The organism is Escherichia sp. HH091_1A (assembly GCF_030295175.1).
Classification (GTDB): Bacteria; Pseudomonadota; Gammaproteobacteria; order Enterobacterales; family Enterobacteriaceae; genus Escherichia; species Escherichia coli_F.
In genome coordinates this window covers 3964952-4887697 of record NZ_AP025747.1, presented here as the reverse complement: position 1 = coordinate 4887697, position 922746 = coordinate 3964952, and the positions used below count along the sequence as shown (strand labels likewise).

Genomic DNA, 922746 nt, shown 5'->3' with positions numbered 1-922746 from the left:
AGCTGCTTATTTCTCAATAAGTTGTAGGCAATGGTGAAAAATTTCACTGATTTACCTTTCTGTTTTTCAGAAATGGGATAAGCGCTAGTTACATGCAAACGAAGTTTTTTCTTTTCCCTGAAAGCCCTGAACGCAACAAAGTAAAATGCCTTGTCTCCTCCGTTTAAATCCACTTCAATCACGGCATAGCTACCATACCCAGCATGAATAACGTTGCTTTCTGGCAGCGCCAAAATGGTTCTTTTTAAGTGTATGCGCGCTAAGTTATAACGGTGCTGGCAGAAGGGACGAGATTCTTTAGGCGCGTGGTACATTAACGATTGTTTTTCTTCGTTAGTCTAATGTTCATAATCTTTTGTGAAGCAGTGAAGAGAGTAGGTAACCCAGAAGCGATACTCTAAAGGCTCTTTGCCCTCATGATGCTGAACGTAGACAGCCTGATGAGCATCAAGAAATGATAAATCACGAATATCACCATCCGGATGTCCAAAAGGTCGCCACTTCTCCACTTCCTGTTTCATTATCGTTCCTTAAGAAAGTCACACAGGAATAGTATCGAATTCTTGCCGAGCTTGACTCAATTAGTTCAGTCAGTTTCAGGATATTAGTCATCTCTACATTGATTATGAGTATCCAGAAATTCATTAAATATTCTGACAAATGCTCTTTCCCTAAACTACCCCCATAAAAAAACCCGCCGAAGCGGGTTTTTACGTTATTTGCGGATTAACGATTACTCGTTATCAGAACCGCCCAGACCTGCGTTCAGCAGTTCTGCCAGGCTGGCAGATGCGTCTTCTGCAGTCACCTGCGGTGCAGCCGGAGCTTCACCCGCAGCACGGCGACGCATACGATCCTGGTGGTACGCGTAACCGGTACCTGCCGGGATCAGACGACCCACGATAACGTTCTCTTTCAGGCCGCGCAGTTCGTCGCGTTTGCCCGCAACGGCTGCTTCGGTCAGCACGCGAGTGGTCTCCTGGAACGATGCCGCGGAGATGAAGGACTCGGTTGCCAGAGACGCTTTGGTGATACCCAGCAGATCGCGGGAGTAAGTTGCACCCACTTTGCCGTTCGCTTCCAGTTCGCGGTTTGCGATCTTGACGCGAGAGTATTCAACCTGTTCGCCTTCCAGGAAGTCGGAGCTGCCCGCGTTAACGATGGTAGCTTTACGCAGCATCTGACGAACGATAACTTCGATGTGTTTATCGTTAATCTTAACGCCCTGCAGACGGTATACGTCCTGTACTTCGTTAACGATGTAACGAGTTACAGCATGCACACCACGCAGACGCAGAATGTCATGCGGCGCTTCCGGACCATCGGAAATTACGTCACCACGTTCTACACGTTCACCTTCGAACACGTTGAGCTGACGCCATTTCGGAATCATCTCTTCGTACGGCTCGCTACCGTCTACCGGGGTGATAACCAGACGACGTTTACCTTTGGTTTCTTTACCGAAGGAAACCACACCGCTGATTTCAGCCAGGATTGCCGGCTCTTTCGGACGACGTGCTTCGAACAGGTCCGCAACGCGTGGCAGACCACCGGTGATGTCCTTGGTACCGCCAGATTCTTGCGGAATACGCGCCAGGGTGTCACCGGAGCTGATCTGTACGCCATCTTCCAGCTGAACAATCGCTTTACCCGGCAGGAAGTACTGCGCAGGCATGTCGGTACCCGGGATCAGAACGTCGTTACCCTGAGCATCAACGATTTTCAGTGCCGGACGCAGATCTTTACCACCTGCGGTACGTTCTGCGGAATCCAGAACCACCAGCGAAGACAGACCGGTCAATTCGTCGGTCTGACGAGTAATGGTCTGGCCGTCGATCATGTCAGTAAAGCGTACAAAACCGCTTACTTCGGTGATAACCGGCATGGTGTGCGGGTCCCAGTTTGCAACGGTCTCGCCGCCAGCAACCTGTTCGCCATCGCCTTTCGCCAGTACTGCACCGTAAGGCACTTTATAGCTTTCTTTGGTACGACCGAATTCGTCGATCAATTTCAGTTCGGTGTTACGGGAAGTGATAACCAGTTTGCCGCTGGAGTTCACAACCGACTTCACGTTGCTGAGCTTGATGCTACCTTTGTTTTTCACCTGGATGCTGGATTCAGCAGCCGCACGAGATGCCGCACCACCGATGTGGAACGTACGCATGGTCAGCTGTGTACCCGGTTCACCGATGGACTGTGCCGCGATAACACCGATTGCTTCACCTTTGTTGATGATGTGGCCACGCGCCAGGTCACGACCGTAGCAGTGCGCACATACACCAAAGTCGGTGTCACAAGATACAACAGAACGTACTTTTACCGCGTCGACAGAGTTCTCTTCCAGCAGGTCACACCACTGTTCGTGCAGCAGCGTGTTGCGCGGAACGAGGATATCAGCAGTACCCGGCTTCAGAACGTCTTCAGCAGTTACACGACCCAGTACGCGATCGCGCAGCGGCTCTTTAACGTCACCACCTTCGATAACCGGAGTCATCATGATACCTTCATGAGTACCACAATCGTCTTCGGTAACCACCAGGTCCTGCGCCACGTCAACCAGACGACGAGTCAGGTAACCGGAGTTCGCAGTTTTCAGTGCGGTATCCGCCAGACCTTTACGAGCACCGTGGGTTGAGATGAAGTACTGGAGTACGTTCAGACCTTCACGGAAGTTCGCGGTGATTGGCGTTTCGATGATGGAGCCATCCGGCTTCGCCATCAGACCACGCATACCCGCCAGCTGACGAATCTGTGCCGCAGAACCACGCGCACCGGAGTCGGCCATCATGTAGATGCTGTTGAAGGAAACCTGCTTCTCTTCCTGACCGTCACGGTTAATAACGGTTTCAGTTTGCAGATTATCCATCATCGCTTTGGATACACGATCGTTCGCCGCAGCCCAGATATCGATAACTTTGTTGTAGCGTTCGCCCGCAGTTACCAGACCAGACTGGAACTGCTCCTGAATCTCAGCAACTTCAGCTTCTGCCTCGGAGATGATTTCGTGTTTCTTCTCCGGGATGACCATGTCATCGATACCAACAGATGCACCAGAACGCGCTGCATATGCAAAGCCGGTGTACATGATCTGGTCCGCAAAAATAACGGTCGGTTTCAGACCGAGAATGCGGTAGCAGGTGTTCAGCATTTTGGAGATTGCTTTCTTACCCAGCGCCTGGTTGACGATGGAGTAAGGCAGACCTTTCGGTACAATCATCCACAGAATGGCACGGCCAACGGTCGTATCTTTCAGACTGGTTTTCGCTACTAATTCACCGTTAGCATCTTTTTCATACTCGGTGATACGCACTTTAACGCGCGCATGCAGAGAAGCCAGACCAGAGCGATACAGACGTTCTGCTTCTTTCGGGCCAGTCAGTACCATGCCTTCGCCTTTGGCGTTAACACAGTCACGGGTCATGTAGTACAGACCCAATACAACGTCCTGAGACGGAACGATGATTGGTTCGCCGTTCGCCGGGGACAGGATGTTGTTGGTAGACATCATCAGCGCACGCGCTTCCAGCTGGGCTTCCAGCGTCAGCGGTACGTGAACAGCCATCTGGTCACCATCGAAGTCGGCGTTATATGCCGCACAAACCAGCGGGTGCAGCTGGATAGCTTTACCTTCGATCAGTACCGGTTCAAATGCCTGGATACCCAGACGGTGCAGAGTCGGTGCACGGTTCAGCAGTACCGGGTGTTCGCGGATAACTTCGTCCAGGATATCCCAAACGACAGCTTCTTCGCGCTCAACCATTTTCTTCGCAGCTTTAATGGTGGTAGCAAGACCACGCAGTTCCAGCTTGCCGTAGATGAACGGTTTGAACAGTTCCAGTGCCATTTTCTTCGGCAGACCGCACTGATGCAGACGCAAGTATGGACCTACGGTGATTACAGAACGACCGGAGTAGTCAACACGCTTACCGAGCAGGTTCTGACGGAAACGACCCTGTTTACCTTTGATCATGTCGGCCAAAGATTTCAGAGGACGCTTGTTAGAACCAGTGATCGCACGACCGCGACGACCGTTATCCAGCAGGGCGTCTACCGCTTCCTGCAGCATACGTTTTTCGTTACGTACGATGATGTCCGGCGCAGCCAGATCCAGCAGACGTTTGAGACGGTTGTTACGGTTAATGACGCGACGATACAGATCGTTCAGGTCAGAAGTCGCGAAACGACCACCATCCAGCGGAACCAGCGGACGCAGATCTGGCGGCAGTACCGGCAGAACGGTCAGGATCATCCACTCTGGTTTGTTACCAGACTGAACGAACGCTTCCAGCAGTTTGATACGCTTGGTCAGCTTCTTACGCTTAGTTTCGGAGTTGGTTTCGTTCAGCTCTTCACGCAGCTGTTCGCACTCTTGCTCCAGATCCATGCTCTTCAGCAGAGCCTGGATTGCTTCCGCACCCATTTTCGCGTCGAATTCGTCACCGAACTCTTCCAGCGCGTCCAGATACTGCTCTTCAGTCAGGATCTGCTGACGCTCCAGGTTGGTCATACCGCCTTCGATAACCACATAGGATTCGAAGTACAGTACGCGTTCGATATCGCGCAGCGGCATATCGAGCAGCAGGCCGATACGGGACGGCAGCGATTTCAGGAACCAGATGTGCGCAGTCGGGGAAGCCAGTTCGATGTGGCCCATACGCTCACGACGTACTTTGGTCTGGGTCACTTCAACGCCGCACTTCTCACAGATGACGCCACGGTGTTTCAGGCGCTTGTACTTACCGCACAGGCACTCGTAATCTTTTACCGGCCCAAAGATACGGGCGCAGAAAAGGCCGTCACGTTCTGGTTTGAACGTACGGTAGTTGATGGTTTCCGGCTTTTTAACTTCACCGAAAGACCATGAACGGATCATGTCTGGCGAAGCCAGAGCAATTTTGATCGCATCAAACTCTTCGGTTTTAGTCTGCGCTTTCAGAAACTTTAATAAATCTTTCACGGATTTGCTCCCGTCGGAGTTAGCACAATCCGCTGCCGGGTTTTACCCCGACAGCAGTGACCTGTTTGAGCGAGAATTACTCGTCTTCCAGTTCGATGTTGATACCCAGCGAACGAATCTCTTTCAACAATACGTTGAAGGATTCTGGCATGCCCGGCTCCATCTGATGGTTGCCGTCCACGATGTTTTTATACATCTTGGTACGACCGTTCACGTCATCAGACTTAACGGTGAGCATTTCCTGCAGGGTGTATGCTGCGCCGTATGCTTCCAGCGCCCACACTTCCATCTCCCCGAAACGCTGACCACCGAACTGTGCCTTACCACCCAGCGGCTGCTGAGTAACCAGGCTGTAAGAACCGGTGGAACGCGCGTGCATCTTGTCGTCGACCAGGTGGTTCAGTTTCAGCATGTACATGTAACCCACGGTTACCGGACGTTCGAACTGTTCACCAGTGCGACCGTCGTACAGGCGGATCTGACCAGAAGTCGGCAGGTCGCCAAGTTTCAGCAGTTCTTTAATTTCTGCTTCTTTCGCACCGTCGAAGACCGGCGTTGCGATTGGCATACCTTTGCGCAGGTTTTCAGCCAGACGCATAACTTCTTCATCGCTGAAGGTACTTAGGTCAACTTTCTGACGAACGTCAGCGCCCAGATCGTACGCACGCTGGATGAATTCGCGCAGTTTCGCGACTTCTTGCTGCTGTTTCAGCATGGCGTTGATCTTGTCGCCGATACCTTTCGCAGCCATACCCAGGTGGGTTTCGAGGATCTGACCGATGTTCATACGAGACGGTACGCCCAGCGGGTTCAGTACGATGTCTACCGGTGTACCGTTTTCATCGTAAGGCATATCTTCGATCGGGTTGATCTTAGAAATTACACCCTTGTTACCGTGACGGCCTGCCATCTTGTCACCAGGCTGGATACGGCGTTTAACCGCCAGATATACCTTAACAATCTTCAGCACGCCCGGTGCCAGATCGTCGCCCTGGGTGATTTTGCGGCGTTTCGCTTCGAGTTTCTTCTCGAACTCGTGTTTCAGTTCGTCATACTGCTCAGCCAGCTGTTCCAGCTGATTTTGTTTCTCTTCGTCGGTCAGGCCCAGCTCCAGCCAGCGATCGCGCGGCAGTTTGTCGAGCTTCTCAGCTTCAACGCCACCGGCTACCAGCACAGCACGGATACGGCTGAACAGACCCGCTTCGAGGATCTGCAGTTCTTCAGACAGGTCTTTCTTCGCCTGTTTGAGCTGCATTTCTTCGATTTCCAGCGCACGTTTGTCTTTTTCTACGCCATCGCGAGTAAAGACCTGAACGTCGATAACCGTACCGGATACACCGTTTGGTACGCGCAGAGAAGAGTCTTTAACGTCAGACGCTTTCTCACCGAAGATCGCACGCAGCAGTTTTTCTTCTGGGGTCAGCTGAGTTTCACCTTTCGGCGTTACCTTACCAACCAGAATGTCGCCACCGGTCACTTCCGCACCAATGTAAACGATACCGGATTCATCCAGTTTGGAGAGCGCAGCTTCCCCCACGTTCGGGATGTCAGCGGTGATCTCTTCTGGCCCCAGCTTGGTGTCACGGGACACACATGCCAGTTCCTGAATGTGAATGGTGGTGAAACGATCTTCCTGAACAACACGCTCGGATACGAGGATGGAGTCTTCGAAGTTGTAACCATTCCACGGCATGAACGCTACGCGCATGTTCTGACCGAGCGCCAGTTCACCGAGGTCGGTGGACGGACCGTCTGCCAGCACGTCGCCACGTTCTACCGGTTCACCCAGAGACACACACGGCATCTGGTTGATACAGGTGTTCTGGTTAGAACGGGTGTACTTGGTCAGGTTGTAGATGTCGATACCTGCTTCACCCGGATACATCTCATCTTCGTTAACTTTGATAACGATACGGGAAGCATCCACGTACTGAACGACACCACCACGTTTAGCAACCGCAGTTACACCGGAGTCAACGGCAACAGCACGTTCCATACCCGTACCAACCAGCGGCTTATCAGCACGCAGAGTCGGAACGGCCTGACGTTGCATGTTCGCACCCATCAATGCACGGTTGGCGTCATCGTGTTCAAGGAACGGGATCAGGGACGCACCGACGGATACCACCTGCTGGGTGGATACGTCCATGTAGTCAACCTGGTCGCGGCTGAACAAGCTGGATTCGCCTTTGCTACGGCAAGTTACCAGGTCTTCTACGAAGTGGCCTTCTTCATCCAGGTTGGAGTTCGCCTGGGCGATAACGTAGTTGCCTTCTTCGATAGCAGACAGGTAGTGAATTTCGTCGGTTACAACACCGTCGATCACTTTACGGTACGGCGTCTCAAGGAAGCCATATTCGTTAGTCTGTGCGTACACGGACAGGGAGTTGATCAGACCGATGTTCGGGCCTTCAGGAGTTTCGATTGGACATACGCGACCGTAGTGAGTCGGGTGTACGTCTCGAACTTCGAAGCCTGCACGTTCACGGGTCAGACCGCCTGGGCCGAGTGCGGAGATACGACGCTTGTGCGTAATCTCAGACAGCGGGTTGTTCTGGTCCATAAACTGAGACAGCTGGCTGGAACCAAAGAACTCTTTCACTGCTGCGGAAATCGGTTTGGCGTTGATCATATCCTGAGGCATCAGGGTATCCAGATCGCCCAGAGACAAACGCTCTTTCACCGCACGCTCTACACGTACCAGGCCAACGCGGAACTGGTTTTCCGCCATTTCGCCAACGGAACGGATACGACGGTTACCGAGGTGGTCGATATCATCGACTTCGCCTTTACCGTTACGGATATCGATGAGCTTTTTCATAACATCAATGATGTCGTCTTTGCTCAGGATACCGGAACCTTCGATTTCGTCGCGCAGCAGAGAACGGTTGAACTTCATACGACCAACCGCAGACAAGTCATAGCGGTCTTCGGAGAAGAACAGGTTCTCGAACAGGCTTTCAGCGGCTTCACGAGTCGGCGGCTCGCCAGGGCGCATCATGCGGTAGATTTCTACCAGTGCGCTCAGGCGGTCGTTAGTTGGGTCGACACGTAAGGTTTCAGAGATATACGGGCCGTGATCCAGATCGTTGGTGAACAGCGTTTCGATACGCTTGTGACCAGACTGGCTCAGCTTAGCCAGCAGATCCAGGCTCAGCTCCATGTTCGCAGCACAGATAAGCTCACCAGTAGACTCATCAATGTAGTCTTTAGCAACCACTTTACCTGCGATGTACTCAACCGGGACTTCGATCAGTTTGACGTCGTCTTTTTCCAGCTGGCGAATGTGGCGCGCAGTAATACGGCGGCCTTTTTCTACGTACACTTTACCGTTAGCTTCGATGTCGAAAGATGCGGTTTCACCACGCAGGCGTTCCGGCACCAGTTCCATCTGCAGCTTGTTATCACGGATTTCAAAGATAACTTTTTCAAAGAACAGGTCGAGGATCTGCTCTGTGGTGTAGTTCAGGGCACGCAGAATGATGGTCGCAGGCAGTTTACGGCGACGGTCGATACGTACGAACAGGTTGTCCTTCGGATCGAATTCGAAGTCCAGCCAGGAACCACGGTAAGGGATGATGCGCGCGTTATACAGCACTTTACCCGAAGAGTGGGTTTTACCTTTGTCGGAGTCAAAGAAGACGCCCGGACTACGGTGCAGCTGGGAAACGATAACACGCTCAGTACCGTTGATAACAAAGGTACCGTTGTCCGTCATGAGCGGAATTTCGCCCATGTAGACTTCTTGTTCTTTAATGTCTTTTACGGTGCCTTCCGGCGCTTCGCGCTCATAGATCACCAGACGCAGTTTAACGCGCAGCGGTGCGGAATAGGTCACGCCACGGATTTGACATTCCTGGACGTCAAACACCGGTTCGCCAAGGCGGTAGCTGACGTATTGCAGCTCGGAATTACCGCTGTAGCTCTGAATCGGGAATACGGAACGGAAAGCAGCTTCCAGACCATACTGCCCTTCAGGATCTTGCTCGATAAATTTCTGAAACGAGTCAAGCTGGATAGAAAGGAGATAAGGTACATCCAGAACTTGTGGACGTTTACCAAAATCCTTACGAATACGTTTTTTCTCGGTATAGGAGTAAACCATAGGGTTCCTCAGCTCGCTGACAAGTCGACCCATCTGTCCATTGAGCGGACAGTTTGTGCAACACTATTTTGTTGACCGGAAAATGGAACACTTTCCGCAATGCCTGTTGCTATCACGCTTAAACCATTTCATTGCGATTTACACAGAACGGGCGTCCTGTCGCAGTATATTAAGTCGTCGATAGAAACAAGCATTGAAAGGCACAGCAGTAGTCAAACAGTGTGAAACGCTACTGGCGCCTTACAGCGCAAAAAGGCTGGTGACTAAAAAGTCACCAGCCATCAGCCTGATTTCTCAGGCTGCAACCGGAAGGGTTGGCTTATTTAACTTCAACTTCAGCGCCAGCTTCTTCCAGAGCTTTTTTCAGTGCTTCTGCGTCGTCTTTGCTCACGCCTTCTTTCAGAGCAGCCGGTGCAGATTCTACCAGGTCTTTAGCTTCTTTCAGACCCAGGCCAGTTGCGCCACGTACTGCTTTGATAACAGCAACTTTGTTAGCGCCAGCAGCTTTCAGAATTACGTCGAATTCAGTTTTTTCTTCAGCAGCTTCAACCGGGCCAGCAGCTACAGCTACAGCAGCAGCAGCGGAAACACCGAATTTTTCTTCCATTGCAGAGATCAGTTCTACAACGTCCATTACAGACATAGCTGCAACTGCTTCAATGATTTGATCTTTAGTGATAGACATTTAAATTGTTCCTGAATATCAGAATAAGTTTATACGTAAGCGAATGCGTTAAAAAGATAACTGCGATTAAGCAGCTTCTTTCGCATCGCGTACAGCAGCCAGAGTACGAACCAGTTTGCCAGCCGAAGCTTCTTTCATGGTTGCCATCAGGCGTGCAATTGCTTCTTCGTAGGTCGGCAGAGTTGCCAGGCGGTCGATCTGAGACGCCGGGATCAGCTCACCTTCAAAGGCAGCGGCTTTGACCTCAAATTTTGCATTCGCTTTCGCGAACTCTTTGAACAGACGAGCAGCAGCGCCCGGATGTTCCATAGAGTATGCAATCAGGGTCGGACCAACAAACGCGTCTTTCAGGCACTCGAACGGAGTACCTTCAACAGCACGGCGCAGCAGGGTGTTACGAACAACACGCATGTATACGCCAGCTTCGCGACCTGCTTTACGCAGTTCAGTCATTTTATCTACAGTTACGCCACGGGAATCCGCAACTACTGCAGACAGCGCGCCTTTGGCTACTTCGCTGACTTCAGCAACAATCGCTTGTTTGTCTTGAAGATTTAAAGCCATTAGCTTTGCTCCTGGATGTTTGCCAGAGAAAATCTCTGGAACTCACTTCACTCCTCCAAACGGAGAGAGCGTCTTAATTACGGTGAGCAGAAACAAGCCAGAATATAAAAGAATAATCTTAGCGTTCTGTCACCGTCTACGCAGGGGATTAAGTTTCTTGCGAAACTCCTGCGGTCTTCGACGGAGGCCTGGATAGGCCAGGCTCCAACGAACAAATCTTTTCTATCCGTCGCTATTCAGCTTGTAGCGGCGTTGGCTTCCTTCGTTCGCACCAGTCACATAGTTAGCTATGCTCCTGGCGACTCACTCAGTTGCCGCCTTGCTACAACCCGAATATCTCGGATATACGTCTGCATTAAGCATTATACGTGGGGGTAAGATTGTAGACAAAATCACCGCCCACGTAAAGGCATTAGTTTACAGAAGCGCTCAGGCCAGCCTGGTCAACTGCAACACCTGCACCCATGGTGGTGGAGATGCTAACTTTCTTGATGTACACGCCTTTCGCCTGAGTCGGTTTTGCTTTTTTCAGCGCAACCAGCAGAGCTTCCAGGTTTTCTTTCAGTTTGTCAGCGTCAAAGTCCACTTTACCGATGGTGGTGTGGATGATGCCGTTTTTGTCGTTACGGTAACGAATCTGGCCAGCTTTAGCGTTTTTAACCGCTTCAGCAACGTTCGGCGTTACAGTACCCACTTTCGGGTTTGGCATCAGGCCGCGCGGACCCAGAACCTGGCCCAGCTGGCCAACAACGCGCATTGCATCCGGGGAAGCAATAACAACGTCAAAGTTCATTTCGCCTTTCTTGATCTGGTCAGCCAGATCTTCCATACCTACCAGTTCAGCGCCTGCAGCTTTAGCAGCTTCAGCGTTTGCACCCTGGGTAAATACGGCTACGCGAACGGAACGGCCAGTACCGTGCGGCAGTACAGTTGCACCACGTACGTTCTGGTCAGATTTACGAGCGTCGATGCCGAGGTTAACAGCAACGTCCACGCTTTCTACGAATTTAGCAGTCGCCAGCTCTTTCAGCAGAGCGATAGCTTCGTTGATGTCGTATTGTTTGGTCGCATCAACTTTCTCGCGGATAACACGCATGCGCTTGGTCAGTTTAGCCATTTCTTAGTCCTCCACTACCAGGCCCATGGAACGTGCAGTACCTTCGATGGAGCGAGTCATCGCTTCAATGTCGGCACCAGTCATGTCGGCAGCTTTGGTCTGCGCGATTTCCTGCAGCTGAGCGCGGGAAATTTTACCCACTTTGTCTTTGTTCGGCTTACCGGAACCAGACTTGATACCAGCCGCTTTTTTCAGCAGAACTGCTGCCGGCGGAGTCTTGGTAACGAAAGTGAAAGAACGGTCAGCGTAAACGGTGATTACTACCGGAATCGGCAGACCTTTTTCGATGGAATCAGTTTTTGCGTTGAACGCTTTGCAGAATTCCATGATGTTTACGCCCTGCTGACCCAGAGCCGGACCTACTGGCGGACTCGGGTTAGCCATACCAGCTGCAACCTGCAGCTTGACATAGGCTTGTACTTTCTTAGCCATTATAAATTCCTCAAGTTGGGTAATAACGCCTCTGAGAGGCTCCCCGTGATATAAAAAATCGTTTTACGGGCAAGGCCCATAAAAACAAAAGGCGCGAAATTGTATTCCAATCTCGCGCCTTGTGCAACGATTAAATCGCCGCTTTTTTGATCGCTGGGTTAGGCTTTTTCAACCTGGCTGAAGTCCAGCTCTACCGGGGTCGCACGACCGAAGATAGAAACAGACACTTTCAGACGAGATTTCTCGTAATCAACTTCTTCAACAACACCGTTGAAGTCAGCGAACGGACCATCATTAACACGAACCATTTCACCCGGTTCAAACAGCGTTTTCGGACGCGGCTTATCGCCAACCTGCTGCAGGCGATTCATAATCGCATCCACTTCTTTATCGCTGATTGGCGCAGGACGATCGGAAGTACCGCCGATGAAGCCCATCACACGCGGTACGCTGCGCACCAGGTGCCAGCTCGCGTCGTTCATCACCATCTGAACGAGGACGTAGCCAGGGAAGAATTTGCGTTCGCTTTTGCGACGCTGTCCGCCACGGATTTCAACCACTTCTTCGGTTGGTACCATGACTTCACCAAACAAATCTTCCATGTTATGTAATTTGATATGCTCACGTAGCGACGTTGCTACGCGGCCTTCAAAACCGGAAAACGCCTGAACGACGTACCAGCGCTTTTTAGGAGCTTCAGACATCTCAGAACCTCAGGCCAGTGATAAAGGATACCAGGCGAACCAGAATACCATCCAGTCCCCACAGGATCAGTGACATTACTGCGGTAACCGCAGCCACAATCAGCGTGGTGTGCAATGTTTCCTGGCGAGTCGGCCAAATGACCTTACGGACTTCGGTACGCGCTTCACGGGCAAAAGCAACGGTTGCTTTTCCTTTTGTCGTTAACAGCGCGACACCACCCGCTGCAGCAATCAGAATTACTACGGCCAGCGCACGCAGCGGCAGCATAATGTCGCGATAAAGGTAGTTGCCGACAATTGCTACCAGGAGCAATGCCACCACAACGACCCACTTCATCGCTTCCAGGCCGCGCCCGCTTCCTTGAGCTTCGGTATTCGCACTCATAAACCAACCTGTCAGAAGTATTCTACAAACATTTTCACCCCGCGATCGCGAGGCAAACCAAATCGAAACGCGTATTAGCTTTTCGGATTATACGCCCTCAACAGAGCCTGTCTCAGCAATGATTATGACAAAGAAAATCACTGATGAGCCAGGTTCTGGTACGAAAGCGTGCAAAAAGGGCATCAAATGATGCCCTTTTAGTGCGCATTGCGTCAAATGTTATCGGCAATTAGCTCAGAACTTTTGCTACAACGCCCGCGCCAACGGTACGGCCGCCTTCACGGATTGCGAAACGCAGACCGTCGTCCATCGCGATCGGGTGGATCAGGGTAACAACCATTTTGATGTTGTCGCCCGGCATTACCATCTCTACGCCTTCCGGCAGTTCGATGGTACCAGTCACGTCAGTAGTACGGAAGTAGAACTGCGGACGGTAGCCTTTGAAGAACGGAGTATGACGGCCGCCTTCATCTTTGGACAGAATGTACACTTCAGATTCGAACTTGGTGTGCGGCTTGATGGTGCCCGGCTTAGCCAGTACCTGACCACGTTCGATTTCTTCACGTTTGATACCACGCAGCAGAACACCTACGTTCTCACCAGCACGGCCTTCGTCCAGCAGTTTGCGGAACATTTCAACGCCAGTACAGGTAGACTTCTGAGTCTCTTTGATACCAACGATTTCAACTTCTTCACCAACTTTGATGATACCGCGTTCTACACGACCGGTAACAACGGTACCACGACCGGAGATGGAGAATACGTCTTCGATCGGCAGCAGGAACGGCTTGTCAATCGCACGCTCTGGTTCCGGAATGTAAGAATCCAGGAAGCCAGCCAGTTCCAGGATTTTCGCTTCCCACTCTGCGTCGCCTTCCAGCGCTTTCAGAGCAGAACCACGAACGATCGGAGTGTCGTCGCCCGGGAAGTCGTACTGAGACAGAAGTTCACGAACTTCCATTTCAACCAGTTCCAGCAGCTCTTCGTCATCAACCATGTCGCATTTGTTCAGGAACACGATGATGTACGGAACGCCTACCTGACGACCCAGCAGGATGTGCTCACGAGTCTGCGGCATCGGGCCGTCAGTCGCAGCAACTACCAGGATCGCGCCGTCCATCTGAGCAGCACCGGTGATCATGTTTTTAACATAGTCGGCGTGCCCCGGGCAGTCTACGTGTGCGTAGTGACGGGTCGGGGTGTCGTATTCAACGTGAGAAGTGTTGATGGTGATACCACGAGCTTTTTCTTCCGGCGCGTTATCGATCTGGTCGAATGCGCGAGCAGCACCGCCGTAGGTTTTAGCCAGTACGGTAGTGATTGCAGCGGTCAGCGTTGTTTTACCATGGTCAACGTGGCCGATAGTACCGACGTTAACGTGCGGTTTTGTACGTTCAAACTTTTCTTTAGACATCGATTGTCCCTCTAAGACACGGATAAATCGGTGATATCACCACATCAACCAGGCAACATGCCCGACTTGTTGAATGCAATAAACAGAAGGAAAAAACAGGGAGGAGAAAAGAAGTGGTGCTGATAGGCAGATTCGAACTGCCGACCTCACCCTTACCAAGGGTGCGCTCTACCAACTGAGCTATATCAGCACATCTTGGAGCGGGCAGCGGGAATCGAACCCGCATCATCAGCTTGGAAGGCTGAGGTAATAGCCATTATACGATGCCCGCATCCTGGAACTCGGCTACCTGATTTTCATTCTGCACTGAATATCGAGAGAAGCTCTCTTTATTCGAGCCGGTAAGCGAACTTATCGTCTCGGGCTACGCCATCGCGTGGCCGAAATTGGTGGTGGGGGAAGGATTCGAACCTTCGAAGTCTGTGACGGCAGATTTACAGTCTGCTCCCTTTGGCCGCTCGGGAACCCCACCGGACTTGATGGTGCCGACTACCGGAATCGAACTGGTGACCTACTGATTACAAGTCAGTTGCTCTACCTACTGAGCTAAGTCGGCATCAAGTAGCGCGCATTCTATGGAGACATGCGAGTTCATGCAACTAAAAAATTGCATAATTTGTTTTATTGGTCACATTTTATGCGACACGATGAAGAAACAGTCGAACAGAGGGCAAATTAGCACACTTTTTCAACATCATTGTTCTCAACAATGCGCTCCTTCTAAAGCGCAATTCTTTTTATCAGATGGAATATCTGTCACATTGCTTTTCAACGATAGCTTCCCGGGAGAGATTTTTTCTTATTATTCCTCCCCATCTGGTGTTACCCTCCTGCCCATTAACCCATTCAACAGAACTGTGACGCGCCATGGCAAATATCGTTTTGCCGATAGAGCTATGACCGCCAGAAACATGCTTATGAGTATAAAAGAGCAAACGTTAATGACGCCTTACCTACAGTTTGACCGCAACCAGTGGGCAGCTCTGCGTGATTCCGTACCTATGACGTTATCGGAAGATGAGATCGCCCGTCTCAAAGGTATTAATGAAGATCTCTCGTTAGAAGAAGTTGCCGAGATCTATTTACCTCTGTCACGTTTGCTGAACTTCTATATAAGCTCGAATCTGCGCCGTCAGGCAGTTCTGGAACAGTTTCTTGGTACCAACGGGCAACGCATTCCTTACATTATCAGTATCGCAGGTAGCGTCGCGGTGGGGAAAAGTACAACCGCCCGTGTATTGCAGGCACTATTAAGCCGTTGGCCGGAGCATCGTCGTGTTGAGCTGATCACTACAGATGGCTTCCTTCACCCTAATCAGGTGCTGAAAGAACGTGGTCTGATGAAGAAGAAAGGCTTCCCGGAATCGTATGATATGCATCGCCTGGTGAAGTTTGTTTCCGATCTCAAATCCGGCGTGCCAAACGTTACGGCACCTGTTTACTCGCATCTTATTTATGATGTGATCCCGGATGGAGATAAAACGGTTGTTCAGCCTGATATTTTAATTCTTGAAGGGTTAAATGTCTTACAGAGCGGGATGGATTATCCACACGATCCACATCATGTTTTTGTTTCTGATTTTGTCGATTTTTCGATATATGTTGATGCACCGGAAGACTTACTTCAGACGTGGTATATCAACCGTTTCCTGAAATTCCGCGAAGGGGCTTTTACAGACCCGGATTCCTATTTTCATAACTACGCGAAATTAACTAAAGAAGAAGCGATTAACACTGCCATGACATTGTGGAAAGAGATCAACTGGCTGAACTTAAAGCAAAATATTCTACCTACTCGTGAGCGCGCCAGTTTAATCCTGACAAAGAGTGCTAATCACGCGGTAGAAGAGGTCAGACTACGCAAATAATTTAAAGGGGAGCTAATGCTCCCCTTTCTTATTTTTCTGCACTACGCAGGGATATTTCACCGCCCATCCAGGGTTTTATTATTCCATCCTGCTCAAGCAATAAAGCGCCTTGTTTGTCTATTCCGCGTGAAATGCCAAATATTTCTTTATCACCAATGATAAGTTTCACTGGGCGATTAATAAAATTATCCAGTTTTTCCCAGCGCGAAAGATAAGGTGCCAATCCTTCTTGCTCGAAGAGTTCCAGCGCCGCACGTAATTCACGTATTAGCATGGCCGCCAACGCATTACGATCGAGATTGATCCCAGCTTCCTGCAGCGTGATCCACCCCTGATTAACGACACTCTCTTCAACACGACGCATTGCCATGTTGATCCCGGCACCAACGACTATTTGCGCCGCATCGCCAGTTTTGCCAGTCAGCTCCACAAGAATACCTGCCAGCTTGCGATCCTGCAGATAGAGGTCATTCGGCCATTTAACACGAACTTTATCAGCGCCCAACTTGCGTAATACTTCCGCCATCACGATACCGATAACCAGACTTAAACCAATCGCCGCAGCCGGGCCTTGTTCCAGACGCCAGAACATCGACAAATATAAGTTTGCGCCAAAAGGTGAAAACCATTTCCGACCTCGGCGACCACGTCCTGCCTGCTGGTATTCAGCAACGCAGGCATCACCCGATTTAAGCTCTCCGATACGATCAAGAAGGTACTGATTCGTGGAGTCAATAACTGGCAGCACGGCTACACTACCGCTATCCAGCTGACTCAATATCTGTTCAGCATTAAGTAACTGGATGGGCTCAGGCAGGCAGTATCCTTTACCCGGAACGGTAAAGACATCAACGCCCCAGTCACGCAGTGTTTGAATATGTTTATTAATGGCCGCCCGGCTCATTCCTAACGTTTCACCCAGCTGCTCACCAGAGTGAAATTCGCCATTCGCTAATAGCGTGATTAATTTTAGCGGAACGGTATTATCCTTCATGAAATCGTCTCCACTGCGCTAACTTCACCTGATGTACCAATAAAGCGAACTTCTGGCTCAAGCCAGACATTAAATTTTTCACCCACTTTCTGTCTTACATGATGTGCCAGCTGCACAATATCTTCGCTTTTTGCATTGCCTTCATTAATGAGAACTAACGCCTGTTGACGGTGTACCGCAGCCCCACCAATTTGTGTTCCTTTTAGCTGGCACTGATCGATAAGCCAACCAGCGGCCAGTTTTACTGAACCATCCGTCTGGGGATAATTTGGTGCTGTTGGAAATTGTGCCAGTAATTCTTTAGCCGTTTCGGCAGATACAACAGGGTTTTTGAAGAAACTACCGGCATTGCCATTCACTTTTGGATCAGGGAGTTTGGTGGTGCGCATATGACACACCGCATCAAATACTTGCTGTGGCGTTACGGTTGTAGGATCCAGACGAGTTAAGTCACCATACGTTAGTACAGGTTGCCACTCTTTTGGCAGGCGCAGACCTACGGCTACAATGGCGAAGCGGTCCTGGTATTCATGTTTAAAAATACTGTCGCGATAGCCAAAACGGCACTCTTTGGCAGTTAAGCGCACTTGCTTGCCTGTCGCCAGTTCAACACAGTCAACATAAGCGCAAACTCGCTGTAATTCTACGCCATAAGCACCAATATTCTGGATAGGTGATGAGCCGACACAACCAGGAATTAACGCCAGATTTTCCAGACCTGGCATACCTTCCTGCAAAGTGTATTTTACCAGGCGATGCCAGTTTTCTCCGGCTCCTACATGTAAATACCACGCATCAGGTTCATCATGAATTTCGATACCTTTGATCCGGTTGATGATCACCGTGCCGCGATAGTCTTCCAGAAAAAGTACATTACTTCCTTCACCCAGAATAAGAACGGGTTGCCCTTCTGCGGTTGCATGCTGCCAGGCATTGAGTAGTTGTTGTTCGTCTTCGGCACATACAATGTGCTGAGCATTATGATCAATGCCAAATGTGTTCCAGGGTTTTAAGGAGTGGTTCATAGCTGCTTTCCTGATGCAAAAACGAGGCTAGTTTACCGTATCTGTGGGGGGATGGCTTGTAGTTATGACGACAGGAAGAGTTTGTAGAAACGCAAAAAGGCCCAGTCTTCCGACTGGGCCTTTTGCTTAATTTGATGCCTGGCAGTTCCCTACTCTCGCATGGGGAGACCCCACACTACCATCGGCGCTACGGCATTTCACTTCTGAGTTCGGCATGGGGTCAGGTGGGACCACCGCGCTAAGGCCGCCAGGCAAATTCTGTTTCATCAGACCGCTTCTGCGTTCTGATTTAATCTGTATCAGGCTGAAAATCTTCTCTCAATCCGCCAAAACATCTTCGGCGTTGTAAGGTTAAGCCTCACGGTTCATTAGTACCGGTTAGCTCAACGCATCGCTGCGCTTACACACCCGGCCTATCAACGTCGTCGTCTTCAACGTTCCTTCAGGACCCTTAAAGGGTCAGGGAGAACTCATCTCGGGGCAAGTTTCGTGCTTAGATGCTTTCAGCACTTATCTCTTCCGCATTTAGCTACCGGGCAGTGCCATTGGCATGACAACCCGAACACCAGTGATGCGTCCACTCCGGTCCTCTCGTACTAGGAGCAGCCCCCCTCAGTTCTCCAGCGCCCACGGCAGATAGGGACCGAACTGTCTCACGACGTTCTAAACCCAGCTCGCGTACCACTTTAAATGGCGAACAGCCATACCCTTGGGACCTACTTCAGCCCCAGGATGTGATGAGCCGACATCGAGGTGCCAAACACCGCCGTCGATATGAACTCTTGGGCGGTATCAGCCTGTTATCCCCGGAGTACCTTTTATCCGTTGAGCGATGGCCCTTCCATTCAGAACCACCGGATCACTATGACCTGCTTTCGCACCTGCTCGCGCCGTCACGCTCGCAGTCAAGCTGGCTTATGCCATTGCACTAACCTCCTGATGTCCGACCAGGATTAGCCAACCTTCGTGCTCCTCCGTTACTCTTTAGGAGGAGACCGCCCCAGTCAAACTACCCACCAGACACTGTCCGCAACCCGGATTACGGGCCAACGTTAGAACATCAAACATTAAAGGGTGGTATTTCAAGGTCGGCTCCATGCAGACTGGCGTCCACACTTCAAAGCCTCCCACCTATCCTACACATCAAGGCTCAATGTTCAGTGTCAAGCTATAGTAAAGGTTCACGGGGTCTTTCCGTCTTGCCGCGGGTACACTGCATCTTCACAGCGAGTTCAATTTCACTGAGTCTCGGGTGGAGACAGCCTGGCCATCATTACGCCATTCGTGCAGGTCGGAACTTACCCGACAAGGAATTTCGCTACCTTAGGACCGTTATAGTTACGGCCGCCGTTTACCGGGGCTTCGATCAAGAGCTTCGCGTTACCGCTAACCCCATCAATTAACCTTCCGGCACCGGGCAGGCGTCACACCGTATACGTCCACTTTCGTGTTTGCACAGTGCTGTGTTTTTAATAAACAGTTGCAGCCAGCTGGTATCTTCGACTGATTTCAGCTCCACGAGCAAGTCGCTTCACCTACATATCAGCGTGCCTTCTCCCGAAGTTACGGCACCATTTTGCCTAGTTCCTTCACCCGAGTTCTCTCAAGCGCCTTGGTATTCTCTACCTGACCACCTGTGTCGGTTTGGGGTACGATTCGATGTTACCTGATGCTTAGAGGCTTTTCCTGGAAGCAGGGCATTTGTTGCTTCAGCACCGTAGTGCCTCGTCATCACGCCTCAGCCTTGATTTTCCGGATTTGCCTGGAAAACCAGCCTACACGCTTAAACCGGGACAACCGTCGCCCGGCCAACATAGCCTTCTCCGTCCCCCCTTCGCAGTAACACCAAGTACAGGAATATTAACCTGTTTCCCATCGACTACGCCTTTCGGCCTCGCCTTAGGGGTCGACTCACCCTGCCCCGATTAACGTTGGACAGGAACCCTTGGTCTTCCGGCGAGCGGGCTTTTCACCCGCTTTATCGTTACTTATGTCAGCATTCGCACTTCTGATACCTCCAGCATACCTCACAGTACACCTTCGCAGGCTTACAGAACGCTCCCCTACCCAACAACGCATAAGCGTCGCTGCCGCAGCTTCGGTGCATGGTTTAGCCCCGTTACATCTTCCGCGCAGGCCGACTCGACCAGTGAGCTATTACGCTTTCTTTAAATGATGGCTGCTTCTAAGCCAACATCCTGGCTGTCTGGGCCTTCCCACATCGTTTCCCACTTAACCATGACTTTGGGACCTTAGCTGGCGGTCTGGGTTGTTTCCCTCTTCACGACGGACGTTAGCACCCGCCGTGTGTCTCCCGTGATAACATTCTCCGGTATTCGCAGTTTGCATCGGGTTGGTAAGTCGGGATGACCCCCTTGCCGAAACAGTGCTCTACCCCCGGAGATGAATTCACGAGGCGCTACCTAAATAGCTTTCGGGGAGAACCAGCTATCTCCCGGTTTGATTGGCCTTTCACCCCCAGCCACAAGTCATCCGCTAATTTTTCAACATTAGTCGGTTCGGTCCTCCAGTTAGTGTTACCCAACCTTCAACCTGCCCATGGCTAGATCACCGGGTTTCGGGTCTATACCCTGCAACTTAACGCCCAGTTAAGACTCGGTTTCCCTTCGGCTCCCCTATTCGGTTAACCTTGCTACAGAATATAAGTCGCTGACCCATTATACAAAAGGTACGCAGTCACCCCATAAAGAGGCTCCCACTGCTTGTACGTACACGGTTTCAGGTTCTTTTTCACTCCCCTCGCCGGGGTTCTTTTCGCCTTTCCCTCACGGTACTGGTTCACTATCGGTCAGTCAGGAGTATTTAGCCTTGGAGGATGGTCCCCCCATATTCAGACAGGATACCACGTGTCCCGCCCTACTCATCGAGCTCACAATATGTGCATTTTTGTGTACGGGGCTGTCACCCTGTATCGCGCGCCTTTCCAGACGCTTCCACTAACACACACACTGATTCAGGCTCTGGGCTCCTCCCCGTTCGCTCGCCGCTACTGGGGGAATCTCGGTTGATTTCTTTTCCTCGGGGTACTTAGATGTTTCAGTTCCCCCGGTTCGCCTCATTAACCTATGGATTCAGTTAATGATAGTGTGACGAATCACACTGGGTTTCCCCATTCGGAAATCGCCGGTTATAACGGTTCATATCACCTTACCGACGCTTATCGCAGATTAGCACGTCCTTCATCGCCTCTGACTGCCAGGGCATCCACCGTGTACGCTTAGTCGCTTAACCTCACAACCCGAAGATGTTTCTTGCGATTCATCATCGTGTTGCGAAAATTTGAGAGACTCACGAACAACTTTCGTTGTTCAGTGTTTCAATTTTCAGCTTGATCCAGATTTTTAAAGAGCAAATATCTTAAACATGACTCGTAAGTCATCTTTAACGATATTAAGGTCGGCGACTTTCACTCACAAACCAGCAAGTGGCGTCCCCTAGGGGATTCGAACCCCTGTTACCGCCGTGAAAGGGCGGTGTCCTGGGCCTCTAGACGAAGGGGACGTATCAGTCTGCTTCGCAAGACGCCTTGCTTTTCACTTTCTATCAGACAATCTGTGTGAGCACTGCAAAGTACAGTTCTTTAAGGTAAGGAGGTGATCCAACCGCAGGTTCCCCTACGGTTACCTTGTTACGACTTCACCCCAGTCATGAATCACAAAGTGGTAAGCGCCCTCCCGAAGGTTAAGCTACCTACTTCTTTTGCAACCCACTCCCATGGTGTGACGGGCGGTGTGTACAAGGCCCGGGAACGTATTCACCGTGGCATTCTGATCCACGATTACTAGCGATTCCGACTTCATGGAGTCGAGTTGCAGACTCCAATCCGGACTACGACGCACTTTATGAGGTCCGCTTGCTCTCGCGAGGTCGCTTCTCTTTGTATGCGCCATTGTAGCACGTGTGTAGCCCTGGTCGTAAGGGCCATGATGACTTGACGTCATCCCCACCTTCCTCCAGTTTATCACTGGCAGTCTCCTTTGAGTTCCCGGCCGGACCGCTGGCAACAAAGGATAAGGGTTGCGCTCGTTGCGGGACTTAACCCAACATTTCACAACACGAGCTGACGACAGCCATGCAGCACCTGTCTCACGGTTCCCGAAGGCACATTCTCATCTCTGAAAACTTCCGTGGATGTCAAGACCAGGTAAGGTTCTTCGCGTTGCATCGAATTAAACCACATGCTCCACCGCTTGTGCGGGCCCCCGTCAATTCATTTGAGTTTTAACCTTGCGGCCGTACTCCCCAGGCGGTCGACTTAACGCGTTAGCTCCGGAAGCCACGCCTCAAGGGCACAACCTCCAAGTCGACATCGTTTACGGCGTGGACTACCAGGGTATCTAATCCTGTTTGCTCCCCACGCTTTCGCACCTGAGCGTCAGTCTTCGTCCAGGGGGCCGCCTTCGCCACCGGTATTCCTCCAGATCTCTACGCATTTCACCGCTACACCTGGAATTCTACCCCCCTCTACGAGACTCAAGCTTGCCAGTATCAGATGCAGTTCCCAGGTTGAGCCCGGGGATTTCACATCTGACTTAACAAACCGCCTGCGTGCGCTTTACGCCCAGTAATTCCGATTAACGCTTGCACCCTCCGTATTACCGCGGCTGCTGGCACGGAGTTAGCCGGTGCTTCTTCTGCGGGTAACGTCAATGAGCAAAGGTATTAACTTTACTCCCTTCCTCCCCGCTGAAAGTACTTTACAACCCGAAGGCCTTCTTCATACACGCGGCATGGCTGCATCAGGCTTGCGCCCATTGTGCAATATTCCCCACTGCTGCCTCCCGTAGGAGTCTGGACCGTGTCTCAGTTCCAGTGTGGCTGGTCATCCTCTCAGACCAGCTAGGGATCGTCGCCTAGGTGAGCCGTTACCCCACCTACTAGCTAATCCCATCTGGGCACATCCGATGGCAAGAGGCCCGAAGGTCCCCCTCTTTGGTCTTGCGACGTTATGCGGTATTAGCTACCGTTTCCAGTAGTTATCCCCCTCCATCAGGCAGTTTCCCAGACATTACTCACCCGTCCGCCACTCGTCAGCAAAGCAGCAAGCTGCTTCCTGTTACCGTTCGACTTGCATGTGTTAGGCCTGCCGCCAGCGTTCAATCTGAGCCATGATCAAACTCTTCAATTTAAAAGTTTGATGCTCAAAGAATTAAACTTCGTAATGAATTACGTGTTCACTCTTGAGACTTGGTATTCATTTTTCGTCTTGCGACGTTAAGAATCCGTATCTTCGAGTGCCCACACAGATTGTCTGATAAATTGTTAAAGAGCAGTGCCGCTTCGCTTTTTCTCAGCGGCGCGGGGTGTGCATAATACGCTTTCCCGCTACAGAGTCAAGCATTTTTTTGCTTTTCTCTGTTGAGATTCTCAGGAGAACCCCGCTGACCCGGCGGCGTGTTTGCCGTTGTTCCGTGTCAGTGGTGGCGCATTATAGGGAGTTATTCCGGCCTGACAAGAGGAAATTTAAAATAATTTTCCGACCGCGCAACATTCAACCAAATCAGTCTAAAACTGCCAGTTTTTCGAGCGTTTCGAAGCCGTAGCGCTGTAAAACGGGCAATAATTGTTCAGCTTCTGGCGTCATTGCCATACAAAAGGCAATATTCGCATCGGCGGATTTTGCATCCGGGGCTTCATGTTCTAACAACCATGCCGTTCGGCGAGCAATCGCTGCGCCAGAATCCACCAGCCGTGTTCCCTCTGGCAGCACTTGTAACAGTTCTTCTTGTAGTAGAGGGAAGTGGGTACACCCCAGAACAACGGTATCTGGTGGCTCTTTCATTCTTAACCACGGGCGCAAGATACGCTTTAGTGCATCCAGAGAAACATCTTCGCCATGCAGCTTCGCTTCAGCCAACTCAACCATCTCTGCCGAGCCCAGCATTTCTATCTGGCATTCATTAGCGAAACGCGCGATCAGCTCATGAGTATAAGAACGTTTAACTGTTCCGCGGGTTGCCAGTAATCCGACAATGCCATTAGCTGTCAGACGTGCCGCTGGCTTAATCGCCGGCACGACACCAACAACCGGGAAGTCGAACTTTTCGCGTAATGCAGGAAGTGAAACGGTACTGGCGGTGTTGCAAGCGACCACTGCCAGCGCAAGGGGATAGCGTTCTTGCACTGCGGTGACAATTGCCACCACTCGCTCAACAATAAACTCTTCGCTTTTTTCGCCATACGGGAAAGCGACGTTATCGAAAGCATAAATGTAATGGAGATCCGGTAAGAGATGCCGGATCTCGTCATAGACCGACAACCCACCGACGCCGGAGTCAAACACCAGCACGGTGGGACGTGGTTCAGAAGGTGTAGCTGCCAGACAAGGTGTATTCCCGTCCTGCAGTTTGGTAGCCATAGACTGTCTCATAATCTTTGTCGAACAGGTTGGCTATTTTACCACGAACTGTCAGGTGAGAGGTGACCGGATACGCAACCGCAAGATCCCACAAGCTCACACCGCCCATTTTCACGGTTTGATACGGCCAGGAGGAGTAATCCTTATCATAGCGAGTGCCTAAATACTGATAAGTAATACCCCAGTCGAAGTCATACAACTGCCAGTCGAGCTGGTATTTCACCTGCTGTTTAGCACGGCGTAACAACGGCGTGTCGGTAATTGCATTGCGCGCATCGACATAATCATAACTCACAGTATGCGTCAGTGGTCCGGTATCAAAATTGGCGATCGCCTCGACGCCCTTAATTCGCGCTTTCCCTTCGTTATAGTATTTCAGGGTGTGATCATCGTAATCGATCAAGTCACTGACATCGTTACGATATCCAGAAATACGCCAGTTCACCCCAGCGGTTAAGCCTTCAAACGCGCCTTCCCACTGTTTGCTTTTCTCAGGTTCCAGATTTGGATTTCCGTAGAAGCCATACAGTTGTCCAAGATTTGGTGCCTTATAAGATGTCCCGTAGGAAGCAATGAAGCGATAGCCTTCGATGAATTCCCAACCAGCGCTGGTTTGCCAGGTTCCATGACGACCAAACTGTGAGTTATCGTCGCTGCGTGCTGCGCCTTCAAAGGTAAAATCGCCGACTTGTTGCAGCCCGGTCAGATAGATGCCGGTATTACGTTGATCATATCCATCCTCAACATAACCTGTACCCGGCGTCGTAGTCTGTTTCTGCCAGTCGACACCCGCACCAATACTACCGTGACCAACGATGACATTGTTTGCCCACTGGACGGTGTATTGCTTCATCTCATCAAGCGTCGCCGACGAATCATAACGACCATAATGCGGATCGTAGTTGTAATCTTTGCTATGGCTATAGCTGGTAATGAGTTGTGATTTAATCAGTTCGCCGTTATAGCGCAGCCCGGCGTCCCAACTTTGGCTATAGAGTTTACGGGTATCGAGCAACGGTGAGCCGGGAGAATAATATGCGTCATAATTGGTACGGTTATCATAGCCATAGCCGCGCACAAAACCGCTCCAGACATCAGTAAAGTTATGCTCCAGCGCGCCATAAAGCGTTTTACTTAAAAAACCATCGTTATCTGGCTGAGCTTGCGTTCCGGTATTACCATAGGCGACAACATCATAACCATGAGTATGGGCATAATCGCCCAACAGCGTTACCCGTGTCTTATCTCCCAGTTGTTGCTGTGTAGAAACATCATAGTTCTGATAGCTATTGCTTCCCCACCCTGCTGAAATTTCCGTTCCGGGTTGATCGCGCGTCGTGATGATATTCACGACCCCACCTATTGCATCGGAACCATAGACGGCGGAGCGCGGCCCACGGATATATTCAACACGCTGGACAAGCGCAATAGGGAACTGGCTAAGGTCGGCAGAACCACTCACCCCCGCCAGATTCAGGCGGACGCCATCAATTAACACCAACACATGACTGGCATTTGTACCGCGAATAAAAATAGATGAGAGCTGACCTGAACCGCCGTTTTGGGTGATATCGACACCCGGAAGACGGCGCAGCACATCATTGACCGAGGTCGACTGCCAGCGGTCGATATCCTGACGCGTCACAACGGTGGTTGGTGCAAGCACAGTGCTGCGCGGCTGTTCAAAACGGTTAGCAGTAACGACGAGAGTATCCGGGCTGGTATCCTGTGCCCAAGCGGAAAAGGCTGTGACAGAACACGCCGTCAGCAGCGAAGCTTTTTTAATCATTGTAAAGCATCCACAATAGAAGAAGGATGCCGCAGGCTTCATCAATATTACGCGATGATGAGAACCAGATGCGACGTTAGCCGGCAGGTCTTCGGGCTTGGAGGGGTATATAAAATACTAAGAGATGATGACTTCCCACCGGATGGCAGTGTCCGCATAACGCAATCATCGCACCTTTCCTTACCGCTGCGCGTCAGCTCCAGATTTGCACTGGATTCCCTATTAACTCACAGGACCGGCGAGTGGATGCTACAGGTTGTAACAAGTTGCTGTCCAGACGTAGCTCACAAATAGGAATACATCAAGATCTGGACATCTGATGAGCAATCCCTACAATCGCCGCGTACATTTCATTTTCAGGATACATCATGACCCCCGAACACCTTCCAACAGAACAGTATGAAGCGCAGTTAGCCGAAAAAGTGGTACGTTTGCAAAGTATGATGGCGCCGTTTTCTGACCTGGTTCCGGAAGTGTTTCGCTCGCCGGTCAGTCATTACCGGATGCGTGCGGAGTTCCGCATCTGGCACGATGGCGATGACCTGTACCACATCATTTTCGATCAACAAACCAAAAGCCGTATCCGCGTGGATAGCTTCCCCGCCGCCAGTGAACTTATCAACCAGTTGATGACGGCGATGATTGCGGGTGTGCGTAATAATCCCGTTCTGCGCCACAAGCTATTCCAGATTGATTACCTCACTACGCTGAGCAATCAGGCGGTCGTTTCCCTGCTGTACCATAAAAAGCTGGATGACGAATGGCGTCAGCAGGCGGAAGCCCTGCGTGATGCACTGCGCGCGCAGAATCTGAATGTGCATCTGATTGGTCGGGCAACGAAAACCAAAATCGCGCTGGACCAGGATTACATCGACGAACGTCTGCCGGTCGCAGGGAGAGAAATGATCTACCGTCAGGTGGAGAACAGTTTCACCCAGCCGAACGCGGCGATGAATATTCAAATGCTGGAATGGGCGCTGGACGTGACCAAAGACTCAAAAGGCGACTTACTGGAGCTGTACTGCGGCAACGGTAACTTCTCATTAGCCCTGGCACGCAATTTTGATCGGGTATTAGCTACCGAAATCGCCAAGCCGTCGGTCGCTGCCGCGCAATACAACATTGCCGCTAACCATATTGATAACGTACAAATTATTCGTATGGCGGCAGAAGAATTTACTCAGGCGATGAATGGTGTGCGCGAGTTTAACCGCTTGCAAGGGATCGACTTGAAGAGTTATCAGTGCGAAACCATTTTTGTCGACCCACCGCGCAGCGGTCTGGACAGTGAAACCGAGAAAATGGTGCAGGCGTATCCACGTATTCTGTATATCTCCTGCAATCCGGAAACGTTATGCAAGAATCTGGAAACATTAAGCCAGACGCACAAGGTTGAACGTCTGGCTCTGTTTGATCAGTTCCCCTACACGCACCATATGGAGTGCGGCGTATTACTGACCGCGAAGTAAAATCTATGCCGGATGCGCCAGCATCCGGCATGATACCGATTACTCAGCAACTTCCTGCTTACGGTTACGCATCTTCGCGCCAATCCAGAACACCATAATGACGGACAGTACTGCCGGGAAGAAGTTAGAGCCGATATCCGGATATTCCGCACGAACTACCGTGCTGTACAGCAGTACGCCGAGAATAAAACAAGCAGCAGCCAGTCCAGGCAACCCAACCGGCATAGTGCGATTAAGGTAACGTTGATGCAGGCAGTAAACTGTCAACACCAGGGAAATAATCGGAAATACTGAAAATGGCACAATGGAGCTAAACAGCGCTGCGAAAGTACCATTAATCGATAAGCCAGCAACTAACGCCAGCAGCAGCGTACCTCTATCTTGATTTGCTTGTTTCATTACTCGTCCTTCACATTTCCCGGAATAATTGCGGTTTTCTCTTGTTCACGGCGATACCAGTAATAAGCCCCTTTCGAAATCATTCGCAGTTGCAGTACCAGTCGCTCTTCTAATTGCCGACGTTGTTCGACGCCGACGTCCAACGCCTCGGCCCCCGCACTGAAGACAATCGTCACCATTGCTTCGGCTTGCGCTTCAGTAAACGCACGCGGCATATGGTTTTCGAGTTCCAGATAGTCCGCAAGTTCCGCAATGAAGTGCTGAATTTCACGCGCAACGGCGGCACGAAACGCAGCGGAGGTGCCGGAGCGTTCCCGCAATAATAACCGGAAGGCGTTAGGATTATTACCGATGAACTCCATAAATGTGGAGACCGAGGTGCGGATCACACTCCCACCTTTGGCGATACGCTGACGCGCCTGGCGCATGAGTTGGCGCAGCATCAAACCGCTTTCATCAACCATGGTCAGACCAAGCTCGTCTACGTCGCGGAAATGCCGATAAAAAGAGGTGGGAGCAATACCGGCTTCACGCGCCACTTCACGCAAACTCAGGCTGGCGAAGCTGCGTTCAGCACTTAATTGGCTAAATGCGGCTTCCACCAGCGAACGGCGGGTTTTTTCTTTTTGTTGCGCTCTTACGCCCATCACGATGTCTGAATCCTTGCCAAAAGTACTGCTGGCACTATACCAGAGAATGAACATACTGGATTGCTCCAGTGTTGTGAATGAACCGTAACGCAATAAAACATATTTACTGCAATTCTTTGGCTGGTTCTTTTACGAACATCGGAAACCTGCCGCTTAAACGGTGAGTATTGGCGATAAAAATCCAATAAAACGTTCAAGGCAAAAGTAAGAAACAGACAAAGCAAAGGCCGCTCACGATATAGCCAGATAAATGACGGGGATCAATTGGCTTACCCGCGATAAAATGTTACCATTCTGTTGCTTTTATGTATAAGAACAGGTAAGCCCTACCATGCCACATTCCTACGATTACGATGCCATAGTAATAGGTTCCGGCCCCGGCGGCGAAGGCGCTGCAATGGGCCTGGTTAAGCAAGGTGCGCGCGTCGCAGTTATCGAGCGTTATCAAAATGTTGGCGGCGGTTGCACCCACTGGGGCACCATCCCGTCGAAAGCTCTCCGTCACGCCGTCAGCCGCATTATAGAATTTAATCAAAACCCACTTTACAGCGACCATTCCCGACTGCTCCGCTCATCTTTTGCCGATATCCTTAACCATGCCGATAACGTGATTAATCAACAAACGCGCATGCGTCAGGGATTTTACGAACGTAATCACTGTGAAATATTGCAGGGGAACGCTCGCTTTGTTGACGAGCATACGTTGGCGCTGGATTGCCCGGACGGCAGCGTCGAAACACTAACCGCTGAAAAATTTGTTATTGCCTGTGGTTCTCGCCCTTATCATCCAACAGATGTTGATTTCACCCATCCACGCATCTACGACAGCGACTCAATTCTTAGCATGCACCACGAACCGCGCCATGTACTTATCTATGGTGCTGGAGTGATCGGCTGTGAATATGCGTCGATCTTCCGCGGTATGGATGTAAAAGTAGATCTGATCAATACCCGCGATCGCCTGCTGGCATTTCTCGATCAAGAGATGTCAGATTCTCTCTCCTATCACTTCTGGAACAGTGGTGTAGTGATTCGTCACAACGAAGAGTACGAGAAGATCGAAGGCTGTGACGACGGTGTGATCATGCATCTGAAGTCGGGCAAAAAGCTGAAAGCCGACTGTCTGCTCTACGCCAATGGTCGCACCGGTAATACCGATTCGCTGGCGTTACAGAACATTGGGCTGGAAACTGACAGCCGCGGACAACTTAAAGTCAACAGCATGTACCAGACCGCACAGCCGCACGTTTACGCGGTGGGCGACGTGATTGGTTATCCGAGCCTGGCGTCGGCAGCCTATGACCAGGGGCGCATTGCCGCGCAGGCGCTGGTGAAAGGTGAAGCCACCGCACATCTGATTGAAGATATCCCTACCGGCATTTACACCATTCCGGAAATCAGCTCTGTAGGCAAAACCGAACAGCAGCTGACCGCGATGAAAGTGCCGTATGAAGTGGGCCGCGCCCAGTTTAAACATCTGGCACGTGCACAAATCGTTGGCATGAACGTGGGTACGCTGAAAATTTTGTTCCATCGGGAAACAAAAGAGATTCTGGGCATTCACTGCTTTGGCGAACGCGCTGCCGAGATTATCCATATCGGGCAGGCGATAATGGAACAGAAAGGTGGCGGCAACACTATTGAGTACTTCGTCAACACCACCTTTAACTACCCGACGATGGCGGAAGCCTATCGGGTAGCTGCGTTAAACGGCTTAAACCGCCTGTTTTAACACTTTATCGAAATGGCCATCCATTCTTGCGCGGATGGCCTCTGCCAGCTGCTCATAGCGGCTGCGCAGCGGTGAGCCAGGACGATAAACCAGGCCAATAGTGCGGCGTGGTTCCGGCTTAATGCACGGCAGATAAACAACCCCATCGCGTTTACGCTCCGGCGGCACAGCCAGCGCAGGCAGTAAAGTAATCCCGCTACCTGCCGCCACCATGTTGCGCAGAGTTTCCAGGCTGGTCGCGCGGAAGTGTGTATCTTCATCCGCCCCGGCTTCAAAGCAGAAACCCATTGCCTGATCGCGCAAACAGTGACCATCTTCCAGCATCAGCAGTTTTTCCCCTGCCAGATCGGCCATTGGTACGCATTCGCGGTTCGCCCACGGGTGATCTTCATAGATAGCCAGCAACATTGGCTCATCAAACAACGGCACTTCAATGAATGCTTCGCTCTCTTTCACCAGCGCGAGGATCACGCAATCGAGTTTGCCGCTGTCCAGTTGCGCCAGTAACTGGTGGGTCTGTGCTTCATGCAGATACATTTCCAGCTTTGGAAAGGTCTGGTGCAGCATCGGGATAATATGCGGTAACAGGTAAGGCCCAACCGTTGGAATCAAACCAATATGCAGCGGTCCGGACATCGTCTCACCCTGCTGGCTTGCCATCTCTTTAAGGACTTTCACCTCACGCAGCACGGTACGCGCCTGATCCACCAGCAGCATTCCCGCCTGGGTGAACAACACTTTACGGCTGGTCCGCTCCAGCAACATCACGCCCAGCTCATCTTCCAGCTTACGAATTTGCCCGCTAAGCGTCGGCTGGCTAACGTGGCAGGAGTCTGCCGCACGCCGAAAATGGCGGTGTTCAGCCAATGCCACCAGGTACTCAAGATCACGAATATTCATTATCCATCCTCCATCGCCACGATAGTTCATGGCGATAGGTAGCATAGCAACGAACGATTATCCCTATCAAGCATTCTGACTGATAATTGCTCACAGAAACGGAGCGGCACCTCTTTTAACCCTTGAAGTCACTGCCCGTTTCGAGAGTTTCTCAACTCGAATAACTAAAGCCAACGTGAACTTTTGCGGATCTCCAGGATCCGCTTTTTTTTATTCTACAGGCCCACAGCAAGAGAGCCTGATAGTAACAGTTACTCAATCCGATCTTTGACAATAAAGAAGTAACACAGCGCCCCGGTGAACGTCACACAGGCCGCGATAACCAGCGCCAGATTAAACGAGTGCGTGGTATCCACTACCCAACCGGTTACGATCGGAGCAAAGGAAGCAAAAACAAAACTGCCAAAGTTTTGAATCCCGGCGATGGAAGCCACTTTTGTTTCTGACACCATCACCTGCACCAGTCCCCATGCAGATGTTCCCGCGAAATGCACGCAGAACAGCGCCATTGAGATAAACGCTACAGCCTGGGCTGGCGAGGAGGATTGCACGACCAGCAACGTGCCTAATGCCGACATCATCAAACCGCAGACAATAGCCGTTTTACGCGTCTTCGCCAGGTCGTAGCCTTTTTTCGCCAGCCGATCGACAACAATACCGTTAACCCACATCCCGACCGCCGCCGCGAGGAAAGGAATCGCCGCCACCCAACCGGTTTTCGCCAGACTGAAGCCTTGCTCGGCTTGTAAATAACCGGGTAACCACGCGATGTAGAGCCAACCGGTATAATTGACGCCAGAGAAACCTAAAATCATCCCCCAGGTTGTCCGATGCTTAAACAGCGCCAGCCACTCGCTAAATTGTAATTGTGGACGCGGTTTAACCGGCGCGGAGAGATAGGTCCGTTCTTCGTCGGTCAGGACAAACTGCGCCCGGTTGCGATACCACGCGTACCAACAGATCCCAACCAGAATCCCCGCCACGCCGATGATGACGAACATTGCCCGCCAGCCCCATGCCAGCTGCATCAATACAAGAGCAGGAGGCGCAATAGCCTGACCGATAACGGTAGATGAGTTAAAAATCCCCAGCGCCGTGCCGCGTTCTTTTTGCGCATACCAGTCGGTGATCGACTTTACTCCCGCAGGCATAAATGGCGCTTCGCCAATACCCAGACCGATACGCATTAAAATAAAGTGGCTAAAAGAATTAACCATTCCTGTTAATGCCTGCATTAATGACCAGAATATTAAGCCTGCGCCTAAAACTATTCGTGGGCCAAAGCGGTCTAGCAAAATACCGGAAGGGAGTTGTGAAAAACCATAAGACAGAGAAAATGCAGAAAGCAAAACGCCAAATTCTGTCGCCGATAATCCTAACTCACCACGAATCGCTTCGCCTGCCACGCTCAATGACGAACGGTCGAGGAAATTAACGATCCCCGCCATAAATAATAAAACCAGCGTTACTGTCTGAATACGACGAATCCGTTGCGGTTTATTACCCGCAACACTGGTTGACACATCAACGTCCATTTTTAGCTCCTTGAGCGGAATTAATCGATTTGCTGACTATTCAGAAAATAATTAAGCGAACCGTTATTACCAGTTCCACAATGTGCCATCTTCCAGTCGTGCGACGGGGAGATATGCAGGGTCATACGGATATTTCGCCGCCAGTTTCTCATCGAAAGAAATACCCAGCCCCGGTTCATCGCCTGGGTGCATATAACCTTCATCGAAGCGCCAGCTGTGCGGGAAGACTTCAAGCATTTGTTCGGAATAGCCCATGTACTCCTGAACACCAAAGTTTGGCACCCAGAGGTCAAAATGCAGCGCCGCCGCATGACAAACAGGCGATAAATCTGAAGGGCCATGCGAACCGGTACGTACCTGATAAAGCGATGCAAAATCGGCAATCCGTCGCATCCCGGTAATGCCGCCTGCATGGGTAATCGTCGTGCGAATATAGTCAATCAGCTGCTCTTCGATTAACTGCTTGCAGTCCCAGATACTGTTAAACACTTCACCGACCGCAATCGGCGTCACAGTATGCTGGCGAATCAGACGAAAACATTCCTGGTTCTCGGCAGGCGTCGGATCTTCCATCCAGAACAGGCGGTAATCCTCAATGCTCTTCCCAAAGCGCGCCGCTTCGATAGGAGTCAGGCGATGGTGCATGTCATGCAACAGATGTTCGTTAAAACCGAACTTATTACGCACCGCTTCAAATAACTTCGGTGTAAAATCGAGATACTTTTCTGAAGACCACAACTGCTCTTCCGGCCACAGGCCTTTGGTTGCCGGTTCATACGCCAGTCCTTTGCCCTTCGCCAGGCCATAAGTGGTTTGCATACCCGGTACACCGCACTGCACACGAATCGCCTTAAAGCCCATCAGCTGGTGCTTTGCATAGTCTTCAAGGACTTCATCAATCGTGCGCCCGGTGGTGTGGCAATAAACCATCACGCCTTCACGAGAAGCCCCACCAAGCAGTTGATACAATGGCATATTTGCCGCTTTGGCTTTGATATCCCACAACGCCATATCAATGGCAGAAATGGCCGACATCGTGACGGGGCCACGTCGCCAGTAAGCACCTTTATAAAAGAATTGCCAGATATCTTCGATACGGCTGGCATCGCGGCCAATTAATTGTGGACAAAGATGATCTTTCAGATAAGAAGCGACCGACAATTCGCGACCATTTAATGTGGCATCTCCCAATCCACAAAGTCCGCTTGCAGTGGTTATTTTAAGCGTAACGAAATTACGTCTTGGGCAAGTAACAAAAACATCTGCAGCAATAATTTTCATTATTGCAATCTCCTGTGTTGTAAATAGATGCTTCAAACTTAATTTTACACCTACTACCATACAAGAGAGAAAGAGCGATTATTCAACCGTGATCACATTAAAAATAAAAATTTCCGCCGAGGAGAAAAAACACCCTCAAAAACCACCTGAATAATTAACCATTATCGTTAAAACAACACGTTAAATAATCACATAACAAACTCCATTAATCATTAAATATGAGCGCAGCAATAGAAATGAATTATATTCAATTAATTAAAATATGTATTGATTGATGTATTGAAAATATGATTTTCATGGGGAGAGTGAAGGTAAAGAAGACGCAAGAATAAAAAGGAATATGACAAATAATAGTTCTGGTTGGGCGTTAAATTTAAGGTCACCAGAATGCTGACAAATTTCTGCCTGAGGCAGTCCGCCTACGTAGTGTCGCTACTTTATAGGCGTGGTAAGCTCCCCATTTTCAGGGGAGCAATATAAACCAATTACCCCAACCGCGCCTGCGCAAAAGCAATCGCCTGCGCCACCTGCTGCGGGGAGACGCCGCCTTTTGCCGCACGCTTGTCGAGGCACGATTGCAGCGACAGAATCGGATAGACATCTTCGCCAATCACCTCGCTGAATTTCTGCAACTCACTGAGCGGCAGTTCTTCCAGCGGTTTGCCCTGACGAATGGCTTCCACCACCGCTTCACCAACAATATGGTGCGCCTCGCGGAACGGCACACCTTTCGCCACCAGGTAATCCGCCAGTTCAGTGGCGTTCGCATACCCCTGCTGCGCCGCTTCCTGGCAACGTGGGCGTTTCACCTGAATCCCGTCCAGCACCAGCGCCGCCATATGCAGGCAGTCCAGCCAGGTATCGAGCGCATCGAACAGACCTTCTTTGTCTTCCTGCATATCTTTGTTATAGGCCAACGGCAGACCTTTCAGCGTCATCATCATGCCGGTCAACGCGCCCTGAACACGACCGCATTTACCGCGAATCAACTCCAGCGCATCCGGGTTTTTCTTCTGCGGCATTAATGATGAACCGGAAGTAACACGATCAGAAAGCTCCACAAAACCCGCTTCGCCGGTGTTAAAGAAAATCAGATCTTCGGCAAAACGCGACAAATGCACCATACCGATAGCGGCGGCAGATAGCAGTTCCAGCACGTGGTCGCGGTCAGAAACGCTGTCGAGACTGTTACGGGTCGCCGAGGCAAAGCCCAGCCAGCCTGCTAACTGTTCACGGTCGATTTCATAGGCCGTTCCCGCCAGGGCGCCACAGCCTAGCGGGCTGACATCCAGACGCTTAAGCGCATCCTGCAAACGGCTTTCATCACGCGCCAGCATCTCAACATAGGCCAGGCACCAGTGCGCAAACGTCACCGGCTGGGCGCGTTGCAGGTGAGTGTAACCAGGCATTACCGCGTCCTGATTATTCTGCGCGGTTTCCACCAGCGCCGATTGTAACTGTCGGTTAGCCGTCAGCAACTCGCTAACGGTATCCTTGCACCACAGTTTCAGGTCAGTCGCTACCTGATCATTACGGCTACGCCCGGTATGCAGTTTTTTGCCTAACTGGCCCACTTTGTCGATCAGTTTGCCTTCCACCCAGCTATGGATATCTTCGGCGTCGCTTTCAAGAATTTGTTGTGGCCTGGCGCGAACATCTTCCAGCAGCACATTGAGCGCCTCTTCCAGTTGCACCTGTTCTTCTGCGGTTAACACGCCTACCGTTACCAGCGCTTTGGACCAGGCCACAGAGCCAACAATATCCTGCTCCGCCAGACGGTAATCAAAGCGCAGTGAGTCGTTGAATTGTTTAAACCGTTGATCTGCTGCCTGGGTAAAACGCCCGCCCCAAAGTGCCATAACTCTGTTTCCTTATTTTGAAATTCAATGCCAGAAAGCTACGTCTCTGGCCAACAAAACTTAAGCTAAAATCCGCGTACCCATCGGCATACCGTTAAACAGTGCCGGAAGCTGTTCCGCATGACGCCAGGAGGCAATATCTACCGGGCGACCCAGCGTGCGCGCAGCGTCCAGCGCCGCGTTCACTTTCACTATCATGCCGTCAGTAATAATGCCCTGCTCAATCAGTTGTTCTGCTTTCGCTGCGGTCATTTCGGCAATACGTTGCCCTTTGCCGTCGAGAATACCGCTGACATCAGAGAGCAAAATCAGATCCGCGCCCAGCGTTGCCGCCAGCGCCGTCGCCGCCTGGTCAGCATTGACGTTCATCAGTTGCCCTTCGTCCGTTACGCCAATGGAGCTGACCACTGGTAGATAACCGTTTTCCAGCAACGTGTTGATAAGCTTAGGCGAACCTGGCTGCGCCAGTCCAACATGGCCTAACTCTTCATCGAGCTGGGTCACTTTTACGCTGTCGCCGTCACCGAGAAACAAACCTACGGCTGCAATCTGATGTTTCTTCGCCCATGCCAGCAGGGTTTTATTTGCCGTTCCCGCCAGCGCTCCGGTGATAATGTCTATCTGATCCGCAGGCGTCACCCGCAGGCCGTTTTTCTTTTTCACCGGCAGATTCAGTCCTTTCATCAGCTCATCCACCACGCAGCCGCCGCCGTGGACAATCACCAGCGGACGCTGATGTGACTCGCGATAATTCACCAGGGCGCTAAACAGACGTTCCAGCGCCTCTTCACTATCCAGCAGTACGCCGCCCAGTTTGATAATTAATGGATTCATCATTGCACCCCTAAATAAGAGACTGCGTTTCCGCATAGCCGAAACGAATATTGGCGCACTGTACCGCTTGTGCTGCCGCGCCTTTCAATAAGTTGTCTTCGGTCGCCACAATAATCAGATGTTCCCCCTGAACGGCAAAACCGATATCGCAGAACGGCAGCCCGACGACATTTTTCAGCGCCGGAACGCCTTTGTCATACAACCGTACCAGCGGTTTATGGGCATACGCCTGCTGTAACGCTTGCGCGACTTGCGCCTGGTTCACGCCAGGCTTCAGGCGGCAGGTAATGGTTTCGAGAATGCCGCGCGGGAAATTGCCCAGATGCGGGGTAAAAATAACGTCAGCACCGAGATGCGTGGCGATCTCCGGCTGGTGGCGATGGGTAAAGACACCATACGGTTGCAGGCTAACTTCACAAAAACTATTTGAAATCGCTGCCTTACGTCCTGCTCCGCTCACACCACTGGTGGCGTTGATAACCGGCCACTGATTGAGGTCAAGAAGATCGGCATCAATCAACGGTTTCAGCGCCAATTGCGCCGCCGTCGGATAACAGCCAGGCACCGCAATTAAGTTCGCTTCTTTTAATTTATGACCGCACCACTCCGCCAGACCGTAAGCTGCCTGTTCCAACAGTTCCGGGTATTGATGGCTAAAGCCGTAATATTTTTCATAGAAGGTGGCGTCGTTAACACGAAACGCGCCGGAAAGGTCGAACACCACACAGCCCGCTTCAAGAAATTGTGGCGCTAAATCGTGACTAACTTCATGGGCAGTAGCAAGAAACACCACGTCCACCCCTGGGCTAAACTCACTGATATCCGACATCGGCTGCAACGGCAGATCAACGATGCCTTTTAGCTGCGGATGCAAATCGGAGATTAACTTTCCCGCATCATTGCTTTGCGCTGAAACAGTCAAAGCGGTTATGTTCATATGCGGATGGCGATTTACATAGGTCACTAGCTCTGCGCCAGCGTAACCGCTGGCACCCACAATCAGCGTATTCAACATCGGGGCTATTCACCTTCTTATGTCTGGTTGCCTGGTTAAACGTAAAACATTCACCTTACGGCTGGTGGGTTTTATTACGCTCAACGTTAGTGTATTTTTATTCACAAATACTGCATGAATATTGATACTATCATGACCAGAGGTGTGTCAACAATGAAAAACAAATTACCGCCATTTATCGAGATTTACCGTGCTCTGATTGCCACACCTTCAATAAGCGCCACGGAAGAGGCACTCGATCAAAGCAATGCAGATTTAATCACTCTGCTGGCGGACTGGTTTAAAGATTTGGGCTTCAATGTGGAAGTGCAGCCCGTGCCGGGAACTCGCAACAAATTTAATATGCTGGCAAGTACCGGACAGGGAGCTGGCGGTTTGCTGCTGGCGGGGCATACCGATACGGTGCCATTTGATGACGGCCGCTGGACGCGCGATCCGTTTACGCTGACGGAGCATGACGGCAAGCTTTACGGCTTAGGCACCGCCGACATGAAAGGCTTTTTTGCGTTTATCCTCGATGCACTACGCGATGTCGACGTCACGAAACTGAAAAAACCGCTCTACATTCTGGCGACTGCCGATGAAGAGACCAGTATGGCAGGAGCGCGTTATTTTGCCGAAACTACCGCCCTGCGCCCGGATTGCGCCATCATTGGCGAACCGACGTCGCTGCAACCGGTACGCGCGCATAAAGGCCATATCTCGAACGCCATCCGTATTCAGGGCCAGTCGGGGCACTCCAGCGATCCAGCACGCGGAGTTAACGCGATCGAATTGATGCACGACGCCATCGGGCATATTTTGCAATTGCGCGATAATCTGAAAGAACGTTATCACTACGAAGCATTTACCGTGCCATACCCTACGCTCAACCTCGGGCATATTCACGGTGGCGATGCATCTAACCGTATTTGCGCTTGCTGTGAGTTGCATATGGATATTCGTCCGCTGCCAGGCATGACACTCAATGAACTTAATGGTTTGCTCAACGATGCATTGTCTCCGGTGAGCGAGCGCTGGCCGGGTCGTCTGACGGTCGACGAGCTGCATCCACCGATTCCTGGCTATGAATGCCCACCGAATCATCAACTGGTTGAAGTGGTTGAGAAATTGCTCGGAGCAAAGACCGAAGTAGTGAACTACTGTACCGAAGCGCCGTTTATTCAGACGTTATGCCCGACGCTGGTGCTGGGACCTGGCTCAATTAATCAGGCTCATCAGCCTGATGAATACCTGGAGACACGGTTTATCAAGCCCACCCGCGAACTGATCACCCAGGTGATTCACCATTTCTGCTGGCATTAAAACGTAGGCCAAACAATGTCGGATGCGATGCTTGCGCATCTTATCCGACCTACACCTTTGGTGTTACTCAAGGCGATTTTTTAACATTTCCATAAGTTACGCTTATTTAAAGCGTCGTGAATTTAATGGCGTAAATTCCTGCTATTTATTCGTTTGCTGAAGCGATTTCGCAGCATTTGACGTCATCGCTTTTACGTGGCTTTATAAAAGACGACGAAAAGCAAAGCCCGAGCATATTCGCGCCAATGCGACGTGAAGGATACAGGGCTATCAAACGATAAGATGGGGTGTCTGGGGTAATATGAACGAACAATATTCCGCATTGCGTAGTAATGTCAGTATGCTCGGCAAAGTGCTGGGGGAAACCATCAAGGATGCGTTGGGAGAACACATTCTTGAACGCGTTGAAACTATCCGTAAGTTGTCCAAATCTTCACGCGCTGGCAATGATGCTAACCGCCAGGAGTTGCTCACCACTTTACAAAATTTGTCGAACGACGAGCTGCTGCCCGTTGCGCGTGCGTTTAGTCAGTTCCTGAATCTGGCTAACACCGCCGAGCAATACCATAGCATTTCGCCGAAAGGCGAAGCAGCCAGCAATCCGGAAGTGATCGCCCGCACCCTGCGTAAACTGAAAAACCAGCCGGAACTGAGCGAAGACAGCATCAAAAAAGCAGTTGAATCGCTGTCGCTGGAACTGGTCCTCACGGCTCACCCAACCGAAATTACCCGTCGTACGCTGATCCACAAAATGGTGGAAGTGAACGCCTGCTTAAAACAGCTCGACAACAAAGATATCGCCGACTACGAACATAACCAACTGATGCGCCGCCTGCGCCAGTTGATCGCCCAGTCATGGCATACCGATGAAATCCGTAAGCTGCGCCCAAGCCCGGTAGATGAGGCCAAATGGGGCTTTGCCGTAGTAGAAAACAGCCTGTGGCAAGGCGTACCGAATTACCTGCGCGAACTGAACGAACAACTGGAAGAGAACCTCGGCTACAAACTACCCGTCGAATTTGTTCCGGTGCGTTTTACCTCGTGGATGGGCGGCGACCGCGACGGAAACCCGAACGTCACTGCCGATATCACCCGCCACGTCCTGCTGCTCAGCCGCTGGAAAGCCACCGATCTGTTCCTGAAAGATATTCAAGTTCTGGTTTCTGAACTGTCGATGGTTGAAGCAACTCCGGAACTGCTGGCGCTGGTCGGCGAAGAAGGTGCCGCAGAACCGTATCGCTATCTGATGAAAAACCTGCGTTCCCGCCTGATGGCGACACAGGCATGGCTGGAAGCGCGCCTGAAAGGTGAAGAAGTACCAAAACCAGAGGGTCTGCTGACGCAGAACGAAGAACTGTGGGAGCCGCTCTACGCTTGCTACCAGTCCCTTCAGGCGTGTGGCATGGGTATTATTGCCAACGGCGATCTGCTCGACACCCTGCGCCGCGTGAAATGTTTCGGTGTACCGCTGGTCCGTATTGATATCCGTCAGGAGAGCACCCGTCATACCGAAGCGCTGGGCGAACTGACCCGCTACCTCGGCATCGGCGACTACGAAAGCTGGTCAGAGGCCGACAAACAGGCGTTCCTGATCCGCGAACTGAACTCCAAACGCCCTCTTCTGCCGCGTAACTGGCAACCGAGCGCCGAAACGCGCGAAGTACTTGATACCTGTCAGGTAATTGCTGAAGCACCGCAAGGTTCCATTGCCGCCTACGTGATCTCGATGGCAAAAACGCCGTCCGACGTACTGGCTGTACACCTGCTGCTGAAAGAAGCGGGTATTGGATTTGCGATGCCGGTTGCACCGCTGTTTGAAACCCTTGATGACCTGAACAACGCCAACGATGTCATGACCCAGTTGCTCAATATCGACTGGTATCGCGGCCTGATTCAGGGCAAACAGATGGTGATGATTGGCTATTCCGACTCAGCAAAAGATGCGGGGGTGATGGCGGCTTCCTGGGCGCAATATCAGGCACAGGATGCATTAATCAAAACCTGCGAAAAAGCGGGTATTGAACTGACGCTGTTCCACGGCCGCGGCGGTTCCATTGGTCGCGGCGGCGCACCTGCCCATGCGGCGCTGCTGTCACAACCGCCAGGAAGCCTGAAAGGCGGCCTTCGCGTGACCGAACAGGGCGAGATGATCCGCTTTAAATATGGTCTGCCAGAAATCACCGTTAGCAGCCTGTCGCTGTACACCGGGGCAATTCTGGAAGCCAACCTGCTGCCACCGCCGGAGCCGAAAGAGAGCTGGCGTCGCATTATGGATGAACTGTCAGTCATCTCCTGCGATCTCTACCGTGGCTACGTACGTGAAAACAAAGATTTTGTGCCGTACTTCCGCTCCGCTACGCCGGAACAAGAGCTGGGCAAACTGCCGTTGGGTTCACGTCCGGCGAAACGTCGCCCGACCGGCGGCGTCGAGTCACTGCGCGCCATTCCGTGGATTTTTGCCTGGACACAAAACCGCCTGATGCTCCCCGCCTGGCTGGGTGCAGGTACGGCGCTGCAAAAAGTGGTCGAAGATGGCAAGCAGAGCGAACTGGAAGCCATGTGCCGCGACTGGCCATTCTTCTCGACGCGTCTCGGCATGCTGGAGATGGTCTTCGCCAAAGCAGACCTGTGGCTGGCGGAATACTATGATCAACGTCTGGTAGACAAAGCATTGTGGCCGTTAGGTAAAGAGTTACGTAATCTGCAAGAAGAAGACATCAAAGTGGTGCTGGCGATTGCCAACGATTCTCACCTGATGGCCGATCTGCCGTGGATTGCGGAGTCTATTCAGCTGCGAAATATTTACACCGACCCACTGAACGTATTGCAGGCCGAGTTGCTACACCGCTCCCGCCAGGCAGAAAAAGAAGGCCAGGAACCGGATCCTCGCGTCGAGCAAGCGTTAATGGTTACTATTGCCGGGATTGCGGCAGGTATGCGTAATACCGGCTAATCTTCCCCCCTCCTGCAAACCCTCGTGCTTTTGCGCGAGGGTTTTCTGAAATACTTCTGTTCTAACACCCTCGTTTTCAATATATTTCTGTCTGCATTTTATTCAAATTCTGGATATCCCTTCAGATATCCTTAAGGAATTGTCGTTACATTCGGCGATATTTTTTCAAGACAGGTTCTTACTATGCATTCCACAGAAGTCCAGGCTAAACCTCTTTTTAGCTGGAAAGCCCTGGGTTGGGCACTGCTCTACTTTTGGTTTTTCTCTACTCTGCTACAGGCCATTATTTACATCAGTGGTTATAGTGGCACTAACGGCATTCGCGACTCGCTGTTATTCAGTTCGCTGTGGTTGATCCCGGTATTCCTCTTTCCGAAGCGGATTAAAATTATTGCCGCAGTAATCGGCGTGGTGCTATGGGCGGCCTCTCTGGCGGCGCTGTGCTACTACGTCATCTACGGTCAGGAGTTCTCGCAGAGCGTTCTGTTTGTGATGTTCGAAACCAACACCAACGAAGCCAGCGAGTATTTAAGCCAGTATTTCAGCCTGAAAATTGTGCTTATCGCGCTGGCCTATACGGCGGTGGCAGTTCTGCTGTGGACACGCCTGCGCCCGGTCTATATTCCAAAGCCGTGGCGTTATGTTGTCTCTTTTGCCCTGCTTTATGGCTTGATTCTGCATCCGATCGCCATGAATACGTTTATCAAAAACAAGCCGTTTGAGAAAACGTTGGATAACCTGGCATCGCGTATGGAGCCTGCCGCACCGTGGCAATTCCTGACCGGCTATTATCAGTATCGTCAGCAACTAAACTCGCTAACAAAGCTACTGAATGAAAATAATGCCTTGCCGCCGCTGGCTAATTTCAAAGATGAATCGGGTAACGAACCGCGCACCTTAGTGCTGGTGATTGGCGAGTCGACCCAGCGTGGACGCATGAGTCTGTACGGTTATCCGCGTGAAACCACGCCGGAGCTGGATGCGCTGCATAAAACTGATCCGAATCTGACCGTGTTTAATAACGTGGTGACGTCTCGTCCGTACACCATTGAAATCCTGCAACAGGCGCTGACTTTTGCCAATGAAAAGAACCCGGATCTGTATCTGACGCAGCCGTCGCTGATGAACATGATGAAACAGGCGGGTTATAAAACCTTCTGGATCACCAACCAGCAAACGATGACCGCCCGCAATACCATGCTGACGGTATTTTCGCGCCAGACCGACAAGCAGTACTACATGAACCAGCAACGTACGCAGAGTGCGCGTGAATACGACACCAACGTGCTGAAGCCGTTCCAGGAAGTGCTGAATGACCCTGCGCCGAAGAAACTGATCATCGTTCATCTGCTGGGTACGCATATCAAATACAAATACCGCTACCCGGAAAATCAGGGCAAGTTTGATGGCAATACCGATCATGTTCCGCCGGGACTAAGCGCAGAAGAGCTGGAGTCATATAACGATTATGATAACGCTAACCTGTATAACGATCATGTGGTTGCCAGCCTGATTAAAGACTTTAAAGCAGCAGACCCGAACGGTTTCCTGGTTTACTTCTCTGACCACGGTGAAGAGGTTTACGACACGCCGCCGCACAAAACTCAGGGGCGTAATGAGGACAACCCGACGCGTCATATGTACACCATTCCGTTCCTGCTGTGGACGTCAGAAAAATGGCAAGCGACTCATCCGCGTGATTTCTCGCAGGATGTTGATCGTAAATACAGCCTGGCGGAACTGATCCACACCTGGTCAGATTTGGCGGGCTTATCTTACGACGGTTACGATCCAACCCGTTCAGTGGTGAATCCGCAGTTCAAAGAAACTACCCGCTGGATTGGTAACCCGTACAAGAAAAACGCGCTGATCGATTACGACACTCTGCCGTATGGCGATCAGGTGGGTAATCAGTAAATGACCTTTGTATCGCGTCTGGCACTATTTGCCGGATGCGATACTGGCACAATGTTTACATCGAACTCCCATCAGGCCACACTTTTCAGGTGGCCTTTTTTCATAATGCCAGTTACTGTTTTCCCGTCTACATACCTAAGGGAATAACATGTATCACGACGTCAGCTATCTGCTCTCCCGCCTGATAAACGGCCCGCTGTCGCTGCGCCAGATTTACTTTGCCAGCAGCAACGGTCCGGCGCCCGATCTTGCGTATCAGGTCGATTTTCCACGGCTGGAAATAGTGCTGGAAGGTGAATTTGTTGATACCGGCGCTGGCGCAACGTTAGTTCCCGGCGATGTGCTGTACGTTCCCGCTGGTGGCTGGAATTTTCCACAATGGCAAGCCCCCGCCACTACCTTTAGCGTGCTGTTTGGCAAACAGCAACTCGGCTTCAGCGTCGTGCAATGGGATGGCAAACAATATCAAAATCTGGCGAAGCAACACGTCGCCCGACGCGGCCCGCGCATTGGTTCTTTTCTGCTACAAACGCTCAATGAAATGCAAATGCAGTCGCAAGAGCAGCAAACGGCAAGGCTTATCGTCGCCAGCCTGCTTAGCCACTGCCGCGATTTGCTTGGCAGCCAAATCCAGACCGCCTCACGCAGCCAGGCACTATTCGAAGCTATTCGCGATTATATCGACGAACGCTATGCCTCCGCGCTTACCCGCGAATCTGTCGCACAGGCGTTCTATATTTCGCCAAATTACCTCTCGCACCTGTTTCAAAAAACGGGGGCTATTGGTTTTAACGAATACCTGAATCACACGCGACTGGAACACGCTAAGACGTTATTGAAAGGCTATGACCTGAAGGTAAAAGAAGTGGCGCACGCCTGCGGCTTTGTTGACAGCAACTACTTCTGCCGTCTGTTTCGTAAAAACACCGAACGCTCGCCGTCGGAATATCGTCGGCAGTACCACAGCCAACTGACAGAAAAACCGACTACTCCAGAATAAGATGGGTTTGCTGCGGCGCAGAAAGCACTTTGCGCACCGCGCTCATTACCCGCTGCGGCTCACGCAGGAATGCGTAGATGCTGCATTGCACATAGCGGCAATGTTCAAATCGCTCAGCACCGGCAAGTTCAATATCCGTAATCAACAGCGCAACATCCGCCCGGCGGATATCCTCGTCCGCTAAACGATTCTCCGTTCCCAAAGCACCCTGAGTTTCAATGCTGACGCCCCACTTCTCTAACTGGCACAACTTTTCCAGCCGTTCCGCCGCCATATAAGTATGCGCCACGCCGCTTACGCAGGCGGTTACTGCCACCAGGTATGCCATTTTAACCTCCCACGGTAACCTGAAATCCGGCCCGTTCTGCCATTTCGCGCATCGTTGCCACATCGGCTGAGGACGGCGCTGGCACCTCTTTCATCGACCATGTTTTCCCCAGCAGACGGTATTTTGGTTCGCCGTACTGATGAAACGGTAACAGATGGATCTGCCTGATATTCAGCGGGATCAGCACGTCCAGCGCCTGCTGCATATTCTCCCGGCTGAGTGTGAAACCAGGGATCAGCGGTAAACGCGGGGTCACGTTGACACCCTCACTCACCAGCAAACGCAAGTTCTCCAGCACGCGTGGCAGGTTCATCTTCACCACATCCCGCGCCAGAGTCACGTCCATAATTTTTAAATCGAACAACACTTCATCGCACAATTTCGCCAGCGGTAACAACTTGCTGGTCGGCGCGTCTCCGGCAGTTTCAATGGCGCATGACACACCCCACAACCGAAGCCGCTGTAAAAAACGGGTAGCAAACTCCGCCTGCATTAACACTTCGCCGCCAGAAAGCGTGACGCCGCCGCCGGACGTGCGAAAGAAAATGTCATCTTTCATCACTTCCCGTTCCAGCGCGTCAAGGCTGATATCGCGACCAATCCGTTCAAACGCCCCGGACGGGCATTCATCCGCATCACGCAAACATTTCGCACAGTGCAGACATTTCGCCTCTCTGCGTACCGTCTGGATTTTGCCGGAGATCGACTCCGGATTAGCACACCACGGGCAAAGATGCGGACAGCCTTTAAAAAAGACCACCGTACGAATGCCCTCGCCGTCATTCAGTGAATAACGCTGAATGTTGAAAATGCGCGCCACATCATCGCGGCGCGTTTCCACAACGTTACAACTGATGCGCTGTCCGGCGGATGATGTCATCCTGGATCTCCTTCGACAATTCGACAAAGAAGGCGCTGTATCCGGCTACGCGCACCACCAGCCCGGCATAGTCCTGTGGGCGCTGTTGAGCTTCCCGCAACGTGTCAGCGTTCACCACGTTAAACTGAATATGCTGCAACTTAAGCTGGGTAAATGCCCGTAAGAAGTCGGCCAGTTTGCGTAATCCCGCTTCACCTTCCAGGGTCGCCGGAGTGAATTTCACGTTCAGCAACGTACCGTTAGAAAGCAGCGTGTTATCGAGCTTGCTGACTGATTTCAGTACCGCCGTTGGTCCTTGTGCGTCCTGGCCCAGCATGGGTGACAAGCCGCCGTCTGCCAGCTGTTCCCCGGCAAAACGACCGTCTGGCGTCGCACCAACCACCGATCCCAACGGGACATGAGCAGAAACGGTATACGATCCCGGCGTGAAGTAGCCGCCGCGCGGGTTCTGGTATTTTTCCACTTCTTTGCAGTAATGGCGTAACAGTTCGGCGCTGATGTTATCCACCTCGTCGATATCGTTACCATATTTCTCGAAGCGGTTAATTAAGCGAGCGCGGATTTTTTCGCCTTCTGGCGTTGCGAAGTTAGCTTTTAATACCGACAGCAATTCGTCAAAACTTAAACGCTGTTGATCAAAAATCATCCCTTTCAACGCATGGAGAGAATCGCTCAGGTTGGCGATACCGATCCCCTGTACGCCGGAGAAGTTATAACGCGCGCCGCCATCGGTAATATCGCGGCCTTTTTCCAGACAATCGCTGATAAACGACGAGAGCAGCGGTACAGGAGCCCAGTCACGGTGACCGATATCACAAATATTGCTGCCTTCAACCATCAGGGTGATGTAGTGGCTGATCTTGGCGCGGATCTGTTCCAGCAAACCTTCATAACTCAGCGCGGCATTACCTTCATTTTCATGCAGGCAGATTTCCATCACTTTCAGCAGGTTAAACATCGCGATGTCATGCAGACCGTAGGTTCTGCCGGGAATAGATAATTCCACGCACCCCACTACGGAATAGTCGCGCGCATCTTCCAGCGAAACGCCACGATTGAGGAACGCTGGCACCACCACTTCATCGTTGAAGATTTGCGGAATACCCGTGCCGAGGCGAATGGTTTCTGCGGTTTTCATCAGGAACGGCGTGTCGATCAAGGCGTTAGTGCGCACACCCAGGTTCGGTTGTGGTAATTGCACGCTTTGATAGGCATCGAGGCAAAGGAACGAAAGCACGTTCACCGCGCTACGTCCGTTTTCGGTTAACCCACCGAGCAGGGCGGTATAGCCGGTCGGGAAACCTGCAAAATAGCGCGCGCTGCTGGTGGAGCGTAACAGCACGATGTCATTGCATTTCACCCATAAAGATTCGAGCAGTTCTTTCAGGAACGCCGGATCTTCACCCTGGGTTAATGATGCCTGATAGAACGGCAACATATACTGGTCGAAGCGCCCTAAAGACAGCGAGCTGGCGTTGGATTCGTATTGGAGAATGATGTTCATGTACCAGAACAACTGGCACGCCTGCCAGAATGTCTGCGGCTTATGTTCGGCGTTATGGCGGGAGATCTCCGCGATAGTCAGCAGTTCTTCGCGACGCTGGGCATCAGTGCAGTTTGCCGCCATCGTTTCCGCCAGTTCGGCGTAACGCAAAATGTGTTTCTGCGAGGCTTCGAGCAATAACAGCGCAGCCTGATAAAAGTGATTCTCCGGCTGTTGCTGGCAATGTTGCTGCATCTGCGCCACCAGCTCACCCAGCCCGTGATTCAGCAGGCGCGGGTAATCAATAATGATGTGCCCCTGGCCTTTATCTGTCTGGTTGATACTGAAAATCTGCGTGCTGGTCGCGGCTTTTACTTCATCCGTCATCTGCCCGTTGATGAAATCTTTCATCGAACGTTTTTCCCAGTATGGGAACAGCTCTTCGCGGTAGATACGTTTATCTTCTTCACTAATGGCGAAGCGGTCCTGCGGTCGCGTCGGAAATTGATCCAGCTCTTTCAGCAGCCAGTAAGGGTCCATTTCCGGCGACATAATCCCGGCGCGCGGTTTTACGGTACGGTTACCAGCAATCAGTTCTTCATCACGAATCGAAATTTCAACATGTTCAAGGATATACGCTGTTGCTTTCGCCCGGCGCAATATCACTGGTTCGCCTTCGGTTTGCCGATGGCTGGCGGTATAAAGCAGCGCCCGCTCCAGCGAGATTTCACGGGTATTAGCAAACAGTGCAGTTTTAAGGCGAGAGATACGATTCGTCATGAGGAACTCCTGTGGGGAAGCGAACCCGCCCTTGCGAGCGGGATAAGGACTTAAGCGGTTTGTGCCAGGTGAGCTTCAATTTTGCTCATAATGGCGTCAGCGCGTTTTACCGCGTCGCTGATGTTGACGCGCACAATGGTCTTGCCAGCAAAACGCTCTTCAAACTTGATGCCGATATCTTTGGTCAGAATCACCATATCGGCGCTCGCCACGTCTTCCGCAGTCAGTTCATTTTCCAGACCAATCGAGCCCTGAGTTTCTACTTTCACTTCCCAACCTTTCGCTTTCGCAGCGCTTTCAAGCGCCTCTGCCGCCATATAAGTATGGGCAACACCAGATGGACATGCGGTTACTGCAATAATTTTCGTCATGGCTCGTTCCTCAATTAATTAATTTCAAAATCCAGATCCAGGTCGTCTTCCTTCTCATCAGTCGAAGGCCCATTTTTACGCGCCAGACTTTTCAGCACGTTCACACAAACTGCTGTCACTACTGCCCCGACAGCCACTGCTGCGATATAACCCAGCTTGCCTTCAACCACAGGCAGCACAATCAGACCACCCCAGCCTGCATAGCACTGCGCACCGACCAGCGCCGCAGTTACCGCACCACAAACTGAACCGACCATGATGGACGGAATGACACGCAGCGGATCGGCAGCGGCGAAAGGAATCGCCCCTTCAGTAACACCAACGCACCCCATCACCAGCGCCGCTTTGCCGGTTTCGCGCTCTTCTGCAGAGAAATTTTTACGACCAATCAGCGTCGCCAGCCCCATGCCCAACGGTGGAACACAAATCCCAACAGCGGCAATAGCCACCACGGTATAAACACCCTGAGCAACGCAAATCAGCATGAAGGCATAGGCCACTTTGTTAACCGGACCGCCCATATCGAACGCCAGCATCAGCCCCATGATCACCGCCAGCATAACAATGCTGCCCTGCTGCATCCCCTGTAGCCACTGAGTCAGGCTGTTGGTCAACGCACCCACCGGCTCGCCCAGTCCCCACATCATGACACCAGCGGTAATCAGTGTGCCGACGATCGGAATGATGAAGATTGGCATCACCGAGCGCAGAACTTTATGCACCGGAATTTTCTTCAGATAATGCACCACGATGCCGCCGATAATCCCTGCGATCAGCGCACCAAAGAAGCCCGCGCCAAAGCTGTTACCAACCCAGGCACCGATGGCGCACGGAGCCAGCGCAGAACGTTCTGCAATGGAATAACCGATGTACGCTGCGAGGAAAGGCACCATCAGCGTCAACCCCGCAACGCCGATATCAAACAGTTTTTTTAGATTCGGATCGGCTACGGCATCCGGCACTGCGCCTTTGCCATACAACATGACGGAAACCGCCAGCAAAATACCGCCCGATACCACGAAGGGAATCATATGTGAAACGCCCGTCATTAAATGCTGACGGGTATTTTTCAGGATCTGCACCAACTCATTCATAAGCTGCTCCCGGGCTTGCAAAAGCCCATGTCCATATTTTTGATGGAGGAAACAATAGGCAATCGCAGGCGGAGCAAACAGTGGATAAAAAGGCCATTTACTGGACTTTTGTAATATCAGTACAAAAATGCGATCCGCCTCATAACTTGCGATAATCCGGAAGCCTGCCGCAAAACGGCATCTTGTGAGACGCGTCGCAAATTGACGGTTACATTACATTTGTCCAGCTTTTGGCAGATTTGTCACATGGCAGGCCGTTGCCGTGCGCTCTTATCCTGTAAACAGAGAACCGTACCGGGAGAAAGGCAATGGCCCTGATTGTGGAATTTATTTGTGAGCTACCTAACGGCGTACATGCCCGTCCGGCAAGCCACGTTGAAACGCTGTGTAATACTTTTTCATCACAAATTGAGTGGCATAACCTGCGCACTGACCGCAAGGGCAACGCCAAAAGCGCCCTTGCGCTGATTGGCACCGATACGCTGGTGGGCGATAGCTGCCAGTTACTGATTTCCGGGGCCGATGAACAGGAAGCGCATCAGCGTTTAAGCCAATGGCTGCGCGATGAATTTCCCCACTGCGACGCGCCGCTGGCGGAAGTAAAATCTGACGAACTGGAGCCGCTGCCGGTTTCACTGACCAACCTGAATCCGCGTATTATCCGCGCCCGCACCGTATGCAGTGGTAGCGCAGGCGGCATTCTGACGCCAATCTCTTCTTTAGATCTCAACGCGCTGGGTAACCTCCCCGCAACCAACGGCGTTGACGCCGAGCAATCCGCGCTGGAAAACGGCCTGACACTGGTACTGAAAAATATTGAGTTTCGTCTGCTGGATAGCGACGGTGCTACCAGCACGATTCTGGAAGCGCACCGCTCCCTGGCTGGCGATACTTCCCTGCGCGAACATTTACTGGCAGGCGTCAGCGCTGGATTAAGCTGCGCCGAAGCGATTGTCGCCAGTGCGAATCACTTTTGCGAAGAGTTTTCCCGTTCCAGCAGCAGCTACCTGCAAGAACGCGCGCTGGATGTGCGCGATGTCTGCTTCCAGTTACTCCAGCAAATCTACGGCGAGAAACGCTTTCCGGCACCGGGCAAGCTAACGCAGCCCGCCATTTGTATGGCGGATGAACTGACCCCTAGCCAGTTCCTCGAACTGGATAAAAATCACCTCAAAGGATTGTTGCTCAAAAGCGGCGGCACCACCTCACACACGGTGATCCTTGCCCGTTCGTTCAACATTCCGACGCTGGTTGGTGTGGATATTGATGCCCTTACTCCGTGGCAGCATCAAACGATTTATATCGACGGCAACGCTGGGGCGATTGTGGTTGAGCCTGGAGAAGCCGTAGCCCGTTATTATCAGCAAGAAGCCCGCGTACAGAACGCCCTTCGTGAGCAACAGCGTGTCTGGCTGACCCAACAAGCCCGTACCGCTGACGGTATCCGCATTGAAATTGCCGCTAACATCGCTCACTCCGTCGAAGCGCAGGCCGCATTCGGCAATGGTGCGGAAGGCGTTGGTTTGTTCCGCACTGAAATGCTCTATATGGATCGCACCAGTGCACCGGGCGAAAGCGAGCTGTACAACATTTTTTGTCAGGCGCTGGAGTCCGCCAACGGACGCAGCATTATTGTGCGCACTATGGATATTGGCGGTGACAAACCCGTTGATTATCTGAATATTCCCGCAGAGGCAAACCCGTTCCTCGGTTATCGCGCCGTACGTATTTATGAAGAGTACGCCTCGTTGTTTACCACGCAGCTACGATCGATCCTGCGCGCCTCCGCTCATGGCAGCCTGAAAATCATGATCCCGATGATCTCTTCAATGGAAGAGATCTTATGGGTGAAAGAAAAACTGGCGGAAGCTAAACAGCAGCTGCGTAACGAACACATTCCGTTTGATGAGAAGATCCAGCTCGGTATCATGCTTGAGGTGCCGTCAGTAATGTTCATCATCGATCAATGCTGTGAAGAGATTGATTTCTTTAGTATTGGTAGTAATGACCTGACGCAATATCTGCTGGCAGTGGATCGCGATAACGCTAAGGTAACTCGTCACTACAACAGCCTGAATCCGGCATTCTTACGAGCGCTTGATTACGCCGTGCAGGCAGTGCATCGCCAGGGCAAATGGATTGGTCTGTGCGGTGAACTGGGGGCGAAAGGTTCCGTGCTGCCGTTGCTGGTCGGTTTAGGGCTGGATGAGTTGAGCATGAGTGCACCGTCAATTCCGGCGGCGAAAGCGCGGATGGCGCAACTTGATAGCCGCGAATGCCGCCAGTTACTCAACCAGGCAATGGCCTGCCGTACTTCGCTGGAAGTGGAACACCTGCTGGCACAATTCCGCATGACGCAACAGGACGCACCGCTGGTCACCGCCGAGTGCATCACGCTGGAAAGCGACTGGCGCAGCAAAGAAGAAGTGCTCAAAGGCATGACCGATAACCTGCTGCTGGCGGGCCGCTGCCGCTATCCGCGTAAACTGGAAGCCGACTTGTGGGCGCGCGAGGCCGTTTTCTCTACCGGTCTGGGCTTTAGTTTTGCCATTCCACACAGCAAATCAGAACACATTGAGCAGTCCACCATCAGCGTGGCGCGTCTGCAAGCGCCAGTGCGCTGGGGCGATGATGAAGCACAATTCATCATTATGTTAACCCTTAACAAACACGCTGCCGGCGATCAGCATATGCGCATTTTCTCGCGCCTCGCTCGCCGCATCATGCACGAAGAATTCCGTAACGCGCTGGTTAACGCCGCCTCTGCCGACGCTATCGCCAGCCTGCTGCAACATGAACTGGAACTGTAAAAGGAAACATCATGGAACTGTATCTGGACACCGCTAACGTCGCAGAAGTCGAACGTCTGGCACGCATATTCCCGATTGCCGGGGTAACAACTAACCCGAGCATTATCGCTGCCAGCAAGGAGTCCATCTGGGAAGTGCTGCCGCGTTTGCAAAAAGCGATTGGTGATGAGGGTATTCTGTTTGCTCAGACCATGAGTCGTGACGCACAGGGTATGGTGGAAGAAGCGAAGCGCCTGCGCGACGCCATTCCGGGCATTGTGGTGAAAATCCCGGTAACTTCCGAAGGTCTTGCCGCCATTAAAATGCTGAAAAAAGAGGGCATTACTACACTTGGCACCGCTGTATATAGCGCCGCACAAGGGTTATTAGCCGCGCTGGCAGGGGCAAAATATGTTGCTCCGTATGTTAACCGCGTCGACGCCCAGGGCGGTGACGGCATTCGTACGGTTCAGGAGCTGCAAGCGCTGTTGGAAATGCACGCGCCAGAAAGCATGGTGCTGGCTGCCAGCTTTAAAACACCGCGTCAGGCGCTGGATTGTTTGCTGGCAGGATGTGAGTCCATCACCCTACCCTTAGATGTAGCGCAACAAATGCTCAACACTCCTGCGGTAGAGTCGGCTATAGAGAAGTTTGAGCACGACTGGAATGCCGCATTTGGCACTACTCATCTCTAAAGGAGCAATTATGGACCGCATTATTCAATCACCGGGTAAATACATCCAGGGCGCAGATGTCATTAATCGTCTGGGCGAGTACCTGAAGCCGCTGGCAGAACGCTGGTTAGTGGTGGGTGACAAATTTGTTTTAGGTTTTGCTCAATCCACTGTCGAGAAAAGCTTTAAAGATGCTGGACTGGTAGTAGAAATTGCGCCGTTTGGCGGTGAATGTTCGCAAAATGAGATCGACCGTCTGCGTGGCATCGCGGAGACTGCGCAGTGTGGCGCAATTCTCGGTATCGGTGGCGGAAAAACCCTCGATACTGCCAAAGCGCTGGCACATTTCATGGGTGTTCCGGTAGCGATCGCACCGACTATTGCCTCTACCGACGCGCCGTGCAGCGCGCTGTCTGTTATCTACACCGATGATGGTGAGTTTGACCGCTATTTGCTGTTGCCAAATAACCCGAATATGGTCATTGTCGACACCAAAATCGTCGCGGGCGCACCTGCACGTCTGTTAGCGGCGGGTATCGGCGATGCGCTGGCGACCTGGTTTGAAGCGCGTGCTTGCTCTCGTAGCGGTGCGACCACAATGGCGGGCGGTAAGTGTACTCAGGCAGCGCTGGCGCTGGCTGAACTGTGCTACAACACGCTGCTGGAAGAAGGCGAAAAAGCGATGCTTGCCGCCGAACAGCATGTAGTAACTCCAGCACTGGAACGCGTGATTGAAGCGAACACCTATTTGAGCGGCGTTGGCTTTGAAAGCGGTGGGCTGGCTGCGGCACACGCGGTGCATAACGGCCTGACTGCAATCCCTGATGCCCATCACTATTATCATGGTGAAAAAGTGGCATTCGGTACGCTGACGCAGCTGGTTCTGGAAAATGCGCCGGTGGAAGAAATCGAAACCGTAGCTGCACTTAGCCATGCGGTAGGTTTGCCAATAACCCTCGCTCAACTGGATATTAAAGAAGATGTCCCGGCGAAAATGCGGATTGTGGCAGAAGCGGCATGTGCAGAAGGTGAAACCATCCACAACATGCCTGGCGGCGCGACGCCAGATCAGGTTTACGCCGCACTCCTGGTAGCCGACCAGTACGGTCAGCGTTTCCTGCAAGAGTGGGAATAATCTATGCCAAACTCCCGGCTTGTCCGGGAGTTTGAACGCAAAATTGCCTGATGCGCTACGCTTATCAGGCCTACGAAATATCTGCAATGCATTGAATTTACGTGCTTTTTATGTCTGACAAGGCGTTCACGCCGCATCCGGCACTCTGTGCCATTAATCTGATACTCCCACGTTGTTCGGGAGTTTTTATCCGCTTCTGGACATTTTCTCCACAGAACAATCGTTAGCCCGGAAGGTCGAATCTGTGAATATTTTTTCACGGACGAAACAGATGAAAGCTTCACTGGCGTTGTTCAGTCTTCTGACGGCATTTACCAGCCACTCCTTAAAATCTCCCGCCGTTCCACTAACCGTGGTACAAATCCAGGCCAACACCAATCTTGCCATCGCAGACGGTGCCAGACAGCAAATTGGCAGCACGCTATTTTACGATCCGGCGTATGTGCAGCTTACTTATCCTGGCGGTGATGTCCCGCAAGAACGCGGTGTATGTTCCGATGTGGTGATCCGCGCCCTGCGCAGCCAGAAGGTCGATTTGCAAAAACTGGTTCACGAAGATATGGCGAAGAATTTTGCCGATTATCCGCAAAAGTGGAAGTTAAAGCGCCCGGACAGCAACATCGATCACCGTCGGGTGCCTAATCTGGAAACCTGGTTTACCCGCCACGATAAAACACGCCCCACCAGCAAAAACGCCAGTGACTACCAAGCGGGCGATATTGTCTCCTGGCGATTAGATAATGGGCTGGCGCATATCGGAGTGGTGTCAGATGGCTTTGCCCGCGACGGTACGCCGCTGGTGATACATAACATTGGCGCAGGCGCGCAGGAAGAAGACGTGCTGTTTAGCTGGCGGATGGTGGGGCACTATCGGTATTTTGCTAAATGAGCGCTCGCCCCACCTGTAAAAAATTCAGATCCTTTTTACGCTGACGGCTTCTTTTTTCTTACGGCTCACCAGCGCCAGTGCCAGCACAATCAGCACAATACCGCTGCCTTCAACCGCGCCGGGATTTTCACCGAGCAGCCACCAGGAAAAGAGTACGCCGCAAACGGGAACCGCCAGCGTACTTAAGCTGGCGATACTGGCGGGCAAGTTTTTCAGCACAAACAACCATAAGCTCCAGGCCAGCGCCGTCGCCAGAATCGCACTGTAGGCCAGCGCCCAGAATACGGTGGGCTGCCAGTCAATTTCACGTTGCGGCACCAGTAAAGCGACCGCACTCATCACCAGCGCCGCATACAACATCTGCCAGGATGTTAACGACAATAAATCTACGCGCGGATGACGGGCGTAAAGGCGTTTAGCGACAATGGCACTCGCCCCCCAACTGACACCAGAGAGGATCGCCAGCATGGCGCTTTTCATCGAAGAGAAATCGAGTTGCCACGGCTGCAACACCAAAAATAAGCCGAAAGCGGCAATCAGAATCGCCAAATATTGCCCGCGTCGCAGGCGTTCACCGAGAAACAACGCGGCGAAAATCACCACCCAGAATGGCATGGTATAGCTCAGGATCGCCACCTTCCCCGCTCCGCCGCTCACCAGCGCCCACTGCGCCAGGCCAACCATCCCGCAGGTTTGTAACAGGGCAATGGCTAAGGTGTATTTAAAGGGCGTCGGGCGCATTCCGCGACCGCGTAATAAAAGGACGATGAATAAAACGAGAGCGCCGAAAATGCAGCGTAAAGCGGTAAAGTCGAAGGCACCGATGTAGCTGGTGACTTGCTTCATGAAAATCCAGCTATAACTCCAGATAAGTGTGAGCACAACCAGGCCACTGATTGCCAGTGGGTTGCTCTTTCCTGCGGCAGACATGAGAGATCCAGTGTGTAGTTTTCCTGTGGACACTATACGCCGGTAAAGAAACTTCAGCGACTGCCTGAAAGACAGTCGCTGAAGAAGGTCAGATTACAGCAGGTCGAAACGGTCGAGGTTCATCACTTTCACCCATGCCGCCACGAAGTCTTTAACAAATTTCTCGTGGGCATCGCTGCTGGCGTAAACTTCCGCCACCGCACGCAGGACTGAGTTAGAACCAAAGACCAGATCCGCACGGCTGGCCGTGTATTTCACTTCGCCGGTTTCACGGTCACGGCCTTCGAACAGCTCTTTCGATTCGTCGGTCGCTTTCCACTCGTAACGCATATCCAGCAAGTTCACGAAGAAGTCATTGCTCAATACACCAACGCGGTCAGTGAAGACGCCATTTTTGCTGCCATCGAAGTTGGCACCCAGTACGCGCATCCCGCCCACCAGCGCGGTCATTTCCGGCGCGGTCAGCGTCAGTTGCTGTGCTTTATCAATCAGCAGTGACTCAGTAGTGGAAACATCCAGACGAGCGCGGTAGTTACGGAAACCGTCAGCAATCGGCTCCAACAGCTCAAACATTTCAATGTCAGTTTGATCCTGACGCGCATCAACGCGACCCGGCGCAAACGGGACATGAATGCTCAAACCTGCGGCGCTTGCGGCTTTCTCGACGCCAACCACACCAGCCAGCACAATGATATCCGCCAGCGAAGCTTTGCCAGACTCTTTCTGAATTTTCTCCAGAACTGGCAGGGCACGAACGGCTGCGGCGTTCACGTCCCAGTCACGTTGCGGCATTAATGCCAGACGCGCACCGTTGGCACCACCGCGTTTGTCTCCACCACGGAAGGTTGAAGCAGACGCCCAGGCCACCGACACCAGTTCGCTGACAGACAGACCAGAATCCGCAATCGCGAATTTCAGATCGATAATGTCCTGCTCGGTCGGGTTGTAGATCGGCTGCGGCAGCGGATCTTGCCAGATCAGATCTTCTTTCGGTACTTCCGGTCCGATGTAACGAGATTTCGGCCCCATATCCCTGTGCGTCAGTTTGAACCAGGCACGGGCAAAGGCTTCGTTGAACGCCTGCGGATCATTAAGGAAGCGACGAGAGATCTTCTCGAACTCAGGATCAAAACGCAGCGTCAGGTCGGTGACCAGCATTGTCGGTTTACGTTTCTTCGACGGATCGAACGGATCCGGAATAATTTCCGGTGCGTCTACCGCTTCGAACTGGATTGCGCCAGCCGGGCTGCGGGTCTGTACCCACTCATATTTGAACAGGTTCTCGAAGAAATAGTTGCTCCACTGGGTCGGTGTCTGGGTCCAGACCACTTCCAGACCAGAGGTGATGGCATCTGCGCCAACGCCGCTGCCGTAAGTGCTCGCCCAGCCTAAACCTTGTTCTTCAATCGGTGCAGCTTCTGGATCAGGACCTACGTTTGATGTCGGACCGGCACCGTGGGTTTTACCCAACGTATGACCACCCGCAATCAGCGCCACGGTTTCTTCGTCGTTCATGCCCATGTTGCCGAAGGTCGCGCGGATAGCTGCTGCCGCAGAAAGCGGTTCGCCGCTGTGATCCGGGCCTTCCGGGTTAACGTAAATCAGGCCCATCTCGGTTGCGCCCAGCGGTGCTTTCGCCAGTGCTTCCGGATGACGGTGAGTCAGCCAGGCTTTTTCATCACCCCAGTTAACGTCCAGATCCGGTTCCCAGACGTCTTCACGACCGGCACCAAAACCGAAGGTACGGAAGCCGGAGTTTTCCAGCGCCACGTTACCCGCGAGGATAAACAGGTCTGCCCAGGAGATTTTCTGACCATATTTCTGTTTGATTGGCCACAGCAGGCGACGCGCTTTATCGAGGCTTACGTTATCCGGCCAGGAGTTCAGCGGTGCAAAACGTTGCTGACCACGACCCGCGCCGCCGCGTCCGTCGATGGAACGGTAAGTACCCGCGCCGTGCCAGGCCATACGAATAAACAGACCGGCGTAGCTGCCCCAGTCGGCAGGCCACCACGGCTGAGATTCTGTCAGCAGGGCTTTCAGATCTTTTTTCAGGCCGTAGTAATCTAATTTGCTGAATTCTTTGCGGTAGTCAAAGTCCTCACCCAGTGGGTTAGAACGATTAGAATGTTGGTTTAACAGGTCAACACGGAGTTGATTTGGCCACCAGTCACGCGTGGTTGTGCCCCCACCTGCGCTCTGGTCGTGACCCCCCTGATAAAACGGGCATTTGCCAGTGGCTGTCGTGTTATGGATATCGTCTGACGTGCTCATCAATGTGCTCCCCTCTACAGTGTTACCGTTACGATACACAGCGTTAGAGAGAAGTTATAATTGAATTAATCCACGGATGCGATAGTTGAGATCTTACATATTGTTGGTTAAAGAGATGTAGATCAAATTGATCGTAATTAAGCTTTTTTGATTATGTCCGAATTCGGACAAATGCTTTATAAAAAAGGGTTTTAGCTTCGTATTCTTCAAGAAATGAGGGAGAAAACAAGGCTGACTACCTTATTTTCTCACTCGCATTTCGAGGCAGCATTTTGTGCTCTGTTTAAAATTTGTGATCACAGTGTGATTTTCACAAAAGGCACACTATTTATAAACCAGGTCGAACACCCAGCGTATGGCAAATCGCATAACTCATTTCAGCGCGGTTAAGCGTATAGAAGTGGAAATCTTTCACTCCTTCACGGCTTAAAATCTTCACCATATCCATGGCAATATTCGCGCCCACCAGCTTGCGGGTTTCAGCGTCGTCGTCCAGCCCGTCAAACATTTGCGCCATCCACGCCGGAATACGCACGTTGGTCATGTCAGCGAATTTCTTCGCCTGTTTAAAGTTAGATACCGGCAAAATTCCCGGAATAATTTCCACATCAATGCCCGCCGATACGCAGCGGTCACGAAAACGCAGGTAGCTTTCGACATCAAAGAAGAACTGAGTAATCGCGCGGTTGGCTCCGGCATCGACTTTGCGTTTCAGGTTGAGCAAATCCGCCTGAGCGCTTTTCGCTTCCGGATGCACTTCCGGATACGCCGCCACGGAGATATCGAAATCCGCGACCTCTTTTAACAACGTCACCAGGTCAGAAGCATACATTTCTGGCTTACCACTTCCCGGCGGCAGGTCGCCACGCAGCGCCACGATATGGCGAATACCGTTGTTCCAGTAGTCGCGTGCAATAGTGCGCAGCTCGTCGGGCGTCGCATCAATACAGGTAAGATGTGGTGCTGCTTCCAGACCAGTGCGATCTTTAATGCCTTTAATAATGCTGTGCGTACGGTCGCGCTCGCCGGAGTTCGCGCCATAGGTCACCGATACAAACTTCGGTTTCAGACTGCTAAGGCGATCGATGGAGTTCCACAGGGTCTGCTCCATTTCACTGGTACGCGGCGGGAAAAACTCGAACGAAACGTTAATCTGCCCCTGGACTTCTGCCAGACTCTGATTCAGGGCATCCCGCTGGCTGGCGTGAAAAAAGCTCATACCTTACCTCATCAATCGCTTGTAGTTATATGTTGTGTTGTGCACATCTATCCGTTTAGACGTCCAGATGTAAAGATGAAGGAAAAGCTGAAGGGCGTCAACCGAAAAATGACCAATGATGGTGAGGAAAAATCAGGGAAGATGAAAAAAACTCATCTTAATTAGAGGTAATAAAGAGATTTCTATATAGCGCAATCAACCTCACTCGTTTTGACTGATATACAGGCAACACAACGGCACCTGTTCTCATTCGAAAAACAACGCCCTGCCACCAGATGGTGATGCTAAAGCATCTGATTCGGCCTGCGCTCTCGTGTAGGCCGAATACAGAATCTGCGAAATCAACGGGTAACAAACAGTAGAGTCAACTCAGTGCGTACTTTTATTTAATATCTTTCACGCGCATACCGTTGATCTGTTCATCCGTGATGGTATTACCCGCTTTAAAGTAATCAACCACCGCGTGATAAACGTAATAACCGCCCGTCGTATTGCGCGCTTTACCCTCGGTAAACGCGGTAAAACCATCTCCACCATCAGCAAGGAAACTCTGAGTGGCAATGTGGTAAACCGTCGCATCTTCAATCGGTTTGCCATTCAAAGTCAGTGAGATAACCCGCTGACCAACCGGCTTGCTGCTGTCGTACTTCATTTCCAGGCCTTTCGATACCTGTAAAACGCCATTACTTAAACTTGCGCCGTGTTCCATCAAACTGCGTAATTGTTTACCCGTGAGTTCCATCGTCACCAGTTCGTTGGGGAACGGGAAGGTACTGATGACGCCACCCATCGTAATTGCACCCGCCGGGATCTCATTGCGAATCCCGCCAGAGTTGGTTAACGCCAACTGGGTATTTTTACCCGCCGCTGCCAGCAAAGCGTCCGCCGCCAGGTTCCCGAGGGAAGCCGATTCACCATAGGCACGTTTTAATTCAACCGGCGATTGCGCCACCGTTTGTTGCACCACTTCATCAAGCTTTTTATTCCAGCCTTCGATCACCTGTTTCGTTTGCGGATCGGGCTTCCACTCATCGGCGTAAATGGTTTTAAGCTCGAAGTTTTTCACCGTAAAATCATGCGGCTTCTCTTTGTAGTCCAGTACCAGTTTACCGACATCAATCCCACCGCTGTCAGTGGAGAGGATGAGCGTATTGCCGACTTTAATCGGTTCCGGCGTACCCACATGTGCATGCCCGGTGATCAAAATATCCAGCCCTTTCACCTGACTTGCCGTCTGAATATCTTTATCCAGTGCGCGGCGCACATCTGTGCCCCCCATACTGGACTGGCGGGCCGGAACACCTTCGTGGATCAGGGCAACGGTCAAATCAACCTTGCCTTTGAGTTCATCGATATAACGTTGTAGCCATTTAATTTCATCACGCGCCTCAATACCCACTCGCGTTGCCGCAGATACCGTATCATTAAAGGCAAATACACCGTGCAAACCAATCACGCCAATTTTCACGCCGTCTTTTTCAATGATGGTATAGGGCTTATCCCAGAATGATTTACTGCTGTTCTGATAAAAAACATTACCCTGCACAATCGGGAATTTTGCCTGACTCAACTGTTGGATTTGCCCCTATATTTCCAGACATCTGTTATCACTTAACCCATTACAAGCCTGCTGCCGCAGATATTCCCGTGGCGAGCGATAACCCAGCGCACTATGCGGATGCCATTCGTTATAATGCTCGAACGCCTCTGCAAGGTTCTTTGCTGCCGTTAACCCGTCTGGTTTGGGCATGATACTGATGTAGTCACGCTTTATCGTTTTCACGAAGCTCTCTGCTATTCCGTTACTCTCCGGACTCCGCACCGCCGTGTTCTTCGGTTCAAGTCCCAACATCCGGGCGAACTGGCGTGTTTCATTAGCCCGGTAGCATGAACCATTATCCGTCAGCCACTCCACTGGAGACGACGGAAGATCGTTGCCGAAGCGGCGTTCCACCGCTCCCAGCATGACGTCCTGTACTGTTTCACTGTTGAAGCCGCCGGTAGTGACCGCCCAGTGCAGTGCCTCACGATCACAGCAGTCCAGCGCGAACGTGACACGCAGTCTCTCTCCGTTATCACAGCAGAACTCGAACCCGTCAGAGCACCATCGCTGATTGCTTTCTTTCACGGCCACTCTGCCTGTATGTGCCCGTTTCGATGGCGGTACAGCAGGTTTTCGCTCAAGCAACAGCGCATTCTGGCGCATGATCCGGTAAACACGTTTGGCATTGATCGCAGGCATACCATCAAGTTCTGCCTGTCTGCGAAGCAGCGCCCATACCCGACGATAACCATACGTGGGCAGCTCTCCGATAACATGGTGTATACGGAGAAGCACATCCGTATCATCAGTGTGACGACTGCGGCGGCCATCCATCCAGTCATCGGTTCGTCTGAGAATGACGTGCAACTGCGCACGCGACACCCGGAGACAACGGCTGACTAAGCTTACTCCCCATCCCCGGGCAATAAGGGCGCGTGCGCTATCCACTTTTTTGCCCGTCCATATTCAACGGCTTCTTTGAGGAGTTCATTTTCCATCGTTTTCTTGCCGAGCAGGCGCTGGAGTTCTTTAATCTGCTTCATGGCGGCAGCAAGTTCAGAGGCAGGAACAACCTGTTCTCCGGCGGCGACAGCAGTAAGACTTCCTTCCTGGTATTGCTTACGCCAGAGAAATAACTGGCTGGCTGCTACACCATGTTGCCGGGCAACGAGGGAGACCGTCATCCCCGGTTCAAAGCTCTGCTGAACAATTGCGATCTTTTCCTGTGTGGTACGCCGTCTGCGTTTCTCCGGCCCTAAGACATCAATCATCTGTTCTCCAATGACTAGTCTAAAAACTAGTATTAAGACTATCACTTATTTAAGTGATACTGGTTGTCTGGAGATTCAGGGGGCCAGTCTAACTGTAATAACGTATTGTCCCAGCCGTGATCAAATTCATGATTACCTATAGTGACCGCATCGAACGGCATGGTATTCATAATATCGATAATCGCCTTGCCTTTAGTCAGGCTGCTGATATACGGCCCGGTAAAATAGTCACCCGCATCAAAAAACCAGGTCGCTTTGTTTTTAGCTTTTTCTTGTTTAACAAGCGTAGTGATATTTGCCCAGCCGCCAATATCTCGTTTACCGTCAGCAATCCACGGCACTTTATAAGGCTCTACATGTGCATGGAGGTCGTTGGTATAAATGATGGTGACATCTTTGGCGCAAGCCCAGAACGGCAGTGTTAATGCGATACCCGCAGCAAGCATTTTAATTTTCATAAACAATCCCTTCCAGTGAGATAAAGGATTGCTACATTACGTTCTGAAAGGCTTTTTTATGTGAGAATACTCACATCCAGAGGCGATAACTGTAGGACAAAATCAACGACCTTATGAAATCGTTGGTGATATATGTCAAATCTGTTTGCGATTAATGTCTGTAAAACGTTCGGTTGTCGAAATTTGGGATTGGCCTCATCGGAAGATTACAGTTGGCCAGACTATAAACTGGGTTTTCCGGCACTGCACTGCCAGGCATGCGGAAGTTACCCCCCTTTGTTTGATGAACAACAATTTCGTGACTGGTTGTCAGTTCACATGACTGCGTGTGCCATAGAAACAGGGTATTTTTGTCCATCATGCTATTGTAAAGAAAAGATTTTTTATGGACACAACCCGCAGGGAACACAACGCGTTCAATGCCGTTCATGCAAAAAAGTCTGGACTCCGAAACAGCAGCCAGCAAGAGAAATTACGTATCCCCAGTCCATTGAAACCGTTCAACTGTTCATGCCCTTTCAAGGAGCCAGCGCAGTACAAAAGCTCTATGTTTTAGTCAGTCTTGACGCCACTCGTGGCAACATCCTTCATCTCTCCACGAATTATACGCAACATCAGACAGGAGACAGTCTGCGGTACAGTTACAGAGGCAATACAGAACCAACTGAGCACCATAGCGATATTGTGCAGAGGGTAGATATGCGTGAAGCGCAATTCTTGCGCCGGAGCCAGTTCGATGAAATTCAGTATGGCAGTGCTGTGCTCAAGCGCAACGGCAAGGGAGCCATACTACGCCCGGTTATCACGGCACACGGGCATTTCAGAATACTGAAAATCCGCTTTCCACATGTCAAAACGCATATCATTTCACACGAATGTTTTCTGAGAGGCGCAATTATTACAGCCTGGGCAGATCAGTTCCGCCAACAACAAGGCGAACTTTGGTTCGTAGAAGAAGAAATCAGCGACCGTAACGCTGATATTCCCTGGCATTTTCAGGGAACGACATACCATGGTTGGTGGCAAAATCAGTGGCAACGCTGGGGGCAGGGGAATAACAGCAAGATGGTCTGCCTGCTCACAGGAGTCTCCTTAGAAAGGGGCGCAAATGTTTCTCTGGCAACCAGTCGTTGCTTTATCACATGGCTGACAGACCAACACGACTTTACCCAAAGCGCGTTATTATCCGCAGGTCGCGTAACGAAAATGCTGACCTCACTGGCGTTAAAATACAATGAATCGCTCAATCCATCTTGTTAGTCAATACACTCGACAAACGACCATAAATTAATGGGATCACTATTTCTCATTTAATTAAATATATGAATGTATGACTGAAAAATATAATCACAGTCAATGTTTAATTAATAACATTATTTGTTACTAAGATCACATAATACTTTCCTGACCTATGCTTACATAAAAATAAGACACGGAGTTCCTTTTATTTAAATAATTCAACCAATGTAACAACCCCTATCAAGGAGGGATGATGAGAACTGTATTTACGACTTTATCAGTCATATTCAGCGTGATGTTTTCTCACAGTATACTAGCTCAGGACGTTACTATTTATTATACGAATGATATTCACGCACATGTCAATCCGGCAAAAATTCCCGCTGTTGATAAGAACAGACTTGTAGGTGGTATGGCTAATATCGCAGGCATCGTTAATGAAGCGAAGAAAAAAAACAAAGATGTCTTTTTCTTTGATGCAGGCGACTATTTTACCGGTCCGTATATCAGTACCCTGACCAAAGGTGAAGCTATTATTGATATCATGAACACCATGCCCTTTGATGCGGTGTCCGTTGGTAATCACGAGTTCGATCACGGCGTGCCCAATATGGTATCTCAGTTATCAAAAGCAAAATTCCCCATTCTGCTGGGAAATATTTACTACACCGATACAAATAAACCAGTTTGGGATCATCCGTGGACCATTATCGAAAAAGATGGTTTAAAGATTGGTGTGATTGGATTGCATGGTGCATTCGCTTTCTATGATACAGTCGCGGCAAAAGCACGTGAAGGCGTAGAAGCCAGAGACGAAATTAAATATTTAAATAAAGCACTTGCAGAATTAAAAGGTAAAGTCGACATTACCGTTTTGCTAATTCACGAAGGTGTTCCGGCGCGTCAATCAAGCTTTGGTAGTAAAGATGTGGAGCGGCTACTACAGGCAGATATTGAGACAGCTAAAAAAGTGAATGGTGTTGATGTCTTAATTACCGGTCACGCACATGTCGGAACACCGCAACCAATAAAAGTTAATAACACATTAATTGTATCTACCGATGCATACGGCACCGACATCGGAAAACTTGTGCTTGATTACAATCCGAAAACAAAGAAAATTGATAGTTATAATGGTGAGTTAATCACCATCTTTGCAGATCAATTTAAACCTGACACCATCGTTCAAAATACTATCGATAAATGGAGCGTAAAACTTAACAAAATAACACAGGAAGTTGTCGGCCATTCTCCCGTAGTTTTAACACGTGAGTATGGCAGTTCTTCTTCTACCGGTAACCTTATTCTGGATGCAATGATGGAAAAAACACCTGATGCCATTGCCGGATTTCAAAATAGCGGTGGGATGCGAGCTGATTTTCCTAAAGGTGATATCACACTGGGAGATGTTATTAGCACATTCCCCTTTAATAATGACCTCATCGAGATGGATTTGACGGGCCGCGATCTCAAATCGTTGATGACGCATGCAACCAATCTAACTAACGGTGTGTTACAGGTTTCAAAAAGCGTTGCGGTTGTCTATGACAGCAAAAAACCACTCAACCAACGGTTAATCTCTTTCACCATTAACGGCAAACCCGTGGAAGATAATCAAACATATCGTATTGCCACGCACTCCTTTTGTGCCAGTGGTGGTGACGGTTTTGAAGCATTTTTGAATGGAAAAAATGTGAAGACGATACCGGGAACAACCTCGGCGGAATCAATCATCGATTATTTCAAAAATCATAAACCTGTCACCCCAGACTTAACTAAACGAGTCATGGACGTCGCCAAATAAAATATCATTTATCAGTCTATATATTTAACAAGGAATGCGAATGAAAACAGTGCAGCGTACTTTACTTGCCGCAACATTGCTGACTATTTTTTCGGTCTCAGTCATGGCGCAGGATGTCACGATTATTTATACAAATGATCTTCACGCTCATGTGGATTCTTATAAAGTGCCGTATATCGCAGACGGAAAACGCGACATTGGCGGCTTTGCCAATATATCTACTTTAGTAAAACAAGAGAAAGCGAAAAATAAAGCCACCTTTTATTTTGATGCTGGAGACTATTTCACCGGCCCTTATATCAGCAGTCTGACAAAGGGCGAAGCAATAATTGACATTATGAATACCATGCCTTTTGACGCAGTATCAATCGGCAATCATGAGTTTGACCATGGCTGGGATAATGCCCTGCGACAATTAAGCAAAGCGAATTTTCCTGTTTTATTGGGCAATGTTTATCATAAAGAGAGTGAGAAACCCTTCTGGAACAAGCCCTACACCATCCTGGAAAAAGATGGCATCAAGATTGGTATTATTGGGCTACACGGCGTATTTGCATTTAATGATACGGTCTCGGAGCTCTCTCTCCAGGGACTCGATAATGACAATAATAACCGCTTTGATAAATCTTCCGAGACCCTTAAGAATCAGGGGATTGAAGCACGTGATGAAGTGAAGTATTTGCAGCATTATATCGACGAGTTACGTGATAAGGTTGACCTCACTGTGGCGCTGGTTCATGAAGGCGTTCCGGCGCGTCAGTCCAGCATTGGCAATACAGATGTTAGACGCGCTCTTGATAAAGATATTCAAACCGCTAGCAAGGTGAAAGGATTGGATATTCTGATTACCGGGCATGCCCACGTCGGAACGCCAGAACCAATCAAAGTCGGCAACACCTTAATCCTTTCGACTGATAGTGGCGGTATCGATATTGGTAAATTAGTCCTTGATGTCAACCCTACAGCTCGTACCCATAAAATGAAGAGCTTTGAGCTGAAAACAGTTTATGCCGATGAATGGATACCCGATCCAACGACACAAAAAGTTATCAATGGCTGGAATAAAAAACTGGCGGATATTGTACGCCAACCAGTGGGTGAATCATCGATTGCATTAACTCGCGCCTATGGTGAGTCATCGCAACTAGGCAACCTGTTTACCGATGCAATGCTTGTCGCTGCTCCGACTGCACAGATTGCATTGATAAACTCCGGCAGCTTACGTGCGGATATAAATGCAGGCACGATTACCTTTGGCGACATTACCAGTACATTCCCCTTCAAGAATGAACTTACTGAAATGGATCTCAGCGGTAAGGATCTGCGTAACCTACTGGAACACGGGGCATCGCTTACCAATGGCATCCTGCAAATGTCAAAAGGCGCAGAAATGCGCTATACCCCGCAGAAACCAGTAGGTCAGCGCATAGTATCTTTTAAAATTAATGGTGAAGAGATCGTTGATACGAATATTTACCATGTTGCAACAACGACTTTCCTTGCACTGGGGGGCGATGGTTTTCTGGCATTCAAAGAAGGGAAAAATGTTCAGGTCCGCGCCAGAAATAACATGTCCGATGTCGTGATCGATTATTTGAAGAAAGGCCACAAGATTACGCCTGCACAGGTAAATGAAATGCGGGTGGACGTTAGCAAATAATAAAAATTATAATGCCATTCATTCACTGAATGGCATTATTTTTCTCTAAATCAACAATAAATAATGAGATATATTTATGTGTATAAAAAAGCACGGGATAGCTTTATCGATTCTATTAATACCTTGCATTGGAAACGCTCAGGAAATTAAAAGTGAGGAAGGCTGGTTACATCAAAGCTTGAATGTCATTGGTCGCACAGACTCTCGCTTTGGCCCAAGGCTGACTAACGACCTCTACCCTGAATATACTGTAGCAGGAAGAAAAGACTGGTTTGATTTTTATGGTTATGTTGATCTACCAAAATTCTTTGGCGTCGGCAGTCACTATGATGTTGGGATCTGGGATGAGGGCTCACCACTATTTACGGAAATAGAACCTCGGTTTTCCATTGACAAATTGACCGGATTAAATCTTGCGTTCGGCCCTTTTAAAGAATGGTTCATTGCAAACAACTATGTCTATGATATGGGTGACAACCAGTCATCCCGGCAAAGTACATGGTATATGGGGCTTGGTACAGATATCGACACGGGTCTACCAATTAAGCTTTCTGCCAATATATACACCAAGTATCAGTGGCAAAACTATGGTGCCGCTAATGAAAATGAATGGGACGGATATCGATTCAAAATAAAATATAGCATTCCTCTTACCCATTTATTCGGAGGGCGATTGGTATACAATAGTTTTACTAACTTTGATTTTGGCTCCGATCTTGCGGACAAATCACACAATAATAAACGAACCAGTAATGCTATTGCTTCAAGCCATATCCTTTCCCTGCTATATGGACACTGGAAATTTGCATTTACACTACGTTATTTTCACAACGGTGGACAATGGAATGCTGGGGAGAAAGTTAACTTCGGAGATGGTCCATTTGAATTAAAAAACACAGGATGGGGAACCTATACTACTATTGGTTATCAATTTTAAATCAGGTGATGTTTTAGATATTTTTACTTAATGCCATTTTGTAATTGTCATAAATAACTTCACCATTCACACTGTGAATTCATCGCTCAACACAAAAGCCCCTTATTACCGGGGCACTGACCAAAGGCAAAATGACAATCAATCACCACCTCCGCAGGAGGTGGTTTAGAGGTGACAACAAAAGCTGGCAACTGCCAGCTTTTGTTCAATAATCACTACAACAACTGCGCCAGACGGTTAATATCCGACTGAATCGCCCCGGCGGTGACGTCGCGCCCTGCACCTGGCCCGCGGATCACCAGCGGGTTGTCGCGATACCAGCGGCTTTCGATGGCAAAGACGTTATCGCACGGTAGTAGTGATGCCAGCGGATGGTCTTCTCGCACCGCTTCCACGCCTACTCGCGCTTTGCCGTTGGCATCGAAACGCGCCACGTAGCGCAACACCAGCCCCATTTCACGGGCCGCTTCCAACCGTTGTACCATCTGCTCATTAAGTTCATCGCCATTTTCAAAGAAATGGTCGATGCTTCCACCTTCGCAATGGGTTGGCACCAGTGATTCAACACGCACCTGGTCCGGTTCAATGTTGTAACCCGCTTCACGCGCCAGAATCACCAGCTTGCGCATCACGTCTTTGCCGGAGAGGTCATCACGCGGGTCAGGTTCAGTTAAGCCCTGCTGCCACGCCTGATCCACCAGCTCGGTAAACGGCACGCTACCGTCGAATTGCAGGAACAGCCAGGAGAGTGTGCCGGAGAAGATCCCGCTGATCGACAAAATAGTGTCGCCGCTGTCGATCAGATCGCGCACGGTATGGTTGATCGGCAAACCTGCGCCGACGGTGGCGTTGTATAGCCAGTGACGCCCGGTTTTTTCGAACGCGTCGTGGATCTGGCGATATTTATTGCTGTCGCTCGCTCCCGCCAGTTTGTTGGCACTGATGACGTGGAAACCGTGGCTGGCGAAATCGAGGTATTGATCGGCCAGTTGCTGACTGGCGGTAACGTCCAGCACCACTAAATCATCATACGGATGGGCACGCATCCACAGGAACAGCGACTCTTCATCCTGTTCGACGGCTTCATCATTAAAGAAGGCTAGCGCACGGCTGGCGTCCAGCCCGTCATAGCTCAACAGGCTGCGACGGCTGTCCACCACGCCTGCCAGCACAAATTCAAAGCCGGTGCGCGCCGAGAGCGTGCTCTGCTCACGGGCGAACAGTTCCAGCCAGCGGGAACCGATATTGCCCTTACCGAACAATACCAGGCCGATGCGTTTTTCTGCGCGGAAGACGGACTGATGCAGCCCCTGAATCAGGCTTTCGGTCGGCCCGGTGCGCAGTACTGCCACCAGGCTGATGCCGTCATCGGACTGCCAGGTAAACTCGACCGGCTGGCCTTTCAGTTGCTGCCAGAAGCGGTGGCAATGCAGCGGGTTACGGGTGACGCCCGCCCCAACCATCGCCACCAGCGCCAGCCCCTGACGCAGGCGCAGTTCGCCAGGTAATCCTGCTTCGTCGAGGATTTTCAGCGCACTGTCGGCCACTTCCGAGGTGTAGCAAAATTGCAGCAACTGGCGATCGTTATGCACGCCAACCGCCAGTGGGCGCACCTGAGCACGTTTCAGGATTTGGTCGATCTCTTTATGCGCCAGTTTGAAATCCTGACTGGCGGGCACCTGAAACTCAATCAAACAGACATCATCGTGGCTGGTGACAATACGCGCGCCCGTACCGGAAGCCAGCACGCGTTCAATGCGCGTGGAACCTTGATCCGGTGTATAGCTACAGCGCAGCTGCAGGTCGATTTCACTGCCAGAAACTGGCTGTAAAGTACGCGCGTGCAACACTGGCGCGGCAAGACGCGCCAGTTCGCTGGCTTCATCAAGACGCAGCAATGGCAGCAGACAGGCATCTTTCACTTTACGCGGGTCGGCGCTATATACCCCGGCGACGTCACTCCAGATGGTTACGCGGGAAACTCCCGCCAGCGCACCGATTTGTGTCGCGGAATAGTCGGAACCGTTACGCCCCAGCAGCACCGTTTCACCGGCGTTGTTACGGCTGATAAACCCGGTCACCACCAGACGTTTGCCCGGATGTTGTACCAGTAGCTGTTGCAGCAACGGGTAAGAAAGCCCTTCATCAACCTGCGGCTGCGCGGCGCGTTCAGCGCGTAAAAACTCGCGGGCATCAAGCCAGGCCGCTGGCAATCCTTGTTGATTAAGTACCGCAGACATCAGGCGCGCCGACCACACTTCACCGTGGCCCACCACTTCCGCATACACCGCATCGTTAATACCGCTGTCGAGCAGCGCCGCCAGGCGTTCCAGATCGCTGACAAAAGCGCTAATGAGGCTATCGGCTTCTTCAGCGGGTAGCAGGCCGCTAATCAGATCGCACTGATAACGACGTAGCGTTTGTTGAACCTGATGCGCAGAGAGACGATCGGTCTGGCTTAGTTTCAACCAGTTAATCAACTGGTTAGTGGTGCTACCGGCGGCGGAAACCACCATCATATCGTCAGGCTGAGAGTACTCCGCCATAATGCCCGCGACACGCAAATAACACTTCACATCAGCCAGACTACTGCCACCAAATTTATGCAGTTGACGACCTTTCGCCCCTGCCTGCGCAATCACACTCATTTTTACCCCTTGTTTGCAGCCCGGAAGCCATTTTCCAGGTCGGCAATTAAATCTTCGCCATCTTCAATACCGGTGGAGATACGCAGCAGCGTCTCGGAGATCCCGGCGGCAGCACGCGCTTCTGGTGCCATGCCTGCATGTGTCATGGTTGCGGCGTGAGAGATTAAACTTTCCACTCCCCCTAATGATTCCGCCAGCGTAAACAACGACAGCCCACCCAGGAAACGACGCAGCGTCTGCTCATCGCCATCCAGTTCAAAACTCAACATTGCGCCAAAGCCTTTTTGCTGGCGCGCAGCAATTTCATGCCCTTGATTTTCCGGCAGCGACGGGTGATACAGTTTTTTCACCAACGGCTGGGTTTGCAGATATTTCACAATCGCCTGCGCGTTGCGCTGCGCCAGCTCCATACGCGGCACCAGCGTTCGCAAACCGCGCAGCAACAAATAACTGTCAAACGCGCCGCCCGTCACGCCAATATTGTTTGCCCACCAGGCCAGTTCGGTGACAACGTCCGGGTCTTTAGCAATCACCACGCCAGCCACTACATCTGAGTGACCGTTCAGATATTTCGTGCATGAATGCAACACCAGATCGGCACCTAATGCCAGTGGATTTTGTAATGCCGGGCTTAAGAAGGTGTTATCCACCACGCTCACCGCCCCGACTTCCCTTGCCAGATGGCAGATTTTCGCAATATCCACGACGCGTAACAATGGATTACTTGGGCTTTCTACCAGTACTAGTTTGGGTTTTTCTGCCAGTGCAGCCTGCAATGCCTGCTCATCTCCTTGATCAACAAACAGCACGCGATAACAGCCGCGTTTCGCCAGGCTGTCGAACAGGCGATAGCTGCCGCCGTAGCAGTCGTGCGGTGCAACCAGCAAATCGCCAGGTTTCAAAAAGACGGTCGTTACCAGGTGGATGGCAGACATGCCGGTATTAGTCAGCACTGCACCAGCACCGCCTTCCAGTTCAGCCAGCGCACGCTGAACCACATCGCGCGTTGGGTTGCCGCGACGCGAGTAATCATGCGCGCGCGGTTCATTAAATCCGGTAAAGTTATAGGTGCTGGAAAGATGGATTGGAGGGACAACGCAACCATACTGTTCGTCGTCATTTAACCCGCTACGCACTGCGATGGTGGCCTGTTTACGCGTCATGTGATGAAGTTCCCTGGGCTTTGTCGGTGAAATCTCAGGCACCAGAGTAAACATTGTGTTAATGGACGTCAATACATCTGGACATCTAAACTTCTTTGCGTATAGATTGAGCAAATCCCCAATAACCGTTAAAATTACATGCATTATCACGCCGACAGGTGCATTACACGATGTCACGGTAACGCCTGTACGGTAAACTATGCGGGTTTACGGTCAGTACCCACATAAATTGTGTGGTCTGGTCTCAATTTATTGACGAAGAGGATTAAGTATCTCATGGCTGAATGGAGCGGCGAATATATCAGCCCATACGCTGAGCACGGCAAGAAGAGTGAACAAGTCAAAAAGATTACGGTTTCCATTCCTCTTAAGGTGTTAAAAATCCTCACCGATGAACGCACGCGTCGTCAGGTGAACAACCTGCGTCACGCTACCAACAGCGAGCTGCTGTGCGAAGCGTTTCTGCATGCCTTTACCGGGCAACCTCTGCCGGATGATGCCGATCTGCGTAAAGAGCGCAGCGACGAAATCCCGGAAGCGGCAAAAGAGATCATGCGTGAGATGGGGATTAACCCGGAAACGTGGGAATACTAAAGCGGAAAAGAGCGGCGCGGAGTTAACCAGCCGCTTTTTTCATACATGGACGTTTAACTATGAAATACAGGCTACTGATCCTCAGCCTGCTGGTTTCTGTGCCTGCCTTTGCCTGGCAGCCGCAAACTGGCGACATCATCTTTCAGATCTCTCGCTCATCGCAAAGTAAAGCGATCCAACTGGCGACCCATTCCGATTACAGCCACACCGGTATGCTGGTGATGCGTAACAAAAAGCCCTACGTTTTTGAAGCGGTCGGCCCGGTGAAATACACCCCGCTCAAGCAGTGGATCGCCCATGGTGAAAAGGGCAAATACGTTGTTCGCCGCGTTGAAGGCGGACTGAGTGTTGAACAACAGCAAAAACTGGCGCAAACGGCAAAACGTTATCTCGGAAAACCGTATGACTTCAGCTTCTCGTGGAGCGACGATCGCCAGTACTGTTCGGAAGTGGTGTGGAAGGTTTATCAGAACGCGCTGGGGATGCGCGTAGGTGAACAGCAGAAGTTGAAAGAGTTCGATCTTAGTAACCCGCTGGTTCAGGCGAAACTCAAAGAACGTTATGGGAAAAATATTCCGCTTGAGGAAACAGTAGTTTCACCCCAGGCCGTTTTCGATGCGCCACAACTCACCACAGTCGCCAAAGAATGGCCGCTGTTTTCGTGGTAATACGACCAAAATTCAGACACAAAAAAAGCGCCGTGCGGCGCTTTTTTCGGAAATCCGGTCTTATTTGCTGCCCGGGATGTTGAAACGCTTGTTGAAGCGGTCAACACGGCCACCGGTAGCAACATCACGCTGTTTGCCAGTGAAGAACGGGTGGCACTTGCTGCACACGTCGAGGTTCAGATCATGACCAACGGTGGAGCGGATTTTCATTACGTTACCGCAAGAGCAGCTAGCAGTAATTTCTTCGTATTTCGGGTGAATATCTTTTTTCATGGGAAAACCTCGGTTTAAGGCCGCGTCGCTCTTCCAGCCCTAACGCCAGACACCACGCGATGTTTAAAGTATAGTTTGACACGATCATTTCGTATCAAAGGCGCCGAATCATACAGAAATTAACCAGCGTATGCAAACTGATCCGCACTCCTCTACGGCAATGTGTATACTGTTCCACCGAATTTCAAGTCAGGATGATGCTATGCCCGTTGCTCACGTTGCCTTGCCCGTTCCGCTTCCTCGTACCTTTGACTATCTGCTGCCAGAAGGCATGACGGTTAAAGCCGGGTGTCGCGTGCGTGTGCCGTTTGGCAAACAGCAGGAGCGTATCGGGGTTGTGGTGTCAGTTAGCGATGTCAGCGAGCTGCCGCTTAACGAGCTGAAAGCGGTAGTAGAAGTGCTGGACGTTGAGCCGGTATTTACTCACTCCGTCTGGCGATTACTGCTATGGGCCGCGGATTACTATCATCATCCGATTGGCGATGTGCTGTTTCATGCCTTGCCGATTTTACTACGCCAGGGGCGGCCTGCGGCGAACGCGCCGATGTGGTACTGGTTTGCCACTGAACAAGGTCAGGCGGTGGATCTGAACAGCCTGAAACGCTCACCCAAGCAACAACAGGCGCTGGCAGCGTTACGGCAAGGCAAAATCTGGCGTGATCAGGTTGCCACGCTCGAATTTAATGATGCCGCGTTGCAGGCGCTGCGCAAAAAAGGTCTGTGTGATTTAGCAAGTGAAACACCAGAGTTTAGCGACTGGCGCACGAACTATGCCGTTTCTGGTGAACGGTTGCGATTGAATACCGAACAGGCCACCGCCGTTGGCGCAATTCATAGCGCGGCAGATACTTTTTCTGCCTGGCTGCTGGCGGGTGTTACCGGTTCCGGTAAAACGGAAGTCTATTTAAGCGTGCTGGAAAACGTGCTCGCTCAGGGCAAACAGGCGCTGGTGATGGTGCCGGAAATCGGCCTGACACCGCAAACTATTGCCCGTTTTCGTGAGCGGTTTAATGCGCCAGTGGAAGTTCTGCATTCCGGCCTGAACGACAGCGAGCGTCTTTCGGCGTGGTTGAAAGCGAAAAATGGTGAGGCGGCGATTGTGATCGGCACCCGCTCCGCGCTGTTTACGCCGTTTAAAAATCTCGGTGTGATTGTCATTGATGAAGAGCACGACAGTTCCTACAAGCAGCAGGAAGGCTGGCGCTATCATGCCCGCGACCTGGCGGTGTATCGTGCGCACAGCGAGCAAATCCCGATTATTCTTGGCTCCGCAACGCCCGCGCTGGAAACGTTATGCAACGTCCAGCAGAAAAAATACCGCCTGCTACGCCTGACCCGTCGGGCAGGGAATGCGCGTCCGGCAATTCAACACGTGCTGGATTTAAAAGGTCAGAAGGTGCAGGCTGGTCTGGCTCCGGCGTTAATCACCCGTATGCGCCAGCATTTACAGGCCGACAACCAGGTTATCCTCTTTCTTAACCGCCGTGGCTTTGCACCTGCCCTGCTGTGCCACGACTGCGGCTGGATTGCCGAATGCCCACGTTGCGATCACTACTACACGCTGCATCAGGCGCAACAGCATTTGCGCTGTCACCACTGTGACAGTCAGCGTCCGGTGCCGCGCCAGTGCCCTTCCTGCGGTTCCACGCACCTGGTCCCCGTGGGGCTGGGCACCGAACAGCTTGAACAGACGCTTGCGCCGATGTTCCCCGGCGTGCCCATTTCTCGTATCGACCGCGATACCACCAGCCGCAAAGGGGCGCTTGAACAACAACTGGCGGAAGTACATCGCGGCGGTGCGAGGATTTTGATCGGCACGCAAATGCTGGCGAAAGGTCACCACTTTCCGGATGTGACGCTGGTGGCATTACTGGACGTAGACGGCACGCTGTTTTCTGCCGATTTTCGCTCGGCAGAGCGTTTCGCCCAGCTTTACACCCAGGTCGCCGGTCGTGCCGGGCGTGCGGGTAAACAGGGTGAAGTGGTGCTGCAAACGCACCATCCGGAACATCCTCTGTTGCAAACATTGCTCTATAAAGGCTACGACGCCTTTGCCGAACAGGCGCTGGCTGAACGACGCATGATGCAACTGCCGCCGTGGACCAGCCATGTGATTGTGCGTGCGGAAGATCATAACAATCAGCACGCGCCGCTGTTCCTGCAACAGTTGCGTAATCTGATCCTCGCCAGCCCGCTTGCAGACGACAAACTGTGGGTTCTCGGTCCGGTTCCGGCACTGGCCCCTAAGCGTGGTGGCCGCTGGCGCTGGCAGATATTGTTGCAGCACCCTTCCCGCGTGCGCTTGCAACACATCATTAGTGGTACGCTGGCGCTCATCAATACAATACCGGATTCCCGTAAGGTGAAATGGGTGCTGGATGTCGATCCCATCGAGGGCTAATGCGCAAACGATGCGAGGCGGATCGAAAAATTCAATATTCATCACACTTTTCATGAAAATTCTGTAACCGTTTTCACGCGCTATCTGCTAAAAATGTTGCCGATGTGAAGTAAACATGGAAGTAGTACGCCTGCCGTGCCGGGCGAGGAGTGAGTGTGAAAGCGAAGAAGCAGGAAACTGCCGCGACCATGAAAGACGTTGCCCTGAAGGCAAAAGTCTCTACAGCGACCGTCTCCCGAGCATTAATGAATCCCGATAAAGTCTCCCAGGCCACCCGTAATCGGGTTGAAAAAGCGGCCCGGGAAGTAGGTTATTTGCCGCAGCCTATGGGGCGCAACGTCAAACGTAATGAATCCCGCACCATTCTGGTGATTGTCCCGGATATCTGCGATCCCTTCTTTAGCGAAATTATTCGCGGTATCGAAGTTACGGCGGCAAATCACGGATATCTGGTGCTGATTGGCGACTGTGCGCATCAAAATCAGCAGGAAAAAACCTTTATCGATTTGATTATCACCAAGCAAATTGATGGCATGTTGCTGCTGGGTTCAAGGCTGCCGTTTGATGCCAGCATTGAGGAACAGCGTAATCTGCCGCCGATGGTGATGGCGAACGAATTTGCGCCGGAACTGGAGCTGCCTACAGTTCATATCGACAATCTGACCGCGGCATTTGATGCAGTAAATTATTTATATGAGCAAGGTCATAAACGGATTGGCTGTATAGCCGGTCCCGAAGAGATGCCGCTGTGTCACTACCGCCTGCAAGGCTACGTTCAGGCGCTGCGTCGCTGCGGCATTATGGTTGATCCGCAATACATCGCCCGGGGCGACTTCTCCTTTGAAGCCGGAAGCAAAGCGATGCAACAGCTGCTTGCTCTTCCGCAACCGCCTACTGCTGTCTTCTGCCATAGCGATGTAATGGCGCTCGGCGCACTTTCTCAGGCAAAACGCCAGGGGCTGAAAGTCCCGGATGATCTGTCCATAATCGGTTTTGATAACATCGACCTGACGCAATTTTGTGATCCGCCGCTGACAACCATCGCGCAGCCGCGTTACGAAATCGGTCGGGAAGCTATGCTGTTATTGCTTGATCAAATGCAGGGGCAACACGTTGGCAGTGGCTCTCGTTTAATGGACTGCGAACTTATCATCCGGGGATCAACACGCGCGTTACCTTAAAGTAAACCTTTAAGACTGCCGTGACTGGTCAAAGGCCCGCCGCTTAAGTAACATGGCGGGCTGACGAACGAATAAATACAGCGAAACGATAGTGGCACAACGAGATTATGTACGCCGCAGCCAACCGGCACCTTCGCGGCGAAAAAAAAGCACCTCACGGAAAAAGCAACGAAATCTGCCTGCGGTTTCTCCCGCAATGGTCGCTATTGCTGCCGCCGTTCTTGTGACCTTTATCGGTGGTCTGTACTTCATTACGCATCACAAGAAAGAAGAGTCCGAGACGCTGCAAAGCCAGAAAGTGACCGGAAACGGATTACCACCGAAACCAGAAGAACGCTGGCGCTACATTAAAGAGCTGGAAAGTCGCCAGCCGGGTGTGCGTGCACCAACAGAACCTTCTGCCGGTGGTGAAGTGAAAACGCCGGAACAACTGACACCAGAACAACGTCAGCTTCTTGAACAAATGCAGGCTGATATGCGCCAGCAACCAACGCAACTGGTTGAAGTCCCATGGAATGAACAGACGCCGGAACAGCGTCAGCAAACGCTTCAACGTCAGGCACAACAGCGTCAGATTCAGGCGGCTCAACAGCAGCAGCGTCAGGCTGAGCAGGCATATCAACAACCGCGTACCGCGCAAGCGCAGCAACCACCGCGCCAGACGCAGCAGACTCGCCAGGCGGCTCAGCAGCCGTACCAGGATCTCCTGCAAACGCCAGCACACACTGCCGCGGCGCAGCCGAAGTCACAGCAAGTCGCGCCTGTTAGCCGGGCCGCTGACGCGCCAAAACCGACGGCGGAGAAAAAAGACGAACGCCGCTGGATGGTGCAGTGCGGTTCGTTCAGAGGCGCGGAACAGGCAGAGACGGTACGTGCTCAGCTGGCGTTTGAAGGCTTTGACTCGAAGATCACCACAAACAATGGCTGGAATCGTGTGGTCATTGGCCCGGTGAAAGGCAAAGAGAACGCAGACAGCACCCTCAATCGCTTGAAGATGGCGGGTCATACAAACTGCATTCGGCTCGCCGCCGGGGGTTGAAACCCTCAAAATCCCCCCCATCTATAATTGCATTATGCCCCGTACTTTTGTACGGGGTTTGTACTCTGTATTCGTAACCAAGGGGTCAGCTCGTGACAACTATAGTAAGCGTACGCCGTAACGGCCATGTGGTCATCGCTGGTGATGGTCAGGCCACGTTGGGCAATACCGTAATGAAAGGTAACGTGAAAAAGGTCCGCCGTCTGTACAACGACAAAGTCATCGCGGGCTTTGCGGGCGGTACTGCGGATGCTTTTACGCTGTTCGAACTGTTTGAACGTAAACTGGAAATGCATCAGGGCCATCTGGTCAAAGCCGCCGTTGAGCTGGCAAAAGACTGGCGTACCGATCGCATGTTACGCAAACTTGAAGCACTGTTGGCAGTCGCGGATGAAACCGCTTCACTGATCATCACCGGTAACGGTGACGTGGTGCAGCCAGAAAACGATCTTATTGCTATCGGCTCCGGCGGCCCTTACGCCCAGGCTGCGGCGCGCGCGCTGTTAGAAAACACTGAACTAAGCGCCCGTGAAATTGCTGAAAAGGCGTTGGATATTGCAGGCGACATTTGCATCTATACCAACCATTTCCACACCATCGAAGAATTAAGCTACAAAGCGTAAGGATCTCCCATGTCTGAAATGACCCCACGCGAAATCGTCAGCGAACTGGATAAACACATCATCGGCCAGGATAACGCCAAGCGTTCCGTGGCGATTGCACTGCGTAACCGCTGGCGTCGCATGCAGCTTAACGAAGAGCTGCGCCATGAAGTGACCCCGAAAAATATCCTGATGATCGGCCCGACCGGTGTCGGTAAAACTGAAATCGCTCGTCGTCTGGCTAAGCTGGCGAATGCGCCGTTCATTAAAGTTGAAGCGACCAAATTCACCGAAGTGGGCTATGTAGGTAAGGAAGTGGATTCTATTATCCGCGATCTGACCGATGCCGCCGTGAAAATGGTACGCGTCCAGGCTATTGAGAAAAACCGTTATCGCGCTGAAGAACTGGCAGAAGAACGTATTCTCGACGTGCTGATCCCACCGGCTAAAAACAACTGGGGACAGACCGAACAACAGCAGGAACCGTCCGCTGCTCGTCAGGCATTCCGCAAAAAACTGCGTGAAGGCCAACTCGATGACAAAGAAATCGAAATCGATCTTGCCGCAGCACCGATGGGCGTTGAAATTATGGCGCCTCCGGGAATGGAAGAGATGACCAGCCAGCTGCAGTCCATGTTCCAGAACCTGGGTGGTCAGAAACAAAAAGCGCGTAAGCTGAAAATCAAAGACGCCATGAAGCTGCTGATTGAAGAAGAAGCGGCGAAACTGGTGAATCCGGAAGAGCTGAAGCAAGACGCTATCGACGCCGTTGAACAGCACGGGATCGTGTTTATCGACGAAATCGACAAAATCTGTAAGCGCGGCGAGTCTTCCGGTCCGGATGTTTCTCGTGAAGGTGTTCAGCGTGACCTGCTGCCGCTGGTAGAAGGTTGCACCGTTTCCACCAAACACGGGATGGTCAAAACTGACCACATTCTGTTTATCGCTTCTGGCGCGTTCCAGATTGCGAAACCGTCTGACCTGATCCCGGAACTGCAAGGTCGTCTGCCAATCCGCGTTGAACTGCAGGCACTGACCACCAGCGACTTCGAGCGTATTCTGACCGAACCGAATGCCTCTATCACCGTGCAGTACAAAGCACTGATGGCGACTGAAGGCGTAAATATCGAGTTCACCGACTCCGGTATTAAGCGGATCGCGGAAGCAGCATGGCAGGTGAACGAATCTACCGAAAACATCGGTGCTCGTCGTTTACATACTGTTCTGGAGCGTTTAATGGAAGAGATTTCCTACGACGCCAGCGATTTAAGCGGTCAAACCATCACTATTGACGCAGATTATGTGAGCAAACATCTGGATGCGTTGGTGGCAGATGAAGATCTGAGCCGTTTTATCCTATAATCGCGTTCAATCATTTTCATCATTGTTTGATGGGGCTGAAAGGCCCCATTTTTATTGGCGCGTATTATGACTGAACAACAAATTAGCCGAACTCAGGCGTGGCTGGAAAGTTTACGACCTAAAACCCTCCCCCTCGCCTTTGCTGCAATTATCGTCGGGACGGCGCTGGCATGGTGGCAAGGTCACTTCGATCCGCTGGTCGCCCTGCTGGCACTGATTACCGCCGGACTGCTTCAAATTCTCTCTAACCTCGCTAATGATTACGGCGATGCAGTAAAAGGCAGCGATAAACCTGACCGCATTGGCCCGCTACGTGGCATGCAAAAAGGGGTCATTACCCAGCAAGAGATGAAACGGGCGCTCATTATTACCGTCGTGCTCATCTGTCTCTCCGGGCTGGCGTTGGTTGCAGTGGCGTGCCATACGCTGGCCGATTTTGTCGGCTTCCTGATTCTTGGCGGGTTGTCGATCATTGCCGCTATCACCTACACCGTGGGCAATCGTCCTTATGGTTATATCGGTCTGGGTGATATTTCCGTACTGGTTTTCTTTGGCTGGTTAAGCGTCATGGGCAGCTGGTATTTACAGGCTCATACGTTGATTCCGGCGTTGATCCTTCCGGCGACCGCATGCGGCCTGCTGGCAACGGCAGTACTGAACATTAATAACCTGCGTGATATCAATAGCGACCGCGAAAATGGCAAAAACACGCTGGTGGTGCGCTTAGGTGAAGTGAACGCGCGTCGTTATCATGCCTGCCTGCTGATGGGCTCTCTGGTGTGTCTGGCGCTGTTTAATCTCTTTTCACTGCATAGCCTGTGGGGCTGGCTGTTCCTGCTGGCGGCACCATTACTGGTGAAGCAAGCCCGTTATGTGATGCGGGAAATGGACCCGGTGGCGATGCGACCGATGCTGGAACGCACTGTCAAGGGAGCCTTACTGACTAACCTGCTGTTTGTTTTAGGGATATTCCTAAGCCAGTGGGCAGCATAACTGACAAATATCAATTAACAATTGATGATTTTGCCAACAGCCCACATAGCGCGATATACTGAAAATTCTCGCAGCAACTGAATGTTAAGCCTATGAAATACGATACTTCCGAGCTTTGTGACATCTATCAAGAAGATGTTAACGTCGTGGAACCGCTGTTCTCCAACTTTGGCGGACGGGCGTCGTTTGGCGGACAAATAATCACGGTAAAATGTTTCGAGGACAACGGGTTGCTGTACGATCTGCTCGAACAGAATGGCCGTGGTCGTGTTCTCGTCGTTGATGGCGGTGGTTCTGTTCGTAGCGCACTGGTCGATGCTGAGCTGGCGCGTCTGGCAGTACAAAATGAATGGGAAGGCCTGGTCATTTACGGCGCGGTGCGTCAGGTAGATGACCTGGAAGAGCTGGATATCGGCATCCAGGCGATGGCAGCAATTCCAGTCGGTGCCGCTGGCGAAGGCATTGGCGAAAGCGATGTCCGCGTTAATTTTGGCGGCGTCACCTTCTTCTCCGGTGACCATCTTTATGCCGACAATACCGGAATTATTCTTTCAGAAGATCCGCTGGATATTGAATAAGTACCTGCCATGCGTTAAAAGGGGAATTAAATTCCCCTTTTTTATATGCAAAATATTCATAAAGACTATCGTTTGTTTTTATTTAATTCATTTTAAATATCAATAGTTCACATCTGACAATATAAATTAATTATCGATAAATCATTTCATAAAAATATGCAGCATTAAAAATTAATGCTATATGGTAAATTAACTATTCTGGGAATAGGGATATGAATCATCGTTAGTAGCGAACGTATTATATAATAAGGGATTGATATGAGATACGTTATCTTATTAATACTATGGATAATAACTACTTTTCTTAGTCATCTTCAGCACAGCAACCTACTGTCTGGAGATCCTGGCATGGTTGGCGAGTATATCGGTTCAGTATTTCTGGGGCCGTTGTTACTTCCCGTGCTTGTGTCAGGTATTCTGTGCGCATTTATTAAAAAAAAACGTAACTTCGCCAGTTTTACTCGCGGGTGCTGTTGGGTATTGGGAATCCTGCTTTTATCCAAAGTCGGCAATACGTTTCGTATGTTTACCCCGTGGCAATATACCTTTGAGAATGCTGCGATAACCGTGACTATCCCGAACCGACACTGGAATACGGTTTCCATTAGTACTAATAAAACCATTGATATAAGAAGTGAGGATAATAGCGTCTTCATTTCTGCTTTCCGCCTGCCCGCAGGACGTAGCGCCGATGACCCGCTGGAAGCGTTAAAGAAGAAGCAGCGAGACAATCTCAAGGATCAATACAATGAGGAAGCCTTCCAGTTTCATGATTGTAATGCCAAACATTTCACCTGTAAGTATCAGGATGTGTTGATAAATTTTGATGGTCAGCAGAAAAGAACCATCAGTGTTTATCTTGAAGACACCCCCAGGGCTGTGGGGATCATTGCATTAATGGCGCCAGATACGGCAGATAAATATCGCCAACAGGCGATGGAGATTATGCTTTCCGCTAAAAATGCAGTGAAGTAAAAAATAAGGCGCCTTGCGGCGCCTCTGCGTGGAAGAGATTAAACCTCTTCCATGCGACCCAGCAGGGCCTGCAGACGTTCCTGCCAGCCGTTCTGCTGTTCTTTCAGATGGTTGTTCTCACGCTCCAGCTCTTCGCGCTGATGCTGGGCATTTTGAACTTCCTGCGACAGTGAGTTGTTTTTTTCTTTCAGCTCTTCGATTTCCATCTGCAACAGAGTGATGGTATCAATCGCCTGCTGTACTTTTGCTTCCAGTTTCTCAAACACTTCTAATGACATTGTCATACCTCTCCTGAATTGCAAGGCGTTGATGGATAAAAATCCTCGTCCCGATTACCGGTGACGCCTTAATAAATACGAGCGCACTTTAGTTAGCTCCGATTGTATGAAGCCGCGCCATCGCTGTCCAGCGGCACGCCTTGCAGATTACGGTTTGCCACACTTTTCATCCTTCTCCTGGAGACATAATCCACGCAAATCGAAAATGTTAATAAATTTGTTGCGCGAATGATCTAACAAACATGCATCATGTACAATCAGATGGAATAAATGGCGCGATAACGCTCATCTTATGACGAAGCACACACATTTTAAGTTCGATATTTCTCGTTTTTGCTCGTTAACGATAAGTTTACAGCATGCCTACAAGCATCGTGGAGGTCCGTGACTTTCACGCATACAACAAACATTAACTCTTCAGGATCCGATTATGAGTCAAACATCAACCTTGAAAGGCCAGTGCATTGCTGAATTCCTCGGTACCGGGTTGTTGATTTTTTTCGGTGTGGGTTGCGTTGCAGCACTAAAAGTCGCTGGTGCGTCTTTTGGTCAGTGGGAAATCAGTGTCATTTGGGGACTGGGGGTGGCAATGGCCATCTACCTGACCGCAGGGGTTTCCGGCGCGCATCTTAACCCCGCTGTTACCATTGCATTGTGGCTGTTTGCCTGTTTCGACAAGCGCAAAGTTATTCCTTTTATCGTTTCACAAGTTGCCGGCGCTTTCTGCGCTGCGGCTTTAGTTTACGGGCTTTACTACAATTTATTTTTCGACTTCGAACAGACTCATCACATTGTTCGCGGCAGCGTTGAAAGTGTTGATCTGGCTGGCACTTTCTCTACTTACCCTAATCCTCATATCAATTTTGTGCAGGCTTTCGCAGTTGAGATGGTGATTACCGCTATTCTGATGGGGCTGATCCTGGCGTTAACGGACGATGGCAACGGTGTACCACGCGGCCCTTTGGCTCCCTTGCTGATTGGTCTACTGATTGCGGTCATTGGCGCATCTATGGGCCCATTGACGGGCTTTGCCATGAACCCAGCGCGTGACTTCGGTCCGAAAGTCTTTGCCTGGCTGGCGGGCTGGGGCAATGTCGCCTTTACCGGCGGCAGAGACATTCCTTACTTCCTGGTGCCGCTTTTTGGCCCTATCGTTGGCGCGATTGTAGGTGCATTTGCCTATCGCAAACTGATTGGTCGCCATTTGCCTTGCGATATCTGTGTTGTGGAAGAAAAGGAGACCACAACTCCTCCAGAACAAAAAGCTTCGCTGTAATATGACTACGGGACAATTAAACATGACTGAAAAAAAATATATCGTTGCGCTCGACCAGGGCACCACCAGCTCCCGCGCGGTCGTAATGGATCACGATGCCAATATCATTAGCGTGTCACAGCGCGAATTTGAGCAAATCTACCCAAAACCAGGCTGGGTAGAACACGACCCAATGGAAATCTGGGCCACCCAAAGCTCCACGCTGGTAGAAGTGCTGGCGAAAGCCGATATCAGTTCCGATCAAATTGCGGCTATCGGTATTACGAATCAGCGTGAAACCACTATTGTCTGGGAAAAAGAAACCGGCAAGCCTATCTATAACGCTATTGTCTGGCAGTGTCGTCGTACCGCAGAAATCTGCGAGCATTTAAAACGTGACGGTTTAGAAGATTATATCCGCAGCAATACCGGTCTGGTGATTGACCCGTACTTCTCTGGCACCAAAGTGAAGTGGATCCTCGACCATGTGGAAGGATCTCGCGAGCGTGCACGTCGTGGTGAATTGCTGTTTGGTACGGTTGATACGTGGCTTATCTGGAAAATGACTCAGGGCCGTGTCCATGTGACCGATTACACCAACGCCTCTCGTACCATGTTGTTCAACATCCATACCCTGGACTGGGACGACAAAATGCTGGAAGTGCTGGATATTCCGCGCGAGATGCTGCCAGAAGTGCGTCGTTCTTCCGAAGTGTACGGTCAGACTAACATTGGCGGCAAAGGCGGCACGCGTATTCCAATCTCCGGGATCGCCGGTGACCAGCAGGCGGCGCTGTTTGGTCAGTTGTGCGTGAAAGAAGGGATGGCGAAGAATACCTACGGCACTGGCTGCTTTATGCTGATGAACACCGGCGAGAAAGCGGTGAAATCAGAAAACGGCCTGCTGACCACCATCGCCTGTGGCCCAACTGGCGAAGTAAACTATGCGCTGGAAGGTGCGGTGTTTATGGCGGGCGCATCCATTCAGTGGCTGCGTGATGAGATGAAGTTGATTAACGACGCCTACGATTCCGAATACTTTGCCACGAAAGTGCAAAACACCAACGGTGTGTATGTGGTTCCGGCGTTTACCGGACTGGGTGCGCCGTACTGGGATCCGTATGCGCGCGGGGCGATTTTCGGTCTGACTCGTGGAGTGAACGCTAACCACATTATACGCGCGACGCTGGAGTCTATTGCTTATCAGACGCGTGACGTGCTGGAAGCGATGCAGGCCGATTCTGGTATTCGTCTGCACGCCCTGCGCGTGGATGGCGGCGCAGTGGCGAACAATTTCCTGATGCAGTTCCAGTCCGATATTCTCGGCACGCGCGTTGAGCGCCCGGAAGTGCGCGAAGTCACCGCATTGGGTGCGGCCTATCTTGCTGGTCTGGCGGTTGGCTTCTGGCAGAACCTCGACGAGCTGCAAGAGAAAGCGGTGATTGAGCGCGAGTTCCGTCCTGGCATCGAAACCACCGAGCGTAATTACCGTTACGCTGGCTGGAAAAAAGCGGTTAAACGCGCGATGGCGTGGGAAGAACACGACGAGTAATATCAGGCATCTGAACCAATTGCCTGATACTGATCGCCTGATGCGACGCTTACGCGTCTTATCAGGCCTACGAGCCGATGCCATTTTGTGTAGGCCGGATAAGGCGTTCACGCCGCATCCGGCATGTCGTAGACTCTGAAATCGTGCGGGGGCAACCCCCGCACACATCAATAATCCTGCCCTTCCCCTGTGCTACACTTCGCGCCATTCCTTACTGCTTAGAGTTTGCTATGAGACGAGAACTTGCCATCGAATTTTCCCGCGTCACCGAATCTGCGGCGCTGGCTGGCTACAAATGGTTAGGACGCGGCGATAAAAACACCGCGGACGGCGCGGCGGTTAACGCCATGCGTATTATGCTCAACCAGGTCAACATTGACGGCACCATCGTCATTGGTGAAGGTGAAATCGACGAAGCACCGATGCTCTACATTGGTGAAAAAGTCGGTACCGGTCGCGGTGATGCGGTAGATATTGCTGTTGATCCGATTGAAGGCACGCGCATGACGGCGATGGGCCAGGCTAACGCGCTGGCGGTGCTGGCAGTAGGCGATAAAGGCTGCTTCCTCAACGCGCCAGATATGTATATGGAGAAGCTGATCGTCGGACCGGGAGCCAAAGGCACCATTGATCTGAACCTGCCGCTGGCGGATAACCTGCGCAATGTTGCGGCGGCGCTCGGCAAACCGTTGAGCGAACTGACGGTAACGATTCTGGCAAAACCGCGCCACGATGCCGTTATCGCAGAAATGCAGCAACTCGGCGTGCGCGTATTTGCTATTCCGGATGGCGATGTGGCAGCCTCAATTCTCACCTGTATGCCAGACAGCGAAGTTGACGTGCTGTACGGTATTGGTGGCGCGCCGGAAGGCGTGGTTTCTGCGGCGGTGATCCGCGCATTAGATGGCGACATGAATGGTCGTCTGCTGGCACGTCATGACGTCAAAGGCGACAACGAAGAAAATCGCCGCATTGGCGAGCAGGAGCTGGCGCGCTGCAAAGCGATGGGCATCGAAGCGGGTAAAGTGTTGCGTCTGGGCGATATGGCGCGCAGCGACAACGTCATCTTTTCTGCCACTGGCATCACCAAAGGTGATCTGCTGGAAGGTATTAGCCGCAAAGGCAATATCGCCACCACCGAAACACTGCTGATCCGCGGTAAATCACGCACCATTCGTCGCATTCAATCCATCCACTATCTGGATCGTAAAGACCCGGAAATGCAGGTGCACATTCTCTGAGTGATTTGATCGATTGAGCCTTCCAGTCCTTCGGGACTGGAATTTTTTTGTTCGGAGAACGAAGATAAGGCAAGTCAATCAAAACAGGAGAAAAACATGGCTGATTGGGTAACAGGCAAAGTCACTAAAGTGCAGAACTGGACCGACGCCCTGTTTAGTCTCACCGTTCACGCTCCCGTGCTTCCATTTACTGCCGGGCAATTCACCAAACTAGGCCTTGAAATTGACGGCGAACGCGTCCAGCGTGCCTATTCCTACGTTAACTCTCCTGATAATCCCGATCTGGAGTTTTACCTGGTGACCGTGCCCGATGGAAAATTAAGCCCACGATTAGCGGCACTGAAACCGGGCGATGAAGTACAGGTGGTTAGCGAAGCAGCTGGCTTCTTTGTGCTGGATGAGGTCCCTGACTGCGAAACACTGTGGATGCTGGCAACCGGTACAGCGATTGGCCCTTATTTATCAATTCTGCAACTGGGCAAAGATTTAGATCGCTTCAAAAATCTGGTTCTGGTTCACGCCGCACGTTATGCCGCCGACTTAAGTTATCTGCCACTGATGCAAGAACTGGAAAAACGCTACGAAGGGAAACTGCGCATTCAGACGGTGGTCAGTCGGGAAACGGCGGCGGGTTCGCTCACCGGGCGAATACCGGCGTTAATTGAAAGTGGTGAACTGGAAAGTGCGGTGGGCTTGCCGATGGATAAAGAAACCAGCCATGTGATGCTGTGCGGCAATCCACAGATGGTTCGCGATACGCAACAGTTGCTAAAAGAAACCCGGCAGATGACGAAACATTTACGTCGTCGACCGGGCCATATGACAGCGGAGCATTACTGGTAAGCGGTTACTTATCGATAAACGGCACGATGAGCAGATCCGCTTTCAACTTATTGATCATCCCGCGGTATGCCGGCATCAAACGGTTGATAAATGAGTGGTGATGACCACAGACAAGGAGGTCGCACTGCTCTTGTTGCATAATATCCAGCAGTGTTTCCGGCATTTCCCCACGTTCAATACGCAGTTTTGTCTTCGGCCATTGAATATTTTTCGTCAGTTTATACAGCTTGTTATCCGACTTATTCTTCAACAATTGAAGAATATCCTCTGTTGCAGGGAAGTAGATACCCGGATACAACTCGCTTAAGCCATCATCAATATGAATTAACGTCAGGTGAGCGTCATTATGTCTGGCGAGCTCCAGGGCTTTATTCACCAGTAAGGCATCTTCTTCATTCCCGGAAATTGCCACGCCAATGTGTTTATAAGCCATGTTTAACTCCTTCTAAAGCAACTCCATCAAGCTAACGAACGCAGTGATAACTCAAAAATAATCATCTCGGCCTGGCATGAGAAGGTGAAGGCCGCATCAAGCTCAACTTGCCCCTCCTGATCCTTAATCTTATAGGCCACGCTGGCCCCTTCATCCGCAGAGGATGCAGCGGCGGCAAGCTCTTTCAGTTTAGTCATAAAGGACTCTGCTTCTTCGCGGGTGGCAAAAAAGCGCGAAAACTTACTGGTACAGTTGTCGTTATCAATCACCGTACCGATATCAATCGCACATCCTTTAGTACTGCATTTATCTACGACATCTTTCATAGGGCACCTCTGTATATTCGCCTCTCTGTCGATTACGACTTAAGAATAATGCGCCGTTAAGGGAAGAACAAACAAGTAATGATCTTATGGATTACCATTTTTTTTGATATTGCTTAAGGTGAAGAGATCAGAAGGATTTTCCGGGCATTGTCATTTTCAACGTGGAAATAACAAACCCGGAAAAAAATAGCAGTAAGAGATATATTAAAGGTTAATTACTTGATTTATTGTCGGCTTTATACTTCACATCCTCGGTATCTTTACCATATTTATTTTCGCCTTGTGTGCCAACAAACGCACCAAGATCGATAAGCATCATCACCAGAATCAACGTCGGGACAAAACGCCCCACCGCCCATTGCCAGACACCAGGTAAAATCGCCCAGTTACCCGCCAGCAGCATCCACGCCACAATCATCAGAAATGCCCATGCGCCGGAACGCCCGCGATCATGCAAGCGCTTAACGGTTACTGCCGCTGTTGGCCAAAGCAAGCACACAAGGCAAAACGCCGCGGTCTGAATATCGAGTAAATTTTTACCCGCCAGTGAGAAAAGCACCAGCATGCCTGCGAACCACAGGCCTATCCAAATCCAGAAATCACGGCGTCCAATACGCCCTTTAAATGAAAATAACCATTGCTGTATGGTCATGTAAGTTCCTTGATGGTTGTCTTTTCCAGGATTCTACCCTTTTGACAAGGGCGACAGATATCGTTTTAATCGGAGCCAGTCATAACAAAAGGTACTGTCAATGAAGCCAGGGTGTACGCTGTTTTTTCTCTTATGTTCTGCATTAACCGTTACAACAGCGGCGCATGCACAAACACCAGATACGGCAACGACCGCGCCTTATCTGCTGGCTGGAGCCCCTACTTTCGATCTCTCCATCAGCCAGTTTCGAGAAGACTTTAACAGCCAGAATCCCAGCCTGCCACTGAACGAATTTCGTGCCATCGACAGCAGTCCCGACAAAGCCAATCTCACTCGTGCTGCAAGTAAAATTAATGAGAACTTGTATGCTTCTACAGCGCTGGAGCGCGGTACCTTAAAAATCAAAAGCATTCAAATGACCTGGCTACCCATCCAGGGGCCAGAGCAAAAAGCCGCGAAAGCGAAAGCTCAGGAATACATGGCAGCGGTGATCCGCACACTCACCCCATTAATGACCAAAACACAAAGCCAGAAAAAACTGCAGTCGCTACTAACGGCGGGGAAAAACAAACGTTATTACACCGAGACCGAAGGTGCACTGCGTTATGTTGTCGCGGACAACGGCGAAAAGGGGCTGACCTTCGCTGTTGAACCGATTAAGCTGGCGCTATCTGAATCGCTTGAAGGTTTGAATAAATGACAAAAAGCAAAGCCTTTGTGCCGATGAATCTCTATACTGTTTCACAGACCTGCTGCCCTGCGGGGCGGCCATCTTCCTTTATTCGCTTATAAGCGTGGAGAATTAAAATGCGACATCCTTTAGTGATGGGTAACTGGAAACTGAACGGCAGCCGCCACATGGTTCACGAGCTGGTTTCTAACCTGCGTAAAGAGCTGGCAGGTGTTGCTGGCTGTGCGGTTGCAATCGCACCACCGGAAATGTACATCGATATGGCGAAGCGCGAAGCTGAAGGCAGCCACATCATGCTGGGTGCGCAAAACGTGGACCTGAACCTGTCCGGCGCATTCACCGGTGAAACCTCTGCTGCTATGCTGAAAGACATCGGCGCACAGTACATCATCATCGGCCACTCTGAACGTCGTACTTACCACAAAGAGTCTGACGAACTGATCGCGAAAAAATTCGCGGTGCTGAAAGAGCAGGGTCTGACTCCGGTTCTGTGCATCGGTGAAACCGAAGCTGAAAACGAAGCGGGCAAAACTGAAGAAGTTTGTGCACGTCAGATCGACGCGGTACTGAAAACTCAGGGTGCTGCAGCATTCGAAGGTGCGGTAATCGCTTACGAACCAGTATGGGCAATCGGTACTGGCAAATCGGCAACTCCGGCGCAGGCACAGGCTGTTCACAAATTCATCCGTGACCACATCGCTAAAGTTGACGCTAACATCGCTGAACAAGTGATCATCCAGTACGGCGGCTCTGTAAACGCGTCTAACGCTGCAGAACTGTTTGCTCAGCCAGACATCGACGGCGCGCTGGTTGGCGGTGCTTCTCTGAAAGCTGACGCTTTCGCAGTGATCGTTAAAGCTGCAGAAGCGGCTAAACAGGCTTAAGTCTGACAGGTGCCGGATTTCATATCCGGCACTTACTTTCCTTAACTCCTCGCCTTAACGCAAAATCTCACACTGATGATCCTGGATTTCCTCGGCTGAAGCACGGTTCAGCGTCAGTAGATTTCGTTGTGTCGCCAGCAACACAAACGAATTATCACTCTGCCGCACCATCGCCAGCCCGTAGCTTCCCATATGTTCCCGCGCCTCAGGCACTTCTTCTGCAAGCATCATAAATGGGCTGCGTTGTACCAGTTCGCTTTCCGTTACCCGACGCGCCAGGTATTCATGCCCGTGCAAACCACCTGGCAGTGGCAACCAGCGGCTGCTGATGTTCGCCAGATTGTTATCCAGCTGTTCGCGCACATCAGGACGAATACAAGAGATATGAATATGAAAATGGTTTTGCGTACGCCCGGTGCGAGAGTTGATCGCCAAAGAAACCGCGCGATCGGGAACCGGCTGGCCGTATTTTTTGCTCATAAAATCACGCGCCTGCCAGGCCAACCAAAAGAAGTTCGGCGTTGAAGGATCGGTCAACAAAGGACTTTCAGTACCGTTAATACGATACGTTGGCATCAACAGATATTGCAGTGGGCCATTAAGATCTTTTAAAACCACGTATCCGGCATTGGGTTTGACTTCCGCACATGGCGAAGGATTTTGATTTTGCTGCTGATTGGGTAAACATTCCTCAAGGACAATCTTACGTAATGTATCCGACTCTTCGCCGGTTAATTTCCAGTAACCAATACCAGCAGCCACAACGGCGATAACTATCATCACCAAAAAAAGAAGACCCGCTTTTTTCATCTTTTTTTCCCTGTACCTCAAAGAGATGCAAGGGTAACGCAAAATCGTGACAAATAAAAAACCCGGTCGCGAGAAACCACCGGGTTTGATAATTATCCTGGAGAAACTAGCGTTTGCTGATCTGATCGAACGTACCACCGTTAGCAAAATGCTCTTTTTGTGCTTTCGTCCAGCCGCCAAACTCTTCATCAATGGTAAATAACTTCAGCTTTGGAAACGCATTTTCGTACTTTTTCGCCACCTCCGCATCGCGCGGACGGTAGTAGTTTTTCGCGGCAATTTCCTGGCCTTCTGGCGAGTAGAGATATTTCAGGTAGGCTTCCGCCACCTCTTTGGTATCTTTTTTCTCAACCACTTTATCGACCACCGACACGGTTGGCTCTGCGAGGATAGACTCACTCGGCGTGACGATTTCGAATTTATCTTTCCCCAGTTCATTCGCTGCCAGCAGAGCTTCGTTTTCCCAGGCAATCAGAACATCGCCAATTCCGCGCTCGACAAAAGTGTTAGTGGAGCCGCGCGCGCCAGAATCCAGAACTTCGACGTTTTTATACAGTGCCCGAACAAAATCCTGCGCTTTTGCCTGATCGTTGTTGTTGTGGTGCAGCGCGTAGCCCCAGGCTGCCAGGTAGTTCCAGCGCGCGCCACCGGAGCTTTTCGGATTAGGCGTGATCACCGAAACACCCGGTTTAATCAGATCATTCCAGTCATGGATCTGCTTCGGATTGCCCTTACGTACCAGGAAAACAATGGTGGAAGTGTACGGTGCGGAGTTATCCGGCAGACGTTTGATCCACTCTTTATCAATCCGCCCGCGTTCCGCAATTGCGTCCACGTCATAGGCCAGAGCCAGAGTGACAACATCAGCTTCAATACCATTGATTACCGACGTCGCTTGTTTGCCTGAACCACCGTGTGACTGACGAATCACCACGTTATCGCCAGTTTGCTGTTTCCAGTGGGCGCTGAATGCCTTGTTGTACTGTTCGTACAATTCGCGCGTTGGATCATATGAAACGTTAAGAAGCTGAATATCCTTTGCCATAACGCTGGTTGCCGCCAGCAAAAATGTTAACCCTACGCCCCACTTGTTCATCGCCCGACTCTCTTATGTTGTGTTGTGATGAGCAAAGCGTGCCAGAAGGTTAACCAAACATTAAAGAATAAAAAAAGATTGGCTATAACTTGTGGGTATATGTTGGGGGATTAAAAAGGCGGAAGAAATCCGCCTCATATTGCTGACAAAGTGCGCTTTGTCCATGCCATATGCGGCGCGAACGCCTTATACGGCCTACAAAAGTTTGCAAATTCAATAAATTGCAGAATTCATGTAGGCCTGATAAGCGAAGCGCATCAGGCATTTTTGCTTCTGTCATCGGTTTCAGGCTAAAGGAATCTGCCTTTTTCCGAAATCATTAATACAGTTTTTTCGCGCAGTCCAGCCAGTCGCCTTTGAACGGACGCTTCATGTTTTCGATAGCGTCGATGATGTCGTGGTGAACCAGCTGTTCGTTCTGGATACCTACACAACGACCGCCGTAACCTGCCAGCAGCAGTTCAATGGCGTAAGCACCCATACGGGAAGCCAGAATACGGTCGTAAGGCACCGGAGAACCACCGCGCTGAATGTGGCCCAACACAGTTGCACGGGTTTCACGACCAGTTTCTTTCTCGATGAAATGCGCCAGTTCGTCAACATCACACATGTGTTCGGTAATTGCCACAATGGCGTGTTTCTTACCTTTCGCGATACCCGCTTTGATTTCATTTACCAGGTCATCACGGCTGAATTCAACTTCCGGAACCACGACGAATTCACAACCACCGGCGATGGCCGCAGCCAGCGTCAGATCGCCACAGTAACGCCCCATCACTTCCACCACGGAAATACGCTGGTGAGAAGAAGAGGTGTCACGCAGGCGGTCGATCGCTTCTACAACGGTGCTCAGCGCAGTGAAGAAACCGATAGTGTAGTCAGTGCCTTTGATGTCGTTGTCGATAGTGCCCGGCAGGCCGATGCACGGGAAGCCCATTTCGGTCAGACGCATTGCACCCATGTAGGAACCGTCACCGCCGATAACCACCAGCGCGTCGATACCACGTTTTTTCAGGTTTTCGATAGCCACGGCGCGGATGTTCTCGTCGCGGAATTCCGGGAAACGCGCAGAACCGAGGAACGTACCGCCACGGTTGATCATGTCAGACACGCTGTAACGGTCTAGCTGTACCATACGGTCTTCATACAGACCCAGATAGCCGTCATAAATACCCATTACTTCCAGACCTTCTGTCAGCGCAGAACGAACAACCCCGCGAATTGCGGCGTTCATGCCTGGCGCATCACCGCCGCTTGTCAACACACCGATTTTCTTAATCATGACTACCTCTGAACTTTGGAATGCAAAATGAAATCTGTTGCCGGAAGTCTTCTTGCACATCGAAGTGATCCAACGAATGTGCAAATAGTATAACAATCACTTCCTGCTGAATTGATTCAGGTCAGGCCAAATGGCGGTATTTTATACACAAAATGCGGGTCTGGCTCTCTTTTATACTGATTATGAAAGCATAGACCGTTTACCCTCCCTGGGTACGACGGAACAAGGATCCTGATGGATAATCACATCCGATCCCGGAAAACGCCGTAAAATAGCCTGCTCTACCTGATCCGCCACCATATGTGCCTGAACCAAAGGCAGAGAGTCTTCCATTTCCAAATGAATCTGAATAAAGCGGGTCGGCCCTGACTGCCGCGTGCGAAGATCGTGAGCGCCGCTAACACCCGGCCAGGAAGTCACGATATCAATAATTTCTTGCCGTTCCTCATCAGGTAATGCGCGATCCAGTAATGACTGTACCGCCTCATATCCCATGCGTAACGCGCTATATAAAATATAGATGCCGATTCCCAATGCAAACAGAGCATCGGCGCGATGCCAGCCGTACCAGGACAACCCCAGCGCCAGCAGAATTGCGCCGTTCATCATAACATCAGACTGGTAATGTAGCATATCAGCCCGCACCGCCTGGCTTTGCGTCCGGCGCACCACCCACCGCTGAAACGAGACAAGGATAATCGTACAAATTAGCGCCACAATTGTCACGATAACCCCGACGCCTGGATCTGTCATCGGTGTTGGAGATACCAGATGTTGAATACCCGTCAAAAACAGGAATAGTGCCGAACCGGAGATAAACATACTTTGCGCCAGCGCCGCGAGGGACTCAGCTTTACCGTGACCAAACGAGTGATTATCGTCGGCAGGTTGCAGGGAATATCGCACCACCAGTAAATTCGTCAACGACGCGCCGATATCCACCAGCGAATCCACCAGCGCGGCGAGAATACTCACCGACCCGGTATACCACCATGCAAAAATTTTAATCAGCAATAGCAGCGAAGCCATCGCCGTTGCAGCAATCGCCGCCCGACTGACCAGCCGTCCATAAGATTGATTCATAAATACTCCCGCTATCAACTGACGGTAGTATAACGGAAGCAAATCATCTGCAATGCATTAAGCAGTAGGCAAATTGAGGATAAAAAAAACCCCCACATCATGTGGGGGAAGACAGGGATGGTGTCTATGGCAAGGAAAACAGGGTTTACTACTGGGAACGTGAGTTGCTACTACTCAATAGCTTCAACGATGAACTTTTTTGCCATTGCGTCACGTCGCGCAACTGCTCCATTCGTTGTTGATGTTTCTCGTTTAAAACCGCTTGCTGCTCCGGCGTTAACAGGCGATACATTTGGTTGCGGACTTTTGCCATCTCAACCTGACGAGCAATTTGCTCATTCGCCATTTTTTCTGCCTGTGCGCGCACAGCGTTTTCATCAAAATTTTCTGCGGTGACAAGGCGATGCATTGTCTCCAGTTCGCTAACATTAACAGGAGGCTGTTCGTGCCGGGCCTGTTGCATAAGATCTCGCATCTGCTGACGCTGATGTTCGGTTAAACTTATGCCGTCGAACATATGGCTCTGCGTACTGCGCTGCGTAAGTTCTTCACCCGGATGCCAGTTATCGCCTGAACCGACTTCAGCAGCGTGGCTTAATGAACTGACTGCCAGCGTTGAGGCCATGACGGCAGCGGTAACTATGCGCATCATTTGCTCCCAAAATCTTTCTGTCGCGATTCAACGATAGAGAGTTTACGATTCAGGCTGCAAACATGCGTCAGGGGGTGTAAAACAACGTAAAGTCATGGATTAGCGACGTCTGATGACGTAATTTCTGCCTCGGAGGTATTTAAACAATGAATAAAATCCTGTTAGTTGATGATGACCGAGAGCTGACTTCCCTGTTAAAGGAGCTGCTCGAGATGGAAGGCTTCAACGTGATTGTTGCCCACGATGGGGAGCAGGCGCTTGATCTTCTGGACGACAGCATTGATTTACTTTTGCTTGATGTCATGATGCCGAAGAAAAATGGTATCGACACATTAAAAGCACTTCGCCAGACACACCAGACGCCTGTCATTATGTTGACGGCGCGCGGCAGTGAACTTGATCGCGTTCTCGGCCTTGAGCTGGGCGCAGATGACTATCTCCCGAAACCGTTTAATGATCGTGAGCTGGTGGCACGTATTCGCGCGATCCTGCGCCGTTCGCACTGGAGCGAGCAACAGCAAAACAACGACAACGGTTCACCGACACTGGAAGTTGATGCCTTAGTGCTGAATCCAGGCCGTCAGGAAGCCAGCTTCGACGGGCAAACGCTGGAGTTAACCGGCACTGAGTTTACCCTGCTTTATTTGCTGGCACAGCATCTGGGTCAGGTGGTTTCCCGTGAGCATTTAAGCCAGGAAGTGCTGGGCAAACGCCTGACGCCTTTCGACCGCGCTATCGATATGCACATTTCCAACCTGCGTCGTAAACTGCCGGATCGTAAAGATGGTCACCCGTGGTTTAAAACCTTGCGTGGTCGCGGCTATCTGATGGTTTCTGCTTCATGATAGGCAGCTTAACCGCGCGCATCTTCGCCATCTTCTGGCTGACGCTGGCGCTGGTGTTGATGTTGGTTTTGATGTTACCCAAGCTCGATTCACGCCAGATGACCGAGCTTCTGGATAGCGAACAGCGTCAGGGGCTGATGATTGAGCAGCATGTCGAAGCGGAACTGGCGAACGATCCGCCCAACGATTTAATGTGGTGGCGGCGTCTGTTCCGGGCGATTGATAAGTGGGCACCGCCAGGACAGCGTTTGTTATTGGTGACCACCGAGGGCCGCGTGATCGGCGCTGAACGCAGCGAAATGCAGATCATTCGCAACTTTATTGGCCAGGCCGATAACGCCGATCACCCGCAAAAGAAAAAGTATGGCCGCGTGGAACTGGTCGGTCCGTTCTCCGTGCGTGATGGCGAAGATAATTACCAACTGTATCTGATTCGTCCGGCCAGCAGTTCTCAATCCGATTTCATTAACTTACTGTTTGACCGCCCGCTATTACTGCTGATTGTGACTATGTTGGTCAGTACACCGTTGCTGTTGTGGTTGGCCTGGAGTCTGGCAAAACCGGCGCGTAAGCTGAAAAACGCGGCCGATGAAGTTGCCCAGGGGAACTTACGCCAGCATCCGGAACTGGAAGCGGGGCCACAGGAATTTCTTGCCGCTGGTGCCAGTTTTAACCAGATGGTGACCGCGCTGGAGCGCATGATGACCTCCCAGCAGCGCCTCCTTTCTGATATCTCTCACGAACTGCGCACGCCACTGACGCGCCTGCAACTGGGTACGGCGTTATTGCGCCGTCGTAGTGGTGAAAGCAAGGAACTGGAGCGTATTGAAACCGAAGCCCAGCGTCTGGACAGCATGATCAACGACCTGTTGGTGATGTCACGTAATCAGCAGAAAAACGCGCTGGTGAGCGAGACATTGAAAGCTAACCAGTTGTGGGGTGAAGTGCTGGATAACGCGGCATTCGAAGCGGAACAAATGGGCAAGTCGTTTACGGTTAACTTCCCGCCTGGGCCGTGGCCTCTGTATGGCAACCCGAACGCTCTGGAAAGTGCGCTGGAAAACATTGTTCGTAATGCTCTGCGTTATTCCCATACGAAGATTGAGGTGGGCTTTGCGGTAGATAAAGATGGTATCACCATTACGGTGGACGACGATGGTCCTGGCGTTAGCCCGGAAGATCGCGAGCAGATTTTCCGTCCGTTCTATCGCACCGATGAAGCGCGCGATCGTGAATCTGGCGGTACGGGCTTAGGGCTGGCGATTGTCGAAACAGCTATCCAGCAGCACCGTGGTTGGGTGAAGGCAGAAGACAGCCCGCTGGGCGGTTTGCGGCTGGTGATTTGGCTGCCGCTGTATAAGCGGAGTTAAACTCCGCATTTGTAGGCCGGATAAGGCGTTTACGCCGCATCCGGCGTTTGAGCAGAATGCCTGATGCGACGCTGATAGCGTCTTATCAGGCCTACTCTCCGGGGGTTATTTTCCCCACAACCGCCGTGAAAAATCTTCGATTTTGCCGCTCAGTCGGCGTTTCTGCATCGTCCGCGTCCAGCTTTTCGATAACCCTGCGGCGGAGAGTAAACGGTGATACTGATCGTCATCAAACGGCATATGCCATGCGATAGCAGCAGCCTCCTGCACGGTCACATCACTGACACGAGAAACCAACTCCAGCGGCGCATCAGCAGATACCAACCCTGGCGCAATCACGCTATACAACCACCCCACTTTACCCGTGTTTTGCATCAACTGCGCTATATCGCTGATATCAAAATGGTAATTGAGTTTATAGCAAGGGGAGCGTGGCTGGCTGACCTGAATTAATGCCTCTCCCCAGCGGAAAATATCGCCAATATAAACATTGCTTTCCGTCAGACCGTCGGTTGAGAGATTTTCGCCAAACGCAGGCGCAACAAACAACTCCGCCTGTTCCGGAAATTCCCGCGCCCAGTAGAGATAGTGCTCACGAGGATAATGACACAGCGCTCTGTCTGGCCCGCCGTGAACCTTCTTCTCCGCCTGCTCGTCACCTTCCAGCCCCAGCTCCGTCAGCATCAACTCACCATCAACCTGGATTTTGGCAATTGCGCTGAGTTTGCCTTCGGGATAAGCCTGAATCTTGCCTGTGTATACATCAACCGGATATCGCATCTGTTCCCTCTCCACGAGAAATTTCCCCATTAGACCATATTTATTTTATGTCAGGCGTGCTGTTTTCGCGGTATGTATCCAGGCAGGAGCTCAATAGCAAACCGGACGAACGTTAGTTCATCCGGCTGTGGGGATTAAGGAAGCAGGTTTATTTTACCGTGCCTAAAATTTCGATTTTCGCCACTCTGGCTTTGACTTTACGTGACCAGATAGAGGTAAGAATTGGCACCAGAATCGAAGTCACAATGACCGCCGTCGCGACCAGCGAAGTTGCTGCCGGAGCCATCGGTTTAAACGCAGGCACCATTTCAGCAATCAGCACAGGTGTCGCTACCGCGGCCCCTGCGGAACTGGAAGCGGCAATTCCGGCAGTGCCATCGCCACCGCCAATCAATTTATCGGCGATAATCAACGGAATACCGGTCACGATAATTACTGCCACACCCAACAGGATCCCCAGCAAACCTGTCTGGGCAATTACAGTCAAATCAATGGTATTGCCCAGCGCGAAGGCAAAGAATGGAATCAGCGTCTGCACCGCTTTGCTGAAAAATTCTCGTAATTCAGGATCAAGGTTCCCAAGGGCAAAGCCCACCAGGAACGGTAATACTGCGCCGACGAAAACATGCGGTTCAAACGAGGCAATCCCGGCAGTGCCCAGAATAATCATCGTCATGAGCGGCCCGGACTCCAATGACATTAACACAAATGCCCCAGCTTCTTCTTTCGTACCGTACTGCTGCATGATGGAAGCGTAAAGTCCGCCGTTGGTCATATCCATCGCCGCCACCAGCGCCAGCGTTGAAAGTCCGGCAAAGAATCCAACTTCAACACCATGTTCCGGAATAATGCGCGAGGCAATTGCCGCAACCACCCACGCGACGGCAATTTTTGTTACCACCAGCGTACCGGATTTACGCAATACCGTTCCCGTCGCGCTTAATTTTATTGACGCCCCCATGCAAAAAAACCACACCGCCAGAATGGGCACCGTACCGGTAATCATCCCGTTGGTGAATGATCCAAAATATTTCCCCGCCCCCGGCGAGAAGGTGTGGCACAGTGCGCCAAGGAATAGCGGGACGAGCATCATCCCCCCCGGGATTTTTTCAATCGAGCGTTTTATCTGCATTTCCATCACCTGTCGGCATATTTTTAAGGGCTGATGCGTAATTCCTCAACGGAGCATCAGTGTTGATGAAAACGAAGATAGACATTCATTTAATCAATAAAAGTGATCAAAACCACATCAATTGAAACACTGTTTTATTTTTATCGGATCATTGTTTTTATTTTGAAATTGATCACAAAAAAACCACCGCCGTTGGCGATGGTTCATTTTTTAAGCTGATATGCGGCGTAAACGCCTCATTGCAGCAGGCGGCAAATGATTATTTTTTCGCCGCGAAACGTGCCGCTGCTTCGTCCCAGTTCACCACATTCCAGAACTCTTTGATGTAGTCCGGGCGGCGGTTCTGGAATTTCAGGTAGTAAGCGTGTTCCCACACATCCAGGCCCAGGATCGGGAAGCCGGAAGCGCCAGAAATAGTTTCGCCCATCAGCGGGGAGTCCTGGTTAGCAGTAGAAACCACCGCCAGTTTATCGCCTTTCAGCACCAGCCATGCCCAGCCGGAACCAAAGCGGGAAGCTGCCGCTTTCTCAAATTCTGCTTTGAAGTTATCAACGGAGCCGAAGTCACGTTCGATAGCCGCTTTCAGGTCACCCTGTAAGGTGGTGCCTTTTTTCAGACCTTTCCAGAACAGGCTGTGGTTAGCGTGACCGCCAGCGTTGTTGCGCAGTACGGTTTTCTTGTCTGCTGGCAGCTGGTCCAGTTTGGTGATCAGCTCTTCAACCGGCAGGTTGGCAAATTCTGGCAGGCTTTCCAGCGCCGCGTTGGCGTTGTTGACGTAGGTCTGATGGTGTTTGGTGTGGTGGATTTCCATGGTCTGCTTATCGAAGTGCGGTTCCAGGGCATCGTAAGCATACGGCAGGGATGGCAGGGTATAGCTCATATTCATCTCCAGTATTGTCGGGCGGCCGATTGTTAATGCCGCGTAAGCAGTTGGTTCATTATAGTTAATTAAATGATATTGAAAATGATTATCAATGCCGTACTTTTCGTAAGGGTATGGTTTTGCAGGAAAATGCCCGAGATGTGAAGCAAATCACCCACTTAATGCCGTGATTGCCAGTAAATCGACAACGGCGGCAACAGGCGAAAGGTTAATCGACAGCACGATTTTTACACTCATCTCGTCGGAGATGTGACGCGACGAAAAATGATGAGGATAAGAAGATGAGTAACGCGATTACGATGGGGATATTTTGGCATTTGATCGGCGCGGCCAGTGCAGCCTGTTTTTACGCGCCGTTCAAAAAAGTAAAGAAATGGTCATGGGAAACCATGTGGTCAGTCGGTGGGATTGTTTCGTGGATTATTCTGCCGTGGGCCATCAGCGCCCTGTTACTACCGAATTTCTGGGCGTATTACAGCTCGTTTAGTCTCTCTACACTGCTGCCTGTTTTTCTGTTCGGTGCTATGTGGGGGATCGGTAATATCAACTACGGCCTGACCATGCGTTATCTCGGCATGTCGATGGGAATTGGCATCGCCATTGGCATTACGTTGATTGTCGGTACGCTGATGACGCCAATTATCAACGGCAATTTCGATGTTCTGATTAATACCGAAGGCGGACGCATGACGTTGCTCGGCGTTCTGGTGGCGCTGATTGGCGTAGGGATTGTAACTCGCGCCGGGCAGTTGAAAGAGCGCAAGATGGGCATAAAAGCCGAAGAGTTCAACCTGAAAAAAGGGCTGGTGCTGGCGGTGATGTGCGGCATTTTCTCTGCCGGGATGTCCTTTGCGATGAACGCCGCAAAACCGATGCATGAAGCAGCTGCCGCACTGGGCGTCGATCCACTGTATGTCGCTCTGCCAAGCTATGTTGTCATCATGGGAGGCGGCGCGATCATCAACCTCGGTTTCTGCTTCATTCGTCTGGCAAAAGTGAAGGATTTGTCGCTAAAAGCCGACTTTTCGCTGGCAAAACCGCTGATCATTCACAACGTGTTACTCTCGGCACTGGGCGGTTTGATGTGGTATCTGCAATTCTTTTTCTATGCCTGGGGCCACGCCCGCATTCCGGCGCAGTATGACTACATCAGCTGGATGCTGCATATGAGCTTCTATGTATTGTGCGGCGGTATCGTCGGGCTGGTGCTGAAAGAGTGGAACAATGCAGGTCGCCGTCCGGTAACGGTGTTGAGCCTCGGTTGTGTGGTGATTATTGTCGCCGCCAACATCGTCGGCATGGGCATGGCGAATTAATCTTTCTGCGAATTGAGATGACGCCACTGGCTGGGCGTCATCCCGGTTTCCCGGGTAAACACCACCGAAAAATAGTTACTATCTTCAAAGCCACATTCGGTTGAAATATCACTGATTAACAGACGGCTATGCTGGAGAAGATATTGCGCATGACACACTCTGACCTGCCGCAGATATTGATTGATGGTCATTCCAGTCTGCTGGCGAAATTGCTGACGCAAAACGCGCTCACTGCACGATGCCTCATCACAAAATTCATCCAGCGCAAAGGGACTTTTCAGGCTGGCCGCCAGCCGGGTAATCAGCTTATCCAGCAACGTTTCGCTGGATGTTGGCGGCAACGAATCACTGGTGTAACGATGGCGATTCAGCAACATCACCAACTGCCCGAACAGCAACTCTGCCATTTCGTTAGCAAACGGCACATGCTGACTACTTTCATGCTCAAGCTGACCGATAATCTGCCGCGCCTGTGCCATCCCCATGCTACCTAAGCGCCAGTGTGGTTGCCCTGCGCTGGCGCTAAATCCCGGAATCGCCCCCTGCCAGTCAAGATTCAGCTTCAGCCGCTCCGGGCAATAAATAATATTCTGCAAAACCAGATCGTTAACGGAAGCGTAGGAGTGTTTATCGTCAGCATGAATGTAAAAGAGATCGCCACGGGTAATGCGATAAGGGCGATCGTTGAGTACATGCAGACCATTACCGCGCCAGACAATTACCAGCTCACAAAAATCATGTGTATGTTCAGCAAAGACATCTTGCGGATAACGGTCAGCCACAGCGACTGCCTGCTGGTCGCTGGCAAAAAAATCATCTTTGAGAAGTTTTAACTGATGCGCCACCGTGGCTACCTCGGCCAGAGAACGAAGTTGATTATTCGCAATATGGCGTACAAATACGTTGAGAAGATTCGCGTTATTGCAGAAAGCCATCCCGTCCCTGGCGAATATCACGCGGTGACCATTTAAACTCTCGGCGAAAAAGCGTCGAAAAGTGGTTACTGTCACTAAATCCGCAACGATAGGCGATGTCAGTAACGCTGGCCTCGCTGTGGCGTAGCAGATGTCGGGCTTTCATCAGTCGCAGGCGGTTCAGGTAACGCTGAGGCGTCAGTCCCGTTTTCTGCTTAAGCTGCCGATGTAGCGTACGCAGCGAAAGAGAAAATTGATCCGCCACGGCATCCCAATTTACCTCATCGGCAAAATGGTCCTCCAGCCAGGCCAGAAGCAAGTTGAGACGTGATGCGCTGTTTTCCAGGTTCTCCTGCAAACTGCTTTTACGCAGCAAGAGCAGTAATTGCATAAACAAGATCTCGCGACTGGCGGTCGAGGGTAAATCATTTTCCCCTTCCTGCTGTTCCATCTGTGCAACCAGCTGTCGCACCTGCTGCAACACGCTGTGGTTAACGCGCCAGTGAGACGGATACTGCCCATCCTGCTCTTGTGGCAGCAACTGATTCAGCCCGGCGAGAAACTGAAATCGATCCGGCGAGCGATACAGCACATTGGTCAGACACAGATTATTGGTATGTTCATACAGATGCCGATCATGATCGCGTACGAAACAGACCGTCCCACCGGTGATGGTATAGGGCTGCCCATTAAACACATGAATACCCGTGCCATGTTCGACAATCACAATTTCATGAAAATCATGATGATGTTCAGGAAAATCCGCCTGCGGGAGCCGGGGTTCTATCGCCACGGACGCGTTACCAGACGGAAAAAAATCCACACTATGTAATACGGTCATACTGGCCTCCTGATGTCGTCAACACGGCGAAATAGTAATCACGAGGTCAGGTTCTTACCTTAAATTTTCGACGGAAAACCACGTAAAAAACGTCGATTTTTCAAGATACAGCGTGAATTTTCAGGAAATGCGGTGAGCATCACATCACCACAATTCAGCAAATTGTGAACATCATCACGTTCATCTTTCCCTGGTTGCCAATGGCCCATTTTCCTGTCAGTAACGAGAAGGTCGCGAATTCAGGCGCTTTTTAGACTGGTCGTAATGAAATTCAGCAGGATCACATTATGACCTTTCGCAATTGTGTCGCCGTCGATCTCGGCGCATCCAGTGGGCGCGTGATGCTGGCGCGTTACGAGCGTGAATGCCGCAGCCTGACGCTGCACGAAATCCATCGTTTTAACAATGGGCTGCATAGCCAGAACGGTTATGTCACCTGGGATGTGGATAGCCTGGAAAGTGCCATTCGCCTTGGATTAAACAAGGTGTGCGAGCAAGGGATTCGTATCGATAGCATTGGGATTGATACCTGGGGCGTGGACTTTGTGCTGCTCGACCTACAGGGTAAGCGTGTGGGTCTGCCCGTTGCTTATCGCGATAGCCGCACCCATGGTCTGATGACGCAGGCACAACAGCAACTCGGCAAACGCGATATTTATCAGCGTAGCGGCATACAATTTCTACCCTTCAATACGCTTTATCAGTTGCGTGCGCTGACGGAGCAACAACCTGAGCTTATTCCACACATTGCTCACGCTCTGCTGATGCCGGATTACTTCAGTTATCGCCTGACCGGCAAGATGAACTGGGAATATACCAACGCCACCACCACGCAACTGGTCAATATCAATAGCGACGACTGGGACGAAACGCTACTGGCGTGGAGCGGGGCCAACAAAGCCTGGTTTGGTCGCCCGACACATCCGGGTAATGTCATTGGTCACTGGATTTGCCCGCAAGGTAATGCAATTCCTGTCGTCGCCGTTGCCAGCCATGATACCGCCAGCGCGGTTATCGCCTCGCCGTTAAACGGTTCCCGCGCTGCGTATCTCTCTTCTGGCACCTGGTCATTGATGGGCTTCGAAAGCCAGACACCATTCACCAATGACACAGCGCTGGCAGCCAACATCACCAATGAAGGCGGGGCGGAAGGTCGCTATCGGGTGCTGAAAAATATTATGGGCTTATGGCTGCTTCAGCGGGTGCTTCAGGAGCGGAAAATCAACGATCTTCCGGCGCTTATCGCCGCGACACAGGCACTGCCGGCTTGCCGCTTCACCATCAATCCCAATGACGATCGCTTTATTAATCCTGACGAGATGTGCAGCGAAATTCAGGCTGCGTGTCGGGAAACGGCGCAACCAATCCCGGAAAGTGATGCTGAACTGGCGCGCTGTATTTTCGACAGTCTGGCGCTGCTGTATGCCGATGTGTTGCATGAGCTGGCGCAACTGCGCGGTGAAGATTTCTCACAACTGCATATTGTCGGCGGTGGCTGCCAGAACACGCTGCTCAATCAGCTATGTGCCGATGCCTGCGGTATTCGGGTGATTGCCGGGCCTGTTGAAGCCTCGACGCTCGGCAATATCGGCATCCAGTTAATGACGCTGGATGAACTCAACAATGTGGATGATTTCCGTCAGGTCGTCAGCACCACCGCGAATCTGACCACCTTTACCCCTAATCCTGACAGTGAAATTGCCCACTATGTGGCGCGGATTCACTCTACACGACAGACAAAGGAGCTTTGCGCATGACCACTCAACTGGAACAGGCCTGGGAGCTTGCGAAACAGCGTTTCGCGGCGGTGGGGATTGATGTCGAGGAGGCGCTGCGCCAACTTGATCGTTTACCCGTTTCAATGCACTGCTGGCAAGGCGATGATGTTTCCGGTTTTGAAAACCCGGAAGGTTCGCTGACCGGTGGGATTCAGGCTACTGGCAATTATCCGGGCAAAGCGCGTAATGCCAGCGAGCTACGTGCCGATCTGGAACAAGCTATGCGGCTGATTCCGGGTCCGAAACGGCTTAATTTACATGCCATCTATCTGGAATCAGATACGCCAGTCGCGCGCGACCAAATCAAACCAGAGCACTTCAAAAACTGGGTTGAATGGGCGAAAACCAATCAGCTCGGTCTGGATTTTAACCCCTCCTGTTTTTCGCATCCGCTAAGCGCCGATGGCTTTACGCTTTCCCATGCCGACGACAGCATTCGCCAGTTCTGGATTGATCACTGCAAAGCCAGCCGCCGTGTTTCAGCCTATTTTGGCGAGCAACTCGGCACACCGTCGGTGATGAACATCTGGATCCCGGATGGCATGAAAGATATCACCGTTGACCGTCTCGCCCCGCGCCAGCGTTTACTGGCAGCACTGGATGAGGTGATCAGCGAGAAGCTGGATCCGGCGCACCATATCGACGCCGTTGAGAGCAAATTGTTTGGTATTGGCGCGGAGAGCTACACGGTTGGCTCCAATGAGTTTTACATGGGGTATGCCACCAGCCGCCAGACGGCGCTGTGCCTGGATGCCGGACATTTCCACCCGACTGAAGTGATTTCCGACAAGATTTCCGCCGCCATGCTGTATGTGCCGCAGTTGCTGCTGCACGTCAGCCGTCCGGTTCGCTGGGACAGCGATCACGTAGTGCTACTGGATGATGAAACTCAGGCGATTGCAAGTGAGATTGTTCGTCACGATCTGTTCGACCGGGTACATATCGGCCTGGATTTCTTTGATGCCTCTATCAACCGCATTGCCGCATGGGTCATTGGTACGCGCAATATGAAAAAAGCCCTGCTACGTGCGTTGCTGGAACCTACCACTGAACTGCGCAAGCTGGAAGCAGCGGGTGATTACACTGCGCGTCTGGCGCTACTGGAAGAACAAAAATCATTGCCATGGCAGGCAGTCTGGGAAATGTATTGCCAACGTCACGATACCCCAGTGGGTAGCGAATGGCTGGAGAGCGTGCGGGCTTATGAGAAAGCGATTTTGAGCCAGCGTGGGTAAACACTGCCGGATGCGGCGCGAGCGCCTTATCCGGCCTACGGGTCGTGCATCCGACAACACCGAATTTACAGGAACACAGAACATGCAAAACATTACCCAGTCCTGGTTTGTCCAGGGAATGATCAAAGCCACCACCGACGCCTGGCTGAAAGGCTGGGACGAGCGCAACGGCGGCAACCTGACGCTGCGCCTGGATGACGCCGATATCGCGCCTTATCACGACAACTTCCATGCACAACCGCGCTATATCCCGCTCAGCCAGCCCATGCCTTTACTGGCAAATACACCGTTTATTGTCACCGGCTCCGGCAAATTCTTCCGCAACGTCCAGCTTGATCCTGCGGCTAACTTAGGCGTCGTAAAAGTCGACAGCGACGGCGCGGGCTACCACATTCTCTGGGGACTAACTCACGAAGCCGTTCCAACCTCTGAACTTCCCGCTCACTTCCTTTCCCACTGCGAGCGCATTAAAGCCACCAACGGTAAAGATCGGGTGATCATGCACTGCCACGCCACCAACCTGATCGCCCTTACCTACGTACTGGAAAACGACACCGCGCTCTTCACTCGCCAGCTTTGGGAAGGCAGCACCGAGTGTCTGGTAGTGTTCCCGGATGGCGTCGGCATTTTGCCGTGGATGGTGCCCGGCACGGACGAAATCGGCCAGGCGACCGCACAGGAAATGCAAAAACATTCGCTGGTGTTGTGGCCCTTCCACGGTGTGTTCGGTTCCGGACCGACACTGGATGAAGCCTTTGGTTTGATTGATACCGCAGAGAAATCAGCGGAGGTGTTAGTCAAAATCTACTCGATGGGCGGTATGAAGCAGACCATTACCCGCGAAGAGCTGATTGCACTCGGTGAGCGTTTTGGCGTTACGCCACTGGCCAGTGCGCTGGCACTTTAATATCCCGACAGATATCCGGCGGTGTGGGAAACGCCGTCGGAAAGATGGATTTGAACTTAAGGAGAGTCATTATGAGTTTTATGTTGGCATTACCGAAAATTAGCCTGCATGGTGCTGGGGCAATTGGCGATATGATAAATCTGGTTGCAAATAAACAGTGGGGAAAAGCACTGATCGTTACCGATGGGCAACTGGTTAAGTTGGGATTACTGGACAGCCTGTTTGCCGCACTGGATCAACACGAAATGTCTTATCACTTATTTGATGAGGTATTTCCTAACCCCACCGAAGAACTGGTGCAAAAAGGCTACGCTGCCTTTCAGGATGCCGCATGTGACTACATTATTGCTTTCGGTGGCGGTAGCCCAATTGATACTGCAAAAGCCGTAAAAATCCTTACCGCTAATCCAGCGCCTTCTACGGCGTACTCTGGTGTGGGTAAAGTGACAAACCCCGGCGTACCGCTGGTGGCAATCAATACGACTGCCGGAACAGCTGCTGAGATGACCAGCAATGCAGTGATCATCGACACCGCGCGGCAGGTAAAAGAGGTCATTATCGACCCGAATATCATTCCAGATATTGCGGTGGATGATGCCAGTGTAATGCTGGAGATCCCGACCTCTGTTACCGCCGCCACGGGTATGGATGCACTGACTCACGCAGTTGAAGCCTATGTTTCTGTTGGTGCACATCCATTAACCGACGCTAACGCACTGGAAGCTATCCGTTTGATTACGTTGTGGCTGCCAAAAGCGGTAGATGATGGTCATAATCTGGAAGCCCGTGAACAAATGGCATTCGCCCAGTACCTGGCAGGTATGGCATTTAACAGTGCGGGTCTGGGCCTTGTTCACGCACTGGCGCATCAGCCTGGCGCTACCCACAACCTGCCGCATGGTGTGTGCAATGCTATCTTGTTGCCAGTTATTGAAAACTTTAACCGTCCAAATGCCATCGCACGCTTTGCCCGCATTGCTCAGGCGATGGGTGTCGATACGCGTGATATGAGTGAAGAAACGGCAAGTATTGAAGCAATTAACGCTATCCGCGCATTAAGCCATCGCGTGGGTATTCCGGCAGGATTCAGCCAACTTGGCATCACCAAAGAAGATATTGAAAGCTGGTTAGATAAAGCCCTGGCTGACCCGTGCGCGCCATGTAACCCGCGTACCGCCAGCCGCGACGAGGTACGCGAGCTGTATCTGGAGGCATTATGATCCGTAAGGCATTTGTAATGCAGGTTAACCCCGACGCTCACGAAGAGTATCAGCGTCGGCATAATCCCATCTGGCCGGAACTGGAAGCAGTGTTGAAATCTCACGGCGCGCATAACTACGCCATCTACCTCGACAAAGCGCGTAACCTGCTGTTTGCCACGGTAGAAATTGAATCTGAAGAACGCTGGAATGCGGTTGCCAGTACTGATGTTTGCCAACGTTGGTGGAAATACATGACCGACGTCATGCCCGCTAACCCGAATAACAGCCCGGTGAGTAGCGAACTGCAAGAAGTGTTTTATCTGCCGTAATTGCCTAATGTGCCGGAGACGCCTTCGGCACAATATTTTTAATTTCGATTTAAAAAATTAAACATATTACATCTCCCGGTAAGTTATATTTCCCTGATACATTGTGAGTAAATCATAAAAAATAATGAATAACCCATTAATGATTCATGTGGTTTATTTAAATAACCATTATGTGCATTACTCCGCAAATTTGACCTTACACTCTGTCTCAAATTGTCATTGTTTACCGACATATCGCCTCTCATCACTTAATCGCTCCACCATTACAATTGATTAAAATATATTTTATGGAGTTCGATTAATGGCTGCTCTTACTGCAAGCTGTATTGACCTGAATATTCAGGGCAATGGCGCTTATTCCGTTCTGAAGCAGTTGGCGACAATGGCGTTACAAAACGGTTTTATCACCGACTCACATCAATTCCTGCAAACCCTGCTGCTGCGCGAAAAAATGCACTCCACGGGATTTGGTTCCGGTGTCGCCGTGCCGCACGGTAAAAGCGCCTGCGTTAAACAACCGTTCGTGTTATTCGCCCGCAAAGCGCAGGCCATTGACTGGCAGGCCAGCGATGGCGAAGACGTCAATTGCTGGATCTGCCTCGGCGTGCCGCAAAGTGGCGAAGAGGATCAGGTCAAAATCATCGGCACACTGTGTCGCAAAATTATCCACCAGGATTTTATCAACCAACTGCGACAGGGCGACGCCGACCAGGTGCTTGCTTTGTTAAATCAAACCCTCAGCTCATAAGGAAGTGGCGATGGAGTCATCCTTACGTATTGTCGCGATCACCAACTGCCCCGCCGGGATCGCTCACACCTACATGGTGGCGGAAGCCCTGGAACAGAAAGCCCGTTCTCTCGGCCATACCATTAAAGTGGAAACTCAAGGGTCAAGCGGCGTTGAAAACCGCTTATCCTGCGAAGAGATTGCCGCTGCCGATTATGTCATTCTCGCTACCGGGCGTGGCCTGAGCGGTGACGATCGCGCGCGGTTTGCCGGGAAAAAGGTGTATGAGATTGCCATCTCTCAGGCACTGAAAAATATCGACCAGATTTTCAGTGAATTGCCGACAAATTCGCAGCTTTTTGCCGCAGATAGCGGCGTGAAGCTCGGCAAACAGGAAGTGCAAAGTGGCAGCGTGATGAGCCACCTGATGGCGGGCGTCTCTGCGGCGCTGCCGTTTGTCATCGGTGGCGGTATTCTGGTGGCGCTTGCCAACATGCTGGTGCAGTTCGGTTTGCCGTATACCGATATGTCGAAAGGTGCGCCGTCGTTTACCTGGGTGGTTGAATCCATCGGTTATCTCGGTTTCACCTTTATGATCCCCATTATGGGCGCTTATATTGCCTCGTCGATTGCCGATAAACCGGCTTTCGCTCCGGCTTTTCTGGTTTGTTATCTGGCAAACGACAAAGCCCTACTCGGCACCCAGTCGGGTGCGGGATTCCTCGGCGCGGTGGTGCTGGGGCTGGCGATTGGCTATTTCGTCTTCTGGTTCCGTAAAGTCCGTCTCGGCAAAGCGTTACAACCGCTGCTCGGTTCCATGCTGATCCCGTTCGTTACTCTGCTGGTTTTTGGCGTACTGACTTACTACGTTATCGGACCGGTGATGTCCGATCTCATGGGCGGGCTGCTGCACTTCCTGAACACCATTCCTCCATCAATGAAGTTTGCGGCGGCGTTTCTGGTCGGTGCGATGCTGGCGTTCGATATGGGCGGCCCCATCAACAAAACCGCCTGGTTCTTCTGCTTCTCACTGCTGGAAAAACACATTTACGACTGGTACGCCATCGTCGGCGTTGTCGCGCTAATGCCGCCTGTCGCGGCGGGTCTTGCGACGTTCATTGCGCCCAAACTGTTTACTCAACAGGAAAAAGAAGCCGCCAGTAGTGCCATTGTGGTCGGTGCCACAGTCGCAACCGAACCGGCTATTCCTTACGCTCTGGCCGCTCCGTTACCGATGATTACCGCCAACACGCTGGCGGGCGGTATTACCGGCGTGCTGGTGATCGCTTTCGGAATCAAACGGCTGGCACCGGGTTTGGGTATCTTTGACCCGCTGATCGGCCTGATGTCGCCGGTAGGTTCGTTTTATCTGGTGCTGGCGATTGGCCTCGCGCTGAACATTTCATTCATTATCGTCCTGAAAGGATTATGGTTACGCCGCAAAGCCAAAGCTGCGCAACAGGAGCTTGTCCATGAACATTGAGTTACTGCAACAGTTGTGCGAAGCCAGCGCCGTCAGCGGCGATGAACAGGAAGTTCGCGACATTCTGATAAACACGCTGGAACCCTGCGTGAATGAAATCACCTTCGATGGTCTGGGCAGCTTTGTTGCCCGTAAGGGGAATAAAGGGCCGAAAGTTGCCGTTGTCGGGCATATGGATGAAGTCGGCTTTATGGTCACCCACATCGACGAGAGCGGTTTTCTGCGCTTCACCACCATTGGCGGCTGGTGGAATCAGTCGATGCTCAACCACCGGGTAACCATACGCACACACAAGGGATTTAAAATCCCTGGTGTAATTGGCTCCGTCGCGCCACATGCGTTAAGCGAAAAGCAAAAGCAACAACCGCTGTCATTTGATGAGATGTTCATTGATATTGGCGCAAACAGTCGCGAAGAAGCGGAAAAACGTGGCGTGGAAATTGGCGATTTTATTAGCCCGGAAGCCAATTTTGCCTGCTGGGGCGAAGATAAAGTGGTCGGCAAGGCGCTGGATAATCGCATCGGCTGCGCAATGATGGCTGAGCTATTGCAGACGGTGAATAACCCCGAAATTACGCTTTATGGCGTTGGCAGTGTGGAAGAAGAAGTTGGGCTACGCGGGGCACAAACCTCGGCTGAACACATTAAACCGGATGTGGTGATCGTGCTGGATACCGCTGTCGCGGGCGATGTTCCAGGCATTGATAACATTAAATATCCGCTGAAACTGGGCAACGGGCCGGGGCTGATGCTGTTTGACAAGCGCTACTTCCCCAACCAGAAACTGGTAGCAGCGTTAAAAAACTGTGCCACGCAGAATGATTTACCGCTGCAATTTTCCACTATGAAAACCGGTGCGACGGATGGCGGGCGCTACAACGTGATGGGCGGCGGGCGTCCGGTTGTCGCGTTGTGCCTGCCAACGCGTTATCTGCACGCTAACAGCGGCATGATTTCAAAAGCCGATTACGATGCTCTGCTCACGTTGATACGGGATTTTCTGACCACCTTAACCGCGGAGAAAGTCAACGCGTTTAGCCAGTTCCGTCAGGTGGATTAATGCTAAACGAACGCCAGTTAAAGATTGTCGATCTGCTGGAGCAACAGCCACGCACGCCTGGCGAGCTGGCGCAACAGACTGGCGTTTCTGGCAGGACCATCCTGCGTGATATTGACTATCTCAACTTTACCCTTAACGGCAAAGCCCGCATTTCCGCCAGTGGCAACGCGGGCTATCAGCTGGAAATCTTCGAGCGCCGCAGCTTTTTTCAGTTGCTGCAAAAGCACGATAACGACGATCGGCTGCTGGCGCTTTTGTTGCTGAATACCTTTACGCCTCGTGCGCAACTCGCCTCGGCGCTTAATTTGCCAGAAACGTGGGTAGCAGAGCGCCTGCCCCGCCTGAAACAGCGCTATGAACGCGGTTTTTGTCTCGCTAGTCGCCCTGGTTTGGGCCATTTCATTGATGAGACAGAAGAGAAACGCATTATTTTGCTGGCGAATCTTTTACGCAAAGATCCGTTTTTAATTCCGCTGTCGGGAGTAACACGAGACAATTTTCAACAATTAACCACCGCCTGCGAAAAGCAACGTCGCTGGCCGCTGATGCAAAGCGACTATCTCTCAAGCCTGATTCTGGCTATTTACGCGTTGCGTAATCAGCTTACTGACACATGGCCTGAATATCCCGGTAGCGAGATAAAACAGATCGTTGAATATAGCGGCCTGTTTCTTGGTGATAACGCTGTAAGAACGTTGACGGGGTTGATAGAAAAACAGTATCAGCAAGCACAGGTAATTTCTGCCGATCATGTGCTGGCATTGCTGCAAAGGGTGCCGGGCATTGCGTCATTGAATATTATTGATACGCAGCTGGTTGATAATATTACCGGGCATTTATTACGTTGCCTTGCCGCGCCGGTGTGGATTGGTGAGCACCGCCAAAGCAGCATGAATAACCTGAAAGCCGCCTGGCCTGCGGCCTTTGATATGAGTCTGCACTTTATTACGCTACTGCGTGAACAGCTCGATATTCCCCTTTTCGACAGCGATCTGATTGGTTTGTATTTTGCCTGTGCGCTGGAACGGCATCAAAACGAACGCCAGCCGATCATTTTGCTCTCTGATCAGAACGCGATTGCCACTATTAATCAGCTCGCCATTGAGCGCGATGTCCTGAATTGTCGGGTGATTATTGCCCGCAGCGTAAGCGAACTTGTTGCCATTCGCGAAGAGATTGAGCCGTTATTGATCATTAATAACAGCCATTATTTACTGGATGACGCGGTCAATAATTGCATCATCGTAAAAAATATCATTACGGCTGCCGGTATCGAACAAATAAAACATTTTCTGGCGACGGCATTTATTCGCCAGCAACCGGAGCGTTTTTTTTCTGCCCCCGGAAGTTTTCATTTTTCGAATGTACGCGGTGAAAGCTGGCTACATATTACCCGGCAAATATGTGCGCAATTAGTGACGCAACACCACATTACCGCCGATGAAGCACAAAGGGTCATCGCCCGCGAAAGCGAAGGCGAAAACCTGATTGTTAATCGTCTCGCCATCCCACATTGCTGGAGCGAACAGGAACGACGTTTTCGTGGATTTTTTATTACCCTTGCCCAACCGGTTGAGGTGAATAACGAAGTAGTTAACCATGTGCTGATCGCCTGTGCCGCCGCCGATGCGCGTCATGAGCTAAAAATATTTAGCTATCTTGCCAGCGTATTGTGCCAGCATCCGGCAGAGGTTATTGCCGGGTTAACAGGATATGAGGCATTTATGGAGTTACTTCACAAGGGGTGAACTGTGTCGGATGCGCCGCATCCGACACTGCATTTATCACCAAAATCAAAAACGTTTAACGCAGGCGATTATAATCATCGACCATTTCGTTGTACTCGCGTAACGCTCGCGGAAATGAGTCGTCGACCATCCAGCTTGTGTTTGCATCCTGAAGTTGCTCTTTATCCCAGTCAGAATACGGAACTTTATCTCTGACGCGGCGAACATATTTTTTAGCCTCGAGTTGATACTGGTCTGCCGAATTAATGAACGAGAAATTCATACCGCCTTTATCCGCTTCTTTGGCCTGCGCCACCAGCGTTTCCAGTTCAGAGACTTTCTTCATTGCCGCATCAACATCAAACTTCTCTTGCGAAATCAGGTTATTAATTTGTTTCGCTGAAATCATGACTGCCAGAGAGTAGTAGTGGAATGTTTTCCCTTCTCTTTGTTCAATATTTTTCAGTTCCGCAAGCTGGCGCTTATCGTTAATTTCCTGAATCGCCGCATGATAAGATTCTGCTACAGGTTCAAAGGCTTCAAGATTTTTTAAGAATGTCTGGTGCAGCGTTTTCCCTTTCGCAAACGCATCGTCTTTATAATTTTCCTGGGTGTAATATTTATCCATTTCGTTAATGGTATTACCCAACGCCACGGCAGCATCAATATAACTCACCGCCACGCCATCAATAGGTTGCAGCGCAGGCGTTAACGCCACAGCACTTTTTACGCTTTTTTCACACTCAGCGAGGTTGGATTCACTAATACCGTAGATACCATAAACAGTACGCTCTTCACCGGTAGGGCCCTGTTTAAAATCTTTCAGCCAGTCAGCATAACGCGCCAGACTGCTCTGTACAGGGATCTGTAACTTGTTGTAGCACTTGATATAGACATCCATTTTTTCGTCGAAAACCGCTTGTTCATCGACCACCGGTTGAGCAGGCGTTTCAGGTTTAACTTCTGCTTTTGCAACGGGAGCTTCAGCAGGTTTCGCTTCAGGAGCTGGTGCGGCAGGTTGACTATTGGCAGGCGGGGGCGTTTCTGTTTCGGATTTTTTATCGTCACAACCCGTGAGACCGAGGGCCATTATGGCGACTATAATAGCGGAAGATAATAAATTCCTTTTCATTTAATTGCCTTATAAATAGATAAATAAGAGAGTGAATATAATAAATGAAAAAAGAAAATGACACTACACGCGTTTTGTTTATAAATAAATCGATAATATTCATAAAATGAATAAGTCCTGTAATTTAATTTCTAAATCACAGGACTTATTTTAATTAATTACTCAAACGCTGCGGATGGGTATAAACCGTTGCCCGACCCGGCTTACAAAAGCCCACCAGCGTCAAATTACAGCGCTCAGCCACTTCTACGGCAAGCGTGGTCGCGGCAGACACCGCAAACAAAATTTCTACGCCGCACATCGCTGACTTTTGCACCATTTCATAACTGGCACGACTGGAAACCAGCACCGCACCTTGCAGCCAGCTTTCCCCTTCTTGTGACCGGCGGCCTAACAGTTTATCCAGCGCCACATGGCGACCCACGTCTTCATGCCCGCCTACCAGTTCGCCAGATGGCAACATCCATGCAGCGGCGTGAGTACAACCAGTCAGTTGCCCCACTGGCTGGAAATCATTGAGATGGCGTAATGCATCATCCAGTTTGTTGAGATCAAATGTCTGAGTGAACGGCAGCGGCTGCACCGGTTTACCGATGTCATTAAGTTGCTCCACGCCGCACACGCCACATCCCGTACGTCCCGCCAGTGCCCGACGACGCTCCTTCAACCCCATAAAGCGGCGGCTGGAAAGCTCAATTTGCACTTCCAGACCATTACAGGAAGGAACGACATCCATACCGAAGATATCGCGCGGACTTTCGATAATCCCCTCGGAAAGCGAAAAACCGAGCGCAAAGTATTCAAGGTCTTTGGGCGACGCCATCATCACCACATGCGAAATGCCGTTGTAGACCAGCGCAACGGGAACCTCTTCCGCCACCTCATCTAACCGTGGGTGTTGTAAATCGTCACGCCGCCATAACTCAATTTGACGAACACCTGTGACATTTGTCACATTTTTGATTTCTTTTTGCTGTGTTTTTTTCACTTTCTATTAACCGGATAAGAACACACACACCAACATTATGGTATTCTGTTACAAACCCTTCCTGGATGGAGGGAAATTGAGCCAATTCTGGACCTTTGCGGCCCCTTCCGCAAAGAAAAATAACTCCCACTCCCTGCACACGCAGCAAGCGAATGTAAATGGGACGTGACAATGTCGAAACAAGGAGCAATCCATGCAGGTCAGCAGAAGGCAGTTCTTTAAGATCTGCGCTGGCGGTATGGCAGGCACCACGGCAGCGGCACTGGGTTTTGCACCCAGCGTAGCACTCGCGGAAACCCGGCAGTATAAACTGCTGCGCACCCGCGAAACCCGTAATACCTGCACCTATTGTTCCGTAGGCTGTGGGCTGTTGATGTACAGCCTCGGTGACGGAGCAAAAAACGCCAAAGCATCTATCTTCCATATCGAAGGTGACCCGGATCACCCGGTCAACCGCGGTGCACTTTGTCCGAAAGGCGCTGGCCTGGTGGATTTCATCCACTCCGAAAGCCGTCTGAAGTTTCCGGAATACCGTGCGCCAGGTTCTGATAAATGGCAGCAAATCAGTTGGGAAGAGGCGTTTGATCGCATTGCCAAACTGATGAAAGAAGACCGCGATGCTAACTACATTGCGCAAAACGCCGAAGGCGTGACTGTTAACCGCTGGCTCTCCACCGGGATGCTGTGTGCTTCCGCGTCGAGTAACGAAACCGGCTATTTAACGCAAAAATTCTCCCGCGCGCTGGGTATGCTCGCGGTCGACAACCAGGCGCGTGTCTGACACGGACCAACGGTAGCAAGTCTTGCTCCAACATTTGGTCGCGGTGCGATGACCAACCACTGGGTCGACATCAAGAACGCCAACCTCGTCGTGGTGATGGGCGGTAACGCCGCTGAAGCTCACCCGGTCGGGTTCCGCTGGGCGATGGAAGCCAAAATTCACAACGGCGCGAAGCTGATTGTGATCGATCCTCGCTTTACGCGTACGGCGGCGGTGGCTGACTACTATGCCCCTATTCGTTCCGGTACTGACATTGCTTTCCTGTCAGGCGTATTGCTGTACCTGCTGAACAATGAAAAATTCAACCGCGAATACACCGAAGCCTATACCAACGCCAGCCTGATCGTGCGTGAGGATTACGGCTTTGAAGATGGCCTGTTCACCGGCTACGACGCGGAAAAACGCAAGTACGATAAATCCTCCTGGACTTACGAACTGGACGAAAACGGCTTCGCCAAACGCGATACCACGCTGCAACATCCGCGCTGCGTGTGGAACTTGCTGAAACAGCACGTTTCCCGTTATACGCCAGATGTGGTTGAAAACATCTGTGGTACGCCGAAAGACGCGTTCCTGAAAGTCTGCGAATACATCGCCGAAACCAGTGCTCACGATAAAACTGCCTCGTTCCTTTACGCGCTCGGCTGGACGCAACACTCCGTTGGTGCGCAAAACATTCGAACGATGGCGATGATCCAACTGCTGCTCGGCAATATGGGGATGGCAGGCGGCGGCGTTAACGCCCTGCGCGGTCACTCCAACATTCAGGGGCTGACGGACCTGGGGCTGCTGTCGCAGAGCCTGCCAGGTTACATGACGCTGCCAAGCGAGAAGCAGACCGATCTGCAAACCTACCTTGCCGCCAACACGCCGAAACCGCTGCTGGAAGGCCAGGTTAACTACTGGGGCAATTACCCGAAATTCTTCGTCTCCATGATGAAGGCCTTCTTTGGTGATAAAGCGACGGCAGAAAACAGCTGGGGCTTTGACTGGTTGCCGAAGTGGGATAAAGGCTACGACGTCCTGCAATACTTCGAGATGATGAAAGAGGGCAAGGTCAATGGCTATATCTGCCAGGGCTTTAACCCTGTTGCCTCATTCCCGAACAAAAACAAAGTGATCGGTTGTCTGTCGAAACTGAAGTTCCTCGTCACTATCGACCCGCTGAACACTGAAACCTCTAACTTCTGGCAGAACCACGGTGAGCTGAACGAAGTGGACTCGTCGAAGATCCAGACCGAAGTGTTCCGTCTGCCATCGACCTGCTTCGCGGAAGAGAACGGTTCAATCGTTAACTCCGGTCGCTGGTTGCAGTGGCACTGGAAAGGTGCGGACGCCCCGGGGATTGCGCTGACTGATGGCGAGATCCTCTCCGGTATCTTCCTGCGCTTGCGCAAGATGTACGCCGAACAGGGTGGCGCGAACCCGGACCAGGTGCTGAACATGACCTGGAACTACGCCATCCCGCATGAGCCGAAGTCGGAAGAAGTGGCGATGGAGAGCAACGGTAAGGCGCTGGCCGATATTACCGATCCGGCAACCGGGGCGGTTATCGTCAAGAAAGGCCAACAACTTAGCTCGTTCGCACAACTGCGCGATGACGGTACCACCTCCTGTGGCTGCTGGATTTTCGCCGGTAGCTGGACGCCAGAGGGCAACCAGATGGCACGCCGTGATAACGCCGATCCGTCTGGCCTCGGTAACACGCTGGGCTGGGCATGGGCATGGCCGCTTAACCGCCGCATTCTGTATAACCGCGCCTCCGCAGATCCGCAGGGTAACCCGTGGGATCCGAAGCGTCAGTTGCTGAAATGGGACGGCACTAAGTGGACCGGCTGGGATATTCCGGACTACAGCGCAGCACCTCCGGGCAGTGGCGTCGGGCCGTTTATCATGCAGCAGGAAGGCATGGGGCGTCTGTTTGCCCTCGATAAGATGGCGGAAGGTCCGTTCCCGGAACACTACGAGCCGTTTGAAACGCCGCTGGGAACTAACCCGCTGCATCCAAACGTTATCTCGAACCCGGCTGCACGTATCTTTAAAGACGACGCCGAAGCATTGGGTAAAGCCGATAAGTTCCCGTATGTCGGAACCACCTATCGTCTGACCGAGCACTTCCACTACTGGACCAAACACGCGCTGTTGAACGCGATTTTGCAACCAGAGCAGTTTGTGGAAATCGGTGAGTCGCTGGCGAATAAACTTGGCATTGCCCAGGGCGATACCGTGAAAGTCTCCTCCAACCGTGGCTATATCAAAGCCAAAGCGGTGGTGACCAAACGTATTCGCACGCTGAAAGCGAATGGCAAAGATATCGATACCATCGGTATTCCGATTCACTGGGGCTATGAAGGTGTTGCGAAAAAAGGCTTTATTGCCAATACGTTAACGCCATTCGTTGGTGATGCGAACACGCAGACGCCGGAGTTTAAATCCTTCCTTGTGAATGTGGAAAAGGTGTAACGGAGACGACATATGGCTTATCAATCTCAAGATATCATTCGTCGTTCCGCGACTAACGGTCTGACCCCCGCGCCTCAGGCGCGGGACTTCCAGGAAGAAGTGGCGAAACTCATCGACGTCACCACCTGTATCGGCTGTAAAGCCTGTCAGGTGGCGTGTTCAGAGTGGAACGACATTCGCGATACCGTCGGCAATAACATTGGGGTGTACGACAACCCCAATGATTTAAGCGCCAAATCGTGGACGGTAATGCGCTTCTCGGAAGTGGAGCAGAACGACAAACTGGAATGGCTGATCCGCAAAGACGGCTGTATGCACTGTTCCGATCCAGGCTGCCTGAAAGCGTGCCCGGCGGAAGGAGCAATTATTCAGTATGCCAACGGTATCGTCGACTTCCAGTCCGAGCAGTGCATCGGCTGCGGTTATTGCATTGCGGGCTGTCCGTTCGACATTCCGCGCCTCAACCCGGAAGACAACCGCGTCTACAAATGTACACTGTGCGTTGACCGCGTGGTGGTTGGGCAAGAACCGGCCTGCGTGAAGACCTGCCCAACGGGCGCGATTCACTTCGGTACGAAAGAGTCGATGAAAACGCTGGCGAGCGAGCGCGTGGCGGAGCTGAAAACCCGTGGTTACGACAATGCGGGTCTGTACGATCCGGCAGGCGTGGGTGGTACACACGTTATGTACGTGCTGCACCATGCTGACAAGCCGAATCTGTATCATGGCTTGCCGGAGAACCCGGAAATCAGCGAAACCGTGAAATTCTGGAAAGGCATCTGGAAACCGCTCGCAGCTGTTGGCTTTGCGGCTACCTTCGCAGCCAGTATCTTCCACTACGTGGGTGTCGGTCCGAACCGTGCGGATGAGGAAGAGAATAATCTGCACGAAGAGAAAGACGAGGAGCGCAAATGAAACGACGTGACACCATCGTGCGCTACACCGCGCCGGAACGTATCAACCACTGGATCACCGCCTTCTGCTTCATCCTGGCGGCGGTGAGCGGGCTGGGCTTTTTGTTCCCGTCCTTCAACTGGTTGATGCAAATCATGGGCACACCGCAGCTGGCGCGAATTCTGCACCCGTTTGTCGGCGTGGTTATGTTTGCCTCGTTCATCATCATGTTTTTCCGTTACTGGCATCACAACCTAATCAATCGGGATGATATCTTTTGGGCGAAGAATATTCGTAAGATCGTCGTCAACGAGGAAGTAGGTGACACCGGGCGTTATAACTTCGGTCAGAAATGCGTTTTCTGGGCGGCGATTATTTTCCTGGTCCTGCTGCTGGTGAGCGGTGTGATTATCTGGCGTCCTTATTTTGCGCCTGCTTTCTCAATCCCGGTGATCCGATTCGCGTTAATGCTGCATTCATTTGCCGCAGTGGCGTTAATTGTGGTTATCATGGTGCATATCTACGCCGCCCTTTGGGTGAAAGGCACGATTACCGCCATGGTGGAAGGATGGGTTACCAGCGCATGGGCGAAGAAACATCACCCACGCTGGTACCGTGAGGTCCGCAAGACAACGGAAAAGAAAGCTGAATGAGTATTCGCATAATCCCGCAAGATGAGCTGGGTTCGAGCGAGAAACGTACGGCGGATATGATTCCGCCGTTATTGTTCCCTCGGCTCAAAAATTTATACAACCGCCGCGCTGAACGTCTGCGCGAGCTGGCAGAAAATAATCCGCTGGGTGATTACCTGCGTTTTGCTGCGCTTATCGCCCACGCCCAGGAAGTGGTGCTGTACGACCATCCGCTGGAGATGGATCTGACCGCGCGCATTAAAGAAGCCAGCGCACAAGGCAAGCCACCGCTGGATATTCACGTTTTGCCGCGTGATAAGCACTGGCAAAAGCTGCTGATGGCAATGATTGCTGAGCTGAAACCTGAAATGAGCGGCCCGGCGCTGGCAGTGATTGAGAATCTGGAGAAGGCATCAAGCCAGGAGCTGGAAGATATGGCCAGCGCACTGTTTGCCTCTGATTTCTCGTCCGTCAGCAGCGATAAAGCGCCGTTTATCTGGGCTGCACTGTCGCTCTACTGGGCGCAGATGGCCAATCTGATCCCTGGCAAAGCCCGCGCTGAATACGGCGAACAACGTCAATATTGCCCGGTTTGTGGTTCTATGCCGGTGTCCAGCATGGTGCAAATTGGCACTACTCAGGGTCTGCGTTACCTGCACTGCAACCTGTGTGAAACTGAATGGCACGTAGTGCGCGTAAAATGCAGCAACTGTGAACAGAGCGGCAAACTGCATTACTGGTCGCTGGATGACGAACAGGCCGCGATTAAAGCCGAAAGCTGCGATGACTGTGGCACTTACCTTAAGATTCTTTATCAGGAAAAAGAACCGAAAGTTGAAGCCGTGGCAGATGACCTCGCCTCTCTGGTACTGGATGCGCGAATGGAGCAAGAAGGCTACGCCCGCAGTTCCATTAACCCGTTCCTGTTTCCGGGGGAAGGGGAGTAATCTCTGACGTTTTCCGGGTGGCGCTGGTCGCCCGGATTACAGCTCATAGGGTGTGACGATACCTGCTATTCCCGCAAAATCTCTCGTATTTTGCGAGGCGTTTTCCAGATATGATGTAACAGTTGCAGTTATTATAAGTTCAAGTAAAACAGCCTTGTATTAATACCAGAATAAGGGCATCTGTTTTTTATATTCAAGAATGAAAAAATTTTTGTCATTCCTTATGCTCCTGACACTCATCATCAACACCAACTACCTCCTCCCTTTGCCTCCCGCCTTTTGCCTTACGCACCGGGAATTGCTGACGTTCCAGATATTGCTCTACCGCTTCGCGTAAAATTGCAGATCGTGAAACCTTACGCCAGCCCCTAAGCTTGTTCAGCCGTTTAATTGCCTCTTCTGATAAATGAAGAAAAACCGTATTCATCGTCATTGCCACCACCTAACATATATTACTCATTAATGTATGTGCGAAAATTACGCCGAAAAATCATTTAAAAAAAGCGGATTTTTGCATGCTGTTTTGTTTTTGCGAGACGTTTTCCAGAAATAATAAGAACGTTGCAGTTATTTCATTTGTTAATCAAAAATGGTTTGGTTATCGCCCAGGATGAGATATGGGTGCTATAAATATATTATATTCAGGGATATTTATTTTTTGATTGGGTCTTCATTTGCATAATCTGAATGGTGTACCCGAAAAACGTCAGCATCCTAACAGCACCAGGATTTAAGGTGAAATTTAACATCCATCACAGACCGGTCAATGCTGCCGCCAACCGGTCTTTACTTGCTCGTCGTTATAATTTTGTGAGTAACAGTTCGGGAAACAAGGAATTCCTTCCGGAACACCCCGGTATCATCCGATAGCATTGACGTCAATCATCAGCGCGACGGTGAGTTTTTTTAATCGAATCATAGGATGGTAACGTTAAGCACGATTACGGGTCATAGTAAAACTCCTGAGCAGGCGGCACTATGCCGCTTTCACAGGAGTTCTGAATGCTGGTGCTTTCTGTATGGCATAACCATGCCCCTCGCGGCTAAGTGCCTGCACACATCTCTCTTTGTATGTCATTTTTGCAATGCATTGGCCGAATTCTGGTAATTCAAATGAGTTTTACTCTTCAGACTCCCATCCCTACGGTATACGAGTTAGATTCATGAATGAAATCGACATTTTTAAAAAACGAATCTTGTAAAACATCCGTGTTGATATTACCTTGCAAACCAACATTGAATTTGTTAGAGACATGAAGAATTCGAATATCAAACAGGTCTTTTAACATCATTAATTCTTCAGCTGTTAATGACTCGCAACTAAAATATCCCTGTTGATCAAAAAGGTTTTCAATTTCTCCACCATAGGCGAGGCGTTTTTCAATGAGTGTTTGCAACATCGAGTTGCCAAGGACAATGGATATCGTGCGATCTTTCGCAGATTTACACCCCATCACAACGGCAACATTCGTATCCCCCTCAGGGGTTTCATTTAACGCTGTTGCTAAAATGGTGGTCAAACACGCAAACGGTACTGTATTTCTTTCGTGGTTTAACTTATCTACCAATTCATTCCATTTATCAAAAACCGGCCGATATTTTGTTTGTACAGAATTACCCATGTGGTTAAATAATCCAGCCATACGATTTTTTATCATCTCGATATCCGGAGAGTCAGAAATACTTTTCGCATAATACGGGCCTGATGATGTTGCATACATTAAAGCAGCGCCCACACCTGTCACCATGATAGGTGCAACCACGGTTTTGGCAAAGGCGACGCTGCGATGGCTATGCGCTTCACAGTCTAAAGGAATATATTCCACTGGCTGCGGTAAATCCTGGCATGCCTCCCTCATCATTGCGGTATGTTTTACAAACAACGGTTTTTCACTGCCAAAAAAAACTTTCTGCTTAATTGCACTAAGAAAACGCAAATCAAAAATGATTGTTTTTTGTTTATTATTTTTTGGCACATTTCCTATTATCCCGCTAAGAACCTTCCTTGCTGCATGGGGATTTTTTTGCACAGCACATAACACAATTGACGAAGCCTTCTCTACTTCGTTATTGATTTTAATTTTAAAATCTGCCCGATATACGTTGACGGGCAATGTAAGTATGTCTGGACTTACATCTTTGGCTGAGTATTTATTGGTGATCGACGGTCGTGAATCCACGAGAAAACTTAGCTGCAAATTATGCTCTATATTATCAGCTGTTTTTGTGGTGTGGTTAAACATAGAGATGCCACCTCTCATTCTTTCACACATATCCTCAACTTTTTCACTTCGTTCTTGTGGCAATTTGGCTTTAACGTTAATTTGATGATTTTTACCGGTGCATTCCTTTACTACAAGAGGAACGTTATCTAAAGTGCCATATAGGCTAATAACGTCATCAGGGTTTTTATCATGTAAGTAAGTTTGATTAATACTCGAGGCATTCACAAAGAGGTCAATATTATAACTGTTTATAACTTCACCTACATCAAATGTGTAGTGCTTACTCTGGAGGCTGCCATCCTTATTTAATTGTATATCAATCAATATATCCCCTGACTTTGTCACCATATCTTTGCCATAAACCATTTGCATAGCCATTTCGAGGAGGTTTTTATCTAACTGATTGCGGGCGTTGAGTAAGCGACTACCAAATAATTTATATACTGTTCCCGTCATTGCCAGCGCTGCGCTTTCTGGTACTTTGCGTTTCCACAGTGAGGTTTCTCTATTTTTGAACAGGTCATATTCATTATTACTCGACAACCCGAGTTTCAGTTCGTTAACACAATCGCACAGTTGCTCCTCACCTTCCATTTTAAGGCAAAGTGAAAAATGATTTAATAGCGTTTGCTTCGGTAATTCATTACTCGTTAGTTGTTTTTCTAAATTAACAATAGAATAACCTTCTTGTTTAATGAGATTAATATTGGCAACCATTACAGCCTCCTTCCCACGGTTTAAGAGCAAACATGCAACATAATTATTTATAACATCCAGAGCAGTAAATGAATGATACTGACAATGATGCCAGTCCATTATCTTTGCATAATGTTTGTTAGCTATAGATTTTAAAAATATTTATGAGAAAAGTATGGCACCAGAGGGGGTTTTGGCTATCAAAAATCGCTCAAACCTGAAGTAAGATGATGAATTAAGCATTATCGGCGATAATTGCCACTCACCTCTACAAATAATATTTAAATGCTCCTGAACAGTGATGTAGCAAGACACGTATGGTGCCAACGAAGAATAAAAATTTATAGCATTCTTATTCAATATAACCGGAATAGTCAGGGGCTGATGTAAATGACCTGAATGAGTGAGAGAGGCTACACCGCCCCTCTCCATCAGCTACTCTTCTTCGTTCCCGCCCTCTTCATACGGGCCAAATGGCTTCGCGGGCAGAACGATATACGTGCCTTCAAACACCGCCCCCGGCGTCTCGTCGCCAAAGATTTCGACCTGCATCTGCACCCGTGCTTTACGTCCGCGCGCCAGACGGTCGAGATCGCCACTTAAGGCACCGAGGTCGGCTACCGCATGAGGTTTACCGCTAATCGGCTTGCTGTAGCGGATATGCGCATCAGCGAGAATAATGGTTCCGCCGAGGTGGCGTTCGCGCAGCATTAGCCAGATAAGCCCCCAACCAGTGAGTGTTGCCAGCGAGAATAAACTCCCGGCAAACAGCGTATGGTGCGGATTCTGATTACCGGTTTCCGGCATGGTGGTGATAAATTTTTGCCCGGTATATTGCTGAATGCGCACGCCCATTTTTTCACTAAGCGGGATGTGTTCATACCACGCCTGTTGCAACTGCGCGCACCAGTCGCCGCGATGCAGAATATCATCCAGAGTGGCGACGGGTTTAATCATCAAAAAATGACGAATCGGCGTGGTGGTTGGTGTGGTGATTTCTCCCTGATTAACGAACCCCAGCTTGGCGAAAAACTCCACCGCGTCTTCACGGGCGCTACAGGTCACGCGCTTAACGCCTTCCTGACGCGCCACCGACTCCAGAGTCATCGCCATCAGCGTTCCTAACCCTTTGTCCTGCACGTCGGGATGAACGGCCATAAAACGGATGGACGCTTCGTTATCGGCATTAATATACAGCCGCCCTACTGCCACCAGATTACCCTGTTCGTCGACGACCATCTGGTGATGCGCCATCGCATCCCACGCGTCGCGTTCCGAACCTTTTGGTTGATGCAAGGGCTTACGCAACATTTCCCAGCGAAACTGATAGTAACGCTCTAATTCTTCTTCTGTTTGTGGAACCCGAAGGTGATACATAGCGATACTCTCTCTTGTTTCCCGTGACAACCCTGGAAGCTGGCTCATACCTGCAACCAGAATGTTACGGGGCCATCATTGACCAGCGATACCTGCATATCCGCAGCGAAGCGTCCTGTTTGCGTGTTCATCTCTTGCTGACGGCAGCGTTCGACGAAATAGTCATATAACGCCTCTGCGCGATCCGGTGATGCGCCTTTGGAGAAACTTGGGCGCATCCCCCGTTCGGTATCTGCGGCGAGGGTAAACTGGGAAACCACCAGCACACTGCCGCCCGCCTGTTGCACGTTGAGATTCATCTTGCCTTCGGCATCGCTGAAGATGCGATAGCCAAGCACGCGCTCGCACAGACGGTTTGCTTTCTGTTCGTCGTCATCCTTTTCGACACCCAATAACACCAAAAGTCCCGCGCCAATTTCGCCCGTCACTTCTCCCTCCACGGTGACGCTGGCACGGGTTACGCGTTGAATTAATGCAATCATGGTTCGTCGTCTTCTTCTTGTTCAGCTGCTTGTTTTAGTTTGCGGTATTCCCCGAGAGTGACAGTAATTTCCGCACCAAGCAAGACGATACACCATGTCCAGTAGACCCAAACAAAGAGAATGGGGATCACCGCCAGCACACCGTAAATGAGCTGATATGAGGGGAACATGGTGATATAAAGCGCGAAACCTTTCTTTCCTGCTTCGAACAGGAGTGCGGCGACAAACGCGCCGACAATCGCGTCGCGATTAGGTACGCGGATAGTAGGAACAATGCTGTACAGCAACCAGAAGGAAATCCACGACAACAGCAACGGAAAAATACGCAGCACGTTGTCGATGACAGTATTGAGATCGCTCGCCCAGCGCAGGGAGAGCAAATAGGAACTGATCGCCAGACTGGCCCCTGCCAGCAGCGGCCCCAGCGTTAAAATCATCCAGTACACGGCAAACGAGTAAATTTTTGGTCGCGCTCGTTTACTGCGCCAGATGGTATTCAACGCGCTATCGATGGAGTACATCAGCAATAACGCCGTGACGATCAGCCCGCACGCCCCAACGGCGGTCATCTTGTTGGAATTGGCAACAAATTGTTCGATATACCGCTGAATAACATCGCCAGTAGCAGGCAGAAAGTTGGCAAAAATAAAGTGACGCAACTGAATGCTGACGTCGGAAAACATGGGAAAAGCGGCGAAAAGCGCAAAAACAACGGCAACCAGCGGCACTAATGAGAGCAACGACACATAGGCAAGGTTACCTGCCAGGGTTGTCATGTTGTCCTCATCAATGCGTTGCCAGAGTAGTTTTAGCCAGGCCCATAGTGGACGGGTACGGTGCCTGGCTTTGTCCTGAATGGTTTTTAGCATAACACCTTCGCGAAATAGTCCGGGATGGTGGTTTTATCTTTCACCAGAATGCTGGTAATGCCTAGCTGATTAGCTCCTTCTATATTATCGGCGTTATCGTCGAAAAAGACCGTATCGCTGGGTGAAAAACCTTCCGCCTGCAAAACATGCTGGTAAATTCGTGCTTCAGGTTTGCGCATCCCCAGATCTTGTGACAGATAGATATGGTCAGCAGCATCACGAATTTCCGGGTATTCTTCCGGCCAGAAGGAGGTATGCAGGCGGTTGGTATTGGAAAGCACCACCACGCGATGCCCCTGCTCACGCAGTTTATGCATGATGGCGATCACTTCCGGGCGCAGCGCGACAAACACCGCCTGCCAGCCGTGGGAAAACTGCTCATAGCTTAGCGGTAGAGCCATCTCATGACACAGCGCCTCTGCGAACGCTTCGTCGCTAATTTCCCCACGCTCATGCTGATGAAACGCCTCGCCCATGTGGAAACTCTTCTTAAGCGTAGCCAGGGGAACACGCGTTAAATCGCTCCAGGCTCCCAGCACGCGGTTAAAGTCGATATCGACAATCACATTACCTAAATCAAAGATATAGAGCATTTTTGCCTCCTTTCGCGCCACAAGAAATTAACTGTAGCGGGAAAGGATGGGTTTGGCTATGTGGTCAGGTATGAAGCAAGGTCAACGGTCACAAAATTCTACGCGTCTTCCTGGGGAAGGATGATTTCAATTTGGCTGTCTTGTAAACGTGATTTTAGCGCAGCGGGCGGCAGCTCGTCGGTAAAGAGCGCAGTGACCTGTGCCACGTTACCAATTTCAACCGCCGCCGAAGCATGATACTTAGTGTGATCGGCGACCAGCAGAATATTTCTCGCGTGCGCCATCATCGTTTTCACCACGTTAGCTTCGTTTACATCAAACTCCATCAACGCGCCATCGCTCTCAATCGCCCCAACGCTTGTTACCAGATAATCAGCCCGAAAATCGGCCACAAAGGAAGCCGCTGAAGGGCCAATGATCCCGCTATTATGAGAGCGCAACGTACCGCCGGGCACCATCACTTCAAAGCGCGGGTTGTGGTACAGAATATGCGCCACACGCAGGCTGTTCGTGATTATCCGCAAATGATTATGGTTAAGTAACGCCCGGGCGACATGTTCGACAGTCGTACCGATGGTGATAAATATTGTCGATCCATCAGGAATATAGTCTGCCACCGCTTCGGCAATCGCTTTTTTCTCTTCAGTTTGCGAAACCTCACGCTGTTCGAACGCCGTATTAACGACGCTGGAGGCCCGACCCGCGCCACCGTGATGGCGCGTGATCAGCCCTTGCTCGCTTAATTTACGAATATCCCGGCGGACCGTCTGCGTGGAAACATCCAGCAGATTTGCCAGCTCATCAATATTCATATACCCACGCTCGGCGATCAGCATGAGGAGTTGGTCGTGCCGCGGGTTACCGGTCAGTTCGGTAAGGCTCATGAAAATTCCTCGAAAAACCATCACCCTGGCATTTTATACAAAAAGTGACAAAAAAGATCGGGTTTGATCACAGTCAGGGATCCCGGCACGCCCACCGGGACGCGTGCATTTTAACGCCGCCACACCGCTGGCAAAGCGGACGGAATCCGCTAAATCTCCACCTGTTGCCAGCGCCACCGCCAATGCGCCGTGAAAAACATCGCCCGCACCGGTAGTATCTACCACATCAACTTTGAAAGCTGGCTGATGCTGTCGCCCGCCATTCTCCAGCCAGTCACAGCCTGCACTGCCCTGAGTAACATAGACATGTCCATTTGTGAGCATTTGTGCCTGTTTTAGGGCACTCGCCATCTCTTTCACGCCCGTTAGCCGCGCCAGACCCGGTTCTGAAAAAGCTGCATGATCGCTTAACGCCACCAGCTCACTGATATCCTGCGGCGTAATATCACCGTCCAGCACGGTCATCACGCCCGCCTGCCGCGCCAGAGTGAAGGCTTTTTTCGCGCCGTCATGCCAGCGTACATCTGCCAGCACCACGTCCCACTGAGAGAAATCAATTTCCTCCAACCACTCTGCGTCAGGCAGCAGGTCCGGGCTGGGATAGTTAATGATGATTCGCTCTCCTTTGGCATCCACCATGATGGCGGATTGCGAAGATTTCGCCTGGTTATACCGTTTGGTGTAACGGGTGTTAACGCCCCAGGATTCCAGCTCTGCCAGCAGGCTGTTGCCCGTGTCGTCGTCACCGACGCGACCAATAAAATCGACCTGCGCACCCAGTCTGGCCGCCGCAACTGCTGCTGTAGCCGCTGGCCCGCCGCCAACTTCCGTATAATTTTTTGCCACGTACTTACCGCTCTCCGTCGGCAACCCTTCCACGTAATAGATGCGATCCATCACGGTAATTCCTACACAAGCAACACGAATCATGGTCATTCCTTAAGCATTTTGGGATGCGTTCATTTTAATTTCACCAATTGTTTAAAAAGTGACGGCTGTCAATTTTTTGACGATAAATTACAAATACGATCAAAAACAGACAAACAAGGCATGTCATAAATGACAAAAAGTGACATCACTGTATTCAGGAGAGGGTTATGGCAGCAATCGCGTTTATCGGTTTAGGACAAATGGGTTCGCCAATGGCGAGCAATTTATTGCAGCAAGGGCATCAACTTTGCGTCTTCGATGTGAATGCCGAAGCCGTACAGCATCTGGTAGACAAAGGGGCGACTCCCGCTGCTAACCCAGCGCAGGCCGCTAAAGATACCGAATTTATCATTACCATGTTGCCGAATGGCGATCTGGTGCGCAGCGTGTTGTTCGGTGAAAACGGCATTTGCGAAAGCTTATCTACCGATGCGCTGGTCATTGATATGTCGACCATCCATCCGCTGCAAACCGATAAATTGATTGCCGATATGCAAGCCAAAGGCTTCAGCATGATGGATGTTCCGGTAGGCCGTACTTCTGCAAATGCCATTACCGGTACTCTGTTACTGCTGGCTGGCGGCACCGCTGAACAAGTTGAACGTGCCACGCCGATCCTGATGGCAATGGGCAGTGAGTTGATCAACGCTGGCGGTCCGGGCATGGGGATCCGCGTTAAGCTTATCAACAACTACATGAGCATCGCGCTCAATGCGCTGTCGGCAGAAGCCGCCGTTTTGTGCGAAGCCCTCAATCTTCCCTTCGATGTTGCCATCAAGGTAATGAGCGGTACTGCCGCCGGTAAAGGCCACTTCACCACTTCCTGGCCGAACAAAGTCCTCAGTGGAGATCTTTCTCCCGCCTTCATGATCGATCTTGCCCATAAGGATCTTGGCATCGCCCTCGATGTTGCCAACCAGTTGCATGTGCCGATGCCGCTGGGGGCCGCCTCACGGGAGGTTTATAGCCAGGCGCGCGCAGCGGGTCGAGGTCGCCAGGACTGGTCCGCCATTCTGGAGCAGGTCCGTGTCAGTGCCGGGATGACTGCCAAAGTAAAAATGTAACGACTGGATAAAGGAATAAATGAATGAATAAGTACACCATCAACGACATTACGCGCGCATCGGGCGGTTTTGCCATGCTGGCAGTCGATCAGCGCGAAGCCATGCGCATGATGTTTGCCGCGGCTGGCGCACCCGCTCCAGTAGCCGATAGCGTTTTAACTGATTTCAAAGTTAACGCCGCGAAGGCCCTTTCACCTTATGCATCGGCGATTCTGGTAGATCAACAATTCTGCTACCGCCAGGTGGTTGAGCAAAACGCGATTGCCAAAAGTTGCGCCATGATTGTCGCCGCCGATGAGTTCATCCCTGGCAACGGTATTCCGGTAGATAGCGTAGTCATTGACCGCAAAATCAACCCGCTACAAATCAAACAAGACGGCGGTAAAGCCTTAAAACTGCTGGTGCTGTGGCGTAGCGATGAAGATGCGCAGCAACGCCTGAATATGGTGAAAGAGTTCAACGAACTGTGCCATTCAAACGGTCTGGTGAGCATCATTGAGCCGGTTGTTCGCCCGCCGCGTCGTGGCGATAAATTCGATCGCGAACAAGCGATCATCGATGCCGCCAAAGAACTGGGCGACAGTGGCGCTGACCTCTACAAAGTTGAAATGCCGCTTTATGGCAAAGGTCCGCAACAAGAGCTTCTCAGTGCTTCACAACGTCTGAATGACCATATCAATATGCCGTGGGTGATCCTCTCATCCGGCGTCGACGAAAAACTGTTCCCGCGTGCCGTACGCGTGGCAATGACAGCGGGTGCATCGGGCTTCCTGGCTGGTCGTGCCGTCTGGGCATCGGTTGTCGGTTTACCGGACAACGAGCTGATGCTGCGTGACGTTTGCGCACCGAAATTACAACAACTTGGCGATATCGTCGACGAAATGATGGCTAAACGCCGTTAAGATGAGGATACAAAAATGAAATGGTTTAACACCTTAAGTCACAACCGTTGGCTGGAACAGGAAACCGATCGCATCTTTGATTTTGGTAAAAATTCCGTAGTACCGACTGGCTTTGGCTGGTTAGGCAATAAAGGGCAAATCAAAGAAGAGATGGGCACCCATCTGTGGATCACCGCCCGTATGTTGCACGTGTATTCCGTTGCTGCGGCGATGGGTCGACCTGGCGCTTACTCGTTGGTTGATCATGGTATCAAAGCCATGAACGGCGCACTGCGCGATAAAAAATATGGCGGCTGGTATGCCTGTGTCAATGACGAGGGCGTGGTGGATGCCTCCAAACAGGGCTATCAACATTTCTTTGCCCTGCTGGGTGCCGCCAGTGCCGTCACAACGGGTCACCCGGAAGCGCGTAAGCTGCTCGATTACACCATTGAAATTATCGAGAAATACTTCTGGAGCGAAGAAGAGCAGATGTGCCTGGAATCCTGGGACGAAGCCTTCAGCAAAACCGAAGAGTACCGCGGCGGCAATGCCAATATGCACGCGGTGGAAGCTTTCTTGATTGTTTATGACGTAACGCATGACAAAAAATGGCTGGATCGCGCGATTCGCGTGGCTTCCGTCATTATCCACGACGTCGCCAGAAATAATCATTATCGCGTTAACGAGCACTTCGATACCCAGTGGAATCCGCTGCCGGATTACAACAAAGATAACCCGGCGCACCGCTTCCGCGCATTCGGAGGCACGCCGGGCCACTGGATCGAATGGGGCCGTTTAATGCTGCATATCCACGCTGCCCTGGAAGCCCGTTGCGAACAGCCTCCGGCCTGGTTGCTAGAAGATGCCAAAGGTCTGTTCAACGCTACCGTGCGCGATGCCTGGGCGCCCGATGGTGCCGACGGGATTGTTTATACCGTTGACTGGGAAGGCAAACCGGTGGTCCGCGAACGTGTGCGTTGGCCTATCGTCGAAGCGATGGGTACAGCTTATGCGCTCTACACCGTCACCGGCGATCGCCAGTACGAAACCTGGTATCAGACATGGTGGGACTACTGCATTAAGTACCTGATGGACTACGAAAACGGTTCCTGGTGGCAGGAGCTGGATGCGGACAACAAGGTCACCACCAAAGTCTGGGACGGTAAACAGGATATTTACCACCTGCTGCATTGCCTGGTGATCCCGCGTATCCCGTTAGCACCAGGCCTGGCACCGGCTGTTGCGGCGGGTCTGCTGGACGTGAATGCCAAATAACTGACTGAAAACCCTAACCCTCTCCCCAAAGGGGAGAGGGGACCGCCCGGCGCAGTTTTTTGGTTTGACATCAGCCTCATGGGAGGCTGTATGCCGTTTTTTAATTAAGGTGCCTCGTATGCAAATCACCAACATGCATTGCAGTGGACAAACCGTTTCACTTGCCGCGGGGGATTATCACGCGACTATCGTGACGGTTGGTGCTGGTCTGGCTGAATTAACTTTTCAGGGTTGTCATTTAGTCATCCCGCACAAACCCGAAGAGATGCCGCTGGCGCATCTGGGTAAAGTGCTTATTCCGTGGCCGAACCGGATCGCCAACGGCTGTTACCGCTATCAGGGACAGGAATATCAGTTACCCATTAATGAACATAGTTCAAAAGCCGCTATTCACGGGCTGCTTGCCTGGCGAGACTGGCAAATTAGCGAATTAACCGCCACCAGCGTTACCCTGACAGCTTTTCTACCGCCCAGTTACGGCTATCCGTTTATGCTGGCTTCGCAGGTTGTTTATTCGCTCAATGCTCGCACGGGCCTTTCCGTTGAGATCGCAAGCCAGAATATTGGTACTGTGACCGCACCTTATGGTGTGGGTATTCATCCTTATTTAACCTGCAACTTAACATCTGTTGATGACTATCTTTTCCAGCTTCCGGCAGAACAGGTTTATGCCGTCGATGAGCACGCAAATCCAACAACGCTTCACCCCGTTGATGAGCTGGATTTAAATTTCACGCAGGCGAAAAAAATAGCCGCGACAAAAATCGACCACACCTTTAAAACCGCTAATGATCTGTGGGAAATGACCATTACCCATCCACAGCAGGCGCTGTTGGTGAGTCTTTGTTCCGATCAACCCTGGGTGCAGGTTTATAGCGGCGAAAAATTACAGCGTCAGGGACTGGCAGTTGAACCTATGAGTTGCCCGCCTAACGCCTTTAATTCCGGCACCGATTTATTATTACTGGAACCAGGAAAAACGCATCGCCTGTTTTTTAATATTCACGGGCAGCACAATTAATTTCATTAAGAAAAAAACGAGATCATTGTTTAGGGTTGTATTTACACAACAGGAAATATTATGGACTTTTTTACGTTATTTTCGCCAGATGGGGCCATGCTGGAAACAAACGTGGTATGTATCGTTATCGCGTTGATGTTTCTTTATACCTTTGTGGGGATATGCGCGGGATTTGGTGGCGGTTTAACCACCATGCCACTCGTCACGTTAATGCTCCCCGTAAAAATGGCAACACCACTTTCGGTAATTGTCGGCACCGCAACCGCCTTGTACGCCACCTGGCTGTCACGTAAAGAAACGGATTGGCGATCGGCAATGGTACTGATTATTTTCTCGTTTCTGGGAATACCCGTCGGTTTATATGCGCTGTCGTATTTACCCGACCATTTTATGAAAGTGGGCTTAGGCGGATTCCTTATCCTTTACTCGTTTTACAGCATGTTTATTCCTCGCCTGCCGATTTATGACCGTAACTGGATCGCCGCACCTATCGGCGCAGTAGCTGGTGCATTAGGTGCGGCGTTCTCAACCAACGGACCGCCGATGGTTATCTACGGTATGCTGCGTAACTTAGGCCCGGCGGCATTTCGCGGCACTCTGAACGCTTTCTTCACCGCAAACAACATCGCGGTAATCGGCGGGCTGGCGACCAGCGGAATTTTGACTGTTTCTATCTTTAAACTGGTGCTGTTTTGTATTCCCACCATGATCCTCGGTTCACTGGTTGGACAATATGTGCATAAACGCATTTCAGTCAAAGTGTTCCGTGTGATGGTCTTTTTGTTGCTGATTGCCTCCGGTTCCATGTTGATAAAAGGTGCGTTGGGAATTCCCGCCGCTGCCGCACTTCTGCCTCCGTTTACCTTGTTAGTTATACTGCAACTGGCATTTGGTAAAAAAGTGGCGGCAATCCGCCGAGCTGAAGAAAGTAAATAATCACTTGCGCGGGTTTTAATTTATACCCGCACACATTCTTTGATTAATGAAACCTGTAATAACAGGATGGCATGAAATATTAGTTTTATACTCTATGGAGATTATTTATGGATACGCCACGCCCACAGTTATTAGATTTTCAATTTCATCAGAATAACGACAGTTTTACTCTACGTTTTCAAGACCGTCTTATTTTAATCCATAGCAAAGATAATCCTTGCTTATCGATTGGCTCAGGTATAGCGGATATCGATATGTTCCGCGGTAATTTCAGCATTAAAGATAAATTGCAGGAGAAAATTGCGCTGACCGACGCCATCGTCAGCCAGTCACCGGATGGCTGGTTAATCCATTTCAGCCGTGGTTCTGACATTAGCGCCACGCTGCGTATCTCTGCCGACGATCAGGGCCGTTTATTGCTGGAACTACAAAACGACAACCATCACCATAACCGCATCTGGCTGCGTCTTGCCGCACAACCAGAGGACCATATCTACGGCTGCGGCGAACAGTTTTCCTATTTTGATCTGCGCGGCAAACCGTTCCCGCTATGGACCAGTGAACAAGGCGTTGGTCGCAACAAACAAACCTATGTCACCTGGCAGGCCGACTGCAAAGAGAACGCGGGCGGCGACTATTACTGGACTTTCTTCCCGCAGCCTACTTTTGTCAGCACGCAGAAGTATTACTGCCATGTCGATAACAGCTGCTATATGAACTTCGACTTCAGTGCTCCGGAATACCATGAACTGGCATTGTGGGAAGACAATGCCACCCTGCGTTTTGAATGTGCGGACACATACATCTCCCTGTTGGAAAAATTAACCGCCCTGCTGGGACGCCAGCCAGAACTGCCCGACTGGATTTATGACGGGGTAACGCTCGGTATTCAGGGCGGGACAGATGTATGCCAGAAGAAACTGGACACCATGCGTAACGCGGGCGTGAAGGTCAACGGCATCTGGGCGCAGGACTGGTCCGGGATCCGTATGACCTCTTTTGGCAAACGTGTGATGTGGAACTGGAAGTGGAACAGTGAAAACTACCCACAGTTAGATTCCCGCATCAAGCAATGGAAAGAAGAAGGCGTGCAGTTCCTCGCCTACATCAACCCGTATGTTGCCAGCGATAAAGATCTCTGCGAAGAAGCGGCGCAACATGGCTATCTGGCAAAAGATGCCTCTGGCGGTGACTATCTGGTGGAATTTGGGGAGTTTTACGGCGGCGTTGTCGATTTGACCAATCCTGAAGCATATTCCTGGTTCAAAGAAGTCATCAAGAAAAACATGATCGAATTGGGCTGCGGCGGCTGGATGGCAGATTTTGGCGAATATTTGCCGACCGATACGTATCTGCATAACGGCGTTAGCGCCGAAATTATGCATAACGCCTGGCCCGCACTGTGGGCGAAATGTAACTACGAAGCCCTTGAAGAAACGGGCAAGCTTGGCGAGATCCTTTTCTTTATGCGCGCCGGTTCTACCGGTAGCCAGAAATACTCCACCATGATGTGGGCGGGCGACCAGAACGTCGACTGGAGTCTGGACGATGGCCTGGCGTCGGTTGTTCCGGCGGCGCTCTCGCTGGCGATGACCGGGCATGGCCTGCATCACAGTGACATTGGCGGTTACACCACCCTGTTTGAGATGAAGCGCAGCAAAGAGCTGCTGCTGCGCTGGTGCGATTTCAGCGCCTTCACGCCGATGATGCGCACCCACGAAGGTAACCGTCCTGGCGACAACTGGCAGTTTGACGGCGACGCGGAAACCATCGCCCATTTTGCCCGTATGACCACCGTCTTCACCACCCTGAAACCTTACCTGAAAGAGGCCGTCGCGCTGAATGCGAAGTCCGGCCTGCCGGTTATGCGCCCGCTGTTCCTGCACTACGAAGACGACGCGCAGACCTACACCCTGAAATATCAGTACCTGTTAGGTCGCGACATTCTGGTCGCTCCGGTGCATGAACAAGGCCGCAGCGACTGGACGCTCTATCTGCCGGAGGATAACTGGGTCCACGCCTGGACAGGTGAAGCGTTCCGGGGCGGGGAAGTTACCGTTAATGCGCCCATCGGTAAACCGCCGGTCTTTTATCGCACCGACAGCGAATGGGCGGCACTGTTCGCGTCGTTAAAAAGCATCTAATCACGTCCGCCCGTGGGGAAACTCACGGGCAAAGGGAGAACAACGATGAGTCACATCACAACGGAAGATCCGGCTACTTTACGCCTGCCCTTTAAAGAGAAACTCTCTTACGGTATCGGCGATCTGGCCTCTAACATCCTGCTGGATATCGGCACGCTTTATCTTTTGAAGTTTTATACCGACGTTCTGGGGCTGCCTGGTACCTATGGCGGCATTATCTTTTTGATTTCGAAGTTCTTTACTGCGTTTACCGATATGGGTACCGGCATCATGCTCGATTCCCGACGCAAGATCGGTCCAAAAGGTAAGTTCCGTCCTTTTATTCTGTATGCGTCATTCCCGGTCACCTTACTGGCGATCGCCAACTTTGTCGGCACACCGTTTGATGTCACCGGTAAAACGGTGATGGCCACTATCCTGTTTATGCTCTACGGGCTGTTTTTCAGCATGATGAACTGCTCTTATGGCGCAATGGTCCCCGCTATTACCAAAAACCCCAACGAACGCGCATCACTGGCGGCATGGCGTCAGGGTGGCGCTACATTGGGCCTGCTGCTTTGTACGGTGGGATTCGTGCCGGTTATGAATCTTATCGAGGGTAATCAGCAACTTGGCTATATCTTCGCCGCCACGCTGTTTTCACTGTTCGGCCTGCTGTTTATGTGGATCTGCTACTCGGGCGTGAAAGAGCGTTATGTCGAAACCCAACCTACCAATCCAGCGCAAAAGCCTGGCTTGTTGCAGTCTTTCCGCGCAATTGCGGGTAACCGCCCACTGTTCATTCTGTGTATTGCCAACCTCTGCACCTTAGGGGCGTTTAACGTCAAGCTCGCCATCCAGGTCTATTACACCCAGTACGTACTTAACGATCCCATCCTGTTGTCGTATATGGGATTTTTCAGCATGGGCTGTATTTTCATCGGCGTGTTCCTGATGCCTGGCGCAGTCAGACGTTTTGGTAAGAAGAAGGTCTATATCGGCGGTCTGCTGATCTGGGTGCTGGGCGATCTGCTCAACTATTTCTTCGGCGGCGGCTCGGTCAGCTTTGTGGCGTTCTCCTGCCTGGCGTTCTTCGGCTCAGCGTTTGTTAACAGCCTGAACTGGGCGCTGGTTTCTGACACCGTCGAGTACGGCGAGTGGCGCACCGGCGTTCGTTCGGAAGGAACGGTCTACACCGGCTTCACCTTCTTTCGCAAAGTGTCTCAGGCGCTGGCTGGTTTCTTCCCCGGCTGGATGCTGACGCAAATCGGCTATGTGCCAAACGTGGCGCAGGCTGACCATACCATCGAAGGTTTACGCCAGCTGATCTTCATCTACCCAAGCGCACTGGCGGTAGTCACCATTGTTGCGATGGGTTGCTTCTACAGTCTGAACGAGAAAATGTACGTCCGCATTGTTGAAGAAATAGAAGCCCGTAAACGCACGGCATAAATAATAAACAACGCCCTGCGGGGCGTTATAAGGAGTGATTATGTCTGACCATAATCCACTGACATTAAAACTGAATCTGCGGGAAAAAATCGCTTATGGCATGGGCGACATCGGTTCGAATTTAATGCTTAGCATCGGCACTCTGTATCTCCTCAAATTTTATACCGATGAATTAGGGATGCCTGCTTACTATGGCGGGATTATCTTTCTGGTGGCGAAATTCTTTACCGCGTTTACCGATATGCTCACCGGATTTTTACTCGACTCGCGGAAAAATATTGGGCCTAAAGGCAAATTTCGTCCCTTTATTTTATATGCAGCGGTTCCGGCGGCGTTAATTGCAACGCTCCAGTTTATCGCCACCACTTTTAGTTTGCCGATTAAAACGACGATTGCCACCGCGCTGTTTATGATGTTTGGACTTTCATACAGTCTGATGAACTGCTCGTATGGCGCGATGATCCCAGCAATTACCAAAAACCCCAATGAGCGCGCGCAGCTTGCGGCTTACCGCCAGGGTGGTGCAACCATAGGGCTATTGATTTGTACCGTAGCATTTATTCCATTGCAGTCGCTTTTTTCTGACTCCACTGTCGGTTATGCCTGCGCTGCACTGATGTTCTCCATTGGTGGCTTTATTTTTATGATGCTGTGCTACAGAGGCGTCAAAGAGCATTATGTGGACACGACGCCAACCGGACATAAAGCCAGTATTCTCAAATCTTTTTGCGCGATATTTCGTAATCCGCCATTGCTGGTTTTATGCATTGCTAACCTGTGTACCCTGGCGGCATTTAATATCAAACTGGCAATTCAGGTCTATTACACCCAGTATGTGCTGAATGATATTAATTTATTGTCGTGGATGGGATTCTTCAGTATGGGATGCATCCTCATCGGCGTATTGCTGGTGCCATTAACTGTAAAATGTTTTGGTAAAAAACAGGTTTATTTAGCTGGCATGGTGCTGTGGGCGGTGGGGGATATCCTGAATTATTTCTGGGGCAGTAACTCTTTCACTTTCGTCATGTTCTCTTGTGTCGCCTTTTTTGGTACGGCCTTTGTAAACAGCCTGAACTGGGCGCTGGTACCGGATACCGTAGATTATGGTGAATGGAAAACCGGTATTCGTGCCGAAGGTTCTGTTTATACCGGTTATACCTTCTTTCGTAAAATTTCAGCCGCACTTGCTGGCTTCTTGCCAGGCATTATGCTGACGCAAATCGGTTATGTTCCCAACATCGCGCAAAGCGATGCAACATTACAGGGTTTGCGTCAGCTCATTTTTATTTGGCCTTGTGCGCTGGCGATAATTGCTGCATTGACGATGGGATTCTTTTACACGCTCAATGAAAAACGTTTTGCGTTAATTATTGAGGACATCAACCAACGTAAAAAAAAAGAGATTGAGACAAAAGAAAAAACTGCTTCTGTAACGTTATAAATGTCAATAGCCGCTATTTCCATCCTGATGGGTGGCGGCCCCCCCACGTTAAAAAAATGGACTTATTATGAAAAAGATTAATGCAATAATTTTATTATCTTCTCTGACCTCTGCCTCGGTATTTGCTGGCGCATACGTCGAAAACAGGGAGGCATATAATCTCGCCTCCGATCAGGCAGAAATTATGCTACGTGTAGGTTATAACTTCGATATGGGCGCGGGTATCATGTTAACCAATACCTATAATTTTCAGAGAGAAGATGAGCTTAAACATGGCTACAATGAAATTGAAGGTTGGTATCCTTTATTCAAACCAACCGATAAATTAACCATCCAGCCCGGTGGATTAATTAATGATAAGAGCATCGGTTCGGGTGGCGCAGTGTATCTGGACGTCAACTATAAATTTGTACCATGGTTTAATCTGACAGTGCGAAATCGCTATAACCATAATAACTATAGTTCAACAGATTTGAACGGGGAGCTGGATAATAATGACACCTATGAAATTGGTACCTACTGGAATTTTAAAATCACCGAGAAATTCTCCTATACATTTGAGCCACATTATTTCATACGCGTAAATGACTTTAATAGCAGCAATGGAAAAGATCATCACTGGGAAATCACTAATACCTTCCGTTACCGTATTAATGAACACTGGCTCCCTTATTTCGAATTACGCTGGTTAGATCGTAATATAGAACCATACCACCGCGAGCAAAACCAGATTCGTATCGGGACGAAGTATTTCTTCTGATGTGAAACTGCCGGATGCGGCGTAAACGCCTTATCCGGCCTACGGTTGATACGGTTTTCATTGGCCGGATTAAACACATCCGGCCATTAATCAAGCTTCAGCCGCCAACATCTCTTTCTTACGTTGGCTAATTCGCTTAACCAGCATTACGGAAACCACCGCACCACAGAATGCGAAGCAGGCCATAATGCCAAACACGATTTTGTAGCCAATAATCCCCGGGTTTAAATCCAGAATGTAGCCATACAGACTGAAGCAGAACATCGCCGGGGCGTAACCGATAAAGCTACCCAACGCCATCGCCGCGCCTGTTTTATTTTCAGCAATTTTTGCTTCGCCGATAGGTGCAAAAAATACGGCTCGCTGTGTAAAGACTATCGCGCCAAAGCCTAATGTACAGGCCATCCCTAAATAGACCGGCATACTTTCGTGCGGCAGCATAATCAACAGTACGAGCGCAGCGGTACTGATGATAAAGGTGTAGCATAGATATTTACTCGGCGATTTCAGGATCTTATCTGAAATCATGCCACCAATCGGTCCACCGATCATTTTCAGACAGTATTGGTTAATGATTCCATAAGCCCCCACCAGCGCAACGGGCAGCAGATAGATGTTTTTCAGGAATGGAATGAAGAATGTCAGGCCACAGTAAACCGCGTAAACGAAGAAGACGTTGAAAGCGATAAGCCAGATGGTTTTATCTCTCAGCACCGAAGTCATACTGGTGTTTTGCGATGCTTCGTCTTCTTTTTTCACCTCCACGGACGGTGCCTCTTCTTTGTCATTGAGTACAAAGAAAATGATAACGCCCACGGCAATCACAATAAGGGAATAGAACCAGATACCCGCTTTAAAGCCCAACAAGCCACTGCCAAACCAGGTAAATACTGCCAACGCAGAAAATGCCACCACAGTATCGACAATTCCACGCCCTGTTTCGAAGAAGCCAAACAAACGACCTTGTTGTTCGCTATTGCCCAGTCGACTTACCGACTTGAGCAAGACAGGCCAGTTCATCATGTCGCAGGTAACACCAAATAGCGCCCAGACAAAGAGGATGCCCCAATACCCCGGCATTGTCGTCAAATAAACACCCAGTAATCCTGTCGCAATGAGTGAGAATGACATGGTGTATCTGCGCGGTAGTTTATCGGCAAAATAAATAGACAGAAAAAATCCCACTGTGGTGACAAATGAGTTTACCGACATAGCATTACCAATTTGACCATTGGTCAAATGGAAATATTCCTGCATCGGGATATAAAACGCATCTTTCAACGACGGTAATTTATAAATTGTACCGCCACACAGTGTTAATAGACTAAATAACGCCCATTTCTTTTTCGTGAGCATAACATCCCCTAAGCGATTTTGAAAATCACTGTTCTAAAGGCAATAAGATACCGGCCATTCTTATGGAATGGTTTTTATTAACAGCGGATGAGTTAAAACTTATTAGTGGTTCAGAAGATGGTTTGCCTCTTGTTTGATTTGTTGTAGTACGTTACGCACATGATTTATCTGATTAATTGCATCTTCTTTTTCTTTACGTAACCGCGCATCCAGTAAATGATTTTCTGGCAGTGGTGTTTCACTCATCTGGCGATAAGGGATCCACGGATTATCATCTTCGTCTTCAAAGCGGAACGCCGGAGCATAATAATCAACCTCTTCTTCCAGGCCATATGCCGTCACCTGTGGCTCATCATCACCCAAGCAGATAAGGTGCGTTAATAATTCTTTAAATGGCATATCTCCCTGACCTGAAATACAGGCTTTATGTCCCAGGCCACCTTGTTCTTTAACAATCAAGGCATCTTTGATATGCACCTGAGTAATATGTGGTGCCATCGTTTTTAAAGCGTCTATGGGATGCTCATTCGCATTGATCATATTCGCAAAATCAAACAGTAAGGAAAGTGATTTCATCTCACTGTCTTTGACCAGCGACACCAGTTCATGGCTTTTTAAATCTTCATGCTGTTCGATCGTAAAGGTCAGGCCGCTGTCCCGATATGTTTCCCGAACATAGGCAATATCGTTAGCAATGATCGATAATACGTCGCGCAAATTACCTTCATAACGCGGATAAAAACGTACTGACGATGCCCCAGTTTTCAACGCAATGGCAACGGCTTCGTCAATAGATGCCTTATCTGAGGCACTGGTTTCAATATGAATATCAAGGTTCAGATGGCGGGCTTTATCGCCAAAGGCAGAGAGTTCTTTATCTGCCATATTGCCCAGAGAAAAACGCTCGCCATCCAGAACATGAATTTTGACGCCTCGCAGATTATTTTCACTTGCAATATCAAGTAAATCAGCCGGCAATACTCTTTCCAGCCGCATATTTAAATGAAAAGCGTAGGCATGCAAATAAAGAGGAAGAGTATCGACACGTTGTAGAATCTTTCTTGCGTTATTTATTGTCACCATAAAACACCTACAGATTAATGATGAGATCCACGGCCTCAAATCGCCAATATTCAATATCTATCTGGACAATATTGCCTTGCTGGTCAGCGCGATGTTTTTCAATTAAGATCGCAGGCATGCCCGCTGAACCGCCAAGAAATTTACTGATATCACCCGGCATTCTTACGGGTTTGAAAACCAGTTTTTTTACTACCGTCTCTTTTTGGTAGCATTTTTCCCAGACTGAAGAAAATGAGTGGTTTTCAAGTTGCTCTATAAAACCTGGGGCAACTTCAGGATTAATATATGTTTCGTGATAGAAAACTTTATGTCCTTCCAGCGCCCCCCAGCCGGTAATGCGATAGAGTTCAGTTGATGGCGTCACTGCAACCAGTGGCGCGAGCGTCTCGGGAATGTCGCTGGTACGGCTTTTCTCAGTAAAGCCCCAGGAAGGTTCCCGCCCTTGCTCAATTGCGGCCCGCTGAAAGCTCGCCGACAGCTCCGGACTGTAATTAAATCGCGGCTGAGTCACGAACCACCCTTTACGATCCTTACGGAAAATTTTGGATTCTGCCTCAAGGTTCAGCAACGCCTGGCGTAACGTCATACGTTTAATGCCCAGCAGCTCTCCCAGCTCTCTTTCTGAAGGGAGTTTTCCACCCGGCGTGGTGATGCCATCTTTCAACCACCGATCCAGTTTCTCTTTTGCATTTTCTACGGTGGATTGATTCTCCGCCATTGTTTAATCCTTTTGGTTTAAACCAGATTAGGCATCTTACGCTTACGCCAAAAAAGAAAGCAATTAACAGCGTATGACTTTGCAGATAATTGTGACAAAGCTCTCTATTGACGTAACCACAAACTTATAAGGGAGATACTCGCACTGGTGAGAACTTACGACAGGCAAAAAAAAACCTGCCATCACTGGCAGGTTTTTTATGACTAAAAAACGAAATTAATCGTCTTTCGGTGCGCGGTTGGCGCGACGACGATCGTTTTCCGTCAGGTGACGTTTACGAATACGGATAGAGGTCGGAGTCACTTCTACCAGTTCGTCATCATCGATGAACTCCAGCGCTTGTTCCAGAGTCATGCGGATAGGCGGAACCAGAACAACGGCTTCGTCAGTACCGGAAGCACGCATGTTGGTCAGTTTCTTACCGGTCAGACAGTTTACAGTCAGGTCGTTAGAACGGCTGTGAATACCGATAATCTGACCTTCGTAAACTTCGGCACCGTGACCGAGGAACAGCTTACCGCGATCCTGCAGACCGAACAGCGCGAACGCGACCGCTTTACCCTGACCGTTAGAGATCAGTACGCCGTTCTGACGCTGACCCACTTCACCCGGACGTACGTCGTCGTAGTGGCTGAAGGTGGAGTACAGCAGACCCGTACCAGAAGTCATGGTCATGAACTCAGAACGGAAGCCAATCAGACCACGGCTTGGGATCACGTAGTCGAGACGTACGCGGCCTTTACCGTCTGGATTCATGTTTTTCAGGTCGCCTTTACGTTCGCCCAGCGCCTGCATTACAGAACCCTGATGCTGTTCTTCAACGTCCAGAGTCACGTTTTCATACGGCTCTTGTTTACGACCGTCAATTTCACGGAAGATAACTTTCGGACGGGATACCGCCAGTTCGAAACCTTCACGACGCATGTTTTCGATCAGAACAGACAGGTGCAGTTCGCCACGACCAGAAACGCGGAACGCATCGGCGTCTTCAGTTTCTTCTACGCGCAGCGCAACGTTGTGTACCAGTTCTTTGTTCAGACGATCCAGAATCTGACGAGACGTTACGAACTTACCTTCTTTACCGCAGAACGGTGAGGTGTTAACGCAGAAGAACATAGAAACGGTCGGCTCATCAACGGAGAGTGCCGGCAGCGCTTCAACGTTTTGCGTGTCGCAAACGGTGTCAGAAATGTTCAGTTCGCCCAGGCCCGTGATCGCCACGATATCGCCAGCTTCCGCCAGATCGGTTTCGATACGTTCCAGACCGAGGTGGCCCAGCACTTTACCGACTTTCGCGTTGCGGGTTTTGCCTTCGCTATCGATGATAGTGACCTGCTGGTTCGGCTTCACTTTACCGCGCTTGATGCGGCCAATGCCGATAACGCCAACATAGCTGTTGTAATCGAGCTGAGAAATCTGCATCTGGAACGGACCGTCAAGGTCAACGTCCGGCGCAGGAACGTGGTCAACAATTGCCTGATACAGCGGGGTCATGTCTTCCGCCATATCTTCGTGGTCCAGACCGGCGATACCGTTCAGCGCAGAAGCGTAAACGATCGGGAAGTCCAGCTGCTCGTCGGTCGCGTCGAGGTTAACGAACAGGTCAAATACCTGATCCACAACCCAGTCAGGACGCGCGCCAGGGCGGTCAACTTTGTTGATAACAACAATTGGCTTCAGGCCGTAAGCAAACGCTTTTTTGGTTACGAAGCGCGTTTGCGGCATCGGGCCGTCAAATGCGTCAACCACCAGCAGCACTGAGTCTACCATGGACATTACACGTTCAACTTCACCACCGAAGTCGGCGTGCCCCGGGGTATCAACGATGTTGATACGGTAATCATTCCATTTGATAGCGGTGTTTTTCGCGAGGATGGTAATCCCACGCTCTTTCTCCAAATCGTTGGAGTCCATCACGCGCTCTTGGGTTTCGGCACGAGAGTCGAACGTACCGGATTGTTGGAGCAGCTTGTCTACCAGGGTGGTTTTACCATGGTCTACGTGCGCGATGATGGCGATATTACGCAATTTTTCGATCACAACTTTGCCTCAGGCATTAGAAATAGCGCGTTATTGTACACGGATTAATCGCACTACAAAACAGGATCACAAACATCCTCCGCAAACAAGTATTGCAGAGTCCCTTTGTGATCGCTTTCACGGAGCATAAAAAGGGTTATCCAAAGGTCATTGCACCAATATGGTGCTTAATGTTTCCATTGAAGCACTATATTGGTGCAACATTAACATCGTGGTGCAGCCCTTTTGCACGATGGTGCGCATGATAACGCCTTTTAGGGGCAATTTAAAAGTTGGCACAGTTTTCGCTTTATCTTTTTTACGGCGACACGGCCAAAATAATTGCAGATTTCGTTACCACGACGACCATGACCAATCCAGGAGAGTTAAAGTATGTCCGCTGAACACGTACTGACGATGCTGAACGAGCACGAAGTGAAGTTTGTTGATTTGCGCTTCACCGATACCAAAGGTAAAGAACAGCACGTCACTATCCCTGCTCATCAGGTGAATGCTGAATTCTTCGAAGAAGGCAAAATGTTTGACGGCTCCTCGATTGGCGGCTGGAAAGGCATTAACGAATCCGACATGGTGCTGATGCCAGACGCATCCACCGCAGTGATTGACCCGTTCTTCGCGGACTCTACCCTGATTATCCGTTGCGATATCCTTGAACCAGGCACCCTGCAAGGCTATGACCGTGACCCGCGTTCCATCGCGAAGCGCGCTGAAGATTACCTGCGTTCTACTGGCATTGCCGACACCGTACTGTTCGGGCCAGAACCTGAATTCTTCCTGTTCGATGACATCCGTTTCGGATCTTCTATCTCCGGTTCCCACGTTGCTATCGACGATATCGAAGGCGCATGGAACTCCTCCACCCAATACGAAGGTGGTAACAAAGGTCACCGTCCGGCAGTGAAAGGCGGTTACTTCCCGGTGCCACCAGTAGACTCTGCTCAGGATATTCGTTCTGAAATGTGTCTGGTGATGGAACAGATGGGTCTGGTGGTTGAAGCCCATCACCACGAAGTAGCGACTGCTGGTCAGAACGAAGTGGCTACCCGCTTCAATACCATGACCAAAAAAGCTGACGAAATTCAGATCTACAAATATGTTGTGCACAACGTGGCGCACCGCTTCGGTAAAACCGCGACCTTTATGCCAAAACCGATGTTCGGTGATAACGGCTCCGGTATGCACTGCCACATGTCGCTGTCTAAAAACGGCGTTAACCTGTTCGCAGGCGACAAATACGCAGGTCTGTCTGAGCAGGCGCTGTACTACATTGGCGGCGTAATCAAACACGCTAAAGCGATTAACGCCCTGGCAAACCCGACCACCAACTCTTATAAGCGTCTGGTCCCGGGCTACGAAGCACCGGTAATGCTGGCTTACTCTGCACGCAACCGTTCTGCGTCTATCCGTATTCCGGTGGTTTCTTCTCCGAAAGCACGTCGTATCGAAGTCCGTTTCCCGGATCCGGCGGCTAACCCGTACCTGTGCTTTGCTGCCCTGCTGATGGCCGGTCTTGATGGCATCAAGAACAAGATCCACCCAGGCGAAGCCATGGACAAAAACCTGTATGACCTGCCGCCAGAAGAAGCGAAAGAGATCCCACAGGTTGCTGGTTCTCTGGAAGAAGCACTGAACGAACTGGATCTGGACCGCGAGTTCCTGAAAGCCGGTGGCGTGTTCACTGACGAAGCCATTGATGCGTACATCGCTCTGCGTCGCGAAGAAAATGACCGCGTGCGTATGACTCCGCATCCGGTAGAGTTTGAGCTGTACTACAGCGTCTAATAGTTGAAGTTGTACTACCCGGTGCATAGAAGGCCGGGATTTAGTTGCCGTGGAAACTTTCAGCCCATCTCTGCATGGGCTTTTTTCTCCGTAACTTCTTTGATGCTTCGCGCTTTTTATCCGTAAAAAGCTATAATGCACTAAAATGGTGCAACCTGTTCAGGAGACTGCTTTATGGCAACAGGCACGCAGCCCGATGCTGGGCAGATCCTCAACTCGCTGATTAACAGTATTTTGTTAATTGATGACAACCTGGCAATCCATTACGCCAACCCCGCCGCGCAACAACTGCTCGCCCAAAGCTCCCGCAAATTGTTTGGTACGCCGTTACCGGAACTGTTGAGCTACTTCTCATTAAATATCGAGCTGATGCAAGAAAGTCTGGAGGCGGGGCAAGGTTTTACCGATAACGAAGTGACGCTGGTGATCGACGGGCGCTCGCATATCCTTTCTGTGACGGCCCAGCGTATGCCGGACGGCATGATCCTGCTGGAGATGGCACCGATGGATAACCAGCGCCGCTTAAGTCAGGAACAGCTACAGCACGCCCAGCAGGTTGCTGCCCGTGATTTAGTGCGCGGCCTGGCGCATGAGATTAAAAATCCGCTTGGCGGTTTACGTGGCGCGGCCCAGTTGCTCAGCAAAGCATTACCTGACCCGTCACTGCTGGAATATACCAAAGTGATTATTGAACAGGCGGATCGGTTGCGAAATCTGGTCGACCGTCTGTTGGGGCCGCAACTGCCCGGTACGCGCGTTACCGAAAGTATTCACAAAGTGGCTGAACGCGTGGTGACGCTGGTGTCGATGGAACTGCCGGACAACGTGCGGTTGATTCGTGATTACGACCCCAGCCTGCCGGAACTGGCGCACGACCCGGATCAAATTGAACAGGTATTGCTGAATATTGTGCGCAATGCGCTACAGGCACTGGGGCCGGAAGGTGGTGAAATCATTCTGCGTACCCGCACCGCGTTTCAACTGACCTTACACGGCGAGCGCTATCGGCTGGCAGCGCGGATTGATGTGGAAGATAACGGGCCAGGCATTCCGCCTCATTTGCAGGATACGCTGTTTTACCCGATGGTCAGCGGCCGCGAAGGTGGCACCGGGCTTGGCTTATCCATCGCCCGTAATTTGATTGATCAGCATTCAGGCAAAATTGAATTTACCAGTTGGCCAGGTCATACCGAGTTCTCGGTTTACCTGCCTATCAGGAAATAAAGGTGACGTTTATGCAACGAGGGATAGTCTGGGTAGTCGATGACGATAGTTCCATCCGTTGGGTGCTTGAACGTGCGCTCGCTGGAGCGGGTTTAACCTGTACGACATTTGAGAACGGCGCGGAAGTACTGGAGGCGCTGGCGAGCAAAACGCCGGATGTGCTGCTTTCAGATATCCGTATGCCGGGAATGGACGGGCTTGCGCTGCTCAAGCAGATTAAACAGCGCCATCCGATGCTTCCGGTCATCATTATGACCGCACATTCCGATCTGGATGCTGCCGTCAGCGCCTATCAACAAGGGGCGTTTGATTATCTGCCCAAACCGTTTGATATCGACGAAGCCGTGGCGCTGGTTGAGCGCGCCATCAGCCATTATCAGGAACAGCAGCAACCGCGTAATGTTCAGCTTAACGGCCCGACGACCGATATCATCGGCGAAGCGCCAGCCATGCAGGACGTGTTCCGGATTATCGGTCGGCTTTCACGTTCTTCTATTAGCGTGCTGATTAACGGCGAATCCGGCACCGGTAAAGAACTGGTCGCTCATGCCCTGCATCGCCACAGTCCTCGAGCCAAAGCGCCGTTTATCGCGCTGAATATGGCGGCTATCCCGAAGGATTTGATCGAATCAGAACTGTTCGGTCACGAGAAAGGCGCGTTTACCGGCGCGAATACTATTCGTCAGGGGCGTTTTGAACAGGCCGATGGCGGCACGTTATTCCTCGATGAAATTGGCGATATGCCGCTCGATGTACAGACGCGTTTGCTGCGCGTGCTGGCAGACGGTCAGTTTTATCGCGTTGGCGGCTATGCGCCGGTGAAAGTGGATGTGCGGATTATCGCTGCGACCCATCAGAATCTCGAACAGCGGGTACAGGAAGGCAAGTTCCGTGAGGATTTGTTCCACCGCCTGAACGTTATCCGCGTTCATCTGCCGCCGCTGCGTGAGCGTCGGGAAGATATTCCCCGTCTGGCACGCCATTTTTTACAGGTTGCCGCGCGCGAACTGGGCGTAGAAGCGAAGTTGCTGCATCCGGAAACCGAAGCCGCGCTGACGCGTCTGGCATGGCCGGGTAACGTGCGCCAGCTGGAAAACACCTGTCGCTGGCTAACGGTGATGGCCGCCGGGCAGGAAGTGTTGATTCAGGATTTGCCTGGCGAACTGTTTGAATCAACGGTTGCGGAGAGTACTTCGCAAATGCAACCGGACAGTTGGGCGACACTTTTAGCGCAATGGGCAGACAGAGCGCTACGTTCCGGTCATCAAAACCTGCTTTCCGAAGCGCAGCCTGAGCTTGAGCGGACATTACTGACAACCGCGTTGCGACATACGCAGGGGCATAAACAAGAAGCGGCGCGGCTGCTTGGCTGGGGTCGCAACACACTGACACGGAAGTTAAAAGAGCTGGGGATGGAGTGATTCACGGCTTGTGTGTAAAGATTGATTATTGAGCGCAAATTGCTGGTATTTTGCGCTTTACTGTTCCGATAAGTTCAGTATGATCTTGCCCGGAAAACGGGGAGAGTCATTATGCTGGAATCAATAATTAATCTGGTATCGAGTGGCGCAGTTGACAGCCACACACCGCAAACTGCCGTTGCTGCCGTGCTGTGTGCTGCGATGATTGGGCTGTTTAGCTGAAGCTCGTTGTTTATGCCGGATGCGGAGAAAGTCGTAGATACTGTTATGGCCTGCAAGTTTTTTTCTACCCTGGTTTCCCAGATTGCAGGCATGCCAGACACAGCGCCGTCAGGCGCTGTTTTTTTCATCCCTTCCGCGATTTTTACGCAGCTACCGGATTATGCCGTGACGCATCGAACGGTACGCCTGACTTCAGCACTCCATACGCCACCTGTGCCAGCTTGCGCATCATCGCGCCGAGAATCACTTTTCCTTTCTTGCCATTAGCCGCCAGACGGTCGCGGAACGCCCGTCCCCACTCAGTCTTACTGGTGGCTACCATTGCAGGCATATACAACGCCCTGCGAAGCGACACATGTCCGGCTTTACTCAACCGGCTTGCCCCTCTCACACTACTGCCTGATTCATAACGCCGTGGTGTCAGACCCGCAAAAGCGGCGAACTGTCTGGCATGGGCGAAGCGGTCCTTCAGACCGATATAAGCCAGTAATACCGCAGATGTTTTCTCTCCGATACCCGGGATACTTTCCAGCAGTTTCCTGCGGTGTTTCATATCCGGATCATCGTCTGTCAGGTCTTTTATCTGCTTCTCAAGACGCTTCAGCTCTGCTTCAAGCCACAGAAGGTGAGCATCAATGCTCGGTCTCTGGACTTCCCGCGCCGTTTCAGTGCGGTTCAGTTCCTGCGTGTGCATATCTGTCAGCGCCTGGTGGCGTACTACCAGGGCACGCAACGCGCGTTCAAGCGGGTGAGGCGCTTCCCAGGCTGCAGGGCGCTTCTGACGACAGAACTCTGCCAGCATGCGCGCATCCACGGTATCAGTCTTGTTACGCAGTCCTTCACTCTGAGCGAAAGCTTTACCCAACGCAGGATTAATGACTGACACTATGTAGCCTGCATCGTAAAGGCACTCTGCGACAGGTTCCATATAGGTGCCGGTCGCTTCGATGCAGATATGCGCATGGTCAATCTTGTGACCCTTCAGCCAGCTCACCAGCTCATCGTGCCCTTTAGTGGTGTTAGCGAATTTTTTGGTGCGATGACGACCATCAGGACGCAACACATCGACATCCAGTTTCTCTTTAGCGGTGTCGATACCGATATAATGAAGTTCATGTTCCATCGTGAAACCAACCTTGCAAATACGGATTACCGGGAAAACCGGTCCATGATACTGTCCGGTTTATCACTTTGGGAGAAAGGCAGTCCGCTGCATAAATCTACGCAACAGGTTGAAAACCTAAGGCCCGATACGGCATGCGGACTGCAGGCAGAGAAAACTGGCCGATTTTCTCTGCACAGGAGGGATAATACAAGGCCTGATAAGACGCGACCAGCGTCGCATCAGGCATCATGCTCAGATGCCGGATGCAGCGTAAACGCCTTATCCGGCCTACAAAAGCAATAATTTCAACAGGTTTTCTTAACCAGCGCATCAAGCAATCTTGTTCTCAGCACATTGATGGCGCTTTCGTTTTCTACCTTGTAAACGAAGCGCCATTCACTCTTTAAATCACCCGTGAGAACTGCTGCATCCGCGCTTTCTGGCGCAGATAGGTATCAAAGCACATGCAAATGTTGCGGATCAGCAAGCGACCTTTCGCCGTCACCTGAATCCCCTTCTCATCCACATCCACCAGCCCATCTTTTGCTAACGGGGCAAGTAGTTTGAGATCTTCCGCAAAGTAATCAGCGAAGTGCAAATCCCACTGTTGCTCAATAGGGGCGTAATCCAGACGGAAGTTGCAGATGAGCGACTTAATTACATCGCGACGAATACAGTCATCACGCGTTAGCGCAATACCACGCCACAGCGCATTGCCTTGTTCATCCACTTGCTGATAGTACTGCTTCAACTCTTTCTGATTCTGCGCGTAGCAGTCGCCAATCATGCTGATGGCTGAAACGCCCATCCCCAGCAGGTCGGTATCGCCCTGAGTGGTGTAGCCCTGGAAGTTACGATGCAGCACGCCTTCACGCTGGGCCACCGCCAGCTCGTCATCCGGACGGGCAAAGTGATCCATACCGATAAACTGATAGCCCGATTGTGTCAGGAAGGCGATGGTTTCCTGCAGGATATCGAGTTTTTGCTGCGGACTCGGCAGGTCAGCATCTTTGATTTTACGCTGAGCAGCAAAAATGGTCGGCAAATGCGCGTAGTTAAAGACACTCAGGCGATCGGGGTTAAGTTCCGCCACGCGTTTCAGGGTAAAGGCGAAACTCTCCGGCGTCTGTTTCGGCAGGCCGTAAATCAGGTCGATGTTGGTGGAGGTAAAGCCAATCTCACGCGCATGGTTAAGCAGTGCAAAGATGAACTCTTCATCCTGCTCGCGGTTAACCAGACGTTGCACTTCTTTGTTGAAGTCCTGCACGCCCATGCTCAGGCGATTAAAGCCTTCGGCGCGTAAATGATCGAGTACATCCAGTTCGATTTCCCGCGGATCGACTTCGATCGAGATCTCCGCATCGGCATTGAACTGGAAGTTTTCGCGCAGCAGCTTCATCAGACGGCTGATTTGCGCTTTGTTCAGATATGTCGGCGTTCCACCGCCCCAGTGCAGCTGGCTCACCTTGCGCCCGGCAAAAAGCGGTGCACGATGGACGATTTCTTGCTCCAGTGCGTCCAGATACTGATCAGCCTTGTGCTGCTGGCGAGTCACTATCTTATTGCAACCGCAGAAGTAACAAAGCTTATGGCAGAACGGGATATGTACGTAGAGAGATAATGGACGCTCAGGATAGCGCGCCACGGCTTGTAAAAACGCCTGTTCGCCGAAGTCTTCTGAAAACTCCAGCGCGGTCGGGTACGAGGTGTATCGTGGCCCGGAATAGTTATATTTCTGGATCAGGGCCAGATCCCAGTCGATTTGCTGTACAGACATGCTCACTCCTTCCGATGGCGTCTCTGGCGGCTACGGCGTACCGGCGGATGCCCGTTTCGAGTCATCAGCCGGTTGCGCAGCCACTTTTGTCGCCGCGACAACCGCTGTAGTTTAACGAATAACCACACCAGATAACATATAACCGGAAGGGTTATCAGCAGAACGGGAAGGCCCACGGCGGCAATCCGTTAGTTGCCCCGCAGCAGACGCATCATGTCTTCTTGCTTCTCGTCTTCTTCCTCTTCTTCGTCATCGTCATAAGAGAGGCCGAGTTTCTGCATCAACTCATCAATACGATCCAGTTTGGCATCCACCCAGGATTGCTCTTCGGCGCTCAGGGTTTCGCCTGCCTCCAGACGTTCCAGCAGCGCATCCAGACGCTCATCCGTTTCCAGTAACTCCAACTCCGCCTGCGGTGAAAGCATAGGTTTCTCACTCTTCGGTTTGTGCTGTTTGGTGACTTTTTCAGTCACGCCCAATGGAATAGGGGTTTTACTGCCAATACGTGGATCTTTCGGTGCGTTCTGGCCTTTGCTGCCTGACGTGGTGTTACCGCCTGCTGCGCGGCTGCCCGGCGCATGACCACGACGTTTTTTCTGACGCTTACGGTCACGAGCTTCCTGATCCAGCTCCTCGCGTGTTTTTCGACGCGCTTTTGCATGACCTTTGCTGCGTGAGTTTGAAGATGATGGTTTCATAATGGTTCGTCTTTTAGCCGTTTTATTCAGTATAGATTTGCGGCGGAATCTAACAGAAAGCAAGCAAAGAAAAAAGGCGACAGATTACTCTGTCGCCTTTTTTCCTGACTCATAACCCTTAACGGGTCTTACAATCCTTGCAGGCCGCCAACACACCCTGTTTTTCCATTAGCCGGAACAATCCGTGTTGATTCCATTTCCGTTTAATTACGTCTCCGGACGTTTGTCTTCCTGACAATCCTCTGTCTTCGCCTCCTGGCGCTCCTGACCCTCATCCTGAGTCATTGTTCCTGTTAGCGTCCTCGCTCTATGGGTGCTACTTTACGCCTTTGCTTTAAACAAACAATCAACCGCCATCAGTATTTGCACATTTTCAGAGTTTTATATAAAAGCAATTAACTGATTTATATAGCTTATTTGACATGCATCGCAGAATTTTCTCTGCTATTTCGCATAAAGACTATCGGCAATGTCTCACAAAGCGTATGGCTTTTACTTACAACGCTCACGCCGAAAAATCCGCCTTTTATTATGGTTCAGGTATAATCGCCGCAAAGCTTTGACTGACGGAGACGACCGCTTTGACTAATTTGAATTATCAACAGACGCATTTTGTGATGAGTGCGCCTGATATTCGCCACCTACCTTCCGATACCGGAATTGAAGTGGCTTTTGCAGGCCGTTCCAACGCAGGTAAATCCAGCGCGCTGAACACGCTGACTAACCAGAAAAGCCTGGCGCGGACCTCAAAAACCCCAGGGCGCACCCAGCTTATCAACCTGTTTGAAGTGGCTGACGGCAAGCGTCTGGTTGACCTGCCCGGCTATGGCTACGCGGAAGTCCCGGAAGAGATGAAGCGCAAATGGCAACGCGCGCTCGGCGAGTACCTCGAAAAACGTCAGAGCCTGCAAGGCCTGGTGGTACTCATGGATATTCGCCATCCGTTGAAAGACCTCGATCAGCAGATGATTGAGTGGGCGGTAGACAGTAATATCGCCGTACTGGTGCTGCTGACCAAAGCGGACAAACTGGCAAGCGGCGCACGTAAAGCGCAATTGAATATGGTGCGTGAAGCGGTGCTGGCGTTTAACGGTGATGTGCAGGTTGAAACGTTCTCTTCACTGAAGAAACAAGGCGTGGACAAGCTGCGGCAGAAACTGGATACCTGGTTTAGCGAGATGCAGCCTGTCGAAGAAACGCAGGACGGCGAATAATTTTCTTGCCTTAATGCTTGTGCCGGATGTGGCGTATCCGGCCGGTAAATTCAATAGATTACGATTCTACCGTTGGCCTGATAAACATGGCGCATCAGGCATTACAGATCTTTTCTTTCGCCCAATAAAAAACGCCCCAGTCATTACTGACTGGGGCGGCTAAAATATTCAGCCAAATCCGATTACGTGAAGTAAAAGGTCTGAAAGATAGAACATCTTACCTCTGTACCCTACGCGACTAACTTTACTCTTTTTTGTTCAGTTCAGAAAGCATTTTTTGTAATTTTTTTTCAGTTGTTGCATAGGAATTTCTAATAGCCATCACAAAACGTGACAGCTTATGTTGCTTACTTACGAAAAAAGGGCATGTTCAGGCGAATCTTAGTGCGCCTGATCCCAGTTTTCGCCACTCCCCACTTCCACCAGCAACGGCACATCCAGACGGGTACAGTTTTCCATCAGTTGATGAATCTGCTTCGCGACGGCATCGACATCATCTTTATGAACTTCAAATACCAGTTCATCGTGTACCTGCATAATCATACGCACACGCGGTTGCTCAGCTTGTAACCACGCATCAACGGCAATCATCGCTCGTTTGATAATGTCGGCGGCGGTTCCCTGCATTGGCGCGTTAATGGCTGCACGTTCAGCCGCTGCACGACGAGCACCATTGCTGGATTTGATATCCGGCAGATACAGACGGCGTCCGTCCAGCGTTTCAACGTAGCCCTGCTCTTTCGCCTGAGCACGGGTGCGTTCCATATACTCCAGCACGCCAGGGTAGCGTTCGAAGTAAAGGTCCATGTACTTCTGCGCTTCTTTACGTGGAATGTTCAATTGCCGCGCCAGACCGAAAGCACTCATGCCATAAATCAGACCAAAGTTGATCGCTTTCGCGCTACGGCGTTGCTCGCTGGTGACGGTTTCCAGTGGCAAACCAAACACTTCTGCCGCCGTAGCCCGGTGGATATCTTTTCCTTCCGCGAATGCGGTCAGCAAGCCTTTGTCACGCGAGAGATGCGCCATAATGCGCAGTTCAATCTGCGAGTAGTCCGCCGAGACAATCACATAATCCTCTGGCGCAATAAACGCCTGGCGGATACGACGACCTTCTTCGTTACGCACCGGAATGTTTTGCAGGTTAGGATCGGTTGACGATAAACGTCCCGTTGCGGTTACTGCCTGGTGATAAGAGGTATGTACACACCCGGTTTTCGGATTGATCATCAGCGGCAGCTTGTCGGTGTAGGTCGATTTCAGCTTCGCCAGACCACGATACTCCAGAATCACTTTTGGCAACGGATAGTCCAGCGCCAGTTCTTCCAGTACCTCTTCCGACGTTGACGGCGCGCCACCCGGTGTTTTCTTCAGCGGCTTAATACCCTGTTTTTCAAACAGAATGGTTTGCAACTGCTTGGTGGAAGAAAGATTAAATTCTTCACCTGCAATTTCATGCGCTTTCTTTTCCAGCTCAGCCAGACGCAAGGTGAGCTCTTCAGAGTGATTGTGTAGCACTTTCGGATCGATCTTCACACCGTTACGTTCAATGCGTGAAAGCACCGGCACCAGCGGCATTTCGATATTCTCGAAGACGTTCAACGGCCCTTTGTGTTTTTGCAGATCCGGCCACATTTTCAGATGCAACTGCAAGGTGACATCGGCATCTTCGGCGGCGTAACGTCCGGCCTCTTCGAGGGCAATCTGGTTAAAGGTCAGTTGATTTTTGCCTTTACCCGCAATCTCTTCAAAAGTGATGGTTTTGTGCTTCAACCAACGTTCCGCGAGGCTGTCCATATCGTGACGCCCGGCAACGCTATTGAGAATGTAGGACTCCAACATGGTATCAAACGCAATCCCACGCAGCTCAATGCCGTAGTTCGCCAGAATACCGCGATCGTATTTCAGGTTTTGCCCGACCTTCAGCGCCTTTTCATCTTCCAGCAGCGGTTTTAGCAACTCGAGTGCACGCTCGCGAGAGATTTGATCGGGCGCATCAAGATAATCATGAGCAACCGGAATATATGCCGCTACGCCTGGCTCGATAGCAAAAGAAAGCCCGACCAGGTTAGCAGAGATGTTATCAAGGCTGTCGGTTTCGGTATCAAATGCAAATACCGGCGCTTTTTCCAGCTTCGCAATCCACGCTTTCAGTGTTTCTTCATCAAGGATGGTGACGTAGTTGTCATAAGAAATCACCGTTGCCGTCACTTCTGGCGCTTCGTCTGCAACACTGGTTTCCTGCGGCTTCGCGGCTGGTTTTGCCCCTTTGGCCTGTAACCATTTGCCCGCTTCGACATCAGCAGTCCAGCGTTTGAACTCATACTTTTTGAACAGCCCCAACAGCTCTTCCGCCGCCGGTTGCTGCACTTCCAGTTGTTCACAGGTCAGCTCCAGTTCAACGTCGGTTTTAATCGTCGCCAGCTGGTAAGAGAGATAAGCCACTTCTTTGTTTTGCTCGAGCTTCGCCGCCATTGTTTTCGCGCCACGGAAGCTTAGGCCAGCAATTTTTTCCGGCTCGGCATACAGCGTATCCAGTCCGCCAAGACCTTGTAGCAATGCTTGCGCGGTTTTTTCACCGACGCCCGGTACGCCAGGGATGTTATCAGAGGAATCACCCATCAGCGCCAGGAAGTCGATGATCAGTTCTGGCGGCACGCCGTACTTATTCACCACCTCTTCCGGGCCGAGGATGGTATTCGTCATGGTATTGATAAGCGTAATATTTGGCGTCACCAGCTGCGCCATATCTTTATCGCCTGTGCTTATCAGCACCGGACGCCCGGCTTTTTCGGCTTCGCGCGCCAGAGTACCGATAACGTCGTCCGCTTCTACGCCAGAAACCGCCAGCAGCGGCAGTCCCATCGCTTTAACCATCGCGTGCAAGGGTTCGATTTGTGCACGCAGATCGTCCGGCATTGGCGGGCGATGTGATTTGTAATGTTCAAACAGTTCATCACGAAAGGTTTTTCCCTTGGCGTCAAAGACCACCGCTGCATGCGTCGGTTTATATTGCATGATTAGACTGCGCAGCATGTTGAGGACACCATACATCGCACCGGTCGGCTCGCCTGCGCTGTTAGTCAGCGGGGGAAACGCGTGATATGCGCGATAAAGATAAGATGAACCATCTACAAGGATAAGTGGATTTTGGGGGATCTGAACCATAATGTCCGTGCCTGTTTATCAGATTATGGGTAAAGGATGCCACAGACAGGATGAAAACATGAGTTTTTCACCTCTTTTCGTGAAAATCTTTTGTAGATCTTCTGGATCGCTCGCAAATCGTCATGTGGATAACTTTGTGCATAAATTATTTACATCGCTTTTAATTTATTATCATGCTTTTTACAGCATGATGTTTGTCTTTGCTTTTCATACAGTTAAATATAAAGCCATCCCTAATAATTGTGATAATGGGATTTTTTCTAATGTGGATAGATATGAATTATTTTTCTCCTTAAGGATCATCCGTTATTTGGGGCGTTTTCTGCTAAAATCGGCGCCTTGCGCTTCTTTAGCGCACTGTCTATGGCTAACCTTTTGAATAAATTCATTATGACGAGAATACTCGCTGCGATAACCCTTTTGCTGAGTATCGTATTGACCATTTTGGTCACTATTTTTTGCTCCGTCCCGATCATCATTGCCGGGATTGTAAAACTATTGCTACCTGTGCCAGTCATTTGGCGAAAGGTTTCGCGTTTTTGTGATTTTATGATGTATTGCTGGTGTGAAAGTCTGGCGGTATTACTGCATCTGAACCCACACCTGCAATGGGAAGTTCACGGGCTGGAAGGGTTAAGTAAGAAGAACTGGTATCTGCTTATTTGTAACCACCGTAGTTGGGCAGATATTGTCGTACTGTGCGTGCTGTTTCGTAAGCACATTCCGATGAATAAATATTTCCTCAAGCAGCAGCTTGCCTGGGTACCATTTCTTGGCCTGGCATGCTGGGCGCTGGATATGCCGTTTATGAAGCGTTATTCCCGCGCTTATTTATTACGTCATCCGGAACGACGTGGTAAAGATGTTGAAACCACCCGGCGTTCTTGTGAAAAGTTTCGCCTGCACCCCACCACCATTGTCAATTTCGTTGAAGGCTCCCGTTTCACGCAAGAAAAACATCAGCAAACCCACTCCACTTTTCAAAACTTGTTGCCACCAAAGGCAGCAGGCATTGCGATGGCGCTAAATGTACTGGGTAAACAATTCGATAAACTGCTTAATGTTACGCTGTGTTATCCGGACAATAACCGTCAGCCGTTCTTCGATATGTTAAGCGGTAAACTGACGCGAATTGTCGTACATGTGGATTTACAGCCTATTGCCGATGAGTTACATGGCGACTACATCAATGACAAAAGCTTTAAGCGCCATTTTCAGCAATGGCTGAACTCACTGTGGCAGGAAAAAGACCGACTTCTGACGTCGTTGATGTCATCACAGCGTCAGAATAAGTAAGTTTTACTCGCCTCTGAATGAGCAGAGGCGAGTGAGTATTTTAATGAACAAAACGTCCGGCACGAGACATAAATTCTTCTTCGCTCATTTCCTGTCCGTTAAAAACAACTTTACCCGGTGTATAACGCAGTTGCAGCGAGGCGGTATTGTTGTCAATCGTGATTAACTGAAACATCTGACCTAATGTCATCATCCCGCTGATTTGTTTATCAGCCCTCTTTTGCGCTTTTTCAGCATCCATGCCTTCAGATAAATTAAGCTGTTTTGCGGTTTCTGTGACAACATTAAGCGGTAACTTCACGTCAAAATTGAGCGATTTAATATCTTTGTTTGTGGATGATGAAGATTTGGCTGGGTCGGCAATACTGATATCCAGATTGGCATTTAGTTCGCCGAGTGCGTTCTTCCATCTTACCGGTTGTTTAATGGTCGGCTCACTTTTTTGTAATAACGGTAAATACTCTTTGAACAATGCAGCATTCACTTCTTGCAGAGCAACTTCATCGTTTGCTAACTCAGGGTGTGCAGCAAGCTGCTTCTGCATCGCAATGTTATACTGGATGACAAATTGGCGCACCGCTGAGGGATCAATAGATTCAGCAATCAATGACCACTCACCACTACCGAGTTGCTGATTCCCTTTTGTTAACTTATCAAGTTCGTAGGTCAGATTGACATTGATATAATCTTTGTCTTTAACGCGATCCAGCCTGGTTTTTGCAACGAAAGCATCGATTTGGGCAACGTCTTCTCCCTGATTGATAATGTTAATCTGATTGAATTTCGACTCGCTTTCGCCAACCGGAAATTTCTTTTCTTCTAATCGCGTTAGAGAATCAATGGTAAAACTTTTCGCCGTTACTTTGTTCAATGGCGATAATTCCAGAACAATATCTTCGACTTTGCCTTCAATATCCAGGTTAGACAATGAGCTACCATCACCATTAAAAGTAAACTGGCCTTCACCAAAAGAAAACTTTCCATATTTTGCAGGGGCAACATCTAATGTCGTGGAGAATGAGCCACCAAACGCGAATCGCAATGTCGCTTCCACGGGCGATTTATTTTTTGCGGCGATAAATAGCGGTTGTGTCAGTTCATTATTCACTAAGTTCACTTTTGCCGCTGCCAGTGCGGGGATGACATTACCACGCATTAACATTGTGATGGGCAACGGACCGTGCTCAACATCCACATCAAATGCAACTTTCTGGCCTGGCTTGATATTGAGATCGGGTGCACCGTTATCAAATGTCATTTGCATTTGAAAATGAGAATTAAAAAAGCCTTTGTCAAAGTTTTTATAACTTAACGTCATATCGTAGGCATGTTCACCTTTCTTTTTAGCATCGTTAAAATCTTTAATGAACTTTTCGACACCAGGCTGAATTTGCGTACCTGTGTACCATGTGCCACCACCCCAGATTACGGCTAACGCAACAATAACACCTGTAGCTGACTTACGTATCATATAAATATTCCCTGATAAAACAGCAAAACTTTGAATATCCACTTATGCTGAAATAATGTCCAGCGGCAGGACGCATTATCAGAATGTATTTATATTTATTAAATAATAAAAAAAGCCCGTGAATATTCACGGGCCTTATGTAATTCACAATGAATTATTTTTTCTCGGACAGATATTTCACAGTATCAGCATACTGCTGAACAAAAACATCCATATTGCTGGTATCCATACCCTGCGGATTCAGCTGATATTTACCGTTAACAAACATCGCCGGAACGCCACGCAATTGCACGTCGGCTGCGGCTTTTTCCTGCTGAGCCACCAGAGATTTCACCACGAAGCTGTTCCACGCCGCGTCGTACTCTTCACCTTTAATACCTGCGTTGATAAATACATCGCGGATATCAGATGCAGAACGAATGGTCTGGGTTTTCTGTACGCCTTCAAACAGCGGAACAGTCACTTTGTCTTCCACGCCCAGCGCCATCGCCACTGCCCATGCCTGAGTCAGTTCTTTGCCCAGATCCCCACCCATGAAGTTGACGTGGTATTTAGTCATTTTCACGCCTTCCGGCAGTTTTTTCTTCACGTTCTCAGAAATATGCAGAACTTCTTCAAACTGATAGCAGTGCGGGCAGAAGAAAGAGAAAAACTCCAGCACTTGCGGCGCGCCAGCAACCGGTTTTTCCAGGGTGGTGTACTGTTTACCATCTTCATACTGCGCCGCCGATGCGCTAAACGCTAAAACTAAACCAGCCAGCGCCAGCCAAATCTTTTTCATGATCTACTCTCTCCGATTAATACATAGGTGTTAATTGCAAAGGGGGTTCTTGTAGAACTTTTGCCTGTTCTATAAAAGTCGCCGTCTGTCGCAGCCAGTAATCTTCCCCGGTTAACCACGGGAAATTTTTCGGGAACGCGGGATCAGCCCAACGCCGCATTAGCCAGGCAAGATAATAAACCAAACGCATGGCGCGTAAAGGTTCAATCAGTCCGATTTCAGCGGTGTCGAACTCGCTAAATTCTTCATAAGCTTCAATAATAGTTTCCAGTTGCATCCGCTGCTCGGCTTTATCGCCATTGAGCAACATCCACAAATCCTGAATAGCCGGACCATTACGTGCATCATCCAGATCAACAAACATTGGACCATCGCGCCAGAGGATATTCCCGGCGTGGCAGTCTCCATGTAGCCGCAGAACGGTGAAATCTTCCCGCCAGTGTGCTGTAACGGCGGCGATCAGCTCATCTGTCGCTTTCAGGAATGCCGCTTTCAACCCGGAAGGTATCAGTGTGGCGTCCTCAAACAGCTTGCGTGGCTCAATGAGATATTCATTCAGACCGATGGTCGGGCGATGGATAAAAAGCTGTTTGCGCCCCGTCTGGTGCATACGCCCTAAATAACGCCCTACAGCTTCCATCTGATCGATATTATCAGCTTCGAACTGGCGACCACCGACGCTTGGAAAAACAGCGAAATAAAATCCCTGATGATTCAATAAAGTCTGACCGTTAAAGGCCACAGGCGCTGCGACCGGAACTTCATCGTTAACCAGCTGCAACGCAAATTGATGTTCTTCGAGGATTTGATCGGCTGTCCAACGTTCAGGGCGATAAAATTTGACGACAAAACGTCGACGATCTTCGTCCTGAAATTGATAGACACGGTTTTCATAGCTGTTAAGCGGGGTAAGACCGGAATCCACCCGGATCCCATGCTCAAACAGAGCGTCCATGATGGTATCCGGGTGTAGTGTCTGGAAAGTAAAAGCGCTGTTGTTCATCCCATCATCCGGAAAACATTATGAATGATGAAGGATATCATTTCACGATGATTTTGGTGGCACCGCTTACAAGCTTTTACTCTTTAATTACGCCGCGAGCGCGTAACAGCGCCGTTTTGAAATCTTCTTCATAATCTTTCTGCAAACCCGGGATCACCGCATCTTTCGCGGAATCACGCATTTTCAGGTGATAGATCAGAATGTCATCCGTCAAATCCGCCAGTTCGCCGTCAAAACCTGACTCTTTCGCCAGTTTCTGCAAAAATTGCAGCAGGTTAAGGTCTGGCTCTTTTTGCCAGGCTGGCTGGAGGAGTTCAATAACTTCATTCAGACGTTTACATTTCATAGTAATGCTCCTTACTCTTGAGACAGACACGTTAGCAGGGTCAATCCCACAATAAAAGAGGCGATATCGGTGAATCTGATGACGACGATAACAGGCGTTGTGCTGGCGGGCGGTAAAGCCAGACGAATGGGCGGCGTAGATAAAGGATTGCTTGAATTAAACGGCAAACCATTATGGCAACATGTCGCTGACGCGCTTATGACGCAGCACTCTCACGTCGTGGTTAATGCTAATCGTCATCAGGAAATCTATCAGGCAAGCGGTCTGAAAGTGATTGAAGATACACTGGCGGATTACCCAGGCCCTCTGGCAGGAATGCTTTCAGTAATGCAGCAGGAAGCGGGGGAGTGGTTTTTGTTTTGCCCATGCGATACGCCTTACATTCCCCCTGATTTAGCTGCCCGGCTTAATCATCAGCGCAAAGATGCGCCTGTCGTGTGGGTCCACGACGGTGAACGCGATCACCCGACTATTGCTCTGGTAAACCGCGCAATTGAGCCTTTATTACTGGAATATCTGCAAGCAGGAGAACGCCGGGTAATGGCATTTATGCGTCTGGCTGGCGGTCACGCGGTCGATTTCAGCGATCATAAAGATGCATTTGTAAACGTGAATACGCCAGAGGAGCTTGCCCGATGGCAGGAAAAACGATGATACCGTTACTCGCCTTTGCCGCGTGGAGCGGCACTGGAAAAACTACGCTGCTGAAAAAACTGATCCCGGCATTATGCGCCAGAGGGATCCGTCCAGGGCTGATTAAGCATACGCACCATGATATGGATGTTGATAAACCGGGCAAAGATAGCTATGAGCTGCGCAAGGCTGGCGCGGCACAAACCATCGTTGCCAGCCAGCAGCGATGGGCCTTGATGACGGAAACACCAGACGAAGAAGAGCTGGATCTACATTTTCTCGCAAGTCGAATGGATACCTCAAAGCTGGATTTGATTCTGGTCGAAGGGTTTAAGCATGAAGAGATCGCAAAGATTGTGCTGTTTCGCGATGGAGCCGGACATCGACCGGAAGAATTAGTGATAGACAGACATGTTATTGCTGTAGCCAGTGATGTGCCGCTTAATCTTGATGTCGCGTTACTGGATATTAATGATGTTGAGGGGCTGGCTGATTTTGTGGTGGAGTGGATGCAAAATCAGGACGGATAAGCAAGAGTAGTCTGGATCAGACGCGCCAGCGTCGTATCCGACCTTTTTCTGCACCAGCGCAAAAAGGCCCAGTCTTCCGACCGGGCCTTCTGCTTAATTTGATGCCTGGCAGTTCCCTACTCTCGCATGGGGAGACCCCACACTACCATCGGCGCTACGGCGTTTCACTTCTGAGTTCGGCATGGGGTCAGGTGGGACCACCGCGCTAAGGCCGCCAGGCAAATTCTGTTTCATCAGACCGCTTCTGCGTTCTGATTTAATCTGTATCAGGCTGAAAATCTTCTCTCAATCCGCCAAAACATCTTCGGCGTTGTAAGGTTAAGCCTCACGGTTCATTAGTACCGGTTAGCTCAACGCATCGCTGCGCTTACACACCCGGCCTATCAACGTCGTCGTCTTCAACGTTCCTTCAGGACCCTTAAAGGGTCAGGGAGAACTCATCTCGGGGCAAGTTTCGTGCTTAGATGCTTTCAGCACTTATCTCTTCCGCATTTAGCTACCGGGCAGTGCCATTGGCATGACAACCCGAACACCAGTGATGCGTCCACTCCGGTCCTCTCGTACTAGGAGCAGCCCCCCTCAGTTCTCCAGCGCCCACGGCAGATAGGGACCGAACTGTCTCACGACGTTCTAAACCCAGCTCGCGTACCACTTTAAATGGCGAACAGCCATACCCTTGGGACCTACTTCAGCCCCAGGATGTGATGAGCCGACATCGAGGTGCCAAACACCGCCGTCGATATGAACTCTTGGGCGGTATCAGCCTGTTATCCCCGGAGTACCTTTTATCCGTTGAGCGATGGCCCTTCCATTCAGAACCACCGGATCACTATGACCTGCTTTCGCACCTGCTCGCGCCGTCACGCTCGCAGTCAAGCTGGCTTATGCCATTGCACTAACCTCCTGATGTCCGACCAGGATTAGCCAACCTTCGTGCTCCTCCGTTACTCTTTAGGAGGAGACCGCCCCAGTCAAACTACCCACCAGACACTGTCCGCAACCCGGATTACGGGCCAACGTTAGAACATCAAACATTAAAGGGTGGTATTTCAAGGTCGGCTCCATGCAGACTGGCGTCCACACTTCAAAGCCTCCCACCTATCCTACACATCAAGGCTCAATGTTCAGTGTCAAGCTATAGTAAAGGTTCACGGGGTCTTTCCGTCTTGCCGCGGGTACACTGCATCTTCACAGCGAGTTCAATTTCACTGAGTCTCGGGTGGAGACAGCCTGGCCATCATTACGCCATTCGTGCAGGTCGGAACTTACCCGACAAGGAATTTCGCTACCTTAGGACCGTTATAGTTACGGCCGCCGTTTACCGGGGCTTCGATCAAGAGCTTCGCGTTACCGCTAACCCCATCAATTAACCTTCCGGCACCGGGCAGGCGTCACACCGTATACGTCCACTTTCGTGTTTGCACAGTGCTGTGTTTTTAATAAACAGTTGCAGCCAGCTGGTATCTTCGACTGATTTCAGCTCCACGAGCAAGTCGCTTCACCTACATATCAGCGTGCCTTCTCCCGAAGTTACGGCACCATTTTGCCTAGTTCCTTCACCCGAGTTCTCTCAAGCGCCTTGGTATTCTCTACCTGACCACCTGTGTCGGTTTGGGGTACGATTCGATGTTACCTGATGCTTAGAGGCTTTTCCTGGAAGCAGGGCATTTGTTGCTTCAGCACCGTAGTGCCTCGTCATCACGCCTCAGCCTTGATTTTCCGGATTTGCCTGGAAAACCAGCCTACACGCTTAAACCGGGACAACCGTCGCCCGGCCAACATAGCCTTCTCCGTCCCCCCTTCGCAGTAACACCAAGTACAGGAATATTAACCTGTTTCCCATCGACTACGCCTTTCGGCCTCGCCTTAGGGGTCGACTCACCCTGCCCCGATTAACGTTGGACAGGAACCCTTGGTCTTCCGGCGAGCGGGCTTTTCACCCGCTTTATCGTTACTTATGTCAGCATTCGCACTTCTGATACCTCCAGCATACCTCACAGTACACCTTCGCAGGCTTACAGAACGCTCCCCTACCCAACAACGCATAAGCGTCGCTGCCGCAGCTTCGGTGCATGGTTTAGCCCCGTTACATCTTCCGCGCAGGCCGACTCGACCAGTGAGCTATTACGCTTTCTTTAAATGATGGCTGCTTCTAAGCCAACATCCTGGCTGTCTGGGCCTTCCCACATCGTTTCCCACTTAACCATGACTTTGGGACCTTAGCTGGCGGTCTGGGTTGTTTCCCTCTTCACGACGGACGTTAGCACCCGCCGTGTGTCTCCCGTGATAACATTCTCCGGTATTCGCAGTTTGCATCGGGTTGGTAAGTCGGGATGACCCCCTTGCCGAAACAGTGCTCTACCCCCGGAGATGAATTCACGAGGCGCTACCTAAATAGCTTTCGGGGAGAACCAGCTATCTCCCGGTTTGATTGGCCTTTCACCCCCAGCCACAAGTCATCCGCTAATTTTTCAACATTAGTCGGTTCGGTCCTCCAGTTAGTGTTACCCAACCTTCAACCTGCCCATGGCTAGATCACCGGGTTTCGGGTCTATACCCTGCAACTTAACGCCCAGTTAAGACTCGGTTTCCCTTCGGCTCCCCTATTCGGTTAACCTTGCTACAGAATATAAGTCGCTGACCCATTATACAAAAGGTACGCAGTCACCCCATAAAGAGGCTCCCACTGCTTGTACGTACACGGTTTCAGGTTCTTTTTCACTCCCCTCGCCGGGGTTCTTTTCGCCTTTCCCTCACGGTACTGGTTCACTATCGGTCAGTCAGGAGTATTTAGCCTTGGAGGATGGTCCCCCCATATTCAGACAGGATACCACGTGTCCCGCCCTACTCATCGAGCTCACAATATGTGCATTTTTGTGTACGGGGCTGTCACCCTGTATCGCGCGCCTTTCCAGACGCTTCCACTAACACACACACTGATTCAGGCTCTGGGCTCCTCCCCGTTCGCTCGCCGCTACTGGGGGAATCTCGGTTGATTTCTTTTCCTCGGGGTACTTAGATGTTTCAGTTCCCCCGGTTCGCCTCATTAACCTATGGATTCAGTTAATGATAGTGTGACGAATCACACTGGGTTTCCCCATTCGGAAATCGCCGGTTATAACGGTTCATATCACCTTACCGACGCTTATCGCAGATTAGCACGTCCTTCATCGCCTCTGACTGCCAGGGCATCCACCGTGTACGCTTAGTCGCTTAACCTCACAACCCGAAGATGTTTCTTTCGATTCATCATCGTGTTGCGAAAATTTGAGAGACTCACGAACAACTCTCGTTGTTCAGTGTTTCAATTTTCAGCTTGATCCAGATTTTTAAAGAGCAAAACTTCGCAGTGAACCTTTGCAGGTACACTCTGAAGTATTTTTTATTTAATCACTACAGAGATGGTGGAGCTATGCGGGATCGAACCGCAGACCTCCTGCGTGCAAAGCAGGCGCTCTCCCAGCTGAGCTATAGCCCCATAACATGTAGTTAAAACCTCTTCAAATTTGCGGTGCAAATTTGGTAGGCCTGAGTGGACTTGAACCACCGACCTCACCCTTATCAGGGGTGCGCTCTAACCACCTGAGCTACAAGCCTGTAGAGATTTTACTGCTCATTTTCATCAGACAATCTGTGTGAGCACTGCAAAGTACAGTTCTTTAAGGTAAGGAGGTGATCCAACCGCAGGTTCCCCTACGGTTACCTTGTTACGACTTCACCCCAGTCATGAATCACAAAGTGGTAAGCGCCCTCCCGAAGGTTAAGCTACCTACTTCTTTTGCAACCCACTCCCATGGTGTGACGGGCGGTGTGTACAAGGCCCGGGAACGTATTCACCGTGGCATTCTGATCCACGATTACTAGCGATTCCGACTTCATGGAGTCGAGTTGCAGACTCCAATCCGGACTACGACGCACTTTATGAGGTCCGCTTGCTCTCGCGAGGTCGCTTCTCTTTGTATGCGCCATTGTAGCACGTGTGTAGCCCTGGTCGTAAGGGCCATGATGACTTGACGTCATCCCCACCTTCCTCCAGTTTATCACTGGCAGTCTCCTTTGAGTTCCCGGCCGGACCGCTGGCAACAAAGGATAAGGGTTGCGCTCGTTGCGGGACTTAACCCAACATTTCACAACACGAGCTGACGACAGCCATGCAGCACCTGTCTCACGGTTCCCGAAGGCACATTCTCATCTCTGAAAACTTCCGTGGATGTCAAGACCAGGTAAGGTTCTTCGCGTTGCATCGAATTAAACCACATGCTCCACCGCTTGTGCGGGCCCCCGTCAATTCATTTGAGTTTTAACCTTGCGGCCGTACTCCCCAGGCGGTCGACTTAACGCGTTAGCTCCGGAAGCCACGCCTCAAGGGCACAACCTCCAAGTCGACATCGTTTACGGCGTGGACTACCAGGGTATCTAATCCTGTTTGCTCCCCACGCTTTCGCACCTGAGCGTCAGTCTTCGTCCAGGGGGCCGCCTTCGCCACCGGTATTCCTCCAGATCTCTACGCATTTCACCGCTACACCTGGAATTCTACCCCCCTCTACGAGACTCAAGCTTGCCAGTATCAGATGCAGTTCCCAGGTTGAGCCCGGGGATTTCACATCTGACTTAACAAACCGCCTGCGTGCGCTTTACGCCCAGTAATTCCGATTAACGCTTGCACCCTCCGTATTACCGCGGCTGCTGGCACGGAGTTAGCCGGTGCTTCTTCTGCGGGTAACGTCAATGAGCAAAGGTATTAACTTTACTCCCTTCCTCCCCGCTGAAAGTACTTTACAACCCGAAGGCCTTCTTCATACACGCGGCATGGCTGCATCAGGCTTGCGCCCATTGTGCAATATTCCCCACTGCTGCCTCCCGTAGGAGTCTGGACCGTGTCTCAGTTCCAGTGTGGCTGGTCATCCTCTCAGACCAGCTAGGGATCGTCGCCTAGGTGAGCCGTTACCCCACCTACTAGCTAATCCCATCTGGGCACATCCGATGGCAAGAGGCCCGAAGGTCCCCCTCTTTGGTCTTGCGACGTTATGCGGTATTAGCTACCGTTTCCAGTAGTTATCCCCCTCCATCAGGCAGTTTCCCAGACATTACTCACCCGTCCGCCACTCGTCAGCAAAGCAGCAAGCTGCTTCCTGTTACCGTTCGACTTGCATGTGTTAGGCCTGCCGCCAGCGTTCAATCTGAGCCATGATCAAACTCTTCAATTTAAAAGTTTGATGCTCAAAGAATTAAACTTCGTAATGAATTACGTGTTCACTCTTGAGACTTGGTATTCATTTTTCGTCTTGCGACGTTAAGAATCCGTATCTTCGAGTGCCCACACAGATTGTCTGATAAATTGTTAAAGAGCAGTGCCGCTTCGCTTTTTCTCAGCGGCGCGGGGTGTGCATAATACGCTTTCCCGCTCCAGAGTCAAGCATTTTTTTGCTTTTCTCTGTCGAGATTCTCAGGAGAATCTCGCTGACCCGGCGGCGTGTTTGCCGTTGTTCCGTGTCAGTGGTGGCGCATTATAGGGAGTTATTCCGGCCTGACAAGAGGAAATTTAAAATAATTTTCCGACCGCGCATTTTTTACTCTTTATGCTTATTTCAGCGTCGGTTTGTCGGTTAAATGGGCGATTTCTCGGGCGAAATTCTCCACCTGCTGCCAATCGGTATAGACAACTTCTTTGCGCGTATCCGTTTCACCGCCTGACATCTTCATAATCAGCTTGATCATAAAGCGGTCGTACCAGCGGTAACGTGGATAACGTAGCGCCCCGGCAATGACGGCACAGCGATCGGGACGCCATTGTGAACTCATCAGAAACTTCCGCGCGTAGCTGTTGGTCTGTGGAGTACGCTTCTCCGGTTTACGCGCCACCAGGTTTACGGAGTAAAAGGCGCTCGGCATCGAATTCAGCCGCGTCGCATGCTTTTTGACAAATTCCTGGAACGCAGAGTGGTAGTGACCATAGCGAATAGAAGCACCAATGACCACACGGTCGTAGTTTTCCCACTGTGGTTCTTCAATGCGGTGCACATTGGCGACATCCGCCTGGATCCCCAGTTCTTTCAGTTCCGAAGCCAGGTAGGAGGCAATCTCGCGCGTTTGTCCGTCCCTTGTTGAGAAAAGAATTAATGTTTTCACGTATTACTCCATCATTCACGCCAGAAAGTCGGGGTAAAGAGCACCAGCAATGTAAAGACCTCGAGACGACCAAACAGCATGTTGGCAATCAGGATCCATTTAGCCACCGGGTTCATACTGGTAAAGTTATCAGCAACCACGCCAAGCCCTGGCCCCAGGTTATTCAATGTCGCAACAACCGAGGCAAAGGCAGAAAAGTCATCCACACCCGTGGCGATAATCGCCAGCATACTGACAATAAACACCAATGCATAGGCGGAGAAAAATCCCCAAACGGCTTCGAGGATACGTTCCGGCAGTGCGCGATTCCCCAGCTTAATGCTATACACGGCGTTCGGATGCACCAGTCGTTTCAGCTCACGGTTCCCCTGCTTAAACAGCAGCAGAATGCGGATCACTTTCAGGCCACCGCCCGTAGACCCGGCGCAACCGCCAATAAATGCTGAACATAAAAGCAGTACCGGCAAAAAGAGCGGCCAGCGGGCAATGCTATCTGTCGTAAATCCGGCGGTCGTCGCCATCGACACCACCTGAAAAAACGCCTGGTTAATTGTCATCAGCGCCGAACTATAGACATTATGAAACCACAGCACGAGGGTACAAATAACCACCAGCGTAAACTGTACGCCGATAAACATGCGAAATTCCGGATCGCGCCAATAAACCTTCAGACTACGCCCACTTAACAGCGAAAAGTGCAGACCGTAGTTACAGCCGGAGATCAGCAGGAAGATAGCAATGATGGTGTTAATAGTCGGGCTGTCGAAATAACCGATACTGGCATCATGTGTCGAGAAGCCGCCAATAGCGATAGTCGCAAAGCTATGGCCGATGGCATCAAAGGCATCCATTCCGGCAAACCACAACGCCAGCGCACAGGCGACGGTCAGCAAGACATAAATCAACCACAGGGTTTTCGCCGTTTCCGCAATTCGCGGGCGCATTTTGTTATCTTTCAGCGGGCCGGGCATTTCTGCGCGATAGAGCTGCATCCCACCCACGCCGAGGATAGGCAGTATCGCAACCGCCAAAACGATGATCCCCATCCCGCCAAACCATTGCAGCATCTGGCGATAAAAGAGGATTGCGTGAGGAAGTGTATCCAGTCCCACCAGCGTAGTGGCCCCCGTGGTAGTCAGACCGGAGAAAGATTCAAAAAACGCATCGGTAATCGTGAGGTTTGGGCTTTCCGAAAAGATAAAAGGGAGCGCACCGACGCTACCCAACACGGTCCAGAACAGCACCACTATCAGAAACCCTTCACGGGATTTCAGTTCGCCCTTCTCTTTGCGGTTCGGCCACCACAGCATAGAGCCAATGGCGAGGGCGACAAAAAAGGTCTGGGTAAAAGCGCGGCCCGCTCCATCCCGGTAGATGAGTGCTACCAGCCCAGGGATAATCATGGTCCCTGAAAATAAGATGACCAGTAGTCCAACGATTCGGGTAATGGCGCGAAAATGCATCTCTGCCGCTTCCTTAGTTCTGCAAAACGAAGTGGGGATTATTCTTCAATCGCTAACAATTGCAATGAACCACGGCTAAAATCCGCCAGCTTTGCGGAAAATTCAGCCACTTTCGCCGCCGGAAGCGCCACCCGCAGCAGAACGAATGCCTGATAATCACTGTTGATAATTTTGCCGCCACACTGCCCCAGCAACGCTTCAATGCCGGTTAACTGACTATATTCACATTGCAAAGTATATTCGGTTAATGGCGTCTTGCGTTGGGTCGTTAGCTGGCGCAGTGCCTGATTCACGCCGCCGCCATACGCTTTCACTAACCCACCGGTGCCCAGCAATATGCCGCCGTAGTAGCGCACCACCACGGCGGTAATTTCCCCGACGCCGCTGCCCATAAGTTGGGCGAGCATCGGTTTACCTGCCGTTCCCGCCGGTTCCCCGTCATCAGAGAAACCCAGTTGTTGAGAATCATCCGGTGCGCCAGCTACCCACGCCACGCAATGGTGGCGGGCATCGGGGTGTTCTGCCCGCACCGATTCAACAAACGCTTTTGCCGCCTCAACGCCATCGGTATGCGCCAACAGCGTAATGAAGCGGCTCTTTTTGATCTCTTCAACGACCGTGACCGGTGCCGCAGGGATTAACCAGCTTTCCATCACGCCAGTTTCAGATCCCGGGTCATGTTTTCCACGTTGTTTTCGTGGATCACCACGTTGTCTTCGATACGAATGCCACCAAACGGTTTCAGTGCTTCAATTTTCTGCCAGTTGAAGTGTTTGCTGAACTGCCCTTCACGCCACGGCGCCAGCAGCGATTCGATGAAGTAGATACCCGGTTCGATGGTTAACACCATGCCCGGCTGGAGAATACGAGTGCAGCGCAGGTACGGATATTTTGCCGGTGCCGCGAGGTGCGTACCGCTATCATCCTGCATAAAACCAGCGACGTCATGCACCTGCAGGCCCAGCGGATGGCCGATACCATGCGGCATAAACGGTCCGGTAAGATCATTTTCGACCATCGCCTCTTCACTCATATCGGTGATGATTTGATGTTTACGCAGCAGTTTGGCGATACGCTGATGGAACTGGATGTGGTAATCCACATAGCTGACGCCTGCTTTCATGGTAGCGATCAGCGCCAGTTGTTCATCATTTACGTCTTTCACCAGCTGTGCATAGTCGTTGTCGCTTTTTGCCGACCAGGTACGAGTCAGGTCAGCCGCATAGCCGTTATATTCGGCCCCGGCATCCAGCAGGAAGCTGCGCATCTCTTCCGGTGCCTGATGGTCGAGTTTGGTGTAATGCAGTACCGCAGCGTGTTCGTTGAGCGCCACAATGTTGCTGTAAGGCACGTCGGTATCACGATGACCGGTCGCGGTCAGATAGGCAATGTTGATATCGAACTCGCTCATGCCAGAACGGAACGCTTCTTCTGCCGCGCGATGACCGTTGACCGCCATTTTCTGCGCTTCACGCATACAGGCCAGTTCGTACTCGGTTTTGAAGGAGCGGTAGTAATGCAGGTAGTCGATCACCCCTTTCGGGTTGATATTGCTGGCCTCAATACCCAGTTGCAGCGCACGTTCCGGCACCGGGCCGATATACCCGATATTGCCGCGCGCAGCTGGTAACAGGCTACCAATGCCATCGGCTTTCGGCAGCGCGATCACTTCTACATCTTCAGTCCAGAAAGAGGTCGGCAAAGGTTCGACGTTGTGCCAATAATCAACCGGCAGATAAAACCACTGTTTCGGCTTGTTCACGCCATCTACCAGCAACCAGCAGTTTGGCACCTGGGTTACCGGCACCCACGCTTTGAATTGCGGGTTCACTTTAAACGGATAGGGATGATCGTCGAGAAAAACGTTGAACAGTTCGCCGGAGTGAATAAGTAACGCATCCAGTTTGAAGCGCGCCAGCGCATCGCGAGTCCGTTCCTGTAAGGTAGCTATATGATTTTTATAGAGCGAGGCCAGTGATTCCATTTTTTACCCTTCTGTTTTTTGACCTTAAGTCTCCGCATCTTAGCACAACGTTAATACAGAGCGTGATTTCTGCCGAGCGTGATCAGATTGGCATTTCTTTAATCTTTTATTTGCATATTTTTAACACAAAATACACACTTCGTTTCATCTGGTACGACCAGATCACCTTGCGGATTCAGGAGACTGACATGCTTTACAAAGGCGACACCTTGTACCTTGACTGGCTGGAAGATGGCATTGCCGAACTGGTATTTGATGCCCCAGGTTCAGTTAATAAACTCGACACTGCGACCGTCGCCAGCCTCGGCGAGGCCATCGGCGTGCTGGAACAGCAATCAGATTTAAAAGGGCTGCTGCTGCGTTCGAATAAAGCAGCCTTTATCGTCGGTGCTGATATCACCGAATTTTTGTCCCTGTTCCTCGTTCCTGAAGAACAGTTAAGCCAGTGGCTGCATTTTGCCAATAGCGTGTTTAATCGCCTGGAAGATCTGCCGGTGCCGACCATTGCTGCCGTCAACGGCTATGCGCTGGGCGGTGGCTGCGAATGTGTGCTGGCGACCGATTATCGTCTGGCGACGCCAGATCTGCGCATCGGTCTGCCGGAAACCAAACTGGGCATTATGCCGGGCTTTGGCGGTTCTGTACGTATGCCACGTATGCTCGGTGCTGATAGTGCGCTGGAAATCATTGCCGCCGGTAAAGATGTCGGCGCGGATCAGGCGCTGAAAATCGGTCTGGTGGATGGCGTAGTCAAAGCAGAAAAACTGGTTGAAGGCGCGAAGGCAATTTTACGTCAGGCCATTAACGGCGACCTCGACTGGAAAGCGAAACGTCAGCCGAAGCTGGAACCGCTAAAACTGAGCAAGATTGAAGCCACCATGAGCTTCACCATCGCTAAAGGAATGGTCGCACAAACAGCAGGGAAACATTACCCCGCACCCATCACCGCAGTAAAAACCATTGAAGCTGCGGCCCGTTTTGGTCGTGAAGAAGCCTTAAACCTGGAAAACAAAAGTTTTGTCCCGCTGGCGCATACCAACGAAGCTCGCGCACTGGTCGGCATTTTCCTTAACGATCAATATGTAAAAGGTAAAGCGAAGAAACTCACCAAAGATGTTGAAACCCCGAAACAGGCCGCTGTGCTGGGCGCAGGCATTATGGGCGGCGGCATCGCTTACCAGTCTGCGTGGAAAGGCGTGCCGGTTGTCATGAAAGATATCAACGACAAGTCGTTAACCCTCGGCATGACCGAAGCCGCGAAACTGCTGAACAAGCAGCTTGAGCGCGGCAAGATCGACGGTCTGAAACTGGCTGGCGTGATCTCCACGATTCATCCAACGCTCGACTACGCCGGGTTTGATCGCGTGGACGTTGTGGTAGAAGCGGTTGTCGAAAACCCGAAAGTGAAAAAAGCCGTGCTGGCAGAAACCGAGCAGAAAGTACGCCCGGATACCGTGCTGGCTTCCAATACTTCAACCATTCCTATCAGCGAACTGGCCAACGCGCTGGAACGCCCGGAAAACTTCTGCGGGATGCATTTCTTTAACCCAGTGCACCGGATGCCGTTGGTGGAAATTATTCGCGGTGAGAAAAGCTCCGACGAAACCATCGCGAAAGTTGTCGCATGGGCGAGCAAGATGGGTAAAACGCCAATTGTGGTTAATGACTGCCCCGGCTTCTTTGTTAACCGCGTGCTGTTCCCCTATTTCGCCGGTTTCAGCCAGCTGCTGCGCGACGGCGCGGATTTTCGCAAGATCGACAAAGTGATGGAAAAACAGTTCGGCTGGCCGATGGGTCCGGCATACTTGCTGGATGTCGTGGGCATTGATACCGCGCATCACGCCCAGGCAGTGATGGCAGCAGGTTTCCCGCAGCGGATGCAGAAAGATTATCGCGATGCCATCGACGCACTGTTTGATGCCAAGCGTTTTGGTCAGAAGAACGGCCTCGGTTTCTGGCGTTATAAAGAAGACAGCAAAGGTAAGCCGAAGAAAGAAGAAGATGCCGCCGTTGACGACCTGCTGGCAGAAGTCAGCCAGCCGAAGCGCGATTTCAGCGAAGAAGAGATTATCGCCCGCATGATGATCCCGATGGTCAACGAAGTGGTGCGTTGTCTGGAGGAAGGCATTATCGCCACTCCGGCAGAAGCCGATATGGCACTGGTCTACGGCCTGGGCTTCCCTCCGTTCCACGGCGGCGCGTTCCGCTGGCTGGACACCCTCGGTAGCGCAAAATACCTCGATATGGCACAACAATATCAGCACCTCGGCCCGCTGTATGAAGTGCCGGAAGGTCTGCGTAATAAAGCGCGTCATAACGAACCGTACTATCCCCCGGTTGAGCCAGCCCGTCCGGTTGGCGACCTGAAAACGGCTTAAGGAGTCACAATGGAACAGGTTGTCATTGTCGATGCAATTCGTACCCCGATGGGCCGTTCGAAGGGCGGTGCTTTTCGTAACGTGCGTGCGGAAGATCTCTCCGCTCATTTAATGCGTAGCCTGCTGGCGCGTAACCCGGCGCTGGAAGCTGCGGCCCTCGATGATATTTACTGGGGTTGTGTGCAGCAGACGCTGGAGCAGGGTTTTAATATCGCTCGTAACGCGGCGCTGTTGGCAGAAGTGCCGCATTCTGTCCCGGCGGTCACCGTCAATCGCTTGTGCGGTTCATCCATGCAGGCACTGCATGACGCAGCACGGATGATTATGACTGGCAATGCACAGGCATGTCTGGTCGGTGGCGTGGAGCATATGGGCCATGTGCCGATGAGTCACGGCGTCGATTTTCACCCCGGCCTGAGCCGCAATGTCGCCAAAGCGGCGGGCATGATGGGCTTAACGGCAGAAATGCTGGCGCGTATGCACGGTATCAGCCGTGAAATGCAGGATGCCTTTGCCGCGCGATCACACGCCCGCGCCTGGGCCGCCACGCAGTCGGGCGCATTTAAAAATGAAATCATCCCGACCGGTGGTCACGATGCCGACGGCGTCCTGAAGCAGTTTAATTACGACGAAGTGATTCGGCCGGAAACCACCGTGGAAGCCCTCGCCACGCTGCGTCCGGCGTTCGATCCAGTCAGCGGCACGGTAACGGCGGGTACGTCTTCCGCTCTCTCCGATGGCGCTGCAGCCATGCTGGTGATGAGTGAAAGCCGCGCTCGTGAATTAGGTCTTAAGCCACGCGCCCGCGTACGTTCGATGGCGGTCGTTGGTTGTGACCCGTCGATTATGGGTTACGGCCCGGTTCCAGCCTCGAAGCTGGCGCTGAAAAAAGCGGGGCTTTCTGCCAGCGATATCGGCGTGTTTGAAATGAACGAAGCTTTTGCCGCGCAGATCCTACCATGTATTAAAGATCTGGGACTGATGGAGCAGATTGACGAGAAGATCAATCTCAACGGTGGCGCGATCGCACTGGGTCATCCGCTGGGCTGTTCCGGTGCGCGTATCAGTACCACGCTGCTGAATCTGATGGAACGCAAAGACATTCAGTTTGGTCTGGCGACGATGTGTATCGGTCTGGGTCAGGGTATTGCAACGGTGTTTGAGCGGGTTTAACCACTTGCCGGATGCGGCGTAAACGCCTTATCCGGTCTACCGACCCGGCACTAATGTAGATACTGTTATGGCCTGCAAGTTTTTTTCTACCCTGGTTTCCCAGATTGCAGGCATGCCAGACACAGCGCCGTCAGGCGCTGTTTTTTTCATCCCTTCCGCGATTTTTACGCAGCTACCGGATTATGCCGTGACGCATCGAACGGTACGCCTGACTTCAGCACTCCATACGCCACCTGTGCCAGCTTGCGCATCATCGCGCCGAGAATCACTTTTCCTTTCTTGCCATTAGCCGCCAGACGGTCGCGGAACGCCCGTCCCCACTCAGTCTTACTGGTGGCTACCATTGCAGGCATATACAACGCCCTGCGAAGCGACACATGTCCGGCTTTACTCAACCGGCTTGCCCCTCTCACACTACTGCCTGATTCATAACGCCGTGGTGTCAGACCCGCAAAAGCGGCGAACTGTCTGGCATGGGCGAAGCGGTCCTTCAGACCGATATAAGCCAGTAATACCGCAGATGTTTTCTCTCCGATACCCGGGATACTTTCCAGCAGTTTCCTGCGGTGTTTCATATCCGGATCATCGTCTGTCAGGTCTTTTATCTGCTTCTCAAGACGCTTCAGCTCTGCTTCAAGCCACAGAAGGTGAGCATCAATGCTCGGTCTCTGGACTTCCCGCGCCGTTTCAGTGCGGTTCAGTTCCTGCGTGTGCATATCTGTCAGCGCCTGGTGGCGTACTACCAGGGCACGCAACGCGCGTTCAAGCGGGTGAGGCGCTTCCCAGGCTGCAGGGCGCTTCTGACGACAGAACTCTGCCAGCATGCGCGCATCCACGGTATCAGTCTTGTTACGCAGTCCTTCACTCTGAGCGAAAGCTTTACCCAACGCAGGATTAATGACTGACACTATGTAGCCTGCATCGTAAAGGCACTCTGCGACAGGTTCCATATAGGTGCCGGTCGCTTCGATGCAGATATGCGCATGGTCAATCTTGTGACCCTTCAGCCAGCTCACCAGCTCATCGTGCCCTTTAGTGGTGTTAGCGAATTTTTTGGTGCGATGACGACCATCAGGACGCAACACATCGACATCCAGTTTCTCTTTAGCGGTGTCGATACCGATATAATGAAGTTCATGTTCCATCGTGAAACCAACCTTGCAAATACGGATTACCGGGAAAACCGGTCCATGATACTGTCCGGTTTATCACTTTGGGAGAAAGGCAGTCCGCTGCATAAATCTACGCAACAGGTTGAAAACCTAAGGCCCGATACGGCATGCGGACTGCAGGCAGAGAAAACTGGCCGATTTTCTCTGCACAGGAGGGATAATACAAGGCCTGATAAGACGCGCCAGCGTCGCATCAGGCATCGATTGCCGGATGCGGCGTAAACGCCTTATCCGGCCTACCGACCCGGCACCAATGTAGGCCTGATAAGACGCACCAGCGTCGCATCAGGCATCGTGCATCGATTGCCGAATGCGACATAGATCTAAATGCCACTGTATCACTGTATAAAGTTTTAGTTGCCGTTCTTCCCGCCTGTCAGGGGCGGGTTTTTTATATCTCAGATAAACGCAAACGCATCGCCAAACAGGCGGTCTTCCCGCGCATTACGCTCACTGCAAAACAGGTCACGGGCGATTTTCGCCATCTCAAAACGTCCGGCAATATAGATATCATGCTCTGCCAGCGTACCGTGATCCTGCAATACCGCCGTTAACACAGTGCCAGTACGCCCACGCCAGCCCGCTTCCGGTTGTTCAACCACCGGCACCACTTGCAGACCAGGATGCTTCAACGAAAGCGCCTCAAGCTCGGAGAGATCATAAAGATGCTGCTCTTCACGCCCGCCCCAGTAAATGGTGATATCACGGTTTGGGTTACGCGCCAGCGCCGTCAGCAAAATCGAGCGCGCATAAGAGAACCCGGTGCCACCCGCAATCAAAATCATCGGACGTTCTATATCATCGCGCAGCCACGCTTCTCCGTGGGGAATATCGACCACGATTTGATGATCTTTGAGAATACGGTCCATAACGGCTTTCGCGTAAAGGTTAATTTCAGAAGCGCCAATATGCAGCTCGATGAAACCTTTTTCATCCGGCGTCGAGGCCATTGAGAATGGACGTTTATCGCGCTCATCCATCACCACCATCAAATACTGACCAGCACGAAAAGAAAAGGCCGCGTCTGGCACGATGCGGACACGATATACGGTATCCGTGATAGCTTCTACCGAGGTCACTTTACAGCTTAAGGTTGTCATGCGCTTTCTCTGTCGGATCGATAAATAGGGCAAAACAAACGCGCATCAGGCGCTTTTACCGTTGTTAAAAATAGCCAGTTCATCCCAAATGGCGTCAATATGCGCGACAACATCTGGATCTTTTTTGATGGGACGTCCCCATTCACGCTGGGTTTCCCCCGGCCATTTATTCGTGGCATCCAGCCCCATTTTTGAACCCAGCCCGGAGACAGGCGAGGCAAAATCCAGATAATCAATAGGCGTATTTTCTACCAGAACGGTATCCCGCGCCGGGTCCATACGGGTGGTAATCGCCCAAATCACATCGTTCCAGTCGCGGGCGTTGACGTCATCATCGCAAACGATCACAAATTTAGTGTACATAAACTGGCGTAAGAACGACCAGACGCCCATCATGACGCGCTTCGCGTGTCCGGCGTACTGTTTTTTGATCGTCACTACCGCCAGACGATAAGAACAGCCTTCCGGCGGCAGGTAAAAATCGACAATTTCCGGGAACTGTTTTTGCAGAATCGGCACGAACACTTCGTTCAACGCCACGCCCAGTACCGCGGGTTCATCTGGCGGACGCCCGGTATAGGTGGAATGGTAAATCGCATCTTCACGCTGGGTAATATGCGTCACGGTAAATACCGGGAAACTATCGACTTCGTTATAGTAACCGGTGTGGTCGCCATACGGCCCTTCCGGCGCAGTTTCGCCTTGTTCGATATACCCTTCCAGCACAATCTCCGCACTGGCGGGCACTTCAAGGTCATTGGAGATACACTTCACCACTTCGGTCTTGGTGCCGCGCAGCAATCCGGCAAACGCATACTCTGAAAGCGTATCCGGAACGGGGGTGACTGCACCGAGAATCGTGGCGGGATCAGCACCCAGCGCCACAGAAACCGGGAAACGTTCGCCCGGATGCGCCGCACACCACTCCTGATAATCCAGCGCGCCGCCGCGATGCGACAGCCAGCGCATAATCAGTTTGTTTTTACCAATTAGCTGCTGGCGATAAATGCCCAGATTCTGCCGCTCTTTATGCGGGCCGCGCGTCACTGTCAGTCCCCAGGTAATCAGCGGCGCGGCATCTTCCGGCCAGCAGGTCATAATGGGAATGCGGTTAAGATCGACGTCATCGCCAGAGACGATTTTTTGTTGGCAGGGCGCACCACGCAGTCGCTTTGTCGGCATGTTCAATACTTGTTTAAACTGCGGCAGTTTATCAAACAGGTCACGGAAACCTTTTGGCGGCTCCGGCTCTTTCAGAAAAGCCAATAATTTACCCACTTCACGCAGCGCCGAAACATCTTCCTGCCCCATGCCCATCGCCACGCGCTTCGGCGTACCGAACAGGTTGCACAGCACTGGCATTGAGTACCCTTTAGGGTTTTCGAATAACAGCGCAGGCCCACCGGCACGCAAAGTGCGGTCAGCAATTTCAGTGATTTCCAGATGCGGATCCACCGGGAGCGTGATACGTTTTAGCTCACCCTGCTGTTCAAGCAGCGTCAGGAAATCGCGTAAATCGTTATATTTCATGGCATCCATTGTAGCCTCTTAATCTGCGCCCATTATACGGCGTTCATCTTTGCGATGCTGTAAATTTGTTAAATTAGCGTGAACTCTGACGGTATAACGCAAACCGGGGAATATAATTAACTTAGCGTAAAGCTTTTGCTATCCTTGCGCCCCGATTAAACGGATAAGAGTCATTATGCAATCCTGGTATTTACTGTACTGCAAGCGCGGGCAACTTCAACGTGCCCAGGAACACCTCGAAAGACAGGCTGTGAATTGCCTGGCACCGATGATCACCCTGGAAAAAATCGTGCGTGGCAAACGTACTGCAGTCAGTGAACCATTGTTCCCCAACTACCTGTTTGTGGAATTTGATCCAGAAGTCATTCATACCACGACTATCAACGCGACCCGCGGTGTCAGCCACTTCGTGCGCTTTGGTGCGTCGCCAGCGATAGTCCCATCGGCGGTGATTCATCAGCTATCGGTATATAAACCGAAAGACATTGTCGATCCGGCAACCCCTTATCCGGGTGATAAGGTGATTATTACCGAAGGCGCGTTCGAAGGTTTTCAGGCCATTTTCACCGAACCCGACGGTGAGGCTCGCTCCATGCTATTGCTTAATCTTATTAATAAAGAGATTAAGCACAGTGTGAAGAACACCGAGTTCCGCAAACTCTAAAACGCAATCCCAAACAGTGTTTTAACATTGGCATCCGTGGTGGCAGCCAGCCATGCGGCATCTTCTCCACGCCAGTGCGCAATACGTTGCAAAATATGGGGCAGATGGGCTGGCTCGTTGCGCCGGGATGATGGCTTCGGCGTGAGATCGCGCGGGAGCAAATACGGCGCATCAGTTTCGATCAGCAATTTCTCCGCCGGAATCAACGGCAACAATTCCCGCAGCTCCAGCCCGCGTCGTTCATCGCAAACCCAACCGGTAATGCCGATATAAATTCCACGCGCCGCGCACGCCTGCATCTCTTCACGTGTACCGGTAAAGCAATGAAGAACTGCACCAGGCAGTTTATCCAGCCACGGTTCCAGCAGGGTGATAAACCGATCGTGGGCATCGCGACAGTGCATAAATACCGGCATGTTTAATTCTGCAGCAATGCGTAGCTGAGCAACAAAAGCACATTCCTGCTCTTCTGGTGTAGAAAAGTTGCGGTTAAAGTCGAGGCCACACTCACCAATCGCCACCACTTCTGGCTGCGAGGCCAGTTCAATGATCGCTTCTTCGGTCGCTGCTTGCCACTGGCTGCTGTCGTGAGGATGTACGCCCGCCGTTGACCAACATGACGAATACTGACGCGCCAGCTTTTGCGCATGCTGGCTTTCGTGCAGATTAGTGCCAGTGATGAGTAGCCCATTAACTCCTGCGTCAAAAGCGCGTGCTACAACATCATCACGGTCTTTCGCAAATTGCGAACTGGTCAAATTAACGCCGATATCAAACATCCTGTACTCCATATGACAACCGCCCTGACGGGCGGTTGAATTTATTCTTCAGTTTTTTCGCTTTCTGCTTCAGCGTCGTTTTCCTCTTCCCGGTTTCGACCCTTACCAACGTAAAAGCGTGAGAAGAAGACACCGATTTCAAACAGGCAGTACATCGGGATCGCCAGCAGCGTTTGCGAGAAGACATCCGGCGGCGTCAGCAGCATCCCGACAACAAATGCGCCAACCAGCACATACGGACGTTTTTTGCGTAAGTCTTCTGGCGAGGTAATTCCCATCCAGCACAGCAGCACAATTGCCACCGGCACTTCAAAGGAGACACCAAACGCCATAAACAGCGCCATAACGAAGCTTAAATAGCTGGCGATGTCGGTGGATACCTGTACCCCTTCCGGCGCGGTATTGGCAAGGAAGCCAAATGCCAGCGGAAAGACCACAAAGTAGGCGAACGCCATGCCGATATAAAACAACAGAGAGCTGGAAACCAGCAGCGGCACCACCAGGCGACGTTCATGCTTATACAGCGCTGGGGCGATAAACGCCCAGACCTGATAGAGAATCACCGGCGCTGACAGAATCAGCGACACCATAAAGGTCAGCTTGATCGGCGTAAAGAACGGCGAGGCCACGTCAGTGGCGATCATCGTTGAGCCTTGCGGCAACTGCTTGATCAATGGCGCGGATACCAGGTGATAGATGTCATTGGCGAAATAGACCAGACACAGGAATATCACGATCACCGCGATAATGCAGTTCAGCAGACGCTTACGCAGCTCAATCAGATGCGTGATAAGCGGTTGAGTATCTTCTACAGACATGTTTACGGTTTATCACTCGACGAAGGGGAAGGTGCAGCGGTTTTCGGTTCAGCGTCCGCAGCAGGTTTTACCACCGGCTCTGGCGTGGTTTCTGGCTTCTGTTCCGGCGAACTGGCCTGCGTTTGTGCAGCGGCAGGCGTTACGCCTTCATGCGCAGCTTCATTATCTTTCACCACCGGGTTATGGATGGTGTGCGCTTCATCGCTCGCCTTTTCAGGATCGTTTGCAACGTAGGAACGCTTCATCGACTCCGCGGCCTGGCGTAGTTCATCCATCGACGCTTTCAGTTCGGGCGTCAGGTTAGTGAGGCTCGCCTTTTCAACCTTTTTCAGGCTGTCCTGAAACTCCTGGAGTTTTAACTCCTGGGTCAGTTCGTTCTGCACCGTTGTCGCCAGTGAACGCAACGCGCGAATCCAGCCAGCTACCGTTTTTACCGCCACAGGCAGTCGTTGCGGCCCCAGAACGACGAGGCCGATGATGAACACCAATAGCAGTTCGCTAAAACCGATATCAAACACGGATTACACCTGCTCTTTATCGTGGCGCTTCGCGTCTTCTGTTTTAGCCTGTTCCTGATTCGTATCCGCCTGCTTATCGGCGATAGTTTTCGCAGTAAAATCAGCATCCTGACTGGTTTTATCCTGCTTTGGTTCATCATCGCTCATTGCTTTTTTAAAGCCTTTGATCGACGCACCAAGATCGGAACCGATGGAGCCGAGCTTTTTGGTGCCAAAAAGCAGTACAACGATGACGGCAATAATCAATAACTGCCAAATACTGATACCACCCATACATGTTCCTCTGTGGTAGATGATGATTAAACAAGGCCGCATTATACGTTACACGGCCCGCCTTGAGCGATGAAAAAATCAGCGTGTTTTGCGCCAACCGACAAACCAGGCGATCAGACCACCTGCCATTAACCAGCCGGGCATCAACCCCCATTCAGGGCGGCTGACCAACAAGAATGTGCCGCTTAATACTAACGTAGCGCCAATTCCGAGAAAATAACGCGATTGTCCCTGACGTACATGATTTGACTGAAGCTCGCGGGCAATCTTATCAACACTGTGCTGTAAATACTTGCCCTGGCGCAAACTGTCGTAAACCAGTTCAGGCAGTTCTGGCATTTTTTCGACCCAGAACGGCGCTTTTTCTTTAAATGCTCTCACCAGCGCAGGAATACCGACCTGATCTTTAATCCACGACTCCAGGAAAGGCTTCGCCGTTTTCCATAAATCGAGCTGCGGATAAAGCTGGCGACCTACCCCTTCGACGTAGAGCAGGGTTTTCTGGAGTAACACCAGTTGCGGCTGCACTTCCATATTGAAGCGACGCGCCGTATTAAACAGATTTAACAGTACATGTCCAAACGAAATTTCGGCCAGCGGTTTCTCAAAGATAGGTTCACAGACCGTACGAATGGCAAATTCGAACTCTTCAACGTTGGTATCTGGCGGCACCCAGCCTGAATCGACGTGTAGCTCTGCCACTTTGCGATAATCGCGATTAAAGAAGGCGATAAAGTTTTCCGCCAGATAGCGTTTATCTTCTTTGTTTAGCGAGCCAACAATCCCGCAATCAATGCCGATATATTTCGGGTTTTCTGGGTGTTCATAGCTTACAAAGATGTTGCCAGGGTGCATATCGGCATGGAAAAAGCTGTCGCGAAAGACCTGAGTGAAGAACACCTGCACCCCGCGTTCTGCCAGCAATTTCATGTTGGTGCCGTTTTTCTCCAGCGCTGCGACATCTGAAACCGGAATGCCGTAAATGCGCTCCATCACCATCATCCCTTCACTACAATAGTCAGGGTAAACTTCCGGGATGTAGAGCATCGGGCTGTCTTCAAAATTGCGCCGAAGCTGAATGGCGTTGGCAGATTCCCGCAGCAAATTCAGTTCATCAATCAATGTCTTTTCGTACTCGCGCACCACTTCGGTTGGGCGCAGACGGCGACCATCCGGCAGCAAACGCGGCACCCAGCGAGCCAGACGGTAGATAAGTTTCAGATCCGCTTTAATGACCGGCAAAATATCCGGGCGGATAACTTTAATCACCACCTCTTTGCCATTCGATTTCAATCGTGCGGTATGAACCTGAGCAATAGAAGCCGACGCCAGCGGCTTGATTTCAAAATCGTCAAACCACGCTTCTACCGGCAAACCGCCCATTGCAGCTTCAATCTGTTGCTTCGCAAGCTTGCCATCAAACGGAGCAACTTTGTCCTGCAATAACGCCAGCTGATCGGCAATATGCGGAGGAAAAAGGTCGCGGCGGGTAGACAGCATCTGCCCGAACTTGATCCACACTGGCCCCAGTTCTTGCAGAGCCAGTCGTAGTCGCTCACCTAAAGGTTTGTCTTTATGCCGATTTGGCATCCAGAATAATGAGTATCGCCATAGTCGTAACGGCAGGGTGATACGCATTTTAGGGATCAGTTCATCAAGTCCGTAGCTTAAAAAAGTGCGAATGATGAAATATAGGCGCCGTACTTCACCTGGCGTCATTTAGCCTCCAGTTTTTCCAGCCGTTTGGTCAGGGAATCCACGGCACGTTCAACGGCTGCCGTTTCTTCCGCAAACCAGGCTACTTCAAGTGGACCTGGCGCCATACGCCACTCTTCGGTAATGGCTTCCGCCACGTAACGTTGCTGGCGTTTAATGCCGTGATGCAAGAACTTCGCGCCTCCGCGCAAGGCTTTGCTGATACCTTCAGCGGCGATATCACCAGTATAAGGCGCCAGCAATTCCGCAGGGTCAAACTCGGCCAGATCTGCCAGTGCAACGAAGTTCTGCACCACCTGAATATCGCCCTGTACTTCCAGCTCACCGCTGCGAATTAACGCGGCAAGCTGCTGGCGATCGCGAAGTTTCGGCAACACGCTGGCGTAGGCGATAACGGTACAGTCAGCATCGCCCGCCCATTCACCCAGCACATCAACCTGGCGTTCGCTGAACACCAGAATCAATGACGTCGAAAAGCCTTTTACCTCCACGCGCAAAACTTTACCCAGCAGACGCGAGCGGGCCGTTTTCAGCGCGGGTGAACGATACAGGAAGGTGTTGAGCAGACTTTCAATTCCTGCCGTCACTAAAGGTTTAAAAGGCATTTCCGGTCTCCTGTCAGAACTTATAACCACGATGCAGCGCCACAACCCCTGCCGTCAGGTTGTAATAGTCGACACTTTCGAATCCAGCATCCTGCATCATAGCTTTCAGGGTGTCCTGATCGGGATGCATGCGGATAGATTCAGCAAGATAACGGTAGCTGTCAGCGTCGTTCGCGACCAGTGAGCCAATACGCGGCAGCACATGGAAGGAGTAAGCGTCATAGGCCTTACTTAACGGCTCGATAATCGGCTTCGAGAACTCAAGCACCAGCAGTCGGCCGCCAGGTTTCAGAACGCGATACATTGAACGCAGAGCTTTATCTTTGTCAGTGACGTTACGCAGACCAAACGAAATGGTGATGCAATCAAAGGTGTTATCCGGGAACGGCAGCGCCTCAGCGTTCGCCTGAACATACTCAACGTTGCCAATCACACCAATATTACGCAGCTTCTCGCGGCCCATTTTGAGCATGGATTCATTGATATCAGCAAGGACCACTTTGCCAGTTTCACCCACCAGGCGGGAGAATTTCGCTGTCAGGTCGCCAGTACCGCCTGCCAGATCCAGCACGGTCTGCCCGCGGCGTACGCCACTGCAATCAATCGTGAAGCGTTTCCACAAACGATGTATGCCAAAAGACATCAAATCATTCATGACATCGTATTTCGATGCCACGGAATGGAAAACGTGGGCGACCATATCCGCTTTTTGTTCCTTCGCGACGGTCTGAAAACCAAAGTGCGTCGTTTCTTGTGACTTATCCACCATCTCAATGCCTGCTCATCAAAAAATTGTTCCAGAAGTGTAACAGATTGGGCGTCGATGCCCTAGATTTCTACCCGGCTTAACTACCCCCAATGGGCTAGCGCGACTGCTGATTATATTCATCATCGCGTTGATAAGCTTCATCATTCGGCTGCTCCGGTACCGACCGCAGTCGATACTCTTCATCCTGGCTCACCGCTTGTTCAGCCAAATCCGGATTAATCTCGCGTTTAATTTCTACTCCTAAACCGCGAAACGCTTCTGCTTGCGCCAGCACATTTCCGCGACCTGAAGAGAGTTTTTTCATTGCCTGGCGATAGTTATCCTGCGCTTTGTCGAGACTTTGACCAATCGCGGACATATCATCGACAAACAAGCGCATTTTGTCGTACAACTTGCTGGCACGATCGGCTATTTTCTGAGCGTTGCGGCTTTGATGCTCATAGCGCCAGAGGTTGGCGATAGTGCGCAGCGCCACCAGCAGCGTGGTCGGGCTAACCAGCATGATATTGTTTTTCAACGCTTCGGTGATCAGCTCCGGCTGGCGGTCAAGCGCCAGTAAAAATGCGGGCTCAACAGGGATAAACATCAGCACGTAATCCAGGGTTCGTAGCCCCGGCAGCTGTTGATAATCTTTACGTCCCAGCAAGCGGATGTGGTTACGCACCGACGCGATATGTTCCTGTAGCGAGCTTTCGCGGGTGTAGTCGTCTTCTGCGTTGAAATAGCGTTCATAGGCGACCAGCGTCATTTTGGCGTCGATCACCACATCTTTTCCGTGCGGCAACCGCACGATGACATCCGGCTGCATCCGCGAGCGGGCGTCATTTTCGATGCTGACCTGGGTTTCATATTCATACCCTTCACGCAGACCGGAAGCCTCCAGCACACGCGTCAATACTACCTCGCCCCAGTTGCCCTGGGTTTTATTGTCGCCTTTCAGCGCACGCGTCAGGTTGATCGCTTCCTGGGCCATTTGCGCGTTGAGCTGCTGGAGATTGCGTATTTCGTGAGTCAGGGTATGGCGTTCTTGTGCTTCTTTACCGAAACTGTCCTGAACCTGACGACGAAAACCGTCCAGTTGTTCACGTAGTGGCGACAACAGGCTGTTCAGACTCTGACGGTTTTGCTCATCAACCCGGCGATTGCTGTGCTCGAAAATACGGTTGGCGAGGTTTTCAAACTGCTCACTGAGGCGCTGTTCGCTGTTGATCATTTGGCGAATTTTATCGTCAGCATGTTGCTGTACAGCCTCCATTCGCGTGGTGACTTCACGCAGATCCGCCTCCAGCGAGGTGTTAATGCTTTGCAGACTGCGCACTTCATTATTGAGTAACTCGCACTCAGCACGCCAATGTTCGCTTTGGGTAATTTGTTGTTTTGCCGCACTTAACTCCGCGACCATCTCTTCACGTTCAGCGAATTGCTCGGCTTTTTGCTGCGCATGCTGATAACTGGCAATCAGCCAGCCAATCGCCACGCTCACCAACGCAATAACTGCGTAAACCATGATTGAGATATCCACAACGCCTCCAGCCTCATTACTTACCCGCACAAAATAGAATTGTGCTGTACAAACGTCCAGTTTGAAAGAAGTTTCCTGCGAGGCGCTACGCAAAACGATCCTTAATTTTTATTATTTTATCCCACAATATGAGACGTAGTTTATATTGTGGGATATATCACCTTTTCCCCACGTCATTATGTGGAACACTTCAGCAATATCATAAGGAGAAACGTATGGCAGATACCTCTTCAACCACCGCTGGCGCACAAACGTTATTACGCGGGCTGGCGGTTCTTAATGCTGTTTATAACGGCTGCCATGACCTGAAAAGTATCGGCGAGTTCACCGGCACGACCCGGAGCACAACCCATCGTTTAGTCACCGTTCTGGTGGAACAACGCTACCTGCGCCACGTCCCAACGCAGGGCTACCAACTGGGCGCCAAACTGATCGAATTCGGTGCCAGAGCGCTGGAAAGCACCTCGCTGTACGAAGTTGCGCTGCCCGTTTTGCAACGCCTTGCCCGTTACACCCTGGACACCGTGCATCTGGGGATCGTTGAAGGCGACGAAGTGCTGTATCTGGAGAAGATCAACAGCCAGCGCGGGCTGGAAATGCGCTCACGCCCAGGCCATCGCATGCCACTGGCAATCACCGGCATCGGCAAGGCATTGATCCTCAACCGAACAGAAGAAGAGTGGCGCACGCTGTTTAAGACCTGTGGTGATGAAACAAAACTGGGCGCATTTATTCAGAACATGCGTCGTTATGCCGCCAGTGGTTTTGCTTTTGATCTGGAAGAGAACGAGCCGACTATCCGTTGCGTTGCAGCGCCGGTTTACAACGCCCGGGATGAAATTGTGGCGGCTATTTCTGTCGCCAGTACCACTACGTATATGTCACTGGCGCGTCTGGAAGAACTGGCACCTTACGTCAAATCCTGTGCAGAAGAGATATCCGCTGAACTGGGCTGGGGTAAGCACGTTCACAAAAATAAATAAACCATGACTAAAGGAAACGGCTAATGTCGGGAAACACCTCATTTATTGCCCTGGACTGGGGAACGTCATCGCTTCGGGCATGGCGTTTTGGCGACTCACCCAATCCACAAGAAAAACGTGAATTCCCGTGGGGGATCATGAAATTACCCTCCCAGGCAGCAACACGTGAGGACGCTTTCCACGATACGTTTTTACGTGTCTGCGGCGACTGGCTGGCACAATCCCCATGCCCGGTTCTGGCTTGCGGCATGATCGGCAGTGCGCAAGGGTGGCAACCCGCAGCTTATTTACCTTGCCCGGTCACTCTCGAGGGTCTGGCAAAGCAGTTGACGCCTGTTATCCACCAGCAGCAGACAATGCTGCACATTATTCCTGGCGTGATTAAAGAAGGTGAAATGCCCGAAGTGATGCGTGGTGAAGAGACACAAATCTTCGGTGCTATCTCGATGGAACCGGCCCTGCAAAACGCGATCCATCAGGGTATGCCTGTGCTGATTGGCTTACCTGGCACACATGCGAAATGGGCTGTAGTTGAAAACAACACCATTACCGATTTTCGAACCTTTATGACAGGCGAGTTATTTGATGTTTTATCCCGCCATTCGATTCTCGGTGCCACCATGCGTTCGGGAGATGAACCGCACTGGGATGCCTTCGCCCACGGGCTGACAGCGGCACAAGAGCATCATCAGACCGGATTATTATCGACGCTGTTTTCGACCCGTTCGCGCCTGCTGACCAGTAATCTTACGCCGTCCTCACAGGGGGATTACCTTTCAGGATTACTGATAGGCCATGAATTATGCGGTCTGGCATCCAGTTTGCTACGTGATTTACCCGCCACAACACCGATCGCCTTAATCGGTAGCGCCACTCTGAACAGCCGCTATTCACAAGCATTCAGCCACGTTTTTCCCGACAGACAGCTACACGCCATTCCTAATGCCACTGAACAGGGGTTATGGCGAATCGCCCACGCTGCCGGGCTACTCTCCACCAACGCCAGGGAATGTACTCATGCCATTTAATACGCTTTTGCAAAAAACCAGGTTAGTCGCCATTTTACGCGGCGTGAAACCGGATGAGATTGTCGCCATCGGTGAAAAGCTGTATGCCGCTGGATTTCGCCTGATTGAGATTCCCATGAACTCGCCGGAGCCGTTGCAAAGTATCAGTTTACTGCGCGACGCCCTGCCTAAGGACTGCCTGGTGGGAGCCGGAACTGTGCTTTCGGTGGAACAAGTCGTCGCGGTTAAAGAGGCTGGAGGCCAGATTATCGTGATGCCGCATTGCGATACTGCGGTGATCCGTCGTGCCCGTGCGCTGGGTATGTATTGTGCGCCTGGCGTCGCTACGCCCACCGAAGCTTTTGCTGCCATTGAACATGGCGCCAATGCCATCAAGCTGTTCCCGGCTGAACAAATTACGCCTGAAGTCACCAAAGCCTGGCGTGCGGTTATTCCACAATCCGTTCCGATGTTACCGGTTGGCGGTATCACTCCAGACACAATGGCGCGTTATCTGAGCCACGGCGCAAACGGCTTTGGCCTCGGTTCTGCGCTATATCGCCCCGGCATGACGCCAGAGCAAGTCTATGAAAATGCAGTACTGTTTATGAACGCATGGAATAATTTAAATAGCAAATAACTGATAAATAAGGATATAAAAGCAATGATAAAACATCTTACCTTACCGAAAAAAATGGCTGCAATGGTACTTCTTGCCGGCGCTGCCCTCAGCACTGCGCCTGTGCAGGCGGCCTCCTGGCCAACCAAACAGATCGAGTTAGTCGTACCCTACGCGGCCGGAGGCGGTACGGATCTGGTTGCCCGTGCCTTTGCTGATGCCGCCAAAAACCATTTGCCCGTCAGCATCGGGGTTATCAATAAACCTGGCAGTGGCGGCGCTATCGGCCTGAGTGAAATCGCCGCTGCCCGCCCTAACGGTTACAAAATGGGTTTAGGCACGGTTGAACTGACCACCCTTCCCAGTCTCGGAATGGTGCGTTTTAAAACCAGCGACTTTAAACCCATTGCCCGTCTGAATGCGGATCCGGCTGCTATCACCGTCCGTGCCGATGCACCGTGGAATAGCTATGAAGAATTTATGACTTACGCCAAAGCGAATCCCGGAAAAGTACGCATTGGTAACTCAGGCACCGGAGCAATCTAGCATCTGGCGGCAGCTGCACTGGAAGACAAAACGGGCGTGAAGTTTTCTCATGTCCCATATGACGGCGCAGCCCCTGCCATTACAGGCCTGTTAGGCGGGCATATTGAAGCGGTTTCCGTAAGCCCAGGTGAAGTTATCAATCATGTGAAAGGCGGCAAGCTGAAGACACTGGTAGTGATGGCGGATGAACATATGAAAACCATGCCTGACGTACCGACGTTAAAAGAGAAAGGCGTTGATCTCTCCATCGGCACCTGGCGCGGTCTGATCGTGTCGCAAAAAACGCCGCAGGATGTGGTTGATGTTCTGGCTAAGGCCGCAAAAGAGACGGCTGAAGAGCCTGCATTCCAGGATGCTCTGCAAAAGTTGAATCTCAACTATGCATGGCTTGATGGTGCCAGCTTCCAGACCCAAATCAACGAACAGGAAAAGTACTTTGACGAGTTACTAACTCGGCTGGGCTTGAAAAAATAATCCCGAGGTACGGTCGATGAACACAAAACAGTCTGTTGCTCAACTCGCCGTACCGCACCGCAAGCGCCTTTCATCCACTGTGGTGGTGGCGCTGTTACTTTGTGTGGTTGCTGGCGCGGTGATAATTAATGCCGCTGATTTTCCAGCAACTGCCATTGAAACGGATCCCGGTGCAAGTGCCTTCCCTACTTTCTATGCCTGCGCTCTGATTGTGCTCGCTGTCTTACTGGTGATACGCGATCTTTTGCTGGCAAAACCAGTCCCTTGCGCCAACGCACAGGAAAAACCGGCATTAAGGAAAACGGCAACAGGAATTGCGGCAACCGCGTTTTATATTGTGGCGATGAGCTACTGCGGTTATCTCATTACTACTCCTGTTTTCCTCATCGTCATTATGACGTTGATGGGCTACAGGCGATGGGTACTCACACCGGGTATTGCGCTGCTGTTAACGGCAATCCTCTGGTTGCTGTTTGTCGAAGCGTTACAGGTGCCATTGCCTGTCGGCACATTTTTCGAATAACAGGGGCCTGCAATGTTTGAAAGTGAACTTTTAACTCAGGGGTTTTCGACATTACTCAGTAATCCTCAGGCGCTGCTGTTTGCCACGTTTGGAGTGATGCTGGGTATTATGATTGGCGCTCTGCCTGGCCTGACAGCGACCATGGGTGTGGCGATTTTGCTGCCTTTCACCTACGGCATGGAGCCTGTTTCTGGCTTATTGATGATTTGCGGTGTCTTTTTTGGTGGTGTGTATGGTGGTTCTATCACCGCAATTTTGCTCAAAATTCCCGGTACACCTGCCGCCGCTGCCACCGCCATTGACGGATATGAGCTGACGAAGCAGGGAAAAGCCGGGCTGGCATTAAGTGCCGCCACGTTCTCTTCTTTTAGCGGTGGAACGCTCAGCATTATCGTATTGATGTTTCTCTCTCCGGTACTTGCCAGTTGGGCGTTGAAATTTAGTGCCTCGGAGTCCTTCGCCCTGGCAACCTTCGGGCTAAGTATTATTGCCAGTATTTCCGGTGAGTCACTGATTAAAGGGCTGATTGCCGGGGTTGGCGGATTACTGATCGCAACGATAGGCCTCGATCCGATGGGCGGTTTTCCACGCTTTACGGGCGGGTTTGTGGAACTGATGAATGTGCCATTTATCCCGGTGATGATTGGTCTGTTTGCTGCTTCAGAAGCATTCCGCTCTATGGAGCAAAACCAGCAAATTCGTCAGGGGGCGAAGGTGGCTATCGGCAGTCTGTTACTGCCCTGGCAAACACTACGCCGCATCGCATTAACCATTTTGCGCTCATCAGGATTAGGGGTTTTTATCGGCATGATCCCCGGTGCGGGGGCAGATATTGCAGCTTTTGTTGCCTATAACGAAACTCGTCGTTTCAGTAAGACGCCTGAAAACTTTGGTAAAGGTGAGATTAAGGCGGTGGCCTCCTGTGAGGCAGGCGCGAATGGCTGCACCGGTGGCGCATTGTTACCTATGCTGACGTTGGGGATCCCAGGCGATGCGGTAACTGCCATCATGCTGGGCGCGTTAACGTTACAAGGGATGCAGCCAGGCCCACTGATGTTTACCGACCACGGCGATATGGTTTATACGCTGTTTGTCGGCATGATCTTTTGTTACTTCATGCTGCTAGTTCTTGGACTGCTCTCTTTGAAAGTCATCGGTAACGTGGTGAAGATCCCCGGCAATATTCTCACGCCGATGATCCTCGCACTTTGTGTGGTCGGGACTTATGCGTTGAACAATAGCCTGTTTGATGTTGGCATTATGCTGATTGCAGGCGTGGTGGGCTATTTCATGCAAAAAGGGGGGTATCCGGCATCACCCGTAGTGCTGGCATTGATTATGGGGCCAATGGCGGAAAGTAATTTTCGCCGTGCGCTGTCGCTTTCTGGTGGGTCATTCGACTTTCTGTATACCCGACCGATAACCCTGGCATTGCTGACACTGGCAGCCTTTACGCTACTGACGCCAATAATACGCAAAATTATGCGCTTACGGCGTCAGTAATTGATATCGCTCCCCGACGTTGGGGAGCTTTTTTTATTTCAGCAGACGACGCGCCGCTTCCACCACGATTTTCACCGCATGGCTTTCGGTTTGTTTCATCGTCTCAGCATTCGGGATCTCTTGCTGGGTACGATTGACGATAACGCCCGCCACCATACCCGCACGCAGGCCCTGGCTTGCACACATGGTCAGCAGGGTTGCAGATTCCATTTCATAGTTCATTACGCCCATCGCCTGCCACTCTTCCATAGAACCTTTAAAGTGACGGACTACACGACCAGAGTAAGTATCGTAACGTTCCTGACCTGGGTAGAAGGTATCAGAAGAAGCCGTCACACCAACGTGAGTGGTGGCACCAATTGACTTCGCCGCTTCAACCAGCGCGGTCGTACATTCGAAATCTGCGACAGCCGGGAACTCCAGCGGAGCGAAGTGCAGGCTCGCGCCATCCAGACGAACAGACGCCGTGGTCACCAGCACATCACCCACATTAATATGCGGCTGGATAGCGCCCGTTGTACCGATACGCAGGAAGGTGCGAATGCCCAGCTGTGCCAGCTCTTCAACCGCAATAGAGGTAGACGGGCCGCCGATACCGGTAGAGCAGACGATAACAGGTTTACCATCCAGCTCTGCACGCCAGGTGGTGAATTCGCGGTGAGATGCCAGCTTAACCGGCTTATCCATCAGCGCGGCGATCTTTTCCACACGATCCGGGTCGCCAGGGACGATGGCAAGCGTAGCCCCTTGTAAATCGTTTTTAGTGAGGCCGAGATGAAAAACATCAGACTTGGACATATACAACTCCTCTGTGAATCGGTTTAGTCAGAAGAAGCAAAAAGACACTTTACCGAAGGGTTTGACATTTTTTCGTGACACTCATCACCTTGATGCAAATACGTTGCATAAATTTACCCAGCAAAAGTGATGCGAATCACATAAATCACTCTTCATTCTGCATGACTGCATAAAAGATGAGCCGATTCAGGCAATGTGATTTGTTGCATGCTGACTATAGTTAACATTGCGCAACATTTTTATAAGGGTACGGAGAATACCATGGCAACAACACAACAATCTGGATTTGCACCTGCTGCATCACCTCTCGCTTCGACCATCGTTCAGACCCCGGATGACGCGATTGTAGCAGGCATCACCTCTATCCCTTCACAAGGGGATAACATGCCTGCTTACCATGCCAGACCAAAGCAGAGCGATGGCCTACTACCAGTGGTCATTGTAGTGCAGGAAATTTTTGGCGTGCATGAACATATCCGCGATATTTGTCGCCGTCTGGCACTGGAGGGGTATCTGGCTATCGCACCTGAACTTTACTTCCGCGAAGGCGATCCGAATGATTTTGCCGATATCCCTACGCTGCTTAGCGGTCTGGTAGCAAAAGTGCCTGACTCGCAGGTGCTGGCCGATCTCGATCATGTCGCCAGTTGGGCGTCACGCAACGGCGGCGATGTTCATCGCTTAATGATCACCGGATTTTGCTGGGGTGGGCGCATCACCTGGCTGTATGCTGCGCATAACCCGCAACTGAAAGCGGCGGTGGCATGGTACGGCAAACTGACAGGCGATAAGTCGCTGAATTCACCGAAACAACCTGTTGATATCGCAACCGATCTTAACGCGCCGGTTCTCGGCTTGTATGGTGGTCAGGATAACAGCATTCCGCAGGAGAGCGTTGAAACCATGCGCCAGGCGCTGCGGGCTGCTAATGCGAAAGCAGAGATTATCGTCTACCCGGATGCCGGGCATGCATTCAACGCCGATTATCACCCGAGCTATCATGCCGAATCTGCGAAAGATGGCTGGCAGCGAATGCTGGAGTGGTTTAAGCGGTATGGTGGGAAACGGAATTAGTTTCCTCTTAGTCTATATTTGAGATGGTGAGTGAACGAATGCGTTTTGCTGCCATCTCTGTCCCCCAAAAAATAATCAGTATGAATTGATTGGAGAGCACGACTCCGCTATTTGACCTTAAGAAAGTCGGCAAGTCATAGTCATAAATGAGTCTCTTCACTGGCAGACACCTTAAAGATTTACCATCAACTCCCATTCTCAAACAAACATTAATTATTATCAACACATTCACATTAATTATAAATTATCTCAGACCTTCCTGATAAAAAGATATTAAAGTGAAACATTTTGTTTTTCACATTTTAGTTCATCCCTATTAGGCGTAAATAAAGGTAAAAAATAACAATACTATTTTTCTTTCACAAAAGAATTAACAAAAGGTTTTTCAAGGATGAGTGATATTATTTACCTGACCATAACCGGAGAACAACACGGATGTATTTCCTCTCGTTGTGGAACGAGCACATCAATAGGTAATCGCTGGCAGATTGGTCATGAAGATGAAATCTTCGCGTTCTCGCTCTCTAATAGTATTACGAATACAGGAAAAGGGTCACATTTGCATGGCCTTAGTTTCTGTAAGTTGATTGACAAAAGCTCCCCGTTACTTATTAACGCTATTAACAATAACGAGCAGTTGTTCATGGAGTTTGACTTCTATCGGATCAATAGATTTGGTCGATGGGAGAAATATTACAACATTCAACTCCGCGGCGCGCTCTTATCAGCAATCAATCACCTGTTTACGGAGAACAATCTGGATACAGAAACCATCACTGTCAGTTATTAATATATACTCTCCAGGCATCTGATTGCTAATACTGAATTTAGTTATTTGGCATTTCCCGATAACTACAATCGTCTGTTTATACCACGGCCAAAAACTAAAGATGATAATGGCCTCAAAACACTCAATAGTAAAGCTGTTGGCAGACTGCTTGCTGCTGGCGGCATATACAATGGGAATATCGAAGGATTCAGGGAAACAGCAAACAAGTTGGGGGGAGATGCACCTGCTGGTTACGATCAAGTTATGGATAACAAAGGGTTACTCATCGCTGGTGCTTCAATAGTTGCTGGAGCAGTTCTGGGGAGAATGAGACTCCCTGATTTGGAATCACTTGAGCATTTCGGAGCCAGAGGAGCAGTATCAGGAAGACCATTTAATCCCGACCTTGCCGGTGGTCCAATAGAAAATCTGACGACAGATGGCGTAACAATCAACAGGGAAGGTATCGCTATTGTTGAAAAACACATAGCCAGATTTGGTCATGATGAACCGCCCCGGGTTTCCTGGAGAGTGTTTTATCTGTGAACTCAGGCTGCCAGATCATTGTTTCCGATGGAAGCATAATAAGCTTTTTCTGCTTCTGCCGGAGGAGTATGGCCCAGCCTTCCCAGCAATCGTCGATTGTTATACCAGTCCACCCACGTTAGTGTGGCCAGTTCCACTTCTGCACGGTTTTTCCAGCTCTTACGGTGTATTACCTCCGCTTTGTAAAGACCATTGATGCTCTCAGCCATCGCGTTGTCATACGAGTCGCCTGTACTCCCTGTTGATGCCAGTAATCCGGCTTCTTTTAGTCGCTCCGTATAGGCCAGTGACACATACTGAGAGCCTTTATCGCTGTGATGGATGGTGCCAGACGGACGACGGGCCCACAACGCCTGCTCCAGCGCATCCAGCACGAATGTCGTTTCCATAGACGATGAGACCCGCCACCCCACGATGTATCCGGCAAACACATCAATGATAAACGCCACATAGACGAAGCCCTGCCATGTGCTGACGTAAGTAAAATCAGCCACCCACAGCTGGTCAGGACGTTCTGCCACGAACTGACGGTTTACGCGGTCACCTGTGGCAACGGTTTTCCGGCTGACGGTAGTGCGGACCTTTTTACCCCGGAGAACACCGGCAAGTCCCATAACCGCCATGAGGCGCGCCACTGTACATCTGGCCACCCTGATTCCTTCCCGTAACAACTGACGCCAGACTTTACGCACACCGTACACCTGATGATTTTCATCGTATACGCGCTGTATCTCTCTCTTCAGCCAGTCATCGTGCTGCGCACGGGCACTGCGTTTATCCGGATGATGTCGCTGTTGCTGACAATGGTAATACGTTGACGGGGCAATATGCAGTTCGCTGCATACCGGTCCGACCCCGTACTGCTCACGCAGCTTATCCAGCAGTGGCATCATTTTTTCCAGAGGCGGTCGAACTCCGCCTTCGCAAAATAAGCGGAAGCCTGGCGAAGGATATCGTTACTGCGGCGCAGTTCACGATTTTCACGTTCCAGCTCTTTCAGACGCTGACGTTCAGCGCTGGTGAGCCCACCATCACCGCCCCCGGTATCCCGCTCATGCTGGCGAACCCAGACACGCAGAGTCTCCGGCGTACAGCCAATCTTTGGGGCAATGGAACAAATTGCCGCCCACTGTGAGTCATATTCATCCTGACTTTCCAGAACCATACGAATCGCCCGCTGACGGACTTCGGGGGAAAAACGAGTATTTTTAGTCATCCTGTTTACCTCTTTCTCAGGGAGTTTAGTCTCCAGGATTTCCGGGGCGGTTCATGACCCTGTAAATGAAGTGATGATCAATAGACTGAAAGACATTGAGAAAGGAAAAATCCCCCCAGAACAAGTAGATCTTAACTTCTATACTCATGAATGTCGGGAATATCAGCGTTACTGTAATCTTGGTTGGGAAACAGGACAACCTGATGGTGACGCAGGCTATGCACTCTGGAATCATACGCATACTGCTACTCTAGAAGATTATAAACTTAAGGGAGAACTTAATGACTTATACCACCAGGACGCACTTGACTATGATAACTGAAACTGAAATTAACGTACTGAAAGTTATGGCTGAGAAAGATATAAACTGGAACTGGATGAATCTCGATCGCACACTATCTATAAGGCAAATACCAGGATTCGGTAATGTTGTTAACATTGTTAACAAATTAGCTAACGAGGGTTTGGTTATTATTGAGGATAGCGGACATAAGTCTATGCCTCACTACCACGTTACTGAAAAGGGATACAATCTCGTGAAAAGTGAGAATAAATAACGTAGCGTTGATTACTGAACAAATCGCTCAGGATTATATTTTGCGAAAAAAATGATTCGGTTATTTCTGTGTCTGAACGGCCGCAGATAGCAAAATGGCTTCCGGTGATGGAAGCCATCAGATTATTGGCAAAGTGCGTGTTGTTCATGCCGGATGCGGCGTGAACGCCTTATCTGGCCAACTAAATCTTGAAAATTCAATAAATTGAATAAATTATGTAGGTCTGGTATCAGGCAGTTTCGCCTCTTTCATCGTACTGCAATTTACAGTGACTCGTTAATACTCATCACCCCCGACGCAAATTCTGCGCCGCCTGCACCATGTTCGCCAGTGCCGCGCGGGTTTCTGGCCAGCCGCGCGTTTTCAGACCACAGTCCGGGTTGACCCACAGACGCTCTGCCGGAATGCGTTGTGCCGCTTTCTTCAGCAGGGACTCAATCCATTCCACGCTCGGTACGTTTGGCGAGTGAATGTCATAGACGCCAGGACCGATTTCATTCGGATAATCAAACTCTTCAAACGACTCCAGCAACTCCATGTCGGAACGCGAGGTTTCGATTGTGATGACGTCAGCATCCAGCGCCGCAATCGAATCCATGATGTCGTTGAACTCGCAGTAACACATGTGAGTGTGGATTTGTGTGTCATCTTTCGCCACGGCGGCGTTGATACGGAAAGCCTCCACGCCCCACTGGAGATAGGCATCCCAGTCGCTGCGACGCAGCGGTAAACCTTCGCGCAGTGCCGGTTCATCAATCTGGATGATGCCAATTCCAGCGGCTTCCAGATCGGCCACTTCATCACGAAGCGCCAGCGCAATTTGTTTGGCGATGGTTTCACGGCTGACATCTTCACGCGGGAACGACCAGCAGAGAATGGTCACCGGGCCCGTCAGCATCCCTTTCACCGGTTTATCAGTCAGAGATTGCGCATACTTCGCCCACTCCACGGTAATCGGTGCCGGGCGGCTAACGTCACCAATAACAATCGGTGGCTTCACGCAACGGGAACCATAGCTCTGTACCCAACCGTTTTGCGTAAAGACAAACCCGTCGAGGTGCTCGCCAAAGTATTCCACCATGTCATTACGCTCGGCCTCACCATGCACCAGCACATCCAGACCCAGACGTTCCTGCTCAACAATGGCCTGCTTGATATGTTCTGCAATGCCCGTACGATAGTTGTTGGCGTCGAGATTACCCTTTTTGAAATCCAGACGCAGGGTACGGATTTCTGTGGTTTGCGGGAAAGAGCCAATCGTGGTGGTCGGCCAGGCTGGCAGTTTAAAACGCGCACGCTGGGCTTCAGCACGCACTTCATAAACGTTTGCACGCTGGCTGTCCTGGGCGGTGATCGCCGCCAGACGCTTTTCTACCGCCGGATTATGGACGCGGGTTGAGTGACGACGCGCCTGAATCGGAGCGCTCCACTCTGCCAGAGCTGCCGTGTCACCACTGTTCAACGCATCGCGCAGCAGCGCCAGTTCATGGCATTTTTGCAGGGCGAAGGCAAACCAGCTTTTCACTTCCGCATCAAGACGCGTTTCCACACTCAGGTCGATAGGGCTGTGCAGCAATGAGCAGGAAGATGCCACCCACAAATCACGTTTGCCGACAATGTCCTTAATTTGCGCATATTTCTCGGTAAGATCGGCGCGCCAGACGTTACGACCATTGATAAGACCCGCAGACAGCAGCCAGTCAGAAGGCAGACGCTTGTGCAGTTCAGCAACGTCATCTTTACCATGTACGAGATCGACATGCAGCCCCTGAACAGGCAGCGCAGTAATGGTGTCGAGGTTTGGCGTTACGCCTTCAAAATAGGTGGTCAGCAGCAGTTTCACCTGGCCCTGGAGCGAGTCGTAAGCGGGTTTATAGGCGTCCAGCCACGCCTGCGGCAGTTCCAGCACCAGTGCGGGTTCGTCGATCTGTACCCACTCAATGCCGCGTTTTGCCAGTTCTGCCAACACTTGCTGATAAACCGGCAGAATGTCGTTTAGCAGGCTCAGGCGATCAAACTGTTCACCTTTCACTTTACCCAGCCACAGGTAGGTAACCGGCCCCAGCAGCACGGGCTTGACCTTGTGGCCCAGCGCCAGCGCCTCGTCCACTTCCTCCAGCAGTTGCGTCCAGGTCAGTTTGAACTGTTGGCCTTTAACGAACTCCGGCACCATGTAGTGATAGTTGGTGTTAAACCATTTGGTCATTTCCGCTGCCGCCGCAGGTTCACCAGTCGGTGCACGTCCACGACCAATACGGAACAGGGTGTCGATATCTACCGAACCATCTTTGTTCTGGTGACGCGCCGGAACGTTACCCAGCAGCAGGCTGGTGGTCAGGACATGATCGTACCAGGCAAAATCGCCCACCGGCAGCAGGTCGATACCTGCTTGCTTTTGTTGATCCCAGTGACGGGCACGTAATTCACGCCCAACCGCCAGCAGTTCTTCACGCGTGGAGTTCCCCGCCCAATAACTCTCTTGCGCTTTTTTCAGCTCGCGACGCAGGCCAACGCGAGGGAAACCGAGGGTGTGATTCAATATTGTCATTTTTCTTCCTCTAATTATATGTAAATCCTATGGATTTTGAATTTAGGGAAGGCGGCAAGTTTATTCATCCCCGGGAGCTTACTGAAGTAAGTGACCGGGGTGAAGAAACGCAGCCAACGCACCATAAATTTAAAAGACGAAGGATTTTAGCCGTCCAGATGTTTACACATCCATAATTGGCGGTTACTGTATATTCCTCAAGCGCAAATTATTCATGCCGAAGTGAAGGACTTTCATGATCGAAGTAAAACACCTGAAAACGCTACAAGCGTTGCGGAACTGCGGCTCACTCGCAGCCGCTGCGGCGACGTTGCATCAAACGCAATCCGCCCTGTCTCACCAGTTTAGCGATCTGGAACAACGCCTTGGCTTCCGGCTATTTGTGCGTAAAAGCCAGCCGCTTCGGTTTACACCGCAGGGAGAAATCCTGTTGCAACTGGCGAATCAGGTGCTGCCGCAAATCAGCCAGGCACTGCAAGCCTGCAATGAACCGCAGCAGACGCGCCTGCGCATTGCCATTGAGTGCCATAGCTGTATTCAGTGGCTGACGCCCGCGTTAGAAAATTTCCATAAGAACTGGCCGCAGGTGGAGATGGATTTTAAATCAGGCGTAACATTTGACCCGCAGCCTGCATTGCAGCAGGGCGAGCTGGATCTGGTGATGACCTCCGATATTCTGCCGCGCAGTGGCCTGCATTATTCGCCGATGTTCGATTATGAAGTGCGTCTGGTGTTAGCGCCTGACCATCCACTGGCGGCGAAAACGCGAATCACGCCGGAAGACCTCGCCAGCGAAACGCTGTTGATTTATCCGGTGCAGCGTAGCCGACTGGATGTCTGGCGGCATTTTCTTCAGCCCGCAGGCGTTAGCCCGTCACTGAAAAGCGTCGATAACACCTTGTTGTTGATTCAGATGGTTGCCGCGCGGATGGGTATCGCTGCGCTACCGCACTGGGTGGTGGAGAGTTTTGAACGCCAGGGTCTGGTGGTCACCAAAACCCTGGGCGAAGGCTTGTGGAGCCGACTGTACGCCGCCGTGCGCGATGGCGAGCAGCGTCAGCCGATTACAGAAGCGTTTATTCGTTCAGCGCGCAATCACGCCTGCGATCATCTGCCGTTTGTGAAGAGCGCGGAGCGACCCACTTACGATGCACCCACAGTGAGGCCAGGATCACCAGCGCGCCTGTAATAAACGTTGGCCAGTGCGGCTGTTGGTGCCAGATAGCCAGGTTAACCAACAGCCCTGCCGGAACGTGCATATTATTCATAATGCCCAGCGTTCCGGCGTCCACCTGAGTCGCGCCGTAGTTCCACATAAAGTAGCCAATACCGGAAGCCACCACGCCAAGAAACACCAGAATGCCCCATTGCAGCGTGGTTTGCGGCATTTTCTGCGCATTTCCCAGCAAGAACCATGCAATCACCGCCACCAGGAACGCGCCAAGATAGAACCACGCAAAGGCGTTATGCTGCGGCATCGGGCGAGTTTCCATCAGGCGTTTGTAACCCACCATGCCGATGGCAAAAGTGATATTGGAGAGTTGCACCAGCAGCAGGCCAGTCCAGAAGTGGTCGGTGACCTGATCATAGCGAATAATCCCGGCACCAATCACCGCCAACAAGGCGCTAAAAGCATAACCCCAGCGCAGACGGCGCTTACTCATGATGTCATAAATCAGCGTGATGTAGAGCGGCGTCAGTACGGTGAACAGCAACAGTTCGGAGACCGTCAGGTAGAGATAGGCGCGAAAACTCAGCATATACATCACGCCAAGCTGCATCGCGCCCACCAGCATATACAGACCGACCGTTTTCAGGCTATTGCCACGGGTACGCAGAAACGGCAGAAACACGAGTGCCGCCAGGCCAACGCGCACCAGCACTGCAAAATAGCTATCGACGTGCCCCGCAAGGTACTCGCCATAAAAGCTAAAGGAGAAGGCCCACAGAATCGTGGTGATGATAAGTAGCGCCACAATGGAAAACTCTTTGATTAACGAGTATCCATTGTAGCGAAGTATCAGGTTGACAACTGACCAAATAAAGAACGATTACGATAAATAGAGCTTACGCAGATAATGCGGCACTGCATCCTCGGCGTTAGTACCAATCACTTCCAGCTCCGGATGCAGATCTTTCAGACGCTGGTGCGCACTGCCCATAATGCAGCCTTTACCTGCCATCGACAGCATTTCGGCGTCGTTCATCCCGTCACCAAAGGCAATACAATCTTTCAGACTGTAGCCCAGTTTCTTCGCCACCGCTTCCAGGGCATGGCCTTTTGAAACGCCGCCCGCCATCACTTCCAGACAAGTTAGGGTAGAGAAACTGACGTTGACGCGATCGCCCCAACGAGCGTTGATTGCCTGCTCCAGCGGCAGCAGTTGTTCATGAGAATCACAGGTGAAGAACACTTTGCTGACGCCTTCCGGATCCAGTAATCCTGGCTCATACAGCGCATATTTGAACACCGCTTCTTTAAAAAAGCGCATCTCTTCCGGGCGGTGGCGATTCATAAACCATTCGTCGTCGCGATAAACGTTAGTAATGATGTCCGGGTTGTCGTTGACCACGCCAAACAGATCGCTGGCAATGTCGCGATCCAGGTTATGAGCAAAAATCAGATTGCCATCCAGATCGTGAACACGCGCGCCATTGGAGGTAATCATGTAAGACTTAATCTCCAGATTATCGCGAATTTGCCCCACATCAACGTGGTGACGACCGGTCGCAAACACAAAGTTGATGCCGCGCGCGGTGAGCAACTTCAGAGTTTCTTTGGCGTAAGGGGATAACGTATGGTCGGGAGAAAGTAACGTGCCATCTAAATCAGACGCAACAACCTGGTACATAAGAAATTTAAACCTCTGTAGAGCGGTTTCCGCTGGGTGAGTTATGCCTGTTGAAAAAATCAACAATGGCGTGGAGCGCGACTGAGCGCATTGCGTCCTTTTCAAAAAGGATCTCATGGTACGCACCTTTAATTACCAGCGGTCGTCCCCCTTCGACAGGATGGCCCGCAGCGGTGCGGAGTTCACAAAAACGGTCGTGCATGCGGTTATCCACCACGCGTTCCTCTTCAGCCTGCAAGAGAAGCGTTGGCGTGGCGTCATCACCCGCACCGGCTAACACCTGTTCGCCAGCCAGAATACTTTCGCGTACCCAATGGTAGGTCGGCCCACCGACGCGAATCGTTGGGTCATCAGCATAAAAGCGTAAGTTACGTCGATATCGCTGTCTGCTGTGGGTCAGTACGTTGATAGCAAACGGCAACGCGCGCCAGCGCCCGGTGCCTATTGCATAGCCATCACGGAAACGTGGATGTGCTTCGGCCCAGTTAAGGATCTGCCGCGCCATAAATGACGGCATACGAATCACGATCCCAAACATTGGTGCAGTTAGCGCAATGGCGTCACATACACCTGGATGGCGTTGCAGAAATAACGTGGAGATCGCACCGCCCATCGAATGTGCCAGTATATAGCGCTTACGCCACGGACCGGGCTGGACCTCCTGTTGCCAGAATGCCGCCAGATCATCAACATAATCATTAAAGCGATTAACATGCCCAAGATGCGGATCGGCTAACAGGCGACCGGAACGTCCCTGCCCGCGATGGTCGATGATTAAGACATCAAACCCCAAATGGAACAGGTCGTAGGCCAGTTCCGCATATTTTACGTAGCTCTCAATACGCCCCGGGCAGATGACTATCACCCGGTCATGGTGCTGCGCACGAAAACGGACAAAGCGCACCGGAATGTCATCCACACCAGTAAATTCTGCTTCATCACGCTGACGCCAGAAATCAGTCAGCGGTCCCATGGTAAAAGCAGCAAACGCGTTTTCTCTTGTTTCCCAGTCTTTTTGCTGCTGAAACATCGGGTAATCTGCCTCTTAAACCACGTAAAATCGTTTTTTTAAGCGTGTCTGACACAACGCTGCGACAGTAGCGTATTGTGGCACAAAAATAGACACACCGGGAGTTCATCATGACCTTAGAATGGTGGTTTGCCTACCTGCTAACATCAATCATTTTAAGCCTGTCGCCAGGCTCTGGTGCAATCAACACCATGACCACCTCGCTCAACCACGGTTATCGTGGTGCGATGGCGTCTATTGCTGGGCTTCAGACCGGACTGGCGATTCATATTGTGCTGGTTGGTGTGGGGTTGGGTACGCTATTCTCCCGCTCAGTGATTGCGTTTGAAGTGTTGAAGTGGGCAGGAGCAGCTTATTTGATTTGGCTGGGTATCCAGCAGTGGCGTGCTGCTGGCGCAATTGATCTTAAATCGCTGGCCTCTACTCAATCGCGCCGACATTTGTTCCAGCGCGCAGTTTTTGTGAATCTCACCAATCCCAAAAGTATTGTGTTTCTGGCGGCGTTATTTCCGCAATTCATCATGCCGCAACAGCCACAACTGATGCAGTATATCGTGCTCGGCGTCACCACTATTGTGGTCGATATTATTGTGATGATCGGTTACGCCACCCTCGCCCAACGGATCGCATTATGGATAAAAGGGCCAAAACAGATGAAGGCATTGAATAAGATTTTTGGCTCGCTGTTTATGCTGGTAGGAGCGTTGTTGGCATCGGCGAGGCATGCGTGAAAAATAATGTCGGATGCGGCGTAAACGCCTTATCCGACTTACTCTGATGAAGCGTTTGGCATCAACGAGAAATAATCAAATGAATGCCAAATCCGGCAAATAACGCCCCGGCAAAACCATCAATCCACTTCGCCAGACGTTGATAACCACGGCGCATTTGCGGTAGAGCAAACAGGCTGGCAACGACGGTAAACCACGCCAGTGTTTCGATAATAATCAACGCGAAAATGCCCCAGCGCTCAGTGGTGCCGACGTTATCGCCGACAAACAGCGAGAATACCGAACCAAAGTAGATAATCGCTTTCGGATTGGCGAGATTGGTCAGTAAGCCTTTCAGGAAACTGCGCCCGCTTTTTGCCAGTTCTACCTGTGGCGCAGGCGCAGAAACGACCTCTTTTTTCAGTGCGCTACGCAGCATCTGATAACCCATCCAGCAGAGATACAGGCCACCGCCCACCATAATCAGCGTATGCAGCCAGGCCATTTTTTCGATAATTAAATGCAGGCCAAGCAACGCGATCCCTGCCCAGACCATTACGCCGCAGGTAATGCCCAGCACGCCCATCATCGCTTCTTTGCGCGAACGGCTAACGGCAGTCTGGGAGACAAAAAAGAAATCGGGACCGGGGCTCATAAGCGCCACGATATGAACCATGGCGACGGTGAGGAATAACATCAACATACAATTGACTCGCGGGGAAATCGTTTACGGAGTCTTCATCCTGGCACTTTTTTATGCTGCTGACTACTCTTCGTCATCGCCATCGACATGCGCACGAATCAGCGCCATAAACGGTTTGCCAAAGCGTTCCAGCTTGCGCATCCCAACGCCGTTAACGCTGAGCATTTCGCTGGCGGTGATTGGCATCTGTTCCGCCATCTCAATCAAGGTCGCGTCGTTAAACACCACATACGGCGGGACATTGCTTTCATCGGCAATCGATTTACGCAGTTTGCGTAATTTGGCGAACAGTTTGCGATCGTAATTGCCACCGAAAGATTTCTGCATTGCTTTCGGTTTAAGCGCCACAATACGCGGCACGGCAAGTTGCAAAGAGGATTCGCCGCGCAGCACCGGGCGCGCAGCCTCTGTCAGTTGTAGGGCAGAATGCTGGGCAATATTTTGCGTCACAAGGCCGAGGTGAATCAGCTGGCGGATCACGCTGACCCAATGTTCATGGCTTTTATCACGGCCCATGCCGTAGACTTTCAGTTTGTCATGACCATAGTCGCGGATTCGCTGGTTATTCGCACCGCGAATCACTTCCACTACATAGCCCATACCAAAACGCTGATTCACACGACCAATGGTGGAAAGCGCAATCTGCGCATCGGTTGAACCATCGTACTGTTTTGGCGGATCGAGACAGATATCGCAGTTCCCGCACGGCTCCTGCCGCCCTTCGCCAAAGTAATTCAGCAGCACCAGACGACGACAGGTTTGCGCCTCAGCAAACGCGCCCATCGCATTGAGTTTATGACGTTCGATATCCTGCAACTGCCCCTGCGGTTTTTCTTCCAGGCAACGGCGCAGCCACGCCATATCGGCCGGATCGTAAAACAGCATCGCTTCCGCGGGCAGGCCATCACGCCCGGCGCGACCGGTTTCCTGATAATAGGATTCGATATTGCGTGGAATATCAAAGTGAACCACGAAGCGGACGTTAGGCTTGTTGATGCCCATGCCGAACGCTACCGTCGCCACCACAATTTGCAGGTCATCGCGCTGGAATTTTTCCTGCACGTCCGCACGGACATCGTTTTCAAGCCCGGCGTGATAAGCCGCTGCGCTGATACCCTTGCTTTGCAGACGCGCGGCGGTGTCTTCTACTTTCGCACGACTATTACAGTAAATAATCCCCGACTTACCGCGTTGTTCCTGCACGTAGCGCATCAACTGATCGAGCGGTTTGAATTTCTCCATCAGCATGTAGCGAATGTTCGGGCGATCAAAACTGCTGATTTGAATCAGCGGATCGTTCAGCCCCAGCAGGCGCACGATATCCTGCCGCGTGGTGTCGTCGGCGGTGGCGGTTAGCGCCATAAACGGCAGAGTAGGAAAACGCTGACGCAGCTGACCGAGCGCGGCGTATTCCGGGCGGAAATCGTGCCCCCATTGGGAGATACAGTGCGCTTCATCAACGGCTAATAACACTGGATTCCAGTGCGCCAGATGCTCAAGGAAGTTATCCAGCATCAGGCGTTCCGGCGCGATATACAGCAGGCGGATTTGCCCGGTGCGGCAGCCTGTCATTACTTCAAGCTGCTGCTCGCGGGTTTGCGTCGAGTTAAGGCACGCCGCCGCCACGCCGTTGGCCTGTAGCTGATCCACCTGATCTTTCATCAACGAAATCAGTGGTGAAACAACCACGGTAAGATCGTTTAGTAGTAAGGCAGGGATTTGATAGCAAAGGGATTTTCCGCCACCAGTGGGCATGACGACCAGGCAATCGCGACCGGAAAGTACGGTGTCGATAATCTCTTCCTGGCCGGGGCGAAACTGTTGGTAGCCAAAGGTTTCTTGTAAAACCTGTTTAGCCCCGGACTCCAGATTCAACACTTCCGCCTGCGCCACATTAACCCCGATTGCCTGAAATAAAAACAGGCGCTATTTTCAGCGCCTGCGCGAGAAACTGCAATGCTTTTAGTCTCTGAGAGGGTAATCCTGGATGCTGGATTCCAGTTTTGCCTTTCAATCAACTCACATTAGAACAAGTCGTTCAGCATAACCCCCACACCCACACGGGTCTGGTTAAAGTTATAGTCGATGAGCGATTCGCCATAACCGCTGTAAACCTGGGTATAAAGGCGCACATGCCTGGTGATCGGGTAACTTAAGCCTAACTCCGCACCACCGTAACCGGTGTTCCAGTTGTACTGTCCTTTCGCACTCAGCACCGCATCACCCAGGTGATAGCCGATTTTAAGCTGGTAGTAACCCATATATTTGGTGATATCTGGGTTATCGTCAGTATTCCCCACCACATACCACGGCTTCACCTCTACCAGCCAGTTACCGTTTTCTGCCATCAGACGGGTATAAAGGCGGTTCCAGCTGCGGGAAGTCGGGTCTGAACGCCCGTTAGAGTCGTGGTTATAACCCATCTCCACATCGCGCAGCGTCCAGCCAGCAAAGCGGTAATCTGTGGCAAAACCAAGGAACAATTGCGGTTCGTAGTTGGTTTCACGAAACGGTGAAGACTCTTCGCTATTGGACAGTTGCCACCAGGATTTTTGCGTGTAAGAAGCTCCCAACACCGAATTTGGCCCCAATATTCCGCGCCACAGCGGAAATGCCAGGCTCAACTGGAATTTCACTTCATCCTTACGCGCGTTTTCCGCCCAGTCATAACTGGCGATCGCTTCTTTGTTCAGATCGCTGGTTTGGGTGTAGATGAGGTAGTTGGTGTCATAAGGATAGAGCGTGAAAGGATTGTCATGCTCCTGCAGCATATTCGCAATAATACTGCCACGCACCGCAGGCGCGTCATGCACCTCTTTTACCGTTGCCTCTTGCGCATACACTGCCATTGGCAACATAAACACCGGCAACAACCAGCCCTGCAGAGTCCGCATCGGTCGTGTTCTCCGTAACGAATTATTGATTAGATGAATATTTTTCTGCGGGCTATTTTACATACTTAACTCCTTTGCCGTTAGTTATCCCTTCCTAAAGTAGAAACCAACAAAAAAGAAGCATAAAATCAACATTTCATTAACTAATGAAGTGTAAGGATGATATGTCTGCCGTACTGACCGCTGAACAAGCCCTGAAATTAGTGGGTGAGATGTTTGTTTATCACATGCCATTTAACCGCGCATTGGGGATGGAACTGGAGCGTTACGAAAAAGAGTTCGCACAGCTGGCCTTTAAAAATCAGCCAATGATGGTGGGTAACTGGGCGCAAAGCATTTTGCACGGCGGGGTCATTGCGTCGGCGCTGGATGTCGCCGCCGGTCTGGTGTGCGTGGGAAGTACCTTAACCCGCCACGAAACCATCAGTGAAGATGAACTACGCCAGCGGCTATCGCGGATGGGGACCATTGATCTTCGCGTCGATTATCTGCGCCCAGGCAGGGGCGAGCGTTTTACTGCTACCAGTAGTCTGTTGCGTGCGGGCAATAAAGTCGCCGTCGCCCGCGTTGAATTACACAATGAAGAACAGCTTTATATAGCCAGTGCCACCGCCACCTATATGGTAGGTTGATAACGTAAAAGCAGGTAAACTGCTTTTACCCATAAAAAATGAGTTTTGCCAATGGACACCAAACAAACGCGGCAGGGCGTATTACTCGCTCTTGCCGCTTATTTTATTTGGGGTATTGCGCCAGCGTACTTCAAGCTGATTTACTACGTGCCCGCCGATGAGATCCTGACGCATCGCGTGATCTGGTCGTTTTTCTTTATGGTGGTGCTGATGAGCATTTGCCGCCAGTGGTCCTATTTAAAAACGCTGATTCAGACACCAAAGAAAATCTTCATGCTGGCAGTCTCTGCCGTGCTGATTGGTGGCAACTGGCTACTGTTTATCTGGGCGGTGAACAATCACCATATGCTGGAAGCGAGCCTTGGTTACTTTATTAACCCGCTGGTGAACATTGTGCTGGGGATGATTTTCCTCGGCGAGCGATTCCGCCGGATGCAATGGCTGGCGGTGATTCTGGCGATATGTGGTGTATTGGTCCAGCTCTGGACTTTTGGTTCGCTGCCAATCATCGCGCTGGGGCTGGCGTTTAGTTTTGCCTTCTACGGCCTGGTACGCAAGAAAATTGCCGTTGAAGCGCAAACCGGAATGTTAATCGAAACTATGTGGCTGCTGCCCGTCGCGGCGATTTATCTGTTTGCTATTGCCGACAGCTCAACCAGCCATATGGGGCAAAATCCGATGTCGCTGAATTTACTGCTGATCGCCGCCGGTATTGTCACTACCGTACCGCTGTTGTGTTTTACTGCGGCTGCGACACGCCTGCGTCTCTCAACGTTAGGCTTTTTTCAGTACATTGGCCCGACGCTGATGTTCCTGCTGGCTGTGACGTTTTATGGTGAAAAACCGGGTGCCGATAAGATGGTGACCTTCGCCTTTATTTGGGTGGCGCTGGCAATTTTTGTGATGGATGCGATTTATACGCAGCGTAGAACGTCCAAATAAAAAATAAATATATTCTGAAAAAATATGCCGACTCTTGCATGAGAGTGGGCATATTGCCATGCTGACAGGAGACTCACATAAGGAAAGGCAGAATTTCCAGACGTCGTTGTATATTTTCATTTGCTTTAATAAATTTCATTTTTGGTAAATTCAGCATTATGTTATTAGCGATGAGCAAGACCAATCATTAACCAAGTTCTCTTCAGAATGTAATGAAAAATGTGAAGTGCATTTCTTTTTTAAAATTTTTTTACCCTATTATTTCTTATCAAATTAACATTGCCCTTAATTATAAGAAAGGAGAATATAAATGAACAACATATTAGGCTCATCAATTAATATGCCCTGTACACTTTTCGAAACTATTACTTTATTCGATGATTTTTCTGCTGATGATATGCAGTATGGGGATATGGAAGAACAAGATTTTCTCTCACTCGGCTTAAGCGACATCTCTGCAAAAGTTGATCCTTACCGCCTCATTAAATACCATTTTCCTGGGCCGAATTCTACTTATGGTGCTTTTAGTGTTCCAACTTCTGGAACAAAAATATCACAAAGTGAATGTATTGATATTTTATTTGCAGAAATGAAAGATCTGGCAAAAATGTTTTCCTTTTTTGGACAATACAAAACACTCACCCAGGATCTGATTGATCATTTTAGATATGGAAATGGCAACAGTTTCCATAGCCAGGAATTGAACTTATCTTTTCATGAACGAATAAACAAATATGATTATAATAGCCCAATACGTGTAATCAAAGAATGTATCGAAAATGATATTTCTTCAACACCTACGATAGGATACCGGCCTCTTCTCCTACAAAAGATTAAGACCGAATTACTTTCATCAAGACTAAATAAATTCAATGATTTTAAAGATAATTTTAATGGCCTGGGAATCAGCATTCATGATATCTCAGCTCAAAAAATATCTCTTTTAAATTTTCAAAAATATCCTATGGGCTGGAGCGCTACCATTCATTTCATAGCACAAGACCACTTTGGTTTGGATGTGACTGATATAAAAAACAAGATTTACAACAAGTATAGATTTTTTCGCATATGGTTCTTTTTACAACGGCATAAAGACTTTGCTTTCAAACCTTTTTTTACCAATTTTAACACTATCGAAAGAATCGAAAATTATCTATGAAAAGCAAACTCCAGAAAATTATATTATATTATTTCTTATATGCTGCATCTATAATTTATGGACATTGCGTCCTGTACAGATTTTGTATACATACTCTGATGCTGGCAATTCAGTCTTTCTGGTCGTTGATCATCTGCCATGGACTGATAGCGATAAAATAAATTGGTATCTGAAGCATCAGGATGAAATTAAAAGTCAAAATCCCCTACCAGAAGGCAGTTGGCATACCTGGTATGTTATTGATATCGGTAATGGCTTCACTGACTATAAAAAATATATCGAAGGGCCGTATGAAGATCTCTACTGTTTCCCGACGATTAAGAGCAATGATAATTGCATCGTAAAAAACTATTTAATGGTTATTAATGAATATCCTTACCGTAATACTCATTTTTTTATTGCTGATAACAATGAGTATCAACTAACCCAGGAAAATAAGATAGAGCGAGTGTTCAACCCGCATGACTTTGAAAAAGACAATTTTCAGCAATAAGCCGGATAAAGAACAATCTTTACCCGGCATTTATATTACAACCAGTTCTTCCGCTTAAAGTAAAGATACGGTGCCAGGCCCGCGAGGATCATAAAGATAATCGCGCCTGGGTAGCCGAAGCTCCACTTCAGTTCCGGCATAAACTCAAAGTTCATCCCGTAGCTGGAAGCGACCAGCGTCGGTGGCAGGAACACCACGGATACCACCGAGAAGATTTTAATGATGCGGTTCTGCTCGATATTGATAAAGCCCATCGCCGCCTGCATCAGGAAGTTCACCTTCTGGAACAGGGATTCGTTATGCGGCAGCAGGGATTCGATATCTCGCAGGATTTCACGCGCCTGCTCCAGTTGCCCACCCGGTAAGCGTGCTTTACGTACCAGGAAGTTGAGCGCGCGCTGGGTATCCATCAGACACAGGCGAACTTTCCAGCCGATATCTTCCAGTTCCGCCAGCGTGGAGAGCGCCTCGTCGTACTCATCGCCCTGATGCCCTTCCATAATCACCCGGCTCAACTGCTCCAGGTCGCTGTAGATATTTTCAATTTCATCTGCCAGCTGTTCGATTTTGGTTTCGAACAGATCCAACAGCAGCTCGTAGGCGTTACCGTCCACCATTGACTGGCTACGGGCGCGCATACGATACAGACGGAATGCAGGCAGTTCACGCTCACGCAGAGTAAACAGACGACCATCACGGATGGTAAATGCCACAGTGGAGTTACCGGCGTGATCTTCCGCATCTTCAAAGAAGAAGAAGGAGTGAATATGCAGGCCGTCATCGTCTTCAAAGAAACGCGCCGATGCTTCGATGTCTTCCAGTTCCGGGCGTGTTGCCAGGCTCTGGCCAAGTTCAGATTGTACGCGCAGTCGCTCGTCGTCGTCCGGTTCGACAAGATCAATCCATACTGCATTTACAAGGGGTTGTGACTCTTCGACTTCCAGCCGGGTCAGTCGGTTATTTTCCAGTTGAAATGCGCTCAGCATGACCGGGACTCCCAATGCTTAAAATATCGGACAGTTCGGTGGGCACACAGAAACAAATTGGGTTTCAGACCATTAAACAGCCTGACTCAGCGCGACGGGAAAAATTGAGGTCGCTGACAACCGCTAAGGCTATCAGCAAAAAGGGATAGCCTTAGGAGTTGATCCTGGATGACAGGATAATGAGCCAGTATCTACTGGGTGTGTCCAAGGCGAATGTCCTCTTAGAGTGATCGTGCGCGCATGTTACGCCAGCAAAATTTTGCCGTCAACACGCAACAGAACACCACAGAACAATAGTTGAACTTCGCGCTTTTTGGTACTCGTCAAGGTCGCTAACAGGATAAAAAAATCCCACATCCAGGACCTATAATGGCGCATCGGCTACTCATTGGTAAAGGAATGATCACCTTGAATCTCAAACGGATTTTTCTCGCCCTCACCTTACTTCCCTTGTTTGCTGTTGCCGCTGATGATTGCGCACTATCAGATCCGACACTGACCATACAGGCGTATACCGTTAATCCTCAAACAGAGCGGGTGAAAATGTACTGGCAAAAAGCCAATGGCGAAGCGTGGGAAACGTTACATGCGCTGCTGACGGATATTAATAGTCAGGGTCAGGTGCAAATGGCGATGAACGGCAGCATCTATGATGAAAGCTATGCGCCGCTCGGTTTGTACATCGAAAACGGTCAGCAGAAGGTGGCGTTAAATCTCGCTTCAGGTGAAGGGAATTTCTTTATCCGTCCTGGCGGTGTGTTTTATGTCGCGGGAGATAAAGTCGGCATCGTTCGTCTGGATGCCTTTAAAACCAGTAAAGAGATTCAGTTCGCGGTGCAGTCAGGGCCAATGTTGATGGAAAACGGCGTCATTAATCCGCGTATTCATCCCAACGTCGCCTCACGCAAAATTCGTAACGGTGTTGGGATTAATAAACAAGGGAACGCCGTGTTTTTGTTGAGCCAGCAGGTGACAAATTTTTATGATTTTGCCTGTTATGCCAAAACGAAACTGAACGTTGAGCAACTGCTTTATCTTGATGGCACGATTTCACATATGTATGTGAAAGGCGGGGCAATCCCGTGGCAACGCTATCCTTTTGTTACCATGATTTCCGTCGAGCAGAAAAGTTAAAACAACCGTTTTGTGTCACTGAATATGGTGCAGATGCCGGATGCGGCGCAAACGCCTTACCCGGCCTACATGACATTGCAATTTATTGAATCTACATGATTTTGTAGGCCGGATAAGGTGCGCAGCACCGCATCCGGCAACGTTATACCGTCTCCAGCCGGGCGTAAGCCGCCACCAGCCATTTAATACCCTGGCCCTGGAATGCCACCTGCAAACGGCTATGCTCACCGCTGCCTTCCATATTGACGATGGTGCCTTCACCAAACTTGGCGTGGCGTACGCGCTGGCCGAGCTTGTAGCCGCTGTCGTTCTCGACCATCGGCGTACCCATCCGTTGATGGCTGACCGGGCGGCTTACCGTAGCGCGTAAACGCACCTCTTCCACACACTCTTCCGGCAGCTCACCAATAAAGCGCGACGGGCGATGGTAAACCTCTTTGCCATACAGACGGCGGGTTTCCGCGTAGGTCAGTGTCAGTTTCTGCATCGCGCGGGTTACGCCAACGTAGGCCAGACGGCGTTCTTCTTCCAGACGCCCGCCTTCATCCAGCGACATCTGGCTTGGGAACATGCCCTCTTCCATACCAACAATAAACACCTGCGGGAATTCCAGACCTTTCGCCGAGTGTAGCGTCATCAGCTGTACCGCATCCTGCCAGGTATCCGCCTGCCCTTCACCTGCTTCCAGTGCCGCATGGGAGAGGAACGCCTGCAGCGGCATTAAATCTTCGTCTTCTTCGTTGTAGCTGAACTGGCGCGTTGCCGTCACCAGTTCCTCTAAGTTTTCGATACGCGTCTGGCCTTTTTCGCCCTTCTCCTGCTCGTACATGGTGCGCAGGCCGGAGTCTTTAATGACCCGGTCAGTCTGTACATGCAGCGGCATATCGGCAGTTTCTTGCGCTAAGGCGTCGATCAGTTCCATAAACCGTTGCAAAGCGCTGGCAGCACGCCCGGCGAGCGCTTTTTCCTGCAATAATTCGCGGCACGCCTGCCAGAGTGTTAACTGGCGATCGCGCGATGTCTGACGTACCACGTCCAGCGTCCGGTCACCAATACCCCGCGTTGGCGTATTCACCACGCGCTCAAAGGCCGCGTCGTCGTTACGGTTGGCAATCAGGCGCAGATACGAGAGCGCATCTTTGATTTCCTGGCGTTCGAAGAAGCGCATCCCGCCATAAATACGGTACGGCATACTGGCTTGTAATAACGCCTCTTCCAGCACGCGCGACTGGGCGTTGCTGCGATAGAGAATGGCGCACTCGGCGAGCGCCCCGCCGTTGTCCTGCCAGGTCTTGATGCGGTTAACCACAAAACGCGCTTCGTCGAGTTCGTTAAAAGCGCAATAGAGGGAAATCGGCTCACCGTCCGCGCCATCGGTCCACAACTTTTTACCCAAACGCCCGTTGTTGTTTTCAATCAGGGCGTTCGCCGCGCTCAGGATATTGCTGGTAGAGCGGTAGTTTTGCTCCAGACGGATAGTTTCGGCACCGGGGAAATCATTGAGGAAACGCTGAATATTCTCTACCTGCGCCCCACGCCAGCCGTAGATTGACTGGTCGTCATCGCCAACAATCATCACTTTGCCAGTATCGCCCGCCAGCAGGCGGATCCACGCGTACTGAATGTTGTTGGTATCCTGGAATTCGTCCACCAGGATATTGGTAAAACGTTCGCGGTAGTGTTGCAGGATATGCGGCTTGTTAAGCCACAGTTCGTGGGCGCGTAGCAGTAGTTCAGCGAAGTCCACCAGGCCCGCGCGGTCACACGCTTCCTGATACGCCTGGTACACCTTCTGCCAGGTCTGCTCCACCGGATTACCGTAGCTTTGAATATGATGCGGACGCAGCCCTTCATCTTTCTGGCTGTTGATGTACCACATTGCCTGGCGCGGCGGCCACTGCTTCTCGTCGAGGTTCATGGCTTTGATCAGACGCTTAAGCAGGCGCAGCTGGTCTTCGCTGTCGAGGATCTGGAAATCCTGCGGCAGGTTGGCGTCCATATGGTGCGCACGCAGCAGACGGTGTGCCAGCCCGTGGAAAGTGCCGACCCACATACCGCCCTGGCTGGTACCCATCAGTTGCCCGATACGATGGCGCATTTCCGCCGCCGCTTTGTTGGTAAATGTCACCGCCATAATCGAGTACGGCGAGCAGTTTTCCACGCTCATCAGCCAGGCGATACGATGCACCAGTACGCGCGTCTTACCACTGCCCGCGCCCGCCAGCACCAAAAGGTTGCTGCGTGGCGCGGCCACCGCTTCGCGCTGTTTGTCATTAAGGCTGTCGAGCAGGTAAGAAACGTCCATTGGCACCGCCGCGTAAAAATAGGTTGGGCGGAGAAGCGCAACGCCCTCCGCCAAAAAGCTGGGTATATATACAGATTTGCTGATTATATCAGCGAGGTCAGAGATGCCAACCGGGAAATTTCCAGATGCGGGAGTAAACGGCTGTCCCAGGTTTGCATCAGATCGCCATTTTCCGGTCTGATCCAACAGGCCTGCATTCCGCTGCGAATTGCCCCACCCACGTCAGTGGTGAGATCGTCCCCGACATGTAAGATCTCGCCGATCGGCACGTTGAGTTTTTCCGCCGCCAGGAAGTACATATCGCTGAACGGTTTTGAGCGCCCGTGCGGGCCAGCACGCAGCACAAACTCAAAATAATCCCCCAAACCAAACAGCTCCGGCTGGGCGTTACCGTTGGTGATCGCCACCAGCGGCCATTTCTTCGCCAGCTGTTTTAAGGTGTCGTGCGTTTGCTGCGGAACGTCGATCCGGCTACGCCATTTGGCAAAGTTGATCATTGCCGCGTGTGCGCCTGCACTGGCTTCTTCTGCGCTCAGCCCGGCGTCAAGCATCGCTTGTTCTATTGAGCGAAAACGCCAGCGCGTCACATCATGATAAATCTCGGGTTCCGCTTCCCGTACCGCCTGACGCAGACGTTGCAGATCTTCATTCTGGAAGCTGCGCAGCGCCGGATGGTAATTTTGCACAAAGGTAAGCGCCTCCTGCTCAGTGCGCAAAATCACCGGACGGTTATCGTAAAGGGTATCATCCAGGTCAAAGGTGAGCGCCGAGATGCGCCCCAAAGGCCGGTAAAAACGCATTATTTCCCCCGTTTGGCGCGTGGATGCGCCGCATCGTACACCGAGGCAAGGTGTTGAAAATCAAGATGAGTATAGATTTGCGTGGTAGAAAGGTTGGCATGACCCAGCAGCTCCTGCACACCACGAAGATCACCGCTCGACTCCAGCATATGCGTAGCGAACGAGTGACGTAATTTATGCGGGTGAACGTGATTATTCAGCCCTTGTTTGATGCCCCATTCGGCAAAGCGTTTCTGCACATTACGCGCGGAGATACGCTTGCCCAGTTTCGACAGAAAAAGCGCGTCGTCTTCGCTACCAAACAGGTCGCGCAAATCAAGCCAGTGCTCAATCCACGCCACAGCGTTGCGACCAATCGGCAGGCGGCGCTCTTTGCTGCCTTTCCCCATCACCCACACTTCACCGGACTCCAGGTCGAGGTGTTTGATATCGAGCCCCACCAGTTCGGAAAGACGCAGACCCGCGCCGTACATCACTTCCAGCATTGCCCGATCGCGCACGGCGAGGGGATCGTTGATATCAATATCCAGCAGCCGATTTATATCATCGACGTCGATATTTTTCGGCAGATGACGCGGCGCTTTCGGTGCCGAAACACCTTTCGCCGGGTTGGCTTTAAGTTCGTTCTGGCTGACCAACCAGTCAAAAAAGCTACGTAGCGCAGAGAGGCGTAATGCGAGGCTTGCCGCGCCAAGCCCTTTACGGCGACTGCGTACAGCGAAATTGCGCACCATCGCCGCATCACATTGCTGCCAGCTTTGCAGGCCGTTTTCGCTGGCAAAATTGATGATCGCCTCAAGTTGGCGCTGGTAGTTAAGCAGGGTTATCGGGCTAAGCTGGCGCTCCACGCTCAGATAACGTAGGTAGCGTTCTACATCGGTGTGTAAATCGGTCATACGCGTTCAATCCAACGCTCCAGAAGCTCCGGCAACATCAGCGCAATTTCATGAAGTAACTGCGTTCCCTGCCCTTGTTGATAGTGACTGGCATCGCGGCTGGTGAACAGCACGACACCCAAATCAGCATCGCTTCCCAGCATCGACATCGCCACCGATCCCACCGCTTTCGCTTCCGGTAGCACCACCAGCAGCTCCGGTCCGTTAAGCGGCCCAAGATAGTGCTGTTCCTGCCCCAGACGCTGAATACGCAGCGGTTCGAAAGACTGACGGCTTAATGCGAGATGAGTGTAGTTTGACGGCGCACCTAAGCGCCAGCGATCCGGAAACAGGCGCAGACTCGCACCTGCCAGGCCGAGATCGCGCGCCCAGCGGTGAAAACGCATCAGCATATCGTCGAGACTGCTGGCGGCGGTGAGACTACGCTGCAGGTAAAGTAAGCGATAGAACAAGCCTTCGTTGGCGATAGCCTGTTCCATCAACAGCGCCATGTTCTCTTCCAGAACATGAATATGATGACGTGCGCGGGCCATGTGCCACTCGACCAACGAAACGGTGCCGCGTACCGGATGCGGCACACGTATCGCTTCTACTGCGCGCGCATTGCGGATAAAAAACTCAGGATTTTTAATCAGATAATCGACAACCGCCCGGTCATCTAGCTCCGTGAGTGTTTCCTGCAGTTCTTCCCCTGGTTGCTTCATAGATGAATAAATCCGTCGTAGACATGTACCGCCGGCCCCGTCATATATAAGGGGTGACCCGGACCTTTCCAGGCGATATCAAGACGACCGCCGGGGAGTTCCACGCGTACTTCTTCGGCCAGCAAACCTTGCTGAATCCCTACCGCCACCGCCGCACACGCGCCGCTGCCGCAGGCCTGGGTTTCTCCTGCCCCACGCTCATAAACGCGTAAACGAATATGTTCGCGTTTAACCACTTGCATAAAACCGATATTGGCGCGCTCCGGAAAACGTTCGTGGCTTTCCAGAACAGGACCAAGCGTTTCTACCGCCGCAGTATCGACATCATCAACCTGAATCACGCAGTGCGGATTTCCCATCGACACCACGCCGCATAAGATTGTCTGCTCGGCGGCGCGCATAATATAGGTCTTTTCCGCTTTGTTAGCGCGAAATGGCACGGCAGAAGGTTCGAAGTTGGGTTCGCCCATATTGACGCGCACCAGATCGTCATCGGTGACGGTCAGAACCATCCGCCCGTTGGCAGTGCTGACGCGGATATCGCGCTTATTGGTCAGCCCTTTCAGACGCACAAAACGGGCAAAGCAGCGTGCGCCGTTGCCGCACTGCGCCACTTCACTGCCATCAGCATTGAAAATGCGATAGTGAAAATCCAGTTCCGGATCATACGGTGGCTCAACCACCAGCAGTTGGTCAAACCCTATCCCCAGGTGCCGATCCGCCAGGCGACGAATCAGTTCTGGTGAAAAAAAGACATTCTGCGTTACCGCGTCGACGACCATAAAATCGTTGCCAAGGCCATGCATTTTCGAGAACTGCATCATTTACTCCAATCACGCGGGTACAGAAACTGACTTTTAGTAATTCACCTGGGATGGACCATCGCCAGTGGCGCGATCGTTTTTATCCGGCACCGTGGATTGCGTTTGCGTCTCTACCGGTTTGGTCGGTGGCGGTGCGTTTTTATCTGCAGGCGGGAAATAGAGCGGACCTTTCAGACCGCAGCCCGTCAGGCTGAAGAGAGTAAGTAATACAGTGAGTGCCTTAAACACGTTTTTCATTATGGATTGCCTGTAAAGTTCATCGCTTTCTGCTTTCTATCATCGCAGGAGAAGACGTAAAAGCAAGCGTTTAGCGACTCTTTATGAAGTCTGAAAAATGAGGAATTGCTGCGAGTATAACGCTTACACGTGGTGATTTATGTTTTGCTGGTAGTTTCGTGATCGGCACCTCGCGCCAGGATGGCTTTATGCACTATCGCAATGTGGTTTGTTTGTTGTCTTTTTTAGTTCCGTCAGCGTGGGGATGCTCGCTCGGTGAACCTGATCATAATATTTACCAGAAACAGGGAAAAGGCGTGGTATACCTGCGCCCTAATGAAGAGACAAATCTTTCGTTACCGGAAGTAAATTACCAGCGACTGCGTCGTTTACCTGATTTATTCATTGCTCCTGACACCCAGGACGATGGGGAAAAAGAACCGCCGTTAAACGACCTTACCACCGATTATATTGATCAGGGCGCATGGGCCTGGTATCCAAATTATGCTTACTTTAGCGATGGCCGTTTTGTCATTTATGCGGGCAAGATTGTACAAAATCCATCTGATTATCCACCGGTCGATGTAGCCTCGTTCCATTCATGGGGCGATTTTGCCGTCGATAAAAACAGCATTTATTACAAAGGCCAACGGACAGATGAAAATGGCGGCAAGCAACGCGTCGATGAAAAAACGCTGCGCAAAGTAGGATTAGGTAGCCGTTGGATGCCTGATCGGCTGGGATTGGTGCTACGTGACGCGCATTTTCTTTATATCGATGGGCACCGTTTTGATAACCCAGAGAGTTTTTCCGTGATCGCGCAAAAATCCTGGGGTCAACAAGGGAAATTCGCTTCAACGTTTTTTCCCTGCATTGCCTACCCCTTTGGCCCGTGGGATATGCTTACCCGCACACGAACAAAGTTGCTGATCAATGGAGAGCAACTGGATGCCGATCCGGACAATTTTTCTGTCGTTCGCTGGATGCCCGGCACCCTGTTTAGCTGGCGTGATAAACACGGCGAGCATCGTAAAGTCATTGATCAGGTTCGTTTGGCAAGGAATGAAGATATATCCCGGCAATGTGACAACTTTACGCTGTTAGAAAAAAAGGTGTTCTGGCGCAAGGGGCCAGATTGTGAGCAGGAAGAATTACCCAGTCTCGACCCGGAGCAGTTTCACCCGATCAGTGACATCGTGGCGCAGTATCAGGACAAGTTGTATGCAATCAGTAAGACCCCCTTCGGTGAAAATCAGTTGGAGATCATCACCCTGGATAACCCGAATCTGATCATCAATAAACGTTTTAATGCCGGAAGGCATCATGGCTATTTACTCACCCGATCAACAAATTGGGACGGACATGAGAAAGACGGTTTACAGATGTTTGAATCCGTTGGCCCACTGATACTGCTGGACTACCGTGTGCCGAATGAAGCAGATGCACACCGTGGCAATAACCCGCATTACAAAAAATGGTTTGCTCGCGACGATCGTTACGTTTATGCATTCGATGGTGCGCAGCTTTGGCGTTACCCTACGCAATATCCCAAAGCGGCACGTATCAAAGCCGCTAAAGACGACTGGCTGAACGTCAGCCTTAGCCAGTTGGACGGTGAGATAATGAAAGATGGCTCATTTACTCCCACTGGCATCAAGCACACATCCTCTTTAAAACCCGCCAAGGCATACGAAGATGGGGACAATGAATCTTCATTTATCGTAAATAAATCGGGAGTAGGCTGGCGAAAAGCGCTTTCACCCGACCTGCAATGGAGTGAGTGGCATTACCTGGAAGGCATTGATCCAAAAAAGTTTCATCTGATTACCGAACGTATTGCACAGTACAAAAACCAACTCTACGTCGTCAGGCGCTCGCATTTTGGAGAAGATCGGCTCGAAATCATAGAGTTGGAGTCATCTTTGCCCATCAAAAATAAACCGATAAATACGGGCAAGGAGCGTCATTACTTTCTGCAAAGTACCCGACAAAAACAGGATGTGCAGGTATTCACCAGCAGCGGTGCGCTGATAGCAACGGAGCGCTTTGCTTATGACGATAGCTATGTCTACACCTGGATTGACGATCAGCTTTATCGCACACCCTCCCCCTGCCCAGCGAAAACATACGTCAGAGAAAAGAATGTCCGTGAAATTCATAACAGCGACATTATTATTCCGGTGACGGAGGAATCGTGCCGGAACGCAGCAGCAGACGGGCAAACTTTGAAGCCCTGACACCATGCCGCTATACTGCCGCCATCACTTAAAAACAGGATACAACAATGAACGACAGTGAATTTCATCGCCTGGCTGATCAACTGTGGCTGACCATTGAAGAGCGTCTGGACGACTGGGATGGCGACAGCGATATCGACTGCGAAATCAACGGCGGTGTGCTGACCATTACCTTTGAAAATGGCAGCAAAATCATTATCAACCGTCAGGAACCGCTGCACCAGGTTTGGCTGGCAACCAAACAGGGCGGCTACCATTTTGATCTGAAAGGTGACGAATGGATTTGCGACCGTAGCGGTGAAACCTTCTGGGATTTGCTGGAACAGGCGGCAACGCAGCAGGCCGGTGAAACAGTCAGTTTCCGCTAAGATTGCATGCCGGATAAGCCTCGCTTTCCGGCACGCTCATCACGAAAAATACTGCTGTAATAGCGGCGTGTCGTGATCCTGATTGGCAGGCGGCATGTTACCGATAGATTTGGTGCGGAACGGAATCACCTGTTCACGACCATCAACCTTCACAATCTGATAGAACTGCGGCAGGTTGAAGTTGATGAAGCTTGAGCCGTAGGTAAAACGGTCGTGCGATGACGAGTAGAAGCGACTGACGTCACGCACCAGCTCCTCTTTGCTGCCTTCGCAGTGGTGATACACCTCAACCCGGTTGCTTTCGTCGAGAATGTAGATATTAAAGCCATTCTCGTCTTGCGTTTCTTCGAAGAAGAACTGGATGATCCCTTCGCTGGCAAAGCCGTCCACCACCGCCGGTAATTTGACGTGATTGGTTTCAACCTGCACTGACAGGCCGTGCAGTTTGTTATGCGAAATAGCGCCATAAAACTCGATGGCATTTTCCAGTTTCTGTACCGATACATTCAGCCGTTCGAAGAACAACCCCCAGGTTTGACCAGAAACGCGCAGCGCCTTGAAGCGCCCTGTTTCCTGACGGGTGCTGGACAGACGCAGTTCAATACACTCAGAAACCAGTTGCTGCACGCGAGTACGGATTAATCCGCGCAGATGCTGGCTGTAGCAGAAGACTTCCACGCTATCTGGCGGTGCGGCGTCCTGATGCATTTTGCCGAGAATAGTTTTCAGGGCTTCGATCATCGATTGCTCGCCGTTGAAGTGCAGCGTACGCACTTCGTTCCACGAGTTGCGGTACAGCAGGTCCACGCTACCTACCAGGCAATTTTGGTTTTCGCCAAAGCTGAAGACGTCCAACTTACGGAAATCAAAATGCACCACCTGATTGCGGAACGCAGCTGTCGGGTCATATTCCAGGTTAACGATAATCGCCAGATGGCGAATTTCACACGGGCTGTAGAGCGCTTTTGGCGTCGGTGCAGGCAGGCGCAGCGGGAAATGGTGCGACACATCGGCGACCATCTCCTGCAACTTAGGCAAATCGACAATGCCGTTGCCTTTAATATACAAGCGGGTGCGCGAGGTCAGCAGGCCGTTAAACCATGCCCACGCCACCAGTTTATTAAGGTAACGGTTATATTCCAGCGGCTGATGGCTGATGATCGACTCAATATTTGGCGCGCGGTTATACAGATACCAACCTGAACGGTTAGCCCGGCCCGGCGGCACATAAATAAAGGTCAGATTCGGTTCCGAGAGATCGGGCGAAATCTGCGGGTTTACCAGCGTCACTTTACCTGGCAATGCTTCAAACGCGGCGTACAGTTTACGCGTCAGCACGCCGATATCCTGCGGACTGGCAGAGACGCTAAGGTTATTGCGACGCGCAAAGCGGATCAGATTGCGGTAGCTCTGCATCATTGCATCGAGCAGTTCGTTGTGCGCCTCGCGCACCTGATCAATCTTCCAGTTAGCGCGGTTATCGAGCATTGCCAGACGAGCATCGTCCCATTCCCACTCTTTCACTAACTGGGTTAGCACTTCACGACGCCAGCCTACACAGGCGCGTTCACGGCTGAGTTTTTCGCACACTTTTAAATAGAAGCAGCGACGCACTAAATCCAGACGGGTGAAATCTTCAATCGCCGTCAGGTACTCAGTAACACGCTCCAGCATCATGCAGTACGGATCGAGACCAAACGATACAATCTCGCCGTCGTGCAAACGCTGTTTGATATCTTTCGCCAGCAGACGTGGGTTCGGGTATTCCCAGGAATAGGCTTCCAGCAGCAGTGTTTTCAGCACCGCTTTGTATGGGGAATCGATACTCTTATAGAGCTGCCAAAGGCTGGCACCAAAGTACTCTTCGGCAGAAAGTGAGCTTAAGCCGCCGAGATCCAGCCATTCATTAGGAGTAAGCACGCCCTGCGCGTAAAGCGTCATCACATAGTCGTCGTAATGCTCTTCTTCGTCACACGGCACCATATTCCACAGAATACGTTTACCGGCGAGACGCACGGCGGTACGATAAAATTCGTCAAGCAGCAGTATATGCTGGGTGGAGCCACAATCTTCGCCCCCCAGGCTGCCGCTTTCATTATGACGGAAGCGATTTTCATCAATCAGGAAGAAGCTAACTTCCACGCCCAGCGAGGCGGCCCAGCTTTCCAGCAGGCTGCATTTACGTTGTAGTAACTGGCGCTCTTCACTATCAAGCCAGGATTGATGACAGACCCAGATATCCAGGTCAGAGGAACAACTTTGCCCTATGGACGAGGTGCTGCCCATGGTGTATACACCAGTAATTGGAAGCTCACCTTTCGGCGGATCCTGTACTGACATTCCACGATACAGTTCAAGCTCGTTCAGGTAGTGGCGTTGAGTTTCATCAGGCGTGTAAAGGCAAATGCCTTTGGGAACGTTACCATCAAGGTAACCCGGCATTAGCGGATGGTGATAGTGCAACAATGTCGGCAGTAGACTGTAGACCTGTTGGAATGCAGGCCCCATAGCAGCAAGCGCGCGATCCACGCGCAATTGATTTATGGCATCCAGTCTCTGTTTCAGAGTCTCAATATAGAGGTACAAGACGTATCGCCTGATTTGCTACCCGTCATGACTGTGATTCCGCCAACATCAACGGTAACACGCGGCATTCGGGATATTTCGTATGTCAAAAGTAACCGTTACCACTTTTCGCGCCTGGTTTTTTTAGTTTCACGACGAAAAAATGGTCTAAAACGTGATCAATTTAACACCTTGCTGATTGACCGTAAAGAAAGATGCGCTACATACAAGTGTAGCACCGTTTATTCTCTGTAAATTCCTTATTACGACGGCGTGAAACGCCTGTCAGGATCCACTGCCAGACCTCATTTTACGGTTTGCGCAGGCGTCTACGTTTCACCACAACACTGACATCGCTCTGGCAAGGATGTTAGGATGGACCACGGATGATAATGACGGTAACAAGCATGTTAGACAATGTTTTAAGAATTGCCACACGCCAAAGCCCACTTGCACTCTGGCAGGCACACTATGTCAAAGACAAGTTGATGGCGAGCCATCCGGGCCTGGTCGTTGAACTGGTACCGATGGTGACGCGCGGCGATGTGATTCTTGATACGCCGCTGGCGAAAGTAGGCGGAAAAGGCTTATTTGTAAAAGAGCTGGAAGTCGCGCTCCTGGAGAATCGCGCCGATATCGCCGTACATTCAATGAAAGATGTGCCGGTTGAATTCCCGCAAGGTCTGGGGCTGGTCACCATTTGCGAGCGTGAAGATCCTCGCGATGCCTTTGTGTCCAATAACTATGACAGTCTGGATGCGTTACCGGCAGGCAGTATCGTCGGGACGTCCAGTTTACGTCGCCAGTGCCAACTGGCTGAACGCCGCCCGGACCTGATTATCCGCTCCCTGCGCGGCAACGTCGGCACTCGCCTGAGCAAACTGGATAACGGCGAATACGATGCCATCATTCTTGCCGTAGCCGGACTAAAACGTTTAGGTCTGGAGTCACGCATTCGCGCCGCACTGCCACCCGAGATTTCTCTTCCGGCAGTAGGGCAAGGTGCGGTAGGTATTGAATGCCGCCTTGATGATACACGCACTCGCGAGCTGCTTGCCGCTCTGAATCACCACGAAACTGCACTGCGTGTTACCGCAGAACGCGCCATGAATACCCGTCTCGAAGGCGGATGTCAGGTGCCAATTGGTAGCTACGCCGAGCTTATTGATGGCGAAATCTGGCTGCGTGCGTTGGTCGGCGCGCCGGACGGTTCGCAGATTATTCGCGGTGAACGCCGCGGTGCGCCGCAAGATGCCGAACAAATGGGGATTTCGCTGGCAGAAGAGCTACTGAATAACGGCGCGCGCGAGATCCTTGCTGAAGTCTATAACGGAGACGCCCCGGCATGAGTATCCTGGTCACCCGCCCGTCTCCCGCAGGAGAAGAGTTAGTGAGCCGTCTGCGCACACTGGGGCAGGTGGCCTGGCATTTTCCGCTGATTGAGTTTTCTCCGGGTCGACAATTACCGCAACTTGCCGATCAACTGGCAGCGCTGGGAGAGAGCGATCTGTTGTTTGCCCTCTCGCAACACGCGGTTGCTTTTGCCCAATCACAGCTGCATCAGCAAGAGCGTAAATGGCCCCACCTACCCACTTATTTTGCCATTGGACGGACCACCGCACTGGCGCTACACACCGTAAGCGGACAGAAGATTCTCTACCCGCAGGATCGGGAAATCAGCGAAGTCTTGCTACAATTACCTGAATTACAAAATATTGCGGGCAAACGTGCGCTGATATTACGTGGCAATGGCGGTCGTGAGCTAATTGGGGATACCCTGACGGCGCGCGGCGCTGAAGTCACTTTTTGTGAATGTTATCAACGATGCGCAATCCATTACGATGGTGCAGAAGAAGCGATGCGCTGGCAATCCCGCGAGGTAACGACAGTCGTTGTTACCAGCGGTGAAATGTTACAGCAACTCTGGTCGCTGATCCCACAATGGTATCGTGAGCACTGGTTACTACGCTGTCGACTTTTAGTCGTCAGTGAGCGTCTGGCGAAACTCGCCCGGGAACTGGGCTGGCAAGACATTAAGGTCGCCGATAACGCTGACAACGATGCGCTTTTACGGGCATTACAATAACTCTCATAACAGGAAGCCATAATGACGGAACAAGAAAAAACCTCCGCCGTGGTTGAAGAGACCAGGGAGGCCGTGGACACCACGTCACAACCTGTCGCAACAGAAAAAAAGAGCAAGAACAACACCGCATTGATTCTCAGCGCGGTGGCTATCGCTATTGCTCTGGCGGCGGGCGTCGGTTTGTATGGCTGGGGTAAACAACAGGCCGTCAATCAGACTGCCACCAGCGATGCCCTGGCTAACCAACTTACGGCAATGCAAAAAGCCCAGGAGAGCCAAAAAGCCGAGCTGGAAGGCATTATCAAGCAACAAGCTGTACAGCTTGAGCAAGCGAATCGTCAGCAAGAAACGCTGGCAAAACAGCTGGATGAAGTCCAACAAAAGGTCGCGACTATTTCCGGCAGCGATGCTAAAACCTGGCTGCTGGCTCAGGCTGATTTCCTGGTGAAACTCGCCGGACGGAAGCTGTGGAGCGATCAGGACGTCACGACCGCTGCAGCGTTGCTGAAAAGTGCAGATGCCAGCCTGGCGGATATGAATGACCCGAGTCTGATTACCGTTCGCCGGGCAATTACCGATGATATCGCCAGCCTTTCTGCGGTATCGCAGGTGGATTATGACGGCATCATCCTTAAGCTGAATCAGCTTTCTAATCAGGTAGATAATCTGCGTCTGGCCGATAATGATAGCGATGGTTCGCCGATGGATTCCGACGGTGAAGAGCTTTCCAGTTCCCTCAGCGAATGGCGTATCAATCTGCAAAAAAGCTGGCAGAACTTTATGGACAACTTCATTACGATTCGCCGTCGTGATGACACCGCCGTACCGCTGTTAGCGCCGAATCAGGATATCTATCTGCGCGAAAATATTCGCTCCCGCCTGCTGGTCGCGGCACAAGCCGTACCGCGTCATCAGGAAGAGACTTACCGCCAGGCACTGGAGAACGTCTCCACCTGGGTTCGTGCTTATTACGATACTGATGATGCCACCACCAAAGCGTTCCTCGACGAGGTGGACCAGTTAAGCCAGCAAAATATCTCGATGGATCTCCCGGAAACCCTGCAAAGCCAGGCGATGCTGGAAAAACTGATGCAGACGCGCGTGCGCAATCTGCTGGCGCAACCAGCGGCAGAGGCTAAACCTGCACCTGCACCTGCACCTGCACCTGCACCTGCACCGCAAGCTGATACTCCGGCAGCCGCGCCGCAAGGAGAATAACCATGCTAAAAGTGTTATTGCTCTTTGTGTTGCTGATTGCGGGGATAGTGGTTGGCCCGATGATTGCCGGTCATCAGGGTTACGTATTGATCCAGACCGACAACTACAATATTGAAACTAGCGTCACGGGCCTCGTGATTATTTTGATTCTGGCGATGGTAGTGCTGTTTGCCATTGAGTGGCTACTGCGGCGGATCTTCCGCACAGGCGCACACACCCGTGGGTGGTTTGTCGGACGTAAGCGTCGCCGTGCCCGTAAGCAGACCGAACAGGCGCTGCTGAAACTAGCGGAAGGCGATTATCAGCAAGTTGAAAAGCTGATGGCGAAAAATGCCGATCACGCTGAACAACCGGTGGTGAACTATCTGCTGGCTGCCGAAGCCGCGCAACAACGCGGTGATGAAGCCCGCGCCAACCAACATCTGGAACGCGCAGCGGAGCTGGCCGGCAACGACACAATTCCGGTAGAAATCACCCGTGTACGTCTGCAACTGGCCCGTAATGAAAACCATGCAGCACGTCACGGCGTTGATAAGCTGCTGGAAGTTACGCCACGCCATCCGGAAGTATTACGTCTGGCGGAACAGGCGTATATCCGCACTGGCGCATGGAGTTCGCTGCTGGATATCATCCCATCAATGGCAAAAGCCCACGTTGGCGATGAAGAGCATCGTGCAATGCTGGAACAACAGGCATGGATTGGCCTGATGGATCAGGCGCGTGCCGATAACGGTAGCGAAGGTTTGCGTAACTGGTGGAAAAACCAAAGCCGGAAAACGCGTCATCAGGTGGCGTTACAGGTGGCAATGGCGGAACATCTTATTGAATGTGACGATCATGATACTGCCCAGCAAATTATCATCGACGGCCTGAAACGCCAGTATGACGATCGCCTACTGCTGCCGATCCCGCGTCTGAAAACCAATAACCCGGAACAGCTGGAAAAAGTGCTGCGCCAACAGATCAAAAACGTGGGCGATCGCCCGTTGTTGTGGAGCACACTGGGTCAGTCGCTGATGAAGCACGGCGAATGGCAGGAAGCATCGCTCGCCTTCCGCGCGGCGCTGAAACAACGTCCGGACGCCTACGATTACGCATGGCTTGCCGACGCGCTGGACAGACTGCACAAGCCGGAAGAAGCCGCAGCGATGCGTCGCGATGGCTTGATGTTAACGTTGCAGAACAACCCGCCACAGTAGCTCTTTCTCACCCGGAGGCAAGCACCTCCGGGGCCTTTCTGATATATAAAAAAACGCCTGCTCTTATTACGGAGCAGGCGTTAAAACAGGTCTGTATGACAACAAGTGGGTGCTTCACTCAACGTTGTGTCCATGGTGTCTGATGAGGCATAAGCGACATCTGTCAGTGGACGATAAGCACCGTAAACGGCTCTGCGTCATTCCGGAGTTTATGAGGCACTAAGGCGAACATAAGAGATGGAATGAGCATCTACTCGTTTATTATGCCACAGAGAACCGGGAAATAACATCCCTTAACACTTGTTATGAGATAATTCTGTAATCCTCTTTGCTTCCTGAGTAATAACTTCCTGAGTGAATATTTCTCCTGCGCACGATTCTACACATATATATAATGAATAATAAAAGTCATTCAATTAATAACATATATATTAATTGCCGTTAAAACTAAAAACAGCATCAATAATCAACGCGATATAACATCACCGCCTTACATATCACCTGCGCCAGAGGTAGGATTGAAAACGCTCTCCTGATTTTCCAATTCATTATCTGTATAAATAAATAATTTATTTTCATCACTATTATTTATGCAATCATCCTGTCAGGGAGAGGGATCTCAATTATCAATGCTTAATTACGTCAACATTTTGACGACATGAAACCGGAGCATTTTGCATGGAATTTTCGTTTTCACCCAAACTTCTTGTTGTGGCTGTCGCCGCCGCTCTTCCACTCATGGCCAGCGCAGCAGATACCCCGTCAACCGCCACCGCACGCAAAGGCTTTGCCGGATACGATCACCCAAACCAGTATCTGGTTAAACCGGCGACCACTATTGCCGACAACATGATGCCGGTGATGCAGCATCCTGCACAAGACAAAGAAACCCAGCAGAAGCTGGCAGAACTTGAGAAAAAAACCGGTAAGAAACCGAACGTGGTTGTTTTCTTGCTGGATGATGTGGGCTGGATGGATGTTGGCTTTAACGGCGGTGGCGTGGCGGTGGGTAACCCTACACCAGATATCGACGCCGTTGCCAGCCAGGGGCTGATTTTAACTTCGGCGTATTCTCAACCGAGTTCTTCCCCAACCCGCGCCACGATTCTCACCGGACAATACTCCATCCACCACGGCATTCTGATGCCGCCAATGTACGGGCAGCCGGGCGGTCTGCAAGGGTTAACCACGCTGCCACAGTTGCTGCACGATCAGGGCTACGTCACCCAGGCTATCGGGAAATGGCATATGGGGGAAAACAAAGAGTCGCAGCCGCAGAACGTTGGCTTTGATGATTTCCGCGGCTTTAACTCGGTATCTGATATGTATACCGAATGGCGTGATGTTCATGTCAACCCGGAAGTCGCCCTGAGCCCGGATCGTTCTGAATACATCCAAAAACTGCCGTTCAGCAAAGATGACGTTCATGCCGTGCGCGGCGGTGAACAGGAAGCCATTGCCGACATTACGCCGAAATATATGGAAGATCTGGATCAACGCTGGATGGAATATGGCGTTAAGTTCCTCGACAAGATGGCAAAGAGCGATAAGCCATTCTTCCTCTACTATGGCACTCGCGGCTGTCACTTCGATAACTACCCGAACGCCAAATATGCGGGTAGCTCTCCGGCGCGCACCTCTTACGGCGACTGCATGGTGGAGATGAACGATATCTTCGCCAATCTGTATAAAGCACTGGAGAAAAACGGTCAGCTTGATAACACGCTGATTGTGTTCACCTCTGATAACGGTCCGGAAGCTGAAGTTCCGCCGCACGGTCGCACGCCGTTCCGCGGTGCGAAAGGTTCTACATGGGAAGGCGGCGTTCGTGTGCCAACCTTCGTTTACTGGAAAGGGATGATCCAACCGCGTAAATCTGACGGTATTGTCGATCTGGCGGATCTCTTCCCTACGGCGCTGGATCTGGCAGGACATCCTGGAGCGAAAGTGGCGAATTTAGTGCCGAAAACCACCTTTATTGATGGTGTGGACCAGACATCTTTCTTCCTGGGAACAAATGGTCAGTCTAACCGTAAGGCCGAGCACTACTTCCTCAACGGCAAACTTTCTGCTGTGCGTATGGATGAGTTTAAATATCACGTACTCATCCAACAGCCATACGCTTATACCCAGAGCGGGTATCAGGGTGGATTCACCGGCACAGTAATGCAAACGGCGGGATCGTCGGTGTTTAACCTGTACACCGATCCGCAGGAAAGCGACTCTATCGGCGTGCGCCATATCCCAATGGGTGTACCGCTACAGACCGAAATGCACGCGTATATGGAGATCCTGAAAAAATATCCGCCGCGCGCGCAGATTAAATCTGATTAAGCCGGCGCTATCGCTACATCGGGCCACACTGACCTTGCCGGATGCGGCGTGAACGCCTTATCCGGCCTACAAGCCTTGCAAATTCAATAAATTGCAGCGTCCTGTAGGCCGGATAAGATGCGTCAGCATCGCATCCGGCAATCAACCGCAGGCGGCCACAAAATGGCTGCTTTTTTACTTATTCACCACCATCAAATGCGCCTGCATAATGTCGCTGGCCGGGCGACCGTGCGCCAGCAAATCAGCCATTGCTTTAAGATATGGCGGTAGATAGCGGAAATAACGCTGATACCCGGCACACAAATAATTCAGCCCCGGCTTACCGCTGGCATCGAGCATAAAGCGATGTTTCGGGCAGCCTCCCCAACATGCTTTTAACACGTTACAACTGCGACACTGCGCCGGTAACAGCTTAAATTTATCTTCTCCAAACACCTGCTGCTGCGGGGAATCTACCATTTCTGCAATTGTTTGCTGAAGCATATTCCCCAGTCGATATTGCGGATAAACATAGTGATCGCAGGCGTAAACGTCGCCGTTGTGTTCGACAATCACCGAGCGTCCACAAGTCGGCTGATGATGGCAAACCGCACCCGGCGCACCGACAAAATTGGCAAACGCCCATTCGATATTCATCACGAAAATCTTGCCGACGTCACGTTTGATCCAGTGGTCAAAAATTGCCACCAGAAACTCACCGAACTCATCGGGGCGCACCGACCATTCTGTCAGTTCCCCCTGAATATCACCAGGCGCATGTAATTTCAGTCCATTGCGGGCAGCTGTTTCATCAGCCAGGCGCTCCACCACCGGAATAAACTGGATAAACTCAACGCCTGCATTGCACAAAAAATCATAAACCTGTAACGGTTGCTGCGCGCTGGTGCGGTTGACACAGACCAGCACGTTATAGTCGACATGATGTTTTTGCAGGAGCGTCAGGGCACGCATCACCAGCTTATGCGTGGGTCTGCCACCTTTGGTCACGCGATAATGATTGTGGATCTCAGCCGGACCGTCCAGCGATAACCCAACCAGAAAATGATTTTCTGCCAGAAATGCACACCATTCATCATCGAGCAGCACACCGTTAGTCTGAAAGCTGTTACTTATCTTCCTGCCAGCACCATATTTCGCCTGTAGCGCCACGGCACGTCGGTAAAAATCCAGCCCGAGTAACGTTGGTTCGCCGCCCTGCCAGGTAAAAGCCACTTCGTTTTGGGGTTCGCTGGCGGCGATATAGTGACGGACATACGCTTCCAGCGTGTCATCGTCCATATGCGCAACTGGCTTTTCGCGGTAAAGGGATTGTTTTTCGAGATAAAAACAGTAGTCACAGTTCAGATTACAATCGGAACCGCTTGGTTTCGCCATCACATGAAAAGCACGCGTTGGAACCTGTTGCAGCATGGTCGCTCCTTGCCCGAAGTCATCCTTCAATACGTTAAGGGCGAAATCATACCGTGTAGCAATGAGTGATTACGGGCGTTTATTGCGAAGGGAGAGTGATGAAATGCACAGAAAACAAAAAACCCCGCCGAAGCGGGGTTCAAAATTGGTCGGCGAGAGAGGATTCGAACCTCCGACCCACTGGTCCCAAACCAGTTGCGCTACCAAGCTGCGCTACTCGCCGAAATACTGCTTTTTGAATTTTTAGTTCAATTCTTTAAAGTCGTGGTGCGAGGGGGGGGACTTGAACCCCCACGTCCGTAAGGACACTAACACCTGAAGCTAGCGCGTCTACCAATTCCGCCACCTTCGCATTGTCACAACTTCTAATAATGGGGTGGCTAATGGGATTCGAACCCACGACAACTGGAATCACAATCCAGGGCTCTACCAACTGAGCTATAGCCACCACTACAAATCTTGTTACGCGGTATTACTACCACCGCAGCTCAAGCGCCGGGACTAAATGGCGCGCCCGACAGGATTCGAACCTGAGACCTCTGCCTCCGGAGGGCAGCGCTCTATCCAGCTGAGCTACGGGCGCTTAGCGCCGTTGCGGGGGTGGATAATACGGACTTCCCACCCCTCTGTCTAGTCCCTTTTTAAATAAATTGCGCGTTTGGTTACGGTTTGTGCGTTTTGCTGCTTATTCCTCCAGTTTATGCGCTTTACCGTGGCGATTAAGCCCAAAAACTTTATAAATTGCCGTCACCGCCAGCATAAAGATGATGCCGACAAACAGCGACATACGCGTATCTTCATTAAAGTACATGCCGATCAAAACGCAAATCAGGAATGCCATTGTTACGTAGTTGGCCCACGGGAACAGGATTGAGCGGAACGGATGGCTGGCAATCGCCGCTTTATGCGCACGACGAAAACGCAGCTGGCTTATCAATATCACAAACCATGGCACCATCCCCGGAAGCACGCTGGCACTGTAGACATAGACAAACACACGCTGTGGATTGGGAATGATGTAGTTCAGGCATGAGCCAATTAACAGAATAGCAATTGATACCGCCACGCCTGCAACCGGAACACCTTGACGGGAAACTTTCGCCATTGCCGCCGGTAACTGACGGTTTTTCGCCAGTGCGTAGAGCATACGTCCACAACTGTACATGCCGCTGTTACAGCCAGAGAGCGCAGCCGTCAGTACCACAAAGTTGATAATACCCGCCGCTGCGGTAATGCCGATTTTGGCGAAAGTCAGTACGAACGGGCTGCCGTTACTGCCTATTTCATTCCACGGGAAGATGGTGACGATAACGAAAATCGCGCCTACGTAGAAAATCAGGATACGCCACAACACCTTGCCTACGGCACTGCGCAGCGTCACCTGCGGATTCTTCGCTTCACCGGCAGTAATGCCAATCAGCTCCACGCCCTGGTAGGACGCCACCACAATACACAATGCGGTCAGGAACCCTTTCCAGCCACCCGCAAAGAAACCGCCATGCTCTGTGAGATTGCTAAAACCAATCGACTGCCCGCCATTGCCAAAACCAAAGAAAATTACGCCCAGGCCAATGACAATCATCACGATAATCGTGGTGACTTTGATCATCGCGAACCAGAACTCGATTTCGCCGTACAACCGCACTGCCGCCAGATTCGCCAACGCCACCAGCGCCACCGCGATCAATGCGGGTATCCACTGCGCCATCTCCGGGAACCAGAACTGGACATAAACGCCAATGGCGGTGATTTCTGAGATCCCCACCGCCATCCACATAAACCAGTAAGACCAGGCGGTGAGATAGCCAAAAAACGGGCTCATATAACGATGCGCATAAACGGCGAACGAACCGGTAACCGGTTCGAGGAACAACATTTCGCCCATTGAACGCATGATGAAAAAGACGAACAGCCCGGCGATGATATAGGCCAACAATACGGATGGCCCGGCCCATTTCAGGGTACTGGCGGCCCCCATAAACAGGCCGACGCCAATGGTGCCCCCCAGGGCGATGAGTTCGATATGTCGAGCTTCCAGCCCACGCTGTAGCTCTGGTTTGTTATCTGCCATAAATCCTCGTGTTGTGTTTGCATGCTTTCCGGTGTTACCGGTTATCGTTATGGGTACATCGAGTGTTGCGAATGTTTTCGTAATTCAGGAGAAATGGCAAATAAAGCATTAAAAATTTGAATGCTTTGTGTAATAAAAAGACAGGCAGGCGACGAAGTGACCACTCCGTCGCTTTACAGAGAGAGGAAAATCAGAGGTTGCCGGTGTAATGCCAGCGTAAATAACGCAGCAAACGAAGCTGACGCTTAATGCGGCTCGGCTGCGAAAGCAGGCGGTAGAGCCACTCCAGCCCCAGCGTTTGCCAGATTTTCGGTGCGCGTTTCACGTGACCGGTGAAAACATCGTAAGTCCCGCCAACGCCCATATACAGCGCTTCTGGATGCACCAGACGGCAGTCGCGCATGAAGATCTCCTGCTTTGGCGATCCCATCGCGACGGTGACGATTTGCGCTCCGCTGGCATGAATGCGTTCAAACAGCGCCTGACGCTGCTCGGGTTTAAAATAACCATCCTGACTGCCAACGATATTCACATTCCACTGATTGCGCAGTTTAGCTTCAGTTTGCGCCAGCACTTCAGGTTTACCGCCCACAAGAAATACCGGCGTCCCTTCTTTGCCTGCGCGCGCCATCAGCTCTTCCCAGAGATCGGCCCCGGCAACGCGGGAAACCTGCGCCTGCGGGTACTTTTTACGTACTGAACGTACAACGCTGATGCCATCAGCATATTTAAATTCGGCAGCATTAATTAACTCCCTGACCTCGGCGTTATCTTCAATGGTCAGCATTTTTTCGGCATTAATGGCAACCAGCGTTCCCTGCTTAAGCTGCCCGTCAGCAAACAGATAATCGAGGGCGTGCTGCATATCACGCCAACCAATCAACTGTAAGCCACGCAGCGTATAGGTCGGTGCTGTGGTGTTGTTATTCATTGTTATCCTTCAACCTGCGTCCGGAGCGATGATTTTGTACGTTTATGAATGAGTCCGGCGCTTTCAAAAAGCCAGTACAACAGTTTTGCGATCATCAGACATGCGCCGAAGACCACGATAAAAAAGACCACGCGTGAGACAAACGAATCCAGCCCTTCACGCGCCAGCACGATCATATTGAAGATCGCCCCGAAGCAGAAACTGTGCAATATCGCAGCCTTATAGCGATTAGTTTCGCGATTGCCCAGTTCATACAGCCAGTCGAACCATTTGATGATCAGTCCAACCACAATCGCCCCGAGCGGGATGAACAACGCGCCGCCCATAACAACCAGTGAGCCTATAAGAGTAGGCGAGATCGCCAGCCCGGAGTGGTTATTCAGCACTTCCCAGGTAAAGTAGTTGGCGGAGTTCAGTACCATACTCGGGCGACCCGGCCACAGCCAGGAAGGGATAAAGACATAGAAATCGCGGACAATGGGAGCCAGGCCCTGGAAGTCGATGTTGTCGTAGTTCTGCAACAGCAATGCCAGATTCTCCCACGGCGAAAAGGTATCGCGGGTGAGATAGAGAAACGTATAGAACGCTTCATCGCCGCTCACATTCATTCCATAGCGTTTTAGCGCCAGCCAGAACATGCCCACAATCCCCAGCACGCCCGCCGCCGCCAGCATCCACAACGAAATCCAGCCGCGAATAATGCCAATAAACAGGAAGATAGCGAATGCGATGATGATATTGGCGCGAGTGCCGCCGACAATCATATAAGTCAGCAAGCCAAAGGCGACCGTGCTGACGAGGAAAAACAGCCACGCTTTGCTGTCCTGGCGCAGAAAATAAACCACCAGCATCGCCGGGATGAAAAAGTAAAAGAAACGTTTTAACGCCACGCCGGAGACTTCACTGGAGAAGATCTGACTGTAGGAGTTAAGACGGAACAGCAAAAAACCGTTGTGCATGAAGAAGATGCCGACGCTTACCAACGCAATGCCCATCAGGATCACCCACGTGAGATTGGTCTCCACGCGGTTCATGGTAAACAGCGGACGGCGCGGTACATCAGCAACGCGTTTGCGTAGGCGGGTTTTGTAGGTGACATAGTAAACCGCGTAGAAGCAGCCCGCAGAAAGCAACGCCTGCAACAAGATTTCTGGCGGCGCAACACCAACATCAAAGCGAAATACCAGCACGCTGGTCAGCGGAAAGCCGAAGAAAAAGGTGAGCAAAAACAGCAATGAAAAGAAGACATTGAAGTTAAAGCGCACACGGCGAAACTCAAACCAGGTCAGCGTGGCAATAAACAGCGTGCAGAGCAGCCAGACAACAAACAGGCCACTGAATTGCAGCAGACTCATGCGACCTCCCCGGCGGCAATCGCCAATGCCCGCTGCCAGCCTTGCAGATAGTTCGGGCTAAAGAAGGCAATGGTGTTTTTATCCACCGACGCCAACTGGCGCTGCGCTTCACGCACAATATCCTCGTTGAGATCGTCGGTAGTAAACAGCACCGGCAAATGCTGTTCCGTCATATCCTGCCAGAACGGATTTTCCCGGTTAAGCACACAAGGAATACCCGCCTGAATCAGTAAGCACAGCGTACCAATGCCCTGCTGGCGGGCAAAAATAAAGTAACCGAGATCGCACTGACGAAGTAGCGCCAGATAGGCATCAAATTCCAGTTTTTCGCTCAGAACTTGCAGATTTTCTTCGCTGAATAACGCCAGCCCCGCCAGGCGAACTTCATTGATATATGCATCGTTATTGGGTGGATATCCCATCGGCACCACGACTTTTACCGTATCGCCAAATTGCTGATGAACGGCGCGTAAGGCGGCGACATGCTCATTGCTGCGGTCACCGGAGTTCCCCACCAGAATGGTCATTTTCCCTTCACGTTGGCGATCGTTCGCCATCGTATTGAGAGAAGGGTCCATCCGCGTCGGGAAGTACAGCAGTTCGCCCCGCACCTTTGGATGCGTTTTGGCAAAAAAACTCAAATCACCGCGAGTGGCAAATACACAGCCGACTCGCTTTTGCGCCAGACGGCGCAGCGGATAAAAAAGCTTATATCTCAAGCCACTGGAAAGCTCATACAGGTCTGCCCCCCAGATATGCCAGTAAAACTGGCTGGGCTTAATGCCCCCACTCAGCAGAGCCAGCCACAGTTTGGGATTGAACTGACCGTGGAAAAAAAATCGCTGCTGACGGTTAGCTTTTGCTTTCGCGATGACCGCTTCCGCCAGCGATTTTTTCCCAGGGAAAAATTGCACAGAAAGCGCCGGACAGCTATCACTTAAGCCGTCGTCCTTGCCAACAACCATAAACTCGCGCGCGTGCTCGCTCGTCGCGGCCAGCGCGTCGTTGAAAAACCGCAGAACGGTTCGGTTATGGTGAGGGATATCCGATCCCAGTACGTGAATCAGTACAGTCATGCCCGCCTACGCCAGAGTAAAAACACGCCACAACAAAGAGAAAAATAGACGATATAGGTTGCCATATAGGCCTGTGCCGCGCCCAGTGCACCATGCGCAGGGATTAGCCAGTGGGCAAATACCATCAATAAAGTGAACTGGCTGACTTCCGCCAGAATATAAAACCGCAGTGACGCTTTGGCGATCACCAGATAACCAAAGACATAAGCGCCCACTTTTAACACATCACCCACTAACTGCCAGGCAAAGAGATCGCGCATAGCGGTAAATTTATTCGACAACAGCAGCCAGATAGCAAAATCACGCAGCAACCAGACGGTAAAACTCGCCGCCGCCACTGCCGGTAAGACGAATTTCAGCGATTTAACCACTTCCCGGGTGATATCGCGCTTTTCCGTTAGCCGCGACAACGTGGGCAGCAAATATACGCTGAACGATGCCGTAATAAATTGCAGGTAGGCATCGGAAATACTGCTCACCCCTTGCCAGATACCCACTTCATCCCAGCTATACTGCGCCGCCAACAGTTTACGCATCATGATGTACGCAACGGGCAAGGTCACCGACGTAATCAACGCCATGAGCGTAAATTTGCTCAACTGCCCTGCCAGGCCGTTATCCCAGCAGGGTTTCAGATAGCTTAACGGGATGGCACCACGTTTGATCAACATGATGACGGCAGGAATCACCACCAACGCGGGAATCAACGCCAGCCCCAGCAACGCCCCTTCATAACCACCCAAACGGTAACTGACATAATAAGCGATAACGCCAATCAAGCTGCCGACAATCAGCGATAACGCATTACCAGCGGCATCGCGAAAGCCTTTCATCAACGCCAGTAACAGGTTGCCCCAGGCGATCCCCATTTGCACCAGCGCCACTAAACGCACCAGCCCCACATAGTCGGTATTACCAAACAATCCCTGGCTAATTGGCGCTGCCGCCAGCACAAAAACCAGCGCCATCAGCGTAGAGAAGCCAAGCACCATCGCTGATGAAGTGCCGACCACGCGGCGCAGCTGCTGCGGATTATCATGGTACTGGGCAACGTATTTGGTTACGCCGTTAAAGATGCCTGCCCCAGCAAGCACGCCGAGCACGGTAATTAACTGGCGGAAATTTGCCGCCAGCCCAAGCCCCGCCGGACCAAATGACACCGCCAGCAACTTACCGACCAGTAACCCTGCACCAATCTTGACCAGTGTACTGGCCGCCGTCCATAAGGACGCTTTTGCCAACGACATATCAGGAGAAGTAATTCAACAAGGTCGCAATTACCGTACGCTGATTGACGGGCGACAGGTTGTAGAACAGCGGCAGGCGCAGCAGGCGCTCGCTCTCTTTGGTGGTGTAGCGATCTTCACCGTGGAACTCACCAAAGCGTTCCCCCGCAGGGCAACCGTGCAGCGGAATGTAATGGAACACCGCCATGATTTCCGCTTCTTTCAGAAAGTTAATCAACGCGCTCCGATCATCAATATCCCGCAGTTTAATGTAGAACATATGCGCGTTCTGCACGCAGCCATCCGGAATCGATGGCAGCTCGATACGCCCGGCTTTCGCCAGAGGCGCTAACGCATCGTAGTAGTTTTGCCACAGCGCCAGACGTTGCTGGTTGATACGATCCGCTGCTTCCAGTTGCGCCCACAGGTACGCAGCTTGCAGATCGGACATCAAATAGCTGGAGCCAATATCGCGCCAGGTATATTTATCGACCTGACCACGGAAGAACTGGCTGCGGTTTGTGCCTTTTTCACGGATGATCTCGGCACGTTCAATCAACGCTTTATCGTTAATCAGCGTCGCGCCGCCTTCACCGCCCGCCGTGTAATTTTTGGTTTCATGGAAGCTAAAGCAGCCAATATGACCAATGGTTCCCAGCGCACGCCCTTTGTAAGTGGACATCACACCCTGAGCGGCATCTTCCACCACAAACAGGTTATACTTTTTCGCCAACGCCATAATGGTGTCCATTTCGCAGGCCACACCCGCGTAATGGACCGGCACGATAACGCGCGTTTTGTCGGTGATCGCCGCTTCAATCAGCGTTTCGTCGATGTTCATAGTGTCCGGGCGAACATCCACAAAGACGATTTTCGCGCCACGCAGCACAAAGGCATTGGCGGTGGAGACAAAGGTGTAGCTCGGCATGATCACTTCATCGCCAGGCTGGATATCGAGCAGCAGCGCCGCCATCTCCAGAGAAGCGGTGCAGGACGGCGTCAACAGCACTTTGGCGCTGCCAAAACGTTGTTCCAGCCACTGCTGGCAGCGACGGGTAAAACCGCCATCGCCACACAGTTTGCCGCTACCCATTGCCGACTGCATATAGTCGAGTTCGGTTCCCACCACCGGCGGTGCGTTAAATGGAATCATGTGATCACCTGTATAACCAGTACGCGGTGCTTTCTACATTCGCACCACTTTGTATGTATCGTTTAAGCGCGGCGGTGTTGCCCATCTGGGTCGCCACCCGCAAAGTTGTTTTACCGCGAGCATACGCCCAGTTTAGCGCTGTTTGCATCAGCTCAGCACCTGCACCGCGTCCAGCCAGCAGGCCAATTCGCGCATCTGTCGCATTGAGTTCCCGTAAAGAGACATAGCCGCGAATATCGCCGGACGCCGAACGTAAAATGAGGCATTGATGATCAAAGGTGCCGCGCACGGCATTTTCAACCCACTGCGCATAAAAGCGACCGCTGGCGTCAGGCGCATACCACGGCGCACGAAAACGGCTTTGCGCAAATGCGGCACTGGCTAACTCACGTAATACGGGAATATCTGTCTCTTGTGCCACTTCTGCGCCGCTATCACTGACATTGTTCACGGGTAGCGCCAAATCAACTTCACCTTCAACCAGGCAGAATCCCAGCTGTTGCAAGGCATCCAGCTCAACAGTATTTGATGCAGCAATTTTGGCCTGCACTCGTGACCACGGCGCTAACGCGTCTGGCGTCAGGAGTGGCGCATCAGGAGTGATGCGCACGATAGCGCTGTTAACGCCAAAGAAGGCATTTTCCCAGGCTAGTGGTTCAATACTGGCGCGGACGGGCACGGAGTAACTCCAGCAGATATTGGCCGTAGCCAGTTTTCGCTAATGAACTGGCAGCACGCTTCACACCTTCGTCATCGAGCCAGCCGTTACGCCAGGCAATCTCTTCCAGGCAGGCAATCTTAAAGCCCTGGCGTTTTTCCACCGTCTGTACAAAGGTACTGGCTTCAATCAGGCTGTCGTGTGTGCCGGTGTCCAGCCAGGCAAATCCGCGCCCGAGCAGTTCAACGGTCAGGTTGCCTGCCTCAAGGTACATCTGGTTGATGGAGGTAATCTCCAGTTCACCACGCTCCGACGGCTTCACCTGCTTTGCGTACTCCACAACTTTACTGTCGTAGAAATAAAGCCCGGTCACCGCCCAGTTTGATTTTGGCTGTTTTGGCTTTTCTTCCAGAGAGATAGCGCGGAAATTGTCGTCAAACTCCACGACGCCAAAGCGTTCTGGATCCATTACCTGATAGCCAAATACCGTCGCCCCTTGCGTGCGCGCCGCAACATGACGCAGCTTCGGACTGAAGCCCTGTCCGAAGAAGATGTTATCGCCCAGCACCAGACAAGAAGGTTCACCGTTGAGGAAGGTTTCACCGATGATAAAGGCCTGCGCAAGACCGTCCGGGCTGGGCTGTTCGGCATATTCCAGCTGGATACCGAACTCACTACCATCGCCCAGCAGGCGCTGGAAATAACCTTTATCTTCCGGCGTAGTGATGATGAGAATTTCGCGGATACCGGCCAGCATCAGCACCGACAGCGGATAGTAAATCATTGGCTTATCGTAAATCGGCAACAGTTGCTTCGATACGCCGCGCGTAATCGGATGCAATCGGGTGCCGGAACCGCCCGCCAGGATAATACCTTTCATGTTTGCCTCCGCTGAGAATTAGCCGTTCAGACCTAAACGCTCACCCTGATAGCTGCCGTCCTGCACCTGCTTCCACCAGCTTTCATTAGCCAGATACCACTGCACTGTTTTACGCATTCCACTTTCAAAGGTTTCCTGCGGCAGCCAGCCAAGTTCACGGGCAATTTTCGAAGCATCAATGGCATAGCGCAGGTCATGCCCCGGACGGTCAGCGACAAAAGTGATCAGATCACGATAGTGCGCCACACCGTGCGGTTTATTCGGGGCCAGTTCTTCCAGCAGCTCGCAAATGGTTTCCACAACCTCGAGATTCTTACGCTCGTTGTGACCACCAATATTATAGGTTTCACCGACTTTCCCGGTGGTCACCACGCAATACAGCGCGCGGGCATGATCTTCAACATATAACCAGTCACGGATTTGCTGCCCATTGCCATATACCGGCAGCGGTTTACCCGCCAGCGCGTTGAGGATCATCAGCGGGATCAGTTTTTCCGGAAAGTGGTAAGGACCGTAGTTATTAGAGCAGTTGGTGATTAACGTCGGCAGGCCGTAGGTCCGCAGCCAGGCGCGCACCAGATGGTCGCTGCTTGCTTTTGAAGCAGAATAAGGGCTGCTCGGCGAATACGGCGTGGTTTCGGTGAAGAAATCATCTGTGGAATGCAGGTCACCGTATACTTCGTCGGTGGAGATATGATGAAAACGGAACGCCGATTTTTTGTCTTCTGCCAGCGCATTCCAGTAAGCCCGCGCCGCTTCAAGCAGTGTATAAGTCCCGACAATGTTGGTTTCGATAAACGCTGCCGGGCCGTCAATAGAACGGTCAACATGGCTTTCAGCTGCCAGATGCATGACGCAGTCTGGCTGATGTTCTGTGAAAACACGCGCCAGTTCTGCCCGATCGCAGATATCAACTTTCTCAAAGGCAAAGCGATCGCTTTGCGCAACCGGTGCCAGCGACATCAGGTTTCCGGCGTAGGTCAGCTTATCGACCACCACCACCGCATCGTTCGTCTCGTTGATGATATAACGCACCAGCGCCGAGCCAATAAACCCGGCACCGCCTGTTATCAGAATCTTTCTCATTAGCGCCACACTCCTTTGGCATCGACGACATACTGCTGATGGACGTTGTCGCCATTGATAACTTTGAACTGACTATGATCGACCAACATCACCAGCACATCTGCCGTTGCCAGCGCCTCGTCAAGCTGCGCCAGAGTACAAAGCCCATTCAGTTTGTTCGGCAACTGGTGAATGTTAGGCTCAACAACCAGCGTTTCGCCGCTGTGCCACTGAGCGATCAATTCAGCGATTTCCATCGCCGGACTTTCGCGCAGGTCATCAATATTCGGTTTAAACGCCAGACCAAAACAGGCAATTTTCAGCTCACTGGCGCGTTTATCGGTAGCGGCCAGGCAGTCGGCAACCGCCGCTTTGACCTGATCAATCACCCAGAACGGTTTGTGATCGTTTACTTCACGCGCGGTACGGATAAGCCGCGCCTGCTGCGGATTCTGTGCCACGATAAACCACGGATCAACAGCGATGCAGTGACCACCCACGCCAGGGCCAGGTTGAAGAATATTGACGCGAGGGTGACGATTCGCCAGGCGAATCAGTTCCCAGACGTTAATCCCCTGATCGGCGCAAATCAGCGACAGTTCGTTAGCAAAAGCGATATTCACATCGCGGAAGCTGTTCTCGGTGAGTTTACACATTTCCGCCGTCCGTGAGTTAGTGACGACACACTCACCTTCGAGGAAAATTTTGTACAGTTCGCTGGCACGGGCCGAACAAACCGGCGTCATACCACCAATCACGCGATCGTTTTTAATCAGCTCGACCATAACCTGGCCCGGTAACACGCGTTCCGGGCAGTAAGCAATGTTGACGTCCGCCTGCTCGCCCACCTGCTGTGGGAAAGTCAGGTCCGGACGCATCTCTGCTAACCATTCTGCCATCTTCTCGGTTGAACCCACCGGCGAGGTGGACTCAAGGATCACCAGCGCGCCTTTTTTCAGCACTGGCGCAATGGAGCGAGCAGCCGATTCAACGTAAGCCATATCAGGCTCATGATCGCCTTTAAACGGCGTGGGTACAGCAATCAGCCAGGCATCCGCTTCAACCGGCGTCGTGCTCGCTCGTAAAAAACCGCCTTCTACGGCAGTTTTTACTACGCTCGCCAAATCAGGCTCGACGATATGGATTTCGCCACGATTGATGGTATCAACCGCGTGTTGGTTGATATCAACACCAATCACCTGTTTTTGCCGGGAGGCAAACGCTGCCGCCGTTGGCAGTCCAATGTAACCCAGTCCAATGACAGAAATGGTCGCAAAACTCATAGTGATATCCGATTATTTTTTAACGCTTCCAGAATGCGAGAGCATGCCTGACCATCACCATACGGGTTATGGGCGCGGCTCATGGTTTGATATTCGTTTTCGTCTTTTAAAAGACGCGTCACTTCCTCGACGATTCGCTGCTTATCCGTGCCGACCAGACGCACCGTACCCGCCTTCACTGCTTCCGGACGTTCAGTGGTTTCACGCATCACCAGCACTGGTTTCCCCAGCGAAGGCGCTTCCTCCTGAATGCCACCTGAATCGGTCAAAATCAGCCAGGCGTGGTTCATCAGCCAGACAAACGGTAAATACTCTTGGGGATCGATCAGAATGACATTTTTCACGTGCCCCAGAATGCGATTGACCGGCTCTCTGACGTTCGGGTTGAGATGCACCGGATAGACAATCTGAATGTCCTGGTGAGTGGTGGCGATGTCTGCCAGCGCATGGCAGATTTCTTCAAAGCCACGACCAAAACTCTCACGTCTGTGACCGGTCACCAGAATCATCTTTTTATCAGGGTCGATAAACGGATAATTTGCCGCCAGTTCTGAACGCAGCGTATCGCTGCTCATCACCTGGTCACGCACCCATAACAGTGCATCAATAACGGTATTACCGGTAATGAATATTCGGCTGTCAGCAACGTTTTCACGCAGCAAGTTTTGCCGGGAAGTTTCGGTTGGAGAGAAGTGATACATCGCCAGATGCCCGGTCAATGTACGATTTGCCTCTTCCGGCCACGGCGAATAGAGATCGCCCGTGCGCAGACCAGCCTCAACGTGACCAACAGGAATACGCTGATAAAACGCCGCCAGACTGGTTGCCAGCGTCGTCGTCGTATCGCCGTGAACCAGCACGACGTCTGGTTTGAACTCGGCAAGAATAGGTTTTAGCCCTTCCAGAATCCGACAGGTTATCTCTGTCAGACCCTGTCCTGGCTGCATTATGTTGAGATCGTAGTCAGGTACAATGGAAAAGAGTTTCAGCACCTGATCGAGCATCTCCCGATGCTGCGCAGTGACGCAAACTTTAGCCTCAAAAAAAGGATCTTTTGCCAACGCATGCACCAACGGCGCCATCTTGATGGCTTCCGGGCGCGTACCAAATACAGTCAGTACTTTCACATCGATTCTCTTCGAATAAGCGGCGAGCGCCTTTGCGCTCACCGCAGCAGTGTTGCTATTTCGAGCAACGGCGGGTTAATGCGACACCAGCCCCGATCAGCCCCCCGACAATGCCCCACATAATCATCAGGAAGGCACGACGTGGGCTATCGCGTTTTACCGGTTCTTCCGGCGTACGCAAATAGCGATAGGTCTGAAAACGCGGATCCAGGGTTGGACCAACATTCAGGGTGTTTAACATGGCCCGATTCTGATCATAGTCGAGATCAAAGGCCGGACCGACGGCCTGTAAATTTTCCAGTCGCGCCTGGAGCATTGGACGCCCAAGCAGGAACATTTCTGAATCAGGTAGTTCCTCGGCAGGTACATCTGTCGCACTGCGCGAAATATTATGCTGCTCAGCAATTTTCAGCGCCTGTTCAATGCTGTTCATCCGGCGGTCGTAGATGGCTTTCGCCACTTCTTCCTGACGCTTCACCTGAGCTTTCATCTGGATGGTACGCGCCGCCCATGCGCCTTTCAGCTCATCATTCAGATGGCTGGCTGCTCGTTGGCTGGCAAACGCAACATACTGACGTAACAGGTTATTAGCGTCAGGCGCGGTTTCGGCAATCAGCTTAACGCTATCATTGACCGCACGCGTGAAGTCACCGGGAATAAACACGATGTTGTTAATCATTTCATCCAGCAACGCCGCATCGGCTTTGCTGTTCCCGACCATCCGCTGTTTGTAATAGTCTGTCTGCAACCAGAAATCGCGGCGGGTATCCCACGAGGCCAGTTGCATAACAAACTCTTTATAGGCTTCATCCATGACCGATGGTTGGTCGGCAGAAGCCATGTTCGAACGGACGTCCAGGTTACGCAAGAATTGCTGCTGCGAGTAGTATCCTCCCAGCATATTCACTGTTGGACGATCGGTAATCGCCGTCGAGCTCCACTCCTGACGAGCAAAAAAAGTATACGCCAGCGCGATTAACGCAAACGCCAGCCCCATGCCAATAATCCACAGCTTCCCAGCCCACAAGGTACGAAACAACCCACGAATATCCAGTTCATTTTCAGCGTCTTCGGCCGGTTTCCCAGGCATTGGTTGTGTCATCACATCCTCATTTATTTGGTTAAATTGGGGCTGCCACCACGATTTCTACGCAGTCTGCGTTTTACGCGCTTAATAAAGCGAGCAACTTTCCAGGCACGCTTAATGCAATATCCATAGAGGAAGAATGCTAGCAAAAAGAGCACCAGCATGACCCATTCCGGGACAAAATGAGAGTATTCTGCCAGCACGCCAATTGAAGCGAGCAGTGCTGCGGCAAGGGTAATCAGCACAAACGCCTGGCGGGAAGTAAACCCGGCACGCATGATCAAATGGTGAATATGCTGACGGTCAGGAGAGAATGGGCTCATGCCTTTACGCAGGCGACGGTACATAATCGCCACCATATCCATTAGCGGAATGGCGATAATCCATAATGCAGTAACCGGGCTTATTGGGTGCGTTTTTCCCTGAGTCGTTTCGAGCAGGATCCAGATAACGGTAAAACCAATCAGCGTACTGCCCGCATCACCCATAAAGACTTTGTAGCGGCGACCCAGGATACCAAGGTTGAGCATGATATAGGGCAGGATGGCGGCGATCATCGCAAAGCACCAGATAGCGAGGCTGGTTTGCCCGTCGAACCACAAAATCATACCGATTGCTGCAAACGAGACGCAGGACAACCCGCCCAGCAAGCCATCAATGCCATCAACCATGTTGAAAGCATTAATTGCCGCCCAGACGGCAAATAGCGTCAGGAAGTAGCCAAACGGTCCGAGCACCATCTCCCAGGAGCCAAAGATATAACCCAGGCTACTGAGATAAAGTTTGCCGAACACCATCATAACAATGCCAACAGCGGCCTGTATGGTGGCACGGATTTTTACGCTGATATCAAAACGGTCATCCAGCGCACCGATGAACACAAGCACACCGGCACAAGCGAGATAGAGAGATGCATGCGGAATATAATAATCGACAATTCCGAACGTGAAGCAAATCCCTGCGTAAACCGAAATACCCCCAACGAGAGGTATCAATCCCTGGTGACGTTTGCGGAAGTTAGGTTTATCCACTAAACCGACTTTTTTTGCTACCTTTCGGGCAAAAAACAGAAACAGTGTCGTGAATAAAAAAATACTGATGAGATCAGTACTCACTGTCAGTAAATTCACAATGCATGCTCTCAGAGAAAATTATTAGCAGAAGTATAACCACGAAGACCTTTATTCAGAAGGGAAAGTCCGTTCCGAACCCACCAGTCCTGTGCAAAAATTAATCATTCGATATGCAAATTGCATAACACACGAGCAAAACCCAGGAATTTTCCTAACATTGCCAGTGCGGCAATAAGATTACAGATATAAAAGCAAAACGCCACGTAAACACGTGGCGTTTTTGGCATAAGACAAATTTATGAGCGCTTCATCATTTCGAAGAAATCGTCATTGGTCTTGGTCATCGCCAGTTTATTAATGAGGAACTCCATGGCATCGATTTCGCCCATCGGGTGAATGATTTTGCGCAGGATCCACATTTTCTGCAGCTCTTCCTGAGTAGTGAGCAGCTCTTCTTTACGGGTACCGGAACGGTTGTAGTCGATTGCCGGGAAGACGCGTTTTTCAGCGATCTTACGAGAGAGGTGCAGTTCCATGTTGCCTGTACCTTTAAACTCTTCGTAGATAACTTCGTCCATCTTGGAACCGGTATCGATAAGCGCGGTAGCGATGATGGTCAGGCTGCCGCCCTCTTCCACGTTACGCGCCGCACCGAAGAAGCGTTTCGGGCGATGCAGGGCGTTGGCATCCACACCACCGGTCAGCACTTTACCTGACGCCGGAACAACGGTGTTGTAAGCACGCGCCAAACGAGTGATGGAGTCGAGCAGAATGATAACGTCTTTCTTGTGCTCAACCAGGCGTTTCGCCTTCTCGATCACCATTTCCGCAACCTGAACGTGGCGAGATGCGGGTTCGTCAAAGGTGGAAGCAACAACTTCACCTTTTACCAGACGCTGCATCTCGGTGACTTCTTCCGGACGTTCGTCAATCAGCAGAACCATCAGCACACAATCCGGGTGGTTGTAAGCAATGCTCTGGGCAATGTTCTGCAGCAGCATGGTTTTACCGGCTTTCGGCGGTGCCACAATCAGACCACGCTGACCACGACCGATAGGTGATGCCAGGTCCAGTACGCGAGCGGTTAAATCTTCAGTAGAACCGTTACCACGTTCCATGCGCAGACGAGAGTTTGCGTGCAGTGGGGTTAAGTTCTCAAAGAGGATTTTGTTGCGGGCGTTTTCAGGTTTGTCGAAGTTAACTTCGTTAACTTTCAGCAGCGCAAAATAGCGTTCACCTTCTTTCGGCGGGCGAATCTTACCAGAGATGGTATCACCAGTGCGGAGGTTGAAACGGCGGATTTGGCTAGGAGAAACGTAGATGTCATCAGGACCGGCGAGGTAGGAGCTGTCTGCGGAACGGAGGAAACCAAATCCATCCTGCAATATCTCCAGTACGCCATCACCAAAGATATCTTCGCCACTCTTTGCGTGCTGCTTCAGGATGGCAAAAATAATGTCCTGCTTACGCATACGAGCCAGGTTTTCCAGCCCCATATTTTCGCCGAGAGTGATCAGCTCAGAAACCGGCGTATTCTTTAATTCGGTAAGATTCATAGTGGTGTGAGTTCTTAAACTTGGGGTAAATCTCGAACTTAATGTTGTGAATGGTATGGCAGGATCATCCATGCCTGTTTACGGTCATCGACTCATGTCTTTTCGCTGCCTGGTCACAGGAGAGTACGCAGAGCTGAAACGACAAGACGGATTGAGTGACGAGCCAGAAATCTGTTCACTTCGCATTTAAGATAAAACGGGAAGCGTTGGAAATTACAAGATTCAAACTTAATAAGGTATGTTTAATACGAAGTCAACACTAAGTTAGCATGACTCACGCCGGGCGTCCAGTTTTTAGCGACAGGGCACCCGAACATGAAATTCCCTTACGCCAGGTTAGCGTCGAGGAACTCTTTCAACTGACCTTTAGACAGTGCGCCCACTTTGGTTGCCGCCACTTCACCGTTTTTGAACAGCAGCAGAGTCGGGATACCACGGATGCCATATTTCGGCGCAGTGCCAGGGTTTTGATCGATGTTCAGTTTTGCAACGGTCAGTTTGCCCTGATATTCGTCAGCGATTTCATCCAGAATCGGGGCGATCATTTTGCACGGACCGCACCACTCTGCCCAGAAATCAACGAGGATCGCCCCGTCCGCTTTGAGTACATCCGTGTCAAAACTGTCGTCAGTCAGGTGAATAATTTTATCGCTCATATATAACTCCACAGGAATAAGCCTGGCGTGTTGGTTTCGTTGTTGGTGTAACATTAACCAACTAAAGGTTGACTTTATTTCACCGGATACGCTTTCGTAAAGCAATAGTAAGCTGATATTCTACCACACTATGAGCAAAACACATTTAACAGAACAGAAGTTTTCCGACTTCGCCCTGCATCCGAAGGTTGTAGAAGCCCTTGAAAAAAAAGGGTTTCATAACTGTACGCCCATTCAGGCACTGGCCCTTCCGCTGACGCTGGCGGGTCGTGACGTAGCCGGGCAGGCGCAAACCGGTACCGGGAAAACGATGGCGTTTCTTACGTCAACGTTTCATTATCTTCTCTCTCATCCCGCGATTGCCGATCGCAAGGTGAATCAGCCGCGTGCCTTAATTATGGCACCGACGCGTGAACTTGCCGTGCAGATCCACGCCGATGCGGAGCCACTGGCGCAAGCTACCGGCCTGAAGCTGGGTCTGGCTTACGGTGGTGATGGCTACGACAAACAGCTGAAAGTGCTGGAAAGCGGCGTTGACATTCTGATTGGCACCACGGGTCGTTTAATTGACTACGCCAAGCAGAACCACATTAACCTCGGTGCCATTCAGGTGGTGGTACTGGACGAAGCCGATCGCATGTACGATCTGGGCTTTATTAAAGATATCCGCTGGCTGTTCCGCCGTATGCCGCCTGCAAACCAGCGCCTCAACATGCTGTTCTCCGCCACGCTTTCGTACCGGGTACGCGAACTGGCATTCGAGCAGATGAACAATGCCGAATATATTGAAGTGGAACCGGAACAGAAAACGGGCCACCGTATAAAAGAAGAGCTTTTCTACCCTTCTAACGAAGAAAAAATGCGTTTGCTGCAAACGCTGATTGAAGAAGAATGGCCAGACCGAGCGATTATTTTCGCCAACACCAAACATCGTTGTGAAGAGATCTGGGGCCACCTGGCGGCAGATGGTCATCGTGTCGGTTTGTTGACAGGCGATGTCGCGCAGAAAAAACGTCTGCGTATCCTTGATGAATTTACCCGTGGCGATCTGGATATTCTGGTTGCCACCGACGTTGCTGCGCGTGGTTTGCACATCCCTGCGGTGACGCACGTCTTTAACTACGATTTACCCGATGACTGTGAAGATTACGTTCACCGTATTGGTCGTACAGGTCGCGCAGGCGCAAGCGGTCACTCTATCAGCCTGGCCTGTGAAGAGTATGCATTGAATTTGCCTGCTATTGAGACCTATATTGGTCACTCAATTCCGGTAAGCAAATACAATCCGGACGCATTGATGACCGATCTGCCAAAACCGCTGCGCCTCACACGCCCGCGTACAGGTAATGGTCCGCGTCGTACTGGCGCTCCGCGTAATCGTCGTCGTTCAGGTTAAATAAAAAATGTCATACTCAAAATCATTCAAACTGTATCAAGATGGCAAGAGAGTTAATCCCAATGAGCTTACTGTAGTAAGTGATTCGGATGAAAGAACGCAGCCAACGCAGAGACAGATTGAAGGATGAAGAGTATGGGTTCCACCTCGTCATTATATGCAGCCATTGATCTCGGTTCGAATAGTTTTCATATGCTGGTTGTGCGCGAGGTGGCTGGAAGCATCCAGACGCTGACGCGAATTAAACGCAAAGTGCGTCTGGCTGCTGGCCTGAACAGCGAAAATGCCCTGTCTAATGAAGCAATGGAGCGCGGTTGGCAATGTTTGCGCCTGTTTGCTGAACGTCTGCAAGATATCCCTCCCTCGCAAATTCGCGTTGTCGCCACGGCGACATTACGCCTTGCCGTCAATGCCGGTGATTTTATTGCCAAAGCGCAGGAAATCCTCGGTTGTCCGGTACAAGTGATCAGCGGTGAAGAAGAAGCCCGCCTGATTTATCAGGGTGTTGCTCACACCACTGGCGGTGCCGATCAGCGCCTGGTGGTGGATATCGGCGGTGCCAGTACTGAACTGGTAACCGGTACTGGCGCACAAACCACCTCGTTGTTCAGCCTGTCGATGGGCTGCGTCACCTGGCTGGAACGCTATTTTGCCGATCGTAATCTGGGGCAGGAAAATTTTGATGCCGCAGAAAAAGCGGCACGCGAAGTGTTACGTCCGGTTGCCGATGAATTGCGGTATCACGGCTGGAAAGTGTGCGTTGGTGCTTCCGGCACCGTGCAGGCCTTACAAGAAATCATGATGGCACAGGGGATGGATGAACGGATTACCCTGGAAAAGTTGCAGCAACTGAAACAACGCGCCATTCATTGTGGTCGACTGGAGGAACTGGAGATCGACGGACTGACGCTGGAACGTGCGTTAGTGTTCCCGAGTGGTCTGGCGATCCTGATAGCCATTTTTACCGAACTGAATATTCAGTGTATGACCCTGGCTGGCGGTGCACTGCGTGAAGGCCTGGTCTACGGCATGTTGCATCTGGCCGTCGAGCAGGATATTCGCAGCCGTACGCTGCGTAATATTCAACGCCGCTTTATGATCGATATTGATCAGGCTCAGCGAGTAGCCAAAGTTGCGGCTAACTTCTTCGATCAGGTGGAAAACGAATGGCATCTTGAAGCGATTAGCCGTGATTTGCTCATCAGCGCCTGTCAGCTTCATGAAATCGGTCTGAGCGTTGATTTCAAACAAGCGCCGCAACATGCTGCTTATCTGGTACGTAATCTGGATCTTCCCGGTTTTACGCCTGCACAGAAAAAATTACTGGCGACGCTACTACTCAACCAGACGAACCCAATAGATCTCTCCTCGTTGCATCAGCAAAATGCCGTACCGCCGCGCGTCGCGGAACAACTCTGCCGTTTACTACGCCTGGCCATCATTTTTGCCAGCCGTCGCCGTGACGATCTCGTGCCAGAGATGACATTAAAGGCCAACCATGAACTGTTGACCTTGACGCTTCCGCAAGGTTGGCTAACCCAACATCCGCTGGGTAAAGAGATTATTGATCAGGAAAGCCAGTGGCAAAGCTATGTTCACTGGCCGTTGGAAGTGCATTAAAGAGTAATATGCTGGGTGCGATGCTCGCGCATCTTACCCGGCCTTGATTATTTCCCTCGTTTTGCTGCCATCATCGCCTTCAGATTTGCCAGATGGTTTTGGCCTTTCTGCATTCGTTCTTCGGCGCTGACAACTTTGCGCTCCTGTTCCCAAACCAAATCATCCTGCGGCAGCTCCAGCAGGAAGCGACTCGGCTCCGGGCGCACCAGTTCGCCGTACTGACGGCGTTCTTTACACAGCGTAAAGGTCAATTCCTTCTGGGCGCGGGTGATGCCAACATAGGCCAGCCGACGCTCCTCATCGATATTGTCTTCATCGATGCTGCTCTGGTGGGGCAAAAATCCTTCTTCCATACCGACCATGTAGACATAGGGAAACTCCAGCCCTTTTGACGCGTGCAGAGTCATCAGTTGTACCTGATCCAGCTCTTCCTCGCTCTCGCCGCGCTCCATCATGTCTCGCAGAGTAAAGCGCGTCACCACCTGAGTGAGCGTCATCGGCTCATCCAGTTCACTGCCTTCCAGCATCTCCGTCATCCAGCTAAACAGTTGGTTGACGTTCTTCATGCGCATTTCGGCAGCTTTCGGGCTGGGCGATGTTTCGTACAGCCAGGATTCATAATCCATGCCATGGATCAGATCGCGTACTGCGGCAATCGGTTCCCGCTCCGCCAGGCGCTGAATTTCCGCCAGCCAGTGAGTGAAGCGGGTCAATGCTTCATAACCACGTCCGCTAAGCGTCTGGCTCAGGCCCATATCAAAACTGGCGGTAAACATGCTTTTATTGCGCGTCATCGCCCACTCACCCAGCTTTTTCAGCGTAGCCGGGCCAATCTCTCGCTTCGGCGTGTTAACGATACGCAGAAATGCGCTGTCATCGTCCGGGTTAGTCAGCACGCGCAGATAAGCCAGCAAATCCTTGATTTCAGGACGAGAGAAAAACGACGTACCACCAGAAATTTTGTACGGGATGCGGTTTTGCATCAGGAATTTTTCAAACACCCGCGACTGATGGTTGCCGCGATAAAGAATGGCGTAATCTTTGTACTGCGTTTTATTGACGAAGTGATGGGCGATCAGCTCGCCAGTAACGCGCTCGGCTTCATGTTCCTCGTTATTCGCGCTTAAAACTTTTAGCTCTGTGCCGTAGCCCAGTTCGGAGAACAGACGCTTTTCAAAGACGTGCGGGTTATTGGCAATGAGGATGTTCGCCGCTTTCAGAATACGTCCGGAAGAGCGGTAGTTCTGCTCAAGCTTAATCACCTTCAGCGCCGGAAAATCCTGGCTCAACAGCACCAGGTTTTGCGGACGTGCGCCGCGCCAGGAGTAGATCGACTGGTCGTCATCGCCAACTACGGTAAAGCGCGCGCGGCTGCCCACCAGCAGTTTCACCAGTTCATACTGGCTGGTGTTGGTGTCCTGATACTCATCCACCAGCAGGTAGCGAATTTTGTTCTGCCAGCGCTCGCGGACTTCTTCATTGCGTTGCAGCAGTAACGTCGGCAATAAAATCAGATCATCGAAGTCGAGAACGTTACAGGCTTTCAGGTGTGAATCATACAGCCCATAACAATGGGCAAAAATGCGATCCCGCTCGCCCTTTGCTTCTGCCGCCGCCTGCGCCGGTGTTTTGAGATCGTTCTTCCAGTTAGAGATGGTCGAAATCAGCTGTTGCAGAAGAACTTTGTCATCTTCAATCAGCCCCTCGGTCAGTTCTTTGAGCAACGCCAGTTGATCGGTATCGTCAAACAGTGAAAAGTTCGCTTTCATCCCAAGCGCCGCATACTCGCGTTTGATGATATCCAGCCCTAATGTATGGAAGGTGGAGATCATCAGCCCGCGCGCCTCTTTACGCCCCAGCGTCTGCCCGACACGCTCTTTCATCTCGCGCGCCGCCTTATTGGTAAAGGTCACCGCCGCGATATGCCGCGCCTGATAACCGCAACCGCGGATCAGATGGGCGATTTTATTGGTGATAACACGAGTTTTACCGGAACCCGCGCCCGCCAGCACCAGGCAGGGGCCGGTAACGAATTCGACAGCTTGTTGTTGGCCGGGGTTTAGACGCATAGGTGTATTGCTCAATCTTCGAACGGGGGGAGGATTGTAGCAGAATCGCATTTGAATGTGACCGAGTGAAAACCGCTAACCGGATGGCTGCGGATGTTTAAATCAGAGAGGGAAGGCCGAAACCGGAGTTCATCATGAATCCATTAGACTTAGAAAATATCGGGTCGTAACGTTGTGTTATTACTTTTTCAGAGTTTACTAAGGAGAGGTTTACTCGTGGCGATTAATTTCAGCCCCAAGGTTGGTGAAATACTGGAATGCAACTTTGGTAACTATCCTGTTAGCCAGAATGGACAGTTCAGCACGACGTATTACGATGGCCGCATTCCACCTGAGATGATAAAAAATAGGTTGGTTGTCGTGCTCAACGGAAAAATTAATGGCAACGCATGTATCGTCGTTCCATTATCAACCACTCGCGACCATGACAAGTTAAATCGTGGAATGCATGTTGAAATAGCCAGTAATGTTATCAATGACCTGCAATTCTTTGATCAGCAGATACGTTGGGCTAAAGCCGACCTGGTACAACAAGTCAGTCGAAACCGATTAAACAGAGCAAGGACTTATCGGGGGTATCTTAATCAATGTTTGCCACATGAGTTGGTTGCAGACATACAGAGGGCAGTCATCAAGTCAATCAATGCCATATCGCTCATAAATTGACAATAAAATCACCATCCCCGATAATGACTCTGTAGCCCATAGAGGCCCTAAGTTTTCTCCCCTTGAGGGACCTGCGAAGCCCGGATTTTCCGGGCTTTTGCCATATATGTCCCCCCTCCCTGACTGACAATTTTTAATTCAAGGCACGATCATGGCAAAAACAGCAGCAGCACTGCATATCCTTGTAAAAGAAGAGAAACTGGCTCTGGAACTTCTCGAGCAGATTAAGAATGGTGCCGATTTCGGCAAGCTGGCGAAGAAACACTCTATTTGCCCGTCAGGGAAACGCGGCGGTGATTTAGGTGAATTCCGCCAGGGCCAGATGGTTCCGGCGTTCGATAAAGTGGTTTTCTCTTGTCCGGTACTGGAGCCAACCGGTCCGCTGCATACCCAGTTCGGGTATCACATCATCAAGGTGCTGTACCGTAACTAACAGCAAGGCCTTCTCCGGGAGAAGGCCTTGAACTCTGAATCGCTATTAACCCGCAACAGCAATGCGTTTCATATCTGTCATATAGCCGCGCAGTTTCTTACCAACCTGCTCAATCGCATGGCTGCGAATCGCTTCGTTCACATCACGCAACTGCGCGTTATCTACCGCACCTTCCGGAATAGCTTTACCCAGGTCGCCCGGTTGCAGCTCTGCCATAAACGGTTTCAGCAACGGCACACAAGCGTAAGAGAACAGATAGTTACCGTACTCGGCGGTATCAGAGATAACCACGTTCATTTCGTACAGACGCTTACGGGCGATGGTATTGGCAATCAGCGGCAGTTCGTGCAGTGATTCATAGTAAGCAGACTCTTCGATGATGCCGGAATCAACCATGGTTTCGAATGCCAGTTCAACGCCCGCTTTCACCATCGCGATCATCAGTACGCCTTTATCGAAGTACTCTTGCTCGCCGATTTTGCCTTCAAACTGCGGCGCAGTTTCGAACGCGGTTTTGCCGGTTTCTTCACGCCAGGTCAGCAGTTTCTTATCATCGTTGGCCCAGTCCGCCATCATGCCGGAGGAGAATTCGCCGGAGATGATGTCGTCCATATGTTTCTGGAACAGCGGTGCCATGATCTCTTTCAGCTGTTCAGAGAGCGCGTAAGCACGCAGTTTCGCCGGGTTAGAGAGACGGTCCATCATCAGGGTGATGCCGCCCTGTTTCAGCGCTTCGGTGATGGTTTCCCAGCCGAACTGAATCAGTTTTTCTGCGTATGCCGGGTCGGTGCCTTCTTCCACCAGCTTGTCGAAGCACAGCAGCGAGCCAGCCTGCAACATACCGCACAGGATGGTTTGCTCGCCCATCAGGTCAGATTTCACTTCCGCAACAAAGGACGACTCCAGCACGCCCGCACGGTGACCACCGGTGGCTGCCGCCCATGCTTTAGCGATCGCCATGCCTTCGCCTTTCGGATCGTTTTCCGGGTGAACGGCAATCAGCGTCGGTACGCCAAACCCACGTTTGTACTCTTCACGCACTTCAGTGCCAGGGCATTTTGGCGCAACCATTACTACGGTGATGTCTTTACGGATCTGCTCGCCCACTTCGACGATGTTGAAACCATGTGAGTAACCCAGCGCCGCGCCGTCTTTCATCAGTGGCTGTACGGTGCGCACCACGTCGGAGTGCTGTTTGTCTGGCGTCAGGTTAACCACCAGATCTGCCTGCGGGATCAGCTCTTCGTAAGTACCCACTTTAAAACCGTTTTCGGTCGCTTTACGCCAGGATGCGCGCTTCTCAGCGATAGCTTCTTTACGCAGGGCATAAGAGATATCCAGACCAGAATCACGCATGTTCAGGCCCTGGTTCAGACCCTGCGCACCACAACCGACGATGACCACTTTTTTACCCTGAAGGTAGCTCGCGCCGTCAGCGAATTCGTCGCGGCCCATAAAGCGACATTTGCCCAACTGTGCCAGTTGCTGGCGCAGGTTCAGTGTATTGAAGTAGTTAGCCATGGTGATTCCTCGTGATGTTGTGCTTCTTATTGTTCGGTTCGCTGATGAGCGAGAATGTCACCACATTACAACAGGAAATTTATTGCGGAAATTGATATATTCACAACGTCATATTGCAATTTCTGCAACGTCCTAACCGGGGGATCAACCAGTGGATTTACGCGACCTGAAAATGTTTCTGCATCTGGCGGAAAGCCGCCATTTTGGCCGCAGCGCACGGGCGATGCACGTCAGTCCGTCCACGCTTTCCCGACAGATTCAGCGCCTGGAAGAAGATCTCGGTCAACCATTGTTTGTACGCGATAACCGTACGGTGACGCTGACGGAAGCGGGCGAAGAGTTGCGTGTTTTCGCCCAGCAAACGTTGTTGCAGTACCAGCAATTGCGCCACACCATCGACCAGCAAGGACCGTCGCTCTCTGGCGAATTACATATCTTCTGCTCGGTGACCGCTGCCTACAGCCATCTGCCGCCGATTCTTGACAGATTCCGCGCGGAACACCCGTCAGTGGAGATCAAACTCACTACCGGTGATGCGGCGGATGCGATGGAAAAAGTGGTGACAGGGGAAGCGGATCTGGCGATTGCCGGGAAGCCGGAGACGCTGCCCGGTGCGGTGGCGTTTTCGATGCTGGAGAACCTTGCGGTGGTGCTGATCGCGCCCGCGCTGCCTTGCCCGGTGCGTAATCAGGTTTCGGTAGAGAAGCCGGACTGGTCTACAGTGCCGTTTATCATGGCCGATCAGGGGCCGGTGCGCCGCCGCATTGAGTTGTGGTTCCGACGCAATAAAATCAGTAACCCGATGATTTACGCCACGGTTGGCGGGCATGAAGCGATGGTTTCGATGGTGGCGCTCGGCTGCGGCGTGGCATTGTTGCCGGAAGTGGTGCTGGAAAACAGCCCGGAACCGGTGCGTAACCGCGTGATGATTCTGGAGCGTAGCGATGAGAAAACGCCGTTTGAGCTGGGCGTTTGTGCACAAAAAAAGCGGCTGCATGAGCCGCTGATTGAGGCTTTCTGGAAGATTTTACCGAACCATTAACCCGCCAAAAAGAACCTGAACGCCGGGTTATGGGTTTCGTCGTGGCAATCGTAGCCCAGCTCATTCAGCCGGGTTTCGAAATCCGGTTCGTGGTCGCCAAGCTCGAACGCCGCCAGTACGCGCCCGTAGTCGGTACCGTGGCTGCGATAATGGAACAGCGAGATGTTCCAGTGCGTACCCAGCGTGTTGAGGAAGCGCAGCAGCGCGCCCGGCGATTCCGGAAATTCGAAGCTGTAGAGGCGTTCCTGCAACGGATGCGATGGACGTCCGCCGACCATATAACGCACGTGCAGCTTCGCCATTTCGTCGTCGGAGAGATCAACCACGCTGTAGCCGCCGTCGTTGAGCATCTGCAAAATTTCTTTGCGCTCTTCAAGCCCGCGGCTCAGGCGCACACCGACAAAGATGCAGGCGTTTTTGGCATCGGCAAAACGGTAGTTGAACTCGGTGACCGAACGCCCGCCAAGCAACTGGCAGAATTTGAGGAAGCTGCCCTTCTCTTCCGGAATGGTCACCGCCAGCAACGCTTCACGCTGTTCGCCCAGTTCGCAGCGTTCCGAGACGTAGCGCAGGCCGTGAAAGTTCACGTTAGCACCGGAAAGAATATGCGCCAGCCGTTCGCCGCGAATATTGTTCTGGGCGATGTATTTTTTCATTCCCGCCAGCGCCAGCGCGCCGGAAGGTTCCGCCACTGCGCGCACATCTTCGAATAAATCCTTCATCGCCGCACAGATCGCATCACTATCGACGGTGATGATGTCGTCGAGATACTCCTGGCACAAACGGAAGGTTTCATCGCCGATGCGTTTTACCGCAACACCTTCGGCAAACAGCCCTACGCGCGGCAAATCAACCGGATGACCCGCATCCAGCGCCGCTTTCAGGCAGGCGGAGTCTTCCGCTTCCACGGCGATCACTTTGATTTGCGGCATCAGCTGTTTGATCAGCACCGCCACACCCGCCGCCAGGCCGCCGCCGCCGACCGGCACAAATACGCGATCGAGATGAGCGTCCTGCTGGAGCAGCTCCAGCGCCAGCGTGCCTTGCCCAGCGATCACCATCGGGTGGTCGAACGGTGGCACCCAGGTGAAGCCCTGCTGCTGTGACAGTTCGATCGCTTTCGCTTTTGCTTCGTCAAAGTTCGCGCCATGAAGCAACACTTCGCCGCCAAAGCCGCGTACCGCATCAACTTTGATATCGGCGGTGGCGGTTGGCATGACGATCAGCGCCTTCACGCCTAACCGTGCGGAAGAAAACGCCACGCCCTGCGCGTGATTACCCGCCGAGGCAGTGATCACGCCATGCGCTTTTTGTTCTTCCGTCAGGCCCGCCATCATGGCGTATGCACCGCGCAGCTTAAAGCTGTGTACCGGCTGGCGATCTTCGCGCTTCACCAGAATCACGTTATCAAGACGCGACGAGAGCTTTTCCATTTTTTGTAGCGGCGTGACCTGCGCCGCCTCGTAAACCGGTGCACGTAGCACCGCTCTTAAATATTCGGCGCCTTCCGGAGCACCAGACAGGGGTTGTGAGTCTGCCATCATTAACCCCCCAGTTTCGATTTATCGCGCACCGCGCCTTTGTCGGCGCTGGTTGCCAGGCTGGCGTAGGCGCGCAGGGCAAAGGAAACCTGACGTTCACGGTTTTTCGGCGTCCAGGCTTTGTCGCCACGGGCTTCCTGCGCTTCACGACGGGCCGCCAGTTCGGCATCGCTTACCTGTAACTGAATGCCACGGTTCGGAATGTCGATAGCGATCAGGTCACCATCTTCAATCAGGCCAATGCTGCCGCCGCTTGCCGCTTCCGGCGAGACGTGGCCGATGGAAAGACCAGAGGTGCCGCCGGAGAAGCGTCCATCGGTGATCAGCGCACAGGCTTTGCCGAGCCCCATTGATTTCAGGAAGCTGGTTGGGTAGAGCATTTCCTGCATGCCAGGGCCGCCTTTCGGGCCTTCATAGCGGATCACCACCACATCGCCCGCGACAACTTTGCCACCGAGGATCGCTTCTACCGCGTCGTCCTGGCTTTCGTACACTTTCGCCGGGCCGGTGAATTTTAGGATACTGTCATCGACGCCTGCGGTTTTAACGATGCAGCCGTTTTCTGCGAAATTACCGTAGAGCACCGCCAGACCGCCGTCTTTGCTGTAGGCGTGTTCCAGCGAGCGAATACAGCCATTGGAGCGATCGTCGTCCAGCGTATCCCAGCGGCAATCCTGCGAGAATGCCTGTGTAGTACGAATGCCCGCAGGGCCAGCGCGGAACATATTTTTTACCGCATCATCCTGGGTCACGACGATGTCGTATTGTTCCAGTGTTTGCGGCAACGTCAGGCCAAGTACGTTTTTCACATCACGGTTCAGTAACCCCGCGCGATCCAGTTCGCCGAGAATACCGATAACACCACCAGCACGGTGAACATCTTCCATATGGTATTTCTGGGTGCTCGGCGCGACTTTACACAGCTGCGGTACTTTGCGGGAGAGCTTATCGATATCACTCATGGTGAAGTCGATTTCCGCTTCCTGTGCCGCCGCCAGCAGGTGAAGTACGGTGTTAGTCGATCCGCCCATCGCGATATCCAGCGTCATGGCATTTTCAAACGCCGCTTTGCTTGCGATGTTACGCGGCAGTGCGCTTTCATCATCCTGTTCGTAGTAACGTTTGGTCAATTCAACAATGCGTTTACCGGCATTGAGGAACAACTGCTTACGGTCAGCGTGGGTTGCCAGCAGCGAGCCGTTGCCCGGCTGCGACAGGCCCAGAGCTTCGGTCAGGCAGTTCATCGAGTTAGCGGTGAACATCCCGGAACACGATCCGCAGGTTGGACAGGCGGAACGTTCAACCTGATCGCTCTGGGAGTCAGAGACTTTCGGGTCTGCGCCCTGGATCATCGCATCAACCAGATCGAGCTTGATGATCTGATCGGACAGTTTGGTTTTCCCGGCCTCCATAGGGCCGCCGGAAACAAAGATCACCGGAATATTCAGGCGCAGGGAAGCCATCAGCATCCCCGGGGTGATTTTGTCGCAGTTAGAGATGCAGACCATGGCGTCGGCGCAGTGGGCATTGACCATATACTCAACGGAATCAGCGATCAGTTCGCGAGATGGCAGTGAATAAAGCATCCCCCCGTGGCCCATAGCGATCCCATCATCCACCGCAATGGTATTGAACTCTTTGGCAACGCCGCCAGCCGCTTCAATTTGTTCGGCGACCAGTTTACCGAGATCGCGCAGATGAACGTGACCCGGTACAAATTGGGTGAACGAGTTCACAACCGCGATAATCGGCTTACCGAAATCGGCGTCGGTCATTCCGGTGGCGCGCCACAGCGCACGAGCACCCGCCATATTACGACCATGAGTGGTGGTGGCGGAACGGTACTTAGGCATACTTTATTTACTCCCAGTGTCTGTCTCGTAAATGGGACGGTGCGTGCCGTCCCATTTTTTGTATTTATTGATTAACTTGATCTAACCAGCCCCATTTATCTTCGGTTTCACCAGTGAATAGGCCGAAGAAGGCTTGCTGGATGCGTTTGGTAACCGGGCCACAACGGCCTTCGCCTACCTGGATACCATCTACACTGCGCACTGGCGTGATTTCAGCCGCTGTACCAGACATAAACACTTCATCCGCCAGGTACAGTGATTCGCGCGACAGCACCTGCTCACGCACTTCAATTCCCAGTTCTTTCGCCAGTTTGATGATGGCGTCACGGGTAATCCCCGGCAGCGCGGATGAGGTGAACGGTGGGGTAAACAGCACACCGTCTTTCACTTCAAACAGGTTTTCGCCCGCACCTTCAGAGATATAACCATTCACGTCCAGCGCGATACCTTCCTGATAACCGTGGCGGCGCGCTTCGCTACCCACCAGCAGAGAAGAGAGGTAGTTACCACCGGCTTTTGCCGCGGTTGGGATGGTGTTTGGCGCTGCGCGGTTCCAGGAGGAAACCATTGCATCGATCCCCTGCTCCAGCGCTTCTGCACCCAGATACGCTCCCCACGGGAAAGCGGCGATAATCACGTCGGTTGAGTATCCCGCTGGCGGGTTTACGCCCATGCCAACATCACCGACGAAGATCAGCGGACGGATATAGGCGCTGGTGAGATTGTTTTTGCGGATCACGTCACGACACGCTTCCATCAGCTCATCAATGCTCTGCGAAACCGGGAAGCGATAGATTTTGGCGGAGTCATGCAGACGCTGCATATGCTCACGATGGCGGAATACAACTGGTCCTTTGTGCGAATCATAGCAACGGATACCTTCAAAAACTGAGGTACCATAGTGCAGCGCGTGCGACATCACATGCACCTTCGCGTCTTCCCAGCGAACCATTTCCCCATTGAACCAAATGTAATCAGCTTTCTTCGTGGTCATTTTTATATTCCTTTTGCGCTCAGGCGCGGATTTGTTGTGATGTGGTTGTGCTCTGGCAGATGGCAACGTGTGCGACGTCCACCAGTTTATTTAACTGACTAAACAGTAAGTCGACCGACCGTGGGCTGGCAACGGTCAATTCGATATTTATATTTTGTGCATCGCTGGCGGCGGCCATATTCATTGAGCAGACGTGGAAACCACGATGACGCACCACGCGTAAAACACGTTCTAAGGTTTCCGGATTGAAGCGAGCCGATACATTGACCTGATGTTGCATCATGATAATTTCTCCAACATTTCTGAATTACTGGCGCCAGGCGGCACCAGCGGCCAGACGTTCTCAAGTTCGTCGATTGAGACATGAAGCAGGTATGGCCCATCACTGTTCAGCATGGTGTCGAGTGCCGCTTCAACCTGGTCTTTACGGGTGATGTGTTGGCCAGGGATGCCGAAGGCGCTGGCTAACATGAGGAAATCGGGATTATCGGTAAGGGTGGTTTCGCTATATCGTTCCTGGAAAAACAGTTGCTGCCATTGTCGAACCATCCCTAACCGTTGGTTATCGAGTAAGACAATTTTCAACGGTAATTGCTTGCGTTTTACGGTGCCCAGCTCTTGCACATTCATCATGAAAGAGCCGTCACCGGAGATACAGACGACGGTATCGTTCGGTCGCGCAACTTGCGCACCAACCGCTGCCGGTAAACCAAACCCCATGGTGCCTAATCCGCTTGAAGTGATGAAATTTTCCGGGCGAGTGTGGACGATGTGCTGCGCGGCCCACATCTGGTGCTGCCCTACATCTGTGGTTACTACACAATCTTCAGGTTTACGATCCGACAGTTGTTTTAACAACAACGGCGCGTAGATAGCATCACCGGGATGGTTGTAACGCCATGCATGTTCATCAAGCAGCTGCGCGCAGTGTTGCTGCCAGTCATTGATATTCAACGGCTGTCGTAATGCCGGTAACAGAGCATTTAAATCACCCTGCAATGCCACATGCGCCTGACGCAGCTTGTTCATTTCTGCCGGGTCGATATCCATATGGATAACACTGGCGTGTGGTGCGAAGGTGTTCAGTTTGCCAGTTACCCGGTCATCAAAACGTGCACCCACGGCGATCAACAAGTCACATTCCTGCACCGCAAAGTTCGCCGCTTTGGTGCCGTGCATCCCCAGCATGCCCAGATAGTACGGATAATCCGCATCAACTGCGCCAAGTCCTTTCAGCGTGCAGGTGGCAGGCATTTTTGTGGCAGAGAGAAATTCTCGTAATGCAGGAACTGCCTGCGCCATACCCACGCCACCGCCAACGTACAGCATCGGTTTTTGCGCTTTTGCCAACATCTGGCGCGCTTGCTCGACTTCGGCATGTGGGAAAGTCACTTCGTTTTCAACGGTGGTGAACCAGGGTTCCAGATCGCCGCTGGCTAACTGGATATCTTTTGGAATATCGACCAAAACCGGACCAGGACGACCAGAGCTGGCGACGTCAAACGCTTCGGCCATGATACGCGGTAACTCTTCCAGTGATTGCACCAGGAAACTGTGCTTGGTGCAGGCTAACGACAACCCCAGAATATCCACCTCCTGAAATGCGTCAGTGCCGATAAACGGTGCGGATACCTGACCGGTGATAGCAACAACGGGGATGGAATCTAACAGCGCGTCCGCAAGCCCGGTTATCAGGTTGGTTGCGCCCGGACCAGATGTGGCGATACATACGCCAGTTTTGCCGGTAGCACGGGCATAACCGATAGCCGCCATTGCCGCGCCCTGCTCATGCCGGCACAGCAAGTGCTCCACGCCGCCGTCATACAATGCATCGTAAACCGGCATAATTGCGCCACCCGGATAACCGAAAACGGTATTCACACCTTGTGCCCGCAACGCATGTACCACCCACTGTGCGCCATTCATAGTTAGTTCTCCGTCCTGAATCTTGAGAAACAGAATTTTGTGCTGTTATTCATTGTCTGCTCCTCGGTTATGTTTTTAAGGTCAAAAAAAACCCCCGGACCTTTCGGTGCGGGGGTCTTAGTTCGTTAAGGCTTGATCTCTAAGCCTTTCCTCGTCCAAGTGCAGCCCCGCACGGTGGGATAATAATCACCACCACGCTAATCACGACCAGGCTAATCACTCGTAGAAGGGCTGTCATTTTGTCTTTTCTTGCATCTTGTTCGAAGGAATGCCTAAAGAGTTACCATAGATTTTGCGAATAGCACAAGATATTTTTTGGCCGATTTTTATGATGCCTTTAATAATTTCAATAGAAATTGTTGTTTTTTAAAAAGAAAACAGTGAGTGAAAAAAATTCAATTTCAGTATGAATGTTGTTCCCTTCCTCGTAGTTAATCCTTTGTCCACTGCATTTTTGCGAGCATCGTTCCACCGCCAGAACAACTCAACTTCACTTGCACAAATAAACAGGAATCAGCCACTAAAATTCACGAATTAGCGGGCTACAGCAGCGATATCTTATGCACATAATGGCGACTCAAGGAGGGCTTATGTCACTGTCAATTGTTCATACCCGCGCAGCCCTGGGAGTAAATGCGCCCCCAATCACTGTTGAGGTACATATCAGTAAAGGTCTACCCGGCTTAACGATGGTGGGCTTACCAGAAACAACGGTAAAAGAAGCTCGCGATCGCGTGCGCAGCGCCATTATCAATAGCGGATATGAATATCCGGCGAAAAAAATCACCATCAACCTTGCTCCAGCCGATCTGCCAAAAGAAGGGGGACGATATGATTTGCCTATCGCTATTGCGTTGCTGGCGGCCTCAGAACAGCTTACAGCCAATAAGTTAGATGAATATGAATTAGTCGGAGAACTGGCGCTTACAGGCGCTCTACGTGGCGTTCCCGGCGCAATCTCCAGTGCAACTGAAGCCATTAAGTCGGGCAGAAAAATTATCGTCGCGAAAGATAACGAAGATGAAGTGGGGCTAATTAACGGTGAAGGATGCCTGATAGCCGATCATCTGCAGGCTGTCTGTGCGTTTCTGGAAGGTAAGCACGCTCTCGAACGCCCGAAACCAACTGATGCAGTATCCCGGGCGCTACAACATGATCTCAGTGATGTTGTCGGTCAGGAGCAAGGAAAGCGAGGACTGGAAATTACCGCCGCTGGCGGACACAACCTTTTACTGATTGGACCGCCGGGAACAGGTAAAACAATGCTCGCCAGCCGTATTAATGGCCTGTTGCCAGATTTAAGCAATGAAGAGGCACTGGAGAGCGCTGCGATATTAAGTCTGGTAAATGCTGAATCAGTACAAAAACAATGGCGGCAGCGCCCGTTCCGCTCACCTCATCACAGTGCGTCGTTAACTGCGATGGTGGGCGGTGGTGCAATTCCAGGGCCTGGTGAAATTTCGCTGGCGCATAACGGCGTGCTTTTTCTTGATGAGCTACCTGAATTTGAACGGCGTACACTGGATGCCTTGCGAGAGCCGATTGAATCCGGGCAGATCCATCTTTCACGCACGCGAGCAAAAATAACCTATCCAGCCCGTTTCCAGCTTGTCGCGGCGATGAATCCCAGCCCTACCGGACATTATCAGGGAAACCATAACCGCTGCACACCAGAGCAAACGCTGCGTTATCTCAACCGACTCTCTGGTCCCTTTCTCGACCGCTTCGATCTCTCACTGGAGATCCCATTACCGCCACCCGGCATTTTGAGTAAAACGGTAGTGCCGGGAGAAAGCAGCGCCACCGTTAAACAACGCGTAATGGCCGCCAGAGAGCGCCAATTTAAGCGGCAGAATAAACTGAATGCCTGGCTGGATAGTCCGGAAATACGCCAATTCTGCAAGCTTGAGAGCGAAGATGCGCAGTGGCTGGAAGAAACGCTGATCCATCTGGGGTTATCGATTCGTGCCTGGCAGCGGTTACTGAAAGTTGCACGAACCATTGCTGATATTGATCAGTCCGACATTATCACACGTCAGCATTTGCAGGAGGCAGTTAGCTATCGTGCCATTGACCGTTTGCTCATCCATCTGCAAAAACTACTGACATAAAAAAAGGGCATTTCGCCCTTTTTATTAATCGTCAGAATCGGTGTAGTCTTCAGCACCTTCAACCTGCGGTTTACCACCGGAAAGGGTGTGAAAACGTTTTGGACGCTTGATACGCGTCATATACTTGGACCACACGCGTTCTGCTTCTGTCACTGGCTCACGTTCGCCGCGGCATACTGCTACGAAGAGTTTCTCTTCCTCGGTAACCGGCTCGCGTTTGCCGAGATCCAGCTCATTGAAGGCATAACCATGACGCTCAAGCAGTTGTGCCTCTTTGATGGTGAAATCACCATGACGAGAGAATCCACGTGGATAATGTTTATTGTCGAAATATCGATTAGTCGTCGTAAAGCTTTCCGCCATCCTGCACGCTCCTAATTCTTTGACCGAGCTAGTTATGGCGCGGAGTATTAGTTACGCTTGACAGAGTGTAAAACAAAACATTTAAATCATAACGACAAATAATTTTGCGGAGAGCACTGTGGATACGGAATTGTTAAAAACTTTCCTGGAAGTTAGCCGAACGCGTCACTTTGGTCGAGCGGCTGAATCGCTCTATCTGACCCAGTCAGCAGTGAGCTTTCGAATCAGACAACTGGAAAATCAACTGGGTGTGAACCTTTTCACCCGCCACAGAAACAATATCCGTTTAACCGCTGCCGGTGAAAAGCTACTGCCCTATGCAGAAACGCTCATGAGTACCTGGCAGGCCGCCCGTAAGGAGGTGGCGCATACCTCACGACATAATGAGTTTTCTATCGGTGCCAGCGCCTCGTTGTGGGAATGTATGCTTAATCAGTGGTTGGGACGCTTGTATCAAAACCAGGATACCCATACAGGTTTACAGTTCGAAGCGCGAATTGCCCAACGGCAGTCTCTGGTAAAACAGCTGCATGAACGCCAGCTTGATCTTCTTATTACTACTGAAGCACCCAAAATGGACGAATTTAGCAGTCAGTTGTTGGGGTATTTCACTTTAGCGCTTTATACCAGTGCCCCTTCTAAACTAAAGGGAGATCTAAACTATCTGCGATTAGAGTGGGGGCCAGATTTTCAACAGCATGAGGCAGGTTTGATCGGTGCTGACGAAGTTCCCATTCTGACAACGAGTTCAGCTGAACTGGCACAGCAACAGATTGCGATGCTTAATGGTTGCACCTGGCTACCAGTCAGCTGGGCGCGTAAAAAAGGCGGTCTGCATACCGTTGTCGATAGCACAACACTTTCACGGCCGCTTTATGCTATATGGCTGCAAAATAGCGATAAAAATGCGTTGATTCGTGATCTATTGAAAATTAACGTGCTGGATGAAGTGTATTAATCAGAATGACTGGCAAGGATGCCGGTGGAAAGATTTACTTCGGAGAGGGTTATTACAGACAAAAAAAATCCTTAGCTTTCGCTAAGGATGATTTCTGGCAGGGGCGGAGAGACTCGAACTCCCAACACCCGGTTTTGGAGACCGGTGCTCTACCAATTGAACTACGCCCCTAATTAGGGTGGCGGAACGGACGGGACTCGAACCCGCGACCCCCTGCGTGACAGGCAGGTATTCTAACCGACTGAACTACCGCTCCACCGAATTCTTTTACAACCACCGGTTTTATGACCGGCTTACTGCTTAATTTGATGCCTGGCAGTTCCCTACTCTCGCATGGGGAGACCCCACACTACCATCGGCGCTACGGCGTTTCACTTCTGAGTTCGGCATGGGGTCAGGTGGGACCACCGCGCTACGGCCGCCAGGCAAATTCTGTTTCATCAGACCGCTTCTGCGTTCTGATTTAATCTGTATCAGGCTGAAAATCTTCTCTCAATCCGCCAAAACATCTTCGGCGTTGTAAGGTTAAGCCTCACGGTTCATTAGTACCGGTTAGCTCAACGCATCGCTGCGCTTACACACCCGGCCTATCAACGTCGTCGTCTTCAACGTTCCTTCAGGACCCTTAAAGGGTCAGGGAGAACTCATCTCGGGGCAAGTTTCGTGCTTAGATGCTTTCAGCACTTATCTCTTCCGCATTTAGCTACCGGGCAGTGCCATTGGCATGACAACCCGAACACCAGTGATGCGTCCACTCCGGTCCTCTCGTACTAGGAGCAGCCCCCCTCAGTTCTCCAGCGCCCACGGCAGATAGGGACCGAACTGTCTCACGACGTTCTAAACCCAGCTCGCGTACCACTTTAAATGGCGAACAGCCATACCCTTGGGACCTACTTCAGCCCCAGGATGTGATGAGCCGACATCGAGGTGCCAAACACCGCCGTCGATATGAACTCTTGGGCGGTATCAGCCTGTTATCCCCGGAGTACCTTTTATCCGTTGAGCGATGGCCCTTCCATTCAGAACCACCGGATCACTATGACCTGCTTTCGCACCTGCTCGCGCCGTCACGCTCGCAGTCAAGCTGGCTTATGCCATTGCACTAACCTCCTGATGTCCGACCAGGATTAGCCAACCTTCGTGCTCCTCCGTTACTCTTTAGGAGGAGACCGCCCCAGTCAAACTACCCACCAGACACTGTCCGCAACCCGGATTACGGGCCAACGTTAGAACATCAAACATTAAAGGGTGGTATTTCAAGGTCGGCTCCATGCAGACTGGCGTCCACACTTCAAAGCCTCCCACCTATCCTACACATCAAGGCTCAATGTTCAGTGTCAAGCTATAGTAAAGGTTCACGGGGTCTTTCCGTCTTGCCGCGGGTACACTGCATCTTCACAGCGAGTTCAATTTCACTGAGTCTCGGGTGGAGACAGCCTGGCCATCATTACGCCATTCGTGCAGGTCGGAACTTACCCGACAAGGAATTTCGCTACCTTAGGACCGTTATAGTTACGGCCGCCGTTTACCGGGGCTTCGATCAAGAGCTTCGCGTTACCGCTAACCCCATCAATTAACCTTCCGGCACCGGGCAGGCGTCACACCGTATACGTCCACTTTCGTGTTTGCACAGTGCTGTGTTTTTAATAAACAGTTGCAGCCAGCTGGTATCTTCGACTGATTTCAGCTCCACGAGCAAGTCGCTTCACCTACATATCAGCGTGCCTTCTCCCGAAGTTACGGCACCATTTTGCCTAGTTCCTTCACCCGAGTTCTCTCAAGCGCCTTGGTATTCTCTACCTGACCACCTGTGTCGGTTTGGGGTACGATTCGATGTTACCTGATGCTTAGAGGCTTTTCCTGGAAGCAGGGCATTTGTTGCTTCAGCACCGTAGTGCCTCGTCATCACGCCTCAGCCTTGATTTTCCGGATTTGCCTGGAAAACCAGCCTACACGCTTAAACCGGGACAACCGTCGCCCGGCCAACATAGCCTTCTCCGTCCCCCCTTCGCAGTAACACCAAGTACAGGAATATTAACCTGTTTCCCATCGACTACGCCTTTCGGCCTCGCCTTAGGGGTCGACTCACCCTGCCCCGATTAACGTTGGACAGGAACCCTTGGTCTTCCGGCGAGCGGGCTTTTCACCCGCTTTATCGTTACTTATGTCAGCATTCGCACTTCTGATACCTCCAGCATACCTCACAGTACACCTTCGCAGGCTTACAGAACGCTCCCCTACCCAACAACGCATAAGCGTCGCTGCCGCAGCTTCGGTGCATGGTTTAGCCCCGTTACATCTTCCGCGCAGGCCGACTCGACCAGTGAGCTATTACGCTTTCTTTAAATGATGGCTGCTTCTAAGCCAACATCCTGGCTGTCTGGGCCTTCCCACATCGTTTCCCACTTAACCATGACTTTGGGACCTTAGCTGGCGGTCTGGGTTGTTTCCCTCTTCACGACGGACGTTAGCACCCGCCGTGTGTCTCCCGTGATAACATTCTCCGGTATTCGCAGTTTGCATCGGGTTGGTAAGTCGGGATGACCCCCTTGCCGAAACAGTGCTCTACCCCCGGAGATGAATTCACGAGGCGCTACCTAAATAGCTTTCGGGGAGAACCAGCTATCTCCCGGTTTGATTGGCCTTTCACCCCCAGCCACAAGTCATCCGCTAATTTTTCAACATTAGTCGGTTCGGTCCTCCAGTTAGTGTTACCCAACCTTCAACCTGCCCATGGCTAGATCACCGGGTTTCGGGTCTATACCCTGCAACTTAACGCCCAGTTAAGACTCGGTTTCCCTTCGGCTCCCCTATTCGGTTAACCTTGCTACAGAATATAAGTCGCTGACCCATTATACAAAAGGTACGCAGTCACCCCATAAAGAGGCTCCCACTGCTTGTACGTACACGGTTTCAGGTTCTTTTTCACTCCCCTCGCCGGGGTTCTTTTCGCCTTTCCCTCACGGTACTGGTTCACTATCGGTCAGTCAGGAGTATTTAGCCTTGGAGGATGGTCCCCCCATATTCAGACAGGATACCACGTGTCCCGCCCTACTCATCGAGCTCACAATATGTGCATTTTTGTGTACGGGGCTGTCACCCTGTATCGCGCGCCTTTCCAGACGCTTCCACTAACACACACACTGATTCAGGCTCTGGGCTCCTCCCCGTTCGCTCGCCGCTACTGGGGGAATCTCGGTTGATTTCTTTTCCTCGGGGTACTTAGATGTTTCAGTTCCCCCGGTTCGCCTCATTAACCTATGGATTCAGTTAATGATAGTGTGACGAATCACACTGGGTTTCCCCATTCGGAAATCGCCGGTTATAACGGTTCATATCACCTTACCGACGCTTATCGCAGATTAGCACGTCCTTCATCGCCTCTGACTGCCAGGGCATCCACCGTGTACGCTTAGTCGCTTAACCTCACAACCCGAAAATGTTTCTTTCGATTCATCATCGTGTTGCGAAAATTTGAGAGACTCACGAACAACTCTCGTTGTTCAGTGTTTCAATTTTCAGCTTGATCCAGATTTTTAAAGAGCAAATATCTTAAACATGACTCGTAAGTCATCTTTAACGATATTAAGGTCGGCGACTTTCACTCACAAACCAGCAAGTGGCGTCCCCTAGGGGATTCGAACCCCTGTTACCGCCGTGAAAGGGCGGTGTCCTGGGCCTCTAGACGAAGGGGACACGAAAATTGCTTATCACGCGCTGCGTGATATTTTCGTGTAGGGTGAGCTTTCATTAATAGAAAGCGAACGGCCTTATTCTCTTCAGCCTCACTCCCAACGCGTAAACGCCTTGCTATTCACTTTTCATCAGACAATCTGTGTGAGCACTGCAAAGTACAGTTCTTTAAGGTAAGGAGGTGATCCAACCGCAGGTTCCCCTACGGTTACCTTGTTACGACTTCACCCCAGTCATGAATCACAAAGTGGTAAGCGCCCTCCCGAAGGTTAAGCTACCTACTTCTTTTGCAACCCACTCCCATGGTGTGACGGGCGGTGTGTACAAGGCCCGGGAACGTATTCACCGTGGCATTCTGATCCACGATTACTAGCGATTCCGACTTCATGGAGTCGAGTTGCAGACTCCAATCCGGACTACGACGCACTTTATGAGGTCCGCTTGCTCTCGCGAGGTCGCTTCTCTTTGTATGCGCCATTGTAGCACGTGTGTAGCCCTGGTCGTAAGGGCCATGATGACTTGACGTCATCCCCACCTTCCTCCAGTTTATCACTGGCAGTCTCCTTTGAGTTCCCGGCCGGACCGCTGGCAACAAAGGATAAGGGTTGCGCTCGTTGCGGGACTTAACCCAACATTTCACAACACGAGCTGACGACAGCCATGCAGCACCTGTCTCACGGTTCCCGAAGGCACATTCTCATCTCTGAAAACTTCCGTGGATGTCAAGACCAGGTAAGGTTCTTCGCGTTGCATCGAATTAAACCACATGCTCCACCGCTTGTGCGGGCCCCCGTCAATTCATTTGAGTTTTAACCTTGCGGCCGTACTCCCCAGGCGGTCGACTTAACGCGTTAGCTCCGGAAGCCACGCCTCAAGGGCACAACCTCCAAGTCGACATCGTTTACGGCGTGGACTACCAGGGTATCTAATCCTGTTTGCTCCCCACGCTTTCGCACCTGAGCGTCAGTCTTCGTCCAGGGGGCCGCCTTCGCCACCGGTATTCCTCCAGATCTCTACGCATTTCACCGCTACACCTGGAATTCTACCCCCCTCTACGAGACTCAAGCTTGCCAGTATCAGATGCAGTTCCCAGGTTGAGCCCGGGGATTTCACATCTGACTTAACAAACCGCCTGCGTGCGCTTTACGCCCAGTAATTCCGATTAACGCTTGCACCCTCCGTATTACCGCGGCTGCTGGCACGGAGTTAGCCGGTGCTTCTTCTGCGGGTAACGTCAATGAGCAAAGGTATTAACTTTACTCCCTTCCTCCCCGCTGAAAGTACTTTACAACCCGAAGGCCTTCTTCATACACGCGGCATGGCTGCATCAGGCTTGCGCCCATTGTGCAATATTCCCCACTGCTGCCTCCCGTAGGAGTCTGGACCGTGTCTCAGTTCCAGTGTGGCTGGTCATCCTCTCAGACCAGCTAGGGATCGTCGCCTAGGTGAGCCGTTACCCCACCTACTAGCTAATCCCATCTGGGCACATCCGATGGCAAGAGGCCCGAAGGTCCCCCTCTTTGGTCTTGCGACGTTATGCGGTATTAGCTACCGTTTCCAGTAGTTATCCCCCTCCATCAGGCAGTTTCCCAGACATTACTCACCCGTCCGCCACTCGTCAGCAAATCAGCAAGCTGATTCCTGTTACCGTTCGACTTGCATGTGTTAGGCCTGCCGCCAGCGTTCAATCTGAGCCATGATCAAACTCTTCAATTTAAAAGTTTGATGCTCAAAGAATTAAACTTCGTAATGAATTACGTGTTCACTCTTGAGACTTGGTATTCATTTTTCGTCTTGCGACGTTAAGAATCCGTATCTTCGAGTGCCCACACAGATTGTCTGATAAATTGTTAAAGAGCAGTGCCGCTTCGCTTTTTCTCAGCGGCGCGGGGTGTGCATAATACGCTTTCCCGCTACAGAGTCAAGCATTTTTTTGCTTTTCTCTGTCGAGATTCTCAGGAGAACCTCGCTGACCCGGCGGCTTGTTTGCCGTTGTTCCGTGTCAGTGGTGGCGCATTATAGGGAGTTATTCCGGCCTGACAAGAGGAAATTTAAAATAATTTTCCGACCGCGCATTTTTTCAGCAAAAACCCCGTTAATGTGCCATAAAACAAGCAATTTGCCGTTTTTGCAACCGTAATCACACTTCCTGGTGGCATACTAAGGAGGAATAAAAAGAAAAAGGAAGATTAGTAATGCCTTTAAGCGCACAACAGTTAGCTGCACAGAAAAACCTTTCGTATGTTCTGGCTGAGAAGCTGGCGCAACGGATCTTAAAAGGTGAATATGAACCCGGCACCATTTTGCCTGGTGAGATTGAGCTGGGCGAGCAATTTGGAGTGAGTCGTACAGCGGTACGCGAAGCGGTTAAAACGTTAACGGCAAAAGGGATGGTTTTACCGCGACCACGAATTGGTACCCGGGTCATGCCACAATCAAACTGGAATTTTCTTGATCAGGAATTGCTTACCTGGTGGATGACAGAAGAGAACTTTCATCAGGTCATCGATCACTTTCTGGTTATGCGTATCTGTCTGGAGCCGCAAGCTTGCCTACTGGCTGCAACGGTTGGCACCGCGGAACAGAAGGCGCATCTCAATACGTTAATGGCCGAAATGGTGGCATTAAAAGAGAACTTTCGCCGTGAACGCTGGATTGAGGTCGATATGGCCTGGCATGAGCATATCTATGAAATGAGCGCCAATCCGTTTTTGACCTCATTCGCCTCGCTCTTCCATTCGGTTTATCACACTTACTTCACGTCAATTACCAGCGACACAGTGATAAAGCTGGATCTGCACCAGGCGATTGTTGATGCGATTATCCAAAGCGATGGCGACGCGGCATTTAAAGCTTGTCAGGCGCTGCTACGCTCACCTGATAAGTGACACCCCGATAACAGGACATTGAATGAGCGATAAAAAGAAGCGCAGTATGGCGGGTTTGCCGTGGATCGCGGCGATGGCCTTCTTCATGCAGGCACTTGATGCCACTATTCTGAATACCGCCTTACCCGCAATCGCTCATAGCCTTAATCGTTCTCCTCTCGCGATGCAATCAGCCATCATCAGTTACACGCTGACGGTGGCGATGCTTATTCCGGTAAGCGGATGGCTAGCCGATCGCTTCGGTACGCGTCGCATATTTACCCTTGCCGTGAGTCTGTTCACATTGGGTTCTCTGGCCTGCGCACTTTCTAACTCGCTACCACAGCTGGTTGTCTTCCGGGTTATTCAGGGGATAGGTGGCGCAATGATGATGCCTGTTGCTCGGCTGGCCTTGCTGCGCGCTTATCCTCGTAATGAGCTTCTTCCTGTATTGAATTTTGTCGCCATGCCGGGTCTGGTGGGGCCAATTTTAGGCCCCGTACTTGGCGGCGTGCTGGTCACCTGGGCAACCTGGCACTGGATATTTTTAATCAATATCCCCATAGGTATTGCCGGCCTTCTTTACGCGCGCAAACATATGCCCAATTTCACCACCGCACGACGCAGATTCGATATCACTGGCTTTTTGCTGTTTGGCCTCAGCCTTGTTCTCTTCTCAAGCGGAATAGAGCTATTCGGTGAAAAGATTGTCGCCAGTTGGATTGCCTTGACGGTAATTGTCACCAGCATCGGGTTACTGCTTCTCTATATTCTCCATGCACGACGCACGCTAAACCCATTAATTTCATTAGATTTATTTAAAACCCGCACTTTCTCGATCGGTATAGTAGGCAATATTGCAACCCGTCTGGGGACCGGCTGTGTACCGTTCCTTATGCCATTGATGTTACAGGTAGGATTTGGTTATCAGGCGTTTATTGCCGGCTGTATGATGGCACCGACAGCGTTAGGTTCCATTATTGCAAAATCGATGGTTACCCAAGTCTTACGTCGTCTGGGCTATCGCCATACGTTAGTGGGGATCACGGTAATTATTGGGCTAATGATCGCTCAGTTCTCTTTGCAATCACCAGCAATGGCGATATGGATGCTGATCTTGCCGTTGTTTATATTAGGGATGGCTATGTCGACGCAATTTACCGCGATGAATACCATCACACTTGCCGATCTGACCGATGACAACGCCAGCAGCGGTAACAGTGTTCTGGCGGTCACGCAGCAACTGTCTATCAGTTTAGGCGTTGCTGTAAGTGCGGCCGTCCTTCGCGTTTATGAAGGGATGGAAGGCACAACGACTGTCGAACAATTCCACTATACGTTTATCACAATGGGCATTATTACTGTTGCTTCAGCAGCAATGTTCATGCTTCTGAAAACAACCGATGGTAATAATTTGATCAAAAGACAGCGTAAATCTAAGCCGAACCGCGTTCCATCAGAATCGGAGTAAGTTGTAATCGTTGTTGCTGAAGGGTCGGTTGGGTTATCCGATGGATGAGTACATCAATCGCCAGCTCCCCCAGTTCATCTTTCGGTTGATGGATAGTGGTTAATGGTGGCGTCATAAAGCTTGCCAGTTCGATATCGTCATAGCCAATCACCGCGATATCCTGCGGAACCTGTAACTCTGCCTGATATAGCGCCTGGTAAACGCCAACAGCCATAGCGTCATTTCCGGTAAAGACGGCCTGAGGACGCAGCGGATGTGATAACAGTTGGCGCATAGCGTCAAACCCGCCGTTAAATTCAAAATCACCAGTGACTTCATAGCCATCAGGAATGTTGAGACCCGCACGTTTCATCGCCGCCCGATAACCTTCCAACCGCAGGCGCGCCGGAGTTTTATCCAGCGGGCCGGTAATACAGGCGATACGGGTATGACCTTTATCGATCAGATATTGCGTTGCTAAGTCTCCGCCCAGCAACGAGTTATCCTGTATAAGATCGCTGTCGCCATCGAACGGTGCCCAGTCCATCATCACGGTAGGCACTGTCGGATAACGTTGCATGATTTCACGCGAAGGCTGATGCGTTTCGGTGCACAGTAACAGCAAGCCATCAACGCGCTTTTGCATCAGCGTTTCCAGATTACGATTCATCCGCTGCTCATCGCCTTCGGTATTGCAAAGAACAAGACTATAGCCGCGCTCGAAGCAGCTGCGTTCAACGCCACGCACCAGTTCAGAATAAAAAGGATTGGTACTGGCAGTAATCAACATGCCAATGGTTCGAGTCTGATTGAGCTTGAGGCTACGCGCCAGAGCTGATGGCGCGTAATTGAGTTCTTTAATTGCCGCTTCAACTTTGGCAGTAATCGCTTCACTGACGAAGCGATCTTTATTGATGACGTGAGAAACTGTTGAGGTAGAAACGCCCGCCAGGCGGGCAACATCTTTCATTGTAGCCAAGCGTCACCTCTGCCTGTCTAAAAATGCGTCGATCTCTTCACGCCATGGAACGGAAGGTTGTGCGCCTTTGCGCGTTACAGCAATCGCTGCGGCGGCATGAGCAAAACGAATCGCCTCCGGCAACGGTTTTTCTTCCAGCAACGCCGTGATTAACGCGCCGTTAAAAGTATCTCCGGCAGCAATGGTATCGACAGCCTGCACCCGGAATCCAGGAACGCGCTGACCTTCACCATTCACGCTAGCCCACACACCACGACTTCCTAAGGTGATCAGTACGGTACGGATACCTTTTTCATGCAGTACCTGCGCGGCCTTCGCTGCATCTTCATCATTTTCAACGCGAATACCGGTGAGCTTTTCTGCTTCCGTTTCATTTGGCGTAATAATGTCCACCAGAGCCAGCAGTTCGTCAGGAAGTTCACGAGCCGGAGCTGGGTTAAGCGCAACGATAGTCTTATTTTGATGGGCGATTTTCGCCGCTGCCATCACACTTTCGAGTGGTGATTCCAGCTGCATTAATAATGCCGATGCGTTAGCAATACGCTCACGTTGCGCCTCCACCAACGCAGGGGAAAGGGCTGCGTTAGCGCCGGCATGAATACCAATGACATTCTCACCTTCGCCATTAACAAAAATCAGCGCCACACCTGTTGATTCGCCTTTGATCACGCTCACCGGAGAAATATCGATGTTATCAGTGGCGAGCTGCTGGCGAACGCTCTCACCAATACTGTCATCACCCGTACAGGCAATAAACGCGATATTCGCACCGCTACGCCCAGCAGCCACAGCCTGATTAGCGCCTTTGCCGCCAAATGCAACCTGATAGTGATTACCGGTTACGGTTTCGCCTGGAGTAGGAAAAGATTGAAGATTAAGAATGTGGTCAGCATTAATGCTGCCAAGAACAACGAGGCTGCCTGCGTTTTGCATATTCGGGATGTCCATAAAATGCGCCACCGTGTTAGGGTGGCGCGTGCCCTGCTTTTCTTTATTTTACACGTTCATCTGTCGATGACGTATTTATGTCACCATCAGGTCATACAACCTGATTAAAACTACTGCTTAACAACCAGTTTCAGATCAACCGGATACTTAGCCTGAACTTTCTCGCCTTTCAGCACTTTATCGGCGGTTTCGACGCCTTTCGCGCCAATCTGATCGGGTAGCTGAGCGATAGTCGCTGCTAGTTTGCCATCATTCACCGCTTTTTCGCCATCCGGTGTACCGTCAAATCCGACGACCATCACATCCGATTTACCAGCAGTTTGCAGTGCGCGCAGCGCGCCCAGCGCCATTTCATCATTCTGCGCGAACACAGCCTGAACATCCGGATGAGCGGTCAACAGGTTCTGCATTACGTTCAAACCTTTGGTGCGGTCAAAGTCCGCTGGCTGGCTGGCAAGAACATTAAACTTGTGAGCAGCAACGGCCTGCTGGAAACCTTCGCCACGCTCACGAGCTGCGGAGGTACCGGCAATGCCTTGCAGCTCGATAACTTTGGCACCTTCACCCGCTTTCTTCGCGATATAATCACCCGCGATTTTGCCGCCCAGTACGTTATCAGAAGCAATATGGCTCACTACTTCACCTTTCGTGGCCTGGCGGTCAAGAGTGATAACCGGGATGTTCGCTTGGTTAGCCATCTTCACAGCATTACCCACTGCGTCGGAGTCGGTCGGGTTAATTAGCAGAATTTTGGTGCCGCGAACGGTTAAGTCCTGCACGTTCGCCAGCTCTTTCGCCGGGTTATTCTGGGAGTCCAGCACCACCAGGTTATAGCCGAGTTTATCCGCCTCTTTCTGCGCGCCATCTTTCAGCGATACAAAGAACGGGTTGTTAAGCGTGGAAACCACCAGCGCGATGGTGTCTTTTGCCATCGCATTCGCACTGACGGTGGCGCTTAGCGCAACAGCGGAAACCAGGGTAGCCAGTTTTTTCATGTTCATATTCAAGATGTCCTGTAGTCGTTATTACTGTTTTTTGTTGTCTACCAGCACCGCCAGCAAAATCACCACCGCTTTGACGATCATCTGGTAATAGGAGGAAACACCTAACAAATTCAATCCATTATTAAGGAAGCCAAGAATTAATGCGCCGATCAACGTCCCAACAATGCGACCTTTTCCGCCCGCCAGACTCGTACCGCCCAGAACCACCGCAGCAATGGCATCCAGCTCATAGCCAGTCCCCGCCGTGGGTTGTGCGGAGGAGAGACGCGCCACTTCAATGATCCCGGCCAGCGATGCCAGCAGACCACAAAGAGAATAGACGATGATTTTGATTTTATTGACGTTGATACCAGAAAGACGTGTAGCCGCTTCGTTGCCGCCCAGCGCGTAGATGTAACGCCCCAAACGTGTGTGATGCAGCATGTACCAGGCCGCGAGGAACACAATTCCCATGATCCAGACTGGCGTTGGTACGCCCAACGGGCGACCAATACCAAACCAGCCGAACAGATCGGCGTTCTCAGTAAAGCCGGTATTCACTGGGCTACCGTTGGTATAAACCATGGTCACGCCGCGCAGTAAAAGCATCATAACCAGCGTAGCGATAAACGCCTGGACGCGACCTTTCGCTACAATCACCCCGGTTACCGCACCAATAGCGGCACCTAACGCGAGAGCGGCAGCGACAGCCACCAGCGCATTGACTTCAATGCCGACGATAGATGCAGCCACTGCGCCAGTCAGCGCCAACAGAGAACCTACCGACAAGTCGATGCCCGACGTCAGGATCACCAGCGTCATCCCGACCGCCATAATGGCGTTCACTGAGGTTTGCTGGAGAATATTGAATAAGTTATTGATGGTGAAAAAGTTCGGGCTTAACGTCGAGACAATCGCGATCAGCACCAGCAGAGCGATAAGCGATTTCTGCTCCATCAGCCACGCTTTCGTGAAATAACGGCGACCAGAGACAGTCTGGGTTGTCATTTTTTTACTCCTGATTCACGCGATTAAGCTTGCCCACAGCGGCAGCCATTAACACTTCCTGGGTGGCCTGCTCACGAGTAAATTCCCCGCTGAGATGCCCTTCATGCATGACGATGATGCGATCGCTCATGCCTAATACTTCTGGCATCTCCGATGACACCAGAATGATGCTCAAGCCATCGGCTTTGAACTGGTTAATCAGTTGATAGATCTCTTTTTTCGCGCCGACATCTACGCCACGGGTAGGTTCATCAAGAATCAACACTTTGGGGCGTGTCATCAGTCCACGGGCAATCGCCACTTTTTGCTGATTGCCACCGGAGAGCAAACCAATTGCCTGTTCCATCGACGGCGTTTTCACATTAAACAGACGAATAAAATCACTCACTGCCTGCTGTTCATCGGCATGCTTCAAACTGCCGCCAGCGCGGCTGAAGTAGCGCAGCGCGGTCAGCGACATATTCTCTTTTACTGACATACCCAGCACTAAACCGTCACGTTTACGGTCTTCGGAGATATACACAATGCCGTTTGCCAGGCCATCCTGCGGTGAACGGGTAACGACTTCATGCCCATCCAGGGTGACGTAACCGCTGGTGCGCGGCAGTGCGCCGTAGAGCACTTTCATCAGTTCGGTACGACCTGCGCCCATCAAACCAGAGACGCCAAGAATTTCGCCTTTGCGTAAAGTTAAAGAGACATCGTTAACGCCAGGTCCGCAGAGATTATCGACTTTCAGGCGGATATCTCCCGGCGCTTTGTCCAGGTGTGGATATTGATCTTCCAGCTTGCGGCCCACCATCATCTCAATCAGCGAATCTTCGGTCAGTGATGCCACTTCGCGCTCAGCAATAAATTGCCCGTCACGAAAAACAGTAACGTCATCGCAAATTTCGAAGATTTCTTTCATGCGGTGGGAGATATAGACAATACCGCGGCCTTGCGATTTCAGCTCGCGGATGACGCGGAACAGGGATTCGGTTTCGGTATCGGTCAGCGCATCGGTCGGTTCATCCATAATGATGACTTTCGACTCAAAGCTCAGCACTTTGGCAATTTCAACCATTTGCTGGTCACCGATGGAAAGATCGCCCACCAGCTTGTCACTTTTAAAACGCAGGTTAAGTTTAGCCAGCAATTTATCCGCTTCGGCATACATGGTTTCCCAGTCAATTTTGCCAAAGCGATTAACAAACTCACGACCGAGGAAAATGTTTTCGGCAATGGTTAACTGCGGGATCAGGTTCAGTTCCTGATGGATGATTCCAATGCCGGCTTCCTGGGATGATTTCGGTCCGGTAAACGTCGTTTCTTTCCCCAGCCATAAAAGCGTACCGGCATCGCGAGTATAGATACCAGTAAGCACTTTCATCATGGTGGATTTACCCGCGCCGTTTTCGCCCACCAGCGCCATCACGCGGCCAGGATAGACATTTAACGCTGCGCCCGAGAGGGCTTTTACGCCCGGGAAGGCTTTATCGATGCCTTTAAGCTGAAGTAATGCTTCCATGACGGCCTCAGAACGTCACGCCAGCATAGAGAATGATATTCGCATACGGAGAACATTCTCCGCTGCGAATTACCGCCTGACTTTCTGCGGTTTGTTGTTTGAATTGTTCATGCGTGGTGTAACGAATTTCAATGGTATTTCCCTGGTGTTTTTGCAGCTGCTCAAGGTGAGTGAGCAACGTTTCGTGGAGTTGCGGATTATGTTGTTTGATCTCTTCCGCGATAATGGCAGCCTCGACCTGCATTTCATTTGTGACGACGCCCAGCACCTGCATAAAAGAAGGTACCCCCTGGGTTAATGCCATATCGATACGCGTTGTACTTTTGGGGATGGGTAAACCAGCATCACACACCACCAGCGTATCGGTATGTCCCAGACGGGAGATCACCGAAGAAATATCAGAATTAAGAACGGTGCCTTTTTTCATTTTTTTCTCCATCAGCGAAACGTTTCGCTGACCCGCAGTTTAATCCTGACTGAGTTGGGAAAACCATCGTGACGTTACGGAAATGTGATCAACATCGAAACGTTTTACATGGTGATTAACCATGAAAACAAAAACGCCCCCTTATGGAGAAAGGAGGCGTCTGGCGTTAAATTTCGACCTGAGTACCCAGTTCGATAACCCTGTTTGGCGGGATTTCAAATTGATCCGGTGCGCGCAGCGCATTACGTTGCAACAGCAAATACAGCTTGCCGCGCAAACGCAAATACCACGGACGTTTGCCGAGGATCAACGACTCATGCGACATAAAGAAGGAGGTTTCCATCATCCGGCAACTTAATCCTTCCAGACCGCAGCGGTGGAATACTTCTTCCACGTTTGGCGTTTCTCGCCAACCATAACTTGCCACCACGCGCCAGAAAGTGGGCGACAGTTGTTCAATCTGTACCCGACGGACGTTATGGACATAAGGCGCGTCTTCGGTGCGCAGAGTTAACAGAATCACCCGCTCATGCAATACCTTGTTATGTTTAAGGTTATGCATCAGCGCAAAGGGAATGACGTTGATTGCACGTGACATATACACCGCGGTCCCAGGCACGCGAACGGGCGGTGACTTCTCCAGCGAAGCAATCATCGCTTCCAGAGAGTTACCATGTTCATGCATCCGCCGCAGCAAGCGGAAACGTTCGCTCTTCCAGGTGGTCATCACGATAAACATCACCGTACCGAGGCTCAATGGCAACCAGCCGCCTGATAGCAGTTTATCGAGGTTAGCGGTGAACAATGGAATATCAACACAAAGGAAAGCAATCAGGATCAGCGCAACAAAATACTTATTCCAGTGCCAGTTCTGACGTGCCACGGTAGTTGAGAGAATAGACGTCAGTACCATGGTTCCGGTTACCGCAATCCCGTACGCCGCCGCCAGGTTGCTGGAGTGCTCAAAGCTGACAATCACAATCACGACCGCGACATAGAGCATCCAGTTCACAAACGGAATATAGATTTGCCCTGACTCCATTTCGGAGGTGTGAATAATGCGCATCGGCGACAAATATCCCAGACGTACCGCCTGACGCGTCAATGAGAAGACGCCAGAAATAACCGCCTGCGAGGCAATTACCGTCGCCAGTGCGGCGATGATCAGCAGCGGGATCAGCGCCCAGTCCGGTGCCAACAGGAAGAACGGGTTCTTAATTGCTTCCGGGTTCTTTAACAACAGCGCTCCCTGACCGAAGTAATTAAGAGTTAAGGAGGGCAATACGACGGTGAACCACGCCAGACGAATCGGGAACTTACCAAAGTGCCCCATATCAGCATACAGCGCCTCTACCCCCGTAATCGACAGCACCACTGCCCCTAACGCAATAAACGAAACCGTTTTATATTCAAGGAAGAAATGCACCGCCCACATCGGATTCAGCGCATGCAGCACTTCTGGGTTAGCAATAATGCTACGTAACCCCAGTACTGCCAGAATCAAAAACCAGGTCAGCATGATCGGCGCAAACAGCTTACCGACCATAGCCGTGCCATGTTTTTGAATCATAAATAGTAAAGTGAGAACGATGATTGAGAGGGGAACTATCCAGGTATCCAGCTGCGGGGCGACGATTTCCAGACCTTCAATGGCAGACATCACCGAAATAGCGGGTGTTATGACGACTTCACCATAGAAAAAGCTGCCGCCGATTAGCCCCATAATCACCAGCATTGATGTGGTTCGCGCTGACGTATTACGCCCGGCAAGCGACATCAACGTCAGGATCCCCCCTCACCGGCGTTATCTGCCCGCATCACGAAGGTGAGATATTTAATGGAAACCACAAAGATTAGCAGCCAGAAGATCAGCGATAAAAAGCCAAACACGGCATCGCGTTCAACGCCAAAACCAAACTGGCCGGACAAACATTCACGAAGTGTATATAACGGGCTGGTACCAATATCGCCGTAGACAACTCCAATCGCCGCGAGGGTAATCGCGGGCAACGATTGCTTATTATCAGTGCTCATAGACTAGTCTTTCGTTGAAATATGAAATGTGTGCTTAGTCCCTTGGCCCACAAAAAAGCGCACAGTATGCACGATTAACGACAAAATCGTACTCCTAAATGCGGCCACATTAACCTGGCTCAAAGAAAAATAGACCTCTTTTGAGACTATTTTAGCCACCAGCAAGAAACGTCTATACTCGCAATTTACGCAGAACTTTTGACGAAAGGACGCCACTTCATTATGGCTCACCCTCATTTATTAGCGGAAAGAATTTCCCGCCTGAGCAGTTCGTTGGAAAAGGGGCTTTATGAACGTAGCCACGCCATCCGCTTGTGTTTATTAGCGGCATTAAGTGGTGAAAGTGTGTTCCTCCTTGGCCCGCCAGGCATTGCCAAAAGTTTGATCGCTCGGCGCTTAAAATTCGCCTTTCAGAATGCCCGCGCGTTTGAATATCTGATGACCCGCTTCTCCACGCCGGAAGAAGTTTTTGGTCCCCTTTCTATTCAGGCGCTAAAAGATGAAGGGCGCTATGAACGTTTAACCAGCGGTTACCTGCCGGAAGCAGAAATCGTCTTTCTGGATGAGATCTGGAAAGCGGGCCCGGCAATTCTTAATACCTTGCTCACCGCCATTAACGAGCGCCAGTTCCGTAACGGTGCACACGTAGAAAAAATCCCGATGCGTCTGCTGGTGGCGGCCTCCAACGAGCTGCCGGAAGCAGACAGCAGTCTGGAAGCGTTATATGACCGCATGCTGATTCGTCTGTGGTTAGATAAAGTGCAGGATAAAGCGAATTTCCGCTCCATGCTGACCAGTCAACAGGATGAAAATGACAATCCGGTTCCTGCCTCCTTGCAGGTCACTGATGAAGAATATGAACGCTGGCAGAAAGAGATTGGTGAAATTACGCTGCCCGATCATGTATTTGAGCTGATTTTTATGCTGCGCCAGCAAATGGATAAATTACCGGATGCGCCTTATGTCTCGGATCGTCGCTGGAAAAAAGCGATCCGCTTATTGCAGGCCAGCGCCTTTTTTAGCGGTCGCAGTGCTGTTGCCCCGGTAGATCTCATTTTGCTGAAAGATTGCCTGTGGTATGACGCGCAAAGCCTGAATTTGATACAACAACAAATTGATGTATTGATGACCGGTCATGCCTGGCAACAGCAAGGGATGTTGACCCGCCTGGGCGCGATTGTGCAACGTCACCTGCAACTACAGCAGCAACAAAGCGATAAAACAGCCTTAACGGTAATTCGTCTGGGCGGCATTTTCAGCCGTCGTCAGCAGTATCAACTCCCTGTTAACGTTACTGCTTCCACTCTGACTCTGCTGCTGCAAAAACCGTTAAAACTGCATGATATGGAAGTGGTTCATATCTCCTTTGAGCGTAGCGCGCTGGAACAGTGGCTGAGCAGAGGTGGTGAAATTCGCGGCAAACTGAACGGTATCGGCTTTGCCCAGAAACTGAATCTGGAAGTTGATAGCGCCCAACATCTTGTCGTACGCGATGTAAGTTTACAAGGCAGTACGCTGGCACTTCCCGGTTCATCGGCTGAAGGTCTGCCAGGTGAAATAAAACAACAACTGGAAGAGCTTGAAAGCGACTGGCGCAAGCAACACGCTTTATTCAGCGAACAGCAAAAATGTCTGTTTATCCCTGGCGACTGGTTAGGTCGCATTGAAGCCAGCCTACAGGATGTCGGCACCCAGATTCGCCAGGCACAACAATGCTAACGCTGGATACGCTTAATGTGATGCTGGCCGTCAGCGAAGAGGGATTGATCGAAGAGATGATCATCGCGCTGCTGGCCTCACCGCAGCTGGCAGTCTTCTTTGAAAAATTCCCACGACTGAAGGCGGCAATCACTGATGATGTTCCCCGCTGGCGTGAGGCGCTGCGCAGTCGGCTGAAAGATGCCCGAGTCCCGCCGGAACTCACCGAAGAGGTGATGTGCTATCAGGAAAGCCAGCTCCTCTCCACGCCGCAGTTTATTGTGCAGCTACCACAGATCCTGGACTTACTGCATCGTCTGAATTCCCCATGGGCAGAACAAGCCCGACAGTTGGTTGATGCTAACAGCACGATCACTTCAGCGTTACACACACTTTTTCTCCAGCGTTGGCGTTTAAGTCTGATCGTGCAAGCAACGACGTTAAATCAACAGCTATTAGAAGAAGAACGCGAACAACTGTTGAGTGAAGTTCAGGAACGCATGACGCTGAGCGGGCAACTTGAACCGATTCTCGCAGATAATAATACCGCAGCTGGTCGTCTGTGGGATATGAGCGCCGGTCAGCTTAAACGTGGCGACTATCAGTTGATTGTGAAATACGGTGAATTTCTTAACGAACAGCCGGAACTGAAACGACTGGCAGACCAACTGGGGCGTTCCCGGGAAGCCAAATCGATACCCCGTAACGATGCGCAGATGGAAACCTTCCGTACCATGGTGCGCGAACCGGCGACCGTTCCTGAGCAGGTTGATGGACTGCAACAAAGCGACGATATTTTACGCCTTCTACCACCGGAATTGGCGACGCTGGGGATAACGGAACTGGAATATGAGTTTTATCGTCGGCTGGTGGAAAAACAATTGCTCACCTATCGCCTTCACGGTGAGTCGTGGCGTGAAAAAGTTATCGAACGCCCGGTAGTTCATAAAGATTACGACGAACAGCCGCGCGGACCGTTTATTGTCTGCGTGGATACTTCCGGCTCAATGGGCGGCTTTAATGAACAGTGTGCGAAAGCGTTCTGTCTGGCATTGATGCGCATAGCCCTCGCTGAAAATCGTCGCTGCTTTATTATGTTATTTTCCACCGAGATCGTCCGTTATGAGCTTTCAGGCCCACAAGGCATCGAACAAGCAATCCGTTTTTTAAGCCAGCAGTTTCGTGGCGGTACCGATCTTGCCAGTTGTTTCCGCGCCATTATGGAACGCTTGCAAAGTCGGGAGTGGTTTGACGCCGATGCGGTGGTGATTTCTGATTTTATCGCCCAGCGGTTGCCTGACGACGTGACGAGCAAAGTGAAAGAGTTGCAGCGGGTACATCAGCATCGCTTTCATGCCGTGGCGATGTCGGCACATGGCAAACCCGGCATCATGCGCATTTTCGATCATATCTGGCGCTTTGATACCGGGATGCGAAGCCGCCTGCTCAGACGCTGGCGGCGATAAACAATTACAGCAGAGAAGGGACGCTCTCGCGAACAGCTGCCGGCCATACACCACACTGAACCTGGCCGATATGTGGCAGTTGCAGCAGCAGCATGGTCAAACGAGACTGCCCGATACCGCCGCCGATGGTCTGCGGCATTTCACCGCGCAGCAGCGCCTGATGCCACTCCAGCTGCAGACGATCTTCATCACCGGTCAGCGCCAGCTGATGTTTCAACGTATCGGCATCCACGCGGATCCCCATGGAAGAAAGCTCAAACGCATCTTCCAGTACCGGGTTCCATACCAGAATATCGCCGTTCAGACCCGCATGGCCCAGCTCTGACGGGGTGCTCCAGTCATCATAATCCGGTGCGCGCACGTCGTGACGATGACCATCACTCAACTTGCCGCCAATCCCGACGAGGAATACCGCGCCAAGATCTTTCGCAATCGCCCGCTCACGTCCTTTGGCATCGAGATCCGGATAACGAGCCAGTAACTCCTGGCTGTGTACGAAGTGGATCTGATCCGGCAGGAACGGTGCCAGGCCAAACTCTTCGCTAACTGCAGCTTCGGTTGCTTTAATTCCCGCCCAGATCGCCTCTACCGTGCTTTTCAGAGTCGAGAATTGACGCTCGCCGTCGCCCATTACGCGCTCCCAGTCCCACTGGTCTACATAGATCGAGTGCAGCGGGGAAAGACGGTCTTCATCGGGGCGAAGGGCTTTCATGTGCGTGTATAGCCCTTCGCCCGCGCTGAAGTCATGTTGCCCTAAGGTCTGACGTTTCCACTTCGCCAGTGAATGAACCACTTCGAACTGGGCATCAGGCAGAGCTTTCACTTTTACCTGCACCGCTTTTTCACAGCCCGACAAGTTATCCTGCGTGCCATCCCCCACACGGCTAAGAATCGGCGCCTGGACTTCGATCAGCCCCAGACGTTCTTCCAGTTGACGAGAAAAGTGAGATTTCACGAAGCTAATTTGACGTTGTTTGGCAATGTAAGCGGTTTTCATTTTTTATACTCCTGCGTCCTGTTGCTTATGATTAAGCAACAAAAACCGACACACATGCAATAATCATTCAATAAAAAGCCTCACACACTTTTGATTCATTAAAAAATAAGGCTAAAATAGAGTGATTCTTCAATCTGCATAAGAAAATCCTATGGAAAATTATCTGATCGACAATCTGGACCGCGGCATCCTGGAAGCATTAATGGGTAATGCGCGTACCGCTTACGCCGAACTGGCGAAACAATTTGGCGTCAGTCCGGGGACGATTCACGTTCGTGTAGAGAAAATGAAGCAGGCGGGGATCATTACCGGGGCACGTATTGATGTCAGCCCGAAGCAGCTCGGTTATGACGTAGGCTGCTTTATCGGCATTATATTAAAGAGCGCCAAAGACTATCCTTCCGCGCTGGCAAAGCTGGAAAGCCTCGATGAAGTCACTGAAGCCTATTACACAACTGGCCACTACAGCATCTTTATCAAAGTGATGTGCCGTTCGATCGATGCTCTCCAGCATGTACTTATCAACAAGATCCAAACAATTGATGAAATTCAGTCCACTGAGACACTGATCGTCCTGCAGAACCCGATCATGCGTACCATTAAGCCATGATCGGCTTTTTTAATCCCATACTTTTCCACAGGTAGATCCCAACGCGTTCACAGCGTACAATACGCCACTCTTAATAAAGGTGGCGGTTTATGGCAGATATCACTCTTATCAGCGGCAGCACCCTCGGCGGTGCCGAATATGTAGCAGAACACTTGGCTGAAAAGCTGGAAGAGGCGGGTTTTACCACCGAAACGCTGCACGGTCCGCTGTTGGAAGATTTATCTGCCTCGGGGATCTGGCTGGTTATCAGCTCAACCCACGGTGCCGGAGATATTCCGGACAACCTTTCTCCTTTCTATGAAGCATTGCAGGAACAGAAGCCCGATCTTTCTGCGGTCCGCTTTGGCGCTATCGGTATTGGCAGTCGTGAATATGACACCTTTTGTGGGGCTATCGATAAACTCGAGGCAGAACTCAAAAATTCCGGTGCAAAACAGACAGGCGAAACACTGAAGATCAACATCCTTGATCACGACATTCCGGAAGATCCGGCAGAAGAATGGCTGGGATCGTGGATTAATTTACTCAAATAAGTATACAGATCGTGCGATCTGTTGTGGATAACTCTGTCAGGAAGCTTGGATCAACCGGTAGTTATCCAAAGAACAACGGTTGTTCAGTTTTTGAGTTGTGTATAACCCCTCATTCTGATCCCAGCTTATACGGTCCAGGATCACCGATCATTCACAGTTAATGATCCTTTCCAGGTTGTTGATCTTAAACGCCGGATCTTTGTTATCCACAGGGAAGTGCGATCCTAATAAGAGATCACAATAGAACAAATCTCTAAATAAATAGATCTTCTTTTTAATACCCAGGATCCCAGGTCTTTCTCAAGCCGACAAAGTTGAGTAGAATCCACGGCCCGGGCTTCAATCCATTTTCATACCGCGTTATGCGAGGCAATCACCATGTTTTATCCGGATCCTTTTGACGTCATCATCATTGGCGGGGGTCATGCAGGCACCGAGGCCGCGATGGCCGCGGCGCGTATGGGTCAACAGACTCTGCTTTTGACACACAATATCGACACTCTGGGGCAGATGAGCTGCAACCCGGCGATCGGCGGTATTGGGAAGGGACATCTGGTAAAAGAAGTGGATGCACTCGGCGGCCTGATGGCGAAAGCGATCGATCAGGCGGGTATCCAGTTTAGGATACTAAACGCAAGCAAGGGACCGGCAGTTCGCGCTACCCGAGCTCAGGCGGATCGTGTGCTCTACCGTCAGGCGGTACGTACGGCGCTGGAGAACCAACCGAACCTGATGATCTTCCAGCAGGCGGTTGAAGATCTTATTGTCGAAAACGATCGCGTGGTCGGTGCTGTTACCCAAATGGGACTGAAGTTCCGTGCCAAAGCCGTCGTGCTCACCGTTGGGACGTTCCTCGACGGTAAAATTCACATCGGTCTGGATAACTACAGCGGTGGCCGTGCTGGTGATCCGCCGTCCATTCCGCTTTCTCGCCGTTTGCGTGAACTGCCGCTGCGCGTTGGTCGTCTGAAAACCGGGACACCGCCGCGTATTGATGCGCGTACTATCGACTTCAGCGTGCTGGCGCAACAGCATGGCGATAACCCAATGCCGGTATTCTCGTTTATGGGCAATGCGTCCCAGCATCCACAGCAGGTGCCGTGTTATATCACTCATACCAACGAGAAAACCCATGATGTGATCCGCAGTAACCTCGATCGTAGCCCAATGTACGCAGGGGTGATCGAAGGTGTCGGCCCACGCTACTGCCCGTCGATCGAAGACAAAGTCATGCGCTTCGCCGACAGAAATCAGCATCAGATCTTCCTTGAACCGGAAGGGCTGACCTCTAACGAAATTTATCCGAACGGTATCTCCACCAGCCTGCCGTTCGATGTGCAGATGCAAATCGTCCGCTCCATGCAGGGGATGGAAAACGCGAAGATCGTGCGTCCGGGTTATGCCATTGAGTATGACTTCTTCGATCCACGCGACCTGAAACCGACGCTGGAGAGCAAGTTTATCCAGGGGCTGTTCTTTGCTGGTCAGATTAACGGCACTACCGGTTACGAAGAAGCCGCTGCGCAAGGTTTGCTGGCCGGTCTTAACGCTGCCCGTCTGTCTGCTGACAAAGAAGGTTGGGCTCCGGCGCGTTCTCAGGCGTATCTCGGTGTACTGGTTGATGACCTGTGCACTTTAGGAACCAAAGAACCGTACCGTATGTTTACCTCGCGTGCAGAATATCGCCTGATGCTACGCGAAGATAATGCGGATCTGCGTTTGACTGAAATCGGTCGTGAACTGGGCCTGGTGGATGACGAACGTTGGGCGCGCTTTAACGAGAAGCTTGAGAACATCGAGCGTGAGCGTCAGCGTCTGAAATCGACATGGGTAACCCCGTCGGCGGAAGCTGCAGCCGACGTGAATGCTCACCTGACTGCGCCGCTTTCCCGTGAAGCCAGTGGTGAAGATCTGCTGCGTCGTCCGGAAATGACTTATGAAAAATTAACCATGCTGACGCCTTTTGCCCCTGCGTTGACAGACGAACAGGCGGCGGAACAGGTTGAGATTCAGGTTAAATACGAAGGTTATATTGCGCGCCAGCAAGATGAGATCGAAAAGCAGCAGCGTAACGAGAATACCTTGCTGCCAGCGACGCTGGATTACCGCCAGGTATCCGGTCTTTCTAACGAAGTGATCGCCAAACTTAACGATCACAAACCGGCTTCTATCGGTCAGGCTTCGCGTATTTCTGGCGTCACGCCTGCTGCCATCTCCATTCTACTGGTGTGGCTAAAAAAACAGGGTATGCTGCGTCGTAGCGCATAACGCATTAAAAATGCCTGGTAAGCACCCGCTTACCGGGCTACGCATCAAGAACAGGTAATCACCGTGCTCAACAAACTCTCCTCTCTGCTGAAAGACGCAGGAATTTCGCTTACCGATCACCAGAAAAACCAGCTTATTGCCTACGTGAATATGCTGCATAAGTGGAATAAAGCGTACAACCTGACTTCGGTCCGCGATCCTAATGAGATGCTGGTACGCCATATTCTCGATAGCATTGTGGTGGCACCGTATCTGCAAGGTGAACGGTTTATCGATGTCGGCACCGGACCAGGACTGCCTGGCATTCCACTCTCTATCGTGCGCCCTGAAGCCCATTTCACGTTGTTGGATAGCCTTGGTAAACGCGTGCGTTTCCTTCGTCAGGTGCAACATGAGCTTAAACTGGAGAATATTGAGCCAGTACAGAGCAGGGTAGAAGAGTTTCCTTCTGAGCCGCCATTTGATGGCGTAATTAGCCGCGCCTTTGCCTCTCTGAACGATATGGTGAGCTGGTGCCACCATCTTCCTGGTGAGCAAGGTCGTTTCTACGCGCTGAAAGGCCAAATACCGGAAGATGAAATCGCTTTGTTGCCCGAAGAATATCAGGTCGAATCAGTGGTTAAACTTCACGTTCCGGCCCTGGATGGCGAACGTCATCTGGTGGTGATTAAAGCAAATAAAATTTAATTTTTATCAAAAAAAACATAAAAAAATGACCGGTTAGACTGTTAACAACAACCAGGTTTTCTACTGATATAACTGGTTACATTTAACGCCACGTTCACTCTTTTGCATCAACAAAGTAACGTGGCTTTTTTGGGTAAGCAGAAAATAAGTCAGCAGTGAAAATATCAGGCTGCTAAAAATCGGCGCTAAGAACCATAATCATCTGTTAAAACATTATTAAAAATGTCAATGGGTGGTTTTTGTTGTGTAAATGTCACTTATTAAAAGAGTGTCTGTTTTTGGACTTAAATATCATAAACTTGCAATGGCATCATTTGCCAAGTAAATAAATATGCTGTGCGCGAACATGCTCAATATGTGATCTGAAGCACGCTTTATCGCCAGTGTTTACGCGTTATTTACAGTTTTTCATGATCGAACAGCGTTAGCAGAAAAGTCGCAATTGTATGCACTGGAAAAATATTTAAACATTTATTCACCTTTTGGCTACTTATTGTTTGAAATCACGGGGGCGCACCGTATAATTTGACCGCTTTTTGATGCTTGACTCTAAGCCTTAAAGAAAGTTTTATACGACACGCGGCATACCTCGAAGGGAGCAGGAGTGAAAAACGTGATGTCTGTGTCGCTCGTGAGTCGAAACGTTGCTCGGAAGCTTCTGCTCGTTCAGTTACTGGTGGTGATAGCAAGTGGATTGCTGTTCAGCCTCAAAGACCCCTTCTGGGGCGTCTCTGCATTAAGTGGAGGCCTGGCAGTCTTTCTGCCTAACGTTTTGTTTATGATATTTGCCTGGCGTCACCAGGCACATACACCAGCGAAAGGCCGGGTGGCCTGGACATTCGCATTTGGCGAAGCTTTTAAAGTTCTGGCGATGTTGGTGTTACTGGTGGTGGCGTTGGCGGTTTTAAAGGCGGTATTCTTGCCGCTGATCGTTACGTGGGTTTTGGTGCTGGTGGTTCAGATACTGGCACCGGCTGTAATTAACAACAAAGGGTAAAAGGCATCATGGCTTCAGAAAATATGACGCCGCAGGATTACATAGGACACCACCTGAATAACCTTCAGCTGGACCTGCGTACATTCTCGCTGGTGGATCCGCATAACCCCCCAGCCACCTTCTGGACAATTAATATTGACTCCATGTTCTTCTCGGTGGTGCTGGGTCTGTTGTTCCTGGTTTTATTCCGTAGTGTAGCCAAAAAGGCGACCAGCGGCGTGCCAGGTAAGTTTCAGACCGCGATTGAGCTGGTGATCGGCTTTGTTAATGGTAGCGTGAAAGACATGTACCATGGCAAAAGCAAGCTGATTGCTCCGCTGGCCCTGACGATTTTCGTCTGGGTATTCCTGATGAACTTGATGGACTTACTGCCTATCGATCTGCTGCCGTACATCGCTGAACATGTACTGGGGCTGCCAGCACTGCGTGTGGTTCCGTCTGCGGACGTGAACGTAACGCTGTCTATGGCTCTGGGCGTATTTATCCTGATTCTGTTCTACAGCATCAAAATGAAAGGCATCGGCGGCTTCACGAAAGAGTTGACGCTGCAGCCGTTCAATCACTGGGCGTTCATTCCTGTCAACTTAATCCTTGAAGGGGTAAGCCTGCTGTCCAAACCAGTTTCACTCGGTTTGCGACTGTTCGGTAACATGTATGCCGGTGAGCTGATTTTCATTCTGATTGCTGGTCTGTTGCCGTGGTGGTCACAGTGGATCCTGAATGTGCCGTGGGCCATTTTCCACATCCTGATCATTACGCTGCAAGCCTTCATCTTCATGGTTCTGACGATCGTCTATCTGTCGATGGCGTCTGAAGAACATTAATTTACCAACACTACTACGTTTTAACTGAAACAAACTGGAGACTGTCATGGAAAACCTGAATATGGATCTGCTGTACATGGCTGCCGCTGTGATGATGGGTCTGGCGGCAATCGGTGCTGCGATCGGTATCGGCATCCTCGGGGGTAAATTCCTGGAAGGCGCAGCGCGTCAACCTGATCTGATTCCTCTGCTGCGTACTCAGTTCTTTATCGTTATGGGTCTGGTGGATGCTATCCCGATGATCGCTGTAGGTCTGGGTCTGTACGTGATGTTCGCTGTCGCGTAGTAAGCGTTGCTTTTATTTAAAGAGCAATATCAGAACGTTAACTAAATAGAGGCATTGTGCTGTGAATCTTAACGCAACAATCCTCGGCCAGGCCATCGCGTTTGTCCTGTTCGTTCTGTTCTGCATGAAGTACGTATGGCCGCCATTAATGGCAGCCATCGAAAAACGTCAAAAAGAAATTGCTGACGGCCTTGCTTCCGCAGAACGAGCACATAAGGACCTTGACCTTGCAAAGGCCAGCGCGACCGACCAGCTGAAAAAAGCGAAAGCGGAAGCCCAGGTAATCATCGAGCAGGCGAACAAACGCCGCTCGCAGATTCTGGACGAAGCTAAAGCTGAAGCAGAGCAGGAACGTACTAAAATCGTGGCCCAGGCGCAGGCGGAAATTGAAGCCGAGCGTAAACGTGCCCGTGAAGAGCTGCGTAAGCAAGTTGCTATCCTGGCTGTTGCTGGCGCCGAGAAGATCATCGAACGTTCCGTGGATGAAGCTGCTAACAGCGACATCGTGGATAAACTTGTCGCTGAACTGTAAGGAGGGAGGGGCTGATGTCTGAATTTATTACGGTAGCTCGCCCCTACGCCAAAGCAGCTTTTGACTTTGCCGTCGAACACCAAAGTGTAGAACGCTGGCAGGACATGCTGGCGTTTGCCGCCGAGGTAACCAAAAACGAACAAATGGCAGAGCTTCTCTCTGGCGCGCTTGCGCCAGAAACGCTCGCCGAGTCGTTTATCGCAGTTTGTGGTGAGCAACTGGACGAAAACGGTCAGAACCTGATTCGGGTTATGGCTGAAAATGGTCGTCTTAATGCGCTCCCGGATGTTCTGGAGCAGTTTATTCACCTGCGTGCTGTGAGTGAGGCTACCGCTGAGGTAGACGTCATTTCCGCTGCCGCGTTGAGTGAACAACAGCTCGCGAAAATTTCTGCTGCGATGGAAAAACGTCTGTCACGCAAAGTTAAGCTGAATTGCAAAATCGATAAGTCTGTAATGGCAGGCGTTATCATCCGAGCGGGTGATATGGTCATTGATGGCAGCGTACGCGGTCGTCTTGAGCGCCTTGCAGACGTCTTGCAGTCTTAAGGGGACTGGAGCATGCAACTGAATTCCACCGAAATCAGCGAACTGATCAAGCAGCGCATTGCTCAGTTCAATGTTGTGAGTGAAGCTCACAACGAAGGTACTATTGTTTCTGTAAGTGACGGTGTTATCCGCATCCACGGCCTGGCCGATTGTATGCAGGGTGAAATGATCTCCCTGCCGGGTAACCGTTACGCTATCGCACTGAACCTCGAGCGTGACTCTGTAGGTGCGGTTGTTATGGGTCCGTACGCTGACCTTGCCGAAGGCATGAAAGTTAAGTGTACTGGCCGTATCCTGGAAGTTCCGGTTGGCCGTGGCCTGCTGGGCCGTGTGGTTAACACTCTGGGTGCACCAATCGACGGTAAAGGTCCGCTGGATCACGACGGCTTCTCTGCTGTAGAAGCTATCGCCCCGGGCGTTATCGAACGTCAGTCCGTAGATCAGCCGGTACAGACCGGTTATAAAGCCGTTGACTCCATGATCCCAATCGGTCGTGGTCAGCGTGAATTGATCATCGGTGACCGTCAGACCGGTAAAACCGCACTGGCAATCGATGCCATCATTAACCAGCGCGATTCCGGTATCAAATGTATCTATGTCGCTATCGGCCAGAAAGCGTCCACTATTTCTAACGTGGTACGTAAACTGGAAGAGCACGGCGCACTGGCTAACACCATCGTTGTGGTAGCAACCGCGTCTGAATCCGCTGCACTGCAATACCTGGCGCCGTATGCCGGTTGCGCAATGGGTGAATACTTCCGTGACCGCGGTGAAGATGCGCTGATCATTTACGATGACCTGTCTAAACAGGCTGTTGCTTACCGTCAGATCTCCCTGCTGCTCCGTCGTCCGCCAGGACGTGAAGCATTCCCGGGCGACGTATTCTACCTCCACTCTCGTCTGCTGGAGCGTGCTGCGCGTGTTAACGCCGAATACGTTGAAGCCTTCACCAAAGGTGAAGTGAAAGGGAAAACCGGTTCTCTGACCGCGCTGCCGATTATCGAAACTCAGGCGGGTGACGTTTCTGCGTTCGTTCCGACTAACGTAATCTCCATTACCGATGGTCAGATCTTCCTGGAAACCAACCTGTTCAACGCCGGTATTCGTCCTGCGGTTAACCCGGGTATTTCCGTATCCCGTGTTGGTGGTGCAGCACAGACCAAGATCATGAAAAAACTGTCCGGTGGTATCCGTACCGCTCTGGCACAGTATCGTGAACTGGCAGCGTTCTCTCAGTTTGCATCCGACCTTGACGATGCAACACGTAAGCAGCTTGACCACGGTCAGAAAGTGACCGAACTGCTGAAACAGAAACAGTATGCGCCGATGTCCGTAGCGCAACAGTCTCTGGTTCTGTTCGCAGCAGAACGTGGTTACCTGGCGGATGTTGAACTGTCGAAAATCGGCAGCTTCGAAGCCGCTCTGCTGGCTTACGTCGACCGTGATCACGCTCCGTTGATGCAAGAGATCAACCAGACCGGTGGCTACAACGACGAAATCGAAGGCAAGCTGAAAGGCATCCTCGATTCCTTCAAAGCAACCCAATCCTGGTAACGTCTGGCGGCTTGCCTTAGGGCAGGCCGCAAGGCATTGAGGAGAAGCTCATGGCCGGCGCAAAAGAGATACGTAGTAAGATCGCAAGCGTCCAGAACACGCAAAAGATCACTAAAGCGATGGAGATGGTCGCCGCTTCCAAAATGCGTAAATCGCAGGATCGCATGGCGGCCAGCCGTCCTTATGCAGAAACCATGCGCAAAGTGATTGGTCACCTTGCACACGGTAATCTGGAATATAAGCACCCATACCTGGAAGACCGCGACGTTAAACGCGTGGGCTACCTGGTGGTGTCGACCGACCGTGGTTTGTGCGGTGGTTTGAACATTAACCTGTTCAAAAAACTGCTGGCGGAAATGAAGACCTGGACCGACAAAGGCGTTCAATGCGACCTCGCAATGATCGGCTCAAAAGGCGTGTCGTTCTTCAACTCCGTGGGCGGCAATGTTGTTGCCCAGGTCACCGGCATGGGGGATAACCCTTCCCTGTCCGAACTGATCGGTCCGGTAAAAGTGATGTTGCAGGCCTACGACGAAGGCCGTCTGGACAAGCTTTACATTGTCAGCAACAAATTTATTAACACCATGTCTCAGGTTCCGACCATCAGCCAGCTGCTGCCGTTACCGGCATCAGATGATGATGATCTGAAACATAAATCCTGGGATTACCTGTACGAACCCGATCCGAAGGCGTTGCTGGATACCCTGCTGCGTCGTTATGTCGAATCTCAGGTTTATCAGGGCGTGGTTGAAAACCTGGCCAGCGAGCAGGCCGCCCGTATGGTGGCGATGAAAGCCGCGACCGACAATGGCGGCAGCCTGATTAAAGAGCTGCAGTTGGTATACAACAAAGCTCGTCAGGCCAGCATTACTCAGGAACTCACCGAGATCGTCTCGGGGGCCGCCGCGGTTTAAACAGGTTATTTCGTAGAGGATTTAAGATGGCTACTGGAAAGATTGTCCAGGTAATCGGCGCCGTAGTTGACGTCGAATTCCCTCAGGATGCCGTACCGCGCGTGTACGATGCTCTTGAGGTGCAAAATGGTAATGAGCGTCTGGTGCTGGAAGTTCAGCAGCAGCTCGGGGGCGGTATCGTGCGTACCATCGCAATGGGTTCCTCCGACGGTCTGCGTCGCGGTCTGGATGTAAAAGACCTCGAACACCCGATCGAAGTCCCGGTCGGTAAAGCGACTCTGGGCCGTATCATGAACGTACTGGGTGAACCGGTCGACATGAAAGGCGAGATCGGTGAAGAAGAGCGTTGGGCGATTCACCGCGCAGCACCTTCCTACGAAGAGCTGTCAAACTCTCAGGAACTGCTGGAAACCGGTATCAAAGTTATCGACCTGATGTGTCCGTTCGCTAAGGGCGGTAAAGTCGGTCTGTTCGGTGGTGCGGGTGTAGGTAAAACTGTAAACATGATGGAGCTGATCCGTAACATCGCGATCGAGCACTCCGGTTACTCTGTGTTTGCGGGCGTAGGTGAACGTACTCGTGAGGGTAACGACTTCTACCACGAAATGACCGACTCCAACGTTATCGACAAAGTATCCCTGGTATATGGCCAGATGAACGAGCCGCCGGGAAACCGTCTGCGCGTTGCACTGACCGGCCTGACCATGGCTGAGAAATTCCGTGACGAAGGTCGTGACGTTCTGCTGTTCGTTGACAACATCTATCGTTACACCCTGGCCGGTACGGAAGTATCCGCACTGCTGGGCCGTATGCCTTCAGCGGTAGGTTATCAGCCGACCCTGGCGGAAGAGATGGGCGTTCTTCAGGAACGTATCACCTCCACCAAAACTGGTTCTATCACCTCCGTACAGGCGGTATACGTACCTGCGGATGACTTGACTGACCCGTCTCCGGCAACCACCTTTGCGCACCTTGACGCAACCGTGGTACTGAGCCGTCAGATCGCGTCTCTGGGTATCTACCCGGCCGTTGACCCGCTGGACTCTACCAGCCGTCAGCTGGACCCGCTGGTGGTTGGTCAGGAACACTACGACACCGCGCGTGGCGTTCAGTCCATCCTGCAACGTTATCAGGAACTGAAAGACATCATCGCCATCCTGGGTATGGATGAACTGTCTGAAGAAGACAAACTGGTGGTAGCGCGTGCTCGTAAGATCCAGCGCTTCCTGTCCCAGCCGTTCTTCGTGGCAGAAGTATTCACCGGTTCTCCGGGTAAATACGTCTCCCTGAAAGACACCATCCGTGGCTTTAAAGGCATCATGGAAGGCGAATACGATCACCTGCCGGAGCAGGCGTTCTACATGGTCGGTTCCATCGAAGAAGCAGTGGAAAAAGCCAAAAAACTTTAACGCCTTAATCGGAGGGTGATATGGCAATGACTTACCACCTGGACGTCGTCAGCGCAGAGCAACAAATGTTCTCTGGTCTGGTCGAGAAAATCCAGGTAACGGGTAGCGAAGGTGAACTGGGCATTTACCCGGGCCACGCACCGCTGCTCACCGCCATTAAGCCTGGTATGATTCGCATCGTGAAACAGCACGGTCACGAAGAGTTTATCTATCTGTCTGGCGGCATTCTTGAAGTGCAGCCTGGCAACGTGACCGTTCTGGCCGACACCGCAATTCGCGGCCAGGATCTCGACGAAGCGCGAGCCATGGAAGCGAAACGTAAGGCTGAAGAGCACATTAGCAGCTCTCACGGCGACGTAGATTACGCTCAGGCGTCTGCGGAACTGGCCAAAGCGATCGCGCAGTTGCGCGTTATCGAGTTGACCAAAAAAGCGATGTAACACCGGCTTGAAAAGCTCAAAAGCCAGTCTGGAAACAGACTGGCTTTTTTATATGTATTTTGCTGATTGATACAAAAATTATATTATTCATCAAAAAGTTAGCGTCTTGTTAAGTCGTTAATTGTCACCTTTTCTCCATAGTGATATCGTCCCTGTTGTTATTATTATTTCTATAATTATATGAGGGATCATATCTATGTCTTTTAAAACGTCTTTTGAAGGTGTCCAACCGGTTGTGATGACCGATCGCGCCACCTTTATCCGCCGTGCTTATATGCATCTGGCTGGGGCAGTTGTCGGGTTCATCATTCTCAGCGCGCTGTTTATCTTTAGTGGGCTTGGCAAAATGATGCTTAGGGTGCTGATGAACAGTGGTCAGTTTGGTTGGCTGGTGGTGCTGGGTGCTTTTATTCTGGTCAGCATGCTGGCGACTCGTCTGGCAGATAATGTGGAGTCTAATCAGACCCAACTGATTGGACTGGGGATATACGTACTGGCAGAAGCGTTAATTTTTGCACCTTTACTGACACTGGCAGCGTATATTAATCCAGCAATTATTGGCGCGGCGGGCATCACCACAGCACTGCTTGTGGGGGGTCTGACATTCACTGCCTTCACGACCAAAAAAGATTTCTCTTTCATGCGTTCGTTTTTAACCATGGCGGGCTTTATCGCTTTCGGTGCCATTATCGCGAGCATTTTTATGGGATTCTCACTGGGCGTCTGGTTCTCGGCGGCAATGGTGCTGTTGTGTGCTGGCTTCGTGCTGTACGACACGTCTAATATTATTCATCATTATCCTACCGATCGTCCGGCAGGCGCGGCGCTACATCTCTTCGCCTCTATCGCTACCATGTTCTGGTATGTTCTGCGCATTTTCATGTCCCGCGATTAACCCTGCTTGTATAAACCAGCGAAATTATTCGCTGGTTTTCCCGTTTATTCATTGATCGAAATAAGAGCAAAAACATCCACCTGACGCTTAAATGAAGGTACTGCCTTAATTTTCTGCAGACAAAAGGCGTGACGATGGTCGAAAATGGCACTTTCGTCAGCGGGGATAATCCGTTATTGAACAATTTATCCTCTGTCCATTTCACGATGAAAAAAATGTAGTTTTTTCAAGGTGAAGCGGTTTAAATTCGTTCTCAAATTACAGTCAGGACGCGTATGTTGAATAATGCTATGAGCGTAGTGATCCTTGCCGCAGGTAAAGGCACGCGCATGTATTCCGATCTTCCGAAAGTGCTGCATACCCTTGCCGGGAAAGCGATGGTTCAGCATGTCATTGATGCTGCGAATGAATTAGGCGCAGCGCACGTTCACCTGGTGTACGGTCACGGCGGCGATCTGCTTAAACAGGCGCTGAAAGACGATAACCTGAACTGGGTGCTTCAGGCAGAACAGCTGGGTACGGGCCATGCAATGCAGCAAGCCGCACCTTTTTTTGCCGATGACGAAGACATTTTAATGCTCTACGGCGACGTGCCGCTGATCTCTGTTGAAACACTCCAGCGCCTGCGTGATGCGAAACCGCAGGGTGGCATTGGTCTGCTGACGGTTAAACTGGATGATCCGACCGGTTATGGACGTATCACCCGTGAAAACGGCAAAGTTACCGGCATTGTTGAGCACAAAGATGCCACCGACGAGCAGCGTCAGATTCAGGAGATCAACACCGGCATTCTGATCGCCAACGGCGCAGATATGAAACGCTGGCTGGCTAAACTGACCAACAATAACGCGCAGGGCGAATACTACATCACCGATATTATTGCGCTGGCGTATCAGGAAGGACGTGAAATTGTTGCCGTTCATCCGCAACGTTTAAGCGAAGTAGAAGGCGTGAATAACCGCCTGCAACTCTCGCGTCTGGAGCGTGTTTATCAATCCGAACAAGCTGAAAAACTGCTGTTAGCAGGCGTTATGCTGCGCGATCCGGCGCGTTTTGATCTGCGCGGTACGCTTACTCACGGGCGCGATGTTGAAATTGATACTAACGTTATCATCGAGGGCAACGTGACTCTCGGTAATCGCGTGAAAATCGGCACCGGTTGCGTGATTAAAAACAGCGTGATTGGCGATGATTGCGAAATTAGCCCGTATACCGTTGTGGAAGATGCGAATCTGGCAGCGGCCTGTACCATTGGCCCGTTTGCCCGTCTTCGTCCTGGTGCTGAGTTGCTGGAAGGCGCACACGTCGGTAACTTCGTTGAGATGAAAAAAGCGCGTCTGGGTAAAGGCTCGAAAGCCGGTCATCTGACTTACCTGGGGGATGCGGAAATTGGCGATAACGTCAACATCGGCGCAGGAACCATTACCTGCAACTACGATGGTGCGAATAAATTTAAAACCATTATTGGCGACGATGTGTTTGTTGGATCCGATACTCAGCTGGTGGCCCCGGTAACGGTAGGCAAAGGCGCAACCATTGCTGCGGGTACAACTGTGACGCGTAATGTTGGCGAAAATGCTCTGGCAATCAGCCGTGTGCCGCAGTCGCAAAAAGAAGGCTGGCGTCGTCCGGTAAAGAAAAAGTAATTCTGGCTGGGTAATCCGGCCATATGGGGTGAGGAGATAACATAATCTCCCGCCCACAAGCAGTAACTATAAAAATAACCCCACTCTCTACAAAGGCTCGGGGCGCCCGAAAAACGGGCATACAGGTTGACCGACAACGATATAAATCGGAATCAAAAACTATGTGTGGAATTGTTGGCGCGATCGCGCAACGTGATGTAGCAGAAATCCTTCTTGAAGGTTTACGTCGTCTGGAATACCGCGGATATGACTCTGCCGGTCTGGCGGTTGTAGATGCAGAAGGTCATATGACCCGCCTGCGTCGCCTCGGTAAAGTCCAGATGCTGGCCCAGGCAGCGGAAGAACATCCTCTGCATGGCGGCACCGGGATTGCTCACACTCGCTGGGCGACGCACGGCGAACCTTCAGAAGTGAATGCGCATCCGCATGTTTCTGAACACATTGTGGTGGTGCATAACGGCATCATCGAAAACCATGAACCGCTGCGTGAAGCGTTAAAAGCACGTGGCTATACCTTTGTTTCTGAAACCGACACCGAAGTGATTGCACACCTGGTGAACTGGGAACTGAAACAAGGCGGTACTCTGCGTGAGGCTGTTCTGCGTGCTATTCCGCAACTGCGCGGCGCGTACGGTACGGTAATTATGGACTCCCGTCACCCGGATACCCTGCTGGCGGCTCGTTCTGGTAGCCCGCTGGTGATTGGCCTGGGCATGGGCGAAAACTTTATTGCTTCTGACCAGTTGGCGCTGTTGCCAGTGACCCGTCGCTTTATCTTCCTTGAAGAAGGCGATATTGCGGAAATCACTCGCCGTTCGGTAAACATCTTCGATAAAACTGGCGCGGAAGTGAAACGTCAGGATATCGAATCCAATCTGCAATATGACGCGGGCGATAAAGGTATTTACCGCCACTACATGCAGAAAGAGATCTACGAACAGCCGAACGCGATCAAAAACACCCTTACCGGGCGCATCAGCCACGGTCAGGTTGATTTGAGCGAGCTGGGACCGAACGCCGACGAACTGCTGTCGAAGGTTGAGCATATTCAGATCCTCGCCTGTGGTACTTCTTACAACTCCGGTATGGTTTCCCGCTACTGGTTTGAAGCGCTGGCAGGTATTCCGTGCGATGTTGAAATCGCCTCTGAATTCCGCTATCGCAAATCAGCCGTGCGTCGTAACAGCCTGATGATCACTCTGTCGCAGTCCGGTGAAACCGCGGATACCCTGGCGGGTCTGCGTCTGTCAAAAGAATTGGGTTACCTTGGATCGCTGGCAATCTGTAACGTTCCTGGCTCTTCGCTGGTACGTGAATCCGATTTGGCGCTGATGACCAATGCGGGTACGGAAATCGGCGTGGCGTCTACTAAAGCATTCACCACCCAGTTAACTGTGCTGTTGATGCTGGTGGCGAAGCTGTCTCGCCTGAAAGGTCTGGATGCCTCCATTGAGCATGATATCGTGCATGGTCTGCAGGCGTTACCGAGCCGTATTGAGCAGATGCTGTCTCAGGACAAACGCATTGAAGCTCTGGCAGAAGATTTCTCTGATAAACACCACGCGCTGTTCCTGGGCCGTGGCGATCAGTATCCAATTGCGCTGGAAGGCGCATTGAAGCTGAAAGAGATCTCTTATATTCATGCGGAAGCCTACGCAGCAGGCGAACTGAAACACGGTCCGCTGGCGCTGATTGACGCGGATATGCCGGTTATCGTCGTCGCACCGAACAACGAACTGCTGGAAAAACTGAAATCCAACATTGAAGAAGTTCGCGCGCGCGGCGGTCAGTTGTATGTCTTTGCCGATCAGGATGCTGGTTTTGTGAGCAGTGATAACATGCACATCATCGAGATGCCGCATGTGGAAGAGGTGATTGCACCGATCTTCTACACCGTTCCGCTGCAGTTACTGGCTTATCACGTCGCGCTGATCAAAGGCACCGACGTTGACCAGCCGCGTAACCTGGCAAAATCGGTTACGGTTGAGTAATTTTCATCATTGATATAAAGGGCTGCCGACGGGCGGCCTTTTTTTTATAAAGGGTATCAGTGGGTTATTATTGATGCGAAAATTAATATAAATATATTCTGAATTATTGGTGATGTCCGATAATACACTTGATTTTTTACTGTTTTAATAATATTTAAATAATAAATTTATATTTAATTTCGCATAATTAATATTATTTTTAGATAAATCTACCCCATTGGTGTACTATGCCTCTGAATCATAAATACACTTATTAATTTAAGTGATGATTTAGACTGAAGGATATATTATATCAATGGAGTTCGTATGAAACGTAATATTATTGGTGGTGCACTTACGCTGGCATCTTTAATGTTAGCCGGAAATGCACTTGCAGAAGATGGCGTTGTTCACTTTGTCGGTGAAATTGTCGATAGCACATGTGAAGTGACTTCCGATACCGCCGATCAAACTGTTCCTCTTGGTAAGGTCAACAAAAGTGCGTTTTCAGGAGTAGGCAGCCTGGCGTCACCACAGCAATTTAGTATTAAACTGGAAAAATGTCCGTCAACCTATACTGAGGCAGCCGTTCGTTTTGATGGTACCGAAGCACCTGGCGGATACGGTGATCTGAAAGTAGGTTCACCTATTACAGCGAGTGATCCGGGTGATTATACTGGCACAGGCGCTGCAATAGTTGCTACTGGCGTCGGCATCCGTATATTTAACCAGTCCGATAACTCTCAGGTTAAACTCTATAACGACTCCGCCTATACCGCTATCGACGGTGAAGGCAAGGCTGAAATGAAGTTTATTGCACGCTATGTTGCTACCAATGCGACCGTAACGGCGGGTACGGCGAACGCGGATTCACAATTTACCATCGAATATAAGAAATAATTAATTCAGAGCCTTTTTATTCAGTTGGCTTTGGCCAGGGAGTCGTTATGTCCAGAAAAAGTTGTTTAATCAGGCTCTTTAAAGCAATAATTTCGCATAACTTATTATATATCATGCTACTAAGCGCCTTTTTATTCCGGCCAGCATTAACCTATGCTGGTGTTGTTATTGGTGGTACACGAGTCGTTTATGCGAGCAATAATGCAGATAAATCTATTTCTGTATTTAGTAAGGAAGAAAAAATTCCTTATCTCATCCAGGCATGGGTGGACCCATTTAATAAAGATGATAAAACTAAAGCGCCATTTATTGTTATTCCTCCGGTATCACGGTTAGAACCCGCACAAGAAAAAATATTACGTATCGTCCACACCAAAGGTTTGTCATTACCAGAGGATCGTGAGTCTGTCTTCTGGCTAAATATCAAAAACATTCCGCCCTCTGCGAGCAACAAAGAAGCGAATTCGCTGGAAATCGCCGTTAAAACGCGAATTAAGCTTTTCTGGAGACCGGCATCTATCCGCATGATTCCCGAAAATGCCGCACCAAAGGTGAAGTGGCATCGGGAAGGCCGAAATCTTATTGCTGAGAACCCTAACCCGATTCATATCAGCGTGATGGATGTCATTGTTGATGGCCATGATGTGCCTCTCAACATGATCCGACCTTTCGAGACGCTCACATTACCGTTGCCTGCTAATTCTTCGGGTAGCCAAATGACCTGGCGATTTATTAATGACTACGGCGCGATAAGCGAGCCAATAAAGCAAGCGTTGTAAGCATTGCATAAGGATAGGCGAATTATGGTTACGACCAGAATAGCGGTTGGCCTGACGGCAGGGACGTGTCTCGTTTTCTCGCAAAGCCTGATGGCCGAGGTCAGCGTATTTAATCCGGCGCTGCTGGAAATAGACCATCAATCCGGAGTCGATATTCGCCAGTTTAACAAAGCGAATCACATACCTCCCGGCGTCTACAGTGTTGATATTTTTATCAATGGCAAAATGTTCGAACGGCAGGATGTGACTTTTGTTCAGGATAACCCTGATGCCGATCTGCACGCCTGCTTTGTCGCGGTTAAAAAAACGCTGACTTCCTTTGGTGTAAAAGTTGACGCGCTGAAATCGCTCAATAAGGTGGATGACAATGCCTGTATTGACCCTGCACCACGCATTGAAGGCTCAACATGGCAACTGGACGGCGATAAGCTGCAACTGAATATCACCATTCCCCAGATCTATATGGATGCGATGGCTTACGATTACATAAGCCCCACGCGTTGGGATGAGGGAATTAACGCACTGACTATCAACTACGATTTTTCCGGTTCACATACTCTGCGCTCGGATTACAGCTCACAGGATACCGATACCAGTTATCTCAACCTGCGTAACGGATTCAATATTGGGCCGTGGCGACTCCGCAATTACAGCACCTTGAACACCACTGATGGTCGTGCGGAATACAACTCTATCAGCACCTGGATACAACGTGATATTGCTGCGTTAAGAAGCCAGATTATGATCGGCGATACGTGGACGGCGAGCGATATTTTCGACAGCACGCAAATCCGTGGTGCACGACTTTATACTGATAAAGATATGTTACCCGCCAGCCAGAATGGCTTCGCGCCTGTGGTTCATGGGATTGCAAAATCCAACGCCACCGTCATCATTCGACAGAACGGCTACGTAATTTATCAGTCAGCCGTGCCACAAGGTGCCTTTGAAATCACCGACCTCAATACTGCCAGCTCAGGCGGCGACCTGGACGTGACTATCAAGGAAGAAGATGGTAGTGAACAACGATTCACCCAGCCTTATGCGTCGCTGGCAATCCTCAAACGTGAAGGTCAGACCGATGTAGATGTTAGCGTGGGGGAGCTGCGCGATGAAGATGGTTTTACTCCTGACGTGCTTCAGGCACAGATCCTTCATGGCTTGCCCCACGGTTTTACCTTGTATGGTGGCGTACAGGCTGCTGAAAAGTATGGTTCTGTTGCTTTGGGGGTAGGTAAAGATCTCGGTTCTCTGGGAGCCATCTCTTTAGATGCGACACATGCCAGAGCGAAATTTGCAGATGATGATACGGAAACGGGTCAGTCATATCGTTTTCTGTATTCAAAACGTTTTGACGATACAGACACCAGCTTACGCCTGGTTGGCTATCGTTACTCCACCGAAGGCTACTATACCCTCAATGAATGGGCATCCCGGCAAAATAGTCCAGAAGATTTCTGGCAAACCGGAAACCGTCGCAGCCGTGTGGAAGGAACGTTAACGCAATCGCTGGGCAGAGATTATGGCAACTTATACCTGACATTAAGCCGCCAGCAATATTGGCACACAGATGATGTCGAACGATTAATCCAATTTGGTTACAGCAGTAGCTGGAAGCGACTCTCGTGGAACGTCTCGTGGAGTTATTCCAATACGGCCCGGCAAGGGACGAGTAATAGTTATGCCAGTGATAACACCAGCGAACAAATCTACATGCTCTCTTTATCAGTTCCATTATCGGGCTGGTGGGGAAATAGTTATGCCACCTATTCGGTTTCGCAAAATGATGATTCTGGTAGCTCGCATCAACTTGGCCTAAGCGGTACGGCGCTGGAGAAAAATAATCTCTCCTGGAATCTCATGCAGTCCTATAACAGCCGCGATGATCAAGTAGGCGGTAATATGTCGCTGACCTATGACGGTACCTACGGCACGTTAAACGGCAGTTATAACTACAGCCAAAATTCTCAGCGACTCAATTATGGTATCCGGGGGGGTATTTTGGCGCACAGTGAAGGGATAACGTTTAGCCAGGAACTGGGTGAAACCATTGCCCTTATTAAAGCACCGGGAGCCGCAGGTCTGGAAATTGATAATATGCGCGGGGCGGCAACAGACTGGCGTGGTTACACGGTTAAGACACAGCTAAATCCTTATGATGAAAACCGGGTAGCGATCAGCGACAACTATTTCTCTAAGTCGAATGTTGAACTCGATAATACCGTCGTTACGATGGTTCCTACCCGCGGCGCGGTGGTTAAAGCGGAGTTTGTGACGCATGTGGGTTACCGCGTTCTCTTCAGAGTGGTAAATGCAAATGGTAAACCGGCACCTTTTGGCGCCATTGCCTCAGTTCAAAACGCAAGTACCGCCGATTCAGGAATAGTCGGTGATTCTGGTGAGCTTTATCTCTCGGGTCTGTCAGATAAAGGGCAGGTCACTTTATCCTGGGGAGGAGACGCAGTCACGAAATGTACCTTTGGCTACTCACTTTCCGTACCAGAAAATGAGAATGGTTTAATTGAACAGAGTGTCACCTGTAAATAAAGGTTTTTTATGAAAAATAATATTCTGGTGTGGTGTTTTTCTATTGTTGCCATTTTTTACACGAGTACGACTCTTGCGGCTCCTAAAGGTATCTGTACTCCGGATAATGGCGTTTTTCATAGCGTGCTTGATTTTCCTGGATATGTTATTACGGCAGCTCAAAATAAAGCGGGGGGCACATTTAATACGACAGTAACTAATGGTGGGTCTTATCCGGCACACTGTCATTGTGATACTGGAACAGCCGGTGAATTTCCCTATATTTACTACACGGCAAGAATAAATGAATCTTTAAGTTATGCAGGCGTTCATTCTAATTTAAATTACTATAATCTTAATTCTCATCTTGATGTAGGTATGGCAATCGATCTTTTGGGAGTCGGATTTGTTAATGCACCATTCGAGTATCATGCTAACAATCCCTCTGGAACAACAGTATATAAGTGTAGTAGAGTCGACCCATTAAGTATTTCCAGTGGCGCTAAGGCTCAGGTTTATTTTTATATCAAAAAGCCATTTGCAGGAAAGTTAATTATTCCCGAGACGCTTATCGCAAAGTTGTATGGAACTATCAGTCGTGATACACCGGTTGATTATTCTAAACCGATGGCTGATGTTTATATTCGTGGAGACATTACTGCACCACAAAGTTGTGAAATTAATAGTTTGCAGCCTATTAATTTTGATTTTAGTACTATTCCAGCCTCAGATTTTTCATCTGTTGTCGGGAGTGCTGTGTCAGCGCATAAAATCACCAAAACTGTCACCATTAAGTGTGAGTATTTAGGAATACTGAATACGGATGATATCACTACCTCTTTTTACGCTACTGAATCCAGTAGCGATAATTCAATGGTTGTAACATCAAACCCAAATGTAGGGGTAAAAATCTACGATAAAAATAACAGGGAAATCAAGGTCAACGGTGGAGAACTGTCAACTGATATGGGAGCAACAAGCGTTTATGGCGAGAAAGCTGGCAGCGTGACGTTTTCTGCTGCGCCTGCGAGCCTCACGGGTGCTCGACCCGCGCCAGGAACATTTACTGCTACGGCAACAATTACCATCGAAATTGTTCGCTAATCAAACTGACAGCGGTGCTCAACGCGCCGTTGTCATCAGACACCTCTTTCTAACCTATTTGCACATGACATGACAAAAAGATGACATGAGTTTTTTTTGTCTGGTTATAAAAATCAATAAATTACGCATAAATCTCGTTGTGTCATAAAACTGTCATAAACCTTACATATAACTGTCACCTGTTTGTCCTATTTTGCTTCTCGTAGCCAACAAACAATGCTTTATGAATCCTCCCAGGAGACATTATGAAAGTTATGCGTACCACCGTCGCAACTGTTGTCGCCGCGACCTTATCGATGAGCGCTTTCTCTGTGTTTGCAGAAGCAAGCCTGACAGGTGCAGGTGCAACCTTCCCTGCGCCGGTGTATGCCAAATGGGCTGACACTTACCAGAAAGAAACCGGTAATAAAGTTAACTACCAGGGTATCGGTTCTTCCGGCGGCGTAAAACAGATTATCGCCAACACCGTTGATTTCGGTGCTTCTGACGCGCCGCTGTCTGACGAAAAACTGGCTCAGGAAGGTCTGTTCCAGTTCCCAACCGTAATTGGCGGCGTGGTGCTGGCGGTTAACATTCCGGGGCTAAAATCTGGCGAACTGGTGCTGGATGGTAAAACCCTCGGTGACATCTACTTGGGCAAAATCAAAAAGTGGGATGATGAAGCCATCGCCAAACTGAATCCGGGTCTGAAACTGCCTTCACAGAACATTGCTGTAGTGCGCCGCGCAGATGGCTCCGGGACTTCCTTCGTCTTCACCAGCTACCTGGCAAAAGTGAACGAAGAATGGAAAAACAACGTTGGTACTGGCTCTACCGTAAAATGGCCGATCGGTCTGGGCGGTAAAGGTAACGACGGTATCGCCGCGTTCGTTCAGCGTCTGCCGGGTGCAATTGGTTACGTTGAATATGCTTACGCTAAGCAGAACAACCTGGCGTACACAAAATTGATCTCCGCTGATGGTAAACCGGTTAGTCCGACCGAAGAAAACTTCGCTAATGCAGCAAAAGGCGCAGACTGGAGCAAAACATTCGCTCAGGATCTGACCAACCAGAAAGGCGAAGATGCATGGCCTATCACTTCTACCACCTTCATTCTGGTCCACAAAGATCAGAAGAAACCTGAGCAGGGTGTAGAAGTGCTGAAGTTCTTCGACTGGGCGTACAAAACCGGGGCTAAACAGGCTAACGACCTGGATTACGCCAGCCTGCCGGATAGCGTAGTTGAACAAGTTCGCGCTGCGTGGAAGACCAATATTAAAGACAGTAGCGGCAAGCCACTGTACTAATAAAACACCATGCCGGATAAGGCATTAACAGCTTATCCGGCATTACAAAATGACTTTGTAAACGCGTTTAACTGAAGAGTAACTTATGGCTGCAACCAAGCCTGCTTTTAACCCTCCGGGTAAAAAGGGCGACATAATTTTCAGCGTGCTGGTAAAACTGGCGGCGCTGATTGTGCTATTGATGTTGGGTGGCATTATTGTCTCTCTGATCATCTCCTCCTGGCCGAGCATTCAGAAATTTGGTCTGGCTTTCCTGTGGACCAAAGAGTGGGATGCGCCGAATGATATCTACGGGGCGCTGGTGCCGATCTACGGTACTCTGGTGACCTCGTTTATCGCGTTGCTGATCGCCGTCCCGGTGAGTTTCGGTATCGCCCTGTTTCTGACCGAGCTTGCGCCTGGCTGGCTGAAGCGCCCGCTGGGTATCGCCATTGAGTTGCTGGCAGCCATTCCAAGTATCGTTTACGGCATGTGGGGCCTGTTTATCTTTGCGCCGCTGTTCGCCGTTTACTTCCAGGAGCCGGTCGGCAATATCATGTCGAATATCCCGATTGTTGGCGCGCTGTTCTCCGGCCCGGCCTTTGGTATCGGTATCCTCGCGGCAGGCGTGATCCTCGCCATCATGATTATTCCGTACATTGCAGCGGTAATGCGCGATGTATTCGAACAAACTCCGGTGATGATGAAAGAGTCAGCCTACGGTATCGGCTGCACCACCTGGGAAGTTATCTGGCGTATCGTTCTTCCGTTCACCAAAAATGGGGTTATCGGCGGCATCATGCTGGGTCTGGGGCGCGCGCTCGGTGAAACCATGGCGGTGACCTTTATCATCGGTAACACCTACCAGCTCGACAGCGCCTCGCTGTACATGCCGGGCAACAGTATCACCTCTGCGCTGGCGAACGAATTTGCTGAAGCGGAATCCGGTCTGCACGTTGCCGCACTGATGGAACTGGGCCTGATCCTGTTTGTGATTACCTTCATCGTCCTCGCCGCATCGAAGTTTATGATTATGCGCCTGGCTAAGAATGAGGGGGCACGCTAATGGCTATGGTTGAAACGCAAACCACTGCGGCACTGGCAGAATCCCGCCGCAAAATGCAGGCGCGTCGCCGCCTCAAAAACCGTATTGCACTGACGCTCTCAATGGCGACGATGGCTTTCGGTTTGTTTTGGCTGATCTGGATTTTAATGTCCACCATCACTCGCGGTATCGATGGTATGTCGCTGGCGCTGTTCACCGAAATGACGCCGCCGCCAAATACGGAAGGCGGTGGTCTGGCGAACGCCCTGGCGGGTAGCGGCCTGTTAATTTTGTGGGCCACGGTATTCGGTACGCCACTGGGCATTATGGCGGGGATTTACCTGGCGGAATATGGACGTAAATCCTGGCTGGCAGAAGTTATTCGCTTCATTAACGACATTCTGCTCTCCGCGCCGTCGATTGTGGTTGGTCTGTTTGTTTACACCATCGTGGTGGCGCAAATGGAGCACTTCTCCGGCTGGGCGGGCGTGATTGCCCTGGCGTTGTTGCAGGTACCGATTGTTATCCGCACCACTGAGAACATGCTGAAACTGGTGCCGGACAGCCTGCGTGAAGCGGCTTATGCGCTGGGTACGCCGAAGTGGAAGATGATCTCCGCGATTACGCTAAAAGCGTCGGTGTCCGGGATTATGACCGGTATCCTGCTGGCGATTGCCCGTATTGCTGGTGAAACCGCGCCACTGCTGTTTACTGCGCTCTCCAACCAGTTCTGGAGCACGGACATGATGCAGCCGATCGCCAACCTGCCGGTGACGATCTTTAAGTTTGCGATGAGCCCGTTTGCGGAATGGCAACAACTGGCCTGGGCCGGGGTGTTGATTATTACCCTGTGCGTCCTGCTGCTGAACATTCTGGCGCGCGTTGTTTTTGCGAAGAATAAACACGGTTAACACTTTGCCGGATGCGGTGTGAACGCCTTATCCGGCCTACGGTAAGCCTGATTAGCGAAGTGCATCAGGCACGATGAGGAAAAGATTGCAATGAGTATGGTTGAAACTGCCCCGAGTAAAATTCAGGTTCGTAATTTGAACTTCTACTACGGCAAATTCCATGCCCTGAAAAACATCAACCTGGATATCGCCAAAAACCAGGTTACGGCGTTTATCGGGCCGTCTGGCTGCGGTAAATCGACGCTGCTGCGTACTTTCAACAAAATGTTTGAACTGTATCCGGAGCAGCGTGCGGAAGGTGAGATTCTGCTCGATGGCGACAACATCCTGACTAACACTCAGGATATCGCCCTGCTGCGTGCGAAAGTGGGCATGGTGTTCCAGAAACCGACGCCGTTCCCTATGTCCATCTACGACAACATCGCCTTTGGTGTTCGTCTGTTTGAGAAGCTCTCCCGTGCGGATATGGACGAGCGCGTGCAGTGGGCATTGACCAAAGCCGCATTGTGGAACGAAACCAAAGATAAATTGCACCAGAGCGGTTACTCTCTCTCTGGTGGTCAGCAACAGCGTCTGTGCATTGCGCGTGGTATCGCCATTCGCCCGGAAGTGCTGCTGCTCGACGAACCGTGTTCGGCGCTCGACCCTATCTCTACCGGGCGTATTGAAGAGCTGATCACCGAACTGAAGCAGGATTACACCGTAGTGATCGTCACCCACAACATGCAGCAGGCTGCGCGTTGTTCCGACCACACGGCGTTTATGTACCTGGGCGAATTGATTGAGTTCAGCAACACGGACGATCTGTTCACCAAACCAGCGAAGAAACAAACAGAAGACTACATCACCGGTCGTTACGGTTGATTCAGGAGTGCGTTATGGACAGTCTCAATCTTAATAAACATATTTCCGGCCAGTTCAACGCCGAACTGGAAAGCATCCGCACGCAGGTGATGACCATGGGCGGCATGGTGGAGCAGCAGCTTTCTGATGCAATCACCGCGATGCATAACCAGGACAGCGATCTGGCGAAGCGGGTGATCGAAGGCGACAAGAACGTCAACATGATGGAAGTGGCGATCGATGAAGCCTGCGTGCGCATTATCGCCAAACGTCAGCCGACGGCGAGCGACCTGCGTCTGGTGATGGTGATCAGCAAAACCATTGCCGAGCTGGAGCGTATTGGTGACGTGGCGGATAAAATCTGCCGTACTGCGCTGGAGAAATTCTCCCAGCAGCATCAGCCGTTGCTGGTAAGCCTGGAATCACTGGGGCGTCACACTATCCAGATGCTGCATGACGTGCTGGACGCGTTCGCGCGGATGGATATTGACGAAGCGGTGCGAATTTATCGGGAAGATAAAAAAGTCGATCAGGAGTACGAAGGTATTGTTCGTCAACTGATGACCTACATGATGGAAGATTCGCGCACCATTCCGAGCGTCCTTACCGCGCTGTTCTGTGCACGTTCTATCGAACGTATCGGCGACCGCTGCCAGAATATTTGTGAATACATCTTCTACTACGTGAAAGGTCAGGATTTCCGTCACGTAGGCGGTGATGAGCTGGATAAACTGCTGGCCGGAAAAGACCCGAAAGAGTAACGCTAACTGTAGGTCAGATAAGGCTTTTACGCCGCATCTGGCAATCAGCCCGGTCATACATAGTTACCGGGCTGATAAACTTTCTCCTTGAAATATTGCCACACAAACTCACCTCGAAACTCTCCCCAGTGCAATGCAAATATATTATTTCATTTGAATTATTTTACTTATAATGTAGTGCCCCGTTATAAAATTTTTTTTGTTATTCCTTTCATTTATATCGTTACCCGCACAGAAAATGGAAAAGAAAACAAAAAAACCAGGGTAAAAGCCCTATATCGGAACATAAAAAATGAGCGATTTTTTACAGTATTCATAGGTGGTTTAGTCATAATCGTATCAAAACAACACCAAAGTGTTCTTTTTTATACAAAACGGTTATGTATTGTGAGCGGGCGAATAAATATTGTGTTCAGGAGAAATGATTATGGCTATATCATCATATAGTACAGTTACAGATAAATTTGCTACTCTGACTAAAATGCCAGATGAAAATCTGAATGAAAAAAATAGAACGCAAAAATATTCAGGAAAAATTGGTTTGTCTCTTGATGATGTGGGTAAGTATTCAGTAACTCATAAAGATATAACAAATATTTTAGCTGGTGATAGTCAATCTTTTCTTAAACGAAGTCTTTGGGAGTTTATACTCGATCTTTTTCCCATGTCTCATATTAAGGAGGCTAAACAAGCCATTGTAGATTTTGTGACGAAAACTGATGATAAAGTTGAGATGTTTAATAGAGTTAAATCTCTCGCCGATCAAGATCAACAATGGCGCTTTAATACGACTACAGAATTTACTGTAGATGAAAATAAAGACATTATTGTTAGTAGAGTATTTAATATAAATATTAATGCGCAAGATTATCATAATGATGCTGAAAAAAACACAATGCGTTCTTTATTTTCTGAAGAACTCAGCTTGGATATTTATAAGCATGATATTCATTTTGATCAGAAGGCTTTTCAATCAGGGATGCTGAAAATACAGTTCCCAAATGATAATGAAAAGCTTAGCGTATATTTAAAAAATAAAATCCCCTTTGAAAATATCACAATCGATTTATCTGCGCTGGAAAAAGAAGCCCTGGCATCTCTAAAATATTGTAACTTTAAAAAAGTGACATTCACTGGTGCTATATCTTACGAAAATCTTAATGGTTCAGTATTTGGAAATTGTTTTTTTGAGGACTGTATTTTTGAGAATGTGTCACTTGTTAGCTCCAAGTATCGAGTAAAACCAAATAATGAAATACCTATTTACGGCGTGTTTAAAGAGTGTTTTCTGTATCGATGTGAAATAAAAAATTTTAACATAGATACATCAAAAATATACTCTGTAAATCAAGATCCCAATGTGGGTAAGCCAGTTGGTGCATATCTGTTTATGCAGTCATTTGTAGATGAGTGTACTCTTCAGGATGGAGTGTGTAAAAATGCAAGTGTTATTGCAAGCAGTTTGTTATGTTGTAAAATAGCAAAAGCTTAATGGTGCTGAAATGGATTTCATAGGGACTTCGTTTTATCACAAATATAAATGTGAATTAAAATATGATAATCATTTTTATAATTGTGATTTTAGCTCCTCTGATATGACATACAAGCGAAATGGAATTCGCAAAGATTTACTGGATTTTGATCCCAGAGAGTATTTCAAAAAGGATGGAGGTAAACTTAATCTGGATAAACACATTTCAAACCTTATCTACGTTAATCTTTTCCCTAATATGAGTGGCGGTCGTTATATAAATGATAAATACGTTGCTGATGATATAGATAAATATTTAAAACTTAGTAATTGCAATTTACTTAAAACTTGTTTGGGCGAGTCAATCAATGGAATTAAATTGGATGATTGTGCTATTGATCATTTAACCACTTGGTTAAGTGGTAATCTTGCTGCGAACACCCAGATTAGAATTCCTGTTTATATGGACATGAAAGGAGCTATAGCTGAAAATGGCATTTCAGATTTCATGAAAAATTTAATGGAAATTAATTCATGGGTAGAAGAATTTAATAATTATGGCAAGGATGCGGAAAGTCATTACCAAAAGGAACTATTATATTTACAATCTTTGTTGGTCAAGCTGGGGCGCTTCAATCTTGATGATGAAGGAAAAAAATATCAACTTAATGGTGAAGCTATCCAGTATATTATATTAAAAGTTTTGTACAATATAGAAAAAGATATAGCCAATGAAATAGATATTGATAAAGTGAATTTCATGCATAAGCTCTATACTGGATTCTTTTGGCAAAGACCTTACGATCAACGTAACTATTTAAAAATAAATCGTTCTGCTATTTCAAACAGCAAAACATTTCACTTCCACTTTGATTTTAATGATTTGCGAAATATTTACAAAGAATATAATAAAAATCATAAAGATGATAGTTTTGATAAAATGCAAAAGATTTTTTTAGCATTGAATGAATTTAAGGAAAGAACGAAAATAAATTATAGGGATTATAGAAAAGTATCAAAATATGTAGATGATAAAGTCGATTTATTCTCTGGCATTGAGCAATACTTACGGTGGGTAATTGAGAAAAATAATGACTATAATAAGGAAAATTATGGCGATATAAAAGACAAATATGCCAAACTTATTGTCGAAAGAAATGATTTAGTCGATACTAAGGATCAATTGATTAAAGAGGATTTTTACTTAAATAATAAAGACAATAAAGATAAAAAAGATGCGGAAAGAATTAATGAGATTAAGGGGATAATAAAGGTGATAGATGGAAAAATACCAAATATAAGTAAAGAGATTCTACATCTTAAGGATGAAACAGAGAGATTGGAGAAAGAGTATCAACAAGAAAATACACTTAATGATGTAGTTCAAAATATCAGGAGTTGGCTAAAAGAAAATGAAAATATGGTGAAAGCTATTAAGAAAATTGATACTGAATAACATGGCGAATAAATAAACGGATCAAGTCGTTCCTGTGACAATGAGGTTATACGAAAAGACGCTTACTCATCAGAAATTTGGTATGCTTTAATTAAACCAGTGTCGCTGATGTGTAAGCGTTGACGTTGGGAGGCGATTAAATGGTTATACCACTCCTACGCCTTTTCCAGACGGCGTATAAGAGTGCAACATGTTGAGTTTTCCGAGCGAATGGTGCATTTTACTAACCGAGCCATTTGAAACAACCAACGCAATAAAAAAGACTGGAATAATAAGCCTGTATTTATTATTCATCGCAATCGCACTCTACGGTTTTATCCTGCAGAAATGAGACTACTTCCAGCGGTTGTGGATTATCCCTGGGCGATAGTCATAGTCTGGTGTCAGGATTCACAAATGACCTGTTACCTGACATGGATATAAACACAACATAGAGTGCGGTAGTTAATCTGAATCATCTATTTTTCGGCTACACAGCACAAAACAACATTATTGATTCTTTATAAGAGAGAATCTCTCCATTATTTTTATATAAATCATTATTAAGAAAATCCAGAAGCTCTTGCCTTACACTATAAATATTGACTTTTTGGTCAACCAACGACAGTAATATATCCTTGATACCTTTTAATTTCATATTTCTATCAGATATTGTATTAAAAGTGAAGATGATATTACGTTTATTACAACTGGAGAACCAATATTTTAGAGTATTATTCGTCCACTTTTTTGGTGTCTTAATTAGTTGCGCTGTTGTTGTTTTTACATTGTTAAATGTAGAACCGCTAAAATTTGTCCCGACGCACGAAATGAAATTCATCTCTGAATTGTCAAAATTGCAATTCTTTATCTCACACATATCAAGGTTAACATCATGAAATGTCGAATATTTCATGTTTGCATGTGAAAATAAACATGCAATAAACGTTATATATTGCAACCTGGCATTACAAAAAGATTTATTTTTAAAATCAAAACAAAAGGTTTTTTTTATTTTGAAATTGTTATTATATCTGCAATGTAAAGAAATCATGTTTTTTATTAACTGATAACACCATTGTGATGATTCTGGTAATTCATAGGGATGTAAATGGATGTTTTCATAGAATATAACCTGTGAGTTATGGTTGTTTATTGAAGATATATGGAAGCTATCATTTGTTAAAGCTATGGTTGTGCTAAAATTATGGTGGTGATCAGCGCTCATGAAATCAAATGTAACAATGTCGTTGTTTTCTTTCTTTTCTTTGTGATATGCGTTTAAAAAAGAAATATTTTCGATCTGTTCATCAGTTAATGTCAATGGCATTTCGTCATCAAAGAAAGCGTAATCGGCATTTGGGACTGGAATATTTTCAATTGAGCATAGTTTTAATAAAAAAATATGAAAACAATGGAACTTATTTTTGTCAATAAGAGAACTTAATCTCTGTTGTATCTTCTGTAGTTGTCCTTTGGGAAGTAAATGCTGTAAATTTGAAAAAGAGCCATCTAAAACATATTTGTATGTAAAAAGGTCCTCTCTCTGACCAGTTATCAAAAAATCGTCAGGTATTTTAGAAAAACGATTGATATGACATAAATATTCCATTTGCTCCATGTCTATATACTTATGGGGAACTGCATAGTTTGGTGGAGTGCCAATAAGATTTTCCATAAATCACCTTGGTAACATATTATAAAATCTATTTATTCTAACATTGACAATATAACCAGCTATAAAAAATCGCTCATTTTCAGATATTGCGGTTTACCTGAGGGATGATTCGTTATGCCTAAAAATTGGGAATCCAGGGTAAACACCCTGGATTAAATCGGGGGAAATGAGCTATTTTTTATAGTCTTCACTAGTAATATAAGTAACACTTGTTGCTAACCTGGCTAGCGGTAGTGTTAATTAACAATCTAGATGTCGTTATTTTTAAACACCCTAATATTGCACATCGGAGGATTTATGGTTGCTAAATTAAGATCAGATGTTCTTATAAATACTAATCCCTTTTCAGAAGTGAAATATGAGAAGCATAAGCATAACGGATATTCTGACAAGGTTACTTTAGATATTAATAATAAGAAATACGATGTAAATTTTAAGGATATTGAAAATATTCTGGATGGTAATGGGTTGTTGTTTAAAAAACGTACACTGTGGGAGTTTATTCGCGATCTTTTTCCCGGATCGCATATTAAACAAGTTAAAAGCTTAATTTACGAATTTGTGACAAAAAATGATAATAAAGCGGAGATGTTCAAGAATATTAAATCTCTGGCCAAAGTAGAAGAACAATGGCGATTTAGTACTACTACAGATTTTACCACAAATGAAAATAATGAAGTGGTTGTGTGTAGATCTTTTAATCTCTACACGGGGGAGACTGTAAATGAGGCCGATAAGCATCAAGTTTTTTCTGAAAGATTCACTCTTGATAACTATCTTGATGATTTACATTTTGATAATTCTCCCATGAAGAGATTAAAGTTTTCTGATAATGCTGTAAAACTTACGACGCTTATTAAAAATAAAATTCCTGTTTTTGATACAACTATCAATTTAAATTCGTTGCCTAAAGATGTATTAAATTCATTAAAATATTGTAGTTTTAAACATGTAACTTTTTCAGGAAATATAGAAACTCCGACCCTTGAAGGCCCAGTTTTTGAAAATTGTTATTTCGAAGATTGTAAGTTCAACAACATACATTTTTATGATCCTAATGAAAAAACTGCAGAGTCAGGAAATGAAAAATCAATAATAGGTATGTTTAAAGGTTGTTTTATTTCTAAATGCGAAATAAATCATTATAGTTGTGAGACGTCTCAAGTCTACACCGTTAAACAACCCGTCAATATCCAAGAAAAATTAGGGGCTTATCTCTTTATGCAGTCTTTTGTTCAAGACTGTACAATTCAGGGAGGTAGTTGTCCTGGATCGAGTATACTTCTGAGTCATTTTTATAACTGTGATATCACAGGACTTGAAGCTCCTGGAATGAAATTTTTGGCAAACTCATTCAACAAGTCTAATAATAATTACATCAGGGGGAGGGATCATGGGATAGTATTTAATAATTGTACTTTGAACTATATTAAAATAAACAGTGGTCTTGGTGAAGCTGGTTCAGGTAAATATATGTTTAACCCCGTTGAGTATTTTTCTGATCGCATTGAAAGAAGATCGAGAACTCTTAAGTTAGATGATAATTTTATTAAATGTGCAGACAATATTAATAAAGGTATTAACTCTTCATATAGCAATGAAAATACAGAGAATAATAACATTTTCTTTAAAAATAGTCGTTTGCACGGGGCGGATCTGGGCTATTGTTACAGAGAGGACAGACTCGAAGGCTGTACTATCGATTCTGCTACAATTTATTCACAAGGTAGTCTTACCGATAAAAAATACATTTATATGAATATAGACGGAGCTATAAGTAAAGAACAAATACCTAATTTCATAAATCAGGCAGATGCTCTATATAAAGACATAGGGGAACTTGAAAAATCCTTGCCAAATACTCGGCTAATATATGAAAAAGCATTTGCAGAATTACAGTCGTTTTTAGCCGCACTCTATAATGAAAATGGATCGTTTAAAGAGGAATTTTCTTTTGATATTGAAAAAGCTAATTTTTTTATCTTCAAAGATATGCATGGTAGGGCACAACATATCATTAACAATATGATGGGACGTGACAGAATTAACTTTGTTGAATCTGTCATAAAAGAAAAAATTTCGCAGTCAAATGCACAAGAAGATCTTAAATATTCAGAAGAATTTATCCGAAAAGAAAGGCAAGAGTCTCATAACCAATTTGATAGAAATTTAAATTTCAAATTTAAAGATCTTGTCTACCTATTTGACGATGTTGATATAGACAAAATAGAGCTAAAAAAACAACTAGAAAAAATAAAATCTTTTAAAGAACTTTACGACTCAGCACTCAATAATTTTGCTTTCGATTTTCAAAATTTAGCAGGTATATTTAAAATTAACAAGGAAAGTTTAACCAAATATTATCAGGAAGTAAAAGAGTCCAATGAGGGTTACGAGGACATATTGCAAAAAATTAACGAATTAACAAAAGAACATAATAAAATTGTGAAAGAGAAAGCACAACTAGTTAGTGAAAACAAAGATAATTTGACGCGTAATGATATACAAAGAAAATTAAATAACTTTAAGATTGATATTGATAAAATAGATGATGAAATACGAGCTTACCAGGATATTGTTCAAAATTATAGTCGGGAGAAAAAATATAAAAAGTATAAAAAACTCAGTGAAATAATCTTGAATATTATTACATGGTTCGATAAATATCCCGATATTGTGAAAAATATAACCCAGGCTTAGCTAAGCAGAGAGTGATTGACTGGACGAATAACGACATAAATTTTTGAAAGGGAAACATACGCTTACTCATCAGACACTTGGTAGTCTTTATCTCAAACCAGCGTGACTGATGTGTAAGCGTTAAAGTTCGGAGCAATTAACGCGCTATATCCCAGCCGCGTGCCTTCCAGAGCGCAGGCAGTTGCGCCAGCTCGGTAAAGGTGGTGACTTTCGGGTGAACGATCGGCTTATTGTGCGGGTCAGCGCAGAAGTAAAACACTTCCATACCGGCATCTATCCCTGACTGCGCACCGGCGCTGGAGTCATCGACCAGAATGCAGTTTTCAACGTTCACATTCATCGCTTTTGCCGCATGGAACATTAATGCCGGGTCAGGCTTCCAACGCTGAATGTCGTAACCACTGAACAGTTTTTCCGGGAAGTAGTGCAGCATATTGAGCTTACCAAGCGAATGCTGCATTTTGCTCACCGGGCCATTAGAAACCACGCACATCGGCACGTTAACGCTCGCCAGCAATTCGTTCGCTCCCGCGATGACCTCTAGTTCGCTATCAAACAGGCGGGTGACTTCTGCGCGGTAAACGTGCTCTGCATCGGACTGGACCATCGTCACGCCCTGCTCTTTACTGATGATATCGATGATTTCATAGAGTTTTACGCCTTTAAAACGGGTAAAAATCTCTTCCAGGTCAACGTTAATGCCAAATTCCCTGAACATCGTGACATAGGCGCGAGAGCAAATGACCTCGCTATCGACCAGCGTACCGTCGCAGTCGAAAAATACCGCTTCTATCTGGGACATGTCTTTCCTTTATCGTTAGTTTAACGTTTTCGTCATGCAAATTTGCACAACGCAATCGTTGCCGTATAAGCAAATACAATGAAAAAAAGTTAACTTCAGCCGTCCATATTGTCTCATTTTGGTATACGATAGCGACGGATTTTCCCTCCTTAGTTCGGAAATAGATAATGAGTCAACAACACACAACCCAGGCTTCTGGTCAGGGGATGCTGGAACGCGTGTTTAAACTGCGCGAACATGGCACGACGGCTCGGACCGAAGTGATCGCCGGTTTTACCACCTTCCTGACGATGGTTTACATCGTTTTTGTTAACCCGCAAATTCTTGGCGTTGCTGGCATGGACACCAGCGCCGTCTTCGTCACCACTTGTCTGATTGCTGCATTTGGCAGCATTCTGATGGGACTGTTTGCTAATCTGCCAGTTGCACTGGCACCAGCAATGGGCCTGAACGCATTCTTCGCTTTTGTGGTTGTACAGGCGATGGGCTTGCCGTGGCAGGTCGGGATGGGCGCAATCTTCTGGGGCGCGATTGGTCTATTGTTACTGACAGTTTTCCGCATTCGCTACTGGATGATTGCTAACATTCCGGTAAGTCTGCGTGTGGGCATCACCAGCGGTATCGGCCTGTTCATTGGCATGATGGGGCTGAAAAACGCGGGCGTGATTGTCGCGAATCCCGAAACGCTAGTGAGCATCGGTAACCTGACTTCTCACAGCGTGCTGCTGGGGATCCTCGGCTTCTTCATCATCGCTATTCTGGCCTCGCGCAATATTCACGCGGCGGTGCTGGTTTCTATTGTGGTGACGACGCTGCTGGGCTGGATGCTGGGTGATGTGCACTACAACGGCATCGTGTCTGCGCCACCGAGCGTAATGACAGTAGTGGGTCATGTCGATTTAGCCGGTTCGTTTAATCTCGGTTTGGCAGGGGTGATTTTCTCTTTCATGCTGGTCAACCTGTTTGACTCCTCCGGTACGCTGATTGGCGTGACTGATAAAGCCGGGCTGGCGGATGAGAAAGGTAAATTCCCGCGCATGAAGCAGGCGCTGTATGTCGACAGTATCTCTTCCGTGACCGGTTCGTTTATCGGTACTTCTTCTGTTACGGCGTACATTGAGTCCTCTTCCGGCGTTTCCGTTGGCGGTCGTACCGGTCTGACGGCAGTGGTTGTTGGTCTGCTGTTCCTGCTGGTTATCTTCCTGTCGCCGCTGGCGGGAATGGTGCCGGGATATGCCGCAGCTGGCGCGCTGATTTACGTTGGCGTGTTGATGACCTCAAGTCTTGCTCGCGTGAACTGGCAGGATCTTACCGAATCCGTTCCAGCGTTTATTACCGCCGTGATGATGCCGTTCAGCTTCTCGATTACCGAAGGTATCGCACTGGGCTTTATCTCCTACTGCGTGATGAAAATCGGTACCGGACGTCTGCGCGATCTTAGCCCGTGTGTGGTTGTGGTGGCGCTGCTGTTTATCCTGAAGATTGTATTTATCGACGCCCACTAAAACCGATAGTTCGTTAAAAAACCCGCCATGCGTTACCGCAGGCGGGTTTTTTATTTAGCGTTTTACCCTTTGAATAAACTCGCTAAATGCGGTCAATTGTCCGGTCAGGTGATCCAGCGTTCCCTGATCAACCACTTCTCCGGTTTGCGGATCGACTTTGTTTTGAATCACGCCGCCCATAAATTCCGGCTTGTTCATCACCATTGCATCGAGAAAAACCAGAATCTGGCGCAGGTGATACTGACAGCGCGCGCCGCCAATCACGCCCATTGAGCTGGTCTGAATCAACACCGGTTTACCAGCCAGAGGTTGATCCGGCAGGCGGGAAAGCCAGTCGATGGCATTTTTCAGCCCGCCCGGTACCGAGTAGTTATATTCCGGCGTGACGATCACCACACCGTCAGCCTGACGGATCTGCTCCGCCATAGCTTCTACCGTTGCGGGAAAACCTTCTTCCTGCTGTACATCAGCGTCATACAGGGGAATGTCGGCAATGGAAGGTAATGCATTGATTTCCATGCTAGCAGGAGCAATTTTCGGCAGGGTACGTGCAACCATGCCATTAAATGAGCCTTTGCGCAGGCTCCCCAGTAACGTAACCACCTTCAATTTTTCAGACATGATGACTCCTGTGGTTGTCTATCAATTTGGCGAAAAAGACTTCACGGTAGAGAGTTGGGCAAAACGCATCATCCGGCTGGTAGGATTGTTGGCGCGGCTGTGAATATCCGGCAGGCTTTTCCAGCCGCGTTTGCCATCTAACTCCCAGACACTGAGCTTTTCAATTGTGGGCGTGACCGCCACGGACCACACCAGCACGTCCTCCGCGTCGCATAACGCTTCAACATGATTTACATGAGCACATTTCAGGCGTCCGGCAATGGGCAGCAGTTGCAGATCGCGCGGATCGTCATTCAAAACATCACCGGTTAGTTTTAGCACGCTTCGGCGCAGCGTGATGAGTTGCGCTCGCGCTTCGTTATGATCGTTTTGTTTACTGATCCATAGTGATTCGTTGCTGGAAAAGGTGTGGTTATCGGGCGCGTGTGGGCTATGAAACCCGCGCGTCGCACGCTGCAGTTCCATATCGAGGCCACATTCACCTTCGGTTGTTAGCGCCACGCCAACCATATTCCCGGCATAGGAAATAGAAAACGAGGGCAAATTTTTATCACTGAAAACCGGTTTTCCTTTCGGCAGGGTGACGATTTCCGGTAATTCGCCGATGCCATACAGCATGAACATCAGTTCTGCGAGTAAACCTCTGGACGCCAGGAAACGGCTTTGACGATGAGGGGGAATATTTCGGGCTTCTTGATGACACTGGGAGGAGAGACGAACAGAAATCAGATGTCCTTCCGTTAAAATCCCTCGGGCAAAGTGAGTCGCCATTTTTCGCTCCATGCTTAATGGTCCATTATGAATACAAGAGTAATCATTTACTGGAATGATGGACAGACTAAAGCGGCTAAAAGTTCGATTCAGATAAGTTTATTACAACTTTTTTACATTTTATTGTGAAATAGGGTCGCGTTTCATACGATTCGGTTATGCCATCGACGCGTAAAGATTTTTAATGGTTTCCCGTAACCAGACGATTTTCGGATTATGGCTGTTCCGTTTATGCCACAGTAGGGTAAAAGGGACTTCCAACTTTTTTTGCTGGCTTTCGTCAAACGGGAGAGGTAGAGCAACCAACGGCAGTTGGTGGAGTTGATTGTAGTACTGACAGTAGCGTGGTGCGGTCGCCAGTAGCAGATTGTCGGGCTGCGCTGCCATAAACAGTGACTGCTCGAATTCCGGCAAACTCATAGCAATCGTGCGTTCGCGCCCCAGCTCCTGTAACACATTGTCCAGCGCCCAGGTATCGCTCTGTTCCCAGCAAATGCTGATATGTGGGTAACGTAAAAAGGTATCCAGATCCCACGCTTCATGCAGTGCTGGATGATCCTGGCGCAACCAGACGCAGGGCACATCACTAAACAGTACTTCATAATCAATGGCTAATGGCAGCGAGCTTAACAGCTCCCGCGAACGGGGATGACTTTCGCGACCGGAAAAACCAATATCCACTTCGCCACGGGTAATCGCATCCAGTGAATCATAATCCCAGTTGCGCAATTTGATGGTCGCCTGCGGGTATCGTTGGTAGATCCGTTTCGATAGCGCATTAAGCATAATCATCATCAGCGGCGATTCCGCCGCCAGTTCAAACTTAAGACCGCGCGGCGTTTCGTGGTGCGGTTTATCCAGCAGCAGATTGCTCATTTGCATCCACTCCGCCAGATTTTGCTCCATGCTGACCATTAGCGGTGTGGGCGACAGGCCCAGCGGTGAGTTCACAAAGAGCGGGTCGTCAAACCACGCTCTTAACTTTGCCAGCGACTTACTCACCGCCGAAGGTGTCACGTTCATCCGCTTCGCCGCTTTGGTTACGCTGCGCTCCTGCATCAGCAGTTGCAGACAGAGCAGCAGATTGAGATCAAGCGTGGTGATGGATTTCTTCATGAGCGGCAACCGGGCGTCCAGACGCGACGAACATAATCAGCAACAGGCTCACTATGCTACAGGCAATCAGAATCCCGATCAGCATATTCCATGCGCCGATACCAACCACCGCTGCCAGCCAAATCCACAGTGACGATCCGCAAACCTGTGCAATACCTAAGGTCGAGCTGGCAACACCCGCACGTAATGAAAACGGCCCTAACGCCTGACTCATCGCCACGCCAAAACCTATCGAGAACCCAGCGCAAATCAGCGTGATACCAAACAAAGAGATCGCATGGGAAGGCGAAACGGCAAGAGTGATACCCGCCGCCAGAAATAACACCTGCGAGGTGATCATCAACGTACGTGGCTTAAAAATCCCCAGTGCAAATGGCGTGGAGAATGAAACGGTCATGCTGACACCTGCGGTCAACGCCATTATGGTGGCGTATTCTCCGCGCTCAAAGCCCATGATTTCCATCATCAATACCGGCGACGTATTCACGAAGGTGAGGATCACCGAAACGCTGAGGGTGGTGATAACAACACGGCTGAGGAAAAACCGGTTAAGCAGCGACTCGCTATTTTCTCGTGGTTTGTCAGAAGCTGCGGGGGCGGCAGGGCGCGTTTCTTTTAAAATAAACAAAGACAACATCAGTACTGCGACGCCCATCGTTGCCATCGTCCAGAACAGACTCTGCCACGGGAATTTAAGCATAATCAGGTGCCCGAGCACTGGCGCTAACACCGGAATGATGCAGGTAATACCGTTGAGTAATGACAGCACTTTTGCCCGACGTCGATCATCCAGTGTGTCACGTAAAATGGCGAACGCCACCACGTAACAACAGCCTGCGCCTAACCCCTGTAGAAATCGCCCTGCAAGAAATAACGTGCTGGTTTCAGCCAGTGAACAGAACACCGAGGCGATAATAAATAGCGCCGCGCCGGGTATGGCGACAGGCTTTCTCCCTGAACGATCGGCCACTTTACCGGCAAATAACATCGCTGCTGCCATACCTGCCAGATAAACGGAGAACGCAATATGCAACTGCGCTTCGCTGGCATTGAGATCGGCGGCGATGCGCGGTAAACCAACGAGGTACATATCAATCCCGGCGGGATAAAGTAAAACCAGGGCAAAACTACAAATCAAAAAGCGGGACATGGGCTAAAGCGTCCTGATAGTAAGGTGACGCAAAGCATACGTGGTGAAGGAGAATCAGGCGAGTTGCCATTTGGACATAAGTGATTTCCTGACAGGCAAGAAGCCAGCTATTTCGCTGGCTTCTTAAACGGATTAGCCAAATTTAGGTAACACATTAAAGACGTTACCGAACCAGCATAAAATTACGGTTATACCAAAGAGAATGACAATCGCCGGAATAAGATTGCCGCCCCAGACCGTGAACATCTGATTGGGAAACTTCTTGCGAGCTTTGATTGCCAGCACCGCGGGGATAATGACTGCCCAGATGGTGGCGCATAGTCCGGCACCGCCGATCCCGTAAATAAAGCCGTTCGGGAAGACGAGATATAACAACGCGGGTGGCAGGAAGGTTAACAGCACGGTTTTGAAACGCCCGGCGTGGGAGTTATCAATCTTAAACAGATCCGCCAGATAATCGAACAACCCCAGCGTGACACCAAAAAACGAGCTGGCGACAGCTAAGTTAGAGAACACCAGCAGGCAAAACTCGATAATGCCGTGCTGTTTGGTGCCGAGGAACGATTTCACCAGCGAATCAACGTTGCCGCCTGAGGAGATAATCGCCTTAAAGCTTTCTCGCGGAATATTCCCCATCGTGCAATAGAGCCAGAAGAGATAAATCACCAGCGCCAGCAGCGAACCAAAAACCACACTTTTGATTAGCTTATCTTTGCGTTTGCCATAGCAAATAATCAGGCTGGGAATATTGCCGTGGAAACCAAATGACGCCAGACACACCGGCAAAGCCATAAAGATATACGGGAAATAAGACGTTCCCGCAGTGGTGCTGGTGGCATCGCGCAGAATGGAGTAATCGACCTGGAAGAAGAAAGAACCAAACACGATCACAAAGGAGATAATCTTCAACCCGAGGAACAACGAGGTAATACGGCTGGCGGCTAACGAGCTTATCCACAATACGCTGGCAACGAAAATGGCTGTGCAGATCCCGACAATACGTGGATTAGCGTGATAACCCAAATTCATTGATATCGTTTCACTAATGATCGCACCATTAGCAGAGATATAGGCATAAGTGAGGATATAGAGAACGAAGGCAACGGTAATACCGCTGATAATGTTCCAGGTATTACCGATTAAATCTTTGGTGATGGTGTTAAAACTGGAGCCGACGGGATAATTTAAATTTGCTTCTAATAACAATAACCCGGAATGAAGCATTGAAAACCAGGCAATGATAAGGATAAAGGCACCCCAGAAAAACCAGGCACCGGCAAGATCAACAGGTAAAGCAAACATACCTCCACCGATTACTGTACCTGCTATAACCATAACACCCCAAAATGCAGAGTGCTTTTTTTCAGCTTGATCAGTCATGATGCCACCTTTAGAGGAAGGCTATTTTTGTTATTGAAGATGTAGGGAGTTAGAGTGGCTAACATCCTTATAGCCACTCTGAATGTATTAATTAAACTTCTTTCAGTTTTGCGGTGAAGTGACGCAATACTTTTGGCTCATAGGTAAAGGTTAAACCTTTAATATTCGCCGCGTTCTCTTTCACATGTTTGAAGGCTTCAATAATGAAGTCCATATGTGTTTGAGTATATGTTGCGCGCGGAATGGTTAAACGCAGCAGTTCAGCCGGGCATGGCAGTTGTTTACCGGTTTTCGGATCGCGGCCTAACAGGAAAGAGCCAATTTCTACCGCACGGATACCGGCGACTTTATACAGCTCGCAGGCCAGCGCCTGTGCCGGGAACTGATCTGCCGGGATATGCGGCAACAGTTTACCTGCATCAACGAATGCCGCGTGACCGCCCGCCTGCTGGCAGACAACGCCAATCTCTTCCAGACCATCAACCAGATACTGTACCTGCGCGATACGATAAGCCAGCCAGTCCAGATTCATGCCGTCATACAGACCTACCGCCAGACGCTCCATCGCACCGCCTTCCAGGCCGCCATATGTCGGGAAGCCTTCCTGTACCACGCAAAGGGTTCTGCATTCGGTATACACATCAAAGAAGCTGTCGTCTTTCATGCACAGCAAGCCGCCCATCGGCACCATTGCATCTTTCTTGGCGGACATCGCCAGCATATCGGCATATTTGTAGGTTTCGCGGGTGATCTGCTCGATGGTCCAGTCTTTGTATTCTGCTTCACGCTGCTTGATGAAATAGGCGTTTTCGGCAAAGCGTGCGGAGTCCATGACCACCGGAATATCGTATTTCTTCGCGATGCTGTACATCGCTTTTAAGTTTGCCAGTGAAACCGGCTGACCACCTGCGGAGTTACTGGTGATGGTTGCAACGATATACGGCACGTTATTCGGGCCAACTTCTTCAATACCGCGTTCTAATCCCTCAAGGTCAAAGTTGCCTTTAAAGTCGTAACGCACGCCCGTATCGAAGGCTTCTTTGATATAGACGTTACGCACGGTACAGCCGTTGATCTGGCTATGGCCCTGCGTGGTATCAAAGAAATAGTTAGAGAACGCCACCATTTTGCTGCGATCCAGGCCCTTTTCCTGCTCGCGTTTTTTAATCAGAACAGGAATATAGATTTGCTCTGCACCACGGCCCTGGTGAGTCGGAATAGTGTATTGATAACCAAAGATATTTTTCACTGACTCGGCTAACGCATAGTAGCTGCGGCTGCCGCTGTAAGCTTCATCGCCGCGCATCATCGCGGCCTGCATACTCTGCGTCACTGCCCCGGTGCCGCTGTCGGTCAGTAAATCGATAAACACATCTTCACTATCCAGCAGGAACGGGTTCATACCGGATTTAATAATTGCCTCTTCACGGTAAGCGCGAGTCGTACGTTTTACTGGCTCAATAACACGAATGCGGAATGGTTCAGGGAGATGTTTAAAGTTTTCCATTACATAATCCTTCATTTATTTTAATTACAGTGATCCCTGTGAATATGATATTTGCAATATCTATTAATTCGCCAGTTATATATGCCAAGACCATCATTTACTAAAACAAGTAAATAAATGAGAGACAGCCTTTGCAAAAGGCAAAATTAAGATATAGCAAACAAATAGATCACATTGAATCTAATCGGTTTGGCTTTGGTGATGGTTACAGAAGGGCAAATCAAGGGCGGTGATCGACAATCTTGTTGTCAATATTGAACCATTTTGAGGTCACACATATATGTAAGATATTCATAATGCACTTATCCTCGAAAGACACGAGGCTACAGTATAATACTCAAGGAATTTGTCTATTCTGAAATTGTTTAAATGTGAATCGAATCACAATCGTTCGGGAAGCAATATTAAATGCTTTTTTTAAAGATTATAAATTACGTAAGAATTTTAATGTTTAAAAAAAGGGTTGAGGCATAACAGGAGTGTTAACAATGAAGCGAAGCCGCATCTGACAGTCAGAATGCGGCTTCGCAAGCGCGGTTACTTACCAATACAGAAGCTGGAGAAAATCCGCCCCAGCAGGTCATCAGAAGTAAATTCTCCGGTGATCTCGCTTAATTTCTGCTGCGCCAGGCGCAACTCTTCCGCCAGCAGTTCACCCGCCCAGGCACCTAACAGTTGCGCTTTACCCTGTTGCAGGTGCTCTGCCGCCTGTTCCAGTGCCTGTAGGTGACGACGACGCGCCAGGAAGCCGCCTTCCATGTTGGTGTCAAAGCCCATGCTCTGTTTGAGATGGTTACGCAGCACGTCCACACCTTCACCAGTCCTTGCTGAGAGACGAATTAACGCGTGACCGTTCACTTCACTCATCCCCAGCGTTTCGCCGGTGATATCGGCTTTATTGCGCACCACTGTGATCGGCAGTTTCGCAGGCAGACGGGCGATAAATTCCGGCCAGATCTCTGCTGGATCAACAGCGTCTGTCGTAGTGCCATCAACCATAAACAGCACGCGGTCAGCCTGTTCGATTTCCTGCCATGCGCGCTCGATACCAATACGTTCCACTTCGTCGCTGGCTTCGCGTAGCCCGGCGGTATCGATGATATGCAACGGCATTCCGTCAATGTGGATATGCTCACGCAGCACGTCACGCGTGGTTCCGGCGATATCAGTCACGATTGCCGCTTCACGGCCCGCCAGCGCGTTTAACAGGCTCGATTTACCGGCGTTTGGACGCCCGGCAATCACTACTTTCATCCCTTCGCGTAACAAGCTGCCCTGACGAGCCTCGGCGCGTACTGCGTCGAGATCGGCAATCACGTCATTGAGCTGGGCTTCAATTTTGCCGTCGGAGAGGAAATCGATCTCTTCATCGGGGAAATCAATTGCCGCTTCGACGTAAATGCGCAAGTGGGTGAGGGCTTCCACCAGATGGTTAACCCGTGCGGAGAACGCGCCTTGCAGCGAGTTTAGCGCTGAGCGCGCCGCCTGTTCCGAGCTGGCGTCGATAAGGTCTGCAATCGCTTCGGCCTGGGCTAAATCGAGTTTATCGTTCAGAAATGCGCGTTCGGAAAACTCACCAGGACGGGCAATCCGCAGGCCGGGAATAGTCAGAATGCGTTTTAACAGCAGGTCGAGGATCACCGGACCGCCGTGACCTTGCAGTTCCAGCACATCTTCGCCGGTGAATGAGTTCGGGCCAGGGAACCATAGCGCAATCCCCTGATCGAGCACGCTGCCATCGGCGTCTTTAAACGGAAGATAATCGGCGTAGCGCGGCTTGGGCAGTTTACCCAGCACGGTTTCGGCAACTTCACGGGCTTTGAGGCCGGAGATGCGCAGGATGCCAACGCCGCCACGTCCCGGAGGCGTGGCCTGGGCTACGATAGTGTCATTATCGCTCATGATGTTCCTGTTGCTTTGTGTGGCGGATGCGCGGTGCTTATCCGCCCTACGAAAAGAAAAAAGGCGGTCAACTGACCGCCCTTATTTTAGCGAAAACTCACCGAATCAGGATTTTTTCTTCTCGCGGCTATGCAGGCCACGTTTTTCCAGACCACGGTAAATCAGCTGCTGCTGAATAATGGTAACCAGGTTGCTGACGATATAGTACAGCACCAGACCTGACGGGAACCACAGGAAGAACACGGTGAAGATGACCGGCATAAAGGTCATGATCTTCTGCTGCATCGGGTCGGTCACAGTGGTCGGCGACATCTTCTGAATGAAGAACATCGTTACGCCCATCAGGATCGGCAGGATGTAGTACGGGTCCTGTGCTGACAGGTCGTGGATCCACAGTGCAAACGGTGCCTGACGCAGTTCAACGGAACCCATCAGCATGTAGTACAACGCCAGGAAGATTGGCATCTGGATCAGCAGCGGGAAGCAGCCGCCCAGCGGGTTAACCTTCTCAGCTTTGTACAGCGCCATCATTTCCTGGCTGATACGCTGTTTGTCATCGCCCAGACGCTCACGCATCGCCTGAATCTTCGGCTGCAGCATACGCATCTTCGCCATGGAGGTGTACTGCGCTTTGGTCAGCGGGTACATGATGCCACGAACGATAAAGGTGATGATGATAATGGAGAAGCCCCAGTTACCCACAAAGCTATGGATCCATTTCAGCAGTTTGAACAGCGGCTGAGAGATGAACCACAACCAACCGTAATCAACGGTCAGATCCAGGTGCGGAGCAACTGCTGCCATTTTGTCCTGGATTTCCGGGCCAACCCACAGGGTGCTGTTCATTGCGCCAGCCTGACCAGGCTGAACCAGTACCGGCTGAGATTTATAGCCGATAGCGGCGATGCCGTTACCCAGATTAGCGGTGTAGAAGTTGTTGGTACCGTCGTTATGCGGGATCCACGCAGTCGCGAAATACTGTTGCAGCATCGCCACCCAACCACCTTTCGAAGAGATGTTCAGGTTTTCGTTATCGGCAATGGTATCGAACTTATATTTCTCGTACTTCTCGTCAGGCGTGGAGTACGCCGCGCCACGGAAGGTGTGCAGTGCGAAGTTGCTGCTTCCGGTGTCGAGATGCGGTGGCAGTGTAATGGATTGCTTCAACTGACCAAAGGTGGAGATCTCCAGCGGTTTCTCGCCAGCGTTCTGCACGTTGTAGTTGACGTTGACAGCGTAATCACCACGTTTCAGGACAAACGTTTTGGTAAACGTGTTGCCTGCCGCGTCGGTATACGTCATCGGCACCTGCAGTTCGTTTTGACCTTCAGCCAGCACATAAGCGTCTTTTTCAACGTTATACAGCGGACGCGGGCCGTTAGCCGGGTTATCCGGGCCATCACGACCGGTCAGACCGCTCTGTGCCTGATAAATAAACTGCGGTGAAGTTTCCAGCAGCTGGAACGGCTGGGTAGAGTTCAGCTCTTTCGGGTAAGCAGGCAGCAGAGCTTGCTCAACATCACCACCACGGGTGTTGATGGTCAGATCAAGCACGTCGGTCTTAACCGAGATCAGTTTCCCCTGGCCACTGGCCGGTACGCCCTGGTCGGCGGCGCTACCCGCTGCGGTGGTCGTTGTCTGCGTGGTCTGTTGGGCCTGAGGTTGCGGGTTTGTATCCTGCTCCCAGGCTTGCCAGATCATGAAAGACACGAACAGCAAAGCGATGACTAAAAGATTGCGTTGCGAATCCATCGTTAGTGTTCTCTGGTATCAAATGGTCCGGGCGGGACGGGATCGTCACCACCAGGGTGTAAAGGGTGGCATTTTAATACGCGTTTCACCGTCAACCAACTGCCTTTTATCACTCCAAACCTGCGCAATGCCTCAATTCCGTAGCTTGAACAGGTTGGAGTGAAACGACAATGCGGCCCGAGTAGCGGACTAATCAGGCGTTGATAGACCCGAATGAGGGCTATCAGGACCCGCGAGCCAGGCGACAGTGGCGGCGCCATAATTTTTCCAACGCTTCCGAGAGAGCACGGTTATCGAGGTCGGCAACCCCTTTTTTCGCCACCACCACGAAATCCATAGCCGGGAGTTCATGTTGGCGCAGACGGAAGCTTTCACGCGTCAGACGTTTAATCCGATTGCGTTCATGGGCGCGTCGAACGTTTTTCTTGGCGACTGTAAGACCGATACGGGGATGCCCCAGCGAATTCAGGCGGCCGAGAATGGTAATTTGCGGCGTGCCAGCCCGTTGTGGCTGCTGGAAGACGAATGTGAATTGACTGGGAGTTAACAAGCGTAACTCCCTGGGAAATGCGAGCTTAACCACTCAGGGGTTAGCTTTATTACTTAGAAACGGTCAGACGAGCGCGGCCTTTAGCACGACGACGTGCCAGAACCTGACGACCATTTTTAGTAGCCATACGAGCACGGAAGCCGTGAGAACGGTTGCGCTTCAGTACAGACGGTTGAAAAGTGCGTTTCATGGCGATTTCTACCTAAACTTGAATAAATTCAATGGCTTTATTGGATATCCGCCGAAAAATGAAACGATGGACACCGAAGCCATGGGTGATTAAAGAGGCCGGATTGTAATAATTGTACACTCCGGAGTCAATTCTCTTTCCTTATTTACCGCGCTTTTCCGCACCTTTTCGCAGGGAAAACGTACGGCCTCACACCAGTGAAAACCAGCATGGCGCGCCGGGTGGAGGATTATACGGGCTGACGGGTAAAGCGCAAGGATCGTCCTGGATCTTTATTAGATCGATTAAGCCAATTTTTGTCTATGGTCATTAAATTTTCCAATATGCGGCGTAAATCGTGCCCGCCTCGCGGCAGGATCGTTTACACTTAGCGAGTTCTGGATCATCCTGTGGATAAATCGGGAAAATCTGTGAGAAACAGAAGATCTCTTGCGCAGTTTAGGCTATGATCCGCGGTCCCGATCGTTTAGCAGGATCTTGATCGGGCATATAACCGCAGACAGCGGTTCGTGCGTCACCCTCAAGCAGGGTCTTTTCGACGTACGTCAACAATCATGAATGTTTCAGCCTTAGTCATTATCGACTTTTGTTCGAGTGGAGTCCGCCGTGTCACTTTCGCTTTGGCAGCAGTGTCTTGCCCGATTGCAGGATGAGTTACCAGCCACAGAATTCAGTATGTGGATACGCCCATTGCAGGCGGAACTGAGCGATAACACGCTGGCCCTGTACGCGCCAAACCGTTTTGTCCTCGATTGGGTACGGGACAAGTACCTTAATAATATCAATGGACTGCTAACCAGTTTCTGCGGAGCGGATGCCCCACAGCTGCGTTTTGAAGTCGGCACCAAACCGGTGACACAAACGCCACAAGCGGCAGTGACGAGCAACGTCGCGGCCCCAGCACAGGTGGCGCATGCGCAGCCGCAACGTGTTGCGCCTTCTACGCGTTCCGGTTGGGATAACGTCCCGGCTCCGGCAGAACCGACCTATCGTTCTAACGTAAACGTCAAACACACGTTTGATAACTTCGTTGAAGGTAAATCTAACCAACTGGCGCGCGCGGCGGCTCGTCAGGTGGCTGATAACCCTGGCGGTGCCTATAACCCGTTGTTCCTTTATGGCGGCACGGGTCTGGGTAAAACTCACCTGCTGCATGCGGTGGGTAACGGCATTATGGCGCGTAAGCCGAATGCCAAAGTGGTTTATATGCACTCCGAGCGCTTTGTTCAGGACATGGTTAAAGCCCTGCAAAACAACGCGATCGAAGAGTTTAAACGCTACTACCGTTCCGTAGATGCACTACTGATCGACGATATTCAGTTTTTTGCTAATAAAGAACGATCTCAGGAAGAGTTTTTCCACACCTTCAACGCCCTGCTGGAAGGTAACCAGCAGATCATTCTCACCTCGGATCGCTATCCGAAAGAGATCAACGGCGTTGAGGATCGTCTGAAATCCCGCTTCGGTTGGGGACTGACTGTGGCGATCGAACCGCCAGAGTTAGAAACCCGCGTGGCGATCCTGATGAAAAAGGCCGACGAAAACGACATTCGTTTGCCGGGCGAAGTGGCGTTCTTTATCGCCAAGCGTCTACGCTCTAACGTACGTGAGCTGGAAGGGGCGTTGAACCGCGTCATTGCTAACGCCAACTTTACCGGACGGGCGATCACCATCGACTTCGTGCGTGAGGCGCTGCGCGACTTGCTGGCATTGCAGGAAAAACTGGTCACCATCGACAATATTCAGAAGACGGTGGCAGAGTACTACAAGATCAAAGTTGCGGATCTCCTTTCCAAGCGTCGATCCCGCTCGGTGGCGCGTCCGCGCCAGATGGCGATGGCGCTGGCGAAAGAGTTGACTAACCACAGTCTGCCGGAGATTGGCGATGCGTTTGGTGGTCGTGACCACACAACGGTGCTTCATGCTTGCCGGAAGATCGAGCAGTTGCGTGAAGAGAGCCACGATATCAAAGAAGATTTTTCAAATTTAATCAGAACATTGTCATCGTAAACCTATGAAATTTACCGTAGAACGTGAGCATTTATTAAAACCGCTACAACAGGTGAGCGGTCCGTTAGGTGGTCGTCCTACGCTACCGATTCTCGGTAATCTGCTGTTACAGGTTGCTGACGGTACGTTGTCGCTGACCGGTACCGATCTCGAGATGGAAATGGTGGCACGTGTTGCGCTGGTTCAGCCGCACGAACCAGGGGCGACGACCGTTCCGGCGCGCAAATTCTTTGATATCTGCCGTGGTCTGCCTGAAGGCGCGGAAATTGCCGTGCAACTGGAAGGTGAGCGGATGCTGGTGCGTTCCGGGCGTAGCCGTTTTTCGCTTTCCACCCTGCCAGCAGCAGATTTCCCGAACCTCGATGACTGGCAGAGCGAAGTCGAATTTACCCTGCCGCAGGCGACGATGAAGCGTCTGATTGAAGCGACTCAGTTTTCGATGGCGCATCAGGATGTTCGCTATTACTTAAACGGTATGCTGTTCGAAACCGAAGGTGAAGAACTGCGCACCGTGGCGACCGACGGTCACCGTCTGGCGGTCTGTTCAATGCCAATTGGTCAATCTTTGCCAAGCCATTCGGTGATCGTGCCGCGTAAAGGCGTGATTGAACTGATGCGTATGCTCGACGGCGGCGACAATCCGCTGCGCGTGCAAATTGGCAGCAACAATATACGTGCCCACGTCGGCGACTTTATCTTCACCTCCAAACTGGTGGATGGTCGCTTCCCGGATTACCGCCGTGTTCTGCCGAAGAACCCGGACAAACATCTCGAAGCAGGGTGCGATCTGCTCAAGCAGGCGTTTGCCCGTGCGGCGATCCTCTCCAACGAGAAATTCCGCGGCGTGCGTCTGTATGTCAGCGAAAATCAGCTGAAAATCACCGCCAATAACCCGGAACAGGAAGAAGCGGAAGAGATCCTCGACGTTACCTATAGCGGTGCGGAGATGGAAATTGGCTTCAACGTCAGCTATGTGCTGGATGTTCTGAACGCGCTGAAATGCGAAAACGTGCGCATGATGCTGACCGATTCGGTTTCCAGTGTGCAGATTGAAGATGCCGCATCACAGTCGGCTGCCTATGTTGTCATGCCAATGAGACTGTAATGTCCCTCACCCGTTTGTTGATCCGCGATTTCCGCAACATTGAAACCGCGGATCTCGCTTTATCTCCCGGCTTTAACTTTCTGGTAGGTGCCAACGGCAGTGGCAAAACCAGCGTGCTGGAAGCCATCTATACGCTCGGCCACGGTCGGGCGTTTCGCAGTTTGCAGATTGGTCGTGTTATTCGCCACGAGCAGGAGGCGTTTATTCTCCATGGGCGTTTACAGGGCGAAGAGCGCGAGACGGCGATTGGCCTAACCAAAGATAAACAGGGCGACAGCAAAGTCCGCATCGACGGTACTGACGGGCATAAGGTCGCCGAGCTGGCGCATCTGATGCCGATGCAACTGATAACGCCAGAAGGGTTTACTTTACTCAACGGCGGCCCCAAATACAGAAGAGCTTTCCTCGACTGGGGATGCTTTCACACCGAACCCGGATTTTTCACCGCCTGGAGCAATCTCAAGCGATTACTCAAGCAGCGCAATGCGGCACTGCGCCAGGTGACTCGTTATGAACAGCTACGCCCGTGGGACAAAGAACTGATCCCGCTGGCAGAACAAATCAGTACCTGGCGCGCCGAGTACAGCGCCGGTATCGCCGCTGATATGGCCGATACCTGTAAGCAATTTCTCCCGGAGTTTACTCTGACTTTCTCTTTTCAGCGCGGCTGGGAGAAAGAGACAGAATATGCTGAGGTGCTGGAACGTAATTTTGAACGCGATCGCCAGTTAACCTACACCGCGCATGGCCCGCATAAAGCGGACTTACGCATTCGCGCCGACGGTGCGCCGGTGGAAGATACCTTATCGCGTGGACAGCTTAAGCTGTTGATGTGCGCCTTACGTCTGGCGCAAGGAGAGTTCCTCACCCGTGAAAGCGGGCGGCGGTGTCTCTACCTGATAGATGATTTTGCCTCTGAGCTTGATGATGAGCGTCGCGGACTGCTTGCCAGCCGCTTAAAAGCGACGCAATCACAGGTCTTTGTCAGCGCGATCAGTGCTGAACACGTAATAGACATGTCGGACGAAAATTCGAAGATGTTTACCGTGGAAAAGGGTAAAATAACGGATTAACCCAAGAATAAATGAGCGAGAAACGTTGATGTCGAATTCTTATGACTCCTCCAGTATCAAAGTCCTGAAAGGGCTGGATGCGGTGCGTAAGCGCCCGGGTATGTATATCGGCGACACGGATGACGGCACCGGTCTGCACCACATGGTATTCGAGGTGGTAGATAACGCTATCGACGAAGCGCTCGCGGGTCACTGTAAAGAAATTATCGTCACCATTCACGCCGATAACTCTGTCTCTGTACAGGATGACGGGCGCGGCATTCCGACCGGTATTCACCCGGAAGAGGGCGTATCGGCGGCGGAAGTGATCATGACCGTCCTGCACGCAGGCGGTAAATTTGACGATAACTCCTATAAAGTGTCCGGCGGTCTGCACGGCGTTGGTGTTTCGGTAGTAAACGCCCTGTCGCAAAAACTGGAGCTGGTTATCCAGCGCGAGGGTAAAATTCACCGTCAGATCTACGAACACGGTGTACCGCAGGCTCCGCTGGCGGTTACCGGCGAGACTGAAAAAACCGGCACCATGGTACGTTTCTGGCCAAGCCTTGAAACCTTCACCAATGTGACCGAATTCGAATATGACATTCTGGCGAAACGCCTGCGTGAGTTGTCGTTCCTCAACTCTGGCGTTTCCATTCGTCTGCGCGACAAGCGCGACGGCAAAGAAGACCACTTCCACTATGTAGGCGGTATCAAGGCGTTCGTTGAATATCTGAACAAAAACAAAACGCCGATCCACCCGAATATCTTCTACTTCTCCACCGAAAAAGACGGTATCGGCGTTGAAGTTGCATTGCAGTGGAATGATGGCTTCCAGGAAAACATCTACTGCTTTACCAACAACATTCCGCAGCGTGATGGCGGTACTCACCTGGCAGGCTTCCGTGCGGCGATGACCCGTACTCTGAACGCCTACATGGATAAAGAAGGCTACAGCAAAAAAGCCAAAGTCAGCGCCACCGGTGACGATGCGCGTGAAGGCCTGATTGCCGTCGTTTCCGTAAAAGTGCCGGACCCGAAATTCTCCTCTCAGACCAAAGACAAACTGGTTTCTTCTGAGGTGAAATCGGCGGTTGAACAGCAGATGAACGAACTCCTGGCAGAATACCTGCTGGAAAACCCAACCGACGCGAAAATCGTAGTCGGCAAAATTATCGATGCTGCTCGTGCCCGTGAAGCTGCGCGTCGCGCTCGTGAAATGACCCGTCGTAAAGGTGCGCTGGATTTAGCGGGCCTGCCGGGTAAACTGGCGGACTGTCAGGAACGCGACCCGGCGCTCTCTGAACTGTACCTTGTGGAAGGGGACTCCGCGGGCGGCTCTGCGAAGCAGGGGCGTAACCGCAAGAACCAGGCGATTCTGCCGCTGAAGGGTAAAATCCTCAACGTCGAGAAAGCGCGCTTCGATAAGATGCTCTCTTCCCAGGAAGTGGCGACGCTGATCACCGCGCTTGGTTGTGGTATCGGTCGTGACGAGTACAACCCGGACAAACTGCGTTATCACAGCATCATCATCATGACCGATGCGGACGTCGACGGCTCGCACATTCGTACGCTGCTGTTGACCTTCTTCTATCGTCAGATGCCGGAAATCGTTGAACGCGGTCACGTCTACATCGCTCAGCCGCCGCTGTACAAAGTGAAGAAAGGCAAGCAGGAACAGTACATTAAAGACGACGAAGCGATGGATCAGTACCAGATCTCTATCGCGCTGGATGGCGCAACGCTGCACACCAACGCCAGTGCACCGGCATTGGCTGGCGAAGCGTTAGAGAAACTGGTGTCTGAGTACAACGCTACGCAGAAAATGATCAACCGAATGGAGCGTCGTTATCCGAAAGCAATGCTGAAAGAGCTTATCTATCAGCCGACGCTGACGGAAGCCGACCTCTCTGATGAGCAGACCGTTACCCGTTGGGTGAACGCCCTGGTCAGCGAACTGAACGACAAAGAACAGCACGGCAGCCAGTGGAAGTTTGATGTCCACACCAATGCTGATCAAAACCTGTTTGAACCGATTGTTCGCGTGCGTACCCACGGTGTGGATACTGACTATCCGCTGGATCACGAGTTTATCACCGGTGGCGAATATCGTCGTATCTGCACGCTGGGTGAGAAACTGCGTGGCCTTCTGGAAGAAGATGCGTTTATCGAACGTGGCGAGCGTCGTCAGCCGGTAGCCAGCTTCGAGCAGGCGCTGGACTGGCTGGTGAAAGAGTCCCGTCGCGGCCTCTCCATCCAGCGTTATAAAGGTCTGGGCGAGATGAACCCGGAACAGCTGTGGGAAACTACCATGGACCCGGAAAGCCGTCGTATGCTGCGCGTTACCGTTAAAGATGCAATTGCTGCCGATCAGCTGTTCACCACGCTGATGGGCGACGCCGTTGAACCGCGTCGTGCGTTTATCGAAGAGAATGCCCTGAAAGCGGCGAATATCGATATTTAATGGCGTTAACAATGCGAGCGTGCATGATGCGCTACGCTTATCAGGCCTACGAGACTCCTGCAATATTTTGAATTTGCATGATTTTGTAGGCCGGATCAGACGTTAACGCCGCATCCGGCTAGAAGCTATAAGAAAAGGGCGGAGATCATCTCCGCCCTTTTTATTTCTGCAATCCGTAATTATCATTCCGCAGATCTATACTTTTTGAGTCAACACGTAACGCTTTACAGGTGATTATCATGGGGCTTTTTGATGATGTTGTCGGCGCCTTTCTGAAAGGCGATGCGGGGAAATATCAGGCTATTTTGAGTTGGGTTGAGGAGCAGGGTGGCATTCAGGTGCTGTTGGAAAAACTGCAAAGTGGCGGCTTAGGTGCCATTCTCTCAACCTGGTTGAGTAATCAACAGGGCAATCAGCCGGTGAGCGGCGAGCAACTGGAGTCGGCGCTCGGCACAAATGCGGTGTCCGATCTCGGGCAAAAACTGGGTGTAGATACCAGTACGGCTTCCAGCTTGCTGGCAGAGCAACTGCCAAAGATTATTGATGCTCTCTCACCGCAGGGTGAAGTGTCTTCGCAAGCCAATAACGATTTGCTTTCCGCAGGCATGGAACTGCTGAAAGGGAAACTCTTCCGCTAAGCAAAAGGGGAGCATGCAACGCGCGTTGCATCCCCCTTTTCCCTCGGGTGTTGTACTGATTTTTGAGCGGAATCGCGTTAGCATGGGTCAGGAACCAATCTACCTGGGGAACTCATGGCTATCAAACTCATTGCAATCGATATGGATGGCACCCTTCTGCTGCCCGATCACACCATTTCACCCGCTGTTAAAAACGCGATTGCCGCAGCTCGCGCCCGTGGCGTGAATGTCGTGCTAACGACAGGTCGCCCTTATGCAGGCGTTCACAACTACCTGAAAGAGCTGCATATGGAACAGCCGGGCGACTACTGCATTACTTATAACGGCGCGTTGGTACAGAAGGCCGCCGATGGTAGCACCGTGGCGCAAACCGCTCTGAGCTATGAAGACTACCGTTTCCTGGAAAAACTCTCTCGCGAAGTCGGTTCTCATTTCCACGCCCTGGACCGCACCACGCTGTACACCGCCAACCGTGATATCAGCTACTACACGGTGCATGAATCTTTCGTTGCCACTATTCCGCTGGTGTTCTGCGAAGCGGAGAAAATGGACCCCAATACTCAGTTCCTGAAAGTGATGATGATTGATGAACCCGCCATCCTCGACCAGGCCATTGCGCGTATTCCGCAGGAAGTGAAAGAAAAATACACTGTGCTGAAAAGTGCGCCGTACTTCCTCGAAATCCTCGATAAACGCGTTAACAAAGGTACGGGTGTGAAATCACTGGCCGACGTGTTAGGCATTAAGCCGGAAGAAGTCATGGCGATTGGCGATCAGGAAAACGACATCGCAATGATTGAATACGCAGGTGTTGGTGTGGCAATGGATAACGCTATTCCTTCGGTGAAAGAAGTGGCGAACTTTGTCACCAAATCCAACCTGGAAGATGGCGTGGCGTTTGCTATTGAGAAGTATGTGCTGAATTAATCAGTGGGAGGGCAAACTGCATAAATGCGTTTGCCCGCAGCGATTAACAATTTCTGGTCGTGCATAAAATCAGGAACTGGAGTGGTGACGTTACTATATCCAGCGTAAGAGTGACTGGTAGCAGCGCATTAGCGAGGCCGCGCGGAACGCCATCAGTTGCTTTGTACTTATAAAATCCCACCGTAAAGGGTTGATGGAAAACCATCACGTTTGAGTAATCCGCTTTTTTATTTTTCTGGTGGATAGAGCCTTTCAGGCCGTCAAGTGCCCAGGTACAACGCTGGGTATTACAAATAAAACCATATTGTGTCGCCAGTGCTTTATCTTCCTCATTATCCCAGTCGTAATAGAGCGTTATTGAACCAGAAAAATTAGTATCACTGCTGCTTAAAATAAATTTCGCGTTATCGGAAACGGTGATTCTTTCGCCATGAATTGCCGGATCGTTCAGCATTTTAACCACCTCGCCGCCGCCCGTGGTCAACAGATAGTCCAACGATTCACCAACAAAAACATAGCCTTTCGTACCGTTACTATCCTCTGCCAGCGATAACCCCTTAATCGAGTCTGACCGCCATTGCTCGGCATGTGGAGGACTTGCGGTATTGAAAAGCAGTCCTGCGGTTAGACAACCGGTCAACGCAAATGCCAAAGAACACAAACCGGCAGCCTTAAAAAATCCCTTAAAATTCAACTTCATGACTAATCGTTTAAACGAGTAGCTAAGCCGTTGAAAGCATACTCTTCTTTCCCTCCTGTTTAGCGCCTGATATCCCTTTTCAGATTTCTGCCCGACGCATGTCATTTTTTTATGCATTGTTCTTTTTGTGATCTAAATTGTAGTACAACAATATAACTTTGTACTACATTACGCATACGGCAAACGCGAACGTCATCACGCTGGTACTACAAAATTGCCGCGTTATGCATCGATCGGGGTAAAGTAGAGAAGTACATACAGAGCACAAGGACTCTCCATGACTCTCAATAAAACCGATCGCATCGTCATTACGCTGGGTAAACAGATCGTTCACGGCAAATACGTGCCAGGCTCGCCGCTTCCGGCCGAAGCGGAACTTTGTGAGGAGTTTGCAACCTCGCGCAACATCATCCGTGAGGTTTTTCGTTCGCTGATGGCGAAGCGGCTGATTGAAATGAAACGTTATCGCGGGGCGTTTGTGGCACCGCGTAATCAGTGGAATTACCTCGATACTGACGTGCTGCAATGGGTGCTGGAAAACGACTACGACCCACGGCTTATCAGTGCAATGAGCGAAGTGCGAAATCTGGTGGAACCGGCGATTGCCCGTTGGGCGGCAGAGCGCGCGACTTCCAGCGATCTGGCGCAGATTGAATCAGCGCTGAACGAGATGATCGCCAACAATCAGGACCGCGAAGCGTTTAACGAAGCGGATATTCGCTATCACGAGGCGGTACTGCAATCAGTGCATAACCCGGTGTTACAGCAACTTAGCATTGCGATTAGTTCATTACAGCGGGCGGTTTTTGAACGAACCTGGATGGGCGATGAGGCCAACATGCCGCAAACGCTCCAGGAACATAAGGCGCTGTTTGATGCGATACGGCATCAGGACGGCGATGCGGCAGAGCAGGCGGCGCTTACCATGATCGCCAGCTCGACACGAAGGTTAAAGGAAATCACATGACAGCTCGCTACATCGCAATTGACTGGGGATCGACCAATCTGCGCGCCTGGCTTTATCAGGGCGACAACTGCTTGGACAGCAGGCAATCAGAAGCAGGCGTTACGCGTCTGAACGGAAAATCTCCGGCTGCGGTGTTAGCAGAAGTGACGACCGACTGGCGTGAAGAGAATACGCCAGTGGTGATGGCAGGAATGGTCGGCAGCAATGTCGGCTGGAAAGTTGCACCGTATTTATCTGTTCCTGCCCGTTTTTCATCTATTGGCGAACAATTAACGTCTGTTGGCGACAATATCTGGATTATTCCCGGATTATGCGTTTCTCATGATGATAACCACAATGTGATGCGCGGCGAAGAAACACAATTGATCGGCGCGCGTACTTTGGCTCCTTCCTCTCTTTATGTCATGCCCGGTACGCATTGCAAATGGGTGCAGGCCGATAGCCAGCAAATCAACGATTTTCGCACCGTAATGACCGGTGAATTACATCATTTACTGTTAAATCATTCATTGATTGGCGCAGGTTTACCACCGCAGGAAAACTCTGCCGATGCCTTCGCGGCTGGCCTTGAGCGTGGTCTCAATGCGCCCGCCATATTGCCGCAGCTTTTTGAAGTTCGTGCCTCGCATGTGCTGGGAACACTTCCCCGTGAACAGGTCAGCGAATTTCTCTCTGGTTTGTTGATTGGCGCAGAGGTCGCCAGTATGCGCGACTACGTGGCCCATCAACACGCCATCACCCTTGTCGCCGGAACATCGCTGACTGCACGCTACCAGCAAGCCTTTCAGGCGATGGGTTGCGACGTGACGGCGGTGGCGGGCGACACGGCATTTCAGGCTGGTATAAGGAGCATCGCTCATGCAGTGGCAAACTAAACTCCCGCTGATCGCCATTTTGCGCGGTATTACGCCCGACGAGGCGCTGGCGCATGTTGGCGCGGTGATTGACGCTGGGTTCGACGCGGTTGAAATCCCTCTGAATTCCCCACAATGGGAACAAAGCATTCCCGCCATCGTTGATGCGTATGGCGACAAGGCGTTGATTGGCGCAGGTACGGTACTGAAACCTGAACAGGTCGATGCGCTCGCCAGGATGGGCTGCCAGCTCATCGTTACGCCCAATATCCATAGTGAAGTGATCCGCCGCGCGGTGGGCTATGGCATGACCGTTTGCCCCGGCTGCGCGACGGCGACAGAAGCCTTTACCGCGATCGACGCGGGCGCGCAGGCGCTGAAAATATTCCCGTCATCGGCTTTTGGGCCGCAATACATCAAAGCGTTAAAAGCGGTATTACCGCAGGACATCCCGGTCTTTGCCGTAGGCGGTGTGACGCCAGAAAACCTGGCGCAGTGGATAGACGCAGGTTGTGCAGGGGCGGGCTTAGGCAGCGATCTCTATCGCGCCGGGCAGACCGTAGAACGCACCGCGCAGCAGGCAGCAGCATTTGTTAAGGCGTATCGAGAGGCAGTGCAATGAAAATCACCAACATTACTACGTATCGTTTACCTCCCCGCTGGATGTTCCTGAAAATTGAAACTGATGAAGGCGTGGTCGGTTGGGGCGAGCCCGTGATCGAAGGCCGCGCCCGCACGGTGGAAGCGGCAGTTCACGAGCTGGGTGACTATTTGATTGGTCAGGATCCATCGCGCATCAATGACTTATGGCAAGTGATGTATCGCGCCGGATTTTATCGTGGCGGTCCGATTCTGATGAGCGCCATCGCCGGGATCGACCAGGCGTTATGGGATATCAAAGGTAAAGTGCTGAATGCGCCGGTCTGGCAACTGATGGGTGGCCTGGTTCGCGACAAAATTAAAGCCTACAGTTGGGTCGGCGGCGATCGTCCGGCGGATGTTATCGACGGCATTAAAACGCTACGCGAAATCGGCTTCGATACCTTCAAACTGAACGGTTGTGAAGAGCTGGGATTGATTGATAACTCCCGCGCGGTAGATGCGGCGGTCAACACCGTGGCACAAATTCGTGAAGCTTTTGGCAATCAGATTGAGTTTGGTCTTGATTTCCACGGTCGCGTCAGCGCGCCGATGGCGAAAGTGCTGATTAAAGAACTGGAACCGTATCGCCCTCTGTTTATTGAAGAACCGGTGCTGGCGGAACAAGCCGAATACTACCCGAAACTGGCGGCACAAACGCATATTCCATTGGCGGCGGGTGAGCGCATGTTCTCACGCTTCGATTTTAAACGCGTGCTGGAAGCTGGCGGTATTTCGATTCTGCAACCGGATCTCTCCCACGCAGGCGGTATTACCGAATGCTACAAAATTGCCGGAATGGCGGAAGCCTATGACGTGACCCTTGCGCCGCACTGTCCGCTCGGCCCGATTGCACTGGCGGCTTGCCTGCATATCGACTTTGTTTCCTATAACGCGGTACTTCAGGAACAAAGTATGGGCATTCATTACAACAAAGGCGCGGAGTTACTCGACTTTGTGAAAAATAAAGAAGACTTCAGCATGGTCGGCGGCTTCTTTAAACCGTTAATGAAACCGGGCTTAGGCGTGGAAATCGACGAAGCCAAAGTCATTGAGTTCAGTAAAAATGCCCCGGACTGGCGTAATCCGCTCTGGCGTCATGAAGATAACAGCGTAGCAGAGTGGTAATTCCTGCCACGTAAGCCCCTCATCGGGCACTAAAACAGCAATACAAAAATATAACCCTCTGTACATTACAGGGCATGGTGAGCGGCTTCGCTATGCCCAAAATCTGGAGAAAGCTCGCTATGGATATTCCCGTTAATGCAGCAAAACCGGGGCGTCGGCGTTATCTGACGCTGGTGATGATCTTTATTACGGTGGTCATTTGTTATGTTGACCGCGCTAACCTGGCCGTGGCTTCCGCCCATATTCAGGAAGAGTTCGGCATTACCAAAGCGCAAATGGGCTATGTATTTTCGGCCTTCGCCTGGCTTTATACCTTATGTCAGATCCCCGGCGGTTGGTTTTTAGATCGCGTAGGTTCTCGCGTGACTTATTTTATTGCGATATTTGGCTGGTCAGTGGCGACGTTATTCCAGGGCTTTGCCACGGGCTTAATGTCATTAATTGGTCTGCGCGCGATAACCGGTATTTTCGAAGCGCCCGCGTTCCCGACCAATAACCGGATGGTGACCAGCTGGTTCCCGGAACATGAACGCGCTTCTGCCGTGGGTTTTTATACGTCTGGTCAGTTTGTCGGTCTGGCGTTTCTGACTCCGCTGCTGATCTGGATTCAGGAAATGTTGAGCTGGCACTGGGTGTTCATTGTCACCGGCGGTATCGGCATTATCTGGTCGCTGATTTGGTTTAAGGTTTATCAGCCGCCGCGCCTGACCAAAGGCATTAGCAAAGCTGAACTGGATTACATTCGTGACGGCGGCGGTCTGGTGGATGGCGATGCGCCGGTGAAGAAAGAGGCGCGTCAGCCGTTAACAGCCAAAGACTGGAAACTGGTGTTCCATCGTAAACTGATCGGCGTCTATCTTGGGCAATTTGCGGTGGCTTCTACACTGTGGTTCTTCTTAACTTGGTTCCCGAACTATTTAACTCAAGAAAAAGGAATCACGGCGCTGAAAGCGGGCTTTATGACCACGGTGCCATTCCTTGCGGCGTTTGTTGGCGTCCTGCTCTCAGGCTGGGTCGCGGATCTGCTGGTTCGTAAGGGCTTATCACTGGGCTTTGCGCGTAAAACGCCGATTATCTGCGGTTTGCTGATCTCCACCTGCATTATGGGTGCTAACTACACCAACGATCCGATGATGATTATGTGCCTGATGGCGCTGGCATTCTTCGGCAACGGTTTTGCTTCGATTACCTGGTCGTTAGTCTCTTCTCTGGCACCGATGCGGCTGATTGGTTTAACCGGCGGCGTGTTTAACTTCGCCGGTGGTCTGGGCGGCATCACCGTTCCGCTGGTGGTGGGGTACCTGGCGCAGGGTTACGGTTTCGCACCTGCACTGGTTTATATCTCCGCCGTCGCGTTGATTGGCGCGCTCTCTTACATCCTGCTGGTGGGCGATGTGAAGCGCGTTGGATAATCTTTAAACTGTGGAATATGCGCCACACCACTGCGCATAATCCACTTTCGTAAAGCCGGTGCGGTCAGGCATTGGCTTTTTACTATTTTGCCGAAGAGTTTTAAACGCAGTTTGCGGGTGGCGCGCCAGTAGGCGGCGTTGCTCTTCTCCGGTTGTTTGAGTAACACCGAACGCAGAATCTCTGCGCTATCCAGCGCATAGCTAATCCCCTCCAGTGAGCTGGCGCTGATAAATCCCGCCGCTTCACCAATCAGAAAGGCGTTGTCCTTACCGCAGACAAAATCCTGCCAGCGTGAGGGAAACAGCACCGTGCATTTTTCGCTTTTTACCGCCTTACCAAACTGGAACTGAAAGGCGCTCATTTTGTCTTTCAGCGACGCGAAACGCGCCTGGCCGTCTTTCATTGGATAGGCACCGCCAAAGATAAAATAACCGTCTTTGCTGATACTCCATGAATAACAGTCAGTTATCGCATTATCAAAGATGCAGGAGTAGAACGGCACCGGATGTTTCTCTGCGAACCACTGCTGGATAGCAACATATTTACGAATCTGATGATCCGGGTAGAGATGTCGCCGCACCATCGAGTTTGCACCATCGGCACCGACCAGATAGCGGGCGGTAATGTGTTGCTCCCAGCCGTCTGCGCGAAAAATGACATGCCATTTATCATCCTCGCGCCAGATTTTCCGGCACAGGCTGTCGTGGTAAACCTCAACGCTGGTGGGAATGAGCGATTTCATCCATAAGTCGAAAGCATGGCGATTAATATTGATATAGCTTCGCTGGTAGTTACGTGTAAGCGATGCGGCGACGTCGACGGTTTTGACGCTGAAAATCTGCGGATTGGCGATCACATCGACAGGAAGCGTTAGTCCATCGCGAATAAAAGATCGCTGCGCGTCCGGTGCCAGCAGACCGCCGCAGGGTTTGCTGAAACCTTCAGTACCGCACTGGTGCTTTTTATCCAGCGCGATCACCTGCATTTTGCCTGCTAACTTTCGCGCCAACGCCGACCCTGCCGGGCCGAGGCCAATAATCGCCACGTCGAAATGTTCCATCTTTTCACTCACATTCATCACGATGGCAAAAGACTATTGTCTGAAAGTGAAGTCCTTGTGAAGTATGATGGCGGAACCGTTTTGTATCAGGACCGCGCCATGAAACAGATAACCTTTGCTCCCCGTAATCACCTGCTCACCAATACCAATACCTGGACGCCCGACAGCCAGTGGCTGGTATTTGACGTGCGTCCTTCTGGGGCGTCGTTTACCGGCGAGACCATTGAGCGTGTGAATATTCATACCGGTGAGGTCGAGGTTATCTACCGTGCGTCACAGGGCGCACACGTCGGCGTGGTGACCGTTCATCCGAAGTCAGAGAAATATGTCTTTATTCACGGCCCTGAAAATCCTGATGAAACATGGCATTACGATTTCCATCATCGACGCGGAGTGATTGCTGAAAGCGGCAAGGTGAGCAATCTCGATGCAATGGATATTACCGCGCCGTATACGCAAGGAGCGCTGCGCGGCGGCAGCCATGTGCATGTCTTTAGCCCGAACGGTGAAAGGGTGAGCTTTACCTATAACGACCATGTAATGCATGAACGCGATCCGGCGCTGGATTTGCGAAATGTCGGTGTTGCTGCACCGTTTGGCCCGGTCAACGTACAAAAGCAGCATCCGCGTGAATACAGCGGTAGCCACTGGTGCGTACTGGTGAGTAAAACAACGCCCACGCCGCAGCCAGGCAGTAATGAAATCAATCGTGCTTATGAAGAAGGATGGGTAGGAAATCACGCGCTGGCGTTTATTGGCGACACACTTTCGCCAAAGGGCGAGAAAGTGCCGGAGCTGTTCATCGTTGAGTTACCGCAAGATGAAGCTGGCTGGAAAGCAGCAGGTGATGCGCCGTTAAGTGGAACGGAAACAACCCTGCCCGCGCCACCGCGTGGCGTCGTGCAGCGACGTTTAACCTTTACCCATCAGCGGGCTTATCCGGGGTTAGTCAACGTTCCGCGCCACTGGGTGCGCTGTAATCCGCAGGGTACGCAAATCGCGTTTTTAATGCGTGATGATAACGGCATTGTGCAATTGTGGCTTATCTCACCACAGGGCGGCGAGCCGCGACAGTTAACTCATAACAAAACGGATATTCAGTCTGTATTTAACTGGCACCCTTCCGGGGAATGGCTGGGCTTTGTGCTGGATAATCGAATTGCTTGCGTCGATGCGCAAAGCGGCGAGGTTGAGTATTTAACCGAAAACCACGCCAATCCCCCTTCTGCGGACGCCGTGGTCTTCTCGCCGGATGGTCAATGGCTGGCGTGGATGGAAGGTGGCCAGCTGTGGATCACCGAAACTGATCGCTAAATCAGTTATCAGGCATTCTGGCCGGTGGAATAACCGCATTGGTGGCTTGCGCGTTGGCTTCGCTTTTTTCAACGCGTGAGCGCACCGAGCTGTCTTTGCGGAATACATCCCACGGCAGTAAAAGCGTATCCATCACAGCGGTAAACGGCATATCGAGAATCGCCAACGACTTAGTGCCCCAGTTGGTTTCATCGTCGCCAATCATGGTGGCGCTGGCGCGGGTGCCGGGATACGTTCCTTCTTTTCCTCCGGTATGGGACATCACGCTGGAGCATCCTCCGAGTAATGCCATTCCGCTGCATATCATGAACGCTAACAACACATTTCTTATCATAATAAATTCATCTGTTGATCGTGGGTGTTGGCCTGATGAGTTATAGCGATCCCTTGCTGAAAATAACATCATCATTACGTCGCACTGTGGCGGCTATCGCACTTTAACGTTTCGTGCTGCCCCCTCAGTCTATGCAATAGACCATAAACTGCAAAAAAAAGTCCGCTGATAAGGCTTGAAAAGTGCATTTCCAGACCCATTTTTACATCGTAGCCGATGAGGACGCGCCTGATGGGTGTTCTGGCTACCTGACCTGTCCATTGTGGAAGGTCTTATATTCTCGCTGATTTCAGGAGCTATTGATTATGCGTAACTTTGATTTATCCCCGCTTTACCGTTCTGCTATTGGATTTGACCGTTTGTTTAACCACTTAGAAAACAACCAGAGCCAGAGTAATGGCGGCTACCCTCCGTATAACGTTGAACTGGTAGACGAAAACCATTACCGCATTGCTATCGCTGTGGCTGGTTTTGCTGAGAGCGAACTGGAAATTACCGCCCAGGATAATCTGCTGGTGGTGAAAGGTGCTCATGCCGACGAACAAAAAGAGCGCACCTATCTGTACCAGGGCATCGCTGAACGCAACTTTGAACGTAAATTCCAGTTAGCTGAGAACATTCATGTTCGTGGCGCTAACCTGGTGAATGGTCTGCTGTATATCGATCTCGAACGTGTGATTCCGGAAGCGAAAAAACCGCGCCGTATCGAAATCAACTGATTCCCTAAGGCCGCCTGGCGCGGTCTGATATCTCCATGCTCGCCGTCAGGGAGCATATGCGAATCTTCGGATTTGCAGGTACTTACTCGCTTCTTAGAAGGAGAAATGACTATGCGTAACTTCGATTTATCCCCACTGATGCGTCAATGGATCGGTTTTGACAAACTGGCCAACGCACTGCAAAACGCCGGTGAAAGCCAGAGCTTCCCGCCGTACAACATTGAGAAAAGCGACGATAACCACTACCGCATTACCCTTGCGCTGGCAGGTTTTCGTCAGGAAGATTTAGATATTCAACTGGAAGGTACGCGCCTGAGCGTAAAAGGCACGCCGGAGCAGCCAAAAGAAGAGAAAAAATGGCTGCATCAAGGGCTTATGAATCAGCCATTTAGCCTGAGCTTTACGCTGGCTGAAAATATGGAAGTCTCTGGTGCAACCTTCGTAAACGGTTTACTGCATATTGATTTAATTCGTAATGAGCCTGAACCCATCGCAGCGCAGCGTATCGCTATCAGCGAACGTCCCGCGTTAAATAGCTAACTAGCTATTCTCTTTGCCCCACCATTCTGGTGGGGCTTTTTTTGTCTTTCTTACTCAACAAAGCGTTAAATTTCGCCTGTTTAAGATATTTCGGCACGTTCTTTCCCGTGATAATGTGCGCTATAAGGCAAATCTGCTTCACCGATTCAGCCATAATCCGTAGCAATTAAAATGTTATCTCAAGAGAAATGGACGATGAGTGATATAGCATTAACGGTCAGTATTCTGGCTTTGGTGGCAGTCGTCGGTTTGTTTATCGGCAACGTCAAATTTCGCGGCATAGGATTAGGTATTGGCGGCGTGCTGTTTGGTGGGATCATCGTCGGCCATTTTGTTTCTCAGGCGGGGATGACATTAAGTAGCGATATGCTGCATGTTATTCAGGAATTTGGCCTGATCCTGTTCGTTTATACCATCGGTATTCAGGTGGGGCCGGGCTTCTTTGCCTCATTGCGCGTCTCCGGATTACGCCTCAACCTGTTTGCTGTTCTGATCGTCATCATCGGTGGTCTGGTTACCGCCATCCTGCATAAACTGTTTGATATTCCACTGCCGGTAGTACTGGGGATTTTCTCCGGTGCGGTAACCAATACGCCAGCGCTGGGGGCAGGGCAGCAGATCTTGCGCGACCTGGGTACACCAATGGAAATGGTCGATCAGATGGGGATGAGTTACGCGATGGCGTATCCATTCGGCATTTGCGGGATCTTGTTCACCATGTGGATGTTGCGGGTTATTTTCCGCGTCAATGTCGAGACAGAAGCCCAGCAGCACGAGTCTTCACGCACCAATGGCGGCGCGCTGATCAGGACTATCAATATTCGCGTTGAGAACCCTAACCTGCATGACTTAGCCATTAAAGATGTACCGATTCTCAACGGGGACAAAATTATCTGTTCGCGTCTGAAACGAGAAGAAACCCTAAAAGTACCTTCGCCTGATACCATTATCCAACTGGGTGATTTGCTGCATCTGGTGGGGCAGCCAGCGGATTTACATAATGCGCAACTGGTGATTGGTCAGGAGGTCGATACCTCGCTGTCCACGAAAGGCACTGATTTACGCGTCGAGCGTGTGGTGGTCACCAATGAAAACGTGCTTGGTAAGCGTATTCGCGATCTGCACTTTAAAGAACGCTATGACGTTGTTATCTCGCGTCTGAACCGTGCCGGGGTCGAACTGGTCGCCAGTGGTGATATCAGCCTGCAGTTCGGCGATATCCTCAACCTGGTGGGGCGTCCGTCCGCAATTGATGCCGTTGCCAATGTGCTGGGGAATGCGCAGCAGAAACTGCAACAGGTTCAGATGCTGCCGGTGTTTATTGGTATCGGGCTTGGCGTATTGTTAGGTTCTATTCCCGTCTTTGTGCCGGGATTCCCGGCGGCGTTGAAACTGGGACTGGCGGGCGGCCCGCTGATTATGGCGTTGATCCTCGGGCGTATCGGCAGTATCGGTAAGCTGTACTGGTTTATGCCGCCAAGCGCCAACCTCGCGCTGCGGGAGCTGGGGATCGTACTGTTCCTCTCGGTAGTGGGGCTGAAATCCGGTGGGGATTTTGTAAATACCCTGGTCAATGGCGAAGGGCTAAGCTGGATTGGATATGGTGCCCTGATCACCGCCGTTCCGCTGATTACTGTTGGTATTCTGGCGCGGATGTTAGCCAAAATGAATTACCTGACCATGTGCGGAATGCTGGCTGGCTCCATGACCGATCCTCCGGCGCTGGCATTTGCTAATAATCTTCATCCAACCAGCGGTGCGGCGGCACTCTCTTATGCCACTGTCTATCCGTTGGTGATGTTCCTGCGCATTATCACCCCACAATTACTGGCGGTGCTCTTTTGGAGTATCGGTTAACTCTTTTCCGGGTGGAGTCGCCGTAAATGGTACTCCACCTGGTATTCACTGGCATTTCTGAACATCACTGAATAATTCAAAAACTCACCGCTCTCACTATATGACAACGAGGTGATCCGCAGCAGTGGTGTGTGTTCCGCTACCTTCATTTGCCGCGCCAGCAGTCTATCGGCGAGAACCGGCGTCAGGCTTTCATAATTACCGCCAATAAGAATCCCGCACTCTTGTTCAATATATTCAAACTTCGACCCTTCCAGATGTTGCAGCGAAAGGTTGCGGAACAGTTTTACCGGCATATAGCTATCTTCCAGCATCAGCGGTTTCCCTTCCACAAAACGAACGCGACGGGAGAAGTAGATCTGCTCGTTGATTTGAATCCGTAATTGGCTGGCAATGGCCGGAGGCGCAGGCATGATTTCAAATATTAGCACCTGGCTGGTGACTGTTTTCCCCTGGCGTTTTAACACCTCCACCAGCCCGGTCAGGCTGGCAGTTTGATGCAGTACATCTTTGCGCACCAGATAAGTACCGCTGCCGTGGCGGCGGACCACCAACCCCCACGCCACCAGCAGGTCAATGGCTTTACGGATGGTCATCCGTGATACCGCAAACTCTTCCGCCAGCTTTTTTTCACCGGGAAGAAGACTGTTTAGCGTGAAATCCGCGGAGTTAAGTCGAATTCTTAACCGCTCCGCAATGCTTTTGTAGATCATCTCTAGATCTCTTTTTTGCCTGCAAGCCCGGGTAAAGCGCCCACAAATTTCGATTAATCCGTTGAAAAAGCATCTTTTTTTTAGTGATGTGTTCGATGCTGTGTACCCGTGTTCACAGATGTCTACTTTTTCGCGAAAACGTAGATCTCTACCGCTCAACGAAAAGCATGAAAGCGATCACGAATCCCACTGGGTCGTCATGTTCTGCCGATAGCATCTTCCTATCCTCGCTCCAGGCCTGCCGCATAACCAATCAGGCTTCCTACTTACAGAATTGAGAAAAGAGGATGTGGAAATGCTCAGTCAAATTCAACGCTTTAGCGGCGCGATGTTCACGCCAGTGCTGCTGTTTCCCTTCGCCGGGATTGTGGTGGGTCTTGCCATTTTGCTGCAAAACCCGATGTTTGTCGGGGAATCACTGACCGATCCGAACAGTTTATTCGCGCAAATCGTACACATCATTGAAGAGGGCGGTTGGACGGTATTCCGTAATATGCCGCTGATTTTTGCTGTCGGTTTACCCATTGGCCTTGCGAAGCAAGCGCAGGGGCGTGCTTGTCTGGCGGTGATGGTGAGTTTCCTGACCTGGAACTATTTCATCAACGCGATGGGAATGACCTGGGGAAGCTACTTCGGCGTCGATTTCTCTCAGGACGCAGTGGCAGGTAGCGGGCTGACAATGATGGCGGGAATTAAAACCCTTGATACCAGCATTATCGGCGCAATTATCATTTCCGGCATTGTGACAGCGTTGCATAACCGTCTGTTCGATAAAAAACTGCCGGTGTTTCTCGGCATTTTTCAGGGGACATCTTATGTGGTGATTATCGCCTTCCTGGTGATGATCCCATGCGCGTGGCTGACATTGCTCGGCTGGCCAAAAGTACAAATGGGGATTGAATCTCTGCAAGCGTTCCTGCGTTCGGCGGGTGCGCTTGGGGTCTGGGTTTACACCTTCCTCGAACGCATTCTGATCCCAACCGGTTTACACCACTTCATCTACGGACCGTTTATCTTTGGTCCGGCAGCTGTTGAGGGCGGCATTCAGATGTACTGGGCGCAGCATCTGCAAGAGTTCAGTCTGAGCGCCGAGCCGCTGAAATCGTTGTTCCCGGAAGGCGGTTTTGCCCTGCACGGCAACTCAAAAATCTTTGGTGCCGTGGGCATTTCTTTAGCGATGTACTTCACCGCTGCACCGGAAAATCGGGTAAAAGTGGCGGGCTTGCTGATCCCCGCAACCTTAACCGCCATGCTGGTGGGAATTACCGAACCGCTGGAATTTACCTTCCTGTTCATTTCACCGTTGCTGTTTGCGGTACATGCTGTGCTGGCAGCTTCAATGTCGACTGTGATGTATCTCTTTGGTGTGGTGGGCAACATGGGCGGTGGTCTGATAGACTAGGTTTTACCGCAAAACTGGATCCCGATGTTCAGCAACCACGCGGATATGATGCTGACCCAAATCGCCATTGGGTTGTGCTTTACCCTCTTGTACTTCGTTGTCTTCCGCACCCTGATTCTGCAATTCAACATGTGCACACCGGGGCGTGAAGATGCGGAGGTGAAGCTCTACTCGAAAGCCGAATACAAAGCCTCGCGAGGCCAAACTACCGCTGCAGAGCCCAAAAAAGAGCTGGAGCAGGCTGCCGGCATCCTGCAAGCCCTGGGCGGGGTGGGCAATATCTCCAGCATCAACAATTGCGCGACGCGTCTACGTATTGCACTGCATGACATGTCACAAACACTGGATGACGAAGTCTTTAAAAAGCTGGGAGCGCATGGCGTCTTCCGTAGTGGTGATGCCATTCAGGTGATCATTGGTTTGCATGTTTCCCAGCTGCGTGAACAGCTCGATAGCTTAATTAATTCTCATCAATTAGCAGAAAAAGTTGCCATTACGGAGGCAGTATAATGACCAAATTCTCAGTGGTTGTCGCAGGCGGTGGAAGCACCTTTACGCCAGGCATCGTGTTGATGTTATTGGCGAATCAGGATCGTTTCCCGCTTCGCGCACTGAAATTTTATGATAACGATGGCGCACGGCAGGAAGTGATTGCCGAAGCCTGTAAAGTTATTCTTAAAGAGAAAGCGCCGGACATTGAGTTTAGCTACACCACCGATCCTGAAGTGGCGTTCAGCGACGTTGATTTTGTCATGGCGCACATTCGTGTCGGCAAATATCCGATGCGCGAACTGGATGAAAAAATACCGCTGCGCCACGGCGTTGTCGGTCAGGAAACTTGCGGACCCGGCGGAATAGCGTACGGCATGCGGTCTATCGGTGGCGTCCTGGAACTGGTGGATTATATGGAAAAATATTCACCAAATGCCTGGATGCTCAACTACTCCAACCCGGCAGCAATTGTGGCAGAAGCCACACGTCGTCTGCGCCCGAACGCGAAAATCCTCAACATCTGTGACATGCCAATCGGTATTGAAAGTCGGATGGCGCAAATTGTTGGGCTGCAAGATCGCAAACAGATGCGCGTGCGCTACTACGGCCTGAACCACTTTGGCTGGTGGACATCAATTGAAGATTTGCAGGGCAACGACCTGATGCCCCAGCTGCGGCAATATGTCTCTAAGCACGGTTATGTTCCACCGCAGCAAGATACACATACTGAAGCGAGCTGGAACGACACCTATGCAAAAGCGCGGGATGTCCAGGCACTGGATCCGGATACATTGCCGAACACCTATCTGAAATATTATCTCTTCCCGGATTATGTCGTTCAGCATTCCAACCCTGAACATACCCGCGCGAATGAGGTGATGGAACATCGCGAGAAACAGGTTTTCGATGCTTGCCGCGCCATTACGGCGGCAGGAAATTCGGCGGCGGGCAAGCTGGAAATTGACGAACATGCGTCATACATCGTCGATCTGGCAGCGGCAATCGCCTTTAACACTCAGGAGCGGATGTTGCTGATTGTGCCTAACAATGGGGCAATTCATAACTTTGATGATGAAGCGATGGTCGAGATCCCGTGTCTGGTCGGGCACAACGGACCAGAACCACTGGTGGTCGGCGATATCCCGCAGTTTCAGAAAGGGTTAATGAGTCAGCAAGTGGCGGTGGAAAAACTGGTCGTGGACGCCTGGGAACAGCGTTCATATCAGCACCTGTGGCAGGCGATTACCCTGTCGAAAACGGTACCGAGCGCCTCGGTCGCCAAAGCTATTCTGGATGAGTTGCTGGAGGCCAACAAAGCGTACTGGCCAGAGTTACGTTAATTGTGTGGACTGGCATCCGTTGGGTGCTGGTCCGTATTCTTCAGCACCGCTGACGGCGCATAACCAAATTTATGTTTAAAGGCTTTGCTGAAATGAAAGGAGTCGAAGAAGTTGAGCGTATCAGCGACTTCGCCAACCGAGTTACCTTGTTGCTTTAATAGCGATAGCGCCAGATCCAGACGTGCATCGAGGTAATATTCTTTCGGCGTCTTGCCGGTATAGCGTAAAAACAGACGACGCAACCAGGCTTCGCTACAGGGGATCGTGGCAGCCATATCAGCTACGCTCCAGCGTTGTTGCAGACTGGCATGTAAAGTGGCAATTAGTTTTTCAATTTGCCGCCGTTGTGGATCTTTTTTACCGTCTGAGTACATAAGACAAATCCACTGATAAATAATTTTCGTCAGAAAAGCGACTGCCAGATTATTTTTTATTGCTTCTGGTGAAGTAATTAATTCAGCAACTTCGGTGAGTTCCTGATTATAAACTTCGCCATTATAAATAACGCTTTGCTGACCGACGGGAATATCCATCATACTGGTGGGGGTAAATTCCATCCAGTACTGTTCCCAGACTAAACCTTCACAGTGATAAGAGTGAATATCCATTGGCTTTAAAAATATAATACAGTTGCCATGCAGTGTTATTTGTTCACCATTCTTTAAAATAATTTTCCCACATCCTTGTACGGTATACACCGCAACCCATGAGTTGGCGATAAGCGGTTTCTTCTTGTCCCGCGGCCAGATCACCCGATAATGCTCGTCGGCGTAGGTATGCCAGAGCGAGATCAGAGAAATTCCGCTGGAGATCACATTTTCGTTAATCAATAAGGGAATATTGTACGGAGTTTCGTTTTTTACATCCGAACTTTGCAATTTTCCATTCATTTTAATATCCCTCCGGCGAATTATGCTCACAACCTGAACTTAACAGAAAACAATCCGTTCAGGGATACGACGTTTGTATTTTAAGAATCTGACTGCCTGACCCGACGCATTTTACCTCTCCCTATATTCATGCGTCCGGGACATAAACATAAATAAGGGCTATGAGATGAATTCGTTACAAATCTTGAGTTTTGTCGGTTTTACGCTGCTGGTGGCGGTCATCACCTGGTGGAAGGTCCGCAAAACAGATACCGGATCGCAACAAGGCTATTTTCTTGCCGGACGTTCACTAAAAGCGCCGGTTATTGCCGCTTCGTTAATGTTAACCAACCTTTCCACGGAACAACTGGTTGGACTTTCCGGGCAGGCCTACAAAAGCGGCATGTCGGTGATGGGCTGGGAAGTCACTTCTGCGGTGACGCTGATCTTCCTCGCGCTAATCTTTTTACCGCGCTATCTGAAGCGTGGCATTGCCACCATCCCCGATTTCCTGGAGGAACGTTATGATAAAACGACGCGTATTATCATCGACTTCTGCTTCCTCATTGCCACTGGCGTTTGCTTTCTGCCAATTGTTCTCTACTCCGGCGCGTTGGCGTTAAACAGCCTGTTTCACATCGGGGAATCGCTACAAATTTCTCACGGTGCGGCTATCTGGCTACTGGTTATTTTGCTTGGCCTGGCGGGAATTTTGTATGCGGTGATCGGCGGACTGCGCGCGATGGCGGTGGCGGACTCCATTAACGGTATTGGGCTGGTTATTGGCGGGTTGATGGTGCCGGTGTTTGGCCTGATCGCGATGGGCAAGGGCAGCTTTATGCAGGGCATTGAGCAACTCACCACCGTTCACGCCGAGAAATTAAACTCAGTCGGCGGCCCGACCGATCCCTTGCCGATTGGCGCGGCATTTACCGGTTTGATTCTGGTGAACACCTTTTACTGGTGTACAAATCAGGGCATCGTGCAACGCACGCTGGCGTCAAAAAGCCTGGCGGAAGGGCAAAAGGGGGCGCTGTTAACGGCGGTGCTGAAAATGCTCGACCCGCTGGTACTGGTGCTGCCAGGGTTGATTGCGTTTCATCTTTATCAGGATTTACCTAAAGCCGACATGGCCTACCCGACGCTGGTCAATAACGTTCTGCCAGTGCCACTGGTAGGTTTTTTCGGCGCGGTGTTATTTGGTGCGGTGATCAGTACTTTCAACGGCTTTCTGAATAGCGCCAGTACGTTATTCAGTATGGGCATTTACCGACGCATCATTAACCAAAATGCCGAGCCGCAGCAACTGGTTACCGTCGGGCGCAAATTTGGTTTCTTTATCGCCATTGTTTCGGTGCTGGTCGCGCCGTGGATCGCCAACGCGCCGCAGGGGCTGTATAGCTGGATGAAACAGCTCAACGGTATTTACAACGTGCCGCTGGTTACCATCATCATTATGGGCTTTTTCTTCCCCCGCATTCCGGCACTGGCGGCAAAAGTGGCGATGGGGATTGGCATTATCAGCTACATTACCATCAACTATCTGGTGAAGTTCGACTTCCATTTCCTCTATGTGCTGGCCTGTACGTTCTGCATCAACGTGGTAGTGATGCTGGTGATTGGTTTTATCAAACCACGCGCCACGCCGTTCACTTTCAAAGATGCGTTTGCGGTGGACATGAAGCCGTGGAAAAACGTCAAGATCGCGTCAATTGGCATCTTGTTCGCGATGATTGGCGTCTATGCCGGGCTGGCTGAATTCGGCGGCTACGGTACGCGCTGGTTAGCGATGATCAGTTATTTCATCGCTGCCGTAGTGATTGTCTACCTGATTTTTGACAGCTGGCGGCATCGTCACGACCCAGCCGTAACCTTTACTCCCGACGCGAAGGATAGCCTATGAAACGCCCCAATTTTCTGTTCATCATGACCGATACCCAGGCCACCAATATGGTCGGTTGCTATAGCGGTAAGCCGCTGAATACGCAAAATATTGATAGTCTGGCGGCGGAAAGTATTCGCTTTAATTCCGCCTATACCTGTTCTCCGGTTTGTACACCAGCGCGCGCCGGGCTGTTTACTGGTATCTACGCTAACCAGTCCGGCCCGTGGACCAATAACGTCGCGCCGGGCAAAAACATCTCCACTATGGGACGCTACTTTAAGGATGCGGGCTATCACACCTGTTACATTGGCAAATGGCATCTCGACGGTCATGACTATTTCGGCACTGGCGAGTGTCCGCCGGAGTGGGACGCTGATTACTGGTTCGATGGGGCGAACTACCTTAGCGAACTGACGGAAAAAGAGATCAGCCTGTGGCGCAATGGCCTAAACAGCGTTGAGGATTTACAGGCGAACCAGATCGACGAAACCTTCACCTGGGCGCACCGCATCAGCAATCGGGCGGTAGATTTTCTGCAACAGCCCGCGCGCGCCGAGGAACCCTTCCTGATGGTGGTTTCGTATGATGAGCCGCATCACCCGTTCACCTGTCCGGTGGAGTATTTAGAGAAATACGCTGATTTTTACTACGAACTTGGCGAGAAATCACAGGATGACCTGGCGAACAAACCGGAACATCACCGCTTATGGGCGCAGGCGATGCCATCGCCAGTCGGTGATGACGGGCTTTATCACCATCCGCTCTATTTTGCCTGCAATGACTTTGTTGATGACCAAATCGGACGGGTCATCAATGCCTTAACGCCAGAGCAACGTGAAAATACGTGGGTCATTTATACCTCCGATCATGGTGAAATGATGGGCGCACATAAGCTGATCAGTAAAGGAGCGGCGATGTATGACGACATCACCCGTATTCCGCTGATCATCCGTTCGCCGCAAGGGGAGCGGCGGCAGGTCGATACGCCAGTCAGTCATATCGATTTACTGCCGACAATGATGGCGCTGGCAGATATTGAAAAACCAGAGATTCTGCCGGGGGAAAATATCCTTGCTGTGAAAGAGCCGCGTGGCGTGATGGTGGAATTTAACCGTTATGAGATTGAGCATGACAGCTTTGGCGGTTTTATTCCGGTGCGTTGCTGGGTGACGGATGACTTTAAACTGGTGCTAAACCTCTTCACCAGTGATGAACTTTACGATCGCCGTAACGACCCAAATGAAATGCATAACCTGATCGATGATATCCGTTTTGCCGACGTTCGCCGCAAAATGCATGACGCCTTGCTGGATTACATGGACAAAATTCGCGATCCGTTCCGCAGTTACCAATGGAGTCTGCGTCCGTGGCGTAAAGATGCGCAACCGCGCTGGATGGGGGCGTTCCGTCCACGCCCACAGGATGGCTATTCGCCGGTAGTACGCGACTATGACACCGGCCTGCCAACACAAGGGGTGAAGGTGGAAGAGAAAAAACAGAAGTTTTGACGACAATGCCCGTTGGCGATAACCCAGCGGGCAAAATATTCAGGCTGCTTAAATCAGCGAACCGCCGGTCAGGAAGGAAAAGATAAGGAATATCAGCAAAATGCTGCACACGATGCCGATACCAAAAAGCAAGGTATGGAAAGCCAGCGTCCCGCCGCCAAAAACCAGCGCGCCGCGAATGCCCCAGCGATTTTCCTTACGCATACCGCCAACAAATGCGCAAAGTAGCGCAGCAATGGCCAGTGCGATACCGCTTTGATCGAGGATTTTATCGACATCTACATCCTCTTTTTTCTCCACGGTGGTAATTTTTTCGCCTTTTATTCCGGCGAGAAGACCTCTTTTAATTTCAGCCGTTTTGTCCGCCACGATGCTTTCAAGCGTTGGCGGTGGTGCGGAAAAAGGGCCGAATGAAAAGTGGATAATCCCCATCATTAAAGCGATGGCACCGAACAGCATGCCCAATGAACTGATTTTATTTTGCGCTATGATACCCATCTGACCTCCTTGTAGCGGATGGCAAAAGCATATCAGGAAACGGGCGGACGAAATTCTTAAAAAAACCGCTAAAGGTAGAGCGTTAGTGAAATTGCAAAGGAGCAACAATGAAAATTTCCCGCCTCGGAGAAGCGCCCGATTACCGCTTCTCGCTGGCTAATGAGCGTACTTTTTTGGCGTGGATCCGTACTGCACTAGGATTTCTGGCGGCGGGGGTTGGGCTTGATCAACTTGCGCCAGATTTCGCCACGCCCGTCATTCGCGAACTGCTGGCGTTGTTGTTGTGTCTGTTTTCCGGCGGGTTAGCGATGTATGGCTACTTGCGCTGGTTACGCAATGAAAAAGCGATGCGTCTGAAAGAGGACCTGCCCTATACCAACAGCTTATTAATCATCAGCTTAATATTGATGGTCGTGGCGGTGATCGTTATGGGACTGGTGTTGTATGCCGGATAGCCGCAAAGCCAGACGCATTGCCGACCCAGGGCTGCAGCCGGAGCGTACATCACTGGCGTGGTTTCGTACCATGCTGGGCTACGGTGCGTTGATGGCGTTGGCTATCAAACACAACTGGCACCAGGCGGGCATGTTATTCTGGATTTCGATTGGCATCCTCGCCATCGTGGCGCTGATCCTCTGGCACTACACCCGTAATCGCAATTTAATGGATGTCACGAATAGCGATTTTTCCCAATTTCACGTAGTCCGTGACAAATTTTTGATCTCCCTCGCGGTGTTATCTCTCGCAATACTGTTTGCTGTAACGCATATACATCAACTTATCGTATTTATTGAGAGAGTCGCATGACAGGAAGTCAGGTCATTGATGCTGAAGAGGACAGGCATAAACTGGTTGTAGAGTATAAGGATGCTCTGCAACCTGCCGATTTTTATTACAATTTCAAACAGCGGGGCATCCGCTCCGTACAGCTTATTCCCCATCTTGAATTTGATGACCGGGGCGATCTGACGGCCGCTTCGGTGACAGCAGAGCTGTGGGGGAAATTTTTAATTGCCCTGTTCGAGTGTTGGGTACGGGCAGATATCAGTCGTATCTCGATTGAGCTTTTTGACGCCACCCTACAAAAATGGTGTGGCAGCGAAAACCCGCAACCGCGCCGTGGCTGCCAGGCGTGCGACTGGCATCGGCTGTGCCCGCACGCTCGGGAGGAGACGCCAGACAACGTGCTTTGTGCGGGCTATCAGGCGTTTTATTCTTACTCCGCGCCGCATATGCGGGTGATGCGTGATCTGATAAAGCAGCATCGTTCTCCCATGGAGCTGATGACGATGCTGCGGTGACGTGAGCTTAAACGGGCTGCCCCTGATGCGACATCCGCGTCGCCAGCGGTAGCCAGCACAGCACGATCAACAATCCCATTAAGGTCATCAACAACCCCAGGCTGCCCTGACCGGTTTGCGGCAACATCGCAGAGAGCGACGCAAGCACGCCGGAACCAATGTTTTGCAGACCGCCGACCAGCGCGCCAGCCGTGCCCGCCAGGAAGGGGAACGGTTCCATTGCGCCGCTGGTAGCCAGCGGAAACAGCATCCCGGCACCGAAAAAGAACAGCGCGGCGGGAACGAGCAGCGTCCAGACATTCATCACGCCAAACCAGTCGGGGATCCACATCAGCAAGCCAGCCAGCAGGCAGCAGATAACCGACTGCCACATCAACGTTGAGAAGCGTTTATTAGGACGTCCGGCAAACCATGCCCCAAAAAATGCCGCCGGAATCGGCAGAATAAACAAAATACTGACCGTCATACTGCTCAGCCCTAATACCGCACCCATCAGCACGCCGGAGCAGGCTTCAAAGGCGGCAATCCCGGCCAGACCGCCAATCAGCATCAGCAAATAACAGTTAAAACCGCTGTTACCGAAAAGTGTTTTATAACTGGTAAGCAGGCGCGTGCGCGGTGCATCTACCGGACGCGTTTCCGGCATCCAGCGCGCCATACTGAAGGTCACACCGGCACAAAGTACCAACAGGAAGAGATAACAGGCGCGCCAGTTCCACATCGTATCCAGCAGACCGCCGATTAACGGTGCGAGCAAAGGACTGACTAGAATACCCATATTTAACAGGCTGTTAGCATGACGCAACTGTGTCCGTTCATATAAATCACGCGGCAATGTACGCGCCATCACGCCGCCTACGCCGGTGCCCATCCCCTGCATCGCGCTGGCGGCAATCAACACCGTCAAACTGGAGGTCGTGACCGCGACCAGCGTTGCCAGCATAAAAATGGACATTCCGACGAGGATCACCGGTCGGCGACCCACACGGTCGGATATCGGGCCATAAAACAGTTGCGAGACACCGTAAGTCAGCAGATAAGCGCCCATTACGCTTTGCACCGCCCCTTCACGAACGTTGAGATCGCGCGCCATATCGGCAATAGCTGGAATATAAATGGTTTGCGCCATCTGACCGACGGCCACGAGTAATACCAACATCAATAACAAATTGACGTTTCTATGCCTTTTCATTATCACGGATGCTTTTATAAAAATAATTAGAATAAGTCACTACGCATTCCCATAAATGCGGGAGAGGAATCTATCACATTGATGAATGTTAGCCAGATATACGCCAGGAATGGGGAATTGTTTAGCGGCAGAATATGTAAACAAAAGCGGCAATAAATGTTGCCGGGAGGGATGGTAGGTCGGATAAGATGCGTCAGCATCGCATCCGACACCAACCCACACGCTAAATATAAAAGGGGAGCGGTTACCCGCTCCCCTTTGGTGCGACTTGAATCTGAATTACTTCAGGTATTTCAGAACAGCATCAAGCAGTTGCAGTGCTGCAACAATGAGTTTGAGGATAAGAATGGCGATATCCACCAGGCTCATACGCGTCTCCTGTGGTTCAGGAGCACTGCCAGCTGACGTACCTTTCCGCTGCCTGTTGCCAGCTGTTGTGCACGCGGTATCTCAAGGAGAAACGTTGTGCTTGTTGACATAACACAGTGTGCTCACGCGGGGTTAAGGCGCTGACGGCACCACCCGTTTCAGCCAGGACTTAGTGCGCCGGGTAACGATGCGGCCCCCGCATAACACATTGCGTACAGTGATATTATAGAAGTTTACTGTATAAATAAACAGTAATATTTAGACAAAACGTAAACTGTGATCGATACTCAACTATGTACTAAATACGTCAAAATTCGTGCCGAAATTGCGCGTTCTGCGCGGAACACGTATACTTTCAGTGTTGACATAATACAGTGTGCTTTGCGGTTACCAGCCGCGGGCGGCTGACGAAACCTCGCTCCGGCGGGGTTTTTTATTGCCTGCTTTTCAGTACAAAACGTGATCAATCCCTCAATTTTCCCTTGATGAAAAATTTTCCATTGTCTCCCCTGTAAACCTGTGCTTGTATAAATATTGTTAAACACAAAACCAACAAGGTCCCCAATGACTACTTCCATGCTCAACGCAAAACTACTACCAACTGCGCCATCCGCCGCAGTGGTCGTCGTGCGTGTGGTGGTGGTCGTCGGCAATGCGCCGTAGGGACTGGAACAACACACGATTCCAAAACCCCGCCGGCGCAAACCGGGCGGGGTTTTTCGTTTAAGCACCTCCCGGAAAGTCGGCCCAGAAGAAAAGGACTGGAGCATGGCAAGTTCGGGCACATCATCGACACGTAAGCGCTTTACCGGCGCAGAATTTATCGTTCATTTCCTGGAACAGCAGGGCATTAAGATTGTGACGGGCATTCCGGGCGGTTCTATCCTGCCTGTTTACGACGCCTTAAGCCAAAGCACGCAAATCCGCCATATTCTGGCTCGCCATGAACAGGGCGCGGGGTTTATCGCTCAGGGAATGGCGCGCACTGACGGCAAACCGGCAGTCTGTATGGCCTGTAGCGGACCGGGTGCGACTAACCTGGTGACCGCCATTGCCGATGCGCGACTGGACTCCATCCCGCTGATTTGCATCACCGGCCAGGTCCCTGCCTCAATGATCGGCACTGACGCCTTCCAGGAAGTGGACACCTACGGCATCTCTATCCCCATCACCAAACACAACTATCTGGTCAGACATATCGAAGAACTCCCGCAGGTCATGAGCGATGCCTTCCGTATTGCGCAATCAGGCCGCCCTGGCCCGGTGTGGATAGACATTCCTAAGGATGTGCAAACGGCAGTTTTTGAGATTGAAGAACAGCCCGGTATGACAGAAAAAGCTGCCGCGCCTGCGTTTAGTGAAGAGAGTATTCGTGACGCAGCTGCAATGATTAACGCCGCCAAACGCCCGGTGCTCTATCTGGGCGGCGGTGTCATTAACGCGCCCGCGCGGGTGCGTGAACTGGCGGAGAAAGCGCAGCTGCCTACCACCATGACTTTAATGGCGCTGGGCATATTGCCAAAAGCACATCCCCTGTCGCTGGGTATGCTGGGGATGCACGGCGTGCGCAGCACCAACTACATTTTGCAGGAGGCGGATCTGCTGATTGTTCTCGGCGCGCGTTTTGATGACCGGGCGATTGGTAAAACCGAGCAGTTCTGCCCGAATGCCAAAATTATTCATGTCGATATCGACCGCGCAGAGCTGGGCAAAATCAAGCAGCCGCACGTAGCGATTCAGGCGGATGTTGATGACGTGCTGGTGCAGCTGATCCCACAGGTGGACGCGCAACCGCGTGCAGAGTGGCACCAGTTGGTAGCCGATTTGCAGCGCGAATTCCCGTGTCCAATCCCGAAAGCGTGTGATCCGTTAAGCCATTACGGCCTGATCAACGCCGTTGCCGCCTGTGTCGATGACAACGCGATTATCACCACCGACGTGGGTCAGCATCAGATGTGGACCGCGCAGGCTTATCCGCTCAATCGCCCACGCCAGTGGCTGACCTCCGGCGGGCTGGGCACGATGGGCTTTGGCCTGCCTGCGGCCATTGGCGCGGCGCTGGCGAACCCGGATCGCAAAGTGTTGTGTTTCTCCGGCGACGGCAGCCTGATGATGAATATTCAGGAGATGGCGACCGCCAGTGAAAACCAGCTGGATGTGAAAATCATTCTGATGAACAACGAAGCGCTGGGGCTGGTGCATCAGCAACAGAGTCTGTTCTACAAGCAGGGCGTTTTTGCCGCCACCTATCCGGGCAAAATCAACTTTATGCAGATTGCCGCCGGATTTGGCCTCGAAACCTGTGATTTGAATAACGAAGCCGATCCGCAGGCTGCATTGCAGGAAATCATCAACCGCCCTGGGCCAGCGCTGATCCATGTGCGCATTGATGCCGAAGAAAAAGTGTACCCGATGGTGCCGCCAGGTGCGGCGAATACTGAAATGGTGGGGGAATAAGCCATGCAAAACACAACTCATGACAACGTGATTCTGGAGCTCACCGTTCGCAACCATCCGGGCGTAATGACCCACGTTTGTGGCCTTTTTGCCCGCCGCGCTTTTAACGTTGAAGGCATTCTCTGCCTGCCGATTCAGGACAGCGACAAAAGCCATATCTGGCTACTGGTCAATGACGACCAGCGTCTGGAGCAGATGATAAGCCAAATCGATAAGCTGGAAGACGTAGTGAAAGTGCAGCGTAATCAGTCCGATCCGACGATGTTTAACAAGATTGCGGTGTTTTTTCAGTAAGGAGCGATATTAAACCGCTCGGGGGAGTTACTGATGAGCGATTTTTGATAGATCCGTTCAGATATATAGGGTGAAATTGTGCCAGAGACCATCTCAGGCACAATTTATTAGCCCAGGACGTTAATTTAAGTCGCTGCACCGATAACCAGGGGGTTGACAGTTAGGGCTAAAAATTTCCAGCGATGGTGTTAAATTCTGATTGCTGTCTATACCAGTGGTCATGACCAGCATTCTATTAATTAATGGTTCATCGTGAGGTATATTATGGCAAGCCCTATAAACAGCGGAACAATGATGTCAAATCCCTGCCCTTCCACCTTTTTGGATAAAAATAGAATTATTGCTGCTGAGCTTAATATCACAAATAACGAGAAAAAATATTCACCTGGCAGTAATTTCGCAAAATGGATGTTACAGGAAATAAAACGCTTAATAGCAAATATTATGTCCGGTTCTCGCAGTGTTAATACCGAAATTCTTAACTATTTTCACCCTATGCCAGGCACTGAAAATAATGGTAATCGTACCTGGATGGCGGCAACTGGAGAGAACGAATACACCGTAATTGAACAAACAGGTGGCAAATCCTTTAATGTTTTTCAGGTTGGTGCAGGTAAAAATAATATAAAAGAAATATTGGGGAATACATCATATTCTGGAGTGGCTGTAGCGACTATTATCAAATCGCTATCTGAAAAAACTGCTGCGTTAGAAACACATTCTGCTGACACGGTTTTGAGGAAAAAATTAGTTAATAGTATTGTTCTGATGAATGCGGATTGTAATTACGAAATGCCTGCAGAAATTTTGAGTAATACATATGATTTATTAAACCTGCGAATTCAAAAAGATGAGGGGCATTTACCTGTTCAGGAAAAAATTGATATTGATGCTGATTATTTATACTCTATGACTATGGATGCTCATAGATGTATAAAAGAACAAACTAAACCAAGTGGCGCTGCAAAAATAACTTGCTGTGGTGTTGAGTTAAGTAAAGATATTCTTAAAATATTTGCAAGCAAAATTGAAATAATTGAAAAAGATCTAAGTTATAGTCAAAAGACACCTGAACAATTGGTTGCACAGGTATGCTTTAATGATGATGATTGTGCTCGGGTAAGAGAATTATTAAAACAATCAAACGGTAATATTACGGATGATAAGATTGATGAAATAATCGCTTGCTTAGCCAGTCCTCAGGGGATTACATGTTTTTATTATTCTTCCGCACAAGGCTATCAGACTCGCTTACAACATACATCTCAAGATGTTCGCGAGTTACTCTCAAAGAGTTTGGATGGTGCCACTTCATTAACATTGCATTTAAAAAAATCAGGAAATGCTTTTTTTGGGTCTGGAAAGTATCTTAATGAAATGGATTTTACTATGAATGGGTTTAGTCAGAAGATATATTTGATGGCGGTTAATAAAATTGAAAATGAAGTTAATCTTCAGTGCGCTCGTTATATTACTACCGGTAGTGTCGACGAGAAAAACTCCACCAGCGATAAAGTCTCTTTTACATTTTCTGGTGCCGCAACAACTGCTGATTTATGATTTTTTCTTGATAAAGCGCGTTTATCATTAAGATGAACGCGTATTGTTAACCGTCTGTGTGTAAACAGTCTTTTTGAAAAAATGAGCGATTTTTGATAGTGAATAAGTAGTGTTAGTGATGCAATTGCATTGGGAAAATCGATAATAATTAATGGCACTATAGTCTTATTATTGAAATAAATGAAATATAGCGGTTGGCATTGAAATATTTATCATGCTATCCATTGATATTTCTAACAATGTCAAAATATGCAAAGTGTCATATTGCGAGGTTACTATGGTTAGTGTGACGAGTTATACATATCCAACGGAAACAGAGAATGATAATAGCCAGTTTCAGAGTCAAACTCAGAGCCAGGGCCTGAGCCAGAGTCTAAGAGATAGTATCGAGGGTAATATTGAAGCATTTGATGCGATGGCACAAAGTGGCCTGCTCGATAATTGTAGAACATTACCTAAAGATGCCACTTTTCGTGAAGTTTTCCGAAGTTTATTATTATACATTTTAGATTCTTTACATATCTATCGGCATGATATCAGTGGTAAATTGGTTTCTTATTTTCATGTTACGCCTGAATCAGCGAATGCGAATTATAAGACATGGATCGCTACCACAGGCATGGATAGCTATATAAAAATTGAGCAGACCGGCAGTGATAAGTTTAAAGTCACTGATGTGTATCGTGAGTCAAAAGGCAACAGTTTGAAAAAACAGAGTAGAGACAGAGATTTTAGTGGTCGAAATGTGAAAGAGTTTATAGGGTTATTATCAGAGCACGATGTATTTGAAAAGTATCAACTCTCAAAAGTAACAGTTGCTGCAAATGCTCTTAAGCTAGAAGTTGTTAATAATAATTCTGAAAATAAACGCAGTTTTGGAGTTACTGATGCTGAGCGCCAATTAAAAAAAGCGTTAAATGAACAAACTCAATTAACTCCAGATAAATTAATTCCAGATGATTGTAGTTATAAATCAGACATAAAAAAACTAGATGTTCGGGAGGGAGAGTTTAGTTCACTTCTTGCTGATGCATCAAGACACGTTGGAGAGGGTAGCTCAATTATTTCATGTTGTGGAGTTAAAATAAATAGCACAATCCATGAATTTCTGAGGGATAAAACCATGGCTTTGTCTGGTCATGGAGGTGTTAGAAAATATAAAGATTTCGAAAAACTTTTTAGTAAAATTGTATTTACGTCAGATGAATGTAATATTGTGAGAAACTCTCTACAGAACGATGGTGTTGAGAAAAAAACCAGAGAAGATATTATTTCTTGCCTCTCCAGTATTTCAGGAATAGGTAACCTGTATTATGCTTGTTCACAGGCATTTCCTGTCGCGCTTGATAGGGGGGATATTAATGCAATACAGGCAAACGATTCTGTTTCTGCCGGGCTTGATAATAACCCAGGGTTTTGTGCTTTGCTGGGAAAAACAAATTTGCTTGTTGCTGATTTTTCACAGCATACATTCACACAAACTCATTATATTGTAAAGGCCGAAATAAATGAAGTTGGTAACGATTTTAATATAGCTAATTTCATTTATCGAACATACGGTGAGGATTATATTCATAACGACTCAGTGGATGATTCTCTTAATGAGCGTTCCGCTGAAGATTATAGGTTTCTGGATGACTCTTTGTTACCTGAAAACGATTTCCGCAACAGGAGGAGAAATTTTTCAGGCAATATTGCAATTGCAACCTACAAATAATTCGCTTTTTCTCAATAACACGCACCAAACGCTTACCTTTCAGGTAAGCGTTTTGACGATAAGCCCAACATCATTAAGCCAATACATACCCCATATCCAACTTGAACAACATCGCGCTTATCGTTAAGGTATGCGCGTTTTTTATCCGCCAGGACCCAATCATGATCACCATTGCCCTTATAGACGATCACCTTATCGTCCGCTCCGGCTTTGCGCAGCTGCTGGGGCTGGAACCTGATTTGCAGGTAGTTGCCGAGTTTGGTTCGGGGCGCGAGGCACTGGCGGGGCTGCCGGGGCGCGGTGTGCAGGTGTGTATTTGCGATATCTCCATGCCCGATATCTCCGGTCTGGAGCTGCTAAGCCAGCTGCCGAAAGGTATGGCGACAATTATGCTCTCCGTTCACGACAGTCCGGCACTGGTTGAGCAGGCACTTAACGCGGGGGCGCGCGGCTTTCTCTCCAAACGCTGTAGCCCGGATGAACTGATTGCTGCGGTGCATACGGTTGCTACGGGGGGATGTTATTTGACACCGGATATTGCCATTAAACTGGCATCCGGTCGCCAGGACCCGCTGACCAAACGTGAACGCCAGGTGGCGGAAAAACTGGCGCAAGGAATGGCGGTGAAAGAGATTGCCGCCGAACTGGGCTTGTCGCCGAAAACGGTACACGTCCATCGCGCCAACCTGATGGAAAAACTGGGCGTCAGTAACGACGTGGAACTGGCGCGCCGCATGTTTGATGGCTGGTGATGAAGACGTTGTTCTCCCGCTTAATTACTGTTATTGCCTGCTTTTTTATCTTCTCTGCCGCGTGGTTTTGCCTGTGGAGTATCAGCCTGCATCTGGTTGAGCGCCCTGATATGGCGGTGCTGTTATTTCCGTTTGGTCTTCGACTTGGGCTAATGTTGCAATGCCCACGCGGATACTGGCCAGTGCTGCTGGGCGCGGAATGGCTGCTGATTTATTGGTTAATGCAGGCGGTTGGTTTAAGCCATTTCTCCTTATTGATGATCGGTAGTTTACTGACGTTACTGCCCGTGGCGCTGATCTCACGCTATCGCCATCAACGCGACTGGCGCACCCTGCTGTTACAGGGGGCAGCGCTGACGGCGGCGGCGTTGTTGCAGTCGTTGCCCTGGCTTTGGTACGGCAAAGAGTCGTGGAATGCGCTGCTGTTAACTTTAACTGGCGGCCTGACGCTGGCCCCGATATGTCTGGTGTTCTGGCACTATCTCGCCAATAACACCTGGCTGCCGCTCGGTCCGTCATTGGTTTCTCAACCGATCAACTGGCGCGGGCGGCATCTGGTCTGGTACTTGCTGCTGTTTGTTATCAGTCTCTGGCTCCAGTTGGGCTTGCCGGACGAACTGTCGCGCTTTACGCCATTCTGCCTGGCGCTGCCGATTATCGCGCTGGCCTGGCACTACGGCTGGCAAGGGGCGCTGATAGCGACATTGATGAACGCCATCGCGCTAATCGCCAGTCAAACCTGGCGTGACCATCCGGTCGATTTATTGCTCTCGCTGCTGGTGCAAAGTCTGACAGGGTTGTTACTGGGCGCTGGCATCCAGCGGTTGCGTGAACTTAACCAGTCGCTGCAAAAGGAACTGGCGCGCAATCAGCATCTGGCTGAACGTTTGCTGGAAACCGAAGAGAGTGTGCGTCGTGATGTGGCGCGTGAATTACACGATGATATCGGTCAGACCATCACCGCCATTCGTACGCAAGCGGGCATTGTCCAGCGGCTCGCGGCGGATAACGCCCGCGTGAAACAGAGCGGGCAGCTCATCGAACAGTTATCCCTGGGCGTTTACGACGCGGTGCGCCGCTTGTTAGGGCGGTTACGTCCGCGCCAGCTGGATGATCTCACTCTGGAGCAGGCCATCCGCTCACTGATGCGGGAAATGGAGCTGGAAGGGCGCGGTATTGTCAGCCATCTCGAATGGCGAATCGATGAATCAGCGTTAAGCGAAAACCAGCGCGTGACGCTGTTTCGCGTCTGCCAGGAAGGGTTGAACAACATTGTGAAACATGCCGATGCCAGTGCGGTCACGTTGCAAGGCTGGCAGCAGGACGAACGGTTGATGCTGGTGATTGAAGACGATGGTAGCGGTTTACCGCCGGGTTCCGGGCAACACGGTTTTGGCCTCACCGGAATGCGCGAGCGAGTAACGGCGCTGGGTGGCACCTTGACCATCTCCTGTTTGCACGGCACGCGTGTCAGTGTTTCTCTACCTCAACGTTATGTCTAAGGCTTGATGATGTTGCCGTTTCTGAAAGCGCCAGCTGACGCGCCGTTGATTAGCGATAAACAAGAAATTGATGCCCGTTACCGTTACTGGCGTCGCCATATTCTGCTGACCATCTGGCTGGGTTACGCACTGTTTTACTTTACGCGTAAAAGTTTTAACGCCGCCGTACCAGAAATTCTTGCCAACGGTGTGCTCAGCCGTAGCGATATCGGCCTGTTAGCAACTCTGTTTTACATTACCTACGGCGTGTCGAAGTTTGTCTCCGGCATTGTCAGCGACCGCTCAAATGCCCGGTATTTTATGGGGATTGGGCTTATCGCTACGGGCATTATCAACATTCTGTTTGGTTTCTCGACGTCGCTGTGGGCGTTTGCCATGCTATGGGGGCTGAACGCCTTTTTCCAGGGCTGGGGTTCACCGGTGTGTGCGCGTCTGTTAACCACCTGGTATTCACGTACTGAGCGCGGGGGTTGGTGGGCATTATGGAACACGGCGCATAACGTCGGCGGCGCACTCATTCCCATTGTGATGGCAGCGAGCGCGCTGCATTACGGCTGGCGTGCCGGGATGATGATTGCCGGTTGTATGGCGATAGTCGTGGGGATTATTCTCTGCTGGCGGCTGCGCGATCGCCCGCAGGCGTTAGGTTTACCAGCGGTCGGCGAATGGCGACACGACGCGCTGGAAATCGCTCAACAACAAGAAGGGGCAGGGCTGACACGTAAAGAGATCCTCACCAAATATGTGTTGCTGAATCCGTATATCTGGCTGCTTTCGTTTTGCTATGTGCTGGTCTATGTGGTCCGGGCGGCGATCAACGACTGGGGCAATTTGTATATGTCCGAGACGCTGGGCGTCGATCTGGTCACGGCGAATACGGCAGTGACAATGTTTGAACTGGGCGGATTTATCGGTGCGCTGGTAGCGGGTTGGGGCTCGGACAAACTCTTTAACGGCAACCGCGGGCCGATGAATTTAATTTTCGCCGCCGGGATTTTGCTGTCCGTCGGCTCGCTGTGGCTGATGCCATTTGCCAGCTACGTGATGCAGGCAAGCTGCTTCTTCACCATTGGTTTTTTTGTCTTTGGCCCGCAGATGTTAATCGGCATGGCGGCAGCAGAGTGTTCCCACAAGGAGGCGGCAGGGGCGGCAACGGGGTTTGTCGGCTTGTTTGCTTATCTGGGGGCGTCGCTTGCTGGTTGGCCGCTGGCGAAAGTACTCGATACCTGGCACTGGAGCGGTTTTTTTGTGGTTATCGCCATTGCCGCCGGGATTTCCGCACTGCTGTTACTGCCCTTTTTGAATGCCCAGACACCGCGCGAAGCGTGATGCATCTCACTTTTTCACTTCATATCCGGCAAAACTAAGAAATTTTCCAGGTTTTGCCTGGACGCTATCTCAGGCCTGATTTGCTGCTGATTTTTACAATGCATACCTCACGCAGGTATTCATTTCAGGAGTAACCCATGCTGGCTTTCTTAAACCAGGTTCGCAAGCCGACCCTGGATCTTCCGCTCGAAGTGCGGCGCAAAATGTGGTTCAAACCGTTCATGCAATCCTACCTGGTGGTCTTTATCGGCTACCTGACGATGTACCTGATTCGCAAGAACTTTAACATCGCGCAGAACGACATGATCTCGACCTACGGCTTGAGCATGACGCAGCTGGGGATGATCGGCCTGGGCTTCTCCATCACTTATGGTGTGGGTAAAACACTGGTTTCCTATTACGCCGACGGCAAAAACACCAAACAATTCCTGCCGTTCATGCTGATCTTGTCTGCCATTTGTATGTTGGGCTTCAGTGCCAGTATGGGCAGCGGCTCGGTTAGTCTGTTCCTGATGATTGCCTTCTACGCCTTAAGCGGCTTTTTCCAGAGTACCGGGGGATCGTGCAGTTACTCCACCATCACCAAATGGACGCCGCGTCGTAAGCGCGGGACGTTCCTCGGTTTCTGGAATATTTCTCACAATCTTGGCGGTGCGGGCGCGGCAGGTGTGGCGCTGTTCGGCGCAAATTACCTGTTTGACGGCCATGTCATCGGCATGTTTATTTTCCCGTCCATCATCGCGTTGATTGTCGGTTTTATCGGCCTTCGTTACGGCAGCGACTCCCCGGAATCTTATGGCCTCGGCAAAGCTGAAGAACTGTTCGGCGAAGAGATCAGCGAAGAGGACAAAGAGACAGAATCTACCGATATGACCAAGTGGCAGATCTTTGTTGAGTATGTGCTGAAAAACAAAGTGATCTGGCTGCTGTGCTTCGCCAACATTTTCCTCTATGTGGTGCGTATTGGTATCGACCAGTGGTCAACCGTGTATGCGTTCCAGGAACTGAAACTCTCTAAAGCGGTGGCGATTCAGGGCTTTACGCTGTTTGAAGCTGGTGCGCTGGTGGGTACGCTGTTGTGGGGCTGGCTCTCTGACCTGGCGAACGGTCGCCGTGGCCTGGTGGCCTGCATCGCGCTGGCGCTGATTATCGCCACGCTCGGTGTGTATCAACATGCCAGCAACGAATATATCTACCTGGCTTCTCTCTTTGCGTTGGGTTTCCTGGTCTTTGGCCCGCAATTGTTGATTGGTGTGGCTGCTGTTGGCTTTGTACCTAAAAAAGCCATTGGCGCTGCCGATGGTATTAAAGGCACCTTCGCTTACCTGATTGGCGACAGCTTTGCCAAGTTAGGTCTGGGGATGATTGCCGATGGTACGCCGGTATTCGGCCTTACCGGCTGGGCAGGCACCTTTGCTGCACTGGATATCGCCGCGATTGGTTGTATCTGCCTGATGGCGATAGTGGCGGTGATGGAAGAACGCAAAATCCGCCGCGAGAAAAAGATTCAGCAGTTGACAGTGGCATAAACGTAACTGGTGACTTTTGCCCGGCATGACGCCGGGCTTTTTTTATTATTCCGTGACTTCCAGCGTGGTGAAGGCAAACTTTTCACCATCAAACAGCCCCTGGCTGGTCAGTTTCAGTGCGGGGATAACTGGCAGGGAAAGAAACGCCATCTGAATAAACGGCTCATCCGGTAACGGACCACATTCACGGGCGGCAGCTTTCAATGCGTCAATTTGCTCCGCCAGCGACTGCGCCGTGTCGGTGCTCATCAGCCCGGCAATGGGCAATGGCAGATGGCTCTGTACCTGACCGTTACGTACTACGCATAGTCCGCCGCCATCCTGAATCACCTGATTGACCGCCAGCGCCATCTCTTCAGCACTACGACCGATCACCACAATATTATGGCTGTCATGGCTGACTGTCGCAGCCAGCGCGCCTTCATTCAGGCCAAAGCCGCCGAGCAAACCACAAGCCGGAGCCAGCCGTTGCCCGTAACGCTCAAGTACGGCAATAAAGCACACATCATCGCGATCAAAACCATTTTCGCTGTAGATGCTGGAGCGGGAGTGCGTAATCAATTCGTTATGGATGACGTCAATGACCCGATAGCGTTTTCCGGGTGTGAATTGCAGGGCAAAGTCGCTGGCAGAAACTGGCTGGCGGGCAATGGTATTGCCATACGGCGGAGCGGATTGTGCCAGTCTTGCCGACTCTTCCGCCTGTAAGGTTTGCGCGTCAATCGGTTCGCCTTTCACCAGTACCTGCTGCACCGTGACCTTACGTGCATCGCTCAACAGGACGATATCGGCCTGCTTGCCGGGTGCCAGTAAGCCGAGGTGATTCAGACCAAAATGGCGTGCCGTTGACCAGCTGGCGACGCGATAAGCCACATGCAGCGGTACATTGTGTTGTTCGATCAGGCGGCGAATTAAGGCATCGATATGCCCTTCATGGGCGATCTCCCACGGGTTACGGTCATCGGTGCAGAGCATACATTGCGGGCTGTTAAATTCGTTGAGCAACGGTGCCAGTGCGTTGAGATTGCGGGCAGCGGACCCTTCGCGGATCATCAACGACATGCCGAGTTGTAACTTCCGGCGACCTTCTTCCAGCAGATAACTTTCGTGGCAGTTTTCAATACCCGCAGCAATATAGGCATTAAGTTCTTTACCGCCCAAACCCGGGCAGTGACCGTCCAGCGTCAGGTGGCGAAATGCGTCCAGTTTATCGAGCAGCGCATTCTGTCCGCTAATTACGCCAGGGTAATCCATCATTTCAGCAAGGCCGGTAACCTGCGGATGGTCACGCCAGGCGAGCATCTGTTCAAGTGTAAAACTGGCACCGTTAACATCGCAGCCTTCCAGGGCAGGTACGCAAGAACTGACCTGCAAATACTGGTTTTGCCTTGCCTGTTCGGCACAGCGGGCAAACCAGGCGAATCCGGCTTCGCCCATCACGTTGACGATTTCATGGGGGTCGCAAATAACGGTCGTCAGGCCGCGCGGCAGGGTGGCGGTTTCAAAAGTAACCGGCGTCATCATGCTGGATTCAATATGCAGGTGAGCATCAATAAACCCTGGCACCGCCGTTGCGCCGCGTGCATCAATCCGCTGCAAAGCCGGAGCGTCAGCATATTCTGCGCCAACACCGGCAATGTAACGTCCTTTAATCACAATTGGCCCGGAAATTTCTCCGCCATTGATCAGATCGAGAATAGAGACATTATCAATAATATAATCGGCAACAGCGTCGCCACGGGAAACGGCTAACAATTCCTGGTATTCAACCCGGCTAATGTGATGAAATTTATGGTTAATGGAATTATTCATATTTTTCTCATTTTGATTTTATCAATTTGATTATTATTTATCATAAAGAAACGTCGCAAGATTATTAAAGAATATCCATTAATGTGCAATTGAAATGTGATAATTATCACTGAACCGTTGTTGTCATTTGTTTTACAAAAGCAAGGGATTAAATCTCCTCCAATGGACAAAAAAATGAATAATGACAATACCGATTACGTGAGTAATGAATCAGGGACGCTTTCGCGATTATTTAAACTACCTCAGCATGGGACCACCGTCCGCACAGAATTGATTGCGGGGATGACCACTTTTTTAACCATGGTGTACATCGTTTTTGTGAACCCGCAAATCCTCGGCGCGGCACAAATGGACCCGAAAGTGGTGTTTGTTACCACCTGTTTGATTGCCGGTATCGGCAGTATTGCGATGGGGATATTTGCTAACTTACCCGTGGCGCTGGCTCCGGCAATGGGGCTGAACGCCTTCTTTGCGTTCGTTGTCGTGGGGGCGATGGGCATCTCCTGGCAGACCGGGATGGGCGCAATATTCTGGGGCGCAATTGGGCTATTTTTGCTCACGCTGTTTCGCATCCGGTACTGGATGATCTCCAACATTCCATTAAGTTTACGTATTGGTATCACTAGCGGAATCGGATTATTTATCGCCTTAATGGGGTTAAAAAATACTGGTGTTATTGTCGCCAATAAAGACACCCTGGTGATGATTGGTGATTTAAGTTCTCACGGTGTGTTGTTAGGTATATTAGGGTTTTTTATTATAACCGTGTTGTCATCTCGTCATTTTCATGCCGCGGTGCTGGTCTCTATTGTGGTGACGTCTTGCTGTGGATTATTTTTCGGTGATGTTCATTTTAGCGGCGTCTATTCCATTCCGCCTGATATTAGCGGCGTCATTGGTGAAGTGGATTTGAGTGGCGCATTATCACTTGAACTCGCTGGTATCATTTTCTCCTTTATGCTGATCAACCTATTTGATTCATCAGGAACATTAATCGGTGTGACTGATAAAGCTGGCTTAATAGATAGTAACGGTAAATTCCCTAATATGAATAAGGCGCTGTATGTTGATAGCGTCAGTTCGGTGGCGGGCGCGTTTATCGGCACCTCGTCTGTTACCGCCTATATTGAAAGTACTTCTGGTGTGGCAGTTGGTGGTCGAACGGGGCTGACTGCGGTCGTGGTCGGCATTATGTTTCTGTTGGTTATGTTTTTCTCGCCGCTGGTGGCAATGGTCCCTCCTTACGCCACCGCCGGAGCGTTAATCTTTGTTGGCGTGCTGATGACCTCAAGCCTGGCGCGCGTTAACTGGGATGATTTTACCGAATCAGTACCTGCATTTATTACTACGGTGATGATGCCCTTTACTTTCTCGATCACCGAAGGGATTGCGCTTGGCTTTATGTCGTACTGCATCATGAAGGTGTGCACCGGGCGCTGGCGCGATCTGAACCTGTGTGTGGTGGTGGTTGCAACTCTGTTTGCTCTGAAGATTATTTTGGTGGATTAGTAACTGGCGAGGGTTTCCAGATATCATGAGTTCTGATTACGCAGGAGAACTCATGATCTGGATAATGCTCGCTACGCTGGCGGTGGTGTTTGTAATTGGTTTTCGGGTGCTGACATCCGGGGCCAGAAAGGCGATTCGCCGTCTCAGCGATCGGCTGAATATTGATGTCGTACCCGTGGAGTCGATGGTCGATCAAATGGGAAAGTCAGCCGGTGAGGAATTTTTACGTTATTTGCATCGCCCGGATGAGTCGCACCTGCAAAACGCCGCGCAGGTGTTGCTCATCTGGCAAATTGTCATTGTCGATGGAAGCGAACAGAACCTGCTGCAATGGCATCGGATTTTACAAAAAGCTCGCCTCGCCGCGCCGATTACCGATGCTCAGGTCAGGCTGGCGCTGGGTTTTCTGCGCGAAACCGAACCTGAAATGCAGGATATTAATGCTTTTCAGATGCGCTATAACGCATTCTTTCAGCCTGCTGAGGGCGTTCACTGGCTGCATTAAAATCGTTTCGTCTTATTAGCCTACAGACCGCGCCTGAGCTGGTGGGTGGATAAGGCGTGCACGCCGCATCCGGCATCGGAACTGACAGTAGGTGAACGCATTATCTACGTTCTATTTACAGCAGCACCTCCAGCCCGTGTTTTTGCACAATGCTGAGCAGTTTTAATGAAATGCCATTGGGGCGTTTAGCGCCACTTTCCCATTTTTGTACAGTTGAAACGCTGGTATTGAGATAGTGAGCGAAGACGGGCTGACTCACTTTTAATTTTTCCCGCAGTGCTTTTATCTCAACAGGTTGTAAGTCTTGCACGCTGGTCAGGCAGGCTTTGTCAAAAGTACGCATCGTTTCGGCAGAAATAGCATCGACGCTGGACAATCCAGCAGCTGCGCTGTGAATAGCCTCAAATGCAGGACTTTTAAATTTAGTTTTTGCAGTCATAGCAGATCTCTGTCAGTTCTTTAGTGTTAATCATTGCTGTTAGTTGGGCTTTCGTCAGGAAGGCATAATGCTTTGCAAGTTCACGAAACCCAGCCAGTTCCTGACTATTGATGTTCGACATATCCTGTTTTGCATATAAAAACGTGTAAAACCAATTGCTTCCCCCTTTTGCCAGAATAATTGCACGCTCACGATTTTGGTGAAGGCGCTTTTTAAAAACGCCACCACCAAGTGCATCAGCTTTACCTTGCTCCGTTTCTAAAATGGCCCGGCACAACTCTTCATCTGTTATTGCATGAGACCTGGCTTCCCTTGCAAACCATTTGGTTTTAAACACGCGCATATCGTTGAGGTCCTGTTATTAAAGTATATCACCAAGTGCAATACTTTATCCCTTATTCCTAACCCAATCGCGAAAATGCATATCAGCTTGCCCTATGATTTTTATTTCTTCGAGCAGCCTCGAACTTTTCCCACAACACCGTAAAAGTTGCAAAAACGTTAAATGTGTCACACATTTCAGTGTTAAAGTGGTCGGCTTTTCCGTTGAAACATGCCACGGGTAACACCATGAGTGAATTTATTGCCGAAAACCGCGGCGCGGATGCCATCATCCGACCGAACTGGTCCGCCGTTTTCTCGGTAGCGTTTTGCGTCGCCTGCCTGATTATCGTTGAGTTTTTGCCCGTCAGTTTGTTGACGCCAATGGCCCAGGATTTAGGTATTTCGGAAGGGGTTGCCGGGCAATCGGTGACCGTGACCGCCTTTGTGGCAATGTTTGCCAGTTTGTTTATTACCCAGACAATTCAGGCCACTGACCGCCGCTACGTTGTTATTTTGTTTGCCGTTTTGCTGACGCTCTCCTGCTTGCTGGTTTCCTTTGCCAACTCATTCAGTTTGCTTTTAATCGGTCGTGCCTGTCTGGGGTTGGCACTCGGCGGGTTCTGGGCGATGTCGGCGTCGCTGACCATGCGTCTGGTACCAGCGCGCACGGTGCCGAAGGCGCTGTCGGTGATTTTCGGCGCGGTTTCTATTGCGCTGGTGATAGCCGCACCGTTGGGTAGCTTTTTAGGTGAGCTTATCGGTTGGCGCAATGTCTTTAATGCGGCGGCGGTGATGGGCGTGCTGTGTATTATCTGGATTATCAAATCATTGCCTTCGCTGCCTGGCGAACCCTCGCATCAGAAGCAAAATACTTTCCGCTTATTACAGCGTCCGGGCGTGATGGCCGGGATGAGCGCCATCTTCATGTCTTTCGCCGGGCAGTTTGCTTTCTTCACGTATATTCGCCCGGTGTATATGAACCTGGCGGGATTCAGCGTGGATGGCTTAACGCTGGTGCTGTTGAGTTTTGGCATTGCCAGCTTTATCGGTACGTCGCTTTCGTCGTTCATTCTTAAACGTTCGGTAAAACAGGCCTTAGCAGGCGCGCCGTTAATACTGGCTGTGAGTGCGTTGGTGCTGACGTTGTGGGGAAGCGATAAAATCGTAGCTACCGGCGTGGCGATTATCTGGGGGCTAACTTTTGCATTGGTTCCTGTCGGCTGGTCAACGTGGATCACTCGCTCACTGGCCGATCAGGCAGAAAAAGCCGGGTCTATTCAGGTGGCGGTTATTCAGCTTGCTAATACCTGTGGCGCGGCAATCGGCGGTTATGCGCTGGATAATATTGGTCTGACTTCGCCGTTGATGTTGTCCGGCACATTGATGTTGCTGACGGCGTTATTGGTCACCGCAAAGGTGAAAATGAAGTAACGTATTTACAGGAGGGGTTACTGCTCTGGCGGGAAAGCTCTCCTGTTCTTCCCCTGATAACCATTGATCAGGCATTGTTCTTATCTTGTTGTTATTTCCATTCTTCTACCAGCATTCATCATTTGCTAATCATGAATCATCATTTTCCCTCATGTTAAAGAAAGGTCATTTAATCTGAACGCATAGCGACAGGGATGACAAATGGCAGGGAAAGCGCATGGGAATGGCGATCGTCGGGGTGATAAAACCATATGTGGATTGGGGGATCGTTTACGTCGTCTGACCGCCGGTATTTGCCTGATAACACAAACTATTTTCCCTGTTATGGCTGCTGCCCCTACGCATGTTAACCCTGCGCATTCGGATACTGCCGCGTCACTGATCCTGTCGAACGTTAAAACTATTCCATACACCTTGGGGGCGTTGGAATCGCCACCAACGGTCGCGGCACGCTTTGGTATTACCGTTGATGAATTACGTCGCCTGAATCAGTTCCGTACCTTTGCGCGGGGCTTTGACAATGTGCGTCAGGGCGATGAGATAGATGTACCACTCATCAACAGTAACAGCCCTGAAGCGCGCACTCTGAAAGCAATGCAGATGGAGCGCGACGGTAAAGATCCACAAATGCAGGTCGCGGAAGTGGCGCAACAAAGTGGGACACTTTTAGCGCGCGATATGGACAGCGAACAGGCTGCGAGTATGGCGCGTGGCTGGGTGGCTTCTTCTGTGTCTGCGCAGGCGACAGACTGGCTCAGCCGCTGGGGAACTGCCCGGGTATCTCTGGGTGTTGATGAAGATTTCAGCCTTAAAAGCTCTTCATTTGAATTTCTCCATCCCTGGTACGAAACGCCAGATAACCTGGTCTTCAGCCAGCACACACTTCACCGTACGGATGATCGCACTCAAACCAACCACGGTATCGGCTGGCGTTATTTCACATCGAGCTGGATGTCTGGCGTCAATATGTTTATCGATCATGACCTGACCCGCTATCACACCCGAACCGGGATGGGCGTTGAATACTGGCGCGATTACCTTAAACTGAGCGGCAACGGTTATCTGCGCCTCAGTAACTGGCGTAGTGCACCGGAACTCGACAATGACTATGAAGCACGTCCGGCGAACGGGTGGGATCTTCGCGCCGAAGGCTGGTTACCGGCCTGGCCGCAGCTGGGCGGCAAGTTGGTCTATGAACAATATTATGGCGATGAAGTGGCGCTGTTTGGTAAAGACGAGCGACAAAATGATCCTCACGCGATTACCGCAGGTTTGAGTTACACCCCCGTTCCCCTGATCTCCTTTAGTGCCGAGCAACGGCAGGGCAAACAGGGAGAAAACGACACCCGAATTGGTATGGAGTTGACGTTGCAACCCGGTCATTCACTGCAAAAACAGCTCGATCCGGCTGAAGTTGCAGCACGACGCAGCCTTGCGGGCAGTCGCTATGACCTGGTCGATCGTAATAGCAATATTGTCCTCGAATATCGCAAGAAAGAGCTGGTGCGGTTGACGCTGACCGATCCGCTGAAAGGCAAGCCGGGCGAGGTTAAATCGCTGGTTTCTTCCTTACAAACCAAATACGCGCTGAAAGGTTATGACATCGAAGCCGCTTCCTTGCAATCAGCGGGCGGAAAAGTAGCTGTTTCCGGCAAGGATATTCAGGTCACCATTCCTCCCTACCGATTCACGGCAATGCCTGAAACCGACAACACTTACCCGATAGCGGTTACAGCGGAAGATTCGAAAGGAAATTTCTCCCGGCGTGAAGAAAGTATGGTAGTCGTGGAAAAACCCACACTAAGCCTCGCCGATTCAACGCTTTCTGTCGATCTGCAAATCCTGCTTGCTGATGGAAAATCAACCTCAACGCTGACCTATACCGCGCGAGATTCCAGCGGCAAGCCTATCCCGGGTATGACATTAAAAACCCATGCGAAAGGTTTGCAAGATTTCGCCCTAAGCGAATGGAAAGACAACGGTAACGGAACCTATACCCAGTTAGTTACCTCCGGGAAGACGTCAGGCGCGTTGTCGCTGATGCCACAATTTAACGGCGACGATGTTGCTAAAACACCAGCGCTGATTGCCATTGTGGCTAATATGGCATCCCGAGCGGACTCCATGATTGAAACAGACCAGAATAATTACGTCGCGGGTAAGCCGATAGGCGTAAAAGTGACCCTGAAAGATGAGAATGGCAACGGGGTTACCGGAAGAAAAGAACTTCTTAAACAGGCTGTTAAAGTAGACAACACGAAGACTGATGCTGTTAGTGCCTGGACGGAAGAAAGTGAGGGAGTTTACAAAGCAAACTATACGGCCCATCTCATTGGCGACAAATTAACGGCCCAGCTGACGATGCCCGGCTGGCAAACCAAGCATTCGGATGCGTTCAGTATTGCGGGTGATAAAGATACCGCCAAAATCGCTGCGATGCAGATCACCGCGAATAACGCAGTCGCCAGACGCGATCACAATACCGTCGCTGTGACGGTCAGGGACGTGCATCAAAATTTACTGCAGGGACAAAATGTTACCTTCACGGTCGTGAATGGTGCGGCGGTTTTTGCCGATCCAAATGGCGGTATTGTGACGACAGATAAAGACGGGATTGCCAGCGTTAACCTTGCCAGTGACCAGGCGGTAAACAGTCTTATCAAGGCCGAGATCAATGGCAGTAGTCAGTCTGTGGAAGTGAGCTTTATCACTGGCGATATCTCGCAGCTAACCTCCACCATCAAGACGGACGATGTGTCATACACCGCGGGTGGCAAGATAAAAGTGTCAGTTACCCTTATGGATGAGCAGAAAAACCTGGTGAAAGGGATGGCTTCGCTGCTGGCGGGTAGCGGTGTGGTCGAGGTGAGCGGTACAGATAAAAATGAAACGGGTAACTGGAGCGAAGAGTCTGATGGCGTTTACACCACCACCCGAACCGCGAAGATTGCTGGCAATAGCCATTACGCCACGCTGAAACTATCGACATGGAGTAGCGCGCAGCAATCCGATGCGTATGTCATCCGCGAAAGCGGAGCTGTGCTGGCTTATTCCTCTATCGTTACCGACAAAACGACCTATACCGCAGGCGGTGCGATTAAAGTTACGGTAACGCTCAAGGATAGCTATGAAAACCTGGTCGGGGGGCAACGAGACGCTATCAGCCAGGTTATCCAGCTGCCAAATACAAAAGCGGAAAGCATTACCTGGAATGAAGATCAAAAAGGCATTTATACCGCAACGTATACCGCTTTACTTCCTGGCACCGGTTTAAAAGCACAGCTACAGATGTCCGGCTGGGCGAGCGCCCTGACTTCAAATGTTTACAGTATTAGTGGCGATGCCGCCAGCGCACAAATCGTCGCGATGCAAGTGACAACGGGTAGCCTGGATGTGCTGGCCAATGGTAGCGATCAACATACGGTGAATGTTCGGGTGGAAGATCAGTTTGGCAATGTGCTGCCAGAGCAGACCGTCACCTTTACGGTGACGAAGGGGGCGGCTGTATTTGCCAATGCAGGGCAGAGTGCAGACATCAGGACGGATGTGCATGGCATGGCGGAGGTTGTGCTGAGTAGTACCGTAGCGGATGCCAGCACTGTTGAGGCTAAGGTCAATCAAAGCAGCGATAGTAAAACGGTGAACTTTGTTGCTGATGTCAGCACGGCGCAGGTCGCGGAGCTGGTGGTGACGCAAGACGGCTCAGCGGCAGACGGTGCAATGGCGAATATGCTGCGGGCGAGGGTCACCGATGCGTTCGGTAATGCGCTGGGCGGGCAGACGGTCAGCGTGTTGGCGGACAACGGCGCAGCGGTCGCTCCGACGGTGATTACAGAGCCGGACGGCACGGTGGAGATCTCTGTCACCAGCCAGACCGCCGGAATCAGTGCGGTCACTGCCAGCATTAACAGCAGCAGCCAGAGCCGGGATGTGACGTTTATCGCCGATGTCAGGACGATGAAGATAGCGGATCTGGTCGTTAGCCAGGATAACGCGGTGGCAGACGGCGCGACGGCGAACACGCTGCAGGTGAAGGTGACCGATGCGTTCGGGAATGCGCTGGGCGGACAGACGGTCAGCGTGACGGCAGGCAACGGCGCAACGGTTGCTCCGACGGTCACCACACAGCCGGACGGCACGGCGGAGATCTCTGTCACCAGCCAGGCCGCCGGAATCAGTGCGGTCACTGCCAGCATTAACAGCAGCAGCCAGAGCCGGGATGTGACGTTTATCGCCGATGTCAGGACGGCGCAGATCGCGAGTCTGGAGGTGACGCAGGATAACGCCGTGGCTGACGGCGCAATGGCGAACACGCTGCGGGTGAGGGTGACGGATGCGTTCGGTAATGTGCTTGCCGGGCAGACGGTCAGCGTGACGGCAGACAACAGCGCAACGGTCGCTCCGACGGTCACCACGCAACCGGACGGCACGGTGGAGATCAGTGTCACCAGCCAGACGGCCGGAACCAGTGTGATCACCGCCAGCGTCAACAACAGCAGCCAGAGCCGGAACGTCACGTTTATCGCCGATGTCAGGACGGCGCAGATCGCGAGTCTGGAGGTGACGCAGGATAACGCCGTGGCTGACGGCGCAATGGCGAACACGCTGCGGGCGAGGGTGACCGATGCGTTCGGTAATACGCTTGCCGGGCAGACGGTCAGCGTGTTGGCAGGCAACGGCGCAACGGTCGCTCCGACGGTCACCACGCAACCGGACGGCACGGTGGAAATCAGTGTCACCAGCCAGACGGCGGGCACCAGTGCGGTCACCGCCAGTATCAACAGCAGTACCGCGAGCCGGAACGTCACGTTTATCGCCGATGTCAGCACGGCGCAGATCGCGAGTCTGGAGGTGACGCAGGATAACTCAGTGGCTGACGGCGCAATGGCGAACACGCTGCGGGCGAGGGTGACCGATGCGTTCGGTAATACGCTTGCCGGGCAGACGGTCAGCGTGACGGCAGGCAACGGCGCAACGGTCGCTCCGACTGTCATCACAGGGCAGGACGGGACGGTGGAGATCCCTGTCACCAGCCAGACGGCGGGCACCAGTGCGGTCACCGCCAGTATCAACAGCAGTACCGCGAGCCGGAACGTCACGTTTATCGCCGATGTCAGCACGGCGCAGATCGCGAGTCTGGAGGTGACGCAGGATAATTCAGTGGCTGACGGCGCAATGGCGAACACGCTGCGGGTGAAAGTCACCGACGCGTTCGGCAATGCGCTGGGCGGACAGACGGTCAGCGTTTCAGCGGGCAATGGGGCAGCGGTTGCCGCGACGGTTATCACCGGGCCGGACGGCACCGTGGAAATCTCCGTCACCAGCCAGACGGCGGGCATCAGTGCCGTCGCCGCCAGCATCAACAACAGCAGTCGGAGCCAGGATGTGACATTTATTCCGGATGTCAGCACCGCGAAGATAGCGGATCTGGTGGTCATCAAGGACGGCTCAGTGGCAGACGGTTCGATGGCGAACACGCTGCGGGTGAAAGTCACCGACGCGTTCGGCAATGCGCTGGCCGGACAGACGGTCAGCGTCTCAGCGGACAACGGGGCAGCGGTTGCCGCGACGGTTATCACCGGGCCGGACGGCACCGTGGAAATCTCCGTCACCAGCCAGACGGCGGGCATCAGTACAGTTACCGCAACCATCAACAACAGCACTCTGAGCCAGAACGTGACGTTTATTGCTGATGTCAGCACGGCGAAGATCGCGGTGCTGGAAGTGACGCAGGATTACGCCGTGGCAGATGGTTCGACGGCGAACACGCTGCGGGCGAGGGTGACCGATGCGTTCGGTAATACGCTTGCCGGGCAGACGGTCAGCGTGACGGCAGGCAACGGCGCAACGGTCGCTCCGACTGTCATCACAGGGCAGGACGGGACGGTGGAAATCAGTGTCACCAGCCAGACGGCGGGCACCAGTGCGGTCACCGCCAGTATCAACAGCAGTACCGCGAGCCGGAACGTCACGTTTATCGCCGATGTCAGCACGGCGCAGATCGCGAGTCTGGAGGTGACGCAGGATAACTCAGTGGCTGACGGCGCAATGGCGAACACGCTGCGGGTGAAGGTCACCGATGCTAACGGGAATGCACTTGCCGGGCAGACGGTCAGCGTGACGGCAGGCAATGGCGCAACGGTCGCTCCGACGGTCACCACGCAACCGGACGGCGCGGCAATAATCACCGTCACCAGCCAGACGGCGGGCATCAGTACGGTCACTGCCAGCATCAACAACAGCATTCTGAACCAGAACGTGACATTTATCCCGGATGTCAGCACCGCGAAGATCGCGGATCTGGTGGTCATTAAGGACGGCTCAGTGGCAGACGGTTCGACGGCGAACACGCTGCGGGTGAAAGTCACCGACGCGTTCGGCAATGCGCTGGCCGGACAGACGGTCAGCGTCTCAGCGGACAACGGTGCAGCGGTTGCCGCGACGGTTATCACCGGGCCGGACGGCACCGTGGAAATCTCCGTCACCAGCCAGACGGCGGGCATCAGTGCCGTCACTGCCAGCATCAACAACAGCAGTCTGAACCAGAACGTGACGTTTATTGCTGATGTCAGCACGGCGAAGATCGCGGATCTGGTGGTCATTAAGGACGGCTCAGTGGCAGATGGTGCGATGGCGAACACGCTGCGGGTGAAAGTCACCGACGCGTTCGGCAATGCGCTGGCCGGACAGACGGTCAGCGTCTCAGCGGACAACGGGGCAGCGGTTGCCGCGACGGTTATCACCGGGCCGGACGGCACCGTGGAAATCTCCGTCACCAGCCAGACGGCGGGCATCAGTACAGTTACCGCAACCATCAACAACAGCACTCTGAACCAGAACGTGACGTTTATTGCTGATGTCAGCACGGCGAAGATCGCGGATCTGGTGGTCATTAAGGACGGCTCAGTGGCAGATGGTGCGATGGCGAACACGCTGCGGGTGAAAGTCACCGACGCGTTCGGCAATGCGCTGGCCGGGCAGACGGTCAGCGTTTCAGCGGGCAACGGGGCAGCGGTTGCCGCGACGGTTATCACAGAGCCGGACGGCGCGGCAATAATCACCGTCACCAGCCAGACGGCGGGCATCAGTGCCGTTGCCGCCAGCATCAACAACAGCACTCTGAACCAGAACGTGACGTTTATTGCTGATGTCAGCACGGCGAAGATCGCGGATCTGGTGGTCATTAAGGACGGCTCAGTGGCAGATGGCGCGATGGCGAACACGCTGCGGGTGAAAGTCACCGACGCGTTCGGCAATGCGCTGGCCGGACAGACGGTCAGCGTCTCAGCGGACAACGGTGCAGCGGTTGCCGCGACGGTTATCACCGGGCCGGACGGCACCGTGGAAATCTCCGTCACCAGCCAGACGGCGGGCATCAGTACAGTTACCGCAACCATCAACAACAGCACTCTGAGCCAGAACGTGACGTTTATTGCTGATGTCAGCACCGCGAAGATCGTGGATCTGGTGGTCATTAAGGACGGCTCAGTGGCAGACGGTTCGACGGCGAACACGCTGCGGGTGAAAGTCACCGACGCGTTCGGCAATGCGCTGGCCGGACAGACGGTCAGCGTCTCAGCGGACAACGGGGCAGCGGTTGCCGCGACGGTTATCACCGGGCCGGACGGCGCGGCAATAATCACCGTCACCAGCCAGACCGCCGGAGCCAGTGCGGTCACTGCCAGCATTAACGGTAGCAGCCAGAGTCAGAGCATCACCTTTGTACCGGGTGATGCATCGCAGCTCACTTCAACCGTTGAAACAAATAAGTCGAACTATACGGTTGGAGAGACAATCACCATCACGGTAACGCTCCGGGATGCGTTCGATAATCTGGTAACCGGTGCAGCTTCACAGTTAGCCGCTAATGGTGTGCTTACGGTGGCTGGCACCGACCCGTCAGAAACGGGAAGCTGGGTTGAATCAGGTGGCGTGTATACCACAACCCGTATGGCGACGATTGCCAGTACCAATCAGCACGCCAACCTGCAATTGCAGACGTGGAGTGATGGTGTAACGTCAGATCGCTATGACATACAGTCCGGTTCTCCGGCGCAAGCTACATCAACTATCGCCACGGATAAAAACGCATACACCGCTGGCGACACTATAACCGTCGCCGTGACGCTGAAAGACGCGCACGGTAACCTGGTTGAAGGGGGCGAGTCCTTACTGTCTGGTGATAACGTAATAGTGGAAGGAGCCGTACGTTCAGGAGGATGGTCTGAAACCGCCGGTGTTTATACTGCTACATGGTCGGCGCAAATGGCAGGAGACTCTCACCACGCGACGTTGACTTTGCCTGAGTGGGGCAGCAGTAAACAATCAGAGAGTTATTCCATCCATAGTGGCGCTCCGGTGCAAACAAATTCAGCCATCAGGACAGATAAAACGACATATATCGCCGGGGAGTCATTAACTGTCACAGTAACGTTGCGGGATGAGTTTGGTAACCCGGCTTTAGGGCTGACATCAGGAGTTATCGAATCATATATCGATAATTTTACGGTGGGCGGCGCAGTCCCCGATTCGATGCAATGGGTCGAACAGAATAATGGTGAATATACCATGATCTGGACAGCATGGTTTGCCGAGAAAAATTTGGTTGCCAGTCTGAAATTAAAAACATGGGCAACGGAGATTGATTCCGCGCTATACGGGATACAACCAGGTGCAGCAGCAAAAACTCAGTCCACGATTATCACGGACAAAACGGTATATATCGCTGGGGAGAGCATAACGGTGACTGTTGTACTTAGTGATGCTCAGGGTAACTTTATTACTGATGGTGTCGCTCAGCTTAATGAGGAAAACGTAAAAGTCAGGAATGCAGATCCTATCCAGGGTAATAATTGGATATACAACGGCAATGGGCAATATCAAAGACAGTATATGGCGCATTTCGCGGAAGTGAATTTGAATGCACAACTGAAGATGGTTGGTTGGAGCGATGCCAATTATTCAAATAATTATACTATTAAACCGGGTGAAGCGAGTCCGCATGGTTCACAGCTTCGTATAAGAGATGATGTTGTGGTTGTTGGGGCGGATTTACCTGTCAGTGTTTTATTAGCTGATGATTTTGGTAACCCGTTGGATAACGGTCTGGATTTGCTGGATAATGCAGTGTACTTACAAAATGTGGAGAAGAAAGAAGGGGCTAAATGGATATATTTGGGTGATGGCATATATGAGCGTACCTATATGGCCTACAAAGAAGGAGAGAACTTAAATTCATTTCTGCAGATTAACGGTTGGCGTGTAAACGGGCAACCTTCCTATACCATCCTTCCTTTTGTGGCAGTCGATTCACTGAGTGTGAATGGTGCAATATTCAGGGCGGCAGATGGTTTTCCTGAAACAGGATTTGATGGGGCTAAATTCACCTTAGTATTAACCCATAATATGAAGAATACAGATTATGATTGGACGGCAGGCATCTATGGTATTAATGTTAACAATAATGGAGAAGTCACAATAAGTCTGCCCCTAAATAGTGAAATCACTATTACCGGGAAACCAAAAGATGGTAAAGGGAATAATGTTGTATTCAAATTCAAGATGAAAAAATGGTTTACTAGTTTAGGTGCTGCCAGTAATAACACTTGGGATATTATAAATGCATCATGCAATAGCTATGGACAAGTGGCGTCATCTTTAGAATTAGCGCAGCGACCAAGTAGTGGTGTAGTTCCACGAAAAGTAGGTACGTTGTGGGGAGAATATGGTAATTTGAAAGCTTATGGCAGTACATTTAGCAGTACGGATTACTGGACAAGTACTGTACTTATAGGGGTTCACGAGAAATTCAATCCTGAAACTGGTATATCAACACCAACACCAGGATCAGGAAAGTCTTCTGGTTTGTGTGTGAGATATTTTTAACGAAATAACTACTAAATTGCCCTGCATCAGCAGGGCAATTTCTCTTCGTTCTTACGCAGAAGTACGCATCGCACTGATAGTATTAAATTCATTTTTTACATTGAGCAAACGAGGGTCGTGAAGCAAAACATTTGACCATAAATCATTGTCTTTAACTAATTGTTGCCAGCGCTTTTCATATTCTTTTTTACCATAAACAGTGTAAATTAACGGCAAGATCACACCATTGATTTTGTTAGTGTTAATATTTGCCAGTAACTTCATAATGTCATTTTTTATAGATGCGCCATAGATCAGAAACTTCGTATAAAGCGAGTTAACACAGCTGTAATCAAGACCATGTTCAGGCTCAAGTTTAAGCAATAAACTTTTGGCTTTGTCATTATGTCCTTTCAGTGCCATGAACATAGCCAGAATAGAGGTAATAATTGGATTATTACAGGTGTTTTGACTATTCAGATTTAATGCAAAAGATATCGCGTTATCGAGGGGGGATGTATAATAAAGTATAATTAATTTAAGAATGCTTATGCCCATTTTATTGGGTTCAAGAGCAATGCTTTTTTCTATTAGATTAAATGCTCTTGCAAGATCACCGTTCAAAAAGCATAGCAGAGACTGATAATAATAAACGTCTGGCGAATTAGGTTTGAGTAAATGTGCTTGCTTAAATAGCACATTAGACACTGAATGTTCATCTTTTAGCCCACTGATTAAACCCAGTAAACCCAATGCCTGAGAATTTGAAGGGTTAATTTCAAGAGCCTTTTCAATGGAGGATACTGCCGTAGTTATTGCTTGTTTTTGTTCACTGAGTCCAAGGAGTGCTAATGATATATGGCATTCCGCCAGGCAACAGTAGGGCAAGGTATTTTGCGGTTGCGTACTCACACAATCTCTAAATATTACTAATGCTCGTTTCAAACTCTCTGGTGTATAACGATACATTTCCATTCTGCCATTCATATACATAACAGCAGAATCCAGAGATGGCATTTGTTGTGTATTAATAGATTTAAAATTAATATTGGGTATTTTTTCAATAAGAATATTAATTACTTGTGATAATAATACGGAAAGAGGATTATCGGGGTTGAAATCAATACTTTGATGATCAATCAATTTATGTGTTCTGGCATGGATTAATTCAATAAATAAACGCCAGTTTTTACCATAGTGAACGACCTGACCCATAATATAATATTCTGGACCTGTTTTATTGATAAACTGATGGATAGTGGAGAAATCGCTGGCCTCATTCGTTACCGAGGCAGGTAAAATATCTAAACCACAAAAAGCATATTTTGAAAGGCCCTGCACAAGTTCGTAATGCAGTTTTAGAACATTGATTGAACCTTCGGTACGAAATGGAAAAACAGCAAGAGTGGTAGTCGACTTTACCGGTTCATTATCGGTTACAATCACAATGGGTACAGTAAAACGGTATCCACGACCATAGACCGTTTCGATATACTTACACTGTTTATTCTCATGCAAAAGTTTGCGCAATGCATAAATACACCGTGTTAAAGATTCATCACTGGCAACACTTGCGCTCCAGACCTTATCAATAATCTCTTCTTTGCTAACAATTTCACCGTCAGCATTAAGTAATAGAATGATAACCCCAAGTTCTTTGGGGGGAATATGGTATTCTTTATTCTTGAATAATAATATTCCATTGTTTTTTAATACAAAGTCGCCAAATATATATTGTTGTGTATTATTTTTTCCATGTTGCAGTTGCATAGAACGCTCCTTCCGTTTTCTCTATTCATAGTATTAATTTGATCAATATAAAATAAAGTATTGGCAGAATTGCTCTATCAAAAAACGCTCATTTTGTAAGATTGTGATGAAGAAATGAATGAAAGCTGATGCTTAATAATATGAAACGCTGGTCCCATTTTTCGGGACCAGATAGTGGAAGATAATTGTGGGTGTTACTTAATCAGAAACGCAAATAATCTTTTGCTGAATCAAACAACGCAGTAATGGTTGAAGATAATAATTTGATAATTGTATCGTAGGTGGAGTTGGCTGTACTGTATTTAGTCGTGATAACCTGCACATCGGTTTTCATGTTTTCTGCTTGCCCATTATAACCCGCTAACCATGCCTGGTATTCAGCTGTGCTTATTTCATAACCGGTGAATTCTTTAGATATGTTTTTTTCCTTCCCTTTATTATCCCTGTGCACCATTGAATCTGAAGATTGACTCATACTGTCAATAATCTGAGGGTTGGGAATAATAACATATAAACCGCTACCTTGTGGTTCAACTTCAACAATCGGAGAAGGGGTGCGGTGTTTGGGATCGGGTGGAATTACCGGAAGTCCTAAAGCGGCGCACCATTTTTCTGCTTCTTCTAGTGGTACACCAATTTTGTCAGCAGGTGCCGGAGGGTATAAAACATAGTCTGGATTGTAATGATAGTGGAAATCACCATTAGGATATTTATCGATATAATAAAAATGCATCAAGGCCTTTTGAAATGCATTGACATCAAAAATTATCGCATCGCCTTTTTTATTAGAGTGAGTCCATTTTCCCATATTGCTTTGGATATGTTCACTGAAGTCCTGCCAGTATGCGCTCATTATCTCAACGCTATTCGCATAAATTTCGAGGTAGTCGCTACCGAGCACACTCATCAAATCAGCAATATCACTGCATATATATTTATCACTTTTAAATTCGTTTGAACTACTGGCCGTTAAAGTACTGCTGGTTGCTGAACTTCTCATTTCAGGCGCAGAACTCTCTAAAGAAGCGATAGCGTGATTTAAGGTACCTTTGGTCGATGCCATTGCACTTGACCCGGTTGCGTTGTGAGCAACGTTAGCCAGGTTTTTTCTCACAGAGTTATGCAAGGTCAATATTTTAGCGGGATCCTTTAATTTTCCGTCAATAGTATTAACATTTTCTGTAAGCTGCAGAACTTTTTTTATCAGCGAATAACTTTCGTGTAAGAGCGCAGATCCTTTCTCTGACAGGTTCTCAGTTGGGAAATTTCTGAGCATGTTTTTAACGAAGTTGAGTTGTATGTCATGCTGGCATTTCCAGTCTTCATTTCGCGGGCTACGTTCACTGACTAAAGTTGATAGTTTTTCAACATCTTTCTTGAGCATAGCGCCAATATTATTATCCTTACTGGCGCTGTTATACAAATTACCCTCGCTTTTGCTGTTTTCCAGTTGATGAGGCTCCTCACTTTGCGAGGATGCCTCTTTAAGAGGAATGTTTGCATTCTGCTGACGTAAAATATCTATATTTAAATTATTATCTTTATTAATCATGTGTCATTCCTCCTTAAATATAATTAACTATTATTGCAATAATTTATGAGCGAATGCCTTGAACGATAGCACTATCAGTATCAATAATGGTTTGTATTATTTGCTGTAATAAATTGAGTGCCTGATCTCTTCCTTGAACATCACGATTAATTTGATCCAGATAGCTACTCATAACTGAATGCATCACATTTTTAGCTTGCTCAACAATTTCTTTTTCTGCATGAGTAGTACTTTCTAGAATTCTAAGTGATGCTTGAGTTGATTGATTAACAAGCTGTGAAAGTACATCTGCTTTACCTATAGTAAAATATTTATTATATCTTTTGTTATGTTTTATACTAATACGCTCGTTTTTATCTCTAATCTTTTCTTCCGTAGTTTCTTTTTCTTTATCGTAATATTTCAGGGTCTCTTCTTTTTGTTCTTCATCAAGTGTTGTATCTTTCGTTGTTGTTTTTATTTCTTCATCTATTTGCTTGAGATAAGCTTGTTGATCTTGAACTTCCCTTTTTAATCCTCGCTGTGTTTTATCATCAGTTCCACTGATAGTGTGCTTCTGATCAGGTGTAAGGGTTTGCATCTTTTCGGGAGGGCTTCTGAAATTTGCTACAACAGATGCTGCAGCTCCGGCTGCGCCAACTGTTGACCCGGCAAGAACACCAGCCGAACTTGCCATTGTAGCGTGTACGGTTTCTGTTTTCTGATACTGGACAAGTTGTTCAAAAACGTTGCTCATAATAGCCTCAGACATAGCAGAGGCTTTATACATTGATGTGAATACCCTTAAAAATTCCTCCATAACAGCCTGTTGTCGCATGGTCAAATTATCTAGCATATCAAGGATATTATATTTAGATATTTTAATAGAACTCTGTTCTGCAGAACTGCTTGATTGACTGGATGAAATTGTAGCTTGGTCAAGGTCACCCCTCAAATTATCTAGCGTACTCCTTGAGTAATTAAGATTATCCAATAGTTTTACTCTTAGTTCCGGACAGACTTCTCTGTCTGTATTTTTTAATATTATAAACTGCGAGCTTATGTCATGATTAATATCTTTAAGGTTATAGTATTGCACAATTTTATTATCATTTGGTATGTTGTTTTTTTTACTATAATCTCTATCAAAGATTGTTTTATCAAGACTGTTAATATTAGATGTGCTGGACGCATTTTTAATTTCATAGGTGGCCATGTTAAAACCCTCTTATACGATAGAATGGGAAGCAAATTTTAAGGCTTCAGTTCGGTGTTGTAATACTCGTACCATCTGGCTTACCTCTTGTTCGACGGTTTTATCCACCCTTTGCAATACTGAAAGCATTTGTTCACGCGTTTTTGATAGATTACTCATGTCCTGTTGTAAAATTGCCATGTCGGCAGAGTTTCCAGCAACAAAACAATTCATCGTCGATGTTGCTATTGCACAGATGAGTAAGCCTATTTTCTCCAGGCCATTACTTATTTTGGCAATCAACTTCAACACTACGGCTGATGTTTGTAGCACGCTGCATACGCTGTCTAATACCTTTATAATATTTTTTGAAACTGAATTAATAATTGATTCAATGGTTGATTTTATAGTGCTTGTTATTTCTTTGGTGACTTCTTCGGCGGCTGTTTTTGATAATGCAGAAACAACGGCCCCTATTGCTACAGAACATATTACAGCTGCACCAATCATTACTGTCGCCATGACAATAGAAGCGGCTGCACTTGCGTAAATACTTTTAACCAGTTCAATCGTATCTTGATCGACACCAATAACGTCCAGAAGCGCGGTGATTGCGAGCAGAGTGGGATCAACTGTTTTAATCGCAGCCGAAAGACCTTCTACAACTTTCCCTAAAATCCAGCCGGTAGCCGTGGTGCCCAGAGCGATTTGACAAGTGATATCTACACCTAATACTACTGCGCCCGCTATTCCTCCAATAAGTGCCAATGCACCCGCAATACTTGAACCACCACTTGGAACTGCAGCAAGAAGACCAACAACAATTAAGACTGCGCTTACGGCAAAGGTAACTACAGTTACACACTCATTAACTATTTTTAAAACTTTAGTCGTGGTAGTATATTTATGTGCTGTTTCATTGAGTTTATTTTCCCTGACATGGTTAATCTCTTTCATTACCTCAGATTGATTTTTAATAGATTCACAATTGGTGTCCCCAATAACTTCCATTACTGAGGTAATCAAAAGGATAAATGTGGCTGTCGCGTTTCTGTTTTTCTGGTTTTCCTGTGTCAGGCAAATATTGGTGGTGAAGTTATTAATCTGTTCTTGCTGTTGAATTTCGTCAAAAACTTCCATACTTTGGCCGATCGCAGCATCAGCATCCATAATGGCTGTATTTAACGATTTCTCAGCTAACGATTTTTTTTGTAATGACAGCGTGAGTGTTTTTTCAGCCGCATTTTTTTGCGTCAGTACTTTATTATATTGCGGATCGCCAGGTTGCAGTTGCGACAGCTCTTGATTCAATGTATTGACTTTTTTCTCCAGCGATTGCACCTTTTTATCGACCGCATTGTAATTATTATTGGCCTGATGCATGATGTCGTCGGCTTTTTGCGCGGAATCTAATGACGAGGAGTAATCGTCACTTAATTCACGAAACTTATTATGTGCCATTTCGTGTCGAAGCAGGGTGCTGTCAAGGTTATTATGCAAACGTGTTGTAATATCCTGATCGGCAATGCCTGTTAGATTACCCAAAATCATCGTCAGGCGGGCATCGTTCGTCTTTGCTGTAGTGGCGTTGTCTGAATCTGAAACCTGCATTTCAGGCGGAGCAAGCATAGGTTTGTTTTCAAGACGAGCGCGAATATCGTTATCAAGGGACTTCGGGTTTTTATTAAGCCGCATGGGATCAACTTGCGTTTTGCTGCTGTCCTGCAGTCTTTTTTCCTCATCGCTATATTGTGTACGCAATGTTTCGCTGATTTGTTCAAACGTGATCGTCTGTCCCGTAATCGGTGCCGACATAATTCACCTCCTTTTTAAGCTATCATCTGGCTTAATTAACTGTTTATTATTTAACTCATGGCAGATGTTTATTTCCATCTAAAATGGCATCAACGGGAAAATAAGCAATGTGTTTATTGTTATTCTTCTCATTTATTTTATTGGCATAGTTGTTTTTTAAATCAATTGTTGCTTCCTCTTTATATTTCTTGGTTGCTTCTTCAGGCGTAAAAGGAGATTTTTTTACGTTTATGTTCATTTTGCCGACTCACTCTGTTTGAACTTCCTCTTCGGAATTGGCTGTCAAGAGTTCAAGATAAGCATTAGCCATCTCTTTAACTTTTTCATTTTGACTGTAGGTTACTACTGTATTAAATAACTCCGTGGCCATTTTAATGTTTTTTAAGCCCATCTGGCATTGGCCCATATAATAAACCAAAGAGAAATCGTTATCGGGAGATAGCATCAAACAGATATGATACATGTCGAATGCCTTTTGATAATCTTTCTTCAACTGACAGACGGCGGCATATCCCTTTAAATAATTATAATTTTGGAAATCATAAATACAGAGAAATTTAAAAAAGAGTTCAGCTTCGTCAAGTCTTCCTTTTTCATAAAAGTTATAAGCGTAAGCATAAACGCCTTCAAGGGTATCCGGGGTTATGCCATGCAGTTCTGCAAGCGTTGCTCCCATACCTAGTGCACGTTCGAACTTACTGGCAATTTCTTTATTTTCTTCTAAATCCAGATTTGCGCTTTCCATCTCTACTCTCTCCTTTCGAACATTCTTTGTTCAGACTTCACCATTTTTTAGAGGGTGGTGATATCAAAATTCGCTCATTTTTATGCCCATCCGTTGGACTTCCTTTTCTGCATTAAAAACAAGTATTGTTTCAATGAGATAAGATTTTCTATGTGATGAAATGAAAATAATGTAGAGGGAATTTTATCCACAATCCTGATGAACGGGTTCAATTCTGATTGGAATTTGAAAAAGCAGGTGATTTACTGATGTGCGAGCGTACGTCAGTGGCTGCTGGCCTGAGCGCGGAGGTGTGCGAAATTCACATATCCGGGCATTCCACCTTACCCAGCGCTTCCCAGTAGTTATTCTGATTATTACGCTCCATCGCCACAATAGCTTCGCGGATATGTTGTTTGTTACTCTCATCAGACAACATTAATTTTTCCCACGCTTCGTCTGATAATGACGCCTGTGGCGTGCAAATTTTACGTAAATCTTGCAATACCGTGGTCTTTTCTTTTGCCGACTGTAGAGAACTGAATGGCGACTCGGCCTGAGAAATGGCTGGGAAAGTCAGGAATACGGTAATCATGAGTAGCATCGTTGGCTTCATAGCTGCAACCTTCTGCAAATGTGCATCGAATGAAGCATAAGTGTAGTTTGCTTTTGCCGCTCTCATCATGCTGTACGAAAGGTGTTTGCGTGGTCAGTAAGAAGTGCCAGTTTTATATACCTTTTTCTTCTATTCGATAGCTTTTCGTTTTTTAAATCGTAGTGATCTTGCCATTATAGTCAGTTAACGATTAAAAAAAGATAAAAAATGAAACTGACAACACATCATCTACGGGCGGGGGCCGCATTATTACTGGCAGGAATTCTGCTGGCAGGTTGCGACCAGAGCAGCAGCGATGAAAAGCACATTAAAGTGGGCGTTATTAATGGCGCAGAACAAGATGTCGCGGAAGTCGCTAAAAAGGTGGCAAAAGAGAAATATGGCCTCGATGTTGAACTGGTAGGATTTAGCGGTTCGTTGCTACCGAACGATGCGACAAATCATGGCGAGCTTGATGCGAACGTCTTCCAGCATCGACCCTTTCTTGAACAAGATAATCAGGCGCATGGTTATAAACTGGTAGCGGTGGGAAATACATTTGTCTTCCCCATGGCGGGTTATTCCAAAAAAATCAAAACCGTGGCGCAAATAAAAGAAGGCGCGACAGTGGCGATCCCCAACGACCCGACCAACCTTGGTCGCGCGCTTTTACTGTTGCAAAAAGAGAAGCTAATTACTCTGAAAGAGGGAAAAGGGTTACTACCTACCGCGCTGGATATAACCGAGAATCCTCGTCATTTGCAGATTATGGAACTCGAGGGGGCGCAGCTCCCGCGCGTACTGGATGATCCCAAAGTTGATGTGGCGATTATCAGCACCACTTACATTCAGCAGACCGGGCTTTCTCCGGTGCACGACAGCGTATTTATTGAAGATAAGAATTCGCCGTATGTGAATATTCTGGTGGCACGGGAAGATAATAAGAATGCAGAAAACGTGAAGGAATTTCTGCAATCTTATCAATCGCCCGAAGTCGCTAAAGCGGCAGAAACCATCTTTAACGGTGGCGCGGTGCCTGGCTGGTAATTCTCACTCATGCCGCGCCGGACGATTTATTTTTCTGGCGCGGCGACGGGAATCCATTGAAATCAAAATCACCGATGACAGAATCAGCAGTGTGCCCAGCCAGTCCGGCAATGTGAATGTGATCCCCAGCAACAGCAAAGAGAGCAGCGCGCTACTTAATGGTTCTGCACAGCTTAAAATGCTGGCTTTTGGACCGCCAATTAATTGTGCTCCTTTCAGGTACAGACTAAATGTCAGGGACGTACCAATGACCACCAAATAAAAAAACGCCAGAATCAAACTGCCATTAACCACAAAATTTGTCCCTTGTCTGGCATAAAATGGCAGCAGGATCAGACCACCAATGAGCATACTCCAGCCGACGACCGGTAACGTGCCATAGCGGGCAATCAGCGTTGAGGGATAGGTGGTATAGAATGCAGCAGCAAATGCCGAGGCAATGCCCCAGAATAACGCGGCCGGAGAGATCGATAATGACGTCGGATTACCGTGTGTCACCAATAAAAAAGTCCCGATCAGCGATGTCAAAATAGCGCAAAAAACCAGAATGCCCGGGCGGGATTTACGCACCAGTGAGAACCAGGCGACGATAATCGTCGGTGAGAGGAATTGCAGCACCGTTGCCGTGGCTGCGTTCGATTTTTCGATGGTTAGCAAAAAAGTGAGCTGTACGGTTAGCGCGCCAACCACGGAAAAAATCAGTAGGCTAATGGCATCTTTGTGATTGTTAATAATAGAAAAGATTTTATCACCATGAACAAATGATAGCGTCAGCAGAATCAAACCGGCGAATATCAAACGCGTCATAGTCAAAAACTGCGACGACATCTGGCTTTGCTCCATGATGTATTGCGCGCAGACCCCTGAACTTCCCCACAACACGGCGGCAATCAGAACGTTCAGCATCCCCTTTCTGGTGGAACCCATTTTTCCCTCTGCATACTGTTTTGTCGTTTATGTATGCAGGCATGATAGCAAAAATGGCGAGGATGGCTCTGTTTGCGCCACGCCGATTTTTCTTAGCTCAGACTGGTGAGCTAAATATCTTTAATAAACAGCAGGCAAATCATCGCAATACCCAACATCCCTATCGCCAGCCAGAACAACGCGTGGTAGCTCCAGATTTCAACCATAATTCCGTCAACAGAGCCGGCGATAATCCAGCCGACGCGTGAGGTATTTGCATATAACGTTGTCGCAGAGCCTATTTTTTCAGGCATCAGATCCTGAAAATAAAGCATGCCGATACCACAGAGAATACCAAGGAAAATGGCATTTAGAATTTGCAATTCCAGCTCAACTGCCGGAGTCGTCGCCATGAGTACGCTGGCGTAAAAACACATACCACTCACGATAGCAATGAGCATTAATAGTCGCTTGCCAATACGTTTCATGTAATAGCCTGCGATTAACATCATCGGAATTTCCAGACCGGCAGCAATACCAATCATTTCTCCAGCCAGTTTATCGGTTAGATGCAGTTCATCAATAATAAATAGCGGCATATTTATCATGTAGAGATTATTCGCCGCCCACATCATTGAACAGACTAAAAAAAGTAGCCGTGTATCTCGCTTTCTATGGATGGAGGGTAAAATTTCTACGGGTTGGGTAACGACAGGAATATTTCTTTGTATTGATGGCAAAAAAAACCAGACTATTAAACCGCAAATAACAAATGCGATGGCAGCGGTGAGATACATCACTTTAAAACTAAATCCCATTGCCAGCTCATAAGCGAGCGGTGGCCCGATAACCCAGGCAAGCGAGATCTGAGCACGTAAAAATGTACTGAACATGACCGTCTCACGGCCTGTTCTGTCGGCGTGTTCACGGGCGAGGGCGAACATTTGCGGGTTTGCAGTGGAAGCAAAACTACTCAGAAGTACGCCCGTAGAGAGGAGAATGAAGTAGTTGCGATTCCACGCAAAAAGAGTGCTGGCCAACACTCCAAATAAGCAACATAGCAGGATCAGTAATTTACGGTCGCCTTGTTTATCGGAGTGCCTTGCCAGAAATTGACTGACCAGAATTCCCATAATAGCGCTACCGGTGAAGAAAAAACCTACCATTATAGGACGGGCTTTCAGTTCATCTGCGAGGAATATACTTAGGGTGGGAGTCTGGAGAGCGCCCGCAATACCAGTCAGAAAGGCGACAAGTAAAAATGCCGCGGCAGTGAGATCAAGTATTTTTGATGGAGTGGTAGCCATTTTTTGCATTCTTCTGAATCACCGGGCGACAAAATATAACTGAGTTACAAATAAGTACCAGTCGAATGAGTATTATATTAAGAATTTTTGAGTATCGCTGATACCACCAGAAAGCAATGCTAGCGCAATATTATAGGGCCAGCAATTGAGATTATTAGCAAAAGCATGTTAAGAATTAATCACCGAATTTATATATTAATTATAGTAAGGCAATGAGCTATTTTTGATAGTAAAAATAAAACAAGTTTATTTGATATATTAAATGAAAAAATTAATCTTGATGGCAGTCTGATTATTGGTGAAGTTTATAGGTCAGTTTTTTTCGCCAGCGGTTAAAGGAATAGAATCGTCGTATAAAAAAAGGGTGTTTTGGGGCGTGTAAAACAACATCTTCACCTTAATGGCGATACAGTTGGCTGAGAGTCAGCAGGGGGGCAAATCACCTGCAAATAAACACGGCGCATGCTGGCGCGAATATCGCGGATGCGTTCGAGGACAGAAGAACCGACAGACGGATTCTTCAGTCGCTCATCGTCCATCACAAAACCTTTGATCAGGTATTCCTGAAGCCGATTAAATATTGAGCAGTAGAAAATATCTGGATTGACTGTATTACAAGGGGTTGGAAAACGTCAGTAGAGGCAAATTGGCGGAAGATCACAGGAGTCGAACCTGCCCGGGACCGCTGGCGGCCCCAACTGGATTTGAAGTCCAGCCGCCTCACCGGAGACGACGATCTTCCGCGCCTCGATTGCTACATGGAGGCGGGGCGCATTATAGCTACTTCCTTGAGTTTCTACATCCCCCAGATCAGTTTTTTCCGCCTAATACATGCAGCGTATTATCACGAAAGCATTATATTTCATATAAAACCCATATTTTACAATGATATATGAGCGTAATTTACGCTACCACGATCACATAAAACAAGAATCATAAATTAATAACCAGATATCGGAATATTCGCTCTCACAGGGATGGTTTACAAAATGCGTTATCGGTCTCAGCACCCCTATAGCATCAAGGAAAAGCAGATGAAGAGTGAAGTGTTGTCCGTTAAAGAGAAAATTGGTTATGGCATGGGAGACGCCGCCAGCCACATTATTTTCGATAACGTAATGTTATATATGATGTTCTTTTATACCGATATTTTTGGCATTCCTGCCGGATTTGTCGGAACCATGTTTTTGGTCGCTCGTGCACTGGATGCGATTTCCGATCCTTGCATGGGGTTGTTGGCCGATCGAACGCGCTCTCGCTGGGGTAAATTTCGTCCATGGGTACTGTTTGGCGCACTGCCATTCGGGATCGTCTGTGTACTGGCCTATAGCACGCCAGATCTCAGTATGAACGGAAAAATGATTTATGCAGCAATTACTTACACCCTACTTACCTTACTTTATACCGTCGTCAATATCCCTTACTGCGCATTGGGTGGTGTAATCACCAATGACCCGACTCAGCGTATCTCGCTGCAATCCTGGCGTTTTGTGCTGGCGACCGCGGGAGGCATGCTCTCTACTGTGCTGATGATGCCGCTGGTTAATTTAATTGGTGGTGATAATAAACCACTCGGTTTCCAGGGCGGTATCGCGGTCCTTTCCGTGGTGGCATTTATGATGCTGGCATTTTGTTTCTTCACCACTAAAGAACGCGTTGAAGCACCACCTACAACGACGTCTATGCGGGAAGATTTACGTGATATCTGGCAAAACGACCAGTGGCGTATTGTCGGTTTCCTGACCATTTTCAATATTCTGGCGGTGTGCGTACGCGGCGGGGCGATGATGTATTACGTCACATGGATTTTGGGTACGCCGGAAGTGTTTGTCGCTTTTCTTACCACTTATTGCGTGGGTAACCTGATTGGTTCCGCACTGGCGAAACCGCTGACCGACTGGAAATGTAAAGTCACTATCTTCTGGTGGACGAACGCCCTGCTGGCAGTGATTAGCCTGGCGATGTTCTTTGTTCCTATGCAGGCCAGCATCACCATGTTTGTCTTCATCTTCGTGATTGGTGTGTTGCATCAACTGGTGACACCTATCCAGTGGGTAATGATGTCCGATACCGTCGACTACGGCGAGTGGTGCAATGGTAAACGCCTGACCGGGATCAGTTTTGCTGGCACGTTGTTTGTGCTCAAACTGGGGTTGGCCTTCGGCGGCGCTCTTATCGGCTGGATGCTGGCTTATGGCGGATATGATGCGGCAGAAAAAGCGCAGAACAGTGCCACGATTAGCATCATTATCGCGCTATTCACGATTGTTCCGGCGATCTGTTACTTGCTGAGCGCGATTATCGCTAAACGCTACTACTCACTCACGACGCACAATCTGAAAACCGTTATGGAACAGCTGGCCCAGGGCAAACGCCGTTGCCAGCAACAATTCACCTCTCAAGAAGTGCAGAACTAAGGAACGGCAATGAAAATTAGCGACGGAAACTGGTTGATTCAACCTGGCCTCAATTTGATTCACCCGCTTCAGGTGTTCGAGGTTGAACCGCAGGGTAATGAAATGGTGGTCTATGCTGCCCCCCGTGATGTGCGTGAACGTACCTGGCAGCTTGATACGCCTTTATTTACGCTGCGCTTTTTCTCCCCACAGGAAGGTATTGTCGGTGTACGGATTGAGCATTTTCAGGGGGCGCTGAATAACGGTCCTCATTACCCGCTCAATATTTTGCAGGACGTGAAGGTCACAATCGAAAACACAGAACGTTACGCTGAGTTTAAAAGTGGCAACTTAAGTGCGCGTGTCAGCAAAGGTGAGTTCTGGTCACTGGATTTTCTGCGCAACGGCGAACGTATTACCGGTAGTCAGGTGAAAAATAATGGCTACGTGCAGGACACGAATAATCAACGAAATTATATGTTTGAGCGGCTGGATCTTGGCGTTGGCGAAACAGTTTACGGTCTGGGAGAGCGCTTTACTGCCCTGGTGCGCAATGGCCAGACGGTAGAGACCTGGAACCGGGACGGCGGCACAAGTACTGAACAGGCGTATAAAAATATCCCGTTCTATATGACTAACCGTGGTTATGGTGTACTGGTCAATCATCCCCAATGCGTCTCTTTTGAAGTGGGATCGGAGAAAGTCTCCAAAGTGCAGTTCAGCGTTGAGAGTGAATATCTCGAATACTTTGTTATCGACGGCCCGACGCCGAAAGCGGTACTTGATCGTTATACCCGTTTTACTGGTCGTCCGGCGCTGCCGCCCGCGTGGTCCTTCGGCCTGTGGCTAACCACTTCATTTACCACCAACTACGACGAAGCGACGGTAAACAGCTTTATCGATGGTATGGCGGAACGCAATCTGCCACTGCATGTTTTCCACTTTGACTGTTTCTGGATGAAAGCCTTCCAGTGGTGCGATTTTGAGTGGGATCCGCTGACCTTCCCGGACCCGGAAGGGATGATCCGCCGCCTGAAAGCGAAAGGGCTGAAAATCTGCGTCTGGATTAACCCCTATATCGGGCAAAAATCCCCTGTCTTTAAAGAGTTACAAGAGAAAGGTTATTTACTCAAACGCCCGGACGGTTCGCTGTGGCAGTGGGATAAATGGCAGCCAGGTCTGGCGATTTATGACTTTACCAATCCGGATGCCTGCAAATGGTACGCCGACAAACTGAAAGGTCTGGTCGCGATGGGCGTTGATTGCTTTAAGACCGACTTTGGCGAACGTATTCCAACCGATGTTCAATGGTTTGACGGTTCCGATCCGCAGAAAATGCATAACCATTATGCGTACATCTACAACGAACTGGTGTGGAACGTGCTCAAGGAAACCGTCGGCGAGGAAGAAGCCGTCTTGTTTGCCCGCTCGGCCTCCGTCGGTGCGCAGAAATTCCCGGTACATTGGGGTGGCGACTGTTACGCTAACTACGAATCAATGGCGGAAAGCCTGCGCGGTGGTTTGTCTATTGGCCTTTCAGGTTTTGGTTTCTGGAGCCACGATATCGGCGGCTTTGAGAATACCGCTCCGGCGCACGTTTACAAACGCTGGTGCGCGTTTGGTTTGCTCTCCAGCCATAGCCGTTTACACGGCAGCAAATCTTATCGTGTGCCGTGGGCCTATGATGATGAGTCCTGTGATGTGGTGCGCTTCTTCACGCAACTGAAATGCCGCATGATGCCGTATCTGTATCGTGAGGCTGCTCGTGCGAACGCGCGGGGTACGCCGATGATGCGGGCCATGATGATGGAGTTTCCGGACGATCCGGCTTGTGATTACCTTGACCGTCAATACATGTTAGGCGACAACGTGATGGTTGCTCCGGTGTTCACTGAATCGGGCGATGTGCAGTTCTACTTGCCGGAAGGTCGCTGGACACACCTGTGGCACAACGATGAACTCGATGGTAGTCGCTGGCATAAACAGCAGCACGGCTTCCTGAGTCTGCCCGTTTATGTGCGTGATAACACCCTACTGGCGCTGGGCAACAACGAGCAACGTCCCGATTACGCGTGGCACGAAGGCACGGCATTCCAGCTCTTTAATCTGCAAGACGGGCATGAAGCCATCTGTGAAGTGCCCGCTGCCGATGGTTCCGTTCTTTTCACCCTGAAAGCGGCGCGTACTGGCAACACAATTACTGTGAATGGTGCGGGCGTGGTGAAGAACTGGACGCTGTGCTTGCGCAATGTTGTGAAAGTAAATGGTCTGCAAGGCGGTTCGCAGGCTGAAAGTGAGTTGGGGGTAGTGGTGATGCCAGCGGCTAACTTGCTGACAATCACGTTGTAATCTATTGAAGAAATGCCGGGTATGTCTGAGCGTACCCGGCGAAATTGACTTTTACTGCACCGGCTCCGTCGACGTAACTTCACCACTGGAAACTACGCCCGCATTCATGGTTTGAGTCACTTGCTGCTTTGCGGCATTCACGGCATGCAATTGCCCGCTAACCGTAGGTTTCAGCGGGACATTGACCTGAATATCGCCACTGGCGGCAAGCTGAATATTGCCGTCGCCAGTCAACGGTAGTTCAGGCCATCCCCACTGTTGCAAAATATTCACCGGCACACCGTGTCCATTCAGGCTGATATGGGTCTGACGTTGTGGCGTTTGTGAAACACTGGCGGTGGCTTCCAGAATGCCTTTTTCAGTAAATGCACTCAGTTCGCTGATATTCACCGTGCTGCTGTTGGCAGTTAGCGCCAGCGACGGACGACGGACATCAACACGATTAAACGTTGCGGCGGCGGCATTCAGATTCGCCGAGCCACTCCAGACGCCCCATTTATGATCGGTAACCAGCGTCAGATTGGCACCGTAACCATCGAGCGCGGTGAGCTGCCACGGGAAGTCAGGGTCGATATCAATGATCAGATTGCGGCTGGCGCTAAATCTCTTCAGTTGCAGGCTGTTTAACCAACCGGGTGTCGTTTCCATCCACAACTGTTGCCAGTTTTTTGGCAAGGTATATTCCAGTCCGGCAATTGCCGCATCATCAAGGATCAACATTTTCCCGTCACGCAACCAGTTCCCTGACGTTCTGACCATGCCCCCTTCCCAGCGGCTGGTGAACTGGCGCAGTGCTACGCCCTGCGGGGAAAATTCCGCGTTTATAATCGGGTCAAATAAATGCAGCGAACCATAAATGAACTCGCTGGCGTTCATCGACAGTTTGCCTTCCTGTGTCTGCCAGTCATCTTTACTGAAGGTCATGTTGCGCAAGCTGAGATCGAGGTCGGTCACCGCCCAGTCCGGACCTTGCAGACGAGCGTCAATGACTTCCAGGCGACCAATCTGCAACGACGGGACAGAGCGCAATGGTGCAAAGAAGTCAGTTAGCGATTTTTCGCTTTGTAGACGGATATCCGCCAGCCGCAGATTTTCCACTTGCCAGCTGCCGTCGGCGTTACGCTGCGCGTTTCCGGTTAATGTCCCGCGGGCGATGTCGGCACCCAGGTTAGTCAGCGTAACGCGATCTTTATCAATACTGCCTTCAATCAGTACATTGGTGGCAGGAACATCATTGAGCGAAAGCGATCCGGCGCTGAATTGAATTTGCGCCTTCGTACCTAGCACTTTACCGGCTTCTGGTGACCACGGAACCACGCCGCCATTTACCCGTTGCGCGCTCAGTTTCCATTCGCTATTCGGGCTATTAAACGCCATATCACGCAGTTGCAGACGATCGGCTTTGAACGGCAGCGGCGCGGTCTGGTCGGTGAGATTCAGCGTCCCGTTTTCCAGCAGGATGGTATCGACATGGCGTGGTTCGGTCAGTTGCCGACTGCTTAGCGCAATGTCGACACTTTTTGCCACCAGGGTAGCGGGCTGACCATCACGACCAAACGTGACGTTCTCCAGCACGATATGAGATGGCGCGGAAAAACGGTGATCCATCGCCCCGAAGGCCAGATGATAGTCGCTATTATCGGAAACCCATGCGCTGATATGTTCTGCTCCCCAGCGGGTTTGCAGAAGGAAATAGAGGCCAGCGATCGCCACTAACAGAGCGATGAGAATGTAGAGAAGCAGCTTCCCAATAAATTTCATGGTCTTCCATCCCGTGAAATGCACATAAGGGAGTTATGCACGATTTACGCGCAATCCTCAAGGCGGGAATGGTGAAAGAGGTGAGACTACGGCGGTAATTATCTTACCGCCGCCAGTGAATTACTGTTTTTCTGGTGGGAAAATCAGATTCAGCACGATGGCAGTAATACCGCCCGCGGCGATCCCGGAGGAGAGCAGGTTTTTCAGCCATTCAGGGGCAAACTGCAAAATCAGCGGCTGCTGAGACACGCCCAGACCGACCGCCAGCGACAGCGCGATAATCAGAATCGCCCGACGGTTCAGCGGCTCACGAGAAACGATACGCACACCGGAGGCGGCGATGGTGCCAAACATTACAAGCGTTGCACCGCCCAGAACCGGTTCTGGAATGTGTTGTACAAAACCGCTCACTGCCGGGAACAGACCCAGCACGATCAACATCAGCGCGACGACAAAACCGACATAGCGGCTGGCAACACCGGTCAACTGGATCACACCGTTGTTCTGCCCGAAGCAGGAATTCGGGAAAGTGTTAAACACCGCCGAAACAAACGAGTTCAGGCCGTTTGCCAGCACGCCGCCTTTCAGGCGTTTCATGTACAGCGGACCGGACACTGGCTGTTCGGAAACGTCAGACGTCGCCGTGATATCGCCAATAGTTTCCAGCGAAGTGATCATAAAGACCAGCATCAGCGGCAGCAGCAGGCTCCATTCAATACCAAGACCGTAGTAGAGCGGGGTTGGCACCATAATCAGTTCTTGCGTCATCGGTTCGTTGCTTTCTGGCAACATGCCCATAAACCACGCCAGCGCATATCCTGCCGCCATCGCAATCACCAGTGAAGCCACGCGCAAATATGGGTTACGCTGACGGTTAAGCAGGATAATTAAGGCCAAGACCACGCCTGCCAGCAACAGATTTTTCGGTGCGCCGAAGGTGTTATCGCTCATGGCTGCGTAACCGCCGCCAATGGATGTTAGCCCAACCTGAATTAGCGACAGGCCGATAATCATCACCACAACGCCAGAAACCAGCGGCGTAATAATGCGGCGCGCCAGATGCAGAACACGGGAGATCACCATCTCGGTGCAACTTGCCAGCATCAACGTGCCGAACAAAGCCGCCATCATGGTAGGAACATCAGCACCACCGGTCTTCAGCGCTGTGCCGCCCATAATCAGCGGGGCAACAAAGTTGAAGCTGGTGCCCTGAATAGACAACAGCCCGGAGCCAACCGGACCCCAGGCCTTAATTTGAATAATCGACGCCACACCGGAGGCAAACAGCGACATACTAATAATGTGTTGCGTGTCTTGTGCCGGTAAACCCAGCGCCTGGCAGATTAATAGCGCTGGCGTGATCACCGCAACGAACATCGCCAGCAGATGCTGACAGGCGGCAAACAGAGTTTGAGGAAGCGGCGGACGATCTTCAAGACGGTAAATCAGTTCGCTGTTTTGAGTCTGCGCAACCGGTTGCGCATTTTCTGACTCGAGGGTGGAAACAGACATCGAAAACAATCCCGTGGAAGCAAAGCGGGCATTTTAGCTGAGCAAAAGAGAAAAGCAAACGTTTGCTACACCTTCTTCTAAATATTTAAATGAGATAAATGCACTTTTTTATATAACTTTTGGTATTTTTCTGCTTAAAATCCATGCCATTTGTTCATTAACAGCTGAGAATTTGACCCAGGAAAGCATGACTCGATACCCGTCATATTTCATGAAGGTGCCACTGCGCGATGAAGTATGACGAGTATGAAAGAGTGATGCGGATACAAAGGAGTAACTATGTTTCATCTCGATACTTTAGCAACGCTTGTTGCTGCAACGCTGACGTTGCTGCTCGGGCGTAAGTTGGTCCATTCCGTCTCCTTTTTGAAGAAATACACCATACCGGAACCTGTTGCGGGTGGTTTGTTGGTGGCGCTGGCGCTACTGGTACTGAAAAAAAGCATGGGCTGGGAAGTCAACTTTGATATGTCCCTGCGCGATCCGTTAATGCTGGCTTTCTTCGCCACCATTGGCCTGAACGCCAACATTGCCAGTCTGCGCGCTGGTGGGCGTGTGGTTGGTATTTTCCTGATTGTGGTTGTTGGCCTATTGGTGATGCAAAATGCCATTGGCATTGGTATGGCTAGCCTGTTAGGGCTTGATCCACTGATGGGGCTGCTGGCCGGTTCTATTACGCTTTCGGGCGGTCACGGTACGGGTGCTGCCTGGAGTAAATTGTTCATTGAACGTTATGGCTTCACCAATGCGACGGAAGTGGCGATGGCCTGTGCAACGTTCGGTTTGGTGCTGGGCGGCTTGATTGGCGGTCCGGTGGCGCGCTATCTGGTGAAACACTCCACTACACCGAACGGTATTCCGGATGACCAGGAAGTCCCGACGGCGTTCGAAAAGCCGGATGTGGGCCGCATGATCACCTCGCTGGTGCTGATTGAAACTATCGCGTTGATTGCTATCTGTCTGACGGTGGGGAAGATCGTTGCGCAACTTTTGGCTGGCACCGCTTTTGAACTGCCAACCTTCGTTTGTGTGTTGTTTGTTGGCGTGATTCTGAGCAACGGTCTGTCAATGATGGGCTTTTATCGCGTTTTTGAGCGTGCGGTATCCGTTCTGGGTAACGTAAGTCTGTCGTTGTTCCTGGCGATGGCGCTGATGGGGCTGAAACTATGGGAGCTGGCTTCGCTGGCGCTGCCGATGCTGGCGATTCTGGTGGTACAGACCATCTTCATGGCGTTGTATGCCATTTTCGTCACCTGGCGCATGATGGGTAAAAACTACGATGCGGCAGTGCTGGCAGCGGGTCACTGTGGTTTTGGCCTTGGTGCAACGCCAACGGCAATCGCCAACATGCAAGCAATCACCGAACGTTTTGGCCCGTCGCACATGGCGTTCCTGGTCGTGCCGATGGTTGGTGCGTTCTTTATCGATATTGTCAATGCGCTGGTGATTAAGCTGTATTTAATGTTGCCGATTTTTGCCGGTTAATTGATGAAGCGGCGGTATAAGTGCCGCCGCAACAAAGACAAATGTCTGATATGCTTCGCTTATCAAGTCTGCGTATTGATTCACAATTTATTGAATTTGTAGTTTTTTTGTAGGACGGATAAGGCGTTCACGCCGCATCCGGCAGGAAGGTAGGGTAACCTGAAATGGCGGTTTCTCACCGCCGCCTTTTACGCATTTGAGTAACGTTCTGTTTCTGGCATCCAGCGTTCTATCAGGGCTTTTGCCTGCTGTGGGTAACGTTCGTGAATATGGCGTGCCAGGCGCTGAACTTCCGGGATCATCGCCTGATCGCGCAGCAAATCCGCCACTTTAAATTCAGCATTACCCGTCTGACGCGTGCCTAACAATTCGCCAGGGCCGCGAATCTCCAGATCTTTTTGTGCAATCACAAAACCGTCGTTGCTGTCGCGCAGCACTTGCAGGCGGATTTGCGCGGTTTTGGAGAGCGGTGTTTTGTAGAGCAACACGCAGTGAGAAGCCACCGCGCCACGACCTACACGCCCGCGCAGCTGGTGTAACTGCGCCAGACCCAGACGCTCAGGGTTTTCGATAATCATCAGGCTGGCGTTAGGCACATCAACGCCGACTTCAATAACGGTCGTGGCAACCAGCAGGTGTAACTCGCCTTGTTTAAATGATGCCATGACGGCCTGCTTCTCGGCTGGTTTCATCCGTCCGTGTACCAGACCAACATTCAACTCTGGTAGCGCCAGTTTCAACTCTTCCCAGGTAGCTTCCGCCGCCTGTGCTTCCAGTAATTCTGATTCTTCAATGAGTGTGCACACCCAGTACGCCTGACGCCCTTCAGTCATACAGGCGTGGCGCACGCGGTCGATAATGTCGTTGCGGCGGGTATCCGGGATTGCCACTGTCGTCACTGGCGTGCGGCCTGGCGGCAGCTCATCTATCACCGAGGTATCGAGATCGGCATATGCAGTCATTGCCAGCGTGCGGGGGATCGGCGTGGCGGTCATGATCAACTGATGCGGATGGAAGCCCTGCTGCTGGCCTTTCTCCCATAACGCCAGACGCTGATGCACGCCAAAACGATGCTGTTCGTCGATAATCACCAGCGCCAGGCCGTTAAACTGCACCTGTTCCTGGAAGATGGCGTGTGTACCGACAATCATCTGCACCTGACCGCTGGCGATGGCTTCCTGCTGTGCCAGTCGTGCTTTACCTTTCTGTTTACCGGCGAGCCAGCCCACTTCGATACCGAGCGGAGCAAACCAGTTACGGAAGTTATTGGCGTGCTGCTCGGCGAGTAATTCGGTTGGTGCCATCAATGCCACCTGTTTGCCGTGCGCAATCGCACGCAACGCGGCGAGGGCGGCGACCAGCGTTTTACCGGAACCTACATCGCCCTGCACCAGGCGCATCATCGGCACATCCAGCGCCATATCGCGCTCGATCTCCGCCACCACGCGTGCCTGTGCGCCCGTTGGCTTGAACGGTAAGGCTGCGAGGAGTTTATTTTTCAGCGCGTCATTGGCGCTCAGCGGCTGGGCATGAAAACGCTGTGCTCCGGCACGTAAGGCTAACATGCTGAGGTTGTGCGCCAGCAACTCTTCCAGAATCAGTCGGCGTTGTGCCGGATGCTGCCCGGTTTCGAGATCGCTAAGCTGTAGCGTCGGCGGCGGGCGGTGCAAAGTGCGCAACGCTTCCGGTAGCGTCATCATTCCTTGTGACAGTTCCGGCGGCAGGAGTTCTTCAATGGCGCAGGTGTCGAGCAGATCCAGCGCCTGGTCGGTTAATTTACGCAGCGTGGCCTGCTTTACGCCTTCCGTAGTTGGGTAAACCGGCGTGAGCGTCTCCTGCAACTCTGGCATACTGAGATCGCCCTGCACGCGGTATTCCGGGTGGATCATCTCCGCACCATATTTACCGCGCTTTGCTTCGCCATAGGCCAGCACGCGGCGGCCAGTCGCCAGGCTATTTTTCATTGCCGCGTTGAAGTTGAAAAAGCGCATGGTGAGAATGCCGGAACCGTCGCTGATCTGGCAGGTCATCATCCGCCGACCGCCGAAGGAGATATTGCAATTCAGCACTTCGCCTTCCACCGTGGCGTAAACGCCCGGCAGTAGTTCACCGATGGGGTAGAGATGGGTGCGATCTTCGTAGCGCAGAGGAAGGTGTAAGAGTAAATCCTGCACGGTATGCAGATTGATTTTCGCCAGCTTATTACTTTGCGCCGCGCCAACGCCCGTTAGCGAACTGAGCGGAACAGCATCTAACAGGCGACCTTTCATGGCGCTTACCCTGCTGCCTGCATAGTGGCCCACCAGTCGGCATCAGCTTCAATTTCGCCTTGCTGATTAACGTGGGGGTAGGGCAGGCCTTTGCGTTTTGCGACTTTCGCCAGCACCGGATAGCCGCCTTCAAACAGCAGGCGTTGTTGCTCTGCTTCCGGCAACATGCTGTTTTCACGCAGATACATACCTGCGTTTTGCCGCTGGCGCTGGGCTTCGTAAAGAATGAGGGCTGAGGCAACGGAAACATTCAGCGACTGCACCATACCGATCATCGGTATAATGATGTCCCGATCCGCCAGGGCTAACGCTTCCTGAGTGATGCCCGTTTTCTCCTGACCCATCAAAATACAGGTCGGGCGGGTGTAATCAATTTCGCGGAAATCGACAGCGTTATCAGAAAGATGGGTTGCCAGAATCTGCATGCCCTGGCCTTTCAGATGAGCAACGGCATCGCCAATGGTGCGGTGTGTTTTCACCTGCACCCAACTGTTGCTGCCAGCCGCAGCCGAAGCCATGGTGCGCATCCGACTGCCAGGCCAGACAGCATGAACTTCATGTACGCCAACGGCATCTGCAGTACGAATAATCGCAGAAACGTTATGAGGTTTGTGGACCTGCTCCATGCAGACGGTCAGATCAGGCTGCCGCCTGGCGAGCATTTCGCAGATGCGTGCATAACGTGTTGGGTTCATAAAACATTAATTTCGGTTTCGGGTGACTTTAATCACGTCTGGCATCACGCGGATTTTGCGCATGATATTCGCCAGATGCACACGGTCACGGGCGGTCAGACGAATAAAGGCGCTGTAGACGCGACCATCCTTTTCTTCTGTATTCAAACTTTGAATATTGGAGTTGGTCGTATTGATCGCTGCCGTCAGGTTAGCTAATGCCCCCTGATGATTGAACATCTCCACTTTGATCTCGGTGATGAACTCCTGTGCCGTCTCTTTATCCCATTCTACAGCCATAAATTTCTCTGGCTCTTTCTGGTAGCCACGGATGTTACGGCAGGATTCATGGTGGATCACCAGACCTTTACCGGGGCTGACGTGAGCGATAATCGGATCGCCAGGAATGGGGCGGCAGCATTTCGCAAAGGTGATCAACACGCCATCAGCACCTTTAATCGGCAGATGCCCGTGGCTTTGAGTCGCCGGCGGAATGGAGGCGTCCCCATGTTGCAGATTTTTCGCGACCACCACGCTCATTGCGTTACCAAGGCCGATTTCAGCCAGCAGATCGTCAAGCGTTGCCAGCTTCATGCGGTCCAGCTCGCGCTGAATATTTTCCGGCGGGATTTCATTGAGCTTACGGCTGCCACCCAACGCATGATTGAGCAGACGACGGCCCAGGCTTACAGAATCATCACGCTTGAGGTTTTTCAGCAACTGACGAATTTTGGCGCGCGCTTTCGAGCTAACGACAAAGTTCAGCCATGCGGCATTCGGGCGAGCGCCCGGTGCGGTAATGATTTCAACGGTTTGGCCACTGGAGAGCGGCTGCGACAGCGGGTAAGGCTGACGGTCGACGCGAGCGCCCACGCAGGCATGACCGATATCGGTATGCACCGCATAAGCGAAGTCGACGGGCGTTGCACCGGCAGGCAGCTCTACAATGCGCCCTTCCGGTGTGAAAACGTAAATCTCATCCGGGAAGAGATCGGATTTAACGCTCTCGATAAATTCAAATGAGCTACCGGCACTCTGTTGCAGCTCCAGCAGGCTTTGCATCCAGCGCTGGGCGCGAATTTGTGCGGTAGTACTGGTTTCGCCGTGCTCTTTATAAGCCCAGTGCGCAGCAACACCCATCTCTGCCATCTGATCCATATCTTCGGTACGGATCTGGACCTCAACCGGCACGCCGTGCGGGCCAATCATCGAGGTGTGCAAAGACTGATAGCCGTTCGCTTTTGGAATAGCGATGTAGTCTTTCACGCGACCCGGACGCGGCTTGTACAGGCTATGCATTTGCCCGAGCACGCGATAACAGGTGTCGGAATCATTGACGATCACGCGGAAGGCGTAGATGTCCATGATCGAGTGAAAACGCTGCTCTTTGAGCACCATTTTGCAGTAGATCGAATAAAGATGCTTCTCGCGACCACTGACGCGGCACGGTATTCCCGCTTCCTGCAAACGCCCTTCGATTTCCGAGAGGATTTTTTGGATCATCTCTTTACGGTTGCCGCGCGCGGCTTTCACCACTTCTTTAATTACGCGGTAACGGTTGGGATACAGCGCCTCAAAACCCAGCTCTTCGAGTTCGGTTTTAATGTGGTGGATACCTAAACGGTGCGCCAGCGGGCTGTAAATTTCGAGCGTTTCACGGGCGATGCGGCGACGTTTGTCCGGGCGAAGTGAGCCCAGCGTGCGCATGTTGTGGGTACGGTCGGCAAGTTTGATGAGAATGACGCGGATATCCTGCACCATCGCCATAATCATCTTGCGAAAGTTTTCGGCCTGCGCCTCTTTCTTATCGCGGAACTTGAGTTTATCAAGTTTCGACACCCCCTCTACCAGCTCGGCGACGCTTTTACCAAAAAGCTGTTCCATGTCCTGGTAGGTGGCGGGTGTATCTTCAATCACGTCATGCAGCAGCGCCGCCATTAGCGTTTCATAGTCGAGTTTCATCTCGGCCAGAATGCAGGCAACCGCTACCGGGTGCGTGATATAGGGTTCACCGCTTGAACGTGTTTGCCCCTCGTGAGCATCACGTGCAACGAGATACGCCTGCCGCAGACGCTTGATTTGGTCTTCCGGCAGGTAGGTTTGAATCAGTTGATTCAGGCTTTCAAACAGATACAAGGGCGACCCGCTTTGTGATTAACGACGACCTTCAGCAATAGCGGTAACGGCTTGTAATTCAGCGGCTTCCTGCTCTTGCTGTTCCTGGCGTTCGCGAACGTCGAGGATCTGGTTGTTGATCAGACCTTCTTCGATTTCGCGCAGCGCGATTACTGTGGTTTTATCGTTTTCTTCCGGTACCAGCGGATCCTTTCCGCCTACCTGCATCTGACGAGCGCGACGCGCGGCGACCAGTACCAGGTCAAAACGGTTACCAATTTTCTCTACAGCGTCCTGAACAGTTACGCGTGCCATACTTAAAAAGCTCCACAGGTGAAGAAATGACTGGGCATGATACTGAAATCAGGTTCAGTCTGCCAACAATTTGCTGATTAAAGCGTCATGACGCTGCTTTTGGCGGCTCATGCGCAGACGTTCGGCGCGAATAATGGTCTTCAAATCGGTCAACGCGGTATCGAAGTCATCATTCACAATCAGGTAATCATATTCGGCGTAATGGCTCATTTCTGCAACAGCTTGCGCCATACGCTTTGCAATGACCTCTTCGCTGTCCTGACCGCGACCGCGTAGACGGCGGTCCAGTTCAATTTTGGACGGCGGTAAAATAAAGATACTCCGCGCGTGCGGCATCTTCTGGCGAATTTGCTGCGCGCCCTGCCAGTCGATATCGAGAAAAACATCGACACCGGTCGCCAGTACTTGCTCAATGGCCTCACGCGAAGTGCCATAGTAATTACCAAAAACTTCTGCGTGTTCGAGGAACGCATCTCTGCTAATCATTTCTTTAAATTCATCATGATTAACAAAGAAATAATGTTCACCGTGAACTTCACCAGGACGCGGTTGGCGCGTGGTGTGTGAAACAGAAACCTGGGTGTCATACAACGGTTGGGTTTTTAATAAAGCCTGAATCAGGCTGGATTTACCCGCGCCACTGGGGGCAGAAACAATATAAAGCGTGCCTTGAGCCATGAGTATCTTTCGTATGTGATTAGCGAAATAAAGCCTACATACGAGCTTATTATACACGGCGCGGCCATGTGACGTAGCCCTTGCTCACACTTTTTGCGCAAAGTTGTTGCGTTTTGCGTAGCTGCTTCCGCATTTGCCTGTGATTCACTGCAATAAAGACGATTCTCAGGAAGCGTCCTCGCAGACTCCGTTTTTGCCACTCGGCTTTGCTTTCATCACGTTGTATATCTGCCTGACTATCTACAGCGGAGGTGATGATGAAAGTATGGATGGCGATATTAATAAGTATCTTGTGCTGGCAATCATCGGCGTGGGCGGTCTGTCCGGCCTGGTCGCCAGCCAGAGCACAGGAAGAAATTTCCCGCCTGCAACAGCAAATAAAACAGTGGGACGATGACTACTGGAAGGAAGGGGAAAGTGAGATTGAAGACGGTGTTTACGATCAGTTAAGCGCCCGTCTCACGCAGTGGCAACGCTGTTTTGGGAACGAGTCCCGCGACGCGATGATGCCACCTTTGGCAGGCACAGTTATGCATCCAGTTGCGCATACAGGCGTGCGTAAATTAGCGGATAAAAATGCACTACGTCTTTGGATGCGTGAACACAACGATCTTTGGGTGCAACCGAAAGTCGATGGCGTTGCGGTAACCCTGGTTTATCGGGACGGGAAACTGAACAAAGCAATCAGTCGCGGCAATGGCCTGAAAGGGGAGGACTGGACGCAGAAAGTTAGCTTAATTCCCTCTGTGCCGCAAACCGTTAGCGGGCCTTTAGTCAATAGTACACTTCAGGGGGAAATATTTCTCAAGCGCGAGGGGCATATCCAACAACAAATGGGGGGAATAAATGCCCGCTCAAAAGTTGCTGGTCTCCTGATGCGCCAGGGGAATAGCGACACGCTGAATTCACTGGGCGTTTTTGTCTGGGCATGGCCGGATGGAACGCAGTTAATGACCGATCGTTTACAGCAGCTGACTACCGCAGGTTTTACTCTAACGCAGACGTATACCCGTGCGGTTAACAATGCTGATGAGGTTGAGCGCATACGCAATGAGTGGTGGAAAGCGAAATTACCCTTCGTCACCGATGGCGTGGTTGTACGAGCGGCTAAGGAACCCGAATCTCGCCATTGGCTGCCGGGCCAGGCAGAGTGGCTGGTGGCCTGGAAATATCAACCTGTAGCTCAGGTTGCCGAAGTGAAGGCGATTCAGTTTGCGGTGGGCAAGAGTGGTAAAATCTCGGTGGTTGCGTCACTTGTGCCTGTCATGTTGGATGATAAAAAAGTTCAGCGGGTAAATATCGGTTCTGTCAGACGTTGGCAGGAGTGGGATATTGCGCCTGGTGATCAGATCCTCGTCAGCCTTGCCGGGCAGGGTATTCCTCGCATTGATAATGTGGTCTGGCGCGGTACAGAACGTACAAAACCGACACCACCAGAAAACCGCTTTAACTCGTTGACCTGCTACTTTGCTTCTGATGTTTGTCAGGAACAGTTCATTTCACGCTTAGTCTGGCTGGGGTCAAAACAAGTTCTGGGGCTTGATGGCATTGGTGAGGCCGGCTGGCGCGCCCTGCATCAAACTCATCGCTTTGAGCATATCTTTTCCTGGCTTTTATTAACGCCAGAGCAATTACAGAACACGCCGGGGATCGCGAAAAGTAAAAGCGCACAGTTATGGCATCAGTTTAATCTGGCTCGTAAGCAGCCTTTTACTCGCTGGGTGATGGCAATGGGAATACCACTAACCCGGGCGGCGCTTAACGCCAGTGATGAACGGTCCTGGTCGCAACTTTTATTTAGCACAGAACAGTTCTGGCAGCAGTTGCCGGGGACTGGATCGGGGCGCGCCAGACAGGTTATTGAATGGAAGGAAAATGCGCAAATCAAGAAGCTGGGCAGTTGGCTGGCTGCCCAGCAGATCACAGGTTTTGAACCTTAGTGACCTTCGTGGCTGTAGTAAAAGACCGGTAATCCCAGCTTAAGACGTAGCGCCAGTAAACGGGCAAAGAAACCGAAGACCAGGGTGGAGATAATCACCACATCATGGTTAGAAACATAGTGTTGCAGCGCGATGTACAGCACGGCGGAGGCAAATGAGACACCGGCATACAACTCTTTCTGGAATACCAGTGGGATGCGTTTACAGAACATATCGCGCAGTACACCACCAAACACACCAGTGGTTACCGCCGCGACAACGGCAATAATTGGGCCGTGTCCCATATCCAGTGCAACCTGTGCGCCAATGATAGAAAAGACTACCAGTCCGAGCGCATCGAGCACCAGAAACACTTTGCGCAGGTAAGGCATTACAGGAGCAACAATAGTGGTGAGTACTGCGGCGGTAGCGACGATAATCACATATTCCGGGTGTTTGACCCAGCCGAGCGGATAGTGGCCCAGCAGAATATCGCGCACTGACCCTCCGCCAATTGCCGTGGCGGTCGCAATAATAATTACGCCAAATGTATCCATGCGCCGTCGTCCGGCCGCCAGCGCCCCCGTCATGGCTTCGGCAGTAATGCCAACCAAATACAAAATGTGTAACAGCATGGTTCTCTCCCTAAAAATCTGTCTGGCAGGGTAGCGATTTGTGCACATTGTCACGATTGAGATTTTTTAAGGTGAGAGGGAATTGATAATTTGTAGTTATGTGAAATCGTTGTTTTCTGTAGCGTAGATGCATTCTTCTGACTTCTTGTCTGAGAAAATGCATAAGAAAAAGTAGGTTAAAACTGAGGGGTGGAAAAGAAAGGTGCAATGTTAGCCATTGTGTTCACTGCACCTGGACCTTGGCTTACGCATCGGGTGTCTCAATCAACAAAAAGAGTTTTTAGTTTCTGCTATTTTTTCTCTGTAATTTTTACACTGTTTTCCAACTGCTTGATGCTAACCTGCGGGGTCGGCAACTCCTCAGGCATGGTTCCGCCAAGTTCCTGAATGGTTTGCCTCACCTTGCGACCCACGTCAAAGTGTGTGGTGTTAGCTTGCTGTTTTGAATTCACGCCATCCCGCTTGAGTTTTTCTTCTGTTTGGGTAGCTCGAAAGAGATTAGCCGCCAGTTCTGTTGAACCCATATGATCCAGGATCTTCTGACTCTTTTTCAGCCCCTTCCGCTGATGGATGGCTTTCTGATCTAATCCACCATACAGTCCCCGGTAACCATGATTCTGAAATATGGCGAAATCGATAGCTGTCGCTACCCCAGCTTGCTGCGCTGCCTCAACTAATTGTTTGTTATGTTCTTTCAACTCATTTCTCAGAAAAAGACGCTTTTCGTCTTCACGAAGTTGCCTGAAAGCTTCATCGTCAGCCAGCTCCTGCCGTCGGGTCTGGATAGCAAAATAAGTTTGCCCTGCCGCAATAACCGGTTTCGCAGGGTCGCCGTTTTGTACTACCAGGTAACAGGCATAGCGGGAGAGATGAACATCTTCAAGTTCTCGTTGAGCCCCTGAACCTAATTGAACCGCCCCGGAAATCCTGGAGACTAAACTCCCTGAGAAAGAGGTAAACAGGATGACTAAAAATACTCGTTTTTCCCCCGAAGTCCGTCAGCGGGCGATTCGTATGGTTCTGGAAAGTCAGGATGAATATGACTCACAGTGGGCGGCAATTTGTTCCATTGCCCCAAAGATTGGCTGTACGCCGGAGACTCTGCGTGTCTGGGTTCGCCAGCATGAGCGGGATACCGGGGGCGGTGATGGTGGGCTCACCAGCGCTGAACGTCAGCGTCTGAAAGAGCTGGAACGTGAAAATCGTGAACTGCGCCGCAGTAACGATATCCTTCGCCAGGCTTCCGCTTATTTTGCGAAGGCGGAGTTCGACCGCCTCTGGAAAAAATGATGCCACTGCTGGATAAGCTGCGTGAGCAGTACGGGGTCGGACCGGTATGCAGCGAACTGCATATTGCCCCGTCAACGTATTACCATTGTCAGCAACAGCGACATCATCCGGATAAACGCAGTGCCCGTGCGCAGCACGATGACTGGCTGAAGAGAGAGATACAGCGCGTATACGATGAAAATCATCAGGTGTACGGTGTGCGTAAAGTCTGGCGTCAGTTGTTACGGGAAGGAATCAGGGTGGCCAGATGTACAGTGGCGCGCCTCATGGCGGTTATGGGACTTGCCGGTGTTCTCCGGGGTAAAAAGGTCCGCACTACCGTCAGCCGGAAAACCGTTGCCACAGGTGACCGCGTAAACCGTCAGTTCGTGGCAGAACGTCCTGACCAGCTGTGGGTGGCTGATTTTACTTACGTCAGCACATGGCAGGGCTTCGTCTATGTGGCGTTTATCATTGATGTGTTTGCCGGATACATCGTGGGGTGGCGGGTCTCATCGTCTATGGAAACGACATTCGTGCTGGATGCGCTGGAGCAGGCGTTGTGGGCCCGTCGTCCGTCTGGCACCATCCATCACAGCGATAAAGGCTCTCAGTATGTGTCACTGGCCTATACGGAGCGACTAAAAGAAGCCGGATTACTGGCATCAACAGGGAGTACAGGCGACTCGTATGACAACGCGATGGCTGAGAGCATCAATGGTCTTTACAAAGCGGAGGTAATACACCGTAAGAGCTGGAAAAACCGTGCAGAAGTGGAACTGGCCACACTAACGTGGGTGGACTGGTATAACAATCGACGATTGCTGGGAAGGCTGGGCCATACTCCTCCGGCAGAAGCAGAAAAAGCTTATTATGCTTCCATCGGAAACAATGATCTGGCAGCCTGAGTTCACAGATAAAACACTCTCCAGGAAACCCGGGGCGGTTCAAATACAACCATTTTGGTGGTTTCAACGAAATGGTCAGATGCAGCTTGATTGCTGGCTTCGCACGCTTGAGTCGCGCGGGCCAGTACCTTTTGAAAATTGCGCCAGTCCCGATAATCCAGTAACGGTGCCAATTCTCTCGCTGACCAAAATTCTTGCCCTTCAGTGCCATAATGCCGTATTTCTTCAAAAGGTTGATGATGTTCGTTCATTGCCCACTCCATGTGATATCGATTGCAAAGAAAGTAAATCTGTAACTGTATTTATATACAGTTGTGAGTATCTCACGTTCTCAGTGTGCTGGGCAAAAAAACATCGCAAAATCTGGAGCAGGCACGCAAAACAGAATTGAAGTTGCGGGGAAGAAAAATGCCGCTCTGTTTGAGTGGGCGGCATTTGTGAAGGCTGAAAAGTAAGAATTGGCGTTACGAGTTATTCAATGTTCTGAATCTGCTCGCGCATCTGCTCAATCAACACTTTCAGCTCGATGGCAGAGTTTGTCACTTCGGCATTGATAGACTTCGAGGCCAGGGTGTTTGACTCGCGGTTGAACTCCTGCATCATAAAGTCCAGACGACGACCAACGGCTTCTTTTTTCTTCAGAATGTTGTAGGTCTCTTTAACATGCGCTTCGAGGCGGTCCAACTCTTCGGCAACGTCAATTCGTTGTGCCAGCAGAACCAACTCCTGCTCCAGACGGTTGTTCTCCAACTGAACCTGAGCATCTTCCAGCTTAGCCACCAGACGCTCACGCTGCCATTGCAGGATTTCCGGCATATGGGCGCGGACTTTGACCACTTCGGCGGTAACGCCTTCCAGACGCTGCTCGATCAATGCTTTCAGCGCCTGACCTTCGGTTTCGCGCGCGACGATAAAGTCATCCAGCGTACCATCCAGCGCCGCGAGAATTTCAGCGGCAATCGCGTCGAGATCCTGTTCCTGGGCCGCCATCACGCCTGGCCAGCGGAGAATATCAACCGGGTTGATTTCCCCTTCGTCACTCTGCATTTTTACCCAGTTCGCGGCAGTTACCAGCTGTTTAGCCAGTTTTTCGTTGAGGATCAGCTCACCTTGCGCGCTGACATCGGGCTCATAGCGCAGGGTACATTCCACTTTACCGCGCGTCAGGCGAGAACGAATACGCTCACGAACGACAGGTTCAAGGCTACGGAACTGCTCCGGCAGACGAAAGTAAGTTTCCAGATAACGCTGGTTTACCGAGCGCATTTCCCAGGTTGCGCTCCCCCATTCACCCTTGATTTCACGCCGGGCGTAGGCGGTCATACTGCGGATCATAGACGTTCCTGTTTATAAAAGGAGAGGTGGAAGGATTATAGCCATCGATGCCTTGTCAGGATAGGAATAACCGCCGGAAGTCCGTATAATGCGCAGCCACATTTGTTTCAAGCCGGAGATTTCAATATGCGTCCAGCAGGCCGTAGCAATAATCAGGTGCGTCCCGTTACCCTGACTCGTAACTATACAAAACATGCAGAAGGCTCGGTGCTGGTCGAATTTGGCGATACCAAAGTGTTGTGTACCGCCTCTATTGAAGAAGGCGTGCCGCGCTTCCTGAAAGGTCAGGGCCAGGGCTGGATCACCGCAGAATACGGTATGCTGCCGCGTTCTACTCATACCCGTAATGCCCGTGAAGCGGCGAAAGGTAAGCAGGGGGGACGCACAATGGAAATCCAGCGTCTGATCGCCCGTGCTCTTCGCGCGGCAGTAGATTTGAAAGCGCTGGGTGAGTTCACCATTACGCTGGACTGCGACGTGCTTCAGGCTGATGGTGGCACGCGTACCGCTTCTATCACCGGTGCTTGTGTTGCACTAGCCGATGCCCTGAATAAACTGGTTGAAAATGGCAAGCTGAAAACCAACCCGATGAAAGGGATGGTAGCCGCGGTTTCTGTCGGGATTGTGAACGGCGAAGCGGTTTGCGATCTGGAATACGTTGAAGACTCTGCCGCTGAAACGGACATGAACGTGGTGATGACCGAAGACGGGCGCATCATTGAAGTGCAGGGAACGGCAGAAGGCGAGCCGTTTACCCATGAAGAGCTACTCACCTTGTTGGCGCTGGCCCGAGGGGGAATCGAATCCATTGTAGCGACGCAGAAGGCGGCGCTGGCAAACTGATTTTTAAGGCGACTGATGAGTCGCCTTTTTTTTGTCTGTAGAAAAGTAAGATGAGGAGCGAAGGCATGAAACCATATCAGCGCCAGTTTATTGAATTTGCGCTTGGCAAGCAGGTATTAAAGTTTGGCGAGTTTACGCTGAAGTCCGGGCGCAAAAGCCCCTATTTCTTCAACGCCGGGCTGTTTAATACCGGGCGCGATCTGGCACTGTTAGGCCGTTTTTACGCTGAAGCGTTAGTGGATTCCGGCATTGAGTTCGATCTGCTGTTTGGCCCTGCTTACAAAGGGATCCCAATTGCCACTACTACCGCTGTAGCGCTGGCGGAGCATCATGACCTGGACCTGCCGTACTGCTTTAACCGCAAAGAAGCAAAAGATCACGGTGAAGGCGGCAATCTGGTCGGTAGCGCATTACAAGGACGCGTAATGCTGGTGGATGATGTGATTACCGCCGGAACGGCGATTCGCGAGTCGATGGAAATTATTCAGGCCAATGGCGCGACGCTTGCTGGTGTGTTAATTTCGCTCGATCGTCAGGAGCGCGGGCGCGGCGAGATTTCGGCGATTCAGGAAGTTGAGCGTGATTACAACTGCAAAGTGATCTCTATCATCACCCTGAAAGACCTGATTGCTTACCTTGAAGAGAAGCCGGAAATGGCGGAACATCTGGCGGCGGTTAAGGCCTATCGCGAAGAGTTCGGCGTTTAAAGAAACTCGCCGGATGAAAAGTCATCCGGCGTCATATTACTGCAACTGTGCAGCAATTAGCGGCCAGCGGGCGTCAAAGTCATCCGTCGGGCGGTATTTAAACTCGCTGCGGACAAAGCGTGACAGCATACCTTCACAGAAGGCCAGGATCTGGCTTGCCAGCAGGGTTTCATCCGTCGCGTAGCCTTCGCCCTCACGCATTCTCTTTTCACGCAATACCTGACGCAACTGCGCTTCAATACGCTCGAATAGCTGGTTGATGCGCCCTTGCAGGCGATCCTGTTCAAACATTAGTGCATGACCAGTGAGGATGCGGGTCAGGCCAGGATTACGCTCACCAAAACCGAGAAGCAGCAACACAATCAGACGCAGGCGCGCTGTGGTGTCTTTCTCATCTTTCAGAATCAGATTGATGCGAGTAATCAGGCTATCTTCGATAAACTCAATCAGGCTATCGAACATGCGGGTCTTACTGGGGAAGTGGCGATACAGTGCCGCTTCGGAAACGCCGACAGAGGCGGCCAGTTTTGCCGTCGTGATACGTTGGCTTCCATCGCTGGATTCCAGCATCAGCGCCAGAGACTGAAGTATTTCTTCGCGACGGTTCCTTTTCGCAGTTTGTTTTTCTGCCATGTTACAAAATACCCCTGAAAATAAGCACTTGCCAGGCGGCACCCACGCTATGACCGCAAACGAAATGTTTGCGGCTATGTTATGACGTTATTCGGATGCGTATGTGTTATTGACGACCAGAGTGACCAAAGCCGCCTTCACCGCGGTCGGTGGCGTCGAAATCTTCCACCAGATTAAATTCAGCCTGTACTACCGGAACAAAAATCATTTGGGCGATACGTTCGCCAGGTTGAATGGTGAAGCTGTCCTGACCACGGTTCCACACAGAGATCATCAACTGGCCCTGATAGTCAGAATCGATCAATCCTACCAGGTTACCGAGCACGATACCGTGCTTATGTCCCAATCCGGAACGCGGCAGCATCATGGCTGCCAGTGAAGGATCGGCAATATGAATCGCCAGCCCGGTTGGAACCAGAGTAGTGGCACCCGGTGCCAGTTCTACGGCGTCGTCGAGACAGGCGCGCAGGTCAAGTCCGGCAGAGCCAGAGGTGGCATAAGTCGGGAGTGGAAATTCCTTCCCAACGCGCGGGTCCAGAATCTTAACGTCGATTTTTTTCATCATAACGGGTCACGATCTCGTCGAGTAATAATTGGCCAAGGAGCTCTTTGCGCTCAAGCGGTAAGACTTTATCTCCGTCCTGCCAGAAAAGGTGTAATGCGTTGTTGTCGCTGTTAAATCCTTGAGTTGGCTGGGAAACATCGTTCGCGCAGATCAGATCAAGGTTTTTACGGATACGTTTTTGCCGGGCGTATTCTTCCACATTATTTGTTTCGGCGGCAAATCCAACGACGTAGGGTCGATGGTCTTTTAGTGTGGCAACGCCTGCGACGATATCGGGGTTTTTAACCATTTTTATTGTTAATTCATCACCCTGCGTGGCCTGCTTTTTGATTTTCTCTGGGGCCACGGTAGCTGCGCGATAATCCGCCACGGCGGCGCAACCGATAAAAATATTTTGCTGCTGTACAGAAGCATTCACGGCGGCTTCCATTTCCAGCGCAGTCATTACATCAACACGTTTAACAAACGGTGGCGTCGGTAGTGAAACCGGACCTGATACCAGCGTGACGTTCGCGCCACGACGGGCAGCAGCGGCGGCGATAGCAAAACCCATCTTGCCGGAGCTGTGATTAGAGATATAACGCACCGGATCGAGCGGTTCACGCGTCGGGCCGGCGGTAATCATAATGTTCAGATGTTTCAGGTCGTTGACGGGCGAAAAATGCGCTACCGCCATATCAACAATGGTTAACGGATCGAGCATTCGCCCAGGGCCGATATCACCACAAGCCTGACTGCCACTGTCTGGCCCCCAGATGAGCAAACCACGGGAAGCAAGCACCTCTAAATTATGCTGCGTGGCAGCGGCACGGTACATCTGCTGGTTCATGGCGGGGAGCACGGCTACAGGCGCAGGTGTAGCCAGGCAAATCGTCGATACCAGGTCATTCGCCATTCCGGCAGCAACACGGGCAATCAAATCTGCCGTGGCAGGGGCGAGAATCACTAAATCAGCCCATTTACCCAGCTCAATATGGCCCATAGCGGCTTCGGCTGCCGGGTCAAGCAGACTGTCGGAAACGGGATACCCCGAAACTGCCTGCAAGCTAAGTGGGGTAATAAAGGCTTTTGCCGCTTCGGTCATGGCTACGCGGACGTCGGCCCCGCGATCGCGCAAACGACGCACCAGTTCAGGGGTTTTATAGGCAGCAATGCCGCCGCTAACGCCGAGAACGATTTTTTTACCGGCCAGGCTCATGATGATTTTTCCTGTTGGGTGACACCAGAAGTTGGCGATTTTATCACAATACTTTTGTTGTCGTGCCTTCACCTGAGAATCACTTTGCGAGGCGCTTTCCAGGATTGAAAACTGGCCGTCGATTTAACGGAACGGCTATGACAGGATGCGAGCACCACAAAGGAGGTGAAGGTGAAAAACAATGCACAGCTGTTGATGCCGCGCGAAAAAATGCTGAAGTTTGGTATTAGCGCCTTAACGGATGTCGAGCTGCTGGCGCTATTTCTGCGTACCGGAACGCGCGGTAAAGATGTATTAACCCTGGCAAAAGAGATGCTGGAGAATTTCGGCTCTCTTTATGGCTTGTTAACCTCTGAATATGAACAGTTTAGTGGCGTTCATGGAATTGGCGTGGCGAAATTTGCCCAGTTAAAGGGGATTGCTGAACTGGCGCGGCGTTACTACAACGTGCGGATGCGTGAAGAAAGCCCTTTACTCAGCCCGGAGATGACGAGGGAATTTTTACAAAGCCAGCTCACGGGCGAGGAGCGGGAGATCTTTATGGTGATCTTTCTCGACTCCCAACACAGGGTTATAACGCATAGCCGTCTTTTTTCCGGCACGCTAAACCATGTTGAAGTCCATCCTCGGGAAATTATCCGCGAAGCGATAAAAATAAACGCCTCGGCGCTGATCCTTGCACATAATCACCCTTCGGGTTGTGCTGAACCCAGTAAAGCGGATAAACTCATTACCGAACGGATAATAAAAAGTTGTCAGTTCATGGATTTACGCGTGCTCGACCATATCGTGATTGGGCGTGGAGAGTATGTTTCTTTTGCCGAACGCGGCTGGATTTAACCCGCTATGCGCGATCCTTCGGGATCTTTGTCTGTTCGGGACTTGAGCACATCGCTGAGTCAGCGTATACTACGCCACCTTTGAGAATCTCGGGTTTGGCATTTGGGCCTGGCAATCGAGAGTTCACATAGAACTGCGATGACCGGGCTGTAAAGCCTGACGAGGCGCCAATACCCCATACGAAGCTCGAGCTAATTTGATTTTTGGAGAATAGACATGTCCCGAGTCTGCCAAGTTACTGGCAAGCGTCCGGTGACCGGTAACAACCGTTCCCACGCACTGAACGCGACTAAACGCCGTTTCCTGCCGAACCTGCACTCTCACCGTTTCTGGGTTGAGAGCGAGAAGCGTTTTGTCACCCTGCGCGTATCTGCTAAAGGTATGCGTGTAATCGATAAAAAAGGCATCGATACAGTTCTGGCTGAACTGCGTGCCCGTGGCGAAAAGTACTAAGTACTTAGAGGAAATAAATCATGGCTAAAGGTATTCGTGAGAAAATCAAGCTGGTTTCTTCTGCTGGTACTGGTCACTTCTATACCACTACGAAGAACAAACGTACTAAGCCGGAAAAACTGGAACTGAAAAAATTCGATCCAGTTGTTCGCCAGCATGTGATCTACAAAGAAGCGAAAATCAAATAATTCTCGCTTTGATGTAACGAAAAACCTCGCTCCGGCGGGGTTTTTTGTTATCTGCTTGCCCCCATATTGACTGCATCTGTTCATTCCCGGAGATGCTATGCCTGAATTACCCGAAGTTGAAACCAGCCGACGCGGCATCGAACCGCATCTCGTTGGTGCAACCATTCTTCATGCGGTGGTGCGCAACGGTCGCTTGCGCTGGCCGGTTTCAGAAGAGATCTACTGTTTAAGCGACCAACCAGTGCTTAGCGTGCAGCGCCGGGCTAAATATCTGCTGCTGGAGCTGCCTGAGGGCTGGATTATTATTCATCTGGGGATGTCTGGCAGCCTGCGCATCCTTTCAGAAGAACTTCCTCCCGAAAAGCATGACCATGTTGATTTGGTGATGAGCAACGGCAAAGTACTGCGCTATACCGATCCGCGCCGTTTTGGTGCCTGGCTGTGGACCAAAGAGCTGGAAGGGCATAATGTGCTGGCCCACCTTGGACCGGAGCCGCTTAGCGACGATTTCAACGGTGAGTACCTGCATCAGAAGTGCGCGAAGAAAAAAACGGCGATTAAACCGTGGCTGATGGATAACAAGCTGGTGGTAGGCGTAGGGAATATCTATGCCAGCGAATCTCTGTTTGCGGCGGGGATCCATCCGGATCGGCTGGCGTCATCACTGTCGCTGGCAGAGTGTGAATTGTTAGCTCGGGTGATTAAAGCGGTGTTGCTGCGTTCGATTGAGCAGGGCGGTACAACGCTGAAAGATTTTCTGCAAAGTGATGGTAAACCGGGCTATTTCGCTCAGGAATTGCAGGTTTACGGGCGAAAAGGTGAGCCGTGTCGGGTGTGCGGTACGCCGATTGTGGCGACGAAACATGCACAACGGGCAACGTTTTATTGTCGGCAGTGCCAGAAGTAATTGATGCGCGCCGGATGGCATACCATCCGGCATAAACGCTACGCTAATTTTGCCATCAATGCCTGATGGACATTCTCTGGCAGGAAATGGGTGACATCGCCCTGATGGCGCGCCACCTCTTTCACCAACGATGAAGAGATAAACGACCACTCTTTCGAAGGCATCAGAAACACACTTTCCAGTTCCGGCATTAAGTGGCGATTCATATGCGCCAGCTGCATTTCATATTCAAAATCCGCCACCGCACGCAGGCCACGAATCAGCACCGTAGCGTGTTGATTACGGGCGAAGTTAGCCATCAAATCACTAAATCCGACCACTTCCACGTTTCCCAGATGCGCAGTTGCGTGCTGTGCCAGCGCCACACGCTCTTCCAGAGTAAACATCGGTTTTTTACTGGGGCTGGCGGCAATCGCCAGAATAACGTGATCGAACATTTGCGTGGCACGCGTCACGATATCGATATGACCATTGGTAATGGGATCGAAAGTACCCGGATAAATCGCCCGTTTTTGCATAACAACCTCAATGCGTTTTCGGTGGCAGGTAAGGTTCCAGCAGTTGAAGCAGACGCTGTAGCGCGCCCTGGTTTTGATACAGCACTTCAACGGCATGACGGCCATAGAAACTACGGTAATCGGCGTCGGTGAGTAAAGAGGAAACCTCTTTTGCAAGCGTAGTGGCATCGGTGACGGTAATCAGCCCGCTTGCCTGCTCCAGCCGTGCGCAAATATCTTTAAAGTTAAAGGTATGCGGTCCCATCAATACCGGAATAGCGTGTGCGGCGGCTTCCAGTGGATTATGCCCACCACGTTCAACCAGTGAACCACCAACAAAGGCGAGATCGGCAATACCGTACAGCAACATCAACTCGCCCATCGTATCGCCAACCACAACCTGCGTGCTAGTGGAAGGGACTTCCCCTGAAGAGCGTGTGATATAGCTTAGCCCAGCCTGGCGGACAAGGTTAATCGCATCCGGGAAGCGTTCCGGGTGACGTGGTACCAGGATGAGCAATAAGTTCGGGAATTGCTGTAACAATGCCTGATGTGCGGCAATGACCACACTCTCTTCGCCTTCGTGAGTGCTGGTGGCAATCCATACCGGGCGATGAGGTGCCCACTGGCGGCGCAGCGTTACTGCTTTGGCAGCCAACTGCGGCGTGACAGAGATATCGAATTTCAGGCTACCAGTGATGGTCACCTGATTATTTTTTGCACCCAGCGCCACAAAACGTGCACCATCTTCTTCATTTTGGGCGGCAATCAGCGTAATTCGACGTAGCAAGCGACGGACGAATTTGCCCAGTTTGGCATAACCTGCGGCAGAGCGTGCAGAGAGTCGCGCGTTAGCGATCACCAACGGAATTTTACGTTTATGTAGCGCCGCAATCAGGTTAGGCCATAGCTCGGTTTCCATAATCAACACCAGTTTGGGGTCGACTTTATTCAGGAAACGATTAAGCGCATCGGGTAGATCGTAAGGCAGATAAACGTGCTGAACATCCTTACCGAAAGCAGATTGTACGCGTTCCGAACCGGTTGGCGTCATGGTGGTGACGGTAATCGGTAAATCAGGATAACGATGACGCAGCGCGCGCACCAATGGGATCGCCGCCAGCGTTTCACCAACGGAGACGGAGTGCAGCATAATGCCGCCTGGTTTTAGCGGATGGCGGTAAAAACCGTAACGTTCACCCCAGCGTTTTCGATAGGCCGGAGCCTTACGTCCGCGCACCCAGAGCCGTATCCAGATCAGCGGCTGAATAAGGTAGAGAAGGGCGGTGTAAAGCAATTCGAGCATAGTAAATAGCTGACTTATGGATGTGCTGGGGATTCTATGTATTTAGCTGTGGCTTTACCATTACTTTTCCCGTTTTTGACTTAAATAGCAATTTACCCGCCAATTCTTGCTGAACATCTATACTTTTTTTGTATTTTTATGCGATTCATTGATTTCTGCAGTACGTGCAGGAAGGAATCGCAGAGCAACAGTAAAAGAATATGGTTGCTAATGATTTTATTTGATTGATTTCTTTATTGAAAATCAACAATGTGCTTAAAAATCATTCGGGTCGGATTGCCGTGAAAGAAGTGATACACTAGCGCGTCAATATCAGTGCGGTATCAGTATTCAGGTAGCTGTTAAGCCTGGGGCGGTAGCGTGCTTTTTCTGCTTCACCTTAATCGGATAATCTCAACAAAAAGAGTTACTTGTGGATAAGCCATTTCGAAGAATTTTGCTCATTAAGATGCGTTTTCATGGGGATATGTTATTAACTACTCCCGTCATTAGTTCGCTGAAAAAAAATTACCCTGACGCAAAAATCGATGTGCTGCTTTATCAGGACACCATCCCGATCCTGTCTGAAAATCCAGAGATTAACGCGCTCTACGGCATAAAAAATAAAAAAGCAAAAGCTTCAGAAAAAATTGCCAACTTTTTTCATCTCATCAAGGTATTACGTGCCAATAAGTATGACCTTATCGTTAATCTTACCGATCAATGGATGGTTGCTATACTGGTTCGCTTATTAAATGCCCGTGTGAAAATTTCCCAGGATTATCATCATCGGCAGTCTGCTTTTTGGCGTAAAAGCTTCACCCATCTGGTGCCGTTGCAGGGTGGAAATGTGGTGGAAAGTAACTTATCCGTGCTGACGCCACTGGGTCTCGAATCGTTGGTGAAGCAGACAACGATGAGTTACCCGCCTGCAAGCTGGAAACGAATGCGTCGCGAACTGGATCACGCAGGTGTTGGACAAAATTATGTGGTTATCCAACCTACCGCGCGGCAAATCTTCAAATGCTGGGACAACGCCAAGTTTTCCGCTGTGATTGATGCCTTACATACACGTGGCTATGAAGTCGTTCTGACGTCCGGCCCGGATAAAGACGATCTGGCCTGCGTCAATGAAATTGCGCAGGGATGCCAGACGCCACCAGTAACGGCGTTGGCCGGAAAGGTAACCTTCCCGGAACTTGGTGCGTTAATCGATCATGCGCAGCTGTTTATTGGCGTTGATTCCGCACCGGCGCACATTGCCGCTGCAGTTAATACGCCGCTGATATCGCTGTTTGGTGCAACAGACCATATTTTCTGGCGTCCCTGGTCAAATAACATGATTCAATTCTGGGCGGGAGATTACCGGGAAATGCCAACGCGCGATCAGCGTGACCGAAATGAGATGTATCTTTCGGTTATTCCGGCGGCAGATGTCATTGCTGCTGTTGATAAATTATTGCCATCCTCCACGACAGGTACGTCGTTATGATCGTTGCTTTCTGTTTATATAAATATTTTCCCTTTGGCGGTTTGCAACGCGATTTTATGCGTATTGCTCAGACAGTTGCGGCCCGAGGGCATCATGTTCGGGTTTATGCCCAGTCATGGGAAGGCGAATGCCCTGATGTGTTTGAACTGATCAACGTGCCGGTTAAGTCGCATACCAATCACGGGCGTAACGCGGAGTATTTTGCCTGGGTGCAAAAACATTTACGCGAGCATCCGGTCGATAAAGTCGTTGGATTCAACAAAATGCCGGGGCTGGACGTTTATTATGCCGCTGATGTTTGTTATGCCGAGAAAGTGGCGCAGGAGAAAGGCTTTTTCTATCGCCTGACGTCACGTTATCGCCATTATGCCGCCTTTGAGCGGGCAACCTTCGAACAGGGCAAGCCGACACAGTTGCTGATGCTGACAGATAAGCAAATCGCCGATTTCCAGAAACATTATCAGACTGAAGCGGAGCGTTTTCATATTCTGCCACCGGGGATTTATCCTGATCGTAAATATAGCCAGCAGCCAGCCAATAGCCGTGAAAGCTTTCGTAAGAAAAATGGAATAACAGAACAACAATATTTATTGTTGCAGGTCGGTTCAGACTTCACGCGTAAAGGTGTCGATCGTTCCATTGAAGCACTTGCTTCGCTCCCGGATTCACTGCGCCACAACACATTGCTATATGTTGTTGGGCAGGATAAACCGCGAAAATTTGAGGCACTGGCAGAAAAACGCGGCGTGCGCAGTAATGTTCACTTCTTCTCGGGGCGCAACGATGTCTCGGAATTAATGGCGGCGGCGGATTTATTACTGCATCCTGCCTACCAGGAAGCGGCGGGAATTGTGCTGCTGGAAGCGATTACTGCAGGATTACCGGTACTAACAACAGCCGTTTGTGGCTATGCGCATTATATTGTTGACGCGAATTGCGGCGAGGCTATTGTTGAGCCATTCCGCCAGGAAACATTGAATGAGATTTTACGCAAAGCGTTAACGCAATCTTCATTGCGGCAGGCCTGGGCGGAAAATGCGCGACATTATGCTGATACACAAGATTTATACAGTCTGCCAGAAAAAGCGGCGGATATCATAACGGGTGGTCTGGATGGTTGAACTTAAAGAGCCGTTTGCCACGTTATGGCGCGGTAAAGATCCTTTTGAGGAAGTTAAAACCTTGCAGGGTGAGGTTTTTCGTGAACTGGAAACTCGCCGCACTCTGCGCTTTGAAATGGCGGGCAAAAGCTATTTTCTCAAATGGCATCGCGGCACGACCCTGAAAGAGATAATCAAAAATTTACTCTCATTGCGGATGCCAGTATTAGGCGCAGACCGCGAATGGAATGCGATTCATCGACTGCGGGATGTCGGCGTTGATACTATGTATGGGGTGGCATTCGGCGAAAAAGGCATTAATCCGCTGACCAGAACCTCGTTTATTATAACCGAAGATCTGACACCAACCATCAGTCTGGAAGATTACTGTGCTGACTGGGCGACTAACCCTCCAGATGTTCGCGTAAAGCGTATGATTATTAAGCGTGTCGCGATGATGGTGCGCGATATGCATGCTGCGGGCATTAACCACCGTGACTGTTATATCTGTCATTTCCTGCTGCACTTGCCTTTTTCTGGTAGGGAAGAGGAGTTAAAAATTTCGGTAATTGACCTGCACCGGGCGCAGCTTCGCACGCGCGTTCCACGTCGTTGGCGCGATAAAGATCTTATTGGGCTTTATTTTTCTTCGATGAATATTGGCCTGACTCAGCGGGATATCTGGCGGTTCATGAAGGTGTATTTTGCTGCCCCGCTTAAAGACATTCTCAAGCAGGAACAAGGGCTGCTGTCGCAAGCAGAAGCAAAAGCCACAAAAATCAGGGAAAGAACGATTCGAAAATCGTTGTAATTTCCGGAGAGAAATATGAGTGCCCACTATTTTAATCCACAAGAGATGATCAATAAGACAATCATCTTCGATGAAAGGCCAGAGGCGTCAGTGGCATCATCATTCCATGTTGCTTATGGCATTGATCAGAACTTTCTTTTTGGTTGTGGTGTTTCAATCACGTCAGTTTTGTTACATAACAACGACGTGAGTTTTGTCTTCCACGTTTTTATTGATGATATCCTTGACGCCGATATCCAGCGTTTATCCCAATTGGCGAAAAGCTATCATACCTGTATCCAGATCCATCTGGTAAATTGTGAACGGCTTAAGGTATTACCGACTACCAAAAATTGGTCTATTGCCATGTATTTCCGTTTTGTAATTGCAGATTACTTTATTGATCAACAAGATAAGATCCTGTACCTGGATGCTGATATCGCCTGCCAGGGAACCTTAAAACCGCTGATAACAATGGATCTTGCCAATAACGTTGCTGCTGTTGTTACTGAACGCGATGCTAACTGGTGGTCGTTACGGGCTCAAAGTCTGCAGTGTAATGAACTTGAAAAGGGTTACTTTAATTCAGGTGTCCTGTTAATTAATACACTAGCGTGGGCGCAGGAGTCCGTTTCTGCTAAAGCGATGTCGATGCTTGCTGATAAAGCCGTCGTTTCCCGTTTAACCTATATGGATCAAGATATACTAAATCTTATCCTGTTAGGGAAAGTTAAATTCATTGATGCTAAATACAATACGCAATTTAGTTTAAATTATGAATTAAAAAAATCATTTATTTGTCCAATTAATGATGAAACCGTATTAATTCATTATGTCGGCCCGACAAAACCCTGGCATTACTGGGCCGGTTATCCAAGCGCGCAGCCATTTATCAAAGCCAAAGAAGCATCGCCATGGAAAAATGAACCGTTAATGCGGCCAATTAACTCAAATTATGCTCGTTATTGCGCTAAGCATAATTTTAAACAAAATAAACCAATTAACGGGATAATGAATTATATTTATTATTTTTATTTAAAGATAATAAAATGACATTGAGAAAATTTAAATGAATGAATTTATAAAAGAACGGTTTCCGTATTTAGCAGATAATAAAAAAGAAAACGTCCCAGAGCTAAATGTTTCCTACGGTATCGATAAGATTTTTTTTGTATGGTGCTGGCGTTTCAATTTCTTCCGTTTTGATTAATAATTCAGATATTAATTTTGTCTTTCATGTTTTCACTGATTATGTGGATGATGATTATTTAAAGTCATTTAATGAAACAGCAAAACAATTTAATACCTCAATTATTGTATATTTAATTGACCCAAAATACTTTGCTGATCTGCCGACGTCACAGTTTTGGTCGTACGCGACATACTTCAGGGTATTGTCCTTTGAATATCTGAGTGAAAGTATTTCCACACTGCTGTATCTGGATGCCGATGTCGTTTGTAAAGGAAGTCTGAATCCTCTCACAAAAATTATATTTAAAGATGAGTTTGCTGCGGTTATTCCTGACAATGATAGTACTCAGGCGGCATGTGCAAAACGTCTTAACATTCCCGAAATGAATGGACGTTATTTCAATGCAGGCGTTATCTATGTCAATCTTAAAAAATGGCATGAAGCAAATTTGACACCGTATTTACTCAAACTTTTACGAGGGGAAACTAAATATGGCTCTCTTAAATATTTAGATCAGGATGCGTTGAATATCGCATTTAATATGAATAATATCTACCTTGCGAAGGATTTTGATACTATTTATACCCTGAAAAACGAACTTTATGATCGTAGTCATCGAAAGTATCAGCAAACCATTACCGATAAAACAGTGTTGATTCACTATACAGGGATAACTAAACCATGGCATAGCTGGGCTGGATATCCGTCTGCATCATACTTTAATATCGCGCGTGAACAATCTCCCTGGAAGAAATATCCTCTTAAAGAGGCGCGGACTGTTGCAGAAATGCAGAAACAATATAAGCATCTGTTTGCCCATGGTGAGTATATAAAAGGCATAACTTCATTAATTAAGTACAAGCTTAAGAAATAAATTACTCTTATGATTACAAGTATACGTTATCGCGGCTTCTCATTTTATTACAAAGATAATGATAATAAATATAAAGAAATCTTTGATGAAATACTGGCCTATAATTTTAAAACAGTAAAAGTATTACGTAATATTGATGATACCAAAGTATCGTTGATTGATACGAAATATGGTCGCTATGTTTTTAAAGTCTTTGCTCCGAAAACGAAAAGGAATGAACGTTTTTTAAAATCTTTTGTAAAAGGTGACTACTATCAGAATTTGATCGTTGAAACCGATCGTGTCAGAAGTGCAGGTCTTACTTTTCCTAATGATTTTTATTTTCTGGCTGAGCGTAAAATTTTCAACTATGCCAGTGTTTTTATCATGCTTATCGAGTATGTCGAGGGCGTAGAGCTCAATGATATGCCGATTATTCCAGAAAATGTTAAAGCAGAAATTAAGGCTTCAATGGAAAAATTGCATGCCTTAAATATGCTATCGGGCGACCCACACCGGGGTAACTTTATCGTTAGTAAAGATGGTGTCAGGATAATTGACCTATCCGGTAAAAGCTGTACGGCAGAGCGTAAAGCTCGTGATCGTCTGGCCATGGAACGTCACCTGGGTATTGCCAACGAAATAAAAGATTATGGCTACTATTCAGTAATCTACAGAACCAAACTACGCAAATTTATTAAAAAATTAAAAGGCAAAGCGTAAACCACACAGTCAAAACGGAACCAACATGGATTTATTAGCTGAGAGTATTACTGAAGTCGCTGTCTCTGGGGAAATTGCTAACACCGATCGTGTGTTAAATATCGCTTACGGTATTGACCGTAATTTTTTATTTGGTGCGGCAGTATCTATGCAATCAGTTGTTATGCATAACCCGGACCTTGCGGTTAAGTTTCATCTCTTTACCGACTACATTGATGAAGATTATCTACAACGTGTTAACGCTTTTACCAGCAAAAATGCTAACGTTGAAGTAAGAATTTATAAAGTCTCCAGTGCCTTTATTGATATCTTCCCCAGCCTGAAACAGTGGTCTTATGCAACATTCTTCCGTTTAGTTGCGTTCCAGTATCTGAGTGAAACTATTAAAATCTGTTATATATCGATGCTGATGTCATCTGTAAAGGCTCATTAGCTGGATTGCTTGATATTAATTTTGACGGCGATAAGTTTGCAGCTGTTATTAAAGATGTGCCTTTTATGCAGGAAAAACCAGCGAAGCGTCTGGCTATAGAGGGACTTCCAGGGAATTATTTCAACGCTGGTGTAGTATATCTGCAGCTTGAAGCATGGTCGAAAAATGATTTTATGAACAAAGCCATTGCTATGCTGGCAAGTGACCCGCAGCACACGAAATATAAATGCCTTGATCAGGATATTTTAAATATTCTGTTCTTTGGTCATTGTATTTTTATTAGCGGCGATTATGATTGCTTTTATGGCATTGACTATGAGTTAAAAAATAAAAGCGATGAAGATTATAAAAAGACCATTACCGATGATACTAAGCTGATTCATTATGTTGGCGTAACGAAGCCCTGGAACGACTGGACGAATTATCCCTGCCAGAAGTATTTTAATGAGGCTTATCAGGCTTCTTGCTGGAATGATGTGGCGTTTATTCCAGCCACGAATGAAAAGCAGTATCAAGTGAAATCCAGACATTTGAAAAGAAATGGTAATATTGCATCTTCATTTTACTATTTCATGCTCTATTATAGTAAGAAAATAGCGCGTAAGCATTTTTCCAAATAATTATTAAGACTAATCATCCAGAGATTTTTTAATGAACTTGCCCATTTATATTGTCTCACTTAAAAGAGATATTGAGCGAAGAAATAAAATAAATGATGTCTTTCATCGATTAAACATTAATTTTGATTTTTTTGATGCCATAGATGCTAAAGATCCTCAAAATAAAGAAATTATTAATAAAATGAGATTAAGTGGTGTCGGCGCAGAAATGACTGATGGAGAAATTGCTTGTACGTTAAGTCATCAGCTTATATATCAGGATATGATAGATAAAAATATAGAATGGGCAGTCATTCTAGAGGACGATGTTATCGTCAATGAGAAATTTAAAAATTTTCTTCAATACTTTAATCCTTCTGAAAAAGACAAGTTAAAACATAATAATTTGTATTTGCTTGGAGGTCAGAAAGGATTACATGATTATCCAGTATTGGGGCAAAGCCTTTTTAGTAAAGTTAAGGTAAGTACTTGTATTTTTCGTCGTGTTAATTTTAATAAAAATAAAATTCGTCGTACATGTTCATATTTGATGAATAACGATATGGCACTAAAGTTGCTCAAATTGACAAAGGATTATGGCACCTATCGAGCTGATAGCTGGAAGTTAATGCATCAACATAATATTATAAAAGATTTTTATTTAGACGAAATAATATTACATCCTATTTTAAATGAGTTTAATAGTCACCTTGAAAGTGAAAGGCTTTTAATATCGGAAAAAAAACAACCCAGGACAAGGCTTCAGAAAAAAATGAAGTTTATACGTTCCTGGATAAAGGTGGCTTTTTTTTCTCTTTTGAAATGAGATTGTTAATTTCAATTTATTGTGAGATATTAACGTGGAAGTAAAAATTGAGCAATTTCGAAATAATAGCTGTAATTTTATTTTTTTATTATATTTAATCGGTTTGTTGTTTGTGCCAATTGATCTAAATATTACCACTAAAATAATTAATGCTACAGGTGCATTTTCTCTTTTTTTATTAATTGTAAATAACAAGCATAATTATAATAAAAATATCATTATATTAATTCTTGGCTTACTTCTTTTGGGTGCAATGAACCTGATATGGTATGAGTTTTATAAAACAGAAGATGTAGTATATAGAAATGCTTATCGAGGCTATCTTGAGTCTGGAAAACTATTAGTATTTAGCTCGTTGACATTTTTATTACTAAGTAAAAATAAATTCAGGCAAAATGAAAAGCTACATTTTATTTCAGCTATCTTAGTTCAAATAATCATGCTATGTAGAGCATATTATCAAGGGATATATTTGCATGCAGACCGCATTCCCCTCTCCGCCATGAATGGGAATATTGGTCAGATGGGGGCAGCGACTATTGCGGCTTATGTGATTACATTCACTACTTTATATTCTTCAATTGTATTCATCAAAATGCAATCGAAATATAAATGGTTTCTATTTTATGCTAACTTTGCTTTAAGCTTTGCAGCAGTAATGATGACAGGAACGCGTGCGGCAATTTTCACATTCCCACTTATGATTATGGTCATATTATTTCTTCAGCATCGTGATCAAAAAGTGTTTTTATTTAAAGGATTGAGTGGTGTTTTTATATTGCTACTTGCTTGTGGTTTGATATTTAATAAGGAAATTGAGAGGCGAATTAATTCATTAAAAGCTGATGTTATTTCATATGCTACAAAAAATAACAGTCAATCCTCGGTCGGAGCACGTTTTGCAATGGTTAATGCAGGAATTAAAGGAAGTCCTGATGGTTTTAATTGGCAATCTCTTGAGCAGCGTGCTGAAAAGATAAAAGCATTAAGTGCAGAAAATAATATTTATAGTGGAGCTTTATTATTCCTTGATGTACATATGCATAATGAAATTGTTGAAGCTCTTTCCACGAAAGGGAAAATTGGTCTTCTTGTTCTTATTATGTTCTATGTTGCAATGATCTACTACTGTATCCGGGAGAAAAAATATATACTTTTGGTTTTCCCTGCTTCTATTATGTTATTTGGCATTAGTGATGTCATTACGCATGCTAAACCAATACCGGCATCGTGGATTGTGTGCCTCTTCCTGTCTATATCGCTTTTGAGTAAAAAAGAACCACAATAATAAAAATGTTGATTAAGTAAGTGGGTATAATGCCCACTTACTATTTATTAAATCAATGTAATTTCTTTATAAACAGCCGCTGCTTCTAAATTATTTAAACTCTTTAGCGGAGCCCTACAAACCATCTGATTCTTCCCATACCCACCAATTAATCCCGGATCGGTAGGTCCATAAACCGTGATATTGGGTCTATCCAGTGCCGCCGTTAAATGGCTTAACCCCGTATCCACCGACACCACAAATTTAGCCCCGGCCAGCACGCGGGCAACGCCTTCCAGACTCATCTTCGGCAATACTTCAACATAAGCAAATCCTTCCGCCAGTCTTTTTGCCCGCTCTTCTTCATGCGGCGCGCCCCACGGAAGTTTAATGCGAATCCCTGAATCTGCCAGTAAACCAATCAACTCTCGCCAGTGTGCTTCCGGCCAGTGTTTATCATCACGGGTTGTTGCATGAAGAAATACGGCATATTCGCCAGCATCTGTCGGCAGGTTCGTCAGGAAATGCTGCGCAATGGCATAATCGCCCTGGGTTTGCGGTTTGCTATAGCCCAGACTTTTGGCAAACAGTTCGCGGGTGCGTTCTACGGCGTGCTGCTGTTTTGCAATATGATGCTTACGATTGTAAAACAGGCTGGCTAAAGGTTCGCGTGCGGTTTGCCAGTCCATTCCATGCTTTACGCCATGCGCCAGACGCGTCACCAGCGCCGCGCTTTTTACCAGCCCCTGAGCGTCGATAACTGCGTCATAGTTCTCTGCTTGTAGCGCTTCACGAAACGCTTTGCGTTCAGCTTTTATGGGGGCCGAGAACCAGGCTTTACGCCAGCGACGTATTGCCACAGGAATAACTCGCTCAACGGCAGCGTGCCAGGAAGGAATCTGTGCGAACCCTTCTTCCACCACCCAGTCAAACTTAATCCCTGGGATTGCCTGCTGGGCATCAGTGAGTGCGGGCAGCGTATGGAGAACATCGCCCATCGACGATGTTTTAACGATCAGAACCCGCATCCGTCAGGCTTCCTCTTGTAACAATAGCGCGTTGAGTTCTTCCAGTACGCGCTGGGGAGTAATGTCGATCAAGCTCTGGTGATAACCCTCCGCAGCGTCACCTTTACGCACTTTGTGATAGCCGGTAATCAGGCGGATCACGCGCGCTTTATGGGATAGTGGCGGTGTGAAGTCCGGGCTACTCGGACCATACAGGGCAACCAAAGGACGATTGAGCGCCGCCGCAACGTGCATCAGGCCAGAATCGTTAGTGACAATGGCTTTACAGGCTGCAATCAGGATAACTGCTTGATCAAGCTGTGTTTCCCCCGCCAGGTTCCGGCACCATGCCTGCTGCTCGGTATTCAAAGCGGCAAGAATCTCATTGCCCGCTTCATGATCTTTCGCCGAGCCAAACAGAACCACCTGATAACCTTCATCAATCAGCTGCTTTGCCAGCTCCGCATAGTGGTAGTGTGGCCAGCGTTTTGCCGGACCAAACTCCGCTCCGGGGCAAAAGCCAATCATCGGACGTTCTGATGAGAGCGAAAATTGATTACAGGTATATGATTTTTCACCTTCGCTCACCTGCAACTGCGGCCATAACAATGGCTGCGGCAGATCTTGTGCGGTACGCATAATGCCTTTGTCATAGGCCAGCGCGACATAGCGTTCCACCATTAGCGGCCAGGCTTCTTTATCGAGCACGCGTACATCGTTAAGTAAACCGTAGCGCATCTCGCCGCGCCAGCCGGTGCGATGAGGAATACCCGCGAAGAAAGGCACTAATGCGGACTTGAAGGAGTTGGGTAAGACGTAGGCGCGGTCGTAGCGCTTTTCACGCAGACTATGACCCAGTTTGCGGCGTTCGCCGATTTCCAGCGAACCGTGACCGAGAGGCATAGGGATAGCTTCGTTAACTTCCGGCATCCGCGATAATAACGGACGGCACCATGCCGGTGCCATCACGTCGATTATCGCCTGGGGATAGCGCGCCTGGAGCGTGCGATAGAGACTTTGCGACATCATCATGTCGCCAACCCAAGACGGGCCGATCACCAGTATTTTCATGCAGAGCTCTTATGCGTCGCGATTCAGCCAGGCCATGTATTCCGTTACACCTTCAGCAACGGTTTTGAACGGTTTGTCGTAACCCGCCGCGCGCAGATTCGTCAGATCTGCCTGAGTGAACGCCTGATAGCGGCCTTTCAGTTTATCCGGGAACGGAATGTATTCGATCTGGCCTTTCTTGTGATAAGCAAGCGTAGCATCTGCTACTGCCTGGAAGGATTCTGCACGACCGGTGCCGAGGTTGAAGATGCCGGAAACGCCATTTTCCAGGAACCACAGATTCACATCAGCCACGTCGCCCACATAGACGAAGTCACGTTTGAAGTTCTCGCTACCTTCGAACAGCTTCGGTGATTCACCGTTGTTAAGCTGAGTGTTGAGATGGAAAGCGACGCTCGCCATGCTGCCTTTATGGCCTTCACGCGGTCCATAAACGTTGAAATAGCGGAAGCCAACAATCTGCGAGTTCGCTTCTGGCAGGATTTGGCGAACATATTCATCAAACAGGAATTTTGAGTAACCGTAGACGTTCAACGGTTTTTCGTACTCGCGGGATTCAATAAAGTCGGAGGTGCGACCGCCGTAAGTGGCCGCGGAAGAGGCATACAGGAACGGGATTTCGCGTTCCAGACAGTAGTGCAGCAGCTCTTTGGAGTATTGATAGTTGTTATCCATCATATACTTGCCATCCCACTCGGTGGTGGAAGAGCACGCGCCTTCGTGGAAAATCGCTTCGACATCGCCGAACTCTTCGCCAGCCATAATCTGGATCAGGAAGTCTTCCTTATCCATATAGTCCGCGATATTCAGATCCACCAGGTTCACAAACTTGGTGCCGTCTTTCAGGTTGTCCACCACCAGAATATCGGTGATGCCTTTATCATTCAGGGCCTTAACGATGTTGCTGCCGATAAAGCCCGCGCCGCCGGTAACGATGATCATAACTGTAACCTTCGAATTATGGAGTCAGAGACAATCTCAGACACGAATGCTTCTATCATATCACTACACGGCGTTCGCTTCAGCCATTCGCCAAAAGTGAGATTGATGGACGTTATTTATCCTGAATTTTGCAGAAGTGTTAACGCGTCATCTCGTCGCAACCTATAAGTTTGGGTAATATGTGCTGGAATTTGCCCTGTCTGGAGAATCGCAATGCGTGGAGAATTTTATCAGCAGTTAACCAACGATCTGGAAACCGCAAGGGCGGAAGGGTTGTTTAAAGAAGAGCGCATTATTACGTCTGCGCAACAAGCAGACATCACGGTGGCTGATGGAAGCCACGTCATTAACTTTTGTGCCAATAACTATCTCGGACTGGCGAATCATCCGGATCTGATTGCGGCAGCAAAGGCGGGAATGGATTCTCATGGTTTCGGCATGGCTTCAGTACGTTTTATCTGCGGCACTCAGGACAGCCATAAAGAGCTTGAACAAAAACTGGCGGCCTTCCTGGGGATGGAAGATGCGATTCTCTACTCTTCCTGCTTTGATGCTAACGGTGGCCTGTTCGAAACGCTGTTAGGCGCGGAAGACGCCATTATCTCCGACGCACTGAACCACGCGTCTATTATTGATGGTGTGCGTCTGTGCAAAGCTAAACGCTATCGTTATGCCAACAACGATATGCAGGAGCTGGAAGCACGTCTGAAAGAAGCGCGTGAAGCCGGTGCGCGTCATGTGCTGATTGCCACCGATGGTGTGTTCTCGATGGACGGCGTGATTGCCAACCTGAAAGGTGTTTGCGATCTGGCAGATAAATACGATGCCCTGGTGATGGTAGACGACTCCCACGCCGTTGGTTTTGTCGGTGAAAATGGTCGTGGTTCCCATGAATACTGCGATGTGATGGGCCGGGTCGATATTATCACCGGCACGCTCGGTAAAGCGCTGGGCGGGGCTTCTGGTGGTTATACCGCGGCGCGCAAAGAAGTGGTTGAGTGGCTGCGCCAGCGTTCTCGTCCGTACCTGTTCTCCAACTCGTTGGCACCGGCCATTGTTGCGGCGTCTATCAAAGTGCTGGAGATGGTTGAAGCGGGTAGCGAGCTGCGTGACCGTCTGTGGGCGAACGCGCGTCAGTTCCGTGAGCAAATGTCGGCGGCGGGCTTTACCCTGGCGGGTGCCGATCACGCCATTATACCGGTCATGCTTGGCGATGCTGTAGTGGCGCAAAAATTTGCACGTGAACTGCAAAAAGAGGGCATTTACGTCACCGGTTTCTTCTATCCGGTCGTTCCGAAAGGTCAGGCGCGTATTCGTACCCAGATGTCTGCGGCGCATACCCCTGAGCAAATTACGCGTGCGGTAGAAGCGTTCACGCGTATTGGTAAACAACTGGGCGTAATCGCCTGAGTGAGGATGTGAGATGAAAGCGTTATCCAAACTGAAAGCGGAAGAGGGCATCTGGATGACCGACGTTCCTGAACCGGAACTCGGACATAACGATCTGCTGATTAAAATCCGTAAAACAGCCATCTGCGGGACTGACGTTCACATCTATAACTGGGATGAGTGGTCGCAAAAAACCATCCCAGTACCGATGGTTGTAGGCCATGAATATGTCGGTGAGGTGGTTGGCATCGGTCAGGAAGTGAAAGGCTTCAAGATCGGCGATCGCGTTTCTGGCGAAGGCCATATCACTTGTGGTCATTGCCGCAACTGTCGTGGTGGCCGTACCCATTTGTGCCGCAACACGATAGGCGTTGGTGTTAATCGCCCGGGCTGCTTCGCCGAATATCTGGTGATTCCGGCGTTCAACGCTTTCAAAATCCCCGACAATATCTCCGATGATCTGGCTTCCATTTTTGATCCCTTCGGTAACGCCGTGCATACCGCGCTGTCGTTTGATCTGGTGGGCGAGGATGTGCTGGTCTCTGGTGCAGGCCCGATTGGTATTATGGCGGCGGCGGTGGCGAAACACGTTGGTGCACGTAACGTGGTGATTACTGATGTTAACGAATACCGCCTTGAGTTGGCGCGTAAAATGGGTATCACCCGTGCGGTTAACGTCGCTAAAGAGAACCTCAATGATGTGATGGCAGAACTGGGCATGACCGAAGGCTTTGATGTCGGTCTGGAAATGTCCGGTGCGCCGCCAGCGTTTCGTACCATGCTCGACACCATGAACCACGGCGGTCGCATTGCGATGCTGGGTATTCCGCCGTCTGATATGTCTATCGACTGGACCAAAGTGATCTTTAAAGGCTTGTTCATTAAAGGTATTTACGGTCGTGAGATGTTTGAAACCTGGTACAAGATGGCGGCGCTGATTCAGTCTGGCCTCGATCTCTCGCCGATCATTACCCATCGTTTCTCTATCGATGATTTCCAGAAGGGCTTTGACGCTATGCGTTCGGGCCAGTCCGGGAAAGTTATTCTGAGCTGGGATTAACACGAACAAGGGCTGGTATTCCAGCCCTTTTTCCTGAGGATAATCCGTTAAATATGTAAAATCCTGTCAGTGTAATAAAGAGTTCGTAATTGCGCTGATCTCTTATATAGCTGCTCTCATTATCTCTCTACCCTGAAGTGACTCTCTCACCTGTAAAAATAATATCTCACAGGCTTAATGGTTTCTTAATACAAAGCCTGTAAAACATCAGGATAACTTCAGAGGTCGTCGGTATTTATGATGAACAGCACCAATAAACTCAGTGTTATTATCCCGTTATATAATGCGGGAGATGATTTCCGTACTTGCATGGAATCTTTAATCGCGCAAACCTGGACTGCTCTGGAAATCATTATTATTAACGATGGTTCAACGGATAATTCTGTTGAAATAGCAAAGCATTACGCAGAAAACTATCCGCACGTTCGTTTGTTGCATCAGGCGAATGCTGGCGCATCGGTGGCGCGTAATCGTGGGATCGAGGTGGCGACGGGTAAATATGTCGCTTTTGTCGATGCTGACGATGAGGTCTATCCCACTATGTACGAAACGCTGATGACCATGGCGTTAGAGGACGACCTCGACGTGGCGCAGTGCAACGCTGACTGGTGTTTTCGTGAAACGGGAGAAACCTGGCAATCCATCCCCAGCGATCGCCTTCGCTCAACCGGCGTATTAACCGGCCCTGATTGGTTGCGGATGGGGCTTTCTTCCCGCCGTTGGACTCACGTTGTCTGGATGGGGGTTTATCGTCGTGATGTCATTGTTAAAAATAACATTAAATTTATTGCCGGATTACATCATCAGGATATTGTCTGGACAACAGAATTTATGTTTAACGCGCAACGCGTGCGATATACCGAGCAATCGTTATATAAATATTATTTGCATAATACGTCAGTGAGCCGATTGAATAGACAGGGAAATAAAAACCTTAATTATCAACGCCACTATATTAAGATTACCCGACTGTTGGAAAAGTTAAATCGCGATTACGCAGACAGAATAGTGATTTACCCGGAATTTCATCAACAAATAACTTACGAAGCATTACGTGTTTGCCATGCGGTACGTAAAGAGCCAGATATTATTACCCGCCAACGGATGATTGCTGAGATATTTACTTCCGGTATGTATAAGCGCCTGATTTCCAATGTACGCAGCATAAAGGTGGGTTATCAGGCGTTACTGTGGTCTTTCCGCTTATGGCAATGGCGCGACAAAACGCGGTCGCACCATCGCATTACGCGTAGCGCCTTTAATTTGCGCTAGCGTTAAGTTTTGCCGCTTCGGGCTGCTTGCCCCAGCCTTGCCACTGATGCTGGAAGTAAACGATCAGCGTGCTCTGGCTGATGCTTTCGCTTAATACTTCAAAGAAGCGATTAGCATAAACCGGTTCCAGCGGTTTCTTCGGTTTACACAGTTTCACGCCACGGAACGGATTATGCGGTGCATCAGGCACAGCGTTTTTCGGCGGTGTAGAAGTATCAACCTGCGGTTCATTCAGCAAGCTGCTGGCTTTCACCAGTGTAATGTCTGGCGGCAGGTTATAAACCATCTGTTGCAACACGCGTACCGTTGAAGGGTGAGGATGCCCAATGGCAATGGTCGAACCGTTGCGACGCGCCAGGTCAATTGCACGATTAAACTGCACACGGATGTCTGCTTCGTTCTGTGAATCGTCGAGGAACACCTTCCGTTTAATAACCTTCACGCCAGTGCCTTGCGCGGCGCGCATCGCCTGGGTATTACCGATGGTTACGCTGTCGAGGAAGTAAAGATTGTAACGCTCCAGTGCCTGCATCACTTTCTGCATACCAAACAGGTTAGAGGTCATCTTGCTACCCATGTGGTTGTTGATCCCCACGGCATAGGGCACGTTATTGACCGCACTACGAATAATGCGCTCAATTTCGTCGCTGCTCATCTCCGGGCGCAGCGTATTTTTCTCCAGCGGCTGTTTACTCAGTGGTGCCATAGGCAGATGAATCAACACTTCGTGACCGCTGTTATGCGCTTTGGTCGCCATCTCTCTGGCGTGCGGTGAATCGGGTAATACAGCGACGGAGATAGCGGAAGGCATCGCCAGCACCTGGTTTTCGTTGTGCGGGCGATACCCAAAATCATCAATGACGATGGCAAGTTTGCCAGCAATTACGGGGGAGGAGAGCGCCAACAGAGCGGCAAATGCAAGAACGTTACGACGAAATGGAAACAAAACTTATCTTCCCAACCACGGCTGTGGATTGACCGCCTGACCCTGGCGGCGAATTTCGAAATAGAGTGAAGGCCGACCCTGACCGCCACTGCTGCCCACCAGTGCAATTGGCTGGCCCGCGCGAACCTGCGAACCAACGCTCACCAGTGCGCTCTGATTATAGCCGTAAAGACTCATGTCGCCTTTACCATGCTCAACCACCACCACCAGACCGTAGCCTTGCAGCCAGTCAGCCAGAATCACCCGACCGTCGGCAATCGCTTTAACTTCAGTACCTTCAGAAGCACCAATCACCATCCCTTTCCAGCGCAGCTCACCCTGTAGCTGCTCGCCATAACGATGCAGCGTCGGCCCGCGAACCGGCCAGAATGCCTGACCACGCGGCGCGCCCAGGCCACCAGTTCGGGACATCAGCGATTTTTCGCTTTCGGTCGGTTTGTAGGTGGTGCCTTTGCGCGTCGCTTCTTTCTGACGGTCGCGAACCGCCTGGGCTTCGCGCGCCTCACGTTCAGCACGCGCTTTCGCCGCCGCTTCCGCACGGGCAATGCTGTTACGTAGACGAGATTCGTTGGCGCGCAGCTCGCTCAACTGTTGTTGACCTTGCTGGATGGAAGACTCTAGCCCAGCCAGCGTCTTTTTACGATCGTTCAGCGCCTGGGTCAGCTTCGCCTGTTGGGCTCGCTGCTCATATAACAGTGTTTGTTGCTCGCTCTGTTTCTCTTCCAGCTCGGCGCGTTGCATAGCGACTTCTTCACGCGTTTGTTTCAACTGAGCAATGGTTTCTTGTCGCGCCTGGTTGAGATAACCGAAATAAGCCTGTAAACGCTGACCACGCTGGCTTTCTTCACCGCTAAGAATCAGCTGAATACCAGTATGCTCGCCCTGACGGAATGCGGCATCCAGTTGTGCGGCGAGGCTGCGTTCCTGAGCGGCTTTTTGCTGCTCCAGTTTGGCAATCGACGCGTTCATCTCATCAATCTGTTTATTCAGTTGATTGAGTGTGTTTTGCGTTTCGCGCAGCTTGCGAGTGGCTTCAGAGATCGCTTCTTCCTGCTTTTTCAATTGTGCGAGCAGGCTTGCGCGTTGTTGTTGCTTTTGGCGTACCGCGCGCTCTTTCGCGGCGATATCGGCCTGAATAGATTTGAGTTGGTCGCGATCATCCGCGTGGGCGGAAAAGGCGCACAACAATACGCCAGCGCTAAGAACGCTGGCGTAGATGATGGGCCTGATTGCAAACCTGCGCGGTTTCACGGCCCGTGTCATGGTATTAATCGCCTTTCCCCTCATGGGGAGGGATTATTCCACGATGAACAGCGGCTTACCAGTCATCTCTTGCGGGATTTCCATACCCATCAGCGACAACATGGTCGGCGCGATGTCAGAAAGTTTGCCGCCTTCAACCGCTTTCACGTTCTTATCGCCAACGTAAATCAGCGGAACAGGCAGGTTGGTGTGCGCTGTGTGCGCCTGACCCGTTGCCGGATCGCGCATCTGTTCAGCGTTACCGTGGTCAGCGGTGATCAGCAGTTGTCCACCTACAGACTCAACCGCTTTCGCAACTTCATCCACGCAGTGATCCAGCGCTTCAACGGCTTTAACCGCTGCTTCCATCACCCCGGTGTGACCTACCATGTCGCCGTTAGGATAGTTACAGATGATAGTGTCGTATTTGCCGCTCTTGATGGCCGCAACCAGTTTTTCGGTCAGCTCTGCGGAGCTCATTTCTGGCTGCAGGTCGTAAGTTGCCACTTTCGGCGAGTTGATCAGAATGCGGTCTTCGCCTTTGAACGACTCTTCTACACCACCGTTAAAGAAGAAAGTGACGTGAGCATATTTTTCGGTTTCGGAAATACGCAGTTGAGTTTTGTCGTTTTTCGCCATCCACTCGCCGAAGGTGTTAACCAGAGAAGCTGGCGGGTAAGCAACCGCAGTTTTGATATCAGCGGCGTATTCGGTCAGCATCACGAAATCGATGTTAACCACTTTCTTACGCGCGAAGCCGTCGAAATCAGCGTTCACGAAAGCACGAGTGATTTCACGCGCGCGGTCAGCACGGAAGTTCATGAAAATCAGCGCATCGCCGTCTTCCATTGCCGCGTCTGGCTGGCCTTCAGCACGGATAACGGTCGCTTTCACGAATTCGTCGTTTTCGTCGCGAGCATAAGCAGCCTGCAAACCGGCAACAGCGGTGTCGGCCTGGAATTCGCCCTGCGCCAGCGTCAGCAGGTCATACGCTTTTTCAACGCGATCCCAACGATTGTCGCGGTCCATTGCGTAGTAACGACCAATGATGGACGCTACGCGGCCTTTGCCCAGCGCGGCAAATTTCTCTTCGAATTTTTTCAGCGAGGATTCAGCACTGCGCGGCGGGGTGTCGCGACCGTCAAGGAATGCGTGCAGGTAGATTTTTTCTGCGCCGCGTTCCGCTGCCAGTTCTACCATCGCCATGATGTGATCTTCGTGGCTGTGTACACCACCTGCGGAGAGCAGCCCCATAATGTGTACTGCTTTGCCTGCGTTTTTCGCTTTATCTACCGCACCAGTCAGCACCGGATTAGCGAAGAAAGCGCGATCTTTGATTTCAACGTCCAGACGAGTCAGGTCCTGATACACGATGCGGCCGGCACCCAGGTTAACGTGGCCTACTTCGGAGTTACCCATTTGACGGTCAGGCAGACCGACTTCCAGACCTGAAGCGTCGATCAGGGTATGCGGACGATTGGCCCACAGTGCATCCATTACCGGGGTTTTAGCACTAAAAATGGCGTTATCCTGCTGTTCTTCGCGATAGCCATAGCCATCCAGAATCACCAGTACCATAGGTTTTTTAGAAACCGACATTGCGACAACCTCATACTCAAGAGTCAAAATTTGCGTAATTTTACTACAGCTGAATCGATAAAATAGCCTCTGAAGATCAAAATATACGACCGCTCGCGGCAAGCCGATGCCAGATTTACGCTTTTTTTTCGTAGCGCCCCGCAAAATTGCATTCCAGTTAACGCGCTGGCTGTATTTGCCGCACCGCGCAGGTATACTCCTTTCCTGGTTTTTTTAATCACTACGTCGGGAGTTGTTACCCCCCATGCAAGAAATTATGCAATTTGTTGGCCGTCATCCCATACTGAGTATCGCCTGGATCGCGTTACTGGTGGCGGTTCTTGTGACTACGTTTAAGAGCCTGACCTCGAAAGTGAAGGTGATTACTCGTGGTGAAGCTACACGTCTGATCAACAAAGAAGACGCTGTGGTTGTGGATTTACGTCAGCGTGATGACTTCCGTAAAGGCCATATCGCAGGTTCTATCAATCTGTTGCCGAGCGAAATCAAAGCCAATAATGTTGGTGAGCTTGAGAAGCACAAAGACAAGCCGGTTATCGTGGTAGACGGTTCTGGCATGCAGTGCCAGGAGCCTGCAAACGCGCTGACGAAAGCAGGTTTTGCGCAAGTATTCGTGCTGAAAGAGGGCGTCGCTGGCTGGGCTGGTGAAAACTTGCCTCTGGTGCGCGGCAAATAATTTACCTGTCGTCTTTCATGATGCAGGCCGTTAGCTGCAATTAGGCCCCCTGAGACTTATTGTTATAAGCTTCTGGGGACACTCCATTTTGCTGCCGCCCTGCAACATGAAATTTCAGGGTAAAAAAACAGGAGCTAATTTATGGCCAATGTTGAAATCTATACCAAAGAAACCTGCCCGTATTGCCATCGTGCGAAAGCACTGCTGAGCAGCAAGGGTGTGAGTTTTCAGGAGTTGCCGATCGATGGCAACGCCGCTAAGCGTGAAGAGATGATCAAACGCAGCGGTCGCACCACGGTTCCCCAGATTTTTATTGACGCACAGCACATTGGCGGCTGTGATGACTTGTATGCATTGGATGCACGTGGTGGACTGGATCCCCTGCTGAAATAACGTGTGAACGTTGGCATTACATTGTGCAGTATTGAAGGACAACACTTAAGGGTTTTCTACACATGTCAGAACAAAACAACACTGAAATGACTTTCCAGATCCAACGTATTTATACCAAGGATATCTCTTTCGAAGCGCCAAACGCGCCGCACGTTTTCCAGAAAGATTGGCAGCCAGAAGTTAAACTTGATCTTGATACGGCATCTTCTCAACTGGCAGATGACGTTTACGAAGTGGTACTGCGTGTTACCGTAACGGCATCCCTGGGCGAAGAAACTGCGTTCCTGTGCGAAGTTCAGCAGGGCGGTATTTTCTCCATCGCGGGTATCGAAGGCACCCAGATGGCACATTGCCTGGGCGCGTACTGCCCGAACATTCTGTTCCCGTATGCTCGTGAGTGCATCACCAGCATGGTATCCCGCGGTACATTCCCGCAACTGAACCTTGCGCCGGTTAACTTCGATGCGCTGTTCATGAACTATTTGCAGCAGCAGGCTGGCGAAGGTACTGAAGAACATCAGGATGCCTGATGAACCAACGTAATGCTTCAATGACTGTGATCGGTGCCGGCTCGTACGGCACTGCTCTTGCCATCACCCTGGCAAGAAATGGCCACGAGGTTGTTCTTTGGGGCCATGACCCTGAACATATCGCGACGCTTGAACGCGACCGCTGTAACGCCGCGTTTCTCCCCGATGTGCCTTTTCCCGATACGCTCCATCTTGAAAGCGATCTCGCTACCGCACTGGCAGCCAGCCGTAATATTCTTGTCGTCGTGCCAAGCCATGTCTTTGGGGAAGTGCTGCGCCAGATTAAACCGCTGATGCGCCCTGATGCGCGTCTGGTGTGGGCGACCAAAGGTCTGGAAGCGGAAACCGGACGTTTGTTACAGGACGTGGCGCGTGAGGCGTTAGGCGATCAAATTCCGCTGGCGGTTATCTCTGGCCCAACGTTTGCGAAAGAACTGGCGGCAGGTTTACCGACGGCCATTTCGCTGGCCTCTACCGACCAGACCTTTGCTGATGATCTCCAGCAACTGCTGCACTGCGGCAAAAGTTTCCGCGTTTACAGCAACCCGGATTTCATTGGTGTGCAGCTTGGCGGCGCGGTGAAAAACGTCATTGCCATTGGCGCGGGGATGTCCGATGGTATCGGTTTTGGTGCGAATGCGCGTACGGCGCTGATCACTCGTGGGCTGGCTGAGATGTCGCGTCTTGGCGCGGCGCTGGGGGCCGATCCTGCCACCTTTATGGGCATGGCGGGGCTGGGTGATCTGGTACTTACCTGTACCGACAACCAGTCGCGTAACCGCCGTTTTGGCATGATGCTCGGTCAGGGCATGGATGTACAAAGCGCGCAGGAGAAAATTGGTCAGGTGGTGGAAGGCTACCGCAATACGAAAGAAGTCCGCGAACTGGCGCATCGCTTCGGCGTTGAAATGCCAATAACCGAGGAAATTTATCAAGTATTATATTGCGGAAAAAACGCGCGCGAGGCAGCATTGACTTTACTAGGTCGTGCACGCAAGGACGAGCGCAGCAGCCACTAAACCCAGGGAACCTTTGTTACCGCTATGACCCGGCCCGCGCAGAACGGGCCGGTCATTATCTCATCGTGTGGAGTAAGCAATGTCGTGTGAAGAACTGGAAATTGTCTGGAACAATATTAAAGCTGAAGCCAGAACCCTGGCGGACTGTGAGCCAATGCTGGCCAGTTTTTACCACGCGACGCTACTCAAGCACGAAAACCTGGGCAGTGCACTGAGCTACATGCTGGCGAACAAGCTGTCATCGCCAATTATGCCTGCCATTGCTATCCGCGAAGTGGTGGAAGAAGCCTACGCCGCCGACCCGGAAATGATTGCTTCTGCGGCCTGTGATATTCAGGCAGTGCGTACCCGCGACCCTGCAGTCGATAAATACTCAACCCCATTGTTATATCTGAAAGGTTTTCACGCCTTGCAGGCGTATCGCATCGGTCACTGGCTGTGGAATCAGGGCCGTCGCGCGCTGGCTATTTTTCTGCAAAACCAGGTATCTGTGACGTTCCAGGTGGATATTCATCCGGCGGCAAAAATTGGTCGCGGTATCATGCTCGACCACGCGACGGGCATTGTGGTGGGTGAAACTGCGGTGATTGAAAATGACGTGTCGATTCTGCAATCCGTTACCCTTGGCGGTACGGGAAAATCTGGCGGCGACCGTCACCCGAAAATTCGTGAAGGCGTGATGATTGGCGCAGGTGCGAAAATTCTCGGTAATATTGAAGTTGGTCGCGGTGCGAAGATTGGCGCAGGTTCCGTGGTGCTGCAACCGGTACCGCCACATACCACCGCCGCTGGCGTTCCGGCACGCATTGTCGGTAAACCAGACAGCGATAAGCCATCAATGGATATGGATCAGCATTTCAACGGCATTAACCATACGTTTGAATATGGGGATGGGATCTGACGTCCTGTGATTGTGCCGGATGCGATGTAATCATCTATCCGGCATACAGTAACTAATCTCTCAACACCGCTCCCGGATACCCCAGCTGCCGCCAGGCTTCATACACCACGACCGACACCGCATTGGACAGGTTCATGCTGCGGCTGTCCGGCACCATTGGAATGCGAATTTTTTGTTCAGCGGGCAGGGCATCGAGAATGCTCGCGGGCAGGCCGCGTGTTTCCGGGCCAAACATCAGATAGTCGCCATCCTGATAACTTACGGCGCTGTGAGCAGGCGTACCTTTCGTGGTGAGGGCAAACAGACGCTGCGGGTTTTCAGCCTCAAGAAACGCGGCATAGTTATGATGGCGCGTAACGGCGGTAAATTCGTGGTAGTCCAGCCCCGCACGGCGCAGGCGCTTATCGTCCCAGGCAAATCCCATCGGTTCGATGATATGCAGGCGAAAGCCGGTGTTGGCGCAAAGACGGATGATGTTGCCAGTATTTGGCGGAATTTCTGGTTCGTAAAGTACGATGTTTAGCATACTGCCCCCTTAGTGCGGGGGCAGGATAGCAGAAAATTGAGAAGTGGTGCGGCCTTTTCCCCTCACCCCGGCCCTCTCCCCGGAGGGGCGAGGGGGAAACGACTATGCGGCATTCCCTTTCGCCATCGGAGCCAGCGCCGCAGGCAACTCTTTACCCAGCCCTTGCACCAGCGAATCTTGCGTAATTTCGCTAATCGATTTCGCGCCAGTGAGCGTCATCGCCACTTTCATCTCTTTCTCTATCAGATTAAGCAGATTTGCCACGCCCGCCTGGCCCGCCGTTGCCAGCGCATACAGGAAAGCACGACCCAGCAGTACAGTATCGGCACCGAGTGCAATCATACGCACGACATCAAGCCCGTTACGAATGCCGCTATCTGCCAGAATGGCGATATCACCTTTCACCGCATCTGCAATAGCAGGCAACGCACGGGCAGAAGAGAGTACACCGTCCAGCTGGCGGCCACCGTGGTTAGAAACCACAATGCCATCTGCGCCAAAACGTACCGCATCACGCGCATCTTCTGGGTCGAGGATCCCTTTGATCACCATCGGGCCATCCCAGAAATCGCGGATCCACTCAAGGTCTTTCCATGAGATAGAAGGATCGAAGTTATTCCCTAGCCAGCCGATGTAATCTTCCAGTCCGGTCGGTTTGCCGAGATAAGCCGAGATATTACCGAGATCATGCGGACGACCATTCAGGCCCACATCCCACGCCCATTGCGGATGCGTTACCGCCTGCAAGTAGCGGCGCATTGCCGCGTTCGGGCCGCTCATTCCAGAGTGCGCATCACGGTAACGCGCACCAGGCGTTGGCATATCCACAGTGAAGACCAGAGTTGAACAGCCTGCCGCTTTTGCACGCTCCAGCGCGTTACGCATAAAGCCGCGATCGCGCAGCACATATAACTGGAACCACATCGGACGCTTGATGGCGGGGGCGACTTCTTCAATTGGGCAAACAGAAACGGTCGAGAGAGTAAACGGAATGCCATGTGCATCCGCCGCTTTTGCGGCCTGAACTTCGCCGCGTCGCGCATACATGCCACACAAACCTACCGGACCTAGCGCCACCGGCATCGACAATTTCTCATTAAACAGCGTCGTTTCCAGGCTTAAGTCGGACATGTTTTTCAGAATTCGCTGGCGCAGCGCCACCTCTGACAAATCTTCCACGTTGCGGCGCAGGGTGTATTCAGAATATGCCCCCCCATCCATATAGTGGAACAGGAATGGCGGCAGAATGCGTTGTGCTGTGGCGCGATAATCGCTGGCTGCGGAAATAATCATGCGTTTTTCTCCCTCGAATTCTCATTATGGTCACCAGGCAGGCGGGTAATGCGTGCATGGCGAGCCTGATCTTCATCGAATCGTTTCATGGTGGTGTGAACAAAGCTAAGGTGCGCCATCATTGCTTTACGCGCCCCGTCAGCATCACCGGCAAAAATGGCGTCAATGACAGCCTGATGTTGTTCGGTCAGTTGTGAAAAAACCGGGGGTACCAGATACATCCGCTGACGGCTATGCTTCACTGAGGATTGCAAGACATCGAAGAAACCACGCATGGTTTGCAGCAACACAATGTTATGTGAGGCTTCGGCAATCGCCAGATGAAAACGAACGTCCGCTTGTGAGGCGAGATCCGGGTCTTCGCTGAGTGTTGCTTCAAAGCAAAGCTGAATTTTCTCTTTTTCGCCAGGTGTGGCGCGCATTGCCGCATGCCATGCGGTGCTGGCTTCAATGGCGTAGCGGGCTTCCAGAATATCGAAACTGTAATCCGGATCATCGGCCATCAGCGTTTTCAGCGGCTGGACGATGTTTTGCTCCGACCATGTGTCATGACGCCAGCGAATAAACGTCCCGCCGCCGCGTCGACTGAGCAGTACACCTTCGCTCACCAGTTTCGCCAGCGCCTCGCGCAGTGAATTTCGCGACACACCGAGTTGCATTGCCAGTTGACGTTCAGCGGGCAATTTCATGCCCGCCTCCAGGTTTTTTTCATCGATCAGCGCCCGCACACGATCGGCAACCTCGTCTGACAGGCGTCTGGGTAAAACAATCATTAAGGAATCATCCACGTTAAGACATAGGCCTGAAGCGTGGTGATCACGCCCACCATACAGGTGAAGATCAGGCTGTGTTTGACAGTAAAGCGGAACAAATCAGACTCTTTGCCCACCAGTCCTACCGCCGCACAGGCGATAGCGATAGATTGCGGAGAGATCATTTTGCCGGTGACACCACCGGTGGTGTTGGCAGCAACCAGCAACAGGTCAGAAACGCCAATTTGTTGTGCGGCGGTAGCCTGCAAAGCGGCAAACAAAGCATTAGATGACGTATCCGACCCGGTCAGGAATACCCCAAGCCAGCCGAGGAACGGCGAGAAGAAGGTGAATGCATGACCGGTATGCGCCAGTGCCAGCGCCAGTGTTGATGACAGTCCGGAATAGTTCGAAATAAAGGCGAATGCCAGCACCATACCGATGGAGTAGATAGGCAGAGCCAGTTCTTTTAGTGTGCTGCCGAAGGTGCTGATAGCGTCAGATGGTTTCATCTTCAGCCAGACAATCGAGAGCAGGGCAGCAAACAGAATGGCGGTACCGGTAGCAGAGAACCAGTCGAACTTAAACACGGCGGCGTAAGCTGTCGCTTCGCTGACCACTGGCGGCATACGGGCAACCAGTTTATCGAGGTACGGCACCGGAATATTGATCACCCACTCATACAGCGCGCCACCCGATGCGAACAGGGCTTTAAACGGCGGGATACTCCACAGTGTTACGGTAGCGGTCAGGAACAGGAACGGTGTCCAGGCACGTAATACCTGACCCGCGGTGTAACCGGTGTGGGCCAGCGTCATATCAACCTGTGACGCCCCCAAATCACCAAAACGGAATACGCGCACCGGCTGCCAGCGTTTGAGGAACAGTGTCAGGCAGAGCAGCGATACCAGCGAAGAGATAATGTCTGGCAGTTCCGGCCCAATGAAGTTAGAGCTGAGGTATTGAGCGATGGCAAACGAACCACCTGCAACCACGACCGCAGGCCACGTTTCTTTGATTCCGCGCCAACCGTCCATAATCGCCATGATCCAGAACAGCACGATAATGGTCATAAACGGTAGCTGACGCCCCACCATCTGACCAATCTCAAAGCTGTCGATGCCTGTTACCTGCCCGGCGACCAGAATCGGAATACCCATCGCGCCAAATGCCACTGGCGCGGTGTTAACAATCAGGCACAGTCCGGCGGCGTACAGTGGTTTAAAGCCCAGACCGACCAGCAATGCGGCGGTAATTGCTACCGGTGCGCCAAATCCTGCGGCCCCTTCGAGGAACGCGCCGAAACAGAAACCGACGATCAGCATTTGCAGGCGCTGGTCAGGGGTTATCGAAAGAATAGACGAGCGGATGATGTCAAACTGCCCGGTTTTCACCGAGATCTTATAGACGAACACCGCTGCAATAATGATCCACGCGATGGGCCACAAACCGTAGAAGAAACCATAAATCACCGAGGCCAGCGCGTTAGCGACCGGCATTTTATAGAACAGCAAAGCCACGGCAAGGGCGATTGCCACCGTCCACGAGGCGGCGACGTATCCTTTCAGTTTGAGCTTAATCAGCGCAAAGAAGAAAAACAGGATGGGAAGCGATGCTATCAGGCTGGAAAGCCAGATATTCCCGGCGGGATCATAGTTTTGTTGCCAGAGATTCATTGCAGGTCTCCTGCAGTCCACACACGCCGCGTGATGAGTCTGTTGCTCATCTCCGTGTCACACGTTGTGTAAAAGTGGCACTGCCAATTATGTTGTGTAGGGATAATGACAATGAATAGTTAACTAAATGTTATGCATTGGCAACATTGATGTGAGTTTTAATTGGGGAACTGTGAACCAGAGGTCAGATAAGCGAAGAATTGGTAGGGCCAATTTGGAGTGAGGTAGATGTCTGTAAAGAAAAGGGCAATTCCCATCAGAGAATTGCCCTCAGATTGTTGATCTGGTACGCCTTATCTTGCCGGATGCGGCGTGAACGCCTTATCCGTCCTACAGGAATGTGCTGAATCATCCCGTAGATACTGTTATGGCCTGCAAGTTTTTTTCTACCCTGGTTTCCCAGATTGCAGGCATGCCAGACACAGCGCCGTCAGGCGCTGTTTTTTTCATCCCTTCCGCGATTTTTACGCAGCTACCGGATTATGCCGTGACGCATCGAACGGTACGCCTGACTTCAGCACTCCATACGCCACCTGTGCCAGCTTGCGCATCATCGCGCCGAGAATCACTTTTCCTTTCTTGCCATTAGCCGCCAGACGGTCGCGGAACGCCCGTCCCCACTCAGTCTTACTGGTGGCTACCATTGCAGGCATATACAACGCCCTGCGAAGCGACACATGTCCGGCTTTACTCAACCGGCTTGCCCCTCTCACACTACTGCCTGATTCATAACGCCGTGGTGTCAGACCCGCAAAAGCGGCGAACTGTCTGGCATGGGCGAAGCGGTCCTTCAGACCGATATAAGCCAGTAATACCGCAGATGTTTTCTCTCCGATACCCGGGATACTTTCCAGCAGTTTCCTGCGGTGTTTCATATCCGGATCATCGTCTGTCAGGTCTTTTATCTGCTTCTCAAGACGCTTCAGCTCTGCTTCAAGCCACAGAAGGTGAGCATCAATGCTCGGTCTCTGGACTTCCCGCGCCGTTTCAGTGCGGTTCAGTTCCTGCGTGTGCATATCTGTCAGCGCCTGGTGGCGTACTACCAGGGCACGCAACGCGCGTTCAAGCGGGTGAGGCGCTTCCCAGGCTGCAGGGCGCTTCTGACGACAGAACTCTGCCAGCATGCGCGCATCCACGGTATCAGTCTTGTTACGCAGTCCTTCACTCTGAGCGAAAGCTTTACCCAACGCAGGATTAATGACTGACACTATGTAGCCTGCATCGTAAAGGCACTCTGCGACAGGTTCCATATAGGTGCCGGTCGCTTCGATGCAGATATGCGCATGGTCAATCTTGTGACCCTTCAGCCAGCTCACCAGCTCATCGTGCCCTTTAGTGGTGTTAGCGAATTTTTTGGTGCGATGACGACCATCAGGACGCAACACATCGACATCCAGTTTCTCTTTAGCGGTGTCGATACCGATATAATGAAGTTCATGTTCCATCGTGAAACCAACCTTGCAAATACGGATTACCGGGAAAACCGGTCCATGATACTGTCCGGTTTATCACTTTGGGAGAAAGGCAGTCCGCTGCATAAATCTACGCAACAGGTTGAAAACCTAAGGCCCGATACGGCATGCGGACTGCAGGCAGAGAAAACTGGCCGATTTTCTCTGCACAGGAGGGATAATACAAGGTCTGATAAGCGTAGCGCATCACGCAATTTGGCGTTTACCCATTCATTAATGGATCATTACCACTGAATACCGGCACCGAGTGCGGCGGAGTATTCACCCTGGCTATTGGTACTACCTTGTAATTTGTAGACCCAACGACCATTGGCGCTCACCATCGACACACCTAAAGCAACAGCCGATTCGCCGTTGTAAGTACCACCACCAATAGAGGCCATGCTGGCTCCCGGCGTGTAAGCCTGCGGCAGACCGGTCATTGCCATTGCGGAAGCGATACCACCGCTCAACTTGCTTTCGGTTTTGGACAGTTTGTTATCCATTTCAACCATGCGCTGATCGGTGTATTGCTTCGTTTCCTGCACACTTTGCTTCAACTGTGCATAGTTCACTGCGTCGTTGTTGTTCACGCCCGCAGAAACGTTGCTGATGCGAGTCGTACCGCCATTGCCGCCACCGAGAGTAATGTTGCTGTAGTCGATAGAGCCATCAGCTTTGGTGTCGTAGCGAACACCACCTGCTTCGGAAGACTTCAGTTGCGAAACGTTAACCGCATCGGTGGCATTAACACCGGCAGCAACGTTGGTGATACGGCGCTGGTTGGTAGAAGAACCCACAGAGATTGTGTTTTCTTCGTTGGCCACGGAGCCTGTACCCAGAGCGACGCTGTTGTCAGCGGCAGCAATGGATCCAGAACCAATCGCCACACTGTCTTTACCCTGGGCGTTAGCATCTACGCCATCGGTGTTGGTCTTGAAGTACTTGGTGCTACCTGTGGTTACGATATCGCCAATACCGTTCTCGATATTGGTCACGCGAGTATCCAGATTCGTCACCTGATTGTTCAGGTTAGTAATGCTCTGGGTATTCTGGGAAACCTGCGCATCCGTTACTTTCAATTGACCCACGTTGACCGCATCGGTATCCGCCGAACCAGCCGCGACGTTGGTGATCTGACGTTGACCGTCTTCGCTACCTACGGAGAATTCACCCACAGAGTTCTGCGGTGTATCCATGTTGTAGGCGGTGTAGCCAGTTTGTGCGCCACGGGTAGTTTGAGAACCATTACCCATTGCAATGCTGTTTGCATGGTTTGCACGCGCGTTGCTACCGATAGCAATACCGTTAATCGCATCTGCCAGAACTAAAGTGTTCAGGCCGATACCAATACCTGCATTACCATTAACGATGGTTTTTGCGCCCATTGCCAGCGAGTCTTCACCGACTGCCAGTGAGTCTTCAGCCGTTGAGTTGGCGTGATAGTATTTGGTCGGCGTGGTGGCTACTGCACCAATCGCATTCTGCAACTGGCGAACCGTAACGGCATCATGGGCTTCAGAACCATCGGCAACATTGATGATTTGACGATATTTACCATCGTCACCGATCGACAATGCGCCAAGCAGTTCACCGTCAGTTGTGTCATAACCAATCACAACACCTTCTTCCGACACGCTGGTGTCACGAGAACCTTTAACTATTACACGGCTGGAAACGGAACTGCTACCCAACGCAATACTCGTATCAACGATGCTGCTGCTGCCCTGACCGATGGCCACGCTGCTATCGCCTTTGGCAACAGAGTTATAACCCACAGCAGTAGAGCCAATGCCTGCTGCGCTGGCATCGGTGAAGGTTAAACCGGTGTCATTGGTACGCACATAGTTAATGCCCGCACCGTTTTCTTCGATGTAGGTTTCGCTAGTGTTACCGGCAAGCTGATTGATGACTTCGCTGTTCTGCTGGATCAGCATATTGGTGTTAAACAGCTGAGAACCGTTGATAGCATCGGTGCTACCTTCACCAATGTTACCATCAGCAACGTTTGTGATAATGCTGGCCTTGCCGTCATGACTGGCGTTGTAAGCCCCTTCGCCGTTATTGGCGGTCGCATCCCACAGCAGCGCGTTCTCATCAAGCGCATCCAGAGCGTCACCGACATTGTTGTACTCGGCATTCGCAATGGTGTAAGTCGGTGCAGTCATGGTGCCATCAGCGTTAACTTCTGCGTCACCACCCAGGGCATCAGCAATGTACTTATTGGTGGTATACAGTTGTGAACCGTTAATGGCATCGCTGCTGGTGGCAGAGATTGCACCATTTGAGACGTTAGTAATCTTACTGGCAGTGTTATCTACCCCACGACCGGCGCTGAATGCACCAGCACCGTCATTGGCTGTTGCATCCCAGAGCAGAGCATCATCCAGTGTGGTATCGATCGCTTCCAGTGCGTCACCAACGTTGCTGTAACTGCCGCCAGCGATGGCATAAGTCGGTGCGGTGATACTGCCGTCCGCATTCACCACAGCGTTCCCGCCCAGAGCATCGGCAATGTAGTCACTAACGCCATAAAGCTGTGAACCGTTAATAGCGTCGCTACTGGTGGACGAGACTGCACCGTTTGCAACATCAGTGATTACACTGGGATCATTATTAATGCCGTGTTTGGCGCTGAATTTGCCTGCGGTTGTATCCCAGAGCAGAGCATCACCGAGAGAATCACTAAATGAAGTGTTAATCGCAGCCAGAGCATCCCCGACGTTAGTGTAGTCAGTGCCGCCAATACTATAGGTTGGCCCGGTTAATACACCTGTATCGCTAATATCAGCACCACCACCCAGATAGGACGTGAATGAATCAGCCAAACCGTAAAGTTGTGAGCCATTTATGGCGTCAGTGCTGTCAGAGGAGACTATGCCAGCTTGTACGTTGCTGATTTTGTTGACGGCGTTAGTGCCGTGTGCAGCGGTGAATGCGCCTGCGGCGTCGTCCCATTTCAGGGCGTCTTCACTAAGGTCAGTCACCGTATCAGTCAGGTTAGTGATATTGGTGGTGTTAGTCGCCACGTTATCGTTAGTGGTTTTCAGCTGAGAACCGTTAACGGCGTCGGTGCTGGTGTCAGAGAGTTCGCCAGCGGTGACATTGGTGATTTTGTTGGTGGCGTTGGTGCCGTGTGCCGCACTATATCCCCTTTTAAGGTTGTCCCATTGTATCGTATTCGTGTTTAGATCCGCTAAGGCGTCGCCAACATTGCCATAAATACCATTTTTCAGTCTGTAATTCGGGGAAGTCACCACGCCCTGCGAATTGACGGTCGCTCCTCCACCAAGATTATCCGCTACTGACTTACTAATAGCATAAAGCTGTGATCCATTGATGGCATCAGTACTGTCAGTGTCGATATCACCTTTTGCCATATTGACAATTTTTCGCTGAACTGTTGTGTTACCCACGGAGACAGTATCCGCTTCAGTCGCGACAGAATCAGCACCCAGAGCAACTGAATTTTTCCCCTGAGCACTGGCCTGAGCACCAATTGCAGTACCATTTTCTAAACCGGCATAACTGCCTTGTCCAAGAGCAATGGCATTTGCCCCACCGGTAATACTCCCATTTCCCAGTGCGATTGCATTTACGCCGTCAGCTTTATTCCCCTGACCGATGGCAATGGCACCCGCAGCGATTGCCTGGCTTTGATTACCCAGAGCAATCGTATTATCGGTATTTGCAATACTCCCGTAGCCCAACGCGATACTGTTAAGCCCATTTGCCTCAGCTTTAGTACCCACTGCCGTTGCATTTTCAGCGGCTTCGGTCTCAGCGCCAATCGCAACCGCGTTAGCCGCGCTGGCGAGAGATTTTCTGCCTAAAGCGAGGCTGTCTGTGCCGTTAGCTGCGCTGTTGCGGCCTACAGCGATCGCGTTAGCCTCTGCTGCAACGCTACTTGCTCCCAGCGCCATAGAATATTCTTTCGAGGCATTGGCACTGTCACCAAGAGCAATGCTCATAATTTCAGTAGCTTTAGTTGCGTTTCCTAGCGCAATAGCTTTCTCGCCCGCCGCATTACTGTTACTCCCCACCGCAGTGGCGTTCAAACCAGCTGCATTGGATTTATCCCCTTGCGCAACTGAATACTTACCACCCGAACTTGCATATCGTCCGAGCGCTATTGAAAACTCACCGAGTGAGCTTGATGATGCACCCATAGCAATACTTCGCTGACCGGTTGAAACGGCATTAACACCGAAGGCCATTGAAGCATCACCAATTGCACTGGTAAGTGCCCCAATAGCGGAACTCCAGGCGCCCTGGGCGTTAGATTTATAACCGACCGCAGTGCTGGCACCACTACCATCTGTAAAGGCGTTTGCCTTTGCGCCTTCACCAATAGCTACCCAGCCTGTGCCAGTTCCAACGCCCTGACCGTTGTCATTCCCGGCGTTTGCTTGCGCGCCGAAAGAAGACAATAACCCACCCGCAACCAGGGCAGAAATTAACAGCTTACTGCGTCCGGACTTCTTTCCGCGGCTTTTCGCCGTTTCGCTAGCAACGCTGTAACTCCCGGTGGCTGGATTCCAGATAACTTTAAATATTTTGTTCATTATTGATGCTCTCTATTCCTTGATATAAGCGCAGAAGCTGCATTTATTTTTTGTTTTTTCGCTGCCGATTTTCAGCAGGTTGAACAGTATCGAACTGAATATTGGCCATATTGATGGACAATTTCAGATACTTCAGGTTATTAGGTGAAACGCCTTTCAATGTCAGATTAATGTCTTGCCATTGACCAGGCATTAATTGCAGGGTGGAGTTCATGGTGGTGTTGAACAGTAATTGCTGCCATTTTGCCAGCGCTTTGTTATCGATGGGTCTTTCATTGCCCCATGTAGCTTGAAGGCCAATATTTGATACGGGAACGCTTAATAGGTTGACCAGCGAAATACGAATAACGCTGCCATTTTCAACCGCATCAATAGCCAACACCCGGCCAGCCAAACCAACCGAGCCATTGTTTAAAATGAAGTATTTTGTTTGTGCTGGGTTAAATTCGGTGAAGACAAATTCGTCCTGTTTGTCTTTAACCGCCTTTACTACACCTGCCAGCACTTTAGTGGTGTTTGCAATATTAATTTGTTGATTTTCAATAGATTCTATCTTTCTTTTATATTGTTCTTGTTGTTTTTCAAGAATCTCTATTTTACTTTTTTGCAATTCTTGCTGTTTGGCGAGATCGTCGATCAGATCCGCTTTCTCAATATAGTCACACCCAGTCAATACCCAGAGTGGCAATGTTATAAACATGCTTAATAGTGCTTTTTTGATGCTCATAGGGTGAATTCCTTTTCATGATCCCGATACGTTAACTGTTACGGCGTAATCATCCTTTTTATGAATGATTCGAGTGGAAAATATACGCAATATAAATTTATAAGAGACTTTTTCTATTAATTGTTGTATTAATTGGTAGTGCGAATATGACATTAAATGTCAGACAATTTCAGATTGTAGCCAATAATATTAATCGCGCGGATTTTAATTATCGATGTCAATCAATGTCAAATGTTTCACCGGATGTAAACACCGACCAGGAGAAATATTAATATTCAGCATGGTGATGTTTTCTTGGGAAGTGTGTGATGCTGAGCGATTAATATAAATAATTAATGGCTGTTACAGGCATTAATATGTATTAATTCATTGTTATCGCTTATATATCACTTTCTTATTCCATACCATAATTTCAGAATTTAGCCTGTAATATGCGCTTCAAAGAGCCGGTGAGATGGAAGCAATAGTGATAAGAATGTTAAAGACATTCGTATCTGGTAGCAGGCTCCTGCATGTGCCAGCAGGAGCGAGTAAATCGTAAGAGGCTGTGATTACAGCGGTGAGACAGGTACTTAAAATGCGGTCTTAGAGAATCCGGTCATCTCTTGCAGGCCCATTTCACGGCCCAGCGCGGTCATCGGATGCACAACTACCAGTCCGCGAACACTTTTCTTCAGCTTGCCCATATCAGCCTGCTCTTTTTTGGTAATCGCGCGCTGGAAGGGCATTTTCATCAGTTTTTGCGCTTCTTTACTGAGTTTCTGGCTGTGAACTTCACGCAGGCGAGCAATTTCGGCTTCCAGCGTGGCTTTTTCTTTTTCCAGTTCGGCATATTTATCTGCGGCTTCAACCAGTGACAGGTCAGCCTGCTGATGGCGGATAGCGTCCAGGCGATCGCTGAGACGTTTGATTTCGTTTTTTTCGACTTCTTTCATGTGATGACTTCTGATAGAGATAAATTTATAGCCTCTAGTATGCGCGACCAGGTGCTTTGTTCACAACAGATGGAATTGTAATAGTTCCAGATTGTAACCATTAATGTGTTTGAAAATCACCCAATCTATTGATTAATTAGGAAATTTAAAGAAAAAAGATAGACAACAGAAGAGGATCATTATTGAGGATTGAGCACGTTTTCCTTAATGTCATTTATACCGGGATCTAAACTAAAATTGGCGGCCGCGCATTCCCGGCGCGGGGTAATACGGAGATATCATCATGGGTAAATTAGGTGAAAACGTTCCGCTTCTTATCGATAAAGCTGTAGATTTCATGGCATCGAGCCAGGCGTTCCGGGAGTATCTGAAAAAACTTCCTCCCCGCAATGCGATTCCGTCCGGAATACCTGATGAAAGCGTGCCGTTATATCTACAACGTCTGGAGTATTATCGTCGGCTTTATCGGCCGAAACAGGTAGAGGAGAAGTAAGCGAAAGTACTTACTTTTGAAAGGCTTTTTTTAAGCTGATTTTGGAAATCAGCTCTGTCAGTGAAAGGACCATTGTTGATCGCACAGCCTGTTGGTAACGCTGAATTTGCATTGCATACAAACTGGAGTCTGCGGGTTCAAACTGTGGCGGCGGTGGTAACGCCGCCACACAGTGCAGCTCACCAAAGGGGCCAAGAATTTCGTCGTCGGTAAAGGCGTACTCATTGCCGTCGTGATTTAGTTCTTCACGCAATGCCATCAGCAGTTCCGCATCTTCATATTCATGGCGGTTAATGACACCCAACCCGTAAATGAGTTTTAAACGCACAGAAAGATCGCCCAGCGGGCCATCGCCGTCGAGTAACGGTTCTACAGCATACTTCACCGCGTAATCGTCTTTGCGGAATACCTGAAGCACCAGAAGATTTACCGCCTCGGTCAAAAGCTCGACGGCGGTAATCAGAAAGCTTCGCACGGTTTTGCCAGCATTCAGACGCTCAAGCACACGGTTTTCAAAGGCCTGGGTTTGTTCCATTGTTGCCTGCATATCTGACAATCTGTTATTCGGGCGCAGGGAGTCCTGCGCCTGGTCCACCATTATTGCATTGCTTTATAAGCGGTTACCGCCTCGGATACAACCTCGCTGTTTGCATCAAGGCCAGAAATCTGCGCCAGTGCGGCTTGCGGGCCTTTGTTGGCGATCAGTGCTGCCAGTTCCTGAGCCTGCGGATCATCTTCACTGCGGAAGTGCATTGCAGCGGCAATACCTTCAATCAGGTTTTTATGTGGCAGACCATATTCCAGCGTTCCGAGCAGTGGCTTGATCAGACGGTCGCCAGCACTCAGTTTACGCAGCGGCTGACGGCCTACGCGCTCTACATCGTCTTTCAGATACGGGTTCTCAAAACGACCAAGGATTTTCTGGATGTACGCCGCATGTTTGTCCGCGTCAAAACCGTAACGCTTAATCAGTACAGCGCCACTTTCTTCCATCGCCCCTTTTACTACCGCGCGGATTTTCTCGTCGAGAATTGCGTCACGAATGGTCTGATGACCTGCCAGTTTTCCGAGGTACGCGGTTATAGCATGACCTGTATTCAGGGTGAAGAGTTTACGCTCAACAAATGCCATCAGGTTGTCGGTTAACTCCATGCCTGGGATGTTCGGCAGTGCACCTTTGAACTGGGTTTTATCGACAATCCATTCGCTGAAGGTTTCGACTGTCACTTCCAGCGGATCGTTCGTTGCCGAAGCGGAAGGCGGTACGATGCGGTCAACGGCGGAATCCACAAAGCCAACGTGTTCTTCTACCCACGCTTTGGCGTCTTCTGGCAGGGCGTTCATCACATGGCCTTTCAGTTGCGTGGTGCCGCGTACCATGTTTTCACAGGCGATAATGTTCAGTGGGGATTCATTACCTTGTTCTTCACGTTTCACCAGCCCTTTGGCGATTGCCGGAGCAATACGTTCCAGCACAACCGGGCCCACGGCGGTAGTGACTAAATCAACCTGAGCAATCAGATCAACGACATCATCACCAATGCTGCTGACAGCATTGACGCCAGAAACGGTATCTACCTGCTCGGTTTCACCGACCACATGAACCTGATAGCTATGACGGGCATTCAGGGCATCAAGTACCACCTGATTGACATCGGCAAACGTCAGTTGGATACCCGCGTCTGCCAGCAGTTTACCGATAAAGCCACGACCGATATTACCTGCGCCAAAATGTAATGCTTTCATAGTATTAACCTTCATCAATGTTTTTACCCGAGAGGGCTGGGGTGAGGCTTTTCCCTCACCCAAACCCTCTCCATGTGGAGAGGAGCCGCGCCGGATGCGGCGCAAACGCCTTATCCGGCCTACAAGAACGTGCAAATTCAACAAATTGTGCTTTGTTTTGTAGGCCTGATAAGCGTAGCGCATCAGGCAATTAGCCCCACCGTCTCCATGTGGAGAGAGTGGGGTTGGATTACTTACGACCTGCCAGCAGTTCCAGTACTTCATCTACGCTGGTGGTGTGCGCCAGACGCTCGATGACGGACTCATCATCCAGTGCGTTGGTCAGGCTGGTGATCACCTGAATGTGCTCGTTGTTACGGGCAGCAATACCAATCACCAGGCGGGCAATGTCATCTTCTTCTTCACCGAAGCGCACGCCTTCCGGGTACTGGCAGAACACCACGCCCGTTTTCAGTACGCGATCTTTCGCTTCAACCGTACCGTGCGGTACCGCGATGGACTCACCCAGATAAGTCGGGGTCAGTTTTTCACGATCCAGCATTGCCTGAACGTATTCCGGCTCAACGTAACCACCTTTCACCAGCTGCTCGCCAGCAAAACGAATCGCTTCTTCTTTGGTGGCCGCTTTGCGACCGAGGAAGATGTTTTCCGCACCCAGTTTGAAGAGGTTAGCACTGGAATCGTCAAAGCTGTCTTTCAGACTGTCTTTCACTTTTACTTCGTTTTCAGTATGGCGCTGGGCAGCAACCAGACGTTCGGTCAGGCTGGTGTACAGGCCGCTGTCGAGGAAGTTGGTCAGCGAAATATGCTGTGCCTGCGGAACCTGGCGCATAGCGCGTTCGGTCAGGTCACGGTGAGTGATGACCAGGTCCACATCTGGCGGCAGGTTGTTGATCGCGCTGTTAGTAACAGAAATCTGCGACAGACCTGCATCCTGAATTTTCTTACGCAGCACACCTGCGCCCATCGCACTGGAACCCATACCGGCATCACAGGCAACGATGATTTTACGGACGTGGCTCAGGTCGTTAGTCACATCGCCCGCAGACAGCGGAGACGCACCTTTAGACTCCGCTTTCATGTCCTGCATACGACGAGTTGCTGCTTCAATATCATCTTCATCTTTCACTTTGCTGGTTTTCAGCAGAATGGCAGAGACAACGAAGGAGACTGCCATCGCCGCACACACACCCGCGATGTTAGCGAAGTAAGCACCTTTTGGCGTCATCGCCAGTACCGCAAGGATAGAGCCCGGAGATGCCGGAGAAACCAGACCACCGCCCAGGATAGTCAGCGTGAACACGCCAGTCATACCGCCGAGGATAACGGCCAGAATCAGACGCGGATTCATCAGCACATACGGGAAGTAGATTTCGTGGATACCCCCCAGGAAGTGAATGATTGCCGCACCGCCCGCAGACTGTTTAGCGCTACCACGGCCAAAGAACATGTACGCCAGCAGAACACCCATACCCGGACCTGGGTTAGCTTCAATCAGGAAGAAGATGGATTTACCCAGTTCATGGGACTGCTGAATACCCAGCGGCGAGAAGATACCGTGGTTAATGGCGTTGTTGAGGAACAGGATTTTCGCCGGTTCAACAAAGATAGACGCCAGCGGCAGCATGTCATGGACAACCATGAAGTTAACGCCCGCAGCCAGCATTTTGGACAGGGCTTCAACAATTGGGCCAATGCCGAGGAACGCCAGAATAGCGAGGATCATCCCGATGATGCCAGCGGAGAAGTTATTCACCAGCATCTCAAAACCGGATTTGATCTTACCGTCTACCCAGCGGTCGAAGTGCTTAATGCACCAGCCGCCCAGCGGACCTGCAATCATAGAACCGAGGAACATCGGCATATCTGCGCCGACGATAACGCCCATTGTGGTGATGGCACCGACTACGCCGCCACGTTCGCCGCCTACCAGCTTACCACCGGTATAACCGATCAGTAGTGGCAGGAGATAAGTGATCATCGGCCCGACCAGCTTCGCCAGCGTTTCGTTCGGTAACCACCCTGTTGGAATAAATAATGCGGTGATAATACCCCACGCGATAAACGCGCCGATATTTGGCATCACCATGTTGCTGAGGAAACGACCAAAGCTTTGCACTTTGATCTTAATATCGGATGACATAAAAACACCCCTTCTTATGTTTGCTGTCGCGCAGGCTGGAAGCCCGAGGTTTTTTGTTAATGTGGCGGCAGAGGTAGCCGGACCTTGTGGATAGTGCGAAATCTGGCACTGAATCGGTTAACTGTCCAGTCGACGGCTTTTTGTGTGATATGAATCACATAAATATAGGGGGTAGAGAGGTAATTGACGTGATATACATCACAAAATACTTGTGTAAAAAAGCAACAAGACGACGATTTTCGCTAAAAATGGCATTTAAATGTGAGTAATGTCACATTTTTGTTTTGTTAGTTTGTTGAATCTTTGTGATCTGAATCACAAGATATTTTCTTACGGCGTTCACCTGATGTGATCTGCAGCATGTTATGCCTTCGTCATAAAATCGTTATGTAACTAAGCAACTCATCACCTCTAAAAATTATTCTTTGGTGTTATGGCGAGAATCGCGAACCCGAATTATTGTCAAAATATCAGCCTGACTCCCTTCTGGCTGCCAGCCAAAAAACAACACCGATAAACGTGAATCCGAGGCAGATATGTTTCTAAACTATTTCGCGTTGGGAGTGCTGATCTTCGTCTTTCTGGTGATTTTTTATGGAATCATCGCGATACATGACATCCCTTATCTGATTGCCAAAAAGCGCAATCACCCCCATGCCGACGCTATTCATACGGCGGGCTGGGTGAGCCTGTTTACTCTGCATGTTATCTGGCCGTTCCTGTGGATCTGGGCGACGCTCTATCAACCGGAGCGTGGCTGGGGTATGCAGTCACATGTTGCGTCGCAGGAGAAAGCGACTGACCCGGAAATCGCCGCACTTTCTGACCGAATTTCCCGGCTGGAGCATCAACTCGCCGCCGAGAAAAAGGCTGACTATTCCACGTTCCCGGAGATCTAATTATGGATCTGTTGATTGTTTTAACTTACGTGGCGCTGGCATGGGCGGTCTTTAAAATCTTCCGTATTCCGGTGAATCAGTGGACGCTGGCGACGGCGGCGCTGGGAGGCGTTTTTCTGGTAAGCGGTTTGATTTTGTTGATGAACTACAACCACCCTTACACTTTTACCGCACAGAAAGCGGTGATTGCTATTCCCATCACGCCACAGGTGACGGGGATCGTGACTGAAGTCACTGACAAGAATAATCAGCTTATACAGAAGGGCGAGGTGCTTTTTAAGCTCGACCCGGTACGTTATCAGGCGCGAGTCGACAGACTTCAGGCTGACCTGATGACGGCGACGCATAATATAAAGACACTGCGCGCGCAGCTCACTGAAGCGCAAGCCAATACCACCCAGGTTTCAGCGGAGCGTGACCGCTTGTTTAAAAATTATCAACGTTACCTGAAAGGCAGCCAGGCGGCAGTGAATCCGTTCTCGGAACGTGACATCGACGATGCGCGGCAAAACTTCCTCGCGCAGGACGCGCTGGTGAAAGGCTCGGTGGCGGAGCAGGCGCAAATCCAGAGCCAGCTCGACAGTATGGTTAACGGTGAGCAATCGCAGATTGTGAGCTTAAGAGCGCAACTTACTGAAGCAAAATATAACCTTGAGCAGACTGTCATTCGCGCACCAAGCAATGGCTACGTTACTCAGGTACTGATCCGCCCAGGTACATACGCAGCTGCCTTGCCGCTACGTCCGGTGATGGTTTTCATCCCCGAGCAAAAACGGCAAATTGTCGCCCAATTTCGGCAGAACTCGCTGTTACGTCTGAAACCCGGCGATGATGCGGAAGTGGTGTTTAACGCGCTACCTGGGCAGGTGTTCCACGGCAAACTGACCAGCATCTTGCCGGTGGTGCCTGGTGGTTCGTATCAGGCGCAGGGGGTACTGCAATCATTAACCGTCGTACCCGGCACGGACGGTGTGCTGGGAACCATCGAACTGGACCCTAACGCTGATATCGATGCTTTACCCGACGGCATCTACGCCCAGGTGGCAGTTTACTCCGACCATTTCAGCCATGTTTCGGTGATGCGAAAAGTGCTGCTAAGAATGACCAGTTGGATGCATTATCTTTATTTGGATCATTGAGGGGGGCGGGGGAGATTATGGAACTTTGCTCCTTGTAAGGACTAATTATTTTTGCATATTACTTCATTGGCTGCGATGATTTTTCTTTAATATTCATTAGGTTGAGAAGTTCTTGATGAGTGTGCTCTCATTGGATTTTTTATCCGTCTTGTTCTGCCGCAGGATCAGACTATACATCGTCGAGATCGCAATGATTATGAATTGTTCCTCTGCGACGATGCTAATCAAAAAAGTGCTGGAGTGCTTTTCCATCTATTGCGATGATGGTTTTATTATCTGAAGAATGACAGTCACACATCCAGCTAATAAAGAACTCGTGAAATTTTCCAGGACTGATACAGGACACAACTCTGGTAATGATATCGTGAATAGGAATACCATATTAAAAATCACCATATTGCTTCAACAAATCGAGATGAGTCTCACCAGAATCCTCTATATCTTCCCATCCTTCAGCTCCGGAAATGATGGCGAAAATAATCAGCACTAGGATATCTGATAATTTATACTCTACTTTCCAGACTTGTCTGTAATCGGGACAGTAGAAATATGCTCCATTAATTTTTTAAGTTCCATTTTTTCTCCTTGTTTATGTAAGGAGTGTCTGAATATATATAAGCTATGAAAACACTTATTAAATAATAAGGGATATCTTGATTATTGGACATTTAGTGCTAATTGTTTAGTGCAAAAAATCGGCGTTATATGGTCTTTACCTTTATTACCCTTGCTGTTTTCCTCCAGCCTATGAAAAGCCAGCTTCAGTAAATCGTACCGCCCGAACATTGTAAGATACAATTTACTGACAACTTAGTACATTATTAATATCACATTTAAGCTTTTTTTTCAGATTATAAAGCCTGTCCACTTTATAATCTTTGCAATTATAAACGTATTCTTTTTTTGTTTTCATATCAATGACACTAACCCCTCGCATGTTACTACCGTTGTCGTAATTGCTAAACACGGAGTACTTATATCCACTTTGAATAAAACTAACGCTAAAGTAATCCGTTTGAAATCTGGAGTAATGATTATAAAAAAATCCTGAATACATTGGTCCATCTGAAATGAATTGAAATTTATTCCCATGCTGACTATTCATTTCATAAATCAACGTTTCACCAAAACTTGTTAATGACAAAGTTCCTTTGGATGTATTACATAAAAAATAATTATTTCCTGCGTGTAGAGTCCAGGGAATTCCAGATAAAAAAATAAAAATTAATGCTCTATCTATATTGCTCATAATTAGCCCTTATTCTGTCATCATATCCTCGCTGACTTTGCCCATTATAACATAGAGCAAAGTTAAGCCAATCTTTATCTCTAATAGCACGCAATAATACAGGATTAGATTTTATGAAGTTAATGAATGCCGCCAGATGGTTTTTCTCTGACTCTGAAATCGATATTATAAACTCTTCGGGCGAAGAGTACCCGGCAGCTTGGTAATTTGAAGCCAATATCTGAAATTTACCCCACGATGCCGATTTAAGCGCAGCTTGCTTATCTAAAACATATGCACGAAGTAATTTTTGATATTGCTCCGATCGTGTTCCATAACCGCCAGAACGGCTGTTGGAAATATCAGGTTGAGAATCATACACACCATTCGTATATCGATGGAAATGATGTCTTTCAAAAAGAATTGAGGGGACGTAATCATCTTCTTGTTCAAATTTAAAATAGCTACCGGAACTACCAGTTTCAGTTTTTGCAACAGCTTTAATTGCAGCCACTTCGCATTGTAGTGTCCTTGCAGCATTTTCATAGTCTGCATCATCAATGGTATCTCCGTTATAAAATCGTAAAAATTCCAATGGAATAAGTTCATTATTTACAGGAGTTTTTGGGTAATTGCTATTATTAATAGCATTCAAAAACACAACCGGATGAAAATGCCACACAGCATCATCACTATTAAACGGAGACACCCCGCTCATCCACTCCAGATCCAGCTGCCACTTTTCACAGTATGCCACTTCCTCGGGTCCAGATCTTTATAAAACCCTTCCCAGCGTCCCGTCGAGCGACCGCCGTACCACTCGCTGTGGTGTCTGACTGTCAGACGATTCACCACATTTCTCACCAGTGGTTCACGCACGGTCAGCGCCTGTCTGATCTCTTCCTCCGTCACTTTTCCATCACCGTCCTGATCCATACCCGCCATCAGCTCACGATAAAAGGGCGGTACCTGCTCATACAGCCACTCATCTCCCTGTTCTGCGGCACGGCTTATTGAGTCAAACGCTTCCGGCACCCATCCTTCGTACGGGCTGTACGTCATGTCACCGCTGCTGTTCTCCTCCAGCGGCTGAAAACCCAGCTTCAGTAAATCATACTGTCCGGCCTCTTCAACATCCTTCTGTGGCAGCCAGCCGGTTCCGGTGATATTAAGCCGCCCCTGGTTTCCTTTTAATAAAGCACTCGTGAAATTTTGCAGGACTGATACAGGATACAACTCTGGCAATGGTATCGTGAACAGGAATACCATTATCAAAATCACCATATTGCTTCAAAAAATCGAGATGTGTTTCCCCAAAATCCTCTATATCTTCCCAGCCTTCTGCACCCGAAATAACGGCACAAATAGTCAACAGTAGAATATCCGATAATTTATGTTGCACTTTCCAGGCTTGTCTGTAATCGGGGATAATAGAAATATGTCCCATCAATTTTTTAAGTTCCATTTTGTTCTCCTTAATTATGTAAGGAGTATTTGATCATGTATAAGCAATAAAAAACAGCTTTAGGTAATGAGGAATATCTCAATTTTCAAACATAAAATGCGAATTGTCTAGTACAAAAAAGCAGCGTTACGTGATCTTTCCCTGCCTGCCTGTACGATATCCCTCAAAAATAATTTTCCAGTCAGTTATTCATGTCTAACTTAAAATCATAAAACATTTAAATTAATAATAAACAAATTCAACCTAGTCGCATTATTATTTTAATAACACAGCATCGATTTCATAAAAAACTGCACAATGGTCATCCAGTCCATTTGCAATCAGTACCATCATCATTATATGCCTCAATATTTTCTTCAAACTCAGTTGTTTTCCCACTTATTGATTTATAATGAAACAAATTAAATCTTGCACCTTGTGTGGAAACAACATACAACCCATTAATTTTTCCATTTACAACCTCGCTCCATGCATAAGAAAATTCAGAAGGCCTGTCATCGAAAGTCACTTCTAATTTATTTATAAACGCAAGAGGTATAAATTTTGAGGATTTCTCATAAATCACATAACCTAAAAAAATATCGCCAGACGATATTTCAACAAACTTTAAATTTGTTTTCCCAGCGCTAAAACAGCCTACCGTTGTTTGTTGTTTAGCCAATAAACAACAAGGCACCAAACAAAACAGTAAAACCAATAAGTTAACTTTCATATCAATTACTCCAGTTCAGTTATTCGTCTCTCTACAAATGTGGATATATTCCTTTTTTCTATTCCATATACTTTTCTATCACCCTCACGCCCTTCCTGAGGAAACGGATGCAGGTCAATTAATTCTTTCGCCCTTCTATAACCTTTTAATGCTTCTTCGTTACTCTTGATCGTCCCTCTTCGGGAGCTATCAGGATCATGCCATATCCCCCATCCCAAAGCATATACTTTATTATCATATACGTCACTATCATCAAACAAGAAATCGTCGTTCATTGCTTTCTGATTTAAATGCTCGGCAGCAAGTGAGGTAACCAATTTATTAAATATCGACAACCGTTCATCATAATGATTATACCCTCCATTAATCACTGCTGTAATTTTATTAAAATCATCATTTTTAGCATCTTCATTTATTCTTTTGAATATATTGAAATACCAAAACGCAGATAATACGCAATGTGGGGAGGATATAAGTTTATCTCTTGCGGAATCTGAAGATGTTACGTCCTCATTGATATATTCCCCATAGGCGGTGTAATTACTTTCCCCTGTAACTTGTATTAAGCCTCGGCCATACCACGGACTATATGAAGCTGATTCACCATTAATTTCTTTGGTATATCTAAAATAACCGCTCTCGTGAATAATTTGAGCAAGAAAATGGGCTTTTTCTCTACAAGTGGTCATACCAAACCGAATAAACCCTGCATTTATATCGTAGAGGTACCTTTTGAGAAGACCTTCACTTACTGCAGGAGCAACTTTTTTTAATTCATCTAATGTTATATCTCTGTTGCAAGCACACACAGATTTGGAATTAATAGCGTCCAAAAACACAACCGGATGAAAATGCCACACAGCATCATCACTATTAAACGGAGATACCCCGCTCATCCACTCCAGATCCAGCTGCCACTTCTCACAGTATGCCACTTCCTCTGTGTCCAGATCTTTATAAAATCCTTCCCACCGCCCTGTCGAGCGCCCTCCGTACCATTCGCTGTGGTGTTTAACTATCAGATGATTCACCACATTTCTCACCAGTGGTTCACGCACGGTCAGCGCCTGTCTGATCTCTTCCTCCGTCACTTTTCCATCACCGTCCTGATCCATACCCGCCATCAGCTCACGATAAAAGGGCGGTACCTGCTCATACAGCCACTCATCTCCCTGTTCTGCGGCACGGCTTATTGAGTCAAACGCTTCCGGCACCCATCCTTCGTACGGGCTGTACGTCATGTCACCGCTGCTGTTCTCCTCCAGCGGTTGAAAACCCAGCTTCAGTAAATCATACTGTCCGGCCTCTTCAACATCCTTTTGTGGCAGCCAGCCGGTTCCGGTGATATTAAACCACCACTGCTGCGATTCATCCGTGATCGGTGTCGTGGCTTCCCGCGGAAGAACGCGCTGAGCACCCAGTGTGGCTGCGGTTGCGGTAAATACCTCCTGTCCCGGAACGGCCTGCCGGGTGTATAAAATTATCCCTTTTGGTGCCAGAACAGTCCGTTTTTCTCCCTTAACGCCTGCCGGGTTGGATAAGAACTTTGGCATATTCGGGTCTGTACTCAGAACCTCCAGATGGACGAACCACTCGCGCTCAATCTCACCGCTTCCCTCGCCAGGATAATCCTCGCATCCCATAAATCCGACCGGTGTTCCGGCACTGACTTTCCACTCTTCCGTTTCGTCGACCGTCTGTACCGAGTCAAAAATGCCTTTTGCCTTCGCCTTCTGCATCCACTCAGGCATCAGCATCTGTATTTCGCCATCTGACTCCATCAGATCCGGATCCAGGGTCACCCAGTACTGCTCATTCCCCGGTTTATTGCCTTCCAGCAGGCGAACCAGTCTGAATGTCGTCAGGACCGGCTGGCCGTTATTGGTCACGTAAAAACGTCCGGTCCGGGATGACACAAACCGATCTCCCGCATTAAGTGTCCTGTTTCCGCTGATTTTCGGGGGTATCCAGTACGTGGCATGATCTCCGCTTTCCTGCCCCTCGGGAAGGCCGTTCTTTCCCGGGATGTATCGGTGCAGCAATATGCCACCATGCCCGGTTTTAACTTTATAGCAGGGGTAGCCGGGATAATCGTTCACCGGGGCCAGATGCATATAGAGACAGTAAAATTCCAGCCAGCTTTCTTTTTTTTGCGGGTCTGGCTGGCAGTAACCGGCTCATTTAAACCGTCTGGTCTGTTTCCTCCGGCTCTACAAAAATAATGTCCATCATTTTTAATGGACACTATCGTATGAAACACCGGACCTGGATCACTGAAGCTTTACGTCTTCACTTTGAAGAACATTTACCCCGGGTTGTGGCCGGGCGTCGCCTGGGTGTACCAAAATCAACAGTTTGTAGTATGTTCGTGCGCTTTCGGAGAGCTGGCCTTTCGTGGCCTTTGCCCGCAGGCATGTCGGAGCAGGAACTTGATGCCTGCCTTTACGGACAATTTTCCACGGTACCAGTCGTACGTCCTGAAAGCACCGTTATATCCGAAGCCCCCGTGGTAAAAAAACGTCCCCGGCGGCCCAACTTCCCTTATGAGTTTAAAATCGCCTTAGTGGAGAAGTCACTGCAGCCCGGAGCCTGTGTGGCGCAGATCGCCCGGGAAAACGGAATCAACGATAACCTGCTCTTCAACTGGCGCCATCAATACCGGAAAGGTGGCCTGCTGCCTTCCGGAAAAAATATGCCGGCACTGCTTCCCGTGACGTTAACGCCGGAGCCGGATAATAAAATCCCGGCCCCCGCACAGGAACCAGAGCAGATAAATACACCGTCCGACAGTCTGTGTTGTGAGCTGGTTCTGCCGGCCGGAACTCTCAGGCTTAAAGGTAAACTGACGCCGGCGTTATTACAGACACTTATCCGCGAAATAAAAGGGAGCAGCCACTGATGATATCTCTCCCTGCAGGTTCGCGTATCTGGCTGGTTGCAGGTATCACCGATATGCGAAATGGCTTTAACGGCCTGGCATCAAAAGTTCAGAACGTCCTGAAGGATGACCCGTTCTCCGGACACCTGTTCATCTTCCGCGGACGCCGGGGTGACCAGATAAAAGTGTTGTGGGCTGACAGTGACGGACTGTGCCTCTTCACCAAACGCCTGGAGCGGGGCCGCTTCGTCTGGCCAGTCACCCGTGACGGCAAGGTGCACCTTACTCCGGCTCAGTTATCCATGCTTCTTGAAGGTATCAACTGGAAGCACCCGAAACGAACGGAACGCGCTGGAATCCGCATATAACCCGTTGTAAAGTGAGGATATGGACACCTCACTTGCTCATGAGAACGCCCGCCTGCGGGCACTGTTGCAGACGCAACAGGACACCATCCGCCAGATGGCTGAATACAACCGCCTGCTCTCACAGCGGGTGGCGGCTTATGCTTCCGAAATCAACCGGCTGAAGGCGCTGGTTGCGAAACTGCAACGTATGCAGTTCGGTAAAAGCTCAGAAAAACTTCGTGCAAAAACCGAACGGCAGATACAGGAAGCACAGGAGCGAATCAGCGCACTTCAGGAAGAAATGGCGGAAACGCTGGGTGAGCAATATGACCCGGTACTGCCATCCGCCCTGCGCCAGTCTTCAGCCCGTAAACCGTTACCGGCCTCACTTCCCCGTGAAACCCGGGTTATCCGGCCGGAAGAGGAATGCTGTCCTGCCTGTGGTGGTGAACTCAGTTCTCTGGGATGTGATGTGTCAGAGCAACTGGAGCTTATCAGCAGCGCCTTTAAGGTTATCGAAACACAACGTCCGAAACAGGCCTGTTGCCGGTGCGACCATATCGTGCAGGCACCAGTACCTTCAAAACCCATTGCACGCAGTTATGCCGGAGCGGGGCTTCTGGCCCATGTTGTCACCGGGAAATATGCAGACCATCTGCCGTTATACCGCCAGTCAGAAATATACCGTCGTCAGGGAGTGGAGCTGAGCCGTGCCACACTGGGGCGCTGGACAGGTGCTGTTGCTGAACTGCTGGAGCCGCTGTATGACGTCCTGCGCCAGTATGTGCTGATGCCCGGTAAAGTCCATGCTGATGATATCCCCGTCCCGGTCCAGGAGCCGGGCAGCGGTAAAACCCGGACAGCCCGGCTGTGGGTCTACGTCCGTGATGACCGTAACGCCGGTTCACAGATGCCCCCGGCGGTCTGGTTCGCGTACAGTCCGGACCGGAAAGGTATCCATCCACAAAATCACCTGGCCGGTTACAGCGGTGTGCTTCAGGCCGATGCTTACGGTGGTTACCGGGCGTTATACGAATCCGGCAGAATAACGGAAGCCGCGTGTATGGCTCATGCCCGGAGAAAAATCCACGATGTGCATGCAAGAGCGCCCACCTACATCACCACGGAAGCCCTGCAGCGTATCGGTGAACTGTATGCCATCGAGGCAGAGGTCCGGGGCTGTTCAGCAGAACAGCGTCTGGCGGCAAGAAAAGCCAGAGCCGCGCCACTGATGCAGTCACTGTATGACTGGATACAGCAACAGATGAAAACACTGTCGCGTCACTCAGATACGGCAAAAGCGTTCGCATACCTGCTGAAACAGTGGGATGCACTGAACGTGTACTGCAGTAATGGCTGGGTGGAAATCGACAACAACATCGCAGAGAACGCCTTACGGGGAGTGGCCGTAGGCCGGAAAAACTGGATGTTCGCGGGTTCCGACAGCGGTGGTGAACATGCGGCGGTGTTGTACTCGCTGATCGGCACATGCCGTCTGAACAATGTGGAGCCAGAAAAGTGGCTGCGTTACGTCATTGAACATATCCAGGACTGGCCGGCAAACCGGGTACGCGATCTGTTGCCCTGGAAAGTTGATCTGAGCTCTCAGTAAATATCAATACGGTTCTGACGAGTCGCTTACGGCTGGCACTGCGATTTCACCAGAACAAATGTGCTGCTGTAACGGAGTTGCTGCCCTTTGTAGGTGCCTTTCAGGTAATCATTATTTATCCGGTACGCCGCAATGGTGCCATCGGCCATAAACTGAAGAGGAACCGGTTCTCCGGTAGCGGCGGTATCCGGTTTCAGGGCTGATAACGGATTAGACACGTCACTGATATGTATCCCGCCGTGCCACAGCCCGTTTCCACCCAGCAGCCAGGTTCCGTGCGCTTCTTTGTCAATAAGCCGCATTATCTCATCCAGCGAGCGAAACTCTTTGCCTTCTTTATCCCTGATGGGATGGCTGATTTTCATGTTCAGTCCTTATCGTGAGAATCTTCCCGGCCGTTGTGGCGGTACCTTATCCTGCTGGGGAGGATCAAAGGCTTCCTGTACATTTTTCCGTGGTGGCTCCGCCCCTTCAGTTCCAGGTCCGCCATTGTCATAATCTGCCAGCGCTTTCAAAACCGCCGGTCGTAGTGTCGGCACCGGCGTTCCCGGACTACCGCCGCTATTGAGATTGATTTTCGGCCCGACGATGTCCACGCCCCCTGAATGGATGACCACAAACGAACCACCCACCTTCAGGGTGATTTTACCGCCACTCTCCAGTACGATTTCATCCCGGACCTTCATTCCCAGCGCACCGGTAATCTTCCTCGCCAGGTCGCCCTTCACCTCCAGACTGTGCGTTCCCTCCACCAGACTGATATGGTTCCCCGTCGTCTTATGCTCCTGCTTCCCTTCCACCGTCACTTTACGGTCGTTTCTGACATACAGGCCGTCATCGTGACTCACGCTCACCGTCCGGTCATTCGTCACCTTCAGCGTCTGGTCATTACGTACCGTTATGCGCCGGTCGTTCGCCACCGTGATACTCTGGTCGTGGCCCCCTTCTTTTCTGGTGCCGACCTCAACCGTCTGCCCCTTCACCACCCTTATCTTCTGGTCGTTACCGATGGTCTCCGTATGGTCATGCTTCACGTCCGTCGTCCGGTCGTTAAGCACCTCCGTGTCCATGTTCTTCTGCGCGTGGATATACACCTGCTCACTGTCCGTCGCATCCTCGAAACGCAGTTCATTAAAGCCGCTTCCTTTATAGGTCTTCGAGCGGATGGTCATCTGCGTCCGCGTGCCCGGTAAATCCCCCGGTGAACGGTTATCTTCATGGTAGGTCCGCCCCGTCACAATGGGCTGGTCCGGGTCGCCGTTCAGAAAGTCCACTATCACTTCCTGACCCACACGCGGTATCGCCAGATTGCCGAACCCCGGTCCCGCCCATGCCTGCGACACCCGTATCCAGCATGAACTCTCCTCCGTCATCCCGTGATAACGGTCCCAGTGAAACTTCACCCGTACCCGGCCATGCTCGTCGCAGAATATCTCCTCGCCCTTCGGCCCGGTCACGATGGCACTCTGCGGGCCGTCCACCTTCGGCTTCGGCAGGGGCTGTGAGCGCCAGGTCCGGTCTGCCGGGATGACCGTGATATGGTTACTCAGTGTCGTTCCCCTCCCCTGGCTCCCGTGCAGCGCCTGCGGCTGGCTCCCCGTCAGCGTGCTGCTCACCACCTGCCACTCACGGTTCGGGTTCGCTCCCTGTACCGGATGCCCCGTCAGGGTGAACCGCCGTCCCGGCCACAGCGCCGGGGAGTTACTGATACCTGTGGCGGTTTCAGCACTGTTACGCAGCCCTTCCAGCCGGTAGCGGGTAAAGTCCTGACCATGCTGCTCGTCCTTGTAGCGCCCCGGCCAGTCCAGGATTTTGTACTGCTTCAGTTGCCCGTTGAGGTTTTCAGCATCCTCAATGTAAATACCCGGCCAGTCCGGCACCTTAAACGTGTGGTCTTTTGAACGCACCTGCGAGGGCCGCACCTGCGCCTGGTAGCGGAACAGGCTGATGCACGCCGTCGTCACCTCACGGGTGTTCGGGTTAAACGGTATCTCCCCGTACACCGGCAGGCCCGCCACATCATCGCACAGCGTGAGCGTCTGCTCCGGGCTGTCGTCAGCGTATCTGTCATAAAAGAAGATGCCTTCCTCCGCCCACAGCCGGGTCAGAAACGCCAGGTCGCTTTCACCGTACTGGACGCAGAACTCCCGTGCCGGGTGGCTCTCATAAAAGCGCGGCGTCCACTGCGTCACTCCGTCCTCGTTTAACAGCGTGGCGGAGATGGCCTGAATGTCCTGCTGCTGGAAGATTCGGTAGTTCTGCCGCAGCCCGCTGCGCCACAGGGGCGGGCGTATCTGAAGGTGGTACTGCATCTGCCAGCCGTTGTGCTCCTTCATGCCGAACCCCGACACCACACCGCTCACATAACGCAGCGCCGTGCCACCCTGCCAGATGGTCAGCACGGCCCCCTTCTCCAGCAGCTTCTCCGCCGTCTGGCGGAACGAGTCGCTGGCAACGTCCACATCCAGGACGAACGGCGATGAGTATGCCTGCGTGAGGCGGAAATCCACCACCGCGAACGTCTCCGGCACCAGTCCGTCCACCGTCAGCGTAAAACGCAGCCCTTTTAATGACATGATGACCTCCCTGGTATTGCTACAGGAAAAAGTAATTAACCGATATTGACCGTACCTTCTGATATTCTCTCACTGATTCATTATCTGTATTTCCCATGAACATTCTCATTTCAACAGGAAAACCAACGAATTGTAGCCATGACAATAAGTTAACATTAATAATTCCTCAACGAATAAGGAGGAGATGCCCTGTCCCCATCAATAGTAACCACGACCTGATTTGATCTTATTTTGAATATATTATCATTACCGCCATGATAGCCAAATCGTGCTAAAAAATCCTGAAATAGACCAGGTCCTCTATAAGGTCCACAGATTCTCCAAACCCGCCACTCCTCTATGCCATACGTTATTTTATCTATAGGATTAGTACACTCTCTTTCTGCCCGCCAGTTCATAATAGAAAGAAAATACTCATATATATATTGTTCTGCAAACCACTCTTGATTAACTATTGTAAATTCTACCGTCCCTATATTATAACGATGAATGCCCGGTAAAAAGGCATAATAATCGTTCAATGTGACATCAAAGGATAGCTCTTTCCCTGGTAATATCTCGCGCCAAACAGATTTACTTTTCCATTCACCAAAGCTACATTTTGTTTTTTTTAAAAAATCCAACTGAATGTTATCCATTATCGGTATAAACACACCACTACACAAGGAAGAGTAAGGCCCGCCGTTAACGTCAAGAGGAAGAGTTAGTCGATGAACAAAATAAGATTCCTGGCTTTTATTCGATAAAACCACTGCAGCTGCTACAATATTTTCTTTCTGATGCACGGAAAGATGAAGATATATTTTATTTTTATCCTGATTATACTGACTCTCATTTTTACTGATAGTATAATATTGAAAAACAGCATAGGCTGAAAGATCATCATAATAATCATAATAATTAAGCCTTGTCGGTTCTACACGAGGATAGACACCAAGTTTTTCCATTACTCCATTCCAATGTAACTTCCCATATCTGTAATGAACCGCATAATCGCCAGAGATATCATAAGCAAATATTGGATGCACCCAAGAAAAAAAAGCAATAAAAACAATCCATCTAGCAAGCATATACTCCCCCGTCAAATAAAAGCATAAATATGGTACAGGAATCTCGAAATAACGTTCGATATTATATGCATTCTGAAACAGTTCTGATTTTTTATCATTTTTTAATTTAGTGGCATGAGCAATATATTCGTCACCTGTACTATACTCTATATCTACCGGCATATCTTCCGTCCACATGCCTCCAAACTTAAGTGAATCCCCGTACCTTATAAAGTGAGATAGTTCATGGCAGAGTGTCGATGCCTTAGAGTTTTCCCCAGTGAATGGCCTATCTATAAATCTTTGTCCTATAGTTATACTTACCAAACTTTTAAAGCTTCCAGATTTTACACCCAAAATCTGATCGTAAGTTACATTGGCAGCATAAGCGTCATTATCTGTACAATTCACAAAGTTACCAATTTTGGGCCTGATTACGTCTTTGTCAACATATTCATTACCCCCTTTGTCATTAAGAACAAGATTACAATTGGCATCACGTTTGAGGAAATGGTCATGAACGGTAACGTCTACACAATCACCTTCCACAGATAATTCCCCACATATCTCATACAGGCGAGTAACGCCATTTCTCATATAATCCCTTGCCTTTATATTCTCTGTAAACAGAGTATTACGCCCCCCGAAAGGGAACTTTAATTTAATATAAGTATTTCCATCAATGCCAAATATATTTATAAATTCCTGATTTTGTTCCGCCCCCCATTTATCACCAAGATCTTCTACTCTTTTTTTCAATACAGCCATCTGCGCCTTCAGAGCCTCTCTCATCATTATTTTAAAATCATTAGTAATTTTCCCCTCCTTTAAAACTACACACTGTTCACCACTCTGGCTTTTTCCGCTCGTACTACCCTTTCCATCTCCCATATAAATCCTCCTTGGTATATATTTTCACTACAAACCCTGTTCCATTTATGCAAAAACACGCCAATTACAGGCGGTCACTCTCTATTCATTAATCCCTCCCCATATCATATCGATATTCAAATGCAACAATCTGACGTCTATTGTCTGCTCGCTGTCAGTGGTGAATATTTCCGTATACCCATCCTTATCCGTTTCTCCGCGGGTCTGCGTGCCGTCCTCAAAGAAGGCAATGTAGCGTGTCTCTGAATACGGTATCCCGTCATCGTCTGTAAAATGGAACTGGAGAGTATATTTTTCAGGGTTCTCATCATCATTCTCATCCTCCAGCGCCTCCAGTACAACCGGTTGCAGCGTCGATACTGGCGTCCCCGGACCTCCCCCACCATTCAGGTTTATCTTCGGCCCCACTATATCCACGCCGCCAGAGTGTATCACCACGAACGAACCGCCCGCTTTCAGGCTTATCTGGCTGCTGCTCTCCAGCACGATATCCCCGTCCACCTTTATCCCCAGCGCGCCACTCACCTTCTCCGCCAGGTCACCCTTCACCTCCAGGCTGTGTTTCCCCTCCACCAGGCTGATATGGTTTCCCGTCGTCTTATGCTCCTGCTTCCCTTCCACCGTCACTTTACGGTCGTTTCTGACATACAGGCCGTCATCGTGACTCACGCTCACCGTCCGGTCATTCGTCACCTTCAGCGTCTGGTCATTACGTACCGTTATGCGCCGGTCGTTCGCCACCGTGATACTCTGGTCGTGACCCCCTTCTTTTCTGGTGCCGACCTCAACCGTCTGCCCCTTCACCACCCTTATCTTCTGGTCGTTACCGATGGTCTCCGTATGGTCATGCTTCACGTCCGTCGTCCGGTCGTTAAGCACCTCCGTGTCCATGTTCTTCTGCGCGTGGATATACACCTGCTCACTGTCCGTCGCATCCTCGAAACGCAGTTCATTAAAGCCGCTTCCTTTATAGGTCTTCGAGCGGATGGTCATCTGCGTCCGCGTGCCCGGTAAATCCCCCGGTGAACGGTTATCTTCATGGTAGGTCCGCCCCGTCACAATGGGCTGGTCCGGGTCGCCGTTCAGAAAGTCCACTATCACTTCCTGACCCACACGCGGTATCGCCAGATTGCCGAACCCCGGTCCCGCCCATGCCTGCGACACCCGTATCCAGCATGAACTCTCCTCCGTCATCCCGTGATAACGGTCCCAGTGAAACTTCACCCGTACCCGGCCATGCTCGTCGCAGAATATCTCCTCACCCTTCGGCCCGGTCACGATGGCACTCTGCGGGCCGTCCACCTTCGGCTTCGGCAGCGGCGCGTGACGCCACGTCCTGTCTGCCGGTATCACCTCAAACTGATTGCTCAGTGTCGTCCCTTCACCGTGACTCCCGTGCAGCGCCTGCGGCTGTTCTCCCCGCAGTGTGCTTCCCACAACCTGCCATTCCCGGTTCAGCGTCGCTGACGGATGGCCCGTCAGCCGGAACCGCGTTCCCGGCCACAGTCGCGCCGTGTTACACACCCCGCTCGCCGTCTCCGCCCCGTTCCGCCACCCTTCCGTCTGGTAACGCGCAAAATCCTGGCCATGCTGCTCATCCTTGAAACGCCCCGGATAATCAAATATCTCGTACTGCGTTCCCTGTCCGTTCAGGCTCTCCCCGTCATGGCTGTAGTACCCCGGCCACCCCGGCGTTTTGAACGTATAATCCTGCGTCTCCACCGACGCCACGCTTATCTGCGCACGGTAACGGAAGTCGCGGATGTACTCTGTCGTGCCTCCGGTCGTGGTATTCGGGTTAAACGCCAGCGCCCCCATTCCCGTCAGCCCCGCCACGTCATCACACACCGCCAGCTTCTGTTCCGGCCCGTCCTGACTGCAGCGTTCATAAAAGAAGATACCTTCCTCCGCCCACAGCCGGGTCAGGAATGTCAGGTCGCTCTCCCCGTACTGCACGCAGAACTCCCGCGCCGGGTGCGCCTCATAGAACAGCGGCATCCACGCCGTCACCCCGTTCTCTTCAAGAAGCTGCGCTGATATCGTCTGAATGTCCTGCTGCTGGAAGATACGGAAGTTCTGCCGTAACCCTGCCCGCCACAGCGGCGGGCTGATGCTCAGGGAATAACGCATCTGCCAGTCGTTGTTCTCACCGAGCTGCACCTCTGTCACGATACCGCTGACGTAACGCTGTGCAGTGTCGCCCTGCCAGACCGTCAGCACCGCGCTTTTCTCCAGAAAATCTTCTGCCGTCAGGTCAGACAGTCCGCTGGCGATATCCACATCCAGGATGAACGGTGTGCAGTGGTGCTGGTACAGACGGAAGCTCACCACCGCCGTCGCCATCTCCACAATACCGTCCACCGACAGCGTGAAACGTAATCCTTCTGCTGCCATATAAACCCCATAGCTACCGCACTCATAGTGCAAACCATACGGGCTTATAAGAAAGGCTTAAGTGAGATATCTGCCAGATAGCAACTATTAGGAAAATATTTATATCACCATGATAAATATGTGATTTATTGGGAGATAACAAACCATCAACATTTTCTGCCCTTTTTCCCATCACCAGGCCATACTGATATTTTTCCTCGCACAAAGGACTCGGCATGAAACTCGTCGGTAGCTACACCAGCCCGTTTGTACGCAAACTTTCTATTCTGTTGTTAGAAAAGGGCATAACTTTCGAATTTATTAATGAACTGCCCTATAACGCGGACAACGGCGTGGCGCAATTTAACCCGTTAGGGAAAGTGCCGGTGCTGGTGACTGAAGAGGGCGAATGTTGGTTTGATTCGCCGATCATCGCTGAATATATTGAATTAATGAATGTCGCTCCGGCGATGTTGCCGCGCGATCCGCTGGAGTCGTTGCGGGTGCGCAAAATTGAGGCGCTGGCGGATGGCATTATGGATGCCGGGCTGGTATCAGTGCGTGAACAGGCGCGTCCGGCGGCGCAGCAGTCTGAAGATGAATTGTTACGCCAGCGGGAGAAAATCAACCGCAGTCTGGATGTGCTGGAAGGATATCTGGTCGATGGCACGCTCAAAACCGATACGGTCAATCTGGCGACTATCGCCATTGCCTGTGCCGTCGGATATCTCAATTTCCGCCGCGTTGCGCCAGGCTGGTGTGTCGACCGCCCACACTTAGTCAAACTGGTCGAAAACCTGTTTAGCCGCGAAAGTTTTGCCCGCACCGAACCGCCAAAGGCTTGATGCGCGATATGTCCTCCTGACCCATCTCACGTTACAATCCGTGGTTATGTTAAACGCCCTTCTCCGTGTGAGAGGGCCTTGATCAGCCAGGTTTCCTATGACAACCGAAACGCGTTCCCTCTATAGTCAACTTCCGGCTATTGATCGCTTATTGCGCGATAGCTCTTTCCTTTCTTTGCGTGATACCTATGGTCACACCCGCGTGGTGGAGTTGCTGCGTCAGATGCTTGACGAAGCGCGAGAAGTGATTCGTGACAGCCAGATGCTACCCGCGTGGTGTGAAAACTGGGCGCAAGAAGTTGATGCCCGGTTGACGAAAGAGGCGCAGAGCGCGCTGCGTCCGGTGATCAACCTGACGGGAACTGTGCTGCATACCAATCTTGGGCGAGCTTTACAGGCAGAAGCCGCGGTGGAAGCCGTTGCGCAGGCTATGCGTTCGCCAGTGACCCTCGAGTACGATCTGGACGACGCCGGACGCGGACATCGCGATCGGGCGCTGGCGCAGCTGCTGTGCCGCATTACGGGGGCGGAAGATGCCTGTATCGTTAATAACAATGCGGCGGCGGTCTTGTTGATGTTGGCGGCCACTGCCAGCGGGAAAGAGGTTGTGGTTTCTCGCGGCGAACTGGTGGAGATTGGCGGTGCGTTTCGTATTCCTGATGTCATGCGTCAGGCAGGCTGCACCCTACACGAAGTGGGGACCACCAACCGCACGCACGCTAATGATTATCGCCAGGCGGTGAATGAAAATACCGCGCTGTTGATGAAAGTACATACCAGTAACTACAGCATTCAGGGATTCACCAAAGCGATAGATGAAGCGGAACTGGTGGCGCTCGGCAAAGAGCTGGATGTTCCCGTAGTGACTGATTTAGGCAGTGGCTCGCTGGTTGATCTTAGCCAGTACGGTTTGCCGAAAGAGCCAATGCCGCAGGAGTTGATTGCGGCGGGCGTCAGTCTGGTGAGCTTCTCCGGCGACAAGCTGTTAGGCGGGCCGCAGGCAGGAATTATTGTTGGTAAAAAAGAGATGATCGCCCGCCTGCAAAGCCATCCACTGAAGCGTGCATTACGCGCGGATAAAATGACCCTCGCGGCGCTGGAAGCCACGTTGCGTCTTTATTTACACCCTGAGGCGCTGAGTGAAAAATTACCGACCCTGCGTCTGCTTACCCGCAGCGCAGAGGTCATTCAAATCCAGGCACAACGTTTACAGGCCCCCCTTGCCGCACATTACGGCGCGGAGTTTGCGGTACAGGTTATGCCATGTCTTTCGCAGATTGGCAGTGGTTCGCTGCCGGTTGATCGCCTGCCGAGCGCGGCATTAACGTTTACACCCCATGATGGACGCGGTAGCCACCTTGAGTCATTAGCCGCCCGCTGGCGTGAATTGCCAGTGCCGGTGATTGGTCGTATTTATGACGGACGATTGTGGCTGGATTTACGCTGCCTTGAAGATGAGCAACGGTTTTTGGAGATGTTGTTGAAATGATTATTGCGACTGCCGGACACGTTGACCACGGCAAAACAACCTTATTGCAGGCGATTACTGGCGTAAATGCCGACCGTCTGCCGGAAGAAAAAAAGCGCGGCATGACCATCGATCTCGGCTATGCCTACTGGCCGCAGCCGGATGGTCGTGTTCCGGGTTTTATCGACGTTCCCGGTCATGAAAAGTTTCTTTCCAACATGCTGGCGGGCGTCGGGGGTATCGATCACGCGCTGTTGGTGGTGGCGTGCGATGACGGCGTGATGGCACAGACTCGTGAGCATCTGGCGATTTTGCAGCTGACCGGTAACCCGATGCTGACAGTGGCGCTGACCAAAGCCGATCGCGTGGACGAAGCGCGTGTTGATGAGGTTGAACGCCAGGTAAAGGAGGTGCTGCGGGAATACGGTTTTGCTGAGGCAAAACTGTTTATCACCGCAGCAACCGAAGGCCGGGGAATTGATGCCCTGCGCGAGCATCTGCTTCAGTTACCAGAGCGTGAACACGCCAGCCAACATAGCTTCCGCCTCGCTATCGACCGTGCTTTTACCGTAAAAGGTGCCGGGCTGGTCGTCACCGGTACGGCGTTAAGTGGGGAAGTGAAGGTAGGCGATTCACTCTGGCTGACTGGTGTAAATAAACCGATGCGCGTGCGTGCGCTGCATGCGCAAAATCAGCCAACAAATGCAGCTCATGCCGGGCAGCGTATTGCGCTTAACATCGCGGGTGATGCGGAAAAAGAGCAGATTAACCGTGGCGACTGGCTGCTTGCCGATGCGCCGCCGGAGCCGTTCACACGGGTGATTGTCGAGCTTCAAACCCATACACCGCTGACCCAGTGGCAGCCGCTGCATATTCACCACGCCGCCAGCCACGTCACGGGACGCGTTTCGCTGCTGGAAGATAACCTTGCCGAGCTGGTGCTCGACACCCCGTTATGGCTGGCAGATAACGATCGCCTGGTGCTGCGCGATATCTCGGCCCGCAACACGCTGGCGGGGGCGCGCGTGGTGATGCTTAACCCGCCGCGTCGCGGTAAGCGTAAGCCGGAATATCTGCAATGGCTGGCGTCTCTTGCACGGGCGCAGAGCGATGCCGATGCGTTAGCTATTCATCTGGAACGCGGAGCGGTTAACCTTGCTGATTTCGCCTGGGCGCGCCAGCTCAACGGCGAAGGGATGCGTGAACTGCTGCAGCAACCGGGCTATATTCAGGCCGGTTACAGCTTGCTGAATGCACCGGTTGCCGCTCGTTGGCAGCGGAAAATTCTCGATACCCTGGCGACTTATCATGAGCAGCATCGCGATGAACCAGGTCCTGGGCGCGAGCGTCTGCGGCGCATGGCGTTGCCAATGGAAGATGAAGCGCTGGTGCTGTTGCTGATTGAAAAGATGCGCGAAAGCGGCGACATCCTCAGTCATCACGGTTGGCTGCATCTGCCGGATCATAAAGCGGGATTCAGCGAAGAGCAGCAGGCTATCTGGCAAAAAGCGGAGCCGCTGTTTGGTGACGAGCCGTGGTGGGTGCGTGACCTGGCAAAAGAGACGGGAACCGACGAGCAGGCAATGCGTTTGACGCTACGCCAGGCGGCCCAACAGGGGATAATCACTGCGATCGTCAAAGATCGTTATTACCGTAACGATCGGATTGTCGAGTTTGCCAATATGATCCGCGATCTCGATCAGGAATGTGGTTCAACCTGCGCGGCGGATTTCCGCGATCGCTTAGGCGTAGGCCGAAAGCTGGCAATTCAAATCCTGGAATATTTTGACCGCATTGGCTTTACGCGGCGTCGTGGAAATGATCATTTATTGCGCGACGCATTATTATTTCCGGAAAAATAAGGAAATGATTAATTAATTTTTAAAATAAATTAATACAAAATTCTTATGATTTTAAAAAAAGCACATTGTTTAATGAATACAATGTGCTTTTTATTAGATTAATTTTGATAATCAATAATACTGATCATATTTTCAAATGAAAATCCTCAGTAAGCTGCCCGCCCTTTTTTACACTTTCAGGAGTGTGTTATGGCAGCTTCAACCTTTTTTATTCCTTCCGTGAATGTTATCGGCGCTGATTCATTGAATGATGCAATGAATATGATGGCAGATTATGGATTTACCCGTACCTTAATTGTCACTGACAATATGTTAACGAAATTGGGTATGGCGGGCGATGTGCAAAAAGCACTGGAAGAGCGCAATATTTTTAGCGTTATTTATGATGGCACCCAGCCTAACCCAACCACGGAAAACGTCGCCGCAGGTTTGAAATTACTTAAAGAAAATAATTGCGATAGCGTAATATCCCTGGGCGGTGGTTCTCCGCACGACTGTGCAAAAGGTATTGCGCTGGTTGCAGCCAACGGCGGTGACATCCGCGATTATGAAGGCGTTGACCGCTCTGCAAAACCGCAGTTGCCGATGATCGCCATCAACACCACTGCGGGTACTGCATCAGAAATGACTCGTTTCTGCATCATCACCGACGAAGCTCGTCACATCAAAATGGCGATTGTTGATAAGCACGTGACTCCGCTGCTTTCTGTCAATGACTCCTCGCTGATGATCGGTATGCCGAAGTCACTGACCGCTGCAACGGGTATGGATGCCTTAACGCACGCTATCGAAGCGTATGTGTCTATTGCCGCCACGCCGATCACCGACGCTTGCGCACTGAAAGCGGTGACCATGATTGCCGAAAACCTGCCGTTAGCCGTTGAAGATGGCAGCAATGCTAAAGCGCGTGAAGCAATGGCTTACGCTCAATTCCTCGCTGGTATGGCATTCAACAACGCATCTCTGGGTTATGTTCATGCGATGGCGCACCAGCTGGGCGGTTTCTACAACCTGCCACACGGTGTATGTAATGCTGTTCTGCTGCCACACGTTCAGGTGTTCAACAGCAAAGTCGCTGCTGCGCGTCTGCGCGTCTGCGTGACTGTGCCGCTGCAATGGGCGTGAACGTGACAGGTAAAAACGACGCGAAAGGTGCTGAAGCCTGCATTAACGCCATCCGTGAACTGGCGAAGAAAGTGAATATCCCGGCAGGCTTGCGTGACCTGAACGTGAAAGAAGAAGATTTCGCGGTACTGGCGACCAATGCCCTGAAAGATGCCTGCGGCTTTACTAACCCGATTCAGGCAACTCACGAAGAAATTGTGGCGATTTATCGAGCGGCGATGTAATCATCATTCCCCCAATGGCTGGCTAATTGTCAGCCATTTTTTCAACTCTCTCAAAATTTGCGATTTTTGAGAGAGTTTTAGTTATCTCTGTAATCCTTGCCCGTAAATTCGTGATAGCCGTCGTAAAGCTATCACCAGCTGGCGAAGATTTCGCCAGTCACGTCTACCCTTGTTATACCTCACACCGCAAGGAGACGATCATGACCAATAATCCCCCTTCAGCACAGATTAAGCCCGGCGAGTATGGTTTCCCCCTCAAGTTAAAAGCCCGCTACGACAACTTTATTGGCGGCGAATGGGTAGCCCCTGCCGACGGCGAGTATTACCAGAACCTGACGCCGGTGACCGGGCAGCTACTGTGCGAAGTGGCGTCTTCGGGCAAACGAGACATCGATCTGGCGCTGGATGCTGCGCATAAAGTGAAAGATAAATGGGCGCATACTTCGGTGCAGGATCGCGCGGCGATTCTGTTTAAGATTGCCGATCGAATGGAGCAGAACCTCGAACTTTTAGCGACGGCTGAAACCTGGGATAACGGCAAACCCATTCGCGAAACCAGTGCTGCTGATGTACCGCTGGCGATTGACCACTTCCGCTATTTCGCCTCGTGTATTCGGGCGCAGGAAGGCGGTATTAGCGAAGTGGATAGCGAAACCGTGGCTTATCACTTCCACGAACCGTTAGGCGTGGTGGGGCAGATTATCCCGTGGAACTTCCCGCTGTTGATGGCGAGCTGGAAAATGGCTCCCGCGCTGGCGGCGGGCAACTGTGTGGTGCTGAAACCCGCACGTCTTACCCCGCTTTCTGTACTGCTGCTAATGGAAATCGTTGGTGATTTACTGCCGCCGGGCGTGGTGAACGTGGTTAACGGCGCTGGTGGGGAAATTGGCGAATATCTGGCGACCTCGAAACGCATCGCCAAAGTGGCGTTTACCGGCTCAACGGAAGTGGGCCAACAAATTATGCAGTACGCCACGCAAAATATTATTCCGGTAACCCTGGAACTGGGCGGCAAGTCGCCAAATATCTTCTTTGCTGATGTGATGGATGAAGAAGATGCCTTTTTCGATAAAGCGCTGGAAGGCTTTGCACTGTTTGCTTTTAACCAGGGCGAAGTTTGCACCTGTCCAAGTCGTGCCTTAGTGCAGGAGTCAATCTACGAACGCTTTATGGAGCGCGCCATCCGCCGTGTCGAAAGCATTCGCAGCGGTAACCCGCTCGATAGCGTGACGCAAATGGGGGCGCAGGTTTCTCACGGGCAACTGGAAACCATCCTCAATTACATTGATATCGGTAAAAAAGAGGGTGCTGACGTGCTCACCGGTGGGCGGCGCAAGCTGCTGGAAGGCGAACTGAAAGACGGCTACTACCTCGAACCGACGATTCTGTTTGGTCAGAATAATATGCGCGTGTTCCAGGAAGAAATTTTTGGTCCGGTGCTGGCGGTAACCACCTTCAAAACGATGGATGAGGCGCTGGAGCTGGCGAACGACACGCAATATGGCCTGGGGGCTGGTGTCTGGAGCCGCAACGGTAATCTGGCCTATAAGATGGGGCGCGGTATTCAGGCAGGGCGCGTGTGGACCAACTGTTATCACGCTTACCCGGCACATGCGGCGTTTGGCGGCTACAAACAATCAGGTATCGGCCGTGAAACCCACAAGATGATGCTGGAGCATTACCAGCAAACCAAGTGCCTGCTGGTGAGCTACTCGGATAAACCGTTGGGGCTGTTCTGATGTGAAAGGCAGGCAACGTTAATAGTTGTCTGCCTTTGTTTTAGTTGTAAAAAGCGGCAGTCGCTTTTAACTCATCGCTGAAAGAATAAATATCATCGAGAGATTCAATAGGATGGCGGGTTTCGTTTTTCTCTAAGTCAAATAAACCAATATATTTTTGATTTCGATTGAAATGTAATCTACAGAGTGGCTTTCGATTATTATCATCTACAAGTATACCAAAATAGCTTTTTGTATCTCTGTGGACTATTCGTGGTGCATCAAGCACTACGCGGACTATAGCTTTAACAATATGAAATCCTTCAAGTTCCTCCATAGTAGTGGCAATATCGGTTTCTTCTTTATTAATACATTCTACTTCCTCATTGTGTGAATTCGAATCAATTACAGATAATGACCCACCACCTATTGCCGATTTCAATCTTTCGTTTATTTGAGAGTTAATATATTGATTGGCAGCTTTCTTTGTTAATTTTGCAAACGTATCTTTTACCTTTTGTGTTAACATACCTTCATAAATTCTTGCTGCAAAGAATTTTACAAAATCCTCTTCAGGATTATTCATTTGTGCATGGAGAACTTTTTTAATTAAACTAACATATTTTAATTCACCTGCAGTATTAATTATTGATTCCAAATCAAATGCTGATTTAGTAAGCTTCTTTATCTCGGGAACAACTGTTTCGTCTAAGTCAAGTAGATCTATCTCAAGAAATGGTTTTTCATCCATTTTATTAGGTGCTTCTAAATCAGTAAAAAATTTATAAACTTGTCCATTGGTTAGAATAGATATTCTTGCATTTGTTACATGAAAGTATCGAAAAAGCTGTGAAGCATGATTTATATTTAGAGGATCGCCAATTTTTTTGCATTCAATGAGAATCTGAACCTCGCTATTTTTTAAGATTGCATAGTCAATCTTTTCACCTTTCTTCGTTCCAATATCGCATACAAACTCTGGGATAACTTCGGTAGGATCAAAGACATCATAACCTAACACATTGTTAATGAACGGCATTACGAAAGCATTTTTGGTAGCTTCCTCCGTTTCAATGACTCCGGCTTGTTGTTTTATTTTTGCGGATAATGAATTCAGCTTATCTATAAACTCCATAGACATTATAACTCCTTTTATATATATTTAATAAAAATGCGTTTGATAAAAATATAGAAAATATTTATATATTAACGCCTTATCATTGGTCATAGTTAATGTATAACACACAAAAAATAGTGTTTGCATATTGTAAATACAATGGTGAAACAAACTTGATATTTATCAAGAAAATAAAACAATGTCTTTTATTGGTTGTTTTAAACGTTCAATGAATACGAGTTGGAGCTATAGCAAGACTAGCTTCGATATCGCATGGATAATCTAATACAGATTTTTTAACACCTAATACTATGAGTTATATGTAAATTGCGAGCATCCTCACATCTTTTCAACAAGTTACTGCACACCGTTATTCTCCTTCCGAGCGGCATTCCTGAGTCAACTTTATCCCCCTGACGGCCCATATAAATCGCGCTATCGTGATTGTTATCGCTAATTGTGTGTGTATCGTGTGTATAATCATGGAAGGGCAGGGATGTGAAAAGTGCAGACCTGATCGCTATCCTGAAGCAGCATGGCTGGGAACATATTCGAACCCGTGGCAGTCATCATCAGTTCCGCCACCCTGTTCATCCGGGTCTGGTGACGGTTCCGCACCCTAAAAAAGATATTAAGCCCGGTACGCTGGCGCAAATTGGGCGTCAGGCTGGTTTAACATTTTAAAATTTCAGGAGGCAATATGTTTTATCCCGCCTATATCCACAGTGATCCTGACGGCAGCGCCAGCGGTTTTTTCCCTGATGTTCCAGGCTGTTATTTTGCTGGTGATACGCTGGACAACGCTTTCCAGGATGCGCGAAGTGCACTGGTCGCGCACTTCGAAACCTTATGCGAGATGAATGAAGAGTTGCCGCTTCCAGGCTCTGTGGAAACACATCCGGTCCAGCGTGCGCAGGACTTTATTGGCGGGCAATGGTTGCTGGTGGATATCAATATGAATCAGTTCGAAGGTCGGGCTGAACGTATCAATATTACGATGCCAAAAAGATTACTGAACAAGATTGATACCTACGTGCGCAATAACCCAGACTATGCCAACAGAAGTGCGTTTCTGGCGGAAGCTGCCCGGCGTGTATTGCCGGGCGTTTAATCTCGCGTTTCGATGGTTGGCGGGCAACCGCACCGATATGTTGATACTGATAAGACGCGTTAAGCGTCGCATCATGCGCTGGTTTCCTCATTCACCCAGATCCGCATTTCGCCTTCACCCCGGTTAGCCCAGCTAAACCACGGGATAAATGTCAGAGTTTGCGGCTGGCGTTTGGCTGGCGCGCTGTCGTAATGCCACAGCGGTTGCTGCTCTGGATTGCTCTGTTCATACCGGTAACCCGGTGCCTGGATTAAGATCTTATGGCGGAACAATCCATTACCTTCAAATGTCGTAAATGGCGCATCGGTGGGCAGCCACAGATTATGCAGTGACTCGCCGTTGTCGGCCTGTTCCAGGCAATACACCAGCGGGCCGCGCTGAATCGCCACTTTTCCGGCGACGTGACGCACCAGCGGGTTACCGTAAACGCGACGTACCGGCATTGGCAACGTCAGATTCAGCGTGTCGCCCTCCTGCCATTCGCGGGTAATGTGCAAATACCCTTTACGAATATCCTGCTCGACCTCTTCCCCATTCAATGTAATCTGCGGCTGTGTGCACCAGTCCGGCAGACGTAAAGCCAGCGTATGACGCACCGGCTGGGGCGATTCAACCGCAATTGTCACCTGTTCCTGCCACGGATAGTTTCCGCTAACCCGCAGACGCAGCGTGCCATTTTCTACCGGCACTTCCATGCTGTTTCCTGCGTAGATGTTGATATACAACGCATCTTCACGCGGCGTGTAGAGATAATGACCAATCGAGATTAGCACGCGGGCGATATTTGGCGGACAACAAGCGCAACCAAACCAACGCTGGCGGATCGGCTTAACGTGATCGTAGATATGGTTGAATTTCAGCGATTTTGGATGTACTTCCAGCGGATTCACATAGAAGAAATGTTTGCCATCCAGCGCCATGCCGCCGAGCACGGTGTTGTACAGTGCGCGCTCCATCACATCGGCATATTGACTGTCGCCTTCCATTTCCAGCATTCGCCGGGCGAACATCATCAGGCCGATGGAAGCACAGCTTTCGGCGTATACCGTGTCATTCGGCAGATCGTAATCGCTGCTGAACGCTTCGCCGCTGCTTTGTGAGCCAATGCCGCCGGTAATATATAACTGACGCTGGGCCATATTGTTCCACAGCCGCAGGCAGTCCTGACGCTTGCTTTCATCGTGACTTAAACGCGCCAGATGCGCGACGCCGGTCATCAGGTAGACAAAACGTACCGCGTGACCAATGGCGGTTTGCTGCTGTGCGATGGGCAAATGTGCCTGGCTGTAGGCTTTGTCTTTCACCATCCACGCCGGGCCGTAGGTGTGCCAGTGCGAGGTCTGCCCGCGCTTTTCATATTCCTGGTCGTAATAGTGCGGTTGCGCACCACGCTGTTCGACAAAATAGTTCGTCAGCGCCAGGTAGCGCGGCTCTTCGGTCACTTCATACAGGCGCATTAGTGCCAGTTCAATTTCCGGGTGACCAGGATAACCGTGTAACTTACTTTCACCTGGACCAAATACGCTGTCGATATGATCGGCCAGACGGCAAACCACTTCCAGCAAGCGCCGCTTGCCCGTGGCCTGGAAGAAGGCGACTCCGGCTTCAATCAGATGACCGGCGCAGTAAAGTTCATGACACTCCGCCAGATTGCTCCAGCGTTCTTCGGGCGCTTTTACCGTAAAGTAAGTATTGAGATAGCCATCTTCGCACTGGGCGGAAGCGACCAGTTCGATTACCTCGTCAGCAGTTTTTTCCAGTTCGGCATCCGCCTTCTGGCACAGCGACCAGGCTACCGCTTCCAGCCATTTGGCGACGTCGCTGTCCTGAAACACCATCCCGTAAAATTCACCGTCTTGCAGTCCTGCGGCAATGCGAAAGTTTTCAATCGCATGGCTGGGTTCCGCTTCTGGGATACGATCGTTCAAGGCATCCCACTGATAAGGAATCACCACGTCGCGGACCTGTTGTTGGTACTGACCGAGGAACGGATCGCTGACCGTCAGTTTATGCAGATCGACTTCCGAAATGTTCATCTTGTGCTCCTTAAGGCTGTACATGACGCTGACGCAGGTCGCTAGCAATGCGTGACATCATAGGGTTATTGAGTTTGCAAAAGCGGATCGCCATCGCCAGCAGCAGGTGGAACAGCGCAGGCAGCAATGTTTCCATCGCCGCGATCCCGCCAAGCGAACTGGCGGTCTGGTTTTCCACGCCTGGCTGGTAGGCGACAAAAATAAACAGCAGGCTGATGATCCCGGCGCTGGAGGCCCAGGCCAGCTTGATGAAAAAGAGATTGAAGGCGAAGTTCATGCCGGAAGAACGTACGCGGGTTTTCCACTCGCCGTAGTCATCGGCAAAGGCCATCAATGAGAAGTGCAATGGCAATGTGAAGCCAAGAATCACGCCATTACCAAGGATCACCGCCAGCCACAGCGTTTGATAAGCCGGGCCAGAAGGCAGGAACCACATCAACACCGCCAGCGCGGCGAGGAGCAGGTTGGTGTAGTAGTAAATTTTGACGGTATCGAAACGTCGCGTTAACGGGCTGACAATCACCGAGCCGATAATGGAGGCGAAGGTGACCATAGTGAAGAACAGCGACGTGTAGCCCGTACTGCCTTGTAAGACGTAGGTAATGAAGTACATATACCCACCGCCGCGAATATTAAAGACGTTAATCAGCAGGAAAGACATGACCAGCATCAGCAGCAGTTGGTCGTTGTTTCGCAGCCCGGCAAGATGTTCGCGCAGGGTAAATTTCCCCATTGTGGAGAGTGGCACCCGTTCACGAACCCAGAAGAAACAGCACAGGAACATCACCACAGCGATGGCGCACAGCAAGCCGACGCCCAGTTGATAGCCGCGCGCGGCATTACCCTGACCGAAGAGATCTACCATCCACGGCAGGCCAACCGAAACCAGAAATCCCGCTACGCCGCAGAGAACGAATCGCCAGGACTGGCAGGAGATCACTTCATTGTGGCGGGTGGTCATGGTGTTGATCAGCGCGCAGTACGGCACGTTAATGGCGGTATAACCGACTGAAAGGAGCAGGTAAGTGCCGAACGCCCAGGCGATTTTTACTCCCATGCTGGCATCTGGCACGGTGAACGTCAGGATGCCGATAATGCCGATGGGAATGGCAATCCACAACTGCCACGGACGAAAGCGCCCCCAGCGACTTTGCGTCCGGTCGGCAATGACGCCCATCACCGGGTCGGAGATGGCATCAAACACGCGTAGTGCAATAAACAGTGTGCCAACCAGTGCAGGAGTTAAACCAAAAACATCGGTGTAGAAAAAAGTAAGAAAGTTCATGATCAGGCAGGTTATGACGGTACCGCCTGCGTCACCCAGGCCGTAGCCTATTTTTTCCCGTACAGATAACGCATCGTCAATTTTACCTTTAGCGATATCAGCGGTAGTAATCGGTGTAGAGGTCATAGATATTCCTCGTGCATAGGGAGCAATTTTTAGTTTTATTGAAATGACATGATTAATTCTGCCGTGAACGGGAATATCAACAAGGCGAGAAAAGAGTAAAAAAAGGTGACGATTCCGACCTGAATTTAAAAGTGTGAATTGGATCAGGTGAAATTAATGTTTTTGATTAATAATCAAAAGGTAATGTGTTTAATCATTAATGAATAAGCGGGAAATTACATATCAATGCTCGAATTATCCATGACGTTACCGATTAAAGTGCAAAATGGTGGATTATTTATTTCCCGTGGCGTAGGGAGGCATCCGGCAAGGCGGCTGGAGTCATGGGAAATTATCTTTGTCGAAAAAGGTCGATTAGCGATTCAGGAAGAAGAGCGGATATTTCTGGTCGATGCGGGAGAGAGTTTATTACTCTGGCCGAACCGACAGCATGTTGGGGTAGAGGATTTTCCCGCCGATCTCAAATTTTACTGGCTACATTTTGAGGTTAAAGCGCCGGATAGCGACCCGCGCTGGCTCACTCATCTTAGCGTGCCGCAACAAACGAAGGTTGCCGATCCGCAGGCGCTGGTGGCCCTGTTTCGCCAGTTCTTAAGCGAACAGGAAAAGCATCAACGCACTCCGGCGCTGGAGTTTATTGTGCTGCTGATTTTGCAGCAACTCACCCGTGACGCGCGTCTTGATGAACAGGCCGATGCCGCAGGTACCACGCTTGCCTGGAAAGCGCAGAAACTGATCCGCACGCAATATCATCGCCCGCTTTCCACGGCGCTTTTAGCCCGCGAGCTGTACTGCAATGCCGATTATCTTGGGCGCGTCTATCGGCGGGTGTTTCATCTGACGTTAACAGAAGCAATCCACCGCCAGCGAGTGCGCGAAGCCGAAAAGCTGTTAATTAGCGAAGCGCGATCGCTCACGGAAGTGGCGGCGTTGTGCGGGTTTAATGACGTTGGCTATTTCCGACAGATTTTTCGCAAACACACCGGTTTAACGCCAGCTGCGTGGAAGCGACGTTACAGCAAGGAACATATCAATTCGTAGTGCCGGGGCAATGAAGCCCCGGCGTGAGAGATTACTGCCCGTAATAGGCATTGGCCCCATGCTTACGCAGGTAGTGCTTATCCAGCAGTTCGTTTTGCATCGCAGGGAGCTGTGGCGCAAGCTGGCGCGAGAACAGGCCCATATAGGCGCACTCTTCGAGTACCACGGCATTATGCACCGCATCGGCGGCGTTATTGCCCCAGGCGAACGGACCGTGAGAATGCACCAGTACCGCCGGGATTTGTGCCGGACTCCTGCCGCGTTCTTCGAAAGTTTCAATGATCACTTCGCCGGTCTGATATTCATATTCGCCGTTAATCTCCTCTACGGTCATCTGTCGCGTGCAGGGGATGGCACCATAGAAATAATCGGCGTGCGTGGTGCCCCAGGCGGGGAGATCCAGCCCGGCCTGTGACCAGATGGTGGCGTGGCGCGAGTGGGTATGCACAATGCCACCGATTTCGGCATAGCGACGGTAAAGCGCCAGATGCGTTGGCGTATCGGACGAGGGCTTTTTGCTACCTTCCACCACCTTGCCGCTGGCTATCTCAACCACCACCATATCGTCGGCGGTCATCACGTCGTACTCGACGCCGGAAGGTTTGATTACCATCCATTGCCGCGTTTCGTCTACCGCGCTGACATTGCCCCAGGTGAACGTCACCAGATGGTGAGCGGGAAGCGCCAGATTTGCCGCCAGTACGTCGGCTTTCAATCGCTCTAACATATAAATCCGGCCTCCTGCATACGCGCTTCAATCCAGCGCCGCGCCTGAATAATCTCCAGCACCGGCTCATTGGCTTTTTCGGTCCACATCTCAATCAGGAAAGAACCGCGATAGTTCAGTTCATGCAGCGTTTTGAAGATACCAACGAAATCGACGCAGCCTTCGCCAAACTGCACGTCGCGGAACTGTCCGGGGCTATGCTCGGTAACTGGTTGGGTATCTTTTAGGTGGATGGCGGCGATACGGTCAATGCCCAGTTTCAGTTCAGCGGGAACATCATTGCCCCAGGCGCTAAGGTTGCCGACGTCCGGGTAGACGGTGAACCACGGCGAGGCGAGCATCTCGTCCCACTTTTTCCATTTGCTGATGGAGTTCATAAACGAGGTATCCATAATCTCCACCGCCAGCATTACTTGTGATGCCGCCGCCTGTTCGACAGCCCACGTCAGCCCTTCAGCAAAACGTTGCCGGGTACCTTCGTCATGGTCTTCGTAATAGACGTCGTAGCCCGCCAGTTGAATGGTGCGAATACCGAGATCGCGCGCCAGATGAATTGCTTTGCTCATGATCTCCAGTGCTCGCTGGCGTACCGCGTCGTCACGGCTACCAAAGGGAAAACGACGATGTGCGGACAGGCACATCGACGGGATCCCAACACCCGTTTCGATCATCGCGGCAACCAGCGAAGTCCTTTGTGCGGCGCTCCAGTCAAGGCGCGACAGACGCTCGTCGGTTTCATCCACCGACATTTCGACAAAATCAAAACCGCAGCTTTTTGCCAGCACCAGCCGCTCCGGCCAGGAGAGATCTTTCGCCAGCGCTTTTTCATAAATCCCTAACGGATGATTACGCACGCGCGCCTCCCCAGATAGCGTCGATTTGCGCATGGAAGTCGGCAGCTACCTGTGCCGGATTTGCTGCGCCTGCCAGTGCTCGTCCGGCAATAAATGCCTTCACGCGGATATCTTTAAACAGCGGCAGGTCAGCAGGCGTAATCCCGCCGGTAATGGAAAGCTCAAGGCCGATATCGGAAAGCGCCTTCATGCGTGCCAGATCGGCTTCGCCCCACTGTTGCCCGCTGGCTTGCGCGTCACGGCCACGATGATAAATGGCCTGCCGCACGCCAATACGATGCCAGTCGCGGGCGTCGTCCAGCGTCCAGTTACCAAAAAGCTCTATCTGGATTTCACCACCGCAGCGTTGCGCCATTGCGTGGCCTTTTTCTACCGTCGCGAGCGGCGCAGCGCAGATGATGGTCATCCAGTTAGCGCCTGCGCCAAACGCCTGTTGCGCGAGCGTTTCACCAGCATCGGCGACCTTCCAGTCAGCAACGATGATTTTGTCCGGGCACTGTTCGCGCAAGGCTTTCACCGCGCCAAGCCCTTCGTTTAAACAGAGAATGGTGCCAGCTTCGACGATATCGACGCTGTCTTTTAACAGCGCAACGTCGCGCTGTGCGGCTTCAAGTGATGAGTGGTCGAGGGCCAGTTGCAGAAGTGGTCTGCTCATAATGTGTTCTCCTTAACGCGGGCATGAAAGCCCTGTAGTGCGGCAATGAGGTGCTGATAGCGTTGGTATTTTTGTTGGTAAAGCTGATGGGCGGTCATATCCGGTAACAGGGTGCGCACCGGGTGCTGTTGATCGCGCTGGGCTTCGCTGAAATCGCGATAAACACCTGTGCCGACGCGGGCGGCAAGCGCCGCGCCAAAACAGCCGGTTTCTTCCACCTGCGGCAGTTCGATACGTAAGCCGCTGACGTCCGCCAGCATTTGCATCCAGACATCGGAGTGCGCCGGGCCACCAGTCACGCGCAGGGTGTGAACATCAGTAAAACGTTCGCGCATCCGGTTGAGATGGGTCATATGGCAGAACACCACCCCTTCATAGATGGCCTGCAACAGGTGTGCGCGGGTGTGAATGGCCTGCATCCCGTAGAAACCGCTGGTCATCTCGAGTCCGGCGTTGCTGCCGTACAGGAACGGCAGGAAAAAGAGATCGTCACCGGCTTTCGGTAAGCTGGCAACAGCCTGGTTGATCTCTGCAAACGAGATTTCTCCCCACTGCGCGGTAAACCATTCGAGATTGCCGGAAGAGGTAGGGCTGGCTTCGTGAACGATAAATTCACCGTCGTTAACGTAGCGGCCATAGACATACGGATGCGCTTCACCGCCACCTAAACCGCGGGTTATGCCGCTGGTCACCGCCCAGGTGCCCATTACCGCATTGAGGGTAAATTCGTCTTCGATTCCGGCGCAGAGTGCGGTAGAAACCACATCAAACAGGCCGCCGACAACGGGCGTACCCGCTTTCAGACCGGTCAGTGCGGCTGTCTGAGCGGTGATTTCCCCGCAGATTTCGGCAGATCCAACAACAGGCGGCAGGGCGTGATTGATTTCACTGATCCCCAGCCAGTCGGTGAGGCACGGGTCATATTCCCCGCGACTCATGTTGTAGAGATTGGATTCGGAAATATTGCTCTCTTCACAACCTTTGACGCCGGTTAAACACCAACGCAGGTAGTCGTGCGTCATCATCACGCAGCCAATTTGCGCGTAGCGTTCTGGTTCGTGCACTTTCAGCCAGCGTAACAGCGACACCGGATGCCCGGTCCACAAGGTTTGTCGGGTCAGCGGGTAGAGTTTTTCCGGGATGTTATCTTCCTGCCAGCGACGAACGATTTCCATCGCCCGGCGATCCGAGGACAAAATGGCGTTACCGAGCGGCTTGTCGTTTTTATCCAGCAAAAACAAGCCCTTTCCCTGTGCGGAGATACCGATGCCGACAATTTGCTCTCCGCTAACGCTGGAATGGGTAAGCAGGGCGCGAATGACAGCCATGCAGCATTGCCACAGTTCTTCTATATCGCGCTCTGCCCAGCCTGGCTGCGGGCTTAATGCGCACAGCTGCAGGCGCTGCACGCCTGCCTCCCGGCCTTCGCGGTCATACAGTCCGGCTTTTAGCCAGCTTCCGCCACAATCTAACCCCAGCCAGTATTGCGTCATGGCTTATTGCACCTCATCCACGGCTTTCAGCAGTTCATCGCCCTGCGGAACATCTTTTACAAACATGTCGCGGACCTGAGTACCCAGTACGTCGCTAAAGGCTTTGCGATCAAGTTCGGTGATGACTTCCACGCCAGCGTCTTTCATGCCGTCGATGATTTTTTGCTGATTTTCGGCGACCAATTTGCGCTGGTAATTACCCGCTTCTTGCGCAGATGAAATTAGCGCTTGCTGGAACTCCGGGCTTAAGCCATCAAATTTCGCTTTGTTGATCACTACCAGAAGCGGGGAATAGGCATGGTGCGTCAGAGAAAGGTACTTCTGCACTTCATAAAATTTTGCTGACCAGACGACGTTGATCGGGTGTTCCTGAGCGTCGATAGTGCGCGTTTCCAGCCCGGTATAGACTTCGGCAAACGGCATCGGAATCGGGTTAGCGCCAAAGACTTTGAATGCGGCGATATTCATCGGGCTATTGTTGGTGCGTATTTTCAGCCCTTTCAGGTCGGCAGGTGTTTTAACTGGCTGGAGTGAGTTGGTGACATCGCGCCAGCCGTTTTCCCAGTAGGCCAGTACTTTCAGTCCCTTACCTTCAAGGGAGGCCTTCAGTTCATCGCCGACTTTGCCGTCGAGTGTTTTATGCGCGTGGGCGGTATCGCGGAACAGGAAAGGAACATCAAGCAGGTTCATCACAGGTGATAATCCGGCAAAGTTATTCGAGCCAGACATCTCCATATCAATAGTGCCGCCACGCACGCCGCTGATCATCGCTTGTGCGTTGCCGAGAGTACTGTCCGGGAACAGTTTTAATTTCAGCTCGCCTTTGGTTCTCTCCTGTAATAATTCATTAAATTTTTTCGCTGCAATATGTTGTGAGTCGGTTTGTGAGGTTTCATAACCGAAACGTAATGATTGTGCCGCCAGCGAAGACGTACTGAATGCAGCGAGGCCAGCAATGAATAATGCGTAGGTTACAGAGCGTAATTTCATTATATTTTCCTTTTAATTAATCCATTTCAACGGGAGGATGATGAGATCGGGAATAAAAACAAATAAGGCTAATAAGGAATATAAAACCAGGACGTAAGGGAAAACGCCTCTGACTGCATCATCGAATTTGAGTTTAGCCACCCCTGAAATAACGTTAAGCACATTACCGATAGGCGGTGTAATTAAGCCGATTGAGCAGTTGATGATAAACATGACTCCGAAGTAAATCGGATCGATTCCTGCCTCTTTAACTAAAGGCATTAATACCGGGGTAAGAATTAACACCGTCGGCGTTAAATCCATTACCATACCGACTATCAAAATCGCCAGCATAATAACGATAAACAGCAGACGCGGTGATTCCACTAACGGTTGCAGTAAATCAGAAACCATCATTGGCAGTTCAGCAATGGTAATTAGCCAGGCGGAAACTTGTGCCGAAGCCACCAGAAACATTACCACTGAGGTGGTTTTCGCCGCGCCAATAAGTACATGCCAAAGTGTGGCGAAGGTCATTTCACGGTAAATAACCGTGGCGACAAATAACGCATAGAAAGCAGCAACGGCCCCGGCTTCGGTAGGGGTAAACAGACCGGAGCGAAAGCCGCCAATAATAATGACCGGAAGAAATAGCGCCCAGATACCGGAAACAAAAGAGTGCCAGATTTCTCGTTTCGTTGCTTTTTGCTGACGGGGTAAATTAAGACGACTGGCCTGCCACCACCATGTGAGCATCAGCGTTGCGCCCATCATAATGCCTGGGGCAATGCCCGCCATAAACAACTTACTGATGGATAATCCGCTGGAAACACCGAAGATAATAAACGGAATGGAAGGGGGAATAATTGGCGCGATAATCCCGCCAGAGGCAATCAGCCCCGCAGCACGGTTGACCGGGTAGTTAGCGCTGCGCATCATCGGCACCAGTAGCGCGGCAACGGCGGCGGTATCCGCAACAGCAGAACCGGAAAGGCTCGCCATAATCATTGCCGCCAGCACGCCTACGTAGCCCAACCCGCCTGGTTTATGCCCGACCAGTTTCATCGGCAGGTCAACAATGCGTTTTGATAAGCCGCCCGCATTCATGATTTCACCCGCCAGTACAAAGAACGGAATCGCCAGCAGGGAGAAGCTGTCAGCACCGTTTACCAGCGTTTGCGCCATGATCTGGACATCAAACATATCCAGCCAGAACATAAGCGCCGCCCCGCACAACAGTAGCGACCAGGCAATAGGCAAACCGATAGCAATGCCACCCAACAGGCAGCCCAGAAAAATCAGCACAGCCATGATTAAGCTCCTTGCGGTGGCGGCGTTAGAGAATTGCTACGCGTGATGAGTTGATATAAAAGGCGCAGCTCAAAGAATGCGATAACGAGGCTGGTGGGCAGACAAGCGGCATACATCAGGCCGATGGGCAAGCCGAGGATCGGTGAATAATCGCTCCAGTCCTGAATTGTTTTTAGCGTTGCGCCCCAGGCCAGTGCGCCACAAATAAATAATATTAAGGAGTGGGTAACCAGAGCGACTCGTCGCTGCCACGCGGGGGAGAGTTTCTCCACCAGAAAGGTAACCTGAACGTGGGCGTTATCCATAAAAGCCACAATCGCGCCAATAAAGGTTAACCAGACAAATAAATAACGCGACAATTCATCTACAGATAAAATACTTGTCTGAAAACCATATCTTAAAATAATGTTTATAAACACAATACAGGAAAGTACGGCGAGATTAATCGCCAGTATTGCTTCAAGTATTTTTTTCATAGCTATTCCTTGAGGCTATGTTTGTCATAATTCAAGTTGCATGTGCAGCAACCTGAATTATTAATATAGTTAGAGCAATAACATTACCCAGGCGTTCTGGCGTAGACGATTATTCGATTAATTTAGCGCCGTTAATGCGACTTTAACCACAACTTTTCGTATCTCAGAGGCTGTTTGCAGAATACAGCCTGGTCGATGAACATCCTGAGGAAAGAAAATAGCGTAGCTACCCGGTATCATTTCTATAAATGATTCATGTTCATTATCGTGATAAAAAATAATATCGCGCAGCTCTAATAGTGATTCGCTGATTTTATTATTTCCTGTATCAATAGCAATGCCGATTTTCTCTTTGCCCCACGCCAGAAATTGAATATCGATATACCGACGATGCACTTCCGGACGGTTTTCCTCTACTGCACGCGTCGTTAAGTCGATAATTTGTGCGTAAATATTTTTGCCGTCGATTTCGACAACGCCCGGCTCCAGGGCGTTGAAATCGGTAGCGCGCAGAAAATCGAGCGCCTTTTCAATAGCAGCGGGTAAACGGCACGGGTTAGGCTGCGCGATATGTCCAAAAATCATGGCTTATCTCCTTATAACGCCTGGATTTTTGCCCATACGCTGTCATCAACGGTAATACCGTTACGGCGGTTTTCTGCCAGCAGGGTGGTAAATTCGTGGCCGGGTAAGCGAATGGCCTGGTTTTCATCGGCGCGTTCAGCGGTAGTAACATAATCCATGATGCGTTGCAGCTTGGCATCGCGGGGGGCGCCGTCGATAAGCTTGTCCACTTCAATGGCGATAAAGATTTGCGAAACACCGTATTCGTCGCTGTTATCCTGGGTGACTTCAGCAACTGACGCGCCGTCAGAAAGAAGAGTAGCGATCATATCCAATACGATCGACATACCGGAACCTTTCCAGTAACCCATTGGCAAAATACGGCGATTTTTCTCGATTACACCAGGTTCTTTGGTGAGGTTGCCTTCATCGTCAAAGCCGCCATCGACCGGTAACTGACGGCCCGCCAGGCGGTTAACTTCTAACATGCCATAAGAGAACATCGACATCGACATATCGACCATAGTGATCGGCGTGGAAGGAATCGCGACGATCAGCGGGTTAGTGCCGATACGACACTCTTTTGCGCCCCACGGTGGCATTACGGCGATGGAGTTGGTCCAGCAAATGCCAATATAGCCTTCTTCCGCCGCCTGCCAGCCGTAGCTGCCGCCGCGCATCCAGTGGTTGGCATTACGTAGAGCCACCAGACCAATACCGTGATCGGCAGCCAGTTCAATGGCGCGATCCATCATCTTTTTCGCTGTCAGGTTACCGATCGAACGCTGGGCGTCCCACTGTTCAATTGCACCGAGGCTGGTTATACGTTTGGCTTGGGCATCGGGAATGATATCGCCATTATCCAGTTGTTGGATGAAGCGTGGGAAGCGGTTAACACCGTGAGAATAAACACCGGATTCGGTGGTGCGGGCGAACATCTCTGCACAGGCATCAGCCGTTTCGCTGTCAACACCGCGTGAAATTAAGACCCGATTAAAGGCTGCTTTTAACTGCTCAAATGTGACTTTCATCCCTGGCTTCCTTGTTTTTTGAACGCTTTTTTGTCTTAAGATTTCAATATGCGAAATTAGATTTCAAATATATCGATCGCTTTTTAACAAAGCAATCTGATTGATGAATTTCAAAAGACTTAAAAATCAATTGCTTATAAATTATCTGTCGAGATCGTGAACTACGGCACACTTTGCGCTACCATCAGGACGCGACAAAATGGGGAAAGAAGTGATGGGAAAAAAAGAGAACGAGATGGCGCAGGAAAAAGAGCGTCCAGCCGGAAGCCAGAGTCTGTTTCGCGGGTTGATGCTGATTGAGATTTTGAGCAACTATCCAAACGGTTGTCCGTTGGCGCATCTTTCGGAGCTGGCTGGTTTAAATAAGAGTACCGTCCATCGCTTATTGCAGGGATTACAGTCCTGCGGCTATGTGACCACCGCGCCCGCCGCAGGGAGTTACCGCCTGACTACCAAATTTATTGCCGTCGGGCAGAAGGCGCTGTCTTCGCTGAATATCATTCATATCGCCGCTCCGCATCTTGAGGCACTGAACATCGCCACTGGTGAAACCATTAACTTCTCCAGCCGCGAAGACGATCACGCTATTTTGATTTATAAGCTGGAACCCACGACCGGGATGCTGCGAACCCGAGCTTATATAGGCCAGCATATGCCGCTCTACTGTTCCGCAATGGGCAAGATCTACATGGCGTTTGGTCACCCGGACTACGTGAAGTCATACTGGGAAAGCCATCAGCATGAGATCCAGCCGTTAACCCGCAATACCGTTACCGAGCTGTCCGCGATGTTCGACGAACTGGCGCACATTCGTGAAAGCGGAGCGGCGATGGACAGAGAAGAAAACGAACTCGGCGTCTCCTGTATTGCTGTTCCGGTGTTTGATATTCATGGGCGGGTGCCGTACGCCGTGTCGATTTCTCTTTCGACATCACGTCTGAAACAGGTGGGGGAGAAAAATCTCCTGAAACCACTGCGTGAAACCGCGCAGGCTATTTCTAATGAACTGGGATTTACTGTCAGGGACGACCAGGGCGCGATCACATAACGCTCTGGACAAGTGCCAAAACTTTAACATTTCCTTCGTTGGATCAAAGCAGTAGAGACGCGCTCTCTGGCACTCTGCTGTTTTAGTGCAAAGGAGTGATCATGAACCGGTTTATTATTGCGGATGCGACGAAATGTATCGGTTGCCGTACCTGTGAAGTGGCTTGCGCAGTGTCGCATCAGGAGAATCAGGATTGCGCTGCGTTGTCACCCGGTGAGTTTATTTCGCGTATTCGTGTCATTAAAGATCATACTTACACCACGGCAGTAGCCTGTCATCAGTGTGAAGATGCACCGTGCGCAAATGTGTGCCCTGTTGACGCGATAAGTCGCGAACATGGGCATATTTTCGTTGAACAATCACGTTGTATTGGCTGTAAAAGCTGTATGCTGGCTTGCCCGTTTGGTGCGATGGAGGTCGTTTCTTCACGCACAAAGGCGAGGGCGATTAAGTGCGATCTGTGCTGGCATCGGGCGACGGGACCGGCTTGTGTTGAAGCTTGCCCAACACAAGCGTTGCAATGCATGGATGTCGAGAAAGTGCAGCGGCATCGGCTACGGCAGCAGTCTGTTTGAAACGTTTTACCGGCGTTTTTTAACGCAGGAATAGTGCGCTTTGTTTATGCCGGATGCGGCTTAAACGCCTTATCCGGCCTACAAATTATTCCAAATTCAATATATTGCAGAAATGATGTAGATACTGTTATGGCCTGCAAGTTTTTTTCTACCCTGGTTTCCCAGATTGCAGGCATGCCAGACACAGCGCCGTCAGGCGCTGTTTTTTTCATCCCTTCCGCGATTTTTACGCAGCTACCGGATTATGCCGTGACGCATCGAACGGTACGCCTGACTTCAGCACTCCATACGCCACCTGTGCCAGCTTGCGCATCATCGCGCCGAGAATCACTTTTCCTTTCTTGCCATTAGCCGCCAGACGGTCGCGGAACGCCCGTCCCCACTCAGTCTTACTGGTGGCTACCATTGCAGGCATATACAACGCCCTGCGAAGCGACACATGTCCGGCTTTACTCAACCGGCTTGCCCCTCTCACACTACTGCCTGATTCATAACGCCGTGGTGTCAGACCCGCAAAAGCGGCGAACTGTCTGGCATGGGCGAAGCGGTCCTTCAGACCGATATAAGCCAGTAATACCGCAGATGTTTTCTCTCCGATACCCGGGATACTTTCCAGCAGTTTCCTGCGGTGTTTCATATCCGGATCATCGTCTGTCAGGTCTTTTATCTGCTTCTCAAGACGCTTCAGCTCTGCTTCAAGCCACAGAAGGTGAGCATCAATGCTCGGTCTCTGGACTTCCCGCGCCGTTTCAGTGCGGTTCAGTTCCTGCGTGTGCATATCTGTCAGCGCCTGGTGGCGTACTACCAGGGCACGCAACGCGCGTTCAAGCGGGTGAGGCGCTTCCCAGGCTGCAGGGCGCTTCTGACGACAGAACTCTGCCAGCATGCGCGCATCCACGGTATCAGTCTTGTTACGCAGTCCTTCACTCTGAGCGAAAGCTTTACCCAACGCAGGATTAATGACTGACACTATGTAGCCTGCATCGTAAAGGCACTCTGCGACAGGTTCCATATAGGTGCCGGTCGCTTCGATGCAGATATGCGCATGGTCAATCTTGTGACCCTTCAGCCAGCTCACCAGCTCATCGTGCCCTTTAGTGGTGTTAGCGAATTTTTTGGTGCGATGACGACCATCAGGACGCAACACATCGACATCCAGTTTCTCTTTAGCGGTGTCGATACCGATATAATGAAGTTCATGTTCCATCGTGAAACCAACCTTGCAAATACGGATTACCGGGAAAACCGGTCCATGATACTGTCCGGTTTATCACTTTGGGAGAAAGGCAGTCCGCTGCATAAATCTACGCAACAGGTTGAAAACCTAAGGCCCGATACGGCATGCGGACTGCAGGCAGAGAAAACTGGCCGATTTTCTCTGCACAGGAGGGATAATACAAGGCCTGATAAGCGTAGCGCATCAGGCTATTTTTAATGACTTTCAGCCCAGGCGCGTTCAATCTCTTCCGCCAGAATCTTCACCCCCGCTTCAATTTTATCCGGCTCCGGCACGTAGTTCATACGCATACATTGATGTGTATGCGGCCACGGTTTATCCAGCCCTGGGAAGAAGTTGTGCCCCGGCACCATCAGCACGCCCCGTGCTTTCAGGCGCTGGTAGAGCTGCTCGGTCGTAATTGGCAAATCCTTAAACCATAGCCAGAGGAAAATGGCTCCTTCCGGTTTATGAATCAGGCAGCGATCTTCCGGTAAATAGCGGCGAATGATAGCGATAGTTTCCTGAACACGCTGGTAGTAAAACGGTTTGATGACTGTTTCAGACAGGCGCAGCAGATCGTTACGCTTAATCATTTCACACATCATCGCTGGACCAATACCACCAGGTGCCAGGCTGATAATGCCGTTCATATTGGTGATGGCGGTGATGATTTTTTCATTGGCGATGATAATGCCGCAGCGGGAGCCTGGTAGACCCAGCTTGGAAAGACTCATGCACAGTACGATATTCGGATTCCACAGCGGGCGCGCTTCGCTGAAGATGATACCCGGGAACGGGACGCCATAAGCGTTATCAATCACCAGCGGAATGCCGTGTTGATTCGCCAGCGCGTCAAGCTTCAGCAACTCTTCGTCAGTAATCACATTGCCTGTTGGATTCGTCGGCCGGGAGACGCAAATCATCCCGGTTTCTTCGCCAATATGCAGATGCTCAAAATCGACGTGGTATTTAAACTGGCCTTCCGGCAGCAGTTCAATATTTGGACGCGCAGAGACAAACAGATCTTCTTCCAGTCCGGCGTCAGCGTAGCCAATGTATTCCGGTGCCAGCGGAAACAGCACTTTTTTGATCCGACCATCGGCACGGCGTCCGGCGAACAGATTAAATAAGTAGAAAAACGCGCTCTGGCTGCCGTTTGTTAGTGCAATATTCTGTGGTTCGATATCCCAACCCAACTTCTCGCGTAGCATTCCGGCAAGCAGTGTGAGTAGCTCCGTTTTCCCCTGTGGACCGTCGTAATTGCACAGTGCATCAGTCGCTTTGCCACTTTCCAGCATGTCGGTCAGTAGCGTCTGGAAGTAGTCCTGCATTTCCGGGATCTGCGCTGGATTACCGCCGCCGAGCATAATCGCGCCAGGCGTGCGTAAACCGTCGTTCAGATCTTCCATCAGCAGCGTAATGCCGGAGTGGCGGGTAAATTTGTCACCAAAAAGGGAGAATGTCATAGCGGGATATCTGTCGAACTCTGTAGCAAGGAAGGTAACAATAACGCTACATTTGCTGGGGTGCAAATCGCTCTGTTGAAGTGGGAGCGGTGCTTTATCCTGCAACTCTGATTAGGGCTGACATTTTATCCTGGTTGGCGGCTTCCCGAGGTACTGACGAACGGGAAGCCGGAAACGTTACTGTTGCCCCGCCCAAACGACCAGCACTTTATCGTCGCCATGCTCACGAACAAAGCCGTAGCCCTGCTTTAGCGAAAGTGTCGTTTGTTTGCCCGCGCCAATTGCGGGATGGCGGGCGCGGAACTGGCTGATTTTCTGCCAGTGCGCGACGCTAGCGGCAGATTTACCGCTAACATCCTGCCAGTTCATATCCGAACGCGTGCCTTGCAGCGGATCAGAACCGGTAGGACCGAACGGACGAGAGGATTCATCACCATAAAAGATTTGTACTGCACCTGGCGCTAATAACAATAACTCTGCTGCTTTGTCGCCCCCTTCACGAAACAAACGAGTATCATGCGACGAAAGATAGCTCAACACGTTGAAATCCTGCAATTTCTCTGCCATTTGCTGCCAGGTCGTATCCATCTGCGCCAGACAATCGACCGCTTTCGCCGCCTGCTCCTGATAATCGAAATTGATCATCGCATCGAAGCCATGGCGATAGTAGTCACTTTGCATCACGCCGTGGCCCCAGGCTTCACCGGTCATCCAGAACGGTTTGTCATCTAACGCTTTATCGGGATTCGCTTTTTTCCATTCGCGAAGTGCGGCGCTGGCTTCGGTTTTCAGTTGCTGCCAGGCGGGCAACTCAACATGCTTGGCGGTATCGACCCGAAAACCATCAATTCCGTAGTCACGGACCCACTGGCTTAACCAATGGGTTAAGTAATCTCGAGGGGTAAAGCCGTCAATGGCTTTAGCGTGGGTATCCGTTTTGTTTTTATAGAACACCGGCAAACCAGAAGCGGTCGTTGATTCGGTTTTGATATCCGGCAAAAAGGCCAGCGACATAGTGAGATCGTCGAATCCAGGATTGTCGTAGTCGCCGATATCCGTTCTGATCCAGTTTTTTCCCCACCATTTATCCCAGCCTGTTTTGTCGCTGAAATTAATGTAATCGTTAAAGCTATGCCAGGTTTGCCCGGCGGCGGGCTTCCAGTCGCTCCAACGGTCACCTAACGTTTTTTTCACTTCGTCACCAGAAAGATATAACGCGCCAAACTGATACTCCTGCATATCCGCCAGTGTGGCATAGCCGGTGTGGTTCATCACGACATCAAAGAGAATACGAATACCGCGCTGATGCGCGCTATCAACCAGCGTCCGTAGATCGGCTTCGCTGCCCATATTGGCATCAAGATTCGTCCAGTCCTGGGTGTAATAACCGTGGTAGGCATAATGCGGGAAATCGCCTTTTGTACCGCCACCGACCCAGCCGTGAATTTGCTCAAATGGGGCACTTATCCATAAAGCATTGACGCCCAGCTGCTGGAGATAATCCAGTTTGTTGGTCAGCCCGCGTAAATCACCACCGTGGAAGGTGCCAATTTCCTGCATGCCATCTTTATGGCGTCCGTAACTTTGGTCATTGCCGGGATCACCATTTTCAAAACGGTCTGTCAGCACAAAGTAAACCGTGGCGTTATGCCAGTCGAAAGGGGCGGATGTGTCAGTTTCTGCCCGTTCCAGCAGGAGTAAACCGTTGCTGGTGGCAGCGGGTTGTAACGTTATTTGACCGTTCTTCACTATCGCAATTTGCTGGCTGTAATAATCCCGGACTGCGGCTCCCTCCGGAAAAGTGGCGCTGACATCCAGTGTGAGCGGTAATCCATCCCATTTCGGGCATTCACGGACCAGGCTTGCTACCGGTTCGACGGCGTTCTGGATGGAAATCATCAATGTTGGTGTACCGGAGCGGGTGTCTAGTTGCAGCGTATATTCGCCGTCCCTGAACAATCGCCATTGAGGTGGCGTGTTGCTACAAGGTTGCAGGGAAAGCATCTGATTGAGTTTTATCGCATCCGCCGGCTGCCAGCACTGTTGGTCAAAATTTAGCGTGAGTGGGCGCGTACCTTTGGGCAACTGCGCGTGGCTGACAAATGTTCCCGTTCCCTGTTCGCTAAAGGCAGGGAACCCCGGAGAAGTCCAGCTGGCGGCAACGGCGAAGCCAGGAAGGAGTGTCAGAAAACAGGCGGCGAGTTTCATGGCGGATGAGTCCTTATTGCTGCGATTTCAGACAGTTTGCCAGCGATAAGCCAGACAAAACTCATCCCTGAGCGGTAAGTCCACAGGATGAGAAGCAAGGGTGAGCGATCGCGCGCAAAAAACGGCCGAATTTTGCGATAAACCCCACATTTTCTGCGATTTAGCGCCAATCTGAATCGTTAACACGTGACATAGTTTCAGATTTGGACTATTCCTTGGGGTGCTCTTGACGGCTATTTTTGATATGATTTGAGATTCAACTCTCAAATTTGTGAAAAATATAAGGTGTTGGAATGATTAAATCCGACCAGGAGACCTGATGATTTTGACTCCCATACGACGATATGGGGCGATGATTCTTATGTTACTCACTCTGGTGTTTTCGAGTGAGGTGTTAGCGAAGACGCACACAACAACAGCGAGTCAAAAGTCCCACTTAACTAAAGCTAGTAATAAACAGGTAAGCAGTAAACAAGAGTATTCTCGCAATAGTGCAAAGAGTAGTTCACTTCCTGATTTGCGAAAATACCCTTCCGGAACACCAAGGAAAAAAGCGTTTCTCCGGACCGTAATGCCTTACATTACCAGCCAAAATGCGGCCATTACTGCGGAACGTAACTGGCTCATTTCAAAACAGTATCAGGGCCAATGGTCACCTGCTGAGCGTGCGCGTCTGAAAGACATCGCCAAACGCTACAAGGTGAAGTGGTCCGGTAATACGCGAAAAATCCCGTGGAATACCTTGCTTGAACGCGTAGACATTATTCCTACCAGTATGGTGGCGACGATGGCTGCAGCAGAAAGCGGTTGGGGAACGTCGAAGCTGGCGCGTAGCAACAACAACCTATTCGGCATGAAGTGCATGAAAGGACGTTGTACCAATGCGCCGGGTAAAGTGAAGGGGTACTCACAGTTCAGTTCTGTCAAAGAATCGGTGAGCGCCTATGTCACTAACCTGAATACTCACCCGGCTTACTCTTCGTTCCGTAAATCGCGTGCACAGCTGCGTAAAGCGGATCAGGAAGTGACTGCCACAGCGATGATTCACAAGCTGAAGGGCTACTCGACCAAAGGGAAGAGTTATAACAACTACCTGTTCGCAATGTACCAGGATAACCAACGGTTAATCGCGGCGCATATGTAATTGCATTTCCTCGAGCCTTATCCGACTTGTCAGTCGGATAAGGCTTTTGCTCGCATCAGGTGGTTGTGCTGAGTTACCTGATGCGACGCCGACAATTCTCATCATCGCTACAACATGACCTCGCTATTTACATCGCGATACTCTTTTGGTGTCGTGTCATATGCTTTTTTAAAAACAGAGTAGAAATATTGCAGCGATGGATAACCGCACATTTGCGATATCTCATTGATCGACAAGGTGGTTGAAATCAGCAGACTGCGCGCTTTCTCCAACTTCTCGGCATGAATCATGGCATGGATGGTTTCACCCACCTCTTCTTTAAAACGCTTCTCAAGATTGGAGCGCGAGATCCCGACCGCATCGAGTACCTGATCCACTTTAATCCCTTTACAGGCGTGATTACGAATGTAATGCATGGCCTGAATAACGGCGGGATCGGTCAGCGAGCGGTAATCTGTTGAGCGCCGTTCAATGACGCGAACTGGTGGGACCAAAATCCGCTGTAGCGGCATTTCTTCTTTATCTAATAATCGATGCAACAGTTTTGCCGCCTGATATCCCATTTGCCGTGCGCCCTGAGCGACCGAAGAAAGGGCGACACGCGATAGATAGCGGGTCAGTTCTTCGTTATCGATGCCAATCACACATAATTTTTCCGGCACAGGAATATGCAGATGTTCGCATACTTGCAAAATGTGCCGCGCCCGGGCGTCGGTAACGGCAATGATCCCGGTTTGCGGCGGCAGCGTTTGTAGCCAGTCTGCCAGCCGATTTTGTGCGTGTTGCCAGTTCTCTGGCGCTGTTTCTAACCCCTGATAAACCACTCCGCGATACTTTTCTTCGGCGACAAGCTGACGGAAAGCATATTCGCGTTCAGTGGCCCAACGTTTGCCGCTTGATTCCGGAAGACCATAAAAAGCAAAGCGGTTAACGCCTTTCTCTTTTAAATGCAAAAATGCGCTTTCAACCAGCGCATAGTTATCGGTGGCAATGTAATGAACGGGTGGGTAACTTTCGGCAAGGTGATACGAGCCACCAACCCCAACAATGGGGACGTCGACGTTAGCCAGCGCTTGCTCGATTTGTTTGTCGTCGAAGTCGGCAATGACGCCATCTCCTAACCAGTCCTTGATTTTATCAATGCGGGCGCGGAAATCTTCTTCAATGAAAATATCCCATTCCGATTGTGACGCCTGTAAATATTCCCCTACGCCTTCTACTACCTGCCGGTCATAGGCTTTATTGGCATTGAACAGTAATGTGATGCGGTGACGTTTAGTAAACATGGTTCTTTTCCTGCTGAATCATGCAAAAACTCAAAACCGGTAATACGTTACCGGCTTTGAGAAAATTTTTATCAAAATCAAGAACGGCGTTTGGTTGCGGAGTCCATCCATACTGCCAGCAACAGAATCGCACCTTTAACGATATACTGCCAGAAGGTCGGTACATCCATCATACTCATGCCGTTATCCAGTGAAGCCATGATGAATGCCCCCATTACTGCTCCGGCCACGCTCCCGACTCCGCCTGCCAGGCTGGTTCCGCCAATCACGCAGGCGGCAATTGCGTCCAGCTCAGCGATATTCCCCGCAGAAGGTGAACCTGCGCCAAGGCGTGAACTAAGGATTAACCCAGCGATAGCGACCATTAATCCGTTAATAGCGAATACGGCAAGTTTGGTGCGTTCAACGTTAATCCCGGAGAGACGTGCCGCTTCCAGATTGCCGCCGATGGCATAAATGCGTCTTCCAAATGCCGTCCGCGTTGCCATAAACATTCCGCCGAGTAACAGCAACGTCAGCAGCAGTACAGGAGTGGGAACGCCACGGTAATCATTCAAAAGCCAGATTGCGCCTAAGACGATAATCGCCGTTAATGCCTGGCGGCCGACAACTGCGGTAGAGGCCGGAGACTGCAAACCCAAAGCCTGACGGCGCATTCTTCCGCGCCATTGCCAGCCAACAAAAGCCATTAAGCCAAGCGCGCCAATGATGAAGCCGGTGCTGGCAGGTAGATAGCTTTGCCCAATTTGTGACATCGCGGCACTGGTGGGGGAAACCGTCGTGCCGTTGGTGATGCCAATGAGTATGCCGCGAAATGCCAACATGCCCGCAAGGGTGACAATAAATGAAGGGACTTTGCGGTATGCAACCCACCATCCGTTCCAGGCTCCGAGAAGCAGTCCCAGAACCAACGTCACAATGATGGTGAGCGGCAAAGGCCAACCTAACCAGACGTCACAAATAGCCGCGACGCCACCTAATAGCCCCATCATTGAGCCGACGGAAAGGTCGATTTCAGCAGAAATTATGACGAACACCATTCCTACCGCGAGGATGCCGGTAATCGCGGTCTGGCGTAACAGGTTGGAGACGTTACGGGCGCTTAAGTAGGCACCATCGGTGGTCCAGGTAAAGAACAGCATGATTGCGATGATAGCTGCAATCATCACGAAGACCTGCAAATTCAGTGACTTCAGCCCGGAAAAGCCACCGGATGTCGGTACGGCCAATTTCACTTCAGACGGATTGCTTTTCGACATGATGTTCGCTCCTCAATGCGGCTTCCATCACCTGCTCCTGAGTCAGGTTATGATTTATCAGGTTGGCTTTTAGTTTCCCTTCATGCATCACCAGTACACGATCGCTAAGGCCGAGCACTTCAGGTAATTCGGAAGAGATGACAATAACGGCAATACCCTGCTGGACGAGTTGGTTAATTAATTTGTAGATCTCGTATTTCGCGCCAATATCGATACCCCTGGTAGGTTCATCAAGAATGAGAATGCGCGGGTTGAGTAACAGACAGCGAGCGAGGATCGCTTTTTGCTGATTGCCGCCGCTCAAACGTCCAATAGCAAGGTCGGGGGACGACGTTTTAACTTTGAGTTGCTGGATTGATTCCAGAATACATTTTTGCTCTGCCGCGTCATCAAGCTGGCTAATACCGCCGGTAAATTTATTGAGTGCGGCGAGGGTAATATTTTTACCAACCGCCATTACCGGAACGATGCCGTCGCGCTTTCTGTCTTCGGGTACCATCGCAATCCCCTGGGCGATGGCTTGCTGACAGTTACGAATATCTACCTGTTTGCCATCAATATAAATTTTTCCTTCCCATTGTCCGGGCCACACGCCAAACAGGCACTGAATGGTCTCGGTACGTCCGGCACCAACGAGTCCGGCAATACCCAGTATTTCGCCACGTTTCAGGGAAAACGAGACATCATTAACTCGTTTAATATGACGATTAACCGGATGCCATGCCGTCAGATGTTCAATACGTAATATTTCATCTCCGGTGGTATGTGGTTCATTAGGGTAAAGCGCGGTTAACTCTCGCCCGACCATCATGGTGATAATATCGTCTTCACTCATTCCGGCAGCATCACGCGTACCAATGTGCTGACCGTCGCGAATAACGCAAATCGTATCGGAAATCGCTTTGACTTCGTTGAGTTTGTGCGAAATATAAATACAGGCGATACCGTGCTGTTGTAGATCGCGAATAATATCCAGTAAAACCGACGTTTCCTGCTCAGTTAATGAGGCTGTCGGTTCATCGAGAATTAACAAGCGCACCTGTTTATTAAGTGCCTTAGCAATTTCAACCAGTTGTTGTTGCCCTAGCCCTAAATCGCCAACGCGGGTATCTGGTGAAATAAGTAAACTGACCTGTGCGAGCAGCTTCTGACAGCGTAGCGTCATCAGATCATAATCCATAATGCCATTATGGGTTATTTCGTTACCCAGGAAGATATTTTCCAGCACGGTTAATTCTTTCACCAGCGCCAATTCCTGGTGAATGATGGCGATACCTTTGCGTTCGGTATCGCGGATGTGACTCGCCTGAATCTCTTCTCCCGCAAAAATAATGTCGCCTTCGTAGGAGCCATGGGGATAAATACCACACAGCACTTTCATCAGCGTTGATTTACCAGACCCATTTTCCCCGCAGAGTGAGACGATTTCGCCAGCATTCAACCGCAAGCTAACGTTATCAATTGCCTTCACACTGCCGAAGGTTTTGGTAATGTTTTTCATTTCAAGTAGATAAGGCATAACGACTCCACCTAAGCCAATTAATTTACACGGCATGGAGAGAAATCACGCCCCCGCTCCTCGCCGGGGCGTAACGCTTACAGCTCGCTCTCTTTGTGGAATCCGTCTTTAACTACCGTATCTTTGATGTTGTTTTTATTCACATCGATCGGTGTCAGCAGGCGGGAGGGAACATCTTTCAGACCATTATTCAGTGTGGTATCTGCTTTTGGTTCCTGACCATTGCCCAACTCAACGGCAATTTCTGCGGCAGTATTTGCCAACAATGTAATAGGTTTATACACCGTCATAGTTTGCGTACCGGCAGCAATACGTTTAATACCTGCGAGATCGGCATCCTGGCCGGAAATTGCTACTTTCCCTGATAAACCTTGCGCGCTTAATGCCTGAATTGCCCCGCCGGCGGTGGCATCGTTTGAGGCAACCACGGCATCAATTTTGTTATTATTGGCGGTCAGCGCGTTTTCCATAATTTTCAGTGCGTTTTCCGGTAACCAGCCATCAACCCATTGGTCACCAACGACTTTAATTTTTCCGGAATCAACGTAAGGTTTTAACACTTTCATTTGTCCGGCGCGGAACAGCTTAGCGTTGTTATCTACCGGCGAACCGCCCATCAGGAAGTAATTACCTTGCGGAACAATATCGACCAGGGCTTTTGCCTGCAGTTCACCGACTTTTTCATTATCGAAAGAAATATAAAAATCGATATCTGCATCGTTAATCATACGGTCATAAGCTAATACTTTAATACCTTCTTGTTTGGCTTCTTTTACAACGTTACTTAATACCTGACCGTTATACGGAATAATGACAAGAACATCGACACCCCGGTTAATCATGTTTTCAATCTGCGACATTTGTGTTTCTTCATTGCCATTTGCAGACTGTACAAATACTTTCGCGCCGAGAGACTCTGCTTTTTTCACAAAAATATCTCGATCTTTTTGCCAGCGTTCAAGACGGAGATCATCAATCGCCATACCTATTTTGACTTCTTTGGCGTGCGCCGCAACGTTGGTAAGCAGAAGTGAGGTGCAAAGGGAGAGTAGAATGTTCTTTATTTTCATGTTGTAGGGCCTTCTGTAGTTAGAGGACAGCTTTAATAAGTAACAATCACCGCGATAAACGTAACCAATTTTTAGCAACTAAACAGGGGAAAACAATTACAGATTTTTATCTTTCGATTACGATTTTTGGTTTATTTCTTGATTTATGACAGAGATCTTACTTTTGTTGCGCAATTGTACTTATTGCATTTTTCTCTTCGAGGAATTACCCAGTTTCATCATTCCATTTTATTTTGCGAGCGAGCGAACACTTGTGAATTATCTCAATAGCAGTGTGAAATAACATAATTGAGCAACTGAAAGGGAGTGCCCAATATTACGACATCATCCATCACCCGCGGCATTACCTGATTATGGAGTTCAATATGCAAGCCTATTTTGACCAGCTCGATCGCGTTCGTTATGAAGGCTCAAAATCCTCTAACCCGTTAGCATTCCATCACTATAATCCCGACGAACTGGTGTTGGGCAAGCGTATGGAAGAGCACTTGCGTTTTGCCGCCTGCTACTGGCACACCTTCTGCTGGAACGGGGCGGACATGTTTGGTGTGGGGGCGTTTAATCGTCCGTGGCAGCAGCCTGGTGAGGCACTGGCGTTGGCGAAGCGTAAAGCAGATGTCGCATTTGAGTTTTTCCACAAGTTACATGTGCCATTTTATTGCTTCCACGACGTGGATGTTTCCCCTGAGGGCGCGTCGTTAAAAGAGTACATCAATAATTTTGCGCAAATGGTTGATGTCCTGGCAGGCAAGCAAGAAGAGAGCGGCGTGAAGCTGCTGTGGGGAACCGCTAACTGCTTTACAAACCCTCGCTACGGTGCGGGTGCGGCGACGAACCCAGATCCAGAAGTCTTTAGTTGGGCGGCGACGCAAGTTGTTACAGCGATGGAAGCAACCCATAAATTGGGCGGTGAAAACTATGTTCTGTGGGGCGGTCGTGAAGGTTACGAAACGCTGTTAAATACCGACTTGCGTCAGGAGCGTGAACAACTGGGCCGCTTTATGCAGATGGTGGTTGAGCATAAACATAAAATCGGTTTCCAGGGTACGTTGCTTATCGAACCGAAACCGCAAGAACCGACTAAACATCAATATGATTACGATGCCGCGACGGTGTATGGCTTCCTGAAACAGTTTGGTCTGGAAAAAGAGATTAAACTGAACATTGAAGCTAACCACGCGACGCTGGCAGGTCACTCTTTCCATCATGAAATAGCCACCGCCATTGCGCTTGGCCTGTTCGGTTCTGTCGACGCCAACCGTGGCGATGCACAACTGGGCTGGGACACCGACCAGTTCCCGAACAGTGTGGAAGAGAATGCGCTGGTGATGTATGAAATTCTCAAAGCAGGCGGTTTCACCACCGGCGGTCTGAACTTCGATGCCAAAGTCCGTCGTCAAAGTACTGATAAATATGATCTGTTTTACGGTCATATCGGCGCGATGGATACGATGGCGTTGGCGCTGAAAATTGCAGCACGCATGATTGAAGATGGCGAGCTGGATAAACGCATCGCGCAGCGTTATTCCGGCTGGAATAGCGAATTAGGCCAGCAAATCCTGAAAGGCCAAATGTCACTGGCAGATTTAGCCAAATATGCTCAGGAACATAATTTGTCTCCGGTGCATCAGAGTGGTCGCCAGGAGCAACTGGAAAATCTGGTAAACCATTATCTGTTCGACAAATAACGGCTAACTGTGCAGTCCGTTGGCCCGGTTATCGGTAGCGATACCGGGCATTTTTTTAAGGAACGATCGATATGTATATCGGGATAGATCTTGGCACCTCGGGCGTAAAAGTTATTTTGCTCAACGAGCAGGGTGAGGTGGTTGCTTCGCAAACGGAAAAGCTGACCGTTTCGCGCCCGCATCCACTCTGGTCGGAACAAGACCCGGAACAGTGGTGGCAGGCAACTGATCGCGCAATGAAAGCTCTGGGCGATCAGCATTCTCTGCAGGACGTTAAAGCATTGGGTATTGCCGGCCAGATGCACGGTGCAACCTTACTGGATGCCCAGCAACGGGTATTACGCCCTGCCATTTTGTGGAACGACGGGCGCTGTGCGCAAGAGTGCACTTTGCTGGAAGCGCGAGTTCCGCAATCACGGGTGATTACCGGTAACCTGATGATGCCCGGATTTACTGCGCCTAAATTGCTATGGGTTCAGCGGCATGAGCCGGAGATATTCCGTCAAATCGACAAAGTATTATTACCGAAAGATTACTTGCGTCTGCGTATGACGGGGGAGTTTGCCAGCGATATGTCTGACGCAGCTGGCACCATGTGGCTGGATGTCGCAAAGCGTGACTGGAGTGACGTCATGCTGCAGGCTTGCCACTTATCTCGTGACCAGATGCCCGCATTATACGAAGGCAGCGAAATTACTGGTGCTTTGCTACCTGAAGTTGCGAAAGCGTGGGGTATGGCGGCAGTGCCAGTTGTCGCAGGCGGTGGTGATAATGCAGCTGGTGCGGTTGGTGTAGGAATGGTTGATGCTAATCAGGCAATGTTATCGCTGGGGACGTCGGGGGTCTATTTTGCTGTCAGCGAAGGGTTCTTAAGCAAGCCAGAAAGCGCCGTACACAGCTTTTGCCATGCGCTACCGCAGCGTTGGCATTTAATGTCTGTGATGCTGAGTGCAGCGTCGTGTCTGGATTGGGCCGCGAAATTAACGGGCCTGAACAATGTCCCAGCTTTAATCGCGGCTGCTCAACAGGCTGATGAAAGTGCCGAGCCAGTTTGGTTTCTGCCTTATCTTTCCGGCGAGCGTACACCACACAATAATCCCCAGGCGAAGGGGATTTTCTTTGGTTTGACTCATCAACATGGCCCCAATGAACTGGCGCGAGCAGTGCTGGAAGGCGTGGGTTATGCGCTGGCAGATGGCATGGATGTCGTGCATGCCTGCGGCATTAAACCGCAAAGTGTTACGTTGATTGGTGGCGGGGCGCGTAGTGAGTACTGGCGTCAGATGCTGGCGGATATCAGCGGTCAGCAACTCGATTACCGCACGGGGGGGGATGTGGGGCCAGCACTGGGCGCAGCAAGGCTGGCGCAGATTGCGGCGAATCCAGAGAAATCTCTCATTGAGTTGTTGCCACAACTGCCGTTAGAACAGTCGCATTTACCAGATGCGCAGCGTTATGCCACTTATCAGCCACGACGTGAAACGTTCCGTCGCCTCTATCAGCAACTTCTGCCATTAATGGCGTAAACGTTATCCCCTGCCTGACCGGGTGGGGGATAATCCACATCTATATATATCAGTAATTAATTAATATTTAGTATGAATTTATTCTGAAATCATTTGTTAATGGCATTTTTCAGTTTTGTCTTTCGTTGGTTACTCGTAATGTATCGCTGGTAGATATGGAGATCATTATGAAAACCTCAAAGACTGTGGCAAAACTATTATTTGTTGTCGGGGCGCTGGTTTATCTGCTTGGGCTATGGATCTCATGCCCATTGTTAAGTGGAAAAGGCTATTTTCTTGGCGTGTTAATGACGGCAACTTTTGGCAACTATGCATATCTTCGTGCTGAAAGACTCGGGCAACTGGATGATTTTTTTATCCGTGTCTGCCAGTTGATAGCGTTAATCACAATCGGTCTCTTGTTTATCGGTGTTTTAAATGCGCCTATCAATGCTTATGAAATGGTGATTTATGCCATCGCCTTTTTTGTTTGCTTGTTTGGTCAAATGCGTTTGTTTCGCTCGGCATGAGCAACATAAAGCTCTTACACATTCAGGAATGAAAGGAATACTGTGATGGACAACAAAATATCAACCTATTCTCCGGCATTTAGTATTGTGTCATGGATAGCTCTTGTTGGTGGTATCGTTACCTATCTATTAGGGCTATGGAATGCAGAGATGCAGTTAAATGAAAAAGGATATTATTTTGCCGTGCTGGTGCTAGGACTGTTTTCTGCGGCATCTTATCAAAAGACCGTTCGTGACAAGTATGAAGGCATACCGACCACCTCCATTTATTATATGACCTGCCTGACTGTCTTTATTATCTCTGTTGCGTTATTGATGGTAGGTCTGTGGAATGCGACGTTATTACTCAGCGAAAAAGGTTTTTATGGGCTGGCTTTCTTCTTAAGCTTGTTTGGTGCAGTAGCGGTGCAGAAGAATATTCGTGATGCCGGAATAAACCCACCAAAAGAAACACAGGTTACCCAGGAAGAATACAGCGAATAATTCACGTAAGCCCGGTCAGTCCAATGTAACCGGGCTTTTACTTAACTCACTAGTCTGTTTCTGTCGATTCGTTGAAGCAGCACAGAAAGTAACAAACTCGCTGCCAACGTCGCGCAAAAGATCCAAATAATATCCAGTATTGGCCAGTTTTTAAGCTCAATCCCCTGGGTACGCAGCGCATGGATAATCAATGCGTGGAACCCGTATATACCTAAAGAATGGCGTGATATCAGCCCAAGCCCGGGAACAGTATGTGTATCCAGCGTGTTTTTAACCAGAGTCAATAGTGCGATTGCGCAGATAAAAACCATCGGCCCACAGTAAAGATACCAGGTATCGGCAAAATTTCCGCGCCACTGCAATTCATATAATGTCCCGCGAGAGATAATAAATACCCCCGCAACAAACAGTGTGGCGCTCACCCACGACAGTGCCTTATGCTGTGTGTCCATCATGCCAATGGCGCGCCCCAACATGCCATACAGGATGTAGTAAAAAGTATCGCCATTGATATATAAGTTAATTGGCAGCCATTCAAAACCGTCGATTTTCTGCGGCACAGTATTTGGATTAGCGATGATGCCAATCACCACCATTAGCACCAGCAACATTTTACCGCCGACGTTCTTCACCTGAATCAGCGGTGAAACCAGATAAATCACCGCAATCGCGAAGAAAAACCATAAGTGGTAAAAAACAGGCTTTTGCAGCAGGTTTTTTAGCGCCATCTCTACATTGATGGAGGTAAATAGCGCAATGTAGAGCAGCGCAACAGTGCTATAAAACAGCAGGCATAAGCCGATGCGTAAGAAATGGCGCGGCTGGGCGCTGCGTTCGCCAAAAAAGAGATAGCCGGAAATCATGAAAAATAGCGGCACGCTGACACGAGAGGCAGAATTCAGAACATTGGCGATATCCCAGGTAGCGGGGCTAACACTATGAGCATTGGTCACATACCAGGTTGTGGTGTGAATCATTACCACCATTAAGCAAGCTATCCCTCGCAGGTTATCAATCCAGTAAATTTTGGGCTGCATCTGTGTCTCTGTATCTGGTTAAAAAAAGTCTGACCGATAAATCATTCGGTTGGCACACTGGAATAATCTGAGTTTTATCACTACAGCTTATAGAGGCTTGAGGAAATTCGTAAGATATCAGCCACTATACCGATATAAATAATAAGACTCACCTGCAAACCAGACGGTAATTTAATGATGATGAACTCTTTCTTTCCGGCAATGGCGCTTGTAGTGTTAGTGGGATGCTCGACACCGCCACCCGTGCAGAAAGCACAACGGGTAAAAGTTGATCCGCTGCGTTCGTTGAATATGGAAGCGTTATGCAAGGATCAGGCGGCAAAACGTTATAACACCGGCGAGCAAAAAATCGACGTCACCGCCTTCGAACAGTTCCAGGGAAGCTACGAAATGCGTGGTTATACCTTCCGGAAAGAGCAGTTTGTCTGTTCTTTTGACGCGGATGGCCATTTTTTGCATCTTTCCATGCGTTAAGCCCTGCTTTTTCCCGTTTCGTACTGTATATCTTCCATCCAGCGGGTATACTGATCCCTTCCTTTAAATCCACACGTATCCAGCACGAAATAATATGCAAAAGTTTGATACCAGGACCTTCCAGGGCTTGATCCTGACCTTACAGGATTACTGGGCTCGCCAGGGCTGCACCATTGTTCAACCATTGGACATGGAAGTCGGCGCGGGAACCTCTCACCCAATGACCTGTCTGCGCGCGCTGGGGCCAGAACCGATGGCGGCTGCTTATGTTCAGCCTTCTCGTCGCCCGACCGATGGTCGCTACGGCGAAAACCCCAACCGCTTACAGCACTACTATCAGTTCCAGGTGGTCATTAAGCCATCGCCGGACAATATTCAGGAGCTGTACCTCGGTTCCCTGAAAGAGCTGGGCATGGATCCGACTATCCACGATATCCGTTTCGTAGAAGATAACTGGGAAAACCCGACTTTGGGTGCCTGGGGGCTGGGCTGGGAAGTGTGGCTGAACGGCATGGAAGTGACGCAGTTCACTTACTTCCAGCAGGTTGGTGGTCTGGAGTGTAAACCGGTTACCGGCGAGATCACCTACGGTCTGGAACGTCTGGCCATGTACATTCAGGGCGTAGACAGCGTTTACGACCTGGTCTGGAGCGACGGTCCGCTGGGTAAAACCACCTACGGCGACGTGTTCCATCAGAACGAAGTGGAGCAGTCCACTTACAACTTCGAATACGCGGATGTGGACTTCCTGTTCACCTGCTTCGAGCAATACGAGAAAGAAGCGCAGCAGCTGCTGGCGCTGGAAAATCCGCTGCCGTTGCCAGCCTACGAGCGTATTCTGAAAGCCGCCCACAGCTTCAACCTGCTGGATGCGCGTAAAGCCATCTCCGTCACTGAGCGTCAGCGCTATATTCTGCGCATTCGCACCCTGACCAAAGCAGTGGCAGAAGCATACTACGCTTCCCGTGAAGCCCTCGGCTTCCCGATGTGCAACAAAGATAAGTAAGAGGCGGCTATGTCTGAGAAAACTTTTCTGGTGGAAATCGGCACTGAAGAGCTGCCACCAAAAGCACTGCGCAGCCTGGCTGAGTCCTTTGCTGCGAACTTTACTGCGGAGCTGGATAACGCTGGCCTCGCACACGGCACCGTTCAATGGTTTGCTGCTCCGCGTCGTCTGGCGCTGAAAGTAGCTAACCTGGCGGAAGCGCAACCGGATCGTGAAATCGAAAAACGCGGCCCGGCAATTGCTCAGGCGTTCGACGCTGAAGGCAAACCGAGCAAAGCGGCAGAAGGCTGGGCGCGTGGTTGCGGTATTACCGTTGACCAGGCTGAGCGTCTGACTACCGATAAAGGCGAATGGCTGCTGTATCGCGCCCACGTGAAGGGCGAAAGCACTGAAGCACTGTTGCCGAATATGGTTGCGACTTCGCTGGCGAAACTGCCGATCCCGAAACTGATGCGTTGGGGCGCAAGCGACGTGCACTTCGTGCGTCCGGTTCACACCGTGACCCTGCTGCTGGGCGACAAAGTCATTCCGGCAACCATTCTGGGCATTCAGTCCGATCGCGTGATTCGCGGCCACCGCTTTATGGGCGAGCCGGAATTCACTATCGACAATGCTGATCAGTATCCGGAAATTCTGCGTGAGCGCGGGAAAGTCATCGCCGATTACGAAGAACGTAAGGCGAAGATTAAAGCCGATGCCGAAGAAGCGGCGCGTAAGATTGGCGGTAACGCTGACTTAAGCGAAAGCCTGTTGGAAGAAGTCGCTTCGCTGGTGGAATGGCCGGTTGTGCTGACCGCAAAATTCGAAGAGAAATTCCTCGCGGTGCCGTCTGAAGCGCTGGTTTACACCATGAAAGGTGACCAGAAATACTTCCCGGTGTATGCGAACGACGGCAAACTGCTGCCGAACTTTATCTTCGTTGCCAATATCGAATCGAAAGATCCGCAGCAAATTATCTCTGGTAACGAGAAAGTCGTTCGTCCACGTCTGGCGGATGCCGAGTTCTTCTTCAACACCGACCGTAAAAAACGTCTGGAAGATAACCTGCCGCGCCTGCAAACCGTGTTGTTCCAGCAACAGCTGGGTACACTGCGCGACAAAACTGACCGCATCCAGGCGCTGGCTGGCTGGATTGCTGAACAGATTGGCGCTGACGTTAACCACGCAACCCGTGCGGGCCTGCTGTCCAAGTGCGACCTGATGACCAACATGGTCTTCGAGTTCACCGACACCCAGGGCGTTATGGGGATGCACTACGCGCGTCACGATGGTGAAGCGGAAGATGTCGCAGTGGCGCTGAACGAGCAGTATCAGCCGCGTTTTGCTGGTGATGACCTGCCGTCTAACCCAGTGGCTTGTGCGCTGGCTATTGCTGACAAGATGGATACCCTGGCGGGTATCTTCGGTATCGGCCAGCATCCGAAAGGCGACAAAGACCCGTTTGCGCTGCGTCGTGCCGCGCTGGGCGTGCTGCGCATTATCGTTGAGAAGAACCTCAACCTCGATCTGCAAACACTGACTGAAGAAGCGGCGCGTCTGTACGGTGATAAGCTGACTAACGCCAACGTGGTTGATGACGTTATCGACTTTATGCTCGGTCGCTTCCGCGCCTGGTATCAGGACGAAGGTTACACCGTTGACACCATCCAGGCGGTACTGGCGCGTCGTCCGACTCGTCCGGCAGATTTTGATGCTCGTATGAAAGCGGTATCGCACTTCCGAACCCTGGATGCGGCGGCAGCACTGGCGGCGGCGAATAAGCGTGTATCTAACATTCTGGCGAAATCTGACGAAGTGCTGAGCGACCGCGTGAATGCCTCTACTCTGAAAGAGCCGGAAGAAATTAAACTGGCGATGCAGGTTGTGGTGCTACGTGACAAGCTAGAGCCGTACTTTGCTGAAGGTCGTTACCAGGATGCGCTGGTCGAACTGGCTGAGCTGCGTGAACCGGTTGATGCCTTCTTCGATAAAGTGATGGTCATGGTTGATGACAAAGAATTGCGAATCAACCGTCTTACCATGCTGGAGAAACTGCGCGAATTATTCCTGCGAGTTGCGGATATTTCGCTGTTGCAGTAATAACGTCGTTATTAAAAAGCCTGCCATCTGGCAGGCTTTTTTATCGCTAAATAATAGAGCAACCTTTAATAATCTTCTGCTGAATAAAGATTGTCTCATATATTAATTTTATGAGATTTTTTAGGATTATATCAAGGAGAAGAAAAGAACTTATTAAGCTAGAATAGCCACGGGTGCTTGAGACTGTTTGTCTCAGGTATTCACCGAAAGGCAGACAGAGAAAAGCCCCACCTGACTATAAATCAAAGTGAGGCCCCTCTATGCATAGACACCATAAGGTTAGCCTCTTACTCGTTGGAAATCAACACAGGAGGCTGGGAATGCCGCAGAAATATAGATTACTTTCTTTAATAGTGATTTGTTGCACGCTTTTATTTTTCACCTGGATGATAAGAGATTCACTGTGTGAATTGCATATTAAACAGGAGAATTATGAGCTGGCGGCGTTTTTAGCCTGCAAATTGAAAGAGTAAGAGTCTTCGGCGGGAAGTTATTCCCGCCTTTCTTACGGCGTTGCGCATTCTCATTGCACCCAAATTTATTCTTCACAAAAATAATAATAGATTTTATTACGCGAACGATTATTTATTTCCTGAATAAACAAATAAAAAAATCCCCGCCAAATGGCAGGGATCTTAGATTCTGTGCTTTTAAGCAGAGATTACAGGCTGGTTACGTTACCAGCTGCCGGGCCTTTAGCGCCGCTTTCGATGGTGAAGGACACTTTCTGACCTTCGTCCAGAGATTTGTAACCATCGTTCTGGATAGCAGAGAAGTGTACGAACACGTCTTTAGAGCCATCGTCAGGAGTGATGAAGCCGAAGCCTTTGTCAGCGTTGAACCATTTTACGATACCAGTCATTTTACCGGACATAGTGTATTACCTTTAATAATTAAGTGTGCCTTTCGGCGATATGGCGTGCTTTACAGATTTTGAAGCGTTAAAGGAATGTGCACTACGAGGGGTATCAACGATAACTCTTGAAGGGACTTGCCTTACTACACTGCTTTAATGGTCTGTACGTCAAACCGTTGATGTGCATTAAGCCACGCATTGGCGGGTGATGCAACAATTATTTTTCATATTTATGATTAATCGGTTGGAAAACGGTCCTGTCATCAGGACCGTAAACAGCAATAAAGTGGATAAAAGTCTATTCCATCAACTGCTTACTTAATGCCGGGTTGGCTTGAATCAAACGCATCAATTTTAGTTCGGCACTTGAAGGCTTCACGCGTCGGGATTCCCATTCCTTTACCATGGCGACTGATACGCCCAAAACCCGGGCGAAATCATCGATTTTTAACCCTGTCCCTTTTCGTAACTGCTCAATTTCGGTACAGGACGTTGTTCTGTGCGTCAGGGTACTTTTCTGCGTTTCATCTTTAAAAACAATCTGTTCCAGGCTGCTCAACAGCTCATGCATTGGATCTTTATATTCCATTGAAAACTCCTCAAATCACACTGCGGGATCGTGAATTGCATCGAAGCTCATTAAGAATAGTCGGGAAAAACAGACACAGCGGGAGTAAGGCAGGGCATGCTCTGCCTGTGATTCGATTCAGCCTGACACTTAGCGTGACTTATAGCGACCTAACGATCTGATAAATGCCGATATATCTTTTACCACTCCGGGATTGTAAAGATTTCGAAAATCTAACGTTCTGAGAAGGCGTAAATCTCTGGCTAGAAAAAAGGCAACTGCAATGTCATTTTTTAACAATGAAACAACAAATTAGTGAAGTTGGTAACATGATCTTGCATAATATCATTTGCGGGGATTGTCATAGTACTGTCGTGAGTACCGGTCACAGCTCCAATTTTCATTTTTTACCTCATGCTATTCACCGCGAGGAATACGTAGTTAATATTTAATCTTATGACATACACCTCATGTTCGATGGAAAAACAATTATATTTTGCACAAATCATTCAGCCTTAAGGCATAATATGAAATTTCTTATCTCAAAGTAGACAAAATCCCTAGAGATTGTAGAGGCGTTATCAGAACATACCTCTACAATCGATTAAGAAAACCTATGAAATACTTTCAGGATTAATAAGACATACCACAGTATTCATGGAATTTTAATGAGATTGAAAACAACTAAGCCCTGATAAATAAATTATTTCATTATTTTTATCACGTACTTTCTTCCGGGAATTTAGACCCATAATACCATTATCAAATAGTTGATTCTGATCTACCCCGAGCCCATGATGGCCATATTTTTGTCTAATGTATTTTCTGGGGTCTTCGCATTTGAGTTTCTCTCCACATATGAAGATATGATTACGTGTTGGTCTGAAATCAGTAGTGTTATTAAAATAATCAGCATATAAATCTGTGGGTTTCATAATATTGCTTCGGATTAGATGGAATAGAGGATCATCCATATATTCTTTATGTTTTTTATTAAATATATTAGCTAATTCCTCAGGATCAGTAGGATTTTTCATCTGTTTAAATGGAACCTGCAAAGCACCGAGACAATAACATTCATTTTCTTCATTTCTTATTATTCCGTGATGACTGGTTAAAACTTTCCTTTCTGGGTCATAATTACAAACATCAAGCGTTTTAATTAAGTTATATGTATCACCGGCGGAGAGTCTATGATTTGCTAGTCGTGCACTATAGTTACCATTAAAATTGATTTCATGATTTCCAGCCAGAACGACGACATTTTTATTTATACGACTATCTTTATTACCCTCCATATTTTGCATAGAATTTAGCAAAGTAAGGATATATTGATCTCCAAAAATAGTACTAAACCTGTCGCCTGTATGATCTCCAAGGAAAATACAAGGAGTAATCGCATCGCCTTTTAAAAAAACATGATTATGCAACTTATTCAAGATCATGTCTCTTGCATTTAATAAAGCGTAGAGCTCTCCCATTTTTTTCTTTTCGTATGCAGATGAAGCCATATTTTCGTGATTTAATAATTCACATATTAAACTCCACCCCTCTTCCCGGATGCCTATATGCCCTGAAACGAGCAATGCATAAAGTATAGCGCCTACTCTTTCATCTGTATCGCCAAAATAAGCCGTGTTCATATTTTGTGGGTTAATCACACCACAGTGTTTATAAAAATCTATTTCTGAGAACACAGATTTAACATAGTTATCAAACTTTTCCTTAGTGAGCATCTCAGTAGAGACATCCCAACGCCAGTCAGGTTTAAAATTACCGCTAAGAAGAGTAAAGAAATTTTCAGATATGATAGAAAGCCCATCAATTTTATAAATTATGTCTGATTTATCTCCGGAGAAATTAATAAAATAATAACCATCCCTACGCTCAATCGTAACGGTTATGGGAGATGATAATTTTAACACATGGTTATTGTCTGGTATAATTGTAAAGATAAACGTGTCAGTATCCATGTTGGCGAAACTATTATATTCTTGGATATCTATAGAAGGTTCACTATTGTAAAGCGATGTTTTCACCGTCTGATGAAAATAGTCATTTACATTCCAGTGACCATATTGCAGGAAATAGATGATATGCAGGCCTGCATTGTTACCTATTTGCGAAAATTTATCCAGTATATTAACTTCAACTGTCTTTGAAAGATGTTTTTTATCAACCTTGCCATGGTGTTGATGATTGTTAACTTTATCTGAATGCTTATATTGATGGCTTAAGGAGTTGTTTCCAATCAGATTATGAATTGCTTTCATAAATAACCTATGATATTTTTGAATTGTTTGTTACAAAATAAACGATACATGTCTGAAAGACATATTTACGACGATATAAAGCAATAATAATTATATGTTCGCTGATTTTAAACACCGAGACTATCCGGTCTTTTACCAATAATGAAAAATAATCCCTCCCTGGAAGATAATTGTAAAGAACTACAGAATAAGAATTAATCTTAGGATAAATATTTATTTACCATGGCCTTTTGAACGCTGAAAAGTGGCACTCGGCAAAGTAAACCCAGCTATAGTTATGCTATGCATTTGTCTTTAATGATATCTCGTCATTTTATTAACAGGCTGAAATTATCATTAATGCACATTTCGATATTAGCAGGGATACCTGAGGAGTTTAAAGTGAACATATATATCGGGTGGCTTTTCAAATTAATCCCCTTGATTATGGGGTTAATTTGTATCGCGTTAGGTGGCTTTGTGCTGGAAAGTTCAGGGCAAAGCGAGTATTTCGTCGCGGGTCATGTGCTGATTTCTCTGGCAGCCATATGCCTGGCATTATTCACTACCGCATTTATTATCATTTCGCAGCTCACGCGCGGCGTTAATACGTTTTACAATACACTGTTCCCCATTATTGGCTATGCGGGGTCAATTATCACCATGATATGGGGTTGGGCACTGTTAGCAGGCAATGATGTGATGGCAGACGAGTTTGTCGCCGGTCATGTGATTTTCGGCGTTGGTATGATTGCCGCCTGTGTATCGACAGTGGCAGCGTCATCCGGTCACTTTCTGCTCATTCCCAAAAATGCATCGGGGAGCAAAAGCGACGGAACGCCGGTACAGGCTTATTCTTCATTAATCGGTAATTGCCTCATTGCCGTTCCCGTATTACTCACCCTGCTCGGTTTCATTTGGTCGATAACGCTGTTACGCAGTGCCGACATAACCCCACATTATGTCGCCGGTCACGTATTGCTTGGGTTAACCGCAATCTGTGCCTGTCTCATTGGCCTTGTAGCCACAATCGTCCATCAAACACGTAATACGTTCTCATCCAAAGAGCACTGGCTGTGGTGTTATTGGGTTATTTTTCTCGGCTCAATCACGGTGCTGCAGGGCATATACGTCTTAGTCAGTTCCGATGCAAGCGCTCGGCTGGCTCCCGGCATTATTCTCATTTGCCTTGGAATGATCTGTTACAGCATATTCTCAAAAGTCTGGCTACTGGCACTGGTCTGGAGACGTACCTGTTCGTTAGCCAACAGAATTCCGATGATTCCCGTCTTCACCTGCCTGTTTTGCCTTTTCCTGGCATCGTTTCTTGCGGAAATGGCGCAGACCGACATGGGATATTTTATTCCTTCGCGGGTTCTGGTCGGTTTGGGAGCGGTATGCTTTACGTTGTTCTCAATCGTTTCAATATTAGAAGCAGGTTCTGCTAAAAAATAATTGCAACGTACCGGATAAAACCAGCGTCGACTAATTGCGTAACGCTGGTTTTTCTTAGGTATCATGAAATAACTTAACATTGATGATTAAGTATAAAAAAACAGTAAAGTTACTGTCTTTTTTCAACCTGTTCATATTTTATAAAGATCTGGACTTCGGTCGATTTTTAATCACCATCCCCCACCTTATTTTAAGCATGGAGGGTTTCAGTTCACGGGCTTATTAGAAAATAATCACAAGATAGCCACTATCAAAATTAGCTCATTTTTAATGCGGCTCTAATAATTTTCATCTTTAGGTAATAGGTCAGGACGACTTCGCTGCAATCAAATCCTGCGCACAAGCCCACGCACTCGACCACGCCCACTGGAAGTTATAGCCCCCCAGCCAGCCGGTGACGTCCATCACTTCGCCGATGAAATACAGCCCAGGCACTTTGCGCGCTTCCATCGTCCGTGAAGAGAGTTCGTTGGTATCCACGCCGCCGAGCGTCACTTCGGCAGTGCGATAGCCTTCAGTGCCGTTCGGCTGCACACGCCAGTCGGTCAATGTGCTAATCAGTGCCTGTTGGTCACGTACGTTGAGCTGTTTTAGCGAGACATCCGGGATTTGCCCGAGTTGTTGTAAGCGTTCAACCAACCGCTTCGGTAGATGAACCGCCAGTGTGTTTTTCAGGCTCTGATTCGGATGTGCGTTACGCTGTTCATTCAGGAAGGTTTCGAGGTCCACATCCGGTAGCAGATTAATGCTGACAAATTCACCCGGTTGCCAGTAGCTGGAAATCTGCAACACTGCCGGTCCAGACAAGCCGCGATGGGTGAAGAGTAAGTTCTCACGGAAAACGGTGCCGTTTTCAGCCGTAATCACGGAAGGTACCGCCACACCCGCCAGCACCTGTAACTCCTCGAGCAACGGTTTATGCAAAGTGAATGGCACCAGACCCGCGCGGGTCGGCAGCACGTTGAGGCCAAATTGTTCGGCAATCTTATAACCAAACGGCGATGCCCCCAGCCCCGGCATTGACAGCCCACCGGTCGCGATGACCAGTTTTTCGCTACCGACGGTCATGCCATTCAGTTCAAGCGTGAAGCCTGTTTCATCCTTCGCCACACTCAGCACTTCGCTTCGCAATCTGAAGGTCACATTGCCCTTCTCGCACTCAGCCACCAGCATGTCGACAATCTGCTGCGCGGAGTCATCACAGAAGAGTTGCCCTAACGTTTTCTCGTGCCAGGCAATGCCGTGTTTATTGACCAGATCAATGAAATCCCACTGGGTAAAACGCGCGAGTGCAGACTTACAAAAATGCGGATTCTGGCTCAGATAAGCGCCCGGTTCGACATAAAGGTTGGTAAAGTTGCAGCGCCCACCGCCAGACATGAGGATTTTGCGCCCTGGTTTTTTACCATTATCGATCAGCAGAACCCGGCGTCCTGCCTGACCTGCCAGCGCAGAACAGAACATACCCGCCGCACCAGCGCCTATAATAATGGCATCAAACCTTTCCACGTTGCGCTCCTCTAAGAAAAAACGGGCGTGAATTGTAAAGATTCCTCAGTGGTCGCACCAGCATCAATATTACTAAAAGGAAGTATTTAGCTGAATTATATAAGATAATTATTTTTTGAGTGCAATCTATACAGGAGGCAAATCAAAAAAAGTCTATATTTCACTTTGCCCGCGCCGCGAAAGTCACTGATAATGCGCCGCGTTCATGTCCTCAAAATGGCGTAACGTCCTATGCTACATTTGTTTGCTGGCCTGGATTTGCATACCGGGCTGTTATTATTGCTTGCACTGGCTTTTGTGCTGTTCTACGAAGCCATCAATGGTTTCCATGACACAGCCAACGCCGTGGCAACCGTTATCTATACCCGCGCGATGCGTTCTCAGCTCGCCGTGGTTATGGCGGCGGTGTTCAACTTTCTGGGTGTTTTGCTGGGTGGTCTGAGTGTTGCCTATGCCATTGTGCATATGCTGCCGACGGATCTGCTGCTTAATATGGGATCGTCTCATGGCCTTGCCATGGTGTTCTCTATGTTATTAGCGGCGATTATCTGGAACCTGGGTACATGGTACTTTGGTTTACCTGCATCCAGCTCTCATACGCTGATTGGCGCGATCATCGGGATTGGTTTAACCAATGCGTTGATGACCGGGACGTCAGTGGTGGATGCACTCAATATCCCGAAAGTATTAAGTATTTTCGGTTCTCTGATCGTTTCCCCTATTGTCGGCCTGGTGTTTGCTGGCGGTCTGATTTTCTTGCTGCGCCGCTACTGGAGCGGCACCAAGAAACGCGCCCGTATCCACCTGACCCCAGCGGAGCGTGAAAAGAAAGACGGCAAGAAAAAGCCGCCGTTCTGGACGCGTATCGCGCTGATCCTTTCCGCTATCGGTGTGGCGTTTTCTCACGGCGCAAATGATGGTCAGAAAGGCATTGGTCTGGTTATGTTGGTACTGATTGGCGTCGCGCCAGCAGGCTTCGTGGTGAACATGAATGCTACTGGCTACGAAATCACCCGTACCCGTGATGCCATCAACAACGTGGAAGCTTACTTTGAGCAGCACCCTGCGCTGCTGAAACAGGCTACCGGTGCTGATCAGTTAGTACCGGCTCCGGAAGCTGGCGCAACGCAACCTGCGGAGTTCCATTGCCATCCGTCGAATACCATTAACGCGCTCAACCGCCTGAAAGGCATGTTGACTACTGATGTGGAAAGCTACGACAAGCTGTCGCTTGATCAACGTAGCCAGATGCGCCGCATTATGCTGTGCGTTTCTGACACTATCGACAAAGTGGTGAAGATGCCTGGCGTGAGTGCTGACGATCAGCGCCTGTTGAAGAAACTGAAGTCCGACATGCTTAGCACCATCGAGTATGCGCCGGTGTGGATCATCATGGCGGTCGCGCTGGCGTTAGGTATCGGTACGATGATTGGCTGGCGTCGTGTGGCAACGACTATCGGTGAGAAAATCGGTAAGAAAGGCATGACCTATGCTCAGGGGATGTCTGCCCAGATGACTGCGGCAGTGTCTATCGGCCTGGCGAGTTATACCGGGATGCCGGTTTCCACTACCCACGTACTCTCCTCTTCTGTCGCGGGGACGATGGTGGTAGATGGCGGCGGCTTACAGCGTAAAACCGTGACCAGTATTCTGATGGCCTGGGTGTTTACCCTTCCGGCTGCGGTACTGCTTTCCGGCGGGCTTTACTGGCTCTCCTTGCAGTTCCTGTAATCGCACGCACCAAAACGAGCGGGTCAGCTGGCCCGCTTCAGATTGTTGACATAGTGCGCTTTGTTCATGCCGGATGCGGCGTGAACGCCTTATCCAGCCTACAAAAACATGCAAATTCAATAGATTGCAGAGATTATGTAGATACTGTTATGGCCTGCAAGTTTTTTTCTACCCTGGTTTCCCAGATTGCAGGCATGCCAGACACAGCGCCGTCAGGCGCTGTTTTTTTCATCCCTTCCGCGATTTTTACGCAGCTACCGGATTATGCCGTGACGCATCGAACGGTACGCCTGACTTCAGCACTCCATACGCCACCTGTGCCAGCTTGCGCATCATCGCGCCGAGAATCACTTTTCCTTTCTTGCCATTAGCCGCCAGACGGTCGCGGAACGCCCGTCCCCACTCAGTCTTACTGGTGGCTACCATTGCAGGCATATACAACGCCCTGCGAAGCGACACATGTCCGGCTTTACTCAACCGGCTTGCCCCTCTCACACTACTGCCTGATTCATAACGCCGTGGTGTCAGACCCGCAAAAGCGGCGAACTGTCTGGCATGGGCGAAGCGGTCCTTCAGACCGATATAAGCCAGTAATACCGCAGATGTTTTCTCTCCGATACCCGGGATACTTTCCAGCAGTTTCCTGCGGTGTTTCATATCCGGATCATCGTCTGTCAGGTCTTTTATCTGCTTCTCAAGACGCTTCAGCTCTGCTTCAAGCCACAGAAGGTGAGCATCAATGCTCGGTCTCTGGACTTCCCGCGCCGTTTCAGTGCGGTTCAGTTCCTGCGTGTGCATATCTGTCAGCGCCTGGTGGCGTACTACCAGGGCACGCAACGCGCGTTCAAGCGGGTGAGGCGCTTCCCAGGCTGCAGGGCGCTTCTGACGACAGAACTCTGCCAGCATGCGCGCATCCACGGTATCAGTCTTGTTACGCAGTCCTTCACTCTGAGCGAAAGCTTTACCCAACGCAGGATTAATGACTGACACTATGTAGCCTGCATCGTAAAGGCACTCTGCGACAGGTTCCATATAGGTGCCGGTCGCTTCGATGCAGATATGCGCATGGTCAATCTTGTGACCCTTCAGCCAGCTCACCAGCTCATCGTGCCCTTTAGTGGTGTTAGCGAATTTTTTGGTGCGATGACGACCATCAGGACGCAACACATCGACATCCAGTTTCTCTTTAGCGGTGTCGATACCGATATAATGAAGTTCATGTTCCATCGTGAAACCAACCTTGCAAATACGGATTACCGGGAAAACCGGTCCATGATACTGTCCGGTTTATCACTTTGGGAGAAAGGCAGTCCGCTGCATAAATCTACGCAACAGGTTGAAAACCTAAGGCCCGATACGGCATGCGGACTGCAGGCAGAGAAAACTGGCCGATTTTCTCTGCACAGGAGGGATAATACAAGGCCTGATAAGCGTAGCACATCAGGCAATTTTGCGTTTGTAATCAGTCTCGAGCGGGTCAGTTTGCTGGCCCGCTTTTTTTATGCGTTATTTTTGCTGAAGTGCTTAATGCCAAATCATCAATGCAATCAGACTGACCACCACCAGACCACACAATGCGCTGGTCAGAATAAACTGCCGACGCACCCGCTCACAGCGGCGAATAAACTCATCATCGTGATGATCGCGATAACGTTGGGCATAGATATACCAAACGAGACGCACCTGTTTGTTGGGTTGGCCATGTGAGGTAAAAAAGCCCCCTCCATCAACATATTGATAGAGCAATGGATCGCAGTTACGCAGTACCACTAACAACGCGCGTAGTGATGAGAAATAGCGCGCCATGTTAACAATGCAAACGACACATAAAGCCCAAAATAATGCGACGGTGCTTATCATACCTCCTCCCCGGCGACCTGCCCGCGGAGTTCCACCCCGGGGCTACCGCTCCCGATACGCTGCCAATCAGTTAACACCAGGTCCTGGAGAAACCGCTTTTGTGGTGACCAACATCCGAGCGGCTCTATAGATAGTGTAGGAGATCAGGTTGTTTTTTTTCCAGAAGGTTAACCACTATCAATATATTCATGCCGAAAATTTGTTTATCTAACGGGTAAGCAAGGCGGATTGACGGATCATCCGGGTCGCTATAAGGTAAGGATGGTCTTAACACTGAATCTTTACGGCTGGGTTAGCCCCGCGCACGTAGTTCGCAGGACGCGGGTGACGTAACGGCACAAGAAACGCTAGCTGGCCAGTCATCGACAACTTTATGGAAGGAGTAACACTATGGCTTATAAACACATTCTCATCGCGGTCGATCTCTCCCCGGAAAGCAAAGTTCTGGTAGAGAAAGCAGTCTCTATGGCTCGCCCCTACAATGCGAAAGTTTCTCTGATCCACGTAGATGTAAACTACTCTGACCTATACACCGGGCTTATTGATGTGAATCTGGGTGATATGCAGAAACGCATCTCTGAAGAGACACATCATGCGCTGACCGAGCTTTCCACTAATGCAGGCTACCCAATCACTGAAACCCTGAGCGGCAGCGGCGATCTGGGCCAGGTTCTGGTCGATGCAATCAAGAAATACGATATGGATCTGGTGGTTTGTGGTCACCACCAGGACTTCTGGAGCAAACTGATGTCTTCCGCACGTCAGCTGATCAACACCGTTCACGTTGATATGCTGATTGTTCCGCTGCGCGACGAAGAAGAATAATCTTCCCTCCACGACGTGTGCCTGAACGCCCGCATATGCGGGCGTTTTGCTTTTTGGCGCGCCTTGTTACCTGATGCAGCGTATACGCCTTATCTGGCCTACGATCTGCGTACGCAATCAAAATCCCCAGCCAATACAACATTTAACACCATCATATTTTCCATCATTAGTGTGATCAGCTGGTTATTTTCTGTTGTAATAGTGTATTAATCTATTCACCGCATCAATATTAAGAATCTCTGACAGATGTAAACTTTTTCGCGCGTTATCCCTTACGCGTTCATACTTTTCAGGATGGTATTGGAAGGTTAATAAATATGAATACAACAACACCCATGGGGATGCTGCAGCAACCTCGCCCATTTTTCATGATCTTTTTTGTCGAGTTATGGGAGCGATTCGGCTACTACGGCGTGCAGGGCGTACTGGCGGTTTTCTTCGTTAAACAGCTTGGATTCTCGCAAGAGCAGGCTTTTGTCACTTTTGGTGCGTTTGCTGCGCTGGTCTATGGCCTCATTTCCATTGGCGGCTATGTCGGCGACCACCTGCTGGGGACCAAACGCACCATTGTTCTCGGAGCGCTTGTGCTGGCGATTGGCTACTTCATGACCGGGATGTCGCTACTTAAGCCTGACCTGATTTTCATCGCCCTGGGCACTATCGCTGTCGGTAACGGCCTGTTTAAAGCTAACCCTGCCAGCTTGCTTTCGAAGTGCTATCCACCGAAAGATCCGCGGCTTGATGGCGCATTCACCCTGTTCTATATGTCGATCAATATCGGCTCGTTGATAGCGTTATCATTGGCCCCTGTGATCGCTGATAGATTCGGCTATTCAGTCACCTACAACCTGTGCGGTGCGGGGTTAATTATCGCGCTATTGGTTTACATCGCCTGTCGTGGAATGGTGAAAAACATTGGTTCTGAACCCGACTTCAAGCCGATGAGCTTCAGCAAACTGTTGTACGTATTACTTGGCAGCGTGGTGATGATCTTCGTCTGTGCATGGCTGATGCACAACGTAGAAGTCGCCAATCTGGTGCTGATTGTTCTCTCCATCATCGTCACCATCATCTTCTTTCGTCAGGCATTCAAGCTGGATAAAACCGGGCGCAATAAAATGTTTGTTGCCTTTGTCCTGATGCTCGAAGCGGTGGTGTTTTACATTCTCTACGCCCAGATGCCAACGTCGCTGAACTTCTTTGCCATCAACAACGTGCATCATGAAATTCTCGGCTTTTCCATCAACCCGGTCAGCTTCCAGGCGCTTAACCCGTTCTGGGTGGTACTCGCCAGCCCAATACTGGCAGGTATCTACACGCATTTGGGTAACAAAGGCAAAGACCTCTCGATGCCGATGAAATTTACTCTCGGTATGTTTATGTGCTCGCTGGGCTTTTTGACGGCTGCCGCTGCGGGAATGTGGTTTGCTGATGCACAAGGACTGACATCGCCGTGGTTTATCGTGCTGGTTTACTTGTTCCAGAGCCTGGGTGAACTGTTTATTAGCGCCCTTGGCCTGGCGATGATTGCTGCCCTGGTGCCGCAGCATTTGATGGGCTTTATTCTCGGGATGTGGTTCCTGACGCAGGCTGCCGCGTTCTTGCTTGGCGGCTATGTGGCAACATTTACCGCAGTACCAGACAACATTACCGATCCGCTTGAGACGTTGCCCGTCTATACCAGCGTGTTTGGTAAAATTGGCCTGGTTACGCTGGGCGTTGCAGTAGTGATGCTGTTGATGGTGCCGTGGCTGAAACGCATGATTGAGACGCCGGAAAGCCATTAATTATTCTTGCAGAACACAGGGTAGCAATAACACTACCCTGCTTTACTTTCACACCGGCGTACCTGCATAAATATCAAAGCGATGCCCTTTGGTGACAACCGCGTTTGGCGTGGCGACATTCGCCAGCGGCGGCGCGTAGTCCGGGCGCTTTACCACCACGCGTTTGGTCGCCAGCAAGCGTGCAGGCTCCAGCAATCCATCAGCGTCGAGATCCGGCCCCACCAGCGACTGGAACACGCGCATCTCTTTTTTCACCAGCGCGCTTTTCTGCTTATGCGGGAACATCGGGTCGAGATAGACCACCTGCGGGCGTGGGGTAATATCAGTCAGCGCCGTCAGGCTGGAGGCGTGAATTAATTGCAAACGCTCCTGCAACCAGCCGCCGATTTCCGCATCCGCATAACCACGCGCCAGGCCGTCGTCGAGCAGCGCGGCAACGACTGGATTACGCTCCAGCATCCGCACACGACAGCCGACCGAAGCCAGCACAAAGGCATCGCGCCCCAGTCCTGCGGTAGCGTCTACTACGTCCGGCAAATAATCGCCTTTAATGCCCACCGCTTTCGCCACCGCCTCACCGCGTCCACCGCCAAATTTGCGACGGTGCGCCATCGTTCCGCCAACAAAATCAACAAAGATGCCGCCAAGTTTTGGCTCATCACGCTTGCGCAGTTCCAGATGCTCCGGTGTTAACACCAGCGCCATCAGGTTGTCTTCATCATGTTCCAGCCCCCAGCGAGCCGCCAGAACAGATAAGGCACCGTCTCCGGTGCCTGTTTCATCAATTAAGCAGATTTTCACTGAATGATCAGCCCTTAATGCCGTAGTGCTCCAGCATCGCATCCAGTTGTGGTTCACGACCACGGAAGCGTTTGAACAGATCCATCGGCTCTTCTGAACCACCACGGCTCAGAATGTTGTCGAGGAACGACTGTCCGGTTTCACGGTTGAAAATGCCCTCTTCCTCAAAACGCGAGAAGGCATCTGCCGCCAGCACATCGGCCCACAGGTAGCTGTAGTAACCTGCCGCATAACCACCAGCGAAAATATGGCTAAATGCATGTGGGAAGCGGCCCCAGGACGGAGACGGTACCACGGCAACCAGTTTCTTGATTTCTGCCAGAGTTTCGAGGATTTTCGCCCCCTGATCCGGACGGAATTCTGCATGTAGACGGAAATCGAACAGGCCGAACTCCAGCTGACGCAGAATAAACAGCGCCGCCTGGTAGTTCTTCGCCGCCAGCATTTTATCCAACAGTTCTTTCGGCAGCGGTTCGCCAGTCTCATAGTGACCGGAGATAAACGCCAGCGCCTCCGGCTCCCAGCACCAGTTTTCCATAAACTGGCTCGGCAGTTCGACCGCATCCCACGGTACCCCGCTGATCCCGGATACACCGGCGGTTTCAATGCGGGTCAGCATATGGTGCAGGCCGTGACCGAACTCGTGGAACAGCGTGATCACTTCGTCGTGAGTGAACAGCGCCGGTTTACCATTTACCGGGCGGTTAAAGTTACAGGTCAGATACGCGACCGGTTTTTGCAGAGAACCATCGGCTTTACGCATCTGGCCTACGCAGTCATCCATCCACGCCCCGCCGCGTTTGTTTTCACGGGCATACAGGTCGAGGTAGAAGCTGCCGCGCAGTTCGTTGTTCTCGTCATACAGTTCGAAGAAACGGACATCCGGGTGCCAGACATCAACATCTTTGCGCTCTTTGGCGGTGATGCCGTAAATACGTTTCACCACTTCAAACAAGCCGTTAACCGCTTTGTTTTCCGGGAAGTACGGACGCAGCTGTTCGTCGCTGATGCTGTAGAGGTGCTGTTTTTGTTTTTCGCTGTAGTAAGCGATATCCCACGGCTGCAACTCATCGACGCCAAATTCGGCTTTGGCGAAGGTGCGCAGCTGTGCCAGCTCTTTTTCACCCTGCGGACGGGCGCGTTTTGCCAGATCGGTTAAGAAATCAAGCACCTGCTGCGGGTTCTCCGCCATTTTGGTAGCCAGAGATTTAAAGGCGTAGTTTTCAAAGCCCAGCAGTTGCGCCAGTTCGTGACGCAGAGCGAGGATCTCTTCCATCACCTTGCTATTGTCCCACTTACCGGCGTTCGGGCCTTGATCGGAAGCGCGGGTGCTGTAAGCGCGATACATCTCTTCACGCAAGGCCTGGTTGTCGCAGTAGGTCATTACCGGCAAATAGCTTGGGATATCCAGCGTCAGCAAGTAGCCTTCCAGTTCTTTCGCTTCGGCCTGGGCTTTTGCCGCCGCCAGCGCGCTTTCTGGCATACCCGCCAGTTCCGCTTCGTCGGTAACGAGTCTGGTCCAGCCCATCGTCGCATCAAGGACGTTGTTGCTGTACTGGTTGCCCAGCTCGGAAAGACGGGTAGCAATTTCGCCGTAGCGTTGCTGTTTCTCTTTCGGCAGACCGATGCCAGAGAGTTCAAAATCACGCAGGGCGTTATCAACCGCTTTCTTCTGCGCCGTATTCAGCGTGGCGTAATGATCACCATCGCGCAGGTCGCGGTACGCTTTATACAGCCCCTCATGTTGCCCTACCCAGGTGCTATATTCCGACAGCAGTGGCAGGGTTTGTTCGTAGGCTTCACGCAGTTCCGGGCTATTTTTCACCGAGTTCAGGTGGCTGACCGGGGAGAAGATACGCCCCAGCACATCGTCTACTTCCGCCAGCGGCTGGCAGAGATTTTCCCAGGTGTACGGTGCCCCTTGCGCTACTACGCGCTCCACATTTTCGCGGCAGTCATTCAATGCCTTCGTCACGGCTGGAACGACATGTTCCGGGAGAATTTTAGAAAACGGAGGCAATTCAAAGGGAGTCAGTAACGGATTCGTCATTAGCGCAGTCCTGGTTAAAGAGGTTAAGGAAGCGCTCAACAGGCGCTTTACATAATGTGTGTAGCATGGGGTTAAGTGTAGTGAATTTCAATGAGAAACGTTACGCTTTCGCGGCGACGGCCTCTTTTCGGTATACTGTCCTGATAGGCTTTTGTGCGCCCCGAATACGGGCCGATTTTTACTTACCGGAACACCTTTACCCATGCTCAGTTATCGCCACAGCTTTCACGCTGGCAACCACGCCGACGTCCTTAAACATACCGTTCAGAGCCTGATCATCGAGTCACTGAAAGAGAAAGATAAACCGTTTCTCTATCTGGATACCCACGCGGGTGCGGGGCGTTATCAGTTAGGCAGTGAACATGCCGAGCGTACCGGCGAATATCTCGAAGGTATCGCCCGTATCTGGCAGCAGGACGATCTGCCTGCGGAGCTGGAACCGTACATCAGCGTGGTGGAACATTTTAACCGTAGCGGGCAGTTACGTTACTACCCAGGTTCGCCGTTGATTGCTCGCCAGCTACTGCGCGAGCAGGACAGTCTGCAACTGACCGAGCTGCACCCGAGCGATTACCCGTTGCTGCGTGCTGAATTTCAGAAAGACAGCCGTGCGCGTGTGGAAAAAGCCGACGGTTTCCAGCAGCTTAAAGCCAAGCTGCCGCCGGTTTCTCGCCGTGGTTTAATCCTTATCGACCCGCCGTATGAAATGAAAACCGACTATCAGGCGGTGGTCAGCGGCATTAACGAGGGATATAAACGTTTTGCCACAGGCGTCTACGCGCTGTGGTATCCAGTGGTGCTGCGTCAGCAAATCAAGCGCATGATCCACGAGCTGGAAGCGACCGGTATTCGCAAGATTATGCAAATTGAACTGGCGGTACTGCCAGACAGCGATCGCCGTGGCATGACCGCTTCCGGCATGATTGTGATTAACCCGCCGTGGAAACTGGAACAGCAGATGAATAACGTGTTGCCGTGGTTGCACAGCAAACTGGTTCCGGCTGGCACCGGGCATGCCACCGTAAGCTGGATCGTGCCAGAGTAATTGCAGCCATCGCTGGCACCTATTACGTCTCGCGCTACAATCGCGGTAATCAACGATAAGGACAATATGTCATGACTAAACACTATGATTACATCGCCATCGGCGGCGGCAGCGGCGGTATCGCCTCCATCAACCGCGCGGCTATGTACGGTCAGAAATGCGCGCTGATTGAAGCCAAAGAACTGGGCGGCACCTGCGTGAATGTTGGCTGCGTGCCGAAAAAAGTGATGTGGCACGCGGCGCAAATCCGTGAAGCGATCCACATGTACGGCCCGGATTATGGTTTCGATACCACCATCAATAAGTTCAACTGGGAAACGTTGATCGCCAGCCGTACCGCCTATATCGACCGTATTCATACCTCCTATGAAAACGTGCTCGGTAAAAATAACGTTGATGTAATCAAAGGCTTTGCCCGCTTCGTTGATGCCAAAACAATTGAAGTAAACGGCGAAACCATCACGGCCGATCATATCCTGATCGCCACCGGCGGTCGCCCGAGCCACCCGGATATTCCGGGCGTGGAATACGGTATTGATTCCGATGGCTTCTTCGCCCTTCCTGCTTTGCCAGAGCGTGTAGCGGTTGTTGGCGCGGGTTACATCGCCGTTGAACTGGCGGGTGTGATTAACGGCCTCGGCGCGAAAACGCATCTGTTTGTTCGTAAACATGCGCCGCTGCGCAGCTTCGACCCGATGATCTCTGAAACGCTGGTCGAAGTGATGAACGCCGAAGGCCCACAGTTGCATACCAACGCCATCCCGAAAGCGGTGGTGAAAAATGCCGACGGCAGCCTGACGCTGGAGCTGGAAGATGGTCGCAGTGAAACGGTGGATTGCCTGATTTGGGCGATTGGTCGTGAGCCTGCCAATGACAACATCAATCTGGAAGCCGCTGGCGTTAAAACCAACGAAAAAGGCTATATCGTCGTCGATAAATATCAAAATACCAGCGTTGAAGGTATTTACGCGGTGGGCGATAACACGGGCGCAGTGGAACTGACACCGGTGGCAGTTGCAGCAGGCCGCCGCCTCTCTGAACGCCTGTTTAATAACAAGCCGGATGAGCATCTGGATTACAGCAATATTCCGACCGTGGTCTTCAGCCATCCGCCGATTGGGACTGTTGGTTTAACGGAACCGCAGGCGCGCGAGCAATACGGCGACGATCAGGTGAAAGTGTATAAATCCTCTTTCACCGCGATGTATACCGCCGTCACCACTCACCGCCAGCCGTGCCGCATGAAGCTGGTGTGCGTTGGACCGGAAGAGAAGATTGTCGGTATTCATGGCATTGGCTTTGGTATGGATGAAATGTTGCAGGGCTTCGCAGTGGCGCTGAAGATGGGCGCAACCAAAAAAGACTTCGACAATACCGTCGCCATTCACCCAACGGCGGCAGAAGAGTTCGTTACCATGCGTTAAATGTTAAAGGGCAAAGAGTGGTGTGCTCTTTGCCCTTAGTTACGTTTCCGCTATCAGTTCAGAAGCTGAAGCAGGAAGCGGATCAGTTCCAGCAGCGCAATTAACGCCCCAAGAACGATGATTGCTTTATCAATCACCCGTTTTCTCCATGCGATGGAGTGAGAATGCATCCGCTTACTCATCCACTGCCTGTCACGGCGCATGCCTCATTGTTAGATGACGACTATCTCACTCCGGCCAGAGCATCAGTTAACGGCACCACCCGTACCACTGATCAGGACTTTGAAAGCGTTTATGCGCATTGCCAGAGTGAAAATGCCTCAGAGCCAACTGGATAATCATACAGTACTTGCGGGTTATAAAACCAGCATGTCCTTGCAATAGTTTCAGTATGGTATTAGCATTGATGTGTTAGATGATGGCTATCTCACTCCAGCCAGGGCCACCAACTCAGGGCTGAAGAGTAAAAAAACCGACGTAAGTCGGTTTTTTTACGTCCGGATTCGGACAAGGCTTGGTACGGCAGCGACCCGATGAAAGTATATCAATCCTCTTTCACCACCATGTATAGCAAACTGTCCCTTCGCCAGCTGAAGAAATCGCTAACGCTTGCAATGTTAGCCACTGGCTAATAGTATTGAACCGTTAGATGTGGGCATTCTCACTCCAGCCAGAGCCACCAACTCTGGCTGAAGAGTAAAAAACCGACGCAAAGTCGGTTTTTTTACATCCTGATTCAGACTTCCTTTCAAATGAACACCCAACGCTTAATTCACACCTATACCTTTCTCCAAACTTACATATTCGTTAAGTCATATATGTTTTTGACTTATCCGCTTCGAAGAGAGACACTAAGTGCAACAATCAGGAGCGCAATATGTCATTTCTGTTACCCATCCAACTCTTCAAAATTCTTGCCGATGAAACCCGTTTGGGCATCGTTTTACTGCTCAGCGAGCTGGGAGAGTTATGCGTCTGCGATCTCTGCACTGCCCTCGATCAGTCGCAACCCAAGATCTCCCGCCATCTGGCATTACTGCGTGAAAGTGGGCTATTGCTGGACCGCAAGCAAGGAAAGTGGGTTCATTACCGTTTATCGCCGCATATTCCAGCATGGGCGGCGAAAATTATTGAGCAGGCCTGGCGATGCGAACAGGAAAAGGTTCAGGTGATTGTCCGTAACCTCGCCAGACAAAATTGTTCCGCAGACAGTAAGAATATTTGTAGTTAAAAAATGTATCTAAACACATATGAATATTCGAATGTGTTTTATCCAGGAGGCATGATGTTACTGGCGGGCGCTATCTTTGTCCTGACCATCGTATTGGTTATCTGGCAGCCGAAAGGTTTAGGCATCGGCTGGAGTGCGACACTGGGCGCCGTACTGGCGTTAGTTACTGGCGTGGTCCATCCGGGCGATATTCCGGTGGTGTGGAATATCGTCTGGAACGCGACGGCTGCGTTTATTGCCGTCATTATCATCAGCCTGCTGCTGGATGAGTCCGGCTTTTTTGAATGGGCGGCGCTGCACGTCTCACGCTGGGGCAATGGGCGCGGTCGCTTGCTGTTTACCTGGATTGTCCTGCTCGGTGCTACCGTTGCGGCCCTGTTTGCCAATGATGGCGCGGCGCTTATTTTGACGCCGATTGTCATCGCCATGCTGCTGGCTTTAGGGTTCAGCAAAGGCACTACGCTGGCGTTTGTTATGGCGGCCGGATTCATTGCCGATACCGCCAGCCTGCCGCTTATTGTCTCCAATCTGGTGAATATCGTTTCGGCAGATTTCTTTAGCCTCGGCTTTCGCGAATACGCCTCGGTGATGGTGCCGGTGGATATCGCTGCAATACTGGCTACCCTGGTGATGTTGCATCTCTATTTCCGCAAAGATATTCCGCAGAACTACGACATGGCGCTGCTTAAATCTCCCGTAGAAGCGGTTAAAGATCCTGCCACCTTCAAAACTGGCTGGGTTGTTTTACTGCTTCTGCTGGTGGGATTTTTCGTCCTGGAACCGCTCGGCATTCCGGTAAGCGCCATTGCGGCAGTGGGCGCGCTGATATTATTTGCCGTCGCTAAACGCGGTCATGCGATTAATACGGGTAAAGTGCTGCGCGGTGCCCCCTGGCAGATTGTCATCTTCTCGCTCGGCATGTATCTGGTGGTTTACGGCCTGCGCAATGCCGGACTAACGGAATATCTTTCTGGCGTACTCAACGTGCTGGCGGATCACGGCCTGTGGGCGGCGACGCTCGGCACCGGATTCCTCACCGCCTTCCTCTCTTCTATTATGAACAATATGCCGACGGTACTGGTTGGCGCGTTGTCCATTGATGGCAGCACGGCATCTGGTGTCATCAAAGAAGCGATGGTTTATGCCAACGTGATTGGCTGCGATTTGGGGCCGAAAATTACACCGATTGGTAGCCTGGCAACGCTACTATGGCTGCACGTACTTTCGCAGAAGAATATGACTATCAGCTGGGGATATTACTTCCGTACAGGGATTATCATGACCCTGCCGGTGCTGTTTGTGACGCTTACCGCGCTGGCGCTTCGTCTCTCTTTCACATCGTAATGAGATACTGATATGAGCAACATTACTATTTATCACAACCCGGCCTGCGGCACGTCGCGTAATACGCTGGAGATGATCCGCAACAGCGGTACAGAACCGACCATTATCTATTATCTGGAAACACCGCCAACGCGCGATGAGCTGGTCAAACTCATTGCCGATATGGGGATTTCCGTACGCGCGCTGTTGCGTAAAAACGTCGAGCCGTATGAGGAACTGGGCCTTGCAGAAGATAAATTTACTGACGATCAGTTAATCGACTTTATGCTTCAGCACCCGATTCTGATTAATCGCCCGATTGTGGTGACGCCGCTGGGAACTCGCCTGTGCCGCCCTTCAGAAGTGGTGCTGGAAATTCTGCCAGATGCGCAACAAGGCGCGTTCACCAAGGAAGATGGCGAGAAAGTGGTTGATGAAGCGGGTAAACGGTTGAAATAACTAAAGGGGGATATGCCCCCTTATTTGTTCTCCGCGGCTCCTTCGCCATCTGTTTTGCTAAGTGGCATTTATGACGGTTATTTTAGGTATAGCTATATGACTCAGATGCTATTTTAAAGTTAACAAAATCAAACTAAAGAATTTTTAGCGCCGAAGCTGCGCATTTTTGTCTCATCCTCCCTTTTAAAGGAAAAATTTCAGATACTAATGCAACACTTCTTTAAATAATTTCAATACAGCTTAACCAATTTTATTACTACACTTAAAAAAGATCACTAAAATTTCACATCACACACCTTCAAAGCATATCATAACCTTTTAAAATGAGCGTTTTTTGATAGTTGCTAGCGCATTATTTTACGATACTATCACTGCCTTTTTATACTCAAACATTACCACATAGAAATAAAATGGAAGTTAAAGATAATTATATCAGGAAGATATGTCGCATCGTATTTATAGCTGCATTGAAGGAAATCATTTCATATCTCTAATTATCATATTAACTAAACATTTTGCAAAAAAAAAAGATGATCAATAAGGAATGTTATGTCAATTGATTTTACCCCCGGTATAATAAATATATATAATGGTGATATTTATAATTGTACTATAAATACCGACAAAATATTTAATGATGTTAAAGCCCCGGAGACTTCAAAGCGCCCTTATGATAATAGCGAAAAACAACTCATTAATTTCTCATTCCCAGGTGAAGAAAACCATCCTGAACAATTATATTTTGCGCAAAAACAATCACAACAAATTAATGAGTGCCACACAATCCCCCCATTTACAGATGCAGAATATTCACGAGTTGTAGATCAACTTGTGAATATTATTAATAACATTGAATCGATAGATTCAAAGCCACTCACGCAACAGACGCAAACAATATTTAATCAGATAAATAAAATTATATACCAAGAAGATAAAGATTCTGAATGTCAAATCATTGTAGTCGTTAATCCAACACCCAACAGACCAATCACAACAAGAATTCTCATAGAAGAGGAAATCCCTAAAACATTCAGCATCCAAACTGTTTGCTCAGATAATAACATTTTCGCTGGGCAACGAGCAGACTTACCATCTGAGATAAAAGACATTCAAAGCTTGTATCTGAAACTGGCCAAATTGTATGTTGCGCATAGTGAAAATGAAAACAGGATGAATGTATTAGACTGGCCCCCTGAATCTCCAGACAACCAGTATCACTTAAATAAGTGATAGTCTTAATACTAGTTTTTAGACTAGTCATTGGAGAACAGATGATTGATGTCTTAGGGCCGGAGAAACGCAGACGGCGTACCACACAGGAAAAGATCGCAATTGTTCAGCAGAGCTTTGAACCGGGGATGACGGTCTCCCTCGTTGCCCGGCAACATGGTGTAGCAGCCAGCCAGTTATTTCTCTGGCGTAAGCAATACCGGGAAGGAAGTCTTACTGCTGTCGCCGCCGGAGAACAGGTTGTTCCTGCCTCTGAACTTGCTGCCGCCATGAAGCAGATTAAAGAACTCCAGCGCCTGCTCGGCAAGAAAACGATGGAAAATGAACTCCTCAAAGAAGCCGTTGAATATGGACGGGCAAAAAGTGGATAGCGCACGCGCCCTTATTGCCCGGGGATGGGGAGTAAGCTTAGTCAGCCGTTGTCTCCGGGTGTCGCGTGCGCAGTTGCACGTCATTCTCAGACGAACCGATGACTGGATGGATGGCCGCCGCAGTCGTCACACTGATGATACGGATGTGCTTCTCCGTATACACCATGTTATCGGAGAGCTGCCCACGTATGGTTATCGTCGGGTATGGGCGCTGCTTCGCAGACAGGCAGAACTTGATGGTATGCCTGCGATCAATGCCAAACGTGTTTACCGGATCATGCGCCAGAATGCGCTGTTGCTTGAGCGAAAACCTGCTGTACCGCCATCGAAACGGGCACATACAGGCAGAGTGGCCGTGAAAGAAAGCAATCAGCGATGGTGCTCTGACGGGTTCGAGTTCTGCTGTGATAACGGAGAGAGACTGCGTGTCACGTTCGCGCTGGACTGCTGTGATCGTGAGGCACTGCACTGGGCGGTCACTACCGGCGGCTTCAACAGTGAAACAGTACAGGACGTCATGCTGGGAGCGGTGGAACGCCGCTTCGGCAACGATCTTCCGTCGTCTCCAGTGGAGTGGCTGACGGATAATGGTTCATGCTACCGGGCTAATGAAACACGCCAGTTCGCCCGGATGTTGGGACTTGAACCGAAGAACACGGCGGTGCGGAGTCCGGAGAGTAACGGAATAGCAGAGAGCTTCGTGAAAACGATAAAGCGTGACTACATCAGTATCATGCCCAAACCAGACGGGTTAACGGCAGCAAAGAACCTTGCAGAGGCGTTCGAGCATTATAACGAATGGCATCCGCATAGTGCGCTGGGTTATCGCTCGCCACGGGAATATCTGCGGCAGCAGGCTTGTAATGGGTTAAGTGATAACAGATGTCTGGAAATATAGGGGCAAATCCATGTATTTTCTGGATGTGACTTTATTAATTTCAATATGACAGGACAAGACATGTCAGGGCTCGTTCTGACCTTGTCAAAATTTTATTATGAAGATTTGCTCAATATAGATTTCACTGACGCAAATTTATTAAACACTATTTTTTTACATAAAAAACATCCCATCCCCAAATTACATAACTATGATCAGCACCTTGACAAACAAATTGATGGATTGTTTTCAACACTGTTAACTATTAATGATGAATCTTTGCGAGCAAAATCTGAAATTGCTTCAACGATAATACAACTTTTAAAGACAAAGGTAAAAAACCTTACATTTAAAGATATATTAAAATATCAGCAAGAATTCCAAAAGGAATGTTACGAGCAACTTCAAATTGTTACGACAGACCACCTATACAATAAAATTAAAAAATGGGCAACAATGTCTAAAGATGAATTCAATGCTTTTAAATACAGGACGCTTCAACTCGAAAAAATATCGCACAGTCCTTATTTAAAGATGCCGCTACCTAATGAAAAAGATATAAATTACGGGGTGGAAATAAAATTACCAACTGGTAAAAAGAATTCGCTTATCGACGCATTACCAGAATATAATACCATAATTTTGAATATTAGCACTTTATAACTAATGAATAAAAATATATTTTAAGTATTATTAAAATATGTCGCTAATATCATGGGGCGATTTCATACTCATGTCACGCCCCATAATTATCTAAATTGAATTGAAGGAATATAAACATCAGACAGGTTTACGTTACTATCAGGCATATCGCCTCAGAATCAGATGAAAACTATAAAGAAATATCTATTATGGTTTTAATATTTGTTGATAAGGATAGTAACATGAACATGACAAAAGGTGCACTCATCCTCAGCCTTTCATTTTTGCTTGCCGCATGTAGTTCAATTCCGCAAAATATCAAAGGCAATAACCAACCTGATATTCAAAAAAGTTTTGTTGCTGTTCATAACCAGCCGGGGTTATATGTTGGTCAACAAGCGCGCTTTGGCGGGAAGGTTATCAACGTTATCAATGGCAAAACGGATACGTTGTTAGAAATCGCTGTATTACCGTTGGATAGCTATGCGAAGCCTGATATTGAAGCCAACTATCAGGGCCGACTGCTCGCCAGACAAAGCGGCTTCCTTGATCCAGTGAACTATCGTAATCACTTTGTTACCATCCTCGGTACCATTCAGGGTGAACAACCTGGCTTTATCAATAAAGTCCCGTATAACTTCCTGGAAGTGAATATGCAGGGAATCCAGGTGTGGCATTTGAGAGAAGTGGTTAATACCACCTATAACCTGTGGGATTACGGCTATGGTGCATTCTGGCCGGAACCGGGCTGGGGCGCGCCTTACTACACCAATGCGGTGAGTCAAGTAACACCTGAGCTGGTCAAATAACACCACCGAGAGATGCAGATGCTTTCTCAGCATCTGCATCATGCATTACATTAAATTAATACACAGCCAGCTAACTATTATTATTATAAGCCCTGTCCTGTTAATTACCTTTGGCAAACTGATTATAAAGTTAATGTCCGCACCAGGAGTCGGTTATGTTTCTTATAATTACCAGGGATACGATGTTCTTCACTGCGATGAAAAACATTCTGAGCAAAGGTAATGTCGTTCATATACAGAACGAAGAAGAGATCGACGTAATGTTGCATCAGCATGCCTTCGTCATTATTGATACATTAATGAATAATGTATTTCATTCTAATTTGCTCACTCAGATTGAACGATTAAAACCTGTCCATGTGATTATTTTCTCTCCCTTTAATATTAAACGCTGCCTGGGGAAAGTACCGGTGACCTTTGTTCCGCGAACTATCACCATCATCGACTTTGTCGCACTCATCAATGGCAGTTACTGCTCTGTGCCTGAAGCGGATGTGTCCCTTTCGCGCAAGCAGCATCAGGTTCTAAGCTGCATTGCGAATCAAATGACAACGGAAGATATTCTGGAGAAACTGAAAATATCGCTAAAAACGTTCTACTGCCATAAACACAATATCATGATGATCCTCAATCTTAAGCGGATCAATGAGTTGGTACGCCATCAGCATATTGATTATCTGGTGTGAATTTCCAGTAGGGTGGCGAGTGTGATTTCGCTACCACACAGATTAGCTAATTGAAACGCCTTTCACCCCCGCCATACCTTTTAATAATCGCAACAGATCTTCTATCGACGTCGTGGCATGAAGCTGGATATCAATGGCGACCACTTCATGATCTTCATTTTCCTGCAACGAAACTAAATCCGTTTTTATTTTTTGCTGCTTAAACCAGTCGAGCATTGATACCGTATTACCGTTCACTAATGTCAGCTGTAAATGGTAATTTTTATTCATCAGGCGGAAGGTTAATTGATGGAAGACTTCCAGCACCAGTAAGGTCATCACTGAACCATAAATACCCAGTTCGTACATACCGCTACCAATAACCATACCAATGGCGGCAGTCACCCAGATATCGGCTGCCGTCGTCAGACCCACAATATTTTGGTTACGAACAAGAATGTTACCCGCACCGATAAACCCAACACCCGTCACTACCTGAGCAGCAATACGGCTGGGGTCCAGTCCGACGTGATCTAAAGACAGCACGTCAGCAAAACCATATTTCGAAACAATCATAAACAGGGCGCTTCCCATGCCAATTAATACATGTGTGCGTAACCCTGCTCCTTTGCCGCGCATTTGCCTTTCCATGCCAATAGCGCCACAGGCAATTGCTGCGAGTATAAGACGTATAATAAATTCTGCTGTCATATAAAAATGCAAAAAGGAGCAGCAAGATGGCTCAACTTGCTACTCCTTTTTACTTGTGCCCCATTAATTCGGCAAGTCATTAGATGCTTGATTTTTGAAAGTATACAAATTTTTCTGCGGATTTTTTTTGCAGTATTCGATCACTTTAGGAATTTGAGTAAGATCGGTTTCATTTAAAGTAACAGTATCACCACCTTTATAAACTGTTTCTTCATGCAGCATCCACCACGCAACCGGTGTCATTGCTTTTGGATTCAGATCAATAAATTCCTGGCAAGTCATATCCTTAGCGGATTCATTGGCTGCCAGCGCAGATTGTGCGTTCACCAGTGACAAAGCCGCTACAGCGCCCATAAAAATAAACGCTTTACGGAGAGATGAAATATTCATTTTGTAACCCATTCAATATAGAGATTAAATATGAACAGAAGGAATAGCTGCTTTTGAAGAAGGTATTCCTACCTGTTCAATATGCAAGGAAGTACGATGTAACGTATTCCCGGAATTACATATCTTTCTTAACTTTGTCCCATTCGCTTTTAACTTTATCTTTAAAGTTGGCTTGTTTATCCTGAGTACAAGCCTGAACGATCGCTGGGGTTACGGTTGCAATACCCTGAACATCTAAAACCGCATCTTCTGGTTTATCTTTATTGTTCAGTGCTTCAGCAAAACCAACTGCAGTTGGCTGGAAGGATTCGTCCACAGCCAGAAAATCTTCACAGGTCCAGGTGTTGACCGGTTTTTTGTTATCAGCTGCTTTTTGCGCATCCGCTGCATTGCTCACAACTGGCAGAAGAAGCAGACCACCAAGAATAACGCCTAATACTTTTTTCATCGTAATATCCTCAACTATAAAGTGAAAGAGCCGTCACGAATCAATTTCGACACTGAGGTTATAACCTGGTTTTCTGTATATGTCATGTTGATGGAAAATATCAAAATCAGATATTTTTATTTCAATACAATAAGTTACAGATGCATCAGATACTGTAATTAGGAAATTTTTATTAAATCGACTGCATTCTTAGACGCGTTTTTGGCATAGATTGATAGCAGGGGATTTTCTTCTTAATTTTATAGGGTGGTTCTATGTTATATATAGATAAGGCAACAATTTTGAAGTTTGATCTGGAGATGCTTAAAAAACATCGCAGAGCAATCCAGTTTATTGCCGTGCTGCTGTTTATCGTCGGGTTGCTGTGTATCAGTTTTCCGTTCGTCTCTGGCGACATTTTAAGCACAGTAGTGGGTGCATTATTAATCTGCTCGGGCATTGCGCTTATTGTCGGGCTATTCAGCAACCGCAGTCATAATTTCTGGCCGGTATTATCCGGTTTCCTCGTCGCAGTCGCCTATTTATTGATCGGCTATTTCTTCATCCGCGCACCGGAGCTGGGCATTTTTGCCATTGCGGCATTTATTGCCGGTTTGTTCTGTGTGGCAGGAGTTATTCGTCTGATGAGTTGGTATCGTCAGCGTTCAATGAAAGGCAGTTGGCTACAGCTCGTTATTGGTGTGCTGGATATCGTCATTGCCTGGATATTCCTTGGTGCAACGCCGATGGTTTCTGTAACGCTGGTTTCCACACTAGTGGGAATTGAACTGATATTTAGCGCCGCTAGCCTGTTCAGCTTCGCCAGTTTGTTTGTTAAAAAGCAATAATTATCCCTATTGCCACCTGGATCATAGTCACTTGATGTGACTATGATCAAATTAATACTCTCTCCGCTACACAGCATTTTAGATCAATTGCGCGCTATCATTGAAATAATTACCTGCTGATGAGTATTTCAACCTACTGAATTTTATCTGATTTTTTTCATTGCATGGCAAATTAGCCATTTCAAACATTATCATGGCTGATATTTTCCGTAGTCAGGTTTAATGTTTTAAAAGTGCTGTGGGAAAGTGAACAAAGAGTTCCGTAAACGTTGATGCTATGGGCGGTTAAATAAGTAATCCGGGTTCATTTTTTTGCAACTGGCGTTGATTACATTGCATAAATATCCGTGTCTCCAGACGCTATATAAAAACCTGAAGACATGAATGAGTTATTTACTCAGGTAATTTCAATGCGTTAAAAGAAAGCTGGCAATCCAATTGCCAGCTTAAGTCGAAACAAGGAGACTCGATATTTAAATCGGATTACATTTTAACTTTAGTAATATTCTTCAGAGATCACAAACTGGTTATTGATAACTTATTCTTGGGCAGTAATCCGCAAACGTTAATTTTTTGTTTGCAGTTTACAATCTGATAACAACCAGGAATTTTACTTAGGATCAATATATGGAGTGCGTGATGGATAAATCTGAAGTATTGATTAGTGTTAATAGACGTATTAGTTCACGAAGGGCAAGGTTCTTATAGGCGTTTACTATATTGAACAACGATTCGGACAGGGATGTAAATAATGAAAAGGATGACATGTTCGAAACGATAACGGCTAAGGAGCAAGTTATGATTTTTCTCATGACGAAAGATTCTTTTCTTTTACAGGGCTTTTGGCAGTTGAAAGATAATCACGAAATGATAAAAATCAATTCCCTGTCAGAGATCAAAAAAGTAGGTAATAAACCTTTCAAGGTTATCATTGATACCTATCACAACCATATCCTTGATGAAGAAGCGATTAAATTTCTGGAGAAATTAGACGCCGAGAGAATTATTGTTTTGGCACCTTATCACATCAGTAAACTAAAAGCTAAAGCGCCTATTTATTTTGTCAGCCGCAAAGAAAGTATCAAAAATCTTCTTGAGATTACTTATGGTAAACACTTGCCTCATAAGAATTCACAATTATGTTTTTCACATAATCAGTTCAAAATTATGCAGCTGATTCTGAAAAACAAAAACGAAAGCAATATCACGTCAACGCTCAATATTTCGCAACAAACATTAAAGATTCAGAAATTCAACATTATGTACAAGCTGAAACTAAGACGTATGAGCGACATCGTCACCCTGGGTATCACATCTTATTTTTAGTCAGGACATAATTAACTGAAAATGATGGCAGGCATGAAGAGGGATGCAGATGCTGATTTCATTATCCCCGGTGATGACTAAAGGAGAGGCGAAAACGACTTTATTCCCCTGGTATGTGTATCCACCAGTAGAACCCTTCGTTGCCCGAATGCTGGCAGGAACTGTTGGCAGAACGGCAACATTTTTTTTGTCGTTGACCTCACCATGTCGATCACTGTGCTTGCATCCCATCTTACTGGCTGACAACCCCACTATGCCGCTGGTCTGTAAATCCCTCATACCTCTCCTCGCGCGCAATTTAAAGAACCGTTATATCTCAAGAATTTTCAGGGACTAAAATGAACAGAAGAAGAAAACTGTTAATACCGTTGTTATTCTGCGGCGCGATGCTCACCGCCTGCGATGACAAATCGACGGAAAACGCCGCCGCCATGACGCCTGAGGTCGGTGTCGTCACACTCTCCCCCGGTTCGGTCAATGTGTTGAGCGAATTGCCCGGTAGAACCGTTCCTTATGAAGTTGCCGAGATACGCCCCCAGGTGGGCGGTATTATCATTAAACGCAACTTTATCGAAGGCGATAAAGTGAACCAGGGCGATTCGCTGTATCAGATTGATCCTGCGCCTTTACAGGCCGATCTAAACTCCGCCAAAGGCTCGTTGGCGAAAGCACTCTCAACCGCCAGCAATGCCCGCATCACCTTCAACCGCCAGGCATCATTGCTGAAGACCAACTACGTTAGCCGTCAGGATTACGACACCGCACGCACCCAGCTGAATGAAGCAGAAGCCAATGTCACCGTCGCCAAAGCGGCTGTTGAACAGGCGACTATCAACCTGCAATACGCAAATGTCATCTCACCGATTACGGGCGTCAGCGGGAAATCGTCGGTGACCGTCGGCGCACTCGTTACCGCTAATCAGGCAGATTCGCTGGTTACCGTACAACGTCTGGACCCGATTTATGTCGATCTCACGCAGTCGGTGCAGGATTTCTTGCGCATGAAAGAAGAGGTCGCCAGTGGGCAAATCAAACAGGTTCAGGGCAGTACGCCAGTACAGCTCAATCTGGAAAATGGTAAACGTTACAGCCAGACCGGCACGCTGAAATTCTCCGACCCGACGGTGGATGAAACCACGGGCTCCGTGACGTTACGGGCGATTTTCCCCAACCCAAATGGTGACTTGCTGCCTGGCATGTACGTCACGGCATTAGTGGATGAAGGTAGCCGCCAGAATGTATTACTGGTGCCGCAGGAAGGCGTCACCCACAACGCCCAGGGTAAAGCAACGGCGCTCATTCTGGATAAAGACGATGTCGTGCAGCTACGCGAAATTGAAGCCAGCAAAGCCATCGGCGACCAGTGGGTTGTCACTTCTGGTTTGCAGGCTGGCGATCGGGTGATCGTTTCCGGTTTGCAACGTATTCATCCGGGTATCAAAGCACGTGCAATTTCCTCCAGCCAGGAAAACGCCAGCACCGAATCGAAACAATAACGTTGCAGGCTTAAGGGGACTTTCATGGCTAACTATTTTATTGATCGCCCGGTTTTTGCCTGGGTACTTGCCATTATTATGATGCTTGCAGGTGGTCTGGCGATCATGAACTTACCGGTTGCGCAATATCCGCAGATTGCGCCACCAACCATTACCGTCAGCGCAACCTATCCGGGTGCCGATGCGCAAACGGTAGAAGACTCGGTCACTCAGGTGATTGAGCAAAATATGAATGGGCTTGATGGCCTGATGTACATGTCTTCAACCAGCGATGCGGCGGGTAATGCCTCCATCACTCTGACCTTTGAGACGGGGACATCGCCTGATATCGCGCAGGTTCAGGTGCAAAATAAACTGCAACTCGCTATGCCTTCATTACCTGAAGCGGTGCAGCAGCAGGGGATTAGCGTCGATAAGTCGAGCAGTAATATCCTGATGGTAGCGGCGTTCATTTCTGATAACGGCAGTCTCAACCAGTACGATATCGCGGACTATGTAGCGTCTAATATCAAAGACCCGCTAAGCCGTACCGCGGGCGTTGGTAGCGTACAACTCTTTGGTTCCGAGTATGCCATGCGTATCTGGCTGGACCCGCAAAAACTCAATAAATACAACCTGGTACCTTCCGATGTTATTTCCCAGATTAAGGTGCAAAACAACCAGATTTCTGGTGGTCAACTGGGTGGCATGCCACAGGCGGCAGACCAGCAACTGAACGCCTCGATCATTGTGCAGACGCGTCTGCAAACGCCGGAAGAATTTGGCAAAATCCTGTTGAAAGTTCAGCAAGATGGCTCGCAAGTGCTGCTGCGTGATGTCGCCCGCGTCGAACTTGGGGCGGAAGATTATTCCACCGTGGCGCGCTATAACGGCAAACCTGCGGCCGGGATCGCCATCAAACTGGCTACCGGAGCAAATGCCCTGGATACCTCACGGGCAGTCAAAGAGGAGCTAAATCGCCTATCGGCCTATTTCCCCGCCAGTCTGAAGACGGTTTATCCTTACGACACGACGCCGTTTATCGAAATTTCTATTCAGGAAGTTTTCAAAACACTGGTTGAGGCAATCATCCTCGTCTTCCTGGTCATGTATCTGTTTTTGCAGAATTTCCGAGCCACAATCATCCCGACGATTGCCGTACCGGTGGTTATTCTCGGGACGTTTGCGATCTTGTCGGCGGTCGGTTTCACCATCAACACCCTCACCATGTTCGGGATGGTGCTGGCGATAGGGTTGTTGGTGGATGACGCCATCGTGGTGGTAGAAAACGTCGAGCGCGTGATAGCGGAGGATAAACTGCCGCCGAAGGAAGCAACGCATAAATCCATGGGGCAAATCCAACGCGCTCTGGTCGGGATTGCCGTTGTGCTTTCCGCGGTGTTTATGCCAATGGCCTTTATGAGCGGCGCGACCGGGGAAATTTATCGTCAGTTCTCCATCACGCTGATCTCCTCGATGCTGCTTTCAGTATTTGTCGCAATGAGCCTGACCCCTGCCCTGTGCGCCACCATTCTGAAAGCCGCGCCGGAAGGCGGTCACAAACCTAACGCCCTGTTCGCACGCTTCAACACGCTGTTTGAAAAATCGACTCATCACTATACCGATAGCACCCGCTCGCTGTTGCGTTGTACCGGTCGCTACATGGTGGTCTACCTGCTGATTTGCGCCGGGATGGCGGTGCTGTTCCTGCGTACGCCGACCTCTTTCTTACCAGAAGAGGATCAGGGGGTATTTATGACCACCGCGCAGTTACCTTCCGGTGCAACCATGGTTAACACCACGAAAGTGCTGCAACAGGTGACTGATTATTATCTGACAAAAGAGAAAGATAATGTTCAGTCGGTGTTTACCGTTGGCGGCTTTGGCTTCAGTGGCCAGGGGCAAAACAACGGTCTGGCGTTTATCAGCCTCAAACCGTGGTCTGAACGTGTCGGTGAGGAAAACTCGGTTACCGCGATCATTCAGCGGGCAATGATTGCGTTAAGCAGTATCAATAAAGCCGTCGTCTTCCCGTTCAACTTACCCGCGGTGGCTGAACTGGGTACCGCGTCAGGTTTTGATATGGAACTGCTGGACAACGGTAACCTGGGGCACGAAAAACTGACCCAGGCGCGAAACGAGCTGTTATCACTGGCTGCGCAATCGCCGAACCAGGTTACCGGGGTACGCCCGAACGGCCTGGAAGATACGCCAATGTTCAAAGTTAACGTCAATGCCGCGAAAGCCGAGGCAATGGGCGTGGCGCTGTCCGATATCAACCAGACAATTTCCACCGCCTTCGGCAGCAGCTACGTGAACGACTTCCTCAACCAGGGACGGGTGAAAAAAGTGTATGTCCAGGCAGGCACGCCGTTCCGTATGTTGCCGGATAACATCAACCAGTGGTATGTACGCAACGCCTCTGGCACGATGGCACCGCTTTCTGCCTATTCGTCTACCGAATGGACCTATGGTTCGCCGCGACTGGAACGCTACAACGGCATCCCGTCAATGGAGATTTTAGGTGAAGCGGCGGCCGGGAAAAGTACCGGTGACGCCATGAAATTTATGGCAGACCTGGTCGCTAAACTTCCGGCAGGCGTCGGCTACTCATGGACCGGACTGTCTTATCAGGAAGCGTTATCCTCAAACCAGGCTCCCGCGCTGTATGCCATTTCACTGGTCGTGGTGTTCCTCGCCCTTGCCGCACTTTATGAGAGCTGGTCAATTCCGTTCTCGGTGATGTTGGTTGTACCGTTAGGCGTCGTTGGCGCATTACTGGCCACCGATCTGCGCGGCTTAAGTAATGACGTCTACTTCCAGGTTGGTTTGTTGACTACCATCGGGCTTTCCGCCAAGAACGCCATCCTGATCGTCGAATTTGCCGTTGAGATGATGCAGAAAGAAGGGAAAACGCCGATAGAGGCGATCATCGAAGCGGCGCGAATGCGTTTACGCCCAATCCTGATGACCTCTCTGGCCTTTATTCTCGGCGTGCTGCCGCTGGTAATCAGTCATGGTGCCGGTTCCGGCGCGCAAAACGCGGTAGGTACCGGCGTGATGGGCGGGATGTTTGCCGCAACAGTGCTGGCCATTTACTTCGTTCCAGTCTTTTTCGTTGTAGTGGAACATCTCTTTGCCCGCTTTAAAAAAGCGTAACGTGTAAATGAGAGTAAGGTTGAACGTGAGGGTTCAGCCTTACTCTTTCCTGCTAACCATTCACCACTCAACAACCAGCTAACCGTCAGGAATACCAGGCTTAGTACACAGCACTGAAAGTAAAAACCACTCCAGCCATTCGTCATCAATTTGAACAGCACAATACTGACCCACATTCCCGTAATCGTATGAATTGTCAGCTTAATAATCCCAAACATGCCGAGTCTTTTCCTCCTGAAAATACCTATACCGCCTGGCATACTGCGAAAGAGAACTAGCCGGTAGCCCGGCAGAAATCATCAGGGAAGAGTTTCACATGAAGCACGTGTGAGATCCTGACCAATATTCAAATGCGAAATATGTCAGGAAAAGGTGCCTGGCGAATGTTGCGCAAACTGATGTGGCGTTACACCATAATATTGTCGAAATGTGTTTATAAAGTACGACGTACTGCTATACCCACATTTTTCCGCAATAGTATGTAGAGGAATTTGACGTAACTCGAGTAATCGTCTGGCCATCGACATCCTGGAAGCGAGTAATATTTTACTGAAACAGGTATTTTCGTCCTGCAACTTTTTTTTGATTAGACTCTCGCTGGTATACATTCTTTCCGCGATATCGCGTAGATACCAACGTTTAGCGATATCAAAGCTAATAAGGCGTTCAACTTTTCCTGAAACAGTGCTGATACTATTGAAAAGTAAGGGGATTAGTTCTTTCTTATGAGAAAACATAGATAAACAGGAAAGGTAGAGCATATTGCTCAGTATCGGCGAATTTACTCCGGATTCATTGAAACTATCAAAAATCGCCGTCACCAGAGGCATGGGCGGGGACTGGTTAATTAACAAACGGTCTTTGCTATGTAACCCTAAATTGCGCGGTAACTGACGAATATTTTGTAAGTAATGGCAAACTGTCAGCTCATCGATATCCAGTCGTCGTGTATCCGGTGAACAAAACGCAAAATCGTCTGCCAAATTTTTATCCAGCAGTAGAATACTTTCGTTGTGCAACGATATTTTTTGCTGTTCATGATGAATATCCAATGAACGACGAACGAGGATCACCGAGCAGACATGAGTCATGACTATCCCTTATATTTCATTACTGCGATTATTTCAATTTCAGTATACTAATGAAATGATGCCAGACCGCTTCTTCGTGCATAAACTGCCATATTTGGTAGGACCAAAAGTTATCCAAAAAGTAGTTTGGCATAACAGTTAATTGATAATAAGAAAATGCAAGAAGAATATATTTTCACACAGCGCATAGCTTATGTTTATAAAAAAATGGCTGATCTTATCTCCATTAAAAGTTATATTTAACTTACTGAGAGCACAAAGTTTCCCGTGCCAACAGGGAGTGTTATAACGGTTTATTAGTCTGGAGACGGCAGACTATCCTCTTCCCGGTCCCCTATGCCGGGTTTTTTTTATGTCTGGGTAAAAACTATAATCTTATTTCTTCCGCAGAATAGTTAGTACCGTAAAAATTCCCTTGCGCAACAATACTTGCCGCCGAGTCACGGTTCGGCAATCCTTGTGCTGATCGTTCCTGATACTCTGTGGGCGTCATCCCATAATAATTTCGAAAAACGTAAATGAAATACGACACGCTGTGATAACCACAGGACACTGCAACTCGCTTAATTGAAAAACCATGTATAACAATAAGTTGCAAAGCACGTTGCATTCTACACTCAGTAAGCAACTGTGAATATGACGTACCTTCTTCGCGCAATTTTTTCTTTAACAGGCTTGAACTCATCAACAGCTCGCTGGCGATTTGGGCTAATGTCCACTCATGGGCGATATTATTATTGATGACCGTACAAACTCGTGTTCGCATGTTCGGTTGCAAAACGTTCAGAAGCAGCGGTATAAACTGCTCGTCCTCCAGGAAAACAGATAACAACGCAAAGATTAATGCTCTTTTACGGAGCATTTCTGCATAGCGCAGATTCTTATTCTGCGATAGTTGCGCAACCTCCTGAAAAACAGGAATATCTCTGGTACAGTGATGAACGAGTAACGAAGGAACTTTTTTATGTGCATGAAGATTTAATGCCTCCTCCTTGAGCATCGGGAGAAATAATGAAAGCGTGTCCCTTGAAACTAATACAAAATTCTCGACACACTTATCCACTTGAATTTGACTTGCATCCGCAAAAACCAGTTCACCGCCATTAAAATAGCGATATTCACCATTAACCATGGTGAGAATATATTTATGTCTTGCGTACGCAATTAGACAATTACCATGTAGTGATTGCATAGTCGGCTTAATATTACATAAACATATTACTGTTTATTAATGTAGCACGCCGCCCTCTTAAGTCAAATTGATTGATAAATAAATTTAAACGAAGCGGGAAAACAGGATGATGATGTGTGATGATAGTCGGGCTGGATAACTGGATTTATAATACAAAAAAAGGCGTTAAAAACGCAGGGAAATTATTAGTAAGCAAATAATCCCTTATTGTGATATTAAACGGTCTCGCCACCCTTAATAACATTCATATAACATATATCTTATCAACACGATGAATAAACAGCCAATATATTATTGCATGAATAAGTAACCGAATGCCCCACCTGTTTTTTAAAGTCGGGGCATTCGGTTTTTACAAAATTATGTTATCAGGTGTGTTTAAAGCTGTTCTGCTGGGCTATACCCTGCAGTTTCGGGTGATCGCTGAGGTATTTCAGGGAGGCTTTGTAGTCTTCCAGTAACAGTTCAGCAAAGTCCATTTCGAAGCCACGACGGCACATAATGCGCATCACCACGATGTCGGTGGCTTCACCGCCGAGGGTGAAGGCCGGAACCTGCCAGCCGCGCAGACGCAGACGTTCAGAGAGGTCATACAGGGTGTATCCCGGATCTTCACCATCTTTCAGTTTGAAGCAAACCGCCGGGATGCCTTCATCCGGGCGACCGGTACAGATGAACTCATACGGCCCCAGTTTGGCGATTTCATCCGCCAGATAAGCGGCAACCTGGTAGGAAGCGTTCTGTACTTTGGTATAGCCTTCACGACCGAGGCGCAGGAATTCATAATACTGTGCAATCACCTGACCCGCCGGGCGGGAGAAGTTGATGGCGAAAGTCCCAATCTGACCACCGAGATAGTCAACGTTGAACACCAGTTCCTGCGGCAGCGCTTCTTCATCACGCCAGATAACCCAGCCGCAGCCCAGCGGAGCCAGACCGAATTTATGGCCTGAAGCACTGATCGATTTCACACGCGGCAGGCGGAAGTCCCAGACGATATCCGGGGCGACGAACGGTGCCAGGAAGCCACCGCTGGCGGCGTCGATGTGCATGTCGATGTCGATACCGGTGTCAGCCTGGAATTTATCCAGCGCATCGTGCAGCGGTTGCGGGAATTCATAGTTACCGGTGTAGGTCACGCCGAAAGTCGGCACCACGCCGATGGTGTTTTCGTCGCAGGCTTCAATCATGCGTTTCGGATCCATAAACAACTGACCGGGGCGCATAGGGATTTCACGCAGCTCCACATCCCAGTAACGGGCAAATTTATGCCAGCAGATTTGTACCGGGCCGCACACCAGATTAGGTTTATCCGTTGGCTTGCCTGCGGCTTCCATACGCTTGCGCCAACGCCATTTCATCGCCATCCCGCCGAGCATACAGGCCTCGGAAGAGCCAATGGTGTTGGTGCCAACGGCCTGACCATTTTTCGGCGCAGGCGCATGCCACAGGTCAGCAACCATGTTTACGCAACGCAGGTCGATAGCTGCAGATTGCGGATATTCTTCTTTGTCGATCCAGTTTTTGTTGATCGACAAATCCATCAATTTATGGACGTTTTCGTCGTCCCAGGTCTGGCAGAAAGTGGCCAGGTTCTGACGAGCGTTGCCATCAAGATATAATTCATCATTGATAATCTGGAATGCGACATCATCGCGCATTTCGTGCAGCGGAAATCGTTTTGACTCCGCGATAGTAGAAATGGCCTTTGCGCCAAAACGTGAATCGAGTAGTTCTGAGCGGAAATCCGTTAACAGCTTCTGGTCCATTTCGAACTCCTTAAATTTATTTGAAGGCAATAAAAAAGTAGGATTTATCCGCAATGGAAGCAAGGCATTACAGGCTTAATTTAAATAACAAAATCCTAAGCAGAAAAACGACTTTTTATAATATAAAAATTTAACATGATAATATTAAAAACAGACTTTATTGTCGTAATAAAAATCGCCCAAACATTCCTGTTCGGGCGATCAAATTAATTATTGTTTATCCTGCATATACGGCGTATATACCCCGTTCAGACTGTGCAGGAAAGCTACGATATCATCCACATCCTCCTGCGGCAGCTCTTTGCCTACCTGATAGCGCAGCATCAGTTTTACCGCCCCGTCCAGCGTCGGCACGTCACCGCGATGGAAGTACGGTGCCGTTAAAGCAACGTTACGTAAACCGGGTACTTTCTGACGCAATTTATCACGCTCTTCTTTAGTAACATTCATACGACCAATATCCGCCGCCGTAATTTCACCAAAGTTAAAGTCTTTTTTCAGCCCCAACGGCTCGAAAGAACGTCCGCCGAGAATAATACCACCATGACAAGTTGCACATTTATTATCTTTAAATAATTGATAGCCTTTTTTCTGTTTCGCCGTCAGCGCATTCTCATCTCCACGCAACCATTTATCAAATGGGGAATCCGGCGTAATTAATGTTTTCTCAAATTCAGCAATAGCATCAGTAATATTTTCGCCACTGAAACCTTGCGGATAGACTTCGAGGAACTGCGCTTTAAGCTGCGGATCTTTTTCCAGCTTAGCAATAATTTCGTCCCAGGATTTCGACGCCATTTCAATCGGGTTCAACGGCGGTCCACCCGCCTGATCCTGCAATGTTGCCGCACGACCATCCCAGAACTGCTCAACGTTAAATACTGAGTTAAATACCGTCGGTGCGTTAATCGGTCCAACGGCACCACCAACACCAATCGACGTTTTTCTGCCATCAACGCCACCCGCATTTAACGCATGGCAATGTGCACATGAAATGGTGCTATCAGCCGATAAACGGGGATCATGATACAGCGTAAAACCCAACGCCACTTTTTGCGCATCGGTAGGCAGTTTTTGCGGAATAGGCTGCACCGGTTCATTGCGATGCTCCGGAGCAGTATCATTACTGGCGTAATATTCCGCGCGCTGTTTTGCAATCCAGTCAAGTATTTCCGCCCGCTCTTCATCACTCACCTTACCCGCCCAGTGTAGCGCGGTATAACGCGTTGGTGGCATAGTTTCATACTGCATCACCCATTCAATCTTATTCAGATCGCTTTGCGAAACGGGTTTATCTGCCAACAGAGCCGCACGCACGGCCTCGAGGTTAAAAGATTTATATCCAAGCTTAATGTCGTAATCCATCAACTGTTTCGCGCCAGGAATATAATAATAGGCGGGTAATTCTGCCGAAGGCGTATGACAATAGTCGCATCCTTTTTCGCGAAGAAAACCTAAAACCTGATTATTTTCACTGACAGCAGATGCCTGAACATCGGCCTGTTTACTGCGTTTATTATCGTGGTACCACACATAACCAGATAACCCTAAATAGCAAATCGCGACGCCAGCCAGGCCGATCGCGGTAATACGTGAGACCATTTTCATTATTCTTCCCTCACGGTGGTGAGTTATTGTGACCCAGAAAATTTTCCAGAATGCTGCAAACGTCTCTGCGAGACAAAGCCATCATAAAAAACAGGGAAATACGCTTTTTGATAGGAATCAATCAATTACATGAATATAAACTATCAATAAGATAGCCTGTACCTATTATAAAGAGCAGGGATGGCATATCATGATTGCGACGAGAGCAGGATTGAATGTTCTGAAAATGAAAAACAACACGGAATCCGTATTTTTATAAATTCTATTGATATTAGTGCGTTATATTTTTTGACAAGTTAATAAACGTGATCCACCGCACGCTTTGTCGCCCACCAGGCGGAGCGAATGACTACCCTTAAAGAAAAGCCCGATAATTAGCGACGAATTTCGGAGGTCGGATCCTTATGCTCAATCAGAAAATTCAAAACTCTAATCCAGACGAACTGATGATCGAGGTCGATCTCTGCTATGAACTGGACCCGTATGAATTAAAACTGGATGAGATGATCGAGGCAGAACCAGAACCCGAGATGATTGAAGGGCTGCCCGCCTCTGATGCGCTGACGCCTGCCGATCGCTATCTCGAACTGTTCGAGCATGTTCAGTCGGCGAAAATTTTCCCCGACAGTAAAACCTTTCCCGACTGCGCACCCAAAATGGACCCGCTGGATATTTTAATCCGCTATCGTAAAGTGCGCCGTCATCGTGATTTTGACTTGCGCAAGTTTGTTGAAAATCACTTCTGGCTGCCGGAGACCTACTCCAGCGAGTATGTATCGGACCCGCAAAATTCCCTGAAAGAACATATCGACCAGCTGTGGCCGGTGCTTACCCGCGAACCGCAAGATCACATTCCGTGGTCTTCCCTGCTGGCGCTGCCACAGTCTTACATTGTTCCAGGGGGCCGTTTTAGCGAAACCTACTACTGGGATTCCTATTTCACCATGCTGGGGCTGGCGGAAAGTGGTCGGGAAGATTTGCTGAAATGCATGGCCGATAACTTCGCCTGGATGATCGAAAACTATGGTCACATCCCCAACGGCAACCGCACCTATTATTTGAGCCGCTCGCAACCACCGGTTTTTGCGCTGATGGTGGAGTTGTTTGAAGAAGATGGTGTACGCGGCGCGCGCCGCTATCTCGACCATCTGAAAATGGAATATGCCTTCTGGATGGACGGCGCAGAATCGTTGATCCCTAATCAGGCCTATCGCCATGTTGTGCGGATGCCCGACGGCTCGCTGCTCAACCGTTACTGGGACGATCGCGACACGCCGCGTGACGAATCCTGGCTTGAGGACGTTGAAACCGCGAAACATTCTGGTCGCCCGCCTAACGAGGTGTACCGCGATTTACGCGCGGGGGCGGCCTCCGGTTGGGATTACTCTTCCCGTTGGCTGCGTGATACCGGTCGTCTGGCGAGCATTCGTACCACCCAGTTCATCCCCATCGATCTGAATGCCTTCCTGTTTAAACTGGAGAGCGCCATCGCCAACATCTCGGCGCTGAAAGGCGAGAAAGAGACAGAAGCACTGTTCCGCCAGAAGGCCAGTGCCCGTCGCGATGCGGTAAACCGTTACCTCTGGGATGATGAAAACGGTATCTACCGCGATTACGACTGGCGACGCGAACAACTGGCGCTCTTTTCCGCTGCCGCCATTGTGCCGCTCTATGTCGGTATGGCGAACCATGAACAGGCAGATCGTCTGGCAAACGCCGTGCGCAGCCGGTTACTGACACCTAGCGGGATTCTGGCAAGCGAGTACGAAACCGGTGAACAGTGGGATAAACCTAACGGCTGGGCACCATTACAATGGATGGCGATTCAGGGATTTAAAATGTACGGCGATGACCTTCTGGGTGATGAAATCGCGCGCAGCTGGCTGAAGACGGTGAATCAGTTCTATCTGGAACAGCACAAACTGATCGAGAAATACCATATTGCCGATGGTTTTCCCCGCGAAGGCGGCGGTGGCGAGTATCCGTTGCAGGATGGGTTTGGCTGGACTAACGGTGTGGTACGCCGTTTAATTGGTTTGTACGGCGAACCATAATATTTTTACAGCCAGCCGCTAACGTCCTGCTGGCTGTAAAATTATCCTCTTCAGGAGGAGATATTTAACATCATTGCCGCCTGGGTGCGATTTTTCACTTCCAGACGGCGATACAGGGATTCCAGATGCGCTTTTACCGTTCCGGTACTGATATTCAGCGCCCTGCCGATCTCCTTATTTGATTCGCCCGCCGCTAACATGGTTAAAATCTCCCGCTGGCGGGCGCTTAACGATTTGAGATCTTTAATGTCCTTTTCCGGCGTCGTTCGCCAGTCTCCCGGCAGAAACATCATCCCCATCGCCGCACTATTGACCGCCAACGCAAATGTCTCGACGGTTGAATCACGAGGCACAATGGCCAGCACATTAAAATGAATAACTTCCTGTAACCACCGTTTGTTGCAATCCGTCGCCGTAATTAACACCTTAACCTCAGGAAATTGCACCACGGTTTTTTGCAGCAACCAGTAGCAAAACTCACCATCCTGATCGCCATCGAGCATCACTAAGGCTTCAGGGTAACTTTCCAGCTTTTGCCATAACTCGTCTGCCTGACTGGCCCCCTGAATACTCACTCCTGGAATACGATGCTGTAAACTGATTTTCATTCCATGAATAAATATTGACTGCCTGTCAAACATGACTATTTGCATAACTGAATCTCCACCTGAATACGTTAAAAAGACTTAAGTAGTGGAAGGGTATTACCCGCGAGAAAAAATAAGAATTCGCCATTTGGCGGTGGCCATTCTACAGAGATGACGCGTAGAAAATAGTTACCGATATAAATAGTTACAGCTAAACGCCTGAAATTACATGTCGAGGGCACTATTTAAAACAATTTTGAGGATTTCCTTATATTGATGGCTAGTACGCATGCAATTAAAAATGAAATTCCGCGACCACAAGCCAAAATAACAAACGGCAATGAGACAAAAATAAGCACAAATAGCCAATACGTCCTCTATTCACTTTAAAGGGAATCGCTGAAAAATACGCTCTGTTTAAGGGGATTCACCTTTCTCATAAAGCTATTCTCCCCTTTTCCTACTGAGAAATCGCCACATTCGTCATGACAACATTGTGAAACCCGGCATTAGATGTTAGAAAAAACAATAAACAATGCGATATGCGCGTTACTGTTTCGATGTGAACAACAATCGGTCAAAGAAATGGATAAAATTCACGCAATGCAGTTGTTCATCAAAGTCGCGGAGCTGGAAAGTTTTTCCCGCGCAGCGGATTTCTTTGCTTTGCCAAAAGGAAGTGTTTCGCGCCAGATACAGGCACTGGAACATCAACTTGGCACCCAGCTTCTCCAGCGCACCACGCGACGGGTCAAACTCACGCCAGAAGGCATGACCTATTATCAACGGGCAAAAGATGTGTTGAGTAATCTCAACGAACTGGACGGTCTGTTTCAACAGGATGCCACCAGTATCAGCGGTAAATTACGCATCGACATCCCACCAGGAATCGCGAAAAGCCTGTTACTGCCGCGCCTGTCGGAATTTCTCTATCAGCATCCGGGAATTGAGCTGGAACTGAGTAGCCATAACCGTCCGGTAGATATTCTTCATGATGGTTTTGATTGCGTGATACGCACTGGCGCGTTATCGGAAGATGGTGTTATCGCCTGTCCCCTCGGCAAACTAACCATGGTCAACTGTGCCAGTCCACACTATCTGACACGCTTTGGTTATCCACAAAGCCCCGACGATCTGACTTCACACGCAATAGTGCGTTACACACCCCACCTGAGTGTACATCCGTTAGGTTTTGAGGTTGCCAGCGTTAATGGCGTCCAGTGGTTTAAGTCTGGCGGCATGTTGACGGTAAACAGTAGCGAAAACTATCTCGCCGCCGGTTTTGCCGGTCTGGGGATTATTCAGATCCCGCGCATTGCCGTGCGCGAAGCCCTGCGTGCCGGGCGGCTTATTGAAGTATTACCTGGCTACCGTGCCGAGCCGCTCTCCCTTTCGCTGGTTTATCCGCAGCGTCGGGAGCTTTCCCGGCGTGTAAACCTGTTTATGCAGTGGCTGGCTGGCGTAATGAAAGAGTACCTGGACTGACAGACTATACTTTTTAAGAATGATAAAGACAGAAGGATAAAAGAGCGGATGACGCAGGAAAACGAGATTAAACGTCCCACCCAGGATCTGGAGCTCGAGCCGATTAAACCGCTGGATAATAGCGAGAAAGGCGGCAAAGTTAGCCAGGCGCTGGAAACCGTCACCACTACTGCCGAAAAAGTCCAACGCCAACCGATTATTGCGCACCTGATTCGCGCGACTGAACGCTTTAACGATCGGCTGGGTAATCAGTTTGGTGCGGCTATCACCTATTTCTCATTTTTGTCGATGATTCCGATTTTGATGGTGTCGTTTGCCGCCGCTGGTTTCGTTCTGGCCTCCCATCCGATGCTGCTGCAGGATATCTTCGACAAAATTCTGCAAAATATTAGCGATCCGACGCTGGCAGCTACATTGAAAAACACCATCAATACCGCCGTTCAACAGCGTACGACGGTAGGGCTTGTCGGCCTGGCGGTGGCGCTTTATTCCGGCATCAACTGGATGGGTAACCTGCGTGAAGCGATTCGCGCTCAATCGCGCGATGTCTGGGAACGTTCGCCACAGGATCAGGAAAAATTTTGGGTTAAATATCTGCGTGATTTTATTTCGCTGATTGGTTTGTTGATTGCGCTCATTGTGACGCTTTCGATCACCTCGGTTGCCGGTTCGGCGCAGCAAATGATTATTAGCGCCCTGCACCTGAACAGCATTGAGTGGCTGAAACCAACGTGGCGGTTGATTGGTCTTGCGATTTCCATCTTCGCCAACTATCTGCTTTTCTTCTGGATCTTTTGGCGATTGCCGCGCCACCGTCCGCGCAAAAAAGCGCTAATTCGCGGAACATTTCTTGCTGCTATAGGTTTTGAAGTGATTAAAATCGTGATGACCTACACACTGCCATCGCTGATGAAATCTCCGTCTGGCGCAGCATTTGGCTCCGTGCTGGGACTGATGGCGTTTTTCTACTTCTTCGCTCGTCTGACGCTGTTTTGCGCGGCGTGGATTGCCACCGCCGAATACAAAGACGACCCGAGAATGCCGGGGAAAACGCAGTCTTAAAATATGCCGGATGCAGCGTAACGCCTTATCCGGCCTACGAATTTATTCGGCCTGGCTCCCCGTAGGCCGGATAAAATGCGCCAGCATCGCATCCGGCTATCATGCGCACATAACCACTTAAACTCTTCCCCAGAGCCTTTTCTGTCATCTCTTAGGAGCAAACAATTTCATTCCAACTCATTACTCCAGCATATAAATCCAGTTGGTAACTTTTATTTAACCTAAAACCAGTTTTATCCACCATTTATGAAATTATGTGAAGCATTTCATAGAAGAAAAATCACCAGCTTAAACATTATTCCCTTTTTGGCTGATTTTCGACCAACTCCGCGATTTGTTACACATTGAAATATCACTTTTGCTGTGCGTAATATGGCTATTCGTTAGCCAAAAAATAAGAAAAGATTATGCAAGCAACAGCCACAACACTCGAAAATAACCAGGAATTTACGCCGGTAAACTCACGTAATAAAGTTCTGGTTGCCTCACTCATCGGTACAGCCATTGAGTTCTTCGACTTCTATATTTACGCAACGGCAGCCGTTATTGTGTTCCCGCATATCTTCTTCCCACAGGGCGATCCTACGGCAGCAACGCTACAGTCGCTTGCCACCTTCGCCATCGCCTTCGTCGCGCGCCCTATTGGCTCTGCCGTCTTTGGTCATTTTGGCGATCGCGTTGGGCGTAAAGCGACGCTGGTCGCCTCGTTGCTAACGATGGGGATTTCGACCGTGGTGATTGGTCTGCTGCCGGGCTATGCCACGATTGGTATTTTCGCCCCGCTGCTGCTGGCACTGGCTCGATTTGGTCAGGGTCTGGGCTTAGGCGGCGAATGGGGCGGAGCGGCGCTGCTGGCAACCGAGAACGCACCACCGCGCAAACGTGCATTGTACGGCTCCTTTCCGCAGCTGGGCGCACCGATTGGCTTCTTCTTTGCCAACGGCACTTTCTTACTGCTTTCCTGGCTACTGACCGACGAGCAGTTTATGAGCTGGGGTTGGCGCGTGCCGTTTATCTTCTCGGCGGTGCTGGTCGTTATCGGCCTGTATGTTCGCGTGTCGCTACATGAGTCGCCGGTGTTTGAGAAAGTCGCTAAAGCGAAAAAGCAGGTGAAGATCCCGCTGGGTACGCTGCTGACCAAGCACGTGCGCGTCACAGTGCTCGGCACCTTCATCATGCTGGCGACCTACACGCTGTTTTACATCATGACGGTCTACTCAATGACCTTCAGTACCGCCGCCGCGCCCGTGGGTCTTGGCCTGCCGCGTAACGAAGTATTGTGGATGCTGATGATGGCAGTTATTGGTTTTGGCGTGATGGTGCCAGTCGCCGGACTGCTGGCCGATGCCTTTGGTCGTCGTAAAAGCATGGTAATCATCACCACGCTGATCATCCTGTTCGCGCTGTTCGCCTTTAACCCGCTGCTCGGTTCTGGCAACCCGATTCTGGTTTTTGCCTTCCTGCTGCTGGGGTTAAGTCTGATGGGACTGACCTTCGGGCCGATGGGCGCGCTGTTACCAGAGCTGTTCCCGACAGAAGTGCGTTACACCGGAGCATCGTTCTCTTACAACGTAGCTTCGATTCTCGGGGCTTCCGTTGCACCATATATCGCAGCCTGGTTGCAGACTAACTACGGGTTAGGTGCGGTGGGGTTATATCTGGCGGCGATGGCTGGCTTGACCTTAATCGCCCTGCTGCTGACCCATGAGACGCGACATCAATCGTTGTAATAAGAGTGAAAAGCCTGATGCGCTACGCTTATCAGGCCTGAATTTCCATAAAATATATTGAATTCGCAAGGATTTGTAGGCCGGATAAGGCGTTCACGCCGCATCCGGCAGTTTCCATCACTTCTTCATCTGCGACAAAATCGTCCGACACTGATTAGCCTCCCCTTCGGAAGGAGAGATCAGCGCCAGTAACGCCGCCGCCGGTGTTACCAGCGTTGCCAGTGCCGCCGCGACGGCTCCGCGAGCAATCAACGGTCCGGCTTTTACCCCAGCCTGCGGATTTTTAAATGTCCCACGCACATACAGCGGCGAACGCAGTGTGATAATGCGAATCCCTTTACTTTCTGGATCGATAGTCAAATCCAGTTGCTCCGAAGCAAAACTTGCCGTGCCGGTAACATTGATCAACGCATTCTCAGTATCAAAAGCAAAAATCTGCGGACGCGCCACACCGTTGGCAATATCCAGATTCGCCGCCGCGCAGTTCACCCGCACCTCATCATCACCAAATATCGCACCGACAATGTAGTTGCCGACATTCAGGCCGACAATCTCCATCAGGTTGCGGCTCACCAGCCCGTCATTCATCAACAGTTTCAGGTTGCCGTTACTGTTGCCTAAAAGCGCCGCCACCGAGTTACCGCTACCGCGTAGTTCCGCGTCACCGTTCATTTCCCCCAGCGTCTTCTGCATCAGTTCTACATCGGGCATCAGTTCTTTGAGTTTCAGCCGACGCGCCTGAATATCAGCCCGCCCTTGCATCGGCTTTTTATCGCCTTCCAGATGAATATTCGCCGCAATGCTGCCTCCCGCCATGCCAAATTTCAGCGGTTGCAGGCGCAGGTCAGCATTTTTGAGAATGATATGGGTAGAGAGATCGCTAATCGGCAAGCTACTACCATGTTCAATGCGCCGACCTTTGAAGCGGACATCGGCATCCATGACGTCCCATTTATCGGTTTCGAAGCGGTCATAAGGCAGCACTTTGCCCGCAGGCTGAACGCTTTTTTCGCCTTTCTTCTGCTCAGACCGTTTCGACTTTTCTGCACCTTTTCCAGAATCAACGCCAATCAATGGCCCTAAATCTGCCAGCCGCAATTGCCGCGATTCGACATCACCTTCCAGTTTTGGCCGTGGCTTGCCGGTGGTGTAGATCAGAGAACCGTGAATATCACTATCGCCAATGCGCCCATTAAAGCCTCGATAATCAAAGACCGACGATTTTTCAGTGTCGATTTTCGCGACCAGCCGACCATCGGTTTCAAACGGCGGGGTATCGGGCAGCAGAACGCCCGTCAGTTCATAGAGATCACCCAGCGAATCGCCAGAAAATTTAAGCCGTAAATCGACACCGCCCATCTTCATTGGGTCATTCACGACGCCATCAAAAGCGACGCGAGTATTCCCGGAGCGGAAATCAGCCTGTACCGGAAACGGTGTACCTTCGCCGCGTAGTGCCAGCATACCGCCGATTTTACCTTTGCCCGTGAGCGGTTCACCGTTATAACGTCCCTGCGCCTTCAGACCAAAAACGTAATCGCCCACCTTTTCTTTATCCGCTTTACCTTTCGATCCAGTAACTTCACTGAACGGCAGCGGCTTGCCTAACGGATCGACAAAAATTTCCAGATCCGCTTTGCTTACTTTGTCATCAATAGCGATCCGCCCTTGATCGAACAGAATATTATCCAGTCGAAACGACCACGCAGACGGCTTTGCATTCATGTCTTTGTTGTCATCATTGGCGAGATTAAAGGTCCAGTTATTGTTCTTTTCAGAGAGACGAATCAGACGCGCGTCGGGCTTCTCCAGTTTTATCCACGGCAGCCAGACCGTTTTGGTCAGCAACGCCAGCGGGGCCAGCGTCGCTTCTACCCGCGGCAAATGCACCATTGTTACTTCGGGAATATCCGGCGGATTGCCAAGAATGATGTCTTCTGCATGCACATGAGGCCACGGCACCCAGCTGCGCCAGCCGGTTTCTTGTTTTTGCCGCTCCCACACCACGCCCAGATCGCCACGGATAGCGAATGGACGATTCAACTCCGCAGAGACTTTCTGGTTGATGGTCGGTTTGAGTCGATTCCAGTCAAATGTTGCAATCAAAATGATCGCCACGACAATCAACAACAAGAAAGTCCCTGAAATCGCAGCGGTTATTTTGCCTGCCTTGCTCATCATTCGCTTCCTCATATTTCTTCCTGTGCCAGTCCTAAAGATAGTCCAGCCAGGCAGAAAATGAGGCAGCTTATAGCGCCAGAACTGCCGAATTCAGCGTTTCTATCGGTGCCGGGCGTGAAAGAAACCAGCCTTGTGCGGCAAATGCAGGCGAATTTTGTACATCGCGCCACTCTTCCTGCGTTTCCACACCTTCGACAATCACCCCGCGACAATAGCGATTCATTAGATGTAAAAGCTGAGAAAAGAGCGTGCGTCCTTCCGGCGACTGACGCAGCATCACAAACAGCTCACGGGCGATTTTGATGTAGTCGTAACGGACTTCACTGAGCGCAGAGAAATTTGCCATCCCAGTGCCGAAATCATCCAGCCACAGCGGACCAAATTCACACATCGAGGCAAAGGTTGAGTCTTTTGGCAGGCGGATGTGTTCTACCAGTTCGAAACGCAGCCAGGGAAGATGCTCAATCTGGCGCAGGATGTTTGGTTGCTGACGCAGGGCGATGAGCGTAGGACCATCAATATTGACCGATGCCAGCAGGCCGTGCTCGACAAAGAAGTCGGCATTTTGCGCCAGCAAATCAATCTGCTCTTTCACAACCTCCATCCGATGGCTGACGGTGATTTCAGTAAAATAGCGATCCGGCGGCAGACGTTGTAAAGGGTTCGAGGGATGCGTGACCACCGTTAATAGCTCCACGGCCATTAACCGTCCGCAGGTTTGATAGATCGGCTGCCAGGTGTAAGCACGCTCACACTGCAACCAAAAACGCCGTTCCTGCAAGCTTTCGATGCTTGCTTCAGGGTTGCTTATTCGCTGGATAACCTGCCTTATCATCAAAGATGTCCTGTGTTTAAAAGTGATGCTGCCCGGACTCGACAAAGATTATCGGCGCGCAGGAGCAGAACTTTACCGCCTGACCGGGTTAAATTTCCCCACTCCACAACGGAATCTTTCAGGAATACGTTCTGGCTCAAAAAAATAATGGAACACTGTTTTAATATGGTTGACCAGCAAACCACCACAGCGCAAACTAACGCTAATTTTTTACAGATCAGGTTCACGACTATGTCCAAAAAGATTGCCGTGATTGGCGAATGCATGATTGAGCTTTCCGAGAAAGGCGCGGACGTTAAGCGCGGTTTCGGCGGCGATACCCTGAACACTTCCGTCTATATCGCCCGTCAGGTCGATCCTGCGGCATTAACCGTTCATTACGTGACGGCGCTGGGAACGGACAGTTTTAGTCAGCAGATGCTGGACGCCTGGCACGGCGAGAACGTTGATACTTCCCTGACCCAGCGGATGGAAAATCGTCTGCCGGGTCTTTACTACATTGAAACCGACAGCACTGGCGAACGTACGTTCTACTACTGGCGTAACGAAGCCGCCGCCAAATTTTGGCTGGAGAGTGAGCAATCCGCAGCGATTTGTGCAGAGCTGGCGAATTTTGATTATCTCTACCTGAGCGGGATTAGCCTGGCAATCTTAAGCCCGACCAGCCGCGAAAAGCTGCTTTCCCTGCTGCGCGAATGCCGCGCCAACGGCGGAAAAGTAATTTTCGACAATAACTATCGTCCGCGCTTGTGGGCCAGCAAAGAAGAGACACAGCAGATGTACCAGCAAATGCTGGAATGCACGGATATCGCCTTCCTGACGCTGGACGACGAAGACGCGCTGTGGGGTCAACAACCGGTGGAAGACGTCATTGCGCGCACCCATAACGCGGGCGTGAAAGAAGTGGTGGTGAAACGCGGGGCGGATTCTTGCCTGGTGTCCATTGCTGGCGAAGGGTTAGTGGATGTTCCGGCGGTGAAACTGCCAAAAGAAAAAGTGATCGATACCACCGCAGCTGGCGACTCTTTCAGTGCCGGTTATCTGGCGGTACGTTTGACGGGCGCCAGTGCGGAAGACGCGGCGAAACGCGGGCACCTGACCGCAAGTACCGTTATTCAGTATCGCGGCGCGATTATCCCGCGTGAGGCGATGCCTGCGTAAAAGCAGCATATGCAAAAGGCTGGATAAAGTGTTACCCCTCTATCCAGCTCATCCATAAATACCTGATGGTTGTGCTAACTCATCACCATCAGGCATTACTGTGCGGGTGGAATATCCGTCACTTCAGGATGTACGTCATCCGTGGCAACAGAGGTTGTGGCAGCAGTAGTAGATGGGGCCATGATTTGATCCCAGGCCGCCTGCAACGCTTTCATGTTAAATTCTGGCTCGCCTTTCGGCTGCAGAAGAATTAACGCCATATCGTTCGACAACTGCTGGCGCAGATCCTGATTTAACATCTCTACCGTCAGACTATTAAGGAAATCCTGGCGCAGTTTCTGATATTGCTCCGGCGCGATATCAACGACCTGATTTTGCAACGAACGCATCCGCTGCCCCATCAAAATATCGGTATCAGCTCGCGCATAGGCGGCAAACAGTTTCTGCAGCTCCAGTTTCTTTTGCGCCACTAACGCATTGAACTCTTCTTCCGGCAGACCTTTATCGCGAACCTTCGCTAGCTCACGCGCTACCAAATTAAGGTTGCTGTTCAGCTTGTCGTTTGGTGACTCGATGTTGATGGCACACTGCGCACGCAGATACAGCACACGGCAGTCAAATCCAAGACCGATGTCTTTGCTGTTACTGGTGCTTAACGCTTGCTGAACGTGCCAGAACAGCGCCTCACGGGCCAGGTCCGCACGCCAGTAGCGCAGCAGTGCGGCTGATTCACGAATTGGCTGCCACGGCGTATCCCACATGATAGATAACCGGTCCTGACGTACCGCATCGGTCATAATACTCACCGCTTCAGGACGCAGCGGAGAAAGCGTCGGCACCGGAGCCGGTGTTTCACGTTTGCCTTTCAGTTCGCCAAACGTTTTGTTGATTTGGTCGACAACCGAGCGCGCATCCACGTTTCCCACCACCAGCAGCGTCATTGCATCCGGGGTGTACCATTTCTGATAGAAATCTTTAATCTTTTCCGCTTCAACGGGTTGTTTCAGCGGATCGGCAGGATCATGACCTAACAAGGTTGATCCTTTCAGACGATAGCGCCACCAGCCCTCTTTAGTATCGGCAGGCCAGGTGGCCACCATGTCCTGACTTTGCAGCGCGTGGTTGATGGTTTCTGGTGTGATGGTCAGTTTGCCAGTGGCATTTGCCAGATAAGAGAGCGCTTCTTTCAGCAAGTCGTTACGGTTATTGGGCAAACTCAGATTAAACAGCGTGGTGTCATAAGAGACAATTACCGGCGGCATCGGGCGTTTAGGGTCGATCCCCTGCTGCCACAATGAACGCGCCTGTGCTGCGTCAAGGCCACCGCTTTGCGTTAACGCAATACGAGGGATGGCGTGACTGTAACCGCTCTGTTGTGTACTTTCGGCGAGCGAACCGGTATTAACCAGCAGGCGAATTTCAACGCGATCGCTGGGACGCTGGGGCGTGGTCAGCACTTGCCACTGTAAACCGTTGGAAAGCGTCCCCTGTTGCCATGCTGGATCAGGCTGGAGCGCATCTGCCTGCACATAGCCAGCAGTGGCCATCATCAGCAAACCGCCCGCTAAAAGTCGAATTTTTGTGCCCTGCATGTGAACCCCTGATCAACTATCCTGGTAATAAAAAACTGCCCGTTGTCGGTCAGTCTAAATGACATTAAAAACACTTCGTGTTAGACCGCAAGAACATGAAAATGTCACGGAAGAAGTGAAATAAACCTGAACTCACCCAGGTGGTAAGTTCAGGCACAGGGGTCAATTATGCGCAAACACCCGCACTCGGGGAAGGGAGTGCGGGCATAAGTGGTGAGATTAAGAGGATAATTCGTGCGTTTTGCCATCCGGCGCACGATTATTCAGCACATCGTCCAGTTTTTTGTGGTCCAGTTCTTTCACCCACTTAGCAACAACAATGGTCGCTACGCCGTTACCGACCAGGTTAGTCAGCGCACGGGCTTCTGACATGAAACGGTCGATACCGAGGATTAGCGCCAGACCCGCTACCGGCAAATGGCCCACCGCAGAGAGCGTCGCCGCCAGCACGATAAAGCCACTGCCCGTTACCCCTGCAGCCCCTTTGGAAGAAAGCAGCAACACAATTAATAGTGTGATTTGGTGAACGATATCCATCTGACTGTTAGTGGCCTGGGCGATAAACACCGCCGCCATTGTCAGGTATATCGATGTGCCATCAAGGTTAAACGAGTAGCCTGTCGGGATGACCAGCCCCACCACCGATTTGCGGCAGCCGAGTTTCTCCATCTTGTCGAGCATACGCGGCAGCGCCGACTCGGAAGATGAAGTCCCCAGTACAATCAGCAATTCTTCACGGATGTAGCGAATAAATTTGAAGATACTGAAACCGGTCGCTTTGGCGATTGAACCCAATACCAGCACCACAAACAGGATACAGGTGATATAGAAGCAGATAATCAGCTGCCCCAGCTGCACCAGTGTGCCGACGCCGTATTTACCGATAGTAAACGCCATTGCCCCGAACGCACCAATAGGTGCCAGACGCATGATCATATTGATGATGCCGAAAATGACCTGCGAGAAACTTTCGATAACGTTAAAAATCAGTTGGCCTTTGCTGCCCAGACGGTGGAGCGCAAAACCAAACAGTACGGCAAACAGCAGCACCTGCAGAATGTTACCGCTGGCAAATGCGCCAATGACGCTCGCCGGGATGACATCCATAATGAAGGCGACAATGCCCTGGTCTTTCGCCTGATCGGCGTAAACCGCTACCGCTTTCGCATCAAGCGTTGCCGGATCGACGTTCATTCCGGCACCAGGCTGCACGACGTTAACGATGATAAGACCAATAATCAGTGCGATGGTGCTGACAATTTCAAAGTAAAGCAGTGCGACTGCGCCGGTACGACCGACCGCCTTCATGCTTTCCATGCCCGCAATGCCCGTTACGACGGTACAAAAGATGACAGGAGCGATGATCATCTTAATGAGCTTAACGAACCCGTCGCCAAGCGGTTTCATTTGCTCGCCTATTTCAGGGTAGAAATGGCCAAGGAGAATACCAATGGCTATCGCTGTCAGGACCTGAAAGTAAAGGCTTTTAAACAGAGAGGTTTTCATAGGGTGTCCTTTAGTAAAACCACAGGTCTTGTAAGGTTATGGGGTACCTGCGGCCTTAAAATAACACCCAGACAACATCACAGAAATGTACCTGGATCATAATTGAAACAAAAAGGTTAAAAAGTTTGAGCTGGCTCGCACAAACCAGCACTTTTTAAAGTTTTGTAATCAGTTTGGGGTAGCTACTTTTCTCCCAGGTAACTCTCTTCGAAGATTTCAATAGGGAGTGGGCGAGCAAAAAGGAAGCCCTGGGCAATACCAACGCCCGCTTTTGCCAGCCAGTCGCGTTGTGCTTCAGTCTCCACGCCTTCGGCAATCATTTGTAAGTTCAGGCTTTGCGCCAACATGATAATTGCAGCAATCATGCTGCTATCTTCCGGCAAGCCTTCAACAAACATTTTGTCGATTTTTAACACGTCGATTGGCAACGATTTCATATGCTGCAGCTGACGCAGCCCTGCGTAGCCCATGCCGAAATCATCCAGCGCCACCCGAACGCCGGCATTACGCAACGGGCGGAGAATTGCCACCGCTGCATGAGGGTCGTCAATACGTCGGCTTTCTGTCACTTCCAGAATCAGTGTTCCCGGCTGAATGCGATAGCGGGTTAACAGTTCCAGCATATCCGCTACCATATTCGGGTGCATCAGTTGCAGCGCTGAGAGGTTTACCGACAAGGGCAACATAATGCCGCGCTCTTGCCAGGCAGCCAGCAGTCGACAGGACTCTTCCAGCACCCAGTGACCGACGGTAACCATCAGCCCACAGCACTCAATGCGATCGATTAAGCCATCCGGCAGATCCCAACTGCCATCCGGTTGCTGGATACGCAGTAACACTTCCGCACTGACCAGTTTACCGCTGGTCATCTCGACCTGTGGCTGTAACCAAATCGCAAACTGATGATTTTCCAGTGCATTAAGGATATCGCTCTCTTCCGTCAACCGCTGTTGGGCGGCTTCCATCTGCTGCGGATCAAAGAACTGAATCTGATTCTTACCTTTATGGCGAGCGGTAAATGCCGCAGAAATAGCGCGACTGTAAAGCTGTTCGGCGGTGAGATCGCCGTAGAACATCGCCACGCCAATGCTACAGTGCGGACGGAGTTGAATACGTTCAATCGGCAGGCACTCGCTCATGATAGTGAGCACTTGCTGACCTAAAGTAATAGCATGCCACGGCTCCTGTACACCGTTGGCAATGACAGCAAAGTCATAACCACTAATCTGCGCGAGGATCATACGTGGCGACAGTACCGATTTGAGTTTTTCCACCAGCGTCAGCAGCAGAATTTCTCGTTGCGCCTCTTTCAGCACGCCCGCAGTATCACGCAGGGTTTCACAGGTGATAATCATCAGCGCGGTGGTTTGTTTACGCGCGACAACCTGCTCCAGCATCTCCATCAGCAAGGCTTTGTTCGGCAAATCCGACACCGGGAAGCGCATCGCATTTTCGTTCTGTTCTTCATAATGGCGCTGCAGCAATTGCTGGTTGAGGTTGTAACTGCGCACCAGCATACCGATTTCATCGTCCTGATGCAGACGTGGTAATGCCAGTTGGTGACCAACAAGCTCCTGGGCTGGGATGGCGTTAAGTTCACGAGCAATATTGCGTAACGGATGCAAAATCAGGCGGTTAATGCACCAGCTAATCGCCACCGTCAATATTAACGACAAAAGTAAGTAAATGGTCACTAACGTTGAGAGGGTGCTCATCACGAACTTATACATGCGGAAGGAATCCGCCTGTAGCACCAGATAGGCAATTGGCTGCGGGTTTGCCGGACGTTCCAGCGAGTAAACGCCCAGCGAGATTTGCACCGGTAGCTCAAACATGCGAGTAACCATTACCGGCACCGGACGCTCTGGAATAAAACTTTTACGCAGCGCCTGGAACTGGTTAGGCAGCACCACATCGGCACGGCTGACCACGCCTGCCGGTTTAATGCTGGCAAGAATAGCTTCCGCTTCGGGAATATCGCCTTTCAAAATGGCAGAAGATAAGGGTTCGCGGACAGAGCGAGCAATGCTTTCCAGTTGCGTAGCCGTGTTATAGCGATTCTGCTGGACCAGATGGAACAGCAAAACGGTGCAAAAAATAAAAACGAACACCAGGACAACGGCTGCCACCATTGCCATCTGCTTGATTGTTAACGAGCGACTTACGCGCAAATTGTCTCCCCCCGGAAATCCCAGATTGCCGCCCGAGTATACCCGATCGCAGCGGCATTAAGAGAGGCGCTATCTGAAAACTTACCAGTCGGCGTAAGGTATCAGCGGCTGCGGCGGTAAATCCATGTCACCCTGCCATCCGGCGGCGGAATAACGTACGTAGAGCAGGAAATGGCTGGGCGCGTAATCTTTCGCCTGCTGGATATCAATTGCCGTACCGACAAACCAGTTGGATGTGACGCGACGCTCAAGTAATGCCCGCGCCGTATAGCCAAAGCCCTGACTGCTGCCGCCATCGTTGGATTGCCGCGCAGCTTCTTCCTGCCAGTCAGTCGGGATCAGATTCATCAGCGGATACCGCGGCATGGTTTTGGTGCGCGAATGCGACCACGAACCAGACGCCCCCAGCTCCCACGACCAGTTTTCTGTCCGCTCACGCCACATCACCGGAATGGCAAACGACAGGTATTCCTGCGGGCTGTAGTAACCGCCCTGACCGAGTGAGTACCCACTCAGATCTTTGTCGTAATGCCAGATCATGTTGTTCAGGCCGATTGTCACGCGGCGATTGTTCTGGTTGATGACCTTATAGTAATAGCCCGTCATCCAGCGCACGCGCCAGTTATCTTCAACATTTTTACCGGTTAACTGGTCGCCGCTAAGCGATGCCCAGACGCCGTTTGCTTCACCTTTATCGTAGCTCAGGCTTAGCCCCACGCCGTCGGCACGCACGCCGCCCCATTTTTTCCCGGTATTGCCTGGGGAGTCTTTTTGCCCGCCAAAGGCCAGCAAAGAACTGGAGATGGGCCGACGATGGGCGTTAACTGTGTAACCCAGCGGCCCGATATCATCGCTGTAACTGATGCCGCCGACCACATCCACCACGTTGAAGCCCATCGGCGTGGTGCCGATATCCCAGCTCCAGACGTCATTTCGCCAGCCGACCGCCACGCTGGCACCGGAATCCGACTGGCTGCGGTTGCCGCTACAGTCCTGTAATGTACAGGTGCCCCAGTTGTCATCCCATTTGCCATCGGCATTAGTGGAGAAACTGCCGACGTTCATATTGACGAAATCACTGCGAAAGAACATCCGCCCGTCAGAATACGGCGCATCCACCTGCAACATGGTAGTGTGCGCTTTCAGATCGGAGTAACCACCGGTGCCGCTCGACCCCCAGTAATCGTGCTCGAGGGTGACGTTAAGATCCTGCTGGCGGTAGAGATCTGCCGCATCGCTGCGCACGCCGCGTTTCAGCCAGTCATCTTTCTCGTCGTTACGAGTCAGCCGGGTAAAGGTGTCGTTATCCTGCGGACGCGTCGTGGTCACACCGGATGCAACCATCGCGTCTTTGTAGGTTTCCAGCGCCTGCGTTGGATCGCCCGCCTGTGCTTCAAACTTCGCACCGTCGCGCAGTACCATCGCGCTTTCCATCGACGGTGGCTGAGATTTTGCCTGCGGGATCAGCTTGTTAAACGTCTGCTGCGCCGCTGCGGTATCGCCAAGCTGCGCCAGCGCCACGCGCCGCTGTGTGTTCAGGGAGGCGTTATCGGAGGCAGGCAGTTTCGCCAGTTGGCTACGTGCCGCCGCTTTGTCACCGGCAGCGATATCCACTTCCGTCAGGCCAAGAATGGCATCAGCGTTAGTTGGCTCCCGCGTCAGGACATTCTGATATGCAGCACGGGCAGCAGCGTAATCACGTCGTTGTTGCGCCCAGTCAGCCAGCGTCAGATCAATACGCGAGGAAGGCGGTTGCTGGCGCAGCATCGCTGCTGCTTCTGCCTCTTTACCGTTTTCTCGCAGGCGATTAGCGGTTTCCAGCACCTGGTCGCTTTGCAGCCGATTAACCAGCTCCTGAATATTGCTGTTCCACTGGGCACGCGGCAGGCTGTTGATATGCGCCAGTGCCGCTCTGTCCTGGTCGTGACCTGAAAGGTACAGCCCGTAAGCGTAAACCTGCTCCGGGTCGTTCGGCTTCTGCTGCACGAGATTGCGCATTAACGTATCGGCCTGGCTGCGTTGTCCGGCCTGCCAGAGATCCTGCGAAAGTCGGTAAGTAATCCATACACTGCCGGGGTCCAGTGCCAGTCGTTGCCGCTGAAGTGCTGCTGCCTGCGCCCATTTGCCCTGTTTTTCCAGTGCCTCTGCCTGCTGTGCCAGACGATCGTTTTGCAGGCTACGTTCGATATCATCAATGCTGCGCCGCTGGCTGGCAGAGAGCGAGGCGATAAACGCTTCGGCTTTTTCTGGCGATTGCTGGCGGTAAATATTCGCTAGCCCGCGCACGGCGTTGGTATTGCCGCTGTCCATGCGCAGCGTCTGCTGGTAATAGCGTTCGGCGGCGGAATAATCTTTTCGCGCCATCGCCACATCGCCCAGCCCCAACACCGCATAGCTGTCGGTGTTATCGACACTGCGCGCCTGCTGGAACAGGCGTTCTGCCCGGTCAGGATTATTGGCTTTCAGCGCGGCATCACCCTGCTGGATCGCCAGCCAGTAGCGGTTTACTTTCAGCAGACTGTTCCATTTGTCGTTGTTGCTGCTGTGCGGGTCCAGTGCGAGGGCTTTTTCCAGATTCGCCACCGCATTGGCGCGATCGCCTTTCTGAGAATACGCCTGGCCCAGCGCCCCCAGTGCCTCACTGTCTTTCGGGTTCGCCCGCACTGCCTGTTGTAGTTCGGGAATGGCTTTACCCGCCATGCCAGAGTCCACTGCCGCTAAACCTTGCGCACGAGCGCGGAAAGCAGGGTCGGCCAGCTGTTTTTGCTGTTCTGCCAGTTGCGATTGCGCAGCAGCTACGCTGTCGCCATCACTAAAGATAGAGAGATATTTTTTCAGCGCCTGCACGCTGGCATCGCTGACAGGCATGTCTTTAATCTGCCCGTACCAGATTTTAGAGGCTCCCTCGCGCCCGGCGTTCGATTTCGCCATCTGCTCCAGTACAGCAAAACCTTCATCACGCCGATCGCTACTAAACAGCAATAGCGCCAGATTGTTTTGCAGGCCCGTATTGCCCGGCGTATCCGCATTGATGCGTTTTAGCTGATTAATCGCTTCGCCACGGCGAGCCGGAATTTTCGCCACCGTACTCCAGTACTCGACGGCAATGTCACCTTCCGGCGGCGCACCGTTGAACAGCTTGTTGTAACTCGCCACAGCTTCTTCTGCATGACCGGTAGTCGCCTGCAATCTTGCCTGTTGCAGTGCCTGACGACCATCCGGCGTAGAAAGTAACATTGTGGTCCGCGACGATTTATACGCATTTGAACTCGGCGCTAACTGCGACAGCCGATCGAGCTGTTTTTGCGCGCCATCAATATCGCCCTGACGTAACAGAGAACGGAAACGGGCGGCAACGACGTCCGGGTTATTCGGATCAATAAGTTCCAGCCGATACAACGACTGTTGCACCAGATCTTCACGATGGGTCGCTTCGCCTAACCGAACTTGCTCCAGCAACTGTTGCTGAGCGGTTGGTGCTGCCTCGACCATCGGCATGACGGCCAGACCGAGGGAAAGCGTGAATATGTTTAGTGTGAATTTGCGCATTCCTGGCCCCAGTCAGGTAATAACTCACCTTTTGTCGAGAAGCGGAAACGGTGTTGATCCCAGCCTTGTCCAAACAGGGTCAGCACATAGTTGTAATAGGCATCGCTGCCGGGAAAGTTATCGGCCACGCGCTGGCGCTGAACGGCCTGTGCATCGCGGTTTTGTAAAAAGGGCAGCATGGCGGCAGAAAAACCGACCGGTCCTTTACCCTGCGCTTTCCCCGTAGCCACATCGACTTTTTCCGGCGGATAGCCGTTTTTCTCGGTGAATGTCGCCATCGGTTTAAACCGGTTGAGCATCCGCGCTTTTTGCGGATCGCTGTCAGGCATCATGCCTACCCACATGTAAACACGGATAGCGTCGTAGCTGCTGATCAATGTTTTTTCGGCTTTTAGCTGCCAGCCTTTGTCTTTCTCATAGCGCACCCAGTCTGGCGAAAAGCCTTTCGGGGCGGTTTCCAGCAATAAACGTTGATTGGTTTCGCGCAGCGTAGTCCACGGCGCGCCAAAGCGGGTGAAATACTGCGCCAGCGTCGGCGGCAGGTAGCTGGGGTTAAAACGCCAGCTGTTATCCTCTGCAAATCCCACTTTGCCCGGCAACAACATGGAACCCAGCCCAGGCACCGTCACCACTTCCTCCCGCGCAATACGTTTTAACAACGCGCTGCCGATGTCGGTATAACGCTGCTCTTTCCACAAACGCCCCGCCTCCAGCAACGACCAGGCCATCCAGACATCACCATCAGAGGCCGAATTGCTGTCCAGCACTTCCCACTTACTGTTCTCTTTCTTGCCCCACAGCCAGGCGGGCAAATGTTCTTTTAAAGAACCCTGAGCGAGATTGTTCTGCGTCCAGTCGAGAATATTATCGAAAGCTGCACGGTCGTTAGCCGCCAGGGCAAAGAACATGCCGTAACTTTGCCCTTCGGAGGTGGTGATTTTGCGCGCGTCGCTGGGGTCGATGACGCGCCCTTCCTGACTGATGTAATCCTTTTTGAACTGCTCCCAGGCAGGCCAGTTGCAGGCAGCCTGAACACTAAAGGCAGCCAGCAGCAGCATCGTCACGAGTCCACTACGCAACACATTCATCTTCAATTACTCGTTATCCGGGTTAAGACGACGACGGCTGATAATACGCAGCAAACGCCACAGTACCCAGGCCAGCAGCACGACGCTGATTGCCGCCAGCACCGCCAGCAGAATCGGATGGTTTGCCAGCGCATACCATAAGCGTTCGAACCACGGCAGATGGCCAACGTAATAGACGTCGCCAACACGCAGGCTATTGATACCGGACTCGCGGATCACCGCGACCGAGCCGAACATGGTGGCGCGTTTGCCGCTATCGTTCACCGCATCGTTAAGCATTTCATAACCGCGTGGGCTATCTGCCAGCAGCGCAATCACGCTACGCTGGTCGTTATACGGCGACTGGAAGCCAATCACCGCTGCCATCGCACCGGAAGAGGTCAGCGTTGATTGAGTTTCTGCCGCGCGATCGCTCTCGTCCGGCACAATGCCGGGGAACGGGGTCTGGCGCATCGGCGTTTTCACCCAGCTTTCGGTCGCCTGCACCAACAGGTCGATCTGCTTGTCGTCTTTCAGTTTGTCCGGGATACCACCGATAATCATGATGTCGGCATCTTTGCCCTGAATGGTGCTGCCATCATCGGTCACCGTCAGGTTAATCGCCGGGAAGCCCGTCTGCGCACCGATAAAGCCAACGGTATTCAGCAAGGTTTCCATCTGTGCTTCGTTAGGCGCTTTCGGCATCACGGTGATGGTTTGTGACAGATCCGCCATCCGGCTGAACGGGAAGCCCGCGTTAGCAAAGGCGCGTAGATCCGGCATCGGGATGAAGTGGTAATACTTCGAGAAGTCGATGGTGGAGTCGTCACCAATCACCACATGATTCTGCACCGGCTGGAAGGTAATACAGTTATCCACCGAACCGCCCGGCATCGGGTTCATATACTCAAAGTCGAACCGCAACTGGTTGGTCGCGCCCAGTTTCAGCGCCGGAATAGAGACATCCGTTTTGCCATCCAGCAAACCTTGTAATACCGGAATACGCAGCAGCAGGCGGTTCGCCTCCTGTTTACTGCTCAGGTTGAAGGATTGCAGGAACTGGTTATTCAGGCTGATATCCATCCGCGAACTGTCTTTCACCGGCGGCATGGTGTAGCGATAGTTGATATCCATATCAATGCCGGTACTGCGCATCAGGTAGAGATCCGGCGGCAGGTTTAGCGAAACGTTAATCGCTGCTGGCTCAAGACCGCTGGATTGTAACTGTTCTTCATAGGTTTTCAGTTCACCAAAGGTGACCGGACGATCGGTACGCACCCAGTTCGGCGCATCGTACGGCTTACGCGGTAGCAGCGGTTTCACTTCATTCACTACCACGCTTTCACCACGGAACAGAATGTTACCCTGAGCGATACCTTTCGCTGCCTGCAACAGGTCTTTGTCGTCACGACCAAAGACCACCAGCAGTTTGACGTAAGGATTCTGTGGATGGTTGATCATCTCAATCACCGGGGCTTTTACCGCCGGATGATCGCGCAGGAAGTCCGGGCGTTTGTCATTAGTGGCAAAAACGATGGCATTGCGATCCGGCAGTTGGTTATAGAGCACCGGGAAGTTCTGCCCACGCCAGCCAGAACGCGAACCAAACCACGAGGCGACAATGGCAGATGCTTGTTGCAGCCCAACATCCGGCGCACCCGCAAAGACCATCGGCAAGGTGTTGGTGCGGTTATCACGCGGGTCAAAGAATGGTACCGGGAAGTGTGACAGATCATTCTTCACATTCAGGGTCTGATAGGTCAGATCCAGTCCACTGCTCCGCCCAACATCCAGCCAAAGCGTGGTGCTGGCCGGGTTTTCGCACACGTCCTGATAATGACCGACAAACTCCAGCCGCACACGGTTGAAGTCGGTAATAAACAGTGGGTTAATTGGCATTTGTGCCAGCGTTTTTTTACCCAACTGTTCTTTGGTCACTGGCAGCACGCCCATCAGTTCATCATTGAGATAAACCTTTAACTGCGACTGGACAGGCAGTAACGATGGCGATGGCGTGTATTCGAGGTTGAGCATCGCCTTCGTCACCACTTCATCGCTGCGCATACCAAACTCAATGCTGCCGTTCGGGTTAATGCCACGTAGCACCATGCTGCCCGGCGGTGGCGCAATTTGCGCAAAGGTCAGCTTCACATCACGCGAAGGACCGTTCTGCGCCACGATGGGGGCATCAGCGCCCTGCACGCCCGGCATCACTTGCCCCACCTGCGGATTTTGTTCCGTCTGGGCGGCTACAGCTGGCTCAGCATTGATCAGTGGTTGCGTTGCTGGCGTCGCCTGCGTCATGAAAGAGGGGAACGCACTCATCCCCATAGCCACTGCACAAATCCAGAATAGTTTTCTTTTCATCGCGTTATCATCATTGTTGAGCCAAAGCCTGATCCGATGGTTGTGCCGTTTCGCTCCGCTCCGGGCGGCGCGGAATAAACGATACAACCCAGGAAACCAGAGAAGTCAGCACACGGAATATGCCCTTCACCGAAGAAGGCGCAAACTCCGCCAGATGGCGGTAGCCACGGAAGCCGAGCTTCAGAATATCCAGCAGACTTTCCAGCGGCTTATCTTCCGGATAGCTGTCCTGCCAGAGCGCCCATGTATCCGCACGGGCAAACGTACACTGCACAAAATCGATATGTTGCTGGGTGGTGAGCGGCATTAATTTCAGCCCAACTTCATTACCCATCACGCGCGCCACCTGGGCCGGGAAGACGTATTCTTGCTGACCGCGTTTAAGCAACAGATTCACTTTCTGCCCTTCCAGAATCTGTGCCTGACCGTTGATCTTGATCCCCAAACCACCGTCGGAGAAATCCTGAACGGTACACGAGAAGAGGTGACCATCTTCGCGGGCAATTGCCGCGGGCATCGTCATCTCCACGCGGTGCGATCGGCGAACCTGTTTGCTTTCTACCGATACCGCTACCGCACCACCGAGAATAATCAGGTTGTAGAACACCCACACCATACTGACGATGACAGTGAGCATCTCGGTTGGCGGGCCGTAGAAGTAACGCCAGATACCGACCGCAATACCGACCAGGTTGAGCAATACCAGGAAAATGTAGGGCCGTGAGATCACCCAGTCGACGTACTCTTCTTCCACCAGTCCACCTTTGGCGGTGACGTTAAATTTGCCTTTGTGCGGGTTAATCAGCGCCACCAGCGTCGGTGGTGCGATATACCACGCCAGCACCGTTTCGTAGATTTCACTCCAGAAAGAGTGGCGATATTTGCCCTGGATCTTCGAGTTGGTCAGGCTGGCATGAATCATATGCGGCAGCACAAACAGAGCGATCATTAACGCTGGCGCGTAGATGATGTAGGCATGCAGCAGCAGGAACGCCAGCGGCGCAGTCAGAAAGATCAGTCTTGGAATGCCCGACAAGAAATGGAACATGGCGTTGACGTAGCACAGCCGCTGAGCAAACTTCAGTCCTTTTCCGGTGAGCGGGTTATCAAGACGGAAGATTTGCACCATCCCACGCGCCCAGCGAATACGTTGGCCGATATGCGCCGACAGACTTTCGGTCGCCAGCCCCGCCGCCTGTGGAATACGCATATACGCTGAAGTGTAGCCACGACGGTGCAAACGCAGAGAAGTATGCGCATCTTCGGTTACCGTTTCGACAGCAATGCCGCCAATCTCATCCAGCGGCTTACGGCGAATCACCGCACATGAACCGCAGAAGAAAGTGGCGTCCCACATATCGTTGCCATCCTGCACCAGACCATAAAACAGCGTGCCTTCGTTTGGCGTTTTACGAAAACGTCCCAGGTTACGTTCAAACGGATCCGGTGAGAAGAAGTGGTGCGGCGTCTGCATCATCGCCAACTGTTTTTCTTTCAGGAACCAGCCCATGGTCATTTGCAGGAATGAGCGCGTCGGCACGTGGTCGCAGTCGAAAATCGACACGAACTCGCCTTTGGCATATTTCAACGCATTGTTGATGTTGCCTGCTTTCGCATGTTCATGAGTGGTACGGGCGATATATTTCACCCCCACGTTTTGTGCAAACTGGCGAAACTCTTCCCTGCCGCCGTCATCGAGGATCCAGATGTTCAGCTTGTCTTTCGGCCAGTCGATACCCAGCGAGGCGTAAATCGTATTTTTCACCACGTTGAGATCTTCGTTGTAAGTCGGGACAAAGATATCCACCGACGGCCACAGCGACATATCTTTCGGCAACGGTACTGGCTGACGATTCAGCGGCCATACCACCTGGAAGTAGCCGAGCACCAGCACAATCCACGCGTACGTTTCAGCGAACAGCAGTATAAGCCCGCACACCAGACTGACCGGATCGTCCCAGTTCAGCGTAGAGGTGTAGCGCCACCAGATATAACGGCAAGAAACGGTCAGCGACAGCACAATCAACATTAGCGCCGAGAAGCGCCCCGGCATCCGCCGTACGATCAGCGCTACACCCCACAGCAGCATCAGGAAGATAAACTGCGCCAGCGGGTTAAACGGCTGGGTAACGCAGATTAACGCCAGAATCAGCGAGAAGGTGACGATGATACCGAGGATCAACCGCCGCGCCCCGGCGCTCAAATGGCCGAGTTCTTTTTTCTCATCAAGATGCTGTGTTTTATGGCTAACGCGCTCAGGCAACTCGTCCATCCACTGATGGTAACGGCCACGAATATTCTGCAGACCTGAAATTGCCCGCCTGCGCGGTTTCGGCGTTTCTTTACGCGGCGCACCGATCAGTAGCCAGCAGGTTTGAATGAGATAACGGACCGGATCCAGCGGACGCGGACGCGAGGCGTTGATATGCGGATACAGGTTTTTATGTTCTGCGCGAATACGCTGCCAGCGCGGGTGCTCCAGCGGAATAAAAATCCAGGCCAGGATCAACCAAAAACAGCCGAGCGTCGCGCTGAAAGCCGACGCGCCGTGACGACGATAATCGCGATAACGCCCGATAAGCCGCGCGTTGACCGGCGGGATAAGCAACCACCGGGTCAGGATACTCATGATGCACTCCCGACTGGCGTTTTCAGCCCGGAATAGTTCAACAGGCACCAGTTAGCCAGCGTCAGTATCTCTTCAGCCGCCAGCGCATCACTGCGGTATTCACCGACTGGTTGCTTAGCCGCCAGGCATTGAGCCATCGCTTCATCACGATGAATGAGCATTGGCAGTAATCGGCGCTGGCTTTGCAACCAAAGCTGGTAAATATCGTCCTGAACCTGACTGCCGATACGGAAGTCATTAATCAAAATATGCGCGCCATCCGGCAGCGCCTGCTGATGCAGCCGGATATGGCAGTTGGCATCCACATTGACGATTGCCAGCGAGTGATCGCACAAACTCAGCAACTGGTGGGTTATCTGTGAGGCATCACGCGGTAAGTCGATCAAAATCCACTGGTAACGCCCGCTAGCTTTGAGTTGCTGTAAGCCGGAGCAAATATCGCTCAACCGGGTTTGCCAGTGCTGAGGATTTTCTTGTTCTTCAATGGATAACTGACCAAAAGGCAGCAAATCGAGCTGCGAGGTATAGCGCAACCCGGCGTCACGCCAGTCCTGACCGTCCAGCATGGCTCTGGCCCAGCCCTGACGGTGGGTAAAATCAACGTTAAATGACAGGCGCAACAAATTGTCCGGGCAGGCATCGACCACCAGGACATTTTCTCCCAACATTTGTAATGACCAGGCTAATGCGGCAGTGATGGTTGTTGTCCCCACGCCTCCCCGCACCCCCTGCAATCCCAGTACGGCCATTCACCAATCCCCTACTTTTGTTGCGCAAACTCTGCCAGCAACGGCCAGCGTTTTAATGCCGCGGCCAACTGTTCGCGTTGGGAAATATCGGCATAATCAATATCAGGTAGTGAAAACGCCTGCTTTAACGCCAAAATATCATTCTGGAAGATATAGCCTATCGCGGGATCAGGCAGAGTATCTGGTTCATTGTTATTCATTTGCTTGATCCCTATGAAATAACCGTACCGTTCATGAGACAATTCTAACCGTGAGCATTTCGCCGGTTTATTGTTTACGGCGAGACGGGAATTTGCTCACTTTTTGACTTTCCGTTACGCAACAAAAAAAGTTAAAAACGAAAAGACTAAAATCACACGTCTTGTGACCTGCTAAATTGATTCACATGCTAAATCTGATAAGTTTTAATTTCAATGGTAGGTTTATTTCTTAGCTTTCGCTAGTAAACTGATAATCAGACAAAATGATGACATGAGGGACATTGTGGACCCTGTATTCTCTATCGGTATCTCATCATTATGGGATGAGCTGCGACATATGCCAGCAGGCGGCGTCTGGTGGTTTAACGTCGATCGCCATGAAGATGCTATCAGTCTGGCGAATCAAACAATTGCATCCCAGGCTGAAACCGCACACGTCGCGGTCATTAGCATGGACAGCGATCCGGCGAAAATCTTTCAATTAGATGATTCTCAAGGGCCGGAAAAAATAAAATTATTTTCAATGCTAAATCATGAAAAAGGTCTATACTATTTGGCCCGTGATTTGCAGTGTTCTATTGATCCCAATAATTACCTTTTTATTCTTGTTTGCGCAAATAACGCATGGCAAAACATTCCTGCCGAGCGGCTTCGCTCATGGTTGGATAAAATGAATAAATGGAGCAGGTTAAACCATTGTTCGCTTTTGGTAATTAATCCCGGAAATAATAACGATAAACAATTTTCATTGTTGCTTGAGGAATACCGTTCACTTTTTGGTCTTGCCAGTTTGCGTTTTCAGGGCGACCAACATTTGCTGGATATTGCCTTCTGGTGCAACGAAAAAGGGGTCAGCGCCCGTCAGCAGCTTAGCGTTCAGCAACAAAATGGTATCTGGACATTAGTTCAAAGCGAAGAGGCGGAGATCCAACCACGCAGCGACGAAAAACGCATTCTGAGTAATGTTGCTGTACTGGAAGGTGCACCGCCCCTATCGGAACACTGGCAACTGTTCAACAATAACGAAGTTCTGTTCAATGAAGCCCGTACAGCTCAGGCGGCGACGGTGGTCTTTTCTTTACAGCAAAATGCGCAAATCGAGCCACTGGCCCGCAGCATTCATACTCTGCGTCGCCAGCGCGGTAGTGCGATGAAAATCCTCGTACGGGAAAATACTGCAAGCCTGCGCGCCACCGATGAACGTTTATTATTGGCCTGCGGTGCAAATATGGTTATCCCGTGGAATGCGCCACTCTCCCGCTGTCTGACGATGATCGAAAGCGTGCAAGGGCAGAAGTTTAGTCGCTATGTGCCGGAAGATATCACTACCTTGCTGTCAATGACCCAGCCGCTCAAACTGCGTGGTTTCCAGAAGTGGGATGTGTTCTGTAATGCCGTTAACAACATGATGAATAACCCTCTCTTGCCTGCACATGGTAAAGGCGTTCTGGTTGCCCTACGTCCGGTACCGGGTATCCGCGTTGAGCAAGCCCTGACGCTGTGTCGCCCTAACCGTACCGGCGATATCATGACCATTGGCGGTAATCGGCTGGTGCTGTTTCTCTCATTCTGTCGGATTAACGATCTGGATACCGCGTTGAATCATATTTTCCCATTGCCGACTGGCGACATTTTCTCAAACCGTATGGTCTGGTTTGAAGATGATCAAATCAGTGCCGAGCTGGTGCAGATGCGCCTGCTTGCTCCAGAACAATGGGGCATGCCGCTGCCTTTAACGCAAAGTTCTAAACCGGTCATCAATGCCGAGCACGATGGGCGCCACTGGCGAAGAATACCAGAACCAATGCGACTGTTAGATGATACTGTGGAGCGCTCATCATGATGACCATCAGCGATATCATTGAAATTATTGTCGTTTGCGCACTGATATTTTTCCCGCTGGGCTATCTGGCGCGGCACTCTTTGCGACGCATTCGCGACACCTTACGTTTGTTCTTTGCTAAACCTCGTTATGTTAAACCGGCCGGGACGTTACGCCGCACGGAAAAAGCCAGGGCAACCAAAAAATGACTCAATTTACGCAAAATACCGCCATGCCTTCTTCCCTCTGGCAATACTGGCGCGGCCTTTCCGGCTGGAACTTCTATTTTCTGGTTAAGTTCGGCCTGTTGTGGGCGGGATATCTTAACTTCCATCCGCTCCTCAATCTGGTGTTTGCCGCGTTTCTGCTGATGCCCATTCCGCGCTACAGCCTGCATCGCTTACGCCACTGGATTGCCCTGCCGATCGGCTTTGCTTTGTTCTGGCATGACACCTGGTTGCCTGGCCCGGAAAGCATAATGAGCCAGGGTTCGCAGGTGGCGGGGTTCAGTACCGATTATTTAATCGACCTTGTCACACGCTTTATTAACTGGCAGATGATTGGGGCCATTTTTGTTTTATTAGTGGCCTGGTTATTCCTGTCACAATGGATTCGCATTACCGTTTTTGTGGTTGCCATTCTGCTATGGCTGAACGTACTTACCCTGGCGGGACCAAGTTTCTCCTTGTGGCCTGCCGGTCAACCGACGACCACTGTAACAACGACGGGTGGTAACGCAGCGGCAACCGTTGCGGCGACGGGTGGCGCACCGGTAGTGGGTGATATGCCCGCACAAACTGCACCGCCAACAACGGCGAACCTTAACGCCTGGCTGAATAATTTCTATAACGCGGAGGCGAAACGTAAATCGACCTTCCCGTCTTCGCTGCCCGCTGATGCTCAGCCATTTGAACTACTGGTGATTAATATCTGTTCGCTTTCCTGGTCGGATATTGAAGCCGCCGGGTTGATGTCGCATCCGCTGTGGTCGCATTTCGATATTGAGTTCAAGAACTTTAACTCCGCCACCTCCTACAGTGGCCCGGCGGCGATCCGTTTACTGCGCGCCAGCTGCGGGCAGACTTCGCACACTAATCTGTATCAACCGGCAAATAACGACTGCTATCTGTTTGATAACCTGTCGAAACTGGGCTTTACCCAGCACCTGATGATGGGACATAACGGCCAGTTCGGCGGTTTTTTGAAAGAAGTTCGCGAAAATGGCGGCATGCAGACCGAATTGATGGATCAAACAAATCTGCCGGTTATTTTGTTGGGCTTTGATGGTTCGCCGGTTTATGACGATACCGCCGTGCTTAACCGCTGGCTGGACGTTACCGAAAAAGATAAAAACAGCCGTAGTGCCACGTTCTACAACACGCTTCCACTGCATGACGGCAACCATTATCCGGGCGTCAGCAAAACAGCGGATTACAAAGCGCGAGCGCAGAAATTCTTTGATGAGCTGGACGCCTTCTTTACTGAACTGGAGAAATCGGGTCGTAAAGTGATGGTGGTAGTGGTGCCGGAACACGGTGGCGCGCTGAAGGGCGACAGAATGCAGGTATCTGGCCTACGTGATATCCCTAGCCCGTCTATCACAGACGTCCCCGTTGGGGTGAAATTCTTCGGCATGAAGGCACCACATCAGGGGGCACCGATTGTCATCAACCAACCGAGCAGCTTCCTGGCTATCTCCGATCTGGTGGTTCGCGTTCTTGATGGTAAGATTTTCACCGAAGACAATGTTGACTGGAAAAAACTCACCAGTGGGTTGCCACAAACAGCACCGGTCTCCGAGAACTCAAATGCAGTAGTTATTCAATACCAGGATAAACCGTACGTTCGCCTGAACGGCGGCGACTGGGTGCCTTACCCGCAATAAGAACGAAAAAGGCCGCAGAGTTTCACCCCTGCGGCCTGATCCGGGCGCAAATTGCCATTACGGCAGCCTGACGCCCGCATGACACGTTACTTCCACTTATTCAGCGAGTTCACGATCAGACTGGCAAGAATGCCAGCAATGACCGGAGCCGCTAAATCATGCCAGAAGGCCATGCCCAGTTCTGCGAGCGTCATATAGCCGCCTCTGTTGTAATGACAACGTTTCGCGGCTATTCTTGAGTTGTTTGGGTTCAAGATTAGCCCCCGTGATGTTGTCAGGTGCATACCTGCAACGTGCGGGGGTTTTCTCTCTCCAGCAACCAATGCCACCAGGGATAAAGCCCCCGCAACATTGCGCCTCACCGGAACCCTTCCGGCTTGCCGCTAATTCTACGACTGTTTTTCTGTTCCGGAATCCGTCACTTCTTCACTCTGTGCTGCGCATTCCGCAGAATATTATCCGCTTGCAACCGTTGCATTTTTCTTACGAAAAAGGCCGCAGAGTTTTATCCCTGCGGCCTGATCCGGGCGCAAATTGCCATTACGGCAGCCTGACGCCCGTCTGACACGTTACTTCCGCTTGTTCAGCCAGTTCACGATCATGCTGGCAAGAATGCCAGCAATGACCGGAGCCGCTAAATCATGCCAGAAGGCCATGCCCAGCTCTGCGAGCGTCATATAGCCGCCTCTGTTGTAATGACAACGTTTCGCGGCTATTCTTGAATGGTCTAGATGCAAGAATGGCCCCCGTGGTGTTGTCAGGTGCATACCTGCAACGTGCGGGGGTTTTCTCTCTCCAGCAACCAATGCCACCAGGGATAAAGCCCCCCGCAACATTGCGCCTCACCGGAACCCTTCCGGCTTGCCGCTGATTCTACGGCCATTTTTGTTCGTCGAAATCCATCACTTCTTCACTCTGTGCTGCGCATTCCGCAGAATATTATCCGCTTGCAACCGTTGCATTTTTCTTACGAAAAAGGCCGCAGAGTTTTATCCCTGCGGCCTGGTCCGGGCGCAAATTGCCATTACGGCAGCCTGACGCCCGTCTGACACGTTACTTCCGCTTGTTCAGCCAGTTCACGATCAGACTGGCAAGAATGCCAGCAATGACCGGAGCCGCTAAATCATGCCAGAAGGCCATGCCCAGTTCTGCGAGCGTCATATAGCCGCCTCTGTTGTAATGACAACGTTTCGCGGCTATTCTTGTATTGTTTGGATGCAAGAATGGCCCCCGTGATGTTGTCAGGTGCATACCTGCAACGTGCGGGGGTTTTCTCTCTCCAGCAACCAATGCCACCAGGGATAAAGCCCCCGCAACATTGCGCCTCACCGGAACCCTTCCGGCTTGCCGCTGATTCTACGACTGTTTTTCTGTTCCAGAATCCATCACTTCTTCACTCTGTGCTGCGCATTCCGCAGAATATTATCCGCTTGCAACCGTTGCATTTTTCTTACGAAAAAGGCCGCAGAGTTTTATCCCTGCGGCCTGGTCCGGGCGCAAATTGCCATTACGGCAGCCTGACGCCCGTCTGACACGTTACTTCCGCTTGTTCAGCCAGTTCACGATCAGACTGGCAAGAATGCCAGCAATGACCGAAGCCGCTAAATCATGCCAGAAGGCCATGCCCAGTTCTGCGAGCGTCATATAGCCGCCTGTGTTGTAATGACAACGTTTCGCGGCTATTCTTGAGTGGTCTAGGTTCAAGATTAGCCCCCGTGATGTTGTCAGGTGAATATCTGCAACGTGCGGGGGTTTTCTCTCTCCAGCAACCAATGCCACCAGGGATTAAGCCCCCGCAACATTGCGCCTCACCGGAACCTTTCCGGCTTGCCGCTGATTTTACGATTGCTTTTTACCGTCAGCACCCGGCAATCTTCCTCATTGCGTGATGCCTTCCAGCTTAATTTCTTTATTTGCAATAGTTGCAGTTCATATCCGGGCTGACTCCAGACTGGTAGTGAAATGCGCAATTTTGTAGAATTGCGCCTCCTCGCGACCTCCCCAGTGAATCTATTGCCTCATTTTTTACATACTGCGTATTCGACTTCTCCACCTGTTGCGCAAGAGAAACTGGGTTTATTCATTTTTGCGAGGCCGACTTCTTTCTGGACAGGACTTTATGCAGCACAACACACTACCGAAACACGATCAGAAAATGCCGTTTACACGCTACGACTTCGGCTGGGTTTTATTATGCATAGGCATGGCGATTGGTGCCGGAACCGTGCTGATGCCAGTACAAATTGGCTTGAAGGGAATTTGGGTATTTATTACCGCAGCGATCATTGCTTATCCTGCCACCTGGGTAGTGCAGGACATTTATTTAAAAACCCTTTCTGAAAGCGATTCCTGTAATGACTACACCGATATTATCAGTCATTACCTGGGGAAGAACTGGGGAATTTTCCTCGGGGTTATCTACTTTTTGATGATTATCCACGGGATTTTTATCTACTCTCTCTCCGTGGTTTTCGACAGCGCCTCGTACCTGAAAACCTTCGGTTTAACCGATGCCGATCTTTCACAATCTCTACTTTATAAAGTCGCCATTTTCGCCGTACTGGTGGCAATTGCGTCTGGTGGTGAACGATTACTGTTTAAGATTTCCGGGCCAATGGTGGTGGTCAAAGTAGGGATTATCGTCGTGTTCGGTTTTGCGATGATCCCGCACTGGAATTTCGCCAATATAACCGCCTTCCCGCAAGCCTCCGTCTTTTTCCGCGATGTCCTGCTTACCATTCCCTTTTGCTTCTTTTCTGCGGTATTTATTCAGGTGCTAAACCCGATGAATATTGCCTACCGCAAACGGGAAGCGGATAAAGTACTGGCAACCCGGCTCGCGCTGCGTACCCACCGAATTAGTTATGTCACGCTCATCGCGGTGATCCTGTTTTTTGCCTTTTCGTTTACCTTCTCAATTAGCCACGAAGAAGCCGTTTCTGCCTTTGAACAAAATATCTCGGCACTGGCACTGGCCGCGCAGGTGATCCCTGGGCATATCATTCATATCACCTCTACGGTGCTGAATATCTTTGCCGTACTGACCGCATTCTTTGGCATTTATCTCGGTTTCCACGAGGCCATTAAAGGCATTATTCTCAATCTGTTAAGCCGAATTATTGATACCAAGAAAATTAACTCACGCATGCTGACTCTGGCGATCTGCGCTTTTATCGTCATTACGTTGACGATTTGGGTTTCGTTTCGTGTATCGGTGCTGGTGTTCTTTCAGTTGGGAAGCCCGTTATATGGCATTGTGTCGTGCCTCATTCCATTTTTCCTGATCTATAAAGTCTCACAACTGGAAAAACTTCGCGGGTTTAAAGCCTGGATGATTCTGCTGTACGGCATTTTGTTATGCTTGTCGCCACTGTTGAAGCTGATTGAGTAAACCGGAGCGCATGGCCCCGGTTTTGTGAGTTAACGCTGTGGATTTTCATCCTGATCAACAGCAAAGCAGGCTACCAGTTGACCGCCGTAGTCTTTTAGCTGCGGCTGTAACTGAGTGCAGGGGCCGAAGCGCCGACGACAGCGGGCGTTGAAGGCGCAACCCGGCGGTGGATTCAGCGGGCTTGGCAGTTCACCGGTGAGCTTAATGCGCTCGCGACGATCGTCCGGGTTCAGGCGTGGCGTCGCGGAGAGCAGCGCCTGGGTGTACGGATGTCGCGGATTATTGAAGATTTGCTCCTTCGTCCCCTTCTCCACGCAGCGGCCCAGGTACATCACCATCACTTCATCAGCAATGTGCTCCACCACCGACAGGTCGTGCGAGATAAAGACATAAGACAGCCCCAGTTCCTGCTGCAAATCCATCATCAGGTTGAGCACCTGCGCACGTACCGAGACGTCCAGCGCGGATACCGGTTCATCGGCAATCACCACATCCGGGTCGAGCATCAGACCACGGGCGATGGCGATACGCTGACGCTGACCGCCGGAGAACATATGCGGATAGCGATCGTAATGCTCGGTTTTCAGGCCGACTTTTGCCATCATCGACAACGCTTTTTCCCGACGCTGTTCTTTGCTTAAACGGGTGTTGATCAGCAGCGGCTCTTCGAGAATTTGCCCGACTTTTTTACGCGGATTCAGCGAGCCATAGGGATTCTGGAAGACGATCTGGATTTTCTGCCGACGCAACTTCTGCGCCTGCGGATCGTGCTTGAGCAGATCCTGCCCCTGGTAATACAGCTCACCACCGGTGGGCGTTTCGATCATCGTCAGCAACCGACCGAGGGTCGACTTACCGCAGCCAGATTCACCCACTACTGCCAGCGTTTTGCCACGTTCAAGATTAAACGAAACGCCATCCAGCGCCTTTACAAGACGTTCCGGCGCGAACATGCCTTTCTTCACCGGATAATGTTTTTTCAGGTCGATAGCCTGCAACAGCGGTTGTTGCAGGGTGGCCTCTTGCGTACTCATAGTGTGGGCCTCCCGGCATCATCAAGTGGGTAATGGCATTTGGACTGACGCCCGTCAGCGAGCATATTCAGCGTCGGTTCTTCAGCACGGCATCTGTCAGTGGCATAGGGGCAACGCGGGTTAAGCAGGCAGCCATTCGGTCGGTCGTATTTGCCAGGAACGACGCCAGGCAATGACGCCAGACGTTCTTTGTCCTGGGCAAATTCCGGCAGCGCGCGCAGCAATGCCTGAGTATACGGATGACGCGGCGCATGGAAGATGGCGTGGGCATCGCCTGTTTCCACCACCTGGCCTGCATACATGACGATGATTTTATGCGCCGCTTCCGCCACCAGTGCCAGGTCATGGGTAATCAACACCAGCGCCATGTTCTCTTTCTGCTGCAACTCCAGCAGCAGTTCGATGATTTGCGCCTGAATGGTCACGTCCAGCGCGGTGGTCGGCTCATCAGCAATCAGCAGTTTTGGCCGACAGGCAATCGCCATGGCGATCATCACACGCTGGCTCATGCCGCCAGAAAGCTGATGCGGGTAAACATCCAGACGCGATGCCGGATCGGGAATACCGACCTGATTCAGCAGATCAATCGCCCGCTGACGGCGAGTGCTCTTATTACCGCCCTGATGCACTTTAATTGCTTCCATAATCTGGAAACCTACGGTGTAACACGGGTTGAGGCTGGTCATCGGGTCCTGGAAGATCATCGCCACTTCGGCACCCACCAGGTTGCGGCGCTCTTTTTCCGAGATACGCTGCAAATCCTGGCCGTTAAACTCCAGCTTTTCTGCCATCACGCGGCCCGGATAATCAATCAGCCCCATAATCGCCAGTGAACTGACCGACTTACCGGAGCCAGATTCACCCACAATTCCGACCACTTCGCCTTGTTTCACGCTGTAGCTGATGCGGTCTACGGCGCGGAACGGTGCGCTTTCGTCACCGAAATGCACCGATAATTTATCTACATTTAATAACGCCATCTCGAACCTCTTACTGCTTCAGTTTGGGATCGAGCGCGTCACGCAGACCGTCACCCATCAGGTTAAATGCCAGCACCGTCAGCAGGATCGCCAGACCGGGGAAGGTCACGACCCACCAGGCGCTTTGCGCGAACTGCAACACGTCAGAGAGCATGGTGCCCCACTCCGGCGTTGGCGGCTGCGCCCCCATGCCGAGGAAACCAAGAGCAGCCATATCGAGAATGGCGTTAGAGAAACCGAGCGACGCCTGAACAATCAGCGGCGCAAGGCAGTTCGGGAAGATGTTAATAAACATCTGACGCATCGCCCCAGCACCTGCCACGCGAGACGCGGTGACGTAATCGCGATTCACCTCCACCAGCACGGCGGCGCGGGTTAAGCGCACATAGTGCGGCAGCGCAACGAAGGTTAGCGCCAGCGCGGCGTTACCAATCGACGGGCCGAAAATCGCCACCAGCACCAGCGCCAGCAGTAGACTTGGCAGCGCCAGCATGATATCGACCACGCGCATGATGATGTTATCGACCAGGCCGCCAAAGTAACCAGCGATCAGGCCGAGAATAACGCCCATAATCAGCGATAACACCACTACCAGACAGCCAACCAGCAGCGACAAGCGCGCGCCGTACATCAGCCGCGACAGCACATCACGACCTACGTCATCGGTGCCCAGCAAGTGCGCCATACTGCCGCCTTCTTGCCAGGCTGGCGGGGCGAGCAGTGCATCGCGGAACTGTTCCGCTGGGTTATAGGGCGCAATCCAGTTGGCAAAGATCGCGATAAACAGCACGATGACGACGTAAACCAGCCCGACGACCGCGCCTTTGTTGCGTTTAAAATAGTGCCAGAACTCCTGTAACGGGGTCATCGGCACCGGCGCGCTAATCACTTTATTTTCAGTAACCTGTGACATGATGCCCCCTTACTTCTTATGACGAATACGCGGGTTCACCACGCCGTACAGCAGATCGACCAGCAGGTTGACGAGGATAATCATCGTCGCCACCAGCAATACGCCGCCCTGCACTACCGGATAATCGCGGCGTTGCAGTGCGTCAATCAACCAGCGCCCCAGACCGGGCCACGAGAAGATGGTTTCGGTCAGAATCGCGCCTGCCAGCAATGTTCCCACCTGCAGGCCGATAACGGTCACCACCGGCAGCATGGCATTACGCAGCGCATGGACGATAATCACCCTAAGGCGGGTCAGCCCTTTGGCACGCGCGGTGCGGATGTAATCCTCGCCCAGCACTTCCAGCATCGAGGAGCGCGTCATACGTACAATGACCGCCAGCGGGATAGTACCCAGCACAATGGCGGGCAAAATCATATGGGCGACAGCATCAATAAAGTTGCCGTCTTCACCCCAGATGGCGGTGTCGATCAGCATAAAACCGGTTAACGGATTGGAGTCATCGAGGAACACCATGTCGCTCACGCGACCGGAGACAGGCGTCAGGTTCCAGTGCACCGAAACCAGCATGATCAGCATCATGCCCCACCAGAAGATCGGCATCGAGTAGCCGGTCAGCGCCAGGCCAACGGCTGTATGATCGAAAATAGAACCGCGTTTAACCGCAGCCAGCACACCAACCGGAATGCCGACCGCGGTCGCAAAAATCATCGCGCAGACGCCAAGTTCCAGCGTGGCCTGGAAGCGCGGCACGAACTCTTCCCATACCGGAATTCGGCTTTTCATCGAAATGCCTAAATCACCGTGCATTACACCCCAAATGTAATGGAGATACTGCTGCCACATCGGTTTATCCAAGCCGAGTTCTGCCAGCAATTGTGCGTGACGCTCTGGGGAGATCCCACGTTCACCCGCCATGATCATCACCGGATCGCCCGGGATCATGTGGACAAAGGCAAATGTGAGAAGGGTAATACCGATAAACGTGGGGATGACGAGTCCCAAACGTCGGAGAATAAACTGCAACATAACCCGGATTCTCTGTAGTGACCCGCAGCCTGGAACTGCGAGTCTGTATTGCTCACAAATCAATTCCCGCCCTTATAGGACAAGGAATTAAGTATTGCTGCCGGATGGCGCTGCACTTAAAGGCACAGCACCACCGGGTATGCAGATTGTTGACAAAGTACGCTTTGGTCATGCCGGATGCGGCGTGAACGCCTTATCCGACCTACAAAATCGTGCAAACTCAATACATTGCAGAACTCTCGTAGGCCTGATAAGCGGAGCGCATCCGGCAGTTTTGCGTTTGCCATCAACCTTGTATGGCTTTTAATTATTCGATAGAGACGTTTTCGAAGTGATGTTTGCCTAATGGATCAACCACATAGCCTTTAACTTCTTTGCGTACCGGTTCAAACACGGTGGAGTGAGCGATGATCAGTGCCGGAGCCTGATCGTGCATCACGACCTGTGCTTGTTTGTACAATTCAACACGCTTGTTGTGGTCGTCGGTAGCACGCGCCGGTTGAATCAGATCTTCAAACGGTTTGTAGCACCATTTTGAGTAGTTGGAGCCTTGTTCAGAGGCAGCGCAGCTAAACAGGGTAGCGAAGAAGTTATCCGGATCCCCGTTATCGCCAGTCCAGCCCATCATTACCGTCTGGTGCTCGCCATCTTTTGCACGCTTGAGGTACTCACCCCATTCGTAGGTAACGATTTTCGCTTGTACGCCGACTTTCGCCCAGTCTGCCTGAATCATCTCTGCCATGCGACGAGCGTTCGGGTTATACGGACGTTGTACCGGCATTGCCCACAGGTCGATGGAGAAGCCTTTTTCCAGACCCGCTTCTTTCAGCAAGGCTTTCGCTTTTTCAGGATCGTAGGTGTAGTCCTGAACATCATCGTTATAGCCCCACATGGTTGGCGGGATCAGGTTTTTCGCTGATACGCCCGCGCCCTGATACACTGCTTTGATAATCGCGTCTTTGTTCACCGCATAGGTCAGTGCCTGGCGAACTTTCACGTCATCCAGTGGTTTTTTCTGCACGTTATACGAGAGATAGCCGACGTTCAGCCCCGGCATTTCCATCAGGTTGATGGATTTATCCTGCTTCATGCGGGCGATGTCTGCCGGGTTCGGGTACGGCATCACCTGGCATTCATTTTTCTGCAATTTAGCGTAACGCACGGAAGCGTCAGGGGTAATAGAGAAGACCAGCGTATCGATCTGTGGTTTGGTGCCCCAGTAGCCATCAAACGCTTTGTAGCGGATACGGGAATCTTTTTGATACTGCTGTAACTGGAACGGGCCGGTGCCGATTGGGTTAAGGTCCAGTTTTTCCGGCGTACCGGCTTTCATCATCGCGTCAGCATATTCTTTTGACAGAATAGAGGCGAAGTCCATTGCCAGGTCAGCAAGGAACGGCGCTTCCGGGCGAGTCAGCACGAACTGAACGGTGTTGTCGTCCACCTTTTTCACTTCGCTGATCAGCTCCGGCAAGCCCATACCTTCGAAGTATTCGTAGCTACCGCCAGAAACTTTATGGTACGGGTTTTGTGCGTTTTTCTGACGATCGAACGAGAACACCACGTCATCGGCATTCAGTTCGCGCGTCGGTTTGAATTCTTTGTTGTTATGCCACTTCACACCTTTACGCAGATGGAAGGTATAGGTTTTACCGTCTTCGCTGACTTCCCACTTTTCAGCGAGGCCCGGAATCACTTCAGTGGTGCCGATTTTAAATTCAACCAGGCGGTTATAAAGCGGTACGGAAGAGGCGTCATAGGTGGTGCCGGAGGTAAACAGCTGCGGGTTAAACCCTTCAGGAGATCCTTCTGAGCAATAAACCAGAGTTTTAGCCTGAACACTTGCTGCGACGGTCATAGCCACCAGGCTGAGACCAAGCTTCAGCATCCCTGACTTTTTCAAGGAAATACGCATTATTCTGCTCCAATTGTGATGTTTGTTGTTTTAACCCTTTGCAGTGGGTTGTCGCTGCCTGACCTTTTTTGTTTTTTACCCGGTCGGGTCAACGTTATGAGGTGGGGATGCCGTACTAATTAACATCAGTGTAACAGTGCGGATCCTCCATAAAATGCCCCTCGTGACCTACAATCTGTCAACAGAATGTGAAAACGTCAATACAGCCAACCGGGATTTACACCAACGGTGAGAATCCACAAACAAAGATTAAAAAAACTTCAAACAGCTATTTGCAGCAGAGAAATTTGTGCTACGCCAACATAACCAGAACAATCAGCTTAATATTTAGCAACATTTGGTGATTAAGTTTTATGCATTTAATGAAAAAAATCTGAGGAAAAGATGGATATCTGAGCGATTAATACCATGAACGCTAAAACGCACAGCGGAAAATGCCAGCGCCAGCCATAAGTAACGCAAAAAAAGATTTAAGCAAATATAAAAAAAGACAATGGATTCTGTCACAAATCCGTTAATGGATAGTGAGATGTGGGGCGCAAATTTGGCAGGGAAATATGTGGTGTGTTGCCGTTTAGATCGGATAAGACAGGTACGCTGTATCCGACAATGAATGCGGGGCCGTTTTGGTCGGTGCTAGAGGATTACTCGCCACTGCGGGCCGTTGCTGCCACAACGTTCTCTCGCTTTGCTGGAGTCGAACCTCCCTGCCCCCGGAAGTTCTCATCCTCTTCAGGCCGCAGAAAGCAAAAAACCAGCCCGTAGGCTGGTTTTTCTAAATTGGTCGGTGATAGAGGATTACTCGCCACTTCGTGGCTCGCCCTGCGGGCCGTTGCTGGCGCAACGTTCTCTCGCTTCGCTCGAGTCGAACCTCCCCGCCCCCGGAGGTTCTCATCCTCATGGGCTTCAAATGCAAAAAAGCCTGCTCGCTGAGCAGGCTTTTCGAATTTGGTCGGTGATAGAGGATTCGAACCTCCGACCCCTTCGTCCCGAACGAAGTGCGCTACCAGGCTGCGCCAATCACCGAATGCGGGGCGCATCTTACTGCGCAGATACGCCCTCGTCAATCCCTTAATAGCAAAATGCCTTTTGATCGGCGAGAAAGTCAGCAGGCTTCTTAGTTAGCCGCTGCCTCTTTTGCCTGCGGGATGTGGCACCAGTTGTTGTTTTCGTTAATTCCACCATCCGGTGAAGTATAGCCAAGACAACCCATGATGGTGTCGTACAGCTCTACGTGACGGCGTGGCACTTTCATGTCGGCTTCTTTTTTCAGCTGCGCAAATGCCTGCGCATTGACCGGATTTTCCAGATATTTATCTGACATCCAGACCATCATCGGCACACGGAACTGCTCCGGCGGTGCCAGTTCACGCGGTGTGCCGTGCAGGTGCTCGCGTTCATTAATTGACTCACCGTGGTCAGCTGCGTAGAACACAATCGCTTTCTTATCGCGAACCTGATCAATCACGCTGGAGATAAAGTGATCCACATAGGTCACCGAGTTGTCATAGGAGTTGATCATCTGCGCTTTGGTACAGCCGCTATCAACACCAATACATTCCGGCTTCCACTGCGCAAAGCTGCGCGGGTAACGCTGGGTGTAGTTAAAGTGCGAACCTTTGGTATGCAAAATGATCAGATGCTTGCCATCCGGGTTGCGCCCCAGCGATTGCTGCATTTCGTCTACCAGCAACATATCATCTACCGGCTTGCCACGGTTACGTGGCTCCGCACCAATCTGCTCACGATAAGCAATGTTGTCTGCCATCGTGTTGCTGTAGAACCACATTTCGCTTTGCATAGCGTAGAGATCAGAACTGAATCCTAACTGCTTCAATACCGCGAAAATGTTCTGTTCTTTTAATGTGCGCTGCGGATTATCTTCTGCTCCACCCTGACGCACAAACATGCAACGCAGAGAAAGTTTGGTCGCCGTGTCACAAGAATAGCCACGAAACGCCGCCAGATTTTTCTCCTGAGCCAGTTTCGGTGTGGTATTGCGTTCATAGCCGAAAATGCCCATATGATCCCAGCGCGTGGTTTCACCAATAATGAAAACGACATATGTATCATCAACGTTTTGTGGAGCCTGGTACGTAAACTTCTTCGCAGGGTTAAGGAGAGAATTGTTATCGGAAGATTCATCGACCCGCGCCCAGGCATAAAGACCTAACGCCGAAAGCCAGTTTGATGGCAGATAAGAGTTCGCGACAACGCCACCATAACTCGGCAAATCAACACCTGTCGCCCTCTCCACTTTCTTCTGCTGGATATCCAGCAAACGAATCGGTGCCCAAACCATAATACCTGCCAGTACGACGACCGCCAGACTCCGAATACGTTGCCCTGGGGTTCGCAGTTGTCGGAGCAAGGTGTAGCGACAGCGGTTATTCCAGATAAGGATAAGAGGTAATGCGCTTACGGCGATTAACCAGAGAATAAAGTTCAGACCAACAACTTCTTTTGACAGATCGATATCGGTGGTCATGACGGATGCGATGATGCCATAACCAATGACCACATTAAGGAAAGTCATGTAATAGCTGGCACCTGCAGAAAAGAGCACCACCAGCGATGCCAGAATTCGCCAGCTGCGGCGGCCAAACAGCGAAAGCAGACGCAGTAAAAAGAAGGTCACCAGTACGGTAGCGACCAGTTCAACAACAGCAGAAACGCCTTTCCAGACGGTAAAATCGTGCGCATAGCTGCCGAAGCGGCGGTAAAAAACCGCGCCATTCATAAAAAGGCCAATATAGATTGCAAGCAAAAAGCTCAGCTTCTGCTGTGTAATCGATTTGATGTATCTCATGCAAACAAACCCTGGACAAACAGGTGATAACACCCTGCTTAGTGGCTTTTCAGGCCCGGCAGGGGAAAAGTGCGGAGGTAGTCAGATAAGTAAAATCTACACGCGCGAATAAGTAGACCACAGCAAAGGGAAAAAGTGTGGGGAAAGAGTGTGCATGAAGCACAAATTTACAAAAATGCAAGTTTGAAAAGAGACTTTAGCGTTACAAAAAGCAGTAAAAAGGGCCAGTTCACTGGCCCAAATTTTACGCGTCATTGTTTATACATTGCGTTGAAGCGTTTGATTCACACTAAGGCTAAAGCCCAGTAGCTCGCGGCAGGTCATTAAAGGGAGCCATGCGCCTCACGCAACATTTTCTGCTCTGGCTGGCGAATCGTCGTAGAAAGCGCCAGTGACAGAATCAGCAGGGCGAAAATCACGTAGAAAGTCACATAGAATCCGCCAAACAGTGAAGCGATAATCGAACCACAAATGCTGCCGATACCGAAACCGAGGTAAATCACACCGTAGTTTTTTGCCAGATTATTTAGGCCGAAGAACTCACTGACCAGTGACGGGAACACCGTGATAGTGCCGCCGAAGTTAAATGCCACGCAGGCAATCGCTGCAAAGAACGTCACTGCATTCAATGGTGCAAACAGCAGGGCCGCCATGCCCACCAGCGAAATGACCTGACCAATGGTGATAACACGGATACGGGCGATTTTGTCAGACAGAATGCCCAGCACCAGACGACCAGAAAGGTTGGCGATGGAAATAACCGTCACAGCATTGGCTGCGGAAATTGCATCAAGATGCGCCAGACTTTGAGCGATATCTTTCGCCACGCCAATCACATACAGGCCACTCATGCAGGCGGTCAGGAACATAACTGCTAACATCCAGTACTGCGGTTTACGCATCGACTCTGCCAGCGTGTAATCCTTCTCCACCACACCATTGCTGGTTTTCACTTCCTGTTTCGGCGCATCTTTCATTAACGTTGCGCCAAAGACAATCATCACCAGTACAATCGCGCCCCAAATAACAAAGGTTTTTTCCAGACCGACCGTTTCCAACAGTTGCGTATCGATAAATTTGAAACCCAGACTACCAAGTCCATAAGAACCAATAGCGAAAGCAGAGATGAGTCCCTTACGCTCCGGGAACCACTTCACGCAGTTTGAGAGCGTCAGCAGGTAGCCCGCACCATCCGCCAGACCAACCAACACACCGGCGCTTAACCACAGCATCATCAGGTTGTTGGAATGTGCTGTCAGGAAGAAACCTAATCCCAGCAAAATGCCGGAAGCCATAGTGACGCGTTTAACACCAAAACGTTCTTGCAATTTGCCCGCAACAGAAGACGAAATTGCCAGCCCCAGACTTAACAAGCCGAAAGAGAAAGCAACCTGGCTTACCGGAGCCCCCAGCTTGGCAGAAAGCGCGCCGTTAAACAGACTCCAGGTATAAACCGACCCCAGGGCAAACTGGGTAATGATAGTACCGATGAGTGTCAGCCAGCGAGTACGCTGATAATTTGAAGGTGTCATGGCAGTATTCCTGCAGTAATAAAAAGGAAAAATCTCTGCCGACAACCATAACGAAGTGCACTTTATGCCTGGGGAAAAACGGCATGAAATGCCATCAGAACGGAATGAAATGCATTAGTTCAGGAATGAATGACTCGACAATTATTCACCAAATTTATTATTTAGTAAGTTAGTCCCCACTATCGCCACATTAGTTGTTATTTATGGGTTTCAATTGTATCTATAACGTTAAAATCTGGCACTAACCCCCATCGTATACAGATAGTCATTATTGTTCGTGGTATTTTCTGCCTGAGATAACGCAGCGTAGGCGGCAATATTTTGATTGAGCAACATATCAGCACCTACCGTGACATCCAGCCAGTTGCCGTTCTGGTTTGTCGCCGTCATCCGGCTTAAGCCTGATTGCGCCTTCCAGATATTCTCGCCAAATTGCTGGTTATAGCTGATTTGCGCCCAGGGTCGGAGATCGCCAAGCCGGGAGTCAACACGCCAGCCTAAGGTACTCACGCTGGCATGCCATAACGGATCAGTCAGTGTAGTAGTACTGTCGCCAAACTCGTTATACATCGAGGTGGTTGTACCATCGTAATGTAATGCCGCGACCGGGCCGGTTGTAACCTGTTCATATAAAGGAAAACTCCAGCCCATACTCATACTGCTGGTCACATCCACAGGGGTTTCTTCCGCCAGATTAACTTCCAGTCCCAGCGCCCTTTGGCTACTTTGAATACGTTGCGACAGAATATCGTTGTAATCAGGTTGATGATCGCTATCCCAGGTGTAGCGCTCTGTGGAATGTCCGGGTTGCGTATCAACGATATATTCTTGTTGCCAGGCGTAAGCTGTGTTGAGAAAAAAGGCACTGATTACCACGCTCGCCAGCAGGCTTAACTGCCAGCGACCACCGCTTTTTTTTATGATCATTAACACGACTCCAGGGAAGAGCCGAATTCGGCAATATTATTGTCATTGTATGAAGGATATCGGGCATAGTAGCCCTGTATTAAATATTGACTTTTTCACCGATGCGTCAAGAAAAGCGGCTGAAATTTTTACGATCGGGTACATAGCGAGGGAAAGTATGGAACGTTGCGGCTGGGTGAGTCAGGACCCGCTTTATATTGCCTACCATGATAATGAGTGGGGCGTGCCTGAAACTGACAGTAAAAAACTGTTCGAAATGATCTGCCTTGAAGGGCAACAAGCAGGGTTATCGTGGATCACCGTCCTCAAAAAACGCGAAAACTATCGCGCCTGCTTTCATCAGTTCGATCCGATGAAAGTCGCAGCAATGCAGGAAGAGGACGTCGAAAGACTGGTACAGGACGCCGGGATTATCCGCCATCGCGGGAAAATTCAGGCAATTATTGGTAATGCGCGGGCGTACCTGCAAATGGAACAGAACGGCGAACCGTTTGCCGACTTTGTTTGGTCGTTTGTCAATCATCAACCACAGGTGACACAAGCCACAACGTTGAGCGAAATCCCTACATCTACGCCCGCCTCCGACGCTCTATCTAAAGCCTTGAAAAAGCGTGGTTTTAAGTTTGTTGGTACCACAATCTGTTACTCCTTTATGCAGGCATGTGGGCTGGTGAATGATCATGTGGTTGGCTGCTGTTGCTATCCGGGAAATAAACCATGATTCGGGAAGCGCAACGTTCAGAACTCCCCGCGATCCTCGAATTGTGGCTGGAAAGTACAACCTGGGGGCATCCCTTTATAAAAGCGAATTACTGGCGTGATTGCATTCCGCTGGTGCGGGATGCCTATCTTGCCAACGCGCAAAACTGGGTCTGGGAAGAAGACGGTAAGCTTCTCGGTTTTGTCAGCATTATGGAAGGCCGATTTCTGGCTGCAATGTTTGTCGCACCGAAGGCCGTCAGACGCGGTATTGGTAAGGCGCTAATGCAGTATGTGCAGCAGCGCCATCCCCATCTGATGCTGGAGGTTTATCAAAAAAATCAACCGGCGATAGATTTTTACCATGCGCAGGGTTTTCACATTGTCGACTGCGCATGGCAGGATGAAACCCAACTACCCACCTGGATTATGAGCTGGCCGGTGGTTCAAACGCTGTAAGTGTCAGTTCCGGACCGTTGTATTTTTCCAGCCATGCCAGCGCCGTATTACCCGCACAGCCATTCCCCAGCCGCGAGCTGGGGAGATCTTTGGTCAGAACGTTCACCGCGCCGTTTTTACAAATACCGTCAGCGGTTAAATCCAGATCCGGGCATGCCCCTTCATGAATGCAAATCACGCCAGGTTTAATTCCCTCGCTAATGACCGCTCCGGCAAGAATTTGCCCGCGTGCGTTCCACAACCGAACAATATCGCCATCTTGTATGCCGCGCGCCTGGGCATCGTCAGGATGAATGGTGACAGGCTCACGATTTGCCACCGCGTACAATTCGCGCAGAGAACTGTAATTCAGCTGGCTGTGCAGACGATGTGCCGGATGAGCAGAAAGTACCTGCAACTGTTCCGGTTCGGCATTGCCCTGCCATTCGTCCGGCTCCAGCCACATTGGATGCCCAGGGCAATCCGGATAAGCGTAATCGGCAATACGCTGCGAGAAGATTTCAATCTTGCCGCTGGCGGTTTTTAATGGATGCGCCTGCGGATCGCGGCGAAAATCGGCGAAGCGAATAAACCGCTCGCTGTCCGGGTTTTCCGGCATCTCAATTAACTGGTTGGCTTCCCAGAACTCAGCAAATGGCGGCAATTCAACCTGCTGGCTTGCCCCGCGCTGCCGTGCAACGTTATAAAACGTTTCCAGCCATTGCAGCTCACTTTTTCCTTCCGTAAACCGCGCATAGCCGCCCTTCTCCCAACGTTCACTCAACTCGGCAAAGACATCAAAATCATTACGCGCTTCATAACGTGGAGGCACCACTTGCTTCATCGGCACCAGATGCTGATTACTGTAATCGCCGGTCATGGTGAGGTCATTACGCTCAAACGAGGTGGTTGCAGGGAGGACGATATCGGCGTGTTTCGCCGCTGCCGTCCAGAAGCATTCGGAGATCACCACCAGCTCCGGTTTTTGCCAGGCACGAATCAGACGATTGGTATCCTGATGATGAGTAAAGTTGGCGCCGCCCGCCCACCAGATAAAACGAATATCCGGGAAGTGATGGTTCATGCCATTGTGTTGGTATGCACCGCCAGGGTTTTCCAGAGCTTCAACAATACGGGCTACGGGGATTTTATCTACCGCATCGGTGCCACCTGGCAAGCTGCCCTGCATAGATGAAAGCACCGCAGCGCGGCGCGTAGGGTTACCACCATTGGCAAAATGGTAAGAAAGACCAAAGCCCCCGCCAGGCGTGCCGATTTGCCCTAACATTGCTGCCAGGGTGACGATCATCCAGTGTTTTTGCTCACCAAACTGCTGGCGCTGCATTCCCCAGCCAGCCATCAACATGGTGGTATTTTGATGAAAAATAGCCGCCAGTTCGCGGATTTTCTCTGCGTTAATCCCACAAATCTCTGCCGCCCATTCGGCATTTTTCGCTATTCCGTCACTCTCGCCCAGCAAATAAGAGGCGAAGACGTCATAACCTGTGGTGCAACGCGCCAGAAACGCTTCGTCGTGCCAGCCATTTTCCACCAGCGTATGGGCGATCCCCAGCATCAGCGCAACATCGGTGCCCATGTGCGGTGCCACCCACTCCATTTTATCGCCAAAGAAATCGACGGTTTCCGATCGCATTGGATCAATGCAGATCAGCTTTTTCCCGCTGTCACGCAGTGCGGAAAAGTAAGAAAGCCCCTGCTCATCGGATGCATTCCACGCAATTCTCAGCGTATTGAGTGGGTTAGCACTCCATAGCACCACGACATCGCTATGTTCCAATACCAACGGCCAACTGGTTTGCTGTTGATAAACTTCGCTGCCCCCCACGACATACGGCATGATCGCCTGTGCTGCACCGGTCGAATAATCCCCCAGATGCCCGGTATAACCGCCTGCCAGTGCCATATAGCGTTGCAATAATGTCGAGGCCTTATGCAGTACGCCGTTTGAACGCCAGCCGTAGGAACCCGCAAAAATCGACGCTGGACCATAAGCCTCACGAATACGTTTATGTTGATGATGGATGAGATCCAGCGCCTCATCCCAACTCACACGAACAAATTCATCCTGCCCACGAATGCCTTGCGGGTTTTCCGGTGATGCGAGAAAGCCCTTGCGCACCATTGGAAATCGTACCCGTGTTTTGCTGTGAACCTGGTCGCGAACCGCACTCTGCAAGGAGTTTTTCATTTCTGTGACTAACGCGCCACGCGAGCTAAACACGGTTTCGCCGTCGGTTTCAACCAGCATGGGCCCCCAGTGAGCGGCAGTAAGAACAGAATAACGTGAGGATGAGTTGGCCAAACCGAAGGCTCCTGAAAGATTAGATGTATTGAGCAGTTAAATATTACTTACAAATTTCCGAGTATTCCCAGGAATAATCTTCATGTTCACGCGGCATAATCTCCCGCCACGGAACCCGTGGCAAAGAATAAAAAGGTTATTAAGGATTAACAATGAAGAAACGTGTTTATCTTATTGCCGCCGTAGTGAGTGGCGCTCTGGCGGTATCTGGCTGCACCACTAACCCTTACACAGGTGAACGCGAAGCAGGTAAATCTGCTATCGGTGCAGGTCTGGGCTCTCTCGTTGGCGCGGGTATTGGTGCGCTCTCTTCTTCGAAGAAAGATCGCGGTAAAGGCGCGCTGATTGGCGCAGCAGCGGGTGCAGCTCTGGGCGGCGGCGTTGGTTATTACATGGATGTGCAGGAAGCGAAGCTACGTGACAAAATGCGCGGCACTGGTGTTAGCGTAACCCGCAGCGGGGATAACATTATCCTCAATATGCCGAACAATGTAACCTTCGACAGCAGCAGCGCGACCCTGAAACCGGCAGGCGCTAACACCCTAACCGGCGTGGCAATGGTGCTGAAAGAGTATCCGAAAACGGCGGTTAACGTGATTGGTTATACCGACAGCACGGGTGGTCACGACCTGAACATGCGTCTCTCCCAGCAGCGTGCGGATTCCGTTGCCAGCGCGTTGATCACCCAGGGCGTGGACGCCAGCCGCATCCGTACTCAGGGCCTTGGCCCGGCTAACCCAATCGCCAGCAACAGCACCGCAGAAGGTAAGACGCAAAACCGCCGTGTAGAAATTACCTTAAGCCCGCTGTAATCCCTTTCATGCCAGGTGATGCAAAAATCACCTGGCATTCTTCAGTTTTCCTTCATCATATTTCAGGCTAAGGTGATCGCCTTATCAGTGAATGGAGAGAAGAATGAAGCCGTCCGTTATCCTCTACAAAGCCTTACCTGATGATTTACTGCAACGCCTGCAAGAGCATTTCACCGTTCACCAGGTGGCAAACCTCAGCCCACAAACCATCGAACAAAATGCAGCAATTTTTGCCGACGCCGAAGGCTTGCTGGGTTCAAATGAAAACGTTGACGCCGCATTACTGGAAAAAATGCCAAAACTGCGGGCCACTTCAACGATCTCCGTCGGCTATGACAATTTTGATGTCGATGCGCTTACCGCCCGAAAAATTCTGCTGATGCACACGCCAACCGTATTAACAGAAACCGTCGCCGATACGCTGATGGCGCTGGTGTTGTCTACCGCTCGTCGGGTTGTGGAGGTAGCAGAACGGGTAAAAGCAGGCGAATGGACCGCGAGCATAGGCCCGGACTGGTACGGCACTGACGTTCACCATAAAACACTGGGCATTGTCGGGATGGGACGGATCGGCATGGCGCTGGCACAACGTGCGCACTTTGGCTTCAATATGCCCATCCTCTATAACGCGCGCCGCCACCATAAAGAAGCAGAAGAACGCTTCAACGCCCGCTACTGCGATTTGGATACACTGTTACAAGAGTCAGATTTCGTTTGCCTGATCCTGCCGTTAACTGATGAAACGCATCATCTGTTTGGCGCAGAACAATTCGCCAAAATGAAATCCTCCGCCATTTTCATTAATGCCGGACGTGGCCCGGTGGTTGACGAAAATGCACTGATTGCAGCATTGCAGAAAGGGGAAATTCACGCTGCCGGGCTTGATGTGTTCGAACAAGAGCCACTGCCCGTAGATTCTCCGTTGCTCTCAATGGCCAACGTCGTCGCCGTACCGCATATTGGTTCTGCCACCCATGAGACGCGTTATGGCATGGCCGCCTGCGCCGTGGATAATTTGATTAATGCGTTACAGGGAAAAGTTGAGAAGAACTGTGTGAATCCGCACGTCGCGGACTAACCGCGACTGCGGGAAGTAAAGCCCGATAATCGCTCGGGCTTTTACTCTTTATTGGGTTGCAGTGACTGCTGTAGTCCAGGCCTGATTAAACGCCTGATGCTGTGCCGGTAATGGCGCAATCAGTTTGTTATATTCACTTGCCTGCTGCGAAGTCGGGAACTGGATGCCATTTGCGACAAAACTCACCTGAGTACCTTGCTGAGCAATGTAGTCTCCAACCATCACCAGTTGTTGCGTGAAAGTTTGTGCCGCCGGAATCAACGGTTGCAAAGCATCAGCTGGCGTCGTTACCACTTTGGTGAATGCCTGATCAAAGACCGGTTTCAGGTCATCGCTCTGTTTTAGCGCAGAGTGCGCAGCATCGGCCTGCAACTTCGCATTTTGCAGCTGTTGCGCCAGCACACCCAGAGAACCGTTCATTTCACGCAGTGGGCCGCTTTGCGTAACGTAATCCTGCGGTACGCGAATTGCGTTAACGCTGTCTACAACCGGACGCAGACCGGAATCCATCGCCTGATTCACCTGCTGTGAATAACCATACAGAATCGCGTAATCAGAGACAAAAGGACCAAACTGTTTTTTCTGATCGGCAGTCAGGGTTGGTAGACGTTCACCGCTACGCATCACTGTATTCTGCAGGAAGTCGATAAACGCTTTACGCTGATCGCCTTCTTTATCAAAACACCCACTCAGGCTAACTACCATTAATAACGCCGCAAGAGGCGCAAACCAGCGAGAGCAGGACTTTCCTGTCGCCATTTTCTTACTCCTTTCACCCAAAAAAAGCGCACAACGACACACGCGTGTCTGACGTGACAAGGATAGTCCAGGACAGGCTTGCAGGATACCCTTTCTACGTAATCTTCCTGGTAAAATAATGGAGAAAACGAAACAAGGTTAAAGAACTGTTTGGGTATATAGCAAATGGCTTAGGTGATGACATATCAAGTATTGCCAGGACAATGCTCGGTGAAGTTGTGGAAAAAATAGATGACTGGCAAATAGAACGTTTCCAACAATCTTTTCAAGATGACAAGATTTCATTTTCCATACAGACGTATCAATCAGAAAAATATAGTATGCTATCGGGCATGCGTGTTCATATCCTACGCAGGAATAATAGTTATCAGTTTATTGTGACAATTAATGGAAAAAATTACGGTTGCCCTCTTGATAACATAGAAATAAATTGGCGCAGCATTGTTTGTTTTCTTAATGCCATGACAGAAGATGGTAATATGAATGATATTGTAGATACTGAGTCGTACAAACCCCTCTGGGACTGGAAAACTTCGCAATACAATATATTTGATATTAAATTCGAAACAGTAATAAAGGCCCATTTTGCTAATAGAGTCTATTTCTCAAATTGTTCACCCGTTGATCCTACAAGTACCAGACCGACCTATTTCGGTGATACCGATGGCTCAGTCGGTGCCGTTTTGTATGCGCTTACTGCAACAGGTCATTTGGGTATTATGGCTGAAGGAGAAAATTTCCTTAGTCAGTTGCTTAATATAGAAGATGAAGTTCTCAACGTATTGCTAAGGGAGAACTTTAATGAGCAACTTGACACTAATGTTAATACAATAATCAGTATTCTGAACAGAAGAGATATAGTTTTAGAAAGTCTTCAGCCTTATTTGGTTATTAATAAAGGCGCAGTGACGCCATGTACGTTTCTGGGTGACCAAACCGGCGATCGGTTTAGTAATATCTGTGGCGATCAATTTATCATCGATTTGTTAAAACGCATAATGAGTATCAATGAAAATGTTCATGTATTAGCTGGAAATCATGAAACAAATTGCAATGGTAACTATATGCAGAACTTCACGCGCATGAAACCACTTAATGAAGATACCTACGCAGGGATAAAAGATTACCCTGTATGTTTCTATGACCCCAAATATAAAATAATGGCAAATCATCATGGGATAACTTTCGACATACAACGCGAACGTTACATTTTAGGTCCGATAACAGTCTCTAAAGATGAAATGACCAATGTTCTCGATCCGGTCGAATTAGCGGCAATCATTAATAAAAAGCATCATACCATAATTAATGGTAAAAAATTTAAAATTAGCCGGGCCATCTCTTGTCAATCTTTTAATCGTTATTTTTCCATCTCGACAGATTACAGGCCCAAACTTGAAGCACTATTAGCATGCTCACAAATGTTAGGTATAAATCAAGTTGTTGCACATAACGGTAATGGTGGAAGAGAACTCATAGGTGAAATGGGGGCTGTTTTAGGTCTGAACGCCCGTGACAGTAAACATGCCGGAAGAATGTACAGTATGCATAATTGCCAAATTAATCCTGGTGCAGGGCCTGAGGTAACCGCTCCCTGGACGTCTTACCAGCATGAAAAAAACAGAAATGAACTTATGCCTTTGAGTAGAAGGCGCACGCTGTTACAGCTTTGAACCATAGACAACATGAATATTAATGTTACTATCTGGTTGAGACTGTTGATAAAACGTAAAAAGGAATGCTCTGTTCCTGCAACTGAACAGGCGTGAAACGCTATCCAACAGGATGGATACCGTTTTATCAGCCAGTTTTATAGATCACACTTATGAGTATGCGTGTTTCATTTACGGCCAGGAATGCTGATGATGACAACATTACTACCCGTTTTCACTAAGCCTTCCCCATTGGCGCTCAATGCTCTGTGCGCTGGTCGTATTTGCCGTTTCCTTCTTATCCCGGATGGATGAATCCGCTGAACGTCGTTCGGCGGCAGTTGTAACACGTGTCGTTTGCTTACAGGGATTATGGCGGGTCGATTATGGATAAGAGTAAGCGCCATCTGGCGTGGTGGGTTGTCGGGTTACTGGCGGTGGCTGCCGTCGTGGCGTGGTGGCTGTTGCGCCCGGCAGGTGTGCCGGAAGGCTTTGCCGTCAGCAATGGGCGCATTGAAGCGACGGAAGTGGATATCGCCAGCAAAATTGCCGGGCGTATCGATACCATTCTGGTGAAAGAAGGCCAGTTTGTTCGCGAAGGCGAAGTGCTGGCGAAGATGGATACTCGCGTGTTGCAGGAACAGCGACTGGAAGCCATCGCGCAAATCAAAGAAGCACAAAGCGCCGTTGCCGCCGCGCAGGCTTTGCTGGAGCAACGGCAAAGCGAAACTCGCGCCGCACAGTCGCTGGTTAATCAACGCCAGGCAGAACTGGACTCCGTGGCTAAACGTCATACGCGTTCCCGCTCGCTTGCCCAACGGGGGGCTATTTCTGCGCAACAGCTGGATGACGATCGCGCCGCCGCCGAGAGCGCCCGAGCCGCGCTGGAATCGGCGAAAGCTCAGGTATCGGCTTCTAAAGCGGCTATAGAAGCAGCACGCACCAATATCATTCAGGCGCAAACCCGCGTCGAAGCGGCACAAGCCACTGAACGGCGCATTGCCGCAGATATCGATGACAGCGAACTGAAAGCCCCGCGTGACGGACGCGTGCAGTATCGGGTTGCCGAGCCAGGCGAAGTGCTGGCAGCAGGCGGTCGGGTGCTAAATATGGTCGATCTCAGCGATGTCTATATGACCTTCTTCCTGCCAACCGAACAGGCGGGCACGCTGAAACTGGGCGGCGAAGCCCGACTGATCCTCGATGCCGCGCCAGATCTGCGTATTCCTGCGTCCATCAGCTTTGTCGCCAGCGTCGCCCAGTTCACGCCAAAAACCGTCGAAACCAGCGATGAGCGGCTGAAACTGATGTTCCGCGTCAAAGCGCGTATCCCACCGGAATTACTCCAGCAACATCTGGAATATGTCAAAACCGGTTTGCCGGGCGTGGCGTGGGTGCGGGTGAACGAAGAACTTCCGTGGCCTGACGACCTTGCGGTGAGGTTGCCGCAATGACGCATCTGGAACTGGTTCCCGTCCCGCCTGTCGCGCAACTGGCGGGCGTGAGCCAGCATTATGGAAAAACCGTTGCGCTGAACAATATCACTCTCGACATTCCGGCCCGCTGTATGGTCGGGCTGATTGGCCCGGACGGCGTCGGGAAGTCGAGTTTGTTGTCACTGATTTCCGGTGCCCGCGTCATTGAGCAGGGCAACGTGATCGTGCTGGGCGGCGATATGCGCGACCCGAGGCATCGCCGTGACGTCTGCCCGCGCATTGCCTGGATGCCGCAGGGACTGGGCAAAAACCTCTACCACACCTTGTCGGTGTATGAAAACGTCGATTTTTTCGCCCGCCTGTTCGGTCACGACAAAGCGGAGCGGGAAGTCCGAATTAATGAGCTGCTGACCAGCACCGGGTTAGCACCGTTTCGCGATCGTCCGGCAGGTAAACTCTCCGGCGGGATGAAGCAAAAACTGGGGCTGTGCTGTGCGTTAATCCACGACCCGGAATTGTTGATTCTTGATGAGCCAACAACGGGGGTTGACCCGCTCTCTCGCGCCCAGTTCTGGGATCTGATCGACAGTATTCGCCAGCGGCAGAGCAATATGAGCGTGCTGGTTGCCACCGCCTATATGGAAGAGGCGGAACGCTTCGACTGGCTGGTAGCGATGAATGCCGGAGAAGTACTGGCGACTGGCAGCGCCGAAGAGCTGCGGCAGCAAACGCAAAGCGCCACGCTGGAAGAAGCATTTATAAATCTGTTACCGCAAGCACAACGGCAGGCGCATCAGGCGGTAGTGATCCCACCGTATCAACCTGAAAACGCAGAGATTGCCATCGAAGCGCGCGATCTGACCATGCGTTTTGGTTCCTTCGTTGCCGTTGATCACGTCAATTTCCGCATTCCACGCGGGGAGATTTTTGGCTTCCTCGGTTCGAACGGCTGCGGTAAATCCACCACCATGAAAATGCTTACCGGACTGCTGCCTGCCAGCGAAGGTGAGGCGTGGCTGTTCGGGCAACCGGTTGATCCAAAAGATATCGATACTCGCCGTCGGGTGGGCTATATGTCGCAGGCGTTTTCGCTCTATAACGAACTCACCGTGCGGCAAAACCTGGAGTTACATGCCCGTTTGTTTCACATTCCGGAAGCGGAAATTCCCGCGCGAGTGGCTGAAATGAGTGAGCGTTTTAAGCTCAACGACGTTGAAGATGTTCTGCCGGGGTCATTGCCGCTCGGCATTCGCCAGCGGCTTTCGCTGGCGGTGGCGGTGATTCATCGCCCGGAGATGTTAATCCTCGATGAGCCTACTTCTGGCGTCGATCCGGTGGCGAGGGATATGTTCTGGCAGTTAATGGTCGATCTTTCGCGCCAGGACAAAGTGACCATTTTCATCTCCACCCACTTTATGAACGAAGCGGAACGCTGCGACCGCATCTCACTAATGCACGCCGGAAAAGTGCTTGCCAGCGGTACACCGCAGGAACTGGTTGAGAAACGCGGAGCCGCCAGTCTGGAAGAGGCATTTATCGCCTATTTGCAGGAAGCGGCAGGGCAGAGCAACGAAGCCGAAGCGCCGCCCGTGGTACATGACACCACCCACGTCCCGCGTCAGGGATTTAGCCTGCGACGTCTGTTTAGCTACAGCCGTCGCGAAGCACTGGAACTGCGCCGCGATCCGGTACGTTCTACGCTGGCGCTGATGGGAACGGTGATCCTGATGCTGATAATGGGTTACGGCATCAGTATGGATGTGGAAAATCTGCGCTTTGCGGTGCTCGACCGCGACCAGACCGTCAGTAGCCAGGCGTGGACGCTCAATCTCTCCGGTTCCCGTTACTTTATCGAGCAGCCGCCGCTCACCAGTTATGACGAGCTTGATCGTCGGATGCGTGCGGGCGATATCACGGTGGCGATTGAGATTCCACCCAATTTCGGGCGCGATATCGCGCGTGGTACGCCTGTGGAACTCGGTGTCTGGATCGACGGTGCGATGCCCAGTCGTGCCGAAACGGTAAAAGGTTACGTGCAGGCCATGCACCAGAGCTGGCTACAGGATGTGGCGAGTCGGCAATCCACGCCCGCAGGCCAAAGCGGGCTGATGAATATTGAGACACGCTATCGCTATAACCCGGACGTAAAAAGCCTGCCAGCGATTGTTCCGGTGGTGATCCCGCTGTTGCTGATGATGATTCCGTCGATGTTAAGCGCCCTTAGCGTAGTGCGGGAAAAAGAGTTGGGGTCGATTATCAACCTTTACGTGACTCCTACCACCCGTAGCGAATTTTTGCTTGGCAAACAGCTGCCGTACATCGGGCTGGGAATGCTGAACTTTTTCCTGCTCTGCGCCCTGTCGGTGTTTGTGTTTGGCGTGCCGCATAAAGGCAGTTTCCTGACGCTCACCTTGGCGGCGCTGCTGTATATCATCATTGCCACCGGAATGGGGCTGCTGATCTCTACTTTTATGAAAAGCCAGATTGCCGCCATTTTCGGTACGGCGATTATCACGTTGATTCCGGCGACGCAGTTTTCCGGGATGATCGATCCGGTAGCTTCGCTGGAAGGTCCAGGACGTTGGATCGGCGAGGTTTACCCGACCAGTCATTTTCTGACTATCGCCCGCGGAACGTTCTCGAAAGCGCTGGATCTGACTGATTTGTGGCAACTTTTTATCCCGTTGCTGATAGCCATACCGCTGGTGATGGGCTTAAGCATCCTGCTGCTGAAAAAACAGGAGGGATGATGCGCCATTTACGCAATATTTTTAATCTGGGTATCAAAGAGTTGCGCAGTCTGCTCGGTGATAAAGCGATGCTGACGCTGATTATTTTCTCGTTTACGGTGTCGGTTTATTCATCAGCGACCGTCACGCCAGGATCGTTGAACCTGGCACCGATCGCTATTGCCGATATGGATCAATCGCAGTTATCGAACCGGATCGTTAACAGCTTCTATCGCCCGTGGTTTTTGCCCCCGGAGATGATCACCGCCGATGAGATGGATGCCGGGCTGGACGCCGGACGCTATACCTTCGCGATAAATATTCCGCCTAATTTTCAGCGTGATGTCCTCGCCGGACGCCAGCCGGATATTCAGGTGAACGTCGATGCCACGCGCATGAGCCAGGCATTCACTGGCAACGGTTATATCCAGAATATTATCAACGGTGAAGTGAACAGCTTTGTCGCGCGTTACCGTGATAACAGCGAACCGTTGGTATCGCTGGAAACCCGCATGCGCTTTAACCCGAACCTCGATCCCGCATGGTTTGGCGGGGTGATGGCGATCATCAACAACATTACCATGCTGGCGATTGTGTTGACCGGATCGGCGCTGATCCGCGAGCGTGAACACGGCACGGTGGAACACTTACTGGTGATGCCGATAACGCCGTTTGAGATCATGATGGCGAAGGTCTGGTCGATGGGGTTGGTGGTGCTGGTGGTATCGGGATTATCACTGGTGCTGATGGTAAAAGGCGTGCTGGGCGTACCGATAGAAGGCTCTATCCCGCTGTTTATGCTGGGCGTGGCGCTCAGTCTGTTTGCCACTACGTCAATCGGCATTTTTATGGGGACGATAGCGCGTTCGATGCCACAGCTTGGGCTGTTGGTGATTCTGGTGCTGCTGCCGCTGCAAATGCTTTCCGGTGGCTCCACGCCGCGCGAAAGTATGCCGCAGATGGTGCAGGACATTATGCTGACCATGCCGACGACACACTTTGTCAGCCTCGCGCAGGCCATCCTCTACCGGGGTGCCGGATTCGAAATCGTCTGGCCGCAGTTCCTGACGCTAATGGCAATTGGCGGCGCGTTTTTCACCATCGCGCTGCTGCGATTCAGGAAGACGATTGGGACAATGGCGTGATTACGGGCTTAATCTTCCTTCGGCAAGCACTGCAAATGCCCGTGCCGCACGCCGCGCTGGGCGATAACGTCATCGGCAAAATGTTGCACGTCGCCCATGTCACCTTTCAACACGGCGATTTCCAGACAGTCGTCGTGATTAATGTGCACATGCAGAGTAGCAACCGAGAGATCGTGGTGATGGTGCTGGGTGGAGACAATACGGCTGGCTAAGTCGCGTTTTTCGTGTTCATACACATACGACAGCACCGCGAAACCTTGTGTGCCGTGCTGCTGGGTGGCCTCTTGCGCCAGGGCGCTACGCAGAATATCGCGGATAGCTTCGGAACGGTTGTTATAACCACGACGCTGGCTCAGGCTGTCCAGCGTCTCCAGTAAATCGTCATCAAGGGTGATGGTGACTCGTTGCATTGACTTAAACCTTTTCTGTGGCGCGACGGCGCACTGGGAATGCGGGTAATACCGCGTTTTGTAGCACACGTCCGGCGTCAGAGGAAAAGGTTAATTTATCTCCCACCACCTGGGTTTCGACGATTTGTCCGTTGTCCATCACCATCACTCGCTGGCAAAAGCGCTCCACCAGACGTAAGTCGTGGGTGATAAACAGGCAGGCGGTGCCAAACTGCTGTTGCAGCTTTTTCAGCAGGCGAATGACGCCCGCCTGTAACACGAGATCAAGGTTGGAAACGGCTTCATCCAGAATCAGCAGTTTCGGTTCGACCGCCAGCGCACGTGCCAGGCAGACGCGCTGGAGCTGACCGCCGCTTAACTGCGGTGGGCGTTTGTCGAGCACGCTATCGTCAAGATCGACCGCCTTCAGCATTTCGCTGGCGCGCGCCAGTTGTTCCGATTTTTTCAGTGATAGCAGGTGGCGCATCGGTTCACGCAGGATCTCGCGCACGGTTTTGCGCGGATTCACGGCGCTGATGGAGTCCTGAAATACCATCTGAATATCGCGGCGGAACGCTTTACGCTGGGCGCGATTGAGCTTTGCCAACGATTCGCCGCGCCAGCTAATATTCCCTTGTGAGGGCGACTCTAAGCCTACCAGCAGCCGCGCGAGAGTGCTTTTTCCGCAGCCGCTGCGTCCCAGCAGGGCGACGGTTTCACCGCTTTTCAGGGTCAGCGAAACGTTATTGAGCACTGCCTGATGCTGGTGCTTACCGCTGAATCCACCGTGTGCGTACTGGTGTGAAAGGTCGGAGACGTTAAGTAAAGTCATGATGCCAGCTCCATACCATAAAGCGCGAGGTGAGCAGAAACCAGGCTGCGCGTTACCGCATGTTTGGGGGCGTTAAACAGCGTTTCGACATCGCCCTGCTCAACAATCTTACCGTGAGACATCACCGCCACATCGTCTGCCAGACGCGCTACCACGCCCATATCATGGGTAACCAGCAGCATTCCCGGTGCTTGTTTTTGCATAATGCTTTCCAGCAGATCGAGGATGCGCGCCTGTGCTACCACGTCGAGATCGGTGGTCGGTTCATCGGCGATGATAAACGGTGATTCACATAGCACTGCCATCGCAATCATCATGCGCTGCAACATGCCGCCGCTCATCTCGAACGGGTACAGCTTCAGCACGCGTGCGGCGTTTTCCAGCCCTACCGCTTCTATGGCAGCGGTAAGCGTGGCGTCATCGGCGGGTTTCCCCAGTGCCTGGCAAGTTTCCCGCGCGTGCGTGTGCATGGTGTGCAGCGGATTAAAGGCACTGCGCGGGTTCTGCATGATAGTGGCAATTTTGATACCGCGCAGGGCGCAGGGAGAAACCGGTTTGCCATCGGCCAAAATTTCCCCCGCCGTCTGGCGAACGCCAGCGGGCAGAATGCCCAGCGTCGCGGCACAGGTCAGCGACTTCCCGCTGCCACTACCGCCGACTAACGCCAGCACGCGTCCGCGTTGCAGGGTTAACGATACGCCGTGTACCAGCGGTTGCGCGGCCTGTAGCGCGATATTACGTAGTTCAATCTGTTGCGGCATTAGTGTGCGTGCTCCGTCACCAGATGAGGGTCCAGATGATCGCGCAGTGCGTCACCCACCAGGTTAAAGGCCATCACGCTGATAAACAGCGCCAGTCCCGGCCAGAACATTTGCAGCGGCTGGGTCCAGATATACTGACGTGCATCGTTAATCATCACGCCCCATTCGGCGGTCGGGGCGGTCACGCCGAGACCGAGGAAGGACATCCCCGCGACGTGTAGCATCATATGGCCGATATCCAGCGTCGCCAGCACCAGCAGTGAAGGGATCACCGCGCCCGCCAGATGATCGATAAACACCCGCACATGGCCTGCGCCAGAAAGCCGTGATGCCAGCACAAACTCGCGCTGGCGTAGCGAAATCACCAGACTGCGCACCATGCGCGCGTACCACGCCCAGTGCGACAGGGCGATGGCGATAATCACATTGGTCAACCCGGTGCCGAGCACGCCGACCATAAAGAACGACAGAATCGACGTCGGGAAGGTCATAAACATATCCGCCACGCGCATGGTGGCCTGATCAACGCGCCCGCCAATCAGCCCGGCGCTGCCGCCAATAATCAGCCCTAATGTCAGCACCAACAGCAGGCAGGCCATTACCGAGCCAAGCGACACACGGGTCGCCGCCATCAGCCGTGAGAAAATATCGCGTCCTAAGTGATCGGTGCCCAGCCAGTGCTGTGCATCCGGAGAAAGCAGACGCGACGGCAAATCAATGACCTGGGGATCGTATGGCAGCCACCACTGGCTGGTGAGCGCAATCAGTGCCAGCAGGGCGATAATGATGAGCGCCAGGCGTACCGACCAGCGAGAAGAGAGGAAAAAGTTCACGCGTGCGCTCCTTCATGACGACGAATGCGCGGGTCCAGCGCGGCGTTGAGCAAATCGACAATCAAATTACAGACCACAAAAACCACCACCATCATCAGCGTAAAGCATTGGATCACCGGATAGTCACGGTTGAAAATCGCCGACACCGCATAGCGCCCGACGCCCGGCCAGGCAAAGATGTTTTCGATAATCATCGTCCCGCCAATCAGTTCGCCAATGTGCATCCCCACGGCGGTGATCATCGGCAGCGAGGCATTGCGCAGGATATGGCGGCGTTCGGTCTGTTTGTCGTTCAGGCCGCGCAGTCGCGCCCAGGTCACATGACGCTGACCCGCGACGTCCAGCATACTGGCGCGCAGCAGACGCGCGTTAATCGCCAGCGACATAAAAGCGATGGAAACCGCAGGCAAAATGATATGCTGCCAGCCGCCGTAACCCATCGCGGGCAGCCATTGCAGATACACTGAAAATGCCATCACCAGTAAAAACGCCAACCAGAAGTTAGGCATCGACACGCCAAGAAACGCGATAATACGCACGGCGAAATCCGGCAGGCGGTCGCGATGGCGCGCCGCCCAGATGCCGAGCGGCACGGAAGTGAGCAGAATTAACACTAGCGCCGCGCCCGCCAGTTCCAGCGTGGCGGGTAGGAAGGTCAGCATATCGTCCAGCACCGGGCGTTGGCTGGCGAATGAGATACCAAAGTCAAGATGCAGCGCTTTCCACAACCAGGTTCCGTACTGCACGTACAACGGCTGATCCAGCCCCAGCATGGTGCGGGTAGAAGCCAGCATTTCCGGCGTCGGCGGTAGGTTAGACAGACGCAGATAATCGAGCGCCGGGTCGCCGGTGCCGAGGCGCAGCATCAGAAAAATGATCACCGAGGCGGCGAGCACCATCGGGATCAGCAGCAGAAAGCGGCGTAATACATAACGCAACATTAAGGTTTCACCGGTTTAATCTGTTCGAACGGGATTTCGGTGGCGATCGGCGCGTAGGGGATGTTACCCAGTTCCGGTTTTGAAACCACCATCATTGAGATATAGCTGATGGGCAGATAAACCGCCTCGTCATGCAGACGGGTCAGAATGTCGCGATACAGTGCCTGACGTTGTGTTTCGTCGTGTGTCGCCAGCACTTCGCCAATCTCTTTATCAATCAGTGGCTTGTCGGCTAAACCTTGCTGTGCCTGGAAGTCAGCGTGCGACGGTACGCGCATGGAACTCAGGAAGGCGTGTGGATCGTATGGCGCGCCCCAGGTACGGTGGAAAATCATGCCAAAACGACCGTCGCGCTGACGAGCATAGATACTGCTCTCTTCTTCGCCGATCAGCGTGACATCCGCGCCAATCTGGCGCATATCAGCCTGAATGATTTCTGCCATTGATTTGCTTAACGCATCGGTGCCGATGAACGACAGTTCAATGCGCAGCGGCTGACCATTTTTCTCGCGGATGTCTTTGCCTGCGGGCAGCGTCCAGCCTGCTTGTTCCAGCAACGCTTTCGCTTTCTGCGGATCGTACTGGCGCGGTTTCAGGCCGAGATTGGCATAGGGCACGGAAGGGGCAAACAGGGTGTCGGCGACCTGCTGGGTGCCATACAACGCGTTATCGATCAGCGATTTTTTGTTTACCGCGTAATTGAGCGCTTCACGTACGGCCAGTTCGTTGGTGGGGGCTTTGGCGGTATTAAGCGCCAGCATCACGGTTTCGATCGGCTGTGACAGTTGGGTGTGGTAGGCCGGGTTCTGGCTAAAGCGGGCGAAGGTATCGAGCGGTAATAGCCCTTCATTACCGTATAGCAGATCGATATCGCCAGTTTCAAACGCCACCGCGCGGGTGGTCGGGTCCGGGATCACGTTAAAAGTGATCTTCTTCATCGCCGGCTTTTCGCCCCAGTAGTTTTCGTTACGGACGAAGACATCGTACTGATTCAGTTTCGATTCCTGCAAAACCCACGGCCCGGTGCCAATCGGCGCTTTAATCCCATTCATGGTTTCATGGTTTTTAAACTGAGAGGGGGCGATAAAGCGGAAAGGGCGGGGCAGGGCCAGTTCTTGCAGGAAAGGGTAGTAGGCGCTTTTCAGGGTGATTTGCAGCTCGGTTTTACTGAGAGCTTTGACATCAACAATCTGGTTTGCCAGCTCCAGCCAGGCGTGACGTTGACGGTTGTCGAGCACAGCGCGGAAGTTTTCTGCCGCGGCCTCTGCATCAAACGGTTCACCGTTAGAGAATTTCACATCATCACGCAGGGTGAAGGTCCAGGTTTTGCCATCTTCTGAATGGGTCCAGCTTTTTGCCAGCCACGGGATCACCGAACCGTCTGCCTGATATTTCACCAGTGGTTCATAAACCATGCTCTGGGCGAACATCTGGTTGGGTGTGTAAAGGTGCGGGTTTAGTGGCCCGACATTCACCGGCCAGGCGGTGGTGATTTCATCTGGTGCAGCGGCATGGACGATAAAAGACGCACAAGCCAGCAGCGCAAATAGAGTGCGGCGGAGTGTGGAGAGCATGGTAACCCCAATGGATTAAAATAGATGGCGGAAATAAGTATGACGATTTTAAGTATTCGTCATACTGATAACCTGTTCTGGATCAATAGATGGGCAGTCGGATGGGCTGGTCAGTTAACTGAATCGATCCATTGCACACTGTCGGCGGTGAGCGTAAAGGGAGTAGGGGTGCAGATCGCCAGACTTAAATTTTCAAGCTGACAATGGCTGACTGACAGCGAGGACTGATAGGTGCTGTCTACGCTGACGATTTGCCAGGCGCTGCCGCCACGTTGTTTAACGATGGCTTCTTTGCGTGTCCAGATGCGCCAGAACATTTCCAGTTGCTGATCTGGATGCACGGCGTCCATCTCGGCATGTTCTCCGAGGCTGAACACTGCGTTCGCCAGCCAGCGCCAGTTGGCACGCGGGCGAATCACTTCGATATCGCAGCCGACTTCGCCTTCATCGCTCAACAGTAGGGCAATATCGTCACCGCTATGGCTTAAGTTGAACCATAGCGGAGTCTCCTGGGCGAAAGCGGGTTTGCCTTGTTCACCGTAGATGATGTCCGGTAGTGGAGAAAGCGTGTGTGAAAGCAATGCACGCCCCGCCAGCCAGCGTTCGCGCCGTGGGCCTTGCGGTGCTTTATCGCGTAAAGCCGGTGGCAGTGGAGCTGCGCTTAAGGTCGAAACTTTCCCCAGAACTATCCGATACATATCAGGGCCAACGTTTAATGGAAAATGAAAGTGCGTATCGTATCACTTGTCGCCTCATCCCGGTAACCGACTTTTCGGTCTGCCCGGCCCCAGTAAGATCGCCAGTTTGCTACCGCCTTTGGTGGTTTCCATCCAGATTTTACACACGCTGGTTAATGGTACCGAAAGTAGCATCCCTACCGGGCCGAGCAGCCATCCCCAAATTAACAATGAAAGAAATACCACTATGGTGGACATCCCCAGGCGATGGCCCATCATCCGTGGTTCTAAAATATTGCCGATGACCATATGGACCACTAAAAACAATGCGCCGACCAGAATACATTCGTAAACGCCATTAAACAGCAGCACCTGAATCATTGGCGGTACGGCGGAAATTACCGCGCCGATATTGGGGACGTAGTTAAGCAAAAACGCCAGTACCGCCCACATCAGCGCAAACTGTACGCCCATAAGTTCCAGCCCCAGCCAGACGATAATGCCTGTCCATAAACTTAGCAGTGTTTTCAATGCCAGATAGTGCGAAACACCTTTTAAGGCGCGGTGTAGCCCGGCGATGTGAATCTGTGGATTATTCAACGCAAAACGCATTTTGTAGGGGACGTGGCGTACTTCAAACAGCATGAAAACTACGGTCATCACCAGCAAAAGTACGCTCGCCATTGCCCCGGAAAGCCCGGTCATTAGCGCCGTGGTGAAGGTAACCACTTTTTCCGAGTCCATCCGCTGCAGCATTCGCTCCGGCGACATATGCAAATTAAGAAAAGGCAACATCTCCTGCAATTTAAAAAGTTTGCGCGTCAGCTCCTTATTAAACTTCGGCAGCATAGAGATAAATTCGTTAAACGATGCCGCCAGTACGCCGACCAGCGCGGTTAGTGCGATCAGCATCACCACCACCACAATCGTAATGGCAACGGGGCGTTGTACTCCGCGACGAATAAACCAGGTGACGAGCGGGTTGAGGACGATGGCAAAAAACAGCGCCAGTAACAGTTGCACAATGATATCTGCCGCTGCGTGAATGCCCGCGAGGATCACTACCAGCGAGGCCAGTTTAAGCAGAATGTGCATGCCCGTTTTATCGGGTTGAGGGGTTTCCATTGGGGCTTCCTTGTGACTTTTTGTATTAAGTGTAGCGGGAGTCACGCCAGCAATATTCTGATTCTTACTGCTGATTTTCACGTCAGCACGTGGTAAAAATGAAACACTGTTGTAAAAATGTGGTGATCCTCATGCCCGAACCCGTAGCCGAACCCGCGCTAAACGGATTGCGCCTGAATTTGCGCATTGTCTCCATTGTCATGTTTAACTTCGCCAGCTACCTCACCATCGGGTTGCCGCTCGCTGTATTACCGGGCTATGTCCATGATGTGATGGGCTTTAGCGCTTTCTGGGCAGGATTGGTTATCAGCCTGCAATATTTCGCCACCTTGCTGAGCCGCCCTCATGCCGGACGTTACGCCGATTTGCTGGGACCTAAAAAGATTGTCGTCTTCGGTTTATGCGGCTGCTTTTTGAGCGGTTTGGGGTATCTGACGGCAGGATTAACCGCCAGTCTGCCCGTCATCAGCCTGTTATTACTGTGCCTGGGGCGCGTGATCCTTGGGATTGGGCAAAGTTTTGCCGGAACGGGATCGACCCTATGGGGCGTTGGCGTGGTTGGTTCGCTGCATATCGGGCGGGTGATTTCGTGGAATGGCATTGTCACTTACGGGGCGATGGCGATGGGAGCTCCGTTAGGTGTGATGTTTTATCACTGGGGCGGGTTACAAGCGTTAGCGTTAATCATCATGGGCGTGGCGCTGGTGGCAATTTTGTTGGCTATACCGCGTCCAACGGTGAAAGCCAGCAAAGGCAAACCGCTGCCGTTTCGCGCGGTGCTTGGGCGTGTCTGGCTGTACGGCATGGCGCTGGCGTTGGCTTCTGCCGGATTTGGCGTTATCGCCACCTTTATCACATTGTTTTATGACGCTAAAGGCTGGGACGGTGCGGCTTTTGCGCTGACGCTGTTTAGCTGTGCATTTGTTGGAACGCGATTGTTATTCCCTAACGGCATAAATCGTATCGGCGGCTTAAATGTGGCGATGCTCTGCTTTAGCGTTGAGATTATTGGCCTGCTGTTGGTCGGCGTGGCGACCATGCCGTGGATGGCGAAAATTGGCGTCTTACTCGCGGGGGCGGGGTTTTCGCTGGTGTTCCCGGCATTGGGCGTAGTGGCGGTAAAAGCGGTTCCGCAGCAAAATCAGGGGGCGGCGCTGGCAACTTACACCGTATTTATGGATTTATCGCTTGGCGTGACCGGACCACTGGCTGGGCTGGTGATGAGTTGGGCGGGCGTCCCGGTGATTTATCTGGCGGCGGCGGGACTGGTCGCAATCGCGTTATTACTGACGTGGCGATTAAAAAAACGGCCTCCGGTGGAAGTACCTGAGGCCATCTCATCATCTTAAAACTTACTGAATAACCAGCGTATTAATGATGTTTTCTGCGGTGGTCTGTGCTTTTTGCTGATCGTCAGCTGGCAGCGTAATTTGCATGGTCAGCAGTTGATTACCCACGTTACCCAGAATAACGGAAGAGTACGCCGTCTGGCCTTTCGCGGAGATAATGCTGTCTAACTGCTGCATTTTGTGACCTTTCAGCTCAATGGCTTTATTGGTTACCACTTGCAGCTGCGGATCGCGGCTACGTTGCTGATCTTCCAGGCGCTTCGCCAGCACCGCCAGATCTTCTTTCGGATCATCGCCCATGATGACGATGACTGCTTTTTGCCCGGTGGCGTCGGACCAGACATGCATGTTATTAGCCTGCGTTCCCAGCTTACCGCTCTGGTCGGTCATATCCGCTGGCAGCGAGAAACTTAACTTGCCATCAAGCAGGTTGACGGGATTCCCGGTAGCGTTACTTTCCGCGACCGAACCCTGCGCCGTAGCGTTAGTGTCTTTATCATCACAGGCCGCAAGCCCCATAACCAGCAGGCCAATTCCGACATATTTAACCAGATTGCGCATTGACTTCTTCCTTTCGATAAACGGCCATAACGGCTCATTCATCCATCTTATCACAACTCTGATAACGAACCTTTAACTCGCCTGCAAAGCGTTGATTTCGGATTTATCTGCCAGTCTTTTCAACAGCATATTGAGTAATACGCCATACATTGGCAGGAAGAAAACGATACTGATTAACACTTTGAAACAGTAATCGACCAGCGCGATTTCCATCCAGTGTTCAGCCATAAAGGCATCTGGGCTGCGCCAGAAGGCAATGAAGAAGAAGGCCAGCGTGTCGCTGACGTTACCAAACAGGGTGGAAGCCGTCGGTGCCAGCCACCAGCGACGACTCTGACGCAGGCGGTTAAAAACGTGCACGTCGAGGATTTGCCCCAGCGCGTAGGCCATGAAACTGGCGGTGGCGATACGGGCGACAAACAGGTTGAAGTGGGCGAGCGCGCCGAATCCCTGCCAGGAACCCATATAGAACAGCGACGAGATGACGTAGGAGATCAGTAACGCCGGGATCATCACCGCAAAGATGATACGACGGGCCAGCGGTGCGCCAAAAATACGCACAGTCAGGTCGGTAGCAAGGAAAATAAACGGAAAGCTAAACGCGCCCCAGGTGGTATGGAAACCAAAAATGGATACGGGAAGCTGAACCAGATAGTTACTGGAGGTGATCACCAACAGATGAAATAACGATAACCAGAACAACGCCTTATAGCGTTGAGTTTGCGAGAAAACGTTCATATTGTACCTTTTTGATTAACCATTGGGGTGAGGGAACCCAATACGTACGACACGTCTGTTACCTTAACATAATAACGTGCTGACCCTTTTTTCGAGCCGCCGCATGATACTGCTTTACGTTGACAATGCAATGGTTAATTTTCACGCAATCGTTAACCTGGTTTGCTTACGGACTCACAGGGCGTAAACTAGCGCCGTTTTTTTATGTGATGAGAAGAAAATGACCGATCTCTTTTCCAGCCCTGACCACACACTCGACGCACTTGGCCTGCGCTGCCCGGAACCAGTAATGATGGTGCGCAAAACTGTGCGCAATATGCAGCCAGGTGAAACGTTGCTGATTATTGCTGACGATCCGGCGACGACACGCGATATTCCTGGGTTTTGTACCTTTATGGAACACGAACTGGTTGCGAAAGAGACCGATGGACTGCCTTATCGTTATTTGATTCGCAAATCGGGGTAAGGTGGATCAGGCTAGCGGACCGATCGCGCTCAATTTTGCGGCTTGCAACCGGTTTGTAGGACGGATAAGGCGTTCAAGCTGCATCTGGCGATACGGTGCGCAATGCCTGATGCGACGCTGTCGCGTCTTATCATGCCTACGAGTTCGATGCCCTGTGTAGGCCAGATAAGGCGTTTACGCCGCATCCGGCACGCAAACGTAATGGAATGCACAAATGGATTATTTAATTCCAGTTTGTCTGGCATTGCTGGGATTGCTAGCGATCTTCACCCCCAATTGGCTGATCCCTGTTTTTATCGTCGTGGGGGGATGGCTGGGGGTACTTGCCTGGGGTTGGCTCTGGCTAATGATTTTTTTACCTTTACTTAACGGTGTCGGGCTTGCTTATGCCCTGTGGTTGATGTTCAAAAGGCCATCCATAGCATCCCGCCTGGTTGCTGCATGCTGTGTTATCTCCGTCATTCTGATGTTAGCGCTTTATTATGCTTTCCTGACTATGCCGCCGTTCCCGCCTCAGCACTAAGCCTGATAGCCAGAGGCTATCAGGCAACACTTTTACTTCCTGCGCAACAATCTTAACGCATTCGCTGTCACCAGCACCGTCGCACCCGTATCTGCCAGCACAGCCAGCCATAGTCCGGTCATCCCTAACAGCGTTGTGACGAGGAAGATCCCTTTCAGCCCCAGCGCAATGGTGATGTTCTGGCGGATATTGGCGTGAGTGGCGCGTGCCAGTTCAATCATCTGCGCCAGGCCGCGCAGGTGGTTATGGGTTAATGCTGCGTCGGCGGTTTCCAGCGCCACATCTGTGCCACTGCCCATTGCAATCCCTATGGCGGCAGCTTTCATGGCAGGCGCGTCGTTAATACCGTCACCGACCATCGCCAGAGGCGCATGTTGATTCAGCTCGGTCACCGCTTTGACTTTATCTTCTGGTAATAGGCCCGCTTTAAATTCCAGCCCCAGTTCACCGGCGATTGCCGCCGCTGCGCGTGGATTATCGCCAGTGAGGATCACCCCTTTGACACCCAGGGCGCTCAGTTCGCTGATGGCAGTTGCGGCGTCGGCGCGCAGGGTATCCTGCAATGCAATTACGCCAAGCACGTCATCGTTACGCACTACCAGCACTACCGTTTGCCCGGCGCTTTCCAGTTCATTAATCAAACCAGCAAATGCAACAGCCGGATGTTTTCCGGCAGCGCATATCAACACGCGCTCACCGTTAACCTGCGCTTCAATGCCAGACCCGAGCAGCGCCCGCTGTGATTCGGCGGTGGGAATGGCGAGTTCAGCAACCTGTGCTTCGCGTACGATGGCTTGCGCCAGTGGATGCGTCGCGCCTTGTTCTACCGCCGCTGCCAGCGACAGCAGTTCAGATTCGCTAATACCCGTTGCTGGATGAATCGCGGTAACGCGCGGTTTGCCGACGGTCAGCGTGCCGGTTTTATCAAATGCCACCTGGGTAACACGACCTAGCTGTTCCAGCGCCGCGCCACCTTTAATCAGCGCCCCGCGGCGTGCCGCTGCCGCCAGCCCGGAGGTTATCGCCGCAGGCGTGGAGATAACTAACGCACACGGGCAGCCAATCAGCAGCAGCGTCAGACCTTTATAAATCCACTCTTGCCAGCTGGCGGCAAACAGCAGCGGCGGCACCAGCGTTACCAGCAGGGCGACGGCCATAATCGCGGGCGTGTAGATACGGCTGAAACGGTCGATAAACCGCTCAATGGGCGCGCGGCGCTCTTCGGCTTCTTCGATCAGTTTCAGAATCCGGTCAATGGCGCTGGCACCCGGTTCTGACAGCACTTCCAGCGTTACCAGACGATCTACGCTGGTGGCACCTGCAGGGACTTTATCGCCCGTCGCGCGCTCCACCGGAATGGATTCGCCGGTCAGGGCGCTTTCATCAAAACTGGCAAACGGTGAGAGCAGTTTACCGTCGGCAGGTAAACGCCCACCTGCCGCAACTTCGATAACATCGCCCGGACGCAGGCTGTTAATTGCTACCTCTTCACGCTTGCCATTACGCAGGCGCGTGGCGGTTTCCGGTTTCAGCGCCATTAACGCGCTGACCCCTTGACGTGCGCGGCTGGCGGCCCAGCCTTCCAGTCGTTCACCAATCAAAAATAGCAGCAACACCATCGCAGCTTCGGCGGTTGCGCCAATAAACAGCGCGCCAATGGCGGCTACGCTCATTAACGTTTCAATGGCGAAGTAGCTGCCCGATTTGATCAGTCGTAATGCCTGGCGCGCAATCGGGTACAGCCCAACCAGTGTGGTCGCGATAAACGCCAGTTGACCGAACGGATGATTAAACTGCTCTAGCCCCCAGCTGATTGCCATCATCACGATTAGCGTAATCAGCGGCAGATTCTCTTTCAGGCGTGATGCTTGCGGTTCTACGGCTGCCTGTTCATCGCGCAGGGAATAGCCTGCTTTTTGCACCGCAGATTCAACTTGTGCACGGATGTCATTGTCGGCATCAACCACCAGTTTTTCGGTGGCGAACAGCACCTGCACCTGATTCACACCTGCAAGCTGGCGCACGGCATTTTCTACCTTGCGCGCACAGGCGGCGCAGTCCATGCCGCTGACTTTCCAGCTATAGCGGGTGCCGGAGACGTTTTCAGAGAGCGTTGGCGTGCTGGAACATGCGCCGTCGCAGCAACAGTCGTTGGCGTTCTGAACCGTGGGTAGCGGTTTGAACGCGGCAAATTGAGGGGCTTTCTTGCCGTGATTGTCAGGAGTCGACATGGCATCCTCCGGTTAAGTTTTTCTCATTAACCGAAGGATACACTCTGGAGTCGACTCCAGAGTCAAGTTTTATCAGAGATACAGCGAGCGGACGATGAGGAAGTGACCGGCAAAATAACAAGCGGCGGCAATCGCGTTGTCCGCACGGAAGCGTCGGCGATAGTGGCTACCCAGCCAGACAAAGTTACTTATAAACAGCAACGAAGCGCCGACAAACGCAGAGAGCGCCGGAGCGGTCGGACGGAAGAACCACAGTTCACCTGCCAGCCACACCATCACCAGCGTCATGCCGATAAACGTGCAGATAGGCCAACGATACTCTTCCAGACGCGTCCAGATAATCGCCAGTAACAGCGCACCCAGCACCAGCAACACCAGCGGCAAAGGCCAGAAGAATGAGAGCGTCATCTGGCTGGCGAAATAGATGGTGTACAGCAGGTGCGAGAGGAAAAACGCGCCGATGGCGTACATCAGACGTTGACGTGGCAACAGGGTTAGCGCATCGCCCAGCAGTGAAGCGCACAGCCCTGCCAGCACCAGATAGCTAATGGCGTCGAACATCGGCGCTTGCCATGCCAGTAACAGCAGGAGAAGAAGGGTTAACGGTTTAAACACCCAGCGTTGCCAGGTTGGCCCACGATACGAAGCATCCACAGATAGCCATGCGGAAAGACAGACTGCGATAAACGACCAAAGCATCTTAGTTCCTTGAATTCGTTATTTTTTCGTAAGCGGAATGCCTACGGTCTTGCTTCCAGTTTAGTGGCGAGGGTGGACGGATGACAACACCATAACTGGCAGGGTATGCTTATTTCCGCATTTTCCGATGAGGGATAAAGATGAGCAAACCACCTCTTTTCTTTATTGTTATCATTGGCTTAATTATCGTCGCCGCATCGTTTCGTTTTATGCAACAACGACGGGAAAAAGCTGATAATGATATAGCGCCACTCCAGCAAAAGCTGGTGGTAGTGAGCAATAAGCGGGAAAAACCGATTAACGATCGCCGTTCGCGCCAGCAGGAAGTGACACCGGCTGGTACCAGCATGCGCTATGAGGCGAGCTTCAAACCGCAAAGCGGAGGAATGGAACAGACCTTTCGCCTCGACGCCCAGCAGTACCATGCCCTGACAGTGGGCGATAAAGGTACGCTGAGCTATAAAGGAACGCGCTTTGTCAGCTTTGTCAGCAAACAATAAGGTTATTTTTTAACTTTAAATTTCTTCTGCCAGACCAGCAGTTCAAACACGCCGAAAAGGAAAATCCGCACCTTTTCGGCGGTGGTCATCTGCGGGCCATCTTTCGGCAAAGTGGATTTCAATAGCGCCAGCTGCATACCATGCATCAGCACGGTAAAAATCAGCGCCACGTTAACGAAAATATTCAGCGGACGCGGGAAGGGATGCACCAGGTTGAGGATTAAAAATCCCCAAACGCAGAGCATTAACACACGACCAATATTAATCAACATCACTTTCTCCTTGTGCTTCGCGTTGATACAGCCGATAAGCCACCTGACCCGCCACTTTTTCCCGATGTAATGACCAGTTCGCCGGAACAGTGGGCAGACCGTTTTCGACTTCGCTTTCGACATAAATCAGGGCTTCGTCAGCCAGCCAGCCGTTATCTTCCAGTAAATTTATCGTCTCTTCTAACAAGCCACGGCGGAACGGTGGATCGACAAAAACGATATTATGCGGTGTGCCTTTTTGCGCCAGGAATGACATCGCGTTGCTGTTCACCACGCGTGCATTACCTGCTTTTAGTGTCGCCAGATTCTTAATTAACTGTTGAGAAACCGCGCGATCCATCTCAATCAACGTGGCCCCCGCAGCGTAGCGCGATAACGCTTCCAGCCCCAGCGCGCCGCTCCCGGCGAAGCAATCCAGACATTGGGCGTCAACAATGACCGGAGCCAGCCAGTTAAACAACGTTTCGCGTACGCGGTCGGTGGTGGGGCGCAGACCTGGACTATCAGGAACCGGGAGTTTACGGCCTCGCCACTGCCCGCCAATAATGCGGATTTGGCCGCTGCCGGAATGATTCGGTTTTTTCATGATAAATTGCTCAATCCGCCAGATAACACATACTTGCAGGCGGTGATGTGAATTAAGTTAAGTGATAGACTATTTCATCATTTTTTTAGCTGCTATGTACATAGCGTTAACGCTGTGCCATGAAGCAACAGCGAGGAGTGTAGTCGCAAATGGCGAAAGAAAAAAAACGTGGCTTTTTTTCCTGGCTGGGCTTTGGTCAAAAAGAGCAGACCCCGGAAAAAGAGACAGAAGTCCAGAACGAACAACCGGTTGTAGAAGAAATCGTTCCGGCGCAAGAGCCTGCGAAGGCTTCTGAACAAGCCGTTGAAGAGCAGCCGCAGGCGCATACTGAAGCCGAGGCGGAAACTTTTGCTGCCGACGTTGTGGAAGTTACTGAACAGGTTGCTGAAAGTGAAAAAGCGCAGCCTGAAGCTGTTGCTGAACCGGAAGTTATTACTGAGCCGGAAACGATAGTTGAAGAAACGCCAGCGTCAGTCATTGAACCTGAAGTTACGCCAGAGCCTGTGGCTATCGAGCGTGAAGAGCTGCCGTTGCCGGAAGACGTCAAAGCCGAAGAGGTTTCGCCAGAAGAGTGGCAGGCCGAAGCGGAAACCGTAGAGATTGTCGAAGCGGCGGAAGAAGAAGCGGCTAAAGACGAAATCACCGACGAAGAGCTGGAAGCACAGGCGCTGGCTGCCGAAGCGGCAGAAGAGGCGGTGATGGTGGTTCCTCCGGCAGAAGAAGAGCAGCCGGTGGAAGAAATCGCTCAGGAGCAGGAAAAACCGACCAAAGAAGGTTTCTTCGCGCGCCTGAAACGCAGCCTGTTAAAAACCAAAGAAAACCTCGGTTCCGGATTTATCAGCCTGTTCCGCGGTAAAAAAATCGACGATGATCTGTTTGAAGAATTGGAAGAGCAATTGCTCATCGCCGATGTGGGCGTGGAAACCACGCGTAAAATTATCACCAATCTGACAGAAGGTGCGACCCGCAAGCAGCTACGTGATGCCGAGGCGCTCTATGGCCTGCTGAAAGAAGAGATGGGCGAGATTCTGGCGAAAGTCGATGAACCGCTGAACGTTGAAGGTAAAACGCCGTTCGTGATCCTGATGGTGGGCGTCAACGGTGTGGGTAAAACCACGACGATTGGTAAGCTGGCGCGTCAGTTTGAGCAGCAGGGTAAATCAGTGATGCTGGCGGCGGGCGATACTTTCCGTGCAGCAGCGGTTGAACAGCTTCAGGTCTGGGGTCAGCGCAACAATATTCCGGTGATTGCCCAGCATACCGGTGCGGATTCCGCTTCTGTTATCTTCGACGCCATTCAGGCCGCTAAAGCGCGTAACATCGACGTTCTGATTGCCGATACCGCCGGACGCCTGCAGAACAAATCGCACTTGATGGAAGAGTTGAAGAAAATCGTCCGCGTGATGAAGAAACTCGACGTTGAAGCTCCGCATGAAGTTATGCTGACTATCGACGCCAGTACCGGGCAGAATGCAGTAAGCCAGGCCAAACTGTTCCACGAAGCCGTTGGCTTAACCGGCATCACGCTAACGAAACTGGACGGCACGGCGAAAGGCGGGGTAATTTTCTCGGTGGCTGACCAGTTTGGTATCCCTATCCGCTACATTGGTGTCGGCGAACGTATTGAGGATTTGCGTCCGTTTAAAGCGGACGACTTTATAGAGGCACTTTTTGCCCGAGAGGATTAACAATGATTCGCTTTGAACATGTCAGCAAGGCTTATCTCGGTGGGAGACAGGCGCTGCAGGGCGTTACGTTCCATATGCAGCCGGGTGAGATGGCGTTTCTGACCGGTCATTCCGGCGCAGGGAAAAGTACCCTCCTGAAGCTGATCTGTGGGATTGAGCGGCCCAGCGCCGGGAAAATCTGGTTTAGCGGCCATGACATCACGCGTCTGAAAAACCGTGAAGTTCCGTTTCTGCGCCGCCAGATTGGCATGATTTTCCAGGATCACCATCTACTGATGGACCGTACTGTCTACGATAACGTGGCGATCCCGCTGATTATCGCCGGTGCCAGCGGTGACGATATTCGTCGTCGTGTATCGGCGGCGCTGGATAAAGTCGGGCTACTGGACAAAGCGAAGAACTTCCCTATTCAGCTTTCCGGCGGTGAACAACAGCGTGTTGGCATTGCCCGCGCGGTGGTGAACAAGCCCGCGGTACTGCTGGCGGATGAACCGACCGGTAACCTTGACGACGCGTTGTCAGAAGGAATTCTACGTCTGTTTGAAGAATTCAACCGCGTTGGGGTAACCGTATTGATGGCAACGCACGACATCAACCTGATTTCGCGGCGTTCCTATCGCATGCTCACCCTGAGCGATGGTCACTTGCATGGAGGCGTGGGCCATGAATAAGCGCGATGCAATCAATCATATCCGGCAGTTTGGCGGGCGTCTGGATCGCTTCCGTAAATCGGTCGGCGGCTCTGGCGACGGCGGTCGTAATGCGCCGAAACGCGCGAAATCCTCGCCAAAACCGGTAAACCGCAAAACTAACGTTTTCAACGAACAGGTGCGCTATGCTTTCCACGGCGCTTTGCAGGATCTGAAAAGCAAACCGTTCGCCACGTTTTTAACGGTGATGGTTATCGCCATCTCTCTGACGCTGCCCAGCGTCTGTTATATGGTGTACAAAAACGTTAACCAGGCGGCGACGCAGTATTATCCGTCACCGCAAATCACCGTTTATCTGCAAAAAACGCTGGACGATGACGCCGCTGCGGGCGTGGTGGCACAGTTGCAGGCCGAGCAAGGTGTAGAGAAAGTAAACTATCTTTCTCGTGAAGACGCACTGGGCGAGTTCCGTAACTGGTCTGGTTTTGGTGGTGCGCTGGATATGCTGGAAGAAAACCCGCTTCCGGCAGTGGCGGTGGTAATCCCGAAACTCGATTTTCAGGGGACCGAGTCACTGAATACCTTGCGCGATCGTATCACCCAGATCAACGGCATTGACGAAGTGCGAATGGATGACAGCTGGTTTGCCCGTCTGGCGGCGTTGACCGGGCTGGTCGGGCGCGTTTCGGCAATGATCGGCGTATTGATGGTGGCGGCAGTGTTCCTCGTCATCGGTAACAGTGTGCGTCTGAGCATCTTTGCTCGCCGTGACTCCATTAACGTACAGAAACTGATTGGTGCGACAGATGGTTTCATCCTGCGCCCATTCCTGTACGGTGGCGCATTGCTGGGATTTTCTGGCGCATTGCTGTCATTAATTTTGTCGGAAATTCTGGTCCTGCGTTTGTCTTCGGCGGTTGCGGAAGTGGCACAGGTTTTCGGAACGAAGTTTGATATCAATGGCTTATCTTTCGATGAATGTCTGCTTTTGCTGCTGGTGTGTTCGATGATTGGCTGGGTGGCAGCCTGGCTTGCCACGGTACAACATTTACGCCACTTTACGCCTGAATAATAAAAGCGTGTTATACTCTTTCCCTGCAATGGGTTCCGTAGCAGGGAAAGAGACCCCGTTGTCTCTTCCCGGTATTTCATCTCTATGTCACATTTTGTGCGTAATTTATTCACAGCGTTGCATTGAACTTGTGGATAAAATCACGGTCTGATAAAACAGTGAATGATAACCTCGTTGCTCTTAAGCTCTGGCACAGTTGTTGCTACCACTGAAGCGCCAGAAGATATCGATTGAGAGGATTTGAATGACTGACAAAATGCAAAGTTTAGCTTTAGCCCCAGTTGGCAACCTGGATTCCTACATCCGGGCAGCTAACGCGTGGCCGATGTTGTCGGCTGACGAGGAGCGGGCGCTGGCTGAAAAGCTGCATTACCATGGCGATCTGGAAGCAGCAAAAACGCTGATCCTGTCTCACCTGCGGTTTGTTGTTCATATTGCTCGTAATTATGCGGGCTATGGCCTGCCACAGGCGGATTTGATTCAGGAAGGTAACATCGGCCTGATGAAAGCAGTGCGCCGTTTTAACCCGGAAGTGGGTGTGCGCCTGGTCTCCTTCGCCGTTCACTGGATCAAAGCAGAGATCCACGAATACGTTCTGCGCAACTGGCGTATCGTCAAAGTTGCGACCACCAAAGCGCAGCGCAAACTGTTCTTCAACCTGCGTAAAACCAAGCAGCGTCTGGGCTGGTTTAATCAGGATGAAGTCGAAATGGTGGCCCGTGAACTGGGCGTAACCAGCAAAGACGTACGTGAGATGGAATCGCGTATGGCGGCACAGGACATGACCTTTGACCTGTCTTCCGATGACGATTCCGACAGCCAGCCGATGGCTCCGGTGCTCTATCTGCAGGATAAATCGTCCAACTTTGCCGACGGCATTGAAGATGATAACTGGGAAGAGCAGGCGGCAAACCGTCTGACCGACGCGATGCAGGGCCTGGATGAGCGTAGCCAGGACATTATCCGCGCACGCTGGTTGGACGAAGACAATAAGTCCACGTTGCAGGAACTGGCTGACCGTTACGGCGTTTCCGCTGAGCGTGTGCGCCAGCTGGAAAAGAACGCGATGAAAAAACTTCGCGCTGCCATTGAAGCGTAATTACCGCTGTTAAGCAGAGAACCCTGGATGAGAGTCCGGGGTTTTTATTTTTTGGACCTCTGCAATACTCAATGACCCCCTCCGGCAAAACGCCAATCTCCACGCAGATTGTTAATAAACTGTCAAAATAGCTATTCCAATATCATAAAAATCGGGTATGTTTTAGCAGAGTATGCTGCTAAAGCACGGGTAGCCATGCATAAAACGAAATAAAGTGCTGAACAACAACATCACAATACACGTAATAACCAGAAGAATGGGGATTCTCAGGATGAATATAAAGGGTAAAGCGTTACTGGCAGGATGTATCGCGCTGGCATTCAGCAATATGGCTCTGGCAGAAGATATTAAAGTCGCGGTCGTGGGCGCAATGTCCGGTCCGGTGGCCCAGTATGGCGACCAGGAGTTTACTGGCGCAGAGCAGGCAGTTGCGGATATTAACGCTAAAGGCGGCGTGAAAGGCAACAAACTGCAAATCGTAAAATATGACGATGCCTGTGACCCGAAACAGGCGGTCGCGGTGGCGAACAAAGTCGTTAACGACGGCATTAAATATGTCATTGGCCACCTCTGTTCTTCATCAACGCAGCCAGCGTCTGACATCTACGAAGACGAAGGCATTTTAATGATCACCCCAGCGGCAACCGCGCCAGAGCTGACCGCCCGTGGCTATCAGCTGATCCTGCGCACCACCGGTCTGGACTCCGACCAGGGGCCGACGGCGGCGAAATATATTCTTGAGAAGGTGAAACCGCAGCGTATTGCTATCGTCCACGACAAACAGCAATACGGCGAAGGTCTGGCGCGAGCGGTGCAGGACGGCCTTAAGAAAGGCAATGCTAACGTGGTGTTCTTTGATGGCATCACCGCCGGGGAAAAAGATTTCTCAACGCTGGTGGCGCGTTTGAAGAAAGAGAATATCGACTTCGTTTACTACGGTGGTTACCACCCGGAAATGGGGCAGATCCTGCGTCAGGCACGCGCGGCAGGGTTGAAAACCCAGTTTATGGGGCCGGAAGGCGTGGCTAACGTCTCGCTGTCTAACATTGCGGGCGAATCAGCGGAAGGGTTGCTGGTAACCAAGCCGAAGAACTACGATCAGGTTCCGGCGAACAAACCAATTGTTGACGCGATCAAAGCGAAAAAACAGGACCCAAGCGGCGCGTTCGTCTGGACCACCTACGCCGCGCTGCAATCTTTGCAGGCGGGCCTGAATCAGTCTGACGATCCGGCTGAAATCGCCAAATACCTGAAAGCGAACTCCGTGGATACCGTGATGGGGCCGCTGACCTGGGATGAGAAAGGCGATCTGAAAGGCTTTGAGTTCGGCGTATTTGACTGGCACGCCAACGGCACGGCGACCGATGCGAAGTAATCATTAATCGGCAACTTTGGGTTGCCGCCAAATTGCTAATATCGAGTACGCATGCTTCATGCCGGATGCGGCGTAAACGCCTTATCCGGCCTACAAGATCCAAAGAAATCAGTAAATTGCAGCACACATTGTAGGCCTGATAAGCGTAGCGCATCAGGCAATTTCTCGTTGGTCATCACTTTTGAAATCAAACTTGACGATTAACGCTTCTCCCAGCCGCCCTGTTGTGCCGTAAACCCCAGCGCCTGCATAAACGCCGTCATCACGCCGCGATCTTCCACGCCTGCATCCGCCATCCACCAGCCTGAAACGCCAGGATTGTTACGCAAAACCTCTTCCAACAGATATTGCCCCACACCGCGACGTCGGGTGACTTCCCGCACGCGCAGGGAATCCAGTGCCCCCTCGGTGCCGTTTAAGGTTACCCGCACGGCCGCGAGCAGGCGCTCGTTAAAACGCGCGGCGTAGATACGGTGGTTATCGTCAACCTGTAAAGAGGAAGGGGAGTACTCCGGCCAGATCTTTTGCAGATCAATCCGGTCCTGGTCGCTAAAGTGTTCTAATCGAATGATGGTCAGCTTCATGGGGAACCCGTGTAAATCACAAAAGTGGAACCAGTGTAGCGAAATAATTTAATCGGAGGCTTTCTCTTTTTTATTTCTTTTGGCAGGTGATTAATTTTTTAACAGCAATAATTACAAATTAAAAACATTAGAGAATGAAAAATGTCCAGCATAATCCCCTGAATGGTAGTGAATTATTCCGCCCTTTGTACCGTTATTTTATGCTGACAACGGCGCTTTTTTCTGTTTATCTATCAATAAATTCAGAATATTATCTGTTCTTAATCGACTGAAAAATAGGGATTTTAATCGCTATTATCACAAAACACTGCGCTAAACCCTTAATCCGACAGGCAAAAACAGTGCAGTATAAAAAAAGTACAGTCTGATTTGTTAACACATAAAAACAAAGCAACACAACATCACGAATGGGGATTTTTGACTATGAAACGGAATGCGAAAACTATCATCGCAGGGATGATTGCACTGACAATTTCACACACTGCTATGGCCGACGATATTAAAGTTGCCGTTGTCGGCGCGATGTCCGGTCCGATTGCCCAGTGGGGCGATATGGAATTTAACGGCGCGCGTCAGGCGATTAAAGACATTAATGCCAAAGGGGGAATTAAAGGCGATAAGCTGGTGGGCGTGGAATATGACGACGCCTGCGACCCGAAACAAGCCGTTGCGGTCGCCAACAAAATCGTTAACGACGGCATTAAATACGTTATTGGTCATCTGTGTTCCTCTTCTACCCAACCTGCATCAGATATCTACGAAGATGAAGGTATTTTGATGATCTCGCCGGGGGCGACCAACCCGGAGCTGACTCAACGCGGTTATCAACACATCATGCGTACTGCCGGGCTGGACTCTTCCCAGGGGCCAACAGCGGCAAAATACATTCTTGAGACGGTGAAGCCCCAGCGCATCGCCATCATTCACGACAAACAACAGTATGGCGAAGGGCTGGCGCGTTCGGTGCAGGACGGATTGAAAGCAGCCAATGCCAACGTCGTCTTCTTCGACGGTATTACCGCTGGTGAGAAAGATTTCTCCGCGCTGATCGCCCGCCTGAAAAAAGAAAACATCGACTTCGTTTACTACGGCGGTTACTACCCGGAAATGGGGCAGATGCTGCGCCAGGCCCGTTCCGTTGGCCTGAAAACTCAGTTTATGGGGCCGGAAGGGGTGGGTAATGCGTCGCTGTCGAACATTGCTGGTGATGCCGCCGAAGGTATGTTGGTCACTATGCCAAAACGCTATGACCAGGACCCGGCAAACAAAGGCATCGTTGATGCGCTGAAAGCAGACAAGAAAGATCCGTCCGGACCTTATGTCTGGATCACCTACGCGGCGGTGCAATCTCTGGCGACTGCCCTTGAGCGTACCGGCAGCGATGAGCCGCTGGCGCTGGTGAAAGATTTAAAAGCTAACGGTGCAAACACCGTGATTGGGCCGCTGAACTGGGATGAAAAAGGCGATCTTAAGGGATTTGATTTTGGTGTCTTCCAGTGGCACGCCGACGGTTCATCGACGGCAGCCAAGTGATCATCCCACCGCCCGTGAAATGCGGGCGGTTTTAGAAAGGTTACCTTATGTCTGAGCAGTTTTTGTATTTCTTGCAGCAGATGTTTAACGGCGTCACGCTGGGCAGTACCTACGCGCTGATAGCCATCGGCTACACCATGGTTTACGGCATTATCGGCATGATCAACTTCGCCCATGGCGAGGTTTATATGATCGGCAGCTACGTCTCTTTTATGATCATCGCCGCACTGATGATGCTGGGCATTGATACCGGCTGGCTGCTGGTGGTGGCGGGATTCGTCGGCGCAATCGTCATTGCCAGCGCCTACGGCTGGAGTATCGAACGGGTGGCCTATCGCCCGGTGCGTAACTCTAAACGCCTGATTGCGCTCATCTCGGCAATCGGCATGTCCATCTTCCTGCAAAACTACGTCAGCCTGACCGAAGGTTCGCGCGACGTGGCGCTACCCAGCCTGTTTAACGGTCAGTGGGTTGTGGGCCATAGTGAAAACTTCTCTGCCTCTATTACCACCATGCAGGCGGTGATCTGGATTGTTACCTTCCTCGCCATGTTGGCGCTGACAATTTTCATCCGCTATTCCCGCATGGGGCGCGCCTGTCGTGCTTGCGCGGAAGATCTGAAAATGGCGAGCCTGCTTGGCATCAACACTGACCGGGTGATTGCGCTGACCTTTGTGATTGGCGCGGCGATGGCGGCGGTGGCAGGTGTGCTGCTCGGTCAGTTCTATGGCGTAATTAACCCCTACATCGGCTTTATGGCCGGGATGAAAGCCTTTACTGCTGCGGTGCTCGGTGGGATTGGCAGTATTCCGGGAGCGATGATTGGCGGTCTGATCCTGGGGATTGCGGAAGCGCTCTCTTCTGCCTATCTGAGTACGGAATATAAGGATGTGGTTTCATTTGCCCTGCTGATTCTGGTGCTGCTGGTGATGCCGACCGGTATTCTGGGTCGCCCGGAGGTAGAGAAAGTATGAAACCGATGCATATTGCAATGGCGCTGCTCTCTGCCGCCATGTTCTTTGTTCTCGCGGGCGTCTTTATGGGTGTGCAACTGGAGCTGGACGGCACCAAACTGGTGGTCGACACGGCTTCAGACATCCGTTGGCAGTGGGTGTTTATTGGCACGGCGGTGGTCTTTTTCTTCCAGCTTGTGCGACCTGCGTTTCAGAAAGGGTTGAAAAGCGTTTCCGGACCGAAGTTTATTCTGCCCGCAATTGATGGTTCCACGGTGAAGCAAAAGCTGTTCCTCGTCGCACTGCTGGTGCTTGCGGTGGCGTGGCCGTTTATGGTGTCGCGCGGGACGGTGGATATCGCCACCCTGACCATGATCTACATTATCCTCGGCCTCGGGTTGAACGTGGTGGTGGGGCTGTCTGGCTTACTGGTACTGGGTTACGGTGGTTTTTACGCCATCGGCGCTTACACCTTTGCCTTGCTCAATCACTATTACGGTCTTGGCTTCTGGACCTGTTTGCCGATTGCCGGGTTGATGGCGGCGGCGGCGGGCTTCCTGCTCGGCTTCCCGGTGTTGCGTTTACGTGGCGACTATCTGGCGATCGTTACTCTCGGTTTCGGCGAAATTGTGCGCATATTGCTGCTCAATAACACGGAAATCACCGGCGGTCCGAACGGAATCAGTCAGATCCCGAAACCGACACTCTTCGGACTCGAGTTCAGTCGCACCGCCCGCGAAGGCGGCTGGGATACGTTCAGCAATTTCTTTGGCCTGAAATACGACCCGTCCGATCGCGTCATCTTCCTCTACCTGGTGGCGTTACTGTTGGTGGTGTTAAGCCTGTTTGTCATTAATCGCTTACTGCGGATGCCGCTGGGCCGCGCCTGGGAAGCGTTGCGTGAAGATGAAATCGCTTGTCGTTCGCTGGGCTTAAGCCCGCGTCGTATCAAGCTGACTGCCTTTACCATCAGCGCTGCGTTTGCCGGTTTTGCCGGAACGCTGTTCGCGGCGCGTCAGGGATTTGTCAGCCCGGAATCCTTCACCTTTGCCGAATCGGCGTTTGTGCTGGCGATAGTGGTGCTCGGTGGTATGGGCTCGCAATTTGCGGTGATTCTGGCTGCAATTTTGCTGGTGGTGTCGCGAGAGTTGATGCGTGATTTCAACGAATACAGCATGTTAATGCTCGGTGGTTTGATGGTGCTGATGATGATCTGGCGTCCGCAGGGCTTGCTGCCCATGACGCGCCCGCAACTCAAGCTGAAAAACGGCGCAGCGAAAGGAGAGCAGGCATGAGTCAGCCATTATTATCTGTTAACGGCCTGATGATGCGCTTCGGCGGCCTGCTGGCGGTGAATAACGTCAATCTTGAACTGTACCCGCAGGAGATCGTCTCGTTAATCGGCCCTAACGGTGCCGGAAAAACCACGGTTTTTAACTGCCTGACCGGTTTCTACAAACCCACCGGCGGCACTATTTTACTGCGCGATCAGCATCTGGAAGGTTTGCCCGGCCAGCAAATCGCCCGCATGGGCGTGGTGCGCACCTTCCAGCATGTGCGTCTGTTCCGTGAAATGACGGTGATTGAAAACTTGCTGGTGGCGCAGCATCAGCAACTGAAAACCGGGCTGTTCTCCGGCCTGTTGAAAACGCCTTCTTTCCGCCGCGCCCAGAGCGAAGCCCTCGACCGTGCCGCAACCTGGCTTGAGCGCATTGGTTTGCTCGAACACGCTAACCGTCAGGCGAGTAACCTGGCCTACGGTGACCAGCGCCGTCTGGAGATCGCCCGCTGCATGGTAACGCAGCCGGAGATTTTAATGCTCGACGAACCAGCGGCAGGTCTTAACCCGAAAGAAACCAAAGAGCTGGATGAGCTGATTGCCGAACTGCGTAACCATCACAACACCACTATTTTGTTGATTGAACACGATATGAAACTGGTGATGGGGATTTCAGACAGAATTTACGTGGTCAATCAGGGGACGCCACTGGCAAACGGTACGCCTGAGCAAATCCGTAATAACCCGGACGTGATCCGTGCCTATTTAGGTGAGGCATAAGATGGAAAAAGTCATGTTGTCCTTTGACAAAGTCAGTGCCCACTACGGCAAAATCCAGGCGCTGCATGAGGTGAGCCTGCATATCAATCAGGGCGAAATTGTCACGCTGATTGGCGCGAACGGGGCGGGGAAAACCACCTTGCTCGGCACGTTATGTGGCGACCCGCGCGCCACCAGCGGGCGAATTGTGTTTGATGATAAAGACATTACCGACTGGCAGACGGCGAAAATCATGCGCGAAGCGGTGGCGATTGTCCCGGAAGGACGTCGCGTCTTCTCACGCATGACGGTGGAAGAGAATCTGGCGATGGGCGGCTTTTTTGCTGAACGCGACCAGTTCCAGGAGCGCATAAAGTGGGTCTATGAACTGTTTCCACGTCTGCATGAGCGCCGTGTTCAGCGGGCGGGCACCATGTCCGGCGGTGAGCAGCAGATGCTGGCGATTGGTCGCGCGCTGATGAGCAACCCGCGTTTATTGTTGCTTGATGAGCCATCGCTCGGTCTTGCGCCGATTATCATCCAGCAAATTTTCGACACCATCGAGCAACTGCGCGAGCAGGGGATGACTATCTTCCTCGTCGAGCAGAACGCCAACCAGGCGCTAAAGCTGGCAGATCGCGGCTATGTGCTGGAAAACGGTCATGTCGTGCTTTCCGATACCGGCGACGCGCTACTGGCGAATGAAGCGGTGAGAAGTGCGTATTTAGGCGGGTAATAACACGTTGATTGATAAGGAGTCAAAAGACTCCTTTGAGACAGGTTACAAATGTAAAATTGCCTGATGCGCTGCGCTTATCAGGCCTACTGGGTGAGTTGCAATATATTGAATTTGCACGATCTTGTAGGCCGGATAAGGCGTTTACGCCGCATCCGGCATGAAACGATGAGCAATCTGTAGAGTTTGATTCAGACCTTCTATTTTTCCCGCTTATCCGTGCCCCATCTCCCAATTTCCCTCACCTACGCCGTCACTGCCTTGTCATCTTTCTGACACCTTACTATCTTACAAATGTAACAAAAAAGTTATTTTTCTGTAATTCGAGCATGTCATGTTACCCCGCGAGCATAAAACGCGTGAATTCGCGCATTCGGTACAACAAGAGAGATAAACGATGAAACCGTTACATTATACAGCTTCAGCACTGGCGCTCGGACTGGCGTTAATGGGGAATGCACAGGCAGTGACGACCATTCCGTTCTGGCATTCTATGGAAGGGGAACTGGGTAAAGAGGTGGATTCTCTGGCCCAACGTTTTAACGCCGAAAACCCGGATTACAAAATTGTACCGACCTATAAAGGCAACTACGAACAGAATTTAAGTGCGGGGATTGCCGCATTTCGTACCGGCAACGCGCCGGCTATTTTGCAGGTTTATGAAGTTGGCACCGCCACCATGATGGCGTCGAAAGCCATTAAACCGGTGTATGACGTGTTTAAAGAAGCGGGGATTCAATTCGATGAGTCGCAGTTTGTGCCGACGGTTTCAGGCTACTACTCTGACAGCAAAACCGGTCACTTACTCTCCCAGCCGTTCAACAGCTCGACTCCCGTTCTCTATTACAACAAAGACGCCTTCAAGAAAGCGGGGTTAGACCCGGAACAGCCGCCGAAAACCTGGCAGGATCTGGCAGACTATGCCGCGAAACTGAAAGCCTCTGGTATGAAGAGCGGCTACGCCAGCGGCTGGCAGGGCTGGATCCAACTGGAAAACTTTAGCGCCTGGAACGGTCTGCCGTTTGCCAGCAAAAACAACGGCTTTGACGGCACGGACGCGGTGCTTGAGTTCAACAAGCCGGAGCAGGTGAAACACATCGCCATGCTCGAAGAGATGAACAAGAAGGGCGATTTCAGTTACGTAGGGCGTAAGGATGAATCTACCGAGAAGTTCTATAACGGTGATTGCGCGATGACGACCGCCTCTTCGGGTTCTCTTGCCAACATTCGCGAGTACGCCAAATTCAACTACGGCGTAGGCATGATGCCGTACGACGCCGATGCGAAAGATGCGCCACAAAACGCCATTATCGGCGGGGCCAGCCTGTGGGTGATGCAGGGCAAAGATAAAGAAACTTACACCGGCGTGGCGAAGTTCCTCGACTTCCTCGCGAAGCCAGAAAACGCTGCCGAGTGGCATCAGAAAACCGGTTATCTGCCAATCACCAAAGCGGCGTATGACCTGACCCGTGAGCAGGGCTTTTACGAGAAAAACCCCGGGGCGGATACCGCGACGCGTCAGATGCTGAACAAGCCGCCGTTGCCGTTCACCAAAGGGCTGCGTCTGGGCAATATGCCGCAGATCCGCGTGATTGTGGATGAAGAGCTGGAAAGCGTGTGGACCGGTAAGAAGACGCCACAGCAGGCGCTGGATACCGCTGTTGAGCGTGGGAACCAGTTACTGCGCCGCTTTGAGAAATCTACGAAGTCTTAACCAGTGAAATGTCGGATGCGTTTCGCTTATCTGACCTGGCATCGCGTGTAGGCCGGATAAGCGAAGCGCATCCGGCACAGTTCAGGAATTAACCGTAATGTCATCATCCCGTCCGGTGTTCCGCTCGCGCTGGCTGCCTTATTTGCTGGTCGCGCCGCAGCTTATCATCACCGTTATCTTTTTTATCTGGCCTGCGGGCGAAGCGTTGTGGTACTCGCTACAAAGCGTCGATCCGTTTGGCTTTTCCAGCCAGTTTGTCGGCCTGGATAACTTCGTCACGCTGTTTCATGACAGCTACTATCTCGACTCCTTCTGGACGACGATAAAATTCAGCACCTTTGTCACCGTCAGCGGTTTGCTGGTGTCGCTGTTCTTCGCGGCGCTGGTGGAGTACATCGTGCGCGGCAGCCGTTTCTATCAAACCTTAATGCTGCTGCCGTATGCCGTGGCCCCCGCCGTTGCCGCCGTATTGTGGATCTTCCTGTTTAACCCTGGTCGCGGGCTGATCACTCATTTTCTCGCTGAGTTCGGCTACGACTGGAACCATGCGCAAAACAGCGGTCAGGCAATGTTCCTGGTGGTGTTTGCCTCAGTATGGAAGCAAATCAGCTACAACTTTCTGTTCTTCTATGCCGCGCTGCAATCCATTCCCCGTTCGTTGATTGAAGCCGCAGCCATCGACGGTGCAGGCCCGATTCGCCGCTTCTTTAAGATTGCGCTGCCGCTGATTGCGCCGGTGAGTTTCTTCCTGCTGGTGGTGAACCTGGTATACGCCTTCTTCGATACCTTCCCGGTGATCGATGCCGCCACGTCCGGCGGGCCGGTTCAGGCCACCACGACGCTGATTTATAAGATCTATCGTGAAGGCTTTACTGGACTGGATCTGGCTTCGTCTGCCGCGCAGTCGGTGGTGTTGATGTGCCTCGTCATCGTGCTGACGGTGGTGCAGTTCCGCTATGTTGAAAGCAAGGTGCGTTACCAATGATTGAGAACCGTCCGTGGCTGACAATATTCAGCCATACCATGCTGATCCTCGGGATCGCGGTGATCCTCTTCCCGCTGTACGTGGCGTTTGTCGCGGCGACGCTGGATAAACAGGCCGTCTACGCCGCGCCGATGACGCTCATCCCCGGCACGCATCTGTTGGAAAACATCCACAACATCTGGGTGAACGGGGTAGGCACAAATAGCGCGCCGTTCTGGCGGATGTTGCTTAACAGCTTCGTGATGGCGTTCAGCATTACGCTCGGCAAGATTACCGTCTCGATGCTCTCGGCATTTGCCATTGTCTGGTTTCGTTTTCCGCTGCGTAACCTCTTCTTTTGGATGATTTTTATCACCCTGATGCTGCCAGTTGAAGTGCGTATCTTCCCGACAGTAGAAGTCATCGCCAACCTGAACATGCTCGACAGCTACGCTGGTTTAACGCTGCCGCTGATGGCCTCGGCAACTGCTACCTTCCTGTTCCGCCAGTTCTTTATGACGCTGCCGGATGAGCTGGTGGAAGCCGCGCGGATCGACGGCGCGTCACCAATGCGTTTCTTTTGCGACATCGTTTTTCCGCTGTCGAAAACCAATCTGGCGGCGCTGTTTGTGATCACTTTTATTTACGGCTGGAACCAGTATTTGTGGCCGTTGTTGATTATTACCGATGTTGATCTCGGCACCACCGTGGCAGGAATCAAAGGGATGATCGCTACAGGCGAAGGCACCACGGAATGGAATTCGGTGATGGCGGCGATGTTGTTAACGCTTATCCCTCCGGTGGTGATTGTTTTAGTGATGCAGCGTGCCTTCGTGCGCGGCCTGGTCGATAGTGAGAAATAAGATGGCAGGACTGAAATTACAGGCAGTAACCAAAAGCTGGGATGGCAAAACCCAGGTCATTAAACCGCTGACCCTTGATGTGGCGGATGGCGAATTTATCGTGATGGTCGGGCCGTCTGGCTGCGGGAAATCCACGCTGCTGCGCATGGTTGCCGGGCTGGAGCGGGTCACCGAAGGCGATATCTGGATTAACGACCAACGCGTGACCGAAATGGAGCCGAAAGATCGCGGGATTGCGATGGTGTTCCAGAACTACGCGCTTTATCCGCATATGAGTGTCGAAGAAAACATGGCGTGGGGGCTGAAAATTCGCGGCATGGGCAAGCAACAAATTGCCGAGCGTGTTAAAGAAGCGGCGCGCATTCTGGAGCTGGATGGCCTGCTCAAGCGCCGTCCGCGTGAGCTTTCTGGCGGTCAGCGTCAGCGTGTAGCGATGGGCCGTGCGATTGTGCGCGATCCGGCGGTGTTCCTGTTTGATGAGCCGCTCTCTAACCTCGATGCCAAGCTGCGCGTTCAGATGCGCCTTGAGCTGCAACAACTGCACCGTCGCCTGAAAACGACTTCACTCTACGTTACTCACGATCAGGTTGAGGCGATGACGCTCGCTCAGCGGGTAATGGTGATGAACGGCGGCGTTGCCGAACAGATTGGCACGCCAGTTGAAGTCTACGAAAAGCCCGCCACTCTGTTTGTGGCGAGTTTTATCGGCAGTCCGGCGATGAACCTGCTGACAGGCCGCGTGAATAACGAAGGCACGCATTTCGAACTGGATGGCGGTATCGCGCTACCGCTAAACGGTGGCTACCGTCAGTATGCCGGGCGTAAAATGACTCTTGGCATTCGCCCGGAACATATTGCGTTCAGCTCGCAGGCAGAAGGCGGCATACCGCTGGTGATGGACACGCTGGAGATCCTCGGCGCAGATAACCTGGCGCACGGACGCTGGGGCGAACAGAAGCTGGTGGTGCGACTGGTGCATCAGGAGCGCCCGACGGCAGGCAGCACGCTGTGGCTGCATCTGCCGGAAAATCAGCTACATCTTTTTGATGGTGAAACAGGACAACGAGTATGAGTAACTGGCCTTATCCCCGCATCGTCGCCCACCGTGGCGGCGGTAAACTGGCCCCGGAAAACACCCTGGCGGCAATCGACGTTGGGGCAAAATACGGTCATAAGATGATCGAATTTGACGCGAAGTTATCGAAAGATGGTGAGATCTTCCTGCTTCATGACGACAATCTCGAACGCACCAGCAACGGCTGGGGCGTCGCGGGCGATCTGAACTGGCAGGATTTACTGCGCGTGGATGCAGGCAGTTGGTACAGCAAAGCGTTTAAAGGTGAGCCGCTGCCGTTGCTTTCGCAGGTGGCGGAACGCTGCCGTGAACATGGGATGATGGCAAATATTGAAATCAAACCCACCACTGGCACTGGTCCATTAACGGGCAAAATGGTATCGCTGGCGGCGCGCGAACTGTGGGCTGGTATGACGCCGCCGCTGCTGTCATCGTTTGAGATTGATGCTTTAGAAGCCGCACACCAGGCTGCACCGGAACTGCCGCGCGGTTTGTTGCTGGATGAGTGGCGCGACGACTGGCGCGAACTGACCACGCGGCTGGGCTGCGTCTCTATTCATCTCAATCATAAGTTGCTCGATAAAGCGCGAGTGATGCAGTTGAAAGACGCTGGACTACGGATTCTGGTTTATACCGTCAACAAACCCCAGCGTGCGGCAGAGTTGCTGCGCTGGGGCGTGGATTGCATCTGTACCGATGCGATTGATGTGATTGGCCCGAACTTTACGGCCCAATAGTTTTCAACGGAATATCAGGCTGCGGCGTGCTGGGCTGATTCAGCATGTCGCCGTTTCTCCTCTCCGGCAACATATGCTGCTGATTCAACGAACTATCCGGATTACGGTTGCTGTTTAACATCCCGCCGTTGGTGTTGGGCAGCATTTGCTGCCGGGCGGGATTTAGCTCCCCCGGCTGTGACTGCAATACCCGCTGCGAGTTGCTATTAAGCTGATTTTCTAAATGCTGCTGTTGTAATTGCGTCTGAGTTTTCAGTTGCTGATTCAGCATCCCTTTTTGCTGGATTTGCTGCGTTTGCATTTGAGTTTGCATCCGCTGCTGGCTGGGGATCTGATATCCCGGTTGGTTGGGGTTATTCAGAGTATTAATGGGCTGTGCAAAGCCGACAAAAGGCAGGAGTGCCGTCAAAAGCAGAAGTCGTTTCATCGCGTATCCTCCTCTGAAGATATTCTTTAAGTTTACTCCTTTCCTGCAATCATCAGGATTAATTCAGAGTTATATACCAGGCTTAGCTGGGGTTGCCCCTTAATCTCTGGAGAATAACGATGATAAAACCGACGTTTTTACGCCGGGTGGCTATTGCTGCTCTGCTCACAGGAAGTTGTTTTAGTGCTGTCGCCGCGCCACCTGCGCCGCCGCCAGTCTCGTATGGCGTGGAGGAGGATGTCTTCCATCCGGTACGCGCGAAGCAGGGGATGGTAGCATCTGTGGACGCCACTGCCACTCAGGTGGGGGTAGATATCCTTAAACAGGGCGGGAATGCCGTTGATGCTGCCGTGGCAGTGGGCTACGCGCTGGCGGTAACGCATCCGCAGGCCGGGAATCTGGGCGGCGGCGGTTTTATGCTGATCCGCACTAAAGATGGCAATACCACCGCTATCGATTTCCGCGAAATGGCACCCGCCAAAGCGACCCGCGATATGTTCCTTGATGATCAGGGCAACCCGGACAGCAAAAAATCTCTCACTTCGCATCTTGCTTCTGGCACACCCGGTACGGTAGCGGGCTTCTCGTTGGCGCTGGAGAAATACGGCACGATGCCGCTGAACAAAGTTGTGCAGCCTGCGTTTAAACTGGCACGCGATGGTTTTATCGTTAACGATGCGCTGGCAGACGATCTCAAAACCTACGGCAGTGAAGTGCTACCAAATCACGAAAACAGCAAAGCTATCTTCTGGAAAGAGGGCGAACCGCTGAAAAAGGGCGACAAGCTGGTACAGACGAATCTGGCAAAGAGCCTGGAGATGATTGCCGAAAACGGCCCGGATGAATTCTACAAAGGCACGATAGCGGAACAGATCGCCCTGGAGATGCAGAAAAACGGTGGCTTGATCACTAAAGAAGATTTAGCGGCCTATAAAGCGGTCGAACGTACACCAATAAGTGGCGATTATCGCGGGTATCAGGTTTACTCCATGCCACCGCCATCCTCCGGCGGGATCCATATCGTACAGATCCTCAATATTCTGGAAAACTTCGATATGCAGAAATACGGCTTTGGCAGCGCCGACGCGATGCAAATCATGGCAGAAGCGGAGAAACATGCCTACGCCGATCGCTCGGAATATCTTGGCGACCCGGATTTTGTCAAAGTACCGTGGCAGGCGCTGACCAATAAAGCCTATGCCAAATCTATTGCCGATCAAATCGATATCAATAAAGCGAAGCCATCCAGCGAAATTCGTCCTGGCAAGCTTGCGCCTTATGAGAGTAATCAAACTACCCATTACTCAGTGGTGGATAAAGACGGTAACGCCGTGGCGGTGACCTATACGCTGAACACCACCTTCGGTACGGGTATTGTCGCGGGTGAGAGCGGTATTCTGCTTAATAATCAGATGGATGATTTCTCCGCCAAACCGGGCGTACCGAACGTTTACGGGCTGGTGGGCGGCGATGCTAACGCTGTCGGGCCGAATAAACGTCCGCTGTCATCGATGTCACCAACCATTGTGGTGAAAGACGGAAAAACCTGGCTGGTGACCGGTAGCCCTGGCGGAAGCCGAATTATCACCACTGTGCTGCAAATGGTGGTGAACAGCATCGATTATGGCATGAATGTCGCCGAAGCGACTAATGCGCCGCGTTTCCACCATCAGTGGCTGCCGGACGAGCTGCGTGTTGAGAAAGGATTTAGTCCGGATACGCTCAAGCTGCTGGAAGCAAAAGGTCAGAAAGTGGCGCTAAAAGAGGCGATGGGCAGTACACAAAGCATTATGGTTGGGCCGGACGGCGAATTGTACGGTGCATCCGACCCGCGCTCGGTGGATGATTTAACGGCGGGGTATTAATATCTTAAGCCCTCTCCCGGTAGGTGAGGGCTTTTAGATTACAAATTCTCTATTTCACCCGCGCCATATAATACGCATCGACATATTCACCGTTTCGTAATGCGTACTTCTTGCCAGTACCTTCAATCTCAAAGCCGAATTTTTTATAGACCTTAATTGCTGGCGCGTTATCAACGAATACCGTTAGCTCAATACGATCTACCCGCAACCAGTTGTCGCACATTGCAATCATCTCTCGCATCAGGGCGCTGGCGACGCCGCGGTTCTTCCAGCGGGAGTCGACACAGATACCAAAGTCGGCAACATGACTGCGGCGTGGGCGTTGCTGTACGTCAATAGTGAGATGACCCACGACGTCTCCATCAATACAGGCGACGAGTTGCTTGATGCCGGGACGATCGGCGAGTCGATCCTGCCACATTGGTTCTGAAGGATGAGGCACTTGTAGTGTGTTGTAATACACCTCCGGCTGGGCGTGAATTTGCCTGATGGCCTCGAAATCCCGTGTTTCTGCGTGGCGTATTACTATCTCACTCATTCCTTTGTCCTCTTTGGGGTAAATGTCCCTTTCAACATCATTGACTTTCAAATGCGAGTCAAATGCATTTTTTTGCAAAAAGTGTTGGACAAGTGCGAATGAGAATGATTATTATTGTCTCGCGATCAGGAAGACCCTCGCGGAGAACCTGAAAGCACGACATTGCTCACATTGCTTCCAGTATTACTTAGCCAGCCGGGTGCTGGCTTTTTTTTTGATCTTTCGTTTTCAATTTATCCACGGGAAGTGCTTGTGTTTGTTATGCGCACTCCTGTAGGAACCGCGTCCGCTTTGCGCTAAGGTGGTAGATAACCACCTTAAAAAGGACGAAATCATGGTCATCAACTGCGCCTTTATTGGCTTCGGCAAAAGCACCACCCGTTACCATCTGCCGTATGTACTTAACCGCAAGGATAGCTGGCATGTCGCGCATATTTTTCGCCGCCATGAGAAGTCGGAAGAACAGGCTCCCATCTATTCCCATATCCATTTCACCAGCGATCTCGACGAAGTATTAAATGATCCCGACGTTAAGCTGATTGTCGTCTGCACTCATGCGGACAGCCACTTCGAGTACGCGAAGCGCGCGCTGGAGGCTGGGAAAAATGTGCTGGTCGAAAAACCGTTCACTCCGACGCTTGCCCAGGCGAAAGAACTTTTTGCGCTGGCGAAAAGTAAAGGGCTGACCGTCACGCCGTATCAGAATCGTCGCTTTGATTCCTGTTTTCTGACGGCGAAAAAAGCGATTGAAAGCGGCAAGCTGGGAGAGATTGTTGAAATGGAAAGCCATTTTGACTATTACCGCCCGGTGGCAGAAACCAAACCCGGGCTGCCGCAGGATGGCGCGTTCTATGGCCTTGGTGTGCATACGATGGACCAGATTATCTCGCTGTTCGGTCGCCCGGATCACGTCGCTTATGACATCCGCAGCCTGCGTAATAAAGCCAATCCTGACGACACCTTTGAAGCGCAGCTATTTTATGGCGATCTAAAAGCCATCGTCAAAACCAGCCATCTGGTGAAAATCGATTATCCGAAATTTATCGTTCATGGGAAGAAAGGTTCGTTTATTAAATACGGTATCGACCAGCAGGAAACCAGCCTGAAGGCTAACATTATGCCCGCCGAACCGGGATTCGCGGCGGATGATTCGGTCGGTGTGCTGGAGTATGTCAATGACGATGGCGTGACGGTCAGAGAAGAGATGAAGCCAGAGATGGGCGATTATGGGCGCGTTTATGATGCGTTGTATCAAACCATCACCAACGGTGCACCAAATTACGTCAAGGAATCTGAAGTTCTTACCAATCTTGAAATCCTTGAACGCGGATTTGAGCAAGCCTCTCCCTCCACAGTGACTCTCGCGAAGTAAGTTTTATGGCCCCTCAAATAGTTCAATTTTTTTGAACAGAGGGGTCAATTTTCACCCTCTATCATCCCAGGCGGATCGGGTCCACACTAAGCCCATCGAAATCATTCAGGGGGCGAATACAAATGATCTACTTACGCAAAGCAAATGAACGTGGTCATGCAAATCATGGCTGGCTGGACTCCTGGCATACTTTCTCTTTTGCCAACTATTACGACCCGAACTTTATGGGCTTCTCCGCGCTGCGCGTGATTAACGACGACGTGATTGAAGCAGGGCAGGGCTTCGGCACTCACCCGCATAAAGATATGGAAATTTTGACCTACGTGCTGGAAGGTACTGTTGAGCATCAGGACAGCATGGGCAATAAAGAGCAGGTTCCGGCAGGCGAGTTCCAGATTATGAGTGCGGGTACGGGTATTCGTCACTCAGAGTACAACCCAAGCAGTACCGAGCGTCTGCATCTGTATCAGATCTGGATCATGCCAGAAGAAAACGGTATTACGCCGCGTTATGAACAGCGTCGCTTTGATGCCGTACAGGGTAAACAGCTGGTGCTCTCGCCGGATGCGCGAGATGGTTCATTGAAAGTGTATCAGGATATGAAGCTATACCGCTGGGCGCTGCTGAAAGATGAGCAGTCGGTGCATCAGATTGCCGCTGAACGCCGCGTCTGGATCCAGGTGGTGAAAGGTAATGTCACCATTAACGGCGTAAAAGCTTCGACCAGCGATGGTCTGGCAATCTGGGATGAGCAGGCAATCTCCATCCACGCTGATAGCGACAGTGAAGTGTTACTGTTCGATCTACCTCCGGTTTAAAACTTAACGGCATTTTTGAAGCCTGCCTTTTTGCGGGCTTCATCGCTCGCCCCGGTCGCGTGCTGATGTACGCGACCGGGGTTTTGTCGCGTCTTTAGCACAATGCGATGCAATTGATTTAGTGTATATCTAATTATTGTAAACAAGCACTGTTTTCTCCGGGAAGGTTCTGATGCGTCCGTGTTAAACTAAGAGAATCTATCTCTTTTGTACCTTCAGGACGATGAAAAAGAAAAGACCCGTACTTCAGGATGTGGCTGACCGTGTAGGCGTGACCAAAATGACGGTCAGCCGTTTTTTACGCAACCCGGAGCAGGTTTCCGTCGCTCTACGCGGCAAGATTGCCGCCGCTCTTGATGAACTGGGTTATATTCCCAATCGCGCACCCGATATCCTTTCTAACGCCACCAGCCGGGCGATTGGCGTCCTGTTACCTTCACTCACCAACCAGGTTTTCGCTGAAGTATTACGCGGTATCGAAAGCGTCACCGACGCACACGGTTATCAGACGATGCTGGCGCACTACGGTTATAAACCGGAAATGGAGCAAGAACGCCTCGAGTCGATGCTTTCCTGGAATATCGACGGACTTATTCTCACCGAACGTACCCACACGCCCCGCACCTTAAAGATGATTGAAGTAGCGGGTATTCCGGTGGTGGAGCTGATGGACAGTAAGTCGCCGTGCCTCGATATCGCCGTCGGTTTTGATAACTTTGAAGCGGCACGCCAGATGACCACCGCCATTATTGCTCGCGGGCATCGTCACATTGCCTATCTCGGCGCACGCCTCGACGAACGTACTATCATCAAACAGAAGGGATATGAGCAGGCGATGCTGGATGCAGGCCTGGTGCCGTATAGCGTGATGGTCGAGCAATCTTCTTCTTACTCTTCCGGTATTGAACTGATTCGCCAGGCGCGGCGGGAATATCCGCAGTTGGATGGCGTATTTTGTACTAATGATGACCTGGCGGTCGGCGCGGCGTTTGAATGTCAGCGTCTGGGGCTGAAAGTTCCTGACGATATGGCGATTGCCGGTTTCCACGGTCATGACATTGGTCAGGTGATGGAGCCACGGCTGGCGAGCGTGCTGACGCCGCGTGAGCGGATGGGCAGCATTGGCGCTGAGCGCCTGCTGGCGCGTATTCGTGGCGAATCTGTGACACCGAAAATGTTAGATTTAGGTTTCACCTTGTCACCGGGCGGATCTATTTAAGCTCACAAATTTGAAGTAGCTCACACTTATACACTTAAGGCACGGATGGATATTGCTTCTGTTTTTGTCCGGCTGGACAATGTTACCGATAACAGTTATCCGTAACATTTTCTGATTCTTGTATTGTGGGGGCACCACTTTGAGCACGACTAACCATGATCACCACATTTACGTCTTGATGGGCGTATCGGGCAGCGGCAAATCTGCAGTCGCCAGTGAAGTGGCGCATCAACTTCATGCCGCGTTTCTTGATGGCGATTTCCTCCATCCGCGCTGCAATATCGAAAAAATGGCGTCTGGCGAACCGCTGAACGACGACGATCGCAAACCATGGTTACAGGCGCTTAACGACGCCGCGTTTGCCATGCAGCGCACCAATAAAGTGTCGCTGATCGTCTGTTCTGCACTGAAAAAGCACTATCGCGACCTGCTGCGTGAAGGTAATCCGAATCTCTCTTTCATCTACCTGAAAGGCGATTTTGATGTAATTGAAAGCCGTCTGAAAGCGCGCAAAGGCCATTTCTTTAAAACCCAAATGCTGGTGACGCAGTTTGAAACGCTGCAGGAGCCGGGTGCGGACGAAACCGATGTACTGGTGGTGGATATCGATCAACCGCTGGAAGGTGTTGTGGCAAGCACCATTGAGGTTATTAATAAAGGCAAATAAGTAGTGACTACATTAACGCTTGTTTTAACAGCAGTAGGGTCTGTTTTACTGCTGCTGTTTTTAGTCATGAAGGCGCGTATGCACGCTTTCCTGGCTTTGATGGTGGTGTCTATGGGGGCTGGCCTTTTTTCCGGTATGCCGCTCGATAAAATCGCAGCGACGATGGAAAAAGGGATGGGAGGCACCCTCGGCTTCCTGGCGGTAGTTGTCGCCCTGGGAGCCATGTTTGGCAAGATCTTACATGAAACCGGCGCAGTCGATCAGATTGCCGTCAAAATGCTCAAATCCTTCGGTCACAGTCGTGCGCATTATGCCATTGGCCTTGCGGGTCTGGTCTGTGCGCTACCGCTGTTCTTTGAAGTGGCGATTGTTCTGCTGATTAGCGTTGCTTTCTCAATGGCGCGCCACACCGGTACGAACCTGGTGAAACTGGTAATCCCATTATTCGCAGGCGTGGCGGCAGCGGCGGCGTTCCTGGTGCCGGGGCCTGCGCCAATGCTATTGGCATCGCAGATGAACGCTGACTTTGGCTGGATGATCCTGATTGGCCTGTGTGCGGCAATCCCGGGAATGATTATTGCCGGGCCGCTGTGGGGTAATTTCATCAGCCGCTACGTGGAGCTGCATATTCCTGACGATATCAGCGAACCGCATCTCGGCGAAGGCAAAATGCCGTCCTTCGGATTCAGCCTGTCGCTGATCCTGCTGCCGCTGGTGCTGGTGGGGCTGAAAACCATTGCCGCGCGTTTTGTGCCGGAAGGCTCTACCGCTTACGAATGGTTCGAGTTTATCGGTCATCCGTTTACCGCAATTCTGGTCGCTTGCCTGGTAGCAATTTACGGCCTGGCGATGCGTCAGGGTATGCCGAAAGACAAAGTGATGGAGATTTGCGGTCACGCGCTGCAACCGGCGGGGATTATTCTGCTGGTGATTGGTGCAGGCGGCGTGTTCAAACAGGTGCTGGTTGACTCTGGCGTAGGTCCGGCGCTGGGCGAAGCGTTAACCGGCATGGGCCTGCCGATTGCCATCACCTGCTTCGTGCTGGCAGCTGCAGTGCGCATCATTCAGGGTTCTGCCACCGTTGCCTGTTTAACGGCGGTAGGACTGGTGATGCCGGTTATTGAACAACTGAACTACTCCGGTGCGCAAATGGCGGCGCTGTCGATTTGTATCGCCGGTGGTTCGATTGTTGTCAGCCACGTTAACGACGCCGGTTTCTGGTTGTTCGGTAAATTTACCGGCGCGACCGAAGCCGAAACGCTGAAAACCTGGACCATGATGGAAACCATCCTCGGCACCGTTGGTGCCATCGTCGGGATGATTGCGTTCCAGCTGTTGAGTTAAGTTTGTTCGCCCGGTAGTTGTGACGCTACCGGGCTCTTTTCGAAAAACTCTCCTCGTTACCCCTTCATCCACATTCGAATGCCGTCAAGGAACATCTGAGTTGCCATCATCACCAGAATCAATCCCATCAGGCGTTCAAGTGCATTCACCCCTTTCTCGCCCAGCAGACGTAAAAATAGCGAAGACTGTAGCAGGATGACAAAGGTGCCACCCCAGGCCAGCAGCAGAGCAATTACCAGATGTCCCATCTGATTCGGGTACTGATGAGACAGCAACATCAGCGTGGCGAGAATAGTCGGCCCGGCGACTAACGGAATTGCCAACGGCACGATAAACGGCTCTTCACCTGCCGGAAGCCCGCTGCTATTTCCTGAAGCACTGGGGAAAATCATCTTAATGGCGATCAGAAACAGAATGATGCCGCCAGAAATGGAGACGGTTTCTGCCCGCAGGCTAAGAAATGCCAGAATTTTCTCACCCGCAAACAGGAACACCAGCATCACCAGGAGAGCAATAAGCAACTCTCGCACCATGATTGCCCGCCGTCTTTTCGGTTCAGTATGTTTCAGTACGGACATGAAAATAGGTAGGTTTCCGAGCGGATCCATAATCAGGATCAATAAAACTGCTGCAGAAATGATTTCATTCATAACTCAAATTCCCTGATAATTGCCGCGGACTTTCTGCGTGCTAACAAAGCAGGATAAGTCGCATTACTGATGGCTTCGCTATCATTGATTAATTTCACTTGCGACTTTGGCTGCTTTTTGTATGGTGAAAGATGTGCCACGAGGAGACCGGCACATTTATACAGCACACATCTTTGCAGGAAAAAAACGCTTATGAAAAATGTTGGTTTTATCGGCTGGCGCGGTATGGTCGGCTCCGTTCTCATGCAACGCATGGTTGAAGAGCGCGACTTCGACGCCATTCGCCCTGTCTTCTTTTCTACTTCTCAGCTTGGTCAGGCTGCGCCGTCTTTTGGCGGAACCACTGACACACTTCAGGATGCCTTTGATCTGGAGGCGCTAAAGGCCCTCGATATCATTGTGACCTGTCAGGGCGGCGATTATACCAACGAAATCTATCCAAAGCTTCGTGAAAGCGGATGGCAAGGTTACTGGATTGACGCAGCATCATCTCTGCGCATGAAAGATGACGCCATCATCATTCTTGACCCCGTCAATCAGGACGTCATTACCGACGGATTAAATAATGGCATCAGGACTTTTGTTGGCGGTAACTGTACCGTAAGCCTGATGTTGATGTCGTTGGGTGGTTTATTCGCCAATGATCTTGTTGATTGGGTGTCCGTTGCAACCTACCAGGCCGCTTCCGGCGGTGGTGCGCGACATATGCGTGAGTTATTAACCCAGATGGGCCATCTGTATGGCCATGTGGCAGATGAACTCGCGACCCCGTCCTCTGCTATTCTCGATATCGAACGCAAAGTCACAACTTTAACCCGTAGCGGTGAGCTGCCGGTGGATAACTTTGGCGTGCCGCTGGCAGGAAGTCTGATTCCGTGGATCGACAAACAGCTCGATAACGGTCAGAGCCGCGAAGAATGGAAAGGGCAGGCGGAAACTAACAAGATCCTCAACACATCTTCCGTAATTCCGGTAGATGGTTTATGTGTGCGTGTCGGGGCATTGCGCTGCCACAGCCAGGCATTCACTATTAAATTGAAAAAAGATGTGTCTATTCCGACCGTGGAAGAACTGCTGGCTGCGCACAACCCGTGGGCGAAAGTCGTTCCGAACGATCGGGAAATCACTATGCGTGAGCTAACCCCAGCTGCCGTTACCGGCACGCTGACCACGCCGGTAGGCCGCCTGCGTAAGCTGAATATGGGACCGGAGTTCCTGTCAGCCTTTACCGTGGGCGACCAGCTGCTGTGGGGGGCCGCGGAGCCGCTGCGTCGGATGCTTCGTCAACTGGCGTAATCTTTATTCATTAAATCTGGGGCGCGTTGCCGCCCCTGTTAGTGCGTAATACAGGAGTAAGCGCAGATGTTTCATGATTTACCGGGAGTTAAATAGAGCATTGGCTATTCTTTAAGGGTGGCGGAATACAAGAGTATTTACAGCCTTACCTGAAGTGAGGACGACGCAGAGAGGATGCACAGAGTGCTGCGCCGTTCAGGTCAAAAAAATGTCACAACCAGAAGTCAAAAATCCAGTTGGATGGGGTGACACAATAAAACAGGAAGACAAGCATGTCCGATCGTATCGATAGAGACGTGATTAACGCGCTAATTGCAGGCCATTTTGCGGATCCTTTTTCCGTACTGGGAATGCATAAAACCACCGCGGGACTGGAAGTCCGTGCCCTTTTACCCGACGCTACCGATGTGTGGGTGATTGAACCGAAAACCGGGCGCAAACTCGCAAAACTGGAGTGTCTCGACTCACGTGGATTCTTTAGCGGCGTCATTCCGCGGCGTAAGAATTTTTTCCGCTATCAGTTGGCTGTTGTCTGGCATGGTCAGCAAAACCTGATTGATGATCCTTACCGTTTTGGTCCGCTAATCCAGGAAATGGATGCCTGGCTATTATCTGAAGGTACTCACCTGCGCCCGTATGAAACTTTAGGCGCGCATGCAGATACTATGGATGGCGTCACGGGTACGCGTTTTTCTGTCTGGGCTCCAAACGCCCGCCGGGTCTCGGTAGTCGGTCAATTCAACTACTGGGACGGTCGCCGTCACCCGATGCGCCTGCGTAAAGAGAGCGGCATCTGGGAACTGTTTATCCCTGGGGCGCATAACGGTCAGCTCTATAAATACGAGATGATTGATGCCAATGGCAACTTGCGTCTGAAGTCCGACCCTTATGCTTTCGAAGCGCAAATGCGCCCGGAAACCGCGTCTCTTATTTGCGGGCTGCCGGAAAAGGTAGTGCAGACTGAAGAGCGCAAAAAGGCGAATCAGTTTGATGCGCCAATCTCTATTTATGAAGTTCACCTGGGCTCCTGGCGTCGCCACACCGACAACAATTTCTGGTTGAGCTACCGCGAGCTGGCCGATCAACTGGTGCCTTATGCTAAATGGATGGGCTTTACCCACCTCGAACTGCTGCCCATTAACGAGCATCCGTTCGATGGCAGTTGGGGTTATCAGCCAACCGGCCTGTATGCACCGACCCGCCGTTTTGGTACCCGCGACGACTTCCGTTATTTCATTGATGCCGCACACGCAGCTGGTCTGAACGTGATTCTCGACTGGGTACCAGGCCACTTCCCGACCGATGACTTTGCGCTTGCCGAATTTGATGGCACGAACTTGTATGAACACAGCGATCCGCGCGAAGGCTATCATCAGGACTGGAATACGCTGATCTACAACTATGGTCGCCGTGAAGTTAGTAACTTCCTTGTCGGTAATGCGCTTTACTGGATCGAACGTTTTGGTATTGATGCGCTGCGCGTCGATGCTGTGGCATCAATGATTTATCGCGACTACAGCCGCAAAGAGGGGGAGTGGATCCCGAACGAATTTGGCGGGCGCGAGAATCTTGAAGCGATTGAATTCTTGCGTAATACCAACCGTATTCTTGGTGAGCAGGTTTCCGGTGCGGTGACAATGGCGGAAGAGTCTACCGATTTCCCTGGCGTTTCTCGTCCGCAGGACATGGGCGGTCTGGGCTTCTGGTACAAGTGGAATCTCGGCTGGATGCATGACACCCTGGACTATATGAAGCTCGACCCGATTTATCGTCAGTATCATCACGGTAAGCTCACCTTCGGGATGCTCTACAACTACACTGAAAATTTCGTCCTGCCGTTGTCGCATGATGAAGTGGTCCACGGTAAAAAATCGATTCTCGACAGGATGCCAGGCGACGCATGGCAGAAATTCGCTAACCTGCGCGCGTACTATGGCTGGATGTGGGCATTCCCGGGCAAGAAACTGCTGTTCATGGGGAACGAATTTGCCCAGGGCCGCGAGTGGAACCATGACGCCAGCCTCGACTGGCATCTGCTGGAAGGCGGCGATAACTGGCACCACGGTGTCCAGCGTCTGGTGCGTGATCTGAACCTCACCTACCGCCACCATAAAGCGATGCATGAACTGGATTTTGACCCGTACGGTTTTGAATGGCTGGTGGTGGATGACAAAGAACGCTCGGTGCTGATCTTTGTGCGTCGCGATAAAGAGGGTAACGAAATCATCGTTGCCAGTAACTTTACTCCGGTGCCGCGTCATGATTATCGCTTCGGCATTAACCAGCCGGGTAAATGGCGTGAGATCCTCAATACCGATTCCATGCACTATCACGGCAGTAATGCAGGCAATGGCGGCACGGTACACAGCGATGAGATTGCCAGCCACGGTCGTCAGCATTCACTAAGCCTGACACTACCACCGCTGGCCACTATCTGGCTGGTTCGGGAGGCAGAATGACACAACTCGCCATTGGCAAACCCGCACCCCTCGGCGCGCATTACGACGGTCAGGGCGTCAACTTCACACTTTTCTCCGCTCATGCCGAGCGGGTAGAACTGTGTATCTTTGACGCCAATGGCCAGGAACATCGCTATGACTTGCCAGGGCACAGTGGCGACATTTGGCACGGTTATCTGCCGGATGCGCGTCCGGGTTTGCGTTATGGTTATCGCGTTCATGGCCCCTGGCGACCCGCCGAGGGACATCGCTTTAACCCGGCGAAGTTGTTGATTGATCCTTGCGCGCGGCAAATTGACGGGGAGTTTAAAGATAACCCGCTGCTGCACGCAGGTCATAATGAACCTGACTATCGCGACAACGCCGCCATTGCGCCGAAATGTGTAGTGGTGGTTGATCACTATGACTGGGAGGATGATGCCCCGCCGCGCACGCCGTGGGGCAGCACTATCATTTATGAAGCCCATGTCAAAGGATTAACGTATCTGCACCCGGAGATCCCCGTCGATATCCGCGGCACTTATAAAGCCCTGGGGCATCCGGTGATGATCAACTATTTGAAACAGTTGGGCATTACTGCGCTGGAGTTGCTGCCGGTGGCACAATTTGCCAGCGAACCACGCCTGCAACGTATGGGGTTAAGTAACTACTGGGGCTATAACCCGGTAGCGATGTTTGCGCTGCATCCGGCGTATGCCTGCTCGCCAGAAACGGCGCTGAATGAGTTTCGCGATGCAATCAAAGCACTGCATAAAGCGGGTATCGAAGTCATTCTTGATATCGTGCTTAACCATAGTGCGGAACTGGACCTCGACGGTCCGTTATTCTCTCTGCGTGGGATCGACAACCGTAGCTATTATTGGATAAGAGAAGACGGTGATTATCACAATTGGACAGGCTGTGGCAACACGCTCAATTTGAGTCATCCGGCGGTGGTGGATTATGCCAGCGCCTGCCTGCGTTATTGGGTAGAAACCTGCCACGTCGATGGTTTCCGTTTTGATCTGGCAGCAGTCATGGGCCGTACGCCTGAGTTTCGTCAGGATGCGCCGTTGTTTACCGCAATTCAGAACTGCCCGGTGCTCTCGCAGGTGAAGTTAATTGCCGAACCGTGGGATATTGCGCCTGGTGGTTATCAGGTGGGAAATTTCCCGCCACTGTTTGCTGAGTGGAACGATCATTTCCGTGATGCTGCCCGTCGTTTCTGGCTGCATTATGATTTGCCTCTGGGGGCGTTTGCCGGGCGTTTTGCTGCCTCCAGCGATGTTTTTAAACGTAATGGTCGTCTGCCGAGTGCCGCGATTAATCTCGTCACCGCGCATGACGGTTTTACGCTTCGCGACTGCGTTTGCTTCAACCATAAACACAATGAAGCAAACGGAGAAGAAAATCGCGACGGGACCAACAACAATTACAGTAACAATCATGGTAAAGAAGGATTAGGCGGTACTCTTGACCTGGTTGAACGGCGGCGCGACAGCATTCACGCCCTGTTAACAACGTTGTTGCTCTCCCAGGGTACGCCGATGTTACTGGCCGGTGACGAACATGGTCATAGTCAGCATGGCAATAACAATGCCTACTGTCAGGATAATCAATTAACCTGGTTGGACTGGTCGCAGGCAAGCAGTGGTTTAACCGCATTTACTGCCGCGTTAATCCATCTGCGCAAGCGCATTCCCGCTTTGGTGGAGAATCGCTGGTGGGAAGAAGGCGACGGCAATGTCCGTTGGCTAAATCGATATGCTCAACCTTTAAGCACGGATGAGTGGCAAAACGGGCCGAAACAGCTGCAAATTCTGCTCTCGGATCGCTTTTTGATCGCAATTAACGCCACGCTTGAGGTAACAGAGATTGTTTTACCTGCTGGGGAGTGGCACGCCATTCCCCCATTCGCTGGAGAGGATAACCCAGTGATTACGGCTGTCTGGCAGGGACCTGCACACGGATTGTGTGTGTTCCAGAGATGATAAAAAAGGAGTTAGTCATGGTTAGTTTAGAGAAGAACGATCACTTAATGTTGGCGCGCCAGCTGCCATTGAAATCTGTTGCCCTGATACTGGCGGGAGGACGTGGTACCCGCCTGAAGGATTTAACCAATAAGCGAGCAAAACCGGCCGTACACTTCGGCGGTAAGTTCCGCATTATCGACTTTGCACTGTCTAACTGCATCAACTCCGGGATCCGTCGTATGGGCGTGATCACCCAGTACCAGTCCCATACTCTGGTGCAGCACATTCAGCGCGGCTGGTCATTCTTCAATGAAGAAATGAACGAGTTTGTCGATCTGTTGCCAGCGCAGCAGAGAATGAAAGGGGAAAACTGGTATCGCGGCACCGCAGATGCGGTCACGCAAAACCTCGACATTATTCGCCGTTACAAAGCGGAATATGTGGTGATCCTGGCGGGCGACCATATCTACAAGCAAGACTACTCGCGTATGCTTATCGACCACGTCGAAAAAGGCGCACGTTGCACCGTCGCTTGTATGCCTGTACCGATTGAAGAAGCCTCCGCATTTGGCGTTATGGCGGTTGATGAGAACGATAAAATTATCGAATTCGTTGAAAAACCCGCTAACCCGCCGTCAATGCCGAACGATCCGAGCAAATCTCTGGCGAGCATGGGTATCTACGTCTTTGACGCCGACTATCTGTATGAACTGCTGGAAGAAGACGATCGCGATGAGAACTCCAGCCACGACTTTGGTAAAGATTTGATTCCCAAAATCACCGAAGCCGGTCTGGCCTATGCGCACCCGTTCCCGCTCTCTTGCGTACAATCCGACCCGGATGCCGAGCCGTACTGGCGCGATGTGGGTACGCTTGAAGCTTACTGGAAAGCGAACCTCGATCTGGCATCAGTGGTGCCGGAACTGGATATGTACGATCGCAATTGGCCAATTCGCACCTACAATGAATCATTACCGCCAGCGAAATTCGTGCAAGATCGCTCCGGTAGCCACGGGATGACCCTTAACTCACTGGTTTCCGGCGGTTGTGTGATCTCCGGTTCGGTGGTGGTGCAGTCCGTTCTGTTCTCGCGCGTTCGCGTGAATTCATTCTGCAACATTGATTCCGCCGTATTGTTACCGGAAGTATGGGTAGGTCGCTCGTGCCGTCTGCGCCGCTGCGTCATTGATCGTGCTTGTGTTATTCCGGAAGGCATGGTGATTGGTGAAAACGCAGAGGAAGATGCACGTCGTTTCTATCGTTCAGAAGAAGGCATCGTGCTGGTAACGCGCGAAATGCTACGGAAGTTAGGGCATAAACAGGAGCGATAATGCAGGTTTTACATGTATGTTCAGAGATGTTCCCGCTGCTTAAAACCGGCGGTCTGGCTGATGTTATTGGGGCATTACCCGCAGCACAAATCGCAGACGGCGTTGACGCTCGCGTACTGTTGCCTGCATTTCCCGATATTCGCCGTGGCGTAACCGATGCGCAGGTGGTATCTCGCCGTGATACCTTCGCTGGGCATATCACGCTGTTGTTCGGCCATTACAACGGGGTTGGCATTTACCTGATTGACGCGCCGCATCTCTATGATCGTCCGGGAAGCCCGTATCACGATACCAACTTATTTGCCTACACTGACAACGTATTGCGTTTTGCGTTGTTGGGGTGGGTTGGGGCAGAAATGGCCAGCGGGCTTGACCCATTCTGGCGCCCTGATGTGGTGCATGCGCACGACTGGCATGCGGGCCTTGCGCCTGCGTATCTGGCGGCGCGTGGGCGTCCGGCGAAGTCGGTGTTTACTGTGCACAACTTGGCCTATCAAGGCATGTTTTATGCACATCACATGAATGACATTCAATTGCCATGGTCATTCTTTAATATTCATGGGCTGGAATTCAACGGACAAATCTCTTTCCTGAAGGCTGGTCTGTACTATGCCGATCATATTACGGCGGTCAGCCCGACCTACGCTCGCGAGATCACCGAACCGCAGTTTGCCTACGGTATGGAAGGTCTGTTGCAGCAGCGTCACCGTGAAGGGCGTCTTTCCGGCGTACTAAACGGCGTGGACGAAAAAATCTGGAGTCCAGAGACGGACTTACTGTTGGCCTCGCGTTACACCCGCGATACGTTGGAAGATAAAGCGGAGAATAAGCGCCAGTTACAAATCGCAATGGGGCTTAAGGTTGACGATAAAGTGCCGCTTTTTGCAGTGGTGAGCCGTCTGACCAGCCAGAAAGGTCTCGACCTGGTGCTGGAAGCCTTACCAGGCCTTCTGGAGCAGGGCGGACAGCTGGCGCTACTCGGCGCGGGTGATCCGGTGCTGCAGGAAGGTTTCCTTGCCGCGGCCGCCGAATATCCCGGACAAGTGGGCGTTCAGATTGGCTATCACGAAGCATTTTCGCATCGCATTATGGGCGGCGCGGACGTCATTCTGGTGCCCAGCCGTTTTGAACCGTGCGGCTTAACGCAACTTTATGGATTGAAGTACGGTACGCTGCCGTTAGTGCGGCGCACCGGTGGGCTTGCTGATACGGTTTCTGACTGTTCTCTTGAGAACCTTGCAGATGGCGTCGCCAGTGGGTTTGTCTTTGAAGATAGTAATGCCTGGTCGCTGTTACGGGCTATTCGACGTGCTTTTGTACTGTGGTCCCGTCCTTCACTGTGGCGGTTTGTGCAACGTCAGGCTATGGCAATGGATTTTAGCTGGCAGGTCGCGGCGAAGTCGTACCGTGAGCTTTACTATCGCTTGAAATAGTTTTCAGGAAACGCCTATATGAATGCTCCGTTTACATATTCATCGCCCACGCTTAGCGTAGAAGCTCTTAAGCATTCTATCGCTTACAAGCTGATGTTTACGATTGGCAAGGACCCGGTCGTCGCCAATAAACATGAATGGCTGAACGCAACATTATTTGCTGTGCGCGATCGTCTCGTGGAGCGCTGGTTACGTTCAAACCGTGCCCAGTTGTCGCAAGAAACGCGTCAGGTTTACTACCTGTCGATGGAATTTTTGATTGGCCGTACGCTTTCCAACGCCATGTTGTCACTAGGAATTTACGAAGATGTACAGGGCGCACTGGAAGCGATGGGATTAAATCTCGAAGAGCTGATTGATGAAGAAAATGACCCGGGCCTCGGTAACGGTGGTCTGGGACGTCTGGCGGCTTGCTTCCTCGATTCTCTGGCGACGTTAGGGTTGCCGGGGCGTGGTTACGGTATCCGTTATGATTACGGTATGTTTAAGCAGAACATCGTTAACGGTAGCCAGAAAGAGTCGCCAGACTACTGGCTGGAATACGGTAACCCGTGGGAATTCAAACGCCACAACACGCGCTATAAAGTCCGTTTTGGTGGTCGCATTCAGCAGGAAGGTAAAAAAACGCGCTGGATCGAAACCGAAGAGATTCTGGGAGTGGCTTACGATCAGATTATCCCAGGTTACGACACCGACGCGACCAACACGCTGCGTTTGTGGAGTGCGCAAGCCAGCAGCGAAATTAACCTCGGTAAATTCAACCAGGGTGACTACTTCGCGGCAGTGGAAGATAAAAACCACTCCGAAAACGTATCCCGCGTACTGTATCCGGACGACTCCACCTACTCCGGGCGTGAACTGCGTCTGCGTCAGGAATATTTCCTGGTTTCTTCGACCATCCAGGACATTTTAAGTCGCCATTATCAGTTGCATAAAACCTACGATAACCTGGCGGATAAAATCGCGATTCACCTCAACGACACCCACCCGGTGTTGTCGATTCCTGAGATGATGCGTCTGCTGATTGATGAGCATCAATTTAGCTGGGACGACGCATTTGAAGTGTGTTGTCAGGTCTTCTCCTACACCAACCACACGCTAATGAGCGAGGCGCTGGAAACCTGGCCGGTTGATATGCTGGGTAAAATTCTGCCGCGTCACCTGCAGATCATCTTTGAAATTAACGACTATTTCCTGAAAACCTTGCAGGAACAGTATCCGAACGATACCGACCTGCTGGGACGGGCGTCGATCATTGATGAATCCAACGGTCGTCGCGTGCGTATGGCCTGGCTGGCGGTTGTGGTGAGCCACAAGGTTAACGGTGTATCAGAATTACACTCTAACCTGATGGTGCAGTCGCTGTTTGCTGATTTTGCGAAAATCTTCCCGGGGCGTTTCACTAACGTTACCAACGGTGTGACGCCGCGTCGCTGGTTAGCGGTAGCGAACCCATCGCTTTCAGCTGTGCTGGACGAACACCTGGGCCGTAACTGGCGCACCGACCTTAGTTTGCTGAGTGAGCTGCAACAGCACTGTGATTTTCCGATGGTCAACCATGCGGTGCATCAGGCGAAGCTGGATAACAAAAAACGTCTGGCGGAGTATATCGCCCAGCAGCTGAATGTGGTGGTGAATCCGAAGGCGCTGTTTGATGTGCAAATCAAACGTATTCATGAATACAAACGTCAATTGATGAATGTGTTGCACGTGATCACCCGCTATAACCGCATCAAGGCCGACCCGGATGCGAAGTGGGTACCGCGCGTGAATATTTTTGGCGGTAAGGCGGCTTCGGCCTATTACATGGCGAAGCACATTATCCATTTGATCAATGATGTAGCGAAAGTGATCAACAACGATCCGCAGATTGGCGACAAGCTGAAAGTGGTGTTCATCCCGAACTACAGCGTTAGCCTGGCACAGTTGATCATTCCGGCGGCCGATCTATCTGAACAGATTTCTCTGGCAGGGACGGAAGCTTCCGGCACCAGTAATATGAAGTTTGCACTTAACGGCGCGCTGACTATCGGTACCCTGGACGGTGCGAACGTCGAGATGCTGGATCATGTCGGTGCTGACAATATCTTTATCTTTGGTAACACGGCGGAAGAAGTGGAAGAACTGCGTCGTCAGGGCTACAAACCGCGTGAATACTACGAGAAAGATGAGGAGCTGCATCAGGTGCTGACGCAAATCGGCAGCGGTGTATTCAGTCCGGAAGATCCGGGTCGCTATCGTGATCTGGTTGATTCGCTGATTAACTTCGGCGATCACTACCAGGTACTGGCGGATTATCGCAGCTATGTCGATTGTCAGGATAAAGTCGACGAACTTTACGAGCTTCAGGAAGAGTGGACCGCAAAAGCGATGCTGAACATTGCCAATATGGGCTACTTCTCTTCTGACCGTACAATCAAAGAGTACGCTGATCATATCTGGCATATTGATCCAGTGAGATTGTAAGTTCACTAAAAAATAGAACGGGGCCAAATCGGTCCCGTTTTTTTTCGCCTTTATTTCGGAGAAGTGTCCAGAGGGGCAAGGGGACTCGGGGGAGTATAATTTCGCCATTCAGAAAGAATGGAAAGAATAATGCAAAACAGAAAATGGATTTTGACCTCGCTGATAATGACTTTTTTCGGCATCCCCATACTGGCGCAATTTTTGGCAGCGGTTATTGCCATGCTGGGGGCCGGGCTTGCCGCTATTCTTGAGGTTTGCAATTTTCTCTTTACGCCAACAATTTATCTTCTACTCAACGTCTTTATGCTGACGCTGGGGGCGATAATCCTATTTTTCTCTGGTCGCGTGTGGGCCGGTGATAGCGCACCAGAAAACAGAGAAATAGCCGTCTGGCGGCAATGCTTTTTTCTTTTACCTGCACTGTTAACTCTGGTTGGCTGGATAATCACGCTACATCTGGCAGATTATCAACTTCGCCAGCTGGGAGCGGGTTGGTTGGCAGATCTTATTCTCCCCTGGCTGGGCGTATTGTTAGTCTCATTAGTCGGTGGTGAGTACTGGTGGATAGTCATTATTCCCGTTGGCGCGCATATCAGTTTTTCGCTGGGGTACGGCTGGCCAACCAGACATCCCTTAACCGGCACGTCCGGACTGCGTTGCCGTAATTCCCTCCTGTTTATCCTTCTTATGCTTGGTTTTATCGCTGGTTATCAGGCTTATTTATATAAACAGCTTAATCCTGGTGTTGGTGTACGCGAAAATATTGATATCTGGGCCTGGCGACCCGATAAACTCAATAATCAACTGACGCCACTGCGTGGTAAACCGCAAATTCAGTTTACACAAAACTGGCCGCGACTCGATGGTGCTACAGCGGCGTACCCAATTTATGCTTCTGCCTTTTATGCGTTGAGCGTTATACCGGAAGATTTCCACACTTGGGAATATCTGGAGAACTCTCGTACCCCCGATGCATATAACAGGATTGTTAAAGGTGATGCCGATATTATTTTTGTGGCGCAACCTTCCGGTGGGCAGAAAAAACGCGCAGAGGAATCGGGCGTCACTTTGAACTACACTCCTTTCGCCCGTGAAGCATTCGTTTTCATCGTCAATGCGGATAACCCGGTTAATTCCCTGACTGACCAACAGGTGCGTGACATCTTCAGTGGCGCAATTACCAACTGGCGCACGGTTGGCGGTAACGATCAGGAGATCCAGACCTGGCAACGCCCGGAAGACTCTGGCAGCCAGACAGTGATGCAATCGCAGGTCATGAAAAATGTCCGCATGATCTCGCCGCAGGAAACCGAAGTGGCAAGCATGATGGAGGGAATGATTAAAGTTGTTGCCGAATACCGTAATACAAACAACTCAATAGGCTACACCTTCCGCTATTACGCAACACAAATGAACGCCGATAAAAATATAAAACTGCTAGCTATTAACGGTATTGCACCGACTGCGGAAAATATTCGTAACGGCAAATATCCGTATATCGTCGATGCCTTTATGGTAACGCGGGAAAATACTACGTCAGAAACACAAAAACTGGTCGAATGGTTTTTAACGCCGCAGGGGCAGAGTCTGGTGGAAGATGTGGGTTATGTACCGTTGCATACAACAATGAAATAACTTTTGAGAGAACGGAATCAGCGCGATGAATAAATTCATAGGCGTTTTACTGCTAGGTGCGGTTTTACTGGCGGGATGTGTCGACCGGGAAGGGTACTATAACAGCGTCAGGGAAGAAGAAAGCCATGGACTGACGTCTCTGCGGGGGCAACCAGAATTACGTTACAGCGATGATTGGTCAAGATGGCCGAGAGTGTACGGCGCTACAGCCTTATACCCGCTGTATGCTTCCGCGTATTATGAATTAGTACCCGAGCCAAAAGATAAGGATCGAACCTCGCTGGCCTGGCAGGCGTATGGTTTGCAACAAACCCGAACAGCTGAAGCCTACGATAGTCTGATCAAGGTTACCGCGACGGTTATTTTTGTTGCACAACCGTCGGAAGGACAGAAAAAACGTGCAGAAGAAGCAGGCGTTAAACTGAAATATACCGCTTTCGCCCGCGAAGCCTTTGTCTTTATCGTTGATATCAAAAACCCGGTTAATTCACTTAGCGAACAGCAGGTCAAAGACATTTTTAGCGGTAAAGTGAGTCGCTGGAATAAAGTGGGCGGCGGTGACGAAAGTATAAAAGTCTGGCAGCGGCCAGAAGATTCTGGAAGCCAAACGGTTATGAAGGGACTGGTTATGCAAGATACTCCAATGCTGCCAGCCAAAAAATCCACTGTTATCGATCTTATGGGCAGTTTAATTACCGAAGTCGCCGACTACCAAAACACAACATCTTCCATTGGATACACCTTCCACTATTACGTCACGCGTATGAATGACAATATGCTCAAAATGCGCAAACAGATCAAACTGCTGGCTATAAATGGCGTTGCACCTACAGAGGAAAATATCCGTAACGGCACTTATCCGTACATAATTGATGCTTATATGGTGACGCACGAAAACCCTACGCTGGAAACGCAGAAATTCGTCGACTGGTTTTTAAGCCCGCAGGGACAGCAATTGGTAGAGGATGTGGGCTATGTGCCGATTCATGACGCATCATACGAATCATCAGTGCAATAATGATGAATAAAATCAGACTTTATATTCCTCCGTTAATTCTTGGTTTTTTTATTGTGCCGTTGTTGGTGTGGCCGACGGTGGTTGCGCTGGCTGCTTCTGTTATCACGCTGAGTTTTCTGGGAGAGATACTGTTCTCTATCCCGCTCATGATCAGGCATATTTCGCTTCTGCAATTACAACTATGGTTATCGGCTGAATATGCGCTTTTCTGCTGTGCAATGGTGGGCGTTGGTTGGCAATTTGCGCGCAGAACGCCACCTGAATCGAAAAGCAGACTGCATTGTTGGCTGGTATTTGCACCGGTTTATTTCTGGTTGCTCCTGTGGAATATCATTTTCTATGTCGCGCCAGCGAATATTGCGTTGCTGGAGAATATGCGCAGTTTCTTTCTGACAGTTGTCTGGCTCCCACTAAATTTTTCACCATTTTGGTCCCAACCGTGGATTGACTTTGTCGGTCCAATAAGCGCACAGCTTGGTTTTGCGTTGGGATATTATTGCCAGTGGCGTAGCAAAAATAGAAGCCAGATACGGAAGTGGAGTGAGTGGGGAACGTGCCTGAGTTTTGTTACGTTGGGTATGATGGCGTGGGCTTTGCGGTAATTCCCTGACTCAAAAAGTAGGTCAGATTGTTGACAAAGTGCGCTTTGTTCATGCCGGATGCGACATGAACGTCTTATTGGCCTACAAGACCATGCAAATTCAATATATTGCATAAGCCACGTAGATACTGTTATGGCCTGCAAGTTTTTTTGGTAGTGCATCCAATTAGTAGAACATGTGTTTTTCGATAAACGCTCCGATCACTTTTTCGTGGATCTCAACTGAGCGTGAGAAGCAGATTGTTTTACGAGCCAACCGCTTAATACGGGTGCGTAGCGTCAGATTATTACGCTCAATGCGTTGGGTGAATATTTTGCCGATCAGATGCTTATTCTTCGGTACCACCCGGCCATAGCTGCCCCAGTCATCGCTGGTGAGTATGCCGATGTTGAAGGGTGTAAGCAGTGCCAGTAGCTCCCGGCACGTTTGATCGGTTCGGGGACCAAAAGTGTAGGCCAGTACACCGCCTGTTTTGGTGTTGTACGCGTACCAGAGCCAATGTTGCCGGGCTTTACTGCCAACGTAGCTCCATTGCTCATCAAGCTCGCAGATAAGCGCCACATCAGCATGGGCAACAGGCGAAGAAGTTATTCGCTTTGGCGCGAGTTTTTTAAAGTCCGGATGACGGTGTTAATACCAATTTTCAGTGTCCTGGCGGTATCGCGAACCCCGGCACCATTAAAGGCCATTTCAGTGATCAGCTCTTTCATACCCGGCTTACGTGCTTGATAAGTATAAGTGAGCTGAAATACACGGTGGCAGTCACGGCAGCGAAATCTGTCACGGCCTTTAGGGTTCTGACCATGGCGGTAAACCCGAGCTGACTGACAACGGGGACAATGAATATTAACACTGGCCATGAGATAACCTCAAAAGCCCGAATTATACATCAGATTCAACTAATTAGAGGCATCACCGTTTTTTTCTACCCTGGTTTCCCAGATTGCAGGCATGCCAGACACAGCGCCGTCAGGCGCTGTTTTTTTCATCCCTTCCGCGATTTTTACGCAGCTACCGGATTATGCCGTGACGCATCGAACGGTACGCCTGACTTCAGCACTCCATACGCCACCTGTGCCAGCTTGCGCATCATCGCGCCGAGAATCACTTTTCCTTTCTTGCCATTAGCCGCCAGACGGTCGCGGAACGCCCGTCCCCACTCAGTCTTACTGGTGGCTACCATTGCAGGCATATACAACGCCCTGCGAAGCGACACATGTCCGGCTTTACTCAACCGGCTTGCCCCTCTCACACTACTGCCTGATTCATAACGCCGTGGTGTCAGACCCGCAAAAGCGGCGAACTGTCTGGCATGGGCGAAGCGGTCCTTCAGACCGATATAAGCCAGTAATACCGCAGATGTTTTCTCTCCGATACCCGGGATACTTTCCAGCAGTTTCCTGCGGTGTTTCATATCCGGATCATCGTCTGTCAGGTCTTTTATCTGCTTCTCAAGACGCTTCAGCTCTGCTTCAAGCCACAGAAGGTGAGCATCAATGCTCGGTCTCTGGACTTCCCGCGCCGTTTCAGTGCGGTTCAGTTCCTGCGTGTGCATATCTGTCAGCGCCTGGTGGCGTACTACCAGGGCACGCAACGCGCGTTCAAGCGGGTGAGGCGCTTCCCAGGCTGCAGGGCGCTTCTGACGACAGAACTCTGCCAGCATGCGCGCATCCACGGTATCAGTCTTGTTACGCAGTCCTTCACTCTGAGCGAAAGCTTTACCCAACGCAGGATTAATGACTGACACTATGTAGCCTGCATCGTAAAGGCACTCTGCGACAGGTTCCATATAGGTGCCGGTCGCTTCGATGCAGATATGCGCATGGTCAATCTTGTGACCCTTCAGCCAGCTCACCAGCTCATCGTGCCCTTTAGTGGTGTTAGCGAATTTTTTGGTGCGATGACGACCATCAGGACGCAACACATCGACATCCAGTTTCTCTTTAGCGGTGTCGATACCGATATAATGAAGTTCATGTTCCATCGTGAAACCAACCTTGCAAATACGGATTACCGGGAAAACCGGTCCATGATACTGTCCGGTTTATCACTTTGGGAGAAAGGCAGTCCGCTGCATAAATCTACGCAACAGGTTGAAAACCTAAGGCCCGATACGGCATGCGGACTGCAGGCAGAGAAAACTGGCCGATTTTCTCTGCACAGGAGGGATAATACAAGGCCTGATAAGCGTAGCGCATCAGGCAGTTTTTTGTTTATCATCAGTCTCAGGTCAGATTGAAATCTGACCCGGCCACCTTACGTTAATTTACGACGCCAGAGACAACCTCTGCTGCGTATACTCCCCCAGCCACTGACTCACACGAGATTGTTGATCCGCATTCAGCCACATGCCTTGTTTTGTGCGACGCCACAGGGCATCGTCGGCGCGGCGGACCCATTCGTGGTCGACCAGATATTTCAGCTCTGCTTCGTAAAACTCATGCCCGAAATCCTCCCCAAGATCGCTTACCGCCCCCGCATTGCCGAGCAGCAGCTCGCTATTGCTGCCGTAAGTGCGCGCGTAGTGACGTGCCAGCGATTCAGTCAGGAACGGGTAACGGCGGCGCAGGCGGGCGGCGTAATCGTCGCGGTCGCCTTCAATGGCTCCGCCCGGCAGCACGCTCTCTTTCGTCCACGCTGGGCCAATGCCCTGATAATATGGCGTCAGTTTTTCCAGCGCGTGTTCCGCCAGTTTGCGGTAGGTGGTCAGCTTACCGCCGAATACCGATAACAGCGGTGCTTTGCCGTTTTCATCATGGATATCGAGCGTGTAATCACGGGTAATGGCCTGCGGCGAATCGGACTCATCATCACACAGTGGACGCACGCCGGAGTAGGTCCAGACGATATCATCCCGGCTTAGCGGCTTTTTAAAGTGCGCGTTATACACTTTCAGCAGGTAATTGATTTCACTCTCTTCAATCTTCACCGCTTTCGGATCGCCTTTATACTCCACATCGGTGGTGCCGATAATGGAAAACTCGTCCATCCACGGGATCACGAACACAATACGCTTATCTTCGTTTTGCAGAATGTAGGCCTGCTTTTGGGTATGCACGCGCGGCACCACAATATGGCTGCCTTTGATTAGGCGAATGCCATAAGGTGAGGGTAGATGCATCCCGTCGTCGAAGAACTGCTTCACCCACGGGCCGGTGGCGTTCACGAGGCCGCGCGCTTGCCAGCTGTATTTTTTGCCGGTATCGATATCTTCCGCTTCCACAATCCACAGGCCGTTTTCGCGGCGAGCAGAAGTGGCACGAGTACGGGTAAGCACTTCACCGCCTTTACGCACCACCATCTGGGCGTTGGCGAGTACCAGACGGGCGTCGTCTACCCAACAGTCGGAATATTCGAATCCGCGCTTAATTTCCGGTTTTAACACTGAATTTGCGCCAAAACGCAAACCGGTAGATCCCGGCAGGCTGGTACGCTTACCCAGATGATCGTACATAAACAGACCAATACGGATCATCCACGCCGGACGCAGATGCGGGCGATGCGGCAGGCGAAAACGCATCGGGAAAGCGATATGGGGGGCCATTTTCAGCAACACTTCACGTTCAGCCAGCGCCTCGCTGACCAGACGGAATTCATAGTGCTCAAGGTAGCGCAGGCCACCATGAATGAGTTTTGAACTGGCGGAAGAGGTCGCACAAGCGAGATCCTGCGCCTCCAGCATCAGCACGGATAAACCGCGTCCAGCGGCGTCTGCCGCGATACCAGCACCATTGATGCCGCCACCTATCACAATCAGATCTTTGGTTTCCATGCTGCCCTCATTCACTTTCGTTAAAGCTCATAAATGTTCGTTATCGAACATATTAGCAAAGAATCGCGCTTTGGGTAACATTGAAAAAACATTTTAGAGTGATATGTATAACATTATGGCGTTTATCTGCCGCTTCGACGTAAACTGTGCGGTAAATTTGCCCACTTGTTTGTAAAGAAAGAGAGACGCATGGATCAGTTCGAATGTATTAACGTTGCCGACGCGCACCAGAAGTTGCAGGAAAAAGAGGCGGTGCTGGTCGATATTCGCGATCCACAGAGTTTCGCTATGGGGCATGCGGTGCAGGCTTTCCATTTAACCAACGACACGCTGGGCGCGTTTATGCGTGATAACGACTTCGATACGCCAGTCATGGTGATGTGTTACCACGGTAATAGCAGCAAAGGCGCGGCGCAGTATCTGCTGCAACAGGGCTACGATGTGGTCTATAGCATTGATGGCGGCTTTGAAGCCTGGCAACGTCAGTTTCCCGCAGAGGTGGCGTACGGCGCGTAACGCTTTATACTGTCCCCTTTTGTGTGGAATAAGCGACAGCAACGATGTTGATGATTACCTCTTTTGCTAACCCCCGCGTGGCGCAGGCGTTTGTTGATTACATGGCGACGCAGGGTGTTATCCTCACGATTCAACAACATAACCAAAGCGATGTCTGGCTGGCGGATGAGTCCCAGGCCGAACGCGTGCGGGCGGAGCTGGCGCGTTTTCTCGAAAACCCGGCAGATCCGCGTTATCTGGCGGCCAGCTGGCAGGCGGGCCATACCGGCAGCGGCCTGCATTATCGCCGTTATCCCTTCTTTGCTGCCTTGCGTGAACGCGCAGGTCCGGTGACCTGGGTGATGATGATCGCCTGCGTGGTGGTGTTTATCGCCATGCAAATTCTCGGTGATCAGGAAGTGATGTTATGGCTGGCCTGGCCATTCGATCCGACATTGAAATTTGAGTTCTGGCGTTACTTCACTCATGCATTAATGCACTTCTCGCTGATGCATATCCTTTTTAACCTGCTCTGGTGGTGGTATCTCGGCGGCGCGGTGGAAAAACGTCTCGGTAGCGGTAAGCTAATTGTTATTACTCTGATTAGCGCCCTGTTAAGCGGCTATGTGCAGCAAAAATTCAGCGGGCCGTGGTTTGGCGGGCTTTCTGGCGTGGTGTATGCACTGATGGGGTACGTCTGGCTACGCGGCGAACGCGATCCGCAAAGTGGCATTTACCTGCAACGTGGGTTAATCATCTTTGCACTGATCTGGATTGTCGCCGGATGGTTTGATTTGTTTGGGATGTCGATGGCGAACGGAGCACACATCGCCGGGTTAGCCGTGGGTTTAGCGATGGCTTTTGTTGATTCGCTCAATGCGCGAAAACGAAAATAATTCCAGGGATTTATAAATGAAACAAACACAACGTCACAACGGTATTATTGAACTGGTTAAACAGCAGGGTTATGTCAGCACCGAAGAACTGGTGGAACACTTCTCCGTCAGTCCGCAGACTATTCGTCGTGACCTCAACGAGCTGGCGGAGCAAAACCTGATCCTGCGTCACCATGGCGGCGCGGCACTGCCTTCCAGTTCGGTTAACACGCCGTGGCACGATCGTAAGGCCACCCAGACCGAAGAAAAAGAGCGTATTGCCCGCAAAGTGGCGGAGCAAATTCCTAACGGCTCGACGCTGTTTATTGATATCGGCACCACGCCGGAAGCGGTGGCGCACGCGCTGCTTAATCACAGCAATTTGCGCATTGTGACCAACAATCTCAACGTCGCTAACACGCTGATGGTAAAAGAAGATTTTCGCATCATTCTTGCAGGTGGCGAATTACGCAGCCGCGATGGTGGGATCATTGGCGAAGCGACGCTCGATTTTATCTCCCAGTTCCGCCTCGACTTCGGGATTCTGGGGATCAGCGGCATCGATAGCGACGGCTCGCTGCTGGAGTTCGATTACCACGAAGTTCGCACCAAACGCGCTATTATTGAGAACTCGCGCCACGTTATGCTCGTTGTCGATCACTCGAAATTTGGCCGTAATGCGATGGTCAATATGGGCAGCATCAGCATGGTCGATGCCGTCTACACCGACGCCCCGCCACCAGCGAGCGTGATGCAGGTGCTGACAGACCATCATATTCAGCTGGAGCTGTGCTGATCCTGCACGGCTTCCCACGTCAGACCAAAACGCGCCAGGTATTTGCGTAGCCGATCCGCGTCGTTGACGCTGGCTTTGCCCTGGCGCGAAACATCAAAGAGTTCACGCCCGGCAGCGGAAAGCGACTTTGCCTGACGGCAAACGACGATAACGTTTTCCAGTTGCATGCGGTCAAAGAGATCGATGTTTTCCGCTTCAGCGCCCAGTAGCTGTGTAAGCACGGAAGGGCGGCTATCCTGCCAGTTATAGCGCAGACGGTTTATCTCATCTTCTACGGTTTCAAGGGTGATACGCCCACTATCGGCAAACGTCGCCATGCGTGTGACGCTGGCAGAAAGTTCGCGAAAGTTACCGCGCCATGCTGCCTGGGGAGATGTCGCAAAGGCCAGCCAGGCGCGCCTCGCTTCGGTGTTAAAACGTACGCTGTCGCCGGTGAGTGAGGCGTGGCGCTCCACTTCATAATCCAGGTTAGGTTCAATATCTTCCTGGCGCTGGCGTAGCCCCGGCAGGGTGAAGGTCCAGAGATTAATCCGCGCGTACAGGTCTTCGCGAAATTTGCCTTCGGCAACCAGCTGGCGCAAATCGCGCACCGTTCCGGCGATCAGCTGAAAATCACTGCTCACCTGGCGATCGCTGCCAAACGGGTAAAAGGTTTTCTCTTCAATAGCTTTTAGCAACATTGCCTGTTCGTCTGCGCCCAGTTCGCCAATCTCATCAAGAAACAACATGCCGCCGTTGGCGCTGCGTAATAACCCTTCACGAGATTCCCGCGCCCCGGTAAACGCGCCTTTCACATGACCAAACAGCGCGGACATGGCGGTATCGCCACGCAGAGTGGCGCAGTTCACTTCCACAAACTCGCCGCAAAACTGATGCCGCGCCTGTTTTAACTCGAAGATGCGTCGTGCCAGAAATGACTTACCCGCACCGGTCGGGCCGTTAAGCAGGATCGGTGCGCGGGATTTGATCGCCACTTTTTCGATCTGCTCAATCATGCGGTTGAAGTGGGCGTTACGCGTGGCAATGCCGGATTTGAGGAAATCGAGGGTTTGCTGGCGTTCTTCGGCAAAGCGGCTGGCAATAGCGTTATAACGGCTTAAATCGAGATCGATAATCGTCACCGCACCAGGGCTGTTGGGCTGTTCTTTTTTACGCGGTGGCGAAGATTGTATTAACCTGGCGGGCAGGTAACGCGCTTCCGCCAGTAGAAACCAGCAAATTTGCGCGACGTGGGTACCGGTGGTGATGTGAATTAAATAGTCTTCTTTATCAGGTTCGAACGCGTAACCACGGGCGAAATCATGCAGGCAGGCGTAAACCTCCTCGAAATCCCACGGGTTATGCAGTTCAATCTCAACGCTCACCACTTCTGTTTCTGGCGAAACATTGGCGATATCGCGTTTAAGCGTTTCAAACAGCGAGCGTGAGCGGGCGTCGTGCAATAATTCCAGTCGATCGATGACTAACGATTCTTGCTGGCATAGACAGAGTGACGGACGCCATTTCGACCATCGCTGACTGCCGCGCCCGGCATAATCCAGTACGGTGCCGACAAAGCCAAAAGCCACTGTTTTACGCATCTTAGATATCCTTATAAAAGACGATATTTCATTATCGGCGAATTGGCTTTGCGGGAAATCTCCGTTTACGGATGTAAAGATTTAATCTATTAAAAACAATTAGTTAAGAAATTAATCTACTCATTTAATTTTCTGGCACGACGGTTGCAATTATCTGGACAGCAAACAACGAAAAGAGAAAAACAAAATGAATTACGAATTACTGACCACTGAAAATGTCCCGGTAAAAATGTGGACCAAAGGCGTACCGGTAGAAGACGATGCGCGTCAGCAACTGATAAATACGGCGAAGATGCCGTTTATTTTCAAACATATTGCGGTAATGCCTGATGTACATCTGGGTAAAGGTTCCACCATTGGTAGCGTGATCCCGACCAAAGGGGCGATTATTCCGGCGGCGGTGGGGGTAGATATCGGTTGTGGAATGAACGCACTGCGAACTGCGTTAACGGCGGCTGACCTGCCTGAAAACCTGGCGGAGTTGCGTCAGGCGATTGAAGCTGCCGTGCCGCACGGACGTTCCAATAATCGTAGCCGTCGTGATAAAGGCGCATGGGAGAATCCGCCTGTTAACGTCGATGCGAAATGGGCTGAGCTTGAAGCCGGTTATCAGTGGTTAACGCAAAAATATCCGCGTTTCCTTAATACCAATAACTATAAACACTTGGGAACGCTGGGAACGGGAAACCACTTTATTGAAATCTGCCTTGATGAGTCGGATCAGGTGTGGATTATGCTGCACTCCGGTTCACGCGGAATTGGTAATGCCATCGGGACTTACTTTATCGATCTGGCGCAAAAAGAGATGCAGGAAACGCTTGAAACGTTGCCATCGCGTGACCTGGCGTACTTTCTGGAAGGTACGGAATACTTTGATGATTACCTGAAAGCGGTGGCCTGGGCGCAGCTTTTTGCCAGCCTTAACCGCGATGCGATGATGGAAAACGTGGTAACGGCGTTGCAGAGCGTTACGCAGAAAACGGTAAGACAGCCACAAACGCTGGCGATGGAAGAGATCAACTGTCACCACAACTATGTGCAAAAAGAACAGCACTTTGGCGAAGAGATCTATGTGACGCGTAAAGGCGCGGTGTCTGCGCGTGCTGGTCAATATGGAATTATTCCCGGTTCGATGGGGGCGAAAAGCTTTATTGTCCGTGGGCTGGGAAATGAAGAGTCGTTCTGTTCGTGCAGCCACGGTGCCGGGCGGGTAATGAGCCGTACTAAAGCGAAAAAACTGTTCAGCGTGGAAGATCAAATTCGTGCCACCGCGCATGTGGAATGCCGTAAAGATGCCGAAGTGATCGACGAAATCCCGATGGCGTATAAAGATATCGACGCGGTGATGGCGGCACAAAGCGATCTGGTGGAAGTTATCTATACCCTGCGTCAGGTGGTGTGTGTAAAAGGATAAATGATGAAAAGGATGATTGCGCTGGATGGCGCACAGGGCGAAGGCGGCGGGCAGATCCTGCGCTCGGCGCTGAGTCTGTCGATGATAACCGGCCAGCCATTTACCATCACCGGCATTCGCGCCGGGCGGGCGAAACCGGGGCTGTTGCGCCAGCATCTGACGGCTGTAAAGGCGGCGACGGAAATTTGCGGAGCAACGGTGGAGGGTGCGGAGCTGGGGGCGCAGCGTCTGGTCTTCCGGCCCGGTACCGTGCGCGGTGGCGACTACCGCTTTGCTATTGGTAGCGCCGGAAGTTGCACGCTGGTACTACAAACGGTACTGCCCGCGCTGTGGTTTGCCGATGGTCCTTCGCGTGTTGAAGTGAGCGGAGGTACCGATAACCCGTCGGCCCCGCCTGCGGATTTTATCCGCCGGGTGCTGGAGCCGCTGCTGGCAAAAATAGGAATTCATCAGCAAACCACGCTGTTACGTCACGGTTTTTATCCTGCCGGAGGCGGGGTGGTGGCGACGGAAGTCTCGCCCGTGGCATCGTTTAACACTTTGCAACTTGGCGAGCGCGGGAACATTGTGCAGATGCGTGGAGAGGTGCTACTGGCTGGTGTGCCACGCCATGTCGCTGAGCGTGAAATCGCTACGCTGGCGGGTAGTTTTTCCCTGCATGAGCAAAATATTCATAACCTGCCGCGCGACCAGGGGCCGGGTAATACCGTCTCGCTTGAAGTCGAAAGTGAAAATATCACTGAACGCTTTTTTGTCGTCGGTGAAAAGCGCGTCAGTGCCGAAGTGGTGGCTGCGCAGTTAGTGCAAGAGGTGAAACGTTACCTGGCGAGCCCGGCGGCGGTGGGGGAATATCTCGCCGACCAGTTGGTGCTACCGATGGCGCTGGCGGGCGCGGGAGAATTTACGGTCGCCCATCCCTCATGCCATCTGCTGACCAATATCGCGGTGGTGGAGCGTTTCTTGCCAGTGCGGTTTAGTCTGGTGGAGGCGGATGGCGTAATGCGGGTGAGCATTGAATGATATAAAGATGTAAGCCGGATCCGACGTATTATCCGGCTAAACTCACACCCCATATCCCATCATCTTCAGCAGTTTCTGCGCGTGTTGTACCGCGGCCTGACGGTGGGCGACACCGAGTTTTTGGTACAGATTGCGGATATGCGTCTTGATGGTGGTCGCTGCCACCTCCAGTTCGCCTGCAATTTGCTCGTTGCTGTAACCGGAGTAAATCAGCCCCAGGACCTGCCATTCACGTTGCGTCAGCGGGCTGGTGCGGATCAGTTCTGGCACTTCCGGATGATTTAGCAGACGTTCAACGAAATTCTCATCGAAATGGGCGAATTTATGCCGATGATGTTGATTGATTTCTCGCAGAATACGCTGGGCGCGGTGCTGTTCCAGCTCAGGCAACGTATTGAGTTGAATCAGTTGGCGTAACTGTTGCGCCATCGCTTCGCCTTCGATGACAAAGTGACTGATAAATCCGGTACGATTCGCCAGTTTTAATGCCTCCAGCAACACACGCTGGGCATCATTTTTGCGACCGGCCTGCCAGTATAGTTGATTAAGCAGCAACAGGTTACGGTTGAGATCGCTCATTAACCGCAGACTGCGGGCGTTTTCATTGAGTTCTTCAAGAACAATTTCTGCCGGTTCAAACTCGCCCAGCAATATTTGTGCACGGGCGATGTTGCGCCATTGACCTTGCAGGAAGTGGTTATTCGCAAACTCCGGTTTGGCTGTGTGACGCAACCAGTTGGCGGCGGCAGCTTTGTCGCCGGTCATTTGCCAGTAAATGACCCGGACTTTGTTGGCGTTAGAGATCCAGTCGCTGTGATATTTGCCATTCCCCAGCAGGTTTTCCAGACGGTTAAGCTGGCTACGGGCGTTATCTAAATCACCACGGGCCAGCGAGCATTGAATCAACATTGCCAGGCACTGGAGCTGTTGCTGTGGTTGATAAGATGACAAAACTTCAATCCCGCTGCGTGCCGATGCCTCGGCTTCGTCCAGCCGTGCCCAGGCCCATAACAGTTGAGCTCGGATACGTACCAGAAATTCATGCATTGGCAGCTGTTCCAGATGCTGCTCGTTGATCAGCTGGAACGCTTTTTCCTGCGTTTCCCACGCGGTTTGCAGAAAACCCTGAGCAAACAGAATTTCGCTTTGCTGGATTAAACTCCACAAAGCGTAGTGCCAGACATCGTGCTGGCGTGCCATCTGTTCGGTTTGCTGCATTAACGCCAGTGAGCGGGTCAGTTCCCCTTTGCAGTGCAATACTTCACCCAACACCGAAGTTGCTACAATGCGGCTGTAGAACCAGCCGGGAGGCAGTTCTTCCAGTGCCAGTTTTGCCAGCCGTTCAGCTTCATCCGGGTTACCATCGTTAATTGCCACCTGGGCGCGCAGAGCATTAAATTCTGCGTGCATAGTGCCTTCTCTGATGTCTTTGATTTCATGTTCAGCACGAGCCAGCAGGGTGTTTACTTCGCCGTAGCGATGCTGGCTTTGCATCAGCCACGCTTGTAATAACACCAACTGCGGATTTTCCAGCAAACTCTCCCATGGCAGGGCTTTAAGTGACTCTTCAAGTAGCGAAAGTTCGCTGTGGTTGAACAAACTCCAGGCGTGATTAAGCAGAATATCGCGCAGCATCAGCGCATCGCCTGCCGCCAGCGCATGATGAATCGCTTCGCTGGGGAATCCCTGGGCCATCCAGCTTTCTGCTGCGGCACTGTGGATTTTCGGCAGCTCAGCCGCCAGTTCCCACTGGCAGCGCTGGCGCAGGAAGTTGCCAAACAGCGGGTGATAGCAGAACCACTCGCCGCTATCATCCATCCGCTGTAAAAACAGCCCCTGACGCTCAATCTCTTCGAGGCGCATTTGCCCGTTTTCTTCGCCGGTCACACGAGTGATGAGTGCATCGTTCATTGAGCGCAAAATGGCGCTTTTCAACAGAAAATGGCGCGTTGCGAGATCGACGTTGTCCAAAACCTCATCGACCAGATAATCCGAAAGATGACTGGCATTGATTCCCGCCAGGCGACGTGCCGACTTATGGGCTGAGTGGGTATTCTGCCGGGCGGAGAGGGCAATTAACTGTAGCGCAGTCGCCCAACCGGAAACGTCATCGCAAATCCGACTGCTTTCTGCGGCTTCAATCGGCGATGACAGGCGGCAATCAAAAAACTGCTTCGCTTCCTGGTGGGTAAACGCCAGTTGCTGACTGCCAATTTCCAGCAGTTGGTCGCGAACACGCAGATTGGCAATGCCCAGTTGCGGAAGATTGCGTGACAGCACCACCAGGGTGAGATTTTCTGGTTGATGGCGAATAAAGAAGCGCATTGACTCGTGGATCACCGGATTAGTGATCAGATGGTAGTCATCGATGACCAGATAAAGTGGGCTATGCCATTCCGCCAGCTCAATGAAAAGCTGGGCAAAGAGTGACGTCAGGCTGGCATATTGCCGTTTTTGCGCCATCGTCTCACAAATCGCACAGTGACCGTTGGTTGCCTGTTGCACGGCGGCAATGAAATAGCTGGCGAAACGCTCTTGCTGGTTATCGCCCTCATCCAGCGAGTACCAGCCCAAATCGTTTTTGCCTGCCGCCCATTGAGAAATGAGCGTGGTTTTTCCGTAGCCCGCAGGACTCGTGATCAGCGCCAGCCGGAAGTTGTTCGCGCCGGAAAGTTTAGCCAGCAGGCGCTCACGAACCACGGTATGGTCGAGTCGAACCGGACGACTTAATTTTGACGGAATCAGCATAGTTAATCACTTCACTGTGGAAAATGAGGAAATATTATTTTTTTTGCGCTTCGTAATTAATGGTTATAAGGTCGGCCAGAAACCCTTCTAATGCAAGCGATGACGTTTTTTTATGTGTCTGAATTTGCACTGTGTCACAATTCCAAATGTTTATTAACAACTCACCTAATAACGACGCTGATGCAGCGAGAATACTGGGTTTTACGGTATTTTCCTCATGTTCATCAGTTTCATTTAAGCAAGGGAGTCTTCTCAATTCCTGATGAAAGAGCCATCTAAAAAGAGGATCTTAATAAACCTATTAAGAATGAGATGGAGCAAACTGGATGTTTTACTTATGAAACTGTTTCACTCCTTTACTTAATTTATAGAGTTACCTTCCGCCTTTTGAAAATACACAACGGCCATTTTTTGCACTTAGATACAGATTTTCTGCGCTGTATGGCATTGATTTGCTGCTAATCCTGTGGATTGCACTAGGTTTAAGTGGTCGAGATCACATTTCCTTGCTCATCCCCGCAACTCCTCCCTGCCTAATCCCCCGCAGGATGAGGAAGGTCAACATCGAGCCTGGCAAACTAGCGATAACGTTGTGTTGAAAATCTAAGAAAAGTGGAACTCCTATGTCACAACCTATTTTTAACGATAAGCAATTTCAGGAAGCGCTTTCACGTCAGTGGCAGCGTTATGGCTTAAATTCTGCGGCTGAAATGACCCCTCGCCAGTGGTGGCTGGCAGTGAGTGAAGCCCTGGCGGAAATGCTACGTGCCCAGCCATTCGCTAAACCGGTGGCCAATCAGCGACATGTTAACTACATCTCAATGGAGTTTTTGATTGGACGCCTGACGGGTAACAACCTGTTGAATCTTGGCTGGTATCAGGATGTACAGGATTCGTTGAAGGCTTATGACATCAACCTGACTGACCTGCTGGAAGAAGAGATCGACCCGGCGCTGGGTAACGGTGGTCTGGGACGTCTGGCTGCGTGCTTCCTCGACTCAATGGCAACTGTCGGTCAGTCTGCGACGGGTTATGGTCTTAACTATCAATATGGCTTGTTCCGCCAGTCTTTTGTCGATGGCAAACAGGTTGAAGCGCCGGATGACTGGCATCGCGGTAACTACCCGTGGTTCCGCCACAACGAAGCACTGGATGTGCAGGTAGGAATTGGCGGTAAAGTGACGAAAGACGGACGCTGGGAGCCGGAATTTACCATTACCGGTCAAGCGTGGGATCTTCCCGTTGTCGGTTATCGTAATGGCGTGGCGCAGCCGCTGCGTCTGTGGCAGGCGACGCATGCGCATCCGTTTGATCTGACAAAATTTAACGACGGTGATTTCCTGCGTGCCGAACAACAGGGCATCAACGCGGAAAAACTGACCAAAGTTCTCTATCCAAACGACAACCATACTGCCGGTAAAAAGCTGCGCCTGATGCAGCAATACTTCCAGTGTGCTTGTTCGGTAGCGGATATTCTGCGTCGCCATCATTTGGCGGGGCGTAAACTGCACGAGCTGGCAGATTACGAAGTTATTCAGCTGAACGATACCCACCCGACTATCGCGATTCCAGAGCTGCTGCGCGTGCTGATTGATGAGCATCAGATGAGCTGGGATGACGCCTGGGCCATCACCAGCAAAACTTTTGCTTACACCAACCATACCCTTATGCCAGAAGCGCTGGAACGCTGGGATGTGAAGCTAGTGAAAGGCTTACTGCCGCGCCACATGCAGATTATTAACGAAATCAATACTCGCTTTAAAACGCTGGTGGAGAAAACCTGGCCGGGCGATGACAAAGTGTGGGCCAAACTGGCGGTGGTGCACGACAAACAGGTGCATATGGCGAACCTGTGTGTAGTTGGCGGTTTCGCGGTGAACGGTGTAGCGGCGCTGCATTCAGATCTGGTGGTGAAAGATCTGTTCCCGGAATATCACCAGCTGTGGCCGAACAAATTCCATAACGTCACCAATGGTATTACCCCTCGTCGCTGGATCAAACAGTGCAACCCGGCACTTGCGGCTCTGTTGGATAAATCACTGGAAAAAGAGTGGGCTAACGATCTCGATCAACTGATCAATCTGGAAAAATTCGCTGATGACGCGAAATTCCGTCAGCAATATCGCGAGATCAAGCAGGCGAATAAAGTCCGTCTGGCGGAGTTTGTGAAAGTTCGTACCGGTATTGAGATCAATCCTCAGGCGATTTTCGATATTCAGATCAAACGCTTGCATGAGTACAAACGTCAGCACCTGAATCTGCTGCATATTCTGGCGTTGTACAAAGAGATTCGTGAAAACCCGCAGGCTGACCGCGTACCGCGCGTCTTCCTCTTCGGCGCGAAAGCGGCACCGGGCTACTACCTGGCGAAGAATATTATCTTTGCGATCAACAAAGTGGCTGATGTGATCAACAACGATCCACAGGTTGGCGATAAGTTGAAGGTGGTGTTCCTGCCGGATTATTGCGTTTCGGCGGCGGAAAAACTGATCCCGGCGGCGGATATCTCCGAACAAATTTCGACTGCAGGTAAAGAAGCTTCCGGTACCGGCAATATGAAACTGGCGCTCAATGGTGCGCTTACTGTCGGTACGCTGGATGGTGCTAACGTCGAAATCGCCGAAAAAGTTGGTGAAGAAAATATCTTTATTTTTGGTCATACCGTGGAACAAGTGAAGGCAATTCTGGCCAAAGGCTACGACCCGGTGAAATGGCGGAAGAAAGATAAGGTGCTGGACGCAGTATTGAAAGAGCTGGAAAGCGGTAAATACAGCGACGGCGATAAGCATGCCTTCGACCAGATGCTGCACAGTATCGGCAAACAGGGCGGCGATCCGTATCTGGTAATGGCGGATTTCGCAGCCTATGTAGAGGCACAAAAGCAGGTGGATGTGCTGTACCGCGACCAGGAGGCCTGGACTCGCGCGGCGATCCTCAATACCGCCCGCTGCGGTATGTTTAGCTCGGATCGCTCTATTCGCGATTATCAGGCTCGTATCTGGCAGGCAAAACGCTAAGGAAGCTCGATGGAAAGCAAACGTCTGGATAATGCCGCGCTGGCGGCGGGGATCAGCCCCAATTACATCAATGCCCACGGTAAACCGCAGTCGATTAGCGCCGAAACCAAACGGCGTTTGCTTGACGCGATGCATCAACGTATCGCCACGAAAGTGGCGGTAACGCCAGTCCCGAATGTCATGGTCTATATCAGCGGCAAAAAAATGCCGATGGCGGTGGAGGGCAGCGGCGAGTATAGCTGGCTGCTGACCACTGAAGAAGGAACGCAGTACAAAGGCCATGTAACGGGGGGCAAAGCGTTCAATTTACCGACGAAGTTGCCGGAAGGTTATCACACGTTGACACTCACCCAGGACGACCAGCGCGCGCATTGTCGGGTGATTGTCGCCCCGAAACGCTGTTACGAACCGCAGGCGTTGCTGAATAAACAAAAACTGTGGGGCGCCTGCGTCCAGCTTTATACGCTGCGATCGGAAAAAAACTGGGGTATTGGGGATTTTGGCGATCTCAAAGTGATGCTGGTGGATGTGGCAAAACGTGGCGGGGCTTTCATCGGTCTGAACCCGATTCATGCGCTCTATCCGGCAAATCCGGAAAGTGCCAGTCCGTATAGCCCGTCTTCTCGTCGCTGGCTAAATGTGGTTTATATCGACGTTAACGCCGTCGAAGATTTCCATCTTAGCGAAGAGGCTCAGGCCTGGTGGCAGTTACCGACCACGCAACAGACGCTGCAACAGGCACGGGATGCCGACTGGGTCGATTACTCCACCGTTACTGCGCTGAAAATGACAGCATTGCGGATGGCGTGGAAAGGTTTTGCGCAACGTGATGATGAGCAGATGGCCGCGTTTCGCCAGTTTGTTGCAGAGCAGGGCGACAGCCTGTTCTGGCAGGCGGCGTTTGACGCGTTACATGCCCAGCAAGTGAAAGAAGACGAAATGCGCTGGGGCTGGCCTGCATGGCCAGAGATGTATCAGAACGTGGATTCACCAGAAGTGCGTCAGTTCTGCGAAGAACATCGTGATGACGTCGATTTTTATCTCTGGTTGCAGTGGCTGGCTTACTGCCAGTTTGCCGCCTGCTGGGAGATAAGCCAGGGCCATGAAATGCCGATTGGCTTGTACCGTGATCTGGCGGTTGGCGTAGCAGAGGGTGGAGCAGAAACCTGGTGCGACCGGGAGTTGTATTGCCTGAAAGCGTCGGTGGGCGCACCGCCGGATATCCTCGGCCCGTTGGGGCAGAACTGGGGATTGCCGCCGATGGATCCGCATATCATCACCGCGCGTGCCTATGAACCGTTTATCGAGCTGTTGCGTGCCAATATGCAAAACTGCGGCGCGTTGCGAATTGACCATGTGATGTCGATGCTGCGTTTGTGGTGGATACCGTATGGCGAGACGGCAGATCAGGGCGCGTATGTTCACTATCCGGTAGATGATCTGCTCTCGATTCTGGCACTCGAAAGTAAGCGCCATCGCTGCATGGTGATTGGTGAAGACCTCGGCACTGTACCGGTAGAGATTGTCGGTAAACTGCGCAGCAGCGGTGTGTACTCCTACAAAGTGCTCTATTTCGAAAGTGACCACGAGAAGACATTCCGCGCGCCGAAAGCGTATCCGGAGCAGTCGATGGCGGTTGCGGCGACACACGACCTGCCTACACTGCGTGGCTACTGGGAGAGCGGGGATTTAACACTGGGCAAAACGCTGGGGCTGTACCCGGATGAAGTGGTATTGCGCGGTCTGTATCAGGATCGCGAACTGGCGAAGCAAGGGTTACTGGATGCACTGCATAAACATGGTTGCCTGCCAAAACGTGCGGGGCATAAGGCATCGTTAATGTCGATGACGCCGATGCTTAATCGTGGTTTGCAACGTTACATCGCTGATAGTAACAGTGCTCTGTTAGGGCTACAGCCAGAAGACTGGCTGGATATGGCCGAACCGGTAAATATTCCCGGAACCAGTTACCAGTATAAAAACTGGCGACGTAAGCTTTCTGCAACGCTTGAGTCGATGTTTGCCGATGATGGCGTGAACAAGTTGCTGAAGGATTTGGACAGACGGCGCAGAGCGGCTGCGAAGAAGCAGTAGAGAGCGGTTGATGCCGGATGCGATGCATCCGGCAGTCAGTGTTATCAAATCACCATATTCAGCAGCAGACAGCCTACCAGACCGCACACCGAGATAATGGTTTCCAGCATCGACCAGGACTTGATGGTCTCGCCGATAGTCAGGTTAAAGTACTCTTTGAACAGCCAGAAGCCCGGATCGTTCACGTGAGAGAAAATCACACTACCGGAACCAACCGCAATAACCATCAGTTCCGGGCTAACACCCGTCGTTGCAATTAGTGGTGCCGCGATACCCCCCGCAGTGATTGCCGCAACGGTTGCGGAACCCAGCGCGATACGCAGTACGGCGGCAATCGACCAGGCCATCAGCAGCGGAGAAATGTTGGTTTCGTGCATCATGGAAGCAATGTATTTGTCCACGCCGCTGTCTACCAGCACCTGCTTGAACGCACCGCCACCACCGATGATCAACAGCATCATCGCGATGATTTTGATGGAAGAAACCAGTGTGTCGTTAATCTGATCCATTGAACGACCACGGTTCAGACCAAAGGTGAACATCGCAATCAGCACGGCAATCAGCGTTGCCATTACCGGGTCACCGAGGAACTCCGCCACCGGCAGGAAAGCGTGACCTTTCGGCAGGATCATTTCGGCAATTGCACGCATCGCCATCAGCACAACCGGCACCAGAGAAGTCCAGACGCTGACGCCAAAGCTTGGCATCTCTTCTTCGCTGAAGGTTTTCGCGCTGTACAGACCTTCCGGGATTGGCTTATCGATACCTTTCAGCACGCGAGCGTAAACCGGACCCGCGAGAATAACGGTCGGGATTGCCAGAATAGCTCCGTACAGCAGGGTCTTACCCATATCGGCATTGAAAATGGTGGCAATCGCAGTTGGGCCCGGATGTGGCGGCAGGAAGCCGTGGGTCACAGACAGCGCAGCCGCCATTGGTACACCAACATACAGCAGCGGAATATTCGCGGAAGCCGCGATGGTAAACACCAGCGGCAGCATTAGCACGAAGCCCACTTCATAGAACAGGGCAAAACCGACAGTAAAACCGGTTAACACTACCGCCCATTGGATGTGTTTTTTACCAAATTTGGCAATCAGCGTGGTGGCGATACGTTGTGCACCACCGCAGTCTGCCAGCATTTTGCCCAGCATCGCGCCAAAACCCATGATCAGGGCAAGGCTACCGAGCGTCCCGCCGACACCAGCTTTGATGGAGCCAATAACTTTATCCAGCGGCATTCCCTGCATTAATCCAACAGCAAGCGCCACGAGGACGAGAGCGATGAATCCGTTCATTTTGAAGCGGATCATCAGGAGCAACAACAAGATTACACCGATAGCAACAATGACTAATGGCATGATTTACCTGGCCTTTCATTTGTTATGGGTAACGTCAATTTTCTGACGACAAACTCTAATTATCCCAATCGGGAACAGAGATATTGCGGCACTACGACTGATACCCACTAAAACTAATTATTGTAGTCAGATGTCAGGAGTATGTTTGGTACCCACGTGAATGATACGGGTAACATCTGGCGTTTGAGAATCACCAGAGCGGGGTAAATTTAAATTATGAGAGGTTGGTCATATTATCGCGGGGAAACGTAGGGACTGGATTTGCCGAGGCAATGTAGCGCCAACGCCTGGCAGACGGCCCGATAAGAAGCTTTAGCGTCGCATCGGGCAATCTATAAAAGAGAGGATAACTTAGTAGTAAGAGTGTTCGCCGCGCTGGTGTTCGGTGAGATCGCGTACACCTTTCAGCTCCGGGAATTCGTTCAGCAGCTGCTTTTCGATCCCTTCTTTCAGCGTCACATCGACCATTGAACAACCGTTACAACCGCCGCCAAATTGCAGAATGGCGTAACCGTCTTCGGTGATTTCCATCAGCGAAACGCGACCACCGTGACCGGCAAGCTGTGGGTTGATCTGCGACTGCAGCATATACTCCACGCGCTCCATCAGCGGCGCATCGTCAGCTACTTTGCGCATTTTGGCGTTTGGGGCTTTCAGCGTCAGCTGAGAACCCAACTGGTCGGTAACAAAGTCGATCTCTGCATCTTCCAGGTAAGGCGCGCTTAACTCATCAACATACGCGGTCAGCAGGTCAAATTTCAGGGCAGTGTCGGTGGCTTCCACAGCGTCCGGCGGACAATAAGAAACACCACATTCAGCGTTAGGCGTGCCAGGGTTAATCACAAATACGCGGATTTGTGTCCCTTCTTCCTGATTTGCCAGCAGTTTGGCAAAGTGCGCTTGTGCAGCATCGGAAATACGGATCATAGTAATGGCCTAATAGTTGACTATTTTAGTTGGTTATAATACGCCCATCATCGAGGCTCTACAAGGTTCGACAAAGGCACCAGACCTGGACAGTCGCCGCACCATTGCGTAAAAGCAACTGCGCAATCTCTGCGACGGTACTTCCGGTGGTAACGACATCATCCACTATCACCATATGGCGACCTTGCACCGGCAATTCAAGGCGAAAGGCATTTTTCAGGTTGCGTTTGCGCAGCCGGGCGCTAAGAAAATGCTGGGTCGCAGTGGCCCGTGTACGTGTGACGGCTTCGCTATCCCATTGGCAGTGCAACCAGCGTGATAACGGCTGACACAGCAAATCGCTCTGATTAAATCCCCGACGCCAGTGACGCCGCTGCCATAACGGCACGCTGATGATGCGGTCCGGCAATTGCAAACCGGTGGCGCGACGAGCGTGTAAGACTTCCAATAGTAACAGACGTGACAGGGCGCTGGCGATTTCGCAACGCCGGGAAAACTTAAGCTGGTGGATGAGCGGACTTAACGGTGGTGCATAGTCGGCAACCGTGACCAGTCTTTGCCACGGCGGTGGTTTTTGCAGGCAGCGACCACAGGGAAGATGGGAGTGTGTTGCGGGTAATCCACATTGTGGGCATAACGTTTTATCTGTACGGGTGGCGCGAGAGCATACCGAACAAATCCCCCAATGACCTAACGCCAGGGGCATTCGGCATAGCCAGCATAATCCCGGTACTGTTAGCATATGTTCATCCTTGTAAGTAAAAAGAGAACAATAGCGGATGAATAACATCTGGTGGCAGACCAAAGGTCAGGGGAATGTTCATCTTGTGCTGCTGCACGGATGGGGACTGAATGCCGAAGTGTGGCGTTGCATTGATGAGGAACTTAGCTCGCATTTTACGCTGCATCTCGTTGATCTGCCCGGCTTCGGGCGCAGCCAGGGATTTGGTGCGATGTCACTTGCTGATATGGCTGAAGTCGTGCTGCGACAAGCGCCGGACAAAGCTATCTGGTTAGGCTGGAGTTTGGGCGGACTGGTGGCAAGCCAGATTGCGTTAACCCATCCCGAGCGGGTTCAGGCGCTGGTCACCGTGGCGTCGTCGCCATGTTTTAGTGCTCGTGACGATTGGCCGGGGATCAAACCGGACGTGCTGGCAGGTTTCCAGCAGCAACTCAGTGAAGATTTTCAGCGCACGGTAGAACGGTTCCTTGCGTTACAAACCATGGGTACAGAAACGGCACGCCAGGATGCGCGAGCGCTGAAGAAAACCGTTCTGGCGCTGCCGATGCCGAAGGTTGACGTGCTCAATGGTGGGCTGGAAATACTGAAAACGGTCGATCTCCGCCAGCCGCTGCAAAACGTGTCCATGCCGTTTTTGCGATTGTATGGCTATCTCGATGGTCTGGTGCCGCGCAAAGTGGTGCCGATGCTGGATAAACTCTGGCCACACAGCGAGTCGTACATCTTCGCCAAAGCGGCCCATGCGCCGTTTATTTCGCATCCGGACGAGTTTTGTCACCTGCTGGTGGCGTTGAAGCAGAGGGTGTAGACAGCTGTTGAAATGGCGAGACAGAACTTTACTGGCTCGCCGCAGCCAACTCCTCTTCTGACACCCCGGTAAAACGCATGATGTCCGCAAGAGGGACTCCGGATTCAAGCATTATTTTGGCTATATGCAAGGCTTTGGATTGTTCCCCTTCTTGCCGCAATCTTTCCGCAATAGTCATTAAACTCTCCTTGTGTTTCGGTGAACGTTCGGCCACACCATCGATAAAATCATTAAAACGTACTGCATCGCCAGTTTGCAGTATGTAATTAAACAGCCCTTTGATTTGTCTGTCATTAGCGTATCCACTACTTAATAAGCAGGCCATTTGCTCTACCAGCCCCATCAGGTCGCGTTGACGTATATGTTTTTGGATTAACTCCAGCAGCGCCATACGTCGGTGCTGCATGATTTCATCATCAGGCATGACAGTGACATCAATCAGCGGGAATGCAGAGGCATAAAGCTGTCTGGCCAGTTTGGGATCGGCGAAACAATCCAGCCAACACAGTGAATAGGGATATGGGCTTTCAATGCCGTGGTAAAACAACAATGGCACCACCATCGGCAACGTTTTGTATCCGGCATCCAGGTGATTTTGCATTGCGGCAATGGCGTAACGCATCATGCGAAATGCGATCAGTTTGTTTGAGGTGCTTTGATGTTCAATCAGACAATAGATATATCCCGGTCCTTGTTCCGTTTTCACCGACCACAGCACGTCGGAATAGCTTTCACGCAGATCGTCATCAATAAAGCTGCTCGACTCCAGCTTGAGGGTTTTCATATCACAGAGCGCGTGAATAGGTGCCGGTAAATGGAACGCAAGAAAATCGCGCGCCGTCTCCGGTTGGCGTAAAAAGAGTTTGAACAGCGCATCGTGTGGGGTGGAACTCTGCTTTTTGCTCATGGCGTTCCTTCACCTGTTGTTTGAATGCCGCGACTCTACGCGCCACTCCACACCTGTGCATTAGCGAGTTTTCATCCCTGCGAGACGCTTTCAGAGGAACTTACGTTGTACTGCAAGAGTTGCATTTTTATGGAAAGCCGCACGCAAAAAAGCCCGGTTGCAAACGCATACCGGGCTTTCAAAACAGGTAGTAAAACAAGGTTAACGTAACGCCCACCACTCACGCAGACAGGCTTTGCCTTCCGGGCAGCTTTTACAACTGCCAGAGAGGCAGCCGTCAGGTTCTTCCTGAATCCGCACGGCTTTGCCCATACTTTCCAGCTGTTGCAGCATGGCGTTAATCATTGGCTGCGGGGTGTTCAGTGTCTGGCTTATCTGGGCCGCTTCCATACGGCCCCGTAATGCCAGCAAATCACGCACCTGAATGAGCGAAGCCATTGCTGTATCCTTAGTGGCAATCGCCAGTGGTGCTGGCTGCACAGCAACTGCTTACCGATTTGCGTGTTGCCAGCAGTTCGATATCGACCCGGCTACGTGCGCGACGCAGCAAACCGATGACCACGATGTTAAACAGGATAACCGCCAGAATGCATACCAGACTGTAAGTTGGATGCTGGCTGTAGCTGGCGACCTGGTAGAACAATGTTGCCAACGAGTAAGCGATATTTAGCCCCCACAGGATGGAGAAGCCCATCCAGCCACGGCTTGATTCACGGGCGATGGCCCCCATCACCGAGATACACGGTACATACAGCAGAACGAAAATCAGGTAGCTGTAAGCAGCTGCTGCGCTTCCAAATTTCTGATCCATCACGCCCATCGCTCCGGTACCCATTTCACCGTCGCCTTTGCTCGCTTCAATGGGGTTCATCAGTACGCTAAGACTGAAGGTGTCTTTCAGACTCTGCCAGGTTTCATCTACCGCGCTGAATAGCTCTTCACCGAGGTTAAATTCCGCCGGATTGAACTCTTCGTCCTGAATATTTTCTGCGGTGTAGAGGGTGTTGAGCGTACCCACCACCACTTCTTTCGCCATTGCGCCCGTGAACAGGCCAACCGTTGCCTGCCAGTTATCTTCATGTACACCAATCGGCTTGAAAACTGGGGTGATCACCCGGCTGACAGAAGCCAGTGCCGAGTCGTTGATGTTATCGACGATTTTCCCGCTCAGAGAGAAGCTGTTGAAAGCGCTCAGGAAAATGCTGACGATGATAATCACTTTACCAGCACGCAGAACGAAGCCTTTCAGACGCTGCCAGGTCTGGATAATCAGGCTTTTAACGTGTGGTACATGGTAGACCGGTAGCTCCATGACAAACGGCGTCGCTTCACCGCGCATGATGGTGTACTTGAGCATCAGGCCAGTCAGCACCGCCATCACAATACCGAGCATATACAGCGAGAAGACCGCCAGCGCACCGTTCTGCCCGAAGAAGGCAGCCGCGAATACGGCGAAGATAGCCAGACGCGCGCCGCAGGACATAAACGGTGCCATCATGATGGTCATCAGACGTTCACGCGGTGCATCAAGCGTACGTGCGCCCATTACCGACGGTACGTTACAACCGAAACCAACGATCAGCGGTACAAAGGATTTCCCGGGCAAGCCCAGCGCCTGCATCAGACGGTCCATCACAAACGCCGCACGCGCCATATAGCCGGAGTCCTCGAGGAAGGAGAGGAACAGGTACATCATGCCGATCTGTGGCACCAGTGGCAGAACGGTGTTAATACCGCCACCCAAGCCCTGGGCGAGGAAGATAGTCAGCCAGTCCGGGAAGTGGAGCGTGTAGCCAATCCACTGAATACCATGCACAAATAGCGCCACGGAGCCGACGTCAAACAGCGGCTGTAACGCCCCGCCGATGTTGATAGCCAGCAGGAACATCAGGTACATCACAAAGAGGAAAATCGGCAGACCGAGGAAACGGTTGAGCACGATTTTATCTACCGCAGTGGTGAAACGGCTGGGTTCTGCCGTCAGGGTGTTGCTTACCACATCACAGATGGCAGCAATGCACTGGTAACGCGCATCGGCAATGTGCAGCGCCGGATCGTCCATCTCATTACGCAGACGGGCGAGGGCGGCATCAAGATGCTGCGACGCTTCACCGGCGTAGGCGCGGCTGTAGATATCGCCTTCCAGCATTTGCAGGCCCAGCCAGCGACGTTGTTTGAGCGGGATGTCGGAAGGCATCACTTTTGCCAGTGAATCTGCTTCGTTGAGCAGCGGCTGTGCGTAATGCACCAGTTCCACATTCTCGTTAGCTTTATAGCGATCAATCGCCAGCTTGAGCGCTTCAATACCGCGACCACGAGTTGAAACCAGCGGGATCACCGGGCAGCCAAGACGCGCCGACAGAGCATCAATTTCAATGCGAATATTTTGCTTCTCGGCAATGTCGAGCATGTTCAGCGCCACGATGCAGGGAATGCCGAGTTCCAGCAGTTGTAGCGTCAGGTACAGGTTACGCTCAAGGTTAGACGCATCCACCACGTTAATCAGCAGGTCAGCGTCGCCACTCAAAATGTAGTGACAGGCGATTTGCTCATCGAGCGAGGTCTGCGATGAGATGGTGGTCAGAGAATAGGTGCCGGGGAGGTCCACCAGCGTGACCTGATGATCGGTGGTGGAGAATTGCCCTTCTTTACGTTCGACGGTAACGCCAGCCCAGTTACCTACACGCTGACGTGCGCCAGTGAGCTGGTTAAATAAGGTTGTCTTGCCAGAATTTGGATTACCAATTAAGCCAATGGTTAATTTTTTCATTGTTGTTATCACCGTATTAACAGGAAACCGCTTCCACTTCTAATAAGGCCAGATCTTTTTTGCGTAATACCAGGCTCACACGACGGGTTTCGATATGAATGGGGTCGCCAAGTGGAGCGACGCGCACCACATTAAAAGAGGAGCCAGGTAACATGCCAAGAGAAAGCAGTTTTTGGCGATATGCCGGGCTGATTTCACGGGAAAAGCCAGTGATTTTCCACGCAGTATCTGGAGTGTATTGCATAGGTGCCTACTTGTTTCTCATTAACTGGATAACTACCTCATGGGGCGTTTGACAGCGACATGAGACCAGATGATTTGCCAACGAAGGAGAGATTAAATAATCAACAACACAATGATAATGAGAATGGTTTCTATCAGCAATACTTAAAATGTGTGCGAATGTTGGTTTAGATAATAATCTGCGTGAATGTTGATGTGGCTCAAGGTTATATCGCAGCGAAAATATAATTCGAATGGCGAATTATCAGGGCGGGTTAATGTTTAATTAAGGTTTCATTTGTTAATGAAGTGATAAATATTGACGAAATATAGTGTGAGTTTCGTTGTGGAATAAAAATGCCGGAGATATTCTCCGGCATTTTTATGTCAGGCATGGCGTTCGTTGCCAGATGCGGCGTGAACGCCTTATCTGGCAGGTTTACGTTTGTCTATCAGGGCGTTTAACGTTTTTTGCCCATTGCTGCCGCCAGCGCATCCATCATTGCGCTATTACCGGCAGGCTGCGCTTCACGCCCGCGCGGTTTGGCTGCCGGGCGGTTGTTTTGCGGGCGTTCATTACCGCCCCCGCGACGGGCGTTGGTTTCGCCAGGCTGCTCGTCCAGACGCATAGTCAGGGCGATACGTTTACGCTGAAGATCCACTTCCAGCACTTTCACCTTCACAATGTCGCCCGCTTTCACCACGGTATGCGGATCTTCCACAAACTTGTTCGACAATGAAGAGATGTGAACCAGGCCGTCCTGATGTACGCCAATATCAACAAAAGCACCAAAATTGGTGACGTTGGTCACCGCACCTTCGAGGATCATACCCGGTTGCAGGTCGTTCATTGTCTCGACGCCATCGGCAAACTGGGCGGTTTTAAATTCCGGACGCGGATCGCGACCCGGTTTTTCCAGCTCTTTGATGATGTCAGTTACCGTCGGCACACCGAATTTCTCATCAGTAAAGTCAGACGCTTTCAGGTTACGCAGTTCGCTGCTGTTACCCATCAGATCTTTCAGTGCCTGCTGTGTTGCTGCCAGAATGCGTTCCACCACCGGATAGGCTTCCGGGTGAACAGTAGAGGCGTCCAGCGGGTTGTCACCGTGGTTAATGCGCAAGAAGCCTGCGCACTGCTCGAAGGCTTTTGGCCCCAGGCGGCTCACTTTTAACAGTTGCTGGCGGTTCTGGAACTGGCCGTTCTCATCGCGCCAGGCCACAATGTTTTGCGCCATCATGCGCGTCAGGCCCGCCACTCGGGTTAACAGCGGAACGGAAGCGGTGTTGAGATCGACGCCAACGGCGTTTACGCAGTCTTCTACTACTGCATCCAGTTTGCGGGCCAGCTGCGTCTGGCTGACGTCATGCTGATACTGACCTACGCCGATAGATTTCGGATCGATTTTCACCAGCTCCGCCAGCGGATCCTGCAAACGACGGGCGATAGACACCGCGCCACGCAGCGAAACATCGAGATCCGGGAACTCCTGCGCCGCCAGTTCGGAAGCCGAGTAAACCGACGCGCCTGCTTCGCTGACGATCACTTTCTGTGCGGTCACTTTCGGAAACTGCTTCTGAACGTCGAGATAGAAACGCTCAGTTTCGCGGGAAGCCGTACCGTTACCGATTGCCACCAGTTCAACGTTATGTTTTTCACACAAGGCAGCAACGGTCATCGCTGCTTTTGCGGCTTGTCCGGTGTGCGGGTAAATGGTGTCGGTCGCCACCAGTTTACCCGTCGCATCGACTACCGCCACTTTTACCCCAGTACGCAGACCCGGATCGAGGCCCATCGTTGCACGCAGTCCGGCAGGGGCCGCCATCAGAAGATCGTGCAGGTTACGGGCAAAGACGTTGATTGCTTCATCTTCCGCGCGTTCACGCACTGTGCCCATTAGTTCGGTTTCCAGATGCATCAGCACCTTGATGCGCCACGTCCAGCTCACCACGCCTTTGCGCCAGCTATCCGCCGGGGCATTGTTCAGGCGCAGGCCAAGGTGATCCATGATGATTTGCTCGCAATAGCTCTCTTTTGGCGGCTCATCGAACTGCGGATCGGCATTCAGCGAAAGTTGGAGTACGCCTTCGTTACGCCCACGGAACATCGCCAGCGCGCGGTGAGAAGGCACCGTTGACAGCGGTTCGTGATGATCGAAATAGTCGCGGAATTTCGCCCCTTCCTCTTCTTTACCGTTCACCACCGTAGAAACCAAATGCGCGTTCTTCCACAGATAATCACGCACTTTCGCCAGCAGCGCGGCATCTTCGGCAAACCGTTCCATCAGGATATAGCGCGCGCCGTCCAGCGCGGCTTTGGTATCTGCTACGCCTTTATCGGCATCAACATATTGTGCAGCGGCGACTTCTGGCGTGTGTGACGGATCGTTCCACAGCAGGTCGGCCAGTGGCTCAAGTCCTGCTTCAATAGCAATTTGCCCGCGGGTGCGGCGTTTAGGTTTGTAGGGCAGGTAGAGGTCTTCGAGTTCGGTTTTGCTTAAGGTGGCGTTAATAGCATTCGCCAGCTCGTCGGTCAGTTTGCCTTGCTCGGAAATGGACTTGAGGATTGCCTGACGTCTCTCTTCCAGCTCGCGCAAATAGCTCAGACGCGTTTCCAGATTACGCAGCTGCGTGTCATCCAGACCGCCGGTGATTTCCTTACGATAACGTGCGATAAACGGCACGGTATTCCCTTCGTCAAGCAGGCGAACGGCAGCGTCAACCTGTTCCGGGCGCGCCTGAATTTCACCCGCAATAATGCGGCAGAACGAATCATTCATCATGGTTTGAGTTCATCTTTTCGGATCAAAAATCAGGGGATAGTTATACGGACTGGCTGGCAAAAATGCCAGCCATCGGCAGGAGGTTAAGACTCTTCCTTACGGTTTCACGTACTCGATAGCATTAACATACCAGCTCGCTTCCCCGGCAGGGGTATTGACCACTGCCAGATCGCCCACTTCTTTTTTCAGCAATGCGCGGGCCATTGGGGAATCGATAGAGATGTAATCTTTACGGCCAAAAATTTCATCGTAGCCGACAATACGAAAACGGTGAGTCACGCCATCGTCGTTTTCAATCTCCACCCATGCGCCAAAAAAGACTTTGCCTTCCTGTTGCGGGGAGTAATCGACGATTTTGAGATTTTCCATGCATTTAGTGAGATAGCGCACGCGACGGTCGATTTCACGCAGGCGCTTTTTATTATACTGATAGTCAGCATTTTCGCTGCGGTCGCCCAGACTTGCGGCCCAGGTCACTTTCTTTGTGACCTCCGGGCGTTCTTCACGCCAGAGATAATTTAGCTCTTGTTTGAGTTTTTCATACCCTTCCCGGGTAACCAGGGGCGTTTTCATCTCGTTGATTCCCTTTGTCTGTTTGATAATGCGCACATTGGGTATAACGTGATCATATCAACAGAATCAATAATGTTTCGCCGAATAAATTGTATACTTAAGCTGCTGTTTAATATGCTTTGTAACAATTTAGGCTGAAATTCATACCAGATTTAGCTGGTGACGAACGTAAGCTTTTTTAAGAATACACGCTTACAAATTGTTGCGAACCTTTGGGAGTACAAAGAATGCAAGAGAACTACAAGATTCTGGTGGTCGATGACGACATGCGCCTGCGTGCGCTGCTGGAACGTTATCTCACCGAACAAGGCTTCCAGGTTCGAAGCGTCGCTAATGCAGAACAGATGGATCGCCTGCTGACTCGTGAATCTTTCCATCTTATGGTACTGGATTTGATGTTACCTGGTGAAGATGGCTTGTCGATTTGCCGACGTCTTCGTAGCCAGAGCAACCCGATGCCGATCATTATGGTGACGGCGAAAGGGGAAGAAGTGGATCGTATCGTTGGCCTGGAGATTGGCGCTGACGACTACATTCCAAAACCGTTTAACCCGCGTGAACTGCTGGCCCGTATCCGTGCGGTGCTGCGTCGTCAGGCGAACGAACTGCCGGGTGCGCCGTCACAGGAAGAGGCGGTAATTGCTTTCGGTAAGTTCAAACTCAACCTCGGGACGCGTGAAATGTTCCGCGAAGATGAGCCAATGCCGCTCACCAGCGGTGAGTTTGCGGTACTGAAGGCGCTGGTTAGCCATCCACGTGAGCCGCTCTCCCGCGATAAGCTGATGAACCTTGCCCGTGGCCGTGAATATTCCGCAATGGAACGTTCCATCGACGTGCAGATCTCGCGTCTGCGCCGCATGGTGGAAGAAGATCCGGCGCATCCGCGTTACATTCAGACCGTTTGGGGTCTGGGCTACGTTTTCGTGCCGGACGGTTCTAAAGCATGAGGCGATTGCGCTTCTCGCCACGAAGTTCATTTGCCCGTACGTTATTGCTCATCGTCACCTTGCTGTTCGTCAGCCTGGTGACGACTTATCTGGTGGTGCTGAACTTCGCGATTTTGCCGAGCCTCCAGCAGTTTAATAAAGTCCTGGCATACGAAGTGCGTATGTTGATGACCGACAAACTGCAACTGGAGGACGGCACGCAGTTGGTTGTGCCTCCCGCTTTCCGTCGGGAGATCTACCGTGAGCTGGGGATCTCTCTCTATTCCAACGAAGCTGCCGAAGAGGCAGGGCTGCGTTGGGCGCAACACTATGAATTCTTAAGCCATCAGATGGCGCAACAACTGGGCGGCCCGACGGAAGTACGCGTTGAGGTCAACAAAAGCTCGCCTGTCGTCTGGCTGAAAACCTGGCTGTCGCCCAATATCTGGGTACGCGTGCCACTGACCGAAATTCATCAGGGCGATTTCTCCCCGCTGTTCCGCTATACGTTGGCGATTATGCTATTGGCGATAGGTGGGGCGTGGCTATTTATTCGTATCCAGAACCGACCGTTGGTCGATCTCGAACACGCTGCCTTGCAGGTGGGTAAGGGGATTATTCCGCCGCCGCTGCGTGAGTATGGCGCTTCGGAGGTGCGTTCCGTTACCCGCGCCTTTAACCATATGGCGGCTGGTGTTAAGCAACTGGCGGATGACCGCACGTTGCTGATGGCAGGGGTAAGCCACGACTTGCGCACGCCGCTGACACGTATTCGTCTGGCGACCGAGATGATGAGCGAGCAGGATGGCTACCTGGCAGAATCGATCAATAAAGATATCGAAGAGTGCAATGCCATCATTGAACAGTTTATCGACTACCTGCGCACCGGGCAGGAGATGCCGATGGAAATGGCGGATCTCAACGCAGTGCTCGGTGAGGTGATTGCTGCCGAAAGTGGCTATGAGCGGGAAATTGAAACCGCGCTTTACCCCGGCAGCATTGAAGTGAAAATGCACCCGCTGTCGATCAAACGTGCAGTGGCGAATATGGTGGTGAACGCTGCTCGTTACGGCAACGGCTGGATTAAAGTCAGCAGCGGCACGGAGCCGAATCGCGCCTGGTTCCAGGTAGAAGACGACGGTCCGGGAATTGCGCCGGAACAGCGTAAGCACTTGTTCCAGCCGTTTGTCCGCGGCGACAGTGCGCGCACCATTAGCGGCACGGGATTAGGCCTGGCAATTGTGCAGCGTATCGTGGATAACCATAACGGCATGCTGGAGCTTGGCACCAGCGAACGGGGTGGGCTTTCCATTCGCGCCTGGCTGCCAATGCCGGTAACGCGGGCGCAGGGCACGACAAAAGAAGGGTAAATAAAACGGGAGGAGAAGGAGCCTCCTGTTTTATTTTGTGCACTCAGTATCTACTGAATGAATACGGTTTCAGACATCGGCACCATACGAAGTAAAGTGTACTGTAAGCTGATTGCAGGCTAGCGTATCCTGATTAGTAAAGGCACACTAAAGGAATAGCTTGATGCAACTTACCAACGAAGAACAAGCACAGATTGCTCGTATAAAAGAAAAAATCCCACGCATTGCCGCACTGGATCCTGAATGTAAGTTATTCGGTTCTGAAGGTTGGAAATATCAATGGCCGAAGCCTGCCAGCGAGGCGGAAATAGCTTCCTGGGAGAAAAAACATAGCGTCACTTTGCCACGGGAATATCGAATTTTTCTTCGCTATATCGCTAATGGCGGTCCGGCACATGCCTACGGTCTTGAATCTTTAGGCGGTACAGATATTTATGGCGATATAACAAAAGAAAGCCCTGTACCGCTTTATATGACGCAGCAGGATGTTGATGTGTTGAATGCTGGCCGTACAGAAGATGATGAAGAATATAGTTTTTTTGACGGCGCATTGACCATTCTCACCCTGGGATGTACTTATGATATTTGCCTGGTGGTGACGGGGCAGTATCGCGGAAGGTTAATGCTGACTGATGGTGATGAAGATTATCCGTTTGATTTTATATATGATAAAAATTTCCTCAACTGGTATGAACGCTGGCTGGACGATTTTATTGCTGGCATGAGTATGAAGGGTTTCGATAGAAGTTTGCCAGGAACGCAAATTCAACTGCGTGAGTGGTTTTTAACTGAGAAAATCCCGGATTTACGTAGATCCATTTTATTCTCGCTATGCCGTTTTCCACAGATAGAACCCGAAACTTTTGCCCTTTGGGAACATGTTTGCCGCACAGAGAATGATAAAGAATTGTGTGAAGAGGCATTCACAAGATTACGCCAAAAAAAAGGTTCTTGTGCTGCAGATATTTTTCGACTCTATTTTACAATGCCAGGTGAATTACGTGATATTGCTATTAAAGATCTCCGTTTTGCCTGTAGAGATAGTGTGGTGAATATTGAGGATTATATTCATTCACTGTTAATAATAATGCCTGAACTTGACGATGACACTCTATCCTCAGCTGTCTTTGCTATACGAGAAACAGAGTATAATAAATATGATACTTTTCTGCCGCTTCTCGAACGTATCACTGATGACCGTCAGCAAACATTATTGTGGGCGATGAGTAAGGCGCCTGATTTCAATGAAAGCCGAGGATTCGTTGAGTTGGTATTACCGCTTTTTGCATCATCAAAGATGGAGAATGTAAGGAAGGCTATTTTGTTGCTCATTGAAGTTAAAGATAATCGTATTCCACCATTGGTTGATGAAGCTGCAACTCGTTTCCCTGAACTGACCATTTTACGAGAAAACTACTATCTCAGGACGTGGGGACATAAGCCATAAATTAATGGTTCAGAAATGATCTAACGCGGAGAAAAATATGATCAGGGAACATATTCAGCAAGCGATAAATAATAGGTTAGCATTTGATGGCCCATTCAATGTTGTTCCTGAACCTGCAAGCACTGCGTTTGATGGCCGGATCCCGACATTGAAAAACGGTGTCTGGCAGAAGGCCAGCCCTATGTTGCAGGCGCGTTTTGCACATTGTGGACGTTGGTTAAGCGCTACACATGGAAGCTGGCTAAGTATAAGTGACATGGAAACGCTTTGGCAGGAACACATAGAAGATACGTTTCTTGATGAAATCAAAATGAATGCTGTAGCTTCAAGTGATAATTGGGATAACCATGCCTTGGGACTATTTCGTTCTCATCGCCTGTCACTTTTTGCCGGTAGTGATTACAGTTATGAAATGGTTTTTCTCCTTTGGCTAGATAGTACCGTTGAGCCAGAGGTCTGGGTTTATGACTGCAATGGGGAATCACGTTATAAAGATCTTAATGATTACCTGAATGCATATATTAATGATGACGTAAGCGCCTGTGAGCGCTCCTGGCGAGTAGAATGAATAGCCCCCCTTGCCCCTTTGATCCACAAACCGCACATTACCTCGGTACAGTGCAAATCCACTACAGCCCAACCACCTTCAACGCTGCCGTTAAGCATTATACCTGTTACATTAAAAAGCGTTTTAAAGGGTTTAAATGGGGAATTGGAACCGCTGGCTTATTGGCTATATTGCCCATGATCCCACAATGGTTGAAACCTTCTCATGACTTTAAACTCAACGCAATCAGTACGTTAATTCTTCTATTAATGTTGCCACTCCTCTTATCAATGTTCCTGTTAATCAGCAGAAGAATTAACGATTTTAAGTCAAAAACAAAGCAAGTTACTTTTACGAAACCCGTGCGTTATGCGTTTTATTTCGAGGGGATTGTTTTTTATGAATCTCATCAGCAGGGCATACTTCGCTGGGAAGATTTGTATAGCATTGACTATGAAGAAGATTATTTGTGGCTTTTTCTGCATTTACCGAAGAGTTTTCCCAGAGAAGCGACGAAAGCGTTTTGCGATATTTTCATTCCCGCCAGCGCGATAAAAGCGCAGCCTGAACTGGATACGTTTTTTCGTGAAACACGCCACTCGCTGGATTATCTGTTTGTCCCGTTTAATTCTGACAGAAAATAAAAAATCCCCCGTATCTGGTGAAACGGGGGATTTCGTCGCTTAACTTATCGGATTACAGTTTTGGACCAGCCGCTACCAGCGCGGCACCCGCAGGGGTGTCGGTGTATTTATCGAAGTTGTCGATAAACAGTTTCGCCAGCGTTTCAGCTTTTTCCTGCCACTGTTCCGGAGAAGCGTAGGTGTTACGCGGATCGAGGATTTTAGTGTCTACGCCCGGCAGTTCAGTCGGGATCGCCAGGTTAAACATCGGCAGAGTGAAGGTTTCTGCGTTATCCAGCGAACCGTTGAGGATAGCGTCGATAATGGCGCGGGTATCTTTAATGGAGATACGTTTGCCAGTACCGTTCCAGCCAGTGTTAACCAGATATGCCTGCGCACCCGCCGCTTGCATACGTTTCACCAGCACTTCTGCGTACTGAGTTGGGTGCAGCGACAGGAACGCCGCGCCGAAGCAAGCGGAGAAGGTTGGCGTCGGTTCGGTGATGCCACGTTCAGTACCGGCCAGTTTGGCGGTGAAGCCAGAGAGGAAGTGGTACTGAGTTTGATCGGCAGTCAGGCGAGAAACCGGCGGCAGCACACCAAAGGCGTCTGCGGTCAGGAAGATAACTTTAGTTGCGTGGCCCGCTTTGGAAACCGGTTTAACGATGTTATCGATGTGATAGATCGGATAAGAAACGCGGGTGTTCTCGGTTTTTGAACCATCGTCAAAATCGATAGTGCCATCTTCACGTACGGTGACGTTTTCCAGCAGCGCATCGCGACGGATAGCGTTGTAGATTTCAGGTTCCGCTTCTTTCGACAGCTTGATGGTTTTCGCGTAGCAGCCGCCTTCGAAGTTAAACACGCCGTCGTCATCCCAGCCATGCTCGTCATCGCCAATCAGGCGACGTTTCGGGTCGGTGGAAAGGGTGGTTTTACCGGTGCCGGAAAGACCAAAGAACACCGCAACATCGCCTTTCTCGCCAACGTTGGCGGAGCAGTGCATAGAAGCGATACCTTTCAGCGGCAGCAGGTAGTTCATCATTGAGAACATCCCTTTCTTCATTTCGCCGCCGTACCAGGTGCCACCAATCAGCTGCATGCGCTCGGTCAGGTTAAACGCCACGAAGTTTTCGGAGTTCAGACCCTGTTCTTTCCACTGCGGGTTAGTGCACTTCGCACCGTTCATAACGATAAAGTCTGGTTTGAAACCTGCCAGCTCTTCATCGCTCGGGCGAATAAACATGTTTTTGACAAAATGCGCCTGCCAGGCCACTTCGGTGATGAAACGGACGGAAAGACGAGTATCCGGGTTCGCACCACAGAAAGCGTCGACAACGAACAGACGTTTGCCGGAAAGCTGTTTGGTCACCAGGCCTTTAAGATGCTGCCAGGTTTCCGGAGAGAGAGGTTTGTTGTCGTTCTTACCTTTGCCTTTATCAGCCCACCAGAAGGTATCGCGAGTGGTATCGTCACGGACGATATACTTATCTTTTGGTGAACGACCGGTGAAGATCCCGGTATCGACGGCAACGGCACCCAGATTAGTTAACACCCCGCGCTCATAACCTGTCAGGCTCGGATCGAGCTCTTCCTGATACAGCAGGTCGTAGCTTGGGTTGTAAACGATATCATGTACGTCACTGATACCATAAGCCTCGAGTTCTTGCGGGGTCAAACCATTGTTAACGCGCATTTCACTGCTCCTTAGCCAATATGTATTGCCTGAATAGTAAAGTCTTTTTGGGGGTGTTAACCGCGACAAGGCTCATAGATTTACGTATCTGGAGAAATTCATATTTGACAAAAAACTCCGTGATTCCTGTCACGAAACGGTTGCTATTATCGCAGAAATAGCATTTTAGGTGTGGAAAATGTTCTTAAAAGGTTAAATCTTGGTTTATATGGCGGGAATATTGTGAGTGGAATCGCATTCCTGAATGAAATTGATGCAAATTCAATCAGTAAAGTATCGATTCACCACGCTAACTTTTTTTGATTATTTTCTGAAAAAAGCAAAATAGTACTGCCTGGATGCGATAATTAATCCACCTTTTGATTCTGGATAACTAACATGGATAACGTTGAACTTTCACCCGCAACACGCTGGGGGATGATTGCTACCGGATTACTTCAGGGTCTAGTTTGCTACCTACTGATCGCCTGGCTTTCCGGAAAAAATCACAGTTGGATTGTTTATGGCGTGCCTGCGACCGTCGCGTTTTCATCCGTTTTACTCTTCTCCGTGATCTCCTTTAAACAGAAGCGCCTTTGGGGATGGCTGGCGCTGGTGTTTATTGCCACGCTGGGAATGAGCGGCTGGCTGAAGTGGCAAACTGATGGCATGAACCCCTGGATAGCTGAAAAGGCGCTTTGGGATTTTGGTTGCTATCTGCTGCTGATGGCAATGTTGTTGCTACCGTGGATACAACAAAGCCTTCGCATCCGCAATGACAGTAGCCGCTATCGCTATTTTTACCAGTCAGTATGGCATAACGTACTTATATTACTGGTGATTTTTCTCGCCAATGGCCTGACGTGGCTGGTACTTTTACTGTGGGGCGAGTTGTTTAAACTTGTTGGCATCACGTTTTTCAAAACGCTCTTTTTTGCAACCGACTGGTTTATTTATCTCACGTTAGGTCTGGTTACCGCACTGGCGGTGATCCTCGCGCGTACACAGTCACGTTTAATCGACTCTATTCAAAAGTTGTTCACGTTAATCGCCACGGGGTTGCTGCCGTTAGTATCATTGCTAACCCTGATGTTTATCATCACCCTGCCGTTTACGGGCCTGAGCGCGATTTCTCGCCACATCTCCGCCGCCGGGTTGCTGTTGACGCTGGCCTTTTTGCAATTGATTTTAATGGCTATTGTCCGCGATCCGCAAAAAGCGTCACTTCCCTGGACGGGGCCGTTGCGTTGCCTGATTAAAACCGCTCTGCTGGCTGCTCCGCTGTATGTGTTCGTCGCCGCCTGGGCGTTATGGCTGCGGGTCGCTCAGTACGGCTGGACTGTCGACCGCTTGCAGGGCACGCTGGCGGTGCTGGTGTTACTGGTATGGTCGCTGGGGTATTTTGTCAGTATCGTCTGGCGTAAAGGGCAAACCCCTCTTGTTCTTCAGGGCAAAGTGAACCTTGCGGTTTCGTTATTGGTGTTGGTAATACTGGTGCTTCTTAATTCGCCGGTGCTGGATAGTATGCGCATTAGTGTGAACAGTCATATGGCACGTTATCAGAGCGGCAAGAACACGCCAGATCAGGTAAGTCTCTACATGCTCGAACAGAACGGTCGCTATGGACGTGCGGCGCTTGAGTCGCTGAAAAGCGATGCCGAGTATATGAAAGACCCGAAACGCGCACGGGATCTGCTGATGACGTTAGATGGAGAGCAACATCTTCAGGAACAGGTATCGGAAAAAGTATTAGCCGAAAATGTGTTAATTGCCCCAGGCTCTGGCAAACCGGATACGGCATTCTGGTCGGCCTTAATCCAGGATCGCTATAACGTGATGACCTGTATTGAAAAAGACGCCTGCGTACTGGTCGAGCAAGATCTGAATAGTGATGGTCAGGCGGAGCGGATCCTGTTTGCTTTTAATGATGACAGAGTCATTGTCTATGGCTTTGACTCAGATAGAAAAGAATGGGACGCGCTTGATATGAGTTTACTTCCGAACGAAATAACGAAAGAAAAATTACTCACAGCTGCGAAGGATGGAAAGCTGGGGACGAGGCCGAAAGCGTGGCGCGATCTGACGGTAGATGGTGAAACGCTAGAAATAAACTTAAGCAAATGACAATGCTTTTATCGGATACGACGCTTTATCTTACCAACAATAACTTGCGAATTATTGCGTAGGCCTGGTAAGCGCAGCGCATCAGGCCATTACGTCGTAAAATCCGGCAGAGCACTCTCTGCCGGACATACTCATTAATGAACTTGCGGATCTGCCGGAGACGCGTTGTTGCGGATTTCAGCAATATCCATCGCATTGAACAGATAGTGGTTACCGCAGTAATCACAATGCATGTCAATTTCGCCTTCTTCCGCCAGAATGCTATCCACTTCTTCATCCGGCAGCGTTTTTAGCGCGTCGGCGCAACGTTCACGCGAACAGGTGCATTTGAACTCCACATCCTGCGGATCGTAAACCGTCACCTCTTCTTCGTGATACAAACGCCACAACACTTCGTTTGCTGGTAAGGTCAGCAGTTCTTCGGTTTTGATGGTTTCGGTTAGCGTTGCCAGGTGGTCAAAGTCGTCCTGCTGGGCATTTTGCGCAGGCATTACCTGCAACAACATACCGCCTGCAGCCGGTTTGCCGTCTACGTCGCCGGTGCGAATAAACAGGCGCGTCGGCAGCTGTTCAGAACGCATAAAGTAATCTTCCAGGCAGGCCGCCAGGGTATCACCTTCCAGACCAACCACGCCCTGATAGCGTTCGCCTTCGCTCGGAGTAATGGTGATCACTACGTAACCATTGCCGACCAGCGTTTTCAGGTCGGCATTTTCTGGAATTTCGCCCTGCACGCGCGCCACACCGCGCATCTGCTGGTTGTTGTTACCATTAATAACCGCCAGATTCATCGGTCCGTCGCCTTGCAGTTGTACGGTGATATCACCATCAAACTTCAGCGTAGCGGTTAACAGGCTGGTCGCAACCAGCAGTTCTGCCAGCACGTTTTTAACGGGCTGCGGATAATCGTGATTCTCAAGGATCTGTTGCAGGGTTTCCGAAACGGTTACCAGTTCGCCGCGTACGGCAAAGTTTTCAAACAGATAGCGATGTAATTGGTCATGTTGCGGCATAATCATCTCTCTTGCAGGTGACAGTTATTCACTGTCGCCGTGTTTAAATCGTAACAGGTCGCGGCGCTCTTTTTTGTCCGGGCGTCGGTCCGGGTGCGGCATGGTTAAGGCATTAAGTTTACGTGCCAGCGCCATTTTTTCGCGTTTCTCTACACTTTCTGCAGTCTCTTCATACAGCAAGACTGCCTCGCTGGCGGGGCGACGCTGTTCAGTAATCGCCTTTACAATCACCGTTCGTTCGTCATTTCCCTGGCGCAGAGTGAGCGTGGCATTCAGCTCGACGATTTTGCTTGGCTTGCTGCGCTGCCCGTTGTAGTGCACCTTACCGCCTTCGATCATTTCGCGGGCCAGCGCGCGGGTTTTATAAAAACGGGCGGCCCATAGCCATTTATCCAGTCGAACCTCAACAGCAGGTTTTTCTTTCATGGCGTCTCCTTCACATTAGCGAGGGGATCAGGCGGCGGTAGTCATTCAGTGACGGATGGTGCTGATACTGTTTCTCGGCAATCCCGGAGTCAGGATTAGTCACGCCGAGGCAGTAACGAATACCAAATTGTGCGGCAGCATCGAGAATCACTTCGCTGTCATCAATAAACAGCGTTCTTTCAGCTTTCAGACCCGTAGCTTCGGCCACCGCATGCCATAACCGCTGATCCTCTTTCGGATAACCAAATGTGTGGGTGGAAAGTAATAAATCAAGGTGTGCGTCCAGACCGGTATGCTCAAGTTTTACCGCCAGGTTATGCGGATGAGCATTGGTGAGCAAAATTCGTTGCTTACCACTGGCTTTCAGTGCCTCAAGAAACGGAATGGTATCTTCACGCAGTACGGCACGCGGTCCCATCTCGGTGGTCATCGCACAGATATCCAGACCCAGTTGCTCACTCCAGTAATCAAGACAGTACCAGTTTAGCGTATGCTGCACGTCGTGATATTGCTGGCGCATATAGTCCATCGCTTCCTGTGGTGTGACCCCGTTTTTCGCCCCCCATGTTTCAGGCACCAGCTTTTGCCAGAAATAGTTATCGAAGGCGAGGTCGAGCAACGTGCCGTCCATATCCAGCAGAACGGTATCTACGTCCTGCCAGGCAATGTTGATATGCATGAGGGAAATCTCCAGAGTGAAGCAATTTGCGCGACAGGGTAGCATAACCTGCCGCGCAAACGTGTTATTCAATAAGGCTTTCTGAAGGGGTGATCAGTTGCGGATTCAGGCAGCTTTCATAATAGGCCTGAATCTCCATCATGCGAGTGCGATGACGCTGGTAACGACGCCATGCCTGTACGCCATTATAGATAGTGCTGCCCAGCATCGTCAGTAGCAGCAGTGTGGTGCTGAGATAGCGCCACAGGCCGGAACGATCCGGGATCGGATGAAGGCCTATATGCTGCGTACCATTGGCGTCGGTGAAGATTTTTGTGACGATGCCTTCGGCGTTAAACGGCGTATGCATTAACATTTGCGCCAGTTTCTGGAAAGCGTTCCACTGTTCTTGCGGCGGGTAGTCGTAAAGTGATGTTGAAGGCCAGGGTTGATCAACAAAATCGCTGCCTTCGTCGCTGACAATCAGGAATCCGCCGGGGGCCGGACTGTTAAGTGACTGTGCCGCTCGCGCTGTTTCATGCGTGATGAACGGCGCGGTGGAGGTCGCCACCAGGTTATCCAGCGATTCCGCACTCACTGGGCGTAATAACACATTCACGCCATCGAGTTTCCCGGCGTTAGCGCGTTTAACCAGCGCGTCCCAGTCTTTACTGTTGCCGAGATTGACCAGCGCATTTTTCAGTCGCACACAGTCATCTTTGGCAGAACAAAGATCCGCTGTCTTCAGTACGATATCGCCAAAATCATCAAGCAATACCATGCCGGATTTTTGAATTGCTGAACGTAATGAGGCGCTGACGCGAGATTCATCTTCCGGTTTAGGGTGCAGCTGGCGATTAACTGCTTCGGTCAATGCCGTCGCTTTGTTGACCAGTTCAGATTCTGGTAATGGTAATGAACGGGCGTCATTCCAGATGATCTGCGAGCAGTCAAACGGTAAAAAAGGTGAATTGGTTTTCGCGCTCCAGGTACCGGAAGTGCGAATATTACACATTCCCGTACCGCTAATACGCAATGTATCGCCAACCCGCACGCCAGCGTCAGCCAGTTGTTTCACGCTGGTGGCTTCAATGGTCTGCGCGCCTTTCATCCACGAGAGGGTGAATTTCAGCGGCATATCCAGCGGGATCCAGAATAACAGCATAAACAGCACCAGTAGCGAGCCCGCAGCGATAATCGTACTGCGCAGCCAGTGCTGTAACGGAAAGTTTTTTACTTCATCATGCAGCGAAAGATATCGCCCCTGACGCACTACGTGGCGGTCGAGATAGATATCGATATCGGTTTGTTGGCCGAGATCCTGAGCAATGTAGGGCTGCCAGTGTGCGGGATAGACCAGGTCGATAATACCGAGTGAAATATTGTTGATCTGTTCCTGATCGTTTTCGCCAAACAATCCCCAACGACGGGGTGTACCGCGCAGACAATGAATTTCCCGCAGGGAGGATTTTGCCGGGGGCGCGAATAGCCCCCACAGTCCTGCGCCCAGCAGCAGTAACGCGCCGCCTGCCAGCCACGGAACAAATACATCCGGGGTAATCAGGCAGAAAAAGAACATCAGGAAGGAGGCGACAATCAGCAACGCTTCGCGCAGCCCGCGCGGACGACTTAGCGCATACTCTTCGTGCGTTTCTTTGCGAATATTGAGTAGCTCGATTTGCTCACTCTCTTCCCCGCGAATAGACGCCTGTGTTGACGGAACAGGTTGCAAGGCATAGCCGCGAGTTTCCTGCATGTACTCCTGCAGCGTATGACCGTTTAGTGAAATAACCAGCGGCAGCGAATCGGTATGAATCAGTTCAACGCTATTCTCATCGTTGATGTACTGCTCCCAGAAAGGGGGCAGGTGGACTTCTACCGAATCGAGGTAGTAACGCCATTTATTCGGATCGTCGGTAGAGATGCCGTAACGCGTGATAGCGTGTGTCAGCATCATGACGTTGTTGCTTTCGGCATTCAGCGCCAGAGAGACCGGTGCCGCGCTGGCTCCCGTTGGGCCAGGCACCTGTAATACCTGCGTCAGGCTCTCAAGATAATTTTCAACGGCGCTACGTTCTTCAGGTGTGAGTTTACGCGTTTGCGCATCCGCGAAGGCGTTGGTCCAAGGCAGCTGACGCCGTCTGGATCGCACTTTTATCAGCCATCCCGCAAGTAGTGAGCAGGCCAGCAAAGCAGCTAAAAAAATCACAATGGTGCTCATGCTTTCCCCATCTTACTTAGTCTGTCAGGCGTGGTCAGTCGCACCGGACACAATACATGATTCTGCGGTTGGCTATCGGCAAGCGTGGAGTTTAACTTGAGCATCATTAAGCACATCACAGTAACCGCTGATCATAGCAAACCCTCTGAAGGCGGAATATCAGCAAATTCCTGGAGTTATTTCAACCTATTGACTTTTAATTTGATTTGAGGATGATTATTTAATAAGTTACATAAATGTAAATAACATGCAATTCACATTGCCGAAAGCGTGTCCGATATCGCACAATAACCGCTGATTTCACAGCATAGATCCCACGATGAGCAAATCATTACAAAAACCCACCATTCTGAATGTTGAAACTGTAGCCCGTTCACGACTGTTTACCGTCGAAAGCGTGGATCTGGAGTTCAGCAATGGCGTGCGGCGTGTTTATGAACGAATGCGTCCAACCAACCGGGAAGCGGTGATGATTGTGCCGATTGTGGACGATCACCTGATCCTGATCCGCGAATACGCAGTGGGAACGGAATCCTACGAATTAGGTTTTTCGAAAGGATTAATTGATCCGGGTGAAAGCGTCTACGAAGCCGCTAACCGCGAGCTAAAAGAAGAGGTTGGATTTGGTGCGAACGATCTGACTTTTTTGAAGAAGCTCAGCATGGCACCGTCTTACTTTTCCAGCAAAATGAATATCGTGGTAGCGCAAGATCTCTACCCGGAATCGCTGGAAGGCGATGAGCCAGAGCCGCTACCACAGGTGCGCTGGCCGCTGGCGCATATGATGGATTTGCTGGAAGATCCTGACTTCAACGAAGCACGTAATGTCAGCGCACTGTTCCTCGTGCGCGAGTGGTTGAAGGAGCAGGGGCGAGTGTAAATGCGTGAAGTTTGCCTGATGCACAATGCTTATCAGGCCTGCGAGACTCCTGCAATATATTGATTTTTCTCGATATTTTCAGACGGATAACGTGTTCACGCCGTATCCGGTATAAATAAAGTGACACTTTGTCAGCAAACAGAAAAAGGCGCCGAAGCGCCTTTTTAATCAGAACAATTCCTGTGCCTCGCCATTATCGATAATGGTCGTTCCCACCTCGTGCACCGCCTGTTGTGTCGGCTGTGTACCTTCGATGAAATACTCTTCGCGGCTGTTGCCACCATTAGCTAACTGCCCGGTGCTGCGATCGATATTCACCGTCACAATACCCGGCGGCGGCGTCAGCGGCTGTTCCGGCACGCCTTCAAGAACGGCTTTCATATAAGCGTCCCATGCAGGCTGGGCACTCTTGGCACCGCCTTCGTAACCTGAGATCTGATCTTTAATCGCTCCGGAAGCCGTTGTATGACCGAGATTACGACGGTGATCATCAAAGCCAATCCAGACCGAGGTCACAACGCCCGGACCGTAACCCGAAAACCACGCATCTTTCGAACTGTTAGTGGTACCGGTTTTCCCGCCGATATCGCGACGCTGCAAATCACGACCTGCACGCCAGCCGGTACCCTGCCAGCCTGGCTCACCAAAGATATTGGTGTTCAAAGCACTCTTAATCAGGAATGCCAGCGGAGTGTTGATGACGTGCGGTGCGTACTCCTGCGCGCCAGTCTTCGCGACTAACGCCTGATTCGCCTGCTCCAGCTGCGGCATTGGTACAGAAACATTCTGCTGCTCGCGGGAGATAGCGACATCTTCAACATCGTTATTTTCCAGCACGTTCGATTTCTGCGTATCACCGTAAATCACCGGAATATCGCATTCCGGGCAGGCTACTTTCGGTTTCGCTTCGAAAATCACGCCGCCCTGATCGTTTTCAATTTTGCTGATAAACCACGGGTCCACCAGGAAGCCGCCGTTCGCCATTACCGCGTAGCCGCGCGCCACCTGCATTGGGGTGAAGGACGCTGAACCCAGCGCCAGCGATTCGGTGTGGACAATGTTTTGCGCCGGGAAGCCGAAGCGTTGCAGATATTCTGCAGCGTAGTCGACGCCCATCGCCCGCATTGCGCGTACCATCACCACGTTTTTCGACTGGCCCAGTCCCTGACGTAAGCGAATTGGACCGGCATACTGTGGTGGTGAGTTCTTCGGCTGCCAGTCAGAACCGGCACCTGCATCCCAGCGGGAAATTGGCACATCGTTCAACATACTTGCCAGCGTCAGACCTTTATCCATCGCCGCGGTGTAGAGGAACGGTTTGATGTTGGAACCTACCTGACGCAGTGCCTGGGTGGCGCGGTTAAACTTGCTCTGATTGAAATCAAAGCCACCGACCAGCGCCATAACGGCACCGTTTTGCGGATTGATCGACACCAGCGCCGAGTTCACTTCCGGCACTTGTGCCAGCCACCATGCATCGCCAACCTGACGAACCCAGATTTGCTGACCCGTTTGCAGAACATCGGTCACTTTACGCGGCGTCGGTCCCTGCTGAGTATCCGAACGGTAAGGACGCGCCCAGCGAACGCCTTCCATACTCAATGCGACGGTCGACCCGTCCGCCAGCATCGCCGTCGCTTCCTGAGGATTGGCGCTGGTGACTGCGGCAGGCAGCAGCGGACCATAGGTCGGCAGCGCCTTCAGCGTATCGGTAATCTTGTTGTTATCCCACGCCGATTCGCCCACTTTCCACAGCACATTTGCCGGGCCGCGATAGCCGTGGCGCATGTCGTAGTCCAGCACGTTATTACGTACTGCCTGCTGTGCGGCCTGCTGTACTTTGCGGGTGATGGTGGTGTAAATGCGATAACCGTCTTCATAGGCACTTTCGCCATAACGGTTATACATCTCCTGGCGCACCATTTCGCTCAGGTATGGCGCAGAGAAAGCAATCTCCGGCGCGTGATAGTTAGCGTTAATCGCCTCAGTGCGTGTCTGATCGAACTGTTGTTGGGTGATATACCCTTCATCCAGCATCCGCGACAGTACGACGTTACGCCGCGCGACGGCACGATCCATTGAGTAGAGCGGATTAAAGGTGGAAGGCGCTTTCGGCAGCCCGGCTATCACCGCCATTTCGTTCAGCGTCAGTTGGTCGACCGTTTTACCGAAATAGACTTGTGCCGCAGCACCGACACCATAGGCGCGGTAACCGAGGTAAATCTTGTTCAGATAAAGCTCGAGGATCTCGTCTTTCGTCAGCAACTGTTCAATGCGAATCGCGAGGAAGACTTCCTTAATCTTACGCATCAGCGTGCGTTCTGGACTGAGGAAGAAGTTTCTCGCCAGCTGCTGGGTAATGGTACTCGCCCCTTGTGACGCGTGGCCGGAGAACAGCGCCACACTTGCCGCACGGAAGATCCCCACCGGGTCAACGCCGTGATGCTCGTAGAAGCGGCTGTCTTCCGTCGCGATAAAGGCTTTCACCATCTCCGGCGGGATTTGATCCAACGTAACCGGAATACGACGTTTCTCACCGTATTGAGCAATCAGCTCGCCATCGGCGCTGTAAATCTGCATCGGAATTTGCAGGCGAACATCTTTTAATGTCGCCACATCCGGCAGTTGTGGCTCGATGTAGCGGTATAGGCCATAAATCGAGCCTGCTCCCAGCAGAATGCAACAGACTGCAAGGATCAAAAAATACTTTACGAACTTCACTGGAAATTTCCCATTTAGTTTCATTTGGGCAGTTTATAAACAAACGCGCGGTAGTATAAAGGCAAGCCAGACGCATTGATATACCCGTCAGAGTGACGGGTGATAAGGAGATCATCACGATGGCATTTAAGATCTGGCAAATTGGTTTGCATTTACAACAGCAAGAAGCGGTGGCGGTTGCGATCGTGCGGGGCGCAAAAGAATGCTTTTTGCAACGCTGGTGGCGGTCGCCGCTGGCGAACGACATAATCAAAGATGGGCGGATTGTCGATGCACAGCGGCTGGCTAAAACGTTGTTACCGTGGAGTCGCGAACTGCCGCAGCGTCATCACATTATGTTGGCGTTTCCCGCCAGTCGCACATTACAGCGGTCATTTCCGCGCCCGTCGATGTCCCTTGGTGAGCGGGAGCAAACGGCCTGGCTGTCCGGGACGATGGCCCGCGAGCTGGATATGGATCCGGACTCCCTGCGCTTCGATTACAGCGAAGACTCACTCAGTCCCGCCTATAACGTGACTGCCGCGCAAAGCAAAGAGCTGGCAACGCTGCTTACTTTGGCAGAAAGGTTGCGTGTTCATGTTAGTGCGATCACCCCGGATGCCAGTGCATTACAGCGATTCCTGCCTTTTTTACCTTCTCATCAGCAATGTCTGGCCTGGCGTGATAACGAACAGTGGCTGTGGGCGACGCGCTATAGCTGGGGGCGCAAACTGGCGGTGGGGATGACTAGCGCGAAGGAGCTGGCGGCAGCGTTATCCGTTGATCCCGAAAGCGTCGCGCTATGTGGCGAAGGCGGATTTGACCCCTGGGAGGCGGTTTCTGTTCGTCAGCCGCCGCTACCGCCGCCAGGTGGAGACTTTGCCATCGCGCTGGGGCTGGCGCTAGGGAAGGCGTACTGATGAACCCGCCAATTAATTTTTTGCCCTGGCGACAGCAACGCCGGACCGCTTTTCTTCGTTTCTGGTTGCTGATGTTCGTTGCGCCTCTGCTGCTGACCGTCGGGATAACGCTAATATTGCGTCTGACAAGCAACGCCGAAGCTCGCGTAGATGCCGTTTTGCTTCAGGGGGAACAACAACTCGCCCACAGCTTACAAATAACGAAACCACGTTTGCTGGAGCGCCAACAAATTCGTGAGCAGCGTTTGCAAAGGCAGCGCCAGCGACAATTTACCCGTGACTGGCAATCTGCGCTGGAAGCACTGGCGGCGCTTTTACCCGAGCACGCCTGGCTGACAACGATAAGCTGGCAGCAGGGAACGCTGGAGATCAAGGGGCTAACAACAAGCATTACCGCGTTAAACGCGCTGGAAACGTCACTCCGCCAGGATGCTTCTTTTCATCTCAATCAGCGGGGGGCCACGCAGCAGGATGCGCAGGGACGCTGGCAATTTGAGTATCTGTTAACAAGGAAGGTTAGCGATGGACATGCTCTTTGACTGGTGGTTCGCCACATCACCCCGCCTCCGCCAGCTTTGCTGGGCATTCTGGTTGATGATGTTAGTTACGCTCATTTTTCTGTCATCGACACACCAGGAAGAGAGCGACGCATTAATTCGACTACGGGCAAGTCATTACCAGCAGTGGGCCGCACTGTATCGCCTGGTAAACACCACTCCCTTCAGTGAGGAAAAAACGCAGCCCTTTTCGCCACTGGATTTTCAGTTATCCGGCGCGCAACTGGTTTACTGGCATCCATCCGCGCAGGGAGGTGAGTTGGCGTTGAAAACGCTGTGGGAAGCAGTGCCGTCGGCATTTACACGGCTGGCAGAGCGCAACGTCAGCGTGAGCCGTTTTTCGTTAAGCGTGGAAGGTGATGACCTTTTGTTCACGCTACAACTGGAGACGCCGCATGAGGGTTAAACGCTGGTTGTTGGCAGGTATTGCATTGTGCCTTTTAACCGGTATGCGTGACCCTTTTAAACCGCCGGAAGATCTATGCCGGATTAGCGAACTTAGCCAGTGGCGCTATCAGGGGATGGTAGGGCGAGGCGAGCGCATCATCGGTGTAATAAAAGATGGGCAAAAAAAATGGCGACGGGTGCAGCAAAACGATGTGCTGGAAAACGGCTGGACGATCTTACAGCTAACGCCAGACGCACTAACGCTGGGAACCGGGACAAACTGCGAACCGCCACACTGGTTGTGGCAACGGCAAGGAGATACAAATGAAGCAATGGATAGCCGCACTACTGTTGATGCTGATACCCGGCGTACAGGCGGCAAAGCCGCAAAAAGTGACGCTGATGGTGGATGACGTTCCGGTAGCTCAGGTGTTGCAGGCGCTGGCTGAACAGGAGAAGTTGAACCTGGTGGTGTCGCCAGACGTCAGCGGTACGGTGTCGTTACATCTAACAGATGTTCCCTGGAAGCAAGCACTACAAACTGTAGTGAAAAGCGCCGGACTGATAACGCGTCAGGAGGGCAACATTCTCTCGGTGCATTCCGTTGCCTGGCAGAATGACAATATCGCCCGTCAGGAGGCGGAGCAGGCGCGGGCGCAGGCAAATCTGCCGCTGGAAAATCGCAGTATAACCCTGCAATACGCCGACGCGGGAGAACTGGCGAAAGCGGGGGAGAAGCTACTGAGTGCCAAAGGGAGTATGACCGTCGATAAACGCACCAATCGCCTTTTGCTGCGAGATAACAAAGCGGCGTTAAGCGCGCTTGAACAGTGGGTAGCGCAAATGGATCTGCCGGTCGGGCAGGTTGAGCTGTCGGCGCATATTGTCACCATTAATGAAAAAAGTTTGCGTGAGTTAGGCGTGAAATGGACGTTGGCTGATGCGCAACAAGCTGGTGGCGTTGGGCAAGTCACCACGCTTGGCAGCGACCTCTCCGTAGCGACGGCGACAACGCATGTCGGTTTTAACATTGGACGCATCAACGGACGTTTACTGGATCTTGAGCTTTCCGCGCTCGAACAAAAACAGCAGCTGGATATTATCGCCAGTCCGCGTCTGCTGGCCTCACATCTTCAGCCTGCCAGCATTAAACAGGGGAGCGAAATTCCATATCAGGTTTCCAGCGGGGAAAGTGGCGCGACGTCGGTGGAATTTAAAGAGGCCGTCCTGGGGATGGAAGTTACGCCCACGGTGTTACAAAAAGGTCGCATCCGGCTGAAATTACACATCAGCCAGAACGTTCCGGGGCAGGTGCTACAGCAGGCCGATGGCGAAGTGCTGGCGATTGATAAGCAGGAGATCGAAACGCAGGTCGAGGTCAAAAGCGGAGAAACGTTGGCGCTGGGTGGCATTTTTACCCGTAAAAATAAATCGGGTCAGGATAGCGTACCGTTGCTTGGCGACATTCCCTGGTTCGGGCAATTATTTCGTCATGACGGAAAAGAAGATGAACGACGCGAGTTAGTGGTGTTTATCACGCCACGACTGGTTTCCAGTGAGTAAACAGCCGTAAAAGCGGTAATGTTTTTACGCTGAACGTGTTTCATCTATTTGACGCGCGCAGGTATTTAGCATACAAGGAGTACCGATTTGAGAGTTGGTGCTCTTCGCTGCCTGCGTTCCATGATGATGATTTATCATTCAGGCGGCATTTTGCTGTCTTTTTTACGCTAATCTTACCCGGTGATTTATCGCCAGAGCGGTGGTAGCAAGGCAGCGCGCTTGCAGCGACCAGATATGCAGAGGGATGGGTGATTTATTCAGTTGCCAAACCCGCTGGAGTATTGAGATAATTTTCAGTCTGACTCTCGCAATATCTTATGAGGTTTCAGTTCATGTCCTGCGGCGCTCTCTGAGCGAAGCGGGTTTATCATTAACGAATAGTCTTAGTAGTACCGAAAAAATGGCAGAGAAACGCAATATCTTTCTGGTTGGGCCTATGGGTGCCGGAAAAAGCACTATTGGGCGCCAGTTAGCTCAACAACTCAATATGGAATTTTACGATTCCGATCAAGAGATTGAGAAACGAACCGGAGCTGATGTGGGCTGGGTTTTCGATTTAGAAGGCGAAGAAGGCTTCCGCGATCGCGAAGAAAAGGTCATCAATGAGTTGACCGAGAAACAGGGTATTGTGCTGGCTACTGGCGGCGGCTCTGTGAAATCCCGCGAAACGCGTAACCGTCTTTCCGCTCGTGGCGTTGTCGTTTATCTTGAAACGACCATCGAAAAGCAACTTGCACGCACGCAGCGTGATAAAAAACGCCCGTTGCTGCACGTTGAAACACCGCCGCGTGAAGTTCTGGAAGCGTTGGCCAATGAACGCAATCCGCTGTATGAAGAGATTGCCGACGTGACCATTCGTACTGATGATCAAAGCGCTAAAGTGGTTGCAAACCAGATTATTCACATGCTGGAAAGCAACTAATTCTGGCTTTATATACACTCGTCTGCGGGTACAGTAATTAAGGTGGATGTCGCGTTATGGAGAGGATTGTCGTTACTCTCGGGGAACGTAGTTACCCAATTACCATCGCATCTGGTTTGTTTAATGAACCAGCTTCATTCTTACCGCTGAAATCGGGCGAGCAGGTCATGTTGGTCACCAACGAAACCCTGGCTCCTCTGTATCTCGATAAGGTCCGCGGCGTACTTGAACAGGCGGGTGTTAACGTCGATAGCGTTATCCTCCCTGACGGCGAGCAGTATAAAAGCCTGGCTGTACTCGATACCGTTTTTACGGCGTTGTTACAAAAGCCGCATGGTCGCGATACTACGCTGGTGGCGCTTGGCGGCGGCGTAGTGGGCGATCTGACCGGCTTCGCGGCGGCGAGTTATCAGCGTGGTGTACGTTTCATTCAAGTCCCGACGACGTTACTGTCGCAGGTCGATTCCTCCGTTGGCGGCAAAACTGCGGTCAACCATCCCCTCGGTAAAAACATGATTGGCGCGTTCTACCAGCCAGCTTCAGTGGTGGTGGATCTCGACTGTCTGAAAACGCTTCCCCCGCGTGAGTTAGCGTCGGGGCTGGCAGAAGTCATCAAATACGGCATTATTCTTGACGGTGCGTTTTTTAACTGGCTGGAAGAGAATCTGGATGCGTTGTTGCGTCTGGACGGTCCGGCAATGGCGTACTGTATTCGCCGTTGTTGTGAACTGAAGGCAGAAGTTGTCGCTGCCGACGAGCGCGAAACCGGGTTACGTGCTTTACTGAATCTGGGACACACCTTTGGTCATGCCATTGAAGCTGAAATGGGGTATGGCAATTGGTTACATGGTGAAGCGGTTGCTGCGGGTATGGTGATGGCGGCGCGGACGTCGGAACGTCTCGGGCAGTTCAGTTCTGCCGAAACGCAGCGTATTATAACCCTGCTCACGCGGGCTGGGTTACCGGTCAATGGGCCGCGCGAAATGTCCGCGCAGGCGTATTTACCGCATATGCTGCGTGACAAGAAAGTCCTTGCGGGAGAGATGCGCTTAATTCTTCCGTTGGCAATTGGTAAGAGTGAAGTTCGCAGCGGCGTTTCGCACGAGCTTGTTCTTAATGCCATTGCCGATTGTCAATCAGCGTAACAACAAGAAAGGTCAGGCCGCTTATCAAGCGGTCTATTAGCTTCAGGTTAATTGCAACGTGGTAAGCATTAACCTTTTAGTGGGGTGTTAAATGGATGAATTCAAACCAGAAGACGAGCTGAAACCCGATCCCAGCGATCGTCGTACTGGTCGTTCTCGTCAATCTTCTGAACGTTCTGAGCGTACTGAACGTGGCGAACCGCAGATCAATTTTGATGATATTGAACTTGATGACACTGACGATCGCCGTCCGACTCGTGCGCAAAAAGAGCGCAATGAGGAACCGGAAATCGAAGAAGAAATTGACGAATCCGAAGATGAAACCGTGGATGAAGAGCGCGTAGAGCGTCGTCCGCGTAAGCGCAAAAAAGCAGCCAGTAAACCCGCTTCTCGTCAGTATATGATGATGGGCGTCGGCATTCTGGTTCTCCTGCTGTTGATCATCGGTATCGGTTCTGCGCTAAAAGCCCCCTCGACCTCTTCCAGCGATCAAACCGCGTCTGGCGAGAAGAGTATTGATCTTGCTGGCAATGCGACCGATCAGGCGAATGGCGTGCAGCCAGCGCCGGGAACCACGTCTGCGGAAAATACTCAGCAGGATGTTTCTCTGCCGCCGATCTCTTCTACGCCGACTCAAGGGCAAACCCCGGCGGCAACGGATGGTCAACAACGTGTTGAAGTGCAGGGTGACCTGAACAATGCGCTGACCCAGCCACAAAATCAGCAACAGTTGAATAATGTGGCGGTCAATTCCACGTTGCCGACTGAACCCGCGACGGTCGCGCCTGTTCGCAATGGCAATGCATCGCGTGACACGGCGAAAACGCAAACCGCTGAACGTCCGGCCACTACGCGTCCAGCTCGCCAGCAGGCGGTGATTGAACCGAAAAAACCGCAAGCAACCGTGAAAACGGAACCGAAGCCGGTAGCACAGACGCCGAAGCGTACTGAACCAGCTGCTCCTGTGGCGAGCACGAAGGCACCGGCTGCGACCTCTACGCCAGCACCAAAAGAGACCGCAACTACGGCTCCAGTACAGACGGCATCCCCGGCGCAAACCACGGCAACACCAGCCGCTGGAGGGAAGACCGCAGGTAATGTTGGTTCGTTGAAATCGGCACCGTCCAGCCATTACACTCTGCAGCTGAGCAGTTCCTCTAACTACGACAACCTGAACGGTTGGGCGAAGAAAGAGAATCTGAAAAACTACGTTGTCTATGAAACGACGCGTAATGGTCAGCCGTGGTATGTCCTGGTTTCTGGCGTGTACGCTTCGAAAGAAGAGGCGAAAAAAGCGGTATCTACATTGCCAGCAGATGTCCAGGCCAAAAACCCGTGGGCGAAACCGCTGCGTCAGGTACAGGCCGATCTGAAGTAATCAAGGTTATCTCCCGCAATGGTTTATCATCGCGGGAGTTGCCTGAAGCGCTGGATGCTGTCGGAGCTTTCTCCACAGCCGGAGAAGGTGTAATTAGTTAGTCAGCATGAAGAAAAATCGCGCTTTTTTGAAGTGGGCAGGGGGCAAGTATCCCCTGCTTGATGATATTAAACGGCATTTGCCCAAGGGCGAATGTCTGGTTGAGCCTTTTGTAGGTGCCGGGTCGGTGTTTCTCAACACCGACTTTTCTCGTTATATCCTTGCCGATATCAATAGCGACCTGATCAGTCTCTATAACATTGTGAAGATGCGTACTGATGAGTACGTACAGGCCGCACGCGAGCTGTTTGTTCCCGAAACAAATTGCGCCGAGGTTTACTATCAGTTCCGCGAAGAGTTCAACAAAAGCCAGGATCCGTTCCGTCGGGCGGTACTGTTTTTATATTTGAACCGCTACGGTTACAACGGCCTGTGTCGTTACAATCTGCGCGGTGAGTTTAACGTGCCGTTTGGCCGCTACAAAAAACCCTATTTCCCGGAAGCAGAGTTGTATCACTTCGCTGAAAAAGCGCAGAATGCCTTTTTCTATTGTGAGTCTTACGCCGATAGCATGGCGCGCGCAGATGATGCATCCGTCGTCTATTGCGATCCGCCTTATGCGCCGCTGTCTGCGACCGCCAACTTTACGGCGTATCACACAAACAGTTTTACGCTTGAACAACAAGCGCATCTGGCGGAGATCGCCGAAGGTCTGGTTGAGCGCCATATTCCAGTGCTGATCTCCAATCACGATACGATGTTAACGCGTGAGTGGTATCAGCGCGCAAAATTGCATGTCGTCAAAGTTCGACGCAGTATAAGCAGCAACGGCGGCACACGTAAAAAGGTGGACGAACTGCTGGCTTTGTACAAACCAGGAGTCGTTTCACCCGCGAAAAAATAATTCTCAAGGAGAAGCGGATGAAACAGTATTTGATTGCCCCCTCAATTCTGTCGGCTGATTTTGCCCGCCTGGGTGAAGATACCGCAAAAGCCCTGGCAGCTGGCGCTGATGTCGTGCATTTTGACGTCATGGATAACCACTATGTTCCCAATCTGACGATTGGGCCGATGGTGCTGAAATCTCTGCGTAATTATGGCATTACTGCCCCTATTGATGTGCATCTGATGGTGAAACCGGTCGATCGCATTGTGCCAGATTTCGCTGCCGCTGGTGCCAGCATCATAACCTTTCATCCAGAAGCCTCCGAGCATGTTGACCGCACGCTGCAACTGATTAAAGAAAATGGCTGTAAAGCGGGGCTGGTATTTAACCCGGCGACACCGCTGAGCTATCTGGATTACGTGATGGATAAGCTGGATGTGATCCTGCTGATGTCCGTCAACCCTGGTTTCGGCGGTCAGTCTTTCATTCCTCAAACACTGGATAAACTGCGCGAAGTACGTCGTCGTATCGACGAGTCTGGCTTCGACATTCGACTGGAAGTGGACGGCGGCGTGAAGGTGAACAACATTGGCGAAATCGCTGCGGCAGGTGCCGATATGTTCGTCGCTGGTTCGGCCATTTTCGATCAGCCAGACTACAAAAAGGTCATTGATGAAATGCGCAGTGAACTGGCAAAGGTAAGTCATGAATAAGTTTGAAGATATTCGCGGCGTCGCTTTTGATCTCGATGGTACGCTGGTGGACAGTGCTCCTGGTCTGGCTGCTGCGGTAGATATGGCGCTGTATGCGCTGGAGTTGCCCGTCGCAGGTGAAGAACGCGTTATTACCTGGATTGGTAATGGCGCAGATGTTCTGATGGAGCGTGCATTGACCTGGGCGCGTCAGGAACGTGCGACTCTGCGTAAAACAATGGGTAAACCGCCCGTTGATGACGACATTCCGGCAGAAGAACAGGTACGTATTCTGCGTAAACTGTTCGATCGCTACTATGGCGAGGTTGCCGAAGAGGGGACGTTTTTGTTCCCGCACGTTGCCGATACGCTTGGCGCATTGCAGGCAAAAGGCCTGCCGCTAGGTCTGGTCACCAACAAACCGACGCCGTTCGTCGCGCCACTGCTCGAAGCCTTAGATATCGCAAAATACTTTAGCGTGGTCATTGGCGGCGATGATGTGCAAAACAAAAAACCGCATCCGGACCCACTGTTACTGGTGGCTGAGCGGATGGGCATTGCCCCACAACAGATGCTGTTTGTTGGCGACTCACGCAATGATATTCAGGCAGCAAAAGCAGCCGGTTGCCCTTCAGTTGGCTTAACCTACGGATATAACTACGGCGAGGCTATCGATCTTAGCCAGCCTGATGTAATTTATCAGTCTATCAATGACCTTCTGCCCGCATTAGGGCTTCCGCATAGCGAAAATCAGGAATCGAAAAATGACTAAGCCCATCGTTTTTAGTGGCGCACAGCCCTCAGGTGAATTGACCATTGGTAACTACATGGGTGCGCTGCGTCAGTGGGTAAACATGCAGGATGACTACCATTGCATTTACTGTATCGTTGACCAACACGCGATCACCGTGCGCCAGGATGCACAGAAGCTGCGTAAAGCAACACTGGATACGCTGGCGTTGTATCTGGCTTGTGGTATCGATCCTGAGAAAAGCACCATTTTTGTTCAGTCCCACGTGCCGGAACATGCGCAGTTAGGCTGGGCACTGAACTGCTATACCTACTTCGGCGAACTGAGCCGCATGACGCAGTTTAAAGATAAATCTGCGCGTTATGCCGAGAACATCAACGCGGGTCTGTTTGACTATCCGGTGCTGATGGCGGCGGATATCCTACTGTATCAAACCAACCTGGTGCCGGTGGGTGAAGACCAGAAACAGCACCTGGAACTGAGCCGCGATATCGCCCAGCGTTTCAACGCGCTGTATGGCGATATTTTTAAAGTACCGGAGCCGTTTATTCCGAAATCTGGCGCGCGCGTAATGTCGCTGCTGGAGCCGACCAAGAAGATGTCCAAGTCTGACGATAACCGCAATAACGTTATCGGCCTGCTGGAAGATCCGAAATCGGTCGTGAAGAAAATCAAACGCGCGGTCACTGACTCCGACGAGCCGCCGGTAGTTCGCTACGATGTGCAGAATAAAGCGGGCGTTTCCAACCTGCTGGATATCCTTTCTGCGGTAACTGGCCAGAGCATCCCGGAACTGGAAAAACAGTTCGAAGGCAAGATGTATGGTCATCTGAAAGGCGAAGTGGCTGATGCCGTTTCTGGTATGCTGACTGAATTGCAGGAACGTTATCACCGTTTCCGCAACGACGAAGCCTTCCTGCAACAGGTCATGAAAGACGGCGCAGAAAAAGCCAGTGCACACGCTTCCCGGACGCTGAAAGCGGTTTACGAAGCGATTGGTTTTGTGGCGAAGCCGTAATTTAACATTAATGCCAAAAACCGGGGAAACCCGGTTTTTTTATCCTCTTTTCGCAACAACCCGAAAAAATGTGAAGTGCCTCGCCGTTTCCACATCTCATAGTTGCCACTTATCTTCAATTTAATGAAGATATAAATATTCACTTTATTGAAAATTTACTATGCGTCGAACGTTTATCAAAAAAGAAGGCGTCGTCATCACGACTCTGGCTCGTTATCTGTTAGGTGAAAAGTGCGGTAATCGACTGAAAACCATAGATGAACTGGCAACTGAATGCCATTCATCGGTTGGTCTGACACAGGCCGCATTGAAAACACTGGAATCAAGCGGCGCGATACGGATAGAACGCCGCGGGCGCAATGGCAGTTATCTGGTGGAAATGGATAACAAAGCACTGCTGAGTCATGTGGATATCAACAACGTTGTGTGTGCCATGCCATTGCCCTATACCCGCTTGTACGAAGGTTTAGCGAGTGGACTGAAAGCTCAGTTTGATGGCATTCCTTTTTATTATGCGCACATGCGCGGTGCGGATATTCGCGTGGAGTGTTTGCTTAACGGTGTCTATGACATGGCGGTGGTTTCCCGACTGGCGGCAGAAAGTTATCTCACGCAAAAAGGCTTATGCCTCGCGCTGGAGTTGGGGCCGCATACCTACGTTGGTGAGCATCAGTTGATTTGCCGTAAAGGGGAGTCTGCAAAGGTGAAACGCGTGGGGCTGGATAACCGTTCGGCGGATCAGAAAATTATGACCGATGTCTTTTTTGGCAGTAGCGATGTAGAACGTGTCGATCTCTCATATCACGAGAGTTTACAACGCATTGTTAAAGGCGATGTCGATGCTGTTATCTGGAACGTGGTGGCAGAAAACGAACTGACCATGCTGGGATTAGAAGCGATGCCGCTGACGAACGATCCGCGATTTTTACAGGCCACTGAAGCCGTGATACTCACGCGTGCCGATGATTACCCAATGCAACAACTGCTACGTACGGTTGTAGATAAACACGTCCTGCTTGCTCATCAACAGCGAGTAGTCAGTGGGGAACAGGAACCCAGTTATTAAACGAAAGGCATCTGAAATGGAAACCAGATTCAACCTGCTTTGTGAGGCAGGCGTTATTGATAAGGACATCTGCAAAGGCATGATGCAGGTCGTCAACGTACTGGAAACAGAGTGCCATCTACCGGTGCGCAGCGAGCAAGGAATGATGGCGATGACACATATGGCGAGCGCACTGATGCGCAGTCGCCGTGGTGAAGAAATAGAGCCGCTGGATAACGAATTGCTGGCAGAGCTGGCGCAATCCAGCCACTGGTCAGCCATTTTACAATTGCATCAGGTGTTGTTGAAGGAATTCGCACTGGAAGTTAACCCGTGTGAAGAAGGCTATTTGCTGGCCAACCTTTATGGATTATGGATGGCCGCTAACGAAGAGGTCTGAATCTCCCGGCAAATCCACGTCGCGCATCTTAAATATTCAAAAAAATGAATATTTAATTCAAGGAACAGAAACGAGGCAACAAGATGTTTGTAGAAGCATTGAAACGCCAGAACCCGGCACTGATTTCCGTCGCACTCAGTTTGTGGCAACAGGGCAAAATCGCCCCGGACAGTTGGGTAATCGACGTCGATCAGGTACTGGAAAATGGTAAGCGGCTGATTGAGACGGCACGGCTTTACGGTATTGAACTGTATCTGATGACCAAACAGTTCGGTCGTAATCCGTGGCTGGCAGAAAAACTGCTGGCGCTGGGTTACAGCGGCATTGTGGCGGTGGATTACAAAGAGGCACGAATCATGCGCCGCGCAGGTTTACCGGTGGCGCATCAGGGGCATCTGGTGCAAATCCCTTGTCATCAGGTGTATGACGCTGTTGAACAGGGAACCGACGTCATCACCGTGTTTACCCTCGATAAAGCGCGGGAAGTTTCTGCGGCAGCGGTGACGGCCGGGCGGGTCCAGCCTGTGCTGCTCAAAGTTTATAGCGACGATGATTTTCTTTATCCGGGGCAGGAGAGCGGTTTTGCACAGCATTCGTTGCATGAGGTGGTTGCTGAAATCCAGAAACTACCGGGGTTACATTTAGCCGGATTAACCCATTTCCCTTGCCTGCTATGGGATGAGGCTGCCGGGAAAGTTTTGCCAACACCGAACCTCCAGACGCTGGTCAATGCTCGTAACCAACTTCTGAAGTCTGGAGTTGTACTTGAGCAATTAAACGCACCTTCAGCAACCAGCTGCACTTCGCTGCCATTACTGGCGGAATACGGTGTGACTCATGCCGAACCCGGCCATGCACTGACTGGGACGATTCCTGCAAACCAGCAGGGCGACCAGCCGGAACGTATCGCCATGCTTTGGTTAAGTGAAATTTCCCATCACTTCCGTGGCGACAGTTATTGCTATGGCGGTGGCTATTACCGTCGTGGGCATGCGCATAACGCACTGGTATTTACGCCAGAAAATCAAAGCATTACTGAAACATATCTCAAAGCCGTAGATGACAGCAGTATCGACTACACCCTGCCGCTGGCAGGCGAGTATCCGGTGAGCAGTGCAGTGGTGCTCTGTTTTCGCACGCAGATTTTTGTCACCCGTAGCGATGTGGTGCTGGTGTCCGGTATTCACCGTGGCGAACCGGAAATCGTTGGTCGTTATGACAGTCTTGGAAGCTCTCTGGAGGCGTAATGGCGCGATTTGTGGTGTTAGTGATTGATAGCTTTGGCGTAGGGGCAATGAAAGATGTCACGTTGGTGCGTCCGCAGGATGCCGGGGCGAATACCTGTGGTCACATCCTGAGCCAGTTGCCGCATTTGCAGCTACCAACGCTGGAGAAAATGGGGCTAATCAACGCATTAGGTTATGCGCCAGGCGATATGCAGCCGTCAGACTCCGCAACCTGGGGCGTGGCAGAGTTGCAACATGAAGGTGGCGACACCTTTATGGGGCATCAGGAAATTTTAGGCACGCGCCCGTTACCGCCGCTGCGGATGCCCTTTCGCGATGTGATTGACCGTGTTGAACAGGCATTAGTCACCGCTGGCTGGCGGGTTGAGCGCCGTGGCGAAGAGTTGCAATTTCTGTGGGTCAATCAGGCGGTTGCGATTGGCGATAATCTCGAGGCGGATTTAGGCCAGGTCTATAACATCACCGCCAATCTCTCTGTGATCTCTTTTGACGACGCAATCAAAATTGGTCGTATCGTGCGTGAGCAGGTCCAGGTCGGTCGGGTCATTACATTTGGCGGCCTGTTAACTGACAGTCAGCGCATTCTCGATGCCGCAGAAAGCAAAGAAGGGCGCTTTATTGGCATCAATGCGCCGCGTTCTGGCGCTTATGACAACGGTTTCCAGGTCGTACATATGGGCTATGGCGTCGATGAAAAAGTGCAGGTGCCGCACCAACTGCATCAAGTGGGCGTGCCCACGGTGCTGGTGGGTAAGGTGGCAGATATCGTCAGCAATCCTTATGGCGTGAGCTGGCAAAACCTGGTGGATAGCCAGCGGATTATGGATATCACCCTCGACGAATTTAACACGCATCCGACGGCGTTTATTTGCACCAATATCCAGGAAACCGACCTCGCTGGTCACGCAGAAGACGTCGCACGTTATGCCGAACGTTTGCAGGTCGTTGACCGTAACCTTGTCCGGCTTGTTGAGGCGATGCAGCCAGATGATTGCCTGGTCGTGATGGCGGATCACGGTAACGATCCGACCATTGGTCACAGCCACCATACCCGTGAAGTAGTGCCAGTGCTGGTTTATCAGCAAGGGCTGGTCCACACGCAACTCGGTGTGCGCACCACGCTTTCTGATGTGGGGGCTACCGTGTGTGAATTTTTCCGTGCGCCACCGCCACAAAATGGTCGCTCTTTTCTTTCCTCCCTCCGGTTTGCAGGAGACACCCTATGAGTTTTGATCCGACGGGCTTCACCCTCGCCCATGAGCATCTGCATATTGATCTCTCCGGCTTTAAAAACAACGTGGACTGCCGCTTTGATCAGTATGCGTTCATTTGCCAGGAGATGAACGACCTGATGGCACTGGGTGTGCGTAATGTGATTGAGATGACCAACCGTTACATGGGGCGCAATGCACAATTTATGCTCGATGTAATGCACGAGACGGGGATCAACGTGGTGGCCTGCACCGGTTATTACCAGGACGCGTTTTTCCCGCAACATGTGGCGACCCGCAGCGTGCAGGAACTGGCGCAGGAGATGGTCGATGAAATTGAACAGGGTATCGATGGCACGGAGCTGAAAGCCGGGATCATCGCGGAGATCGGCTCCAGCGAAGGAAAGATTACGCCGCTGGAAGAGAAAGTTTTTATTGCCGCCGCGCTGGCACATAACCAGACCGGACGCTCGATCTCCACGCACACGTCGTTCAGCACGATGGGGCTGGAGCAATTGGCTCTGTTGCAAGCCCACGGAGTTGATCTTTCGCGCGTCACCGTTGGTCACTGCGATCTGAAAGACAACCTCGACAACATTTTGAAGATGATCGATCTCGGCGCGTATGTGCAATTCGACACCATCGGCAAGAACAGTTACTACCCGGACGAAAAGCGCATTGCGATGCTCCACGCGCTACGTGACCGTGGTTTGCTGAACCGCGTCATGCTGTCGATGGATATTACGCGCCGCTCCCATTTAAAAGCCAACGGTGGTTATGGCTATGACTATTTATTAACCACCTTTATTCCGCAATTGCGCCAGTCAGGATTCAGTCAGGCCGATGTGGATGTGATGTTACGTGAAAATCCCTCTCAATTTTTCCAATAAGGACAGACTCATGAAAAAGATTGGTGTTGCAGGCTTACAGCGTGAGCAGATTAAAAAAACCATTGAAGCGACGGCTCCTGGCTGTTTTGAAGTTTTCATTCACAACGACATGGAAGCGGCGATGAAGGTGAAATCCGGGCAACTGGATTACTACATCGGCGCGTGTAATACCGGTGCGGGCGCGGCATTGTCGATTGCCATCGCGGTGATTGGCTATAACAAAAGTTGCACCATTGCCAAGCCGGGCATTAAAGCGAAAGACGAGCATATCGCCAAAATGATCGCCGAAGGGAAAGTGGCGTTTGGGCTTTCCGTTGAGCATGTCGAACACGCGATTCCGATGCTGATTAACCATCTGAAATAAAAGGCACGACTATGGATCTGTATATTCAGATTATCGTGGTGGCGTGCCTGACGGGTATGACATCGCTTCTGGCGCATCGCTCTGCAGCCGTTTTTCATGACGGTATCCGCCCGATCCTGCCGCAACTGATTGAAGGCTATATGAACCGTCGCGAGGCGGGGAGTATCGCTTTTGGTCTGAGCATTGGTTTTGTGGCCTCGGTGGGGATCTCTTTTACCCTGAAAACCGGGTTGCTCAACGCATGGTTACTCTTTCTTCCTACCGATATCCTCGGTGTCCTGGCGATAAACAGCCTGATGGCGTTTGGCCTTGGTGCACTCTGGGGCGTACTGATCCTCACCTGCCTGCTGCCGGTAAACCAGCTGCTGACCGCGCTACCGGTGGATGTATTAGGTAGTCTGGGGGAATTAAGCTCGCCAGTGGTTTCAGCTTTTGCACTGTTCCCGTTGGTGGCGATTTTCTACCAGTTTGGCTGGAAGCAAAGTCTGATCGCCGCCGTGGTAGTGTTGATGACCCGTGTGGTGGTAGTGCGCTATTTCCCGCATCTCAATCCGGAATCCATCGAAATCTTTATTGGCATGGTGATGCTGCTGGGGATCGCGATAACTCACGACCTGCGTCATCGTGATGAAAATGATATTGATGCCAGCGGGCTTTCGGTGTTTGAAGAACGCACGTCGCGGATTATCAAAAACTTACCGTATATCACCATCGTAGGGGCGCTGATTGCCGCCGTTGCCAGCATGAAGATTTTTGCTGGTAGTGAAGTGTCGATCTTCACCCTGGAGAAAGCATATTCCGCAGGTGTAACGCCGGAACAATCACAAACGCTGATCAACCAGGCGGCGCTGGCGGAATTTATGCGCGGGCTGGGTTTTGTGCCGTTGATTGCCACCACCGCGTTAGCAACAGGTGTGTATGCAGTTGCGGGCTTTACATTTGTTTATGCGGTGGGCTATCTCTCGCCGAATCCGATGGTTGCGGCGGTATTAGGCGCAGTGGTTATTTCGGCGGAAGTCTTGCTGCTTCGTTCGATCGGCAAATGGCTGGGGCGCTACCCGTCGGTGCGTAATGCGTCGGATAACATCCGTAACGCCATGAATATGCTGATGGAAGTGGCGTTGCTGGTCGGTTCGATTTTCGCAGCAATTAAGATGGCGGGCTATACCGGATTCTCTATCGCGGTTGCCATTTACTTCCTCAACGAATCTCTGGGCCGTCCGGTACAGAAAATGGCGGCACCGGTCGTAGCCGTAATGATCACCGGCATCCTGCTGAATGTTCTTTACTGGCTTGGTCTGTTCGTTCCGGCTTAAGGAAGGTACCTATGAAGACGTTTCCTTTGCAAAGCCTGACGCTTATTGAAGCGCAGCAAAAGCAGTTTGCGTTGGTGGATACGATTTGCCGTCATTTTCCCGGCAGCGAGTTTCTTACACGCGGGGATTTAGGCTTAACGCCAGGGCTGAATCAACCGCGTATTACTCAGCGTGTGGAGCAGGTGCTGGCTGATGCGTTTCATGCGCCAGCGGCGGCGCTGGTACAGGGCGCAGGTACTGGAGCGATTCGTGCGGCGCTGGCAGCTTTGCTCAAACCGGGGCAGCGTCTTCTGGTGCATGACGCGCCGGTTTACCCGACGACTCAGGTCATTATTGCGCAGATGGGGCTGACGCTTATCACTGCTGATTTTAATGACCTGTCGGCACTGAAGCAGGTCGTCGACGAGCAACAACCAGATGCCGCGCTGGTGCAGCATACGCGCCAACAGCCGCAGGACAGCTATGTGCTGGCAGATGTGCTGGCAACATTGCGTTCGGCTGGCGTTCCTGCGTTAACCGATGACAATTATGCGGTGATGAAGGTGGCTCGAATTGGCTGCGAATGCGGCGCGAATGTTTCGACATTCTCCTGTTTCAAGCTGTTTGGACCAGAGGGTGTTGGCGCAGTGGTAGGTGATGCCGATGTTATTAACCGGATCCGCGCCACGCTCTATTCCGGCGGCAGTCAGATCCAGGGCGCACAGGCGCTGGAAGTATTGCGTGGTCTGGTGTTTGCGCCAGTCATGCACGCGGTGCAGGCGGGGGTATCTGAACGGTTGCTGGATTTACTTAACGGTGGCGCGGTGGCGGAAGTTAAAAGCGCCGTTATTGCCAATGCGCAGTCGAAGGTGTTGATTGTGGAGTTTCATCAACCGATTGCCGCCAGAGTGCTTGAAGAGGCGCAAAAGCGCGGCGCGTTGCCTTACCCGGTCGGCGCAGAGTCAAAATATGAAATCCCGCCGCTCTTTTATCGACTTTCCGGAACGTTTCGTCAGGCGAATCCGCAATTAGAACATTGTGCAATTCGCATTAACCCGAATCGCAGCGGTGATGAGACGGTATTGCGGATTTTGCGCGAGAGTATTGCCAGCGTTTAATTCTGGGAACGATGTTTTCGCAGAGGATGGAGAAAAATACGCCCTCGGAAAATTCAGAGGGCGTTAGCTCATTAAATCGGTGTTAGCCGATTTCTGTCAGAGACTTACTGTGCAGTAGGACCGCAACCGCCAATGATTTTAGAAATAGAAATTGCCGGGTGCAGCAGGTAGTCGTAAGAGCAGTTCTTATCACGGTTTTCAATATGACCAGTACATGCAGTTAACGTAGCCAGTACTGCACCTACCAGTGCAACTTTAATAAATTTGTTCATTTACATTCCCTATGTATTATATATTAATTAATATTCATTGATTATATGAATATAAGCGGACTGCTCATAAAGAACGATACAGGAATATTTAATTGGCGTCAGTGAGTGAATGACTTAATTTTGTAAGTCGCTGTAACGGTGAATATAATCCATTAGCAAATGATATTTATTAAGAGGGTATGCTTTATTTGCTGAATATATAAAAAGAGTGATAAAGAGGGCCAGAATTATCTGGCCCGGGTAAAATTAATGGTTAGAGAACCAGTTCAATTTATCGCGCAGGCCAACGACCCGACCAATAATAATTAATGAGGGACTGTTCATTTGCTGCGCCAGCTCGCCCAGTTGCGTGAGCGTACCGTCAATCACGCGTTGCGTTACCGCCGTACCGTTTTCGACAATCGCCACCGGCATTTCGCAAGGCATTCCGTGTTCAATCAGTTTTTGCTGAATGGTCGCGGCCTGATTAAGCCCCATATAGAACACCAGCGTCTGTTTTTCGGCTGCCAGGTTTTCCCAGTCCAGCTCGCCACCGGTTTTTAAGTGTCCGGTAATTAAGCGTACGCTCTGAGCATAATCGCGATGCGTGAGCGGAATGCCCGAATAGGCAGAGCAACCAGACGCTGCGGTAATACCCGGAACTACTGAGAACGGAATACCCGCATTGCACAGTGTTTCAAGCTCTTCGCCACCACGGCCAAAAATAAACGGATCGCCGCCTTTCAGCCGCACCACGCGTTTGCCTTTTTGCGCTTCCCGCAGCAGGATCTGGTTAATCTCTTCCTGCGGTACGCAGTGGTATCCCGCGCGTTTGCCGACGAAAACGCGATCCGCATCGCGGCGTACCAGATTCATAATATCGTCTGAAACCAGACGGTCGTAGACCACCACATCTGCCTGCTGAATTTGTTGCAGTCCTTTTAGTGTCAGCAGACCGGCATCGCCCGGACCTGCGCCAACCAGCACCACTTCACCGCGATGATCGAGCGGTTCATTGATTAACTGTTCGGTCGTTTCGGTAATGGCTTTCTGATCGTTGTTCGCCAGCGACTGCGCCAGGCGATCATTAACGAACAGTTTTTCCCAGAAACGGCGACGTTCACCCATCGTGGCGAACTGTCGTTTGACCCGACCGCGTAACTGCCCCGCATATTTTGCTACCTGGCCGAGATGCAGCGGCAGCAGTGATTCAAGTTTTTCGCGCAACAGTCGCGCCAGAACCGGAGAGGTGCCGCCAGAGGAGACCGCTACCATGAGCGGGGAGCGGTCAATAATCGACGGCATAATAAAGCTGGCGGCTTTCGGCGCATCGACCACGTTACAGAAGATACGACGAGCTTCGGCGGCTTCGCTGACACGCTGGTTAAGCGCGTCATCATCCGTCGCCGCAATTGCCAGCCAACAGGTGTCGAGAAGGCTTTCATCAAATGGCCCCTCGACGAGGGTTAACATGCCTGCATCTGCCCATGCGGTGAACTGTGGAATAAACGCTAATGCATTCACCGTTAAGCGAGCACCTGCGTCTAACAGCAACCTTGCTTTGCGTTCCGCGACATCACCACCGCCGACAATCAAACAGTCGCGGTCGCGTAATTGGCAAAATATAGGCAAATGATCCACGTAAAAACCCCTTAGTAATTAACTGGCAGCCGTTTCAGTTTGATTAAATTTGTCCGCAACCGGACGATTCGCTTTCGGCGTAGCATACCAATAACCCAATCCCATGAATACGGCGCCCGATAAAGTATTACCCAGCGTCACCCACAGCAGGTTATGACCAATACCCGCCAGCGTGTAGGCTTCGCTGTGGTTGCCGAACCATGAGAGCGCGAACAGCGTCATGTTAGCGATGGAGTGCTCGTAGCCGGACGCAATAAACGCCAGCAGACACCACCAGATTGCGATAAATTTCGCCGCGCCTTCAGTACGCAGTGCCATCCAGATTGCCAGACAAACCAGCCAGTTACACAATGCGCCTTTGAAGAACAGTACCATTGCCGGTGCGGTGGTTTTAGCCAGCGCGACGGAGTGAACAATACTGGTATCTACTGGCAAAAGGCTACCACCGCCCCAGCTATAAAGCATGGCAACAAAGACGGAACCGACCAGGTTACCCAGCCAGGTTTGCGGCAGGATTGCCCACATTTGCCCGTGGCTAATGGTGCCCGCTTTCACCCCAAAGGTGAGGAACATGGTGTGTCCGGTGAACAGTTCAGAACCGGCGATAATGACCAGCGTTAAGGCGATACCAAAGGTCGCGCCCATCACCAGAGGACGTACGGACGGATCGAGCAAATTACCGAGCGTGAAAATCAGGATGATCCCCAGCCCCACATACGCGCCCGCCATCGCGGAGCTTACCCAGAAGCCGAGCGGGTTATTTGCCGACAGGCGTGCAATGCGCGCAGCGTTAGCCGCACACTTATTAATAGTGTCTGTAAACATTTGATTATCCTTTAAAAAATAAAAACAAAAAATAAAACAAAAAGTTTAAAAAATGTCCTGCAATATACTTAAGGTCATTACAGGACAATGCAAAAAGGGGAGGCATTGCGCCTCCCGTTAAAACAATTAACCGCGTAGCTGTACCACGCCGTCTTTCACTCGTGCCTCGTAATGCTTGACGGAAAACTGTTCATCTTCCATGCATAAACCGTCGCTTAAGCGAAAACGCTGTTTTTTCAGCGGACTGGCGACCCACAGCTCGCCCTGGTGTTCCGCAATCAGCCCGCGTGACAGCACGCTGGATTCGAAGAACGGATCGATGTTGCTGATCGCAAACACCTGGTCGCTGTGATACGGGCGGAAAATCGCTACCTGCTCGTCACCTAACAGCGCGCAGACGCCGGTTTCAGGCAGGATGTCATCAATTTTGCAGATGTCTTTCCACTGGCTCATGCGTTGTCCTCCACCAGAGTTACCGGGATACGTTCATACGGCGTTGCCGGACGGTGCTGTTCGCGCTCTGGCACCATCTGCACGTTCGGGTCACGCTTGTCGCTGTTGATGAAGTGTTTGAAGCGAATCTGCGCGGACGGTGTATTGACCGTTTCAGTCCACTCACATACTACCGCTTCACGCAGGCGCGCCATCTCTTCTTCCAGATGTGCGTTCAGCCCCAGTTTGTCGTCAATGATCACCGCTTTCAGGTAATCAATGCCGCCTTCGAGGTTTTCTAACCACGGTGCGGTACGCGTCAGTTTGTCGGCAGTACGGATGTAGAACATCATGAAGCGGTCAAGATATTTGATCAGCGTTTCGCGATCGATATCCGCTGCCAGCAGATCCGCATGACGCGGTTTCATGCCGCCGTTACCGCACACATACAGGTTCCAGCCTTTTTCGGTGGCGATAATACCTACGTCTTTACCCTGAGCTTCTGAACATTCACGGGTACAGCCGGAGACACCGAACTTCATTTTGTGCGGCGTACGGATGCCTTTGTAGCGGTTTTCCAGTTCCACGCCGAGGCCGACGCTGTCGCCAACGCCGTAGCGGCACCAGGTGCTACCCACGCAGGTTTTCGCCATACGCAGTGCTTTCGCATAGGCATGACCGGTTTCGAAACCTGCTTCAATCAGCTGACGCCAGATCTCCGGCAGATCGTCTTTCTGTGCGCCAAACATCGCCAGACGCTGGGAGCCGGTGATTTTGGTGTAGAGATTAAATTCACGCGCGATACGACCCACTGCCATCAGCCCTTCTGGGGTGATTTCACCACCCGGAGAACGCGGGATCACCGAGTAGGTGCCGTCTTTCTGGATGTTAGCGAGGAAGTTGTCGTTAGAATCCTGCAGCGGAGTATGTTCCGGCTTCAGAATGTATTCGTTCCAGCAGGAGGCCAGCAGCGAACCGACGGTCGGTTTACAAACCTCACAACCGTAGCCTTTACCGTGTTTCGCCAGCAGTTCTTCGAAGGTTTTAATGCCTTCAACGCGGATCAAATGGAACAGTTCCTGACGCGAATAAGCAAAGTGTTCGCACAGGTTATTGTTAACTTCGATACCCTGTTTTGCCAGTTCTGCGTTCAGTACCTGAGTGACCAGCGGGATACAGCCACCGCAGCCAGTACCCGCTTTGGTTTCGGCTTTCAGCGCCGCAACGGTGTGGCAGCCTTTGTTGATGGCAGCAATCAGATCGCCTTTGGTGACGTCGAAGCAGGAGCAGATTTGCGCGCTGTCCGGCAGTTTATCAACACCAATAGACGGCTTGCCGCTACCTGAGTGCGCCGGCAGAATCAGAGAATCCGGGTTTTCCGGCAGCTCGATTGCGTTCAGCACCAGTTGCAGCAGGTTACCGTAGTCGCTGGTATCACCCACCAGTACTGCACCGAGCAGGGTTTTGTTGTCTTCGCTGACAATCAGGCGTTTGTAGATCTCTTTACTTTCGTCGAGGTAAACGTAGCTACGTGCGCCAGGCGTGCGACCGTGAGCATCGCCAATACCGCCTACGTCTACGCCCAGCAGTTTCAGCTTGGCGCTAAGGTCAGCACCTTCAAAGGCGTTTTCGCTACCGAGAATATGGTCAACGGCGACCTGCGCCATTTTGTAGCCAGGTGCTACCAGACCAAATACACGGTTGTTCCAGCTTGCGCATTCACCGATGGCGTAGATATCTGGATCGGAAGTCTGGCAGGAATCATTTATGACGATACCCCCACGCGGAGCAACGTCCAGACCACACTGGGTTGCCAGCTTATCGCGCGGACGGATACCGGTAGAGAAGACGATAAAGTCGACTTCCAGTTCGCTGCCGTCGGCAAAACGCATGGTTTTACGCGCTTCAACACCTTCCTGCACAATCTCAAGAGTGTTTTTGCTGGTGTGAACGCGTACACCCATGCTTTCGATTTTGCGACGCAATTGCTCGCCGCCCATCTGATCAAGCTGTTCCGCCATCAGCATAGGGGCAAATTCGATAACGTGGGTTTCAATGCCTAAGTTTTTCAGCGCGCCAGCGGCTTCCAGACCTAACAGGCCGCCGCCAACAACGGCACCGCGCTTACTGCGACGGGCGCAGGATTCAATGGCGTTGAGGTCTTCAATGGTGCGATAGACAAAGCAGTCCTGAGTATCAGAACCTTTGATTGGCGGGATCCACGGATAGGAACCGGTCGCCATGATCAGCTTGTCATAAAAAACGGTACGTCCGGCGCTGGAGTGAATCACCTTCTCCTGACGGTTGATGGTGATAGCGCGTTCGCCGACCAGAACTTTAATACCGTGTTTTTCGTAAAAGCCTTCGCGCACCAGCGACAGCTCTTCGGCGGTGTGGTGAGAGAAGTAAGACGAGAGGTGTACGCGGTCATAAGCGATGCGCGGTTCTTCACAGAAAACGGTAATATCAAAGTTGGCCGCATCAGATTTATCAAGAAGATCTTCGATAAAGCGATGGCCGACCATACCGTTACCGATAATTGCGAGTCTGACTTTGCTCATTTTTGCCTCGATTTCTTTTCTATTACCGCCTACCTTAACGATTCAGCAACCCCGCTTATTGATGTAAATCAAATTCACCTTTATATACTCCTTAAGGGGTATATTGCTGATTTGTATAAATTTTCTTAAGTCACGGAATTGTCTGACATTTCATTCGTGTGCAAAAAATAGACAAAATGAAAGGGTTTATAGAAATAGACGTACGTAGCGGGGTAAGTGAGGAAAAGGCCGGACGACGATAGCGCCGCCCGGCATGAGCAATTAATGAGAGGTCAGGGTGTTATGCTGACGGTGACGGCTGACGAAACCTAACAGGAAGCACATCACAAAGACGACAGCGTACAGACCGTTTGCCGTCAGCAGCGCCGCCTTTGGACCGCTATGTTCAACAATCGGGCCGGTAACGACAAAGGTCAGCATGGTACCGATGGTCCCGCAGGTCAGGACAAAGTTAACCAGTTTTGGTGACGGTACTTTGGTTTGCTGTGAACCCAGGGTGATGATGGTGGTATAGATCGCGCTGGAGAAGAAGCCCAGGGCGAGAATTGACCACGCCATATGTGCCGGTGTTCCGGTGTTAAAGACGTACATTAGAATCGCAGCCAGACCGGCCAGTACGGTCAGAATACGTTGCAAATCAAAGAAGCGAAGAATAAAGCTGAACGCCCACATGCCGACCATATAGGACATCCAGAAGTTACTCACCAGCGTACCTGCGTCGTTCAGGCTCATGCCCAGGCCTTTGGCATACTCTGGTACCCAGGAGATAAAACCTAACTGACCGAGGATGTAGCACAGCGCCGCAACAGAGAGAAACAGCACGCCGATCCCCCATTTTTCTTTCGCTACCGGAGCATCCGTTTTTGGTGCATGTTTGCCCAGTGCCGGAAACTCACAGCCGAAGGTCAGAATAAAAATAGCGACGTAAACCAGCCCGATGCAGGCATAAACCCAGTACCACTCAATGCTGCGCGCCAGCAGAAACGCGGCGATCATTGGGAAAATCATCCCGGCCATACTGAAGAAGGAGTCGGTAAATAACAGGCGAGAACCGCGCTGACGCCCTTCATACATTTGTGTTATCAGGAATGTACCAATCGACATAGTGATACCGCTGACCACCCCGAGAATGAACATCGCTGCCGAGAAAAGCGCCAGGCTATGGCTAAACATCAAACCAGCAACCGCCAGCACCATCAGGAGAAAGCCAAAACGTAACTGCGTTTTTAATGGGACGATTTCCATCAGCCAGGCATTGAGGAAGATAGAGATTAAAATGCCAGCATTGAGGAAGGTGAAGGTGTTACTCATACTGGAAACAGGCAGATTGAAATAATCGGCGATATTTCCCATCACCATCCCGGTGACAATAACCAACGCACCCGTCAGTGCGTAGGAGAGAAAGCTAATCCATGTGAGCTTGATGCGATTGCTGTTAGTCATGATTGGCCTGCGTTCAAAAATAAAATGGCATAGCGGGATATGCCGCGAGCGGGCGATTTTAGGTGATTTTGTGATCTGTTTAAATGTTTTATTGCAATCGGTTGCTAAATTGCATTTTAAGGGTGATTTTGATCACGGAATAAAAAGTAATCGTCAGGTTACATATATTTCAGATACGTAAAATTAGGTAAAGGGATGGCCTTGTTCTTGAAGGCTATTTAGAATCTCTTCACTTGCTTTTTTTCTGCTCTGTTTGTTAAGGAAATCTCATGTTCAAATCGACCCTGGCGGCGATGGCTGCTGTTTTCGCTCTTTCTGCTCTTTCTCCCGCAGCAATGGCAGCGAAAGGGGACCCGCACGTATTGTTGACAACCTCAGCTGGTAACATCGAACTGGAGCTGGATAAACAAAAAGCGCCAGTATCTGTGCAAAACTTTGTCGATTATGTGAACAGCGGTTTTTATAACAACACAACCTTTCACCGCGTCATTCCTGGCTTTATGATTCAGGGCGGCGGTTTCACCGAGCAGATGCAGCAGAAAAAACCAAACCCGCCAATCAAAAATGAAGCCGATAACGGCCTGCGCAACACGCGTGGCACCATCGCGATGGCGCGTACCGCTGACAAAGACAGCGCCACCAGCCAGTTCTTTATCAACGTTGCCGATAACGCCTTCCTCGACCACGGTCAGCGTGATTTCGGTTACGCGGTATTTGGTAAAGTGGTGAAAGGCATGGACGTTGCCGATAAGATTTCCCAGGTGCCGACTCATGACGTTGGTCCGTACCAGAATGTGCCGTCAAAACCGGTAGTTATCCTTTCCGCTAAAGTCCTGCCGTAATGATTTCTCGCGCGGGCAATCTTGCCCGCGCTTCTGCTCTCCCGGCGTAACCCGGATTTGCCGCTTATACTTGTGGCAAATGGACACGTTCAGGGAGGCATCAAGTGAAGAAACTCACCGATAAGCAAAAGTCCCGTCTCTGGGAGCTTCAGCGTAATCGTAATTTCCAGGCCAGTCGCCGTCTTGAAGGCGTCGAGATGCCTTTAGTTACTCTTACTGCCGCAGAGGCTTTAGCGCGCCTTGAAGAGCTGAGGAGGCACTATGAGCGATAAATTCGGCGAAGGGCGCGATCCGTATCTTTATCCTGGCCTTGATATCATGCGTAACCGGCTGAACATCCGCCAGCAACAGCGGCTGGAACAGGCCGCTTACGAAATGACGGCGCTGCGTGCTGCGACCATTGAGCTTGGTCCGCTGGTGCGCGGTTTACCGCATTTGCGCACTATCCATCGCCAGCTGTATCAGGATATTTTCGACTGGGCGGGGCAACTGCGTGAAGTTGATATTTATCAGGGCGATACGCCGTTCTGCCACTTTGCTTATATCGAAAAAGAGGGCAATGCCCTGATGCAGGATCTGGAGGAAGAAGGGTATCTGGTTGGCCTGGAGAAAACGAAGTTCGTCGAGCGGCTGGCACACTACTATTGTGAAATCAACGTCCTGCATCCCTTCCGAGCGGGAAGTGGTCTGGCACAGCGGATCTTCTTCGAGCAACTGGCGATTCATGCTGGTTATCAACTGAGCTGGCAGGGTATCGAAAAAGAGGCCTGGAATCAGGCAAATCAGAGTGGGGCAATGGGGGATCTCACCGCACTGCAGATGATATTTAGCAAAGTGGTAAGCGAAGCCGGGGAATCTGAGTAAAATAGCGCGGTTCTTTCGTACCGGAGCCGCCATGATCCTGCTTATTGATAACTACGATTCTTTCACCTGGAACCTCTACCAGTACTTTTGTGAACTGGGGGCCGACGTGTTGGTTAAGCGCAACGATGCGTTAACGTTGGCGGATATCGACACACTCAAACCGCAGAAAATTGTTATCTCACCTGGACCCTGTACGCCGGACGACGCAGGGATCTCCCTTGACGTTATTCGCCACTACGCCGGGAGTTTGCCGATTCTTGGCGTCTGCCTCGGTCATCAGGCAATGGCGCAGGCTTTTGGTGGCAAAGTTGTGCGCGCCGCAAAGGTGATGCACGGTAAAACCTCGCCGATCACACATAACGGTGAGGGCGTATTTAAGGGGCTGGCAAATCCACTCACCGTGACACGCTACCATTCGCTGGTGGTGGCGCCTGACTCATTACCGGAGTGCTTTGAAGTGACGGCCTGGAGCGAAACCCGCGAGATTATGGGGATTCGCCATCGCCAGTGGGATCTGGAAGGTGTGCAGTTCCATCCAGAAAGTATTCTCAGCGAACAAGGACATCAACTGCTGGCTAATTTCCTGGAACGCTGATTTCTGATTGCCATTCAGTGGTTTTTTATGCATATTTTGTGATTATAATTTCACATTGAGTTATGCGTAACAGGGTGATCATGAGATGGCAATTGAACAAACAGCAATTACACGCGCGACTTTCGATGAAGTGATCCTGCCGATTTATGCTCCGGCAGAGTTTATTCCGGTAAAAGGTCTGGGCAGCAGAATCTGGGATCAGCAAGGCAAGGAGTATGTCGATTTCGCGGGTGGCATTGCAGTTACGGCGTTGGGCCATTGCCATCCTGCGCTGGTGAACGCGTTAAAAACCCAGGGCGAAACTCTGTGGCATATCAGTAACGTTTTTACCAATGAACCGGCGCTGCGTCTTGGTCGTAAACTGATTGAGGCAACGTTTGCCGAACGCGTGGTGTTTATGAACTCCGGCACGGAAGCTAACGAAACTGCCTTTAAACTGGCACGCCATTACGCCTGTGTGCGTCATAGCCCGTTCAAAACCAAAATTATTGCCTTCCATAACGCTTTTCATGGTCGTTCGCTGTTTACCGTCTCGGTGGGCGGGCAGCCAAAATATTCCGACGGCTTTGGGCCAAAACCGGCAGACATCATCCACGTTCCCTTTAATGATCTCCACGCAGTGAAAGCGGTGATGGATGATCACACCTGCGCGGTGGTGGTTGAGCCGATTCAGGGCGAGGGCGGCGTGACGGCTGCGACGCCAGAGTTTTTGCAGGGCTTGCGCGAACTCTGTGATGAGCATCAGGCATTATTGGTGTTTGATGAAGTGCAGTGCGGGATGGGGCGGACCGGCGATCTGTTTGCTTACATGCATTACGGCGTGACGCCGGATATTCTGACCTCCGCCAAAGCGTTAGGCGGCGGCTTCCCGATTAGCGCCATGCTGACTACGGCGGAGATTGCTTCTGCGTTTCATCCTGGTTCTCACGGTTCCACCTACGGCGGTAATCCACTGGCCTGTGCAGTAGCTGGCGCGGCGTTTGATATCATCAATACCCCTGAAGTGCTGGAAGGCATTCACGCGAAACGCCAGCGTTTTGTGGACCATTTGCAGAAGATCGATCAGCAGTACGATGTGTTTAGCGATATTCGCGGTATGGGGCTGTTGATTGGCGCAGAGCTGAAACCACAGTACAAAGGTCGGGCGCGTGATTTCCTGTATGCGGGTGCCGAGGAAGGCGTAATGGTGCTGAATGCCGGGCCTGATGTGATGCGTCTTGCGCCGTCGCTGGTGGTGGAAGATGCGGATATCGATGAAGGGATGCATCGTTTCGCCCACGCGGTGGCGAAGGTGATTGGGGCGTAAATAAGACGCGTCAGCGTCGCATCAGGCAAAAGATATCGGATGCGGCGTGAACGCCTTATCCGATGGTTTAGCCTGTATTACGCCTTCGAATCCCGCAACTTGCGACTCAGCCAAATCCCATGATGCGGTCGCTGCCGCCATGCCATCGACGAAATGGTGTGCATGGTGTTCAGATGACCAATAACCCGTTGTAAATGCTGCTCCAGCGTACCTGCCGCACCTTCGTGCGGCTGCATCTCCGGCGCATCCATGATATTGGCATCGCCAGAACTACCTGGTTCGTCATACTCCAGTCGCTGCTGACAACGCTGAATGGCGATTTCACAAGACTGTAAATACTCTTGTGCCAGTTCAGGTGGCAATGCCCGGTGTTCCCGTGCCAGCGTGGTCATGGCATTAATATGTTCAACAATAAACTGGCTATGCGTTACCCACAGTTTCATATCTGCCAGATAATGGCTGTTGAATGCCGGTTCCTGCATCGCCTGATTCAATGAGTTATACAGAGTGTTATGCGCCTGATTCACCCGCATTCGCTGCCAGGCCAGTGGCGTTGGTTGCGGATCCTCGCTCAGAATCAAACGAATCGCTTCCTGATAGGCTTCTAAAGCATCATGGGCGTTTTTACGCAATAACCCGCTCTGCCACTGCGGCCACAGCCAGACAGTACCGCCGAAAGCAATTAAACAACCAATAATGGTATCGATAAGACGCGGAAGGATGTATTGCTCGCCGTTCAACCACAATAGTTGCAGGGTATACACCGCAGTAATGGTAAAACCGACCGTCGCCCAGCCGTAGTTTTTGCGCAATATCAGGTAGCTGGCGAGGGTGGTAATCAGCATCAAGGTCAGGGTGTAACCTTCGGGAATTTTAAAGTGCAGGGCAACGCCCGCAATGATTAACCCGACCACGGTTCCCACAGAACGGTTCACAATCCTCAGACGGGTTGCGCCGTAGCCATTTTGCGTTACCAGCAATACCGTCATCAGGATCCAGTACGACTTCGGCAGATGCAGTGCGGTGCCCATCAGGCTGGCAACGCTTAACATCACACTCAGTCGTCCAGCATTGCGTAGCGCTGGAGATTTCAGTGACAGATAACTTTTTAGCGCCGGCAGTAACGGCATTCGCCGCTGTTTATCGGCCAGTAAATCACGGGCATAGAGCGGTTTTTGGGTGCGCAGCACGCGGGCGATGCGGCTGAAGTGCCAATAGCAGAATTGCCCAACCGGATTATCCGGATGCTGGCGGGCGATTTTTTCCAGTGCGCCAATTTGTTTTTCCATCGTAAAGCGCGTCGGCAGGCGATGGTAAAGAATGTCATCAGCCAGCACGCGCAGGCGAGTGGCGACAGTTTGCGCATTCCAGCGGATAACTTCTTCTGCATGGCTACGCTCGACCAGCTTTTGCACCTCTTCCGGCTGATGCAAGCTGACCGAAATATGTTCCTGTAAATCCAGCGCCTCTTGGAAAATACGCAGCATCCGCTTGTAGTCAGTATTATTTTGCGCGGAAAGCATATGCATTTGCTGATAGCACTGAGTAATTAAATCGACCGCTTTTTGCTGGCGCACCAGCAGCGGCGGCAATGCTTTTTCAGGATCGGTGTGCTGGGTGAGTAGGCTGTATTTAGCTTCGCAATAATCCGCCAGTTCACGGTACAGCAAGCTTAGTGACTCGCGTAGCGGTTGTTCGCGCCAGAGCCAGAACCAAAACCAGTTAAACAGTCCGTACCACAACGTGCCCAGCGCATAGATCAGCAACGGTTCCCAGACTGGCATGTATCCCGCCAGACTGAGGGTAAAAATGGCGGCGAGCAGCGATGCGGGAAGCAATTTTGCGTGCAATGGCCCCAGCTCAGCAGTGACACCAAGCACCAGCGTTAATCCGGTCAGCAAAAAGGGCAGGGGAACATCTTTTGCCAGTAGTAGCTGTGTCAGCAAGCTACAGGTGGCAAACAGTGACGCACCAATGATTAAGCGTTTGAAAAAACGTTTATGAGGCGTATCAAGGCCCGCAATATTGCAACAGGCTGGAACGAGGGAGAAGAGCAGACCGAATCGTAATTCGCCAAGCATTAACCCAACGGCCACGGGCAAACATAGCACTAGCGTTTGTCGTAGTGCATAGTTGATATCGGGGTGATAAATCAGTCTGCGCCACATCGGGGGAAACAAAATGGCGCGCTACTCAGTAACGCGCCACTCCGACGGGATTAACGAGTGCCGTAAACGACGATGGTTTTACCGTGTGCGGAGATCAGGTTCTGATCTTCCAGCATCTTCAGAATGCGTCCCACGGTTTCACGAGAACAGCCGACAATCTGACCAATTTCCTGACGGGTAATTTTGATTTGCATACCGTCCGGGTGAGTCATAGCATCCGGTTGTTTTGCCAGGTTCAGCAGAGTCTGTGCAATGCGGCCCGTCACGTCGAGGAACGCCAGGTTGCCCACTTTCTCTGAAGTGACTTGCAAACGACGCGCCATCTGTGCAGAAAGACGCATCAGAATGTCCGGGTTTACCTGAATCAATTGGCGAAATTTTTTGTATGAAATTTCAGCCACTTCACAGGCGGTTTTCGCACGTACCCATGCGCTACGTTCCTGGCCTTCTTCAAACAGGCCCAGTTCGCCAATAAAATCACCCTGATTCAGATAGGAGAGGATCATTTCTTTACCCTCTTCATCTTTGATCAGCACTGCCACAGAGCCTTTAACGATGTAGTACAGCGTTTCCGCTTTTTCACCCTGGTGAATAAGCGTGCTCTTGGATGGGTACTTATGAATGTGGCAATGAGACAAGAACCATTCGAGAGTCGGGTCTGTTTGCGGTTTGCCAAGCACCATGCGCGGTTATCCTCTGTTATAAGCTTTCTCCAGAGCCAGAAAACGCCGCTGTCTCTGGATTGCCGAAATTGTGCTTCCCGCTACCTGGGAAGGGGCTATCAACTGTACTGCACGGTAATGTGACGTCCTTTGCATACATGCAGTACATCAATGTATTACTGTAGCATCCTGACTGTTTTAGCATAGCTTTCGCTTTGTGTCTCCTGGTGTCTCGCTTCAGCATGACCCAGGTCGCCTTCCGTTGCGCGATTTGGTTAGTACGCGTACTCTGTCAGGAAAATTGACGCAGTGGAGTAGCAAAAATGCAAGCGCGAGTGAAGTGGGTCGAAGGGTTAACTTTTCTGGGCGAGTCTGCCTCTGGTCACCAGATTTTAATGGACGGCAACTCAGGCGATAAAGCGCCAAGTCCGATGGAAATGGTGTTGATGGCGGCGGGTGGTTGCAGTGCCATCGATGTGGTTTCGATCCTGCAAAAAGGGCGTCAGGATGTGGTCGATTGTGAAGTAAAATTGACCTCTGAACGCCGCGAAGAGGCACCACGCCTGTTTACGCACATTAATCTGCATTTTATCGTCACCGGTCGCGACCTGAAAGACGCAGCGGTTGCGCGTGCGGTTGATCTCTCTGCTGAGAAATATTGTTCAGTGGCGTTGATGCTGGAAAAAGCGGTGAATATTACTCACTCGTATGAAGTGGTTGCCGCGTGATTTGATGTCAGGAGTACGATGCCGGATAATTGTTTATCCGGCATATTAGCAGAGTTACTCGATTTTCTTTCCTTCCATCAATCGTTGCACCAGTGGCAGCATAATTAACTCCATTGCCAGACCCATTTTACCGCCCGGCACCACTAATGTATTGATGTGGGAAATGAATGAGCCCTGCAACATCGCCAGCAGCCAGGGGAAATCGATCCCTTCCAGATTACGAAAATGGATCACCACAAAGCTTTCATCCAGTGATGGAATGCCCTTTGCTGCGAACGGGTTTGAGGTGTCGACAGTGGGAACGCGCTGGAAGTTAAGATGGGTGCGGGAAAACTGCGGCGTGATGTAGTTGATATAGTCTTCCATTGAACGTACTACTGAGTCCATCACCGCTTCTCGTGAGTGCCCGCGCTCGCTGGTGTCGCGGATCAGTTTTTGAATCCACTCAAGGTTAACGATAGGCACTACGCCGACCAGTAAATCCACATGCTGCGCAACGTTATGATGTGGCGTGACGACGCCACCGTGTAGCCCTTCATAAAACAGTACATCAGTGGGTTCCGGTAAAGGTTGCCATGGGGTGAATGTTCCCGGCACCTGATTCCACGGTACGGCTTCGTCGTACGTATGCAGATATTTGCGTGATTTTCCTTTGCCGCTCTGACCGTATTCAATGAAGGTTTGTTCCAGCAGGCCGAAGTCGTTCGCTTCGGGGCCAAAGTAGCTGATATGCCGCCCGGCATCACGCGCCTTGCGGATCGCCATGTCCATTTCCGGGCGCGTGTAACGGTGAAAACTGTCGCCTTCCACCTCAGCTGCATGCAGATTTAACTGCGCGAATATTTTACGAAACGCGAGACTGGTGGTGGTGGTCCCCGCGCCGCTGGATCCTGTTACCGCAATGACCGGATGTTTGGCAGACATAGTAACTCCATGACTTAGCTATCATTATTATCTCGTCCGCCGACGGCTGCAGGTTATTCACGAAACTGACTGCGCGGCATGATATTGACCGTTTCGTGCAGCTCCGACCATACCAGCACCGCTTCTCCGCACTGTAGCTGGCGTTTGACGTCGGCGACTTTCTGTTCAAGTGTACGCTCATGTTCACCATAATCGGTGCCTTCGCGTAACACAAAACTTTCAATTAAATTTTCCAGCGTTTCGGGGGAGAGTTCTTGCCACGGAATCAACATGATTTCGCCTCCAGATACGTTGTTAACCAGTCAGGAATGCGTGACTCCAGCCACATTTGCGGATGAAATAATGTACCGCCAAGAAAGCCAACATGACCACCATGTTCAGTCAGTTGATACTCCACCTGCGGGGGGAGATTTTCCGGTTTCGGGATCACCTGATGATCCATAAACGGATCGTCTTTGGCGTGAATAATCAGCGTCGGTTTGGCGATCTGGTTCAGCATCGGCATGGCGCTACACTGACGATAATAGTCGATAGCGTCAGCGTAGCCATGAATTCTGGCGGTGATCAGATCGTCAAATTCACGGATGCGACGTACCGATTTTAACTGTGCGAGATTAATCGGCAGCGTACCGGGATAGGCTGCCAGTTTGCGCGCAGCATTGGCTTTTAACAGGTTCAGCAAGTAACGCTGATAAACGCGGGAAAAGCCCTTTTCCATATGATAACTACAGGCTTCTAGCATAAATGGCGCGGAGACAATTACCGCTGCATCAATCGGGAGGTTATTACCTTCTTTTGCCAGCAAACAGGCGAGCATATTACCGCCGAGCGAATAGCCGACGGCAGCCGTTGGCGCATGTCCAAATTCGCGCTGCAGCCAGCGTAAAAACCAGCTGGCGTCTTCGGTTTCGCCCGAATGGTAAATGCGGTGCATACGGTTTGGTTCACCGCTGCATCCGCGAAAATGCATCACCACGCCCAGCCAGCCGCGTTTTTGCGCCGCCTCGACCAGACCGTGGGCGTAAGGGCTATTGAGGCTGCCCTCCAGCCCGTGAAACACCACTAAACGCGGTTTATGGTTCGCCTGGGCAGGGTCTTCACTCCATGCGAGATCGACAAAATCGCCGTCGGGCAACTCCAGTCGCTGCCAGTGCGGGGTGAATTTCACCTTGCGACGAAACAGACGCGGCAGCATGGTTTGCAGATGACAATTGCTAAAGCCGCGCATAGGGGTGAATTCAGCACTGCTGCTGAATTCATTGGCATCGGTCGTCGTTATCTGCGCCATCAGTTGCTTTGGCCTTCCAGCAGCATCTGCTCAAGCTGCTCCTGGGCTTCCAGCCACGCCATTTCGCACTCTTCCAGCCCGGATTTGGCGCTGGCTTGCTGTTGCAGGCAGGCGGTCAACTCCGCTTTACGGCTTTGATCGTACAGTTCGCTGTCGCCGAGTTTCTCTTCCGCCTGCGCCAGTTGCGCGTTCAGCTTCTCCATCTCTTTTTCCAGACGGGCGATTTCTTTACGCAGTGGCTGGGTTTGCGCACGCAGCTCCGCTTCCCGACGCTTCTGGTCTTTACGTGCCTGGGCGCTGTTCGCGTTCTCTTTTGGCGCGTCGTCGGCCTGGTTTTCCTGCTTTTGAACGTCGCTCAACCACTGTTGATAATCTTCCAGATCGCCGTCGAACGGTTCGACTTTACGATCGTGAACCAGATAGAGATCGTCAGTGGTGGAACGCAACAAATGGCGGTCGTGCGAAACGACAACCAATGCGCCTTCAAACTCGATCAACGCTTCAGTCAGTGCCTGGCGCATGTCGAGGTCAAGGTGGTTAGTCGGTTCGTCGAGCAGCAGTAGATTCGGACGCTGCCAGACGATTAATGCCAGCACCAGGCGGGCTTTTTCCCCACCGGAGAAACGGCGCGTTTCTTCCGTCACTTTATCGCCCTGGAAACCAAAGCCGCCGAGGTAATCACGCAGTTTTTGTTCTAGTTCCTGCGGTGCTAAACGTGCCAGATGTTGAATAGGCGATTCGTCGGCGCGTAGATATTCCAGTTGATGCTGGGCGAAGTAACCGAGTTTGATCCCTTTCGCCAGGCCAATTTCACCGCTGACTGGCGCAAGCTCTCCGGCTAACAGTTTGATTAATGTCGATTTACCCGCGCCATTGCGGCCTAACAGACCAATGCGCGAACCCGGCACCAGATTCAGTTTAATCGAGTCGAGAATAATGCGATCGCCATAACCTGCGCTGACCTTTTCCATTTTCAACAACGGATTAGGCAGGCTTTCCGGCGCGCGGAAGCTAAAGCGGAACGGGTTGTCGACGTGCGCTGGGGCAATCAACTCCATACGCTCGAGCATCTTAATACGGCTCTGGGCCTGCTTCGCTTTGGTGGCTTTGGCACGGAAACGGTCGATATAACTTTGCAGATGTGCCACGCGCTCTTGCTGGCTTTCATACATCGCCTGTTGCTGTGCCAGACGGGTAGCACGCTGCACTTCAAACGAGCTGTAGTTGCCGGTGTACTCGAACATGTTTTGCTGTTCGATATGAATAATTTTATCAACAATCGGATCGAGGAAGTCGCGGTCATGGGAGATCAGGATCAGCGTGCCCTGATAGCTCTTCAGCCATTTTTCCAGCCAGATAACAGCATCGAGATCGAGGTGGTTAGTTGGTTCGTCGAGCAGCAGCAAGTCTGAACGGCAAATCAGTGCCTGGGCGAGGTTGAGACGCATACGCCAGCCACCGGAGAAATCACTTACCGGGCGCTCCAGTTGTTCATTGCTGAAACCGAGGCCGTGCAGCAGGCTGGCGGCGCGGGAGCGAATACTCCATGCGTCAATAGCATCCAGCTTGCCATGAATGGTCGCAATGGCGTGCCCGTCGTTACGTTCGTTGGCGTCGTGTAGCTGCGCTTCCAGTTGACGATATTCACGGTCGCCGTCAATGACATATTCCAGCGCCGCTTGCGGTAGCGCTGGTGTTTCCTGATTCACCCACGCCAGTTGCCAGCTTCCTGGAAAGGTGTAGCTGCCGCCGTCGGCGCTGATTTCATTTTTCAGCAATGCCAGCAGGGTAGATTTACCACAGCCGTTTTTACCCACCAGGCCGACTTTCTGCCCGGGGTTGATGGTGGCGGTGGCATTATCCAGCAGGACGCGCACGCCGCGACGAATTTGTAACGAGGAGAAAACAATCATAAGGCGCCGTATGTTCAGACTATGTTAACTTATCATTATGATAATGTAATGTATGGGCGAGCTGCCGCACCGGGCGCAATGGTAGCCCAAAACAGCGACTATACACAAAAACCATACCGGGAGGGGGATGATGTCTCAGCCAGCGAAAGTTTTGCTGCTGTATGCCCATCCGGAATCTCAGGACTCGGTGGCAAACCGGGTACTGCTTAAACCGGCCACGCAGCTCAGCAATGTTACCGTGCACGACCTTTACGCGCACTATCCCGATTTTTTTATTGATATCCCCCGTGAGCAGGCATTACTGCGCGAGCACGAGGTGATTGTCTTTCAGCATCCTCTTTATACCTATAGCTGCCCGGCACTACTGAAAGAGTGGCTGGACCGGGTATTAAGCCGTGGTTTTGCCAGCGGGCCGGGGGGAAACCAACTGGCGGGAAAGTACTGGCGTAGCGTGATTACCACCGGTGAGCCGGAAAGTGCTTACCGTTATGACGCGTTGAATCGCTATCCGATGAGCGATGTTCTGCGCCCCTTTGAACTGGCGGCGGGCATGTGCCGGATGCATTGGTTAAGCCCTATCATTATTTACTGGGCGAGACGGCAAAGCGCACAGGAGCTGGCGAGTCACGCCAGAGCCTACGGTGACTGGCTGGCAAATCCGCTGTCTCCAGGAGGCTGCTGATGGAAGGTTCCGATTTTTTACTCGCAGGAGTGCTGTTTCTCTTCGCGGCGGTGGCTGCGGTGCCGTTGGCATCGCGGCTGGGTATTGGCGCTGTGTTGGGATATTTGCTGGCAGGGATTGCAATTGGCCCGTGGGGGCTAGGGTTTATTAGCGACGTCGATGAGATCCTCCACTTTTCGGAACTCGGCGTGGTGTTCCTGATGTTTATCATCGGCCTTGAGTTGAATCCCTCCAAGCTTTGGCAACTGCGGCGTTCGATTTTTGGCGTAGGCGCGGCACAGGTGCTGTTAAGCGCGGCGTTGCTGGCGGGATTATTGATGCTGACGGATTTCGCCTGGCAGGCGGCGGTGGTCGGTGGCATTGGCCTTGCGATGTCTTCAACTGCAATGGCGTTGCAATTGATGCGTGAGAAAGGGATGAATCGCAGCGAATCCGGCCAGTTAGGTTTCTCGGTACTGCTGTTTCAGGATCTGGCGGTGATCCCGGCACTGGCGTTAGTACCGCTGCTGGCGGGATCGGCAGATGAACATTTTGACTGGATGAAGATCGGCATGAAGGTGCTGGCGTTTGTTGGCATGCTGATTGGTGGGCGCTATTTACTGCGTCCGGTATTCCGTTTTATTGCCGCTTCTGGTGTGCGGGAAGTGTTCACCGCCGCGACACTGCTGCTGGTGTTGGGTTCCGCATTGTTTATGGATGCGCTGGGGGTGTCGATGGCGCTCGGTACGTTTATTGCGGGCGTGCTGCTGGCGGAAAGTGAATATCGCCATGAGCTGGAAACGGCTATCGATCCGTTCAAAGGCTTGCTGCTCGGACTGTTTTTTATCTCTGTCGGCATGTCGCTCAACCTCGGAGTGCTTTATACCCATCTGTTGTGGGTAGTGATAAGCGTGGTTGTGCTGGTGGCGGTGAAAATTCTCGTGCTGTATTTGCTGGCGCGGCTGTATGGCGTGCGTAGCTCAGAGCGGATGCAGTTTGCTGGCGTGTTGAGTCAGGGCGGCGAGTTTGCCTTTGTCCTCTTTTCTACCGCTTCTTCACAACGCTTATTCCAGGGCGACCAGATGGCGCTATTGCTGGTGACGGTGACGCTTTCCATGATGACCACGCCGCTGCTGATGAAGCTGGTGGATAAATGGCTATCCCGCCAGTTTAACGGACCGGAAGAAGAAGACGAAAAACCGTGGGTCAACGATGATAAACCGCAGGTCATAGTCGTGGGCTTCGGACGTTTTGGTCAGGTGATTGGTCGTTTGCTGATGGCAAATAAAATGCGCATTACCGTGCTGGAGCGGGATATCAGCGCTGTTAACCTGATGCGCAAATATGGCTACAAAGTTTATTACGGCGACGCCACGCAGGTAGATCTTTTACGTTCTGCGGGTGCAGAGGCCGCAGAGTCAATCGTCATTACCTGTAACGAACCGGAAGACACCATGAAGCTGGTGGAGATTTGCCAGCAACACTTCCCGCATTTGCATATTCTTGCGCGAGCGCGCGGACGTGTGGAGGCGCATGAGTTATTACAGGCAGGGGTGACGCAGTTTTCTCGTGAAACATTCTCCAGTGCGTTAGAGCTGGGGCGCAAGACGCTGGTCACGCTTGGCATGCATCCACATCAGGCGCAGCGGGCGCAACTGCATTTTCGCCGCCTGGATATGCGGATGTTGCGGGAGCTCATCCCAATGCATGCCGATACCGTACAAATTTCTCGCGCCAGGGAAGCCCGACGCGAACTGGAAGAGATTTTCCAACGTGAAATGCAACAAGAACGACGCCAGCTGGATGGCTGGGATGAATTTGAGTAGAGGATAACGATGGCAATCCGAAAACGTTTTATTGCGGGAGCAAAATGTCCGGCCTGTCAGGCGCAGGATTCAATGGCGATGTGGCGCGAAAATAATATTGATATTGTTGAATGCGTTAAGTGCGGACACCAGATGCGAGAAGTCGACAAAGAAGCCCGCGATCATGTTCGCAAAGATGAGCAAGTGATCGGGATTTTTCATCCGGACTAGCGATATGCGCCGAGATTTTTTAAGCTAGTGAGTACACGGCTGCAGAATTCCGCTACAATCTGCGCCACTATTCTTCCCATGCTCAGGAGATATCATGAAAGTAGCAAAAGACCTGGTGGTCAGCCTGGCCTATCAGGTACGTACAGAAGACGGTGTGTTGGTTGATGAGTCTCCGGTGAGTGCGCCGCTGGACTACCTGCATGGTCACGGTTCCCTGATCTCTGGCCTGGAAACGGCACTGGAAGGTCATGAAGTTGGCGACAAATTTGATGTCGCTGTTGGTGCGAACGACGCTTATGGTCAATACGACGAAAACCTGGTGCAGCGCGTTCCTAAAGACGTATTTATGGGCGTTGATGAACTGCAGGTTGGTATGCGTTTCCTGGCTGAAACCGACCAGGGTCCGGTACCGGTTGAAATCACTGCGGTTGAAGACGATTACGTCGTGGTTGATGGTAACCACATGCTGGCCGGTCAGAACCTGAAATTCAACGTTGAAGTTGTGGCGATTCGCGAAGCGACTGAAGAAGAGCTGGCTCATGGCCACGTTCACGGTGCGCACGATCATCACCACGATCACGACCACGACGGTTGCTGCGGTGGTCATGGCCACGATCACGGTCATGAACACGGTGGCGAAGGCTGCTGCGGCGGTAAAGGTAACGGCGGTTGCGGTTGCCACTAATACCGAAAAAGTGACAAAAAAGCGGGGAGTCCCCGCTTTTTTTACGCCTCAATAATGTGGCGGTGGCGTTTCTTCAGCCTGCGACGCGATGTTCGACGGCTGGCTGGCTTTTAGCTTCTCGGTCAGCAGACGCAGATGATCGCGCAGTTTCGCCATCTCCATTTCATGAGCGGTCACCGTGACGTTCAGTTCTTCAATGGTGATTTCCTGAAAAGCCAGTCGGCTCTCCAGCTCTGCCAGGCGTGCTTCCAATGATAAATCCTGCATGATTCACCTCTTTTGTCGAATGGTCGCCGCGGATTCTACTTAACTTTGCTGCCCGAGACAGCACTCATTTCGCGGTCATCGAAACTAATTTAAACAAAAAGAGTCTGAAAATAGATGATAATAGGGCGTGTCTGTATGTAGATTTGTTCGACAACGCTTTATAGTACCCTTCTGATAATAGTTAACCCTGGGGTGAGATGCCCCGATCCTGGAGATATGGATGAAATCACTGTTTAAAGTAACGCTGCTGGCGACCACAATGGCCGTTGCCCTGCATGCACCGATCACTTTTGCTGCTGAAGCTGCAAAACCTGCTACAACTGCTGACAGCAAAGCAGCGTTCAAAAATGACGATCAGAAATCAGCTTATGCACTGGGTGCTTCGCTGGGTCGTTACATGGAAAACTCTCTTAAAGAACAAGAAAAACTGGGCATCAAACTGGATAAAGATCAGCTGATCGCGGGTGTTCAGGATGCATTTGCTGATAAGAGCAAACTCTCCGACCAAGAGATCGAACAGACACTGCAAGCATTCGAAGCTCGCGTGAAGTCTTCTGCTCAGGCGAAGATGGAAAAAGACGCGGCAGATAACGAAGCGAAAGGTAAAGAGTACCGCGAGAAATTTGCCAAAGAGAAAGGTGTGAAAACCTCTTCAACTGGTCTGGTTTATCAGGTAGTAGAAGCCGGTAAAGGCGAAGCACCGAAAGACAGCGATACTGTTGTCGTGAACTACAAGGGTACGCTGATCGACGGTAAAGAGTTCGACAACTCTTACACCCGTGGTGAACCGCTCTCTTTCCGTCTGGACGGTGTTATTCCGGGTTGGACAGAAGGTCTGAAGAACATCAAGAAAGGCGGTAAGATTAAACTGGTTATTCCACCAGAATTGGCTTACGGCAAAGCGGGTGTTCCGGGGATCCCACCGAATTCTACCCTGGTGTTTGACGTAGAGCTGCTGGATGTGAAACCAGCGCCGAAGGCTGATGCAAAGCCGGAAGCTGATGCGAAAGCCGCAGATTCTGCTAAAAAATAAGCATTAAGAACCGCCGCCTGACCAGGCGGCGGTTTTTTTATTACAGGCCGGATATAATTAGTGCTGGAAAGCGGAACCTCCGCTGTATTAATTTAGTTACCCGCATCATTAATGAGCCTGCCCTGAAAAGTTAACGACAGGCTCCTGAAAAGGAGTGTTTTTTTTCATGTCCAGGTCGCTTTTAACCAACGAAACCAGTGAGTTGGATTTACTGGATCAACGTCCTTTCGACCAGACCGATTTTGATATTCTGAAATCCTACGAAGCGGTGGTGGACGGGTTAGCGATGCTTATTGGCTCCCACTGTGAAATCGTTTTGCACTCTTTGCAGGATCTAAAATGTTCAGCCATTCGCATTGCTAACGGTGAACATACAGGCCGGAAGATTGGTTCGCCAATTACCGACCTGGCGCTACGTATGCTGCACGATATGACGGGAGCGGATAGCAGCGTTTCTAAATGCTACTTTACTCGCGCCAAAAGCGGCGTATTAATGAAGTCCCTGACTATCGCGATTCGTAACCGCGAACAGCGTGTAATTGGTCTGCTGTGCATCAATATGAATCTTGATGTTCCCTTCTCGCAGATTATGAGCACTTTTGTGCCGCCAGAAACCCCGGATGTCGGTTCAAGCGTCAACTTTGCCTCTTCTGTTGAAGATCTGGTTACCCAAACGCTGGAGTTCACCATCGAAGAAGTGAATGCCGATCGCAATGTTTCTAATAACGCCAAAAATCGTCAGATCGTGCTAAATCTCTACGAGAAAGGGATCTTCGATATTAAAGATGCGATCAACCAGGTTGCTGACCGCCTGAACATCTCCAAACACACTGTCTATCTCTACATCCGCCAGTTCAAGAGCGGTGATTTCCAGGGGCAAGATAAGTAATGCGTTTTGCCATCGTGGTGACCGGACCAGCATACGGTACGCAACAGGCGAGTAGTGCTTTTCAGTTTGCGCAGGCGCTGATAGCAGAAGGCCATGAACTAAGCAGCGTCTTTTTCTATCGGGAAGGGGTCTATAACGCTAACCTATTGACCTCACCGGCAAGCGACGAATTTGACCTTGTGCGCGGCTGGCAACAACTGAATGCGCAACATGGTGTGGCGCTGAATATCTGCGTAGCGGCAGCGTTACGCCGCGGTATCGTCGATGAAACTGAAGCAGGAAGGCTGCGATTGGCCTCGTCAAACCTTCAGCCGGGATTTACCTTAAGTGGACTTGGCGCGCTGGCGGAAGCCTCGCTGACCTGTGACAGGGTGGTACAGTTCTGATGAAACGAATTGCGTTTGTTTTTTCTACTGCGCCTCATGGTACCGCTGCAGGCCGGGAAGGTTTAGATGCTTTACTGGCAACTTCCGCATTAACTGACGATCTGGCTGTCTTCTTTATTGCTGATGGCGTTTTTCAGCTGTTGCCAGGACAAAAGCCCGATGCAGTGCTGGCGCGTGATTACATTGCCACTTTTAAATTGTTGGGTCTGTACGACATTGAACAGTGCTGGGTTTGTGCGGCTTCACTGCGCGAACGCGGGTTAGATCCGCAGACCCCCTTTGTTGTCGAAGCCACGCCGCTCGAAGCAGATGCCTTACGCCGCGAACTCGCCAACTACGATGTTATTTTGAGGTTTTGAGGCATTTATGCTGCACACATTACATCGTTCACCCTGGCTGACGGATTTTGCTGCGCTGTTGCGTCTACTCAGTGAAGGCGACGAACTGCTATTATTGCAAGATGGTGTAACTGCCGCAGTTGACGGTAACCGCTACCTTGAAAGTCTGCGTAATGCCCCCATTAAGGTCTATGCCCTGAACGAAGACCTTATTGCCCGCGGTTTGACTGGTCAAATTTCGAACGACATCATTCCCATTGACTATACTGATTTCGTCAGACTTACGGTTAAGCACTCCAGCCAGATGGCCTGGTGATGGCGGGATCGTTGTATATTTCTTGACACCTTTTCGGCATCGCCCTAAAATTCGGCGTCCTCATATTGTGTGAGGACGTTTTATTACGTGTTTACGAAGCAAAAGCTAAAACCAGGAGCTATTTAATGGCAACAGTTAACCAGCTGGTACGCAAACCACGTGCTCGCAAAGTTGCGAAAAGCAACGTGCCTGCGCTGGAAGCATGCCCGCAAAAACGTGGCGTATGTACTCGTGTATATACTACCACTCCTAAAAAACCGAACTCCGCGCTGCGTAAAGTATGCCGTGTTCGTCTGACTAACGGTTTCGAAGTGACTTCCTACATCGGTGGTGAAGGTCACAACCTGCAGGAGCACTCCGTGATCCTGATCCGTGGTGGTCGTGTTAAAGACCTCCCGGGTGTTCGTTACCACACCGTACGTGGTGCGCTTGACTGCTCCGGCGTTAAAGACCGTAAGCAGGCTCGTTCCAAGTATGGCGTGAAGCGTCCTAAGGCTTAATGGTTCTCCGTTAAGTAAGGCCAAACGTTTTAACTTAAATGTCAAACTAAACTCGTAGAGTTTTGGACAATCCTGAATTAACAACGGAGTATTTCCATGCCACGTCGTCGCGTCATTGGTCAGCGTAAAATTCTGCCGGATCCGAAGTTCGGATCAGAACTGCTGGCTAAATTTGTAAATATCCTGATGGTAGATGGTAAAAAATCTACTGCCGAATCTATCGTATACAGCGCGCTGGAGACCCTGGCTCAGCGTTCTGGTAAATCTGAACTGGAAGCATTCGAAGTAGCTCTCGAAAACGTGCGCCCGACTGTAGAAGTTAAGTCTCGCCGCGTTGGTGGTTCTACTTATCAGGTACCAGTTGAAGTCCGTCCGGTTCGTCGTAATGCTCTGGCAATGCGTTGGATCGTTGAAGCTGCTCGTAAACGCGGTGATAAATCCATGGCTCTGCGCCTGGCGAACGAACTTTCTGATGCTGCAGAAAACAAAGGTACTGCAGTTAAGAAACGTGAAGACGTTCACCGTATGGCCGAAGCCAACAAGGCGTTCGCACACTACCGTTGGTAATCCCTTCGGAGTTTTAGTCACCAGGCGGGCGCTTCCAGTAAGCAGCCCGCTTTGGGCTACTTAAATTGAACGCCTAAAAGATAAACGAGGAAACAAATGGCTCGTACAACACCCATCGCACGCTACCGTAACATCGGTATCAGTGCGCACATCGACGCCGGTAAAACCACTACTACCGAACGTATTCTGTTCTACACCGGTGTAAACCATAAAATCGGTGAAGTTCATGACGGCGCTGCAACCATGGACTGGATGGAGCAGGAGCAGGAACGTGGTATTACCATCACTTCCGCTGCGACTACTGCATTCTGGTCTGGTATGGCTAAGCAGTATGAGCCGCATCGCATCAACATCATCGACACCCCGGGGCACGTTGACTTCACAATCGAAGTAGAACGTTCCATGCGTGTTCTCGATGGTGCGGTAATGGTTTACTGCGCAGTTGGTGGTGTTCAGCCGCAGTCTGAAACCGTATGGCGTCAGGCAAACAAATATAAAGTTCCGCGCATTGCGTTCGTTAACAAAATGGACCGCATGGGTGCGAACTTCCTGAAAGTTGTTAACCAGATCAAAACCCGTCTGGGCGCGAACCCGGTTCCGCTGCAGCTGGCGATTGGTGCTGAAGAACATTTCACCGGTGTTGTTGACCTGGTGAAAATGAAAGCTATCAACTGGAACGACGCTGACCAGGGCGTAACCTTCGAATACGAAGATATCCCGGCAGACATGGTTGAACTGGCTAACGAATGGCACCAGAACCTGATCGAATCCGCAGCTGAAGCTTCTGAAGAGCTGATGGAAAAATACCTGGGTGGTGAAGAACTGACTGAAGAAGAGATTAAAGGTGCTCTGCGTCAGCGCGTTCTGAACAACGAAATCATCCTGGTAACCTGTGGTTCTGCGTTCAAGAACAAAGGTGTTCAGGCGATGCTGGATGCGGTAATTGATTACCTGCCATCCCCGGTTGACGTACCTGCGATCAACGGTATCCTGGACGACGGTAAAGACACTCCGGCTGAACGTCACGCAAGTGATGACGAGCCGTTCTCTGCACTGGCGTTCAAAATCGCTACCGACCCGTTTGTTGGTAACCTGACCTTCTTCCGTGTTTACTCCGGTGTGGTTAACTCTGGTGATACCGTACTGAACTCCGTGAAAGCTGCACGTGAGCGTTTCGGTCGTATCGTTCAGATGCACGCTAACAAACGTGAAGAGATCAAAGAAGTTCGCGCGGGCGACATCGCTGCTGCAATCGGTCTGAAAGACGTAACCACTGGTGACACTCTGTGTGACCCGGATGCGCCGATCATTCTGGAACGTATGGAATTCCCTGAGCCGGTAATCTCCATCGCAGTTGAACCGAAAACCAAAGCTGACCAGGAAAAAATGGGTCTGGCTCTGGGCCGTCTGGCTAAAGAAGACCCGTCTTTCCGTGTATGGACTGACGAAGAATCTAACCAGACCATCATCGCGGGTATGGGCGAACTGCACCTCGACATCATCGTTGACCGTATGAAGCGTGAATTCAACGTTGAAGCGAACGTAGGTAAACCGCAGGTTGCTTACCGTGAAACTATCCGCCAGAAAGTTACTGATGTTGAAGGTAAACACGCGAAACAGTCTGGTGGTCGTGGTCAGTATGGTCATGTTGTTATCGACATGTACCCGCTGGAGCCGGGTTCAAACCCGAAAGGCTACGAGTTCATCAACGACATTAAAGGTGGTGTAATCCCTGGCGAATACATCCCGGCCGTTGATAAAGGTATCCAGGAACAGCTGAAAGCAGGTCCGCTGGCAGGCTACCCGGTAGTAGACATGGGTATTCGTCTGCACTTCGGTTCTTACCATGACGTTGACTCCTCTGAACTGGCGTTTAAACTGGCAGCTTCTATCGCCTTTAAAGAAGGCTTTAAGAAAGCGAAACCAGTTCTGCTTGAGCCGATCATGAAGGTTGAAGTAGAAACTCCGGAAGAGAACACCGGTGACGTTATCGGTGACTTGAGCCGTCGTCGTGGTATGCTCAAAGGTCAGGAATCTGAAGTTACTGGCGTTAAGATCCACGCTGAAGTACCGCTGTCTGAAATGTTCGGATATGCAACTCAGCTGCGTTCTCTGACCAAAGGTCGTGCATCATACACCATGGAATTCCTGAAGTATGATGAAGCGCCGAGTAACGTTGCTCAGGCCGTAATTGAAGCCCGTGGTAAATAAGCCTAAGGGTTAATACCAAAGTCCCGTGCTCTCTCCTGAAGGGGAGAGCACTATAGTAAGGAATATAGCCGTGTCTAAAGAAAAATTTGAACGTACAAAACCGCACGTTAACGTTGGTACTATCGGCCACGTTGACCACGGTAAAACTACTCTGACCGCTGCAATCACCACCGTACTGGCTAAAACCTACGGCGGTGCTGCTCGTGCATTCGACCAGATCGATAACGCGCCGGAAGAAAAAGCTCGTGGTATCACCATCAACACTTCTCACGTTGAATATGACACCCCGACCCGTCACTACGCACACGTAGACTGCCCGGGGCACGCCGACTATGTTAAAAACATGATCACCGGTGCTGCTCAGATGGACGGCGCGATCCTGGTAGTTGCTGCGACTGACGGCCCGATGCCGCAGACTCGTGAGCACATCCTGCTGGGTCGTCAGGTAGGCGTTCCGTACATCATCGTGTTCCTGAACAAATGCGACATGGTTGATGACGAAGAGCTGCTGGAACTGGTTGAAATGGAAGTTCGTGAACTTCTGTCTCAGTACGACTTCCCGGGCGACGACACTCCGATCGTTCGTGGTTCTGCTCTGAAAGCGCTGGAAGGCGACGCAGAGTGGGAAGCGAAAATCCTGGAACTGGCTGGCTTCCTGGATTCTTACATTCCGGAACCAGAGCGTGCGATTGACAAGCCGTTCCTGCTGCCGATCGAAGACGTATTCTCCATCTCCGGTCGTGGTACCGTTGTTACCGGTCGTGTAGAACGCGGTATCATCAAAGTTGGTGAAGAAGTTGAAATCGTTGGTATCAAAGAGACTCAGAAGTCTACCTGTACTGGCGTTGAAATGTTCCGCAAACTGCTGGACGAAGGCCGTGCTGGTGAGAACGTAGGTGTTCTGCTGCGTGGTATCAAACGTGAAGAAATCGAACGTGGTCAGGTACTGGCTAAGCCGGGCACCATCAAGCCGCACACCAAGTTCGAATCTGAAGTGTACATTCTGTCCAAAGATGAAGGCGGCCGTCATACTCCGTTCTTCAAAGGCTACCGTCCGCAGTTCTACTTCCGTACTACTGACGTGACTGGTACCATCGAACTGCCGGAAGGCGTAGAGATGGTAATGCCGGGCGACAACATCAAAATGGTTGTTACCCTGATCCACCCGATCGCGATGGACGACGGTCTGCGTTTCGCAATCCGTGAAGGCGGCCGTACCGTTGGCGCGGGCGTTGTTGCTAAAGTTCTGGGCTAATTACACGTTAATTAGTTTCGAATTAAAAAGGGCGCTTCGGCGCCCTTTTTGCTGCCCGTAATTTGAGCTCGAAATATTTAGTCGTAATTTCACTCGCTGAACTATGGCGCAAATTAAACTGTGCTATTGTAATCATAACCATTCTCATTTACACTTTGCGCAGAATTTGAACGGGAGCAATCATGTACGTTTGTTTGTGTAATGGTGTAAGTGACAAAAAAATTCGCCAGGCAGTCCGTCAGTTTCATCCGCAATCTTTCCAACAATTGCGTAAGTTTATTCCTGTGGGAAATCAATGCGGTAAGTGCATTCGCGCCGCGCGCGAAGTGATGCAGGACGAGTTGATGCAGATGCCAGAATTTAAAGAGATTGCCTGAAGCCCACGCTTATTTTTTGACATCCCGCTAGCCCCATCTACGCTCTAATAGTGGAAGCGGAGGGACTATAAAATGAAAGGTGATGTTAAAATCATAAATTATCTCAATAAACTATTGGGAAATGAGCTTGTCGCAATCAATCAGTATTTTCTCCATGCCCGGATGTTTAAAAACTGGGGCCTGATGCGTCTCAATGACGTCGAATACCATGAATCTATTGATGAGATGAAACACGCTGATAAATATATCGAGCGTATTTTGTTTTTAGAAGGAATCCCTAACTTACAGGATTTAGGCAAACTGGGGATTGGTGAAGATGTCGAGGAGATGCTGCAATCCGACCTGCGATTAGAACTGGAAGGCGCGAAGGATCTCCGTGAGGCTATCGCGTATGCCGACAGCGTTCATGACTATGTTAGCCGTGATATGATGATCGAGATCCTTGCCGATGAAGAAGGTCATATTGACTGGCTCGAAACTGAGCTGGATCTCATCGGTAAAATCGGTTTACAAAATTACCTGCAATCACAAATAAAAGTTAAAGATTAACGGCCTGCCAGCAAACTATCCCAGCCTACAACGAAACCCGCAGCCGCCAGAAATGGCCCAAACGGCAGCGGGTTTTTTAATGACTCTTTTCCTCTCATGAGCAGACCAATAACTACGGCTCCGCAAGCGAATGAGGCAGCAAGGAAAACCAGTCGTGGCAAGAAGGTCCATGTATGCCAGGCACCAAGGGCGGCGAGAAACTTCACATCACCATAGCCTAATCCTTCTTTATGACGCAGTATGCGATACCCCCAGTAAATGACAGCGAATGTGCCGTAACCAATAATCGCCCCCCATAACGCATCGGCTAAACCGTCAGGATTACAAATCTGATAGAACAAAAGACCTGACCAGAGTAACGGGCACGTAAATCTGTCAGGTAACAAGCCATGATTTGCATCCCAGAAAAAAAGTAGGGCTGATAAACAAGCGTACAAAATCAGAAAGGGAAGGGTAGTGTCCATAAAACATCCTCTGTAATTGGAGTATCACCATCGAATAACTGCGGATGCTCAGCAACAGAGAAATCGCTGATTTGTTAACCTGATTCCGGTGAAAAACGCTATCTTCACAACCTTACAAATTTCGTGGAATGCAGCTCGCAATCTGCGCGTTGCGATTAATTTCTACCCGATGCTTGCGTCAGGCTCAGATTTGCGTATAATGCGCGGGCTTGTCGTAGTTGACAGCAGGTTCAATCTGAACCTCAGTTAGCCGAATTTGGCTACCTAACAATGCTCCCAATCGGGGAGCTACGTAAGAACGGTTACACTCTCCCATCAATCGTAATGGGTCTGAGGAGTAATCATTTTCGTTTATAAAATAATTGGAGCTCTGGTCTCATGCAGAACCAAAGAATCCGTATCCGCCTGAAAGCGTTTGATCATCGTCTGATCGATCAAGCAACCGCGGAAATCGTCGAGACTGCCAAGCGCACTGGTGCGCAGGTCCGTGGTCCGATCCCGCTGCCGACACGCAAAGAGCGCTTCACTGTTCTGATCTCCCCGCACGTCAACAAAGACGCGCGCGATCAGTACGAAATCCGTACTCACTTGCGTCTGGTTGACATCGTTGAGCCAACCGAGAAAACCGTTGATGCTCTGATGCGTCTGGATCTGGCTGCCGGTGTAGACGTGCAGATCAGCCTGGGTTAATCAGGTCATTGAGCGATTGAGAGGTTGAAACAATGATTGGTTTAGTCGGTAAAAAAGTGGGTATGACCCGTATCTTCACAGAAGACGGCGTTTCTATCCCAGTAACCGTAATCGAAGTTGAAGCAAACCGCGTTACTCAGGTTAAAGACCTGGCTAACGATGGCTACCGTGCTATTCAGGTAACCACCGGTGCTAAAAAAGCTAACCGTGTGACCAAGCCTGAAGCTGGCCACTTCGCTAAAGCTGGCGTAGAAGCTGGCCGTGGTCTGTGGGAATTCCGCTTGGCTGAAGGCGAAGAGTTCACTGTAGGTCAGAGCATTAGCGTTGAACTGTTTGCTGACGTTAAAAAAGTTGACGTAACTGGCACCTCTAAAGGTAAAGGTTTCGCAGGTACCGTTAAGCGCTGGAACTTCCGTACCCAGGACGCTACTCACGGTAACTCCTTGTCTCACCGCGTTCCGGGTTCTATCGGTCAGAACCAGACTCCGGGCAAAGTGTTCAAAGGCAAGAAAATGGCAGGTCAGATGGGTAACGAACGTGTAACCGTTCAGAGCCTTGACGTAGTACGCGTTGACGCTGAGCGCAACCTGCTGCTGGTTAAAGGTGCTGTCCCGGGTGCAACCGGTAGCGACCTGATCGTTAAACCAGCTGTGAAGGCGTAAGGAGATAGCAATGGAATTAGTATTGAAAGACGCGCAGAGCGCGCTGACTGTTTCCGAAACTACCTTCGGTCGTGATTTCAACGAAGCGCTGGTTCACCAGGTTGTTGTTGCTTATGCAGCTGGTGCTCGTCAGGGTACTCGTGCTCAGAAGACTCGTGCTGAAGTAACTGGTTCCGGTAAAAAACCGTGGCGCCAGAAAGGCACCGGCCGTGCGCGTTCTGGTTCTATCAAGAGCCCGATCTGGCGTTCTGGTGGCGTGACCTTTGCTGCTCGTCCGCAGGACCACAGTCAAAAAGTTAACAAGAAGATGTACCGCGGCGCGCTGAAAAGCATCCTGTCCGAACTGGTACGTCAGGATCGTCTGATCGTTGTCGAGAAGTTCTCTGTAGAAGCGCCGAAAACTAAGCTGCTGGCACAGAAACTGAAAGACATGGCTCTGGAAGATGTGCTGATCATCACCGGTGAGCTGGACGAAAACCTGTTCCTGGCTGCGCGCAACCTGCACAAGGTTGACGTACGCGATGCAACTGGTATCGACCCGGTTAGCCTGATCGCCTTCGACAAAGTCGTAATGACTGCTGATGCTGTTAAGCAAGTTGAGGAGATGCTGGCATGATTCGTGAAGAACGTCTGCTGAAGGTGCTGCGTGCACCGCACGTTTCTGAAAAAGCGTCTACTGCGATGGAAAAATCCAACACCATCGTACTCAAAGTTGCTAAAGACGCGACCAAAGCAGAAATCAAAGCTGCTGTGCAGAAACTGTTTGAAGTCGAAGTCGAAGTCGTTAACACCCTGGTAGTTAAAGGGAAAGTTAAACGTCACGGACAGCGTATCGGTCGTCGTAGCGACTGGAAAAAAGCTTACGTCACCCTGAAAGAAGGCCAGAATCTGGACTTCGTTGGCGGCGCTGAGTAAGTCGGAGGAGTAATACAATGGCAGTTGTTAAATGTAAACCGACATCTCCGGGTCGTCGCCACGTTGTTAAAGTGGTTAACCCTGAGCTGCACAAGGGCAAACCTTTTGCTCCGTTGCTGGAAAAAAACAGCAAATCCGGTGGTCGTAACAACAATGGCCGTATCACCACTCGTCATATCGGTGGTGGCCACAAGCAGGCTTACCGTATTGTTGACTTCAAACGCAACAAAGACGGTATCCCGGCAGTTGTTGAACGTCTTGAGTACGATCCGAACCGTTCCGCGAACATCGCGCTGGTTCTGTACAAAGACGGTGAACGCCGTTACATCCTGGCCCCTAAAGGCCTGAAAGCTGGCGACCAGATTCAGTCTGGCGTTGATGCTGCAATCAAACCAGGTAACACCCTGCCGATGCGCAACATCCCGGTTGGTTCTACTGTTCATAACGTAGAAATGAAACCAGGTAAAGGCGGTCAGCTGGCACGTTCCGCTGGTACTTACGTTCAGATCGTTGCTCGTGATGGTGCTTATGTCACCCTGCGTCTGCGTTCTGGTGAAATGCGTAAAGTAGAAGCAGACTGCCGTGCAACTCTGGGCGAAGTTGGCAATGCTGAGCATATGCTGCGCGTTCTGGGTAAAGCAGGTGCTGCACGCTGGCGTGGTGTTCGTCCGACCGTTCGCGGTACCGCGATGAACCCGGTAGACCACCCACATGGTGGTGGTGAAGGTCGTAACTTTGGTAAGCACCCGGTAACTCCGTGGGGCGTTCAGACCAAAGGTAAGAAGACCCGCAGCAACAAGCGTACTGATAAATTCATCGTACGTCGCCGTAGCAAATAATTTTAGAGGATAAGCCATGCCACGTTCTCTCAAGAAAGGTCCTTTTATTGACCTGCACTTGCTGAAGAAGGTAGAGAAAGCGGTGGAAAGCGGAGACAAGAAGCCCCTGCGCACTTGGTCCCGTCGTTCAACGATCTTTCCTAACATGATCGGTTTGACCATCGCTGTCCATAATGGTCGTCAGCACGTTCCGGTATTTGTAACCGACGAAATGGTCGGTCACAAACTGGGTGAATTCGCACCGACTCGTACTTATCGCGGCCACGCTGCTGATAAAAAAGCGAAGAAGAAATAAGGTAGGAGGAAGAGATGGAAACTATCGCTAAACATCGCCATGCTCGTTCTTCTGCTCAGAAGGTTCGCCTTGTTGCTGACCTGATTCGCGGTAAGAAAGTGTCGCAGGCTCTGGATATTTTGACCTACACCAACAAGAAAGCGGCTGTACTGGTCAAGAAAGTTCTGGAATCTGCCATTGCTAACGCTGAACACAACGATGGCGCTGACATTGACGATCTGAAAGTTACGAAAATTTTCGTAGACGAAGGCCCGAGCATGAAGCGCATTATGCCGCGTGCAAAAGGTCGTGCAGATCGCATCCTGAAGCGCACCAGCCACATCACTGTGGTTGTGTCCGATCGCTGAGACTCTGGAGACTAGCAATGGGTCAGAAAGTACATCCTAATGGTATTCGCCTGGGTATTGTAAAACCATGGAACTCTACCTGGTTTGCGAACACCAAAGAATTCGCTGACAACCTGGACAGCGATTTTAAAGTACGTCAGTACCTGACTAAGGAACTGGCTAAAGCGTCCGTATCTCGTATCGTTATCGAGCGTCCGGCTAAGAGCATCCGTGTAACCATTCACACTGCTCGCCCGGGTATCGTTATCGGTAAAAAAGGTGAAGACGTAGAAAAACTGCGTAAGGTCGTAGCGGACATCGCTGGCGTTCCTGCACAGATCAACATCGCCGAAGTTCGTAAGCCTGAACTGGACGCAAAACTGGTTGCTGACAGCATCACTTCTCAGCTGGAACGTCGCGTTATGTTCCGTCGTGCTATGAAGCGTGCTGTACAGAACGCAATGCGTCTGGGCGCTAAAGGTATTAAAGTTGAAGTTAGCGGCCGTCTGGGCGGCGCGGAAATCGCACGTACCGAATGGTACCGCGAAGGTCGCGTACCGCTGCACACTCTGCGTGCTGACATCGACTACAACACCTCTGAAGCGCACACCACTTACGGTGTAATCGGCGTTAAAGTGTGGATCTTCAAAGGCGAGATCCTGGGTGGTATGGCTGCTGTTGAACAACCGGAAAAACCGGCTGCTCAGCCTAAAAAGCAGCAGCGTAAAGGCCGTAAATAAGGAGCGTCGCTGATGTTACAACCAAAGCGTACAAAATTCCGTAAAATGCACAAAGGCCGTAACCGCGGTCTGGCGCAGGGTACGGATGTTAGCTTCGGCAGCTTCGGTCTGAAAGCTGTTGGCCGTGGTCGTCTGACTGCACGTCAGATCGAAGCAGCACGTCGTGCTATGACCCGTGCAGTTAAGCGTCAAGGTAAGATCTGGATCCGTGTGTTCCCGGACAAACCGATCACTGAAAAGCCGCTGGCAGTGCGTATGGGTAAAGGTAAAGGTAACGTGGAGTATTGGGTTGCCTTGATTCAGCCGGGTAAAGTCCTGTATGAAATGGACGGTGTTCCGGAAGAGCTGGCCCGTGAAGCATTCAAGCTGGCAGCAGCGAAACTGCCGATTAAAACCACCTTTGTAACTAAGACGGTGATGTAATGAAAGCAAAAGAGCTGCGTGAGAAGAGCGTTGAAGAGCTGAACACCGAGCTGCTGAACCTGCTGCGTGAGCAGTTCAACCTGCGTATGCAGGCTGCAAGTGGCCAGCTGCAACAGTCTCACCTGTTGAAGCAAGTGCGTCGCGATGTCGCACGCGTTAAGACTTTACTGAACGAGAAGGCGGGTGCGTAATGACCGATAAAATCCGTACTCTGCAAGGTCGCGTTGTTAGCGACAAAATGGAGAAATCCATTGTTGTTGCTATCGAACGTTTTGTGAAACACCCGATCTACGGTAAATTCATCAAGCGTACGACCAAACTGCACGTACATGACGAGAACAACGAATGCGGTATCGGTGACGTGGTTGAAATCCGCGAATGCCGTCCGCTGTCCAAGACTAAATCCTGGACGCTGGTTCGCGTTGTAGAGAAAGCGGTTCTGTAATACAGTACACTCTCTCGATACGAATAAACGGCTCAGAAATGAGCCGTTTATTTTTTCTACCCATATCCTTGAAGCGGTGTTATAATGCCGCGCCCTCGATATGGGGATTTTTAACGACCTGATTTTCGGGTCTCAGTAGTAGTTGACATTAGCGGAGCACTAAAATGATCCAAGAACAGACTATGCTGAACGTCGCCGACAACTCCGGTGCACGTCGCGTAATGTGTATCAAGGTTCTGGGTGGCTCGCACCGTCGCTACGCAGGCGTAGGCGACATCATCAAGATCACCATCAAAGAAGCAATTCCGCGTGGTAAGGTCAAAAAAGGTGATGTGCTGAAGGCGGTAGTGGTGCGCACCAAGAAGGGTGTTCGTCGCCCGGACGGTTCTGTCATTCGCTTCGATGGTAATGCTTGTGTTCTTCTGAACAACAACAGCGAGCAGCCTATCGGTACGCGTATTTTTGGGCCGGTAACTCGTGAGCTTCGTAGTGAGAAGTTCATGAAAATTATCTCTCTGGCACCAGAAGTACTCTAAGGAGCGAATCATGGCAGCGAAAATCCGTCGTGATGACGAAGTTATCGTGTTAACCGGTAAAGATAAAGGTAAACGCGGTAAAGTTAAGAATGTCCTGTCTTCCGGCAAGGTCATTGTTGAAGGTATCAACCTGGTTAAGAAACATCAGAAGCCGGTTCCGGCCCTGAACCAACCGGGTGGCATCGTTGAAAAAGAAGCCGCTATTCAGGTTTCCAACGTAGCAATCTTCAATGCGGCAACCGGCAAGGCTGACCGTGTAGGCTTTAGATTCGAAGACGGTAAAAAAGTCCGTTTCTTCAAGTCTAACAGCGAAACTATCAAGTAATTTGGAGTAGTACGATGGCGAAACTGCATGATTACTACAAAGACGAAGTAGTTAAAAAACTCATGACTGAGTTTAACTACAATTCTGTCATGCAAGTCCCTCGGGTCGAGAAGATCACCCTGAACATGGGTGTTGGTGAAGCGATCGCTGACAAAAAACTGCTGGATAACGCAGCAGCAGACCTGGCAGCAATCTCCGGTCAAAAACCGCTGATCACCAAAGCACGCAAATCTGTTGCAGGCTTCAAAATCCGTCAGGGCTATCCGATCGGCTGTAAAGTAACTCTGCGTGGCGAACGCATGTGGGAGTTCTTTGAGCGCCTGATCACTATTGCTGTACCTCGTATCCGTGACTTCCGTGGCCTGTCCGCTAAGTCTTTCGACGGTCGTGGTAACTACAGCATGGGTGTCCGTGAGCAGATCATCTTCCCAGAAATCGACTACGATAAAGTCGACCGCGTTCGTGGTTTGGATATTACCATTACCACTACTGCGAAATCTGACGAAGAAGGCCGCGCTCTGCTGGCTGCCTTTGACTTCCCGTTCCGCAAGTAAGGTAGGGTTACTAAATGGCTAAGCAATCAATGAAAGCACGCGAAGTAAAACGCGTAGCTTTAGCTGATAAATACTTCGCGAAACGCGCTGAACTGAAAGCGATCATCTCTGATGTGAACGCTTCCGACGAAGATCGTTGGAACGCTGTTCTCAAGCTGCAGACTCTGCCGCGTGATTCCAGCCCGTCTCGTCAGCGTAACCGCTGCCGTCAAACAGGTCGTCCGCATGGTTTCCTGCGGAAGTTCGGGTTGAGCCGTATTAAGGTCCGTGAAGCCGCTATGCGCGGTGAAATCCCGGGTCTGAAAAAGGCTAGCTGGTAATTGTCACCAATTGAATCACGGGAGTAAAGACAGATGAGCATGCAAGATCCGATCGCGGATATGCTGACCCGTATCCGTAACGGTCAGGCCGCGAACAAAGCTGCGGTCACCATGCCTTCCTCCAAGCTGAAAGTGGCAATCGCCAACGTGCTGAAGGAAGAAGGTTTTATTGAAGATTTTAAAGTTGAAGGCGACACCAAGCCTGAACTGGAACTTACTCTGAAGTATTTCCAGGGCAAAGCTGTTGTAGAAAGCATTCAGCGTGTCAGCCGCCCAGGTCTGCGCATCTATAAACGTAAAGATGAGCTGCCGAAAGTTATGGCGGGTCTGGGTATCGCAGTTGTTTCTACCTCTAAAGGTGTTATGACTGATCGTGCAGCGCGCCAGGCTGGTCTTGGTGGCGAAATTATCTGCTACGTAGCCTAATCGGAGGAAAAAATGTCTCGTGTTGCTAAAGCACCGGTCGTTGTTCCTGCCGGCGTTGACGTAAAAATCAACGGTCAGGTTATTACGATCAAAGGTAAAAACGGCGAGCTGACTCGTACTCTCAACGATGCTGTTGAAGTTAAACATGCAGATAATACCCTGACCTTCGGTCCGCGTGATGGTTACGCAGACGGTTGGGCACAGGCTGGTACCGCGCGTGCCCTGCTGAACTCAATGGTTATCGGTGTTACCGAAGGCTTCACTAAGAAGCTGCAGCTGGTTGGTGTAGGTTACCGTGCAGCGGTTAAAGGCAATGTGATTAACCTGTCTCTGGGTTTCTCTCATCCTGTTGACCATCAGCTGCCTGCGGGTATCACTGCTGAATGTCCGACTCAGACTGAAATCGTGCTGAAAGGCGCTGATAAGCAGGTGATCGGCCAGGTTGCAGCGGATCTGCGCGCCTACCGTCGTCCTGAGCCTTACAAAGGCAAGGGTGTTCGTTACGCCGACGAAGTCGTGCGTACCAAAGAGGCTAAGAAGAAGTAAGGTAACACTATGGATAAGAAATCTGCTCGTATCCGTCGTGCGACCCGCGCACGCCGCAAGCTCCAGGAGCTGGGCGCAACTCGCCTGGTGGTACATCGTACCCCGCGTCACATTTACGCACAGGTAATTGCACCGAACGGTTCTGAAGTTCTGGTAGCTGCTTCTACTGTAGAAAAAGCTATCGCTGAACAACTGAAGTACACCGGTAACAAAGACGCGGCTGCAGCTGTGGGTAAAGCTGTCGCTGAACGCGCTCTGGAAAAAGGCATCAAAGATGTATCCTTTGACCGTTCCGGGTTCCAATATCATGGTCGTGTCCAGGCACTGGCAGATGCTGCCCGTGAAGCTGGCCTTCAGTTCTAAGGTAGAGGTGTAAGATGGCTCACATCGAAAAACAAGCTGGCGAACTGCAGGAAAAGCTGATCGCGGTAAACCGCGTATCTAAAACCGTTAAAGGTGGTCGTATTTTCTCCTTCACAGCTCTGACTGTAGTTGGCGATGGTAACGGTCGCGTTGGTTTTGGTTACGGTAAAGCGCGTGAAGTTCCAGCAGCGATCCAGAAAGCGATGGAAAAAGCCCGTCGCAATATGATTAACGTCGCGCTGAATAACGGCACTCTGCAACACCCTGTTAAAGGTGTTCATACGGGTTCTCGCGTATTCATGCAGCCGGCTTCCGAAGGTACCGGTATCATCGCCGGTGGTGCAATGCGCGCCGTTCTGGAAGTCGCTGGGGTTCATAACGTTCTGGCTAAAGCGTATGGTTCCACCAACCCGATTAACGTGGTTCGTGCAACTATCGATGGCCTGGAAAATATGAATTCTCCAGAAATGGTCGCTGCCAAGCGTGGTAAATCCGTTGAAGAAATTCTGGGGAAATAAACCATGGCAAAGACTATTAAAATTACTCAAACCCGCAGTGCAATCGGTCGTCTGCCGAAACACAAGGCAACGCTGCTTGGCCTGGGTCTGCGTCGTATTGGTCACACCGTAGAGCGCGAGGATACTCCTGCTATTCGCGGTATGATCAACGCGGTTTCCTTCATGGTTAAAGTTGAGGAGTAAGAGATGCGTTTAAATACTCTGTCTCCGGCCGAAGGCTCCAAAAAGGCGGGTAAACGCCTGGGTCGTGGTATCGGTTCTGGCCTCGGTAAAACCGGTGGTCGTGGTCACAAAGGTCAGAAGTCTCGTTCTGGCGGTGGCGTACGTCGCGGTTTCGAGGGGGGTCAGATGCCTCTGTACCGTCGTCTGCCGAAATTCGGCTTCACTTCTCGTAAAGCAGCGATTACAGCCGAAGTTCGTCTGTCTGACCTGGCTAAAGTAGAAGGCGGTGTTGTAGACCTGAACACGCTGAAAGCGGCTAACATTATCGGTATCCAGATCGAGTTCGCGAAAGTGATCCTGGCTGGCGAAGTAACTACTCCGGTAACTGTTCGTGGCCTGCGTGTTACTAAAGGCGCTCGTGCTGCTATCGAAGCTGCTGGCGGTAAAATCGAGGAATAAGTAGCAGATGGCTAAACAACCGGGATTAGATTTTCAAAGTGCCAAAGGTGGCTTAGGCGAGCTGAAACGCAGACTGTTGTTTGTTATCGGTGCGCTGATTGTGTTCCGTATTGGCTCTTTTATTCCGATCCCTGGTATTGATGCCGCTGTACTTGCCAAACTGCTTGAGCAACAGCGAGGCACCATCATTGAAATGTTTAACATGTTCTCTGGTGGTGCTCTCAGCCGTGCTTCTATCTTTGCTCTGGGGATCATGCCGTATATTTCGGCATCGATCATTATCCAGCTGCTGACGGTGGTTCACCCAACGTTGGCAGAAATTAAGAAAGAAGGGGAGTCTGGTCGTCGTAAGATCAGCCAGTACACCCGCTACGGTACTCTGGTGCTGGCAATATTCCAGTCGATCGGTATTGCTACCGGTCTGCCGAATATGCCTGGTATGCAAGGCCTGGTCATTAACCCGGGCTTTGCATTCTACTTCACCGCTGTTGTAAGTCTGGTCACAGGAACCATGTTCCTGATGTGGTTGGGCGAACAGATTACTGAACGAGGTATCGGCAACGGTATTTCAATCATTATCTTCGCCGGTATTGTCGCGGGACTCCCGCCAGCCATTGCCCATACTATCGAGCAAGCGCGTCAAGGCGACCTGCACTTCCTCGTGTTGCTGTTGGTTGCAGTATTAGTATTTGCAGTGACGTTCTTTGTTGTATTTGTTGAGCGTGGTCAACGCCGCATTGTGGTAAACTACGCGAAACGTCAGCAAGGTCGTCGTGTCTATGCTGCACAGAGCACACATTTACCGCTGAAAGTGAATATGGCGGGGGTAATCCCGGCAATCTTCGCTTCCAGTATTATTCTGTTCCCGGCGACCATCGCGTCATGGTTCGGGGGCGGTACTGGTTGGAACTGGCTGACAACAATTTCGCTGTATTTGCAGCCTGGGCAACCGCTTTATGTGTTACTCTATGCGTCTGCAATCATCTTCTTCTGTTTCTTCTACACGGCGTTGGTTTTCAACCCGCGTGAAACAGCAGATAACCTGAAGAAGTCCGGTGCATTTGTACCAGGAATTCGTCCGGGAGAGCAAACGGCGAAGTATATCGATAAAGTAATGACCCGCCTGACCCTGGTTGGTGCGCTGTACATTACCTTTATCTGCCTGATCCCGGAGTTCATGCGTGATGCAATGAAAGTACCGTTCTACTTCGGTGGGACCTCACTGCTTATCGTTGTTGTCGTGATTATGGACTTTATGGCTCAAGTGCAAACTCTGATGATGTCCAGTCAGTATGAGTCTGCATTGAAGAAGGCGAACCTGAAAGGCTACGGCCGATAATTGGTCGCCCGAGAAGTTACGGAGAGTAAAAATGAAAGTTCGTGCTTCCGTCAAGAAATTATGCCGTAACTGCAAAATCGTTAAGCGTGATGGTGTCATCCGTGTGATTTGCAGTGCCGAGCCGAAGCATAAACAGCGCCAAGGCTGATTTTTTCGCATATTTTTCTTGCAAAGTTGGGTTGAGCTGGCTAGATTAGCCAGCCAATCTTTTGTATGTCTGTGCGTTTCCATTTGAGTATCCTGAAAACGGGCTTTTCAGCATGGAACGTACATATTAAATAGTAGGAGTGCATAGTGGCCCGTATAGCAGGCATTAACATTCCTGATCATAAGCATGCCGTAATCGCATTAACTTCGATTTATGGCGTCGGCAAGACCCGTTCTAAAGCCATCCTGGCTGCAGCGGGTATCGCTGAAGATGTTAAGATCAGTGAGCTGTCTGAAGGACAAATCGACACGCTGCGTGACGAAGTTGCCAAATTTGTCGTTGAAGGTGATCTGCGCCGTGAAATCAGCATGAGCATCAAGCGCCTGATGGATCTTGGTTGCTATCGCGGTTTGCGTCATCGTCGTGGTCTCCCGGTTCGCGGTCAGCGTACCAAGACCAACGCACGTACCCGTAAGGGTCCGCGCAAACCGATCAAGAAATAATCGGGGTGATTGAATAATGGCAAAGGCACCAATTCGTGCACGTAAACGTGTAAGAAAACAAGTCTCTGACGGCGTGGCTCATATCCATGCTTCTTTCAACAACACCATCGTGACTATCACTGATCGTCAGGGTAACGCGTTGGGTTGGGCAACAGCCGGTGGTTCCGGTTTCCGTGGTTCTCGCAAATCCACTCCGTTTGCAGCTCAGGTTGCAGCAGAGCGTTGCGCTGACGCCGTGAAAGAATACGGCATCAAGAATCTGGAAGTTATGGTTAAAGGTCCGGGTCCAGGCCGCGAATCTACTATTCGTGCTCTGAACGCCGCAGGTTTCCGCATCACTAACATTACTGATGTGACTCCGATCCCTCATAACGGTTGTCGTCCGCCGAAAAAACGTCGCGTATAACGCCTCGTTTTCCAGGTTTGTTGGAGAAAGAAAATGGCAAGATATTTGGGTCCTAAGCTCAAGCTGAGCCGTCGTGAGGGCACCGACTTATTCCTTAAGTCTGGCGTTCGCGCGATCGATACCAAGTGTAAAATTGAACAAGCTCCTGGCCAGCACGGTGCGCGTAAACCGCGTCTGTCTGACTATGGTGTGCAGTTGCGTGAAAAGCAAAAAGTTCGCCGTATCTATGGTGTGCTGGAGCGTCAGTTCCGTAACTACTACAAAGAAGCAGCACGTCTGAAAGGCAACACCGGTGAAAACCTGTTGGCTCTGCTGGAAGGTCGTCTGGACAACGTTGTATACCGTATGGGCTTCGGTGCCACTCGTGCAGAAGCACGTCAGCTGGTTAGCCATAAAGCAATTATGGTAAACGGTCGTGTTGTTAACATCGCTTCTTATCAGGTTAGTCCGAATGACGTTGTAAGCATTCGTGAGAAAGCGAAGAAGCAGTCTCGCGTGAAAGCCGCTCTGGAGCTGGCTGAGCAGCGTGAAAAGCCAACCTGGCTGGAAGTTGATGCTGGCAAGATGGAAGGTACGTTTAAGCGTAAGCCGGAGCGTTCTGATCTGTCTGCGGACATTAACGAACACCTGATCGTCGAGCTTTACTCCAAGTAAAGCTTAGTACCAAAGAGAGGACACAATGCAGGGTTCTGTGACAGAGTTTCTAAAACCGCGCCTGGTTGATATCGAGCAAGTGAGTTCGACGCACGCCAAGGTGACCCTTGAGCCTTTAGAGCGTGGCTTTGGCCATACTCTGGGTAACGCACTGCGCCGTATTCTGCTCTCATCGATGCCGGGTTGCGCGGTGACCGAGGTTGAGATTGATGGTGTACTACATGAGTACAGCACCAAAGAAGGCGTTCAGGAAGATATCCTGGAAATCCTGCTCAACCTGAAAGGGCTGGCGGTGAGAGTTCAGGGCAAAGATGAAGTTATTCTTACCTTGAATAAATCTGGCATTGGCCCTGTGACTGCAGCCGATATCACCCACGACGGTGATGTCGAAATCGTCAAGCCGCAGCACGTGATCTGCCACCTGACCGATGAGAACGCGTCTATTAGCATGCGTATCAAAGTTCAGCGCGGTCGTGGTTATGTGCCGGCTTCTACCCGAATTCATTCGGAAGAAGATGAGCGCCCAATCGGCCGTCTGCTGGTCGACGCATGCTACAGCCCTGTGGAGCGTATTGCCTACAATGTTGAAGCAGCGCGTGTAGAACAGCGTACCGACCTGGACAAGCTGGTCATCGAAATGGAAACCAACGGCACAATCGATCCTGAAGAGGCGATTCGTCGTGCGGCAACCATTCTGGCTGAACAACTGGAAGCTTTCGTTGACTTACGTGATGTACGTCAGCCTGAAGTGAAAGAAGAGAAACCAGAGTTCGATCCGATCCTGCTGCGCCCTGTTGACGATCTGGAATTGACTGTCCGCTCTGCTAACTGCCTTAAAGCAGAAGCTATCCACTATATCGGTGATCTGGTACAGCGTACCGAGGTTGAGCTCCTTAAAACGCCTAACCTTGGTAAAAAATCTCTTACTGAGATTAAAGACGTGCTGGCTTCCCGTGGACTGTCTCTGGGCATGCGCCTGGAAAACTGGCCACCGGCAAGCATCGCTGACGAGTAACCAGATCACAGGTTAAGGTTTTACTGAGAAGGATAAGGTCATGCGCCATCGTAAGAGTGGTCGTCAACTGAACCGCAACAGCAGCCATCGCCAGGCTATGTTCCGCAATATGGCAGGTTCACTGGTTCGTCATGAAATCATCAAGACGACTCTGCCTAAAGCGAAAGAGCTGCGCCGCGTAGTTGAGCCGCTGATTACTCTTGCCAAGACTGATAGCGTTGCTAATCGTCGTCTGGCATTCGCCCGTACTCGTGATAACGAGATCGTGGCAAAACTGTTTAACGAACTGGGCCCGCGTTTCGCGAGCCGTGCCGGTGGTTACACTCGTATTCTGAAGTGTGGCTTCCGTGCAGGCGACAACGCGCCGATGGCTTACATCGAGCTGGTTGATCGTTCAGAGAAAGCAGAAGCTGCTGCAGAGTAATCTGAAGCAACGTAAAAAAACCCGCCCCGGCGGGTTTTTTTATACCCGTAGTATCCCCACTTATCTACAATAGCTGTACTCTTTTTGTTCATCCCCTGGAGTATTTATGTGGTTACTTGACCAGTGGGCAGAGCGTCATATTACTGAGGCACAATCCAAAGGTGAGTTTGATAACCTACCTGGTAGCGGCGAACCATTAATCCTGGATGATGATTCCCACGTGCCACCAGAATTACGTGCGGGGTATCGCTTGTTGAAGAATGCTGGTTGCTTACCGCCAGAACTTGAGCAACGGAGGGAAGCAATTCATCTTATGGATATCCTCGAAGGTATCCGTCACGATGATCCGCAATATCAAGAGATTAGTCGTCGATTGTCATTACTGGAGTTAAAGCTGCGACAAGCAGGATTGAGTACCGATTTTTTACGCGGCGATTATGCTGACAAGTTGTTGAATAAAATCAACGATAACTAGTGGAGTATGTATGTATCGCATTGGTGAGCTGGCAAAAATGGCGGAAGTAACACCCGACACAATACGTTATTACGAAAAGCAGCAGATGATGGAGCATGAAGTACGTACCGAAGGTGGGTTTCGCCTGTATACCGAAAGCGATCTCCAGCGATTGAAATTTATCCGCCATGCCAGACAACTTGGTTTCAGTCTGGAGTCGATCCGCGAGTTGCTGTCGATCCGTATCGATCCTGAGCACCATACCTGTCAGGAGTCAAAAGGCATTGTGCAGGAAAGATTGCAGGAAGTCGAAGCACGGATAGCCGAGTTGCAGAGTATGCAGCGTTCCCTCCAACGCCTTAACGATGCCTGTTGTGGGACCGCCCATAGCAGTGTTTATTGCTCGATTCTTGAAGCTCTTGAACAAGGGGCGAGTGGCGTTAAGAGTGACTGTTGATTTTTTACACTGGCAGGATTACACTCGCGCCGTTAAATAACCAATTGGAGTTTTTATGAGCCGATATCAGCATACTAAAGGACAGATAAAAGATAATGCGATTGAAGCATTGCTACATGATCCTTTATTCCGACAGCGTGTAGAGAAAAATAAGAAGGGGAAAGGTAGTTACATGCGAAAAGGAAAACATGGCAATCGGGGAAACTGGGAGGCCAGTGGCAAGAACGTAAATCACTTTTTTACCACTGGCCTTCTGCTTTCAGGGGCTTTTTAAGAGCGGTTATTCTGCTCTTTCAGCAAATCACGGATCTCGGTCAGTAATACTTCTTCTTTAGTTGGTGCAGGTGCAGCTGCTGGTTCTTCTTTTTTCCGATTCAGTTTATTGATTAGCTTAATCGCCATAAAGATGGCAAAGGCCACAATCAGAAAATCAAAGACGTTTTGAATGAAGACACCGTAATGCATAACGACTGCTGGGATATCCCCTTGCGCATCGCGTAGCGTGACAGCAAACTGTTTAAAGTCGATCCCACCAATTAATAAACCCAGCGGCGGCATGATGATATCTGCAACCAGTGAAGAGACAATCTTACCGAAGGCCGCACCGATAATGACACCCACTGCCAAATCCACCACATTTCCGCGCATTGCAAATTCGCGAAATTCTTTAATAATGCTCATGTTATTCTCCCTATAAAGCCGACAATCATAAGTCTAACAAATGTTAAGCTATTTTCCTGCCGGGAATGAATTTAATTAATCCTTGAAAAGAAAAGGGAAATAATAAGGCGCCAGAAGACGCCTTATTAATTACAAGAAGAAAGGACTTGGCTGGAAGAGACGTTCGACGTCGGTAATAAACTTTTTGTCCGTCAGGAACATAATTACATGATCGCCTTGCTCAATACGCAGATTGTCATTGGCAATCATCACATCATTGCCGCGTACTACAGCACCAATAATCGTTCCTGGTGGTAGCTTGATTTCATCAATGACTCTGCCCACAACGCGTGAGGTGCTTTCATCACCGTGAGCAACAGCTTCAATAGCTTCTGCAACACCGCGGCGCAATGAGGAAACACCAACAATATCGGCTTTTCGCACGTGACTAAGCAACGCAGAAATAGTTGCTTGTTGTGGTGAAATCGCAATATCGATCACGCTCCCCTGAACCAGATCCACATAAGCGCGACGCTGGATCAATACCATCACCTTTTTCGCACCCATACGTTTGGCAAGCATGGCGGACATGATATTGGCTTCGTCATCGTTGGTGACGGCAATAAACAGATCAACTTGATCGATATGTTCTTCGGCTAGCAGTTCTTGATCCGACGCATCACCAAAAAAGACGATCGTATTCTGCAACTTTTCCGCCAGTTCGGCAGCGCGCTGCTGATTACGTTCGATGAGTTTAACGCTGTAATCTTTTTCCAGACGACGCGCCAGCCCTGCACCGATATTACCGCCGCCAACCAGCATGATCCGCTTATACGGTTTTTCCAGACGTTGCAATTCACTCATCACCGCGCGGATGTGTTGCGAAGCGGCAATAAAGAACACTTCATCACCAGCTTCAACAATGGTCGAACCTTGCGGACGAATAGGGCGATCGTGGCGGAAAATGGCTGCCACACGAGTATCGATATGCGGCATATGTTCGCGCATGGTCGAAAGTGCATTACCAATCAGTGGGCCGCCATAATAGGCTTTAACCACAGCCAGGCTGACTTTACCCTCAGCGAAGTTCACTACCTGCAGCGCGCCGGGATACTCAATCAGTCGGTAAATATTATCGATAACCAGCTGCTCTGGTGCGATCAGATGATCAATCGGTACAGCATCTGAATGAAATAGCTTATCGGCATCGCGCACGTAGTCTGGTGAGCGGATACGAGCGATGCGATTAGGGGTGTTGAAAAGTGAGTAGGCTACCTGGCAGGCAACCATATTGGTTTCATCTGAACTGGTTACAGCAACCAGCATATCGGCGTCGTCGGCACCTGCCTCCCGCAATACGCGTGGATGAGAGCCATGCCCCTGCACGACTCGCAGGTCAAATTTATCCTGCAAGGTCCGCAGACGCTCACCGTTGGTATCGACAACAGTAATATCGTTGTTCTCGCCAACCAGGTTTTCCGCCAGTGTGCCGCCAACCTGGCCGGCACCCAGAATGATAATTTTCATCAGTCGCGACCCGTTATCTCATCACTTTTTGATTAGCTTAGCGTAAAAGAAGCCGTCGCCCTCTTCGGCACCAGGCAGATTTTGCTTACCTGGTTGTTCTGGTGTTCCGGTTTCGCAAAGCATTGCATCTTCTGTGCGTTGCAGAAAGGCTTTAATTTGTTGGCTATTCTCTTCCGGTAACACTGAACAGGTGGCATAGACCAGGGTTCCACCGGATTTTAAATGCGGCCAGATGGCGTCGAGAATTTCAGACTGCAACTGCGCGAGTTCAGGGATATCGCGATCGCGGCGTAACCATTTAATATCCGGATGGCGACGAATCACACCGGTTGCTGAACAAGGCGCATCTAATAAAATGCGATCAAACTGTTGCTCGCCACACCATTGGGAAGGGTAGCGGCCATCACCTTGTTTCACGGTCGCCTTCATACCAAGGCGTTTTAAATTGTCGTAAACGCGAGAGAGGCGCTGTTCGTCAATATCAACCGCAAGAACCTGCGCTTCTGGTGCCACCTCAAGGATATGCGTTGTTTTACCGCCGGGGGCAGCGCAAAGATCCAGAATGTGTTCACCGTTTTGTGGCGCAAGCCAGGCCATGCAACCTTGTGCTGATGCATCCTGAACGGTAACCCATCCTTCTTCAAAACCTGGTAGCACATGAACAGGTGCAGGTGTTTCCAGCCGTACAGCATCAGGGTAATCCGTATGCGGGAAGCCTTTCATTCCTGCTTCATCCAGTAAGGTAAGCCAGCTGTCGCGAGAATGATGCGTGCGATTAATGCGCAGCCACATTGGCGGACGCTGGTTATTGGCTTCAACGATAGATTGCCAATGCTCTGGGTACGCTTTTTGCAGACGCTTCAGTAACCAGGAAGGATGCAGATAACGTGCATCACTGGCATTAAACTCGGCTAATAACTCTTCTTGCTGACGTTGGAACTGGCGTAACACACCGTTAATCAACCCTTTAAGTTGAGGGCGCTTAATTGCGACAGCGCCTTCAACCGTTTCAGCCAGCGCGGCATGAGGTGGAATACGGGTATAAAGCAGTTGATACAAACCAACCATAATCAAGTAATGCACGGTCCGCTGCTTGCCGGTCATCGGACGGGCCATTAACTTATTAATCAGCCAGTCTAACTGTGAGAGCGTACGCAGTACGCCAAAGCACAACTCCTGAAGAAGCGCTTTGTCTTTATCGGAAACTTTTTGCTGGAGCGGTGGCAGAATGTTGCTTAATGATTGCCCTTGCTCGACGACTTGTTCAACGGCCTGTGCCGCCATACTACGTAAATTACGTTGTTTTTTCATAAATATAAAATAAAAATGCCCGGCAAGACCGGGCTTAGAAGAGTGGACTATCAGGCCAGACGGTTGCCCGGAACAAACCATTCCCGACGAGAATTCAGGAGGTCTTGCGCGCTCATTGCTTTCTTACCCGCAGGTTGTAACGAGAGCAGGTTCAGGATGCCATCACCCGTCGCAACCTGAATGCCTTGTTTGTTGGCTTCAAGGATCGTTCCTGGGGCAGCGTTGGTTGCCGTATCAATGACCGATGCTTTCCAGACTTTAACCGGCTGTCCTTCAATTTCCAGCCAGCTCATCGGCCACGGATTAAAAGCGCGAATGCAGCGTTCAAGCTGTGCTGCCGAGAGTGACCAGTCAATACACGCTTCTTCTTTACTCAACTTTTCGGCGTAAGTGACAAGAGTTTCGTCCTGAACTTCTGGTTTCGCCGTGCCGTCTGCCAGTTGTTTCAATGTGGTGATAAGCCCTTGTGGGCCAAGCTCTGCCAGCTTGTCGTACAGCGTACCACTGGTATCTTCTGCAGTAATCGGGCAGGAGAGCTTATAGAGCATGTCACCGGTGTCTAAACCAACATCCATTTGCATAATGGTCACACCAGTTTCTGCATCACCCGCCCATAGTGAGCGTTGGATTGGTGCAGCACCGCGCCAGCGTGGCAGCAGTGAACCATGAACGTTGATACAGCCAAGACGCGGCATCTCCAGCACAGCTTTCGGCAGAATTAAACCATAGGCAACGACGACCATAACATCAGCCTGCAGGTCGGCGACCAGTTGCTGGTTTTCTTGTGGACGCAGGGAAACAGGTTGAAAAACGGGCAGACCTTTTTCCTCAGCCAGAACTTTAACCGGGCTGGGCATCAGTTTTTTACCGCGTCCTGCCGGTCGGTCTGGCTGGGTGAACACGCCAACGACGTTATGACCAGAAGACAACAGCGCGTCGAGATGACGCGCTGCAAAGTCAGGTGTACCCGCAAAAATAATACGTAGTGATTCTGACACGTTAATTCTTATCCTTAAGCCCGGGCTTTCAGACGATCCAGTTTTTCAACTTTCTGACGAATACGTTGTTGTTTCAGCGGTGACAGATAATCCATAAACAGTTTGCCGACCAGGTGATCCATCTCATGCTGAATACAGATGGCTAACAGACCGTCTGCTTCCAGTTCAAATGGTTTACCGTCGCGGTCCAGGGCGCGAATTTTAACTTTCTCTGCGCGTGGCACTAAAGCACGTTGTTCAGGGATCGACAGGCAACCTTCTTCAATGCCTGTTTCGCCGCTTTTTTCTAAAAGCTCCGGATTGATTAACACCAGCCGTTCGTCACGGTTTTCCGAAACATCAATAACAATGATACGTTGATGGATATCAACCTGGGTTGCCGCCAGGCCAATACCTTCTTCTGCGTACATCGTCTCGAACATATCATCGACGATACGCTGAATTTCTGCATTCACTTCTTCTACCGGTTTAGCAACTTTGCGAAGCCGCTCGTCCGGAATATGTAACACTTGCAAAACTGACATAAATCTCCAGAGATGTGTTCAGGAGTTAGAAAGATTATTTCTTCTATTCTAGACAAATCCCCCTCTGATTGACAGCATCACTGACCAATCGCAAAGATTGCTAAGACTGCTTATGGCAGGGAGATAAGGATGGTCGATACAGAAATTTGGCTGCGTTTAATGAGCGTCAGCAGCTTGTACGGCGATGATATGGTCCGTATAGCTCACTGGCTGGCAAAACAGTCGCATATTGATGCGGTTGTATTGCAGCAAACAGGGCTTACATTGCGGCAGGCACAACGCTTTCTTTCATTTCCGCCAAAGAGTATTGAGAGCTCACTTTGTTGGTTGAATCAACCAAACCATCATTTAATCTCAGCGGATAGTGAATTTTATCCTTCCCAACTTCTGGCGACAGCAGATTACCCCGGTGCGCTGTTTGTTGCTGGAGAACTGCGCGCATTGCATTCATTTCAGCTTGCTGTAGTGGGGAGTCGGGCGCATTCATGGTATGGCGAACGCTGGGGACGATTATTTTGCGAAACTCTGGCGACGCGTGGAGTGACAATTACGAGTGGACTGGCGCGAGGAATCGATGGTGTGGCGCATAAAGCGGCCTTGCAGGTGAATGGCGTCAGCATTGCTGTATTGGGGAATGGACTTAATACCATTCATCCCCGCCGCCATGCCCGGCTGGCTACCAGTCTGCTTGAACATGGCGGAGCTCTCGTCTCGGAATTTCCCCTCGATGTTCCACCTCTTGCTTACAATTTCCCGCGAAGAAATCGCATTATCAGTGGTCTAAGTAAAGGTGTACTTGTGGTGGAAGCTGCTTTGCGCAGTGGTTCGCTGGTGACAGCGCGTTGTGCGCTTGAACAGGGGCGAGAAGTTTTTGCCTTGCCAGGTCCAATAGGGAATCCGGGAAGCGAAGGGCCTCACTGGTTAATAAAACAAGGTGCGATTCTTGTGACGGAACCGGAAGAAATTCTGGAAAACTTGCAATTTGGATTGCACTGGTTGCCAGACGCGCCTGAAAATTCATTTTATTCACCAGATCAGGAAGACGTGGCATTGCCATTTCCTGAGCTCCTGGCTAACGTAGGAGATGAGGTAACACCTGTTGACGTCGTCGCTGAACGTGCCGGCCAACCTGTGCCAGAGGTAGTTACTCAACTACTCGAACTGGAGTTAGCAGGATGGATCGCAGCTGTACCCGGCGGCTATGTCCGATTGAGGAGGGCATGCCATGTTCGACGTACTAATGTATTTGTTTGAAACCTATATTCACACAGAAGCTGAGTTGCGTGTGGATCAAGACAAACTTGAACAGGATCTTACCGACGCAGGATTTGATCGAGAAGATATCTACAATGCACTGCTTTGGCTGGAAAAGCTTGCGGATTATCAGGAAGGACTGGCAGAACCGATGCAACTGGCCTCTGATCCACTCTCCATGCGTATTTATACCCCTGAAGAGTGTGAAAGACTGGATGCCAGCTGCCGTGGTTTTCTGCTTTTCCTTGAGCAAATTCAGGTGCTTAACCTTGAAACCCGTGAAATGGTGATAGAGCGAGTGCTCGCGCTGGATACCGCTGAGTTCGACCTGGAAGACCTGAAATGGGTAATCCTGATGGTGTTGTTCAATATTCCGGGCTGCGAAAATGCGTACCAGCAAATGGAAGAATTACTCTTTGAAGTGAATGAAGGTATGCTGCATTAATCATTTCTTTAATTCAGCATAAGTTGTTATGGCGAAATCAGCACTGTTCACGGTGCGTAATAATGAGTCCTGCCCAAAGTGCGGGACTGAACTGGTTATTCGATCCGGGAAACACGGTCCGTTTCTTGGATGCTCACAGTATCCGGCGTGTGACTACGTCCGTCCTCTGAAATCTTCAGCGGATGGACATATCGTCAAAGTTCTGGAGGGACAGATTTGCCCTGCATGCGGCGCAAATCTGGTCTTACGCCAGGGGCGCTTTGGTATGTTTGTTGGTTGCAGTAACTATCCTGAATGCGAACATACCGAACTTATCGATAAACCGGACGAAACAGCAATTACATGTCCTCAATGTCGGACGGGCCATCTGGTCCAGCGCCGCTCCCGTTATGGCAAAACATTTCATTCCTGTGATCGCTACCCGGAGTGTCAATTTGCCATTAACTTCAAACCTATAGCCGGAGAATGCCCTGAGTGTCATTATCCGCTACTCATCGAAAAGAAAACCGCGCAGGGTGTAAAACACTTTTGTGCCAGTAAACAATGTGGAAAGCCGGTTTCGGCGGAATAATAACGTGAATAATAACCTGCAAGGAGACGCTATCGCAGCTGCGATAGATGTCCTCAATGAAGAACGTGTCATCGCCTATCCCACGGAAGCCGTTTTCGGTGTCGGGTGCGATCCTGATAGCGAAACAGCAGTGATGAGACTGTTGGAACTAAAACAGCGTCCGGTTGATAAGGGGCTGATTTTAATCGCGGCAAATTACGAGCAGCTTAAACCCTATATTGATGACTGCATGCTGACTGATGCGCAGCGTGAAACCATTTTTTCTCGCTGGCCAGGTCCCGTCACCTTTGTCTTTCCCGCGCCTGCGACAACACCGCGCTGGTTGACAGGCCGCTTTGATTCGCTTGCTGTACGAGTCACCGACCATCCGTTGGTGGTTGCTTTGTGCCAGGCTTATGGTAAACCGCTGGTTTCTACCAGTGCCAACTTGAGTGGATTGCCGCCTTGTCGAACAGTAGACGAAGTTCGCGCACAATTTGGCGCAGCGTTCCCGGTTGTGCCTGGTGAAACGGGAGGGCGTTTAAATCCTTCAGAAATCCGCGATGCCCTGACGGGTGAACTGTTTCGACAGGGGTAACATAATGGAAAACTATGCTGTTTTTGGTAATCCAATAGCCCACAGCAAATCGCCATTCATTCATCAGCAATTTGCTCAGCAATTGAATATTGAACATCCCTATGGGCGCGTGCTGGCACCTATCAATGATTTCATTAACACACTGAACGCTTTCTTTAGTGCTGGTGGTAAAGGAGCGAATGTGACGGTGCCTTTTAAAGAAGAGGCCTTTGCCAGAGCTGATGAACTTACTGAACGGGCAGCGTTGGCTGGTGCTGTTAATACCCTCAAGCGGTTAGAAGATGGACGCCTGCTGGGTGACAATACCGATGGCGTAGGCTTGTTAAGCGATCTGGAACGTCTGTCTTTTATCCGCCCTGGTTTACGTATTCTACTCATCGGCGCTGGTGGGGCGTCTCGTGGTGTATTACTTCCACTCCTTTCTCTGGACTGCGCGGTGACAATCACTAATCGGACGGTATCCCGCGCGGAAGAGTTGGCTAAATTGTTTGCGCACACGGGCAGTATTCAGGCGTTGGGTATGGACGAACTGGAGGGGCATGAGTTCGATCTCATTATTAATGCAACATCCAGTGGCATCAGTGGTGATATTCCCGCGATCCCGGCATCGCTCATTCATTCAGGCATGTGTTGCTATGACATGTTCTATCAGAAAGGAAAAACACCTTTTCTGGCATGGTGTGAGCTGCGAGGTTCAAAGCGTAATGCGGATGGATTGGGGATGCTGGTGGCACAGGCGGCTCATGCCTTTCTTCTCTGGCACGGTGTTCTGCCTGACATAGAACCAGTTATAAAGCAATTGCAGGAGGAGTTGTCCGCGTGAATCAGGCCATCCAGTTTCCGGACAGGGAAGAGTGGAACGAGAGTAAAAAATGCGTTTGTTTTCCCGCTCTTGTAAATGGTATGCAGCTCACTTGCGCTATTACTGGAGAGAGTCTGGCGAACCGCTTTGCAGGAGATACGCCAGAACAGTGGTTAGCGAGTTTTCGTCAGCATCGCTGGGACCTGGAAGAAGAAGCAGAAAGCTTGATTCAGGATCAAAGCGAAGATGATCAAGGTTGGGTTTGGTTACCCTGATCCAGATACTCGTCCTTCCATTTCACGTAGTTATTCGCGGAATAGCGTAATCCGGCCTTCTCTTCATCACTTAACGGGCGGATCTGTTTGACGGGGCTACCGAGATACAGATATCCGCTCTCCAGCCGTTTATTTTGTGGTACCAGGCTACCCGCACCAATCATCACATCATCTTCTACTATTGCACCATCAAGTAAAATTGATGCCATCCCAACCAACACTCGATTGCCAATGGTACAGCCGTGGAGCATCACCTTATGACCAACAGTGACATCTTCGCCAATGGTTAATGGGTTGCCATCTGGGTTGTATGAGGACTTATGGGTGACATGCAACATACTGCCATCCTGGATATTGGTGCGTGCTCCAATCTGTACATAATGTACATCACCACGAATCACAACGAGTGGCCAGATCCCCACATCATCAGCCAAACGAACGTCACCGATCACTACACTACTATCGTCGATCATTACGCGCTGACCGATTTGTGGAAAAAGATCGCGGTATGGGCGTAAAACATCAGACATACTTACCTCAACAATAAATGATTTACTAATGACTTTGGGTGCATTATTGGCCTTGTGCAAGTCTTTTAGTATGCAAAAAAGCACCGTTTTGTGTGCGAATGCAGCAAAAAGGGTGAAAAAACAACAAACAGAAAAAAAGATCAAAAAAGTACTTGTGCAAAAAAATGGGATCCCTATAATGCGCCTCCGTTGAGACGACAATGTGAAACACTTCACAAGATGGTCGGAACAACGAAGAGAAAAAATCCTGAAATTCAGGGTTGACTCTGAAAGAGGAAAGCGTAATATACGCCACCTCGCGACAGTGAGCTGAAAGCCGCGTCGCAACTGCTCTTTAACAATTTATCAGACAATCTGTGTGGGCACTCGAAGATACGGATTCTTAACGTCGCAAGACGAAAAATGAATACCAAGTCTCAAGAGTGAACACGTAATTCATTACGAAGTTTAATTCTTTGAGCATCAAACTTTTAAATTGAAGAGTTTGATCATGGCTCAGATTGAACGCTGGCGGCAGGCCTAACACATGCAAGTCGAACGGTAACAGGAATCAGCTTGCTGATTTGCTGACGAGTGGCGGACGGGTGAGTAATGTCTGGGAAACTGCCTGATGGAGGGGGATAACTACTGGAAACGGTAGCTAATACCGCATAACGTCGCAAGACCAAAGAGGGGGACCTTCGGGCCTCTTGCCATCGGATGTGCCCAGATGGGATTAGCTAGTAGGTGGGGTAACGGCTCACCTAGGCGACGATCCCTAGCTGGTCTGAGAGGATGACCAGCCACACTGGAACTGAGACACGGTCCAGACTCCTACGGGAGGCAGCAGTGGGGAATATTGCACAATGGGCGCAAGCCTGATGCAGCCATGCCGCGTGTATGAAGAAGGCCTTCGGGTTGTAAAGTACTTTCAGCGGGGAGGAAGGGAGTAAAGTTAATACCTTTGCTCATTGACGTTACCCGCAGAAGAAGCACCGGCTAACTCCGTGCCAGCAGCCGCGGTAATACGGAGGGTGCAAGCGTTAATCGGAATTACTGGGCGTAAAGCGCACGCAGGCGGTTTGTTAAGTCAGATGTGAAATCCCCGGGCTCAACCTGGGAACTGCATCTGATACTGGCAAGCTTGAGTCTCGTAGAGGGGGGTAGAATTCCAGGTGTAGCGGTGAAATGCGTAGAGATCTGGAGGAATACCGGTGGCGAAGGCGGCCCCCTGGACGAAGACTGACGCTCAGGTGCGAAAGCGTGGGGAGCAAACAGGATTAGATACCCTGGTAGTCCACGCCGTAAACGATGTCGACTTGGAGGTTGTGCCCTTGAGGCGTGGCTTCCGGAGCTAACGCGTTAAGTCGACCGCCTGGGGAGTACGGCCGCAAGGTTAAAACTCAAATGAATTGACGGGGGCCCGCACAAGCGGTGGAGCATGTGGTTTAATTCGATGCAACGCGAAGAACCTTACCTGGTCTTGACATCCACGGAAGTTTTCAGAGATGAGAATGTGCCTTCGGGAACCGTGAGACAGGTGCTGCATGGCTGTCGTCAGCTCGTGTTGTGAAATGTTGGGTTAAGTCCCGCAACGAGCGCAACCCTTATCCTTTGTTGCCAGCGGTCCGGCCGGGAACTCAAAGGAGACTGCCAGTGATAAACTGGAGGAAGGTGGGGATGACGTCAAGTCATCATGGCCCTTACGACCAGGGCTACACACGTGCTACAATGGCGCATACAAAGAGAAGCGACCTCGCGAGAGCAAGCGGACCTCATAAAGTGCGTCGTAGTCCGGATTGGAGTCTGCAACTCGACTCCATGAAGTCGGAATCGCTAGTAATCGTGGATCAGAATGCCACGGTGAATACGTTCCCGGGCCTTGTACACACCGCCCGTCACACCATGGGAGTGGGTTGCAAAAGAAGTAGGTAGCTTAACCTTCGGGAGGGCGCTTACCACTTTGTGATTCATGACTGGGGTGAAGTCGTAACAAGGTAACCGTAGGGGAACCTGCGGTTGGATCACCTCCTTACCTTAAAGAACTGTACTTTGCAGTGCTCACACAGATTGTCTGATGAAAATGAGCAGTAAAATCTCTACAGGCTTGTAGCTCAGGTGGTTAGAGCGCACCCCTGATAAGGGTGAGGTCGGTGGTTCAAGTCCACTCAGGCCTACCAAATTTGCACCGCAAATTTGAAGAGGTTTTAACTACATGTTATGGGGCTATAGCTCAGCTGGGAGAGCGCCTGCTTTGCACGCAGGAGGTCTGCGGTTCGATCCCGCATAGCTCCACCATCTCTGTAGTGATTAAATAAAAAATACTTCAGAGTGTACCTGCAAAGGTTCACTGCGAAGTTTTGCTCTTTAAAAATCTGGATCAAGCTGAAAATTGAAACACTGAACAACGAGAGTTGTTCGTGAGTCTCTCAAATTTTCGCAACACGATGATGAATCGAAAGAAACATCTTCGGGTTGTGAGGTTAAGCGACTAAGCGTACACGGTGGATGCCCTGGCAGTCAGAGGCGATGAAGGACGTGCTAATCTGCGATAAGCGTCGGTAAGGTGATATGAACCGTTATAACCGGCGATTTCCGAATGGGGAAACCCAGTGTGATTCGTCACACTATCATTAACTGAATCCATAGGTTAATGAGGCGAACCGGGGGAACTGAAACATCTAAGTACCCCGAGGAAAAGAAATCAACCGAGATTCCCCCAGTAGCGGCGAGCGAACGGGGAGGAGCCCAGAGCCTGAATCAGTGTGTGTGTTAGTGGAAGCGTCTGGAAAGGCGCGCGATACAGGGTGACAGCCCCGTACACAAAAATGCACATATTGTGAGCTCGATGAGTAGGGCGGGACACGTGGTATCCTGTCTGAATATGGGGGGACCATCCTCCAAGGCTAAATACTCCTGACTGACCGATAGTGAACCAGTACCGTGAGGGAAAGGCGAAAAGAACCCCGGCGAGGGGAGTGAAAAAGAACCTGAAACCGTGTACGTACAAGCAGTGGGAGCCTCTTTATGGGGTGACTGCGTACCTTTTGTATAATGGGTCAGCGACTTATATTCTGTAGCAAGGTTAACCGAATAGGGGAGCCGAAGGGAAACCGAGTCTTAACTGGGCGTTAAGTTGCAGGGTATAGACCCGAAACCCGGTGATCTAGCCATGGGCAGGTTGAAGGTTGGGTAACACTAACTGGAGGACCGAACCGACTAATGTTGAAAAATTAGCGGATGACTTGTGGCTGGGGGTGAAAGGCCAATCAAACCGGGAGATAGCTGGTTCTCCCCGAAAGCTATTTAGGTAGCGCCTCGTGAATTCATCTCCGGGGGTAGAGCACTGTTTCGGCAAGGGGGTCATCCCGACTTACCAACCCGATGCAAACTGCGAATACCGGAGAATGTTATCACGGGAGACACACGGCGGGTGCTAACGTCCGTCGTGAAGAGGGAAACAACCCAGACCGCCAGCTAAGGTCCCAAAGTCATGGTTAAGTGGGAAACGATGTGGGAAGGCCCAGACAGCCAGGATGTTGGCTTAGAAGCAGCCATCATTTAAAGAAAGCGTAATAGCTCACTGGTCGAGTCGGCCTGCGCGGAAGATGTAACGGGGCTAAACCATGCACCGAAGCTGCGGCAGCGACGCTTATGCGTTGTTGGGTAGGGGAGCGTTCTGTAAGCCTGCGAAGGTGTACTGTGAGGTATGCTGGAGGTATCAGAAGTGCGAATGCTGACATAAGTAACGATAAAGCGGGTGAAAAGCCCGCTCGCCGGAAGACCAAGGGTTCCTGTCCAACGTTAATCGGGGCAGGGTGAGTCGACCCCTAAGGCGAGGCCGAAAGGCGTAGTCGATGGGAAACAGGTTAATATTCCTGTACTTGGTGTTACTGCGAAGGGGGGACGGAGAAGGCTATGTTGGCCGGGCGACGGTTGTCCCGGTTTAAGCGTGTAGGCTGGTTTTCCAGGCAAATCCGGAAAATCAAGGCTGAGGCGTGATGACGAGGCACTACGGTGCTGAAGCAACAAATGCCCTGCTTCCAGGAAAAGCCTCTAAGCATCAGGTAACATCGAATCGTACCCCAAACCGACACAGGTGGTCAGGTAGAGAATACCAAGGCGCTTGAGAGAACTCGGGTGAAGGAACTAGGCAAAATGGTGCCGTAACTTCGGGAGAAGGCACGCTGATATGTAGGTGAAGCGACTTGCTCGTGGAGCTGAAATCAGTCGAAGATACCAGCTGGCTGCAACTGTTTATTAAAAACACAGCACTGTGCAAACACGAAAGTGGACGTATACGGTGTGACGCCTGCCCGGTGCCGGAAGGTTAATTGATGGGGTTAGCGGTAACGCGAAGCTCTTGATCGAAGCCCCGGTAAACGGCGGCCGTAACTATAACGGTCCTAAGGTAGCGAAATTCCTTGTCGGGTAAGTTCCGACCTGCACGAATGGCGTAATGATGGCCAGGCTGTCTCCACCCGAGACTCAGTGAAATTGAACTCGCTGTGAAGATGCAGTGTACCCGCGGCAAGACGGAAAGACCCCGTGAACCTTTACTATAGCTTGACACTGAACATTGAGCCTTGATGTGTAGGATAGGTGGGAGGCTTTGAAGTGTGGACGCCAGTCTGCATGGAGCCGACCTTGAAATACCACCCTTTAATGTTTGATGTTCTAACGTTGGCCCGTAATCCGGGTTGCGGACAGTGTCTGGTGGGTAGTTTGACTGGGGCGGTCTCCTCCTAAAGAGTAACGGAGGAGCACGAAGGTTGGCTAATCCTGGTCGGACATCAGGAGGTTAGTGCAATGGCATAAGCCAGCTTGACTGCGAGCGTGACGGCGCGAGCAGGTGCGAAAGCAGGTCATAGTGATCCGGTGGTTCTGAATGGAAGGGCCATCGCTCAACGGATAAAAGGTACTCCGGGGATAACAGGCTGATACCGCCCAAGAGTTCATATCGACGGCGGTGTTTGGCACCTCGATGTCGGCTCATCACATCCTGGGGCTGAAGTAGGTCCCAAGGGTATGGCTGTTCGCCATTTAAAGTGGTACGCGAGCTGGGTTTAGAACGTCGTGAGACAGTTCGGTCCCTATCTGCCGTGGGCGCTGGAGAACTGAGGGGGGCTGCTCCTAGTACGAGAGGACCGGAGTGGACGCATCACTGGTGTTCGGGTTGTCATGCCAATGGCACTGCCCGGTAGCTAAATGCGGAAGAGATAAGTGCTGAAAGCATCTAAGCACGAAACTTGCCCCGAGATGAGTTCTCCCTGACCCTTTAAGGGTCCTGAAGGAACGTTGAAGACGACGACGTTGATAGGCCGGGTGTGTAAGCGCAGCGATGCGTTGAGCTAACCGGTACTAATGAACCGTGAGGCTTAACCTTACAACGCCGAAGATGTTTTGGCGGATTGAGAGAATTTCAGCTTGGATCCAGAGTCCGAAGGATTTTGCGCTGAGACAAGGCGGCAAATGAAGCGAAGGAAGGAGCATACTGAAGTATGTGACTGATTTTCGCGAATGCAGCCAACGCAGTATCAGCACAAAAGACACAGGACAGAGCACAGGAATTTGCCTGGCGGCCGTAGCGCGGTGGTCCCACCTGACCCCATGCCGAACTCAGAAGTGAAACGCCGTAGCGCCGATGGTAGTGTGGGGTCTCCCCATGCGAGAGTAGGGAACTGCCAGGCATCAAATTACGAAGAATGGCACTGACCTTTGAGGCAGTTCACTACTCGATAAGAGAGTAGGACAAAAGCGAAAGCTTTTGAACGTTGCGAAGCAACGGCCCGAAGGGTGAATCGCGAAGTGATTCATAAACTGCCAGGCATCAAATTAAGCGTGCTGATATGGCTCAGTTGGTAGAGCGCACCCTTGGTAAGGGTGAGGTCCCCAGTTCGACTCTGGGTATCAGCACCACTTTTTAGGTTAAAGTTCGGCAGATTAGAAAAGAATTTGTCTGGCGGCAGTAGCGCGGTGGTCCCACCTGACCCCATGCCGAACTCAGAAGTGAAACGCCGTAGCGCCGATGGTAGTGTGGGGTCTCCCCATGCGAGAGTAGGGAACTGCCAGACATCAAATAAAACAAAAGGCTCAGTCGGAAGACTGGGCCTTTTGTTTTATCTGTTGTTTGTCGGTGAACACTCTCCCGAGTAGGACAAATCCGCCGGGAGCGGATTTGAACGTTGCGAAGCAACGGCCCGGAGGGTGGCGGGCAGGACGCCCGCCATAAACTGCCAGACATCAAATCAAGCGAAAGGATGGCCTTTTTGCGTTTCGAATCCATGTACAACTTAATGGATAACCTGCGATAAAAATGCCCTCGTACGCTCCGATTTAGGATGCGCAAAAAACTCATCCGGTGTAGCTTGTTCCACTATCTCCCCACGATCCATAAAAATCACCCGATCAGCGACGGTTCGCGCAAACCCCATCTCGTGCGTTACGCACAACATTGTCATACCTGACTGCGCCAGCCCAATCATTGTATCCAGCACTTCTTTCACCATCTCCGGATCGAGCGCAGACGTAGGTTCGTCAAACAGCATGATCTTTGGTTTCATACAAAGTGAACGTGCTATGGCAACGCGTTGCTGCTGACCACCAGAAATCTGTCCGGGAAACTTCTGGGCATGTTCGACAATTCTTACTCGCTCAAGATAATGCATAGCCAGAGCTTCAGCCTCTTTCTTAGGCATCTTGCGTACCCAAATCGGTGCCAGGGTACAGTTCTGTAGAACGGTCAGATGAGGGAAGAGATTGAAATGCTGAAAGACCATTCCCACTTCCTGCCTGACACGCTCAATATTGCGGATATCTTCATTAAGTTCGATGCCATCTACCACGATTCGTCCCTGTTGATGTTCTTCCAGATGATTAATACAGCGAATGGTTGTCGATTTCCCCGAACCAGAAGGGCCACACAGAACGATTCGTTCTCCCGATTGTACGGTTAAATTAATATTTTTCAGAACATGGAATTGTCCATACCATTTATTGACGTTTTCCAGCGTAATCATCGCGTTAGCAGGTTGCAGTAAAATTTGGCTCATAGTGTCCTCAATGCGGTGTACGCCCGGTGTTAAAACGTTTTTCCAGATGTTGGCTATAACGTGACATGCTGAAACAGAAGATCCAGTAAATCAGTGCGGCGAAAACATAACCTTCCGTCGACATACCCAACCAGGCGGGATCAACGGTTGCCTGCTGAACGCTACTGAAAAGATCGAACAACCCGATGATGATCACCAGGCTGGTATCTTTGAAGAGTGCGATGATGGTATTTACCAGCCCAGGAATCACCAGCTTCAACGCCTGTGGCAGAATAACCAGCCCCTGGGTTTTCCAGTAACCCAACGCCAGCGACTCTGCCGCTTCATATTGCCCTTTAGGTAGCGCCTGTAATCCGCCTCGCACGACTTCCGCAACATATGCTGACTGAAACAGGATCACGCCAACCAGCGCGCGGATCAATTTGTCGATACTGGTGCCTTCTGCCATAAACAACGGCAGCATGACCGAAGACATAAACAGAACGGTAATCAGCGGCACACCGCGCCAGAACTCGATAAAAATGACCGATAAGATACGCACAATCGGCATATGGGAGCGGCGACCTAACGCCAGTAAGATCCCCCACGGCAGCGCCCCCGCAATCCCAACTGATGCAATAATTAAAGTTAGCGTCAGCCCGCCCCATTGCCGGGTTTCAACCCGCTCAAGACCAAGAAACCCGCCATACATCAGCCACCAGACAATCAGTGGGTAAATCACCGCCCATACCGCAATATAGCGACCGCGATGCGGGAGTATTTTCCAGAACATTGGTGCGATCGACACAAGCCCAATCAGTAATGCGAGGTTAATTCGCCAGCGTTGGTCGTGTGGGTAAAGCCCATACATAAACTGACCAAATCGTTCGTGGATGAAGACCCAACAGGCACCGGCTTTTGTGCAGTCGGCACGCGTTGAGCCAACCCAGTTAGCCTGCAAAAATGCCCAGTTCAGCAACGGTGGGATCAGTTCCCACATCAACCATATGCAGCCAATAGTCAGCAGGCTATTGCTCCAGCTGGAGAACAGATTTTTCCGCACCCACACCATCGCGCGGCTTGAGTTATGGCTCGCCGGGCGCGGGGGATGAGACAGCAATACTTTTGTCATCATGACTCCTTAGCGTTCAACGATCGCGATGCGGCGGTTATAAATATTCATCAGCAGCGAGATAGTCAGACTGATAATCAGATAGACCGACATGGTCATGGCTATCGTCTCGATGGCTTGCCCAGTCTGGTTCAGCACGGTGCCAGCAAACAGCGAAACCATATCGGGATAGCCAATAGCGGCGGCAAGAGAGGAGTTTTTGACGATGTTGAGATACTGGCTGGTTAACGGTGGAATAATCACTCGCAGTGCCTGAGGAATAATGACCTGGCGTAGCGTAACCGGGTTGGGTAATCCCAGTGACCGAGCCGCTTCATGTTGACCATCAGGCACTGCCTGGATCCCCGCGCGGATAATCTCGGCGATAAATGCAGAGGTATAAACCGAAAGCGCCAGCGTTAAGGCTGCCAGTTCAGGAATTAAAACCATCCCGCCACGGAAGTTAAAGCCTCGTAGGGCTGGAACATCCCAGTGTAGTGCTGCGCCAAAAAGCCATTGCGCCAGTAAAGGCAAACCGATGATCAACACAACGGCGACCGGCCAGGTTCGGCGCAATTGTCCGGTCTTTATCTGGCACGTTTTATTAAAACGGAATATTCCAACAGAAATGGCTATAGCAATAACAACAGTCAGGATAAACGCAATAAATCCGTCTCCCAGCTGCGGCGACGGAATATAAAGCCCACGATTGCTCAAAAAGGCCAGATCAAACGCACTCACTGCCTGGCGTGGTCCGGGCAAATTGCGCAACACGGCAAAGTACCAGAAGAAGATTTGCAGTAGCGGCGGAATATTACGGAAGATCTCAATATAAATTGTGGAAAGCTTTCGTAGCAGCCAGTTATCCGAAAGTCGTGCCAGACCGATAAAGAAGCCCAGAACAGAAGCGAATACAATACACAATGCAGAAACCAGCAGCGTATTGAGTAAGCCAACAATGAAAACACGTCCGTAGGTATCACCCTGCTGGTAATCGATCAAATGCTGGACAATACCGAAGCCAGCGCCGCGATCCAGAAAGGCAAAACCCGAAGTAATGCCACGATTACTGAGATTCGTCACAGTGTTGTGAAATAGCCAACCAACAATGCCGACAACAGCAACAACGGCAAGGATCTGGAATAACCAGGCGCGAACCGTAGGGTTGGCAAAGGAGAGTGAGCCTTTAACGGTTGAGCGGCGATGAGACATAGAAACCTCGGAAAGCATAACGCTGAAGAGAGCGCCGCCGTAGTGACGCTCGTTACCTCACACCGACTTAACGCACGGGCGGCGCGTACTGAATACCGCCGTTATTCCAGAGATTATTTTGCCCACGTTTAATCTTCAGGGGGCTTTCTGAACCTACGTTACGCTCAAAAATTTCCGAGTAATTACCCACCTGTTTGATGATGTTGTAAGCCCATTTATTATCCAGCTTCAGATCTTTACCGTAATCGCCCTCTTTACCCAGCAGATGCGCCATATCAGGCGTTGCAGGATTAGCCGCTTTTTCATCAACGTTTTGCGAATTAACGCCCATCTCTTCAGCATTCAGCATGGCGAAAAGCGTCCAGCGCACTATAGAGAACCATTCATCATCGCCACGACGAACTACCGGCCCAAGCGGTTCTTTAGAGATAACTTCCGGTAAAACAATCCATTCAGCTGGGTTGCTTAATTTGATGCGCAGGGCATACAGTTGTGATTGATCCGAGGCCAGCGTATCGCAGCGACCAGATTCCAGTGCCTTCGCGGATTCGTCAGAGCGATCGAAAGTTACTGGTGTGTACTTCATATTGTTTGCCTTGAAGTAATCGGCGACGTTGAGTTCGGTATCAGTACCCGCCTGAATACAGACTGTTGCGCCATCCAGTTCTTTCGCGCTTTTTAATCCCGCTTTATCGTGCGTCAGGAAACCAATGCCGTCATAATAAGTGACGCCAGTAAATGCCATTCCCATACCGGCATCGCGAGAGGAAGTCCAGGTCGTATTACGGGAGAGCAAATCCACCTCCCCTGACTGTAAAGCCGTGAAGCGTTCTTTTGCAGTGAGCGGGGTATATTTCACTTTCGTGTCGTCACCAAATACAGCTGCCGCAACACCACGACAAACATCTACATCAATACCTGAAAACTTACCGTCAGCATCGGCATAAGAGAACCCAGGTAATCCATCACTGATCCCGCATTGCACAAAACCTTTTTTCTGAACGGCATCAAGCGTCGCGCCAGCATGCGCCTGATTTGCAACGGCAAGCAGCACGCTGGCGGCAGCCAGTGTGGCTATCATCATCTTTTTCATAATGCTTCCTGTGAGGCGAAAATTATCGTTATAGGACGTTTGGGAAACGTCTTTTACCTGTCTGTGGCCATCCTCTTATAAGCAAAAGTAGTGCCAGCTTTTGCGCACGATTTCGCGTCGCAATAAGCTGAGTGTAGACAGGAAATAATAAAAACAGCGCCCCGCAATGGTGCGAAAATGAAACATGCGCCACATTTTGGCGCAAAATATTTACGCATTTTTACTAAGCAGAATAATGATTGTTAGCGTGAGTATATTTCTGGTAGGAATTGTGAAAATTAAATTGATGCGTTATTTCGAAAGCAGCGAAATAACGCGATATAACATGCTAAATCAGCAGTGAATTACCCAGCAGAATATAGCAATATTTTATCTTATGGAGAGATACTGTATCGTTAAACAGAGCGCGGTACTCCGCGCCCTGTTCAGTTATTTCGACAGAGCGATGATCCCCATCGTCAGGCCAGCAACAGCTGCTGCCCCGCCAGCAATAGCCCCAGCCGTTTCCCAGTTATCCTGAGTCGTGCCTTTCATACAGGTATTGGTGTGAACCAGTCGACCCTGATCGTCATAAACCGGAACGCAGGGCGAATCGTGAGCACAGCCCGCCAGCAATGCGGTGAGCAATGCTACAGGAATTAATCTTTTCATGGTGTTACCTCAGTAATAAACGCTAACGCTTAATAAGTTAACTCTCTTATTAACGAGCTGAATGCCATTTTATCACTGGAGGTTATAAATCTTGCGGCATGAATAATGACAAATTATGTGAATTGTAAAAATAGTGAAGGGAGCGGGAACTATAGAAAGTTTTTTAAAGAGTGAGTAGAAGAATATCTTATTAATTTTTATGGGTTTCACTGAAAATAATAAAGGCACCCGAAAGCGCCTTTATGTTTCTGATTTATCCTTTAAAGCAACGGCGGATAACCACAAAGAACACCGGCACGAAGAAGATTGCCAGCAACGTTGCAGAGACCATCCCGCCCATTACCCCGATACCCACTGCGTTCTGCGCGCCACTGCCGGCACCGTTACTGATAGCTAGCGGTAATACGCCGAGAATAAAGGCGAGAGAGGTCATCAGGATAGGACGCAGACGCATACGTACTGCCACCAGTGTCGCTTCAACAACACCTTTACCCTCTTTCTCCATGAGATCTTTAGCGAACTCAACAATCAAAATAGCGTTTTTGGCCGACAAGCCAATTGTCGTTAGCAAGCCCACCATAAAGTAGACGTCATTTTTTTGATTAAAGAGTGTCGCCGCCAGTAGCACGCCGACAATCCCTAACGGCACGACTAACATAACCGAGACAGGAATTGACCAGCTTTCATAGAGTGCAGCAAGGCACAGGAAAACAACCACAAAGGAAATTGCTACCAGAGCGGGAGCTTGGTTTCCCGATAAGCGTTCCTGATATGACATACCCGTCCAGTCATAACCAATGCCAGCTGGTAATTGTGATGCAAGGTTTTCCATCAACGCCATGGCATCGCCGGAACTGGTTCCTGGCGCGGCTTCCCCCTGAATCTCCATTGACGGCAGACCGTTGTAGCGCTCCAGTCGCGGAGAGCCATACACCCAATGTGCAGTGGTAAAGGCAGAGAATGGCACCATTTCGCCGTTGGCGCTGCGGACATAAAGTTTATCGACATCTTCTGGCAGCATACGGAATTTGGCATCCGCCTGAACATACACCTTTTTCACGCGACCACGGTCAATGAAGTAGTTAACGTAAGTCCCACCCAACGCCGTTGAAATGGTCTGATTGATGTCAGAAAGTGAAACACCTAATGCCTGCGCCTTTTCCTGGTCAACTTCCAGTTTAAACTGCGCGGTGTCTTCCAGACCATTAGGACGCACGCTGACTAAGCTGGCAGGATGTTGCGCCGCCATGCCAAGCAACTGGTTACGGGCCTGGGTCAGGGCATCGTGACCCAGCCCAGCCTGATCAATTAACTCAAAGTCGAAACCCGTTGCCGTGCCCAGTTCAACAATGGCTGGCATATTGAATGGAATGACAAAACCGTCGCGGATCTTGCCCAATTCCATTTTGGCACGATGGATTACCGCTTCCGCACTGTTTTCGTCACCACTACGCTCTTCCCACGGTTTCAGACTGACGAAAGCCATACCGGCGTTTTGTGCCTGGCCGCTGAAGCTAAAGCCGTTAACCGTAAAGACACTTTCTACGTTCGCTTTCTCGTTCTTCAGATAGTAATCCGTCACTTGATCCAACACTTTTTGCGTCCGCTCTTGCGTCGCGCCAGCGGGTAACTGAATCATAGTCAGAAAGACACCCTGATCCTCTTCAGGTAAGAAGGAAGACGGAAGACGTAAAAACAACACCACCATTCCAGCAACAATTAGTGCATAGATCAGTAAATATCGTCCTGTGGAACCGAGGATTTTGCCGACGCTGTTGGTGTAGTGGTTAACGCTATGATCGAAGGTGGTATTAAACCAGCCGAAGAAACCGCCCTTATTTTCGTGATGCTCAGCAGAGACGGGTTTGAGCAGTGTTGCACATAACGCTGGGGTAAGAATCAATGCCACCAGAACAGAAAGCGCCATTGCCGAAACGATGGTGATAGAGAACTGGCGGTAAATTGCCCCAGTAGAACCGCCGAAGAATGCCATTGGAATAAATACCGCTGACAGCACCATCGCGATACCCACCAGTGCGCCCTGGATTTGCGACATTGATTTTTCCGTCGCTTCTTTTGGTGGGAGCTTATCCTCCATCATCACGCGCTCGACGTTCTCCACCACCACTATCGCATCATCGACGAGCAGCCCGATGGCAAGCACCATCCCGAACATAGTTAGTGTATTGATGGAGTAACCAAAAGCGGCGAGGATGGCAAACGTCCCTAACAACACCACGGGTACCGCAATGGTGGGGATCAGCGTTGCTCGCATATTCTGCAAGAACAGATACATCACCAGGAACACCAGCATAATGGCTTCGAACAGCGTTTTTACCACTTCGTGAATAGAAAGCTGGACGAATGGCGTAGTGTCATAAGGATAGAGAACCTTCATTCCCTGCGGGAAGAATGGCTGTAATTCCACCAGTTTTGCTTTAATGGCTTTCGCAGTATCGAGAGCGTTCGCGCCGGTTGCCAGCTTAATACCCAGACCAGCCGCCGGTTTACCATTGATGCGAGCGATAACGTTATAGTTTTCACCGCCAAGTTCAACCCGTGCGACATCTTTCAGGCGTACCACCGAGCCGTCACTGTTTACGCGCAGGGTCACTTTGCCGAATTCTTCCGGATTTTTTAACCGCGTCTGAGCAATAATCGAGGCGTTCAACTGTTGCCCTGGTAACGCTGGCGTTCCGCCCAACTGTCCGGCAGCGATCTGATCGTTCTGTACCTTCAACTGGTTAATCACATCAACCGGCGTCAGTTTATATTTGTTTAGCAGATCGGCGTCCAACCAGATACGCATCGCATACTGTGCGCCGAAAAGCTGTACGTCACCGACGCCATTCAGACGGCTAAGCGTATCTTTAACGTTAGAGGCCACATAGTCCGAGATATCGTCCTGTGTGGTGCCTGGGTTATCAGAGACAAAGCCCGCCACCATCAAATAGCTGCTACTGGACTTTTCAACACTGATCCCCTGCTGCTGTACCTCCTGCGGCAGCAACGGCGTGGCGAGCTGGAGTTTGTTCTGCACCTGCACTTGCGCGATATCTGGATCGGTCCCGGACTGGAAGGTAAGGGTAATTGTCACGCTACCGGCGGAATCGCTGGTGGAGGACATATACATCAGGTTATCGATACCATTCATATTCTGTTCGATAACCTGCGTCACCGTATCCTGCACGGTCTGCGCATCAGCGCCCGGATAGTTTGCCGAAACAGAAACTGCAGGCGGCGCAATGGTTGGGTATTGGGCAACGGGCAATTGTAGGATCGCCAGTACACCCGCCATCATCAGAATAATGGCCAGCACCCATGCAAATATCGGTCGTCGAATAAAAAAGTTTGCCATGTCAGATTGCCTTACTTCGATGCAGTATCTGCGGGGGTATCGGTAGTGGCTTTAACCTGCTCTCCCGGACGCGCTTTTTGCAGGCCGCTGACAATGACTTGATCGCCAGATTTCAGCCCTTCGCTAATCAACCATTTATCGCCAATCGCCTGGCTGGCAACGACAGGGCGCGCTTCAACCTGACTTTTATCGTTAACAATCAGCACGGTTGCATCACCACGCGGTGTGCGGCTAACGCCTTGTTGCGGGATAAGAATGGCATCAGGTTGGACGCCTTCATCAATCCGTGCGCGCACAAACATACCAGGTAAAAGCGTATGTTGCGGGTTAGGGAAGACGGCACGTAGGGTTATGGAGCCGGTGCTTTCATCAACGGTAACATCGGAGAATTGCAACGTACCTTTCAAGGGATAGGTTTGACCGTTCTCCATGACCAACTCTACGTTGCTGGTGGCGTTTTCCTTATGCAAATTTCCTTGCTCTACGGATTGCTTCAGCCTCATAAAGTCGTTGCTGGATTGGGTCACATCAACATAGATAGGATCGAGCTGCTGGACAGTCGCCAGTTCAGTCGTCTGCCCATTAGTGACAAGAGCGCCTTCGGTCACAGTAGATTTGCCGATACGTCCGCTAATTGGCGCAGTCACTTTGGTATAAGCGAGATTGATGCGAGCGCTTTCGACCGTGGCTTTTGCGGCAATCACGGCGGCATCGGCCTGGCGAGCATCAGCAATGGCCTGGTCGTACTCCTGCTGACTGATGTATTTCGTACCCACGAGCGGAACGTAACGTTTTACCGTCAAATGCGCGATGGCGGCGGCGGCTTCACTTTTCGCCAGTTCGCCTTTCGCGCTGTCATAACTTGCCTGATAGGTCGCGGGATCGATCTGGTACAGAGACTGGCCTGCTTGCACATCGCTGCCTTCAGTGAAATTGCGACTCAGTACGATCCCGCTAACCTGTGGGCGAACTTCGGCTATACGGTAAGCATTGGTGCGGCCTGGTAATTCAGTCTTAACTTCTAACGGGGCCGTTTTCACAATATGAACGGTAACCTGCGGTTCACCGACGTGAGCTTTCTCTTCTCCCTTATCGTTACAACCGGCGATTAAAGCCGCGGAGATCAGAATAAAGGAGGGCAGGAGGAAAAACCTGGCATGTTTCGTCATTACTATTCCTCAAAAAACCAAAAGCGCGTTATTTACCCAAAAAGGCAACGCGTTAACTCGCAGAAAGAAAAATACAGTTCGCTATCCTACAAATTATCATTCGTCGATGTAAGGAATAGTTATGAATACTGGCGTCTCAAGGCACATAAACACAAAAAAAGATTAATATTCTACTGTTTTATTTTGACGCGGGTTGAAAGAGGTAGAATCAAATCCTCGTAAATTGAAATATATATTGATAGAGTGAATGTATTTTAGGTAAATAATAAACGTTATTTATTTGACGATTTATAGCAACTCAATATTAGCCTCTCGTATAAATATACATTAGGTGATAGATTAACCTTCGCTATTTTCTCATCCTGTGTCGAATATATTTATTTCCTGAATAATTAATCATGGCAAAAAGAACCAAAGCTGAAGCCCTGAAGACCCGGCAAGAACTGATTGAAACTGCCATCGCCCAGTTTGCGCAGCATGGCGTAAGCAAGACGACGCTCAACGACATTGCCGACGCCGCTAACGTTACGCGTGGCGCTATCTACTGGCACTTCGAGAACAAGACCCAACTGTTTAATGAGATGTGGTTGCAACAGCCTTCATTGCGGGAGTTAATCCAGGATCACTTGACTGCTGGGTTAGAGCATGACCCGTTTCAGCAATTGCGTGAAAAATTGATTGTTGGCTTGCAATATATTGCCAAAATTCCCCGCCAGCAGGCGTTGTTGAAAATCTTATATCACAAATGTGAATTTAATGATGAGATGCTGGCAGAGGGAGTGATACGCGAAAAGATGGGCTTTAATCCGCAGACTCTCCGCGAAGTATTGCAGGCATGTCAGCAACAAGGTTGTATAGCAAATAATCTCGATTTAGATGTTGTGATGATTATTATTGATGGTGCCTTCAGCGGAATTGTTCAAAACTGGTTAATGAATATGGCGGGTTATGATCTTTATAAACAAGCACCCGCACTGGTCGATAACGTATTAAGAATGTTCATGCCAGATGAAAACATAACGAAATTAATTCATCAAACGAATGAATTAAGTGTCATATAAATTCACATTCTGTCCTGAAAATTCAGTTCGTCACAGTTAACCAGTTTTAGTGGATTAACTGAGTTCATATTGCGGCATTTGTCTGTTTCTGTTGCCAGCAGTTCAATCCACTGCATCAGTAAAGTATCAAACAGAAAAACGAAGACAGCGAAAACGACGAGCCACCAATACTTGCGAATCATTACCTGAGCCTGTGCATGTTTAACCAAGTCTGGCAGGAAATATACACGAAATGAATAATCTGAAAACCAGGCTTACACTTCCTTTACTTTGCAATGAGATCGGGGTCAACTTCGCTTAACCGGCTTCGTTTTGACAGGTTGCCGGTCTTTCTTTTTTTCACTTTCGCCAGTTCTTCCGCAGAGTAATGCGACGTGACATCCAGCCGTCGAAGCCCCATTTTGATGTACTCGCTGTTGATCTCAATACCAATGAATTTTCGCCCGCTGGCGGCGGCTACGGCACCGGTAGTAAAGCTACCGGCAAACGGGTCGAGAACGATATCGCCTGGGTTGGAAGAGGCGAGAATAATGCGTTTCAGTAAGGCTTCCGGTTTTTGCGTCGGGTGATTCTCATATTCATCCATCAAATAACGCACGCGCGGAAAATCCCAGACGTTACCCGGTACTTTTTGATGATTGTAAGGCTGTGGAGGATTTTTGCGATAATCGATCAACGCGCGCTGCGATCCGGTTTTGGCTTCTACCAGAATAGCATCACCGTTGAACGTGTAGTTCTTTGCGTCTTTCACCATCATCAGGATGGGTTCGTACATGGAGCCGTAGTGTTTTTTCGCCTGCACTCCAGAACTGTCATATGACCAGACGATGCGACTTTTGATGGTAAAAAGCTTGCGGCACTGGAGATCGATAAAGGGCATGTTTTCCGTGCTGTTCATGATGTACATGCTGCCCTGCTTTTTCAGAACGCGGTGGCACTCTGCAATCACTTCAAACAGCCAGTCGATAAACAGATCTTCTTTCCAGGCTTCGATCAGACCATCAAAATTTTTACCGATGTTATACGGTGGGTCGGCAAAGATCAGATCTACACTTTCGGCGGGGATCTTTTTAAGTTCGGTTAATGCATCACCCTGGATGATGGTCTTTGCTTCATTACCAAATCGGGTCGGTTCACATCCTGTTCTCATGGTCACTCCCTTTGTGACACCTATAAAAAAGGCGCTTCCCCATGCCGAGTAGCGCCTTTTTAATCAAGCATTTAGCTAACCTGAATTAGTTCATGCCGTATTTTTTCAATTTTTTACGCAGCGTACCACGGTTGATGCCCATCATCAGCGCAGCACGGGTCTGATTACCACGGGTGTATTGCATCACCATGTCCAACAGGGGCTGTTCTACTTCAGCCAGTACCAGCTCATAGAGGTCATTCACATCCTGACCGTTCAGTTGAGCAAAATAGTTCTTCAGTGCCTGTTTAACCGAGTCACGCAGGGGTTTTTGGGTTACCTGATCCTGAGAGTTAACGGTAGAAACGGTCAGTACGTCAGAATTTACGCGTTGTTCGAACATAGTTCTGTCAGCTCTTTATTTCTGTTTACGCAAAATTTTCGAAGTATGCCTCCAACGCCTCCAGCTGTTCGCTGGCATCCTCAATGGCGTTGAATGTGCGCCGAAACTGGTCATTTGGAGCGTGTTCCTGGAGATACCAGGAAACGTGTTTACGTGCAATTCGGTACCCTTTTGCCGGACCATAAAAGTCATGCAGTTCCCGAACGTGCGCGCAAAGCAAGCGCTTAACCTCTGCCAAAGGCAGCGGGGGCAGCAACTCCCCAGTGTCCAGATAATGCTGGATTTCCCGAAAGATCCAGGGTCTTCCCTGAGCTGCGCGGCCTATCATCAGGGCATCCGCCCCTGTATAGTCGAGCACAGCTCTGGCTTTAAGCGGGTCAGTAATGTCGCCATTCGCGATAACCGGAATGGAAACTTTCTGCTTAACTGCCCGAATACTGTCGTACTCAGCTTCTCCATTGAACAAACAGGCGCGTGTACGGCCATGAATGGTCAGAGCCTGAATGCCACAGTCTTCAGCCAGTTGGGCAATCTCTTCGCAGTTACGGTGTTCCGGCGCCCAGCCGGTGCGAATCTTCAGGGTAACAGGAACGTCCACTGCATTGACGACCTCGGTAAGGATCGATTTAACGACATCCGGGTACTGCAAGAGGGCTGAACCTGCGAGCTTGCGATTCACTTTTTTAGCCGGGCAACCCATATTGATATCAATAATCTGGGCACCGCTTTCCACGTTAATACGTGCTGCATCTGCCATTTCTTTCGGATCGCTACCAGCAATTTGCACGGTGCGAATACCGGGTTCATCAATGTGCACCATCCGTAAACGAGATTTGTCGCTTTCCCAAACCTGTGGGTTAGAAGACATCATCTCGGATACTGTCAATCCGGCTCCCATCTCGTAGCACAACGTCCGAAAAGGTCTGTCTGTAATGCCAGCCATGGGCGCTGCGATCAGGCGATTTCTGAGCTGATATTGTCCGATGCGCATGAGTTAAGAAATGACCATACTGTGACTGCAAGGCGGCGTATATTACGCATTTTTTGCACGAGATGAAAGGCCAAACTTTGACCAATCCTCTGAGATGGATCAAAGAATTGCATTTAAAATGAGCTTGGCGCGATAATTACTCATAAAAATCATTATATTAGAAAATAGTGACTAAAATTTACACTCCAAGAAATTTGAGTAAGTTCTCAATTTTTCTTTATGAATGAAAATTTTGGCACGCAAATTTGCGTAAATAATCGGCAAATTAACGTGCCTTTTGTGACCTTGCTCGCACTTCGCCTTGCGTCACCATACGGCGATGCGAAAGTTAATTCTTACGACCGGTAATGCGGCACCACTCTTCTTTTTCCACGACCGGGTCCAGAGCGAAGCTGTCGGCATAAGCTTCACAAACGCTCTCTGCCTGGCTTGCCAGAATACCGGAAAGGCCCAGCAAGCCACCTGAAACCGGCAGGACGCTGATTAACGGTGCCAGTTCACGTAATGGGCCTGCAAGGATGTTAGCGACCACCACGTCGGCTTTCATTTCTTCTGGCTGATCTTTAGGTAGGTAGAGTTCCAGACGGTCAGAAACGCCATTACGTTCGGCGTTGTCGCGGCTGGCCTGAATCGCCTGCGGATCAATATCAATACCAATGGCTTTTGCTGCACCCAGTTTCAGCGCCGCGATAGCCAGAATGCCGGAACCGCAGCCAAAGTCGATGACTGTTTTACCGGTTAAATCGAGGCTGTCGAGCCATTGCAGGCACAGAGAGGTAGTTGGATGAGTCCCTGTACCAAACGCCAGACCTGGGTCTAACATTACGTTGACGGCGTTTTCGTCCGGCACATCACGCCAGCTTGGGCAGATCCACAGTCGTTCACCAAAGCGCATCGGGTGGAAATTATCCATCCATTCGCGCTCCCAGTCTTTATCTTCCAGTTGTTCGATTTTGTGCGCGAAGCCTGCGCCGAGCAGCGGATGATTCTCCAGAATCGCCACTACTTCATTCATGTCGGTTTCAGCATCGAACAGACCAATCACATCGGTGTCGCCCCACAGGCGCGTTTCGCCCGGCAGCGGCTCAAATACAGGCGTATCGTGGGTATCCTGAAAAGTGATAGAAACGGCACCCGCTTCCATCAGCGCATCGCTAAGATCTTCCGCGTTCGCGCCGGTAGTGTTCAGTTTCAGTTGGATCCAAGGCATGGCAAAACTCTTTATTTATCAGTAGTCAAAACGGTAGCTTGCGGGACGGATGTACCGAAACGGTTTCCGACCAGGAAAGCCAGCAAACTTAGTAGTAACGAGGGCACGATAGGGTGGAAGCCCAGGTACTGAATATTCAGCGTCGCGAGTACGGCATACAGTACGCCGCCAACGATCATCGCACTTAGCGCGCCTTTGGCGTTGGCGCGTTCCCAGTAAAGACCCAGCACCAGCGGCCACAGGAAAACGGCTTCCAGCCCACCGAAGGCCAGCAAATTCAGCCAGATGATCATTTCTGGCGGCTTCCAGGCGGCAAGCAGCAGCAACGCACCGAGAACCAACGTGATCACCGCCGACATCCGCTTCAGACGCGTCTCGTTTTGCATTTGATCCGGACGGATATTCAGATAGAGATCTTTAATGATCGTAGCGGAACTTTGCAGCAACTGGGCATTGATCGTCGACATGATCGCAGCCATAGGTGCAGCCAGGAAGATCCCGGCAGCAAACGGTGGCAGCACTTTTACCATCAACGTCGGGATCACCAGGTCCGGTACGGTGAGATCGGGGATCACCGCCCGACCTAACGCTCCGGCCAGGTGCATACCGAACATCAGGATTGCGACCACAATCGTACCGATGATGATCCCCCGATGTACGGCTTTGCTGTCTTTATAAGAGATACAGCGCACCGCAGTATGCGGCAGGCCAATAACGCCAAAGCACACCAGCACCCAGAACGACGTCATAAAGGCAGGCGACAGAATATCGTCAGCGCCTTGTGGCGTAACCAGTTGCGGATCGATGGTTTGCAGCGTCTCTACTGCATTGCCTAAGCCGCCAGCAGCATGGACCACGCCAATAAGCAGCACAATGGTGCCAATCAGCATCACCAGCCCTTGCATGGTGTCGTTCAGCACGCTGGCGCGAAAGCCGCCAAAGGCGGTATACAACGCAATGCTGATACCGAAAATCAGCAGGCCGGTTTCATAAGGAATACCCGCCGCGGTTTCCAGCAGGCGCGCACCGCCGATAAACTGCACGGTCATCGCACCAACGAACGCAACCAGCAAACTCAAACTCGCCAGCCACACCAGCAGGCGACTCTGGTAGCGGGCAAACAGCATATCGTTCAGCGTCACCGCATTGTAGCGGCGCGCGAGAATCGCGAACTTCTTGCCGAGAATACCGAGCGAAAGCCAGACCGCAGGTAGCTGAATCATTGCCAGCAATACCCAACCCAGGCCGTATTTATAAGCAGCTCCTGGCCCGCCGATAAACGAACTGGCACTGATATAGGTCGCGGTGAGCGTCATCGCCAGCACAATACCGCCCATAGAACGGCTGCCGAGGAAATACTCATTGAGGAAGGTGCCGGTGTTCCGTTTACGCATTGCATAAACTGAAATCCCGAACACCACCACCAGATAGGCGACCAGCGGTAGAATCACTTCAAGCTGCATCGTCATCCTCCAGTGGGATATCGCGATAGATAAATTTCACCATCGCCCAGCACAGTCCAATAAACAGCAGCGGCGTCAGGATGCAGGCCATCTCAAACCAGCGCGGAAAGCCGGTAAAACCGGGGGCAACGCCAGGTAAGTAAGCGGCTACTAACCATACCGCCAGATACAAAAGGGTCAGCCCCAGCGCCCAGCGCGCCTCTTTATGGGCCTGAACAAAACGAGTGTCCACGGAAGGGGTCCTCCTCATGGGGGGATACGAGAAACGGGCAATTCTACGGCAAGTCTTCAGGCAGGGAAAATAATCTGACAGAAAATTGCCGTTCAGTGCTCCTGCAAAAAGTCTTCAATGTCAGCCAGTGAGGATACCCCTTCCATCGGACCTTGCCGCATTACCGCGAGCGCGCCGCTGGCATTTGCATATTGCAGCGCCTTATGTGCCGGGAAACCTGATAAGAAAAGAGTGATAAACGTTGCGCCAAAACAGTCACCAGCACCCGTTGGATCGATAATTTCGATATTGTGACCTGCAATATGCTGGGCATGTAATGTACCGTTTTTTATCTTGTAATAGCTGGCCCCATGCTGGGCGCGTTTTATCGCTACATGTTTTACGCCGCCGTGTAGAAGATCGCTAACAATCTGTTCTTCTGAAAGATTTTTGTGACGCGCGAAGAAAGGAAGTTCACTTTCGCTGGGGATAAAAATATCCGTATATTCAATCAAATAATCGAGAGCCTGAGCCATTTCAGGAATACTCAGCATCTCTTTTCGAATATTGGGATCGAAAGAGACAGTGCCGCCAGCAGATTTGATCGTCGTTATTGCTTTACGCATGACATCGATCATGCGAAATGAGAACAACGATGAGCCCACAATATGCAGATGATTACACTGTCTTAGCAGATCCTTATCAATGTGCTCGGCAGTAAACAAACCGCAGGCGCTATTAGGGATATTAAAGACGAAATCCCGCTGCTGTGGATTTTGATAACTTACGAACGCCGTACCTGTCACGGCATTGTTCATCACGTGGATCCCATCGGTAATGACACCTTCATGACGAAGACGTTCTACAATGAGTCGGCCAAAATCATCATTACCAACACATCCGAAGAAGATGGCCCGATGGGACAGTTTTGCCACTTGAGCTGCAAAAATTGCAGGCGCACCGCTAGGAAATGGCCCGATAAACTCCCCCGGCTGAGTGAATTTTTGATGTGGGTTGCGGGACAAAAACTCGGCCAGCAATTCGCCCATAGCGCAGATAGTTATTGTCACAAAACCCCTCTCATTCCTGAAGCCTTTCGCGATTGGACCAGGTAAAGCACTCATTACTGGTATAAAGGATAACGAAATCAGCCGACTGCAATTGTTGCTGATATTGTTCGTTAATGCTGCGGCTGACGATCACATTTTCTGCCTGATGCAAATGTCCAATGGCTGCCGTTGATGGCGCAGGATCGGCGGCAACGATAACCGTCTTATTCTGGGCATTATCGAAACAGAGCTGCCAGGCAGCGGCAAGTCTGGGAGCGTTGGTATTTAAAGTACCATCAGTATCCAGATGGCTGATTTCCAGAATGCTATGTGTAATGGTGAAATGCTGAAGTGCCTGTTCGAGCGGTTTTCCGGCCAATGCGGTGTCGGGGCGTAGCATTTCACTGCCAGCCAGTATTATTTCGCCATCAATAAACTGATTTGCCAGCAGCGCATGTTCGGGATCGTTGGTGATCAGACGCAGTTTTTTCACTTCGCTGAGCAAGGGAATGATCTTACGGCAGATTATGCCATGTCCAAGAAATAGCGTGTCACGATCGCGAATTAACCGTGCGCAATGTCGCGCTATTTCCATTTGTTGTGCCAGAGACAACGGCGCAATCGGTTGTATCGCTTCTGGTTCAGAGGAGAGGGGGGTTGCAATAGCACCGCCAAAAGAACGCTTTAAATATCCCTGTTGCTCCAGATAACTGAGATCGCCGCGGATCGTCACGCCAGAGACACCAAGTTGAGCAGATAAGTCATCAACTTTGATTTCACCCTGGGTGGCAACAATTTCTGCAATTTTTAATCTTCGTTTCAGTAGGTTAGACGATTTTCTCGGCACGTTAACACTCTTCATTGGCCTTTAATGCGTAACACTATAGCCCCTTGTATTTTTCTTTGAAAGTTACCCTTCAATAATATCGACAATTCGAAAATAAAAGCATAGGGCAAAAATTGCAGCAAAAATAGCTTAATGCATTGAAAATAAATGCATATTTCCATATCTGTCCAAAGTCATCATTGGTTTCATTTTCAAAGTGAAAAATAAATTAAGTTATTTTTTGTAAGTTATTTTGATGATATTCGACATGCATCACGCTTTTTACCGCTTTTGCTGTGCTAGTTTGCTTTCAAAATGAAAGTGAAGATTCTCTTTCTTCATTTTGTAAGGTGAACGACAAATATCAGGAGCTGCGATGTACATCATTTCAAGCAAAAACATGCTGAAAAAAGCCCAGTCAGAGGGATATGCCGTCCCTGCTTTCAACATTCATAACCTTGAAACTTTACAGGTAGTTGTTGAGAGCGCTGCACAACTTCGCTCTCCCGTTATGCTGGCGGGAACACCGGGTACTTATCGTTATGGCGGCGTGGGAAGTTTGATTTCGTTAGTACAATCGCTGGCTCGCGAGTACAACCTACCATTAGTCCTGCATCTCGATCATCATGAAGAGTGTGATGACATTTTTAACAAGGTCCGCGCAGGGATCCGTTCTGTCATGATTGATGGTTCCCATTTGCCATTTGAAGACAACATTGCGCGAGTGCAAGAAGTTACCGCCTTTTGCCATCGCTTTGATGTTAGCGTTGAGGCCGAGCTAGGGCGTCTTGGCGGTCAGGAGGACGATCTGCTGGTGGATGAAAAAGATTCAACTTATACCTCACCAGCCGCAGCTGCAGAGTTTGTTCAACGTACCCAAATTGACTCTCTGGCGGTAGCAATAGGCACTGCACATGGTTTATATGCGCATGAACCACGTCTGGATTTTGTGCGGCTGGAACAAATTCGCCAGCTGGTGGAAATTCCGCTGGTGTTGCATGGAGCTTCAGGCCTATCGGAACAGGACGTTCAGCTCTGTATTCGCCACGGTATTTGTAAAGTAAATGTCGCGACAGAATTGAAAATTGCGTTTGCCGATGCATTAAAAGGATATTTCTACAACAATCCAGCGGCAAATGATCCTCGTCATTATATGCAGCCGGCAAAGGCCGCTATGAAGGAAGTTGTAACCCGCATTATTGGCGTCTGTGGCAGTGAAGGAAAAATTTAAGACGTTGTACCCTACAAAAACAATGAGGATTGTTTATGAAAAATATTAAATTACTTGGTTCCGCTATGATGGTGAGCCTGGCATTGTTCTCGCAAAGTTCATTGGCAAAAGAGTATAAGATTGGAGCTTCATTATTAACACAGCAACACCCTTTTTATATCGACCTCGCAAATGCAATGAAAGAAGAGGCGAAAAAAGACAATGTCAATTTAAGTGTCTCTATTGCCAATCAGGATTTAAACAAACAGCTTTCTGATGTTGAGGATTTTATTACTAAAAAAGTGGATGCCATTATTATCTCTCCGGTTGATTCGAAAGGCGTCCAGGCAGCGATAATTAAAGCCGATAAGGCCGGTATTCCCGTTATCACCGTTGATGTCGCTGCGGAAGGCGTTCCGGTCGTATCGCACGTTGCGACCGATAACTATGCGGGAGGCGTTGAAGCAGGCAAGTTAATGGGCAAACTTTTGAATGGTAAAGGTACTGTAGCCATTATTTCTTATCCGGCACTACAATCGGTGGTTGCGCGCGTTGATGGTTTTAAGAAAGGGTTAAGCGAGACACCGGATATTAAAATTGTTGCTGAACAGCCGGGTATAACGCGGGCTGAAGCGTTAACGACTGCGCAAAACATTATGCAGGCCAACGCCAACCTGAATGGTCTGTTTGGCTTTGGTGATGATGCGGCGTTGGCAGCGGTTATCGCAGCGAAATCTGCGCATAACGACAACATCAAAATCATTGGTTTTGATGGTATGAAAGAAGCGCGAGATGCCGTTGATAGTGAAAAAACGTTTGCGGCCGTGATTCGGCAATATCCCGATCAAATGGGTGCTAAAGCCATTGATGCCGCTGTTGATCACCTCAATGGTAAACCGGTAGAGAAAATGATCCCGGTACAACCCGGCGTATATACAGGTAAATAATAAACATCTTCATTTCACAACAAAACGTTATCGACGTTTTGTTGTGACACCGAGGTCATTATGACGGATGTTATTCTTGATGTTTCGCATATTGCGAAGACATTTGGTCATGTTCAGGCATTAAAAGATATTACACTCTCTTTACGTAAAGGGCGGGTACATACTTTATTAGGTGAGAATGGTGCCGGTAAATCGACATTAATGAAAATATTGGCCGGTGTTTATCCGCCAACCCAGGGAACAATAAAACTACGTGGTGAAACTATCACAATTAATAATCCGCAGCATTCACGTCAGTTAGGGATTGCTATTATTTTTCAGGAACTGAGCCTGAGTAATAATATGACAGTGGCGGAAAATATTTATGCCAATAATGAACCGCGACGTTTTGGCATTATTAACGATAAAAAAATGCTCGCAGATTGCCAGAATCTCCTCGCGGAACTGGGCATCCCACTGGATCCGCTGGAAATGGTCGGCAATATGTCGATGGCACATAGGCAACTGGTAGAAATTGCCAAAGCCTTAAGCTATGCAGCAGATGTCGTGATTATGGATGAACCGACATCTTCGCTAAGTGATAATGAAGCAGAGATTCTGTTTAACATTATTGAGAAATTAAAGCAGCGAGGTTGTGCGGTTATTTATATCTCTCATCGCATGGATGAAATTATGCGGATTTCAGATGATATTTCGGTGATCCGCGACGGTGAGTATATCGCTACGCATGAAAAGAAAAACAGTGATATCCAGCATTTGATTGCCCAAATGGTTGGTCGGGAAATGAAAAATATTTGGCCAGCACGTCTTGGGGAAAAGCCGGATGAAAATGTTCCTGCAAAACTGGAAGTAAAAAACCTTTCCCATCCTTCGCTTTTTAAAGAGGTCAGTTTCGCTGTGCGTCCGGGGGAAGTCCTCGGATTTTTTGGCCTGGTGGGGGCCGGGCGTTCCGATGTGATGAAGGCGCTATTTGGCCTCGTTTCGTATCACGGGACTGTGTTGATCGATGGCAAGGAAGTCAGGATCGCTAATCCCAAACAGGCCATTGATCATGGCATTGCATTTGTGACCGAAAACCGCAAGGAAGAAGGGTTAGTGCTGATGCACGACGTCAATATGAACACGCACCACGTGGCGTTTCAATATAACGCTTCGCGGATGGGACTCATCAATCACCGACAAGAAGAGACGAAGACGCTGCAATCTATTGCCAGAATGAATACTAAAGTGAGTTCTGTACATCAGGCTGTGGGGGCGCTAAGCGGCGGTAATCAACAGAAAATCGTGTTATCGAAGTGGCTGGAGAAAACCCCACGTATTTTATTGCTCGATGAGCCTACGCGCGGAGTGGATGTCGGCGCAAAATTTGAAATCTATAACGTGATACGTCAACTGGCTGCGGCAGGAACAGCAATTATTCTGGTGTCCTCTGAACTGCCTGAAGTCATGGCACTTAGCGATCGTCTGGTGGTGATGCGTAATAAAACGATTGCCGATATTTATTCATGTGAAAATTTAACGCAGACACAGGTAATGACCGCTGCAACAGGAGTACGTTAAATGACAGAGAAAGCTCTTGCCAGTCCGAAACGTTCGGATATTCCCATTGCAAATAATTTTAAAAAAGTTTTCAGGCAATATGGCGGTATTCTGAGTGGCATGGTGGTGTTAATCATTCTGTTCAGTTTTATTAATGACAGTTTTTTCACCGCTAATAACATCACCAATATTATTCTTCAGGTTTCGATAATTGCAATTACCGCCTATGGAATGACTTATGTACTTTTGCTTGGCGATATTGATTTATCAGTCGGTTCAACCATTGCATTGATTGGCACATTTGCTGCGCTTGGGGCTTCATGGGGAATTCCATTTATTTTATTGGTCCCATTATCCATTATTGCAGCCCTGGCTCTGGGGATGATAAATGGTGGCTTGACGGCTATAGCGGGTATCCCTTCGTTTATTGTCACCGTTGCTACTATGGGGATCTTCCGTGGTATCGCTTATATAGTGACTGATGGTATGCCCATCATGATTAAAGATGATGCTTTTCTGGCGCTGGGGAATGGAGAGTTTCTTTATATACCGATTCCTATCTGGATATTAATGATCTTATTGCTGATTAATCATTTCATCCTTACTAAAACAACCTTTGGACGAAAAATTTATATCACTGGTGGTAATAAAGAAGCGGCAGTCTATTCAGGGATAAATGTCACCCGCTTGAAAATTAAAGTCTTTATGATTACAGCCGTGCTGGCAGGTATCAGCGGGATGATCCTCGCCTCACGCCTCTATTCCGGGCAACCGAATTCCGCCTTGAGCTACGAACTGGATGCTATTGCCGCGGCTGTACTGGGAGGCACCAGCCTGAACGGCGGCTATGGAACCGTGGTGGGGACGGTGATCGGCGCATTAACCATCGGCGTTATTAATAATGGCATGAACTTAATGAATGTTCCCTATTTTTACCAGATGGTGGTTAAAGGATTAGTCATTCTTGTAGCCGTTTATTTTGACGTAAGAAATAAAAGAAAACGCAGCTAATCATTTCAAGGAATTAATCATATGAGTAAGGTCTTCACAATTGGAGAAATTCTGGTTGAAATTATGGCGAGTAAAATCGGCCAGCCATTTGATCAACCCGGAATTTGGAACGGTCCTTATCCCAGTGGCGCGCCTGCTATTTTTATCGATCAAGTGACACGTCTTGGCGTTCCGTGCGGCATCATTAGCTGTGTGGGGAATGATGGCTTTGGTGATATTAATATACATCGTTTGGCTGCTGATGGTGTGGATATCAGGGGGATTTCAGTCTTACCTCTGGAAGCCACCGGTAGCGCCTTTGTTACTTATCATAACTCTGGCGATCGTGATTTTATTTTTAATATCAAGAATGCCGCTTGCGGTAAATTATCGGCGCAGCATGTTGATGAAAATATACTGAAAGACTGTACCCATTTTCATATTATGGGCTCATCCCTGTTTTCATTTCATATGGTAGACGCAGTAAAAAAAGCAGTAACCATCGTTAAAGCAAATGGTGGCGTTATTTCTTTCGACCCGAATATTCGTAAAGAGATGCTCGATATTCCAGAAATGCGCGATGCCCTCCACTTTGTTCTTGAGTTAACAGATATCTATATGCCCAGCGAGGGAGAAGTGTTGCTCTTGTCGCCACACTCGACACCGGAGCGTGCAATCGCTGGTTTTCTTGAAGAAGGTGTTAAAGAGGTGATTGTGAAGCGCGGCAATCAAGGTGCCAGTTACTACTCCGCGAATGAGCAGTTTCATGTTGAGAGCTATCCGGTGGAAGAAGTTGACCCGACCGGTGCGGGAGACTGCTTTGGTGGCGCGTGGATTGCCTGCCGCCAGCTAGGGTTTGACGCCCATCGGGCATTACAATATGCCAACGCCTGCGGTGCACTGGCGGTAACCCGACGTGGCCCAATGGAGGGAACGTCTCGCCTTGCGGAAATCGAAGCGTTCATCCAGCGCCATGACATGTCCATTCGGGAAGCAGCACAATGAAAAACGAAATTTGGTCGTGGATTGGCGATCTCTCGCAGGTTGCCGGAATTAAACACTATGAGTTACGTAGTGGCAGATCAAAGGGGACAGAAGCGTTTGATGTCCGTACTGGTGCGGGATTGGCATTTACGGTGGTAAAAGATCGCGCGCTGGATATTGCATGGGCCAGCTACAAGGACACTGCGCTCTCTTTTATCACCCCCAACGGCATTGTCGCCCCCGCTTTTTTTGAGTCTCAGGGCAACGGGTTTTTACGTAGCTTCTACGCGGGGTTACTGACTACCTGCGGACTTAGCTACATTGGCACGCCCTGTGAGGATAACGGAGAAACGCTGGGATTACACGGACGTTTGGCTGCGACACCAGCGGAAGAGGTGGGATATCGCACAGAACGGACCGACGACGGCATTGAATTTGTCATCAATGGCAAAGTACGGGAAACGCGATTGTTCGGTGAAAATCTGACGTTGGAAAGGACCATTCGCTGCCGTTATGGCGAAAATGTGCTGCGCATTGAAGACAAGGTGACTAATCATGGTTTCACCCGCCAGCCGCTGCAAATTCTTTATCACTTTAATTACGGCTGGCCTTTATTATCGCCACAGGCAGAAATCTTGCTGTCGGCTAAAAGCGTAACGCCACGAACCCCGCATGCGGCGGAAGGGTTAACCAGTCATCTGGAGATTTGTACCCCACAGCCCGGTTTTGACGAGCAGGTTTACTATCTCACGTTGAATAGCGACAGTCAGGGGATGAGTAAAGTTGCGCTGGTGAACGCCGAACTGGGGTGGGGAATTTACGAGAAATTCGACACCATGCAGCTACCCAACTTTATCCAGTGGAAAAATTTAGGCGCGGGTGAATATGTTATGGGGCTGGAGGTCAGCAATAGTTTTCCTGACGGTCGTGATAAAGAACGAGCGCAGGGGCGTCTGCCCTTTATAGGGCCAGGGGAAACAAAGACATACTGCTTTGAGCTGGGAATTGTTGATGGCGATGCTGAAATTAGCGCGTTGAAAGCGGAAATTGCAGGCTACCGTTAGTTAACGGTAATAAAAACGCCGGGCAGCCTTAACAGGCCCGGCGTTGATTACGTTCTTTGCTAAGCGCGATGAAAACACCGCGCGTCACAAATTATTTTTCCTGAAGACCGAGTTTTTTCTCCAGATAGTGGATGTTAGTGCCACCATGCTGGAAGTTCTCGTCATTCATGATGCGAATCTGCAGATCAACGTTGGTTTTGATACCATCGATGATCAGCTCCTGCAGCGCATTCTTCATGCGGGCAATCGCCACGTCACGGTTTTCACCGTAGCAAATCAGCTTACCGATCATTGAGTCATAGTACGGCGGTACGGTGTAGCCCGCGTAGATATGAGACTCCCAACGCACGCCAAAACCGCCAGGTGCATGGAAACGGGTGATTTTGCCCGGACTTGGCAGGAAGGTGTTCGGATCTTCGGCGTTAATACGGCATTCCACCGCATGGCCGCGAACGTGAACTTCTTCTTGCTTGATCGACAGTGGCTGACCAGCAGCAATACGCAGTTGTTCTTTGATCAGGTCAACACCGGTGATCATTTCAGTAACCGGGTGTTCTACCTGAATACGGGTGTTCATTTCGATGAAATAGAACTCGCCGTTTTCGAACAGAAACTCGAAAGTACCTGCACCGCGATAGCCGATATCAACACACGCTTTAGCACAACGTTCACCGATGTAGCGACGCAGTTCCGGGGTAATGCCCGGTGCTGGCGCTTCTTCGACCACTTTCTGGTGACGACGCTGCATAGAGCAGTCACGTTCCGCCAGATAGATAGCGTTGCCCTGACCGTCCGCCAGTACTTGGATCTCGACGTGGCGAGGATTTTCCAGGTATTTCTCCATGTAAACCATGTCGTTATTGAAAGCGGCTTTCGCTTCCGCACGGGTCATGGAGATGGATTGCGCCAGTTCAGCGTCGCCGCGTACTACACGCATACCACGACCACCGCCGCCGCCGGAGGCTTTGATAATCACCGGGTAACCAATGCGTTTTGCAATGGCGCGGTTTTTATCCATATCGTCGCCCAGCGGGCCGTCAGAACCCGGTACGCAAGGAACGCCCGCTTTTTTCATCGCGGCGATTGCGGATACTTTGTCACCCATCAGGCGAATGGTGTCTGCTTTCGGGCCGATGAAGATAAAGCCGGAGCGTTCAACCTGCTCGGCAAAATTGGCGTTCTCGGAGAGGAAGCCGTAACCCGGATGGATTGCTACTGCGCCGGTGATTTCAGCGGCGCTGATGATTGCCGGGATGTTCAGATAACTTTTTACTGACGGAGCAGGACCGATACAGACCGTTTCGTCTGCCAGTAATACGTGTTTTAGATCGCGATCCGCACTGGAGTGCACAGCGACAGTCTTGATGCCCAGTTCTTTACAGGCACGAAGAATACGCAATGCAATCTCGCCGCGGTTGGCAATAACAATTTTATCCAGCATGTTCGCCTCGTTACTCGATGACGACCAGCGGCTCGTCAAATTCTACCGGTTGTCCACTTTCGACCAGAATTGCTTTCACGGTACCGGATTTGTCCGCTTCGATCTGGTTCATCATTTTCATGGCTTCAACGATGCACAGGGTATCGCCCACGTTGACTTTCTGACCCACTTCGATGAACGCTTTTGCGTCCGGGCTTGGGGTGCGGTAGAAAGTACCAACCATCGGGGAACGTACGATGTGACCACTGATTTCCGCTGCTGCTGGCGCTTCCATGGAAGGAACGGTCGCCGGAGCGGCTGCGTTAGATTGAGCTGGCTGCTGCATCATTGGTGCAGCGTAAGCTTGTTGCATCACAGGGAAACTTGCGGCAGGAGCTGCACGGCTGATGCGTACTGACTCTTCGCCTTCGGAGATTTCCAGTTCGGAGATGCCTGATTCTTCAACCAGCTCGATCAGTTTTTTAATCTTACGAATATCCATGAGTGGGTTCCGTACTCTTTGTTTAGTGTGATTGTGACAGGCGTTTCACCGCCGTCTGTAAAGCGTATGCCCCGACAGCTGTATGCATAGCGATAAATTCCAGCAGGCCGGGACGCCGGTCTATTTTGCCCCAGAGTGTCAATGTTTAGACTTGACGGACATTGTGCAGCGATCTGCTGCTATCCTCCGGCAAAAAACAAAATATACCTTCGTTGCGCCAATGTCACCTTTTCCGCAGCGCAAAAACTGCGTCAGGGAGGACGAGGTCGCACATTATAACGATTTCGTAGCAATTGGCAGCTAAATACTGGTCTTATCAGGGAAGATAATCAACAGCTAACATGTAAATAACCTTCAACACCGTGTAATTTGCAACAAGCCGCACAATTCACGAAATTAGCGCTATCGTCGACGGAACTTCTTATAACGTAAGGCTAAAAGCTGTAAAGCCAGCTCTGCGAAGATGAGGGGCTGCAATGAGATGATCCTCACAGACCACAAATAATGTAGGGATGTCAGGATCGCGGCAAGATAGACGACATTACGCAGCGGTTGCTGGTGATTACTCAATTTTCACGGCATCGTCCGGATAGACGTAAATGCTAAAGCACGCAAAATCAACAAACTGACAATGCTCAGCATCAAATAGTTTTGAGTGGTTAATTTATAATCAAATAAAATCAGATTATTCACCCCTGGGATCAGAGTTAAGGTACAGATTAAGCGTAGCGTCACCCAGGCAAAGCGCCTTAAACCTAACAGACGACGGGACGTATCAATAATGACTATTTAGTGGAGTATCAAGGGGGTTTTCCACCGTTTGGTGACCCGTATCAATGCGCATCAATTTATGGTCAGTCGAAATCATGACTTTCCAGTTTGGATTATGTTGTACAACTTTCTGACCAAGATGTTCGACGAAAGCTGTCCGGCTAACCGCTTTTCCCGTTAACCGATTGAATAATGATTTCAAAATGAGTTCCCTCTCTTATTAATCCTTGCTAAATGGTTAGTTAATCTTCACCAGCGTGCGACCCTGGATCTGGTTATTAATGATGGCTTCGGCAAATTTTGGTGCTTCTGCCAGAGATATCTCTTTTGCTGCCTGGGTATAGAATGATTCCGGTAAATCGGCGACCAGTCGCTGCCAGGCTTGTGCGCGGCGTGCTGGTGGCGTCATCACTGAATCCACCCCTTGTAAACGGACATTACGCAGAATAAATGGCATGACCGTGGTTGGCAGAGTAAAACCACCCGCCAGACCACAGGCCGCCACGCAGCCGCCGTAATTCATTTGCGCCAGCACTTTCGCCAGCACTTTGTCGCCAACGGTGTCAATTGCCCCAGCCCAGAGTTGTTTTTCCAGAGGACGGGATTCGGCAAACTCATCGCGAGGGAGAATACGGCTGGCACCTAAACTTTTCAGATATTCATGGGTACTTTCGCGACCGGAAACGGCAACGACCTGATAACCCAACTTATGCAGCAGCGCCACGGCGGTACTGCCGACGCCACCACTGGCACCCGTTACGACAATCTCGCCGTCCTGCGGGCGAACACCGGCATCTTCCAGCGCCATCACACACAGCATGGCGGTAAAACCGGCAGTACCGATAATCATTGCTTTACGCGCGTCCAGCCCTTGCGGCATGGCAACCAGCCAGTCACCTTTCACTCGCGCCTGCTCCGCCAGCCCACCCCAGTGGTTTTCACCAACGCCCCAGCCAGTGAGTAATACGTCCTGACCGGCATGAAAACGCGGATCTTCGCTGGTGCGTACAGTTCCGGCAAAATCGATCCCAGGAATCATCGGAAAATTACGGATGATTTTTCCCTTACCGGTAATTGCCAGCGCATCTTTGTAGTTCAGGCTCGACCAGTGAACATCAACCGTGACATCGCCCTCCGGCAGGCGACTTTCGTCCAGAGTCTGTACCGATGCGAGAGTTTTGCCGTCCTGCTGTTCTAAAAGTAACGCCTGCATAAGTGGTCCTCATGTGCATGATGGATTGGAAAATAATTTCTGAAGACTATACTCGCTAATGGAAAAGCAAAGCCGATGAAGCGCAATAAATTGCGAGATAAATCTGATTTGCTAGTATGCCCGTTTCCTCACTATCGGAGTTAACACAAGGATGAGATTAACGACGAAATTTTCGGCCTTTGTTACGCTGCTCACCGGGTTAACAATTTTTGTGACTTTGTTGGGCTGTTCGCTAAGTTTCTACAACGCCATTCAGTATAAGTTTAGTCATCGCGTTCAGGCGGTGGCGACGGCGATTGATACCCACCTTGTGTCGAATGACTTCAGCGCATTAAGGCCACAAATTACCGAATTAATGATGTCAGCAGATATCGTTCGTGTAGACCTGCTGCATGGTGATAAACAGGTTTATACCCTCGCCAGAAATGGTAGTTATCGTCCGGTTGGCACCAGCGATCTGTTTCGCGAACTGAGCGTTCCGTTGATAAAGCATCCGGGGATGTCGCTGCGTCTGGTTTATCAGGATCCGATGGGCAACTATTTCCATTCGTTGATGACCACCGCGCCGCTCACGGGGGCGATTGGCTTTATCATTCTTATGCTCTTCCTGGCGGTACGCTGGTTACAACGGCAACTTGCCGGGCAAGAATTGCTGGAAACCCGGGCTACTCGTATCTTAAACGGTGAGCGTGGCTCTAATGTGTTGGGAACCATCTATGAATGGCCGCCCAGAACCAGCAGTGCGCTGGATACGCTGCTTCGTGAAATTCAGAACGCACGCGAACAACACAGCCGTCTTGATACGCTGATCCGCTCTTATGCCGCCCAGGACATGAAAACCGGCCTCAATAACCGACTCTTCTTCGATAATCAGTTAGCAACGTTACTGGAAGATCAGGAGAAAGTAGGTACCCACGGGATCGTGATGATGATTCGTCTACCGGATTTCAATATGTTGAGCGATACCTGGGGGCACAGCCAGGTTGAAGAACAGTTCTTCACTCTGACGAATCTGCTGTCGACATTTATGATGCGCTACCCTGGCGCACTGCTGGCGCGTTACCACCGCAGTGATTTTGCTGCGCTGTTGCCGCACCGGACGTTAAAAGAGGCAGAGAGCATCGCCAGTCAGTTAATCAAAGCCGTCGATACCTTGCCGAACAATAAAATGCTCGATCGCGACGATATGATCCACATTGGTATCTGTGCCTGGCGTAGTGGTCAGGATACCGAGCAGGTAATGGAACATGCAGAGTCTGCCACGCGTAATGCGGGATTGCAGGGCGGCAATAGCTGGGCTATTTACGATGACTCGTTGCCTGAAAAAGGACGCGGTAATGTTCGCTGGCGTACGCTTATCGAGCAAATGCTGAGTCGCGGCGGCCCGCGCCTTTATCAAAAACCGGCGGTTACTCGCGAAGGTCAGGTTCATCATCGAGAACTCATGTGCCGCATCTTCGATGGTAATGAAGAGGTTAGCTCGGCGGAGTATATGCCGATGGTCTTACAATTTGGCTTATCGGAAGAGTATGACCGCCTGCAAATCAGCCGTCTTATTCCACTATTGCGTTACTGGCCGGAGGAAAATCTGGCGATTCAGGTTACCGTTGAGTCGCTGATTCGCCCGCGTTTTCAGCGTTGGCTGCGCGATACGTTAATGCAATGTGAAAGATCGCAACGAAAACGCATAATTATTGAACTTGCAGAGGCCGATGTAGGTCAACATATCAGTCGTTTACAACCTGTTATTCGTTTAGTGAATGCTTTAGGGGTGCGGGTAGCCGTCAACCAGGCTGGTTTGACGCTGGTAAGCACCAGTTGGATCAAAGAACTTAATGTTGAGTTACTCAAGCTCCATCCGGGGCTGGTCAGAAACATTGAGAAGCGAACGGAGAATCAGCTGCTGGTTCAAAGCCTGGTGGAAGCCTGCTCCGGGACCAGCACCCAGGTTTACGCCACCGGCGTGCGTTCGCGAAGCGAGTGGCAGACCCTGATTCAGCGCGGTGTTACAGGTGGGCAAGGGGATTTTTTCGCGCCCTCACAGCCACTTGATACTAACGTGAAAAAATATTCACAAAGATACTCGGTTTAACCTGCCGTTTAATCCGTTTTCACGTAGAATAACGCGCGCTGCGTCTCATGGGAGTGTGCTTGTCTGCTCGCCAGATTGTTGCAGCACATATGCAGATGAATGACCTTACGCGGTTGCAAACAGGCGAGGAATGCTGCTGATGCATTAAGCCTTTCTGGACTCAGGCAGAGATTTGTAACAAAGGAAACGAACTGCACTAATTTTCACCGTAGCAGATGATTTTTGCGCCTTGTCGCTGCTGCGTGTGGTTGGTAAAGTAAGCGGATTTTCTTTTCCGCCCCAGCTTTCAGGATTATCCCTTAGTATGTTGAAAAAATTTCGTGGCATGTTTTCCAATGACTTGTCCATTGACCTGGGTACTGCGAATACCCTCATTTATGTAAAAGGACAAGGCATCGTATTGAATGAGCCTTCCGTGGTGGCCATTCGTCAGGATCGTGCCGGTTCACCGAAAAGCGTAGCTGCAGTAGGTCATGACGCGAAGCAGATGCTGGGCCGTACGCCGGGCAATATTGCTGCTATTCGCCCAATGAAAGACGGCGTTATCGCCGACTTCTTCGTGACTGAAAAAATGCTCCAGCACTTCATCAAACAAGTGCACAGCAACAGCTTTATGCGTCCAAGCCCGCGCGTTCTGGTTTGTGTGCCGGTTGGCGCAACCCAGGTTGAACGCCGCGCAATTCGTGAATCCGCGCAGGGCGCTGGTGCCCGTGAAGTCTTCCTGATTGAAGAACCGATGGCTGCCGCAATTGGTGCTGGCCTCCCGGTTTCTGAAGCGACCGGTTCTATGGTGGTTGATATCGGTGGTGGTACCACTGAAGTTGCTGTTATCTCCTTGAACGGCGTGGTTTACTCCTCTTCCGTGCGCATTGGTGGTGACCGTTTTGATGAAGCTATCATCAACTATGTGCGTCGTAATTACGGTTCTCTGATCGGTGAAGCCACCGCAGAACGTATCAAGCATGAAATCGGTTCGGCTTACCCGGGCGATGAAGTCCGTGAAATCGAAGTTCGTGGCCGTAACCTGGCAGAAGGTGTTCCACGCGGTTTTACCCTGAACTCCAACGAAATCCTCGAAGCACTGCAGGAACCGCTGACCGGTATTGTGAGCGCGGTAATGGTTGCACTGGAACAGTGCCCGCCAGAACTGGCTTCCGACATCTCCGAGCGTGGCATGGTGCTCACCGGTGGTGGCGCACTGCTGCGTAACCTTGACCGTTTGTTAATGGAAGAAACCGGCATTCCAGTCGTTGTTGCTGAAGATCCGCTGACCTGTGTGGCGCGCGGTGGTGGCAAGGCGCTGGAAATGATCGACATGCACGGCGGCGACCTGTTCAGCGAAGAGTAATCGGATACAGGCAGGAGAAGCGTCTGCTTACCCTGCCTGGTCTGATACGAGAATACGCATAACTTATGAAGCCAATTTTTAGCCGTGGCCCGTCGCTACAGATTCGCCTTATTCTGGCGGTGCTGGTGGCGCTCGGCATTATTATTGCCGACAGCCGCCTGGGGACGTTCAGTCAAATCCGTACTTATATGGATACCGCCGTCAGTCCTTTCTACTTTGTTTCCAATGCTCCTCGTGAATTGCTGGATGGCGTATCGCAGACGCTGGCCTCGCGTGACCAACTAGAACTTGAAAACCGGGCGTTACGTCAGGAACTGTTACTGAAAAACAGCGAACTGCTGATGCTTGGACAATACAAACAGGAGAACGCGCGTCTGCGCGAGCTGCTGGGTTCCCCGCTGCGTCAGGATGAGCAGAAAATGGTGACTCAGGTTATCTCTACGGTTAACGATCCTTATAGCGATCAAGTTGTTATCGATAAAGGTAGCGTTAATGGCGTTTATGAAGGCCAGCCGGTCATCAGCGACAAAGGTGTTGTTGGTCAGGTGGTGGCCGTCGCTAAACTGACCAGTCGCGTATTGCTGATTTGTGATGCGACCCACGCGCTGCCAATCCAGGTACTGCGCAACGATATCCGTGTAATTGCAGCCGGTAACGGTTGTACGGATGATTTGCAGCTTGAGCATCTGCCAGCGAATACGGATATTCGTGTTGGTGATGTGCTGGTGACTTCCGGTCTGGGCGGTCGTTTCCCGGAAGGCTATCCGGTGGCGGTTGTCTCTTCCGTAAAACTCGATACCCAGCGCGCTTATACTGTGATTCAGGCGCGTCCGACTGCGGGACTGCAACGTTTGCGTTATCTGCTGCTGCTGTGGGGCGCGGATCGTAACGGCGCTAACCCGATGACGCCGGAAGAGGTGCATCGTGTTGCTAATGAACGTCTGATGCAGATGATGCCGCAGGTATTGCCTTCGCCAGACGCGATGGGGCCAAAGTTACCCGAACCGGCAACGGGGATCGCTCAGCCGACTCCGCAGCAACCGGCGACAGGAAATGCAGCTACTGCGCCTGCTGCGCCGACACAGCCTGCTGCTAATCGCTCTCCACAAAGGGCTACGCCGCCGCAAAGTGGTGCTCAACCGCCTGCGCGTGCGCCGGGAGGGCAATAGTGGCGAGCTATCGTAGCCAGGGACGCTGGGTAATCTGGCTCTCTTTCCTCATTGCGCTGTTGCTGCAAATCATGCCCTGGCCGGATAACCTGATTGTTTTCCGGCCAAACTGGGTGTTACTCATCTTGTTGTATTGGATCCTGGCCTTGCCTCATCGCGTAAATGTGGGCACAGGTTTTGTGATGGGTGCCATACTGGATCTGATCAGCGGCTCGACGCTTGGCGTACGCGTATTGGCGATGAGCATCATTGCTTACCTGGTGGCGCTGAAATACCAGCTTTTCCGCAACCTCGCATTATGGCAGCAGGCGCTGGTCGTCATGTTGCTTTCGCTGGTGGTGGATATTATTGTTTTCTGGGCAGAGTTTTTAGTGATTAACGTCTCTTTCAGACCGGAAGTGTTCTGGAGTAGTGTAGTCAATGGAGTGCTCTGGCCGTGGATTTTCTTGCTGATGCGTAAAGTCCGTCAGCAGTTTGCAGTGCAATAAAGGTTTCTATGACTTCTCTGTATTTAGCTTCCGGTTCTCCGCGTCGTCAGGAGTTACTTGCGCAACTTGGCGTGACCTTTGAACGTATTGTTACGGGCATTGAGGAGCAGCGTCAGCCGCAGGAGAGCGCGCAGCAATATGTTGTGCGTCTGGCGCGCGAGAAAGCACAGGCGGGTGTCACGCACACGGCGCAGGATCTCCCGGTGCTGGGGGCGGATACTATCGTTATCCTGAATGGAGAAGTGCTGGAGAAACCGCGCGACGCAGATCATGCGGCGCAGATGTTGCGCAAACTATCGGGTCAGACCCATCAGGTGATGACGGCAGTGGCGTTGGCCGACAGTCAGCACATTCTCGATTGCCTGGTGGTCACCGATGTGACGTTCAGAACGTTAACAGACGAAGACATCGCGGGCTATGTCGCCAGCGGAGAACCGTTAGATAAAGCAGGTGCATACGGTATTCAGGGGTTGGGTGGCTGTTTTGTCAGGAAGATAAATGGCAGCTACCACGCCGTAGTCGGCTTACCGCTGGTTGAAACGTATGAATTATTAAGTAATTTTAACGCACTGCGTGAGAAAAGGGATAAACATGACGGCTGAATTGTTGGTAAACGTAACGCCTTCGGAAACGCGAGTGGCGTATATTGATGGCGGTATTCTGCAGGAAATTCATATTGAACGTGAGGCGCGACGCGGAATAGTAGGCAATATCTACAAGGGTCGTGTAAGTCGTGTACTTCCGGGTATGCAGGCGGCTTTTGTAGATATTGGGCTGGATAAAGCCGCGTTTCTTCATGCATCCGACATCATGCCGCATACTGAGTGTGTGGCGGGTGAAGAGCAAAAGCAATTCACGGTGCGCGACATCTCGGAACTGGTCCGTCAGGGGCAAGATCTGATGGTGCAGGTGGTGAAAGATCCGCTTGGTACTAAAGGTGCGCGCCTGACCACCGATATCACTCTGCCATCTCGCTATCTGGTTTTTATGCCAGGTGCTTCTCATGTTGGGGTTTCCCAACGTATCGAAAGCGAATCCGAACGTGAACGCCTGAAAAAAGTGGTCGCAGAGTATTGCGACGAGCAGGGCGGGTTTATCATCCGTACAGCAGCGGAAGGGGTTGGCGAGGCTGAACTGGCTTCCGATGCCGCTTATCTGAAACGTGTCTGGACCAAAGTTATGGAGCGTAAAAAGCGCCCGCAGACCCGTTATCAGCTGTACGGCGAACTGGCGTTGGCGCAGCGTGTTCTGCGTGATTTCGCTGACGCCGAGCTGGACCGCATTCGCGTTGACTCGCGCCTGACTTACGAAGCATTGCTGGAGTTTACTTCGGAGTACATTCCCGAGATGACCAGCAAGCTGGAGCATTACACCGGACGCCAGCCGATTTTCGATCTCTTTGATGTCGAAAACGAAATCCAGCGAGCGCTGGAACGCAAAGTAGAACTGAAATCCGGTGGTTATCTGATTATCGACCAGACCGAAGCGATGACCACCGTGGACATCAATACCGGAGCGTTTGTCGGTCATCGCAATCTGGACGACACCATTTTCAATACCAATATTGAAGCGACGCAGGCTATCGCTCGCCAGTTACGGTTGCGCAATCTGGGCGGGATTATCATTATTGATTTCATCGACATGAATAATGAAGATCACCGTCGCCGCGTGTTGCATTCGCTGGAGCAGGCGTTGAGCAAAGACCGGGTGAAAACCAGCGTTAATGGTTTTTCGGCGCTGGGGCTGGTGGAGATGACGCGTAAACGCACCCGCGAAAGCATTGAGCACGTACTATGTAACGAATGCCCAACCTGCCACGGTCGCGGAACGGTGAAAACCGTGGAAACGGTATGCTATGAAATCATGCGCGAGATTGTTCGTGTACACCATGCTTACGATTCCGACCGTTTCCTGGTCTATGCTTCTCCGGCAGTAGCCGAAGCCTTGAAAGGCGAAGAGTCACACTCGCTGGCGGAAGTGGAAATTTTCGTTGGCAAACAGGTTAAAGTACAAATTGAACCGCTCTATAACCAGGAGCAGTTTGACGTCGTAATGATGTAAACAGATGCTGGGCCGCCATCCGGCAAAGGGTTTTTGAGTCACATTTTTAGCAGACAAGGAGTGACGGGTGAGGCGATTGCCGGGGATTTTACTGCTTACTGGAGCCGCGCTCGTTGTGATCGCTGCCCTGCTGGTTAGCGGCCTGCGTATTGCTTTACCGCATCTTGACGCCTGGCGTCCGGAAATCCTCAACAAAATAGAATCCGCGACTGGCATGCCGGTTGAAGCCAGTCAGCTCTCAGCCAGCTGGCAGAATTTTGGCCCGACGCTTGAAGCGCACGACATCCGTGCAGAACTAAAAGATGGCGGCGAATTTTCGGTTAAACGCGTTACTCTGGCGCTGGATGTCTGGCAAAGCTTGTTACATATGCGCTGGCAGTTTCGTGATCTCACTTTCTGGCAGCTGCGCTTTCGCACCAACACTCCTATCACCAGCGGTGGTGGTAATGATAGCCTGGAAGCCAGTCACATCAGCGATCTGTTTCTTCGTCAATTCGACCATTTCGATCTCCGCGACAGTGAAGTCAGTTTCCTGACGCCATCCGGTCAGCGCGCCGAGCTGGCGATCCCACAACTCACCTGGCTGAACGATCCACGTCGACACCGTGCGGAAGGCCTGGTAAGCCTCTCCAGCCTTACCGGACAGCACGGCGTGATGCAGGTGCGCATGGATTTGCGCGATGATGAGGGGTTGTTAAGCAATGGTCGCGTCTGGCTCCAGGCGGATGACATCGACCTGAAGCCGTGGCTCGGTAAATGGATGCAGGACAATATTGCGCTGGAAACGGCACAGTTCTCCCTTGAAGGCTGGATGACGATCGACAAAGGCGATGTAACCGGCGGTGACGTCTGGCTGAAACAGGGCGGTGCCAGCTGGTTGGGCGAGAAGCAAACGCATACGCTGTCGGTGGATAATCTTACCGCGCATATTACGCGTGAAAACCCGGGCTGGCAGTTCTCTATTCCCGACACACGGATCACGATGGACGGCAAACCCTGGCCGAGCGGAGCATTGACGCTGGCCTGGATACCGGAACAGAACGTTGGCGGCAAAGACAATAAACGCAGTGACGAACTCCGGATTCGCGCCAGTAATCTGGAGCTGGCAGGCCTGGAGGGCGTACGCCCGCTGGCCGCGAAACTTTCACCTGCACTTGGTGATGTTTGGCGCTCCACACAACCGAGCGGCAAGATTAACACTCTGGCGCTGGATATCCCGCTTCAGGCGGCAGACAAGACCCGTTTTCAGGCATCGTGGAGCGATCTGGCCTGGAAGCAATGGAAATTATTACCGGGTGCGGAACACTTCTCCGGGACGCTTTCCGGCAGCGTAGAAAATGGTTTGCTTACCGCGTCGATGAAGCAGGCAAAGATGCCTTACGAAACGGTATTCCGTGCGCCACTGGAAATCGCAGACGGCCAGGCTACGATAAGCTGGCTGAACAATGACAAAGGTTTCCAGCTGGATGGGCGTAATATTGACGTTAAAGCCAAAGCCGTCCATGCGCGCGGCGGTTTTCGTTACCTGCAACCTGCTAACGATGAACCCTGGCTGGGTATTCTGGCTGGCATCAGTACCGATGATGGTTCACAAGCCTGGCGCTATTTCCCGGAAAACTTGATGGGTAAAGACCTGGTTGATTACTTAAGTGGCGCGATTCAGGGCGGTGAAGCGGATAACGCGACGCTGGTTTATGGTGGCAATCCGCAACTCTTCCCCTATAAACACAACGAAGGTCAGTTTGAAGTGCTGGTGCCGCTGCGCAACGCGAAGTTTGCCTTCCAGCCGGACTGGCCTGCATTAACTAACCTTGATATTGAACTGGACTTTATTAACGACGGTTTATGGATGAAAACCGATGGCGTTAATCTGGGCGGCGTGCGCGCGAGTAATCTCACCGCAGTGATCCCTGACTACTCAAAAGAAAAACTGCTGATTGACGCTGACATTAAAGGTCCGGGTAAAGCCGTTGGCCCTTACTTTGATGAGACACCGCTGAAAGATTCCCTGGGTGCGACCCTGCAAGAACTCCAGCTCGACGGCGATGTGAATGCTCGCTTACATCTCGATATTCCGCTAAACGGCGAACTGGTTACCGCGAAAGGTGAAGTGACGCTGCGTAACAACAGTCTGTTTATCAAACCGCTTGATAGCACACTGAAAAATTTGAGCGGTAAATTCAGCTTTATCAATGGCGATCTGCAAAGTGAACCACTGACAGCGAACTGGTTTAATCAGCCGTTGAACGTGGATTTTTCCACCAAAGAAGGGGCAAAAGCCTACCAGGTCGCGGTGAATCTCAACGGTAACTGGCAACCAGCGAAAACCGGCGTTCTGCCTGCAGCGGTGAACGAAGCATTAAGTGGCAGCGTGGCGTGGGATGGTAAAGTGGGCATTGAGCTGCCTTATCATGCTGGCGCGACGTATAACGTAGAGCTTAACGGCGATTTGAAGAATGTGAGCAGTCACTTACCTTCACCGTTAGCCAAACCTGCGGGTGAACCACTGCCGGTAAACGTTAAGGTTGATGGCAATCTCAACAGTTTTGATTTAACCGGACAGGCTGGTGCGGATAACCATTTCAATAGCCGCTGGTTGCTTGGTCAAAAGCTGACGCTCGACCGTGCTATTTGGGCGGCAGACAGTAAAACGCTCCCGCCGTTGCCGGAACAAAGTGGTGTTGAACTCAATATGCCGCCGATGAATGGTGCCGAGTGGCTGGCCCTGTTCCAGAAAGGTGCGGCGGAGAGTGTCGGTGGTGCAGCGAGTTTCCCACAACACATAACGTTACGTACGCCTATGTTGTCGCTGGGAAATCAGCAATGGAATAATCTGAGTATTGTTTCGCAACCGACGGCAAATGGCACCCAGGTTGAGGCGCAAGGGCGTGAAATCAACGCCACGCTGGCGATGCGTAATAACGCGCCGTGGCTGGCGAATATCAAATATCTTTATTACAACCCGAGCGAGGCGAAAACTCGTGGTGATTCAACGCCGTCATCACCTTTCCCGACAACGGAGCGCATTAACTTCCGTGGCTGGCCAGACGCACAAATACGATGCGCAGAGTGCTGGTTCTGGGGGCAAAAATTCGGTCGTATTGACAGTGATCTCACTATTTCTGGCGATACGTTAACGCTGACCAATGGACTGATTGATACTGGTTTTTCGCGGCTCACTGCCGATGGTGAATGGGTTAACAATCCGGGGAATGAACGTACCTCGCTGAAAGGAAAACTGCGCGGGCAGAAAATTGATGCCGCCGCAGAATTTTTTGGTGTCACGACGCCCATACGGCAGTCGTCATTTAATGTGGATTACGATTTACACTGGCGTAAAGCACCGTGGCAGCCAGATGAGGCGACGTTGAATGGCATCATTCATACTCAACTGGGTAAAGGCGAAATTACCGAAATCAATACCGGACATGCCGGGCAATTGCTGCGCTTATTGAGCGTAGATGCCCTGATGCGTAAGCTGCGTTTTGATTTCAGAGACACTTTTGGCGAAGGGTTCTATTTTGACTCCATTCGCAGCACCGCGTGGATTAAAGACGGCGTTATGCACACCGACGACACGCTGGTGGATGGCCTGGAGGCGGATATCGCCATGAAAGGGTCGGTAAATCTGGTACGTCGCGACCTGAATATGGAAGCGGTTGTCGCACCAGAGATTTCTGCGACGGTGGGCGTGGCTGCGGCTTTTGCGGTTAACCCCATTGTTGGAGCGGCAGTATTTGCAGCCAGTAAAGTGCTGGGGCCGCTGTGGAGCAAAGTCTCCATTTTGCGCTATCACATTTCGGGTCCGCTGGACGATCCGCAAATCAACGAAGTGTTGCGCCAACCGCGTAAAGAAAAAGCGCAATGATTTGACGAGGGCGCGTAATTGCCCCAATCTCATATGATAATCGTTGCCAAAGGCCAACGAGCCGGAACATAACCGTAGGCCGGACAGGGCGTTCACGCCGCATCCGGCAGCCGTAAAAAATCCTCTACTGCAGTAACTAACGAGTAGCAAAAACGATGAGTCTGAACCTGGTAAGTGAACAATTGCTAGCGGCGAACGGCCTGAAACATCAGGACTTGTTCGCGATCCTCGGTCAACTGGCCGAACGTCGCCTTGATTATGGCGATCTCTATTTTCAGTCGAGCTATCACGAATCCTGGGTTTTAGAAGACCGCATTATTAAAGATGGTTCTTACAACATCGATCAGGGCGTTGGCGTGCGTGCAATCAGTGGTGAAAAAACCGGATTTGCTTACGCTGACCAAATCAGCCTGCTGGCGCTGGAACAGAGTGCGCAAGCGGCGCGCACCATCGTCCGTGATAGTGGTGATGGCAAAGTACAGACGCTGGGCGCGGTAGAGCATAGCCCGTTGTATACCTCGGTAGATCCGCTGCAAAGCATGAGCCGTGAAGAGAAGCTGGATATCCTGCGTCGCGTCGATAAGGTTGCCCGCGAAGCGGACAAGCGCGTACAGGAAGTGACTGCCAGCCTCAGTGGTGTCTATGAATTAATTCTGGTTGCGGCCACCGACGGCACGCTAGCGGCGGATGTTCGTCCGCTGGTGCGTCTTTCCGTGAGCGTTTTGGTCGAAGAAGATGGCAAACGCGAACGCGGTGCCAGTGGTGGCGGCGGTCGTTTTGGTTATGAGTTCTTCCTTGCCGATCTCGACGGTGAAGTCCGTGCGGATGCGTGGGCAAAAGAAGCAGTGCGTATGGCGTTGGTCAATCTTTCTGCCGTTGCTGCACCAGCGGGCACCATGCCGGTAGTACTTGGCGCAGGTTGGCCGGGCGTACTGTTACATGAGGCGGTGGGTCACGGTCTGGAAGGCGACTTCAACCGCCGTGGTACTTCGGTCTTTAGTGGTCAGGTCGGGGAGCTGGTGGCTTCTGAACTGTGTACCGTGGTTGATGACGGCACGATGGTCGATCGCCGTGGTTCGGTGGCGATTGATGACGAAGGTACGCCAGGCCAGTACAACGTGCTGATTGAGAACGGCATTCTGAAAGGCTACATGCAGGATAAACTCAACGCGCGTTTGATGGGCATGACGCCGACTGGCAACGGTCGCCGTGAATCCTACGCTCATCTGCCTATGCCGCGTATGACCAATACCTATATGCTGCCGGGTAAATCGACCCCGCAGGAAATTATTGAATCCGTTGAGTACGGTATCTATGCACCGAACTTTGGTGGCGGTCAGGTGGATATCACCTCCGGCAAATTCGTTTTCTCCACCTCAGAAGCGTATCTGATTGAAAACGGTAAAGTAACTAAACCGGTGAAAGGCGCAACGTTGATTGGTTCCGGTATCGAAACCATGCAGCAGATTTCGATGGTGGGCAACGACCTGAAACTGGATAACGGCGTGGGTGTCTGCGGTAAAGAAGGGCAAAGTTTACCGGTTGGCGTGGGCCAGCCAACGCTGAAAGTTGATAACCTGACTGTTGGCGGTACCGCGTAATCTATCCAGGCAGGTAAGCGCCGCATCAGGCATTGGTTGCCGGATGCGGCATAAACGCCTTATCCGGCCTCCGCACATGAACTACTTCTCTTTCCCGCGCCCGTGCATCTCCTGAAACAATTTACCGACCTCAACAAAATAATCCGTTAGCGAGTTGATCACGACTTGTACCTTCAGCGGCAGCTTATCTTTTTCGGTATATAACGCATAAACCGGGCGTGGATCTGACTGGTAACGTGGTAGCAGGATCTCGAGTTCCCCGCGATTGATCTCGTTGATCACCCACATCAGCGGCACGTAGGCGATCCCAGCGCCTGCAGTCAGCCAGCGCACCAGCGTCATCGGATCATTAGTCACAAATCTCCCTTGCGGGATCAGGCGAGTCGAGATCCCTTCCGGTGCGATCAGTTCAAATTCATTGTCGGGTCGCACGCTGTATTCAAGCCATGAGTGACTACTTAAATCGGCGGGTTTTTCCGGTATGCCGTATTGTGTGAGATAACTTTTTGCGGCGCACACCACCATTGGCATCGCGCCCAGACGGCGGGAAAACAGGCTGGAATCTTGCAACGCGCCGACGCGGATCACCACATCCAGACCGTCGGCAATCAGGTCGGGGGCAGGAATTCCGGTAACCAGATTAACGCTCAAACCTGGGTATTCTTTCAGCATCTTGGCTGTTAGCCCGGCGAGAACATTTTGTGCCATAGTTGAAGAACAGCCAATGCGCAGCGTCCCGATGGGGGTGTTATTGAAGGCATACAGTTGCTCATGAACATCCTGCACTTCATGAAGCATCCGACGGCAGCCCTGGTAGTAAATTCTACCGGCTTCGGTCAGGCCAATGCTGCGTGTGCTACGGTTTAACAGCTTTACCTGCAACTCATCTTCCAGTTTTGACACCGTCTGACTGATGGACGAAACGCTCATCTGTAGCTGTCTGGCGGCGGCGGTAAAAGAGCCAAATTCAACTACTTTGGCAAACACCGACATGCGTTTTAGTCGTTCCATTATTCACTCTGACTTAAAAGTGATTTAGATCACATAATATAGATAACAGCATAACAGTTACGTTAATATATTAAATATCAATCTACAGCAATGTTGCTCTCGCCCGGCTTTCCATGCCCTTCTCTGCGGCGACAGATGCTGAAAATAATAACGCCTGCTCTCTCTATACAACCAAGGTCAACATGAGTCTGTTTCCCGTTATCGTGGTGTTTGGGCTGTCCTTCCCACCGATATTTTTCGAATTGCTTTTATCACTGGCGATTTTCTGGCTGGTGCGCCGGGTACTTGTGCCAACAGGTATCTACGACTTTGTCTGGCATCCGGCGTTGTTCAACACCGCGCTCTATTGCTGCTTGTTTTATTTGATATCGCGACTGTTCGTTTGAGGTTGAAGTGAAAACACTAATAAGAAAATTCTCCCGTACGGCCATCACGGTCGTATTAGTCATTCTGGCCTTCATCGCAATTTTTAATGCCTGGGTCTATTACACCGAATCCCCGTGGACGCGTGACGCGCGCTTTAGCGCTGACGTCGTTGCGATCGCGCCGGACGTTTCTGGACTCATTACCCAGGTGAATGTTCATGATAACCAGCTGGTGAAAAAAGGACAGGTACTGTTCACCATCGACCAGCCGCGTTATCAAAAGGCGCTTGAGGAAGCGCAAGCCGATGTTGCTTATTATCAGGTACTGGCACAGGAGAAACGCCAGGAGGCCGGACGTCGTAACCGTCTCGGTGTGCAGGCGATGTCTCGCGAAGAGATCGATCAGGCCAACAACGTACTACAAACGGTTCTGCATCAGTTAGCGAAAGCGCAGGCGACCCGCGATCTGGCAAAACTGGATCTTGAACGCACGGTGATCCGCGCGCCAGCAGATGGCTGGGTGACCAACCTCAACGTCTATACCGGTGAGTTTATTACCCGTGGATCAACGGCGGTTGCGCTGGTGAAACAGAACTCCTTCTATGTACTGGCCTATATGGAAGAAACTAAGCTGGAAGGGGTGCGCCCTGGGTATCGTGCAGAGATCACGCCGCTTGGCAGTAACAAAGTGCTGAAAGGGACTGTTGATAGTGTTGCTGCTGGGGTCACCAACGCCAGCAGCACGCGTGACGACAAAGGGATGGCGACCATCGACTCTAACCTTGAATGGGTGCGTTTGGCGCAACGTGTTCCGGTTCGTATTCGTCTCGACAACCAGCAAGAGAACATCTGGCCTGCGGGCACCACTGCTACAGTGGTGGTCACTGGCAAACAAGATCGCGACGAAAGCCAGGATTCGTTCTTCCGTAAAATGGCCCATCGCCTGCGTGAGTTTGGTTAATCACGATGGGTATTTTCTCCATTGCTAACCAACATATTCGCTTTGCGGTAAAACTGGCGACCGCCATTGTACTGGCGCTGTTTGTTGGCTTTCACTTCCAGCTGGAAACGCCACGCTGGGCGGTACTGACAGCGGCGATTGTTGCCGCCGGTCCGGCCTTTGCTGCGGGAGGTGAACCGTATTCTGGCGCTATTCGCTATCGTGGCTTTTTGCGCATCATCGGCACATTTATTGGCTGTATTGCCGGACTGGTGATCATCATTGCGATGATCCGCGCACCATTATTGATGATTCTGGTGTGCTGTATTTGGGCCGGTTTTTGTACCTGGATTTCCTCGCTGGTACGAATAGAAAACTCCTATGCGTGGGGGTTGGCTGGTTATACCGCGCTGATCATTGTGATTACCATTCAGCCGGAACCGCTTCTTACGCCGCAGTTTGCCGTCGAACGTTGTAGCGAGATCGTTATCGGTATTGTGTGTGCAATTATGGCGGATTTGCTCTTTTCTCCGCGATCGATCAAACAAGAAGTGGATCGAGAGCTGGAAAGTTTGCTGGTCGCGCAATATCAATTAATGCAACTCTGTATCAAGCATGGCGATGGTGAAGTTGTCGATAAAGCCTGGGGCGATCTTGTGCGACGCACCACGGCGTTACAAGGTATGCGCAGCAACCTGAATATGGAATCTTCCCGCTGGGCGCGGGCCAATCGACGTTTAAAAGCGATCAATACGCTATCGCTGACGCTGATTACCCAATCCTGCGAAACTTATCTTATTCAGAATACGCGCCCGGAATTGATCACTGATACTTTCCGCGAATTTTTTGACACGCCGGTAGAAACCGCGCAGGACGTCCACAAGCAGCTCAAACGCCTGCGGAGAGTTATCGCCTGGACCGGGGAACGGGAAACGCCTGTCACCATTTATAGCTGGGTCGCGGCGGCAACGCGTTATCAGCTTCTCAAGCGCGGCGTTATCAGTAACACAAAAATCAACGCTACTGAAGAAGAGATCCTGCAAGGCGAACCGGAAGTCAAAGTAGAGTCAGCCGAACGTCATCATGCGATGGTTAACTTCTGGCGAACCACACTTTCCTGCATTCTGGGGACGCTTTTCTGGCTGTGGACGGGCTGGACTTCCGGCAGTGGTGCAATGGTGATGATTGCGGTAGTGACGTCACTGGCAATGCGTTTGCCGAATCCACGCATGGTGGCGATCGACTTTATTTATGGGACGCTGGCGGCGCTGCCGTTAGGGCTACTCTACTTTTTGGTGATTATCCCTAATACCCAACAAAGCATGTTATTGCTGTGTATTAGCCTGGCAGTGCTGGGATTCTTCCTTGGCATTGAAGTACAGAAACGGCGATTGGGCTCGATGGGGGCGCTGGCCAGCACCATAAACATTATCGTGCTGGATAACCCGATGACTTTCCATTTCAGTCAGTTTCTCGACAGCGCATTAGGGCAAATCGTCGGCTGTGTGCTCGCGTTCACCGTTATTTTGCTGGTGCGGGATAAATCGCGCGACAGGACTGGACGTGTACTGCTTAATCAGTTTGTTTCTGCCGCTGTTTCCGCGATGACTACCAATGTGGCACGTCGTAAAGAGAATCACCTCCCGGCACTTTATCAGCAGCTGTTTTTGCTGATGAATAAGTTCCCAGGGGATTTGCCGAAATTTCGCCTGGCACTGACGATGATTATCGCGCACCAGCGCCTGCGTGATGCGCCGATCCCGGTTAACGAGGATTTATCGGCGTTTCACCGGCAAATGCGCCGCACAGCAGACCATGTGATATCTGCCCGTAGCGATGATAAACGTCGTCGGTACTTTGGCCAGTTGCTGGAAGAACTGGAAATCTACCAGGAAAAGCTACGCATCTGGCAAGCGCCACCGCAGGTGACGGAACCAGTACATCGGCTTACGGGTATGCTCCATAAGTATCAACATGCGTTGACCGATAGTTAAGTCAAAACCGACGCCAAAAGCGTCGGTTTTTTCATGGCTATACTTAGCAATGAACGGCAGAACTCGCCGCGAAACGTGACGGTGGCAACAGATGAATATTTATACCTTTGATTTTGATGAGATTGAGAGTCAGGAGGATTTTTATCGCGACTTTAGCCAAACCTTTGGTCTGGCAAAAGATAAAGTACGCGATCTCGACTCTCTATGGGATGTGTTAATGAACGATGTCCTGCCGCTACCACTTGAGATTGAATTTGTTCATCTGGGAGAGAAAACGCGTCGCCGTTTTGGCGCGTTAATATTGCTGTTTGATGAGGCAGAGGAAGAGCTGGAAGGGCATTTGCGTTTTAATGTTCGTCATTAGCGCAAAAAAAAGCCCCCGAACCGGGGGCAATATCGTCGGACAAGACGATGAGGGTTTATTTGTACAGTTCAGCCGTAGCGTGCCAGGTGTCACCGCTACGAGCTTCAGTAATCTGGTAGGCCGTTGCGCCTTTCTCTTCCGCTTTTTTGTTCAGCATTTCACGCATATCCATTGGCGAAGACGCCACACCACTTACGGATACGGTCCCGATTGCTTCACGATTTTGTGCTTGTGCAGCATCAATGGAGTCGGCAGCGAATGCACCGAAAGAGAGAACAGAAAGTACGCTTAATGCAGCAACAGTGGTTTTGATTTTCATGATTTTTACCTCGACATAATCTTTTAGCTGGGCCTTTGTTTCGTGACCCATATCACAAAATCAAGTATACACTAATTATTGAACTAATTAATACCACACTAACTGTTTCAGTTGATACTAAGTGTTAAAAGTGTGAGTTTTAATAACAAAAAAGAATTAAAAACACGGTTATTTATTATTAATTCTATTATTTTCAATTAGATAATGAATTTTGCATAATGTGCTTTTTTAACTCATGTATTCATTATGTGAATGATATGTCGCGCTAAAACGCACTATTCGTTAAATTAATCGTAGGAGAAAGCAGGGGGATGAGAGGGAAAAGCAACATTTTCCCCGCCGCCAGAAGCGACGGGGCAGAGATTAAAGCTCCTGGTCGAACAGCTCTAAAATCGCTTCGTACAGGTCTTTGACGGTGAAACCGTTAGCAGGGGTAGTAAAGATGGTGTCATCGCCAGCGATGGTGCCCAGAATACCTTCTGCTTTGCCCAGTGAGTCCAGCAGGCGAGCAATTAACTGCGCCGCGCCAGGGCTGGTATGAATCACGACAACTGCATCGTTGTAGTCTATATCCAGCACCAGATTCTTCAATGGACTGGAGGTAGTTGGTACACCCAGTTCAGCTGGCAGGCAGTAAACCATTTCCATTTTGGCATTGCGTGTACGTACAGCACCAAACTTGGTCAACATCCGCGAGACTTTAGACTGATTAATATTGTCAAAGCCTTGCTCCTGCAACGCGGCGACGATTTCGCCCTGGGAGCTAAATTTCTCTTCTTTAAGTAATGCTTTAAATGCTTTAACTAGTTCTTCTTGCTTAGCCGAGCTTCGCATAAGTCACCCGATATGGTGGTTGATACAACATTATTGTGCATACAGATGAATTTTTATGCAAACAGTCAGCCCTGAAGAAGGCTGAAATAATGTTATGAAAGAGCGGGATTTTATCAAATTTCGTTATTGAGAAACATGCCTGCGTCACGGCATGCAAATTCTGCTTAAAAGTAAATTAATTGTTATCAAATTGATGTTGTTTTGGCTGAACGGTAGGGTATATTGTCACCACCTGTTGGAATGTTGCGCTAATGCATAAGCGACTGTTAATTACGTAAGTTAGGTTCCTGATTACGGCAATTAAATGCATAAACGCTAAACTTGCGTGACTACACATTCTTGAGATGTGGTCATTGTAAACGGCAATTTTGTGGATTAAGGTCGCGGCAGCGGAGCAACATATCTTAGTTTATCAATATAATAAGGAGTTTAGGATGAAAGTCGCAGTCCTCGGCGCTGCTGGCGGTATTGGCCAGGCGCTTGCACTACTGTTAAAAACCCAACTGCCTTCAGGTTCAGAACTCTCTCTGTATGATATCGCTCCAGTGACTCCCGGTGTGGCTGTCGATCTGAGCCATATCCCTACTGCTGTGAAAATCAAAGGTTTTTCTGGTGAAGATGCGACTCCGGCGCTGGAAGGCGCAGATGTCGTTCTTATCTCTGCAGGTGTAGCGCGTAAACCGGGTATGGATCGTTCCGACCTGTTTAACGTTAACGCCGGCATCGTGAAAAATCTGGTACAGCAAGTTGCGAAAACCTGCCCAAAAGCGTGCATTGGTATTATCACTAACCCGGTTAACACCACAGTTGCGATTGCTGCTGAAGTGCTGAAAAAAGCCGGAGTTTATGACAAAAACAAACTGTTCGGCGTTACTACGCTGGATATCATTCGTTCCAACACCTTTGTTGCGGAACTGAAAGGCAAACAGCCGGGCGAAGTTGAAGTGCCGGTAATTGGCGGTCACTCTGGTGTTACCATTCTGCCGCTGCTGTCACAGGTTCCTGGCGTTAGTTTTACTGAGCAGGAAGTGGCTGATCTGACCAAACGTATCCAGAACGCGGGTACTGAGGTGGTTGAAGCGAAAGCCGGTGGCGGGTCTGCAACCCTGTCTATGGGCCAGGCAGCTGCACGTTTTGGTCTGTCTCTGGTTCGCGCACTACAGGGCGAACAAGGCGTTGTCGAATGTGCCTACGTTGAAGGCGACGGTCAGTACGCACGTTTCTTCTCTCAACCGCTGCTGCTGGGTAAAAACGGCGTGGAAGAGCGTAAATCTATCGGCACCCTGAGCGCATTTGAACAGAACGCGCTGGAAGGTATGCTGGATACGCTGAAGAAAGATATCGCCCTGGGCGAAGAGTTCGTTAATAAGTAATTGATTAGCGGATAATAAAAAACCGGAGCACAGACTCCGGTTTTTTGTTTTGAGCGCACGAATTAATTGGTTGCCGGATATTCCTGAATGGTGACCTGCAGCGTTAACTGCTTATCATCACGCATCACGACAACCGGGATCACCGAGCCAGGGCGAATTTCCGCCACCTGATCCATCGTCTCCAGAGCAGAGATGGCCGGTTTGTTATCCACCGAAATAATCAAATCATTGACCTGTATACCCGCATTCGCCGCCGGGCCGTCAGGTGACACTTCATTAACCACGATCCCTTGCAGTTGATCTATACCACCGCCCTGCGCGTGCAGTGGTGCGATCTCACGTCCGCCGATACCAATGTAGCCGCGGATCACGCGACCATCGCGGATCAGCTTATCCATAATTTTGGTTGCTAACTGGAAAGGAATCGCAAAGCCGATGCCTTCCGGCGTTTCGCCATCGTTACTCTTATCAAACGACAGCGTGTTAATGCCCATCAGTTCGCCCAGCGAGTTCACCAGTGCGCCGCCAGAGTTACCGTGGTTAATGGAAGCATCGGTTTGCAGGAAGTTTTGCCGCCCGGTCGGGTTCAGACCAATTCGACCCGTGGCACTAATAATCCCCTGGGTAATGGTCTGCCCGAGGTTGTACGGGTTACCGATCGCCAGTACCACGTCACCAATGTGCGGTACGCGACGTGCATTGATTGGAATGGTAGGTAAACCGCCAGTGGCATTAATTTTAAGTACCGCCAGATCGGTTAGAGAGTCAGATCCCACCAGCAATGCTTCAAATACACGTCCATCTTGTAAGGCGACGATGATCTGATCGGCGTCGTTGATGACGTGTTTATTGGTGATGATATAACCGCGTTGATCCATGATTACACCGGATCCCAGGGTGCGGATCTCAAGCTGGTTGTGAGAGTTGGTGTTCAAACCACGGTTGTAAACGTTAACCACCGCTGGCGCGGCGCGGCGAACTGCCAGATTATAGCTGGCAGGCGTCTCATCGGTACTGTCAAATTGCGGAGTGGAAAGCGGGTTAAGGCTGCGCAGCGAAGGCATGGCAACCAGCAGAATAGCGCCGACAATTAATCCAATCGCAACGGAACGTAAGAGCTTCACAAACATGATGGAGGCGTCATTAAAAAAGGGAACGACAGCAGCATACCACGAGTTAACCGGACATCACACGTCAGCCTGATGCCCGGTTTACGACATTAACGCATCAGCAAATAGATGCTTTCATTGCCGCGTACAATTTGCAGGGCGATGATGGCCGGTTTTGCCGCCAGCACTTTACGCATTTCAGCAATCGAGTTCACCCGATCGCGGTTGACACCAATGATCACATCGTCTTTTTGCAAGCCTGCCTGAGCAGCTGGGCTTCCTTTGACAACCTCATCGATCTTAATACCTTTGCCGCCATCTTTTAGCTGACCATCGCTCAACGTTGCACCTTCCAGCGCTGGCGTGATCATTTCAGCACTGGCTGACGAAGAGGTACTGGTATCGAGCGTCACTTCTACTTCCAGTGGTTTGCCATTACGCAGCAGGCCGAGCTTTACTTTCGTGCCCGGCTCGGTGGTTGCGATACGAGAGCGCAACTCAGCAAAGCTATTCAGTGGTTTGCCGTTGAGGCTGGTAATAATATCACCCGCTTTGACGCCCGCTTTTGCCGAGCCAGAACCTGGCAGCACTTCGCTGACAAACGCGCCACGCTGTACGTCAAGGTTGAAGGCTTTGGCGATATCGGCACTCATCTCGGTGCCTTTGATGCCTAACAGACCGCGTTTGATTTCACCAAAGTCGATAAGCTGCTGCGCCAGTGTTCGCGCCATATTACTGGGGATGGCAAATCCAATCCCGACGCTCCCACCGCCAGGCGCAAGGATTGCAGTGTTGATGCCAATTAACTCACCGTTAAGGTTTAACAGTGCACCGCCGGAGTTACCGCGGTTAATGGAAGCATCTGTCTGGATAAAGTTTTCAAGACCTTCAAGATTCAACCCGCTGCGGCCTAATGCGGAAACAATGCCAGAGGTGGCGGTTTGCCCAAGGCCAAATGGGTTACCGACCGCCACGGCAAAATCACCGACGCGCAATTTATCGGAGTCGGCAATAGCGATTTGCGTTAATTTGCTCGGGTTTTGAATTTGCAACAGGGCGATATCGCTCTGGTCATCGCTACCAATCAGTTTTGCATCAAACTCGCGCCCATCATTGAGCTGAATACTGATTTTCTGTGCCTGATTAATCACATGGTTGTTAGTCAGCACATAGCCTTTACTGGCGTTGATGATGACACCGGAGCCTAAACCTTCGAAAGGTTGTGCAGGTTGATCCGGTAAATCATCACCAAAAAACTTTTTGAATTCTTCCGGGATTTTCTGTCCCTGACTGGCCGTTCCTTCCACTCGTACGCTCACCACTGCCGGAAGCACTTTTTCTAGCATTGGAGCCAAACTGGGGAGGGGGGCCTGATCGGCAACCTGGCCTGGAATCGACGCAACGGCCTGAAATGACGCCGAGAGAGTTAACCCGACACTTAACGCTAATGCACTCAACAGCTGGGTTTGTTTTTTCATTATTCCTGCTCTCGTACCTGAATGATAAGAAAAGAGATTCAAAACAGTTTGATGTTATTGAATTTTCAGACGGCTAACAATGAGACACCAGATTAAATGATAGTCGGGGGAGGGAAAGAAGAGGAGGGCGCAATGGCTGCGCCCGAAAAATAAATTAGTCGCGCTTCGCGCCAGTACGCAGCAGGCCTGACGCGCCTTCAGAATAGTCGCGTGGCATTTGCACCGGTGCCTGATCGTTGCTGGCTTCAGACTCTGCCAGACGATTACGGAACGGGTTTGCTTCAGCAGACAGTTCCGGCAGCAGGCTGCTGGAGCTTTTCGCCATGTGTTGATACAGCTGGCGATAGTCGTGCGCCATGGTATCCAGTAATTCCGCGCTGCGGGCAAAGTGGCTAACCAGCTCTTCGCGATACTCGTCCAGTTCAGCTTTATTCTTTTCCAGTTCGTACTGCAACGCCTGTTGCTGGCGTAGTTTACGATTACCAAAACGCATGGCCACAGCACCAATAATGATGCCGACGACTAACCCAATTAGCGCATATTCCCAGGTCATGAACATCTCCCGTTGTCTTTTGTTTCCGTAGGGTGTTGGCTTCAGGCTCCATGCCTGCGGCTGATTATGCCACTATAACCGTTAATTCCACAGAAGTGGAATCCCGACTGCATATCGCGTAGTGTAGAACGGCCTTTTTTTCGTCAACCGTGAACAACGGCGCACCGATTATTCAAGGAATAACAATAAGATCATGCAAAGCGTTACCCCAACATCGCAATACCTGAAGGCGCTCAATGAAGGCAGCCATCAACCCGACGACGTTCAAAAAGAGGCCGTCAGCCGCCTGGAAATTATTTATCAGGAACTCATCAATAGCACGCCTCCAGCCCCCAGGACGAGTGGGCTAATGGCGCGGGTCGGTAAACTGTGGGGTAAACGCGAAGACACAAAGCATACGCCAGTGCGTGGCTTATATATGTGGGGCGGGGTAGGACGCGGGAAAACCTGGCTGATGGACCTTTTCTATCAAAGCCTGCCGGGAGAGCGGAAACAGCGTCTGCACTTTCACCGTTTTATGCTGCGGGTACATGAAGAGCTAACTGCTTTGCAGGGGCAGACCGATCCGCTGGAAATTATTGCCGATCGCTTTAAAGCAGAAACTGACGTGCTCTGTTTTGACGAATTTTTTGTTTCTGATATTACCGATGCCATGCTACTTGGCGGCCTGATGAAAGCCCTGTTCGCCCGCGGTATTACCCTGGTAGCGACGTCAAATATTCCGCCGGACGAACTTTATCGAAATGGCCTGCAACGTGCGCGTTTTTTGCCTGCAATCGATGCCATTAAACAGCATTGTGATGTAATGAACGTGGACGCCGGTGTTGATTATCGACTGCGTACGCTCACTCAGGCGCACCTGTGGCTTTCGCCACTCAACGATGAAACCCGGACGCAAATGGACAAACTGTGGTTGGCGCTGGCGGGGGCGAAACGAGAAAATTCACCGACGTTAGAAATCAACCATCGGCCATTGGCGACAATGGGCGTCGAGAACCAGACGCTGGCGGTCTCTTTTACTACGCTGTGCGTCGACGCCCGTAGTCAGCATGACTATATTGCGCTCTCACGCCTCTTTCACACGGTCATGTTGTTTGATGTACCAGTTATGACGCGGTTGATGGAGAGCGAAGCGCGGCGCTTTATTGCGCTGGTGGATGAGTTTTACGAGCGCCATGTCAAATTAGTGGTGAGTGCAGAAGTGCCGCTGTATGAAATTTATCAGGGCGATCGGCTGAAGTTTGAGTTCCAGCGTTGCCTGTCACGTCTGCAAGAGATGCAAAGCGAAGAGTATCTGAAGCGCGAGCATTTGGCGGGTTAAAACCTGCCACAAATCACAAAAAGGGGTCGATCTTTGACCCCGACTTCTCTATAATCCTGCGACCCCACGTTACAAGAAAGTTTTTTTCCCAAAACTTTTTGTGTGCTGGCATAGGCTATTCGAAGGGGTAGGTTTGCCGGACTTTGTCGTGTGAACCTCAACAATTGAAGACGTTTGGGTGTTCACCAACGTGTAACTATTTATTGGGTAAGCTTTTAATGAAAACTTTTACAGCTAAACCAGAAACCGTAAAACGCGACTGGTATGTTGTTGACGCGACCGGTAAAACTCTGGGCCGTCTGGCTACTGAACTGGCTCGTCGCCTGCGCGGTAAGCACAAAGCGGAATACACTCCGCACGTAGATACCGGTGATTACATCATCGTTCTGAACGCTGACAAAGTTGCTGTAACCGGCAACAAGCGTACTGACAAAGTGTACTATCACCACACCGGCCACATCGGTGGTATCAAACAAGCGACCTTTGAAGAGATGATTGCTCGCCGTCCTGAGCGTGTGATTGAAATCGCGGTTAAAGGCATGTTGCCAAAAGGCCCGCTGGGTCGTGCTATGTTCCGTAAACTGAAAGTTTACGCGGGTAACGAGCACAACCACGCGGCACAGCAACCGCAAGTTCTTGACATCTAATCGGGATTATAGGCAATGGCTGAAAATCAATACTACGGCACTGGTCGCCGCAAAAGTTCCGCAGCTCGCGTTTTCATCAAACCGGGCAACGGTAAAATCGTAATCAACCAACGTTCTCTGGAACAGTACTTCGGTCGTGAAACTGCCCGCATGGTAGTTCGTCAGCCGCTGGAACTGGTCGACATGGTTGAGAAACTGGACCTGTACATCACCGTTAAAGGTGGTGGTATCTCTGGTCAGGCTGGTGCGATCCGTCACGGTATCACCCGCGCTCTGATGGAATACGACGAGTCCCTGCGTTCTGAACTGCGTAAAGCTGGCTTCGTTACTCGTGACGCTCGTCAGGTTGAACGTAAGAAAGTCGGTCTGCGTAAAGCACGTCGTCGTCCGCAGTTCTCCAAACGTTAATTGGTTTCTGCTCCGGCAGAAAACAATTTGCGAAAAAACCCGCTTCGGCGGGTTTTTTTATGGCTAAAATCTGAATCAGCGTAAAAAAAGGAATGTTGATTTTTGCTGTCGCCTGACAGACAGAAAACAAAAACCACATCGCCGATAAGGGACTAAGTCAACCATTTCAGACTAAAGCGCATCTCTTTTTCCCCATTTCCGGCATCGACTCACCACAAAGGTCACAAAATCTGGTAAACTATCATCCAATTTTCTGCCCAAATGTCGGGTATTGCTCATTTTTTGTTTGATTTTCGAACAAAGAGAGTCGTTCCTTACTGGGTAACACAACTTCTGACTGGCCACCTGGTGGCTGGTAGCAGTAAAAATTCTGACTATACCTGGAGGTTTTCATGGCTGTCGCTGCCAACAAACGTTCGGTAATGACGCTGTTTTCCGGTCCTACTGACATCTATAGCCATCAGGTCCGCATTGTGCTGGCTGAGAAAGGTGTAAGTTTCGAGATCGAACACGTGGAAAAGGACAATCCGCCTCAGGATCTGATTGACCTCAACCCGAATCAGAGCGTTCCGACCCTGGTGGATCGTGAGCTGACCCTGTGGGAATCTCGCATCATTATGGAATATCTGGATGAGCGTTTCCCGCATCCGCCACTGATGCCTGTTTACCCGGTAGCTCGCGGTGAAAGCCGTCTGTACATGCATCGCATCGAAAAAGACTGGTACACGCTGATGAACACCATCATCAACGGTTCAGCTTCTGAAGCAGATGCCGCACGTAAGCAACTGCGCGAAGAACTGCTGGCGATTGCGCCGGTCTTCGGTCAGAAGCCGTACTTCCTGAGCGATGAGTTCAGCCTGGTCGATTGCTACCTTGCTCCGCTGCTGTGGCGTCTGCCGCAACTGGGCATCGAATTCAGCGGTCCGGGTGCGAAAGAGCTGAAAGGCTATATGACCCGCGTCTTTGAGCGTGACTCTTTCCTCGCTTCCTTAACGGAAGCAGAACGCGAAATGCGTCTGGGCCGGAGTTAATCTGTATGGATTTGTCACAGCTAACACCACGTCGTCCCTATCTGCTGCGTGCATTCTATGAGTGGTTGCTGGATAACCAGCTCACGCCGCATCTGGTGGTGGATGTGACGCTCCCAGGCGTGCAGGTTCCTATGGAATATGCGCGTGACGGGCAAATTGTACTCAACATTGCGCCGCGTGCTGTCGGCAATCTGGAACTGGCGAATGATGAGGTGCGCTTTAACGCGCGCTTTGGTGGCATTCCGCGTCAGGTTTCTGTGCCGCTGGCTGCCGTGCTGGCTATCTACGCCCGTGAAAATGGCGCAGGCACGATGTTTGAACCTGAAGCTGCCTACGATGAAGATGCCAGCATCATGAATGATGAAGAGGCATCGGCAGACAACGAAACCGTTATGTCGGTTATCGATGGCGACAAGCCAGATCACGATGATGACACTCATCCTGACGATGAACCTCCGCAGCCACCACGCGGTGGTCGACCGGCATTACGCGTTGTGAAGTAAAATGAAAACAGGCCCTGGCGGCCTGTTTTGTCTTTTTAATCGCTTAATAAAATAGCGTGATAGTGGCAATCATATTCACCACGAAACCGACTGACATGGGGATCGCTGTCCGCTTCACTACCGCAAAAGGCGAAACGCCTGCAATTCCTGACGTAACGACCACCACCGCAGTAATCGGCGAAACAGCGCGCGCTAGCGTCGTGGCAAAATGCATCGGCATAATCATTACAACCGCTGGTACATGTAGTCCGGCTGCGATATTCGGAATAAGACTGGCAAATGACATAAACGGCGCATTGCCTGAGCCCATCACAATGGCACAAATGGCAATGACCAGCGCCATAATAATCATCACGCCAATACCGCCCAGACCAGAATGCTCTGCGCCCCTGATAACCGCATCGACAGTGCCAATTGTCGTTAAGCCCTTCGCAAATATTTCACCCGCGACCACCAGCGTTACCACGTTGGCAAACTGCGTACCCATGCCGTCAAAAAACGCCTGCACATCGTCCATTGTTTCGCGCAAATTATGCTTGCGGAAAAACTCAACAAACATCGTCACCGTCAAACTCAGTAACATCACCACCACCAGATGCAGTTCTGACTGCATCAGTCCAGCGTGGGCGAGGAACAGCGAGCCGAGCATCAGGATTAACGGCATCACCGGTAAAATGGCGTAATAGAGCGGTGGGACATTATCGAGATCTTTTTGCTCCGCCTGCTCGTGATTGATATTTTTATCTTTTTTGTCAAAAGCGCGTTGCACGAAAAAGTGAGAGATCGCTACCGAGATAATGACGCAAGAGGCGACCGGAAGCTGGTAGTGGAAGAAGTAAGTGGCAATTTTCATTCCTGCCACCTGGGCCGCAAAAATAGAGTTCGTTTCCAGAATCCCCCACTCAATGGACATCGTGGTTGCGATAACTGCCACCGCAGAGAGTCGACTTACTCCCAGACTCACTAGTGTTGGAAATAAGGTGACCATCAGCAACATACCCAGACCGGAGGCGCTGGTAATAAACTGCGCCATGATTTGGCCGATAACGTAAGTTGCCGACAGAATAAGATACGGCGAGCGAATGAGTTTTAACGGGCGGCTTAACAAGCTCACCATCGCCCGACTGGCTCCTATGCGCTCCATGTAGCGGGCATACCCGCTCACCGCCATAATCGACAACCCTAACCCGGCAATGCGGTTGGACAGCATGCGCAGGATTTCATTATAAATATCGACGATCAAGTAGCCGCTGCTTTTGGCGGGATCGAGTACTCCACCGAACCCTAACCAGACACCGCACATCATCAGGAAGATACCTGCGGCAGCCAGCACCACTTGAGGTTTGTAGTTTTTCAGGATCAAATAGCCCATCGTCATTAATACGATGACAGATATAATTATGCCGAACATTGTTGAACTCCGTGTCAAAAGAAAACGGTCAATCCCATAAACGGCAGATTGAAAACAGTGATGTTATATTTTTTGCAAGGCTATTTATGGTGTTGGTGTCGTATTTTTTAATTCTGGATGAGGCGATTTTTCATTATAAAATATGCATTTATGATTATTTTGTAAGAACATATTCGTAATATTCATAATGCTTGTGAATAGTCTTATGAATAATTCATTCAGGATGTTTTTATCGGCGTTACACTAATTTTCGCAATAGTTAATTATTACGTTAATTATGATAATAATGAGACACAAAGAGAAAAAACCGCCATTTCCCCCTACTTTCAATCCTGTGATAGGATGTCACTGATGATGTTAATCACACTGACCTTACAGAATGGGCCTTATGAACGCATTTGATTCGCAAACCGAAGATTCTTCACCTGCAATTGGTCGCAACTTGCGCAGCCGCCCGCTGGCGCGTAAAAAACTCTCCGAAATGGTGGAAGAAGAGCTGGAACAGATGATCCGCCGTCGTGAATTTGGCGAAGGTGAACAATTACCGTCTGAACGCGAACTGATGGCGTTCTTTAACGTCGGGCGTCCTTCTGTGCGCGAAGCGCTGGCAGCGTTAAAACGCAAAGGTCTGGTGCAAATAAACAACGGCGAACGTGCCCGCGTCTCGCGTCCTTCAGCGGACACCATCATCGGCGAGCTTTCCGGCATGGCGAAAGATTTCCTTTCTCATCCTGGCGGAATTGCCCATTTCGAACAATTACGTCTGTTCTTTGAATCCAGCCTGGTGCGCTATGCGGCTGAACATGCCACCGATGAGCAAATTGATTTGCTGGCAAAAGCACTGGAAATCAACAGTCAGTCGCTGGATAACAACGCGGCATTCATTCGTTCAGACGTTGATTTCCACCGCGTGCTGGCGGAGATCCCCGGCAATCCGATCTTTATGGCGATCCATGTTGCCCTGCTCGATTGGCTGATCGCCGCACGCCCAACCGTAGCTGATCAGGCTCTGCACGAGCATAACAACGTTAGCTATCAACAGCATATTGCGATCGTTGACGCGATCCGTCGTCATGATCCTGACGAAGCCGATCGCGCGTTGCAATCGCATCTCAACAGCGTCTCTGCTACCTGGCACGCCTTCGGTCAGACCACCAACAAAAAGAAATAATGCCACTTTAGTGAAGCAGATCGCATTATAAGCTTTCTGTATGGGGTGTTGCTTAATTGATCTGGTATAACAGGTATAAAGGTATATCGTTTATCAGACAAGCATCACTTCAGAGGTATTTATGGCAACGAATTTACGTGGCGTAATGGCCGCACTCCTGACTCCTTTTGATCAACAACAAGCACTGGATAAAGCGAGTCTGCGTCGCCTGGTTCAGTTCAATATTCAGCAGGGCATCGACGGTTTATACGTGGGTGGTTCTACCGGCGAAGCCTTTGTACAAAGCCTTTCCGAGCGTGAACAGGTACTGGAAATCGTCGCCGAAGAGGCGAAAGGCAAGATTAAACTCATCGCTCATGTAGGTTGCGTCAGCACTGCTGAAAGCCAACAGCTTGCGTCTTCAGCCAAACGTTATGGCTTCGATGCCGTCTCCGCCGTCACGCCGTTCTACTACCCTTTCAGCTTTGAAGAACACTGCGATCACTATCGGGCAATTATTGATTCGGCGGATGGGTTGCCGATGGTGGTGTACAACATTCCGGCGTTAAGCGGCGTTAAACTGACCCTGGATCAGATTAACACTCTGGTTACGTTGCCTGGTGTCGGCGCGCTGAAACAGACCTCTGGCGATCTCTATCAGATGGAGCAGATCCGTCGTGAACATCCGGATCTGGTGCTCTATAACGGTTACGACGAAATCTTTGCTTCTGGTTTGTTGGCGGGCGCTGATGGTGGTATCGGCAGTACTTACAACATTATGGGCTGGCGTTATCAGGGTATCGTGAAGGCGCTGAAAGAAGGCGATATCCAGACCGCGCAGAAGCTGCAAACCGAATGTAATAAAGTCATTGATTTACTGATCAAAACGGGCGTATTCCGCGGCCTGAAAACGGTCCTGCACTATATGGATGTCGTTTCTGTGCCGCTGTGCCGCAAACCGTTTGGTCCGGTCGATGAAAAATATCTGCCAGAACTGAAGGCGCTAGCCCAGCAGTTGATGCAAGAGCGCGGGTGAGTTGTTTCCCCTCGCTCGCCCCTACCGGGTGAGGGGAAATAAACGCATCTGTACCCTACAATTTTTATACCAAAGCGTGTGGGCATCGCCCACCGCGGGAGACTCACAATGAGTACTACAACCCAGAATATCCCGTGGTATCGCCATCTCAACCGCGCACAATGGCGCGCATTTTCCGCTGCCTGGTTGGGATATCTGCTTGACGGTTTTGATTTCGTTTTAATCGCCCTGGTACTCACCGAAGTACAAGGTGAATTCGGGCTGACGACGGTACAGGCGGCAAGTCTGATCTCCGCAGCCTTTATCTCTCGCTGGTTCGGCGGCCTGATGCTTGGCGCTATGGGCGACCGCTACGGGCGTCGTCTGGCAATGGTTACCAGTATCGTTCTCTTCTCGGCCGGGACGCTGGCCTGCGGCTTTGCGCCAGGCTACATCACCATGTTTATTGCTCGTCTGGTCATCGGCATGGGGATGGCGGGTGAATACGGTTCCAGCGCCACCTATGTCATTGAAAGCTGGCCAAAACATCTGCGTAACAAAGCCAGTGGTTTTCTGATTTCAGGCTTCTCGGTGGGTGCCGTCGTTGCCGCTCAGGTCTACAGCCTGGTGGTTCCGGTCTGGGGCTGGCGTGCATTGTTTTTTATCGGCATCTTACCAATCATCTTTGCTCTCTGGCTGCGTAAAAACATCCCGGAAGCGGAAGACTGGAAAGAGAAACACGCAGGTAAAGCACCAGTACGCACAATGGTGGATATTCTCTACCGTGGTGAACATCGTATCGCCAATATCGTGATGACACTGGCGGCGGCCACTGCGCTGTGGTTCTGCTTCGCCGGTAACCTGCAAAATGCCGCAATCGTCGCTGTACTCGGGCTGTTATGCGCCGCAATCTTTATCAGCTTTATGGTACAGAGTACGGGCAAACGCTGGCCAACGGGCGTAATGCTGATGGTGGTCGTGTTGTTTGCTTTCCTCTACTCATGGCCGATTCAGGCGCTGCTGCCAACGTATCTTAAAACTGAACTTGCTTATAACCCGCATACTGTCGCCAATGTGCTGTTCTTTAGTGGCTTTGGTGCGGCGGTGGGGTGCTGCGTCGGTGGCTTCCTCGGTGACTGGCTGGGAACCCGCAAAGCGTACGTTTGCAGTCTGCTGGCCTCACAGCTGCTGATTATTCCGGTATTTGCGATTGGTGGCGCAAACGTCTGGGTGCTCGGTTTGTTACTGTTCTTCCAGCAAATGCTTGGACAAGGGATCGCCGGGATCTTACCGAAACTGATTGGCGGTTATTTCGATACCGACCAGCGTGCAGCGGGGCTGGGCTTTACCTACAACGTTGGCGCATTGGGCGGCGCACTGGCCCCAATCATCGGCGCGTTGATCGCTCAACGTCTGGATCTGGGTACTGCGCTGGCATCGCTTTCGTTTAGCCTGACGTTCGTGGTGATCCTGCTGATTGGGCTGGATATGCCTTCTCGCGTTCAGCGTTGGTTGCGCCCGGAAGCGTTGCGTACTCATGACGCTATCGACGGCAAACCATTTAGCGGTGCCGTGCCGTTTGGCAGCGCTAAAAACGATTTAGTCAAAACCAAAAGTTAATCCTGTTGCCCGGTCTTCTACCGGGCCTTTCGCTAAGGGAAGATGTATGTCGTTACTTGCACAACTGGATCAAAAAATCGCTGCTAACGGTGGCCTGATTGTCTCCTGCCAGCCGGTTCCGGACAGCCCACTCGATAAACCTGAAATCGTCGCCGCCATGGCATTAGCGGCAGAGCAGGCGGGAGCGGTTGCCATTCGTATTGAAGGTGTGGCAAATCTGAAAGCCACGCGTGCGGTGGTGAGCGTGCCGATTATCGGGATTGTGAAGCGCGATCTGGAGGATTCTCCGGTACGCATCACGGCCTATATTGAAGATGTTGATGCACTGGCGCAGGCGGGTGCGGATATCATCGCTATTGATGGCACCGATCGCCCGCGCCCGGTTCCAGTTGAAACACTGCTGGCGCGTATTCACCATCACGGTTTACTGGCGATGACCGACTGTTCAACGCCGGAAGACGGCCTGGCTTGCCAAAAGCTGGGAGCCGAAATTATTGGTACTACGCTTTCTGGCTATACCACGCCTGAAACGCCAGAAGAGCCAGACCTGGCACTGGTGAAAACATTAAGCGACGCCGGATGTCGGGTGATTGCCGAAGGGCGTTACAACTCGCCTGCTCAGGCGGCGGATGCGATGCGACACGGTGCATGGGCGGTAACGGTCGGTTCTGCTATCACGCGTCTTGAACACATTTGTCAGTGGTACAACACAGCGATGAAAAAGGCGGTGCTATGACTACACTGGCGATTGATATCGGCGGTACTAAACTTGCCGCCGCGCTGATTGGCGCTGATGGGCAGATCCGCGATCGCCGTGAACTTCCTACGCCTGCTAGCCAGACACCAGAAGCCTTGCGTGAAGCCTTAGCCGTATTAGTTTCTCCGTTGCAAGCTCACGCGCAGAGGGTTGCTATCGCTTCAACCGGAATTATTCGCGACGGCAGTTTATTGGCGCTAAATCCGCATAATCTTGGTGGATTACTACACTTTCCGTTAGTCAAAACACTGGAGCAGCTTACCGATTTGCCGACCATTGCCATTAACGACGCGCAGGCCGCAGCATGGGCAGAGTATCAGGCGCTGGAAGGCGATATAACCGAGATGGTGTTTATCACTGTTTCCACTGGCGTCGGCGGCGGTGTAGTGAGCGGCGGCAAACTGCTTACCGGCCCTGGAGGTCTGGCGGGGCACATCGGGCATACGCTTGCCGATCCGCATGGTCCAGTCTGCGGCTGTGGACGCACAGGTTGCGTGGAGGCGATTGCTTCTGGTCGCGGCATTGCGGCGGCAGCGCAAGGGGAGTTGGCTGGTGCGAATGCGAAAACTATTTTCACGCACGCCGGGCAGGGCGATGAGCAGGCGCAGCAACTGATTCACCGCTCCGCACATGTGCTGGCAAGGCTGATCGCTGATATTAAAGCCACAACTGATTGTCAGTGCGTAGTGGTCGGTGGCAGCGTTGGTCTGGCAGAAGGGTATCTGGCGTTGGTGGAGACGTATCTGGCGCAGGAGCCAGCGGCATTTCATGTTGATTTACTGGCGGCGCACTACCGCCATGATGCAGGTTTACTTGGGGCTGCGCTGTTGGCCCAGGGAGAAAAATTATGATGATGGGTGAAGTACAGTCATTACCGTCTGCCGGATTACATCCTGCGTTACAGGACGCGTTAACACTGGCATTAGCTGCCAGACCGCAAGAAAAAGCGCCGGGTCGTTACGAATTACAGGGCGATAATATCTTTATGAATGTCATGACGTTTAACACTCAATCGCCCGTCGAGAAAAAAGCGGAATTGCACGAGCAGTACATTGATATCCAGCTGTTATTAAACGGTGAGGAACGGATCCTGTTTGGCATGGCAGGCACTGCGCGTCAGTGTGAAGAGTTCCACCATGAAGATGATTACCAGCTTTGCAGCGCCATTGAGAACGAGCAAGCCATCATCTTAAAACCGGGAATGTTCGCCGTGTTTATGCCGGGAGAACCGCATAAACCAGGATGCGTTGTCGGCGAACCTGATGAGATTAAAAAGGTTGTGGTGAAGGTTAAGGCTGATTTAATGGCTTAAAACTTAGTTCGTTTTAAAGATTCTGCAGACACTGTCTGCAGAATTCGAAACCGCTGAAATTAACGGCGTCTATAGCCTTCCTCTAGCACCGCTTGTGTTCGAACGAGTTCATCCGCGAGTCGTTTTTCATCAGGTAGTTGCATCTTATATTCGCTTGCCAGAACGGTGTTAGGCAAACCAGCCAGTGCATAATGTGCTTCTCCGACTCCTTTTTCTGCACAGAGAACCAGACCGATGGGCGGATTTTCATCCGGTAGCGTCCAGTGCTCTTTGGCGTAGTTGAGATACATATTCATCTGTCCGGCATCGCTATAGCTGAATTTGCCCACTTTTAGATCGACGATTAGCAGGCAGCGTAAACGGCGGTGGAAAAACAGCAGATCGACACGAAACCAGTTGTCATCAATGCGTAACCTTCGCTGTCGACCAACAAAGGCAAAATCATCCCCAAGTTCCAGCATGAAATCCATCAGGTGGTTGATCAGCGCCTCCTCAAAATCGGATTCTGAGTATTCATCTTTCAATTCCAAAAATTCGAGCACAAAGGGATCGCGTATCGCCTGTTGCGGAAGAATATGCGTCTCGGCAGGGGCGTGTTGTTGCAGCATGGCTGATTTGTCATATGACAGTAGTGTCCGCTCATAAAATTGGGTCGCAATTTGCCGCTCTAGCTGGCGGACAGACCAACCACAGCGGAGCGCCTCTTTTTCATAAAAGCTGCGGGCGTCAGCGTTTTTAACGGAAAGTAGACGGACGTAGGTGGACCAGGGCAGTGGGAAGGATTTGGCAGACAGCGTCTGCCAAATCTTTGCCGATGGGAATTCTGCAGACGGTGTCTGCGGAATTCCCAATGGTGTTAATTCGCCAGACACTGTCTGGCGAATTTCAACATGTTGAAAAAAGAGGTAAAAAAGCCTCATTTGGCGTAAGTTTTTTGCAGAGAACCCACGCTTATACCTTAGACTTAAATCCTTTGAGAGCCGTTTGATAAGCTGTGCACCATAAGCCGCTCTGGCCTCGCCGCCTTGTTCAAATTCGACAATCCGTCGACCAATTTCCCAGTATGTCGCGGTCATTAACGCGTTAACGCTACGTACCGTTTCCGTGCGGGCGCTATCGACCAGGTGAATAATACCGTCGTGGATTTGCTGGTAGCCTGCTGTGGTTCCTTCTGAGAGCGATTCCATTATCTGTCCCTTTATATGGCGCTGCGTTGAATAATGGGATCAGCTATACGCCGGGCATCTGCCGGTAACAATCCAGGTGGGCTTGTTACATGGGTTTTCTTCACGTTATGCGAGGCGCTTTCCAGCAATTGTGCTGTAACGTTGTGCTGAAGATGAAGCAAATAAAAAGGCCGGAGCGGGCGCATCCGACCAGAATTTTCAGGAAGTTTCTCTTGCTGTCACTACGCCATTTTGCGCAGCCCACAGATTCACATCTTCCTTACGAATGGCGGCGGCCATCATGCCGGGGAATAAATCAGGGGTACAGGCAAAGGAGGGAATACCCATGGCGGCGAGTTTTCCTGCCAGTGACCGGTCGTAAAACGGTGCGCCTTCGTCGCTTAAGGCCAGCAGGGTAACCACCTGTACGCCGGACTGAATCAACTCACTGGCGCGTTGCAACAGATTGCGTTCCACACCACCTTCGTAGAGGTCGGAAATCAGCACCAGAATGGTATTACGCGGATCGCGAATCAAAGACTGGCAGTAACCTACCGCGCGGTTGATGTCGGTGCCGCCGCCCAGCTGCACGCCAAACAGCAGCTCTACCGGATCGTCGAGCTTCTCTGTCATATCAACCACTGCGGTGTCGAAAACCACCAGATGCGTTTTTACCGCCGGGAGCGATGCCATTACTGCGCCAAAAATACTGGAATAGACCACCGAGGAGGCCATCGACCCACTCTGGTCGATACATAAAATGATCTCCTTTTGCGTGCGTTGAGACTTGCGCCCGTAGCCGATTAACGTTTCAGGAACAATACTTTTGTACTCTTCCTGCCAGTGGCGCAGGTTGGCGCGAATGGTGCGCTGCCAGTCAATTTCCGCGTGGCGCGGGCGACGATTACGTACCGCACGATTAAGAGCGCCGCTTACCGCGCTACGCATTGGCTCTTCAAGCTGTTTCATCAATTGCTCGACAACTTTACGCACCACAATCCTGGCGGTTTCTTTGGTTTTGGCCGGAATTACGCCATTCAGCGACATCAGCGTGGAGACCAGATGAACATCAGGCTGGACGTTTGCCAGCATCTCTGGCTCCAGCAACATACTGTGCAAATTAAGACGTTCAAAGGCGTCTTTTTGCATCACCTGAACCACAGAAGAGGGGAAATACTGGCGAATATCACCCAGCCAGCGAGCGACTTTGGGTGACGATCCACCCGTGCCGCCGCGTAATCCATGTTTACCGTCTGGCTGATAGAGCGCCGCCAGCGCGGCATCAATCGCGGACTCTCTGGCATCCAGCGCCACGTTACAGGCATTGTCGGCATCTTCTCCAAGGATCAGACGCCAGCGGCGCAGCCGTTCCATCTCGTTACTCGACATGATTTTCCCTTTCGTGTGGTGGCAAAGCCAGAATGCGGCGCAGTAGCGGCAGCATTAACGCGGCACGCTGTTCATCCCATATACCGCTGGTCTCTTCTTGCTGCGCGACACGCTCGCCCTGCGCGGCGCGTTCGCCTAACTGGCGGCGTTCCGGGCTGGAAAAACGGCCGAATGTCCGCCGCAGCATCGGCAGGATCCGGGTGAAGTGATTGTCGTTCAGGCCGCTTAGCCAGGCATCGATCAACTGCCATAATTCGCTATTGTGCAGTAGCACCATCGCGCTGTCGTTGAGGAAACCTTCCGCCCATGCGGCACTTTCCGCCGGGGGATTGGCTGGCGATAGCGCCAGGTTCATCAGCGTGGTGATCCGTTCTGTCGTTAACGTTTGCAGATCAAACAACAGGCGCGTCGCCGTTCCGCGAAGCAGCGCGTGTGCGGTACTGCCCTCTGCCAGCACCATCAACGCCTGCAACCAGCCCGCCAACAGATCTTCGTTATCCAGCAACCGCAGCGCGGCGTGAGCGTCGATAACTTTTTCTCTCATACTGGCGGCGCTGTCGTCGTTGAGCGCCGAACAGGCACTGGGTAGGGCGATGGCGGCGCGCGGGGCGAGGCTCATCAGTACCTGCATTACCATACCAGAGTCGGTCTGGCGCACGTTGCCGTAGCGGACAATCGCCACCAGCGGTGCCAGGGCTTCCAGCAACTGTTCGATATTGCCCTGAGTGGCAGCCAGTGATTCCAGTGTATTGGCGATGGGGGCAATCGCGGCCTGTAAATCGGCCAGTAGCACTTGTTGGATAAGCTTTGCCAGTTCCGGCAGCGTGCTGGCGTATTGCGCCCTCACAATGGCATAGCGGGAGCTGGCCTGCTCAATGCTGTTACCCCAACGGCTGGCGGTAATGATGTTCATTGCCAGTGCCGGTTCCCAGCGCAGCGACCAGACTTCGTGGAACGTCCCTTTGCTGTTATTTCCTTGTCCAGCCAGACGGCCCCAGGAAATGTCGAGTAAGGTCAGGCGATGCAGTAAATGGCTACGCGCCAGATCGCCGGGTTTGCGCAGATCAAGATCCAGCACTTTTTCGCTGGCTTCTGCCTTCAGGCGCAGCGTTTTTTGCTGTTGCGTAATGTCGCGTTGGAGCGGCACGACGGGCGTATCATCCGGTACGCTTCCCAGCGCGTCGCCGACAATTAACTTCTGGCGAATCATCTGCATTGGCGCGCTTTCGCCCATACACACTACGGTTTGCAGCGCTTCGCAAAGTTCGTCAAGCCCCGGCTGCGGGTGATGGCGCATAATCGCCAGCGTCTGCGCCAGCCGCGCCGCTTCGATAATGTGGGCGCTGGAACAGTCGAGATCGGCTTCGCGAAACAGCCTTGCCGCGCGTGACAGCCAGCCGATATCGCGGTGAGAAGCGCCCTGATAACGCCACAGATGATCGTACCATTCCGGTGACACCACCCCTGCGCCATAACCGCTGGCGCGGCTTAACGCCTCGTAGCTCCAGGGCGTCCAGGCTGCCGCGACCTTGCACTTCGGCAAATTTTTCAGCAGTTCGTTATCATTCTTTGCGGGCGGCAGGTTTTCCAGCGCCGGAACGTGCCACGCACCGCAGACTACCGCGATGCGCGAGAAGCCCTCTTTTTTCGCCTGACGTAGCGTCTTGCGCATATACGCTTCACGCAGTTGATCTCTGGCTGAGTTTCGGGCTTCGGGAGTTGCCTGGCGTAGGGCAATCATCGCCTCGCGAATCGCCTCGAACAGAGACAAATCATCTTCGCGTTCCTCTACTCTGTGGCTCCACCAGCTTTCCCCATCGGTGTAACCGGCGGCGCGGCCCAGCCAGTCCAGCGGATCGCCGTCGGGACTGGCTTCAACGGCATCATCGTCATCGCTCTCTTTTTCGTCATCAAGCGCGAACTGATGACTGATGGGCAAGTCCATAAAGCGCACGGCGATATTTTGCTCAAAACCATAGCGCAGCGCCTGCCATTCCGGGGAGAACGCCGCAAAGGGGTAAAACGCGGCGTGATGTGAGTCGTCCGGGGCATAAATCAGTAGCGCGACCGGCGGTTGCATCTGTTCATGCTGCATGAAAGGCAGGATGGATTCGCCGTCGGGCGGCCCTTCCACCAGCAGGCAGTCGGGCTGTAGCGTCTCCAGCGCCTTTCGCAGGCTGCGCGCGCAGCCAGGGCCATGGTGACGGATGCCAAACAAATGAACGGTTTGTTCAGTCATAGTGGTTGCCTTGCTGATTACACAATTTCGCGGCAGGCGCGATAGAGATCGTTCCAGTCGCTGCGCTCTTTGACGATAGTTTCCAGATATTCACGCCATACCACGTCGTCCTGCACGGGATCTTTTACCACCGCGCCGATAAGGCTTGCGGCGATATCCCGCGGATGCAGCACGCCGTCGCCAAAATGGCCCGCCAGCGCCATACCGTTGTTGATAACGGAGATCGCCTCCGCGGTGCTGAGAGTACTGGTTGGCGACTTAATTTTCGTTTTGCCGTCAACCGTCAGGCCGTTTCGCAGTTCGCGGAAGATTTGCACGACTCGCTGGATCTCTTTAAGCGCTGGCGGTTCGGCAGGAAGTGCCAGCGCCTGACCCAGTTCGGCGACGCGGCGAGTGACAATGTTAATCTCTTCTTCTTCGCTGGCGGGTACGGGCAAAATGACCGTGTTGAAACGACGTTTAAGCGCGGAAGAAAGCTCGTTAACGCCTTTATCCCGGTTGTTGGCGGTGGCGATAACGTTAAAGCCGCGCGTCGCCTGGACCTCTTCATTCAGTTCGGGGATAGGCAGCGTTTTTTCCGACAGGATCGTGATCAGCGTGTCCTGAACATCAGCAGGAATACGCGTCAGCTCTTCTACGCGTGCAATCTGCCCGCGCGCCATCGCCCGCATCAACGGACTTTCTACCAGCGCCAAACGTGACGGACCTTTAGAGAGCAACTCCGCGTAGTTCCAGCCATAACGCATTTGTTCTTCACCGGTGCCTGCGGTGCCCTGAATAATTAACGTTGAGTCGCCGCTGATGGCAGCCGCCAGATGTTCAGATACCCAGGATTTCGCAGTGCCGGGTACGCCATACAACAGCAGTGCGCGATCGGTTGCCAGCGTGGCAACGGCGGTTTCGATAATCCGCCGGTTGCCGATATATTTCGGCGTGACCTCAAAGCCATTTTCCAGCTGCCCGCCCAACAGATAGGTGGCGACGGACCATGGAGAAATGGCCCAGTTTTCCGGGCGCGGATGAGTATCGTTTTTTTGCAGCTCATCCAGTTCTTCAGCAAATTGTTGTTCGGCATGTCGGCGTAAAACGGCGGCAGTAGCGGTAGCATTCATAAAGTGGTTTCTCCGACAAAAAGCGAATTAAGTTGAATTCGGTGCGCCAGCGCGGCGCTCAGGGCAGTAAAGGCTGCCTCGCAATAAGGCGTTTGTTGTGCGTCGTGCGGCCACTTGTCAATGACATCATTGAGGACTTCGGGGGCCAGCAGGCAGGCGAAATCACTCATCACATGGCGCAGGGCGTAGTCAAAGCGCGCGGAATCATGTTTCACCCAACGGTGTAGCTCCGTGACCATTTGCTGGCTCAGGCGCAGGCTAAAGAGCGACGCATCCAGCGGTAACAGGCTGATGTAGCGATGTAAATGTTCGCCGCCCACCACTGAGAACAATGACCGTAACATCGGCTCGTGTTCTTCTACAGGCAGACATTGCAAAAGCTCAAAGGCGTTAATCTTCACGCCTGCAGGATGATGAATGCTCATTCCGACGGGCAGCATGGCGAGAAACGCCTGCGCCCACTGCGGATTTTTTTCGCGCAGTACGGCGTGATACCAGGCGCGCAGTAGCGCCTTCTGCCAGTCGGTTTTCCCGGCCCAGCGCAGCAGTTCAACGGGGGTAGCCTGCAGTTGCGTTTGCCACCAGTCGAGCGGAACCGCTGCAACTATCTGATACAGCCACCATGCGCGCTGGCCCAACTTTTCGCCTTTGGGCTTAGTTTCTTCCAGCGCATCGGCCTTCCACTCTGGTAAGAACGCCTCCGGGGCATCAAGGGCGACGTGCAGCATTTTTTCTTTGCCGGATAAGCCTTTTAGCCTTTCAAGTAAGGTCTCAGGAGCGGGGGATGAACTGAGCAACGGCGCTAACCGAGACTTCATGCGCGAGATCCAGGCGCTTTCCGGCAGACAACACAGTAACCGTGCCGCAGTTTGCCGCACCTCTTTGCTGCGATCGGATAATGTCTGTTCCAGAAAGGCTTCGTCGTGTTGGGAGATCTCCACTTCCAGCACAGCCAGCAGCTGTGCGCGTTCGCGGGCATCCAGCGAACTCATCTCCTGCGCCAGCCGATCGCGACCCTGTTCCGGGGCGCGAATGCGCATTTGCGTCAGATATTGCAGACGCTGTTCGGACGTGCCGTGCAGCCACATTTCTTCATCCAGCGGAGCGTCAACGGAGGCAAGAAAATAGCGCCAGTCGGCGTTAATTTGCGCCAGCCAGCGCCCGCGAGCGCCGAGGACATTGGGCAGAATGCCGCGTATTGATGGATTTTGTACGCCGTAATTCAGCAGTGCCGGTAACAGCAGTGCCGGTAACAGCAGGGGCGGAGAAAGAAGCTGACGCTGGACCAGGTGATCAAGCGCTGACCACAGTAAACGCGGCGGCCCTTCTGCCAGCAACAGATGCAGCAGTCCCGCAAAAGCCGGGTTGTTTATTGGCTCGGCATTTTCTTTATCGATTTCCGGCAGCGGTGCGGGGTCAATCGCCTGCGGCACCCAGCCAGCCAGATGGCAGAGCGCCAGAACGCCCGCCGAGCGCAGTAGCTGTTGCTCTGCGGATGTGTTATTCGCCAGTTCAGACAGTAACAGCCCAATCTCACTTTGCGACGCCGACGGTGTGAACGCTTTTTTGTCTGTGCCGAGTAGCGCTGTGCGGGTTAAATTTTGCCATTCGTTCATTGTGCGCCTCCGGTTGCCCAAATCACGCTACCGGCAAGCCAGGCGCTACAGGGCGTCAGCTGCTGACCATCCCATTCCCCCATTAGCATAAACGGCGCGCCGCCGCTGGCCGCCAGTAACCGCCAACCCTCGTCCGACGACAGGTGCGTCGGTAAGTGCTGGCCCTGTGTCGAGACGAATCGCCAGCCGCTCTCGTGCGGGTAAATCAATATTTCGCTTACTCGCAGCGGCAGAGGCCATTGCCAGGGATTCGCGCTAAGCCGCTGCGCCATGTCATGCAGCGCGTCCGGGAGGGGTAATTCTGCAAGCGGGAATCTTTCACCGCGGGTAAACGGCTCCACAATCCGCGCCCGTAGCGGTGATGCGCCAGGGAAAAAGGCAAGCGCGCCCTGGCAGACTTGCCCGGTGATAAAGTGCTGGGGAAAGTTTTTACCACCGTGTGAATAGTCCAGCAGTAGCGCGGTGCGGTGGCTCTTTTCTCCGTACAGCCAGACCCGGCGTCGCCACAGATTATTCTCTTCTTGCGCGCTTTGGCCTAAGACCTGCCAGTTATCAAGGCAGGTTAGTCCGTCAGCGATGTCATGTTTATCCGGGGTTATTCCCAATGCTGCATGGAGATCGCTAAGTTGTGCCGGGGATAACATTTGTTGCTGGCGCCAGGCGTCAATAATCAGCTGTAGCTGCCCCAGTTCTTTGCACAGGCTCGATGGCCATACCTCGGCGGTAGTAAAAAGAGTGGTCAGATTGTTCAGGCGAGCGGCAATTCCCGGTAGTTGAGCGTCGACCATGCGGGCGGCGATCCCGGCAAAAGGCAACTGTTGTGCAGAGATCTGCGCCAGACCGTGGCGGATCAGGTCGTGCATCCACTGTTCGAGGAAATCCAGCCCCGCCGTCATTTTTTGGTTGCGTGCCGCTTCCCGTTTGGCGGCAGCCTGCGGGTCGGCAGCTTTTGCCTCAGCCTGCTCTTTCTTTTCTTCTTTGCGAACCGCTAGCTGCTGGCGCGAGGTTAGCCACTCGCTTACCCATTCCGGCGGCTCGCCAGCGGTGAAACTTGCGGTGTGTTGCACCTGGAGCAAAAGCAACGCAAGGCTATGTTTACAGGGGAATTTACGGCTGGGGCAGGAACATTTACAGGCCAGATCCTGCCTGTCGACCCGTACCTGATAAGGGCGGGAGCCGCTGCCTTTACATTCTCCCCAGAACGCGGTCTCGCTATATCCCAGCGTCGGCCATTTTGCGGGGGCAACCAGGCCACGAGCCGCTTTAACCGAGGCGTCATCGGGCGCCAGGGCTTGCACTGATTCAACGGTCAGTTCCATTACAATTCTCTATTGGCGTGGGGAAATCGATGGGGTCAAGGAGGCGTTAAGCAAAGCAGGAGGAGACTGTTTTCCGTAACAGCGTATTGCGCGTCCATCGCAAATTTGTAGTGAGTATAGCGGGCGGTAAATTCAGGAAACAATGGCGGATAGCGGAAAGTGTAGTTTTTCGGAAAAAGATAACTTTATCCCGTGTAACCCGTTTTAAGCGGGCTACACGGGAGGCTGCAATTTAAACTTCCAGCCAGTTCATAATCCCATCTGCCGCTTTACGGCCTTCGGCAATAGCGGTTACTACCAGGTCGGAACCACGGACAATATCGCCGCCAGCAAAGATTTTCGGGTTGCTGGTCTGGAAGGCGTTATCGTTGCCTTCCGGGGCGATGATGCGACCTTGTGAGTCCAGCTCGACGCTGTGTTTTGCCAGCCATTCCATGCTGTGTGGGCGGAAACCAAACGCCATGATCACCGCATCTGCCGGAACGATATGTTCGGATCCTGCCACGATCTCCGCGCGGCGACGGCCTTTGGCATCCGGTTCGCCCATTTCTGTGCGCACCATTTTCACGCCGCTGACTTTGCCGTTGCCGTTCACTTCAATACCCAGTGGCTGGACGTTGAATTTGAACTCAACACCTTCTTCCCGCGCGTTTTTCACTTCGCGGCGGGAACCCGGCATATTCTCTTCATCACGACGATAGGCACAGGTAACGTGTTTTGCCCCCTGGCGTACAGACGTGCGTACGCAGTCCATCGCGGTATCGCCACCGCCAAGTACCACCACGCGTTTGCCTTCCATGCTGACGAACGGTTCTTCGCGAGTTTCACCAAAGCCCATTAACTGTTTGGTGTTGGCGATAAGGAACGGCAGCGCTGCGTACACGCCATCGGCGTCTTCGTTTTCCAGTCCGCCGCGCATTGACTGATAAGTCCCGACGCCAAGGAACACGGCATCGTAATCACTCAGGAGATCGTCCAGCTGTACGTCGCGGCCCACTTCGGTATTGAGTTTGAATTCAATACCCATGCCGGTGAATATTTCACGGCGGCGCGTCATCACTTCTTTTTCCAGCTTGAAGGCCGGAATACCGAAGGTCAGCAGGCCGCCGATTTCCGGGTGACGGTCGAAGACGACCGCTTTTACGCCGTTGCGCGTCAGGACATCCGCACACGCCAGACCCGCCGGGCCTGCGCCGATAATCGCCACTTTTTTACCGGTTTGCTTCACGCCGGACATATCCGGACGCCAGCCCATTTCGAACGCTTTATCATTGATATAACGCTCAATGTTGCCGATGGTCACCGCGCCAAACTCATCGTTCAGCGTGCAGGAACCTTCGCACAGACGGTCCTGCGGGCAGACACGTCCGCAAACTTCCGGCAGGGTATTGGTCTGATGCGACAGTTCTGCCGCTTCAAAAATACGCCCCTCGTTGGCGAGCTTCAGCCAGTTCGGGATGTAGTTGTGTACCGGGCATTTCCACTCGCAGTATGGGTTGCCGCACGATAGGCAGCGGTCAGCCTGCGCTTTGGCCTGGCCTTCGGAAAACGGCTCGTAAATTTCAACAAACTCAATTTTGCGGATCTTCAGCGGTTTCTTTGGCGGATCAACGCGCTGCAGGTCGATAAATTGATAAACATTCTGACTCATTGTTGCTACCCCTTACTGCGCCTGCACGCGCAACTCTGCTGCGCTACGACTACGGTGACCCAGCAGTGCTTTTACATCACTGGACTTCGGTTTAACCAGCGCAAATTTCGTGGCGAAGGTTGACCAGTTAGCCAGAATCTCTTCACCACGCTGGGAACCGGTATGCTGAACATGCTCGGTGATAAGACCACGCAGATGCTCTTCATGGATCGCCAGGGAGTCAACGCTTAAGACCTCGACCAGTTCCGGGTTAACGCGTTTGCGGAAATCGCCGCTTTCATCGAGAACGTAAGCGAAGCCGCCGGTCATGCCCGCGCCGAAGTTAACGCCGGTTTTACCCAGAATACAGACAATACCGCCCGTCATATATTCACAGCCGTTGTCGCCAATGCCTTCTACCACGGTGATAGCACCGGAATTACGCACGCCGAAACGTTCACCCGCGCGGCCTGCGGCATACAGACGACCACCGGTCGCGCCATACAGGCAGGTATTGCCGATAATGCTTGCTTCATGGCTGCGGAAGGCTGAGCCAACCGGAGGACGAATGGCGATTAAGCCGCCCGCCATGCCTTTACCGACATAGTCGTTGGCATCACCGGTCAGGTACAGTTCCACGCCGCCCGCGTTCCACACACCGAAGCTCTGGCCTGCGGTGCCGTTGAAGTACGCTTTAATCGGATCGGCTGCCAGCCCCTGATCGCCGTGCGTCTGGGCGATATAGCCCGAAAGCGATGCACCCACGGAACGGTCGGTGTTGCGAATATCGAACCAGAAGGTTTTGCTCTGACGCTCATCGACAAACGGTTTTGCCTGTTGCAGCAACTGCGCGTTTAGCAGGCCATTATCAAACGGCGGGTTGTTTTCGGTACAGTAGAGCGCCTTACCTGGATGCGGCTCGGCAGTCTCCAGCAGCTTCGACAGCGCCAGTTTCTGCTGTTTGGCGGTGAAACCGTCCAGCTCTTTGAGCAGGTCGGTACGGCCAATCAGATCCACCAGGCGCGTTACGCCCAGTTGCGCCATCAGCTCGCGGGTTTCACGGGCGATAAATTCAAAGTAGTTGGTCACTTTGAACGGTAAGCCGTGATAGTGGTTCTTACGCAGTTTGTCATCCTGAGTTGCTACACCGGTGGCGCAGTTGTTCAGGTGGCAGATTCGCAGGTATTTACAGCCGAGCGCCACCATCGGGCCAGTGCCGAAGCCGAAGCTTTCTGCGCCGAGAATCGCCGCTTTGATGATATCGACACCTGTTTTCAGGCCGCCATCGACCTGCAAACGGATCTTATGACGCAAGCCGTTGGCAACCAGCGCCTGTTGGGTTTCCACCAGGCCGAGTTCCCACGGACAGCCTGCGTATTTCACCGATGAAAGCGGACTTGCGCCGGTGCCGCCGTCATAGCCTGCGATGGTGATCAAGTCCGCATAAGCTTTCGCCACGCCAGTCGCGATGGTACCAACGCCCGGTTCAGAAACCAGCTTCACGGAGATCATCGCTTTCGGGTTGACCTGCTTGAGGTCGAAAATGAGCTGCGCTAAGTCCTCGATAGAGTAGATATCGTGGTGCGGCGGCGGGGAGATCAGCGTCACTCCGGGCACCGAATAGCGCAGTTTGGCGATGTAAGGAGTGACTTTGTCGCCCGGCAACTGACCGCCTTCGCCCGGCTTCGCGCCCTGGGCGACTTTAATCTGAATGACGTCAGCATTGACCAGGTACGCCGGAGTAACGCCGAAGCGACCAGAAGCCACCTGCTTGATGCGCGACACTTTGTTAGTGCCGTAGCGCGCCGGATCTTCACCACCTTCACCGGAGTTCGAGTTACCGCCGATGCTGTTCATCGCTTCCGCCAGCGCCTCGTGGGCTTCCGGGCTTAACGCGCCGATAGACATCGCAGCGGTATCGAAGCGTTTAAACAGTTCGCTTGCCGGTTCAACATCGGCAATGTTGACTGCGTTTTCACCCGGCGTAATTGCCAGCAGATCGCGCAGCGTGGTTGCCGGACGCTCATTAACCAGCTTCGCGTATTCCTGATAGTCGCTGTACTCGCCGCTTTGTACCGCCTGTTGCAGTGTGCGCACAACGTCCGGGTTGTAGGCGTGGTATTCGCCACCGTGCACATATTTCAGCAAGCCGCCCTGGCTGATGGGCTTACGCGCCAGCCAGGCACGTTTCGACAGATTCAGCAGATCCTGCTGGAAGTCTTCAAAGCTTGCCCCACCAATGCGGCTGACCGCCCCCTGGAAGCACAGGCCCACTACATCATCGTGCAGACCGACCGCTTCGAACAGTTTCGAGCAGCGGTAAGACGCGATGGTGGAGATGCCCATTTTGGACATGATTTTGTACAAGCCTTTGTTGATGCCGTTACGGTAGTTGAGCATCACGGTACGATAATCTTTGGCAATCGCGTGGGTGTCTACCAGGCGGCCCAGCGTTTCATAGGCCAGGTACGGATAAATAGCCGTCGCGCCGAAGCCCAGCAACACGGCGAAGTGGTGCGGGTCGCGGGCGCTGGCGGTTTCGACGATGATATTGGCATCGCAACGCAGGCTTTGATCGACCAGACGGGTTTGGATCGCGCCAACCGCCATCGGAGCCGGAACCGGCAGGCGATCTTTAGCGATATTCCGGTCAGAAAGCACCAGCAGCACGGTGCCGCTACGCACCATCTGTTCTGCTTTGTCGCACAGCTCTTTGACCGTCGCTTCGAGCGTGGTTTTAGTGACGTCAAAGGTGATATCCAGCGTATTTGCGCGGTAGTGCTCCTCTTTCATCGTCGTGAGCTGTTTGAAATCGGAGTAGAGCAGAATCGGCGATTTAAAGCTTAAACGGTGCGCCTGGCCTTCTGCTTCACAGAAGACGTTCATTTCACGCCCGATGCTGGTGGCGAGCGACATAACATGCGCTTCACGTAGCGGGTCGATTGGCGGGTTGGTGACCTGGGCAAATTGCTGGCGGAAGTAATCGTAAATAATGCGCGGCTGACTGGAGAGCACGGCGAATGGGGTGTCGTCGCCCATCGAACCGACCGCTTCCTGACCGTTTTCACCCAGTACGCGAATTACGGAGTCCAGCTCTTCCGCGCTGTAGTTAAACTGTTTCTGGTAGCTGGCAAGCGTGTCGTCGTCCAGTTCGCGGCTACCCACTTCTTCATCGGGCAAGTCTTCAAACGGCACCAAACGGCGGACGTTTTTCTCCATCCACTCTTTATATGGATGGCGGCTTTTCAGATCGTCATCGGTTTCTGCCGAGTGCAGAATACGCCCACTGCGGGTGTCGATAACCATCAGTTCGCCTGGCCCCACGCGGCCTTTTTCGACCACTTCGTCAGGCTGATAATCCCAGATACCGACTTCAGAGGCGCAGGTGATGAGCTTATCTTTGGTGATGACGTAGCGCGCCGGACGCAGACCGTTACGGTCGAGGTTACAGGCAGCAAAACGACCATCGGACATCACGATGCCCGCCGGGCCATCCCACGGCTCCATATGCATGGAGTTAAAGTCAAAGAAGGAACGCAGTTCCGGGTCCATATCCGGGTTGTTCTGCCAGGCGGGTGGTACTAACAGACGCATGGCGCGGATGATATCCATCCCGCCCGCCAGCAGCAGTTCCAGCATGTTATCCATGGAACTGGAGTCAGAGCCGGTTTCGTTGACGAACGGTGCGGCGTCGTGCAGGTCAGGGATTAGCGGTGTCTGGAATTTATAGGTACGCGCGCGCGCCCATTGGCGGTTACCGGTGATGGTGTTGATTTCACCGTTATGCGCCAGGTAGCGGAACGGCTGCGCCAGCGGCCAGCGCGGTACGGTGTTAGTGGAGAAGCGCTGGTGGAACAGGCAGATGGCCGATTCCAGACGCAGGTCCGCGAGGTCCAGGTAGAAGCGCGGCAGATCCGCCGGCATACACAGACCTTTATAGATGTTCACCAGATTCGACAGGCTACAGACGTAGAAGTCTTTGTCAGCTTCGAGACGCTTTTCAATGCGGCGGCGGGCGATAAACAGACGGCGCTCCATATCGCGCGGACGCCAACCTGCCGGGGCGTTCACAAAAATTTGCTCAATGCGTGGCAGAGAGGAGAGGGCGATTTCACCCAGCACGCCTTCGTTAGTGGGGACATCACGCCAGCCGACAATCGACAACGTTTCGCGTTGCAGCTCTTCTTCAACGATGCGGCGTGCGGTCGCGGCGAGTTCAGGATCTTTATTCAGGAAAAGCATCCCGACGGCGTAGTTTTTCGCTAAACGCCAGCCTCGCTCCTGCGCAACAATGCGAAAAAAGCGATCCGGTTTTTGTAACAGCAAGCCGCAACCGTCACCGGTTTTACCATCGGCGAGAATCGCGCCACGGTGCTGCATGCGGGCCAGTGCGTGTATTGCAGTACGCACTACCTTGTGGCTAGGTTCGCCTTCTATGTGGGCGATCAGGCCGAAACCACAGTTATCCCTCTCAAGGGATTTATCGTACAACATATCGTGAACCTCCCCCAGGCTCTGCGGGAACCCCACTTCCGAACCGCTGCGCACGGGCACAGAAAGAGCGTGGCGACGGGGTTTGCGTTTCATACGCGCGCCTCGCATTCGCCCCCTTGTTGTCCTTTTCGCATCGATTAATACGGTGAAGAGGGGATCTCAATTACTGCATAAATATGATGAGCAGGCTGCTCATCCAGAAAGCTTCCAGCGGATTTCCAACTTATCGGGAAAGCTGATACAGGTCAAATGGCAAGCTTATTGGTACAGAAATGTGCTTTAGCGCAAAATTCTTTATTAATTTATTGAAATTAAAAAGGATTTGTTAATTAAGTTGAAAAGAGGCGTCGTTAGGGAAGCAGTCATTTCCTGACTGTCATAAAGGCGTGTTAACCCTTATCCTGCCTTGAACTGATGAGAAAACCAGCATTTTATACTGCCTTAATTGGCAATGACGTTTCATGCTACTGTTTTTGCCTAAAATCCATAAGGAGATAAAAAAATCTGACACAAGATAAGCAAAAGTGATTTATGTGATTATGCATGAAATTTCGGTAATTTTGATTGATTATGCAATTGATAAAAGCAGGCTGGGACGATTGATCCAGGTCATCGCCGAATTGAGCTAAAAATGGCAGGCTTTGGCCTCTTTTCAAGGCGCGGTCTATCAGATTATGCAGTTACAGAAATTAGTCAATATGTTTGGTGGTGATCTCACCCGTCGTTATGGGCAAAAGGTGCATAAGCTGACGCTGCACGGCGGTTTTAGCTGCCCTAACCGTGACGGTACCATCGGGCGTGGTGGCTGCACATTCTGTAATGTTGCCTCGTTTGCCGATGAAGCGCAGCAGCATCATTCCATTGCCGAGCAACTGGCGCACCAGGCGAATTTAGTTAACCGCGCTAAACGCTATCTGGCCTACTTTCAGGCGTATACCAGCACCTTTGCCGAAGTTCAGGTGCTGCGTTCTATGTATCAGCAGGCGGTGAGCCAGGCCAATATTGTCGGTTTGTGTGTTGGTACCCGCCCGGACTGCGTGCCGGATGCGGTGCTGGATCTGCTTTGCGAATATAAAGACCAGGGCTACGAAGTGTGGCTGGAGCTGGGGCTACAAACCGCCCACGACAAAACGCTGCATCGCATCAATCGCGGTCATGATTTTGCCTGCTATCAGCGCACGACGCAGCTGGCGCGTGAGCGCGGGCTGAAGGTGTGTTCTCACTTAATTGTCGGCCTGCCTGGAGAAGGGCAGGCTGAATGTTTGCAAACGCTGGAGCGAGTGGTTGAAACCGGCGTGGACGGCATAAAGCTGCATCCGCTACATATAGTAAAAGGCAGCATTATGGCGAAAGCCTGGGAAGCGGGGCGTTTGAACGGTATTGAACTGGACGATTACACGCTCACTGCCGGAGAAATGATTCGCCATACGCCACCGGAAGTGATCTACCACCGCATTTCCGCCAGCGCCCGTCGCCCGACGCTGCTTGCTCCGCTGTGGTGCGAAAATCGATGGACGGGAATGGTCGAGCTGGATCGCTATCTGAATGAACATGGCGTACAGGGATCGGCGCTGGGACGTCCGTGGCTACCTCCAACGGAGTAGGCCATTGAGGGGAATTCCGCATTTCTCACACAATTTATAACGTAACTGTCAGAATTGGGTATTATTGGGGCAGGTTGTCGTGAAGGAATTCCCTAATGAAGCAAATTCGTCTGCTGGCGCAGTATTATGTTGACCTGATGATGAAGTTAGGTCTGGTGCGCTTCTCAATGTTGCTGGCGCTGGCCCTCGTCGTTCTTGCCATTGTGGTACAAATGGCAGTGACCATGGTGCTGCATGGTCAGGTCGAAAGCATTGATGTTATTCGTTCTATCTTCTTTGGTTTGCTGATTACGCCGTGGGCGGTCTACTTTCTATCGGTGGTCGTCGAGCAACTGGAGGAGTCACGACAACGTCTGTCACGGCTGGTGCAAAAACTGGAGGAGATGCGCGAGCGCGATTTGAGCCTCAACGTTCAGTTAAAAGATAATATTGCCCAGCTAAATCAGGAAATTGCCGTTCGTGAAAAAGCGGAAGCAGAACTGCAGGAAACCTTCGGCCAACTGAAAATTGAAATTAAAGAGCGCGAAGAGACACAAATTCAGCTCGAGCAGCAATCCTCATTCTTACGTTCCTTCCTTGATGCTTCACCCGACCTGGTTTTTTATCGTAACGAAGATAAAGAGTTTTCCGGCTGTAACCGCGCGATGGAGCTGCTGACCGGAAAAAGCGAAAAACAACTGGTTCATTTAAAACCTGCTGATGTTTACTCACCGGAAGCCGCTGCGAAAGTCATTGAAACCGATGAAAAAGTGTTCCGTCATAATGTGTCACTGACCTATGAGCAGTGGCTGGATTATCCCGACGGACGCAAAGCCTGCTTTGAAATCCGTAAAGTGCCGTACTACGACCGCGTGGGTAAACGTCACGGTTTGATGGGCTTTGGTCGCGACATTACCGAGCGTAAGCGGTATCAGGATGCACTTGAACGCGCCAGCCGCGACAAAACGACGTTTATTTCCACCATCAGTCACGAATTGCGTACACCGCTGAACGGTATCGTCGGCCTGAGCCGCATTCTGCTGGATACCGAACTCACCGCCGAGCAGGAAAAATATCTCAAAACCATCCATGTTTCTGCCGTCACGCTGGGGAATATCTTCAACGATATTATCGACATGGATAAGATGGAACGGCGCAAGGTCCAGCTTGATAATCAGCCGGTTGATTTCACCAGCTTCCTTGCCGATCTGGAAAATCTCTCCGCATTGCAGGCGCAACAGAAAGGATTGCGCTTTAATCTGGAGCCGACGCTGCCATTACCGCATCAGGTCATTACCGACGGGACGCGTTTACGGCAGATCCTGTGGAACCTCATCAGTAACGCCGTCAAATTTACCCAGCAGGGCCAGGTTACCGTGCGCGTGCGCTACGATGAAGGCGATATGCTGCATTTTGAAGTGGAAGATTCCGGCATTGGCATTCCGCAGGATGAGCTGGATAAAATTTTCGCCATGTATTACCAGGTGAAAGACAGTCACGGCGGTAAGCCCGCCACTGGCACCGGTATTGGTCTGGCCGTTTCTCGTCGTCTGGCGAAAAATATGGGCGGCGATATTACGGTTACCAGCGAACAGGGCAAAGGTTCCACCTTTACGTTGACGATCCACGCACCGTCGGTGGCTGAAGAGGTCGATGATGCGTTTGACGAAGACGATATGCCTTTACCGGCGCTGAATGTGCTGCTGGTGGAGGACATTGAACTGAACGTGATTGTCGCGCGTTCTGTGCTGGAAAAATTAGGAAACAGCGTTGATGTCGCAATGACCGGCAAGGCGGCGCTGGAGATGTTTAAACCGGGTGAATACGACCTGGTGTTGCTGGATATTCAGTTGCCAGATATGACCGGGCTGGATATCTCTCGTGAACTGACGAAGCGTTATCCGCGCGAGGATTTACCGCCGCTGGTGGCCTTAACCGCTAACGTGCTGAAAGACAAACAAGAGTACCTCAATGCTGGAATGGATGATGTGCTGAGTAAGCCGCTTTCTGTTCCGGCGCTAACCGCGATGATCAAGAAATTCTGGGATACCCAGGATGATGAGGAGAGTACGGTGACGACAGAAGAGAACAGTAAATCAGAAGCATTGCTCGATATTCCCATGCTGGAACAGTATCTCGAACTTGTAGGACCGAAGCTGATCACCGACGGGTTAGCAGTGTTTGAGAAGATGATGCCGGGCTATGTGAGTGTACTGGAGTCGAATCTGACGGCGCAGGATAAAAAAGGCATCGTCGAGGAAGGGCATAAAATTAAAGGCGCGGCGGGTTCAGTGGGTTTACGCCATCTGCAACAGCTGGGTCAGCAAATTCAGTCTCCTGACCTTCCAGCCTGGGAAGATAACGTCGGTGAATGGATTGAAGAGATGAAAGAAGAGTGGCGTCACGACGTAGAAGTACTGAAAGCGTGGGTGGCAAAAGCTACTAAAAAATGACCCCGGCTAGACCGGGGTGCGCGAATACTGCGCCAACACCAGGGAAATCTTGGCTGCGCCGTAAATTATTATGATGAGTTACAAGGGCACAGCACTGTTTTTCAGGCCGCACGCAGTTAAGATAGCAAAACTTAAATGATTTGTTACATGAATCAGTTAAATGTGTGATGCGTAGCATTTTTATTAAAAAAATTAATGTGTTTCAGTCAATTGCGAAAGGATGATCACAATGAAGAAAATTGGCGTAATTCTGAGCGGATGCGGCGTCTATGACGGTTCTGAAATTCATGAAGCGGTGTTGACGTTGTTAGCTATTTCACGCAGCGGTGCGCAGGCGGTCTGCTTTGCACCGGATAAGCAGCAGGTTGATGTTATCAACCATTTAACTGGCGAAGCGATGACGGAAACGCGCAATGTGCTGATTGAAGCGGCACGAATAACGCGCGGTGAAATCCGTCCTCTGGCTCAGGCCGATGCCGCTGAACTGGATGCGTTGATTGTGCCGGGGGGGTTTGGCGCGGCGAAGAATTTAAGCAATTTTGCCAGTCTTGGTAGCGAATGCACCGTTGACCGTGAATTAAAGGCGCTGGCACAAGCGATGCATCAGGCCGGAAAACCGCTTGGTTTTATGTGTATTGCCCCGGCGATGCTGCCGAAAATTTTCGATTTCCCGCTGCGTTTGACCATCGGTACTGATATCGATACCGCAGAAGTGCTGGAAGAGATGGGCGCGGAGCATGTGCCGTGTCCTGTCGATGATATCGTGGTTGATGAAGACAATAAGATTGTCACCACCCCGGCATATATGCTTGCGCAGAACATTGCAGAAGCGGCGAGCGGCATTGATAAGCTGGTTTCCCGCGTGCTGGTTCTGACTGAATGAGTAAAAGCCGCTTAACGGTGTTTAGTTTCGTTCGCCGTTTTCTTCTACGGTTAATGGTTGTCCTCGCCGTTTTCTGGGGCGGGGGCATCGCGTTGTTTAGCGTTGCGCCTGTTTCTTTCTCAGCGGTAATGGCCGAGCGACAAGTCAGCGCCTGGCTGCATGGCAATTTTCGTTACGTGGCACATTCTGACTGGGTCAGTATGGATCAAATCTCGCCGTGGATGGGACTGGCGGTGATTGCCGCAGAAGATCAGAAGTTTCCTGAGCACTGGGGCTTTGATGTCGCTTCCATTGAGCAAGCCCTGGCGCACAACGAGCGCAATGAAAACCGTATTCGCGGCGCATCAACGATTTCTCAGCAAACAGCCAAAAATCTCTTTTTATGGGATGGACGTAGCTGGGTACGAAAAGGGTTGGAAGCCGGATTAACGCTGGGGATAGAAACAGTCTGGAGCAAAAAGCGTATCCTGACGGTTTACCTGAATATCGCCGAATTTGGCGACGGTGTGTTTGGCGTCGAAGCTGCGGCACAACGTTATTTCCACAAACCCGCGAGCAAACTTACCCGGTCGGAAGCTGCGTTACTGGCTGCCGTATTACCTAATCCACTGCGTTTCAAAGTCTCCGCGCCATCGGGCTATGTGCGTAGCCGTCAGGCGTGGATTTTACGGCAGATGTATCAGTTAGGCGGTGAGTCGTTTATGCAACAACACCAGCTGAATTAAGCTTCGCGCGAAGTGAGGGTCAGCGTTTTGCTCTCACGTGGTTGCAGATCTTTCTGTAGGGCAATAGCCAGTGCCGGCTGGGCGATAAACCGTTTCCATAACCGCTCTTGCTTTCGCTGACAACACCACTTTGACCAGGTCGCCAGTGGAATCAACGTGCTTTCACCAATGTTGTCGCAGACGACGGGGATAACCTCTGACTCACTGATGCGGTGACAGAGGATATTCTGCGGCTTCAACGACATCGTCACGATATGGTTATCCTGCAAATAACGTTTCAGCTGTTTCAGTAACTGGCGCAGCTGTGCAACGTCTTCTTCGTAACGACATTGTTCTGCAAATTCGGTCAGCGTAACGGAGGGCTTACCGTCGAAATCGGCAATCACATCGTAGACATAACCCGTTCCGCAATCCGTCTCCACGGTACCGTGATAGCGCGGTATTCCACTCCAGTCTTTTAACCGGCGACCAAGATGCGCGTAATACTTTAACTCACGGCGGATCTCTTTATCACCACCATCACCACGGTGGTAGACAATCTTGATACAGCGTTGGGCATCTTCCGGATGCGCATAGCATTTCCGATGTCTTCCGGTGCCCAGGGGATTTTGTTCAGATAAGCGAATCATACCATCTCCTGGAAATATTTTCTGACGATCTCCAGTATGGTCGAATAACTTAAACAAAACCTAAACAATGCCTCTTAAGGTTTTCTTAAGGTTCTTCTGAAAGTGAAAAGCGCACAAAATGTACAATTTCCGTCATTAATAACGATTTCAGTACGCGCTTTTTTTATTGTCGGGGGGAGCTTGAAGGGATTTGTATGTCAAAGTGATGAAAATTAATCTTCATCAAAACCAGAGTTAAAGAGGGCGATAACGGCGGCCAGTGCTTCCTCTTCCTGTGGACCGGTCGCTTCGACTTCAATCTGCCGTCCTTTGGCAGAATCCAGCATCAGCAGCGCAATAACGCTGTTGGCTTCAGCTTCAGTGCCTTCATCGTTACGTAACAGCACATCAGCGTCAAAACCCTGCATTAATTCAAACAGCTTCATTGCAGGCCGGGCATGCATGCCCAGCTTGTTTGTGATTTCAACAGTTTGCTTGACGGTCATGGTTTACGTTTTTCCAGCGTACGATGGCGTGACTGGACGTTTTTACCGCGTGAACGGAAGTAGTCTGCCAACTGCTCTGCAATATACACCGAACGGTGCTTCCCGCCAGTACAACCAATGGCGACCGTCAGGTAGCTACGGTTGTTGGTTTCCAGCATAGGTAACCATAGCTCAAGATAGCTTCGCGTCTGGTAAATAAAATTGTGTACTTCTGTGTGGCGGTCGAGGAACGCGGCGACAGGCTTATCAAGACCTGTCATCGGACGCAGTTTTGGATCCCAGTGCGGGTTCGGCAAGAAGCGCACGTCAAAGACGTAATCTGCATCGATAGGGATACCGTGTTTGAAGCCGAAAGACTCAAAGACCATGGTCAGTTCGCGTTCACGTTTACCCAGTAAACGGGTACGCAACATTTCTGCCAGCTCGTGAACGGACATTTCTGAGGTATCGACAATCAGATCCGCTCGCGAACGCAGTGGTTCCAGTAGATCGCTTTCTTTGTCGATAGCACTTTCCAGCGACAGGTTTTTGCTGGAAAGCGGATGCAGGCGGCGCGTGTCACTGTAACGACGAATTAAGGTATTACGGTCGGCATCCAGGAACAGGAGTTGCGGTGAGAAAGCGTCAGGTAGGTTACTCATCGCCTGTTCGAATATTTCTGGTGACTCCGGCATATTACGAACATCAATGCTGACGGCGGCAGAAATCTCGCGATCGGCCAGAGTTCGAGCCAGATCGGGTAACAACACTACGGGGAGGTTATCCACGCAGTAAAAACCCATATCTTCCAGCGCACGAAGGGCGACAGATTTACCTGAACCTGAACGTCCGCTGACGATCATCAGTACCATGTACTGTTTCTCCTCACAACGTCTAAAAGAGACATTACCGAATAACTACGCTTCATCCGGAGTACCTTCGGTATCCGTAATGATTTGATACAGCTCTTCATCGCTCTGGGCTGCGCGTAAACGGCGGCAGATGGTTTTATCCGCCAGACGTTTCGCTACCAGCGACAGAGTATGCAGGTGCGTTTTGGTTTGGTCAGCTGGAACCAGCAACGCAAACAGTAAATCTACCGGTTGGTTGTCAATGGCATCGAAAGCTATGGGCGTTTCGAGCTGAACGAAAACGCCAACGGCGCGCAGAGTATCTTCTTCCAGTTTGCCATGCGGAATGGCTATACCATTGCCGATACCGGTACTGCCCATTTTTTCCCGCGTCAGGATAGCTTCAAAAACCACCTGAGGCGGCAGGCTAAGTTGTTTTGCCGCCAGCTCGCTGATGATTTCCAGGGCGCGTTTTTTGCTCTGACAGTGGACGCGGCTTCGCGTACATTCCCTGTTAAGAACAGTGCTAAGCTGTAGAGTTGTATCATTATTTGTCATAATTTCACCTAAGAACCTGCTCACTCAAACGGTGGAACAGGTTCGGAGCATTAACTGTACAAATGGCCCGTTGTGCCGCACAACAGGCCGCCATGCACATGCTAATTGCCCGGACAATTAGTGTTGTTTCAGTTTATCTTTATGTTTGGTCAACTGGCGTGCCAGCTTATCAATTAAGCCATCAATGGCAGCGTACATGTCCTGACCTTCCGCGCTGGCATGAATTTCACCACCGTTTACATGCAGTGTTGCATCTGAGGTATGGGTGACTTTCTCGACTTTCAGAACAACATAGACCTGGTTGATTCGGTCAAAATATTGCTCAAGTTTGGCAAATTTAGCAGTAACAAATTCGCGCAGTGCCTCGGTGATCTCGACGTTATTTCCGGTAATGTTGAGCTGCATAGTGTCTTCCTTATCGGTTGGGTCAAACGAGCTGTTTACGCTGGTTTGACGGCGGAATGGATAAAGACTCTCGGTACTTCGCAACAGTGCGGCGTGCCACCATGATACCTTGTTCTGACAGCAAAGAGGTTAACTTGCTGTCGCTTAGCGGTTTCGCTGGGTTTTCCGCCGCGATTAATTTCTTCACCAGCGCACGAATTGCCGTTGAGGAAGCTTCGCCGCCGCCCTCGGTATTGACGTGACTGGAAAAGAAATACTTCAGTTCAAAAATGCCTCGTGGACTATGCAGGTATTTTTGCGTGGTCACGCGAGATATCGTCGATTCATGCATTTCGACAGCCTGGGCGATATCGGCCAGTACCATCGGTTTCATATATTCTTCGCCTTGCTCAAAGAAGGCTTGCTGCTGTTCAACGATACAGCGACTCACGCGTAGTAGCGTATCGTTACGGCTTTCCAGACTCTTGATCAACCATTTGGCATCCTGCAGATTGCTGCGGATAAACTGGCTGTCACCGTCGTTGCGCGCGTTATTGCACATCGAGGCGTAGTGCTGGTTGATTTGCAGACGCGGAATGCTGTCGCTGTTGAGTTCTACTGTCCAGTGACCGTTATGCTTACGCACCAGTACATCTGGAATAACATACTCCGGTTCACCAGTCTGGATCGACTGTCCGGGGCGTGGATCGAGCGACTGGATCAGATTGACGGCTTCTTTCAGCACATCTTCTTTCAGTCGCGTGACGCGCATTAAGGTGCGGAAGTCGTGATTGGCTAACAGATCGAGATGATCGCTAATGATCAGTCTCGCCTCTTCCAGCCACGGCGTAGTTTTGTCGAATTGGGAGAGTTGGATCAGCAGGCAGTCACGCAGATCTTTCGCCGCTACGCCGACCGGATCAAACCGTTGGATCCGCTTCAGGACGGCTTCAACTTCATCGATGTCGATTTCTTCATCGCCCATACTTTCGAGAATATCTTCCAGCGGAACAGTCAGATAACCGGTGTCATCAACGGCATCGACGATAGAGGTAGCAATAGCGCGGTCAGTGTCGGAAAACGGTGTCAGCTCGACTTGCCACATCAGGTAATCTTGCAAGGTCTGCGTTGTTTCGCCCTGATAGACCGGCAGCTCGTCGTCAATGTAGTCACCGCTGGTGCCGGAGGGTGTACCAGCGGTGTAAATGGTGTCCCAACTGGCATCGAGCGGCAGCTCTTCCGGCATCTCTTTTTGTTCGAGCGCGTCGGCGGTGTCCAGTGTTTCACTGTCTTGCGTTTCGCGGGTGTCGATTTCTTCATGAGTGTCGATTTGCTCAAGCAGCGGATTACTCTCCAGCGCCTGCTGTAGCTCCTGCTGAAGTTCCAGCGTCGACAACTGCAACAGACGAATAGCCTGTTGGAGCTGTGGCGTCATCGCCAGTTGTTGGCTAAGCCTGAGTTGCAAACCTTGCTTCATGTTCAGAATCGTACTCTCCTGATAAAACGTCGCAAACTTCTACCCTATCAGAGTCTGAAGTCTTCCCCAAGGTATACACGCTTAACATGTTCGTCTTGTAAGATTTCTGTAGGCGTGCCGTGGGCGATCAAATGCCCCTGACTGACGATATAAGCGCGTTCACAAACCGCCAGCGTTTCACGCACGTTATGGTCGGTGATCAGCACGCCCAGGCCGCTGTCGCGCAAGTGCTCAATGATGCGTTTGATGTCGATAACCGAGATCGGGTCAACCCCGGCAAACGGTTCATCAAGCAGAATAAATTTCGGATTCGCAGCCAGTGCACGGGCAATTTCTACACGGCGACGTTCACCCCCGGAGAGTGACTGCCCCATGCTGTCACGCAGGTGTTCGATGTGAAACTCTTCCATCAGCTCGTTCGCGCGGTCTTCACGTTGTTCAGCAGACAAGTCGTCACGAATTTGCAGTACCGCCATCAGGTTATCGTAAACGCTGAGGCGACGAAAAATGGAGGCTTCCTGCGGCAGATAGCCGATACCGCGGCGCGCGCGCGCATGCAGAGGCAGCAGACTGATATCGTCATCATCAATAATGATATTGCCCGCATCGCGCGGCACAATGCCAACAACCATGTAGAAAGTGGTGGTCTTACCGGCACCGTTTGGCCCCAGCAGACCGACAATTTCCCCGGAGTTGACGGTCAGGCTGACGTCTTCTACCACGCGGCGGCCTTTATAGGCTTTTGCAAGGTTCTTTGCAGTTAATGTTGCCATAACGAATTAATTACCCTTCTTCTGTGCCGGGGTCTGGCCTTTGTTGTTTTTGTCCTGCAGCTGCGACGGCACCAGAACGGTGGTTACGCGCTTGCCTTTGTCGCTGAACGCCTGCATTTTCTGCTCTTTCACCAGGTAAGTGATCTTATCACCCTTAATGTTGCTATCGACCTGCTGCAGATAAGCATTACCCGTCAGAACGACAAAATCTTTTGCCAGTTCGTAGTGCATCTGGGAAGCGTGACCTTCAACGGGTTTACCGTTGTCCTGCATCTGGTAGAACGTTGCCGGTTTACCGTAGCCGTCAATCACTTCTTTACCTTGTTCGCCGCCCGGACGGGTAACGACCACTTTGTCGGCATTAATTTTGATGGTGCCCTGGGTGACGATGACATTACCGGTAAAGGTAACCACGTTGCCTTGCATATCAAGAGATTGCTGGTCCGATTCAATGTGGATCGGCTGATCAGTGTCTCCGGTTACGGCAAATGCCGGAATGCTGGCGGCCAGAAGTGAGCTGGCAAGCACAAGATTAAGGCTGAGTTTGTTTGTTTTGAATTTCATAGGATGTTCTAACCTTTTCAATCAGCTCGGCGTTCTTGCTGCGTAAGTTGCCGCGCATTTTCAGACCGCTGGAGTTAAATGTTGTTCCGTATAACGTGACAAGGTCTTCAGAGGTAACATCCTGCGTCACCAGATTGATCTGCGCGTTATCCGTCGTGATTCTGCGAAGTTGAGAGTCCGGCACGAGTGCGTTGACTTCAACGTGTCCATATAAATAGAGCATCCGGTCATTGGTCAGCTTGGCTTTATCTGCTTTTACGGACCATGTCGGGATTTTATCCTTATCAAACGTGGTAAGTACCGGCTGCGTAAACCACGAAACGGCCTGATCGGAATAATATTCAACGTGTTGAGCAATCAATCGATAGCTTAGTGCCCCTTCTGGGTTATAGACGAGCGTGTCCGTATGCTCGCTTTTATAGGTGGGATCATTGTTGTTGACGACCACCTGGGCGGTATCGTCTTTTTCGGCCATATTAATGCCGATCATCACCAGAACCGCCAGTGATAGCACAATGATAACCCAACGTCTGGCTTTACTCATATCGATTGCCCTTTGGCTTCATCCAGTTTGCCCTGCGCCAGGAGTAATAAGTCGCAAACTTCTCGCACTGCGCCACGACCGCCAGCAATGCGCGTTACGTAATCGGCGCGCGGGAGCAACAGTGGATGCGCATCGGCCACGGCGATGCTTAAACCCACTTTTTCCATTACCGGCCAGTCAATGAGATCATCGCCGACATAAGCCACATTTTCCGGGGCAATTGCCAGTTTTTCCAGCAGATCGCTAAAGGCGATCAGTTTGTTTGACTGCCCCTGATACAAGTGAGTGATCCCCAATGTGGCACAACGATCTTCTACCAGTTTAGCCTTTCGCCCGGTAATGATAGCGACTTCAATATCAGAGGTGAGCGCACAACGAATGCCATAACCGTCACGAACGTTGAACGCTTTCAGCTCTTCGCCATTATTGCCCATATAAATCAGGCCATCTGACAGTACGCCATCGACATCGAGGATCAGCAGACGAATGTTCTCTGCTTTTGCCATAACGTCGGCGCTGACAGGGCCGTAACAGGTCGCAAGCGACGCACCTGCTTTGCTCATTGTTGTTTATCCTTGAATCTTTACACTACGCCTGCACGCAGTAAATCATGCATATGTAACACACCGAGTAAATGGTCGCCATCGGCAACCATCACGGAGGTGATATGGCGGGACTGCATTAAGTTCAGTGCCTCAACGGCCAGAATGCCAGGGCGTACACGTATTCCCCCCGGCGTCATCACATCGGCAATACTTAACTGACGAACATCCACACCCATATCGAAGACACGGCGTAAATCACCGTCGGTAAAGATGCCTTCAATCATCATATTGTCATCGCAAATGACCGTCATACCAAGATTTTTGCGGGTAACTTCCAGCAATGCGTCACGCAGACTGGCCGTTTTCTTAACATGCGGGATCTCATCGCCCGTATGCATAATATCGTTTACGCGCAGCAGAAGTTTACGACCCAGTGCGCCGCCGGGGTGTGAGAGCGCAAAATCTTCAGCAGTAAAGCCGCGTGCTTTTAACAGCGCGACAGCGAGGGCATCGCCCATAACCAGCGTGGCGGTCGTGCTGCTGGTCGGTGCCAGCCCTAACGGACAGGCTTCTTTCGCTACTTTAACACACAGATGCACATCTGCGGCGCGCGCCATGCTGCTCTCCGGGCGACCGGTGATGCAGATTAACGGCACGTGAAGACGCTTAAGCACTGGAATTAAGGCCGTGATTTCGCTGGATTCACCGGAGTTAGAGATAGCAATCACCACGTCCTGCGGGGTGACCATACCCAAATCACCATGAGCAGCTTCACCAGGATGGACGAAAAATGAAGGTGTACCGGTGCTGGCAAACGTTGCCGCCATTTTGCGCCCAATATGCCCCGATTTCCCCATCCCCATGACGACAACTTTCCCTTTACACCAGAACATCTTTTCACAGGCAAGCGTGAAATTCTGATTGATGTATTGATCAAGCTCCGCCAGGCAGTCACGTTCAATCGCCAGGACTTCTTTACCTGCTTGCTGAAAGTCAAAACCCGGTTGTAACTCTACGTGCGACATAATGCGTTTCCAGTTATTCAACGAGTATTGGCGATAACCAGTACAACATCGCCAGCCATACGATAAATCCGCCAGTTAATAATACCCCTACACCACGGCCCGGTTGCGGGGAGCGCCGCCAGCACAGCAACGCAAAAATAATGCTCACCAACAACATCACGCTGTAGTCACGGCTGTACGCCAGTGGATCAATCTCTCCAGGCGTTATCAGCGCGGGTAAACCCAACACGATGACAATATTAAAAATGTTTGCGCCAATGATATTCCCGACAGCAATGTCGTTTTCACCTTTGCGAACCCCCGCGATTGCGGTTGCCAGCTCTGGCAGACTGGTTCCGATAGCGATTGCCGTCAGACCCATCGTCAACTCGCTGATGGCAAAGTAATTCGCCAGCACCGTGGCGTTATCAACCACCATCCGCGTGGCCACTGGCATGATGATCAGCGCAATGCCGAGCCATAAAAACGCGACGGGCAATCCGCCTTCACGCGGCAGCTCTGCAAGCTGCTCTCTGGTCAGGCTGTCAGTCCCCTGACGTTCAGCCAGACGTGCAAGTTTAACAATGAACAGCAGCCATAGCACAGCCAGAAAGAGGAGAAAGATACCATCGCTGCGACTAAGTTGTCCGTCATAGAGTACGGAACCGGCCACCACACTGACCAACAACATTATGGGTAATTCGCGGCGCAGAACATCGGAATGGACGGTAAAAGGACGTACCAGCGCAGCCAGACCGAGGATCAGCAAAATATTGATAATGTTTGATCCGAGGGCTACACCAACGGCTAAATCGCGTTGTTCGTGCAGTGATGCGGCAAGCGAAACGATGATTTCTGGTAACGATGTGCCAATACTGACCACCGTCATGCCGATGATCAGCGGCGGGATGCCAAAGGATCGGCAAAGAATGGACGCGGCAAATACCAGGCGGTCGGCACTGTAAACGACCAAAAGTAAACCAACAATTAACAGTGCCGTAGCTAAAAGCATCTAACGTCCTTTCTTCAGGTATACTCGCCGGTCCGCTGAAGATTTTCAGAAAGCCGTAACGGATTCTTAATTTTGACTTTATGCGGCTAAAAAGTAAAACAAATGCCAGCTTTCGCTAACCACGGCGGGTAATATTCTGTAAATATGTTGGGTTCAAGGTTAAATTGAGCGCCATGCTTAGAAAATCAACGCAAGACGAAGGGTGAATTATGGAGCAGTCTGTGGCGAATTTAGTCGATATGCGCGATGTCAGTTTTACGCGTGGCAATCGCTGCATCTTCGATAATATTTCCCTGACCGTGCCGCGAGGGAAGATCACGGCGATCATGGGACCATCGGGCATCGGTAAAACGACGCTACTCCGTCTGATTGGCGGGCAAATCGCACCAGATCATGGTGAGATCCTTTTCGATGGTGAGAATATTCCGGCGATGTCTCGTTCGCGCCTGTATACAGTGCGCAAACGGATGAGCATGTTGTTTCAGTCCGGGGCGTTGTTCACAGATATGAACGTATTTGACAACGTTGCCTATCCACTACGCGAACATACCCAACTTCCCGCACCTTTATTGCATAGCACAGTGATGATGAAGCTGGAGGCCGTGGGGCTGCGCGGAGCGGCTAAACTGATGCCTTCTGAACTTTCCGGAGGGATGGCGCGGCGTGCAGCGCTGGCGCGAGCAATTGCGCTGGAGCCGGATCTCATCATGTTTGATGAACCCTTTGTTGGGCAAGATCCCATCACCATGGGCGTACTGGTGAAGCTGATTTCTGAGCTGAACAGTGCGCTGGGCGTGACTTGTGTGGTGGTTTCTCACGATGTGCCGGAAGTGTTAAGTATTGCGGATCACGCCTGGATCCTGGCGGACAAAAAAATTGTCGCTCATGGCAGTGCTCAGGCGTTGCAGGCGAATCCTGATCCGCGCGTACGTCAGTTTCTGGACGGGATAGCTGACGGGCCTGTTCCGTTCCGCTATCCTGCCGGCGATTATCACGCTGATCTTTTACCAGGGAGTTAAGCCACTCATGCTGTTAAATGCGCTGGCGTCGCTCGGACATAAAGGGATTAAAACCCTGAGAACGTTCGGGCGGGCCGGGTTAATGTTATTCAATGCGCTGGTCGGCAAACCGGAATTTCGCAAACATGCGCCGCTGCTGGTGCGCCAGCTCTATAATGTCGGCGTCCTGTCGATGCTGATTATTGTGGTTTCTGGCGTGTTCATCGGAATGGTGTTGGGGCTGCAAGGTTATCTGGTTCTGACCACTTATAGTGCGGAAACCAGTCTGGGTATGCTGGTGGCGTTATCGCTACTGCGTGAACTGGGGCCGGTGGTTGCCGCGTTGTTGTTTGCCGGGCGTGCTGGTTCGGCGCTAACCGCAGAAATCGGCCTGATGCGCGCTACAGAGCAACTCTCCAGTATGGAGATGATGGCGGTGGATCCGTTGCGTCGGGTTATTTCTCCCCGTTTCTGGGCTGGGGTTATTTCATTACCACTGTTGACGGTTATCTTCGTCGCCGTGGGGATCTGGGGCGGATCTCTGGTCGGCGTCAGTTGGAAAGGCATTGATAGCGGGTTCTTCTGGTCGGCAATGCAAAATGCCGTCGACTGGCGTATGGATCTGGTCAACTGTCTGATTAAGAGCGTGGTGTTCGCCATCACGGTGACGTGGATTTCGTTGTTTAACGGCTACGACGCCATCCCGACGTCTGCCGGGATTAGCCGGGCAACCACTCGCACCGTTGTCCACTCGTCTCTGGCTGTTCTGGGGCTGGATTTTGTGCTGACCGCATTGATGTTTGGGAATTGAGTTCATGCAAACGAAAAAAAATGAAATTTGGGTGGGTATCTTTTTATTAGCAGCACTGCTGGCGGCGCTGTTTGTTTGCCTGAAGGCGGCGAACGTGACGTCCATACGTACTGAACCGACCTATACGCTTTATGCGACGTTCGATAACATTGGCGGCCTGAAAGCGCGCTCTCCGGTCAGCATTGGTGGCGTTGTTGTGGGCCGGGTGGCGGATATTACGCTGGACCCGAAAACCTATCTGCCACGCGTAACGCTGGAAATTGAACAACGTTATAACCACATTCCTGATACCAGTTCGCTGAGCATCCGTACTTCCGGCCTGCTGGGGGAACAATATCTGGCATTAAACGTCGGTTTTGAAGACCCGGAACTGGGGACTGCTATCCTGAAGGATGGCGATACAATCCAGGACACTAAGTCTGCGATGGTGCTGGAAGATCTCATTGGTCAGTTCCTTTACGGTAGTAAAGGCGATGACAATAAGAATAGTGGCGATGCGCCAGCTGCTGCGCCAGGTAATAATGGAACCACTGAACCTGTGGGTACAACGAAATAATTTCAGGAGAACCGACGCATGTTTAAACGTTTAATGATGGTCGCTTTGCTGGTGATTGCACCGCTGAGTGCGGCAACCGCGGCAGACCAGACCAATCCGTATAAGCTGATGGACGAGGCGGCGCAGAAAACGTTCGATCGCCTGAAGAATGAGCAACCGCAAATTCGGGCCAACCCGGATTATCTGCGTACCATTGTTGATCAGGAACTGCTGCCATACGTTCAGGTGAAATACGCCGGGGCTCTGGTTCTGGGCCAGTATTACAAGAGTGCGACTCCCGCCCAGCGTGATGCTTACTTTGCCGCTTTCCGTGAGTATCTGAAGCAGGCTTACGGTCAGGCATTGGCGATGTATCATGGTCAGACTTATCAGATCGCGCCAGAACAGCCTCTGGGTGATAAAACCATTGTGCCTATTCGCGTGACCATTATTGACCCGAATGGCCGCCCGCCGGTGCGTCTGGACTTCCAATGGCGTAAAAACTCCCAGACGGGCAACTGGCAGGCTTACGACATGATTGCAGAGGGTGTCAGCATGATCACCACCAAACAAAATGAGTGGGGGACGCTGCTGCGTACCAAAGGTATCGACGGCCTGACTGCGCAACTGAAATCGATTTCTCAACAGAAAATCACTCTGGAAGAGAAAAAGTAATGAGCGAGTCACTGAGCTGGATGCAGACGGGTGACACGCTGGCGTTATCCGGAGAGCTGGATCAGGACGTTCTGCTACCGCTTTGGGAAATGCGTGAGGAGGCGGTGAAGGGGATTACCTGCATCGATCTTAGCCGTGTATCCCGCGTTGATACAGGTGGACTGGCGCTGCTGCTCCATCTTATCGATCTGGCGAAAAAGCAGGGCAACAATGTGACGCTTCAGGGGGTAAACGACAAAGTGTATACCCTGGCGAAATTGTATAATTTGCCTGCTGATGTTCTGCCTCGTTAAATTTTTTCAGGCCGGATAAGGCGTTAACCGCCTGTCCGGCAAACCTGCCTGCAAGTTGAGCCTTGTCTGATTTATCAGCGAGGCTTTTTGCTTATTTATGCCAGCGCAACTTTGCTCTAAGATGTTTCGCTGGTTTATTAACTGATGATTGAAGATCCCATGGAAAATAATGAAATTCAGAGCGTGTTGATGAACGCTCTCTCCCTCCAGGAAGTCCACGTTTCCGGCGATGGCAGCCACTTTCAGGTTATTGCCGTGGGTGAGTTGTTTGACGGCATGAGTCGGGTTAAAAAACAGCAGACGGTCTATGGCCCGCTGATGGAATATATTGCGGATAACCGCATTCATGCTGTGTCGATCAAAGCGTATACCCCTGCGGAGTGGGCGCGCGATCGCAAACTGAACGGCTTTTGAGCTATGGGCGATTCGCCGGTAGCGGATATGAATTGTTAACTGAGAACAAACTAAATGGATAAATTTCGTGTTCAGGGGCCAACGAAGCTCCAGGGCGAAGTCACAATTTCCGGCGCTAAAAATGCTGCTCTGCCTATTCTTTTTGCCGCACTACTGGCGGAAGAACCGGTAGAGATCCAGAACGTCCCGAAACTGAAAGACGTTGATACATCAATGAAGCTGCTAAGCCAGCTGGGTGCGAAAGTAGAGCGTAATGGTTCTGTGCATATTGATGCCCGCGAGGTTAATGTATTCTGCGCACCTTACGATCTGGTTAAAACCATGCGTGCCTCTATCTGGGCACTGGGGCCGCTGGTAGCGCGCTTTGGGCAGGGGCAAGTTTCACTGCCTGGCGGTTGTACGATCGGTGCGCGTCCGGTTGATCTACACATTTCTGGCCTCGAACAATTAGGCGCGACCATCAAACTGGAAGAAGGTTACGTTAAAGCTTCCGTCGACGGTCGTCTGAAAGGCGCACATATCGTGATGGATAAAGTCAGCGTTGGCGCAACGGTGACCATCATGTGTGCTGCAACCCTGGCGGAAGGCACCACGATTATTGAAAACGCAGCGCGTGAACCGGAAATCGTCGATACCGCGAACTTCCTGATTACGCTGGGTGCGAAAATTAGCGGTCAGGGCACCGATCGTATCATCATCGAAGGTGTGGAACGTTTAGGTGGCGGTGTCTATCGCGTGCTGCCGGATCGTATCGAAACCGGTACATTCCTTGTGGCGGCGGCGATCTCTCGCGGCAAAATTATCTGCCGTAACGCACAGCCAGATACTCTTGACGCTGTGCTGGCGAAATTGCGTGACGCTGGAGCGGACATTGAAGTCGGCGAAGACTGGATTAGCCTGGATATGCATGGCAAACGGCCGAAAGCTGTTAACGTACGTACCGCGCCGCATCCGGCATTCCCGACCGATATGCAGGCCCAGTTCACACTGCTGAACCTGGTGGCAGAAGGCACCGGATTCATCACCGAAACGGTCTTTGAAAACCGCTTTATGCACGTACCAGAGCTGAGTCGTATGGGCGCGCATGCCGAAATTGAAAGTAATACCGTTATTTGTCACGGTGTGGAAAAACTTTCTGGCGCACAGGTTATGGCAACCGATCTACGTGCTTCAGCAAGCCTGGTGCTGGCTGGTTGTATTGCGGAAGGGACAACGGTGGTTGATCGTATTTATCACATCGATCGTGGCTACGAACGTATTGAAGACAAACTGCGCGCTTTAGGTGCAAATATTGAGCGTGTGAAAGGCGAGTAATCGTCCGAGAGCTGGCAGCCCCGTTCGCGGGGCTACCGCCAGACCACTCATTTTTTCGGTTTAGTGTAGCTACGCATCAACTGCGTTCTGTCGATAAACTCATGGGTCTGCGGATCATGGTAGCGTGATGGCCAGATAACCCAGGGGTCAGTTCCCAGGGCTTTCGCAATAATCATCTCTCCTTTCGGCCATGGGCGCGATAATGCGTTCGCCAGCGTTGAGGAACTCAAACCATTTCTACGAGATTCCGCCGCCATTGACGTTCCTTTCTTGCGTAAACCCGCAATGATGTCAGCGGGATGCCAGTCAATGAAATTACTTTCCATCTTTCCTCACTCCTTAAGTTAGTCGCTTTCATTCAGAACACTTCTTCTGTCGAGCATCACTATACTCCTGATGGCCTATTGCTCTAAAAAGTTCCTGTAAAGAGTGTGAATATTCAGAATATATAAAGATACATACACTGGTTTTTCAGGCGTTATTACGCTGAATAAGTGTTTTTATGGAACTTATTGGAATCATCCCGCGCACTGCGCGGGATGAGGGGGAGGGGATTAACGATCGCGTTGAACAGCGATGTGCGCGAGGCCGATGAGTGCTTCTCGCCACGGGGTGTCCGGGAGCACCTGTAACGCTGCGATGGCTTTGTCTGCTTCTTCCTCGGCACGCTGACGCGTCCATTCAAGAGAGCCACAAGCGTTCATTGCTTCCAAAACCGGTTCCAGAAGATGACGACCGTTACCCTGTTCGATGGCGGTACGGATCATCTGCGCCTGTTCAGGTGTGCCATGATGCATCGCATGCAGCAGCGGCAGCGTTGGTTTACCTTCGTTCAGATCGTCGCCGACGTTTTTACCCAACTGTTCGCCATCGGCATTGTAATCGAGCAAATCGTCGATCAACTGGAAAGCGGTGCCGAGATAACGCCCATAATCTTGCAGGCCTTTCTCCTCCTCCGGCGAACAACCTGCCAGAATCCCGGAACACTGCGCGGCAGCCTCAAACAGACGCGCGGTCTTGCTGTAGATAACGCGCATGTAGTTTTCTTCGGTGATGTCCGGGTCGTTAACGTTCATCAGTTGCAGAACTTCACCTTCTGCGATGACGTTTACGGCTTCAGACATCACTTCCAGCACTTTGAGCGAACCGAGGCTGGTCATCATCTGGAACGCGCGGGTATAAATAAAATCGCCTACCAGCACACTGGCAGCATTGCCAAACGCAGCGTTGGCGGTAGCTTTACCCCTGCGCATATCTGATTCATCCACTACGTCGTCGTGTAGCAGAGTCGCCGTGTGGATAAATTCGATCAGGGCTGCAATGGTGACATGCGCATTTCCCTCATAGCCAACAGCTCGTGCAGCCAGTACAGCAATCATCGGACGAATACGTTTACCGCCGCCGCTGACGATGTAATAGCCTAACTGATTGATCAGTTGGACGTCGGAATTAAGCTGCTCGAGAATTGCCGCATTAACACCCGCCATATCTTGCGCGGTTAACTCATTGATTTTTTCTAAATTCATCGCAAAAGCCGGGCTTTTCGCCCCGATTACCTTACTGTGAACAAAGGCAACTTAGGGTTTATGGTTAGGAATATAGGGTGATTGTACTGAAAAAATGGCACAGATAAACGTTACCGTACAAGTTGTGTTTTTTTTCTTCGTGTATTGACTGTAGCACTTGTCAAAGGCGTGCGTTTTGCGTAATATTCGCGCCCTATTGTGAATATTTATAGCGCACTCTGAATCATTGAAAAGGTGTGCGCGGAAGCGGAGTTTTATATGTACGCGGTTTTCCAAAGTGGTGGTAAACAACACCGAGTAAGCGAAGGTCAGACCGTTCGCCTGGAAAAGCTGGACATCGCAACTGGCGAAACTGTTGAGTTCGCTGAAGTGCTGATGATCGCAAACGGTGAAGAAGTCAAAATCGGCGTTCCTTTCGTTGATGGTGGCGTAATCAAAGCTGAAGTTGTTGCTCACGGTCGTGGCGAGAAAGTTAAAATCGTTAAGTTTCGTCGTCGTAAACACTATCGTAAGCAGCAGGGCCATCGTCAGTGGTTCACTGATGTGAAAATTACTGGCATCAGCGCCTAAGACCTGAGGAGAGATTTCAAATGGCACATAAAAAGGCTGGCGGCTCCACACGTAACGGTCGCGATTCAGAAGCTAAACGCCTGGGCGTTAAGCGTTTCGGTGGCGAATCCGTTCTGGCGGGTAGCATCATCGTTCGTCAACGTGGTACCAAATTCCACGCAGGCGCTAACGTAGGTTGCGGTCGTGACCACACTCTGTTTGCTAAAGCAGACGGTAAAGTGAAATTCGAAGTTAAAGGCCCGAAAAACCGTAAATTTATCAGCATCGAAGCTGAATAAGTTTTTCGCGTCCCGGTAACGGATGAAAGCCCCGCAACACGTTGCGGGGCTTTTTACATTCGATAACCGGTAAAAATTCGCATCGTGCGGCGTTAACTCGCAAATGCGTTTTGTAGGGAATACGGTATGAAGCAGCAGGCAGGCATTGGCATTCTTTTGGCGCTCACTACCGCAATTTGCTGGGGTGCGTTGCCAATCGCAATGAAGCAGGTGCTGGAGGTGATGGAACCTCCGACAATCGTGTTTTACCGTTTCTTGATGGCGAGTATTGGCCTTGGTGCCATTCTTGCGGTGAAGAAGAGGTTGCCGCCATTACGCGTGTTTCGTAAGCCACGCTGGTTGATTTTGTTGGCAGTGGCGACCGCCGGGCTGTTTGGGAACTTCATCCTGTTCAGCTCATCCTTGCAATACCTGAGTCCGACCGCTTCGCAGGTGATTGGGCAACTCTCGCCAGTTGGCATGATGGTTGCCAGCGTATTTATCCTGAAAGAGAAAATGCGCAGCACCCAGGTAGTGGGGGCATTGATGCTCCTGAGCGGCCTGGTGATGTTTTTTAACACCAGTCTGGTTGAGATATTTACAAAGCTCACCGATTACACCTGGGGAGTTATTTTTGGGGTCGGTGCGGCGACGGTTTGGGTGAGTTATGGCGTAGCGCAGAAGGTTTTATTGCGTCGGCTGGCCTCACCGCAGATCCTGTTTTTGCTGTACACTTTATGTACAATTGCGCTCTTCCCTCTGGCAAATCCTGGAGTGATAGCGCAGCTTAGCCACTGGCAGCTCGCATGTTTAATTTTTTGCGGACTGAATACATTGGTAGGATATGGCGCCCTGGCGGAAGCGATGGCTCGCTGGCAGGCAGCGCAGGTGAGCGCGATCATCACGCTCACCCCACTGTTTACGCTGTTTTTTTCAGATCTTTTATCACTGGCCTGGCCCGATTTCTTCGCCAGACCGATGTTAAACCTTTTAGGTTATCTCGGTGCGTTTGTCGTGGTTGCGGGCGCGATGTATTCCGCCATTGGTCATCGTATTTGGGGCGGATTACGTAAGCATACAACGGTGGTATCGCAACCCCGCGCAGGCGAATGATTTACGGAGAATAAAATGAAGTTTGTTGATGAAGCATCGATTCTGGTCGTTGCAGGTGATGGCGGTAATGGTTGCGTGAGCTTCCGCCGCGAAAAGTATATTCCGAAAGGCGGCCCGGATGGCGGCGACGGCGGTGACGGTGGTGACGTCTGGATGGAAGCCGACGAGAACCTGAACACGCTGATCGATTATCGTTTTGAAAAATCTTTCCGTGCAGAACGCGGTCAGAACGGCGCAAGCCGCGATTGTACCGGTAAGCGCGGTAAAGACGTCACGATTAAAGTGCCGGTAGGTACGCGTGTTATCGATCAGGGTACCGGTGAAACCATGGGCGATATGACCAAACACGGTCAGCGTCTGCTGGTTGCCAAGGGCGGCTGGCACGGTCTGGGCAATACCCGCTTCAAATCGTCCGTTAACCGTACGCCACGGCAGAAAACCAACGGTACGCCGGGCGATAAGCGCGAGCTGCTGCTGGAGCTGATGCTGCTGGCTGACGTCGGTATGCTGGGAATGCCGAATGCGGGTAAATCGACCTTTATCCGCGCGGTCTCGGCGGCTAAACCGAAAGTGGCGGATTATCCGTTTACCACTCTGGTACCGAGCCTGGGTGTGGTTCGTATGGATAACGAAAAGAGCTTCGTTGTTGCCGATATTCCAGGACTGATTGAAGGCGCTGCGGAAGGCGCAGGTCTGGGCATTCGCTTCCTGAAACACCTGGAACGTTGCCGCGTCTTGTTGCACCTCATCGATATCGATCCGATTGACGGTACCGATCCGGTTGAAAACGCGCGTATTATTATCAGCGAGCTGGAAAAATACAGCCAGGATTTGGCGGCAAAACCACGTTGGTTAGTCTTCAACAAGATCGACCTGCTGGATAAGGCAGAAGCTGAAGAGAAAGCCAAAGCGATCGCGGAGGCGCTGGGCTGGGAAGATAAATATTATCTGATCTCTGCGGCGAGCGGACTGGGCGTGAAAGATCTCTGCTGGGATGTGATGACTTTTATCATTGAAAACCCAGTTGTGCAGGCCGAAGAAGCGAAACAGCCAGAGAAAGTCGAATTCATGTGGGATGATTATCACCGTCAGCAGCTTGAAGAGATTGCTGAAGAGGATGATGAAGACTGGGATGACGACTGGGACGAAGACGACGAAGAAGGCGTTGAGTTCATTTACAAGCGTTAATCAGCTAAACCCCGGCCATGTGCCGGGGTTTCTCTTTAGACTAATTATTCTGATAAATATCTTTATACAAACGGCTTTCAAAACGCACTAACGGAATGCGGCGATTACGCTGAGCCGCGGGTTCTACCGCATAGCCAGAAAGATATTGTACAAACGCCATTCGTTGCCCGCTCGCTGTGGTAATGAATCCCGCCAGGTTATATACCCCCTGCAAAGAACCGGTTTTTGCTGAGACCTTTCCGTCCACGCCAGCCTGATGCAGGCCCGCACGGTACTGCAAAGAGCCGTCATAGCCTGCCAGCGGCAGCATAGAGATAAAGTTAAGTTCATTGTCATGTTGGGCAATGTATTGCAGCACCTGCATCATGGTGGCAGGTGCAATCAGGTTATGCCGCGAAAGCCCTGAACCATCGGCAATAATCGTGTTACCAATATCGATACCAGCTTGCTGACGCAGGATCTGACGTACGGCATCCGATCCGGCCCGCCATGTTCCGGGCACATTGAAGCGCGCATGGCCTATCATGCGGAAAACCGTATCGGCAATCATGTTGTCTGACTTTTTCAGCATAATCTTAAGCAGATCGTGCAACGGGGCCGACTGTTTACTGGCAACTACCGTTCCGGGTTCATTAACCTGAGTCTGGCGCAGTAGTGTTCCGCTCCAGGTGATACCTGCCTGTTTTAACTCATCTTTCAGAATTGCACCGGCATAGCTGGCTCCATCCTGTATGGCAAAAGCCAACGGGAGCGGCTCAGAACGTTGTGGCAGGCATCCGGTCAGCGTAAAGCGGTTCAGGTCGCCTGGCACCACATCCAGCTCGCAATATTGCGCTTCGGCAGAACCACGGGGGAGGGTGCGTACCTGGCTGAACATCGTAACAGGGTAATAAGATGCCACGCGTATAAAGGCCATATCACCGGGTTTTTGGGCACTGTAGAGCGAGACGGAGAAACAGTTGCGGTCAACTATGGCGGCGGCAGGCGGAGCGCTAAAGCATTGTGTCATGTCATTCCACGGCCAGCCGGGGGCTTTATCGTGGCTGGCAAAAATGGAGGTGTCTATCAACACATTACCATCAATTTGGTTGACGCCAGATTTTTTCAAAGTCGTGACCATATTGCGAATATCCTGACGTTTTAACGTCGGATCGGCACCAAATCGCGCCACTAAGTCACCCTTGAGTACGCCGTTTTCCACATTGCCTTTGGTTTCAAGCGTAGTGGTAAAACGAAAATCGGGGCCGAGTTGAATCAACGCCGCCAGCGCAGTAATCACTTTCTGCGTACTCGCGGGCAACGCCATCTGCTGGCTGTGGTAATCAATAGCGGGGGCCGACGCGCCGACTTTTTGCACCATCAGGGCAAGGTTGGCACCAGCGGGAAGTTGAGTAATGTACTCATCAACATTTGCGGCCTGAACACTGAACGCTATACAGCTGGTCAATCCGATGATAAATCTGGAAAATCGCATAATCTCGCGCTAACAACCTGGAATCGAGCCGTCATACTACGGCGCAACGCCCTATAAAGTAAACGATGACCCTTCGGGAACTTCAGGGTAAAATGACTATCAAAATGTGAATTGTAGCTGACCTGGGACTTGTACCCGGGTCGGTATTTTTTGCTTCTGGTCCCGGTGAGGAGTTATGCCGGGCAGGCCGAACAGCTGGGGTGGGTGGAGACTCGCCCCATCAGGAATATTCAAGAGGTATAACAAATGCAAGCTATTCCGATGACCTTACGCGGCGCTGAAAAATTACGCGAAGAGCTGGATTTTCTGAAATCTGTGCGCCGTCCTGAAATTATTGCTGCTATCGCGGAAGCGCGCGAGCATGGCGACCTGAAAGAAAACGCCGAATACCACGCAGCTCGTGAACAGCAGGGTTTCTGCGAAGGTCGTATCAAAGATATTGAAGCCAAACTGTCGAACGCCCAGGTGATTGATGTCACCAAAATGCCTAACAATGGGCGCGTTATTTTTGGTGCTACCGTAACGGTGTTGAATCTGGATTCTGACGAAGAGCAGACTTATCGCATCGTTGGCGATGACGAAGCTGACTTTAAACAGAACCTGATTTCTGTAAACTCGCCTATTGCCCGTGGCCTGATCGGCAAAGAAGAAGATGATGTTGTGGTCATCAAAACGCCGGGCGGCGAAGTAGAATTTGAAGTAATTAAGGTGGAATACCTGTAAGAATTACCCAATACTCAAGATGTTGATGTATTGTAAAGAAAGGAAAAAGGCCGCTATGCGGCCTTTTATCAACGAACAGAGCGTGGCATTTTGCTCTCCTGCCTGCGGAAAACCCCTCGTTTTACACAGCAAATGTGTGTAACTTTAGGATAATCTTAGCGCGGCAGCGAGATTTTACGTTCTTTAGTTGGGCGATAAAGCACCAGCGTTTTACCGATGACCTGTACATTACAGGCGCCGGTTTCGCGCACGATAGCTTCCACGATCAAGGTTTTAGTTTCGCGATCTTCGGTGGCGATTTTCACCTTGATGAGTTCATGGTGCTCTAACGCTTGTTCAATCTCGGCCAGTACCCCTTCGGTCAAACCATTACTGCCAAGCAGAACAACTGGCTTGAGCGGATGTGCCAGACCTTTCAGGTGCTGTTTTTGTTTAGTACTCAGATTCATCGTATTTTTTGCTTACGTTGGGATTGAAAACGGGTCATTCTACCGCCATCTCCCATATATCACCAAATAGGCGCGTAAAAATTTACGCAATTGGTTACGATGAGTTATCCCCATGGGAAAGTTAAATGACAGGTAAGAAGCGTTCTGCCAGCTCCAGCCGCTGGCTTCAGGAACACTTTAGCGATAAATATGTTCAACAGGCACAGAAAAAGGGGTTACGTTCCCGTGCCTGGTTTAAACTTGATGAAATACAGCAAAGTGACAAACTCTTTAAACCGGGAATGACGGTTGTCGACCTTGGTGCTGCTCCGGGTGGTTGGTCACAATATGTGGTCACCCAAATTGGCGGCAAAGGCCGCATCATCGCTTGCGATCTTTTACCTATGGATCCTATCGTTGGTGTGGACTTTCTTCAGGGCGATTTTCGTGATGAACTGGTGATGAAAGCACTGCTGGAGCGCGTTGGCGACAGCAAAGTCCAGGTTGTCATGTCCGATATGGCACCAAACATGAGCGGAACACCGGCGGTGGATATCCCCCGTGCCATGTATCTGGTGGAACTGGCGTTAGAAATGTGTCGTGATGTATTAGCGCCAGGTGGCAGTTTTGTAGTGAAGGTGTTCCAGGGCGAAGGTTTCGATGAGTATCTAAGGGAAATTCGCTCCCTGTTTACGAAGGTCAAAGTTCGTAAGCCGGACTCTTCTCGTGCACGTTCGCGGGAAGTGTATATTGTAGCGACCGGGCGTAAACCCTAACCGGGAGATTTCAGACGAAAGTTTGAAAGATGCTGGATATAGAGTATCCTGACGCTGTTTTTAACACAGTTGTAATAAGAGGTTAATCCCTTGAGTGACATGGCGAAAAACCTAATACTCTGGCTGGTCATTGCCGTTGTGCTGATGTCAGTATTCCAGAGCTTTGGGCCCAGCGAGTCTAATGGCCGTAAGGTGGATTACTCTACCTTCCTACAAGAGGTCAATAACGACCAGGTTCGTGAAGCGCGTATCAACGGACGTGAAATCAACGTTACCAAGAAAGATAGTAACCGTTATACCACTTACATTCCGGTTCAGGATCCGAAATTACTGGATAACCTGTTGACCAAGAACGTCAAGGTTGTCGGTGAACCGCCTGAAGAACCAAGCCTGCTGGCTTCTATCTTCATCTCCTGGTTCCCGATGCTGTTGCTGATTGGTGTCTGGATCTTCTTCATGCGTCAAATGCAGGGCGGCGGTGGCAAAGGTGCCATGTCGTTCGGTAAGAGCAAAGCGCGCATGCTGACGGAAGATCAGATCAAAACGACCTTTGCTGACGTTGCGGGCTGCGACGAAGCAAAAGAAGAAGTTGCTGAACTGGTTGAGTATCTGCGCGAGCCGAGCCGCTTCCAGAAACTCGGCGGTAAGATCCCGAAAGGCGTCCTGATGGTCGGTCCTCCGGGTACCGGTAAAACGCTGCTGGCGAAAGCGATTGCAGGCGAAGCGAAAGTTCCGTTCTTTACTATCTCCGGTTCTGACTTCGTAGAAATGTTCGTCGGTGTGGGTGCATCCCGTGTTCGTGACATGTTCGAACAGGCGAAGAAAGCGGCTCCGTGCATCATCTTTATCGATGAAATCGACGCCGTAGGCCGCCAGCGTGGCGCAGGTCTGGGCGGTGGTCACGATGAACGTGAACAGACTCTGAACCAGATGCTGGTTGAGATGGATGGCTTCGAAGGTAACGAAGGTATCATCGTTATCGCTGCGACTAACCGTCCGGACGTTCTCGACCCGGCGCTGCTGCGTCCTGGCCGTTTCGACCGTCAGGTTGTGGTTGGCTTGCCAGATGTTCGCGGCCGTGAGCAGATTCTGAAAGTTCACATGCGTCGCGTACCATTGGCACCCGATATCGACGCGGCAATCATTGCCCGTGGTACTCCTGGTTTCTCCGGTGCTGACCTGGCGAACCTGGTGAACGAAGCGGCACTGTTCGCTGCTCGTGGCAACAAACGTGTTGTGTCGATGGTTGAGTTCGAGAAAGCGAAAGACAAAATCATGATGGGTGCGGAACGTCGCTCCATGGTGATGACGGAAGCGCAAAAAGAATCGACTGCTTACCACGAAGCAGGTCACGCGATTA

808 protein-coding genes, 19 tRNA genes, 13 rRNA genes, 2 other RNA genes, 24 pseudogenes, 1 riboswitch and 3 other annotated features (2 of these 870 only partly in view) are annotated in these 922746 nt (G+C 50.7%); of the genes and pseudogenes, 441 read left to right on the top strand and 425 right to left on the bottom strand.

The features are described from left to right. The 14 genes and pseudogenes from yjaZ to QUF14_RS24165 all read right to left on the bottom strand — a co-directional run. A pseudogene (gene yjaZ, locus QUF14_RS24230) lies at positions 1–521 on the bottom strand (stationary phase growth adaptation protein YjaZ); it reaches 19 nt to the left of the window's first position. A gap of 212 nt (positions 522–733) precedes the next feature. Beyond that, positions 734–4957: a DNA-directed RNA polymerase subunit beta' gene (rpoC, locus tag QUF14_RS24225; RefSeq protein WP_000653947.1), complete on the bottom strand. Its 4224-nt coding sequence runs from the start codon at positions 4955–4957 to the stop codon at positions 734–736. A 76-nt stretch (positions 4958–5033) separates the two neighbouring features. Continuing rightward, positions 5034–9062, bottom strand: a complete 4029-nt coding sequence (gene rpoB, locus QUF14_RS24220) for a DNA-directed RNA polymerase subunit beta (RefSeq protein ID WP_001353730.1) — start codon at positions 9060–9062, stop codon at positions 5034–5036. A gap of 319 nt (positions 9063–9381) precedes the next feature. Beyond that, on the bottom strand, positions 9382–9747 hold the full coding sequence (rplL, locus tag QUF14_RS24215) for a 50S ribosomal protein L7/L12 (protein ID WP_000028878.1): 366 nt from the start codon (positions 9745–9747) through the stop codon (positions 9382–9384). Positions 9748–9813: 66 nt separating this feature from the next. Continuing rightward, entirely contained in the window at positions 9814–10311 is a 498-nt protein-coding gene (gene rplJ, locus QUF14_RS24210; RefSeq protein WP_001207201.1) for a 50S ribosomal protein L10, read from the bottom strand. A gap of 412 nt (positions 10312–10723) precedes the next feature. Then, positions 10724–11428: a 50S ribosomal protein L1 gene (gene rplA / locus QUF14_RS24205; RefSeq protein WP_001096680.1), complete on the bottom strand. Its 705-nt coding sequence runs from the start codon at positions 11426–11428 to the stop codon at positions 10724–10726. Between the two features lie 3 nt (positions 11429–11431). Continuing rightward, entirely contained in the window at positions 11432–11860 is a 429-nt protein-coding gene (gene rplK, locus QUF14_RS24200; RefSeq protein ID WP_001085926.1) for a 50S ribosomal protein L11, read from the bottom strand. A 158-nt stretch (positions 11861–12018) separates the two neighbouring features. Beyond that, positions 12019–12564 (bottom strand): transcription termination/antitermination protein NusG, encoded by a 546-nt coding sequence (nusG, locus tag QUF14_RS24195; RefSeq protein ID WP_001287516.1) that lies wholly within the window; start codon positions 12562–12564, stop codon positions 12019–12021. A 1-nt stretch (position 12565) separates the two neighbouring features. Further along, positions 12566–12949 carry a preprotein translocase subunit SecE gene (gene secE, locus QUF14_RS24190; protein WP_001275702.1) on the bottom strand — a complete coding sequence of 128 codons (384 nt, stop codon included), beginning with the start codon at positions 12947–12949 and terminating at the stop codon, positions 12566–12568. A 229-nt stretch (positions 12950–13178) separates the two neighbouring features. Further along, a complete protein-coding gene (gene tuf / locus QUF14_RS24185) occupies positions 13179–14363 on the bottom strand; it encodes an elongation factor Tu (protein WP_000031784.1) in 1185 nt (394 codons plus the stop codon). Positions 14364–14477: 114 nt separating this feature from the next. After that, positions 14478–14553, bottom strand: a tRNA-Thr gene (locus QUF14_RS24180). A 6-nt stretch (positions 14554–14559) separates the two neighbouring features. Beyond that, positions 14560–14634, bottom strand: a tRNA-Gly gene (locus QUF14_RS24175). Between the two features lie 116 nt (positions 14635–14750). After that, a tRNA-Tyr gene (locus QUF14_RS24170) sits at positions 14751–14835 on the bottom strand. An 8-nt stretch (positions 14836–14843) separates the two neighbouring features. After that, positions 14844–14919: transfer RNA gene (locus tag QUF14_RS24165), tRNA-Thr, on the bottom strand. Positions 14920–15280: 361 nt separating this feature from the next. On the opposite strand from QUF14_RS24165, the gene coaA reads away from it, so the two are divergent. Next, positions 15281–16231, top strand: a complete 951-nt coding sequence (gene coaA, locus QUF14_RS24160; protein WP_000023085.1) for a type I pantothenate kinase — start codon at positions 15281–15283, stop codon at positions 16229–16231. A 28-nt stretch (positions 16232–16259) separates the two neighbouring features. Here coaA and birA read toward each other — a convergent pair whose 3' ends face one another. The 8 genes from birA to btuB form a co-directional block, all read right to left on the bottom strand. Then, positions 16260–17225 carry a bifunctional biotin--[acetyl-CoA-carboxylase] ligase/biotin operon repressor BirA gene (gene birA / locus QUF14_RS24155; RefSeq protein ID WP_000654641.1) on the bottom strand — a complete coding sequence of 322 codons (966 nt, stop codon included), beginning with the start codon at positions 17223–17225 and terminating at the stop codon, positions 16260–16262. Beyond that, positions 17222–18250, bottom strand: coding sequence for a UDP-N-acetylmuramate dehydrogenase (gene murB / locus QUF14_RS24150; RefSeq protein WP_100733616.1), 1029 nt, complete (start codon positions 18248–18250; stop codon positions 17222–17224). The genes birA and murB overlap by 4 nt, the downstream gene beginning before the upstream one ends. A gap of 136 nt (positions 18251–18386) precedes the next feature. Further along, a 5S ribosomal RNA gene (gene rrf / locus QUF14_RS24145) occupies positions 18387–18502 on the bottom strand. Between the two features lie 95 nt (positions 18503–18597). Further along, positions 18598–21502: ribosomal RNA gene (locus tag QUF14_RS24140) — 23S ribosomal RNA — on the bottom strand. 194 nt (positions 21503–21696) lie between these two features. Then, positions 21697–21772, bottom strand: a tRNA-Glu gene (locus tag QUF14_RS24135). Between the two features lie 85 nt (positions 21773–21857). Continuing rightward, positions 21858–23399 (bottom strand): 16S ribosomal RNA (locus QUF14_RS24130). 372 nt (positions 23400–23771) lie between these two features. Further along, a complete protein-coding gene (murI, locus tag QUF14_RS24125; protein ID WP_001696387.1) occupies positions 23772–24629 on the bottom strand; it encodes a glutamate racemase in 858 nt (285 codons plus the stop codon). Then, positions 24574–26418, bottom strand: coding sequence for a TonB-dependent vitamin B12 receptor BtuB (btuB, locus tag QUF14_RS24120; protein WP_052953702.1), 1845 nt, complete (start codon positions 26416–26418; stop codon positions 24574–24576). The genes murI and btuB overlap by 56 nt, the downstream gene beginning before the upstream one ends. A gap of 65 nt (positions 26419–26483) precedes the next feature. Next, positions 26484–26673, bottom strand: a riboswitch (cobalamin riboswitch). A gap of 113 nt (positions 26674–26786) precedes the next feature. Here btuB and trmA point away from each other — a divergent pair. Next, positions 26787–27887, top strand: coding sequence for a tRNA (uridine(54)-C5)-methyltransferase TrmA (gene trmA / locus QUF14_RS24115; RefSeq protein WP_000187027.1), 1101 nt, complete (start codon positions 26787–26789; stop codon positions 27885–27887). Positions 27888–27926: 39 nt separating this feature from the next. Here trmA and QUF14_RS24110 read toward each other — a convergent pair whose 3' ends face one another. Both QUF14_RS24110 and fabR read right to left on the bottom strand, forming a co-directional pair. Beyond that, positions 27927–28286, bottom strand: a complete 360-nt coding sequence (locus tag QUF14_RS24110) for a YijD family membrane protein (RefSeq protein ID WP_000806411.1) — start codon at positions 28284–28286, stop codon at positions 27927–27929. After that, a complete protein-coding gene (fabR, locus tag QUF14_RS24105; RefSeq protein WP_001309117.1) occupies positions 28286–28936 on the bottom strand; it encodes an HTH-type transcriptional repressor FabR in 651 nt (216 codons plus the stop codon). The genes QUF14_RS24110 and fabR overlap by 1 nt, the downstream gene beginning before the upstream one ends. Positions 28937–29267: 331 nt before the next feature. Between fabR and sthA the strand changes: the two genes are divergently transcribed. Further along, on the top strand, positions 29268–30668 hold the full coding sequence (gene sthA / locus QUF14_RS24100) for a Si-specific NAD(P)(+) transhydrogenase (RefSeq protein ID WP_001120810.1): 1401 nt from the start codon (positions 29268–29270) through the stop codon (positions 30666–30668). Here the strand turns inward: sthA and oxyR are convergent. From oxyR to argC, 6 genes are all read right to left on the bottom strand, one after another. After that, complete coding sequence (gene oxyR, locus QUF14_RS24095; protein WP_001025939.1) at positions 30651–31568, bottom strand: DNA-binding transcriptional regulator OxyR; 918 nt, start codon at positions 31566–31568, stop codon at positions 30651–30653. The genes sthA and oxyR overlap by 18 nt on opposite strands. 251 nt (positions 31569–31819) lie before the next feature. Then, the gene (locus QUF14_RS24090; protein ID WP_000382176.1) at positions 31820–33103 is read right to left on the bottom strand and encodes an MFS transporter; all 1284 of its coding nucleotides are present in this window, start codon (positions 33101–33103) and stop codon (positions 31820–31822) included. Between the two features lie 66 nt (positions 33104–33169). Then, positions 33170–34384, bottom strand: a complete 1215-nt coding sequence (gene manD / locus QUF14_RS24085; RefSeq protein WP_000690949.1) for a D-mannonate dehydratase ManD — start codon at positions 34382–34384, stop codon at positions 33170–33172. Between the two features lie 485 nt (positions 34385–34869). Then, positions 34870–36243, bottom strand: coding sequence for an argininosuccinate lyase (gene argH / locus QUF14_RS24080; protein ID WP_001230111.1), 1374 nt, complete (start codon positions 36241–36243; stop codon positions 34870–34872). A gap of 60 nt (positions 36244–36303) precedes the next feature. After that, a complete protein-coding gene (argB, locus tag QUF14_RS24075; protein ID WP_001362445.1) occupies positions 36304–37080 on the bottom strand; it encodes an acetylglutamate kinase in 777 nt (258 codons plus the stop codon). 7 nt (positions 37081–37087) lie between these two features. Further along, positions 37088–38092, bottom strand: coding sequence for an N-acetyl-gamma-glutamyl-phosphate reductase (gene argC / locus QUF14_RS24070; RefSeq protein WP_000935360.1), 1005 nt, complete (start codon positions 38090–38092; stop codon positions 37088–37090). Positions 38093–38245: 153 nt separating this feature from the next. Here argC and argE point away from each other — a divergent pair, with 153 nt between their 5' ends. The 4 genes from argE (at position 38246) to QUF14_RS24050 (ending at position 45267) form a co-directional block, all read left to right on the top strand. Next, the gene (gene argE, locus QUF14_RS24065; RefSeq protein ID WP_001355357.1) at positions 38246–39397 is read left to right on the top strand and encodes an acetylornithine deacetylase; all 1152 of its coding nucleotides are present in this window, start codon (positions 38246–38248) and stop codon (positions 39395–39397) included. 301 nt (positions 39398–39698) lie between these two features. Continuing rightward, positions 39699–42350, top strand: coding sequence for a phosphoenolpyruvate carboxylase (ppc, locus tag QUF14_RS24060; RefSeq protein ID WP_001005560.1), 2652 nt, complete (start codon positions 39699–39701; stop codon positions 42348–42350). Positions 42351–42533: 183 nt separating this feature from the next. Beyond that, positions 42534–44267 (top strand): phosphoethanolamine transferase CptA, encoded by a 1734-nt coding sequence (locus QUF14_RS24055; RefSeq protein WP_000556307.1) that lies wholly within the window; start codon positions 42534–42536, stop codon positions 44265–44267. A 148-nt stretch (positions 44268–44415) separates the two neighbouring features. Further along, positions 44416–45267 carry an AraC family transcriptional regulator gene (locus tag QUF14_RS24050; protein ID WP_000274612.1) on the top strand — a complete coding sequence of 284 codons (852 nt, stop codon included), beginning with the start codon at positions 44416–44418 and terminating at the stop codon, positions 45265–45267. On the opposite strand, the gene QUF14_RS24045 is transcribed toward QUF14_RS24050, so the two are convergent. From QUF14_RS24045 to QUF14_RS24025, 5 genes are read right to left on the bottom strand one after another with little or no spacing between them, the layout of a single operon-like run. Continuing rightward, positions 45254–45595: a PTS fructose-like transporter subunit IIB gene (locus tag QUF14_RS24045; RefSeq protein WP_000323849.1), complete on the bottom strand. Its 342-nt coding sequence runs from the start codon at positions 45593–45595 to the stop codon at positions 45254–45256. The genes QUF14_RS24050 and QUF14_RS24045 overlap by 14 nt on opposite strands. Position 45596: 1 nt before the next feature. Then, on the bottom strand, positions 45597–46475 hold the full coding sequence (locus QUF14_RS24040) for a [formate-C-acetyltransferase]-activating enzyme (RefSeq protein WP_000204113.1): 879 nt from the start codon (positions 46473–46475) through the stop codon (positions 45597–45599). Next, the gene (locus tag QUF14_RS24035; protein ID WP_000184818.1) at positions 46441–48738 is read right to left on the bottom strand and encodes a formate C-acetyltransferase; all 2298 of its coding nucleotides are present in this window, start codon (positions 48736–48738) and stop codon (positions 46441–46443) included. Before QUF14_RS24035 ends, QUF14_RS24040 begins: the two co-directional genes overlap by 35 nt. A gap of 50 nt (positions 48739–48788) precedes the next feature. After that, positions 48789–49109, bottom strand: a complete 321-nt coding sequence (locus QUF14_RS24030; protein ID WP_000161265.1) for a PTS fructose-like transporter subunit IIB — start codon at positions 49107–49109, stop codon at positions 48789–48791. Positions 49110–49123: 14 nt separating this feature from the next. Continuing rightward, positions 49124–50203, bottom strand: a complete 1080-nt coding sequence (locus tag QUF14_RS24025) for a PTS fructose transporter subunit EIIC (RefSeq protein ID WP_001004468.1) — start codon at positions 50201–50203, stop codon at positions 49124–49126. Between the two features lie 308 nt (positions 50204–50511). On the opposite strand from QUF14_RS24025, the gene ptsP reads away from it, so the two are divergent. The 4 genes from ptsP to QUF14_RS24005 all read left to right on the top strand — a co-directional run bounded on the left by ptsP (position 50512) and on the right by QUF14_RS24005 (position 55690). After that, on the top strand, positions 50512–53013 hold the full coding sequence (gene ptsP, locus QUF14_RS24020) for a phosphoenolpyruvate--protein phosphotransferase (RefSeq protein WP_001185165.1): 2502 nt from the start codon (positions 50512–50514) through the stop codon (positions 53011–53013). Between the two features lie 11 nt (positions 53014–53024). Further along, positions 53025–53687 carry a fructose-6-phosphate aldolase gene (fsa, locus tag QUF14_RS24015; protein WP_000424845.1) on the top strand — a complete coding sequence of 221 codons (663 nt, stop codon included), beginning with the start codon at positions 53025–53027 and terminating at the stop codon, positions 53685–53687. A 10-nt stretch (positions 53688–53697) separates the two neighbouring features. Then, the gene (gene gldA / locus QUF14_RS24010) at positions 53698–54801 is read left to right on the top strand and encodes a bifunctional L-1,2-propanediol dehydrogenase/glycerol dehydrogenase (RefSeq protein WP_000373989.1); all 1104 of its coding nucleotides are present in this window, start codon (positions 53698–53700) and stop codon (positions 54799–54801) included. Positions 54802–55072: 271 nt separating this feature from the next. Further along, a complete protein-coding gene (locus QUF14_RS24005; protein ID WP_000647850.1) occupies positions 55073–55690 on the top strand; it encodes a DUF1287 domain-containing protein in 618 nt (205 codons plus the stop codon). 24 nt (positions 55691–55714) lie between these two features. Here the strand turns inward: QUF14_RS24005 and yijE are convergent, their stop codons facing one another. The 6 genes and pseudogenes from yijE to QUF14_RS23975 form a co-directional block, all read right to left on the bottom strand. Continuing rightward, positions 55715–56620, bottom strand: a complete 906-nt coding sequence (gene yijE / locus QUF14_RS24000; RefSeq protein ID WP_001271249.1) for a cystine transporter YijE — start codon at positions 56618–56620, stop codon at positions 55715–55717. Positions 56621–56713: 93 nt separating this feature from the next. Beyond that, positions 56714–58894, bottom strand: coding sequence for a catalase/peroxidase HPI (gene katG / locus QUF14_RS23995; RefSeq protein WP_100733990.1), 2181 nt, complete (start codon positions 58892–58894; stop codon positions 56714–56716). Positions 58895–59222: 328 nt separating this feature from the next. After that, positions 59223–60113: a methylenetetrahydrofolate reductase gene (gene metF / locus QUF14_RS23990; RefSeq protein WP_000007523.1), complete on the bottom strand. Its 891-nt coding sequence runs from the start codon at positions 60111–60113 to the stop codon at positions 59223–59225. Between the two features lie 382 nt (positions 60114–60495). Next, positions 60496–61686, bottom strand: a pseudogene (locus QUF14_RS23985) (bifunctional metallophosphatase/5'-nucleotidase); the annotation flags it as partial. Positions 61687–61698: 12 nt separating this feature from the next. After that, positions 61699–62927, bottom strand: a protein-coding gene (locus QUF14_RS23980; RefSeq protein WP_097494069.1) for an IS3-like element IS2 family transposase whose coding sequence is annotated in 2 segments (ribosomal slippage) — positions 61699–62612 and positions 62612–62927 — 1230 coding nt in all. Because the reading frame shifts where the segments join, the coding sequence is not laid out codon by codon here. An 89-nt stretch (positions 62928–63016) separates the two neighbouring features. Next, positions 63017–63385 (bottom strand): annotated as a pseudogene (locus QUF14_RS23975) (metallophosphoesterase); the annotation flags it as partial. Positions 63386–63517: 132 nt separating this feature from the next. Between QUF14_RS23975 and QUF14_RS23970 the strand changes: the two are divergent. The 4 genes and pseudogenes from QUF14_RS23970 to QUF14_RS23955 form a co-directional block, all read left to right on the top strand. After that, complete coding sequence (locus QUF14_RS23970; RefSeq protein ID WP_000067198.1) at positions 63518–64645, top strand: hypothetical protein; 1128 nt, start codon at positions 63518–63520, stop codon at positions 64643–64645. A gap of 232 nt (positions 64646–64877) precedes the next feature. Then, positions 64878–66428: a bifunctional metallophosphatase/5'-nucleotidase gene (locus tag QUF14_RS23965; protein ID WP_001261171.1), complete on the top strand. Its 1551-nt coding sequence runs from the start codon at positions 64878–64880 to the stop codon at positions 66426–66428. Between the two features lie 40 nt (positions 66429–66468). Beyond that, the gene (locus QUF14_RS23960; protein WP_100733604.1) at positions 66469–68088 is read left to right on the top strand and encodes a bifunctional metallophosphatase/5'-nucleotidase; all 1620 of its coding nucleotides are present in this window, start codon (positions 66469–66471) and stop codon (positions 68086–68088) included. 76 nt (positions 68089–68164) lie between these two features. Beyond that, positions 68165–69010: pseudogene (locus QUF14_RS23955) on the top strand (nucleoside-specific channel-forming protein Tsx); the annotation flags it as partial. A 230-nt stretch (positions 69011–69240) separates the two neighbouring features. Here the strand turns inward: QUF14_RS23955 and metL are convergent. Together metL and metB are read right to left on the bottom strand one after the other, a co-directional pair. Then, the gene (metL, locus tag QUF14_RS23950) at positions 69241–71673 is read right to left on the bottom strand and encodes a bifunctional aspartate kinase/homoserine dehydrogenase II (RefSeq protein ID WP_000110774.1); all 2433 of its coding nucleotides are present in this window, start codon (positions 71671–71673) and stop codon (positions 69241–69243) included. 2 nt (positions 71674–71675) lie between these two features. Then, positions 71676–72836, bottom strand: coding sequence for a cystathionine gamma-synthase (gene metB / locus QUF14_RS23945; protein ID WP_001353720.1), 1161 nt, complete (start codon positions 72834–72836; stop codon positions 71676–71678). Positions 72837–73112: 276 nt separating this feature from the next. Here metB and metJ point away from each other — a divergent pair, with 276 nt between their 5' ends. Together metJ and QUF14_RS23935 are read left to right on the top strand one after the other, a co-directional pair. Then, positions 73113–73430 (top strand): met regulon transcriptional regulator MetJ, encoded by a 318-nt coding sequence (gene metJ / locus QUF14_RS23940; protein WP_000852812.1) that lies wholly within the window; start codon positions 73113–73115, stop codon positions 73428–73430. Positions 73431–73489: 59 nt separating this feature from the next. Then, the gene (locus QUF14_RS23935; RefSeq protein ID WP_000877403.1) at positions 73490–74098 is read left to right on the top strand and encodes a YiiX family permuted papain-like enzyme; all 609 of its coding nucleotides are present in this window, start codon (positions 73490–73492) and stop codon (positions 74096–74098) included. A gap of 60 nt (positions 74099–74158) precedes the next feature. On the opposite strand, the gene rpmE is transcribed toward QUF14_RS23935, so the two are convergent. Then, a complete protein-coding gene (gene rpmE / locus QUF14_RS23930) occupies positions 74159–74371 on the bottom strand; it encodes a 50S ribosomal protein L31 (protein WP_000710769.1) in 213 nt (70 codons plus the stop codon). A 202-nt stretch (positions 74372–74573) separates the two neighbouring features. Here rpmE and priA point away from each other — a divergent pair, with 202 nt between their 5' ends. The 8 genes from priA (at position 74574) to QUF14_RS23890 (ending at position 83502) form a co-directional block, all read left to right on the top strand. After that, entirely contained in the window at positions 74574–76772 is a 2199-nt protein-coding gene (gene priA / locus QUF14_RS23925) for a primosomal protein N' (RefSeq protein WP_100733602.1), read from the top strand. Positions 76773–76927: 155 nt separating this feature from the next. After that, positions 76928–77953, top strand: coding sequence for a DNA-binding transcriptional regulator CytR (gene cytR / locus QUF14_RS23920; protein WP_000644899.1), 1026 nt, complete (start codon positions 76928–76930; stop codon positions 77951–77953). A gap of 91 nt (positions 77954–78044) precedes the next feature. After that, the gene (ftsN, locus tag QUF14_RS23915) at positions 78045–78992 is read left to right on the top strand and encodes a cell division protein FtsN (protein ID WP_038813017.1); all 948 of its coding nucleotides are present in this window, start codon (positions 78045–78047) and stop codon (positions 78990–78992) included. 92 nt (positions 78993–79084) lie between these two features. Beyond that, positions 79085–79615, top strand: coding sequence for an ATP-dependent protease subunit HslV (hslV, locus tag QUF14_RS23910; protein ID WP_000208242.1), 531 nt, complete (start codon positions 79085–79087; stop codon positions 79613–79615). Between the two features lie 9 nt (positions 79616–79624). Next, positions 79625–80956, top strand: coding sequence for an ATP-dependent protease ATPase subunit HslU (hslU, locus tag QUF14_RS23905; RefSeq protein WP_001293344.1), 1332 nt, complete (start codon positions 79625–79627; stop codon positions 80954–80956). Between the two features lie 66 nt (positions 80957–81022). Then, entirely contained in the window at positions 81023–81949 is a 927-nt protein-coding gene (menA, locus tag QUF14_RS23900) for a 1,4-dihydroxy-2-naphthoate polyprenyltransferase (RefSeq protein WP_000139496.1), read from the top strand. A gap of 92 nt (positions 81950–82041) precedes the next feature. Further along, positions 82042–82527, top strand: a complete 486-nt coding sequence (gene rraA / locus QUF14_RS23895) for a ribonuclease E activity regulator RraA (protein WP_000872915.1) — start codon at positions 82042–82044, stop codon at positions 82525–82527. A gap of 348 nt (positions 82528–82875) precedes the next feature. Then, positions 82876–83502 carry a hypothetical protein gene (locus tag QUF14_RS23890; RefSeq protein ID WP_123057342.1) on the top strand — a complete coding sequence of 209 codons (627 nt, stop codon included), beginning with the start codon at positions 82876–82878 and terminating at the stop codon, positions 83500–83502. Between the two features lie 38 nt (positions 83503–83540). Here QUF14_RS23890 and zapB read toward each other — a convergent pair whose 3' ends face one another. After that, entirely contained in the window at positions 83541–83786 is a 246-nt protein-coding gene (gene zapB / locus QUF14_RS23885) for a septal ring assembly protein ZapB (RefSeq protein WP_001296623.1), read from the bottom strand. Between the two features lie 424 nt (positions 83787–84210). On the opposite strand from zapB, the gene glpF reads away from it, so the two are divergent. From glpF to fpr, 4 genes are all read left to right on the top strand, one after another. Beyond that, the gene (gene glpF, locus QUF14_RS23880; RefSeq protein WP_000084267.1) at positions 84211–85056 is read left to right on the top strand and encodes a glycerol uptake facilitator protein GlpF; all 846 of its coding nucleotides are present in this window, start codon (positions 84211–84213) and stop codon (positions 85054–85056) included. Between the two features lie 22 nt (positions 85057–85078). Next, on the top strand, positions 85079–86587 hold the full coding sequence (glpK, locus tag QUF14_RS23875) for a glycerol kinase GlpK (RefSeq protein WP_000136788.1): 1509 nt from the start codon (positions 85079–85081) through the stop codon (positions 86585–86587). Between the two features lie 230 nt (positions 86588–86817). Beyond that, a complete protein-coding gene (gene glpX, locus QUF14_RS23870; RefSeq protein ID WP_001250644.1) occupies positions 86818–87828 on the top strand; it encodes a class II fructose-bisphosphatase in 1011 nt (336 codons plus the stop codon). A 96-nt stretch (positions 87829–87924) separates the two neighbouring features. After that, a complete protein-coding gene (gene fpr, locus QUF14_RS23865; RefSeq protein ID WP_000796321.1) occupies positions 87925–88671 on the top strand; it encodes a ferredoxin--NADP(+) reductase in 747 nt (248 codons plus the stop codon). A gap of 4 nt (positions 88672–88675) precedes the next feature. Here fpr and uspD read toward each other — a convergent pair whose 3' ends face one another. The 3 genes from uspD to QUF14_RS23850 all read right to left on the bottom strand — a co-directional run bounded on the left by uspD (position 88676) and on the right by QUF14_RS23850 (position 90082). Then, complete coding sequence (gene uspD, locus QUF14_RS23860; RefSeq protein WP_000323553.1) at positions 88676–89104, bottom strand: universal stress protein UspD; 429 nt, start codon at positions 89102–89104, stop codon at positions 88676–88678. Positions 89105–89130: 26 nt separating this feature from the next. Continuing rightward, complete coding sequence (locus QUF14_RS23855; protein ID WP_000655987.1) at positions 89131–89430, bottom strand: DUF406 domain-containing protein; 300 nt, start codon at positions 89428–89430, stop codon at positions 89131–89133. A 211-nt stretch (positions 89431–89641) separates the two neighbouring features. After that, entirely contained in the window at positions 89642–90082 is a 441-nt protein-coding gene (locus QUF14_RS23850; RefSeq protein WP_000155255.1) for a DUF805 domain-containing protein, read from the bottom strand. Positions 90083–90182: 100 nt separating this feature from the next. Here QUF14_RS23850 and QUF14_RS23845 point away from each other — a divergent pair, with 100 nt between their 5' ends. Further along, positions 90183–90782, top strand: coding sequence for a YiiQ family protein (locus tag QUF14_RS23845; RefSeq protein ID WP_000802214.1), 600 nt, complete (start codon positions 90183–90185; stop codon positions 90780–90782). A gap of 107 nt (positions 90783–90889) precedes the next feature. Further along, complete coding sequence (gene tpiA / locus QUF14_RS23840; RefSeq protein WP_001216325.1) at positions 90890–91657, top strand: triose-phosphate isomerase; 768 nt, start codon at positions 90890–90892, stop codon at positions 91655–91657. A gap of 54 nt (positions 91658–91711) precedes the next feature. Here tpiA and cdh read toward each other — a convergent pair whose 3' ends face one another. From cdh to cpxP, 5 genes are all read right to left on the bottom strand, one after another. Next, the gene (gene cdh / locus QUF14_RS23835; RefSeq protein ID WP_001355351.1) at positions 91712–92467 is read right to left on the bottom strand and encodes a CDP-diacylglycerol diphosphatase; all 756 of its coding nucleotides are present in this window, start codon (positions 92465–92467) and stop codon (positions 91712–91714) included. A gap of 106 nt (positions 92468–92573) precedes the next feature. Then, on the bottom strand, positions 92574–93563 hold the full coding sequence (gene sbp / locus QUF14_RS23830) for a sulfate/thiosulfate ABC transporter substrate-binding protein Sbp (RefSeq protein WP_001045686.1): 990 nt from the start codon (positions 93561–93563) through the stop codon (positions 92574–92576). A 319-nt stretch (positions 93564–93882) separates the two neighbouring features. Continuing rightward, complete coding sequence (gene pfkA / locus QUF14_RS23825) at positions 93883–94845, bottom strand: 6-phosphofructokinase (RefSeq protein WP_001355350.1); 963 nt, start codon at positions 94843–94845, stop codon at positions 93883–93885. Between the two features lie 180 nt (positions 94846–95025). Then, positions 95026–95928: a CDF family cation-efflux transporter FieF gene (gene fieF, locus QUF14_RS23820; RefSeq protein WP_001076748.1), complete on the bottom strand. Its 903-nt coding sequence runs from the start codon at positions 95926–95928 to the stop codon at positions 95026–95028. A 148-nt stretch (positions 95929–96076) separates the two neighbouring features. After that, the gene (gene cpxP, locus QUF14_RS23815; RefSeq protein ID WP_001223800.1) at positions 96077–96577 is read right to left on the bottom strand and encodes a cell-envelope stress modulator CpxP; all 501 of its coding nucleotides are present in this window, start codon (positions 96575–96577) and stop codon (positions 96077–96079) included. Between the two features lie 149 nt (positions 96578–96726). On the opposite strand from cpxP, the gene cpxR reads away from it, so the two are divergent. Both cpxR and cpxA read left to right on the top strand, forming a co-directional pair. Beyond that, the gene (cpxR, locus tag QUF14_RS23810) at positions 96727–97425 is read left to right on the top strand and encodes an envelope stress response regulator transcription factor CpxR (protein ID WP_001033722.1); all 699 of its coding nucleotides are present in this window, start codon (positions 96727–96729) and stop codon (positions 97423–97425) included. Beyond that, positions 97422–98795, top strand: a complete 1374-nt coding sequence (cpxA, locus tag QUF14_RS23805; protein ID WP_000580426.1) for an envelope stress sensor histidine kinase CpxA — start codon at positions 97422–97424, stop codon at positions 98793–98795. The genes cpxR and cpxA overlap by 4 nt, the downstream gene beginning before the upstream one ends. A gap of 105 nt (positions 98796–98900) precedes the next feature. Here cpxA and yiiM read toward each other — a convergent pair whose 3' ends face one another. From yiiM to sodA, 3 genes are all read right to left on the bottom strand, one after another. Next, positions 98901–99575, bottom strand: a complete 675-nt coding sequence (gene yiiM, locus QUF14_RS23800) for a 6-hydroxyaminopurine reductase (RefSeq protein WP_001270233.1) — start codon at positions 99573–99575, stop codon at positions 98901–98903. 148 nt (positions 99576–99723) lie between these two features. Continuing rightward, entirely contained in the window at positions 99724–100707 is a 984-nt protein-coding gene (gene kdgT, locus QUF14_RS23795; RefSeq protein ID WP_001166064.1) for a 2-keto-3-deoxygluconate transporter, read from the bottom strand. A gap of 259 nt (positions 100708–100966) precedes the next feature. Further along, positions 100967–101587 carry a superoxide dismutase [Mn] gene (gene sodA, locus QUF14_RS23790; RefSeq protein ID WP_001355349.1) on the bottom strand — a complete coding sequence of 207 codons (621 nt, stop codon included), beginning with the start codon at positions 101585–101587 and terminating at the stop codon, positions 100967–100969. A gap of 284 nt (positions 101588–101871) precedes the next feature. Between sodA and rhaT the strand changes: the two genes are divergently transcribed. Then, a complete protein-coding gene (gene rhaT / locus QUF14_RS23785) occupies positions 101872–102906 on the top strand; it encodes an L-rhamnose/proton symporter RhaT (RefSeq protein WP_000063508.1) in 1035 nt (344 codons plus the stop codon). Here rhaT and rhaR read toward each other — a convergent pair. Both rhaR and rhaS read right to left on the bottom strand, forming a co-directional pair. Further along, complete coding sequence (gene rhaR, locus QUF14_RS23780; RefSeq protein ID WP_024211942.1) at positions 102903–103751, bottom strand: HTH-type transcriptional activator RhaR; 849 nt, start codon at positions 103749–103751, stop codon at positions 102903–102905. The two genes, rhaT and rhaR, sit on opposite strands and share 4 nt — an antisense overlap. 73 nt (positions 103752–103824) lie before the next feature. Then, on the bottom strand, positions 103825–104661 hold the full coding sequence (gene rhaS / locus QUF14_RS23775; protein ID WP_000217161.1) for an HTH-type transcriptional activator RhaS: 837 nt from the start codon (positions 104659–104661) through the stop codon (positions 103825–103827). Between the two features lie 287 nt (positions 104662–104948). On the opposite strand from rhaS, the gene rhaB reads away from it, so the two are divergent. From rhaB to QUF14_RS23730, 9 genes are all read left to right on the top strand, one after another. Beyond that, complete coding sequence (gene rhaB, locus QUF14_RS23770; RefSeq protein WP_000144038.1) at positions 104949–106418, top strand: rhamnulokinase; 1470 nt, start codon at positions 104949–104951, stop codon at positions 106416–106418. Then, positions 106415–107674, top strand: a complete 1260-nt coding sequence (gene rhaA / locus QUF14_RS23765) for an L-rhamnose isomerase (protein ID WP_001330206.1) — start codon at positions 106415–106417, stop codon at positions 107672–107674. Before rhaB ends, rhaA begins: the two co-directional genes overlap by 4 nt. 82 nt (positions 107675–107756) lie before the next feature. After that, positions 107757–108581: a rhamnulose-1-phosphate aldolase gene (gene rhaD / locus QUF14_RS23760; RefSeq protein WP_001179730.1), complete on the top strand. Its 825-nt coding sequence runs from the start codon at positions 107757–107759 to the stop codon at positions 108579–108581. A 71-nt stretch (positions 108582–108652) separates the two neighbouring features. Then, entirely contained in the window at positions 108653–109801 is a 1149-nt protein-coding gene (gene fucO, locus QUF14_RS23755; protein ID WP_000009265.1) for a lactaldehyde reductase, read from the top strand. Further along, entirely contained in the window at positions 109798–110112 is a 315-nt protein-coding gene (gene rhaM, locus QUF14_RS23750; protein WP_000619505.1) for an L-rhamnose mutarotase, read from the top strand. The genes fucO and rhaM overlap by 4 nt, the downstream gene beginning before the upstream one ends. 301 nt (positions 110113–110413) lie before the next feature. Further along, positions 110414–110860 (top strand): PTS fructose transporter subunit IIA, encoded by a 447-nt coding sequence (locus tag QUF14_RS23745; protein WP_000729609.1) that lies wholly within the window; start codon positions 110414–110416, stop codon positions 110858–110860. 10 nt (positions 110861–110870) lie between these two features. Continuing rightward, positions 110871–112322, top strand: a complete 1452-nt coding sequence (locus tag QUF14_RS23740) for a PTS fructose-like transporter subunit IIBC (protein WP_000446003.1) — start codon at positions 110871–110873, stop codon at positions 112320–112322. Next, the gene (locus tag QUF14_RS23735) at positions 112312–113382 is read left to right on the top strand and encodes an aminopeptidase (RefSeq protein ID WP_001019459.1); all 1071 of its coding nucleotides are present in this window, start codon (positions 112312–112314) and stop codon (positions 113380–113382) included. The genes QUF14_RS23740 and QUF14_RS23735 overlap by 11 nt, the downstream gene beginning before the upstream one ends. Beyond that, positions 113382–115130: a putative frv operon regulatory protein gene (locus tag QUF14_RS23730; RefSeq protein ID WP_000931329.1), complete on the top strand. Its 1749-nt coding sequence runs from the start codon at positions 113382–113384 to the stop codon at positions 115128–115130. Before QUF14_RS23735 ends, QUF14_RS23730 begins: the two co-directional genes overlap by 1 nt. A gap of 55 nt (positions 115131–115185) precedes the next feature. Here QUF14_RS23730 and QUF14_RS23725 read toward each other — a convergent pair whose 3' ends face one another. Beyond that, positions 115186–116241, bottom strand: coding sequence for a YiiG family protein (locus tag QUF14_RS23725; protein WP_024211941.1), 1056 nt, complete (start codon positions 116239–116241; stop codon positions 115186–115188). A gap of 154 nt (positions 116242–116395) precedes the next feature. Then, positions 116396–117229 carry a formate dehydrogenase accessory sulfurtransferase FdhD gene (fdhD, locus tag QUF14_RS23720; RefSeq protein ID WP_000753611.1) on the bottom strand — a complete coding sequence of 278 codons (834 nt, stop codon included), beginning with the start codon at positions 117227–117229 and terminating at the stop codon, positions 116396–116398. 193 nt (positions 117230–117422) lie between these two features. Here fdhD and fdnG point away from each other — a divergent pair, with 193 nt between their 5' ends. Genes fdnG through fdhE form a run of 4 tightly spaced genes read left to right on the top strand, consistent with a single transcriptional unit; the run spans position 117423 to position 122946 of the window. Continuing rightward, a complete protein-coding gene (gene fdnG, locus QUF14_RS23715) occupies positions 117423–120473 on the top strand; it encodes a formate dehydrogenase-N subunit alpha (RefSeq protein ID WP_015953878.1) in 3051 nt (1016 codons plus the stop codon). A 12-nt stretch (positions 120474–120485) separates the two neighbouring features. Continuing rightward, positions 120486–121388 (top strand): formate dehydrogenase O subunit beta, encoded by a 903-nt coding sequence (gene fdoH / locus QUF14_RS23710; protein ID WP_000331377.1) that lies wholly within the window; start codon positions 120486–120488, stop codon positions 121386–121388. Further along, positions 121385–122020, top strand: a complete 636-nt coding sequence (gene fdoI / locus QUF14_RS23705) for a formate dehydrogenase cytochrome b556 subunit (RefSeq protein ID WP_000829013.1) — start codon at positions 121385–121387, stop codon at positions 122018–122020. Before fdoH ends, fdoI begins: the two co-directional genes overlap by 4 nt. Next, complete coding sequence (gene fdhE, locus QUF14_RS23700) at positions 122017–122946, top strand: formate dehydrogenase accessory protein FdhE (RefSeq protein WP_000027715.1); 930 nt, start codon at positions 122017–122019, stop codon at positions 122944–122946. The genes fdoI and fdhE overlap by 4 nt, the downstream gene beginning before the upstream one ends. A 214-nt stretch (positions 122947–123160) precedes the next feature. On the opposite strand, the gene QUF14_RS23695 is transcribed toward fdhE, so the two are convergent. The 9 genes and pseudogenes from QUF14_RS23695 to yihV form a co-directional block, all read right to left on the bottom strand. Next, positions 123161–123379 carry a ribbon-helix-helix domain-containing protein gene (locus QUF14_RS23695; protein WP_000178567.1) on the bottom strand — a complete coding sequence of 73 codons (219 nt, stop codon included), beginning with the start codon at positions 123377–123379 and terminating at the stop codon, positions 123161–123163. A 694-nt stretch (positions 123380–124073) separates the two neighbouring features. Then, positions 124074–124988: a transposase gene (locus tag QUF14_RS23690; protein WP_237710175.1), complete on the bottom strand. Its 915-nt coding sequence runs from the start codon at positions 124986–124988 to the stop codon at positions 124074–124076. Positions 124989–125000: 12 nt separating this feature from the next. Continuing rightward, positions 125001–125888 (bottom strand): annotated as a pseudogene (locus QUF14_RS23685) (hypothetical protein); the annotation flags it as partial. 414 nt (positions 125889–126302) lie between these two features. Further along, positions 126303–127244, bottom strand: a complete 942-nt coding sequence (gene fabY, locus QUF14_RS23680) for a fatty acid biosynthesis protein FabY (RefSeq protein ID WP_001297068.1) — start codon at positions 127242–127244, stop codon at positions 126303–126305. A gap of 44 nt (positions 127245–127288) precedes the next feature. Next, complete coding sequence (gene dtd / locus QUF14_RS23675; RefSeq protein ID WP_000560983.1) at positions 127289–127726, bottom strand: D-aminoacyl-tRNA deacylase; 438 nt, start codon at positions 127724–127726, stop codon at positions 127289–127291. Continuing rightward, entirely contained in the window at positions 127723–128595 is an 873-nt protein-coding gene (locus QUF14_RS23670; RefSeq protein ID WP_000920762.1) for a virulence factor BrkB family protein, read from the bottom strand. Before QUF14_RS23670 ends, dtd begins: the two co-directional genes overlap by 4 nt. Beyond that, positions 128589–129188 (bottom strand): glucose-1-phosphatase, encoded by a 600-nt coding sequence (gene yihX, locus QUF14_RS23665; RefSeq protein WP_100733601.1) that lies wholly within the window; start codon positions 129186–129188, stop codon positions 128589–128591. The genes QUF14_RS23670 and yihX overlap by 7 nt, the downstream gene beginning before the upstream one ends. A gap of 98 nt (positions 129189–129286) precedes the next feature. Then, positions 129287–130072 (bottom strand): DeoR/GlpR family DNA-binding transcription regulator, encoded by a 786-nt coding sequence (locus tag QUF14_RS23660; protein ID WP_000059678.1) that lies wholly within the window; start codon positions 130070–130072, stop codon positions 129287–129289. A 33-nt stretch (positions 130073–130105) separates the two neighbouring features. Beyond that, entirely contained in the window at positions 130106–131002 is an 897-nt protein-coding gene (gene yihV, locus QUF14_RS23655; protein ID WP_000621624.1) for a sulfofructose kinase, read from the bottom strand. 167 nt (positions 131003–131169) lie between these two features. Here yihV and yihU point away from each other — a divergent pair, with 167 nt between their 5' ends. From yihU to ompL, 9 genes are all read left to right on the top strand, one after another. Continuing rightward, the gene (gene yihU / locus QUF14_RS23650; protein ID WP_000718880.1) at positions 131170–132066 is read left to right on the top strand and encodes a sulfolactaldehyde 3-reductase; all 897 of its coding nucleotides are present in this window, start codon (positions 131170–131172) and stop codon (positions 132064–132066) included. Between the two features lie 23 nt (positions 132067–132089). Beyond that, a complete protein-coding gene (gene yihT, locus QUF14_RS23645; protein WP_042002952.1) occupies positions 132090–132968 on the top strand; it encodes a sulfofructosephosphate aldolase in 879 nt (292 codons plus the stop codon). A gap of 15 nt (positions 132969–132983) precedes the next feature. Then, positions 132984–134225: a sulfoquinovose isomerase gene (gene yihS, locus QUF14_RS23640; RefSeq protein WP_000870914.1), complete on the top strand. Its 1242-nt coding sequence runs from the start codon at positions 132984–132986 to the stop codon at positions 134223–134225. A 118-nt stretch (positions 134226–134343) separates the two neighbouring features. Further along, positions 134344–135246 (top strand): aldose-1-epimerase, encoded by a 903-nt coding sequence (locus tag QUF14_RS23635; protein WP_001167554.1) that lies wholly within the window; start codon positions 134344–134346, stop codon positions 135244–135246. Between the two features lie 60 nt (positions 135247–135306). Further along, a complete protein-coding gene (locus QUF14_RS23630) occupies positions 135307–136182 on the top strand; it encodes a sulfite exporter TauE/SafE family protein (protein WP_000345432.1) in 876 nt (291 codons plus the stop codon). 107 nt (positions 136183–136289) lie between these two features. After that, the gene (yihQ, locus tag QUF14_RS23625; RefSeq protein ID WP_000380851.1) at positions 136290–138326 is read left to right on the top strand and encodes a sulfoquinovosidase; all 2037 of its coding nucleotides are present in this window, start codon (positions 136290–136292) and stop codon (positions 138324–138326) included. Between the two features lie 45 nt (positions 138327–138371). Continuing rightward, a complete protein-coding gene (locus QUF14_RS23620; RefSeq protein WP_000018387.1) occupies positions 138372–139757 on the top strand; it encodes an MFS transporter in 1386 nt (461 codons plus the stop codon). A gap of 40 nt (positions 139758–139797) precedes the next feature. Then, positions 139798–141201 (top strand): MFS transporter, encoded by a 1404-nt coding sequence (locus QUF14_RS23615; protein WP_100733600.1) that lies wholly within the window; start codon positions 139798–139800, stop codon positions 141199–141201. A 67-nt stretch (positions 141202–141268) separates the two neighbouring features. Next, positions 141269–141961 carry a porin OmpL gene (gene ompL, locus QUF14_RS23610; RefSeq protein ID WP_000723463.1) on the top strand — a complete coding sequence of 231 codons (693 nt, stop codon included), beginning with the start codon at positions 141269–141271 and terminating at the stop codon, positions 141959–141961. A gap of 90 nt (positions 141962–142051) precedes the next feature. Here the strand turns inward: ompL and QUF14_RS23605 are convergent, their stop codons facing one another. The 4 genes from QUF14_RS23605 to typA form a co-directional block, all read right to left on the bottom strand. Then, a complete protein-coding gene (locus QUF14_RS23605; RefSeq protein WP_000956330.1) occupies positions 142052–143317 on the bottom strand; it encodes an MFS transporter in 1266 nt (421 codons plus the stop codon). A 102-nt stretch (positions 143318–143419) separates the two neighbouring features. Beyond that, positions 143420–144400, bottom strand: coding sequence for a sugar phosphate isomerase/epimerase family protein (locus tag QUF14_RS23600; protein WP_000256383.1), 981 nt, complete (start codon positions 144398–144400; stop codon positions 143420–143422). A 7-nt stretch (positions 144401–144407) separates the two neighbouring features. Next, positions 144408–145118: a GntR family transcriptional regulator gene (locus QUF14_RS23595; protein ID WP_000829805.1), complete on the bottom strand. Its 711-nt coding sequence runs from the start codon at positions 145116–145118 to the stop codon at positions 144408–144410. A 216-nt stretch (positions 145119–145334) separates the two neighbouring features. Further along, entirely contained in the window at positions 145335–147158 is a 1824-nt protein-coding gene (typA, locus tag QUF14_RS23590; RefSeq protein WP_000570668.1) for a ribosome-dependent GTPase TypA, read from the bottom strand. A gap of 372 nt (positions 147159–147530) precedes the next feature. Here typA and glnA point away from each other — a divergent pair, with 372 nt between their 5' ends. The 4 genes from glnA to QUF14_RS23570 all read left to right on the top strand — a co-directional run bounded on the left by glnA (position 147531) and on the right by QUF14_RS23570 (position 151807). Then, entirely contained in the window at positions 147531–148940 is a 1410-nt protein-coding gene (gene glnA / locus QUF14_RS23585) for a glutamate--ammonia ligase (protein ID WP_001271718.1), read from the top strand. Between the two features lie 174 nt (positions 148941–149114). Beyond that, entirely contained in the window at positions 149115–150164 is a 1050-nt protein-coding gene (glnL, locus tag QUF14_RS23580) for a nitrogen regulation protein NR(II) (protein ID WP_000190577.1), read from the top strand. A gap of 11 nt (positions 150165–150175) precedes the next feature. Continuing rightward, a complete protein-coding gene (glnG, locus tag QUF14_RS23575; protein WP_001188777.1) occupies positions 150176–151585 on the top strand; it encodes a nitrogen regulation protein NR(I) in 1410 nt (469 codons plus the stop codon). 111 nt (positions 151586–151696) lie between these two features. Next, on the top strand, positions 151697–151807 hold the full coding sequence (locus tag QUF14_RS23570; protein ID WP_000893994.1) for a YshB family small membrane protein: 111 nt from the start codon (positions 151697–151699) through the stop codon (positions 151805–151807). A gap of 142 nt (positions 151808–151949) precedes the next feature. On the opposite strand, the gene QUF14_RS23565 is transcribed toward QUF14_RS23570, so the two are convergent. The 4 genes and pseudogenes from QUF14_RS23565 to QUF14_RS23550 all read right to left on the bottom strand — a co-directional run bounded on the left by QUF14_RS23565 (position 151950) and on the right by QUF14_RS23550 (position 155672). After that, entirely contained in the window at positions 151950–152930 is a 981-nt protein-coding gene (locus QUF14_RS23565) for an IS110-like element IS621 family transposase (protein ID WP_000399629.1), read from the bottom strand. Between the two features lie 385 nt (positions 152931–153315). Continuing rightward, complete coding sequence (gene hemN / locus QUF14_RS23560; RefSeq protein WP_000116109.1) at positions 153316–154689, bottom strand: oxygen-independent coproporphyrinogen III oxidase; 1374 nt, start codon at positions 154687–154689, stop codon at positions 153316–153318. Positions 154690–154877: 188 nt separating this feature from the next. Further along, on the bottom strand, positions 154878–155387 hold the full coding sequence (gene yihI / locus QUF14_RS23555; protein ID WP_001295266.1) for a Der GTPase-activating protein YihI: 510 nt from the start codon (positions 155385–155387) through the stop codon (positions 154878–154880). A gap of 118 nt (positions 155388–155505) precedes the next feature. Continuing rightward, positions 155506–155672: pseudogene (locus QUF14_RS23550) on the bottom strand (hypothetical protein). 296 nt (positions 155673–155968) lie between these two features. Between QUF14_RS23550 and yihA the strand changes: the two are divergent. Continuing rightward, the gene (gene yihA / locus QUF14_RS23545; protein WP_000183349.1) at positions 155969–156601 is read left to right on the top strand and encodes a ribosome biogenesis GTP-binding protein YihA/YsxC; all 633 of its coding nucleotides are present in this window, start codon (positions 155969–155971) and stop codon (positions 156599–156601) included. A 168-nt stretch (positions 156602–156769) separates the two neighbouring features. On the opposite strand, the gene spfP is transcribed toward yihA, so the two are convergent. Together spfP and polA are read right to left on the bottom strand one after the other, a co-directional pair. After that, positions 156770–156817 carry a small protein SpfP gene (gene spfP / locus QUF14_RS29090; RefSeq protein ID WP_071892919.1) on the bottom strand — a complete coding sequence of 16 codons (48 nt, stop codon included), beginning with the start codon at positions 156815–156817 and terminating at the stop codon, positions 156770–156772. A 165-nt stretch (positions 156818–156982) separates the two neighbouring features. Beyond that, entirely contained in the window at positions 156983–159769 is a 2787-nt protein-coding gene (gene polA, locus QUF14_RS23540) for a DNA polymerase I (protein WP_100733883.1), read from the bottom strand. 363 nt (positions 159770–160132) lie between these two features. Here polA and yihG point away from each other — a divergent pair, with 363 nt between their 5' ends. Then, the gene (gene yihG / locus QUF14_RS23535) at positions 160133–161065 is read left to right on the top strand and encodes a 1-acylglycerol-3-phosphate O-acyltransferase YihG (protein WP_024212204.1); all 933 of its coding nucleotides are present in this window, start codon (positions 160133–160135) and stop codon (positions 161063–161065) included. Positions 161066–161105: 40 nt separating this feature from the next. On the opposite strand, the gene QUF14_RS23530 is transcribed toward yihG, so the two are convergent. The 4 genes from QUF14_RS23530 to QUF14_RS23515 form a co-directional block, all read right to left on the bottom strand. Then, complete coding sequence (locus tag QUF14_RS23530; RefSeq protein WP_024212205.1) at positions 161106–162536, bottom strand: YdgA family protein; 1431 nt, start codon at positions 162534–162536, stop codon at positions 161106–161108. Positions 162537–162690: 154 nt separating this feature from the next. Further along, the gene (gene dsbA / locus QUF14_RS23525) at positions 162691–163317 is read right to left on the bottom strand and encodes a thiol:disulfide interchange protein DsbA (protein WP_000725353.1); all 627 of its coding nucleotides are present in this window, start codon (positions 163315–163317) and stop codon (positions 162691–162693) included. Between the two features lie 16 nt (positions 163318–163333). Continuing rightward, positions 163334–164320, bottom strand: coding sequence for a stress response kinase SrkA (gene srkA / locus QUF14_RS23520; protein WP_001065496.1), 987 nt, complete (start codon positions 164318–164320; stop codon positions 163334–163336). 76 nt (positions 164321–164396) lie between these two features. After that, entirely contained in the window at positions 164397–164666 is a 270-nt protein-coding gene (locus QUF14_RS23515) for a YihD family protein (RefSeq protein WP_001295263.1), read from the bottom strand. Between the two features lie 69 nt (positions 164667–164735). Between QUF14_RS23515 and mobA the strand changes: the two genes are divergently transcribed. Together mobA and mobB are read left to right on the top strand one after the other, a co-directional pair. Next, positions 164736–165320: a molybdenum cofactor guanylyltransferase MobA gene (gene mobA / locus QUF14_RS23510; protein WP_001052167.1), complete on the top strand. Its 585-nt coding sequence runs from the start codon at positions 164736–164738 to the stop codon at positions 165318–165320. Beyond that, entirely contained in the window at positions 165302–165829 is a 528-nt protein-coding gene (gene mobB / locus QUF14_RS23505; RefSeq protein ID WP_000907615.1) for a molybdopterin-guanine dinucleotide biosynthesis protein MobB, read from the top strand. The genes mobA and mobB overlap by 19 nt, the downstream gene beginning before the upstream one ends. Positions 165830–165932: 103 nt before the next feature. Here mobB and rrf (QUF14_RS23500) read toward each other — a convergent pair. The 9 genes from rrf (QUF14_RS23500) to pepQ all read right to left on the bottom strand — a co-directional run bounded on the left by rrf (QUF14_RS23500) (position 165933) and on the right by pepQ (position 175405). After that, a 5S ribosomal RNA gene (gene rrf / locus QUF14_RS23500) occupies positions 165933–166048 on the bottom strand. A gap of 95 nt (positions 166049–166143) precedes the next feature. Continuing rightward, positions 166144–169048 (bottom strand): 23S ribosomal RNA (locus tag QUF14_RS23495). 183 nt (positions 169049–169231) lie between these two features. Further along, positions 169232–169307, bottom strand: a tRNA-Ala gene (locus QUF14_RS23490). Between the two features lie 42 nt (positions 169308–169349). After that, a tRNA-Ile gene (locus QUF14_RS23485) sits at positions 169350–169426 on the bottom strand. 68 nt (positions 169427–169494) lie between these two features. Beyond that, positions 169495–171036 (bottom strand): 16S ribosomal RNA (locus QUF14_RS23480). 376 nt (positions 171037–171412) lie between these two features. Next, a complete protein-coding gene (gene hemG, locus QUF14_RS23475; protein WP_000853965.1) occupies positions 171413–171958 on the bottom strand; it encodes a menaquinone-dependent protoporphyrinogen IX dehydrogenase in 546 nt (181 codons plus the stop codon). Between the two features lie 11 nt (positions 171959–171969). Next, entirely contained in the window at positions 171970–173421 is a 1452-nt protein-coding gene (gene trkH, locus QUF14_RS23470; RefSeq protein ID WP_000545683.1) for a Trk system potassium transporter TrkH, read from the bottom strand. Positions 173422–173459: 38 nt separating this feature from the next. Beyond that, a complete protein-coding gene (locus tag QUF14_RS23465; RefSeq protein WP_001353706.1) occupies positions 173460–174074 on the bottom strand; it encodes an IMPACT family protein in 615 nt (204 codons plus the stop codon). Further along, entirely contained in the window at positions 174074–175405 is a 1332-nt protein-coding gene (gene pepQ, locus QUF14_RS23460; protein WP_096553009.1) for a Xaa-Pro dipeptidase, read from the bottom strand. Before pepQ ends, QUF14_RS23465 begins: the two co-directional genes overlap by 1 nt. Before the next feature lie 188 nt (positions 175406–175593). On the opposite strand from pepQ, the gene fadB reads away from it, so the two are divergent. Then, the gene (fadB, locus tag QUF14_RS23455; protein WP_001361105.1) at positions 175594–177783 is read left to right on the top strand and encodes a fatty acid oxidation complex subunit alpha FadB; all 2190 of its coding nucleotides are present in this window, start codon (positions 175594–175596) and stop codon (positions 177781–177783) included. A 9-nt stretch (positions 177784–177792) separates the two neighbouring features. Beyond that, positions 177793–178956, top strand: a complete 1164-nt coding sequence (gene fadA / locus QUF14_RS23450) for an acetyl-CoA C-acyltransferase FadA (protein WP_100733884.1) — start codon at positions 177793–177795, stop codon at positions 178954–178956. A 164-nt stretch (positions 178957–179120) separates the two neighbouring features. On the opposite strand, the gene QUF14_RS23445 is transcribed toward fadA, so the two are convergent. The 3 genes from QUF14_RS23445 to ubiD all read right to left on the bottom strand — a co-directional run bounded on the left by QUF14_RS23445 (position 179121) and on the right by ubiD (position 182767). Further along, on the bottom strand, positions 179121–180101 hold the full coding sequence (locus QUF14_RS23445) for an IS110-like element IS621 family transposase (RefSeq protein ID WP_000399629.1): 981 nt from the start codon (positions 180099–180101) through the stop codon (positions 179121–179123). 425 nt (positions 180102–180526) lie between these two features. After that, the gene (fre, locus tag QUF14_RS23440) at positions 180527–181228 is read right to left on the bottom strand and encodes an NAD(P)H-flavin reductase (RefSeq protein ID WP_024211974.1); all 702 of its coding nucleotides are present in this window, start codon (positions 181226–181228) and stop codon (positions 180527–180529) included. A 45-nt stretch (positions 181229–181273) separates the two neighbouring features. Next, positions 181274–182767, bottom strand: a complete 1494-nt coding sequence (gene ubiD / locus QUF14_RS23435) for a 4-hydroxy-3-polyprenylbenzoate decarboxylase (protein ID WP_000339804.1) — start codon at positions 182765–182767, stop codon at positions 181274–181276. A 166-nt stretch (positions 182768–182933) separates the two neighbouring features. On the opposite strand from ubiD, the gene rfaH reads away from it, so the two are divergent. Then, positions 182934–183422 carry a transcription/translation regulatory transformer protein RfaH gene (gene rfaH, locus QUF14_RS23430; protein ID WP_001192396.1) on the top strand — a complete coding sequence of 163 codons (489 nt, stop codon included), beginning with the start codon at positions 182934–182936 and terminating at the stop codon, positions 183420–183422. Here rfaH and tatD read toward each other — a convergent pair. The 8 genes from tatD to rmuC form a co-directional block, all read right to left on the bottom strand. Then, complete coding sequence (gene tatD, locus QUF14_RS23425) at positions 183419–184201, bottom strand: 3'-5' ssDNA/RNA exonuclease TatD (protein ID WP_024211975.1); 783 nt, start codon at positions 184199–184201, stop codon at positions 183419–183421. The genes rfaH and tatD overlap by 4 nt on opposite strands. Before the next feature lie 41 nt (positions 184202–184242). Continuing rightward, complete coding sequence (gene tatC / locus QUF14_RS23420) at positions 184243–185019, bottom strand: Sec-independent protein translocase subunit TatC (protein WP_000109943.1); 777 nt, start codon at positions 185017–185019, stop codon at positions 184243–184245. Between the two features lie 2 nt (positions 185020–185021). Continuing rightward, the gene (gene tatB, locus QUF14_RS23415; RefSeq protein ID WP_000459594.1) at positions 185022–185537 is read right to left on the bottom strand and encodes a Sec-independent protein translocase protein TatB; all 516 of its coding nucleotides are present in this window, start codon (positions 185535–185537) and stop codon (positions 185022–185024) included. A 3-nt stretch (positions 185538–185540) separates the two neighbouring features. Then, entirely contained in the window at positions 185541–185810 is a 270-nt protein-coding gene (gene tatA, locus QUF14_RS23410) for a Sec-independent protein translocase subunit TatA (RefSeq protein ID WP_001295260.1), read from the bottom strand. A 78-nt stretch (positions 185811–185888) separates the two neighbouring features. Further along, positions 185889–187529, bottom strand: a complete 1641-nt coding sequence (ubiB, locus tag QUF14_RS23405) for a ubiquinone biosynthesis regulatory protein kinase UbiB (RefSeq protein WP_000187543.1) — start codon at positions 187527–187529, stop codon at positions 185889–185891. Beyond that, entirely contained in the window at positions 187526–188131 is a 606-nt protein-coding gene (gene ubiJ, locus QUF14_RS23400; protein WP_002431887.1) for a ubiquinone biosynthesis protein UbiJ, read from the bottom strand. The genes ubiB and ubiJ overlap by 4 nt, the downstream gene beginning before the upstream one ends. Before the next feature lie 13 nt (positions 188132–188144). After that, positions 188145–188900, bottom strand: a complete 756-nt coding sequence (gene ubiE / locus QUF14_RS23395; protein ID WP_000227958.1) for a bifunctional demethylmenaquinone methyltransferase/2-methoxy-6-polyprenyl-1,4-benzoquinol methylase UbiE — start codon at positions 188898–188900, stop codon at positions 188145–188147. A gap of 94 nt (positions 188901–188994) precedes the next feature. Beyond that, positions 188995–190422 carry a DNA recombination protein RmuC gene (rmuC, locus tag QUF14_RS23390; RefSeq protein ID WP_000355276.1) on the bottom strand — a complete coding sequence of 476 codons (1428 nt, stop codon included), beginning with the start codon at positions 190420–190422 and terminating at the stop codon, positions 188995–188997. A 215-nt stretch (positions 190423–190637) separates the two neighbouring features. Between rmuC and QUF14_RS23385 the strand changes: the two genes are divergently transcribed. The 6 genes and pseudogenes from QUF14_RS23385 to QUF14_RS23360 all read left to right on the top strand — a co-directional run bounded on the left by QUF14_RS23385 (position 190638) and on the right by QUF14_RS23360 (position 196077). Further along, positions 190638–191405: an IclR family transcriptional regulator gene (locus QUF14_RS23385; RefSeq protein ID WP_001361103.1), complete on the top strand. Its 768-nt coding sequence runs from the start codon at positions 190638–190640 to the stop codon at positions 191403–191405. A gap of 23 nt (positions 191406–191428) precedes the next feature. Further along, positions 191429–192433 (top strand): 2-dehydro-3-deoxygalactonokinase, encoded by a 1005-nt coding sequence (locus QUF14_RS23380; RefSeq protein ID WP_000016460.1) that lies wholly within the window; start codon positions 191429–191431, stop codon positions 192431–192433. Continuing rightward, positions 192423–193052: a 2-dehydro-3-deoxy-6-phosphogalactonate aldolase gene (locus QUF14_RS23375; RefSeq protein WP_001116479.1), complete on the top strand. Its 630-nt coding sequence runs from the start codon at positions 192423–192425 to the stop codon at positions 193050–193052. The genes QUF14_RS23380 and QUF14_RS23375 overlap by 11 nt, the downstream gene beginning before the upstream one ends. Before the next feature lie 24 nt (positions 193053–193076). Continuing rightward, a pseudogene (locus tag QUF14_RS23370) lies at positions 193077–194051 on the top strand (Bug family tripartite tricarboxylate transporter substrate binding protein). 16 nt (positions 194052–194067) lie between these two features. Further along, positions 194068–194574, top strand: coding sequence for a tripartite tricarboxylate transporter TctB family protein (locus QUF14_RS23365; RefSeq protein WP_001093398.1), 507 nt, complete (start codon positions 194068–194070; stop codon positions 194572–194574). Between the two features lie 12 nt (positions 194575–194586). Beyond that, complete coding sequence (locus tag QUF14_RS23360) at positions 194587–196077, top strand: tripartite tricarboxylate transporter permease (RefSeq protein ID WP_000463034.1); 1491 nt, start codon at positions 194587–194589, stop codon at positions 196075–196077. Positions 196078–196110: 33 nt separating this feature from the next. On the opposite strand, the gene udp is transcribed toward QUF14_RS23360, so the two are convergent. Then, on the bottom strand, positions 196111–196875 hold the full coding sequence (gene udp, locus QUF14_RS23355) for a uridine phosphorylase (RefSeq protein ID WP_000045178.1): 765 nt from the start codon (positions 196873–196875) through the stop codon (positions 196111–196113). Between the two features lie 261 nt (positions 196876–197136). Here udp and QUF14_RS23350 point away from each other — a divergent pair, with 261 nt between their 5' ends. Both QUF14_RS23350 and tssD read left to right on the top strand, forming a co-directional pair. Beyond that, positions 197137–197949 (top strand): dienelactone hydrolase family protein, encoded by an 813-nt coding sequence (locus tag QUF14_RS23350; RefSeq protein WP_286333097.1) that lies wholly within the window; start codon positions 197137–197139, stop codon positions 197947–197949. A 391-nt stretch (positions 197950–198340) separates the two neighbouring features. After that, a pseudogene (tssD, locus tag QUF14_RS23345) lies at positions 198341–199225 on the top strand (type VI secretion system tube protein TssD); the annotation flags it as partial. A 41-nt stretch (positions 199226–199266) separates the two neighbouring features. Here the strand turns inward: tssD and QUF14_RS23340 are convergent. Continuing rightward, positions 199267–200480 (bottom strand): IS3 family transposase gene (locus tag QUF14_RS23340; RefSeq protein ID WP_371829233.1). Its coding sequence is split into 2 segments (ribosomal slippage): positions 199267–200192 and positions 200192–200480, totalling 1215 coding nucleotides; the frame shifts between segments, so codons are not numbered across the junction. After that, positions 200083–200199, bottom strand: a sequence feature (AL1L pseudoknot). It overlaps the preceding gene by 117 nt. Positions 200481–200553: 73 nt before the next feature. On the opposite strand from QUF14_RS23340, the gene QUF14_RS23335 reads away from it, so the two are divergent. After that, positions 200554–200802 carry a hypothetical protein gene (locus tag QUF14_RS23335; RefSeq protein WP_000610521.1) on the top strand — a complete coding sequence of 83 codons (249 nt, stop codon included), beginning with the start codon at positions 200554–200556 and terminating at the stop codon, positions 200800–200802. Further along, entirely contained in the window at positions 200792–201037 is a 246-nt protein-coding gene (locus QUF14_RS23330) for a hypothetical protein (protein ID WP_000627422.1), read from the top strand. Before QUF14_RS23335 ends, QUF14_RS23330 begins: the two co-directional genes overlap by 11 nt. A gap of 286 nt (positions 201038–201323) precedes the next feature. Here the strand turns inward: QUF14_RS23330 and metE are convergent, their stop codons facing one another. Continuing rightward, positions 201324–203585, bottom strand: a complete 2262-nt coding sequence (metE, locus tag QUF14_RS23325) for a 5-methyltetrahydropteroyltriglutamate--homocysteine S-methyltransferase (RefSeq protein ID WP_000153921.1) — start codon at positions 203583–203585, stop codon at positions 201324–201326. Between the two features lie 235 nt (positions 203586–203820). On the opposite strand from metE, the gene metR reads away from it, so the two are divergent. Further along, positions 203821–204774, top strand: a complete 954-nt coding sequence (gene metR / locus QUF14_RS23320; RefSeq protein WP_000573618.1) for an HTH-type transcriptional regulator MetR — start codon at positions 203821–203823, stop codon at positions 204772–204774. Here metR and bioP read toward each other — a convergent pair. The 3 genes from bioP to pldB all read right to left on the bottom strand — a co-directional run bounded on the left by bioP (position 204662) and on the right by pldB (position 207467). Further along, positions 204662–205561 (bottom strand): biotin transporter, encoded by a 900-nt coding sequence (gene bioP / locus QUF14_RS23315; RefSeq protein WP_001196237.1) that lies wholly within the window; start codon positions 205559–205561, stop codon positions 204662–204664. The genes metR and bioP overlap by 113 nt on opposite strands. A gap of 75 nt (positions 205562–205636) precedes the next feature. Then, positions 205637–206437 carry a sugar/pyridoxal phosphate phosphatase YigL gene (yigL, locus tag QUF14_RS23310; RefSeq protein WP_000285347.1) on the bottom strand — a complete coding sequence of 267 codons (801 nt, stop codon included), beginning with the start codon at positions 206435–206437 and terminating at the stop codon, positions 205637–205639. Positions 206438–206444: 7 nt separating this feature from the next. Then, a complete protein-coding gene (gene pldB / locus QUF14_RS23305; RefSeq protein WP_000487644.1) occupies positions 206445–207467 on the bottom strand; it encodes a lysophospholipase L2 in 1023 nt (340 codons plus the stop codon). A 110-nt stretch (positions 207468–207577) separates the two neighbouring features. Between pldB and rhtB the strand changes: the two genes are divergently transcribed. Further along, positions 207578–208198, top strand: a complete 621-nt coding sequence (gene rhtB, locus QUF14_RS23300) for a homoserine/homoserine lactone efflux protein (RefSeq protein ID WP_000171696.1) — start codon at positions 207578–207580, stop codon at positions 208196–208198. A gap of 61 nt (positions 208199–208259) precedes the next feature. On the opposite strand, the gene rhtC is transcribed toward rhtB, so the two are convergent. From rhtC to pldA, 3 genes are all read right to left on the bottom strand, one after another. Continuing rightward, positions 208260–208880 carry a threonine export protein RhtC gene (gene rhtC, locus QUF14_RS23295; protein ID WP_000928844.1) on the bottom strand — a complete coding sequence of 207 codons (621 nt, stop codon included), beginning with the start codon at positions 208878–208880 and terminating at the stop codon, positions 208260–208262. 63 nt (positions 208881–208943) lie between these two features. Further along, entirely contained in the window at positions 208944–210773 is a 1830-nt protein-coding gene (gene recQ, locus QUF14_RS23290) for an ATP-dependent DNA helicase RecQ (RefSeq protein ID WP_100733796.1), read from the bottom strand. A 131-nt stretch (positions 210774–210904) separates the two neighbouring features. Continuing rightward, complete coding sequence (pldA, locus tag QUF14_RS23285) at positions 210905–211774, bottom strand: phospholipase A (protein ID WP_001259701.1); 870 nt, start codon at positions 211772–211774, stop codon at positions 210905–210907. Positions 211775–211938: 164 nt separating this feature from the next. Between pldA and yigI the strand changes: the two genes are divergently transcribed. The 4 genes and pseudogenes from yigI to QUF14_RS23265 all read left to right on the top strand — a co-directional run bounded on the left by yigI (position 211939) and on the right by QUF14_RS23265 (position 215000). Beyond that, positions 211939–212406, top strand: a complete 468-nt coding sequence (gene yigI, locus QUF14_RS23280) for an acyl-CoA thioesterase YigI (RefSeq protein ID WP_001277142.1) — start codon at positions 211939–211941, stop codon at positions 212404–212406. Between the two features lie 51 nt (positions 212407–212457). Next, complete coding sequence (rarD, locus tag QUF14_RS23275; RefSeq protein WP_000379995.1) at positions 212458–213348, top strand: EamA family transporter RarD; 891 nt, start codon at positions 212458–212460, stop codon at positions 213346–213348. A gap of 310 nt (positions 213349–213658) precedes the next feature. Next, positions 213659–214507, top strand: a complete 849-nt coding sequence (locus QUF14_RS23270) for a YPO3983 family protein (protein WP_001059681.1) — start codon at positions 213659–213661, stop codon at positions 214505–214507. Then, a pseudogene (locus QUF14_RS23265) lies at positions 214504–215000 on the top strand (DUF943 family protein). The gene QUF14_RS23270 and the pseudogene QUF14_RS23265 overlap by 4 nt, the downstream one beginning before the upstream one ends. A 35-nt stretch (positions 215001–215035) precedes the next feature. Here QUF14_RS23265 and corA read toward each other — a convergent pair. Then, positions 215036–215986 carry a magnesium/cobalt transporter CorA gene (gene corA / locus QUF14_RS23260; RefSeq protein ID WP_000947159.1) on the bottom strand — a complete coding sequence of 317 codons (951 nt, stop codon included), beginning with the start codon at positions 215984–215986 and terminating at the stop codon, positions 215036–215038. 151 nt (positions 215987–216137) lie between these two features. Next, complete coding sequence (gene ysgD, locus QUF14_RS23255; RefSeq protein ID WP_212723238.1) at positions 216138–216194, bottom strand: YsgD/CorL family protein; 57 nt, start codon at positions 216192–216194, stop codon at positions 216138–216140. Between the two features lie 161 nt (positions 216195–216355). On the opposite strand from ysgD, the gene QUF14_RS23250 reads away from it, so the two are divergent. Further along, complete coding sequence (locus tag QUF14_RS23250) at positions 216356–217120, top strand: phosphodiester glycosidase family protein (RefSeq protein WP_000951158.1); 765 nt, start codon at positions 216356–216358, stop codon at positions 217118–217120. A gap of 142 nt (positions 217121–217262) precedes the next feature. Here QUF14_RS23250 and uvrD read toward each other — a convergent pair whose 3' ends face one another. From uvrD to lptM, 6 genes are all read right to left on the bottom strand, one after another. Then, entirely contained in the window at positions 217263–219425 is a 2163-nt protein-coding gene (gene uvrD / locus QUF14_RS23245) for a DNA helicase II (RefSeq protein WP_000383407.1), read from the bottom strand. Between the two features lie 83 nt (positions 219426–219508). Then, entirely contained in the window at positions 219509–220225 is a 717-nt protein-coding gene (yigB, locus tag QUF14_RS23240) for a 5-amino-6-(5-phospho-D-ribitylamino)uracil phosphatase YigB (protein ID WP_001213567.1), read from the bottom strand. Further along, entirely contained in the window at positions 220225–221121 is an 897-nt protein-coding gene (gene xerC / locus QUF14_RS23235; protein WP_000130685.1) for a tyrosine recombinase XerC, read from the bottom strand. The genes yigB and xerC overlap by 1 nt, the downstream gene beginning before the upstream one ends. Beyond that, positions 221118–221825 carry a DUF484 domain-containing protein gene (locus QUF14_RS23230; RefSeq protein WP_000812786.1) on the bottom strand — a complete coding sequence of 236 codons (708 nt, stop codon included), beginning with the start codon at positions 221823–221825 and terminating at the stop codon, positions 221118–221120. The genes xerC and QUF14_RS23230 overlap by 4 nt, the downstream gene beginning before the upstream one ends. Continuing rightward, complete coding sequence (gene dapF, locus QUF14_RS23225; protein ID WP_001160648.1) at positions 221822–222646, bottom strand: diaminopimelate epimerase; 825 nt, start codon at positions 222644–222646, stop codon at positions 221822–221824. Before dapF ends, QUF14_RS23230 begins: the two co-directional genes overlap by 4 nt. Before the next feature lie 36 nt (positions 222647–222682). After that, positions 222683–222886, bottom strand: a complete 204-nt coding sequence (gene lptM, locus QUF14_RS23220) for an LPS translocon maturation chaperone LptM (protein WP_000799889.1) — start codon at positions 222884–222886, stop codon at positions 222683–222685. A 188-nt stretch (positions 222887–223074) separates the two neighbouring features. Between lptM and QUF14_RS23215 the strand changes: the two genes are divergently transcribed. Both QUF14_RS23215 and cyaY read left to right on the top strand, forming a co-directional pair. Beyond that, positions 223075–225102, top strand: a complete 2028-nt coding sequence (locus QUF14_RS23215; protein WP_024211977.1) for a hypothetical protein — start codon at positions 223075–223077, stop codon at positions 225100–225102. Between the two features lie 47 nt (positions 225103–225149). Further along, complete coding sequence (cyaY, locus tag QUF14_RS23210) at positions 225150–225470, top strand: iron donor protein CyaY (protein WP_000999947.1); 321 nt, start codon at positions 225150–225152, stop codon at positions 225468–225470. Between the two features lie 39 nt (positions 225471–225509). On the opposite strand, the gene cyaA is transcribed toward cyaY, so the two are convergent. Then, positions 225510–228056: a class I adenylate cyclase gene (gene cyaA, locus QUF14_RS23205; protein ID WP_100733797.1), complete on the bottom strand. Its 2547-nt coding sequence runs from the start codon at positions 228054–228056 to the stop codon at positions 225510–225512. 386 nt (positions 228057–228442) lie between these two features. Here cyaA and hemC point away from each other — a divergent pair, with 386 nt between their 5' ends. From hemC to aslA, 5 genes are all read left to right on the top strand, one after another. After that, positions 228443–229384, top strand: a complete 942-nt coding sequence (hemC, locus tag QUF14_RS23200; protein ID WP_001303155.1) for a hydroxymethylbilane synthase — start codon at positions 228443–228445, stop codon at positions 229382–229384. After that, positions 229381–230121 (top strand): uroporphyrinogen-III synthase, encoded by a 741-nt coding sequence (gene hemD, locus QUF14_RS23195; protein WP_000026079.1) that lies wholly within the window; start codon positions 229381–229383, stop codon positions 230119–230121. Before hemC ends, hemD begins: the two co-directional genes overlap by 4 nt. Before the next feature lie 21 nt (positions 230122–230142). Further along, positions 230143–231339: a uroporphyrinogen-III C-methyltransferase gene (hemX, locus tag QUF14_RS23190; protein ID WP_286333086.1), complete on the top strand. Its 1197-nt coding sequence runs from the start codon at positions 230143–230145 to the stop codon at positions 231337–231339. Between the two features lie 2 nt (positions 231340–231341). Further along, positions 231342–232538: a protoheme IX biogenesis protein HemY gene (gene hemY / locus QUF14_RS23185; protein ID WP_194881475.1), complete on the top strand. Its 1197-nt coding sequence runs from the start codon at positions 231342–231344 to the stop codon at positions 232536–232538. Positions 232539–233216: 678 nt separating this feature from the next. Then, positions 233217–234872 (top strand): arylsulfatase AslA, encoded by a 1656-nt coding sequence (aslA, locus tag QUF14_RS23180; RefSeq protein WP_000395858.1) that lies wholly within the window; start codon positions 233217–233219, stop codon positions 234870–234872. 174 nt (positions 234873–235046) lie between these two features. On the opposite strand, the gene QUF14_RS23175 is transcribed toward aslA, so the two are convergent. The 21 genes from QUF14_RS23175 to trxA form a co-directional block, all read right to left on the bottom strand. Further along, the gene (locus QUF14_RS23175; RefSeq protein ID WP_000941504.1) at positions 235047–236282 is read right to left on the bottom strand and encodes an anaerobic sulfatase maturase; all 1236 of its coding nucleotides are present in this window, start codon (positions 236280–236282) and stop codon (positions 235047–235049) included. A 146-nt stretch (positions 236283–236428) separates the two neighbouring features. Then, positions 236429–236505 (bottom strand) — tRNA-Pro (locus tag QUF14_RS23170). 42 nt (positions 236506–236547) lie between these two features. Continuing rightward, positions 236548–236634, bottom strand: a tRNA-Leu gene (locus QUF14_RS23165). A 20-nt stretch (positions 236635–236654) separates the two neighbouring features. Further along, positions 236655–236730: transfer RNA gene (locus QUF14_RS23160), tRNA-His, on the bottom strand. A 58-nt stretch (positions 236731–236788) separates the two neighbouring features. Further along, positions 236789–236865, bottom strand: a tRNA-Arg gene (locus QUF14_RS23155). 102 nt (positions 236866–236967) lie between these two features. Further along, the gene (gene thrP / locus QUF14_RS23150; protein WP_000774737.1) at positions 236968–238353 is read right to left on the bottom strand and encodes a bifunctional threonine/serine APC transporter ThrP; all 1386 of its coding nucleotides are present in this window, start codon (positions 238351–238353) and stop codon (positions 236968–236970) included. A 190-nt stretch (positions 238354–238543) separates the two neighbouring features. Next, positions 238544–239284 (bottom strand): lipopolysaccharide N-acetylmannosaminouronosyltransferase, encoded by a 741-nt coding sequence (gene wecG / locus QUF14_RS23145; RefSeq protein WP_001064039.1) that lies wholly within the window; start codon positions 239282–239284, stop codon positions 238544–238546. A gap of 2 nt (positions 239285–239286) precedes the next feature. Beyond that, complete coding sequence (gene wzyE / locus QUF14_RS23140; protein ID WP_000055132.1) at positions 239287–240639, bottom strand: ECA oligosaccharide polymerase; 1353 nt, start codon at positions 240637–240639, stop codon at positions 239287–239289. Next, positions 240636–241715 (bottom strand): TDP-N-acetylfucosamine:lipid II N-acetylfucosaminyltransferase, encoded by a 1080-nt coding sequence (gene rffT / locus QUF14_RS23135; protein WP_000217225.1) that lies wholly within the window; start codon positions 241713–241715, stop codon positions 240636–240638. Before rffT ends, wzyE begins: the two co-directional genes overlap by 4 nt. Then, complete coding sequence (gene wzxE, locus QUF14_RS23130; protein WP_000050277.1) at positions 241712–242962, bottom strand: lipid III flippase WzxE; 1251 nt, start codon at positions 242960–242962, stop codon at positions 241712–241714. Before wzxE ends, rffT begins: the two co-directional genes overlap by 4 nt. A 1-nt stretch (position 242963) precedes the next feature. Further along, on the bottom strand, positions 242964–244094 hold the full coding sequence (rffA, locus tag QUF14_RS23125; protein ID WP_000612062.1) for a dTDP-4-amino-4,6-dideoxygalactose transaminase: 1131 nt from the start codon (positions 244092–244094) through the stop codon (positions 242964–242966). A gap of 4 nt (positions 244095–244098) precedes the next feature. Continuing rightward, on the bottom strand, positions 244099–244773 hold the full coding sequence (gene rffC / locus QUF14_RS23120) for a dTDP-4-amino-4,6-dideoxy-D-galactose acyltransferase (RefSeq protein ID WP_001145144.1): 675 nt from the start codon (positions 244771–244773) through the stop codon (positions 244099–244101). Beyond that, positions 244751–245632 (bottom strand): glucose-1-phosphate thymidylyltransferase RfbA, encoded by an 882-nt coding sequence (gene rfbA, locus QUF14_RS23115; protein WP_000676063.1) that lies wholly within the window; start codon positions 245630–245632, stop codon positions 244751–244753. Before rfbA ends, rffC begins: the two co-directional genes overlap by 23 nt. Positions 245633–245650: 18 nt before the next feature. Further along, entirely contained in the window at positions 245651–246718 is a 1068-nt protein-coding gene (gene rffG, locus QUF14_RS23110) for a dTDP-glucose 4,6-dehydratase (RefSeq protein WP_001226579.1), read from the bottom strand. Then, a complete protein-coding gene (gene wecC, locus QUF14_RS23105; RefSeq protein ID WP_000006603.1) occupies positions 246718–247980 on the bottom strand; it encodes a UDP-N-acetyl-D-mannosamine dehydrogenase in 1263 nt (420 codons plus the stop codon). Before wecC ends, rffG begins: the two co-directional genes overlap by 1 nt. Then, the gene (wecB, locus tag QUF14_RS23100) at positions 247977–249107 is read right to left on the bottom strand and encodes a non-hydrolyzing UDP-N-acetylglucosamine 2-epimerase (protein ID WP_001364316.1); all 1131 of its coding nucleotides are present in this window, start codon (positions 249105–249107) and stop codon (positions 247977–247979) included. The genes wecC and wecB overlap by 4 nt, the downstream gene beginning before the upstream one ends. A gap of 55 nt (positions 249108–249162) precedes the next feature. Next, on the bottom strand, positions 249163–250209 hold the full coding sequence (gene wzzE, locus QUF14_RS23095) for an ECA polysaccharide chain length modulation protein (RefSeq protein ID WP_001355381.1): 1047 nt from the start codon (positions 250207–250209) through the stop codon (positions 249163–249165). A gap of 11 nt (positions 250210–250220) precedes the next feature. Next, positions 250221–251324 (bottom strand): UDP-N-acetylglucosamine--undecaprenyl-phosphate N-acetylglucosaminephosphotransferase, encoded by a 1104-nt coding sequence (wecA, locus tag QUF14_RS23090; protein WP_001050960.1) that lies wholly within the window; start codon positions 251322–251324, stop codon positions 250221–250223. 239 nt (positions 251325–251563) lie between these two features. After that, a complete protein-coding gene (gene rho / locus QUF14_RS23085) occupies positions 251564–252823 on the bottom strand; it encodes a transcription termination factor Rho (RefSeq protein ID WP_001054527.1) in 1260 nt (419 codons plus the stop codon). Between the two features lie 84 nt (positions 252824–252907). Further along, entirely contained in the window at positions 252908–253009 is a 102-nt protein-coding gene (gene rhoL, locus QUF14_RS23080) for a rho operon leader peptide RhoL (protein WP_001295255.1), read from the bottom strand. A gap of 140 nt (positions 253010–253149) precedes the next feature. Then, on the bottom strand, positions 253150–253479 hold the full coding sequence (gene trxA / locus QUF14_RS23075; RefSeq protein ID WP_001280776.1) for a thioredoxin TrxA: 330 nt from the start codon (positions 253477–253479) through the stop codon (positions 253150–253152). Positions 253480–253609: 130 nt separating this feature from the next. Here trxA and rhlB point away from each other — a divergent pair, with 130 nt between their 5' ends. Both rhlB and gppA read left to right on the top strand, forming a co-directional pair. After that, complete coding sequence (rhlB, locus tag QUF14_RS23070) at positions 253610–254875, top strand: ATP-dependent RNA helicase RhlB (protein WP_000047508.1); 1266 nt, start codon at positions 253610–253612, stop codon at positions 254873–254875. Between the two features lie 135 nt (positions 254876–255010). After that, positions 255011–256495, top strand: coding sequence for a guanosine-5'-triphosphate,3'-diphosphate diphosphatase (gene gppA, locus QUF14_RS23065; RefSeq protein WP_001355380.1), 1485 nt, complete (start codon positions 255011–255013; stop codon positions 256493–256495). Between the two features lie 47 nt (positions 256496–256542). Here gppA and rep read toward each other — a convergent pair whose 3' ends face one another. Next, entirely contained in the window at positions 256543–258564 is a 2022-nt protein-coding gene (gene rep, locus QUF14_RS23060; protein WP_001238880.1) for a DNA helicase Rep, read from the bottom strand. 216 nt (positions 258565–258780) lie between these two features. On the opposite strand from rep, the gene QUF14_RS23055 reads away from it, so the two are divergent. Together QUF14_RS23055 and ppiC are read left to right on the top strand one after the other, a co-directional pair. Further along, positions 258781–259230 (top strand): type II toxin-antitoxin system PemK/MazF family toxin, encoded by a 450-nt coding sequence (locus tag QUF14_RS23055; protein WP_000996698.1) that lies wholly within the window; start codon positions 258781–258783, stop codon positions 259228–259230. A 151-nt stretch (positions 259231–259381) separates the two neighbouring features. Further along, positions 259382–259663: a peptidylprolyl isomerase PpiC gene (ppiC, locus tag QUF14_RS23050; RefSeq protein WP_001140258.1), complete on the top strand. Its 282-nt coding sequence runs from the start codon at positions 259382–259384 to the stop codon at positions 259661–259663. A 45-nt stretch (positions 259664–259708) separates the two neighbouring features. On the opposite strand, the gene ilvC is transcribed toward ppiC, so the two are convergent. Beyond that, positions 259709–261184, bottom strand: coding sequence for a ketol-acid reductoisomerase (gene ilvC / locus QUF14_RS23045; RefSeq protein ID WP_000024950.1), 1476 nt, complete (start codon positions 261182–261184; stop codon positions 259709–259711). A gap of 151 nt (positions 261185–261335) precedes the next feature. Here ilvC and ilvY point away from each other — a divergent pair, with 151 nt between their 5' ends. Further along, a complete protein-coding gene (gene ilvY, locus QUF14_RS23040; protein WP_000365755.1) occupies positions 261336–262226 on the top strand; it encodes an HTH-type transcriptional activator IlvY in 891 nt (296 codons plus the stop codon). Here the strand turns inward: ilvY and ilvA are convergent. The 7 genes from ilvA to ilvL form a co-directional block, all read right to left on the bottom strand. Continuing rightward, positions 262223–263767: a threonine ammonia-lyase, biosynthetic gene (gene ilvA / locus QUF14_RS23035; protein WP_024211971.1), complete on the bottom strand. Its 1545-nt coding sequence runs from the start codon at positions 263765–263767 to the stop codon at positions 262223–262225. The genes ilvY and ilvA overlap by 4 nt on opposite strands. A gap of 2 nt (positions 263768–263769) precedes the next feature. After that, a complete protein-coding gene (ilvD, locus tag QUF14_RS23030) occupies positions 263770–265620 on the bottom strand; it encodes a dihydroxy-acid dehydratase (protein ID WP_001127376.1) in 1851 nt (616 codons plus the stop codon). Between the two features lie 64 nt (positions 265621–265684). Next, complete coding sequence (gene ilvE / locus QUF14_RS23025) at positions 265685–266614, bottom strand: branched-chain-amino-acid transaminase (protein WP_000208520.1); 930 nt, start codon at positions 266612–266614, stop codon at positions 265685–265687. A 19-nt stretch (positions 266615–266633) separates the two neighbouring features. After that, positions 266634–266897: an acetolactate synthase 2 small subunit gene (ilvM, locus tag QUF14_RS23020; RefSeq protein ID WP_000983255.1), complete on the bottom strand. Its 264-nt coding sequence runs from the start codon at positions 266895–266897 to the stop codon at positions 266634–266636. Continuing rightward, entirely contained in the window at positions 266894–268540 is a 1647-nt protein-coding gene (gene ilvG, locus QUF14_RS23015; protein WP_001012586.1) for an acetolactate synthase 2 catalytic subunit, read from the bottom strand. The genes ilvM and ilvG overlap by 4 nt, the downstream gene beginning before the upstream one ends. A 2-nt stretch (positions 268541–268542) precedes the next feature. Then, entirely contained in the window at positions 268543–268593 is a 51-nt protein-coding gene (gene ilvX, locus QUF14_RS23010; protein ID WP_100733800.1) for a peptide IlvX, read from the bottom strand. An 86-nt stretch (positions 268594–268679) separates the two neighbouring features. Next, positions 268680–268778, bottom strand: coding sequence for an ilv operon leader peptide (ilvL, locus tag QUF14_RS23005; RefSeq protein WP_001311244.1), 99 nt, complete (start codon positions 268776–268778; stop codon positions 268680–268682). A gap of 352 nt (positions 268779–269130) precedes the next feature. On the opposite strand from ilvL, the gene QUF14_RS23000 reads away from it, so the two are divergent. Then, a complete protein-coding gene (locus QUF14_RS23000; RefSeq protein WP_000058977.1) occupies positions 269131–270651 on the top strand; it encodes a YifB family Mg chelatase-like AAA ATPase in 1521 nt (506 codons plus the stop codon). Between the two features lie 24 nt (positions 270652–270675). On the opposite strand, the gene maoP is transcribed toward QUF14_RS23000, so the two are convergent. Further along, positions 270676–271014 carry a macrodomain Ori organization protein MaoP gene (maoP, locus tag QUF14_RS22995; RefSeq protein WP_000841001.1) on the bottom strand — a complete coding sequence of 113 codons (339 nt, stop codon included), beginning with the start codon at positions 271012–271014 and terminating at the stop codon, positions 270676–270678. A gap of 118 nt (positions 271015–271132) precedes the next feature. Here maoP and hdfR point away from each other — a divergent pair, with 118 nt between their 5' ends. After that, complete coding sequence (gene hdfR, locus QUF14_RS22990) at positions 271133–271972, top strand: HTH-type transcriptional regulator HdfR (RefSeq protein WP_000379254.1); 840 nt, start codon at positions 271133–271135, stop codon at positions 271970–271972. A 95-nt stretch (positions 271973–272067) separates the two neighbouring features. Here the strand turns inward: hdfR and QUF14_RS22985 are convergent. The 6 genes from QUF14_RS22985 to QUF14_RS22960 all read right to left on the bottom strand — a co-directional run bounded on the left by QUF14_RS22985 (position 272068) and on the right by QUF14_RS22960 (position 277381). Beyond that, positions 272068–272143: transfer RNA gene (locus QUF14_RS22985), tRNA-Trp, on the bottom strand. Positions 272144–272151: 8 nt separating this feature from the next. Beyond that, a tRNA-Asp gene (locus QUF14_RS22980) sits at positions 272152–272228 on the bottom strand. Between the two features lie 54 nt (positions 272229–272282). Further along, positions 272283–272398, bottom strand: a 5S ribosomal RNA gene (gene rrf, locus QUF14_RS22975). A 95-nt stretch (positions 272399–272493) separates the two neighbouring features. Beyond that, positions 272494–275398, bottom strand: a 23S ribosomal RNA gene (locus tag QUF14_RS22970). Between the two features lie 194 nt (positions 275399–275592). Then, a tRNA-Glu gene (locus tag QUF14_RS22965) sits at positions 275593–275668 on the bottom strand. A gap of 171 nt (positions 275669–275839) precedes the next feature. After that, a 16S ribosomal RNA gene (locus QUF14_RS22960) occupies positions 275840–277381 on the bottom strand. Positions 277382–277860: 479 nt separating this feature from the next. Between QUF14_RS22960 and QUF14_RS22955 the strand changes: the two genes are divergently transcribed. After that, a complete protein-coding gene (locus tag QUF14_RS22955; protein ID WP_001131177.1) occupies positions 277861–278553 on the top strand; it encodes a FadR/GntR family transcriptional regulator in 693 nt (230 codons plus the stop codon). 22 nt (positions 278554–278575) lie between these two features. Then, positions 278576–280003: a multidrug transporter subunit MdtD gene (gene mdtD / locus QUF14_RS22950; protein ID WP_001280843.1), complete on the top strand. Its 1428-nt coding sequence runs from the start codon at positions 278576–278578 to the stop codon at positions 280001–280003. Here mdtD and rbsR read toward each other — a convergent pair. The 7 genes and pseudogenes from rbsR to kup form a co-directional block, all read right to left on the bottom strand. Continuing rightward, entirely contained in the window at positions 279969–280961 is a 993-nt protein-coding gene (gene rbsR / locus QUF14_RS22945) for a ribose operon transcriptional repressor RbsR (protein WP_000224481.1), read from the bottom strand. The genes mdtD and rbsR overlap by 35 nt on opposite strands. Positions 280962–280964: 3 nt before the next feature. Further along, the gene (gene rbsK, locus QUF14_RS22940; RefSeq protein WP_001361088.1) at positions 280965–281894 is read right to left on the bottom strand and encodes a ribokinase; all 930 of its coding nucleotides are present in this window, start codon (positions 281892–281894) and stop codon (positions 280965–280967) included. Positions 281895–282019: 125 nt separating this feature from the next. After that, the gene (gene rbsB, locus QUF14_RS22935; RefSeq protein WP_001056273.1) at positions 282020–282910 is read right to left on the bottom strand and encodes a ribose ABC transporter substrate-binding protein RbsB; all 891 of its coding nucleotides are present in this window, start codon (positions 282908–282910) and stop codon (positions 282020–282022) included. A 24-nt stretch (positions 282911–282934) separates the two neighbouring features. After that, positions 282935–283900, bottom strand: coding sequence for a ribose ABC transporter permease (gene rbsC, locus QUF14_RS22930; RefSeq protein ID WP_000211858.1), 966 nt, complete (start codon positions 283898–283900; stop codon positions 282935–282937). 4 nt (positions 283901–283904) lie between these two features. Then, complete coding sequence (gene rbsA, locus QUF14_RS22925; protein WP_000387760.1) at positions 283905–285410, bottom strand: ribose ABC transporter ATP-binding protein RbsA; 1506 nt, start codon at positions 285408–285410, stop codon at positions 283905–283907. Between the two features lie 7 nt (positions 285411–285417). Next, positions 285418–285837, bottom strand: coding sequence for a D-ribose pyranase (gene rbsD, locus QUF14_RS22920; RefSeq protein WP_001355071.1), 420 nt, complete (start codon positions 285835–285837; stop codon positions 285418–285420). Positions 285838–286003: 166 nt separating this feature from the next. Further along, positions 286004–287871 (bottom strand): annotated as a pseudogene (gene kup / locus QUF14_RS22915) (low affinity potassium transporter Kup). A 222-nt stretch (positions 287872–288093) separates the two neighbouring features. On the opposite strand from kup, the gene ravA reads away from it, so the two are divergent. Both ravA and viaA read left to right on the top strand, forming a co-directional pair. Continuing rightward, entirely contained in the window at positions 288094–289590 is a 1497-nt protein-coding gene (gene ravA, locus QUF14_RS22910) for an ATPase RavA (RefSeq protein ID WP_024212079.1), read from the top strand. Next, positions 289584–291035, top strand: a complete 1452-nt coding sequence (gene viaA, locus QUF14_RS22905; RefSeq protein ID WP_000956610.1) for an ATPase RavA stimulator ViaA — start codon at positions 289584–289586, stop codon at positions 291033–291035. The genes ravA and viaA overlap by 7 nt, the downstream gene beginning before the upstream one ends. Positions 291036–291039: 4 nt before the next feature. Here the strand turns inward: viaA and asnA are convergent, their stop codons facing one another. After that, positions 291040–292032: an aspartate--ammonia ligase gene (asnA, locus tag QUF14_RS22900; RefSeq protein ID WP_000845090.1), complete on the bottom strand. Its 993-nt coding sequence runs from the start codon at positions 292030–292032 to the stop codon at positions 291040–291042. A gap of 151 nt (positions 292033–292183) precedes the next feature. Here asnA and asnC point away from each other — a divergent pair, with 151 nt between their 5' ends. The 27 genes and pseudogenes from asnC to QUF14_RS22765 all read left to right on the top strand — a co-directional run bounded on the left by asnC (position 292184) and on the right by QUF14_RS22765 (position 321206). Further along, positions 292184–292642, top strand: coding sequence for a transcriptional regulator AsnC (asnC, locus tag QUF14_RS22895; RefSeq protein WP_000432970.1), 459 nt, complete (start codon positions 292184–292186; stop codon positions 292640–292642). Between the two features lie 89 nt (positions 292643–292731). Then, positions 292732–293175 carry an FMN-binding protein MioC gene (gene mioC / locus QUF14_RS22890; RefSeq protein WP_000763742.1) on the top strand — a complete coding sequence of 148 codons (444 nt, stop codon included), beginning with the start codon at positions 292732–292734 and terminating at the stop codon, positions 293173–293175. A 378-nt stretch (positions 293176–293553) separates the two neighbouring features. After that, positions 293554–295443 (top strand): tRNA uridine-5-carboxymethylaminomethyl(34) synthesis enzyme MnmG, encoded by a 1890-nt coding sequence (gene mnmG / locus QUF14_RS22885; RefSeq protein WP_000499779.1) that lies wholly within the window; start codon positions 293554–293556, stop codon positions 295441–295443. 63 nt (positions 295444–295506) lie between these two features. Beyond that, positions 295507–296130 (top strand): 16S rRNA (guanine(527)-N(7))-methyltransferase RsmG, encoded by a 624-nt coding sequence (gene rsmG, locus QUF14_RS22880; protein ID WP_000932856.1) that lies wholly within the window; start codon positions 295507–295509, stop codon positions 296128–296130. A 616-nt stretch (positions 296131–296746) separates the two neighbouring features. After that, on the top strand, positions 296747–297127 hold the full coding sequence (gene atpI / locus QUF14_RS22875; protein WP_000116699.1) for a F0F1 ATP synthase subunit I: 381 nt from the start codon (positions 296747–296749) through the stop codon (positions 297125–297127). An 8-nt stretch (positions 297128–297135) separates the two neighbouring features. Continuing rightward, on the top strand, positions 297136–297951 hold the full coding sequence (atpB, locus tag QUF14_RS22870) for a F0F1 ATP synthase subunit A (protein WP_000135618.1): 816 nt from the start codon (positions 297136–297138) through the stop codon (positions 297949–297951). 46 nt (positions 297952–297997) lie between these two features. Next, a complete protein-coding gene (gene atpE, locus QUF14_RS22865) occupies positions 297998–298237 on the top strand; it encodes a F0F1 ATP synthase subunit C (protein ID WP_000429386.1) in 240 nt (79 codons plus the stop codon). A gap of 61 nt (positions 298238–298298) precedes the next feature. Beyond that, a complete protein-coding gene (gene atpF / locus QUF14_RS22860) occupies positions 298299–298769 on the top strand; it encodes a F0F1 ATP synthase subunit B (RefSeq protein ID WP_001052219.1) in 471 nt (156 codons plus the stop codon). Positions 298770–298783: 14 nt separating this feature from the next. Next, positions 298784–299317: a F0F1 ATP synthase subunit delta gene (atpH, locus tag QUF14_RS22855; protein WP_001288587.1), complete on the top strand. Its 534-nt coding sequence runs from the start codon at positions 298784–298786 to the stop codon at positions 299315–299317. A gap of 12 nt (positions 299318–299329) precedes the next feature. Then, positions 299330–300871, top strand: coding sequence for a F0F1 ATP synthase subunit alpha (gene atpA, locus QUF14_RS22850; protein ID WP_001176745.1), 1542 nt, complete (start codon positions 299330–299332; stop codon positions 300869–300871). Positions 300872–300921: 50 nt separating this feature from the next. After that, a complete protein-coding gene (atpG, locus tag QUF14_RS22845) occupies positions 300922–301785 on the top strand; it encodes a F0F1 ATP synthase subunit gamma (RefSeq protein WP_000896498.1) in 864 nt (287 codons plus the stop codon). A 26-nt stretch (positions 301786–301811) separates the two neighbouring features. Then, positions 301812–303194, top strand: a complete 1383-nt coding sequence (atpD, locus tag QUF14_RS22840; RefSeq protein WP_000190506.1) for a F0F1 ATP synthase subunit beta — start codon at positions 301812–301814, stop codon at positions 303192–303194. 20 nt (positions 303195–303214) lie between these two features. Then, positions 303215–303634 (top strand): F0F1 ATP synthase subunit epsilon, encoded by a 420-nt coding sequence (locus tag QUF14_RS22835; RefSeq protein ID WP_001251965.1) that lies wholly within the window; start codon positions 303215–303217, stop codon positions 303632–303634. 196 nt (positions 303635–303830) lie between these two features. Next, positions 303831–304529: a Bax inhibitor-1/YccA family protein gene (locus QUF14_RS22830; RefSeq protein WP_000008757.1), complete on the top strand. Its 699-nt coding sequence runs from the start codon at positions 303831–303833 to the stop codon at positions 304527–304529. Positions 304530–304804: 275 nt separating this feature from the next. Next, the gene (gene glmU / locus QUF14_RS22825) at positions 304805–306175 is read left to right on the top strand and encodes a bifunctional UDP-N-acetylglucosamine diphosphorylase/glucosamine-1-phosphate N-acetyltransferase GlmU (protein WP_000933745.1); all 1371 of its coding nucleotides are present in this window, start codon (positions 304805–304807) and stop codon (positions 306173–306175) included. Positions 306176–306336: 161 nt separating this feature from the next. After that, positions 306337–308166 carry a glutamine--fructose-6-phosphate transaminase (isomerizing) gene (gene glmS / locus QUF14_RS22820; protein ID WP_000334093.1) on the top strand — a complete coding sequence of 610 codons (1830 nt, stop codon included), beginning with the start codon at positions 306337–306339 and terminating at the stop codon, positions 308164–308166. A 306-nt stretch (positions 308167–308472) separates the two neighbouring features. Then, complete coding sequence (locus QUF14_RS22815) at positions 308473–309045, top strand: chaperone-usher fimbrial major subunit (RefSeq protein ID WP_100733622.1); 573 nt, start codon at positions 308473–308475, stop codon at positions 309043–309045. Positions 309046–309092: 47 nt separating this feature from the next. Continuing rightward, positions 309093–309824, top strand: coding sequence for a long polar fimbrial chaperone LpfB-O113 (lpfB-O113, locus tag QUF14_RS22810; protein ID WP_000088103.1), 732 nt, complete (start codon positions 309093–309095; stop codon positions 309822–309824). Positions 309825–309848: 24 nt separating this feature from the next. Next, positions 309849–312371: a long polar fimbrial usher protein LpfC-O113 gene (lpfC-O113, locus tag QUF14_RS22805; protein ID WP_000258938.1), complete on the top strand. Its 2523-nt coding sequence runs from the start codon at positions 309849–309851 to the stop codon at positions 312369–312371. Between the two features lie 9 nt (positions 312372–312380). Continuing rightward, entirely contained in the window at positions 312381–313454 is a 1074-nt protein-coding gene (locus QUF14_RS22800; RefSeq protein WP_000794369.1) for a fimbrial protein, read from the top strand. Positions 313455–313699: 245 nt separating this feature from the next. Beyond that, the gene (gene pstS, locus QUF14_RS22795) at positions 313700–314740 is read left to right on the top strand and encodes a phosphate ABC transporter substrate-binding protein PstS (protein WP_000867152.1); all 1041 of its coding nucleotides are present in this window, start codon (positions 313700–313702) and stop codon (positions 314738–314740) included. 85 nt (positions 314741–314825) lie between these two features. Then, positions 314826–315785 carry a phosphate ABC transporter permease PstC gene (gene pstC, locus QUF14_RS22790; RefSeq protein ID WP_000741620.1) on the top strand — a complete coding sequence of 320 codons (960 nt, stop codon included), beginning with the start codon at positions 314826–314828 and terminating at the stop codon, positions 315783–315785. Beyond that, positions 315785–316675, top strand: a complete 891-nt coding sequence (pstA, locus tag QUF14_RS22785; protein WP_001252002.1) for a phosphate ABC transporter permease PstA — start codon at positions 315785–315787, stop codon at positions 316673–316675. The genes pstC and pstA overlap by 1 nt, the downstream gene beginning before the upstream one ends. Before the next feature lie 90 nt (positions 316676–316765). Beyond that, a complete protein-coding gene (gene pstB / locus QUF14_RS22780; RefSeq protein WP_000063126.1) occupies positions 316766–317539 on the top strand; it encodes a phosphate ABC transporter ATP-binding protein PstB in 774 nt (257 codons plus the stop codon). A gap of 14 nt (positions 317540–317553) precedes the next feature. Further along, entirely contained in the window at positions 317554–318279 is a 726-nt protein-coding gene (gene phoU, locus QUF14_RS22775; RefSeq protein WP_000377789.1) for a phosphate signaling complex protein PhoU, read from the top strand. 427 nt (positions 318280–318706) lie between these two features. Continuing rightward, positions 318707–318854 (top strand): annotated as a pseudogene (locus tag QUF14_RS22770) (hypothetical protein). Next, positions 318821–321206, top strand: a pseudogene (locus QUF14_RS22765) (type III effector protein). The pseudogenes QUF14_RS22770 and QUF14_RS22765 overlap by 34 nt, the downstream one beginning before the upstream one ends. A gap of 469 nt (positions 321207–321675) precedes the next feature. Here QUF14_RS22765 and QUF14_RS22755 read toward each other — a convergent pair. Continuing rightward, entirely contained in the window at positions 321676–322863 is a 1188-nt protein-coding gene (locus QUF14_RS22755) for a pentapeptide repeat-containing protein (protein ID WP_100733624.1), read from the bottom strand. A 297-nt stretch (positions 322864–323160) separates the two neighbouring features. Here QUF14_RS22755 and QUF14_RS22750 point away from each other — a divergent pair, with 297 nt between their 5' ends. Further along, complete coding sequence (locus tag QUF14_RS22750; protein WP_286333085.1) at positions 323161–325563, top strand: type III effector; 2403 nt, start codon at positions 323161–323163, stop codon at positions 325561–325563. Between the two features lie 136 nt (positions 325564–325699). On the opposite strand, the gene yieH is transcribed toward QUF14_RS22750, so the two are convergent. Next, complete coding sequence (yieH, locus tag QUF14_RS22745) at positions 325700–326365, bottom strand: 6-phosphogluconate phosphatase (RefSeq protein ID WP_000078075.1); 666 nt, start codon at positions 326363–326365, stop codon at positions 325700–325702. Between the two features lie 167 nt (positions 326366–326532). Here yieH and adeP point away from each other — a divergent pair, with 167 nt between their 5' ends. Beyond that, positions 326533–327870, top strand: a complete 1338-nt coding sequence (adeP, locus tag QUF14_RS22740; protein ID WP_001353551.1) for an adenine permease AdeP — start codon at positions 326533–326535, stop codon at positions 327868–327870. A gap of 54 nt (positions 327871–327924) precedes the next feature. Here the strand turns inward: adeP and yieF are convergent, their stop codons facing one another. The 13 genes from yieF to QUF14_RS22675 form a co-directional block, all read right to left on the bottom strand. Beyond that, positions 327925–328491 carry a class I chromate reductase YieF gene (gene yieF / locus QUF14_RS22735; protein ID WP_001291119.1) on the bottom strand — a complete coding sequence of 189 codons (567 nt, stop codon included), beginning with the start codon at positions 328489–328491 and terminating at the stop codon, positions 327925–327927. Positions 328492–328512: 21 nt separating this feature from the next. Then, entirely contained in the window at positions 328513–329262 is a 750-nt protein-coding gene (locus tag QUF14_RS22730) for a 4'-phosphopantetheinyl transferase family protein (RefSeq protein ID WP_024211991.1), read from the bottom strand. A gap of 156 nt (positions 329263–329418) precedes the next feature. Then, positions 329419–330378 (bottom strand): HTH-type transcriptional regulator YidZ, encoded by a 960-nt coding sequence (gene yidZ, locus QUF14_RS22725; protein ID WP_024211990.1) that lies wholly within the window; start codon positions 330376–330378, stop codon positions 329419–329421. Beyond that, on the bottom strand, positions 330353–331528 hold the full coding sequence (gene mdtL, locus QUF14_RS22720) for a multidrug efflux MFS transporter MdtL (protein WP_000086011.1): 1176 nt from the start codon (positions 331526–331528) through the stop codon (positions 330353–330355). The genes yidZ and mdtL overlap by 26 nt, the downstream gene beginning before the upstream one ends. A 132-nt stretch (positions 331529–331660) precedes the next feature. After that, the gene (gene tnaB / locus QUF14_RS22715) at positions 331661–332908 is read right to left on the bottom strand and encodes a low affinity tryptophan permease TnaB (protein WP_000131909.1); all 1248 of its coding nucleotides are present in this window, start codon (positions 332906–332908) and stop codon (positions 331661–331663) included. A 91-nt stretch (positions 332909–332999) separates the two neighbouring features. Beyond that, positions 333000–334415 (bottom strand): tryptophanase, encoded by a 1416-nt coding sequence (gene tnaA, locus QUF14_RS22710; RefSeq protein WP_001295247.1) that lies wholly within the window; start codon positions 334413–334415, stop codon positions 333000–333002. 220 nt (positions 334416–334635) lie between these two features. Beyond that, entirely contained in the window at positions 334636–334710 is a 75-nt protein-coding gene (gene tnaC, locus QUF14_RS22705) for a tryptophanase leader peptide (RefSeq protein WP_001364348.1), read from the bottom strand. Positions 334711–334952: 242 nt separating this feature from the next. Then, complete coding sequence (gene mnmE / locus QUF14_RS22700; RefSeq protein WP_100733626.1) at positions 334953–336317, bottom strand: tRNA uridine-5-carboxymethylaminomethyl(34) synthesis GTPase MnmE; 1365 nt, start codon at positions 336315–336317, stop codon at positions 334953–334955. A 105-nt stretch (positions 336318–336422) separates the two neighbouring features. Beyond that, the gene (gene yidC, locus QUF14_RS22695; RefSeq protein WP_000378290.1) at positions 336423–338069 is read right to left on the bottom strand and encodes a membrane protein insertase YidC; all 1647 of its coding nucleotides are present in this window, start codon (positions 338067–338069) and stop codon (positions 336423–336425) included. Positions 338070–338071: 2 nt separating this feature from the next. Then, a complete protein-coding gene (yidD, locus tag QUF14_RS22690; protein WP_001307474.1) occupies positions 338072–338329 on the bottom strand; it encodes a membrane protein insertion efficiency factor YidD in 258 nt (85 codons plus the stop codon). Next, positions 338293–338652 (bottom strand): ribonuclease P protein component, encoded by a 360-nt coding sequence (gene rnpA, locus QUF14_RS22685; protein ID WP_000239730.1) that lies wholly within the window; start codon positions 338650–338652, stop codon positions 338293–338295. Before rnpA ends, yidD begins: the two co-directional genes overlap by 37 nt. A gap of 16 nt (positions 338653–338668) precedes the next feature. Beyond that, positions 338669–338809 carry a 50S ribosomal protein L34 gene (gene rpmH / locus QUF14_RS22680; RefSeq protein WP_000831330.1) on the bottom strand — a complete coding sequence of 47 codons (141 nt, stop codon included), beginning with the start codon at positions 338807–338809 and terminating at the stop codon, positions 338669–338671. A 229-nt stretch (positions 338810–339038) separates the two neighbouring features. After that, positions 339039–339119 carry a hypothetical protein gene (locus QUF14_RS22675; RefSeq protein ID WP_122134670.1) on the bottom strand — a complete coding sequence of 27 codons (81 nt, stop codon included), beginning with the start codon at positions 339117–339119 and terminating at the stop codon, positions 339039–339041. 296 nt (positions 339120–339415) lie between these two features. On the opposite strand from QUF14_RS22675, the gene dnaA reads away from it, so the two are divergent. From dnaA to yidA, 6 genes are all read left to right on the top strand, one after another. Beyond that, positions 339416–340819: a chromosomal replication initiator protein DnaA gene (gene dnaA, locus QUF14_RS22670; RefSeq protein ID WP_000059102.1), complete on the top strand. Its 1404-nt coding sequence runs from the start codon at positions 339416–339418 to the stop codon at positions 340817–340819. A gap of 4 nt (positions 340820–340823) precedes the next feature. Next, a complete protein-coding gene (gene dnaN, locus QUF14_RS22665; RefSeq protein ID WP_000673464.1) occupies positions 340824–341924 on the top strand; it encodes a DNA polymerase III subunit beta in 1101 nt (366 codons plus the stop codon). Continuing rightward, on the top strand, positions 341924–342997 hold the full coding sequence (gene recF / locus QUF14_RS22660) for a DNA replication/repair protein RecF (protein WP_100733627.1): 1074 nt from the start codon (positions 341924–341926) through the stop codon (positions 342995–342997). Before dnaN ends, recF begins: the two co-directional genes overlap by 1 nt. Positions 342998–343025: 28 nt before the next feature. Continuing rightward, positions 343026–345440: a DNA topoisomerase (ATP-hydrolyzing) subunit B gene (gene gyrB / locus QUF14_RS22655; protein ID WP_024211989.1), complete on the top strand. Its 2415-nt coding sequence runs from the start codon at positions 343026–343028 to the stop codon at positions 345438–345440. 239 nt (positions 345441–345679) lie between these two features. Next, the gene (locus QUF14_RS22650) at positions 345680–346078 is read left to right on the top strand and encodes a YidB family protein (protein WP_001355061.1); all 399 of its coding nucleotides are present in this window, start codon (positions 345680–345682) and stop codon (positions 346076–346078) included. Positions 346079–346192: 114 nt separating this feature from the next. Beyond that, on the top strand, positions 346193–347005 hold the full coding sequence (gene yidA, locus QUF14_RS22645; protein WP_000985560.1) for a sugar-phosphatase: 813 nt from the start codon (positions 346193–346195) through the stop codon (positions 347003–347005). A 43-nt stretch (positions 347006–347048) separates the two neighbouring features. Here yidA and QUF14_RS22640 read toward each other — a convergent pair whose 3' ends face one another. Next, a complete protein-coding gene (locus tag QUF14_RS22640; protein WP_000772929.1) occupies positions 347049–347705 on the bottom strand; it encodes a YidX family protein in 657 nt (218 codons plus the stop codon). Between the two features lie 277 nt (positions 347706–347982). Here QUF14_RS22640 and dgoR point away from each other — a divergent pair, with 277 nt between their 5' ends. From dgoR to QUF14_RS22615, 5 genes are all read left to right on the top strand, one after another. Beyond that, complete coding sequence (gene dgoR / locus QUF14_RS22635; protein WP_000174305.1) at positions 347983–348672, top strand: D-galactonate utilization transcriptional regulator DgoR; 690 nt, start codon at positions 347983–347985, stop codon at positions 348670–348672. Then, positions 348669–349547 carry a 2-dehydro-3-deoxygalactonokinase gene (gene dgoK, locus QUF14_RS22630; protein ID WP_100733629.1) on the top strand — a complete coding sequence of 293 codons (879 nt, stop codon included), beginning with the start codon at positions 348669–348671 and terminating at the stop codon, positions 349545–349547. The genes dgoR and dgoK overlap by 4 nt, the downstream gene beginning before the upstream one ends. Further along, positions 349531–350148: a 2-dehydro-3-deoxy-6-phosphogalactonate aldolase gene (gene dgoA, locus QUF14_RS22625; protein WP_001198711.1), complete on the top strand. Its 618-nt coding sequence runs from the start codon at positions 349531–349533 to the stop codon at positions 350146–350148. The genes dgoK and dgoA overlap by 17 nt, the downstream gene beginning before the upstream one ends. Then, positions 350145–351293 (top strand): galactonate dehydratase, encoded by a 1149-nt coding sequence (dgoD, locus tag QUF14_RS22620; RefSeq protein ID WP_000705256.1) that lies wholly within the window; start codon positions 350145–350147, stop codon positions 351291–351293. The genes dgoA and dgoD overlap by 4 nt, the downstream gene beginning before the upstream one ends. Before the next feature lie 74 nt (positions 351294–351367). Continuing rightward, positions 351368–352705 carry an MFS transporter gene (locus QUF14_RS22615; protein WP_000253474.1) on the top strand — a complete coding sequence of 446 codons (1338 nt, stop codon included), beginning with the start codon at positions 351368–351370 and terminating at the stop codon, positions 352703–352705. On the opposite strand, the gene cbrA is transcribed toward QUF14_RS22615, so the two are convergent. Then, positions 352666–353766, bottom strand: a complete 1101-nt coding sequence (gene cbrA / locus QUF14_RS22610; RefSeq protein WP_100733630.1) for a colicin M resistance lipid reductase CbrA — start codon at positions 353764–353766, stop codon at positions 352666–352668. The two genes, QUF14_RS22615 and cbrA, sit on opposite strands and share 40 nt — an antisense overlap. 99 nt (positions 353767–353865) lie before the next feature. On the opposite strand from cbrA, the gene QUF14_RS22605 reads away from it, so the two are divergent. After that, entirely contained in the window at positions 353866–355080 is a 1215-nt protein-coding gene (locus QUF14_RS22605) for a YidR family protein (protein WP_024211986.1), read from the top strand. Position 355081: 1 nt separating this feature from the next. On the opposite strand, the gene QUF14_RS22600 is transcribed toward QUF14_RS22605, so the two are convergent. Continuing rightward, complete coding sequence (locus QUF14_RS22600) at positions 355082–355414, bottom strand: YceK/YidQ family lipoprotein (protein ID WP_001313407.1); 333 nt, start codon at positions 355412–355414, stop codon at positions 355082–355084. A 239-nt stretch (positions 355415–355653) separates the two neighbouring features. Further along, positions 355654–355726 (top strand) — a sequence feature (ROSE (Repression Of Heat Shock gene Expression) occurs in the 5'-region of heat shock genes and acts as an RNA thermometer to modulate expression.). Between QUF14_RS22600 and ibpA the strand changes: the two genes are divergently transcribed. From ibpA to QUF14_RS22585, 3 genes are all read left to right on the top strand, one after another. Next, positions 355720–356133: a small heat shock chaperone IbpA gene (gene ibpA, locus QUF14_RS22595; protein WP_001243437.1), complete on the top strand. Its 414-nt coding sequence runs from the start codon at positions 355720–355722 to the stop codon at positions 356131–356133. It overlaps the preceding feature by 7 nt. A 111-nt stretch (positions 356134–356244) precedes the next feature. Continuing rightward, positions 356245–356673, top strand: coding sequence for a small heat shock chaperone IbpB (gene ibpB / locus QUF14_RS22590; RefSeq protein WP_001243426.1), 429 nt, complete (start codon positions 356245–356247; stop codon positions 356671–356673). A 195-nt stretch (positions 356674–356868) separates the two neighbouring features. Next, positions 356869–358530 carry a putative transporter gene (locus QUF14_RS22585; RefSeq protein WP_001279763.1) on the top strand — a complete coding sequence of 554 codons (1662 nt, stop codon included), beginning with the start codon at positions 356869–356871 and terminating at the stop codon, positions 358528–358530. On the opposite strand, the gene QUF14_RS22580 is transcribed toward QUF14_RS22585, so the two are convergent. Then, positions 358527–359243 carry a GntR family transcriptional regulator gene (locus QUF14_RS22580; RefSeq protein ID WP_001300779.1) on the bottom strand — a complete coding sequence of 239 codons (717 nt, stop codon included), beginning with the start codon at positions 359241–359243 and terminating at the stop codon, positions 358527–358529. The two genes, QUF14_RS22585 and QUF14_RS22580, sit on opposite strands and share 4 nt — an antisense overlap. 295 nt (positions 359244–359538) lie before the next feature. On the opposite strand from QUF14_RS22580, the pseudogene QUF14_RS22575 reads away from it, so the two are divergent. Next, a pseudogene (locus QUF14_RS22575) lies at positions 359539–361155 on the top strand (PTS sugar transporter subunit IIB). After that, positions 361155–362477 (top strand): 6-phospho-alpha-glucosidase, encoded by a 1323-nt coding sequence (locus tag QUF14_RS22570; RefSeq protein WP_032185514.1) that lies wholly within the window; start codon positions 361155–361157, stop codon positions 362475–362477. The pseudogene QUF14_RS22575 and the gene QUF14_RS22570 overlap by 1 nt, the downstream one beginning before the upstream one ends. Here the strand turns inward: QUF14_RS22570 and QUF14_RS22565 are convergent. Continuing rightward, positions 362474–363367, bottom strand: a complete 894-nt coding sequence (locus QUF14_RS22565; protein WP_001366762.1) for a helix-turn-helix transcriptional regulator — start codon at positions 363365–363367, stop codon at positions 362474–362476. The genes QUF14_RS22570 and QUF14_RS22565 overlap by 4 nt on opposite strands. A 166-nt stretch (positions 363368–363533) precedes the next feature. On the opposite strand from QUF14_RS22565, the gene QUF14_RS22560 reads away from it, so the two are divergent. Together QUF14_RS22560 and QUF14_RS22555 are read left to right on the top strand one after the other, a co-directional pair. Beyond that, positions 363534–365249: a solute:sodium symporter family transporter gene (locus QUF14_RS22560; RefSeq protein WP_001087132.1), complete on the top strand. Its 1716-nt coding sequence runs from the start codon at positions 363534–363536 to the stop codon at positions 365247–365249. After that, on the top strand, positions 365246–366739 hold the full coding sequence (locus QUF14_RS22555; protein ID WP_000828521.1) for a sulfatase family protein: 1494 nt from the start codon (positions 365246–365248) through the stop codon (positions 366737–366739). The genes QUF14_RS22560 and QUF14_RS22555 overlap by 4 nt, the downstream gene beginning before the upstream one ends. Positions 366740–366787: 48 nt before the next feature. Here QUF14_RS22555 and yidI read toward each other — a convergent pair whose 3' ends face one another. Next, complete coding sequence (yidI, locus tag QUF14_RS22550; RefSeq protein ID WP_000511296.1) at positions 366788–367237, bottom strand: inner membrane protein YidI; 450 nt, start codon at positions 367235–367237, stop codon at positions 366788–366790. 107 nt (positions 367238–367344) lie between these two features. Here yidI and QUF14_RS22545 point away from each other — a divergent pair, with 107 nt between their 5' ends. From QUF14_RS22545 to QUF14_RS22535, 3 genes are read left to right on the top strand one after another with little or no spacing between them, the layout of a single operon-like run. Then, positions 367345–367692 carry a YidH family protein gene (locus tag QUF14_RS22545; protein ID WP_000703959.1) on the top strand — a complete coding sequence of 116 codons (348 nt, stop codon included), beginning with the start codon at positions 367345–367347 and terminating at the stop codon, positions 367690–367692. Next, a complete protein-coding gene (locus QUF14_RS22540; protein ID WP_001113432.1) occupies positions 367682–368044 on the top strand; it encodes a DUF202 domain-containing protein in 363 nt (120 codons plus the stop codon). Before QUF14_RS22545 ends, QUF14_RS22540 begins: the two co-directional genes overlap by 11 nt. Then, entirely contained in the window at positions 368041–368538 is a 498-nt protein-coding gene (locus tag QUF14_RS22535; RefSeq protein WP_000148072.1) for a radical SAM protein, read from the top strand. The genes QUF14_RS22540 and QUF14_RS22535 overlap by 4 nt, the downstream gene beginning before the upstream one ends. 7 nt (positions 368539–368545) lie before the next feature. On the opposite strand, the gene emrD is transcribed toward QUF14_RS22535, so the two are convergent. After that, the gene (emrD, locus tag QUF14_RS22530; RefSeq protein ID WP_001306726.1) at positions 368546–369730 is read right to left on the bottom strand and encodes a multidrug efflux MFS transporter EmrD; all 1185 of its coding nucleotides are present in this window, start codon (positions 369728–369730) and stop codon (positions 368546–368548) included. Between the two features lie 81 nt (positions 369731–369811). Between emrD and ysdE the strand changes: the two genes are divergently transcribed. Continuing rightward, positions 369812–369886, top strand: coding sequence for a protein YsdE (ysdE, locus tag QUF14_RS22525; RefSeq protein WP_211180519.1), 75 nt, complete (start codon positions 369812–369814; stop codon positions 369884–369886). A gap of 123 nt (positions 369887–370009) precedes the next feature. Here the strand turns inward: ysdE and tisB are convergent, their stop codons facing one another. Beyond that, positions 370010–370099 (bottom strand): type I toxin-antitoxin system toxin TisB, encoded by a 90-nt coding sequence (gene tisB, locus QUF14_RS22520; RefSeq protein WP_000060506.1) that lies wholly within the window; start codon positions 370097–370099, stop codon positions 370010–370012. Between the two features lie 564 nt (positions 370100–370663). Between tisB and ivbL the strand changes: the two genes are divergently transcribed. The 9 genes from ivbL (at position 370664) to uhpT (ending at position 381239) form a co-directional block, all read left to right on the top strand. Continuing rightward, complete coding sequence (ivbL, locus tag QUF14_RS22515) at positions 370664–370762, top strand: ilvB operon leader peptide IvbL (protein ID WP_001300753.1); 99 nt, start codon at positions 370664–370666, stop codon at positions 370760–370762. 105 nt (positions 370763–370867) lie between these two features. Beyond that, positions 370868–372556 carry an acetolactate synthase large subunit gene (gene ilvB, locus QUF14_RS22510; protein WP_100733592.1) on the top strand — a complete coding sequence of 563 codons (1689 nt, stop codon included), beginning with the start codon at positions 370868–370870 and terminating at the stop codon, positions 372554–372556. Positions 372557–372559: 3 nt separating this feature from the next. Beyond that, a complete protein-coding gene (gene ilvN / locus QUF14_RS22505; protein WP_001181706.1) occupies positions 372560–372850 on the top strand; it encodes an acetolactate synthase small subunit in 291 nt (96 codons plus the stop codon). Positions 372851–373927: 1077 nt separating this feature from the next. Then, positions 373928–374410, top strand: coding sequence for a hypothetical protein (locus QUF14_RS22500; RefSeq protein ID WP_032304088.1), 483 nt, complete (start codon positions 373928–373930; stop codon positions 374408–374410). A gap of 277 nt (positions 374411–374687) precedes the next feature. Beyond that, the gene (locus QUF14_RS22495) at positions 374688–376127 is read left to right on the top strand and encodes a hypothetical protein (RefSeq protein WP_000255424.1); all 1440 of its coding nucleotides are present in this window, start codon (positions 374688–374690) and stop codon (positions 376125–376127) included. A gap of 161 nt (positions 376128–376288) precedes the next feature. Beyond that, the gene (gene uhpA, locus QUF14_RS22490) at positions 376289–376879 is read left to right on the top strand and encodes a response regulator transcription factor UhpA (protein ID WP_000628121.1); all 591 of its coding nucleotides are present in this window, start codon (positions 376289–376291) and stop codon (positions 376877–376879) included. Then, a complete protein-coding gene (uhpB, locus tag QUF14_RS22485) occupies positions 376879–378381 on the top strand; it encodes a signal transduction histidine-protein kinase/phosphatase UhpB (RefSeq protein ID WP_001355057.1) in 1503 nt (500 codons plus the stop codon). The genes uhpA and uhpB overlap by 1 nt, the downstream gene beginning before the upstream one ends. A gap of 9 nt (positions 378382–378390) precedes the next feature. After that, entirely contained in the window at positions 378391–379710 is a 1320-nt protein-coding gene (gene uhpC, locus QUF14_RS22480) for an MFS transporter family glucose-6-phosphate receptor UhpC (protein WP_024211947.1), read from the top strand. A 137-nt stretch (positions 379711–379847) separates the two neighbouring features. Then, positions 379848–381239: a hexose-6-phosphate:phosphate antiporter UhpT gene (gene uhpT, locus QUF14_RS22475; protein ID WP_000879194.1), complete on the top strand. Its 1392-nt coding sequence runs from the start codon at positions 379848–379850 to the stop codon at positions 381237–381239. Between the two features lie 45 nt (positions 381240–381284). On the opposite strand, the gene adeD is transcribed toward uhpT, so the two are convergent. Then, entirely contained in the window at positions 381285–383051 is a 1767-nt protein-coding gene (adeD, locus tag QUF14_RS22470) for an adenine deaminase (protein ID WP_001065736.1), read from the bottom strand. A 174-nt stretch (positions 383052–383225) separates the two neighbouring features. Here adeD and adeQ point away from each other — a divergent pair, with 174 nt between their 5' ends. Both adeQ and QUF14_RS22460 read left to right on the top strand, forming a co-directional pair. Further along, positions 383226–384560 (top strand): adenine permease AdeQ, encoded by a 1335-nt coding sequence (gene adeQ, locus QUF14_RS22465; protein ID WP_024211946.1) that lies wholly within the window; start codon positions 383226–383228, stop codon positions 384558–384560. Between the two features lie 52 nt (positions 384561–384612). After that, complete coding sequence (locus tag QUF14_RS22460; RefSeq protein ID WP_001353562.1) at positions 384613–385065, top strand: DUF1198 domain-containing protein; 453 nt, start codon at positions 384613–384615, stop codon at positions 385063–385065. Positions 385066–385180: 115 nt separating this feature from the next. On the opposite strand, the gene QUF14_RS22455 is transcribed toward QUF14_RS22460, so the two are convergent. Beyond that, positions 385181–385504 (bottom strand): helix-turn-helix domain-containing protein, encoded by a 324-nt coding sequence (locus QUF14_RS22455; protein ID WP_000125643.1) that lies wholly within the window; start codon positions 385502–385504, stop codon positions 385181–385183. Beyond that, positions 385488–385841 carry a type II toxin-antitoxin system RelE/ParE family toxin gene (locus tag QUF14_RS22450; RefSeq protein ID WP_001521686.1) on the bottom strand — a complete coding sequence of 118 codons (354 nt, stop codon included), beginning with the start codon at positions 385839–385841 and terminating at the stop codon, positions 385488–385490. The genes QUF14_RS22455 and QUF14_RS22450 overlap by 17 nt, the downstream gene beginning before the upstream one ends. Before the next feature lie 233 nt (positions 385842–386074). On the opposite strand from QUF14_RS22450, the gene nepI reads away from it, so the two are divergent. Together nepI and iatC are read left to right on the top strand one after the other, a co-directional pair. Beyond that, positions 386075–387259 (top strand): purine ribonucleoside efflux pump NepI, encoded by a 1185-nt coding sequence (nepI, locus tag QUF14_RS22445; RefSeq protein WP_001288540.1) that lies wholly within the window; start codon positions 386075–386077, stop codon positions 387257–387259. A gap of 201 nt (positions 387260–387460) precedes the next feature. Then, entirely contained in the window at positions 387461–397144 is a 9684-nt protein-coding gene (iatC, locus tag QUF14_RS22440; protein ID WP_286333084.1) for an inverse autotransporter adhesin IatC, read from the top strand. A 51-nt stretch (positions 397145–397195) separates the two neighbouring features. Here iatC and eilA read toward each other — a convergent pair whose 3' ends face one another. The 7 genes from eilA to yicS form a co-directional block, all read right to left on the bottom strand. Continuing rightward, positions 397196–398893, bottom strand: a complete 1698-nt coding sequence (eilA, locus tag QUF14_RS22435; protein WP_001176833.1) for a HilA family transcriptional regulator EilA — start codon at positions 398891–398893, stop codon at positions 397196–397198. A gap of 202 nt (positions 398894–399095) precedes the next feature. Further along, on the bottom strand, positions 399096–400445 hold the full coding sequence (locus tag QUF14_RS22430; RefSeq protein WP_000608448.1) for an IpaD/SipD/SspD family type III secretion system needle tip protein: 1350 nt from the start codon (positions 400443–400445) through the stop codon (positions 399096–399098). A gap of 43 nt (positions 400446–400488) precedes the next feature. Then, complete coding sequence (locus QUF14_RS22425; protein WP_000257044.1) at positions 400489–401640, bottom strand: hypothetical protein; 1152 nt, start codon at positions 401638–401640, stop codon at positions 400489–400491. A gap of 12 nt (positions 401641–401652) precedes the next feature. Next, positions 401653–403434, bottom strand: coding sequence for a YopB/SseC family type III secretion system translocon subunit (locus QUF14_RS22420; RefSeq protein WP_100733694.1), 1782 nt, complete (start codon positions 403432–403434; stop codon positions 401653–401655). Between the two features lie 55 nt (positions 403435–403489). After that, positions 403490–403672: a hypothetical protein gene (locus tag QUF14_RS22415; protein ID WP_001024899.1), complete on the bottom strand. Its 183-nt coding sequence runs from the start codon at positions 403670–403672 to the stop codon at positions 403490–403492. A 9-nt stretch (positions 403673–403681) separates the two neighbouring features. Next, the gene (locus tag QUF14_RS22410; protein WP_000443167.1) at positions 403682–404179 is read right to left on the bottom strand and encodes a SycD/LcrH family type III secretion system chaperone; all 498 of its coding nucleotides are present in this window, start codon (positions 404177–404179) and stop codon (positions 403682–403684) included. Between the two features lie 301 nt (positions 404180–404480). Continuing rightward, the gene (gene yicS, locus QUF14_RS22405; RefSeq protein WP_001306625.1) at positions 404481–404774 is read right to left on the bottom strand and encodes a protein YicS; all 294 of its coding nucleotides are present in this window, start codon (positions 404772–404774) and stop codon (positions 404481–404483) included. A 207-nt stretch (positions 404775–404981) separates the two neighbouring features. On the opposite strand from yicS, the gene nlpA reads away from it, so the two are divergent. Beyond that, entirely contained in the window at positions 404982–405800 is an 819-nt protein-coding gene (nlpA, locus tag QUF14_RS22400; protein ID WP_000779407.1) for a lipoprotein NlpA, read from the top strand. 3 nt (positions 405801–405803) lie between these two features. On the opposite strand, the gene QUF14_RS22395 is transcribed toward nlpA, so the two are convergent. The 4 genes and pseudogenes from QUF14_RS22395 to QUF14_RS22380 form a co-directional block, all read right to left on the bottom strand. Beyond that, positions 405804–406727, bottom strand: a complete 924-nt coding sequence (locus tag QUF14_RS22395; RefSeq protein ID WP_000535950.1) for a carboxylate/amino acid/amine transporter — start codon at positions 406725–406727, stop codon at positions 405804–405806. Between the two features lie 110 nt (positions 406728–406837). Next, positions 406838–408022 carry a sugar efflux transporter gene (locus QUF14_RS22390; RefSeq protein ID WP_001171037.1) on the bottom strand — a complete coding sequence of 395 codons (1185 nt, stop codon included), beginning with the start codon at positions 408020–408022 and terminating at the stop codon, positions 406838–406840. 398 nt (positions 408023–408420) lie between these two features. Beyond that, positions 408421–408582, bottom strand: a pseudogene (rhuM, locus tag QUF14_RS22385) (RhuM family protein); the annotation flags it as partial. A gap of 78 nt (positions 408583–408660) precedes the next feature. Next, positions 408661–408755: transfer RNA gene (locus QUF14_RS22380), tRNA-Sec, on the bottom strand. Positions 408756–409047: 292 nt separating this feature from the next. On the opposite strand from QUF14_RS22380, the gene QUF14_RS22375 reads away from it, so the two are divergent. Together QUF14_RS22375 and yicI are read left to right on the top strand one after the other, a co-directional pair. Then, the gene (locus QUF14_RS22375; RefSeq protein WP_000834430.1) at positions 409048–410430 is read left to right on the top strand and encodes a glycoside-pentoside-hexuronide family transporter; all 1383 of its coding nucleotides are present in this window, start codon (positions 409048–409050) and stop codon (positions 410428–410430) included. A 9-nt stretch (positions 410431–410439) separates the two neighbouring features. After that, positions 410440–412758, top strand: coding sequence for an alpha-xylosidase (gene yicI / locus QUF14_RS22370; RefSeq protein WP_000702875.1), 2319 nt, complete (start codon positions 410440–410442; stop codon positions 412756–412758). Between the two features lie 51 nt (positions 412759–412809). On the opposite strand, the gene QUF14_RS22365 is transcribed toward yicI, so the two are convergent. Continuing rightward, positions 412810–414519, bottom strand: a complete 1710-nt coding sequence (locus QUF14_RS22365; RefSeq protein WP_100733536.1) for an AsmA family protein — start codon at positions 414517–414519, stop codon at positions 412810–412812. A gap of 120 nt (positions 414520–414639) precedes the next feature. Continuing rightward, on the bottom strand, positions 414640–416031 hold the full coding sequence (gene xanP, locus QUF14_RS22360) for a xanthine/proton symporter XanP (protein WP_001295238.1): 1392 nt from the start codon (positions 416029–416031) through the stop codon (positions 414640–414642). 279 nt (positions 416032–416310) lie between these two features. Between xanP and gltS the strand changes: the two genes are divergently transcribed. Beyond that, the gene (gene gltS, locus QUF14_RS22355; protein WP_000468836.1) at positions 416311–417516 is read left to right on the top strand and encodes a sodium/glutamate symporter; all 1206 of its coding nucleotides are present in this window, start codon (positions 416311–416313) and stop codon (positions 417514–417516) included. A gap of 188 nt (positions 417517–417704) precedes the next feature. On the opposite strand, the gene recG is transcribed toward gltS, so the two are convergent. The 5 genes from recG to gmk are packed head-to-tail and all read right to left on the bottom strand — an operon-like array spanning position 417705 to position 423568. Next, positions 417705–419786: an ATP-dependent DNA helicase RecG gene (gene recG / locus QUF14_RS22350; RefSeq protein ID WP_000678469.1), complete on the bottom strand. Its 2082-nt coding sequence runs from the start codon at positions 419784–419786 to the stop codon at positions 417705–417707. Between the two features lie 5 nt (positions 419787–419791). Next, a complete protein-coding gene (trmH, locus tag QUF14_RS22345) occupies positions 419792–420481 on the bottom strand; it encodes a tRNA (guanosine(18)-2'-O)-methyltransferase TrmH (protein WP_001070187.1) in 690 nt (229 codons plus the stop codon). 6 nt (positions 420482–420487) lie between these two features. Then, positions 420488–422596: a bifunctional GTP diphosphokinase/guanosine-3',5'-bis pyrophosphate 3'-pyrophosphohydrolase gene (gene spoT / locus QUF14_RS22340; protein ID WP_000280482.1), complete on the bottom strand. Its 2109-nt coding sequence runs from the start codon at positions 422594–422596 to the stop codon at positions 420488–420490. A gap of 18 nt (positions 422597–422614) precedes the next feature. After that, on the bottom strand, positions 422615–422890 hold the full coding sequence (rpoZ, locus tag QUF14_RS22335) for a DNA-directed RNA polymerase subunit omega (RefSeq protein WP_000135058.1): 276 nt from the start codon (positions 422888–422890) through the stop codon (positions 422615–422617). A gap of 54 nt (positions 422891–422944) precedes the next feature. Then, the gene (gene gmk / locus QUF14_RS22330) at positions 422945–423568 is read right to left on the bottom strand and encodes a guanylate kinase (protein ID WP_001295237.1); all 624 of its coding nucleotides are present in this window, start codon (positions 423566–423568) and stop codon (positions 422945–422947) included. A 257-nt stretch (positions 423569–423825) separates the two neighbouring features. Between gmk and ligB the strand changes: the two genes are divergently transcribed. Next, entirely contained in the window at positions 423826–425508 is a 1683-nt protein-coding gene (gene ligB, locus QUF14_RS22325) for an NAD-dependent DNA ligase LigB (RefSeq protein WP_024166223.1), read from the top strand. Here ligB and QUF14_RS22320 read toward each other — a convergent pair. Together QUF14_RS22320 and dinD are read right to left on the bottom strand one after the other, a co-directional pair. Beyond that, the gene (locus QUF14_RS22320; protein WP_000924289.1) at positions 425505–426122 is read right to left on the bottom strand and encodes a trimeric intracellular cation channel family protein; all 618 of its coding nucleotides are present in this window, start codon (positions 426120–426122) and stop codon (positions 425505–425507) included. The genes ligB and QUF14_RS22320 overlap by 4 nt on opposite strands. Before the next feature lie 290 nt (positions 426123–426412). Next, positions 426413–427036, bottom strand: a pseudogene (gene dinD, locus QUF14_RS22315) (DNA damage-inducible protein D); the annotation flags it as partial. 49 nt (positions 427037–427085) lie between these two features. Between dinD and QUF14_RS22310 the strand changes: the two are divergent. Continuing rightward, positions 427086–428299 (top strand): IS3 family transposase gene (locus tag QUF14_RS22310; protein WP_371829233.1). Its coding sequence is split into 2 segments (ribosomal slippage): positions 427086–427374 and positions 427374–428299, totalling 1215 coding nucleotides; the frame shifts between segments, so codons are not numbered across the junction. Continuing rightward, positions 427367–427483: a sequence feature (AL1L pseudoknot), on the top strand. Its footprint overlaps the gene before it by 117 nt. 44 nt (positions 428300–428343) lie before the next feature. Here QUF14_RS22310 and QUF14_RS22305 read toward each other — a convergent pair. Together QUF14_RS22305 and QUF14_RS22300 are read right to left on the bottom strand one after the other, a co-directional pair. Next, positions 428344–428550 (bottom strand): annotated as a pseudogene (locus QUF14_RS22305) (BRO family protein); the annotation flags it as partial. Positions 428551–428770: 220 nt separating this feature from the next. Then, complete coding sequence (locus QUF14_RS22300; protein WP_000621336.1) at positions 428771–429634, bottom strand: YicC/YloC family endoribonuclease; 864 nt, start codon at positions 429632–429634, stop codon at positions 428771–428773. A 126-nt stretch (positions 429635–429760) separates the two neighbouring features. On the opposite strand from QUF14_RS22300, the gene rph reads away from it, so the two are divergent. Then, positions 429761–430477 (top strand): ribonuclease PH, encoded by a 717-nt coding sequence (gene rph / locus QUF14_RS22295; protein WP_001247087.1) that lies wholly within the window; start codon positions 429761–429763, stop codon positions 430475–430477. Positions 430478–430542: 65 nt separating this feature from the next. Then, positions 430543–431184, top strand: a complete 642-nt coding sequence (gene pyrE / locus QUF14_RS22290; protein ID WP_000806154.1) for an orotate phosphoribosyltransferase — start codon at positions 430543–430545, stop codon at positions 431182–431184. Positions 431185–431220: 36 nt separating this feature from the next. Here pyrE and slmA read toward each other — a convergent pair whose 3' ends face one another. The 3 genes from slmA to coaBC form a co-directional block, all read right to left on the bottom strand. Further along, positions 431221–431817, bottom strand: a complete 597-nt coding sequence (gene slmA, locus QUF14_RS22285; RefSeq protein WP_000818598.1) for a nucleoid occlusion factor SlmA — start codon at positions 431815–431817, stop codon at positions 431221–431223. A 106-nt stretch (positions 431818–431923) separates the two neighbouring features. After that, a complete protein-coding gene (dut, locus tag QUF14_RS22280) occupies positions 431924–432382 on the bottom strand; it encodes a dUTP diphosphatase (RefSeq protein ID WP_000976064.1) in 459 nt (152 codons plus the stop codon). Beyond that, entirely contained in the window at positions 432360–433580 is a 1221-nt protein-coding gene (gene coaBC, locus QUF14_RS22275) for a bifunctional phosphopantothenoylcysteine decarboxylase/phosphopantothenate--cysteine ligase CoaBC (protein ID WP_000050143.1), read from the bottom strand. The genes dut and coaBC overlap by 23 nt, the downstream gene beginning before the upstream one ends. Positions 433581–433751: 171 nt before the next feature. On the opposite strand from coaBC, the gene radC reads away from it, so the two are divergent. From radC to mutM, 4 genes are all read left to right on the top strand, one after another. Next, positions 433752–434420 (top strand): RadC family protein, encoded by a 669-nt coding sequence (radC, locus tag QUF14_RS22270; protein WP_001297375.1) that lies wholly within the window; start codon positions 433752–433754, stop codon positions 434418–434420. 216 nt (positions 434421–434636) lie between these two features. Then, a complete protein-coding gene (gene rpmB / locus QUF14_RS22265) occupies positions 434637–434873 on the top strand; it encodes a 50S ribosomal protein L28 (protein WP_000091955.1) in 237 nt (78 codons plus the stop codon). Between the two features lie 20 nt (positions 434874–434893). Next, complete coding sequence (rpmG, locus tag QUF14_RS22260) at positions 434894–435061, top strand: 50S ribosomal protein L33 (protein WP_001051798.1); 168 nt, start codon at positions 434894–434896, stop codon at positions 435059–435061. A gap of 97 nt (positions 435062–435158) precedes the next feature. After that, on the top strand, positions 435159–435968 hold the full coding sequence (gene mutM, locus QUF14_RS22255) for a bifunctional DNA-formamidopyrimidine glycosylase/DNA-(apurinic or apyrimidinic site) lyase (RefSeq protein WP_001114524.1): 810 nt from the start codon (positions 435159–435161) through the stop codon (positions 435966–435968). Between the two features lie 38 nt (positions 435969–436006). On the opposite strand, the gene coaD is transcribed toward mutM, so the two are convergent. Both coaD and waaA read right to left on the bottom strand, forming a co-directional pair. Further along, the gene (coaD, locus tag QUF14_RS22250) at positions 436007–436486 is read right to left on the bottom strand and encodes a pantetheine-phosphate adenylyltransferase (protein WP_001171862.1); all 480 of its coding nucleotides are present in this window, start codon (positions 436484–436486) and stop codon (positions 436007–436009) included. Positions 436487–436493: 7 nt separating this feature from the next. Next, positions 436494–437771, bottom strand: a complete 1278-nt coding sequence (gene waaA / locus QUF14_RS22245; protein ID WP_000891553.1) for a lipid IV(A) 3-deoxy-D-manno-octulosonic acid transferase — start codon at positions 437769–437771, stop codon at positions 436494–436496. A 412-nt stretch (positions 437772–438183) separates the two neighbouring features. Between waaA and rfaQ the strand changes: the two genes are divergently transcribed. The 9 genes and pseudogenes from rfaQ to QUF14_RS22200 all read left to right on the top strand — a co-directional run bounded on the left by rfaQ (position 438184) and on the right by QUF14_RS22200 (position 447046). Then, positions 438184–439242: a lipopolysaccharide core heptosyltransferase RfaQ gene (rfaQ, locus tag QUF14_RS22240; protein WP_000360404.1), complete on the top strand. Its 1059-nt coding sequence runs from the start codon at positions 438184–438186 to the stop codon at positions 439240–439242. After that, positions 439239–440363, top strand: a complete 1125-nt coding sequence (locus tag QUF14_RS22235; protein WP_000634232.1) for a glycosyltransferase family 4 protein — start codon at positions 439239–439241, stop codon at positions 440361–440363. Before rfaQ ends, QUF14_RS22235 begins: the two co-directional genes overlap by 4 nt. Then, complete coding sequence (rfaP, locus tag QUF14_RS22230) at positions 440356–441153, top strand: lipopolysaccharide core heptose(I) kinase RfaP (protein WP_024212122.1); 798 nt, start codon at positions 440356–440358, stop codon at positions 441151–441153. The genes QUF14_RS22235 and rfaP overlap by 8 nt, the downstream gene beginning before the upstream one ends. 15 nt (positions 441154–441168) lie before the next feature. Continuing rightward, positions 441169–442185 carry a lipopolysaccharide 3-alpha-galactosyltransferase gene (gene waaO, locus QUF14_RS22225; RefSeq protein ID WP_001272748.1) on the top strand — a complete coding sequence of 339 codons (1017 nt, stop codon included), beginning with the start codon at positions 441169–441171 and terminating at the stop codon, positions 442183–442185. A 16-nt stretch (positions 442186–442201) separates the two neighbouring features. Further along, positions 442202–443198: pseudogene (locus QUF14_RS22220) on the top strand (glycosyltransferase family 8 protein). A gap of 9 nt (positions 443199–443207) precedes the next feature. Further along, positions 443208–443900 (top strand): lipopolysaccharide core heptose(II) kinase RfaY, encoded by a 693-nt coding sequence (gene rfaY / locus QUF14_RS22215; protein ID WP_000633087.1) that lies wholly within the window; start codon positions 443208–443210, stop codon positions 443898–443900. A 25-nt stretch (positions 443901–443925) separates the two neighbouring features. Further along, a pseudogene (locus QUF14_RS22210) lies at positions 443926–444953 on the top strand (glycosyltransferase family 8 protein). 31 nt (positions 444954–444984) lie between these two features. Then, positions 444985–445758, top strand: coding sequence for a glycosyltransferase family 25 protein (locus QUF14_RS22205; protein ID WP_001052920.1), 774 nt, complete (start codon positions 444985–444987; stop codon positions 445756–445758). Between the two features lie 34 nt (positions 445759–445792). Next, complete coding sequence (locus tag QUF14_RS22200; protein WP_100733897.1) at positions 445793–447046, top strand: O-antigen ligase family protein; 1254 nt, start codon at positions 445793–445795, stop codon at positions 447044–447046. 47 nt (positions 447047–447093) lie between these two features. Here the strand turns inward: QUF14_RS22200 and rfaC are convergent, their stop codons facing one another. From rfaC to rfaD, 3 genes are read right to left on the bottom strand one after another with little or no spacing between them, the layout of a single operon-like run. Further along, positions 447094–448053 carry a lipopolysaccharide heptosyltransferase RfaC gene (rfaC, locus tag QUF14_RS22195; protein ID WP_001264575.1) on the bottom strand — a complete coding sequence of 320 codons (960 nt, stop codon included), beginning with the start codon at positions 448051–448053 and terminating at the stop codon, positions 447094–447096. A gap of 3 nt (positions 448054–448056) precedes the next feature. Beyond that, positions 448057–449103, bottom strand: a complete 1047-nt coding sequence (gene rfaF, locus QUF14_RS22190; RefSeq protein ID WP_000699259.1) for an ADP-heptose--LPS heptosyltransferase RfaF — start codon at positions 449101–449103, stop codon at positions 448057–448059. 9 nt (positions 449104–449112) lie between these two features. After that, positions 449113–450045 carry an ADP-glyceromanno-heptose 6-epimerase gene (gene rfaD / locus QUF14_RS22185; RefSeq protein WP_000587764.1) on the bottom strand — a complete coding sequence of 311 codons (933 nt, stop codon included), beginning with the start codon at positions 450043–450045 and terminating at the stop codon, positions 449113–449115. Between the two features lie 213 nt (positions 450046–450258). Here rfaD and kbl point away from each other — a divergent pair, with 213 nt between their 5' ends. From kbl to waaH, 3 genes are all read left to right on the top strand, one after another. Then, positions 450259–451455, top strand: coding sequence for a glycine C-acetyltransferase (gene kbl, locus QUF14_RS22180; protein ID WP_001213834.1), 1197 nt, complete (start codon positions 450259–450261; stop codon positions 451453–451455). A 13-nt stretch (positions 451456–451468) separates the two neighbouring features. After that, positions 451469–452494, top strand: a complete 1026-nt coding sequence (gene tdh, locus QUF14_RS22175) for an L-threonine 3-dehydrogenase (protein WP_000645982.1) — start codon at positions 451469–451471, stop codon at positions 452492–452494. A gap of 237 nt (positions 452495–452731) precedes the next feature. Next, positions 452732–453766, top strand: coding sequence for a UDP-glucuronate:LPS(HepIII) glycosyltransferase (waaH, locus tag QUF14_RS22170; RefSeq protein ID WP_000982074.1), 1035 nt, complete (start codon positions 452732–452734; stop codon positions 453764–453766). Here waaH and QUF14_RS22165 read toward each other — a convergent pair. From QUF14_RS22165 to gpmM, 3 genes are read right to left on the bottom strand one after another with little or no spacing between them, the layout of a single operon-like run. Next, entirely contained in the window at positions 453753–454712 is a 960-nt protein-coding gene (locus tag QUF14_RS22165) for a divergent polysaccharide deacetylase family protein (RefSeq protein ID WP_000483827.1), read from the bottom strand. The two genes, waaH and QUF14_RS22165, sit on opposite strands and share 14 nt — an antisense overlap. A gap of 3 nt (positions 454713–454715) precedes the next feature. Beyond that, positions 454716–455975 carry a murein hydrolase activator EnvC gene (gene envC, locus QUF14_RS22160; RefSeq protein WP_000196244.1) on the bottom strand — a complete coding sequence of 420 codons (1260 nt, stop codon included), beginning with the start codon at positions 455973–455975 and terminating at the stop codon, positions 454716–454718. A gap of 33 nt (positions 455976–456008) precedes the next feature. Beyond that, a complete protein-coding gene (gene gpmM, locus QUF14_RS22155) occupies positions 456009–457553 on the bottom strand; it encodes a 2,3-bisphosphoglycerate-independent phosphoglycerate mutase (RefSeq protein WP_001353573.1) in 1545 nt (514 codons plus the stop codon). A 244-nt stretch (positions 457554–457797) separates the two neighbouring features. Here gpmM and QUF14_RS22150 point away from each other — a divergent pair, with 244 nt between their 5' ends. The 5 genes from QUF14_RS22150 to cysE all read left to right on the top strand — a co-directional run bounded on the left by QUF14_RS22150 (position 457798) and on the right by cysE (position 461072). After that, positions 457798–458229, top strand: coding sequence for a rhodanese-like domain-containing protein (locus QUF14_RS22150; RefSeq protein WP_001156181.1), 432 nt, complete (start codon positions 457798–457800; stop codon positions 458227–458229). A gap of 141 nt (positions 458230–458370) precedes the next feature. Beyond that, complete coding sequence (gene grxC, locus QUF14_RS22145; RefSeq protein ID WP_000024392.1) at positions 458371–458622, top strand: glutaredoxin 3; 252 nt, start codon at positions 458371–458373, stop codon at positions 458620–458622. A gap of 62 nt (positions 458623–458684) precedes the next feature. Beyond that, on the top strand, positions 458685–459152 hold the full coding sequence (gene secB, locus QUF14_RS22140) for a protein-export chaperone SecB (protein WP_000003377.1): 468 nt from the start codon (positions 458685–458687) through the stop codon (positions 459150–459152). Further along, positions 459152–460171 carry an NAD(P)H-dependent glycerol-3-phosphate dehydrogenase gene (gene gpsA, locus QUF14_RS22135; RefSeq protein WP_001076194.1) on the top strand — a complete coding sequence of 340 codons (1020 nt, stop codon included), beginning with the start codon at positions 459152–459154 and terminating at the stop codon, positions 460169–460171. Before secB ends, gpsA begins: the two co-directional genes overlap by 1 nt. 79 nt (positions 460172–460250) lie before the next feature. Next, a complete protein-coding gene (gene cysE / locus QUF14_RS22130) occupies positions 460251–461072 on the top strand; it encodes a serine O-acetyltransferase (protein WP_001277561.1) in 822 nt (273 codons plus the stop codon). 52 nt (positions 461073–461124) lie between these two features. On the opposite strand, the gene trmL is transcribed toward cysE, so the two are convergent. The 8 genes from trmL to QUF14_RS22090 form a co-directional block, all read right to left on the bottom strand. After that, positions 461125–461598, bottom strand: coding sequence for a tRNA (uridine(34)/cytosine(34)/5-carboxymethylaminomethyluridine(34)-2'-O)-methyltransferase TrmL (trmL, locus tag QUF14_RS22125; protein ID WP_000932361.1), 474 nt, complete (start codon positions 461596–461598; stop codon positions 461125–461127). Between the two features lie 102 nt (positions 461599–461700). Continuing rightward, positions 461701–462891 (bottom strand): quinone-dependent L-lactate dehydrogenase, encoded by a 1191-nt coding sequence (gene lldD, locus QUF14_RS22120; protein WP_100733898.1) that lies wholly within the window; start codon positions 462889–462891, stop codon positions 461701–461703. Beyond that, positions 462888–463664: a transcriptional regulator LldR gene (gene lldR / locus QUF14_RS22115; protein WP_001353574.1), complete on the bottom strand. Its 777-nt coding sequence runs from the start codon at positions 463662–463664 to the stop codon at positions 462888–462890. Before lldR ends, lldD begins: the two co-directional genes overlap by 4 nt. Beyond that, the gene (gene lldP / locus QUF14_RS22110) at positions 463664–465319 is read right to left on the bottom strand and encodes an L-lactate permease (protein ID WP_001306611.1); all 1656 of its coding nucleotides are present in this window, start codon (positions 465317–465319) and stop codon (positions 463664–463666) included. The genes lldR and lldP overlap by 1 nt, the downstream gene beginning before the upstream one ends. A 464-nt stretch (positions 465320–465783) precedes the next feature. Continuing rightward, complete coding sequence (locus QUF14_RS22105; RefSeq protein WP_000399629.1) at positions 465784–466764, bottom strand: IS110-like element IS621 family transposase; 981 nt, start codon at positions 466762–466764, stop codon at positions 465784–465786. 251 nt (positions 466765–467015) lie between these two features. Next, positions 467016–471335 (bottom strand): YadA-like family protein, encoded by a 4320-nt coding sequence (locus QUF14_RS22100; RefSeq protein ID WP_100733928.1) that lies wholly within the window; start codon positions 471333–471335, stop codon positions 467016–467018. Positions 471336–471378: 43 nt separating this feature from the next. Continuing rightward, positions 471379–472062 carry a SadB/YajI family lipoprotein gene (locus tag QUF14_RS22095; protein ID WP_100733927.1) on the bottom strand — a complete coding sequence of 228 codons (684 nt, stop codon included), beginning with the start codon at positions 472060–472062 and terminating at the stop codon, positions 471379–471381. A 572-nt stretch (positions 472063–472634) separates the two neighbouring features. Then, complete coding sequence (locus QUF14_RS22090) at positions 472635–472997, bottom strand: YibL family ribosome-associated protein (RefSeq protein ID WP_000665680.1); 363 nt, start codon at positions 472995–472997, stop codon at positions 472635–472637. A gap of 283 nt (positions 472998–473280) precedes the next feature. Between QUF14_RS22090 and yibT the strand changes: the two genes are divergently transcribed. Then, entirely contained in the window at positions 473281–473490 is a 210-nt protein-coding gene (gene yibT, locus QUF14_RS22085; protein ID WP_000517099.1) for a protein YibT, read from the top strand. A gap of 10 nt (positions 473491–473500) precedes the next feature. On the opposite strand, the gene mtlR is transcribed toward yibT, so the two are convergent. The 3 genes from mtlR to mtlA form a co-directional block, all read right to left on the bottom strand. Then, positions 473501–474088 (bottom strand): mannitol operon repressor MtlR, encoded by a 588-nt coding sequence (gene mtlR, locus QUF14_RS22080; protein ID WP_000228261.1) that lies wholly within the window; start codon positions 474086–474088, stop codon positions 473501–473503. Next, positions 474088–475236 carry a mannitol-1-phosphate 5-dehydrogenase gene (mtlD, locus tag QUF14_RS22075; protein ID WP_000645414.1) on the bottom strand — a complete coding sequence of 383 codons (1149 nt, stop codon included), beginning with the start codon at positions 475234–475236 and terminating at the stop codon, positions 474088–474090. Before mtlD ends, mtlR begins: the two co-directional genes overlap by 1 nt. Before the next feature lie 229 nt (positions 475237–475465). Next, entirely contained in the window at positions 475466–477379 is a 1914-nt protein-coding gene (gene mtlA, locus QUF14_RS22070) for a PTS mannitol transporter subunit IICBA (protein ID WP_000093242.1), read from the bottom strand. Between the two features lie 536 nt (positions 477380–477915). Between mtlA and QUF14_RS22065 the strand changes: the two genes are divergently transcribed. Further along, positions 477916–478278 (top strand): DUF3302 domain-containing protein, encoded by a 363-nt coding sequence (locus QUF14_RS22065; RefSeq protein ID WP_000479622.1) that lies wholly within the window; start codon positions 477916–477918, stop codon positions 478276–478278. A gap of 2 nt (positions 478279–478280) precedes the next feature. Next, positions 478281–479417, top strand: coding sequence for an HlyD family secretion protein (locus QUF14_RS22060; protein WP_000364934.1), 1137 nt, complete (start codon positions 478281–478283; stop codon positions 479415–479417). Between the two features lie 79 nt (positions 479418–479496). Here the strand turns inward: QUF14_RS22060 and QUF14_RS22055 are convergent. From QUF14_RS22055 to QUF14_RS22025, 7 genes and pseudogenes are all read right to left on the bottom strand, one after another. Next, positions 479497–479993, bottom strand: a pseudogene (locus QUF14_RS22055) (ISAs1 family transposase); the annotation flags it as partial. Positions 479994–480216: 223 nt separating this feature from the next. After that, on the bottom strand, positions 480217–480666 hold the full coding sequence (locus QUF14_RS22050; RefSeq protein ID WP_000065119.1) for a hypothetical protein: 450 nt from the start codon (positions 480664–480666) through the stop codon (positions 480217–480219). Then, the gene (locus tag QUF14_RS22045; protein ID WP_000017277.1) at positions 480650–481363 is read right to left on the bottom strand and encodes an N-acetylmuramidase family protein; all 714 of its coding nucleotides are present in this window, start codon (positions 481361–481363) and stop codon (positions 480650–480652) included. Before QUF14_RS22045 ends, QUF14_RS22050 begins: the two co-directional genes overlap by 17 nt. Next, entirely contained in the window at positions 481360–481707 is a 348-nt protein-coding gene (locus tag QUF14_RS22040; RefSeq protein ID WP_001361050.1) for an EF-hand domain-containing protein, read from the bottom strand. The genes QUF14_RS22045 and QUF14_RS22040 overlap by 4 nt, the downstream gene beginning before the upstream one ends. Positions 481708–481837: 130 nt before the next feature. Next, positions 481838–482110 (bottom strand): annotated as a pseudogene (locus QUF14_RS22035) (ISAs1 family transposase); the annotation flags it as partial. 301 nt (positions 482111–482411) lie between these two features. Beyond that, positions 482412–482822 (bottom strand): hypothetical protein, encoded by a 411-nt coding sequence (locus tag QUF14_RS22030; RefSeq protein WP_000867650.1) that lies wholly within the window; start codon positions 482820–482822, stop codon positions 482412–482414. A 5-nt stretch (positions 482823–482827) separates the two neighbouring features. Further along, the gene (locus tag QUF14_RS22025) at positions 482828–484936 is read right to left on the bottom strand and encodes a chitinase (protein ID WP_286333083.1); all 2109 of its coding nucleotides are present in this window, start codon (positions 484934–484936) and stop codon (positions 482828–482830) included. Between the two features lie 107 nt (positions 484937–485043). Here QUF14_RS22025 and tnpA point away from each other — a divergent pair, with 107 nt between their 5' ends. The 3 genes from tnpA to QUF14_RS22010 are packed head-to-tail and all read left to right on the top strand — an operon-like array spanning position 485044 to position 487659. Beyond that, positions 485044–485721 carry an IS66-like element accessory protein TnpA gene (tnpA, locus tag QUF14_RS22020; protein WP_100733974.1) on the top strand — a complete coding sequence of 226 codons (678 nt, stop codon included), beginning with the start codon at positions 485044–485046 and terminating at the stop codon, positions 485719–485721. Next, entirely contained in the window at positions 485721–486068 is a 348-nt protein-coding gene (gene tnpB, locus QUF14_RS22015) for an IS66 family insertion sequence element accessory protein TnpB (RefSeq protein WP_000624622.1), read from the top strand. Before tnpA ends, tnpB begins: the two co-directional genes overlap by 1 nt. A gap of 19 nt (positions 486069–486087) precedes the next feature. Continuing rightward, positions 486088–487659, top strand: a complete 1572-nt coding sequence (locus tag QUF14_RS22010) for an IS66-like element ISCro1 family transposase (protein WP_000381395.1) — start codon at positions 486088–486090, stop codon at positions 487657–487659. Positions 487660–487685: 26 nt separating this feature from the next. On the opposite strand, the gene QUF14_RS22005 is transcribed toward QUF14_RS22010, so the two are convergent. From QUF14_RS22005 to tssI (QUF14_RS21990), 4 genes are all read right to left on the bottom strand, one after another. Beyond that, positions 487686–488024 (bottom strand): hypothetical protein, encoded by a 339-nt coding sequence (locus QUF14_RS22005; protein WP_249822557.1) that lies wholly within the window; start codon positions 488022–488024, stop codon positions 487686–487688. A gap of 9 nt (positions 488025–488033) precedes the next feature. After that, complete coding sequence (gene tssI / locus QUF14_RS22000; protein WP_353511493.1) at positions 488034–490235, bottom strand: type VI secretion system tip protein TssI/VgrG; 2202 nt, start codon at positions 490233–490235, stop codon at positions 488034–488036. A gap of 155 nt (positions 490236–490390) precedes the next feature. After that, a complete protein-coding gene (locus tag QUF14_RS21995; RefSeq protein WP_249822542.1) occupies positions 490391–492175 on the bottom strand; it encodes a M35 family metalloendopeptidase in 1785 nt (594 codons plus the stop codon). An 81-nt stretch (positions 492176–492256) separates the two neighbouring features. After that, the gene (gene tssI, locus QUF14_RS21990; protein WP_000718590.1) at positions 492257–494569 is read right to left on the bottom strand and encodes a type VI secretion system tip protein TssI/VgrG; all 2313 of its coding nucleotides are present in this window, start codon (positions 494567–494569) and stop codon (positions 492257–492259) included. A gap of 215 nt (positions 494570–494784) precedes the next feature. Between tssI (QUF14_RS21990) and QUF14_RS21985 the strand changes: the two genes are divergently transcribed. From QUF14_RS21985 to aldB, 5 genes and pseudogenes are all read left to right on the top strand, one after another. Beyond that, positions 494785–495393, top strand: a complete 609-nt coding sequence (locus QUF14_RS21985; protein WP_000779792.1) for a glutathione S-transferase — start codon at positions 494785–494787, stop codon at positions 495391–495393. A 97-nt stretch (positions 495394–495490) separates the two neighbouring features. Beyond that, positions 495491–496882, top strand: a complete 1392-nt coding sequence (selA, locus tag QUF14_RS21980) for an L-seryl-tRNA(Sec) selenium transferase (protein WP_000206235.1) — start codon at positions 495491–495493, stop codon at positions 496880–496882. Continuing rightward, positions 496879–498723 (top strand): selenocysteine-specific translation elongation factor, encoded by a 1845-nt coding sequence (selB, locus tag QUF14_RS21975; protein WP_000582461.1) that lies wholly within the window; start codon positions 496879–496881, stop codon positions 498721–498723. The genes selA and selB overlap by 4 nt, the downstream gene beginning before the upstream one ends. Before the next feature lie 189 nt (positions 498724–498912). Then, a pseudogene (gene yiaY, locus QUF14_RS21970) lies at positions 498913–500072 on the top strand (L-threonine dehydrogenase). A gap of 200 nt (positions 500073–500272) precedes the next feature. Next, positions 500273–501811 (top strand): aldehyde dehydrogenase AldB, encoded by a 1539-nt coding sequence (gene aldB / locus QUF14_RS21965; protein WP_000183976.1) that lies wholly within the window; start codon positions 500273–500275, stop codon positions 501809–501811. A gap of 40 nt (positions 501812–501851) precedes the next feature. On the opposite strand, the gene QUF14_RS21960 is transcribed toward aldB, so the two are convergent. After that, positions 501852–502931 (bottom strand): type I restriction endonuclease, encoded by a 1080-nt coding sequence (locus QUF14_RS21960; protein WP_000061478.1) that lies wholly within the window; start codon positions 502929–502931, stop codon positions 501852–501854. A gap of 474 nt (positions 502932–503405) precedes the next feature. Between QUF14_RS21960 and QUF14_RS21955 the strand changes: the two genes are divergently transcribed. Beyond that, positions 503406–503591 (top strand): type II toxin-antitoxin system HicA family toxin, encoded by a 186-nt coding sequence (locus QUF14_RS21955; RefSeq protein WP_000833469.1) that lies wholly within the window; start codon positions 503406–503408, stop codon positions 503589–503591. Positions 503592–503607: 16 nt separating this feature from the next. Beyond that, positions 503608–504018, top strand: coding sequence for a type II toxin-antitoxin system HicB family antitoxin (locus QUF14_RS21950; RefSeq protein ID WP_100734040.1), 411 nt, complete (start codon positions 503608–503610; stop codon positions 504016–504018). 71 nt (positions 504019–504089) lie between these two features. Here QUF14_RS21950 and QUF14_RS21945 read toward each other — a convergent pair whose 3' ends face one another. Both QUF14_RS21945 and QUF14_RS21940 read right to left on the bottom strand, forming a co-directional pair. Next, entirely contained in the window at positions 504090–506054 is a 1965-nt protein-coding gene (locus QUF14_RS21945; protein ID WP_100734041.1) for a glycoside hydrolase family 127 protein, read from the bottom strand. A gap of 10 nt (positions 506055–506064) precedes the next feature. Then, positions 506065–507465: an MFS transporter gene (locus QUF14_RS21940; protein WP_286333082.1), complete on the bottom strand. Its 1401-nt coding sequence runs from the start codon at positions 507463–507465 to the stop codon at positions 506065–506067. A gap of 225 nt (positions 507466–507690) precedes the next feature. Here QUF14_RS21940 and QUF14_RS21935 point away from each other — a divergent pair, with 225 nt between their 5' ends. Next, complete coding sequence (locus tag QUF14_RS21935; protein WP_000891823.1) at positions 507691–508506, top strand: AraC family transcriptional regulator; 816 nt, start codon at positions 507691–507693, stop codon at positions 508504–508506. A gap of 31 nt (positions 508507–508537) precedes the next feature. Here QUF14_RS21935 and araD read toward each other — a convergent pair whose 3' ends face one another. The 9 genes from araD to yiaK all read right to left on the bottom strand — a co-directional run bounded on the left by araD (position 508538) and on the right by yiaK (position 516586). Then, complete coding sequence (gene araD / locus QUF14_RS21930; RefSeq protein WP_000893496.1) at positions 508538–509233, bottom strand: L-ribulose-5-phosphate 4-epimerase; 696 nt, start codon at positions 509231–509233, stop codon at positions 508538–508540. Next, positions 509227–510087 (bottom strand): L-ribulose-5-phosphate 3-epimerase, encoded by an 861-nt coding sequence (locus QUF14_RS21925; RefSeq protein WP_024212237.1) that lies wholly within the window; start codon positions 510085–510087, stop codon positions 509227–509229. The genes araD and QUF14_RS21925 overlap by 7 nt, the downstream gene beginning before the upstream one ends. After that, the gene (ulaD, locus tag QUF14_RS21920) at positions 510080–510742 is read right to left on the bottom strand and encodes a 3-keto-L-gulonate-6-phosphate decarboxylase UlaD (RefSeq protein ID WP_000089465.1); all 663 of its coding nucleotides are present in this window, start codon (positions 510740–510742) and stop codon (positions 510080–510082) included. The genes QUF14_RS21925 and ulaD overlap by 8 nt, the downstream gene beginning before the upstream one ends. Beyond that, entirely contained in the window at positions 510739–512235 is a 1497-nt protein-coding gene (gene lyxK / locus QUF14_RS21915) for an L-xylulokinase (protein ID WP_000196118.1), read from the bottom strand. Before lyxK ends, ulaD begins: the two co-directional genes overlap by 4 nt. Positions 512236–512238: 3 nt before the next feature. Continuing rightward, positions 512239–513225: a 2,3-diketo-L-gulonate TRAP transporter substrate-binding protein YiaO gene (gene yiaO / locus QUF14_RS21910; protein WP_100734042.1), complete on the bottom strand. Its 987-nt coding sequence runs from the start codon at positions 513223–513225 to the stop codon at positions 512239–512241. 12 nt (positions 513226–513237) lie between these two features. After that, positions 513238–514515: a 2,3-diketo-L-gulonate TRAP transporter large permease YiaN gene (gene yiaN, locus QUF14_RS21905; RefSeq protein WP_000279616.1), complete on the bottom strand. Its 1278-nt coding sequence runs from the start codon at positions 514513–514515 to the stop codon at positions 513238–513240. A 2-nt stretch (positions 514516–514517) separates the two neighbouring features. Next, entirely contained in the window at positions 514518–514991 is a 474-nt protein-coding gene (gene yiaM / locus QUF14_RS21900) for a 2,3-diketo-L-gulonate TRAP transporter small permease YiaM (RefSeq protein WP_000721665.1), read from the bottom strand. A 117-nt stretch (positions 514992–515108) separates the two neighbouring features. Next, entirely contained in the window at positions 515109–515576 is a 468-nt protein-coding gene (locus QUF14_RS21895; RefSeq protein WP_000576067.1) for a NanQ anomerase/TabA/YiaL family protein, read from the bottom strand. An 11-nt stretch (positions 515577–515587) separates the two neighbouring features. Next, on the bottom strand, positions 515588–516586 hold the full coding sequence (gene yiaK / locus QUF14_RS21890) for a 3-dehydro-L-gulonate 2-dehydrogenase (protein WP_100734043.1): 999 nt from the start codon (positions 516584–516586) through the stop codon (positions 515588–515590). Positions 516587–516785: 199 nt separating this feature from the next. Here yiaK and yiaJ point away from each other — a divergent pair, with 199 nt between their 5' ends. After that, entirely contained in the window at positions 516786–517634 is an 849-nt protein-coding gene (gene yiaJ / locus QUF14_RS21885) for an IclR family transcriptional regulator YiaJ (protein ID WP_000514243.1), read from the top strand. A 101-nt stretch (positions 517635–517735) separates the two neighbouring features. Further along, positions 517736–518209: a 4Fe-4S binding protein gene (locus QUF14_RS21880; RefSeq protein ID WP_001353579.1), complete on the top strand. Its 474-nt coding sequence runs from the start codon at positions 517736–517738 to the stop codon at positions 518207–518209. 226 nt (positions 518210–518435) lie between these two features. Here the strand turns inward: QUF14_RS21880 and QUF14_RS21875 are convergent, their stop codons facing one another. From QUF14_RS21875 to malS, 3 genes are all read right to left on the bottom strand, one after another. Further along, positions 518436–519416 (bottom strand): IS110-like element IS621 family transposase, encoded by a 981-nt coding sequence (locus tag QUF14_RS21875; RefSeq protein ID WP_000399629.1) that lies wholly within the window; start codon positions 519414–519416, stop codon positions 518436–518438. 224 nt (positions 519417–519640) lie between these two features. Next, the gene (gene avtA / locus QUF14_RS21870; RefSeq protein WP_000144351.1) at positions 519641–520894 is read right to left on the bottom strand and encodes a valine--pyruvate transaminase; all 1254 of its coding nucleotides are present in this window, start codon (positions 520892–520894) and stop codon (positions 519641–519643) included. A 177-nt stretch (positions 520895–521071) separates the two neighbouring features. Continuing rightward, positions 521072–523102 carry an alpha-amylase gene (malS, locus tag QUF14_RS21865; RefSeq protein ID WP_000761244.1) on the bottom strand — a complete coding sequence of 677 codons (2031 nt, stop codon included), beginning with the start codon at positions 523100–523102 and terminating at the stop codon, positions 521072–521074. Positions 523103–523421: 319 nt separating this feature from the next. Between malS and QUF14_RS21860 the strand changes: the two genes are divergently transcribed. Beyond that, a complete protein-coding gene (locus QUF14_RS21860; protein ID WP_001364291.1) occupies positions 523422–524246 on the top strand; it encodes a protein bax in 825 nt (274 codons plus the stop codon). Positions 524247–524353: 107 nt separating this feature from the next. On the opposite strand, the gene xylR is transcribed toward QUF14_RS21860, so the two are convergent. The 4 genes from xylR to xylF all read right to left on the bottom strand — a co-directional run bounded on the left by xylR (position 524354) and on the right by xylF (position 529380). Further along, positions 524354–525532, bottom strand: coding sequence for a D-xylose utilization transcriptional activator XylR (xylR, locus tag QUF14_RS21855; protein WP_000494495.1), 1179 nt, complete (start codon positions 525530–525532; stop codon positions 524354–524356). A gap of 77 nt (positions 525533–525609) precedes the next feature. Beyond that, positions 525610–526791 (bottom strand): xylose ABC transporter permease XylH, encoded by a 1182-nt coding sequence (xylH, locus tag QUF14_RS21850; RefSeq protein ID WP_000045978.1) that lies wholly within the window; start codon positions 526789–526791, stop codon positions 525610–525612. Then, the gene (gene xylG, locus QUF14_RS21845; RefSeq protein ID WP_001146488.1) at positions 526769–528310 is read right to left on the bottom strand and encodes a D-xylose ABC transporter ATP-binding protein; all 1542 of its coding nucleotides are present in this window, start codon (positions 528308–528310) and stop codon (positions 526769–526771) included. The genes xylH and xylG overlap by 23 nt, the downstream gene beginning before the upstream one ends. Positions 528311–528387: 77 nt before the next feature. Beyond that, positions 528388–529380, bottom strand: a complete 993-nt coding sequence (gene xylF / locus QUF14_RS21840) for a D-xylose ABC transporter substrate-binding protein (RefSeq protein ID WP_024212206.1) — start codon at positions 529378–529380, stop codon at positions 528388–528390. Between the two features lie 365 nt (positions 529381–529745). On the opposite strand from xylF, the gene xylA reads away from it, so the two are divergent. The 4 genes from xylA (at position 529746) to yiaA (ending at position 533586) form a co-directional block, all read left to right on the top strand. Next, entirely contained in the window at positions 529746–531068 is a 1323-nt protein-coding gene (gene xylA / locus QUF14_RS21835) for a xylose isomerase (protein WP_001149573.1), read from the top strand. A 71-nt stretch (positions 531069–531139) separates the two neighbouring features. Further along, positions 531140–532594, top strand: coding sequence for a xylulokinase (xylB, locus tag QUF14_RS21830; RefSeq protein WP_100734044.1), 1455 nt, complete (start codon positions 531140–531142; stop codon positions 532592–532594). A 167-nt stretch (positions 532595–532761) separates the two neighbouring features. Then, positions 532762–533103: an inner membrane protein YiaB gene (yiaB, locus tag QUF14_RS21825; protein ID WP_024212207.1), complete on the top strand. Its 342-nt coding sequence runs from the start codon at positions 532762–532764 to the stop codon at positions 533101–533103. A 45-nt stretch (positions 533104–533148) separates the two neighbouring features. Further along, positions 533149–533586: an inner membrane protein YiaA gene (yiaA, locus tag QUF14_RS21820; protein WP_001296808.1), complete on the top strand. Its 438-nt coding sequence runs from the start codon at positions 533149–533151 to the stop codon at positions 533584–533586. A 41-nt stretch (positions 533587–533627) separates the two neighbouring features. Here yiaA and wecH read toward each other — a convergent pair whose 3' ends face one another. Then, a complete protein-coding gene (gene wecH, locus QUF14_RS21815; RefSeq protein WP_001182630.1) occupies positions 533628–534623 on the bottom strand; it encodes an O-acetyltransferase WecH in 996 nt (331 codons plus the stop codon). Positions 534624–534797: 174 nt separating this feature from the next. Here wecH and QUF14_RS21810 point away from each other — a divergent pair, with 174 nt between their 5' ends. The 4 genes from QUF14_RS21810 (at position 534798) to hokA (ending at position 538655) form a co-directional block, all read left to right on the top strand. Next, positions 534798–535097 (top strand): YsaB family lipoprotein, encoded by a 300-nt coding sequence (locus tag QUF14_RS21810; RefSeq protein WP_000980161.1) that lies wholly within the window; start codon positions 534798–534800, stop codon positions 535095–535097. A 94-nt stretch (positions 535098–535191) separates the two neighbouring features. Beyond that, on the top strand, positions 535192–536103 hold the full coding sequence (glyQ, locus tag QUF14_RS21805) for a glycine--tRNA ligase subunit alpha (protein ID WP_001168544.1): 912 nt from the start codon (positions 535192–535194) through the stop codon (positions 536101–536103). A 9-nt stretch (positions 536104–536112) separates the two neighbouring features. After that, positions 536113–538182, top strand: coding sequence for a glycine--tRNA ligase subunit beta (gene glyS / locus QUF14_RS21800; RefSeq protein ID WP_001291784.1), 2070 nt, complete (start codon positions 536113–536115; stop codon positions 538180–538182). 320 nt (positions 538183–538502) lie between these two features. Beyond that, the gene (hokA, locus tag QUF14_RS21795) at positions 538503–538655 is read left to right on the top strand and encodes a type I toxin-antitoxin system toxin HokA (RefSeq protein WP_001135726.1); all 153 of its coding nucleotides are present in this window, start codon (positions 538503–538505) and stop codon (positions 538653–538655) included. Here hokA and QUF14_RS21790 read toward each other — a convergent pair. The 4 genes from QUF14_RS21790 to QUF14_RS21770 form a co-directional block, all read right to left on the bottom strand. Beyond that, positions 538632–538703: a hypothetical protein gene (locus QUF14_RS21790; RefSeq protein WP_213045172.1), complete on the bottom strand. Its 72-nt coding sequence runs from the start codon at positions 538701–538703 to the stop codon at positions 538632–538634. The genes hokA and QUF14_RS21790 overlap by 24 nt on opposite strands. Before the next feature lie 140 nt (positions 538704–538843). Then, entirely contained in the window at positions 538844–539056 is a 213-nt protein-coding gene (gene cspE, locus QUF14_RS21785; protein WP_000014594.1) for a transcription antiterminator/RNA stability regulator CspE, read from the bottom strand. Between the two features lie 280 nt (positions 539057–539336). Further along, positions 539337–539627 carry an HTH-type transcriptional regulator gene (locus QUF14_RS21780; RefSeq protein ID WP_024212208.1) on the bottom strand — a complete coding sequence of 97 codons (291 nt, stop codon included), beginning with the start codon at positions 539625–539627 and terminating at the stop codon, positions 539337–539339. A gap of 644 nt (positions 539628–540271) precedes the next feature. Then, a complete protein-coding gene (locus QUF14_RS21770) occupies positions 540272–541879 on the bottom strand; it encodes a DUF4049 domain-containing protein (protein WP_100733859.1) in 1608 nt (535 codons plus the stop codon). A gap of 381 nt (positions 541880–542260) precedes the next feature. Between QUF14_RS21770 and QUF14_RS21765 the strand changes: the two genes are divergently transcribed. Next, positions 542261–543313, top strand: a complete 1053-nt coding sequence (locus QUF14_RS21765; RefSeq protein ID WP_001028909.1) for a DUF2776 domain-containing protein — start codon at positions 542261–542263, stop codon at positions 543311–543313. 306 nt (positions 543314–543619) lie between these two features. Here the strand turns inward: QUF14_RS21765 and QUF14_RS21760 are convergent, their stop codons facing one another. After that, the gene (locus tag QUF14_RS21760; protein WP_032185366.1) at positions 543620–544822 is read right to left on the bottom strand and encodes a BaiN/RdsA family NAD(P)/FAD-dependent oxidoreductase; all 1203 of its coding nucleotides are present in this window, start codon (positions 544820–544822) and stop codon (positions 543620–543622) included. Between the two features lie 231 nt (positions 544823–545053). On the opposite strand from QUF14_RS21760, the gene pitA reads away from it, so the two are divergent. Further along, positions 545054–546553, top strand: coding sequence for an inorganic phosphate transporter PitA (gene pitA, locus QUF14_RS21755; RefSeq protein WP_000902780.1), 1500 nt, complete (start codon positions 545054–545056; stop codon positions 546551–546553). 246 nt (positions 546554–546799) lie between these two features. On the opposite strand, the gene QUF14_RS21750 is transcribed toward pitA, so the two are convergent. Then, entirely contained in the window at positions 546800–547780 is a 981-nt protein-coding gene (locus tag QUF14_RS21750) for an IS110-like element IS621 family transposase (RefSeq protein WP_000399629.1), read from the bottom strand. A 297-nt stretch (positions 547781–548077) separates the two neighbouring features. Continuing rightward, complete coding sequence (gene uspB / locus QUF14_RS21745; RefSeq protein ID WP_000626187.1) at positions 548078–548413, bottom strand: universal stress protein UspB; 336 nt, start codon at positions 548411–548413, stop codon at positions 548078–548080. A gap of 390 nt (positions 548414–548803) precedes the next feature. Here uspB and uspA point away from each other — a divergent pair, with 390 nt between their 5' ends. Then, entirely contained in the window at positions 548804–549238 is a 435-nt protein-coding gene (gene uspA, locus QUF14_RS21740) for a universal stress protein UspA (RefSeq protein ID WP_000323571.1), read from the top strand. A 98-nt stretch (positions 549239–549336) separates the two neighbouring features. Here the strand turns inward: uspA and QUF14_RS21735 are convergent, their stop codons facing one another. Beyond that, on the bottom strand, positions 549337–549390 hold the full coding sequence (locus tag QUF14_RS21735) for a hypothetical protein (protein WP_212591402.1): 54 nt from the start codon (positions 549388–549390) through the stop codon (positions 549337–549339). A gap of 165 nt (positions 549391–549555) precedes the next feature. On the opposite strand from QUF14_RS21735, the gene dtpB reads away from it, so the two are divergent. Further along, entirely contained in the window at positions 549556–551025 is a 1470-nt protein-coding gene (gene dtpB / locus QUF14_RS21730; RefSeq protein WP_001098658.1) for a dipeptide/tripeptide permease DtpB, read from the top strand. Positions 551026–551073: 48 nt separating this feature from the next. Here the strand turns inward: dtpB and rsmJ are convergent, their stop codons facing one another. Further along, positions 551074–551826 (bottom strand): 16S rRNA (guanine(1516)-N(2))-methyltransferase RsmJ, encoded by a 753-nt coding sequence (gene rsmJ / locus QUF14_RS21725; protein ID WP_000686622.1) that lies wholly within the window; start codon positions 551824–551826, stop codon positions 551074–551076. A 7-nt stretch (positions 551827–551833) separates the two neighbouring features. Beyond that, on the bottom strand, positions 551834–553876 hold the full coding sequence (gene prlC, locus QUF14_RS21720) for an oligopeptidase A (RefSeq protein ID WP_024212279.1): 2043 nt from the start codon (positions 553874–553876) through the stop codon (positions 551834–551836). A gap of 202 nt (positions 553877–554078) precedes the next feature. On the opposite strand from prlC, the gene rlmJ reads away from it, so the two are divergent. Both rlmJ and gorA read left to right on the top strand, forming a co-directional pair. Continuing rightward, positions 554079–554921: a 23S rRNA (adenine(2030)-N(6))-methyltransferase gene (rlmJ, locus tag QUF14_RS21715; protein WP_001355009.1), complete on the top strand. Its 843-nt coding sequence runs from the start codon at positions 554079–554081 to the stop codon at positions 554919–554921. Positions 554922–554992: 71 nt separating this feature from the next. Next, on the top strand, positions 554993–556345 hold the full coding sequence (gene gorA / locus QUF14_RS21710) for a glutathione-disulfide reductase (RefSeq protein WP_000160796.1): 1353 nt from the start codon (positions 554993–554995) through the stop codon (positions 556343–556345). A 53-nt stretch (positions 556346–556398) separates the two neighbouring features. On the opposite strand, the gene dinQ is transcribed toward gorA, so the two are convergent. Continuing rightward, positions 556399–556482: a damage-inducible type I toxin DinQ gene (dinQ, locus tag QUF14_RS21705; RefSeq protein ID WP_001295215.1), complete on the bottom strand. Its 84-nt coding sequence runs from the start codon at positions 556480–556482 to the stop codon at positions 556399–556401. 740 nt (positions 556483–557222) lie between these two features. On the opposite strand from dinQ, the gene arsR reads away from it, so the two are divergent. From arsR to QUF14_RS21665, 8 genes and pseudogenes are all read left to right on the top strand, one after another. Beyond that, positions 557223–557576: an As(III)-sensing metalloregulatory transcriptional repressor ArsR gene (gene arsR, locus QUF14_RS21700; RefSeq protein ID WP_000008961.1), complete on the top strand. Its 354-nt coding sequence runs from the start codon at positions 557223–557225 to the stop codon at positions 557574–557576. Positions 557577–557630: 54 nt separating this feature from the next. Then, positions 557631–558920, top strand: a complete 1290-nt coding sequence (gene arsB, locus QUF14_RS21695; RefSeq protein WP_000922644.1) for an arsenite/antimonite:H(+) antiporter ArsB — start codon at positions 557631–557633, stop codon at positions 558918–558920. Positions 558921–558932: 12 nt separating this feature from the next. Beyond that, on the top strand, positions 558933–559358 hold the full coding sequence (gene arsC / locus QUF14_RS21690; RefSeq protein WP_000065785.1) for a glutaredoxin-dependent arsenate reductase: 426 nt from the start codon (positions 558933–558935) through the stop codon (positions 559356–559358). A gap of 549 nt (positions 559359–559907) precedes the next feature. After that, positions 559908–560537 (top strand): annotated as a pseudogene (locus QUF14_RS21685) (hypothetical protein); the annotation flags it as partial. 92 nt (positions 560538–560629) lie between these two features. Further along, a protein-coding gene (locus tag QUF14_RS21680) for an IS3-like element IS2 family transposase (protein WP_286333081.1) occupies positions 560630–561857 on the top strand; the annotation gives its coding sequence in 2 pieces (ribosomal slippage) (positions 560630–560949 and positions 560948–561857; 1230 coding nt in all). 18 nt (positions 561858–561875) lie between these two features. Further along, a pseudogene (locus tag QUF14_RS21675) lies at positions 561876–562476 on the top strand (hypothetical protein); the annotation flags it as partial. A gap of 244 nt (positions 562477–562720) precedes the next feature. Then, positions 562721–563287 carry an outer membrane lipoprotein Slp gene (gene slp, locus QUF14_RS21670; RefSeq protein WP_001057453.1) on the top strand — a complete coding sequence of 189 codons (567 nt, stop codon included), beginning with the start codon at positions 562721–562723 and terminating at the stop codon, positions 563285–563287. Positions 563288–563442: 155 nt separating this feature from the next. Next, positions 563443–563973: a helix-turn-helix transcriptional regulator gene (locus QUF14_RS21665; RefSeq protein WP_000478615.1), complete on the top strand. Its 531-nt coding sequence runs from the start codon at positions 563443–563445 to the stop codon at positions 563971–563973. Between the two features lie 42 nt (positions 563974–564015). Here QUF14_RS21665 and QUF14_RS21660 read toward each other — a convergent pair whose 3' ends face one another. The 3 genes from QUF14_RS21660 to hdeA form a co-directional block, all read right to left on the bottom strand. After that, a complete protein-coding gene (locus QUF14_RS21660; protein ID WP_001296814.1) occupies positions 564016–564663 on the bottom strand; it encodes an MgtC/SapB family protein in 648 nt (215 codons plus the stop codon). Positions 564664–564726: 63 nt separating this feature from the next. Then, entirely contained in the window at positions 564727–565053 is a 327-nt protein-coding gene (gene hdeB, locus QUF14_RS21655; protein ID WP_001298717.1) for an acid-activated periplasmic chaperone HdeB, read from the bottom strand. Between the two features lie 115 nt (positions 565054–565168). Next, the gene (gene hdeA / locus QUF14_RS21650; RefSeq protein WP_000756553.1) at positions 565169–565501 is read right to left on the bottom strand and encodes an acid-activated periplasmic chaperone HdeA; all 333 of its coding nucleotides are present in this window, start codon (positions 565499–565501) and stop codon (positions 565169–565171) included. A gap of 254 nt (positions 565502–565755) precedes the next feature. Between hdeA and hdeD the strand changes: the two genes are divergently transcribed. Then, entirely contained in the window at positions 565756–566328 is a 573-nt protein-coding gene (hdeD, locus tag QUF14_RS21645) for an acid-resistance protein HdeD (protein WP_000965671.1), read from the top strand. A gap of 798 nt (positions 566329–567126) precedes the next feature. Continuing rightward, the gene (gene gadE, locus QUF14_RS21640) at positions 567127–567654 is read left to right on the top strand and encodes an acid resistance transcriptional activator GadE (RefSeq protein WP_000576690.1); all 528 of its coding nucleotides are present in this window, start codon (positions 567127–567129) and stop codon (positions 567652–567654) included. Here gadE and QUF14_RS21635 read toward each other — a convergent pair whose 3' ends face one another. Beyond that, on the bottom strand, positions 567655–567933 hold the full coding sequence (locus QUF14_RS21635) for a hypothetical protein (protein WP_001205315.1): 279 nt from the start codon (positions 567931–567933) through the stop codon (positions 567655–567657). It lies immediately after the preceding gene. Between the two features lie 107 nt (positions 567934–568040). Between QUF14_RS21635 and mdtE the strand changes: the two genes are divergently transcribed. Together mdtE and mdtF are read left to right on the top strand one after the other, a co-directional pair. Further along, positions 568041–569150 (top strand): multidrug transporter subunit MdtE, encoded by a 1110-nt coding sequence (gene mdtE / locus QUF14_RS21630; protein ID WP_337459505.1) that lies wholly within the window; start codon positions 568041–568043, stop codon positions 569148–569150. A 24-nt stretch (positions 569151–569174) separates the two neighbouring features. Then, positions 569175–572288, top strand: a complete 3114-nt coding sequence (gene mdtF / locus QUF14_RS21625; protein ID WP_282625408.1) for a multidrug efflux pump RND permease MdtF — start codon at positions 569175–569177, stop codon at positions 572286–572288. A 362-nt stretch (positions 572289–572650) separates the two neighbouring features. Here the strand turns inward: mdtF and gadW are convergent, their stop codons facing one another. From gadW to ccp, 4 genes are all read right to left on the bottom strand, one after another. Continuing rightward, on the bottom strand, positions 572651–573379 hold the full coding sequence (gadW, locus tag QUF14_RS21620) for an acid resistance transcriptional activator GadW (RefSeq protein WP_000150009.1): 729 nt from the start codon (positions 573377–573379) through the stop codon (positions 572651–572653). 367 nt (positions 573380–573746) lie between these two features. Then, on the bottom strand, positions 573747–574571 hold the full coding sequence (gene gadX, locus QUF14_RS21615; protein ID WP_001191078.1) for an acid resistance transcriptional activator GadX: 825 nt from the start codon (positions 574569–574571) through the stop codon (positions 573747–573749). 368 nt (positions 574572–574939) lie between these two features. Beyond that, positions 574940–576340 carry a glutamate decarboxylase gene (gene gad / locus QUF14_RS21610; RefSeq protein WP_000372240.1) on the bottom strand — a complete coding sequence of 467 codons (1401 nt, stop codon included), beginning with the start codon at positions 576338–576340 and terminating at the stop codon, positions 574940–574942. Positions 576341–576550: 210 nt separating this feature from the next. Continuing rightward, positions 576551–577948: a cytochrome c peroxidase gene (gene ccp / locus QUF14_RS21605; protein WP_000784848.1), complete on the bottom strand. Its 1398-nt coding sequence runs from the start codon at positions 577946–577948 to the stop codon at positions 576551–576553. Positions 577949–578352: 404 nt separating this feature from the next. On the opposite strand from ccp, the gene QUF14_RS21600 reads away from it, so the two are divergent. Further along, on the top strand, positions 578353–580002 hold the full coding sequence (locus QUF14_RS21600; protein WP_286333080.1) for an alpha,alpha-trehalase: 1650 nt from the start codon (positions 578353–578355) through the stop codon (positions 580000–580002). A 50-nt stretch (positions 580003–580052) separates the two neighbouring features. On the opposite strand, the gene QUF14_RS21595 is transcribed toward QUF14_RS21600, so the two are convergent. Next, on the bottom strand, positions 580053–580655 hold the full coding sequence (locus tag QUF14_RS21595) for a helix-turn-helix transcriptional regulator (protein ID WP_001167663.1): 603 nt from the start codon (positions 580653–580655) through the stop codon (positions 580053–580055). 519 nt (positions 580656–581174) lie between these two features. Here QUF14_RS21595 and QUF14_RS21590 point away from each other — a divergent pair. From QUF14_RS21590 to QUF14_RS21580, 3 genes are all read left to right on the top strand, one after another. Then, positions 581175–582074: a LysR family transcriptional regulator gene (locus QUF14_RS21590; RefSeq protein WP_001355013.1), complete on the top strand. Its 900-nt coding sequence runs from the start codon at positions 581175–581177 to the stop codon at positions 582072–582074. Between the two features lie 48 nt (positions 582075–582122). Further along, entirely contained in the window at positions 582123–583136 is a 1014-nt protein-coding gene (gene yhjD, locus QUF14_RS21585) for an inner membrane protein YhjD (protein WP_000191271.1), read from the top strand. A gap of 407 nt (positions 583137–583543) precedes the next feature. Continuing rightward, positions 583544–584866: an MFS transporter gene (locus tag QUF14_RS21580; RefSeq protein WP_001149027.1), complete on the top strand. Its 1323-nt coding sequence runs from the start codon at positions 583544–583546 to the stop codon at positions 584864–584866. A 117-nt stretch (positions 584867–584983) separates the two neighbouring features. Here the strand turns inward: QUF14_RS21580 and QUF14_RS21575 are convergent, their stop codons facing one another. After that, positions 584984–587044 (bottom strand): AsmA family protein, encoded by a 2061-nt coding sequence (locus QUF14_RS21575; protein ID WP_024212000.1) that lies wholly within the window; start codon positions 587042–587044, stop codon positions 584984–584986. A 70-nt stretch (positions 587045–587114) separates the two neighbouring features. Continuing rightward, the gene (gene pdeH / locus QUF14_RS21570; RefSeq protein ID WP_024211999.1) at positions 587115–587882 is read right to left on the bottom strand and encodes a cyclic-guanylate-specific phosphodiesterase; all 768 of its coding nucleotides are present in this window, start codon (positions 587880–587882) and stop codon (positions 587115–587117) included. A 231-nt stretch (positions 587883–588113) separates the two neighbouring features. Between pdeH and kdgK the strand changes: the two genes are divergently transcribed. Then, positions 588114–589043: a 2-dehydro-3-deoxygluconokinase gene (kdgK, locus tag QUF14_RS21565; RefSeq protein WP_024211998.1), complete on the top strand. Its 930-nt coding sequence runs from the start codon at positions 588114–588116 to the stop codon at positions 589041–589043. 95 nt (positions 589044–589138) lie between these two features. Here the strand turns inward: kdgK and QUF14_RS21560 are convergent, their stop codons facing one another. The 9 genes from QUF14_RS21560 to bcsR form a co-directional block, all read right to left on the bottom strand. Next, on the bottom strand, positions 589139–590635 hold the full coding sequence (locus tag QUF14_RS21560; protein ID WP_001163147.1) for a M16 family metallopeptidase: 1497 nt from the start codon (positions 590633–590635) through the stop codon (positions 589139–589141). A gap of 219 nt (positions 590636–590854) precedes the next feature. Then, complete coding sequence (dctA, locus tag QUF14_RS21555; protein WP_000858214.1) at positions 590855–592141, bottom strand: C4-dicarboxylate transporter DctC; 1287 nt, start codon at positions 592139–592141, stop codon at positions 590855–590857. 182 nt (positions 592142–592323) lie between these two features. Continuing rightward, complete coding sequence (hmsP, locus tag QUF14_RS21550; protein ID WP_001266332.1) at positions 592324–594312, bottom strand: biofilm formation regulator HmsP; 1989 nt, start codon at positions 594310–594312, stop codon at positions 592324–592326. 81 nt (positions 594313–594393) lie between these two features. Further along, the gene (bcsC, locus tag QUF14_RS21545) at positions 594394–597861 is read right to left on the bottom strand and encodes a cellulose synthase complex outer membrane protein BcsC (RefSeq protein ID WP_100734050.1); all 3468 of its coding nucleotides are present in this window, start codon (positions 597859–597861) and stop codon (positions 594394–594396) included. Beyond that, positions 597843–598949 (bottom strand): cellulose synthase complex periplasmic endoglucanase BcsZ, encoded by a 1107-nt coding sequence (gene bcsZ / locus QUF14_RS21540; RefSeq protein WP_001353587.1) that lies wholly within the window; start codon positions 598947–598949, stop codon positions 597843–597845. The genes bcsC and bcsZ overlap by 19 nt, the downstream gene beginning before the upstream one ends. 6 nt (positions 598950–598955) lie before the next feature. Continuing rightward, positions 598956–601295: a cellulose biosynthesis cyclic di-GMP-binding regulatory protein BcsB gene (gene bcsB, locus QUF14_RS21535; RefSeq protein WP_001355017.1), complete on the bottom strand. Its 2340-nt coding sequence runs from the start codon at positions 601293–601295 to the stop codon at positions 598956–598958. Between the two features lie 10 nt (positions 601296–601305). Continuing rightward, a complete protein-coding gene (gene bcsA, locus QUF14_RS21530) occupies positions 601306–603924 on the bottom strand; it encodes a UDP-forming cellulose synthase catalytic subunit (RefSeq protein ID WP_100734049.1) in 2619 nt (872 codons plus the stop codon). Then, positions 603921–604673 carry a cellulose biosynthesis protein BcsQ gene (gene bcsQ / locus QUF14_RS21525; RefSeq protein ID WP_000279529.1) on the bottom strand — a complete coding sequence of 251 codons (753 nt, stop codon included), beginning with the start codon at positions 604671–604673 and terminating at the stop codon, positions 603921–603923. Before bcsQ ends, bcsA begins: the two co-directional genes overlap by 4 nt. Positions 604674–604684: 11 nt before the next feature. Further along, entirely contained in the window at positions 604685–604873 is a 189-nt protein-coding gene (gene bcsR / locus QUF14_RS21520) for a cellulose biosynthesis protein BcsR (protein WP_001063314.1), read from the bottom strand. 271 nt (positions 604874–605144) lie between these two features. Between bcsR and bcsE the strand changes: the two genes are divergently transcribed. From bcsE to bcsG, 3 genes are read left to right on the top strand one after another with little or no spacing between them, the layout of a single operon-like run. After that, positions 605145–606716 (top strand): cellulose biosynthesis c-di-GMP-binding protein BcsE, encoded by a 1572-nt coding sequence (gene bcsE / locus QUF14_RS21515; RefSeq protein WP_001204924.1) that lies wholly within the window; start codon positions 605145–605147, stop codon positions 606714–606716. Beyond that, positions 606713–606904 carry a cellulose biosynthesis protein BcsF gene (bcsF, locus tag QUF14_RS21510; protein WP_000988308.1) on the top strand — a complete coding sequence of 64 codons (192 nt, stop codon included), beginning with the start codon at positions 606713–606715 and terminating at the stop codon, positions 606902–606904. Before bcsE ends, bcsF begins: the two co-directional genes overlap by 4 nt. After that, on the top strand, positions 606901–608580 hold the full coding sequence (bcsG, locus tag QUF14_RS21505) for a cellulose biosynthesis protein BcsG (RefSeq protein WP_000191597.1): 1680 nt from the start codon (positions 606901–606903) through the stop codon (positions 608578–608580). Before bcsF ends, bcsG begins: the two co-directional genes overlap by 4 nt. Before the next feature lie 86 nt (positions 608581–608666). Here bcsG and QUF14_RS21500 read toward each other — a convergent pair whose 3' ends face one another. The 4 genes from QUF14_RS21500 to QUF14_RS21485 form a co-directional block, all read right to left on the bottom strand. Next, positions 608667–608774, bottom strand: coding sequence for a type I toxin-antitoxin system toxin Ldr family protein (locus tag QUF14_RS21500; protein WP_000170737.1), 108 nt, complete (start codon positions 608772–608774; stop codon positions 608667–608669). 375 nt (positions 608775–609149) lie between these two features. Beyond that, entirely contained in the window at positions 609150–609257 is a 108-nt protein-coding gene (locus tag QUF14_RS21495) for a type I toxin-antitoxin system toxin Ldr family protein (protein ID WP_001295224.1), read from the bottom strand. 376 nt (positions 609258–609633) lie between these two features. Further along, positions 609634–609741 (bottom strand): type I toxin-antitoxin system toxin Ldr family protein, encoded by a 108-nt coding sequence (locus QUF14_RS21490; protein WP_000170738.1) that lies wholly within the window; start codon positions 609739–609741, stop codon positions 609634–609636. 375 nt (positions 609742–610116) lie between these two features. Beyond that, entirely contained in the window at positions 610117–610224 is a 108-nt protein-coding gene (locus tag QUF14_RS21485) for a type I toxin-antitoxin system toxin Ldr family protein (RefSeq protein ID WP_286333079.1), read from the bottom strand. Positions 610225–610295: 71 nt separating this feature from the next. On the opposite strand from QUF14_RS21485, the gene QUF14_RS21480 reads away from it, so the two are divergent. Together QUF14_RS21480 and QUF14_RS21475 are read left to right on the top strand one after the other, a co-directional pair. Then, positions 610296–610469, top strand: a complete 174-nt coding sequence (locus QUF14_RS21480; protein ID WP_286333542.1) for a hypothetical protein — start codon at positions 610296–610298, stop codon at positions 610467–610469. A 230-nt stretch (positions 610470–610699) separates the two neighbouring features. Continuing rightward, positions 610700–611971, top strand: coding sequence for an aromatic amino acid transport family protein (locus QUF14_RS21475; protein WP_001353583.1), 1272 nt, complete (start codon positions 610700–610702; stop codon positions 611969–611971). A gap of 29 nt (positions 611972–612000) precedes the next feature. Here QUF14_RS21475 and dppF read toward each other — a convergent pair whose 3' ends face one another. The 11 genes from dppF to QUF14_RS21420 all read right to left on the bottom strand — a co-directional run bounded on the left by dppF (position 612001) and on the right by QUF14_RS21420 (position 623110). Beyond that, on the bottom strand, positions 612001–613005 hold the full coding sequence (dppF, locus tag QUF14_RS21470; protein WP_000107015.1) for a dipeptide ABC transporter ATP-binding subunit DppF: 1005 nt from the start codon (positions 613003–613005) through the stop codon (positions 612001–612003). Then, complete coding sequence (dppD, locus tag QUF14_RS21465) at positions 613002–613985, bottom strand: dipeptide ABC transporter ATP-binding protein (RefSeq protein ID WP_001196489.1); 984 nt, start codon at positions 613983–613985, stop codon at positions 613002–613004. The genes dppF and dppD overlap by 4 nt, the downstream gene beginning before the upstream one ends. 10 nt (positions 613986–613995) lie before the next feature. Continuing rightward, the gene (gene dppC / locus QUF14_RS21460) at positions 613996–614898 is read right to left on the bottom strand and encodes a dipeptide ABC transporter permease DppC (protein ID WP_000084677.1); all 903 of its coding nucleotides are present in this window, start codon (positions 614896–614898) and stop codon (positions 613996–613998) included. A 9-nt stretch (positions 614899–614907) separates the two neighbouring features. Continuing rightward, a complete protein-coding gene (gene dppB / locus QUF14_RS21455; RefSeq protein ID WP_000938853.1) occupies positions 614908–615927 on the bottom strand; it encodes a dipeptide ABC transporter permease DppB in 1020 nt (339 codons plus the stop codon). A gap of 307 nt (positions 615928–616234) precedes the next feature. Then, positions 616235–617842: a dipeptide ABC transporter substrate-binding protein DppA gene (gene dppA / locus QUF14_RS21450; protein WP_001222892.1), complete on the bottom strand. Its 1608-nt coding sequence runs from the start codon at positions 617840–617842 to the stop codon at positions 616235–616237. Between the two features lie 627 nt (positions 617843–618469). Further along, positions 618470–618590, bottom strand: a non-coding RNA gene (locus QUF14_RS21445) — RtT sRNA. 33 nt (positions 618591–618623) lie between these two features. After that, positions 618624–618757, bottom strand: a non-coding RNA gene (locus QUF14_RS21440) — RtT sRNA. A gap of 34 nt (positions 618758–618791) precedes the next feature. Further along, positions 618792–618868, bottom strand: a tRNA-Pro gene (locus QUF14_RS21435). A 91-nt stretch (positions 618869–618959) separates the two neighbouring features. Further along, positions 618960–620651, bottom strand: a complete 1692-nt coding sequence (gene eptB / locus QUF14_RS21430; protein ID WP_001269243.1) for a kdo(2)-lipid A phosphoethanolamine 7''-transferase — start codon at positions 620649–620651, stop codon at positions 618960–618962. 323 nt (positions 620652–620974) lie between these two features. Beyond that, positions 620975–622183 (bottom strand): L-lactate MFS transporter, encoded by a 1209-nt coding sequence (locus QUF14_RS21425; RefSeq protein WP_000189051.1) that lies wholly within the window; start codon positions 622181–622183, stop codon positions 620975–620977. A 228-nt stretch (positions 622184–622411) separates the two neighbouring features. Beyond that, positions 622412–623110, bottom strand: a complete 699-nt coding sequence (locus tag QUF14_RS21420; protein ID WP_100734047.1) for an autotransporter outer membrane beta-barrel domain-containing protein — start codon at positions 623108–623110, stop codon at positions 622412–622414. A gap of 157 nt (positions 623111–623267) precedes the next feature. Here QUF14_RS21420 and tag point away from each other — a divergent pair, with 157 nt between their 5' ends. Both tag and QUF14_RS21410 read left to right on the top strand, forming a co-directional pair. Then, positions 623268–623831 carry a DNA-3-methyladenine glycosylase I gene (tag, locus tag QUF14_RS21415; protein ID WP_000438936.1) on the top strand — a complete coding sequence of 188 codons (564 nt, stop codon included), beginning with the start codon at positions 623268–623270 and terminating at the stop codon, positions 623829–623831. After that, positions 623828–624268, top strand: a complete 441-nt coding sequence (locus QUF14_RS21410) for an N-acetyltransferase (protein ID WP_000617470.1) — start codon at positions 623828–623830, stop codon at positions 624266–624268. Before tag ends, QUF14_RS21410 begins: the two co-directional genes overlap by 4 nt. On the opposite strand, the gene bisC is transcribed toward QUF14_RS21410, so the two are convergent. Next, on the bottom strand, positions 624237–626570 hold the full coding sequence (bisC, locus tag QUF14_RS21405) for a biotin sulfoxide reductase (protein ID WP_100734046.1): 2334 nt from the start codon (positions 626568–626570) through the stop codon (positions 624237–624239). The two genes, QUF14_RS21410 and bisC, sit on opposite strands and share 32 nt — an antisense overlap. Before the next feature lie 152 nt (positions 626571–626722). Here bisC and QUF14_RS21400 point away from each other — a divergent pair, with 152 nt between their 5' ends. Continuing rightward, positions 626723–627382: an OmpA family lipoprotein gene (locus tag QUF14_RS21400; protein ID WP_072795910.1), complete on the top strand. Its 660-nt coding sequence runs from the start codon at positions 626723–626725 to the stop codon at positions 627380–627382. A 103-nt stretch (positions 627383–627485) separates the two neighbouring features. After that, positions 627486–628460 carry a glyoxylate/hydroxypyruvate reductase GhrB gene (gene ghrB / locus QUF14_RS21395; protein ID WP_000805004.1) on the top strand — a complete coding sequence of 325 codons (975 nt, stop codon included), beginning with the start codon at positions 627486–627488 and terminating at the stop codon, positions 628458–628460. Positions 628461–628508: 48 nt separating this feature from the next. Here ghrB and QUF14_RS21390 read toward each other — a convergent pair whose 3' ends face one another. Next, on the bottom strand, positions 628509–629219 hold the full coding sequence (locus QUF14_RS21390) for a DUF3053 domain-containing protein (RefSeq protein ID WP_000190516.1): 711 nt from the start codon (positions 629217–629219) through the stop codon (positions 628509–628511). A gap of 146 nt (positions 629220–629365) precedes the next feature. Here QUF14_RS21390 and QUF14_RS21385 point away from each other — a divergent pair, with 146 nt between their 5' ends. The 5 genes from QUF14_RS21385 (at position 629366) to QUF14_RS21365 (ending at position 636181) form a co-directional block, all read left to right on the top strand. Then, the gene (locus QUF14_RS21385) at positions 629366–630892 is read left to right on the top strand and encodes a DUF4049 domain-containing protein (RefSeq protein WP_286333541.1); all 1527 of its coding nucleotides are present in this window, start codon (positions 629366–629368) and stop codon (positions 630890–630892) included. Between the two features lie 189 nt (positions 630893–631081). After that, entirely contained in the window at positions 631082–631186 is a 105-nt protein-coding gene (gene yhiY / locus QUF14_RS21380) for a hypothetical protein (protein ID WP_213054493.1), read from the top strand. Between the two features lie 71 nt (positions 631187–631257). Then, positions 631258–632325, top strand: coding sequence for an HlyD family secretion protein (locus tag QUF14_RS21375; protein WP_000361505.1), 1068 nt, complete (start codon positions 631258–631260; stop codon positions 632323–632325). After that, positions 632322–635057: a ribosome-associated ATPase/putative transporter RbbA gene (gene rbbA, locus QUF14_RS21370; protein ID WP_100733860.1), complete on the top strand. Its 2736-nt coding sequence runs from the start codon at positions 632322–632324 to the stop codon at positions 635055–635057. Before QUF14_RS21375 ends, rbbA begins: the two co-directional genes overlap by 4 nt. After that, on the top strand, positions 635057–636181 hold the full coding sequence (locus tag QUF14_RS21365) for an ABC transporter permease (RefSeq protein ID WP_024212196.1): 1125 nt from the start codon (positions 635057–635059) through the stop codon (positions 636179–636181). Before rbbA ends, QUF14_RS21365 begins: the two co-directional genes overlap by 1 nt. 8 nt (positions 636182–636189) lie before the next feature. Here QUF14_RS21365 and nikR read toward each other — a convergent pair whose 3' ends face one another. From nikR to QUF14_RS21325, 8 genes are all read right to left on the bottom strand, one after another. Beyond that, complete coding sequence (gene nikR / locus QUF14_RS21360; protein WP_001190062.1) at positions 636190–636591, bottom strand: nickel-responsive transcriptional regulator NikR; 402 nt, start codon at positions 636589–636591, stop codon at positions 636190–636192. Positions 636592–636595: 4 nt separating this feature from the next. After that, a complete protein-coding gene (nikE, locus tag QUF14_RS21355; protein ID WP_000173700.1) occupies positions 636596–637402 on the bottom strand; it encodes a nickel import ATP-binding protein NikE in 807 nt (268 codons plus the stop codon). After that, a complete protein-coding gene (nikD, locus tag QUF14_RS21350; protein ID WP_001136245.1) occupies positions 637399–638163 on the bottom strand; it encodes a nickel import ATP-binding protein NikD in 765 nt (254 codons plus the stop codon). The genes nikE and nikD overlap by 4 nt, the downstream gene beginning before the upstream one ends. Next, positions 638163–638996, bottom strand: coding sequence for a nickel ABC transporter permease subunit NikC (gene nikC / locus QUF14_RS21345; protein WP_001008972.1), 834 nt, complete (start codon positions 638994–638996; stop codon positions 638163–638165). The genes nikD and nikC overlap by 1 nt, the downstream gene beginning before the upstream one ends. Next, the gene (gene nikB, locus QUF14_RS21340; RefSeq protein WP_000947081.1) at positions 638993–639937 is read right to left on the bottom strand and encodes a nickel ABC transporter permease subunit NikB; all 945 of its coding nucleotides are present in this window, start codon (positions 639935–639937) and stop codon (positions 638993–638995) included. Before nikB ends, nikC begins: the two co-directional genes overlap by 4 nt. Next, positions 639937–641511, bottom strand: coding sequence for a nickel ABC transporter substrate-binding protein (nikA, locus tag QUF14_RS21335; RefSeq protein WP_000953373.1), 1575 nt, complete (start codon positions 641509–641511; stop codon positions 639937–639939). Before nikA ends, nikB begins: the two co-directional genes overlap by 1 nt. 110 nt (positions 641512–641621) lie before the next feature. Beyond that, positions 641622–642209 carry a 4'-phosphopantetheinyl transferase AcpT gene (gene acpT, locus QUF14_RS21330; protein WP_000285761.1) on the bottom strand — a complete coding sequence of 196 codons (588 nt, stop codon included), beginning with the start codon at positions 642207–642209 and terminating at the stop codon, positions 641622–641624. 54 nt (positions 642210–642263) lie between these two features. Further along, positions 642264–643313: an AI-2E family transporter gene (locus tag QUF14_RS21325; RefSeq protein WP_024212197.1), complete on the bottom strand. Its 1050-nt coding sequence runs from the start codon at positions 643311–643313 to the stop codon at positions 642264–642266. 98 nt (positions 643314–643411) lie between these two features. Between QUF14_RS21325 and QUF14_RS21320 the strand changes: the two genes are divergently transcribed. Then, the gene (locus QUF14_RS21320) at positions 643412–644662 is read left to right on the top strand and encodes an MFS transporter (RefSeq protein WP_138983882.1); all 1251 of its coding nucleotides are present in this window, start codon (positions 643412–643414) and stop codon (positions 644660–644662) included. A gap of 3 nt (positions 644663–644665) precedes the next feature. Here QUF14_RS21320 and dcrB read toward each other — a convergent pair whose 3' ends face one another. Both dcrB and QUF14_RS21310 read right to left on the bottom strand, forming a co-directional pair. After that, a complete protein-coding gene (gene dcrB, locus QUF14_RS21315) occupies positions 644666–645223 on the bottom strand; it encodes a phage sensitivity protein DcrB (protein WP_001245295.1) in 558 nt (185 codons plus the stop codon). Between the two features lie 72 nt (positions 645224–645295). Then, positions 645296–645961: a 7-cyano-7-deazaguanine/7-aminomethyl-7-deazaguanine transporter gene (locus QUF14_RS21310; RefSeq protein WP_001100467.1), complete on the bottom strand. Its 666-nt coding sequence runs from the start codon at positions 645959–645961 to the stop codon at positions 645296–645298. 220 nt (positions 645962–646181) lie between these two features. On the opposite strand from QUF14_RS21310, the gene tusA reads away from it, so the two are divergent. Together tusA and QUF14_RS21300 are read left to right on the top strand one after the other, a co-directional pair. After that, positions 646182–646427, top strand: a complete 246-nt coding sequence (tusA, locus tag QUF14_RS21305) for a sulfurtransferase TusA (protein ID WP_000130623.1) — start codon at positions 646182–646184, stop codon at positions 646425–646427. A 214-nt stretch (positions 646428–646641) separates the two neighbouring features. Continuing rightward, positions 646642–646950: a hypothetical protein gene (locus tag QUF14_RS21300; protein WP_000385055.1), complete on the top strand. Its 309-nt coding sequence runs from the start codon at positions 646642–646644 to the stop codon at positions 646948–646950. Positions 646951–646982: 32 nt separating this feature from the next. Here the strand turns inward: QUF14_RS21300 and zntA are convergent, their stop codons facing one another. Beyond that, complete coding sequence (gene zntA / locus QUF14_RS21295; RefSeq protein WP_000106504.1) at positions 646983–649181, bottom strand: Zn(II)/Cd(II)/Pb(II) translocating P-type ATPase ZntA; 2199 nt, start codon at positions 649179–649181, stop codon at positions 646983–646985. A 72-nt stretch (positions 649182–649253) separates the two neighbouring features. After that, positions 649254–649880 carry a lysoplasmalogenase gene (locus tag QUF14_RS21290; RefSeq protein ID WP_000964718.1) on the bottom strand — a complete coding sequence of 209 codons (627 nt, stop codon included), beginning with the start codon at positions 649878–649880 and terminating at the stop codon, positions 649254–649256. Positions 649881–650020: 140 nt separating this feature from the next. On the opposite strand from QUF14_RS21290, the gene QUF14_RS21285 reads away from it, so the two are divergent. Beyond that, positions 650021–650380 carry a DUF2500 domain-containing protein gene (locus QUF14_RS21285; protein ID WP_000042870.1) on the top strand — a complete coding sequence of 120 codons (360 nt, stop codon included), beginning with the start codon at positions 650021–650023 and terminating at the stop codon, positions 650378–650380. Positions 650381–650382: 2 nt separating this feature from the next. Here QUF14_RS21285 and QUF14_RS21280 read toward each other — a convergent pair whose 3' ends face one another. Then, a complete protein-coding gene (locus QUF14_RS21280; protein ID WP_002432827.1) occupies positions 650383–650652 on the bottom strand; it encodes a DUF1145 family protein in 270 nt (89 codons plus the stop codon). Beyond that, complete coding sequence (rsmD, locus tag QUF14_RS21275; RefSeq protein WP_000743195.1) at positions 650642–651238, bottom strand: 16S rRNA (guanine(966)-N(2))-methyltransferase; 597 nt, start codon at positions 651236–651238, stop codon at positions 650642–650644. The genes QUF14_RS21280 and rsmD overlap by 11 nt, the downstream gene beginning before the upstream one ends. 149 nt (positions 651239–651387) lie before the next feature. Between rsmD and ftsY the strand changes: the two genes are divergently transcribed. From ftsY to livJ, 5 genes are all read left to right on the top strand, one after another. After that, positions 651388–652926, top strand: a complete 1539-nt coding sequence (gene ftsY, locus QUF14_RS21270) for a signal recognition particle-docking protein FtsY (protein ID WP_001040621.1) — start codon at positions 651388–651390, stop codon at positions 652924–652926. 2 nt (positions 652927–652928) lie between these two features. Further along, positions 652929–653597 (top strand): cell division ATP-binding protein FtsE, encoded by a 669-nt coding sequence (gene ftsE / locus QUF14_RS21265; protein WP_000617723.1) that lies wholly within the window; start codon positions 652929–652931, stop codon positions 653595–653597. Then, positions 653590–654648: a permease-like cell division protein FtsX gene (ftsX, locus tag QUF14_RS21260; protein WP_001042003.1), complete on the top strand. Its 1059-nt coding sequence runs from the start codon at positions 653590–653592 to the stop codon at positions 654646–654648. The genes ftsE and ftsX overlap by 8 nt, the downstream gene beginning before the upstream one ends. A gap of 244 nt (positions 654649–654892) precedes the next feature. Continuing rightward, positions 654893–655747 carry an RNA polymerase sigma factor RpoH gene (rpoH, locus tag QUF14_RS21255; RefSeq protein ID WP_000130217.1) on the top strand — a complete coding sequence of 285 codons (855 nt, stop codon included), beginning with the start codon at positions 654893–654895 and terminating at the stop codon, positions 655745–655747. A gap of 271 nt (positions 655748–656018) precedes the next feature. Next, positions 656019–657122, top strand: a complete 1104-nt coding sequence (livJ, locus tag QUF14_RS21250) for a branched chain amino acid ABC transporter substrate-binding protein LivJ (RefSeq protein ID WP_001022009.1) — start codon at positions 656019–656021, stop codon at positions 657120–657122. 200 nt (positions 657123–657322) lie between these two features. Here livJ and panM read toward each other — a convergent pair whose 3' ends face one another. Continuing rightward, positions 657323–657706, bottom strand: coding sequence for an aspartate 1-decarboxylase autocleavage activator PanM (panM, locus tag QUF14_RS21245; protein WP_000778764.1), 384 nt, complete (start codon positions 657704–657706; stop codon positions 657323–657325). Positions 657707–658129: 423 nt separating this feature from the next. On the opposite strand from panM, the gene livK reads away from it, so the two are divergent. The 10 genes from livK (at position 658130) to ugpQ (ending at position 668319) form a co-directional block, all read left to right on the top strand. Continuing rightward, positions 658130–659239: a high-affinity branched-chain amino acid ABC transporter substrate-binding protein LivK gene (gene livK / locus QUF14_RS21240; RefSeq protein WP_001353622.1), complete on the top strand. Its 1110-nt coding sequence runs from the start codon at positions 658130–658132 to the stop codon at positions 659237–659239. A gap of 47 nt (positions 659240–659286) precedes the next feature. Beyond that, on the top strand, positions 659287–660213 hold the full coding sequence (livH, locus tag QUF14_RS21235; RefSeq protein WP_001295101.1) for a high-affinity branched-chain amino acid ABC transporter permease LivH: 927 nt from the start codon (positions 659287–659289) through the stop codon (positions 660211–660213). After that, the gene (gene livM, locus QUF14_RS21230) at positions 660210–661487 is read left to right on the top strand and encodes a branched chain amino acid ABC transporter permease LivM (protein ID WP_000803807.1); all 1278 of its coding nucleotides are present in this window, start codon (positions 660210–660212) and stop codon (positions 661485–661487) included. The genes livH and livM overlap by 4 nt, the downstream gene beginning before the upstream one ends. Next, positions 661484–662251, top strand: a complete 768-nt coding sequence (gene livG, locus QUF14_RS21225; protein WP_000082101.1) for a high-affinity branched-chain amino acid ABC transporter ATP-binding protein LivG — start codon at positions 661484–661486, stop codon at positions 662249–662251. Before livM ends, livG begins: the two co-directional genes overlap by 4 nt. 1 nt (position 662252) lies before the next feature. Continuing rightward, positions 662253–662966 carry a high-affinity branched-chain amino acid ABC transporter ATP-binding protein LivF gene (gene livF, locus QUF14_RS21220; RefSeq protein WP_000416895.1) on the top strand — a complete coding sequence of 238 codons (714 nt, stop codon included), beginning with the start codon at positions 662253–662255 and terminating at the stop codon, positions 662964–662966. A 397-nt stretch (positions 662967–663363) separates the two neighbouring features. Then, positions 663364–664680 (top strand): sn-glycerol-3-phosphate ABC transporter substrate-binding protein UgpB, encoded by a 1317-nt coding sequence (gene ugpB / locus QUF14_RS21215; protein WP_100733862.1) that lies wholly within the window; start codon positions 663364–663366, stop codon positions 664678–664680. A 97-nt stretch (positions 664681–664777) separates the two neighbouring features. Further along, positions 664778–665665 (top strand): sn-glycerol-3-phosphate ABC transporter permease UgpA, encoded by an 888-nt coding sequence (gene ugpA, locus QUF14_RS21210; RefSeq protein WP_000099288.1) that lies wholly within the window; start codon positions 664778–664780, stop codon positions 665663–665665. Beyond that, on the top strand, positions 665662–666507 hold the full coding sequence (gene ugpE / locus QUF14_RS21205) for a sn-glycerol-3-phosphate ABC transporter permease UgpE (RefSeq protein WP_000572172.1): 846 nt from the start codon (positions 665662–665664) through the stop codon (positions 666505–666507). The genes ugpA and ugpE overlap by 4 nt, the downstream gene beginning before the upstream one ends. Before the next feature lies 1 nt (position 666508). Beyond that, on the top strand, positions 666509–667579 hold the full coding sequence (ugpC, locus tag QUF14_RS21200; protein ID WP_000907802.1) for a sn-glycerol 3-phosphate ABC transporter ATP binding protein UgpC: 1071 nt from the start codon (positions 666509–666511) through the stop codon (positions 667577–667579). After that, entirely contained in the window at positions 667576–668319 is a 744-nt protein-coding gene (ugpQ, locus tag QUF14_RS21195; protein WP_000073567.1) for a glycerophosphodiester phosphodiesterase, read from the top strand. Before ugpC ends, ugpQ begins: the two co-directional genes overlap by 4 nt. Here ugpQ and QUF14_RS21190 read toward each other — a convergent pair. Next, positions 668306–668746 (bottom strand): DUF2756 family protein, encoded by a 441-nt coding sequence (locus QUF14_RS21190; RefSeq protein WP_000826138.1) that lies wholly within the window; start codon positions 668744–668746, stop codon positions 668306–668308. The genes ugpQ and QUF14_RS21190 overlap by 14 nt on opposite strands. 119 nt (positions 668747–668865) lie before the next feature. On the opposite strand from QUF14_RS21190, the gene ggt reads away from it, so the two are divergent. Continuing rightward, a complete protein-coding gene (gene ggt / locus QUF14_RS21185; protein WP_000595123.1) occupies positions 668866–670611 on the top strand; it encodes a gamma-glutamyltransferase in 1746 nt (581 codons plus the stop codon). Positions 670612–670660: 49 nt separating this feature from the next. Here ggt and yhhY read toward each other — a convergent pair whose 3' ends face one another. Further along, complete coding sequence (yhhY, locus tag QUF14_RS21180) at positions 670661–671149, bottom strand: N-acetyltransferase (protein ID WP_024212101.1); 489 nt, start codon at positions 671147–671149, stop codon at positions 670661–670663. A 334-nt stretch (positions 671150–671483) separates the two neighbouring features. Between yhhY and QUF14_RS21175 the strand changes: the two genes are divergently transcribed. The 5 genes from QUF14_RS21175 to gntU all read left to right on the top strand — a co-directional run bounded on the left by QUF14_RS21175 (position 671484) and on the right by gntU (position 676569). After that, positions 671484–672521 carry an oxidoreductase gene (locus QUF14_RS21175; RefSeq protein ID WP_100733863.1) on the top strand — a complete coding sequence of 346 codons (1038 nt, stop codon included), beginning with the start codon at positions 671484–671486 and terminating at the stop codon, positions 672519–672521. A gap of 122 nt (positions 672522–672643) precedes the next feature. Beyond that, positions 672644–673339, top strand: coding sequence for a quercetin 2,3-dioxygenase (yhhW, locus tag QUF14_RS21170; RefSeq protein WP_000639822.1), 696 nt, complete (start codon positions 672644–672646; stop codon positions 673337–673339). Between the two features lie 223 nt (positions 673340–673562). Further along, a complete protein-coding gene (gene gntR, locus QUF14_RS21165) occupies positions 673563–674558 on the top strand; it encodes a gluconate operon transcriptional repressor GntR (protein ID WP_000730252.1) in 996 nt (331 codons plus the stop codon). 139 nt (positions 674559–674697) lie between these two features. Further along, a complete protein-coding gene (gntK, locus tag QUF14_RS21160) occupies positions 674698–675225 on the top strand; it encodes a gluconokinase (protein WP_000108321.1) in 528 nt (175 codons plus the stop codon). 3 nt (positions 675226–675228) lie between these two features. After that, on the top strand, positions 675229–676569 hold the full coding sequence (gntU, locus tag QUF14_RS21155) for a gluconate transporter (RefSeq protein WP_000210111.1): 1341 nt from the start codon (positions 675229–675231) through the stop codon (positions 676567–676569). 56 nt (positions 676570–676625) lie between these two features. Here the strand turns inward: gntU and yhgN are convergent, their stop codons facing one another. Beyond that, positions 676626–677219 carry an NAAT family transporter YhgN gene (gene yhgN / locus QUF14_RS21150; RefSeq protein ID WP_001002544.1) on the bottom strand — a complete coding sequence of 198 codons (594 nt, stop codon included), beginning with the start codon at positions 677217–677219 and terminating at the stop codon, positions 676626–676628. Positions 677220–677411: 192 nt separating this feature from the next. Here yhgN and asd point away from each other — a divergent pair, with 192 nt between their 5' ends. The 9 genes from asd (at position 677412) to QUF14_RS21100 (ending at position 691411) form a co-directional block, all read left to right on the top strand. Next, on the top strand, positions 677412–678515 hold the full coding sequence (gene asd / locus QUF14_RS21145; RefSeq protein WP_000799946.1) for an aspartate-semialdehyde dehydrogenase: 1104 nt from the start codon (positions 677412–677414) through the stop codon (positions 678513–678515). A gap of 272 nt (positions 678516–678787) precedes the next feature. Further along, on the top strand, positions 678788–680974 hold the full coding sequence (glgB, locus tag QUF14_RS21135) for a 1,4-alpha-glucan branching enzyme (RefSeq protein WP_001283722.1): 2187 nt from the start codon (positions 678788–678790) through the stop codon (positions 680972–680974). Then, a complete protein-coding gene (glgX, locus tag QUF14_RS21130; RefSeq protein ID WP_000192514.1) occupies positions 680971–682944 on the top strand; it encodes a glycogen debranching protein GlgX in 1974 nt (657 codons plus the stop codon). The genes glgB and glgX overlap by 4 nt, the downstream gene beginning before the upstream one ends. Positions 682945–682961: 17 nt before the next feature. Further along, entirely contained in the window at positions 682962–684257 is a 1296-nt protein-coding gene (gene glgC / locus QUF14_RS21125; protein WP_000253975.1) for a glucose-1-phosphate adenylyltransferase, read from the top strand. Next, positions 684257–685690: a glycogen synthase GlgA gene (glgA, locus tag QUF14_RS21120; protein WP_001197646.1), complete on the top strand. Its 1434-nt coding sequence runs from the start codon at positions 684257–684259 to the stop codon at positions 685688–685690. Before glgC ends, glgA begins: the two co-directional genes overlap by 1 nt. 18 nt (positions 685691–685708) lie before the next feature. Continuing rightward, the gene (gene glgP, locus QUF14_RS21115) at positions 685709–688156 is read left to right on the top strand and encodes a glycogen phosphorylase (protein WP_000993459.1); all 2448 of its coding nucleotides are present in this window, start codon (positions 685709–685711) and stop codon (positions 688154–688156) included. A gap of 126 nt (positions 688157–688282) precedes the next feature. Continuing rightward, positions 688283–689791: a PstS family phosphate ABC transporter substrate-binding protein gene (locus QUF14_RS21110; RefSeq protein WP_138983878.1), complete on the top strand. Its 1509-nt coding sequence runs from the start codon at positions 688283–688285 to the stop codon at positions 689789–689791. A 25-nt stretch (positions 689792–689816) separates the two neighbouring features. Continuing rightward, a complete protein-coding gene (locus tag QUF14_RS21105) occupies positions 689817–690809 on the top strand; it encodes a PstS family phosphate ABC transporter substrate-binding protein (protein ID WP_001031831.1) in 993 nt (330 codons plus the stop codon). After that, entirely contained in the window at positions 690809–691411 is a 603-nt protein-coding gene (locus QUF14_RS21100; RefSeq protein ID WP_000981269.1) for a hypothetical protein, read from the top strand. The genes QUF14_RS21105 and QUF14_RS21100 overlap by 1 nt, the downstream gene beginning before the upstream one ends. A 165-nt stretch (positions 691412–691576) precedes the next feature. Here the strand turns inward: QUF14_RS21100 and QUF14_RS21095 are convergent. From QUF14_RS21095 to glpD, 3 genes are all read right to left on the bottom strand, one after another. Then, a protein-coding gene (locus QUF14_RS21095) for an IS1 family transposase (RefSeq protein WP_085948397.1) occupies positions 691577–692271 on the bottom strand; the annotation gives its coding sequence in 2 pieces (ribosomal slippage) (positions 691577–692025 and positions 692025–692271; 696 coding nt in all). A gap of 143 nt (positions 692272–692414) precedes the next feature. Then, positions 692415–693395 carry an IS110-like element IS621 family transposase gene (locus tag QUF14_RS21090; RefSeq protein WP_000399629.1) on the bottom strand — a complete coding sequence of 327 codons (981 nt, stop codon included), beginning with the start codon at positions 693393–693395 and terminating at the stop codon, positions 692415–692417. 282 nt (positions 693396–693677) lie between these two features. Continuing rightward, complete coding sequence (glpD, locus tag QUF14_RS21085; RefSeq protein WP_000448117.1) at positions 693678–695183, bottom strand: glycerol-3-phosphate dehydrogenase; 1506 nt, start codon at positions 695181–695183, stop codon at positions 693678–693680. Between the two features lie 189 nt (positions 695184–695372). On the opposite strand from glpD, the gene glpE reads away from it, so the two are divergent. The 3 genes from glpE to QUF14_RS21070 are packed head-to-tail and all read left to right on the top strand — an operon-like array spanning position 695373 to position 697349. After that, positions 695373–695699: a thiosulfate sulfurtransferase GlpE gene (gene glpE, locus QUF14_RS21080; protein ID WP_000371928.1), complete on the top strand. Its 327-nt coding sequence runs from the start codon at positions 695373–695375 to the stop codon at positions 695697–695699. 44 nt (positions 695700–695743) lie between these two features. Next, a complete protein-coding gene (gene glpG / locus QUF14_RS21075; RefSeq protein WP_000928723.1) occupies positions 695744–696574 on the top strand; it encodes a rhomboid family intramembrane serine protease GlpG in 831 nt (276 codons plus the stop codon). A 16-nt stretch (positions 696575–696590) separates the two neighbouring features. Then, complete coding sequence (locus QUF14_RS21070) at positions 696591–697349, top strand: DeoR/GlpR family transcriptional regulator (protein ID WP_000815098.1); 759 nt, start codon at positions 696591–696593, stop codon at positions 697347–697349. Here QUF14_RS21070 and rtcR read toward each other — a convergent pair. After that, a complete protein-coding gene (gene rtcR, locus QUF14_RS21065) occupies positions 697331–698929 on the bottom strand; it encodes a DNA-binding transcriptional regulator RtcR (RefSeq protein ID WP_001232894.1) in 1599 nt (532 codons plus the stop codon). The genes QUF14_RS21070 and rtcR overlap by 19 nt on opposite strands. A 187-nt stretch (positions 698930–699116) precedes the next feature. Here rtcR and rtcB point away from each other — a divergent pair, with 187 nt between their 5' ends. Beyond that, positions 699117–700343 carry an RNA-splicing ligase RtcB gene (gene rtcB, locus QUF14_RS21060; RefSeq protein WP_001105516.1) on the top strand — a complete coding sequence of 409 codons (1227 nt, stop codon included), beginning with the start codon at positions 699117–699119 and terminating at the stop codon, positions 700341–700343. 3 nt (positions 700344–700346) lie between these two features. Beyond that, positions 700347–701363, top strand: a complete 1017-nt coding sequence (gene rtcA / locus QUF14_RS21055) for an RNA 3'-terminal phosphate cyclase (protein WP_024211925.1) — start codon at positions 700347–700349, stop codon at positions 701361–701363. Positions 701364–701405: 42 nt separating this feature from the next. Here rtcA and malT read toward each other — a convergent pair whose 3' ends face one another. Further along, positions 701406–704111, bottom strand: a complete 2706-nt coding sequence (gene malT, locus QUF14_RS21050) for an HTH-type transcriptional regulator MalT (protein WP_000907017.1) — start codon at positions 704109–704111, stop codon at positions 701406–701408. A gap of 623 nt (positions 704112–704734) precedes the next feature. Here malT and malP point away from each other — a divergent pair. Both malP and malQ read left to right on the top strand, forming a co-directional pair. Next, positions 704735–707128 carry a maltodextrin phosphorylase gene (gene malP, locus QUF14_RS21045; protein WP_000081880.1) on the top strand — a complete coding sequence of 798 codons (2394 nt, stop codon included), beginning with the start codon at positions 704735–704737 and terminating at the stop codon, positions 707126–707128. A gap of 9 nt (positions 707129–707137) precedes the next feature. After that, on the top strand, positions 707138–709222 hold the full coding sequence (gene malQ / locus QUF14_RS21040; protein WP_000444298.1) for a 4-alpha-glucanotransferase: 2085 nt from the start codon (positions 707138–707140) through the stop codon (positions 709220–709222). Positions 709223–709266: 44 nt separating this feature from the next. Here malQ and gntT read toward each other — a convergent pair whose 3' ends face one another. From gntT to gntX, 3 genes are all read right to left on the bottom strand, one after another. Continuing rightward, positions 709267–710583, bottom strand: a complete 1317-nt coding sequence (gene gntT, locus QUF14_RS21035) for a gluconate transporter (protein ID WP_100733697.1) — start codon at positions 710581–710583, stop codon at positions 709267–709269. Between the two features lie 351 nt (positions 710584–710934). Beyond that, on the bottom strand, positions 710935–711510 hold the full coding sequence (gene nfuA / locus QUF14_RS21030; RefSeq protein ID WP_000619389.1) for a Fe-S biogenesis protein NfuA: 576 nt from the start codon (positions 711508–711510) through the stop codon (positions 710935–710937). A 58-nt stretch (positions 711511–711568) separates the two neighbouring features. Next, positions 711569–712252 carry a DNA utilization protein GntX gene (gene gntX / locus QUF14_RS21025; protein WP_001355000.1) on the bottom strand — a complete coding sequence of 228 codons (684 nt, stop codon included), beginning with the start codon at positions 712250–712252 and terminating at the stop codon, positions 711569–711571. 37 nt (positions 712253–712289) lie between these two features. Here gntX and bioH point away from each other — a divergent pair, with 37 nt between their 5' ends. Next, positions 712290–713060 (top strand): pimeloyl-ACP methyl ester esterase BioH, encoded by a 771-nt coding sequence (gene bioH, locus QUF14_RS21020; RefSeq protein ID WP_001060062.1) that lies wholly within the window; start codon positions 712290–712292, stop codon positions 713058–713060. A 28-nt stretch (positions 713061–713088) separates the two neighbouring features. On the opposite strand, the gene rpnA is transcribed toward bioH, so the two are convergent. The 6 genes from rpnA to greB all read right to left on the bottom strand — a co-directional run bounded on the left by rpnA (position 713089) and on the right by greB (position 720315). Beyond that, a complete protein-coding gene (gene rpnA, locus QUF14_RS21015) occupies positions 713089–713967 on the bottom strand; it encodes a recombination-promoting nuclease RpnA (protein WP_000039089.1) in 879 nt (292 codons plus the stop codon). 201 nt (positions 713968–714168) lie between these two features. Then, positions 714169–714405, bottom strand: coding sequence for a [Fe-S]-dependent transcriptional repressor FeoC (gene feoC / locus QUF14_RS21010; protein WP_000157586.1), 237 nt, complete (start codon positions 714403–714405; stop codon positions 714169–714171). A gap of 10 nt (positions 714406–714415) precedes the next feature. Next, entirely contained in the window at positions 714416–716737 is a 2322-nt protein-coding gene (feoB, locus tag QUF14_RS21005) for a Fe(2+) transporter permease subunit FeoB (protein WP_000737014.1), read from the bottom strand. Positions 716738–716753: 16 nt separating this feature from the next. Continuing rightward, positions 716754–716981, bottom strand: coding sequence for a ferrous iron transporter A (feoA, locus tag QUF14_RS21000; protein WP_001200455.1), 228 nt, complete (start codon positions 716979–716981; stop codon positions 716754–716756). Positions 716982–717420: 439 nt separating this feature from the next. Continuing rightward, on the bottom strand, positions 717421–719742 hold the full coding sequence (locus QUF14_RS20995; protein WP_000980750.1) for a Tex family protein: 2322 nt from the start codon (positions 719740–719742) through the stop codon (positions 717421–717423). A gap of 96 nt (positions 719743–719838) precedes the next feature. Continuing rightward, positions 719839–720315 carry a transcription elongation factor GreB gene (gene greB / locus QUF14_RS20990; RefSeq protein ID WP_000856744.1) on the bottom strand — a complete coding sequence of 159 codons (477 nt, stop codon included), beginning with the start codon at positions 720313–720315 and terminating at the stop codon, positions 719839–719841. Between the two features lie 227 nt (positions 720316–720542). On the opposite strand from greB, the gene ompR reads away from it, so the two are divergent. The 5 genes from ompR (at position 720543) to QUF14_RS20965 (ending at position 725249) form a co-directional block, all read left to right on the top strand. Beyond that, entirely contained in the window at positions 720543–721262 is a 720-nt protein-coding gene (ompR, locus tag QUF14_RS20985; RefSeq protein ID WP_001157751.1) for an osmolarity response regulator transcription factor OmpR, read from the top strand. Then, positions 721259–722611 (top strand): two-component system sensor histidine kinase EnvZ, encoded by a 1353-nt coding sequence (envZ, locus tag QUF14_RS20980; protein ID WP_001253705.1) that lies wholly within the window; start codon positions 721259–721261, stop codon positions 722609–722611. The genes ompR and envZ overlap by 4 nt, the downstream gene beginning before the upstream one ends. Before the next feature lie 163 nt (positions 722612–722774). After that, positions 722775–724058 carry an SMI1/KNR4 family protein gene (locus QUF14_RS20975; RefSeq protein ID WP_001177604.1) on the top strand — a complete coding sequence of 428 codons (1284 nt, stop codon included), beginning with the start codon at positions 722775–722777 and terminating at the stop codon, positions 724056–724058. 37 nt (positions 724059–724095) lie between these two features. Further along, positions 724096–724626: a hypothetical protein gene (locus QUF14_RS20970; protein ID WP_000617564.1), complete on the top strand. Its 531-nt coding sequence runs from the start codon at positions 724096–724098 to the stop codon at positions 724624–724626. Next, on the top strand, positions 724623–725249 hold the full coding sequence (locus QUF14_RS20965; protein ID WP_001087953.1) for a hypothetical protein: 627 nt from the start codon (positions 724623–724625) through the stop codon (positions 725247–725249). The genes QUF14_RS20970 and QUF14_RS20965 overlap by 4 nt, the downstream gene beginning before the upstream one ends. A 52-nt stretch (positions 725250–725301) precedes the next feature. On the opposite strand, the gene pckA is transcribed toward QUF14_RS20965, so the two are convergent. Beyond that, complete coding sequence (pckA, locus tag QUF14_RS20960) at positions 725302–726924, bottom strand: phosphoenolpyruvate carboxykinase (ATP) (protein WP_001298201.1); 1623 nt, start codon at positions 726922–726924, stop codon at positions 725302–725304. A gap of 378 nt (positions 726925–727302) precedes the next feature. Between pckA and QUF14_RS20955 the strand changes: the two genes are divergently transcribed. Further along, positions 727303–729027: a DUF4153 domain-containing protein gene (locus QUF14_RS20955; RefSeq protein WP_000370869.1), complete on the top strand. Its 1725-nt coding sequence runs from the start codon at positions 727303–727305 to the stop codon at positions 729025–729027. Between the two features lie 134 nt (positions 729028–729161). On the opposite strand, the gene hslO is transcribed toward QUF14_RS20955, so the two are convergent. From hslO to igaA, 4 genes are all read right to left on the bottom strand, one after another. After that, complete coding sequence (gene hslO / locus QUF14_RS20950; RefSeq protein ID WP_024211926.1) at positions 729162–730040, bottom strand: Hsp33 family molecular chaperone HslO; 879 nt, start codon at positions 730038–730040, stop codon at positions 729162–729164. A gap of 24 nt (positions 730041–730064) precedes the next feature. After that, a complete protein-coding gene (gene hslR, locus QUF14_RS20945; protein WP_000660487.1) occupies positions 730065–730466 on the bottom strand; it encodes a ribosome-associated heat shock protein Hsp15 in 402 nt (133 codons plus the stop codon). Positions 730467–730476: 10 nt separating this feature from the next. Continuing rightward, on the bottom strand, positions 730477–731145 hold the full coding sequence (gene yrfG / locus QUF14_RS20940; protein WP_024211927.1) for a GMP/IMP nucleotidase: 669 nt from the start codon (positions 731143–731145) through the stop codon (positions 730477–730479). A gap of 64 nt (positions 731146–731209) precedes the next feature. Then, positions 731210–733345, bottom strand: coding sequence for an intracellular growth attenuator protein IgaA (gene igaA / locus QUF14_RS20935; RefSeq protein ID WP_000104562.1), 2136 nt, complete (start codon positions 733343–733345; stop codon positions 731210–731212). Between the two features lie 319 nt (positions 733346–733664). Between igaA and nudE the strand changes: the two genes are divergently transcribed. After that, complete coding sequence (gene nudE, locus QUF14_RS20930; RefSeq protein ID WP_000045742.1) at positions 733665–734225, top strand: ADP compounds hydrolase NudE; 561 nt, start codon at positions 733665–733667, stop codon at positions 734223–734225. Positions 734226–734393: 168 nt separating this feature from the next. Here nudE and mrcA read toward each other — a convergent pair whose 3' ends face one another. Further along, positions 734394–736946 (bottom strand): peptidoglycan glycosyltransferase/peptidoglycan DD-transpeptidase MrcA, encoded by a 2553-nt coding sequence (gene mrcA / locus QUF14_RS20925; RefSeq protein ID WP_001301905.1) that lies wholly within the window; start codon positions 736944–736946, stop codon positions 734394–734396. 119 nt (positions 736947–737065) lie between these two features. Here mrcA and hofM point away from each other — a divergent pair, with 119 nt between their 5' ends. The 20 genes from hofM to QUF14_RS20825 all read left to right on the top strand — a co-directional run bounded on the left by hofM (position 737066) and on the right by QUF14_RS20825 (position 754753). Continuing rightward, on the top strand, positions 737066–737845 hold the full coding sequence (hofM, locus tag QUF14_RS20920) for a DNA utilization protein HofM (RefSeq protein WP_100733699.1): 780 nt from the start codon (positions 737066–737068) through the stop codon (positions 737843–737845). Then, positions 737845–738384 (top strand): PilN domain-containing protein, encoded by a 540-nt coding sequence (locus tag QUF14_RS20915; protein WP_001069346.1) that lies wholly within the window; start codon positions 737845–737847, stop codon positions 738382–738384. The genes hofM and QUF14_RS20915 overlap by 1 nt, the downstream gene beginning before the upstream one ends. Beyond that, complete coding sequence (hofO, locus tag QUF14_RS20910; RefSeq protein WP_000367369.1) at positions 738368–738808, top strand: DNA utilization protein HofO; 441 nt, start codon at positions 738368–738370, stop codon at positions 738806–738808. Before QUF14_RS20915 ends, hofO begins: the two co-directional genes overlap by 17 nt. Next, positions 738798–739202: a DNA utilization protein HofP gene (gene hofP / locus QUF14_RS20905; protein ID WP_001264137.1), complete on the top strand. Its 405-nt coding sequence runs from the start codon at positions 738798–738800 to the stop codon at positions 739200–739202. The genes hofO and hofP overlap by 11 nt, the downstream gene beginning before the upstream one ends. Further along, positions 739114–740352, top strand: a complete 1239-nt coding sequence (gene hofQ / locus QUF14_RS20900) for a DNA uptake porin HofQ (protein WP_000815999.1) — start codon at positions 739114–739116, stop codon at positions 740350–740352. Before hofP ends, hofQ begins: the two co-directional genes overlap by 89 nt. Positions 740353–740752: 400 nt before the next feature. Continuing rightward, a complete protein-coding gene (aroK, locus tag QUF14_RS20895) occupies positions 740753–741274 on the top strand; it encodes a shikimate kinase AroK (protein ID WP_000818618.1) in 522 nt (173 codons plus the stop codon). A 56-nt stretch (positions 741275–741330) separates the two neighbouring features. Further along, positions 741331–742419 (top strand): 3-dehydroquinate synthase, encoded by a 1089-nt coding sequence (gene aroB, locus QUF14_RS20890; protein WP_000439850.1) that lies wholly within the window; start codon positions 741331–741333, stop codon positions 742417–742419. Positions 742420–742510: 91 nt separating this feature from the next. Continuing rightward, the gene (gene damX, locus QUF14_RS20885) at positions 742511–743797 is read left to right on the top strand and encodes a cell division protein DamX (RefSeq protein ID WP_000343195.1); all 1287 of its coding nucleotides are present in this window, start codon (positions 742511–742513) and stop codon (positions 743795–743797) included. Between the two features lie 106 nt (positions 743798–743903). Then, complete coding sequence (dam, locus tag QUF14_RS20880) at positions 743904–744740, top strand: adenine-specific DNA-methyltransferase (RefSeq protein ID WP_000742143.1); 837 nt, start codon at positions 743904–743906, stop codon at positions 744738–744740. Between the two features lie 17 nt (positions 744741–744757). Further along, entirely contained in the window at positions 744758–745435 is a 678-nt protein-coding gene (rpe, locus tag QUF14_RS20875) for a ribulose-phosphate 3-epimerase (protein WP_000816280.1), read from the top strand. Next, on the top strand, positions 745428–746186 hold the full coding sequence (gene gph / locus QUF14_RS20870; protein WP_001031720.1) for a phosphoglycolate phosphatase: 759 nt from the start codon (positions 745428–745430) through the stop codon (positions 746184–746186). The genes rpe and gph overlap by 8 nt, the downstream gene beginning before the upstream one ends. Continuing rightward, positions 746179–747183, top strand: coding sequence for a tryptophan--tRNA ligase (trpS, locus tag QUF14_RS20865; RefSeq protein ID WP_000165543.1), 1005 nt, complete (start codon positions 746179–746181; stop codon positions 747181–747183). The genes gph and trpS overlap by 8 nt, the downstream gene beginning before the upstream one ends. Positions 747184–747343: 160 nt before the next feature. After that, on the top strand, positions 747344–748249 hold the full coding sequence (gene yhfZ, locus QUF14_RS20860) for a GntR family transcriptional regulator YhfZ (protein WP_001254793.1): 906 nt from the start codon (positions 747344–747346) through the stop codon (positions 748247–748249). A 16-nt stretch (positions 748250–748265) separates the two neighbouring features. Next, positions 748266–748628, top strand: coding sequence for a hypothetical protein (locus QUF14_RS20855; RefSeq protein WP_024211928.1), 363 nt, complete (start codon positions 748266–748268; stop codon positions 748626–748628). 83 nt (positions 748629–748711) lie between these two features. Beyond that, positions 748712–749875, top strand: a complete 1164-nt coding sequence (locus QUF14_RS20850; RefSeq protein ID WP_000497386.1) for a YhfX family PLP-dependent enzyme — start codon at positions 748712–748714, stop codon at positions 749873–749875. Continuing rightward, entirely contained in the window at positions 749875–751101 is a 1227-nt protein-coding gene (locus tag QUF14_RS20845; RefSeq protein ID WP_000090639.1) for a phosphopentomutase, read from the top strand. The genes QUF14_RS20850 and QUF14_RS20845 overlap by 1 nt, the downstream gene beginning before the upstream one ends. Beyond that, on the top strand, positions 751098–751976 hold the full coding sequence (locus QUF14_RS20840) for a phosphotriesterase-related protein (protein WP_000006967.1): 879 nt from the start codon (positions 751098–751100) through the stop codon (positions 751974–751976). Before QUF14_RS20845 ends, QUF14_RS20840 begins: the two co-directional genes overlap by 4 nt. A 10-nt stretch (positions 751977–751986) precedes the next feature. Further along, the gene (locus QUF14_RS20835; protein WP_000719728.1) at positions 751987–752340 is read left to right on the top strand and encodes a DUF2620 domain-containing protein; all 354 of its coding nucleotides are present in this window, start codon (positions 751987–751989) and stop codon (positions 752338–752340) included. A gap of 11 nt (positions 752341–752351) precedes the next feature. After that, positions 752352–753656 (top strand): YhfT family protein, encoded by a 1305-nt coding sequence (locus QUF14_RS20830; protein WP_286333078.1) that lies wholly within the window; start codon positions 752352–752354, stop codon positions 753654–753656. An 11-nt stretch (positions 753657–753667) separates the two neighbouring features. Continuing rightward, positions 753668–754753 carry an aminotransferase class I/II-fold pyridoxal phosphate-dependent enzyme gene (locus QUF14_RS20825; RefSeq protein ID WP_000847200.1) on the top strand — a complete coding sequence of 362 codons (1086 nt, stop codon included), beginning with the start codon at positions 753668–753670 and terminating at the stop codon, positions 754751–754753. A 104-nt stretch (positions 754754–754857) separates the two neighbouring features. Here the strand turns inward: QUF14_RS20825 and QUF14_RS20820 are convergent, their stop codons facing one another. The 6 genes from QUF14_RS20820 to tsgA all read right to left on the bottom strand — a co-directional run bounded on the left by QUF14_RS20820 (position 754858) and on the right by tsgA (position 761906). Beyond that, positions 754858–755025 carry a YhfL family protein gene (locus tag QUF14_RS20820; protein WP_001031834.1) on the bottom strand — a complete coding sequence of 56 codons (168 nt, stop codon included), beginning with the start codon at positions 755023–755025 and terminating at the stop codon, positions 754858–754860. A 246-nt stretch (positions 755026–755271) separates the two neighbouring features. Then, on the bottom strand, positions 755272–756645 hold the full coding sequence (gene cysG / locus QUF14_RS20815; protein ID WP_000349864.1) for a siroheme synthase CysG: 1374 nt from the start codon (positions 756643–756645) through the stop codon (positions 755272–755274). 18 nt (positions 756646–756663) lie between these two features. Further along, positions 756664–757470: a nitrite transporter NirC gene (gene nirC / locus QUF14_RS20810; protein ID WP_000493564.1), complete on the bottom strand. Its 807-nt coding sequence runs from the start codon at positions 757468–757470 to the stop codon at positions 756664–756666. A 126-nt stretch (positions 757471–757596) separates the two neighbouring features. After that, complete coding sequence (gene nirD / locus QUF14_RS20805) at positions 757597–757923, bottom strand: nitrite reductase small subunit NirD (RefSeq protein WP_000084764.1); 327 nt, start codon at positions 757921–757923, stop codon at positions 757597–757599. Then, positions 757920–760463: an NADPH-nitrite reductase large subunit gene (gene nirB, locus QUF14_RS20800; RefSeq protein WP_000049210.1), complete on the bottom strand. Its 2544-nt coding sequence runs from the start codon at positions 760461–760463 to the stop codon at positions 757920–757922. Before nirB ends, nirD begins: the two co-directional genes overlap by 4 nt. Positions 760464–760724: 261 nt before the next feature. After that, positions 760725–761906, bottom strand: a complete 1182-nt coding sequence (tsgA, locus tag QUF14_RS20795; protein ID WP_000185227.1) for an MFS transporter TsgA — start codon at positions 761904–761906, stop codon at positions 760725–760727. Between the two features lie 269 nt (positions 761907–762175). Between tsgA and ppiA the strand changes: the two genes are divergently transcribed. The 5 genes from ppiA to argD all read left to right on the top strand — a co-directional run bounded on the left by ppiA (position 762176) and on the right by argD (position 765513). After that, positions 762176–762748, top strand: coding sequence for a peptidylprolyl isomerase A (ppiA, locus tag QUF14_RS20790; protein ID WP_000477225.1), 573 nt, complete (start codon positions 762176–762178; stop codon positions 762746–762748). 104 nt (positions 762749–762852) lie between these two features. After that, positions 762853–763020: a FicA/YhfG family antitoxin gene (ficA, locus tag QUF14_RS20785; RefSeq protein WP_000736860.1), complete on the top strand. Its 168-nt coding sequence runs from the start codon at positions 762853–762855 to the stop codon at positions 763018–763020. Next, positions 763010–763612: a putative adenosine monophosphate-protein transferase Fic gene (locus tag QUF14_RS20780; RefSeq protein ID WP_001280648.1), complete on the top strand. Its 603-nt coding sequence runs from the start codon at positions 763010–763012 to the stop codon at positions 763610–763612. The genes ficA and QUF14_RS20780 overlap by 11 nt, the downstream gene beginning before the upstream one ends. Positions 763613–763643: 31 nt before the next feature. Further along, positions 763644–764207, top strand: coding sequence for an aminodeoxychorismate synthase component 2 (gene pabA / locus QUF14_RS20775; protein WP_000601870.1), 564 nt, complete (start codon positions 763644–763646; stop codon positions 764205–764207). Positions 764208–764292: 85 nt separating this feature from the next. Beyond that, on the top strand, positions 764293–765513 hold the full coding sequence (gene argD / locus QUF14_RS20770) for a bifunctional acetylornithine/succinyldiaminopimelate transaminase (RefSeq protein WP_000963763.1): 1221 nt from the start codon (positions 764293–764295) through the stop codon (positions 765511–765513). Between the two features lie 77 nt (positions 765514–765590). On the opposite strand, the gene QUF14_RS20765 is transcribed toward argD, so the two are convergent. After that, on the bottom strand, positions 765591–767681 hold the full coding sequence (locus QUF14_RS20765) for a YccS/YhfK family putative transporter (RefSeq protein WP_002431759.1): 2091 nt from the start codon (positions 767679–767681) through the stop codon (positions 765591–765593). A gap of 50 nt (positions 767682–767731) precedes the next feature. Further along, positions 767732–768364, bottom strand: coding sequence for a cAMP-activated global transcriptional regulator CRP (gene crp, locus QUF14_RS20760; protein WP_000242755.1), 633 nt, complete (start codon positions 768362–768364; stop codon positions 767732–767734). Positions 768365–768666: 302 nt separating this feature from the next. Between crp and QUF14_RS20755 the strand changes: the two genes are divergently transcribed. Then, positions 768667–769071 carry an OsmC family protein gene (locus tag QUF14_RS20755; RefSeq protein ID WP_001148908.1) on the top strand — a complete coding sequence of 135 codons (405 nt, stop codon included), beginning with the start codon at positions 768667–768669 and terminating at the stop codon, positions 769069–769071. A gap of 54 nt (positions 769072–769125) precedes the next feature. On the opposite strand, the gene QUF14_RS20750 is transcribed toward QUF14_RS20755, so the two are convergent. Genes QUF14_RS20750 through QUF14_RS20735 form a run of 4 tightly spaced genes read right to left on the bottom strand, consistent with a single transcriptional unit; the run spans position 769126 to position 773196 of the window. After that, positions 769126–769995 carry a phosphoribulokinase gene (locus QUF14_RS20750; protein WP_001274672.1) on the bottom strand — a complete coding sequence of 290 codons (870 nt, stop codon included), beginning with the start codon at positions 769993–769995 and terminating at the stop codon, positions 769126–769128. 53 nt (positions 769996–770048) lie between these two features. After that, on the bottom strand, positions 770049–770267 hold the full coding sequence (locus tag QUF14_RS20745) for a YheU family protein (RefSeq protein WP_000907089.1): 219 nt from the start codon (positions 770265–770267) through the stop codon (positions 770049–770051). Beyond that, entirely contained in the window at positions 770261–771283 is a 1023-nt protein-coding gene (locus QUF14_RS20740; RefSeq protein WP_000057369.1) for a hydrolase, read from the bottom strand. The genes QUF14_RS20745 and QUF14_RS20740 overlap by 7 nt, the downstream gene beginning before the upstream one ends. Further along, positions 771283–773196, bottom strand: a complete 1914-nt coding sequence (locus QUF14_RS20735; RefSeq protein ID WP_000634782.1) for an ABC transporter ATP-binding protein — start codon at positions 773194–773196, stop codon at positions 771283–771285. The genes QUF14_RS20740 and QUF14_RS20735 overlap by 1 nt, the downstream gene beginning before the upstream one ends. Positions 773197–773326: 130 nt before the next feature. Here QUF14_RS20735 and kefG point away from each other — a divergent pair, with 130 nt between their 5' ends. From kefG to slyD, 4 genes are all read left to right on the top strand, one after another. Continuing rightward, on the top strand, positions 773327–773878 hold the full coding sequence (gene kefG / locus QUF14_RS20730) for a glutathione-regulated potassium-efflux system ancillary protein KefG (RefSeq protein WP_000081823.1): 552 nt from the start codon (positions 773327–773329) through the stop codon (positions 773876–773878). Beyond that, positions 773878–775683 carry a glutathione-regulated potassium-efflux system protein KefB gene (gene kefB / locus QUF14_RS20725; protein ID WP_000399139.1) on the top strand — a complete coding sequence of 602 codons (1806 nt, stop codon included), beginning with the start codon at positions 773878–773880 and terminating at the stop codon, positions 775681–775683. The genes kefG and kefB overlap by 1 nt, the downstream gene beginning before the upstream one ends. Positions 775684–775692: 9 nt before the next feature. Beyond that, the gene (locus tag QUF14_RS20720; RefSeq protein ID WP_001007734.1) at positions 775693–775893 is read left to right on the top strand and encodes a YheV family putative zinc ribbon protein; all 201 of its coding nucleotides are present in this window, start codon (positions 775693–775695) and stop codon (positions 775891–775893) included. Between the two features lie 94 nt (positions 775894–775987). After that, entirely contained in the window at positions 775988–776578 is a 591-nt protein-coding gene (slyD, locus tag QUF14_RS20715) for a peptidylprolyl isomerase (protein ID WP_000861338.1), read from the top strand. Between the two features lie 48 nt (positions 776579–776626). Here the strand turns inward: slyD and QUF14_RS20710 are convergent, their stop codons facing one another. Next, entirely contained in the window at positions 776627–776845 is a 219-nt protein-coding gene (locus QUF14_RS20710; RefSeq protein WP_001153615.1) for a protein SlyX, read from the bottom strand. A gap of 220 nt (positions 776846–777065) precedes the next feature. Between QUF14_RS20710 and fkpA the strand changes: the two genes are divergently transcribed. The 11 genes from fkpA (at position 777066) to bfr (ending at position 785266) form a co-directional block, all read left to right on the top strand. After that, a complete protein-coding gene (fkpA, locus tag QUF14_RS20705) occupies positions 777066–777878 on the top strand; it encodes an FKBP-type peptidyl-prolyl cis-trans isomerase (RefSeq protein WP_000838261.1) in 813 nt (270 codons plus the stop codon). Between the two features lie 166 nt (positions 777879–778044). After that, on the top strand, positions 778045–778767 hold the full coding sequence (locus tag QUF14_RS20700; RefSeq protein ID WP_000091466.1) for a helix-turn-helix transcriptional regulator: 723 nt from the start codon (positions 778045–778047) through the stop codon (positions 778765–778767). Beyond that, entirely contained in the window at positions 778767–779153 is a 387-nt protein-coding gene (tusD, locus tag QUF14_RS20695; protein WP_100733700.1) for a sulfurtransferase complex subunit TusD, read from the top strand. Before QUF14_RS20700 ends, tusD begins: the two co-directional genes overlap by 1 nt. Next, the gene (tusC, locus tag QUF14_RS20690) at positions 779153–779512 is read left to right on the top strand and encodes a sulfurtransferase complex subunit TusC (protein ID WP_000820714.1); all 360 of its coding nucleotides are present in this window, start codon (positions 779153–779155) and stop codon (positions 779510–779512) included. Before tusD ends, tusC begins: the two co-directional genes overlap by 1 nt. Positions 779513–779519: 7 nt before the next feature. Then, positions 779520–779807, top strand: a complete 288-nt coding sequence (gene tusB / locus QUF14_RS20685) for a sulfurtransferase complex subunit TusB (protein ID WP_000903377.1) — start codon at positions 779520–779522, stop codon at positions 779805–779807. Positions 779808–779932: 125 nt separating this feature from the next. Further along, on the top strand, positions 779933–780307 hold the full coding sequence (gene rpsL, locus QUF14_RS20680) for a 30S ribosomal protein S12 (protein ID WP_000246815.1): 375 nt from the start codon (positions 779933–779935) through the stop codon (positions 780305–780307). Positions 780308–780403: 96 nt separating this feature from the next. Then, a complete protein-coding gene (rpsG, locus tag QUF14_RS20675) occupies positions 780404–780874 on the top strand; it encodes a 30S ribosomal protein S7 (protein WP_001138043.1) in 471 nt (156 codons plus the stop codon). 96 nt (positions 780875–780970) lie between these two features. Beyond that, positions 780971–783085 carry an elongation factor G gene (fusA, locus tag QUF14_RS20670; RefSeq protein ID WP_000124703.1) on the top strand — a complete coding sequence of 705 codons (2115 nt, stop codon included), beginning with the start codon at positions 780971–780973 and terminating at the stop codon, positions 783083–783085. 70 nt (positions 783086–783155) lie between these two features. Beyond that, entirely contained in the window at positions 783156–784340 is a 1185-nt protein-coding gene (gene tuf / locus QUF14_RS20665; RefSeq protein WP_000031783.1) for an elongation factor Tu, read from the top strand. A 182-nt stretch (positions 784341–784522) separates the two neighbouring features. Then, positions 784523–784717 carry a bacterioferritin-associated ferredoxin gene (gene bfd / locus QUF14_RS20660; RefSeq protein ID WP_000289090.1) on the top strand — a complete coding sequence of 65 codons (195 nt, stop codon included), beginning with the start codon at positions 784523–784525 and terminating at the stop codon, positions 784715–784717. A gap of 72 nt (positions 784718–784789) precedes the next feature. Beyond that, positions 784790–785266, top strand: a complete 477-nt coding sequence (bfr, locus tag QUF14_RS20655) for a bacterioferritin (RefSeq protein ID WP_000675515.1) — start codon at positions 784790–784792, stop codon at positions 785264–785266. Here bfr and QUF14_RS20650 read toward each other — a convergent pair. Further along, positions 785263–785730, bottom strand: a complete 468-nt coding sequence (locus QUF14_RS20650; protein WP_000381754.1) for a prepilin peptidase — start codon at positions 785728–785730, stop codon at positions 785263–785265. The two genes, bfr and QUF14_RS20650, sit on opposite strands and share 4 nt — an antisense overlap. A 378-nt stretch (positions 785731–786108) precedes the next feature. Here QUF14_RS20650 and rpsJ point away from each other — a divergent pair, with 378 nt between their 5' ends. The 31 genes from rpsJ (at position 786109) to arfA (ending at position 800948) form a co-directional block, all read left to right on the top strand. Beyond that, entirely contained in the window at positions 786109–786420 is a 312-nt protein-coding gene (gene rpsJ / locus QUF14_RS20645) for a 30S ribosomal protein S10 (protein WP_001181004.1), read from the top strand. 32 nt (positions 786421–786452) lie between these two features. After that, a complete protein-coding gene (gene rplC / locus QUF14_RS20640; RefSeq protein WP_000579833.1) occupies positions 786453–787082 on the top strand; it encodes a 50S ribosomal protein L3 in 630 nt (209 codons plus the stop codon). A gap of 10 nt (positions 787083–787092) precedes the next feature. Beyond that, entirely contained in the window at positions 787093–787698 is a 606-nt protein-coding gene (rplD, locus tag QUF14_RS20635; protein WP_000424395.1) for a 50S ribosomal protein L4, read from the top strand. Next, positions 787695–787997: a 50S ribosomal protein L23 gene (rplW, locus tag QUF14_RS20630; RefSeq protein WP_000617544.1), complete on the top strand. Its 303-nt coding sequence runs from the start codon at positions 787695–787697 to the stop codon at positions 787995–787997. Before rplD ends, rplW begins: the two co-directional genes overlap by 4 nt. Before the next feature lie 17 nt (positions 787998–788014). Next, positions 788015–788836 (top strand): 50S ribosomal protein L2, encoded by an 822-nt coding sequence (gene rplB / locus QUF14_RS20625; RefSeq protein WP_000301864.1) that lies wholly within the window; start codon positions 788015–788017, stop codon positions 788834–788836. A 16-nt stretch (positions 788837–788852) separates the two neighbouring features. Next, positions 788853–789131 carry a 30S ribosomal protein S19 gene (gene rpsS / locus QUF14_RS20620; RefSeq protein WP_001138117.1) on the top strand — a complete coding sequence of 93 codons (279 nt, stop codon included), beginning with the start codon at positions 788853–788855 and terminating at the stop codon, positions 789129–789131. Between the two features lie 14 nt (positions 789132–789145). Continuing rightward, positions 789146–789478, top strand: a complete 333-nt coding sequence (gene rplV, locus QUF14_RS20615) for a 50S ribosomal protein L22 (RefSeq protein ID WP_000447529.1) — start codon at positions 789146–789148, stop codon at positions 789476–789478. A 17-nt stretch (positions 789479–789495) separates the two neighbouring features. After that, positions 789496–790197 carry a 30S ribosomal protein S3 gene (rpsC, locus tag QUF14_RS20610; RefSeq protein ID WP_000529945.1) on the top strand — a complete coding sequence of 234 codons (702 nt, stop codon included), beginning with the start codon at positions 789496–789498 and terminating at the stop codon, positions 790195–790197. Between the two features lie 12 nt (positions 790198–790209). Then, the gene (gene rplP, locus QUF14_RS20605) at positions 790210–790620 is read left to right on the top strand and encodes a 50S ribosomal protein L16 (protein ID WP_000941212.1); all 411 of its coding nucleotides are present in this window, start codon (positions 790210–790212) and stop codon (positions 790618–790620) included. After that, positions 790620–790811 carry a 50S ribosomal protein L29 gene (gene rpmC / locus QUF14_RS20600; RefSeq protein WP_000644741.1) on the top strand — a complete coding sequence of 64 codons (192 nt, stop codon included), beginning with the start codon at positions 790620–790622 and terminating at the stop codon, positions 790809–790811. The genes rplP and rpmC overlap by 1 nt, the downstream gene beginning before the upstream one ends. Further along, positions 790811–791065: a 30S ribosomal protein S17 gene (gene rpsQ / locus QUF14_RS20595; RefSeq protein ID WP_000130100.1), complete on the top strand. Its 255-nt coding sequence runs from the start codon at positions 790811–790813 to the stop codon at positions 791063–791065. The genes rpmC and rpsQ overlap by 1 nt, the downstream gene beginning before the upstream one ends. 164 nt (positions 791066–791229) lie before the next feature. Then, positions 791230–791601: a 50S ribosomal protein L14 gene (gene rplN, locus QUF14_RS20590; RefSeq protein ID WP_000613955.1), complete on the top strand. Its 372-nt coding sequence runs from the start codon at positions 791230–791232 to the stop codon at positions 791599–791601. Positions 791602–791611: 10 nt separating this feature from the next. Further along, positions 791612–791926, top strand: coding sequence for a 50S ribosomal protein L24 (rplX, locus tag QUF14_RS20585; RefSeq protein WP_000729185.1), 315 nt, complete (start codon positions 791612–791614; stop codon positions 791924–791926). Between the two features lie 14 nt (positions 791927–791940). Continuing rightward, on the top strand, positions 791941–792480 hold the full coding sequence (gene rplE / locus QUF14_RS20580; protein ID WP_001096200.1) for a 50S ribosomal protein L5: 540 nt from the start codon (positions 791941–791943) through the stop codon (positions 792478–792480). Between the two features lie 14 nt (positions 792481–792494). Then, the gene (gene rpsN, locus QUF14_RS20575) at positions 792495–792800 is read left to right on the top strand and encodes a 30S ribosomal protein S14 (protein ID WP_001118930.1); all 306 of its coding nucleotides are present in this window, start codon (positions 792495–792497) and stop codon (positions 792798–792800) included. Between the two features lie 33 nt (positions 792801–792833). Further along, entirely contained in the window at positions 792834–793226 is a 393-nt protein-coding gene (gene rpsH / locus QUF14_RS20570) for a 30S ribosomal protein S8 (RefSeq protein WP_000062611.1), read from the top strand. Positions 793227–793238: 12 nt separating this feature from the next. Next, on the top strand, positions 793239–793772 hold the full coding sequence (rplF, locus tag QUF14_RS20565) for a 50S ribosomal protein L6 (RefSeq protein WP_000091945.1): 534 nt from the start codon (positions 793239–793241) through the stop codon (positions 793770–793772). A 9-nt stretch (positions 793773–793781) separates the two neighbouring features. Beyond that, positions 793782–794135, top strand: a complete 354-nt coding sequence (gene rplR, locus QUF14_RS20560) for a 50S ribosomal protein L18 (RefSeq protein WP_000358960.1) — start codon at positions 793782–793784, stop codon at positions 794133–794135. 14 nt (positions 794136–794149) lie between these two features. Further along, positions 794150–794653 (top strand): 30S ribosomal protein S5, encoded by a 504-nt coding sequence (rpsE, locus tag QUF14_RS20555; RefSeq protein ID WP_000940121.1) that lies wholly within the window; start codon positions 794150–794152, stop codon positions 794651–794653. A gap of 3 nt (positions 794654–794656) precedes the next feature. Beyond that, positions 794657–794836, top strand: coding sequence for a 50S ribosomal protein L30 (gene rpmD, locus QUF14_RS20550; RefSeq protein WP_001140433.1), 180 nt, complete (start codon positions 794657–794659; stop codon positions 794834–794836). Positions 794837–794839: 3 nt separating this feature from the next. Next, complete coding sequence (rplO, locus tag QUF14_RS20545; protein WP_001238917.1) at positions 794840–795274, top strand: 50S ribosomal protein L15; 435 nt, start codon at positions 794840–794842, stop codon at positions 795272–795274. A 7-nt stretch (positions 795275–795281) separates the two neighbouring features. Next, complete coding sequence (secY, locus tag QUF14_RS20540) at positions 795282–796613, top strand: preprotein translocase subunit SecY (RefSeq protein WP_001118861.1); 1332 nt, start codon at positions 795282–795284, stop codon at positions 796611–796613. A gap of 31 nt (positions 796614–796644) precedes the next feature. Continuing rightward, positions 796645–796761, top strand: a complete 117-nt coding sequence (rpmJ, locus tag QUF14_RS20535; protein WP_000868187.1) for a 50S ribosomal protein L36 — start codon at positions 796645–796647, stop codon at positions 796759–796761. Between the two features lie 146 nt (positions 796762–796907). After that, the gene (gene rpsM, locus QUF14_RS20530) at positions 796908–797264 is read left to right on the top strand and encodes a 30S ribosomal protein S13 (RefSeq protein WP_000090775.1); all 357 of its coding nucleotides are present in this window, start codon (positions 796908–796910) and stop codon (positions 797262–797264) included. A 16-nt stretch (positions 797265–797280) separates the two neighbouring features. Then, positions 797281–797670: a 30S ribosomal protein S11 gene (gene rpsK, locus QUF14_RS20525; RefSeq protein ID WP_001029684.1), complete on the top strand. Its 390-nt coding sequence runs from the start codon at positions 797281–797283 to the stop codon at positions 797668–797670. 33 nt (positions 797671–797703) lie between these two features. After that, a complete protein-coding gene (rpsD, locus tag QUF14_RS20520) occupies positions 797704–798324 on the top strand; it encodes a 30S ribosomal protein S4 (RefSeq protein ID WP_000135224.1) in 621 nt (206 codons plus the stop codon). 25 nt (positions 798325–798349) lie between these two features. Beyond that, positions 798350–799339, top strand: coding sequence for a DNA-directed RNA polymerase subunit alpha (locus QUF14_RS20515; RefSeq protein ID WP_001162094.1), 990 nt, complete (start codon positions 798350–798352; stop codon positions 799337–799339). A 40-nt stretch (positions 799340–799379) separates the two neighbouring features. Next, positions 799380–799763 (top strand): 50S ribosomal protein L17, encoded by a 384-nt coding sequence (gene rplQ, locus QUF14_RS20510; protein WP_001216368.1) that lies wholly within the window; start codon positions 799380–799382, stop codon positions 799761–799763. A gap of 106 nt (positions 799764–799869) precedes the next feature. Further along, on the top strand, positions 799870–800238 hold the full coding sequence (locus tag QUF14_RS20505; protein ID WP_000266527.1) for a DnaJ family domain-containing protein: 369 nt from the start codon (positions 799870–799872) through the stop codon (positions 800236–800238). 10 nt (positions 800239–800248) lie between these two features. Then, complete coding sequence (zntR, locus tag QUF14_RS20500) at positions 800249–800674, top strand: Zn(2+)-responsive transcriptional regulator (protein ID WP_000285606.1); 426 nt, start codon at positions 800249–800251, stop codon at positions 800672–800674. Between the two features lie 55 nt (positions 800675–800729). Further along, entirely contained in the window at positions 800730–800948 is a 219-nt protein-coding gene (gene arfA, locus QUF14_RS20495) for an alternative ribosome-rescue factor ArfA (RefSeq protein ID WP_000092702.1), read from the top strand. Here arfA and mscL read toward each other — a convergent pair. From mscL to def, 5 genes are all read right to left on the bottom strand, one after another. Next, complete coding sequence (gene mscL / locus QUF14_RS20490) at positions 800945–801355, bottom strand: large-conductance mechanosensitive channel protein MscL (protein ID WP_000022442.1); 411 nt, start codon at positions 801353–801355, stop codon at positions 800945–800947. The two genes, arfA and mscL, sit on opposite strands and share 4 nt — an antisense overlap. A 129-nt stretch (positions 801356–801484) precedes the next feature. After that, the gene (trkA, locus tag QUF14_RS20485) at positions 801485–802861 is read right to left on the bottom strand and encodes a Trk system potassium transporter TrkA (protein ID WP_000691382.1); all 1377 of its coding nucleotides are present in this window, start codon (positions 802859–802861) and stop codon (positions 801485–801487) included. A 21-nt stretch (positions 802862–802882) separates the two neighbouring features. Then, positions 802883–804172 (bottom strand): 16S rRNA (cytosine(967)-C(5))-methyltransferase RsmB, encoded by a 1290-nt coding sequence (gene rsmB / locus QUF14_RS20480; RefSeq protein WP_000744789.1) that lies wholly within the window; start codon positions 804170–804172, stop codon positions 802883–802885. Between the two features lie 50 nt (positions 804173–804222). Beyond that, positions 804223–805170, bottom strand: a complete 948-nt coding sequence (gene fmt, locus QUF14_RS20475) for a methionyl-tRNA formyltransferase (protein ID WP_000004452.1) — start codon at positions 805168–805170, stop codon at positions 804223–804225. Between the two features lie 14 nt (positions 805171–805184). Continuing rightward, entirely contained in the window at positions 805185–805694 is a 510-nt protein-coding gene (gene def / locus QUF14_RS20470) for a peptide deformylase (protein WP_000114984.1), read from the bottom strand. 129 nt (positions 805695–805823) lie between these two features. Between def and dprA the strand changes: the two genes are divergently transcribed. Genes dprA through QUF14_RS20440 form a run of 6 tightly spaced genes read left to right on the top strand, consistent with a single transcriptional unit; the run spans position 805824 to position 809618 of the window. Beyond that, the gene (gene dprA / locus QUF14_RS20465; protein WP_000228564.1) at positions 805824–806948 is read left to right on the top strand and encodes a DNA-protecting protein DprA; all 1125 of its coding nucleotides are present in this window, start codon (positions 805824–805826) and stop codon (positions 806946–806948) included. After that, positions 806920–807393, top strand: coding sequence for a DUF494 family protein Smg (smg, locus tag QUF14_RS20460; RefSeq protein ID WP_000460672.1), 474 nt, complete (start codon positions 806920–806922; stop codon positions 807391–807393). Before dprA ends, smg begins: the two co-directional genes overlap by 29 nt. A 28-nt stretch (positions 807394–807421) precedes the next feature. Next, positions 807422–807964: a DNA topoisomerase family protein gene (locus tag QUF14_RS20455; RefSeq protein WP_001129728.1), complete on the top strand. Its 543-nt coding sequence runs from the start codon at positions 807422–807424 to the stop codon at positions 807962–807964. A 4-nt stretch (positions 807965–807968) separates the two neighbouring features. Beyond that, positions 807969–808541 carry an L-threonylcarbamoyladenylate synthase type 1 TsaC gene (gene tsaC / locus QUF14_RS20450; protein WP_001353637.1) on the top strand — a complete coding sequence of 191 codons (573 nt, stop codon included), beginning with the start codon at positions 807969–807971 and terminating at the stop codon, positions 808539–808541. A 4-nt stretch (positions 808542–808545) separates the two neighbouring features. Beyond that, entirely contained in the window at positions 808546–809364 is an 819-nt protein-coding gene (gene aroE / locus QUF14_RS20445) for a shikimate dehydrogenase (RefSeq protein WP_000432883.1), read from the top strand. Further along, positions 809361–809618: a DUF1488 family protein gene (locus QUF14_RS20440; RefSeq protein ID WP_001070585.1), complete on the top strand. Its 258-nt coding sequence runs from the start codon at positions 809361–809363 to the stop codon at positions 809616–809618. The genes aroE and QUF14_RS20440 overlap by 4 nt, the downstream gene beginning before the upstream one ends. On the opposite strand, the gene QUF14_RS20435 is transcribed toward QUF14_RS20440, so the two are convergent. Continuing rightward, complete coding sequence (locus tag QUF14_RS20435) at positions 809594–810148, bottom strand: gamma carbonic anhydrase family protein (protein ID WP_001286209.1); 555 nt, start codon at positions 810146–810148, stop codon at positions 809594–809596. The genes QUF14_RS20440 and QUF14_RS20435 overlap by 25 nt on opposite strands. 472 nt (positions 810149–810620) lie before the next feature. Between QUF14_RS20435 and QUF14_RS20430 the strand changes: the two genes are divergently transcribed. From QUF14_RS20430 to rrf (QUF14_RS20400), 7 genes are all read left to right on the top strand, one after another. Beyond that, positions 810621–812162 (top strand): 16S ribosomal RNA (locus QUF14_RS20430). Between the two features lie 68 nt (positions 812163–812230). Next, positions 812231–812307, top strand: a tRNA-Ile gene (locus QUF14_RS20425). Between the two features lie 42 nt (positions 812308–812349). Then, positions 812350–812425 (top strand) — tRNA-Ala (locus QUF14_RS20420). Positions 812426–812608: 183 nt separating this feature from the next. Next, positions 812609–815513, top strand: a 23S ribosomal RNA gene (locus QUF14_RS20415). 188 nt (positions 815514–815701) lie between these two features. Then, a 5S ribosomal RNA gene (gene rrf / locus QUF14_RS20410) occupies positions 815702–815817 on the top strand. A gap of 153 nt (positions 815818–815970) precedes the next feature. Beyond that, positions 815971–816046, top strand: a tRNA-Thr gene (locus QUF14_RS20405). A 39-nt stretch (positions 816047–816085) separates the two neighbouring features. Next, positions 816086–816201: ribosomal RNA gene (gene rrf / locus QUF14_RS20400) — 5S ribosomal RNA — on the top strand. A 219-nt stretch (positions 816202–816420) separates the two neighbouring features. On the opposite strand, the gene QUF14_RS20395 is transcribed toward rrf (QUF14_RS20400), so the two are convergent. The 7 genes from QUF14_RS20395 to acrE all read right to left on the bottom strand — a co-directional run bounded on the left by QUF14_RS20395 (position 816421) and on the right by acrE (position 825752). Continuing rightward, complete coding sequence (locus QUF14_RS20395; protein WP_000078354.1) at positions 816421–817179, bottom strand: amino acid ABC transporter ATP-binding protein; 759 nt, start codon at positions 817177–817179, stop codon at positions 816421–816423. 7 nt (positions 817180–817186) lie between these two features. After that, on the bottom strand, positions 817187–818290 hold the full coding sequence (locus tag QUF14_RS20390; RefSeq protein WP_001298587.1) for an amino acid ABC transporter permease: 1104 nt from the start codon (positions 818288–818290) through the stop codon (positions 817187–817189). Positions 818291–818299: 9 nt separating this feature from the next. Continuing rightward, positions 818300–819481: an amino acid ABC transporter permease gene (locus QUF14_RS20385; protein WP_100733908.1), complete on the bottom strand. Its 1182-nt coding sequence runs from the start codon at positions 819479–819481 to the stop codon at positions 818300–818302. 67 nt (positions 819482–819548) lie between these two features. Next, positions 819549–820574, bottom strand: a complete 1026-nt coding sequence (locus tag QUF14_RS20380; protein ID WP_000738584.1) for an amino acid ABC transporter substrate-binding protein — start codon at positions 820572–820574, stop codon at positions 819549–819551. A 429-nt stretch (positions 820575–821003) separates the two neighbouring features. Continuing rightward, a complete protein-coding gene (locus tag QUF14_RS20375; protein ID WP_000825639.1) occupies positions 821004–821225 on the bottom strand; it encodes a putative periplasmic lipoprotein in 222 nt (73 codons plus the stop codon). 253 nt (positions 821226–821478) lie between these two features. Then, positions 821479–824583, bottom strand: a complete 3105-nt coding sequence (gene acrF / locus QUF14_RS20370) for a multidrug efflux RND transporter permease subunit AcrF (protein WP_100733909.1) — start codon at positions 824581–824583, stop codon at positions 821479–821481. An 11-nt stretch (positions 824584–824594) separates the two neighbouring features. Then, a complete protein-coding gene (gene acrE / locus QUF14_RS20365; protein ID WP_000160362.1) occupies positions 824595–825752 on the bottom strand; it encodes a multidrug efflux RND transporter periplasmic adaptor subunit AcrE in 1158 nt (385 codons plus the stop codon). Between the two features lie 398 nt (positions 825753–826150). Between acrE and acrS the strand changes: the two genes are divergently transcribed. Further along, the gene (acrS, locus tag QUF14_RS20360) at positions 826151–826813 is read left to right on the top strand and encodes a multidrug efflux transporter transcriptional repressor AcrS (RefSeq protein WP_001129503.1); all 663 of its coding nucleotides are present in this window, start codon (positions 826151–826153) and stop codon (positions 826811–826813) included. 2 nt (positions 826814–826815) lie between these two features. Here acrS and QUF14_RS20355 read toward each other — a convergent pair whose 3' ends face one another. The 9 genes from QUF14_RS20355 to QUF14_RS20315 form a co-directional block, all read right to left on the bottom strand. After that, positions 826816–826995, bottom strand: coding sequence for a DUF2556 family protein (locus QUF14_RS20355; RefSeq protein WP_001295275.1), 180 nt, complete (start codon positions 826993–826995; stop codon positions 826816–826818). 83 nt (positions 826996–827078) lie between these two features. Next, on the bottom strand, positions 827079–827963 hold the full coding sequence (gene yhdJ / locus QUF14_RS20350; RefSeq protein ID WP_001258940.1) for an adenine-specific DNA-methyltransferase: 885 nt from the start codon (positions 827961–827963) through the stop codon (positions 827079–827081). A gap of 85 nt (positions 827964–828048) precedes the next feature. Beyond that, entirely contained in the window at positions 828049–828345 is a 297-nt protein-coding gene (fis, locus tag QUF14_RS20345) for a DNA-binding transcriptional regulator Fis (protein ID WP_000462905.1), read from the bottom strand. Positions 828346–828370: 25 nt separating this feature from the next. After that, a complete protein-coding gene (gene dusB / locus QUF14_RS20340; RefSeq protein ID WP_001219652.1) occupies positions 828371–829336 on the bottom strand; it encodes a tRNA dihydrouridine synthase DusB in 966 nt (321 codons plus the stop codon). A gap of 328 nt (positions 829337–829664) precedes the next feature. After that, positions 829665–830546, bottom strand: a complete 882-nt coding sequence (gene prmA / locus QUF14_RS20335; protein ID WP_001145840.1) for a 50S ribosomal protein L11 methyltransferase — start codon at positions 830544–830546, stop codon at positions 829665–829667. Positions 830547–830557: 11 nt separating this feature from the next. Next, the gene (panF, locus tag QUF14_RS20330; RefSeq protein WP_001175690.1) at positions 830558–832009 is read right to left on the bottom strand and encodes a sodium/pantothenate symporter; all 1452 of its coding nucleotides are present in this window, start codon (positions 832007–832009) and stop codon (positions 830558–830560) included. After that, positions 831999–832241: a YhdT family protein gene (locus QUF14_RS20325; RefSeq protein WP_000381170.1), complete on the bottom strand. Its 243-nt coding sequence runs from the start codon at positions 832239–832241 to the stop codon at positions 831999–832001. The genes panF and QUF14_RS20325 overlap by 11 nt, the downstream gene beginning before the upstream one ends. 92 nt (positions 832242–832333) lie before the next feature. After that, positions 832334–833269, bottom strand: a complete 936-nt coding sequence (locus QUF14_RS20320; protein ID WP_038813438.1) for a sugar kinase — start codon at positions 833267–833269, stop codon at positions 832334–832336. A gap of 31 nt (positions 833270–833300) precedes the next feature. Next, positions 833301–834131 carry a DeoR/GlpR family DNA-binding transcription regulator gene (locus tag QUF14_RS20315; protein WP_000843965.1) on the bottom strand — a complete coding sequence of 277 codons (831 nt, stop codon included), beginning with the start codon at positions 834129–834131 and terminating at the stop codon, positions 833301–833303. Positions 834132–834471: 340 nt separating this feature from the next. Between QUF14_RS20315 and QUF14_RS20310 the strand changes: the two genes are divergently transcribed. The 6 genes from QUF14_RS20310 to QUF14_RS20285 are packed head-to-tail and all read left to right on the top strand — an operon-like array spanning position 834472 to position 840829. After that, complete coding sequence (locus QUF14_RS20310) at positions 834472–835326, top strand: tagatose bisphosphate family class II aldolase (protein WP_000275533.1); 855 nt, start codon at positions 834472–834474, stop codon at positions 835324–835326. Between the two features lie 35 nt (positions 835327–835361). After that, the gene (locus QUF14_RS20305; RefSeq protein ID WP_024212244.1) at positions 835362–836252 is read left to right on the top strand and encodes a substrate-binding domain-containing protein; all 891 of its coding nucleotides are present in this window, start codon (positions 835362–835364) and stop codon (positions 836250–836252) included. Between the two features lie 60 nt (positions 836253–836312). Next, positions 836313–837812 (top strand): sugar ABC transporter ATP-binding protein, encoded by a 1500-nt coding sequence (locus QUF14_RS20300; RefSeq protein ID WP_000132899.1) that lies wholly within the window; start codon positions 836313–836315, stop codon positions 837810–837812. Continuing rightward, positions 837813–838802 (top strand): ABC transporter permease, encoded by a 990-nt coding sequence (locus QUF14_RS20295; RefSeq protein ID WP_100733910.1) that lies wholly within the window; start codon positions 837813–837815, stop codon positions 838800–838802. Between the two features lie 21 nt (positions 838803–838823). After that, positions 838824–839786, top strand: a complete 963-nt coding sequence (locus QUF14_RS20290) for a sugar kinase (RefSeq protein WP_000048610.1) — start codon at positions 838824–838826, stop codon at positions 839784–839786. Then, positions 839783–840829 carry an aldose 1-epimerase family protein gene (locus QUF14_RS20285; protein ID WP_000787059.1) on the top strand — a complete coding sequence of 349 codons (1047 nt, stop codon included), beginning with the start codon at positions 839783–839785 and terminating at the stop codon, positions 840827–840829. Before QUF14_RS20290 ends, QUF14_RS20285 begins: the two co-directional genes overlap by 4 nt. 91 nt (positions 840830–840920) lie before the next feature. Here QUF14_RS20285 and accC read toward each other — a convergent pair whose 3' ends face one another. From accC to acuI, 5 genes and pseudogenes are all read right to left on the bottom strand, one after another. Continuing rightward, the gene (gene accC, locus QUF14_RS20280) at positions 840921–842270 is read right to left on the bottom strand and encodes an acetyl-CoA carboxylase biotin carboxylase subunit (RefSeq protein WP_000884620.1); all 1350 of its coding nucleotides are present in this window, start codon (positions 842268–842270) and stop codon (positions 840921–840923) included. A gap of 10 nt (positions 842271–842280) precedes the next feature. Beyond that, complete coding sequence (gene accB / locus QUF14_RS20275) at positions 842281–842751, bottom strand: acetyl-CoA carboxylase biotin carboxyl carrier protein (protein ID WP_000354622.1); 471 nt, start codon at positions 842749–842751, stop codon at positions 842281–842283. Positions 842752–843153: 402 nt separating this feature from the next. Continuing rightward, positions 843154–843522 (bottom strand): annotated as a pseudogene (locus tag QUF14_RS28945) (cytochrome b family protein); the annotation flags it as partial. 4 nt (positions 843523–843526) lie between these two features. After that, a complete protein-coding gene (locus tag QUF14_RS20270; RefSeq protein WP_000838310.1) occupies positions 843527–843724 on the bottom strand; it encodes a hypothetical protein in 198 nt (65 codons plus the stop codon). 36 nt (positions 843725–843760) lie between these two features. Then, complete coding sequence (gene acuI / locus QUF14_RS20265; protein ID WP_001148459.1) at positions 843761–844735, bottom strand: acrylyl-CoA reductase (NADPH); 975 nt, start codon at positions 844733–844735, stop codon at positions 843761–843763. A gap of 151 nt (positions 844736–844886) precedes the next feature. Here acuI and csrD point away from each other — a divergent pair, with 151 nt between their 5' ends. The 8 genes from csrD (at position 844887) to tldD (ending at position 857362) form a co-directional block, all read left to right on the top strand. After that, positions 844887–846827 (top strand): RNase E specificity factor CsrD, encoded by a 1941-nt coding sequence (gene csrD / locus QUF14_RS20260; protein ID WP_100733911.1) that lies wholly within the window; start codon positions 844887–844889, stop codon positions 846825–846827. A gap of 304 nt (positions 846828–847131) precedes the next feature. After that, positions 847132–848175, top strand: a complete 1044-nt coding sequence (gene mreB / locus QUF14_RS20255; protein WP_000913396.1) for a rod shape-determining protein MreB — start codon at positions 847132–847134, stop codon at positions 848173–848175. A 65-nt stretch (positions 848176–848240) separates the two neighbouring features. Next, positions 848241–849344, top strand: coding sequence for a rod shape-determining protein MreC (gene mreC / locus QUF14_RS20250; RefSeq protein WP_000802511.1), 1104 nt, complete (start codon positions 848241–848243; stop codon positions 849342–849344). Then, a complete protein-coding gene (gene mreD / locus QUF14_RS20245; protein ID WP_000179409.1) occupies positions 849344–849832 on the top strand; it encodes a rod shape-determining protein MreD in 489 nt (162 codons plus the stop codon). The genes mreC and mreD overlap by 1 nt, the downstream gene beginning before the upstream one ends. Before the next feature lie 8 nt (positions 849833–849840). Next, positions 849841–850434, top strand: a complete 594-nt coding sequence (gene yhdE / locus QUF14_RS20240) for a nucleoside triphosphate pyrophosphatase YhdE (RefSeq protein ID WP_000203101.1) — start codon at positions 849841–849843, stop codon at positions 850432–850434. Continuing rightward, the gene (rng, locus tag QUF14_RS20235) at positions 850424–851893 is read left to right on the top strand and encodes a ribonuclease G (protein WP_000123197.1); all 1470 of its coding nucleotides are present in this window, start codon (positions 850424–850426) and stop codon (positions 851891–851893) included. Before yhdE ends, rng begins: the two co-directional genes overlap by 11 nt. Positions 851894–851960: 67 nt before the next feature. After that, positions 851961–855761 carry an AsmA2 domain-containing protein YhdP gene (gene yhdP, locus QUF14_RS20230; protein WP_001253576.1) on the top strand — a complete coding sequence of 1267 codons (3801 nt, stop codon included), beginning with the start codon at positions 851961–851963 and terminating at the stop codon, positions 855759–855761. A gap of 155 nt (positions 855762–855916) precedes the next feature. After that, positions 855917–857362 (top strand): metalloprotease TldD, encoded by a 1446-nt coding sequence (gene tldD / locus QUF14_RS20225; RefSeq protein WP_000055909.1) that lies wholly within the window; start codon positions 855917–855919, stop codon positions 857360–857362. 81 nt (positions 857363–857443) lie between these two features. Here the strand turns inward: tldD and aaeR are convergent, their stop codons facing one another. Beyond that, entirely contained in the window at positions 857444–858373 is a 930-nt protein-coding gene (aaeR, locus tag QUF14_RS20220; RefSeq protein ID WP_000440317.1) for an HTH-type transcriptional activator AaeR, read from the bottom strand. 182 nt (positions 858374–858555) lie between these two features. Between aaeR and aaeX the strand changes: the two genes are divergently transcribed. The 4 genes from aaeX (at position 858556) to QUF14_RS20200 (ending at position 862036) form a co-directional block, all read left to right on the top strand. Next, a complete protein-coding gene (gene aaeX, locus QUF14_RS20215) occupies positions 858556–858759 on the top strand; it encodes a p-hydroxybenzoic acid efflux pump operon protein AaeX (protein ID WP_000051841.1) in 204 nt (67 codons plus the stop codon). 7 nt (positions 858760–858766) lie between these two features. Beyond that, complete coding sequence (gene aaeA, locus QUF14_RS20210; protein ID WP_000854033.1) at positions 858767–859699, top strand: p-hydroxybenzoic acid efflux pump subunit AaeA; 933 nt, start codon at positions 858767–858769, stop codon at positions 859697–859699. A gap of 5 nt (positions 859700–859704) precedes the next feature. Further along, positions 859705–861672 carry a p-hydroxybenzoic acid efflux pump subunit AaeB gene (gene aaeB / locus QUF14_RS20205; protein ID WP_000510964.1) on the top strand — a complete coding sequence of 656 codons (1968 nt, stop codon included), beginning with the start codon at positions 859705–859707 and terminating at the stop codon, positions 861670–861672. Positions 861673–861763: 91 nt separating this feature from the next. Continuing rightward, positions 861764–862036 carry a barstar family protein gene (locus QUF14_RS20200; RefSeq protein ID WP_001029013.1) on the top strand — a complete coding sequence of 91 codons (273 nt, stop codon included), beginning with the start codon at positions 861764–861766 and terminating at the stop codon, positions 862034–862036. A gap of 55 nt (positions 862037–862091) precedes the next feature. On the opposite strand, the gene yhcN is transcribed toward QUF14_RS20200, so the two are convergent. Next, complete coding sequence (gene yhcN / locus QUF14_RS20195) at positions 862092–862355, bottom strand: peroxide/acid stress response protein YhcN (protein WP_000695690.1); 264 nt, start codon at positions 862353–862355, stop codon at positions 862092–862094. Positions 862356–862718: 363 nt separating this feature from the next. Continuing rightward, entirely contained in the window at positions 862719–863189 is a 471-nt protein-coding gene (gene argR, locus QUF14_RS20190) for a transcriptional regulator ArgR (RefSeq protein WP_001257846.1), read from the bottom strand. A 434-nt stretch (positions 863190–863623) separates the two neighbouring features. Between argR and mdh the strand changes: the two genes are divergently transcribed. Next, on the top strand, positions 863624–864562 hold the full coding sequence (gene mdh / locus QUF14_RS20185) for a malate dehydrogenase (RefSeq protein ID WP_001295272.1): 939 nt from the start codon (positions 863624–863626) through the stop codon (positions 864560–864562). Between the two features lie 62 nt (positions 864563–864624). On the opposite strand, the gene degS is transcribed toward mdh, so the two are convergent. From degS to zapG, 3 genes are all read right to left on the bottom strand, one after another. Continuing rightward, positions 864625–865692 carry an outer membrane-stress sensor serine endopeptidase DegS gene (gene degS / locus QUF14_RS20180; RefSeq protein ID WP_000497723.1) on the bottom strand — a complete coding sequence of 356 codons (1068 nt, stop codon included), beginning with the start codon at positions 865690–865692 and terminating at the stop codon, positions 864625–864627. Positions 865693–865781: 89 nt separating this feature from the next. Further along, complete coding sequence (gene degQ, locus QUF14_RS20175; RefSeq protein ID WP_001295271.1) at positions 865782–867149, bottom strand: serine endoprotease DegQ; 1368 nt, start codon at positions 867147–867149, stop codon at positions 865782–865784. A 154-nt stretch (positions 867150–867303) separates the two neighbouring features. Further along, positions 867304–867702 carry a Z-ring associated protein ZapG gene (zapG, locus tag QUF14_RS20170; protein ID WP_001295270.1) on the bottom strand — a complete coding sequence of 133 codons (399 nt, stop codon included), beginning with the start codon at positions 867700–867702 and terminating at the stop codon, positions 867304–867306. 193 nt (positions 867703–867895) lie between these two features. Here zapG and zapE point away from each other — a divergent pair, with 193 nt between their 5' ends. The 5 genes from zapE (at position 867896) to sspB (ending at position 871612) form a co-directional block, all read left to right on the top strand. Beyond that, positions 867896–869023: a cell division protein ZapE gene (zapE, locus tag QUF14_RS20165; RefSeq protein WP_001192341.1), complete on the top strand. Its 1128-nt coding sequence runs from the start codon at positions 867896–867898 to the stop codon at positions 869021–869023. A gap of 218 nt (positions 869024–869241) precedes the next feature. After that, on the top strand, positions 869242–869670 hold the full coding sequence (gene rplM / locus QUF14_RS20160) for a 50S ribosomal protein L13 (RefSeq protein ID WP_000847559.1): 429 nt from the start codon (positions 869242–869244) through the stop codon (positions 869668–869670). A 15-nt stretch (positions 869671–869685) separates the two neighbouring features. Further along, positions 869686–870078 (top strand): 30S ribosomal protein S9, encoded by a 393-nt coding sequence (gene rpsI / locus QUF14_RS20155; RefSeq protein WP_000829818.1) that lies wholly within the window; start codon positions 869686–869688, stop codon positions 870076–870078. A gap of 392 nt (positions 870079–870470) precedes the next feature. After that, the gene (gene sspA, locus QUF14_RS20150) at positions 870471–871109 is read left to right on the top strand and encodes a stringent starvation protein SspA (protein WP_000257293.1); all 639 of its coding nucleotides are present in this window, start codon (positions 870471–870473) and stop codon (positions 871107–871109) included. A gap of 5 nt (positions 871110–871114) precedes the next feature. Continuing rightward, positions 871115–871612, top strand: coding sequence for a ClpXP protease specificity-enhancing factor (gene sspB / locus QUF14_RS20145; protein WP_000366126.1), 498 nt, complete (start codon positions 871115–871117; stop codon positions 871610–871612). A 43-nt stretch (positions 871613–871655) separates the two neighbouring features. Here sspB and dcuC read toward each other — a convergent pair whose 3' ends face one another. After that, the gene (dcuC, locus tag QUF14_RS20140; RefSeq protein WP_100733912.1) at positions 871656–873023 is read right to left on the bottom strand and encodes an anaerobic C4-dicarboxylate transporter DcuC; all 1368 of its coding nucleotides are present in this window, start codon (positions 873021–873023) and stop codon (positions 871656–871658) included. Between the two features lie 379 nt (positions 873024–873402). Between dcuC and nanR the strand changes: the two genes are divergently transcribed. From nanR to nanQ, 6 genes are all read left to right on the top strand, one after another. Then, positions 873403–874194 (top strand): transcriptional regulator NanR, encoded by a 792-nt coding sequence (gene nanR, locus QUF14_RS20135; protein WP_000523844.1) that lies wholly within the window; start codon positions 873403–873405, stop codon positions 874192–874194. A 121-nt stretch (positions 874195–874315) separates the two neighbouring features. Continuing rightward, positions 874316–875209, top strand: a complete 894-nt coding sequence (gene nanA / locus QUF14_RS20130) for an N-acetylneuraminate lyase (protein ID WP_000224719.1) — start codon at positions 874316–874318, stop codon at positions 875207–875209. Positions 875210–875317: 108 nt separating this feature from the next. Further along, positions 875318–876808, top strand: coding sequence for a sialic acid transporter NanT (gene nanT / locus QUF14_RS20125; protein ID WP_000108466.1), 1491 nt, complete (start codon positions 875318–875320; stop codon positions 876806–876808). Between the two features lie 46 nt (positions 876809–876854). After that, positions 876855–877544 carry an N-acetylmannosamine-6-phosphate 2-epimerase gene (locus QUF14_RS20120; protein WP_000054232.1) on the top strand — a complete coding sequence of 230 codons (690 nt, stop codon included), beginning with the start codon at positions 876855–876857 and terminating at the stop codon, positions 877542–877544. Beyond that, positions 877541–878416, top strand: coding sequence for an N-acetylmannosamine kinase (gene nanK / locus QUF14_RS20115; protein ID WP_000209045.1), 876 nt, complete (start codon positions 877541–877543; stop codon positions 878414–878416). The genes QUF14_RS20120 and nanK overlap by 4 nt, the downstream gene beginning before the upstream one ends. Next, entirely contained in the window at positions 878413–878877 is a 465-nt protein-coding gene (gene nanQ / locus QUF14_RS20110; RefSeq protein ID WP_000979873.1) for an N-acetylneuraminate anomerase, read from the top strand. The genes nanK and nanQ overlap by 4 nt, the downstream gene beginning before the upstream one ends. A 59-nt stretch (positions 878878–878936) precedes the next feature. Here nanQ and QUF14_RS20105 read toward each other — a convergent pair whose 3' ends face one another. From QUF14_RS20105 to gltB, 8 genes are all read right to left on the bottom strand, one after another. Further along, positions 878937–880064 (bottom strand): PDDEXK nuclease domain-containing protein, encoded by a 1128-nt coding sequence (locus tag QUF14_RS20105; protein WP_000445121.1) that lies wholly within the window; start codon positions 880062–880064, stop codon positions 878937–878939. Between the two features lie 198 nt (positions 880065–880262). After that, entirely contained in the window at positions 880263–881432 is a 1170-nt protein-coding gene (locus tag QUF14_RS20100) for a VWA domain-containing protein (protein WP_000097505.1), read from the bottom strand. Then, positions 881422–883671 carry a DUF5682 family protein gene (locus tag QUF14_RS20095; RefSeq protein WP_100733913.1) on the bottom strand — a complete coding sequence of 750 codons (2250 nt, stop codon included), beginning with the start codon at positions 883669–883671 and terminating at the stop codon, positions 881422–881424. Before QUF14_RS20095 ends, QUF14_RS20100 begins: the two co-directional genes overlap by 11 nt. A 17-nt stretch (positions 883672–883688) precedes the next feature. Then, positions 883689–884783, bottom strand: a complete 1095-nt coding sequence (locus tag QUF14_RS20090; RefSeq protein ID WP_000994482.1) for an ATP-binding protein — start codon at positions 884781–884783, stop codon at positions 883689–883691. Further along, entirely contained in the window at positions 884780–886399 is a 1620-nt protein-coding gene (locus tag QUF14_RS20085) for a DUF5691 domain-containing protein (RefSeq protein WP_100733914.1), read from the bottom strand. Before QUF14_RS20085 ends, QUF14_RS20090 begins: the two co-directional genes overlap by 4 nt. Further along, complete coding sequence (locus QUF14_RS20080; RefSeq protein WP_286333077.1) at positions 886396–887718, bottom strand: SWIM zinc finger family protein; 1323 nt, start codon at positions 887716–887718, stop codon at positions 886396–886398. Before QUF14_RS20080 ends, QUF14_RS20085 begins: the two co-directional genes overlap by 4 nt. A 232-nt stretch (positions 887719–887950) precedes the next feature. Next, a complete protein-coding gene (gltD, locus tag QUF14_RS20075) occupies positions 887951–889369 on the bottom strand; it encodes a glutamate synthase subunit GltD (protein WP_000081680.1) in 1419 nt (472 codons plus the stop codon). 12 nt (positions 889370–889381) lie between these two features. Beyond that, positions 889382–893842, bottom strand: coding sequence for a glutamate synthase large subunit (gltB, locus tag QUF14_RS20070; RefSeq protein WP_038813265.1), 4461 nt, complete (start codon positions 893840–893842; stop codon positions 889382–889384). Positions 893843–894516: 674 nt separating this feature from the next. Between gltB and mnmL the strand changes: the two genes are divergently transcribed. The 4 genes from mnmL to mtgA all read left to right on the top strand — a co-directional run bounded on the left by mnmL (position 894517) and on the right by mtgA (position 899486). Beyond that, entirely contained in the window at positions 894517–895446 is a 930-nt protein-coding gene (gene mnmL / locus QUF14_RS20065) for a tRNA modification radical SAM protein MnmL/YtqA (protein ID WP_001354989.1), read from the top strand. Positions 895447–895541: 95 nt separating this feature from the next. Then, positions 895542–897878, top strand: coding sequence for an aerobic respiration two-component sensor histidine kinase ArcB (gene arcB, locus QUF14_RS20060; RefSeq protein WP_000809774.1), 2337 nt, complete (start codon positions 895542–895544; stop codon positions 897876–897878). Positions 897879–898107: 229 nt separating this feature from the next. Further along, on the top strand, positions 898108–898761 hold the full coding sequence (gene elbB, locus QUF14_RS20055) for an isoprenoid biosynthesis glyoxalase ElbB (RefSeq protein WP_001352908.1): 654 nt from the start codon (positions 898108–898110) through the stop codon (positions 898759–898761). Continuing rightward, positions 898758–899486 carry a monofunctional biosynthetic peptidoglycan transglycosylase gene (gene mtgA, locus QUF14_RS20050; protein WP_000047104.1) on the top strand — a complete coding sequence of 243 codons (729 nt, stop codon included), beginning with the start codon at positions 898758–898760 and terminating at the stop codon, positions 899484–899486. Before elbB ends, mtgA begins: the two co-directional genes overlap by 4 nt. Here the strand turns inward: mtgA and yrbL are convergent. The 12 genes from yrbL to QUF14_RS19990 form a co-directional block, all read right to left on the bottom strand. Continuing rightward, complete coding sequence (gene yrbL / locus QUF14_RS20045) at positions 899483–900115, bottom strand: PhoP regulatory network protein YrbL (RefSeq protein WP_000620389.1); 633 nt, start codon at positions 900113–900115, stop codon at positions 899483–899485. The two genes, mtgA and yrbL, sit on opposite strands and share 4 nt — an antisense overlap. Positions 900116–900327: 212 nt before the next feature. Then, positions 900328–900600, bottom strand: a complete 273-nt coding sequence (gene npr / locus QUF14_RS20040; protein ID WP_000216789.1) for a PTS phosphocarrier protein NPr — start codon at positions 900598–900600, stop codon at positions 900328–900330. Further along, entirely contained in the window at positions 900597–901451 is an 855-nt protein-coding gene (gene rapZ, locus QUF14_RS20035; protein WP_000243741.1) for an RNase adapter RapZ, read from the bottom strand. Before rapZ ends, npr begins: the two co-directional genes overlap by 4 nt. A 45-nt stretch (positions 901452–901496) precedes the next feature. Further along, positions 901497–901988, bottom strand: coding sequence for a PTS IIA-like nitrogen regulatory protein PtsN (gene ptsN, locus QUF14_RS20030; RefSeq protein WP_000183679.1), 492 nt, complete (start codon positions 901986–901988; stop codon positions 901497–901499). A gap of 117 nt (positions 901989–902105) precedes the next feature. Then, positions 902106–902393 (bottom strand): ribosome hibernation promoting factor, encoded by a 288-nt coding sequence (hpf, locus tag QUF14_RS20025; protein WP_001176599.1) that lies wholly within the window; start codon positions 902391–902393, stop codon positions 902106–902108. A 22-nt stretch (positions 902394–902415) separates the two neighbouring features. After that, positions 902416–903849, bottom strand: coding sequence for an RNA polymerase factor sigma-54 (gene rpoN / locus QUF14_RS20020; RefSeq protein ID WP_000809051.1), 1434 nt, complete (start codon positions 903847–903849; stop codon positions 902416–902418). Between the two features lie 47 nt (positions 903850–903896). Further along, on the bottom strand, positions 903897–904622 hold the full coding sequence (gene lptB, locus QUF14_RS20015) for an LPS export ABC transporter ATP-binding protein (RefSeq protein WP_000224099.1): 726 nt from the start codon (positions 904620–904622) through the stop codon (positions 903897–903899). Positions 904623–904628: 6 nt separating this feature from the next. Beyond that, positions 904629–905186: a lipopolysaccharide ABC transporter substrate-binding protein LptA gene (lptA, locus tag QUF14_RS20010; protein WP_000669785.1), complete on the bottom strand. Its 558-nt coding sequence runs from the start codon at positions 905184–905186 to the stop codon at positions 904629–904631. Next, on the bottom strand, positions 905155–905730 hold the full coding sequence (lptC, locus tag QUF14_RS20005; protein ID WP_000030537.1) for an LPS export ABC transporter periplasmic protein LptC: 576 nt from the start codon (positions 905728–905730) through the stop codon (positions 905155–905157). The genes lptA and lptC overlap by 32 nt, the downstream gene beginning before the upstream one ends. Beyond that, positions 905727–906293 carry a 3-deoxy-manno-octulosonate-8-phosphatase KdsC gene (kdsC, locus tag QUF14_RS20000; protein WP_000030014.1) on the bottom strand — a complete coding sequence of 189 codons (567 nt, stop codon included), beginning with the start codon at positions 906291–906293 and terminating at the stop codon, positions 905727–905729. Before kdsC ends, lptC begins: the two co-directional genes overlap by 4 nt. Positions 906294–906313: 20 nt before the next feature. Then, positions 906314–907300, bottom strand: coding sequence for an arabinose-5-phosphate isomerase KdsD (gene kdsD, locus QUF14_RS19995; RefSeq protein WP_001352909.1), 987 nt, complete (start codon positions 907298–907300; stop codon positions 906314–906316). Between the two features lie 13 nt (positions 907301–907313). Then, positions 907314–908291, bottom strand: coding sequence for a calcium/sodium antiporter (locus QUF14_RS19990; protein ID WP_000922853.1), 978 nt, complete (start codon positions 908289–908291; stop codon positions 907314–907316). Positions 908292–908500: 209 nt separating this feature from the next. Between QUF14_RS19990 and mlaF the strand changes: the two genes are divergently transcribed. From mlaF to murA, 7 genes are all read left to right on the top strand, one after another. Further along, the gene (gene mlaF / locus QUF14_RS19985; protein ID WP_000438245.1) at positions 908501–909310 is read left to right on the top strand and encodes a phospholipid ABC transporter ATP-binding protein MlaF; all 810 of its coding nucleotides are present in this window, start codon (positions 908501–908503) and stop codon (positions 909308–909310) included. Positions 909311–909317: 7 nt separating this feature from the next. After that, a complete protein-coding gene (gene mlaE / locus QUF14_RS19980) occupies positions 909318–910100 on the top strand; it encodes a lipid asymmetry maintenance ABC transporter permease subunit MlaE (RefSeq protein ID WP_000925795.1) in 783 nt (260 codons plus the stop codon). A 4-nt stretch (positions 910101–910104) separates the two neighbouring features. Next, complete coding sequence (gene mlaD / locus QUF14_RS19975; RefSeq protein ID WP_024212126.1) at positions 910105–910656, top strand: outer membrane lipid asymmetry maintenance protein MlaD; 552 nt, start codon at positions 910105–910107, stop codon at positions 910654–910656. 18 nt (positions 910657–910674) lie between these two features. Continuing rightward, positions 910675–911310, top strand: a complete 636-nt coding sequence (gene mlaC / locus QUF14_RS19970; RefSeq protein ID WP_000476484.1) for a phospholipid-binding protein MlaC — start codon at positions 910675–910677, stop codon at positions 911308–911310. Next, positions 911310–911603, top strand: a complete 294-nt coding sequence (mlaB, locus tag QUF14_RS19965; protein WP_000004488.1) for a lipid asymmetry maintenance protein MlaB — start codon at positions 911310–911312, stop codon at positions 911601–911603. The genes mlaC and mlaB overlap by 1 nt, the downstream gene beginning before the upstream one ends. A 159-nt stretch (positions 911604–911762) precedes the next feature. Continuing rightward, a complete protein-coding gene (gene ibaG, locus QUF14_RS19960) occupies positions 911763–912017 on the top strand; it encodes a BolA family iron metabolism protein IbaG (protein WP_000429656.1) in 255 nt (84 codons plus the stop codon). 54 nt (positions 912018–912071) lie between these two features. Next, positions 912072–913331: a UDP-N-acetylglucosamine 1-carboxyvinyltransferase gene (murA, locus tag QUF14_RS19955; protein WP_000357278.1), complete on the top strand. Its 1260-nt coding sequence runs from the start codon at positions 912072–912074 to the stop codon at positions 913329–913331. Between the two features lie 47 nt (positions 913332–913378). Here murA and sfsB read toward each other — a convergent pair whose 3' ends face one another. Together sfsB and ispB are read right to left on the bottom strand one after the other, a co-directional pair. Further along, on the bottom strand, positions 913379–913657 hold the full coding sequence (gene sfsB / locus QUF14_RS19950; RefSeq protein ID WP_000445413.1) for a DNA-binding transcriptional regulator SfsB: 279 nt from the start codon (positions 913655–913657) through the stop codon (positions 913379–913381). Between the two features lie 228 nt (positions 913658–913885). Continuing rightward, on the bottom strand, positions 913886–914857 hold the full coding sequence (ispB, locus tag QUF14_RS19945; protein ID WP_001047331.1) for an octaprenyl diphosphate synthase: 972 nt from the start codon (positions 914855–914857) through the stop codon (positions 913886–913888). 258 nt (positions 914858–915115) lie between these two features. On the opposite strand from ispB, the gene rplU reads away from it, so the two are divergent. The 4 genes from rplU (at position 915116) to cgtA (ending at position 917985) form a co-directional block, all read left to right on the top strand. After that, the gene (gene rplU / locus QUF14_RS19940) at positions 915116–915427 is read left to right on the top strand and encodes a 50S ribosomal protein L21 (protein ID WP_000271401.1); all 312 of its coding nucleotides are present in this window, start codon (positions 915116–915118) and stop codon (positions 915425–915427) included. A 20-nt stretch (positions 915428–915447) separates the two neighbouring features. Further along, positions 915448–915705, top strand: coding sequence for a 50S ribosomal protein L27 (rpmA, locus tag QUF14_RS19935; protein ID WP_000940595.1), 258 nt, complete (start codon positions 915448–915450; stop codon positions 915703–915705). 126 nt (positions 915706–915831) lie between these two features. Then, positions 915832–916797 carry a DMT family transporter gene (locus tag QUF14_RS19930; RefSeq protein ID WP_000813040.1) on the top strand — a complete coding sequence of 322 codons (966 nt, stop codon included), beginning with the start codon at positions 915832–915834 and terminating at the stop codon, positions 916795–916797. 15 nt (positions 916798–916812) lie between these two features. Then, positions 916813–917985, top strand: coding sequence for an Obg family GTPase CgtA (cgtA, locus tag QUF14_RS19925; RefSeq protein WP_000673561.1), 1173 nt, complete (start codon positions 916813–916815; stop codon positions 917983–917985). 40 nt (positions 917986–918025) lie between these two features. Here cgtA and dacB read toward each other — a convergent pair whose 3' ends face one another. Then, a complete protein-coding gene (gene dacB / locus QUF14_RS19920) occupies positions 918026–919459 on the bottom strand; it encodes a serine-type D-Ala-D-Ala carboxypeptidase (protein WP_001212631.1) in 1434 nt (477 codons plus the stop codon). Positions 919460–919705: 246 nt separating this feature from the next. Here dacB and greA point away from each other — a divergent pair, with 246 nt between their 5' ends. Continuing rightward, on the top strand, positions 919706–920182 hold the full coding sequence (gene greA, locus QUF14_RS19915) for a transcription elongation factor GreA (protein ID WP_001148001.1): 477 nt from the start codon (positions 919706–919708) through the stop codon (positions 920180–920182). A gap of 155 nt (positions 920183–920337) precedes the next feature. Here the strand turns inward: greA and yhbY are convergent, their stop codons facing one another. Beyond that, complete coding sequence (yhbY, locus tag QUF14_RS19910; protein WP_001054420.1) at positions 920338–920631, bottom strand: ribosome assembly RNA-binding protein YhbY; 294 nt, start codon at positions 920629–920631, stop codon at positions 920338–920340. A gap of 125 nt (positions 920632–920756) precedes the next feature. Here yhbY and rlmE point away from each other — a divergent pair, with 125 nt between their 5' ends. After that, entirely contained in the window at positions 920757–921386 is a 630-nt protein-coding gene (gene rlmE, locus QUF14_RS19905) for a 23S rRNA (uridine(2552)-2'-O)-methyltransferase RlmE (protein WP_000145975.1), read from the top strand. A gap of 99 nt (positions 921387–921485) precedes the next feature. Then, positions 921486–922746, top strand: partial view of an ATP-dependent zinc metalloprotease FtsH gene (ftsH, locus tag QUF14_RS19900; RefSeq protein ID WP_001107467.1) — the 5' portion only. It continues 674 nt past the right edge of the window; only the first 1261 of its 1935 coding nucleotides appear in the window; it begins with the start codon at positions 921486–921488; its stop codon lies beyond the right edge, outside the window.

What these genes read in the sequence shown, in the direction of transcription:
- rhlB (WP_000047508.1), top strand. Translation starts at nt 253,610, where the DNA reads ATGAGCAAAACACATTTAACAGAACAGAAGTTTTCCGACTTCGCCCTG.
- emrD (WP_001306726.1), bottom strand. Translation starts at nt 369,730, where the DNA reads ATGAAAAGGCATAGAAACGTCAATTTGTTATTGATGTTGGTATTACTC.
- dtd (WP_000560983.1), bottom strand. Translation starts at nt 127,726, where the DNA reads ATGATTGCATTAATTCAACGCGTAACCCGTGCCAGCGTCACCGTGGAG.
- QUF14_RS21995 (WP_249822542.1), bottom strand. Translation starts at nt 492,175, where the DNA reads ATGGGAGATGGAAAGGGTAGTACGAGCGGAAAAAGCCAGAGTGGTGAA.
- QUF14_RS22555 (WP_000828521.1), top strand. Translation starts at nt 365,246, where the DNA reads ATGAAACGCCCCAATTTTCTGTTCATCATGACCGATACCCAGGCCACC.
- atpD (WP_000190506.1), top strand. Translation starts at nt 301,812, where the DNA reads ATGGCTACTGGAAAGATTGTCCAGGTAATCGGCGCCGTAGTTGACGTC.
- yihS (WP_000870914.1), top strand. Translation starts at nt 132,984, where the DNA reads ATGAAATGGTTTAACACCTTAAGTCACAACCGTTGGCTGGAACAGGAA.
- metJ (WP_000852812.1), top strand. Translation starts at nt 73,113, where the DNA reads ATGGCTGAATGGAGCGGCGAATATATCAGCCCATACGCTGAGCACGGC.
- rpsE (WP_000940121.1), top strand. Translation starts at nt 794,150, where the DNA reads ATGGCTCACATCGAAAAACAAGCTGGCGAACTGCAGGAAAAGCTGATC.
- kdsD (WP_001352909.1), bottom strand. Translation starts at nt 907,300, where the DNA reads ATGTCGCACGTAGAGTTACAACCGGGTTTTGACTTTCAGCAAGCAGGT.
- yhcN (WP_000695690.1), bottom strand. Translation starts at nt 862,355, where the DNA reads ATGAAAATCAAAACCACTGTTGCTGCATTAAGCGTACTTTCTGTTCTC.
- greA (WP_001148001.1), top strand. Translation starts at nt 919,706, where the DNA reads ATGCAAGCTATTCCGATGACCTTACGCGGCGCTGAAAAATTACGCGAA.
- cspE (WP_000014594.1), bottom strand. Translation starts at nt 539,056, where the DNA reads ATGTCCGGTAAAATGACTGGTATCGTAAAATGGTTCAACGCTGACAAA.
- QUF14_RS22605 (WP_024211986.1), top strand. Translation starts at nt 353,866, where the DNA reads ATGAAACAGATAACCTTTGCTCCCCGTAATCACCTGCTCACCAATACC.
- QUF14_RS20355 (WP_001295275.1), bottom strand. Translation starts at nt 826,995, where the DNA reads ATGATTCGCAAGTATTGGTGGCTCGTCGTTTTCGCTGTCTTCGTTTTT.
- uhpB (WP_001355057.1), top strand. Translation starts at nt 376,879, where the DNA reads ATGAAGACGTTGTTCTCCCGCTTAATTACTGTTATTGCCTGCTTTTTT.
- QUF14_RS23360 (WP_000463034.1), top strand. Translation starts at nt 194,587, where the DNA reads ATGTTTGAAAGTGAACTTTTAACTCAGGGGTTTTCGACATTACTCAGT.
- rpsQ (WP_000130100.1), top strand. Translation starts at nt 790,811, where the DNA reads ATGACCGATAAAATCCGTACTCTGCAAGGTCGCGTTGTTAGCGACAAA.
- trmH (WP_001070187.1), bottom strand. Translation starts at nt 420,481, where the DNA reads ATGAACCCAACACGTTATGCACGCATCTGCGAAATGCTCGCCAGGCGG.
- cdh (WP_001355351.1), bottom strand. Translation starts at nt 92,467, where the DNA reads ATGAAAAAAGCGGGTCTTCTTTTTTTGGTGATGATAGTTATCGCCGTT.
- uhpC (WP_024211947.1), top strand. Translation starts at nt 378,391, where the DNA reads ATGTTGCCGTTTCTGAAAGCGCCAGCTGACGCGCCGTTGATTAGCGAT.
- QUF14_RS23615 (WP_100733600.1), top strand. Translation starts at nt 139,798, where the DNA reads ATGTCTGACCATAATCCACTGACATTAAAACTGAATCTGCGGGAAAAA.
- hemN (WP_000116109.1), bottom strand. Translation starts at nt 154,689, where the DNA reads ATGTCTGTACAGCAAATCGACTGGGATCTGGCCCTGATCCAGAAATAT.
- ilvM (WP_000983255.1), bottom strand. Translation starts at nt 266,897, where the DNA reads ATGATGCAACATCAGGTCAATGTATCGGCTCGCTTCAATCCGGAAACC.
- eilA (WP_001176833.1), bottom strand. Translation starts at nt 398,893, where the DNA reads ATGCAACTGCAACATGGAAAAAATAATACACAACAATATATATTTGGC.
- QUF14_RS20765 (WP_002431759.1), bottom strand. Translation starts at nt 767,681, where the DNA reads ATGTGGCGCAGACTGATTTATCACCCCGATATCAACTATGCACTACGA.
- maoP (WP_000841001.1), bottom strand. Translation starts at nt 271,014, where the DNA reads ATGGCGGAAAGCTTTACGACGACTAATCGATATTTCGACAATAAACAT.
- xylB (WP_100734044.1), top strand. Translation starts at nt 531,140, where the DNA reads ATGTATATCGGGATAGATCTTGGCACCTCGGGCGTAAAAGTTATTTTG.
- tusC (WP_000820714.1), top strand. Translation starts at nt 779,153, where the DNA reads ATGAAACGAATTGCGTTTGTTTTTTCTACTGCGCCTCATGGTACCGCT.
- ftsX (WP_001042003.1), top strand. Translation starts at nt 653,590, where the DNA reads ATGAATAAGCGCGATGCAATCAATCATATCCGGCAGTTTGGCGGGCGT.
- QUF14_RS20740 (WP_000057369.1), bottom strand. Translation starts at nt 771,283, where the DNA reads ATGGCGCAGATAACGACGACCGATGCCAATGAATTCAGCAGCAGTGCT.
- aldB (WP_000183976.1), top strand. Translation starts at nt 500,273, where the DNA reads ATGACCAATAATCCCCCTTCAGCACAGATTAAGCCCGGCGAGTATGGT.
- rfaY (WP_000633087.1), top strand. Translation starts at nt 443,208, where the DNA reads ATGATTACAAGTATACGTTATCGCGGCTTCTCATTTTATTACAAAGAT.
- tdh (WP_000645982.1), top strand. Translation starts at nt 451,469, where the DNA reads ATGAAAGCGTTATCCAAACTGAAAGCGGAAGAGGGCATCTGGATGACC.
- greB (WP_000856744.1), bottom strand. Translation starts at nt 720,315, where the DNA reads ATGAAAACGCCCCTGGTTACCCGGGAAGGGTATGAAAAACTCAAACAA.
- pldA (WP_001259701.1), bottom strand. Translation starts at nt 211,774, where the DNA reads ATGCGGACTCTGCAGGGCTGGTTGTTGCCGGTGTTTATGTTGCCAATG.
- waaA (WP_000891553.1), bottom strand. Translation starts at nt 437,771, where the DNA reads ATGCTCGAATTGCTTTACACCGCCCTTCTCTACCTTATTCAGCCGCTG.
- fucO (WP_000009265.1), top strand. Translation starts at nt 108,653, where the DNA reads ATGAGTTTTATGTTGGCATTACCGAAAATTAGCCTGCATGGTGCTGGG.
- cpxR (WP_001033722.1), top strand. Translation starts at nt 96,727, where the DNA reads ATGAATAAAATCCTGTTAGTTGATGATGACCGAGAGCTGACTTCCCTG.
- QUF14_RS22410 (WP_000443167.1), bottom strand. Translation starts at nt 404,179, where the DNA reads ATGGAAAGCGCAAATCTGGATTTAGAAGAAAATAAAGAAATTGCCAGT.
- prlC (WP_024212279.1), bottom strand. Translation starts at nt 553,876, where the DNA reads ATGACGAATCCGTTACTGACTCCCTTTGAATTGCCTCCGTTTTCTAAA.
- aaeR (WP_000440317.1), bottom strand. Translation starts at nt 858,373, where the DNA reads ATGGAACGACTAAAACGCATGTCGGTGTTTGCCAAAGTAGTTGAATTT.
- acpT (WP_000285761.1), bottom strand. Translation starts at nt 642,209, where the DNA reads ATGTATCGGATAGTTCTGGGGAAAGTTTCGACCTTAAGCGCAGCTCCA.
- degQ (WP_001295271.1), bottom strand. Translation starts at nt 867,149, where the DNA reads ATGAAAAAACAAACCCAGCTGTTGAGTGCATTAGCGTTAAGTGTCGGG.
- envZ (WP_001253705.1), top strand. Translation starts at nt 721,259, where the DNA reads ATGAGGCGATTGCGCTTCTCGCCACGAAGTTCATTTGCCCGTACGTTA.
- gldA (WP_000373989.1), top strand. Translation starts at nt 53,698, where the DNA reads ATGGACCGCATTATTCAATCACCGGGTAAATACATCCAGGGCGCAGAT.
- QUF14_RS22105 (WP_000399629.1), bottom strand. Translation starts at nt 466,764, where the DNA reads ATGGAACATGAACTTCATTATATCGGTATCGACACCGCTAAAGAGAAA.
- ilvL (WP_001311244.1), bottom strand. Translation starts at nt 268,778, where the DNA reads ATGACAGCCCTTCTACGAGTGATTAGCCTGGTCGTGATTAGCGTGGTG.
- feoC (WP_000157586.1), bottom strand. Translation starts at nt 714,405, where the DNA reads ATGGCTTCGCTCATTCAGGTGCGTGATTTGCTGGCATTACGGGGCCGT.
- rpsG (WP_001138043.1), top strand. Translation starts at nt 780,404, where the DNA reads ATGCCACGTCGTCGCGTCATTGGTCAGCGTAAAATTCTGCCGGATCCG.
- QUF14_RS20700 (WP_000091466.1), top strand. Translation starts at nt 778,045, where the DNA reads ATGTCCAGGTCGCTTTTAACCAACGAAACCAGTGAGTTGGATTTACTG.
- uspB (WP_000626187.1), bottom strand. Translation starts at nt 548,413, where the DNA reads ATGATAAGCACCGTCGCATTATTTTGGGCTTTATGTGTCGTTTGCATT.
- atpH (WP_001288587.1), top strand. Translation starts at nt 298,784, where the DNA reads ATGTCTGAATTTATTACGGTAGCTCGCCCCTACGCCAAAGCAGCTTTT.
- rpoZ (WP_000135058.1), bottom strand. Translation starts at nt 422,890, where the DNA reads ATGGCACGCGTAACTGTTCAGGACGCTGTAGAGAAAATTGGTAACCGT.
- QUF14_RS21810 (WP_000980161.1), top strand. Translation starts at nt 534,798, where the DNA reads ATGATGATGAACTCTTTCTTTCCGGCAATGGCGCTTGTAGTGTTAGTG.
- nanK (WP_000209045.1), top strand. Translation starts at nt 877,541, where the DNA reads ATGACTACACTGGCGATTGATATCGGCGGTACTAAACTTGCCGCCGCG.
- QUF14_RS24045 (WP_000323849.1), bottom strand. Translation starts at nt 45,595, where the DNA reads ATGGCATACCTGGTGGCAGTAACCGCCTGCGTAAGCGGCGTGGCGCAT.
- QUF14_RS23730 (WP_000931329.1), top strand. Translation starts at nt 113,382, where the DNA reads ATGCTAAACGAACGCCAGTTAAAGATTGTCGATCTGCTGGAGCAACAG.
- ubiD (WP_000339804.1), bottom strand. Translation starts at nt 182,767, where the DNA reads ATGGATGCCATGAAATATAACGATTTACGCGATTTCCTGACGCTGCTT.
- QUF14_RS20830 (WP_286333078.1), top strand. Translation starts at nt 752,352, where the DNA reads ATGGATCTGTATATTCAGATTATCGTGGTGGCGTGCCTGACGGGTATG.
- cysE (WP_001277561.1), top strand. Translation starts at nt 460,251, where the DNA reads ATGTCGTGTGAAGAACTGGAAATTGTCTGGAACAATATTAAAGCTGAA.
- rpsJ (WP_001181004.1), top strand. Translation starts at nt 786,109, where the DNA reads ATGCAGAACCAAAGAATCCGTATCCGCCTGAAAGCGTTTGATCATCGT.
- yihQ (WP_000380851.1), top strand. Translation starts at nt 136,290, where the DNA reads ATGGATACGCCACGCCCACAGTTATTAGATTTTCAATTTCATCAGAAT.
- rbsC (WP_000211858.1), bottom strand. Translation starts at nt 283,900, where the DNA reads ATGACAACCCAGACTGTCTCTGGTCGCCGTTATTTCACGAAAGCGTGG.
- hofM (WP_100733699.1), top strand. Translation starts at nt 737,066, where the DNA reads ATGGCATTTAAGATCTGGCAAATTGGTTTGCATTTACAACAGCAAGAA.
- mtlR (WP_000228261.1), bottom strand. Translation starts at nt 474,088, where the DNA reads ATGGTGGACCAGGCGCAGGACTCCCTGCGCCCGAATAACAGATTGTCA.
- zapG (WP_001295270.1), bottom strand. Translation starts at nt 867,702, where the DNA reads ATGACCTGGGAATATGCGCTAATTGGGTTAGTCGTCGGCATCATTATT.
- glgP (WP_000993459.1), top strand. Translation starts at nt 685,709, where the DNA reads ATGAATGCTCCGTTTACATATTCATCGCCCACGCTTAGCGTAGAAGCT.
- arsR (WP_000008961.1), top strand. Translation starts at nt 557,223, where the DNA reads ATGTCATTTCTGTTACCCATCCAACTCTTCAAAATTCTTGCCGATGAA.
- ibpA (WP_001243437.1), top strand. Translation starts at nt 355,720, where the DNA reads ATGCGTAACTTTGATTTATCCCCGCTTTACCGTTCTGCTATTGGATTT.
- QUF14_RS21485 (WP_286333079.1), bottom strand. Translation starts at nt 610,224, where the DNA reads ATGACGCTCGCAGAACTGGGCATGGCCTTCTGGCATGATTTAGCGGCT.
- QUF14_RS21300 (WP_000385055.1), top strand. Translation starts at nt 646,642, where the DNA reads ATGGATTATTTAATTCCAGTTTGTCTGGCATTGCTGGGATTGCTAGCG.
- QUF14_RS22395 (WP_000535950.1), bottom strand. Translation starts at nt 406,727, where the DNA reads ATGGGTTCCACCAGAAAGGGGATGCTGAACGTTCTGATTGCCGCCGTG.
- rplM (WP_000847559.1), top strand. Translation starts at nt 869,242, where the DNA reads ATGAAAACTTTTACAGCTAAACCAGAAACCGTAAAACGCGACTGGTAT.
- mdh (WP_001295272.1), top strand. Translation starts at nt 863,624, where the DNA reads ATGAAAGTCGCAGTCCTCGGCGCTGCTGGCGGTATTGGCCAGGCGCTT.
- coaBC (WP_000050143.1), bottom strand. Translation starts at nt 433,580, where the DNA reads ATGAGCCTGGCCGGTAAAAAAATCGTTCTCGGCGTTAGCGGCGGCATT.
- ompR (WP_001157751.1), top strand. Translation starts at nt 720,543, where the DNA reads ATGCAAGAGAACTACAAGATTCTGGTGGTCGATGACGACATGCGCCTG.
- mioC (WP_000763742.1), top strand. Translation starts at nt 292,732, where the DNA reads ATGGCAGATATCACTCTTATCAGCGGCAGCACCCTCGGCGGTGCCGAA.
- nikE (WP_000173700.1), bottom strand. Translation starts at nt 637,402, where the DNA reads ATGACTTTACTTAACGTCTCCGACCTTTCACACCAGTACGCACACGGT.
- grxC (WP_000024392.1), top strand. Translation starts at nt 458,371, where the DNA reads ATGGCCAATGTTGAAATCTATACCAAAGAAACCTGCCCGTATTGCCAT.
- mutM (WP_001114524.1), top strand. Translation starts at nt 435,159, where the DNA reads ATGCCTGAATTACCCGAAGTTGAAACCAGCCGACGCGGCATCGAACCG.
- QUF14_RS20755 (WP_001148908.1), top strand. Translation starts at nt 768,667, where the DNA reads ATGCAAGCGCGAGTGAAGTGGGTCGAAGGGTTAACTTTTCTGGGCGAG.
- birA (WP_000654641.1), bottom strand. Translation starts at nt 17,225, where the DNA reads ATGAAGGATAATACCGTTCCGCTAAAATTAATCACGCTATTAGCGAAT.
- glgA (WP_001197646.1), top strand. Translation starts at nt 684,257, where the DNA reads ATGCAGGTTTTACATGTATGTTCAGAGATGTTCCCGCTGCTTAAAACC.
- aroE (WP_000432883.1), top strand. Translation starts at nt 808,546, where the DNA reads ATGGAAAACTATGCTGTTTTTGGTAATCCAATAGCCCACAGCAAATCG.
- QUF14_RS20965 (WP_001087953.1), top strand. Translation starts at nt 724,623, where the DNA reads ATGAATAGCCCCCCTTGCCCCTTTGATCCACAAACCGCACATTACCTC.
- secY (WP_001118861.1), top strand. Translation starts at nt 795,282, where the DNA reads ATGGCTAAACAACCGGGATTAGATTTTCAAAGTGCCAAAGGTGGCTTA.
- QUF14_RS23250 (WP_000951158.1), top strand. Translation starts at nt 216,356, where the DNA reads ATGGCGCATCGGCTACTCATTGGTAAAGGAATGATCACCTTGAATCTC.
- nikA (WP_000953373.1), bottom strand. Translation starts at nt 641,511, where the DNA reads ATGCTCTCCACACTCCGCCGCACTCTATTTGCGCTGCTGGCTTGTGCG.
- gmk (WP_001295237.1), bottom strand. Translation starts at nt 423,568, where the DNA reads ATGGCTCAAGGCACGCTTTATATTGTTTCTGCCCCCAGTGGCGCGGGT.
- QUF14_RS22460 (WP_001353562.1), top strand. Translation starts at nt 384,613, where the DNA reads ATGATCTGGATAATGCTCGCTACGCTGGCGGTGGTGTTTGTAATTGGT.
- rtcA (WP_024211925.1), top strand. Translation starts at nt 700,347, where the DNA reads ATGAAAAGGATGATTGCGCTGGATGGCGCACAGGGCGAAGGCGGCGGG.
- selB (WP_000582461.1), top strand. Translation starts at nt 496,879, where the DNA reads ATGATTATTGCGACTGCCGGACACGTTGACCACGGCAAAACAACCTTA.
- tssI (WP_000718590.1), bottom strand. Translation starts at nt 494,569, where the DNA reads ATGGCAGCAGAAGGATTACGTTTCACGCTGTCGGTGGACGGTATTGTG.
- acrE (WP_000160362.1), bottom strand. Translation starts at nt 825,752, where the DNA reads ATGACGAAACATGCCAGGTTTTTCCTCCTGCCCTCCTTTATTCTGATC.
- QUF14_RS24035 (WP_000184818.1), bottom strand. Translation starts at nt 48,738, where the DNA reads ATGACGAATCGTATCTCTCGCCTTAAAACTGCACTGTTTGCTAATACC.
- mlaC (WP_000476484.1), top strand. Translation starts at nt 910,675, where the DNA reads ATGTTTAAACGTTTAATGATGGTCGCTTTGCTGGTGATTGCACCGCTG.
- yiaO (WP_100734042.1), bottom strand. Translation starts at nt 513,225, where the DNA reads ATGAAATTACGCTCTGTAACCTACGCATTATTCATTGCTGGCCTCGCT.
- QUF14_RS20380 (WP_000738584.1), bottom strand. Translation starts at nt 820,574, where the DNA reads ATGAAAAAGATGATGATAGCCACACTGGCTGCCGCCAGCGTGCTGCTT.
- ulaD (WP_000089465.1), bottom strand. Translation starts at nt 510,742, where the DNA reads ATGAGCAGACCACTTCTGCAACTGGCCCTCGACCACTCATCACTTGAA.
- mdtL (WP_000086011.1), bottom strand. Translation starts at nt 331,528, where the DNA reads ATGTCCCGCTTTTTGATTTGTAGTTTTGCCCTGGTTTTACTTTATCCC.
- hemC (WP_001303155.1), top strand. Translation starts at nt 228,443, where the DNA reads ATGTTAGACAATGTTTTAAGAATTGCCACACGCCAAAGCCCACTTGCA.
- mobB (WP_000907615.1), top strand. Translation starts at nt 165,302, where the DNA reads ATGGCAGGAAAAACGATGATACCGTTACTCGCCTTTGCCGCGTGGAGC.
- QUF14_RS20855 (WP_024211928.1), top strand. Translation starts at nt 748,266, where the DNA reads ATGGAAACCAGATTCAACCTGCTTTGTGAGGCAGGCGTTATTGATAAG.
- xanP (WP_001295238.1), bottom strand. Translation starts at nt 416,031, where the DNA reads ATGTCTGTTTCCACCCTCGAGTCAGAAAATGCGCAACCGGTTGCGCAG.
- QUF14_RS20975 (WP_001177604.1), top strand. Translation starts at nt 722,775, where the DNA reads ATGCAACTTACCAACGAAGAACAAGCACAGATTGCTCGTATAAAAGAA.
- yieH (WP_000078075.1), bottom strand. Translation starts at nt 326,365, where the DNA reads ATGTCCCAGATAGAAGCGGTATTTTTCGACTGCGACGGTACGCTGGTC.
- QUF14_RS23630 (WP_000345432.1), top strand. Translation starts at nt 135,307, where the DNA reads ATGGACTTTTTTACGTTATTTTCGCCAGATGGGGCCATGCTGGAAACA.
- QUF14_RS23175 (WP_000941504.1), bottom strand. Translation starts at nt 236,282, where the DNA reads ATGCTGCAACAGGTTCCAACGCGTGCTTTTCATGTGATGGCGAAACCA.
- rlmJ (WP_001355009.1), top strand. Translation starts at nt 554,079, where the DNA reads ATGCTCAGTTATCGCCACAGCTTTCACGCTGGCAACCACGCCGACGTC.
- pepQ (WP_096553009.1), bottom strand. Translation starts at nt 175,405, where the DNA reads ATGGAATCACTGGCCTCGCTCTATAAAAATCATATAGCTACCTTACAG.
- QUF14_RS21575 (WP_024212000.1), bottom strand. Translation starts at nt 587,044, where the DNA reads ATGAGCAAGGCAGGCAAAATAACCGCTGCGATTTCAGGGACTTTCTTG.
- lyxK (WP_000196118.1), bottom strand. Translation starts at nt 512,235, where the DNA reads ATGACGCAATACTGGCTGGGGTTAGATTGTGGCGGAAGCTGGCTAAAA.
- fre (WP_024211974.1), bottom strand. Translation starts at nt 181,228, where the DNA reads ATGACAACCTTAAGCTGTAAAGTGACCTCGGTAGAAGCTATCACGGAT.
- QUF14_RS20310 (WP_000275533.1), top strand. Translation starts at nt 834,472, where the DNA reads ATGTACATCATTTCAAGCAAAAACATGCTGAAAAAAGCCCAGTCAGAG.
- uhpT (WP_000879194.1), top strand. Translation starts at nt 379,848, where the DNA reads ATGCTGGCTTTCTTAAACCAGGTTCGCAAGCCGACCCTGGATCTTCCG.
- QUF14_RS22560 (WP_001087132.1), top strand. Translation starts at nt 363,534, where the DNA reads ATGAATTCGTTACAAATCTTGAGTTTTGTCGGTTTTACGCTGCTGGTG.
- QUF14_RS23465 (WP_001353706.1), bottom strand. Translation starts at nt 174,074, where the DNA reads ATGGAAAGCTGGTTAATCCCTGCGGCACCGGTCACGGTCGTTGAAGAG.
- arfA (WP_000092702.1), top strand. Translation starts at nt 800,730, where the DNA reads ATGAGCCGATATCAGCATACTAAAGGACAGATAAAAGATAATGCGATT.
- tatD (WP_024211975.1), bottom strand. Translation starts at nt 184,201, where the DNA reads ATGTTTGATATCGGCGTTAATTTGACCAGTTCGCAATTTGCGAAAGAC.
- avtA (WP_000144351.1), bottom strand. Translation starts at nt 520,894, where the DNA reads ATGACATTCTCCCTTTTTGGTGACAAATTTACCCGCCACTCCGGCATT.
- ggt (WP_000595123.1), top strand. Translation starts at nt 668,866, where the DNA reads ATGATAAAACCGACGTTTTTACGCCGGGTGGCTATTGCTGCTCTGCTC.
- yhhY (WP_024212101.1), bottom strand. Translation starts at nt 671,149, where the DNA reads ATGAGTGAGATAGTAATACGCCACGCAGAAACACGGGATTTCGAGGCC.
- rpmE (WP_000710769.1), bottom strand. Translation starts at nt 74,371, where the DNA reads ATGAAAAAAGATATTCACCCGAAATACGAAGAAATTACTGCTAGCTGC.
- gltS (WP_000468836.1), top strand. Translation starts at nt 416,311, where the DNA reads ATGTTTCATCTCGATACTTTAGCAACGCTTGTTGCTGCAACGCTGACG.
- glnA (WP_001271718.1), top strand. Translation starts at nt 147,531, where the DNA reads ATGTCCGCTGAACACGTACTGACGATGCTGAACGAGCACGAAGTGAAG.
- yhhW (WP_000639822.1), top strand. Translation starts at nt 672,644, where the DNA reads ATGATCTACTTACGCAAAGCAAATGAACGTGGTCATGCAAATCATGGC.
- rplP (WP_000941212.1), top strand. Translation starts at nt 790,210, where the DNA reads ATGTTACAACCAAAGCGTACAAAATTCCGTAAAATGCACAAAGGCCGT.
- hdeD (WP_000965671.1), top strand. Translation starts at nt 565,756, where the DNA reads ATGTTATATATAGATAAGGCAACAATTTTGAAGTTTGATCTGGAGATG.
- yiaB (WP_024212207.1), top strand. Translation starts at nt 532,762, where the DNA reads ATGAAAACCTCAAAGACTGTGGCAAAACTATTATTTGTTGTCGGGGCG.
- malT (WP_000907017.1), bottom strand. Translation starts at nt 704,111, where the DNA reads ATGCTGATTCCGTCAAAATTAAGTCGTCCGGTTCGACTCGACCATACC.
- atpB (WP_000135618.1), top strand. Translation starts at nt 297,136, where the DNA reads ATGGCTTCAGAAAATATGACGCCGCAGGATTACATAGGACACCACCTG.
- rbsK (WP_001361088.1), bottom strand. Translation starts at nt 281,894, where the DNA reads ATGCAAAACGCAGGCAGCCTCGTTGTTCTTGGCAGCATTAATGCTGAC.
- viaA (WP_000956610.1), top strand. Translation starts at nt 289,584, where the DNA reads ATGCTAACGCTGGATACGCTTAATGTGATGCTGGCCGTCAGCGAAGAG.
- igaA (WP_000104562.1), bottom strand. Translation starts at nt 733,345, where the DNA reads ATGAGCACCATTGTGATTTTTTTAGCTGCTTTGCTGGCCTGCTCACTA.
- yidI (WP_000511296.1), bottom strand. Translation starts at nt 367,237, where the DNA reads ATGGGTATCATAGCGCAAAATAAAATCAGTTCATTGGGCATGCTGTTC.
- dgoD (WP_000705256.1), top strand. Translation starts at nt 350,145, where the DNA reads ATGAAAATCACCAACATTACTACGTATCGTTTACCTCCCCGCTGGATG.
- ugpC (WP_000907802.1), top strand. Translation starts at nt 666,509, where the DNA reads ATGGCAGGACTGAAATTACAGGCAGTAACCAAAAGCTGGGATGGCAAA.
- rpsL (WP_000246815.1), top strand. Translation starts at nt 779,933, where the DNA reads ATGGCAACAGTTAACCAGCTGGTACGCAAACCACGTGCTCGCAAAGTT.
- ivbL (WP_001300753.1), top strand. Translation starts at nt 370,664, where the DNA reads ATGACTACTTCCATGCTCAACGCAAAACTACTACCAACTGCGCCATCC.
- tnpB (WP_000624622.1), top strand. Translation starts at nt 485,721, where the DNA reads ATGATATCTCTCCCTGCAGGTTCGCGTATCTGGCTGGTTGCAGGTATC.
- QUF14_RS22060 (WP_000364934.1), top strand. Translation starts at nt 478,281, where the DNA reads ATGGATCTGTTGATTGTTTTAACTTACGTGGCGCTGGCATGGGCGGTC.
- livF (WP_000416895.1), top strand. Translation starts at nt 662,253, where the DNA reads ATGGAAAAAGTCATGTTGTCCTTTGACAAAGTCAGTGCCCACTACGGC.
- xylG (WP_001146488.1), bottom strand. Translation starts at nt 528,310, where the DNA reads ATGCCTTATCTACTTGAAATGAAAAACATTACCAAAACCTTCGGCAGT.
- dcuC (WP_100733912.1), bottom strand. Translation starts at nt 873,023, where the DNA reads ATGTTCGGCATAATTATATCTGTCATCGTATTAATGACGATGGGCTAT.
- QUF14_RS23735 (WP_001019459.1), top strand. Translation starts at nt 112,312, where the DNA reads ATGAACATTGAGTTACTGCAACAGTTGTGCGAAGCCAGCGCCGTCAGC.
- yigL (WP_000285347.1), bottom strand. Translation starts at nt 206,437, where the DNA reads ATGTACCAGGTTGTTGCGTCTGATTTAGATGGCACGTTACTTTCTCCC.
- yijE (WP_001271249.1), bottom strand. Translation starts at nt 56,620, where the DNA reads ATGTCTGCCGCAGGAAAGAGCAACCCACTGGCAATCAGTGGCCTGGTT.
- murA (WP_000357278.1), top strand. Translation starts at nt 912,072, where the DNA reads ATGGATAAATTTCGTGTTCAGGGGCCAACGAAGCTCCAGGGCGAAGTC.
- wzzE (WP_001355381.1), bottom strand. Translation starts at nt 250,209, where the DNA reads ATGACACAACCAATGCCTGGGAAACCGGCCGAAGACGCTGAAAATGAA.
- rfaC (WP_001264575.1), bottom strand. Translation starts at nt 448,053, where the DNA reads ATGCGGGTTCTGATCGTTAAAACATCGTCGATGGGCGATGTTCTCCAT.
- gadX (WP_001191078.1), bottom strand. Translation starts at nt 574,571, where the DNA reads ATGCAATCACTACATGGTAATTGTCTAATTGCGTACGCAAGACATAAA.
- lpfC-O113 (WP_000258938.1), top strand. Translation starts at nt 309,849, where the DNA reads ATGGTTACGACCAGAATAGCGGTTGGCCTGACGGCAGGGACGTGTCTC.
- hslU (WP_001293344.1), top strand. Translation starts at nt 79,625, where the DNA reads ATGTCTGAAATGACCCCACGCGAAATCGTCAGCGAACTGGATAAACAC.
- QUF14_RS22750 (WP_286333085.1), top strand. Translation starts at nt 323,161, where the DNA reads ATGGTTGCTAAATTAAGATCAGATGTTCTTATAAATACTAATCCCTTT.
- QUF14_RS22235 (WP_000634232.1), top strand. Translation starts at nt 439,239, where the DNA reads ATGATCGTTGCTTTCTGTTTATATAAATATTTTCCCTTTGGCGGTTTG.
- hslO (WP_024211926.1), bottom strand. Translation starts at nt 730,040, where the DNA reads ATGCCGCAACATGACCAATTACATCGCTATCTGTTTGAAAACTTTGCC.
- dppA (WP_001222892.1), bottom strand. Translation starts at nt 617,842, where the DNA reads ATGCGTATTTCCTTGAAAAAGTCAGGGATGCTGAAGCTTGGTCTCAGC.
- rraA (WP_000872915.1), top strand. Translation starts at nt 82,042, where the DNA reads ATGAAATACGATACTTCCGAGCTTTGTGACATCTATCAAGAAGATGTT.
- acrF (WP_100733909.1), bottom strand. Translation starts at nt 824,583, where the DNA reads ATGGCAAACTTTTTTATTCGACGACCGATATTTGCATGGGTGCTGGCC.
- QUF14_RS24025 (WP_001004468.1), bottom strand. Translation starts at nt 50,203, where the DNA reads ATGAATGAGTTGGTGCAGATCCTGAAAAATACCCGTCAGCATTTAATG.
- wecC (WP_000006603.1), bottom strand. Translation starts at nt 247,980, where the DNA reads ATGAGTTTTGCGACCATTTCTGTCATTGGACTGGGTTACATTGGACTG.
- rpoN (WP_000809051.1), bottom strand. Translation starts at nt 903,849, where the DNA reads ATGAAGCAAGGTTTGCAACTCAGGCTTAGCCAACAACTGGCGATGACG.
- bcsZ (WP_001353587.1), bottom strand. Translation starts at nt 598,949, where the DNA reads ATGAATGTGTTGCGTAGTGGACTCGTGACGATGCTGCTGCTGGCTGCC.
- QUF14_RS20995 (WP_000980750.1), bottom strand. Translation starts at nt 719,742, where the DNA reads ATGATGAATGATTCGTTCTGCCGCATTATTGCGGGTGAAATTCAGGCG.
- QUF14_RS21490 (WP_000170738.1), bottom strand. Translation starts at nt 609,741, where the DNA reads ATGACGCTCGCAGAACTGGGCATGGCCTTCTGGCATGATTTAGCGGCT.
- glpK (WP_000136788.1), top strand. Translation starts at nt 85,079, where the DNA reads ATGACTGAAAAAAAATATATCGTTGCGCTCGACCAGGGCACCACCAGC.
- slp (WP_001057453.1), top strand. Translation starts at nt 562,721, where the DNA reads ATGAACATGACAAAAGGTGCACTCATCCTCAGCCTTTCATTTTTGCTT.
- QUF14_RS22565 (WP_001366762.1), bottom strand. Translation starts at nt 363,367, where the DNA reads ATGAATGGAAAATTGCAAAGTTCGGATGTAAAAAACGAAACTCCGTAC.
- QUF14_RS20735 (WP_000634782.1), bottom strand. Translation starts at nt 773,196, where the DNA reads ATGATTGTTTTCTCCTCGTTACAAATTCGTCGCGGCGTGCGCGTCCTG.
- QUF14_RS20780 (WP_001280648.1), top strand. Translation starts at nt 763,010, where the DNA reads ATGAGCGATAAATTCGGCGAAGGGCGCGATCCGTATCTTTATCCTGGC.
- ptsN (WP_000183679.1), bottom strand. Translation starts at nt 901,988, where the DNA reads ATGACAAATAATGATACAACTCTACAGCTTAGCACTGTTCTTAACAGG.
- sspA (WP_000257293.1), top strand. Translation starts at nt 870,471, where the DNA reads ATGGCTGTCGCTGCCAACAAACGTTCGGTAATGACGCTGTTTTCCGGT.
- yibT (WP_000517099.1), top strand. Translation starts at nt 473,281, where the DNA reads ATGGGTAAATTAGGTGAAAACGTTCCGCTTCTTATCGATAAAGCTGTA.
- QUF14_RS21190 (WP_000826138.1), bottom strand. Translation starts at nt 668,746, where the DNA reads ATGAAACGACTTCTGCTTTTGACGGCACTCCTGCCTTTTGTCGGCTTT.
- QUF14_RS22675 (WP_122134670.1), bottom strand. Translation starts at nt 339,119, where the DNA reads ATGACCATAGACAAAAATTGGCTTAATCGATCTAATAAAGATCCAGGA.
- hofQ (WP_000815999.1), top strand. Translation starts at nt 739,114, where the DNA reads ATGAAGCAATGGATAGCCGCACTACTGTTGATGCTGATACCCGGCGTA.
- phoU (WP_000377789.1), top strand. Translation starts at nt 317,554, where the DNA reads ATGGACAGTCTCAATCTTAATAAACATATTTCCGGCCAGTTCAACGCC.
- dsbA (WP_000725353.1), bottom strand. Translation starts at nt 163,317, where the DNA reads ATGAAAAAGATTTGGCTGGCGCTGGCTGGTTTAGTTTTAGCGTTTAGC.
- menA (WP_000139496.1), top strand. Translation starts at nt 81,023, where the DNA reads ATGACTGAACAACAAATTAGCCGAACTCAGGCGTGGCTGGAAAGTTTA.
- QUF14_RS22815 (WP_100733622.1), top strand. Translation starts at nt 308,473, where the DNA reads ATGAAACGTAATATTATTGGTGGTGCACTTACGCTGGCATCTTTAATG.
- xylA (WP_001149573.1), top strand. Translation starts at nt 529,746, where the DNA reads ATGCAAGCCTATTTTGACCAGCTCGATCGCGTTCGTTATGAAGGCTCA.
- zntR (WP_000285606.1), top strand. Translation starts at nt 800,249, where the DNA reads ATGTATCGCATTGGTGAGCTGGCAAAAATGGCGGAAGTAACACCCGAC.
- aaeX (WP_000051841.1), top strand. Translation starts at nt 858,556, where the DNA reads ATGAGTCTGTTTCCCGTTATCGTGGTGTTTGGGCTGTCCTTCCCACCG.
- yicI (WP_000702875.1), top strand. Translation starts at nt 410,440, where the DNA reads ATGAAAATTAGCGACGGAAACTGGTTGATTCAACCTGGCCTCAATTTG.
- QUF14_RS22065 (WP_000479622.1), top strand. Translation starts at nt 477,916, where the DNA reads ATGTTTCTAAACTATTTCGCGTTGGGAGTGCTGATCTTCGTCTTTCTG.
- QUF14_RS21365 (WP_024212196.1), top strand. Translation starts at nt 635,057, where the DNA reads ATGCGCCATTTACGCAATATTTTTAATCTGGGTATCAAAGAGTTGCGC.
- hemX (WP_286333086.1), top strand. Translation starts at nt 230,143, where the DNA reads ATGACGGAACAAGAAAAAACCTCCGCCGTGGTTGAAGAGACCAGGGAG.
- mlaE (WP_000925795.1), top strand. Translation starts at nt 909,318, where the DNA reads ATGCTGTTAAATGCGCTGGCGTCGCTCGGACATAAAGGGATTAAAACC.
- QUF14_RS22535 (WP_000148072.1), top strand. Translation starts at nt 368,041, where the DNA reads ATGACAGGAAGTCAGGTCATTGATGCTGAAGAGGACAGGCATAAACTG.
- ibpB (WP_001243426.1), top strand. Translation starts at nt 356,245, where the DNA reads ATGCGTAACTTCGATTTATCCCCACTGATGCGTCAATGGATCGGTTTT.
- gyrB (WP_024211989.1), top strand. Translation starts at nt 343,026, where the DNA reads ATGTCGAATTCTTATGACTCCTCCAGTATCAAAGTCCTGAAAGGGCTG.
- QUF14_RS21100 (WP_000981269.1), top strand. Translation starts at nt 690,809, where the DNA reads ATGATGAATAAAATCAGACTTTATATTCCTCCGTTAATTCTTGGTTTT.
- QUF14_RS23365 (WP_001093398.1), top strand. Translation starts at nt 194,068, where the DNA reads ATGAACACAAAACAGTCTGTTGCTCAACTCGCCGTACCGCACCGCAAG.
- rpmD (WP_001140433.1), top strand. Translation starts at nt 794,657, where the DNA reads ATGGCAAAGACTATTAAAATTACTCAAACCCGCAGTGCAATCGGTCGT.
- adeD (WP_001065736.1), bottom strand. Translation starts at nt 383,051, where the DNA reads ATGAATAATTCCATTAACCATAAATTTCATCACATTAGCCGGGTTGAA.
- tisB (WP_000060506.1), bottom strand. Translation starts at nt 370,099, where the DNA reads ATGAGCCTGGTGGATATCGCCATTCTTATCCTCAAACTCATTGTTGCA.
- yidC (WP_000378290.1), bottom strand. Translation starts at nt 338,069, where the DNA reads ATGGATTCGCAACGCAATCTTTTAGTCATCGCTTTGCTGTTCGTGTCT.
- glgB (WP_001283722.1), top strand. Translation starts at nt 678,788, where the DNA reads ATGTCCGATCGTATCGATAGAGACGTGATTAACGCGCTAATTGCAGGC.
- QUF14_RS22320 (WP_000924289.1), bottom strand. Translation starts at nt 426,122, where the DNA reads ATGCTGTTACACATTTTGTATTTGGTTGGCATTACTGCCGAAGCCATG.
- gltB (WP_038813265.1), bottom strand. Translation starts at nt 893,842, where the DNA reads ATGTTGTACGATAAATCCCTTGAGAGGGATAACTGTGGTTTCGGCCTG.
- bcsC (WP_100734050.1), bottom strand. Translation starts at nt 597,861, where the DNA reads ATGCGCAAATTCACACTAAACATATTCACGCTTTCCCTCGGTCTGGCC.
- xylH (WP_000045978.1), bottom strand. Translation starts at nt 526,791, where the DNA reads ATGTCGAAAAGCAATCCGTCTGAAGTGAAATTGGCCGTACCGACATCC.
- iatC (WP_286333084.1), top strand. Translation starts at nt 387,461, where the DNA reads ATGGCAGGGAAAGCGCATGGGAATGGCGATCGTCGGGGTGATAAAACC.
- QUF14_RS20300 (WP_000132899.1), top strand. Translation starts at nt 836,313, where the DNA reads ATGACGGATGTTATTCTTGATGTTTCGCATATTGCGAAGACATTTGGT.
- QUF14_RS21420 (WP_100734047.1), bottom strand. Translation starts at nt 623,110, where the DNA reads ATGATCATAAAAAAAAGCGGTGGTCGCTGGCAGTTAAGCCTGCTGGCG.
- xylR (WP_000494495.1), bottom strand. Translation starts at nt 525,532, where the DNA reads ATGTTTACTAAACGTCACCGCATCACATTACTGTTCAATGCCAATAAA.
- QUF14_RS22005 (WP_249822557.1), bottom strand. Translation starts at nt 488,024, where the DNA reads ATGAAAATCAGCCATCCCATCAGGGATAAAGAAGGCAAAGAGTTTCGC.
- mtgA (WP_000047104.1), top strand. Translation starts at nt 898,758, where the DNA reads ATGAGTAAAAGCCGCTTAACGGTGTTTAGTTTCGTTCGCCGTTTTCTT.
- waaO (WP_001272748.1), top strand. Translation starts at nt 441,169, where the DNA reads ATGAGTGCCCACTATTTTAATCCACAAGAGATGATCAATAAGACAATC.
- ptsP (WP_001185165.1), top strand. Translation starts at nt 50,512, where the DNA reads ATGGCCCTGATTGTGGAATTTATTTGTGAGCTACCTAACGGCGTACAT.
- yiaM (WP_000721665.1), bottom strand. Translation starts at nt 514,991, where the DNA reads ATGAAAAAAATACTTGAAGCAATACTGGCGATTAATCTCGCCGTACTT.
- adeP (WP_001353551.1), top strand. Translation starts at nt 326,533, where the DNA reads ATGAGTCAACAACACACAACCCAGGCTTCTGGTCAGGGGATGCTGGAA.
- yhjD (WP_000191271.1), top strand. Translation starts at nt 582,123, where the DNA reads ATGACGCAGGAAAACGAGATTAAACGTCCCACCCAGGATCTGGAGCTC.
- QUF14_RS20200 (WP_001029013.1), top strand. Translation starts at nt 861,764, where the DNA reads ATGAATATTTATACCTTTGATTTTGATGAGATTGAGAGTCAGGAGGAT.
- QUF14_RS24090 (WP_000382176.1), bottom strand. Translation starts at nt 33,103, where the DNA reads ATGGACGTTGATGTGTCAACCAGTGTTGCGGGTAATAAACCGCAACGG.
- glpG (WP_000928723.1), top strand. Translation starts at nt 695,744, where the DNA reads ATGTTGATGATTACCTCTTTTGCTAACCCCCGCGTGGCGCAGGCGTTT.
- QUF14_RS21375 (WP_000361505.1), top strand. Translation starts at nt 631,258, where the DNA reads ATGGATAAGAGTAAGCGCCATCTGGCGTGGTGGGTTGTCGGGTTACTG.
- ligB (WP_024166223.1), top strand. Translation starts at nt 423,826, where the DNA reads ATGAAAGTATGGATGGCGATATTAATAAGTATCTTGTGCTGGCAATCA.
- yicS (WP_001306625.1), bottom strand. Translation starts at nt 404,774, where the DNA reads ATGAAGCCAACGATGCTACTCATGATTACCGTATTCCTGACTTTCCCA.
- nepI (WP_001288540.1), top strand. Translation starts at nt 386,075, where the DNA reads ATGAGTGAATTTATTGCCGAAAACCGCGGCGCGGATGCCATCATCCGA.
- lptA (WP_000669785.1), bottom strand. Translation starts at nt 905,186, where the DNA reads ATGAAATTCAAAACAAACAAACTCAGCCTTAATCTTGTGCTTGCCAGC.
- trxA (WP_001280776.1), bottom strand. Translation starts at nt 253,479, where the DNA reads ATGAGCGATAAAATTATTCACCTGACTGACGACAGTTTTGACACGGAT.
- bcsB (WP_001355017.1), bottom strand. Translation starts at nt 601,295, where the DNA reads ATGAAAAGAAAACTATTCTGGATTTGTGCAGTGGCTATGGGGATGAGT.
- QUF14_RS24040 (WP_000204113.1), bottom strand. Translation starts at nt 46,475, where the DNA reads ATGACATCATCCGCCGGACAGCGCATCAGTTGTAACGTTGTGGAAACG.
- QUF14_RS20720 (WP_001007734.1), top strand. Translation starts at nt 775,693, where the DNA reads ATGGCAATCCGAAAACGTTTTATTGCGGGAGCAAAATGTCCGGCCTGT.
- selA (WP_000206235.1), top strand. Translation starts at nt 495,491, where the DNA reads ATGACAACCGAAACGCGTTCCCTCTATAGTCAACTTCCGGCTATTGAT.
- QUF14_RS22365 (WP_100733536.1), bottom strand. Translation starts at nt 414,519, where the DNA reads ATGAAATTTATTGGGAAGCTGCTTCTCTACATTCTCATCGCTCTGTTA.
- lptM (WP_000799889.1), bottom strand. Translation starts at nt 222,886, where the DNA reads ATGAAAAACGTGTTTAAGGCACTCACTGTATTACTTACTCTCTTCAGC.
- gph (WP_001031720.1), top strand. Translation starts at nt 745,428, where the DNA reads ATGAATAAGTTTGAAGATATTCGCGGCGTCGCTTTTGATCTCGATGGT.
- QUF14_RS20515 (WP_001162094.1), top strand. Translation starts at nt 798,350, where the DNA reads ATGCAGGGTTCTGTGACAGAGTTTCTAAAACCGCGCCTGGTTGATATC.
- rapZ (WP_000243741.1), bottom strand. Translation starts at nt 901,451, where the DNA reads ATGGTACTGATGATCGTCAGCGGACGTTCAGGTTCAGGTAAATCTGTC.
- QUF14_RS20295 (WP_100733910.1), top strand. Translation starts at nt 837,813, where the DNA reads ATGACAGAGAAAGCTCTTGCCAGTCCGAAACGTTCGGATATTCCCATT.
- uspA (WP_000323571.1), top strand. Translation starts at nt 548,804, where the DNA reads ATGGCTTATAAACACATTCTCATCGCGGTCGATCTCTCCCCGGAAAGC.
- QUF14_RS20455 (WP_001129728.1), top strand. Translation starts at nt 807,422, where the DNA reads ATGGCGAAATCAGCACTGTTCACGGTGCGTAATAATGAGTCCTGCCCA.
- rhaA (WP_001330206.1), top strand. Translation starts at nt 106,415, where the DNA reads ATGACCACTCAACTGGAACAGGCCTGGGAGCTTGCGAAACAGCGTTTC.
- dprA (WP_000228564.1), top strand. Translation starts at nt 805,824, where the DNA reads ATGGTCGATACAGAAATTTGGCTGCGTTTAATGAGCGTCAGCAGCTTG.
- crp (WP_000242755.1), bottom strand. Translation starts at nt 768,364, where the DNA reads ATGGTGCTTGGCAAACCGCAAACAGACCCGACTCTCGAATGGTTCTTG.
- QUF14_RS21960 (WP_000061478.1), bottom strand. Translation starts at nt 502,931, where the DNA reads ATGTCTATGGAGTTTATAGATAAGCTGAATTCATTATCCGCAAAAATA.
- trmA (WP_000187027.1), top strand. Translation starts at nt 26,787, where the DNA reads ATGACCCCCGAACACCTTCCAACAGAACAGTATGAAGCGCAGTTAGCC.
- dtpB (WP_001098658.1), top strand. Translation starts at nt 549,556, where the DNA reads ATGAATACAACAACACCCATGGGGATGCTGCAGCAACCTCGCCCATTT.
- QUF14_RS22430 (WP_000608448.1), bottom strand. Translation starts at nt 400,445, where the DNA reads ATGATTAATAAAGATAATAATTTAAATATAGATATTTTACGTCAGCAG.
- QUF14_RS21750 (WP_000399629.1), bottom strand. Translation starts at nt 547,780, where the DNA reads ATGGAACATGAACTTCATTATATCGGTATCGACACCGCTAAAGAGAAA.
- gad (WP_000372240.1), bottom strand. Translation starts at nt 576,340, where the DNA reads ATGGACCAGAAGCTGTTAACGGATTTCCGCTCAGAACTACTCGATTCA.
- QUF14_RS20840 (WP_000006967.1), top strand. Translation starts at nt 751,098, where the DNA reads ATGAGTTTTGATCCGACGGGCTTCACCCTCGCCCATGAGCATCTGCAT.
- metF (WP_000007523.1), bottom strand. Translation starts at nt 60,113, where the DNA reads ATGAGCTTTTTTCACGCCAGCCAGCGGGATGCCCTGAATCAGAGTCTG.
- QUF14_RS22390 (WP_001171037.1), bottom strand. Translation starts at nt 408,022, where the DNA reads ATGCAAAAAATGGCTACCACTCCATCAAAAATACTTGATCTCACTGCC.
- mnmL (WP_001354989.1), top strand. Translation starts at nt 894,517, where the DNA reads ATGCAGTTACAGAAATTAGTCAATATGTTTGGTGGTGATCTCACCCGT.
- QUF14_RS23000 (WP_000058977.1), top strand. Translation starts at nt 269,131, where the DNA reads ATGTCACTGTCAATTGTTCATACCCGCGCAGCCCTGGGAGTAAATGCG.
- gadW (WP_000150009.1), bottom strand. Translation starts at nt 573,379, where the DNA reads ATGACTCATGTCTGCTCGGTGATCCTCGTTCGTCGTTCATTGGATATT.
- QUF14_RS21285 (WP_000042870.1), top strand. Translation starts at nt 650,021, where the DNA reads ATGAGCAAACCACCTCTTTTCTTTATTGTTATCATTGGCTTAATTATC.
- QUF14_RS22540 (WP_001113432.1), top strand. Translation starts at nt 367,682, where the DNA reads ATGCCGGATAGCCGCAAAGCCAGACGCATTGCCGACCCAGGGCTGCAG.
- fieF (WP_001076748.1), bottom strand. Translation starts at nt 95,928, where the DNA reads ATGAATCAATCTTATGGACGGCTGGTCAGTCGGGCGGCGATTGCTGCA.
- QUF14_RS23385 (WP_001361103.1), top strand. Translation starts at nt 190,638, where the DNA reads ATGGCAGATACCTCTTCAACCACCGCTGGCGCACAAACGTTATTACGC.
- ilvN (WP_001181706.1), top strand. Translation starts at nt 372,560, where the DNA reads ATGCAAAACACAACTCATGACAACGTGATTCTGGAGCTCACCGTTCGC.
- QUF14_RS23965 (WP_001261171.1), top strand. Translation starts at nt 64,878, where the DNA reads ATGAGAACTGTATTTACGACTTTATCAGTCATATTCAGCGTGATGTTT.
- rhaS (WP_000217161.1), bottom strand. Translation starts at nt 104,661, where the DNA reads ATGACCGTATTACATAGTGTGGATTTTTTTCCGTCTGGTAACGCGTCC.
- rfaH (WP_001192396.1), top strand. Translation starts at nt 182,934, where the DNA reads ATGCAATCCTGGTATTTACTGTACTGCAAGCGCGGGCAACTTCAACGT.
- QUF14_RS22600 (WP_001313407.1), bottom strand. Translation starts at nt 355,414, where the DNA reads ATGATAAGAAATGTGTTGTTAGCGTTCATGATATGCAGCGGAATGGCA.
- rffT (WP_000217225.1), bottom strand. Translation starts at nt 241,715, where the DNA reads ATGACTGTACTGATTCACGTACTGGGATCGGATATCCCTCACCATAAC.
- argR (WP_001257846.1), bottom strand. Translation starts at nt 863,189, where the DNA reads ATGCGAAGCTCGGCTAAGCAAGAAGAACTAGTTAAAGCATTTAAAGCA.
- QUF14_RS20970 (WP_000617564.1), top strand. Translation starts at nt 724,096, where the DNA reads ATGATCAGGGAACATATTCAGCAAGCGATAAATAATAGGTTAGCATTT.
- QUF14_RS22570 (WP_032185514.1), top strand. Translation starts at nt 361,155, where the DNA reads ATGACCAAATTCTCAGTGGTTGTCGCAGGCGGTGGAAGCACCTTTACG.
- yidA (WP_000985560.1), top strand. Translation starts at nt 346,193, where the DNA reads ATGGCTATCAAACTCATTGCAATCGATATGGATGGCACCCTTCTGCTG.
- rtcR (WP_001232894.1), bottom strand. Translation starts at nt 698,929, where the DNA reads ATGCGTAAAACAGTGGCTTTTGGCTTTGTCGGCACCGTACTGGATTAT.
- gltD (WP_000081680.1), bottom strand. Translation starts at nt 889,369, where the DNA reads ATGAGTCAGAATGTTTATCAATTTATCGACCTGCAGCGCGTTGATCCG.
- asnA (WP_000845090.1), bottom strand. Translation starts at nt 292,032, where the DNA reads ATGAAAACCGCTTACATTGCCAAACAACGTCAAATTAGCTTCGTGAAA.
- rplR (WP_000358960.1), top strand. Translation starts at nt 793,782, where the DNA reads ATGGATAAGAAATCTGCTCGTATCCGTCGTGCGACCCGCGCACGCCGC.
- rffA (WP_000612062.1), bottom strand. Translation starts at nt 244,094, where the DNA reads ATGATTCCATTTAACGCACCGCCGGTGGTGGGAACCGAACTCGACTAT.
- mnmG (WP_000499779.1), top strand. Translation starts at nt 293,554, where the DNA reads ATGTTTTATCCGGATCCTTTTGACGTCATCATCATTGGCGGGGGTCAT.
- manD (WP_000690949.1), bottom strand. Translation starts at nt 34,384, where the DNA reads ATGAAAATTATTGCTGCAGATGTTTTTGTTACTTGCCCAAGACGTAAT.
- QUF14_RS23890 (WP_123057342.1), top strand. Translation starts at nt 82,876, where the DNA reads ATGGTTGGCGAGTATATCGGTTCAGTATTTCTGGGGCCGTTGTTACTT.
- bfd (WP_000289090.1), top strand. Translation starts at nt 784,523, where the DNA reads ATGTACGTTTGTTTGTGTAATGGTGTAAGTGACAAAAAAATTCGCCAG.
- rpnA (WP_000039089.1), bottom strand. Translation starts at nt 713,967, where the DNA reads ATGAGCAAAAAGCAGAGTTCCACCCCACACGATGCGCTGTTCAAACTC.
- QUF14_RS21580 (WP_001149027.1), top strand. Translation starts at nt 583,544, where the DNA reads ATGCAAGCAACAGCCACAACACTCGAAAATAACCAGGAATTTACGCCG.
- hemD (WP_000026079.1), top strand. Translation starts at nt 229,381, where the DNA reads ATGAGTATCCTGGTCACCCGCCCGTCTCCCGCAGGAGAAGAGTTAGTG.
- QUF14_RS22650 (WP_001355061.1), top strand. Translation starts at nt 345,680, where the DNA reads ATGGGGCTTTTTGATGATGTTGTCGGCGCCTTTCTGAAAGGCGATGCG.
- mtlA (WP_000093242.1), bottom strand. Translation starts at nt 477,379, where the DNA reads ATGTCATCCGATATTAAGATCAAAGTGCAAAGCTTTGGTCGTTTCCTC.
- ppiA (WP_000477225.1), top strand. Translation starts at nt 762,176, where the DNA reads ATGTTCAAATCGACCCTGGCGGCGATGGCTGCTGTTTTCGCTCTTTCT.
- waaH (WP_000982074.1), top strand. Translation starts at nt 452,732, where the DNA reads ATGATGAACAGCACCAATAAACTCAGTGTTATTATCCCGTTATATAAT.
- mreC (WP_000802511.1), top strand. Translation starts at nt 848,241, where the DNA reads ATGAAGCCAATTTTTAGCCGTGGCCCGTCGCTACAGATTCGCCTTATT.
- livM (WP_000803807.1), top strand. Translation starts at nt 660,210, where the DNA reads ATGAAACCGATGCATATTGCAATGGCGCTGCTCTCTGCCGCCATGTTC.
- xerC (WP_000130685.1), bottom strand. Translation starts at nt 221,121, where the DNA reads ATGACCGATTTACACACCGATGTAGAACGCTACCTACGTTATCTGAGC.
- QUF14_RS22495 (WP_000255424.1), top strand. Translation starts at nt 374,688, where the DNA reads ATGGTTAGTGTGACGAGTTATACATATCCAACGGAAACAGAGAATGAT.
- QUF14_RS20095 (WP_100733913.1), bottom strand. Translation starts at nt 883,671, where the DNA reads ATGACTGAACAAACCGTTCATTTGTTTGGCATCCGTCACCATGGCCCT.
- QUF14_RS23445 (WP_000399629.1), bottom strand. Translation starts at nt 180,101, where the DNA reads ATGGAACATGAACTTCATTATATCGGTATCGACACCGCTAAAGAGAAA.
- QUF14_RS21950 (WP_100734040.1), top strand. Translation starts at nt 503,608, where the DNA reads ATGTTTTATCCCGCCTATATCCACAGTGATCCTGACGGCAGCGCCAGC.
- slyD (WP_000861338.1), top strand. Translation starts at nt 775,988, where the DNA reads ATGAAAGTAGCAAAAGACCTGGTGGTCAGCCTGGCCTATCAGGTACGT.
- nlpA (WP_000779407.1), top strand. Translation starts at nt 404,982, where the DNA reads ATGAAACTGACAACACATCATCTACGGGCGGGGGCCGCATTATTACTG.
- rfbA (WP_000676063.1), bottom strand. Translation starts at nt 245,632, where the DNA reads ATGAAAGGTATTATCCTGGCGGGCGGTTCCGGCACCCGATTGCATCCG.
- rplQ (WP_001216368.1), top strand. Translation starts at nt 799,380, where the DNA reads ATGCGCCATCGTAAGAGTGGTCGTCAACTGAACCGCAACAGCAGCCAT.
- rlmE (WP_000145975.1), top strand. Translation starts at nt 920,757, where the DNA reads ATGACAGGTAAGAAGCGTTCTGCCAGCTCCAGCCGCTGGCTTCAGGAA.
- QUF14_RS23960 (WP_100733604.1), top strand. Translation starts at nt 66,469, where the DNA reads ATGAAAACAGTGCAGCGTACTTTACTTGCCGCAACATTGCTGACTATT.
- uvrD (WP_000383407.1), bottom strand. Translation starts at nt 219,425, where the DNA reads ATGGACGTTTCTTACCTGCTCGACAGCCTTAATGACAAACAGCGCGAA.
- QUF14_RS20085 (WP_100733914.1), bottom strand. Translation starts at nt 886,399, where the DNA reads ATGAACGAATGGCAAAATTTAACCCGCACAGCGCTACTCGGCACAGAC.
- glnL (WP_000190577.1), top strand. Translation starts at nt 149,115, where the DNA reads ATGGCAACAGGCACGCAGCCCGATGCTGGGCAGATCCTCAACTCGCTG.
- malP (WP_000081880.1), top strand. Translation starts at nt 704,735, where the DNA reads ATGTCACAACCTATTTTTAACGATAAGCAATTTCAGGAAGCGCTTTCA.
- QUF14_RS20820 (WP_001031834.1), bottom strand. Translation starts at nt 755,025, where the DNA reads ATGAACAAATTTATTAAAGTTGCACTGGTAGGTGCAGTACTGGCTACG.
- malQ (WP_000444298.1), top strand. Translation starts at nt 707,138, where the DNA reads ATGGAAAGCAAACGTCTGGATAATGCCGCGCTGGCGGCGGGGATCAGC.
- QUF14_RS22090 (WP_000665680.1), bottom strand. Translation starts at nt 472,997, where the DNA reads ATGAAAGAAGTCGAAAAAAACGAAATCAAACGTCTCAGCGATCGCCTG.
- bcsQ (WP_000279529.1), bottom strand. Translation starts at nt 604,673, where the DNA reads ATGGCCGTACTGGGATTGCAGGGGGTGCGGGGAGGCGTGGGGACAACA.
- metE (WP_000153921.1), bottom strand. Translation starts at nt 203,585, where the DNA reads ATGACAATATTGAATCACACCCTCGGTTTCCCTCGCGTTGGCCTGCGT.
- tnaA (WP_001295247.1), bottom strand. Translation starts at nt 334,415, where the DNA reads ATGGAAAACTTTAAACATCTCCCTGAACCATTCCGCATTCGTGTTATT.
- bfr (WP_000675515.1), top strand. Translation starts at nt 784,790, where the DNA reads ATGAAAGGTGATGTTAAAATCATAAATTATCTCAATAAACTATTGGGA.
- pitA (WP_000902780.1), top strand. Translation starts at nt 545,054, where the DNA reads ATGCTACATTTGTTTGCTGGCCTGGATTTGCATACCGGGCTGTTATTA.
- yigB (WP_001213567.1), bottom strand. Translation starts at nt 220,225, where the DNA reads ATGCGTTTTTACCGGCCTTTGGGGCGCATCTCGGCGCTCACCTTTGAC.
- tpiA (WP_001216325.1), top strand. Translation starts at nt 90,890, where the DNA reads ATGCGACATCCTTTAGTGATGGGTAACTGGAAACTGAACGGCAGCCGC.
- QUF14_RS20825 (WP_000847200.1), top strand. Translation starts at nt 753,668, where the DNA reads ATGAAGACGTTTCCTTTGCAAAGCCTGACGCTTATTGAAGCGCAGCAA.
- tatC (WP_000109943.1), bottom strand. Translation starts at nt 185,019, where the DNA reads ATGTCTGTAGAAGATACTCAACCGCTTATCACGCATCTGATTGAGCTG.
- sthA (WP_001120810.1), top strand. Translation starts at nt 29,268, where the DNA reads ATGCCACATTCCTACGATTACGATGCCATAGTAATAGGTTCCGGCCCC.
- QUF14_RS21500 (WP_000170737.1), bottom strand. Translation starts at nt 608,774, where the DNA reads ATGACGCTCGCAGAACTGGGCATGGCCTTCTGGCATGATTTAGCGGCT.
- acuI (WP_001148459.1), bottom strand. Translation starts at nt 844,735, where the DNA reads ATGCAGGCGTTACTTTTAGAACAGCAGGACGGCAAAACTCTCGCATCG.
- def (WP_000114984.1), bottom strand. Translation starts at nt 805,694, where the DNA reads ATGTCAGTTTTGCAAGTGTTACATATTCCGGACGAGCGGCTTCGCAAA.
- QUF14_RS23230 (WP_000812786.1), bottom strand. Translation starts at nt 221,825, where the DNA reads ATGAAGCAACCAGGGGAAGAACTGCAGGAAACACTCACGGAGCTAGAT.
- rpsN (WP_001118930.1), top strand. Translation starts at nt 792,495, where the DNA reads ATGGCTAAGCAATCAATGAAAGCACGCGAAGTAAAACGCGTAGCTTTA.
- QUF14_RS20955 (WP_000370869.1), top strand. Translation starts at nt 727,303, where the DNA reads ATGGATAACGTTGAACTTTCACCCGCAACACGCTGGGGGATGATTGCT.
- cpxP (WP_001223800.1), bottom strand. Translation starts at nt 96,577, where the DNA reads ATGCGCATAGTTACCGCTGCCGTCATGGCCTCAACGCTGGCAGTCAGT.
- metL (WP_000110774.1), bottom strand. Translation starts at nt 71,673, where the DNA reads ATGAGTGTGATTGCGCAGGCAGGGGCGAAAGGTCGTCAACTGCATAAA.
- yrbL (WP_000620389.1), bottom strand. Translation starts at nt 900,115, where the DNA reads ATGATTCGCTTATCTGAACAAAATCCCCTGGGCACCGGAAGACATCGG.
- fdoH (WP_000331377.1), top strand. Translation starts at nt 120,486, where the DNA reads ATGGCTTATCAATCTCAAGATATCATTCGTCGTTCCGCGACTAACGGT.
- QUF14_RS21600 (WP_286333080.1), top strand. Translation starts at nt 578,353, where the DNA reads ATGCTCAATCAGAAAATTCAAAACTCTAATCCAGACGAACTGATGATC.
- dnaN (WP_000673464.1), top strand. Translation starts at nt 340,824, where the DNA reads ATGAAATTTACCGTAGAACGTGAGCATTTATTAAAACCGCTACAACAG.
- yihU (WP_000718880.1), top strand. Translation starts at nt 131,170, where the DNA reads ATGGCAGCAATCGCGTTTATCGGTTTAGGACAAATGGGTTCGCCAATG.
- trpS (WP_000165543.1), top strand. Translation starts at nt 746,179, where the DNA reads ATGACTAAGCCCATCGTTTTTAGTGGCGCACAGCCCTCAGGTGAATTG.
- kbl (WP_001213834.1), top strand. Translation starts at nt 450,259, where the DNA reads ATGCGTGGAGAATTTTATCAGCAGTTAACCAACGATCTGGAAACCGCA.
- QUF14_RS20850 (WP_000497386.1), top strand. Translation starts at nt 748,712, where the DNA reads ATGTTTGTAGAAGCATTGAAACGCCAGAACCCGGCACTGATTTCCGTC.
- recF (WP_100733627.1), top strand. Translation starts at nt 341,924, where the DNA reads ATGTCCCTCACCCGTTTGTTGATCCGCGATTTCCGCAACATTGAAACC.
- hofP (WP_001264137.1), top strand. Translation starts at nt 738,798, where the DNA reads ATGAGGGTTAAACGCTGGTTGTTGGCAGGTATTGCATTGTGCCTTTTA.
- yiaN (WP_000279616.1), bottom strand. Translation starts at nt 514,515, where the DNA reads ATGGCTGTGCTGATTTTTCTGGGCTGCCTGTTGGGTGGCATTGCTATC.
- pabA (WP_000601870.1), top strand. Translation starts at nt 763,644, where the DNA reads ATGATCCTGCTTATTGATAACTACGATTCTTTCACCTGGAACCTCTAC.
- QUF14_RS22830 (WP_000008757.1), top strand. Translation starts at nt 303,831, where the DNA reads ATGTCTTTTAAAACGTCTTTTGAAGGTGTCCAACCGGTTGTGATGACC.
- yiiM (WP_001270233.1), bottom strand. Translation starts at nt 99,575, where the DNA reads ATGCGATATCCGGTTGATGTATACACAGGCAAGATTCAGGCTTATCCC.
- yhdJ (WP_001258940.1), bottom strand. Translation starts at nt 827,963, where the DNA reads ATGAGAACAGGATGTGAACCGACCCGATTTGGTAATGAAGCAAAGACC.
- hslR (WP_000660487.1), bottom strand. Translation starts at nt 730,466, where the DNA reads ATGAAAGAAAAACCTGCTGTTGAGGTTCGACTGGATAAATGGCTATGG.
- srkA (WP_001065496.1), bottom strand. Translation starts at nt 164,320, where the DNA reads ATGAACAACAGCGCTTTTACTTTCCAGACACTACACCCGGATACCATC.
- mtlD (WP_000645414.1), bottom strand. Translation starts at nt 475,236, where the DNA reads ATGAAAGCATTACATTTTGGCGCAGGTAATATCGGTCGTGGCTTTATC.
- QUF14_RS22150 (WP_001156181.1), top strand. Translation starts at nt 457,798, where the DNA reads ATGCAAGAAATTATGCAATTTGTTGGCCGTCATCCCATACTGAGTATC.
- QUF14_RS23845 (WP_000802214.1), top strand. Translation starts at nt 90,183, where the DNA reads ATGAAGCCAGGGTGTACGCTGTTTTTTCTCTTATGTTCTGCATTAACC.
- yidZ (WP_024211990.1), bottom strand. Translation starts at nt 330,378, where the DNA reads ATGAAGAAATCCATCACCACGCTTGATCTCAATCTGCTGCTCTGTCTG.
- mlaF (WP_000438245.1), top strand. Translation starts at nt 908,501, where the DNA reads ATGGAGCAGTCTGTGGCGAATTTAGTCGATATGCGCGATGTCAGTTTT.
- glpF (WP_000084267.1), top strand. Translation starts at nt 84,211, where the DNA reads ATGAGTCAAACATCAACCTTGAAAGGCCAGTGCATTGCTGAATTCCTC.
- rarD (WP_000379995.1), top strand. Translation starts at nt 212,458, where the DNA reads ATGGACACCAAACAAACGCGGCAGGGCGTATTACTCGCTCTTGCCGCT.
- adeQ (WP_024211946.1), top strand. Translation starts at nt 383,226, where the DNA reads ATGAATAATGACAATACCGATTACGTGAGTAATGAATCAGGGACGCTT.
- ugpA (WP_000099288.1), top strand. Translation starts at nt 664,778, where the DNA reads ATGTCATCATCCCGTCCGGTGTTCCGCTCGCGCTGGCTGCCTTATTTG.
- yhdE (WP_000203101.1), top strand. Translation starts at nt 849,841, where the DNA reads ATGACTTCTCTGTATTTAGCTTCCGGTTCTCCGCGTCGTCAGGAGTTA.
- rep (WP_001238880.1), bottom strand. Translation starts at nt 258,564, where the DNA reads ATGCGTCTAAACCCCGGCCAACAACAAGCTGTCGAATTCGTTACCGGC.
- bioH (WP_001060062.1), top strand. Translation starts at nt 712,290, where the DNA reads ATGAATAACATCTGGTGGCAGACCAAAGGTCAGGGGAATGTTCATCTT.
- yiaA (WP_001296808.1), top strand. Translation starts at nt 533,149, where the DNA reads ATGGACAACAAAATATCAACCTATTCTCCGGCATTTAGTATTGTGTCA.
- kdsC (WP_000030014.1), bottom strand. Translation starts at nt 906,293, where the DNA reads ATGAGCAAAGCAGGTGCGTCGCTTGCGACCTGTTACGGCCCTGTCAGC.
- atpE (WP_000429386.1), top strand. Translation starts at nt 297,998, where the DNA reads ATGGAAAACCTGAATATGGATCTGCTGTACATGGCTGCCGCTGTGATG.
- gadE (WP_000576690.1), top strand. Translation starts at nt 567,127, where the DNA reads ATGATTTTTCTCATGACGAAAGATTCTTTTCTTTTACAGGGCTTTTGG.
- QUF14_RS23565 (WP_000399629.1), bottom strand. Translation starts at nt 152,930, where the DNA reads ATGGAACATGAACTTCATTATATCGGTATCGACACCGCTAAAGAGAAA.
- cpxA (WP_000580426.1), top strand. Translation starts at nt 97,422, where the DNA reads ATGATAGGCAGCTTAACCGCGCGCATCTTCGCCATCTTCTGGCTGACG.
- ilvG (WP_001012586.1), bottom strand. Translation starts at nt 268,540, where the DNA reads ATGAATGGCGCACAGTGGGTGGTACATGCGTTGCGGGCACAAGGTGTG.
- rpmA (WP_000940595.1), top strand. Translation starts at nt 915,448, where the DNA reads ATGGCACATAAAAAGGCTGGCGGCTCCACACGTAACGGTCGCGATTCA.
- QUF14_RS20395 (WP_000078354.1), bottom strand. Translation starts at nt 817,179, where the DNA reads ATGAGCCAAATTTTACTGCAACCTGCTAACGCGATGATTACGCTGGAA.
- mscL (WP_000022442.1), bottom strand. Translation starts at nt 801,355, where the DNA reads ATGAGCATTATTAAAGAATTTCGCGAATTTGCAATGCGCGGAAATGTG.
- QUF14_RS23695 (WP_000178567.1), bottom strand. Translation starts at nt 123,379, where the DNA reads ATGACGATGAATACGGTTTTTCTTCATTTATCAGAAGAGGCAATTAAA.
- rplK (WP_001085926.1), bottom strand. Translation starts at nt 11,860, where the DNA reads ATGGCTAAGAAAGTACAAGCCTATGTCAAGCTGCAGGTTGCAGCTGGT.
- degS (WP_000497723.1), bottom strand. Translation starts at nt 865,692, where the DNA reads ATGTTTGTGAAGCTCTTACGTTCCGTTGCGATTGGATTAATTGTCGGC.
- yieF (WP_001291119.1), bottom strand. Translation starts at nt 328,491, where the DNA reads ATGTCTGAAAAATTGAAGGTGGTTACGTTACTGGGGAGCCTGCGCAAA.
- arcB (WP_000809774.1), top strand. Translation starts at nt 895,542, where the DNA reads ATGAAGCAAATTCGTCTGCTGGCGCAGTATTATGTTGACCTGATGATG.
- sspB (WP_000366126.1), top strand. Translation starts at nt 871,115, where the DNA reads ATGGATTTGTCACAGCTAACACCACGTCGTCCCTATCTGCTGCGTGCA.
- QUF14_RS21290 (WP_000964718.1), bottom strand. Translation starts at nt 649,880, where the DNA reads ATGCTTTGGTCGTTTATCGCAGTCTGTCTTTCCGCATGGCTATCTGTG.
- QUF14_RS21325 (WP_024212197.1), bottom strand. Translation starts at nt 643,313, where the DNA reads ATGGAAACCCCTCAACCCGATAAAACGGGCATGCACATTCTGCTTAAA.
- malS (WP_000761244.1), bottom strand. Translation starts at nt 523,102, where the DNA reads ATGAAACTCGCCGCCTGTTTTCTGACACTCCTTCCTGGCTTCGCCGTT.
- QUF14_RS22050 (WP_000065119.1), bottom strand. Translation starts at nt 480,666, where the DNA reads ATGAGCAATATAGATAGAGCATTAATTTTTATTTTTTTATCTGGAATT.
- rpoH (WP_000130217.1), top strand. Translation starts at nt 654,893, where the DNA reads ATGACTGACAAAATGCAAAGTTTAGCTTTAGCCCCAGTTGGCAACCTG.
- rpmH (WP_000831330.1), bottom strand. Translation starts at nt 338,809, where the DNA reads ATGAAACGCACTTTTCAACCGTCTGTACTGAAGCGCAACCGTTCTCAC.
- QUF14_RS20105 (WP_000445121.1), bottom strand. Translation starts at nt 880,064, where the DNA reads ATGGAATCGCTCTCAGAAGGAACCACAGCAGGCTACCAGCAAATCCAC.
- ravA (WP_024212079.1), top strand. Translation starts at nt 288,094, where the DNA reads ATGGCTCACCCTCATTTATTAGCGGAAAGAATTTCCCGCCTGAGCAGT.
- ubiE (WP_000227958.1), bottom strand. Translation starts at nt 188,900, where the DNA reads ATGGTGGATAAGTCACAAGAAACGACGCACTTTGGTTTTCAGACCGTC.
- nirB (WP_000049210.1), bottom strand. Translation starts at nt 760,463, where the DNA reads ATGAGCAAAGTCAGACTCGCAATTATCGGTAACGGTATGGTCGGCCAT.
- ghrB (WP_000805004.1), top strand. Translation starts at nt 627,486, where the DNA reads ATGAAGCCGTCCGTTATCCTCTACAAAGCCTTACCTGATGATTTACTG.
- rpsD (WP_000135224.1), top strand. Translation starts at nt 797,704, where the DNA reads ATGGCAAGATATTTGGGTCCTAAGCTCAAGCTGAGCCGTCGTGAGGGC.
- yhfZ (WP_001254793.1), top strand. Translation starts at nt 747,344, where the DNA reads ATGCGTCGAACGTTTATCAAAAAAGAAGGCGTCGTCATCACGACTCTG.
- trkH (WP_000545683.1), bottom strand. Translation starts at nt 173,421, where the DNA reads ATGCATTTTCGCGCCATTACCCGAATCGTTGGACTACTGGTCATCTTA.
- lldP (WP_001306611.1), bottom strand. Translation starts at nt 465,319, where the DNA reads ATGAATCTCTGGCAACAAAACTATGATCCCGCCGGGAATATCTGGCTT.
- QUF14_RS20285 (WP_000787059.1), top strand. Translation starts at nt 839,783, where the DNA reads ATGAAAAACGAAATTTGGTCGTGGATTGGCGATCTCTCGCAGGTTGCC.
- pldB (WP_000487644.1), bottom strand. Translation starts at nt 207,467, where the DNA reads ATGTTTCAGCAGCAAAAAGACTGGGAAACAAGAGAAAACGCGTTTGCT.
- rtcB (WP_001105516.1), top strand. Translation starts at nt 699,117, where the DNA reads ATGAATTACGAATTACTGACCACTGAAAATGTCCCGGTAAAAATGTGG.
- wecG (WP_001064039.1), bottom strand. Translation starts at nt 239,284, where the DNA reads ATGAATAACAACACCACAGCACCGACCTATACGCTGCGTGGCTTACAG.
- rplU (WP_000271401.1), top strand. Translation starts at nt 915,116, where the DNA reads ATGTACGCGGTTTTCCAAAGTGGTGGTAAACAACACCGAGTAAGCGAA.
- uhpA (WP_000628121.1), top strand. Translation starts at nt 376,289, where the DNA reads ATGATCACCATTGCCCTTATAGACGATCACCTTATCGTCCGCTCCGGC.
- QUF14_RS22300 (WP_000621336.1), bottom strand. Translation starts at nt 429,634, where the DNA reads ATGATCCGCAGTATGACCGCCTACGCCCGGCGTGAAATCAAGGGTGAA.
- QUF14_RS22040 (WP_001361050.1), bottom strand. Translation starts at nt 481,707, where the DNA reads ATGACGTACAGCCCGTACGAAGGATGGGTGCCGGAAGCGTTTGACTCA.
- panF (WP_001175690.1), bottom strand. Translation starts at nt 832,009, where the DNA reads ATGCAGCTTGAAGTGATTCTACCGCTGGTCGCCTATCTGGTGGTGGTG.
- QUF14_RS22585 (WP_001279763.1), top strand. Translation starts at nt 356,869, where the DNA reads ATGAGTGATATAGCATTAACGGTCAGTATTCTGGCTTTGGTGGCAGTC.
- QUF14_RS22545 (WP_000703959.1), top strand. Translation starts at nt 367,345, where the DNA reads ATGAAAATTTCCCGCCTCGGAGAAGCGCCCGATTACCGCTTCTCGCTG.
- rho (WP_001054527.1), bottom strand. Translation starts at nt 252,823, where the DNA reads ATGAATCTTACCGAATTAAAGAATACGCCGGTTTCTGAGCTGATCACT.
- QUF14_RS21880 (WP_001353579.1), top strand. Translation starts at nt 517,736, where the DNA reads ATGAACCGGTTTATTATTGCGGATGCGACGAAATGTATCGGTTGCCGT.
- QUF14_RS23270 (WP_001059681.1), top strand. Translation starts at nt 213,659, where the DNA reads ATGAACAACATATTAGGCTCATCAATTAATATGCCCTGTACACTTTTC.
- ugpE (WP_000572172.1), top strand. Translation starts at nt 665,662, where the DNA reads ATGATTGAGAACCGTCCGTGGCTGACAATATTCAGCCATACCATGCTG.
- rffG (WP_001226579.1), bottom strand. Translation starts at nt 246,718, where the DNA reads ATGAGAAAGATTCTGATAACAGGCGGTGCCGGGTTTATTGGCTCGGCG.
- QUF14_RS22835 (WP_001251965.1), top strand. Translation starts at nt 303,215, where the DNA reads ATGGCAATGACTTACCACCTGGACGTCGTCAGCGCAGAGCAACAAATG.
- nikB (WP_000947081.1), bottom strand. Translation starts at nt 639,937, where the DNA reads ATGTTGCGTTATGTATTACGCCGCTTTCTGCTGCTGATCCCGATGGTG.
- QUF14_RS24055 (WP_000556307.1), top strand. Translation starts at nt 42,534, where the DNA reads ATGCATTCCACAGAAGTCCAGGCTAAACCTCTTTTTAGCTGGAAAGCC.
- nusG (WP_001287516.1), bottom strand. Translation starts at nt 12,564, where the DNA reads ATGTCTGAAGCTCCTAAAAAGCGCTGGTACGTCGTTCAGGCGTTTTCC.
- QUF14_RS21090 (WP_000399629.1), bottom strand. Translation starts at nt 693,395, where the DNA reads ATGGAACATGAACTTCATTATATCGGTATCGACACCGCTAAAGAGAAA.
- slmA (WP_000818598.1), bottom strand. Translation starts at nt 431,817, where the DNA reads ATGGCAGAAAAACAAACTGCGAAAAGGAACCGTCGCGAAGAAATACTT.
- QUF14_RS20080 (WP_286333077.1), bottom strand. Translation starts at nt 887,718, where the DNA reads ATGGAACTGACCGTTGAATCAGTGCAAGCCCTGGCGCCCGATGACGCC.
- argE (WP_001355357.1), top strand. Translation starts at nt 38,246, where the DNA reads ATGAAAAACAAATTACCGCCATTTATCGAGATTTACCGTGCTCTGATT.
- glpE (WP_000371928.1), top strand. Translation starts at nt 695,373, where the DNA reads ATGGATCAGTTCGAATGTATTAACGTTGCCGACGCGCACCAGAAGTTG.
- fadB (WP_001361105.1), top strand. Translation starts at nt 175,594, where the DNA reads ATGCTTTACAAAGGCGACACCTTGTACCTTGACTGGCTGGAAGATGGC.
- zapE (WP_001192341.1), top strand. Translation starts at nt 867,896, where the DNA reads ATGCAAAGCGTTACCCCAACATCGCAATACCTGAAGGCGCTCAATGAA.
- gntT (WP_100733697.1), bottom strand. Translation starts at nt 710,583, where the DNA reads ATGCCATTAGTCATTGTTGCTATCGGTGTAATCTTGTTGTTGCTCCTG.
- QUF14_RS21940 (WP_286333082.1), bottom strand. Translation starts at nt 507,465, where the DNA reads ATGACCTCTACACCGATTACTACCGCTGATATCGCTAAAGGTAAAATT.
- asd (WP_000799946.1), top strand. Translation starts at nt 677,412, where the DNA reads ATGAAAAATGTTGGTTTTATCGGCTGGCGCGGTATGGTCGGCTCCGTT.
- QUF14_RS22455 (WP_000125643.1), bottom strand. Translation starts at nt 385,504, where the DNA reads ATGACTGCAAAAACTAAATTTAAAAGTCCTGCATTTGAGGCTATTCAC.
- aslA (WP_000395858.1), top strand. Translation starts at nt 233,217, where the DNA reads ATGGAATTTTCGTTTTCACCCAAACTTCTTGTTGTGGCTGTCGCCGCC.
- yihG (WP_024212204.1), top strand. Translation starts at nt 160,133, where the DNA reads ATGGCTAACCTTTTGAATAAATTCATTATGACGAGAATACTCGCTGCG.
- tnaB (WP_000131909.1), bottom strand. Translation starts at nt 332,908, where the DNA reads ATGACTGATCAAGCTGAAAAAAAGCACTCTGCATTTTGGGGTGTTATG.
- atpA (WP_001176745.1), top strand. Translation starts at nt 299,330, where the DNA reads ATGCAACTGAATTCCACCGAAATCAGCGAACTGATCAAGCAGCGCATT.
- elbB (WP_001352908.1), top strand. Translation starts at nt 898,108, where the DNA reads ATGAAGAAAATTGGCGTAATTCTGAGCGGATGCGGCGTCTATGACGGT.
- gpsA (WP_001076194.1), top strand. Translation starts at nt 459,152, where the DNA reads ATGAACCAACGTAATGCTTCAATGACTGTGATCGGTGCCGGCTCGTAC.
- QUF14_RS23335 (WP_000610521.1), top strand. Translation starts at nt 200,554, where the DNA reads ATGATCAATAGACTGAAAGACATTGAGAAAGGAAAAATCCCCCCAGAA.
- QUF14_RS24005 (WP_000647850.1), top strand. Translation starts at nt 55,073, where the DNA reads ATGAAAGCTTCACTGGCGTTGTTCAGTCTTCTGACGGCATTTACCAGC.
- atpI (WP_000116699.1), top strand. Translation starts at nt 296,747, where the DNA reads ATGTCTGTGTCGCTCGTGAGTCGAAACGTTGCTCGGAAGCTTCTGCTC.
- tldD (WP_000055909.1), top strand. Translation starts at nt 855,917, where the DNA reads ATGAGTCTGAACCTGGTAAGTGAACAATTGCTAGCGGCGAACGGCCTG.
- QUF14_RS23620 (WP_000018387.1), top strand. Translation starts at nt 138,372, where the DNA reads ATGAGTCACATCACAACGGAAGATCCGGCTACTTTACGCCTGCCCTTT.
- QUF14_RS21875 (WP_000399629.1), bottom strand. Translation starts at nt 519,416, where the DNA reads ATGGAACATGAACTTCATTATATCGGTATCGACACCGCTAAAGAGAAA.
- QUF14_RS23375 (WP_001116479.1), top strand. Translation starts at nt 192,423, where the DNA reads ATGCCATTTAATACGCTTTTGCAAAAAACCAGGTTAGTCGCCATTTTA.
- QUF14_RS23350 (WP_286333097.1), top strand. Translation starts at nt 197,137, where the DNA reads ATGGCAACAACACAACAATCTGGATTTGCACCTGCTGCATCACCTCTC.
- dppD (WP_001196489.1), bottom strand. Translation starts at nt 613,985, where the DNA reads ATGGCGTTATTAAATGTAGATAAATTATCGGTGCATTTCGGTGACGAA.
- ilvB (WP_100733592.1), top strand. Translation starts at nt 370,868, where the DNA reads ATGGCAAGTTCGGGCACATCATCGACACGTAAGCGCTTTACCGGCGCA.
- rpmB (WP_000091955.1), top strand. Translation starts at nt 434,637, where the DNA reads ATGTCCCGAGTCTGCCAAGTTACTGGCAAGCGTCCGGTGACCGGTAAC.
- btuB (WP_052953702.1), bottom strand. Translation starts at nt 26,418, where the DNA reads ATGATTAAAAAAGCTTCGCTGCTGACGGCGTGTTCTGTCACAGCCTTT.
- ilvC (WP_000024950.1), bottom strand. Translation starts at nt 261,184, where the DNA reads ATGGCTAACTACTTCAATACACTGAACCTGCGCCAGCAACTGGCACAG.
- rfaF (WP_000699259.1), bottom strand. Translation starts at nt 449,103, where the DNA reads ATGAAAATACTGGTGATCGGCCCGTCTTGGGTTGGCGACATGATGATG.
- dgoK (WP_100733629.1), top strand. Translation starts at nt 348,669, where the DNA reads ATGACAGCTCGCTACATCGCAATTGACTGGGGATCGACCAATCTGCGC.
- tusA (WP_000130623.1), top strand. Translation starts at nt 646,182, where the DNA reads ATGACCGATCTCTTTTCCAGCCCTGACCACACACTCGACGCACTTGGC.
- rplJ (WP_001207201.1), bottom strand. Translation starts at nt 10,311, where the DNA reads ATGGCTTTAAATCTTCAAGACAAACAAGCGATTGTTGCTGAAGTCAGC.
- kefB (WP_000399139.1), top strand. Translation starts at nt 773,878, where the DNA reads ATGGAAGGTTCCGATTTTTTACTCGCAGGAGTGCTGTTTCTCTTCGCG.
- QUF14_RS24030 (WP_000161265.1), bottom strand. Translation starts at nt 49,109, where the DNA reads ATGACGAAAATTATTGCAGTAACCGCATGTCCATCTGGTGTTGCCCAT.
- nikR (WP_001190062.1), bottom strand. Translation starts at nt 636,591, where the DNA reads ATGCAACGAGTCACCATCACCCTTGATGACGATTTACTGGAGACGCTG.
- QUF14_RS20435 (WP_001286209.1), bottom strand. Translation starts at nt 810,148, where the DNA reads ATGTCTGATGTTTTACGCCCATACCGCGATCTTTTTCCACAAATCGGT.
- trmL (WP_000932361.1), bottom strand. Translation starts at nt 461,598, where the DNA reads ATGCTAAACATCGTACTTTACGAACCAGAAATTCCGCCAAATACTGGC.
- rpoB (WP_001353730.1), bottom strand. Translation starts at nt 9,062, where the DNA reads ATGGTTTACTCCTATACCGAGAAAAAACGTATTCGTAAGGATTTTGGT.
- fadA (WP_100733884.1), top strand. Translation starts at nt 177,793, where the DNA reads ATGGAACAGGTTGTCATTGTCGATGCAATTCGTACCCCGATGGGCCGT.
- tusD (WP_100733700.1), top strand. Translation starts at nt 778,767, where the DNA reads ATGCGTTTTGCCATCGTGGTGACCGGACCAGCATACGGTACGCAACAG.
- QUF14_RS22420 (WP_100733694.1), bottom strand. Translation starts at nt 403,434, where the DNA reads ATGTCGGCACCGATTACGGGACAGACGATCACGTTTGAACAAATCAGC.
- QUF14_RS23935 (WP_000877403.1), top strand. Translation starts at nt 73,490, where the DNA reads ATGAAATACAGGCTACTGATCCTCAGCCTGCTGGTTTCTGTGCCTGCC.
- QUF14_RS23740 (WP_000446003.1), top strand. Translation starts at nt 110,871, where the DNA reads ATGGAGTCATCCTTACGTATTGTCGCGATCACCAACTGCCCCGCCGGG.
- ftsE (WP_000617723.1), top strand. Translation starts at nt 652,929, where the DNA reads ATGATTCGCTTTGAACATGTCAGCAAGGCTTATCTCGGTGGGAGACAG.
- QUF14_RS20305 (WP_024212244.1), top strand. Translation starts at nt 835,362, where the DNA reads ATGAAAAATATTAAATTACTTGGTTCCGCTATGATGGTGAGCCTGGCA.
- fsa (WP_000424845.1), top strand. Translation starts at nt 53,025, where the DNA reads ATGGAACTGTATCTGGACACCGCTAACGTCGCAGAAGTCGAACGTCTG.
- rplN (WP_000613955.1), top strand. Translation starts at nt 791,230, where the DNA reads ATGATCCAAGAACAGACTATGCTGAACGTCGCCGACAACTCCGGTGCA.
- murB (WP_100733616.1), bottom strand. Translation starts at nt 18,250, where the DNA reads ATGAACCACTCCTTAAAACCCTGGAACACATTTGGCATTGATCATAAT.
- kdgT (WP_001166064.1), bottom strand. Translation starts at nt 100,707, where the DNA reads ATGCAGATAAAACGCTCGATTGAAAAAATCCCGGGGGGGATGATGCTC.
- katG (WP_100733990.1), bottom strand. Translation starts at nt 58,894, where the DNA reads ATGAGCACGTCAGACGATATCCATAACACGACAGCCACTGGCAAATGC.
- dcrB (WP_001245295.1), bottom strand. Translation starts at nt 645,223, where the DNA reads ATGCGCAATCTGGTTAAATATGTCGGAATTGGCCTGCTGGTTATGGGG.
- glpX (WP_001250644.1), top strand. Translation starts at nt 86,818, where the DNA reads ATGAGACGAGAACTTGCCATCGAATTTTCCCGCGTCACCGAATCTGCG.
- yihT (WP_042002952.1), top strand. Translation starts at nt 132,090, where the DNA reads ATGAATAAGTACACCATCAACGACATTACGCGCGCATCGGGCGGTTTT.
- ugpQ (WP_000073567.1), top strand. Translation starts at nt 667,576, where the DNA reads ATGAGTAACTGGCCTTATCCCCGCATCGTCGCCCACCGTGGCGGCGGT.
- ompL (WP_000723463.1), top strand. Translation starts at nt 141,269, where the DNA reads ATGAAAAAGATTAATGCAATAATTTTATTATCTTCTCTGACCTCTGCC.
- yiaJ (WP_000514243.1), top strand. Translation starts at nt 516,786, where the DNA reads ATGGGGAAAGAAGTGATGGGAAAAAAAGAGAACGAGATGGCGCAGGAA.
- rbbA (WP_100733860.1), top strand. Translation starts at nt 632,322, where the DNA reads ATGACGCATCTGGAACTGGTTCCCGTCCCGCCTGTCGCGCAACTGGCG.
- priA (WP_100733602.1), top strand. Translation starts at nt 74,574, where the DNA reads ATGCCCGTTGCTCACGTTGCCTTGCCCGTTCCGCTTCCTCGTACCTTT.
- mnmE (WP_100733626.1), bottom strand. Translation starts at nt 336,317, where the DNA reads ATGAGCGATAATGACACTATCGTAGCCCAGGCCACGCCTCCGGGACGT.
- QUF14_RS22615 (WP_000253474.1), top strand. Translation starts at nt 351,368, where the DNA reads ATGGTGAGCGGCTTCGCTATGCCCAAAATCTGGAGAAAGCTCGCTATG.
- nanT (WP_000108466.1), top strand. Translation starts at nt 875,318, where the DNA reads ATGAGTACTACAACCCAGAATATCCCGTGGTATCGCCATCTCAACCGC.
- sodA (WP_001355349.1), bottom strand. Translation starts at nt 101,587, where the DNA reads ATGAGCTATACCCTGCCATCCCTGCCGTATGCTTACGATGCCCTGGAA.
- bcsG (WP_000191597.1), top strand. Translation starts at nt 606,901, where the DNA reads ATGACTCAATTTACGCAAAATACCGCCATGCCTTCTTCCCTCTGGCAA.
- QUF14_RS21320 (WP_138983882.1), top strand. Translation starts at nt 643,412, where the DNA reads ATGAAACACTGTTGTAAAAATGTGGTGATCCTCATGCCCGAACCCGTA.
- glmU (WP_000933745.1), top strand. Translation starts at nt 304,805, where the DNA reads ATGTTGAATAATGCTATGAGCGTAGTGATCCTTGCCGCAGGTAAAGGC.
- tusB (WP_000903377.1), top strand. Translation starts at nt 779,520, where the DNA reads ATGCTGCACACATTACATCGTTCACCCTGGCTGACGGATTTTGCTGCG.
- mdtF (WP_282625408.1), top strand. Translation starts at nt 569,175, where the DNA reads ATGGCTAACTATTTTATTGATCGCCCGGTTTTTGCCTGGGTACTTGCC.
- QUF14_RS22800 (WP_000794369.1), top strand. Translation starts at nt 312,381, where the DNA reads ATGAAAAATAATATTCTGGTGTGGTGTTTTTCTATTGTTGCCATTTTT.
- accC (WP_000884620.1), bottom strand. Translation starts at nt 842,270, where the DNA reads ATGCTGGATAAAATTGTTATTGCCAACCGCGGCGAGATTGCATTGCGT.
- QUF14_RS19930 (WP_000813040.1), top strand. Translation starts at nt 915,832, where the DNA reads ATGAAGCAGCAGGCAGGCATTGGCATTCTTTTGGCGCTCACTACCGCA.
- nirD (WP_000084764.1), bottom strand. Translation starts at nt 757,923, where the DNA reads ATGAGCCAGTGGAAAGACATCTGCAAAATTGATGACATCCTGCCTGAA.
- QUF14_RS20100 (WP_000097505.1), bottom strand. Translation starts at nt 881,432, where the DNA reads ATGTCGAGTAACGAGATGGAACGGCTGCGCCGCTGGCGTCTGATCCTT.
- wecH (WP_001182630.1), bottom strand. Translation starts at nt 534,623, where the DNA reads ATGCAGCCCAAAATTTACTGGATTGATAACCTGCGAGGGATAGCTTGC.
- QUF14_RS20835 (WP_000719728.1), top strand. Translation starts at nt 751,987, where the DNA reads ATGAAAAAGATTGGTGTTGCAGGCTTACAGCGTGAGCAGATTAAAAAA.
- smg (WP_000460672.1), top strand. Translation starts at nt 806,920, where the DNA reads ATGTTCGACGTACTAATGTATTTGTTTGAAACCTATATTCACACAGAA.
- QUF14_RS22955 (WP_001131177.1), top strand. Translation starts at nt 277,861, where the DNA reads ATGCCTTTAAGCGCACAACAGTTAGCTGCACAGAAAAACCTTTCGTAT.
- xylF (WP_024212206.1), bottom strand. Translation starts at nt 529,380, where the DNA reads ATGAAAATAAAGAACATTCTACTCTCCCTTTGCACCTCACTTCTGCTT.
- dppF (WP_000107015.1), bottom strand. Translation starts at nt 613,005, where the DNA reads ATGAGTACGCAAGAGGCCACCCTGCAACAACCGCTGTTGCAGGCTATC.
- pstC (WP_000741620.1), top strand. Translation starts at nt 314,826, where the DNA reads ATGGCTGCAACCAAGCCTGCTTTTAACCCTCCGGGTAAAAAGGGCGAC.
- gntX (WP_001355000.1), bottom strand. Translation starts at nt 712,252, where the DNA reads ATGCTAACAGTACCGGGATTATGCTGGCTATGCCGAATGCCCCTGGCG.
- acrS (WP_001129503.1), top strand. Translation starts at nt 826,151, where the DNA reads ATGGCAAAAAGAACCAAAGCTGAAGCCCTGAAGACCCGGCAAGAACTG.
- pdeH (WP_024211999.1), bottom strand. Translation starts at nt 587,882, where the DNA reads ATGATAAGGCAGGTTATCCAGCGAATAAGCAACCCTGAAGCAAGCATC.
- secB (WP_000003377.1), top strand. Translation starts at nt 458,685, where the DNA reads ATGTCAGAACAAAACAACACTGAAATGACTTTCCAGATCCAACGTATT.
- QUF14_RS21860 (WP_001364291.1), top strand. Translation starts at nt 523,422, where the DNA reads ATGATTTTGACTCCCATACGACGATATGGGGCGATGATTCTTATGTTA.
- dgoR (WP_000174305.1), top strand. Translation starts at nt 347,983, where the DNA reads ATGACTCTCAATAAAACCGATCGCATCGTCATTACGCTGGGTAAACAG.
- ccp (WP_000784848.1), bottom strand. Translation starts at nt 577,948, where the DNA reads ATGAAAATGGTCTCACGTATTACCGCGATCGGCCTGGCTGGCGTCGCG.
- QUF14_RS23530 (WP_024212205.1), bottom strand. Translation starts at nt 162,536, where the DNA reads ATGATACGTAAGTCAGCTACAGGTGTTATTGTTGCGTTAGCCGTAATC.
- glyS (WP_001291784.1), top strand. Translation starts at nt 536,113, where the DNA reads ATGTCTGAGAAAACTTTTCTGGTGGAAATCGGCACTGAAGAGCTGCCA.
- QUF14_RS21280 (WP_002432827.1), bottom strand. Translation starts at nt 650,652, where the DNA reads ATGTTGATTAATATTGGTCGTGTGTTAATGCTCTGCGTTTGGGGATTT.
- hdeB (WP_001298717.1), bottom strand. Translation starts at nt 565,053, where the DNA reads ATGAATATTTCATCTCTCCGTAAAGCGTTTATTTTTATGGGCGCTGTA.
- QUF14_RS23215 (WP_024211977.1), top strand. Translation starts at nt 223,075, where the DNA reads ATGCACTATCGCAATGTGGTTTGTTTGTTGTCTTTTTTAGTTCCGTCA.
- tuf (WP_000031784.1), bottom strand. Translation starts at nt 14,363, where the DNA reads ATGTCTAAAGAAAAGTTTGAACGTACAAAACCGCACGTTAACGTCGGT.
- tnpA (WP_100733974.1), top strand. Translation starts at nt 485,044, where the DNA reads ATGTCCATCATTTTTAATGGACACTATCGTATGAAACACCGGACCTGG.
- dusB (WP_001219652.1), bottom strand. Translation starts at nt 829,336, where the DNA reads ATGCGCATCGGACAATATCAGCTCAGAAATCGCCTGATCGCAGCGCCC.
- dapF (WP_001160648.1), bottom strand. Translation starts at nt 222,646, where the DNA reads ATGCAGTTCTCGAAAATGCATGGCCTTGGCAACGATTTTATGGTCGTC.
- QUF14_RS21935 (WP_000891823.1), top strand. Translation starts at nt 507,691, where the DNA reads ATGCTCGAATTATCCATGACGTTACCGATTAAAGTGCAAAATGGTGGA.
- dam (WP_000742143.1), top strand. Translation starts at nt 743,904, where the DNA reads ATGAAGAAAAATCGCGCTTTTTTGAAGTGGGCAGGGGGCAAGTATCCC.
- QUF14_RS23670 (WP_000920762.1), bottom strand. Translation starts at nt 128,595, where the DNA reads ATGCTAAAAACCATTCAGGACAAAGCCAGGCACCGTACCCGTCCACTA.
- QUF14_RS20320 (WP_038813438.1), bottom strand. Translation starts at nt 833,269, where the DNA reads ATGGGCGAATTGCTGGCCGAGTTTTTGTCCCGCAACCCACATCAAAAA.
- QUF14_RS24050 (WP_000274612.1), top strand. Translation starts at nt 44,416, where the DNA reads ATGTATCACGACGTCAGCTATCTGCTCTCCCGCCTGATAAACGGCCCG.
- QUF14_RS22095 (WP_100733927.1), bottom strand. Translation starts at nt 472,062, where the DNA reads ATGAGCATCAAAAAAGCACTATTAAGCATGTTTATAACATTGCCACTC.
- QUF14_RS22425 (WP_000257044.1), bottom strand. Translation starts at nt 401,640, where the DNA reads ATGGCCACCTATGAAATTAAAAATGCGTCCAGCACATCTAATATTAAC.
- yigI (WP_001277142.1), top strand. Translation starts at nt 211,939, where the DNA reads ATGTCTGCCGTACTGACCGCTGAACAAGCCCTGAAATTAGTGGGTGAG.
- yrfG (WP_024211927.1), bottom strand. Translation starts at nt 731,145, where the DNA reads ATGCATATCAACATTGCCTGGCAGGACGTAGATACCGTTCTGCTGGAT.
- mlaD (WP_024212126.1), top strand. Translation starts at nt 910,105, where the DNA reads ATGCAAACGAAAAAAAATGAAATTTGGGTGGGTATCTTTTTATTAGCA.
- QUF14_RS21475 (WP_001353583.1), top strand. Translation starts at nt 610,700, where the DNA reads ATGCAGCACAACACACTACCGAAACACGATCAGAAAATGCCGTTTACA.
- lpfB-O113 (WP_000088103.1), top strand. Translation starts at nt 309,093, where the DNA reads ATGTCCAGAAAAAGTTGTTTAATCAGGCTCTTTAAAGCAATAATTTCG.
- gntR (WP_000730252.1), top strand. Translation starts at nt 673,563, where the DNA reads ATGAAAAAGAAAAGACCCGTACTTCAGGATGTGGCTGACCGTGTAGGC.
- rplX (WP_000729185.1), top strand. Translation starts at nt 791,612, where the DNA reads ATGGCAGCGAAAATCCGTCGTGATGACGAAGTTATCGTGTTAACCGGT.
- thrP (WP_000774737.1), bottom strand. Translation starts at nt 238,353, where the DNA reads ATGGCAGATAACAAACCAGAGCTACAGCGTGGGCTGGAAGCTCGACAT.
- wzxE (WP_000050277.1), bottom strand. Translation starts at nt 242,962, where the DNA reads ATGTCGTTGGCAAAAGCGTCCTTATGGACGGCGGCCAGTACACTGGTC.
- atpG (WP_000896498.1), top strand. Translation starts at nt 300,922, where the DNA reads ATGGCCGGCGCAAAAGAGATACGTAGTAAGATCGCAAGCGTCCAGAAC.
- rbsD (WP_001355071.1), bottom strand. Translation starts at nt 285,837, where the DNA reads ATGAAAAAAGGCACCGTTCTTAATTCTGATATTTCTTCGGTGATCTCC.
- rplW (WP_000617544.1), top strand. Translation starts at nt 787,695, where the DNA reads ATGATTCGTGAAGAACGTCTGCTGAAGGTGCTGCGTGCACCGCACGTT.
- glgC (WP_000253975.1), top strand. Translation starts at nt 682,962, where the DNA reads ATGGTTAGTTTAGAGAAGAACGATCACTTAATGTTGGCGCGCCAGCTG.
- rhaB (WP_000144038.1), top strand. Translation starts at nt 104,949, where the DNA reads ATGACCTTTCGCAATTGTGTCGCCGTCGATCTCGGCGCATCCAGTGGG.
- zntA (WP_000106504.1), bottom strand. Translation starts at nt 649,181, where the DNA reads ATGTCGACTCCTGACAATCACGGCAAGAAAGCCCCTCAATTTGCCGCG.
- QUF14_RS21070 (WP_000815098.1), top strand. Translation starts at nt 696,591, where the DNA reads ATGAAACAAACACAACGTCACAACGGTATTATTGAACTGGTTAAACAG.
- QUF14_RS20290 (WP_000048610.1), top strand. Translation starts at nt 838,824, where the DNA reads ATGAGTAAGGTCTTCACAATTGGAGAAATTCTGGTTGAAATTATGGCG.
- tssI (WP_353511493.1), bottom strand. Translation starts at nt 490,235, where the DNA reads ATGTCATTAAAAGGGCTGCGTTTTACGCTGACGGTGGACGGACTGGTG.
- arsB (WP_000922644.1), top strand. Translation starts at nt 557,631, where the DNA reads ATGTTACTGGCGGGCGCTATCTTTGTCCTGACCATCGTATTGGTTATC.
- zapB (WP_001296623.1), bottom strand. Translation starts at nt 83,786, where the DNA reads ATGACAATGTCATTAGAAGTGTTTGAGAAACTGGAAGCAAAAGTACAG.
- QUF14_RS22030 (WP_000867650.1), bottom strand. Translation starts at nt 482,822, where the DNA reads ATGAAAGTTAACTTATTGGTTTTACTGTTTTGTTTGGTGCCTTGTTGT.
- rfaD (WP_000587764.1), bottom strand. Translation starts at nt 450,045, where the DNA reads ATGATCATCGTTACCGGCGGCGCGGGCTTTATCGGCAGCAACATCGTT.
- glnG (WP_001188777.1), top strand. Translation starts at nt 150,176, where the DNA reads ATGCAACGAGGGATAGTCTGGGTAGTCGATGACGATAGTTCCATCCGT.
- QUF14_RS23970 (WP_000067198.1), top strand. Translation starts at nt 63,518, where the DNA reads ATGTCAAATCTGTTTGCGATTAATGTCTGTAAAACGTTCGGTTGTCGA.
- dgoA (WP_001198711.1), top strand. Translation starts at nt 349,531, where the DNA reads ATGCAGTGGCAAACTAAACTCCCGCTGATCGCCATTTTGCGCGGTATT.
- glmS (WP_000334093.1), top strand. Translation starts at nt 306,337, where the DNA reads ATGTGTGGAATTGTTGGCGCGATCGCGCAACGTGATGTAGCAGAAATC.
- bcsF (WP_000988308.1), top strand. Translation starts at nt 606,713, where the DNA reads ATGATGACCATCAGCGATATCATTGAAATTATTGTCGTTTGCGCACTG.
- rbsA (WP_000387760.1), bottom strand. Translation starts at nt 285,410, where the DNA reads ATGGAAGCATTACTTCAGCTTAAAGGCATCGATAAAGCCTTCCCGGGC.
- lptB (WP_000224099.1), bottom strand. Translation starts at nt 904,622, where the DNA reads ATGGCAACATTAACTGCAAAGAACCTTGCAAAAGCCTATAAAGGCCGC.
- rplF (WP_000091945.1), top strand. Translation starts at nt 793,239, where the DNA reads ATGTCTCGTGTTGCTAAAGCACCGGTCGTTGTTCCTGCCGGCGTTGAC.
- dacB (WP_001212631.1), bottom strand. Translation starts at nt 919,459, where the DNA reads ATGCGATTTTCCAGATTTATCATCGGATTGACCAGCTGTATAGCGTTC.
- QUF14_RS21780 (WP_024212208.1), bottom strand. Translation starts at nt 539,627, where the DNA reads ATGGAATATAAAGATCCAATGCATGAGCTGTTGAGCAGCCTGGAACAG.
- pfkA (WP_001355350.1), bottom strand. Translation starts at nt 94,845, where the DNA reads ATGATTAAGAAAATCGGTGTGTTGACAAGCGGCGGTGATGCGCCAGGC.
- QUF14_RS22010 (WP_000381395.1), top strand. Translation starts at nt 486,088, where the DNA reads ATGGACACCTCACTTGCTCATGAGAACGCCCGCCTGCGGGCACTGTTG.
- rplD (WP_000424395.1), top strand. Translation starts at nt 787,093, where the DNA reads ATGGAATTAGTATTGAAAGACGCGCAGAGCGCGCTGACTGTTTCCGAA.
- mdtE (WP_337459505.1), top strand. Translation starts at nt 568,041, where the DNA reads ATGCTCACCGCCTGCGATGACAAATCGACGGAAAACGCCGCCGCCATG.
- rplO (WP_001238917.1), top strand. Translation starts at nt 794,840, where the DNA reads ATGCGTTTAAATACTCTGTCTCCGGCCGAAGGCTCCAAAAAGGCGGGT.
- bcsR (WP_001063314.1), bottom strand. Translation starts at nt 604,873, where the DNA reads ATGAATAACAATGAACCAGATACTCTGCCTGATCCCGCGATAGGCTAT.
- argB (WP_001362445.1), bottom strand. Translation starts at nt 37,080, where the DNA reads ATGATGAATCCATTAATTATCAAACTGGGCGGCGTACTGCTGGATAGT.
- QUF14_RS22100 (WP_100733928.1), bottom strand. Translation starts at nt 471,335, where the DNA reads ATGAACAAAATATTTAAAGTTATCTGGAATCCAGCCACCGGGAGTTAC.
- QUF14_RS20315 (WP_000843965.1), bottom strand. Translation starts at nt 834,131, where the DNA reads ATGAAGAGTGTTAACGTGCCGAGAAAATCGTCTAACCTACTGAAACGA.
- fusA (WP_000124703.1), top strand. Translation starts at nt 780,971, where the DNA reads ATGGCTCGTACAACACCCATCGCACGCTACCGTAACATCGGTATCAGT.
- dppC (WP_000084677.1), bottom strand. Translation starts at nt 614,898, where the DNA reads ATGTCACAGGTTACTGAAAATAAAGTGATTAGCGCGCCGGTGCCGATG.
- nudE (WP_000045742.1), top strand. Translation starts at nt 733,665, where the DNA reads ATGAGCAAATCATTACAAAAACCCACCATTCTGAATGTTGAAACTGTA.
- sfsB (WP_000445413.1), bottom strand. Translation starts at nt 913,657, where the DNA reads ATGGAAAGTAATTTCATTGACTGGCATCCCGCTGACATCATTGCGGGT.
- QUF14_RS21660 (WP_001296814.1), bottom strand. Translation starts at nt 564,663, where the DNA reads ATGACAGCAGAATTTATTATACGTCTTATACTCGCAGCAATTGCCTGT.
- rph (WP_001247087.1), top strand. Translation starts at nt 429,761, where the DNA reads ATGCGTCCAGCAGGCCGTAGCAATAATCAGGTGCGTCCCGTTACCCTG.
- QUF14_RS21595 (WP_001167663.1), bottom strand. Translation starts at nt 580,655, where the DNA reads ATGCAAATAGTCATGTTTGACAGGCAGTCAATATTTATTCATGGAATG.
- nanQ (WP_000979873.1), top strand. Translation starts at nt 878,413, where the DNA reads ATGATGATGGGTGAAGTACAGTCATTACCGTCTGCCGGATTACATCCT.
- fis (WP_000462905.1), bottom strand. Translation starts at nt 828,345, where the DNA reads ATGTTCGAACAACGCGTAAATTCTGACGTACTGACCGTTTCTACCGTT.
- QUF14_RS22580 (WP_001300779.1), bottom strand. Translation starts at nt 359,243, where the DNA reads ATGATCTACAAAAGCATTGCGGAGCGGTTAAGAATTCGACTTAACTCC.
- QUF14_RS21400 (WP_072795910.1), top strand. Translation starts at nt 626,723, where the DNA reads ATGAAGAAACGTGTTTATCTTATTGCCGCCGTAGTGAGTGGCGCTCTG.
- QUF14_RS20120 (WP_000054232.1), top strand. Translation starts at nt 876,855, where the DNA reads ATGTCGTTACTTGCACAACTGGATCAAAAAATCGCTGCTAACGGTGGC.
- dut (WP_000976064.1), bottom strand. Translation starts at nt 432,382, where the DNA reads ATGATGAAAAAAATCGACGTTAAGATTCTGGACCCGCGCGTTGGGAAG.
- QUF14_RS23660 (WP_000059678.1), bottom strand. Translation starts at nt 130,072, where the DNA reads ATGAGCCTTACCGAACTGACCGGTAACCCGCGGCACGACCAACTCCTC.
- QUF14_RS21770 (WP_100733859.1), bottom strand. Translation starts at nt 541,879, where the DNA reads ATGAAAGCAATTCATAATCTGATTGGAAACAACTCCTTAAGCCATCAA.
- lldR (WP_001353574.1), bottom strand. Translation starts at nt 463,664, where the DNA reads ATGATTGTTTTACCCAGACGCCTGTCAGACGAGGTTGCCGATCGTGTG.
- rpsK (WP_001029684.1), top strand. Translation starts at nt 797,281, where the DNA reads ATGGCAAAGGCACCAATTCGTGCACGTAAACGTGTAAGAAAACAAGTC.
- rhaT (WP_000063508.1), top strand. Translation starts at nt 101,872, where the DNA reads ATGAGTAACGCGATTACGATGGGGATATTTTGGCATTTGATCGGCGCG.
- csrD (WP_100733911.1), top strand. Translation starts at nt 844,887, where the DNA reads ATGAGATTAACGACGAAATTTTCGGCCTTTGTTACGCTGCTCACCGGG.
- hokA (WP_001135726.1), top strand. Translation starts at nt 538,503, where the DNA reads ATGCCGCAGAAATATAGATTACTTTCTTTAATAGTGATTTGTTGCACG.
- argH (WP_001230111.1), bottom strand. Translation starts at nt 36,243, where the DNA reads ATGGCACTTTGGGGCGGGCGTTTTACCCAGGCAGCAGATCAACGGTTT.
- cyaY (WP_000999947.1), top strand. Translation starts at nt 225,150, where the DNA reads ATGAACGACAGTGAATTTCATCGCCTGGCTGATCAACTGTGGCTGACC.
- mlaB (WP_000004488.1), top strand. Translation starts at nt 911,310, where the DNA reads ATGAGCGAGTCACTGAGCTGGATGCAGACGGGTGACACGCTGGCGTTA.
- prmA (WP_001145840.1), bottom strand. Translation starts at nt 830,546, where the DNA reads ATGCCTTGGATCCAACTGAAACTGAACACTACCGGCGCGAACGCGGAA.
- tsgA (WP_000185227.1), bottom strand. Translation starts at nt 761,906, where the DNA reads ATGACTAACAGCAATCGCATCAAGCTCACATGGATTAGCTTTCTCTCC.
- araD (WP_000893496.1), bottom strand. Translation starts at nt 509,233, where the DNA reads ATGTTAGAGCGATTGAAAGCCGACGTACTGGCGGCAAATCTGGCGCTT.
- metR (WP_000573618.1), top strand. Translation starts at nt 203,821, where the DNA reads ATGATCGAAGTAAAACACCTGAAAACGCTACAAGCGTTGCGGAACTGC.
- rplB (WP_000301864.1), top strand. Translation starts at nt 788,015, where the DNA reads ATGGCAGTTGTTAAATGTAAACCGACATCTCCGGGTCGTCGCCACGTT.
- rpmJ (WP_000868187.1), top strand. Translation starts at nt 796,645, where the DNA reads ATGAAAGTTCGTGCTTCCGTCAAGAAATTATGCCGTAACTGCAAAATC.
- oxyR (WP_001025939.1), bottom strand. Translation starts at nt 31,568, where the DNA reads ATGAATATTCGTGATCTTGAGTACCTGGTGGCATTGGCTGAACACCGC.
- gorA (WP_000160796.1), top strand. Translation starts at nt 554,993, where the DNA reads ATGACTAAACACTATGATTACATCGCCATCGGCGGCGGCAGCGGCGGT.
- ugpB (WP_100733862.1), top strand. Translation starts at nt 663,364, where the DNA reads ATGAAACCGTTACATTATACAGCTTCAGCACTGGCGCTCGGACTGGCG.
- glpD (WP_000448117.1), bottom strand. Translation starts at nt 695,183, where the DNA reads ATGGAAACCAAAGATCTGATTGTGATAGGTGGCGGCATCAATGGTGCT.
- QUF14_RS20750 (WP_001274672.1), bottom strand. Translation starts at nt 769,995, where the DNA reads ATGTCTGCCAAACATCCGGTCATTGCGGTAACAGGATCCAGCGGCGCG.
- rhaM (WP_000619505.1), top strand. Translation starts at nt 109,798, where the DNA reads ATGATCCGTAAGGCATTTGTAATGCAGGTTAACCCCGACGCTCACGAA.
- fabY (WP_001297068.1), bottom strand. Translation starts at nt 127,244, where the DNA reads ATGTATCACCTTCGGGTTCCACAAACAGAAGAAGAATTAGAGCGTTAC.
- QUF14_RS23635 (WP_001167554.1), top strand. Translation starts at nt 134,344, where the DNA reads ATGCAAATCACCAACATGCATTGCAGTGGACAAACCGTTTCACTTGCC.
- pstA (WP_001252002.1), top strand. Translation starts at nt 315,785, where the DNA reads ATGGCTATGGTTGAAACGCAAACCACTGCGGCACTGGCAGAATCCCGC.
- rplV (WP_000447529.1), top strand. Translation starts at nt 789,146, where the DNA reads ATGGAAACTATCGCTAAACATCGCCATGCTCGTTCTTCTGCTCAGAAG.
- gppA (WP_001355380.1), top strand. Translation starts at nt 255,011, where the DNA reads ATGGGTTCCACCTCGTCATTATATGCAGCCATTGATCTCGGTTCGAAT.
- QUF14_RS24110 (WP_000806411.1), bottom strand. Translation starts at nt 28,286, where the DNA reads ATGAAACAAGCAAATCAAGATAGAGGTACGCTGCTGCTGGCGTTAGTT.
- kdgK (WP_024211998.1), top strand. Translation starts at nt 588,114, where the DNA reads ATGTCCAAAAAGATTGCCGTGATTGGCGAATGCATGATTGAGCTTTCC.
- QUF14_RS21945 (WP_100734041.1), bottom strand. Translation starts at nt 506,054, where the DNA reads ATGAACATTTCGGAAGTCGATCTGCATAAACTGACGGTCAGCGATCCG.
- QUF14_RS23850 (WP_000155255.1), bottom strand. Translation starts at nt 90,082, where the DNA reads ATGACCATACAGCAATGGTTATTTTCATTTAAAGGGCGTATTGGACGC.
- hpf (WP_001176599.1), bottom strand. Translation starts at nt 902,393, where the DNA reads ATGCAGCTCAACATTACCGGAAATAACGTCGAGATCACCGAGGCACTG.
- QUF14_RS21175 (WP_100733863.1), top strand. Translation starts at nt 671,484, where the DNA reads ATGGTCATCAACTGCGCCTTTATTGGCTTCGGCAAAAGCACCACCCGT.
- trkA (WP_000691382.1), bottom strand. Translation starts at nt 802,861, where the DNA reads ATGAAAATTATCATTCTGGGTGCCGGCCAGGTTGGCGGCACACTGGCG.
- QUF14_RS23855 (WP_000655987.1), bottom strand. Translation starts at nt 89,430, where the DNA reads ATGAAAGATGTCGTAGATAAATGCAGTACTAAAGGATGTGCGATTGAT.
- ilvA (WP_024211971.1), bottom strand. Translation starts at nt 263,767, where the DNA reads ATGGCAGACTCACAACCCCTGTCTGGTGCTCCGGAAGGCGCCGAATAT.
- QUF14_RS23745 (WP_000729609.1), top strand. Translation starts at nt 110,414, where the DNA reads ATGGCTGCTCTTACTGCAAGCTGTATTGACCTGAATATTCAGGGCAAT.
- rng (WP_000123197.1), top strand. Translation starts at nt 850,424, where the DNA reads ATGACGGCTGAATTGTTGGTAAACGTAACGCCTTCGGAAACGCGAGTG.
- yiaK (WP_100734043.1), bottom strand. Translation starts at nt 516,586, where the DNA reads ATGAAAGTCACATTTGAGCAGTTAAAAGCAGCCTTTAATCGGGTCTTA.
- rpsH (WP_000062611.1), top strand. Translation starts at nt 792,834, where the DNA reads ATGAGCATGCAAGATCCGATCGCGGATATGCTGACCCGTATCCGTAAC.
- rplL (WP_000028878.1), bottom strand. Translation starts at nt 9,747, where the DNA reads ATGTCTATCACTAAAGATCAAATCATTGAAGCAGTTGCAGCTATGTCT.
- glgX (WP_000192514.1), top strand. Translation starts at nt 680,971, where the DNA reads ATGACACAACTCGCCATTGGCAAACCCGCACCCCTCGGCGCGCATTAC.
- QUF14_RS20390 (WP_001298587.1), bottom strand. Translation starts at nt 818,290, where the DNA reads ATGACAAAAGTATTGCTGTCTCATCCCCCGCGCCCGGCGAGCCATAAC.
- asnC (WP_000432970.1), top strand. Translation starts at nt 292,184, where the DNA reads ATGGAAAATTATCTGATCGACAATCTGGACCGCGGCATCCTGGAAGCA.
- livK (WP_001353622.1), top strand. Translation starts at nt 658,130, where the DNA reads ATGAAACGGAATGCGAAAACTATCATCGCAGGGATGATTGCACTGACA.
- tatA (WP_001295260.1), bottom strand. Translation starts at nt 185,810, where the DNA reads ATGGGTGGTATCAGTATTTGGCAGTTATTGATTATTGCCGTCATCGTT.
- dctA (WP_000858214.1), bottom strand. Translation starts at nt 592,141, where the DNA reads ATGAAAACCTCTCTGTTTAAAAGCCTTTACTTTCAGGTCCTGACAGCG.
- QUF14_RS21985 (WP_000779792.1), top strand. Translation starts at nt 494,785, where the DNA reads ATGAAACTCGTCGGTAGCTACACCAGCCCGTTTGTACGCAAACTTTCT.
- rpsS (WP_001138117.1), top strand. Translation starts at nt 788,853, where the DNA reads ATGCCACGTTCTCTCAAGAAAGGTCCTTTTATTGACCTGCACTTGCTG.
- QUF14_RS20375 (WP_000825639.1), bottom strand. Translation starts at nt 821,225, where the DNA reads ATGAAAAGATTAATTCCTGTAGCATTGCTCACCGCATTGCTGGCGGGC.
- QUF14_RS20505 (WP_000266527.1), top strand. Translation starts at nt 799,870, where the DNA reads ATGTGGTTACTTGACCAGTGGGCAGAGCGTCATATTACTGAGGCACAA.
- rfaP (WP_024212122.1), top strand. Translation starts at nt 440,356, where the DNA reads ATGGTTGAACTTAAAGAGCCGTTTGCCACGTTATGGCGCGGTAAAGAT.
- QUF14_RS20845 (WP_000090639.1), top strand. Translation starts at nt 749,875, where the DNA reads ATGGCGCGATTTGTGGTGTTAGTGATTGATAGCTTTGGCGTAGGGGCA.
- rplA (WP_001096680.1), bottom strand. Translation starts at nt 11,428, where the DNA reads ATGGCTAAACTGACCAAGCGCATGCGTGTTATCCGCGAGAAAGTTGAT.
- ispB (WP_001047331.1), bottom strand. Translation starts at nt 914,857, where the DNA reads ATGAATTTAGAAAAAATCAATGAGTTAACCGCGCAAGATATGGCGGGT.
- aaeB (WP_000510964.1), top strand. Translation starts at nt 859,705, where the DNA reads ATGGGTATTTTCTCCATTGCTAACCAACATATTCGCTTTGCGGTAAAA.
- QUF14_RS22415 (WP_001024899.1), bottom strand. Translation starts at nt 403,672, where the DNA reads ATGAACATAAACGTAAAAAAATCTCCTTTTACGCCTGAAGAAGCAACC.
- dppB (WP_000938853.1), bottom strand. Translation starts at nt 615,927, where the DNA reads ATGTTGCAGTTTATTCTCCGACGTTTGGGACTCGTCATCCCCACGTTT.
- nanR (WP_000523844.1), top strand. Translation starts at nt 873,403, where the DNA reads ATGGGCCTTATGAACGCATTTGATTCGCAAACCGAAGATTCTTCACCT.
- yihX (WP_100733601.1), bottom strand. Translation starts at nt 129,188, where the DNA reads ATGCTCTATATCTTTGATTTAGGTAATGTGATTGTCGATATCGACTTT.
- livJ (WP_001022009.1), top strand. Translation starts at nt 656,019, where the DNA reads ATGAATATAAAGGGTAAAGCGTTACTGGCAGGATGTATCGCGCTGGCA.
- ppc (WP_001005560.1), top strand. Translation starts at nt 39,699, where the DNA reads ATGAACGAACAATATTCCGCATTGCGTAGTAATGTCAGTATGCTCGGC.
- ubiB (WP_000187543.1), bottom strand. Translation starts at nt 187,529, where the DNA reads ATGACGCCAGGTGAAGTACGGCGCCTATATTTCATCATTCGCACTTTT.
- QUF14_RS20090 (WP_000994482.1), bottom strand. Translation starts at nt 884,783, where the DNA reads ATGAATGCTACCGCTACTGCCGCCGTTTTACGCCGACATGCCGAACAA.
- QUF14_RS19990 (WP_000922853.1), bottom strand. Translation starts at nt 908,291, where the DNA reads ATGCTTTTAGCTACGGCACTGTTAATTGTTGGTTTACTTTTGGTCGTT.
- kefG (WP_000081823.1), top strand. Translation starts at nt 773,327, where the DNA reads ATGTCTCAGCCAGCGAAAGTTTTGCTGCTGTATGCCCATCCGGAATCT.
- bcsA (WP_100734049.1), bottom strand. Translation starts at nt 603,924, where the DNA reads ATGAGTATCCTGACCCGGTGGTTGCTTATCCCGCCGGTCAACGCGCGG.
- nirC (WP_000493564.1), bottom strand. Translation starts at nt 757,470, where the DNA reads ATGTTTACAGACACTATTAATAAGTGTGCGGCTAACGCTGCGCGCATT.
- QUF14_RS20650 (WP_000381754.1), bottom strand. Translation starts at nt 785,730, where the DNA reads ATGGACACTACCCTTCCCTTTCTGATTTTGTACGCTTGTTTATCAGCC.
- aroB (WP_000439850.1), top strand. Translation starts at nt 741,331, where the DNA reads ATGGAGAGGATTGTCGTTACTCTCGGGGAACGTAGTTACCCAATTACC.
- QUF14_RS23605 (WP_000956330.1), bottom strand. Translation starts at nt 143,317, where the DNA reads ATGCTCACGAAAAAGAAATGGGCGTTATTTAGTCTATTAACACTGTGT.
- bcsE (WP_001204924.1), top strand. Translation starts at nt 605,145, where the DNA reads ATGAGGGACATTGTGGACCCTGTATTCTCTATCGGTATCTCATCATTA.
- QUF14_RS21895 (WP_000576067.1), bottom strand. Translation starts at nt 515,576, where the DNA reads ATGATTTTTGGACATATCGCGCAGCCTAACCCGTGCCGTTTACCCGCT.
- QUF14_RS20915 (WP_001069346.1), top strand. Translation starts at nt 737,845, where the DNA reads ATGAACCCGCCAATTAATTTTTTGCCCTGGCGACAGCAACGCCGGACC.
- feoB (WP_000737014.1), bottom strand. Translation starts at nt 716,737, where the DNA reads ATGAAAAAATTAACCATTGGCTTAATTGGTAATCCAAATTCTGGCAAG.
- eptB (WP_001269243.1), bottom strand. Translation starts at nt 620,651, where the DNA reads ATGAGATACATCAAATCGATTACACAGCAGAAGCTGAGCTTTTTGCTT.
- ibaG (WP_000429656.1), top strand. Translation starts at nt 911,763, where the DNA reads ATGGAAAATAATGAAATTCAGAGCGTGTTGATGAACGCTCTCTCCCTC.
- recG (WP_000678469.1), bottom strand. Translation starts at nt 419,786, where the DNA reads ATGAAAGGTCGCCTGTTAGATGCTGTTCCGCTCAGTTCGCTAACGGGC.
- coaD (WP_001171862.1), bottom strand. Translation starts at nt 436,486, where the DNA reads ATGCAAAAACGGGCGATTTATCCGGGTACTTTCGATCCCATTACCAAT.
- yhgN (WP_001002544.1), bottom strand. Translation starts at nt 677,219, where the DNA reads ATGAATGAAATCATTTCTGCAGCAGTTTTATTGATCCTGATTATGGAT.
- nikD (WP_001136245.1), bottom strand. Translation starts at nt 638,163, where the DNA reads ATGCCGCAACAGATTGAACTACGTAATATCGCGCTACAGGCCGCGCAA.
- yidD (WP_001307474.1), bottom strand. Translation starts at nt 338,329, where the DNA reads ATGGCGCCGCCACTGTCGCCTGGCTCGCGGGTCCTGATAGCCCTCATT.
- yhiY (WP_213054493.1), top strand. Translation starts at nt 631,082, where the DNA reads ATGATGACAACATTACTACCCGTTTTCACTAAGCCTTCCCCATTGGCG.
- accB (WP_000354622.1), bottom strand. Translation starts at nt 842,751, where the DNA reads ATGGATATTCGTAAGATTAAAAAACTGATCGAGCTGGTTGAAGAATCA.
- rhaD (WP_001179730.1), top strand. Translation starts at nt 107,757, where the DNA reads ATGCAAAACATTACCCAGTCCTGGTTTGTCCAGGGAATGATCAAAGCC.
- QUF14_RS20710 (WP_001153615.1), bottom strand. Translation starts at nt 776,845, where the DNA reads ATGCAGGATTTATCATTGGAAGCACGCCTGGCAGAGCTGGAGAGCCGA.
- QUF14_RS23725 (WP_024211941.1), bottom strand. Translation starts at nt 116,241, where the DNA reads ATGAAAAGGAATTTATTATCTTCCGCTATTATAGTCGCCATAATGGCC.
- ilvE (WP_000208520.1), bottom strand. Translation starts at nt 266,614, where the DNA reads ATGACCACGAAGAAAGCTGATTACATTTGGTTCAATGGGGAAATGGTT.
- yihV (WP_000621624.1), bottom strand. Translation starts at nt 131,002, where the DNA reads ATGATTCGTGTTGCTTGTGTAGGAATTACCGTGATGGATCGCATCTAT.
- QUF14_RS22205 (WP_001052920.1), top strand. Translation starts at nt 444,985, where the DNA reads ATGAACTTGCCCATTTATATTGTCTCACTTAAAAGAGATATTGAGCGA.
- argD (WP_000963763.1), top strand. Translation starts at nt 764,293, where the DNA reads ATGGCAATTGAACAAACAGCAATTACACGCGCGACTTTCGATGAAGTG.
- ppiC (WP_001140258.1), top strand. Translation starts at nt 259,382, where the DNA reads ATGGCAAAAACAGCAGCAGCACTGCATATCCTTGTAAAAGAAGAGAAA.
- pstB (WP_000063126.1), top strand. Translation starts at nt 316,766, where the DNA reads ATGAGTATGGTTGAAACTGCCCCGAGTAAAATTCAGGTTCGTAATTTG.
- pyrE (WP_000806154.1), top strand. Translation starts at nt 430,543, where the DNA reads ATGAAACCATATCAGCGCCAGTTTATTGAATTTGCGCTTGGCAAGCAG.
- aroK (WP_000818618.1), top strand. Translation starts at nt 740,753, where the DNA reads ATGGCAGAGAAACGCAATATCTTTCTGGTTGGGCCTATGGGTGCCGGA.
- cgtA (WP_000673561.1), top strand. Translation starts at nt 916,813, where the DNA reads ATGAAGTTTGTTGATGAAGCATCGATTCTGGTCGTTGCAGGTGATGGC.
- ilvD (WP_001127376.1), bottom strand. Translation starts at nt 265,620, where the DNA reads ATGCCTAAGTACCGTTCCGCCACCACCACTCATGGTCGTAATATGGCG.
- rbsB (WP_001056273.1), bottom strand. Translation starts at nt 282,910, where the DNA reads ATGAACATGAAAAAACTGGCTACCCTGGTTTCCGCTGTTGCGCTAAGC.
- QUF14_RS21105 (WP_001031831.1), top strand. Translation starts at nt 689,817, where the DNA reads ATGAATAAATTCATAGGCGTTTTACTGCTAGGTGCGGTTTTACTGGCG.
- feoA (WP_001200455.1), bottom strand. Translation starts at nt 716,981, where the DNA reads ATGCAATACACTCCAGATACTGCGTGGAAAATCACTGGCTTTTCCCGT.
- uspD (WP_000323553.1), bottom strand. Translation starts at nt 89,104, where the DNA reads ATGGCTTATAAACACATTGGCGTGGCAATTTCCGGGAATGAAGAAGAT.
- corA (WP_000947159.1), bottom strand. Translation starts at nt 215,986, where the DNA reads ATGCTGAGCGCATTTCAACTGGAAAATAACCGACTGACCCGGCTGGAA.
- QUF14_RS21665 (WP_000478615.1), top strand. Translation starts at nt 563,443, where the DNA reads ATGTTTCTTATAATTACCAGGGATACGATGTTCTTCACTGCGATGAAA.
- udp (WP_000045178.1), bottom strand. Translation starts at nt 196,875, where the DNA reads ATGTCCAAGTCTGATGTTTTTCATCTCGGCCTCACTAAAAACGATTTA.
- rpe (WP_000816280.1), top strand. Translation starts at nt 744,758, where the DNA reads ATGAAACAGTATTTGATTGCCCCCTCAATTCTGTCGGCTGATTTTGCC.
- rhtB (WP_000171696.1), top strand. Translation starts at nt 207,578, where the DNA reads ATGACCTTAGAATGGTGGTTTGCCTACCTGCTAACATCAATCATTTTA.
- QUF14_RS20385 (WP_100733908.1), bottom strand. Translation starts at nt 819,481, where the DNA reads ATGTCTCATCGCCGCTCAACCGTTAAAGGCTCACTCTCCTTTGCCAAC.
- secE (WP_001275702.1), bottom strand. Translation starts at nt 12,949, where the DNA reads ATGAGTGCGAATACCGAAGCTCAAGGAAGCGGGCGCGGCCTGGAAGCG.
- yhbY (WP_001054420.1), bottom strand. Translation starts at nt 920,631, where the DNA reads ATGAATCTGAGTACTAAACAAAAACAGCACCTGAAAGGTCTGGCACAT.
- pstS (WP_000867152.1), top strand. Translation starts at nt 313,700, where the DNA reads ATGAAAGTTATGCGTACCACCGTCGCAACTGTTGTCGCCGCGACCTTA.
- QUF14_RS23380 (WP_000016460.1), top strand. Translation starts at nt 191,429, where the DNA reads ATGTCGGGAAACACCTCATTTATTGCCCTGGACTGGGGAACGTCATCG.
- ftsY (WP_001040621.1), top strand. Translation starts at nt 651,388, where the DNA reads ATGGCGAAAGAAAAAAAACGTGGCTTTTTTTCCTGGCTGGGCTTTGGT.
- cbrA (WP_100733630.1), bottom strand. Translation starts at nt 353,766, where the DNA reads ATGGAACATTTCGACGTGGCGATTATTGGCCTCGGCCCGGCAGGGTCG.
- metB (WP_001353720.1), bottom strand. Translation starts at nt 72,836, where the DNA reads ATGACGCGTAAACAGGCCACCATCGCAGTGCGTAGCGGGTTAAATGAC.
- QUF14_RS22730 (WP_024211991.1), bottom strand. Translation starts at nt 329,262, where the DNA reads ATGGCGACTCACTTTGCCCGAGGGATTTTAACGGAAGGACATCTGATT.
- QUF14_RS21410 (WP_000617470.1), top strand. Translation starts at nt 623,828, where the DNA reads ATGATTCGGGAAGCGCAACGTTCAGAACTCCCCGCGATCCTCGAATTG.
- QUF14_RS23570 (WP_000893994.1), top strand. Translation starts at nt 151,697, where the DNA reads ATGCTGGAATCAATAATTAATCTGGTATCGAGTGGCGCAGTTGACAGC.
- mreB (WP_000913396.1), top strand. Translation starts at nt 847,132, where the DNA reads ATGTTGAAAAAATTTCGTGGCATGTTTTCCAATGACTTGTCCATTGAC.
- QUF14_RS22640 (WP_000772929.1), bottom strand. Translation starts at nt 347,705, where the DNA reads ATGAAGTTGAATTTTAAGGGATTTTTTAAGGCTGCCGGTTTGTGTTCT.
- QUF14_RS20745 (WP_000907089.1), bottom strand. Translation starts at nt 770,267, where the DNA reads ATGTTGATTCCGTGGCAAGAACTCTCCCCCGAAACGCTGGAAAATTTA.
- QUF14_RS23330 (WP_000627422.1), top strand. Translation starts at nt 200,792, where the DNA reads ATGATAACTGAAACTGAAATTAACGTACTGAAAGTTATGGCTGAGAAA.
- rsmB (WP_000744789.1), bottom strand. Translation starts at nt 804,172, where the DNA reads ATGAAAAAACAACGTAATTTACGTAGTATGGCGGCACAGGCCGTTGAA.
- rsmD (WP_000743195.1), bottom strand. Translation starts at nt 651,238, where the DNA reads ATGAAAAAACCGAATCATTCCGGCAGCGGCCAAATCCGCATTATTGGC.
- npr (WP_000216789.1), bottom strand. Translation starts at nt 900,600, where the DNA reads ATGACCGTCAAGCAAACTGTTGAAATCACAAACAAGCTGGGCATGCAT.
- coaA (WP_000023085.1), top strand. Translation starts at nt 15,281, where the DNA reads ATGAGTATAAAAGAGCAAACGTTAATGACGCCTTACCTACAGTTTGAC.
- QUF14_RS23595 (WP_000829805.1), bottom strand. Translation starts at nt 145,118, where the DNA reads ATGGCGGAGAATCAATCCACCGTAGAAAATGCAAAAGAGAAACTGGAT.
- fpr (WP_000796321.1), top strand. Translation starts at nt 87,925, where the DNA reads ATGGCTGATTGGGTAACAGGCAAAGTCACTAAAGTGCAGAACTGGACC.
- QUF14_RS21590 (WP_001355013.1), top strand. Translation starts at nt 581,175, where the DNA reads ATGGATAAAATTCACGCAATGCAGTTGTTCATCAAAGTCGCGGAGCTG.
- QUF14_RS21495 (WP_001295224.1), bottom strand. Translation starts at nt 609,257, where the DNA reads ATGACGCTCGCAGAGCTGGGCATGGCCTTCTGGCATGATTTAGCGGCT.
- rhoL (WP_001295255.1), bottom strand. Translation starts at nt 253,009, where the DNA reads ATGCGAAGTGAACAGATTTCTGGCTCGTCACTCAATCCGTCTTGTCGT.
- nfuA (WP_000619389.1), bottom strand. Translation starts at nt 711,510, where the DNA reads ATGATCCGTATTTCCGATGCTGCACAAGCGCACTTTGCCAAACTGCTG.
- hdeA (WP_000756553.1), bottom strand. Translation starts at nt 565,501, where the DNA reads ATGAAAAAAGTATTAGGCGTTATTCTTGGTGGTCTGCTTCTTCTGCCA.
- rpsI (WP_000829818.1), top strand. Translation starts at nt 869,686, where the DNA reads ATGGCTGAAAATCAATACTACGGCACTGGTCGCCGCAAAAGTTCCGCA.
- hofO (WP_000367369.1), top strand. Translation starts at nt 738,368, where the DNA reads ATGGACATGCTCTTTGACTGGTGGTTCGCCACATCACCCCGCCTCCGC.
- QUF14_RS22025 (WP_286333083.1), bottom strand. Translation starts at nt 484,936, where the DNA reads ATGCATCTGGCCCCGGTGAACGATTATCCCGGCTACCCCTGCTATAAA.
- sbp (WP_001045686.1), bottom strand. Translation starts at nt 93,563, where the DNA reads ATGAACAAGTGGGGCGTAGGGTTAACATTTTTGCTGGCGGCAACCAGC.
- lldD (WP_100733898.1), bottom strand. Translation starts at nt 462,891, where the DNA reads ATGATTATTTCCGCAGCCAGCGATTATCGCGCCACAGCACAACGCATT.
- mdtD (WP_001280843.1), top strand. Translation starts at nt 278,576, where the DNA reads ATGAGCGATAAAAAGAAGCGCAGTATGGCGGGTTTGCCGTGGATCGCG.
- rplE (WP_001096200.1), top strand. Translation starts at nt 791,941, where the DNA reads ATGGCGAAACTGCATGATTACTACAAAGACGAAGTAGTTAAAAAACTC.
- gpmM (WP_001353573.1), bottom strand. Translation starts at nt 457,553, where the DNA reads ATGTCGGTTTCTAAAAAACCTATGGTACTGGTGATTCTGGATGGCTAT.
- QUF14_RS23600 (WP_000256383.1), bottom strand. Translation starts at nt 144,400, where the DNA reads ATGGTGACAATAAATAACGCAAGAAAGATTCTACAACGTGTCGATACT.
- polA (WP_100733883.1), bottom strand. Translation starts at nt 159,769, where the DNA reads ATGGTTCAGATCCCCCAAAATCCACTTATCCTTGTAGATGGTTCATCT.
- rpsC (WP_000529945.1), top strand. Translation starts at nt 789,496, where the DNA reads ATGGGTCAGAAAGTACATCCTAATGGTATTCGCCTGGGTATTGTAAAA.
- rhtC (WP_000928844.1), bottom strand. Translation starts at nt 208,880, where the DNA reads ATGTTGATGTTATTCCTCACCGTCGCCATGGTTCATATCGTGGCGCTT.
- rpmG (WP_001051798.1), top strand. Translation starts at nt 434,894, where the DNA reads ATGGCTAAAGGTATTCGTGAGAAAATCAAGCTGGTTTCTTCTGCTGGT.
- QUF14_RS22045 (WP_000017277.1), bottom strand. Translation starts at nt 481,363, where the DNA reads ATGAGCGGGGTGTCTCCGTTTAATAGTGATGATGCTGTGTGGCATTTT.
- rpmC (WP_000644741.1), top strand. Translation starts at nt 790,620, where the DNA reads ATGAAAGCAAAAGAGCTGCGTGAGAAGAGCGTTGAAGAGCTGAACACC.
- nanA (WP_000224719.1), top strand. Translation starts at nt 874,316, where the DNA reads ATGGCAACGAATTTACGTGGCGTAATGGCCGCACTCCTGACTCCTTTT.
- fdhE (WP_000027715.1), top strand. Translation starts at nt 122,017, where the DNA reads ATGAGTATTCGCATAATCCCGCAAGATGAGCTGGGTTCGAGCGAGAAA.
- fkpA (WP_000838261.1), top strand. Translation starts at nt 777,066, where the DNA reads ATGAAATCACTGTTTAAAGTAACGCTGCTGGCGACCACAATGGCCGTT.
- lptC (WP_000030537.1), bottom strand. Translation starts at nt 905,730, where the DNA reads ATGAGTAAAGCCAGACGTTGGGTTATCATTGTGCTATCACTGGCGGTT.
- hemY (WP_194881475.1), top strand. Translation starts at nt 231,342, where the DNA reads ATGCTAAAAGTGTTATTGCTCTTTGTGTTGCTGATTGCGGGGATAGTG.
- livG (WP_000082101.1), top strand. Translation starts at nt 661,484, where the DNA reads ATGAGTCAGCCATTATTATCTGTTAACGGCCTGATGATGCGCTTCGGC.
- QUF14_RS21425 (WP_000189051.1), bottom strand. Translation starts at nt 622,183, where the DNA reads ATGACACCTTCAAATTATCAGCGTACTCGCTGGCTGACACTCATCGGT.
- livH (WP_001295101.1), top strand. Translation starts at nt 659,287, where the DNA reads ATGTCTGAGCAGTTTTTGTATTTCTTGCAGCAGATGTTTAACGGCGTC.
- ubiJ (WP_002431887.1), bottom strand. Translation starts at nt 188,131, where the DNA reads ATGCCTTTTAAACCTTTAGTGACGGCAGGAATTGAAAGTCTGCTCAAC.
- QUF14_RS22375 (WP_000834430.1), top strand. Translation starts at nt 409,048, where the DNA reads ATGAAGAGTGAAGTGTTGTCCGTTAAAGAGAAAATTGGTTATGGCATG.
- damX (WP_000343195.1), top strand. Translation starts at nt 742,511, where the DNA reads ATGGATGAATTCAAACCAGAAGACGAGCTGAAACCCGATCCCAGCGAT.
- wzyE (WP_000055132.1), bottom strand. Translation starts at nt 240,639, where the DNA reads ATGAGTCTGCTGCAATTCAGTGGCCTGTTTGTTGTCTGGCTGCTCTGC.
- QUF14_RS21390 (WP_000190516.1), bottom strand. Translation starts at nt 629,219, where the DNA reads ATGGCGACAGGAAAGTCCTGCTCTCGCTGGTTTGCGCCTCTTGCGGCG.
- QUF14_RS21560 (WP_001163147.1), bottom strand. Translation starts at nt 590,635, where the DNA reads ATGCAGGGCACAAAAATTCGACTTTTAGCGGGCGGTTTGCTGATGATG.
- panM (WP_000778764.1), bottom strand. Translation starts at nt 657,706, where the DNA reads ATGAAGCTGACCATCATTCGATTAGAACACTTTAGCGACCAGGACCGG.
- arsC (WP_000065785.1), top strand. Translation starts at nt 558,933, where the DNA reads ATGAGCAACATTACTATTTATCACAACCCGGCCTGCGGCACGTCGCGT.
- argC (WP_000935360.1), bottom strand. Translation starts at nt 38,092, where the DNA reads ATGTTGAATACGCTGATTGTGGGTGCCAGCGGTTACGCTGGCGCAGAG.
- tag (WP_000438936.1), top strand. Translation starts at nt 623,268, where the DNA reads ATGGAACGTTGCGGCTGGGTGAGTCAGGACCCGCTTTATATTGCCTAC.
- QUF14_RS21635 (WP_001205315.1), bottom strand. Translation starts at nt 567,933, where the DNA reads ATGAGGGATTTACAGACCAGCGGCATAGTGGGGTTGTCAGCCAGTAAG.
- rplC (WP_000579833.1), top strand. Translation starts at nt 786,453, where the DNA reads ATGATTGGTTTAGTCGGTAAAAAAGTGGGTATGACCCGTATCTTCACA.
- murI (WP_001696387.1), bottom strand. Translation starts at nt 24,629, where the DNA reads ATGGCTACCAAACTGCAGGACGGGAATACACCTTGTCTGGCAGCTACA.
- pckA (WP_001298201.1), bottom strand. Translation starts at nt 726,924, where the DNA reads ATGCGCGTTAACAATGGTTTGACCCCGCAAGAACTCGAGGCTTATGGT.
- QUF14_RS23515 (WP_001295263.1), bottom strand. Translation starts at nt 164,666, where the DNA reads ATGAAATGTAAACGTCTGAATGAAGTTATTGAACTCCTCCAGCCAGCC.
- fdoI (WP_000829013.1), top strand. Translation starts at nt 121,385, where the DNA reads ATGAAACGACGTGACACCATCGTGCGCTACACCGCGCCGGAACGTATC.
- QUF14_RS22755 (WP_100733624.1), bottom strand. Translation starts at nt 322,863, where the DNA reads ATGGAAAATCTTATTGGCACTCCACCAAACTATGCAGTTCCCCATAAG.
- envC (WP_000196244.1), bottom strand. Translation starts at nt 455,975, where the DNA reads ATGACACGGGCCGTGAAACCGCGCAGGTTTGCAATCAGGCCCATCATC.
- QUF14_RS21310 (WP_001100467.1), bottom strand. Translation starts at nt 645,961, where the DNA reads ATGAACGTTTTCTCGCAAACTCAACGCTATAAGGCGTTGTTCTGGTTA.
- yihI (WP_001295266.1), bottom strand. Translation starts at nt 155,387, where the DNA reads ATGAAACCATCATCTTCAAACTCACGCAGCAAAGGTCATGCAAAAGCG.
- glyQ (WP_001168544.1), top strand. Translation starts at nt 535,192, where the DNA reads ATGCAAAAGTTTGATACCAGGACCTTCCAGGGCTTGATCCTGACCTTA.